This window comes from Mycobacterium sp. 23, from assembly GCF_048287075.1.
Taxonomy (GTDB): Bacteria; Actinomycetota; Actinomycetes; order Mycobacteriales; family Mycobacteriaceae; genus Mycobacterium; species Mycobacterium gordonae_B.
This window is the reverse complement of the sequence record NZ_JBLVUX010000005.1, coordinates 5,245,153-6,167,898: the sequence shown is the minus strand read 5'-3', so window position 1 is coordinate 6,167,898 and position 922,746 is coordinate 5,245,153. Positions and strand designations below refer to the sequence as shown.

The following is a 922,746-nucleotide window of genomic DNA, read 5'->3' as shown; positions in this document are numbered from 1 at the left end:
GCGATGTCCATCATCGAGGTGCGTTCCGGCACCAGTCGCACGGTGAGCGAATCCTGTTCGGCCACAACATGCCAGGGCTGCGCATTGCCGCCGGAGGGCGCGCACGTCGCGGCCTCGGCCACTGCCTCGCTCACCGGCCGTCGCGCGTCCGGCGCGGTGGCCGTCGCAACCTCCGGCGTAACCGCCTTCGTGCCGTTGGTCAGCGCGGGCTCATCGAGGCGATCCAGCGCGGCACTGACATCGACCCGGACCCGGCCGGAACCAAGTGGCTCACCGAGGCCGATTCGGCGCACGGCGTTCGCCACCGTCGCCGCGCCTACCCAGATGTCGCCGGCCAGCTGGGGCCAGCCCGCCAACGTCTGGCCGACCTCCACCAGCGAAGCCGCGCCACGCGCTGAAAGCTGTTGACTGTCAAGAATATTGAGTATGTACGGCACCTTCTCCCGGGTCGTCAGACCGCCCAGCCGGCCCGCGTCGATATCGCCCAGCAGACCATGCAGAATCGGTCGCCCGGGATCGGTGTCGTAGCGCTCGACGTCTATCAGGCCGCGGTCGGTGGTCGCCATCAGCACCGGGACGCCGCGGGCCTTCGCCGTTTGCCGCAGCAGCACTTTCATATCCAGGGAATCACATTCCTCGACAACGACATCGAGGCCGTCAAGGAACGCCTCGATCGACTGCGGCGAAAGCCCCGACGCGACCACCTCGACTTTGAGGTACGGGTCCAACTCCGCGATCCGCCGGGCGGCGACGGTCGCCTTGTTGAGGCCTAAGTCGAGGACGGTTGCGGGCACCCGGTTGAGGTTCGACAATTCCAGCTCATCGAAATCTGCCAGTCGTAGCGTGCCACAGGCGCCTTCGGTGGCGAGTGTGTAGGCAATCGCGTGGCCGGCGCTGACGCCGACGACACCGACCCGCAGCCCGTTCAGAACATCTTGCTCCTGCGCGGTGATGAGGTGTCGGTTGCGGTCCAGGCGCACCGCACGGAAGGCCCGGGGACCGAGTATGGCGGCCACCACGCGGCGCCACGGGTAGTACACCCAGCGCCTCGCTTCACTCAGCAGATCCGGGTCCGGCGCCGGCAGCGAGCGTCGTGCCGTAGCCAGCTGTTCTTCGAACCGGTCGATCCACCGGATGTTCGGATCCGCCCGGAGCCGGTCAAGTGCACGGCGATCCTCGGGGTCGCCGTCGCACAGGACAAGCGCTTGGCAGTCCTCGCCGTCGGGCGCGTTTGTCACCGGGCGGCGCCCGCGCCGGCCATGCCGAGTCCGTTCAACGCCTCCGCGTCCCTCATAAGCTCGCCTGTCTCCGTATACATTCTCGAGAGTTGTTTGGGTTCAGCGTGGTTAGCGATGGTGCTGCGGTCCCACCACATCATCTTGGTTCGGTAGCGCTCGTCCGGGTAGGCCACCGCGGGGATCGTCGCCGCCACCACTCCCCCCGACGCGCGCCACCGGTCCAACACGTGGGCGGCCGCCGTCGCCATCACGAACTGAACCCCCAGCAGTGCCATGCTCGGCAGCGCCGTACGTGCTAAGGCCGCCGCGATGGCACCACGGTGACGAGAGGCGCTGTCCGCCCACGCGGTCTTCACTTCAACGACACCGAACGGCACCCGATCGTCGATCATCTTCCGAACCGCGACCGCTCCGGGGCTACCCTCCCATTCGATCACAGCATGAGAATCATCGGCCGACCACAGCGGGCCTACGACGCGAGCGCCCCCGACGACCGCACCCCGGCCGTCCACCGCCGCATAAAACAATCGAGTATCCATGCCATCCCGGACCGCGTCGATATTCAAAGTACGCTCTACGCCGTGTTCGGTGTAGCTGCGAACCGCGCCATCCAGATATTCGGTCCATAAAGTAGGGTCGAGCGCTGGATTTGATACGACGAGTTTGCAATTACCGTCTGGCACCGGCAAAGTCAGATTCCTCACAAACGGGAACTTCGTCGGCGCGAAGGAATCGCATGCGGCGGTAGTCATTATTCTCCAATCTGTCGAGCTGCGGGTGCGGTTTGAATTTCCGGTGCTGTGAGATGGTTTACCCGGAATTCAACCGTGTCCTGCAGGTGGGGTCGTCTGACCTGTCAGTGGATCCCCTGTTCGGACCCTTCTTCTAACCCGAGAGATTTAAAAATAACCGGGCGTTTAACTCGGCGCGGACTTTCCGGCCGTGCGAACCGCATCTCACGGCATAGTCACAGCCGGGGCACCGCGGAATTTCTCCAAAGGGGCGCCGAGCCGTCGGGGTTAGTCCCTTATAGCGCTTTTTCATGACCTCGCCTGCGGGTGATCAGGCCACAGCGCGATTGTCGTGACCAAGGGTCCGGTTCGCTTCGGATTGTATGCCGCCCGAACGGTGACCGGCGGTTCGTTATCGACCGCGATCAAGCCCGCTGATTGCCCGCCGCTGATCGTGTTGCGGTACAGCCGATTACCCGCACCGTAGTTCGCGCGCTACCGCGTCGAAGGCGCGCAGCGTGTCCACCATGTGGGGTTCGTGCGAGTGCGCCTGGGTGGACAGCTTGGCGGCGACCATCTCCGCCGACCGGTCCACGTAGATCATCTGACCGCACATGCCCAGGCACAGCACGACATTGCTGTCGGGGTAGGGAAACCACATCTGGTTGCGGTACATCCCGCCCGGCATCTCGTTGTTGTCGGGGTTCGCGGCGAACGCCTGCCGCGAGTCTGGACCGCCCTGCAGCGTATCGGCGACCCACGCAGTCGGCACCACCTGATGACCGGTCAATGAGACGCCGTCGCGCAGGAACAGCGACCCGAACCGGATCATGTCGGCCAGACAGGCGCTGATGCCGCCGTCGAACAGTCCGGTGCCTGCCGCGTCGATGCCGATGGTGGCATCGCGCTGGGCGCCGATGCGACTCCACAACAGTTCCGACATCAGCTCAGGCATCCGCCGGGCGCCGGCGACCTCGCAGATCCAGCCGAGCACATCGGTCTCGCACGAGCGGTATTCGAAGGGACCGCCGTGCGGTGATTTTCGCCGCAAGGTCAGCAGGAAGTCGTGCAACGTGGCGGGCGCGTCCGGACCGCTACGGGGTGCCCACCCCATCGCCTGGTCGAGGCGGTGAATCTCCGCGGCCGGATCGTCGTAGTTCTCCGAGAACGCGATGCCGGACCTCATGTCCAGCAGGTGACGCACCGTGGCTCCGTCATAGCCCGAATCCGCCAGGGCCGGAACGAATTTCGTGACGGGCGCGGCAAGCTCGATGGCACCGTCGTCGTGCAGCGCGCCGACGACGGCGGCCACCAGGGATTTGCTGACCGAGAACAGCAGGTGCCGGGTCTGCGCCTGCATGCCGTCGAGATATTCCTCGGCCACCATAGCCCCGCGGTGGGCGACGGCCCACCCGTCGGTGGCGGTGGCAAGCATCACCGCGCCGACGGTGGTGGCCACCCCACCGTTGCCGGCCACCCGGACGTCCGCCAACGGCACCTCGGCTACCGGCAACCGCGCGACCGGCCCGCTCCCCCGCGAGATGACCGCGATCGGCACGAAGTCTTCGACGTGCTGGAACGACCACTTCGCGTAGGGCGCCGCCAGCCAGTTGTCCAGGGAGATGCCGGCCGGGGCGCTCACGCTCGTGCGACGAGCCGAGAGACGATCGGGGCGGCGGGCGTCAGGGGCGTCGAGGTGAACTTGGCCTTCATGCCTTTGACCCAGCGCTGGCAGCGGTCGCTCAGCCGGTAGTCGTCGGTCTGCAGGTGTCCACGGGTGACCAGCACGCCGAGTTGGGCGCCCTCGGAACGTAAGTCGCCGGGCGCCGCGACGCGCATGTAAAACGCCTCGGAGCCGTCGAGCAGGGTGGCCCAGTCGTTTGCGGTCCGCGCGAAGGAGACACGGCCGTCGTCGTCGATGCGCCATACCCCGGTGCGCGGCGTCGCGGTGAAGATCTCGATTTCCGGCGAGGTCTCCGTGATGATCACCTGACCCCAGACTTCGTCTTCGCCATAGCCCCGCTCCCAGCGCGAGTTGATTTCGTCGATGTCGAGCTCGTACTCCACGTCCATGTACTCGAGGAGATGGAAGAGGAACAGCGGCATGTCGGCGTACGCCTCGGTGGTCAGGTTCGTCATCGGGCTGGCGCCGCTCAGGCGCGGATTCACCTCGCCGAGGTAGAGCTCATCGGAGTCGAGGTCGTGCAGCAGGTCCACTTCGAAGTAGCCGAGGTAACCCTGGCCGCGCATGACGTCGCCCAGCTTTGTCACCATTTCCCGGGCGGCGCGGGTCTGGGCCGGCGGCAATACCTCGTGCCAAATGTCATTGCCACACCAGCTGCCCCGGCTCGGCGTCAGCTCCGAATAACCGACCAGACTCGTCATCGCGGGGCCGACCACGGTGCCGTGGCGGGTCACGGCACCCTCGAGGCACACCTCGACGTTGCGGATGCGCTTCATGACTTTGAGCTCCTGCCCGACCAGGTCACCGGCGTGCTGGTCCCAATCGCGCTGACCGTGCACGAAGAACGTCCCACTGCCGGCGTTGCCGTATGCGATCGAGATGACGAGGTCATCGCCCAGACCGGCGTCCTGCGCGAGCGTGAGCAGTTCGTCGTAGGAGCCGGCCCGTCCGATCGTGTTGGGCACGCTCGGTATACCCGCGTCATTGGCCAGCCGCGTCATCACGATCTTGGAGCCCAGGCGCTCGCGCAGCTCGATCGGCGGATGCATGACCTGCAGGCCCGCCGACCGCGCCAGTGCCTGGATTTCCTCATTCATCATCACGAAGCAGCACTTACCACCGGGGCCTTTGCCCGCGATGAAGTCCAACGTCTCAGGATCGGACAGCAGGTGGCTGCACACCTCGTCCATGGAGTCGAAGTCACGTCGGTCTCGCCGCCGGGGCACGAACACGCGCGAATGTGTGCCCTCGAAAGCGTCGTAGTACGTCAGATAGAAGAAGTTCCGTATCCAGCGGTCGACGCCCAGCAGATTGAACGGGGTCGGCGAGATGAAGTACAGCGGTGTGGTGTTGGTGTGAAAGAACGCCCGCACGTCCGAGAGGCCGTTGAGCGGGCGACGGGGCTCGGGGCTGGCGGACGCCATCACGCCTCCCGCGCCGGGGCTGCGGTGGTGCAATCACTGACATTCATGGCACAAGTGTGGACCCGCCGACGGCCTCGCGGACATGTGGGTGCCGATCGCGCCACGACGGAGATGAAATAGTGAGGGCGTGAGCGCACAACCGGACGGCGGTGACGCGGACTCAGAGTCGAGCTCTCGAAACGGCGAGCCGCTGGTGAGGTTGACCGGTGTCGGCAAGACCTACGGTGCCGGGCCCACCCGGGTCATCGCATTGGACGCGGTGGACCTGGACATCCGGGCCGGCGAATTCGTGGTGCTTCTCGGCCCGTCCGGATCGGGAAAGACGACGCTGCTCAACATCATTGGCGGAATCGATCAGCCATCCGAGGGCGTGATCGAGGTCGGCGGGCGCAATGTCGGCGCGCTCAGCCGCAACAGCCGTACGCGGTATCGGCGCCGGCAGGTCGGTTTCGTCTTCCAATTCTTCAATCTTGTGCCCACATTGACGGCGCGCGAGAACGTCGAACTTCTTGCCGAGCTGACGGGACCCGATGCAGGGTCCCGCAGTGCGGCCGCGTTGACGCGGGTGGGTGTCGGGGACGTCGCGGATCGCTATCCCGCGCAACTTTCCGGGGGCCAGCAGCAGCGGGTTGCGATTGCCCGGGCGATCGTCAAGCAGCCGCCACTGCTGTTGTGCGACGAGCCGACCGGAAGCCTGGATCTGACCACCGGTCGTCAAGTCCTGGCGGCCCTGAGTGACCTCGCCCGCCGCGGTGGGCAGACCGTGATCGTGGTGACCCACAATACCGAGATATCTCGGATGGCAGATCGAGTGCTGTGGCTGAATGCGGGCGCGATCAGCAAGAGTGAGTGGATCGAAAACCCGGCGGATGCATCGGAATTGGACTGGTGAGCCGCACGCTGCGCCGCAAGGTGCGTCGCGACGTGTGGCGGGCGCGGTGGCGGTTCGGGGCTATCGCCGTGATCATGGCCATCGGCGTCGCGGTCTTCGTCGCCGCAACCGACAGTTACCGAAATCTGAAAGGCTCCTTCGAACGGTCCTACTCCAGCCAGCGGTTGCCGGACGCCATCGTGTCCGGGCCCGGTGCGGCCGGATTGCGTACCGCCGTCGGCGCGATGGCGGGTAGTCCGCTCGTCGAGATCCGGCACCAGGCCGACGTCGGCATCCGGGTCAACGGCCACGCGCTGTACGGACGCGCGATCGGTGTGCCCGACTCCGGGCAGCCGAGCGTGTCGTTGCTCGACATCCGGACCGGTGCCCTGCCCCGGACCGGCCAGCTGGCCATCGAGCAGCACCTCGCCGAGCATTATCACGTCGCGGCCCGTGACACGATCGATCTGCTGGGAAAGCAAGGCTGGCAGCCGTTTACGATCGCGGGATCGGTTCTGTCGACGGAATACCTGTGGCCCGCGCGCTCCCCCCAGGAGGTTCTGACCACTCCCGAAGACTTCGGTGTGGTGTTCCTGCCCGACGACGAGCTGCTGCGGGTGCTGCCGCAGCCCGTTGAACAGCTGGCCGTGTATGCGCGCGACCGCTCCGCGGCAGACGCCCTGACCACGGCCGTCGGTGCGCTGGCGACAGACAAAGGGCTGCAGTTCCTTCCGCGCGAGCAGCAGCCGTCATTCCACACGCTGCGGGACGATGTCATGCAGTTCGGCAGCCTCGCCGGGATTCTGCCCTGGCTGTTTCTTGCCGCCGTCGTGCTGGGCACCTATGTGCTGCTTTCGCGGATCGTCGCCGCTCAACGCGCCGTCATCGGAACCCTGATAGCCAACGGGCTTTCGCCGGGCGCTGTACGCAGGCACTACCTAGGGTACGGACTCGCCTGTGCCGCAGTGGGAATCCTCCCCGGACTGTTCGGCGGCTACCTATTGGGACAGTGGATTACGACGAAGTACACCGCGGCCATCGCGCTGCCGATGCACCTCACCTCGATTCATCCGCTCACCTACCTCCTCGCGACGCTTGCGGTGGTCGCCGTCGCGATGTCGGCAGCGGCGGCCCCGGCCAATGCCGCCGCGAGACTGCAGCCCGCGGAAGCGATGCGGGTGGCCCCACCCGCGGGCCGGCGCCGAATCATTGGATACCGGTTGCCGCTTGGCCGCATCCCGGCAAGATGGCGGATGGTGCTGAGGTCGCAACTGCGCAACCGGCGCCGGACGGTGTTCACGGTGCTCGGCGTGGCTGTGTCCGTCATCTTGGTGATGGTCTTCGCCGGCATGCGGGACACCCTGCCCGGCATGGTCGATCGCCAGTTCGGGCAGATCGCCAAGCAGGACGGTGAGGTGGTGGTGTCCGGTTCGGCCGGCGCCGTCACGGAGAAGTTGCTCGGCGACCGCGACGTCGCCGCGGCGGAGCCGTACGGTGCTTATGGCGTCTCCGTCACCGCCGGCGCGCAGCGATACCAGACCCTGTTGATCGGGCTGCAGCCACAGAGCCGGATGCACTCCTTCCCAATGGAATCGGGATCGAACCGGTTATCGGACGACGGCGTCCTGCTCGGAGTGGGACTCCGCGATCTGCTGGCCGTGTCGCTGGGCGACCGAATCGACGTGGTGGTGCCGCAGTCCGGAGTGCGACTCACCGAGCGAGTGGCCGGATTCGTCGACGAACCCTTCTCACCGGTCGTCTACATTTCGCTGAATCACCTGAGAGCACAAGCGGGTTCGTTACCCGTCAACGGCGTGCTGATCACCTTGCGTCCCGGGTCCGACGCGCGGGTGGCCGGGGACCGGATAGCCGCCTTGCCCGGGGTGGTCGCCTACCGTTCGGCGACGGCGCTCGCCTCGACCATGCGGCAGGCTTTCAGCCTCTATGACACGCTGGTCAGCATCATGCTGGTGTTCGCTGCGGTGATGGCCGCCGCGATGTTGTATAACGCGATGTCTGCCAACGTATCCGAGCGGCTCGGTGAACTCGGCGCGGTGCACGCTGAAGGCATGGGCGCCGGAATGCTGTCCCGCTTGATCGCCGCGGAAAATCTCGGCATCGCGCTGGTCGGGCTGCCACTGGGCCTGTTGGGCGGCGTACTGCTCGCGGATCGGCTGCTGTCCACCTACCACAGCCTGGGTTACCATCTCCGTCTTGAGATGCAGGCGACGACACCGGCGGTGGTGGCGTTGGCCATTCTCTGCGCTGCCGCGCTGGCCCAGTTGCCCACCGCGGGCAGGATTCACCGCCTCGATCTGGCGCGGATCGTGCGGGAACGCGCGTTATGACGGACCCGGGGCGAGCAAGTCCGCCGCCGAGACATGTTTGGTCACCTTGGCTTCGATCAAGTCCACCGGACCCATCGCGGAGGTGAACTCCGACCACAGTCGGGTCGCCCGGATGAACCTCTGGGTGATCATGGTGGCCGAATTGGCGATCGACGCGATGAAGTCAGCCGCTGCCAGCCGAACGGCCGCCGGCCACAGCTCGTTTCGCACGGTCGACGTGGTCGGCTCGAATTCGATACCGACCAACTCGGAGATGGGCCAGTCCTCCACCGCTGCTTCGGCGCGAGGGCGAGGGTGCCACCGGGTCGGCCCGTGGGTGTGGCTGAGGACGAGTTCGCCGGCGTCTGACCCGACGGTGATGGCATGCAGCAGTCGCGCGTGATTGTCGGGGTCAGTGGGACACAACTCGTTCTGGACCAGTAGGTCGATGGTCACGTCACCGAGCACCAACCGGCCCGCGCTGAAGGGACCCGGCCCGCGTTCCCCGGACAACCGGATGCGCGCCGGCGCCAGGGGTCCGACGACTTGGCTCAGAATGACGAACAACGGGTAGACGACATGGATCGACGACCGCGCATGCACGTACCGGATCCGCTCAATCTCGTCGAGCGCCGTTGCGGCGTCGATGAATTGCCGAACCGGCGCGACCCGGCTGTAAAAGTCGTTGACGGCGTAACGGGCGGAATTCGCTTTCGCGATTCGCAACAGGGACAGAATTTCGTCGGCATGGACGGGCTGCTCCTGCATCACATGGATGCCTCGCGTCAGCAACCGCTCGGCGATCTGGGCGCCGTCCCCGCCGACGACCCCGGATCGCACCACCACGAACGCGACGTCGACGTGTGGCAGGTCGTCCAGGTCCGGGTAGAGCGCGATGCCCAGGCGATCCGCCAGCGCCGCCGATGCCGCCGACCCGGTGGAGACCAGTCCGACCAACTCGACCGGTGAGTCAGCGGCCGCCAGCGCGTCGGCGTAGACCGCGCCGAAGGTCGCTCCCACGACGATTGCGCGCGGACGGCTGGACCGAGTCACAGCGACCCTTCCTCGATCATCTGCGGAACCGGGAACATCGGCGCAACCGCGTGATCGCCGTAGGTCACTGCGGCGTCGGGCACCATCTCGGTCACGAAATCCACCACCCGCCGCGGCTCGTCGACCCGCCAAAAGGGCAGGACACCCGCCGGCAATTCCGCCACCACCCGGGCCGCATAGGCCGCCGCCGCCCCCGTGACGCGATAGCTGTCCGGACAGGTGAAGGCGACCGTCCTGGCGCCGGCCACCCCGACGATCGCGAAGTAGGGTCGGCGTCCGAACATATCGAGCTTGGACGCCGCCAGCACCGCGCTCAGGTCGGCGTCGCGCGTTGCGTCGCCGTCGAGGGCGAGCGCCTGCATCGCCCGGGTGGTGTGCACACCGTCGAACACATTCATCCACGAGACATTCTCGAGACCGAGATACGCTGCTGCCGAGACGGTTTCGGCGTCCAGGTGTGGATGCACCGTGACCGAGTCGGCAAAATATCGGCCCGGTGGCATTCTAGGGTCGGCACGATCGACACGCTGAATCCTCCCGCCGCGCACCTCGGCACCGGGGTGGCTGCTCCGGTCCTGCAGGCTGGCGAGGTATTCCAGCACCGAGGCTGGCGTCAAACGCTGCAGTCCGCCACACCATGCGGTGATGCCGTCGCTCCCGGTAATCAGGTCGCGGGCCAGCTCACGCAGCAGTAGGCCGGAGAGGCCGGGCTGGACACCCGCCTGCAGAACGACCGGAACGGCGGGTTTCGCGGCCGCGAGGTGGTCCAGCAGCGCCCGGTCACCACCCGGGTCGACATAGGGCAGCCCGGCCGCGATGGCGGTCGCGGCTGCTGATGCGCTGAGCCGATGTGAGGGGCCGGCGCAGTTGATTACGACGTCGCAGTCCGGTAGGACGCGGAGATTGGTCAGGTCGAGGCGCGCGATGCTGATGTCGCCCCGGGTGCCGCTGGCCACCTCCCGCAGCCGCGCCTCGTCGCGACCCGCAAGCACCACCGAGGCGTTTCCGGCTTGCGTCAGGACGTCGAGGCAGCTTCTTCCCACGGCCCCGGTGGCGCCGAACAGCAGCACCTTCACGAGTCTGGGGTCCAGCAGTCTGCCAGCAGTCTGGCGACGGACTGCGCGTTTTCGCCTGTCAGACAGTCGAAATGGTTGCCGTCGATGGTGCTGACCGTCAAGTCGCCCAGGCAATAGTCCGACCAGAAGGCGGTCATGTCTTCCTGCAATGTCGGCAGGAAGTGGATGTCACCGCGCTGCCGGAGGAAGTGGATGTCACCCAGGAACGGTTCGGCCGCCCCGTGTACCACGGCCCGCAGGCTGTGCACGAACACTGACCGCAATTCGCGCAGCGAGTCCACATCCCAGGACCGTCCCAGCACTCCAGATTCCGCCAGCAGGCGCAACCGGGCCTCCCCGGTTCCGCACTTCGGCGCAGGCACTCGGCGAGCACCGGCTCGGCGACGCTGCGCAGCGCACCGGCCGGTATGACGTCGACGTATCGGGAGCGGGCGCGCGTGAACGCGCCGCGCACCGCGTCCTCGTCCACGTGCATCCCGAGCACTTCGGGTGGCACTCCGAGGATCTGGGCGAAGCAGTAGTCGAGGATGTCGTCGTCTTCGACATCCATGGGTACCCGGTACGAGCTGACGACGGTGACCGTCTCGACGGCAACGCCGGCCTCTTCAAGACGCTTGGCGATCTCGGCGGCCAGCAGGCCGCCCATGCAGTAGCCGAGCAGATGAACCTTCGCGGGTGCAAGGGCGACAACCGGTTCGCAGTAACGGGCCGCCAGAGTGCTGAACAACTCAGCGGGGGGAATCTGGGAATAGCCGTCACCGGGCACCCTGCGCAGTCCGTACAGGTCGGGCACCCGGTCTCCCGCCCGCAGGTGGGGAACCAATCCGTCATACGGGCCCAGTCCCCCGCTCCCGTCGTGCACCAGGACCGCGATCTCCCCGCCCTGGGAAAAGCCCTGGCCCGCACCGAGATAGACCAGCGGCGACACTACAGGCCCGGATGCACCCGGTGCGCGGACGGCCGCGGGGCGGCGCACCGCATCGGCGGCGGCGACCAGGGTGGGATTGCTCACCATCGCGCGGAGTAGCTCATCCCAGGCCAGCCCGGAGGCTTCGGCAATCTCCCGACGGATCCGCCCGATCGCCTGCGCCATCAGCAGCGAGTCACCGCCCAGTGCGAAAAAGTCTGAGGTGGGCGACAACTGGTCCACGTCGATTCCCAGCACCGACGCCCAGATGGTGGCGATGCGGGATTGCATTCCGTCCAGAACAGCCGGGCGTCCGCCCGCCGCACCGCCGGTGACCCGGGCCGCGGCCCGAAGGGTTTCGAGTTCGGCGATCACCGCGCGCCGGTCGATCTTGCCGTTGGCGGTCAACGGGAATGCCGGCAGACAGACCAGCTGCTGGGGAAGCATGTGACCCGGCAGCGCCCGCCGGGCACCCTCGATCAGTTCTGCGGGCCGCAGCGCTTGCGCGGGAGATGCTGAGTCACACCAGAACACATGCTGGCCGAGCAGACCCAGCGGATGCCCGGGCGGCGGGAAACTGTGCACCTCGCCCAATGGTGACTGCCGCAGTGCGTCGTGCCACTGCGCGTAGGAGAAAAACGCTGAGTTCGTCTCGGCGCGCACATCGGTGAAGCCGTGCAAGCCTTCCTTGAATTCCATCGAGATCATCAGCGGATGGTTGACGGCCGTGGCGTCGACGAAGACGAGGGACCCTCCGGGCGCCAGCAGGCGGTCCAGCATCACGAGTGCGTGGTCGATGTTGACCGCGTTGTGCAGCACATTGGCGCACACGATGACGTCGAACGATCCCGCGGCGAGGCCCTGCTCCGCGGGAGGCCGATTGATGTCGAACAGGCGGTAGTCGATGAAATCGTGCTCTGCGAACAGGTTTCGAGCACGGGCGAGGAAGAAGTGGGAAACATCGGTGAAGGTGTAGTGCACAGGATAGGGCGCCAGCGCGGTGATCAATCCCACGCTGGTGCCGCCGACACCGGCGCCGACCTCGAGGACACGTAGCGCCCGCTGCGCCGTCGCCTGGCCGGCGCGTGCGGTGATGCCGGAGGTCAGCACGTGATTGGTGTACCGGCTGACCAGGTTGTCTCGGTAGGCGGCCGTCGCGGTGTCGACGGTTCCCTCTGGAAAGAGCAGCTGTAGCGGGTCGACGATGCCGGCCAGCAGTCCGGGCAGGTGCTCGATGCATTCCCCGACATACGCCAGCAGGTCGTCGCCGTAATCGACCACCGCGCCCAGTTCACGTACTCGCTGCCAGTCGGCGACGCAATCCGAAAGATGCTGGCGGTCAATCAGTTCAAGCCGACCTCCGGCCTCCAGCCGGACCCGGCCATCGTCGGCGAGCGCATCGAGCCACCGGTGGAACAGCCGGTGCAGGCGGTCCGGGAGCGACAGCCGGCGAGCCAGCTCGTCGACGGCGACCAGTTCACCCGCGGCCACAGCCGTGCCCAGCGCTGCGGACATGCTCATCAGCGCGGTTGCGCGGGCTGCGGACGCGAAGAGCAGCACCTTGTCGACATCGAGATCGGCGATCTGGTGGCGGTGCGCCTTGTCGAGACCGCGCCGGACCGTCGCCGCGTTGAGGTGGCGTTCGGCATGCTCCTGGTCGTCGGCGGGGTCCGGGACCACCGCCGCGGCAATGATGCGTTCGTGGGGCGCCGCACCGATGGCGGCACTCATCGCGCCACGCACGCCGGGCAGGGCGCTCAGTGCCGATTCCACTTCCGCCAACTCGATTCGGTGCCCACGGATCTTGACCTGATTGTCCCGACGGCCGAGCAACTCGATCACGCCGTCGTCGGTGACCCTGCCGTAATCGCCGGTCCGGTAGAGTCGCTCACCGCTGACGGGGTGGGTGATGAACGCCGCCGCGGTGTGGGCCGGGTCGCCGAGATATCCGTGCGCGAGACTCGCTCCGCCGATGTGGATCTCGCCGATCTGCCACGGTGCGGCCGGTTCGCCGCGGTGGGTCAGAACGTGGACAGTCTGGTTGCGCATCGCCGTGCCGTACGGGACGCTGCGGGTGTAGCGGCGCGGCTCGATCGGGTGGCAGATCGACCAGATCGCCGCCTCGGTCGCACCACCGAGGCTCAGCATCGACGCCTGCGGGGCCATTGATGAGATCTGTCTGGGTTGGGACACCGGGATCCAGTCGCCGGACAACATGATTTGTCGCAGCGTGGGCAGCTGGCGCCCCGCACCATCGTCCAGCAGCAGTTGCATCTGCGCCGGCACCGAATTCCAAACGGTGACAGAGTGTTTCGAGATGGAGTCGGCCCACGCCCGGGCGTCGCTACGCCCGCCGCCTGCGGCGAACACTATCGCGCCGCCCGCCGCTAAGAGCCCGAACATGTTGTATACCGAGAGGTCGAAGGTGTGCTGGGAGACGGCGAGCACCGCGTCGCTCGCCGTGATGCCCAGTCGGTCGTTGATGTCGGCCACCGTGTTCATCGCGGCGCGGTGAGTGACCATGACTCCCTTCGGCGTTCCGGTGGACCCCGATGTGAAGATCACGTACGCGATGTCGTCGGGTGCTGCGGCGGTCGGGCCGACGGCCGTGCCGCCTGGGTGCCAGGTCGTCGGTTCGGCGAGGAGGTTGTCGATCGGTCCGCCGGGTTCACAGACCACGGCCGGTGCACATTGCCGGGTGACCTGCACCGTCCGCTGATCCGGCCACTCGACGTCGAGTGGCACGTAGGCCGCACCGGCCAGCAGGGTACCCAGAATCGCGGCGACTTGACTTCGGCCCTCCGGCAGGCGAATTGCGACATAGTCACCCGCACCGACACCGGCGGCTGCCAACTCGGCCGCCACCGACCGGGCCGCGGCCAGCAACTGACCGTAGGTGGTCGACTCATCGCCCTGCCGGATGGCCACCGCGTCCGGCGTATGCGCGGCATGATGTACGAAACCCGAATGCAGGAGCGTGGTTTCGCTGGCCTGCAGAACCGGGGCGGGCGCCGGGGCCGCCACCGGGAGCACGGGGTGGCCCCAGGCCGGCGGGTCGGTGCACAGCCTCCGCAGCACGTCGCGGAAGTCGGCGAAAGCCCGGTCGAGGACCTCGTCGCTGATCGCCCCGTCCCGGGTGTCCCAATTGATCTCGCATTGACCGCCCGTCTCGAACACCTGGCAGTCCAGCAGCACCTGGGGAGTCTGGCTCAGACCACGCCCCGGTATCGGTTGCAGGAACGACGCGTTGGCGCCCAGGTCCTGCACGATGCCGGCACCGAGCGTCGAGGTGAGCACCACGGGTGAATGCGCGCCGCGATTCTCCTCGCTCTGGGCCAGCATGCGCGCAACCTCGACGCCGCCGACGGCGGAATGGTCCATGTCCTCGAAGAGACGCCCGCCGATGGTCCGCAACAGCTCGGTGAACGGGCGCCCGTCCCGCACGTCCACCTCCAGCAGGCTGGTCCCGGTGAAGTCCCCGACCAGCCGGCCGACGTCCGGGGTGAAGGGATGGCGGCCCATGGTGGTCAGCGTGAGCAGGAAGTGGTCGCGATCACCGTAGCGGCCCAGCACGCTGCCGAATGCCGCGGTGATCGCGACGCTGGCGGTGGCGTCATGCCGGGTCGCGAGGCGGCTGAACGCGGCGAACTGGTCGGCAGGTAGCCGCATCGACCGCCGGGTGAACGTCGGTGCGACCACCAGCACCGACCCGGCGGGCAACAGCGGCAGTGAAACCGGCGGCGGAAGCTGGCCCAGGCGGGCCTTCCAGTAGGCGAGATCCCGCTGCCTACGCGAGGCGCCGGCCACCGTCCCGCGCTGATGCGCGACGTTCAGCAGATAGTCGCGAAAGCTGAAATCGGCTGAGGGCAGCGGATGTTCCGGCGCGAGCAACAACCGGCCGAAGTCGGTCATCACGATCGAGATGCTGACGAAATCCGCGATCAGCAGATCGACGGAGACATGCACCACCGTGTCGCGGGGTCCGATCGTCACGACGATGTCGTACATCGGCCCTTGACCCAGCGGGTAGGTCCGGTGGGCCAGTTCGTCCGCGATGCGTTCGCGCTCGGCGAGAATTCGCTGGTGGTCGGCACTCTCCCGGACCGTCAGGCCGTCATCGACCTCGCGGCGGATGATCTGGTAGCCGTCGGGATGGACGACACAGCGCAACATGTCATGGGCCTCAACGACTTTGCGCCACGCGCTCCGATAGGCGCGGGCGTCCGGCCTGGCGACCGTGTGATCGACGGCGAACTCCGCGTACCCGTGGCAGCCGACACCACCCCACTGAAAGGCCGACGTGCGCCCGACCGAATAAGCGGCCTGCACGTCGGTGAGGGGGAAAGGCTCGAACCTGTCCTGCGGCGCCCGCAGCACCTCGGTCTCGCGGTTGAGTTCCGCGATGAGGTCCGACTTGGCCGCGGACAGTTGCGCTTTCAGCTCGGCGTCCAGTACCCCCTGCGGAGCCCGGAAGCGCAGGTTCGCACCGTCGACCCAGAGTTGCACGCCCATGCCGCGCACCTGCTGGATCAACCCGGCGGCGCTCACAGCACGCCTTCTTCGAAGTCCGAATCGCCGGTGACCGTCCTGAGTTGGGTCACGAAATCGCCGATCACCGGATATTCGAACAACAGCCGCAGCGTCGCGGCGGCCGACACGTCCCGACTGAGCTGTTCGACCACTCTGGTCGCCGTCACCGAGTCCCCGCCCAGCCGAAAGAAGTTGTCGCCCGGTTCAACACGCGGCAGCCCGAGCGCTGCCGCGCATATCCGCAGAACCTTGTCGCTGAATTCGTCGCCCCGCACCTCCGGGTGTGCGACTTTCACGGCGGCCGCGAGCATGCCGTCGACCATCGTGTCGAGGTTGTGCCGTGCGGCTTCCCGCGGAATCGCCTGGGTGACGAAATCCCACGAGAGCGACAGTCCCCCGGCGCTCTCCCACATCTGAAAGTCCAGCACCGTCTGCGGCGTCTGGGACAGGCCGAATACCGGCCGGCCCAATCCGGAGGGCGTTCCGGGAGATGTGCCGATCAGGCCGAGCCCGCTGGTGAACACCACCGGGAACACCGCTTTCGCCGGTTGGCCGTGATGGCGCAGCAGCTCACGTTGCAGCCATACCGCGTCGGCGGCGCGGTGCGGCAGGTCGGTGGCGAGTTGCCGCTGCAATCGGCGCGCCTGTTCCCATATCGACGCGGTCGAATCGACTCGGCATTCCAGCAGCAGCAGCGAGGTGAAGTCGCCGATGACATGTTCGATTCCCGGCACATCGGGATCGCGGTCGAACAATGTGACGTTGACGCAGAAGTGGTCGGTGCCCGACCACCGGCCGAGCACCCGTGCATAATGCGCCAGCAGGAACGAGGCGGCGGTCACTCGTTCGGCGCGGCACGCCTCGGTCATCCGTCGCCAGTCGGTCGCCCCGACGGTGGCTTCCACCCGCTCGAAGACCGGTCTTTCGATGTCGAGCAGCACCTGCGTCGCAACCAGCTGCGGCGCCGGCGGCAGCGAGGGCAGCCGGGCGCGCCAGTAGTCACGGCTGTCGGCCAGCCTCGGCAGGACGACTTCGTCTGCGTCGGGCCACAATTCCGGGTGACCCGCCACATAGCGTGCGAATGTTGCAGAGAGCAAGGGCAACTCATCGGTTCTGCCACCGCGGTAGAGGTATTCCAGCTGCGCCAAAGCGATCATCATGCTGGTGCCGTCCAGCATGATGTTGTCCATGCTGATCCCCACGACGGCGCGTCCGCCGTGGGACATTTGTACGCCGAAGTCGATCCCGGGCCGCGTCGTCAGATCGATCACCTGATCGAGCAGCGTTGTCCGCACATCCTCGTAGCAGCGGACCACCGGTTCGATCGGGGCCGGATGCACCACCGCGCTCCAGCGCGACGACTCGGGCATCACGGTGGTACGCAGGCCGGGATGGCGGTCGATGAGTTGCCGCGCGGCCGTGTCGAACCTGGCCGCGTCGAAATCGGGCACCTCGAATTCGAAATAGCAATGTGCGGCAACGCCACTGAGCATGAAACCGCCGAATCGGCCGGCCAGGTAGGCCTGCTGAACGACGGTGAGCGGATAGGACGATTCGTCGCCGGGCGCGACGCCTGACCGCCGCCGCGCAGGATGCGCTGCGGCGGGCATGCCCGCGTGCTCGGCGAGCTCGGCCAGCACCGGATGGTTGAACAGGTCGACGAGGGCCAGCCGAGTGAAGCCGGCGCTCTGCAGGTCGGCGTACACCCTGGTGGCCACCAGGCTGTCACCGCCGAGCAGGAAGAAATCGTCATCGGGGGCGGGTAGGGCGGATCCGGCAATGTTCAAGTGCCGCTGCCAGATTCCGGCGATCGTCGCCAGCACCGACTCGTCCACGGCCGGGACGGGCGCTGGGACCGCCGCCGGCGGTGCCAGCTGGGACACCTCCGCCGCCCAGGGCCGCCGATCGTGCCGTCGGGGGTGGGCGATGATCGTCAGGCCGGGCCCGTTCTGCGTCATCTGGGCGGGCCGCCAACGCCGTTGCGCCAGAAACCGCCACCACTCGTCCGCTGCGGGCAACGACCCCGCCGAGAGTAGGTCGGGATTCAGCACGGCTGCGCTGGCCAAAGTGGCCGTGGTGACCTCGCAGACTTCGGCCACCCAGAGCCACCCATCCTCGGCCACGGTGACCGCGTCAAGCGCCGCGCCCGCATCCGTGAGCTGATGCAGGGAGCCGCAGCAGACCACGACATCGACCTCGGAATCGGCCAGTTGGCCGTGCGAATTGAGTTGCCGGACAACGGACTGCATGTTCCGGCCGGCGGCGATGGCAGCCAGAACCGGGTTCGGCTCGAAGCACAGGTACTCGTCTGCGACCGCACCGATCAGACCGGTGAGCCGCTGGGTGATCAAGCCGGTCCGCGAGCCGACCTCCATGATCCGCAGCCGCCGGCCGACTCGGCGCGAGTGCGCGAAGATTCGCTCGGTGAGCTCGTCGAGCGCTCCCCGCAACCGCTGATCGGCGAGCAGTAGCGCCTCGGGAGCCAGTTGTGGGTCACCGATCAACGTCTGCGGGGAAGCCGCGCCGGTCACGATGTCGGCCAGCCTGCGCGCCGCCCGGTCGGTGTCCCGGTGCACCGCGATGCCGCTCCGCACTTGTTCCCAACGCCGCACCAAGGCTGCGTACTCCGGGCGGACCTGTTGCGGGCCGCACAGCCCTCTTGCCGAGGCGATCACGGCGGCCGGCCAATCGGACTCCCCGGTCGCCGGAATGGGCTCGGGGACGCGCCCGTCGCGCACGACACTTTCGAAGTAGGAGAATGCCTGTGCCAGCGCCTCATTGGAGATGATCCCGGCGGCCACGTCCCAGCTGATCCGGGCGCCGCCGCGGTCGTCTTCCACCTGACAGTCCAGCCACACCCCCGGTGTCTGAGTCAGGGTGCAAAGGCTCGACAACTCGGCGGCGTGCTGCGGGACCAGTCCCAGCGTGCTGGTGAAGACGACCGGATACCCCGCCGAACCGGCCGCCCGCAGCGCGGCAAGGTGGCCGGTCGCATCACCGGTATCGCCGACCCCGCGCCACAACTGCTCCTGGGCGTCAGAAACTGCCTCCCGGGAGCCGGGTTCGGCGATGCTGTAGTCGAGGTCGCACAGCATCAGCCGGGTGAAGTTGCCCAGCACCTCACGGTCAGCCGGCGCATAGTCGGGACGGTGCGAGATCGGCACCACGATTGCGAACCGCGGTCCGGCCCCCGTTGCATACAGCGCCGCGCCGAAAGCCTCGAATATCAGCGCGGTGGGGGTGACACCCAACCGGGAAGCCCGCTCGCGCAGGCAGCCGAACTCGCGTGGGTCAAGCGTGCAGGTGGACCTTGCGAAGCGGACCCGGGCGTCGTGGTCACTGGCGTCGTCAACGCATAACGGCAGCGCCGGTGGCGGGCTGTGCTCGTGCGCGTAGCCGTTGTGGGGTGTCTCGGCCGCAAACCGCGCGAAAACGGCAGCGCCGCAATCGACCTGGAACGGCCGCGGCGCGCGCTGGTAGTCAGCGACGATCGTCGCGATGACCGTGGTCAGACTGCGCGCATCGAGGCTCAGGTAGTTGATCAGCAGCCCGATGTGGCGCGATGAGCCGGTGAGCGCAAAACACTGGACGGCCGGAACCGCGCGCGGATCGAAAGTCGCGCCGGCCATTCGTTGCATCAGCACGTCCGGGTCGAGGCCGGCGACCATCGTGACGGCAACCGGCCCGGTGTGGGCGTGCACCCGTTGTCCGGTGTCGGTATCCAGCGCGCAACGCAGCATGTCGAACTCATCGACGCATCGACTGACAACGGCGGCGAACCGGGCCGGGTCGATCTCCTCGCCCAGCTCGGTCGCCGCCAGCACCACCGCGAAGTATGTTGGCGCGCGGACGGTTCCGTTCAGTCCCGCGCTGCCGAGCACGTACGCCTGCTGCAGACGCGTCAGCGGGAACTCCGCCACGGGGGTCACTCGGAAGTCGCCGCCCGCAGCGTGCGGAGGCGGGCCGGTGACGCATACCGAGCTGAACTCGCGCAGCGTCTGGCGTTTGAGCAGTTGACCGACGTCCGCGCCGTGCACACCCTTGCGCCTCAGCTCCAGGGCCACCTGTGTTGCCCGCAGGCTGTCCCCGCCGTGACGGAAGAAGTTGTCATCGCGGCTGGTGATCGGTGAACCCAGTACCGCCGACCACACCTCCGCGACAAGCTGTTCCACCGGGGTGAGCCCACCGCTCGGCTGCCGGGCCGGTGCGGTATGTGCGCCGGCTTCGATTTCCTCGGCGGCTCTGCGGCGATCGACCTTGCCGTTGCCGTTGAGCGGCAACGTGGAGCCGAAAAGGAAAAGGTTCGGAATCATGTACTGCGGCAGCCGGGACTCGAGGTGCATGCGCAACTCGGCGGAATTCGGTTCCGCGGCAGCATATTCCGCGACTACGACGGCACCCAGTGCCCTGTTGCCGTGGATGGGGACCACCACGGCGCTACCGACTCCCGGGTGTCCCCGCAGCACGTGCTCGATCTCGCCGCATTCCACCCGGTGGCCGTTGATCTTGACCTGGGCATCGATCCGGCCGAGGAATTCCAGGGTGCCATCGGGCCAATAGCATCCGAGGTCGCCCGTGCGATACCACCGCCGCCCTTCCTCGTCCGCCACGAATTTCTCGGCGGTGAGCGCCGGTGCGTGCTGGTAGCCGAGCGCGACGCCCGCTCCACCGATCCACAATTCACCCGCCACGTGGTCGGGGCGATCCTCGCCGGTGGCGTCGACGACCCGGAACACCTGGTTGGACAAGGGATATCCGTACGGGACCGACTCCCAGTCGGGGTCTGGGTCGGCGGCGACCACGAACTCGTTGGACCAAATCGCGGCCTCGGTGGCGCCGCCCATCGCGATCAGCCGCGCCTGCGGGGCGACGCGGTGCAGGCGCCGCGGCATGTCGAGCGGAATCCAGTCACCGGAGAGGAACACCGAGCGTAGGGTCGGCAGCGCGGCGGGTTGGCCTCCCACCGCGATCAACAGCATGTCCAGCAGCGCCGGCACCGAATTCCAGATGGTCACCGAGAATTCGGCGGTCAGCTTCTTCCAGCGGAACGCGTCGCGACGATGCGACTCGGAAATCGTCACGACGCTGGCGCCGACACTCAGTGGCCCGAAGATGTCGTACACACTGAGATCGAAATCCAGCGCCGACAGTGCCAACAGGACGTCGGCGCCGCCGATTTCGTTCCGGCGGTTCACGTCGACGATCGTGTTCAGCGCCGCCGCGTGGGAAGTGAGAACACCCTTGGGTTCGCCGGTTGAGCCGGACGTGTAGATCACATAGGCGATGTCGTGCGGGTCCACCGGGATCGGCTCGGCCGGCGCGCTCCGAAACATGGACCCGATGTCGTGCACGACCGGGCTCGCAGTGGTCGCGCCGTTCTCCCGGCCTTCCGACCGGATCAGACCCGCCATTGCGGACAGCGCGCAGATGCGGGCGAACCGCTCGCCGGGCTGATCCACACCGACCGGCAGGTAGGCGCAGCCGGACATCAGGACTCCGAGCACGGCGACCACCTGCGCGGGTCCCTTGGGAAGCTGAATTCCGATGACCGAGCCCGGCGTGTGCCGAGCGGCCAGCGCGCCGGCGACGCGGCGTGCCAGTTCGTCGAGTGCGCCATAGGTCAGGTGCGGGTGAGCGGCAGCGATCGGATCATCACCGTTCGGGTCCGAGACGAATTCGTCAGCAGCCCAACATAAAGCGATCGCAGCGGGGTTGCGTTGCGCGTGCTCCCGGAACGCCTGGTAAAGCAGTCCCGACGGCCTGGGCACGGTCGTGGCGTTACGGCGTTGCCGGGCCAGGGCTGAATGCTTCGACAGCCCGATCGGGACCGCAGCGGCCCAGTCGTGGCTGCCGAGGCGCTCCAGCAGCCCGACGTACGCCGCGAACATGTCGGTGACGACACCACCGGGAAAGCAGCCCGCGCGGTAATCCCAGGACACGATCAGCCCGTCACCGAGCGCGCCGACCTGGTTGTCGATGATCACCTGCGGTGTCATCGACGTCACTTCGCCGACGGCGCCCAGGGTTTCGGCGTCGGCTTGCCGCAGGACGGTGGTGTCCGCCGCGTAGGTGAACACCACCGGGACGATCCCACTGTGCCCGGTACCCGCCCGCAGTTGGTCCGCCAACAGGTCGGTGGATTCGGGTGCGGCGAGCGCGGCGCGCAGGCCTTGCTGTGCGTTGCGCACCTGCTCGGCGATAGGGGTTCGAGCATGCCCGCCGGTCCGGTACAGGTGGGTCTGGGTGAAATCACCGATCACGTCCGCGACACCGGGCGGACGGCCGAAAGTCGTCACGTTGATCAGGAAGTCGTGTGTGGTGCTCCAACGTTGCAGTACCAAGGTGTACGCGGCGAGGAAGGCCGCGGCCCGGGTGACGCCATGAGCGCGGCAGGCAGCATCCAGGCCGGCGATCGAGTCGCGGCTCAGCATGTGTTGCTCACGCCGGAACACGAGGTCCCGCTCTTCGACCCGGGGCAGTTGCGGGCCCTCGGGCAACAACTCGGCATCGTCGCGGGTCGGCGATGACGTCCGTGCCGCTACCTCGAAAGCGGCAGAAGAGCCGGGCAATTCATCACCGCGGTAGAGCGCGGCCAGGTCGCGCAGGAAAATGCCGATGCTGGTCAGATCGGCGATGATGAGGTCGATGGCGAAGTGCAGGACGCAGCGATCATCCAGACGCGTGAGCTCGACCCGCCAGGTGTCGCCGCTTTCGATGTCGAACCGGTGGGTGCGCAGCCGGGTGCGCACCTCGGCGAGATGCCGGTGGGGGTCGGTGGTACCGGTCAAATCGTGTGTCCGCAACGGGGCGTGGATGTTCTGCGGCGCGACGTGGAATCGGTCGGCGTCGGGAAACGTGCTGCGCAACATCGGGTGCCGGCGCGCCAGTGCGTCCAGCGCCGCGTCCAGCCGAACCGGGTCGATGGCCGCGCCGCCCAGTTCGAAGTATGTCTGACAGCCCACCCCGCCGAGTGGTTGTTCGGCGCCGCGGCCGACCCAGTATGCGCGTTGCAATGCCGTCATCGAGCCCTCGACGCCGACCTGCCGCGGGCTTATCGGTGCGGCGGCGTCATGGAGCCGTTGCCAATTGTCCAGAGTCGGCTCGGCATAGAGGTCGGCGAAGTCCAATCGTCGTGACCGCGCTGCCGACCATTCCACGATCTGTGCGACCATCACCGAGGTCAGGCCCAGGGTGACCAGATCGGTACCACCGGTCAGATCACCCGCCGCCATGCCGAGTAGGTCCGCGACGCGGACCGCCAACGCCGTTGCCGCGACCGGGTGTCCCGGATTCGCCGAAATCTGTTGTACGACATCTAATTCGCCCGCGGCGAGCAACTCGAGTGTTTTGCGCCGGCGAATTTTCCCGGACGTCGTCCGGGGTAGCGTCCGCTGCCGCACCCAGACGATGCGCTCCGGTGCGGTCTGGTGCGCGGCCAGAATCCGGCGGTGCAGAATACGACTCAGATCGTCGAGATCGTCTGCCGGAGAGCTCGTTTCGACGACGAGCCACCACGCTCCCGCGGACGCTTCCGGCTGAACCGCGCAGGCGCCCCCGTTCTCGACACCACAACCGGCCTCTTCGACGGTCAGCTCGATGTCGTTCGGGAAGTAGTTGCCGCCGCCCACGATGATCAGGTCGCGGTACCGACCGCAGATGTACAGCTCGCCATCCCGACGGAATCCCGCGTCGCCCGTGCGCAGAAAAGGCCCGGCACCGTCGGAGGTGTTGGCGCCGAACGTTTCCGCCGTCTGGTCCGGCCGCCGCCAGTATCCCGCCGGCAGGCCCTCGCCGGCGACCCAGATCTCACCGACCGTGCCGTCGGGCAGCGTCATGCGCTGCTGCGGATCGACGATGCGAACGTCCCAACCCAGTGTGCTGTCGCCGCAACTGATCAGGGTGCGGGCGCGCCGATCCGCCGGATCGTCGCTGCACCCGACTGCACGACCACGGTTGAGTTGCTCGGCGTCGAAGCTCGCCCGCACCCATGGCCGGGGACTCGTGGTGCCCGATACCGCCAGCCCGGCTTCGGCGAGCCCGTACTGCGGAGCCAGGACGTCGGCCCGCAGGCCCGCCGGCTGAAACTTCGCCGCGAAGTCGCGCAGCGTGGCGGGCCGGACCGGCTCCGCGCCGTTGACGGCCAGGCGCAGGCAGGTGAGGTCCAGAGATGTTGCGCTCGCGTCGTCGAAGGCATCGACACAGAGCCGGTAGGCGAAATCCGGTCCGGCGATCCAGTTTCCGCGGACCTCATGGACGGTCTGCAGCCAGATGCGCGGGTTGCGCACGAAATCGAAGGGCGGGATGACGGTCGCGGTCCCACCGGTCGCCAGGGCGAGCAGCACCCCCCAGAAGATGCCCAGATCGTGATACAGCGGCAGCCAGCTGACGGTTCGGATGTCATCGGGGTGATTCCACAGCGTCAGTCCGATCGTGCGTTGACAGAGCATCGACTTGTGGGTGTTGACGATCCCCTTCGGCTCCCCGGTGGAGCCCGAGGTGTACTGCAGGAAGGCGACTTCACCGGCGGCGACGGCGCGCCGCGCCATCCGCACGCTCGAGTCCGGCGTCCGCAGCGCGATTCCGTCCAGGAGCGCCTCACCGTCGAGCGTCTCGGCAAGGGCGGCGCTCGTGTAGACGGCCGCCGGTTCACAGTCCCGCAGAATGTGCTGCGCCCGTCGCAGGAAGCGCTCGGGCGCGTCGGCGGCTGGCAGAAACAGCGGGACGGGGATCAGCCCGGCATCCATCGCGGCGATGAAACCGGCGACGTAGTCGGCGTCTCCGGCCTGAGCCATCACGACACGGGATCCCGCCGGCAGATCCCCGAACACGTTGTCCCGTATCCGGCGGACCTGCTCCCACAGCCGCCGGTAGGTCCATACTTCCGACCCCGCCAGGTCGACCATGCGCAACGCGACGGCTTCGGGACGCCGGTGCACCCAGTCGGCGATCACATCGGGGACGCGCCGATCCGTCAGCGGGCCGCCGTTATCCCGCTCGCTCTGTCCATCAGGGGACCGGAGTTCGGGTGTCCCGGTCGACACGAACACCATCCCTTGACTCCTCCGAACCAGGCGACAGGGCACACCACGCGGTGTCGACCCGTCCTGCAAGCAAGTTACTACTTGCAAACGATGTGCAACACGTTCTCGGGCGTCAAGACGCTCGGTGAACTTCTCCGAAAGGACCCGAAGCGCCCGCCGCTGTCGAAACCCGGTGCAATTGGCCCCATCCTCGCCGCGGATACCGAGGCAAACACCACGCGTTCGATCAAACTTCCCGCTTGACAACACGCCCGGCCCGCAGCAGATTACTACATGCGAATCATATGCAAGAAGTCCCGATGTGGTTCCGCCGGCCAACGCTCGTCACCTCTGGGAGCTCAGGAGACCAACGAATGTCGTATGTGATCGCAGCGTCGCAACTGGTGCACCATGCGGCCCACGAGCTGGCCGGCATCGGCACGTCGCTGGCCGACGCGGCCGCGACCGTTGCCGGGCCCACGACCGGCATCGCCGCGGCGGCACAAGACGAGATATCGGTCGCGATCGCCGCCTTGTTCCGTGACCTCGGCCGCGAATTCCAGACCGTCAGCGCTCAGACACAGTCATTCCATGCGGAATTCGTCAACTCGATCAACGCCGGCGCCGCGGCATACGCCGGCGCCGAGGCCGGCAACGCCCGTGCGGTGCTCACCGCCGCCGCGAGTCCAGGTGGCATCGAACCGCTATCCAGATGGACCGCGACCCTGGACGCCACCGCCAGCAATGCCCAGACCGTAGTCGGAGCCGCGCCGGCGAGCCTGAACACGTTGGCCGGCGGCATCTCCACCGGGCTTCGCCAACTTGCGACCGACCCGACGGCATTCTTCGGAAACCTCCGGACCGCGGCGCAATCCGTGTTCCTGGTCGGCGCACCCCAAGATGTCGCCTCCGCCGTCGTCCAGCACACCCTGGGCGGGGTCACCCAGGCGACCAACGGAAGCGTTACGCCTCCGGAGATCGTTCCCATCAACGACGTGCATGTCCAGCTGTACGAAGGGCTGGTCGGCCTGGCGGATTTCCAGACCGGGTCGTCCGGTTTCGAGCAGGCCCTGGTGGCCGGCCTCACCAATTTCGCCGCATCGCCGGCCAGCGGTGTGCTGCTCGGTGCGGTCGGGCCGTTCGTCAGCCCCGCTGTGGCGCTGTGGAATACCGCGGGGTCCGTCTTCGCCGACCTCACCGGTGGCTCGCCGGTCGCAGCGTTGGGTCATCTGATCAATGCACCGGCCAACGTCGTCGACGCCTTCTTCAACGGCGCCACTCTGAACCTGGACGCACTCGCTCCGACGTTCGACCCGTTCGTCACGTCGGGATCGGCAGGGGGGAACGACTCGACGGTCTCAGCTTCGCCTTCGGCGGGCTGTTCAGCCCGGGCGAGGTGGTGACGGGCGCCAGCGGCCCGATGTACTACGGCACCGGCGGGTCCATGCTCAACGCTCTGGGATTGCAGTTCAGCTTCTTCCCGCCGGACGACTTCGCCGGCGGGAGCCTGAATATCCCCGCCATTCCGGTGGGTCCGATCGGCGCCACCGCGGGTCTGATCAGCATTCTCGGACATGCTCTGGGCGGCACCCTCTGATACCCGCCCTGATAACTGGCATGGTGAGTTCATGAGGAGGGCCGCTCCGGACCTAGGTGAGGTCCAGGAAACACTGCTGATTCCGCTCTACGCCCGAGCCTGTGACGCCGCATCCCGCCGCCCGGTGCTCGGCGACCGCCGGGCGCGCGAACTCGTCGAGTCCATCGACTACGACTTCAGCGGATTCGGCGGTTCGTCGTTATCCGGGTCGGTGTACCGATCGTCGATTTTCGACGGCTGGGCGGCCCGGTTCATCGGCCAGCACCCGGGCGGCACGGTCGTGGAGATCGGCACCGGACTGAACACCAGATTCGACCGGCTGGACAATGGCCGCATCCACTGGTTCGACCTCGACCTCCCCGACACCATCGCCTTGCGCCGCAGGTTCTTCAGCGACAGCGAGCGGTGCACGATGCTGGCGGGCTCCGTGCTGGACACCGACTGGTTCGACGTGGTGGCCGCCTCCCCCGGGCCGTACCTGTTCCTCAGCGAAGCCGTGCTGATCTATCTCAGTGGCGACGACGTGCGTCGCGTTCTCACCCAACTCGCGCAACGCTTTCCAGGCTCCTTGCTGGCGTTCGACACCGCTGGACAGCGGATGGTGACCGGGCAGGACCGCAACCGGTCGCTGGCGAAGGTGAAGGCTCGGCTGCGATGGGTCTGCGACGATCCACATGACGTCGAGCCCTGCGGCCTGAAGCTGCTCGACACTCGCACGCTGGCCAACCCGCTGCCCGAGATTGCCGAATCCTGGCCCCGGGCAAGGCGGGTGGGCATGTCGGTGTTGGCGCGCCTGATGCCGTCGATGGTCAACACCTACAAATTCAACGTGTTCAGATCCGTTACCTGAGGCTCGGCCCGCAGTGCCCAGCCGCGGGCCTGAAGACGCTCCCGCCAGAATCGGGCATAGGTGCCGCCCTCGGACAGTAGTTGGTCATGACGGCCGCGGGCGGTGATGCAACCGTGGTCCAGCACCAAGATCTGGTCGGCTGCCATCACGGTCGAAAGCCGATGCGCGACAACGACAACGGTGCGGTCGTGGGCCAGCTCACGAATGGCGTCGGCGATTGCCGCCTCGTTGACGGCATCCAGCGCGGCGGTCGCTTCGTCCAGGAGCACGATGGGGGCGTCCTTGAGCAGCGCCCGGGCGATGGCGACCCGCTGCCGTTCGCCGCCCGACAGTGCCGAGCCTCCCTCGCCGACCCGGGTCTCCCAGCCCTGGGGCAGCCGGTCGATCACCTCGTCCAACCGGGCAATGGCCGCGACGCAGTTGAGTGCGGTGTCCGTGGCTCCCGGAGCGGCCATCCGCAGGTTGTCGGCAATGGTCCCGTCGAAGAGGTAGACGTCTTCGAAGACGTGGGCGGTCAGGTGCGCAACCTTGCTGGTGCCGAGTTGACGCACGTCGCGGCCGCCGATCAGGATGCTGCCGTCGTCGACGTCGAAGAACCGGCCGATCAGGCGCAGCAACGTGGTCTTTCCCGCCCCGGATGGGCCCACGATGGCGGTGAGACCGCCCGCCGGAATGACGGCGTCGACGCCGTCAATGACGGTTTCCCCGTCGCGGTAACCGAACCGCACACCGCGCAACTCGACGCCGAAGTCCAGGGGTGCCGGACCTTCGGTCTCGGGTTCCGGGAGGGCCGGCACCGCAAGCAGCTCACGCACCCGGACGATCGCATCCGCGGTCACCTGCACGTGCCCGGCGAGATCGCCCAGCTGAGAGATGGGATCGATCATGCGCAGGGTGATGATGAGCAGGCCGATCATGGTGGGTAGCGCCAGCTCGCCGCGCAGCGTCAACATGACGGCGAAGGCGATGACGGTCGTCACGACCAGCTGCATGGTGCCGAAGCAGGCGATCAGCCCCCATGCACCGCGGATGGTGAGCCTTGACTGCGAACGTTGTTGCCGGGTGAGAGCTTCCTCTAGTGTGCCCAGCTCCCGCCGGCCCAGAACGCCGTAGGCCCGCAAGGTGGGTTGCATGCGCGCGTACTCGACGATTCGTGACGCGGTGGCACCGATATCGTCCTCGTAGTCGCCGTCGTTGCGGTGCACGATGCCCATGAACATGCGCACTGACAGGGCGCACAACGCGGCGCCCACGGTGAGCGACAGACCGATACGCCAGTCGCTGAGATAGCTGCCGATGATCAGGGTCAGCGGCGCGCTCACCCCGACGATGACGTGCCGGAGCAGATGGGACGGGAAGTCCGCGACGTCGATCGCGTCTTTGGCCACCAATCGTCCGACGGGCCCGGTGCGGTCGGGCCCGAACCAGCCGATCGGCAACCTGGCCAGATGGTCTCCGATCCGGGCGTGAAATCCGGTCAGTGCGTCCGTGCCGACCAGATAGCCCAGTGACGTGCTCCACGCCAGCAACACGTGATGGATCGCCACCGTGACCCCGATCGCGGCGACCGCGCACCAGAGCTGCCCGTGATTCGTGGGACGACCGACGACGGCGCCGATGAGCGGGACGACGAACAGGAAACCGATGCCTTGCAGAATCCCTTGCGCGCCTTGCAGTATCAGCATCGTGCGCAGTCGGCGGCGCCCGCGGCCGTCGAGCAGTTCGAGCAGGTAGCGGATCACGGTGATCATCGCCCTGCCTCCAGTTGCTCGACGACGCCGCGTTCGGCGGCTCTTTCCTGCTGCCACAGCCGGGCGTAACATCCCCCGGCCGCCAGTAGGTCGGCATGTCTTCCCGATCCGACGATCCGCCCGCGGTCGAGTACGACGATGGTGTCGGCGCCCCGGATGGTGCTGAGCCGGTGCGCGATCACCAGGACCGTCCGGTCCCGCGCGACCTCACTGAGTGCCTCCTGGATGCGTGCCTCGTTCTCCGGATCGGCGCTGGCCGTTGCCTCATCGAGCACCAGAATCGGGCGGTCGGCGAGAATCGCACGGGCGATGCAGACACGTTGCCGTTCGCCGCCGGAGAGCGCCGCATCCTCACCCACCACGGATTCCAATCCGCGTGGCAACTCCTCGATCTTCGACAGGATCTGGGCCCTGGCGGCGGCCGCGCGCACCTGCGAGTCGTCGGCCTCGGGACGACCTAGCCGGATGTTGTCGCGGATGCTCATGCCGGACAACAGGTGTGACTCCTGAAAGACGAATGCCACCTGCCGGTAGAGCTCGGCGGCAGCAATCCGCCGCAGGTCCACTCCGTACAGTTCGACCGAGCCCGAGCAGGGGTCATCGAACCGGGGCAGCAGCTTGGCCAGAGTCGACTTTCCCGAGCCGGAGGGACCCACCAGCGCGGTGAGCGTGCCGCGTTCCAGACGAAGGTCGATTCCGTTGAGGGCCAACGTGTCACCATAGGTGACGCACACATCGTGCATCCGCACCACCGGCCCGGGCGTCGTCGGATCCGGTGCCACCGGTTCGCCCAGCGCCGGGAGTTCCGGGGTGGCGAGCAATTCGCGGATTCCGCGGGCGACTTTCAGCGCGGTGACCAACGGGTGTACGGACATCAGCACCGTCATCCACCCCGCGGTGATGACGGTGCCGAAAACCAGGAAGGCTATGAAGTCTCCCGGCCTGAGATCGCCGTCAGCGGTCAGAATTGCGCCGGCCGTCGCGACTACGAGCAGGATGCTCGGTGGCGAGAGCATGATCTCCGCCGTCACCCCCGCCACGCTGGTGGATTTGGCCCAGTCGAGAAAGAAGTGCGCGAAGGCCCGGGAAACCTCCCGGAATCGGCGGCTCGCCGTGCCCGGCGTGCCGAACGCCTTCACCACCCCGATGCCGTTGACGAGTTCCACTGCCGCGCTGTTGAGGCGAACCAGCCAACCCATGAACTCCGGATACTTGGTACCGGCACTGGCCATCGCCCGTTGGTACGCGGCGAATCCGGCGACGACCGGCAACAGCGTCGCCGATGCCATCCGCCAGTCCAGTGCGAACAGGTACACGAACGCCACCACGGGCGGCACCGATGCGGCGCTGAGTTCCACGATCGAGTGCGCGACGAGGCGATGCAGCGCCGCCACATCGTCTTCCACCGCCTTCTTCACGATGCCGGAGTTGCGATCGCTGAACCAGGCAAGTGGGACCTTGGCGAGTTTTACCAGGAGTTCACGGCGGATCCGAAACGACACTTGGATGTCGGCCAGATGGGTCAACACACCGGCAGTCAAGACACCCAACTGTTTTGCCGCAAGCGCCGCTGCCGCCACGATGATGATCGGCCACACGTCGGCATCGCCCGCGAGCAGTCGTCTGCTCACTTCCACGACGGCGAGCAGCGGCGCCATCCCGGCCAGCGAACTGAGCGCCGACAACAGGCCGCACGCGACGAGTGTCGCTCGCGCCGGCCTGAGAATTTCCGGCGGTGCAGCGGTGTTCGGTTCAGTGTCTTCTCGCACGCCTCTCCTCAGTCGCGACCAACCTGCTACGGCCCGACCCGTAATGGTGCGCTACGGCAGCGACTTCGGCATCCGGGTCCGCAGCGGCAACCTTTGCTAGCGCGGTCAGTCGCACCTGGGTTACGCTAGCGCCTGAAGTCCTACATGCAAACACTTCGCAAGATTGCTAGGGTCGCCCGGCGGCAGGAATTCCGCCCTCCGGCATCGTTAGCGCGAGCAGAAAGCTGAGTGGCGCTATGACGATTCGGCTCTTCCCTCGGAGGTATCCGATTGTGTCTAACTGGCATTGACCGCGCCGGTATGGATGGCGTTCCCACCCGAGGTTCATTCGGCTTTGCTGAATAGCGGCCCTGGGCCGGGCCCGCTGCTGGCAGCGGCCGGTGCATGGAATCACTTGAGCACCGAGTACATCGCGGTCGCCGAAGAGTTGTCGGCGCTCGTGGCCGCCGCGCAGGCGCAGTCATGGCAGGGTGCTGCCGCCTCCTCGTATGCGGCGGCCAACGCACCGTATGCGGCGTGGCTGACCCGGGCGGCCGCCAACGCCGCCGCGACGGCAGCTCAGCACGAAACCGCGGCCGTCAGCTACGCCACCGCACAGGCGGCGATGCCGACCCTCGGCGAGCTGGCCGCCAACCACGCCACCCACACGGTGCTGCTGGCAACGAATTTCTTCGGCATCAACACCATCCCGATCGCGCTCAACGAGGCCGACTACGTCCGCATGTGGGTTCAAGCCGCCACCACAATGACTGTCTACCAGGATGTTTCGACCGCAGCCGTGACCGCAGCCCCGCCCACCGAGGCGGCCCCGCCCATCGTTCGGGCCGGCCCGGCGGCAGCCTCGGCCGACCCGCTGTCCTCGCTGACCGAGTTTCTGACACAGGTCGAGCAGATCTTCAACCGCGTCGGGGGCGGGGGCAACCAGTCCCTGCTGGACTACCTGCTCAGCGTCCCGCCCGGGACGGATCCGCTGTCTCTGATTCTCAACGACATCTCGGTCGCCTCGTCACCAACCACCGGCTACCCGGCCCTGTTGCAGGCACTTGTCGGTGCGGCCGGTAACAACCCGGCACTGATCGCCGCGGCCTACGCCTTCGGCGGAGTGGCCATCGTGTACGACGTGACGATTCAGGTCATCCAGTTTCTGGTGACCTTCCCGCTGTTGGCGGCGGGCCTGGCCCCCCTGCTGGCCGGCCCGGCGCTCGCGGGCCTGGCGGCCGCCGGCAGCGTCGGAATCGCGGAGGTGGCGGCCCACGTGCACGCGGGCGCCGAGCCGGTCCCGATTGGGCCGACCGCCCCCGGCGTGAGCCCGGCTCCGACGACGGCGCCCGCCGGGACAGCGCCGGCGCCGGCCGCGGTGGCCCCGGCTCTCGCACCGGCCGCACCGTTGCCCGGTCCCGCACCCGCACCCGCGGCACCCGCCGTGCCGGGTGCACCACCTTCGGGCGGCACCCCCGCCGGTCCCTTCCCGTATCTGATGGGCGGGTCGGTCGGCATGAATTCTCCGGCAGTCACCAAGGCCAGCATCAAGCGAAAGTCTACGGCCGCCGAGATCGCCGAAACTCCTGCAGCTTTGGCCGCCCCGGCGCAGGAGAAGGCGCGAGCGCGCCGGCAGCGGCGCGCCAAAATCGAAGAGCGCGGACGAGGCTATGAATACATGGACCTGGACGATCAGGCCGGACACGGTCCCGGCGCCGCGTCCAGCACGCCTACCAGGGCCTCGGACCGCGGAGCGGAACGACTGGGCTTCACCGGCACGGCCCGCCGGCCGGCCGCTGTCGCTGCCGACGCCGCGGGGTTGACCATGCTGGCCGGCGACGAATTCGGCAGTGGCCCAAGCACACCGCTGATGCCGAGCACCTGGGCGCCCGACGAGTCCGATGCAGCGGGGTCACGATGAGCGGGACGGCATTGCCGGGTGGCGGGTCGCTGCTCGACGTAACTCCCGAGGCACTCGCGGCGGCAACGTCGGATCTGGAGCTGATCCGTGTTGCGCTGGACTCGGCGAACGCGGCGGCAGCGCGGCACACCACCCGACTGATATCGGCTGCGGCTGACGAGGTTTCGGCGGCGATCACCACGTTCTTCACCGCTTACGGCCAGGAGTTCCAGGCACTCAGCGAGCGGGCCAACGCGTTTCATCAGCACTTCGTTCGGACGCTGGGCGCGGCGTCGAATTCATACCTGAGCGCGGAGGCGATCAACGCATCGACGCTCGCCGGCCCACTGAGTACCGGCGTCACCACCTTGATCATGGGCGGCACCGGTAACCCCACCCCGAATGCCGCCTACCTCAACAACATCTACAACGCCTACATCGCCCCGCTGATCGCGCCGCAGTCGGCCATCCCGACCGGATTGACCACCCCCGAGCAGGGCTTCCCGCTGACCGGCCTGAACAGTCTGACCTACGACACGTCGGTCGCCCGGGGACTCGAGATCTTGAAGCAGGCGATCGCCGCACAACCATTGGGCACGCACACCGTCGCGTTCGGCTTCTCCCAAAGCGCCAGCATCATCACCGAATATCTGAAAGGCATTGCCAACGGCTCGATCACCGGGCCGCCCCCGGCCGACCTGAGCTTCGTACTGGCCGGCAACCCCAACAACCCCAACGGCGGGCTGTTCCAGCGCTTCGTCGGGATGTACCTTCCTGGCGTCAACGAGACATTCAGCGGTGCGACACCGGACTTGGCATACAACACCTCGATTTACACCATCCAATACGACGGTTTCGCCCACTTCCCGCGGTACCCGCTCAACCTGCTGGCCGACGCCAACGCTCTGGCCGGCATGTACTACGGCCACCTGAGTCCGGCTCCCGCGTACGAAACCCTCACGCCCGCACAGATTGCGTCGGCGATAGTCGCGCCGGTGTCTCCCGGGGCAACCGGCAACACCACCTACTACATGATTCCGAGCCAGGACCTGCCACTGCTGCGGCCGCTGAATCTGCCACAACCGGTGCTCAACCTGATACAGCCGCCCCTGCGGGTGTTGATCGACCTGGGGTACGGCGATATCGGCGGCGTCAACACCGAATACGCGAACCTGCCCACTCCGGCCAGCCTGTTCCCGGTGATCAATCCGGTCAACGTCGGCAGCTATCTGGTCAAGGGAACCGTGCAAGGCATTCAGGCCAACCTGGTGTGGGCGGGTGTGCTGCCGCAGACATACCTGCCCGACACCTATCCCTACGTCGCGTCGTTGCACCCGGGACTCACCGTCAACCTCGGCCAGCCCAGCGTCACCGCGGTATCCGCGGTGACGACCGGGCTGGGCACGCTGCTGCGCGCGCTGAACATTCCGCCCCTGACGGGCTGACCCGCGGCGCGCCGTCCCCGTCAGCGAACCCCCGCCGGCTCTTTCGCGACGTCTGTGGCTTCCGCCGATCCGCGACCACGCCGCCGAGCGCGCAACGCGTCAACCGACCACGGGCCGGGCCCGACGATGAGCAGGAACGTCACCGTCAGCAACTGGGCGTACTCGGAGCGCACTTCATGCAGCACTGCCCAGAACCCGGTCTGTGGAGGCACCGGAGGCAAGGGCAGCGGCGACACCCCGAGGAAGATGGCGATCTTGGTGGACAGCATCGCGACGATCATCTCCACGATGAAGGGGATGCTGATGAAGCGGGTGAACAAGCCCAGCAACAACAGCACTCCGCCGGTGATCTCAAGCAGCCCAACGAAGTTCGCGCTCAACTCCGGGAACGGGATACCGATCTTGGCGAAGCGCCCGACGCCCTGGTTCGGGAGCACGAACTTCAAAATGCCCTCCCACAGAAACACTCCCCCGGCCATCAGCCGGATCAGCAGTGTCGCCGCGGGCGCGTCGGTGGGCGGATGAGCAAGCCAGTGCCACAGTTTCGCCGGTGGGGCTGGTTGGTTGTACAGCGTCGTCACGGTGATCCTCCACGTCGATGGGCCCGCCCGTCGCGAGCCCGTCAACATCTAGGGCCGTGGGTTACAACCCCTTACGCCGGAACCGCCTCGGGGCTGCGCACGTCGGCCGACCTGGTCAGCCTCAGGGCCGAGTCGACGACGCCGTCATTGCGCAACGTCTTGACGTCGGTGTAGTAGCTCATCGACGTGAGCCACGGCTGACCGGCACCCTGCCGCGGGAACTGGTGCACCGCGCGCTGGACGTAGCCGGCTCCGAAGTCCAGCAACGGCCGGGTCTCCATGCCCGGGTCGTCGAGCACGGGGCGGGCGGTGTCGAAACCGCTGGCGTCCATGTACGCCAGCAGCCGGCACAGGTGTTCGCACAGCAGACCGACCTTGAGCGTCCACGAGGAGTTGGTGTAGCCGATCGCGTACGCGAAGTTGGGTACGTCGGACAACATCATGCCCTTGTAAGCCACATGGTCGGGCAGGTTGACCGGCGCCCCGTCGACCGTCAGAGACATGCCGCCGAACGCCTGCAGGTTCAAACCCGTTGCGGTGACGATGATGTCGGCGTCGAGCTCCCGGCCGGACTCGAGCAGGATGCCGTTCTCCGTGAACGTCGCGATGCGGTCGGTCACCACCGACGCGCTTCCGTTCTTGATCGCTTTGAACAGGTCGGAGTCGGGCACCGCGCACAGCCGCTGGTCCCACGGGTTGTAGGTGGGGCTGAAGTGTTCGTCGACGGGGTAATTCTCCGGAAGCTGCCTGGCATTGAGGTAGCGGATGGCTTTTCTCGCCAGGACCGGGAACCGCTGGCAGAACTCGAAGACCGCACGCTGCTGAAGGATGTTCTTGCGGCGGGCCAGGGCATAACCGCGCTTGCCGCCGAACAACTTCTGCGCCGTGTTGGCGATGACGTCCTTCGACGGCACCGGCATGATGTAGGTCGGTGAGCGCTGCAGCATGGTCACGTGCCCGGCACGTTCGGCCATGGCCGGCAACAACGTCACGGCGGTAGCGCCGCTGCCGATGATGACCACCTTCTTACCGGTGTAGTCAAGGTCCTCGGGCCACTGCTGAGGGTGCACGATCTGGCCGGTGAAGCGCTCGCGGCCCTCGAAGTGCGGCGTGTAGCCCTCGTCGTAGCGGTAGTACCCGCCGGCGCAGAACAACCAGTTGGCGCTGATCTGTGTCCGGGCCCCGGTGTCCGTCTGCTCGACGTCCACCACCCAACGCGCGTCGGCGCTCGACCAGGACGCACCGTGCACCTTGTGGTGGAACCGGATCTTGCGGTCGATGCCGTTCTCGGCGGCCGTCTCGCGCAGGTAGGCGAGGATCTTGTCCGCGGTTGCGATGGCGTCCTCGTCGCGCCACGGCTTGAACTCGTAACCGAAGGTGTGCAGGTCGGAGTCCGAACGAATTCCCGGGTAGCGGAACAGGTCCCAGGTGCCGCCGGTGGCGGCGCGTGCCTCCAGGATCGCGTAGCTGCGAGCCGGGTGTTCGCGCTGCAGGTAGTAGGCGGCCCCGATGCCGGAGATGCCGGCTCCGACGATGAGGACGTCGACGTGCTCGATGGCGGTGTCTACGGCTGTGTAGGACATGAGCTTGGCTCCTGACGCAGGTGAACTGTTGCATTAATGGTGGCGATCGCGAGGCCTCGAACCAAGAGAAGATCTGCCCAAATCACCTGAACCCGTGGTGCACATTGCACCACTAAATTACGGTGGCTAAATGTCCTGGAAACGTCCGTCGGAGCCGGTCAGGGAGCTGATTCGGCAATGTGCGCAGATCACCGTCAACCCGCGAGCTGAATGGCTGGAAGAACTCGACGCCGAGGTGCTCGCGGCCAGCCCCGCCATTGCCGCCGATCCGGAACTCGCCGCAGCGGTCAGCCGCAGCAATCGGGCGAACCTCTACTTCTGGGGGGCGGCCAATGTCCGCGATCCCGGAGCGCCGGTACCTCCCAACACCGGGCCCGAACCGATGAATATCGCGCGCGAGGTGGCGCGTCGTGGGCTCACCGCGTTCACCCTCGACGCTTATCGCGTCGGTGAAGCCGTGGCATGGCGCCGATTGATGGAGATCGCCTTCGAGCTGACGTCAGACCCGGCCGAACTGCACGAGTTGCTGGACGTGTGCTCCCGGTCGATCAGCGCGTTCATCGACGGCACCCTGGCGGGCATCGCCACCCGGATCGACCGGGAACTCGACGACCTGACCCGTGGGACCCACGCGGAGCGGCGTGAAACCGTGGCGCTGATCCTCGATGGCGCCCCCATCACCCGCAAGAGAGCCGAGGCGCGTCTGGGCTACGCCCTGACCGGCCCCCATACCGCGGCGGTCATCTGGAGCGACGACCCGGCGGGCGACATGGCCCGCCTCGACGCGGCCGCCGAGGCGCTGGGACAAGCCGCCAAGGTGCGGCCACTGACGATCCTCGCCAGCACCGCGACTCGTTGGGTGTGGGTGCCGGGCAAGTCCATAAACACTGTGGCGCTGGGCAATTCGATCGCTGCCATGTCCGATATCCGGGTCGCGATCGGGCCGTGCGCCGAGGGCATCGATGGATTTCGGCGCAGCCATTTCGACGCGATCACCACTCAGCAGATGATGGCGCGTCTGCAATCACCGCAGCGCGTGGCGTTCTTCGCCGACGTGGAACTGGTGGCGCTGATCACCGGCGACACCGACCGCGCCACCGAGTTCGTCCACCATGCGCTCGGCGAGCTGGAAGCGGCGGGTAGCGAACTACAGGAATATGTGCGGGTTTTCGTCGACGAGCAGTGCAACGCGTCCCGCGCTGCAGCGCGGCTGTTCACCCACCGCAACACCCTGCTCCGCCGCTTGGCCCGCGCGGACGAACTGCTACCCCGGCCCCTGGCCGAAAACAGCGTCAACATCGCCGTGGCGCTGGACGTGCTGCGCTGGCGTGGCAAGTAGTCGGGCGTCTGGCCGGCGAATTCAGCGAATTTCGCGAATCCCCTGCGGGCGCGGCATCGAGCCGCTAGTGTTCGTTTCAAGGTCGGGGGACCAAAACGTCAGGGGTCGGGGGACCCTAAAATTCAACACCGTTCAGCGGTGCAGCATGCGCATCAGGGGTGTGCTTGATCGGGCAGTCGTCCGGCACTGGTAACGCCGTTGGGACAAGGAGTCGAACCGCGCCTAGTGCCCGGTTCGGCCGCGCAGTGGGATGATAACGACGTGGCTGACGGCGAAATCCCTTCAGACGGCGCCGGCGCGCCCGAGCAATCGGCGCCCGTCGAGCAACCCATCCTCGCGCCGCCGGTGAGCGGGACCGAGAAGACAACGTGGAAAACCCTGTTCGCCGCGCTGCCCGGGCACCTCGCCGCTGGGTTGAGCCACCTCGGCCAGTGGCTGAATCACCTGGGGCGGTGGCTGGCCCGGCTGGGCAGGCGCCTCGCGCGGCTGGCCGAGGTCAAACCGACTCCGCCGCAGAAGCTCGCCCTGCTCGGCGGGCTGGCTGCGATCAGCATCTTCGGCGCCCTCGCGTTCCCCGCCAATCCCATCGGGCAGGCGTGCGTCATCGCATTTGTCCCCGGACTCTGCATCGCCATCGGCATCTTCGGAACTCGCTGGCACACCCGCCAGGGAGTCGACCAGCACATGCTGAAGGTCACGCAGACCGCCATCCAGGAAACCCAGCAGTTGCGAAGATCGGTCCACTACGTCGACGACCGGCTTTCGGCCGCGCAGAATCACCTCGAAAGCGGTAACGGCGACGGCGCGCTGATCGAGGTGGTGCGCGCCAAGGTCGCGACGGAATTGTCCTTGGGTGCCGCGAAACCGGTTTCCCCCCAATGGGGTTCGGCACTGCCGGTCGAGGCGCTCGACGGAAGCCGACTGATCAGCGGCAGCGTCGCTCGCGTCGAAGATCAATACACGTTGATCATCAACCGTGGCTTGGTGCACGGCGTGCAGCCCGACATGGTCTTCGCGGTGCTGTCAGCCGCGGGTGACCCGATTCGCGATCCTGAGACGGGTGAGGTGATCGGAGAGCTGCCGGCCGAGAAGCTGCGCGTCAAAGTGGTTGACGTGCAACCGAAGTACTCCCGTGCGGTGACGTTCCGGACATTCGCACCCACCGACGTCGGGTATCCGGCGCTGGCCGGATCCGCCCGCGGCGCCTCCGGTCCGGCGGATGCCGGGGCCTTCGACTTCATCGACGAGTCGATCAGCCGGATGCTCGAAGCGGAACTGGCGGAGCCGGTTTCCGCGCGCGAGACGATAGCCAACGCGAAGTCACTCGCGCGCAAAGACGTGCCGGTGCGGCCCCACGCCATTGTCGATATCGGCGACCGGGTTCAGCAGGTAAGTCAGGTCGCAAGAACCGGGTAGAGCACGTGGCTGCCGCGGAGCCCTTTGAGTTCGACCTCCCTGGGGGTGCCCAGCACGATGTCGGAATCCGCTGAGACCGCCTCCCGCACCGTCTCGCTCACCAGGATTTCTCCACCGTCGGCCTGGCCGGCCACCCGGGCCGCCATAGCCACGTTGCGGCCGAACAGGTCGTCGCCCCGCCGCACCGACTCGCCCATGTGGAGGCCGATCCGCACCCGGATGTCATCCCACCGCTCGGGGTCCGACCGCAGCGCGCGCTGCGCCACACCGTCCTGATCGCGAGTGGGGCGACTCCCGGCCGTCGTCGACGGCGCGGCCTGTTCTGCCCTATTCGCCGCAGTGCATTCCTGGCACCGCGCAGCTTGTTCCGGGACACGACGAGTACGACGAACATCGCGATCAAGCAGGCGAACTCGACCAGGGCGACGAGCGCCCAGAGGATCGTGGCGCTCACTGCGGGTAAGGCTCCCCCGCCCGCCGCAGCATCGCCTCCGCATGCCGCAGCACCGGGGAGTCCACCATCTGCCCTTCGAACGCGAAAACCCCGCGCTCGGTCTTGGCCGCCTGTAACACCCGGCGCGCCCAGTCCACCGTTTCGTCGCTGGGACGATAAGCCTTGCGCACCACGTCAACCTGACTGGGATGGATACACACGGTTACGTCGAAGCCCACCGCCACGGCATCGACAGCCTCCGTCTGCAGGCCCTCGATGTCGCGGATGTCCAGGTGCACCGCGTCGAGCGCCAGCCGGTCAAACGCGTTGGCCGCCAACAGGGTTGTCGAGCGAACGTGACGCGCGACGTCGCGGTAGGTACCGTCCGCGCGCCGGCTGGAGCTACCGCCCAGCGTGGCGATCAGATCCTCGGCACCCCACATCATCCCGACAGTGCGCTCGGCTGCGGCGATCTCGGCAGCGAACAACGCTCCCCGCGCCGTCTCGACCAGGGCGATGACATCGCGCGGCGCCAGGGCCGCCACCTGGGCGGCGGACTCGGTCTTGGGCAACATCACCGTCGTGTAGGCGGTATCCGCCAATGCTTCCAGGTCACGCGCCTGGTCCTCGGTGCCGGCCGCGTTGATCCGCACCACAGTGCGCTCCGGGTCCAGCGGCGTGTCCCGCAGCGCCTGGCGCGCGGCCGGCTTCTCCGCGGCCGCCACACCGTCTTCCAGGTCAAGGATCACCACATCGGCCGCCGCGGAAGCCTTGGTGAACCGCTCAGGACGGTCGGCCGGGCAGAACAGCCATCCCGGCCCCGCGTCACGCAGGCTCATGACGGGCGCCTCTGCACCAGCGTGGTGCGAACCGCTTTCGCCACGACGTCACCGTGCTGGTTGCGTCCGGTGTGCTCCAGCGTGACGATGCCTTCGCCGGGGCGGCTCTTCGACTCCCGCTTGTTGGTGCACACGGTCTCGGCATAGAGGGTGTCACCGTGAAACACCGGCTTGGGAAAGGACACCTCGGAGAAGCCGAGGTTGGCGACGATGGTGCCCAATGTCAACTGCGCGACGGACAGCCCCACCAGCGTGGAGAGCGTGAACATCGAGTTCACCAGCCGCTCACCCCGAAAGCCCGGTTGTTCGGCCGCCCAGGCCGCATCCAGGTGTAGCGACTGGGTGTTCATGGTCAGCGTGGTGAACAGCACGTTGTCGGCCTCGGTGACGGTACGGCCCGGCCGGTGCAGGTACGTCGTGCCGACCTCGAACTCCTCAAACCACAAGCCGCGCTGGACGATCCGCTTCGACTCGCCGACTGTGGAATCTGCGACGCGACTCGCCGATACAGCGTCGCCAGATTCACTCTCGGCGGGTGTCCCCGCCGTCATGACAGCCCCAGCGACCGGGCGATCAGCATCAACTGCACCTCGGTGGTGCCCTCGCCGATTTCCAGGATCTTGCTGTCCCGGTAGTGACGGGCAACGGGGTACTCGTTCATGAACCCATAGCCGCCGTGAATCTGGGTGGCGTCCCGGGCATTGTCCATCGCCGCCTCCGAGGAGACCATCTTGGCGATCGCGGCTTCCTTCTTGAACGGCTTGCCGGCCAACATCTTTGCCGCGGCGTCGTAGTACGCGGTGCGAGCCACGTGGGCTCGGGCTTCCATGCGGGCGATCTTGAAACTGATCGCCTGGTAAGAGCTGATCGGCTGGCCGAACGACTGCCGCTCGTTGGCGTACTTGACGCTTTCGTCGACGCAGCCCTGCGCCACCCCAGTGGCCAGCGCGGCGATCGCGATGCGGCCCTCGTCGAGGATCGACAGGAAGTTGGCATAACCCTTGCCGCGGGTGCCCAGCAGGTTCTCCTGCGGGACACGCGCATCGTCGAAGGTCAGCGGATGAGTGTCCGAGGCGTTCCAGCCCACCTTGTTGTAGGTCGGCTCGACGATGAATCCCGGTGTGCCGTTGGGCACGATGATGGTCGAGATCTCCTTCTTGCCGTCGGCGATACTGCCCGTGACGGCGGTGACGGTCACCAGTGAGGTGATGTCGGTGCCGGAGTTGGTGATGAACTGCTTGCTGCCGTTGACGATCCATTCACCGCCCTCCAGGCGGGCCGTGGTGCGGGTGCTGCCGGCGTCCGAGCCCGCGCCGGGTTCGGTGAGCCCGAATCCGGCCAGTGCGCGCCCCGCCAGCAGGTCGGGCAGCCACTGCTGCTTCTGCTCCTCGGTGCCGAACCGGTAGATCGGCATCGCGCCCAGACCGACGCCGGCTTCCAGGGTGATGGCCACCGACTGGTCGATCTTGCCGAGCTCCTCCAGCGCCAGACTCAGGGCGAAGTAGTCACCGCCCATGCCGCCGTACTCCTCGGGGAAGGGCAGGCCGAACAGCCCCATCTCCCCCATCTTGGCGACGACCTCGTAGGGAAAGCTGTGCTCCTCATCGTGTTTGGCCGAGACCGGCGCCACCACGGTGCGCGCGAAGTCGGCCACTGTGTCGCGGAGGTCCTCGTATTCCTTCGGAATGGTCCCTGCGGGAATCGTTGTCGTCATGATTCGCTAATCCTTGCTTTCTGTTGCTTCTTTGGTGGCCGGGACCAGGCGGGCCAGCACCTGGTCGACTGTCACCTGGTCACCGACGGACACCAATACCTCCACCTGCCCGGAGACGGGTGCCGCCAGGGAGTGCTCCATCTTCATCGCCTCGACGACTACCACCACGTCGCCCTCCGAAACCTCGGTGCCCGAATCCACCTGCACCGCAATGACGCTGCCCGGCATCGGGCTGACGACCTCGGCCGGACGCTCGCCCGCGGCGCGGTGAATCTTGTGTTCCTCGGCCTCGCGGATGTGCCAGGTACCGCGCTCGTCGGCGATCCACAGATGCCGATCCGCCTCGGCCCACCGGTACTCCCGGCGCACACCGCCGAGCACCACGCTCAGTCGGCCCGACTCGAGTCGCGCACTCGCGGAGACGGTTTCACCATCCCCGACCTGAACCTCGGCCGCATCCGGCAGGCCCCACACCGAGACGGTCTCGGTGCGCTGCGGGGTGCGCATCGCGGTGCGCACCGGTGCGCTGTCCGCACCGATCCGCCATCCGCTCGGAGCGGCCCACAGGTTGCCGCGACCCCGCCGTTCCAGGGCCCACTGGACATACAGACCGCCCGCGGCGAACACATCGTCGGGTGCCGGCAGCGGCTCAAAATCACCGAGCCGCTCGTCCAGCAGCGCGGTGTCGAGGTCCCCGGCCTGCACCCGTTCGTCGGCGAGCAGAAAGCGGAGAAACTCGATGTTGGTCTGTACACCCAGCACCGCGGTCTTCGACAGCGCCTGATCGAGCCTCGCCAGCGCCTGCGCCCGGTCCGTCCCGTGCGCGATCACCTTGCTCAGCATCGGGTCGTAGTCGCTGCCGACCACCGTGTCACTCAACAACGACGAGTCCACGCGAACGCCGGGACCGGACGGCTCGACGACCCGCAGTACCCGGCCGCCGGTGGGCAGAAATCCGCGCGCCGGATCCTCGGCGTACACCCGGGCTTCGATTGCGTGTCCACGCAATTCGATGTCGTCCTGCGCGAACGCCAGCTTCTCGCCGGCGGCCACCCGCAGCTGCCACTCGACGAGGTCCAGACCGGTCACCTCCTCGGTGACCGGGTGTTCCACCTGCAGCCGGGTGTTCATCTCCATGAAGAAGAACTCGTCGGGACGGTCGGCGGAGACGATGAACTCCACGGTGCCGGCGCCGACGTAGTCGACGCTGCGTGCGGTGTCGCACGCCGCGGCGCCGATCCGCGCCCGGGTCGCTGGATCCAGCAGGGGTGACGGCGCCTCTTCGATCACCTTCTGGTGGCGTCGTTGCAGGCTGCATTCGCGCTCGCCGAGGTGCACCACGTTGCCGTGGGTGTCGGCGAGCACCTGAACCTCGATATGCCTGGGCCGCAACACAAACCGCTCCAGGAACAGGGTGTCGTCACCGAACGCGGAGGCGGCTTCGCGTCGTGCGCTCACCAACGCCTCACGCAATCGGGCGGGGTCCTGCACCATCCGCATGCCTTTGCCGCCACCACCGGCGGACGGCTTGACCAGCACCGGGTAGCCCACGTCGTCGGCTGCGGCGATCAGCTCGTCATCGGTCAGGCCCGGCCGCGCGATCCCGGGCACCACCGGCACGTCGAACGCCGCGACCGCGTTCTTGGCGGCGATCTTGTCGCCCATCACCTCGATCGCGCGCGCCGGCGGCCCCAGGAACACCACTGCGGCCCGGTCGCAGGCAGCGGCGAAATCCGCGTTCTCCGAGAGGAATCCGTACCCGGGGTGGATCGCCTGCGCCCCGGTCTGCACCGCAGCGTCGACCACCTTCGCGATGTCGAGATAGCTTTCCCGCGCCGGCGCCGGCCCCAGCCGTACCGCGCAGTCGGCTTCGAGCACGTGACGGGCATCGGCGTCGGCGTCGCTGTAGACGGCCACCGAACGGATGCCCAGCCGGCGCAGCGTGCGGATCACCCGTACCGCGATCTCGCCGCGGTTGGCCACTAAGACAGTGTCAAACATGTCACATCCGGAAGACGCCGTAGGAGACCGATTCCAGCGGGGCGTGGGCGCACACCGAAAGTGCGAGTCCCACAACCGTTCTGGTATCGGCGGGGTCGATGATGCCGTCGTCCCACAGACGGGCGGTCGAATAGTAGGGGTTGCCCTGGTCCTCGTACTGCGCGCGGATCGGCGCCTTGAACGCCTCTTCCTCCTCTGGCGACCAGGGCTTGCCGGAGGCCGAAAGCTGTTCACCGCGCACGGTTGCCAGCACCGAGGCGGCCTGTTCGCCACCCATCACCGAGATGCGCGCATTCGGCCACATCCACAGGAACCGCGGCGAGTACGCCCGCCCGCACATTGAGTAGTTGCCTGCGCCGTAGGATCCGCCGATCACCACCGTCAGCTTGGGGACCCGCGCACACGCCACAGCGGTGACCATCTTGGCGCCGTGTTTGGCGATTCCGCCCGCCTCGTAATCGCGGCCGACCATGAACCCGGCGATGTTCTGCAGGAACAGCAGCGGGATCCGGCGTTTGTCGCACAGTTCGATGAAATGCGCTCCCTTGACCGCGGATTCGCTGAACAGCACGCCGTTGTTGGCGATGATGCCCACCGGGTGGCCGTGGATGTGCGCGAAGGCGGTCACCAGCGTTTTACCGTAGTTGGCCTTGAACTCGCTGAACTGGCCGCCGTCGACCAGGCGCACGATCACCTCATGGACGTCATAAGGCACCCGCGGGTCCGGGGGCACCACGTCGTAGAGCTCGGTCTGGTCGAACTTTGCGCTCACCGTCGGCGCGATGTCCCACTGCGCGGGTTCGCGAGGGCCGAACGTGGCCGCGATCGAACGCACGATCCGCAGCGCGTCCTCGTCGTCCTCGGCCAGGTGGTCGGTGACACCGGACACCCGGGAATGCAGATCCCCGCCGCCGAGTTCCTCGGCCGTGACGATCTCGCCGGTGGCCGCCTTCACCAACGGCGGGCCGCCGAGGAAGATGGTGCCCTGCTCGCGGACGATGACGGCTTCGTCGCTCATCGCCGGCACGTAGGCGCCGCCCGCGGTGCACGAGCCGAGCACCGCCGCGACTTGCGGAATTCCCCTGGCGCTCATGGTCGCCTGGTTGTAGAAGATCCGGCCGAAGTGTTCGCGGTCGGGGAACACCTCGTCCTGGCGGGGCAGGAAAGCGCCGCCGGAGTCGACGAGGTAGATGCAGGGCAACAGATTCTGCAGCGCGACCTCCTGGGCGCGCAGGTGCTTCTTGACCGTCATGGGGTAATAGGTGCCGCCCTTGACAGTGGCGTCGTTGGCCACGATCACACACTCGCGGCCCGACACCCGCCCGATGCCGGTGATGATCCCCGCGCCGGGGGACTCGTCGCCGTACATGCCGTTGGCGGCCAGCGCGGCCAGCTCCAGGAAGGGGCTGCCCGGGTCGAGCAGACGGTCCACTCGTTCCCGGGGCAGTAGTTTGCCGCGGCTGACGTGCCGCTCGCGGGCGCGCGCGTTTCCGCCGAGGGCGGCCGCGGCGAGTTTCTCGTTGAGGTCGGCGACCAGCCGGCGGTGCTCGTCGGCGAAGGACGGGGCGATCGTCGTCACCGCGTCACCAGGTCCGAAAGAATAAGCGGCGGCTGGGTTTTGGCGAGCACCTCGTCGACCGAGACATCCGGGGCGGTTTCGATGAGGTGCAGGCCGTCGTCGCATACGTCGATGACCGCCAGTTCGGTGACGATCCGGTTGACGCAGCCCACGCCGGTCAGCGGCAGGGTGCAGCGCTCCAGGATCTTGGGGCTGCCGTCCTTGGCGGCGTGCTCCATCATCACGATCACCTTGCGGGCGCCGTGCACCAGGTCCATCGCGCCGCCCATACCCTTGACCATCTTGCCGGGGATCATCCAGTTGGCGAGGTCGCCGGTGACCGAAACCTGCATGGCGCCAAGGACAGCCACGTCGAGGTGGCCACCGCGGATGACCCCGAATGAGGTCGAGGAGCCGAAAAACGACGCGCCGGGCAGCACGGTCACCGTCTCTTTGCCGGCGTTGATCAGGTCGGCGTCGACGTCCTCGCGCCGCGGGTAGGGCCCGACGCCCAGGATCCCGTTCTCCGAGTGCAGCACGACGTGGACGCCGTCGGGGATGTGGTTGGGGATCAGCGTAGGCATTCCGATCCCGAGGTTGACGTACTGGCCGTCGGTGAACTCCGCGGCGATCCGGGCCGCCATCTCATCTCTGCTCCAGGTCACTTGGCGCCACTCCCTTCCCTCGCGAACGTGAAGCAGGCTTCACGTTCGGCGTCGAGCGTGCAACCAGCTTCACGCTCGGCGCATCCGACCGCCATCACCGCACCGTCTCCTTCTCAATCCGCTTCTCCGGGTTGGGCACGTGCACCACGCGCTGCACGAACACGCCGGGCGTATGCACCGTGGCCGGGTCGATCTCACCGGGCTCCACCAGGTGCTCGACCTCGGCGATCGTGATGCGCCCGGCCGGTGCGCATTCGGGGTTGAAGTTGCCGGCGGCGTAGCGATACACCAGGTTGCCGTGCCGGTCGCCCTTCCAGGCGTGCACCAGCGCGAAATCCGTGCGGATCCCCCGCTCAAGAACGTAGGTCACGCCGTCGAACTCACGGGTCTCCTTGGGCGGCGACACGATAGCGACCTCGCCCGAGGCGTCGTAGCGCCACGGCAGCCCACCGTCGGCGATCTGGGTTCCCACTCCGGCCGGGGTGTAGAAACCAGGAATGCCCATGCCGCCGGCCCGCAGCCGCTCGGCCAGGGTGCCCTGTGGGGTCAGCTCCACCTCCAGTTCGCCGGATAGGAACTGCCGCGCGAACTCTTTGTTCTCGCCCACATAGGACGAGATGGTGCGACGGATTCGCTTGTGCAGCAACAACACTCCTAGGCCGATGCCGTCGACGCCGCAGTTGTTGGACACCGTCTCCAAGTCGGTGACCCCGAGGTCGGCCAACGCCGAGATCAGCGCCTCCGGGATGCCGCACAGCCCGAATCCCCCGACGGCGAGCGACGAGCCGTCGGTTATGTCAGCGACCGCCTCCGCGGCGGTAGCCACCACCTTGTCCATTTGTCGCAGTGCCTCCGATTTCAGTTAATAATCATTAACTAAGTCTGTGAGAATACCATTCCCGACCGGGTGCGTCCAGGGCGGGTGGGCCGCTCAGCAGCGGCTACGGACTGCCGCGGAGCCACTCGATCGCCGCCTCGCGCATCTCGACTTTGCGGACCTTGCCGGTGACCGTCATCGGGAACTCCTCGACGATCCGCAGATACCTCGGAATCTTGAACCGGGCGATGCGGCCGGCGCAGAACTCCCGCAGCTCGTCGATGGTCAACTCCGCGGCCCCGTCGCGTAGCTTGACGACGGCCATGACCTCCTCGCCGTAGCGTTCGTCCGGCACTCCGATCACGTGTGCATCGACGATGGCGGGATGGGTGTGAAGGAACTCCTCGATCTCGCGCGGCGAGATGTTCTCGCCACCGCGCATGACAATGTCCTTGATGCGTCCGGTGATCTGCACGTACCCGCAGGCGTCCATCGCGGCCAGGTCCCCGCTGTGCATCCATCCGTCTGCGTCGATCACCTCGGCCGTCTTCGCCGGGTCATTCCAGTAACCCGACATCACCGAGTAGCCGCGGGTACAGAACTCACCGGACACGCCGCGCGGCACCGTCTGGCCGGTGCCCGGGTCCACCACCTTGATCTCCAGGTGCGGACCCACGCGGCCAACGGTAGAGACACGCCGTTCCAGCGCATCGTCGGTGCGGGTCTGTGTTGACACCGGGCTTGTCTCGGTCATTCCGTAGCAGATCGAGACCCCGGGCATGTGCATGCGCCCGATCACCTGACGCATCACCTCGACCGGGCACGGGGCGCCCGCCATGATTCCGGTGCGAAGGCTGTTCACCTCGTAGTCGGCGAAGTCCGGGAGGCCGAGTTCGGCGATGAACATCGTCGGCACTCCGTACAGGCTGGTGCAGCGTTCGGCGTGCACCGCCCGCAAGGTCGGGGCGGGATCGAAACTGGGCGCCGGGATGACCATGCAGGCGCCGTGGCTGGTGGCCGCCAGGTTGCCCATCACCATGCCGAAGCAGTGGTAGAAGGGCACCGGGATGCAGATCCGGTCGTGTTCGGTGTATTCGAGCAGCTCCCCCACCAAGTAGCCGTTGTTCAGGATGCTGCGGTGGCTCAGCGTGACGCCCTTCGGGTAACCCGTTGTGCCAGAGGTGTATTGGATGTTGATCGGATCGGCGGGCGACAGCGTCGCTGCCACCCGCGCCAGCGCGGCCGGGTCGGCATCCGGGCCGGCCAACGCATCCCAGCCGGCGGTGCCCATAATCACCACCTCGTGCAAGTCGGTACAGTCGGGCCTGACCTCCTTCAGCATCGAGAGGTAGTCGGCGTCCCTGAAACCGGGGGCGGCGACCACCATCGAAATCCCGGACTGCTGTAAGGCGTAGGCCAATTCGCGTGCCCGATAGGCCGGGTTGATGGTCACCAGGATCGCCCCGATCTCGGCGGTGGCGTACTGGACGAGAACCCACTCCCACCGGTTGGGCGCCCAGATGCCTACCCGATCCCCCACACCGATTCCGGCCCGTAACAGCCCAGTCGCCAACCGGCGCACGTCGGCGACGAATTCGGTGTAGTTCCACCGCCGGCCCGCCGCGACATCGACCAGTGCGTCGCGCGACCCGAACGTCGTTGCGGTGTCGGCAAGATTCGCGCCGATGGTCGTCTCGAGCAGTGCGGGCACAGCCGGACCGCGTTCGTAGGAAAGCGGTTTGCGTTCTGCGGCGTCGGTGGTTGCCACGGTTCCTCCGGCCGGTGATTGGGTGCTACGTTAGTGACGATTAACCGACATGTCCAGGAGGCCGTCATGCCTGCGTCCGCCCCGGACGACGAACCCGGACCGCCCGAGCCGCCAAATCGCCGCAGCCAGTTGAAGTCCGACCGGCGCCAGCAACTGTTGTCGGCCGCTGAGCGGCTGTTCGCCGAGCGCGGATTCCTCGCGGTGCGGCTGGAAGACATCGGCGCCGCCGCCGGCGTGAGCGGGCCGGCCATCTACCGCCACTTCCCCAACAAGGAATCACTGTTGGTCGAGTTGCTGGTCGGCATCAGCGCCGGGTTGCTCGCGGGCGCGCGGGCAGTGCAGGCCCGTGGCGCCGGCGCGGCCACGACCCTGGACGGCCTGATCGATTTCCACCTCGACTTCGCACTCGGCGAACCTGACCTGATCCGGATTCAAGACCGTGATCTTGCCCACCTGCCCGCGGCCGCCGAACGGCAGGTACGCAGGGCCCAGCGGGAGTACGTGGAGATCTGGGTGGGAGTGCTGCGCGAACTCCACCCCACCCTCGCCGAAGCCGACGCCCGGCTGATGGCACACGCCGCATTCGGGCTGTTGAACTCCACGCCGCACAGCATGAAGTCGGCCGAGACCAAGCCTGCCCGCACGCTCCGGTCGCGCGCGGTCATGCGGGCGATGACGCTCGCAGCGCTGACCGCCGGCGGTCAGTAGCCACCCGCGGGGTTGAGCCGGTCTTGAAACCCGTACGGCGCGATGCCCGGTACCCTTCGAAGTGGATATGAACGATCCACGTCGCACCCAGCAATTCGGTCCCCCTCAACCGGGGTCTAGTTCGGCGTGGGCGCAGCATCCCGGGGATTCGGACCCCGTCGATTACCCGGCATACGCCGATGAGATGCCCTACGCCAGCTACGGCGGAGGTGGCGGTTCGCCATGGTCGCCCGGCGCCTATCAACCCAACGCCACCCAGCAGTTGCCGCCGCAGTACTGGCAGCAGGATGGGCCGCCGAAGGCTGAACAACCCCCCGAGGGCCCGCCGCGTTCACCACGGTGGTTGTGGTTCGTGGCCGGCGCGGCGGTGTTGCTCGTCATCGGTCTGGTCGTGGCGCTCGTCATCGCCAACGGTGCGCTGAAGCAGCAGACCGCGATCGAACCCCTGCCGCCGGTACCCAGCACCACGGTCGCTCCCCCGACCACCCGCACGACGTCGCCGCCCTCCACCACCCGCAGACCGCCGCGCACCACCACGACCGCGCCGCCGGGTACGACCACGCCGCCCGGGGCGCCCAACACACCGGGTGCCATGCAGACGGTCGTCTACACCGTCTCCGGTGAGGGCCGCGCGATCAGCGTGATGTACATGGACGCCGGCGACATGATCCAGACCGAGTTCAACGTCGCCCTGCCGTGGACCAAACAAGTCAGCCTGTCCACCTCGGCGAAGGCCCCGGCGAGCGTCACGGTCGTCAACATCGGCCACGAGATCACCTGCTCGGTCACGGTGGCCGGGGTGCAGGTCAGACAGCGCACCGGACAGGGCCTGACCATCTGCGACGCCCCGCGCTAGTTCGGGACACGCACCTTCAGCATCGCCAGCAGCCCGACCAGCAGCACCAGGCAGATGCCGCCCAAACCGGCCCGGGCCACGCCGAAGATGTCGACGAAGACGGAGAACAACCACGGCCCCAGGAAGGCCACCGCGCGGCCCGTCATGGTGTACAGCCCGAAGGCCACACCCTCCTTGCCGTCCTGCGCCATGCGCAGCAGCAGCGCTCGCGCCGACGACTGGGAGGGGCCGATGAAGAGACACAGCAGCAGCCCGCACACCCAGAAAGCCAGCGCACCGGACAGGGCCAGCAAGCTGAGCCCCGAGGCGAGGATCGCCGTCAGCGACACCACGATGACCAGCTTGGAGCCGACCCGGTGGTCGATCAACCCGCCCAGCACCGCACCAATCGCGGCCACCACGCTCCCGGCGACCCCGAAGATCAGCACGTCGGCCTTCGACAAGGTGTAGACGTTGACGCCCAGCACCGCGCCGAACGCGAATATCGCCGCCAGGCCGTCCCGGAAGATCGCGCTGGCTATCAGGAAGTAGACGAGATTGCGGTCGCGCCGCCACTCCGCGGAGATGTCGACCCAGAGCTTGCGGTAGCCACCGAGCAGGCTCGTCTGCGGAAGGACCGTCGCCGTTACCGGATCGGTCGACCGGCGGGCGACGAGCAGCAAAGGCAGTCCCAGGATCGCCAGCCATGCCGCGGCCAACAGCATCGCCGCCCGCACGTTGAACCCGTCGTGGGTGGACAGGTGCAGCAGGCCGCGCTGCTCGCCGTCACCGGTCATGAAGCCCAGATAGACCAGGATCAGCAACAGAACGCTGCCGACGTAGCCCGCTGCCCAGCCGAAGCCGGAGATGCGCCCGGCCGTCGCCGGCGTCGAGAACTCCCGCAACATCGCGTTATAAGGAACGCTGGCCAGGTCGCCGCACGCCGCCGTCGCGGCCAGCAGCGCCAGGCCCGCGAACAGGTACCCGGGCTGATCGCGAATCTGTGACATTCCGCACGTCGTCACCACCGCGAGACCGGTCAGCACGCCCAGCGCGACATGCCGTCGGTGCGGCGACGCCACCCAGACGCCGACGACAGGCGCCAGCAACGCCACGACGATCCCCGCGACGGCTCCGGCACGCCCCAGCCAGCTCTCCGGCGTGGCGCCGCCGGGGGTGCCCTTCCCGACGCTGCTGGTCAGGTAGACGGAGAACACGAAGGTCGCCGTGATCGCGTTCAGGCCGGTGGAACCGCAGTCCCACAGCGCCCAGGCCGCGATCCGGGAGCGTTTCGCGGCGGGCCACCGCTCGTCGCGCCGAGCCTGCGAATCTTCAGGCTCGGCGCTCTGGCGATCGGCCGCGCCCGCCCCCGGGTCACTCATGCACAGAACTTTATTGCTTAGCGCCGCGCACCCGCTCCGCCCGCCCGCTGCCGCGCACTGTCTACGATCGTCGTCATGCCGATTCCCGCTCCCAGCCCCGACGCACGTGCCGTTGTCACCGGAGCTTCGCAGAACATCGGCGAGGCGCTGGCCACCGAGCTGGCCGCCCGGGGTTACAGCCTGATCATCACCGCGCGACGCGAGGACCTGCTCAACAAGCTTGCCGCCCGGCTCACTGACAGGTACCGCGTCACCGTCGAGGTGCGGCCGGCCGACCTCGCCGACCCCGCCGAGCGCGCCAGGCTCTGCGATGAACTGGCCACCCGGCCGATCTCGATCCTGTGCGCCAATGCCGGCACCGCGACATTCGGTCCGGTCGCCGATCTCGACCCGGCCGGCGAGAAGGCCCAGGTGCAGCTCAATGCCGTTGCGGTGCATGACCTTACGCTGGCGGTGCTGCCGGGCATGATCAAGCGCGGCGCCGGCGGGATCCTGATTTCGGGCTCAGCGGCCGGCAATTCGCCGATTCCGTACAACGCCACCTACGCCGCCACCAAGGCCTTCGCCAACACCTTCAGCGAATCGCTGCGCGGCGAAGTCCGCAAGCACGGCGTGCACGTCACGCTGCTCGCCCCGGGTCCGGTGCGCACGGATCTGCCCGAAGGTGACGAACGGTCGCTGGTGGAGAAGCTGGTGCCCGACTTCCTGTGGATCTCGACCGAACACACCGCGCAGGTGTCGCTGGATGCGTTGGAGCGCAACAAGATGCGCATCGTCCCCGGGCTGACGTCGAAGGCGATGTCGGTGGCAAGCGGGTACGCGCCCCGGGCCATCGTGGCGCCGATCGTGGGCGCGTTCTACAAGAAGCTCGGCGGCGGATAGCTTTCAGCGCCGGCGGCGACCGGAGCCGAAGATGCTGCGCACCGCTTCGCGTATCGCCGTGTTGATCCCGCTCTTCACCGTGGGGTTCTTCAGCACTTCCTCCCACATGGCCGGCCCCTTCGGCTCGGCGGGCGCGGGCATGGGTGGCAGCTCGTAGTCCGTCGGCAGCCCCGGATAATCGGGAATCGACGGAGCTTGACCGCCCGTCGTGATCAACGGGGGCTCGGGCTGTTCGATCGTCTGGCCGTACTTGGCGTGCAACGGACTTGCCTCGGCCGCCTTGGTGACCTCATCGGTGCCGATGGCCCCCATCAGCGACCGGGGCACCCGCATGCGCGTCCAGGCCACCGGCGTCGGTGCGCCCTTTTCGGACAGGACGGTGACCACGGCCTCGCCGATGCCCAGTGACGTCAACGCCGATTCCAGATCGTAGACATCGGTTTTCGGGTAGGTGCGGACGGTCTTGCTCAGCGCCTTCTGATCGTCGGGGGTGAATGCCCGCAGCGCATGCTGGATGCGGGCACCGAGCTGGGACAGCACGTCGTTGGGTAGGTCGGTGGGCAGCTGGGTGCAGAAGAACACACCGACGCCCTTGGACCGGATCAGCTTGACGGTCTGCTCGACCTGCTCGAGGAACGCCTTGGACGCGTCGGCGAACAACAGGTGCGCCTCATCGAAGAAGAACACCAGTTTGGGCTTGTCGATGTCGCCGACTTCGGGCAGTTGCGCGAAAAGGTCTGCCAGCAACCACATCAGGAACGTCGAGAAGATCACCGGCCGTAACGACTGGCCACTGAACTCCAGCAGGCTGATCGTGCCGCGGCCCTGGTTGTCGGTGCGCAGCAGGTCGTTCGGGTCCAGCTTCGGCTCACCGAAGAAGGTGTCGCCGCCCTCGCCCGCGAGGTTCACCAGCGCCCGCAGAATGACGCCCGCCGTCGTCGCCGACACCCCGCCCAGGGATTTCAGGTCGGCCTTGCCCTCGTCTCCGGCCAGGTGGCTGATCACCGTCCGCAGATTGCCCAGGGTGACCAGCGGGCGGTTGTTCTCCTTGGCCCAGTGGAAGATGAGTCCGAGTGTGGACTCCTGAGTAGCGTTGAGGCCGAGCACTTTCGATAAGAGAACCGGCCCGAAGCTGTCCACCGTCGCGCGCACCGGCACGCCGATGCCCTCGGTGCCCAGCGACAGGAACTCCACCGGGTAACCCGTCGGCTCCCAGTTGTCCCCGGTGTCCCTGGCGCGCGCGGCGGTCTTGTCATTGGCCTCTCCGGGCCGGGACAGACCGGACAGGTCACCCTTCACGTCGGCCATGAACACCGGCACGCCGGCGGCACTGAGCTGCTCGGCGATCAGCTGCAACGTCTTGGTCTTGCCGGTTCCGGTGGCCCCGGCCACCAGGCCGTGCCGGTTGATGGTCGCCAGCGGAATCCGGATCTGCGCCGTCGGGTCGGACTGGCCGTCGACGACGACGGTGCCCAGCTCGAGCGCCTGGCCCTGGACGGCATAGCCCGCCGCAATCCGCTGCGCGGGTCCTGGCTCTGATTCAGTGCTCATCGACGCCCCTCGCTATGTGGGAAAGCATCACCCTACTTCCCCGTGCCTGGCAGGGGCAGGGCTTCCCTGAGCTGCGCGTGGGCTTAGTGTGTGCCCTGTGCGTGACGAACTGGTGTGGATCGACTGCGAGATGACCGGGCTCGATCTCGGGTCGGACAAGCTGATCGAAATCGCCGCCCTGGTCACCGATGCGGACCTCAACGTGCTGGGCGACGGAATCGACGTGGTGATCCACGCCGACGACGCCGCGCTGTCATCGATGATCGACGTCGTCAAGGACATGCACTCCCGGTCCGGGCTGACCAACGAGGTCAGGGCGTCCGCCGTCGACCTGGCGACCGCCGAGGCCATGGTCCTCGACTACATTCACAAGCACGTCAAAGCGCCCAAGACGGCGCCGCTGGCCGGCAATTCGATCGCCACCGACCGGTCCTTCATCGCCCGCGACATGCCGGCCCTGGACGCCTTCCTGCACTACCGGATGATCGACGTCAGCTCGATCAAGGAACTGTGCCGGCGTTGGTATCCCCGCATCTACTTCGGGCAGCCGCCCAAGGGGCTCGCGCACCGCGCGCTCGCCGATATTCACGAGTCGATCCGCGAATTGCAGTACTACCGGCGAACCGCGTTCGTACCCCAGCCCGGGCCCGCTACCAGCGAAATCGCCGCCGTCGTGGCCGATCTTCAGGGCGAAACGGACACCGAAGAGGAAATCGATTCGGCCGACGAGCGCTCAAGCGGTTAGTATCGACGTCGCCGCGCATGCGGCCATGGTGGGTGTAGTTCAGTTGGTAGAGCGTCAGGTTGTGATCCTGAATGTCGCGGGTTCGAGTCCCGTCACTCACCCCACTCACAATCCCCGGCCACGCGCCGGGGTTTGTGCGTTTCAGCGGCGTTGACTCGGCGTCCAGGGCGGGATTCCGCGCGATTTTCCGCCTTCAGGGCAAAGTCAACGTCCGAACCCGGCCAGGGTGATCCGCAGCGCCTCGTCCATCAGCACATGGAACGGCTCGGATGGGACGGTGGCCTCGGTCAGATAGCGGTTGATCACGAATTTGACGGTGGCCAGGCTCGTATAGACCAGCAGCGAAGGGCGCATGTCGGTCGCCGGGTCGACGCCCATCCGCGACGCGACGAGTTCGACGAACTTGCGCTGATCGGATTCGCGCACCAGTGTCGACTTGCTCAACAGGTGGGGGGCGGTCACGATCGCGCGTTGCCAGGTGTCGAGATGGCTGGACTCACCGGCATCCCTGGCGTGGGAGACGAACAACTGGATCAGCACCTCGACCGCTGATTCGTCGGACGGCCTGGTGCTGAACGAGTCGAGCATCTCGCTGATGGCCTCGCGGACGGGATCTACCAGCAGACCTTCCTTGGTCGGCGCGTGCCGGAAGTAGGTGCTGATCGAGATTCCGGCGGCCGCCGCGATGTCCTCCGTGGTCACGGCATCGAATCCGCGCTCCGCGAAGAGCTCGTGCGCGGTGTGCTGGATCTGCGAAAGCAGCTCGGCCCGGCGTCGGTCGCGCAGCGATTCGATGTTTGCTGAGGACATGCCATCACCTTCGTGAGCCTGACATTCCACCACGACCGTGCAGTCCCGGAACCTGGAAGTGCAGCTCGCAGATGAGTGACTCTACACTATTGATAGTGCCTATCAACTAGGCTAGCGTGATACCGCAAACCGGATTGAGCTGCAGAGTTGTGGGATCACGGGCACCTGCAGGGCAGGGATTACTCGATGGCACCCCACCCCTTCCGCTCGGCGCTCAGTGAGCAACGGGTGGGGAGTGCGTCTATGACGACGGTTCCAGGTACGCGATGACTCGCGCTCTGGGTTTGCTGCGATACCTTCCGGTCGCGCCACGATGACGACCGAATCCGAACCCGCAGTGCGCGATGACGGCGTCGCCGCCATTCAGGATTGGGGTGTCGGCTACGTCGACCGTCACCCGCTCGCATCGCTACGGACCGTCGGCCAACAGTTCGTGCTCGGCATCCGCACCACCCAGTACTTCTTCATCGACCTGTTCACCGGCCGATTCCAGTGGCAGGAGTTCGTCCGCCAGGGCGCCTTCATGGCCGGTACCGCCGTGTTGCCGACCATCCTGGTATCGCTGCCAATCAGCGTCACCCTGTCGATCCAGTTCGCGTTGCTGGCCGGACAGGTGGGCGCCACCTCGCTGGCCGGGGCGGCCAGTGGGCTGGCGGTGATCCGGCAGGGCGCCTCACTGGTGGCCGCGGTACTGATGGCGGCGGCGGTAGGCTCGGCCATCACCGCCGACCTGGGTTCCCGGACGATGCGCGAAGAGACCGACGCGATGGAAGTGATGGGCGTGTCGGTGATCCGCCGCCTGGTAGTGCCGCGTTTCGCCGCCGCGATCATGATCGGTGTCGCGCTGACGGGCGTGGTGTGCTTCGTCGGGTTCTTCGCCAGCTACCTGTTCAACGTGTACTTCCAGAACGGCGCCCCGGGCAGCTTCGTCTCCACCTTCGCCTCGTTCGCCACCACCGGCGACATGATTCTGGCGCTGCTCAAAGCGATCATCTTCGGGGCCATCGTCGCCATCGTCTCGGCACAGAAGGGGCTGTCCACCAAGGGCGGGCCGACCGGTGTGGCCAACTCGGTGAATGCCGCTGTGGTGGAGTCCATTCTGCTGCTGATGATCGTCAACGTCGCGATCAGCCAGCTCTACATCATGCTGTCACCCCGGACGGGGCTGTGAGTTGACGGCGTCGCCCTACCTACCACTGGCGCCCGTCACCGGGCGTCTGATCCGGTTGTACCGCAGGGGAACCAAGCCGATCAGCCGGCTGGGCCACATGCTGGTGTTCTTCGTGCGGGCGCTGGTTGCCATTCCACTCACGCTGCGGCAGTACAACGGCGAGTTCCTGCGCCTGCTGTCCAACATCACCTGGGGCAACGGCTCGATTGTGGTGGGTGGTGGAACCGCCGGTGTGGCCGTGGTTCTCGGCATGACGGTCGGGGCGCTGGTCGGTATCGAGGGATACAACTTTCTCGACCTGCTCGGCCTGGGACCGGCGACCGGCTTCGTGTCGTCGTTGGTGAACACCAGAGAGTTGGCCCCGCTGATGGCCGCCATGGCCTTCGCGATGCAGGGCGGTTGCCGATTCACCGCCCAGCTCGGGTCGATGCGCATCGCCGAGGAGATCGACGCGATGGAATCGATTGCGATTCGGCCGATTCCGTACCTGGTGACCACACGGCTCATCGCGTCGGTGATGGCGATGATCCCGCTCTACGCCGCATGCCTGGCCATCGGCTATCTGAGTACCCAGGTGGTGGTGCAGATCAGCAGCGGCGGTTCCACCGGGTCCTACCTGCACTACTTCTCGATGATGCTGGCCGGCAAAGACATTCTTTATTCGTTGGTCAAAGCCGTCATCTTCGTCTGGATCGCCTCGACGATTCAGTGCTACTACGGCTTTTACGCCAGCGGCGGCCCCGAGGGTGTGGGTGTGGCCGCCGGGCACGGCATGCGGGCCAGCATCACCGTGATGATCATGGTCAACATGCTGCTCACCATGGCGCTGTGGGGAGTCGACGCCGGCGCAAGGTTCGGTGGCTGAGTTTGACTGCATCGAAAGGCAATTCCTTCGACACCGACGGGCGCGGCCCCTCGGATCGTCAGCTACTGGGTTGCGGAGTGGCCGTTGCACTGGTGGCGACATTGCTGACCGTGGGCCTGCTGTACAAGTCGACGGGCCGGCTCAACGACTATGTGCGGGTGGTCGCCGACCTGGTCAACGTGGGCGACGGCCTGCCGCAGAAGTCCGACGTCAAATACCACGGCGTGCTGGTCGGCATGGTCAACAGCGTGGTGCCGGCGGCGCACGGTCAACCGAACTTCGTGCACATCGACCTCAAACCCGAATACGCCCAGTCGATTCCGGCTGCGGTGACCGCCCGCGTAGTGCCCAGCAATGTGTTCGCGGTGTCGTCGGTGCAATTGGTGGGGAACGGACCGGGCGTGATCATCCGCCCCGGAGCCCACATCCAGGAAGACAAGAACCTGCCGACCGTGCTGTTCCAGACAACCGTCAGCAAGCTGCGCGACCTGCTCGCCGCGGCCGGCCGGGGCCGCGAAGACCGATCGGTCGGCATCCTGGCGGCGCTGGCGGCCGCTACCGACCACCGCCGGGCATCCCTGCTCAACAGCGGAACCCAGCTAAATCGGCTTATCGACCAACTCAATTCGATCGTGAGCACCGACGCCGGCCCTTCGACGGTGTCGGCGCTGCTGGACGCGACGCGGGGGCTGCAGTCCACCGCGCCCGACCTGGTCGACGCGCTGCACGAAGCGGTCGAACCGATGCGGACCTTCGCCGAGACGCGCGGGCAGCTGACGTCGTTGCTCTCCGGTGCCCAGAACACCATTGGCACCACCTATCAATCGTTCGACAACCACATGGATCAACTCATCCGGATATCCTCCGAGATGACGCCGGTGCTGGGCGTGCTGGCGATGCGGTCGAACAACTTCGTCCCCGCCGTCACCAAACTGGACAACCTGGCCCGCAAGTTCATGGAAGAAGTCTGGATACCCGAACTCGGCGTGGGGAACATGCGAACCAGGGTCTCGTTCACCCAGACGTTCGCCTATTCCCGTGCCGACTGCCCGCACTACGGCGAGCTGAAAGGCCCCAGCTGCTACACCGCACCGCTGGTCCCCAACAAGCCCGACCTGCCCGATGTGCTGCTGCCGCAGAACTACCAGCCACCCAAGGATCTGGCCCCTCCGCCGGGCACGGTCGTCGGTCCCGACGGGAACCTGGTGGCCGTCGGCCCACCACTGGTCAATCCGCCACCCAACCTCACCGACCCCAATCCGCCACTCCCGCCGTTCATCTCGCCGTCGCCACCGATACGGACCGGCGCCAACCCGGACGACCCGGACCCGTCTCCCCCGGCGCACGGTCCGCTACCGCCACCGCCGCTGCTGGGCCCCCCCGCCGCGGGGTCGTTGCCTTCGTCCTATGGAGGCACCGTCGGCCCGGTCGGCAGTGACTACGAGCGCACGATGCTGGGCGTGATCACCGGGCGCCCGGCCACCGCCGCCACCGAGATCCTGCTCGGCCCCGTCGCGCGCGGCACCACGGTGTCGCTGACCGGGGGCGCCAAGTGAAGTTCCGTGGACCCCTGATCGGCCTGACACTGTTCATGGTCATCGCACTCACCCTGACCTGGCTGGTGTACGTGAGCCTGCGGCGTGATGTTGCCGGGACCACGGCGTCCTACTCGGCGATATTCACCGATGTGTACGGCCTTCGCGAGGGAGACGACGTCCGGATGGCCGGGGTGCGCGTCGGCCGGGTCGAAAAGGTGGAACTCGACGGCAAACTCGCGAGAGTCTCGTTCGTGGTGCAGACCGACCAGCACCTGTTCGGCAACACCGTCGCCTCGGTGACCTACCAGAACATCGTCGGGCAGCGCTATCTCGGACTGTCTCTCGGTAAGGAGGGAAGTCAGGCCCAGCTGCCGCCGGGAGCCACCATTCCCCTGGACCGCACCGATCCGTCCTTCGACGTCACGGCGCTGCTCAACGGCTACGAGCCGCTGTTCAGCCTGCTGAACCCGCGCGACGCCGACAACCTCACCAAGGGCGTCATCGAGTCGCTGCAGGGCGACACCTCATCCCTTGCCACGCTGATCAGCCAGACATCCACGCTCACCGAGACTTTTGCGGGTAAGGATCAGGCGCTCGGTGACGTGATCACCAACCTCAACAAGGTCGTCACCAACCTCGCCGCGCAGAACGCCAACCTTGACGGGGTGATCACACAGGCCCGTGACGTGGTCGCGGCCCTCGACCAGCGCCGGCCGGAGCTGGTGTCCTCCATGGGTTCCCTGTCGCGCATGGTGAGCAACCTGTCCGTCGCGGCCGAACAGGACTACCCGGCACTACGGGAATTCATCGATCGCCGGCCTGGCGTCTCCCGCCACCTGATGGATGTGGAGCCTCAGGTGGCGTTCTTCGGCGACAACATCCCGCTGCTGCTCAAAGGTCTGGTCCGAGTTGGCAACCAGGGCGCCTACGGCAACGCCTATCTGTGCGACCTGAACATGTTCGGGTTCTTCCCCGGCCTCAACGACGTGGTGCCGATCATCGTCAACGCCGCAACGCCGGGGAACAAAGCGTGGCACACCCCCCGCTGCCGGAATACGAACGGGGCACCCGGTGGCTGAGTCATTGCCGAAACGGAAGAAGCGTCCGCTGGAGAGCTACAACCCGTTGTGGCTTGGTCTTTCGGCCGTCGTCGTGGTCGCGACGGTGATCGGGGCGATGCTCGTCGTGCATGCGGTGGGCGCCGGGTATAAGCACTACACCGCGGAATTTCTACAGGCGGCTTCGCTACGGCCCGGCAACCCGATCACCGTGGCGGGCATTCCGGTTGGTGAGGTCACCAGCATGAGGCTCGACGGCGACCACGTCGAGGCGGGCCTGAAGATTCGCGACAACGTGGCGCTGGGCCGCGATTCCAAGGCCTCGATCAAAGTCACTACGATTCTCGGGTCGCGCTACCTCGCGCTGCAGCCAGACGGTCCGGGCTCACTGCCGCACGGCACCTTCGACTTGACCCACACCGAGGTCCCCTATGACCTGCAGGCCGCATTGCAGGACGCCACAACGACTTTCGAGCAGGTCGACTCCGACCGGTTCGCCCAGTCGCTGGCAGTGCTGGGCAAGCAACTCGAGGGTCTGCCCGCCGTGGTACCCCAGGCGATGACGAACATCGACACGCTGTCCTCGATCATCGCCCAGCGCCGTGACCAGCTCGGCCAGCTCCTGCGCAGCACCGAACAGGTCACCAACACCTTGCGTCGCCAGCAGTCCAGCATCGGCAATGTGGTGAACCAGGCGCAGGACCTGCTGGGGCAGTTCGTGGCCCGGCGCGCCGTGTTCCACGCGATGATGCGGTCCCTGACCAGCCTGGTCGACACCATGCACCAGATCGTGGTCAACGATCGGTCGGGGGTCGACGGACTACTCAGGGACATGCGGGAATTCACCGACATGATGGCCAAGCACGACGATCTGCTGCGCGACCTGCTGCAGACCACCCCCATCTTCATGCGGGAGGCGGCGAACCTGACCGGCGACGCGAATGCGGTGAGCTTCAACGCCCCCAGTGCACTACTCGTCGATTCCTGGATGTGCGCCATCAGTGGCCGCGCTCAGCAGTTCGGGATGATTCCGTACTACAAGGACTGCAAATGAGGGGCCGCGTCATCACCGTCGTCGCCATCCTGGCCGTGGTGGTCGCCGCGGTCGGCGGCTTCTGGTGGTACCTGGCCGGCAAGAAGGAACCGATCACGGTCACCGCTCAATTCGACAGCGCGTCAGGTCTATACGAGGGCAACGTGGTGGCGGTGCTGGGTATGCCGGTCGGCAAGGTCACCAGGATCACGCCGAAGGGCGGCTACGTCGAAGTGCAGTTCACCGTCGACCGTGACGTCAAAGTCCCGGCGAACGCGCAAGCCGTGACCGTGTCCACGTCGATCCTCACCGACCGGCAGATCGAACTGACGCCGCCCTACCGCGGAGGTCCGGCGCTGGAGAACCACGACACCATCGGACTGACCCGCACCCGGACTCCGGTCGAATTCAGCCGCGTGCTGGCCGTTCTGGACAAGGTGACCAAGTCGCTCGAGGGAGACGGACACGGCGGCGGCCCGCTGGCCGATGTGCTCAACGGCGGTAGCGAGGTCCTCAACGGCAACGGCGGGAAAATCAAAGGCGCGCTTGACGAATTGTCCAGGGCGCTGCGGCTGAGCAGCGACGGTGGCGCGCAGACCCGCGAACAGATCACCACGATCGTCAAGAACATCAGCTCCCTGTTCGAGGCGGCCGCCAACAACGACGGCAAGCTTCGGGACTTCGCGGCCACCATCCACCAGGTCAGCCAGATCCTGGCCGACGAGGACCTCGGCACGGGCAGCACCGGCCGCAAGCTCGATCAACTGGTCCAACGCACCGGCGACCTGCTCGACGCCAACCGCGACACCATCAGGCAGACCGCTCTCAATGGCAACAAGCTGGCCACGACACTGGTCGACCGGCGGCGCGAACTCGCCGAAACACTGGATATCGCACCGATGTTGGCCGATAACGCCTACAACATGGTCGACCGGGAGAACGGCGCGGTACGCGCCCACTTCCTCACCGACCGGATGCTCTTCGACAGCCAGCTGACCAAGGAAATCTGTAACCTGATGGGTCTGCGCCAGCTCGGCTGCAGCACCGGGACGGTCCAGGACTTCGGACCCGACTTCGGCTTGACCTATGTGCTTGACGGCCTCGCCGCGATGGGCCAGAAATGACCAGCACCAGGACACGGACCGCCGCCGCGATCGCCGCGGCGGTGCTCACCTCGGGATGCGCCACCAACGGCCTTGCCAGCCTTCCCCTTCCGGCTCCCGGCCTGGGCTCGGGCGGCTACGAACTGACCGCGGTGTTCGCCAACGCACTGAACCTGCCGATGAATGCCAAGGTCAAGCTTGCCGGCGCGGACGTCGGGCAGGTCGAGTCGATGGTGGCCCGCAACTACACAGCGGTCACGACGCTGCGCATCCGCGACGGCGTGCTGCTGCCCAAAGGCAGCACCGCGGAATTGCGGACCGCCACCCCGCTGGGAGACGTGTTCGTGTCGGTGCGCCCACCCGCCGAGATCGCGCCGAACGCACCGATGTTGACCAACGGCGACACCATCGGGCTGGACTCGACCGCGGCGGCGGCAACCGTCGAGTCGGTCCTGAGCTCGGCCGCGATCCTGGTGAACGGCGGCGCGGTGCGCAATTTCACCAACATCATCAACGGTTTCGGCAAGGCCACCGGCGACCAGGGCCACGCGTTCGGCGACCTGGTCCGCAAGTCCAACCGGCTGCTCGGCACCATGGACGCGCGGTCCGGGCAGATCTCCAACGCCCTGACCGAATTGTCACGCCTGAGCCAGGAACTCGACGCCAAGAACCAGACCCTCAGCGACGTGATGGCGGCCGCCGACCCGGCCACGAGTGCCTTGGCGGCCAACACCACCGAGTTGTCCAACCTGGTGGTGCAGGTCGGTGACACCAGCCGGCTGCTGGCCAGGTTCCCCTCCCTGAACGGCACCGACACCAGCGGCCGCAGCGTGGTCCGTGACCTGAACACCATCGCCGGAGCCGCCAACGACGTGGCGGTGAGCCCCGACACCAGCTGGCTGCCGTTGAACCGGATGATTCCGGCTCTGGTGAAATCCACTGCCGGGAATGCGATTTCGGTGCACGTCGTGGTCGATCAGCTGATCCTGGGCTCGATCCCCGACATCGGCTTCCCGGGCGACCGGGGCCTGCACGGGCCGACCCGGTTCACCTGGAACGAATTCATCGGCTCCCTCAAATACACCCTGTGGCGGCTACAGGAACGCGTCGTCGGGCGCGGACCGAACTCGCCACAGGTGCCGGTGCTGCCCGACCCGAATGTCCCGGGCGGACTCATCGTCGCTCCCGGGTCACCCGGCCCTCTCACGCCAGGACCACCGCCGTGATCGACTCCGCGGCAAGCACAATCGTCCGCTGGGTGCGGGCCGCCCACCGCCGCCAGGTCTGGCTGTCGGTCGCCGGCCTGGTGCTCACCCTGGTCGTCGCCTCCACCTACCTGCTGATCGGCGCGCTGCGCGTGACGCCGTTCGCCTCGTCATACCGAGTCACCGTGCAGTTGCCGGAATCCGGCGGCCTGCTGCCCAATCAGGACGTCGCCCTGCGCGGGGTCCGGATCGGCAGCGTGGACTCACTGCAGATCACCGACCACGGCGTCAACGCCGTCGCCAGCATCACCTCGCAGGTGCGGATCCCGGCGAACGCCGCGGTGCACGTATCGGCGCTGTCGCCGGCCGGGGAGCAGTACATCAACTTCGAAGCCGAATCCGACGCCGGCCCCTATCTGCATGACGGCAGCGTCATCGGGCTCGACCGCACCAGCGTCCCGGTCAGCCTGGCACAGCTGCTGGGCGACGCCGACGGGCTGCTGGCCCAGGTCGATCCCCGCAAGCTCGAGCTGATCAAGAAGGAACTGAGCCTCAGCAAGGAGGGGCCCGGCAAGCTGGCCGCCATCGTCGACGGTGGCACCATGCTGTTGTCGACACTGGATTCGGTGCTGCCCGAGACGACCAGCATTCTGCGCACCAGCCGGGTCGTGCTGACCCTGGCGGCGGACAAGAACGCGGGGCTGGCCGCCACCACCGTCGACCTCAACCGCACCCTGTCCGGCATCGCCAGAATGCAGGACGGCTATCGGCGCCTGACCGCGCAGACGCCGCAGGCGCTCAGCGCCATCGACAGCCTGTTCGCCGACAACTCCGAGACCATGGTGGCGCTGCTGGGCAGCCTGGCCACCGCTTCCCAATTGCTCTATCTGCGGGTGCCGGCACTGAACGCCCTCTTCCCGGACTACCGCGGCTCGGTGCTCGATGCGGTGGCCAGCTCCTTCCACGACCACGGGGTGTGGGCGACGGCCGAGCTGTACCCCCGCTACGCGTGCGACTACGGCACGCCGTCGCATCCGCCGTCGGCCGCCGATTACTACGAGCCGTTCATGTACACCTATTGCCGCGACGACGACCCTGGAGTCGGGATCCGGGGCGCCAAGAACGCGCCGCGACCGGGTGGCGACGACACCGCGGGCCCACCACCCGGGGCGGACCTGGGACGCAGGACCGATCCGACACCGCGGGGCCGCTTCACGATTCCCACGCCCTACGGCGGTCCGCCGTTGCCGATCGAACCGCCACATTGAGCCCATCCAGCACGAGGAGATGACAGTGACCGCCGCTACCGAGACCGACACCGACGCCGAGGACGCCGAGGTTGCTGATGAAGCAACCGAGGAGGACGCCGCCGTCCAGGAAGACGAAGAAGACGCGGCTGACGAGGAAGACGACGGGCCACTGCTGAGTCGCAAGGAGAAGCCCAAGCGTTTCAACCGACCCTGGCGCCACTACCTTCGTCGCAGCATCATGCCGGTGTTATTGGCTGCCTCCCTGGGCGTTTCGGGTTATCTGGGCTGGCTGCAATGGCAGGCTCACCAGGTGAAAGTGGCCGGCCAGGAGGCGCAGCAGGCGGCGGTCAAGTATGCCGGGGTGCTGACGAGCATCGACTCCAACAACGTCGACGAGAACTTCCGTCAGGTGCTGGACGGCGCCACCGGCGAGTTCAAGGACATGTACACGCAGTCGAGTGTGCAACTGCGCCAGCTGCTGATCGACAACAAGGCCACCGCGCACGGGGTGGTGGTGGATTCGGCGATCGCCTCGGAATCCGCGAACAAGGTCGTGGTGCTGGTGTTCATCGACCAGACCGTCGCCAACATGGCCGTGCCGGATCCGCGCATCGACCGTAGCCGGATCAAGATGACCATGGAGAAGGTCGACGGTCGCTGGCGCGCCAGCAAAGTACAGCTGCTGTAAGCGATTCGGAGCCAACGGTGATCGGAAGAATCCTCTCGGTGTCGCTACTGACCGCCGCGACAACCGTTTTCGGCGCGGCGCCCGCGCACGCGTCGGCCGAGTCCTTCTGCGGCGAACTCGGCGGCGGCTGGGACGGGCAGTACTGCCATGCCGCAGCGACCTCCGAACGCAACGCCGTGCGCGACATCAAGGTTGCCGTGCCCGTCGACCTGGTGGACAACCCCACCACCGGACCGGTGATCCGGGACTATCTGCGGACCCTGGTCGGCAACTGGCGAAATGCCAACGCGCACATGGTCGCCGACAGTTACGGAGAGGAGAACTACCAGGTCTTCCAGCACGGTAACCTGCTCAGCGCCGTCTTCCACGAGGACTACCACGCCGACGGCCCGCGGCCGAACAACGCCTACCGCACCTTCACCTTCGACATGGCCGGCGGGCGCCGGGTGCAACTGGCGGACCTGACCAACGGCAATCCACTGACCGCCATACCGCCGCTGGCTCAGCCCTACATCGAGACCGCGCTCAATCAGGCTGCGCCACCGCATGACCCGGGAACATACCCGTTTCTCGCCGACCGCTGGACCCCGGACAAGGTCTATTCCGGCGCGTACCGGGCGTGGGCGCTCACTCCGGACGAGCTGATCCTCTACATGCCCGACTATCCGGTGGGCCATGACGAACCGATCGACTTCACCCCGGGCGCCCAGCAGTGGTACATGGACGGGGGCACCGTCGAGGCACACATCCCGCTGTCGGCGCTGGGGTCGGTGCTAAGGGTGTAGATTCCGCTGACTGTGATATCGCATGCGCTATCACATTTCAGACGGAGTCATGCCTTCCCCCACGGTGCCGGTGTGACGCCTGATACCGGCGATCGGGCCCGCTAGCGATCTCCGGTGTTGGCGTTACCCGCGCGCCACTGATCCCACGGGATGTTCCAGTCACCCAGGCCGTCGGTGCCGGGCAGGATGCTGCCCACCGTGTTGACGATCTCGACGACGTCGCCGCGCTTGCTGTGGTCGTAGAACCACACCGCGTTGCTGGGGCTCACATTCAGGCAGCCATGGCTGGTGTTGGAGTGTCCCTGCGCGCCCACCGACCACGGTGCCGAGTGCACGAAGATGCCGCTGTAGGAGATCTGCGTGGCCCAGTCGACGTCGGTGCGATAACCGTTCGGCGAGTTGACCGGCACGCCGTAGGTCGACGAGTCCATGATGATGTGCTTGAACCGGGCGCCGACGATGTACACCCCGTTGTTGGTCGGAGTGCTGTCCTTGCCCATCGAGGTCGGCATGGTCTTGACGACCTCGCCGTTGATCCGCACCGTGATGATCTTGGTGCTGTCGTCGACACTCGCGATCATCTCGTCACCGATGGTGAAGTGCATCTTGACGTTGTCCTCGCCGAACATCCCCTCGCCCAGGTCCACGCCGTAGGTGTTGACCGCCACGTCGACGTTGGTGCCGGGCTTCCAGTAATGCTCTGGGCGCCAACGCACTTCGCGGCGGTTCAGCCAGTAGAACGCGCCCTCGACGGGCGGGTTGGTGGTGATCTTGATCGCCTTCTCGGCCGCGGCGCGGTCGGCGATGTTCTCGTCGAAACGGATCGCGACCGGTTGCCCGACGCCGACCACCTCACCGTCGCTGGGCACCACGTAAGGCATCGTCAGGTGCGCGGGCGAACTGGTCTGAAACGTCATCTGGCGCGTTACCGCGCCGCCCAGCCCGGTCGCCTTCGCGTTCAGCGTGTAGCGCCGGTTGTAGCCGAGCTGCTCGGTGGTCTGCCAGTGCAGACCGTCGGGGGTGAGCTGTCCGGCGATCGCGCGGCCGTTGTCGTTGACCAAGGCGACCGACGCCAGCACGCCGTCGGCCACGGTCACCGTCACCGGCGCGTCCACGGTGACTCCGACCGCGCCGTCGGTGACCGACGAGGTGAGCTTGGGGACCAGCAGGTCGGCAAACGGTGTGCCCTTGTTTTCGATGACTTTGGCAGCGACGGGCGCACTGGGCCCACTGCTGCAGGCAACACCGAACACAGCAACCAAGACCATGGCGGCAGCCAGCCACGATCGACGTCTGCGCAAAGGCGCCATCAAGTGACCTTCACATTCTGTTCGCAAATTACGGTCACCGCTGACCCTGGATTGTTTCCAGTATTGTAGTGCCTCACCACCACTCGGCGTGGACATGCGGACCGATTGGTGCTCCGAAGTTATGCATCCTCATCCGGCCCCTGACCCGGGGATTTCACTCTGCGACGCGATGCCTGTTATTGTCGATAGCCGGTCTCAGGCCGAGCACGCGCCGTTAGCTCAGTTGGTAGAGCAGCTGACTCTTAATCAGCGGGTCCGGGGTTCGAAACCCTGACGGCGCACCACATGCCAACCTCTCCATCCGAGAACACGCGACCGCAGGACGCGTCGGCCCAGGCCGACGACCTGGAGGCGGCGTTCCAGCGGGCACTTCACTCCGGCGACCTCGAACAGGCCGCGCCGGCGGCCTTCAATCTCGGGCGGCAGCGGGCCGCCGAGGGCGACGCCGAGGGTGCCCTGGCGGCTTATCAGTGGGCGGTCGACTCCCACCACCCGCACTGGGCGTCGGCAGCCGCGTTCGCGCTCGGGTTCATGCTGGCCGGGCACGGTGACACCGCGGGCGCAAGGGCCGCCTACCAGCAGGCGATCGAGTCCGGTCACGACGAGCATGCTCCGATGGCGGCACTGAACCTCGGCAACCTGCTGGCCGAACACGGTGACCCGGATGAGGCCGAGGCGGCCTACCGTGTGGCCATCGAATCCGAGCACGAGCAGTCGATTCTGATCGCCCTCCTGCAACTGGGGGGATTGCGGGCCGGCCGCGGCAATGCGGCCGGCGCCGAGGTGGCCTACCGCATCGCCGTTGCATCGGGGAAACCCGAGGTGATTCCGACTGCCGCAATCAACCTGGCGCTGACCAGAGAAGCGCTGGGCGATGCCGAGGGAGCCGTGGAGGCCTATCAGATCGTCATCGCCACCGACCATCCGGAACTGACGCCCATCGCGGAATTCAACCTGGCCACCCTGCTGGAAAAGCAGGGTGATCTGGCCGGCGCGGCGACCGCATGTCAGGCCGCCATCGATTCCGGAGACCCCGAGTTGGTGGCCAAGGCCCTGGTCAATCTCGGGCAGCTGCGGGAGAGATCCGGTGATGTCGAGCAAGCCAGTGCGTCGTATCGGTCAGCGATCGACACCGGCGACACCGAGGCGGCGCCGAAGGCCGCGATCAACATGGCGAAGCTGCAGGAGAAGGACGGCGACTTCGCCGGGGCCACGGCCTTCTATCAGTCGGCGATCGATTCCGGGCATCCCGAGCATGCGCCGGACGCCGCGAATTCACTCGGGATGCTGCGAGCCGGACTGGGCGACGTCGAGGGCGCCACGGCCGCCTACCAGTTCGCGCTCGACTCAGGCCACTCCGACCATGCGCCGGCAGCCGCACTCCGATTCGGGATCCTGTGGGCCGGGCAGGGCGAGGTCACACGCGCGGCGGCCGCGTTCCAAGCGGCAGTCGACTCCGGAAATGCCGAGTCCGGGCCCGCCGCCGAATTCGGGCTGGGCACCTTGTGGGCCGAGCACGGCGACGTGCCGGCCGCACAGGCGGCCTTCCGACGCGCCATCGAGTCCGGCCATCCGGTGTGGGCGCCGAAGGCCCTGGAGCGCTCGCAGAGCGCCGCCCCGCCAACCCGCCGCAGACAGATCTTCCGGTCACGTCGGGGACGTTGACACCTCAGACGCCGCCGCGTCCGCACCCGGGGTCATGACCCAGCGGATACTTCCGACGAGCAGTCGTCCGGCCATGCGGGTCACCGTCGTCTCCAGCACCGGGACGTACGGCAGCAGCAGGGGCTGGCGCGCCCACGTGGGCAGCATCGCCACCGCCGTGGCCGCCAATACGCCATAGGCGGGCCTGGCCGGCAGCGGCAACGGCGGCGTCAACAACAGGAACCGGGCGGCTTCCCGGGCGGCCGGCGTTCCGCGCAATTCAGGGCGGAAGCCCTGAATGCGGTCTTGTAGTTCCTGCTCGGAACGCGGCGGATCCGGAACTCCCAGCGCCGTCGCGACGACGGCCATATCGGCGACGTAGCCGTCCCGGCCGGCCTGGTCGAGCGGCGCCGCGCCGTACATCTGATGGGCGAGCAGGAAACTGTCCACCTCGGCGATGTGAACCCACTCCAGCAGATGGGGGTCAGATGCGTCGTAGGGCCGCCCGTCCGGCGCGACGCCGTGCACGTAGCGGTGGATGCGACGGACGTGGTCGACAGCGGCCTGCGCATCGGCGGCGCAGCCGAAGGTGGTGGTGGCCAGGAACGTGCTGGTGCGCTGCAACCGCCCCCAGGGATCGCCCCGATAGTCCGAGTGTTCGGCGACACCGGCCATGGCAAGGGGATGCAACGATTGCAACAGCAGTGCCCGCAGTCCGCCGACGAACATCGACGCATCGGCGTTCACCTGCCTGACGGGACGGTCCGGCGCGAACCAGCGATCACCCGGTGTGCGGTGAATGCGCTCTCGATTCGCCGGCCCGTCGGGTCCGGCCACCATGCCGAACAATCTGCTGCCCAGGTCGCGCCGCACCGCGCTCACGGCCTGCAAGCCAGGCATCGAGATGGTCACGTTTCCACGGTACGAGGCGGCGGGCCGGCGCTTCTCAAGACCATGTCGACGGCGGCTTCGATGATGTCGTCGTCCGGGAGGGTGCCGTACATCAGCGAAGGGCACGCGACGACACCCGTCAGCATGGAGACGGCCGCGTCCAATTCCGCGCCCGCGAAGACCTCGCCCAGCATCGCGTACATCTGACGCTGACCGTCGCTGTTGACCTTGTCCCTGAGCTCTCTGACCTGTTCCTGAGATGCCCACTGCGCCATGCTGGCAAGCACGCGGTCGAGCCGCAGTTCGATGATGCCCGAACGGAAGACCTTGAGCTCCTCTACAAGGTCCACGCGCAGATCGCCGGTTCGTTCGTGGTGCGGCATCTCGCCGAGCGACTCGATGGCCAACGTGATCAGGTCGACGCGGGCGGGCCAGTGCGTGTAGACCGTGGTTTTGGAATACCCGGCCATTTCGGCGACCCGGGCGTGCGTAATCGCTTCGGAGCCTTCACCATTGAGGATCTTGAGGGTGGCCCGGGCTACGTCGGCACGGGTCCGCGCGACCCGTGCGTCTTCGCCGTCGGACGGCCGGTCAGCCGGTACCGGAGTCATGCCTGCCGCGCCCCTGTTCTTGCCACGCTTCTTGCAGTGGCCCCTCTCCGCCCGCTGGCTCGTTCGGGCCAGAAGTCTACTGAACAACCGGTCCCTCGTGCGTGACGCGAGGGCATCTCTGCATGTCGCAGGCTATGCGGTCTTGAACTGTATATCCACTATCCGCAGATCCAATCATTACTGTACGTTTAGATCAGTAGTGGACGGGGGAACCAACACAGCATTGCCCACTCGACTGAAGGAAACTCATGCCAGCTGTCCTCTTCGGATCCATCAGCACCCTGGCCGACACCTCGGAACTGCAGCGCCGCGCCTTCAACGAGGCATTCGCCGACTCCGGGCTCGACTGGGAGTGGTCACGGGACGACTACATCGCGATGCTGGGTTCCAACGGCGGCGCCCAGCGGATCCAGGATTACGCACAGTCCCGCGGACAGGACGTCGATGCGGCGGCCGTGCACACACTCAAATCGCAGATTTTCCAGCGTCTGCTCGGCGACTCGACGGTGACACCGCGCGCGGGAGTCGCCGCCACGATCGCTGAGGCGAAGAAGAACCAGCACAAGGTCGGCTTCGTGACCACCACCTCGCAGGCCAACATCGACGCGCTGTTGTCCGCGCTCGAGCCTGAGATCAGCGCCGAGACTTTCGATCTCATCGTCGACCGGGATTCAGTGTCAGCGGCGAAACCCAGCGCGGAGTCCTACGAGTTCGCGCTGGAGAAGCTCGGCGAAAGGGCCGAGAACGTCGTCGCGATCGAGGACAACGTGGGCGGCGTCGCGGCGGCCGTGCAAGCCGGTATCGCGTGCATCGCGTTTCCCAACGAGAACACCAGCAGAGCGGGCCAGGCCGAATTCACCGCTGCGATCCAGATCGTCGAATCACTGGAACCGGCAACGGTTCTCGGTCTCGCCACATCCTGACCCGCTCCCCAACGAGCCACCCCGCCCCGAGGAGGAGCACCGTGAGCAATCTTCAAGCCCGAGTGACGGCCGGCGACAGAGCCTTTCACGTCGAAGGATATGAACGAATCGAATACGACCTGCTCTACGTCGACGGCGTTTTCGCTCCGGACAACACCGAGCTCGCAGACAGCTACCGCCTGTACGGGCGCGCGCTGGCCGTGGTGGACGAGACCGTGCACGACATCTACGGCGAATCGATGCGGGCCTATTTCGACCACCACGGAATCGAACTCACCGTGATCCCGGTCCAGATCCGTGAGACGGCGAAATCGCTGGAGACCTACGAGCAGATCGTCAGCCGCTTCGACGCCTTCGGTCTGGTGCGCACCGAACCCGTGCTGGTCGTCGGCGGCGGACTGACCACCGACGTCGCCGGATTCGCTTGCGCCAGTTACCGGCGCAACACCCCCTACATCCGCATTCCGACCACGCTGATAGGTCTGATCGATGCCAGTGTGTCGATCAAGGTGGCCGTGAACCACGGCAAGCACAAAAACCGGTTGGGCGCCTACCACGCATCCGAGAAGGTTTTGCTGGACTTCTCATTCCTGAAAACGTTGCCCGACGATCAGGTGCGCAACGGCATGGCCGAGTTGATCAAGATCGCCGTGGTGGGCAACGCCGAGATCTTCGATCTGCTGGAACAACATGGCGCCGAGCTGCTGCGGACACGTTTCGGCCATCTCGACGGCACCCCGGAATTGCGATCTGTGGGCGACCGCCTGACCTATCAGGCGATCGCCACGATGCTCGACCTGGAGGCGCCGAACCTGCACGAGATCGACCTGGACCGGGTCATCGCGTTCGGCCACACGTGGAGTCCCACTTTGGAACTCACGCCGCCGACCCCGTTCTTTCACGGCCACGCCATCAACATCGACATGGCGTTGTCGACCACCCTCGCCGAGCAGCGCGGTCACCTGTCGGTCAGCGATCGCGATCGCATCCTGAGCGTGATGAGCGCGCTGGGTCTGGCTCTGGACAGTGAACACCTGACCGCGGAGCTGCTCGAGCGGGCGACGGCAGCCATCCTCAAGACACGCGATGGCCTGCTCCGCGCGGCGATACCGGACCCGATCGGCCGCTGCTGCTTCCTCAACGACGTCACCACCGGCGAGCTGGCCGATACGCTGTTGTTGCACAAGAAGATCTGCCTCGAGTTTCCCCGCGCCGGAGACGGTGTGGACGTGTTCGCGGTGCCGGCATCGGGGCCTGCGCGGCGGTGACGGCGACGCTGAACGCAGGCGCGCCCATGAGCGGTGTTCGGGTACACCGGATCTGGGACGCCGGGGCGGGCCGCACGGTGGCCGCACTCGCCGCTCTGTGCGCCACCCTTCCCGTGGACCTGGCAGTGGTGCTGGTTGCACTGCTGGTCGGTCGGCAACCTCCCCGCGGCCGCCTTCCGGCCGAGGCACGCCGAACCGTACTGCTCAATGGCGGGAAGATGACGAAGGCGCTGCAACTGGCGCGGTCGTTTCACCTGGCCGGGCATCGGGTGATACTCGTCGAATCCGCAAAATATCGCTGGACCGGGCACCGGTTTTCCCGTGCGGTGGACGCCTTCTACTGCGTGCCGGAACCGGGCACACCGGGCTATGCCCCGGCGCTGCTCAACATCGTCCGGTACGAGAACGTCGACGTCTACGTGCCGGTGTCCAGCCCGGCCGGGAGCGTCCCCGATGCCGTCGCCAGGGAACTGCTCGACGGCGCCTGTGACGTCGTCCATTCCGATGCCAAGACGGTGCAGCTGCTCGACGATAAGGACGAATTCGCCTCGACTGCGGCATCTTTGAGCCTGCAGGTGCCCGATTCGCACCGCATCACCGACGCCCGGCAAGTCGCGGATTTTCCGTTCCCACCCGGACGCAGCTACATCCTGAAACGCATCGCCTACAACCCGGTAGGACGGATGAACCTCACCCGGCTCTCCGCTGCGACGCCGGATCGCAATGCCGCCTACGCGCGATCCCTGTCGATCTCCGAGGACGACCCCTGGATACTGCAGGAATTCATCGAGGGACGCGAATATTGCACGCACGGCACCGCCCGAAGCGGGCGGCTCCAGGTCTACGGGTGCTGCGAGTCTTCGGCGGCCCAGGTCAACTACCGCAGCGTGGACAAGCCCGAAATCCGGCGGTGGGTCGAGACTTTCGTCAAGAACCTCAACCTGAGCGGGCAGGTGTCCTTCGATTTCATCGAGGCGCACGACGGTCAGGTGTACGCCATCGAATGCAATCCGCGGACCCACTCGGCGATCACCATGTTCCACGACCACCCCGACCTTGCCGCGGCCTACCTGAACGACGGGCATCCCCTCATCACGCCGAAGCACAACTCCCGTCCGACCTACTGGATCTATCACGAGCTGTGGCGTCTGCTGCGGCATCCGGGACGGCTTGGCAGGCTGGCGACCATCCTGCGGGGCACGGACGCGATCTTCACCGGGTGGGATCCGGTTCCTTATCTGATGGTGCACCATCTGCAGATTCCGGCTCTGTTGTGGGCCAATCTCCGTGTCGGAAAGGGTTGGAGCCGCATCGATTTCAATATCGGAAAGCTCGTCGAGAACGGTGGGGACTGAATGACCGCACCGCCCCGCGTCTCGGTCCTGCACCTCGTGGGGTCCGCGGTCGACGACTTCCATGCCGAGTTGTCCCGGCTCTATGCGCGCGCCTGCCTTGACGCGCTCGCTGCCGCCGACCGCTACGACGTTCTGCTGGCGTACGTGTCCCCCGACGGGTCATGGCGGTTTCCCGATGACCTCAGTGCCCGCGCGCTGAGTTCGGCCACGCCCTTGCCGGTCTCACAGGCGATCACGCGGCTTCGCGCGCTGCGGGTGGATGTCGTGGTACCGCAGATGTTCTGCCTGCCCGGCATGACCTCTTACCGCCGGTTGCTGAGCGCGCTGCGGCTGCCATACATCGGCAACGCGCCAGATGTGATGGAGATCGCGGCGGACAAGGCGACGACCCGGGCGATCGTCGCCGCAGCGGAAGTCGCGGTGCCCGCCGGTGAGATGGTGCGGGCCGGTGAACGCACCACCCTGCCGTTACCGGTGGTCGTCAAACCTGTCATGGCCGACAACTCGGTCGGTGTCTCACTCGTCGGCACGCAGGCCGAACTCGGTGGCGCGCTGGACCGGGCGCTGGCGCATGGCGAGTCGGCACTGGTGGAGTCCTACGTCGAGCTCGGCCGGGAAGTCCGGTGCGGCATCGTCGTCCGCGATGGCGAACTGGTGTGCCTACCGCTGGAAGAGTACGCGGTGCATGCCACGACCAAACCCATCCGGGACCACGCCGACAAATTGCGCCGCACCGACGACGGTGACCTCTACCTCGTCGCCAAGGACACCCGCCATGCTTGGATCGTCCCCACCGACGACCCGATCACCGAAGTGGTCTGGGAGGCGGCGCGACGCTGTCATCGGGCGCTGGGCTGCCGGCACTACAGCCTGTTCGACTTCCGCATCGACCCGGCCGGCAAGCCGTGGTTCCTCGAGGCCGGCCTTTACTGCTCCTTCGCTCCCACCAGCGTCATCGCCGTCATGGCGGCGGCGGCCGGCATGGACGTCACGGAGTTATTCGCCGATCAACTCCGCGAGATCGGCCTCGAAGGGGCGCCGTGCCTGACTACACGGCGCTGAAACCGCTGGGGGCCTTGATAACTGGTCTGTCAGTCACCGCTCTGACCGATCGCGACGTGTGTGAGTTGCGCGCGGTGCTTGCCCGCCGCGGTGTCGTCGTCCTGCCGGGCCAGGCCATCGACGACACTCAGTTCGTGGATTTCCTGCGACGTTTCGGTGAGATCGTGTTCACCGTCGGCGAATCGCCCGTGCCGGGATTCCCGGACCTCAACGTGGTCAGCAATGTGGGTCGCGACCGACCGCCCCGCTCGATCTTTCACACCGACACCAGCTACGTGCGAAATCCACCCGCCTACACCGCCTTACGCGCGGTCCGGGTTCCAAGCCGCGGCGGGCACACGCTGTTCACCGACCAGTACGCGGCCTACGAATCACTGCCCGGCCAAGTCCGCGACCGGCTCCACGGACGCACCATCACCCACATCATGACGGGACTGGACCTGGACGCCGACCAGGAGACGACGGCACAGCACCCCGTCTTTCTCGATCACCCCGAGTCCGGCCGGACGGCGCTGTACCTGTCAGCACCGCAGCGCTGCGCAGCGGTCAGCGGCATGTCGCCGGAGCTCGCGGCTGCGACCGTCGCCTTCCTGTTCCGCCACTCCACGCGGGCGGACAATGTCTACCGCCACGAATGGTCGGACGGTGATCTCGTGATGTGGGACAACCGCTGCGTGCTGCACTGCGCCGACCACAGCGGGGTGATCGGCGACCGCGTCATGCACCGGGGTATGGTCGCCGATCACCGGTCAGGTTCCAGTTCCGCCGAAAGGGTGAGCTGATATGGACGAAGTGGAAGTTCTGGTCATCGGCGCGGGGCTGGCCGGCCTGCGCTGTGCTGACGTGCTGGTGGCCGCCGGTCGCGACGTGCGGGTCTGGGAGGCCAAGAGCGCGGTCGGCGGCCGGATCCGTACCGACAACATCGACGGGTTCCGGTGCGACCGCGGCTTTCAGGTGCTCAATCCGGCGTACCCGGAGCTGCGAGAGGCGGTCGATCTGGCAAAACTGCGCCTGCAACCGTTCGGCGCCGGCGTCATGGTCCGCTCCGAAAAGGGTTCGCAGGTGTGGGTGCATCCGCTGCGCGCCCCCGGTCGGGTGCCCGCGATGTTGTCCTCGGGAGCGATCAGCCCGCGCGATGTGGTGGCCCTGGCGCGCTGGGCGGGGCCGGCCTTGCGGCCGAAACATCTCAAGGAACACAGCAATCGGGACATAACCCTCAGGGAGGCGCTGGATCGGGCCGGCCTGCGCGGCGAGGTGCGCAGGGTGGTGGACCGCTTCTTCGCGGGCGTCCTGCTCGAGACGACCGGGGCCACGTCCAACGCGTTCGCTTTACTGCTGGCACGGATGTTCGCCCTCGGCGTCCCCGCGCTGCCGGCCAACGGCATGCAGGCCCTGCCCGAGCAGTTGGCCGCTCGGATCGGTGATCGGATAGCGTTCGAGCACCGGGCATTTCGTATCGATCCCGACCTGAATGGATACCTCGTCCATGCGGAGGGTGTGCACGTCCAGGCGAAGCATGTGGTGGTTGCGACGGACGCGGTCGCGGCGGCGTGGCTGACCACCGAAACGGCACCGCAGATGCACGGGGTCGTGACCGACTGGTGGGAATCCGACCAGGCGGTGCCCGGGCCACCGATGCTCCGGGTGGACGGCCGCCGCAATCCCCCGGGGCCGGTGGTGAACACCGCGGTGATCAGTGCGGCCGCCCCGACGTACGCGCCGCCGGGACGGCACCTCGTCGCGGCGTCGGCGGTGGTTGAGCGGGACGGCGCCGTGCCGTCGGAAAGCGTCGTGCGTGAGCACGCCGCAGACATCATGCAAACCGACCCTCGCGGTTGGAAGCCGTTGACCAGACACGTGATTCCCAAGGCACTGCCCGCACAACACCCACCGTTGTGCGTGCGCCGACCGATCCGCACGTCGGCAGGGATATGGCTGTGCGGCGACCACCGCGACACCGCCTCGATTCAAGGCGCCCTGGTGAGCGGGCGCCGCACGGCCGAGGCTATTCTCGCGGCGCAATGATTCGCCGGGCCGCCTCCACGACGGCCGCGCGCCGTGCCGCCAGCATCTCGGGATCGGACGTCTGAGCGTCCGGGTGCGGTGACTGCGCCCAGGACAGTCCGACGCCGAACAACATCACCAGCAGTTCCATGGGCTGCCAGGTCGGGTCGACGTAGCCGGCGGCCTGAGCTTCCTCGATGGCGCGAATGTCGCGGGCCGGCACCGAATCCCACTCGTGCGCGGGCGGCGGATCGAGGGTCAGCCCCTCCAGGTTGGCCCAGGTGATCATGCGCAGATGCTCGGGCCGCCGACAGGCCAGGTCGAAGATGTCGCCGACGAAGTCGGGTACCGCCTCGGGCCGCAGGCTGACGGCGGCGAAGAACTCCGCACTGTCGGCGGCGACGACGCTGCGGAACAGGGTCTCCTTGTCCCTGAAATGCGCGTAGAGACGCTCCTTGCTGGCACTCGCCGCTCGGGCGATGCGGTCGATACGCGCACCGGCCAGCCCGAATTGAGCGAATTCCGATCGCGCGGCACCCAGGATCGTGTCGCGAAGTTCATCCGTGGTGCGCACCTCCACAAACTACCATACGAACTAGTTCGTTCGGTATAGTGAGCGGCGAACCAGAGGAGAGTCCATGACCGAAGCACGTGAAACCGTGATGAACCACCCCCGCCGGGTGCAGATCCTGAGTGAGGCACTGCAGAAGATCCAGGGCGGGATCCAACCCGTGGTCGACCTGTACCGGCCCTTTGTCAGCGGGCTGGACAAGCTGCCTACCGATGGCCGATTCCTTTTGGTGGGCAACCATACTCAACAGGCATTCGCAGAAATCCTGCTCGTTCCGCACTACGTGCGACGGGTGACGGGCACCCGGGTGCGGCCCTTGGCCGACCGCAAGTTCGGTGAGGCTAAAGGGTTGGGACGTGACCTCATCGCCGCCTATGGCGGCGTCGTCGGCGCCCCCGAGACCGCCCGCGAGCTGATGCGCCACAACGAGACGATCCTGGTGTTCCCGGGAGGGGGCCGCGAGATCGCGAAATTCAAGGGTGAGGAATACCGGCTGAACTGGCACGGCCGGTCCGGCTTCGCGCGCCTTGCCGCCGAACACGACTACCCCATCGTGCCGGTCGGACTGGTCGGCGGCGACGACGTCTACAAGAGCCTGGTCACGCGGGACAGCAGGCTGGGCCGTCTCAGCCAAGCCGTCAGCAAGAGGCTCAGCGGCGATGCCGACATGGCGATGCCCTTGATCAGAGGAATCGGCCCCACCCTCATCCCCCGCCCACAACGGATGTATCTGCGGTTCAGCGACCCGATCGACACCAGCAGACCAGCCCGGGTGCCGGCCGAGACCTGGGTGAGCACGGTCCGCGACAACACTCAGCGCGAACTCGAAGCCATACTCCGGGACCTGCTGGCGTTGCGGGCCGACGACCCGTTCCGGGAACTCAACCCGCTGGCGTGGTCGCGCGCGGTCGCGTGACCTACGCCGGGCGCGAGCCCGACAACGCCCGCCGCGCAGCGAGATCCAGCAGGTAGCCGATCACGCCGATCACCACGATCACCGCAACCACCTGTCCGTAGGCCAACTGGTCCCGGGCGTTGAGAATCTGGTAGCCGAGACCCGAACGCACACCCAGCATTTCGGCTGGGACCAACACCACCCAGGCGATACCCAACGCCACCCGCAGACCCGTCTGGAGGTGGCCGCGGATCGCGGGCAGCACGACGACGGTGAGTTGCTCGAGGCGGGTGGCGCCGAACGATTTGGCGACCTGCAGGTAGCCCGGGTCAATGGCGTGCACACCGGCTGCGGTGTTGATCAGGATTGGCCACACCGATGCCGCGGCGATCAGGAAGATCACCGGCTCGTTGCCGATCCCGAAGAGCGCCACCGAGATCGGCGCCCACGACAGCGGTGAGATCATCCGCAGGAATTGGACGACGGGACGGGTGGCGCGATCGGCGGTGTCGTTCAGCCCGATCAACAGCCCGGCGGGGATGCCGATCACGGCGCCGACTAGCAACCCGACCAGCAGCCGCCACAGGCTCACCCCGCTGTCGGGTAGCAGCACGCCGCGGTTGAACAGATCAGCCAGGGACTTGACCACTTTCACCGGCGTCGTTTCGCGGAGCAGGGACTGCGGCGGGGCCAGCGCGGCGGTCGCCAGCCACCACGCCCCGACTGCGGACGCGATGGCCAGGGCGGGCGGCCACCACTGCCGTGCTGGCCCCGCCGGCGCCGGCGCTTCGGCTGTCGAGGTGTTCAGAGTCATTGCGGCTGCACCTGTTCGGTTCGGGTCAGATCTGCGGGGATTCCGAAGGTTGCGGGTCCGCCGTGCGCTACCAGCGCGCTCCGCACGAATGTGTCGTCGACCAGTTCGGAATGCACCGACACCGGATCGATCCGGTCCAGGAAGGCGCGGTCGCCGTCGACGACGGTGTCATGCATGGCCTCGACGAGGCGGCGGGTGAAGCTCGGGAAGGGAAACGGCTGATACCCCAACCGCTGTGGCTGCCAGTCGGGGTGCGCGAAGCGGTAGTCCTGGGAGCGGTAGGTCAGCGCGGTCTTGATGGCCGGCTGAGGTTGCGGCAGGTAGGCACCGTTCGACAGCGCCACGGCTGCCGCGGGCCGATCCGCGTTGATGTGCTGCTGGGCCGCCACAATCGAATTGACGAGTGACGCAGCGGCGTCCGGCCGGTGCTCGATCAGGTCCTGGTGGGCCAGCACCACGCAGCAGGCGTGGTCACGCCACACGTCACCCAGGAAGGTGTGGATGCGCCCGATCTTGCGGACCTGCGCCATGGCGTTGAACGGGTCGGCCACGACGTAGCCGCTGATCGACCGGTTCGCCAACGCCGGCACCATGTCCGAGGGACTCATGACGATCAGCTCGACCGTGCGCGCGCTTCGAGAGGCGCTGCGGCGCACCACCGGTGTCAGGTCGTGGGCGCGCAGCAGTTGCTGAAGGATGATGTTGTGGATCGACCACCAGAACGGGATCCCCACCTGCGTGCCGGCGAGTTGCCCGAGATCGCTGATGCCGGGCGCGACCGTCAGGGCTGACCCGTTGGTGTGGTTCCAGCTCAGTACCCGCACCGGGCTGCGCAGCAGGAAGCGCAGTTGGATAGCGGTGGGCATCAGCATGTGGACCGCGTCCACCTGACGCGTGACGAACGCTTCGGCGAGCGAGGCCCAGCTGCGGAACAGCACCGGTTTGGCCGAACTCACCACACCCGGTTGATAGAGGCCGGCAGCGTGCGCGATCAACAGGGGCGCCGCGTCGGTGATGGGCAGATACCCGATTCGCAATTGCCCGCTGGTGTTGGTGCGGTCGATGCTCGCGGCGTGGGCGAGGTCGGCGATTCCGGCCAGCCCGCCGGCCGCGACCGCGCCGATCAGCAGACGGCGCCGGGTGAACAGTGCGGTCACTGTTCGACCGGGCGGTACTGGTCCAGGATCTCTTGTCGCAGTTGATCGTCGCCGGTGCGGACCGCGGCGGTGACGGCCGGTTGCCACTCGCGGCGAATCCTGCCGTCAGGTCCCAGCAGCACGACGCGGCCGGCCAGCAGCAGGGCTTCGTCGACATCGTGGGTGACCAGCACCACGGTCACTCCCAGCTCGGCAGCCAGGACGGCCAGCCAGGATTGCAGGTCCGCCCGGATCGCGGGGTCCAGGGCGCTGAACGGCTCGTCGAGCAGCAACAATCGCGGCCGGGTGGCCACCGCGCGGATGATCGCCACCCGCTGCGCCTGGCCGCCGGACAGCTGATCGGGGTAGCGGTCGGCCACCCGTTGCAGGTCGAAACGTTGCAGAAGTTCCTGGGCGTATCCCGGCTGAAATGTCGCTTTGTTGGCGGCGAATCGCCCGGCGATCGTCACGTTCTCGCCGGCGGTCAACCACGGCAACAGCAGGGGTTGCTGGAAAACCACGCCGGTGTGGGGTCGCGCCACACCGTTGGCGCTGGACCACTCGACGGTGCCCGCGGTGAGCGTCTCCAGCCCGGCGATGACCCGCAGCAGGGTGGACTTGCCGCTGCCGCTACGCCCGAGAATCGCCAGGAAGTCGCCGTCGTCGATGGTCAGGTTGATGCCGTTGAGGGCATGACTGTCGGCATCAAAGCGCTTGTGGCCACCGACTATTCGTACAGTGGCAGTTCCCACGTTCGCGTTCCTCTCGGCAGACCTGTGTGGCCCACCTTTCCCGGTCTCGCCGCCGGTTGTCCAAGCGGTTTGGCGCACCGGTGAGGGCGGCGCGGTGGACAGCCGCGCAGCGGTACCGTCTAACGCGTGCTGGTCCAGCGGACCTGAATAGTGCTGTCGCTCAACAGTACTCACCATCCAAGACGGTGACACCACGCGGTCGCTCCCCGGCGGCGCCGGGCGGCCCGGCGAGATGGGATCGCGCTGATCGCAACCGGCCCGCGGAACCGGCAGATTCTGTCCCGGTGAGTCGACGCAGGTCTGTTGCAGCACCCGCGTCGCAGGTAGTTTTTTCTCGGGCCCGACCCTCGCTCGCGAGCGTCCCCAAATTGCCGGCCACGGCGGCGTGTCGTTGGCAACGTGCGGGCGCTCGTGCGCACACAGTTCGAAGGAGCAGCAATGGGGTTCATCCAGCCGAACCTGCCCGTCGTCGAGACAGCCGAATGGAGCAAACTTCCGCGGGCCCGCCGCGTGATCCCGATGATGCAGCACATCGCCGCCAACGGCTTCGGCACTCCGCTGATCATGCACGTGATGTACGGCGTGAAGATCGGGCTCTACATCCTGGGGGCCTGGGTATTCGCCTGGACCACAACGGGCATCGGCGGCTTCACCGACGTCGCCTCGTGGTGGACCGAGCCGATCGTCTTCCAGAAGGCCGTGCTCTACACGATGCTGTTCGAAGTCGTCGGCCTGGGCTGCTGCTTCGGGCCGTTGGCCGGGCGGTATTTCCCGCCTATCGGATCCGCCTTGTACTGGCTGCGCCCCGGGACTATCCGGCTGCCGCCATGGCCCGGACGGGTACCGCTGACCAGGGGCACCAACAGGACCCCTTTCGAGGCTCTGCTCTACGCAGCCCTGCTGGTATTGCTCGTCACCGCGCTGGTCTCCGACGGCACCGGGCCGATTCCGGCGCTCGGCACGACGATCGGAGTGCTGCCCTGGTGGCAACCGGTGGCGATCCTCGCGGTCCTGGCCGTGGTCAGCCTGCGCGACAAGATCATCTTCCTGGCCGCCCGCGGCGAGGTTTATGCGCCACTGACGGTGGCTTTCCTGTTCTCCGGGACCGACATCGTCGTCGGGGTCAAGGTGGTCTTCATGGTCATCTGGCTCGGGGCGGCCACGTCAAAGCTGAACAGGCACTTTCCCTTTGTGATCTCCACCATGCTGGCGAACAACCCGTTCATCCCGTCGGGATTCCTCAAGCGGTCACTGTTCAAGCGATACCCGGATGACTTGCGGCCCAGTGCATTGTCGGGTTTCATTGCGCACTTCTCCACCGCGATCGAGGGTTTGGTGCCGCTGGTACTGCTCTTTTCACACGGTGGATGGCCCACGGCCATCGCCGCATTCGTCATGATCGTGTTCCACCTGAACATTCTGCTGGCCTTCCCGATGGGGGTTCCGCTGGAGTGGAACGTCTTCATGATGTTCGGAGTGCTGTGGCTGTTCGTCGCGCACGCGGGTATCGGCCTGTCCGACGTGCATCAGCCGGTGTTGGTGGCGCTGTTGTTCGCGGTGGTCGCCGGCACCGTCGTCGTCGGAAACCTGTTCCCCCGCAGAGTTTCCTTCCTGCCGGGCATGCGGTACTACGCCGGAAACTGGGACACCACGGTGTGGTGCGTCAAGCCGTCGGCCGACGAAAAAATCCGTATCGGCTCGCGAGCGCTCGGCCCGATGCAGCATCTGCAGCTCGAGCGGTTGTACAAGAGCAAAGAGGCCACGCTGGTTCCCATTCACCTCGCGTACGCATTCCGCGGGATGAACACGCACGGGCGCGCCCTGTTCACCCTCGCGCACCGGGCGCTGTCCGGATACGACGAGGACGACTACAACCTGTGTGAGGGCGAGGTGTTGTGCGCCATGGTGCTGGGCTGGAACTTCGGCGACGGGCATCTGCACAACGAGTGCCTGATAGAGGCGCTGCAGGAGCGGTGCGGATTCGAACCGGGCGAGGTGCGCGTGGTGATTCTGGACTCACAGCCCATTCAGACGCAACGGCAGGAGTACCGGCTCGTCGACGCCGCGACGGGCGAGTTCGAGCGCGGCTATGTGAAGGTCGCCGATATGGCCGACGCCCAGCCCTGGGACGACGACATCCCGATCCACGTCACCAGCCAGACGCCGGGCAGGAAAGGCCTGCCCGCATGACGACCGCGCTGATCACCGGCGCCTCGACCGGCCTGGGTCGGGAGCTGGCCCGCCTCTTCGCGCGCGACGGTATCGATGTGGTGGTGGTGTCCAGCGAACGCAGCGCGGCGCAATTGGGCGAGTTGGCCGGGGATTTGCGGGCACGCCACGGCGTCCGCGCCGACCCGATCACGATGGACCTGGCGGCGCCGGGTGCCGGAGCCGACCTGGTCGCGCGCGTCGACGACCTCGGCGTCGACGTCGAGTACCTGGTCAACAACGCCGGGGTGGGAATCCTCGGTCTGAAGATCCAGGAGTCCGATCCGGTTGCCGTCTCGAAGATGGTCCAGCTGAACGTGGTGACGCTGACCGACCTGACGACGCTGTATGCCGCCCGCATGGTCAAAGCCGGCCATGGCGCGATTCTGAACGTCAGCTCGGTCGCCGCCTACATCATCCCGCACGGTCTGGAGGCGGGTTACGCCGCCAGCAAGGCCTACGTCAGAAGCTTCTCGGAGGCGGTCGCCGACGATCTGCGCGGCACGGGCGTGACGTGCACGCATCTGGCGCCCGGCCCGACCCGCACCGAGTTCGGGCACACCGCCGGCGTCGGGGAGTGGTCGAGGCTGGACCGTTTCATCGCGGACTGTGCCCCGGTGGCCGAGGCGGGCTATGCGGCGATGCGGGCAGGCCAGGTCACGGTGATGCCCGGGTTCGGGACCAAAGTGATGCGGGTGGCCTCGACGCTGTCGCCGTCGCGGCGGCTGAAGGCCGCGGTGTCCGGCTACTTCGTGACGCGCAACTGAGGTGCCGCGAGCGTGAAGCTGGTCGCGCGTTCGGCGTCGAGCGTGAAGCTGGCTTCACAATCGCGCAAGGAGGGTCAGCGCTTCCGGATCCGGTAGATCACCACCACGACGGCGGCCGCGCCGATCCCGGTCAGCGACACCGTCACGATGGGCTTGTTCAGGAACTCGATGACCTTGGCCTTGACGTCGTCGGCGAGGCGGCGAGGGTTGGCCCGCTCAGCAAGCGAGTCGACGGTTGCTGCCAGCTGCTCGCGGGCCTGGTCGATCTCCTGCTTGATGGTGTCGGGATCGCGGTCCGCCACGTGTCTGTCCTCCAAGTCAGGCTGATGCACTGAGGAACTACCCTAGTGCCGACGCTTCGGCGACAAGAAAGGGATGCACCTTGACCGAGACCACGCGGCTGGCGCCAGGCGATAAGGCGCCCGCCTTCAACCTGCCCGACGCCGACGGCAACACCGTGAAGCTCTCCGACTACAAGGGACGCCGGGTCGTCGTGTACTTCTACCCGGCCGCCTCCACACCCGGTTGCACCAAACAGGCCTGCGACTTCCGCGACAGCCTGGCCGAACTCAACGAGGCCGGCATCGACGTGGTCGGGATCTCCCCCGACAAGCCGGAGAAGCTGGCGAAGTTCCGCGACGCCGAGGGGCTGACGTTCCCGCTGCTGTCCGACCCGGAGCGCAAGGTGCTGACGGCATACGGCGCCTTCGGCGAGAAGCAGATGTACGGCAAGACGGTGACCGGGGTCATCCGCTCGACGTTCGTGGTGGACGAGAAGGGCAAGATCGCGGTCGCGCAGTACAACGTCAAGGCGACCGGGCACGTGGCCAAGTTGCGGCGGGATCTGTCGGTCTGACCCGGCGGGGCACCCGCCAGTGGAATGAAATCGGACTGCAGTCCGTTTAGCCCGGCATGACGACTGACGAGCGCGTGATCGAGCTTCTCCAACGAAATCTGACCGACGTGTTCGGCGAAGGCGACGCAGCCCGCCGGCGCGCCGCCGTCGACGAGTTGTACACCGGAGATTGCGTGCTCTACGTTCCCGGCGATGTCCTCGTCGGACGTGACGCAGTGGACCGCTTCGCCGGGGACCTCCGCGCCAGTCACCCGGACTTCGTCTATACCCACCGCGGAGAGCCGCAGGCCCTGCACAACGGAGGAATTTTTGCCTGGGGGTCCGGACCGCAGGGCGAGGCTCCCGCATACACCGGCCTCGACGTCGTGGTTGTGCGGGACGACAAGATCGCGACCCTCTACGTCTACCTCAACCCGAAACTCACGTAGCAAGATTCGCCAGCAACAGCGCCTCCGTTATCGCAGCGCGTTCCAGCACGCCGAGATCCAGGCTTTCGTTGATGCTGTGTGCTTGTGTCGCCGGGTCTTCCACGCCGGTGACCAGGATCTTGGCGTGCGGAAACGCCTTGGCGAACTCGGCGATGAACGGGATTGACCCGCCCAGGCCCATGTCGATCGCGTCCACGCCCCAGGCCTGTCGGAATGCCGCGCGTGCGGCGTCGTACACCGGCCCACTCGCGTCGATCTCATACGGCTGACCTGCGTCGCCGCGGACGACGCTGACCTGAGCACCCCAGGGGGCGTGCTGCTTTAGGTGAGCTTCCACTGCGTCCAGGTGCTGCACCGCATCACCACCGGGAGCCACCCGAATGCTGACCTTCGCCCGCGCCCGCGGGATCAGGGTGTTCGACGCCGCGGCCACCGGCGTCGTGTCGATCCCGATCACCGTGATCGCCGGCTTGGCCCACAGCCGCTGCGGCACCGAGCCGCAGCCGATCTCGGTCACCCCGTCCAGCAAACCCGACTCCCGCCGGACCCGGTCCGGCGGATATTCGACATCGGCCGCCTTACTCTCGTGCAACCCTTGCACCGCGACGTTGCCGTCGTCGTCGTGCAGGCTGGCCAGCAGCCGTACCAGCACGCTCAGCGCATCGGGGACCACGCCGCCCCACAGTCCGGAGTGCAGGCCGTGATCCAGCGTGGCCACCTCGACGACGCAATCGGCCATCCCTCGCAGCGACACCGTCAACGCCGGAATCTCGGTGCTCCAATTGTCGGAATCGGCGATCACGATCACGTCTGCGGCCAGCTCGTCGCGATGAGCCGCCAGAAACTGGCCCAACGTCGGCGAGCCCGATTCTTCCTCGCCCTCGACGAACACGGTCACGCCGACCGGCGGCCGGCCACCGTGCGCCCGGAAGGCAGCCAAATGTGTTGCAATGCCGGCTTTGTCGTCGGCGGTGCCCCTGCCGTACAGGCGCCCCTCACGCTCGGTCGGCGCGAAGGGCGGCGAGTGCCACTGGCGGCGGTCGCCCTCGGGTTGCACGTCGTGGTGGGCGTACAGCAGGACGGTGGGCGCTCCCGCCGGCGCCGGGTAATGCGCGATGACGGCGGGAGCACCGCCCTCGCTGACGATCCGGACGTCGTCAAAACCTGCCTGCGACAACAGGTCCGACACCAGTTGCGCGCTACGATGCACCTCATCGCGACGATCCGGGTCGGCCCACACCGATTCGATCCGCACCAGATCCTCGAGATCGCGCCGTACCGAAGGCAACACCTCGCGTACCCGCTCAACCAGATCAGTCATGGGTTCGAGGCTAGCCAAGCCCAGCACGGCCCGCCGCAACGCCTAAAGCGCCGGCGGTAGGGCCCCGATGGCCTGCGCGAATTGTTCGGGCAGGTAGGTCAGCAGGCCCGGGATGATGCCGCCGAACTCGGCGCCACCGAGCGGGAACGGCACGCCCGGCGTTATGTCTGTGACGAGTTCGCCGCCCTGCAGCGGGGTCAGAATTCCGCCCAGCGGCAAATACGTCGTCGAATTGAGAACCCCGCTACCGCCCGGGAAACTAACCCCCGCATTCAGCGGCAGCATGGTCTGCCCGTTGAGGAAACCGTTGGCGACGGTTGCGGGGGCACCGAGGATTGCCGCCGCCGCTCCCGCGACATCGCCGGTCTGCATCGCCGAGGTCAACGAGGCCAGGCTGGATTGCACCGCATCGCCGGTGGTGAGCACCGGACCGATCGCATCGAGCGCCAGAACGACGGGCAACCCGACATGCAGAGGGATTGGCAGGCTGCTCACGCCGAGATTTATCCACTGCGACGTGTCGGTGGCCGTGTCGATGAGGTTGGTGAAGTTCTGAGAGATCAGCGCCGGAATCGACCCGGTCGGCAGCAGGCTGGTGAAGTTCTGTGCCATCTGTCCGGGAATGGAAAAGATCGGGGTCAGATCGCCGAAGGCACCCGTCGCCGCGACGTTGACGAAGCCGGTGTCGAAGTCGAGTTCGCTGCTGAAGCCGGTCAGGAACAAGTTCACGAAGCCGGTCGAGACGTCGTCCACCGCGCCCTGAAAATCACCTGCCTGCAGGGCCTGGCCAGCAGCTTGAAAACTGGCCGGCAACCCCTGTATGCCGGTCATGAAGTCTTTGCCGGCAGCCTGGAGCGAGGTCGCAATCGTGTTGAAATAGCCGATTTGGTTATTGACCACCCACTGCGCCAGAGCACCGGGCTGAAAATTCGTTATGGCCTGTACGCCGTTTTGAATGGAGAGCGGAAAATTGGCTAGCGCGACGGGAAGATTTTGCACTGCATCGGCCACCGCGGCCGCTGCCGTCTGCAGGTAACCGCCCTGATTTGCGATTAACTGGCGTAGGAACGGCAGCGGATTGGCCGAGATCGCGGTACCCAGACTCTGCAGGTTGGCGGCGGTGTTCGCGAACAGCGTCTGATAGGGCGCCGCGACAGCGCTGGCGAATGCCACCAGTCCCTCCACGGGCGACGTCGCCGCACCGGCCGCGGAGCCGGCGAGCAGCGCCGCGGCGGTCGCTTCGGTACTGGCGTACTGCGCGGCGCCGGAGCTCAGCAGACTCATAAACTCGTTGTGGAACAGCGCTGCCCGCGTAGTCAGTGCCTGAAAGTCCCTGCCATGAACACCGAACAATTGAGCGATCGCCGCCGAAACCTCGTCAGCCCCGGCAGGCAACACCGACGTTGTCGAGGCCGCCGCGGACGCGGTCGCCTCCCCCAGGGCTGCTTGGATGCCGGACAAGTCGTCGGCCGCCGCCTCAACCAACTCCGGTACGGCGATCAGAAATGACATCTACGTCTCCTTTGATTAGCTGAGGCAAGTGACCAGCGGTCGCTGCACGAAGATGAATTTAATATGAGATCGCGGGGTGTCAGTAACTCTCAGCCAATTGACAGCAAGCTGTACTTAAGCAACAAGAATATTTTTCGGGCAGGAAATTTCGCCCCTCAGGGAAACCACCGAGGGTCACGATATGCACGAACTGAGCTCACTGTTCCGCGAGCGAGCGGAGTTAGCTGGGAACCACTCCCGCCGATCTGATCAACTGGTCAGCGCGCCGCCCCCGGCGTGACTCGCAGACCGACTCCTCGAGCGAAACCCCACTTAACCTACCGCTGAGTAACATTGGCAGGCTAACCGCTGTTCCATGCGTGCGCAATAGGCGTCGGCGGAAGCAACCACATGTCCAACAGCCCACCGAAGCAGATCGGTCAGGCCTCCGGCGCTGGCTATGCTGAGCCCGTAATGGCGATCACCGGCCCTGACCCGACGACACCGCTGTGGCGGGCGGCACAGCTGTTCCGGCTGCTGAGCTGCCTATACGCGTTGGGTTTTCATGTCGCCGTCAGCTCTGATCTGCGCCATCCCGCGCTGGGCTGGGCCTTGTTCGCGGTGCTCATCGGCTGGAGCGCGGCCTGCGCCTTCGCCTACCTGCAAGGTTTCGGACGGCGACCGGCCTGGGTGATCGCCGAACTCGTCGTGGTGGTGGTCCTCATGCTGTCCACCGAGGTGATCGCCTCCGGGCAGTGGGCGCACAACAATCAGACCTGGCCGACGACCCTGTGGGCCAGCAACGCCACGATCTCGGCGGCTCTGCAGTTCGGTCCCACCGGCGGCATGTTGACCGGCGTGGCGGTCACCGCCGCCAGCGAATTCGTCAAGGGCTATATCAACGTCAACCTGGGGCGGAACGCCACCATCATCGTCGAGTTGGCGGCCGGCCTCGCGGTGGGGCTGGCGGCTAGCACGGCCCGGCGCGCGCATGACGAACTGCGGCGCGCCGCCCGCTTGTCGGCAGCGGTGGAGGAACGCGAGCGATTGTCGCGGCAGGTGCACGACGGTGTCATCCAGGTGCTGGCGCTGGTTGCCAAACGGGGTCACGAAATCGGTGGCGACGCAGCCGAACTCGCCACCCTCGCCAGGGAACAGGAACGGGCGCTGCGTAGTTGGGTGACCTCCACCGAGATGGAATCCGACACCGACGAGACCGTGGATGTTCGCGCCCTGCTCCGCCGCCGGGAAGGCGAGCGCGTCTCGATGAGCCTGCCGGGCACCGCTGTTCTGATGGACGGCGGTGTCGCCACCGAATTGGACGCCGCGGTGGGCAATGCCCTGGACAACGTGCGCGCCCACGCCGGTCCGCAGGCGCGCGCCTTCGTGCTCCTGGAGGACCTGGGCGATTCGGTCACGGTGAGCATCCGCGACGACGGCGTCGGCATCGCCCCCGGCCGCCTGCAGGAAGCGGTCGGCCAAGGACACGTCGGAATTTCGAAGTCGATTGTGGGACGGTTGATGTCGTTGGGTGGCAGCGCTGAGCTGCACACCAGCCCGGGAGAGGGAACGGAATGGGAATTGAGCGTGCCCCGTCATGACTGAGACGGCCGAACCGACGGTGATGGTCGTCGACGACCACCCGATCTGGCGCGACGCGGTGGCGCGCGATCTGGCCGACGACGGCTTCAATGTGGTCGCTACCGCCGACGGCGTCGCGTCCGCTCGGCGGCGGGCAGCGGTGGTGAAGCCGGATGTGGTGGTGATGGACATGCGCCTGGCCGACGGTGACGGCGTTGAGGCGACGATGCAGGTGCTCGAGGTTTCGCCGTCCACCAAGGTGCTGGTGCTCTCGGCCTCCGATGAACGCGACGACGTGCTGGAAGCGGTCAAGGCCGGGGCGGCCGGTTATCTGGTCAAGAGCGCGTCCAAGGCCGAGCTGGCCGATGCGGTGCGGGCCACCGCGGCCGGGCGCGCAGTCTTCACGCCGAGTCTGGCCGGGCTGGTGCTCGGCGAGTACCGGCGTATCGCGACGAGCCCAAACACCGGCCCGGCCACGCCGAGTCTCACCGAACGCGAGACCGAGGTATTGCGGTTTGTCGCAAAAGGGTTGTCCGCCAAGCAAATTGCCGAGCGTCTCTCGTTGAGCCACCGGACCGTGGAAAACCATGTGCAGGCAACCTTCCGCAAGCTGCAGGTCGCCAACCGGGTCGAACTGACGCGCTACGCGATCGAGCACGGGCTCGACCAATAGCGCCATTCAGGTAGTCCTACTCATCCGGTCGCGCCGCGGTCCCGGCAGGGTGGGTCACCATGACCGAATCGCATCAGGCTGTGATCAGCCGGCTTTCGCACGAGTTCGACGCCCTGGCCCGGCAAATGTCCCGGGTCTCGGGTGAACTCATGGAGTTGGACAGATTGCTTGTCGCCACCGAGGCCCGTCCCACACCGCGGCCGGCGCCCGTCTTCGTACCGCCACCGCCCGTCGCCCCGCAGCCGCCCGTCGCCCCGACACCTCAGCCGCAGACACCTCAGCAGCAGGCCGCATCGTATTGGCAGAACTACTGGCAGTACTGGCAGCCGGCGGCCGTCGCGCCGGCGGCGCCCCGACCTCATCCCCGATCCACACCGAGGCCTGACGCGACCCCTCCCCCACAGGGCCCGGAAACAGTGTCCGAACAGGGCGAGTCGAGCTGGATCGGCAAGCTGCTCGCCGTCGCCGGCGTCGCCGTGACGCTGATCGGTGTCGTGCTGTTGCTGGTGCTGGCCGCGCAGGCCGGTCTGCTTCGCCCGGAGATCCGGGTAGCCGGTGGAATGGCATTGGCGGGCGTACTGGTCGGCGCGGCGATCCGGTTGTGCGGCCGGCCCGGCGGCCGTATTGGCGCAATTGCGTTGGCGGCCACGGGTATTGCCACCGCCTACCTGGACGTCATTGCCGTCGTGACCATCTACAGGTGGGTTGCCGCGCCGGTCGGGCTGGTCCTGGCCGCCATCGTGGGCGGCGCCGGGCTGGCGCTGGCCCGCCGCTGGGACTCCGAACACCTCGCCCTGCTGGTGTTGGTGCCGCTGATCGTGCTGGCTCCGGAGATCACCCACGGGGTGGACCTGTTGCTGATCAGCTTCATGCTCGCCCTGTCCGCCGCTGCGCTGCCGGTGCAGTTGGGCAAGGACTGGGCGTGGATGCACGCTGCCCGGATCGCGGCGGTCACACTGCCGCTACTGGTCGCGTTGCCGGCAGCCGGCCCGCACGACAACGCGTGGCTGCTGGGCGGTGCCTGCGCCGTGGCCGCGATCCTGGCGATCGCCGGCGGTCTCGTGCTGCTGCCGGCCACCAGGAATCCCGGCACACTGGCGCTGCTGACCTCCGTCGGCACCGCCCCGGTACTGGCCAGTGCAGTATCGATGAATCGTGTGCTGACCGCCACTCTGGCCGCTGCTCTGGCGATGGGTATGTTGGCGGCCGCGCTGCTCGGCCGGCGCCCCCGCATCGTCACCCAGATCTGGCTGGTGTGGTCGGCAATCTCGGCGCTGGTGGCCCTCAGCGTCGCCTGCGCCGGCTACGTCGAAGGCCCGATGCTGTTGGCGCTGGCCATCGTCACCGCCATCGTGGGCCGTCGGGACACCGTAGCCCGCTGGATTGCGTTGGGATTCGGCATCATCGGCTGCGGACTGTTCTACAGCTACGCGCCGCTGCAGATGATGCTGCGGGCCACCGCAATTCCGACCTCAGTGGCGGTGTCGACGTTGGCCGCCAGCCTGCTCGTCATCGCCTTCGCCGTGGTGATGACCCGGGCGTGGCTCGAGTCCGAGGCCGCCGGGTTGCTGGTGGCCTCGGCCGCAGCGCTGGTCGTCTACGCCGTCACGGCTTTCACGGTGACCGCCGGCGTCGTCATCGGTGGCACCGGCGGCGGATTCCTGGCCGGTCACATGGCTGCCACCATCTGCTGGATCGCCATGGCGGCAGGCCTTTTCGTCCACGCGCTGCGCAGCGAGCGGGAGCGTCGCACCGAGTCGATCACCGCCGGCCTGGCACTGACCGCGGCGGCCACAGGGAAGCTGTTCCTGTTCGACCTCGCCACCCTGGACGGCATCTTCCGGGTCGCCGCGTTCATCATCGTGGGTCTGGTCCTGCTGAGCATGGGCGCCGGCTACGCCCGCAGCCTGGCGCGGTAGACCCCCCGCGAGCAGACGCAAAATCGCGTTGGAGCGCAAGCTCCAACGCGATTTTGTGTCTGCTCGGCCTACCGGTCGGCCTACCGGTTGGCGTCACGCAAGGCGGCAGAAGCACGCTCGTGGGCCCGCCGACCCGCCTCGCGCAACGCCGAGTCCTCGGTCACCGGATCCGCCAGCAACAGGCCGCCGCTGCCGGGTGAGCCGCCGGAGCCCAGCTTGTTCATTCGCTTCGGCAGCGGTGCGCCTTGATAGCTCAACGGAATTGGCCCGCCGAGCGGCTGGTGCAACTCGATGTAGGCGCCGTGCGGCAGCCGCCTGATGATGCCGGTCTCCACGCCGTGTTCCAGCACCGCGCGATCGCTGCGCTGCAGGCCCACGGCCCACCGGTAGGCGATGAAATACACCAGCGGCGGCAGGATCACCATGCCGATACGCCCGATCCATGTCGTCGCATTCAACGAGATGCGGAACGTGAAGGCGATGATGTCGTTCATCGCCGCCAGGGTGAGGACGAGGTAGAAGCTGACCGCCATCGCGCCGATTGCGGTGCGCACCGGCACATCCCGCGGGCGCTGCAACAGATTGTGGTGCGCGTAGTCACCGGTGAAACGCTTCTCCAAAAACGGGTAGCCGATCAGCAGCACAAAGACCAGCCCCATGAGCAGGGCCACCCAGACCGTCGCCGGCACCGTGTGGTGCCCGATGTACAGCTCCCAGGCCGGCAACAGTCGCTGCAAGCCGTCCGGCCACATCATGTAGAAGTCCGGCTGCGAACCCGCCGCCACCTGAGATGGCTTGTAGGGTCCCAGGTTCCAGATCGGGTTGATCTGCAGCAGCCCGCCCATCAGGCCCAGCACACCGACGATGGACGCGAAGAAGGCACCGGACTTGACCGCGAACGTCGGCATCACCCGCACGCTGACCACGTTGTGCTCGGTACGGCCCGGACCCGGGAACTGGGTGTGCTTCTGAAACCACACCAGCGCCACGTGCACCCCGATGAGAGCCAGCAGCAGCCCTGGGATCAGCAGTACGTGCAGCGCGTACAGCCGCGGAATCAGGACCGTGCCGGGAAAGTCACCGCCGAACAGTCCCCAGTGCAGCCAGGTGCCAATCACCGGCAATCCCAGCGTGATTGACGACAGCGCCGCGCGCAGACCGATGCCCGAGAGCAGGTCGTCGGGCAGCGAGTAGCCGAAGTAGCCCTCGAACATCGTCAGGATCAGCAGCAGCGACCCGATCACCCAGTTCGCCTCACGCGGGCGCCGGAACGCGCCGGTGAAGAACACCCGCGCCAGGTGCACCATGATCGATGCGGCGAACATCAGCGCCGCCCAGTGGTGCACCTGGCGGACGAACAACCCTCCGCGGACTTCGAAGGAGATGTTCAGCGCCGACTCGTAGGCCCGCGACATCTCCACGCCACGCAGCGGCTGATAGACGCCGTGGTAGGTCACCTCCGCCATCGACGGGTCAAAGAACAACGTCAGGTACACGCCGGTGATCAGCAGCACGATGAAGCTGTACAGCGCGATCTCACCCAACAGGAACGACCAGTGCGTCGGGAACACCTTGTTGAGCTGGCGGCGCAGCGTCGCCGACGGATGGAAGCGGGAGTCAATGGCATGGGCCGTCACGGCGATCATCCCCTCACCACCGGACCCGCGCCGTTGCGAGCCGGCTGTCGCGCGTATTACTACGTTCGGTAGTACCACAAAGAGTAGTACTTCAAGCTCCACGTGTAAATGAATTCATTCATCTGATTATTGCGGCGTGGCGAAAAGAGTTGCGCGGCAGAAAAACCCAACCCGCCCGCGCGAGCAGACACAAATTCGCGTTGGAGCGCAAGCTCCACGGCGATTTTGTGTCTGCTCGCCCTAAGAGGTCTCCAGAATCGCGACCGCGGCCGCCGTGTCCGCCTCGTGCGTCAACGAGACATGGATCGTCACGTCGGCCAGATGCTTGGCGATCTCACCGCTCAACCGGACCCGCGGGCGGCCCCACATGTCGGTGACCACCTCGATGTCGCGGTGGATGTCCTCCGGCAACACCGGCCGCTGGGCGAACCGGGACCCCGACCAAGCCTTGATCACGGCCTCCTTGGCCGCCCAACGGGCCGCCAGGTGACGCGCCGCCGACGAACTCTTGTCCGAGGCGTCGCGGCGCTCACCCGGAGTGAAGGTCTCCGCGAACACCGTTCCCGGCTGGTCCACCTGTTCGGCGAAATCAGGTATGGAGACAAGGTCAATCCCGATTCCGACGATTCCCATGGGTGGCCAGGTTAACGGATCCGACGGGTCACCCGGCAGGGGCCTGGTAGGCCCCATAGATCTGGTCGTCACCCAACCGCGCGGCCGGGTTCAGCAGCATCGTCGCCTCCTGCCGCTTCTCCGGCGCGTCGTGGTCGAACCTGCGGTCCGGCGGCCGCTGGTACATCGGCTCGCCGCCGGCGATCGCCGAGGCCAGCCGGCGCTGACCGGCCAGCATCCGTGCGTCGGCACGACGCTGGTAGTCCGCGCGCTGCCCGGGCTCCAGCGAGGCGATGAACGCCTGCGGGTGTACCAGCGCAACCAGACCCGACACGTGGCCGAACCCGAGACTGGTCAGCATTCCCGCCTTCAGCGGGAACTTCTCGCCGAGCCGCAGTGTGTCCCGAACCCAGACGAAGTGCGACGAACCGGCCAGCTCGTCGTCGACGCAGTCCAGGTTGCGGTTGGGCGGGATCACTCCGTCCCGCAGCATCTGGCACAGTCCCATCGTCTGGAAGACGGCGGCACCGCCCTTGGCGTGACCGGTCAGGCTCTTCTGCGACACCACGAACAGCGGTGCACCGGCCGAACGCCCCAGGGAGTCCGCGAGCCGCTCGTGCAGTTCCGTCTCGTTGGGGTCGTTGGCCAGCGTCGACGTGTCGTGCTTGGAGACCACCGCGATGTCGTCGGCGGTCACACCCAGCTTGCCCAGCGCGTGCGCCAGCGCCGAGTCCCTGCCACCGCGGCCAGCGCCCAGGGCGCCGAGGCCCGGTGCCGGGATCGAGGTGTGCACTCCGTCGCCGAAGGACTGCGCGAAGGCCACGACGGCCAGCACCGGCAGTCCCATGCGCAGGGCGAGGTCGCCGCGTGCCAGCAGGATGGTGCCGCCGCCCTGGGCTTCGACGAAGCCGAGCCGGCGCCGGTCGTTCGGCCGGGAGAACTTCGAGTCCTCGATGCCGCGGCCGCGCATCATCGATGTGTCGGCGGTGGCGGCCATGTCGCCGAAGCCGATGATGGCCTCCAGCGTCAGGTCGTCCAGGCCACCGGCCACCACCAACTCGGCCTTGCCGAGCCGGATCTTGTCCATGCCCTCCTCGACCGACACCGCCGCCGTGGCACAGGCGGCAACCGGGTGGATCATCGACCCGTAGCTGCCAACGTAGGACTGAATCACATGCGCGGCAACAACATTCGGCAGCACTTCCTGCAGGATGTCATTCGGCTTGTTCCGGCCGAGCAGGTTCCCGTGGTACATGGTCTGCATCGACGTCATGCCGCCCATACCGGTGCCCTGAGTGCTGGCCACCAGGCTCGGATGCACGTAGCGCATCACCTCGGCCGGGCTGAACCCGGCGGACAGGAAGGCGTCCACGGTGGTCACGATGTTCCACAGCGCCACCCGGTCGATCGAGGTGGCCATGTCCGGGCTGATCCCCCACACCGTCGGGTCGAACCCGGTCGGGATCTGCGCGCCGACCACTCGCGACAGCTTGGTCTTGCGCGGCACCCGCACTTCGGTGCCGGCCTTTCGGGTGACCTGCCAGTCACCGGAGTCGGGTACCGGGCGCACCACGGTGTGCTCGGGGTCGAACTCGGCGAAGGATCGAGCCTCGGCTTCCGAGGACACCACGAAGGTGAAGTCCTTGTCGAGGAACACCGAAACCAGCAGCGGCGAGGCGTGATCGGGGTCGATTGCGCCGTCGTCGACGAATTCGCGGATGCCGCAACGTTCCACGACGGTGTCGTGATACCGCTCGACCAGTTCGGACTCGTCGACCAGATCGCCGGACTGAGTGTCGTACCAACCCGGTTGGGGGTCGTCTTCCCAACGGATCAGGCCGGTGGTCCAGGCCAGTTCGAGGACGCCGGCGGCCGACAGCTCATTCTCGACCTCCATCTCGAAGCGGGTGCGCGACGAACCGTACGGCCCAAGTTCGGCGCCGCCGACGATCACCACCAGGTCGGCGGGGTCGACATCGAGGTCCGCCCACTCCGGGGGCGGTGCCGGGGTGTAGCCGCGCGGCGGTGACGGCAGCGCTGAGATGGTGCCCTCGGCCGCGTCATCCTCCCCGCCCGCGGCCTCCGAGGTCATCTCCTCGCGCGCCTTGGCCGCCAGTTCGGCCATGTCCAGTTTCGCTTCGGCCAGGCCGCCGGTGAGGTCCGCCTTGATCGGCGAACTCGCCGCGGCGACTTTGGATTCCACGTCGCACAGGCCCAGCAGCAACCCCGCCATCTCATCGGTCGAGTAGGTGGTGACGCCGGCCTCTTCGACGGCGGTGACGATGGCGTCATTGTGGCCCATCAGTCCGGTGCCGCGGGTCCAGCCGATCAGCGCGTGCGCAAGGCTGACCCGTTCCGCCCAGGACGTCTCGGCGTGCCAGCGGCTCACCACGGCGTCCAGTGCCGACTTGGCCTCGCCGTAGGCGCCGTCCCCACCGAACATTCCACGGTTGGGCGAGCCCGGCAGCACCACGTGCAACCGCGAGGCGATGTCACGCTCGGCGCCGATCTTCGACAGCCCGCTGATGAGCCGTTGCACGGCCCACAGCAACACCTTCATCTCCATCTCGGCGCGCGCACCGACCTCGGACAGGTCCCCGACGACACGCGGTGCCGCGAACGGGAACAGCAGTGTCGGGGTCTGCGCGTCCTTAATGTGAATCGACTGCGGCCCAAGGCTTTCGCTCTGCTCGTTGCCGATCCACTCGACGAGCGCATCGATGTCGGAGTAGGACGCCATGTTGGCCGGCACCACCCACAGCGCCGCACCGTAGCGGGCGTGGTCGCGGTAGAGGGTGCGGTAGAACGCCAGTCGCTCATCGTTGAGCTTGGAGGTCGTCGCGATCACGGTGGCGCCGCCGTCGAGCAGCCGCGCCGCCACCGCAGCGGCGATTGAGCCCTTGGAAGCACCTGTCACAACAGCGATTTCGTTGTTGTGCGGTCCAGGGTCCGGGTTCTCGGCTCCGGCGGCGATGCGGCCGTACAGCGAGGCGTGGATCTGTTTGCCCGCAGCCAGCGACCTGCCCTGCCACCAGGTGGCCTGGGTGGCGACGACGTGCCCGGCGCCCTCGAAGCGTTCGGACAGCCGCAACCAGTCGGCGTCGATGTCGCCCTCGTCGGTGAGCCACAGCTTGACCAGGTCTTCACGGGCGCTGGCCCAGCGGTCGTCGAACACCACGGCCTTCTTACCGTCGAACGTCGGCGCCACCAGACGTGGCCAGTCCGCGCCCAATTCGGCCGTTACCAGGTCGATGAGCTCGGCATCGGTGGCGGTCGGCGACGCGGACACCGGGTCGTCAAGACCCAGCTGACCCAGCACCAGACGGGCCGCCGAAGCCAGCACGCCGTCGCGGCCGGTGATCTGATCGGTGAACTCGCTCAGCGCAGCCGCGTCGACGGTCGCGCCGCCGCCTCCACCAGCGGACGGGAGCGACACGGCGATACCGAGCCGTGCGCCGACCGCGCCCACCGCGGCGTCGATCACTTTGTCGACGGACGCGGCGTCGGCCAGGGCGCCCTCATGCAGGTGGCCCATGGCACCGCCGCGGACGCTGGTGCCTTCCCGGGTGCCCAGCGCCACCTCGACGGTGACGTGCTTGGCCCACCCCTCACCCAGCTCCCAGGTCTTCGTCACGCGTTCGGCGATGGCCGCCGGCCGCTTGCCCGAGGGCCCGAGCACCGTACGCAGCTGGTCGTTGATGGCGTCGGAAAGCACTGGCCCGAAAGGCTTGTAGGTGCGGGCCAGCTTGGTGACCTGCGCCCGCAGGCCGGCCAGGTCGGCCTCCGCGGCGCCGTCGATGGCACCCAGGTTCAGCTCGGAGCCGAGGTCTACCAGCAGCTGGTTACGCCGCGACGACGCGCCGTCGGTGATCGACTCGATGGAGTCCAGCGGCTCGATCTGGTCCAGGCGCATCTTGGCCGAGATGGCGATCAGGGCCAAAGTGGCGTCGGCAGCGTCGAATCCGATGTCGTCGGGACGGGGGCCACCTGACGGCGCGGCTGGCGCCGGCGCCGGGGCGGCCGGCGCGGCCTCAGACGGTGCGGCCTCAGACGCGGCCGAGCCGGAATCCTCAACCGGTTCCTCTTCCGGCTCCGGGTCGGTGTCGGTGGCGAACAGCACCGCGGCGTCGCGCTCGGCGTTGAGCACTTCGATTGTGCTGTGGGCATATTCGGGCAGCTTGAGGGTGTTGGTTGCCAGACCCGCGACGGTCGGCGCGGTCTTCACACCGATCTCGACGAACCGCTCCACGCCCAGGCCGCCGGCGGCCTCTTCGATGAAAAGCAGGTCCTGCGTCTCGATCCAGCGCACCGGGCTGGCGAACTGCCAGGCCAGCAGCTCGATCAGGACCTTGCGGGCCAGGTCGCGCGGGCGCTCGTTACGCCAGGTGTCGTAGTCGGCGAGGATCTCGTCGAGCGGCTCGGCGGGCACCAGATCCCGGATCTCCTGAATGAAGTCGCGGTCCAGGGTGAACGGCCGCGGCACCAGGTTGGGGATGTAGCGCCCGATGATGACGTCGGGGTCCTTGTCCCGCGGCATCAGGCGCTCCAGCGAGCGCCGGAACTCGGCCACCCCGACCCGCAGCACCCGCGAGTGGAACGGCACGTCGATACCCGGCACCAAGATGAATGAGCGCTTGCCGCCGGTGATTTCGCGGCGCCGCTCGACCTCGGCCTCCAGCGCCTCCAGACCGCGCACGGTGCCGGCAATGGCGTACTGCGAGCCACGCAGGTTGAAGTTGACGATTTCCAGAAATTCCCCGGTGCGCTCGGCGATTCCGGCGACGAAGTCGGTGACCTCGTCATCGGGCAGGTCGATCTGGGAGGGCCGGATGGCCGCCAAGCGGTAGTTGGAACGGCCCAGCTCGTCGCGCGGCACGATGTCGTGCATCTTCGAGCCGCGGTGGAAGACGGCCTCCAGCAACGCATCCAGTTCGAACACGCCGCTGACGCAGGCCAAGGCGGTGTACTCACCGACCGAGTGGCCACAGGTGATCGCGGTCTCCACGAACGCGCCCTGCTCGCGCATCTCGGCGACCTGGGCGGCCGCCACCGTCGCCATCGCGACCTGGGTGAACTGCGTCAGGAACAGCACACCGTCCGGGTGGTGGTAGTGCACACCGCTGGCGATGATGCTGGTCGGGTTGTCCCGGACCACGTGCAGCACGGAGAAGCCCAGGGTGTCGCGGGTGAACCGGTCGGCCTCGTCCCACACTTTGCGGGCCGCCTTGGAACGGGCCCGGACGTCCATGCCCATGCCCTTGTGCTGAATGCCCTGACCGGGGAAGGCATAGACCGTCTTCGGCGACGCCAGGCGCGCGGTCGCCGACATCACCAGATCCGATCCGATACGTGCGGCAACCTCCAGAACCTCTGCGCCCTGGTCGATTCCGACGCGGTCGACCCGGAAGTCCACCTCGTCACCGGGGCGCACCATGCCGAGGAAACGGGCGGTCCAGCCGATCAGGCGGGCGGGCGGCCGGGCCTGTCCGTCGGTGGCGGTCACCGCGTGCTGCGCTGCCGCGGACAGCCACATGCCGTGCACGATCGGCGATTCCAACCCGGCCAGCAGCGCCGCTGCCTTGTCGGTGTGGATGGGGTTGTGGTCCCCGGACACCTCGGCGAACGGGCGCATGTCGACGGGGGCGCCGAGAGTGACGTCGCGGCGGCGCCGGCGTGGGGTGTCGGTGGCGTTCTCGGAGACCGCACCACCGGCCCGGGCGGGGTCGGTGAGCTCGGCCGCGCCGGTGCGGCCCAGGATCGCGAACCGTTCTTCGAGGGTCGCTACGGCGCCGCCGTCGCCCGTGGTCACCGTGACGGTGACCGGTACGACGCGGCCCATGTCGGTGTCGGTCGCGTCGGAAGCGGTGGCGGCGATGGTCAACTGGGCTGTTTCTTTGGGCAAGTGACCGGCCAGCTGCACGGCGTGGTCCAAGTGCACCAGGCTGAGCAGGCCTTCCACCACCGGGACGCCGGCGTCCGTGACCGCCGCGCCGATGGCCGCGAAAACGGCCGGCCAGCAATGTCCGACGAGCGCGTCGGGCACGGTGGTCAGGCTCGGCGCCAGTAGCTCGCTGAAGGTGGCGGTGACACCGGTGTGGTCGGCGACCCGCTCGGGGTCCCAGTCCACCGTCAGCGTGGCGGTGCCGTCGACCACCTCGGGCAGCGAGTCCGGCCCGTCCACGCCGGCCGCGATGGCCAGCACGGAACGCATTGCGGCGGTGGCGTCTTCGGTGGAGACGACGGGGATGCCGCCGTCGATGGTGTTGGCGGGCAGGGTGAACTGGATGTCGATCCAGGTGCCCGAGACCGGCACGCTCAGGGTGACGCTGTCGCCGGCTGCCGTCACCTGCAGGCGTGATCCGGTGGATGTGTGTGTCGCGGTGCGGTTTTCGTGCACCTGCCAGTCGGCCGGCTCGGCGATTCGGTGCACCGGGTTGATGGTGGTGCGGCCCGCCCACAGCACGTCGGGCGCGTCGAGCACGACGGCCAGCGGTCCGCGGATGTCAGCGCGACCGAGCCTGCGCGCGGTCACGTCTTGCGGCTCTACCCCGCTGCCCAATACTTCGTCGATGGCGGCCTGTTCGAAGCGGTCCAGCAGCTCGCCGACCGGTTCGTCCAGCCGGGTGATGCCGGCGACGGCCGCCGGGCCGGGGATGATGCACACCTGGTCGGCGTCGTAGCGCGCGTCGTGGGCCTGCCACAGCGAGTCGCTGCGCCACCAGCGGCGGACGTCCTTGTCGATGACCGGCACGAAGTTGACCGGCTTGCCCAGGGTCTTGCACAGCGAGATGAAGAAGGGCACGTCGGCCGGGTGCAGCTGCACCGTCTCGGCGTCGGGATAGTGCGCCACCAGCGTGGCGATGGCGCGTTCGGGGTCTTCCAGCAGCGCCGGGTCGGCGAACTGGGTTTCGATGGGGCCGAAATCCTGTGCGTGCAAACGCGCTTCGGCGCGCTTGAGCATCTCCGCGAAGCGGTCGCGCCAGGTGTCGGCCAGCCACGGGCTGCCGGGTGCCGCGGTGTCTGCGGTCGAATCGCCTTCTCCGATAGCCAGTTCGACGTAACGCCGCAGCCACTGCAGATAGGTCATGTCGGCGACGTCGCCGAAGTAAGGCTTGGCGGTCCTGGCCATCGCGGCGATGATCTCTTCGCGACGCTCCGCGACCGCATCCGCGTCGCCGGCCACCTCGTCGAGCAGCTGGCCGCAGCGCGATGCGCTGTTGTCGATCTCGTGAATGTCGGCGCCCAGCTGACTGCGGCTGGAAGCCATGCCGCCCTGGGCTTTTCCGGCACTGATCCACTGGTCGGTGCCACCGGTCTCCACCAGCATCTGCTTGACCGAGGGCGATGTGGTGGACTCCAAGGTCGCCATCGCGGCGGTGCCGACCAGGATGCCGTCAATCGGCATCAACGGGAAGCCGTAGTCCTGCGCCCAGCGCCCGGACAAGTAGTCGGCGGCGCGTTCCGGCGTGCCGATGCCACCGCCGACACAGACGGTGATGTTGGCGCGCGAGCGCAGCTCCGAGTAGGTCGCCAGCAGCAGGTCGTCGAGGTCCTCCCAGGAGTGGTGGCCACCGGCGCGGCCGCCTTCGACGTGCATGATCACCGGCCGGGTGGGCACCTCGGTGGCGATGCGGATCACGGAGCGGATCTGCTCGATGGTTCCGGGTTTGAAAACGACGTGGCTGATGCCGATGTCGTTGAGCTCCTCGATCAGCTCGACGGCTTCCTCGAGGTCGGGGATGCCGGCGCTGACCACGACGCCGTCGATCGCGGCGCCGGACTGGCGGGCCTTCTGCACCAGTCGCTTGCCGCCCAACTGCAACTTCCACAGGTACGGGTCCAGGAACAGCGCATTGAACTGGTAGGTGCGGCCGGGCTCCAGCAGACCGGACAGCTCCGCGACGCGGGCCGCGAAGATCTCCTCGGTGACCTGACCGCCGCCGGCCAGCTCAGCCCAGTGGCCGGCGTTGGCCGCCGCGGCGACGATCTTGGCGTCGACGGTGGTCGGGGTCATGCCGGCCAGCAGGATCGGCGACCGGCCGGTCAGCCGGGTGAACTTGGTCGACAGCTTGACCCGGCCGTCGGGCAGGCGCACGACGGTCGGCGCGTAACTCGACCACGCGCGGGCCACCTCCGGAGTGGCACCGACCGTGAACAGGTTGCGCTGACCGCCGCGGGTGGCCGCCGGCACGATGCCGATCCCCAGACCGCGGATCACCGGCGCCGTCAGCCGCGTCAGGATGTCTCCGGGCCCCAGGTCGAGAATCCAGCGCGCGCCGGCGTCATTCACCTTGGTGATCTCGTCGACCCAGTCGACCTTGCTGACCAGGATGGCGTTAGCCAGGTGGCAGGCCAGCTCGACATCGAGTCCGACCGTTTCGGCCCAGCGGCCGACGATGTCGATGCCGTCGGATAACCGGGGCGTGTGGAAGCCCACCTCGACCTTGACCGGATCGAAGACCGGCGCGAAGACGTCGCCCCCGCGCACCTTGTTCTTGCGGTCGGCTTCTTCTTTCTCCGAGATCTGCTGGCAGTAGAGCTCGAAGCGCGACAGTTGTTCGGGGGTTCCGGTGATGACGACGGACCGGCGGCCGTTGCGGATCGAGAGCACCGGCGGAAGTACCGTGCGCACGTCCTGGGCGAACTCGTCGAGTAGCTGGCTGATCCGTTGCGGGTCTGCGTTGGTGACGGACACCATCGGCGGGCGATCGCCGAGCACCGAGATACCGCGGCGGCGCGCCACCAGAGTTCCGGCCGCGCCGATCAACTGGCCCATGGCCAGTAACTCGACGTCGCGGGCACCGCCTGCCTTGAGTGCCTCGACCGCCAGCACGCCCGCCGAGTGACCGGCCAGCGCAACCGGCGGAGTTTCGGCGAGGTCCATCCCCTGACGGGCAAGTGCCCGGATGGCAGCGATCTGGGTCAGCAGCACGCCCGGGATGGAGACCGCCGCCGAGGTCAGGTGCTTTTCCGAGGGAACCGTGTCTTCGGCCGCCAGCGCACGGACCCACTGCAGCGGCTCGAAGCCGATCGGACGCACCACGACCAGCTCTTTGGCCACCGGTTCCAGCAACAGCTGCACCTCGCCGACCAACTCGGACAGTTCCGGTTCGATGCCGGCACCGGAGACCAGCTCCTCGAGCGTCTCCAACCAGGCGCTGCCCTGGCCACCGAATGCGACCGCGTAGGGCTCGCCGGCCGCCAGCCGATCAACCAGAGCATGGGCGTTGTGCGGTCCACTGCCGTCGCGGTCTGCTGACACCCTGTCGTGCTCGTGGATCGTCACCTTTTAATCTCCTGTATGCGTCTGTGTCGCGCGTCTGCGTGAGCCACGTGTCGGGTCGTTCGGGCCGGCCCCTGCCAGAAGGCCCCGTCACAATCCGGGCGATTCCACACCGAATCGCAGCCGATAGTCGTCTGACCGGTGCTTCGTCGGCGCCCGATCCCTCCGTGACGAGGCGCCATCTACCTGCATCGGACCCCATAAGAGTGTCATAAGGGTCTGTACGTTTTCTTGACGTCGGAAGGTTACTGACGAGTTCTACGCACGGGTAACCGTGTCACGGGTAACACCGGCTCAAACAACTGGCACGAGCGTCTCGAACAAACGTCCTGCATGTAGGTGGTTACGGTCGAGTAGCTATAACGGCGCTGTTCAAAGCAGCATTGTTACCAAATCGTTATCCGAAAAAATTCTGTTGTGTCGGCCGCCCTTGGTGTGACATGCCGCGGCCGCGCGGATTCATCGATGTAGCCGACGGCGCGGACTGAGCGAACGAGTGTTTGCTGGAATGTTTGTCAGAGTCTTAGGAACTCCGCGCGTCAGGCCCACTGCCCGAATTGGGGCTTGAGGATTTCGTTGACGTCCACCCCGATGCCACCCACCGTGCGTTTGTCGATCTCCACCTGGTGCAGATGGGCCGCGGGGTGGGTGTAGCCGCTCGGCGAGCCCCAGTTGTGCTGCCAGAAATAGGCGCCGAGTCCATCGTTCACCGCCCAGTCGATGGTCTTGGAGTTGGCGTATACGCCCGTGCGCTCGTGCCCGATCACCGACTCCCACGATCGCAGATACGGCACGATCTGGTTCTTGTACTGCTCCAGCGACGGGTTGTCGTCGATCGACGCGTAGATCGGGGCACCGGCGGGCCCTCCGGCCGCGCCATGCAGTTCCGCGCCACGCTTGGCGTGCTGCAACCCGGCCGCGGCACCGCCGAGCCAGTCCGAGGTGCTGCCCTTACCGAACTGATAGCACGACACAATTTTCAGGCCGCTTCCGTGCAGGTCGCGGGCCTCAGCGAGTTGCATCGGCTTGCCCAGCATCCAGTTGCCGCCGGGCCGGCGGTCCGAGACGTACCGGATCGCCCCGACCGCGCCCGCCGCCCTGATCTGGCTGGCCGGGATGACGCCAGCCGCGTAGTCCAGCAAGGTCCCGAGGGACGCCGACGCCGGGGCGGCACTCAGCGACGCCGCCACGCCGAGGCCCAGCAGCCCCGGCATCGCGGCCGCGAGTTTGAGCACGTCACGTCGGGAGACTGACACATGCGACAGGGTACGCAACAACCCCAGCAGACTCAGGGACCTCAACAGTCACAGATGGGTCACTTTTGGCCCCGCTGCGGGGCCGCAAGTCAAGGAAGCACGATGACACTCACGGCCTGCAGACCGCGCTCGGCGGTTTGGACCGCCATCTCGTCGATGAAATGGGCCGCAGCCCCGTTGATCGTCGCGGCCCAGGCCCGAAAGCCCTGCACGATCACCGGATCGTGCGCCAGTAGCGGGTGCACGCACCGCAGCGCTTCGGCCACGTCGGACGGCAGCGGGTCCGCCACCTGCTCCTCGATCCACTTGAGCGCGAGTTGGGTTGCCGCCGTACGGTCTTCATCCAGAGCGACCACTTCGGTGGCAAGCCTGCGCAGCCGGTCGAACAGCACCTCGCGACCCGGGGTCACCGCGAGCTGTGCCAATAAGGTGCTGGCCGGTGCGGGCAGCACCATCTGCCCGAACAGCGGCGGAACCGGCAACTCCCATTCTTCGAACAGTTCGGCGTACATGGCCGCGACCGGGGCGGTCAGCGGGGTGCTCAGGCGTCCGATGACACCGATGCTGTCGCGGTGCGTTGTCGCCAGCCTGCGCAAGATCTTCTCGTCGACATCGGCGCGCGGATGCTCTGTTGCCGCGTCGATTGCCGAGATGAGTTGGTCGAGCCGTTCGCGCTGGCGCACCAGCAACGCCCGGTGCTCGTCGAGAAGATCTGCCAGCGTGGTCTGTCCGCCGTGAACCAACCGCTGAATGTCATCGATGCTGACGCCGAGACTTCTCATCAGATCGATCCGCAACAGATCGAGGACCTGCTCCACGCCGAAGACCCGATATCCGTTGCTGAGATGCTCGGCGCGCAACAACCCGATTTTCTCGTAGTGGCGGATGCGGCCTGAGGCGATCCCGGTCAAAGCCGCGACATCGCCGATCAGCAACTGCCCAGCCACTCCTTGACCTTACAACCGTCGGAAGGTCTGTAATGGAACGATGCAACACGACCAGCTCATCGACCTCACCCGCCGCGCGCTGAAATTAGCGCGGGACAAAACGACCGACCTCGCGCCCGCTCAGCACCTGGTCGACGCGCGCGAGTACACCTCGGCCGAACGGCACGAGCGGGACCGCGCCCTGGTGATGGCCAGCCCGCAACTGGTCGGCTATGTCTCTGAGTTGCCCGAGCCGGGTTCGTACTGCACCAAGACGGTGATGGGCCGGTCGATCCTGCTGACCAGAATCGCCGACGGTTCGGTCAAGGCGTTCGACAATGTCTGCCTGCACCGGCAGGCGCAGGTCGTATCGGGATGCGGCGTGGCCAAGCGGTTCACCTGCCCGTACCACGCCTGGACATACGACAACACGGGCCGCCTGTTCGCCGTTCCCGGCCGCGAAGGCTTTCCGGATGTGACGCCGAAATCCGATGGCCTGACCGAGCTGCCGGCCACCGAGTTCGCCGGATTCCTCTGGGTGGCAATGGAACCCGGCACCAATCTGAACGTGGCTGCGCATCTGGGGCCGTTGGCCGAAGAGCTCGACTCATGGGGCATCGGTCGCTGGTCACCGCTGGGCGAGAAGGTGCTCGACTCCCCCATCAACTGGAAGCTCGCCATTGACACCTTCGCCGAGAACTACCACTTCGCGACCGTCCACCAGCAGACCTTCGCGACGATCGCGCGCAGCAACTGCACCGTGTTCGACGCCTACGGGCCGCACCACCGATTGATCTTCCCGCTCAACACGATCCTGGACCTCGACGACACCGCCGAGGATCAGTGGGTTCCGCTGAACAATCTGGTCGTCATCTACGCGTTGTTCCCGAACATCGTCATCTCGGTGACCATCGCCAACGGCGAGTTGTTCCGCGTGTACCCCGGCGACCGGCCGGGCCGATCCACCACGGTTCACCAGAATTCGACACCTCTGGACATGTCCGACGAATCCATGGCCGCGGGCGCGCAAGCCGTCTTCGAGTACGCCCACGCCACCGTGCGCGACGAGGACTACCGGTTGGTCGAGGGGCTGCAGGCCAACCTCGAATCGGGCGCCCGGGCGCGACTTGTGTTCGGGCGCAACGAGCCTGGGTTGCAGCACCGTCACATCGCGTGGCAGCGGGCGCTGGCAACGGGCGAATGACTGCCCCACCCCACCGCTGACTGCCCTTATGAGTCATGTGAATGGTTTGTGAATACTTAACTATTGCTCGTGGATATGTGCTGCAATCTGACGCACGCCCCGCGCAGGGTAGTCGGGCTCCTGCCGAGTTGTGCTCACCTGGAGGTGTCAGATGGCGTTTGTGATTGCTATCCCAGAGCAGGTGGCTTTGGCCGCAACGGATTTGGAGAATGTGGGTGCGACGCTGACTGCGGCCAGCGCTGCTGCGGCGGGCCCGACGACCGGGTTACTGGCGGCCGCCCAGGATGAGGTCTCGGCCGCCATCGCGGCCGTGTTCTCCGGACACGCCCAGAGTTATCAGGCGCTCAGTGTGCAAGCACAAGCGTTCCATGCGGAGTTCGCCCGGGCGTTGAGCGCCGGAGCGGGCGCTTACGCGGCCGCCGAAGCCGCCAATGCTTCCCCCTTGCAGCAATTGTTGGCAGCCATCAATGCTCCCGTGCAGACGCTGACCGGCCGACCGCTGATCGGCGACGGCGCCAACGGCGCACCCGGCACCGGGCAAGATGGCTCGCCCGGCGGGTGGTTGCTCGGAAATGGTGGAGCCGGCGGATCCGGCGCGGCGGGAACCGGCCAGAAGGGTGGCGCCGGCGGCGCCGCCGGGTTCGTCGGCAACGGCGGGGCGGGCGGCGCTGGTGGAAGCTCCGCGATCGGGATGGGCGGGACCGGTGGGGCTGGCGGTGCCGGAGGGTGGCTGTCGGGCAACGCCGGAGCCGGTGGCGCCGGCGGGTACTCCTCGGACCCGAGTAATGCGGGCGGACCAGGCGGAGCCGGTGGCGCCGGGGGGTTGTTCGGTGGAGGCGGAACCGGCGGGGCCGGTGGTAGCAACCCCGCGGGCTCCGGTGGCAACGGTGGGGCAGGTGGGACCAGCGGGCCGCTCGCCGGGCTGGTCGGCGCAAGCGGCGGCCAGGGCGGAGCCGGTGGATACGGCGCCAGCGCCGGAGGCCACGGCGGTGCTGGTGGCGACGCCGGCTTGCTGGGCGGTTCCGGCGGAACTGGAGGCGACGGCGGATACAGCGGTAGCGGAAGCGCAGGTGCCGGTGGCGCCGGCGGAGCGGCCGGATTAATCGGTGACGGCGGTGCCGGCGGGGACGGCGGCGGCAGCCCGCTGCTCCTGGGGGGTTCTGGTGGGTCCGGCGGTCAGGGCGGCCTGCTGTTCGGCTCCGGCGGGGCTGGTGGGACCGGCGGCGCCGGTGTCTCAACAGCATCTGGCGGCGCGGGTGGAGCGGGCGGCGACGCTGGGCTCTTCGGCTTCGGCGGCACGGGTGGCGCCGGCGGGTCCGGCATCTTGAACTCGGGCGGTATCGGAGGAAGCGGTGGACGGGGCGGCCTGATCTTCGGCAATGGTGGTGCTGGCGGTTCCGGTGGCTGCGCATCGGCGGTTGCCAGCGGAGGCGGCGGCGGCAGTGGCGGCAGCGCGATGCTGATAGGCAATGGCGGCAACGCCGGGACGGGCGGCACCGGACTCACCACTGGCAACAGCGGCCTCGGCGGCGTCGGCGGGCCGATTCTGGGCCTGGATGGTTTCAATGCCTCGCCCAGTAGTTCACCCCTGCACAGCCTGCAACAGCTGGTGCTCAACACCGTCAATGCGCCGGTCCAGGCTCTGACCGGCCGCCCCTTGGTAGGCAACGGCGCGCCAGGCGCTGCCGGAACCGGAGCCAACGGTGGTTTGGGCGGGTGGCTGCTCGGCGATGGAGGCGCGGGCGGCGCCGGGGCGGCGGGTTCCGGCCAACCAGGCGGGACCGGTGGCGCCGCCGGGTTGTTCGGCGCCGGCGGTGCCGGAGGCAACGGTGCGAACATCGCTGCGGGTGACGGCAACGGTGCCGGCGGAGCCGGCGGCGCCGGTGGCTGGCTGTTCGGCAATGGCGGCGGGGGCGGGGCCGGTGGCGTTAACTCAGCAATCGCTGGTGCAGGCGCCGGCGGTCGCGGCGGGTCTGCCTGGCTATTCGGCGCCGGCGGTGCCGGCGGTACCGGCGGGACGAACGCTGGTATCGGCTCGCCAGGCGCCGGCGGGGCTGGCGGGACCGGCGGGATATTCGGTGGTTTGCTCGGCGTCGGCGGCGGTGGCGGAGGTGACGGCGGGGCGAGCGTTAGTGGCGGCCCGGGCGGCGACGGCGGAGCCGGTGGCAGCGCTGGGTTGTTTGGTGGTCCAGGCGGGGCCGGTGGTACCGGAGGCACTTCAGCTGGTGGCAACGGCGGAACTGGTGGGACGGGTGGATCCGGTGGCCAGTTGTTCGGAAGCGGCGGAGCCGGCGGGCAGGGTGGTCTCACCTTGGGCCTACTCGGCAGCGCTGGAGGTGGCCAGGGCGGCATCGGTGGCAATGCCGGGCTGCTGTTCGGCGGCGGCGGCCAGGGCGGCTCCGGCGGCGCAAGCCTTGCCGCAACGCCTGGCGGGAACGGCGGCGGCGGGGGCAGTGCGAGCTGGTTCGGCGGCGGCGGGGCAGGCGGCGCGGGTGGTGTCGGAGGATCGGTGGCCGGAAACGGCGGGGGCGGCGGAACCGGTGGGCAGCTAGTGGGCGTCGGTGGTGCTGGCGGCGCCGGCGGAGACGGCAGCGACACCGGAGACGGCGGCACCGGCGGCATTGGCGGTGGCGCCGTGCTGATCGGCAACGGCGGCGGCGGCGGCAACGGGGGCAACCCCGGCGCCGGTGGTGGCACCGCGGGCAGCGGCGCCGCAGGCGGCGGTGCCGGGCTGATCTTGGGTCAGCACGGAAACGCCGGTCTGCCTTAGCCGCTGGACAGGACGCTGGCCAGGTCGTTGAAAAGTGTTGCAAAAGCGGTGCTTTGACCGGTACGCAACTGTGTCACCAGCGCCAGCGCTTCGTCTCGCCGGCCGGCGCTCAATAGCGACCTGAACTGATTCACCGCAGCCTGGACGTCGGGATCATCGGCGCCGGCGGCGGCCAGCACTTCCACCAGCTCCCAGTCCCGGTACATGGCCAACGAACGCTCGTTGAACGCGAAGCCCGTGACGGCCTCGCCCCCGAGCATCCCGTGGTAGCGGTACGGGCCTTCCATGTACTCGATCGGCAGGCCGTGCGCCGGGGCCGCCACCAACGGCTCCCCGATGATATCCAAATCCAAAGCGGCACAGGTGATCCGATGACGGTCGGGCATGTACCTCGGCTTGCTCGGCGGCCGGATGAGGGTCCGGATCGCGTCCGGCCAGCGAACGTAGCTGCTGATCGTGACGTCGAAATCCTCGGCACACTGCGGTGGCCGATCGTCGGGATAGCTCGTCGTGATACCGGTAAACGGTTGCAGCGCATTGCCTTCGGTGCGCAGGAACTGCCGCCAGATACTCATGTCCACGCCGTTGTCGAAATTGATCGTGCGCCACTCGTGCGACCTGGTGCGCGGCGGCTCACCGGTTCCGCCGCCGGCGTACTTCGGGAACCATTGCCGGTCCACGTGCCCGGCGCTGCCGCTGACCTGTTCCGTGGTCGTACCCCAACGGAGGGTCCCGGTCATGGCCATGCCGGTCTGAAAGTACGAGTAGGTATCGTCCTGGCCGAAGCAGGCGATCTTGCCGTTGTACGTTGAGGCGCCCAGCGGTGTCGGGGCCCGGGTCGGCGTCACCGTGAGGTCCAGGTGCATCGACTGGCCGGCCTGGTCGGTGCCCGTCAGGCTGATCTGGTAGGTGTAAGGCCGCAATGCACCGTCAGCGTCGCGCACCGTAGCCCACCGGGCAAAGCCGGCACCGGTGTCGTAGGACACGTCGAGATGCCCTACCGCACTGGACAGTTTGGGTTTCGCGCCGGGCTCGGTGCTGGCCGGAGGCATGTCGTAGTCCGTGTAAGTGCCGTACTCACCGCTGTCGAGATCGAACAACGCAAGCGTGTAGAAATCGGCGACGATGCTGCCCCCGGGCCGGTTCCGGTTGAAGATGGTCAGGAACGCGAAGGAGCGATCGGCCGAGGCCAGCTCTCCTGCGATGAACCAGGTGTCGGACTCCTGATCGGGGTGCTGGCCTTCGGCCGCGGGAAAATCGAGTTGGCTGTCCCCGGGCACCAATTCGAACGGGTAGCTACGCCAATCGCCGGTCACGTCACGCCTCGCGTCGAAGGAAACCCCGCTTTTTTGGCTATGTTAGCATCAATAGCGAAATTACCGTCGCCTGCCCTGAGGTGGTTACCCCGATGACGGCGAGTCTGCGTTCCTATGACCAACTCTTCGTCGGCGGCCGGTGGCGCGCGCCGTCCAGCCCCGAGCGTCTGCAGGTCATCTCCCCGCACTCCGAGGAACCGATCGCAGAAGTGCCCGCCGGGACCGCCGGTGATGTCGACGCGGCCGTCCGGGCCGCCCGCCGTGCGTTCGACGAGGGCCCATGGCCGCGGCTGCAACCGCGGCAGCGGATGCGCAAGATTGAAGAACTGGCCGCGGTTTACGGCCGGCACATCGAAGAGATGGCTGACCTGATCACTGCGCAGATGGGATCGCCGCGCAGTTTCAGCCGGCTCGGTCAGGCGGCCGGCGCCGCCTCCATGATTCATCTGACACTCGCGGCAGCGCGCGACTTTCCCTGGGTGGAGCGCCGCCAAGGCGTGCTGGGCGAGGCCCACCTGCGCCGCGCGCCGGTCGGCGTGGTCGGGGCGATCGTGCCGTGGAACGTGCCGCAATGCCTGATCATGCCCAAGTTGATTCCGGCGCTGATCGCCGGCTGCAGCGTGATCATCAAGCCCGCGCCCGAAACCCCCTTGGACGCATTGTGGTTGGCCGAGATGATCGAACAGCTCGAGCTGCCCGAAGGAGTCGTGTCGGTCGTGACCGGCGGCCCGGATGTCGGCGAGGCCCTGGTCCGGCATCCCGGCGTGGACAAGATCGCGTTTACCGGATCCAGCGCCACCGGACGTCGCATAGCGGCGCTGTGCGGCGAGCAGTTGAAGCGGGTGAGCCTGGAGCTCGGCGGCAAATCGGCGGCCATCGTGCTCGACGACGCCGACATCGGCAAGACGGTGGCCGGGCTGAAGACCGCCGGCCTGATGAACAACGGGCAGGCGTGTGTCGCGCAGACGCGCATCCTGGTCAGCCAACGCCGCCATGACGAACTGGTCGAGGCACTCGCCGACATGATGGCGAGCCTGAATGTCGGCGATCCCACCGACGACAAGACCGACATCGGGCCGCTCGTCGCCCAACGCCAGCAGCAGCGGGTGCAGGACTACATCCGGTCCGGGCAGCAGGAAGGTGCGCGGCTGGTGGTCGGCGGCGCGGATGCTCCGGAGCCCCGCGGCTGGTACGTGCGCCCGACGCTGTTCACCGATGCCACCAACGACATGCGGATCGCGCGCGAGGAGATTTTCGGCCCGGTCCTGACGGTGCTGACCTATACCGACGAGGACCACGCGGTCGCGATCGCCAATGACAGCGATTACGGTCTGGCCGGGTCGGTGTGGACCGCGGACACCGCACACGGCCTCGACATCGCGGCGCGGGTACGCACGGGCACCTACGGCATCAACATGTACATGCTCGACATCAGCACCCCGTTCGGCGGCTTCAAGCACTCCGGGATCGGACGTGAGTTCGGGCCGGAGGGCCTGGAGGAATACGTGGAGCTGCAGTCGGTCGCCTGCAACGGAAAGTTGCCGCCGCTCAACGCGGTTGGGGAAACTGCACCGTGATCTCGACCGGGCAGCACAGCACATTGTGCTGGTTGCGCACCTCGATCCGCAGGTCGACGAGGTAGCGCGGGGGATCCATCGTGGTGTCGCAGCGTTTGGCCACCGCCCGCCCCCGACCCACCATGGAGTCGCCGGCATAGATGGAGCCGGCCAGTCGCATCGAGCGTCGCACTATGCGGCTGGTCGGACCGGCCCAGTCGGTGGCGATGCGGTCGGCGAATCCGGCCAGGTGCATGGTGTTGACGAAAATCGTTGGATTGCCCTGGCTTTGCGCATAGGCGGGGTCGAAGTGGCCGGGAAAGTAGTCCCAGGTGGCGCCGGCGTTCTCGATTACCCGCTGATAGCTGATCTCGTCGACAACGTCGGGCAGGTCGGCGGGGATGCTGATCGCGTTCCAATCCAGTTCGCTCACGGGGTCGCCCCGGGCGTGAATCGGAACAGCGTGTTACGGGATGTGGCAACGACGGCGCCGTCCTGCCGGCGGTAGGTCTCCAGGGTCTCCACGAAGTGCCCGACACCGAGCCGGGTCCGCTTCTCCGGCGATACCGACACCAACTCCTCCACCGCGGTCAACAGATCACCTTCCAGGATCGGGTGCACAAACTCAACGTCGTTGGCGGCGTTGATAAATGTGGTACCAGGCAAGGGCACGCGCAGGGCCAGTGAGGCGCTCGGCGGGCGCCCTCCCGGTTGCCAGGGCGGCGGTATCAGCCAGCCCATCAACAGCGCCGGCGGGGCCAGCAGGCCGCCCCACTGCTCGCGAGCGAACTCGGCATCCCAGTAGGAGCGGTTGCCGTCGCGGACCATTGCGGCGAACAACTGAATGCGCGCGCCGCTGATCGGCGTTGCCGCCGTGCGGGGTTCACCCTTCGCGCCGACCATGCTCAACGCGTCGTCGTAGGTGCCGAAGACCAGCTGGTAGCTCAGCTCCACGTCGGCACTCACATGACGAGGTGGCGGCTTGGCACCGAATCCCAGACGAGCTCGCGGGACGTGAAATACCAGCCGCCCCGCTCGTAGATCAGCTGGTCCCGGTACGTTCCGGTGGCCTGCAGCGTGGTGTCGTTGTGCACGGCGAAAAGTATTGCCACACAATACTGTGTCGCGTTGACGCCGTCGATGTGGATCTCATGGTCAACCGAGACCAGCCGCTGTCCGTCCCCGCCGTCGAAAGCCGACCACAGGTCGGTGAATGACTCGCCCCCGCGAATGTAGCGGGCGCCGGAATGGCGGAACGTGGTGATCCACGCCTCGCGATTCCCCTGCGAGTACGCCCGGTTGTGCCGCGCGGTCAGGTCCAGGATGCCCGCACGTCCCGTCGCGGCCTGCAGCATCTGCTGTTCTTGATACGTCATTGTCATCGCTATTTCTCCACCCTGTCTGTCACCGACTCAGTACGTATCCGTGGCGTTCACGATCCCATGCGCCCGCCGACAACCCGCGGGCGCGCAACAGGTCTTTGCGTATCCGCCCGATGACGTTTCGCGGAAGTTCAGCAACGGTATCGACGTATCGGGGCACGCAGAAGTAAGGCATCCGGGCGGCGCAGTAATCGAGCAGCTCCGCGCAATCCAGTGCGGCGCCGGCACGTAACGTCACGACCAACAGGATGTCGTCTTCACCGAGGTCGCTCGGCACGGCGACCGCGGCGGCTTCTGCCACGGCCGGGTGACTCGTCACCACCGCCTCCACTTCCACCGACGAGACGTTCTCGCCACGTCGGCGCAGCGAGTCCTTGACCCGGTCCACGTACGTGAGGTTTCCGTCGGTGTCGAGCGAGCCCAGGTCACCGGTGCGGAACCAGTCCGGGTGTGGATCCACCTGCAGATCCGGGCCATCACTTCCGCGCACATACCCCTGACTCATCACGCCGCCGTACCGGGCCCGGCAGCTGATCTCGCCGACGGATCCGGCCGGCAACTCCGCGCCGGCAGCATCGATGATGCGCACCTCGAAGTTCGGATTGATCTGGCCCGACGTGCCGGGCACCCCGTCATAGGCGACGCCGTTGACCGCCAGCGGAAAGGCCTCCGTCATCCCATACATGGTGACAACGACACAGCCGTAACGCTTTTCGATCGTCCGGTAAGACTTCGCGTCGATCGGGGCCGCCGAGATGAACCGCAGCGGAAGCTGCGCGTCACGCGGATCCGGCGGCAGGTTCTGCAGCATCGACACCATCGCACCGGCACCCACGAAGCCGACCGCACCGTGTGCCCGCACGTCGTCCCATACGGCGTCGGGGTGAAAAGCGCCGGCCAGCACGGTCATTCCGCCCACCAGCAGCGGCGCCAGCACGCTGGGCGCCGCGCTGAGGTGGAACAGAGGCATCGCGGTCCACAGCACCTCCCCCGCCGCGAACTCCCAGGCCGCGACCGCGGTAGCCGCCACGGTGAAGAGGTACTGCCACGATGTGGCAACCGCTTTCGACGGGCCGGTGGTGCCCGAGGTGAAGAACAGCGTCAACGTTTCAGGGGTCCCGACGACGGCCGCCACCGAAACGTCTTGACCCAGCGCCGCGGCGACCGAATCATCCTGGATCACAATGGTTCTGATATCGGCCATCTCATCGACACGACCGCGGCGCTCTAGATCGGTGATCACCAGCTTGGCCTGTGACAACTGCAGAGCATGCAGCAGGAAGTCGCCCTTGTTGGCCGCGTTCACCGCGGCACTCACCGCGCCGATCCGGGCCGCCCCCAGCCAGAAGTAGATCCACTCTGGGCAGGTCGCCGTGAACAACGCGACGCAATCGCCGGAGCCGATACCCTGATCCAGCAACAGCTTCGCCGCCGCGCTGGACCGTTGCCGCAATTGCTCGAAGGTGATGTCGGTCCCGGCCACTGACAGCATGACCCGGTCGGGATACTGCTCGGCGCGGCGATCGAGGACTGCCGCCACGGTGAAGCTGTCGACACCGAAGTCGTCGGGCCGCGGGGGTCCCATCAGGCTTCCATCAGGCCTTGGCAGCCGCCGGGTCCGGCTCGCCGTCGGCGGTGTAGCCGAAGTCGTTGGGCGACGGTTGTTTACCCGGGTAGAAGCGGTGTGCCCAGCGCCGGAGTGCCGCATAATCGTGCGCCTCTTCCGGCGCCAGGTTCGGCTTCTCCAGGTACTTCATATTCTCCCAGGTGAAGAAGTCCTGCTTGATCACTTCCTGCTGCAGCGCCAGGAATTTGGCCGCACGACCGGTCGGCGCGTCGCCGCTGTCACCGGATTCACGGATAGAGGCCTGGGTGTAGAAATAGTCGGTGTAATCCTCGTCGACCGGGGTCTGCCCGGTGACCTGACAGGTGGCAACGAGGTCACTGGGAAAGCGGACGACGCCGAGTCCCAGCGAGTAGTTGTCGTAGATGATCTTGGCGTCCACCGGGCCGTTCGGCGTCAACCACGTCTTGGCCCGGCCGCCGCCGAAGTGGGCGTTGACGGTGGCGTGCAGGTGATAGCCGGACACCTCGAACGAGGCGGTGTTGGCGGGATTTGCCGCTTTGTGCACGTATTGCACGTGATACGGGTCGGCCGCGTTCTCGATGATCATCTGCGCATGCACCTTGACCCGGTTGACCATCCGGGTGTGTGGATGCAGCGGGTAGTACTCGTCGGTCTCCAGCTCAGGCAGCACCGGCGGCTGCCAGTACGGCGCGCGGCCGTGCCGTTCGTGCCAGACCAGGATGAAGCCGTACCACTCGGTGGCCGGATAGGTACGGATGCGGACGTTGTTCTTGCAACCGATCTTGCTGTACGGGATCAGCGCGTTGGTGCCGTCACCGCGCCACTGCCAGCCGTGCCACGGGCAAACGATGTGCTCACCCTCCACCGTGCCGCCGACGCCCATGTTCGCGCCGAGGTGCTGGCAGTAGGCGTCCAGCACATGCACCTTTCCGGACTTGGTGCGGAACAGCACCAACTCCTCGCCGAAGTAGTGCACCCTCTTGACCTCGCCGGCAGCGAGGTCAGAAGCGAAGCCGACGATGAACCAGCCGGTCGGGAAACGGTAAGTGGACAGCGCGATCCCGGAGGGTCCGAACTCCTGTTCCGAAGGGTCCTCGGTTTCGGCCGATGCCAGGCCTGAAGATATGTCCGTCACGAGTTCTCCGTTTCCCACGCGGCGGTGCAGCGATGAGGCCGCCACACTTCACCGCGGTTCGGCGCGTATGTCTATTTTTACTATTTTAGACATTGAACGTCAACGCGGCTGCCCCAGCCCCGATTCGACATGGGTTGCGTAACTCACTCAAAGGCTGAATGTCGGTCGCGCCTTGACGCAGCGCGCTCAGTTCGATGTCACTCGACGATGCGCAGCGCCGCCCTCGGACACTGTTCGACTGCGGCGCGCACGTCGATTTCGCGTTCCGCGGGCACCGGACCATCGGCAATCTGCACGACGTCCTCATCCCCCAGTTCAAAGATGTCCGGGGCGATGGACTCGCAAAAACCGTTGGCCTCGCACATATCCGGGTCGACGATCACCCGCATCGGATGCCCCTTCCTCCTCAGAGCCCTACTGGGCGGGTCCCGATCACCTTGCCGGCGGCAAGATGCTCGAGTTCGGCCTCAGTCAGCCCACATTGATCGCGCAGTATGTCCTCATTGTGCTCGCCGAGTGTCGGCGGCGGGCGTAACAGCCACTGCCGCTGACCGGCCAGCAGGGCGAACGGCGGGGTGGGATACAGGCCCGGGCCGGTTCGCGGGTGCACCAGCGACTCGAAAAAGCCCCGAGCGCGCAACTGAGGATTCTCGGTGACGAGCGACGGCGAACCGACCGGTGCGGCCGGCACACCGGCCGCCGCCAGCAACTCCACCGTCGCATCGAGCGGTTGTGTGGCGAACCATTCCTGCAGCGCGAGGTCGATCTCGTCGGCCCGTTCCCGGCGACCGGCCTCGCCGGTCAATTCCTGGTCGCGTAACGCGCCGATCACGTTCACCAGGGACGCCCATTGACGGTCGTCACACATGCTGACCGCTATCCAGTCGTCGTCGCCCGCGCACCGGTAGATGTTCTGTAGCGCGCCGCCCTGTCCGCGATTTCCCCTCCGGCTCAACGTCTTACCGAACACCTCGGCTTCGATCGGTTGTATCGCCGTGGTATTCAGCACCGTCTCCAGCATCGGCAACTCGACCTGCTGGCCGGTGCCGGTGCGCTCGGTGAAGTGCAGCGCGGCCAGTACCGCGAACGCGGCGTGCACGCCTGCCAGCGGATCGCAGGCGCCGCGCGGAGTCACCGGAGGAGTTTCGGGCAGTCCGGTCACCCAGGTGAGCCCGCCGATCTGCTCCATGGTGGGAGCGAATCCCACCCGCTCGCGCCACGGCCCGGCCAGTCCGAAGGCCGGCATCCGGGTGACCACGAGTTCGGGATTGATCTTCAGCAGCACGTCGGCGGTGAGACCGAAGTGGTCCATCACACGCGGCGAGAAGTTTTCGATCACCACATCGGCGCCGGCAACCAGGGTACGGAACAGGCCCCGGCCTTCTTCGCTGCCCAAATCCAATGTGACGGAACGCTTGTTGGTGTTCATCGCATGGAAGACCCAGCCGTACTCCCACCAGTCGTCCACGTCGGTGCGCATGCCGCCCGAATAGCGGATGCCGTCGGGACGCTGGATGGACTCCACCTTCAGCACGTCGGCGCCGAACGCGGCAAGCAGGTGGGTGGCGGCGGGCCCGGCCCAGAAGGCTGTCAGGTCGACGATGCGGACACCCCGCAGCGGCAGCTCGGCATCCGCGGTCGAAGACGCGTGTTCGCTTGGCCGCCACGGTGATTCGTCATCATTGGCACCGAGCCCGGGGGTTTCGCGCACCGGCGCGGGCCCACACTCCGCCATCAGCCACGGCGCACGAGGCTGGTGGAATCCCGCAGGGTTGCGCACGAATACCCCACGTTCGATCATGTACTCCATGTCACGGATGGTGGCGCCGTTGCCCAGGGCCGCGATCGGCAGCCGGAAGAGCTGGCCCAGCTCGACGATTTCGGCGACCGTCCGCTCGGCGAACCAGGGACCGATCGATTCGTAGATGAAGTCGCGGTATTCCCAGCGGCCGATCTGAAACCGCAGCTGCGGAATCTCCTCGAACTGCGGGCATTCGACCATCGCGGCGAAGTCCAGCCACTGCTGTCCGGTGACCATCGTGATGCCGACGTAACCGTCCTTCGCCGGTACGATCGACGGCACCTCCAGGGTGCGCCGGATCGGCGGGACACGCAGCAGCTGGGAATGCAGCCATTCGCTGCTCTGCATCGCGGTGATCGCCTCGAGCATGGACAGGTCCAGGTGCTCGCCGGGACCGCCTCGCTGGACCCGACGGCGCACGGCCAGCGCTCCGAACGCTGCGTACACACCACCCATGTACTCGCCAAGGTCGCCGCCGATCGAGATCGGCGGACCCGCCGGGTCACCGCGGAAACCGGTACAGCCCGACCAGGCCTGCAGCGTGAACTCGGTGGCGGCGCGGTCGGCGAATGGGCCGGACCAGCCGAAGTCTGAGATGGTGACGACGACGGTGCGGGGCGACTCGGCCAGCAGTCGCTGTGGGTCGATGCCCAACTCGGTGGCGCGCGAAGGTGCGACGGCCACGATCACCACGTCGGCCCCGGCAAGTTCGGCTTGCAATCGCTGTGATTCCGGCGACACGCTCAGGCTGCTCTTGCCGGCATTGAGGTAGCAGAACAGCGGCGCGTCGTGCCCGGGCGGTACGGGCGAGCACGTCGCCGAATAGGTGCGCAGCGGATCCCCTTGTGGCGGCTCCACTTTGCGGACCTGGGCGCCGGTATCCACCAACAGCTTCCCGCAGTAGCTGCCGGCCAGGCGGTCACTGATCTCGACGACCCGAAGTTCGTCCAGGGGCGTCGGCCGGTTATCGGCCTGGTGACTCACGCGGCTATTTATACCATTACTGCTAAAATAGCTAAGCCAACCGAGTTCGCGGGTCAGTTACCGTGCGCTCTCTCCTGCTGCAGGTTGCGAGGAACCGGATGACCGCCTTGGGTATTGGACCCGACGCCCGTCGCCGGCTGTCGGCGCCCAGGATCGCTGAAATCGTAGCCGACGAGTTGCGCCGCCAGATCATCGACGGTGAACTGGCCGACGGCGATCTGCTGCCGCGCCAGGAAGTGCTGGTCGAGCAGTTCAAAGTCAGTCTGGTGTCGTTGCGCGAGGCCCTGAGAATCCTGGAGACCGAAGGGCTGGTCTCGGTGCGGCGGGGCAACCGCGGCGGTGCCGTCGTACACGCACCGGCCAAGACGAGCGCCGCCTACATGCTGGGCCTGGTCCTGCAGAGTGAGTCCGTCGCCGTCAGTGACCTCGGCGCGGCGTTGCAGGAGCTGGAGCCCGCCTGCGCCGCGCTGGCCGCCCAGCGCCCCGACCGCGCCGACACGCTGGTGCCTGAGCTCAAGCGGGTCAACGACGCCATGGCCGAGAACCTGGAAGACGGGCGGTTGTTCACCGAGATCGGCCGCGAATTCCACAATCTCATCGTCCGCGGTTGCGGCAATCACACCATCATCGCCGTCGTCGGCAGCCTTGAAACCCTGTGGAGCAGCCACGAACAACAGTGGGCGGACGAGAGTTCCGCCCGTGGCACCTATCCCTCGCTGGCCAAGCGCCGCGCGGCCCTCAACACTCACATCAAGCTCACCGAGACGATCGCCGAGGGTGACGTCGACCGGGCCCGGCGCATCGCCGGCCGCCACCTCGCCGACACCCAGACCTACGTGCTCTCCGGCCGGCCGGAACAACGGATCTACGCACTGTCGCCGCAGGCGTTGTCGCGTCCGCGGGACGTCCGGCGCCCTTGACGACCCCGCGAACCGCGTTGGTCACCGGCGGCAGCGGTGGCATCGGAAAAGCGTGTGCTGCCAAGCTCAGTCAGCTCGGTTACGACGTCGTGGTGGTGGCGCGCCGGGCGGAACCCCTGCGCGCGGCAGCCGAGGAGATCGGTGCCCGCGCGATCGTGGCCGACGCGTCCGACCCCGACGGATTCGCCGCTGCGATACGCCCGCTCGAGCATATCGACCTCGTCGTCCACGCCTCCGGCGCACTGGGTGGAACCTATGCGCGCAAGCAGACATTCGAGCAGTGGCGCACCATCATCTCGGCCAACCTGGATTCCTGCTTCGTGGTGACCTCCGCGGTGCTGCCGCGGATGCGGCCGGGATCACGCCTGATCTTCATCTCGTCGTCGGCATCCCACGAACCCATGATGGCGCGCACCGCATACTCGGCGTCCAAGGCCGGCATGAACGCGTTCGCCCGTGCCCTGGCTATGGAGGTCGACCGCGACGGCATCGCCGTGCATCTGGTGACTCCCGGTCCAGTCGAAACCGAAATGCTGCAGGATGTTCCGTTCGAGATGTACGCGATCCAGGTCTCCGACATCGCCAACGCCGTGGCATGGCTGGACACCGTCGAGCCGTCGGTCGAGCTGCCGGAGATCCGGCTCAGCGCGGTGCAGCGCGGACCCTACGCCCGCCCGCCGGTGGTGCCTACCGAAGTGCGTCGGCGTCGTTCGGAAAACTCCTGATCACCGATTCACCGAAGTCTTCGAGAGTCTGCGGTGCCGCGAAGTCGGCGAACCAGACATAGAAGCGTTCGACCCGCTGCGCGGCCAGGCCCGCGAAATGGGCGATCAACTCGTCGGCATCGCCGCAGACCAGGCCCGGTCCAAGATGGCCGAACCGCCGGACGCTGACCTCCCGCACGGCGTCGGGATCGGTTCCCGCCCGCGCGAAGCCGACCATCTGCTGAACCGAGATCCGGGCCGGTCCGGTGGAATCGGCCAGCCGCGGCAGCCGATCCAGGTGGTTCGCCTGCAGGTTCCACCAATCCGCATACTTGGCAACGAGTTTCATCATTCGCGGGCCGCTGCCGCCGAGGACCAGCGGTATCGGGTGCGCCGGCGCCGGATGCTGGGCCCCGGCCCAGTACCGGGTCAAAGCCTCGAGATGGCGTCCGAGTTGTTCGACCCGGGCCACCGGATCCTGCTGGCCGACATCGAATTTCGTGAACTCCGCGGGCCACGAGCCCGATCCGAGGCCGAGGTCGAAGCGTCCGTCGCAGGCCGCGGACAGCGTCACTGCCTGCTTCGCCAGCACCGCCGGATGCCGGAACGCGTCGCAGAGCACCAGGTGACCGATGCGCAACCGCTGGGTCCGGGCGGCAACCCAGCTGGCAATGGCCATTGCCTCCCAGATGTTTTCATCGGGCTGCCCCGGAGCCTCGAGATGATCGATGAAGGCGATTCCGTCGAATCCGGCCGCTTCGGCACACTGGGCGCGATCCACGATGTCGTCGACCGATAATCGCACCTGCGGCAGGAACAGATACCACTCGACCATCCGACCCGACCCTTTCCCGGTGGCTGCGATTGCGTGCCGCTCGCTAGTTTACTATTTTTATTATGTTAGGGGTCTTATGGATGTTGGTCTGACTGCGGAGCAGCTGGCGCTGCGTGACACCGTGCGCGGCATCCTGCGCGCCGAGTGTCCACCCGATGCCGCCCGTCAGGCCTGTGCGGACCCGGACCGGTGGAGCGGTCTGTGGAAGACGTTCGTCGACCTGGGCTGGACCGAGTTGGCCGACTACGACGGAGGCGAGTTCGGACCGGTCGAGTTGACGGTGGTGCTGGAAGAATGCGGCGCCGCCCTAGCCCCGGTTCCGTTGCTCAGCAGCGTGGGCCTGGCCGCCGGAGTGCTGCGCGCGGCCGGCCCGGAGGCCGATGAGCTGCTCGCCGAGATCACCGCGGGAGCCGTCGCGACCCTGGCGGTGCACTCCCCCGGCGCCCGGCTGCCGGGTACGGCTACAACGCTGCGCGACGGCCGGTTGCGCGGGCGGGCGGTCGTCGTCCCCCACGCGGCCCGCGCGGAGCTGATCGTCACCCTGGCCGACGCCGGCGAGCGCGGCTCGGTGGCCGCGGTCGTACGTGCCGGCGACGGCGTCACCGTGGTGGCCGCCGAATCGACCGACCCCGCCCAGCCCATCGCCGAGGTCGAGATCGACACCGTCCCCCTGGCCGTGGCGCCGGTGGAATCCGTCGCATCCGCGCTCTCGGCACCGCTGGTGGCGATCGCCGCGGACCTTCTCGGAGCGGCGAGCGCAGCCCTGCAGCGTTCCGTCGAGCACGCCAAGACTCGTCGTCAGTTCGGCAGCCCCATCGGCGCCTTCCAGGGCGTCAAACACGCGCTGGCGGACAACTACGTCAGCGTTGAACGCGCCCGCAGTCTCACCTACGCTGCCGCGGGCCGACTCGAGCAACCCGGCTCATGGACCGCGGCCGCCTTGGCCAAAGCCGCCGCCGCCGATGCCGCAAGCGCCTGCGCGCGCACGATGGTCCAGGTGCACGGCGCGTTGGGACAGACCTGGGAGCACGACGCGCACCTCTATGTCCGGCACGCCTGGCAGGGGGCAACCCTGCTGGGCGACAGCCGCGCGCTGTACCACGAAGTGGGCCGCCGGTACGCGGAAGGTGCTAAATGACTTCCATCACAGCGGAATTCGGAGCCTGGCTGAGCGACTTCCTGCCGGGCGACTACTACGACCGCTATCGCGAGTACCGCTGGGACATCCCGTTGCGCCGCGACTACCAGCGGGCCGCCTTCGAAGCCGGTTGGCTGCAACCTACCTGGCCCCGTGAACACGGCGGCCGGTCTCTGGGCCTGCGGGACGCGATGGAGATCCGCATCGAAGCCGCGCTGCGGTCGGCACCCAAGCTGCCCAACGTCGCGGGACCGGGTGTCGCTGCGCCAGGGATCCGGCAATTCGGCACCCCCGACCAGGTCGACCGCCTGCTGGTGCCGTTGCTGCGCGGCGACGAGTGGTGGGCGCTGGGCATGTCCGAACCCGAAGCCGGGTCCGATTTCGCCGGGTTGCGCACCCGCGCCGAGCGCGACGACGATGTGTTCCGCGTCAACGGCCACAAGATCTGGACCACTCAGGCTCACGAGTCGCGCTGGTGCACCCTCTATGCCCGCACGGACCCGGAGGCACCCAAACACCGCGGCATCTCCTGCCTCATTCTCGATCTGCAGTCGCCCGGCGTGCGGATCGAGCCGATCCGAATGGCCTCGATCTCCGATGAGACGTTCTGTGAGGTCTTCCTCGACGACGTCGAGGTGCCGGTAGACAACCTGCTGGGTCCCCTGAACGGCGGCTGGACCGTCGCGATGTCGTCGCTTCACCATGAACGCCAGATGATCTGGATCATGAACTGGGTTGAGATCCAGCGCGGACTGGACTCGATCCGGGGTGCGGCAACCGAGGACATCTACTCCGAACTCGGCGCGCTGGTCGCTGACGCCGAAGCTCTGCGGGCCACCGGATACCGTGCCCTGGCGAACGAGCTCGCCAGCCGTCCCAGCCCGGAAGCCGACACCATGAAGTTGCTCGGATCGATTACCTTGCAACGGGTTTGGGAACTGTCCGCGGCCGCGGCAGGACCGGCCTCGGCGGCGGACCCCGATCTGCTGTTCGAGCGGCAGGACGCGCTGGCCGCAACCATCTACGGCGGGACCTCCGAGGTTCAGCGCAACATCATCGCCGAGCGACTGCTCGGGCTGCCGAAGGGATGACGAGGATGGATGACCAGGATGGACTATGACCTCGGAGACGACGCGGGTGAACTGCGAACCCGGTTGCGGCAGTTGATCGCCGAACACATCCCCGCTGACTTCCTGGGCGCGTGCACCGATGATCCCGACGACCTGGCCACCACCGAATCCTTTTGCAAGCTGCTGGCCTCCGAGGGGTTGCTGGCGCTGGCATGGCCGAAAGAACATGGCGGCGGCGGTGGTTCGATCTGGCAGCAGACCGTGCTGCGCGAGGAGATGTGGGCCAATTACGAGCCCCGGGGACCGCAGTACATGGGCATCAACTGGGTCGGCCCTGCGATCATGCGCTACGGAACCGACGAGCAGAAGGCCAAACACCTCGCCGGCATCGCATCCGGAGAAGTGATCTGGTGCCAGGGCTTCTCCGAGCCGGAGGCCGGGACCGACCTCGCATCGCTGCGCACCCGCGCCGTCCCGGACGGTGACGGCTGGCGGATCACCGGCCAGAAGGTGTGGACGTCGTACGCCCGGATGGCGTCCTGGTGCGTGCTGGCCGCCTGCACCCACCCGGACGCGCCAAAGTCGAAGCGTCTGAGCCTGTTTCTGATTCCGATGGACCGGCCCGGCTTCACGGTCCGCGGCATCCCGTCCATGCTCGGACCGCATCACCTCAACGAGGTGTTTCTCGACGACCTGCCGGCGTATTCCGGTGACGTGCTCGGTGAGCCGGGCGACGGCTGGCGGGTGATGCGGGAGGCGTTGGCCTTCGAGCGCGTCGGCATCGCCCGCTACGCGCGCTGCGAATCGCTGCTGCACCGGATGCAGGACGAACTCGGCCCGGACTGGGACCGGTTGCCCGAATCGATTCGGGTGCGATGGGTCCGGGCGCTGGTCGATCTGCGCGTGGCCCGGTTGATGGCCTACCGCGCCGTGTCACTGCAGGACGACCCGGCCGCAGGGGCGGCCGCCAGCGCCGCGCGCATCGCCACCACCACCTGCGATCAGTTGGTCGCCGAGCTGCTCTTCGACGTGCTGGGCCCCACCGCGCTGGACAGCGGCAGCTCGGCCGCACTGTACGGCGCGGTCGACGACCATTGGCGCTATGCGCAGGCCGCCACCGTCGCCTCGGGCACCATCGAAGTGCAGCGGATGATGGTGGCGCGTGACGTGTTGGGAGAGCACCGGTGAATACCGAACTGCCACAGGACATCACCGACTTCGCCGTCATTGCCGTCAAGCGGCTGGGCCGGCTGGGCGGTCCGCCGGCGGCGCTGAGCGCCGAGACCGACGACGGCATCCGGCTCGCGGCACGCGACGCGCTGACCGAGGTCGGTGCATTCGATCTTGACGTCCGGTCGGGATCCGAAGACCTGCTGGCCGCCGCGGTACTGTGCCAGGCCGCCGGATGGACGGCCCTGCCCTATCCGGTCGTTGAGGAACTGCTGACGGTCGACGGTGCCAGGCTGAGCCTGGTGAACCCGCAGGCGCCGCGCGTCGATCATGGCGACCTGCCCGGCCCCTGGCTCGGCGCCGATCTCGAGGGCAATCGTTACCAGCTCCGGCCCGCGTCGCGGACAGCAGCCAAGCTGGGACCGTTTCTGGCGCCGGCCACACTGTCGGCACCGGACGGCACGGTACCGGCCGCCGACGTTAACCTTCATCTCGTGCTGGGATCATGGCGGATTCTGGGTGCGGTGCAGCAGGCGCTGGACATCGCGACGCAGCACGTGCAGGCGCGGGTGCAGTTCGGCAAGCCGCTCGCCGATTTTCAGGCCGTCCGGTTCACCGTCGCTGACGCCGCGGTCGCGGTGCGCGGGTTGCACGAGCTGGCCAAGTACACCCTGTGCCGGCCGGAATCGATTCCGGCGCGGACTCTTTCGGCAGACGCGCTGGTGCTGCGACTGAAGGCGGCCGAGACGGCACGACAGGTGTTGCGGACCGCGCATCAACTGCTCGGCGCGCTGGGCTTCTGCGACGAATCCGACATCAGCGTGCTCGACCGGCACACCCAGCCGCTGATCCGATTGCCGTTGAGTCCCGAGGCGCTGGCATTGCGGCTGATTCCAAACGTGGCCGACGGTTCCTTCGAGACTCTGTTCAGCGGGCGCATCCCGGCATGAATCAGCCAGTCACCGAAGAGGTTCCCCCCAATCCGTTCGAGGACGGCGTCCCCTTCGCGACCAAGCTGACCGAACTCGCCGAACGACAACGTGACGACACCGCGGTCACGGTCGTTTCGCTGGACGGCAGTGTGCATGCACTGACCTTCGGAGAACTCGACGCCCGGGCCAATCAGTGGGGCCGGGCACTGGCGGCCCGCGGTGCGGAGACGGGTTCGCTGGTCGCCATCGCCATCCCGAACTCGATGCACCTGGTGCTGGCCACACTCGGCTGCTGGAAGGTTGGCGCCGTTCCGATTCCGATGCACTGGGACCTGCCCGAGTGGGAACGCGAGCGGGTGCGGGCGGTGATCAACCCGACCGTGGTGGTCGACGAGATTACCCGCTGGGAGTTGGACGCATTCGCGGCCGCCGCACCCGCAAGCCCGCTGCCGACCGCGGTCTCCCCGACCGCCAACGGCATCTGTTCGAGCGGGTCTACCGGCGTGCCGAAGGTCATTCTCAACCTGGCGCCGTCGCTGTGGATCCCACAGCAGGGTGAGCCGTTCATGGAGAACTGGGCACCGGTGCCCAAGCCACAGCGGATCATGGTGCCGGCGCCGATGTATCACACCAACGGCTTCGCCCCACTGCTGATGCTGCTGGGCGGCGATCACCTGGTGATCCTCGAAAAGTTCCACGCACCAACGTTTGTCGACACCATCGAGCGCTTCCGAATCACCAACTTCACGGCGACGCCGACGATGCTGTCCCGTGTCGCCGCGCTGCCGGACATCGGGCGGCGCGATCTGTCCAGCATCGTGTTCATCCTGCAGGGCGCGGCAGTGATGCCACCGTCGTTGCTGCACACCTGGTTCGAGTTGCTCAGCCCGGAACAGATCGTGATGGCCTACGGCATGACCGAGAACCTCGGGCTCACCGCACTGCGCGGCGACGAGTGGCTGAGCCATCCGGGCAGCGTGGGTCGTGGCTTCCGGGACACCGAGATCCGGATTCTGGACGCCGACAAGCGGCCCCTCGGGCCTGGCGAACACGGGGACATTTATCTGCGGGCTCCGATGAGCGCCGGCTACCGCTACCTGGGCGGGGCGCCGCCGCTGCCGTCCACCGAGGACGGGTTCCGCTCGGCCGGCGACATCGGCCACCTGGACGAGGACGGTTACCTGCACATCACCGACCGGCGCGCCGATATGATCATCAGCGGCGGCGCGAATGTCTTTCCGGCAGAGGTGGAGTCGGCCCTGTCGGGGCACCCGGGCGTCGCCGATGTCGTGGTCATCGGCCTGGCCGACGCGCGATGGGGACGACGGGTGCACGCCGTCATACATGCCGCGGGTCCCCTGACCGAGCAACAGGTGATCGAGTACGCCAAGAGCCGGCTCGCGCCCTATAAGGTCCCCAAGACGGTGGAATTCGTCGACAGCATTCCGCGCACCGCGGCCACCAAGGTAAACCGGTCCGCAATGGTCGCGGCACGGGGCGGGTAGACAAGCCGAGCGTGAAATCGCCTACGCCCCAACGGCGCGTCGCGTCGCACACTTCACAGTCGCGCCGACGGTCTAGCCCCAGGACGTCCGATCGGTGCGTTTGGTGCGGGCGAAGCCGTCCGCGATCGATGCGGCCAATTCCAGAAACGCCTGCCGGGTTCGGCCGCCCATCAGATCCAGGACGATCTCCGACCCCTGGGCCAGATGGTCGTCGAAGGGGATCACATGGACCGCGCGAATTCGGGTGAGGAATTGTGCGGCCAGCTTGTCCAGGTCCACCGACGACTTCCCGGGTCGTGCCGCGCTGATGACGACCGTCGCGTTGGGAACCAGATGTCCGCGGCCATGGTGTTCCAGCCAGTCCAGCGTGGCGAACGCGCTGCGCGCGGAGTCGATGGCCGGCGAGGCGACCAGCACGATCGCGTCGGCCTCGTCCAGCACGGCAGACATCGCCGAATGCACCAAACCGGTGCCGCAGTCGGTGAGGATCAGGTTGTAGAACCGCTGCAGCAGGCGGATCACCACCCGGTAGTCGGCCTCGGAAAACGCCTCGGATGTCGCCGGATCACGTTCGGAGGCAAGGATTTCCAGCCGACTGGTGCTCTGCGAGGTGTGCCGGCGGATGTCGGAGTAGCGAAAGATGTTGTCGTCCAGCAACAAATCCCGCACCGTGGAGCGGCTCTGATCGGGACCGCGCTGCGCCAGCGTTCCGAAGTCGGGGTTGGCGTCGACCGCGATAACCCGGTCACCCCGGATCGCGGCGAAGGTGGACCCCAGCCCGACCGTCGTCGTGGTCTTCCCGACGCCGCCCTTCATCGACAACACGGCGATGCTGTAGTCGCCGCGTACCGGCTGGCTCACCCTCGCCACCAGCTTCTGCCGAGTGTTCTCCTGTTCGGACTCTTTGGGATTGAGGCCGGTGACGCGGTGCACCACCTTGCGCCATCCGCTCTGCGGCAGCGGCCGGACGCGACGGACCAGCCCCAGGTCGGTGTGCGAGGGCATCCGCGGGTCCTGGTAGTGCTCCGGGGGAGCACTCGGCGCGGCCTGGGTGAAAGGCGTTGCCACCGGCGGCGGGGCGGGTGGGTTCAGCCTCGGATCGGGCGGCGGCTGCGAGACGGCGGCTGGCGGCGTGGGCGCTGGTGCAGGCGCCGGCGGCGGCGGCGGTTCGGGAACGCGCCGGCCCGGAATCGGCGCCGGGCGTACCGGCGGCTGCTCCGGGACCTCGATGACGGCCGTGGCTCCCGCCTTTGGCGGCTCTGGTGGCGGCGGCGGCTCGCTGAACACCGGTGGCCTGCTGAACACTGGAGCCGGACGGGGCGGCGGCGCTTCCTTTGGCGGCTCGGGCACCGGACGCCGCGGCAAGGGCGGTAAGTCCATCACCCGGGTGCCCTCGGTGGTGGGGGCCGCGTGCACGGGTCCCGGCTGAAGCACCGACTCGGGCTCGACCACCGGTTCAGGCTCGGGCTCGACCGACGGCTCAGGCTCAGGCTCGGGCTTGGGCGGCGGCGGCACGTCCATCACCTTGGTCCCCGCCGTCGACGGGCCGGTCGCGACCGGCACGTCCTCGACGACGGTGGGCGCCTCGGACTCCGCAGCCTCCTGGGCCAGCTTGGCCCGGATCTCGCGCACCGGAATAGGATTCGTGTCCGCGTCGCTGCTGCGCTTGAACTTCGGGGCGTCGGATTCGCTCACTATCGGGTTCTCGACATCAGCTGGCCGGTGGACATTCCGAGCACGTTCTCCAGCGCGGCGCGCATGTCGCCGAGCTCGATGCGCATCAGTTCGGTTTCGTCGAGATCCTCCACGTCGACGTCGGCGCGCTCGCTCAACCGATACTCCCGCTCCTCTTCGGCCGATTCGATGACGTTGCGGACAAAGCGCCCGTTGCCCATCAGGTCGATCTCGCGGCGCAGGGCTCCGGTGTCGTCCGCCGACTGGTTGCGGTAGAGCACCTCGCAGGCTGAGACGAGTTCGCCGTACGCCGCTTCGGTCAACTCGGAATCCCTGGTCTTGGCGATCAGGCGGCCGATGTCGCCGAGTTCGGTCGGGTTGTAGGAGGCGAACCGGATCCGTTTGGTGAATCGCGACGCCATGCCTTCGTTGGATGCCAGGAACCGGTCGATCTCCGCGTCGTATCCGGCGATGATCACCACCAGCCGGTCCCGGTCGTTCTCCATCCGGGCCAACAGAGTGTCGACGGCTTCCCGGCCGAAGGCGTCACCACCGGACAACCCGGTCTGGATCAGGCTGTACGCCTCATCGATGAACAGCACCCCATCCATCGCCGAGTCGATCAGGGCCGACGTCTTGATCGCCGTGCTACCAAGGTGTTCGCCGACGAAATCACTGCGCTTGGCCTCGATGACCGCGGGCGTCTTCAGCAGGCCCAGTCCGCAGTACACCTGTGCGACGACGCGCGCGATGGTGGTCTTGCCGGTGCCGGGCGGGCCGGTGAACGCCAGGTGCAGACTGCGCGCGGCCGCACTGAGTCCCTTGCCTTCCCGCACCTTGGCCAGCTTGGCGGCCGAGCGCAGCTTGGCCACCTGCAACTTGACGTCGGTCAGGCCGATCTGGCGGTCCAGCTCGATCTGGGCGGCACGCAGGTACTCGTTGCCGCGTTCGGTCAGGCTCTCGGCGCTGACGTCCCTGGCACTGCGCGCGGTCGAGGGATCCCACTTGTCGGTGCGGGAGTCGATGTCGTCTCTGGTGCTGACGATGAGGCGGTACTTCGGGTCATGCAGCGCGGCCGCATTGGCCTCGAAGCCGGGCTCCTCGCTGTAGATGCGCTCGAAGATGGTCCGCGCTTCGGATTCCTTGCCCATCTCGCGCAAGGTCAGCCCTTTGCAGAATTCTGCCGCCCGGCTCGCCGCCGGAATCGGTCCCTCGACGGCCTGGTCGAGCCGGCGAATGGCCTCGCCGAACAAGCCCATCTGAGCACACGCCGAACCCACCATCAGATGCGCCCCGGCGGCAATGTACTCGTCGCTGAATGAGGACGAATTAGCCAGTGCGGTAAGAACATCCGGCCAGCGCTGAGTTGTGAAGTGCAGGACCGCCCGGATGTAGGCGCAGATCTCGTTGTTGCCCGCGTCGCCGTCAGGCATCGAGCGCCGCAAGGTTTCGAGTTCGTCGAGCACGCGCTCGGCCTCGTCGTAGTCCTTGCCCGCGATCATGCTGGCCGCGTACGCGAGCCACACCTCGGTGAACGTGCTCAGCGTGTAATCCAGATAGAGGCCGGTTTGAAACCGGCCGCTGAGCGCGTGCCGGGGCAGTCCGAGCCGTCGCTGCTCGCGGTTGAGGTTGTCCTTGCTGGTGCGCCACAGGTGGTAGAGCACCTCACTGCTGACGTCGCCGGCGGCGGCACGCCCCAACCAGGCGTCGCTCATCTCCGGGTCGTGTTCGGTGGCGCGCTTGAAAGCCAGTGCCGCATAGGCGACGTCGCGGTCGGTTTCCAAGCCGTCGATGGGGATTCCCAGTGACAGCACGCCGGCGTCGAAGACCCGCTGCGCGTCCCTGGTGCCAGGCATCTACTCGGTGTCCTTACTTCTAGCGGCTGCCGCGCGGTGGTCTTGCCGCACCTGCAAATCCGCTGCCCCTCGAGGTGTCCCGCGTAATCATGCACGTAAACGTCCGGCGCCACGACATAGCGGTAGAAAGTTATTGTACCGATTTGACGACTTTCAATTCGTCGACAAATCATGCCAGCCAAAACGAGGCCACATGCCACAACAGCAACAGCCGCAACAGCGGCCGCCGGTGCGGTCCCGCACCGGGACCATCGCAGTCGTCACGACGGAGCGCGGACTGCCTACCGCACTCAAGCTCGACCGCTCCGAACTCGCCCGGCCCCCTCAGGAACTCGCCAATGAAATCCTCGCGCTCTGCAAGCTGTCGGCCCTGCGCGCCCAGGTCGCCTTCCGCCGGGAATTGTCGGGCAACGGTTACACCGCCTCGACGCTCCGCGAAATCGGCCTGCCCACCGAGGAAGACCTCGCCCGAGCCGAAGCAGACCTGTTCGGCGATGACGACGATGGCGAGCTCCCCGCCACCTGGATGAGGTCGGTATGACCAGCCTGGCGCAGTCCGTGATCGCGCGGGCCATCAAACAACGCGACCTGATGCAGGCGATGACCGAGCAATCCAAGACCATCACAGCGCGGGTGACCAGCCGCGACCGGGCGGTGAGCGCCGAAGTGGACGGGCTCGGCAGTCTCACCGGACTGTGGCTGGGCCCCCCGGCGAGCCGCCTGGACCCCGACGCGTTGGCCGCCCTGATCGTGGAGACCGCTCAGGCCGCGGCCAAGGTGGCCGCCGAGCGGTACAACTTCCTGCTCAAGGAGTTCATGACCCGCATGGACGAGCTACAAAAGGCCCCGCTGACCCGCTCGGATGGCACCGTTATCGAACCGAGATAGCCGACTTCCTACATCTTATTGAACATATGTCGAGCACTGCTCCCGCGTTATTGCACACACGTGAACTGCGGTCATTCCGAAAGTCTGCTTAAATTTCGTGCAATTTATTGGTGGTGACGGCGCTTAAGGTTGAGAGACCAGCGCAGCGGCAGCTCAACGGGAATCTGGGGGACGAAGCCGACTATGACATTTGAATTGCAGCCCGAGTTCATGGAGGCGCTCACCGACGCGCAGGAAGCCGCGGGCACCGCCATCACCACCGCCTTCAGCGCGGTCACACCGGCACAACTGAGCTCGTTTTCGATGGCGCTCGGCCCGATCGCCGCGGCGAACATGATCCCGGCGATGTTCGAATCCACGGCGAACAATGTCGCCAGCGGGATGATGACCGCCGCCAAGCACGGGGCGCTGGGCGCGGCAACCCACATCGTCGGCGCGACCCACGCCGCGATCGACGCCACCGACGTCTAGGTCGCCGGTCGTGGCCACCACCGACCCGGCGCCGCAACCCGGGCCGATTCCCGATTTCGATCACGCCCCGGTCGTCAACCAGATGGAGAACGACCTGCAGGCGTGGCTGAACCGGCCCGTTCAGGACATCCTGAACCAGTTCAACCTGGGGCAGCTGCCCGCCGGCGGCCCGGGCATACCCGGCGAAGACATCCCGGCCGAACTCGCCGGTGCCGCCGGTCCCGGTGGGATGGGCAGCAACTTCACCAGTGGGCTGCTCAAGCCGGTCACCGACATGCTGGGCACCCTGGGACCGGGCTTGTTCCAGGGCCTCAATCCGACGCAGATGTTCGGCGGGATCACGCAGGCCTTTCAGCAAGCTGCGGGCGGTGTGCAGCAGGCCATGAGCCAGATGATGGGCGGCATGGGCGGTCAGGGCTGGTCCGGCGCCGGGGCCGGTGCCGCCGCCGCCAAGACCGGCGAGACCCTGGCGAATGGCGCCGCCGTGGCCGCCCAGGGCACCGCACTTGGCGGCGAGTACAGCGCCGCGGCCGCCAATGTCGCCCAGGGCCAGGCGCGCTTGCTGGAGATCCTGCAGCAGTGCCAGCACGAACTTGAAGGTCTGGCCGCGGGGCTGCCGTGGACCGCGGCGAACATGGTCGAGTCAGCATCCCGGGCCAGCGCGCTGGCCACCGAGTGCATCACCGAGCTGGAGAGCACGTTGACCAGCCAGGCCGCCACCACCACCGCCACGGGTGCTCCGGTGGCCATCGCGCAGGGGCCCCAGATGGCCATGGGAATGCTCGGCCCGATGATGTCGGTGGGCATGAGCATGATCGGCCCGGCGATGCAGATGGGCATGATGCCACTGACGATGGGCGTCCAGGCCGGCACCCAGGCCCTGCAGGCGGGCATGCAGGCCGGCACCGGGTTGATATCGAGTTTGGGGCAGGCCGGGCAGGGAGCCGCGTCGCCTGCCTCCGCTCTGGGCCACACCGGCCGGATGGTCAGCGCGACCCACCCCAGCGGCGGCGGGCACGGTGGCGGCGGCGGTGGGGTTGGTGCGACCACACCGGCCCGCAGCCCCGCCTCCTCGCCGCTGGTGCAGAACGAGAACAGCGGTGCCGCCGCGGCACGATCCATCGGCGCCGCGCGAGCCTCGGTCGGCGGCGGTGCCGCCGGAATGGGCATGGGCGGCGCGGGAATGATGGGCGGCGCGGCCGGCGCTCATGGCGGCAAGGCCGGTGCGGGCGGCAACCACACCGCCGCGTCCTTCCTGCACACGACGGATCAGGGCGGCGAGATCGTGGGCGACCTCGGCCACGCCAGTCCGGCCGTAATCGGTGACACCACAATCGATCCCGACGACAGCCCCGACATCAAACTTCGAATCTAGGAGCATTGACATGACCGATTACAACCGCCTCTCGATCCGGCCCGACGAGGTCACCGAGGTGACCCGGCAACTCGACGAACTCGCCAACCGGATGCAGCACGTGCTGGACACCGAGCGGCCCAACCTGACCACCATCGCCTCCGGTCAGGACGAGGTGTCCCAGCGCGTCGCCCACACCCTCAACGAGGTGCACGGGTCGTTCACCAAGGCATCCGACCAGGGCGCCACCGAGATTCGCGAGGTCTCGGCGACCATGCGCACCCACGCGGGACGCATCTCCGAGACCGACCTCGCGGACTGAATCTGACTGACCAACCGCACCGGCACATCTGCAAGACACCGAAAGGGGGGTAACGGCAATGGGATTCACGAATGTGGTCTGGGAATCGCGCAGCACCGAGCAGCTGGCGCGCGACCTGACCGAGGGTCCGGGACCCTCCTCGGTCGGTGAGGCCGGCGCCGCGTGGATCCGGGTGGCCAACGAGTTCGCCAAGATCTCAGCAGATTACGACCGGCTGGTCGAAAGCGTCCGGGGGTCGTGGGAGAGCAACGCCTCCGAAGCTGCCGTCCGCAAATTGGAGGCGTTCGGCAAGTGGCTCCAGGCGGCCAGCCTGAGCGCCGCCGCCAACGGCCGCCGGGCCGAGGAGGCCGCCGTCGCGAACACCGTGGCCATCCTGTCGATGCCCAGCGTGTCCGAGGCCATCGAAGCCAAAGCGGCCCAGGACATGATGGCGTCGTTGTCGGCCTACAACGGCGCCATCGTGCAGGGCAGCTTCGCCGAGTTCGAGGAGGCCGCCTCCGCCCAGCAGGCCGACGCCGCCGCGGTGATGCACCGTTACGAGGACGCCGTCTCCGAACTCGCCGAACCCTGGGAACAGCCGGTTCCGCCGCAGGTCACCAATTCCGCTGCGCTCAAGGGCGAGAAGGACGGCAAGTCCGGCGGCGGATCGCGCGGTGGCGGTGGCGGTGGCGCGGCGCGCCAGCTGTCACCCATGCTGGCTACCCCGGTCGCGGCCAGCGCCGAGGCCAAGGAACTGAAGAAGACCAGCTTCAAATCTGACGGTTCCAGTGGCTCCGGGATGGGCCGCGGCGGAGGTTATGCGCCGATGGCTGGGAACCGGCGCGACGGCAGCGGCCAGTCCTACGAGTCGTTCCGCGAGGCGGGCACGCTGGAAGGGGCGGGCGAAGCCGGAGCCGGCCTGTCCGACGGCGGCCAGTCCTGGTTGCCGGCCGCGCAGCAGAGTGACGCACCCTTCGAGGTTTCGCACGTCAGTTGGGGTCCCAACACCGCGATCTTCGACGACCTCGCCGCGCCCGATCCGCAGCAGCCGGAAGGCTTTGCCGACGAACCCGAGCGGACTCTGCAGCAGGTGTCCGATCGGTGGGTCTCCCCGCCGGTGATCGGCGCTGAGCAGGAGGTGGCCCTGTGACCGCCGCCGTGACGTCCGGGTTCACGCTGACCGACGACGAACTGCAGGTCGTTGGTGAGCGGGCCGGTGTTCAGGGGTTTCCCACCGTGCTGGACGTGCGGCCGCGGTATGAACGCGTGGACACCCTTGAGGCGGCTTTCGACGCGGCCAACCGCAGCCTCATCGCACGCGGACTGATCGCCGACGGTGCGATCGATCCCGATCTGGCGCCGCTGTTGCGGGCGCTGCGCCGGCCGGAGCGCGAGCTCGCGATGCGGCTGGTCACCCCGGACGGCATCGCCCGGGTGTGTGTAATTCGTTGCGGCGCTTCGGGTGTGGTTGCGCGACGGGTGGGCAACAACATCAGCCTGCAGGCCGCAGACGACGCCGCGAGTCTCTCCTGGGCCACGCACGCGCTGATCGGTGCGCTGCCGCGGGCGGAAGCCGCTCAGATAACACCGGTCGGAGCACCGACGGAAATCGTCACCTGCAACCTCACCGGCACTCACGACGCACGGGCGCTGGCCGACCGGGTGCGCGCGCTGGGCGCCGAGCCCCGCGCGGCAATGGTTCTGGGAGCGGCACTTTCGTCACGGATGGCGTTCGCCGAGATCGTGTACTTCGCACTGTGCCCCGAACAGGACCGGTTCACCCGTCGTCCCGCGGCGGTGGGGGTGTTCTACACCCGGAAGGGCCGCATCGTGGCCGCACCGAGCGCCTCACCGAGCGGCCAACTATGGACCACGTTGAAGCCGGGTTCCGATCACGCGATCGGCCAGGCGATCCGCCAGCTTGTCGAGATATCGACGGACCAATGGGAGGCGTCATTGGTGTAGCACGGTATTCCGACGAGACCAGACCAATCGTGTCCGTTGACGAGGGCACACGATAAAAGGAGAAATCATGGCAGTTCCGGGACAATTTGAAGTCACCGAAGACGCACCACCACAAGTCAAGTCGATCCACGAGCACCTCGTCGAGACCGACCGACTGCTGCGCAAGATGGAAGATGAAGTCAATCTCATGGTCGGCCCGAACTGGGCCGGCAACCAGGCCCAACAGTTTCATGGCCGCATGACCGAGCACCTCGAGCACCTGACTCAGATTCAGATGCGCACGAAAAACCTCGCGGAAAGCTCGATGCAGTACATCCAGGCCCACCAGAACCTCGACGGCTAGGAATTCAGGAGAAAATCATGACGCACAGCATCAAGTACAACTTCGCCGCGAACTATGAATCGCTGGACCTGATCGGCAGCATCACCTCCGACGCCGAGCAGATGCGCAGCGAAGTCGACCAACTGTTCAACGCGCTCACCTCGGGTGCCTACACCGGCCACGCGCCCGAACAGATCCACGCCCTGCGCACCCAGTTCTCCAACGAGATGGACGAGATCATCAACGATCTGCACACCACTCGGGCGCGTGCCGTCGACCAGAACCAGCAGGTTCAGGACCTCGACAACAGCCAGGCCGCCAACATCAGCTGCTGATCGTTCCGGCGATCTGACCGTGGCCCGGGCTCACTGGATTCGGTGAGTCCGGGCTTGTCGGTTCTGTGCGTGCGGGAACCCGACGGCGACTTGCGCCGAAGTTAGATGGCCTCTGGCACCAGACCGATGAGATCATTCTCGCCGCACTCGGCGACGACAGCGCCGGCCACGACCTGCAGACTTCGAATGGTCGCCTGAAGCGGACAAATCTTTTCGATCGTTACAGATTCGATAGTCAGCGAATCCGGGTCAATGACCAGCACCGGCTGTAATTCGTATGGAACGGAGAGAACCAGCCGGTGGTTGAGCCATGCCGTCGGCAACTGAGACAGCCGTCTCGAATGCTCAACGACGTGCACCGGCACGGTTGTGGATTTTTCTTTGTAGTAGTCGCGCAGCGTCCAACCGTCCCGGCCGTCGTACAAGAGGAGACGGCCACCTGCGGGTTTGGACATGGCGTAGACACCGGGGATTTGATCGATAATTCGCCCATTCGGATCGATGACGAAAATTGTGTCGGCGGCATTCGGCCCTTGAGCTCGGCCCGCGTAGTTCCATGCCACGTAGACGTCAACGCCCGCTGCGAAGTCGTCGAACTTCTGCGCAGGAATGTTGACGGTGTTTCCGTTGTGTGCGTCGATAACCGCGGGAGTCCCGTCGCAGAAGAAGACCAGCTGCCCGGGAGTTGCCCCGGCACCGGTCGGGTCGCTACACGAAGAAGCCTTGCGCCATCGGACTTCGCCGTTTGCAGGTTCCAGGGAGTAGACCAGCGTGCGGTTATCGGGGGCAGGCTTGTTGTCATTGACGGTCATGCCTAGGGCATCGACTGATGCGCTCGACGCAATCATGCGACCGCCGTACTGACGACGCCATACCACCGCACCGGAACTGCCGTCGAGCGCGACAACCGCGCCGTCGAAGAACAACGCCACAATCCCGGTGGCGTCGTGGAGATCACGCCGGACTACTTCCACGGCCGAAAGTCGGTATTCACCGAAATCCTTTGCGCGCCAGCGCAGGGCCCCGGTCGGGCCGTCGTACGCAGTGACCTCGTCACCCGCGCGGACGATGAAGCCGTTACCCGCGGCAAGAACTTTGGGTGGCGGATGCTCGCCCAGAGGCGGAAGCCGATATCGCGCCGTGCCTATACGATCGGGCAACGAGGCGACCGGAGCGGCGGCCGCCGTGAGTCCGGGCTGCCAGAGGCGCGCACGATAATCCTGCACCACATGATGGATCAACGCCGAAACAGCGATGAGCACGACCACGAACGTACACAACGCTGTTCGCGCCTCGGCATGCCGTCGGAACGCTGAAAGAATCAGGCTTAAAACCGCGGCTGTTGCGGCCGCTATCATCGTAGCCGCCGCCATAACGCAGGCTCCTGTTGAGACAGGCACCAACGGCAGAACTGCACGGGATGCAAAACATGTCCTGATACCCCAGAGACCCCACGCGGCCGCACCCAAGGCGGCCAATCCAAGAAACTTGGCCAGTGCGGACCTGCCCGAGCGACGCGTCGCAGCAGAGAGCAAAAGCAGTACGAATACCCATATCGCGACGAATCCGGCAACACCGGCCAGGTCAGCCGGCCGCGACGGGCTCTCGCTCGACACGCCGAACACCGGGGCCACGACCGCGACGGTGACCGCCGCCCATACGGCGCCCACGCCAAAGCTTGTCAGCAACCTGCGTAGGCGCCAGGACCGCTTCGCTCGGGTAGTTTCTTCCGCAGACGTCACCATGAACCGACACGCCCTACCTGGGGCGTGCGGGGAAGCACCGATCCCGCCTCAAGGCTGCTCCCGGGGCGCCCGCAACCGCCCGAAGTTTTCCGCCACCGAGCCTGCCAATTCGAGATAGGCCTGCCTCGTCGCAGGGTTCAACCGACCGAAATCGACGTCGGCACCTTCTGCGAGGTGTGGGTCGAAGGGAATGAGATGAATAGAGCGGCAACGGGATTGGAAATGTTCGTAGACCTTGTCCAGTTTGAGCGCCGCCGAGCCCGGACGCGAGGCACTCAGCACGACATGGGCTTCCCGAACCAGACCCGAGTGCCCGTGTTGCATCAGCCAATCCAAGGTGGCCGAGGCGCTGCGCGCCGCGTCGATAGCCGGTGAACTGACCAGGACGATGGTGTGGGCCAGGTCTAACACGGCCGACATCGCCGAATGCATGATGCCAGTGCCGCAGTCGGTCAGGATGATGTTGTAGTAGTGCCGCAAGATATCGACCGTGCGCCGGTAGTCGTCCCCGCCGAAGACCTCGGAAACCGCTGGATCCTGTTCGCTTGCAAGCACTTCCAGCCGACTGGTCGCCATCAAGGTGTGATTGCGCACGTCGGCGTAGCGGTTGATATTCGGATCCGACAACAGGTCACGGACCGTTGATTTCGTCGACAGGTCACCGACCCGCTCCCCCAGCGTGCCACGATCGGGATTCGCGTCGACCGCGATCACCCGGTCGTGCCGCACCGTGGCCAGTGCTGAGCCCAATCCGAAAGTGGTGGTGGTCTTTCCAACGCCGCCCTTGATCGAGAGCACGGCGATGCGGAAGTCACCGACGATCGGCTGGCGGATCTCGGCGAGCAGATGATCCTGCTGACGTTCCTTCCGCGACGCTCCGGGATTGACATGGCCGCCCGTGGCTTTGTGCACCGCACGGCGCCAGCCCGATGGCGGCGCAAAGCGATCCGGGTGGGTGATCTCCGCCTCGTCGATCGATGGCGGCATCCGGAAGGGCTGGTAACCCGGCGGGCCTCCGACGGGTGGCTGGGGGCGGCCCGGCGGTGGTGTGGGATGCGGGGCGCCCGGCGGTGCCGGCTGCGCGGCCCGCGGCGGTGCTGTGGACGCCGCCGGCCTTGGTGAGGGCGGGACACGCCGGCCGGGCGGCGGACCCGGCCACCAAGGCGGCGGCGGGAACGGTCCAGGTGGTGGCGGTGGCGGCCAGGGCGGCCGGCCGCCCGCGCGGGGTCGTCTTCTGGTCTGAGCCGGCGGCGTGGACGGTTGCGGGCCGGGTATTAACGGCCCCTGTTGGGTTGGCGGCTCGGGCACCGGCGGCGGCTCGTGTTGCGCGACAGGAGCGTCCATCACCACCTCTTCGATCTCCGCCGCCATGGCGGAGCTCGGCGTCTGCCATGGCGGCTGTGCCGGCCGGCGGGGCCCTTTGGTTCGTTCCTCGGCAGCGGGCGCGGCTTGCTCGACGTCCTGCGTCGGCGGTTCAGCCTCGAGAGATTCGGTGGGAGCCTCGAAAGATTCTGTGGGCGCGACAGATTCGGCGGGCGCGACAGAATCGGCGGGCGCGACAGACTCGGTGGGGGCGGCCTCGAACCGGGCATCGTCGGGCTCCGGCTCAGCCGCAGGCTGCTGGACTTCACTCACCAGATCTGTCGGCAGCCATTGTGTCGGCACTGCCTCGTCGGCGTGCTCCTCACTTGCCAGCCGCTCGAATTCGTCCGTTGATTCAGCGGGCAATCGATGCGAAACTTCTGCGTCCCGTGCGTTGTCGGCGATGAGGTCAACCTCCGGTTCCTGCGGGGCGGCCGCGGCCTGCGCCCTCTTGGCGGCCATCTGCTCAAGCAAGGCCGCGGCTCTCAACTCGATGTCGTCGAGTTCACCGGATTCAAACTCCTGCGGCGACGTTTCCGTATCATCGCCGACGGTTTCGACAGGCTCGGGTTCCGGCAGCGGCGCTGGCTTCCACTGCGGTTCGGCAGCGACCGGCACTGGCTCAGGCTCCACCGGCGCGAACTCCGACTCCCCCGGCACAGGCTCCGGATCCGGCTCCACCTCGAAAATCCAATCCTGCTCCGTCGAAACCTCAACCACCGGATCGGGTTCCGGCAGCGCCTCAGCCAGCTCTGGCTCCCACTGCGCTTCCGCCTCAACCGACGCGGGCTCAGGCTCCACCGGCACAGGCTCCGCCACCGCCTCAGGAAGCTCCGGCTCCTCCCAACGCTGGGTGTCCGGCTCGGATTCCACCGAAAAATCCTCAGTTGCAACAGGTTCGAGCGGGTACTCGACATCTGAATAGGGCTCTGGCAACCCGCCGCTCACCTCAGGCTCGAGAGCCGAGTCCGCTGAAGCAAGTTCACTCGGTGTCTCGTTCACCGGCTCGGGGTCCAGCTCAGCCGAAATCTCCTCAGCCGCATCAAATTCGGATTCATGCGCCGACTCGGAAGGTGCGTCAGGCCTCACCAACGATTCGGCGAGCAACGAATCGTATTGCCATTCCAACCGCGTCAGCGCCTCGGACACCCACTCGACCGATTCCGGAGTTTTCTCGGGCTCCGGTGCGACCGGCTCGTCCGCAGGAGACGACGGCTCCGGATCCACGACAGGCGCGGCGTCGACGATGTCATCCGCCGGTCGGTCGGGTGGTGGCGGCTCAGGCTGCGCCCGAAGCTCAGCGACCGGCGGCTCAGGCTCAGGCTCAGGCGGAAGCTCAGCGACCAGCGGCGCCGGCTCGGGCTCCAGTTGCTGCAAGCGCCTGATGCGGTCGTACGGCACCGCTACCCGCCTGGGCCGGGACTCCGCCGTCTCGTCCGTCGCGGCCGCCTGGGTCTCGGTCTCGACGTCGGGCGTGTGTCGCGACACCGGGACGCGGTCCCGCTTGGGTGGCGACGGCACGTCCTCGGCGACAGTGCGCGACGGCCCGGTCTGCTCGGCTTTCTCGTCCGGTTTGGCCGGTCGGTCGCGACGTTCGTCGGCCTCGTCGTGCCGTTTCCCCCGGCCGATCTGGACACGGCGGCGCTTCTTCTCTCCGGGCAACCAGGGAGGGCGCGCCAATGACCCGCGGTCGTCGTCAGGCGTTTGATTCGACTTCTGCGTTTGCTTCGACTCGGGCGTTTGCTTCGACTCGGGCGTTTGCTTCGGCAATGTCGTCCCCCCTTTCCGCCACTAGCACGAGTTATTCGCCGTATTCAATTCTACGTAGCGCAAATCGCATAATTTCCGGTTCGATTAGCGCCGCAACTTCGGCTGCCCCGATTCTCGCCGTCTTCTGGCCACCGAGAAAGCCCACGCCACCGCGGCCAGCGCTACCGCACCCGCCGTCACCGAGAGCACGATGATGCGCGCCCGCTGGCTACCCGGGTCGACGTGCGGTCTGCCGGCGATAGGCTTCGCGGCCTCGGGGTTGGGCGCCTCGTTCGGCGCCGGAAGGCGATAGGTCAACGCGGCGATCGGGTCGACGACGCCGTACCCGGTGGCCTCGTTGGGGCCGGCACCCGGGGTGTGGGCGGTGCGCTTGACCAGATCGATCACCTGACCGGCGTTCAGTTCGGGAAAGCGGGATCGGATCAGAGCCACCACACCGGACACGAACGGCGCCGCGAAGCTGGTGCCGTTGATCGGCGCCAATCCTTGCTGGCTCATCACGGCATTGATCAGTCCGGGACCGCCGGAGTCCAGCGAGATGATCCGTTCGCCCGGCGCCGCCACGCCTACCCAGGGACCGTGCAGGCTGAAATCGGCGGGCTCCCCAGACGTTGTCAGCGCCCCGACGGTCAGCACGTAGTCGCTGAACCAGGCCGGGCTGGCGATGGTGCGCACCGAATCCCATCCGCTCTTCAGCGGCATGTTCGGGTCGGGCATCGCATTCTGGGCCTTGCACAGTCCCTGGTTGTTGAAGTTGCCCGCTGCGGCCACCACCACCACGTTGCGCTCGTAGGCGTAGCGCACAGCGCGCCCGAGTTGCGCGTCGTCCAAGCCACCACCGACCGGGCTGCAGGCCACCTCGGAAAGGTTGATGACGGTGGCGCCCAGATTGACCGCCCGCGTGATGGCGTACGCGAGCGTGACGGTGTTGCCGTAGCCCGGCGAGTTGGCGTTGGGGTCGTTGGCCTGGCCGGAGCCGCCCTCTTTGACGCCGTAGACGGTGCTGTTCTGACGGATCGAGAGAATAGTCGCCTCGGGCGCGACCCCCGCGAAGCCGTCGGCCGGGCTGGGCGCACCGGCGATGAGCCCTGCCACCAAGGTTCCGTGGGCGTCGCAGTCCTGCAGGCCGTCGGAATTGGACACGTAGTCGCCGCCGCCCTCCAACAGCGGCAACCGCGGGTGGCGGTTCACCCCGGTGTCGATCACCGCGACCTTCTGGCCGGCGCCGCGGGAGAATCGCCAGGCGGCGGTGTAGTTCAGCATGGCCTCGGCGCTGGTCTGCAGGGTGAAGTCGGTTTGCGGCAGCACCCCGGTCGGGACTCCGCAGATCGCTTTGAGGTCGGTCGGCTCGGGGGGACCCACCGGGCCGTTGGGCGGCGGTCCGGGTTCGACGACCGGCGGCTGAATAGCCGATGCCGGCGCGGGATCGGCCAGCACCGCCAGCAACACCGCGCCCAGGACCGCAACGAACCGGTTCATCAGATTCCCAGGCGCTGGTAGACGCCCACCACCCAGAGCGCCAACGGGATCAACGATCCGGCCGCCAGGTACTCCGCATAGGAAAGGAGCGTGTCCATTCGATGCGGCGCGCCGTTGCCCGGCGTCGTCAGGCCGGCGCACGCGGCACCCACCGCGACGGCGAGCAGCACGCCGAGCGCCGCGAGCGGCATGGGCGCTGATCCGTTCTGTGCCGTCACGCAGGTGCTCACCAGAATCACCACGGCCGGTGTAGCCACCGCCGCGCGTTCGAACCAGCTGTGCAACGTCCGGCTGCGCAACGCCAGCACGGCGGCGACCGCCAACGCGAACACGAACGCCGGCCAGTCGACGACGGTGCGCAGCAGCAACGTCACGCAAACCGCCGCGGTCGCGGCCAATCCGGTCAGCAGCCCCGCTCGCGTGATCGAAGCGGACTTCGCCCTGTTCCACACGGCTTCCGCGGTCGGCATCGCCGTGCCCGAATCACCGTTGTCGGTCGCGGCCGACGGTTCGAACGGGTTCTCGAAATCCCATTCCTCGCGCTTGGTTTCGACGGTGACGGTCGGGGTCTCGAATCGCCCCAGCCGCGACGTCAACCGCCGCACCAACAGACATCCGAGCGTCGCCACCACCGCTCCGGTCACGGTGACGATGTCGGCACGAGCGTGCAGGGCGCGAGCCACCAGCACGACACCGACCAACCCGAACGTCAATGCTGCGGCCAGATACGCCCAGCGCCCCGTCCCGATCACCCGGTCGTACACCGCGCACAGCACCGACACCGACCCGCAGGCAGCGGCCAGCCCTGAGTAGCCGTACTGGCCCAGCACCGCGAAGGCGATCCCGGCCGTTATCGGGATCGCCGCCCACCCCAGCGCCGCGGCCACATCGGGCAATCCGTACGAGCGGTGCGCCATCGTGGCCCCGCCGACCAGCGCCAACAGCACCGCGCCGGCCACCCCGACGATCAGGTACCGGTTCACCGTGCCGGACGGAGCGATCAGACAATAGACCATCGCAAGCGAAGCGAGATGCACCCCGGCGAACGCCATCCAGCGCGCCGACACCGAATCCCAAGCGGCATAGGCGGATTTATTCAGGCGGCCGACCGCGTCCACCACATCGTCGTAGAGGGTGGGCGGCGTCAGCGCCTGTCGCGGCGTAAGCCGCAGCAGCTCCCCGTTGACCACCCCGGCATCACGCAGCGTCTGCTCGGGTCGCAGCTCGGCACCGCTGTGGAAACGGCTGAGCACCCAGAACGTCCGGCGCTCATCCTTCGAGTCCTCTTCTGCGTCGCGGGAACTGATCAGGCGCGCCACTTCGGGGACGAAACCGGACACCGGAACATCAAGTGGCAGTGCGATATCCAGCTGCGTCCGGCCTCCGAAAACCGACACCCGGATGTGATCGGGTGCGGCCGAGACCACCCGGACCCGTCTCAGTTCGCTGACGCCGGTCACAGGTCGGCGATTCTGGACAGCTGGATCACTCCACTCTTGGCGGTGCGAGAGATCAGCATTCCGCGACCGGGCGGCATTTCGCTGGCTTTGTAGCCGAACAGCGCTCCTTCGTCCTTGGTTCCGCTCATCACCAGAGCGTTACAGGACAGATCCTTGAGCCGGCCGACGAAAGGGTCCATCATCGCGCGTCCGGCTCCGCCGATCCGCCGGGCGACCACGATGCGCAGGCCGATGTCACGCGCCTGCGGCAGGAATTCGACCAGCGGGCTCAACGGGCTGCTGATGGATCCCGTTGCCACGAGGTCGTAGTCGTCGATCATCACGAAGATGTCCGGACCCGACCACCACGATCGCTCCTTGAGTTGCTGCTGGGTGATGTCGCTGGGCGGGATCCGCTCCCGCAATGTCTCGGCGAGGGCGCCCATCAGTTCCGTGCAGGACTGGGACGCGGTGGCGTAGCCGCCCAGATAGTCGTTCGCGACAACGCCGAGCATCGAGCGGCGGTAGTCGACGAGCACGATCTTGCACTGCTCCGGGCTCGCGTTCTCCATCACGCCGGTGGCGATGTTGCGCAGCAGACCGGTCTTGCCGCATTCCGCTTCCCCGAACACGACCAGATGTGGTTGCGCGTCGAAATCGAGTACAACGGGCATCAATTCGGCCTCGTTGATGCCGATGGCGAAGCGGGCCTTGCCGAGCATTCGGGCCGATCCCGCCACCCGGACCACCGCCGCACGGTCCACCTTGTGCGGCAGCATCCGCACGCGTGGCGCCTGCCGTTTGCCGTAGTGCGTCCGCATTGCCTTGACCGCGGCCGACACTCCGTCGGGCAGATCCTCGACCCCCGAACTGGAGTCCAGGCGTGGCAGCGCGACGAGGATGTGCAGCCGTTCGTGACTCATCCCCCGGCCCGGCCGGCCGACCGGGATCAGCTCGTTGAACCTGCGGCCCACGTCGCTGTCGAGCGCATCACCCAGCTTCAGCTCGATGCGGGTGCCGAGCATGTCCTTGACGGCAGCACGCATCTCCATCCAGCGCGTCGCCGAGATCACCAGGTGGATGCCGTACGAAAGACCCTGGACAGCAAGCGAGTTGAGGGTCGGCTCCAGCATCTCGAAGTCGCTGCGGATCGATGCCCAGCCGTCGATCACCAGGAACAGGTCACCGAACTTGTCCTTGCTCAACGGATCCCGTGCCGCCACCTCGGGTGGCAGCGTCGCCAGGTGCGCTTTGCGCTGGCGGAAGTCGCGCATCGACTCGATGCCCAGATCGCGGAACCGCACCTCGCGGGCACGCAACACCCCGGCCACTTCGGCCACGGTTCGCCGGATCCCGTCGGCGTCCATCCGGCCGGCGACCCCGCCCACGTGCGGCAGGTTGACCAGGCTGGTCAGCGTGCCGCCACCGAAATCCAGGCAGAAGAACTGCACCTGCTCGGGCGTGTGGGTGGCCGCGGCCGACATGATCAAGGTGCGCAACGCCGTCGACTTACCCGACTGCGGCCCACCGACCACCGCCACGTTGCCCTGGGCGCCGGACAGGTCGACCATCAACACGTCGCGACGCTGATCGTAGGGCCGGTCCACCACCCCCATCGGTAGCCACAGCCGTCCGTCGAGGTTCTCGGGGGCGGACCAGTTCGCATCGGGCAGTAGCTGATTCACCGCGGGGCTTTCGTCCAGCGGCGGCAGCCACACCTCGTGGGCCGGGCGGCCGTGCCCCCGCAGCCGCGACACCACGACGTCGAGCAGAGTCGTCCGCACCGGGGACGACGAGATGCTGGGGGCATCAGTCTCGACCACCGGAACCGTCTGCACCGGGTCCTTCTTGACCGGCGTCGCGGTGAACAGCTTGGGCGCCAGCGCGCCCAATTGCCTGCCGCGGCCGGACTGCGCCCGGCGTGGCCGGACGTATTCACCGGAGACGTAGCAGGTGTTGAACCGAACCGGTTCGGAGGCATCGCATTTCAGGAACGCCGACCCGGGGACGCTGGGCAGGTGGTAGGCGTCCGGCACGCCGAGGACGCTGCGCGACTCCCCGGCCGAGAAGGTCTTGAGCCCGATCCGGTAGGACAGGTGGGAATCCAGCCCGCGCAGCTTGCCTTCCTCGAGGCGCTGCGATGCCAGCAGCAGGTGCACGTGCAGGGACCGGCCCAGTCGGCCGATCATCACGAAAAGCTCGGCGAAATCCGGCTTCTGCGAGAGCAGTTCGGAGAACTCGTCGACGATCACGAACAGCGCCGGCAGCGGATCGAGCTCGGCGCCGTTGGCCCGGGCGCGCTCGTATTCGTTGACGTTGGGAAAGTTGCCGGCCGACCGCAGCAACTCCTGACGGCGGTTCAGCTCACCGGCCAGTGCGTCGCGCATACGGTCGACCAGGATCAGCTCGTCCTCGAGGTTGGTGATGATCGCCGCGATGTGCGGCACCCCTTCCAACCCGAGAAACGTTGCGCCACCTTTGAAGTCGACCAGCACCATGTTGAGCACCTCGGGCGAGTGCGAGGTGACCATCGACAACACCAGCGTGCGCAGGAACTCCGACTTGCCCGAACCGGTGGCGCCGATGCACAGCCCGTGCGGACCCATGCCGGATTCCGCGGACTCCTTGATATCCAGTTCCAACGGCTGGCCGTTGGGTGTGTATCCGATCGGCACGCGTAAACGTTCGCGTGGGGAGCGTTTTCGCCAGACCTGCTCGGGAACGATCTCGGCGGCATCGGGAATCTTGAGCAGGGCCATCAGGCCCGGGTCGGTGGCGCGTGCATCGGCCTCCAGGTTGACGATGTGCGCGGCACTGGCCAGCCGGTAACGACCGATCCGGCGAGCCGTCGCCTCGGCTTCGGCGACGGTGATCGTGTCCGGGGTGGCGAATCGTTCGACACCGACCGCGGTGCGCGCGCCGACGTCATCCCCTTCGACCGTGAGTTGCAACCCGCGCCGGTTGGCCGGGGCGTCGGCGCCGTTGAGGTCCAGCAGTGTGACGCTGTCCAGGCCGGCGTCAGTCACCAACCGCTCTGACCCGGTGATGTATCCGTCGTCGATCACCACCACGAGGTGCTTGAGACCCTTGGTCGGCTCCGCGTTGCGGCTGAACCGGCCCCGCTCCCCCAAATCCGTTGCGAGCGAACGCTCCAACAGCTCCAGCCCCGGGAACAGCAATCGCATCGAACCGATTCCGTCGCGGGCGGTGGCGTGCTGGGCGTGCGGCAACCACTTGACCCAGCTCCAGTTCTCGCCGTCGGGGTTGGCCGTCACCACCGCGACCTGCACGTGGTCCGGGCCGTGAAATGCGCACAGCTCCAAGATCATCGACCGCACCAATTGCCGTGCCAGCTTGCGGTCGCCCTCGAAGGTGATCGCCGGGAACGCGCGCAGCGAGACCGCCGTCGGCAACGCGTGCACCACCGAATGCGTCTTCACGAACCTGCGCAGCGCGACCGTCGACACCGGCTCCAGATCCTCGGGCGGCCCGGTCTCCGGCGCGAGGAGCCGGGTGGCCAGGCGGTGGGTGCCGAGACCGACGCGAACATGGCAGAAGTCGTTGTCGGTGGGGCGCCGCTCCCACATCCGGCGGGTGCCCACCACGTCGGCCAGCGCCCGCGGATCGGGGTGGCTCCACTCCAGCGCCGTGCGCTGGCCCGCTCCGGTCATATCGGCGTCGTCGCGCAGGTTGGCCAGGTAGCTGAAGTAGTCCTTGCGTTCTTCGTTCAGTTCAGCCGCGGCCTTACCGGAGCGGCCACCACCGCCGATGAACATGCCGGCCATGGACATGACCATCATCATCGGGAAGATCAGGAACATCGGGTTCTTCATCAGATCCCGGCCCCCGACGGTCACCATCAGCGCGATCATCCCGACGACGGCGACGATCATCACAAAGGGCAGCAGCCGCATCAGGAGGTTGCCGGGTATTACCCGCGGCACCTCAGGCGGCGGCTGCAGGTTGACTTCACCGCCGGGCATCCGTGGCGGTGAAACCCGCAGGCGGCGCACGAAACCCTGCGTACTCAACGCCTCATCCCTTGAAATCCCCCCAAATCACGCGTAATTCCAAAATTGGCTCAGATTTGCCCCTCGGCGCCTAGGTAATGTCACCAGCAAATGACACAACCCGCAGGAGGCCGACAGCGATGACTCTACCGCCGTCGCTGTCTGAATTAGACGCAGAATCCGAGGCCGAGCCCACGCTCAGCCGGGTGACCCTGGTGGTGGGCGATCTGCGGCTTGACGTCGGGTTACCGCCCAACAACAGCATTGCCGGGTTCATCGACGAAGTGATCGACATCGCCAACGAGCAGCTCGCGGCGCACCCCGGCGGTGACGACCTCATCTTCGACACGACCGAGGGAAAGTGGACCCTCGCCCGTCTCGGTGAAGACGCGATCGACCCGGGCCGCTCGCTGAGCGAAGCCAACATCTACGACGGCGAGTTGCTGGTGATCCGGGAGATGGATCAGCCCGCCCGCCCGCTGCTCTTCGACGACATCCAGGAAGCCCCAGCAGACGAGGCCACCCGCAAACACCACGCGGCACTCGGCTGGCTCTCGCGCGACGCACGCCTGATCACCTGCTTCGGCGTCGGCCTGGCCGCCACTGTCACCGTTGCTTTCCTGCTGCCGCGCCGAACCGCGGAGTTCTACGTGCCGGCGACCGCGCTCGGCATCGGCGTCCTCGCGGTGATCATCGCCTGCCTCATCGCCTATCGTTCTGCCGGCGCCCGGCGCTCGGAGTGGCTGGCCGCCGTCGCCACTCCCCTGTTGTTCGGCGGTGCCCTGTACGTGGTCCCCGACGGCTTCGGCGCGAAGTCGCTGCCGATGGCCTTCGGCTTGACCGGGCTCGGGTCGCTGCTGGTGTTGCTGATCACCGGCCGGGGTCGCGCGTTGCACACCGCGGTGATCTCGCTGGCGGTCATCGGTGGAACGGCGGGCGTGGCCGACCTGTTGTGGAATCCCGCGCCGCGGGCCATCGGAGCGGTACTGGCGACGGTGTCGGTGATCGTCGTCTACCTCTCGCCCCGCGTGACCATCCTGCTGGCCAAGCTGCCGGTTCCGCGGGTACCGACTGCCGGCGAGCCGCTGGATGACATCGAGACCCAGGGCGGCACCACCGTCGAAGGTGTCAATGCCGTAGGCAAACAGGTGATCCCGACCGAGGAAGGCATGACGGTACGGGTTCGGCGAGCCAGCCAGTACCTGACCGGCATTCTGGCCGCCGCCGCGATCACAGCGACCGCCGGCTGCTACCTCGCGCTTGACTTCAGCAGCGGATTTTATTGGCAGGGAACAGTTTTCGTCGCCGCAGTGGCCACCGTGCTGTGCCTGCGCGGACGCAGCCACCACGATCTGGTGCAGTCGGCGACGCTGGTCGCCGCCGGCATGACGATCGCGCTGCTGTCCATCGTCAAAATGACGGCCGACCTCGACGGCCGGCAGTTCTATGCCACGCTGGCCCTGGGGATGCTGATGGTGCTGATCATCGCCTGCGGTGTCGTCGCGCCGCGGCTGGAGTTCTCACCGGTGATGCGCCGCCAGGTCGAGATCCTGGAATACCTCGCGATCGTCCTGGTGTTCCCACTGTGTTTCTGGATCGTGCGGCTCTACGCGGTATTCCGCGAGCTGCGCTTGTAGAGCGTTCACGACTTCGGCGGTTCGACCTTCGAGCCGCGTGGGTCGGCGCCCATCCCGTCATGCGCGACCAGCGCGGCCTCCTGAGACAAGTCGGGGCCGGCCGGCAACAGGGACACGACAGGCCACGGCGCCAGCTGCGGGACGTCGGCGTCGACCCGGGGATCGTGCACGCCGGTGACGCCGAGCGCGGCAGCCGTGGGCAAGTCCTTGATGTGGTAGCGCACCCCGGCGTCGGAGACGTAGAACAGTTGCCCCAGGGCCCGGCTGTCCGCTTCGGCCCCGGTGGCCTGGATGTACTCGCCGGTGCCGGGCTTGACGTACACCGAGTCGACGCCCGGCCCGTTGCCATCCCCGGTGGCCAGACCGACGGGCTGGGCACCGTCGGGAATGGGCAGCCGATGCCCGACCAGCAAACCGACCGTAGCTTGGGCGGCGGAGTTCGCCCTTTCCCATGCCATGCACACCACCCGGTCCGGTTCGGCGTTGACGATCTGCGGCGACACGCTCGGGTAGTGGTCGACAGGCAGCGTGTGCACGATGGGAACCTGGCTCACCAGCGACGGTGGCACTTCGCGCGCTCCCTGCGAGGCGGCCTCGGTGGGGTTGCTGTACCGGATGATGTCGGCGGCGGCCGAGGAAACCGGTTGCAGTCCGTTGGGCAGCACCACGTAGAGCTGCTCACCGCGCGAGTCGACGGTCTTGACGATCGAGCCCACCGGATGTCCGGCGGGCAAACCGGGAATGGGGCTGCCGGCACCGGCGATGGTCACCGGCCGGATGGGCGGTGCCAAGGGAAAAGCGTTGAGCAGTGCACCCGAGATCGGTCTGGTCGCCGCGTTCTGCAGGTGCAACGCGTTGAGCACCACCGCGTCGTTGGGGTCGATCAACGCGCGCACGCCGTCGAAGATCAGATAGACGGCGTCGCCGGATCTCACCAACAGCATCTGCGCGGGCGCGGCGCGGCGGATGTCCTCGCTCAGCGTCAGATCGCCCGCGATCACCGTGGTCTGCACGCTGGCCACGCCGGTGCTCCTGGCAACGTCCGGGGTCTGCACCGAGTCACACGCCGTCCACCCCGACGTCCGCATGTCCGCCCCACCGTGAATGCTGTTGGGCGCGCCGATGATTCCCACCATGGGACCGCGCGGCAGCTGGTTGAGCCATTTGTCGCTGACCGATTTGGGGGCGTCCGGCTTCCCGGTGATCAGCCGCGCGGACGCGAGGTTGAGCACCGGATGCAGGCGGTCACCGATGCGGACGTACAGTCCGCCGTTGGACGTACTGAGCAGAATCTGCGCATCACCGATGTTGGGCGACGGCTTGAAGAAGGCGAGCACCCCGGCCGCCCCGGTGATCAGGACGGCAATCACCAGGCCCACCAGCAGCGAGCGAATCTGGCCGCGCATCGGGTCGTGGATCATCCGGGAGTCAGCGCGAATCAGCGCGTGCTCCAACCGGCGGATCAAGAACCGATACCCATTGACCTGCGCACGCGTAGTCACTTGCGCGGGCATATCCACCCCCATCAGCGTCGGGCAAGCACCGAGCCTCGGTAGCGTATAACAACGTCAGCGGCCAAATCCGCGCGAATTTTCACCCACCGCTGTGGATAGGATCGCTCTGTGCCGCGTCGTCCCGCCCACCCAGCGGCGACGCCCGGAAAGGGCGCGCCCTCGGAACAGAACGAATTGCGGTCGACGACCGACATCGGCGCCGCGCGTCTGCTGCCCCTCCCCGACCTGCTGGTTCTGCAACTGATCGTGGCCGCCGGGACGGTGGCGGCGCAGCTTCTCGGTTTCCCGGGCTGGCACGGCAGCATCGCCGGACTGGCGCTCGCTCTGGCCCTGGTGGTCCGGCTGCGTGGCACGACGCTGCCGCGGTTGGTCGCGTCACGGACCGGGTTCTGGTGGCAGCGACGTAGACGAATCCGGAAAACCACACCGGCCGAACCCTTCGACGTGCCGATGGCTGACGGTTCCCTGATCGGCTTTCGTTGGGACGGAAGCACTTTGATGTCGCTGCTGCAGATCGAAGAGAACCCGCAGGCGATGACGATCATGGAGCCGGGCATGACGGTGTCCGGGGAGACCGTCCCGGTGCAGGCTCTGGCGGACTGCCTGCGGCAGTTCGACATCACGCTGGATTCGATCGACGTGATCAGTCAGGGCGCCCGGTCGCAGGGCCACAGTCAGGTCGCCGCGGTGTACGACGCGGTCCTGGGCCCGCTTCCCGCGATCGCCCAGCGCAACGTATGGATCGCCATCCGTCTCGACCCGTCACGGTGTGCAGCCGCGGTGCGCCGGCGCGGCGGCGGCCGCAACGGGATCATCCGCACCGCCGGCACCGCGACCCGCCGGGTGGCCGACAGGTTGACCGAGGGCGGCCTGCGTACCCGGGTGTTGACCGCCGGCGAGATCGGGCAGGCCACCAACCAACTGACCGACGGCGTGGATCTGACCACCGTCGAGGAGACCTGGCGCACCTGCCGGGAAGGCCGCTTCCGGTTGCGCAGCTTCGCGATCAGGCCACGCATGCTCACGACGGCCGGGCTCGGCCTGCTGTGGACCATCCCCAGTTACTCGACCACCATGACGCTCTCGTTGCGCCACGACGATCTTCGTGGGCCGATCCAGATCCGGGGAATGGCCCGATTCGACACCCACGGCCGCGCCCGCATCCAGCTTCGTGGACTGACCCATTTGCGTGGGCAGCAGTACTCCGCCCTGGCCGCCAGCCTGCCGGTGCCCCCGCCACCCCGGGCGGTTCAAAAGTGGTCGTACGCAAGCGATCCAGTCGATTTTCAGGAACTGCGAATACCCGCCTCCGGTTGTGGGCAGGTGATCGGTGCCGACGATCACGGCCGCGCGGTTGCTCTGTCGCTGTTCGGCCCGCAGATCCGGCGCGTCGAGATCGCCGGCACCTTGCATCTGGCCCAGCAGGTGGTGTTGCGTTCGCTGGCGCTGGGGGCGCACGTGCTGGTGCACAGCCGGCGTCCGACGAAGTGGCGCACCATGGTCGACGAGGTGGACGACCACGATCTGCTGTGGGTGTCGGACTTCAACCGCGGGTCCATGCAGGCCGGCGCCGATCGCAACTACTCGGTCGAGATGTTCGACGGAGTGGCCGAGCAGTCCGTTCGGGTGGGTGTGACCGCGATCGTGGTGGTCCCGCCCAATTCGCCGGTGACGGCCAACGCGGACGTCGCGCTGGAATCGCTGAGCATAGACACCGATACCGTCAAGGTGAGCACGCGCACCGGCTCGTCGGTCGTGACTATGGTCGCCACCGACGAAGAGATGCGATACCTCAAAGCGTCGTTCGCCGCCGAAGACTGACTCAGAGGAGCGATCATGGCCTACCCCGGCAGCCAGAGCTATCACCCGGCCGACCATGCCGGCGGCTATTCGCAGTGGACCCCGGAACCCGAGACCGGCACCAAGGTTTCACACCGCCACTTGACCTGGGCCGTCCTGCTCCTGGGCGGGTGTTCCTATCTGGTGAGTTTCGGGCCGATGCTCAACGGCTTCGGGATCGACTGGGATGTGCGCTTCGCCGTCCTGGCCGGGCTGCTCGCCGGTTTCGGACTTCTACCCCGGCAGACGTCACCTTCTGGTCAGTCCGGCAAGATCGTCACCGCGCTGGCGACGATCGGATTCCTCGATGCCCTGTCCCGCGTGCTGGTCCTTCCCGAGGGCGTTCAGCCCGGCTGGGCCATGTGGGTTGTGCTGGTGCTCAACGGTTTACAGGCCGGTGCGGCCATCGGCGCACTGCTGACTCAGCCGAGCGCGTCCGATGAGCAGCAAGCCTGGTACGCGGCATACGCCGAGCAGTACGCACAGGCCGCGGCCGAGTATTACGGCGAGTACGCAGACCAGGAACAACCCGAGGCCGGATACGAGAGCGGGACCGCACACGCCCAACAGGCGCAACAGGTCTCCGCCCCGGAACCCAGGCGGGCCGTGGCACCGCAACAGGCGAGTTACGACGAATTCGTCGGCCACGCGCAGCCCGGGCAGGCGTCCACCCAACATGCGGCACCGCCGGCGGCCGGCCTGCCGAACGTGGCGCATTCGGCGGCGACCGCCGAACAGCAGCACGTTGCGAGCGAGTCGCAGTACCGCGCGTCTAACTGACCGAGAGCTGCCCGATCAGCGTGGTGATCGCGGCTGCCACGTCGTCAGGGATGGGCCGTTCGGCCTCGGCGTCAGCCAGTGCGTCAGCGTGCAGACCCGCGGCGGCCGCGGCCTCGTCGAGGCTGAGGGCGGCGCGGTGGCGAGCTTCGTAAAGCCGTTGCCCCAGAGTCGCATTCGGAGATTGCGCGGCCTTGGCCATCACATCGTTGTAGGTGCGGCGCACCGTGCTCAACGCCAACACCACCGAGGGGGTGCCTTTGGCGTTGCGGGCCGCGCTGGCCGCGACGTTCTCGAGCTTGCGCAAGTCAGCCAGGATCTTGGTGACCTTCGGGGTGAACGCGGGTTCCGACGGTTCGGGAAGCTCTTGGGTGGCGGCGCTGATGGAGTGCATCGCCAGTTCGACCGCTTCGGCCATCAGCGGCGCTCGAACCGTGTCGGTGAGCGACTCGGTCGCCTCGTCGGTGACGCCCGGCATCTCGGCCGGCGCGGTCGCCGGCCCCGAGATCGGTATCACCGCAGATCCGCTCCGGATGCGGGCGATGGTGCCTGGCGACCACTGCAACGCCTTCTCGAGCTTGGCCAGCGTGCCGCGCCGCGGCCAGCTACGTCCCTTCTCGAAGGCGATCAATGTGCCGGCGTTGATGATCTTGTCCTTGGCCAGCCCGCGCTGGGTGATCTCGAGTTCGCTGCGGCGCGCGGCCACCGCCTGCCCCGCGCGCGCGACACCCGGGTCGAGGTCGGCATCCCACCACTCGTCCTCGTCGGACTCGGGAAGGTCGATTACGCCGGTGACATCGTCCGCCTCGGGTGTCAGCGTGACAGGGAAACCCTCCGGGTTGGCCAGGTGCAGGGTCGTCGCGCCGGAGACCAGCACCGAACTACGTCGCACGCCGTCCAGATACATGCCATTGGTGCTGGTGTCGATGGCCTGCCAGCCTTCGCGGTGCGGTTCCAGACGAACATGCCAGCGCGATATCCGGTCGTCGGCGAGACGAACGGTGGCGGAATTGTCCCGGCCGATGATGGCGATACCCGCCCGCGGGTCCAGGGTGTGGACCTCGTCGCCGAGTCGCACCACCAGAGCAGGTGGCCATTTGTACACCGCCTGGTCAGACGTCACTGCGCTTCTCCCCCGGCTCGAACCCAGAAGTCTCAGGCACGTCGCAAAAGCCTTCCGTCGGCACTACGTTTGTAGATGCTACATCTTTCCCGCTACGGCTCCGCAGCCGACATCGCACCCTGGACATATTTTTACCGCCTTATCTGCGGTTTTTCCGCGCAAGTCGGCGTTGCCCGGTAATAATCCGAACGAGACAAGTGCCACGATTCAGTTGTAGTACACATGTCTAACACCGCTAAATCGGACTTAAAGTTGTAGCTGCTACGGTTTAGATGTTGCATAGATGCTAGATTTGTGGTTATGTCGTCGCATCGACGGCGCGTGCGCGCCCGAACTGGGAGGAAAGCGATGACTGCTGCGGCAATTCCGTTGTCCACACCGCTGAACGAGTACGTTCCGGCGTGCACCAGCGAGCCCGAGCGATGGACTACCACCGAGCCCGACGAGGATGCCAAGGCGCTCTGTCTTGCGTGCCCGCGCCGCTGGCTGTGCGCCAGCGAGGCCTACCAGGTCACCGGCGTCGAGGGTCTGTGGGCGGGAGTGGTGATCCCCGAGTCCGGGCGGGCACGTGATTTTGCACTGCGCCGACTGCGCGCTCTGGCCGAACGCGGCGGCTACCACGTTCGGCCGCGCCGTCGCGGGCGGCCCCGCGGATCGCGCAACTGAACCCGGGCGGGGAAAACTCGCGCATGTTTGTCCGCCGGCGGCACCGTAAACTATCGGCACAGCTCAGATCGTTTTGGGGGAAGCAGTGAGCGGTCTCGGTGACCTGTTCGGCGGCGTGAATTCCGAAGGGCTCGATGTCGAGCAGTTGCTTTCGCATCTGCAGGAGTTCACCGGTTCGGCGGCCCAATCCGCGCAGCGGATGGCGATCGAGACCGCGGACGCGTGGTCGAAGGACGACCTGGCGCACGTCTGGGTGAATGCCCAGGGCGTCGTCGTGCAGGTCGAGTTCGACGAGCGCCTGTTCCCCGACGCAACCGGCGCCGAGGCGGGTGTCGCAGTCGTGCAGGCCGCGCAGGCGGCCGCTGCCAAGATGCGGGCGAAGACCGACGAGTTTCAGACCGGGTTGTGGCAACAGGTGGCTCAGTTCGGGGTGCAGCCGATCAACGAGATCGACGAGTTCAAGGCGCTGCAACCGCGGGTGCCGCTGTCGGCGCCCGGTTCACGGGAAAGGCATGCGGCCGCCGAACCCAACCCCGGCGCGGGGACCGGTCACGCGGACATCGACTCGCAGGATTGGCGGCCGAGCATCCGCGATAAGGACTGATCGCGACAGCAACTCACGGTCGGGCGATGAAGGAGAGGCACCATGGCAGAACGGTTCGAGTATGACGACGGGACGGCCCGCGCGGGCATCTCCCAGTTCGATGAACTCGGAGCCTCCCTCGGCTCGTTGATCGACAGCTTGAACAGCGAGCTGTCCGGTGATTCGCCGTGGTCGCATGACAAGATCGGCTCGAGTTTCGCCGGCGAATTCGACCCGGATCGTTCGAAGGTGATCGGCAATGCGGGCGATCTACGCAAGGCGATACAGAGCGTGGCGCCGACACTCACCGACGCTGCCGACAACATCGTCGCTCAGGACGGCGGCACGGCCGGCTAAGCGCCGCCCGGGACCGACCGGAACCATTGCCGTGAAACGTTTTTGGGCCCGCCTCAACATCCTGGGCGCCTGATCCGTGGGCATCGAGATACCCGGTTGGCTGCGATGGGTAGGCGATCTCATCGGCGAGCCGTTCCCCGAAGGAGACGAGACTGCGTGCCGCCGCCAGGCCGACCGATGGCGGCACTACGCAGATCAGTTGGAGTCGCACAGAGATGGACTGTCCGCCGCCACGCGGACGACTTTGTCCGGATTCGCGTCCGGCGAGCTTCACGACACCCTGGACGGGTTGCTCAAACCGTACGGCTCGTCGATCGACCAGATCGCCGGGCAGTTACGCCAGTTGGCGGACGCGGTCGACAATGTGGCGACCGAAATCGAGTTCGCCAAAGAGATGTTCATCGCGAATCTTGCCGCGCTGGCGGCGACTCTGGTCGCGCTGGCCGCGTCTGCATGGATCAACTGGGGCGCTCCCGTCGAGGCTGCGGCAGCCATCGCCGGCATCGAACTTGTTATCAGCCAAGGCATTCGGGCAGCAGCCGCGAAAGTAGCCTCCGAAGCCCTCGCCCGGGTGATCGCCCAGCTCGTCACGCGCGCACTCGGTAGTGCGGCGGTCAACGCCGGCATCTCCGCAGGACTCAACGCGGGCATCCAGGGCCAGCAGATGGTGCAAGGCAACCGGCATGACTTCGACTGGGATTCTTGGCGGAATGACGTCGCGTCCGGCGCCATCTCGGGCGCTGTCATGGGACCGATCCTCAAGGGCGCGCACGATTTCGACGCAGGCTCCGCGTTAGGTAACCGCGCCAAGAACTTCGGCGCGTCGTTCGTCGGCAATGCCGGTGGCGCGGCGGCGGCGCAACAGGCCTTGACCGGACACGTCAATCTCGCCGACGCGATGGGCGCCGGCGCGGTGTTCGGTGCGGTGGACGGGGTGCGCAGTCCGGGCGTGCACGGCGGCGGCCCGGACACACCCGTGCTGACGGGCGACCGGCCGGGCAGTCCTCTGGTCGAACCCTTGCCAGCGACGCAGCATCAGCAGACGCCGATCGAGTCGTCCCCGAGCGTCGCCGGTCGGCCCGCCGACGTGAGCGCCGCTCGGCCTGCCGATGTGGACGTACCGTTCAACCTCGGTTCGCAGCCGCACGACGCAGTACCTATGAATCCCAGTGGGTTTGCCGGCGCCGAGACCGCAACCCCGCACCCTTCCGCACCCACGTCCCACACCGGCGTCACCGACGCCCCGATGACGGGATCGCCGTCCGCCGCGTCACCGGCTGCCGGCCACGGCGCATCAGCTTCGACGGGACCGCCCGCGGCGCCCGCCGGCCATGCCGGCCCGTCGACCACCGGCCCACAGGCTCCGGCCGCGCGCGCGGGAGTGTCCGACGCGGTAGCTGCCCCCGCCGCCCGCACGTCCGACGCCGTCGCGCCGACAGGTGCGGACCCGCATCCGGTGCGGGGCGCAGCGGCTCCCGCTCCTGAGGTCGCCGCACAGCCGAGTCACGAAATCCCTAGGGAAGCAACGCCATCGCGTGATGTCCCGGCTCCGCGTGACGCACCGCCGCCACGTGATCCTCCGCCACCACACGACACCCGAACGGCTCCCGATGCGCAGCCGGCTCGCGACCCGCAGCCGCGACGCGACCCTGCGTCGGCCCGGGACGACCAACCACCGCGCGACGGCCAGGCGCCACGGGATGCCCAGTCAGCAGGAGACGCAAAGCTTTCCCGCGACAGCACCGCTGACACCGCGGACAGGTCGCGTCCTGCGGCCCCGGAGAGTCGATCTGCGCGCGAGACCCACGCCGACACCGTGCGGCGCGCGGATTCTGCGCCCCGCCATGGGAAGGGCGGCGCTGAACACGGGGAGAACAATCCCGATCCACTTCTCCAACGCACCACAGCAGACACGCCACCCATCGTCGCGGCCGCGGTGTCACCCGAGACCGTCCGGTTTCGTCCGACACCGTCCGACACCGTGCGCCCACCGGGTCCACAGGGTGGAGATCGGCACCCGGCAGCCGACGACCCGCCGCCCCGGCGTCCGGAGGGCGACACTTCGCGCGGCGGTGACGACCTCCCGTCGCCGGGACCCGATCCCGCCGAACCGACGGGTGTCGGCAACCCGGCCAATCATCGCAATTACGGACCCAATGAGCTTGCTCCGCTCGAAGATCACGCGCATCAGACCGCGCTGGAGCAGGCTCTGCGAAACCCGAACGGCGAGTACCAGATAGGGGCCGACCCACGTACCAACGCCTATGGTGCCCTCGTCAATGACGGAGGCCCGGCTATCGACGGACGAGCCAACAATTGCCTGGATTGCGCGCTTGCAGCGTTGGCGTCGTTCCACGGTGACCCGACGGTCTCGGTCCCCCGTTTCCTCGACCAGCAGCCCGATGGCACGATCGACCTGACGAGCGGAGAGGCGAGCGGGCTGGACCGGGCCCAGGCCTGGCTGGGCGACGGCCTGCACCTGTCTGATCAGAACCTGTCGATACGACAGCAGTATGCCGCGCTGCACCGGGAGATTGCGCTGCTCGGACCGGGGTCTTCGGCGCTGGTGGTCAGCGAGTGGCACGCGCGCGACGCGGCCGGCAACCCGATGTACCACTCCGACGGAACGCCCCTGCTGGACGGCTCGCACGCCACCGTCATCGTCTATCCGCGCGATGCCGCCGGCCCGGTGTGGTGGGATCCCCAGAACAGCCTCACCAGCGATCACCCGCCCGCCATGCTCGTCAACGAATCCGCATATCTGTGGTCCACCCCGATCGCCGCCGATCACTTCGGACCCGCACCCATCCAAGGAGGCCGACATGGTGCAGCTGGCGACCCAGGAACAGGCGCTGGCCTATCTGGCACGAATCTTCCCGGATCGTATGTTTCGGGTGACGCCGTTCGAGATGGGTTGGGTCGTGACCCCGATCCTGCCGGAGGGCAGCACCGCGAGCCAGCCAATCGGGCAGGCGAAGCTGATAATCGACTCGGAGACCGGGATCGTCACCACGCACTCGAGCCTGCCGACAAACGTGGTGGCCGAAACCTACACGACAGCAAAGCGGTCGGGCCGACCGGCCGGGAATCAGATCTACCCGCACCAATGGCGGATCACCCTGCGGCGCACCCGGGAGGATCCCGAGACCATCGACTACCAGATGACGGCCGTCTCACTGGCACAGCCGCCGGAACCCACGCTGGAGCACAGCCTGACCATCAACAAGCAGACCTACACTCACGAACCGACGGACGCCCTCTCGAGGGTGGCGATGTCTCGCGCCCTCTGGATGAGTCAGCAGAACCGGGGAGCGTGGCCCGAGGAAGCGACGGCGATGCGTTAGAAGGCGCCACTCCGGCGTCAGACCCCGACGCCGGTGACCGCGGCCGCGGGGTCGCCTCCGACCCGGATGCCGCACGCGCGCAGGGCGTGGCGAATGAGGCATTGTGGAAACGCATTCCGCCGGTCCGCCCCGAAGAGGTTCGACATCACCTGGCGGACACCACTTTCGGCGAGCAACGGGCCAGGGACAACGCCGCCTGGTGGCGCCAGCTCGGCGGCGAGGAACAGCGCGCGCTGATCGACTCCTACTCCCGCGAAATCGGTAATGCCGAAGGCATTCCCGCCTGGGCGCGCACCGAGGCGAACGAGCATCAGCTGTCCCGATTGCACGACGAGTTGCAGGCTCGCAGAGACGCGGGCGAACACCTGAACCGTCGCGAAGTAAGAGAACTCAGGCGGTACAACGAGATTCGAGAGGCGCTCGACGACGCCAGAGCAGACGCCGCTCATCTCGGCGCCGAGGTGCATGTCCTGGCGTTGGATCCGCACGCCTTCGGCGGTGACGGCCGGATCGTAGTCAGCGTGGGTCACGACCCATTTCACGCGGAAACGGTGTCCTGGCACGTGCCGGGAATGATGAACAGCATCGACACTCTCGGCGGAAACCTGCAAGGCGCGCTCAACCACCTGAAATCTGTGCAGTTGGAGGACCCCTCCTCGACCGCCGCGTCCATCGCGTGGATCGGTTACGACGCTCCCAGCGGCAAGGGGTTCTGGCGTGTCGCATTCCACGGGTTGGCCCGCGATGGCGGTGCCATCCTGCACAGCGATATCCTGGCTTTCAACGCGAGCACCGCGACCGGCGCGGACGGCGAAAGCTTCACCGGCAACCACGTTTTCGGCCACTCATACGGGTCGACCACTACCAGTTACGCCGGACAAGCGGGGCAGTTCGCCGGACACGTACGCAGCGTCACCCTCGCCGGCTCCCCCGGCGCGGGTCCACAGCGCCACGCCAGCGACTTCGGTATCGGTGAGCGCGTCTTCGTCGCCTCATCGTCGCGGGACTTCGTGACGGCGCTCGGTGGTCGCACACCCGGATCGCTCGGACGTCTTTTCGGCCGCGGATTGGGCATCGATCCAGCCATGGCGGCATTCGGCGCACACCGCATCACCGCTGAGTTTCCGCAGCACATGGATCGGTGGGACACCAAGGGCACCCATACGTCTTACTACGACCAGGACGCAATGCTTGGTGTGCGCACTGAGTCTTTGGCCAACTTCGGCCGCATCGCCACGGAGCATTTCGACGAGGTACACGTCGAGGCACGTCGCACTGAACGGGCGTGGTGGAAATGGGGCTGGCGCACGGATGAACCCGCCCAGGGCAGACCGTTGCAGCTGGAGCCGACCAACGGGGAGGCTTATTCCACGGACCGCCGAGTATGGGATCCGCATTGGCATTCCGGCCATCCTGAATCAAGCGATGTGCACGGCGGCAAAGGATCCGACCCATACCCGCACGATGCAACGCATAGCTACGCGGGAAGCCTGCCCCAAGAAGGCCGATGCGCCCACGACGTAACCGACTTCCTGGCCGCGCACTACAACCGGCAGGTCTCGCTGGAGGCCCGGCCGGGCCCTTCGGGGTTGCCGGCGCGAGATCTGTTCCAGGCCTGGGGATCGGCCTCACACTTTGCCAATTACGCGGAAGTCGGGGATGCGCTGCTGCGGCACGGTGACGGGTCCGCAGCGATCTTGGCATCGCGATGGAGTAGCGATCCCGCACAGGGCGGACACGCGTACGTTGCCGTCAATGAAGCCGGTACAGTGCATCTTTACCGCAGGATCGGCGATCGTTTCGAACGATCAGGATGGCCACCGTCGTGGGGCGAGCAGGCGGTCGATGCGACCGCAGTGGGCTACCTGGACCGGCATGGTAACCCCATCGAACTCCTCGATGGACGGCCCGGCCAACTAAATGCCGCTCAGACGGTGGGCAACGTAGCGGGCGGCGGCGACGCCGCAGCGCCGCCCGGGCTCGTCGCGCACCACCTACCGCCAGAGTCCCCGCTCTTCGCCGGCTACCAGCCGACGGATCCCGGACCGGAATTCACCAACCCGGACGGCAGTCTCATCTACCCAGACGACAGCCTGCCGTCCAAGCCGTACGCCATACCCGGCACGGTTATCGCGGACGCACGACTCGCCACTGGGGCGGTCCTCGACCGATTCGGCTGGCCTGGCGGCGGATACCTCTCGCCGGCCGGCGTGCTGTTCGCCGAACGGGCACTTCCTCCCGACAGCGCGACCAAACCATATTTTCAATACCAGGTCGATGACCCGGCAGCGCTGCCACCTGGCTACCACATAGAAAGATCCCTCGCAGCGCCGTGGTTTCATCAACCGGGCGGCGGCACGCAGTATCGGATTGTTGCACCTCCCGGTCAGCGACCATCAGTACAGGCTCTTATCGATTCAGGCTTCCTCAAACCGTTAGGTGAGCGATGAGCGACTTCAGCAGATTGACCTCGGCATGGCTCGAATGGACTGGCGCAGCAGGTATTTCGGACGCCTCCGTATCGTTCGACTGTGCGGACTGCCAGATACTTTTCAGGTCCACCGAGGAGGCGCTGCACCTACGATACGACCACAATTGGTGGGTCCTCGACGAAGTCGACGAACGTGGTAGGCGATACCACGCTACGGCCAGGTTCTCCACACTCGAACTCGCCGAAAAATATCTGATCTGGCGATGGGCATCGATAGCTCGAACGGTTCGCGGGGCCCCTCAGTTGGGCGCCGAGTTATACAAGCGTGGATACAGTGCCGATGTGAGCTTGGCGCCCACCGAGGACGAATATAAAACGGAGGTGATGTCAGCAGCGGGCAACGTCATCCTCGGCGAACCAGATTCGACGATCTTCAGCCACCTGATCCTTGAATCCGTTGACGAGGTCGAACGGCTGGTTCGCCGGGATGTCACCTAGCACACATGCCCGCCACGACGAATCAGCTGCCGCACTTGTACTTCGGCTATGCAAAGGAGGTCGCATTGAACTCAGCGGAGCGTCCAGATTGTGAGGTTGGCGGACCAATCTGCGGCAAGGACCAACGCGCATCGCTACCGATTCGGTGCGGTGAAACACGTTGAGCCGCAACGCAGAGGAAGCGGTCGCAGCAGCGACCGAGTACATCCGCAGAACTGGAATGGATTACCCTACAGCAGGTTTGGTGGCCAAGCGGTTCGAGTCGGGGTGGTCGGTATACGCGCCAGTGAACGTTGACACCGACGACCCGACGGCTTTCTTGCGCATGCCGGTGGGGCGGGCGGTGTTCTTGGTGGGGGACAGCGGGCGAATCGAGGTGACCTCTTCGTCGACACCGCCACAGCTTGCACGCCAAAGATTCACCGAGCGAGAACACGCTTTGGCTCGCCACGCGACGCGTCAGGATCCGGCAAGGTTCATGTCCGAGTTCGCCGACGCATTCGACCAGGCCTCCATACGGAATACCTTGGTGACCCAAGGATTCTCACTGGTCGACGACGTACCCCGGCAACAGATTGAGACGGCCGACAAGGACCGACGCATCGACGAGCAGGCGTCGGCCTTGCTTGAGCCGATCGCCCAGGAGCTCGCGCTGCTCGGACCGTCTGGGTGGCGGGAGCTTCGTGCGGTGTTTGCGTTGACCGTTCGCGCCGGAACTGCTGACTGCGTCTTCGACAGCGGCGCCGAATGGCAGCCGGTCACTGTGCCCCGATCGGTGCTGGAACTGGTCCGTGCACAGCGGGAGGTCAGCGCTCAGATGTCTGCCGGGCCTTGGTGGCGCATGCTGCTTTCGGTTACCAGTCAGGGTCGGCTGCGGGCCGATTACGACTACGGCGAGCAGCCATTCCCCGATGGCCAGTTGCAACCGGCGGAGAACTACCGGGACGACATTGCCGCCTACCCCCGCGCCCAACTGCCCGTGTGGCTCGCGGGCTATGTGGCCGGCCCGACCGCACAGGGGCGCTCGCCGGCGCAGGCATCCTTGGCGGTCGCGGCAGAACAGGCGGCCGGTCGCCGGGCTACGGAATCCGACGATATCGAACCTCTGCCTGACACGTGGGCCCGCTGGGCCGTCCTTTCCGCGGTGTACGCAGGGGCGCGCTCCGATTGGGGGCCGCGGATTTCCGCCGGCCTGGCCTGGTACGAATCCGATGGGCGCAGCGGGTCGAGCCTGTTTGTGTTACCCGGCAACCGCGCAGTACTGTCCGGCGGCCGCTGGAACTCTCCCCTGCTGACCGCGGCCTATCAACGTGGTGACCCACTGCCCGATCTCTACTGCGGCGCCCCGGCATGGGTGAACGATTCGGTGCTGAACACCCGCAATCAGAATGGCCTCCTAAGCTTTTGCTACTGGTGGGATCAAGGGCGCTGGTGGCGTGGGGCTACTGACACCTTCGACGAACTCGATGACCCGCTGCCGGTGATCTGGACGCCAGAAGAATGCGTCCATGCAATGGCGCAAATAGTGGGCCCGGGTCTCGAAAGCGCCTGCCATCGGCTGCTCTCAGCAGCCACCGCGCATGCTGCCACGCGCCAGCTCCTCGCCGCGATCTTTGATCAATTCGCTGATTCGGACCTCGACGGCGCGTTCAACCAACTCAGCCTCGCCGGCCTGACACGATGAATACGACTCTCGACACGGCTTTGACCATTGGCGGATTCGCGATGACGGCCGCGGTCGTGATCTTCCTTGTCCCGTGGGGAATGTATGGATCTCTCACTGCCATGGGAGCTGAGCCACCGGACCAGCCGGCTCGGGGGCGCTTCAACACTGCGGTAGGAGTCGGATCGCTGATCATTCCGCCCGTGCTTCTCATTGCGGCAAACGCGACGGCGCTCCTGCTTGCGTTGACAGCCACCGGCTTGACGTTCTACTACCCACTGATCGGCCTGAGCGGCGGGATCGCCGCGTGGTACGGCGCCATCCTCGGTCTATCCACCTGGTACAAAAGCCTCCGGCGTGCGCGCCTGGCGGGTCACCGAAAGGAGTACGCTTCGCCGCCGACCGCCGATCAAGCGATATCGGCGGTCCGCGATCACCTGGCGAAGAGCCAGATCGATTACCCCACAACGGAGCTCGTCGCCGATCGATTCAGCCTCGGCTGGTCGGTGTACGCCCCGGGCCGCTTCAGCTCGGGTGACCCCGAGGCGTTTCAGGAGGACCCGCGACAGGCGGTTTTCCTGGTGGGCGACAGTGGACGCATTCAGCAGATCCCGTCCCCGACACTCCTGCAAATCGCGCAGAAACGATTCACTGCGGAAGAAAGCCTCATGAGGCCTTTTCGAGGGCGATGGGTACGGCGCCGGCGATGATCGCAACAACCATGCACAGCCGCGGCAGAAGGTATTGCCGCTGCTTTTCATGTTCCCGGTGCTTTATCCTGACTTGCAGAAGGTGGGAGAGGACGGTGGCCGCGCCGGTAATCGCGCCTCAGAGGTCCCTGAGGTTACGTTCGAAGGCCGGCATCGGGGGTAGCTACATGCAGCCGGACGGCCGCGTTCAATTGGGAGGAAATTGCGTTGTCTCTGGAAAATCCGCCGCCAGTTGATGCATTGGCAGGCCCGACGCGTCAGATACAGCAGTGGACGAATAACTTACCGTCGGACGTTCTCGAATTGGATCCCAAGGCGGTGCGGTCATGGCACGACTCTCTGACCGTCCTGGCCCATACCGTCAGCGAGCAAGTCACAGCAGCACAGGCGTTACGCATAGACGTGGGTGGCGTGGGACGTTTTCTTTCCGCGACCGAAACTGCGAAAAATATCAACGAGTCGGGCGAAGCTATCCGCCGCCGGCTCAATGAATTCGCGGAACTCGTGACGGCATTGCAGAATTTTTCGGAAGCAGCCTACAACGCGCTTATTCGGCAAGATGGATAGCGCGGTCAACGCCGCCGGATTCGCCTGAGCGACAGACCACCTATGTCGGAAAATACGTTGCAATGGGATATCCCGGACGACCCCTATCATAACGATCCGCTAATTCCTTGCTATTCAGATACCCCCAGCCTCGGGAACTCAGAAATCGGCAAGACGCTGTTCGGTTCTCTCAACGACATGGCGAGCACCCCGATGGCCGGGCAAATCACCAAAACCGTTCCACTCGAACATATTCTGAAATTCTTTGACGGGTACAACGCTTTGGCGCCCGCCGCCGACGACGTGGCCCCAGGGCACCACGACGCCTGGAACAGGATTGCGGAAGCCCTGCGGACAGCTGAACAGCAACTTCGGGACGCAATTGCTCTGGCGAGAGGCACCCTGTCCGGTGCTACGGTCTCGGCGATCCTGCAAAAAGCGTCAGATTCCACCAATTATCTGACTTCGCTGGCTGATGCCACCAGGCGCATGGACCCTCTGGTCGACACGTTTTCACGTGATGTCAAAGAAACCAGAGACTGGTTCGAGGCGATGAATACCAAACTCAACACCGACCTAGCGAACATGATGGGCGAAAACAGTCTCGGCGACTACAGCATCGACCAGAAGCGCCTAGACGACTTGATGGCCATCTACGACAATATGGCACGGACGACGATTCAAGATTTCTACAATCCGCCGATCGAATGGGTCAGCCAGCGCCACCCCGACATGTCGGCAGGTCCGCCTCGGGTGCCGGGCGCGCCGGGCGGAGGACCCGGCTCGCCGAGCTTCGGCGACAGCCCCCCGGGCAGACTCCGGCCGGGTGGGCTGGGCCTGCCCGACATGCCGTCGCTGCAACCGGCGGGGCGGACCGACCCGTCAGCCGCCCAACCGAACGCTCCAACCATGCCGACCAACGCAATGCAGGGTCTCGGTGACGCCGCGAAAGGAGCCGGAGACGCGGCCAACGACGCGACGCAAAAGGCTCAAAACGCTGCTGGGCAGGCCGGCAACGCCGCTAACCAGGCGCTGGGCCAGATCCCGCAAGGCGGCAAGGACGGCCATGCCGCGTTGCCTGAAGGCGTACTAGGCCTCGGGCCCAGCGGACTAAAGGGGGCGAGCGCAGCACCGGGGTCCGGAGGTGGACGGGGCGGCGGCACCGGCGGCACCGCTTCACGTACGCCCACCGTCGGCAAACCATCTGCTCAGTTGGCATCGGCGGGCAACACCGCGTCATCCGCACCGGTGTCCCGCGCCGGAGCGGGCGCGGGGGCTGGTGCAAGCGGTGCCGGGGCTCCCGTCGCCGGACACCGCGGCGGGGCGGGTGCGGACAAGCAGCACAAGGTCAGCAAAGCACTGCGTCACGCCCGTCATGGACAGGATGTGATCGGCGAAGCAGAAGCGGTGCTACCCGTCGTGGGAGACGAATCGGACGGACCGAGCAAACCGCCCAGATCTACCGCAGAACCCCAGTGAAGCGAGTGGCGCTCAACCAGGTAGGCCGCCTGGACCTGATCGACCTCCAAGCCATCAGCGACAGTTACGGCCGCGAGTTCATGCCGCATCCATTTGTGCACTTGCGATCATCACCCTTCGCCAGTTATCAGGAATACGAGGTGCACAAGATTGCGGTGCGGGATCGACTCTGTCGGGGCGACCTGTCCGATTTCAATCGATGGTTCTCGACCTACCTCGACGCAGATATCCGGGTGGAATGCGTGGTGAGCTCGGTGGTCGCGCCCCGAGGACGCCTGCTCGCCCATCGTCGCGGTCAACACGGTTTCATTGCCGCACAACGACCCGACGACCACGTCGTCGAGGTCTACGCCGTCTCGCCTTATGAGATCGGCCCAGCGATTACCGAGGCGCTCACCCTGACCACGCCGGGACGGCACGCCAGAATCGCGATCCCCGACTTTGTCCGGCGGACCGTGCAACCGTCCTCCTTCGACGTGAACGAAATCGTCCCGCTGGTGCATCGTGATCGCCACACTGACACGGTCTCGGTGCCACGATCGCAGGTGACAAGGTGCGTCAGGGTGCAGAGCCACTGGGGACCTGCCCGTGAATGGGGATTCAGCCACTCGAAGAAAGCAGTGGTGTGCGTGGCGGTCGAAGGCGACGGCGACTATCTCTACACGCAGAGCTTCGAGTTTTTGACGCCGATGACGGCCCACAGCTTGACCAGCCGCATTAACGACCTGATCGCCGAGGATGTGGCGCAGGTCCGCCGGTCACAGAGCGAATAGCCGTTGCCGGTCGTCAGTTCGGTGCCCGCAGCGAACTGATCGTCTGCTGTTCGTGATCGATCCGCACTAGCCCGGTCCCGACTTTCCTGATGTCGATCCTCTTCGCTGCAGGAAGTTGCCACAGCGTCCGGCAGCTTGAGGTGTCGATGGCCGCATAGCCCTCTAACGTTCTGCGAGAGATGACGATCGTCCCGTCGGACCCGACGTATTCGGCGCCCAATTGCATCCTGCAGGTGGGTCCTGGCTGGCGGGTCAGCAGATCCCACCACTGCCAGCTCTCGTCACCGCCGGCCCCCTCGGGCGCTCTCACGAATAACTTCGTTCCGATCGTCTGAAATTGACCACCGAAATCTTGCGCGGGGATCTCGATGAGCAGTTTGCCGTCATCGGTATAGATCTGGAATTTGGCTCCCACCCGCAGGGTCAGCATGCCCGCATTCTGTTGCGGAAAGCTTCTAGCAGGTTCTTGACGGCCGACCAACCGCCCGTCGGAGTCGTATATCAAGGTGCCCGTCACCGTGCCCGCGTCGAATTGGTAGGCGAACCCACCGTTGTAGACAACGGCCTCTTCCAGCTTGGTGCCCGACGGGGCATTGGGTGTCAGGTCTCTACCGTCAACCACCGAGATCACTTGGTACCGTTGGTCGGCCGTCGGGCTGCGCGGCGGAAACCTCGGCGCTTGCACAATGAGCGGCTGCGCCGGCAGATCCGCAGCGGCGGGGGTTCCCAGCGCCTGCAACACGCCGCTACCCGCAACGGACCACGTCCGCTGGCCCTGCGGACCGATACCGAACACTCCCTGGTCGTGGAGTGCGAGCACCACATAGGAGCCCGCGACCCTCAAAGCCGGGGCATTTTGGGCCAGTGTCGGGTTCAGAGTGTTGGGTCCGGTAAACGTCAGCGCGCCGCGCTGCAGGTCGACCACCCACAGGCCGGGTGGCGGCCTGCCGCCGGGGTCGAGCCCATCGTCGGTGGTAGTGCAGATCGCCGCGGTGGGTCCGTTGCGGTAACAGTGCCCGGCACCCGAGTCGTAGCCCGGCAGGGAGATCGGGGGAAAGACTGGCCTACCCGTGTTCATGTCGATGCCATACAGCCAGCCCACCGGATTGGCGCATTTTTTCTCGCAACCCTGGTCGGTGATGAAGAAGGCGGTGTTGCCGCTGCCGGCGAAAAACTCACCCACTCCAACCGCGGCCGGCAAGCCGATATCGGGTGCTTTGAGCTGCCAGCCCGGCACCAGTTCACGGTTGAGCGGAAACGACAACAACAGATCTTTTGGGCTACCTACGGGCGGGGCGGCAGATGGAGGTGCGGCTCCGCGGTCACCTTGACGAAACGGGCCCCACACCGCGACCGCAACAGCACCCGCAACCACAACGATCACCAACCCGATGGCCGCACCCAACCACCACCTCTTCCGCGAACGCGACCCGCTGGGCTGCCCGCCGGGATCCACCCAACGAAATTGCTGTGGCGTCCCGCCGGACGGGGGCGCACCCGGCACCATCACATCACCACCCGTCCCCATGCCGCGTCACGGCAACCACCGTAGTCGCGGCGACAACCGGCCGATCAACGATTGCACCGTTACTACTTCGCGGGTTCCCGTAACGACGAGACCTTGTCCCGGTCATGGTCCACTTCGATCAGGCCCGTGCCGACCTTATGGATCCAGGTCTTTCCGGTTATCTCCCACTGGCTTTGGCAGTTCGTGGTGTCGATGGCGACGTAGTGGGACCCGTCGCCGCTATGACTGTTGGTGACCACCACGGTGCCATCGGAGGCGGCATAGTCGGGCCCCAGGGCCATGGTGCAGGTGGCACCGGACGCTGAGGTGCGCAGGTCCCATTGCTGCCAGGCAGATTCCGTGCCGTCACCACTGCCCGCGGTCTTGATGTACACCTTCGGACCGATGGTCTCGAAATCGGCGGCCAGACCGCGCGACGGGATCGTCGCGACGAGTTTGCCTGCCGCATCGTAGATCTGGAAGTTGCCTCCGACCACGAGGGTCAGCATCGCGGCGTTCTGCCGTGGGTAACTGCGCTCGGGTTGCTGCCGGCCCACTTCACGTCCGGTGGTGTCGTACATTCGGGTACCCGTCGCCGAGCCCGCATCGACCTGGTAGGCAAACCCGCCGTTGTACACGACAGCCGCCTCCAGTCGCGTGCCCGAAGGCGGCGTGGGCGTCAGGACTTTGCCGTCAACAACCGAAAAGACCTGATCTCCCCGGTCATCGCCGGCAGACTTCGCCGGTTGCACGGCGAGAGTCAGTGGCGGGATGTCGGGGTTCCACGCTCCCGGAACGCTGATCTGCCCGCTGCCGGGCAGGAACCAGGTCAGCTCAGCGTGTGCGCCGATACCGTGCAGGCCCTCGCCGGGGCGGGCGGCCACCAAATAGGAAGGGCCGTATTTGTAACCCACGGCCTCGAGTTGGATGCCACCGCCAATGATGCTGGGATTGAGGGTGTTTGGTCCGTGGTAGGTCAGGGCACCGTGATCGAGATCGATCACCCATGCTCCCGGTGGCGGGAGATGCGCTTCCTGGCCTTCGGTGCGGCTCGTGCAGACGGCCACCGCAGGACCATTGCTGTGGCAATCCGAGTTGGTGCCGAAAAAGCCCGGCAGCGCCAGCGGCGGGAAAAGGGTGGCACCAGTGGTCGTTTCGAGACCGTACAGCCAGCCCGTCGGATTGTGGCAGGACTTGTCACAGCCCTCCAGCGTGATGAAGTAGGCCTTGGTGCCGTTACGGGAGAACAGGTCTCCGACCTTGACGCCGGCAGGCAGTCCGATATCAGTGCCGCTCACCTGCCAACCCGGCACCGGTCGGCGATTCAGCGGAAACGACACGAGCAGGTCTTGCGGTGTCCCGATAGGTGGGCGTCCAGCGGATACGTCGGCGCCGTGGCCGGGTGCGTGACCGCGCAGCACCACAACGACGCCGACTGCCACCGCGATCACGACGACCACCGCCGCGCCGACCCACCAGAATCGGCGCGAGCGCCGCCGCGGCGGCGGCGGCTCGATCCAGCGAAACCCCTGCGGGGGCATCGACGAATCCGGCATCAACACCACCCCCCGTTCGACACCGTCACGGCGATCACGCTAGTCATGGCACTGGCGCGGAAGCGATCCGGCAGACCAGCAATTCACCCTGACGCACGCCCAGAACGAACTGCAGGCTGACGTCATTGTCGAAGTGCGTGCTCATGGTCCACAGCGACTCGTGGCGGGCGAGCGCCCCCGTGGAGACCACGCGCATCGGCTTGCCGACCGGTTCGTTCTTGCGGACGCCGTCGACCTCGGAGGTCACGGTGCCCTCGCTGTCCGGGCACGTCAGCGCTTCGAGGTTGGCCAGGTGTCGTGCGTTGCGTTCCCGCACCCAGGCCCGCACCGTGCTATCGGCAGCCTCGTAAGCCTGCGCTTCGGTCATCGAGTCGCCGACCGCCCTCGGCCGCAACGTCGGCCCGTCGCCGGGGTCTCGACCGACGACCGCGAACATTAAAAGCGCGAACGACGACACAGCCGCGAAAACCCAGAGCATCATCGTGATTCGCGCCCGGCGCCGGACCCCGCCCGGCTCAGCGCTGGCCATCGCAGACCTTGAGCGTGCCGCCTTCGTCGGCGAAAGTCACCGTCTCGAAGACGAACCCGCCACGGGCCTGCGCCTCCTCGACTTCGCGCTTCATCCGGTCGTCGATCGGCCGGATCCGCACCGCCACTTTCACCCACACGGTTTCACCGTCGTCGCGGAACTGAGTCAACGCATCGGGAAAGATCAGGCCCTGGTCCTGGCCGTAATACGCGATGGTGTTGATCCAGTCGCTAAGCGACTGCGCCGGATGAGCGCAGGACAGTTCCCGCATTCGTGCGGCGTCACCGCGGTCTTCCGCGGCATACCACTGCTCGAGCACCGCGAACGCCGCCTTGGCACGCGCCGGGGGTGGCACGGCGAGCACCCCCAGGCGAGGTGGCTCCGACCGCCGCCATCCGACTGCGAACACCACTGCGGCGGCGGCCAGACACGACACCGTGATCGCAGCCAGCAGGCGCTGCGGCCACCGGAGCGAAACACCGCGCGCACCATCATCTTTGCGCATCGACAGCGTCCCGTCGGACCGGCAGTCGACCGACAGGCGCCGCCACGACGACCCATTGGACACTGCCTGACGGTGGTATTCACTCAGCGCTTCGACCGCTTGGAGAGGCACCGAAAGCGGCGCCGCCCGTCCGTCCGCCGTCGCCGTCACCGCCGACGACGCGGCGTCAAATGCGATATTCACGCGCGTCCAGCCCGGCGGCGCTTCGCCAAGCACCATGACAACCGCCTGCTCTACCAGGCCACGATCATCTGCCGCTCCCCCACCAGCGGCGCCGACGCTCACCGCCCGACCCTATCGAACGGGATGGCGGTAATCTCATTCTCACAGCGTGTGCCACGCCCTAGGAGGAGGAGACCGCCCATGGCCGGCCCCACCGACGAACCCGAAGTCACCCGCGCCGACCGCTTCATCAAGACCGCGGTCGAGATCCTCGGCGAGACGGGACGCACGGACTTCACCGTGCAGGAGGTTGTCGCCCGGTCCAAAACCTCGCTGCGGGCCTTCTACCAACACTTCGGCAGCAAGGACGAACTGTTGCTGGCGCTCTTCGAGCGGACGATGGCGCAGGCGGCACAGACCTGGCGCGCCGAGACCGCCGGCCTGGACAGCACCGCGGCGCTCAAACTGATCATCGACCGGGTAGGCGCCCAGCCGGAGTCCAGCACCCAGGACAGCCTGAACCGCGCGCTGAGCCTCTACAACCAGAACCTGGCCGAAACCCGGCCGCGTGAATACGCCCGGGTCCTTTCGCCTCTGCATCGACTGATGCGCGACATCATCGGGCAGGGCATCACCGAGGGAGTCTTCAACCCGGGCCTGGACGTCGGCGCGGCCGCCGCGATCGTCATGCAGACCATGGTCGGCGCGCTCCGATTGCATTGGCTGGGAACCGAATTGAACGGGACGCCGATCGATTCCGGCCAACTTTACGACTTCTGCAGCCGCGCCCTCGGTATCCGCGAGGCCGACGACGACACCCCCGATCCCTCGCTGGCCGAACTGTTCGCACGGATCGGCCTGCGCCCGGCCAGTTTTCACGACGACGGCTTCGCAATGACCATGCCGGTCAGCCCTCAGGTCGTCAACACCTCGGGCGCGCTACAGGGCGGGCTGATCGCCACCCTGGCCGACGTGGCGGGCGGACAACTCGGCCTGCAGTACCTGCTGCCGGGCACCGCGATGACGACCTCCGACCTCGTGATCCGGTACCTGCGGCCGATCAGGCAGGGCTCCGCGCTGGCCGTCCCGAAAGTCCTGCGGGCCGGGCGCCGGTCGCTGGTCATGCAGATCGACATCTACGGCGACAGCGAAAGCGAGCTGGCAGCCACCGCGACGGTGAATTTCGCCATCATCGGCAGCCCGGACGGCGACGCCGCCGACCGCTGATACACGCACCCCGCGCCAAGTGGTAACGTCATTACCGCACAGTGAGATCAAGACTTCTACAGGAGATCGCCATGCCGTCCCGCGAACTTCCCTTCCCCGTCTTCGACGCCGACAACCACATGTACGAGCCGCAGGAGGCACTGACCAAGTTCCTGCCGGAAAACCGCAAGCGGGTCATCGACTACGTACAGGTTCGCGGCCGCACCAAGATCGTGGTGCGCGGCCACATCAGCGAGTACATCCCCAATCCGACGTTCGAGGTGGTGGCACGCCCCGGCGCCCAGGAGGACTACTTCCGCAACGGCGCACAGGGCAAGAGCTACCGCGAGATCCTGGGCGAGCCGATGAAGGCCATTCCCGCCTTCCGCGAGCCGGGAGCGCGTCTCGAGGTGATGGACGAGCTCGGCATCGACTACGCCCTGATGTTCCCCACCCTGGCCAGCCTGGTCGAGGAGCGGATGAAGGACGACCCGGAGATGACCCACGACGTCATCCACGCGCTCAACCAGTGGATGTACGAGCAGTGGTCGTTCAACTACCAGGACCGCATCTTCGCCACCCCGGTGATCACCCTGCCGATCGTCGAGCGGGCGCTCGAAGAGCTCGAATGGTGCCTGGAGCGGGGTGCCCGCACCGTGCTGGTCCGCCCGGCGCCGGTCCCCGGCTACAAGGGCAGCCGCTCGTTCGGGCTCGAGGAGTTCGACCCGTTCTGGCAGGCCTGCGTCAAAGCCGAGCTGCCGGTGTCGATGCACGCCTCGGACAGCGGTTACTCGGAGTTCGCCAACGTGTGGGAACCCGGCGATGAGTTCCTGCCGTTCAAGCCAACCCCGTTCCGCAGCTTCGCGATGGGGCATCGGCCGATCCTGGACGCGATGGGTGCACTGGTGTGCCACGGCGCGCTGTCCCGCAACCCGGAACTGCGGATCCTCTCGATCGAGAACGGCGCCGACTGGGTGCCGGACCTCTTCAAAGGCCTCAAGGGCGTCTACAAGAAGATGCCGCAGGCGTTCAGCGAGGACCCCGTCGAAGCGTTCAAGCGCTGCGTCTACATCACCCCGTTCTGGGAGGACAGGTTCACCGAGATCGTAAAGATGGTCGGAACCGACCGGGTGTTGTTCGGCTCGGACTGGCCGCACCCCGAAGGCTTGAAGGACCCCATCTCCTTCGTCGACGAACTCACCGACTTCGACGAGGCCGACATCGCGAAAATCATGGGCGGCAACCTGATGAAGCTGATGAAGGTCTCCGCGCCGGCCGCCAAACCGGTCTCCGCCTGACCACGAAATCGATCGGTGGGAGCCGGACGTATCGGGCTCCTACCGATCTTTCCATTCGGCTTAATCCGGCAACAGTTTCTGCTATACACAAGGCATCACTTTGTCTTCCGGGCACGCGCAGTGGACATTCCATCGGGGGGATTTTTCCGCGCGGCCCTCATTGGGGGTGCACGATGAACCTGGGTCCATCCGACTCTTTCTCCATCCCGGTGCCTTTGAGCGACCGGTTGTCCCTGGAGCTGGGTGAACCGAACGGCACGCTGCGGGCCACCACGGTGCGCAGCGGCTCGGCGGTGGTCATCCGCGCCGGCGGCGAAGTCGACGCGTCAAACGAGCACACCTGGCGGGGCCTGCTTGTCGAGGCTTCGGCGGTCGCGGCCCGGCCCGGCCCGCTGATCGTGGACGTCACCGGACTCGACTTCATGGGCTGCTGCGCCTTCGCCGTGCTGGCCGACGAAGCGGAGCGGTGCCGACGCCGCGGGATCACCCTGCGACTGGTCAGCAGTGACCCCGGCATCGCCCGCATCGTGGATGCGTGCGGGTTCGGTCACATGTTGCCGGTTCACCCCACGACGGAATCGGCGCTCGCCGCGGCGTAGCTTGAGCGGCCCGCGCGCCGCTCAATAATTTTGGTGCGTGGTGCATGTCCCGCACATTGCTAGTCTTGTTGGTGTTGCTTGGCGCTGTCGTCAGCGCACCCGACTAGTTTGCTACATCGGTCCGCGGGAGGTACGGCCATATGTCGGCCGAAAAGGACTGGGATGACACGGTGGGCGCGGCTGAAGACGTGCGTCGCATCTTCGAGAACATCCCGGCCATGGTGGTCGGCCTGCATGGGCCGGATCACCGCTTCATCGCGGTCAATGCGGCCTTCCGCGCCTTCAATCCATCGCTGAACACCGTGGGCAAGACGGCCAAAGAGATCTATCCCGAACTCGAAGGCCAACAGATCTACGAGATGTTCGACCGGGTCTATCAGACCGGCGAGTCGCAGTCGGGTTCGGAATGGCGTCTGCAGGTGGACCTGCAGGGTTCCGGGCTCGAAGAGCGTTACTTCGACTTCCTGGTCACGCCCCGGCGCGCCGCGGACGGATCCATCGAAGGTGTGCAGCTGGTCTTCGACGACGTCACCGCCCGCGTACAGGCACGGTTGGCCGCGGAAGCCCGGGTGGAAGAGCTGTCCAAGCGGTACCGCAACGTCCGCGACTCGGCGATCCTGATGCAGCAGACGCTGCTGGCCCCCTCGGTCCCGGTGGTGCCGGGAGCCGACATCGCGGCCGAATACCTCGTCGCTGCCGAAGACACCGCGGCCGGTGGGGACTGGTTCGATGCCCTGGCGCTCGGCGACCGCCTGGTGGTGGTCGTCGGCGACGTGGTCGGGCACGGCGTCGAAGCGGCCGCGGTGATGTCACAGTTGCGCACCGCTTTGCGCATGCAGCTCACCGCCCGACGCCCGATCGCCGAGGCGCTCGAGGCGCTCGACGACTTCCACGAGCACGTGCCCGGATCCAAGTCGGCCACGGTCTGCGTCGGCTCACTGAACCTGGCGACGGGCGAGTTTCAGTACTGCACCGCCGGGCACCCGCCCCCGCTGATCGTCGCGGCCGATGCCAGCGCCCGGTACGTGCAACCGTCGGGTGGCGGACCATTGGGCAGTGGCACGGGTTTTCCGGTCCGCACCGAGACCCTCGACATCGGCGACTCCGTGCTGCTGTACAGCGACGGCCTGATCGAACGCCCGGGACGTCCGCTGGTTGCCAGCACCGCGGAGTTCGCCGACCTGGCGGGCAGCATCGCCGCCGGCACCCGCGGCTTCGTGCTCGACTCGCCCGCCCGGCCGATCGACCGGCTGTGCTCGGAAACGCTCGAATTGCTCTTGCGTTCAACGGGTTACACCGATGACGTCACCCTCCTTGCGGTGCAGCGGCGGACACCGGCACCACCGTTGCACATCATGGCGGATGCCAACATTCATGCCGCCCGGGGCATCCGCGCCAAGTTGCGGGAATGGTTGTCCGAGAACGGCGCCGACTCCGCCGACATCTCCGACGTGGTGCATGCGATCTCCGAATTCGTCGAGAACGCGGTCGAACATGGTTACGGCACTGAGGTTTCCGGAGGGCTCATCGTTGAAGCGTCATTGGGTGGCGACGGCAGGTTGCGGGCATCGGTGATCGACCGCGGCGAGTGGAAGGACCACCGTGAGGGCGAAAAGGGCCGCGGACGCGGCCTGGCGATGGCCGAGGCACTGGTGACCGAATCTCACGTCAGGCACAGCCTCGACGGCACCACCGCCACGATCGTTCACCGGCTCAGCCGCCCGGTCAACTTCGTCAGCGACCCGGTGCCCAACCGGGTCGGGCACCCCCGCGAACTCGACAGCGAGTTCGTGTCGCTGGTCACCGACGGCGGCCGGATCGTGGTACGCGGCGAGGTCGACTCGAACACCGCGTCCACCCTGGATCGGCAAATTGCGGTTGAAAGTCGCTCGGGCATAGCGTCTTTGACGATAGACCTGAGCGCGGTCACCCACCTCGGCTCAGCCGGCGTCAGCGCGCTGGCCGCGGCGCGCGAACGCGCCCGTAAGCAGGGCGGCGACTGCGTACTGGTGGCACCGCCGGGCAGCCCCGCCCACCACGTTCTGTCGCTGGTTCAGATCCCCGTCAGCACCGGAGACTCCGAAGACATCCTCGTCGAGGACTGACGGGCGCCTACCGCGTCTTGCCGTGCCGCACCTGATTGAACGGCACGCCGCGATCGGCGGCATATTCCCGCGGAAAATTCAGCACCCGCTCGCCGATGACGTTGCGGGCCATCTCGGTGGTGCCGCCGCCGATGGCGACCGACTGGCGAGACAGGTAACGAAGCCCGGATTGCAACCCTTCTCCGACCTCGCCCACCACGCCGGCCGCACCCGCGAGCGCCAGGGCGGTGTCCATTTCCAGCAACACCGTCTCGGCGTGGAAAAGCCTGATCAGCGTCCCGCCGGCCGGCGGGAGCGCGCCGTCTCTGACACTGCGGTAGACGTGACTGATCAGTTGCTCGGCGACGGCGCGATGCACCAGCGCCCGGCCGGCCATCTCCTGCGCACGCTCGCTGTCGGCCTGCCCCATGCGCGCCAGCAGATCGGCATAGTCCACCGGCGTGGTGTGTCCGCCCTCGCTGCCCGAGCCGCTGGCGAACTCCGAGCCCTGCCCGACGGCGCGCCGTTCGTGATAGAGCTGCCGTGACGCCACCGCCCAGCCGCCGTTCACCTCACCGACCACCGCGTCGTCGCCGACGTCGACTCCGTCGGAACTCCTCGCAGAACTCGGCGCCGCCGCTGACCTGGGTGATGCGCCGCAGCGTGATGCCGGGGTGATTGATCGGCACCAGGAACATGGTCAGCCCGTCGTGCTTGGGTACGTCCCAGTTGGTGCGGGCCAGGCACAGCCCGTAATCGGCCGCGAACGCGCTGGTGCTCCAGGTCTTGGCGCCGTTGATGACCCAGCGATCTCCCTGACGTTCGGCACGCGTGATGACACCGGCCAGATCCGAGCCGCCACTGGGTTCGGAGAGCAGCTGCACCAGGACCTCCTCGCCGCGCAGTGCGGCGCCGATGTGCTGCTTCTTCTGCTCCTCACTGCCGGTGTCGAGCAGGGTGGCACAGCAGATGGTGAAGGTCGGCACGTTGAGGATCAGCGGCATCTCGTAGTTGAGGGATTCGACGTCGAACGCCCGCTGGTATTCGTAGTCCAGCCCGAGGCCGCCATACTCACGCGGAAAACAGATGCCCGCGAATCCGCCTGCGTAGAGCCGCTTTTGCAGCTCGCGGGCCCGTTGCCACGACTGCTCGGCATCGCGCGGCACGGCCGGCGGCGAATCGGGATCGATGCGCGGCATGTGCTCGGCCAGCCAGCCTCTGGCGCGGGCGGCGAATTCGGCGACGGTCTCCGTCGGACTCATTTCACACCAGCCCGATACACCCGGACGTTGTGCTCTTCGGGCGTGCCGAACATCGAGCGATACAACGTGATTCGCCTGAGATAGAGGTGCAGGTCGTGCTCCCACGTGACGCCGATACCGCCATGCATCTGCACGCACCGCTGCACGATCTCACCGCCCACTTCACCGATATAGGACTTGGCGACGCTGGCCGAAACGCCGGCGTCGGGCGCGCGCGCCGCCACGTCGGCGACCGCCGCGACCGTCGTCGCGCGGCACGCCTCCAGCCACAATTTCATGTCGGCGAACCCGTGCTTGAGCGCCTGGTACGACGCCAGGGGGCGGCCGAAGCTGTGCCGGTCCAGCGCCCACTGCACGGTGAAGTCGAAGACGGTCTGCAGGATGCCGACCGACTCGGCGCACTGCAGCACCTGCGCGATCTGACTCTGCCGGTCTATCAGGGCGGGGGTCTCGGAGACGTCGCCGACCACCCCGGATGCCACCGCGCCGTCGAATTCCACCCGCGCATACTGCTTGACCAGGTCGACCGACTGCACCGGGGTGATCCGCACCCCCGGCGCATCCGTCGGGACCAGGAACTGACGCACACCCTCGGCGCTCCGTGCCACCACCAACAGCACCGCGCTCTGCGCGCCGGCCTCGACCCGGTCCTTCGTTCCGTCAAGGCGGTACCCGGAGTCGACGGCGGTCGCGGTGACCGCCGGCTCCTGAGGGGCCCATCCCCGCCGCGGCTCCGACACGGCCCACGACGCCACCGTCTCCCCGGAGATCAGCGAATCGATCAGTGCCGCGTGCGTGTCCCGGTCGGCGCAGTCCACCAGCGCGGCAAGCACCGTGCTGACGGGATACAGCGGCCCAGGCGCCACCGTTTTGCCCAACAGCTCGGCGACGACGGCCAGATCCGCGACGCCGTCACCCGATACGCTGCCGCCGCCCAGTTCCTCGGGAACCAGCAGGCCGGTCCAGCCGAGTTCGGCGGCTCGCCGCCACCACGCCGGGTCCCACGATGAGCCCGCGGCGTGCAGTTCCCGGACATGACGCAGCGACGCTTCTTTGGACAGAAAGGCTTGGCTGGTGGTGGTAAAGAGTATCTTTTCGGGAGAGTCGACAGCGGTCATGATGCCGACCGGACTTTCCTCGGCATTCCTTCGCGGTCGCGAGGGAAGCTGGGGGAAATGATTGGGTGATTGATCATCCGCCTGATCGGTCCTCGTCGGAGTTCGCTGGCGACTCCGATGTTACCAATGGGCGATACCGTAAGAGATACCGGAGTTCAGTCGATAATGACGAGCGGTGGCCGTAATGGCTGACACAGACGACGACGCGGTGCCGTCGAAGGCCGACGTGCTGGCCCTGGCCGCGGAGGCTGAGGCGGAGGCCGCAGAGGCAGAGGCGCTGGCTGCCGCGGCACGCGCCAAGGCCCGCGCCGCCCGGCTCCGCCGTGAAGCGCTCGCCGCGGCCGACGATGAGGACGAAGACGACGAGGACTACGCGTACGAGGACTACGACGACGAGTACGACGAGTCCGACGAGTACGAAGACTCCGACGAATACGAAGAGTCCGGCGAGTACGAAGAGGCGGAGAACTACAGCGAGGCCGAACCCGAGGTAGCGGCCAAGCCGTCGCGTCGGGAACGCATGCGCAGTGCCGTGCGATTCCCGCGTGTGTCAACGATCGCCAAAGTGGTCGCGGTACTGCTCATCCTGGGCTTCAGCGGCCTCAGCACGTACTTCATGTGGCAGCACCACGAAGCCACCGAACGCGAGCAGAAGGCAGCGGCTTTCATCGCCGGCGCCAAGAAGGGCGTCGTCAACATGACTTCGCTGGACTTCAAGAAAGCCAAGGAAGACGTCCAGCGGGTGATCGACAGCTCCACCGGCGAGTTCCGTGATGATTTCCAGCAACGCGCCGCCGACTTCACCAAGGTGGTCGAACAGTCCAAGGTGGTCACCGAGGGGACGGTGAACGCGGCCGCGATCGAATCCATGGACGGCCGCACCGCCCAGGTTCTGGTGTCGGCGACCTCCCGCGTGACCAATTCCGCCGGCGCCAAGGACGAGCCACGCGCCTGGCGCCTGCGGGTGACCGTTACCGAAGAGGACGGACAGTACAAAATGTCGAAAGTTGAGTTCGTGCCGTGAGCGACGACGAACGCGACCGGGACGCGAACAAAGACGCCGAAACCGCGGTGATCGACACCGTCGGCGAAGAGCACGACGCCGAGCTCGACAACTACGCCGACGACCATCCCGACAACTACGCCGACGACGCCTACCCGGCCGACGAGGCCTATGGGGACGTCGACGACGAAGCCGAAGCAGACGTCGACGGCGAAACCGAGGCTCCGGCCGTCGAGGAAGCCCCGCCCGCCGAGCCCAAGCAGAACTGGCGACGCGACATCTGGAGCCGGAAGATCACCGTCAAGCCCGTCCCGGTGATCCTGATCGTGCTGGTCCTGCTCTCCGGTGGGGTGACGGCCTGGCTGTACGCCCACTATCACAAGCCGGACCAGCGGACCAGTCCCGGCGTGGCGCGCGCGGCGGTCAGCGCAGCCTCCGACGGCACGGTCGCGTTGCTGTCCTACTCTCCCGACAGCCTCGACAAGGACTTCGCCGCCGCCCGCTCGCACCTGACCGGTGACTTCCTGTCCTACTACGACCAGTTCACCCAGCAGATCGTCGCGCCCGCGGCCAAGCAGAAGTCGCTGAAGACCTCGGCCCACGTCATGCGCGCCGCGGTGCAGGAACTGCACCCCGACTCAGCGGTCGTGCTGGTGTTCGTGGACCAGAGCACCACCAGCAAGGACAACCCCGAGCCGTCGATGGCGGCCAGCAGCGCGCTGGTGAACCTCGCCCTTGTCGACGGCAAGTGGCTGATCACCAAGTTCACGCCGGTTTAGGCCGACCGATGTCGCCGAGTGTGAGCTCAGGGTGGGAAACCGCGCCGGATTCCGCCCGGTAATCACGCTCGGCCTTCAGGTCAGACAGCGAACGCGCGCCGCAGTGTCTGGGCGTGCAGTGCCCGATTCTCCTGCGAGACAACCCAATCGGGTACCACAGAGTCGAAGCCGTGGAACGTCGCGGCGATGACGTGCAGGCTGGCGGGCACGTAGGCGTGCAGCAGCCGGTTCGCGTAGTCGATGGCCTCGTCGCGGCACGGGTCGACGTCTGAGCAGCTGACGAACGCGGGCGGTAGTCCCTCCAGGTTCGCGCGGTGCGCGGGCACCAACTGCCCGGTGGCGGTGGCGTGCTCGAGGTAGTGTCCCCACGCCCGGCTGACCGCCGGACCGTTGAGCCCCGGTGTGCGCTGAAACTCGCGCCGCGAGGGAGTCGCGTCGGAGTCGAGCATGGGCTGATGCAGGATCTGCACCGCGATCCGTGGGCCCTCCGCGTCGAACACGCGCTGGGCCACTCCGGCGACCAGCGCACCACCTGCATCGCGGCCCATCACGGCCAGGCGAGCGGCGTCGATGTCCAGTTCGGATGCGTGCTTGGTGGCGTACCACAGCGCCGCTTCGACGTCGTCGAGCGCGGCCGGGCACGGGTTCTCGGGAGCGAGCCGGTAATCGACCGACACCAGTAGGCAGCCGGCGTCGCGGGCCAACTCGACGCAGTGCGCATGGTCGGTGTCCAGGTTGCCGGTGACGAAGGCGCCGCCGTGGGCGTAGATCACCAGCGGCACGCCTGTTTTGGTGGCACCGCGATACAACCGTAGGTTGAGTTCGCCGCCGTCCGGACCGGGAATCGCAAGCGACTCAACGGTGACTCCGGTGGTGTCGACCGCGGCGGCCCGTTCGGCGGCCTCCCGGTCGGCACGCTCCCGCTCGGCCGGCAGCGTGTCGGCACTGAACTCGACCATGGCGAGCGCCGAGGCGGCGTCTCTGAGCTCAGGATCGATACGGCCCAGGCCCTGCGGCCGAGTGAGATTCGTTTGTGTCATGCCCTCTGATCTTCCGGCTCGACCTGAAAACGGACTTGTACGGCTAATCGAGAACCGTACCGCCGTCGACGCGCTCGCCGGGCAGGGCCTTGACTGTGGCGGGCAGACCATAGAGAGCGGTCGCGTTACCGCGCATGATCCGCTCCCGCTGCTCGCGCGGGAAGCGGTTGATGGCATACATCGGGGAGTCGTAGCTCCAGTGCGGGTAGTCCGTCGAGAACATCAGGTTGTCGCCCAGGTCCATCATTTCGAGATACTCGCGGAACTGCACGGTGTCGGCGTCCTCAAGCGGCTGGGTGGTGAACCGCACGTGCTCGCGCACGTATTCCGACGGCCGCCGCCGCACGTGCGGCAGGTCGCCGCGGCGAGCCTCCCAGATCCGGTCCATGCGGATCATCACCGGCATGGCCCAGGTGAAGCCGCCCTCGATGAACACCACCCGCAGATCGGGATGACGATCGAATGCGCCGTCGAAGACCAGGCTCATCAGATGTGAGACGTACAGCAGCGGCCAGGAGGCGAAGAAGTCGTGCCAGTGTGCGGGGTTGCCGACCGGGTACAGCGGGATCAGCTCGAACGGCGTCTGACCCATCAGGTGGGTGGCCACCGGCAGGCCGTTGCGCGCCGCCGCCTCATACAGCGGGTCGAAATGCGGGTTGCCGAAGGGTATTCCACGGGTCTGCGGCGTCATCAGCACCTGATGCATGTGGGGATGGCCCGCCCACCGCTCGACTTCCCGTGCCGCCTGCTCGGGCGTCTGCGCGCTGACACTGATCGATCCGCGCCAGCGGCCGTGCCAGTTCTGCTTGCCCAGCCACACGTCGGCGAGCCAGTCGTTGTAGGTCGACTTCAGCACGTGCTCGGCCTGGGGCAACTGCGCATCGCACATCGGCTCCAGCGAGGCGATGCTCACACCGGCGTCGACCAGCAACTGCTTGGCGGCGTAGTCGGGGTCGCTGCCGGCGAATCCGCCACCCGGCGGAGCGGCGTCCAGTCGCATCGACATCGTCTTGTACGAGTCCGGGGTGTCGTAGAAATGCGGCACCGGCGTCACTGCGTTGCCGGTCGGCCAGATCTTGTCCACCCACTCGGCCGGGGCGTAGGACTTGAGCACGTCGGCGGAGACGGGCAGCGGGTGCACGTCGGTGTCGACGACGGTGACCGCGACGTCCTGCGTGATGTCCGACTCGGACCGTTCGACAATTGTCATAACGTGCTTCCTTCACTCACCGGCAACCCGTACAGCTCAGAGGCGTTGCGCCACAAAACTTTTTCCCGTTGTTCGCTGGTCAGCCCGTCGGTCACGTCGTGGGCGGAAGACGTCGACCAATGGGGATAACTCGACCCGTACATGACCAGGTCCGCCTTGCCGGAGAAGTCCATCCATCGGGCCGCCTGCCCGGCCTCGGTCGGCCCGTCGAGCGCCGAGGAGCAGAACCGCACATGTCCCGGCAGGTATTCGCTCGGGTAGCGGTCCACCCACGGGGTCTGGTCTCGCATCGACAGCCAGAAGGTGTCCAGCCGCCACATCAGCGGCGTCAAAATGTCGTAGCCGCCGTCGGCGAACACGAACTTCAGCCCCGGATGCCGTCCGAACACCCCCTCGACGATCAACGTGGCCAGGTGCACGAAGTAGTTCAGCGGCATGAAGGACGCGTAGCCCGGGTAGGTGTGCGCGTGTCCGGCGAACGTGGGCGCATGGTCGACGCCGTTGCCGCCATTGATGTGCACCGCCACCGGCAGTCCGTGGGCGGCGGCGGCCTCCCAGATGGGTTCGAACATCGGCTTGCCGAACGGCTCGCGGGACTGCATCGGTACGCCGACCTGCACCAGCTTGGGATTGCCGGCCAGGCGCTCGATCTCGGCGACCGCGCCTCTGGGATCTTCCGGGTTGACCCGGATGGTCCCCCGGAACCGGTCGGTGTTGTCCGGCTCGAGCCAGCGGTCCAGCAGCCAGTCGTTGACCGCGGCGCAGATACGGCTGTTCAGCAGGTAGTCGGCGATATTGCCCCGGGTCAGCGGGTTCAGGATGGCGTAGTTCGCCCCGCCTTCGTCGAACAGGTGGCGGCTCATGGTCTCCGGATCCGACCCTGGATACCCGTCGCCGTACAGATCGGCGCGGTAGTCGCCGCCGGGCGCCTGGTACCACTGCTGTTCGACGTCGGGGATCGACCGCAGCTTGTGGGCGGGCGGGAGATAGCGCCGGATCTCGGCGTTGTAGCGGAAATGCGGCTGGACGTTGGCGTCGATTACCGGCCCGGTCATGCGGTCACGAACACTTCCCCATCGGTGACGTCAACCTGGTAGGTACGGACGCGCCGGGACGGGTCAGCCACGTTGCGCCCGGTGGTGATGTCGAATTCCCAATTGTGCCAGGGACATCGGACGATCTGGCCGTCACGGACCCGGCGCACCCCGTCGGGCTGATCGGGCGCGGGCTCGTTGGTGCCGCCCAGCAGGCCCAGGCACAGCGGCGCACCCTCGTGCGAGCAGTAGTTCACGATCGCGTACAGCGAACCGCGGACGTTGTACACGCCCACCCCGAATTTCCCGATGTCGACCAGCTTCATCGCGCCCGGCGGTAACTCGTCGACGGCACAGACGAATCGACGCTGCGGCATTCCCGGTTTCACCGCCTTCCGGCCCGTCGTTCAGCTTCGTTGCTATTTATATTATGATAGCGACATTCCACTGTCCGGCCCGCGTGCACGGGCAAACTCGGTTGCTCAGGGAGGAGCGCTGATGACGGTCAGCACCGACCAAGAGGGTGCGCCCGTCGCGCTCGATTTCACCGGCGAGAACAGTCCGTACCCGTTCTTCGAGTACATGCGCCGCACCGACCCGGTCTGGCACGGCGGGCTGATGGACACCGAGCAGGTACCGGAGGAACTGCGGCCCAGCGACGAATGGGTCTTCTTCGGCTACGACGACGTGTTCCACGGCTTCCGCGACGACGCGACGTTCACCTCCGCCAAGTACGACGAGACCATCGGGTTGGTGATGGGCCACACCATCCTGGCGATGGGCGGCAAAGAGCATCATGACCACCGCAGCCTGGTGGCCAAGGCCTTCCGGGCCACCGCGCTGCAACGCTGGGAACCGTCGGTCATCGGACCGGTGTGCGACCAGCTCATCGACGAGATCAAGAAGGACGGACACGCCGATCTCGTCAAGGCATTGACCTTCGAGTTCCCCACCCGGATCATCTCCGAACTGCTCGGGCTGCCGCGCGAAGACCTGGACATGTTCCGTCGGCTGTCGATGGATCTCATCTCGATTTCGACCGACATCATGGCCGGCCTGACCGCGGCCGGCGAGTTGCACGGTTACTTCCTCAACCAGGTCGAGCAGCGTCGCCGCAAGCTCACCAACGACATCATCGGCGACCTGGTGGCCGCCGAGATCGACGGCGAGAAGCTGACCGACGAAGCCATCATCGCGTTCTTGCGGCTGCTGTTGCCAGCAGGGCTGGAAACCACCTATCGCTCATCCGGGAACCTGCTGCACGCGCTGCTGACCAACCCCGAGCAGTTGGAGATGGTCTATCAGGACCGGTCGCTGATCCCGGTGGCGATGGAGGAAGGCCTGCGCTACGAAACCCCGCTGACCATGGTCATGCGCACCACCACCCGCGAAATCGAACTGGGCGGCAAGACGATTCCGGCCGGCGCACAGATCGACATGTGCATGGGGTCGGCCAACCGCGACGAAACCCGTTGGAGCGAGCCGAATTCCTTCGACATCCGCCGCCCGCGGCAGGCCCACATCGCCTTCGCCGGCGGCATTCACATGTGCCTGGGCATGCACCTGGCCCGGCTGGAGACGCGGGTGATGCTCAACAGCCTGTTCGACAGAGTCCAAGATCTGCGGTTCGTCCCCGACGACGGCACCGGCGTCGAGTCCAAGATCGTCGGACTCGTCTTCCGCTCCCCCAACAAACTTCCCGTCACCTTCAGCCCCGCATCATGAAAAGCCGCGCGGCGATCCTGCACGGTATCGGCGGACCCTGGTCGGTCGAGGATTTCGAACTGGATGCGCCGCGGGCCGGCGAGGCCCTGGTCGAAATGGCCGCGGCGGGCTTGTGCCACTCCGACGATCACATCCTCAAGGGCGACATGTCGGCGCCCAACGAGGTGATGAAGGCCATGGGACTGCCGACCATGTTCCCGATGATCGGCGGCCATGAGGGTTCGGGCGTCGTGCGCGACGTAGGCCCCGGCGTCACCGATTTCGCGGTGGGTGACCACGTGGTGATGTCGTTCGTCGCCGTGTGCGGCCAGTGCCGTTGGTGCGCCAGCGGTATGGAGTACATCTGCGATCAGGGCATGGGCACCATGATCCCGGGCATGCCGACCGACGGCACCTTCCGTCATCACACCGCCGACGGTAAGCCGCTGGGCCACCTGGCCAAGGTCGGCGCATTCGCCAAACACACTGTGGTGTCCGTGAATTCGTTGATCAAGATCGAGCGCGACCTGCCCCTGGTGCCCAGTGCCCTGCTGTCCTGTGCGATCCCGACGGGGTATGGCTCAGCCGCCAACCGCGCCGGGGTGCGCGGTGGCGACACCGTCGTCGTCATCGGGGCCGGGGGCATCGGCACCGGCGCGATCCAGGGCGCCCGCATCAACGGCGCCGCACAGATCATCGCCGTCGATCCGGTGGAGTTCAAACAGAAGTCGGCCCTGCAGTTCGGCGCCACCCATTCCGTCGCGTCGGTGGCCGAGGCCACCGACCTGGTGCGCGGCCTCACCTATGGGGTGATGGCGGACTCGGTGGTGGTGTCGCCGTCCCTGATCACTGCCGACGACGTACGTGATGCGGTGGCGCTGACCCGCAAGGGCGGGACGTGTGTGCTCACCGGCATGACCTCGCAACTGACGCATTCGGTCAACATCAACCTGCAGGACTTCATCCTGATGAACAAGACGTTGGCGGGCACCATCTTCGGCTCGTGCAACGGAAAGGCCGACATCTCCCGGCTGGCCCGGCTCTACCAGACCGGTCAGCTGCAGCTCGACGAGATGATCACCAGGCGCTACCGTCTCGACGACATCAACCAGGCCTACGCCGACCTGCTGAACGGTGAAATCGTCAGGGGCGTGATCGATTACGGGCTCTCGTAGCCCCGTTGCCGCCGACTGTGAAAATCGCGACGCGACACGCCGCTGAGGCGTCGTGACGTTCGCACTCGCGGGCTAGGCTTCGTTCGCCTGCTGCTTCGCCTTGTGCAGTTCCTGTAGCTTCTTGAGCCGCATCAGCTTCTCCACCTGACCGTAGGCATCGATCGGGCTGTGCAGCGACAGCCCGCCGTCGGCGTGCAGCACTTGACCTGTGACCCAGGACATTTCGAGGACACCGACGATCGCCTGCGCCACGTCGCTGGGCTCCCCCAGCCGGCGCAAGGCGGTCCGCTTGGACATGCCCTCCACCCAGGCGGGCCACTTCTCGGCGTCGGGCAACATCGGGGTCCGGGTGACGCCGGGCCCGACGGCGTTGACACGGATGCCGTGCACACCCCACTCCACCGCCGCGACCTTCACCAGCATGTCCAGGCCGGCCTTCGAAACGCAGTAGGCCCCCATGTCCCGGTCCGCGACGGTGCCGCTGATGCTGGAGACGACCACGATCGAGCCCTGGACTTCGGCGTCGACCATCGCCTGGGCAGCCGCCCGAATGGTGTGAAAGGTGCCGGTGAGATTGACCGCCAGCACCCGCTGCCACTCGGCCGGATCGATGGCCAGCAGCAGACCCGACGAGCCGATACCGGCCGAGGCCACCACCCGGGTAGGCACCCCGTGCTCCCGGACGGTTTGCTCCATCGCCGCTTGTACCGCGTCGAGATCGCTGATGTCGCAATCGATGTCGCCTCCGGCGACGTCCCACACCACGACGTCGTGGCCGGCGTCGCGCAACATGGCGGCGGCTTCTTTCCCAATGCCGGACCCGCCGCCGGTCACCAGGGCTACCGAAGCGCTCATGCCGCGGGTCCGATCAACTCGACCAGCACTCCGTCCGGCGCGGTGATCACCGCCATGGGAACGGTCTTGCCCGCCGGGGCAGGCATGGTGATCTGGCGGACGCCGTCGGTGAATCCCAGGTCGGCCAGCGTGGACAGGGTGGCGTCCACCTCACGCTGCAACGACAGCAGAAAGAAGCCGTGCCGGGGCCCGGAGTACTCACTCGGCGCCTCGCCCGCACCGGACAACTCCACCAACTCGACGATGCCGCCGTCGGGCGCCTGCGGGTCCCCCAGGAAGATCGACCTCAGCTGATCCGTCTTAGCCCCGAACAGCTCCGGCCAGTCACCGGTGAAGGTGTGATCGAACAACTCGGTCAGCCCCAGCCCGTCCCGCCAGAAGCGCAGCGAGCGCCCCACGTCGGCGGTACAGATCGCGGCGTGATGAACACCCAGCACGAATTCCCCTTCCGGTAGCGCAACCAGTATTACCGCCCCCGCGTCGACAGCCGGACAGCGACCCTAAGTCCGGGACAGCGTGGCCAGCGTGCGATCCCACAGTTCGCCGGCCAGGACGGGGTCGTACGCCGCGCGGTTGGCCTTGGCGACCTTGTGCTTGGAGTAGTACTCGCCCGGCTGCCAGTCGACGCCGGGAGTACTTGAGGCCAGCCAGACCAGCTGTTCGGCCCCCTGGTCCACGGTGGCGGTGAATCGGGCCGTCACCGGAACATAGTTCTTCATGAACAGCAGGAACCGCGAGCCTGAGGCGTCGCCGAAGTTGGAGTTGACATAGCCGGGATGGAAGGTGGCCGCCGACACGCCGCTGTCATGGTAGCGGCGGTGTAATTCCTTGGTGAACAACACGATTGCCAGTTTGGTAAGCGCGTAGGCGATGCCGGGGCGGCGCTCGGCGGTGCGCTCCAGGTCGGAGATCGCGACTTTGGGTAGCAGCCGTTGCGACGAGCTGGTGGTGTTGACGACGGTCGCGCGGGAGTCGACGAGCATGTCCATCAACTGCGTGGTGAGCAGGAACGGTGCCAGGTAGTTGACCTGATACGTCTTCTCCAGGCCGTCGGCGGTCATCTCGAGCTCCCGGCACATGCCACCCGCGTTGTTGGCCAGCACGTCGATTCGTGAGTACTCGCAGCGGATCTTGTCCGCCAGCGCCCGCACCTGCGACAGGTCGGCGAAGTCGGCCACGTAGTAGTCCGCGCCGAGTTCCTGTGCCACTGCGGTGGTCTTGCTCTGCGAGCGGCCCACTACGACAACGTGTGCGCCGCCGCGGGTGAGCTGCCGCGCGGCCGCGGCGCCGATGCCGTCACTGGCGCCGGTGATGACGATCGTCTTGCGCGTCATATCGAAGGCATCCTAGGACAGCGAGTACCGGACCGGCAGGTGCTTGAGACCCCCGACGAACGTCGCCGCGACCAGTTGCGGGTCGCCGGCCAGCTCGATGGACTTCAGCCGCGGCAGCAACTCGGTGAAGAAGCTGCCGACCTCCATCCGGGCCAGTGCGGCGCCCATGCAGAAGTGCACGCCATATCCGAACGCCACATGTTTGTTGGGCTCGCGTCCGACATCGAAGCGGAACGGATCGTCGAACACGTCCTCGTCCCGATTGGCCGACACGTACGACAAAAGCACCGATTCGCCGGCCGTGATCGGGACTCCGCGCACGATGGTGTCAGCGGCGGCGGTGCGCATGAAATGCCGGACCGGGGTGACCCAGCGGATCATTTCCTCGGTGGCACGCGGCATCAGGCCCGGGTCGTCTTGCAGTCGCCGCAGCTGGTCCGGATTTTCCAGCAGCGCGTGCAGCCCACCGGAGATGGTGGCGCTGGTGGTGTCGTGACCGGCGGTGGCCACGATCAGGTAGTAGGACACCGTCTCGATATCCGACAGCGGTTCGCCGTAGATGCGGGCATTGGCGATGGCGGACGACAGATCCTCCGTCGGGTTTGCGCGGCGCGCGGCTGTGACGCCGTTGAAGTAGCTGAACATGTCCAACAGGGCCGGCAACTGGTCTTCGGCCGTGGTGCCGCGCTTGTACTCGCTGTCATCGCTGCCGAACAGTTCCTGGGTCAGCTTGAGCATGCGAGCGAAGTCCGCCTCGGGTATGCCGAGCAGCGACATGATCACATAGAGCGGGAAATTCACCGCGACCTCTTGTACGAAGTCGCATTCCGGGCCGGCCGCCATCATCTTGTCCACGTAGATCCTGGCCAGTTCGTCCACGCGGATCTTCAGCGCGCGCATGGCTTTCGGGCGGAACCAGTCCGAACCGATGGCTCGCACCACCCGGTGTTGCGGATCATCGAGATGGATCAGGGTGCGCACGCCGGAGGCGGCCTGCAGCTCGTCGCCCTCGATGGTCGCCAGCACCGGCCGGGGCCAGTTGGTGAACAGCGCGTTGTTGCGCTCGATGTCCATGACGTCGGCGTACTTGGTGATCGCCCAGAACGGCCGGTAACCCGGCACGTCAACGCGGCACACCGGCGCTTCGGCCCGCAGCCGGGTGAGGGCCGCGTGCAGCCGTTGTTCATCGGTGTAGGCCTGTGGGTCGGCCAGCAGTCTGGCAGCCTCTTCCATCGTCGGCGCACTCACTGGCGAAAATCCTTCAACGCCAGACGAATACAGTCCTGCGAGGCGGCGTAGAAAATGGGCAGCACCCGGTCGGCCACACCTTCGCAGCGGGCGCGCAGCGCGGCACCGACTTCGTCGGCCGCGCCCACGACCGCGAACGTGCCGAGGATCTCGTCATCGATCAGCGACCCCATGGCGTCCCACTCGCCTTCCTTGGAGAGGCGGTGCAGTTCGTCATGCAGGTCACCCCAGCCGTGCACGTCGAGCACCTTGCGGTAGGCGGGCGTCGAACCGTAGAACGCGATCTGTTTGCGGGTGGCCGCCATGGCGGTTTTCAGCTCGTCCTCGTTGGTGCCGGTGGCGACCATCACCTCGGCCGACACCTCGAAGTCGCGGCGGTCACGACCGGAACGCGCGATGCCCCGCTGCAGGATGGGCAGGGTGACGTCGGTCAGGTAGCGCTTGGACACCATGGGGTGCCCGAGATGCCCGTCGGCGACCTCTCCGCACATCTCGGTCATCGCCTCTCCGACGGCGGCGAGATAGATCTTCGGCAACGCATACGGGTGCGGCTCGGGCGTGAACATCGGGGTCATGATCTTGTGCGTGTAGAACTCGCCCTCGAAGCGGAGCTTCGTGCCGTCTTTCCAAGCCGACCAGATCGCCTGCAGGGCGGTCACGAACTCGCGCATCCGCCGGGCCGGGTGACTCCACGGCATGCTGAACCGCTTCTCGATGTGGGCCTGAATCTGGGTGCCCAGCCCCAGGATGAACCGGCCCTGCGAGTAGGCCTGCAGGTCCCATGCAAGGTTGGCGACGGTCATCGGGTTGCGGGCGAAGGCCACCGCGATATTGGTGCCCAGCTCGATGCGTGCGGTGTGTTCGGCGGCCAGCAACAGCGGCAGGAACGGGTCGTGGCTGGTCTCGGCGGTCCAGCCGCCGTCGTAACCCTGTTCTTCCAGGGCGCCGGCCGCCTCGACCACCCGGTCCAGTCTGTTGGGTATGCCACCGTCGATCTTGAGGCCCCCGAGCACCATGAGGCAAAAGCTACAGTAAGCGATTCGGTAGGGTCAACGTCAGCGCGGCGCTACAGTGAGCAATCGACCGCTCGGCAACGAGGGAGACCGCAGACATGGCCAACTCTCAGGACTGGCAGGAGACGCTCGACGATCTCGACCGCCGCCGCCAACACTCGCGCGGCATGGGCGGCTCCGAGCGCCTCGACAAGCACCGCGGCAAGGGCAAATTGGACGCGAGGGCGCGCATCGAGCGACTCGTAGATCCGGGTTCGTTCCGGGAAATCGGCACCCTGGTCGGCGGTGACGTCGCCGCCGACGCGATCGTCACGGGTTCGGGTCTGATGCATGGAAAGCCGGTGCTGGTGGGGGCCGAGGACTTCACGACGCTGGCCGGAAGCATCGGCCCGGGAGGCAATTCGAAGCGTTACCGGATCGCCGAACTGGCGGTGCGCGACCGGGTTCCGCTGGTGATGCTGCTCGACGGCGCGGGTTTCCGGCCCACCGGTGGGCACTACGGGCGCACGCCCACCGACCTGCTGGCCCAGACGCAGTGTTCGGGGCGGGTGCCGACGGTCGCCGCGGTGCTGGGCCCGTCGGCCGGACACGGCGCGCTGGTTGCCCCGGTCTGCGACTTCCGGATCATGAGCCGGCACGGCACCATCTTCACTGCCGGGCCACCAGTGGTGAAAGAATCCACCGGAGAGGACATTTCGAAAGAAGACCTGGGCGGGCCGGACGTTGCGCTGCCCAGTGGGGTCATTCACAACGTCGCCGAGGACGACGAAACCGTGCTCGACGAGATCCGCCGCTACCTGTCGTACTTTCCGTCCAGCGCCTGGTCCTACCCGGCCGGTCTGCCCGCCGACGAAACGACGGGGCCACGGCCGACCCCGGAGTTACTCAACATCGTCTCCCGCGACAATCGCCGCGTCTACGACATGCGTGCGGTGCTCGACGTGGTCTTCGATCGCCCCGACTGGTTCGAGGTCCAGCCGTCGTTCGGCAAGGCGATCATCTGCGCACTGGCGCACCTGGGCGGGCATCCCGTCGCAGTCGTCGCCAACCAGCCGCAGGTGCTGGCCGGTTCGATCGACGCCAATGCCGCGGACAAGGCCGCGCATTTCATCCTGGTCGCCGACTCCTTCCATCTGCCCATCGTCTTTCTGGCCGACAACCCCGGCATGCTGCCCGGCAGCCGCTCCGAGCGCACCGGCGTATTGCGAAGCGGCGGGCGGATGTTCGCGGCGCAGACGGCCGCGACGACGATCAAGTTGCATCTCACGTTGCGCAAGGCCTACGGCTTCGGCTCCATGGTCATGTCGCTGCTCGGCTTCGACCACCAGTCCGCCACCTTCGCCTATCCGGGCGCCACGATGGGAGCGATGAGTGCCGCTGCCCTCAGCCGCGCCTCCCATGCCGGTGAGGACCTGACCGCCAAGCTGCGCGACGCCGAGTTGCAGGCCTCCTTCCGGTCTGCCGAGGGTTTCGGTTTCGACGAACTCATCGACCCGCGGGAGACGCGGGACGCGCTGCTGGCCTCACTGCAGCGCGCGTTGTACGCGCGGCAGGTGGCCGCCGAGCCGGTTACGCGGACGGTCATCCTGCCGTAACTCTGTTGCTGGGGTCAGGTGCGCCGACGGGTGCTCATAGCCTGTACATCTCGCGAGCCACAAGCGAGCGCTCGAGGTACTGGTAGCGCTCTGGTTTGCTCTTGCGCACCGGGCGCGCGGCGTCTTCCGGCGTTACGAAGGCGCGGCGTATGAACGCGGCGACAACCCGGTACGTGTCGGCCAACCAAGGGCCTGACGACAAGGGCGTGGGCTTCCTGCGCTGCAACGGCACTGCCGCCGACGCGCCGAAGCCAACCTCCTGAATATGTGACGTCATGACTTCATTCCTTCGCTCAATGACCCACTGCCGCGACGTCGCCTTACGCGATCGCGCGCTGTTCCAGTTCGAGGATGTCCGGCACGTCGTGGTGGTGGGTCGATCCTTCCTCTCCCAATAATACCCATACCCGTATAGGTATTCCGCTTGTGACCAGGCTCACTTCGACGAGGCCGAGGACTGGCGGCTCGGGCCAGCCATAAGGCAACCGCAGCACGGTGGGGCGGCCCCTGGCAATGAGGCCAGGGGCTTCACCGGTATGCAACTTGAAGGGCCCGCCATGCCATAAGGGGCCGTGCCACCGGCGCCTCGATCGCGCCGATTATTTGGCCGCGGGGGTCAGGTGCGGTAGGCCGCGACCACCGGTTCGAGCTCGTCGGGCGTGGCGCCGTGCAGAATCACCGCGTCGGCGCCGTAGTCGAACTCGCGCCGGATCCGCTGGGCGCACTGCTGGGCCGAACCCGTGGCCGCGGGCTTTAGCCATTCGTCGGGGATCAGGGTCGCGATGTGCTCGATCTGCTCCGGCGTGGCCTTGTGATCGATTCCGCCGGCGATGGACGTGACCACCGTGTCCTCTCGGAATCGTTGCAGCACAGCGGGATCCCAGTTGTTGGTCTGCACCATCAGGTCGCCGTAGCCCTGCAGGTAGGTGGCCAGCCGGGCGACGGTCTTCTTCAGCCGCAACGGTTCGGGCAGGTGGTCGCCCACCGTCGCGAAGCACGACCACACCCGCACGCTGTCCGGGTCGCGGCCGGCCTTCTCGGCCGCGGACTTCACCGTTGTCACACAGCGCTGCAGTGTCTCGGGCGTGAAGTAGGTGTGCAGGATGACGTCGTCGAACGCGCGCCCGCCCAGCGCCAGGGTCTTGGGGCCGAAGGCCACCAGCGCCAGGCGGATGGCCTCGTCGAAGTCCCGGTCCAGAAACAGGATCGGGTACTTGCCCATCGGCCCGTCGTGGTTGAAGATCACCTCGCCGTGCCACAACCGGCGCATCACGTGCGCCCAGTCCTCCATCTGCGCCGTAGTCACCGCGGGTATGCCGAAAGCCCCGTAGATCGCGGCGATGCCTCGACCGATGCCCAGCGTGAAACGTCCACCGGAGAGGCGGTGCATGGTGGTCGCCCACGATCCGGTGATCAGAGGATGACGGGTGTTGTGATTGGTTGCGGCAGTGGCGATCTGCATGCGGCTGGTCACTGCGCAGGCCGCCCCGACCAGAGACGAGGCCTCCTTGACGTTCCAGCGCTCGGAGATGAACGCGGTGCCGAAGCCCAGTTCTTCGCCGCGGCGCGCCTCGTCCATCAGGCTCGCCGGCCCCTGACCGCCGGCTCCGGCCAGCAGGTAGTAGCCCAACTCGTCGAGCACCCGTTCATTCACTTCCAAACCCCTTGCTGGTAGCCGCAATTCCAGACCTCGGCGATCCGGCCACCGACGACGCGGAACACCTCGATGCTGGCCACGTTGGTTTCGGCGCCGTCGGCCATGATGGTCGAGTCGTAGACGATGGCGACGTGCTCACCGTCATCGCCCGCAATGACGATATTGAGGTCGAAGCGCAGTGAATCACATACCTGCCACATGTCGGCGACACGTTGCACCGCCTCATCATGGGTCAACGTATGGGACGCATCGACGCCGTGCCGAATGACGTTGTCGGCGAACAATTCTTCGGCGAGCCGCAGGTCACGCTCGTTCCAGACGACCAGGTTGTAGAGCTCCACCACCTCGCGCGCGGTGCGCACCGCGCCCATCAATCGGCCGTCCGCAGCGCCATATCGTCTCTGACCTCACGCAGGAAGCGTTCGGAAACGGCCTGCACCCGGCGGGAGAACACATGGCTGACATGGCCGCCCCCGTACCAGTGCAATTGACCGCCCCACTTCTCCTGCAACACCAGCGCGGGTTCGAGCATCGCCATCCGGTCGTGGCGCGCGGCCACGATCAGCCGGCGCTGCGGCGGGGGCGCCGGGTCGGCCATCAGCGGATCGATCACCGTGGTGAGTCGGGAGACCACCTCCGACCGCAGCAACCGCCGGTACTCGCCGTGCGACGAGCCCGAGCGTCCGAGGTGTCGCGCGATCATCGAATTGAGCCCCAGGATCGGGGTGTACAGCGCCACCGCGTCAACCTCCCGTTCGAGGTGCGACACCAGCGCGGCGACCGGGCTGCCCATCGAAACTCCGGCCACCACAATCGCGCCGGCCTGCCGCCGGACCCAGCGCACCACCGCGCGGATCTCCGAGACCGACCGCATCATGCCGGCGACGTTGCCCAGGGGATCCATGTCCGGATAGCTCGGCCAATAGCCCCGGCGGCTTCCGTGGCCCGGCTGGATAGGCATCGCGACGTTATAGCCCAGCCCTCGGTAAATACGGTCGATGCGCGACATCAACATGTCTTCGGCCCCGCCCTGGCCGGCGCCGTGTATCCAGATGAGCCAGGGCCGCGGACCATCCGGACCGGGTGAGCGGTGCCGACACAGGTGCACCGCGGCCCGGGACGGGCCGCCGAAGCCCGCGTCGACCAGCGTCTGCGGCAGGGCGGGGTCGTGCTCGAAGGACATCCGCTCGTAGGGAAGTCCGGCAATACGGTGGCGCCGGATGGACCGTACCCGCAACGGGGCCGGATCGGCATGCGCACCGTCGATGCCCAGCGCCGACAACTCCTCCGCCGCCGCAGCACAGGCGTCCAGCGATCGGATGTTGCGCGGCGTGCTGCCCCCGAGCACCGAAAACCCGGTCAGCACAAGTTCGTCCAGAAAGACTTCACCGAACTGGCGCACTCCCCGCGTGGTCGCAGGGCCCGACCGCGTCGACTCGTTGAAGCCCGCCACCGTCCGTGGCAGCACCATGCCGAGTTCCCGGGTGATCCCCAGCCCACGCATCGCCCACGACATGACCGATCACCTACCTCAGCTTTGAAACCGGTGTAGCCGGCGAGTGGTGCCGAGCTGCTGAAATCTATACTGTAACGAGTTTAGTATCAGACGGCGGAAGGTGTGCGGCATGAGGGTTCCGCTCACCTGCAAACTCACCGGCTGGTATGCGCTGCTACCGAAGTCGGCCCGACGGTGCTACGACCTGTCGGCTACGGCGTCCGCATGAAGCTCCCGCATGCCGGGCGGCCCCGACGCCGTGATCACCACCACCGACCAGTTGCTCGAGGCCTGGGCTGAAGGGACACCATGACACACACAGCCAGCGAGATCCGGGGCGGTTTCCCCGACGTGCGGCCACTGGACGCGCCACCCGGGCTGGAGCGCTACATCACCGCCCTGCGCCGGTTGCAGGACCTGACCGTCTCCACCAAACCGGACGCCGCGGCGTGGGACGCAGCCAGCGAGCAGCTCGAAAGTGCTTGCGCCGTGCTGGAGTCCCATCGGGCACCCGAGGTCGATGTGCCGGCCGGGCGGGTCCTGGAGATCCCCGGGCTGGGCCATCCCCTGATGCCACCGTGGACCCTCACCGAAATGAGGTCCGACGGAGTCAGCATGCACGGACACTTCACTGCCTCCCACGTCGGCGGCAACCACGCGGTGCACGGCGGCATGATCCCGTTGTTCTACGACTGGCTGTTCGGCATGGTGGTCACCGGCGCGGACATCCGTCCCACCCGCACGGCCTACCTGCACGTCGACTACCGCAAGATCACGCCGATCGACGCGCCGCTGACCGCTCACGGCCGCATCGACCGAATCGAGGGTCGCAAAGTGTTCATCACCGCGAGCATGACAAGCTCCGATGGTGCGGTACTCACTGAAGCCAGCGGGCTGATGGTCCGCCTGCTCCCCCACCAACCGTAATGGCGCGAGCAGACACAAAGTCGCACCCGCCGGGGCCCACGCGTGCGATTTTGCGACTGCTCGGCAGGAAGGACTCACGTGCCTGAATTCACTGTGCCGGAGGTCGCGGCGGCGGTGGCCGCCGCGGTACCCGACCGCGAACTGGTGATCCAGGGTGACAAGCGCTTCACCTACGCGCAGATCATCGAGCGATCGAACCGGCTGGCCGCCTACCTGCACTCGCGGGGGCTGGGCTGCCACACCGAGCGTGCCGATCTGCCCGGCCACGAGGCCGGCCAGGATTTGCTGGGCCTGTACGCCTACAACGGCAACGAGTTCGTCGAGGCGCTGTTCGGCAGCTTCGCGGCGCGCGTCGCTCCGTTCAACGTCAACTACCGCTACGTCAAGAACGAGCTGCAGTACCTGTTGTCGGACTCCGGGGCGACGGCGCTGGTGTACCACGCGGCATTCGCGCCACGGGTGGCCGAGGTGCTGCCCGAACTGCCGAACCTCCGGGTGCTCATTCAGATCGCCGATGACTCGGGCAACGAATTGCTCTACGGGGCAGTTGATTACGAGAGCATAGTGTCCAAGCCCGCCGACCCGCCGCGGGTGCAGCACTCACCCGATGATCTCTACGTGCTCTACACCGGCGGCACCACGGGGATGCCCAAGGGCGTGCTGTGGCGCCAGCACGACATCTTCATGACCTCCTTCGGCGGCCGCGACCTGATGACCGGGCAGTTCGTGACGTCCGTCGACGAGGTGGTGGCGCGGGTGAGCGCCGGTCCCGGCACCAAGGTCATGGTGTTGCCGCCGCTGATCCACGGTGCCGCGCAGTGGACCGTGATGATGGCGGTGAACACCGGACAGACCATCGTCTTCCCCACGGTGGTCGACCATCTGGACGCCGACGACGTGGTCCGCACCATCGAGCGCGAGGGCGTGGCGGTGGTGTCGGTGGTCGGCGACGCCATCGCCCGCCCACTGGTCGCCGCGATCGAGAAGGGTATCGCCGACGTATCGTCACTGTTCGTCGTCGCCAACGGCGGCGCCCTGCTGACGCCCTACGTCAAGCAACGCCTGATCGACGCCCTGCCCAACGCCATGATCGTCGACGGAGTCGGGTCTTCGGAAACCGGCGCTCAGATGCACCACCTGTCGACCTCCGGTGCGGTGTCGACCGGCACGTTCAATGCCGGGCCGGACACATTTGTTGCGGCCGAGGACTTTTCGACGATCCTGGCGCCGGGGCACGACGGCATCGGCTGGCTGGCGCAGCGCGGCTATGTTCCGTTGGGATACAAGGGCGATGCCGTCAAGACGGCCGCGACATTCCCGGTGATCGACGGCGTGCGGTACGCGATTCCAGGTGACCGCGCCCGCCATCACGAGGGCGGGCACATCGAGTTGCTGGGACGCGATTCGGTGACCATCAACTCCGGTGGCGAGAAGATCTTCGCCGAGGAGGTCGAGACGGCGATCGCGTCGCATCCCGCGGTGGCCGACGTGGTGGTGGCCGGCCGGCCCAGCGAGCGCTGGGGCCAGGAGCTGGTCGCCGTGGTCGCACTTGCCGAAGGCGCCGGCGTCGAGGCCGAGGAACTGGTGGCTCATGCCGGGCAGTCCCTGGCCCGCTACAAGCTGCCCAAGGCCGTGGTGTTCCGCAGCGTGATCGAGCGCAGCCCGTCGGGCAAGGCCGACTATCGGTGGGCGCGCGAGCAGGCCCTCAACCCGTGAACCTGCGACAGGCGCTGCCCGGTGGTTGGCTGCTGGAGTCCTTCGTCTCCCGGCGTGACACCGGCCCGGTCCGCCACCCGTTCGGCGAACAACCCTCCGGTCTGATCCTCTACACCACCGACGGCCACATGTCGGCGCAGCTGACACCCGGTCCGGGCCACGAATTCGTCTCCTACGGAGGACGATTCGAGGTCGACGAGACGGCGGAAACGGTCACCCACCACGTGCTGATCGCCACGATGCCGGAGTTGTTGCTGGAACCCCAGATTCGGCACGCACAGGTCGAGGGCGACCGGTTGACGCTGTCGGCTCGCGTCACCTCGGCCGACGGCGGCACCACGCACAGCACGCTGGTCTGGCGCCGAGACCGCTAGCGAGACACCCGCACCGGAACGTGGCTCCAGCCGGCCACATTCTGCATGTTCACCCGTTTACAGCCGGCCCAGTCGACCTCGTAGCGCGGCATGAAGTCGAGCATCCGGTCCAGCGCGATGGCGCTTTCCAGCCGCGCCAGCGCCGCACCCAGGCAGCTGTGGATGCCGTAGCCGAGGCCGAGGTTCTGCGCTTGCGTGCGGTCGCGATCGATCTCGAAAGTATCGGGATCGTTCCACGCCAACGGATCTCGGTTGGCCGAGGCCCCTACCAGGAATACCGGTTTGCCCGCCGGGATGGTCGCGCCGTGCAGCGTGACCTCGCGCGTCGAGCGCCGGACGTTGTACTGCGCGGGCGCCTCATACCGGAGTAGTTCCTGGACCGCGAGCGGGATCTTGGAGCGGTCGGCGAGTAGCTTGCGCCACTGGTTCGGATACCTGGCGAACACCACCGCGGCGTTACCGATCAGCTTGGTCACCGTCTCCGCGCCCGCACCGCCCAACAATGTTGCGAATTCCGTGATTTCGACATCGCTCAGCGGACCGGTCTCGCCGTTGTCGCGTTCGATCTCCGCCTCGATCAGCCTGCTCAACAGATCGTCGCCGAGATTTTTGCGTCGCTGTCTGGTGAGCCGGTAGTAGTAGATAGCCATGTCGACGGCCGACTTCTGTCCGGTCTCGCCCATCTCGACTTCGCCGGGACCGCGGTGCAGAAGGTCGTCGATCCACAACCGGATCTGCTGCCGGTCCTGTTCCGGCACACCTTGCAGCGTGGTCATCACGTCGACGGGAAACAGCGCCGTGAAATCCTGGACGAAGTCGAAACCGCTCGGGTCCACCGCGGCCAGGTAAGTGTCGACGACGTGGGTCACCAACGGCCGCAACGCCTGGATGGCCCGCGGGGTGAAGCCCTTGTTGAGCAGTCCGCGCATGCGGCGATGGGCGGGCGGGTCCATGGCGATGATCGAACCGTGCTCGGTCACGTGGCCTTTGCGCACCTGGGCGAGATCCACGCCGTACGCCGACGAGTAGGTCGCGTAGTCCTTGAACGCTGCGGCCACGTCTTCGTGGCGGGTCAACGCGTAGAAGTCGTACCTCCGGCTGTAGTAGACAGGGGCTTCGTCGCGCATCCGGCGGTACGTCTCGTAGGGACTGTTGAAGAAGTCCTCGGAGAACGGATCGAAAACCACCATGGCAGTGGTCATTAACTACTTCATCTCCCGCTCGGCCCATTTACGGTAACTATTACAGTAATACGAACAGGTGACTGCGAAAAGCCGAGCAGACACAAACTCGCACCGGAGCCCGCGCTCCAGCGCGATTTTGCGGCTGCTCGCGCAGAGTCCGGCGGTTTACCTGCCGGAAGGGCGGGAAGTTTATCCCGGTGAGCGACGCAAGCGAAGCGGTGCGCGACTCAATCCGGTCGGCGGTGCAGACCATGGCATCGGTCACCGAACCGGTGCGTGACCTGGCCAGTCGCGGCGGCAACAGCTTGCTGGCCGCGTTGCTGGCCGCCTTGGGTTTCTCCGCGGGCGACGACCACGCCGGCAACGACGCGGATCCGGCCAGCGCACACGAGACCTCATCCATCGGGGCGATCACCAACGACCTGCTGGCCGGCGAGGGTCGTTACACCAGATCGCAGGTGGCCGAGCAGGTCGGGATGCCGCTGGAGGAAGTCCGCCGATTGTGGCGGTCTGTCGGTTTCGCCGAGGTCAGCGACGAACAGCGGGTCTTCACCAGCGCCGACGTGACCGTGCTGGAGGACCTCGCTGAGCTGGTCTCCGCCGGGATCGTCGACTTCGACGGGACGGTCATTCTGGCCCGCCCGTTCGGCCAGTTGTTGTCCCGGCTCGCCGCCGTGCAAACGGGCCTGCTCTCCGACGTGCTGGGTCGACGGATCGCCGACGGTGAAGTGGCCGACGACCCGCACGCGTCCGAGCGCATGGCGGCACAGGCAGTACGGATCACCCACGAACTGCTGCCCGTCCTGGAGCGGGTGACCCTTTATGTCTGGCGCCGCCATCTCGCCGTAGAAGCCGGGCGGGCGTTACTGCCCGCCACCGACCCCATCACCAAGAAAGATCAGCTTGCGGCGGTCGGATTCATCGATATCGACGGTTTCACCCGGATGTCGCGCGGCCTGAACACCGACGAACTGGCCGCGGTGCTCGAGCAGTTCGAGATGGTGGTCCAGGACACCGCGCTGGCCCACGGCGGCAGGGTGATCAAGAACCTCGGTGACGAAGTCATGTTCGTCGCCGACGATGCAGCCTCAGCGGCGCAGATCGCGCTGGTCGCGGTAGATCAGATCGCCGCGGATGACAGGGCCCTGTCGGTGCACGCGGGCCTGGCGTGGGGTCCGGTGCTGAATCGCAGCGGCGACCTGTTCGGGGACGCGGTGAACATCGCCTCCCGGATCACCGGACTCGCCGACCGCGGAACCGTGCGGGTGGAGCAGGCGATGGCCGACGCGCTCGACGGGTATCCGCAATTCCAAGTTACTCAACGGGTATGCACCGATGTTCGCGGTTACCTGCAATTGCCTAGTTATCTCCTACGGGCTGCGTTGCGCCCTCGCTGATCTGTCGATTCTGCAGCAGATAGGCACTGCCCAGCGCCAGGCATATCGCCGCGGGGATCAGCAGCGCATATCCCCCGAATCGGGCGCCGGCCAGTATTCCCGCCACGCCGCCGCCCAGGAACAGCAGCAGCGTCACCGCGAGGATCGCGGCCTTCTCCCTGTCGATGCCGTGTTTGCGGCTACGGCCGATCATCAGACCGAGATCAGTGATAGTACCGGTGAAATGCGTTGTGCGGACCGCCATTCCACGGAAGCTGGAGGTCAGGCCGTTTTGCAGACCGAGCGCGGCCGCGGCCAACAGCGCCTGTATCCCGGTGCCCACCGCGGTTTCTTCCACCCCGGCGGCCGCCAGCAACAGCAGTGTCGCCTGCATCGTCAGCACGCCCGCGTGACGCGCGCCCAACGGGACTCGACTCGACGTCACCAGCGCGCCGGCGACGGCCGAGCCGAGCAGGAAGCCCAGCAAGATGGCGATCAGCACGTGGCTCTCGTACCGCCACGGGTTGGCGGTGTCCATGCCGAGCTGGGTGGTCACACCGGTGAGGTTGCCCACCGGCACCGCCAGGATCATGATCGCCACCGCATTCACCAACCCGGCGTTGAACGCCAATGCCGCGCAGAAACCGAGCAGCCGCCCGTGCGGAGTCGGCGGGCTGCTTTTCTGCACGGCATCGGTGGACATAAGTGTTCCTCCCCTGTGAACCGTTACGAACGCTGGCGTGGGTCAGCGCCGCCGGTGGCCTGACGTCCATGCTGGGGCGGCGGCCTTGGAGGATCCTTGGGCGATTCTTGGCGCGTCACGGCCGGTGTGGACGGGCGCCGCGGCGGGAACCGGATGGTATGGCCCGATCTGACGCCGGTGACAGACCGCAGAGGGAGCGCAAGCACGCGCCCGACCCCGACGACCCGAGCAAACCGGATTCCCCAGACGACCTGACCAGGGCGTCCTGGTTGTTCGTGCTGCGCAAGACAGCGTATGAGTTCAACAAAGATCAGTGTCTCGATCTGGCCGCCGGACTCACGTACTACGCGGTGCTGTCACTCTTTCCCGCGCTCCTGGTGCTGGTGTCGCTGCTCGGCGTCTTCGGCGAGGGCCGCCGCACCACCGACGCCCTGCTTGAGGTGGTGGCCGGGGTGGCTCCGGCCTCGGCGGTCGACATGCTGCGCCAACCGATTCAGCAGGTGGTCGACAACCCGTCGGCCGGCCTGGCGCTGATTTTCAGCGCGCTCGCCGCTCTGTGGTCGGCGTCCGGGTATGTCGGCGCATTCGGGCGCGCGATGAACCGGGTCTACGAGATCGGCGAAGGCCGCCCGGTGTGGAAGCTGCGGCCGCTGCAGTTGGTGCTGACGCTGGGTGGTCTGGTGCTGGCCGCCGCGGTGGCTTTCATGCTGGTGGTCAGCGGTCCGGTCACCGAAGCCGTCGGACGGGCCGCCCACGTCGGGAGTGCCGCCCAGACAGCGTGGGCGATCGCCAAGTGGCCGGCCATACTGGCGATCGTCACGCTCGTGGTGGCGATCCTGTACTACGCCACACCCAACGTCCAACAGCCGAGGTTCCGCTGGATCAGCATCGGTGCCGCGGTGGCCATCTTGGTCTGGGCCGCCGCCTCGGTCGGATTCGGTTTCTACGTCAGCCACTTCGGCAGTTACAACAAGACCTATGGCGCACTCAGCGGCGTCATCGTGTTCCTGTTGTGGCTGTGGATCACCAATCTCGCGCTGTTGTTCGGCGCCGAACTCGATGCCGAACTCGAGCGGGGACGGCAACTGCAGGCCGGCATCGAGGCCGAACACGAATTGCAGCTGCCTCCCAAGGACACTCGCGTACTCGTGAAGAACGAGGCCGCCGAGCGCAAGGACGTCCGGCGGGGCCGGTGGCTACGGCGCACCCGCGGCCGACGCGAATAACATCGCGAACAACCGAGATTCAGAACGCGTATTGCACCCCGGTTTGCAGTGGCACCCGGCACTTTTTGCCAGTGTGGAATTCAACGGTGGCGTGGGCACCTCGATGCGTTCGGCATCGGGAAATCGGTGCAGGACCTCGCGGGCACGCGCGAAGCGCTCAATGCCAGGTTCGTGATAGATCCGCCGGATATCCAGAAGACGATCGGCCAGCGCAGCAGAAGTCATTGCACGGTGCAACGCCGGTGCCACCGCCGCTGCTCCCGTCGTCTACCGTCGAAGCTATGGCCGAAATCTCGGGAAAAGATCGAATCGACGACGTCGCGCCGGGCGACGTCATCGCCGTCGACCGCGGATCGGGTGAAAAGCCCTACAAGGTGGTGTTCAAGGACGCTACCGACTCCGGGTACGTCGTCACGCTCGAAGGCGACAACGGTGAAACGTTCCAGATCGACCTCGCGGCCGGCACCGCCGTCACCAGGTCACTGGAATCGAAGTGGGAGTCCGCCCAAAGCCCGACCTCACACGCCTGACCTCCCGCGAGCAGACGCAAACTCGCATAAAAGTCAGCATTTTCATGCGAGTTAGCGTCTGCTCGCCACAGGAGACGCGGGAGGTGCGTAGCTCGGCTTGCCGAGGCCGAGTACGTGCTGGGCGATCATGTTGCGGAACACCTCCAGCGTGCCGCCGTAGATCCCGGCCAGCGGAGCGAAGCGGTACAGGTATTCCGACGCCCCGTGATCGGCGGCACCGTCGGTCTCGATGGGCAGCACGGAGGCCGGCCCGGCGATGTCCATCAGGTCTGGGCCGATGTCGCGCATGGTCTGCGCCTGCGCCACCCGGCCGAAGATGCTCGGAGTCGACAGCGCCGCCTCCAAGCGAGCGGCGCTGCGGCCCAGCCGATATGCGACCGCTCCGTCGTCGATCGGGCATGTACCGCTGGCGTCGGGTTGCGCGACGCGGGCGGCCACGGCGTCCAGTGCCGCGGACATGAATCCGGTCTGATGCTGCATGATCGCGACGTCCTGCAAACCGTCCGGCGCCGCCGCGACGGCCCCGTGCTCGGCGTCCAGTGGCCCGCGTAGCACCGTCCAGCCGCCGTTGACCTCGCCGAGTAGATATTTGTCGTCGACCCGGACGTCGCTGTAGTAGACGATGTTGGTCCGGTCGCCGTCGACGGTGCGGATGCCCTGGATCTCGATGCCGGGCAGGTCGAGGGGAACCAGGAACATGGTCAGGCTCTTGTGCTTCCGCGCATCCGGGTCGGTGTTGGTGATGAGAAAGACGTACTGACAGTTGTGCGCACCGGTGGTGAACATCTTCGAGCCGTTTATCACCCACTGGTCGCCATCCCGCACCGCGCGCGTCTTACACGTCGCGATGTCCGAGCCGCCCTCGGGTTCGGTGTAGCCCAGGCACATTCGCACCTCACCGGTGAAGACCTTCGGCATCACCTCCGCAACGAGTTCGGGTTTGCCGAAGGCGGCGACGGCCCGCGCCACCATGGCCGTGGTCCCCCACGTCACCCAGGGGGTATGGACACGGCGCTTCTCCAATTCCCAGATTCGGCGACGGACCCGGGTGAAACCGCCGTCGGACAACGGCTTCCACTCCTTTTCCAGGTACCCGGCCGCGCCGATCGCCAGATGTACGCCCTCGTCGAAATTGTCACCGGTTTCGCGGTCACGCCGTCGGACCTCGTCGGTCACGTGTTCGGCCAGGAACGCGCGGATCTCGGAATGAAAGGCCTGGTCATCGTCGTTGAGTTCGACAAGGCTGAAATCCATTGCCGCTACGCGCTTTCCCGCTCGGCGACGATTCGTCCCACCTGCCGGGCCGTGCGGCCCGGATCGCCGCCGGCCAGTGCCCAGCCCCGGGCCCGGACCAGATACGCCGTCGCGGCCGCCTCCACCGAGACTCCCAGTCCACCCTGGATGTGTACTGCCATGGTCGCCGCCTTCGGCGCCTCCTCGGCCATGAACACGAACGCACACCCGGGCAGTTCGGGCCGCTCCCCGGGCTCGTTGTCGAGAAACCACGCGGCGCGCCGGGCGAGGTTGCGGCCGCCCTGAACGGCGATCGCCATGTTGGCCAGCGGGTGCGAAATCGCTTGCAGCGTAGAGATCGGCACTCCGAGGGTATAGCGCGACTTCGCGAACTCGGCCGCGATCGTCATCGTCTGCTCGACCAGACCGGCCAGAGCCGCGGCGGTCAGCACCTGCCACTCGTCGATGGCCCGGCGGTACGCATCGACGGCCTGCGGGCCCGATCCCAGGACGGTGCGCGAATCGGCTGTTCCCGGATCAACCCAGGCCATCGGCAGCTGGCCGAGATTGGGGACGCGCTCGGGCCGGGTGGCGAAACCGAGCAGAATCACCTGGTCGCCGTCGCGCAGGATCAGACCGTCGGCGACCGCCGCGGACGGAATGAGGCGTCGGCCCGCAACGGGTTCCGGGGCGATGTCCAGGCCCAGAATCCGGTTGCCGTCGACCGCATCTGACGTCACGGCACCGAGCCGCTCGGCGAGCCGCGTCGCACAGACATGATCGATCCACGGCACCGGTGCCAGCGACCGCCCCAGTTCCTCGGCGACCAACGCCAGGTCCACCAGCGTCGCCCCGTCACCGCCGGCGTGCTCACCCACCGCCATCGAGGTGGCGCCCATGGCGCACAACCGCTCCCAGAGGCTCTTGTCGAACCCGGTCTCCTGGGCTGCCCATACCGTTTCGATCGGGCAATGGGTGTCCAGCAATTGGCGGTAGGCGGCCTGGAGAGCCTTGTGATCCTCGGTCAGGCTGTAGTCGATTCGGCGTAGTTCGTAGCGATCCATGCGTTAGCGCTCCTGATCTGTGTCGGCGCCGAAGAAGAACTCACTGGCGTTGTTGTACAGGTAGTTGTCCAGGACATCGGCAGGCAGGTCCAGGGCCCGGGCCTCCGGCACCACCCGGTGCTGGCGCAGCACCGGCCAATCGGAGGCGAAGATGACCTTGTCCGGTCCGCGGGTGCGCATGAAGTGAATCAAGCTGTCCGGCAACCGCTTCGGTGACCATGCCGAGGTCATCAGCCGCAGGTTGCGGTATTTGATCAGCATCCGGATCGCGATATCCCACCACGGGTCGGCACCGTGGATCATGCACAACTTCAGCTCCGGAAAGCGCACGCACACCCGGTCGAGGTGGATCGGGTTCTGCACCTCGCCGGGGATCGGCGGTCCGGGCAGGCCGGTGTTGACGCACAGCGGCAGCTCGATCTCTGCGCACTTGGCGTACAGCGGGTAATACACGGCATCGCTCGGCGGATATTGGCCGTCGGCCCAGAAACTGGGCCCGACCACCGCATAGGCCACCGGCAGGTCGGCCGCCACCGAGGTCAACTCCCGCAACGACTTCACCGGACGTAGCAGGTTCATCCCGCCCATGGCCAGCGCGAACCGGTCGGGCCGTTCGTCGACGAATTTGCGCGCGGTGACCGACGGTTTGGCCAGGTTGTCCATCAGGATCGCCTTGCGCACCCCGTGTTCGTCCATCTCGTCGAGCAGCGCGGCGAGATCGACGGGGTCGAACATCGACTGCGGCCCCTTGAAGTAGTCGTCGCGCACCTTGTTCATAAATTCCGGCTGGGTTTCCGTCTCACCGAAATGCACGTTGACGAGGCAGTCGATGACCGGCCGGGCAGAAGGTGACGTCATCGCTGCACTGTCCTTGCGCTGCTGGCGGTTTCGGCGTGGCATGCGGCCCACCGGTAGTCGGCCTTGCCGTTGCCGAGCCGACGTACCCGGTCTACCACGATAATGGCCTTGGGCACCTTGAACCCTGCCAGGTTCGCCGCGCAGTGCGCGCGTATTGCGTCGGTGTCGGCCTCGCCTCCGTCGCGCGGCTCGACCAACGCGACCACTTCCTGCCCCCACCGCTCGCTGGCGCGACCCACCACCAGCGCATCGGCGACCGCGAAGTGCGCTCGCAGCACCTCTTCGACCTCTTCGACGAACACCTTTTCGCCGCCGGTGTTGACGACCAGCGAATCCCGGCCGAACAGGCGCAGCGTGCCGTCAGCCTCCAAAGAGGCACGGTCGCCGGAGATCACCACCCGCTGCCCCGCCACAACCGGAAACGTCCTGGCCGTTGCGGCCTCATCGGCGAAGTAGCCCAAGGGAATACGACCGGTGCGGGCCACCCAGCCGATCTGCGGTTCGCCCGGCTCGAGGAACCGGCTGTAGTCCTCGGCCAGCACCAGACCGCCGGTCCGGATGGTGAAGGTGTCGGCTTGGGTACCGCGTCGGCTGTGCCCGAAACCCATGTTCCCGGTTTCCGAGGACCCGTAGCCGTTGATCACCGTGATATGCGGCAGGTGCTTCAGCAGTGCCTGCTGATGACGGACGTTGGTGGCCGCTCCGCCGGTGCCGATTGCGAACAGGGCGGACAGGTCATAACTGCGCCTCGCGAGTTGGTCGGCCAGGGGCCCCGCGTAAGCGTCGCCCACCATCGTCATCAGGCCGACCTTCTCGCGTTCGGCGATCTCGAGCACCGCCGCGGGCTCGAACTTGCGTTGCGTGTCGTACAGGACGGCCGTCTGCCCGGACAGGATCGCCGAGAAAGCGGTCCACAGACCGGCGGCGTGCATCAGCGGGGACACCGCGAACCAGGGTGCGCCGGCGCGCTGCGCCCGCTGGTGGATCTCGTCCACTCCCGCGTGGTCGTCACCGTTCATCGACGCGACGTACATGTCGGCCTGCCGCCACAAGACGCCTTTGGGCCGGCCGGTGGTGCCGCCGGTGCAGATCATCAGCAGATCGTCCGGCGACGGCGTGCCGAGACGGCCGGAATCGCCCTGCGCCAGCGCCTCTTCGAGCCTGACGGCGCCGTCGAGTTCTGGAACCTCGCTGCCGTCGTCGATCGAGACGAGCAGTTCGACGCCCGCTCCTGCGACCTTGCCGCCGAAGGATCGGTGGTAGATGACTCCGCGCGGCTTGACGTAGGCCAGCAGGTCGGCGACTTCGCGCGGCGTGTAGTAGTGGTTGACGTTGACGGGAACCACCCGCGCTTTCAGGCAGGCAATGACCATGTCGGGGTAGAGGTCGTTGTGCATGACGAGCGCCACCCGGTCCTGGCCACACTCCCAGTTGCCCAGCGCGTCACGCTCGGCGTGCGCGCCGAAACCCTTGCCGGCCAGATAGTCAGCGAGTCGGCTGGTCCGGTCCGCCGATTCGGCGAACGTGCTTCGGCGGGTGCCGCAGACGGTCATCACCCGATCGGGCACGGCCTCGGCGACCGCGTCCAGTACCGCTCCTATGGTCCATTCGCTCATCGGGCTTGCTACACCGAGGCACGCCGCGATTGTGAATCCGGCGACGCCGCAGCGGCGTGTTGCGTCGCGGATTTCACAGTCGCGCCCAGACTGTTCGCGCCCAGTAGGTCAAGAGCGTTGTCGCGCATGACTTTCCGGGTGTCTTCGGCGCTGAACTCCGGGAATTGCGGAATGTCGGCGGTGAAGGACATGGGATCGGCCAGGCCCTCGCCGTGCGGCCAGTCCGAACCGAACAGAATCTTCTCCACGCCGATCGTCTCGGCCAGCAACTTCACGTCGTCCTCGTAATAGGGCGCGATCCAGACGTTGTTTCTGAGCTGCTCCACCGGGTCTGCTTTGAAATGATGGGGCGCGGTGTTGGCCGCCTTTCTCAGCCGCTTGATCAACCGGTAGACGAAGTAGGAACCGTTCTCGATGCTGGCGACTTTCAGCGTCGGATGCCGGGTGAAGACCTGGTGCACGATCATCGACGCCATGGTGTCGTGGATCGCCCGGTCGTCCAGCAGTACTTGATCGAGTGGATCCTTCTTGCCGAATCCCTCAAAGGTGGCCTTGCCGCCCCACAGGGCGTTGATCGCCAGATACCCGCTGTCGCTGAGGTGGAACCCGACCGGGACACCGGCGTCGGCCAGGCGGGCCCAGACCGGGTCGTGCAACGGATCGCCCAGCGAGCGTGGCTTGACCCGGCCCGGCACGGGCGCCGGACGCACCAGTACCATCCTGGCACCCCGGCCCAGCACGAACTCGACCTCCTCGACCGCCTGCTGCGGGTCGGCCAGCGAGATGATCGGCGCTGAGATGATCCGGTGATCGGGCCGATCGAACCCCCAGTCCTCATCGAGCCACTGATTGAAGGCGTGCACCGAGGCCATGGTGGCGTCGATGTCGTCTTTGAGGGCTTCCTCGACACCACAGGCGAAGGTCGGCAACATGAACACCGTTTCGAGATTCTGGGTGTCCATCACCCGAACCCGGGCATCGCGATTCTGGTATTCGGGATGGTTTTCCAGCCGGTCGACCTTCATCAGCGACGCCGGGTCGACGCCGTCGGGAATCTCACCGCGAAACAACAGATCAAGACAACCCGGCTCGATGATCGGGTCGAAGGTCGGGTTCGGGATGAACTGATTGATCCGCTCCCCGATCACCGCCCAGGTGCGCTTGCCGTCGCGCAGCATCTGCACCCCACGCCGCTTGAATTCCTTCGGCAGGTAACGGGTGAACGAGTCGATCGGTTCGTAGTAATGATTGTCGACGTCGATCGCGCGGTAGCCCAGGGTTGCCATCGTGGACGTCCTCCCAATCCCTGTCCGAACTGCTGCGCGGGTCGCCGAACGACGAGCGCACAGTAGCTACTGTATACCTATCGGTACTGCTTTCTGCAATGTTCCCCGAGCCCCTCGCGGAAGGGTGAATGCCTGCTCAAACCGCTTTCCAGTAGCGACTTTCGGTAGCCCGACCCGGCCCGAACGGCGCACCGGCACCCTGACCGCTTTCTACTGTGGTAATTACAGTAGGGGACCCGGTGGCGGACCCTCCACGAAAGCAGGCTGGCAGATGATCAAAGTGATGCAGGGCATTCGCGTCCTCGAGGTTGCGCAGTTCACCTTCGTTCCGGCCGCGGGCGCGATCCTGGCCGACTGGGGAGCCGACGTCATCAAGGTCGAGCACCCCTCACGGGGCGACACCCAGCGGGGGTTTCTGAACATGGGTGGGATTCAGATCAACCCGGACCGCCATCCCCTGATGGAGCATCCCAACCGCGGCAAACGCAGCGTCGGCGTCGACGTGTCCACGCCCGGCGGCCAGGAGGTGATCTACGAACTGGCCAAGGTTTCCGACGTCTTCCTCACCAATTACCTACCCGCACAACGGCAGAAGAACAAGTTCGACGTCGAACACATCCGTGCGGCCAATCCCGACATCGTCTACGCCCGCGGTTCGGCGTACGGCGACAAGGGCCCGGAACGTCAGACCGGCGGATATGACGGGACGGCGTTCTGGACGCGTAGCGGCGTCGGCTACGCCCTGACCCCCGCCGAACTGGGCGGCGCACTGGGACAGGGCATTCCCGCATTCGGCGACTCCATCGGCGGCATGTTCATCGCCGGAGGTATCTCGGCCGCACTGCTGCACCGGGAACGTACCGGTGAAGCCGTCGAACTCGACGTGTCGCTGCTGAGCACCGCATGGTGGGCGGCGGGCGCGAGCGTCACCCAGGGCATGGAGACCGGCGAGGTGATGCGCACACCCATGCCCGGTTCGTTGGCGCCTTCGGTGAACCCGTTCATGGGCAACTACCTGACCTCAGACGGCAACACCATCAATCTCTGCATCATCAGCCCTACCGGGTTGATCCGGGATACGTTTGAGCACCTCGGGATCCCGGATGCCGCCGACGACCCCCGCTTCTCGGAGGTACTACCGCTGATCCAGAACGCCGACGCAGCCGCCAAGCTCATCGCGGATGCGTTCGCCGGCAAGCCATTCGCCTATTGGCGACAGCATCTGAAGACCATGAAGGGTCAGTGGGCACCGTTCCAGAGCTTGCTGGACCTGGCCGACGACGAGCAGGCGATCGCCAACGACATGATCTCCGAGGTCGAAGTGGCCAGCGGCGGAGCGCCCTTCAAGGTGGTACGCGGTCCGGTCCAGTTCAATCACGAACCGTTGGAGACCACCCGTGCGCCTCAGGCCTCCGAGCACACCGAGATCGTCCTGATGGAGATCGGCATGGACTGGGACCGGATCGCCGCACTGAAAGACGCCGGCGCCATCGCCTGACGGACGGTCAGGCGCTGGCGGCCGCCTTGCGCTGGGCGATCTGGGCGCGCACCGCGTTCATGTCCAGGCCTTTGACCTTGCCGATCAGGTCTTCCAAGACCGCGGGCGGCATCGCCCCGGCCTGGCTGTACACCAGGATCCCGTCGCGGAACGCCATGATCGTGGGCACCGAGCGGATTCCCACCGTCGCGGCGAGTTCCCGCTCCGCATCGGTGTCGACCTTGGCGTGCACGACGTCGGCGTGCTGTTGCGCGGACCGCTCGAAAACCGGCGCGAAGCCTCGACACGGACCACACCACGGCGCCCAGAAGTCCACCAGCACAATCGAGTTGGTCACGATCGTTGCTTCGAAATCGTCTGCGGTGAGGGTTTTGACGGTCATTGCTGTTCCTTATCTCTCCTAGTGACCTGCGCCGGGCGGGTGCAGGCCTATACATTTTGAACAGTTATACCCCCCGTGGTATTTCCTCTTGCGCCGCGTGGCTTGCGGAAGACGCAGCGATCGCGCTTATTGGGGCCATTCGGCCCTAGGAAAGCCAGTCCGCCCCAGCCATTCTGATCCCGAGGGCATGATTCGCGGCTAACGCCCATAGATACCCCCATAGGTATATACTGGGCAAGGGCCCCCGGCCCTCGGTGGACCTCTGACAGAGGGAGCAATGATGGCACGAGTTCTCATCCTCGGCGCCGGCATCGCCGGCCATACGGCCGCGCTGCATCTGCGCCGGTGGCTCGACCGCACGCACGAAGTAGTCGTCGTTTCCCCGAACGCCGACTGGAACTGGATCCCATCCAACATCTGGGTCGGCGTCGGCCGCATGGATGCGTCCAAGGTGCTCATTCCACTAAGGCCGATCTACCGCCGCAAAGGCATCGAGTTCCATCAGGGACTCGCGACGGCGATCCACCCCGAAGGCAAAGGCGAACAGTCGATGCCGTCGGTGGACTTCGTCTACACGGAGCCGGCCCGGGAGGGCGAGACCGCGAACCTCACTTACGACTACCTGGTCAACGCCACGGGCCCGCAACTGAACTTCGCAGCCACGCCCGGCCTAGGCCCGACAGGACATTCTTACTCCGTCTGCACAGCAGAGCATGCCACCCAAGCGGCCAAGGCGCTCGATGAGGTCATCGCCAAACTGAAGGCGGGTCACCGGCAGCGACTCGTGATCGGCGTCGGGCACGGCACGTGCACCTGCGAAGGTGCGGCATTCGAATATGCCTTCAACGTCGAGCACACACTACGCACTGCCGGAGTCCGAGATTTGGCCGATATCGTTTATCTGACAAACGAACACGAACTGGGTGACTTCGGCGTCGGGGGCATGAGCTTCGTCGAGAAAGGCTTCGTGCAGTCCAGCCGCATGTGGACCGAATCGCTGTTCCGTGAGCGAGGCGTCAAAGCCATCACCGAGGCCGCTGTGCACGAGGTGATGGACGGCAAGTTGCGGTATGAACAACTCGACGGTGAAGAGCACGACCTCGACTTCGACTTCGCAATGCTCCTGCCGCCATTCAAGGGCGCAAGTTTGGCCGCGTATGACAGAGACGGCAAAGACATCACATCCACTCTTTTCGCCCCGTCAGGATTCCTCAAGGTGGACGCCGACTATTCCGGCAAGCCGTACGACGAATGGACCGCCGACGACTGGCCGCATACCTATGAGTCCATCGCGTACCCGAACATTTTCGCGCCCGGGATCGCGTTTGCGCCTCCGCACCCGATCTCCAAACCGCGCAAGAGCCCAAACGGGACCGTCATCACCCCCAGTCCGCCGCGTACCGGTATGCCATCGGGAGTGATGGCCAAGACGGTCGCTGAAACCATCAGAGACCGTATTGCCAAGGGGGCCAGCGCTCCTGCCCACCGCGCCTCGATGGCGAGCATGGGCGCAGCGTGTGTCGCGTCGGCAGGTACCGGACTCCGCGAGGGATCTGCGGCCGCGATGACGATGTTCCCGGTAGTCCCCGATCCGGTGAAGTATCCCCAAACAGGCCGCGACATTGCCGGCACCTCAGGCGAACTCGGCTTGGCAGGACACTGGATCAAGGCGCTACTGCATTACCTCTTCATCTACAAAGCAAAGGCAAGGCCGTTCTGGTGGCTGATCCCCGAGTGAAAGGTCCTCTCATGACCGACATGGACTCGCACGTCAACATGGAAACAGCCGAGCGCATCGCGGACGCCCCCCTGCCGACCAACGCGACATTGCGAAGGCGTCAGAACCTTTTCGTCCAGCTGTGGCGCTTCGCCCGTATCAATCTCCGGATGATGAGGATAATTCGCGCCCACTGATTGCCGGCGGCTCACTAGACGCTGGCACCGACAGGCTCCTGACGCTTGACCGCCGGAGCATCGCCCTCTTCACCCAGCAGCAGCGAGCGCACCAATCGGCGGGGGCCGAAGGGCCGCAGCATCGAGCTGGCCGGGCGGGGCCGCACCTTGAGCGGCCACCAGAACCACCTGCCGAGCAGCGCGGCGATCGAGGGAGTCATCAGCGATCGCACGATCAGGGTGTCGAACAGCAGGCCGAGCCCAATCGTGCTGCCGGCCTGGCCGATTGAGCTCAGATCACTGGCCGCCATCGACATCATGGTGAACGCGAAAACCAGACCCGCCGCAGTGACGACGCCACCGGTCTCACCCATCGAGCGGATGATCCCGGTCCGCAATCCCGCGCCGATCTCCTCCTGGAATCTCGAGACGAGCAACAGGTTGTAGTCGGACCCGACGGCCAACAGGATGATCAGGCCGAACACCGGCGCGATCCAGTTCAGGTCCAGGCCGAGGATGTGCTGCCACACCAGGACCGACAGCCCGAACGCCGCTCCTAGCGACAACAAGACCGTGCCGACGATGACCAGCGATGCCACCAGCGCTCGGGTGATGACCACCATCACCACGAAAATCAGTGTCAGCGCCGCGATTCCGACGATCAACAGGTCGAACTGGGAGCCGGTCTGGATGTCGTTGTAGACCGCGGCCGTGCCGGTGAGATAGAACTTGGCGTTGGCCAGCGGTGTGCCTTTGACGGCTTCGTGTGCGGCATTGAGTTCCGGCTTGACCGCCGCAATGCCTTTGGGCGTCGCCGGGTCGGAGTCGTGGGTGATGATGAACCGGGCCGCCTTGCCGTCCGGCGACAAGAACAGCTTCAGGCCCCGTTGAAAGTCGGGGTTGTCGAACGCCTCCGGCGGCAGATAGAAGTAGTCGTCGGCTTTGGAGGAGTCGAATGCCTGACCCATCGCGCTTGCGGTATCGGTCATCCGCGACATCTGCGTGACCAGACCGGAGAAGCTGCTGTGCAGCGTCAGCAGGGTCCCCTGCATCGACTGCGCGACCGCGATGATCGGCGGGAACTCTGCCAGCATCTTGGGCAACAGCGCGTCGATATTGTTCATGTCGCCGATCAGCGTGGTCATGTCGGAACTGAACTTGTCCACCCCGTCGATCGCCTCGAACACCGACTTCGCCGCCCAGCACGCGGGAATGTTGAAACAGTGCTGCTCCCAATACAAGTAGCTGCGGAACGGCCGCGCGAAGTCGTCGAAGTCCGCCAGATGATCCCGCATCTCGTCGAGCGTGGCCTTCATAGCACCCATATCGCCCACCATGTGGTGAGTCGTCCCGCTCATCTGCTTCATCAAGCCCTGCATGCGTTGCATTGAGCCGATCATGACGCCGAGATCGTCACTCATGGTGAGCATGTCGGCCATCCGGTCCTTCATGAACTGCAGGTTCTGTTGAATCGGCAATGCTTGCATGCTGACCTGGAACGGGATCGAACTGTGCTCGATCGGCCCGCCCAGTGGTCTGGTGATGCTCTGGACGCGGGCGATTCCGGGCGTCCGGAAGATGTCCTTGGCGATCCGGTCCAGGATGATCATGTCGCTGGAGTTCCGCATGTCATGGTCGCCCTCGATCATGAGGATGTCGGGATTGAGCCGGGCAGCGCTGAAATGCTTTTCCGCGGCGTTGTATCCGACGTTGGACGGCAGATTCGACGGGATGTAGTAGCGGTCGTTGTAGCTGATCGACATCGTCGGCACGATGAGCAGCCCGACCAGTGCGATGAGCAGTGACGCCACGAAAATCGGTCCCGGCCAGCGGACGGTCGCGGTGCCCATCCGGCGCCATCCCCGCGTCTTGATCATCCGCTTGGGATCGAGCAGTCCGAATCGGGTCGCCACCGCGACGATCGCCGGCGCCGCGGTCAGCGCGCCCGCGATCACGATGAGCAGGCCCAGCGCCGACGGGATGCCGAGGGCCTTGAAGTACGACAGTCGCGCGAAGTGCAGGCAGAAGGACGCACCGGCGATCGTCAGGCCCGACCCCAGGATGACGTGATAGGTACCGCGAAACATGCTGTAGTAGGCCGTTTCCCGGTCCTCGCCGTTCTGACGCGCCTCCTGATAGCGTCCGATCAGGAAGATCGCGTAGTCCGTGCCGGCCGCGATGGCCAGCGACGACAGCATGGCGACGACGAACGTCGAAAAGCCCAACAGGTCGTAGCGTCCGAGGAGCGCGATCACTCCTCTGGCCGTGCCCATTTCGAAGCCGACCATCACCAGAACCAGCAGCACCGTGACGACGGAGCGGTAGACCACGAACAGCATGATCATGATGACCACACCAGTCACGCCCATCATCTTGAACATGCTTTTGTCGGCCGCTTCGTTCATGTCTGTCGTCAGCGCCGCCGGGCCGGTCACGTAGGTCTTGAGGCCGGGCGGCGGTTTGGACTCGTCGACGATCTTGCGGACCGCGTCGACGGACTCGTTTCCCAGCGTGCTGCCCTGATTGCCGGCCACGTTGAGCTGGACGTAGGCCGCCTTGCCGTCCCCGCTCTGAGAACCCGCGGCGGTGATCCGGTCGCCCCACAGATTCTGAACGTGCTGAACGTGTTTGGTGTCCGCAGCCAGCTTTGTGATGAGTCCGTCGTAGTACGCGTGTGCCTGGTCGCCTAAGTCTTTGTTGCTCTCCAGGACGACCATCACGATGCTGTCCGAGTCGGACTCGTGGAAGGTAGCGCCGATACGCTTGGCCGCGATCATTGCGGGTGCGTCCTGCGGCGACATCGTCACCGCATGGGTGCGGGCGACCGATTCGATCGGCGGCACCAGGAGATTGACGGCGAGCGTCAAGAGCAGCCAGACCAGGATGATCGGAATGGCGAACGCCCGGACAAAGCGCATGAAGCGCGGACGGCTGTCGGCGTTGGTATTCATGCGGCTTTCACCAGACAGAAGGTCTGGGCGTGATGCCCGGTGGATGACTGTTCGTCCCTGACATCGCCGTTGACGGTGATACGGCAGCCGATGCGGTCGCTGTCGCCCTGCGCCACGACGTTGGCGATGACGGCCGGGTTCGTCGTCGAAATCGTGTACGTCCACGGCAGACTGCTGAACTTCGCTTCCTCGGCCACCGCATCCTTGTTCAGGTAGCTCAGGCTTCCGCTCGTGTCACTGGGCCCGAAAACCTCGTAGGTCACGGTCTTCGGGTTGAAGGGCACGATCGTCTCGGCGGCGCTCCCGGTCGTCGAGAACAGCTTGTCTGAGCCGAAGACGCCACGCAGTCGCTGAACGGCGATGCCGCCCAATGCGACGGCGACAACGACGACAAGCGGTATCCAGGCTCGCTTGAGAAGGGTGAGCATGACGGTTCCCCTCGTCTATCGGCATTGCTTCAGTGAGTCTCGCGCCGGTTCCGAAGCGCCGGAAGGGTCGTTTGACCTTCGTTGCGACGGACTTCGGTCGTGCATCCGATAGAAATATACCCTACCGGGTATTGCATTGCCCACGAAGTATCGACGGTTGCGGAGTGTGAAAGATGCCGCGCAGTCGAAGACCGTGTGGACGGCTACGAGATAAAGGCTGGTCAGATGTCGGAGAGCGACGGGAAGTGCGGTGGCCGCTTCTGCAGGAAGCTGACGATGCCTTCCACGACATCGGGCCGCGGAAGGGCCTCCCACATCAGCGCTTCGGCGTCCGCGGTGGCGGTGACGACATCTCGGGTGGTGTCTCCGTAGGCCTGGCGCTTGATCACCGCCATTGCCGCCGGAGAACAGAATGCGGCGATGTCGTCGGCATATTCGAGGACCCGCGCCATGAGCTTCTCGGGCGGTACGACTTCCTTGACCAGACCCAGTTGGGCCGCCTCGTCGGCCAGGAATGTGCGGCCGCTCAGCAGCAGGTCCAGCGCCACACCCCAACCGACCAGACGCGGCAGGATCCAGGAGATGCCGAACTCGGCGATGAGACCGCGGCGGGCGAACACCGCGCCGAATTTGGCTCCGGCCGCGGCGAATCGGACGTCGCACATCAGTGCCTGAGTCAATCCGATTCCGACGCACGGCCCGTTGATCGCCGCGATGACCGGCTTGCGCAATTCGGTCACGAAGTGCGGCGGCCGTTCCCCCACCAGATCCGCGACGCTCTTGCCGCCGGCATTTTCCAGCGACTCGCCTACGCGGGCCGCCGATCCGGGCGCACCCAGGTGGGCGCCGGCACAGAACGCGCGACCCCGGCCGGTCACCACGATCACCTTGATCGAGGGGTCGTGCTCGGCGCGATCTACCGCCGCGTAAAAGGGCTCCGCCATGTCGGGACCCCAGGCGTTGAGCCGATCCGGACGATTGAGCGTGACGATCGCGACACCGGTCGGAGTGGCCTCATACAGCACCGCGTTTTCGGCGTCTGCTGCGCTCATCAGTGACTCCTCGCGGAATGCCGGCGGATTGTTCACCCATACCGTATACCTTTCGATACCTCTCGGTATCTGGTTCCGCGAGCAGCGGCAAGCGTGCGAAGACGTCGCGCGCAGCGCGTTCGGCTAACTAACGGGACACTCGGCGCCCGGAGACCAGCTTGACGATCGCCAGCAGGATGACCGCGCCCAACAGGCAAGTGAGAAACGAGAAGAGCAGTCCACCACCCGCCACGTTCACACCGAAGCCACGCAGCAGAAAACCGCCCAACAACCCTCCGGTGACGCCGACCACGATGTTGAGGAAGAGACCCATCTGCCCGTCGGTCTTCATAATTTTGCTGCCTATCCAGCCGGCCAGGCCGCCGATGACGATCCAGCCGATGACGCCGAGAGTGAGCATTTTTCAGTCCTTTCGAAAGCGACGACTGCCGTCACATTTGATCCGGACGGGTATGCCCGCCTTTCCAGGGCGGTAATCCAGGGGCTGATCCGGGTTTGGCAGACGGCTGGCGGGGTTACCGGATAGCAGAAACTCGCCTCAGGAGGACTCATGACCACGACGAAAGCAGTCGCCCACCGCGTAGGACAGGCGCGCGGGCTGGCGTTGCGCGCCCAGCTCGCGTGGATGCTCAGCCAGCTGTTGTTCTGGCTGTCGTTGATCGGTGGGGTGGCTGCGGTCGCGCTGTGGGCCCGCCGCCGGCTCACCGCCGGCGCGCAGACGGCGGCCGCGTCCACGACTCCGTCGGCACCGCCGTCCGTGACGAGCGACACATCGCCAGATCGTTTGCGCTGACCCTCCCACCGGGAAAAGACCGGCAGCGACAACAAACGAAAAGGAGAGCGCAATGGCGAACGAGAACAGCGGTCCGGCCGAGGCCATCAAGGGTGTCGTCGAGGACGTCAAGGGCAAGGCCAAAGAGGTCGTCGGCACGGTGACCGGCCGCAACGACCTGGTCGACGAGGGCAAGGCTCAGCAGGACAAGGCCGAGGCCCAGCGCGACGCCGCCAAGTACGAGGCTCAGGCCGAGGCTGCCCGTGGCGAGGCCAAGGTGCAGGAAGCGCGTCAAGAGGCACACCAGTAGGTAGCCGACGAGTGTGCGGAGGCCCGGTCAGCCGACCGGGCCTTCCTCATGCAATAGACCTGTGGCGCAATACCTTTGGATCTAGTCGAGCAGTCCCAGCCGACTGTATGCGGCCTCGATCTGAGGCTTGGCCTCGGCGGGTAACTCCGCCTGCGGCGGCCGCGAATGCGGGTACGACCCAATCGGCAGCCCCAGCAGAGACGCCGCGTATTTGAATGCCCCGGCCCAGTGGGTGAAGTAGTCGGGACGCCCGGGATAACAGGTCCACCACGAGCCGACGTCCAAGTCGAACTGGTCCAGCCCCGACTCCCGGCCATAGTCCATCGCCTCGAGAAGTTTGTCGGCCATCACCAGATCCCAGTACTCGGAGAACAACCGGCGCCGCGGCGTTTCGAGGAGATAACCGGCGGTACCCAGCTGCGCCGGACAGACGATGCCGGCGCGCAGCCATCCGGCCCGATACACCGTGCGGTCGCACTCCCAGAGCACCAGACCGGGCGCAAGTTCATGCAGGCGCCGACTGCTCTCGGGACGGAAGGCGCCCTCCTTCGTCGCGCACACCGCCGGCACTTCGTGATAGATCCTCGCACTTTCGTCCGCAGTCAGCACATACCCCGACGACGGGGAATTGAACATCCCCAACGCGATATCCGTTCGCGCGGCGATGTAGGAGAAGAAACGCAGCACGCCTTCGCCGCCGTGCGCCTCCATCATCGGCGTCTGAATGTAGGCGATGTCCGCCCCGGCCTGCTGAGCGTGCAGCGTCAGATCCAGACAATCCTTGGCGCTCATGGCGGCGGTACAGGCCTGCACGACGACGTCGGGGTTCGTCCGTCGCCCCTCCTCGATCGCCACCTCCAGCAAGCGCTTTCGCTCCTCGAGGGTCAGCGCCCAGAACTCCGCGAGCCCGGAGGTACACCACAGCATCGGGTGGCCGAGGTCGCCGACGCAGTAGCGCACCAGCGTCCGGTAGGCGTCCCAGTCGATATCGTCTCCGTCGGTGCCACAGAACGGCGTGTACAGGGAATCACCGATCCCCCGCAAGGCACCCCGCGCCCAGGCCCGCGCCTCACTTGCGGTCGCCATCGGCGGCCTTCCCCGTCACAGCCGCGAGCGACGGCATTCGCCAGGACGGGCTCCATGGCCTAGCCTGTGGCTCATTCGATGGGTGCAGCACGTTCTGAGTCCGCCCGCTCGGCGATCTTTATCAAAAAGCCTACGATAGGTATTACAGTAGCAGACGGAAAGCCCGTGAGCGGGGCAGATATCACTGGAGGTACCCCGGAGTGGCAAAGCAGGCGACCGCGGAGAAGCGGCAGCGGCGCGAACGCGGGTCCATCAATCCCGACGACATCATCAGCGGCGCTTTCGAACTGGCAGAACAGGTTTCGATTGACAACCTGAGCATGCCACTGCTCGGCAAACACCTGGGGGTCGGAGTCACCAGTATCTACTGGTACTTCCGCAAGAAGGACGACCTGCTCAACGCGATGACCGACCGCGCGCTGAGCAAGTACGTGTTCGCCACCCCGTACGTCGAGGCCAAAGACTGGCGCGACACACTGCGCAACCACGCGCGGCTGATGCGGAAGACGTTCATGGGCAACCCCATTCTCTGCGACCTCATCCTGATCCGGGCGGCGCTGAGCCCCAAGGCGGCTCGCGTCGGAGCCCAGGAGATGGAGAAGGCGATCGCGAACCTGGTCGAGGCGGGACTGTCGCCCGAGGATGCGTTCGACACCTACTCCGCAATCTCGCTGCACGTCCGCGGATCCGTGGTGCTGCATCGCCTGCACGAGAAGAACCAATCCTCGCAGGACGGCACGCGCTCCATCGAAGAAGCGGTGGCCGTGGACCCGCAGACCACGCCACTGATCGCTCAGGTCACGGGAAAGGGTCACCGCATCGCCGCCCCCGATGAGACGAACTTCGAATACGGCCTCGAGTGCATCCTCGACCACGCGGGTCAATTGATCGAGGCGGGCGCATCGAAGGCGCCGAAGTCCGCACCGCGCAAGGCCGCCGGGCGCAAGACCGCTCGTTAGGGCCCGAATTGGTTGCTAGCCTTCGGGTTCCGGAACGTGGAAGTGTTGGTCGCGCAACCGGAACGCCTCCTTGGTGCCGTACTGCGCGCGGGTCTTGACGAAATTGAACTCGTCGGGTGCGAACTGCAGGTTGGTCCCGAACGCGTGGAACAGGTAGCTGGCGACTTCCTCGCCCTGATAGGCCTGGCTCTGTTCCACCAGCCGGAAAGCCTCCTTGGCGATGACGACCCCGTCGGCCGGCATCTTGGCCGCCTTCTGCGCCCAGTACCGCGCACGTGCCGTCACTGACCCGGAATCACATGTCTCGGTAAAGATCCCGAGATGTGCGACATCACCGGCCTCGATGACATCACCGGTCAGTAGCAGGCGCCGGGCCAGTACCGGGCCCAACCGGTGGAAGAACATGTGCAGACTACCCAGAGCGGGACCGAGAAAGCGTGTCGCCGGCATGCCGATCTTGGTGTCATGGGCGATCACCGAGATATCGGTCATCAACGCCATCTCGAATCCACCGCCCAGGGCGTACCCGGCGATCTCTCCCACCGTGACCTTCGGGAAGCCCATCAGGTTGTGATAGAAGCCGAATGACTTGCGGTCCACGGTGAGCCGACGACGCTGACTGGGCTTCTTCCGAGCCGTACCATCGTCACCGGCCGCTTCGCCGTACCAGCCGTACGCGTTGTTCATGTCCGCCCCGGTGCTGAATGTGCCACCGGCACCACGCAACAGCACCACGGTGAGGTCGTCGTCTTCGGCGACCTGATCCAGACACCGTGCCATCGCGTCGCGCATGGCCGGGTCGTAGGTGTTGCGCCGCTCCGGATTGTTCAGGGTGATGGTGGCGATACGCTGCTCACGGTCGACATCAAAGAGGACCCGGTCATCGGTGGTGCCCGTGGCGGTCATGAGTCGGACTCCTTTCGGCGTCTGCCGAATTGGGTGGTGGAGAGCTGATCGGGTCGCGCGGTCACGGTGTTCACCTCACCGACGCACACCACCTCGCCGTCGTGCAGTAGCCGGGCCGTCGACGTGATCGCCCGGTCGACCCGTGACCGGGTGATGTCGAACCGCAGCTCGGTCAGCACAGGTGTCGGGCGGCGGAACGTGACGGTCAGCGACCGCGTCTTGCCGGAGAGCCCGGCGACGCAGTTGTGATGCTGCATCACGCAATCGAAGAAAACACCGATGAAGCCGCCATGCACTAAACCGGGTGGTCCCTCGTAGGCCAAGGGGAAGGCAACGGTACCGGTGGCGTACCCGGGGTCGAGTCGTTCTAGGCGATACTCGGGAAAGCACGGGTTGTAGGCGCCGATGTCGGTCGCGTGATCGAGGTAGATCCGGCGCTCATCATCGGCCCGGACACCGATGCGCGGGGCCGCGTCAGCCGGCGCCGCGGCGGTCAGTTCACGTTCCCAGTCGGCGAACTGGCCGAGCATGGTCTCTACGGTGGGGTGCGGGTGTTCCAGTGACAGCAGCAGCGAGGTGAGGCGGCGGATGGCACCGGCCGCAGCGACGGTCTGGGCAAGCGGCGCTTCGCCAAACCTGGCGCTACCGGGAGCCGCCTCGCCTGTGCCGTCGGTCATGCTTCCTCAACGTTCCGGGTTGCCCGGTTTCGGGCGTTCCCACGGTGCTGTTTTCGCCGGTAGGGTTTCCTTGCTAACTTATACACCGTAGCAATCGTATCGCCTACTGTATGGGTAACCGTATCGATCGGGCGCTGGGCGGAAAGGCCGGTTTCGAGGGTGAGCCAGGACGCCGGCGCGGCAGCTGCCGAAGGTTCGGTGACGGCGTCCCGCAGCGGCGGGATGCTGCGAATCGTCCTGGACCGACCGGCACGGCGAAATTCGTTGACGCCGTGGATGATCGAGCGACTGATCGAGTTGCTCACCGAGGCCGCCACCGATGATTCGCTGCGGGTGGTGCACCTCGGTGGCGCCGGCAATGACTTCTGCGCGGGCGCCGACTGGGTGGCCACCAACGACTCCAGCGACGAGCGGCCACGCGCCGGCGCCCTGGTGCGGCGAGTGCCGCACGCCGCGCACCGCGTCATCGAGCTGATCCACATGATCCAGTTACCGGTGGTCTGCAGCGTGCGTGGCTGGGCCGTCGGCATGGGCTGCAATCTCGCGCTGGCTGCCGACTTCACCGTCGCCGCGGTCGATGCCATGTTCTGGGAGCCATTTGTGGAGCGTGGGTTCAGCCCGGATTCCGGTGCTACCTGGCTGCTGCCCCGCTTGATCGGCCTCGCCCGCGCCCGGCGAATGCTGTTGTTGGGCGAGAAAGTCGGCGCGGCGGATGCGGCCGACTGGGGTTTGATTCATGATGCCGTAGCTCCATCCGAACTCGACGACACCGTGGACGCATTGCTGACACGCCTGGCCGGCGGCCCGACCGTTGCCATCGGGCTGGCCAAGCAGGCCATGAACCACGCCGCGCACGCGACCCTGGGTCAAGCGATGACTCAAGAGCTGTTCAATCTGGAAATGTCATGCCGGACCAAGGATTTCAAAGAAGGTCTGGACGCATTTCGGCAACGACGCGCACCGGAATTCCGGGGCCGTTGAGTGGCCTCCGGAGAGCTGAGAGGGGAAGCGGACATGCCTGCGTTCGACAACATCCTTTACGAACTCGACGGGCATACGGCCACCATCACGCTGAATCGCCCAGCGGCGCTGAACGCCCTGAGCCCGCTCATGATCACCGAACTGCGGGCCGCCTACCACGAAGCCGAGAATGACGACCGGGTCTGGCTGACCATCGTCACCGGCACCGGCCGCGCGTTCTGCACGGGAGCCGACGTCAAGGCGATCCCCGAGGACGGCAAGGTGATCTACGAGCGGCCGTACCTGTCGACCTACGACCAGTGGGAGGCGCCGCAGGAAGGGACCCCACCGTTTCGAAGCACCGCCAAACCGGTGGTGACCGCGGTCAACGGCCTGTGCTGCGGGGCGGGCATGGACTGGGTGACCACGTCCGACATCGTCATCGCCTCCGAGCAGGCCACGTTCTTCGATCCGCATGTCAGCATCGGGCTGGTGGCGGGACGGGAGATGGTTCGCGCATCGCGGGTGCTGCCGCGCTCGATCGCGCTGCGAATGGCGTTGATGGGTAAGCACGAACGAATGGATGCGCAACGGGCCTATCAGCTCGGGCTGGTCAGCGAGGTCGTCGAGCACGATCGCCTGTTGGACCGGGCCCGTGAGATCGCCGACATCGTCAACTCGAACGCTCCGCTCGCGGTCCGGGGCACCAGACTGGCCATCCTCAAAGGCCTCAACGTCCCACTGCACGAGGCCGAGATACTGGCCGAGACGTTCCGCGAGCGGGTACTGCGCACCGACGACGCGCAAGAAGGCCCCAGGGCCTTCGTCGAGAAGCGCAAACCGGATTGGCAGTGCCGCTGATGAGCTTTCGAACAATCGAACTCGAGGTCGACGCCGCCGACCATGTCGCGACCATCACGCTGAACAGGCCCACGCGGCTCAATGCGTTCAACCGGACCATGTGCATGGAGATGGCCGACGCATGGCGGACGGTGAAGCTCGACGACTCTGTGCATGCGGTGGTGTTGCGCGCTGCAGGCCCGAGGGCTTTCAGCGCCGGACTGGATGTCAGGGAGTCCTATGGCCAACCCGACAACATCTGGAACCACGAGGACCCCGGCGAATATCTGAGCCCCAAGTGGCGGAAGATGTGGAAGCCGGTGGTGTGCGCGGTTCAAGGGATGTGCACCGCGGGAGCGTTCTATTTCGTCAACGAATCCGATGTGGTCATCTGCTCCACGGATGCAACCTTTTTCGATTCGCATGTGTCCGCCGGACTGGTGTGCGCGCTGGAGCCGATCGGGCTGATGCGCCGCATCGGCCTTGGTGAGACGCTGCGGATGGCGCTGATGGGCAACGACGAACGCGTCAGCGCCGACACTGCCCTGCGTATCGGACTGGTGTCGGAAGTCATTGAGCCCGAATGTTTATGGCCGCGGGCACACGAAATCGCGGCGGCGATCGCGACCAAGCCGCCGGCTGCCACCCAGGGCACTGTGAAAGCGATCTGGGAATCGCTCGACAAGCCTTACCGCGTGGCGATGGAGCAGGGCCTGATCTATACCCGTCTGGGCAACCCGATCGGCACCGCGCAACTGGCCGCGGAGGACGCTGAGCAGCGGAAGCCCCAGATCCGCTAGTGCCCGTTCACCCGCTCAGCCAGCGCATCGCCGATGCGCTGGCTTTGCAACCGGACGCACCCGCCGTCGAGTTCGACGGCCGGTGGTTCTCCTGGGGGCAGATCGGGACGGCGGCCTGCCGGATCGGTTCGTCGTTGCCGGGCGCCGACGTCGGAATCTTGTTGCGCAACCGGCCCGCACAGGTGGCCGCGCTGCTCGGTGTGCTGATGAGCGGCGCGACCGTGGTGACCATCAACCCGGCTCGCGGGGACGAGCGCACCCGGGCCGACCTCGCAGGGTTGCGGTTGTCGGTGGTGCTGGGCGAACCCGACGACCTGACCGCAGTACTCACCGAAAACCCGGGTAACGCAACGATTTCGCTCGCCGGCATCTTCGAAGGGCCCGACCGGTCGATGACGGTGGTGGGGCCGTGTTCGGGGGTCGCGGTGCGGATGCTGACCAGCGGCACCACCGGACCACCCAAACGCGTCGACATAAGTTACGACACATTGGCCCACAGCGTGATGGGCCCGGACTACCGCACGGTACCCCCGCCTGCCGAGGTACGGCGCGGTGTCGCGGTCGTAAACTCGCCGCTGGTTCACATCGGTGGCGTGTACCGGGCATTGCAATGCGTGGTCCAAGCGCGGCCATTCGTTCTGTTGGATCGCTTCGAGCTCAGCAGCTGGGCCGCAGCGGTACGCAAGCACCGGCCACGCACGGTGTCGCTGGTTCCGGCAGCGTTGCGGACCGTGTTGCACTCCGGCCTGACCCGCGACGACCTGGCCGGTGTCCGCACCGTCACCTGCGGCACGGCACCGTTGTCGGCCGACGACGCCGATGCCTTCACCGCGAAGTACGGCATCCCCGTGCTCACCTCCTATGCCGCAACCGAATTCGGTGGGGGTGTCGCCGGCTGGACGCTGGCCGACCACCAGCGGTACTGGGCGGCCAAACGCGGCAGCGTGGGCCGCGCCAATCCCGGCACGCAGCTACGCGTCGTCGACGAGACCGGCTCTGTGGTCGGCCCCGATCAAGTCGGCCGGCTCGAGGTCAAGCCCGCGCAGCACACCTCGGCGCAGTGGATGAAGACTACGGACCTGGCCCGCATCGACGCGGAGGGCTTCGTCTGGATCGTGGGCCGGGCGGACCAGGCCATCATCCGCGGTGGCTTCAAGGTGATGCCCGACGACGTGCGCAGCGCGCTGGAGAGCCACCCCGCGGTGGCCGGGGCGGCCGTCATCGCACGCGCCGACGCGCGGCTCGGCGAGACGCCGGTGGCCGTGGTGGAACTGCGGAAACCCGCCGCCACCGAGGACCTGGTGTCCCATCTGCGGAAGCGCCTGGCGCGATATGAGATTCCCACCGACATCGTCGTCGTCGAACGCATCCCCCGCACGCCCTCCGGCAAACCCGACCTCGGCGCGATCCGCGAGTTCTTCCAGCCTGACCATGCCCACTGAACCGGCCACGATCGCGAAGCTGCTTCGACAACAGTCTGATTCGCGCCCTGGCCATCCGATGCTGGTCTGCGACGCCGACCGCATCAGCTATTCCGAGGCCGAACAACGCTCGGCGCGCCTGGCCCGAGGGCTGATCGCACTGGGAGCGGGCAAGGGCACCCACGTGGGTCTGCTCTATCCCAACGGTCCCGATTTCGTGGTCGCAATGTTGGCGGCCGCCCGTGTCGGCGCGGTCGTGGTGCCGTTCTCCACCTTCGCAACGGCGCGCGAACTGCGCGAACAGCTGGTGCACGCCGATGTGGCGATGCTGTTGAGCGCCAGCTCTTTCCGATCCCATGACTACGCGCTGCGCCTCGCCGAGGCTTTCGGTGGGGAGAACCTCGACGGTGAGCTCTTCATCACCGACGCGCCGGTGCTGCGCCACATCGCCGACGTCGAGCGGGTGTCACAGCTCAGTGCGAACGTCCCCCTGGAACTGTTGCGCGCGATGGAGGACGACGTCGATGGCTGTGACGTGTTGACCATCGTGTACACGTCCGGTTCGACCAGTGCCCCCAAGGGGGTGGTGCACACCCAGGCCGCGCTGATCGGCCATCAGCGCAATCTCAATGCGATCCGCGGGTTGACCCCGGATGACAGACTGTTCTGCAATTCGCCGTTCTTCTGGATCGGCGGCTTCGCGTTCGCACTCCTGGCGACGCTGGTCGCCGGATCGACTCTGGTGTGCTCCAACTCGGCTGACGCGGGTGCCGTGCTCGATCTGATCGAAGCCGAAAAGCCGACCCTGACCAACGGTTTCGTGGCCGGTGTGGCGCACCTGACCGATCATCCGACCTACCCCGAGCGCGATCTGTCGTCACTGCGTCGAGGAAATCTGTATCCGATCATGGCCCCGGAGGTCCGCCCATCCGATCCGGAGCTGCGACACAACATGCTCGGCATGACCGAAGCTGGAAGTGTCCTGCTGATCAGCGCGGACGAATCCGATCAACCCGAGCAGCGGCGCGGCTCGTACGGCACACCGGCGCCGGAGTTCCAGACGTTGATCGTCGACCCGGATACCGGCGGGCAAGTGCGCCCCGGCGAGGTCGGCGAACTCTGGATCCGGGGACCGCACGTCATGCAGGGCTATTACAAACGCAGCCGCGAGGAGTGCTTCGACGCAGACGGCTGGTTCCACACCGGCGATCTGCTCCGCGCGGACGATGACGGATTCTTTTATTTCGCCGGCCGACTGGGCGGCATGATCAAGACCGCCGGCGCCAACGTCTCTGCCGCCGAGGTGGAGAGGGCGATGGCCGGCATCGGCGTCACCGCGCACGTGGTCGGGATACCCGACGCGACGCGCGGGCAGCTGGTGGCCGCCGTGGTCGTCCTGCCCGACGGGTCGCACGGCTTCGACGAGGCGGCACTGCGGTTGCGCCTTCGGACGGAACTCTCCGCCTACAAGATCCCACGTCGCTTCGTTGCCCTGCCGCGCGGCCGGATACCGCTGCTGTCCAGCGGAAAGGTCGACGCGCTGCGACTCAGGACGCTGTTCGATGACTGACACCATCGATCGTCTGGTGCGACTGCAGGCCGCCGCGCATGACGCCAAGGCCGCGGTGATCGATCCCACCGGCCGCCTCAGCTACCACGAAATAGACGCCACCACAGCTGAACTGGCCGGCGCACTGATCCGGTTCGGCGTGCGTAAAGGCACCCGGGTCGGGTTGATCATGCCCAACTGCTCCCGCTGGGTGCAGATCGCCGTCGCGGCGACCCGCATCGGTGCGGTGCTGGTGCCGCTGAGCACACTGCTGCGGCCCGCCGAACTGATCGCCCAACTGCGGACGGCGGCCGTGCAGGTCCTGGTGAGCGTCGAGGAGTTCCGCGGTCACCGGTACCTCGACGCCGTCCATTCCGTCTCGCGTACCGAACTTCCAGCGTTACAACGCGTCTGGACGGCCGAGGGGCTACAGCACCTCACCGCCGACGAACCGGCCCGCCGGATCGTCGACGCCATGGCCGCAACGGTGACCCCGGCCGATCCGCTCGTCATCATCTTCACGTCGGGCAGCAGCGGCGCGCCCAAGGGCGTCATCCATTCGCATGGCAGCGCTTTGGGCGCGGTGCGCTCAGGCTTGGCGGCACGCTGCATCACCTCGGACAGTCGACTGTATCTACCCATGCCGTTTTTCTGGGTAGGCGGCTTCGGCAGCGGAATCCTCTCCGCGCTGCTGGCCGGAGCCACCCTGGTAACCGAGGAACGGCCGGCGCCCGCCACCACCCTGCGGTTGCTGGAACGTGAGCGGGTCACGCTGTTCCGCGGCTGGCCCGATCAGGCCGAGGCCCTGGCACGTCACCCGGATCGGGCTGATGTCGACCTTTCCGCACTGCGTCCCGGCAGCCTGGAGGCGCTGCTGCCCCTCGAGCAGCGTGCCCAACCCGGCTCGCGGGCAACGTTGTTCGGCATGACGGAGGCATTCGGACCGTACTGCGGCTATCCGGCCGACACCGACCTGCCGGTCACGGCGCGGGGCAGCTGCGGAAAACCGTTCGCCGGCATGGAAGTCCGCATCGTCGATCTTAAGTCGGGTCGACCGGTTCCGGCCGGAACCGTCGGCATGATCCAGCTGCGGGGACCCCACACGCTGCGCGGCATCTGCCGGCGCAGCCGGGAAGAAGTGTTCACCACCGACGGCTTCTACCCCACCGGCGACCTGGGCCGCCTCGACGCACAAGGCTTTCTCTACTTCCACGGCCGATCCGACGACATGTTCAAGGTCAACGGCGCCACCGTCTATCCCGGTGAAGTCGAACGGGCACTCCGCGGCGTCGTCGGCGTCCACAACGCCTTCGTCACCGACGTCGACGGCCAGGTTGGTGCCGCGGTGCTGGGTAGCGGACTGGACGCCGGCCAGCTGCGCAGCGCGGTACGAGAAGTGCTGAGCGCGTTCAAGATTCCCACGGTGTGGCTCTTGCTGAACTCCGATGACGACGTGCCCCGTGGCGGTACCGGAAAGGTCGACACCCGTCGGCTGCGGGAGCTGCTGAGTGCTCAGGGCACCCGCGTCCAGGGCTGACAGTTCTGCGACTCGAACGCCTTGACCGAGGTGTTGATGTTGGCGAACATCGGGCCGACCGAGATGTTCGTCTGCAGCACATGCTCCTTGTTGGCGTCGGGCGTGCTGTAGGTGAACCACGCGCACATCGAGTCCTGGGTCGGCACGTTGTTGATCCACACCCCGAACGTCGAGGCCGACCCGGCAGTGCGGTAGAGACCGGGCGCTATGTCAGGCCCGACCACGAACACGCCGTTGCCCGGTATCGGGTCCAATGGCTCGGCTCCGGCCGGCGGCGCCGCCGTGATCGCTGACACGCAGGCCATGAGCACCGCGGTGGTAGGCAATACGCGCATTTGATTCCCCTGTCCTGCGACCCGTACGGGCAGCGTATGTCTCCGGTCACGCCACGACAAGGCCGTCAGTGCTCGCCTCGAACCACCACCCCACGCTCGATGAGGTGGTCGATCAATGGAATCGCGCTGGCGGCCAGATGTTCCGACATGGCAACACGGGCCTGCTCCGCATCATGCCTGGCCAGCGCATCCAGCACCCGCCGATGGTCCTTGACGGCCTGATCGGGCCAGTGCTCGATCATCGGGAACACCGACTCGGGGGCGTAGCGGGTGATCTGCGACATCAGTTGCGCGAGTTTGGCGGAATCCGCGGCGATGTTGATGGCCCGGTGAAACTCGTGGTTCAGTCGCACCGTGCGCTCGTCGTCGTCGGCGGCATACGCGGCCTCGAGCTGGAGCTGGATCTGCTGGAGTTCGCGCAACTGGGCGTCGGTGATGTTCAGCGCGGCACGCGCGGCGAGTTGTCCGCCGACGTGGGCCTGAACGTTGGCGACATCGGCGAGGTCGCGCTGCGTCAGCGGCAGCACCACAAAGCCGCGTCGGGGTTGTTGGGCGACAAGACCTTCGGCTCGCAGCGCGAACAGTGCCTCCCGCACGGGCGTCACGCTGATGCCCAGTTCCATGGCCAGCTGGTCCAGTCGCACGTACTGCCCCGCGGCGTAGGTGCCCTCGAAGATCCGCTTCCGCACGAAGGCCGCGACGTCCTCGGAAAGTTGCGGACGCGCACCGAAGTCGGGAACGGTCATGGCTTCACACCCGGTACTCGTCGAGCAGCCGCTTGCTGATGATGGACTTCTGGATCTCGCTGGTGCCCTCGCCGATCAGGAGGAACGGGGCATCGCGCATCAACCGTTCGATCTCGTACTCCTTGGAGTAGCCGTAGCCGCCGTGAATCCGGAAACTCTGCTGGGTCACCTCGGAACAGAACTCGCTGGCAAGGTATTTCGCCATTCCCGCGGCCACGTCGTTGCGTTCCCCGGAGTCCTTCAAGCGCGCGGCGTTGACCATCATCAGATGGGCGGCTTCGACTTTGGTGGCCATCTCGGCCAACTGGAATGCGATGGCCTGGTGATCGGCGATCGGCTTGCCGAAGGTCTGCCGCTGCTGGGCGTAACGCACCGCCAGTTCGAAGGCGCGGAGCGCGATCCCGCAGGCACGGGCCGACACGTTGACCCTGCCGACTTCGATGCCGTCCATCATCTGGAAGAAGCCCTGGCCGGGCCGGCCCCCCAGGATGTCATCGGCACTCGCGCCATAGCCGTCGAAGATGAGTTCGGTGGTGTCGATACCCTTGTATCCCAGCTTGTCGATCTTGCCGGGGATGATCAGGCCGGGCACCACTTCGCCGAATCCCGTTGGCTTCTCGACGAGAAAGGCCGTCAGGTTGCGGTGCGGTTTGTCCGCACCTTCGTCGGTGCGCACCAGCACCGCCACTAGCGTCGAGCTACCGCCGTTGGTGAGCCACATCTTCTGGCCGTCGATGGTGTAGGTCCCGTCGGAGTTGCGGGTGGCGCGGGTGCGGATGGCGGCCACATCCGAACCCAGTTCGGGTTCTGACATCGAGAAGGCGCCGCGCGTCTCGCCGGTGGCCATGCGCGGCAGGAATCGTTGCTTCTGTTCGTCGGTGCCGTGCTTACGCAGCATGTACGCGACGATGAAATGGGTGTTCAGCACGCCCGAGACGCTCATCCAGCCGCGGGCAAGCTCTTCGACACACAACGCGTAGGTCAGCAGCGACTCCCCCAGCCCGCCGTACTCCTCCGGGATCATCAGCCCGAACAGGCCCATGTCGCGCAATCCGTCGACGATGGCCTGGGGATAGGAATCGCTGTGCTCGAGTTCCTGGGCGTTGGGTATGACCTCCTTGTCGACGAATTGACGTACGGTGGCCACGATCTCGGTCTGGACGTCGGTGAGTCCGAGTGTCTGGGCGAGTTTGGTCATGTGCTGGATTCCTCTCAGCCTGCGATGGTTTTCGCGCCGGCCAGCCGCGTGATGTCGTCGGCCGTCAGACCCAGGTACTGGGCCAGCACGTCGGCGGTGTCTGCCCCGAGCGCCGGCGCGGCCGCGCTGGCGAGGTGCACACCATCGAAGGCGGCCGGCATTGCCGGGGCCAGATAGTCGCCTACTCCCGGCTGGTGCAGGCGGGAAAACAGTGGGTTGTGAGTCACTTTCGGGTCCCCGGCCACCTCGGCGAAGGTGCGGTACCTCTCGTGCAGCACGGTGGTAGCGGCCAGCTCCGCGCCGATCTGCTCCGCATCGTGGTCGGCGAACCAGACGGCGAACAGACCCGACAGCACATCGCGATACCGGTAGCGGTCCCCTTCCGAACCGAAGTCCACCTGCAGCGCCTCGGCCAGCGCCGAGACGGCCGCACCGGTGCCTGTCACCTGCACCAGGTCGCGAAAGTGCCGTCGCGTCAACAAGACAACCATGAACCTGGCTCCATCGCGACTCACGAAGTCCTGACCGTACTGGCCGAAGATGGAGTTACCCACTCGCGGCCGCTGGGTCCCGAGCACCTGCGGTTCGGTCAGCAGGCCCAGGTTTCCCGCAGTGGCCAGCGCGACGTCTTCGAGCGCGATGCTGACGCGGGCTCCGTGACCCGACTGGTCCCGGCGGCGCACCGCCGACACGACGGCCAGCGCGGCATACAGGCCGCAGCTGACGTCCCAGGCCGGCAACACGTGGTTGATCGGGCCGGCGTGCTCGGCCGGACCGGTGACGAGCGGGAACCCGACGGCGGCGTTGACGGTGTAGTCCACTCCGGTGGACCCGTCGCCGCGCCCCAGCAGCTGAACATGGATGACGTCGGGCCGTCTTGCCGCCAGGGCCTCGTACCCCAGCCAGGTCATACCGGCGGCGTTGGTGACGATGATCCCGTCGGATTCGGTGACCAGTCGCTGGACCAGTTCCCGTCCTTCATCGGAGCGCAGATCGACGGTGACCGAACGCTTTCCCTTGTTGAGCCCGGTCCAGTAGATGGAGGTGCCGTCCTCAGACAATGGCCAGCGCTGCGCGTCCGCCGCGCCGCCGATCGGATCAATGCGAATCACGTTTGCGCCCAGCTGATTCAGCGTCATGCCGCACAATGGTGCGGCGACGAAGCTGGACACCTCGATGACGGTGATGCCGTGCAGCGGAAGCGAGTGGCCGCTCATGTCACCCGCTCGAACACGGCCGCCAGTCCCTGGCCGCCGCCGATACACATGGTCTCCAGGCCGTAGCGCGCCCGGCGGCGGTGCAGTTCGCGCGCCAGGGTGGCCAGCATCCGTCCACCGGTGGCTCCCACCGGATGACCCAGCGAGATTCCCGAGCCGTGCACGTTGGTGCGGTCGTGGTCGGCGGCACCGAACTTCCACTCCCGCATCACCGCAAGGGCCTGGGCGGCAAAGGCTTCGTTGAGCTCGATGAGGTCGATGTCGCTGAGTTGGAGCCCGGCTTTGGCCAGCGAAACATCGGTGGCGGGCACCGGCCCGATGCCCATGATGTTGGGCGCCACCCCGGCCTGACCCCACGACACCAGACGCACCAGCGGCGTCAGGCCCAAGTCGGCCGCTTTGTCGGGGGTGGTCACCACACACATGGACGCGGCGTCGTTCTGCCCGCTGGCGTTGCCCGCGGTCACGGTGGACTCCGGGTCTTCCTTGGCGAGAACGGGTTTGAGCTTGCCGAGCGATTCCACCGTGGTGTCGGCGCGCGGGTGTTCGTCGGTGGCGATCACGTCTTCACCCTGGCGGGTGCGGACCGTAACCGGCACGATCTCTTCGGCGAGGATGCCGTTCTTCTGTGCCGCGATGGCGCGCTGGTGTGAGCGCACGGCCAGCTCGTCTTGTTCGCGCCGCGAGATCCCGTACTGCCGTCGCAGATTTTCGGCGGTCTCCAGCATGCCGCCCGGCACCGGGTAGTAGCGGCCGCCGGCCGTGGTGCGCCCGCGGGCCAGACCGTCGTGCACCTGGACGCCGGAACGTGCCCCGCCCCAACGCATATCGGTGGAGTAGAACGGGACGTTGCTCATGCTTTCGCAGCCGCCGGCGATCACCAGGTCGTTGTCGCCGGAGGTGACCTGTAGGCACGCCTGGATCACCGCCTGCAGGCCGGACCCACACCGCCGGTCGACCTGCATTCCCGGAACGGTCACGGGCAGGCCGGCATCCAGGGCCACCACCCGCCCGATCGCGGGTGCCTCGCTGCTCGGATAGCAGTGGCCGAGAATGACGTCCTGGACGGCGTCGGGGGCTAGGCCGGTGCGCTGCAGCAGGCCTTTGAGCGCGGCGACACCGAGGTCGACGGCGCTCAGCGACTTGAACATCCCTCCGTAGCGGCCGATGGGTGTCCGGACGGGTTCGCAGATCACGGCTTCCCGACGCGCAGTCCCCTGCCGAGCAGACGCAAAAGCGCCCAAATTCGCCTCCGTTTGGAGGCTTTTGCGTCTGCTCGCGCCACCAGCGGCGCCGCTCGTCACAGGTGCCGGCCCCCGGTGATCTCCATGACCGTGCCGGTCATGTACGAGGACAGGTCCGAGGCCAGAAACAGAGCGACACTTGCCACTTCGCTGGGCTCACCCGCGCGGCCCATCGGGACCTCAGCGACTTTCGAGTCCCAGATGCGCTGCGGCATGGCCTCCGTCATCGCCGAGCGGATCAACCCGGGGGCGATCGCGTTCACTCGGACACCCAGGTAGGCAAGCTCTTTGGCGGCGGCTTTCGTCATCCCGACGATCCCGGCCTTCGCAGCCGAATAATTGGTCTGGCCAACCATTCCGACCTTGCCCGACACCGAAGACATGTTGATGATGGCACCGCGCTTGTTCTCCCGCATGATCGCGGCGGCCAGCCGGGTTCCGTTCCACGTCCCCTTGAGGTGCACGTTGATGACCTGGTCGAACTGCTCCTCGGTCATCTTGCGCATGGTCGCGTCACGGGTGATCCCGGCGTTGTTGACCATGATGTCCAGGCCGCCGAATCGCGAGAGGGCGGTGTCCAGCAGCGATTGCACCTCATCGGCTTTCGTCACATCGCACCGCACTGCAGCGGCCACATCATCGCCACCGAGCTTGTCGGCCGCCGCCTGAGTTGCCTCCAGGTTGACATCGCCGAGCACCACCCGGGCGCCCTCTGCGACGAATCTTTCGGCGATCGCGAGTCCCAGCCCTTGCGCTGCCCCCGTGATCACCGCGGTCTGACCGTCCAACAACGACACCCGTGCACCCCTTCGTCGTGGCCCGCAGCCGGGCACTCCTGAGCCAATATCGTATTTCATATATGATATTGCCTTGCCAGTGCCAATCTTGCCAGAAGGAGCTGCCTCACATGACTTCAGCGGTCCCCGAAGTCTCTGACGAGGATTTTCAGGAAATCCTGGCGCAGACCCGCCACTTCATCCGCACCGCCGTCGTCCCGCGTGAGCAGGAGATCCTCGACGAGGATCGGGTGCCCGACGATCTGCGTGACCAGGCTAAAAAAATGGGCCTCTTCGGCTACGCGATCCCGCAGGAGTTCGGCGGGCTCGGTCTCAACCTGGTGCAGGACGTCGAGATGGCGATGGAACTGGGGTACACCTCGTTGGCGCTGCGGTCGATGTTCGGCACCAACAACGGCATCGCAGGCCAGGTCCTGGTCGGCTTCGGCACCGACGAACAGAAGGGTCGGTGGTTGGAGTCGATCGCGTCCGGTGACACCGTCGCCTCCTTCGCCCTGACCGAACCCGGCGCCGGCTCCAACCCGGCCGGCCTGAAGACGAAAGCCGTTCGTGACCAACAGGACTGGGTCATCGACGGGCAGAAGCGGTTCATCACGAATGCCCCCGTCGCCGACCTGTTCATCGTCTTCGCCCGCACCCGGCCCGCCGACGACAAAGGTTCCGGCATTGCCGTGTTCCTGGTCCCGGCCCATGCGCCCGGCGTGGAGGTCGGGGTCAAGGACGCCAAGATGGGCCAGGAAGGTGCGTGGACGTCCGACGTCAGCTTCAACGAAGTACGCGTCGACGACACCGCGCTCATCGGCGGCAATGAAGACATCGGCTACCGCGCGGCCATGACCTCCCTGGCGCGCGGACGGGTTCACATCGCCGCAATCGCGGTGGGCGCGGCGCAACGCGCACTCGACGAATCTGTGGCCTACGCCGCGACCGCAACCCAGGGCGGCACACCGATCGGCAACTTTCAGCTGGTGCAGGCAATGCTGGCCGAGCAGCAGACCGGCGTGCTGGCCGGCCGTGCACTGGTCCGCGACACAGCGCGGCAGTGGGTCGACAATTCCGACCGGCGCATCGCGCCGTCGGCGGCCAAGTTGTTCTGCACCGAGATGGCCGGGAAGGTAGCCGATCTCGCGGTACAGGTACACGGGGGCAGTGGCTACATGCGCGGGGTTCCCGTCGAACGCATCTATCGCGATGTGCGACTGCTGCGACTTTACGAGGGCACCAGCGAGATTCAGCAACTGATCATCGGGTCCAACCTCATCAAGGCGGCACAGCGATAAAGAGCTACTCCTGCCCGGAGTATCGCTCCCACGTCGACTGCCGGTTGATGCCCAACGCTGCACCGATTTTCGCCCACGCCAGGCCGCGTCGGCGTAGCTCCCGCACCCTGGAACGCAGGTCGGTTTCGGCGTGGCGGGCTCTCGGCCGGCCCTTACCGACTCATCGCCGAGGGGGGGGTGTTCGACACCTTCGACCCGAAGGGGGTCGGTGACATGATTCAGGGGTTCGCCGCCAGCATGGACACGCACGTCGTTCGCGTCGTGAACGCGCCGGACGCGCGCGCTCGGCGTAACGCCATCGACGAAGCGGTCAAGCGCCTGAAGCTGTATGGCGTTGCGACGGACCGGATCCTGGGTCTGCCCGACGGGTCGACAGTGGTGCTCACGCGCAAGCAGGTGGAGAAGATGGTGGTACTTCTCCCGAGCGGGTGATCAACCGATCAGGTCCAGGGTCCCCAGATCCCGGATCGCCCGACACCCGCGGGTGAGCATGGTCAGCACCATGTCGTCGCCGCGGTCGGTTGAGGACGCGAACGCGAACCCCAGCGCCGAGATCAGTGGCGCCTGAACAACTCCCAAGCGATAGTCACGCCAGCAGGTGTCACGGTCATACCCGGTGACGCCATGGCTCAGCAGCCCTTGGTGATAATCGTCGACCAGGCCCTGCTCGATGTCCGCGCGAAGTCGCGAATCGAGGCTGGTGGCCGTGAAATACGCCAGATCCCGGGCCGGGAGCCCGATACCGAGCGTCTGCCAGTCGACGACGCTCACCCGGGTGCGATCGGGATCGAACAACAGGTTGTCCAGGCGGTAATCACCGTGCAGCAAGGCATACCGGTCATGCTCGGACAGTAACCACGGCGTCACCACACGCATTGTGGCACGGAATGTTTCACGATCCTGCTCAGTCATCCGGTCGCCCAGTTTCTCGAGCGTGATGTCCGCGCTCAGCTGAGCCACGTCACCGAGCCCCTTGGCCGAGTCCTGGTCGGGGCGCCCGAATGCGATGCCGGGCAGGTCCAGCCACTCCGGATCACACCAGGTCGGTCCGTGCAGACCGGCCAACGCGGTCACCGCCAACCGCGCCTCCTGCTCACCGCAACCCGCGATCTGATCACCCTGTACCGCTGGTGCCTGGTCAGCCAGCAGCAGTGCGTATTCCATTGCATCATCGGTGATCTCGCAGTAATAGCACTTCGGTACCGGCACCCGCACCCGGTCGGCCACGGAGTTGTAGAACGAGCATTCGCTGCGGTAACCGAAGACCACCCGATCTCGCACGGCGTCATCCTGTGCCGGCAACTTGATCACGAACGTTTCGGGGAGACCGCCGGGGTCCGAACCGTAGGTGGCCGCCACCCGGTAGGTGGCCCCGGTTTGCCCGGTCCCGATCGCCACCACTTCTGCGCCGGCAACCTCCACCGGCGTGCCGCGGCGACTGAGCACCGTCGACAACCACTGCGGGGTCACGTCGGCGGGGTACCGCGGGATCGACAACAGGGCACTCACCACACGCCTCCAGCCTGGTTACGAGCTACGTAGGTGACTGTAAGGCATACGGCATCGGCTTCCGTACCTCGCAGCCTAGAAGCCTTTAGGCGCTTCCTGGACGGCCCGCACCGCCGACTCGTCACCGTCGAAGTCAACCCGGGCTGCCCGGCCCACCGCGAACAGCAGCAGTTCTTCGGGCTCACCGGTGACCGTGACGGCCGGTCCGCTACCCGCAGTCAGCAGCGTCTTACCTTCGGCGGTGCGCAGCGCAACCCTTCCCGGCACTTTGGCCAGGGTGAGCCGGCCCATCAGCGGCACGGTCCGGGCCAGCCTGCTCTTCAGAGCAGGCTCGAGGGCGCGAGGCTCCCAGCTCGCGGCGGCGCGACGGACATCCTCGTGGTGGATGAACATCTCCGCCACATTGATCAGCGGGTCGAGCACTTTGAACGGCGAGTAGGCAGGCGGACCGGATGCGACCTTGCCCACCAGCTCGTCCCACCCGGTGTGCTCAGCGACCTCATTCTGGACCTTCTCGGTGTGTTTGGCGAAGAAGGGAATGAGTATGCCCGGGGCTGCGTCTGGGCGGTACTCTCTGACCACCAGATGAGCTGCCAGGTCGCGGGTTTTCCACCCTTCGCAGAGCGTCGGCGCCTCGGGCCCCGCGGCACGAATGGTCTCCACCAGCGCGGCCCGTTCGCGTTGTGCAATCGACACGTGATCTCCCGTCAGGTCCAAGGGCATTACGCAGACCCCGATCGTATCCATTCACCCCAGATCCGCAGGTTTCGAAAGTTTGTGCGATGGCTATCCGGGGTGCGGAGGTGACAGCAATGACCAACAACGAAGCACTACAGGCCCCGCAGGAGAATCCGGAGAAGGACCCCGCGGACTGGGTGACCGGCGATGAACCGATGACAGGCCCCCAACGCAGTTATGTGCAGACTCTGGCCCAGGAGGCCGGCGCTGACGTGCCCGACGACCTGACCAAGGCTCAGGCGTCCGCGCTGATCGACGAGCTGCAGCAGAAAACCGGCCGGGGCACCGGTTAGGCTGCAGTCGAACGCAATTCGCGCAGAGCGGTGCGCAAACCGCGGCGCCGGCCTGTCTCGGGATCGATGAAGCTCTCCTTCAGGCCGGCGCGCACGCGAAACTTCAACTCCGAGCGTGTCTCCGGGGCGTCGTCGGATGTCGCCTTGAGCATGCTGTCCGGCAGCGCCAGCTTCAGAATCGTCCAGAACGACTGAAAGTACTGGCGGCCAAGGGATCCCGTCGTATAGGGCAGGTCGTACTTCTCGCACAGCTCACGGACTCGAACCGAGATCTCGGCATAACGGTTGCTGGGCAGGTCCGGGAACAAGTGGTGCTCGATCTGGTAGCACAGGTTGCCGCTGATGAACGCCATCACCGGTCCGGCGTTGAAGTTGGCCGATCCCAGCATCTGGCGCAGATACCACTCCCCCGGCGTCTCGTTCTCGAACTCCTCGACCGTGAACTTCTCTGCGCCGTCGGGGAAGTGACCACAGAAGATCACCATGTAGGACCAGTAGTTGCGGATCAGGTTAGCCACGAAATTGGCCTTCATGGTCTGCTTCCAATTGCGGCCCGTCAACGCCGGGAACACCACGTAATCCTTGCCGGCCTGCTTGGCAACCTTCGTGCCGATCACGCGCAGATCCTTGCGCGCCTCCGCCCAGGTCTTCTCCTTCTTCCGGAGCTTCTTCGACTCGATGTGGTGCAACGCGACGCCCCACTCGAACAGCGTGCCCAGCAGAATGTTGTAGATCGGGTTGCCCAGATAGTAGGGCTCCCAGGGTTCGTCGCGAGTCACCCGCATGATGCCGTAGCCGACGTCGGCGTCGAGATCGACGACGTTGGTGTACTTGTGGTGGACGAAGTTGTGCGAGTGCTTCCACTGCACGCTCGGGCAGGTGGTGTCCCACTCCCACTCGGTGGAATGGATCTCCGGGTCGTTCATCCAGTCCCACTGCCCGTGAGTGATGTTGTGGCCGAGTTCCATGTTCTCGATGATCTTGGCCATGCCGAGCATCCCGGTTCCGGCCAGCCAGGCGAACCTGTTTTTACTGGCGAACAACGCAATTCGGCCACCGGCGGCGAGCGCACGCTGCAGCTGAATGGAGCGACGGATATAGCGGGCGTCGCGTTCGCCGCGGGACTCCTCGACTTCGGCACGGATCGCGTCCAACTCTTGCGCGAGTTGTTCTACGTCCTCGGCGGTCAGGTGGGCGTATTCCTTGATGTCGGTGATGGCCATCTGTTACTCCTTCAGATTTTGAGCGTGCAGTCGCCGGACGCGGTGGAAATGCAGGTCTGAATGCGGTCGCCTTCGCGGTGCTCGGTTCCCGACCGGAAGTCGCGGACATGCCCGGCTTCCAGTGGCAGCACGCAGGTTTGGCAGATACCCATCCGGCACCCGAAGGGCATCTGGATGCCGACCTTCTCCCCCGCGTCCAGCAGCGAGGTGGCACCATCGATTTCGATCGTTTTGTCGGAGACCGAGAAGGTGACCGTTCCGCCTTCGCCGCCTTTGTCGGTGGCGGCGATCGTGAAGCGCTCCATGTGCAGTTGGTCGCTGAGATCGGCTTTCTCCCACAGCTTTTCAGCGTCATCCAGTAGAGCCGATGGGCCGCAGACCCAGGCCGGTCGCTCTTTCCAGTCCGCGGCGATGTCGGCCAGCTTCCCGAACTCGAGGTGACCATCAGTTCCGGTGAGCTGCAGATGAAGTCGGTAACCCGGCTGGGAATTCTCCAGTTCACGCAGCTCTTCGCGGAAGATCACGTCGGCTTCGCTGGGCGCTGAGTGGATATGGACGATATCGGCCTGCTGCCCGCGTGACTGAAAGGTCCGCAGCATGGCCATCACCGGCGTGATACCGCTGCCGGCGGTGATGAAGAGAATCTTTTCCGGCGGCGGTTCGGGCAACGCGAAATCCCCCTTGGGAGCCGCGAGCCGCACGATGGTGCCCGGTTTGACGCCCTCCACCAGGTGGGTGGACAGGAATCCCTCGGGAGTGGCCTTGACGGTGATGGTGATGTGCTTGTTGTCCCGCCGGGGAACCGAGGTCAACGAGTAAGAACGCCAGTGCCAGCGGCCGTCGATCCGCAGACCGATGCCGACGTACTGACCGGCTTTGTAGTCCCCGGAGAATCCCCACCCCGGTTTGATCGTGACAGTGGCCGAGTCTTCAGTTTCCGGTTGTACACCCACAATCAGCCCACGAAGCTCGCGCGCGGACCAGAGGGGGTTGAGAAACTTCAGGTAGTCATCGGGCAACAGCGGCGTGGTCGCTCGGGCGGCCAGCCCGCGCGCGACGTTCGCCCAGGGCGTCGATGCTGTTTGAACACCTTCGGCCGGCGCTTTACTCCACTGCAAGACACTGCGAAGTGTCGAACCCATAGTTCTCCCCGGTGGCGTCAGAGGCTTCCGTGAGACGGTTGAAGCACGGTAACTATCAAACTTCCCGATCCGGGCGTTCGATAAACACTTGTTCGCTGAAATGAGCGAAGTGCTCAGGGGCTGAGTGCGGGCGGAGGGACTCGAACCCACACGCTCTTTCGAGCAATGGCACCTAAAGCCATCGCGTCTGCCATTTCGCCACGCCCGCTGCGTTGCTCGATCGTACCGCTCGGCTTGAGCCGAGCCGTTGCGGACGCCGAGCGTGAAACCTGGGCGGAGAATCGGCGAATTCGCCGCCCTCAGCTCACGTTGGACGACGCCGTATCCCCACGCGGTACCGTCGTAGGGTGTCCACCCCGGTCCGTACGAGGCGCCGCCGACCCGCGTTGATTGTCCTGGTCGTCTTTGCGGCATGCGGCTGCCTGGCACTGGGCTGGTGGCAGTGGACTCGGTTCCAATCGGTGTCGGGCGGCTACCAGAATCTCGGCTACGCGCTGCAGTGGCCGATGTTCGCCGCGTTCTGCGTCTATGCGTACCGTAAGTTCGTTCGCTACGAAGACGCGCCGCCCGCTCCGCGGGACACCGCCACCGAGATTCCGCCCGGCCTGCTTCCCGAACGCCCGAAACCCGAACCGCAACAGCCCGCTGATCCCGCACTGCGCGAGTACAACGCCTACCTGGCCGAACTCGCCAAAGACGATGCTGCACAGCAGAAAAGGACGACCGCATGAGCACCCCCGAGACGCCCGAGCGCAGCGCTTCGGCGTTCCCCGCCGAAAAGATCCGCACGGCGTTGCTGGCTTATCGGGTGATGGCGTGGACGACTGGAATCTGGCTGATTGTGCTGTGCGGCGAGGTCGTCTCGCACCTGGTCTACCACCACGAGATCCGGTGGATCGAAGTCGTGCACGGCTGGGTCTACTTCGTTTACGTGCTGGCCGCGTTCAACCTCGCGATCAAGGTCCGGTGGCCGATCGGCAAGACCATCGGCGTGCTGCTCGCCGGCACCATTCCATTGCTCGGCATCATCGTCGAACACCGGCAGACCAAAGAGGTCAAGGCCAACTTCCCGGTCTGACTTACAGCGCCCGCAGCGCCGGCAACAACAAGGCCAGTGCGCGGCCGCGATGGGACACCGCGTCTTTCTCCGCTGGGCTGAGTTGCGCGGCCGTCCGGCCGTCGGCGTCGGCGGGCAGAAACACCGGGTCGTAGCCGAATCCGCCGTCTCCGCGCGGCTCGTGGGCGATCGTCCCGGGCCACTCGCCGCGCACGACCACCTCATGCCCATCGGAGACCAGCGCGCAGGCCGAGACGAACGCCGCGCCGCGCCGCTCGTCCGGCACGTCGCGCATCTGCGCCAACAACAGTGCGGTGTTGGCGGCGTCGTCGCCGTGGCTACCCGACCAGCGCGCGGACAGCACGCCGGGCATGCCGTTCAACGCGGCGACCTGCAGCCCGGAGTCGTCGGCGACGCTCGGCAATCCGGTGGCGGAGAACGCATCACGCGCCTTGGCGAGTGCGTTGTCCTCAAATGTCGCACCCGTCTCGGGCGCCTCGTCGAACGGCGGCACGTCATCCAGCGACAGCAGAGTGACCCCGGACAGTCCCGCGGCGTCGAGCACCCGTTGCAACTCAGCCAGCTTCTTGCGGTTGCGGCTGGCCACCAAGAGCACGCTCAGCTTCCGAACGCCTTCGGCGACTTCGGCCCCTCGGGCAGCACGCCGGGGTACGGCAGCGCCAACGCCTCACGCTGGGCGGCGAACAATTTGTCACACGCGCCCAACGCCATGTCGAGCAGCTTGTCCAAGGTCGAGCGCGGGAAAGTCGCGCCCTCGCCGGTGCCCTGCACCTCTACCAGCGTGCCGGTGTCGGTGGCGACGACGTTCATGTCGACCTCGGCGCGGGAGTCCTCCTCATAGGGCAGATCGACGCGGACCCGCCCGTCGACGACGCCGACGCTCACCGCCGCGATCGCACACGACAGCGGCCGGGGGTCAGAGAGCTTGCCGGCCGCCGACAGGTATGTGACGGCGTCGGCCAGCGCGACGTAGGCGCCGGTGATGGCCGCCGTCCGGGTACCGCCGTCGGCCTGCAACACGTCGCAGTCGACGGCGATGGTGTTCTCGCCGAGGGCGGCCAGGTCGATGCACGCCCGCAGCGACCGGCCGACCAACCGGCTGATCTCCTGTGTGCGCCCGCCGACGCGGCCCTTGACCGATTCCCGGTCCGATCGGGTGTGAGTGGCTGACGGCAACATCGCGTACTCCGCGGTGAGCCAGCCCAGGCCGGATCCCTTGCGCCAGCGCGGCACCCCTTCGGTGACACTGGCGGTGCACATGACCTTCGTGCCGCCGAACTCGATCAGCACCGAGCCCGCCGGGTGGTCGGTGAAACCGCGGGTGATGGTTACCGGGCGAAGCTCGTCGTCGAGGCGGCCGTCTTCTCTTTTGGACACGAGGTCCACCCTATCGCCGGGCGTCTTGGGCGCACGGACGGCATTGAGTGTGCGGGCACTGCTTTCGGCGTGCGGTCACCGCGGCGACGCGCCGCAAATCGCACGGTCACCGCGCAATGAGTAGCAACCTCAGCCGGCCCGCCGGACTTCGATGGTCTCGCCGGGCACGACCGCGTGCACAGGCCCGTCGAACTCAGCCTTGGCCTCGCTGATGACGTCCTCGCGGGAGGTCCAGGGCGGAATGTGAGTCAACAGCAACTCCCGCACGCCTGCCGCCGCGGCGGCCCGCCCGGCTTCGGTGCCGGACAGATGCAGGGCGGGCGGATGCTTTGGCGAGTGCGTCCACGAGGCCTCACACAGGAAGACGTCAGCGCCCCGGGCCAGTTCCACGAGTTGGTCGCACTCACCGGTGTCCCCGCTGTAGACAAGCGAGGCCCCACTCGGATCGGTGAAACGCAGTCCGAACGACTCCGTGGGATGCGCGACGACCCGGGGCAGCACGCTCAGGGCGCCGATGTTCACCGCCTCGCCGTCGACCCAGTGGCGCACATCGAAGATGTCCGAGCAATCGTCGATTTCGCCGCCGTAGGGAGAGGAGGCCGCGCCCAGCCGCGACCAGGTGTCGCTCGGCCCGTACAGCAACGCCTTGCCGTTCGGCTTGGCCGTGGGGTGGTACCGCCGCCAGACGAACAGACCCGGCACATCCAGGCAGTGGTCCGCGTGCAGATGCGACAGCAACACATGAACCGACCCGGGATCGGCATGTCTCTGCAGCGCGCCCAGCACACCGCCGCCGAAGTCGATAACAAGCGGTGGAGTGTCCGGTGCCCGAAGTAGATAACCCGACGCGGGCGAATCCGGACCCACGACGCTGCCGGAGCATCCGAGCACGGTTAGTCGCACGGACACCACTGTGCCATGCCCGTTACCACGATGGGGAAAACATCGCCGCATTGGGCCGTCAGATTCATCGGCTTTTTCACGAGACGGGAGTCTGCCGAGCGGGTTCGACGCCGACCACCGCGGGGCCGAGGAATCGGGACGCGAGTTTGGTGAACGCCTCGGGGTCGCCGGTGGCCTCGAACACCCGGGTGGCCGGCGGGCCCTCATGAGGGCGCAGCAGGTCGAGTTCGGTGAGGACGCGGACCACCTGCTTGGCGGTCTCCTCGGCGCTGGAGACCAGGGTGACGTCCTCCCCCATCACGAGCTGGATCAGTCCGGACAGCAACGGGTAGTGGGTGCAGCCCAGCACCAGTGTGTCGACCTCGGCGCGCTGCAGCGGCTCCAGATAACCCTCGGCCAGGCCGAGCACCTGCCGTCCGCTGGTAACGCCTCGCTCGACAAAGTCGACGAAACGGGGGCAGGCCACGGCGGTGATCTCGGTGTCGCGGGCGGCGGCGAAGGCGTCCTGGTAGGCGTGGGAGGTGATGGTTGCCCGCGTGCCGATCACCCCGATGCGGCCGTTGCGGGTGGCGGCGACCGCGCGTCGGACCGCCGGCAGGATCACCTCGACGACCGGCACGTCGTACCGTTCGCGCGCATCCCGCAGGCAGGCCGCCGAGGCGGAGTTGCACGCGATCACCAGGGCCTTGACGCCGCGGCTGACCAGGTCGTCGCCGATGGCCAGCGCATGCGCGCGAATCTCGGGTATGGCCAGCGGCCCGTAGGGGCCGTTGCCGGTGTCGCCGACGTAGATGATGTCCTCGTCGGGCAGTTGGTCGATGATCGCCCGCGCGACCGTGAGCCCACCGACACCGGAATCGAAGACTCCGATGGGAGCCAGCGGCGAACTCATGACTTCGGGTGCGGCGAGCGGAGAGACCTCTTCCGCTCGCGGGCCTTGCGTTCGGGGGCCGACAACATATACGCGGCCACCACGCCGGCGATCGCACCGCACAAGTGGCCCTGCCAGGACACACCCCCGCACACACCGAGGACGGGCAGCGCACCGAGTAGCACGCCGCCGTACACGAACAGCACCACCAGGCCGATGATGATGTCCCAGACATGGCGGACGAATATGCCGAACACCAACAAGAAGGCGAGCCAGCCGAAGATCAGTCCGGAGGCGCCGATGTGGTCGGTCGGACCGCAACTGCTACCCACGTTGCCGATCAGCCAGGTCCCGAACCCACCCAAAATCCAGATGATCGCGGTGGCCCACACAAACCGGGACAGTCCGGCCAGCGTCATCAGGAAACCCAGCACCAGCATCGGGACGGTGTTGGCGATCAGATGTTGCCAATTGGCGTGCAACACCGGGGCGAAGACGATGCCCCACAGGCCGTCGGTGGTCAGTGGCCGGATGCCGTTGCGGTCCAGCCGGCCTCCGCTGAGCTGATCGATCAGCTCGACGACGTACAGCAGCGCGACGAAGGTGATGATCGTCGTCGCGCCGATCACCCAGCCCGGCTTCTTGTCCGGTTGGGTTGCCGGGGCGCGCTTGTTCATCCGCTCCTCCTCATCGCCTACCCCAAACGTCCAGGTTACCGGTACAGCACGCCACTACCCGCCCGCGACCGCCGGCAGGATGGTGACCGAGTCACCGTCGGCGACCGCGGTGTCCAAGCCGCCGGAGAACCGGACATCCTCGTCGTTGACGTAGATGTTCACGAACCGGTGCAGCCGGCCGTTATCGATGAGCCGATCGGAGATTCCCGAGTAGTTGGCTTCCAGATCGTTGATGACCGCGCCCAGCGTGTCTCCGCTCGCAGAGACGCGCTTCTCGCCACCGGTGTGGGGTCGCAGGATGGTCGGGATGGACACGGTGACGGTCATGCTGGCCTTTCTGTGGCGTGCGGTCAGTACTGCTCGACGATGTCAACAGGTTCCTCGCTCACGACACCGTTGACAATGCGGTAGCTGCGCACCTCGCTCCGGTGCGGATCGCGGGTGGACACCAACACATAGTGCGCGTCCGGTTCGGCCGCTAGGTCGATATCCATGCGACTCGGATAGGCCTCGGTGCCCGGGTGGGAGTGGTAGATGACGACGGGCACCTCGTGCGCACGCTCCAGAGCCCGCCACACCCTGAGTTGCTCGCCGGAGTCGAATCGATAGAAGCTCGGCGAGCGTTCGGCGTTGGCCATGGGGATGTGCCGCTCCGGCCGATCCGAGCCGTCCGGGCCGGCCAGCAGACCGCAGGCTTCGTCGGGGTGATCACGGCGGGCGTGAGCGATGATCGCTTCGACCAGGTCGGCTCGGATCACCAACACCGGAACACCTTCAGCTCCCGAACGCGCCGGGCAACACATCCCGGTATGCCGGTATCGCAGCCACCGACTCGGCGGCGATCACCCCGTCGAGCACGGCCCGGGCCAGGCAGTCGGCCGCGGCTGCGCCCACCACGGTGAGCAGACCGGTCTCGGGCGACAGCGCGGCGGGGGTGTTGGCCGAAGGCGGCACCTCGACGGCGCCGGTCGCCAGTGCGAACACGGTGTCGCCGTCCAGCGGAGTGTGGGCAGGCCGCAGCGTCCGGGCCAGACCGTCGTGTGCGGCGATCGCGACCCGACGGCACCCCGCAGGGCTGAGGGCCGCATCCGTCGCCACCACAGCGATGGTGGTGTTCAGCTCGCTCAGCGGGGACGGCAACTGCGCCAGCGCCTCAATCTGCTCGAATGGTGGTGCCGCAAGGCCGAACTCACCGGTCAACCCGGCCATCCAGGGCAACCCGGTGGTCGGGTCGAGGGCGTCACCGGCGGCGTTGACCACGACCAGCGCGCCGACGGTCACTCCGGACGGCAGAGTGACCGACGCCGTCCCCACGCCGCCTTTGAGCACTCCGGCCCGTGCGCCGACGCCGGCGCCGACCGTCCCGGTTTCGACCGCAGCCGCGTCGCCGGACGCGTCGGCCGCCACGCACGCCGCGTAGCCGAACTCGGCCGTGGGCCGGCAATTCCAGGCCCCGACCGGCAGATCGAAGATCACCGCGCCCGGCACGATCGGCACCACGCCGTCGCCCATGGCCACGCCGCGCTGCTGTTCCTCCAGCCAGCGCATGACGCCGTCAGCAGCGGCGAGCCCGAACGCGCTGCCGCCGGCGAGCAACACCGCATCCACGTAGCGCACGCTGTTGACAGGGTCGAGCAGATCGGTCTCCCGGGTGCCCGGTGCGCCCCCGCGGCAATCAACCGCACCCACCGTGCCAGGCGGCGGCAGCACCACGGTGACCCCGCAGGCCCACCCGGAGCCCAGAGACGCATCGGCGTCCAGACGGTGGTGGTGGCCGACGCGGATGCCGCCGACGTCGGTGATGGAGCTCATCCGGCCGGTTTGCCCATCAGCACCAGCACGAGGTACTCCTGCAACACCGTCAGCCATTGATAGACGTCGAAGTGCGCGGCCAACGGATGGTCGGCGGGCAACCGCTCCGGGCCCTGCGGGCCGATCTCGAGCATGACACCCAGGGTCAACCGAAGATCGTTGACGGCCGAGATCCAGGCGTTGGCGCTGTCCTCCGTCAGCTCGAACCTGCCGCCATTGGCCGGCAGGGTGTCCAGCAACTGTTGGGCCGCAACGCGTTTGGCGTCGATGATCTCCGGCTCGTGCAGGCTGCGCAGCGCCGAGTTCAGCGCTTCGGACGCATCGAGAGTCAACGGATCGCCTTCGTCGTTGCGATAGAAGTCGGGCAACAGGCGTCCGAGTGTCGCATCGGCCGGGCGCTCGGAGTGCCCGGTCTTGATCCCGGTGATCTCCTCGAGTTCGTCCGACGGCGACGAGGCCTGCCGCTCGTCGAGCAGGCCGACCATCGCGCTCACCAGGTTCTGCAGCAGAGCCGCCTCATGCGGGGCCAGCGACGACCGGAAACGGGGTCCGTTACGGGTTTCGACGCGCTTCCATTTGCGCACTATCAGAACTCAGCGGTCCTGCTGCATGGTCGCCCACAACCCGGCGGCATGCAGCTTGGACACGTCGACCTCCATCGACTCCCGACTGCCCGACGACACCACGGCCTTTCCTTCGTTGTGCACCTGCAGCATCAGTTTGGTGGCATGCGGCTCGCTGTAACCGAACAACTTCTGGAACACGTAGGTCACGTAGGTCATCAGATTGACCGGGTCGTCCCAGACGATGGTCACCCACGGACTCGTCGTAGCTTCGACCGGAGCGGATTCCCGTTGCCCGGTGCTGCCCGGCTTGGCCGGCGCGATCGCTACAACCATGGCGCTAAGGATACCGAGCCAGGCTTACTTTGCAGCCAGCCGATACCTTTGCGATGTGAACGACTCGGTACTTGCTGGGCTGCTGACCGACAAATACGAGTTGACCATGCTGGCGGCGGCCCTGCGCGACGGCACCGCGCACCGGCGCACCAGCTGGGAGGTGTTCGCCCGGCGGCTTCCGGCGGGCCGGCGCTACGGGGTGGTCGCCGGAACCGGCCGGCTGCTGGAAACCTTGCCGCAGTTCAGGTTCGACGACGCCGCCTGTGCCTTGCTGGCTGAATTTCTCGACGCTGACACGGTGGAGTATCTGCGGGAATTCCGCTTCCGCGGCGACATCGACGGCTACGCCGAGGGCGAGCTGTACTTTCCACACTCGCCGGTGCTGTCGGTGCACGGCAGCTTCGCCGAGTGCGTGCTGCTCGAAACCCTGATCCTGTCGATCTTCAACCACGACACGGCGATCGCGTCGGCGGCGGCACGCATGGTGAGCGCGGCCGGCGGTCGCCCGGTGATCGAGATGGGCTCCCGGCGCACCCACGAGCGGGCCGCGGTGGCGGCCGCACGAGCCGCCTACATCGCCGGATTCGCCGGCACATCCAACCTCGAGGCGCAGCGGCGCTACGGTGTGCCGTCGGTGGGCACCGCCGCGCATGCGTTCACCATGCTGCACACCACCGCTGAGGGTCCCGATGAGCTGGCGGCGTTCCGCGCGCAGGTCGAAGCGCTGGGGCCGGACACCACGCTGCTGGTCGATACTTACGACGTGACCACGGGAGTGGCCAACGCCGTGGCGGCCGCCGGTCCGGGCCTGGGTGCCGTCCGGATCGACTCCGGCGACCTCGCGGTGCTGGCTCATCAGGTGCGTGCCCAACTCGACGAGCTGGGTGCCCCCAACACACGGATCGTGCTATCCAGCGATCTCGACGAGTTCTCGATCGCCGGGTTGCTCGCAGCGCCGGTGGACAGCTACGGCGTGGGTACCTCCTTGGTCACCGGCTCGGGTGCCCCGACGGCAAGCATGGTCTACAAGCTGGTGGAGGTGGACGGAATCGCGGTGCAGAAGCGCAGCAGCCAGAAGGGGTCGCACGGCGGCCGCAAAGCGGCGCTGCGACTGTCCCGGCCCACCGGCATCGTCACCGAAGAGGTCGTGCATCCTTTCGGGCGCCCACCCTCGGCGCGGGATCCGCACCGGGTGCTGACGACGCAGCTCGTCCGCGGCGGTGAGGTCCTGGTGGACAACGACCTCACAGCGGCGCGGGAGTTGGTGGCGTCGGGGCTGCGCAGCCTGCCCTGGGAGGGACTGGCGTTGTCGCCCGGCGATCCGGCGATCCCGACACAGACCATTCCGGCCGAGCCGTGACCGAGTCTGTGCCGGAGTTGCTGGCGATCGCGGTGGCCGCGCTCGGCGGCAGCGAACGCCGCGGACAAGTGGACATGGCCACCGAGGTGGCACGGGCCTTCGAGACAGGTGAGCACCTGGTCGTGCAGGCCGGCACCGGCACCGGCAAATCGTTGGCGTACCTGGTTCCCTCGATCGTCCGGGCGGTCAGCGACGACGAGCCGGTCGTGGTGTCCACCGCAACGATCGCTTTGCAGCGCCAACTCGTCGACCGCGACCTGCCCCGGCTAGCCGATTCGCTGGCGGGTGCGTTACCGCGCCGGCCGACCTTCGCGTTGCTGAAGGGACGCCGAAACTATCTGTGCCTGAACAAGATCCACAACGGTAGCAAGGGCGACGATACCGATGACCGGCCGCAGGAGGAATTGTTCAACCCGATGGCGGTCACGGCGCTGGGCCGCGACGTCCAACGGCTCACCGAGTGGTCGGCCGAAACCGAGACCGGTGACCGGGACGACCTGAAGCCCGGTGTGCAGGACCGGTCCTGGTCTCAGGTCAGCGTCTCGGCGCGCGAATGCATCGGGGTCGCGCGCTGCTCGTTCGGCGCGGAGTGTTTCTCCGAGCGAGCCCGGGCGCGGGCCGGAACCGCTGATGTCGTCGTCACCAACCACGCGCTGCTGGCGATCGACGCCGTGTCCGACTCCGCGGTGTTGCCGGAGCACTCCTTGCTGGTGGTCGATGAAGCCCATGAACTGACCGACCGGGTGACCTCTGTTGCCACCGCCGAGCTGACGTCGGCCACGCTGGGGGTGGCCGCGCGGCGGTTGGGCCGGCTGGTGAGCCCGGAACTGGTCGATCGCCTGGAAGCGGCGTCGGCCACCTTCTCCTCCGCGATCCACGACGCCCAGCCCGGGCGCATCGACCACCTCGACGACGAGTTGGCGACGTACCTGGCCGCGTTGCGCGATGCCGCCAATGCGGCCCGTTCGGCGATCGAGAGCACCAGCGACGCGCGGGCGGCGGCGGCGCGCGCGGAAGCTGCCTCGGCGTTGATCGAGATCTCCGATACCGCGGCGCGGATCCTCGATTCGTTCGGACCGGCCATTCCCGACCGCACCGACATCGTCTGGCTGGATCACGAAGAGAACCGGGGTACGCCGCGCGCGGTGCTCCGCGTGGCACCGCTGTCGGTGGCCGAACTACTGGCCGGCAAGGTGTTCTCGCGCGCCACGACGGTGCTGACGTCGGCGACCCTGACGGTCGGCGGGGCCTTCGACGCGATGGCGCAGGCGTGGGGTCTGACGGGTGCGGACACGGCGTGGCGGGGTGTTGACGTCGGCTCGCCGTTCAGTCACGCCAAATCCGGCATCCTCTACGTCGCCGCGCACCTGCCGCCGCCGGGTCGCGACGGCACCGGCTCGGCCGAGCAGCTGACCGAGATCACGGAGTTGATCACCGCCGCGGGCGGGCGCACGCTGGGTCTTTTCTCGTCGATGCGCGCGGCCCGGGCAGCGGCCGAGGCGATGCGCGAGCGGTTGTCCACCCCGGTGCTGTGTCAGGGCGACGACAGCACCTCCGCGCTTGTCGAGCAGTTCGCCGACGACCCCGAGACCTCGCTGTTCGGAACGCTGTCGCTGTGGCAGGGCGTCGACGTCCCCGGGCCGTCGCTGTCGCTGGTATTGATCGACCGCATCCCCTTCCCCCGACCCGATGACCCGCTGCTGAGCGCGCGTCAGCGCGCGGTGGGCGCCCGCGGCGGCAACGGCTTCATGGCTGTGTCGGCCAGTCATGCGGCGCTGTTGCTCGCGCAGGGTTCGGGCCGGCTGCTGCGTCGGGTCACCGACCGCGGCGTGGTGGCGGTGCTGGACTCGCGGATGGTGACGGCCCGGTACGGGGAGTACCTGCGGGCGTCGTTGCCGCCGTTCTGGCAGACCACCAACACCGAGCAGGTCCGCGCCGCCCTGCGCCGCCTGCGCGACTCCCCTGCGCGAGCAGACGCAAACTCGCACGGATCTCCTTGAGATCGTGCGAGTTTGCGTCTGCTCGCGCTCGTACTAGGCCAGCGTGACCAGGCCGAGTTCATTGCTGTCCGCCAGCATCGGATGCCGCGGCAACACCCGCACCGTGTAACCCAGCGCGCCCGCCAGCGGCAGCGGCGTCGTCGTGGAGAAGACCTGATTGCCCCCCTCGGCGCTGCCGGTGTACGTCATCTCGACGGTGAGCGGGTCCAGCAGCTCGTCACCGCCGTCGACCCGGCCCAGCACCGCCTCGACCGTCACCTCGTCGGGTGCCAGCCCGGCCAACTGCACGGTCGCGGTCAGGGTCAGCTTCGATCCGAGCAGCGGAGAATCGGGCAGCCCGGTGCTGTCGACATCGGTGATGACGATGTGCGGCCATGCCTCCTCGGCCCGCCGCCGGTAGGCGGTCAGTTCGCGAGCCGGCTCGAACGTGCCGCCCGCGATGGTGTTGCGCCGCGACTGCGCCGCCGGGGTGTAGTACCGCTCGACGTAATCGGTGACCATCCGGGAGGCCAGCACCTTCGGACCGAGGGTCTGCAGGGTGTGGCGGACCATCTCGATCCAGCGCGGCGGCACACCATGCTCGTCGCGCTCGTAGAACTTCGGCGCCACCGCCTGCTCCAGCAGGTTGTAGAGAGCCGTCGCCTCCAGGTCGTCGCGCCGGTCCTCATCGGCGACACCGTCCGCGGACGGTATCTCCCAACCGTTTTCGCCGTCGTACCACTCGTCCCACCAGCCGTCGCGGATGGACAGGTTCAGCCCGCCGTTGAGTGCGCTCTTCATGCCGGACGTGCCGCACGCCTCCAGCGGGCGCAACGGGTTGTTCAGCCACACGTCGCAGCCCCAGTACAGCAACCGCGCCATCGACATGTCGTAGTTGGGCAGGAAGGCGATGCGATGCCGCACCTCCGGGCGGTCGGCGAACCGCACCACCTGCTGGATCAGCGCCTTGCCGCCGTCGTCGGCGGGGTGCGACTTGCCGGCGACGATCAGCTGAATCGGCCGTTCCTCGTCAAGTAACAGCCGTTCCAGCCGGCCGGGATCACGCAGCATCAGGGTCAGCCGCTTGTACGTCGGGACTCGCCGGGCGAACCCGACCGTGAGTACATTCGGGTCGAAAGCCTTTGTGATCCAACCTAATTCAGCCTCAGATGCGCCCCGCTCCAACCACGACTGCCGCAGCCGGGCCCGGACGTCCTCGACCAGCAGCTCGCGCAGCTGGGACCGGATCCACCACAGATGCCCGGCGTCGACCTGCTGCAGCCGCAACCACACGGCGGGCTCGCTGAACGAGTCCGAGCCGGCCAGCTCGCGCCCCAGCTGCAGCCACTGCGGCGCGGCCCAGGTACGCGCATGCACGCCGTTGGTGATCGACCCGATCGGCACCTCACCGGGGTCGAAACCCGGCCAGAGTTCGTTGAACATCGACCGGCTGACCTCGCCGTGCAGCAGCGACACCCCGTTGGCGCGCTGCGCCAACCGCAGGCCCATATGGGCCATGTTGAACTTGGTCGGGTCGTCCTCGGCGCCCAGGGCGAGGATGCGCTGAGTCGGCACGCCCGCCAGCAGCGTGGTCACGCTCTCGCCTTCGTCGTCGAAGTACCGCTGCACCATCTCCACCGGGAACCGGTCGATGCCGGCGGGTACCGGGGTGTGAGTGGTGAAGACCGTGCTGGATCGCACCACCGTCAGCGCGGTGTCGAAGTCCAATCCTGAGTCGGTGACCAGCTCCCGGATACGCTCGGCGCCCAGGAACCCCGCATGGCCCTCGTTCATGTGGAACACCTCGGGGGCCGGGCGCCCTTCGATGGCGGTGAAGGCGCGTATCGCCCGGACTCCGCCGATGCCGGCCAGGATCTCCTGCTTGATGCGGTGTTCCTGGTCGCCGCCATAGAGGCGGTCGGTGACACTGCGCAGGTCGTGCTCGTTCTCCGGGACGTCGGAATCCAGCAGCAGCAGCGGCACCCGACCGACCTGCGCGACCCAGATCCGCGCCCGCAACCGCGCGGAGTCCGGCAGCGCCAGCTCCACCAGCACCGGATCGCCGGTGGCGTCGGTGAGCAGGCGCAACGGCAACCCCTGCGGATCCAGCGACGGATAGGTCTCCTGCTGCCAGCCGTCGGCGGTCAGGGACTGCCGGAAGTACCCCGAGCGGTAGTACAGACCGACGGCGATCAGCGGCAATCCCAGGTCCGACGCCGCCTTCAGATGGTCACCGGCGAGGATTCCGAGGCCACCGGAGTAGTTGGGCAGCACTTCGGCAACGCCGAACTCCATCGAGAAGTATGCGATTCCGGTGGGCATCTGGACGCCGGCGGCCTCCTGCTGCTGGTACCACAGCGGGCGGCTCAGGTAGTCGTTCAGGTCGGCCGCGAGCTCATCGAGCCGGCGCAGGAACTCTTCGTCGGCCGCGAGCTCGTCGAGCCGGGCCGGTTTCACCGCGCCGAGGACCGCAACAGGGTCCTTGCCGCACTTGGACCACAGGTCGGGGTCGATGGTCGCGAACAGGTCCTGCGTGGGTTTCTCCCACGACCAACGCAGGTTCGTGGAGAGCTGATCCAGTGCGGCCAGGCGTTCCGGAAGGTGGGCGCGGACGGTAAAGCGACGGAGGGCTTTCACGCATCTCAACCTTAGTGCGGTTTTGGCTGCGTGCAGCGTTACACAGCGACCACTTATCGAGTGCGCTTCGGCACTCGCCGGTGTAGCCGGACACTAGGGTGGGTATGGGGCGCAAAGAGGCGACAGACATCGAGCTGACGAACGACACCTCAACGACGACCGGTGCGGCCGGCTGGGGTGATGAACCCGAAACGCCCCGGCGACGATGTGGCGCAACGACGGGCCGCGCGGAGCCGGGCAATCGAATGGAGTGATTGGTGCCCGGTCGTATCGAGATCGACGACGTCCAACCCGTGGTCTCGTGTGGTACGTACCCCGCCAAGGCGGTCGTGGGTGAGGTGATCCCGGTCAGCGCCGCGGTGTGGCGCGAGGGTCACGAGGCCGTGGCCGCGACGCTGGTGGTGCGGTACCTCGGTTCGCGCTACCCGCAGGTGGCCGATGGCCGCGGGATGAAGGCGGTGCAGGTCGCCGAGCAGCAGGCTGGGGGCGCCGAGGTTGCCGAGAAGGTGAAGCCGCGGCACTTCCCGATGACGATGGGCCTCGAGCCGTTCGTATTCCACGGACAATTCGCCCCAGACAGGGTGGGATTGTGGACTTTCCGGGTAGACGGGTGGGGTGACCCGATTCATTCCTGGCGTCATGGGCTGGTCGCCAAACTCGATGCGGGCCAGGGCGAAAAGGAACTTTCCAACGATCTGCTGGTGGGTGCCGCGCTTTTCGAGCGCGCCGCCACCGGAGTGCCGCGCCAGCAGCGCAACCCGCTACTCGAAGCCGCCGCCGCGTTGCGTAGGCCCGGTGATCCGTTGACCCGCACAGCGTTGGCGTTGGCACCCGAGATCGAGGACCTGTTGGATCAGTTCCCGTTGCGGGAGTTGGTCACCCGCGGCCAGCAGCACGGCGTCTGGGTGGATCGGCCGCTGGCCCGCTTCGGTTCCTGGTACGAGATGTTCCCGCGTTCGACCGGCGGCTGGGACGCCGATGGTCACCCGGTGCACGGCACGTTTGCCACCGCCGCGGCGACGCTTCCGCGGATCGCCGAGATGGGCTTCGACGTGGTGTACCTGCCGCCGATTCACCCGATCGGCAAGGTGCATCGCAAGGGCCGCAACAACAATCCGACCGCCGCTCCCGGTGACGTGGGATCGCCCTGGGCGATCGGCAGTGACGAGGGGGGCCACGACGCCGTCCACCCCGCGCTGGGCACGATCGACGATTTCGACGATTTCGTCGCCACCACAAGAGATTTGGGGATGGAGGTAGCGCTGGACCTGGCGCTGCAGTGCGCCCCGGACCATCCGTGGGCACGTGACCACCGCAACTGGTTCACCGAACTGCCCGACGGCACCATCGCTTACGCGGAGAACCCGCCGAAGAAGTACCAGGACATCTACCCACTGAACTTCGACAACGATCCCACGGGGCTCTCCAACGAGGTGCTGCGCGTCGTGCGGCATTGGATTGAACACGGGGTCAAAGTGTTTCGGGTCGACAATCCGCACACTAAGCCGCCGGACTTCTGGGCCTGGCTGATCGGTCAAGTGAAAGCCGTCGACCCCGACGTGCTGTTCCTGTCCGAGGCGTTCACCCCGCCGGCGCGCCAGTACGGGCTGGCCAAGCTCGGCTTCACGCAGTCTTACAGCTACTTCACCTGGCGCACGGCGAAGTGGGAGCTCACGGAATTCGGAAACGACATCGCCAAACTCGCTGACTTCCGCACCCCCAACTTGTTCGTCAACACCCCGGACATCCTGCACGAGGTGCTGCAGCATCACGGTCCGGGCATGTTCGCCATCCGCGCGGTGCTGGCGGCGACGATGAGCCCGGCGTGGGGGGTCTATTCCGGTTACGAGCTGTTCGAACACCGGGCGGTGCGGGAAGGCAGCGAGGAATACCTGGACTCGGAGAAATACGAATTGCGTCCCCGCGACTTCGCGGGCGCGCTGGCCGAAGGCCGGTCACTGGAGCCGTTCATCACCCGGCTCAACGAGATCCGGCGGCTGCACCCGGCTCTGCAGCAGCTGCGCACCATCCACTTCCACACCGTGGACAACGACGCGCTACTGGCTTACAGCAAGTTCGACGCGGAAACCGGCGACTGCGTCCTGGTGGTGGTGACGCTGAACGCTTTCGGTCCCGAAGAAGCGACCTTGCATCTGGACATGGCGGCACTGGGCATGGAGCCCTACGAGCGCTTCTGGGTGCGCGACGAGATCACCGGCGAGGAATACCAATGGGGGCAATCCAATTACATCCGCATCGACCCGGGCCGCGCTGTCGCCCACGTCATCAACATGCCGCTCATACCCGAGGAATCCCGAATCACGTTGCTACGCAGGAGGTGAGGGCAAGTGAATCACACCGATGAACTCGCCGAAACACATCTGGCGCCCGACCCCGCCGAACTGGCCAGCCTCATCGCGGGCACTCATCACAACCCGCATGGCGTTCTGGGCGCCCACGAATACGCCGACCACACCGTCATCCGGGCCTTCCGTCCGCACGCCACCAGTGTCGTGGCACTCGTCGGCGAGGACAGGCTGCCCCTGGAGCACCTCGATTCCGGCGTGTTCGCCGTCTCTCTGCCGTTCGTCGACCTCGTCGACTACCGCCTGGAGGTGACGTACGACGGGTCCGAACCCCACACCGTCGCGGATGCGTACCGGTTCCTGCCCACCCTCGGGGAGGTGGACCTGCATCTGTTCGCCGAGGGACGCCACGAGCGGCTCTGGGAGGTGCTGGGCGCCCATCCCCGGACGTTCACCACACCCGACGGCGTGGTCACCGGGGTGTCTTTCGCGGTGTGGGCTCCGAATGCCAAGGGCGTCAGCCTGATTGGTGAGTTCAACGGCTGGACCGGAACCGACGCCCCGATGCGGGTGCTGGGGTCCTCCGGCGTATGGGAATTGTTCTGGCCCGAATTCCCGATCGATGGTCTGTACAAATTCCGGGTGCACGGGGCCGACGGTGCCGTCACCGATCGTGCCGACCCGTTCGCGTTCGGCACCGAGGTGCCGCCGCAGACCGCATCGCGGGTGACGGTGAGCGAGTACACCTGGAACGACCAGGAGTGGCTGGAGCAGCGCGCGCAGCGCAACCCCGTCTTCGAACCGATGAGTACCTACGAGGTCCACCTCGGCTCGTGGCGCCCCGGGCTCAGCTACCGGGAGCTCGCCGCGCAGCTCACGGAATACGTTGTCCAGCAGGGCTTTACACACGTCGAGCTGTTGCCGGTCGCCGAGCATCCCTTCGGCGGGTCCTGGGGTTACCAGGTGACGTCGTACTACGCGCCCTCGTCCCGCTTCGGCACCCCCGATGAGTTCCGGACGCTCGTCGACGCGCTGCACCAGGCCGGAATCGGCGTGATCGTCGACTGGGTGCCGGCACACTTCCCGAAAGACTCCTGGGCGCTGGGCCGTTTCGACGGAACCCCGCTCTACGAGCACTCCGACCCCCGGCGTGGCGAGCAATTGGACTGGGGCACCTACGTATTCGACTTCGGACGGCCCGAGGTGCGAAACTTCCTGGTAGCAAACGCCTTATACTGGCTGCAGGAATTCCACATGGACGGTCTGCGGGTCGATGCGGTCGCATCGATGTTGTACCTGGACTACTCGCGCCCCGAGGGTGGCTGGACCCCCAACATCTACGGCGGCCGGGAGAACCTGGAGGCGGTGCAGTTCCTGCAGGAGATGAACGCCACCGCCCACAAGGCCGCACCAGGCATCGTCACCATCGCCGAGGAGTCGACCTCGTGGCCGGGTGTCACCCGTCCAACAAGCCTTGGCGGACTTGGCTTTTCGATGAAGTGGAACATGGGCTGGATGCACGACACGCTCGACTACTTCAGCCGTGATCCGATTTACCGCACCTACCACCACCACGAGATGACATTCTCGATGCTGTACGCATTCAGCGAGAACTACGTGCTGCCGCTCAGCCACGACGAGGTGGTGCATGGCAAGGGCACGCTGTGGGGGCGGATGCCCGGTGACAACCATGCCAAGGCGGCCGGGCTGCGCAGTCTGCTGGCCTACCAGTGGGCCCACCCCGGCAAACAGTTGCTGTTCATGGGCCAGGAGTTCGGCCAGCGCGCCGAGTGGTCGGAGGAACGCGGTCTGGACTGGTGGCAGCTCGACGAGCAGGGATTCTCCAACGGTGTGCTGCGACTGGTGCGCGACATCAACGGGATCTATTCCAGCCACCCCGCGCTGTGGAGCAGGGACACCACACCCGAGGGTTATTCGTGGATCGATGCCAACGACTCGGCCAACAATGTGCTGAGCTTTCTGCGCTACGGCAGCGACGGCTCGGTGCTGGCGTGTGTGTTCAACTTCGCAGGAGCTGAACACAGCAACTACCGGCTGGGCCTGCCGCAGGCCGGACGCTGGCGAGAGGTGCTCAACACCGACGCGACCGTCTACAACGGCTCGGGAGTCGGCAACCTCGGCGGCGTGGATGCTACCGACGACCCGTGGCACGGTCGCCCGGCGTCAGCGGTGCTGGTGTTGCCGCCGTCGTCGGCCATCTGGCTGGAACCCGCCTAATCCCGTTCTTGACCGTCGCGAGCATCAAATTGACGCTCGCGACGGTCTTGTGCGCGGAAACGTATCCGCGGCACCCTTGGGTGACCCATACTGTCCCGACCAATTGCCTAGTCGGGAGGTAGTGAGGATGTCGTACCTGATCGCAGCGCCTGAGGCGCTGTCAACGGTAGCCGCGAATCTGGCCGGTCTCGAGTCAGCGATCAGAACGGCGAACAGCGCGGCGGCGTCGTCCACCACTCTCGTAGCGAGCGCCGCGGCCGACGACATCTCAGTAGCGATCGCCGCCCTGTTCTCCTCTCACGCCCAGGGCTATCAGGCCCTCGGCGCGCAAGCGGTGGCGATTCATGAGCAGTTTGTGCAGACCTTGAGCGTGGGCGCAAACGCATATGTGGCGGCGGAGGCCGCCAGCGCCTCACCGTTGGAAGGTCTGATCAACTTGATCAATACGCCCACGCAACTGCTGTTGGGACGCCCCTTGATCGGCAACGGTGCCAATGGCGCGCCGGGCACGGGCCAGCCCGGTGGCGCGGGCGGGCTGTTGTACGGCAACGGCGGCGCCGGCGGATCGGGTGCTGCCGGTCAGGCCGGCGGCGCGGGTGGGGCGGCAGGATTGTTCGGCACCGGTGGCGCCGGTGGGACCGGCGGCAATGCCGCCACCGGCACGGGCGGGGCCGGCGGGGCCGGCGGAGCCGGCGGGCTGCTGTGGGGTGCGGGCGGCACCGGAGGGGCCGGAGGTATCGGACTCACCGGCGTCGGTGGCGTGGGAGGTGCCGGTGGGGCCTCGTTGCTGTTCGGTGCCGGCGGCATGGGCGGTGCCGGCGGCGGAGGTGACACCGGTGGCGGGGCCGGCGGGGCCGGCGGGCGCAGCGGATTCCTCGAACTCTTCGGCACCGGTGGCGCCGGCGGCGTCGGCGGATTGGGCGGCGACACCGGTGCTGGTGGGACCGGCGGGGCCGGCGGGGCGGGCGGACTATTCAACAACGGTGGTGCCGGTGGCGCCGGCGGAGCCGCCACGGAGGACGTAGCCGGCGGCGCGGGCGGGGCCGGCGGGGCCGGCGGTCTGCTGACCGGTTCCGGCGGCGCCGGCGGCAGTGGCGCAGTTGGCAGCAGCGGTTCGAACGGCACTCCCGGTGGGGCCGGTGGCGCCGGCGGCGCCGGTGGCTTGTTCGGCTCGGGTGGTGCCGGCGGCGCCGGGGGCAGCGGTGGATTCAGCACCGGCACCGCAGGGGTGGGCGGCGTCTCCGGTACCGGCGGCGCCGGCGGTCAGGGCGGTGCCGGCGGTCTGTTCGGATCGGGCGGTTCGGGCGGGGCGGCCGGCGCCGGCGGGCAAAGTAGCGGGGACGGCTCTACCGCCGGTGCGGGCGGGGTGGGCGGCACCGGCGGGGCCGGTGGGTTGTTCGGGCCGGGGGGATCCGGGGGTACAGGCGGATATGGCGGACAAGCCGGCGGTGCCGGCTCGACCGACGGCCTGGGCGGCGCCGGCGGCGCCGGTGGCGCCGGCCAGTTATTCAGTACCGGCGGTTCCGGCGGCGCGGGCGGCTACACCCAGAAAACCGTCGCCGGTGCCGGCGGTGCCGGCGGTGCCGGCGGGTTGTTCGGCTCGGGTGGCTCCGGCGGCACCGGCGGAGCCGCCATTGACACCGGCGCGGTTGGCGGGGTCGGCGGGGCCGGCGGCAACGCCGGCCTCCTCGGCGGTTCGGGAGGGGCAGGCGGTTTCGGCGGGTTTGGTATTACCGCGGGAGGAAACGGCGGAGCGGGCGGCAACGCCGGTCTCCTCTACGGAAGCGGAGGCAGCGGTGGTACTGGCGGGCTCGGCTTTGCCAGCGCCGGAACCGGAGGTCGCGGCGGCAACGCCGGACTGTTCGGCGACGCAGGCAACGGCGGCACCGGCGGCGTGAGCATAACCACGACAGGTGGCGCAGGCGGGGCCGGCGGCGACGCCCAAGGAATCGGCAACGGCGGGAACGGCGGAAACGGAGGGCTCGGGGTGACCAAGGGAGCAGGCGGTGCCGGCGGCGCCGGAGGATTCCTCGGGCTGCCTGGCGTCAGCGGCTTATAGCGGCAGTGCCGCCCGCCCGGCCACTGCGCCGAGCAGACGCAAAATCGCCCTGGAACGCATGTTCCGGGGCGATTTTGCGTCTGCTCGCGGGGAACCCGTCAGTACAGCGCGTTGGCGAGGTTGCGACGGCCGGCGACCACCTCAGGGTCGGCCGGGTCGAAGAGTTCGAACAGCTCGATGAGCCGGGTGCGCACCGTGCTGCGGTCATCACCCGATGTCCGTCGCACCAACGCGATCAGACGGTCGAACGCGCCGGTCACATCCTGGTTCATGATCTGGACGTCGGCGGCGGCGAAGGCCGCGTCGATGTCGTCGGGCGCCGCATCGGCCGCCGCAACAGAGTCCGGCGGATGCGCGGTCGCGCGCGTGAGGAACTCGATCTGGCGGATGGCCGCCTTGGCTTCCACACTGCCCGGGTCGGCCGCCAAAACCGCCTCGTAGGACTGCTTTGCCGCGTCGAAGTCACCGGCCTCGAGTTCCTGACGCGCCTGAGCGACCACCGGGTCGACTTCCTCCGGCTGCCCAGAACCCGGTGCCCCTCGGAGCTTGCCGGCGGTGGCGTCGATGAGCGAGTCGATCCAGCGCCGCAACTGATCCGGGGGCTGCGGACCCTGAAAACTTGAGACCGGTTGCGCGGCAGCCAAAGCCACCACGGTTGGAACCGCCTGCACGCCGAAGATCCGGGCTATGCCGGGCGCGGCGTCGACGTTGGCCGCGGCCAGCGCCCAGGTGCCGTTGTCGTCTGCGGCCAGGCCGGCCAGCGTCTCGAGCAAGTCGACGCATACCTCGCTGCGAGGCGACCACAGCAACACGACGACCGGAATCTCGTCGGACCGGTTGATCACCTCGTCCTCGAAATTGGCCTCGGTGACCTGAATGATCCCGGGCCCACCGGAGCCGCCCGGGCCACCGGGGCCACCGGGACCACCCGGGCCACCGGGGCCACCCGGGGGCGCGCTGGCCTTCTGCTGAGCGCGTTGCTTGAGACCGGACAGGTCGACCGCGCCGGCCAAGGCTGGCCCGATTGAAGGTCGGGGACGAGTCACGACGTCAAGTCTGTCACGCCGTCACGCCCTACTCTCGGCGGCCTCCCGGGCGGACAAACAGTGCGCGGAATTCGGGTTCGCATCCCGGAACCGGACGATATGACCAATCTCACAGTAACCACGACAGTATCCGCCACCGCACCCCGCCAGCAAACTTGCCGGGGCGGCTACCCAGCGCGCAGGATCAGTGCGTCGCCCTGCCCGCCGGCCCCGCACAGCGCGGCGACGCCGTAGCCCGATCCGCGGCGCGCCAGTTCCAGCGCCACGTGCAGCGTGATACGTGCTCCCGACATTCCGATGGGGTGCCCGACAGCGATCGCGCCGCCGTTGACGTTGACGATGTCCGGATTGACACCGAGCTCCCTGGTGGAGGCCAGGGCCACCGCCGCAAATGCTTCGTTGATCTCGACGACATCGAGTTGGTCCATCGAGATGCCCTCGCGGTCGATCGCCTTCTTGATCGCATTGGCGGGCTGGGACTGCAGCGTGGAATCCGGACCGGCCACCACGCCGTGCGCACCGATCTCGACCAGCCAGGTCAACCCCAACTCTTGCGCCTTCTCCTTGTTCATCACCACCACCGCGGCGGCGCCGTCGGAGATCTGCGACGCCGAACCCGCCGTGATGGTGCCGTCCTTGCGGAAAGCGGGTCTCAGGCCGGCCAGCGAGTCGGCGGTGGTGTTCGCCCGAATGCCTTCGTCCTCGCTGAACTGGAGCGGATCGCCCTTGCGCTGGGGAATGTCGACCGGGACCACCTCGTCGGCGAACACGCCGTCTTTCCATGCGGCAGCGGCCTTTTGGTGGGATTGCGCGGCATACTCGTCCTGCTCCTGACGGGTGAACTTGTCCACGTCATTGCGCTGCTCGGTCAAGGCGCCCATCGGCTGATCGGTGAACACGTCGTGCAGGCCGTCGTAGGCCATGTGGTCGAGGACCGTGACGTCGCCGTACTTGTAGCCGGCCCGGCTGTCCATCAGCAGGTGCGGCGCCTTCGTCATCGACTCCTGGCCGCCGGCGACCACCACGTCGAACTCGCCCGCACGAATGAGCTGGTCGGCCAGGGCGATGGCATCGATCCCGGACAAACACATCTTGTTGATGGTCAGCGCGGGCACATCCCAGCCGATGCCCGCCCCGACGGCGGACTGGCGGGCCGGCATCTGCCCGGCGCCCGCGGTCAGCACCTGGCCCATGATCACGTACTCGACCAGCGATGCGGGCACGTTTGCCTTCTCCAGCGCGGCCTTGATCGCAATGGCACCGAGGTCGCTGGCGCTGAAGTCCTTGAGCGAACCCATCAACTTGCCGATGGGCGTCCGAGCCCCAGCAACGATCACCGACGTCGTCATGAAACCTCCTAAACGGCACGGGAACGGCTGAACGGGCCAACCCGGAGAAGCGGATTCTTTCCTATGAGGTTACCGTTATGTAATGACGACCGATCAAGTTGACGCCCGTCCCACCCTGGCTACGTCACTGGTGACAGGACTCGATCACGTCGGCATTGCAGTCGCCGATCTTGATGCTGCGATCGAGTGGTACAACGACCACCTGGGCATGATCCTGGTGCACGAAGAAATCAACGATGACCAGGGCATTCGCGAAGCGATGCTGGCGGTCCCGGGCACCAGCGCGCAGATCCAGCTGATGGCGCCGCTCGACGAGACGTCGGTGATCGCGAAGTTCATCGACAAGCGCGGCCCCGGTATCCAGCAGCTGGCCTGCCGGATCAGGGACTTGGATGCCATGTGTGAGCAGCTGCGCTCGCAGGGCGTGCGACTCGTCTACGAGAAGCCACGCCGCGGCACGGCGAACTCACGCATCAACTTCATCCACCCCAAGGACGCCGGCGGCGTGCTGATCGAGCTGGTCGAGCCGGCCCACCACTAAGACCATTTTCTGGTCGGCCCGCGGTTAGCGCGGTTGGCCCAGCACGGCGTGTGCCAGTGTCGGCGGTCGTCCACCGCTTCTGCGGCACCGATCCGCCACACCACCACATGCGCAGTGCCGGAACGGATTTCGTGGTCACAGCCGGGGCAGCGATAGGTCTTGACGGCGCGCGCCGCCGTAATCGGGCGCACCTCGTACTCGTAGCCGTCCGCTCCGGTTTCGACCCGATTCGGTAGCCGCAACGGCTGCCGGAAGGGCGGTCTGCGGCGCCGGGCCATCTCAGAACAGCCGGTACTCGTCGCTGTCCATACCCCGCATCTTGTCGTAATCCAGTGTCAGACAACGAATTCCACGATCGGTGGCCAGCGTCCGGGCTTGGGGCTTGATCTGCTGCGCGGCGAAGACACCCTTGACGGGCGCCAAGACGGTGTCGCGGTTGAGCAGCTCCAGATAGCGGGTCAACTGCTCGACGCCGTCGATCTCCCCGCGCCGCTTGATCTCCACCGCAACCGAGCCGCCCTTCTCGTCACGGCACAACAGGTCGACCGGTCCGATCGCGGTCATGTACTCCCGGCGGACCAACGTGTAGCCCTCACCGAGCAGGCCCACGTGCTCGGCGAGCAGAGCCTGCAGGTGCGCCTCGACGCCGTCCTTGACCAGACCCGGATCCACACCAAGGTCGTGGCTGGAGTCGTGCTCGACGCCCTCGACCGTGATGCGCAACTGTTCACCGGTCTTGTTCTCGACCACCCACACCGGGCCCGGCTCCTCGGTCAGCCAGCACGGCGGGCTCATCCAATTCAGTGGCTTGTAAGCGCGGTCGTCGGCGTGCACGCTGACCGATCCGTCGGCCTTGAACAACAGCAGTCGGCGGGCGGACGGCAGATGCGCGGTGAGACGGCCTACGTAATCAACGGTGCACTGGGCGATGACGAGACGCACCCGACCACCTTAAGACGTGCGTGCGCCATCAGCCGCCAGCGTGCCCCCGCCATCAGCCGCGAGCCTGGCCACCCCGAGGAAATGAGCCTCATCCCGAAAACGAAGAACTAGGCTGTCGCCACCATGTCGACCACGCGCACTTTCGAGAAGGACCCGTCGCCCTGGGGCCGGTTCGTCGAGCGGGTAGCCCCACGGGGTGAGCGGCGGTCGGCCAAGGAGGCGTATGGCACCTGGTTGCTGGGCCAGGTCACCGAATCTCAGTCCCGCCGGCGCCGGCGCATCAAGCTGATCGCCTGCCTCTACAGCTTGCTGGCGAATCTGACCGGCGTCGGATTTGTCGTGCTGATCCTGCGCCTCGCGTTTCCGGCACCCAACATATATATCGACGGATCCCGTTGGCTGGCTTTCGGATTGGCGCCGATGTGCGCAATGCTCGGCGCTACCGTGTGGATCACCGCACGGATTCTCACCGAATCCAGCCGGTGGGCGGTCGAGGAACATGAGCCCACCACGGCCGACGGGCGAAAGACGCTGGTGGCCCCGTTCCGGGTAGCCGTCGTCCATTTCATTCTCTGGAATATCGCGGCGGCGTCGCTGGGTGCGCTCTACGGAACCATCGATCGCGTGTTCTTCTCGATCGTCTATCTGACGGTCGCGATCTGCGGCGCGCTCGTCGCGACCAACAGCTACCTGGCAACGGAGTTCGCGTTACGGCCGTTGGCGGCGCAGGCACTGGAGGCCGGCCGCACGCTGAGACGGTTCAACCCGGGCATGATGACCCGGACGATGAACGTCTGGCTGGTCGGCTCGGGTGTGCCGCTGGCCGGCAACGCTCTGATATCGGTGATGGCGCTGGTGGTCGGGGATCTGACCGAGACCCAGCTGGAAATCGCGGTCCTGATCATCTCGCTGGCCACGCTGGTCTTCGGATACATCGTCATGTGGATCATGTCCTGGCTGACCGTGACTCCCGTCCGAGTGGTGCGCGCGGCGCTCAAACGCGTCGAGGAGGGCGACCTGGACGGAGAGCTGGTCGTGTTCGACGCAACCGAGATCGGGGAACTGCAGCGAGGTTTTAACGCCATGGTCGACGGGCTGCGCGAGCGCGAGCGGATCCGCGACCTGTTCGGCAGACATGTCGGCCGCGAAGTCGCCGCCGCCGCGGAACGTGAGCGACCCAAGCTCGGCGGCGAGGAACGCCATGTCGCTGTGGTCTTCATCGACATCGTCGGGTCCACGAAGTTGGTCCGCAGCCGGCCACCGGCGGAAGTCGTCGATGTGCTCAACAAATTCTTCACTATCGTCGTCGAGGAGGTGGACTGCCGCCACGGACTGGTCAACAAGTTCGAGGGTGACGCGTCGCTGGCGATCTTCGGTGCCCCGAATCATCTGGATTGCCCCGAAGACGCCGCCCTGGCCACCGCACGGGCGATCGCCCATCGGATGGCCGCCGAGATGTCCGAGTGCTACGCCGGCATCGGCGTGGCGGCCGGAACCGTCGTGGCCGGCAACGTGGGCGCCAAGGAAAGATTTGAATACACCGTGATCGGGGAGCCCGTCAACGAGGCGGCTCGACTGTGCGAGCTGGCGAAATCCCACGATGACAGGTTGCTGGCGAGCTTCGAAATGCTGCACAGCGCAAGCGAAGACGAGTGCGCTTTGTGGGCCACCGTCGGAACGGTGACGCTTCGTGGCCACGACCAGCCAACGCAACTGGCGCATCTCCTTCACCCGACCCGGCCGACACCCGTGTCTCGCGAATTGAGCTGACGCCATCGCGCTGACCATCAGCGCCGCTTCCCCTGACACCAGCATTTGCCGGCACGAGCCCCTTCGGCTGACTCACCCCCGCCGCGTCGCTCGCAGTCGGATGTCCGGGGCGACCCTCGCTCACGTACCGAGATGTCCGGTCGGCCACCCGGATGAACAGGCCCGCGGGGCATACCCGACGTCATACGAAAAGCCTCACAAGAATTAGGCTGACGCCACCATGTCTGCCAATACGGCCCCCAAGAAGAGCGTCGCGCAGCGTCTGGGCCGTGTCCTGGAGAAGGTGACCCGACAGAGCGGTCGGCTGCCGGACACGCCCGCGTACGGCTCCTGGTTGCTCGGGCGGGTCTCCGAAGACCAGCACCGCCGGCGGGTCCGCATCCAGGTCATCATGACCGTCCTCATCGTGGCCGCGAACCTGATCGGTATCGCCGTCGCCGTTTTGCTGGTGACGGTTGCGGTACCGGTGCCCAGCGTGTTCGACGACGCCCCGCTGTGGGTGTCTGTCATTGCGGTCCCCGCCTACATCGTTGCCGCGCTGGTCGTCGGCGCCTACACGATCACCCGCGGCACCGTCGAAGCGCTGCGCTGGGCAATCGAGGAACGCAAGCCGACCGACAGGGACGAGCGCAACACATTCATGGCGCCGTGGCGTGTCGCGGTCGGCCACCTCATCCTGTGGGGAATCGGGACGGTATTGACGACCGTCCTCTACGGCATGGCGAACACCATGTTCATCCCCCGGTTCCTGGTCGCGGTGAGCTTCTGCGGCCTGTTGGTCTCCACCGGCAGTTACCTGCTCACCGAGTTCGCTCTGCGACCCGTGGCCGCCCAGGCGCTGGAAGCCGGCCCGCCGCCGCGGCGACTGGCGCCCGGAATCATGGGCCGGACCATGATGGTGTGGCTGCTCGGTTCGGGGGTCCCGGTCGTGGGCATCGGCCTGATGGCCTTCTTCGAGATGACGCTGAAGAACCTGACTCAGACCCAGTTCGCGGTCGGGGTGTTGATCATCTCGGCGGCCACGCTGATCTTCGGCTTCATCCTGTTGTGGATTTTCGCGTGGTTGACGGCGACGCCGGTGCGGGTTGTGCGCGCAGCGCTCAAGCGGGTGGAGCAGGGCGACCTGCGCGGTGACCTGGTCGTGTTCGACGGCACCGAACTGGGGGAATTGCAAAGGGGTTTCAACGCCATGGTCGACGGCCTGCGCGAGCGCGAGCGCGTCCGAGACCTGTTCGGCCGGCATGTGGGGCGCGACGTGGCACTCGCGGCCGAACGCGAGCGACCCAAGCTCGGCGGCGAGGAACGCCACGTCGCCGTGGTCTTCATCGACATCGTCGGTTCGACGAAGCTGGTGACCAGCCGGCCCCCGGTGGAGGTCGTTGATCTGCTCAACCAGTTCTTCACGATCGTCGTCGAAGAGGTCGACCGTCACCACGGACTGGTCAACAAATTCGAAGGAGACGCGTCGCTGGCCATCTTCGGTGCTCCCAACCACCTGGACTCGCCCGAAGACGAGGCCTTGGCCTGCGCGCGTGCCATCGCCGACCGACTGGCCGACGAGATGACCGAACTTCAGGCCGGCATCGGGGTCGCAGCCGGCACTGTCGTCGCCGGAAATGTGGGCGCGAAAGAGAGGTTCGAGTACACGGTGATCGGCGAGCCGGTCAACGAGGCGGCCCGATTGTGCGAACTGGCCAAGTCGCGACCCGGAAAACTACTGACCACCGAGCAGACCCTGGAAGGCGCAGGCGAAGACGAGCGCGCCCGGTGGACGGTGGGCAAGAGTGTCAAACTCCGCGGGCACGATCAGCGCACGAAGCTGGCCTCTCCGGTGGAGCCGGCCACGCCACGCACGTAGTCCGGGCCGCCCAGGCGGGGTCGACATTGATGTCGGTTTTCCGCCAGTCTTGTCGCCGCGGGGGTGTAACTGTGGAAAGCGTGCACGAGGATTTCGAACGCTGTTACCGAGCGGTCCAGGCCAAGGACGCCCGGTTCGACGGCTGGTTCGTGATCGCGGTCCTGACCACGCGGATCTATTGTCGGCCCAGTTGTCCGGTGCGGCCGCCGTTCGCCCGCAACGTGCGATTCCTCCCGACGGCCGCGGCAGCCCAGCGTGCGGGCTTCCGGGCCTGCAAGCGGTGCCGCCCTGACGCCTCCCCGGGTTCGCCGGAGTGGAACGTGCGAGGTGACGTCGTCGCGCGGGCCATGCGCCTGATCGCCGACGGCACGGTGGACCGCGAAGGGGTGACCGGGCTGGCCGGCCACCTCGGCTACACCACCCGCCAGTTGGAGAGGCTGCTGCAGGCGGAGGTCGGCGCGGGTCCGCTGGCCCTGGCCCGGGCGCAGCGGATGCAGGCCGCCAGGGTCTTGATCGAGACCACCGACCTGCCGTTCGGCGACGTGGCATTCGCCGCCGGGTTTTCCAGCATCCGGCAGTTCAACGACACTGTTCGGCTGGTGTGCGACAGCACCCCGTCGCTGCTGCGCAAGCGAGCTGCCGTGCGATTCGGTTCTGCCACGTCCGCCGGGGTGTTGTCGCTGCGGTTGCCGGTTCGCACTCCGTTCGCCTACGAGGGAGTTTTCGGCCATCTGGCCGCCACCGCCGTACCGGGCTGCGAGGAGGTCCGTGACGGCGCCTACCGGCGCACACTGCGCCTGGCCTGGGGCAACGGCCTGGTGTCTCTGACCCCGGCGCCGGACCACGTGCGGTGTGTGCTGGTGCTGGACGACTTCCGGGACCTCGCCGCCGCAACCGCCCGGTGCCGGCGTCTGCTGGATCTGGACGCAGATCCTGAAGCGGTGGTCGAAGCGCTCAGTGCCGACCCGGAACTAGAACCCGTCGTCACCAAGGCACCCGGTCAGCGCATCCCGCGGACGGTCGACGAAGCCGAACTCGCCGTGCGGGCGGTGCTCGGGCAGCAGGTCTCGACCAAGGCCGCACGCACCCACGCCGGCCGGCTGGTCGCGGCGTACGGGCAGCCGGTGCAAGACGGCGCCGGCACGCTGACCCATACCTTCCCGTCCGTCGACGAACTCGCCGAGATCGATCCGGTCCACCTCGCGGTGCCCAAGTCGCGACAGCGAACGCTGAGCGGGCTCATCGGGGCTCTCGCGGACGGCACAATCACCCTGGACGCCGGATGCGACTGGGCGCGGGCGCGGCGGCAACTGCTGGAATTGCCGGGAATCGGTCCGTGGACCGCGGAAGTGATCGCGATGCGCGGGCTGGGCGATCCGGACGCATTTCCGGCCACCGACCTCGGACTGAAGCTCGCCGCCGAGCAGCTGGGGTTGCCGACGCATGAGCGAACGCTGGTGGAACACAGCGCTCGCTGGCGTCCCTGGCGGTCCTACGTCACCCAGCATCTCTGGGCCACGCTCGATCATTCGGTGAACCAATGGCCACCCAAGGAGGTCGCATGATCAATTACCGCACTATCGACAGCCCGATCGGGCCGCTGACGCTGGCCGGACGCGACGGCACGCTGACAAATCTGCGGATGGTCGACCAGACTTATGAACCGAGTCGCGCAGACTGGGCACCGGATGAGGGCGGCTTCCCCGAGGTGGTCCGCCAACTCGACGCCTATTTCGCGGGAGAGCTGTGCGATTTCGACGTGCAACTGGATATGCGCGGCACGGAATTCCAGAAGCGGGTGTGGGAAGCGCTGCTGACCATTCCGTACGGTGAGACCAGGTCCTACGGACAGATCGCCGAGCAGATCGGCGCTCCCGGCGCTGCGCGGGCCGTCGGTTTGGCCAATGGGCACAATCCCATCGCCATTATCGTGCCCTGCCATCGCGTTATCGGGGCGGCCGGCAAGTTGACCGGATACGGCGGCGGGCTCGATCGCAAACAAACGCTGCTCTCGTTGGAGAAGCGGCAGGCGCCGGCAGATCTGACATTGTTCGACTAAGCCGGCGCGAGCAGACGCAAAATCGTCCTTTCGAACGCGAATTCGCGCGATTTTGCGTCTGCTCGCCGAGAACCGTGAGTCCCCGGAATGCAAAAACACCCCCAAATTAATGGGGGTGTTTTTGTGTATGTTCGGCGGTGTCCTACTTTTCCACCCGAAGAGGGCAGTATCATCGGCGCTGACAGGCTTAGCTTCCGGGTTCGGGATGGGACCGGGCGTTTCCCTGTCGCTGTGGCCGCCGTAACTCTATTTAAATTTGTGTTTGGTGGCGGGGTGCGGTGTTACTCGACCTTGCGGTCGAGGAACGAATAGTGGTTGCGATTGGTTGTGTTGGTAAGTTTTCGGCCGGTTAGTGCCAGTTCCCTGCACCCATTACTGAGCTTCCAGGTCTGGCCTATCAATCCAGTGTTCTGCTGGGGGCCTTATCCCTCCTAGAGGGTGAGAAACCTGATCTTGGAGAAGGTTTCCCGCTTAGATGCTTTCAGCGGTTATCCTGTCCGAACGTAGCTATCCAGCAGTGCCCCTGGTGGGACAACTGGTGCACTAGAGGTTCGTCCGTCCCGGTCCTCTCGTACTAGGGACAGGTTTCCTCAAGTTTCTGACGCGCGCGGCGGATAGAGACCGAACTGTCTCACGACGTTCTAAACCCAGCTCGCGTGCCGCTTTAATGGGCGAACAGCCCAACCCTTGGGACCTGCTCCAGCCCCAGGATGCGACGAGCCGACATCGAGGTGCCAAACCATCCCGTCGATATGGACTCTTGGGGAAGATCAGCCTGTTATCCCCGGGGTACCTTTTATCCGTTGAGCGACACCCCTTCCACTCAGAGGTGCCGGATCACTAATCCCGACTTTCGTCCCTGCTTGACTTGTAAGTCTCGCAGTCAAGCTCCCTTGTGCATTTACACTCAACACCTGATTGCCGTCCAGGTTGAGGGAACCTTTGGGCGCCTCCGTTACATTTTAGGAGGCAACCGCCCCAGTTAAACTACCCACCAGGCACTGTCCGTGAACCGGATATACGGTTCGACGTTAGGTGTCCAATACGATCAGAGTGGTATTTCAACAACGACTCCACCTCAACTAGCGTCGAAGCTTCACAGTCTCCCACCTATCCTACACAAACCGTACCGAACAACAATACCAAGCTATAGTGAAGGTCCCGGGGTCTTTTCGTCCTGCCGCGCGTAACGAGCATCTTTACTCGTAGTGCAATTTCGCCGAGTCTATGGTTGAGACAGTTGAGAAGTCGTTACGCCATTCGTGCAGGTCGGAACTTACCCGACAAGGAATTTCGCTACCTTAGGATGGTTATAGTTACCACCGCCGTTTACTGGGGCTTAAATTCTCCGCTTCACCCTTACGAGTTAACGGGTCCTCTTAACCTTCCAGCACCGGGCAGGCGTCAGTCCGTATACATCGTCTTGCGACTTCGCACGGACCTGTGTTTTTAGTAAACAGTCGCTTCTCACTGGTTTCTGCGACCGGCTTCCGCTTCCACCGAAAAGGTGTTCACGATATGCCGGCCCCCCTTCTCCCGAAGTTACGGGGGTATTTTGCCGAGTTCCTTAACCATAGTTATCTCGTACGCCTTGGTATTCTCTACCTGACCACCTGTGTTGGTTTGGGGTACGGGCCGTGTGTGAACTCGCTAGAGGCTTTTCTTGGCAGCAGAGGATCACCGAATTCGCCTCAATCGGCTATGCGTCACCTCTCAGGATTAATGAGCGACGGATTTGCCTATCGCTCTCCCTACGGGCTTGCCCCAGTATTACCACTGACTGGTACGGCTACCTTCCTGCGTCACCCCGTCGCTTGACTACTACCAACTGGGGTCCCACGCAGCCGGTCACCGTCGCACCCCGAAGGGATTGATCAGCGACCATTTGGGTGGTTAGCACAATTGATTCATCACGGGCGCGCACACACGGGTACGGGAATATCAACCCGTTGTCCATCGACTACGCCTGTCGGCCTCGCCTTAGGTCCCGACTCACCCTGGGCGGACTGGCCTGGCCCAGGAACCCTTGGTCTTTCGGCGGGCAAGGTTCTCACTTGCCTATTCGCTACTCATGCCTGCATTCTCACTCCCCCATCCTCCACCTACGGTTACCCGACGGCTTCGCTGAATGAGGGACGCTCCCCTACCCACACCTACTTACGTAGATGTGCCGCGGCTTCGGCGGTGTGCTTGAGCCCCGCTACATTATCGGCGCACAATCACTTGACCAGTGAGCTATTACGCACTCTTTCAAGGGTGGCTGCTTCTAAGCCAACCTCCTGGTTGTCTCTGCGACTGCACATCCTTTTCCACTTAGCACACGCTTTGGGGCCTTAGCCGGCGATCTGGGCTGTTTCCCTTTCGACGTACGGAGCTTATCCCCCGCCGTCTCACTGCCACGCTTGACACCACGGCATTCGGAGTTTGGCTGACGTCAGTAACCTAGTAGGGCCCATCGGCCATCCAGTAGCTCTACCTCCGTGGTGAACCACGCAACGCTGCACCTAAATGCATTTCGGGGAGAACCAGCTATCACGGAGTTTGATTGGCCTTTCACCCCTACCCACAGCTCATCCCCTCAGTCTTCAACCTAAGTGGGTTCGGGCCTCCACGCGGTCTTACCCGCGCTTCACCCTGGCCATGGGTAGATCACTCCGCTTCGGGTCCAGAACATGCCACTACACCCTTACGGGATACGCCCTATTCAGACTCGCTTTCGCTGCGGCTACCCCACACGGGTTAACCTCGCGACATGTCCCTGACTCGCAGGCTCATTCTTCAAAAGGCACGCCATCACCCCACGAGGAGGCTCTGACGGATTGTAGGCGCACGGTTTCAGGTACTCTTTCACTCCCCTCCCGGGGTACTTTTCACCATTCCCTCACGGTACTAATCCGCTATCGGTCATCGAGAAGTATTTAGGCTTACCGGGTGGTCCCGGCAGATTCACAGCAAATTCCACGGGCTCGCTGCTACTCGGGAGATTGATCAAGGCAGGTGTCGAGTTTTCGCGTACCGGGCTCTCACCGTCTGCGGCAGACCGTCCCAGGCCACTTCCGCTAACTACGACACTTTTTTACTGCCTCCCAGCCAGGTAGAGCTGAGAAGATCATTCCCACAACCCCGCACACACAACCCCTACCCGGTATCACATGCATGCGGTTTAGCCTTTTCCGCGTTCGCTCGCCACTACTAGCGGAATCACAATTGTTTTCTCTTCCTACGGGTACTGAGATGTTTCACTTCCCCGCGTTACCTCCCGCACCCTATATATTCAGATACGGGTAACACGACATCACTCGTGCTGGGTTTCCCCATTCGGAAATCCTCGGATCAACGCTCGGTTGACAGCTCCCCGAGGCATATCGCAGCCTCCCACGTCCTTCATCGGCTCTCGATGCCAAGGCATCCACCATGCGCCCTTAGACACTTACAAACACTACAAAAACCAAAGAATAAAATTGCACAAAAAGAACACGTTGCCGCGGACGACAACGCATACATTTTGATGCTCGCAACCACTATCCAATTCTCAAACACCACACCCCACCACCAAGATGGGGGGACAGCACCCGAGGGTGTTGCCTCAGGACCCAATAGTGTGTCTGGCTTTGCTTGTTGTCGTGCACCCGGTCTTCGTCCACTACAGACGATGACCCCTCACGGCTCGCACCCCACCAATTGGAGTGCTCTTCGTGGTGCTCCTTAGAAAGGAGGTGATCCAGCCGCACCTTCCGGTACGGCTACCTTGTTACGACTTCGTCCCAATCGCCGATCCCACCTTCGACAGCTCCCTCCCAAAGGGTTAGGCCACTGGCTTCGGGTGTTACCGACTTTCATGACGTGACGGGCGGTGTGTACAAGGCCCGGGAACGTATTCACCGCAGCGTTGCTGATCTGCGATTACTAGCGACTCCGACTTCACGGGGTCGAGTTGCAGACCCCGATCCGAACTGAGACCGGCTTTAAAAGGATTCGCTTAACCTCGCGGCATCGCAGCCCTTTGTACCGGCCATTGTAGCATGTGTGAAGCCCTGGACATAAGGGGCATGATGACTTGACGTCATCCCCACCTTCCTCCGAGTTGACCCCGGCAGTCTCTCACGAGTCCCCGGCATTACCCGCTGGCAACATGAGACAAGGGTTGCGCTCGTTGCGGGACTTAACCCAACATCTCACGACACGAGCTGACGACAGCCATGCACCACCTGCACACAGGCCACAAGGGAACCGACATCTCTGCCGGCGTCCTGTGCATGTCAAACCCAGGTAAGGTTCTTCGCGTTGCATCGAATTAATCCACATGCTCCGCCGCTTGTGCGGGCCCCCGTCAATTTCTTTGAGTTTTAGCCTTGCGGCCGTACTCCCCAGGCGGGGTACTTAATGCGTTAGCTACGGCACGGATCCCAAGGAAGGAAACCCACACCTAGTACCCACCGTTTACGGCGTGGACTACCAGGGTATCTAATCCTGTTCGCTCCCCACGCTTTCGCTCCTCAGCGTCAGTTACTGCCCAGAGACCCGCCTTCGCCACCGGTGTTCCTCCTGATATCTGCGCATTCCACCGCTACACCAGGAATTCCAGTCTCCCCTGCAGTACTCAAGTCTGCCCGTATCGCCCGCACGCTCACAGTTAAGCCGTGAGATTTCACGAACAACGCGACAAACCACCTACGAGCTCTTTACGCCCAGTAATTCCGGACAACGCTCGCACCCTACGTATTACCGCGGCTGCTGGCACGTAGTTGGCCGGTGCTTCTTCTCCACCTACCGTCAGCCCGAGAAAACCCGGACCTTCGTCGATGGTGAAAGAGGTTTACAACCCGAAGGCCGTCATCCCCCACGCGGCGTCGCTGCATCAGGCTTTCGCCCATTGTGCAATATTCCCCACTGCTGCCTCCCGTAGGAGTCTGGGCCGTATCTCAGTCCCAGTGTGGCCGGACACCCTCTCAGGCCGGCTACCCGTCGTCGCCTTGGTGGGCCATCACCCCACCAACAAGCTGATAGGCCGCGGGCCCATCCCACACCGCAAAAGCTTTCCACCACAGGACATGTGTTCTGTGGTCCTATTCGGTATTAGACCCAGTTTCCCAGGCTTATCCCGATGTGCAGGGCAGATTACCCACGTGTTACTCACCCGTTCGCCACTCGTGTACCCCGAAGGGCCTTACCGTTCGACTTGCATGTGTTAAGCACGCCGCCAGCGTTCGTCCTGAGCCAGAATCAAACTCTCCAAACAAAAACCCCTCGCTAACGAGGTGAATTCACTATCAGAGATAATCTGATCTAACAAAAAGACACCAAAACTGGCATCAATGATTGCGACTACACCCACACACGGGGAGTGCTAGGTGCAGTCAAAAAAACAACAACAAAACAATTCACCAAACACACTATTGAGTTCTCAAACAACACTTCTTGCACTGTTTTGCCCTGTTTTGGGGCAACCCTGCCAGCTTAATACTTTTCCGGCCGGTGTGTCAACTCGATCGTGAACTTCTTGGAAGAGGCTCTCTTTCGGGCAACCCTGCCAGCCTAGTACTGATCTGGCTTGGCTGTCAACCCCTGGTTTTGATCTTCTTTTGGGAGATGATCACGCCTCGGGGCGTTGACTCGGGTTACTGTACCCGCTCGATCTCCGCTCCCAAAATCGCCAGGTTCTCAACGAACAACGGATAGCCCCGATCGATGTGAAAAACGTCGTGGACCTCGGTGTCTCCGTCCGCGACGAGACCCGCGAGGACAAGGCCGGCTCCGGCCCGGATGTCCGAACACCACACCGGCGCGCTCGACAACTGGGGCAACCCGCGCACCACAGCGTGGTGTCCGTCGGTGCGGGCGTCCGCACCCAGCCGGATCATCTCCTCGACGAACCGGAAACGTGCTTCGAACACGTTCTCGGTGATCATCGAGGTGCCGTCGGCGATCGAGGCCAGCGCAATCGCCATGGGCTGCAAGTCAGTTGGGAATCCTGGGAACGGCAATGTCGCGACATTGACCGCTTTCGGACGCTCGTACTGCACCACCCGGAAGCTGTCGTCGGTCTGGGTGACGGTCGAACCCGCGTCATGAAGCTTGTGCAGCACCAACTGCAGATGCGAGGGATCTATTCCCGTCACGGTGATATCGCCGCGGGTCATCGCCGCGGCGATACCCCAGGTCGCCGCGACGATGCGGTCCCCGATCACGCGATGCTCGGTCGGGTGCAGCCGCGGGACGCCGGTGATCGTCATGGTCGGCGAGCCGGCGCCCTCGATCTGGGCGCCCATCTGGTTCAACATCGTGCAGAGGTCGACCACGTCGGGTTCGCGCGCCGCGTTGTGAATGATCGTGACGCCTTCGGCGACCACCGCGGCCATCAGAATGTTCTCGGTGGCCCCCACCGAGGGAAATTCCAGTTGAATCTCGGCTCCGCGCAACGTCTCCGCCTCGGCAACCACGCAACCGTGCTCGATATTGCACTGCGCGCCCAGCTGCCGCAGCCCCGCCTGATGCATGTCCAGGGGCCGGGATCCGATCGCATCGCCGCCGGGCAGCGCCACCCTGGCCTTCTTGCACCGGCCGACCAGCGGCCCGAGCACACAGACCGAAGCCCGAAACTGCCGCACGGCCGCGAAGTCGGCGTCGTACTTGGGTTCGTCCGGGGAGGTGATGCGGGCGACGTCGCCGTCGAGTTCGACGGTGGCGCCCAGGCCGCGCAGCACCTCGGCCATCAGCGGGACGTCGAGAATGTCGGGACAGTTCGTGATGGTGCTGGTGCCTTCGGCCAGCAGCGTCGCGGCCATGAGCTTCAGCACGCTGTTCTTGGCGCCCCCAACAGCGACTTCGCCTGACAACCGGTTGCCACCAGTCACCACGAATCGCTCTGCCACCCGGGTCAGTCTAGTGAAGCGGTATCGCCTTGTCAGTCAGCCGACCCGGCCCCAGGTACCGTTTTGCCCATGGCAGTCCATCTGACCCGCATATATACCCGCACGGGCGACGACGGCACGACGGGATTGAGCGATTTCTCACGGGTGGCCAAAACCGACCCGCGACTGGTCGCCTACGCGGATTGCGACGAGGCCAACTCGGCGATCGGGGTCGCGGTCGCACTGGGCGCTCCTGAGGAGCAGGTCGCGGGGGTGTTGCGGCAGATCCAGAACGACCTGTTCGACGCCGGCGCCGACCTGTCGACGCCGTTGGTGGAGAACCCGGAACATCCCCCGCTGCGTATCACCCAGGCGTACATCGACCGGCTCGAGGGCTGGTGCGACACCTACAACGAAGGCTTGCCGGCGCTGAATTCCTTTATCCTGCCGGGTGGTTCGCCGTTGTCGGCGTTGTTGCACGTGGCCCGTACCGTGGTGCGGCGGGCTGAGCGGGCGGCGTGGGCAGCCGTCGAGGCACACCCCGACGACATGAGTGTGTTGCCGGCGAAATACCTCAACCGGCTTTCGGACCTGCTGTTCATCCTGTCGCGGGTGGCCAACCCCGGCGGCGACGTGCTGTGGCGCCCGGGCGGCGGCGCCAAGGGTAGCGAGCAGACGTAAAGGCCCCCTGTTACCCGCTTGAATAGGGGCTTTTGTGTCTGCTTGCCCTCAGACGCTGCGACGACGGGCGCGCGGCGAGGGCCGTGACTCCAGCCACGACTGGAAGGCCGTCAAAGCCCCTCTGTCCAAGGCGATTTCGTATCCCAGCCGACGATCCTGGGTGTTGTCGCGCAGTTCCAGCACGACGATCTCGTCGGTCATGATGTCGAACTCGTCGCCGCGCGGCGCACGCCGGGCCACCACCTCGACCCCGCGCCGGCTCAGCCGCCGGTCCGGCCATAGCCGCAGGCTGGACAGCCGGTAGAACGCCGCTTCACCGCCTCGGTAACGGATCACGCCGTGACGCCAGCCGTGACCACCCACAGCGGGGATATCGCGCATGATGGCCGCGGTCCCGCCCCGCCGAAGCTTCCACAGCCGGAAACTCAGCGCGAGCACCGCCGCTGCCAGCAGGACGACGAGCACGACCATGCCGACCATGGGCGCGCTCATCGTGGGGGTCAGTCGAGCGCGCCGACGGCGCGCAACCTTGCGCGCCCCCGGGCGGCGACTTGGGGATCGTCCGATTCGGAATCCTGCCTGGCAGCGCTCTCGTCGATGTCTTTCTCGAACTCGGCAGACTCGGCGAGCACACTCACACCCTCTTCGGTCACCGTGAGGAAGCCGCCGTCGACCGCGATCCGCAAGTCGTCTTCGCCCTCCCGTTCGACCCGCACCATGGCGTCGTCGACCAGCTGTGCGACCAACGGGATGTGATGCGGCAGAATGCCGATCTCCCCGGAAGTGGTGCGGGTGAAGAGGAACGTCGCCTCGCCCGACCAGATCTCACGGTCGACGGCGACGATCTGAACGTTCAATTCAGCCATGCCACACCACCTCTCGCGTCAGCCGGAAATCCCGCGTCATAGCTTGACGTCGAAGGTCTCGGCCTTCTTGGCCAAGTCGTCGAGTCCACCGATGAGGAAGAAGGCCTGCTCGGGCACGTGGTCGAAGTCGCCCTTCGACAGCCTGTCGAACGCCTCGATGGTCTCCTTGACCGGGACGGTCGAACCCGGCTGACCGGTGAACTGTTCGGCCGCCATCATGTTCTGCGACAGGAACCGCTCGATCCGGCGGGCCCGGTTGACCAGCTGCTTGTCCTCCTCGGACAGCTCGTCGATACCGAGAATCGCGATGATGTCCTGAAGGTCCTTGTAGCGCTGCAGGATTCGAATAACTTCCTGGGCCACCCGGTAGTGCTCGTCGCCGACGACGCTGGGGTCCAGAATGGTCGAGCTGGACGCCAGCGGGTCCACCGCGGGGAAGATGCCCTTGGAGAACACCGACCGGGAAAGCTCGGTGGTGGCGTCCAGGTGGGCGAACGTGGTGGCCGGCGCGGGGTCGGTGTAGTCGTCGGCGGGCACGTAGACGGCCTGCATCGAGGTGATGGACCGGCCACGCGTCGAGGTGATGCGCTCCTGCAGCTCACCCATCTCGTCGGCCAGCGTCGGCTGGTAACCCACCGCGGAAGGCATACGACCGAGCAGTGTCGACACCTCCGAACCGGCCTGGGTGAACCGGAAGATGTTGTCGATGAACAGCAGCACGTCCTGGCCGGCCTCGTCGCGGAACCACTCGGCCATGGTCAGCGCGGACAGGGCCACCCGCATACGGGTGCCGGGCGGCTCGTCCATCTGGCCGAACACCAGGGCGGTGTCCTTGAGCACGTCGGCTTCCTTGAGCTCGACCCACAGGTCGTTGCCCTCACGGGTGCGCTCCCCCACCCCTGCGAAAACCGAAGTACCACCGAAGTTGCGGGCGATGCGGTTGATCATCTCCTGGATGAGCACCGTCTTGCCCACGCCGGCACCGCCGAACAGCGCGATCTTGCCACCACGCACGTAGGGGGTCAGCAGGTCGACGACCTTCAGGCCGGTCTCGAGCATCTCGGTGCGAGGCTCGAGGTCCTCGAAGTTCGGCGGCTTGCGGTGAATCGACCAGTGGTCGAAGTCCTCGCCGTAACCGGGGTCGTCCAGGCAGTAGCCAAGTGCGTTGAAGACGTGGCCCTTGACCTTCTCGCCGACCGGCACCGAGATCGAGTTGCCGGTGTCGATGACCTCTGTACCGCGCACCAGACCGTCGGTGGGCTGCAGCGAAATGGTGCGCACCAGGTTGTCACCGAGGTGCTGTGCCACCTCCAGAGTCAGTGTCTTCTTCAGCGACTCGAACGGGATGTCGGCGTGCAGCGCGTTGAACAGTTCCGGAATGGAGCCCCGCGGAAACTCGACGTCGACGACGGGGCCGGTGATCCGCACCACGCGGCCGTTGGTGTCGGAGCCCGACTTCTTGTCGGTCTTCTCGTCTACAGCAGTCATATTCTTTCGCTTCCTCGTGGGGCTTACTTGGAGGCGTCGGCGAGCGCGTTTGCGCCACCGACGATTTCGCTGATCTCTTGGGTGATCTGGGCCTGCCGCTCGCGGTTGGCTTGCAGCGTCAGGTCCTTGATGAGGTCGTCGGCGTTATCGGTCGCCGATTTCATCGCGCGCTGGCGCGACGCGAGTTCCGAGGCCGCCGATTCGAGCAGGGCAGCGTAGACGCGGGTGGTCAGGTACCGCGGCAGCAGCGCCTCGAACAGCGTCGTCGCGTCCGGCTCGAACGAGTACAACGTGTGCGGTCCGGTGTCTTCCTCGACGTACTCGACCACCAACGGGGCGATGCGGTGCGCGACGGCCTGCTGCGACATCATCGATTTGAACTCGGAGAAGACGATGTGCAGTTCGTCGACGCCGCGTTCCTCGTCATCCTCGTCGTCGCCGGTGCCGGCCATGAACGCGTCGACCAGAGTCTCGGCGATCTCGGAGGCGTTTTCGACCTGAGGTTGCTCGGAGAAGCCGGTCCACGACTCCCTGATGTCCCAGTTCCGGAAGGTGAAGTAGTTCTGGGCTTTTCGCCCCACGGTGTACAGCACCGGGTCCTTGCCCTCTTCCCGAAGCAACGAGAAGAGCTCCTCGGACCGCCGGAAGATGCTCGAGTTGTACGCACCACACAGACCACGGTCGGAGGACACCACCAGCACGCCGGCCCGCTTGGGTTCCGCGCGCTCGACGAGCAGCGGATGGTCCAGAGCGGCCTCGGCGGACAAGGTGGTGAGCATCGACGTGATCTGAAAGGCGTACGGCCGGGCGGATTCCAATCGCGCCTGCGCCTTACCGATACGCGAGGTCGCAATCAGTTCCTGAGCCTTGGTGATCTTCTTGATCGACCCCGCCGACTTGATCCGTCCGCGTAGCTCGCGAAGTGTGGCAGCCATCGGTGGTTACTTCTTGTCCTTCTTGGTGTCCTTCTTGGGCTTCTCTTTCTTGACCTTCACCGATTCCTTGCCGAGGTCCTCTTCATCCATGGCCTCGACGTGCTCGTCGGGTACCACGGACTCACCGGAGGTGGCGGCGAAGCCCTTCTTGAACTTGTTGATGATGTCGGTGAGTTTTTCCTCTTCTTCCTCACCCAGCTTCCCGCTGCTGCGGATGCCTTCGAGGAACTTCTCTTCCGAGGCCCGCATGTGGTCCAGCAGCTCGGCTTCGAACCGCTTGACGTCCTCCACCGGCACCGAGTCCAGGTGACCGCCGGTGCCCAGGAAGATCGAAACCACCTGCTCCTCAACGGGTAACGGCGCGAATTGCGGTTGCTTGAGCAACTCGACCAGGCGCTCACCGCGCGCCAGCTGCTTCTTCGACGTCTCGTCGAGGTCGGAAGCGAAGGCGGCGAACGATTCCAGCTCGCGGTACTGCGACAGGTCCAGCCGCAGCGAGCCCGCCACCTCTTTCATCGCCTTGATCTGGGCGGCGCCACCGACGCGGGACACCGACACACCGACGTTGATGGCCGGCCGGACGCCCTGGTTGAACAGGTCGCTCTCCAGGAAGCACTGGCCGTCGGTGATCGAGATGACGTTGGTGGGGATGTAGGCCGAGATGTCGTTGGCCTTGGTCTCGATGATCGGCAGGCCGGTCAGCGAGCCGCCGCCGAGTTCGTCGGACAGCTTGGCGCAACGCTCGAGGAGCCGCGAGTGCAGATAGAACACGTCGCCCGGGTAGGCCTCGCGGCCCGGCGGACGACGCAGCAGCAGCGAGATCGCGCGGTAGGCCTCGGCCTGCTTGGTCAGGTCGTCGAAGACGATCAGGACGTGCTTGCCCTCGTACATCCAGTGCTGAGCGATGGCCGAACCGGTATACGGCGCAAGCCATTTGAAGCCGGCCGAGTCGGAAGCCGGCGCCGCGACGATGGTGGTGTAGTCCATCGCGCCACCCTCGTCCAGTGCGCGCCGGACGGAGGCGATTGTGGTGCCCTTCTGCCCGATTGCGACGTAGACGCAGCGGACCTGCTTCTTCTCGTCGCCGGTCTCCCAGTTCTGGCGCTGGTTGAGGATCGTGTCGACGCAGACGGCGGTCTTGCCGGTCTTGCGGTCGCCGATGATCAGCTGCCGCTGGCCGCGACCGATCGGGGTCATCGCGTCGATGGCCTTGATGCCGGTCTGCAGCGGCTCTTTCACACTCTGGCGCTCGACGACCGACGGCGCCTGCAGCTCCAGCGCGCGCCGGGTGTCGGTCTCGATGTCGCCGCCGCCGTCGATGGGCTGTCCCAGCGGGTCGACCACCCGGCCGAGGAAGGCGTCGCCGACGGGGACCGAGAGCACGTCGCCGGTGCGCTTGACCTGCTGGCCCTGTTCGATCTTCTCGAAGTCACCCAGGATCACGGCGCCGACGCTGTGCTCGTCGAGGTTCAATGCGACTCCGAGGACCCCGCCCGTGAACTCGAGCAGTTCCTGGGTCATCACGGACGGCAGACCCTCGACGTGCGCAATGCCGTCTCCGGCATCCACCACGGTGCCGACTTCCTCCCGCGAGGTGTCGGCGGTGAAGGACTCTACGTATTCCTCGATGGCGCTCTGGATGGCATCAGCGGAGATTGTCAACTCGGCCATGGCTTTTCGTCTTCCTACTTCGTTGTGTGACTTAGGTCGGTTTCCGTCGGGCTTTGGGTTAGTCGGGTAACTGGGCCTCAGCAGCCGCCAACCGGGACTTGAGCGTGCCGTCGATCACTTCGTCGCCCACCACGATCTGCAGGCCGCCGAGCAGGTCAGGATCGGTTTGCAGCTGGACCGCCACCGGGTGACCGTAGATGCGACTCAACACTTCACTGACGCGGCTGCGTTGGGCATCGCTGAGTTCGGCCGCGGCACTGACCTGCGCCACGACCTCGCCGCGGCGGGCGACCGCGACCTGAGCAAGCAGCAAGACGGCCTCTTCGGCCGGACTGCCCCGCAGCAACTCGATCGTCTGGGACAGCAGCGCGACCGCGACCGGGTTCACCTTGCTGCCCGAACCCTCAAGTACCTTGCGCAGCAAGCCAACTCGCCGATCGACGTCGCTGGTGTAGTCGCCCAGCAGGATGCCGAGGCGCGGTTGGGCGTCGAGGATGCGCGAGAACCGGAACAACTGGTCTTCGACTTCGTCGACGCTGCCGTCCTTCTCAGCGACCGCGAGTAAAGCCTGCCGCGACACGTGCTCGATCGCGTCGACCAGGTCCCCGTTCGCCGACCAGCGCTCCGAGACGGCGGTGCGCAGCACGTCGAGGGTGGGGTCACCGACCTTGCCTTCGAGCAGTCGCTCGATCAACTTGACCCGGGGCGCCGCGTCCTCGGCCGGCACGGTGAGGTACCGGGTGACCACGATCTCCTGGTTCAACATCTTGGCCACCGACACCAACTCGTCGGAGAGCGTCGTCAAACCCTTGTTGTCGAGGTCGTCGGCGAGGGAGTTGAACCGGTCGACCAGGTTGCCCACCGCGCTTCGGCTCGCCGAACGCATCTTGGCCAGCACCGGGTATTCCACCTCGACCGGTTCGGGCGCCATCTCGCTGAGTTGGTCAAGGAACCGATCGACGGTCGATGCCTGCTGCTCGGCGTCGGCCACATAGCTGCGCACCAAATCGCTTGCCTGGCGCACTGATTCGTGGCCCAGCTCCAGCCGGAGCTGACGGGTCAGTTGCGCCCGCAGCAGCTCGGTCTGACGCGCTCCCTGCGCCTTGATGCGTTCGGCCTCGCTCTCGGCCTGCGCCCGCATCTGTTCCTCGATGCGCTCGGAGTCGGACTTCGCCTCTTCGACGAGTTCCGCGGCCTCCTCCTTGGCGCGTTCCACGGCCTTGCTGTGCGCCGTGGTCGACTCGGTGAGGCGCTTGGCGGCCTTCTCCGAGTCCTGCAACTGCTGGCGCACAGTCTCCTGGCGGGCGGTCATCAGCTTGCGGACCGGCGGCACGACATACCGCCAGACCAGCAGCACGATCGCCGCAAAACCGATCAGCTGTCCGATAAATGTCGACATATGGTGGCTACCTCGTCGCTTTCGAAGTCGCTTCTGAGGTTGCGGCTGCGGGGCTGACTTCGACGCCGAGCACGCGGGAGGCCAGCGTGGCCGAGATCGCACCGACGTTGGAGCGCAGATCCAATTCCACGGCGTCGCGCTCCCGCTTCAATTGCTCGTTGGCCTGGGCCAACATCTCTGCCACCTGCTGCTCGGCGCGAGCTCGCGCGTCGTCGATGACCTTGCGACCCTCTGTCCGCGCGTTGTCGCGGAAGGCGCCGGCTTCAACCCGGGCTTCCTTCAAGGCCTTCTCGTAGTCGGCATCGGCGGCCGCGAACTGCTCGGCCGCCTTCTTGCTGTCGGCCTGGGTCTTGGCGACCATGTTGTCGCGTTCCTTGAGCACCCTCAGAATCGGCGGCACGACGAACGTGCCGATGACCCCGAGCACCACCAGGAAGATGGCCAGCACGAAGAAGAAGGTGCCGTTCGGGATGAGGAAGTTGCTTTGGCCGCCTTCCTCTGCTGCAAACTTCACAGCCGAAGCAAGAGAGGTCGGGTCACCCATCACAGCGAATTACTTGACGGGCGTGGCGAAGACGAATAGCGCCATGAACGCCAGGTTGATGAAGTAGGCCGCCTCGACCAGGCCGACCGTGATGAAGAACGGGGTGAAGAGACGTCCCTGTGCCTCGGGCTGGCGTGCGACGCCGGAGATCAGCGCGTTACCCGCGACACCGTCACCGATACCGGCGCCGATGGCGCCACCGGCCATGATCAATCCACCGCCGATGAGGGCGCCGGCTGCGATAGTGGGGTCCATTTTTATCCTCCTTGATAACTCTGGTAGCGGTTTACCAGGATTTTTTTAGTGGTGGTCCTCTTCTAGTTCCATCGCTTGGCTGAAGTACAGGATCGTCAGCAGGGCGAAGATGAAGGCCTGGATGGCGCCGACGAACAGGTCGAACGACTTCCAGATCGCGTTCGGCAGCCACAGGATGTACGGCGGGAACAGCGCGATCAGCGCGACCAGGATGCCGCCGGCGAAGATGTTGCCGAAGAGTCGGAGCGACAGCGAAATCGGCTTGGCGAGCTCTTCGACGACGTTGATCGGCGCGAGGATCGCCACGTGGCCCTTGAGCACCTTGATCGGGTGGCCGATGATGCCGCGACGCCAGATCCCGGCCGCGTGGTAGCAGACGAACACGAACAGGGCCAGGGCCAGCACGTAGTTGATGTCGGCAGCCGCCGACGAGAGGAGCTCGGTGGTCTTGCCTTCTTTGTCGGTGTACTGCAGCGGCAGCACCGACAACCAGTTCGAGATCAGGATGAACACGAAGATGGTCACCGCGAGCGGCAGCACGAACGGCGCGATCCGCATGCCGATGGCCGCCTCGACCTGGCTGCGCATCTGGATGGTGATCGCTTCGAAGAACAGCTGCACACCGCCGGGCACGGCGGTCGAGGTCACCTTGGACTTCAGGTAGAACGCCAACCCGATCACGATCACCGCGGCGATCGCCGTCGACATGATGGTGTCGGTGTTGACTGTCAGACCAAGCCATTTGGCGGTGTGGTGCTCGCCGACCTCGATCTGAGCGGCCAGGATCGACTCAGTCATCGCCGGCGCTCCTCTCTTCCGTGCCTTCTGATCCCGTCACTACCGCACCTTCTTGGCCCTCGAGCTGTCCGTCCGGGTCGCCGGTCCGCAGCTTCTTCCACACCGGCAGCGCAGTCGATGCCACCAGTAGCACCTGGAAGAGTGCCAGGCCGAACACCACGCCCAGACCTTCGGGCCGGAATATGAAAGCGATGATCAACGCGAGGATCGTGATGAGCGCGACGCGTGAGGCCGAGTTGATGGCCATCGAACGCTTCAGCGGATGATCTCGCGCGGTGATCGACTCGACCGAGCGACGCACCATCAGCGCGTTGAGCAAACCCAGCATCAACCCGATTCCGAAGAACCCCCCGACGACGGGGTGACCGGCGTAGCCGGCGATCAAGGTCGCTACCGCCGTCACCCCCAGGCTGATGAGGAACAGCCGAACGGGACGGAACGCAACAGCGGGAAACACCAACGGCGCGTCCTGCGCTGGTGTCGTCACTGCAGCACCTCAATCCCAGGTTGGTGGGGCGAAAACCACGCGACCGACTGATCCGTGGCCCGCCGAGCGTATCGCAAGGGTCACGCTGGATTTACCCAAGGGGTAGCTCCCTGTGTCGGTCTTGTGCCGGCGGCACCGGAAACCCATCCGACGGGCCGGGGAGCCGGCAACCCGCGAGGTTTATTTCGGGGTTCTACCAGCACCGTACCATAGGGCAGCCTGACCTACTACTGATCGTCGTAGTACTCGTCGCGGCGGCGCAACAGCGGAATCACGGTCGCGACGCCTGCGACGGCTATTGCTCCCAGCATCACCGCGGCGGTGTGGCGGGGGTCGAAAAAAATAGTGCTCGCCGCGCCAAAGGCGACGATGCCGACCCATAGGTAGATGAGCAGCACCACCCGGCGATGGGAATGGCCGATCTGCAGCAGCCGGTGGTGCAGATGCATTTTGTCGGGGGTGAAGGCACTGCGGCCCGCCCGGGTGCGCCGCACGATCGCCAGCAGCAGGTCGAGCATCGGCACAAACATGACGGCGACCACCAGCAGGAACGGCGACAGCAGAGCAAACACATCGCGGGCGCCGTAGGCGTTCTGCGAGATCGGTCCGGCGGCGGTCGTCGAGGCCGCCGCGAGCATCAGGCCGATGAGCATCGAGCCGGAGTCACCCATGAAGATCCGCGCCCGGTGGAAGTTGTGCGGCAGAAACCCCAGACAGGCACCCGCGAGAACCACCGAGATGACCGCGGGCGGGTAGTAGAGCACGTCGCCGCCATGGTCGCGCAGCAGACCCACCGAGAACATGCAGATGGCCAGGGCCGTGATGAGGCCAAGCCCGGCCGCCAGCCCGTCCAGCCCGTCGACGAAGTTCATCGCATTGACGATCGAGACCGTCAAAGCCAGCGTCAGCAGGATCGAGGAGGCCTGGTCCAGCACGATGGTGCCCACGCCCCCCACTGGGATGTACAGCACGCTCCACGCGACACCCATGGTGACCAGCACACTTGCGGCGGTGATCTGGCCGGCGAACTTGGTCAGCGCGTCCAGGCCCCAGCGGTCGTCGATCAGTCCGATACCCATGATCACCGCGCCGGCGACCAGCACCGCGGGCATGCCCGTGGAGTAGACGAATCCTCGGGTGAGCGCCGGCAGCTGGGAGGCCAGGAAGACGGCCGAGCCGACGCCGAGGAACATCGCCAACCCGCCCATGCGGGGCGTCGGCGTCACGTGCACATCCCGTTCCCGGGGGTAGGCGACGGCACCCAGCCGGGTGGCCAGCACGCGAACCGGCCCGGTCGCGAAATAGGTGATGATGGCCGCGGTCAGCCCGACCAGAGCAAGCTCGCGCAGCGGGACTCCGGCGCTGCGGTCGGACAGTGCGAGCAAACCACCGGCAAGGCTGGCCACATCGCTGGACACCTCGAGACCGTACTTCACCAACCTGAGACCGGTGCGCCCGCGGTCATCGCCGAACGTGAACCCACGGTGAGATTCGGGCCGGATTTTCGCCGTCAGATCACGGTCGGCGACCGAAGCGCTAGTCGATCAGGCTGGCCGCGTCCACGCCGAGCACCTCGGCGACGCGGGCGGTGCTGACCGGCCCCTCACGCAGGATGCGTGGGGCCTTTCCACTCAGGTCGACGATCGTCGAGGCGGCCTGCTGCGCGGCCGGCCCGCCGTCGAGGTAGACGTCCACGCGGGGGCCGAGTTGGCGCTGGGCCTCCGCGGCGTCGACTGCCGGGGGCTGGCCGGAGACGTTGGCGCTGGACACCGCCATCGGCCCGACCTCGCGCAGCAACTCGATGGCGACCGGGTGCAACGGCATCCGCAGCATCACGGTGCCGTGCGCGTCCCCGAGGTCCCATTGCAGCGACGGCGCCTGCTTCACCACCAGGCTCAGCGCGCCGGGCCAGAACGCCCGGATCAGCTCGCGCGCACCGTCCGGCATCCCGTACACCAGGCCTTCGATGGTGTGCCAGGAGCCGACCAGCACCCCCACCGGCATGTCGCGGCCGCGGCCCTTGGCCGCCAGCAGCGCGTCGACCGCGGTGCTGGCGAAAGCGTCGGCCGCGAGGCCGTAGACGGTGTCAGTCGGCATGACGACCAAGCGGCCGGACTTGAGCGCATCCACCGCGGCGGTGATGCCACGCGCCCGCCGATCCGGGTCGGCGCAGTCGAAAACCTCACTCATCGGCGCTTCCCCTCCGGGCCGTCACGAACCTGGGCCGTCCGGCCAGATCATTGCGGGCCACCACGTCACTGAAAAGCCCCGTCCTGTTGATGCATGCGACGGTCATCGACGATGTGGTGTCGTCATGCTCGACAGCGAACCGACCACCCGGGCGCAGCCAACTCGCGGCGCGCGCGACCACGGCGGGTATCACCGCCATCCCGTCCGGTCCGCCGAACACTGCGTGCGACGGATCATGTTGTGTCACTTCGGGTTCCAGCACGGAATCGGCCGGCACGTACGGCGGGTTCGAGACGACGAGGTCGACCCGGCCGTCGAGGTCCGGCAGCAGGCCGGGCGTGTCGATGTCAGCGTGAACCAGTTCCACCCCGGTGCCCTCGACGTTGCGACGGGCATACTCCAGGGCCGCCTCGGAGTCGTCGATGCCGACAACCCGGGCGCCCGGCCAGTGCCGCGACAGGGCGACTGCCAGCGCACCGGAGCCCGTGCACGCGTCGACTATGACTGGCCGCGCCGGAAGTGTTTGTGCGACAGCCCATTCGAACATCGCCTCGGTCTCGGGCCGGGGGATGAACACCCCCGGGCCGACGTGCAGCAGCACCGGCCCGAAACCGACCGTCCCGGTGAGGTGTTGCAGCGGCACCCGCTGGGCGCGTGCCGCTACGGCGTGCTGGAAGCGTTCGAAGAACTCGTCGGGAGGATCCACAAACCGGAGCCGGCCGCGGTCGGTACCGGCCACATGGGCGGCCAGCTGCTCGGCATCCCAGCGGGCGGAGTCGATGCCCGCTTCGGCCAGTTGCGCCGCAGCGGAGTCGATCGCCTGCCGCAGGGATTGCCGAACTGTCCCGGTCATGTCGCCTGTTGCAGCCGCGCCTGTTTGTCGGCTTCGCTCAGCGCGTCGAACAGCGCGTCCAGGTCGCCGTCGAGAACCTGGTCGAGGTTGTGTGACTTGAAGCCGATGCGGTGATCGGTGATGCGGTTCTCGGGGAAGTTGTAGGTCCGGATGCGTTCGCTACGGTCGACCGTACGGATCTGGCTGGCGCGGTCGGCCGAGGCGTCGGCGAGTGCCTGCTCCTCGGCCAACACCTGCAGGCGGGCGGCGAGCACCTGAAGCGCCCGGGTCTTGTTCTGCAACTGTGAGCGTTCGTTCTGGCAGGTGACGACGATGCCGGTGGGCAGGTGCGTGATCCGCACCGCGGAGTCGGTGGTGTTCACGCCCTGGCCGCCTTTGCCCGATGACCGGTAGACGTCGATCCGCAGGTCGGACTCGTCGATCTGAACCTCGCCGACTTCCTCGGGTTCGGGGTAGACCAGCACGCCGGCGGCCGATGTGTGGACCCGGCCCTGTGACTCGGTCACCGGAACACGCTGCACGCGGTGCACGCCGCCCTCGAACTTCATCCGCGACCACACGCCGTGGGCGCTGTCGCCCTTACTGCCGATGGCCAGCGTCGCGTCTTTGTAGCCGCCCAGATCCGACGTGGTCTCGCCCAGCACCGTGACCGTCCAGCCGTGGCGTTCGGCGTACCGGATGTACATCCTGGCCAGGTCGGCGGCGAACAGGGCCGACTCCTCGCCCCCTTCACCGGATTTCACCTCGAGCACGATGTCGTCGGCGTCGTGCGGGTCGCGGGGTGCCAACATGTCGGTGAGCTGGGTGTCCAGCTCGGCGACCCGGGCCTCCAGTTCGGTGACCTCCTCGGCGAAGGATGCGTCGTCGACGGCCAGTTCGCGGGCGGTCTCCAGATCGTCGCGGGCCGACACCAGCTTGCGGTGGGTCGCGACGATCGGCGCCAACCGCGCGAATCGGCGTCCGGCTTTGCGCGCCTCGTCGGGCTTGCTGTGCAGTTCGGGATCGGCGAGCGCCTTCTCGAGAGCTGCGTGCTCGGCGAGCAGGACGTCAATCGTCTGCACCGGCTGCGTCATGTCACCTCCCTGGTAGCCGCTTCGAACCCCGAACGCGAACCGACGCCCGGCCTGTGCTGGTATCGCACAGTTCGGGCGTCGGAAAGGCAGCTATTTGTCGGCCGCAGCTTTGTCCGCGTTGCGCTTGCCGTAGCGCTTCTCGAAGCGCGCGACCCGGCCACCGCTGTCGAGAATCTTCTGCTTGCCGGTGTAGAAGGGATGGCATTGCGAGCAGACCTCGGCCACGATGCGGCCACCCGGCTTGGTGCTGCGGGTGGTGAAGGAATTCCCGCAACCGCAGACCACGGTGGTCTCCTCGTAGGCGGGATGGATGTCAGTTTTCATGCTGTCCTCTTCGTCATATGCCACTCGGGGCCCCTGGTCGGCCCGGACCGCGAACCTGAAGTGGTTCCGAGTGATCGACCGTCGATTATGCCAGGTCAACCTACGTCAGCCTAAACGCCGGGGTGGGGATGCCTATTCCCGCTGTGGAGCCTCGCTTCGGCGCCGCCCGGTCCGCTGTCAACCGTTGCCAACGACGGCGGGATTGGCGTAAGAGAACCTGATGCAACTGCGGATACCCAGCATCGCTCTGCTGTTCGCCATCGGGGGCATCGCCGGCCTGATCGGCGATCACGGTCACGTCGTCACCGGCACTCTGGTGTACCTGCCGGCGTCGCATCAGGTCCCGTTCGTATGGACCAGCCCGATCTGGTTTCCCGCTCTCGTCGGGACTGCCACGGTCCTGTTGGCCGAGCTGCGGTTGCACCTCGGCGCGGCGCGCACGGATGTGACGGCGCGCCAGGGGCTCGGCGGGGTCGCGGCCGTGGTGGGCACCTACGCCGTCACGGCGCTGGCGCACACGGCGCCGGTGTTCGTCAGCACGGTGCTGGTCTGCGCGATCGCGACCATCACCTGGTCGGTGCTCGGCGATCGGCTCGCCGTGGTGGGCGGGGTCGCGGTCGCCATCGTAGGGCCCGCGGCCGAGGTCGGCATCGAAGCCCTCGACGTATTTCGCTACACCCAGGGCAGCGACGGCCTGTTCGGCGTCGCGCCATGGCTGGTTCCGCTGTACTTCGCCTTCGGGGTGGTGGCGGCGCTGCTCGGCGAGATCGCCGCGAAACGGAACTAGTCGTTGTCCATGTTGCCCGGTGTCGTCTTGGACACCTGGACGAGGAACTCGTAGTTCGTCTTCGTCTTACGCAGCTGCGACATCAGCAGGTCGATGGCCTGGTGCGAGTCCAGACCCGACAGCACCCGGCGCAGTTTGTGCACGATGCCGAACTCGTCCGGGGACAGCAGCAACTCGTCCTTCCGGGTACCCGACGGGTTGACGTCGACCGCAGGGAAGACCCGACGTTCGGAGATCTTGCGGTCCAGCTTGAGCTCGGCGTTACCGGTGCCCTTGAACTCCTCGAAGATGACCGTGTCACCGGTGGAGCCGGTCTCGACCATCGCCGTGGCGATGATGGTCAGCGAGCCGCCTTCCTCGATGTTGCGGGCCGCACCCAGGAAACGCTTGGGCGGGTACAGCGCGGTCGAGTCGACACCACCGGACAGGATCCGGCCGGAGGCAGGCGACGCGTTGTTGTACGCGCGGCCCAGCCGGGTGATCGAGTCAAGCAGCACCACGACGTCCTTGCCCTGCTCCACCAGGCGCTTGGCGCGCTCGATGGCCAGCTCGGCGACCGACGTGTGGTCTGACGGCGGCCGGTCGAAGGTGGACGCGATGACCTCACCCTTGACCGAACGGGTCATGTCGGTGACCTCCTCGGGCCGCTCGTCGACGAGCACGACCATGAGGTGGCATTCGGGGTTGTTCTTGGTGATCGCGTTGGCGATGTCCTGCAGGATCGTGGTCTTACCCGCCTTGGGCGGCGACACGATCAGGGCGCGCTGGCCCTTGCCGATCGGCATGATCAGGTCGATGACCCTGGTGGTCAGCCGGTCCGGCGTGGTTTCCAGACGCAGGCGCTGGTTGGGGTACAACGGCGTCAACTTCTGGAAATCGGGACGCTTCCTGGCGTCCTCGACGGGTCCGCCGTTGACGCTGTCCAGGCGTACCAGTGGGTTGAACTTCTGCCGCTGGTTGGGCTGTTCGCCGTCTTTGGGCACCCGCACTGCGCCGGTCACCGCGTCGCCGCGCCGTAAGCCGTTCTTGCGCACCATGTTCATGGACACGTAGACGTCATGCGGACCGGCCAGGTAACCGGAGGTGCGCACGAAGGCGTAGTTGTCCAGCACGTCGAGAATCCCGGCCACCGGCTGTACGACGTCGTCCTCGCGCAGTTCGGATTCCCCGGCCTCGCCGGTGCGCTCGCCACGGCGCCTGCGGTCGCGGAACCGGCGTCCCCGCCGGCCCTGCCGTCCGTCGCCGTCGTCGTCGGCGCCACCGCCGCCGCCGCGCTGCTGGCCATTGCCCTGCTGGTCGCCGGACTGGTCGTTGCCCGAGTCCGCGGACCGGTCGTCGGTCTCTGCTTTCCGCTGGCCACGCTCACCCTGGCCGCGCTCGCGGTCACCCTGACCACGCTCACCCTTGGGCTCACCCTTGTCGCGCTCGCCGCGGTCGCGGGCCGGTTCTTTGTCGGTGTCGTCGGTGTTCTCGCCTTTATTGCCACCACCGGTGTTGCCGCCTCCGGCGGACCCCGCCTGCCGGGACGCGCCACGGCGTTCGCGACGCGGCGTCTCCGCGGCGTCGGGCGCCTCTGCGGGCGCAGCATCCGGGGTGGTCACCTGGGCGGTGGGGGGTTCCTGCGCGGCGTCGTTCTGGGCCGGCGCATCGGCTTTGGCCGATTCCTGCTGCGGCTCGGCGTCACCGGCCGACTTGCCGTTCGCCTGTCCCCTGGTCTGCTGGATCGCGGCGATCAGCTCGCTCTTGCGCATGCCTGACGTCCCTTTGACGCCGGCTCGGTTAGCCAGTGCGCGCAGCTCGGGCAGCACCATGGTGGACAGCGAGCTGGACGGCGCATTGGATTTGACGTCCGAAACATCGGAGGCGTCGGGGGTCACGGAGTTCGACACCTTGTCGGCGTCGGTGCTTTCGCCAGCCGTGATGAGGTCCGTATCAGTCACGGATTTCCTTTCTTGCCCCGCTGATCACGTCAAACGGGGATTCCTGCATCAGGTCAAGCATTCAGGCAAATTGCTGAGTGCGCCCAATAATCGACTCTGAAACGGTGATCGAACAGCGAACCGAGTTCACGAGAAGAATTGGTGGTTGTCTCAGCGTCAAGGCAGTTTGTGCAGAGCAGATGCTGCAATTGCTGGACGGGTCCGAGGATAGCCCGCTTCCTGGCGGGAAGCAAGCAAACCCGCCCGCCACGCTGTGGATCAACCTGGGACGGTTACGCCGGGCTTCCAGCGAACTCCGCCGCCGACCGTCATCTTCTTGATCATGAATCCATTCGCGGTTCCGTGCTCCACCGCTTCAGCAGGCAACTCCGGCTCGGTGCTCAGCGCGATCAGCGAAGGACCAGCCCCGGAAAGCGTTGCCGCAACACTATGACGCCGCAGCAGCCGCAAATATTCCGCGGAGGACGGCATCGCCGGTGCACGTTGGGGTTGATGGAGCACGTCTTCGGTGGCAGCCATCAACAGGTCGGGCCGCTGGGTCAGCGCGACCACCAGCAACGCCACCCGGCTGATGTTGAACCGGGCGTCCTCGTGGCTGACCTGCGCGGGCAGCAGCACCCGGGTCTCGGCCGTGGACGAGCGTTCCTCGGGAATGGCAGCGAACAAGTGGATGTCGGGGTGCAGATGCAGCGGAACCGCGGAGTAGTCCGGACGGCCGCTGCGGTGGTCAGCCCAGGAGACCACTGCCCCACCGAGCACGGCGGCCGACGCGTTGTCCGGATGACCTTCGAATTCAGATGCCAGCTGGATCAGCTGAGCTTCGCTGAGCGGAGCCGAATCCGTCTGCGCGACAAGACCATTGACCACGGCCAGGCCGCTCACCACGGCCGCCGCGGAGGACCCGAGGCCGCGGGAGTGCGGGATGTCGTTGCGGCAGCGCACCACCAGGCCGGCGGCGCAGACCCCGGCGGCCTGCAGGCCGCGCTGGATGGCCCGCACCACGAGGTGCTCGGGCCCCAGCGGTACCTGGCCGGCACCCTCGCCTTCGACGGTCACGACCAAGCCGGAATCCATTGTCTCGACCACGATCTCGTCGCACAGGCTCAAAGCCAGCCCGAGGCTGTCGAAACCCGGGCCCAGGTTGGCACTGGACGCCGACACAGTGGCGCTGGCCGTCAGCCCCGCAGGCAGAACCGCACCCGCCGAACCAGATTCCACTAGCCCAACCCCAGCTGCTCAACGACGAGGACGGGGTCGACCGGCAGCGGAGACACGTGCGGCATGTCCCGCAGGGCGGTGTCGGGGTCCTTGAGACCGTTGCCGGTGACGGTGCAGACCACAGTCGAGCCGCGTTCCACCCAGCCGTCCTCGACGGACTTCAGCAGGCCGGCGATGCTCGCGGCAGACGCCGGCTCGACGAAGACACCCTCGGTGCTGGCCACCAGGTGGTAGGCCGCCAGGATCTCCTCGTCGGTGGCTGCCAGGAAGCGTCCATTGGACTGCTGCTGCGCCTCGACCGCCGACGTCCACGACGCCGGTGCGCCGATGCGAATCGCGGTGGCGATGGTCTCCGGGTTTGCGACCGGTTCACCGTGCACCAGCGGGGCCGCGCCGGCCGCCTGGGTGCCCAGCATCCGGGGCAGCTTGTCGATGACGCCGTCGCGGTGGTATTCGGTGTAGCCGCGCCAGTACGCGGTGATGTTGCCCGCATTGCCGACGGGAAGCGCGTGGATATCCGGCGCCGTCCCGAGCGCGTCGACGATCTCGAACGCGGCCGTCTTCTGCCCCTCGATGCGCACCGGGTTCACCGAGTTGACCAGTGAGATCGTCGGGAAGTCGTTGGTCATCTTGCGGGCCAGTTCCAGGCAGTCGTCGAAGTTCCCGTCGATCTGAATGATCTTGGCGCCGTGCATGACGGCCTGCGCCAGCTTGCCCATCGCGATCTTGCCCGTGGGAATCAGCACCGCGCAGGTGATGCCGGCGCGAGCGGCGTATGCCGCGGCAGATGCCGAAGTGTTGCCGGTCGACGCGCACAACACCGCTTTCTGGCCGCGGGCCAGAGCGTCGGTGACGGCCATCGTCATACCCCGGTCCTTGAATGACCCGGTGGGGTTGAGGCCCTCGACCTTGAGATGGACTGTGCAGCCGGTCTTCTCGGACAACCGGGGCGCCGGGATCAGCGGGGTGCCGCCTTCGAACAGGGTGACCGGGGTCCAGTCGTCGCCCACCGGCAACCGGTCCCGGTAGGCCGCGATCAGGCCCGGCCACGGTTGGTGGACCGCCGTATGTGGGGCGCTCATTCGTCAGTTCCTTCCAGCCGCAGCACGCTTTGCACGCTCTGCACCACGTCCAGGTCCGCCAGCGCGTCAACGGTTTCCGACAGCGCGGCGTCGGTCGCCCGGTGGGTGACCACCACGATGCGGGCCCCCACCCGCTGACCGCCCTCGTCGACCACGCCTTCCTGACGCACCTCGGCGATACTCACCTCGCGCTTGCCGAATTCGGCTGCCACGGCCGACAACACGCCCGGTTTGTCGGCGACGTTCATGCTGACGTAGTAGCGCGTTTCGATGAATCCCATGGGCGCCACCGGAAGCCGGGCGTAGCGGGACTCGCGCGGACCCCGGCTGCCGAGCACCCGGTTGCGCGCCGCCATCACCAGGTCACCGGTGACGGCCGAGGCGGTGGGCGCCCCGCCGGCGCCCTGGCCATAGAACATCAACCGCCCGGCCGCCTCGGCCTCGACGACCACCGCGTTGAAAGCGCCGTTGACCGATGCGAGCGGATGCGTCAGGGGCACCAGCGCGGGATACACGCGAGCCGAAACCCGCTGCTGCCCTTCGTCAGTAGTGATGCGCTCGCAGATGGACAGTAATTTGATGGTGCAGCCCAGGGATTTGGCGGACTCGAAGTCGTCCGGGGTGATCTTGGTGATGCCCTCGCGGTAGACGTCGTCGGCGGTGACCCGGGTGTGGAAGGCGATGGACGCCAGGATCGCCGCCTTGGCCGCGGCGTCGTATCCCTCGACGTCGGCGGTGGGGTCGGCTTCGGCATAGCCGAGGGCGCTCGCGTCGGCCAGCGCCTGTTGGTAATCGGCTCCGGTGCTGCCCATTTCTGAGAGGATGTAGTTGGTGGTGCCGTTGACGATGCCGGCCACCCGCAGGACGGTGTCGCCGGCCAGCGATTGGGTCAGCGGGCGGATGACGGGGATCGCCCCGGCGACCGCGGCCTCGAAATACAGGTCGACGGCTTCTTTTTCGGCGGCGGCGGCCAGTTCGCCGCTGGCGATCGACATCAACGCTTTGTTAGCCGTCACCACCGACTTGCCGTGGGCCAGTGCGGCCAGGATCGCCTTGCGGGCCGGTTCGACCGGGCCCATCACCTCCACCACGATGTCGACGTCGTCGCGGCAGACGAGTTCGTCGATGTCGTCGGTGAGCAGTTCGAGCGGCACGCCGCGGTCGCCGCCGAGGCGGCGTACCCCGACGCCGCGCAGCACCAGCGGGGCTCCGATTCGGCCCGCCAGGTCGTCGGCGCTCTCGTTGATGATGCGCACGACTTCGCTGCCGACCACACCCAACCCGAGCACCGCTACGCCGATGGCTTGCTTGTCGTTATCGGGCACGGTCACCTCACTTCCAAACTCAGCAGATCGTCGACCGTCTCGCGGCGCAGGATCAAGCGGGACTCCCCCGCTCGCACCGCGACCACCGCGGGACGGCAGATCATGTTGTAACGACTCGACAGGGAATAGCAGTAGGCGCCGGTCGCGGCGGTGGCGACCAGGTCACCGGGCCCCACGTCGTCGGGGACCCATGCGTCGCGCACCAGGATGTCGCCGGTTTCGCAATGCTTTCCGACCAGACGAGCCGCGGTGGCGGGCGCATCGCTGAGCCTCGACACCAACCGCACGTCGTACTGGGCGTCGTACAGAGCAGTACGGATGTTGTCGCTCATGCCGCCGTCGACGCTCACGTAACGCCGACTCGCGTTGGAGCTCACGTCGACGTCTTTGACGGTGCCGACCTCGTAAAGCGTGATGGTGCCCGGGCCGGCGATGGCACGCCCGGGTTCGACGACCAGCCTGGGCGTGGGGAGCCCGACGGCTGCCGACTCGTTGCTCACGATCGCGCTCAGCTTGTCCGCCAGCTCGGCGATCGGCGGTGGATCGTCCGGCGCCAGATACGAGATGCCCAGGCCGCCGCCCAGATCCACCGTCGACACCTGCGCGGTCTTGTCGACGCCGAATTCGGCGACGATGTCGCGCAACAACCCGATGACCCGGTGCGCGGCGATTTCGAAGCCGGCGACATCGAAGATCTGCGAACCGATGTGGCTGTGCAGTCCGACCAACCGCAGGTGGTCGGCGGCGAACACCTTGCGCACCGCCGCCATGGCCGCTCCGCTGGCCACCGACAGTCCGAACTTCTGGTCTTCGTGCGCGGTGGAGATGAACTCGTGGGTGTGCGCCTCCACGCCGACAGTGAGACGGACGAGCACATCCTGGACGATCCCGGCCTCACCGGCGATCGCATCGAGCCGTTCGATCTCGATCATCGAGTCCAGGACGACGTGGCCGACACCGGCTTTCACCGCCGCGGTCAGTTCGGCCACGGATTTGTTGTTGCCGTGCAACGTGATTCGTTGCGGTGGGAAGTCCGCGTTGAGCGCGACGGCCAGCTCACCACCCGAGCAGACGTCGAGCGAGAGGCCTTCCTGCTCGATCCACCGGGCGATTTCGGTGCACAGGAACGCTTTCGCGGCATAGTGCACATTGGCCCCACCGCCGAACGCCGCGGCCGTCTCGTGGCAGCGGGAGCGGAAATCGTCTTCGTCGATGACGAACAGCGGGGTGCCGTATTCGCCGGCGAGGTCGGTCAGTTTGACGCCGGCGATTTCGACGATCCCGTCGTCGTCACGAATGGTGTTGCGCGGCCACACGTTCGGCGCCAGCCGCAAAAGCTCCTCGGGTGACTGCGGACGTGGCGGGCTGCTGACGGGCCGGGTTTCCTCGGCGTGCCGGGGTCCGGCGGGGTGGACGTTCACATTCTCTCCGGGGCACTCACTCCGAGGATGGCCAATCCGTTGGCGACGACCTGGCGGGTGGCCTGGCACAGCGCCAGCCGCGCGGTGTTCAGGTCGGTGGGTTCTTCGTCGCCCTGCGGCAGGATCCGGCAGGCGTCGTAGAAGCGGTGATAGTCGCCCGCCAGGTCTTCCAGGTAGCGGCAGATGCGGTGCGGTTCCCGCAGGGCCGCTGCGGTCTTGAGCACCCGCGGGAACTCGCCGATGGTGCGCAGCAGCGTGCCCTCTTTATCGTGGCTGAGCAGCTCGAGATGTGCGGTGTCGGCGATGAGGCCGAGTTCGGCGGCGTTTCGGGCCAGAGCCGACAGCCGGGCGTGCGCGTATTGCACGTAGTAGACCGGGTTTTCGTTGGACGCCGAGGACCACAACGCCAGATCGATGTCGATCGGGGTGTCCACCGAGGACCGGATCAGGCTGTACCGCGCGGCATCGACGCCGATGGCCTCGACCAGGTCGTCGAGGGTGATGACGGTGCCGGCCCGCTTGCTCATCTTGACCGGCTGGCCGTCGCGCACCAGGTTGACCATCTGGCCTATCAGGACCTCGACGGTGGCCGGGTCCTCACCGAAGGCGGCCGCGGCGGCCTTGAGGCGGGCGATGTAACCGTGATGGTCGGCGCCGAGCATGTAGATGCACAGGTCGAATCCGCGTTGGCGCTTGTCCAGGTAGTAGGCCAGATCGCCGGCGATGTAGGCGGGGATGCCGTCGCTCTTGATCACTACCCGGTCTTTGTCGTCACCGAAAGCGCTGGTGCGCAACCAGGTTGCGCCGTCCTTCTCGTAGATGCTGCCGGTATCACGCAGTTTGCTGATGGCCTCGTCCACCCGGCCGCTGGTGTGCATCGAGTCTTCGTGGGTGTAGACGTCGAAGTCGGTGCCGAACTCGTGCAGCGACTCCTTGATGTGGGCGAACATCAGGTCGACGCCGATCTGGCGGAACGTCTCGTGCATCTCGGCGTCGGGAAGGCTCAAGGCTTCTGGCGCCTTCTGCAGGACCTGCGCGGCGATGTCGTTGATGTATGCGCCCGCGTAGCCGTCCTCTGGGGCCGGTTCGTTTTTGGCCGCGGCGACCAGGGAGTTGGCGAACCGGTCGATCTGCGCGCCGTGGTCGTTGAAGTAGTACTCACGGACCACCTCGGCACCCTGGGTGGTGAGCAGCCGGCCCAGCGCATCACCGACGGCGGCCCAGCGGGTGCCGCCGATGTGGATCGGCCCGGTGGGGTTGGCCGAGACGAACTCCAGGTTGACCTTCTGGGCTTTCAGCGTCTCGGAGTGGCCGAAGCTCTGGCCGGCGTCGATGACTTCCGTCACGATCTTGGCCTGCGCCGAGGCCTCCAGGCGCAGGTTGATGAAGCCGGGACCGGCCACCTCGGCAGAGGCGACGCCGTCGGCCTTCGTCAGCGCCTCGGCCAGCCATCCGGCCAGCTCACGGGGGTTGGCGCCGACCTTCTTGGCCAGCTGCAGGGCCAGGTTGGAGGCGTAATCTCCGTGTTCGGGGTTGCGCGGACGCTCCACGGTGACCGTCTCGGGCAGCGCGGACACGTCGAGGTCGTGCTCGGCAAGCACCGCGGTGGCGGTGGTTTTGAGCAGCTCAGCGAGGTCGGCGGGGGTCACGAGCGTCCATCCTATTGGCTGGGGTGCCCGCGCCCCGAATCCATTACCGGTGCCCGGTCGGTCACCGGGATGCGCTACTCTGGCGGAGCCCAATGGCGCAGCGTTCCGCTAGTGCGCCCCCGTAGCTCAGGGGATAGAGCGTCTGCCTCCGGAGCAGAAGGCCGCAGGTTCGAATCCTGCCGGGGGCACGGCTTTGACGCAGCATTTCCGTCACCGAACCCAACGCGCCGCAGGTGACGATCCAGGGTGCCGGCGATGGGATCACCACCGCCCAGGCCCGCGAGCTGGCGGCGGCGATCGTGGCCGCCGCAGACCTGATCGACGGGTGGGTGGCCCGATGACCGCGACCAGACCCCTTCCGGAGTATTACCCGGGCGGGGATTCGCGGCTGGCGTCGTTTCTGGCGCCGCGGCCGCGGTGGAACCCGTGGCAGCAACTCGCCGACGAGCACCCCGAGTACACGGTCTCCGACGTGCATCAGCTGTTCACCGAAGAGGCGAATCCTGGGGCTTTGCTTCAACGGGGCGAAACGAATCGCGCTGTGCAGATCGCTGACCCCGCACGAGCGGCGGTGCACGCTGGCGCACGAGCTGGTGCACATCGAGCGCGGACCAGTTCCCTCGAACCCTGAGATGGCGCAGATCGAGGAGGACATCGTCGACGAGATCGCCAGCCGGCGCCTGGTCGGATTCGAGGACCTGGTGGCCACGATTCGGGAATGCCCGAACGGTGCGATGTCGGCGTGGGCGTACCGGCTGTGGGTGGATCAACCGATGCTCGAGGTTCGGCTGCGCAACGTGCGCCAGCAGGAACTCGATGCTGTCGACGCGATCAGGATCGAAGCGAAACACCTCACCGGATCAGTCGCTCTGATCCACGAGATACGAGCAACCCAGTGAGAGAATGTCTCTGACCGGGCTCGTGGGGAGGCCTTCGACGTGAAGGTCTCCCCACGGGGTAGCGGGAAGGGGAATTGATGACGATACATCTCACGTTGCCACCCGATGCGGGACCAAGAGTGACAGAGTTGGCCGATCGCATTCAAAGAATGGCGATGGATCCTGAGAAGAGTTACAGCGACCAGGACGGACGCGATACCGCGATCGCCGGTCTGACTTTGATTGTCGCCGAGCTTGAGCGCGACGTCGCCAAACTGAAGGCCGATGCAGAGGCAGCCAGCTCGAAGGCATCATTCGACGAGCTTCAGCGGCGTAGTTACGACACGGGTCGCTGACTGGACGCGTCCCATGAGTTCAACGAGCTACAACGAATACACAGGCAAGGACTGCGAATTCGGCCACCCGGAGTACTACCAGGTTGTCGAGTTCGGTACCTGGGGTGGCCAGAGCCATGAGAAACGGCGCGGCCCGTCGTGCTGGCATGCGGACTGCGAGGCCCACAAGCGCTGGCAATCGCAGTAGCAACCAAACCCAAAGGTAGCAAGGCAAACGTGGCGATGGCTGAAGCGCTGAGCGGGGCCGGCGAGTTCTGGAAGGCCGACGATCCTGACCATCGGGTTCCTGGGAGTTTCGTGGCCGAGCTCGGGGAAAAGCCGGAGGCAGAACTTGGCGCCAATCTGGTTGACGATCCTCGCGTTTCGGTCTCCCGCGATATGTCGAGTAATGTGACGGTGATCTCCTACTCGGCCGAGGCCAAACGCTCTGTTGCGTCGTTCCTGGCGATCACGGTGCATGGCCAGCTAGATGCCGGCGTGCCGATAACCTTGCTCAACGCCCAGAACCATGGCGCCGCAGGCGCCAAGCCGCATTATTACGGCACGTCCGCGGTCGTCGGTGCCAATGTGTTCAAGGATCGGCTCTACAGCTCGGTGCGATTCCGGATGGATCGCCCACACTGGCTGGCGCACCTGGCCGACGGCGACTCCGGCACCGTAGAAGACGACGGATCCACATTGAGTGTCGAGGCATCCGAAGACGGAAACTGGCTGTTGTATGAATCTTCGAAGCCGGCGACCTTGCGACAACTCGAGATACGAGTGGTTTCGGGCTGTTTGGCGCTACTGCACCTGGCTGTCTACCCGGATCCCGATGAGGGTCGAGTCACGCGTGACACACAGGTGCGCATCGACCCCGATAGTCCGTGGTTGGACGTGTACGGTCCAGCGTTCTGCGCGGAACCGGCAGGGCCAGTGCATGATCCGCTGCTGCCTCGCGAGGAGCTCAGTATCGAGCGGTTCAGCAGGTGGATCGCTTTACACAGCAGTCTCGACGGTCTTTCCTGGGTAGTCGCACGGCCCTCTACTGGCGCAGTGCAAACGCGAGTTCTCCTGCTAGCCCCCCTGGTTGAAGGATTCCATCGCCGGCTGCCCGACTACGAGCAAGCGAAGTTTCCCGGCGTCGCGAAGAGCGTCCTGAACCGCATATCAAAGGCCGTTGGTGGCGCGGCTGTGGCGCAAGCCGCGTCAGAAGGACTCGACCAGAAGCGAATCAGGCAGGCGACGGCGTTCTTCCGGGAGGTCAGTTTCCAGGAGCGCGCCGACGCGATCGTCGCTGAGGTGGTCGGCGTGATACCCGAGGTAGCCGAGTCGGTATCGGAGCTTCCTCGGAGAATCAAAAAGGCGCGCAACGATCTCGCTCACCATCTGACGAAGGACTCCGACAAGCCGATCGAGACTAGGGCTCTGGAGTGGCTGGTCATCGCTAATACTGCAGCATGGGTGCTCCGCATCCTCTTGTTGCTGCGTGTGGGTATCGAACCGGAGGTACTCCGCAAGCATGTCCTGCGCTTTAGCCGCTTTGACTTCTTTCGCGCCAACACCGAACAGCATGTTCGTGAACTGGGCTGGGAGCCGCCCTCGTCCAGCCCAGCAGACGGGCAGTCATGACCAACGACCGAAATCCCGAACCAGAATTCGAGGGGCTCAATCTTGACGACCCTGTGCGCCGCGCACAGTTCACCGGCCATCTGGAGCTGATGAACGCTGCGTGGGCATTCCTGCACAGTGCGGTGCGCGATGGTGACCTCCGCAGCGTGTGGGGCCTGGTCCACGAGTCGCTTCGGGCACAGTTGGCGCAGCAGTGGGTGATCGACAACCGAGCAAGCATCAGCGCCGGCGGATTCGATGAGTCGGAGGTGGCGGCTGGGCTGGCCGCTGATCCCCCATCTCATCCGTTGTGGGTTCACTTCGAGCGTGTGCATGTTCGTGGCCTGCGCCGAGTCCTGCCCGACAGCAGCTGCTGGGGAATCGGCGCAGAAACCAGGATGGTCGGGCCTGACCTGGAAGCCCTGTACGTCCACGACATGCGGCACTTGCCAGCTGACGGCTTGTGGCAGCCCGGAGCAGCCAGTTTGGTGTATCCGCTGGTCTTTCAGCGGACCGGCGACCAGTGGCAGCTGGCGGTAATTGGGCCCAGCGAATTGACCGACGAATAGCCCGCTACCGGGATGCGGCTGGACGCATTTCAGCCGGCTAATTCGTGGCCATCGATCGCGTTTGTCACCTCAGTTGCTGTCTCTTTGACGGTGCGAGGTCGTCGAAATGCTTTGTTGCGTAATAATCTTGCTATGGCGTCGACGAATCTCTTTGAGCGAGAATCGTCATGCTGGGAAGTAGGATATGTCGCTAATGCGACGGCTAATTCACGGAAATATCCAAAGGCATTTCCTGCGCGATAACGCTCTTCGTCGGACTTCTCAACGTCCTGGAGGTACTGGGTGACGTTGTCGTCTGCATGTATTTGAACGGCAGCATACCCCAAGGTTGTGGGGGCAATATCCCCTAGACTAATCACGCCCTCTCGCCAGTTGTGTCCCAGGATGTTCAGGAAGTCGAGTACTCGGACGAGGTTCAACTCATCATCCGTGCCCATTTGATCCGAAGTGAACGAGAAACTCTTGGAATCCACAGCCATGAACAGGGCGGTAATACGTTTATCGTCGTAGAAGTCATTCGTGTAATTGCGTAGCAGGTCGGCTTTCTTGATCTTTTTATCGCGCCTAATGTTTAAGACGAAAAGAGATAGAGTGACTGCGATGGCAAAGATTCCTACTATGGCCTGCGGATTCATCCGCGCGCCCCCTTCTATCCGCTTGACGTCGGACACCCGAGAGGTCTTCAGGAGCAGCGAGCACATCACCTTTAGGTGCGCAAGATCACACCACCACGCCGAAGCTAGACCAGTCAACCGCGGATGGGCTTGGAACCCAACCTTCGACCAGCGAGACGAGTTTGCCTGATGATGGCGGTTTGACGGCGAACCATCAGCGGCCGCTTCTACGGTAGGTGGCCAGCTGCGCCTGGTGTTCCGGGTAAGTCCCCTGGCGTGGTGGAGTTTCGGGACCCGGGGTGGACGGGCCCGGACATATTGCTGGGTGTGTCGCTGAGGGTGTCGGGGCGGGCCATCGCGTAGTGGTCGGTGAGTTACCTACCAAAGTGACTCACAGAAAGACACACGACGCGATGACCCAAGACCATTCTGCCTTGCTTGCCCAACTCGATGCGCTGAAGTCCGCCGATGTGGGGGCGGTGTTCGCCGAGCTGATCCGGGCCGGGCTGCAGCAGCTCATCGAGGCTGAGGCCAGCGCCACCATCGGTGCCGGCCGCTACGAGCGCACTGGCGGGCGTACGGTGCATCGCAATGGACACCGCCCCAAGACGGTGTCGACGACTTCCGGCGATGTCGAGGTGCAGACCCCGAAGTTGCGGGCCGGGTCGTTCTTCCCGTCGCTGTTGGAGCGTCGCCGGCGCATCGATAAGGCGCTGCATGCGGTGATCATGGAGGCCTACGTGCACGGGGTGTCGACCCGCAGCGTCGATGACCTGGTGGCCGCCATGGGTGTGGAGACCGGGGTGTCCAAATCAGAGGTGTCGCGCATTTGTGCGGGCCTGGACAAAGAGATCGAGGCTTTCCGAGCCCGCAGCCTGTCCCACACCGAGTTTCCGTATATGTTCTGCGACGCGACGTTCTGCAAGGTGCGGGTCGGAGCGCACGTGGTCTCTCAGGCGCTGGTGGTGCCCACCGGTGTATCCATCGAGGGCACCCGCGAAGTGCTGGGCACCGCGGTGGGTGACAGCGAGTCCTATGAGTTCTGGCGGGAGTTTTTGGCGTCGCTGAAAGCGCGCGGACTCTCCGGGGTGCATCTGGTCATCTCCGATGCCCACGCTGGTTTGAAAGCTGCGGTGGCACAACAGTTCACGAACTCTTCGTGGCAGCGGTGCCGGGTGCATTTCATGCGCAATCTACACACCGCCGTGTCGGCCAAGCACGCCCCTGCGGTGACTGCGGCGGTCAAGACCATCTTCGCCCACACCGACCCGGCCGAGGTCGCCGACCAGTGGGACCGGGTCGCTGACACACTGGCAGCCAGCTTCCCGAAGGTGGCGGCGATGATGGGCGACGCCAAGACCGACGTGTTGGCGTTCACCGCGTTCCCGCGGGCTCATTGGCAAAAAATTTGGTCGAACAATCCCATATCCGTTAACCGGCTCTCAGCGGACACGAGCCGGGTAGCGGCGTGAGATCCGGACCGATTCCTCGGAGCGGGTGGATGCTGCTCAGAACAGGGCCCCTGACTGGGAAGGGCGGGAGACGGCGATGGCGGTGCGGGTCAGCGAGGGCGATGGCGGGTATCGGATCGATGGTGACTGGGACGGGGTTGATCCTGCGAATGCGTTCCTGGCTCGCCTGAGCGGGCGGGGCTTCAGCCCGGCCACGGTGCGTGCCTATGCATTCGATGTGGTGAACCTGGCGCGGTTTCTTGCCGAGCGCGATGTGACACTGGCGGCTGTTGAATCGCCGCTGGTGTTTGACTGGATCGATTGGCAGGGCGTGCGCCGCATAGGCGGTCGCGGGAGCGCGGACCGGACGCGTTCGGCGGCGGCGTCGACGGTGAACCGTCGGGTATCGGCGGTTCGGGCGTTGTTGAGTACCTGGTGATGACAGGGCGGCGTGGTGACAACCCGGTGCCCTCGCCGCGGCGCGGTGCGGGGCTGCGTCGCGCGCAACGCGGGCTGCTGGGTCATCTGGGTCCCGGGCGGGCCCGTGCTGGCGGCCGGTTGGTGCGACAGCCATTGCTGCTACCAGAATCGTTGCCAGCCAACGATATCGACTCATTCATCGCCTCGTTGGGTACTCATCGGGATCGAGCGATGGTGTTGGCGATGCTGCTGGGCGGACTGCGGTCGGCGGAGGTGCGCGGGCTGCTGTTGGCCGATGTGGACATGGGTCGGCGACGGCTGCGGGTGGTCGGTAAAGGCGGCAAGGAACGCCACGTTCCGGTGGATGCGGCTTTTTTCACCGAGGTTGCCGCCTATCTGCGGTTGGAGCGCCCGCCCAGGCTGGCGACGCCGCAGTGCTTCGTGGTGTTGCGCGGCCCGACGACTGGGGCGCCGGTCAGCGAGGCTGGGCTGCGCAGCCTGTTTCGCCGCCACCGTGAGCTTTCCGGTTCGATCCGGGTGCGCCCGCATCGGCTGCGTCATACCTATGGCACTGAATTAGCCTCCGCGGGAATGGATCTGCTTGCATTGCGGGCGTTGATGGGACACGCCTCACCGGAGACCACGGCCCGTTACGTTCACCTGTCATTGGAGCAGCTCGCCGCCGAATACGGTGCCGCCCGCGCCACGTTGGCCGGGGCAGCGCGATGACCGCCGTTACGGTCCAGGACTCCGTTGGCGTCGGCACCGTGGTGAGTGACTACCTCGACTACGTCGCTGGCTTGGGCCTGAGCGGTCGGGCGGTCCGGGACCGGATCCGCATCGCACGGCAATTTCAGGCTCGTCACCCGGATCTGGCGGCGTGGATGGCGCTGCCCGCTGTTGAGCGGGCCGGTGAGCTTCGCTCGAGCCGGGCGTGGCCGCTGCTGTGCTATGCGATTGGTGTTGGCCGGTTGCGGCTGGATGTTGAGCTGGCCGCCATTAAGCAGCTGACCGGGCTTGGTGTCGCCGTGGAGGCCCGTGATCCGGCCGGATTTTCCGCGATACGTGAAGCGGGAAATCGGTTGGGCTGGAAAAGTTCTTGGATCGAAACTGTGCTCGGCGAGTGCTTGGCGGTGCTGCTGGCCTGCCATGGTGGGCTTGTCGCCGACCTCACCGAGCAGGCGATCGATGAATTCGACAGTGAGTTGTCGGCGAGTTCCATCCCGCGGTCCTCGCGGCGCGCCTACCGGGCGCGGTTGGCCAGCTTGCGCCAGCTGCTCTACGAGGTCGGGGTCCTCGACGCCGCTCCGCGACGACGACCGTGGGCACGCAGCCTCGAACAACGATTCACCGACGTGGCGATGGCTGCCCCGATCCGCGACACCCTGCTGCGCTATATCCGGGTCCGAACCGCGGTGTTGCGGCCCAAATCGGTGGAATCGCTGATCAATGACCTACTGCCGTTTGTCGAATACCTCAGCGCCCACCAGCCGCAGCTGACCAGCCTGCGCTAACTCGACCGCGCCTGCATCGAGGGCTACCTGGCCTGGAATCGCACCCGCGGCTGGCGTGGACAACGCGCGGCCGCCGGCGCCGGGCGCACCGTCTCGGCTGCGGTCGCCCAGTCGGCGGTGCTTAGCCTGCGCAACCTGCTCGATGACATCACCGCCTGGGACTGGGAACAAGCGCCGCCACGAAGGCTGGTCTTCGCCGCCGACGTCCCCAAGCTTGACCAGCCGCTGCCGCGGGCGCTGGCCCCCGACATCGATACGGCAGTGATGAATGCTGTTGGGTGTCTGAAAGATTCGTTCGCCCGCATCGGGTTGACCGTGCTGCGCGGCGCGGGACTGCGGGTGGGTGAGCTGCTCGACCTGGAATTGAGCAGCATCATCGACTACGGGGCGGCTGGCACCTGGCTAAAGGTACCGCTAGGCAAGCTGGCCACCGAACGCATGGTGCCGCTATCGGCGGCCACTACCGCTGCGCTCGACGAGTGGGTCACACACCGTGGCGTGCACCGGCCACTGACCCATCCCCGCACCGGCGTGCTCACCGACTTCCTGTTCACCCACCATGGCCGCCGCCTGGGCTACGCACGGCTGCGCAACGGGCTGCAAGCCGCAACCCAATCCGCTGGGCTGCGCGGACCCGACGGCGGCATCCTCGTCGTCAGGCCTCATCAGCTGCGTCATACCCTGGGCCACCGAACTCGCCAACGCGGGGATGAGTATGCAGGCTTTGATGGCGCTGCTCGGACATGTCACACCGCAGATGACGATCCGCTACGCCACCCTTGCCTCGCCAACCCTGCGCGCCGCCTACGACGATGCCATGGGCAAGATGCGTCGCCAGTTCACTCTCACCCCGGTCGGTCGACCTATCCTGCCTGACAAGGTCAGCTGGCTACACAGTGAGATGCTCAAAACCCGCGTCGGGCATGGCTACTGCGCCCGCCACCCTGCCGCCGGCGCCTGCCCATATGCCAACATCTGCGAAACCTGCGACAACTACATCACCGCACCTGAATTCCGCGGTGCCCTCACCAACCAACTCGCCGACGTCCAAGCACTCAAAGTCGACGCAGAGAACCGCGGCTGGGCCGACGAAGCAGCCCGTCATGACCGCCGTCACCCATGCGCTCACCGACCATCTCCACCGCCTCGACCGCTCGACCCACCCCAGAGCCACGAAGTTGACGTAACCGCGAGGGCCGGTTAATAGAGCGTCTAAATAAAGAGATCAAGCGTCGAGCCGATGTCGTCGAGATTTTCCCCAACCCGGCTGCGCTTCTGCGGCTGGCCACGGCGGTAGTGATCGAGTCCCACGATGAGTGGCAAGTCACCCGCCGCTACCTCTCCGATGTCTCCATGGACGAACTACGGGCCGTCATCGCGAAGAAACACGCTGCGGCAGCGCTTGCCAAACAACACCAAATCACCTAGCGTTCAACACGACTCGTTGATCACAACGCGTGAACCACGCCCGATCCGAAGTCCACCACACCCTGGGACGCTATCCGGCCCGGGTACGAGGCCGCTCATCCTCATGGCTGCGTGGCTCCGTGGGCTCGGGTCTAACCTGGAAGCCCTTTGACGTTGGCGTGATAGTCGCACAAGGTACGGAGCCCTTTGCCCTCTACGTTGTTCCAGTCGATCTCTGATGCCGCGTCACGGTCGCACGACAGCGTGAACAAGAGGTCAGTCTTGGACTTGCCGCCGAGAGTAGTCGCCGGGCCACTTACTTCAATGGTGCCGCTTTGAAACTGAGCGTCCGTGAACATTGCCTTCCACATCTGCCTTGTCGGCAAGATCAACTGCCTATCCGCGGTGTCTTCGCTGCTTCCCCACAGCGTCCCGGCGGATTCCTTCAGCGTGTACTTGATGCTGCAGCTCGTCTCCCCAGTGCAGTCGACAACCGGCGAGCCGTCCATCGGCGTCGCGCCGGAATAGTTTGCGATTGCATCGCGGACGACCTGCGCGACGGCGTCATTGCTCACCGTGAACGGCGCCGCCACGGAATACGGTTTCGGGGATGGCCGAGGGGCGTCGAATGCCCCGCAGCTGGCGAGCACGGCGTAGCTGATGATTGCGCCGATCGCCAAGACCATTAAGCCTTTGGGGATTGAAGCACTTTGATTCTGTTCCATCGGTCCCGTGCATCCGCGGCTTCGTATGGGGCGGTCTTGAGTCAATTCAACCGCACTCGGCTTAGCCTGGATGATGAAACTTTCCTGCGAGTCTCCTGTGCGCTTAGATTGGCCGCTTGGCCCAGCCGATGTGAAGTCGTCGTCATCGACTTCACCAGTTCCAGGTTCCCGTGCCGACGCCGCGACGACCCCTTGGCCAGGGTGTTCAAAATCGCCACCAACTGACGTGCGGCCCCGGCTGAGCCGCCACATGCTTGGGCTCGTCGAGGATGGCCACCAGCGCCACGGCCACCGCGGCCAGGCCGGGCCGCTCCACCGTGACCCCCGCATTGTCGAGCTCCACGCGCATCGCCGTGGCCACCGGGCCGTCTCCAGCCGAATCAGCGCCCGCACCAACCACCACAGTCTGCGCCGGGTACGGCGGGTCTGCCGCGTCCTCAACCGGGAGACCGTGCTGGCGCCTGCATCGGGCGCGCTGATAGTCGCGTTCAGCGGCTTTGCACACGCCGCAGCGACAACCGCGCGTATACCGTGTGCGTCCGTGCTCGAGTGTCATTCGTTTGCTCCCGAAATCCATTGTGCGGAAACGGCGGAAAGGTGTTCAAGCGCGTGAAATCCACTATTCGCTTCACATGTGAGAGCCGAATTTCCACGCGCGATAAATCGCCAAGGCCACAGGCTCGTCCGCGAGCGGGTTTGCTGGCATTTACATACCCCTATTCAGATCGTATTTATCCTCGTCAGGATATTTGCTGCAAGCAATCCGGAATGCCGACGGTCGGCAATCCACAAGACTCCGAATGCGGTTGTGTTACCATATCGTTCGATTTTCAATCGTGTTGATGGACAAGGGCTTTCTTTGTTTGCTCGGGGTGGATCGGCGCGCTCGGCGCTGGTCGTGGCTCTGGCTCTTTGGAAACCGTCATGGCCACGCCATCGCTGCCACGCTCCCGGCCGAAAGGCACAAAGGCCGGATGGCAGCGTTTGCCGCCGAGCGCGCCGAGGCTCACGGACTGCTCACCCGGGAAACAGCGTCGCGACGTTGGCAGTGCTCGAAGCGACAATGCCGTACAGGGCTTCTGACACTGCGCCGGTTGTTGGCACGGTGACAGTGGCGCCGGCGGCTACCTGTAGACCACCAGTCGCCGCGGTGCCGGCGGTGAACCGTGGGTCCGCCGAGATACGGCGTCCCTGAGCCAAGGTTCTGGACCAAGATGCCGCCGTTACCGGGCACGGAGCTGGGTGTGGCGATCAGTGTGGCGGTGGTGCCGACACTGACGACACCGTGTGTGTAAGCCATCAGTTCTTCTCCTTACTACTGGCGGTGACCCGCTCGACCCGTCCCGGCCGCTCCCACTGCACAGCCACAGACTCCGGCACGGTGACTTCGGCGCCGTCGCTATAGGCCTCGCCTTCGTGGACGACTCGAAACGGTTTTCTGACTTTGACTTTGACGGTTTTCTCGGTCATGTTCTGTCCTTCGAGGATCATGTGGCGGGCAGGTTGGTGACCAAGCAGATCGCCGACTGCCTCGGGACCGACAGGCTGATGCGTTCCTCCGCGCGCCAGCTGTACTGGTTGGTGCGCCACAGGTCAGTGCCCGCCTCGGTTGTCCCGCCGTACGGGTTGTACATCAGCTCCAGGCCCGTCCGAATCCAGCCGACGGCTGCACCGCCCTACAAAATGAGACCACACGAACATCCGAAAATCCCTGGCCGCCAGCTCATAACCCAGAGTTCGCAAGTTCGGATCAGTCGGCTGTGCGGGGGCCTATTAGGCGGTTGGTCCGCGCCGCCCGGCGCGCACAGCAAATGCGTCGAGCGCGCTCAGAACCTCGGGCGCTCGCCAGGCTCGATTGCGGGCGCGGTCGGTGAACTCGACGATGATCCCAGCCTCGGCGAGGGGATCCACGTACCTGCGTGCATTCCCGGTCGAGATGCCGAGTTCACGCAGGAGTACTTGCGCGTTGAACACCGGCTGTCTGATCAATAAGTCCGCAACCCGGTGAACTGCCGAGTCGCGGCGCGCAGTGATCTTTGAGTTCCAGCTTTTGCGTATTGACCGCAGATCGCCGACTAATTGTCGACCGTTCGCAACCGCCAATACCGAAGCGGCGCAGAGCCTTTCGACTATCGGCGCCGGGCCGCCCGCCCGGTAGGACCCAAGTGCACCAAAATATGCGCCGGTGTTGGTCAGTAGTCCTGCCGAAACAGGGACGGTGATTTGACGGGTTAGCCGCTTGTTGCGGAGCATCGCCTGAATCAGCGCCCGTCCGGTACGCCCGTTCCCATCCGGAAAGGGGTGAATGGTCTCGAACTGCGCGTGCGCGATCGCGATCTGCGGCAGTGTCGGTACGTCGTTTCGCCGAGCGAATGTCAGCAGGTCTTGGATCGCGTCCGGGATCCGCTCGTGATGAGGAGCCACAAAGTCGGCCCCGCGGGGGCCGAAGGTGCCACCGCCTATCCACACCTGCTCGGTGCGCCACTTTCCGACCGTGTCTGGATGGCTGGCGCGCATCAGCGCGTCGTGCATGGCGAGAATCGCCTTTTCGTTGATGTGATCCACCAATGCGATCGCGGCTTTCATCGCTTCGGTATTGCTGACGATCAGTGTTGCGTTGCGGCGACTGGTGTCGCCCAGCGCCTCGGCTTCGGCAATGGCTCGCGCTGAGGCGGTGAGGTTTTCGATGTTGGAGCTCGCAGCCGACTCCGTTCTGAGCAGTATCGAGGCGAAGGGTGCGACCTCGTCGCCGAGTTCGGCGTCGAACCGGGCAATCTCTTGGCTGGCTTCGTCCGCGTCGGCGAGCACGCTGGCCGGCAGCGCGACTTCCAAATCGGCGATCTTGGCGGGTACGGCGGCTTGGTATTTGCCGGCCTGCCGCTGCGCCGCCCGCAGCTCGGCCAGTTGGTAACTTGCCTCGGCTGGCGTCGCCCAAGTGAGAGTCTCGTATTGGACAGCAGTGCCGCCACCAAGTGATGCCACGTCGTCACGATAGCATCACTTAAACATGTAAGTGATGCTATCGGTGTATCTCGGCATCACGCGCGGTTTTTCGGAACGCGTCCATTCCATTTGTTAGGAGCTAGGCCGCCCTCAAATTCAAATCCTGCCGGGGGCTCAGACCAAATACCTGTTCAAAGCATGTTTTGAATTTTCATCAGCGATCCGTGCGATCTGTCACCGATCTCTTGCCAGCATTCACCAGCCCTCGCCGGCACAAAATCAGCTCGGATCCAGCAGCCGAAATAGATACGCTGGCACCCGTGGCGACGCGCGAGGCAGTCCAGCGATGGAAAAGCGTGCTGTTGGACATGGAGAGTGTCGTCGGGCTGCCGAGCGGCCAACATGTGCGCGCGCAGCTGAGCACACCCCAAGCCAGGGCCAATTTTCACATGGTCAACGACACGCCAATCTACGGCATGGTCACGGGCATGCTCACCACCCTTTTTAACGATCTTTGGTCTGTGGATCCGCCTAGAGACCCTGGCCTGGCGGCGGTGTTGGAGCCGGTCCGCAAGGCGGCGCTCGCCTTCACGCCATGGAAGGAGTTGCTGCCGCAGTGGGACACGTTTGTAACGACTGCGCACGCGGCGCGTCAGGCGCTTGATGTGACTCCAATGGGCGAAGCAAGCGCCGACGAAATAATCGCCGAAATGTTGCTGTCGCTCAAGACGACACTCCTGATTGCGGGCTTGGGCCGACTCGGCTCAATGACGGTGTTAGCCCAGGAATTGGCAAGGCGCTATGCGAGTTTCGCCACGCTAATCACGGTACCGCTCAGATATTATGACTTGTCCACCAACGCGATGGTTGACCATCCATCCAGAACAACACTCAGCCTGGCAGCGATCAAGGCCATCATGGCCCCTGAGCCTGACGTAGGTAGCGGCGATACGCCGGGGGCGACCAACCCGCCCGCCGTGATGAAACAGTTTGCAGCACAAGCGATTGTGGATTTTTACACTGACTGGGAAGAGTATTTTCGGCCTCTGTTCGCTCAAGTCCATCAATGCAGCAAGTACGACTTCCGGATTGACTACTTCGGTGATCTCGGAAAGATGCGACACGATTACGTGCATAATCGCGGCGTTTGCAGCAACTCCGCGCACTGCGAAAGGCTGCAGTGGTTCGCGAAGGGAGACTTGATGGTTCCTTCGTCAGAGAATTACCTTCAACTCTTGATGGACTTCCCCGACGACGCCCTAGGGAGCCCGCCACAACCGGTTCAGACCGGCCGCGACCAGGTAAGGGGATCGGCCGATATCCCGATATTGCGCGAGTTCGACAGGCTTGCCCGCGCCCGGGACGGGAACCTTGGCCCAGCGTTGGACGAGGCGCTGTCGGCGTGGATAGCCTGCAACGGGCACATAAATGACGCGTCAGACGTCGGCGGCGAGTAGGTCGAGAACGAATTGAAACAACGGTGCCTGGCGCTCGTTTAACTCCTGTTTGGTTGGCCGCCCCTTCTCGGGGGTGCGGCCATGGACGATGGCGTTGCGTTGGTCGTAGACCGCCCGGGAGAAAACCGCTGGCGTTTCCCCGCCGTAATGGTTGGAAAGCAGATCCGATGCAACACGCGAACCCGACTCGTTGATTCCCTCGCTTTTTGCACCACCCAGCGCCCTGAGCAGCAGATCGCGGTTCGGATCGGCAGCCGAGAACCGTTGTTTTACAACAGCTTTGAATTCATCCAAGATCTGTTGAACTGGTTCGCCTCGTGACTGACGTTTGCCAGTAATGATTGCTTCTAGCGCCGTTACGAGGAGCACATGCACAGTTTCTGAATTCGATTCGAAATGTGCCGCATGGATGAGTGCGTACGCCAGTTCATGCGAATCACTCTGCGGGATATACGCCTTCGCCATCTCGGCACCCAGTACCGCTAAGAAGTTGTCCATATTCTTCACGACAAGACCGCTGCAATTTGCGTACGCAAACTCTGCGTTAGAGTCAAATTCGAGAACTTGAAGACCCGGCCTATCTTCGTAAAACATCTGACCTATCAGACCGTGTCCTCGCCTGGGTTCAACGTCGTCAGCGGGCCCGAATTCGGCGCCGATCCCAGAGCGGGCCATCGCGACTATCAAGTGCTGTCGCCACTTTCGTCCCGCTTCCTCAGCCTCGGCAAAGGTTCTGTACCCCCCGCCGCTCAGAACGAGTACGGTCGCATCCTCAATCTTCTGCTCTTGGTTTGGAGTGTGCAGTATGACGTTCTCATTGGCCCCCGAACCCGAGAGCTTCACTGTCGGCGCACCACAGGAAAACCTCGTCCCCTGAGTGAGAGTAAACCGATTGCGAAATGAGTACGGCACAAACGGGCATGGTGCCACAGGCACAGATTGCGAAAAGCCCTGGGGAACCGTAGCGCCGAAAATCACCTGTCCTGGCCGAGAGGGGCTCGGGGGCGGGCGGGGCCTTCCCCCGGGGCCCGGGAGCCGAGCACGCCGGACAGCTCGTCAATGCACGCGTGGGCCTCGCTATCGCCCGCGAATCCGCCCGGCTTCACGTCCAGATCGGCCCACACCGATGTAAGGCGCGTGACCTGCGCCGCCGCGCCGCGTACCGTGGAGCCCACCGGCAGCCGAGTCGGGTTGACCCCGAACCACACATCGCCGCGAACCGCATGGTAGGCAACCTCGGTGGCGGCGTCGGCTAACCACGCGAGCACCGAACAACTGGCCGACGTGCTGGTGGCAGGTCGCGATGCGATCGGCGTCGGTGAAACCGAGCGCGTCGTGCAGGTCAGCGAACGTTGCCACCGTGGAATCAGCGCTAATGCCATCGTCAGGCGATGTTGTGGGGAAATCCCGGCTCGCCCCGGGCTTTTCTGTTGTCATGCCAGTGATCCGTGCCGCTGCTCCCCGATCGCTCGTCACTGGCCAGCGTCCGCGTCGGCGCCGGGCGGCGCTGACGCTCCTGGGTAGAACTATTCGTTCAAGTAGGCGCAGTCCGACGAATTGAGTCCTCTGCTCCACAACTCTTCGCACGCTGCTCGCAGTTCGCTGTAGTACCCCTCGTTGTCGCGATCGCCGATTCCGCAGCGGTTGTTCAGCAGGCATGGCGGCGGTATCGGCATCGCGGTCATCGACGTTGCATCCGCACCGCTGAGCCCCTGCGCCGCGCCGAAGCCAAGAACGGTTGCCGTCATCGCAAATCCCAGCAAGGAGCGCATCAACCGAGTGGGACGCGCCTGGCCTTGCTGTGCATTTGCCGACTTGGACATCTGCTCGAACATCTGGTCACTCCTCATATCGCCAGCGTCATCTGGCCATCTGTCGGTCCTCTTCCGTCCGCGGCGGCCGCTGGCCACAGGCCGTTCACGCGTTGAATGCCGCCACATGAGTGGCATAGCCCCAAATCAATGCCGATAACCTCTGTTGAGCCGTTCGATCGCTGCCGTAGACGGCCTGTTCGATCAGGGTCCGCATCAGAGTGGCGGCGCCGGGCTCCAGCATCCACGAACCAGGACGGACCATGCAGGCCGACCGACCAGTCGCCGGCCCATCGACGACCTCCTGCCGGCGGGGGCCGGGCCGCCGGGCCGCGCGTCGCGGGGCCGCCAGGAAGGCTGCTTCGGTTTCAGACGGCCGAAGCGGCCCTATCGTGCGGATGCAGGTCGCCGTCGATATAACGCTGCAAGTTCGGCGTTACGGCCGCGACGACGTCGGCGTCGCTCATGGAGGCAATCGGCTCGATCTGCCAGATGTATCGGGTGAGAGCGAGGCCGATCAACTGGCTGGCGATCAGCCCGCTTCGGGTGAGGCGGTCGGCTTCGTCGGTATCGAGCTGAGACACACCGATCAACGAGTGCTCGACAATGCCGCGCAACTTCAGACGGGTGGCCTCTTCATGCGCAGCAGTCAGCAGGATGGCCCGGAGCGATGGGCCGATCTCGTCGTCCGCCCAACTGTCCAGGAGCGCTTGCACGAGCCGGCGACCCAGGTCGGCCTGCGGGGTTTTCCAGGTCTCGGCGACCACGGCGAGCCACCGTTGCGGCGGATTGGTCGCGGCGTCCAGTAGTCCTTCCTTCGAGCCGAAGTAATGGTAGATCAGTGCAGGATCGACTTCGGCGGATCGCGCAATCGAGCGGAGAGTTGTTCCGGCGGAGCCATTTTCGGCGAAGGACGTGCGGGCCGCGGCCAGTATTCGGTCGGCGAGCACGCCCTTCTCGTCGCGCGGGCCCGGTTTCACCGTGCGCTTGGCCATCGTGGTCTGCCCCCTGTCACGGCACGCAACGGCCGCCCGATGACGATCAAAGTTACCACTTGCGTTGAAACTTCTGCGGCAGTACGGTCGAAGAAGTTTCAACGTGTGTGGAAATTAAAGGTCGCGACTCGGGAGCCACCATGGCCGTTCACGGCAGTGACCATCGGCCGGAAAAAGTATCCGGCCCCGGTGCCGGCCAACGGCAACTCAACGGACCACAGACAACCGGTCGCGAATACACCAACCTCAGTGAGCCGCAATACAACACGATGCGTGACAGCAACGTTGCGGTCACGGTTCGAGACGGCACCGTGTTGCTGGCCGACGTGCACCGGCCCAACGCCCCGGGCCGGTTCCCCGCGTTGATCGCGGCCTCGCCCTACCCCCGACAGATCCAAGATCTCGCCGCACCTATGGGGTACCCAACGCCCGACGGTTCAAAGCTGGGCATTGCATTCAGCTGACCCTCACCAGCGACGACCAGGATCCGGCAACGCCCGCCATAATGAGTTTCCGGCACGCGAGCGTTGGCACCAGCAGCCTCAACACCATTTACTCCTCGTCGAGGCTGCACCTACCGCTACTCGCCGCACAGTCGCAGGAATTGGCGTCGTGAGCGCCGCAGCGATTACCGGCCCGATGAAACGGGTTGCCGTGCTCGACAGCGCGATGAGCTACGTGGACGTCGGGGAGGGGGATCCCATCGTCTTCCTGCACGGCAACCCGACCTCGTCCTACCTGTGGCGCAACGTGATTCCGCACCTCGTCGACGCGGGTCGGTGCCTGGCCCCGGACCTGATCGGCATGGGAGCCTCCGGCACCTCGCCGACCTTCTCCTACCGATTCGCCGACCACGTCCGCTACCTCGACACATGGTTCGAGACCGTGGGTATCGCCAAGGATGTGGTCTTGGTGGTTCACGATTGGGGCTCGGCGCTCGGGTTCTATCGCGCGCTGCGCTGGCCCGAGCAGATCGCCGGCATCGCCTACATGGATGCGCTGGTGCAGCCCAGGGCCTGGGCGGGCTTTACCGACTACGAGCCGCTGATGCGTGCGCTGCGCACTGACCGGGGTGAGCAGATGGCCTTGGAGGACAACATCTTTGTGGAGAAGGTCGTACCCGGAGGTGTGCAACGCCGGCTCACCGAGGAGGAGATGGCCGCGTATCGCAAGCCATACCCCACCCCGCAGAGCCGCATCCCCACGCTGTTGTGGGCGCGCGAGATCCCGGTCGAGGGTGAGCCGGCAGACGTCCAGGCGATGGTTCAGGAGTACGCAGACTTTCTGTCTCACAGCGATATCCCGAAACTGCTGATCGTCGCGGATCCCGGCGCAATCCTGCACGAAGGGGGCACCGATCTGGAATTCGCGCGCTCGTGGCCCAATCAGCGAGAAGTAAAGGTCGCCGGACGTCACTTTCTGCAGGAGGACTCACCAGACGCCATCGGCGCCGCAGTGCGCGCCTTCGTCCTCGACGTGCGCGCACGCCGATCGGGTCAGGACCCAGATCATTTCGCTACGAAATGACAATCAGCCAAAAGCCGCCGAGAGGGGGCTATGGTGCCCAACCGGATCGAAGCGCGCGAAGTCATCGAGAAGTTCGGCGACCCAGTCGGATTGACGCTCTACGTCGTCATGTCTGTGGCACAGGGATTGGACGATGTCCAAGCACATATCGAGGATCACCTCGGCTACCTGCGCGAGTTGGAAGATCGAGGCGTCCTCGTTGCCGCCGGCCCGGTATGGACCGATGACGGCGATTTCTTCGAAGGTGACGGCATGCTGATCTATCGCACCGGCTCAGTACTCGAGGCCCGGGCGATCGCGGACGCCGATCCCATGCACGCCAGCGGCGCCAGGACCTATCGGATCACGCCGTGGTTCGTCCATGACGGCACCATCGGGAAGCGGGTTTCCTAGTGCTGCGACGACATTTGAGCCATTCGGCCCCAGCGACCCGCCCGCTCCTGCCCTCGCCGCGCAAGTGGTCCGATATCGGCGCTGAGGGCGCACAGCACAGTGATTCAGCACTAGCCAGAGAGGCAATTCCATGAGCTTCAGTGATGACGAGATCGCATTCATGAAGAGCCAGCCGCTGGCGAGGATCGCGACCGTCGGCGATGATGGTCAACCCGACGTGGTCCCAGTCGGGTTCGAGTTCGACGGAACGTATATCAACGTCGGCGGTTATCAACCCTCGAAGACCCGGCGGCACCAGAATGTGTTGGCCGGCCACGACAAGATCGCATTGGTCATTGATGATTTGGCGTCCACGGACCCGTGGAGTCCTCGATTTCTCCGTGTGTACGGCACCGCTGAAGTGGTAACTGGCGGCCAAACATATTTGCGGGTGACTCCGAAGATCTCGTGGAGCTTGAACCTCAGCGGCGAACCGGTGAAAAGTGACAAATCGCTACTGCCGCCCAAGCGCACCGTGCATCAGCAACGCTGACAATTCTGCGTGCCTCGTTTCAGCTTCGGTACCCAAGGACGGCGCTGCCGTACCAGTGACACAGCACTAGCGCTACCTCCACGTCGAGGCGGCCGTCGCCGATCGGACGCCCCCGGCGCTCGATAGCCCGGTGCACCCGATATTTCACCCCGTTGGAATGCAGATGCAGCTCCTCGGCGGACGCTTTGAAGCTCGAGCCGGTCTGCAGAAACACCCGCAGCGTTTCGCGCAGTCGCTCGTCACTTTCCGTGTCGCAGGCAAGCGGCCCGAGCACGTCGGCCACCCACACCCGCGCCGAGTCCAGGTTGCCGCCGAGCAGCGCCGCCGTCGACATCCCCGGATCGCCGGACGCGGCGACCCGGCACGCGCACGAACCCGACGCGACCACCACCGCGTGCACGTCCTGCGCCTGCTGATGCGACCGCCGGAAACCGTCGATGCCCGGCAGCGGGTCACCGACAGCGACCGCCGGGGCGTCCTTGCGCCCGTCGACGAACGCCCGCACGCGCTCCACCGCGCTAGACGCGATGTCGGCCGGCACGGCGAACCACGCCCATCCAGTCACGCGGTCCACCGAGATAAACAACCAGCAATCTCCCGCACCCACTGCCTCGGCGAGTTGGCTGACGAAGCGCTCAACGGATGCAGGGTCGCCGTCGTCCTCATGGCGCCACGCCACGATGGCGAGATGGGTTCGCCGAAGCGGGTAGCGGATCGCGGTGGTCACGTCGTCGATGTCGACATCGGCACCGTCCAGCAGCTCCCGAACCTGTAACGCGCGCAGGCTGTTTCGGTTCTCCATCCAGCGGTCGCGCTCGCTCTGATAGGTGTTGATCACCTGCTGGGTGATCCAGTCGATGTAACCGAACGTGATGTCGGCAATCCGGCCGAACACCGCAAGACCTAGTGACGGATCGAGGTCCGACGCCGCTATCTCGTCTCGCACCGCATCGAGCAGCGCCTTATGCCCCAGGCGGTACGCGCGCACCAAGACGTTAACCGTGACTCCGCGCTGGGCCAGGCGCCGCGCGTGCTCGAGCGCCGCAGTCGGCAGCTCAACCTTCTCGATCGGGATCTGGTGGCGAATCGCGGAGAACACCGTCGCCACGTTTCCGTCGACGCTGTCGCGCAGCAGTTGCAGCAGTGCGGTGTCATCGCGCATCTCGGCAATCTCCACCGTCACTAGCTGGTAGAGCGCGCCGATCAGCTCCGGCATCCGCCGACTGACCCGATCCACGACCGCCGTCGCTGATCGTCCAACGACCGTCGCCTCGTCACGGCCGGCTTGCGCCATGAACCCAGACGATAGTCCGCAACTGTCTCCGGAAGACAGTTACTCGCCGGTTTTCGGTCGCTCAGCGACGTCGCAGGCAACGAGCCTGCTCGGCGATTCTTATTTCGACCGCACCGCGAGTCACCGCCCCTCCACCCCCAACCGAAAGCGAGCACCCATGTCCGCCTACCTGATCATTGTCACCTCCGTCGTCGCGATGTTCTTCCCGCTGTGGATCCCGATCGCCATCACGATCGCCCCGTTCGTCTCCGACAAACTGCGCCGCTTCCGCCGGGCGACCGCCTGACCGAAGCCTGTCCGTCCGGGCCACTACCCCTGAAAGGTCATCCCATGCCGGTCGAATTCACCACACTGCAGCGCGCCACGCTGACCGCGATCGTCGACACCTGCGTCGCGGCCGTGCCACGCGAGGACGACCCGGACGGTTTCTACGCCACCAAGGGCAGCGATGTCGGCGCCGACGCCGCAGTCGAGCACTATCTCCTCACCCATCGGCCCGAGAAGCAGCTCGTCGGCATGCTGCAGCTGATCGACGGCGCCGGCCTGTTCGAGTTCAAGGACCAACCCCAGCCCGCGCGCGAGGAGCTCCTGGCCAACATCGCGGGTCTGGCACCCGAAGCCGCCGCGGCGATCGCGGCGCTGCGGCAGCTGTCGGTCTTGTTCGCCTACAGCCTTCCCGGCGCCGACGGCCGCAACCCGTTGTGGGCCGGCATGGGGTATCCCGGCCCGGTCCAGGAGCCGCCGTCGACCATCGCCAAGACGCTGGAGGTCATCACCCCGTCGGGTGAGACCACGCTGGACGCGGACGTGGTGGTGATCGGCTCGGGCAGCGGCGGTGGTGTGGCCGCCGCGGTGCTTGCCGAGGCCGGCAAGCGGGTGATCATCCTCGAGGCGGGCGGCTACCACAGCGAGTCGGACTTCGTGCAGTCCGAGCCGCTCGCCTACCAGAAGCTGTTCCTGCGGGGCGGGTTCTTCCCGTCCGCCGACGGCATGGTCAGCATCGCCGCGGGTAGCACCGTCGGCGGCGGCAGCACCATCAATTGGTCGAACTCGCTGCTGACTCCCGACACTGTTCGCGCCCACTGGGCCAACGACTTCGGGCTCACCGACGTCGGCACCCCGGCGTTCGACGAGCATTTGCAGGCGGTGTTCGAGCGCATCGGATGCAACGACAAGGTCGCCACCCAGAACGGCCCGCACGAGCGGCTGGCCGACGGCGCCGCGCAGCTCGGATACTCCTACCGCGTCGCCACGCTCAACATCGACCCACACACCTACGACCCGAACCTGATCGGCTACAGCGGGATGGGCGACCAGACCGGCGCCAAGCAGGGCACGATGCGCACCTATCTGCAGGACGCCTCGGATGCCGGCGCCAGGCTGCTGCCCAACACCTGGGTCAACCGGATTCTCGTCGAGGACGGCGCGGCCGTCGGCGTCGAGGCGACATACACCGACCCGCAGACGAACCGAGGTTCGCGCGTCGTCATCCACGCGCCGTCCGTGGTGGCCGCCGCCGGCACCTTGGAAACACCCGGGCTGCTGCTGCGGTCCGGCATCGGTGGTCCCGCCGTCGGCGCCGAACTACGGCTGCACCCGGCCAGCCTCGTCAGCGGCATCTACGACGAACCCCAAGACCCGTGGTACGGACCCGCGATGGCCGGGATCATGAACGAGTTCGCCGAAGTCAACGAAGGCTACGGATATCTCATCGAATGCGTGCAGCATCTTCCCGGGTTGTTCACCACCGTTGTGCCGTGGCTCGACGCCGGATCACACAAGGAGCTTGCGCGCCAATACCGATACCGCGCCGACTGGGTATTCCTCGTCAAGGACCGCGGCGCCGGCAGCGTCACGCTCGACGATAACGGTCAGTCCGTGTTCTGGTATCCGTTCACCGATGAACTCGACCGTCGCCACTTTCGTGAGGCCGCGGTGACAGCGATCCGCATGCACGAGGCCGCCGGCGCTCAGCAGATCTTCTTGGCAGGCCAGCCGTTCGCGCCATGGACCCGGGGCGAGGACCTCGACGTGTACATCGAGCGGGTCAACCAGTTGCCGATCGGGCCGGGCGGCACGCCGGTATTCAGCGCGCACCAGATGTGCAGCGCGAAGCTGGGCGACGACCCATTGACGTCGGTGGCCAAGCCGAACGGCGAGCTGCACGACGTGCGGGGGGTGTGGATCGCCGACGCCAGCGGCATGCCGAGCTGCTCAGGGGTCAATCCAATGGTGTCGACGATGGCCCTTGCCCGCCGCACGGCGACCAACATGCTCGATCGGGCACCAATGTCCTGATACCTCGGCTGGCGCATGACATCTCGGCTTCAGGGAACCGCAAAGGTGTTTCGGTCGATGAAGTGACAGTTACTTGCGCTGACCCTTCGTGTTGGGCCCGCCATTCGCCTGCAAGCAACCGTGCGCTTAGGTCGACGAATGAGCTCGATGACGTCGGGCGCGAACGCGCTCGTACCGCTCGCGTCCGAGATGTCGAGCACAACCGTCGCGATCTGGGTGCCGCACATCGACGCCCGGAGCAAGGCGGAGGACCGCCTTGCTGGCCACCCATCGGCGCGCCGAGGCCGGCCGCGCGCTGTATGCCTTCCGGATGCGTCTGGGCCTCGATGGGTTTGCCGAGTTGTTGGCCTACGCCGCTCCGACAGTGCGCGATCTGGTGAACCCGCTCTTCGCCAGTGGGATGATCAGTTCCGCGAGAACGGCTACTCAGTGACCCAGTTGGATTCGTGCAAGGGGCAATTGGCGACGACGGCTTGCACTGCCCCGGGTGATGACCACACCGTGTACCACGAGGGCGAACTCAAGTATTCCGAGCTACGGGAGGTGGAGGCAGGGTGGCTGGAGAGGTTGGCAGGTAATCCGATCTTGACCTCGACGCGCTCCTCGACCTGTGCGACCTTACGCCGGCGGCCGCGCACCAGGATCCGCGCCGCGGATACGGGATCGAGTATTGAAATCGGGCTGACAGGCGGGAAAGGCACCACCCTTGACTATCGGGTGCCCAAGCCGTTGATGAGCCTGCTCCCAACCTATCGATATCCGGCCCCACCGGCCGTCGCCGCCCGATGACCGAGCACTTGGAGCCGGTGGTCATCGGTGCGCTGTTGCCGTCCGACGCCGGCAGATGCGCCGAGTTGGACGCGGTCTTATTCGCCGGCGAGAATCCGTGGGCGGCGGCCATATTCGCACGCGAAATGGCCAACCCAGACGGTCATTTCGTGAGCGCGCGCAGGGCCGGGATGCTGATCGGCTACGGCGGCATCGTGCGTTTGGGTTCCACGGGTTTCACCGGAGTGTCGTTCTACGAGGTGCGCAATATCGGCGTGGACCCGGCGCACCAAGGCCACGGCATCGGCCGCCGGCTGTTGGACGAGCTGCTGAATTTCGCCGCGGGCGGCACCGTGTATCTGGAAGTTCGCTACGACAACGAAGCGGCTATCGCGCTGTACCAGGACGTGGGGTTCGACCAGGTTGGCGTCCGTCCCGGGTACTACAACGGCGTCGACGCGTTAACGATGCGGCGCGAGCCACGGGCTTGCACCCAAACCTAAGCCTGGTGTCGCCGGTAGCGGCGTACGGGCACGTGGCCCCTGATCTTGACTTCGACATCGGCGCCGGCCCCGCCGACCTCTTTCACCGTGTATGTGTACAGATCGCCCAACGGACTGCCGAGTATGGGTTCTCCGAGCGCCTCGACATACCACTGCACCCCCGGCTGGTCGCAGGGCGGCCTGGCTGCCCTGTTCTCGTCGAAGTGCCATTTCACCTCTGGATTGCCCGCAGGGAATTCGATGTTGTCGTCGCGCTTGATCTCCGCAGCGGGAATGGTGTCAAAATCCTGGCCCGTCGTCACCGCTATGAGGCTAGTCGTGGTCGGCACCCCCTCACACCGTCGGCAACCGCATGACGTACCCCGCCTCCAGTGCCACCCACAACGCGCCGTCCGGCCCGATGCCCAGCCCGTGCGGCTCGCTGCCGGCCGGCAGGTCGATCGAGGACACCTCACCGTCGGCGCTGACCCGGGCGATCTGGTCGGAGCCCCACAGGCTCACCCACACGCCACCGGTCGGATCGGCCACCACCGCATGGGGTTTGCCGGGCAGGTCGAGTTCCTGGATAGCGTCGTCGACCGGGATGCGGCCGAGCTTGTCGGCCAGGATTTCGGTGAACCACACCGCGTCGTCGTGCGTCGCGGCGATGCCGACGGGCCCGGCGCGCGGGGTGGGCACGTCCCGGATCGTCAGGTCACCCGACGGCTCGAGCCGGCCGACTCCGTTGGCTTGGTTCAGCGTGAACCACAGCGCCCCGTCAGGTCCCGCGGTGATCATCGACGGCGTCCCGCCCGGGAATGCCACCTCCGTGACCACCCCGTCGACGCCGATCCGGCCCACCGCGCCGGACGTCATCGCGGTGAACCACAGCGCCCCGTCCGGTCCCGCGGTGAGACCGAAAGGCGCACTGCCTCCCGGCAATTCGAACTCCGAGAGGTCACCCTCGGTGGTGATCCGCCCGATCCGGTCGTCGCCGTTGCGGGTGAACCACAGTGCGCCGTCGGGTCCCGCGACGATGATCGACGGTTTGCTCTGCGCCGCAACCGGATACACCTTGAGTCCACCGTCGGCGGCCACTCGGGCGATCTCGCCGCTGTGCACCAACGTCACCCACATCGCGCCGTCGGGTCCCGCGGTCAGCGCGTACGGGCCGCCAGAGACGGGTACATCGAGTATGCGACTCATACCAGCGTTTTCGTTGTCACGGGTCCTGATTTCATCAGCTTTCGGCCTCAAGCAGTTGCGACGGAGGTGCGGGTGGCACATAGTCCGCACCATGGCCCCAGGGCAAGCAACCCGGGATGCCGAATTTTCGAGAATTCTCGAGACCACAAAAACCGTCGACCGTTTGCGGCCTGGGCGCGAGCACCGTTCGACCATGCCACAAATCGCGCAACTGTTGCATGGTCGACTCGTCCTTCGGGCTGCGGTCGACCAGGCGGTAGGCCAGGATCCTCGTCATGAGTGCGTCGCTCGCGGCGAGCACATCCTCACGCCTGCGGAGCTCAATGGTGACTGACAACGGCCAGCGCACTGGTTCCGGCCAGTTCGTGTTTTCCTGTTCCTCGGCGAAAAGGCGCAGCGAAGTGCCGTACCACTCCCAGTGCTTGATCCAGGGAAATCTCAACTGTCCAGCGAGGGCGGTATTCTCGACGGTCTTCGAGGCCTTCCGGGCGGCGATGGCGTCGCCGACGGTCGTGCTGCCCCGCACCCGTACGCGGCGTTTGCTGTAATTCGCGCAGATATACGCGATCCGCGCCTCGGTGAGATAGAAGGCTATCTCGGCCCGGTCCAGCGAAAGCACGGTTCTCCAACTCAACGAGTCGCGAGGCGGCATCCAAACATCATTGAAAACCAGCGCTTTGGCGCCAATCGGCCCGAGCACGTGTCCATCGCTGGGTTCGAGTTTCAATGACAGGTCATCGTTCAAACCGACCCGGCCGAACGTCTCTTGCTCCCCTATCTCATGAATGTCAAGAAATGGGCATCCAACCAACGTGTGCTCCCTGCCGCGATGCCACAGCTGCCCAGGCAACCTAAACCGTTTCCGGACTGGGTGTTTCGCCGAACCGCGCCAATACCAGCGTTGCCGCGACGGCGATTCCTAAGCCCGCGGCCACCATCCAGCCGAGACCATCCCGGGTTTGGTCGCCGAGCCAGACCACGCCGATGATGGCCGGCAAGACCGTTTCACCGACCACCATTCCGGCCACCGCCGTGGTCACCGAGCCGCGATGCAGCGCGGAGGTGAGCAACAGAAAGCCCGCCGCTCCGCCGACGGCGCTGGCGTACAGCGCCGGGTTGGCGTAGAAGGCGGCCCTGGTGGGATCGAGCGAATCGATCAGGTTCACGCCGACCTCGACGAGGCCGAACCCGGTGCCGGCACTGAGCCCGAGGGCGAGCGCGCGCGGACGGTCGGGCAACCGGCCTGCGGCGGCCCCGGCGATGAATACCACCGCGGCGACGCCCAACAGTGCCCACGCCAGCCCCGCCGGGCCGTGCCCGTCGCCTTCCGGTCCGGCCGCGATGCCGAGCAGCGCCAGGCCCACGCACACCACGCCGACAGCCGTCCATTCGGCTCGGGACAGCCGCACCGACAACATCCATGCGGCGACTATCGCGGTGACCGCGATCGACGCGGCCAACGCGGCGGCAACCACGTAGATAGGCACCAATCGCAGTGCCACGACCTGAAACGCGAAGCCGAGGCCGTCGAGACCGATGCCGACGAGGTAGCGCCACTGCCGCAGGGCGCGCATCAACAGCACCGCGTCGACCCCCGAGCCGCTGCCCGCTTCCACCGACCGGGCCGCCGCCGCCTGCAATACCGACGCCGTTCCGTAACACACCGAGCAGGCCAGGGCGAACAACAGTCCGATCAGCACCTACCGACCATACGAGACGGGCAGCTATTGCGTTGGTCAGCTTCAGCGCCCACGATCAGTTCTCGGGCACTGCGAACTGGGAACGACATCATGGCCATCTCTCGAATACTCCTGGCGGCTGCAATCGCGGTCGCTTCCGGCCCGGCAGTCACGCTGGCCAGGCCCGCGGTCGCGTCGGCATCGGCTTTGGCCGACGGCATGTACCGGTTCGATTTCGACGGAAGCAAGCAGACGATCGACGGCGTGCCGAAGCCGACCGGTGCGCACTCCACCGTGATCGCGATGCGCTCCGCGTGCCCGCCCTCCGGGTGCGTCGCGACGGCCTGGGACACCTCGATCGGCCCGACCTGGTTGCAGCCGCCCGAGGAGGGCGCGTTGGTTTTCCGCGAGAACCGCGACCAGTGGGTGGCGACCAGATGGAAGATGTTCACCTGCAACAACTCCATGAAGCAGGGCACCGAGACGCTGTCGTTCCAGGTCAAACCGGACGGAACCTTCGTGGGAGTGAGCACGCAGTTGGAGGCGCCGTGCGCCCCTATAGTGATCCCGTTCGTCGCGACGCGGGTGGGAGACCTTTCGCCGGACGTCCAGGTCGCTGACCCGAACTCCGTATAGCTTTGCAGCACAACGGGATTCGTTATGATCGGTCAAACAGCCAGCATCTGGGCGCGGCCGAACCGGACGGGTTGGCGGCCGCGGGGTGACGGCCGCGGACGAGCCGAGAATGCGCCTGCCCGCCTATCTGGCGCAGATGGGCAAGCTGGGTTTCGGCGGCGACAAAGACACGATGATCGCCCTCGGACACGCTATCTGCGCTGACCGCAGCCAGGGTTACACCCCGACCCGTGGCCGATTCCAAGCAGACGCTGCTGTGCACCTATTTGTCGGCGGTGTTGCTCGGAGGCCTGGTCCTCAACGCCGCGTTCGGGTGGGCCTGGGCCGACCCGGTCGCAGGCCTGGTGATAGCCGGCATCGCCGTGAAAGAGGGAATCGACGCCTGTCGAGGCGACGCCTGCTGCGCGGCACCGTCGACGTCCACTGCGGCGGCACATGGTTGCGACTGCTGCGACGACTAGGTTTCGCGCAGCCTGATCCCAATCGAGCGTCGCCCCCATAGCAGTTTTCTATGAACTCACTTGTAAAAATATTCTGAGCTGGCCTTTCGCCGATATTCTTCAGCCATATTGTCCATAGGCAACGAAGCCGGGGCAGGAAGGCGAAGCGATGTGGCCGAACTTGCCGTTGGCAACAGTTGCGATACTCTCCGCCGGCCTCGCCACCGTGACGCCGCCAGCAAGCGCCGAAGTCCCTGCCACTGACGGCGTCTACGCCTACATGGAAGGTCCCATCGCCGCGGGAACATGGACCATCAAAACGACGTGCACCCCACAGTGCGTCGCACATGTGACAACCGCGCCCGGTCACGGTTTCACCGCCCCGCTGGTCGACGGCCGCCACATGGTGACGCGGACCGTGCCGGAGGGCGTCACATGTCCTTCGTATTTTCTCGGCGACAACGGATCTTCGTGGGGTGGCGGTACGCATCCCGTCACCGTCCGGCAGTGGTGGGACCCAGTCACGCTCGTCGGCGGCGTGGACTTCCTGGCGAGCTCCGCACCCTGCGGAATCCCTAACCCGCATGACACCTTCACGCTGGTCAAGGTCGGTTAGCGGCAACCGATTGAAGGGCCGGACAGCCGCACCGTCACCGGCGTGGGTCACCTTCATCAGCTGCCCACCGTCGAGCCGGTAAACCTGCAGCGAAAGTGCGAGAAGAGCCCTGCAAATCTGCAGGCTCGGCGAAGATAAGCCGCCCCCGCGCAAGAACGTCTCAAGAATTCTCCAAGAACCCCCCGGCAAGCTTCTCCGCAATACCCCGCCTCGGCGGTGGAGACGCATACGAAGGGGACGAGACCATGACGAACCGTTCACGCCGCCACTTACGGCCAGTACGGGATGTCGCCGCGCCGGCACTGCAGTTCCGCACCATCCACGGCCACCGCCGCGCCTTCCGCATCGCCGGGTCCGGCCCGGTCGTGGTGCTGCTGCACGGCGTCGGCGACAGCTCGACGACGTGGGAACCGGTGCACGCCAAGCTCGCTCAACGATTCACCGTCATCGCCCCGGACATGCTGGGCCACGGCGAGTCAGACAAGCCCCGCGCCGACTACTCGCTGGCCGCCTTCGCCAACGGCTTGCGCGACCTGCTGACCGCCCTGGAGATCGATCGGGTCACCCTGGTCGGGCACTCCCTGGGCGGCGGCCTGGCTGCCCAATTCGCCTACCAGTACCCCCAATTCGTCGAGCGCGTGGTGCTGGTCAGCGCCGGCGGCGTCACCAAGGAGGTGAGCGCGGCCCTGCGTTTCGCGGCGATGCCGATGGGCGCTGAGATGCTCTCGGCGCTGCGGCTGCCCGGCGCGGTCCCTGCCCTGGGCCTCGTCAGCCGCGCCGTCGGGCACGTCGTCGGCTCCACCCGGCTCACTCGCGACGTCGCCAGCCTGCCGCGCCTGGTCGGCGGGTTGAGCAAGCCCGGTGCGGTGGAAGCATTCGCCCGCACCCTGCGCGCGGTCGTCGACACCCGCGGCCAGTACGTCACCATGCTCGACCGCACCTACCTGATGCACGACCTACCGGTCCAGATCATCTGGGGCGAGGACGACCTGATCATCCCGGCGAACCACGCCCGGCTGGCGCACCAACAGATCCCCGGCTCGCGCCTGGAAATCTTCGAAGAGTCCGGGCACATGCCGCACGGCGACCACCCGGACCGCTTCGTGGAGGTCGTCAAGCGCTTCATCGACTCGACCGCGCCGTACGAACACCAGCCGGAGCTGATGCTCAAGGCGCTGCAAACCGGCGTCCGCCAGTACCCCGCCGTCGACATCGAATCGGACCTGGCGTAACACCCTGCGGCACGCCGCGGCTCGAAGAGCCTCCCTCAGCCTGCCGGCACGGCATTATGGCCTCATGGCAGTGCGGCCGCGCTCCGTCCCGGTGACGGACATCAGCCGGGAGTTGCTGTCCGCGCTGCGATGGGTCGCCGTGGCCGGCTGCGTGGCCGGCGCCGTGCTGTATTCGAACTGGATCCTCGAGAACTACCTGACCCGCTCGTTGCTGCCGGACCCCGACATGTACATCAGCGAGCTGTCCGCGGCGGACCAACCGTACGGCGAGTGGTTCCGGGCCTGCGACCGGGCCTGCGCCGTCGTGCTGGTCGTGGCGGCCGTCGCCGCGCTGATCGGTGTCCGGGGCAGCCGGTGGAGCAAGGCCGGCTGGGGCGCGCTCGGTGTTTTCGCGGTGGCGACGGGATTGGACAGCACGGTGTGGACGCTGGTGTGCGCGCCGAGTTCCAACGCCGCGTGCGCGGCCCGCGAGGCTGCCGGTACCGTGCCGCTGAGCCATCAGCTGCACTGGCTGAGCAGCGGGCTGGCGCTGGCCGCCGCGATCGCGTCGCTGTTGGCGTTCGCCATCGCCGATTTCCGGGAAGACGCCCCGACGCCCATCCGCCGAGCCGGACTGGTCACGCTGGTGGCGCTGGTGGGAACCGCGATCTGGACCGGTGTGGCAATTCTGATCGACCACACCGACGTCATCGGCATGGTCGGCGTCGCACAACGGGCGGAGCTGGTGGCGTTCGCCGGCTGGCTGATCTACTCCGCCGTACGCGCCGCCCGGGCCCGAAGCGTCACCGGCCCGTGAGCCCGGACGCCGATGTCGAGGTCGGCGGCCACCGGGTGCGCGTTCTCGTCGACGGCGAGACCGGCCCGGTGGTGGTGTTGTCCAGCGGTCTTGGCGGTCGCGCGCTGCACTGGGCTGACACGGTGGCAGACCTGGCCCGAGATCACATCGTGGTGCGGTTCGACCGGCCCGGCACACCGGTGACGGGTACTCCGCGCAGCCGCACGGTCCGGGGTGAAGCCGGGCGGATCGCGACCGTCCTGGATGCCGCGCAATGTGCCGACAAGGCTGTGGTGGTGGGGCATTCGGTCGGCGGCTTTTACGCCGAGGCGTTCGCGCGACTGTATCCGGACCGCACCGGCGCCGTGCTGCTGCTAGATTCCAGCATCGCGGCCGAGCGCCGGCGGCTCGCGTTGCCCTTGCGGTCCAAGGTCATCGGCGCCGACGCGGCGGCCCGGCTGCTGCACACAATGCGCCTGCACGAACCGTTGGCCCGCGCCGGTCTCCGGCTCGCCCAACGACGCCGCCCCGGCGGCCTGGACGCCCGGATGCGGGACCAAATATACAGCGCTGCAAAGGATCCCGACTTGATCCGGGCTCTGCTGACCGAGTATGTGGGCTACCACGAGCTCGCGGCCGAGTTGTACGTCCTGCGGACCGGTAACCCGCTGCCACCGGTGCCGCGCGTGGTGGCCACCGCCCACACCGGCCGGCGCACCCGCCGCTGGCGCGCCCAACAGATCGAGCTGGCAGGAACCCTCGGCGCCGAACACGTCACCATCACCCCCGCCGGGCACCTGGTGATGATCGAGCGGCCACGCCGCACCGCTGACCTCATCCGCTCCGTCGCAAGCCGGGCGTAAGCAGGGCTCCAAGAATTCTCCAAGAAGTCTCCTGGAATCTTGTCCGCGCAATCCGCTTCGGCGGAGCAGGGCTTTGCCGTAACCGCCAGCTGAACAACCGCGTCGCCGCGTAAGATTCGCCGAGATATTGAACGCCGAGGAGGGGACCAAGACCATGGGCATGCGCGACATGATCCGGGGCGAGTTCGTCGACATCATCGAATGGCTCGACGACACGAACACCACCCTGGCATGGCGGTTCCCGCGGTACGACAACGAGATCAAGAACGGTGCCCAGCTGATCGTCCGCGAGGGCCAGCGGGCGATGTTCGTCTACCGCGGCCAGCTGGCCGACCAGTTCACTCCCGGCCACTACACCTTGACCAGTGAGAACATGCCGATCCTGGGCACCCTGCAGGGCTGGAAGTACGGGTTCAACAGCCCGTTCCGCTCCGAGGTGTACTTTGTCAACACCCGCCCCTATCCCGACTTACGTTGGGGCACACCGCAACCGGTGACTGTGCGGGACCCGGACTTCAAGATGGTGCAGGTCCGGGCCAACGGCACGACGGTGGTGCGGGTGACCGACCCGACCGTCTTCCTGCGCCAGGTGCTGGGCACCCAGAGCGTGGTCGACATGGATCAGATCACAGAGTTGATCCGCCGCAACATCGCCCTGGCGTTCAACGACATGGTGATGGGCACCGGCCTGGGCGCGATCGACCTGCAGGGTCGCCAGGTGGAGTTGTCGGACAAGCTGCGGGAGTTTGTCGCCCAGCGCGTGCAGGCCTTCGGCCTGGGGATCGACGCGGTCACCATGACGATCTCGCTGCCGGAGGAGATTCAGCAGGCGATGACCCGCGGGGTCGCGCGCGGCGTGGAAGAGAGCGGCTTCCTGAACAACGTCGGCGACCTCAACCGCTTCGAGCAGGCCCGGCGGGCCGACGCGATGCTGGCCGCGGCCCAGAACGAAGGTGGGGGTGCCGCCGGCTCGGCAATCCAGGCCGGGCTCGGCGTCGCGCTCGGCGCTCAGATGGCGAACGCCGCCCAACCGCAATACCAGCCGCAGCAATTCGCGGCTACCCAACAACCGATGCAAGGCGCTCCCCCGCCGCTGCCGACCCAGCAGCTGTTCCACTTCGATCAGGGCGGTCAGCCCGCCGGCCCCTACCCCGTCAGCGCGCTGCGGCCGTTCGTCGCCAGCGGTCAGCTGACCCGCGACACCGTGGTGTGGACCGAGGGGATGGCGAACTGGGCCCCGGCGTCGAGCGTGCCGGCGCTGCAGTCGTTGTTCAGCACGCCGCCTCCCCTGCCCGGCACGCCGCCACCGCTTCCGCAGCAATGAGTTACGACCCGGGCGACCCGGCGCGCGGCCCACGACCGCCGCAGCCGCCGCCGTTGCCGCGTGCTCCGAGTGGCCCGCCGCCGCTGCCACCGCGGCAAGCGGGTCCACCGCCGCTGCCACGCCCCCCAAGCGGCCCGCCGCCACTGCCGCCCAGGCAGGCGGGCCCGCCGCCGCTGCCCCCGCGACAGGCCCCGCCGCCCCAGGCGAGCCCGCCGCCCATGCGTCCGTTCGCCGGACCGCCGGCAGGCCCCGCGATGTTCCACCAGACCGAGCGCACCCTCACCTACCCGTGCGCCTCCTGCGGCGGACAGCTCAACTTCGACATCGCCAGCCAGAAGATGCGTTGCCCCAGTTGCGGCAACTACTCCGACGTCGTCGCACCCAACGCCGCGGTCAGATCACGCGAATTGCGCGGCGCGATGCAACAACTGCGCGAGGCACAGCGCTCGCAGGAGGGTCCGAATGTCTCCGGCATGCGCGAGGTCAAGTGCCAAAATTGTGGTGGCACAACCGAATTCGCCGGTAGCCTGACCTCCACCAAGTGTCCCTACTGCGCGACACCGATCCAGCGCGACGATGTGCACAACGCGCCCGCGCGACTGCCGGTGGACGGCGTGGTGCCATTTCGCATCGACGAGAAGCAGGCGCGTCAGCTCATCGAAAAGTGGGTCACCAAGCGCTGGTTCGCACCGACCGACTTCAAGAAGTACCGTGAGATCGGCGCCTTCTCCAGCCTCTACACGGCCTATTTCACCTACGACGCCAACACCGACACCTGGTACGAAGGCGAACGCGGCGAGGACTACCAGGTCCGGGTCGGCACCGACAGCGACGGCGACCCCATCTACGAGACGCGCACATCCTGGTACCGGGTCTCCGGGCAGGTCAACAACGTCTTCGCGGACCTGCCGGTACTGGCCAACGACAGCGAGAACCTCAACCGCAAACGGATCAAACAGCTCGAGCCGTGGCCGGTGGAGCAGGCCCGGGCCTACTCACCGGAGTTCGTGGCCGGCCACCTGTGCCGCACCTACGACAAGGACGCCGAACAGGCTCTGCCCGAGGCGAAGCAGGAGATGGAGCAGACCGTCGAACGCACGGTGCGATCCGACATCGGCGGCGACCGGCAGCGGATCCACCAGTTGCGCACCAACTGGAACTACCTGGGCTTCAAGCACATCCTGCTACCGATCTGGCTACTGACCGTCATGTACAGCAACCGCCCGTTCCAGGTCGCCATCAACGGCCTCACCGGAGAGGTGGCCGGCGACCGGCCGTGGAGCAAGGTCAAGCTGGCGATCGCCATCACCTGTGCGGTCCTCGTCGTGATCCTAATTATTGCGATCTGGGCGTATTTCCATTCGCACGGCCATCATTCGAGCCGAACGCCCAGTCGCGTGCACAGGAGGTAGTCGATGGACGTCGTCATAGCGGTGATCCTGATCTTGGCGCTCATCGTGGCTGCGGCGCTGGCGGTGGTGGCGGTCGTCAACCACCGACAGCAACGGGCCCTCACCGACGCCAACCAGCTGATCCCGGGCCGGCCCACCCGCGCCCCCCGGTCGTGGGCCGTATCGCACGACCCCGAAGCCCGGCTGCACCGCAGGCTGCGGGACGCGATGACGGCGCTGTACGCGGTCAACGCCGTCGACACCGGGACGACGATCGTGCTGCGCGCCGACCTGGAACAGACAGCGCTAGACCTCGACGACCACCTGGTCGCCGTCGCGCAACTCGCGCCCGGCCACCGCGACGAGTTGCTCGCCACCATCACGACCACGGTCGAGTCCATCGAAGCCGCGGTGGCCCGCTACGCCACCGCCGCCACGATGCCGGACGCCAGCACGCTCGAGGCCGACCTCGCGACCGTGCAGCGCCACCTCGACGTCACCCGGGAAGTGCAGCGGAGGCTCACCGCCTGACGGGCTGCAGCACCGGGGTAACCAGCTCCCCGGTGCGCAGGTAGCTGTCCAGGTTGCGGATCGCCAGCAGCGCCATCGCCTTTCGCGTGCGCGCGGTGGCACTGCCGATGTGTGGGAAGAGCACCACGTTGTCCATGTCGCACAGTTCGGCCGGCACGTGGGGCTCGTCGGCGAAGACGTCCAAACCCGCTCCCCCAAGGCCGCCGCCCCGCAACAACTCGACGAGTGCGTCCTGATCCACGACGCTGCCGCGGGCGATGTTGACCAGATAGCCGTCCGGACCCAGCGCCTGCAGGACGGCCCGGTCGACCAGATGGCGCGTCCCCCCGTCGCCCGTGGTCGCCACCACCAGTACGTCAACCGACTCGGCAAGCTGCACCGCCGACTCCGCGTACCGATACGGCGAGCCCTCGACACGGTGGCGGTTGTGGTAGGCGATGGCACAGTCGAATCCGCGCAGCCGGGTTGCGATCGCCGAACCGATGCGCCCCAGGCCGAGGATCCCGACCTGCAGGCCGCTCACATCGCGCGCGTATCCGAACGGTCCGTCGGTCGCCCAGCGACCGGCCCGCACGTAGCGGTCCGCGGCGCCGAACCGGCGCAGTGTCATCAGGATCAGCCCCAGAGCGGTGTCGGCGACGGTGTCCGACAGCACATCGGGAGTGTTGCTGACGCCGATGCCGCGACGCCCGGCCGCGTCCAGGTCGATCGCGTCCACCCCGGCCCCGTTGTTGACGATCACTTCCAGGTTGGGCAGTGCGGCGATGGTCCCGGCGTCCGCGCCGGGGCCGCCCGAAGTGAGCACCACCCGGATCTCGGCGCCGTGCTCGGCGAGAAACTCGGCTCTGGCCGAACCGGTTGGGAGTGTGCGGAATTCGTAGCGTTCGGCCAGTTCGCTCCGGAAAGTCGGCTCGAAGGGTCCGATCCCCAGTAACTCATTCGATCTCTGCACCGTCACCGTTCCATCTTCACCCACACCGTCCGCGGATTACCCTTGGCGGCACAACGATTCTCGGCACAGTGATTCCAAGGAGGTGGCAGTGGGCACGCACGAAGTACGGATGATCGTCTTGTCGACGGACGATCTCGATGAGTCGATCCGCTTCTACTCCGAGACCCTGGGAATGGCGGTGAAGTTCCGCGACGGAGACCACTTCGCGGCCCTCGACGGCGGCTCGATCACGCTGGCACTCGCGACCCCGGTGGACCACCCCATTCCCGGCCAGGTCGTCGTCGGCATTAAGACATCGGACGTCGATGCCGCGGCAAAGGCCATCGAAGCCAGCGGCGGCGGCATCGTGCGAGCCCCTTATGACGATGCGCACGAACGCCGCGCCGTGGTCTACGACACCAAGGGCAACGGTCTGGTCTTCTACAGCCCACTGGCCCGGTGAGTTTCACCGGCGGCGACGGTCTGCATCGGGGTGAGCAGAACAAATCTCTCGATGTCGATCTCCGCCGACGGCTACGTGGCGGGCCCCGATCAATCCGCTGAGCATCCGCTGGGCCTAGGCGGTGAACAGCTGCACGGCTGGCACCTCGGACCGGCCAGGGACCATCCGGCCAACCGCCAGGTGATGTCGGACATGCTCGACGGCATGGGCGCAACGATCATGGGCCGCAACATGTTCGGCCCGATCCGCGGGGAGTGGGGCGACTCCGGTTGGGCAGGTTGGTGGGGTGACGTCCCGCCGTACCATTGCCCGGTCTTCGTCCTGACGCACTTTGCGCACGAACCGATCGAGCTGCAGGGCGGAACGACGTTTCACTTCGTCACCGACGGCATCGAATCCGCCCACACGCAAGCCCGGAACGCGGCCGGCGACCGGCCCATCTCGATCGCGGGAGGGGCCTCCTGTGCCCGGCAGGCGATCCGGGCCGGCCTGGTCGACGAGATCGACCTCCAGGTGAACCCGGTGATACTCGGCTCGGGCGAGCGCCTTTTCGACGGCCTGCCGGCCGGTGAACCCCGCCTCGAACTGGTCCGGGTACTCGAAGCGCCGGGCGTCGTCCACCTGCGGTATTGCGTTATCCGATAAGCCGCAAGGACCTCGCAAGAATCCACCAAGGATCCTTCAAGTCGCATCCGTGATCGTGAGCCTTACCAGCCACGAGAAGAAGGCGACGACCATGAGGATGTTCTGTTTCCACCACGCCGGCGGCGGCAGCCTGACATTCAAAGCCTGGCAGCGGGCTCTCGCGCCGGCGGTCGAGGTGATTCCCGTCGAGATCGCCAACCGCGAGCGGTTCAGCACGATGCGCGATCTCGTCGACGAGGTCAACGAGCAACTGCGCCCCTACCTCGACGAGCCGCACATGTTCTTCGGCCACAGCTTCGGCGCGCTGCTCGCCTACCGGCTGGCGTCCGTGCGGGCGGCGGCGGGCGCCACGCTGCCCCGCGCGGTGTTCCTGTCCGCCTACGCCCCGCCGCACCTGCCGCCACCACTGCACCTGGTCGACGGACTCGACGACGAGCAGTTGGTCACGTTGTTCTCCGACCTGGGCGGCTGGCCTACCGGTTTGACCCGTTGGCCCACGCTGCACGAACGGGCCGTCAGCACCACCCGGCACGACCTGCGGCTCTGCGCCACCGACCGCGAGGAGAACAACGCGGAGCTGCCCTGCCCGATCCACGTCTTCGGCGGCAGCGAAGACCCGCTGGTCAGCGAATCCGACCTGCGCGAATGGCGATCCCGTACCTCCGCGGACTTCTCCGTGCAGATTCTGCGCGGCGGCCACTTCTACCTGCGCGACCGCGAGCCGCTGTTCAAGACGCTCAAACCCCTGGTGTCGACGGTTCTGGCCGCGTGAGAGGCCCGCTCAGCTTGACGCGTGTGACCGGACTCGCCAAGGTACAAGGCGATGATTCGGAAATGGTTCTGGGCGGTGGCAGCCGGGCTGATGCTCGCCACAGTGGCTCCCGTGGCGCCGTCCGCCGCCGCACCCGGGGATGACGACACCGCCGGCGGTTGGGTGCCCGACGGCCAGGAGCTCAGTACCTTCGACCTGGCCGACCCCGCGGTCAACCGCCTCACCCCGGCGCTGCTGCACGCGATTCAGCGAGCCGCGCACGGCGCCAAGGCCGACGGCATCACCCTCGGCCTCACCTCAGGGTGGCGCTCACCGGAATTCCAGCAGCAGTTGTTCAACGACGCGGTCGCCCGCTACGGCAGCGCCGCGATCGCCAGCGAATACGTGGCCTCCCCCGAGACGTCCAAACACGTCATCGGCCACGCCGTCGACGTCGGTCCCACCGCCGCCGACACCTGGCTCATCCGCAACGGTGCGGCCTACGGGCTGTGCCAGATCTATGCCAACGAGATCTGGCACTTCGAGCTGGCCTCCGACTATGGCGGTAGCTGTCCGCCGTTGCGGCCCAACGCGGCCGGCTGACAGCCGCATGCTCGAAGTCATCGACAAGGGCGAAACTACGGACCGGCACCCCGTGCCGTTGCTTTTCGTCCATGGCGCCTGGCATGCGGCGTGGTGCTGGGACGAGCACTTCCTCGACTTCTTCGCGAGCCACGGATACCGCGTCCTCGCCCCGAGCCTGCGCGGCCACGGCGCGAGTCCCGGCACCTTGCGCTGGGCGCGGATCCGGGACTACGTCGCCGATGTCGCCTCGGTTGCACAGTCGCTGCCGACGCCCCCGGTGGCGATCGGGCATTCGATGGGTGGCTTCGTGGTGCAGCACTTCCTGACCCGGCACACCGCCGCCGGGGCCATCCTGCTGGCGTCTATCCGGCCCGGCGGCGTGTTGCGGGTGACCGGGCGCATCGCCCGTCGCCACCCCGTACGGTTCGCCAAGGTGAACGCCCAGCTGCGGCTCGGACCGCTGGTGTCCACGCCCGCGATGGCCCGGGAACTGTTCTTCTCCCCGGGGATGCCGGAGGCGGACGTGATCTCCTATCAGCGGCGAATTGAGGACGAGTCCTACCCGGCCTTTCTGGACATGCTCGCCCTCGACCTGGTGGACACCGAACGCGTACGTCGCGTGCCCCTGCTGGTCCTGGGCGCCGAGCACGACGCAATCGTCACACCGCGCGAGACCCGTTCCATCGCAGCCGTTTACGGTACTGAGGCGGAGGTCTTCCCGGACCTGGCCCATGACGTGATGCTGGAACCCGGATGGCGCGCGGTGGCCGAGAGAATGCGGGACTGGCTGGCGGCGCACGGACTCTGATCTCCGGGCACCAAGAATCCTTTGAGAAGTTCACAAGCCGCGCGCATGAGGCTTTGGTTAACGCAAACCAGCGTCCACCACCCTCAGTAACACGGAGATAGAAATGTTCACTCGTCGTTTCACCGCTTCCCTGGCCGGCACCACCCTGACCGCCGCCACGCTCGGTCTGGCCGCCCTCGGCCTGGCCGGCACCGCGGGCGCGAGCACGGTCGACGACGCCTTCATCGCGCAGATCAAGGCTGACGGCATCACCCCGCCCAGCAGCGCGCGGGCCATCAGCGAGGCCCACGCCGTCTGCAGCGCACTCGACGCCGGACAGTCCAGCAAGCAGGTCATCAGCGGAGTGGCCACGCGGACCGGCCTGAGCAGCAGCGGTGCCCACACCTTCGCCGTCGACGCCGCCAGCGCCTACTGCCCGCAGTACGTCACCAGCGCCTGAATCCTCGACCCGATTCGCCGCCTCACAGATTGTGGGGCGGCGTTTCGTTGCGCGCGGTTACGCGCGGAACGCCGCCACCGGCATCTCGACGCTGCCCTGGCACGGACCGCTGGCGATGTCGGTGTGCCAGGAGCCGCGCAGCGAACCGTCGGACTGCGGGGTATAGAACGCCCACGACTTGGCGGGCGCCCACACTTTCGAAACTCCCTCTCCCATATAGCAATCCCACTGGAAGTCGAAGCGCTCAACCCACCGGGCGCCGTCCCAGGTGTAGTGCGAAGGCACCGAGATCGTCGGGTTGTTGGGTTTGGGGCCGTTGTTGGCGGTGGCGACGCAGGTGGCGGCCGAACACACCGTCGAGAAGACGTAGTCGGCGCTGAAAGTTTGTTCGGTTTGCTGGGCGGCAACGCTGGTGCCCGTCTTGTCGACCGCGTACCGCACCAGCGAGTATTTCCCGGTCCACGACGGTGCCGCCGCGTACGCCACCGGCATGCCGAAGGCCGGGACGAGCGCGGCGAGGATCACGAACTTCCATCCCAGGCGCATCGTGTCCATGCTGTCGGTTCGATGACGCTATCCGGTATCGGCGCGGATACGATCCCGCTCAGACCAGTTCGAACTTCGTCGCACCGAACGGTTCGGCTGTTCCGAAGGCGAACACCGTGGACGGTCGCACCCGGTAGAGATGCCAGGGCGCCGGTCCTGCCGAGGGTGCGCTGAACGGCGCGGTGAGCGCGTCACCGGCCACCTCGGCCGGCCAACCATCGTCGGCGTATACCGCTGCCACACAGGTCAATTCACCCCTTTCGGTGACCCGCTCGGCCACGCCTTCGAGGACGAGGTCAAACGGCTCGGTGGCGACGCTGAGGGTGCATCGGGCGTCACGAGCCAGATTGCGGGACTTACGGGTAGCCGGGCCGGAGGTGAAGTACCAGGTGCTGTCCACCGCTTGCACGCCCACCGGCGTCACGTGCGGACTCCCGTCGGGGTTGATCGTGGTGAGCCAGGTGGTGTGCCGGTGCGGGCCACCGGTGCCCGGCGCCTGCGGCAGCGGGCCGTGCAACACCGCTGTGACACGGTCCCACCCGATCGGCGGTGTCCCGTAGCCGTCGAGGTTGCGCTGTGTGATCCTCATACCGGGGTAGACCGTCGTCGGGCCGGAAGTTCATCGCCCCAGCAACAGAAACAGTCCGTAGGCGGCGATCGACTGCGCGTCGGCGATCACACCGTTGCGCATCATCTGCTCGACGTCCTCGCGCGGGAACCAGGCGCTGCGCATGTCCTGCTCCTCGTGCTCGCGGTCGGCATCCCCCTCCGATATTCCGGTGGCCAGAAAGACCCAGCCGCGCTGACTGCTCATGCCGGGCGCGACGTCGAGCTGGCCGAGGGCCTCGAACGAGGTTGCCCGCAGCCCGGTTTCCTCACGCAACTCCCGTTCGGCGAGCGCGGCCGGTTCCAGGTCGGCCAGATCGGGGGCGGTGCCCTGGGGGAACTCCCAGCGGCGCGCGCCCACGGGATAGCGGAACTGCTCCACCAGCCGGAATCGCGCTCCGTCATATGGCATTACGAGCGCGTAGGTCGGCTTGTCCACTACCGCATAGATCCCGGGGCTGCCGTCGGGCCGGCGGATGTCGTCTTCGCGTAGCACCATCCACGGGTTTCGGTAGGCCTCGCGCGTCGCGACGGTTTCGATAAAAGGCACAACCCAAGTATCACGACAGAATTGCGGGCGGTTCGGCTCAGGACCAAGATATGTTTCGGATCGACGCATTGGCGCGTCGTGCTGGCGTTAACCGGCGCCGTGACCGATAGTCAGTTCAAGCCGGCCGACGCCCATGTCATCGGGAGTGGGTGTTCATGCGGGACAACTCATGGCGGAGCGGGCGGGACATGGTGCGCCACATCATCGTCAGCGGTGACGACGCGTTGGCCGCGACAATCATCGAGGAACTCAACAAAGTCGGCGCCAACGTCGCGATGCTGACCGGCGACAACCTGGCAGGGGTCGACCTCAGCAACGCCGACGCGGTGGTCTGCGTCGGCGACGACGACGCGAAGAACCTCGAAATCGCCTTGCTTGCAAGGAAAGCCAACCCGCGCGTGCGGGTGGTCGCCCGCCTGGCCAACGACGTGCTGCGCGAGGCCATGGCCGCCGACAACGGGCCGGGCGCGATCCTGGATGTCGCCGACCTTGCCGCGCCTTCGGTGGTCGAATCGGTTCTGGCCTATACCGCGCACCCGTTCGATGCGGCCGGCATCCACTTCGTGGTCTCGGGTTCCGAAGCGCCGCGGGACGCGACCTTGCGCGAGATCTACGGCGATCTTGCGCCGGTGGCGGTGATCGGCGCCAAGGACTCCCCGGCTCCCGGTGAGGTGGTGGCGTGCCCCGGCCGGGACCTGCAGGTCCATGCCGGTGACTGGACGGTGATGATCGGCACCGCCGAGGAGGTGACAGCCCGCGGTCTCCAGGTTCCCCGGCCGGTGCCGACGCGCTCCGGCCGGCCCCGGATGCACCGTGGCATGGACGCCGTGCGCACCGTGCGTGACGAAGTGAACCCGATGTTTTACCGGGCGTTGGGGGCGGCGCTGGCCCTGCTGGTGGTGTCGACGGTGGTGCTGCGCTTCTGCTACCGGATGCCGGGCATGAATTGGATCGACGCCCTGTACTTCACCACCGAGACCATCGCGACCGTGGGTTACGGCGACTTCAGCTTCGCCAACCAGCCGATCTGGTTGCGGCTGTTCAGCATCATGCTGATGTTCGCCGGCGTCACCACCACCGCATTGCTGGTGGCCTTCGTCGCCGACCTGTTGTTGTCGCGTCGTTTCGTTCGCTCGGCCGGGCGCTCGCGGGTACGCCACATGCGCAACCACATCATCGTCGTCGGGCTCGGTTCTTTCGGCAGCCGCGTGGTCAGCGACCTGGTCGCCGCCGGATGCGACGTCGCCGTGATCGAGCTCGACGACAACAACCGGTACCTTGCCTCGGCGGCCGAACTCGATGTCCCGGTGATCTTCGGCGATGCGACCCTGCGCCAGACGCTGGAATATGCCGGTGTCGAGAAGGCGCGCGCGGTGGCCGTGCTGACCCAGGACGACATGGTCAACATCGAGGTCGGCATCGTCTTGCGGGAGATGTTGCAGGCCCGCCCGCATCGCAGGCCGCACCGCAAGCACGTTCCGCTGGTGTTGCGGGTGTACGACCGGTCGCTGGGTTCCGCGGTAGCACAGCGGTTCGGGTTCAACCACGTTCGCTCCACGGTCGACCTGGCGGCGCCCTGGTTCATCGGCGCCGCAATGGGACTGCAGGTGCTCGGGACGTTCTCCGTCGGGCAACGCTCGTTCATGGTGGGCGGCATGTGCGTCGCCTCCGGCAGCGAGCTGGACGGCAAGCCCATGCACGAGTTGTCCACGCAGACACGGGTCATTGCGATTACCGGTCCCGACGGGCAGGTCAAGCTGCATCCGCGCCGCGATGCCCGCCTGGAAGGCGGCGACACCGTGTACCTGGTGGGCCCGTATCGCGAACTGCTGGCCACCTTGCGCAAAGGACTGCCGACGGATCAGTCCGCCGTGCACGAAGCGGCCGCGGGCTGATCAGAGGGCGGCGACGACGTCCGCAGCGCGGCGCAGCTGCTCGATGTCCGAGCTGGTGGGAATGAGCTGCACCTCGTGAGTACCGATGTCGGCGAACCTCTTGAGCACCGCGACAAGGTCCTCTTCGGTGCCCGCCCAACCGGTCATCGGGGCCATGGCGTCGACGTACTCGGCCGGGATCCAGTTCATGTAGCGCCGCAGATGCCGGTGCACCTGGCCCCGGGCGTCGTCGGCGTCGCCGAACGCGAACCAGAACGAGGTGGCCAGGTGGGGCTCCGGTTTGCCGGCCTCGTTCCAGGCCGTGCGTGCGACGTCGAAGAGTTCGTTCTGCTTGGCGACATCGAGGTCCAGGGTGGTTCCGGCCATTCCGTCGGCCCAGGCCGCCGCGCTGCGCACCGTCTTCGGTCCGATCGTGCCGACGTGCAGCGGCGGGCCACCTTCTTGCACCGGCGGGGGGCCTACCGGCCGCACCGACTCGGTGGTCTTCTCCCCGGCCCACACGCGTTTCATGACGGCGACCCGTTCGGCCATGCCACGGATCGTCTGCGTCTTGGGATCGGCGCCGACGGCGTTGTAATCCTCGTGCCGGCCGCCGACCCCGATGCCGACCGTTAGGCGGCCACCGCTGAGCATGTCGCCGGTGGCCAGGCCCTTGGCCAGCATCACCGGGTCATGCAATTGCGGGACGATCACCGTCGTCACCAGCCGCACCCGTTGCGTCCACGCCGAGATAGCACCTAACAGCGTCAGGCTGTCCGGGTTGTCGAAGGCGATGCGCTCGCCCCAACACAGCGAGGAGAACGGGCCCTCGTCGATCGCTTGCGCCCACTGCCGCAGCAGCCCCGCGTCCAGGTCGGGCTCCATCACGGGCATGGTCATACCTATCTGCACGTAACTGATTCTGGCAGCATGGGGTGGATGGGTTTAACGAGCACGTCAATTGCACACGTCCGGCTCACTGTCACCGACATCGAACGGTCGCGGCAGTTCTACGAGAGCGTGTTCGACTGGCCGGTGCTCATCGAGGCACCGGAGAACGCCGACGAAGCGACCCGGCGGCGGTTGGGGTTTTTGTTCGGCGGCGTGATCTACGACATGGGCGGCGGGCTGCTGGGGTTGCGACCGGTGGCCGACGACCGCTTCGACGAGAACCGGTGCGGGTTGGACCACATCGCGTTCCGGGTCGGCAGCAAGGCTGAATTAGATTCTGCGGCAGAGCATCTCGACGAGCTGGGGATCGCCCACGAGCCGATCAAGGACATCGGGCCGTCGTACATTCTGGAGTTCCGCGACCCGGACAACATCGCGCTGGAGCTGACGGCGCCGAAATAGGGTTTGGCCGCGCGCGCGGCCGCGAGCGGCCCCAAATGCACGGCCGCCGCGGCGTGTCGGGGGCAACACGCGCGCGCTCGCGCGGGTTGGGGGCGGGGCTCAGGTGCGCGCGGCCGCGAGCGGCCCCAAATGCACGGCCGCCGCGGCGTGTCGGGGGCAACACGCGGGCGCTCGCGCGGGCCCGGGGGGCGGAAGGGGCCATGGGGCAAGGTCGCCAAAGAGAGGAGACTGGCGAGAACTATGAGCATCAGCTTCAACCACACCATCGTCGCGTCGCGCGACAAGCGGGAATCCGCAGAGTTCCTGGCCGAATTGTTCGGCCTGCCCAGCCCCACACCGTTCGGCCCGTTCCTGGTCGTCGCCCTCGACCACGGCGCCTCCCTGGACTACGCCGACGTCGCCGAGGGCGAGCAGATCCGGCCGCAGCATTACGCGTTCCTGGTCTCCGAGGCCGAATTCGACGCCATTTACGGCAAGATCACGGCCCGCGGCCTGGCCCACTGGGCGGACCCGCGTGCCCAACGGCCCGGGGAGATCAACACCCGTGACGGGGGCCGCGGCGTCTACTTCCGCGACCCGGCCGGGCACGCGATGGAGATCCTGACCAGGCCCTACGGCTCCGGTTAGCCGCGCGCGGCGCCGTGTCGATGGCTTTCCTGGTCGCGGTAGTCGTCGGCCATCTGCGCAACGTGCTCGGGCAGGGTGCCGTTGGCGACGTCGGCCACGGTCGTTTCTTCCAGCACCGACCGCATGCTCGCCCGCAGAGCCCGCCACACGTCGGTGAGCGCAACCGTCGGCCCGGAATAGGGCAGGTCGCCCAGCCCGATGTCGCGGACGCTCGCCAGCGGGCCGTCAATACAGCGCAGCACATCGGCGATGCTGATCTCGGTTCCCGGCCGCGCCAGCTCGTACCCGCCCTCACGTCCCCGGTGACTGCGCACCAGGCGGTCGGTCCGCAAATTGGTCAGGATGTCGACGAGGAACTGCGGCGGAATGCCCTGGGCCTGGGCCAGCTCGTCGGTTTTGACCAAGGTGCCACTGGGGACAGTGGCGAGCTGGACCATCGCCCGCACGGCGTACTCCGCCTTGGCCGACATCCGCATGACCAGGATTGTGCCAGCCCTGCGCGCCGGCCCTCTTAGGCGCGCACTTCCAGCATGTCGATCACACTCTGCGCCTGCTCTTCGACACTACGGTCGGCGGTGAGCCGCAGATCCGGGTTCTTGGGCCGCTGGTACGGGCTGTCGATCCCGGTGAAGTGGGTGATCTCCCCCGCCCGCGCCTTGGCGTACAACCCTTTGGGGTCGCGCCGTTCACACTCCTTGAGCGGGGTGTCGCAGAACACCTCGAAGAACTCAAAGCCCGCGTCGGCGTGGACCTTACGGGCCATCTCACGGTGCTCGGCCAACGGGCTGATCGCCGGCACCAGCACGATCTGGCCCGAATCCGCGAGCAGCGTGGCCACGTGCGCCAGCCGGCGCAGGTTCTCCGCCCGGTCAGCCATGCTGAAGCCGAGGTCGGCGTTCAGGCCGTGTCGCAGGTTGTCGCCGTCGAGAACGTAAGCGGGAATGCCCTTTTCGAGCAACTTCTGCTCGACCAGCATGGCCACCGATGACTTGCCGGCGCCGGACAATCCGGTGAGCCACACCGTCCTGCCCTGAATCGCGCGGTCACTGGCGGTCACCAGTGACTTGTGCCGCACGGTGTTCGGGCTGGCCTTCTGAGCCGCCACGTCACGCAACACCATGCCGGCCGCCACCGTGCCGTTGGTATCGGGGTCGATCAGGATGAACGACCCGGTGCTGGCGTTGCGGGAATACTCGTCGAGCAGCAGCGGCACCTGGGTGCGTAACGAGATGCGGCCGAGTTCGTTGAGCTTCAAAGCCGTTGCCGTCTTGTCGCGGTGCAGGGTGTTGACGTCGAGCCGGTAATCCAGCCCGGTGATCCGCGCGCGGGTGGTTCGGGTGGTGTGCTTGATGACATAGTCGCGGCCGGGCTCCAGCGCCGACCCGTCGGCCATCCAGCACACGGTGGCGTCGAACTGCTGGGCGACCCGGGGCTGATTGTTGGTGCGGGCAATCATGTCGCCGCGGGATATGTCGATGTCATCGGTCAGACTCACCGACACCGCCATCGGCGGAAAAGCCTCTGTCACGGGACCATTCGGACCCTCGATGGCGGCGACGCGGGTGGCCTTGCCGATCGGCAGCACCACCACCTCGTCACCGGGACGCATCACGCCACTGGCCACGGTGCCGGCATAGCTGCGGTGGTCCTGATGCTCATGGGTGTGCGGGCGGATGACGTACTGCACGGGGAACCGCACGTCGACCAGGTTGCGGTCACCGGCGATGAAGACCTCTTCGAGGTGCGACAGCAGCGCCGGGCCCTCGTACCAGGGTGTCTGCTCGGACTTGGTCACCACGTTGTCGCCGTGCAGTGCGGAGATCGGGATGGTGGCGACGTCCTGCACATCCAGACGCGCCGCGAAGGCGTGGAAGTCGTCCCGGATCGCCTCGAATTGCTCTTTGTCCCAACCGATCAGGTCCATCTTGTTGACGGCCAGCACAATGTGCTGGATGCCCAGCAGCGACGCGAGGAAGGCGTGCCGGCGCGACTGCTCCAGCAGGCCGTGCCGCGCGTCGACGAGCACGATCACCAGCTGCGCGGTGGAGGCGCCGGTCACCATGTTGCGGGTGTACTGAATGTGCCCGGGAGTGTCGGCGATGATGAATTTCCGCTTGGGAGTAGCGAAATAGCGGTAGGCGACGTCGATGGTGATGCCCTGCTCACGCTCGGCGCGCAGGCCGTCGGTCACCAGAGCGAGGTCGGTGTAGTCGTGACCGCGGTCCTTGGACGTCTTCTCGACGGCCGCCCACTGATCCTCCATCACGGCCTTGGAGTCGTAGAGCAACCGCCCGATCAGCGTGGACTTGCCGTCGTCGACCGAACCCGCGGTCGCCAAGCGCAGAAGTGTCGCCATCAGAAGTACCCCTGCCGCTTACGGTCTTCCATGCCGGCCTCCGAAATCCGGTCGTCTGCCCTGGTGGCTCCGCGTTCTGTCAATCGTGACACCGCAGTCTCGGCAATGACCTCCGACACGGTGGCCGCCTCGGATTCCACACAGCCGGTGCAGGTGACGTCGCCAACGGTGCGGAACCGCACCGAGGTCTCGAACACCTTCTCGTCGGCGCGCGGCTGCAGGTGCCGGTGCATCGCCAGCAGCATGCCGTCGCGCTGAAAAACCTTGCGGCGGTGCGCAAAATAGATCGACGGCAATTTGACCTTCTCGGCGCCGATGTAGGACCAGATGTCGAACTCGGTCCAGTTGGACAGCGGGAAGACCCGGATGTGCTCACCCTTGTGGTGACGCCCGTTGTAGAGGTTCCACAACTCGGGACGCTGCGCCTTCGGGTCCCATTGGCCGAACTCGTCGCGGAAGCTGAACACCCGCTCCTTGGCCCGCGCCTTCTCCTCGTCACGCCGGGCACCGCCGAAGGCCGCATCGAACTTGTTCTCCGCGATGGCGCGCAGCAGCGTCACGGTCTGCAGTGGGTTGCGCGAGGGAATGGTCTCCACCACCCGGCCCGCATCGATGTCGTCCTGCACCGAGGCCACCACCAGCCGCACCCCGGCTTCCTCGACCAGCTCGTCGCGGGTCTGCAGGACCTCGTCGAAGTTGTGACCGGTGTCCACGTGCATAACCGGGAACGGCAGTCGTCCGGGCCGAAAAGCCTTGAGCGCCAAGTGCAACATGACGATCGAGTCCTTGCCGCCGGAGAACAGCAGTACCGGCCGCTCGAACTCGGCGGCGACTTCTCGGATGATGTGGATTGCCTCGGCCTCGAGCGAGCGCAGATGGCTCAACTCGTACTGACCGACGGCGGGGCCGGCTTTGACGTCGGTAGTCATCAGCATCGTTTCCCGGTTAAGTTGGTTGGATTGACCAGATTTACGGTTATTTCATGTATATAACCAGCGCCGTACGCCGGTGTCAATGCCGCATTTCCTGGGAGGGAGGGACGCCTCCCCCTCGCGAGCAGACGCGAACTCGCACGATATGGGCCCATATCGTGCGAGTTCGCGTCTGCTCGCCCCCGGGGCGCGGGGCCGCTGCGGGGATGGCGCGGACGCGCTGCGGTCAAGCGGCCGGGGCACCCGGATTCGCGCCGGCGCGGGTGATAGATTCCGGCTTCTACGCCGGCGCCGAGGACGATCGCGCGGCCCTCGGCGCTCCTGTCCAACACAGTTCCGGTCGGAGTCCTACACGTCCATGGCGGGCAACATCGATAACGGCGAATGCACGCTGCTCGGATGGCGGGAGTGGGTGTCACTGCCCGACCTGGGGATCGAACACATCAAGTGCAAGGTGGACACCGGCGCCCGAACCTCCGCGTTGCACGCGTTCTTCGTCGAACCGCTGGTGGAGAACGGGCGGCGACGCGTGCGGTTCGGGATGCGCCCACTGCAGCACGACGTGAGCATCGAACAGATCTGCCTCGCCGACGTCCTCGACGAGCGGGTGGTCGCGGATTCCGGCGGGCACCGCGAGCAACGCTTCGTCATCGAGACCACGGTCGAGGTCTCCGGTGAGCGTTTCCGGGCCGAGATGACGCTCACCGATCGGGAGACGATGCGCTTCCGGATGCTCCTCGGGCGAACCGCGCTGAGCGGACGCTTCCACGTCGACCCGGCCCGCTCCTACCTGTCCGGACGACCGCGCCGGGGTGCCCTCCGGATGCCGGGAGCCCCGCGATGAGGATCGCCGTGCTCTCCCGAAACCCGAAGCTCTACTCCACCCGCCGCCTGGTCGAGGCCGCCGAGCATCGCGGGCACGACGTCGTGGTGCTCGATCACCTCAAGTGCTACATGGACATCGCCTCGCACGATCCGGCGGTGCACTATCGCGGTGAGGAGCTGGAGTCCTTCGACGCGGTCATTCCCCGCATCGGCGCGTCGGTGACGTTCTACGGCTCGGCCGTGGTGCGTCAGTTCGAGATGATGGGCACGTACTGCCTGAACGAGTCGGTCGCGATCACCCGGTCACGCGACAAACTGCGCTCGCTGCAGATCCTGGCGCGCGCCGGAATCGGGCTGCCGGTCACCGCCTTCGCCCACTCCACCGACGCGACCTCCGAGCTGATCGAGATCGTCGGCGGCGCACCGCTTGTGGTGAAGCTGCTCGAGGGAACCCAGGGCAAGGGCACCGTGCTGTGCGAAACACGCTCGGCGGCCGAGGCCATCATTGAGGCCTTCCGGGGGCTGCAGGCGAACTTCCTGGTACAGGAGTACATCAAGGAGGCGCACGGCGCGGACCTCCGCTGCTTCGTGATCGGCAACAAGGTGGTCGCGGCGATGAAGCGCCAGGCGAAGCCCGGCGAGTTCCGCTCCAACCTGCACCGCGGCGGTGCCGCCTCGCTGATCCGGCTCACGCCGGAGGAACGCTCGACCGCGGTGCGTGCCGCACAACGCCTAGGCCTGAACGTGTCCGGTGTGGACATCTTGCGGTCGAATCACGGTCCAGTGGTGCTGGAGGTCAATTCCTCGCCCGGCCTGGAAGGCATTGAAGAGGCAACCAAGCGCGACGTCGCCAAGCTCATCATCGAGTTCATCGAGAAGCACGCCCGGCACGGCAAGACCAAAACCCGGGGCAAAGGTTGAGTGCCGACGTGGTGATCGGTGGCACCTCGATCGCGCCGGGTACCCGCACCACCATCGAGCTGCCGATTCCGCAGCTTTACACGCACACGCCGCTGACGATGCCGGTGCAGGTGGTGCGGGGCCGGCGCGATGGCCCGCGGCTGTTCGTGTGCGCCGCGGTGCACGGCGACGAACTGAACGGGGTGGAGATCATCCGGCGGCTGTTGCGCCGGCCTGCGCTGGCGAAGTTGCGGGGGACGCTGATCGCGATCCCGATCGTGAACGTCTACGGAGTGCTCCACCACTCGCGGTACCTTCCGGACCGGCGCGACCTCAACCGCTCGTTCCCCGGCTCCGGGCGCGGGTCGTTGACCGCGAAACTCGCCGACCGCTTCATGACCGAGATCGTCGCAAAGTGCACCCACGGCATCGACCTGCACACCGCGGCCATCCATCGCGACAATCTGCCGCAGATCCGCGGCAATCTCGACGACCCCGAGACACTCGCTCTGGCGCGCAGCTTCGGGGTGCCGGTGCTGATCAACGCCGCGGTCCGCGACGGCTCGCTGCGCGAGGCGGCCGCGGCGTTGGGCATCCCGACGCTGCTCTACGAGGCCGGCGAGGCGCTGCGCTTCGCCGAGTTGTCGATAGGACCCGGGGTGCAGGGCATCATCAACGTGATGCGAAAGCTCGGCATGCTCCCGTCGTCACACCGGCGCCGCGCCCGCGCCGAGCCGTTCGTGGCGCGCTCGAGCTCGTGGGTGCGCGCGCCGGAGAGCGGGATGTTCCGCGCCGCGAAGCCGCTCGGCGCCCGGGTGGAGCGCGGAGAACAGATCGGCACGATCGCCGATCCCTTCGGCGACGCCGAAATCGCTGTCACCGCAGAACATTCGGGTCTGGTGATCGGACGAAGCCAGCTGCCGATCGTGCACCAGGGTGATGCGCTGTTCCACGTCGCGCGCTTCGAAGACGTCGTCGAAGTCGCCCAGCATGTGGAGGACTTCCAGGCCGCGCACGAAGACGGGTGATCTTTGCCGTGCGGGGCCGCGCCGGTTTCCCCGCGAGCAGACGCGAAATCGCCTCATTTCGGCACGAAACGGGCGATTTCGCGTCTGCTCGCGCTAGAGGGTGACCTCTTCGAGCTTGCCGGTCGCGACGTCGAAGATGAACCCTCGCAACGACTCATGCTTGGTGACGAACGGACTGTTCTCGATCCGGCGCAATGACTGGCGGACGTCCTCGGCGATGTCGGGGAACGCCTCGGCCGCCCACGGCGGCTTCACGCCGGTCTCCTCCTGGATGCTGCGCTTGAACTCGTCGTCGTTGAAAGTCAGCATGCCGCAGTCGGTGTGGTGGATGAGGATGATCTCCTTGGTCCCCAACAGTCGCTGGGAGATCGCCAAGGACCGGATGGCGTCATCGGTGGCCACGCCGCCGGCGTTGCGGATGACGTGCGACTCCCCCTCGTTTATCCCGAGCGCGCGGTAGACGTCGAGGCGGGCGTCCATGCACGCCAACACCGCGACGTGCTTGCTCGGCGGCAGCGGCAGCGGCCCGTGAAAGGAGCTCGCGTAGTTGGCGTTGTTGGCCAGGTAGTCGTCGGTAACCGTCACGCAAGTCTCCCTCGGGTGTCGCGGTGCGGAAATTCGCCAACCAGATCGATGGCGCGAGGAAGCTTAGCAATCGCCGCCCACCGTTTCACTGCTCAAAATCAGCGCGCGCGTAATCGGCACTCCCAGTTACGTCCGCTCCACAAACTCCGAACGCGCTTGCGCTCTGTTCTTGGCGTCCTAGCGGTGGCAGCAGACTCGGTTGACATCGAGCAGGCCGGTCAGACCTGTCAGCCCGAGCGGGCCTGCGCCGGCACCAGCCATAGCACTCCTCAGCCGCACCGCTATCACCACCTCTTCTGCCCCTCCGCCACCGCCTGAGTATGCGCGCGCTTCAAGTGAGTCAAATTTGTACGCACTGGTACCCAAGAAGCGCAAATTAAACAATACCAACATAACCTTTGTAAAAGATTTGCATTTTTTATTCTCCTATCGACACAGCATCGATAGTCTGGCCCAGCTCGCCTACCTGCGCATACGACAAAAATGAAAATGGAGGCTCGATACATGTCCTACGTAATCGCCACGCCTGAATTGCTGACGTCGGCCGCGAGGGATCTGGCGAATATCGGAAATGTAATCAGCCAGGCGAGCGCTTCTGCGGAGGGCCCGACAATTTCAGTAATTACCGCCGCAGCAGATGAGGTGTCGCTGCAGATAGCGGCACTCTTCAACGCACACGGTCAGTCTTTCCAGGCGGCCAACGCCCAGGCGACGGCTTTTCACACGCAGTTCGTGGCGGCCTTGGATTCCAGTGCCAACTTATATGCCAGCGCCGAAGCCACATCACAGAGTCTGCTCAGCGTGGTTAACGCACCTACCCAGGCGTTGCTGGGCCGTCCGCTGATCGGCAACGGCGCCAATGGCGCCGCGGGCACCGGCGCGAACGGAGGCGACGGAGGAATCTTGATCGGCAACGGTGGCGCCGGCGGGTCGGGTGCTAGTGGCGCCATTGGCGGGGCCGGCGGCCGCGGCGGTGCCGCGGGGTTGCTATTCGGCACGCCCGGCAACGGCGGTGCGGGCGGCCACGGACTAGCCGGGGTTGGCGGTGCCGGCGGTCAAGGCGGGGCCGCTGGGCTATTCAGCGCCGGTGGGGTTGGCGGCACCGGCGGCGTGGGGACCACCGGCGGGGCCGGCGGCGCCGGCGGCGCCGGCCTGTTCGGCGACGGCGGAGCCGGCGGCGACGGAGGGTACAACTTCACCCCTGGGGGCATCGGCGGAAAGGGCGGTGCCGGCGGGACGAGCATGTTCGTCGGCAATGGTGGAGCCGGCGGTCTCGGCGGTGGCGGGCAGGCGACCGGTGGCGCGGGTGGACAGGGCGGCAATGCCGGCGCGTTCTACGGCAACGGCGGTGTGGGCGGCGCCGGCGCCGCCGCCGCCAACGCGCCCGGCACTACCGGCGGGGCCGGCGGTGCCGGCGGCAACGCCGGCTTTTTCCACGGCGACGGTGGCGCCGGCGGCGCCGGCGGGGTCGCGGGAGCCGCAGGCGGCGCCGGCGGCTCCGGTGGCAACGCCGCCACACTCTCCGGCACGGGCGGGACCGGCGGTGCCGGTGGCACCAGCTTCGGCGTCGGCGGGGCAGGCGGACTCGGCGGCAATGCCGGCGCACTGTTCGGCACCGGCGGAGCCGGCGGAGCAGGAGCATTCGGCCAAGTCAACGGCGGAGCGGGCGGCGCCGGCGGTAACGGCGGTACGATCCTGGGCGACGGAGGGATTGGCGGCTCCGGCGGGTTCGGCGGCAAGGGCGCCGGCGGCAATGGCGGCAGCGGCGGCAACGCCGCCACGCTCTTTGGCACCGGCGGGAACGCCGGGCACGGCGGCGCGGGCGACACGGTTGGTGGGGCGGGCGGCCGCGGCGGCAACAGCGGCGGCCTTGCCGGCTCCGGCGGAGCCGGCGGAAACGGCAATTCCGGCGTGGTCAGCGGCGCCGGGGGCGCCGGCGGTAACGCCGTTGGCCTGTTCGGTGACGGCGGCACTGGCGGCAACGGCGGACTGGCCGGTAGTGGCGCAGGTGGCACCGGCGGGGCCGGCGGCAAGGCCGCATTGATCGGCAACGGCGGCAACGCCGGCGCGGGTGGCGAAGGTGGCCCGTTCGCCGGAGGTAACGGCGGTAGAGGCGGCGACGCACAACTGATCGGGTTGGGCGGAAACGGTGGCAACGCCGGGCTGGGCGCCCCAGCGGGCGCGGCCGGCGCCAATGGCACCGCCGGGATCGCCACCTCGAACCAGGCTCTGCTCGATGTCATCAACGCACCAACCCAGGCACTGCTGGGACGCCCGCTGATCGGTAACGGCGCCAACGGCGCACCGGGAACCGGCGCCGCCGGCGGGGACGGCGGAATCTTGATGGGCAACGGCGGAGCCGGCGGCTCCGGCGCGATCGGCGCTGACGGCGGGGCTGGGGGCAGAGGTGGATCCGCCGGACTGTTCTCCGGCACGGCTGGGTTCGGCGGCGACGGCGGTACCGGGGTCGGTCTAGGTGGCACCGGCGGCCAGGGCGGGGCTGGCGGGCTGTTCAGCGCCGGCGGCTCCGGCGGGAGCGGCGGAATCGGTGGCCTCATCGGCGGAGCCGGCGGCAACGGCGGTGTCGGGCTCTTTGCTCACGGCGGCCACGGCGGCACCGGAGGAATAGGCCTTGGCACCGGCGGCCATGGCGGGAACGGCGGGGCCAGCCTTATTTCCGGCAACGGCGGAATCGGCGGGGCCGGCGCCTTCGGCGGCGCCGACGCCGGCGGCGCCGGCGGCGCCGGCGGCAACGCCGGTGTGTTGTCCGGTAACGGCGGCGCCGGCGGGGCAGGGGGCGGCGCACCCGCCGGTACCGCAGGAGGCGCCGGCGGAACCGGCGGTAACGCCGGCTCGTTCTTCGGTACCGGTGGCGCTGGCGGCAGCGGTGGCGCAGGCAACACCGTCGGCGGGGCAGGCGGTCTCGGCGGCAATGGCGCCACCTTGTCCGGCACCGGCGGCGCTGGTGGAGCAGGCGGGCTCGGACTTGACACTGGCGGGGTTGGCGGGGCCGGTGGATCCGCCAACTCATACTTTGGCAACGGCGGGGCCGGCGGGGCCGGCGGGATCGGCGTCGGTGCAGGCGGCGGCGCCGCCGGCGGCAACGGAGGCAATGCGGGGACGTTCTACGGCACCGGCGGGGCCGGCGGGACCGGCGGTGGCGGCACCACCGCCGCCGGTGCGACCGGCGGACGCGGCGGCGACGGCGCCCTACTCACCGGCAACGGCGGAATCGGCGGAAGCGGCGGTTTCGGCACTTTCGCCGGCGGCGGCGGTGCAGGCGGCAGCAGCGGCATCTACGGGAACGGCGGTGCCGGCGGGAACGGCGGTGTCGGAGCTGTCGGCGGAATCGGCGGTGCGGGTGGCACAGCCACCGGCCTCCTCGGCGACGGCGGGACCGGCGGCGCTGGCGGCGCAGGTGGGGCCCTCGGCGGCTTCGGCGGCTTCGGCGGCAGGTCCGGACTGTTCGGTGATGGTGGGAACGGCGGCGCAGGCGGCGACGGCATCGGCGCGGTGCCCGGCGGCCTCGGCGGCTTTGGCGGAAACGCAATTGTGCTAGGCACCGGCGGCAATGGAGGAAACGGCGGGACCGGTACGCCGCCGGGTCCGTCCGGCATCAACGGAGTCGACGGGGTGCTGCAACGGTAGGGCACAACCGGACTGACGCCGTGTCGCTCACTGACAATCGTGGGGGCCGAAGGAGGGCTACGGCCCCCTCCGGCCCCCACGTGTCAGCCACCAAGTGCAATCGGCAGCCGTAGATCGTGATGATCGCGCAATGACCGGCCGTTCTGGCGGCTAAGTGACCTCGGTCTCCTCCGCGGCCGCAGCCCGCCCGTCACCCGAACCTGCGTTCGCGCAGGCCTACCATTTCGTCCACCGTTTGTCGGGGCTGGCGGGTTTCGGCCGGTGGTCAACGGCAGCACGGCCATCCGCCGCCGCGCTACCGCCCTGCGGAAAGCCGCAGGAAGGTCGGGGCATCGCCGAAATCTCTGCAAACGCGCTGCGAAGGGCAGGTCTTGCCGTACCGATGCGTTCGTGGACGCGGGCGGCGACAAGCTCTCCGCCGCCGCGATCGTTACCCTGTCCCAATGCGGCAGGGTGGTAGGGCGTGACGCGTTTTCTGCTGCGCCGGCTGGCGAAGTACTTCGTGCTGCTGGCGCTCGCGTCATTTCTGACCTTCTGCCTCACCTCGGTGGCTTTCTCGCCGCTGGAGAGCCTGATGCAGCGCAGTCCGCGCCCCCCGAAGTCGGTGATCGACGCCAAGGCGCACGACCTCGGCCTGGACCGGCCCATTCCGATCCGGTACGTGAACTGGGTTTCGCACGCCGTGCAGGGCGATTTCGGCAAGACGGTCACCGGCCAGCCGGTCGGAGTCGAGTTGGGCCGCCGTATCGGAGTGACTCTGCGGTTGCTGGTGGTCGGATCCGTGCTGGGCACGCTGCTGGGCGTGACGCTGGGGGCATGGGGCGCGATCCGCCAGTACCGGCTCAGCGACCGCGTCGTTACCATTTCCGCGTTGCTCATCCTGAGCACGCCGACCTTCGTCATCGCGAACCTCTTGATCATGGCCGCGCTGCGGACGAATTGGGCGCTGGGCTTTCAGCTCTTCGACTACACCGGCGAGACGTCACCGGGCGTCATCGAGGGCAGCTGGGCCGCGGTCGGTGACCGGTTGAAGCATTTGATCCTGCCCACCCTCACCCTGACGCTGGGCGCCGCGGCCGGCTACAGCCGCTACCAGCGCAACGCGATGCTCGATGTCCTCGGTCAGGACTTCATCCGCACCGCCCGCGCCAAAGGCCTGACCCGCCGGCGCGCACTGGTCAAACACGGCCTGCGCACCGCGCTCATCCCGATGGCGACGCTGTTCGCCTACAGCGTGGCCGGGCTCGTCGGCGGCGCGGTGTTCGTCGAGAAGATCTTCGGCTGGCACGGCATGGGTGAATGGACGATCCGCGGCATCGCCACCCAGGACACCAACATCATCGCGGCGATTACGCTGTTCTCCGCCGCCGTCACGCTGCTGGCCGGGCTGCTGTCCGACATCCTCTATGCGGCACTGGACCCGCGGGTGCGCGTGTCATGACCGCGGCCGAGCTCACGGACACAACCGAATTCACCTCACGCCGCACCCTGGTGCTGCGCCGGTTCCTGCGCAACCGCTCGGCGGTGGTGGCCCTGGCGCTGCTGGTGCTGTTGTTCGTCGGATGTTATGCGCTGCCCCCGCTGTTGCCCTACTCCTACCGCGACCTCGATTTCGGTGCGCTGCTGCAGCCGCCCAATGGCCGGCACTGGCTGGGCACCAACGCAATTGGCCAGGACATGCTGGCTCAGACGCTGCGCGGCATGCAGAAGTCGATGTTGATCGGCCTCTGTGTCGCGGTGATGTCCACCGGAATCGCCGCCACCGTCGGATCGATCGCCGGGTACTTCAAGGACTGGCGCGACGGACTGCTCATGTTCGTGGTCGACCTGATGCTGGTTGTACCGAGCTTCATTCTGATCGCCATCGTTTCCCCGCGAACCAGGAATTCGGCCAACATCATGTCGCTGGTGCTGCTGCTGGCCGCCTTCAGCTGGATGATCAGCTCCCGCATGGTGCGAGGCCTGACAATGAGCCTGCGCGAGCACGACTTCATCCGCGCCGCACGCTACATGGGCGTGTCCAGCCGGCGGATCATCGTCGGCCATGTGCTGCCCAACGTGGCGTCCATCCTCATCATCGACGCCACGCTTAACGTAGGGTTCGCCATCTTGGCCGAAACCGGTTTGAGCTTCCTCGGTTTCGGCGTCCAGCCCCCCGACGTGTCGCTGGGCACCCTGATCGCCGACGGCACCCAGGCCGCCACCACCTTCCCCTGGGTCTTTCTGGTCCCGGCCGGAGTTTTGGTGCTGATCGTGTTGTGCGCCAACCTGACCGGAGACGGCCTGCGCGACGCGCTGGATCCCGGAGCCCGGACGTTGCGGCGGGGTGCCGAATGAGTTCCCTGCTGGAGGTGGCCGACCTGGCCGTCACCTTCCCCACTGACGGCATCCCGGTCACCGCGGTCCGCGGTATCAGCTACCACGTCAACCCGGGTGAAGTGGTAGCGATGGTGGGCGAATCGGGATCGGGCAAGTCCGCGGCCGCGATGGCGGTGATGGGCCTGCTGCCGGAGTACGCGACGGTGAGCGGGTCGGTGCGATTGCAGGGCACCGAACTACTGGGGCTCGGCGACGACGGCATGTCGCGGTTTCGGGGCAAGTCGATCGGCATGGTGTTCCAGGACCCGATGTCCGCGCTGACCCCGGTCTATACGGTCGGCGATCAGATCGCCGAGGCGTTGCGCGTGCACCAGGGGGCGGTCGGCAAGAAGGCGGCCCGCGAGCGCGCGGTGGAACTGCTTGAATTGGTGGGGATCTCACAGCCTTCCCAGCGGGCGCGCGCTTTTCCGCACGAGCTGTCCGGCGGTGAACGGCAACGCGTGGTGATCGCAATGGCGATCGCCAATGACCCGGACCTGCTGATCTGCGACGAACCGACCACCGCGCTGGACGTGACGGTGCAGGCCCAGATCCTCGAGGTGCTCAAGAAGGCCCGCGACGTCACCGGCGCCGGGGTTCTGATCATCACCCACGACCTCGGTGTGGTCGCCGAGTTCGCCGACCGGGCCCTGGTGATGTACGCCGGCCGGGTGGTCGAGGCGGCCGGGGTGAGCGATCTTTACCGTGACCGCCAAATGCCCTACACCATCGGACTATTGGGCTCGGTGCCCCGACTGGATGCGCCGCAGGGCACCCGGCTGGTGCCGATACCGGGCGCTCCCCCGTCGCTGGCGGGGCTGGAGCCGGGCTGCCCGTTCGCACCGCGCTGCCCGCTGGCCATAGACGAATGCCGCTCCGCCGAACCGGAATTGATCGAGGTGGGACCGCAGCATCGGGCGGCCTGCATCCGCACCGAGAAGGCCGCCGGGCGCAGCGCCGCCGAAATTTACCAGGTCGACACCGCACAGGTGGCCGCCGCGCCCGAGGACTCGACCGTCGTGGTGCGGGTCCGGGATCTGGTCAAGACCTTTCCCCTGACCAAGGGAGTGGTGCTGCGCCGCACCGTCGGGGAGGTCCGGGCGGTCGACGGCGTCAGCTTCGAACTGCACCAAGGCCGTACGGTCGGCATCGTCGGGGAGTCCGGTTCGGGCAAGTCGACCACGTTGAACCAGATCCTGGAACTGACGGCGCCGCAGTCGGGCTCGATCGAGGTACTCGGCACCGATGTCACCACGCTTCGCACCGGCAGCCGCCGATCGCTGCGCCGGAATATCCAGGCGGTCTTCCAGGATCCGGTCGCGTCGCTGGATCCCCGGCTGCCCGTCTCCGAGTTGTTGGCGGAACCGTTGCGGGCCAATGGGTTCAGTAAGAACGACACCAACGCCCGGGTAGCGGAGCTGCTGGGCATCGTCGGTCTGCGCCGCGCCGACGCCAACCGCTACCCAGCCGAGTTCTCCGGTGGACAGAAACAGCGCATCGGCATAGCGCGGGCCCTGGCCCTGCAACCCAAGATCCTCGCGCTCGACGAACCCGTGTCGGCTCTGGACGTCTCCATCCAGGCCGGCATCATCAACCTGCTGCTCGACCTGCAGGATCAGTTCAGCCTGTCGTATCTGTTTGTCTCTCACGATCTTTCAGTGGTGAAGCATCTGGCTCATCAGGTGGTGGTGATGTTCCGCGGCGCCGTGGTGGAACAGGGCGACAGCGAGCAGGTGTTCGGCAATCCGCAACACGAATACACGCGCCGGCTGCTCAGCGCGGTGCCGCAACCGGAGCCGGGCCATGGGTAGCCGGGCGGGCCGTGTCGCAGCGGCGCTGCTGGTCGCCGTCTTGGTGTTGTCCGGATGCTCGACCGGCGGTCAACTGACACCCGCCGGCCGCGGGGCCGTCGGCTCCGCGAGCGATCTCAACCCACAGAACCCGCAGACCCTGCAAGAGGGTGGCGACCTACGGCTGGCCCTGATCGACTTCCCGCCCAACTTCAACATCCTGCACATCGACGGAAACTCCTCGGAGATCGCCGGGATGATGAAGGCCACCCTGCCCAGTGCCTTCACCATCGGGGCCGACGGCTCGGCGACCGTCAACACCAACTACTTCACCAGCGTCGAGCTCACCGGCACCAACCCGCAGGTCATCACCTACACCATCAACCCGAAGGCGGTCTGGTCCGACGGCAGCCCGATCACCTGGCGCGACATCGCCAGTCAGATCCACGCCACCACGGGCGCCGACAGCGCGTTTGAGATCGCCACCACCAACGGTGCCGACCGCGTTGCCTCGGTGACCCGGGGGGTCGACGACCGTCAGGCGATCATGACCTTCGCCAAGCCCTACGCGGAGTGGCGCGGGATGTTCGCCGGCAACGGCATGCTGCTGCCCGAGAGTCTGACCGCCACGCCGGAGGCGTTCAACAAGGGCTGGCTGGATGCGCCGGGTCTGACCGCCGGGCCGTTCATCATGAGCACGCTGGATCGCGCTAAACAGCGAATCATGTTGACCCGCAACCCCAGATGGTGGGGCACCACGCCGCGTCTGGACTCCATCACCTACCTGGTCCTCGACGACCCGGCGCGGTTGCCGGCCCTGCAGAACAACACCATCGACGCCACCGGGGTGGCTTCGCTCGACCAGCTCATCATCGCCGAACGCACCAAGGGCATCTCGATCCGGCAAGCGCCGGCGCCGGTGTGGACGCATTTCACGATGAACGGCGCCAACGGGTCGATCCTGTCCGATCGGTCACTGCGGTTGGCGGTCAGCGAAGGCATCGACCGGCGCACCATCGCCACCGTTGCGCTGCACGGTCTCACCGGCGACCCGGCGCCGCTGAACAACCACATCTTCGTGGCCGGGCAGGAGGGCTACCAGGACAACAGCATCCCGTATGACCCGGAGCGGGCCCGACGCGAACTCGACGCCATGGGTTGGAAACTCAACTCCGAGAACGGTTTCCGCGAGAAAGACGGCCGGCAGCTGGTGGTGCGGATGCTGTTCTACGACGCGCAGAGCACCAAAGCGGTCACCCAGATCGCTCAGCACAGCCTCGCCGAGATCGGCGTCAAGCTGGATCTGCAATCACGGTCCGGCAGCGGCTTTTTCCGGGACTACGTCAACGTCGGGGCGTTCGACATCGCGTTGTTCGGCTGGGTGGGCGACGCGTTCCCGCTGTCCGGCCTCACCCAGATCTATGCGTCCAACGGAGACAGCAACTTCGGCAAGATCGGCAGTCCGGAGATCGACGACGCGATCGAGCGAACGCTGGGCGAGCTCGACCCCGGCAAGGCCCGGGCCCTGGCCAACGACGTCGACCGGCTCATCTGGGCCGAGGGGTTCAGCCTGCCCCTGATCCAGTCTCCGGGTCCCGTGGCGGTGCGCAGCAAGCTGGCGAATTTCGGCGCGCGAGGGTTGGCCGACCTGGACTACACCGCGATCGGGTTCATGCGCTGACCCGGTGCAGCAGGGGCGGCACGGCCGCCTCCACGGTGGCCGCCACGTCGATCGCCTTCCACAGCACCCGCATCGGCAGCCGCGCCGGCAGGGCGTCCAGCTCCTGGGCGCGTCCGGCCAGCCCGTCGAATTTGCCGCGACACACCGCGCGGGCGATCTCCAGGGCGGCGGGCTCCCGGAAGTCCAGTGCGCTGTGCGCCATGGTGGGCAAGCGCAGCAAGTGCGCATTCGGCAGCAGCGACATCGCACGTTCGGCCACTGCCAACGGCGTGACGAGGTCACGCCCGCCGGCGATGACCACGGTCGGCCAGCTGAACTTCGGCAATTCTGCGATCAGGTCGTACGGTTCGGCTTCGAAATCGGCTGTCTGGACCAGGGTTTCGCGTACCGCCAGGGCGGGGTCGAGCGGCAGCCCGTCCGGCTCGGCGGCATAGTCGAGTTCGCGGAACGCGATGCGGCTCACCAGGTCGGATTCGTAGCGGTACGGCACCTTCTGACTGACACCCATCGTGGTGAAGCGCACCAGTGCCCGCCACAGCATCCGGCGCCCGGTGAGCAACAGGTCGAGCTGGTGGTTGAGCATCGCCGCCCCGCCGTAGCCGTACACCGTCGCCGCGACCTGTCCCGCCGACGGGGTCATCACCCCGGCGTCGACCAGGCGCCGGACCTTGGGTGCCAGCTGCTCGGTGTCGGGGCTGTCGCCGGTCAGCAGCACGCCGCGGATCGCGTCGCGCACCGCCACGATGTCGTGCGCGGACAGCACCGGTGAGTCCAGGATCATCGCGTGCACCCGTTGCGGGTGGCGGACGCCCACCCCGGCGGCGATGTAACTGCCGTAGGAGGAGCCGTAGATGACCGCCGAGTCCACGTGCGCGTCGTCCAGGACGGCGGCCACGTCGTCGACGACCTGCTCGACGGTCAGCGCCTCGGGGGGCAGATCGGCGCCCGAGTCGTCGTGGCGGGACATGCCCAGCCCGCGGTGCTCGATCATGATGACGTCGAGGCCCGCCGCGACGGCGCGGCGGCGGAACCCTTGATACAGGCGCAGGGACGCCACACCCGGGCCACCCGGGATGACCACCAGCGGGTGCGCCGACTTGTGGCCGGTGCGGACGTAGAAAAGGTCGAATTCTTCGTCGCTTCCCGGCGACACCGGCCGCCGTACCGGCCGCACCCCCGGCAGCTTCGCCAGCTTGTCGTGCACCCGGCGCCGTTTGGCGTTCATGGTCATCGGAGGCAGCCCGTCATGCGTGCCATTCTGCACAGATCGACGGTGCCCGGCACGTCGGTTGGCTGTGGGTTAGCTGCGGATCAGATCCGCGGCCCGCTCCCCGATCAGCACCGACGGCGCGTGGGTGTGCCCGCGAATAGTGCTGGGCATCACCGAGGCGTCGGCGACCCGCAGGTGCTCGACGCCGCGCACCTTGAGGTGCGGGTCCACCACGCTGTCCTCGTCGCTGCCCATCCGACAGGTGCCCATCGGGTGATACAGGGTGTGCGAGCACATATTGAGCGCCTTTTCGAGGGTGACGTCATCGAGTCCGGCGCAGTTGCGTGGCCGCACAACCGGGCCGAGGACGTCGCGCAGCGACGGCGCCTGGGCGAGTTCCGCGCAGATCCGCAGACCCACCATCATGGCCTCGCGATCTCGGGGATCGGACAGGTAGCGCGGGTCGATGACGGGTTTGTCGTATGGGTCGGAGGAGCGCAGCGTGATCTGTCCGCGGCTCTCAGGTGCGACCAGGATCGGCCCGAAGACGACGCCGTGCCCGGCCGCCGGTTGCAGCGCCTCGTCGTAGAAGGGTGCCGGCGCGAAGATCAGTTCCAGGTCGGGCAGCTCGAGGTCGGGGTCGCTGCGCACGAATCCGTACGCCTCTCCGACGTTGGAGGTGAGCATGCCGCGCCGGCGCAGCAGGTAGCTGATCAACTGCTTCGGCTTCTCGGCGGCGAACAGGCTGCCGTCGTCGACGTCGAAACCTACCGGCGTCACCAGGTGGTCGATCAGGTTCTGGCCCACTTCGGGTGCGTGAACCACGCTCTCGATGCCGTGTTCGGCCAGGTGGTCGCGGTCGCCGATGCCGGAGAGCATGAGTAGCTGCGGGCTGTTGACTGCGCCGCCACAGAGCACCACTTCGCGACGGGCGTGCACGACGTGACTGTGGCCGGCGCGTTGGTATTCCACGCCGACCGCCCTGTTGCCCTCGAAGAGAATTCGGGTGGCCGTGGCGTCGGTGAGCAGGGTGAGGTTCTTTCGGCTCATGGCCGGCTTGAGGTAGGCGTCGGCGGTGCTGAACCGGGCGCCGCGACGCTGCGTGACCACGGTTTCGCAAAAGCCTTCGGGCGCTGTCGAATTCGGACGGGCGACCGGGTATCCACATTCACGCGTGGCGGCCAGCCAGGCGGCGGTCAACGGTCGCGGACTGCGTTGCCGGGAAATGTGCAACGGCCCGGTGACCCCGCTGTCGTCACCGCTGACGAAGTGCCAGGCGGCGGTGACGTCCTCGATGCGCCGGTAGTATTCCAGCGCGGCTGAGCCGGACCAGTGCTCGTCGGCCCGCTTGGCCCATTCGTCGTAGTCCGCGCCGAAACCGCGAACCCACATCATCGCGTTCATCGAAGAGCAGCCGCCGAGGACTTTTCCTCGGGGCCAGTAGATTTGGCGGTTGTCGAGTTCGGGCTGGGGCTCGGTGAGGTAATCCCAGTCGACCTCGGTGCGGAAGAGTTTGGAGAAGGCTGCGGGGATTCCGATGAACCGGTTGGTGTCGCCTGGGCCGGCCTCGAGCGCCACCACCTCGGTTCCCGGATCGGCGGTGAGCCGATTGATCACGACGGCACCGGCGGAGCCGGTTCCGATCACTACATAGTCGCGCTGAATGTCCATCGTCCATCCCTGTTTTGGACCACCATTCGGCGAGTGTATGCCCGCCGCAACGCGAGCACTATGCGTTCAGATCGATGCGATGCGCACCCGTGACACCGTCGTATCTGGTGGGACTGCACGTCAGCACGATCACCTGTCCATGCGCGCCCACGCTGTCGAACACCTCGCCCATTTTGGCGAGCCGGTACGGGTCGGTGAATCCCAGCGCGTCGTCGACGACAACGGGAACGGTGTCCTCCTTGGCGACCAGCGCCGCGCCCGCCAGTCTCGCCAGAATGCCGAGCTGCTCTTTGGCCCCGCCGGACAGCGACTCGTAGGGCACGGTCACGCCACCCAGGGTGCGGTTCAGGATTCGCAGGTCACTGTCGACGTCGATCTCGAAGCTCGGCCCGAACACTGGACGGCCGAGCCGCTGCAGCTCGGCCCGGAAGGGCTCGACGTACCGCTTGCGGGTGTCGTCGCGGTGCCGGCACATCACCGACCGCAGCAACTGCGCGGCCCTGGCCCGATCGCCCACCCGGGTGTGCTGGCTGGTCGCGTGCTCGAGCTCTGTCTCGGCGGCGTCGAGCCGCCCTTTCCGGCCCTCGCTGCGCAATACCGCGAGCTCGATGCAGATCTCGTTCAACGTGGCGTCGGCGGCGTCGCGGCGCCGACCCAGCGCCTCGGCGACTTCCTGAGCCTCGGTGAGTTCGGCGGTGATCATTTCGGGCTGCGCGGCGGCAAGGGTTTGCTCCAGCTCGGCCACGCGCAGCTCGGCGGTGTGCGCCAGCTGCCGCTCCGCCTCGGCCTTGGCCGCCAGAGCCTCGTCACTCAACGATGCCCGCTCCCCTGCCAACCGGGTCACCGCCGCGTCGAGTTCGGCACGTTGAGTAACGGCCTCGTTGCCCAATACCGCTGCCCGGGTGGTGGTCTCGGCTAGACGCCGGGCGGCGGCTGCCGCGAGCTGGCGCCGGTTCTCACACTCGGCCTGCGCTGCCGCACGATCCGCCTCGGCGGCCTCGCGTTCGGTGCGAGCGCTGGCAGTATCGGTGGCGAAAAGATCAGGCTCCGCGGGTTGATCGGCCTGCAACTGCGCCAGCCTGGACCGCAACTGGTCCGCGTTCTCGTCGCCACATAATCCGGTCAGCGTTGCGGTGAGCCGGTCACGGCTGCTGCGCAGTTCACGACGCCGCTCGTGAACCGAGCGCGCCGCCGCCAGGTCGGCCACCGCGCCCGCCTCCAGCGCGGCGTTCAGTTCCTGTTGTGCAGCAACATATCTGGCTTGAACATCGAGTGCCGTGGCGCCCGGGGTGACCCGCGTCGTCAGCACACCGGCGACTTCGACCTCGGTGGGACCGGTGGCGGTGATCGACCAGCTATGCCCGGCCGCCAGCGATACTCGCTGCTCCCCGACAGCAAGCTCGATGTCGGCGCCAGCGGTGAATTCCACTACTGCCGAGACCATCTCGAGCTGGTCGCCGGCCCGATCGGCGGATGCGGCGGCTTTTTCGATGCGGTGCAGCATCTCATCGGTCAGCACGATCCCAGCGAGTTCCTGACAGATCGGACCGAGGTCGCGTTCGATTCCGTCGATCTTTGTCAGCCGGGCACGCAACCGGTCGGCTTCCTCACGCTCAGCGATCCGGTCTAGGGCGCGGCGTGCCGCTTCGGTGCGCTCTTGCGCGGCGGCCAGAATCGCGACCGCCTCCCGCGCGGCAGCATCGCAGGCTGCGGCTTCCCGCGTCGCGGCTGCCTGCAGTCCGACGGCCTCTTCGGCTTGCGCGACCAGTGCGGCGATTGCGGCTGCGCGAGAATCGATTTCAGCGATCAATGCCAGACGTCCGGTGTGCGCGGCGGTCGACGCGGTGCTGGTTGCGGCCGCAGCCGTAGCGATCAGCCCGGCTTCGCGCACCTCGTCGGTGAGCGCCTTGACCCGGTCCGCGGCGGCCTGAGCCGCGGCCAGCCGCGGCCCGGCGGTTTCGGCGTGCTGCGCCAGCTCTGCCGACAGACACGTCAGCTCGGCGTGACGACGCACCCGATCGTCGACCTCTGCCATCGCTTTCGAGCACTCGGCCACCGCGGCCTCGGCGTCCGCCAGGCGGGAGCGCGCCGCTGCCCACTCCCCGGTGGGGCGGCCGGTTCCGGTGAAATAGCGCGCGTATTCGGCGTCGATCCGCTCGATGAGCAGCGGCTCGGTACCCGACAGCGCGGCGTCGCCGACGGATTGCGAGGCGGCGACGTCGAGCGCACGCGACAACGCATCACAGCCCGACAGATCCACCGCAACGGTCGACGCGGCCTGCAACACCCGCTGCGCGCGCCACAGTTCGGTGTCGACGGTCTCGGCGAGCATGGCGCGGACCCGCTCGTGGGCCTCGTCGCCGGTGAGTTGTTCACGGCGCGGCGCCAGCACCGTCAACTCTGTCTCGCACTTCTTGTGGAACCGTTTGCGATACACGAAACGGTAAGCACCACTGCTGATTTCGGCGGTGATCTCGGATCCGACGTCGGCGTTGGCCGGCTTGACCTGCTTGACATCCTTTTTCGCCGAGCGATCCTTGGACTCGAGCAGCAGATCCAGTGCCTCGATCATCGACGACTTACCGACCTCGTTGGCACCGTAGACCACCACTACACCGTGGTCGGGGAACTCGATCTCCCGGTGCGCGATGCCGCGGTAGTTCGTCAGGACCAGGCGGTGCAGCTTCATGCCGCACCCCGGTCCGCCAGACGCAGCAAGAGAGCCAATGCCGCTTGGGCGTCCACGGCGTCGTCAGCCCCTGCTCGGGCCGTCGCGACCAGCTCCTCGACCGCCGAGGCCGCGAATCCGCCGATGCCGAGGTCGTCGAACTCACCGTCGGCGGGAATGACGGCCAGATCGGTGTGCCGCTCCCACAGGCCCAGCCAGGCGAACAACCGGGCGTACCTGTCCAGACACGCGTCGAGCGCCGCGCGGTCGGTGACCGTCAGCGACCCGGTCAGAGCCAGGCGAACGACGGTGCGGTCCTTATCGGGCATCAGGTCCAGGTTCATGTCCAGGTCGGCGATGCACCGACTGGTATCGACCTGATTGTGCAACGTCACGAAGCGCCACCGACCGATGTGGCGGGCCTCGACGGTGACCGGGCGTTGTGGATCGGTCTCGTCGATGTCGACGATCAGCACATGGCCGGGGTCGGCCTCCACGTCGTCGTAATTGGTGACCTCCGGCGACCCGGAATACCAGACCCGGCCACTGTCGCCCACCTGCGTCAGGGAATGCTTGTCACCCAGCGCGACATAGTGAATCACGTTGTCCGACAATGCCTTCTCGACGTTGTCGAGCCGGATGAGTGAGGGCTTGTCGCGGTCGGGGTCGAGCACGTCGACGCCGCCGTGGGCGACGAGGACCCGGGTGCTGCCGTCGGCCGGCAGCCCGTCGAGAACTTCGGCGACCAGGTCGGTGGTGGGCGCCTTGGACCGCCATGGCGCCGCGACGATCTGCACGCCGGGCCGTATCTCGTGGACGCCGGCGCGGTCCAGCACGACCACGTTCTCCGGGCATTCCGAGGTGAACAGAGCGCCGGTGTAGACCGACGACGCGTCCAGCGGGTCGTGGTTGCCCGGCAGCAGGTAGACAGGAATACCGATGGCGCGCATGGCTTCCAGGGACTGCCCGATCACCTGCGGGGCCAGCTGGTTGTGTTCGAAGACATCGCCGGACACGACGACGAACTCCGCGCCGACTTCGGCGGCCAGGGCCCCGAGGGCGGCCACCGCGTCGCGGCGGGCTGCCGAATAACGGGGCTGGGCGTCGCCGGCGAGGAAGTGCCGGGTCATGCCCAGTTGCCAGTCAGCTGTGTGCAGGAACTTCATGTCTGCAACCCCCTTTCCGGAAGCGTGATCGGCGTTGCACCGGGAGTGTATGGCGAGGGGCCGACAAGCCCTGGGACGTCGGCCGGAGGGTCTGGCGGTGGAGAGGGGGCGCAACCTCTTGCGTCACTCTGGTTTCATTCGGGAGGTCGCCGGATCCGCCGAGCGCCCGCATGTTGCCCACGACACGCCGGCCGAGCCGGCAATTTGCGGACCCTCGCCACACGCCGCCCCCGACACCCAGAACCCGCCGAGCGCCCGCATGTTGCCCACGACACGCCGGCCGAGCCGGCAATTTGCGGACCCTCGCCACACGCCGCACCCCCCAGAACCCGCCGAGCGCCCGCATGTTGCCGACGACGCGCGGGAAAACCCGGCAATTTGCGGACCCTCGCCACACGCCGCAACCTCAGCGGTGGATAACGTGAGCCCGTGGCAGAACCACGCACCCTGATCCTGATGCGACACGGGAAGTCGGCATACCCCGACGGTGTGGCCGACCATGAGCGCCCGTTGGCCCCCCGGGGTCAACGCGAGGCCAGACTGGCCGGCGACTGGCTGCGCGCCAATCTGCCGGCCATCGACGCGGTGCTGTGCTCGACGGCCACCCGCACCCGAGAAACCCTGGCCTGCACGGGTATCGAAGCGCCTGTGCGCTATCTGGGGCGACTCTACGGCGCCACCCCGGGCACCGTGATCGACGAGATCAACAGGGTCGATGACGACGTAGCCACCCTGCTGATAGTCGGACACGAGCCGACGACGTCCTCGGTGGCGCTCATCCTCGCGGATGCCGGCACCAGCAACATCGCTGCGGCGGAGAGCATTTCGGAGAAATACCCGACTTCTGCGCTCGCTGTGCTACGCGTCCCCGGCCGGTGGACCGCGGTCGAACCCGGCGTCGCCGCGCTCACCGACTTCCACGTGCCGCGCCAGCCAGGCTGACCCGTCAGGCGTTGGTCGCCAGCGTCAACTCCATCAACTTCAGGGCCTGCCCGCACGCATCGATGCCGGGCGCCTGCGGATTGATCCACCAGCCGACCACACCCGCCGCGTCGCTGGCCACACCGCACGCGCCGTTGGGATCGTTGGGCCGCATCACAATCGAGTCGATGCCCTGGATCGAACGGGTCTCGATCTGGTACTTCAGCCCCTCGGCGACCTTGCGCTCGTTGCTCAGGCTCCCCTGCTCGAACCAGAACCGGGTGATGTCGATGAGCCCGGCCGGATTGGCCGCCTGCCAACGGCAGATGGCACCGACGAACGTGCTCTGGATGTCCAGCGGATCGGCGCCGACGGTCTTGGCCAGAATGTCGGTGGTCAGGACCTCGCACTCTTTGAGCAGGTTCGGATATTGCCGCTCGGAGTTGTCGTTGCGCGGCACACCGCCTCCGCCGGCCTTGATGGCCTTGCCGTCCACCGACTTGGAACACCCGGTCAGCACCATCAGCACCGCGATCAGCACTGTCAGGAAGGCACGCATCCGCCGGCTCATTTCGAATTCGCTATCGACTGGCGGGCCAATTCTTTCGCGATGTCGCAGGCAGGCGGGAAGGGCTTCTGGCTGAAGCTCACCGACCATTCGATGAAGTCGTCGGAGAACTGGATCCCGACCTCGCACAGCGAATCTCCCAGTGCGGGCTCGTTGCCGACGGCGATGAAGCCGCCGTGACCGTTGATGTTGATGTCCTCGACGCTGGCCCGGGACAGTTCCTCGGTCTTGCGCTCCCGCCCGATCGGGCTGCCGCGGTACCAGGAGAAGGAGAAGTGCGGTCCCGAAATCCCGCCGCCGGCCAGCCACTGGCAGCCCACGGAGTTCTTGGCGGTGTTCACCAGACCGGAGATCTTGGTCAGCTGCGTCACCGTTTCATCGGTAACGCCGCCGCACTGCGGGAAGAAGGGGCCATGCTTTCCCTCCGCGTTCCCCGAGCTCGACGGAACCGGTCCACCTGGCTTGTTGTCGCCGGAATTGGAGCAACCCGTGACCCCGCAGAGCACAGCCACGAAAGCACCAACAGCCACGACTCGCGCCGCCCACTTACGCCGCACTGGGACCTACCCCGTTACCCACCGATTTCTCGGGCCGCTGCCGCTCCACACGATGCACTGTAGCCGCAGCCCCGCGCGTCAACCACCGACACGCCACCTGATCAGGCATTTCGGCACAACACGCAGGCCCGGGCCAGGTCCGTTGATGCGCAGCACCGGCACGCACCGGGTGTGACACAGTTACCCCATGCTCCTGGCACTGCTGCGCCAGTACATCCTGCCGTATCGCGCATTCGTGACGGTGTTGATGCTGCTGCAGTCCATCAGCACCCTGGCGTCGCTGTACCTTCCCACCGTCAACGCCGCGATCATCGACGACGGCGTCTCCAGAGGCGATACCGCCACCATCGTCCGGCTGGGGCTGGTGATGCTGGTGGTCACCGGCGTGCAGGGGGCGTGCGCGGTGGGCGCTACGTACTTCGGCTCCCGTACCGGAACCGGCTTCGGCCGAGACCTGCGAGCGGCGATGTTCGACCACGTGCTGCGCTTCTCCGAACACGAGACGGCACGCTTCGGCGCGCCAACGCTGTTGACCCGCAGCACCAACGACGTCCGCCAGATCGTCTTCCTGGTGCAGACGAGCGCCACCGTGCTGGTGACCGCGCCGATCATGTGTATCGGTGGCGTCGTCATGGCCATCCACCAGGAGGCGGCGCTGACCTGGCTGCTGCTGGTCAGCGTTCCCGTCATGGCGGTCGCCAACTACTGGATCATTTCGCACATGCTGCCCCTGTTCCGCAGCATGCAACGGCTGATCGACGGCATCAACAGGGTGCTGCGCGACCAACTCTCCGGCGTGCGGGTGGTGCGGGCGTTCACCCGCGAAGGTTTCGAACGCGACAGGTTCGCCGGTGCCAACATGGCGCTGTCGAATGCCGCCCTGGGCGCCGGCAACTGGCAGGCGTTGATGCTGCCGGTGACCACCCTGACCATCAATCTGTCCAGCGTCGCGCTGATCTGGTTCGGCGGTCTGCGCATCGACGCGGGCCAGATGCAAGTCGGATCGCTGATCGCGTTCCTGGCCTACTTCGCCCAGATTCTGATGGCCGTTCTGATGGCGACGATGACACTGGTCGTCCTGCCGCGGGCATCGGTGTGCGCCGAACGCATCACCGAAGTGCTGTCCACCTCGCCGGCGATCGAAAGCCCGCAGCAGCCGCAGTTTCCACCGCATCCCATCCGTGGGCTGGTGCAGCTGGACAGCGTGACCTTCACCTATCCCGGCGCGGATTACCCTGTACTGCACGACATCTCGTTGACCGCTCGGCCCGGCACCAGCACCGCGATCGTCGGCAGCACGGGATCGGGCAAATCGACGCTGGTGTCGCTGATCTGCCGCCTCTACGACGCCACGGCCGGGCGTGTCACCATCGACGGCATCGACGTCCGCGACTACGACACCGAGCGGCTGTGGTCGGCGATCGGACTGGTACCGCAGCGGGGCTACTTGTTCACCGGCACCGTCGCCGACAACCTGCGGTACGGGGCGGTGCCCGGACAGCCCGTCACCGACGAGCAGATGTGGGAAGCATTACGGATCGCCGCCGCAGCCGAATTCGTCCGACCGCACGGGCTGCAGATGCGCGTCGCCCAGGGCGGCGTCAACTTCTCCGGCGGCCAGCGCCAGCGGTTGGCGATCGCGCGGGCGGTGATCCGCCGCCCGGCCATCTATCTGTTCGACGACGCGTTCTCGGCACTCGATGTCCACACCGACGCCCAGGTGCGTAGGTCCCTGCGCGAGGAGGCCGACGCGACAACAATCATCATTGTCACACAACGGATCTCGACCGCTGCCCAGGCCGACGAGGTTATCGTCGTCGACAAGGGCAGAGTCGTCGGCGCCGGCAGCCACGAAACATTGCTGGCCGAGTGCCAGACGTATGCGGAGTTCGCGGCCTCGCAGTCGGTGGGCGCCGGGGTCGGGGGCACGCAATGAGCGCGCCGATGAGCGCCCGCCCCCGCGGCGCGGCCCCGGCGCCACCGAATATGCGCTCGCGGGACTTCTGGGGATCGGCGCGTCGGCTGCTGGGACGACTGACGCCGCATCGCCGGTTGAGCGTCGGCGTCATGTCGCTGGGAATCGTCGGCACCTGCATCGGCGTGGCCGTGCCCCGAATACTCGGGCACGCGACCGATCTGCTGTTCAACGGCGTGGTCGGCCGGCGGCTGCCCTCGGGAATCACGAAGGCCCAGGCCGTCGCCGCGGCCCGCGCCCGAGGCGACAACGCCTTCGCGGACCTGTTGTCCGGCATGAACGTGGTACCGGGCCAGGGAGTGGACTTCGCCGCGGTGGCGCGCACCCTGACGCTGGCGCTGATTCTGTATTTGATTGCCGCGGCGATGCTTTGGGGTCAGGCGAGGCTGCTCAACATCACCGTGCAGCGGACCATCACCAGGTTGCGCGCCGACGTGGAGGACAAGCTGCACCGGCTGCCGTTGTCCTACTTCGATCGGCAACAACGCGGGGAACTGCTCAGCCGGGTCACCAACGACATCGACAACATGCAGACCTCCCTGTCGATGACGATCAGCCAGCTGGTGACGTCGGTTCTCACCGTGCTCGGGGTGCTCGTCATGATGGTGTGGATCTCGCCGCTGCTGGCGTTGATCACCGTGCTGACCGTGCCGTTGTCCCTGTTGGCCACCCGCGCGATCACCCGCCGTTCCAAGCAGTTGTTCATGGCGCACTGGACCAGCACCGGACGCCTCAACGCCCACATCGAAGAGACCTACAGCGGCTTCACCGTGGTCAAGACATTCGGCCACCAGGCCGCCGCCCGCGCGCAGTTTCACCAGCTCAACGACGACGTCTACCGGGCCAGCTTCGGCGCCCAGTTCTTTTCCGGATTGGTCGGCCCGGCAACGGGTTTCATCGGCAACCTCGGATACGTGGCGGTCGCCGTGGTCGGCGGCCTGCAGATCGCCGCGGGACAGATCACCCTCGGCAGCATCCAGGCATTCATTCAGTACGTGCGGCAGTTCAACACCCCGGTGGGGCAGGTGGCCGGGATGTACAACACCCTGCAGTCCGGGGTGGCCAGCGCCGAGCGGGTGTTCGATCTGCTCGACGAGCCGGAGGAACCGCCGGATCATGCGCCCGCGCCGGTTTCGCCGGGACCTGGACGGGTCGAGTTCGACCACGTCAGTTTCGGCTACCGGCCCGGCCATCCGGTGATCCATGACCTGTCGCTGGTGGCCGAACCGGGCAGCACGGTGGCGATCGTCGGGCCGACCGGAGCGGGCAAGACGACGTTGGTGAACCTGCTGATGCGTTTCTACGACGTCGATTCGGGCCGGATCCTGATCGACGACGTCGATATCGCGAGCCTGAACCGCCACGCGCTGCGGTCGCGCATCGGCATGGTGCTGCAGGACACCTGGCTGTTCGACGGGACGATCGAGGAGAACATCGCCTACGGCCGTCCCGATGCCGGTCCGGCCGAGATCGTGGCAGCGGCGCAGGCGGCCTATGTCGACCGTTTCGTCCACACCCTGCCCGCCGGCTACCAGACCCCGATCAGCGGGGGCGGCGGCAACATCAGCGTCGGCGAGAAGCAGCTCATCACCATCGCCCGGGCCTTCCTGGCCCGCCCGCAGCTGCTGATCTTGGACGAAGCCACCAGCTCGGTCGACACCCGAACCGAACTGCTGATCGCCCGGGCCACTCGTGAACTCCGTCGTGATCGGACGAGTTTCATTATCGCCCATCGGCTTTCGACGATTCGTGACGCCGACCGCATCGTGGTCGTGCAGGCGGGCCGGATCGTCGAGCAAGGCAGTCACACCGAACTGCTGGCCCGTCGCGGTGCCTATTACGACATGACCCGGGCCTGAGCGGGCCGCACACAGCGTTCTCAAATGATCAGCGGGTTCGGCACGGTACCGCCGGGGCGTCACTAAGCTCGGTGGTCGGCTGTCGGGCCAAACAGTAGGAGATGTCGATGAAGCTTCCGCCTCGTGTCAACCGGCAACTGTTCGCCGCGGTGGCGGTCGCGTTGGCCGTCGTCCTCACCATCGGCGGGTGCGGAAGCAAGGCTGCCAACGGCAACAAGAGCCCGGGAAGCACGGCCAATGCCACCAGTGGCGAGGCCGCGACCCTGCTCAAGCAGGCCGCCGACGTGATGCGCAAAACCACCGGTATGCATCTCGCCGTCGCCGTCGACGGTGAGGTGCCCAATATCCGCGTGACCAAGCTCGACGGCGACGTCTCCAACACGCCGCAGACGGTCGCCACGGGCGTCGCCACGGTGCTGGTAGGCAGTAACAGCGAAGAGGCCCAGTTCGTGTTCGTCGACGGTCATCTCTACTCGGATCTGGGCCAGCCGGGGACCTACACCGACTTCGGCAACGGCGCTTCCATCTACAACGTCTCGGTGCTGCTGGATCCCGACAAGGGCCTGGCCAATCTGCTGGCCAATCTCAAGAACGGCGCGGTGGCCGGCAGTCAACAGGTGAACGGCGTCGCGACCACCAAGATCACCGGCAATTCGTCGGCCAACGATGTCGCGACGCTGGCCGGCACGCGGGTCACCGAAGAGAGCGTCTCGACGGTGCCGACCACCGTCTGGACGGCGTCGGACGGCTCCTCGCACCTGGTCCAGATCCAGATCTCGCCCACCGCAAGCACTTCGGTGACGTTGACCATGTCCGACTGGGGCAAACAGGTCACCGCGACCAAACCCGTCTAGCGCCGGCTCTCGGAAAGGACTCACCACATGACGACGCCCACCCGTCGACGGCGGATAGTCATCGCCGCCGCCAGCGTGGCCATCGCCGCGACCTTTGCCGTTGCGCCGGCCCCCACCGCCGCGGCGGCTGACTCCTACGGCGCGATCGCGTACTCCGCCAACGGGTCGTGGGGACGATCGCATGCCTATCCCACCAAAGCGGCCGCCGAGGCGACCGCGGTGAAGTCCTGCGCCTACCCGGACTGCAAGGTGTTGACCACCTTCACCGCGTGCGGGGCGGTCGCGGCCAAGGACCATCAATACCAGGGCGGCACCGGACCAGACCTGCCGGCCGCGATGAAAGACGCGTTGGGCAAGCTGCCCGGCGGTTACATCGACACCTGGGCCTGCAACTGAGGCGTCAGGTCACTCCAAGAATTCGTAGAGATAACAAAAAGGCCACCATCCGAACCTTTTCTCAACACGCCATCCGCACCGAGCGGAGTGAGCACCGTACGAGAAAAGGACACGAGCATGAAGAGCCTGAAGGTCTCCTCGATCGCGAAGACCGCCCTGCTGGCCACCGCCGCCGGCGTCATGGCGCTGGGGTTGGCCGGCCCGGCCGAGGCTGGCACGGGCACCATGTACGGCGACCCGACCGCCGTCGCCAAGTACTGGGTTCACCAGAACTACGACGACTGCGCCATCATGTCCAGCGCCGATGTGGTCGGCCAGATCACCGGCAAGCTGCCCTCGGAGCGGGCCATCATCAAGGTCGCCCAGTCCACCCCGAGCGCAACGCACCCGGGCTCGATCTACGTCAAGCCCGCCGACAAGAACGACCCCAACTCCGGCATGGGCACCGACCCGGACGACCTGCCGACCCTGTTGGCGCACTACGGAATCCACGCGACCAACACCGACGCGGACACGGCCGGCAAGACCGGTGTCGCCACCGGCATGGAGGCCCTCGAGCAGTACCTCGGCAGCGGTCACGCCGTCATCGTCGGGCTCAACGCCGAGATGATCTGGAACCAGCCGATCGAGAACAAAGGCAAGGACGGCCAGCCCCGCGCCGACCACGCCGTGGTGGTGACCGGAGTCGACACCGGCAAGGGCGTCGTGCACCTCAACGACAGTGGCAACAAGAACGGCAAAGACGAGCAGATTCCGATGGCCGTCTTCGTCAAGGCCTGGGCCACCAGCCACAACTTCATGAGCGTCACCCAGGAGACGCGTAAGTGACCAAGCAGGATTGATCAAGGCGGGCAGCCACCCACTCGGGCCGGCTGCCCGCCTTTGGTTTGTCGCCATGCATGTCAAGACATTTCAGCCTGGCTGACCACTTCCAAGGATTCGTGGAGATAACCGATAGGTCCACGACGGAACCTTCTTGCAACACCGCCACCGCGGGACGAGAGAAGGACCCTCATGAGCAACAAGATCGCTGCCATCGCCAGGACGGCCCTGCTGGCGCTCCTGACCGGTACAGCCGCCGGATCCCTGGTGCTGGGGCTGGCCGCCCCCGCCGAAGCGTCGGCGGGCGGCGTTACGTACGGCGATCCCACGGCCACCGCCAAGTGGTGGCGCCTGCAGACGTATGACGACTGCGCCATCATGGCCGGCGCGGACATCGTCGGCCAGATGACCGGTAGCGAACCGTCGGAGCGCGCCATCATCGAGGTGGCCCGGACGACGCCCAGCACCAGGCACCCCGGTTCGATCTACATCAAGCCCAACGACCCGACGCACCCGAATTCCGGCAACGGCACGAGCCGTCTGGACATCCCGACGCTGCTTGCACACTACGGCGTCGGCTCGAAGACGACCGATGACGACGAGGCCACCAGGAACGGGATCGCCACGGGCATGGACGCCCTCAAGCATTACCTGGGCAGCCGTCACGCCGTCATGGTGAGCCTCAACGCCGAAATGATCTGGGGTGAACCGATTGAGAGCAAGGACGACGAAGGCAACCCGGTGTCCGATCATGCGGTGGTGGTGACCGGGGTGGATACCCGCAACGGCATCGTGCACCTCAACGACAGCGGCAACGAGAACGGCCGAGACGAGCAGATCCCGCTGGAATTGTTCGCCAAGGCATGGGCGACCAGCCATCATTTCCTGCTGTACACCGTGGCCACCGTCAAATGACGGTCGCCTTGGATTCGAGTTCGCAACCACCACAGGACAATTCGACCCAGAGCGGCACGAGCGCCGGCGTCTCGCGGGACGGGGCGCCCGGCTCCGGGTTGGCGTGAACCCGCCGCCTCGACACCGGGATGCATCAGAATGACACGCCAGATGGGACCCGCAGTAACAACACTGAGAGCGATCAAGACACAATAATGAGGAAGGTCGCCGTACCGGCACCTCACTACTCGGGGACACTGGCGGCCGCGGAGGACCCGGAATGGCTGGGAGCGCGATGATGGACACACATCTCGAGTTCGGTGTGCTCGGCCCGCTGGAGATGACGATCGACCGGACCCTGGTGCCCTTGGGCACCCCCAAGCAGCGGGCTGTGCTGGCGATGCTGGTCATCAACCGCAACCGGCCCGTCGGCGTCGACGCGCTGATCACCGCCCTGTGGGACGAGTGGCCGCCGTCCGGGGCGCGCGCCAGCATCCACTCCTACGTGTCCAACCTGCGCAAGCTGGTCGGCGCCGCCGGGGTCGACCCTCGCCTGGTGCTCGCCGCGGCGCCACCCGGATACCGGCTCACCATCCCCGAAAACACCTGCGACCTCGGACGGTTCATCGCCGAGAAGACGGCGGGCGTTCATGCCGCGGCATCGGGCAGCTTCGAACAGGCCAGCCGGCATCTGTCGGCGGCGCTCAAGGAATGGCGCGGGCCGGTGCTCGACGACCTGCGCGATTTCCCGTTCGTCGACTCCTTCGCCACCGCCCTGGTGGAGGACAAGATCATCGCGCACACGGCGAAGGCGGAGGCCGAGATCGCGTGCGGGCGCGCATCGGCGGTGATCACCGAACTCGAGGCGCTGACCGTGGAGCACCCCTACCGGGAGCCGCTATGGGCGCAGCTGATCACGGCTTACTACCTCACCGACCGCCAGTCCGACGCCCTCAACGCCTACCGCCGGGTGAAAGCGACCCTTGCGGACGACCTCGGCATCGATCCCGGCCCGACGCTGCGGGCGCTCAACGAGAAGATCCTGCGCCAAGAGACGCTGGACGTGAAGCAGAACGCCAAGGTGACCGCCGTGGGAACCGTCACCGTGCTGGACAAGCGCACCATGGCCGCGACCCAGAAGGTGGCCGCCTACCTGCGTGATGTCTCCACCGGGCGCGACTACCCGCTGCGCTCGGCGGCGACCCGGATCGGCCGGCTCAGCGACAACGACATCGTCCTGGACAGCGCGAACGTCAGCCGCCACCACGCCGTCATCGTCGACACCGGGACCAACTACATCATCAATGACCTGCGGTCATCCAACGGTGTGCATGTACGCCACCAGCGGATCCGCACCGCGGCCACCATCCACGATGGCGACCACATCCGGATCTGCGACCACGAGTTCACCTTCCAGATCGCCGCGCACACCCAGGCCTGACGCAGGGACCGGCGGCACCCGAATATGCCACTGGCGCAATCGTTTTGACGATGCCGTCGGCGGCGCCCAGCCACCGCGCAGACGGGCGGCAGCAGCTACCGCCGCAGCAATGGGCGGCTGTTCGCCACAAGACTTTTCGCGTTCACCGGCACCTCGTTGCCTGTCGGACCCGGACGGTACCGTCACTGTCACGACAACATGTGCGGTTTTTCGGGCCAGGGTCTTGGCAGTCTTATTGGCAAGCGCCCATCGTCCCGATTACCGTCATGGTTGCTAAGCCGGTGGTTGCGCTCCATGCAATACCTGAAGGCTGTTGATAGTGTCGGCGGGATTCGGCTTGGTTGAGGAGGATCGGCAATGAGCGAGCCATCAGACTCGCGGGTGGGCTCGATGTTCGGGCCCTACCACCTCAAGCGGTTGCTGGGCCGCGGCGGGATGGGCGAGGTCTACGAGGCCGAGCACACCGTCAAGGAGTGGACGGTCGCCGTCAAGCTGATGACTGCGGAGTTCAGCAAGGACCCGGTGTTCCGCGAGCGTATGAAGCGCGAGGCCCGCATCGCCGGCCGGCTGCAGGAACCCCACGTGGTGCCCATCCACGACTACGGCGAGATCGACGGCCAGATGTACCTCGAGATGCGCATGATCGAGGGCACCGATCTGGACAGCGTGCTCAAACGCTTCGGCCCGCTGACCCCACCGCGCGCGGTCGCCATCATCACCCAGATCGCCTCGGCCCTGGATGCCGCGCACGCCGCCGGGGTCATGCACCGCGACGTCAAACCCCCCAACATCCTGGTCACCCGCGACGACTTCGCCTACCTGGTCGACTTCGGCATCGCCAGCGCCACCACCGACGAAAAGCTCACCCAGCTGGGCACCGCGGTGGGCACCTGGAAATACATGGCGCCGGAACGGTTTTCCAACGACGAGGTCACCTACCGCGCCGACATCTATGCGCTGGCCTGCGTGCTCTACGAATGCCTGACCGGCAGCCCGCCGTACCGCGCCGACAGCGCGACCACGCTGGTGACCGCGCACCTGATGGACCCGGTGCCGCAGGTCAGCGCCGCGCGGGCCGGCATCCCCAAAGGGTTCGACGCCGTCATCGCCCGCGGCATGGCCAAGAAGCCCGAGGACCGCTACGCCAGCGCCGGCGACTTCGCGCGGGCCGCGCACGACGCGCTGAGCGACCCGGACCAGGATCACGCCGAGGACATCCTGCGCCGTAGCCGGGAATCGACCCTGCCCGGCACGGCGGTGACTCCGTCGGTGCCCACAGGTGGGCAGCAGCCGCCGCCACAGTACTCAGCACCGCCGGCCTACGGCGACATGGTCAACTCGGGGCCGTTGCAGGGGCAGTCCCCCCGAGTGGGCCCTCGTGGTCTCCGGCAAGCGGTCCCATTCCGGCGAGCGGTCCGATGCCGGGCAGTGGGCCGATGCCGGGCAGTGGGCCGATTCCCGCACAGGGACCGCCCACCCAGGCGCCGCAGTACTTCGGGCAGAGCGGCGGCTGGGGCGGAGGCCCGTCCGGGCCACAGCAGCCGGGAGGCCCACCGACCTGGAATCAAGGTGGTCCGCCTTCGGGCGGCAAACGCAGTCCGTGGCCCATCATCGCCGGAGCCGCCGCTCTGGTGGTGGTGCTCATCCTTGCCGGCGTCGGCATCTGGCTGGCCACGCGCAAGGGGGACGACACCCCGACGGCGGACACGACCACCTCGGCCACCACCAGTTCCGGCAAGCCGACAACCACCAAGAGTTCGCCGGCCACCACCACTCCGGGCGGTGACCCGCAGAGCAAGCTGATGTCCATGCTGCCGTCCGGTTACGCCACCGGCACGTGCACACCGACCACACCGAAGCCGAACAGCGTGTGGACCGGCACCATCGCGATGGTCGACTGCGGGCAGAACACCAACCAGGGTGGCCCCAGCCGGGCGATCTACGGGCTGTTCCCCAACCTCGATGCGCTCAAGCAGGCGTTCAACGACGACATCGCCGCGGTGCAGCTTGCGAACTGCCCCGGGGAGGGGCCGTCGCCGGACGGCTGGCATTACGACCGCGACCCGACGGTCACCGCCGGAATGATCGCGTGCGGCACCTACAAGAATCACCCCAACGTGATCTGGAGCAATGAGGGCAAGCTGATGCTCAGCGACGTCTTCGGCGATCCCGCCACGATCGACGACCTGCACAACTGGTGGGCCAAGTACGGCTGACCGACGGCCGGCCAGCGCATAAGAATTCAATGCTCAAGCGGCACAACGACACTGGATGGTCGCAATGAGCGAGGAGCCGGGCTCGAGGGCCGGGTCGACGTTCGGGCCCTATCACCTCAAGCGGCTGCTGGGCCGTGGCGGGATGGGCGAGGTCTACGAGGCCGAGCATTCGGTCAAGGGCTGGACCGTCGCGGTCAAGCTGATGTCCGAAACCGTGAGCAGCGACCCGGTGTTCCGCGAGCGGATGAAGCGCGAGGCCCGCATCGCCGGCCGGCTGAAAGAGCCGCATGTGGTGCCCATCCACGACTATGGCGAGATCGACGGCCAGATGTTCCTCGAGATGCGCCTCATCGAGGGCGTCGACCTCGACGGCCTGCTCACCCGTTACGGCCCATTGCCGCCTCCGCGCGCCGTCGCCGTCATCACCCAGATCGCCTCCGCGCTGGACGCCGCGCACGCCGCCGGGGTCATGCACCGCGACGTCAAACCGCCCAACATCCTGGTCACCCGTGACGACTTCGCCTATCTGGTGGACTTCGGCATCGCCAGCGCGACCACCGACGAGAAGATCACCCAACTGGGCACCGCGGTAGGTACGTGGAAATACATGGCGCCCGAACGGTTTTCCAGCGACGGGATCACCCACCTGGCCGATGTCTATGCGCTGGCCTGCGTGCTGTTCGAGTGTTTGACCGGTAGCGCGCCGTACCCGTCGGAGAACGCCGGCGTACTGATCAGCGCCCACATGATCAACCCCATCCCACGTCCCAGCGCAGCGGGACGCGACGTGCCGAGATCGCTGGACTCCGTCATCGCCCGCGGCATGGCCAAGAAACCGGCGGACCGCTACGGCAGCGCCGGTGATCTGGCGCGCGACGCGCACAAGGCGCTCAGCCACCCCGACCAGGACCACGCCACCGACATCGTGCGGCGCAGCCGGGAGTCCCCCATACCTGAGCATCTGCGCAATCCACCTGCGGCACAACGGTTTTCTCATCCCAGTCCGCCCGCACCGGCGCGACCGCCGGCCGCTTCGTCCCGCCCGCCCGCTGCACCCCGGCCGCCCGGGCCGGCCCGCCCGCCCGCACCGCCACGTCCACCGACGCCGCCCCGTCCGCCGGCGCCGCAACATCCGTCGGCCGCTTCGCCCGGCGCGCCCCGCCAACCGGGCCCACCGGGTCCAGCCCCGGCGTTCACCGGGCCATGGCCTGCCACCAGCCCGGCCGAGCAGTCGCGCGGTCGCAACCCGTGGGCGATCGTGGCGGGTGTTGCCGCTGTCATCCTCGTCCTCATGCTGAGCGGCATCGGCATCTGGGCACTCAACAAAGACGACGACACACCGCAGGCCAACAGGCAGCGGACCACCACGACGCGGCCCACGACGTCGACCACCACCCGCACCACGACGGCGCCGTCGTCGAGTGCACTGCCGGAGGCGCAGGCCCGGTTGATGAGCCTGCTCCCCGCGGGGTATCCAGCCGGCAGCTGCACGACGGATACGAAAACGATGCCGGGCGCCCTGGTTTCGGTGTCGTGCGGGCAGAACACCGATGCCAACGGTCCCAGACTGTCGGCCTACGGACTGTTTCCCGACGTGGCATCACTGAAGAAGGCCTTCACCAGCTTCACCACCACCTTCACCATCCAGCAGTGTCCGGGCGGCAAGGCGTCTCCCGGCAACTGGTGGCACACCCAGGACCCGAAAACCGTTCTGGGCCAGATGGCCTGCGGCATTTACAAGGGCAGCGACCCACAAGTGATGTGGAGCAACGAGCAGACGCTGGTCTACGCACTCGTCGGCGGGAAACAGCAGGTACCCAGCCTCGATCAGCTCTACAAATGGTGGGCCAAGCACTCTTAGACCGGTCGTCGTAGCATCACGGTCCGCGGGAGTAACGGAGGCAGGCGATGGGTGAGATCGTGGGGCTGGTGGTGCGCGGGGGTGGGCGCAGTTGGCTGGTGGTTCCGGGGCGGGTGTGGACGGTGGGGCGTTCGGGTGAGAGCGATATTCAGTTGGACAATCCGCGGATCTCGCGGGTGCATGCGGTGCTGGAGCCCACCGAGTCAGGCTGGGTGTTGTCCAATCGCAGCAGCAACGGCATGTATGTGCAGGGCGCTCGGGTGGAAGAGGTGGTCATCGGCGATGAGCCGGTGACGGTGGTTCTCGGATCGGTCACCTCAGGCCAAGAGATCGAACTGGCTCCCGATGCGGGACAGCCGGTATCGATCGGAGAGGCGACGACCATGGTGGGTCAGTTCCCGCCGTTGCCGTCGTCATCGCCGCCGCCGCCCGAGCCGCTGGCGAAGACCACCGAGATCCCGCTACCGCCGCTGTCCAGCGCTTCAGGGCAGACGGCGCCGTGGCAGACGGCGTCGGGGGTGACGGGTTCGCTGCGGACGCCGACCGCGGTGCATGCGATCGATCAGGCGACGGTCAGTATCGGGCGGGCTCCGCAGAACACCGTGGTATTGCACGACCTGCTGGTCTCACGCCGCCACGCCCTGCTGCGGCGCAGCGGCGCGGACTGGGAACTGATCGACAACCACTCCGCCAACGGCACCTACGTCAACGGCACCCGCATCACCCGCGCCCTGATCAAACCCACCGACATCGTGGGCATCGGCCACCAACTGCTGCACCTGTCCGGCGAGCGCCTCGTCGAATACGTCGACACCGGCGACATCTCCTACCAAGCCGCCCACCTGCACGTCGAAACCCCTGGCGGCAAAGTCCTACTCGACGACGTCAGCTTCGTACTGCCCCAACGCAGCCTGCTGGCCGTCGTCGGCCCCTCCGGCGCCGGCAAATCCACCCTGCTGGGCGCCCTGACCGGCTTTCGCCCCGCCACCACCGGCACCGTGCGCTACGACGACCGCGACCTCTACGACAACTACCCCGAACTACGCCACCGCATCGGCTTCGTCCCCCAAGACGACATCCTGCACACCCCCCTGACCGTGCGCCGCGCCCTGAACTACGCCGCCCGCCTGCGCTTCCCCCACGACGTCACCGCCACCGAACGCCAACACCGCATCGACGAAGTCCTCACCGAACTCGGCCTGGCCACCCACGCCGACCAACGCATCGACTCCCTCTCGGGCGGACAACGCAAACGCACCAGCGTCGCCCTGGAACTGCTGACCAAACCCTCCCTGCTGTTTTTGGACGAACCCACCTCCGGCCTAGACCCCGGCTACGAGAAATCGGTCATGCAAACCCTGCGCACCCTGGCCGACGACGGCCGCTCGGTAGTCGTGGTCACCCACAACATCGCCCACCTCAACATGTGCGACCGCCTGCTGGTCCTGGCCCCCGGCGGCCGCCTGGCCTACTTCGGCCCACCCCAACAAGCCCTGGCCTACTTCGGCTGCACCGACTTCGCCGACCTGTTCATCCTGCTCGAAAACGACACCACCACCGACTGGACCACCCGCTACACCAACTCCCCCCTGCACGCCGCCTTCACCCCCACCGACACCACCCCCACCCCCACGGGAGCCACCACCGGAGCCACCGGGGCCACCGCCAAACCCAAACCCAAAGCCCAACAAAGCCCCCTGGCCCAATTCGCCATCCTGTCCCGGCGCTACCTCGCCGTCATCGCCGCCGACCGCCAATACACCCTGTTCCTCCTCGCCCTGCCCCTACTCCTGAGCCTGTTCACCTACGCCGTCCCCGGCGACGCCGGCCTCTCCCTGGCCGACGCGATAACCCAGCAGTCCAGACAACCCACCCAGTTGCTGGTGCTGCTCATCATCGGCGGCGCCCTGATGGGGTGCGCCGGTTCTATCCGCGAGATCGTCAAGGAACAGGCCATCTACCGCCGCGAACACGGCATCGGACTGTCCGGCGGCGCCTACGTCGCGTCCAAAGTCGTTGTGCTGGGTGCGATTTCCGGCCTGCAAGGGTTGCTCTTCGGATTTCTCGGGGTCGCTTTCCTGCCACCGCCCGACGACTCGCTGCTGCTGCGGTCCGGCAGCACCGAGATGCTCCGGCACGTCGGTTCGGCCGAGATCGCGGCCGCCGTCGTCGCCGTGACCGTGGTGTCGATGGTCCTGGGTCTGCTCATCTCCGCCCTGATCAGCAACGCCGACCGCGGCATGCCCCTGCTCGTCGTCGTCGTCATGGCCCAACTCGTGCTCTGCGGCGGCATGTTCGCCGTCAACGACCGCATCCCCCTGGAACAACTCGCCTGGCTCTCCCCCTCCCGCTGGGCCTACGCCATGGCCGGCTCCTCGCTCGGGGTGAACTACATCCGCCTCACCGACCCCGACCCGATGTGGACGCACGACCGCGCGCACTGGCTGACCGCGCTAGGGATGTGCGCGGCGCTGGGAGCGGTGATGGTGACACTGCTCGCGGCGCGACTGCACGGCCTCAATCGGCACCGCAGGGCCCGAAAGTAACCCAGACCGTTTGCTTGTCAGTCCGAAAAGGAGGTCTGGCCAAGCGAATAGCACCAGGTTTACGCTATTCGCTGGCTTTGGTGCGTCCTCCAGATGTGTTTGCCCCGTGGCAACGTGCCGGTTGCCTCAACGAAGGAGATGTCTATGAAACTGAAGCTCTGGTCCGGTGCCGGGGCCGCGGCAGCGGTCATGGTGACCGCACTCGTGCTCACCGGCTGCGGAAGCCCGAAGAACAACACCTCCGGCAGCGGCTCGAACGCGCCCAACGTGGATGCCGCGAGCACCGTCAAGCAGGCCGCCGACGCGATGCGCAAGGTCACTGGGTTGCATGTCAGCCTGACTGTGCAGGGAACGGTGCCCAATCTCGAAGTGACCAAGCTCGACGGCGACGTGTCCAACACCCCCCAGACCGTGGCCAACGGCACCGCGACGCTGACCGTCGGCAAGAGTCCCGTGGACTCGAAATTCGTCTTCGTCGACGGCCACCTCTACTCAGACGTTGCGGAGCCGGGCAAATTCACCGACTACGGCAATGGCGCGTCGATCTATGAGGTCTCCACGCTGCTCGACCCCGACAAGGGCCTGGCACACCTGCTGGCCAATCTGCAGAACCCCAAGGTGGCCGGCGGCGAACAGGTCAACGGCATCGCCACCACGAAGATCACCGGCACTTCGTCGACCGACGACGTCGCCACCCTGGCCGGATCGCGCCTGAGTCCCCAGAACGCCCCGCCCACGCCGACCACCGTCTGGATCTCCTCGGACGGCTCCTACCACCTGGTCAAGATCGAGATCACTCCGGTTGAGAACGGGACGGTGTCGATGACCATGTCGGAGTGGGGCAAGCAGGTCACCGCCACCAAGCCGGTTTAGCACCTTCGTGGAACCCCATCTTCTTCAGTCGCCGAAAGGAATCACCATGGGATTGACCGCTTTTCGGGCGCGCTTTGCAAGGGGCGCGGCGGTCGCACTGACCAGCGTCGCAGCGGTGACGGCGACGTTGGTCGCGCTGGCTCCCGCCGGGCACGCCGACGGCCAGTACGGCGCCATCGCCTACTCGGCGTCGGGGCAACTGTTCGGCCGCACCAAGGACGCCCCGTCGCGCGCCGCCGCGGAGAGTGCCGCGATAGGTGCGTGCGGCAAGTCCGACTGCAAGGTTCTGGTGTCGTTCTCGGAATGCGGTGCGGTCGCCGAGAACAACGCCGGAGACCACGCCGGAGGGTACGGCTCGACGCTGCTGGCCGCCGAGCAGGACGCCATGCGGCGGCTGGGCACCGCAGGATGGATTGGCACCTGGCTCTGCAACTAAAGTCGATGCGCTCGCCCGCCCGTGCGCTCACCGGGGCGGCGTGGTTACAGAGTTGGGATGAATGACGTGGCGGGGTTGCAGGTGCGTGGGGGTGGCCGTAGCTGGGTGGTGGCTCCGGGGCGGGTGTGGACGGTGGGGCGTTCGGGTGAGAGCGATATTCAGTTGGACAATCCGCGGATCTCGCGGGTGCATGCGGTGCTGGAGCCCACCGAGTCAGGCTGGGTGTTGTCCAATCGCAGCAGCAACGGCATGTATGTGCAGGGCGCTCGGGTGGAAGAGGTGGTCATCGGCGATGAGCCGGTGACGGTGGTTCTCGGGTCGGCGTCATCGGGGCAGGTGGTGGAGTTCGAGCCCGGCGGCGCGGGGGAGCCGGAGCCAACATCGATCGGCGAGGCGACCACCACGGTGGCCCCGATTCCCGACCCGGCCGAGCCGGCCACTACCGAGACCACCGAGATTCCGGTCCCCCCGCTTCCGACCGCATTCACCGCCGAGCTGGGACTGGGCGATCCCGCCACCTCGGGGCAGACGGGTTCGGGGGTGACGGGTTCGCTGCGGACGCCGACCGCGGTGCATGCGATCGATCAGGCGACGGTCAGTATCGGGCGGGCTCCGCAGAACACCGTGGTATTGCACGACCTGCTGGTCTCACGCCGCCACGCCCTGCTGCGGCGCAGCGGCGCGGACTGGGAACTGATCGACAACCACTCCGCCAACGGCACCTACGTCAACGGCACCCGCATCACCCGCGCCCTGATCAAACCCACCGACATCGTGGGCATCGGCCACCAACTGCTGCACCTGTCCGGCGAGCGCCTCGTCGAATACGTCGACACCGGCGACATCTCCTACCAAGCCGCCCACCTGCACGTCGAAACCCCTGGCGGCAAAGTCCTACTCGACGACGTCAGCTTCGTACTGCCCCAACGCAGCCTGCTGGCCGTCGTCGGCCCCTCCGGCGCCGGCAAATCCACCCTGCTGGGCGCCCTGACCGGCTTTCGCCCCGCCACCACCGGCACCGTGCGCTACGACGACCGCGACCTCTACGACAACTACCCCGAACTACGCCACCGCATCGGCTTCGTCCCCCAAGACGACATCCTGCACACCCCCCTGACCGTGCGCCGCGCCCTGAACTACGCCGCCCGCCTGCGCTTCCCCCACGACGTCACCGCCACCGAACGCCAACACCGCATCGACGAAGTCCTCACCGAACTCGGCCTGGCCACCCACGCCGACCAACGCATCGACTCCCTCTCGGGCGGACAACGCAAACGCACCAGCGTCGCCCTGGAACTGCTGACCAAACCCTCCCTGCTGTTTTTGGACGAACCCACCTCCGGCCTAGACCCCGGCTACGAGAAATCGGTCATGCAAACCCTGCGCACCCTGGCCGACGACGGCCGCTCGGTAGTCGTGGTCACCCACAACATCGCCCACCTCAACATGTGCGACCGCCTGCTGGTCCTGGCCCCCGGCGGCCGCCTGGCCTACTTCGGCCCACCCCAACAAGCCCTGGCCTACTTCGGCTGCACCGACTTCGCCGACCTGTTCATCCTGCTCGAAAACGACACCACCACCGACTGGACCACCCGCTACACCAACTCCCCCCTGCACGCCGCCATCACCCCCACCGACACCACCCCCACCCCCACGGGAGCCACCACCGGAGCCACCGGGGCCACCGCCAAACCCAAACCCAAAGCCCAACAAAGCCCCCTGGCCCAATTCGCCATCCTGTCCCGGCGCTACCTCGCCGTCATCGCCGCCGACCGCCAATACACCCTGTTCCTCCTCGCCCTACCCCTACTCCTGAGCCTGTTCACCTACGCCGTCCCCGGCGACGCCGGCCTCTCCCTGACCAAAGCCATCGAGAAGGTGTCGACCCAACCGGGTCAGCTGCTGGTGCTGTTGATCATCGGCGGCGCGTTGATGGGCTGCGCTTCCTCGATTCGCGAGATCGTCAAGGAACAGGCCATCTACCGCCGCGAACACGGCATCGGACTGTCCGGCGGCGCCTACCTCGCCTCCAAACTCGCCGTGCTCGGGGCGATCGCCACCGTCCAGGGACTGATCCTGGGCCTGCTCGGCGTCGCCTTCCTGCCGCCGCCGGATCAGTCGGTGGTCATACCCTGGCCGCGGGTCGAAGTGGCAGTAGCGGTCGTCGCCGTGACCGTGGTGTCGATGGTCCTGGGGCTGCTCATCTCCGCGCTGATCAGCAACGCCGACCGCGGCATGCCCCTGCTCGTCGTCGTCGTCATGGCCCAACTCGTGCTCTGCGGCGGCATGTTCCCGGTCAAGGACCGCATCCCCCTGGAACAACTCTCCTGGCTCTCCCCCTCCCGCTGGGCCTACGCCATGGCCGCCTCGACCGTCGACCTCAACGATCTGCGGCGGACCGCCGGCGGAGATCAGGACCCGATGTGGGATTACGACGTCAGTAGCTGGCTGGTCGCCGCGGCCGCGTGCCTCGTGCAGGCGGCCGTGTTGGTGCTGTTCGCCGTCGTACGGCTGAGGCGCATGGGACCGCAACGAAGGGCCAGAAGATAACGCCGTCGAGCCGCACCGAATACGCTGGTGATCGCCCCATCGCGCATTGTGCGGTTCGCGCTCGTACCCGGAGGTGGTTGATAGTGTCGGCGACGTTGGTTGATTGGGAGGATCAGCGATGAGCGACACGGAGGGTTCGCGGGTGGGGACGATGTTCGGGCCCTACGAACTCAAGCGGTTGCTGGGCCGCGGCGGGATGGGCGAGGTCTACGAGGCCGAGCACACCGTCAAGGAGTGGACGGTCGCCGTCAAGGTCATGACTGCGGAGTTCAGCAAGGACCCGGTGTTCCGCGAGCGTATGAAGCGCGAGGCCCGCATCGCCGGCCGGCTGCAGGAACCCCACGTGGTGCCCATCCACGACTACGGCGAGATCGACGGCCAGATGTACCTCGAGATGCGCATGATCGAGGGCACCGATCTGGACAGCGTGCTCAAACGCTTCGGCCCGCTGACCCCACCGCGCGCGGTCGCCATCATCACCCAGATCGCCTCGGCCCTGGATGCCGCGCACGCCGCCGGGGTCATGCACCGCGACGTCAAACCCCCCAACATCCTGGTCACCCGCGACGACTTCGCCTACCTGGTCGACTTCGGCATCGCCAGCGCCACCACCGACGAAAAGCTCACCCAGCTGGGCACCGCGGTGGGCACCTGGAAATACATGGCGCCGGAACGGTTTTCCAACGACGAGGTCACCTACCGCGCCGACATCTACTCGCTGGCCTGCGTGCTCTACGAATGCCTCACCGGTGGTCCGCCCTACCGCGCCGACAGCGCCGGTTCCCTGGTGACGGCTCATCTGATGAACCCGGTGCCGCAGGCCAGTACCGCCCGCGCCGGCATCCCGAAAAGCTTCGACGCCGTCATCGCCCGCGGCATGGCCAAGAAGCCCGAGGACCGCTACGCCAGCGCCGGCGATCTGGCCCTCGCCGCCCACGAAGCGCTCAGCTCGCCCGACCAGGACCATGCGGAGAACATCCTGCGCCGCAGCCAGGAGGCCACCCTGCCCGGTCCGCCGACCGCGTCATCGCCACCGACGATGCCGGCCACCGCGGTGGCACCGCCCCAGCGCCCGGGGCCGCCGAGCACCCCACCGCCGCGGCCTTCTGGTCCGCAGTACGGCTCGGGACCGTCGGGACCGTCAGGGCCGTCGGGGCCGGCGCAGCAACGGCCGTCCAATCCGGCCGGGCATCCGGCCTGGAACCCGGTCAGCGGCCCGATCCCGGCCTCCGGCGCGCCCTCCCAGAACAATCCGCAGTACCCCCAGAGCGGCGGGTGGGGCGGCGGACCACCCAGCCCGCAGATGTCCTCCGGACCGATGCCATCGGCCTGGAACCAGGGACACCGGCCACCGGGCCCGGCCAAACGCAACCCGTGGCCGATCGTCGCCGCCGTCGTCATCGTGCTGGTTCTCGTCGTCGGCGGCGTGATCATCTGGAAGGTGACCCGTCCAGAGCCCGCGGCCAAGGTGAAACCCGTCGCCGAGGACCGGCTGAGCTCGCTGCTGCTGACTTCCTCGGAGGTCAACGCCGTGATGGGTTCGTCGACCATGCAGCCCGGCAAGCCCATCACGACGGTGGACTCCTCACCGGTCACCCTCTCGAATCCGGACTGCCAGGGTGCGATGTACGGCAGCCAGGGTCCGGTGTACGCCGGCAGCGGATACACCGGAATCAGTGGGCTGGTGTCGTCGGAGCCCGGCGACAACTACGACCACTGGCTCAACCAGGCGGCCATCGCCTTCCCGACCGCCGACAAGGCGAAGTCGTTCCTGCAGTCCTCGGTCACCAAGTGGAAGGGCTGTGCCGGCAAGACCGTCACCGTCACCAATAAAGGCAAGACCTATCGCTGGACGTTCTCCGAAGTGCAGGGCAGTTCGCCCAGGATCACGGTGGTGGACGCTCAGGAAGGCGCCAATGGCTGGGAATGCCAGCGGGCGATGGAAGTGGCCAACAACGTGATCGTCGACGTGAACGCCTGCGGATACCAGATCACCGATCAGGGCGGTCAGGCCGCCGACAAGATCGTCGCCAAGGTCAACAAGGAGAAGTAGCTTTCCCGCTAGGCCTGGCCGGGCAGGTCGGGGCCCTGGGCGCGGAGGTCGTCGACGGCTGACATCGCTTCGCGCAGCTTGGCCAGCCACTCCTCGGTGTGCTCACCGACCAGCTTGACCGACCAAGCCAGTGCGTCGGCGCGCGATCGCGCGACGCCCGCGTCCACCAGGGTGTCGAGCACCTGGCGTTCCGGTTGCTTCAGGCGCGTCATGACCGGTACGGCGATGTGGGTGAACAGGATTCGTTCGCCGTTCACCTCGACGCCCCAGGAGACCTTACGCCCGTAGCGTTCCTGCGCTTCTTCGGCGATGGCCATGCGCTCCGGACGGGTTTCTTCGCGGAATCGCGAGACCCTCCCCTCGGCGCGGGCGGAGCTCTCGTCGGTGCTCTCCGGCAACTTGCCGACGACGGTGATCTCCTCGCGGTCGACGATGACGGTCGGGTCTCCGTCGAACCATGCTTCGGGAAGGCGGCCTGCGAACCACTCGGGCGCGCCGCTGGCATCGGGTTGCTCGGCTTGCTGCCAGCCCCCGGGACGCCCGTGCCGACGTCCGTGGTGATGATGAAGTTTCATGATTACATGATTACACCGTTACATGTGTAAGCAAGAGTTGTTCGCCGGCGGCGAACACAGCCACTGGGGTGAGCACTTGCTCCGGACCGCTGGAAACCGTTGCCATCGGCCATTCACAGTTGTATTTTTAGGAGCGAAGCAGGCCCGGAAGTGACCGAATCTCAAGCGCCGGAAGAAGGGTGAAAAACGGCCGCGTAAGACCCGCAGTAGTCGGAGTCAACAACGCCCCCGCGAGTCACGCCGGGCCTGCCCATGTGCCGGGCCTCTCCGGCGAACAGACATGAACTCGAACGAAAATGCCTCGCGCCGTGCGAGTTTGCGCCTGCTCGCGAGGAGGGGGCGTGCGCGGGGGCTAGCTTCGCCGGACGCGGAAGAGTTTGGCCTCATTCTTGATGTTCTTCAGCCGACGGGCGCCGGCGAATGACCACTGGAACCCGGCGTCATCGCCGACGGCCTCGCAGACCGCGTCGGTCGCCAGCACGGTTCCCGGCCGCGCCACCCCGGTGACCCGGCTGGCCGCATTCACCGGACTGCCGAACCAGTCCCCGGCCCGGCTCACCGCCATGCCCTTGGCGACGCCGGCTCGCAGGCGAGGGAAGTCACTGTCGTTGTCCACCACGTCGACCAGCTTCAGCACGGTGTCCAGCAGTGGCGCCGGCTCGGGGCACACGAACATCACCGCGTCGCCGATTGTCTTGATGAACCGTACCGGCGGAGCGGTCAGGTCCCGGGCCAGATCCGCGAGTCGCCCGGCCAGCTGGCTCAATTCCTCGGCGGACACGACTTCACCGAGCTTGGTGAACCCGACCAGATCGGCGAAGGCAACCGCGACCGGGCGCGCTCCCGGCAACGGCTTGCCCGCGGCCCGCTCCCCGGCATTGACGGCTTCGGACTCCATCATGTGCCGCAGATGCATGAACAACATCTGGTGAATCATCGGTCCGAGCAACGGCGCGATCTGGTTGATCAGCGCCTTCGATCCCTGCGCGATCTGCACTTCGGTGGCACCCGGCTTGATGATCGCCGCCAGGGCGGTGTACCGCATGACCTCGGCCGCATGGGAAAGGCCGTCGGCGAGGACGCGGACGACGGCGACCACCTGATCGGGGTTGAGCCCCAGGTCGACAAAGCGCTGCGCGAACGCGGCCGCCTCGCCGTCGGCGCGCATGTGCACGACCGCGTCCGGGTCGTCCACGCGGGCCAGTCCGACGGCCCGTTGCACCCGCTGCAGCAGCTCCAGGTCGATGCCGTAGGTCTCGCTGATCTCGCGCGCGGACACATAGGTGCCGTCGTCGCCGATGACGTGACGGGAGGCCAGCAACAGCGGCGGGTTGGTGGTTCGAATCTCCTCCGCGGTGATGCCCTGTTCGAGTAGCCAGCGCACCAGCTCGGCCCGCTCGGCGCGCGCCTGGCCCTCGAGCCCGTTGAGCAGGTACTCGATATTCGGGTCGTCGGCTTGGTCTAGGTGGTCGGCCACCCAGTCCACGTTAGAGCCAGGGACAGGTCATCATGTGAGGTGATGACCGAACCACTGCTCGACGGGCTCGCACCGGTGATCGACGGCCGTGCCGAGGTACTGGTGCTGGGTTCCTTTCCCAGCGTCCGCTCGCTGGCCGAGGGCCGGTACTATGCCAACCCGCGCAACGCCTTCTGGCCGATTATCGCGGAGTTGTTCGGGTTCGATTGCGCCGCAGGATATTCCGAGCGACTGGCGGCGCTGCAGTCGAATCGGGTGGCGCTGTGGGACGTGTTGCGCAGCTGCCGCCGGACCGGCAGCGCGGACGCCGCGATCGACCCGAAAACCTTGGTGGTCAATGACTTTGACTGGCTGTTCGCCACCTATCCGGGGATTGCCCGGGTGTACTTGAACGGCGCGGCAGCAGCCGGGCTGTTCGAGCGGAAGGTGGGCTGCCCGGCGGCCGTGACGTGCCGCCGGCTGCCCTCGACCAGTCCGGCCCACGCCATACCGCGGGCAGCGAAACTCAAAGCGTGGGCGACGCTGATCGACGGCGATTCATGACACCGGCGGTCGCCGGTGCGCCCACGGCCGGGCCGCTTCGATCTGCGCGGACAAGGACAGCAGCGTCGCCTCGTCATACGGCCGGCCGACCAGTTGCACGGACATCGGCAACCCGTCATCGTCGTAATCCCACGGCACCACGGCCGCGGGCTGCCCGGTCAGATTCCAGATCTGCTGATACGGAACCCGTTGCGCCACAAGCAGAATCGTGGATACACCGCCACGTCGTTGGTAGGCGCCGATGCGGGACGGGCCGGCCGCGGTGCCCGGTGTGATGACGACGTCCACGTCGTCGAAGATGGCCTGAATCCGGGTGTCCAAACCCGTTTCGGCCGTTCGCAACCGGGCCATCGTCCGATCGGAGAAGAACGAGCCGAGGCGGGCGATGGCGCGGGTGCGCCGCTCCAGCCGCTCGGGGTGAGCCTGCGCGTCGGCGTCGTCGCTGATGCCCCGCAGGAACCGGGGCAGGTAATTCGCATACAGCGACACCGGGTACGCCGGGTCGCGCTCGATCACGTCGTGACCGAGGTCGCGCAGCAACGCTCCGGCCTGCTCGACCGCGTTCAGTTGCGCCTTGCCGACCCGCACCGGCATCGGCGTCGGCACCTTGGTGCTCAACGCGATTCGCAGCGGCCCGGGTTGGCGCGTTGCGGCAGCGGCGAATTCGCCCTCGGGACCGGGCACCGTATTGGTCGCGTCGAGGAGCAACGCCGCGTCGAGAACCGACCGCGCGATCGGGCCGTTGACACTCAGCCCCTGCCACGCGTCGTCGTGCGGTTCCAACGAGATCCGGTCGCGCTGTGGTTTCAGCCCGAACAGTCCGCACCAGGTCGCCGGGATGCGGATCGAGCCGCCGCCGTCGGAGCCCAGGGCCAGCGGCACCAGACCCGCCGCGACCGCCGCGGCGCTACCGCCGCTGCTGCCCCCGGGTGTGCGACGCGGATTCCAGGGGTTGCGGGTGGCACCGAAGGTCAGCGACTCGGTGAAGGGCATGATCATCAGCTCCGGCACCGATGTCTTGCCGATGATCACCGCGCCCGCCGCGCGCAGCCGGCGCACGACTTCGGCGTCATCGGTGACGGCCGGGCCGTGCGCGCCACTGCCGCACGTGGTCACCTCGCCTGCGACGTCGACGTCGTCCTTGATCGCTATCGGCACGCCCAGCAGCGGCCGCCGTTCGCCGGCGTCCAGTCGTTGCTGAGCGATCTCGGCTTCCTCGCGCGCGCCGTCGTAGCGCACCACCCGGAACGCGCGCAGCTCGCTGTCCAGCTGCTCGATGCGTTCCAGATAGAGCTCGAGGAGCAGCGGCGCGTCGATGTCGCCGTCGGCCAGCATTCGCGCCTGTTCAGCAGCGCCGGCGAAGGCGAGATCGCGAGGGTCCACTGCCGCAGCGTATCTCGCGCGCGTCTGCCGGTACCACGCGCGCCGAACGTGAACTGGCGGCGAAGAATCGGCCCGATTCCCGCCGTGGCTGCACGTTCGGCGATACAGCGGGCGCCAAGTAGCGTGGCGACATGTCCTGCGTATTCTGTGCGATCGTCGCCGGCGAAGCCCCGGCCATCCGGATCTACGAAGACGACAACTTCCTGGCGATCCTCGACATCCGGCCCTTCACCCGCGGCCATACCCTGGTGATCCCCAAGAAGCACAGTGTCGACCTCGACGACACCCCGCCGGAGACGCTGGCCGGGATGATCACGCTCGGCCAGCGCATCGCCCAGGCGGCCAAGGCCACCGAACTGGCCGACGCGACCAATATCGGCATCAATGACGGCCGCGCCGCTTTTCAAACCGTTTTCCACATTCACCTGCACGTACTGCCCCGGCGCAACGGCGACAAACTCTCGGTGGCCAAGGGCATGCTGGTGCGCCGGGATCCCGACCGGGAGGCCACCGCGCGCATCCTGCGCGAGGCGCTGGCACGCATCGAGGCGAGTAATTAGCGGCGAAACGGGGTCGGACCTGCGCCAGTAGTGCCGCCACAGCGCGCGCAGCGGTTTATCCTGTGGGAGCGTGCGGTGAAGCTCCTCAATACTTCGCCTGCCTGATTGCATGTGCGAGCGGGAGCGGCTGATGAAGCGCTGGACGGGGATGCAATGCCCGTTCACCGGGCTGACCCTGGGAGTCACCAGTGCCGTCGTCGGCGGCTACAGCCTTGCTGCGGCGCTGGTCATCGCGTCATCCGTCTGGGACTGGCAGGGCGCGTACGCGACCCGTCCGGCCGTGCAGGGCGTGACAGTGCTGTGTCTGGTTTTCGCGGCCGCCTGCGCCTGCCGGGCTGCGCGGCACGCGATCGGGCGCCGCCGGTATGGCTGGCTGGCGCTGGCGGTGGCGCTGACCGGCTGGGCAGTCGGCGAAATCATCTGGTCGGTCTACGACGTACGGCCCGCGGTCGAACACGCCAGCCATCCGGCCGCCGGAGAGATCGTGCTGCTGCTCTACCCGCTCGGTGCCTTCGCAGCGATGGTACTGCTCTCCAATCCGCCCGCCGGCCACAACTTGTGGCGGTTGGTGCTGGACGGCGTCATCGTGTCCATGTCCCTGTGGGTGGCGTCCTGGGTATTCGTTCTGGACAAGGTGCTGAAGACCGACAGCAGCTCGCGGCTGGTGACGGTGGTGCATGTCGGCTCCGACGTGGTGCTCATGACGACCGCGATCCTGCTCTTGTCGAGAACTCGTCCGGGTCGGCGGCGCAGCGTGAACCTGTTTGCCGGCGGAGTCGCAACCATCATGCTCGCCGACATGCTCGTTCTGTTCCAGACGGGGATCGGCAGTTACCACACCGGCGACGTGGTCGACGTGAGCCGGGTGGCCGGACTGGGCCTGATGGCACTGGCGGGCCTGGTCAGCGTGAAAGAGCCCGACGTCGTCAATACGGGCTCGGAGATCAGTTCCTATACCAGGCTGTGGCTGCCATATCTGCCGCTGTTGCTGGCCGCCGCCCTCGGGTTGGGGCACGCGCTGCGCCTGATGCGGCACGGTCCCCTGCTGGTCGGATTCGGCATCCTGGTCGCGGCGGTGCTGGCCCGCCAGTTCGTGGTGCTGGTCGAAAACCAGGGACTGCTGACCGAGGTGGCCGAGGAGGCCTTCCGGGACAGCCTGACCGGGCTGGCCAACCGCGCCAACTTCCTGCACAAGCTGGAGCAGGCCGTCGCCCGGCGCCGCGAGAGCTCCGCGCCGATCGCCGTCATGTGCCTGGACCTCGACAACTTCAAGTCGGTCAACGACGCACTCGGCCATCCGGCCGGCGACGAACTTCTGGTTCGGGTCGCCGGCCGGCTCACCACCACCCTGGGCGAACAGGGCACCGTCGCGCGGCTCGGTGGTGACGAATTCGCGGTACTCATCGAAGGCCCGGTGGAGGAGTCGCACGCGGCCGCCCAACGCGTACTCGAATCTTTCAATGCGGCAATCGTCGTCGACGGTGTTCCGTTGGCGGTTCGGCCCAGCATCGGTTTCACGGTGGCCGCTGCGGAATCCGATTACACCGTCGACGAACTGCTGCGCCATTCCGATCTGGCCATGTACGCCGCCAAACGCGAAGGCGGGCAATGCATCCGCAGCTTCGTGCCGGATCTGCCGCTGCCCTACGCGTTGCCCGAACTCAACGACGAGTCGATGCTGGCCCTGAAAAGCAGCCTGGAGAACGGCTTCGGCGGTGGTCGCCTGCACCGAAGCCCCACCCCCGCCAACGCGGCAGCGCTGGCGCGCGCGATCAAACCGCTTGCCGCCGGCCCGAAACCGGCGTCGGACGACGTTCACGACGTACCCAACGCGGTGCGGTGGCCACCCACCGCGGTACGAATCGGACTGGGAGCGTTGGCAATCGGTGTACTTGTCTTCGCGTCGACCTGCCTGCCCGACCCGCACGCCGACCACTCCCCGTTCTTCGCCAACGTCTTCTATCCGATCCTGAACTTCTGCGCGGCCGCGCTGATCGCTTATCGCGCCTACCGGTTGCCGGCCGACCGCGTGGCCTGGCTGCTGATCGCTGCCGGCACGGCGGTTTCCGCGCTGGGTGACGTCATCTATGCGAAATGGGTCCCGGACGGCCAGTCGCCGTCCGTCGCCGACCCCGCCTACCTGGCCTTCTATCCGCTGGTCTACGCCGGCCTGCTCATGCTGATGCAGTCGCGGCTGAAGCGGGTGCCCCTGCCGATCCGGCTGGACTGCGTGGTGTGCGGTTTGGTGATGGCTTCGGTGGCCGCCGCCCTGACCGCAGGGCCCATCCACACGGCCGCGATGAAAGCACCGGCCACTGTGCTGGTGGGTCTGATCTACCCGTGGCTCGACCTGGTGCTGGTGGCGCTGGCCGCCGGTATGCTTCCGATCCTCGGCTGGCGCCCTGAATTCCGCTGGGGCCTGTTGGTGATCGGGTTCGTCATGATCGCGGCCGCCGACACCGCATACCTGTTCGAGACTTCGGCTGGGTCCTACCGGGTCGGCACCATGCTCGACGCGTTCTGGCCCGCGTCCTATCTCCTGATCGCGGTAGCGAGTTGGACGGCGTGGTCGTCGGCGCCCCCGCTGCCCAGACGCTCGCTGGGGTCCTACGCCGCACCGGTGGCATGCACCATCGTCGCGCTCGCGGTCACCGCGATGAGCCACGAGTCACGGGCCGCGTCGATCCTGGCCGCACTCAGCCTGATCGCCGTCGCGGCGCGCTTTTCGGTGACTTTCCGCGAAGTGAGCATCATGGCCGAAAGCCACAAGCAGGCCATGACCGATCAACTGACCACCCTGCCCAATCGGCGCTCGCTGGCGACGATGCTGACCGCCGTACCGCTGACCCCGCCGCCGGGCATCGGACCCGCGTCGAACACCCGGAGGCCGGCTCGTCGAGCACTGCTGCTGCTGCAACTTCAAGAGTTCGACGAGATCAGCCAGACGGTCGGCCACCGCTTCAGCGACGACCTGCTGTGCCGGATCTCCGATCGTCTGACCCAGAACGTGCGTCGTGAGGACATGCTCGCCCGAGCGGGTGACGACGAATTCGCGATCCTGCTTGCCGAAGGCGCCGATCTGATCGCCGCACGCGCACAGGCGGGCCGGCTGCTGGAAGCGCTGAACGAGCCGTTCACGCTGGATCCGGTGACCGTGCAGGTCGATGCCCGAATCGCCATCGCCCTGTTCCCCGACCACTGTGAGCATCCGCAGGAACTGCTCAACCGTGCCGAGATGGCCCTTCCGCACGCCAGGTCCGCCAAGAGCAGGATCGCGGTGTACGACGCCGCGTATGAGCTTTACCGCGACAACGACCCCAGCCTGGTCGAGGAATTGCGCGCCGCGCTGACCGAAGGCAGCGAGCAGCTGACCTGCCACTACCAGCCCAAGATCAATGCGGGCGACGGCAGCGTGCACAGTGTGGAGGCGCTGCTGCGCTGGCATCACCCCCACCGCGGGCTGCTGCTGCCGGAGGAGTTCCTGCCGGCCGCCGAGCGGGCCGGCCTGATGCGCAAGGTGGCCAACCGCACCGTCCACCTCGCCCTCGAACAGACCCGGAGCTGGCGCGATCAGGGTGTGGCACTGACCGTGGCGGTCAACCTGTCGACCACCAACCTGCTGGACCTCGACCTCGTCGGCACCATCGAGCAGCAGCTGAAGACCCACGGTCTGCCCGCCGACGAGCTCATCATCGAGATCACCGAGAGCACGCTCGTCGACTCGGCGCGCTCCCGCAAAACGGTCGCCGCACTGCAGCGCCTCGGCGTACGGATCTCACTGGACGACTACGGCACCGGCTGGTCGTCGCTGGCCCGGCTGCAGGACGTCTCTGTCGATGAGTTGAAGCTCGACCGGGTGTTCGTGGCACGCCTGGCGCAGGACCCGCGCTCGGTGGCGATCGTGCGCTCGACGGTGGCGCTGGCCGAAAGCCTCGGCGCGGACCTGGTCGCCGAGGGCGTCGAGGACGAGGTGACGCTGCGGGCGTTGCGGCAGTACGGCTGCACCATCACTCAGGGGTTTGTGCACAGTCCCCCGTTGCCGGCCGGGGACCTGCTGCAGTGGATCGCCGAGCACGCCCCCGAACAAGCCCCCGAACAGGCGGTCGCCACCGACTAGAACAGCTCCTTGGCCAGCAGCTCCAGGGTGGCTACCCGGGCTGGTCCCGTCCTGGGATCAGTGCCGCGGCGGGCTGACGCCACTGGGTGCACCATCACCTCGTCGACGTCGAAATGCTCGGCCAGCGCCCGCACCTGCTCGGCTGCCTCCGACGGCGAGCCGACGACCGCGCGGGACATCCCGCTGTCCACGATGTGCTGCTGTTGCGGCGTGAGGGTGGCCTGGTGTGCCTCTTCGACGAGCTGCACCGGACCCAAGGGCTGCCCGGTACGCAGCCGGGCCATCATCTGCAGGTTCGGCAAGATCAATTCCCTTGCCTCATCCAGGGTTTCGGCCACCGAAGCGTTCACCGTCAGGAAGGTGACCGGCCGGGGTGTGAGATCGCTGGGCCGGAAATGGCTGCGGTAGTACTGCAACGCCTCTTCGGTGCCCTGGCCCGAGAAGTGGTGGGCGAACACGTAGGGCAGGCCTTTGGCGGCGGCCAGGCGCGCGGAATACATCGACGAGCCGAGCAACCAGAGTCGCGGTTCGCCGGCGGCCGCCGGTGTGGCCTTGAGCGTGTAATCCCCCGAACGCAGCGGCACCCGCACGCCGCGGGCGCTCATCAGCGCGACCACGTCGTCGAGGTACTCGGGGAAGTTCTCGATGTCGCGGTCGTCGCGGCCGCCGCGCAGTGCGTAGGACGTGACGGGGTCGGAGCCGGGGGCACGGCCGATGCCGAGGTCGATACGGCCCGGCGCGGCCGCCTCCAGCAGGGCGAACTGCTCGGCTACCGCCAGCGGCGCGTGGTTGGGCAGCATCACCCCGCCGGAGCCCAGGCGCAACTGGTCGGTCTGCGCGGCGAGGTAGGCGATCAGGACGGGTGGGCTGGTGGCGCCCACCGAGGGCATGTTGTGGTGTTCGGCGACCCAGTAGCGGGTGAAACCCAGCCGGTCGGCGGTCTGCGCCAGCGACACCGTGGCCGCGAGCGCGTCGCCGGTGGACTGGTCACTGCGTACCGGGACCAGGTCAAGGACGGAAAGACGCACGGTCGGCACAACGCGCCCTGCGGGGAAGATGTTCCCCGGCTCAGTAGTTCAGCAGCGTGAAGGAGTTGACGATCATGTCGAATTGCTCCTGGGAGATGGGCGCACCGCCGGGAATGCTGTCGCTGGCCAGGAACTGGGTGCGCTGCGTGTACGGCTGAAACCGCTTGAAGTAGTTGGCGAATCCGAGCCCGTGGTCGAGGCGGGCCAGTTTGAGTTCCCCCGCCAGGACCGTCGCACCCAGCAGCGCGAGGCTGGTGCCCTGGCCGGACAGCGGCGAGGCGCAGTACGCGGCGTCGCCGACCAGCGCAACCCGCCCGATTGACCAGTGGTCCATCACGATCTGCGACATCTCGTCGAAGTAGAAATCCGGTGCCTCACGCATGAGTTCCAGCAGCTGCGGTCGGACCCAGCCGTCGTCGGCCATCCGCCGTTCCAATTCGGCGAACTGAGCTTCGGTGTCGCGGTAGTCGATTCGCAGTTCGGGGTCCATGAACCCCAGCATCGCCCGCGCCTCGGAGTTGCGGCGCGCACTGTAGATTCCGGCCATGCTGGAGTCGCCGTAATGCCATTTCTGCCAGTAGTCCAGGTCCAGGAAGTTCGGCACGGTGAAGATCGCCGCAAATGTGCCGAGCCGCTTGATAAATCGTTCTTCGGGACCGAACACCAGCCGGCGCACGTTGGAGTGCAGGCCGTCGGCGCCGATCACCAGATCGAAGCTGCGGGCATCGGAATTCTCGAAGGTGACGTTGACCGCGGGACCGAGGTTCTCCAGCGTGTCGATGGTGTCGTCGAACCGGAACTCGGTCTTCAATTTCGTTTCGTCGTACAGCAATCCGACCAGGTCGTCGCGCAGCAGCTCGATGTCCGGGTTGTTGATCGGCCCACCCGTCGGCGTCGCCTCGGTGTCCTCCGACAGCAGGTTGCCGTCCCGGTCGACCACCGAGGATCCCCGGATGTTCGTCTTGCAGTTCTCGGCCGCGTTCCGCAGACCCATCCGGTCGAGCACCTCGAGCGCCGGGCCGCGCACGTCGATCGCCTGACCACCCGGCCGCAAACCCGGATAGCGCTCCACCACCGTGACCGCATAGCCATTGCGCTGCAGCCAGTACGCGGCGGTGAGACCCGCCACACTGGCACCGGACACCAGGACCGATTCCACCATTACTTGATTCCTGCCAGCTTCTTCGCGTCTTGGAAAACCTGATCGAGCATTGCCGGAGTCAACCTACCTGTGAACATGTTCTGCTGGCTCGGGTGGTAGCAGCCCAGCAGCCGCGCGCCCGACGGCAGCTCGGCGACGGCGCCGTGGCCGAATTTCGGCTTGCCTGCCCCGCCGGTGAGCCGCAACGCGATCTGCCAGGCGAACCCGCCCAGCGCCACCACCACCCGGACGTACGGGGCCACCAGCCGCCACTCGGCGTCCAGCCAGGGCGCGCAGGTGTCCCGCTCCGCCGGCGTCGGGGCGTTGGCCGGTGGCGCACAGCGAACCGGCGCCGCGATCCGAATGTCCTTGGTGCGCAACCCGTCCGCGGCATCCACGCTGGTGGGTTGGTTCACCATTCCGGCCCGGTACAGGGCCGCGTAGAGCTGGTCGCCGGAACGGTCGCCGGTGAACATCCGGCCGGTCCGGTTGGCCCCGTGCGCGGCCGGGGCCAACCCGACGATCAACAGCCGCGGCCGCTCCGACCCCCAGCCCGGCACCGGACGTCCCCAGTACGGCTGGTCGGCGAAGGCGCGCCGTTTGGCCAACGCGACGTCCTCGCGCCAGGTGACCAGCCTGGGGCAGGCCCGGCACACGCTGATGTCGGCGTCGAGCTCGGCGATCGTTTTCGCGGTGTTCGCCAGCGCCGCGACGCCGGCGACGTCGGCGGCCACGGGTGTCCTCGGCGTCGCCCGGTCACCCGGCCATCCGGACCCCGGCGGCACCGGCGACGCGTAACTCTGCCCGGTATTGGGATGCATGAGCACACGACCATCCTGCCCGGCCGGGAAAATCGGTGGTTTCGGTTGTGGCTTTGGCGCTAGATTCAGCCGCGATATCCCATGACCGAAAAAAGCCGCGGCCCGGCATTTCTGCTCCTGTTCGCCACCCTGTTGGCGTGTGCGGGCGATGGCATCTCGATCGTCGCCTTCCCCTGGCTGGTGCTGCAGCGGCAGGGCAGCGCGGGTCAGGCGTCGATCGTGGCCGGCGCGACGACGCTGCCCCTGCTGTTCTCCACCCTGTTGGCGGGGACGGCGGTTGACTACTTCGGTCGCCGGCGGGTGTCGATGGTCGCCGACGCGCTGTCGGGTTGCGCGGTGGCCGCCGTCCCGGTGATCGCCTGGGCGTACGGCACCGAGGCGGTCAACGTGGCCGTCTTGGCAGCTTTGGGCGCGTGTGCGGCCGCCTTCGACCCGGCCGGGATCACCGCCCGCCAGTCGATGCTGCCGGAGGCGGCCGCCCGGGCGGGCTGGTCGCTGGACCGGGTCAACAGCGTCTATGAGGCGATCCTGAACCTTGCTTTCATGGTCGGTCCGGGTATCGGTGGCCTGATGATCGCCACGGTGGGTGGCGTCAACACGATGTGGATCACCGCCGGGGCATTCGGGTTGTCCATCGTGGCGATCGCCCTGCTGCGGCTGGACGGCGCCGGCAAGCCAGTGCACGAATCGCGGCCCGACGGCCTGTGGTCGGGGATCTCCGAGGGCATGCGCTTCGTCTGGAGCCTGCGGGTACTGCGCACACTGGCGTTGATCGACCTCACCGTCACGGCGCTGTACCTGCCGATGGAGAGCGTGCTGTTTCCCAAGTACTTCAGCGACCGCCACCAACCGGGTCAGCTGGGCACGGTGCTGATGGCGCTGTCGCTGGGAGGCCTGGTCGGTGCGCTGGGCTATGTGGCACTGGTCAAGCGGTTTTCGCGGCGCGCCATCATGCTGACCGCGGTGCTCACCCTCGGTGTGGCGGCGGCCGTGATCGCACTGTTGCCGCCGTTACCCGTCATTCTGCTGCTGGTCGGATTGGTGGGTCTGGTCTACGGGCCGATTCAGCCGATCTACGCCTACATGATCCAGACGCGGGCGCCGGCACATCTGCGGGGCCGGGCGGTCGGGGTGATGACGTCGCTGGCCTATGCGGCAGGCCCCTTGGGGTTGTTGCTGGCCGGGCCGCTGACCGATGCCGCCGGCTTGCACGTGGCGTTTCTCGCGCTGGCGCTGCCGATCCTGGTCACCGGGGTGTTCTGTATCCGGCTGCCGTCGCTGCGGGAGCTGGACCGGGTGCCCTCGCCCGTCTAGGGACCCAGGATCCGGCGCTTCTGCTGCTCGAATTCCTCGTCGGTGAGCACACCGCGCTGCCCAGGACCGCGAGGGGAACCTGGCTGCGATATCCAGACGCGAATTTCGCGGTGAGGTTCCCCTCGCGGTCTTTGAGTGTCGTTCAAGTCGCTCGGCTGCCGCGCTCAGCGCGTTTGCGCGGCCGTAGGATCGTTCCGGTGAGTACCGGTTTGCTGGAGGCGCTGATCGCCGAACTGCCCGAGGGAATGGTGGTCACCGATCCCGCCGTCACCGAGGGTTACCGGCAGGACCGAGCGCTGGACCCGTCGGCGGGCAAGCCGCTGGCCGTGGTCCGGCCGCGGCACACCGACGAGGTGCAGACGGTGGTGCGGTGGGCGGCGGCGCACAAGGTGCCGGTAGTGACCCGCGGCGCGGGCAGCGGCCTGTCCGGCGGGGCGACGGCGGTGGACAACGGAATCGTGCTGTCGACCGAGAAGATGCGCGACATCACCATCGACCCGGTGACCCGCACCGCGGTGTGTCAGCCGGGTCTGTTCAACGCCGAGGTGAAGAAGGCGGCCGCCTCGTACGGGCTGTGGTACCCGCCGGATCCGTCGTCGTACGAGATCTGCAGCATCGGCGGCAACATCGCCACCAACGCCGGCGGCCTGTGCTGCGTGAAGTACGGCGTCACCACCGACTACGTGCTGGGCATGCAGGTGGTGCTGGCCGACGGCACGGCCGTCCGGCTAGGCGGACCCCGGTTGAAAGACGTTGCGGGACTTTCTCTTACCAAGCTGTTCGTCGGCAGCGAGGGAACGCTGGGCATCGTCACGGAAGTGACGCTGCGGCTGCTGCCGGCGCAGAACGCGTCAAGCATCGTGGTGGCCAGCTTCGCCTCCGTCGAGTCGGCGGTGGACGCGGTGCTCGGGGTCAGCGCGCGGCTGCGGCCGTCGATGCTGGAGTTCATGGACCAGGTGGCCATCAACGCGGTCGAGGACACCTTGCGGATGGACCTGGACCGGTCGGCGGCCGCGATGCTGGTGGCCGGTTCGGACGAACGCGGGCGCGCCGGCACCGAGGACGCCGAGCTGATGGCCGCGGTCTTCGCCGAACATGGCGCGACGGAAGTGTTTTCCACCGATGACCCGGATGAGGGCGAGGCATTCGTCGCCGCCCGCCGGTTCTGCATACCGGCGGTGGAGGCCAAGGGATCGCTGTTGCTCGAAGACGTCGGGGTGCCGCTGCCGGCGCTGGGCGCCCTGGTGACCGGCATCGCCCGGATCGCCGACGAGCGGGACCTGATGATCTCGGTGATCGCCCACGCCGGTGACGGGAACACACACCCGTTGCTGGTGTTCGACCCGGCAGATGCGGCGATGGCCGAGCGGGCCCAGCTGGCCTACGGCGAGATCATGGATTTGGCGGTCGATCTGGGCGGGACCATCACCGGTGAACACGGGGTCGGCCGGCTGAAGCGGCCGTGGCTGGCCGACTACCTCGGACCAGACGTCATGGACCTGAACCGGCGCATCAAGGCGGCGCTGGACCCCGACGGAATCCTCAACCCGGGCTCGGGAATCTAAGGGCCTTTTTCGCCCCCGTCGAGCGTGAACCTGGCTTCACGCTCGACGCCCAACGTGAAACCAGCTTCACGCTCGCGCGGCGGCTGGGCGTTGACATGTTGGCCGAGGTGTCGTACCAATAGGACATGACTGCGGTTATGTCTCACGAGGCCCCGGTGAAGTTCGAGTTGGCCACCGCCGAGAGCTGGGCGAACCCCTGGCCGATGTACCGGGCGCTGCGCGACCGCGACCCGGTGCATCACGTCGTGCCGGCGGGACGCCCCGACCACGACTACTACGTGCTGTCCCGGCACGCCGACGTCTGGGCGGCGGCCCGCGACCATGAGACGTTCTCCTCAGCCGAGGGCCTGACGATCAACTACGGCGACCTGGACATGATCGGGCTGCGCGACAACCCGCCCATGGTGATGCAGGATCCGCCGGTGCACACCCAGTTCCGCAAGCTGGTGTCCCGCGGCTTCACGCCACGCCAGGTGGAGGCCGTCGAACCCAAGGTGCGCGAGTTCGTCGTCGAGCGCATCGAGAACATCCGGGCGCGCGGCGAGGGCGACATCGTCGCCGAGCTGTTCAAACCGCTGCCGTCGATGGTCGTTGCGCACTATCTCGGTGTCCCGCAACAGGATTGGGCGCAATTCGACGGCTGGACCCAGGCGATCGTCGCGGCCAACACCGCCGAGGGCGGAATCGTCGGCGCGCTGGAAACCGTCGGCGACGCGGTCGGGAACATGATGGCCTACTTCACCGCGCTGATCGAGCGACGCCGCACCGAACCGGAGGACGACACGATTTCGCACCTGGTGGCGGCCGGACTCGGCGCCGACGGTGACATCTCCGGCATCCTGTCGATCCTGGGCTTCACCTTCACCATGGTGACCGGAGGCAACGACACCGTCACCGGAATGCTCGGTGGCTCAATGCCTTTGCTGCACGAGCGGCCCGACCAGCGCCAGCTGCTGGTCGACGACCCGGACCTGATCCCCGACGCCGTCGAGGAACTGCTGCGGCTGACCTCGCCGGTGCAGGGCCTGGCCCGCACCGTCACGAGCGACGTGACGATCAGGAACACCACCATCCCGGCCGGCCGGCGGGTGCTGCTGCTGTACGGTTCGGCCAACCGCGACGAGCGCCAATACGGCGACAACGCCGGGGAACTCGACGTCACCCGCCGACCGCGCAACATCCTGACCTTCAGCCACGGCGCACACCACTGCCTGGGGTCGGCGGCGGCCCGGATGCAATCGCGGGTCGCCCTGGGTGAACTGTTGAGCCGCTGCCCGGGGTTCGAGGTCGACGCGGCCAACGTCGTGTGGTCCGGCGGCCACTACGTCCGGCGGCCGCTGTCGGTTCCGATCCGGGTCCGCACCTGATGGCCGGTGACTGGCTGGGTGAGCGGCGCACCGAGGTCGCGGCGGACCGGATCCTCGACGCCGCCGAACAATTGTTCACCGAGCACGACCCGGCGTCGGTCGGCATGAACGAAATCGCCAGGGCCGCAGGCTGTTCCCGGGCGACGCTGTACCGGTATTTCGACAGCCGGGAGTCGTTGCGCACCGCCTACGTGCACCGCGAGACGCATCGATTGGGACGCGAGCTGCTGCCGTTGATCGAGCGGATCGAGGATCCGCGGGAGAAGCTGGTCGCCAGCATCACCGCCACCTTGCGGATGGTTCGCGAAAACCCGGCGTTGGCAGCATGGTTCGGGTCCAGCCGGTTGCCGATCGGCGGTGAAATGGCCGGACAGTCGCAGGTGATCACCACGCTGGCTTCCGGGTTCATCAGCTCATTGGGGCCCGACGACCCGTCGACCATCGAGCGCCGCGCCCGATGGGCGGTGCGGGTGATCATCTCGCTGCTGATGTTCCCCGGCCGCGACGAGGACGACGAGCGGGCGATGATCGAGGAGTTCGTGGCCCCGGTGGTGGCGCCGGTATCCACCCTGAGCTGACCGGGTGATCAGATCAGGCCACCCAATAAGCCTGCGACTTGATGGATTTCCTCGGAATCCCGAAGTCCTCCCGCAGCACCTTGACGACCGAGCGCGTGGTCCGGCTGTCGCAGGCCACCCAGCCGAAATGACAGCCCCCGTCGCACGCCGCCGACCGCACCGCCTCGAGCAGCGCCCCGCCATTGCGGTCCACCCAGGTGACATCGGCCTTGCGCGCCACCGGCAGGTGCTTGTCGTCGTCGCAGCCGGCCTCCAGGAACACCTGGGCGGGAGCATCGCCGATCGCCGCGAGCAGCGAATTGATCGCGGGCAGTGAAGCGCAGTCGCCGACGATGATGTACCCGGCCGGGCGCGGATCGGGGACGGCGAACTTACTGCCCATCACCGTCGCTTCGATAATGTCGCCGGGCTGGGCCGCCCGCGCCCAATGGGATGCGATTCCGTCGTGCAGCGCGAACTCGATGTCGAAGGTGTCGGCGTCCGGGTCGGGATTGACCAGCGTGTAGCCGCGCTGGTGCGACTTGTCACCGTCGGCGAACCACAACCGAATCCACATCGTCGGATGCACCTCGTGCGCGGCGAGCAACCCGCCCCCCTCGAAGCTCAACCGGTGGTAGTGGTCGCTGATTTCTTCCCGACCGGTCACGGTGAGCCGATAATCCCCCGCTCGCAGGAGCTTCAGCACCGCCCCGGCGAAGCCTCGAGACGTCTTGTGTTCGCTCAACTGTCCTGACCCTTCGTCACCATGGCATCCAACTTAGGTTAGGGTAACCATTCCAGTTGGATCGAACCCGGGTGCGACGATCCGGGGTCTAGGCAGAGCCGGCACCTCCGGAACCACCGGAGCCGCCGGAGCCGCCGGAGCCTCCCGTAGAGTTGCCGACCCCGGTCGGGGCGTCGCCGGTCTTGCCGGCAACCCCGTCACCGCCACCGGTGCCGGTTTTGCCGCTGGAACCCGTTCCGCCGATTCCGCCGGTACCACCGGAGCCACCGTTGCCGCCGAATCCGCCCAGGTTGCCACCGGTTCCATTGCCGCCGGTACCGCCGGTGCCGCCGGTACCACCCTGGCCGCCGGTACCGCCGGTTCCGGCCGTGTTCGTTCCGCCCGCACCGCCGGTACCGCCCTTACCGCCGTGACCGGCGTTCGCGGCGGCTCCGCCGCTGGCCGCGCCGGCTGCCCCGGCCCCGCCGGCGCCGCCCTGGCCTCCGGTGCCGCCCACGCCGGCGGTGTGGCCGGCGGTGACCGTGGCACCACCCACTCCGCCGCCGCCGCCCTGGCCCCCGGCTCCGCCGACGCCCGCGGCCCCTCCGGAACCGCCGGTGCCCACCGCGCCGCCCGCACCCCCGACGCCACCGTTGCCGCCGGACCCGCCGGCGCCCGCGTTGTTGCTGCCGTCATCGGCGAACCCGGCACCGCCGCCACCGCCCTGGCCGCCGATCCCGCCGATTCCGCCCTTGCCGTTGGTGGCACCGACGACCGCGGTACCGCCGGTGCCGCCGGCTCCGCCCTGCCCGCCGACGCCGCCGGTCGACCCCGCCCCGCCGGTCGCCCCGACGGCGCCGATTCCACCGGACCCTCCGGCGCCACCGGCACCGCCTGCGCCGGCGGTGTTGCCGGTTGTAGTGGTCGCCCCACCCTGGCCGCCGACGCCACCCTTGCCACCGGCTCCTGCAGCGCCGGCGCTACCTCCCGAACCGCCCGTTCCCGCCGCACCACCGTCGCCGCCGACGCCGCCGGCGCCGCCGGTGCCACCGGAGCCCGCATTGTTGCCGCCGCCTTCATTGGCTCCGACGCCACCGGCGCCACCTTGGCCACCGACGCCCCCGATACCGCCCTGGCCGTTGGTAGCCCCGGATACCGCGGAACCGCCGGAACCGCCGGTACCGCCCTGCCCCCCGCCACCTCCGGCCGAGCCCGGAGCGCCGGTGGCACCCACGGCCCCGGCGCCGCCCGCACCGCCCTGCCCGCCGGCTCCGGCGGTGTTGCCGTTGGTATTCGTGGCCCCGCCCGCGCCGCCGATCCCGCCCTTGCCGCCGGCCCCGGCCGCCCCGGCACTGCCACCTGACCCGCCACTGCCCAGTGCGCCACCGGCGCCCCCGACTCCGCCGGTCCCTCCGGTGCCGCCGGCGCCTGCGTTGTTGCTGCCGTCATCGGCGAACCCGGCACCTCCGGCACCGCCTTGGCCGCCGCCGCCCCCGATACCACCGTTGCCCCGGACGGCACCGGTCACCGCGCCGCCGCCGGTGCCACCGGCACCGCCCTGTCCACCGACACCACCGACAGATCCTGTCCCGTTGGGCCCGCTCGCGGCGCCGGCACCGCCGGCACCCCCCTGGCCGCCATCGCCGCCGGCACCCGAGGTATTACCCGCGGTAGCCGTGGCGCCACCCACGCCGCCGTTGCCACCCAGACCACCGGCTCCAGCCGCGCCCGCGGTGCCGCCGATACCGCCACTGCCCGCAGCGCCGCCCACGCCGCCGACACCACCGCCCCCGCCGGTTCCGCCGGCGCCCGCGTTGTTGCTCCCGCCGTCGGTGAATCCAGCGCCGCCGGTACCGCCCTGGCCGCCGGTACCTCCGATGCCCCCGTTACCACTGAGAGCAAGCCCCATGGCTTTCCCACCGGCGCCACCGGCGCCACCCTGCCCACCGACACCACCGGCAGAGCCCGCCGCGCTCGGCGCGCTCACTGCACCGACACCACCGGCACCACCCTGTCCACCGGCACCGCCCGCACCGGCAACGTCCCCGGCCTGGGTCGCGGCCCCGCCCAAGCCGCCAACGCCGCCGGTTCCGCCGGCGCCCGCCGCGCCCGCACTGCCGCCCGAACCGCCGCTGCCCGCCGCACCACCGGCGCCGCCGACACCGCCGGTCCCGCCGATTCCGCCGCTGCCCGCGTTGTTGCCACCGTCGTCGGTGAAGCCGGCGCCACCGACTCCGCCCTCGCCACCGGCACCGCCGGCGCCTCCGACGCCGTTCGTGGCCCCGGCCACCGCACCGCCGCCCGCACCGCCGGTGCCACCCTGCCCGCCGACACCACCGGCAGACCCGACGCCGCCGGCCGTACCCGTCGCTCCCGTAGCGCCCTGACCGCCGGCTCCGCCGGCGCCGCCGGCACCAGCGGTGTGCCCGGTGGTGGTTGTCGCTCCGCCCACGCCGCCGTCGCCGCCCTTGCCTCCTGCGCCCGCGGTGCCAGCACCGCCCCCGGCGCCGCCGCTGCCCGCTGCACCGCCCGCGCCGCCGGCACCACCGGTCCCGCCGGTTGCGCCCGCGCCCGCATTGTTGCTGCCGTCATCGGCGAATCCCGCACCGCCGACACCGCCCTGACCACCGGCACCGCCGGCGCCGCCGACGCCGTTCGTGGCGCCTCCCCCCGCACCACCACCGGTGCCGCCTGCCCCGCCCTGCCCACCGACTCCGCCGGCGGCCGCCGCGCCTCCGACGACGCCGACGGCGCCGGTCCCACCGGCGCCGCCCTGGCCGCCGACACCGCCCGCGCCGCCCGACTTGCCCGCGATGGTCGTCGCGCCACCCACTCCGCCATCACCAGCGGCACCGCCGGCGCCGCCGACACCCGCGGTGCTAGCGGTGCCACCGCTGCCCATCGCGCCGCCGGCACCACCCACACCCCCGTTACCACCGGCGCCGCCGGCGGTCGGGGCGTTGACCCCGTCATCACCAAATCCGGCGCCGCCCTTGCCGCCGGCACCGCCGGTCCCGCCCACGCCCCCGGCGCCGGCCGTGCCACCGGCACCCGAGTTTCCGCCGGCCCCGCCGTGACCACCGGCCGCGCCGGCGCCGCCGGTGCCGCCGTTCAAGGTTGCGGTCGTGCTGTTCTGCCCCTGCAGTCCGGCGCCGCCGGTACCGCCGGCACCACCCTTACCGCCCGTGCCGTAGCCGCCGTCCACACCCGCCGCACCACCGGTACCGGCCTTGCCGCCGGCACCCGCGGCACCACCGGTACCACCGGCGCCGCCGGCGGTCGCGGCGTTGGTGCCGTCATCGGCAAACCCGGTACCGCCCTGGCCGCCGGCCCCACCGGTGCCGCCCACGCCGCCGGCACCGGCCGTGCCACCGGTACCCGAACCACCGCCGGCGCCCCCGTGACCACCCGCGCCGCCATTGCCGCCGGTGCTGCCGTTGACACCCGCGGTCGTACTGGTCTGCCCCTGCAGACCGGCGCCTCCGGTACCACCGGCACCACCCTTACCGCCCGTGCCGTAGCCGCCGTCCACCCCCGCCGCGCCACCGGTACCGGCCTTCCCGCCGGCACCCGCGGCACCACCGGTACCGCCATCACCACCGGCAGTCGCGGCGTTGGTCCCGTCGTCAGCAAACCCGGTACCGCCCTGGCCACCCGCGCCCCCGGTACCGCCGACGCCCCCGGCGCCAGCCGTGCCACCAGCACCCGAACCACCGCCGGCACCGCCCTGACCACCGGCCCCGCCATTGCCGCCGGTACCACCGCTGAGGCCCGCGGTGGTACTGGTCTGCCCCTGCAGACCGGCGCCTCCGGTACCACCGGCACCACCCTTACCGCCCGTGCCGTAGCCGCCGTCCACCCCCGCCGCGCCACCGGTACCGGCCTTCCCGCCGGCACCCGCGGCACCACCGGTACCGCCATCGCCACCGGCAGTCGCGGCGTTGGTCCCGTCATCGGCAAACCCGGTACCGCCCTGGCCACCCGCGCCACCGGTACCGCCCACGCCGCCGGCGCCGGCCGTGCCACCGGTACCCGAACCACCGCCGGCACCGCCTTGACCGCCGGCCCCGCCATTGCCGCCGGTGCTGCCGTTGACACCCGCGGTGGTACTCGTCTGCCCCTGCAGACCGGCGCCGCCAGTGCCTCCGGCGCCACCCTTACCGCCCGTGCCGTAGCCGCCGTCCACCCCCGCCGCGCCACCGGTACCGGCCTTCCCGCCGGCACCCGCGGCACCACCAGTGCCGCCATCGCCACCGGTAGTCGCGGCGTTGGTCCCGTCGTCAGCAAACCCGGTACCGCCCTGGCCACCCGCGCCACCGGTACCTCCCACGCCCCCGGCGCCGGCCGTGCCACCGGCAGCGGAATTACCGCCCGCACCGCCCTGACCACCGGCCGCTCCGTTGCCGCCGGTACCACCATCGACGCCCGCCGTGGTACTGGTCTGGCCCTGCAGGCCGGCCCCGCCGGTACCACCGGCACCACCCCTACCGCCTGTGCCGTAACCGCCGGCGAGACCACCGCCGCCGCTGCCCGCCCCGCCGCCGGCACCCGCGGCACCACCGGTGCCGCCGTTGCCGCCGACGGTGGCGGCGTCCAAACCGTCATCAGCAAACCCGGTGCCGCCCTGGCCACCGGCACCCCCGGTACCGCCGACACCGCCACCGCCACTGGCACCGCCGGTGATGGCGGCGCCCCCGACACCGCCCTGGCCACCCGCGCCACCGTCTCCACCCAGGCCGCCGGCCAGGCCCGCCGTGGTACTCGTCAGCCCCTGCGCGCCGGCACCGCCAGTGCCGCCCTGGCCACCCTGGCCGCTCGCGCCACTCGCCCCGGCGGCGCCGAACAACCCGCCGGCTCCGCCGGCACCCGCTATTCCTCCGGTTCCACCGGTGCCTCCGGTTCCGCCGGTACCCGCGTTGCCCACACCGACACCGCCGGTGCCGCCCTGGCCGCCTTGGCCTCCGGCGCCGCCGGCGCCTCCGGTTCCCCCGATCAGCGACTGAACCGCGCCCCCGATCCCACCGGCTCCGCCAGTGCCACCGTGACCTCCGACTCCGCCGCCCGGACCCGTTGCGCCGATGCCACCCGCCCCGCCGGCTCCGCCGTCACCCGCGGAGCCACCGAAGAGTGCGGCAACAGCTCCACCCGAACCGCCGGACCCGCCGTCGAAACCGCCGGCCGCGCCGGCCCCGCCGGCTCCGCCCGCTCCACCACTGCCGTAGATCACCCCGCTGTTGCCGCCGGCACCGCCCGCACCACCGATGCCGGTGACGCCGGCGCCACCCGCGCCGCCAGCTCCACCGTTGCCGAAGAATCCTGCGGACCCACCGACGCCCCCGGCAGCGCCGGCACCGCCAACGCCGCCGGTACCCCCAGCGCCGTAGAAGAACGAACCCGCACCGCCCCGGCCCCCGACTGCGCCGGCGCCCCCGATGCCGCCGGTCCCACCGGTGCCGAACAAGAAGGCGGCCGAGCCCCCGTCACCGCCTGCCGCCCCGGTCCCACCTGCGCCGCCGGCGCCGCCGCTGCCGAAGAAGATTCCGGCCGCGCCACCGGTACCGCCGGCCTGGCCGGGGGCTCCGGAACCGCCGTTCCCCCCGTTGCCGAACAAGATTCCACCGGCACCGCCGGCTTGCCCGGTACCGGCCGCCCCGTTGGTGCCGTCGCCGATCAGCGGGCGGTTCAACAGGAACCTGGTCGGGGCGTTGATCAATAGCAGAATGTCGTCGACCAGTATTTGCAGTGGGTTGACACTGGCCGCCTCGGCCGCCCAGTAGGCGTTGCCCGCACCGGTCAGAGCCTGCACGAATTCGCTGTGGAATGCCGACACCTGGGCGCTGACCAGCTCATAGTCCTGGGCGAAACCGCCGAACAGCCGCGCTATCGACTCGGACACCTCGTCGGCCGCCGCGGGCAACACCTGGGTGGTTGCCGCGGCTGCCGCCGCGTTGGCCTGGCTGATCGTCGCGCCGAGCCCGGCCAGGTCCGCGGACGCCGCCGCAAAGGCCTCGGGCACAGCGATCAAGTAGAAGGACATCCGGGCTCCCCTGGCGTTCGACGGCACCAACAGCTCACGATCGTTGCAGAACTCTACGCGTGTCTGATACGGGGCTTAGCCGGAACACGAAAGACAGTGAAAATACCGAGATTTCGCTGCGGCAGACCTATCGAACCCGGGTGAAACGGTGCAGCAGCCAGGCCAGCGGGATGGTCACCACCATGGTGGCGATGAACAGGTTCAGCATCGGGCCGGTGTACACATGTGCCCGCACGATGTAGACCATCGCGAATTCCATTGTGATCAGGTGGATCAGGAAGATCTCGTAGGAGATCTCGCCGAGCCAGACCATCGGCCGGCTGGCCAGCGCCCGCGAATACCAGCCCTGATCGCCAAGGGCCAGTGGCGCCACCGCAAGCGTGGCGATGACGGCGTAGAAACCGGTCTTCCACAGCGCTTCCGGCAACGAGGCCGGCGAGGTGGTGGGCGCGCCGGCGATCGGAGTGGAGACGATGAAGTAGCAGATCACCGCGAGCGGGATGGCCACGAATGCGTAGCAGCGCACCCCCATCTGCTGCAGCACCGTCAGCATCATGCCGCCCAGGAACCAGGCCAGGTACGTGGGTAGCCACAGCCGCGCGCCGTCGGGGAAGAACCGGTCGATGTGCACCAGCACCAGCCAGCCCGGGCTGATCAGAGTCAACGCCGCCAGCGCCGCGAGAACCAGCTTGGGTTGCCACCGTCGCCGGCAGAGCAGCACCAGCAGCAGGTAGGCCAGCAGCGGCAGCGTCACATAGAAGGCCGCCTCGACCGCCAGGCTCCACATCTGGGTCAGGCCCTGATGCAGGTACTTGCCGAGGTAGCCGTCGGTGTAAATCTGTGTGAGCGTGAGGTTTCGGGTCAGGCCCAACCAGCTGTGCCCGGGATTCGGTCCCGCCTCGCGGTAGTGGTAGAGCACATAGGCGATTAGGACGGTGACGACGTAGGCCGGCATGATGCGCCGCACCCGGTTACGCGCATAACGACGCACCGACGGCCACGGACTGCCGGTGGCGGCCGATTTCACCCAGGGCCGGAACAGCAGGAATCCGGACAGGACGAAGAACATCGGTACGCCGATTTCCATCCGCGCACCGACCAGACCCCAGTAGCCGTGGGTGTATTTACCGGTGGTGTAGGCGGCGTGGGTGCCCACCACCAGCAACGCCGCGACGGCACGGACACCGGTCAGCGACGCCACCCGGTCGACGCCAGCAGTCTGCTCGAGACCGCCCTGGGCGTCCTCGGCTTCCGACACCGTCATGCGTCGCGCTTCCGGGCCGGCTTGCCCTGGCCGGGGGGTTTCCTGGGTGTGCGAGTGTTGTCCGAGCGCCGGTCCGGGCGGAGATTGATCAGCACCCCTGAGATACGGGTCTGCTCAAGCTTTTTCAGCACCGCCCGGGGTAGCTTGGCCGGGAGTTCCACCATGGAGAAGTCCGGACCGATCGCGATATGACCGAAATCGCTGCGGTGCAGACCCCCCTCGTTGGCGATCGCGCCGACGATCGCACCCGGGCCGATGCGGTGCCGCTTACCCACGTCAATTCGGTATGTGGTGAAAGGCTTTGTCTGTCTTGGCCTTTCCGGGCGCTCGCGGTTCTCGTCGCGTTCCTTGCGTTCTTTGCGCCGCTCCGGCGGCGGATCCGGTGCCAGCAGGAAAGCCTCACCGTCGCGAGATTGCAACGCCAGCGCTGCGGCGATGTCGGCCATCGGCACGTCGTGCTCGCGTTCGTAGTCCTCCACCAGCCGGCGGAACAGCTCGATGCCCTGGCTGCCGAGTGCGTCGGTGATCGAGTCGGCGAACTTAGCGACCCGCTGCGCGTTGACGTCCTCCACGGTCGGCAGTTCGGCCTCGACAAGCGTTTGCCGCGTGGCCTTTTCAATCGCCTTGAGCAGGTGGCGCTCCCGGGGCGAGACGAACAACAGCGCGCTGCCGGACCGCCCGGCGCGGCCGGTGCGCCCGATGCGGTGTACGTAGGACTCGGTGTCGTGGGGAATGTCGTAGTTGAGCACGTGCGAGATGCGCTCCACATCCAGCCCGCGGGCGGCGACGTCGGTGGCCACCAGGATGTCAATGCTTCCGTCTTTGAGTGCGGCGATCGTTCTCTCCCGCTGCCCTTGCGGGATGTCCCCGTTGATGGCCGCCGCGGAAAAGCCTCGGGCGCGCAGCCTTTCGGCCACCTCCTCGGTGGCCTGCTTGGTGCGCACGAAGACGATCATCGCCTCGAACGGCTCGACCTCGAGCACCCGCGTCAGGGCATCCATCTTGCGCGGGCCCGCCACCTGGATGTAGCGCTGCGAAATGTTCTCAGCGGTCGCGGTTTTCGCTTTGGAGGTGACTTCCAGCGGATCGTGCAGATATTTGGCGGTGATCTTGCGGATGGCCGGTGGCATGGTGGCCGAGAACAGCGCCACCTGTTTGTATTCCGGCGTCTCGGACAGGATGCGGTCGACCTCTTCGGCGAAGCCCATGGTCAGCATCTCGTCGGCCTCGTCGAGCACCAGGTAGTCCACTCGCGACAAGTCCAGCGTGCCGCGTTCCAGATGGTCGATGACGCGGCCCGGAGTGCCGACCACGACCTGGGCACCGCGCCTGAGGCCGGCCAGCTGTACTCCGTAGGAGGCTCCGCCGTAGATCGGCAAGACATTGAGCTGGCGCAGCTGAGCGCCGTAGCGGCTGAACGCCTCGGCCACCTGCAGGGCCAGTTCGCGGGTCGGGGCCAGCACCAGCGCCTGGGTAGCTTTGCTGCTGGTGTCGATTTTGGACAGGATCGGCAGCGCGAAAGCCGCCGTCTTGCCGGTGCCGGTCTGGGCCAGGCCCACCACGTCCGAACCGGCCATCAGCGCCGGAATCGTCGCCTCCTGGATCCCGGTCGGGGATTCGTAGCCCACGGCAGCGATCGCACGCACGACATCGGGATGAATCTGCAGGTCGGCGAACGTCGTGACGGGTGCTTCAGTGGGATTGTCCGGGATTGCCATCAGGAGATGAAGTCTAGAGTGTGCCGCCCGGGCGGCCATGCCTGCCGCACCCCTGAGCGCGATGACGGTACGGTGCCCGGTGTGCGGACCCACCTTGCAGCGGCACTGACGGCTGCCACGATGGCAGTGGCGACACTGGCCGGATGCGGGTCGGGGGACTCCACGGTCGCCAAGACGCCGCAGGCCACCAAACCGACGTCGGCGGCGATGACGGCGGGGCCCGCGAACCCGCCACCGGGCACGGCGGCCCCGCCCGCGACCAGCGAGCCGCCACCGGACCCGTGCGCGGTCAATCTCGGTTCACCCACCATCGCCAAAGTCGTCTCGGAGTTGCCCCGCGACCCGCGCAGTCAGCAACCCTGGAACCCAGAACCGCTGGGCGGCAACTACAACGAGTGCGCGCAGCTGTCCGCGGTGATCATCAAGGCCAACACCAACGTGGACAATCCGACCACCCGTGCGGTGCTGTTCCACCTGGGCAAGTTCATCCCGCAGGGCGTGCCGGACACCTACGGCTTCAACGGGGTTGACGCGGCGCAGAGCACCGGGGACACCGTTGCGCTGACCTACACCAGCGGGGTCGGTCTGCCCGCCACGGTGAAGTTCCGCTGGAACGGCAGCGGGGTGGAGATCATCGGTAATGGGCCTGGCCGCTAAGCGCTAGGGAATGTTAGGAGCGTCGCTGCCAGGCGTTCCAATCGAACCGTCGGCACCGCCGGGACCACCGGGACCACCCGCCTGGGCGACGTAAGCGCCGCCGGCGGTGTTCGTCGGGGTGGACTCGCCGCCGAGTCCGCCGATGCCACCGGTGCCCGGCTGCAGGGCGTCCACGTAGGTGCCAGCGTCGCCGCCTGCACCGCCGTCGCCACCGTGGGCGGTGGTGTTGGTGGAAGTGCCGCCGCTGTCGGCATAGACCTTGCCCCAACCGCCGTGACCACCGTCGCCGCCCCTGGCCAGCCCATTGTTGTGGCCGCCGTCGCCGCCGGCGCCGCCGATTGCCGTGCCGTTGATGACCTGTCCGGTGGGGTCAGCGGCGTCGACGTTGACCGAAGTCCACCCGTCACCGCCGTCACCACCGTTGCCGCCGTAGCCGATGCCGCCGTTCCCGGCGGTCGCGGTACCGCTGACGATCGTGTTGTCCACGCCGGTGACCTGGGCGCCGCCGCCGCGGCCGCCGGTCGCACCGGTGGCGGTGGCCGCGCCGCCGTCGCCGCCGAAGGCGGTGCCGTCAGCAGTTCCGTTGCCGGTGGACAGCACCACCGCATAGTTGCCCTGGCCGCCGTGGCCGCCGCCGGTGGCGTTGCCACCGTCGCCGCCATAGGCGGATCCGGTTGCGTGGCCACCGGTTTGGCCGATGTAGCCGGCCTGGATCTCGCCGGAGCTTCCGTTGCCGCCGACGCTGCCGACACCGGTGCCGCTGCCTCCGGCACCGCCCTTGCCGAGTCCGTCGGCGACACCGTTCACGTAGGCGTTGGTGTCACCTATGCCGCCGTTACCGCCGACGCCGCCGTTGAGGCCGTCGCCGCCCGCGCCACCAAGGCCAATGCCGCTTGCATGACCGTTCGCGCCGTAGGCGTAGATGGCACCCTCCCCGCCGGTACCGCCGGTGCCGCCTTCGGTGGCATTGCCGCCGTCTCCGCCGTGACCCGTGCCGGCGGCGTTACTGCCGGCAGCGATAGCCTGCACATCGCCGTAGCCACCTGCACCACCTGCGCCACCGGTGTCTCCGTTGCCGCCGTCACCACCGATCGCGTGACCACCAGCCACCACACCGCCGTTATCGGCGACGACGTCGGCGGCGCCGCCACCGCCGCCGGTGCCGCCGTTGGTGCCGAGTCCGGCGTTGCCGCCCTGGGCGGTACTGCCGGCGACGGTGCTGCCCACGCCGTCGGCGGTGATGCTGGCGTTGCCGCCCATCGCGGTAGTGCTGTTGTGCCCACCGGTCGCGCCGCTTGCCGAGATGGTGCCCCCGTTGGTGGCACTCACCGTGGCGGCCGTTCCGATCTGACCGGCCACCGCGTCACCGGCGACCGCAGTGCTGTCGATCACCGTGCCATTGACCGCCAGCACCTGACCCGTGCCACCGGAAACACCCGCCGTGGAATCACCACCGATCGCGGTGCTGCCGGTGATCACACCACCACTACCGGGATCACCGAACGTCCCGGAGAACACATAACCCTGACCACCCAACGCGCCCACACCACTGCTCGAGTCGCCGCCGACGCCACCGGTCGCGGTGCTGTCAGTGGCGATACTGCCCGTCGCATTGGCCACGATCCGGCCCTGACCACCCGACCCACCGGTGCCACCGGAGGTACCCGCACCACCATTGCCGCCCGTGGCCGTGCCGCTGGCCTGACTGTTCTGACCGAACGCCTGAATATTGCCGATGGTGCCGTTACCGCCGTGGCTACCCACACCGGTGCCAGTGCCACCATCACCGCTTTGACCTGTACCGCCGGCGTACGCCCCGGCGTTGAAGGCACCAACCTGACCACTGCTGCCGTTACCACCGACACCACCGAGCAGACCATCACCACCGTCCCCACCTAAACCGCTGCCATCGGCCACCGCACCCAGACCCCCGGCCACCACACTGCCGATACCACCATTGCCACCGGTACCCCCACCGGTCGCATCACCACCGCCACCACCGGTGCCAAACCCGCTGGCCGCCCCACCATCACCACCGATACCCGGCCGCACGAAGCCACCCTGAATATTGCCCTGGCCCCCGTTACCACCGACACTGCCCACGCCATCAGCGTTGCCACCCTGACCACCCAGGCCCTCACCCGACGCGCTACCGCCAGCACCACCCTGCAAACCGGCACTGACCTCCGAAGCACCACCATGGCCACCCACACCACCATTGACACCCCCACCACCAGCACCACCGGTCGCCGACGCATCCAGAACCGACCCACCCAGGTTGGCCACCATATTGGCGTCACCACCCACACCACCCACACCACCGCTGACCCCGCCGGCTCCGCCAGCGCCGCCGTACGCACCGCTGTTGGCGGACACAGTGCTGCCCGCTCCGTCAGCAGACACCGTGCCCGCACCGCCGGTACCGCCGACGCCACCGGCCGCGGTGCTTGTGCCGGCCCCACCGACCCCGCCCTGGCCGCCATGGGCGGTGCCGAGGACGCTGCCGCCGTTGGTTTGCTGGATCAGGGCGCCGCCGCCCCCACCACCGCCACCACCGCCGTAGCCAGCCTGCGTGGCAGTGCCTGCAGCTCCCGTCCCACCGGTGCCGCCGGCACCTGCGGTCGCGCCGACGCCGACGGCGAAGCCGCCGCCGCCCTCGCCGCCCTTGCCGCCGGCGCCGAACACGCCGCCGTCGGTTCCGACACCGCCCGTGCCGCCGGTGCCCCCGCCGCCGCCGGCCTGCGCGAATGCGCCGACGACGCCGTTGCCGGCGCCGCCCTTGCCGCCGACGCCACCCGTGCCGCCGGCGCCGCCGCCCGTGCCGTTGATGCCGTGGCCACCCGTGCCGCCGGTGCCGCCGTTACCGCCGGCGGTGCCCGGGCCCGCTAGGGCGGCCGGCTGACCGGCACCCCCTGCCCCACCTGTGCCGCCGGTGCCGCCCACTCCCGCAACACCAGCAGCGCCGTCCGTGCCGAAGAGACCCGCGGAGCCACCCACGCCACCGACGCCCGCGTCACCGCCGGCCCCGGCATGGCCGCCGGTACCGCCGGCCATGCCGACTCCAGCGCCCCCGGTACCACCGGCGCCGCCCATACCGCCGCTGCCGCCCGCGCCACCGGCTCCGGCAGTAGACAGCATTCCCCAGCTGCTGCCCCCCGCACCGCCGGTACCGCCAACTCCTGCGTTGCCGCCGGCTTCGCCGGTTGCGCCGGCGATCAGCGCGTCGGCGCCGGTGTAACCCGTTCCGCCGGTTCCGCCGACGCCGCCCTGTCCGCCGGCCCAGCCGAACAGCGCCCGGCTGGTACCGCCCACGCCACCTGTCCCGCCGCCGCCGCCGGCGAATGTGGGCCCGCCGACGCCACCGACGCCGCCGGCACCGCCTGCCCCGCCGAAGCCGCCTAACCAGCCGCCGGCGCCACCATGACCACCAACACCACCGGTCGCACCAGCGGCACCCATCCCGCCAGCCCCGCCGGCACCGCCATTGCCGAACAGGCCGGCATCACCGCCGGCGCCACCGGCGCCGCCGCCGGTCGTCCCGGACCCGCCGCTACCGCCGTTGCCCCAGAGGATCCCGCCCGCTCCACCCGCCTGGCCGGTCCCAGCCGCGCCGTTGGCGCCGTCACCGATCAGGGGGCGTCCCAGGAAAGTGTTGGTGGGCGCGTTGATCAGCCCCAGGATGTTCTGCTCCAGTGTCTGCAGCGGCGAAGCGGCCGCAGCGTCGGCCGCCCCGTACATCAACCCGCCCGAGCTCAGCGCGCGCACGAACTGGTCGTGGTAGGCCGCGACCTGGGAGCTCAACAACTGGTATTCCTGACCATGGCCGCCGAACAAAGTCGCAATGGCCGAAGAGATCTCGTCCTCGGCAGCGACCATCAGCTGCGTCGTGGCGCCGGCAGCGGCCGCATTCGCTGCGCGGATCGATGATCCGAGACCGGCCAGATTCGTAGACGCCGCAGCCAGTTCAGCCGGAACAGCGAACACAAAAGACGACATATGAGGCCCCCTCACCCGACTTCAGAGAAATCTCTGAATCCCCACTAGGTTCGGGAACATTACGCGCGAAATCATGAGTTTCCCAGGAATTTCTACAAACTTTACTGAATCAATTTTGGAGCGCTAAATCCGGTCGCTCACGGCCTTTTCCGATCGAACCCGTCGGCCAATAATTCACGCTACGGAAAATTAGACAGACGAATATTTAAAGCCACTTAACTTAACTATTAATCTTGCTTAATTAATCAACCGGGCCAGCGCGAAATTTGCGTCATCGTCAACGACGGACGAGCACACCGTCCGCGTTCCGCGCTGTGGACAAAGGAGACGCCCGCCGAGGCGGGTGGTGGGGTGCCCAAGTTGTCATGCAGGTCACGCAGCTTTGTCACGCGACTGCCAATGGGCGGCACCGCACCGCCATATTTTCCAACTCGCCGGAAGACTTCGTTCAGCGGATAAATTTGCGCATTTAATGATCAACAATTTGAATTAACAATTAGGGAAATTACCGCGCCCAAGAGGGACGCGGTGGATCATCGACCCCCGCCCACCGGCCCGGCGGTCGCTGTCATGTCACACCCCTCGCCTACCGTTACAGGTGTGTTCGTCACCGACGGCAACATCCTCTACAGCGCTTCGGATCTCGCGTCCGCCGCGCGGTGCGAGTACGCCCTGCTACGGGATTTCGACGCCAAATTACGGCGTGGTCCAGCGGTGTCCGTCGAAGACGAATTGCTGCAGCGCACAGCCACTCTCGGTGACGACCACGAGCGGCGCAGGCTGGACCGGCTGCGCGGTCAGTTCGGAGACGAGATCGCTGTCATCGGCCGTCCCGCCTATACCCACGCGGGCCTGACGGCCGCAGCCGACGCCACGCGGCGCGCCATCGCCGCCGGCGCCCCGGTGGTCTACCAGGCAGCCATGTTCGACGGCCGGTTCGTCGGTTTCGCCGATTTCCTGATCCGCGACGGCGGCCGGTACCGGGTCACGGACACCAAGCTGGCGCGCTCACCGAAGGTCACCGCGCTGCTGCAACTGGCGGCATACGCCGACGCGCTGACGGCGGCGGGCGTGCCCATCACCCCGGACGCCGAACTGGAACTCGGCGACGGCACGGTCGTGCGCTACCGGCTCAGCGACCTGATGCCGGTCTACCGGACCCAGCGCGCGCAGCTGCAGAAGCTGCTGGACGAGCATTACGCCTCAGCCCGTGCCGTGCGCTGGGAGGACACCGGGGTGCAGGCGTGCTTCCGATGCCCGCTATGTATCGAACAGTTGCGCGCCCGCGACGACCTGCTGCTGGTCGCCGGTATGCGAGTCAGCCAGCGCGAGAAGCTGATTGGCGCCGGTGTCGGCACCATCGGCGACCTGGCCGGCCGCAGCCGGCCGGTGCCCGGCCTGGGCACCCAAATATTGGGCCGGCTGACCGCGCAGGCGAAACTGCAGTTACGCCAACGCGATAGCGGCACCGCGCAGTACGAGGTGGCCGATCCGCAGCCGCTGGCGCTGCTGCCCGAACCGAACCCGGGCGACTTGTTCTTCGATTTCGAAGGCGACCCATTGTGGACCGCCGACGGTCGCCAATGGGGGCTGGAATATCTGTTCGGCGTCCTGGAAACGGGCCCGGCGGGGAAATTCCGTCCGCTGTGGGCGCATAACCGCATCGACGAGCGGGCGGCGCTCAAGCAATTTCTGACCCTGGTGGCCAAGCGCCGCAAGCGCTACCCGAACATGCACATCTACCACTACGCGGCCTACGAGAAGACGGCGTTGCTGCGGCTCGCGGGTCGCTACGGCGTCGGCGAGGGCGAGGTCGACGACCTGTTGCGCAACGGGGTATTAGTGGACCTTTATCCGCTGGTGCGCAAAAGCATTCGCGTGGGTGCCGAAAGTCTGAGCCTCAAGGCGCTGGAGCCGCTGTACATGGGCACCCAGTTGCGTTCGGGCGACGTCACCACCGCCACCGACTCCATCACCTCCTATGCGCGGTACTGCGAACTGTTGGCCGCGGGCCGCGCGGACGAAGCGGCGACGGTGCTCAAGGAAATCGAGGAGTACAACCACTACGACTGCCTGTCCACCCGCAAGCTGCGGGACTGGTTGCTGATTCTGGCCTGGGAATCCGGCGTCACGCCGATCGGTGTTCAGCCCGTCCCCGAGCGCGACACCATCAAGGACCACGATCAGCTCGCGACGACACTGGCGACGTTCACCGGCGACGCCGCCGCCGGTGACCGCACTCCCGAACAGGGAGCCGTCGCCCTGGTGGCCGCTGCCCGCGGATATCACCAACGCGAGGACAAGCCGTTCTGGTGGTCGCACTTCGACCGGCTGAACTATCCCCTCGACGAATGGTCGGATAACACAGACGTTTTCGTCGTCGACTCCGCAACCGTCGTCACCGACTGGCACACGCCGCCGCGCGCCCGCAAGCCGCAGCGCCGGGTGCAACTCAACGGGGAACTGGCCCGCGGCGACCTCAACACGGAAGTGTTCGCGCTCTACGAACCGCCCGCTCCGACCGGCATGGCCGAGGATCCCGACCGCCGCGGTGCCGGCCGGGCCGAAGTCGTCGGGATCGACGACCCGAGCCTGCCTGCCGTGGTGACCATCCTCGAACGAACCGGCAAGGACGGCAACATCTTTCACCAGTTGCCGTTCGCGCTGACGCCGGGCCCGCCGGTGAAGACGACCGCGCTGCGCGAGTCCATCGCGACGACGGCACAAGCCGTGGCAACCGGTTTGCCGGACCTGCCTCGCACCGCGTTGATCGACCTCCTGCTGCGGCGCCCACCACGCACCCACGGCGCTACGCCGTTGCCGCGCACCGACGACACCGTCGCCGACATCACCGTCGCCACGCTGAGCCTCGATTCGTCCTACCTCGCGGTCCACGGACCACCCGGGACCGGCAAGACGCACACGGCCGCCCGGGTGATCAGGACACTGGTCACCGAATATTGTTGGCGCATCGGCGTGGTCGCGCAATCGCATGCGGCGGTGGAGAACGTCTTGGAATGCGTGATCGCAGCCGGCCTGGATCCGGCTCTCGTTGCCAAGAAAGGCAACACCGGCGCACGGTGGCAGGAGATCGACGCGCACCAATACCCGGCGTTCATCGCCGACCATGCGGGCTGCGTAATCGGCGGTACTGCTTGGGATTTCGCGAATGCCCAGCGAGTACCCCCGAGCTGCCTGGACCTGCTGGTGATCGATGAGGCGGGGCAATTCTGTCTGGCCAACACCATCGCGGTAGCACCGTCGGCCACCAACCTGTTGCTGCTCGGGGATCCCCAGCAACTGCCGCAGGTCAGCCAGGGGACCCACCCGGAACAGGTCGACATCTCGGCGCTGGAATGGCTGGTCGACGGACAGCAGACGCTGCCTGACGAGCGCGGGTACTTCCTGGACCTGTCCTACCGGATGCATCCGGAGGTGTGTGCGGCCGTCTCGGCGCTGTCTTATGAGGGTCGGCTGCGGTCACACGCCGAGGTCACCACTGCCCGTCGCCTGGCCGGCCGCGATCCGGGCGTGCACGTGCTTCCCGTTCGCCATCAAGGCAATTCGATCGACAGCGCCGAAGAGGCCGTCGCCATCGTCGACGAGATCTGGCGCATGCTCGGCCAGGCGTGGACCGACGAGCGCGGCACCCGGCCGCTGGCCGCCCCGGATGTGCTGGTGCTGGCGCCGTACAACGCCCAGGTGGCCATGATCCGTCAGCGGCTCTCCGATGCCGGCCTGCCCGGGGTCCGGGTCGGCACCGTCGACAAGTTCCAGGGTGGGCAGGCCCCGGTCGTCTTCATCTCCATGACTGCGTCATCGATTGACGAAGTCCCACGCGGTATCTCGTTCCTGCTCAACCGCAACCGACTCAACGTCGCCATCAGCAGAGCTCAGTACGCAGCCGTTATCGTCCGATCGGAGTCGCTCACGCAGTACCTGCCGGCTAACCCGGCCGGCCTGGTGGATCTGGGCGCCTTCCTGGCCCTCACCGAGGGGCCGTCAGAGTCGACCGGAGACCGGGTCGTCGGGATCTGACTGGCGCGAGAGCTCCGCGACCCGGCGCACGGCGACCCTGGGAGCACCGTTGCGCCGGGTCAGAGAAACCACTGGCTGGGTGTTGACGTCGTAGGCAGAGTCCGGTTCCCGGCGCAGGATGTATTCGACGTAACCGTCGTCATCGTTTTCCGGGTCGTCTTCCGGTTCATCGTCCGCCAGCGCGTAGCCGGCCAAGTCGTCGACGTCACGTCGGCTCAGGGCCGAACCCACCGCGCCGACCAGGAACAGGGACGCAACGATCCCGAACAGCGCGATGAACGCCGGCAGCAGCATCGACTGCGACATCGCCGCCGAGAAGGGCTCCCTCATAAACGCGGGCAGCTGCAGGGCCGCGTCGTTCCCGGTGGGCGCCGCGGCACCGCCCGGCACCTCGGCGCCGATACGCCACGTCATGAACGCGGCCATGCCCGCGCTCCCCAGCACCGCCCCGAGTTGACGGGTGGCGTTGTAGACGCCCGAGCCGGCGCCGGACTGCTCGGTGGGCAGGTTGCGGGTCGCGGTGGCTGCCAGCGGCGACCAGACGAAGGCCATCCCCACTCCCAGCCCCAGGAACGGCAGGACCAGCCGCCAGACGGGAGTGCCGGGCTCCAACTCCATCGCCAGCCACGTCATCGAGATCGCCAGCGCCGAGAAGCCGAAACCCAGCAGCGGCACCGGATGGACCTTGTCGATGATCAGCCCGACGAGCGGGGCGAGCAGGCCGCTACTGACGGCCACCGGCGCGATCAGCAGGGCCGAACGCGTCGGCGACAGCCCGCACACCGATTGGGCGTAAAAGGTCAGCGGCAGCATCATCGCCGTCGACGCGAACGAAATGATCGCCACTCCGATGTTGCACAGGCTGAAGTCGCGGTCAGCGAACATGTTCAGCGGAACCAGCGGCGCGCGCCGGTTGATCGACTGCCAATAGACGAACGCAGACATGAACCCGGCACCCGCGACCAACACGGCCCAGATCCACGGCTTCCAGTGCGCCGTTTCACCTTCCTGCAGACCGAACACCAGCAGGAACATCCCCACGCCGGACAGCGCGACGCCGATCGGGTCGAATCCCTGGGTGCGAACCGGCAGAGCGGGAATCAGCCAGATCGCCAGCGCTAGCCCGATGACGCCGACCGGCACATTGACGAAGAAGATCCATTGCCAGCCCAGGCCGTCTACCAGCGTTCCCCCGGCGAGCGGGCCGACCAGGCTGGCGACGCCGGCGGTGGCGCCCCACATGCTCATCGCGGAGCCGCGATGGTTGGCCGGGAAGATCCGGGTGAGCATCGACAGCGTCTGCGGGGTGAGCAGTCCGGCGCCCACGCCCTGGACGACGCGGGCCGCGATCAACATGGCGGCACTGCCGGAAAGCCCGCACCACACCGACGCGAAGGTAAAGACCACCAGGCCGATCACGTAAAGGTTCTTGGGGCCGAACCTGTCGCCGAGCCGGCCGGCGACCAGCAGCACCACCGCGTAACCGAGCAGGTAGGCGCTGGTCACCCACACCACTGTGGCGTACCCGATGTTCAGCGCGGTCATGATCGTCGGATTGGCCACCGCCACGATCGTCGAGTCCAGCATGATCATGAAGAACCCGAGCATCATCGCCCACAGCGCGGCCCAAGGGTTCCCGGAGACGCTGTCCCCGGCCACCCGGCTCGTCGCCGTGCTCATCTATCGCACCTCGTTTCGGCTCCCGTGTGGGGTCACGTGAAGTCCAGCCCGCATTATTCCTGCTCCGTTCCCCGCGGCGCTCTTCGGCCGGGACGGAACACAGACCCGACCGCGGGATTGTGTGAAGCCTTCTGCCCGGCACTCATCTTGCTGGACGCGCGTTAGCCTGAAGAGACGCCGTCCCGAAGAGAGGCACTATGAGCGCTCGACGAAGCAAGTCGGTACCCGACCAGCAGCCCGCCGGCAAACCTAAGGCATCCAGCCGGGCATTGGCACAGATCATCGAACGTAGCTCGCGCATCCAGGGCCCGGCCGCCGAGGCCTATGTGGCGCGTCTGCGCCGGGCGCACCCGGGCGCCGGCCCGGCCGAGATCGTCACCAAGCTGGAGAAACGCTTCGTCGCCGCGGTGACGGCGAGCGGCGCGGCGGTGGGCGCTGCCGCGACGTTGCCCGGCATCGGAACGATCGCCGCGCTGTCGGCGGCCGCCGGCGAAACCGCGGTGTTCCTGGAAGCCACGGCCCTGCTGGTGCTCGCGCTCGCGTCGGTGTACGGCATCCCCCTCGACCACCGGGAGCGGCGTCGCGCCCTGGTGCTGGCGGTGCTGGTCGGAGACAACAGCAAGGCCGACCTGGCGCAGGTGATCGGCGGCGGCCGGACCAGCGGCGGGTGGGTGTCCGAGAGCATGGCCTCGCTGCCGTTGCCCGCGGTGTCGAAGCTGAACAACAGCCTGCTCAAGCGCTTCGTCAAGAGGTTCGCCCTCAAGCGCGGCGCCCTGATGTTCGGCAAGCTGCTACCTGTCGGCATCGGTGCGATCATCGGCGCCATCGGTAACCGGATGGTGGGTAAGAAGCTGGTCCGCAACTCCCGCTCGGCCTTCGGCCCGGCGCCGGAGCGGTGGCCGGTGACCCTGCACGTGCTGCCGCCGGTCCGGGATGCCAGCTGACGCGGATGCCGGCTAAAGCGCTTGGTCTCTCTCGCGGATCGCGGGCGAAGCGCTAGCCTTTATGGGTCAGAAACGGTCGGTACCCTTCACCGACCACCGAGGGGTGTGAGGCGCCCCGCCACCCGGGGCGCCAGGAGTCGCAGGCGTTCGCCAAAACGCTTGCAGGACACAAGAATTGAGGCGAACAGCGGCCGTGGCCAACATAAGTTCTCCATTCGGGCAAAACGAGTGGCTGGTCGAAGAGATGTACCGCAAGTTCCGCGACGACCCCTCCTCGGTCGACGAGAGCTGGCACGAGTTCCTGGTCGACTACAACCCGGAGTCCTCGGGCGAGACGAGCCAGGACGGGCCCGCAGCCACCAAGGCCAAGCCCGCCGAGGCCAAGCCCGCCGAGGCCAAGCCCGCCGCATCCAAGGCCGCGGAGACCCAACCGGCCGCGCCGGCCAAACCCGCGCCGGAGCCCGTCAAACCGGCCAAATCCACCGCCGCCGGCGCTGCCGGCAACGGCGCACCGGCGCCCGCACCGGCGACGCCGAAAGCCGCTCCTCCCCCGCCCGCCGAAGGCGACGAGGTGCAGGTGTTGCGTGGCGCCGCGGCGGCCGTGGTCAAGAACATGTCGGCGTCGCTGGACGTGCCGACGGCGACCAGCGTGCGCGCTATCCCGGCCAAGCTGCTGATCGACAACCGGATCGTCATCAACAACCAGTTGAAGCGGACCCGCGGCGGCAAGATCTCGTTCACCCACCTGCTGGGCTACGCGTTGGTGCAGGCGGTCAAGCAGTTCCCCAACATGAACCGCCACTACACCGAGGTCGACGGCAAGCCGAATGCCGTCACGCCGGCGCACACCAACCTGGGCCTGGCGATCGACCTCCAGGGCGCGGGCGGCAAGCGCTCGCTGGTGGTGGCCGGCATCAAGCGCTGTGAGGAACTGCGCTTCGCGGAGTTCGTCTCGGCCTACGAAGACATCGTGCGCCGGGCGCGCGACGGCAAGCTGACAGCCGAAGACTTCGGCGGCGTGACGATTTCGCTGACCAACCCCGGCACCATCGGCACCGTGCACTCGGTGCCGCGGCTGATGGCCGGCCAGGGCGCCATCATCGGCGTCGGCGCCATGGAATACCCCGCCGAGTTCCAGGGCGCCAGTGAGGAACGCATCGCCGAACTGGGGATCGGCAAGCTGATCACCCTGACCTCAACCTATGACCACCGCATCATCCAGGGCGCCGAATCCGGCGACTTCCTGCGGACCATCCACCAGATGCTGCTCTCGGACGACTTCTGGGACGAGATCTTCCACGAGCTGAGCATCCCGTACCTGCCGGTGCGCTGGAGCACCGACAACCCGGACTCGATCGTCGACAAGAACGCCCGAGTGATGAACCTGATCGCGGCGTACCGCAACCGCGGGCACCTGATGGCCGACACCGACCCGCTGCGGCTGGACAAGACCCGTTTCCGCAGCCACCCCGACCTAGAGGTGCTGACCCACGGCCTGACCCTGTGGGACCTGGACCGGGTGTTCAAGGTCAGCGGGTTCGCCGGCGCGGAGTACAAGAAACTGCGCGACGTGCTGGGCCTGCTGCGCGACGCGTACTGCCGCCACATCGGCGTGGAGTACACCCACATCCTCGACCCCGAGCAATTGCGCTGGCTGGAAGAGCGGGTCGAGACCAAGCACGTCAAACCGACTGTGGCACAACAGAAGTACATCTTGAGCCGGCTGAACGCCGCCGAGGCGTTCGAAACGTTCCTGCAGACCAAGTACGTCGGGCAGAAGCGGTTCTCGCTGGAGGGCGCCGAGAGCGTCATCCCGATGATGGACGCCGCGATCGACCAGTGTGCCGAACACGGGCTGGACGAGGTGGTCATCGGCATGCCGCACCGCGGCCGGCTCAACGTGCTGGCCAACATCGTCGGCAAGCCGTACTCGCAGATCTTCAGCGAGTTCGAGGGCAACCTGAACCCGTCGCAGGCACACGGCTCCGGCGACGTGAAGTACCACCTCGGCGCAACCGGCGTCTACCTACAGATGTTCGGCGACAACGACATTCAGGTGTCGCTGACCGCCAACCCGTCGCACCTGGAAGCCGTCGACCCGGTGCTCGAGGGCCTGGTGCGGGCCAAGCAGGACCTGCTCAACCACGGCGACACCGACAGCGAAGGCGAGAAGGCCTTCTCGGTGGTGCCGATGATGCTGCACGGCGACGCGGCGTTCGCCGGCCAGGGAGTGGTGGCCGAGACGCTGAACCTGGCGCACCTGCCCGGCTACCGGGTGGGCGGCACGATCCACATCATCGTCAACAACCAGATCGGTTTCACCACGGCGCCGGAGTACTCCCGGTCCAGCGAGTACTGCACCGACGTCGCCAAGATGATCGGCGCGCCGATCTTCCACGTCAACGGCGACGACCCGGAGGCGTGCGTGTGGGTGGCCCAGCTGGCCGTCGACTTCCGGCAGCGGTTCCACAAAGACGTCATCATCGACATGCTCTGCTACCGCCGGCGCGGTCACAACGAGGGCGACGACCCGTCGATGACCAACCCGTACATGTACGACGTCGTCGACAACAAGCGCGGCGTGCGCAAGAGCTACACCGAAGCCCTGATCGGTCGTGGCGACATCTCGCTCAAAGAGGCCGAGGACGCGCTGCGTGACTACCAGGGGCAGCTGGAGCGGGTCTTCAACGAGGTCAAGGAGCTGGAGAAGCACGGCGCCCAGCCGAGCGAGTCGGTGGAGTCGCTGCAGATGATCCCGGCCGGCCTGGACACCTCGGTGGACAAGGCGCTACTGGCCCGCATCGGTGACGCGTTCAAGGCGGTGCCGGAGGGATTCACCACGCACGCCCGCGTTCAGCCGGTGCTGGACAAGCGCCGCGAGATGGCTTACGAGGGCAAGATCGACTGGGCCTTTGGCGAACTGCTCGCGCTGGGTTCGCTGGTGGCGGAGGGCAAGCTAGTGCGGTTCTCGGGGCAGGACACCCGCCGCGGCACGTTCTCCCAGCGTCACTCGGTGATCATCGACCGCAGCACCGGCGCCGAGTTCACTCCGCTGCAGCTGCTGGCGGTGGACAAGTCGGGCGCCCCAACCGGCGGCAAGTTCCTGGTCTACGACTCACCGCTGTCGGAGTACGCCGCGGTGGGCTTCGAGTACGGCTACACCGTGGGCAACCCGGACGCCGTGGTGCTGTGGGAGGCGCAATTCGGCGACTTCGTCAATGGCGCCCAGTCGATCATCGACGAGTTCATCAGCTCCGGTGAGGCCAAGTGGGGCCAGCTGTCGACGGTGGTGCTGCTGCTGCCGCACGGACACGAGGGGCAGGGCCCCGACCACACGTCCGGGCGCATCGAGCGGTTCCTGCAGCTGTGGGCCGAGGGTTCGATGACGATCGCGATGCCGTCGACCCCGGCCAACTACTTCCACCTGCTGCGCCGGCACGCCCTGGACGGCGTCAAGCGGCCGCTGATCGTGTTCACACCGAAGTCGATGCTGCGCAACAAGGCCGCGGTCAGCGACATCAAGGAGTTCACCGAGATGAAGTTCCGCTCGGTGATCGAGGAACCCACCTACGACGAGGGCGACGGCGACCGCAGCAAGGTCACCAGAATCCTGCTGACCAGCGGCAAGCTCTACTACGAGCTGGCCGCCCGCAAGGCCAAGGACAAGCGCGACGACGTGGCGATCGTGCGCGTCGAGCAGCTCGCCCCGCTGCCAAGGCGCCGGCTCGACGAAACGCTGGGCCGCTACGAGAACGCCAAGGAGTACTTCTGGGTGCAGGAGGAGCCGGCCAACCAGGGCGCCTGGCCGTCGCTGGGGCTCACCCTGCCGGAGGTGCTGCCGGAGCGGCTCAGCGGGATCAAGCGGATCTCGCGGCGGGCCATGTCGGCACCGTCGTCGGGGTCGTCGAAGGTGCACGCGGTGGAGCAGCAGGAGATCATCGACACCGCGTTCGGGTAGCGGTCCGTCCGACCGTGAGCGTGCGTGTCGGTACAGCGACACGCCGCGCCGGGCGGCATTACGCGCGCGCTCGCCGGCGCAGGCCCCGCCTGACGACGAAATGTCCCTGGCACGAGCGCGCGCATGTTGCCAACGACACGCAGCATTCCGCGTCAATTCGAGGACGCTCGCGGCTCGGCGCTAACCCTCGCGGCCAGGCCCAGGACCCGACCTGGGCTGTCTAACCCGAGCCGCCGGGACCGCCGGTAGCCCCGTTACTGTCGCTGGCGCCGGCAGTTGACCCTGCACCGCCAAGGCCGCCGGCGCCGCCGGCACCGCCGTTGCCGAACAGCCCGGCACTACCACCACTAGCCCCGGCCACGCCGTTGACCGTTTGAGTGACGGTGGTGCTGTTGCAGCCGCACGGACACGGGGCCAGGACCAAGGACTTCGGTTCGGCCAGTCGGGGTCGAATGACCCTGTCTGGATTCCGGCGGGGCAGCGAACATCAACGTCATGATTTGCGCACTGCTCGTCGCAGTAGCCAACGCAGCGGCCGGCGTTGGCGCCATTGCACACGCCGCCCTGACGTGGACGAACGACTGCGGCCCGCTGTCCGCCCCGCCCGAGCCTGACGTCAACGGCTTGTGGCGCTGTGGGTCCAGTTCGGTGGTACCCGGCTGATGACTACACCACCACCGCCGACACCTGCCGTGTATCCGAATTCGGGGGAAACTTCGGAGCAGTGGTACTGGGACGGCACCCAGTGGACCGAATACCCAATCACCCAGCTAGCCGGTCCACCCGCGCGCGAACCGGCCCCGCAAGCACAACAGGCCCGTGACCCGCTGCGCCGGACCGGGAAACGCTCGCCCCTCGCGCGAATCCTGGGCATTGCGGCGGCACTGACGGTGATCGGGACCGTTGTGTTTGCCGCCGTGCATCGTCAGTTCCCCCCGTATCTGGTCCCGCCGGCCTACCTGGTCACCGCGACCGTGCACCTCGACAGGAACGTGAAGGATGTAGCGGTGGATCCGGTCACCCACACGGTCTACGCCACCAACTGGCACGAAGACACGGTGACGGTGATCGACGGGTCGACACACAGGGTCACGGCCACCGTGCCCGCCGGCAAAGATCCGCGCTCGGTTGCAGTGGACCCGAACACCCACACCGTCTACGTCGCCAATGAATTCGAGAACTCGGTATCGGTGATCGACGGGTCGACACGTGCGGTCATCGCCACCGTGCACATCGGCGGAATCCCGGTCGCGCTCGCGGTAGATCCGGACAGCCAATCCGTCTACGTCGCGATCTTCGACGACGACAGTATTCGGGTGATCGACGGGAAGACGCACGAGGTCAGCGCGACCGTGCCCGTCGGTAAGGGCCCGTACGGGGTCGCGGTGGATCCGATCACCCACACCGTCTACGCCGCCAACCGGGACGAGGACACGGTGTCGGTGATCGACGCGTCCACCCGCACGGTCACCGCCACCGTGCACGTCGGCAAGGCCCCGGACGCGCTGGCGATGGATCCGGGCATCCACACCGTCTATGTCAGCCACGAGGGCGGCGACTCGGTGTCGCTGATCGACGAGACCACGCACACCGTCACCGCGACCGTGCACGTCGGCAGGGGCGGGGACGCGGTGGCGGTGGATCCGGGCACCCACACCGTCTACGTCGCCAACTACCGCGACGGCACGGTATCGGTGATCGACGGGTCGAAGCGGAGGGTCGCCGCGACCGTGCGAGTCGGCAGCATGCCGTATGGGTTGGCGGTGGATCCGAGTACCCACACCGTCTACGTCGCCAACTACGGCGACGGAACGGTGTCGGTGATCGAACCCAGATAGTGGTGTACCCCCGTTGAGTGGCAGTGTGCGCACCCTCGTGCGGGGGATCCGGTGAAGCAGGCCCGCCGCCCCCCGCCGATATCAGGGACCGCTGGTACCGGCTAATCTCGACGCTGAGCCAACGACAGGGAGGGTGCTCATGGAGGGATTCGCCGGAAAGGTCGCCGTGGTGACCGGCGCGGGTTCGGGTATCGGCCAAGCGCTGGCGATCGAGTTGGGCCGCTCAGGCGCAAGCCTGGCGATCTGCGACATCGACACCGAAGGCCTGGCCGACACCGAGGAGCAACTCAAGGCGATCGGCGTGCAGGTCAAGGCCGACCGGCTCAACGTCACCGAGCGTGAGCGCTTCCTGCTCTACGCCGACGAGGTCAAAGAGCACTTCGGCAAGGTCAACCAGATCTACAACAACGCCGGGATCGGCCACACCGGCAACGTCGAGGTCGAGCAGTTCAAGGACATCGAGCGAGTGATGGACGTCGACTTCTGGGGCGTCGTCAACGGCACGAAAGCCTTTCTGCCGCACCTGATCGCCTCCGGCGACGGACACGTCATCAACATCTCCAGCGTGTTCGGCCTGTTCTCGGTGCCCGGCTATTCCGCGTACAACGCAGCGAAATTCGCCGTCCGCGGCTACACCGAGGCGCTGCGCCAGGAGATGCGCCAGAGCGGCCACCGCGTCGGGGTCACCACCGTGCACCCCGGTGGCATCAAAACCGCGATCGCCCGCAACGCCACCGTGGCCGAAGGCCTCGACCGCGACGAGCTGGCCCAGTTGTTCGACAAGCGACTGGCCAACACCAGCCCGAAGAAAGCGGCCAAGATCATCCTGAACGCGGTGCGCAAGAACAAGGCTCGCGTTCTGGTCGGGCCGGACGCCGTCGCGCTGGACATGATGGTGCGGGTAACCGGTTCGAATTACCAGCGAATAGTCGAACTGGTGACGGGCCGGATCATCCCCAGCTAACGCCCCAGCGGGTGCTCGCCCAGCCACCCGTCGGCCACCACCTGCGGGTCGGAGCCCGCGGCCACCCGGCGGCGCATATCGGCCAGCGCGGCGGTGTCGAGCACCCCGGCAATTTCGTTGATGGCCAACAACTGTCGGGTGGACAGCGCGTTGCGCCGGTACAGCGGCACCACGTTCTCGGCCTGAATCAACGAGTTCTTGCTGCCGTCGGCCAACGCGATCAGGTCCGGCGGAATGCCGGGATCGGCGCTACCGGCCCACGCGGCAGTCACCTCGCCGGCCCGCAAAGCCGCGAACATCGTTGCGTCGTCGGCAAATTCGCGCGGCGGAGGCAGCCGGCACGAACCCACCGACGACGGGACCGGATGCCCGGTCACCACACCAACCACCAACCCCGCACAGTGCCCCGGTAACTGACTCAGATCGTTGCCGCCCCATGCCGCGGCGGTCGCCGGCGTGACGATCACCGTCGGCTTGTCCTCGGCTGCAGTGGCGTAATCCCCGGCGGCCACGCCTTCGGGCAGCGCGGCGTTCATGGCCTGATAGACCTGCTTGTCGGACAACTCCGAGGCACCCGGCTGCAACTGACGCAGCACGCGACCCGTATAGCCAGGGACGACGGTGAACGCCCCGGCATCCAACTTGACCATCGGGTCCGCGGCCGTCTCGGCGTGCGACGGAAAACCGTACGAGCGCAGCGCTGAAACATACAGCGCGGCAAGCAATTTCGAGTCAGCATCCGAAGTCGAGCCGACCACCAGATCCGGGTGGCGCTCCCCATGACCGGAGCAACCGGCAACGATCAGCACCAGGCCGAGCAGCAGCGCGGCCAGCCTGCCGGTGCTCACACCCAGTCGGAGTCTTCTGCGGCCAGCGCCACGGCGGCGGCCACTGCTTCCCCGACGCGGCGGTCCAGCGGGCTCGGCACGATCCGGTCGATGGCCAGGTCTTCGCTGGCCACCGAATAGATCGCCTCGGCCGCGGCCACCATCATCTTCTGGGTGATCCGGCGCGCACCGACGTCCAGGGCGCCACGGAAGATCCCGGGGAACGCCAGCACGTTGTTGATCTGATTCGGGAAGTCACTGCGTCCGGTGGCGACGATCGCTGCGTACTTGGCGGCGATATCGGGATGGATTTCGGGGTCCGGATTGGACAGCGCGAACACGATCCCCTCGGGCGCCATGGTGGCGATCAACTCTTCGGGGACCAGCCCGCCGGAAACCCCGAGGAAGACGTCGGCCCCGTCGAGCGCCTCGACCGATCCGCCGGTACGACCGCTCGGGTTGGTGCGGCAGGCCAGCTCGTGCTTGACGCTGTTCATGTCGTCACGTCCGCTGTGCACGATGCCCCGCGAGTCCAGCACCGTGATGTCCGAAACGCCCATGGCCAACAGCAGATTCGTGCACGCGACTCCGGCCGCGCCGGCGCCGGAGACCACCACCCGCAGCGCGGTCATGTCCCGGCCCAGCACCTTGGCGGCACCCATCAGCGCCGCCAGGGAAACCACCGCAGTGCCGTGCTGGTCGTCGTGCATCACCGGGCAGTCCAGCGCCTCGATCACGCGCCGTTCGATCTCGAAGCAGCGCGGCGCCGAGATGTCCTCGAGGTTGACGGCGCCGAACGTCGGACGCAGCCGCACCAGGGTCTCGACGATCTCGTCGGGATCTTTGGTGTCCAGCACGATCGGGATGGCGTTCAGGCCGCCGTACTCCTTGAACAGCGCGCACTTGCCTTCCATCACCGGCAGCGACGCGGCCGGGCCGATGTCACCGAGGCCGAGCACCGCGGTGCCGTCGCTCACCACCGCCACGAGCCGGCTGGCCCAGGTGTAGCGGCCGGCCAGGGTGCGGTCGGTGGCGATCGCGCGACTGACCTGCGCCACACCCGGTGTGTAGGCCAGCGATAACGCGCGCTGGGTGTTGAGCGGGGAGGTCAGGCTTACCGAAAGCTTGCCGCCTTCGTGTGCCGCAAAGATTTCGTCGTCCGTGATGACAACCTGGGAACTCTCGAGGGTTTCCGACACGGCACTCAGACTACTCAGCCCGGCTATCAATCCAGAATCGCTATCCGAGGTGATGCCGGAATCCCTTTTCAGCGCGTTGCGTCAACCGGCCAGACGGATGAGGACAGGCGCACTGAGGAGGAAGGTCCAACGAAGTACTGCCAGCCGCCAACTGTTTGCATCAACTCCGTGACCACCCAGTGCCAGCGCGTGTAGATTGCCAGCACGAGCTAATGCTGTCGCCCCCCGAAGAGCCCGCAGCGCGGACTCGATACCGATTGACCGGGGGTTTGATGGCTGATTCACGCGGGAGCGTCAGGATGGCGGCGTTGCACAGCGAACCGTTGCTGGCACGAACTCCTTCGCGCGCTCTCTTGCCGCACCAGCCGACACCGCCCGGCTTTTTCGCGGCGCCAACCGCATCGCGACTCCCAGCGAAATTTCGCTGACGTCAACAGACGCTGACCTCGACAGAGAGGACACCCTCGTGACAACGGATGTAGATCAGGGGGCAGCCGGGTTTGCGATCGTCGGCTACGCGGCGCGTTTTCCCGGCGCAGCCGATGCCGAGGGCTTCTGGGAGGTATTGAGGCAGGGACGCGATGCCATCTCGGAGATCCCCGGTGAACGATGGAATATGGACGACTTCTACGACCCCGATCCGGATACACCCGGGAAGATGGTGACTCGCCGCGCCGGGCTCATCGAGGACGTCGGATCTTTCGACGCGCCGTTCTTCGGAGTTTCGACGCGCGAGGCCGTGTTCATGGATCCGCAGCACCGGCTGTTGTTGGAGACAACGTGGCAAGCGGTCGAGCATTCCAACACCGCCCCGTCGACGCTGGCGGGCACCAAGACCGGCGTGTTCATCGGTATCTCTACGACCGACTACCTCACGCTGCTGACTAACGCGATGACCGTGGAGGACATCGACGCCTACCTGGCGATCGGCAATGCATCGGCCGCCGCGGCTGGGCGCATCAGTTATCGACTGGGGCTGGTGGGGCCGGCCGTCTCAGTCGACACCGCGTGCAGTTCGTCGCTGGTCGCGGTGCACCAGGCGTGCCAGGCGTTGCGTCTCCGAGAGTGTGATCTCGCGCTGACCGGCGGCGTGGGCCTGTTGATGAGCCCGACGACGATGATCAATTTCTCCCGGGCGCACATGCTGGCGCCCGACGGACGGTGCAAGACCTTCGACGCGGGCGCCGACGGCTATGTCCGCGGTGAAGGCTGCGGCGTCATCGTGGTGAAGCGGCTCGATGACGCGATCCGCGACGGCGACCACATCCGGGCGGTGATCCGGGGTAGCGCGGTCAACCAGGACGGCGCATCGGGTGGTTTGACGGTGCCCAACGGCATCGCCCAGCAGCGGGTAATCGCGGATGCACTGCAAAACGCCGGTGTGGCGGCCTGCGATATCGACTACCTGGAAGCTCATGGCACCGGGACATCGCTGGGTGACCCGATCGAATTGCAAGCTGCCGGTGCGGCATTCGCGACCGGACGCGACCCCGCCCGGCCGCTGTTGGTCGGCTCGGTGAAGACGAACATCGGGCATCTGGAGGCCAGCGCCGGGATCGCCGGCATGATCAAGGTCATCCTGTCGCTGGAGCACCAGCAACTTCCGAAGCACCTGAACTTCCAAAATCCGTCACCGCATATTCCCTGGGACCGCATTCCGGTGCGGGTCGTGGCGGAAACCATCCCTTGGGAACGCAACGGCCGCGCCCGGATTGCGGGGGTCAGTTCGTTCGGCTTCACCGGGACCAACGCCCACGTGGTCGTCCAGGAAGCACCGCACACGACACCGCCGGATACCCTGACACCGCCCGAGGGACGCTTGAGCGTTCTGCCCCTCTCCGCGCGCACGCCAACCGCCCTGGTGGCGCTGGCACACCGATACCGCCGGTGGTTGGAGGCACACCCAGACGCCGCCCTGGCCGACGTGTGCCTGACCGCGGGCGCGGGCCGATCGCACTTCGGCCAGCGCGCCGCGCTGGTGGTGGATTCCACCGCGTCCGCCAGGGAGCTACTCGAGGCGCTCGCCGACGATCGTCCGGCATCGGGATTGGTTCGCGGAGCGTGCTCCGACCCGCCAAAGACAGCCTGGTTGTTCCCGGGCCAAGGCAGCCAATACGTCGGCATGGCGCGGACCTTGTTCGACATCGAACCGGTGTTCGCCGAGACGTTGACCCGGTGCGCTGACGCTGCCGCCGGTATCCTCGAAAAACCGTTGCTGGACGTGATTTTCGGCCGGATACCGAAGATACCTTGCGACACACCTCCTACGCCCAACCGGCCCTGTTCGCGGTGGAGATGGGCCTGGCGCGGCTCTGGCAGTCATGGGGCCTCGAACCCGATGTGGTGGTGGGCCACAGCGTGGGTCAGTACACGGCGGCCTGTGTCGCCGGGGTATTCAGCCTCGAGAACGGGGCACAGCTGATGGCCGAGCGTGGCCGACTGTTCGGCAGCCTGCCGCCCGGCGGCAAAATGGTCGCGGTGTTCGCCGGCGCGGACCGGGTCGAGAGCTTGATCGACCACCACCCACGCCTGTCCGTCGCCGCGTACAACGGTGCCAACACGGTACTTTCCGGCCCCGCAGAAGATCTGGAGCGCGCGATAGCCGGACTTATCGACGAGGAAGTCCGGTGCGACTGGCTCGACACCAGCCACGCCTTTCATTCCGCTCTGCTCGATCCCGTACTGGACGAGTTCGAACAATACCTGGGTTGCTTCGAATTCGCCTCGCCGCAAAAGACATTGGTGTGTAACCGCACCGGCGGCGCAATAGCCCGGGACGTGACTTTGGACGGATCGTACTGGCGCCGCCACGCGCGGCAGCCGGTCGAATTCGCCAAGAGCGTGCGAACGCTTGCCGACCTCGGATGTCGGCTGTTGCTGGAGGTGGGTCCCCAACCGGTGCTCTCCGCCGCAGCCCTGCGGGCGTGGCCCGACCCGGCGAACGCACCTCGCGCAATCGCATCGATGCGTCGAAACGCGAACGACCACAACCAGATCACCGAAGCGCTCGCAGACACGTACATCGCCGGCCACCGTCCCGACTTCGCCGCGTACCAGCACGGCAGGGGTCACAGGGTCGACCTGCCCACTTACCCGTTCGAGCGTCAGACGTATTGGTTCGAAGGACGCAAAGCGCGCACGACCGATGCCGTACGCACGGAAACGGTACGACTACTCGAGGAGGAGCGCGTAGAGGAGCTTGCCGCGCTGGTCGCCGATCCGCGAAATGCCGGCGACGTCGAGGACACCAGCAAGACGGTGGGCATGCTGCAACGACTTGCGGCCCAACACAACCGGGAGCGGAGCATGCAGTCCCTCGCGGACTGCCGCTACGAGATCTGCTGGGAGAAGCTGGCTGCCCCGGCCGCCGCCGCCGGTCGGGATTCCGGCGGCGGGGTCACCTGGCTACTGCTTGCCGACGATCCCGACAACGTCGGCCCACTTCTCGATGTCCTCACCGCGCATGGCCACCGTTACCGGATCCTCAGCCTGCCGGAATCCGACACCGACGAAGAGCGCCTGCGCGCGGAACTACGCGATGCTGCGGCCGAGCAATCCACGTTGCGCATCCTGCACCTGGCAGGTCTCGACCCGGGTGGTGCGGCGTCGACGCGATCGCTGGATCGCCTACAGCACCGGGTCCTCAGCGGCACCCAACGGTTCATCCGCAGCGCCATCGCATCCCAACTGGACCTGAAAATATGGCTGATAACCCGCGGCGCACAACATATTACGGGATCCGACACCGTATCACCCACCCAGTCGTGCCTCTGGGGTCTGGGCCGCACCGTGGCGACCGAAGTAGCGAAGATTTGGGGTGGGCTGGCGGATCTGCCTGCCGGCGGCGGCGGCAACGAGTGGCCCGGATTGATCGCCCACATCCTGCACGGTGCCACCACCGAAGACCAGATCGCCCTGCGGGATAACGCCGTATATGTCGCTCGCGTTTCCCGCCGCACCGAAGAGTTGACGACCCCCGAACTGGGCCTCCGCTCTGACGCAACGTATCTCGTAACCGGCGGACTCGGCGCGATCGGACTCGACATCGCCGAGTACCTTGCTGCACACGGTGCCGGGCAGCTGGTGCTGACCGGTCGACGGGGCCCAAGTGATGCCGCGCAGCGCCGCATCGACGCGATACTCGATCAATTCGGTTGCCAGATACGGATTCTGGCGGCGGACGTCTCAGTTCGGGATGACGTCACCGCACTGTTCACCACAGTGCGCACCGAACTACCCCCGCTGGCGGGTATCGTGCACGCGGCCGGCGAGTTCAATATGGGTCCGGTCGATACCCTCGACGACGCGATGCTGGACCAGGTTTTCACGGGAAAGGTTTGGGGCAGCTGGCATTTGAGCCAGGCCGCGGCCGACCTGCAGTTGGACTTCTTCCTCAGCACATCATCGATCAGCGCACTCTGGCCCAGCCGGGGCTGGATCTATTATGCCTGCGCCAACGCATTCCTCGACGGGTTGGCCTGGTGGCAGCGTCAGCACGGAATTCCCGGCACGGCCGTCGCCCTCGGCCTCTGGCCGGCGGGTATGGCCGACAACAGGACCCGAGACACCTGGGCGGCGCTCGGAGTGGCACCGCTTTCACCGGCCCCGACGCTGGAAGGCATGGCGAAACTCATCGCCTCACCCGCACCGTACGGGATCCTGGCCAAGATCGATTGGCCCCGGTTCCTGCCCTATCAACTGATGCTGCGCAAGCGGAACTTCCACGCGCGCATTGCGCCTGAGGTGCCGGAGAACCCGGTGGGACGGATCTCGGTGGCGACGACGCCGTTGATCGACCAGCTCAAAGCGGCTCCGGTCCAGCAGCGTCGGGCACTGATCCTGGACTACATGCGCGACGCCGTCGCCGAGGTGACGAAAATCGATCCCACTCAAATCCGGGATGACGTCGGGTTTTTCGATCTCGGCATCGACTCACTGATGGCCGTCAACCTGCACCGCAGATTCGAGCAGGGGCTGGGCCGGGAGCTGCCGGTCACCCTCGCCATGGATTATCCGCGGCTGAACGACGCCGCGGAGTACCTGCTTCGAGACGTCCTCGGTCTAGGTGCGCCGGCATCCGCCGAGTCGACAGCCGAGCCGGTTCCGTTGGCGACGGTGCGCACCGACGAGCCGATCGCGATCGTCGGAATCGCCTGCCGCTTTCCAGGTGCGCCTGACCCCGACGCGTTCTGGGAGGTGCTGTCGAACGGCGTGGACGCGATCCGGGAGATCCCGGACGACCGCTTCGACATCGACGAGTACTACGACCCGGATCCAGACACACCGGGCAAGATCTACACCCGCTATGGCGGATTCCTGGACGCGGTCGACGGATTCGATCCGGAATTCTTCGGCATCTCCCCGCGTGAAACCGTCTGGATAGATCCGCAACAGCGGTTGATGCTCGAGATTGCCTGGGAGGGCCTGGAAAGCGCCGGATATTCACCTGCGGCGTTACGCGGCAGCCGAAGTGGCGTCTTTGTCGGCGTGTGCAGCAACGAATATTCGCATGTTTTGGCGGCCAGCACTTTTGAGAGCATCGAAGCTCAATTCGGCACCGGCAACTCGATCAGCGTTATCGCAGGCCGGGTTGCGTTCGCGCTCGGCCTGGAGGGCCCGGCGATGGCGGTGGATACCGCGTGCAGCTCCTCGCTGGTCGCCATCCATCAGGCCTGCCACGCATTGCACGCCGGCGACTGCGACATGGCGCTGGCCGGTGGGGTGAACGTGCTGCTGAGTCCGGCATCACTCATCGCCACCTCGCGCGCCAAAATGCTCTCCCCCGATGGACGTTGCAAGACCTTCGACGCCGCGGCGGACGGCTATGTGCGCAGTGAGGGATGCGGGGTCCTGGTTCTCAAGAGGCTGAGCGACGCGGAACGAGACGGCGACCGCATTCGCGCGGTCATCCAGGGGAGCGCCGTCAATCAGGACGGCGCCTCCAGCGGCCTGACGGTGCCCAACGGCGGCGCACAACAACGCCTTATCGCCACCACACTGGCCCGTGCCGGTATCGCCGGTCGCGATGTCGACTACCTGGAAGCGCACGGCACGGGCACGTCGCTGGGAGATCCGATCGAGGTGCAGGCCGCGGCGGCCGTTTACGGTGCCGGCCGTCCGGCCGGTGACCCGTTGCTGATCGGATCGGTGAAGACGAACGTCGGACATCTGGAGTCCGCGGCGGGAGTCGCCGGTGTGATCAAGGTTGTGTTGGCGTTGCAGCACGGAGTGTTGCCGCAGAACCTCCACTTCAGGACACCATCGCCGCACATTCCCTGGAACTCGTTGCCGGTCCGGGTGCTTGACAAGGCAGTGCCGTGGCAGGGCTCCACCGATAATGTTGGCCGGCCACGCCGTGCCGGGATAAGTTCTTTCGGGTTCTCCGGCACCAATGCGCACGTGCTGATCGAGGAGGCGCCGCAGGCTTCACCTCAAGTCGATGTCACGGCGGCAGAACCGACGACCAGTGCCGGACGGCCTGCCGTGTTGGCGCTTTCGGCGCGTTCAGCTCCCGCGTTGATGAGATTGGCGCAGCGCTATTCGACCTGGTTGAGCGAGCATCCGGATGCCGACTTGGCCGACGTGTGTTTCACCGCCGGGGCGGGGCGTTCGCATTTCGAGCATCGGGCAGCGTTGGTGGTGGATTCGGTCCAGCAGGCTCATGAGCTCTTGACCGGACTGGCCGAGAATCGGCTGGGACCGGGTGCGGTGCGTGGCGAGTGCGGGGACCCACCGAAGACGGCGTGGTTTTTCACCGGGCAGGGCAGCCAGTATCCGGGGATGGCGCGCGAATTATTCGACAGCGAACCGGTGTTCGCCGACACCGTGACCCGATGCGCACAGGCGGTCGAGGAGATCACGGCACGTCCGCTGCTGGAGGTGGTGTTCGGCACCGACAGCGATGCCGCAGATGTACTGCGCCACACGTCATTTGCACAGCCGGCTCTGTTCGCCATCGAAATGGGTCTGGCACGACTTTGGCAGTCCTGGGGTATCGAGCCCGACGTGGTGCTGGGCCACAGCGTCGGCCAGTACGCGGCGGCGTGCGTGGCGGGGGTATTCAGCATCGAGGACGGAGCACGGTTGATCGCCCAGCGCGGCCGCGTGTTCGGGACTCTGCCCGATGGCGGGCGGATGGTGGCAATGTTCGCTGACGCCAAGCAGGTGGAGGGCATCGCCGCCAAGTTCCCGCGGGTATCGGTGGCTGCCTACAACGGCTCCAACACCGTGCTGTCGGGTCCGGGCGAGGATCTGGAGCAGATAGTCGCCGGCAATGACGGAATCCGGGGTAACTGGCTCGAGACCAGTCACGCCTTCCATTCCGAACTGATGGAGCCGGCACTCGACGAATTCGAATTATGTGCGGCCCGAGTAAAATCCGGAGTGCCGGCCCTCCCGCTGATCTGCAATCGCACTGGCTCGGTGATCACTTCCGACAACCCGCTGGATGCCCAGTATTGGCGAAAGCATTCGCGTCAGCCGGTGCGGTTCGCCGAAAGTGTGCGCACGGTCGCGGAGCTGGGCTGCTCGGTACTGATGGAGCTTGGTCCGCAGCCGATTCTGACCGGCGCCGCCATGCAGATCTGGCCGGAATCGTTGGTGACTCCGCGCGCCATCGTTTCCCTGCGGAAGGGCACTGATGCCCGGCGCCAGATCACCGAGGCGCTGGCGGCCGCCTATGCGGCGGGATGCCGGCCGGACTTCGCTGCTGTCCATCATCGGCCACGCAACCGGGTCGAGTTGCCCACCTACCCGTTCCAGCGCCGCCGCTTCTGGCCGAAGACTTCGGGTCTTCGCGCAGACGGCGCTGCCAGTTCCGGCATTTTGGGCAGCGGAAAGGATCTCGCGTCCGGCGACGTCGTCTACACCAGTTTGATGTCCGTGAGATCACAGCCGTGGCTGTCGGATCACGTCATCTACGGCACCGTTGTCGTTCCGGGTGCGACGTACGCGGCGATGGCCCTGGCTGCGGCCGGAGCGCCGGCACAGGTACGGGAGGTCTTCTTCTACGAACCGATCATCCTGGGCGAGAAGACAACCCGCGAGGTACAGCTAACTCTGCATCCGGTCGATGAGGGCGGTTGGACATTTCGGGTGGATAGCCGCCTCTACGGAGAGCGCGACGCCGAGTGGTCGCTGAATGCAGATGGCAAGGTGACGGCAGGACTAAGCGATGAGCCGGAGCCGGAGTCGCAATGGGAGGAGTCCATCGACGCCTTGTGCGAGCGGTTGGCCCGTACTCGCCCCCAGCAGTTATTCGAGGCTCTTGCCGACATGGAACTGGCATTGGGACCCACCTGGTCCACTTCGCTGAAGTCGCTGTGGGTGGGCGAGGGTGAATCGGTGGGCGATATAACCGTGGGTCCGGAGCTGGCCGAGCAACTCGCCAGCGAGCCGGTCCATCCCGTGCTGCTGGACCTGTGCACCGGCGTCGCGTCCCCCGCGTCCCCGATGGTTCGCGCCGCCGCTGAACTTGGGCAGTCCGCAGCGGCTCTGTTCCTGCCGCTGCAGTACGGGCGAGTGGAACTGCGAGAGCGGATGCCACGACGCTTCTATTGCCGCGCGAGGTGGCAGCCCGGCGATCACGACGGCGAGACCCAGGCCTTCGATCTCGATTTCGTCGACCGGGATGGCCGGCGGCTGGGCGGAATTCGTGATTTCAAGGTGAAGCGAGCACCCCGGGAGGCGTTGTTGCGCGGGCTCGGTGGGGACTCCACCCGCAACCTTTACACCGTCGGCTGGCGCGAGGTCGCCGGTGCCGGTGCAGGTGGGGCAAGTGGGGCTTCCCTCACCTGGTTGATTGCGGGTTTCGACAAGCTGGCGGCCGACGTGCCGGGCTGCCTCCGGTCCAGCCGCACAACGGATCTGCAGACTTGGACGCAGATGCTGGCGCAGGCTCAGGAGCGCGGTGTGCCGGTCACCGGCATCGTGTGGGGCGCCACCGCGCCTCCCGGCGCAGAGGAGCCGAGTGCTGAATTCAACGCACGCCTCGAGACCGAGATCGACGAATTGCTCAGGGTGGTGCACACCCTGCTGGCCCATGAGGCGACGAGACTTCCCGGAGGTCTGTGGATCGTCACCCAACGGGCGGTGGCGACCGAATCCGGCGAGCCGGTCGACCCGGTGCAGGCGGCGCTGTGGGGACTCGGGCGCAGCATTGTCGCCGAGCAACCACAACTGCGTTGCCGACTGGTCGACCACGACGGTTCTGACGACGCCGTGCGGGCGCTGGCCAGCCTCCTCGCTACTCAACCTGATGAATCCGAAGTCGCGCTGCGACAAGGAAAGTTGCTGGTGCCGCGGCTGCTGCCCTGGGCGCGGGGCGGCCACCTGACGGTTCCCCGTGCGACTGACTATGCCCTGGAACCGACCGAACGCGGCGCCATCAACAACCTGCGCCTGGCCGAGACGGAAGTACCCGCACCCTTTGCGGGCCATGTCCAGGTTCGGGTAGAGGCCGCCGGTCTGAACTTCCGCGATGTGCTCAATGTGCTCGGCCTCTACCCGGGCTACGCCGGGCCGGTCGGCGGCGATATCTGCGGCATCGTCACCGCCGTGGGCCCTGGGGTCACCGAGTTCGAGGTTGGACAACGGGTTTTCGGAGCAACGGCGGGATCGATGGCCAGCCGGGCAAACGTGCCCGTTCGGTTCCTTGCGGCGGCACCGGACGGTATCGACGCGACGGCAGCGGCGAGCACACCGACCGCGATGCTCACCGCGTTCCTCGCGTTCGACTGGGCGAAGCTGGGACCGGGTGACCGGGTGCTCATTCACGCCGCCAGTGGTGGCGTCGGCCTGGCCGCGATCCAGGTGGCGCGCCAGCGCGGCGCATCCGTCTTCGCGACCGCGAGCGAGTACAAGCGTGCGACGCTGCACCAGATCGGCGTGCAGCATATCTACGACTCGCGCAGTACGGATTTCGCGGATCAGATCCTCGCGGACACCGACGGCGCAGGTGTCACCGTCGTGCTCAACAGCCTGACCGGCGAGGGATTCATCGAAGCGACGCTGCGGGCGACCGCCCAGGGCGCCCGGTTCGTCGAAATTGCCAAACGGGACATCTGGACCCATGAGCAGATGGCCGCTGCGCGCCCGGACATCGACTACGAGATCGTTGCGCTGGACCTGCTGATGATGCAGGACCCGGCGCGCATCCACGGTTTGATGTCCGTCCTGGCTCAGGGGCTGGCCAGCGGGGAACTCGTACCGCCTGCTCTCGAGATCTACCCGCTTGCCGACGCCAAGACCGCGTTTCGCCGCATGCAGCAGGCAAGACATATCGGAAAAATCGTGTTACAGATGCCGAAACCGCTTCACGGTCGCGGCGATCGGAGCTATCTGATCACCGGCGGACTCGGAGCACTAGGCATGCACACCGCGGCCCATCTCGCCCAACTCGGGGCCGGCGACATCGTCTTGACCAGCCGCCGCGCGCCCGACGCCGACATGCAACGGGATATTGACACCATCACGGAGCGCTACCGGTGCCGTATCCACACCTTTGCGGCCGACGTCGGCGACGAGGACCAGCTCGCCGCGCTGCTCGAGCGGATCCGGGCCGATTTGCCGCCGCTTGCCGGCGTGGCTCACCTGGCGGGTGTGCTCGACGACGCCCTGCTGCCCCAACAGAGCTTGGCGCGATTCCGGAGTAGCATGCGACCAAAAGCGCTGGGCGCCTGGCATTTACATCGACTAACCAGCGAGGACGACCTCGACTTCTTCGTCATGTACTCGTCGGGCGCCAGCGTACTGGGAGCAGCGGGGCAGGCCAACTACGCGACCGCCAACGCGCTGCTGGACGGGCTCGTTGCCTATCGCAAGGCGCAAGGCCTGCCCGCGACCAGCATCAACTTCGGCCCGTGGGCGCACGGCGGTATGGCAAGTTCGGATGCCGCGCGCACCAATCTTGGTGCACGAGGACTGATTCCGCTGGCGCCCGACGCCGCTTTGAACGCGGTCAGTGAGATCGTCGCGCACGGAATCGCGCAGGTGGTCGTGGTGAAGGCCAATTGGCAACGCGTCGCGAAGCTGCTGAGCGCCCACCGCCCACCCGTTCTCGAATATGTGTTGCCCAGCGATGTCTCGGCGACGCCCGTCGACAGTGCACTGCTGCGGCAACTCAAGGAGGTGCCGACGCCGCAACTGGCCGGCTTCCTCACCGAGCATCTGCAGGCCGAACTTCAACACTTCCTGGGACTCGCGCAGCCACCGGCCGCATCCAGCCGTTTCCTCGAACTCGGCATGGATTCGCTGATGGCAGTGGAACTTCGGAACCGGTTGCTGGGCCAGTTCGGTGGTGCTTTCACGATCACCGCCACGGCGGTGTTCGATTACCCGACAATCACGGCGTTCGCCGAGCACCTGGCCGAGCAGATTGCGACGACGTAGATGGATGACTCCGACGGATCCGTGTCCGAACCGATTTCGGCACATCTTGCTGACGACCTTATGTCGACGACCCCGGGTGGGTGGCACAAGTTTTACGATCAACTCAGCCGTCGCTTCGCGGCCGTGGGATTGGCCAAGGTCTCGCATTTTCTGAACTATGGTTACGCCGCAACGGATTCTGGCAATGACTCCACCGCTGTCATCCGCGACGGTACATTCAACGCCAATTCGGTCCGCCTGGTGTTCGAGCTCATCGGATCGCTCGACCTGAACGACCGCGCCATCATCGACATCGGATGCGGCCGCGGTGGTACTGCCGCACTTGTCGCGGAGACGTTCAACGCGCAAGTGACGGGTATCGACAGGTCCTCGGAGGCGATCGCCTTCTGCCGTTCGACACACCTCAATCCCTCGCTGCGCTTCGAGGTGGGCGACGCCTTGAACCTTCCGCTGGACAACGAGTCCTGCGATGTCGTCATGAATGTGGAGTCATCGCATTCCTACAGCAATCTCGGTAAGTTCCTTGGTGAAGTGCGCCGGATCAGCCGACCCGGAGCCTGGTTCCTGCACACCGATCTGTTGGGTTCTTACGAGTGGGACCAGATCAGGACGCGCTTGAAGGCGCTGGATTTCTCGATCGAGAACGAGCGCGACATCACCGCCAATGTCATCGCTTCGCGTAACCAGGCCGTCGGTGACTGGGATCGGATCTACGGCGACACCGGGCCTCGGGTAGCCAACTTCCTTGCCCTGCCCGGCTCTGTGGTCTACGAGCAGCTGAGGGCAGGCATCTTGGAGTACAAGATAATGAGATCTCGCCTGCAGACGCCGGGTGCGGAGTAGGACGAAAGCGGCACAAACGAGCCGGCGAATGAATCGCGGCCACCCACTAGAGCAACCCGAGCAGTCGCAAGTCTGTGACGTATCTGACGATGGTCGACGCAGAGACGTGCGGGATCTCCGGATTATCCTTGTCCGGGCCGATTTTCGCTCCCCGGACCGCGCCGCGGAATCGCTCGTTCGCAACGGCGGATCCGCGGGTCGGCTCGGGTGGCGCTGGATCTGCCAAGCGGTACAACGACAAAGCCGGCAGCACCGAATGCCGCCGCTGGCGGTCCGGGAGGGCCCGTAAGCCGGCCTCGCATCGCCGCACCCATTCTCCGAAATCGTCGATGCGCTCGATGGGGTAACCGGCCTCGACCAGCCAGTCGACGTACTCGTCGAGTCCGATGCCGTCATCGTGGGTGTTCATCACATGGAACGTCGAAAACCCGTCAGCAAGTTGGAGACCCAGCGTGGCGATCGCCTCGGCGACGAAGGTGACCGGCAGCCCGTCGAAGTGTGCGCGTTGCCGGTTGCCGTCGGCGTCGAGCTGATAGAACGAACCCGGAGCGGTGCCGGTGGCCAGGATGCTCAGTAGTCCCCTGGTGAAGGTGTCCGACACGTTGATTTGTCCCGCAAAGCTGCTGTCCGCCAGGATCATTCCGCAGCGGAACACCGCCACCGGCAGCCCGCACAGGTCGTTGACCTCACGCAGCAAGACCTCGCCGGCCCACTTGCTATTGCCGTAGCCAACGGTATAGCCGTGATGGTTGGCCCGGGTGGGGCTGATAACCCGGATGTCGGCATCCTCGGTGAAGGCCGACGCCTCGATCTGGTCTCCGACGTTCGCGGTGGAGGTGTATGCGTAGGTTTTCAGCTTGGTAGTGAGCGCGAGGCGGATCAGTTCGGCGGTGCCTACCACGTTGGGCCCGAATAGTTCGCTATAGGGCAGGATGCCGTTGACCAGGGCTGCCGAATCGACGATCAGGTCGACGGTATCGGCCAGCCGCCGCCAAACCTGTTGATCCAGACCAAGATGCGGCTCGGACTTGTCACCGGCGATGACCTCCAGACGATGGGCGGCCAGTTCGTGGAAGTGCCGCAACAGTTTCGGGTCGCCGCTGTCGAATGTCCTGTCCAGCCGGCGCCGGGCGTCCTCGTCGGAGATGCCGCGCACCAGGCATATCAGCCGGCCGCCGATCGGCTCCAGGCATTCCATCAGTTTCAGGACCAGAAAACGTCCGAGGAAACCGGTCGCCCCGGTCAGCAACACCGTCCGCACCCCGGCGCTCGGGCGCGGCAACGCCGGTGCATCGGCGAGCGTCGCGGCGTCGATGAACTTGTCGAGGGTGAGTTCGCCGGCGTGGACAACGGCCGCTTCACGTCCATGAACCGAGGCGAAGCTGGGCGAGCTGGCATGTCGGCTCAGCTGCCGACTCAGGCCGGTCACTGATTGCGCTTCGAATACCGTACGCACCGCAAGGTCGGTGTCCAGGCTGGTGTTGATCGCGGCGATCAGCCGCATGGCCGACAGCGAATCCCCGCCGAGATCGAAAAACGAGTCATCGGCCCCTACCCGATCGAGTCCGAGCACCTCGGCGTAGATGCCCGCCAGGATCTCCTCGACGGGGGTGGCGGGGGCGCGATAACGATCGGCAGCGGTGTACTGCGGCAAAGGCAGCGCCCGGGTGTCCAGCTTGCCGTTGACCGTCAACGGCAACTCGTCGATCACCAGCACCGCGGCCGGCACCAGGTAGCCCGGAAGTCGTTCAGCCACTGCGGCTCGCACCGCAGCGGGGTCTACCGAACCGGTCACGTAGCCCACCAGACGCTTGTCGCCGGGCCTGTCTTCGCGGGCGATCACCACCGCCTGCCGCACGCCTTCGCACTGGCCCAACGCCGCGCGCACCTCGCCCAGTTCGATGCGATACCCACGCACCTTCACCTGCTCGTCGGCGCGCCCCACATAGTCCAGCTGCCCATCGGTCCGCCAGCGCACCAAGTCCCCGGTGCGGTACATGCGGCCCCCCGACCCACCGAACGGACATGCCACGAACCGCGCTGCGGTCAACCCTGACCGACCCCAATATCCAACTCCCACAACGCTACCCGCAATGTATAACTCACCCACCACACCCACCGGGACCGTCCGCAACCGCCCGTCAAGCACGAACAACGCCGCCCCCGGCACTGGCGAACCGATCGGCGCCACGCCGGCCCCCGCCTGTAATGGCTCACTTATCGACGCATAGATCGTCGTCTCGGTCGGGCCGTAGGCGTTGATCATCACGTGCCCCGGCGCCCACCGATCCACCACCTCGGGCGGGCAGGGCTCGCCACCCACCACCAGCGCAACCGAATCCATTCCCTCGACGGGCAACATCCCCACCGCAGAGGGGGTTTGAGTCAGCACGTTGACACCCTCAGAGACCAGCAACGCATGAAAATCTTCGGCTGAGGCGGCGGTGGGCTCGGGCACGATCACCAGTCGCCCGCCGCGCAGCAAGGCACCCCAGATCTCCCACACCGAGAAGTCGAACGCCAGGGAATGGCATTGCGGCCACACCTGTTCCGGCGCCGCGGGCAGTCCCCCGTCGAAGGACATGACCTGCTGGGTCACGTTGCGGTGCGTGATCGCGACGCCCTTGGGGACGCCGGTGGTGCCCGATGTGTAGATGAGATAGGCGATGTCGTCACTGGCCGGGGCGTGGTTCGAGCCTCCCGCGAGGCAGGGGCCGGAAATCGAGTCGTTGACGTCGATCACCGTCAATTCGTGCCCGTCGAATCGGGCACGCAGACCGGCGGTGGTGATGGCGGCCGTCGGTGTGGCATCGGCAAGCATGAATTCCAGGCGCACGGCGGGCAGGCCGGGATCCAAAGGAAGATAGGCCGCCCCGGCCTTCAGGACCGCCAGTATGGCAACAACGGCTTCGGCCGACCGCTCGAGAAGCAGTGCGACCCGCGCACCCACGCCGACACCGTGGCCGCAGATCAACTGCGCCAGCCGATTCGCGGCCTCATCAATTTCGCGATACGTCCACGACCTTCGTCCGTGGGTCAGGGCCACCGCGGCCGGGCTGCGCGCGACCTGGGTCGCCCACACTTCCGGGATCGACGCCCCGGGGCTCGCGGCCCGGGTCAGCACCGCGCGGTTGCCCCACTCGTCCAGCCGGGCAACGGAAACCTCGTCGACCAGCACCACCGACGACACCCGGCGGGCTGGATCGGACGTCATCGCCTCCAACACCCGTTCAAACCAGTCGATCAGCATTTCGATGCGGTCCGCGTCGAAGACATCGGTGCGAAATTCCACGCCGCCCCGGATTCCCGCCGGTTCACCACTTTCGGTCCAGAATTCACCGAGGGAAAACGTCAGGTCCATGCGGGCGCTGCGGGTATTCACCGGCCGCGGCGTGACGTGCAGGTCGCCGAGCGTCAGCCCGGCGGCGGGGTCTAGCTCTTGGCCGGGCACGTTCTGCCAAGCCAACACCACCTGAACCAACGGGTGCCGGGTCAGGCTACGGGGCGGGTTGAGCCGCTCGACCAAGACCTCGAAGGGCACATCCTGATGCTCGTAGGCTTCCAGGCTGCGCTGTCGCACCTGGGCCAGCACTGCGGCGAAAGTGGGGTCGCCGGCCATGTCGACCCGGAGCGCCAAGGTGTTGACAAAGAACCCGACCAAGTCGTCCAGCGCCGGGTCGCGCCGCCCGGCGATCGGAAAGCCAACCACCACATCGCTTCTGGCGCCGATTGTGGACAGCAACACGGCCAGCGCGGCCTGGATCACCATGAAGCTGGTCGCGTTGTGTGCGCTGGCCGTACCGGCGATCTGCTGCTGCAGTTGCGACGGCCAGTCCACCGCTACCTGGGCGCCGCGATAATCGGCGAAAGGTGGATAGGGCCGAACGGTCGGAAGCGCCACGGGCCCGGGCAGCCCGGCCAGGGCCTCCTCCCAGAACCGCAGCTCCGTAGCGATCCGGCTGCCGCGATCGCCGAGGTCGCCCAGCTGCGCACGCTGCCACAAGGCGTAGTCGGCGTACTGCACCGGCAGCGGCAACCAGTCGGGGGCCCGCCCCGAGCACCGGCTGGCGTACGCGACGGCGATATCGCGGGCCAGCGGGGTGATCGACCAACCGTCGGCGGCGATGTGGTGCAGCACGAGCACCAGCGCATGCTCGTTGTCGGAGAGACGGAAAAGTGTTGCCCGTAACGGGATCTCGTCAGACAGCCGGAACGGGTGACGTGCCGCGGTGTCAATGGCCGCATCCAATCGACTCGCCGGCCATCCGGTGGTGTCGATCATCTGCCAGCCGAAATCTGCTTGCGACGAGGGTATTACCAGTTGGTAGGGCATCCCCTCGGGCGCCGGGAACACCGTGCGCAGGCTCTCATGCCGCTCCACCACGTCGGACAACGCCGCACCCAGTGCCTCCGCATTGAGCCGACCGCGCAGCAGCAATGCTACGGCCATATTGTAAACCGGCGCAGGACCTTGGATTTGGTCGATAAACCACAAACGACTCTGCGCGAACGACAACGGAACTACGGCGGGCCGTTGTTGCACAGCCAACGCCGTGCCGCCCGTGCGACCAGCTTGCGACCGCACCAGCTCGGACACTCCCGCCACCGTAGGAGCCTCGAAGAACGCTCGGATTCCAACCTCGATACCCAGCTCGGCCCGGATCCGCGCCAGCAACCGCATCGCCGACAGCGAATGGCCGCCCATGTCGAAGAACCCGTCATCAATGCCGACTGCCGCCGCCCCGAGTACCTCGCCGAACAGTCCGGCCAACACGTCTTCGCGCCCGTCACGCGGCGCCCGGTACGCCACGCTGCTGACAAACTCCGGAGCCGGCAGAGCCCGCCGATCGAGTTTGCCGTTGACCGTCAGCGGCAGCGCATCCAGCACCATGATCGCCGCGGGGACCATGTACTGCGGCAGCCGTCCGGCGGCATACTCGCGCAACTCGACCGCGAATCCTGTCGGTCCCGGATCCTCTACCTGCGCATCGAGCACCACATAGCCCACCAGCTGTTTGTCGCCGATTCCGTCCGCCGCTCCGGCAGAGCCGGTGCGCGCGAGGACCGCCGCCTGCGCCACGCGTGGATGGGTCCTCAGTGCCGCTTCGATCTCACCGAGTTCGATGCGGTATCCGCGGATCTTGACCTGCTCATCCGCGCGCCCGAGATACTCCAGCTGTCCGTCCGGACGCCACCGCACCAGATCCCCGGTGCGATACATGCGTCTCCCCGCGCCGCCGAACGGGCAGGCGACAAACCGCGCCGCGGTCAACCCGGCCCGACGCACATATCCCACGCCCACCGCGGACCCGGCCACATAGAGCTCCCCTACCACTCCGGCCGGCACTGGCCGCAGCCACCCGTCGAGCACAAAGAAAGCTGCGCCCGTCACCGGGGAACCGATGGGCGGAACCCCCGACCCTGGGCTCAACGGAGCGCTGATGGCCACATCCACCGTGGTCTCGGTCGGGCCGTACACGTTGATCATCACCCGGCCGGGTGCCCACCGATCCACCAGTTCGGATGTGCATGGCTCGGCCCCCACCAGCAGGGACACCGCCGGCAATCCTTCAGACGACAAAACGCTTACCGCGGAGGCGGTTTGACTCAGCACGGTAATCTGTTCGGCGACCAGCAACGCGTGAAATTCTTCCGGTGCGGCCGCCACCGACTCGGGCACGATGACCAGTCGTCCACCGCCGAGCAATGCGCCGAAGATCTCCTGTACCGAGGCGTCGAACGCCAGCGAATGCCATTGCGACCACACGCCCGCCGCCGGCAGGCGCGCATGCAGCGCATGCACCAGGTGAATCACGTTGCGATGCGTAGTTACAACGCCTTTCGGCGCCCCAGTGGTGCCCGAGGTGTAGATGACGTATGCGATATCGTCGGCACTCGCGGCCGATAGTTGTTCGCCGACTTGAGCTTCGGGGACCACAGCGCCGAGCTCGTTGATATCGATGACCGGCAGCCCGAGCCCATCCAGCCGTTGGCGCAACCGGGTGGTGGCGATAACGGCGACCGGCGCGGCGTCATCAATGATGAATCCGATCCGAGGGGCCGGCAGCGACGGGTCGATCGGCAGATACGCCGCGCCCGCCTTGAGTACCGCCAAGATTGCCATGACAGCCGAAGCGGATCGCGGAACGAGCAGTCCCACAATTGTTCCCGGGCCGACACCACGATGGGCCAGGAGATGCGCCAGTCGGTTGGCTGCCTCGTCGAGTTCCCGATACGTCATCGACAGGCCCTCGAAGGTCACCGCCGCCGCCTCCGGCGTGCGGGTCACCTGCTCGGCGAACAACTCAGAAATCGTGACCGCCGGCCCCGAAAATTCTGAGTGCTCGGTCAACGTCGCCCGGTTACCCCACCCGTCCAGGCGGGCATGGTCACCCCCATCGAGCAGCTCGAGCGACGAGAGCCGCCGGCCCGGGTCGGCAGTCATCCCCAGCAGCACCTGCTCCAACCGTCGCGCCAAATCGGAGACCTCGAAACTCGAAAACGGTTGCGCTGCGCCGGCCGTACCGAACGAGACCTGGTCGCCGGCCCCCCCGAAGATGAAGCCGAAGCTGCTCGGCAGTCCGATATTCGCCTGCAGTATCGATGCTTCGAGACCTATAAGATCGAGGGCAGTCTTGCCGGGCACGAAATTGACGCTCACCCGGTCGGCCGGTAGCACCGATCCACCACGGGATTGCCGCTCCAGGGCATGCACCGGAAATCGCTGATGCTGCACCGCTTCCCGTATTCGCTGGTCGACGTGAGCACAGAAGTCGGCAACCGTGGCTACCGGGAGAACGCTCAAGACTAAGGGGACTACTCCCGCCAGCATTCCGGGAATACGCTTCGAGTCCGGGCGCACCCGCCTGCTCACCGGGAAGTCGAGAACCACCTCTGGCCCGTCGGCGCACCAACCATGCACCAGTAGCGCGCATGCAGCAGCCATGACCGACGATTGAGACATGGTCCACGCCTGGGCCAACTGTTGAGTGCGGCGGAGGGCTTGCGCGTCCAATCGGACCGGTACCGAGGATGAACGCTGGTCAGCCACCCGTGGGGCCCTTGGCATCCGGTATCGCGGTCCGCGTTCCGCCGGCAAGTTCCTGCTCCAGTAGGTCTGATCTTCCAGAAAGTCCTCGGACGCTTCATATTCCGACTCGCACCGGACCAGATCCTGCAATGAGCCGAAGAAGGCCGGGGGAATGGGTTTCTGCGAAACGATCGCGGAGTAGACAGTCGCCAAGCGATTGAACACCAGCGCGATACCTGTGCCATCGATCGCGATGTGGTGCCCGCATGCGAACAGGTAGTGTTCATCGTCCCATGTCTGAAACAGCGCGAATGTGAAGAGTGGGCCGGTCAGCGGCATGGGGGTGCTCTGTATCGCTGCTGCGAGTGCGCGGGCTTCCTGCACGGGATGGCGCGAGCTACTCAGGTCATGGAACACGACGGCGGCATCGGGGTATTCGATCGCCTTTTGAAAGACCTGGCCGTCGGTCTCGAAGATGGTGACCCTCGGCGGTTCGGCCTCCTGAAGCACTCGGCGCATCGCCTGCTCAACAGCCACGCGGTCGATCGCGCCGTCGATCCTGGCAAACAGCCCGAGTTGCCATTCCACATCCAGGTGGCCCGTTTGATGAGCCAGCCAGATGTCGAACTGCCCAGGCGTCAGCGGAACCGCCCGGTCATCGCGTTCCATCCGACTAGCCCCGCTTCGCTGCGAACAGTCACCCACAGTGAGTAGTCCAAACCGTACTGGACGCCAACAGCGGGGCGCAGGCTTCGACGTGACGTCACTGTTCTTTTTCACGCTTGCCATACGACGATATGGCCGGTAAAGCTAACGGCCACGTGGTTTACTCGGCGGCATCCGGTTAGGGCGGAAGGTTGAGTGCGATGGGTGGACCCCGTGTGTGCGCGGTCGCCGCAACCCGGACTGAAATGGTCCCTCGGTGCATTCCGCTCAAGACTTGAGCGGCGAGCACGTGGGCACCGGAGACGCCGCGGCACCTGTCGTCGCGCGCACAATCCATCGCTTGTCTGTGCCAATCATCTTGGCTTGGTTGGCGATCAGCGCCGTTGCGACTGTCTGCGTCCCCCCGCTGGAGCTGGTCGAGAAGGAGCATTCGGTATCGCTGGTTCCCAGGGACTCGCCATCGTTCAAAGCCTTGGAGCGCATGGATGCGGACTTCAAGGAATCCGATTCTTTCAGCTTCGTGATGATCGTCTTGGAAGGGCAGCAACCCTTGGGCAAAGACGCACACAGCTACTACGACGGACTGGTCCGCCGCTTGGCAGACGACCACGAGCATGTGCAGCATATCCAGGACTTCTGGGCCGACCCACTCATGGCGGGTGCTGTGCAGAGCGCCGACGGCAAGGCTGCCTATGTTCAACTGCTCCTCGCCGGCAATCCCGGCGAGACTCGGGGTAACCAGTCAACTGAGGCGGTCCGGCGACTGGTGGCCCGGTCCGCGCCGCCGCCGGGGATCACGGTTTACGTCACCGGCAGCGCCGCGCTAGCCGCGGATGCGCAGAACAGCGGTGACCAGTCGGTCATCATCATGACGGCGATAAGCCTCGCGGTCATATTCGTGATGTTGCTGCTCGTCTACCGTTCGGCCACGACAGTGATCCTGCTGCTTTCAATGGTCGGATTAGAATTACAAGTGGCTCGCGGCGTCGTCGCATTCCTTGGAGACCAGCGAATTGTCGGTCTTACGACGTTCGTCGTCAATCTGGTAATGGCCATAGGAATCGCAGCCGGCACGGATTACGGCATATTCTTTATCGGGCGCTATCAGGAGGCACGTCAGGCCGGTGAAAATCGGGAAACGGCTTACTACACCGCGTATCGAGGAGTCGCCAAAGTCGTCCTGGCCTCCGGTTCGACGATCGCCGGCGCAGTATTTTGTCTGAGCTTCACCAGACTGCCGTATTTCCAGCCCCTGGGTGTCCCCTGCTCGGTTGGGATATTTGTTGCTGTCCTGACCGCGGTGACGCTGGTACCGGCCGCTATTGCCGTAGGCAGCCGCTTTCACCTTTTCGACCCCAAACGCGCGATCTCGGCTCGCCGGTGGCGACGGGTAGGCACCGTGATCGTCCGGTGGCCCGCGCCCGTTCTCTTGGTCACCATCGCAGTGACGCTGGTAGGACTGGTGACACTGCTGGGATACAAGCCCAGCTACAACGACCAGAAATTCATTTCCAAGGATTCCCCCGGCAATCGAGGTTACGAGGCCGTGGCGCGACACTTTTCGCCGTCCCGCGTGATGATGCCCGAAGTATTGCTGGTCGAGGCAGACCATGATCTGCGCAATCCGGCGGATTTTCTCGTATTGAACCGACTCGCCAAGGCCATTCTCGCCGTTCCAGGGATATCCCGGGTGCAATCCGCAACTCGCCCCGAGGGAGCCCCCATCGAGCACGCTTCGCTCCCATATCAGCTCAGCATGCAAGGCGTCGTTGCTCAACAATTCGCGAAATTCCAGCAAGCCCGAATCGACGACATGCTCGATCAGGCCGAAGAGATGACGGAAACGATCAACGCCATGCAGCGTATGTACGGCCTGATGCAACAGTTCGTCGCAGCCAATCATCGCATGATCACCGACGCGACCGAGGTGGCGGGCATCGTCGACGGATTACGAGATCGAATTGCGGATTTTGAAGACTTCTGGCGGCCGATACGCAGCTACTCCTATTGGGAAAAGCACTGCTACGATATCCCGCTCTGCTGGTCACTTCGCTCAATATATGACTCGATCGACGGCGTGGATGAAATCGCCGGCAGATTTCATCAGCTTGTGGCAGATCTCCAACGTGTTGATGTGATCATGCCGGAGTTGCTCACCCAGTTCCCTCCGATGATCGCGACGATGCAAGACTTCCGGGTCCAATTGCTGACCATGCATAGCACCGTGGCCGGGATTGTTGATCAGTTGAACGAGCAGGGTAACGACGCGGCTGCCATGGGTAAGGCCTTCGACGCGGCGAAGAATGACGATTCCTTCTATCTGCCGCCCGAGGTTTTCGAAAATCCGGATTTCAAAAGGATCATGAAAGTGTTCCTGTCGCCCGACGGGAAAGCGGCCCGCATGCTTATCACGCAGCGCGGCGATCCCGCCTCCCGCGAGGGGATTTCACGGGTCGAACCGATCAGGACAGCGGCCGAGGAGGCGCTCAAAGGAACCCCGCTGGAAGCCGCCGACATCTATCTCACCGGCGCCGCCGCCACGGTGAAGGACGTGGTGGAGGGCTCTATATACGACCTCATTATCGCGGGCGTTGCCGCACTCTGTCTCATTTTCATCGTCATGCTGATCAATACGCGAAGTATGGTCGCGGCGTTGGTCATTGTCGGCACCGTGGTTTTTTCGCTCAGTGCGTCTTTCGGGATGTCCGTTCTCGTCTGGCAGTACATCGTCGGCATACAAATTCACTGGGCGGTGCTTGCGATGTCCGTCATCGTCCTGTTGGCGGTCGGTTCGGATTACAACCTGTTACTGGTGTCCCGCATCAAAGAGGAGATACCCGCCGGCATCAACACCGGCATCATCCGAGCGATGGGCGGTACCGGCAAGGTCGTGACCAACGCAGGGCTGGTGTTCGCATTCACCATGTCGTCCATGGTGTTCAGTGAACTACGCACCATCGGTCAGGTGGGCACCACAATCGGCTTGGGCCTGTTGTTCGACACGTTGGTGGTGCGCGCATTCATGACGCCCTCTGCCGCCGCCCTCCTGGGGCGATGGTTCTGGTGGCCACTACGAGTGCGCTCGCGTCCCGCCCGCCCGTTTGGTGGGCCAGTGGCCAGTGGCGCGAGCAGACGCAAAATCCCCGTGGAGCAATAGCTCCACGGGGATTTTGCGTCTGCTCGCGGTAGCCCGCGCCAGCTCAGATCAGCTTGAGCTCGGTGACGGCGTTGCGCTCGTCGACGAGCTCCGCGGTGGACTTATCGATCTTGCCGCGGGAGAACTCGTCGATCTCCAGACCCTGCACGATCGACCAGTCGCCGTCCTTGGTGGTCACCGGGAACGACGACACGATCCCTTCCGGCACGCCGTAGGAACCGTCGGAATAGACGGCCATCGACACCCAGTCACCGTCCGGGCTGCCGAGCAGCCAGGAACGGGCCGCGTCGACGGTGGCCGACGCTGCCGACGCCGCCGAAGAGGCGCCCCGGGCGTCGATGATGGCCGCGCCGCGCTTGGCGACGGTCGGGATGAAGTCGTTCTCGATCCAGTCCTGGTCGTTCACCACCTCCGCGGCGTTCTTGCCGCCCACCTCGGCGTGGAAGATGTCCGGGTACTGGGTGGCCGAGTGGTTGCCCCAGATCGTCATCTTCTTGATGTCGGTGACCTTGGCGCCGGTCTTGCGGGCCAGCTGCGAGATGGCCCGGTTGTGGTCCAGGCGGGTCAGCGCGGAGAACCGCTCCTTCGGGATGTCGGGGGCGTTGCTCAGCGCGATCAGCGCGTTGGTGTTGGCCGGGTTGCCGGTCACACCGATGCGGACGTCGTCGGCTGCCACCGAATTCAGCGCCTTGCCCTGAGCGGTGAAGATCGCGCCGTTGGCCTCCAGCAGGTCGCCGCGCTCCATGCCCGGGCCACGCGGGCGCGCACCGACCAGCAGGGCCAGGTTCACGCCGTCGAAGATCTTGTTGGCGTCGGCGCCGATCTCGACACCGGCCAGCAGCGGAAACGCGCAGTCGTCCAGTTCCATCACCACGCCCTCGAGCGCCTTGAGGGCCGGCTCGATCTCCAGCAGACGCAGTTCGATCGGACGGTCCGGGCCGAGCAGCGAGCCGCTGGCCAAGCGGAACAACAGGCTGTAGCCGATCTGGCCGGCGGCACCGGTGACGGCAACCTTGAGAGGACTTGCGCTCACGTCGGTTCTGCTCCTTCGGTTAAGACGGGTTCGCGTCGAAACTAGCGCACGGCCGCCTCTGTGGAATCGCCGGTCCATGGACGGCTGATGCGCGGCTGGAAATCAGCTGCTGACAGCACCCTTTGTTCGGTCCAGGCGCGTACGATGACCACCGCCTGCAGACCGGCCTGCAGACCGGCACAGCGATCGGAGGTGGAAATGTTCCCGGGGTTTGACGCTTTACCTGAGGCTCTACGGCCCGTCGCACGCACCCGCCAGCAGCACGTCCACCCGGTTGCCAATCCGCCGGCACAGACCCTGGTCGATTGCGGCGTCTATGTCGACGGGCACCGGTTGCCCGGCAAGTTCACTCCCGCCGAGGCGCTGGCCAAGGTCCGCGAGATCGAGCAGGACGGCCAGGAGGCATTCGCCTGGATCGGTCTGCACGAGCCCGACCAAGCGCAGATGCAGGAGGTGGCCGACGCCTACGGCCTGCACCCACTGGCCGTCGAGGACGCCGTGGTCGCCCACCAGCGCCCGAAGCTGGAGCGCTATGACGATTCGCTGTTCCTGGTGCTGAAGACCGTCAACTACGTGCCGCACGAGTCGGTGGCGCGGGCCCGCGAGATCGTCGAAACCGGGGAGATCATGATTTTCGTCGGCGCCGACTTCGTGGTTACCGTCCGCCACGGCGAACACGGCGGGCTGCACGAGGTTCGCAAGCGGATGGACTGCGCGCCCGAGCACCTGCGGCTCGGCCCGTATGCGGTGATGCATGCGATCGCCGACTACGTGGTGGACCATTACCTTGGCGTCACCAGCCTGATGGAGGACGATGTGGACGCCATCGAGGTGGTCGCCTTCGCTCCGGGCAAGAAGATCGACGTCGAACCGATCTACCTGCTCAAGCGCGAAGTCGTGGAGTTGCGCCGTTGTGTGGCGCCGCTGTCGGGTGCCTTCCAGCGCATGCAGGTCGAGAACAAGGACCTGATCAACAAGGAAGTGCGCCGCTATCTACGTGACGTCGCCGACCACCAGACTCAGGCCGCCGAGCAGATCGCCAGCTACGACGACATGCTCAACTCACTGGTGCAGGCCGCGCTGGCCCGGGTGGGCATGCAGCAGAACATGGACATGCGCAAGATCTCGGCCTGGGCCGGTATCGTCGCGGTGCCCACCATGGTGGCGGGGATCTACGGGATGAACTTCCACTTCATGCCGGAGTTGGACTCCAGGTGGGGATACCCGTCGGTGATCGCCGCGATGGTGGTGGTCTGTGTGTTCCTCTACTTCAGTTTCCGCCGCCGCGACTGGCTCTAGGCCCGCCCCGCACACCGCGAGTGCGAAGTCCCCGACGCTCCACCGGCGTGTCGCGTCGCCGAATTCACACTCGGTGCTGAGCCACCTCTAACTCGGTTGCGCCGCCGGCCGATTCGGGTCCAGCACGTCCACACCGTCGTTGAGCCACGCCTCCCGCATCGACTCGGCGCCCTTGAGCCGTACCCAGGCCGCCTCGTTAGCGGTGATCGGAGTCGCGGACAGGAACCGCACCGGCTCGCGCGGCGCGTCCAAAGGTAGCTCGGCAATGTCGCTGCGGCCCAACAACACCGCCGTGAAAGGCGTCCCCGACCACAACGGCGCGCCGAGGTCGATCAGCGCGTCGGGCACCAGCACCAGGCCGTCGACAGCCGGCGTGGCCGCCAGCACCGCCATGGTGCGCACCAGCCCTTTGACAGGATCGGGATCACGCAGCGCCAGAGCCACTTCGGCCCGTGGGCCGCGTAGGTGATCGGTGACCATCTCGGTCGGGTCGGTCATGGGGTAACGCGAGCAGCCCAGCGAGACATAGTGCACCACCGGCTGATGCCGGAACCGCAGCACCTCGATCGGTTCGGCACCCAGGAATGTCACGCTTGCCGAGTCGGGCTCGGCGCCGAAGTGGCTGCGAAGATGTGCGCGGACGGCGTCGAGAATCACTGTGCGACCGGCACAGTCAGGTTGGCGCCGGACTCGGCGTCGAAGACCGCGACCTTGGTGGGGTCGAACGCCAACTCGATCGGCTGTCCGGTAGCGGCTTTGGACTCAGTGGGAACCCTTGCCACAAAGCGATTTTCGTGAACCTCTGATTCGGCCGCCACTTCGTCCAGCCGGGCCGAGTGCGCCTGCGGACCCGCGGTGGTGAAGTACACGTACTTGTCGGAGCCCAGCGATTCAACAAGATCGACGGTCACCTCGAAGATCAGCGAACTGATCCGCTGATAGCCGTCGATCAGCGCCGCGTCCTGGATGTGCTCGGGCCGCAACCCCACGATGACGTTCTCCGGTTTGGGGTGCCCGGCGATCACCTCCTGCACCTCCGGCGTCAGGGTCACCTCACCGAACGACAGCGCCAACCCGAACGACGTCAGCGTGGCCGGGAAGAAGTTCATCGCCGGCGAGCCGATGAAGCCGGCCACGAACAGATTCGCGGGCCGCTCGTAAAGCTCAGTGGGCGTGCCGATCTGCTGCGCGACGCCGCCGTGCATCACCACCACCCGGTCCCCCAGCGTCATGGCCTCGGTCTGGTCGTGGGTGACGTAGACGGTGGTGGTGCCCAGCCGCTTCTGCAGGCGTGCGATCTCGCCGCGCATCTGCACCCGCAGCTTGGCGTCCAGGTTGGACAGCGGCTCGTCCATCAGAAAAGCCTTGGGCTGACGCACGATTGCCCTGCCCATCGCGACCCGCTGGCGCTGGCCACCCGACAACTGCGAAGGACGCCGATCCAGCAGTTCGGTCAGGTCCAGGATTCTCGCGGTCTCCTCGACCTTCTGGGCGATGTCGGCCTTCTTCATCTTCGCCAGTGTCAGCGGAAACGCGATGTTCTGCCGCACCGTCATGTGCGGATACAGCGCGTACGACTGGAACACCATGGCGATATCGCGATCCTTGGGCGCCTTCTCGTTGACCCGCTCGCCGCCGATCCGCAGCTCTCCCGACGAGATGTTCTCAAGTCCGGCGATCATGTTCAGCGTGGTGGTCTTCCCACAGCCGGACGGGCCGACCAGGATCAGGAACTCGCCGTCCGCGATGGTGATGCTCAGATCCTGCACCGCGACATGGCCGTCGGGGTAGCTCTTCTTGACGTGTTCCAGCACAATCTCGGCCATCGCGCTATCCCTTCACAGCACCGGAGGTCAACCCGGCGACGATGCGTCGTTGGAAAATCAGAACAAAGACAATGATCGGTATCGTGATCACGATCGCGCCGGCGGCGATCGACCCGGTCGGCTCCTCGAATTGCGAACTGCCGGTGAAGTTTGCGATCGCCACCGGCGCGGTGATCGCCGCCTCCGTGGCGGTCAGCGACAACGCCAGCAGCAGATCGTTCCAGGCGAAGATGAACACCAGGATCGCCGCCGTCACCAGACCCGGAGCCGCGAGCGGGACGATCACCTTGACGAACGCCTGAGCGGGCGTGGCGCCGTCCATCTTCGCCGCCTTCTCCAGATCCCATGGGATCTCCCGGAAGAAGGCCGACAGCGTATAGATCGCCAGCGGCAGCGCGAACGTGATGTAGGGCAGGATCAGACCCGGCCAGGTGTCGAACAACCCGACGGTGCGTTCGATGTCGAACAGCGGCGTCACCAAGGAGATTGCTGGGAACATGGTGATCAAAAGCGTCATCCCGATCAGCAGCCGCTTGCCCGGGAAACCCAGCCGGGCAACCGCATAGGCCGCCATCGCGCCCAGCACCACCGCGATCACGGTGGTGGTCAGCCCGATCCCGATCGAATTGATCAGCGCCGAACTGAAGAAGTCACCGCGGAAGATGCCACGGTAGTTGTCCAGGGTGACCGACGACGGAATCAGATTGCCGTCCTTGACCATTGACGTCGGTTTGAGCGACAGGCTGAGTATCCACAGCACCGGCAGCAGCGCGTAACCCACCACCAGCATGTCGATCGCGACCCAGAACGTCGCGCGCCTCACCGAATCACCGGGCATCGGCGTCGCTCCCGGGCGCTGCGGCACCGAACAGTTTGATGAAAATGAGTGCGATGATGCCCACACAGAGGAAGATCAGCACGCTGATCGCCGAGCCCAGCCCGACGTTGAAGCCCTTGAACAGGTTGTCGTAGCCCAGGATTGACACCGAACCGGTGTTGTTGGCGCCTGCGGTCAGCACGTAGATGTTGTCGAAGATCCGGAACGCGTCCAGGGTCCGGAACAGCAACGCCACCACCACCGCCGGCTTGATGATCGGCAGCGTGATCCTGGTCAGCCGCCGCCAGGCATCCGCGCCGTCGACCTGCGCCGCCTTCAGCAGATCCTCGGGCACCAGCGCCAATCCGGCCAGCAGCAGCAGCGCCATGAACGGAGTCGTCTTCCACACCTCGGCGATCACCACCACCCCGAGCGACGGAATCTGTTGCGTCAGTGGGGCACTCCCGTCGGGCAACAGGTTGGCCAGGTAGCCGGTGCCCGGTGTCCAGGCGTAATACCAGCTGTAGGAGGCGACCACCGTGACGATCCCGTACGGGATCAGCACCGCGGTACGCACCAGCCCCTTCCCGATCAGCGTGCGGTGCATCACCAGCGCCAGGGACAGGCCCAGCACGAATTCGACCGTCACCGAGACGACGGTGATGCCCAGCGTCACGCCCAGCGCAGCCCACCAGTACCGGTCGGTCAGGATCGTCTGGTAGTTGCCCAGTCCGACGAACGCGGTGTCACGGGGGGTCGCCAGGTTGTTGCGCTGGAGGCTCAACCACACCGCGTAGCCGATCGGGTAAGCCGTCACCGCCAGCATCAACGTCACCGCGGGCGCGACGAGCAGATAGGCGAGCCGGCGTTCGGTCATGGCAGTAACCCTTTGCCATCGATCGCCTTCTGCACCTGCACCGCAAGTTCATCGGCCGTGCGTTCCGGGTCGATCGCCGTGATCGGGCTCAGCACCGAGGCCAGCCGGATCGACACCGCCTGATACGCCGGTGTCGCGGGCCGCACCGCGGCGTCGGTGAGTTGCTGGCGGATTATGCCGTACATCGGGTACTTGGCCTGGAACTGCGGGTCGGAGTAGAGCGAGGTTCGGACCGGGGGCAACCCGCCTTCGATCGCGATGTATTTCTGGTTCTGCAGATTGCGGATGCAGCGGACGGCTTCGAACGCTTCGGCTCGGTGTCTGGTGGTGCTGGCCACCGCCAGATTGAGCCCACCGATCGTCACCTTGGCCGATTGCCCGGGCAACACTGCGGGGTAGCGCGCGAACCCGAACACCTTCTGGCTGGCCGCGTAGGCGATGGCGAACTGCTCGTCACTCGGCGCGAAGGTGCCGACGCCGTTGATGCTGCCGCTCAGCGCCGGCTCGCGGTTCAGCGGCAGAAACGCCACGCCGCCTTTCGCCGCGTTCTCGAGCATCGAGGCGAACACGTAGGGCCAGTTGACCTCCAGCGCCGCCTTGCCCTGTTCGACCGCCAATCGTGCGGCGCCCTCGTCACTGCGGGTGATCGACGGGTCGGCGCCGGGCGCGGTGGCCACCGATTTGAGGATCCGCAGCGCCGCCACCGTGGCGCCGCGATGTTCGGGGGTATCGATCAGGGTCACGTGCTTGCCGTCCTCGGAGAGCACCTGCCCACCCGCGCTGACCAGCAGCGTGTTGAACCACACCACCAGCCCTTCGGCCTCGTTGGCCTGCACGGCGATCCAGCTGGGCACACCCGCGTCGTGCAGGCGGTCCGCCTCGGCCACCATGGCGCCCCAGTCGCGTGGCGGTTGACGGACTAAATCCGCTCTGTACCAAAGCAATTGGGTATTCGTAGTGACGGGCGCGCCGTACCGCCTGCCATTCCAGGTCGCGGTCTTCAGCGGACCCGGCAGGGTATCGGCGGCGGCGTCGGACTCGGTCAGTCCCGACGGATCGTCCGACAGCGGCAGCGCCCACCCCGCCTCGGCGAACTCGGCAGTCCACACCACGTCGAGCGCCATCACGTCCAGGGTGTCGTCGTGCCCGGTCAACCGCCGGGAAAGCTGCAGCCGTTGCTGGTCGGGCGATCTCGCCAGGCTGACGTGCTCAACGCGGTACCGGCCACCGGCCTGTTCCGAGCATCGTTGCGCGACCGCGGTGAAAGTCGCCCCGTCGGTGGCCGGGGTGTAGAAACTGATCACCACGCCGTGATCGCCGGAGCCGCAAGCCGAGAGAACCGACGCGGTGGTCAACGCCGCCAGCGCGGCGGCCCCCCACCGCCGCAAGCGACGGTTCACCAAGTCAGATCGCCAGACGCGCCAGCAGATCTCGCGCCTTCTCGGCGTTCTGCGGGTCGCAGAGCACGTCGTAGCGCCCGGCAACCAGTTGCATGGTGGAGCTGAAATCCCGGGTGCCACGCGCCATGGCGTAGGGCACGGCCGAGGTGATCAGCCCGAAGAAGACACCTGCGACCAGGCCGGTGATCAGCGCGCCCCAGGGGTTCGGGCTGAAGAAACCGAGCACCAGGCCGATGAACAGGCCGAGCCACGCGCCGCTGAGCACGCCGCCACCGAGAACCTTGCCCCAGGTCAGCCGGCCCGTGACGCGTTCCACCTGCATCAGGTCGACGCCGACGATGGTCACCTGCTGGACGGGAAACTCCTGATCGGACAGGTAGTCGACGGCGCGTTGCGCCTCGGCGTAGGTGGGATAGGAGCCGACCGGCCAGCCTTTGGGCGGCGTCGGCAATCCGGGCACATTACGTCGACCGGCAGCCCCACCGGCGGGTGGTTGTCCTGGTTGGAATGGGCTAGTCATCGGTACCTCATTCTCTTCCTGCCCGCCTTTACGCAGACCATCGTTCCATCTCGGCAACCGGGACGCACCATCCGCACCCCTGCCGGCCGCGCATTTCGCCTGGCCGGAGCCTGATCCAGGTGGGCCGTTGTCACCGCAGGACCCCGCGTGGGCCCATGCGCTACGTTCATCACATGACAGCTCCCGGCGACTCCTCCGGCGAGGACAAGGACCGCGCGCCGCACCCCTCCGCAGACCAGACACAAGCCGCTGAGCAGCCGATATCCGATGCCCCGTGGGCTTCGCCGGCGGGTTCCCCGGTCGTGGACTACCCGCCACCGGCAGGCTACCCACCGCCGAACCCGGCGGCCGACTACCCGGGCTACCCACCGCCGAACCCGGCGGCCGACTACCCGGGCTACCCACAGCCGAACCCGGCGGCGGGGTACCCGCCACCGAGTCCGCCCTTCGGCTACACACCGCCCGGATATCAGCCTTACGGCGCGGCGCCTCAGGGCTTCGGCGACCCGGCGTCATATCCCCCGCCCCCACCGCCACCCGGCCCCTACGGCTCGCATCCGGGCGGCTATTACCCCGGTCCGGACTACGGGGGTGGTTATGCGGGCGGTTACGGGGCGATGCAGACCGGCACCAATACCATGGCGATCATCTCGCTGGTCTCCGGCATCGTCGGCATCTTCTGCTGCGTCGGCTCGGTCGTGGGCATCGCGTGCGGCATGGTGGGAATCAACCAGATCAAGCAGACCCGCGAAGACGGCTTCGGGCTCGCGGTGGCAGGCATCGTGATCAGCGCGGCAACCCTGCTGGTCTACTTCGTCGCCGTGATGTTCAGCCTCGGCTCGCACTAGAGCGCCCCGACCTGCCGCCCGCGCACCACCTGCCTACGCTCTCTCCTATGGCGTCGGTCAACAGGGTGTACGTGGCACGGCTGCCGCGGATGATGGTGCTCGGCCCACTAGGCGAATCGTTCGGACGCGTGCGCGACGTCGTGATCAGCATCAGCATCGTCCGTCAGCAACCGCGCGTACTCGGGTTGGTAGTCGATCTCGCGACCCGGCGCAGCATCTTCATACCGATCCTGCGGGTCGCCGCGATCGAACCCGACGCGGTGACCCTGCGTACCGGCAACGTGTCGCTGCGCCACTTCGAGCAGCGGCCCGGCGAGGTGCTGGCGATGGGCCAAGTGCTCGACACCCCCGTCCGGGTCAGCGACCCCGACCTGCCCGACCTGGCCGGGGTCGACGTCGTAGTCACCGACCTGGGCATCGAGCAGACCCGGACCCGCGACTGGGTGGTGACCAGGGTGGCGGTGCGCACGCAACGCAGGCTGGGACGACGCGGTCCGGTGCACGTCGTGGACTGGCAGAACGTGCAGGGACTGACCCCGTCGGCCCTCGCCATGCCGGGGCAGGGTGTGGCACAACTGCTCGACCAGTTCGAGGGGCGACGGGCCGTCGACGTCGCCGACGCCATCCGCGGGCTCCCCACCAAGCGCCGTTACGAGGTGTTCAGGGCACTTGACGACAACCGGTTGGCCGACATCCTGCAGGAGCTGCCCGAACTCGATCAGGCCGAGGTACTCACGCATCTGGGCACCGAGCGCGCGGCGGACGTGCTCGAGGAGATGGATCCCGACGACGCCGCCGACGTGCTGGGTGTGCTCAACCCGACCGACGCCGAGATGTTGCTCACCCGAATGGATCCCGACGACTCCGACCCGGTGCGACGCCTGCTGACCCACTCCCCCGACACGGCCGGCGGATTGATGACCTCCGATCCGGTCGTGCTCACCCCGGACACCTCGGTCGCCGAGGCGCTGGCCCGACTCCGCGATCCCGACCTGACCCCGGCATTGGCATCGATGGTTTTCGTGGCGCGCCCGCCGACCGCCACCCCGACCGGCCACTACCTGGGCTGCGTGCACCTGCAGCGACTACTGCGCGTCCCCCCCTCCGAGCTGGTCAGCGGCATCGTCGACACCGACCTGCTGACGCTGTCCCCGGAGACCCAATTGGGTGCGGTCACCCGCTATTTCGCCGCCTACAACCTGGTGTGCGGTCCGGTCGTCGACGACCAGAACCACCTGTTGGGTGCGGTGACGGTGGATGACCTGCTCGACCACCTGCTGCCCCATGACTGGCGCGTGGACGTCCAGCAGCTCGATCCCGCCGGCAGGCCGCCACGGACCGGAGATGCCTTGTGACCAAGCCTCAGACGCCGCGGCGGCTGTACACCCCGCGGACATCGCGCCGCTACACGCCGCGCGTGGATGCCGAAACGGTAGGTCAGTTCACCGAATCCATCGCGAGGTTCTTCGGAACCGGGCGCTACCTGTTGCTGCAGACGATCGTGGTGATCGTGTGGATCGCGATCAACATGATCGCGATTCGCTGGCAGTGGGACCCGTACCCGTTCATCCTGCTCAACCTCGCGTTCTCGACGCAGGCCGCCTACGCCGCGCCGCTGATCCTGCTCGCCCAGAACCGCCAGGAGAACCGCGACCGCGTCGCGCTGGAAGAGGATCGCCGTCGCGCGGCACAAACGAAGGCCGACACCGAGTACCTGGCCCGCGAACTGGCCGCGCTGCGACTGTCGATCGGCGAGGTCGCGACCCGCGACTACCTGCGCCACGAACTGGAAAGCCTGCGAACGCTCTTGCTGGACTTGCAGTCCTCCGTTCCGGAGGCCGGGACGCGGGCGTCAGACGGCACCGAGCGGCGTAGTAAGAAAACCGGCTGAGAATCAAGTCCGCCATTGCGCTACTCCCGTGACGAGAGTTATGTATGGTGATCTAGTTCACGAAGCTAACAAGTGGTCAGTTTCCCGGCGGCTCACAGAATTTGAGGACGGTCCGAGGTGCACATAGGGGGACGCTGGGCTGACAACCCGGCCGTCGCGAAGGTGCGACAGACGGCAGTACGCGTCACACGCACCCCCGTCTTCGGCGTCGCCATGATCTCCCCCCTGATCTTCGCCAGTGCGGTCGGTGCTGCGGCGCCCTCACTGCAGGGCAAGAACCAGCCGCACCGTGCCGCCATCACACCGGTGGCAGCCGTCGGTCCCGCTCCGCACACCGACCTGTCCGGCCCCACGGTCATCTCCATCCAGCGGGTGCCGACCAGCTTCCACGTCGCGGCGGCCGCCAGTTCCGCGCCGCCACCCCCGACCGTGGTCAACACCCCTGGGGCGCTGGGGATTCCGATCATGGCGCTGTCGGCCTACCGCAACGCCGAGCAGAAGATGTCGGCCGCGCAACCGGCCTGCGGAGTCAGCTGGAACCTGCTCGCCGGCATCGGACGCATCGAGTCGGGCCACGCGGGCGGCGGTGCTGTCGATGCCCGCGGCACCGCGACCAACCCGATCTACGGTCCGGCCCTGGACGGCACGCTGCCCGGCAACGAGGTCATCATGCAGCGGGACCAAGGCAACCGGGTGACCTACGCCCGCGCCATGGGCCCGATGCAGTTCCTCCCCGGCACCTGGGCACGTTATGCCGTCGACGGTGACGGCGACGGGATACCCGACCCGCAGAACCTGTTCGACGCCACCCTGGCCGCGGCGCGGTACCTGTGCAGCGGCGGGCTCAACCTGCGGGATCCGCAGCAGGTGATGGCCGCGATCCTGCGCTACAACAACTCGATGTCGTACGCCCAGAACGTGCTTGGCTGGGCCGCCGCCTACGCCACCGGCGTGGTTCCGGTAGACCTGCCGCCAATCACCGGCCCGCCGCCCCCGATCGGCGATGCGCACCTCGAGCACACGGAGGGGCTGGGCCCCAACCTGCCGCTCAATGTGACCGGGCTCGGCGTTGGCGACCCGATGGGCCAGCACATGCCGCTGATCGACTTCGGGCAACCGCAGATCGTCTCGCAGTTCCCGAATTCCCTTTACCCGAACCCGCAGGCGCCGATGTGGCCGTGGATGCCGCCCGCCCAGGTGCCGCAGCCGGCTCCGGTGGCGACTCCGGGCTGCACTCTGATCTGCATCAGTTCGCAGACGCCTGACTCGCTGCCCCCGGGTGCGGGTCCCATCCCCAACGGCGGGATCGTCATCGCTCCGGCGGCACCCCCGGCTCCCCCGGCTCCCCCGTTCGCTCCGGCGTTCCCTGACCCGTTCGCGCCGCCTCCGGCAGCACCTCCGGCGCCGCCCGCTCCGGCTGCACCACCGGCTCCGGCAGCGCCGGCAACGCGGGCACCCAACGGCGCCCCGGCGCCCAAGCCCGCCGGACCGGCGCAGCCGGTCCCGCCGGCCCCCGGCGAACCGGTGCTCGCCCCGGTCAGCTGACCGTCGGGAGGGCTTGCGCCCAAGCCGCCTACACTCGGCGTTGATGTCCGCAACCCAGAATGACGCAACCGATCTGACCACCGCTATCCGCTCCGCGCTGGGCAAGGTGATCGATCCGGAACTACGACGCCCCATCACCGAGCTCGGGATGGTCAAAAGCATCGACCTGGGCGCCGACGGCAGCGTGCACGTTGAGATCTATCTGACCACCGCAGCCTGCCCGAAGAAGGCCGAAATCAGTGAGCGGGTGACCCAGGCGGTCACCGACGTCCCGGGCACCGGGACCGTACGGGTGAGCCTGGACGTCATGAACGACGAGCAGCGCACCGAGCTGCGCAAGCAGTTGCGCGGGGATGCCGCCGAACCGGTCATCCCGTTCGCCCAGCCCAGTTCACTGACCCGCGTCTATGCGGTCGCGTCCGGTAAAGGCGGGGTCGGCAAGTCCACGGTCACGGTCAACCTGGCCGCGGCGATGGCCGCCCGCGGGCTGTCCGTCGGCCTGCTGGACGCCGATATTCACGGGCATTCCATCCCCCGGATGATGGGCACCACCGATCGGCCCACCCAGGTGGAATCCATGATCCTGCCGCCCATCGCCCATGAGGTGAAGGTCATCTCGATCGCCCAGTTCACCAAGGACAACACTCCGGTGGTGTGGCGCGGGCCGATGCTGCACCGCGCGCTGCAGCAGTTCCTGTCGGACGTCTACTGGGGTGACCTGGACGTGCTGCTGCTCGATCTGCCGCCCGGCACCGGCGACGTCGCCATCTCGCTGGCGCAGTTGCTGCCCAACGCCGAGATCCTGGTGGTGACCACGCCGCAGCTCGCAGCTGCCGAGGTGGCCGAGCGGGCGGGCAGCATCGCCATCCAGACACGCCAGCGGATCGCGGGGGTGGTGGAGAACATGTCGGGCCTGACGCTGCCCGACGGCTCCACGATGCAGGTGTTCGGCGAGGGCGGCGGCCAGCAGGTCGCGGAGCGGCTGTCGCGGGCGGTGGGCGCCGATGTACCGCTGCTGGGCCAGATTCCGCTGGACCCCGCGCTGGTGGCGGCCGGCGATACGGGTGTGCCGATGGTGCTCAGCACCCCGGACTCCGCGGTGGGAAAGGAATTGGGGCGCATCGCCGACGGGCTGTCGTCGCGTCGTCGGGGCTTGGCGGGCATGTCGCTAGGCCTGGACCCCACCCGGCGGTAAGTGGCGCGAGCAGACGCGGCTCAGGTGGCGTCGGTGTCGAACGGAGTGCGCTCGGGGGCCACGGGTGGCGCCGGCGGCGCCGGCGGCTGAGCCGGGGGTTGCGGCGCGGGCGCGTCGAAGTTACCGGTGAAGATCGAATCGTCGCCGTCGAGCAGGTGTTTGGTCAGCGCCGCGCGCGGGGTCATACCGCGCAACTTCTGCAACTCACTGAGCTGGCCGCGGATGTCGTCGAATTCGGGCCCGATGTCCTCGCGGAGCTGGTTGGAGACGCCGCTCAGGTAGTCGCGCGCCTGCCGCAGGGCGCCCGCCGTCCAGCGGATCGCGCCCGGCAGCCGCTCCGGGCCGAGCACCACCAGCCCGACCACGACGAGGACGAGCATCTCCCCCCAGCCGATGTTGGCGAACATCAGGTCAGATGGTGATGACCCGCCGCGCCCGGCTGCGCCGCGCTTGCGATCATCACGAGCTCGTGTCGGGGTCGGGTTTGACCGTCAGCGTGACGTGACGGCCGTCGCGGACCACCTCGATCTGCGCGTCCTGACCGATGGTCAGCTGCCGCACGGCGACGACGGCTTCGTCGGAGTCGGCGACCTTGCGCCCGCCGATCTTGACGATCACGTCGTTCTCCAGGATGCCGCCCTTCTGCGCGGGTCCCCCGGCCTTCACATTGGCCACCTGCGCGCCCGAGGCGATCGCGTTGCTCACCGACCGGGTGCTGATGCCCAGCGTCGGGTGCACGATCTTGCCATCCTTGATCAGCGTCTCCGCGACCAGCTTCATCTCGTTGACCGGGATGGCGAAACCCAGCCCGCTGGCGCTGTCGGACAACGATTTGCCCGCGCTGTTGATGCCGATCACCTGGGAGTCCATGTCGATCAGTGGCCCACCGGAGTTGCCGTGGTTGATCGAGGCGTCGGTCTGGATGGCGTCCAAAACGGTGTCGGTGTCAGAGCCCTCTCCCGACAACGGAACCGGGCGGTGCAGCGCGCTGATGATGCCATGCGTGACGGTGCTGCGCAGACCCAACGGGGCACCGGCCGCGATCACCTCGTCACCGACCCGCACCTTGTCGGAGTTGCCGAGCCGCGCCACGGACAGGTTGTCGACGTTGTCGACCTTCAGCACGGCCAGGTCGGTCTTGGGATCGCGGCCGACAAGGCTGGCCGGCACTTCCTTGCCGTCGTTGAACACCACCGTGGTCTTGAACTGGCTCGGATTGTTCGCGGCTTCCGAGATGACGTGGTTGTTGGTGACGATGTAGCCGCGCCCGTCGATGACGACGCCGGAACCCTGCATCCCCTCCTGGTCGCTCTTGGACTCGATGGTCACCACGGAGTCGGCGACGGCGGCTGCGACCTTGGTGAACCGGCCGGCCGGTTCCTCGGCATTGCCCGACGTCGACAGCGTCACCTTTGACGTGGTGAACGCCTCGACCACCTCGGCGGTCTTACGGCCGATCACCCCACCGATCGCGCCGATCACCAGCGCGATGAGCAGCAGCACGGCCAGCGCGAGGTAGGACACTCTGCCGCCGAACAGCACGTCACGGACGCCGAGCTTGCCGCTGTGGCGCAGTTCGCCGTGCGTCACCACCGGAGGCAGCGCGGGAGTCCCCAGTGCCGCCGCCGCAGCCGGGTCGCGCCATGGATCCTCCGGCTCGTCCGGCTCACCGTTTTTCTCGCCGGCCAGCGCGGCGGCATCGATCGGATGGCGCTGCAGTGTCTCGGTGCCGCCGAACGGGCGGCCGAAGGCCTCCTCGAGTACCGGATCGGCCGGCTTGTCGTGCGGCCGGAACTCGGACTGGTCCTTGTACTTCTGCGGACGAACCCGGTCGGCGACAAAGGAACCCTGCTGCCCCGCCGGACGGCCGAATGTCTGACGCGATCCAGGGTCTACCGGCGGCCGGTAGATGGGGCGCGGTGCCAGCCGTTCGGTGTCCTGGCCGCTGTTGTTGCCTTCGTCGGAGCTCACGGTTCCTCTTCTAGATCCGTTCGGGGCCCGGCACCGGGCCGGCCGTCTGCGCAGCAAAGGACCGCACGGCCCTGGAAGTCATGTTGATGTCCCACCCTAGTATCCACGGATCCCCGGCGGTCGGCACGAACCCGCGCCTAGGCCCGCGTCGGCACGCAAACGTCAAGCTAGCGGCGCTTCCGGTGATCGTCGCGCTCGGCGAAGTCGTCCTGGAGCGGGAGGCCGTCGTCGTGCGGGTAGTGCGGAATCTCGGACAGCAACCCGAGTAGCGAACTCGGGATGCGGATGGGGTGCGAGTCGCGCAGCGCCGCCCGAGCGCGGCTGTGATCGTCCACTTCGGCCGCGCACTGCGGGCACAGCGATAGATGGTGGGCGGCGCGCAGGTGAGCGTTCATCCTCAGCTCGCCGTCGACGAACGCGGCGATGGCCTCGATCGAGAGGTGCTCGGTGGAGCGGAAGCGACGCGGGGCGCCCACCGGGGCGTCGCTCTGGGAGGCGAATTGAGCGGGTAGCCACGAGAACGCACGCCGGAACACGTCTCCCCGGTCGGCCATCACCAACTCCCTCCGCGCCCTGTTAAGCCATTTGTATCTCGAATGTAGCGCGGTGTGCTGCTTGATAACCATGATCGAACCTTCAATCCCCGGAATTTGGGATCAGTTGGCAACCGTGCGGTGGCCGAAATGATGGTTCGGCCAAGGCAGGTTGTTCAGCTGGCCGTCCGCATCGAACGGTCGTCGTTGAGCCCCATTTCGGGATGGGCGGCCAGGTAGTCGCGCAGCGCCTGGCGCCCGCGGTGGATCCGGCTGCGAACGGTGCCGAGCTTTACGCCCAGGGTGGCGCCGATCTCCTCGTACGACAGACCTTCGATATCGCACAGGACCACCGCGGCACGAAATTCCGGCGGCAGCGAGTCCAGGGCGGCCTGCAGGTCCGGGCCAAGGCGCGAGTCGTGGTAGATCTGCTCCGGGTTCGGCTCGTCGGCCGGCACCCGGTCATAGTCCTCCGGCAGCGCCTCCATGCGGATGCGGGCCCGGCGGCGGACCATGTCGAGGAACAGGTTCGTGGTGATGCGGTGCAGCCAGCCTTCGAAAGTGCCGGGCTGGTAGTTCTGGACGGACCGGAAAACCCTGATGAAGGTTTCCTGTGTCAGGTCCTCAGCGTCGTGCTGGTTGCCGGAGAGGCGGTAGGCCAGCCGGTACACCCGGTCGGCGTGCTGACGCACCAGTTCATCCCAGGACGGCATGGTGGCCTTGTCGCCGGTCGCGTCGAAAATCGCGGTGCCGAGCAACGTGTCAGATGGTTCCACCCAGTCGTCATCGGCAACCTGTTGCGGGTGCGACATGGTGGTCGGGCTCAAAGTGGTGATTTTCAGTTCCTCCGGTTTTCCCCTGCCATCCAGGGTCGGCATTTCTCCACTCGCCGAAACACGAAGTTCCCATTCCGTATTCCCGCCGGCCTCGCCCCACAGTGCACCGCGTTCCATACGGCTTACCGTCGCCTACCCGAGTGTGGGCGAGGTATGAGCAGTCTGAGCTTTAGCTGAGAAACCATACTGTTACCTACGACTTCCAGCGGTTATGGAGTTTGCTATGACCTCGCTCCGCCATCAGATCCCGGGCGTGTCGCCTCCGGTGTTCACGGGCGCGCCTGAGCGACGGCACCAGCGGTTCGGCATACTCTGCGGACATGGAGGGCACGTCCAACACCAGCGACGAGACCGGCCACGCGACCCGCAGCAGGGCGGATTCGCTTGTGGCGCACGCCGAAGGGTCGATATCGGAGGACGCGATCCTGGCCGGCGCCCGGGAACGCGCCGTGGACAGTGGCGCCGGCGCGGTCACTCCCGCGGTCGGAGCGCTGCTGAGTCTGCTGGCGAAGCTGAGTGGCGGCAAGGCGGTGGCCGAGGTCGGCACCGGGGCGGGCGTGAGCGGACTGTGGTTGCTGTCGGGCATGAGCGACGACGGCGTCCTGACCACCATCGATATCGAACCGGAATATGTGCGGCTGGCCCGGCAGGCCTTCGCCGAGGCGCAGGTAGGGCCGTCCCGCACCCGGCTGATCAGCGGACGCGCCCAGGAAGTGCTCACCCGGTTGGCCGACGACTCCTACGACCTGGTGTTCATCGACGCCGATCCGATCGATCAGCCGGAGTACGTGGTCGAAGGTGTCCGGCTGTTGCGGTCCGGCGGGGTCATCGTCGTGCACCGGGCGGCCCTGGGCGGCCGTGCCGGTGATCCCGAAGCGCGTGACGCCGAGGTGGCCGCGGTGCGCGAAGCCGCCCGGTTGATCGCGGAGGACGAACGCCTGACGCCGGCGTTGATACCGCTGGGCGACGGGTTGCTGGCCGCTGTGCGCGACTAGCGTCACGCCCCGATCAGGGTCTCGGCGATAGCGAACGGGAAGTGCACGGTAGCGGTGGTTACCTCGCGGACGCCGTCGCGAACGGCGTTGACGATCGTCGCCGGATTGCCGGTCAGCAGCGCGGTCCCGATGTCGTAGCCGGCGTACTGCGGCGCCGTGACGAAGTTGCGCACGTCGACGAACAACTGTGTCGGCAAGCTCGCGGGCCCGACGGGCACCCCGTCGTAGCTCAGCATGGTCCAGCCGGTTGCGGGACTGCCCTGCACCACGACGACACCGGTGTTCGGCAACGTGTGGGTGAGCAGGAACAGCGGGTTCGGGTTGTCGACCATCATCATCGTGCCGGTCTCGATGGTCAGTGCGCTGGAATAGGCGACGACAGCGTGGCCGGGAGCCGACGCCCCGACGTTGTACATGGTTTGCACCGCGCTGTTGAACCCGGCGGCGAAGTTCAGCCCGGTCGGGTTCGTCGAAAGCGGGGCCAGCATCGGGAAGGCGGGCAGGCCGAGCGTCCAGACCAGGGGGCCGCCCAGATACAGCAATCCCGCCGGGATCTGCGGCAAGTCCTCGAACAAGCCGGCGTTGATCTCGTTGAGCCCGGGCAGCACGACGGCGGCCGGTTGTCCCGCGTAAGCCACCAGCGCCGCGGCCGTTTCCTGCGTCCTGATCATCTGCGAGTCGAAGATCCCACCGAAGATGCCCTGGCCGTTCAGCACGTTGGCGATGTTGGCCGCCTGCAGGACGCCCGTCGCGTCCAGCGGAGGGCCGGGTACCGCCGTGTCGAGGATGCCGGCCACGTTGCTCGCCGTCTGACCGTGGCGGACGAACTCGATGGTGACCAGTTGGTCGTTGAGGACGGGGACGGTGGAACCGCCCAGGCCGATGAACAGGCCGGGATATCCGCGCGCCCCGAAGGACCCGGTCGGGTTACCGGCCCCGCCGGCGCCGCCGTACCCACCGTCACCGAACAACAGCGCCTGGCCGCCGGCGCCGCCGGCACCGCCGGGATCGGTGATGAGCAACCCCGCACCGCCCAGGCCGCCCCGTCCGCCATTCCCCATCAGCAGGCCGCCGACGCCACCCGTGCCGCCCGCACCACCGGCCCAACCGGTACCGCCGATCCCACCGGTGCCGATCAGCCCGGCGTTTCCGCCGATCCCACCGGTCAGGGGCAGCGGACCGCCGGTCGGGGAATAGCCGGGGCCGCCGTCGCCGAGCAGGAACCCGCCGGCCCCGCCGTTGGGTGAGGCAGCGGTCCCGGCAGCCCCGTTGCCGATCAGGTCGCGCCCGAACAATGCCCGGGTGGGCGCGTTGAGGATCGGATCGATCGCCTCGCCCAGCGGGCTGAAGATCCATGCCTGCCCGGCCGAGTGAACGGGCTTGTAGACGAGGGCCTGGAACGCGCCGGATGTGAATTCGTTCAGCGCTTCCACGGGCGCGGCGGCGAACCCTCCGCCGAGCAGAGTGGCCTCCAGTTGCGTCAGGATCGCCGCCTCGGCACCGCCGTAGGAGGCCGCTGCCGCGCCCAAATTCTTCACGAATTCCTGGTGATACGCCGCCGCCTGGACCGCTGCCGCGCGGTACTCGGTGGCGTGCGTGCCGAACAGCGCCGCGACGGCGACAGACACCTCGTCAGCAGCCGCCGCGGCCAGCTGGGTCGTGGGGATCGCTGCGGCCACATTGCCGGCGCCGACGGCCGCTCCGATCTGCGCGGCCTGCGCCGACGCAGTTTCGATCATGTCCAGTCCCGCGACCACAAACGACATTTCGCTACTCCTCGATGCGTAATTAAGCCCGACCGACATCTTGGCACCAGCCACCGAAAAAAGATGCGGAATCGACGAGTTTTTCTGCGCTGTCAGGAGTCGCGTAGTACCGCGATCCCGTTGTCCAGTGCCGCCTCCAGATACGAGAGGTCGCCGGTGGCGAGCATGATGCCGACCCCACCCTGGATTCCGGCCAGCAGCGCGGCCGCGGCACGGTCGGCGTCCGTGCGCGCCGAGACCTTTCCGCTGTCCTGCATCGCGCGGATTCCGGTGGCGATCGCGCCGTGCCATTGCGAGATCAGCTCGGCCGTCACCGCCTGCGCACCCGGGGTGGTGCGGCCGATCTCCGACATCAGCACCGCGATCGGGCAGTTCTGACCTTGACGCCGGTATCGGTCCACCACGACGTCTCGCCACCGTTGCCAGGCCGCCCAGGACGTCAAGGCTCCCAGATGTGGTTGCTGGTCGGAGATCACCAGCGCCGACTCGTGGGCGGCCACCGCCAGCAGCAGCTGATCCTTGCCGTCGGGAAAGTAATGGAACAGCTGGCTTTTCGACGTGTGGCTGCGGGCCATGATGTCGTCCAGGGTGGTCATCGCGATGCCGTGGGCGCGGATCTCGCGGGCCGCGCCCTCGATGATGCGCTGCCGCGTAGCCCGTCCCTTGGCGGTCAGTTTCTGGACTTGCGAGTCCATTTTTAATACCGGAGTCTGTGGACCCATGAGCGCAAACACTACGCAATTGTCCGAACGCACCGCATTGATCACCGGCGCCACCGCCGGCCTGGGCGCCGCCATCGCCCGGGCACTGGCGGCCCATGGCGCCCACGTGATCGTCAACGGGCGCAACGCTTCCCGCGGATCAGCCGTCGTCGACGGGATCACCACATCGGGCGGCCGCGCGACCTTCGTCGACGGCGATCTGGGCGCCGGGGCGGAAGCGATCGCCGGAATCGCCGAGCGCGCCATGATCGCCGCGGACGGCCACCTCGACATCCTGGTGAACAACGCCGCCACGCTGCTGATGCCCACCCCCACCGCGGATATCGGCGAGCGGGAGCTGACCGATGCGTTCGCCGTCAACGTATTTGCGCCGTTCCTGCTGACCGGGCTGATCGCACCGCAGATGGCCCGCAGCGGTCGCGGCGCGATCGTCAACGTCGGTTCCATCAGCGGCCTGCGCGGGTCGGCCGGTTCCGCTATCTACTCCGGCACCAAGGCGGTGCTGCACTCCTTTACCGAGTCGTGGGCCGACGAGTACGGACCGTCCGGGGTGCGGGTGAACGCCGTGGCGCCCGGTCCGATCGGCACCGAGCGCGCGCTCGAGTTCGCCGACAGCGTCGGGCCGATGCTGGCCCGCATTCCGTCGCGCCGGATGAGCACGCCGGAGGAGGTCGCCGCCGCGGTCGTGTTCCTGAGCAGCGACGACGCCGCCAATATCCACGGCACCATCCTCAGCGTGGACGGGGGTTGGGCCGCGGTGTGAAGCCAGGGGGTGTCACTCAGGCGCGGTTGAAGAAACCGGACTGCCCGACGCCCGCGTTGAACCCGCCTGAGTCGGCGCCGGGACCGGTATTGCCCACGCCGGAGCTGTGCTGACCGGTGTTGAAGAATCCGGTGTTGTAGTAGCCGGCGTTGCCGACGCCGATGTCGTGGTTGCCCGCGTTGAAGAAGCCCACCTTGAACCCTCCGGCGCCGTAATTGAAGAAGCCGGTGTCGGTACCGGCATCGCTGGCATTGAAGAAGCCCGCGTTGTCCAGGCCCCCACCGGAGTTGCCCCAACCCGAGCCGTAGCCACCGGCGGAGGTGTTGTTCAGTCCGGAGTTGAAGTTGCCGGAGTTGAAGAAGCCGGAGTTGCCCGTCCCTGCGTTCCCGAAGCCCGAGTTGCCGGTGTTGATCACGGTGCCGCCGAAGCCGGTGTTGACGTCGCCGGAATTGAACAGCCCGGTGTTGGTGTCGCCGGAATTGAACAGGCCGGTATTGGTGAAGCCGGTGTTGAAGAACCCGGTGTTGCCGCCCAGTCCTAGGAAACCTGTACCGAAAACGGGATCCGTGCCACTGCCGCCTGCGTTGAAGCCGCCGGTGTTGCCGATGCCGGTGTTCGAGTAACCGACATTGCCGAAGCCGGCGTTGAACGAACCCACGTTGTGGTTGCCCGCGTTGAAGAAGCCCACGTTGTGACCGAAAAGCGAAGTGCCGCCGGAGTTGAACGCGCCCAGGTTGCCATTGCCGGAGTTCGCCAGACCCATATTCGTGCTGCCGGCATTGAACGAGCCGGTATTGAAGCTGCCGGCATTGAACACGCCGGTGTTGGTGCTACCGGAATTTCCGAGACCGAAACTGCCGGCACCCGAATTGACCAGTCCCACGTTGTGAGACCCGGAATTGGCGAAGCCGAAGTTGGCGGCGCCGGAGTTGAAGAATCCGGAGTTGCCCACGCCCGAATTGAACAGGCCGGTGTTGCCACTGCCGGAGTTGAAGCCGCCGAAGCCGATCTGATTGTCTCCGGTCAGTCCGATGCCGATATTGCCGTGGCCGGTGTTGGCGAGTCCCAGGTTGCCGTCGCCGGTATTGCCGAAACCGAAGTTGAAGCTGCCGTTGTTGCCCAGTCCGAAATTCCAGCCGGCGTTATTGGCGTTGAGGCCTCCGATGCCGATCTGGTTGTTACCGGTGAGCCCGATACCGATGTTGTTGTTGCCGACGTTCCCGAGACCGAAATTATTGAGGCCGAAGTTGCCGATGCCGAAGTTGTAGCTGCCGAGATTGTTCAGTCCGACATTGAAGGCGGAGGCAGCTCCGTTGACGGCGCCGGCCAGGTTCCCGTTTCCGAAACCGATGTTGCCGGTGCCCACGTTGCCCAGCCCGACATTGAACTGGCCGATGTTGCCCAGCCCGATGTTGTAGGTAGCCGCACCGGGATAGGGGGCGCCGGCCACGCCCAGCGTGGCGTTTCCATTGCCGGCGCCGATGTTGAACGAGCCGTAGTTGCCGAGGCCAAAGTTGCCGCTGCCGCCGGTGCCCGGGCCGCTGTTGCCCGCGCCGAAGTTGAAGCTTCCGATATTGCCGCCGCCGACGTTGAAGTCGCCGATATTGCCGATTCCCAGATTGAGCCCTTGGTTGAGGGCCTGCGCGAATTGCTGAAGCGGCGCCAGTTGCGCGGCGGCCGCGGACACGCCGGCGTGATAGCCCGACATCGCGGTCACGTCTTGGGCCCACATCTGTTCGTAGAGCGCTTCCGCGGCCGCGATGGCTGGGGCGTTGAAGCCGAAGATGTTCGACCGCACCAACGAAATGAACTGACTCCGGTTCGTCGCCACCAATTGCGGATGCACCGTTGCCGCGCGCACCGACTCGAACACCGTGGCCACCACGCTGGCCTGACCGGCCGCTGTCTGGGCGTGGGCCGCCGCCGTGCTCAACCACGACGAGTACGGCGCGGCGGCAGCGGCCATCGCCGTGGATGCGGCGCCCTGCCACGACGTCTGCAGCACCCCCGACGTCACAGAGTTGAACGACTCAGCCGCCGACGCCAACTCGGCGGCCAGCCCGTCCCAGGCCCGCGCCGCCGCCAACATCGGCCCGGATCCCGCGCCGGAGAAGATCTGCGCCGAGGTGATCTCCGGCGGCAAAATCGAGAAATTCATCAGCCCCCCTGAATTTTCGGGCCGCCCAATCTGCGGTGTGGCCCTGTCACCAGGGCAGCCCGCGACAAACCGTACCGAAACGTGGAGCGGGGCGGGCCCTTTCGGACGATCTCGGCCGGGCGTGCGACCCTCTTGACGCGGACTGAACGAGCGTTTAGTGTACTGAACATGCGTTCAGCCGACCTGACTGCGGTGGCCCGGATCCGCGATGCGGCCATCGAGCAGTTCGGCGAGCACGGCTTCGGCGTCGGACTGCGCAGCATCGCCGAGGCTGCCGGGGTAAGCGCCGCGCTGGTCATCCACCACTTCGGATCCAAGGACGGCCTGCGCAAGGCCTGCGACGAATTCGTGGCCGAGGAGATCCGCTCCGGCAAGTCCGAGACGATCCAGTCCCGAGATCCGGCCACCTGGCTGGGCCAGATGGCCGAAATCGAGTCGTACGCGCCGCTGATGGCCTACCTGGTGCGCAGCATGCAGTCCGGCGGTGAGCTGGCGAAAATGTTGTGGCAGAACATGATTGACAATGTCGAGGCATACATGGAGGAGGGGGTGCAAGCCGGCACCGTCAAGCCCAGCCGCGACCCCCACGCCCGAGCCCGGTATCTGGCCATCACCGGGGGCGGCGGCTTCCTGCTCTACCTGCAAATGCACGAGACACCGAACGATTTGCGCGCAGTCCTGCGCGACTACGCCAGTGACATGGTGTTGCCCGCCCTCGAGGTCTATTCCGAGGGCCTGCTGACCGACCGCACCATGTACGACGCGTTTCTCGCCGAAGAGAACCAAGGAGGGTCACATGACAAGTAATCACCAGGCGCCCATCGATATTCGGGGTCTCACCAAGAATTTCGGCAATGTCCGGGCGCTCGACGGCCTCGATCTCACCGTGCACGAGGGGGAAGTGCACGGCTTCCTCGGCCCCAATGGCGCCGGCAAGTCGACGACCATCCGCATCCTGCTCGGCGTGGTCAAGGCCGACGGCGGCAGCGTGCGACTGCTGGGCGGCGACCCGTGGGCCAGCGCCGTCCAGCTGCACCGCCAGATCGCTTACGTGCCAGGTGACGTCACCCTGTGGCCGTCGCTGACCGGCGGCGAGACCATCGACCTGCTGGCCCGCATGCGGGGAGGCATCGACCAGGGGTTGCGGGCGGAGTTGATCGAACGCTTCGAGTTCGATCCGACCAAGAAGGTACGCACCTACTCCAAAGGAAACCGCCAGAAGGTTTCCCTGATCTCCGCGTTCTCGTCGCGGGCCAGTCTGCTCCTGCTCGACGAGCCGACCAGCGGACTGGACCCGTTGATGGAGAACGTGTTTCAACAATGCGTCGCCGAAGCTTCCGACCGTGGTGTGACGGTACTGCTGTCCAGTCACATCCTGGCCGAGACGGAAGCGCTGTGTAAGCGGGTGACCATCATCCAGGCGGGCAGAACCGTCGAGAGCGGTTCACTGGAATCCATGCGCCATCTCAGCCGAACCTCGATCAAGGCCGAATTGGCGCGCGATCCCGGCGATCTCACCCGGATCAAGGGCGTCGCCGATGTCAGCGTCGAAGGCAACACGGTGCGCGCTCAGGTCGACAGTGACAGTCTCGGGGAGTTGATCCGGGCGCTCGGCGACGCGGGAGTGCGCAGCCTGGTCAGCCAGCCCCCCTCGCTGGAGGAGCTGTTCATGCGCCACTACAGCACCAACGGCGCTCGCGATGCGAAAGAGGTGGCGACGCGATGAGCACCGCGCTTCTGGATCGGCCCGCCCATGCGCCGCAACGCAGTTCGAATTTCACGGGGACACGGGGGCTGCTGCGGCTCTACCTGCGCCGCGACCGGGTCACCTTGCCGCTCTGGGTGCTCCTGCTGTCGGCGCCGCTGGCAAGCGTGTACATCGGCAGCATCGAGAAAATCTACTCCAGCGACGCCGAGCGGGCCGGTTTCGCGGCCACCATCATGGCCAGCCCGGCGCAGCGGGCGCTTTACGGCCAGGTCTACAACAGCAGCCTCGGCGCCGTCGGCATCTGGAAAGCCGGGATGTTTCACATGCTGATCGCGGTTGCGGTCATTCTCACCGTCATTCGTCACACCCGGGCCGACGAGGAAACCGGGCGCGCCGAACTGATCGATTCCACCGCCGTCGGTCGCTACGCCAGCCTCACTGCCGCGCTGCTGCTGTCGTTCGGGGCCTCGGTGGCTACCGGGCTGATCGGCGCTGCGGGCCTACTCACCACCGACGTTCCGCCGGGTGGGTCGCTGGCCTTCTGCGCTGCGCTGGCCGGCTCCGGGCTGGTGTTCACGGCGGTGGCGGCGGTGGCCGCGCAGCTGTCACCCAGTGCCCGGGTCGCGCGCGGGTTCGCTTTCGCGGTACTGGGTACCGCGTTCACCCTGCGCGCGGTCGGCGACGCCGGCTCTGGTGCCCTGTCGTGGTTGTCCCCGCTGGGGTGGTCGCTGCAGGTGCGCCCGTATGCCGGGGACCACTGGTGGGTGTTGTTGCTGCACCTGGCGACGACGGTGGCGCTGACGGCCGTTGCGTACCGGCTGCTGGCCGGCCGCGACGTCGGCGCCGGGCTGTTCGCCGAACGCAGCGGACGTGATACCGCGTCGGCGGCGCTCGGCGGTGCGCTCGGCCTGGCCTGGCGCCTCGACCGTGGCGCGCTGGTGGTCTGGACGGTGGGACTGGTGCTGTACGGACTTCTGATCGGCAGCGTCACGTACGGCATCGGGGACGAGCTGGGCGGCGCGGCCGGGCGGGACATCCTTGCGAGATTGGGTGGAACCAGTGCCCTGGAACAGGGATTCATCACCGTGGGGTTCGGCATGCTCGGCATGATCGCGGCCGCGTTCGCGGTCTCGTTGTCACTGCGGGTACATCAGGAGGAGACCAGCCAGCGCGCGGAAACCCTGCTGGCCGGGTCGGTTTCCCGGTCCCGCCTGCTGGGGAGCCATCTGTTGATGGCGCTGGGCGGGTCGACGTGTGCCATCCTGCTGTCCGGGTTGGCCGGCGGACTGGCCTACGGCATGGCCGCCGGCGACGTCATGGGTAAGTTGCCCTCCGTCGTGGGCACCGCGGCCGTGCAGCTGCCCGCGGTGTGGCTGCTGTCGGCCGTGACGGTTGTATTGTTCGGCGTCACACCGCGATTCACCCCTGTCGCGTGGGGTGTGCTGGTGGGGTTCGTGGCGCTGTACCTGCTCGGTTCGCTGTCGGGATCACCGCAGTGGCTGCTCGACCTCGAGCCGTTCGGACACACTCCGCGAGTCGGCGACGATTTCACCGCGGTTCCGCTGCTGTGGTTGCTGGCCCTGGATTTCGCGTTGATTGCGTTGGGCGTCATGGCTTTCCGCCGCCGGGACTTACGGTCGTGAAAACAGCGCTGAAGATCGTCGCGTCCCTGCTGTACGGGGTCGTGCTGTATAGCGTGCTGGTGTTCGTGCCGGCCGGGACCCTGCACTATTGGCAGGGGTGGGCGTTCGTCGCGATCGCGATGGGCCTGACGACTGTCTCCACCGTCTGGTTATCCGTCACCAACCCCGCGGCGCTACGGCGACGGATGCGGGCCGGCCCCCGCGCGGAGGGCAGAACCGTCCAGAAGGTGCTCGTCACCCTCTTGTTCGCGACGTCTATGGGTGTGATGGCCTTCAGTGCGTTCGACCACCGGATGGGATGGTCCCCGGTCCCGTTGTGGGTGAACGTGATTGGGGACGTGATGATCGCGGTCGGGCTGAGCTCGGCCCTGCTCGTCGTCGTTCAAAACAGTTATGCCGCGGCGACGATCGCGGTCGAACAGGGGCAGACGTTGACCTCCGACGGCCTGTACGGGCTGGTTCGGCACCCGATGTACAGCGGGTCGCTGATCATGATGTTCGGTATCCCGCTGGCGCTCGGTTCCTACTGGGGCCTGTTGATCGTTCTGGCGGGTGTGGTCGTGCTGGTGTTGCGGATCCTCGACGAGGAAAAGTTGCTCGCCACCGAGCTCGCGGGGTACCGCGAATACAGCCGGCAGGTGCGTTACCGCCTAGTCCCGTACGTCTGGTAGCCCCTTCCGCCGAGCAGACGCTAAATCGCCTTGGAACGCATGTTCCAAGGCGATTTAGCGTCTGCTCGCGCAGGGGGGTGAGCCCCGTCTAAGGTAACGGCGTGGCTCGCGACCCGGCACCCGCTCTCGACCGGCCCTGGCGGCGGCCCGGCGCAGCGAGGTACGCGCTGGAACGGGTTCGCAGCATCGTCCGGCCGCCGGTCACCGTGACCGACCCCTCGCCGGACGTCGTTGCCGACCGCGACGTCGAAGTACCCACCCGCGACGGAACCGTGTTGCGGATCAACGTCTTTCACAAGGGTGAGCGCGCACCACGGCCGGTGGTCCTGAGCATCCACCCGTACGGCAAAGATGATCTGCCCCGACGCCGGCGCAGCCGCTGGACGTTCTCCCCGCAGTTCCGCGCGCTGCGCCAGCCCGGACCGCTGACCTTTTCGGCCCTGACCGGTTGGGAGGCGCCCGATCCGGCGTGGTGGGCCGAGCAGGGGTTCGCCGTCGTCAACGCCGACGCACGCGGCTGCGGGCACTCGGACGGCACCGGCAAGCTGTTGTCCCAGCAGGAGGCCGAGGACACCTACGACCTGGTGCAGTGGATTGCCGACCAACCGTGGAGCGACGGGCGGGTCGTCATGCTGGGCGTTTCGTACCTGGCCATCAGCCAGTACGCCGTCGCCGCCCTGCGACCGCCGGCCCTGCGCGCGATCTGCCCGTGGGAGGGCCTGACCGACGCCTACCGCGACCTGACGTTCCCCGGCGGCATCCGGGAGTTCGGCTTCACCAGATTGTGGTCGTACGGCATGAGTAGGACGCGCCAGACGTACAGCCTGAAGGGACTGCAGGAAGAACATCCGCTGCGCGACGACGCGTGGCGAGCGATGACACCCGATCTGCCGGCGATCACGGCGCCCATGCTGGTGTGTGGCAGTTTCTCGGACAACAACCTGCACACCCGCGGTTCGATGCGGGCATTCACCCAGGTCGGGTCGAGCTTCACGCGGTTGTACACCCACCGCGGCGGGAAATGGTGCGAGTTCTACTCCCAGGACGCACGGGAGGAGCAGCTGCGATTTTTCCGGACCGCGCTGGACGGCGCACCAGCGTCCCGCAGCGTGCGCCTGGAAGTGCGCGAGGACCGCGACACCGTCGTCTCGGTCCGGGAGGAGAACGAGTGGCCGCTCGCCCGAACCCGCTGGCGCCGGCTGTATCTGGCGGGAACCGCGGTGCTGGCGACCGAGCCGCCGGTCGCAGCGGGCAGCATCACCTTCCAAACCCATTCTCGTGCAGCGGCTTTCAACTGGACGGTGCCGCAGGACATCGAGTTGAGCGGCCCGATGATGGCGCGGCTGTGGGTCCAGCTGGACGGCTTCGACGATGCGCACATCTTCGTCGGGGTCGAAAAGTGGCGTGACGGACGCTATGTCGGGTTCGAAGGGTCCTACGGTTACGGCCGAGACCGCGTCACCACCGGCTGGCAGCGGGTGTCGCTGCGGGCGCTGGACACCCAGCTTTCGAAGCCGTGGGAGCCGGTCCCGTCGTGTGACCGCCCGCAGCCGGTACGCCCGGGCGAGGTGATCGCACTGGACGTGGCGTTGGGTCCGTCGGCGACGCTGTTCCGCGCGGGTGAACAGTTGCGCCTGGTGGTGGCTGGGCGCTGGCTGTCGCCCCGGAACCCGCTCACCGGCCAGTTTCCAGCGGCCTACCCGGACCCGCCGCGTGGGCTGGTGACGCTGCGTTGGGGCCCGCGCTACGACGCACATCTGCTGATCCCCGAGATCCCCTAGGTTTCCACGGCGAGCAGTCGCAAAGTCGCACGATCTCGCGTCGAACTATGCGACTTTGCGTCTGCTCGCGGGGAACTCGCGGGGAACTTGCGGGGAAGAGCGGGACCTCCGCTAGATCCAGACGCCCTTGCCGACCGCCACCACACCGCCCGCGCTGATCGCGAAACGCTCCCGGTCCTTCTCCAGATCGACGCCGACCATCTCGCCCGGCCCGACGACCACGTTCTTGTCCAGGATCGCGTGGCGGACGACCGCGCCACGGCCCACGCGCGCCCCCGGCATGATCACGCTGCCCTCCACGATCGCGCCGTCGTCGACCACGACGTTGGACGACAGCACGGAGTTGCGCACCGACGCCGCCGAGATGATGCTGCCGGCACCCACCACGGACTCCTGTGCCGAGCCGCCGTTGACGAACTTGGCCGGCGCCAGGTTCTCCGACTCGCCTCGGATCGGCCAGCGTTTGTTGTACAGGTTGAACACCGGGTGCACGGACACCAGATCCATGTGCGCGTCGTAGAACGCGTCCAACGTCCCCACGTCACGCCAGTAGGCCCGGTCGCGGTCGGTCGCACCCGGCACCTCGTTGTCGCTGAAGTCGTAGACGGCGGCCATCCCGTCTTCCACCAGGCGAGGGATGATGTCGCCGCCCATGTCGTGGTCGGAGTGGTCATCGTCGGCGTCCGCGCGAATCGCGTCGATCAGCACTTTGGTGGTGAAGATGTAGTTGCCCATCGACACGAACGTGCTGGAGGGGTCGTCGGGAGTGCCCGGGGGGTCCAGCGGCTTTTCCACGAAGCTGCGGATCCGGCCCGACTCGTCCGCGTCGATGCAACCGAAGGCGGTCGCTTCGGTCCTCGGCACCCGGATGCCCGCCACGGTCGCACCGGCGCCGCTGTCGATGTGGAACCGGACCATCTGCTCGGGGTCCATCCGGTACACGTGATCGGCGCCGAACACCACGATGTAGTCCGGGTCCTCGTCGTGGATCAGGTTGAGCGACTGGTAGATGGCGTCGGCCGAGCCGGTGTACCAGCGCGGGCCGAGGCGTTGTTGGGCGGGAACCGGCGTGATGTACTCGCCGGCCAGACCCGACAAACGCCAGTTCTGGGAGATGTGGCGGTCCAGTGAGTGCGACTTGTACTGCGTGAGCACACAAATCCGCAGGTAGCGAGCGTTGACCAGGTTGGAGAGCACGAAGTCGATCAGCCGGTAGGCCCCGCCGAAGGGAACCGCGGGCTTGGCGCGGTCGGCGGTCAGGGGATAAAGCCGTTTGCCCTCGCCACCGGCCAGCACGATGCCGAGCACGTGTGGCGCTTCCCTCATGGCACAAACCTATCGGCAGCCACGAAGCGCTGCCACCGGTAGGGTCCCGATTGTCAATTCGCTAGACGGACGAATATTTAAGGAAGTTAGTGCAGTTCGGGCCATCTCGGTCCGGCTCCACGCCAGCCCGCCCTGCGGGCTGCCTCGTCACCGAACTACCGTTCGGGTATGCGTGTGGCGATGATGACTCGGGAATATCCTCCGGAGGTCTACGGCGGAGCCGGCGTACACGTCACCGAACTGGTATCCCAATTGCGCCGGCTGTGCGCGGTCGACGTGCACTGCATGGGAGTCGACCGCCCGGGAGCCGTCGCCCACCAACCCGACCCCCGCCTGCGCGCCGCCAACGCCGCACTGTCCACCCTGTCGGCAGACCTGGTGATGGCCAACGCCGTCAACGCGGCGAGCGTCGTGCATTCGCACACCTGGTACACCGGCATGGCCGGACACCTGGCCAAGCTGCTTTACGACGTGCCCCACGTGCTGACCGCACATTCGCTGGAACCCATGCGCCCATGGAAGGCCGAGCAACTCGGCGGGGGCTATCACGTGTCCTCCTGGGTCGAACAGACCGCGGCGCTGGCCGCCGACGCGGTCATCGCCGTCAGCTCCGGCATGCGCGACGACATCCTGCGGGTCTACCCCACCCTGGACCCGAACGCGGTGCACGTGATCCGCAATGGAATCGACACCGAGTTCTGGCACCCGGCCGGCGCCGTCCATACCGGTTCAGTCCTGGCAGAACACGGCGTCGACCCGAACCGTCCCATCGTCGCGTTCGTCGGGCGCATCACCCGCCAGAAGGGCGTCCCACACCTGGTCGCGGCCGCTCACCAGTTCAGCCCGGACGTGCAGCTGGTGCTGTGCGCCGGGGCGCCCGACACCCCCGAGATAGCGGAGGAGGTGCGCTCGGCGGTCGCCAGACTCGAGCGCAGCCGCACCGGCGTGTTCTGGATTCGCGATATGCTCCACAAGACAAAGTTGCGCGAAATACTCACCGCTGCAAATGTTTTCGTGTGCCCTTCGGTGTACGAACCGTTGGGCATCGTCAACCTGGAAGCAATGGCGTGCGGGACGGCGGTGGTGGCCTCCGACGTCGGCGGCATCCCCGAGGTGGTCGCCGACGGCGTCACCGGGTCATTGGTGCATTACGACACCGACTACCCGGACGCCTTCGAGGCGAGGTTGGCCGAGGCCGTGAACGCGCTGGTCGCCGACCCCGCAAAGGCGCAACAGTACGGCCACGCGGGACGACAACGCTGTATCGAGGAATTCTCGTGGGCACACATCGCCGAGCAGACGCTGGACATCTACCGGAAGGTGTGTGCCTGAGGCAGACGGATGAACCGGTCTGCGGGTTAGCTGGTGACGCCCTTCAGTTCGTCGCCCAGCGCAGCGGCCTCGTCCGGTGTCAGTTCGACCACCAGACGACCGCCGCCTTCAAGTGGTACCCGCATCACGATGCCGCGCCCCTCTTTGGTTGCTTCAAGTGGACCGTCACCGGTCCGGGGCTTCATCGCCGCCATCGAGTGCTCCCTCCAGATTCGAGCTGGCCCGCACCCGCGGACCTGGTCGGCGCCGAGCATGCCCCGCCAGTGGATTTCCAGCCATACCCGACATTGAACTGCCAAATCACCCCTCCATTGTTCCCTATCCGGGAGACCAGGTGCACAAAGACCCGCTTCTGAGGCCAACCTGACGCCTAAGAAGCCCGCCCGGCACCGCTCGGCGGGACCCAGCAATCGCTGATGTGATCGTCGACCATGCCGGTGGCCTGCATCAGCGCATAGGCGGTGGTCGGTCCCACGAAGCGGAAACCTCGGCGCTTCAGCTCACGGGCCATGGCCTTGGATTCCGGGCTGGTGGAGGGTATTTCGGACAAGTCAGCAAACCTGGGACGCGTGGGCGGCGCAAACGACCACAGCAGCTCAGACAAATCCTGCGGCGACCCCAGGTCCAGAACGGCGCGGGCATTCGCGACCGTCGATTCGATCTTGGCGCGGTTGCGCACGATGCCGTCGTCGGCCAGCAGGCGCTGCACGTCCGCCTCGGTGAAGCGGGCGACCTGCTCGACGTCGAAGCCGTGGAACGCCCGGCGGAAGTTCTCCCGCTTGCGCAGGATGATCAGCCACGACAACCCGCTCTGGAAGGCTTCCAGACTCATCCGCTCGAATAATGCCGTGCCATCTGTGAGTGGTCGGCCCCACTCGTCGTCGTGGTAGTCGCGGTAAAGGTCGGCATCCGGTCCGGGGCGGACGACGGCCCAACCGCAGCGGACCAGACCGTCGTCACTCATCGCGGGCTCACGTGGGGCCGGACCGGTCGACCGCGACGGCGTCGACGTCGGATACCTCGGCCTCGTTGACGTCATCGGCCGGGGGCGCCTCGATCCCGGACGATTGGAGGGCGGCAACCTGGCCACGCAGCGTCTCGATCTCGCGACCCAGGCGGTCCAGCACCCAGTCGACCTCGCTGGTCTTGTACCCGCGCAGCACCTGCGTGAATTTGACGGCCTCGACATCGGCCGCCGTGACGCCGTAGGCGGGCAATACCGTCGCCGTCGTCGCGCGCGGCAGGGGCGGCAACTGCTCTCCGCGGCCGAACAACAGGCTTGCCACGCCGAACAAAACGACCGCCACCAGGGTCAGAACCACCAGGTACAGCAATACCAGCGCCACGAGAGTCGATCTTGCCCTACCGCGCCGACAGGCTGGCGATCAGCAAGGTCTGAGCACACTCATCGGGGGGCGATCGGCCAACGACACCGGCAAGGTGTGCTGGGTGTAGCCGTCACCGACCGGAAAGAACTGGGTCAACCCGACACCCGAGTCGGGAATGCCGCAGCGCGTCAGCAACGTCGCGATCACCTGCCGGCTCATGACGCCCAACTCCTCCAACGGCCGGTTGCGATGGGCTCGCACACCCAAGTTGACCTGGGCGATCGCGTCCAGTCCCAGCCGATCGAAGGTGTCGACCAACAAGCCGATCTCCACGCCGTAACCCGGCGCGAACGGCAACGACATGAGCAATTCCCGGCTGGCTGCGTACTCCCCGCCCAGCGGCTGCAGCACCCAGCCCAACTCTGGGCGCAGCGCTGCCAGCAGCGGCCGCGCCACCAGCTCGGTGACCCGGCCACCGCCGGTGGAGCCCGCGTCGCCGCTCGCGTCGCCGACCTTCAGCGGCCGCCGGTAGAAGCCCTTGACCAGGTGAATGCCGTCGCCGGTGAGCAGCGGGCCGACCAGGTTCGGCACGAACATCGGGTCCGGGTCGATCAGGTCGGAGTCGATGAACACCACGATGTCCCCGCTGGTGGCCGCCAGCGACCGCCACAACGCCTCGCCCTTGCCCGGTCGCGCCGGAAGCTCGGGTAGCGCCTGCTCACGACTCACGACTCGGGCACCGGCGGCGATGGCACGGATCTCGGTGTCATCGGTAGATCCCGAGTCCAGCACGATCAGTTCGTCGACCAGCCCGTCAACCAGCGGCGAGATGCTGTCGATCACCGATTCGACGGTTTCTTCCTCGTTGAGGGCAGGCAGCACCACCGAGATCGTCCGGCCCGCCTTGGCGGCGACGAGTTCGTCGACAGTCCAGCGTGGCCGGTTCCAGCTCCGGTCGGCGAGGTCGCCGACCAGGTCTGCCGCGACCAGATCGGATGCTGTCATCCCAGCCCCCTCACGGTGCGCGCCGGCGGACGGATGCCCTGAATCGAGGCGACCATCTCCAGCACCCTCCTGGTCGCCGCGACCTGGTGGACGCGGAACATGCGGGCCCCGGCGGCCGCGGCCAGCGCGGTGGCTGCCAGCGTCCCCTCGAGCCGTTCGGTCACGTCCACGCCTAAAGTCTCCCCGACGAAGTCCTTATTACTCAAAGCCATGAGCACCGGCCACCCGGTCTTAACAAGATCGGCCACGTGCCGCAACAGCAGCAGCCCGTGGAAGGTGTTCTTGCCGAAATCGTGGGCCGGGTCGATCAGTACCCGGTCGCGGGCTACCCCGGCCGCGACGGCCCGCTCGGCGGCGGTTGTGACCTGGCGAATCACATCGTCCACCACGCCGCGGGTAGTCGTACCGTAGCTCACCCGGAAGGGCCGGGTGCGCGGTAACGCTCCTCCGGTGTGCGCGCACACCAGGCCGGCGTCGTACTCGGCGGCCACCTCTTGCAGCTGCGGGTCAACCCCGCCCCAGGTGTCGTTGATGATGTCCGCTCCGGCCGCGCACGCCAGCCTGGCCACCTCCGAGCGCCAGGTGTCGACGCTGATCAGCTGGTCGGGGTAGGCGCCGCGCAACCACTCGACGAACGGCACCAGCCGGGCGATCTCGGTGGCGGTGTCGACGGTCTCGCCCGGGCCCGCTTTGACTCCGCCGATGTCGATGACGTCGGCTCCTTCGGCGATCGCGCGGTGTACCGCCTCGCGGGCCGCGTCGTCGGCAAACGTCGCACCCTTGTCGTAGAACGAGTCGGGGGTGCGGTTGATGATCGCCATGATCAGGGCGCGATCACCCGCGACTGGGCGACCGCACAGGGAATGTTGGCCGGCTGACGCCGCCGACGTTGAGCGCACGCCTCCATAGTGCCTGCTGACCTGGCGTCGATGGCGCCCAGTGTGAGGGTTGCGCAACGGCGGACCGGTCAGCGCACAGCGGCTGCCTGGCACTCAGTCACATCCGTCACTTGTGCACCGGCAAAGCTCGGCACAGCGCCGCCTGAAAGTTGATATCGCATGCGATATCAACTTTCGCGGGAGAGTGAGGCGACTCCTGCAGGGGCTCGTGTGACTGTTGTGACTCAAAGACTGCCGGCGCAATTGGCCCGCGCGTTCCTCCGGGCCTTCTAGCCCTGCGGTCGCTTGCCCGAGGCGACTTCCTCCGGATATTCGTCGTAGAACTTCACATATCCCTCTTTGCGGCCGGCCAACACGTACAGCGGATCCTGCACATCCGACCCGTAAGCCTGCTTACGCAACTCCACCTTGCGGCTCTTGAACGTCGTGGTGTGCTCCAGCGACTCCACCAGCCGCACGAACAGCGGCAGTGCGTAGGCGGGCAGCTTGTCGTACACCGCGCGGGCCAGTGACTGGCCGTCGAACTCGGCGCCCTCGCGCAGCTTGATCGCCGCCATGCCGGCGCGCCCGCCGGTGTTGGGCACCTCGACCCCGAACACCGTGCACTCTTCGACATTGGGATCGGTTGCCACCGCGGCCTCGACCTGGGTGGTGGCCACGTTCTCGCCCTTCCAGCGGAACGTGTCGCCCAACCGGTCCACGAAGGCCGCGTGGAACAAGCCCTGCGGGCTCATCACGTCACCAGTGTTGAACCAGCAGTCGCCCTCCTTGAAAGCGTTGCGCACCAACTTCTTCTCGGTAGCGGACTTGTCGGTGTAGCCGTCGAACGGCTGCAACCGGTTGACCGGGCTCAGCAGCAGGCCGGGCTCTCCGGCGGGCACCCGACGCACCCGCCCGTTGTCGTCGCGCACCGGTTCGCCGGTGTCCGGGTCATACTCGACATAAGCCAGCGGCATTGGTGAAATCCCGGTGCTGCGAGCAACATTGAACACATTGATGAACGCCGTGGTGCCTTCGCTGGCAGCGTAGAACTCGCAAACCCGGGAAATGCCAAAGCGTTCGGTGAAGTCGTCCCAGATGTCCGGCCGCAGGCCGTTGCCGGCGATGACACGGATCTTGTGCTTGCGGTCGGTCGGCTTGGCCGGCTGGTTGAGCAGGTAGCGACAGACCTCGCCGATGTAGATGAACGCGGTGGCGCGGTGTTCTATCACCTCGTCCCAGAACCGCGACGCGGAGAAGGACTTCCCCAGCGCGAGCGTCGCCCCAGAGTTGATCACCGACGACACCGCCACCGTCAACGCGTTGTTGTGATACAGCGGCAGGCAGCTGTACAGGGTGTCGGAGCTCTTCAACCGCAGCCCGAGTCCGCCGAAAGCTCCGAGCGCCTTGAGCCAGCGGTAGTGCGTCATGACGCTGGCCTTCGGATAACCGGTGGTGCCGGAAGTGAAGATGTAGAACGCGGTGTCCTTGGCGCGCACCGCCGTCGACGACACCGGGTTGGTGGCCGGGGCGGTGGTGGCAAAGCGCGCCAGGTCTTCGACGGTCAGCACGTCGCCGACCGCGCCGCCGGATTCGCTGACGGCACTGACCAAGTCGGACTCGGCGATCAGCACCTTGGCATCCAGCAGACCCAGGCTGTGCGCCAGGACGTCGCCGCGCTGGTGATAGTTGAGCATGCCGGCGACCGCGCCGCACTTGACGACGGCCAGCATCGTCAGCACCGCGTTCGGCGAGTTGCGCAACATGACGCCGACGACGTCGCCCGGTCCGACTCCGCGCGCGGCGAGCACGGCGGCGTACCGGTTCGCGGTGGCGTTCGCTTCGCGGTACGTCAGTTGCTCATCCCCGAACCGGAGGAAGACCCGGTCGGCGTAGCGAGCGGCCCGGTCCTGAAACACCGACGCGATCGAGGTCTTGGAGCTGGGTCGGGCCAGCAAGCCGCCGACTCCCCGCGCGATCGACGGCGCGTCGGCGATGAGGCCGGGCACCTTCACGGCGATATCGGTGAGCTTGACCCGTGCGCGTGCGCCTTGATCGGACACGTCATCCCTCGCTATCCCTGGCTTCGTTAAAACCCGCTCCGCCCGTCAGTCGGGCGCGCACGCGTTGAGCGCATCGCCGACTTTATCGACCACGATCAGCCGGTCGACGGCGGCCTGGGAGATGTAGCCGCTGTCGATCAGTCCGTAAACCCAGGCACGCACACCGTCGTAGTGACCCCAGGGATCCAGCAGCACGATCGGCTTGTCGTGCACGCCCAGATACCCCTCGGTCCACGCGCTCAGCAATTCGTCCAGGGTGCCGACCCCGCCCGGCAACGCGATGAACGCGTCGGCCCGCTCTTCCATGACTTGTTTGCGCTCACGCAGCGTGTCGGTGACGATCAGCTCGTCCGAATCATGGTCGGCCAGTTCGCGTTCGAGCAACATGGTGGGTATCACCCCGACGGTCCAGCCGCCGTGGGCGCGCGCCGCCGAGGCCACCGCCCCCATCGCCGACACATGGCCGCCGCCCCACACCAGAGTCCAGCCCCGCTCGGCAATGGCCGCACCCAGTGACGCCGCGAGATCCAGCAACTCCGGGTGCATCGGCGACGCCGCGCAGTACACCGCGACCGTCCACTGGCCGCTGGTTGCGGAAGACATATCCGAAACGTAGACCAACCCTGCGGAAGCCGCGTACCGAACGCGGGCCATAGACTCGCAACGGTGCCGATTCGTTGGAACGTCCCCCAGCACACGGCCGCTCTACAGCGGCTCACCGCCGCGTTGACCGACAAGGGTGGTGCGGTGGTACTCGGACCCGACGGCGTCGGCAAATCCACCTTGGCGCGGCTGGCCGCGGAAGAGTTCTGCGGCCGACACCCGGCCACGACTACCCGCTGGGTCATTGGCACCCCGGCCGAGCGGGTGGTTCCGTTCGGCGCCTTCGGCCATCTGATCGACATCGCCGACATCGGCAAGCCCGCCGCGTTGTTGCGCGCCGCCCGCACCTCACTGACCCGCGCCGCCGAGCAAGGTGATCTGCTCCTCATCGTCGACGAGGCGCACGACCTGGACATCCTGTCGGCCACCCTGGTGTATCAGTTGGCGCTCACCCGGGCGGCCCGGATGATCGTCACCGCCCGCGCTGATGCGGCCCCGCCGGCGATCGCGGCGTTGTGGACCGACGGCCTACTGGACCGCATCGACCTGGAGCCTCCCGCGGGGACCACGACCGCGGCCGAGGTCGACGAGTTCCTCGCGGAATTGCCGGAACCGGCGCGGGCAGTGGTCGAGTTCTTGTCGATCCTGGAGCCGCTGACGCTCGACGACCTGAACGTCCTCGCCGGTCACGGCGCGGTCGGTCAAGCCGAGGAGTTGGGGGCCGCCGAGACCCGGATACGCAACCACGACGACCAGCGCCCGATGGTCTACACCGCGCACCCGCTTTTCGCGGTGCGCGCGCGGGCGGCGCTGGGAGCCGACGGCGTACGACGACGGCGCACGGAGTTGGTGAAGCTCCTGGCGCAGCATCCGGCCGAGCACCTCAGCGACCGGCTGCGGTTGGCGTCCCTGGCACTGGACTGCGACGCACCCCAACCGGTGGAAGAGGTGGCCGAAGCCGCGCAACAGGCGCTGCGACTGGGCGATCTGCTGCTGGCCGAACGGTTGGCGCGGGCCGCCGTCGATCAGTCCGGCGGACTGCAGTCCCGTCTGGTGCTGGGGCAGGCACTGGGCTGGCAGGGACGCGGCCGCGAAGCGGGAGCGGTGCTGGCGGCGGTGGAACCGGCGCAACTGTCGGAATCGGAGTTGATGGCGTGGGCGGTGCCGCGGGCTGCCAATCAATTCTTCATGCTCGGCGAACCGGAGAAAGCCACCGCTTTCCTGCAGACCACCCGCGGTCGGCTGACCGACCCGGCGGCGCGCACGGTGCTGGACGGACTGAGTGCCACGTTCGCGATGAATGCCGGAAACCTGCATCGTGCAACGACTTTGGCTAACCAGGTGCTGTCCGGATCTGCGGCGAGCGACCTGGCGGTGTCCTGGGCGGCCAGCGCAGCAGCCCTGTCCTCGGCCCGGATGGGCCGGTTCGACGACGTCGAGCGGCTCGCCGGACAGGCTGCGGCCGCCGAACATCCCGGACTGCTGCGGTTCACGGTGGGACTTGGCCAGATCACCTCGCTGTTGATGGCGGGCGAAGTAGACGAAGCGCAGACTTTGGCACAGCAGTTCACCGATTTCGCCGAATTGCAACAGCCGGGCCGCGCGATCGGCGAGGTGCTGCTGGCTTACGTGTTGCTGGTGAAGGGTGAATTCAATTCGGCCGCAGAACTTTTGGATCCTGCCGCCGCCGAGCTGGAACGCACCGGCTATTCCTGGGGTCCGTTGTCGCTGATGTTGCTGACGACGGCGATCGCCCGCCAAGGCGATATTCCCGGCTCTGCCAAAGCATTGCGCCGCGCGGAATCCCGGCATGGGACCAAGTCGGCCCTGTTCGCCCCCGAACTCGGGATGGCGCGCGCCTGGACCCGGGCGGCCGCGCGTGATCAGACCGGCGCGGTCACGGCGGCTCGCGAAGCCGCCCGCGCGGCCGAGCGGGCCGGACAGTCGGCGGTGGCGCTGCTCGCCTGGCATGACGCCATCCGCCTGGGCGACCGGCGAGCTGCCGACCCGGCCACTCGCCTGGTCGCTGAAATCAATTGCCCGGTGGGGCATCTCGTATCCAGACACGCCAGCGCACTGGTCGCCGGTGATGCGGACGCGTTGAAGGCCGTGGCCGATGACCTGGCGGCGATCGGGATGGGCGCCGCGGCCGCGGATGCGGCGGCGCAGGCCAGGCAGTTCAGCGCCTAACTGGTCAGATATCCCCGCAGCATGTCCACCGCCGCGGTGATCGCGGCGACCGGCACCCGCTCGTCGCGCTTGTGCGCCAGGTTCGGGTCGCCCGGCCCGTAGTTGAGCGCCGGCATGCCCCGCGCCGCAAACCGGGAGACGTCCGTCCAGCCGTACTTCGCCCGCACCTGTCCCCCGGCGGCCTCGACCAGAGCCTTGGCGGCCGGCGCCGACAGACCTGGTAACGCGCCCGCCGCGGAGTCGGTCAGTTCGATCGACACGTCCAGCCCGTCGAGCACCTCATGGACATGCCGCAATGCGTCCTCAGGTGAGCGGTCCGGGGCGAAGCGGAAATTGACGGTGACGGATGCGGCATCGGGAATCACATTGCCCGCGATGCCGCCGTCGATGCGCACGGCCGACAGGCCCTCCCGGTACCCGCAACCGTCGATGTCGACGCTGCGCGCCGGATAGCCGGCAAGGCGATCCAGCACGGCACCCAATTTGTGAATCGCGTTGTCACCCAACCAAGATCGCGCCGAGTGCGCGCGGGTTCCAGCAGCACTGACGACGACGCGCAACGTGCCCTGGCAACCGGCCTCGATGAACCCGCCGGTGGGCTCGCCAAGGATCGCCACGTCGGCCGTCAGCCAGTCCGGCAGCTCGCGCTCCAGTCGGCCCAAACCGTTGGCCGCGGACTCGATTTCCTCGCAGTCGTAGAAGACCAGGGTCAGGTCGTGCGCCGGCTCGGCGACCGTTGCGGCGAGGTGCAGGAAGACGGCGTCGCCGGACTTCATGTCGGAGGTGCCGCAGCCGTGCAGTTCGCCGTCCTCGAGCCGGCTGGGCAGGTTGTCGGCCACCGGGACGGTGTCCAGATGCCCGGCCAGCAGCACGCGGGACGGCTTCCCTCGCGACGTGCGGGCCAGCACCGCGTTGCCGTTGCGGATGATCTCGAACCCGGATGTCTGCTCGCGCAGGGCGGCCTCGACCTCGTCGGCGATGCGCGCCTCGTCCCGCGACTCGCTGGGAATGTCGACCAGCGCCGCGGTCAGCTCGACAGGGTCTCCGCGCAAATCCAGCACAGCTCCAGCCTAGGGCCAACCCCGCGAGGAGACGCGAAGTCGCACTCGCGGGGGCTGTTGGATGCGATTCCGCGTCTGCTCGCCAGCCAAAGTAGCCTTGACGACCGTGACTGGAGCTGCAGGTATTGGCCTGGCGACCCTCGCCTCCGACGGATCTGTCCTGGACGCATGGTTCCCCGAACCCGAACTGACCGAATCGGAGACCACCGCGACCACGCGGCTGGCGTTGTCGGATCTGCCGGCGGTGCTGGGTGCGCTCGTCGGGCGCGACGACGACCGGCAGACCGAGACGATCGCGATCCGCACGGCGATCGGCTCGCTGGACGATGCGGCCGCCGACGCCTACGACGCCTACCTGCGCCTGCACCTGTTGTCGCATCGCCTGGTGGCGCCGCACGGGCTGAACGCCGGCGGCTTGTTCGGGGTATTGACCAATGTGGTGTGGACCAACCGCGGCCCCTGCGCGGTCGAAGGCTTCGAAGCGGTTCGGGCGCGGTTGCGCCGACTCGGACCGGTGACGGTCTACGGCGTCGACAAATTCCCCCGCATGGTCGACTACGTGCTGCCTTCGGGCGTGCGCATCGCCGACGCCGACCGGGTCCGGCTCGGCGCCCACCTGGCCCCGGGGACCACGGTCATGCACGAGGGCTTCGTCAACTTCAATGCCGGAACCCTGGGCGCGTCCATGGTGGAGGGCCGCATCTCGGCGGGCGTCGTGGTGGGTGACGGTTCCGACATCGGCGGCGGCGCGTCCATCATGGGCACGTTGTCCGGCGGAGGTGCTGAAGTCATCTCGATCGGCGAGCGCTGCCTACTGGGAGCCAACGCCGGACTGGGCATCTCACTGGGCGACGACTGCGTGGTGGAGGCGGGCCTGTACATCACCGCCGGCACCAAAGTCAGCACGCCGGAAGGCAAATCGGTCAAGGCGCGGGAGCTGTCGGGCGGCAACAACCTGCTCTTCCGCCGCAATTCGCTGACCGGTGCGGTGGAGGTGGTGTCGCGCGACGGTCAGGGCATCGAGCTCAACGCGGAACTGCACGCCAACTGAGCCGGCTCACCGAGGGTGATCCCGTTGGTTTCGGGCAGCAGATACGTCGCGACCAGGCTCACCAGCGCCAGGGTCGCCATCATCAGACCGATCGCCCAGCTGCCGTAATCCGCTGACAGCGGACCGGCGATCAGCGGGGGTACCGCACCGCCGAGGACGCCGGCGAGGTTGATCGCCAGCGCGGTGCCGGTATAGCGGTACCGGGTCGGGAACAGCTCCGGTACGAACGAGGCGACGGGGCCGAACACCGCGCCGTCCACCACGAACAACCCGGCGATCGCGACCGCGAACAGGGTGACGTTTCCCGAGTCGATGAGCGGCATCACCAGCAAAGCCCACGGAATGCCCACCGACCAGCACACCAGCAGGACCCGGCGCCGCCCGAACCGATCGCACAGCGTCGACGTGAGCAATGCCGAGGCGATGCAGGTCAATCCGCCCAGCGCGCCGACCAGCAGGATCACGTTGCGCGAATAGCCCAGATGCGTGTGGGCATAGGCGGTCAGGTAAGTGCTGGCCAGGTAGACCAGGCCGAAACAGCCCAGGACGGAGCCGGCGGCCAGCACCACCTCACGCCGCTGCAGATGCAAAACTTCCGCGAAAGGCGTTGGGGCCGTGAGGTTATGGGACTCCTGCCGGGCAAATACCGGCGTTTCCCTGAGGTTCAGGCGTACGTAGAGGGCGATCGCGATCAGGACCCCGCTGAACAGGAACGGGATGCGCCACCCCCATGTCATGAATGCCGAACTGCCCTCGCCGATGGTGAAATTCACACCGAGGAAGGTCAGGCTGGTCAGCATCAGCGCGATCCCGCCGCCGACGACGGTGAACATGCCGTAGCGGCCGCGCCGGCCCTCCGGAGCCGTCTCCGCGCTCAGCAGGGCCGATCCCGCCCACTCGCCGCCGACCGCGAATCCCTGCAGCAGCCGCAAGGTGATCAGGATGAGCGGAGCCGCCACGCCGACCGTCGCGCTCCCGGGCACCAGGCCGACCGTCACGGTCGACAGCGCCATGATCAACAGGGTGGCGACCAGGGTTCTCTTGCGTCCCAGCCGATCTCCGAAATGCCCGAAGACGGCGGCGCCGAGCGGACGGGACAGGAAGGCGGTGGCGAACGTTCCCATCGACGCCACGGTGGCCATCATCGGGCTCAGATGCGGATAGAAAACGGTGGGAAACACCAGCGCCGCGGCGGTGCCGTAGATGAAGAAGTCGTAATACTCGACCGTCGAGCCGACCATGCAGGCGAGGGCCACCCGTCGCATGGGCGAGGCGCAGGGGTCAGCAGCGGAAGGACGCATAGCGGTCGAGGCTAAGGCGTCAAACCCGTCAGACGCCGTGAAAATGCTGCGAACATGCTGGATTTTGCGGCGCGTGCTATTCCCAGAGCCTGGGTGACTTGTACACGTTGCTGGGATCGTAGTTAATTCCGGCCGTCGCCACGTCGCCGACCGCGTGCAGCAGCCGCTGCAAATCGGCCAGACCGGATTCGCCGACGCGCCCGGCGATTGCGCGGTCGAGTTCGGCCGCGGCGCGCCGGCGGGCGGTGACGTACTCGATCGCCTTGGGCGTCAGCACCACCACCTTCTCGCGCTGGTCGGTCGCCGACACCTCGGTCTCCACGTAGCCGTCGCGGCGCAGTTCGCCGACCAGTTTGCTGGCCGCCTGGCGCGAGACGTCGAATTGTCGTCCGATCTCCGAGATCGTCATCGGCCCGGGCTGCGCATAAAGGGCGAACACGTAGTTCATCGCGAAGCGCCGCTCCGGGAACCCGGCCGCTTCCATATCGGTGTCGAGCCGAGTGACGTAACTCCACCAGGCCATCCGCATGTTCTGACCGAGTTCGGTCTGCGGGGAGCGCGGCGTCTGCTCGTCAACCATTATTGACAAGCTACCGGACCGGGGCCTACTCTGGTGATTGTCAACTACGATTGACAATCATTCGAGGAGGGAGCACGAAATGTCGAAGATTCGCACCTTATCGGCGGGGGTGCTGTGTGCCGCCGGACTGTCCCTGGCGGCCGCCCTGGGAGGTCCCGCGGTGGCCGCGGCCGCCCCCGGCCAGCCCAACATCGGACCGATGCATTCACCGGTCGCGCCGATGCGCCCCACTCCGCCGCCGACGCACCCGATCTACCACTACACCGACGATCTGACCCACCCGGTCTGGTCGGTCACCCACCCGTTCTGGGCACTGGTTCCGTAGCCGCAGCCAGGGTCCCGCCCGTCAACCTTCGGCGAGCAACTGCTTTTTCAGCACCTTGCCGAGCGCGTTGCGGGGCAGCGAGGAGACAAAGCGCACCTCACGCGGCCGCTTGTGCACCGAAAGCTGTTGCGCGACAAAGTTGATCAGCTCGTCCGCATCGGCGGAGCCGACCACGTACGCGACGATCCGCTGCCCCAGGTCGTCATCCGGCGGCCCGACCACCGCGACTTCGTCCACACCGGGATGCCCGAGCAGCACGGTCTCGATCTCCCCCGCGCCGATCCGGTACCCGCCGGACTTGATCAGGTCGACGGACTCGCGGCCGACGATGCGGTGCATGCCGCCGCTGTCCACAACCGCCACGTCGCCGGTGCGGTACCAGCCGTCGGGGTCGAACGCCTCGGCGGTGGCCTCGGGCCGGTTCAGGTAGCCGTTGAACAGCGTCGGGCCCCGGACGAGGAGCTTGCCGACGGTTTCCGCGTCGTGGGGAACCGGCTCACCGTGGTCGTCGATCAGCCGCGTCTGCACGCCGGCCAAGGGCAGACCCACCCAGCCCGGACGCCGTTCCCCGTCGGCGCGCGTGGACACCGTGATCAGCGACTCCGATGCGCCGTAGCGTTCGATGGGCCGGTGCCCGGTCAACTGCTCGAGTCGCTCGAACACCGGGACCGGCAGCGCCGCGCTGCCGGATACCAGCAGACGGGCCGGCCGCAGCGCTTCGGCGGCCGCGCTGTCGGCCACGACCCGCGACCACACCGTCGGAACGCCGAAGTACAACGTCCCGCGGGCGGCAGCGTAGCCGCCCGGCGTCGGTTTTCCGGTGTGCACGAAGCGGTTTCCCACCCGCAGGGACCCGAGCATGCCGAGCACCAGACCGTGGATGTGATAGAGCGGCAACCCGTGCACCAACACGTCGTCCGGTGTCCACTCCCACGCGTCGGCCAGCGCGTCGAGGTCTGCGGCGATCGCTCGCCGGCTGACCTGCACGCCCTTGGGCAATCCGGTGGTGCCCGAGGTGTACACCACCATCGCCACCGACTCCGGTGACGGCTCGGCGTACCGGTGCCAGGATCGCGCGTGCAGCCGAACCGGGATGTGCGGCAGGCCTTCTGGATCCTCCGGGGTCGGCCCGAGCCACGCCTGGGCGCCGGAGTCGGCGAGCATGTGGCGGCGCTCGGCCACGCCGACGTCGGCCGGCACCGGAACGACGGGCACACCGGCGATCAGGCAACCGGTGATCGCCAGCACCGTCGATGCGGTCGGTGCGGCCAACACGGCCACCCTATTGGCGCCGGCCACCCGTTCGGCGACCGACGTCGCGGCGCCGACCAGATCGCTGCGACTGAGGGTGTACCCGTCGATGCTGACCGCGTCGGGGATGTCGGTGGCGGTGACGGCCGAGGGATTCAGCGAGCTCAGCAACACGTCTGGGAGGCTACCCGTGCGGCTTGGGGAACAACGGACGCAGTGCCGCCGGCGGCCGGAACGGGGTCCAACTCCCGGCCGGTTGCGCCAGCCGGTCCGCGATCGCCCAGACGGTGGCCGGGTGATGGCCGTAACCGATGTGGCTGCTGAGCACCTCGATGTTCTCCGCACAGTCGGACGCGGCATCGACACACGTCTGCCACGCGACCATGCCGTCATAGCGCGAGTAGATGGACGTCGCCGGCACCTGCAGGGGCTCGTTCTCCATCGACAGCGGCAACTCGTGCCGTTCCGCGTGCAGGCGCGCGAACAGGTTGAAGTGGCGCGCGGCCCGGGATTGGCCTTCGTGCTGCATGCGGTACGGGCTGCCGAGTGTGATCACCTGGCGCACCGCCGACGGACTGCGGCGGGCCAGCCGGCGCGCGAAGATGCCGCCCAGGCTCCAGCCGATCAGGCTGACCGGAGCGTCATACCGGTCGTGCAGCTCGTCGAGAAGCGCGGACATACCGGCGACCACCTTGGTCGTCGGCCCGACGTTGACGCCGAGCCCCCACCCGTGCGCCTGATAACCGAGCCGGGTCAGCAGGCGGCGCAGGGTCCAGGTGGTGCCGTCGCCGGCGAGCAAGCCGGGCAACACCAGCACCGGATGCCCGTCACCGGACGGGAGCGCACGCCGCAGCGGCAGCGCGGCGACCAACTGGCCGTACTCGATCACGGCGCGCGGGATGTCGGTGAGCCAGAGGCCCATTCCCGGGGCCACGGCGGTGGTGTGACCGGACCACACGGGACGGTCCACGCCCGGGTCGGCGGCGTCGGCCAGCATGATCAAGCCTCCTCGTCCCAGACCTTCATCAGGGTGGCCAGAATCTCCTCGCCGCGGCCGAGACCGGCGAGATGACTCTCGCCGGGGAGATGAAACAGTTCGGCGTTGGGCAACCGCGACACGACGTGCTCGCCATGGGAGAACGGGATGATGTGGTCGTGGTCGCCGTGCCACCAGCGGACCGGGACCGTGACTTCCTCGAGCCGGAATCCCCAGTCACGGGCGAAGACGATCACGTCGTTGAACGGCGCCGCGAGCTGCCTGCGGCTGCCGTTGAGCAGGTCGTCGAGGAACATCGCCTTGAACTCGGGCCGGGTGAGCAGATGCCGGTCGGCCTCGGGTGAGAGCAGCGCGTAGACGTCGAGCGCCGGGGACGCGATCGGGCGCGCGGCGCGGATCATCAGGCTCGCCCCCAGCCGCAGCGGATTACCGCCGAGCCTCAGCAACGGCGCGACCCGCAGCCCGAGGTTCATCAGGCCGCCGCTGATCGCGTCGGGCCCCTGAGTCGGCGCCACACCGCCGAGCACACCCGCCGCCACCACCCGATCGGCCAGCCCGGCGGCGCAGGCGAGGGCGTAGGGGCCCCCGCCGGACAACCCGACGACGGCCATCTTCTCGATGCCCAGGGTGTCGGCGATGGCGCGCAGGTCGTCGGCGAACGCGGAGACGGCCTCGTACTGATAGGGGGTCGACGAGCCGATACCCGGCCGGTCGACGCCGATCAGACGGACGTTGTGGTGGTCGGCATAGACGCGGGCCTCGGTCGGGATCTGCCGGCGCGCGCCCGGTGTGCCGTGCAGCCAGAAGACCGCGCGCCCCTGCGGCGCGCCGAATTCGGCGAAGCCGATCTGCCGGTCTTCGCCGACGGCGATGCTTCCTTCGATCTTGGGGCGGGCGATCGCGACAACCATGCCGTGCAGCTTGTCATGCGGACGGGTCGCGATGCACCCCTTTCACCCCGTTTCGGAACGTGATATCCGATACACTTTTGCATCAGATTACGGATCAGCCCAGTTCAGAGCCTCGTCAGTCGTTGGCCAGGTAGACGACGCGATACCACCGCCGGGGCGGCTGCACGCTGGAATCCGACTCCTCCAGGGGCGTGGCGCCCGCCAGTCGGATGTCGGTCAGCTGCGGGTTCTGCATGCGGATGTAGTCCTCGAGCTGCGCGTCCCGCGCGTCTTCGCCGAGGGCACTGTCCGCAATGGCCTTACCCTCGCATCTCTTCCACGTCACTCCGTCACGTTAGATCGTCAGCCTCGCCCTCCCGCCGAGCGTGAAGCTGGCCTCACGCTCGGCGCTTGGATTCAGGCGGTGGCTGCAACGAATGTGGACGGGTCTGAGAGTAGTCGGTCGAGTTCTTCGGCGGGTGTGCGCCAGCCGAAGCGTTTGCGGGGTCGTGCGTTGAGTTCCGCGGCGACCTCGTCGAGCCAGCCGGGGCCGTAGAACGACAGGTCGGTGCCTTTGGGGAAGTACTGGCGTAGCAGGCCGTTGGTGTTTTCGTTGGTGCCGCGTTGCCAAGGGGTGTGTGGGTCGCAGAAGTAGATCGGCAGGCCGGTGGCCTCGGTGATCTGGGTGTGCAGGGCCATCTCGCTGCCTTGGTCCCAGGTCAGCGAGCGACGCAGGACCTCCGGGATTTCGGGAATCTTGGCGGTCATCGCCTCGGCCAGGGTGGCCGCCGTGTGGTCACCGGGCAGCCTGAGCAGCACCACGAATCCCGTGGTGCGCTCGACCAGGGTGCCGATCGCTGAGCCCGAGGCGGTGCTGCCCAGGATCAAATCCCCTTCCCAATGTCCAGGGATCGCGCGGTCATCGGCTTCGGCGGGACGCTCGCTGATGTTGATCATCCCCTTGAGCTTGCCTACGCCAGTTTCGCTGCGGCCCTGTGGCTTTCGCCGAGTCCTGCCGGTACGCAACGCGGTCTTGACCAGCCGGGCCAGCTCCCCGCGCGGCTGGACATACATCGCCTGATAGATCGTCTCGTGTGACACCCACATCTCCGGATCGTCGGGGTAATCTTCGCGTAGCCGGCCCGCGATCTGCTCGGGGCTATGGTTCTTCTCCAACCGTGCCACCACCTCGGCCAACAGTGCAGGCCTGGACTCAAGGTGACGCAGTTTGGGGCGCTTGCGGTTGGCCTCAGCCACGTCCTGGCCGACCCTGGCCCGATACCCCGAACCGGTCATCCCCTTGACCACCTCGCGCTCGATGGTGTCACGATGGCGGCCCAGCCGCTGCGCCGCGTCCCGCGGGGCGCAGCCAGATTCGAGCAACTCCTCAAGTCGGCACCGTTCGATGAACGTCAACGGCGCGCGCGGTCGACGCGCCGCATCGATCTCAGCTTCGGCGCAGGGTCGGGTTCTGGGCACATAACCAGCCTGTTTGACCCAGATACGGGCCCGGGTGAGCGACACGCCGGCGTGCACCGCGGCCTGCTCGGGGGAATCGCCCGAATACATCGCTGCCCAAAACGCTTCCCGGACAGCAGCCGCGTACCGAATCCCATGATGTCGGGCCACCGGCGGATACCCCGCGGCCCGAGCCCATTTGTTGCCCGTAGTGTGCGACACCCCAGCCACCGTTGCCGCCGCCGTTCGCGACAAACCCGACCTGACACCCTCCAAGAACACGGCCCGCGCCGCATCCAACTCCGCCTGTTTGCTACTCAAACCTGCCAACGACACCAGACAACACCCCTAAACCGATCAGGTGTTGCAGCGACCACTTGAGTCTGAGGCGCCGATGGTGAAGCCAGCTTCACGGTCGGCGTTGGAACGTCAGCCACCGAGCACCCGCTCGCCGATGACCCGTCTGACGACATGGAGCCCCGTGAGGGGTCCGCTCATGCCGGAACCCCGATCGCCATTTGCTCCATGTACTGGTAAACCCCACCGATGCCGCCGCCCTCGCGACCCAGACCGCTGAGCTTGAAACCACCAAAAGGGGCGGCGCCGGGCCCGCACCCGTTGACCGCGACCTGCCCGGTCCGGATGCGGCGGGCGACGCCCACCGCGCGATCCACGTCGCCACCCCACACCGAGCCGGACAGGCCGTAACTGGAGTTGTTGGCGATCGCGACCGCGTCATCCTCGTCGCGGTACCGAAGCACGCTCAGCACCGGCCCGAAGACTTCTTCCTGGGCGATCACGAAGTCAGGCTCGACGCCGGTCAGGATCGTCGGCTCGAAGTAGAAGCCGGTGTCCAGGCCGGCCGGGCGGCCGCCGCCGGTGGCCAGGCTGGCACCCTCGCCTAACGCCCCGGCGACGTGCGCTTCGACCCGGCCGCGCTGCGCGTCGCTGATCAACGGACCCATCTGCACGTCGAGGTCGGTCGGGTCGCCGACATTCACCGCACGCGCCAACGCGACCAGTCGTTCCACGACGTCGTCGTGCAGCGAATCGGGCACCAACAGCCTGCTCTGCAGAATGCACGCCTGGCCGGAATGCATTGAGCAGCAGTCGAACAGCATCTGCTGCAACATGTCGTCGGTGACCTCGGCGTCGTCGAGGATGATGCACGCGGATTTGCCACCGAGCTCCAGTAGCAGCCGCTTCAACGAGTCGCCCGCGGCGGACATGACCTGGCGGCCGACAACGGTACTGCCGGTGAAGCTGACCATGTCGACCCGCGGATCGGTGGTGAGCAGTTGGGCCGCCTCGATGCCCGACGGGGTGACGACATTGATCACGCCGGGCGGAAAGTCGGTGTGCTCGTCGATGATTCGCGCGAGGGCCAACCCGGCCAGCGGTGTCAGCGGGGACGGCTTGAGGACGACGGTGTTGCCCGCGGTCAGCGCGTGGTTGAGCTTCATGATGTTGAGCAGGTGCGGGAAGTTCCACGGCGTCAGGACCGATACGACGCCCAGCGGGACGTGACGCAGCACCGTCTTTCCGGCACCGATCCCGGAGACCGTCTCGTCGGCCAGTTGCGTGGCAAGTTGCGCGGAGTGCATGGACATGAACGCGGCACCGTCGATCTGCATCATCCGCTCGTTGGCGGTGCAGCCCCACTCCACCTGGGACAGCGCGAAGAAGTCGTCGGCGTACTTCAGCAGTGCGTCGCCGAGCTGGCTGAGGCAGTTTCCGCGCTGCTCCGCGCTCATGGTGGCCCACGGCCCGTCGTCGAATGCCCGGCGCGCGGCATCGACCGCGGCACTGACCTGCCCGACGCTCGCGTCCGGCGCGGTGGCGATGACCTGCTCGGTGGACGGCGAGATGTCGTCGTAGCGGCCGTTTTCCGGCTCCACCCAACGGCCGTCGATGTAGAGCTGATAGGTGTCGATCAGTCCGGTGGGCGGTAGTTCGGCCATCTGCTTCCTCACCCTAAAAGTCGGTCATCTATCAACCTGGTGTACACCCGCCGAGACTCGGGGTCAATCATCGCCCCGCGTTGAATTGCACTCCATTTCAATGCGTTGACCGTGTGTTGACATCGGTGCAAGCCTCAGAGTAGACACGATCCACAGGACACTTCATGTCGATGTGTCGGATCGCAGGGAGGCGCGCCGTGCTCACCGATGCTCCGCTGCACTCCCCCGATTTCTATGCCGGTGACCCCTACCCGGCGTACCGGGAGCTGCGCGCGACCTCCCCGGTGCACTGGAACGACGTGACCGAATTCTGGGCCCTGTTGAAGTACGAGGACATCCGCTACGTCTCGAGCAACCCGGCGCTCTTCACCTCGACCAAAGGCATCTCGATACCGGATCCGAACGTGCCCAACCCGGTTCAGGAGGGCAACCTCATCTTCACCGATCCCCCGCGGCACCGGCAGATGCGCAAGCTGATCAACTCGGGCTTCACGCGGCGGCGTGTGGCGGTGCTCGAACCCAAGATCCGCGAAATCGTGCGCGGCATCCTCGATCAGGTAGAACCCGGGTCCGTGCACGAATTCGCCGAGGAGATCGCGGCGCCGTTGCCCACCCGGATGATCGCCGAGCTGATCGGCGCTCCGACACAGGACTGGGAGCAGTTCCGCGCCTGGTCGGACGCCGCCACCGGCACGGCCGATCCCGAGATCGAACTCGACGCATTCGTGGCCATCGGCCAGCTGTTCGAATACTTCCAGAAGCTTATCGCCGCGCGCCGCGTCGAACCGCGCAATGACCTGCTGTCGGTACTGGCCGAAGCCGAACTCGACGAACACCGGCTCACCGACGAGGACCTGCTTAATTTTTCGTTCCTGCTACTCGTCGCCGGAAACGAGACCACCCGCAACCTGATCGCCCTGGGCACCCTCGCATTGATCGAGCATCCCGACCAATGCCGGTTGCTGATCGAGGACCCGACGCTGATCCCCGGTGCCGTCGAGGAGATGCTGCGGTGGACCAGCCCGGTGGTCAGCATGTCGCGGGTGGCGACGACCGATACCGAGATCCGTGGCCGGCTGATCCGCGAGGGTGAGGTGGTCACCATGCTGTACGGGTCGGCCAACCGGGACGAGGATGTGTTCGGCGCCGACTCCGAAGAGTTCAGGGTGACGCGCCACCCCAACCCGCATATCGCGTTCGGGTGTGGCGAACACTCCTGCATCGGAGCGCAATTGGCACGGCTGGAAGCCACCGTGTTCTTCGAGGAGTTGTTGCGTCGCTATCCCCGGCTCGAACTGGTCGGCGACGTCGACCGCATGAAAGCCACTATGGTGCCCGGGGTCAAGCGGATGCCCGTTCGGTTGGGGGCCTGAGCCGGTGCACCTGGAATACACCCCCGAGCAGGAGCAACTGCGCGCCGAGATGCGCGCCACCCTGGAGCAGGTGATGACGCCCGAGCGCCTGGCGGCCATTGGCGACAACATCGAGGGCGGTCCCGCGGTGCGCGACACCGTGCGCGCGCTGGCACAGGCCGATCTGCTCGGCGTCGGGTGGCCCGAAGAGTATGGCGGACGCGGCTTCTCGGCGATCGAGCAATTCATCTTCTCCGAGGAGGCCCGCCGGGTGGGCGCACCGATCCCGTTGGTGACGCTCAATACGGTGGGCCCGACGCTGATGCAGCAAGGCACCGAGGAGCAGAAGCGACGGTTTCTGCCGGCCATCCTGGACGGCAGCGTCGAGTTCGCCATCGGTTACTCCGAACCCGGGGCGGGCAGTGATCTGGCGTCGGTGCGCACCACCGCGGTCCGTGACGGTGACGAGTACGTGATCAACGGCCAGAAGATGTTCACCAGCGGCGCCGCCTATGCCGACTACATCTGGCTGGCGGTCCGCACCGACCCGAACGCCAAGAAGCACAAAGGTATTTCGATACTCATCGTGCCCACCTCCTCGCCCGGTTTCTCCTGGCAACCCCTGCACACCATGCCCGGCATCTCCACCTTCTACACGTTCTACGACAACGTCCGGGTACCGGTGAGCGCGCTGGTCGGCGAAGAGAACCAGGGGTGGCAGCTGATCACCACCCAGCTGAACTTCGAACGCGCCGCGCTGGGCAACCTCGGCGCGCTCGAGCCGCTGTTCGAAAAGACCCTGCAGTGGGCCACCGACACCGAACTCGACGGCGCCAGGGTGATCGACCAGCCCTGGGTGCAACAGGCTTTGGCCCGGGTCGAAGCACAGGTCGCCGCCTACAAACTGGTCAACCTCCGGGTGAACGCGGCCATGACCAAGGGCATCCTGAACATGGGTGAAGCGTCGGCGGCGAAGGTGTTCGGCACCGAACTCACCCAGCAAGTAGCCCGGCAGCTGCTGGAAGTCTTGGACGGCAACGGGATACGGCGCGGGCCGCAGGCGCCGCTGCGAGGCGCGCTGGAATCTGCCTATCGGCAGGCGGTCATCAACACCTTCGGGGGCGGCGCCAACGAGATTCAGCGTGACATCATCGCCATGGCCGGCCTGGGCATGCCACGGGCACCGCGTGCTCTTCGAGCAACCGAGAAATCAGGAGGATCTCAGTGACAGACGCTGAGCTGCAGGCCAAGGTGCGGGCCCTGGTCGGCCAGCCCACTGGCGGAACCGGAAAGCCCCAGCTGGCGCCCGATCCGGTCAATCAGCCGATGATCCGGCACTGGGCCTATGCGCTCGCCGATTTCAATCCCGTCTACATCGACCCGGATTTCGCGGCGACGTCGAGGTTCGGTGGCATCGTGTCGCCGCCGGTCATGCTGCAGACCTGGATCATGCCCTCCCCGAAGCTGGAGGGTATCGGAGACCGCGGCGGCGCCCCGGTCGAAATCAAGTCCAATCCAACGGCTTTCCTGGACGAGGCCGGATACACCAGCACGGTGGCCACCAACTCGGAGTTTGAGATCGAACGCTATCCGAGGCTGGGCGATGTGATCAGCTCGACGGCCGTGTACGAATCGGTCTCCGACGAGAAGACAACGGCGCTGGGCACCGGTTTCTTTCTGACCTGGTTGACCACCTATACCGACCAGCACGGTGAAGTGCTTGGCCGGCAACGGTTCCGGGTCCTGCGATTCAAGCCGGCCAACTGATGGCCACTCGACTGCCGCCGACTATCAGCCCCGACACCGAGTTCTTCTGGAACGGGTTGCGAGACAACAAGCTCCTGATTCAGCGCTGTAGCGGCTGCGGCGCGCTGCGCCACCCGCCCCGGCCGATGTGTCCGCACTGCCGCTCGCTGGGGTGGGAGCCCATCGAGTCATCGGGCCGAGGCACCGTCTACAGCTACGTGATGCCGCACGAGCCTCGGTTCCCGTTCTTCGACTACCCCTACGTGGTGGCGCTGGTGCAACTCGAGGAAGGCATCCGGTTAGTCTCCAACCTGACCGGCATCGACCCGGCCGACGTCACCGTCGGAATGCCGGTCGAGGTCTACTTCCAGAGCTTCGACAACGATCTGGTGTTGCACCAGTTCCGGCCGAGTAGCTAGCCATGGACTTCACCTTCACCGAAGATCAGGAGACGGCCGCCAAGCTGGCCCGCGAGTTGTTCGAGCGTCGCGTCAGCCCGGACCGGCTGACCGAACTCGAAGCCGGGGTCCGTTATGACGAGGCGCTGTGGAAGGAACTGGGCGCCATCGACCTGCTCGGCACCGCGCTACCGGAATCGGTGGGCGGAAACGGAGGCGGCTTCCTGGAACTCGGGGTGCTGCTGGCCGAGGTCGGATGGGCCGTGGCCCCGGTGCCGGCCTACGCCACTCTGGCGCTGGGTGCCGATCCCATTGCCCGCTACGGTAATCCGGACCAACGGCGCCGCTACCTGCCCGACGTGGTGGCCGGCGACCGCATCCTCACCGCGGGTTTGGCAGAACCGGGTCGCTCCGATCCGAGGTTCCCGGTGACCACCGCTCGGCGCGATGGAACGAATTGGCGCCTCGACGGGGCGAAGGAATTGGTGCCCGCCGCGCAACTGGCTGACACCCTGCTGATTCCGGCCACCACCGAGGACGGCGATGCGGCGATTTTCCTCGTGGCCACCGACGCTCACGGCGTCGAGGTGCGGCCGATGCCGACCACCAGCCGCGAGCCGCATGCCGACGTATTTCTGGACGGGGCAGCGGTTGCCGGGCAGGACCGGCTCGCCGGCGACGTCGAGTCGCTCTACACCCGTGCCCTGATCGCGCTGTGCGCCATTCAGCTCGGCGTCGTCGACCGGGCGCTGCATATCGCCGCCCGCTATACCAGCGAGCGTGAGCAGTTCGGCCGGCCGATAGGCAGCTTTCAGGCCGTGCAGCAGCGGATGGCCGACGCCTTCATCGATGTCGAGGCGATCCGGTGGACCACCTGGCATGCGGCGTGGCTGCTGGCCAACGGGCGTCCCGCCGACCGCGCGGCCCGCATCGCCAAATTCTGGGCGGCCGAAGCAGGCGCCCGGGTGGCCGCCACAGCCCAGCACGTGCACGGCGGCATCGGGATCGACACCACGTATCCCTTGCACCGCTATTTCCTGTGGGCCAAGCACAACGAACTCACCCTCGGCCCGGCGTCCCAGCAGCTTGCCCACCTTGGCGCGACGTATGGCGCGACGTACGGCGCGACGGATTCGGAAGGACCCGCATGACCACCACCGACAGCCGCACCACCACTCTCAGGTGGCAGGACATCTCCGAGGGCGACGAGGTCACCCCGATGGAAATCCCCATCACCACAACCATGATCGTCGCCGGTGCGATCGCTTCCCGAGACTTCATGCCCGTGCATCACGACCGCGACTACGCCAACAAGCAGGGTTCGCCCAACCTGTTCATGAACATCCTGACCAGCAACGGTTACTGCGTGCGATTCCTCACCGATTGGGCCGGGCCCGACGCGATGGTCAAGAAGTTGTCGATTCGCCTTGGCGTGCCATGTTTTCCGGACGACCCGCTGCGCTTCACGGGCACGGTGACCGGCAAGACGGAAGGCACTGACGGAGAGAACTTCGTCGAAGTGACGTTCCAGGCGGCCAACAGCCTCGGCAACCACGTCTCGGGAACCGCGGTGCTCAGCCTGCTGGGCGGAGCCGCCTGATGAGCGGAACCCTGCCCGGCGCGGCCGCCATCGTGGGCATCGGCCAGACGGAGTTCTCCAAGGAATCCGGGCGCAGCGAACTGCAATTGGCGTGCGAAGCCGTCAGCGCCGCGCTCGACGACGCCGGTCTGGCTCCCAGCGACGTCGACGGCATGGTCACCTTCACCATGGACTCCAGCGACGAGATCGACATCGCCCGCAACGTCGGCATCGGCGACCTGAGCTTCTTCAGCCGGGTTCACCACGGCGGCGGCGCGGCGGCGGGCACCGTCGTGCACGCGGCGATGGCGGTCGCGACCGGCGTTGCCGACGTGGTGGTGTGCTGGCGCGCCTTCAACGAGCGCTCCGGCTTCCGTTTCGGCGGCAGCGGACGCACCGACCTGGGGACCCCGCTGTTCATGGCGCATTACGCGCCGTTCGGACTGCTGACGCCGGCGGCCTGGGTGGCGATGCACGCGCAGCGCTACATGTCGACCTACGGAGTGACCAACGAGGACTTCGGCCGCATCGCCGTCGTCGACCGTGCGCACGCCGCCCGCAATCCCGACGCGTGGTTCTACGAACGCCCGATCACGCTGGAGGACCACCAGAATTCGCGCTGGATCATCGAACCGGTGCTGCGACTACTGGATTGCTGCCAGGAGAGCGACGGCGGCGTCGCGCTGGTGATCACCAGCGCCGAACGCGCGAGGGACCTGCGCCAGCCCCCGGCCGTCATCACCGCGGCGGCACAGGGCGCGGCCGCCGACGGCGAGATGATGACGAGTTACTACCGCGACGACATCACCGGGCTGCCCGAGATGGGCGTCGTCGCTGAGCGCCTCTGGCGCGATTCGGGTCTCAAACCCGCCGACATCCAGACCGCGTTCATCTACGACCATTTCACCCCGTTCGTGTTCACCCAGCTCGAAGAACTCGGCTTCTGCGGGCGCGGCGAGGCGAAGGATTTCGCCACCATCGAAAGGCTTTCGCTGGGCGGTGAATTCCCGATAAACACCAACGGCGGACTGCTCGGCGAGGCATATATCCACGGCATGAACGGCATCACCGAAGGCGTTCGACAGATCCGCGGCACGTCCTACAACCAGGTGCAGCATGTCGAACACGTTCTGGTCACCTCGGGCACCGGCGTGCCCACCAGCGGCCTGATCCTGGCCGGCGCCGGCTAGGTGCGGTCATGACTCAGGCGCCCACCGGGACCGATACGCGCGAACTCATCCTCGATGCCGCGTATGCGTGTTTCCGTCAACACGGGCTGCTGAAGACGACGATCGTCGACATTGCGCGGGAGGCCAACGTCTCGCGAAGCACGATCTACGAGTACTTCCGGGACAAGGGGGCGATCCTGGAGGCCTGCGCCGAGCACGCCTCCGAGCAGTTCTACCGCGAAATGTCCCGCGCCATGGCCCGCGGCGGTGCGCTGGAGGAAAAGCTTGCCAACGCAGCGGTTTTCGTCACCCAGGCGCGGCGCGCCATCGCCTCTGAGGAGTACTTCGACGAAGACGCGATCAGCCTGCTGCTCACCAAGGACGCCGCGGTGCTGCTGCGCGAATGCATCGACTTCTTCGCGCCCTATCTCTCAGCTGCCAAGCTCACCGGCGAGGTACGCAAAGACCTCGATGTGCAGGCGGCCGGAGAATGGTTCGCGCGCATATTGTTCTCCCTGTTCAGCACCGCATCACCCGTGCGGGACATGGACGACCCTGCCGTGGTCGCCGAGTTCGTCAGCGCATTCGCGGTGCGCGGCTTCGCCAGCGAGCGTCCTCGGCCGGTCCGCGGCGCGTCCCGACCACGCTGAAGGCTGCGCGACCATATCGACTGTGCGGCTACGGCGTCGAGTGTGCAGTGACTGTGCCCCGATCGCGATTCCAGCGCAGTGGCCGCACACTCGACGCAGTAGCCGCACACTCAATGCGCCGATAGCGCCCGCAGGAAGAACGCAAGGTTCGCCGGCCGCTCGGCCAGTCGCCGCATGAAATAGCCGTACCACTGCGTGCCGAAGGGCACATACACCCGCACCCGGTTGCCATCGCCCGCTAACCGCAGCTGCTCGTCGTCCCGGATCCCATATAGCATCTGGTATTCGTAAGCATCGCAGCCGAATTCGCTTGCCAAGGCAGGCACCGCATCGATGATCGCCGGGTCGTGTGAAGCCACCATCGGATACCCGCGGCCGGCCATCAGGACTCGCAGGCAGCGCAGATAGGAATCGGTGACGTCGGCGGCGGCCCGATACGCCACCGCAGCCGGTTCGTCATAGGCGCCCTTGCACAACCGAACCCGTGCTCCCACCGACGCCAACTCGGCGCAGTCACCGTGTGTACGACGTAGGTAGGCCTGCAACACCGTTCCCAGCCAGGGGAAATCGACCCGAAGGTCGCCCGAGATCGACAGCGTCGAATCGGTGGTGGTGTGGTCTTCGGCGTCCACCGTGACCCAGGCGCCGACCGCCTCGGCCCGCTCGCAAATGGTGCGGGCATTGTCCAGCGCGATCTTGTCGCCGTCGCGTTCCAGAGATTGCCCCAGCGCCGACAATTTGAGTGACACCTCCAGCGGACGCACCCCGTGGAACACGCGGTCGTCACGGCGTCCCAGCGCGTCGAGCAGGTCGAGGTACGCCTGAACGGTGGCCGCCGCGCCGTCGGCGTCGGCGACGTTCTCGCCCAGATAGTCGATGCTGATTGAACGCCCGGAATCACGCAGCACAGCAACTACTTCCAGGACACCGCTCAACGTCTTCCCTGGCACGAACCGGCGCACCACCCGTTGCGTCAAGGCGGAGCGTTCCACGACATGCCGCAACCCGTCGGCCCGGCTGGCCGCCAGCATCGCCGGGCGCATCGTGTGCGCGAATACCCCGGACATCACTGCGCCGCCATGTGCGGGTAGGTGTGCTCGGTCGCCGGGACGAACGTTTCCTTCAGGGTGCGCGCCGACGTCCAGCGCAACAGGTTCAGCGGCGAACCCGCCTTGTCGTTGGTGCCGGAGCCACGTGAACCACCGAAGGGCTGGCGCCCCACCACGGCACCGGTCGGCTTGTCGTTGACGTAGAAATTGCCTGCGGCGAAACGCAACCGGCGCTGGGCGGTCAGCACGGCCTGGCGGTCGTCGGCGATCACCGCTCCGGTCAGCGCGTACCGCGACCCGGTGTCGATCACATCGAGTATCCGGTCGTACTGGTCGTCGGGGTACACGTGCACCGCCAGCAGCGGCCCGAAGTACTCGGTGGCGAACGCCTCATCGGTCGGGTCGTCGGACAACAACACGGTAGGTCGCACGAAATAGCCTTCGCTGTCGTCGTATTCGCCACCCACGGCGATAGTGACTCCGGCGGCGCCCTTGGCCCGCTCGATGGCGTCGACGTTCTTGGTGAAGGCACGCCGGTCGATCAGGGCGCCGCCGAAGTTGGACAGGTCGGTGACGTCGCCGTAACTGAGCCCGGCGACCGTTCCCAGAAAGTCGTCACCCATCCGTTGCCACACCGAATGTGCGATGAACGCCCGCGACGCCGCCGAGCACTTCTGGCCCTGATAGTCGAAGGCGCCGCGAATCAGGGCCGTCGTCAACACATCCGGGCGTCCCGACGGATGGGCCAGCACGAAGTCCTTTCCACCCGTCTCTCCCACCAGACGCGGATAACTCTGGTAACCAGCGATATTCGCACCGACCTGCTGCCACAGCTGCTGGAACGTCGCCGTCGATCCGGTGAAGTGAATTCCGGCCAGCCGCGAATCATGCAGCGCCACATCCGATACCGCCAACCCGTCTCCGGTGAGCAGATTGATCACACCGGGCGGCAGCCCCGCCTCCTCCAGCAGTTGCATGGTCAGGTAGGCCGACAGCGTCTGCGTGATCGACGGCTTCCAGATCACCGTGTTGCCCATCAGCGCCGGAGCAGTCGGCAGATTGGCGGCGATAGAGGTGAAGTTGAACGGCGTGATCGCATAGACGAAGCCGTCCAGCGGCCGATAGTCGCTGCGGTTCCACTCCCCCGGCCCGCTGATAGGCTGCTGCGCCAAAATCTGCTGAGCGAACGCGACATTGAACCGCCAGAAGTCGATCTGCTCGCACGGTGCGTCGATTTCGGCCTGATACACCGACTTCGACTGACCCAGCATGGTGGCGGCCGCGATCCTTTCCCGCCACGGTCCGGCCAGCAGGTCGGCCGCCCGCAGGAACACCGCGGCGCGTTCGTCGAACGGCGTCTCCGCCCACTCTGCTTTGGCGGCACAGGCCGCCTCGATGGCGGCAACAGCGTCCGCGTGTTCGGCGTTGGTCAGCGTCCCCAACGTGGCGGCGTGTCGATGCGGCTGGACCACATCGATCCGCTCACCGGCGCCCATCCGGTGCTCGCCCGCGATCACGTGCGGCAGGTCGATCGGGTGGTCGGCCAGGGCTGTCAGTGCGGCGCGCAGGCGGGTGCGTTCCGCAGACTTCGGTGCGTAGTTGTGAACCGGCTCGTTGGCCGGCAGGGGTACCTGGGTGATCGCGTCCATTCCGTCAGAATCCCCGGGCGGGCGCACCGATCGGTTGGCTGATCGGACAAGATATGACGATTCAGCTAGTAGAATCCGACAAATGGCGGGGATTGCGCTCGGTCAGCTACTTCTCGCGCTGGACGCCACCATGGTCAGCCTGGTGCAGGCGCCGCGCGGCCTGGATCTGCCCGTGGCATCAGCCGCGATGATCGACACCGATGACGTCCGGCTGGGCCTGGCACGGGCCGCCGGTTCGGCCGACGTGTTCTTCTTCGTCGGGGTGACCGACGACGACGCGGTGCGTTGGATCGGCAACCAGGTCAGCGTGCCGGTGGCGGTCTTCGTCAAGCACCCCTCCGATGAGCTGGTGGCCAAGGCCGCCAGAGTCGGTGCCGCCGTGGTGGCGGTCGAACCCCAGGCCCGGTGGGAGCGGATCTATCAGCTGGTCAACCACGTCTTGGAGCACCACGGGGACCGTGCCGACCCGCACGAGGACTCCGGGACCGACCTGTTCGGCCTCGCACAGTCCCTGGCCGACCGCATCCACGGGATGGTCAGCATCGAGGATGCCCAGTCCCATGTGCTGGCCTACTCGGCCTCCAGCGACGAGGCCGACGAGTTGCGGCGGCTTTCGATCCTGGGCCGCGCCGGGCCACCGGAGCACCTGCAATGGATCGGCCAGTGGGGCATCTTCGACGAGCTGCGATCCGGTGGCGACGTGGTGCGCGTCAAAGCACGGCCCGAGCTGGGATTGCGCCCGCGGCTGGCCATCGGCATCCATCGATCGCGCCCGCCCACCTTCGCGGGGACCATTTGGGTGCAGCAGGGTTCGCAGCCACTGGCCGAGGACGCCGAGGAGATGTTGCGGGGCGCCGCGGTGCTGGCCGCCAGGATTATGGCCCGGCTGGCGGCCCGGCCGGCCCCGCATGTCCGACAGGTGCAACAACTCCTCGGACTGGGTCAGGGCGACCCGGGCGACGTATCCGAGTACGCGCGCGACCTCGGGTTGCCGGTCGACGGAATCGGCGCGGTGATCGGTTGGGACACCATCAGCGGCAGCGACCGTCAGGCCCGGCTTGCCGACGTTGTAGCTCTGAGCGCCAGTGCTTTTCGGCGGGACGCGCAAGTCGCGTCGAACGGTTCCCGCATCTACGCCTTGCTTCCGCGGATCTCGAAGACCCGGTCGGTCGCCTCCTGGGTGCGCGGCACGATCGGCGCGCTTCGCACCGAGTTGAACGTCGAATTGCGGGCGGCTATCGCGGCGCCGGTCCATGGTCTGGCCGCCGTCGCCGCTGCTCGTGCCGAGGTGGACCGGGTGCTGGACAGCGCCGAGCGTCACCCGGTCTCATTCGGCCGGGTGACCTCGCTGGCCGAGGCGCGCACTACGGTGCTGCTCGACGAGATCGTCACCCTGATCGGGGCCGACGAGCGGCTGGTCGACCCGCGGGTACGTCAGCTCAACGCACAGGATCCGGTGCTGGCGGAGACGCTGCACACCTACCTGGACTGCTTCGGCGACATCGCCGCCGCAGCGAGTTGGCTGCAGGTACATCCCAACACGGTCCGCTACCGGGTGCGGCGAATCGAACAGCTGTTGTCTACCTCCCTGGCCGATCCTGATGTGCGCCTGGTCTTTTCGTTAAGCCTGCGAGCCATCGAGCGGCCGGACCAGCCCGCGGGCGGGAGAGTATTCCGAGATCGGCACGCGGAGTAGAGTTTGAGGCGCTGCACCAGTGCACGCTGGCTGCGAACCGTGTGGAGGTCCCCGTGACGGAACAACCGCCCAACTATCCGCCACCGGGATATCCACCACCGGCGCCGGGCGGTTATGGCGCCTACGGCTATCCCCCGCCGCCCTATGTGGCGCCGCGGACGAACGCACTGGCAATCGCGTCGTTCGTCGCCGCGATCGCTGGATTCTTCACCTGCGGCCTGGGAAATATCCTCGGCCTGATATTCGGCGTAGTTGGGCTCGGCCAGATCAGGCGGACCGGTGAAGGCGGTCGCGGTCTTGCGATTGCCGGCCTCGTGGTCAGTACCCTGACATTGGCTTTCCTGGTCGCCGCGTTCATCTTCGGGTCGACCCACCGGCACGACGGCGATGAGGACAATTACAGTTCCCTGCGCCCATTGGTCAGCACCGAAGCGTGGCCCACAGCGGCGCAATAGTTAACATCACGCTGAAGGTAACCGCAAGTGTTGCACCACATTTCCGTGCGGTTAGGCTTCGTGGGTGGCCGATCATCCGTCGTCGTATCTGGTGCTGGCATCCCAGCGCAGCGGCAGCACCCTGCTGGTGGAATCGCTGCGTGCGACCGGTGTGGCCGGCGAGCCTCAGGAGTTCTTCCAATATCTGCCTACCACCAGCCAGTCCCCGCAACCGCGTGAGTGGTTCGCCGGCGTCGAGGACGAGTCGATCCTGAAGCTGTTGGATCCGCTGGACGAGGGTAAGCCCGACCTCGCGCCGGCCGAGATCTGGCGTGACTACATCCGCACCGTCGGCCGCACACCAAACGGGGTGTGGGGCGGCAAGCTGATGTGGAATCAGACACCGCTGCTGCTGGACCGGGTCGCGGGTCTCAAAGAGCGGTCCGGCGAAGGATTGCTGGCCGCGATCCGGGACGTGGTGGGCGAGGACCCGCTGCTGATCCACATCCACCGGCCCGACGTGGTGTCGCAGGCCGTGTCGTTCTGGCGGGCGGTGCAGACCCGGGTGTGGCGAGGTAGGCCGGACCCGGTGCGCGACGCACGAGCCACCTACCACGCCGGCGCCATCGCGCACGTGGTGAGAATGCTGCAGGCGCAGGAGGAGGGCTGGAAGGCCTGGTTCGCCGAAGAGAACGTCAAACCTATCGAGATTTCCTATCCGGTGCTGTGGCGCAATCTGACCGAAGTGGTCGGCGACATCCTCGAGCAACTGGGCCTGGACCGGCGACTGGCACCCGAGCCGGTGCTGCAACGCCAGGCCGACCAGCGCTCCGACGAGTGGGTGGACCGCTACCGTGTGGACGCCGAAAGAGAGGGACTGCCAACGTGACCCGAGCCGACGACGACGCAGAACGAAGTGATGAGGTGGGGGCACCTCCCGCGCGCGGGGGAGAGCGGCTCCGATGACCCGAGCGATAGACACCACTCACGTCGACGAATTGCGCCTGCTCGAGGCCGAGGCGGTGCACATCATCCGCGAAGTCGTCGCCGAGCTGGAGCGACCGGTCCTGCTCTTCTCGGCCGGCAAGGACTCGATCGTCCTACTTCGATTGGCGGAAAAGGCTTTTCGGCCGCTACCGCTGCCCTTCCCGGTGATGCACGTGGACACCGGGCACAACTTCCCCGAGGTGATCGAGTTCCGCGACCGCCGGGTGACCGGAGAAGGGCACAAGCTGATCGTCGCGTCGGTGCAGGAGTCCATCGATAAGGGCCGGGTGCCCGACCCCGGGCCGACCGCCTCGCGCAACCGCGCCCAGACCCGCACGCTGCTCGACGCGCTCGAAGAGGGCGGTTTCGACGCGGCTTTCGGCGGCGCCCGCCGCGATGAAGAACGCGCCCGGGCCAAGGAACGGATCCTGAGCTTCCGCGACGAGTTCGGCCAGTGGGATCCGCGGGCCCAGCGCCCCGAGCCCTGGACCCTCTACAACGGCCGGATCAAGAAGGGCGAGCAGGTCCGGGTGTTTCCTCTGAGCAACTGGACCGAGATCGACGTCTGGCGTTACATCGAGCTGGAAAACCTTGAAATACCGTCGATCTACTACGCGCACGAACGCGAGGTCTTCCAACGCGATGGCATTCTGCTGGCCGTGTCGGAGTATGCCAGCCCGGCCGACGGCGAAACGGCCGCCGTGGAGTGGGTGCGCTACCGCACCGTCGGCGACCTGACCATCACCGGGGCAGTGCGTTCGGAGGCCACCGACATCACCCGGGTCATCAGCGAGATCTCGGCGGCCACGGTGTCCGAGCGCGGCGAGACCCGCGCCGACGACCGCACGTCGGCCGCCGCGATGGAAGACCGCAAGCGAGAGGGATACTTCTGATGACAGTCGAGGATCGGCTCGCACCGACCAAAAGCAAGACGCGTCAACTGCTGCGCATCGCCACCGCGGGTTCGGTGGACGACGGCAAGAGCACTTTGATCGGGCGGCTGCTGCACGACACCGACAGCCTGCCACTGGACCACTTGGAGGCGGTCACCGACGAGGAAGGCATCGCCGACCTCGCGGCACTGTCCGACGGTCTGCGGGCCGAGCGCGAGCAGGGCATCACGATCGACGTCGCCTATCGCTTCTTCTCCACCGAGAACCGCAGCTACATCCTGGCCGACACCCCCGGCCACGAGCGCTATACCCGCAACATGTTCACCGGTGCCTCCAATGCGCACGTGGCCGTCCTGCTGGTCGATGCGCGAGCCGGCGTGCTGCGCCAGACCCGCAGGCATGCGCGGATCGCAAAGCTGTTGGGCATCAAGCACTTCGTCGCCACGGTCAATAAGATCGACCTGATCGACTTCGACCGGGAGGGTTTCGCCAAAGTCGAGGAAGAGTTGGGTCACGTCGCGGCGCGGCTCGGCGAAGTCGACCTGACGGTGATCCCGCTGGCCGCCAAGCTCGGCGACAACGTCGTACATCGCTCCGATCGCACGCCGTGGTACACCGGGCCCACCCTGCTGGAGTATCTGGAGAACGTCGAACTGGTGGCCCCGCAAGCCGAGGCGTCGTGGCTGCGGCTGCCCGTACAGTGGGTCTCGCGGCCCACCGCGGAGGTGCGCCGCCGCTACACCGGCCGGCTCGCCGGGGGGACGCTGAGCGTCGGCGACCCGGTGATCTCGCTGCCGGCCGGCACCCGCTCCACCGTGACCGCCCTGGACACCCTCGACGAGGACCGAACGACAGCCGTTGCGCCGCTTTCGGTTTCGATCGAGCTCGCCGACGACATCGATGTGGGCCGGGGCGACGTCTTCATCAGCGGCGCCGAAGACGCGGTGCCCCCGGTGCTGGCCCGTGAGCTTGACGCGATCGTGTGCTGGTTCGTCGATTCCCCGCTGCGGGCCGGGGACCGCCTGGCCCTCAAGCAGACCACCAAGAGCGTGCGGGCGACCGTGCAGGAGTTGCACTCGCGACTCGACCCGGAGACACTCGACGAGCTTGACGGTCCAGTTGAGTTGGTACTCAACGACATCGGCACAGTCACCCTGCGCACCAGCTCGGTCGTCATCGCCGACCCGTACGACGAGAACCGGGACAGTGGCGCCTTCATCCTGATCGACGAGACCACCAACGACACCGTCGGTGCCGGCACCATCGTCGAGGCCCGCGAGGTCAAGCCGGGCACCCACCAGCGCACCGACATCCGTTGGCACCCCTCGGCCCTGGACCGCAAGCACCGCTGGACCGCCACCGGCCAGCCGGGTGCGACGATCTGGTTCACCGGACTTCCCGCGTCCGGCAAGTCGACCGTCGCGGTGGCCGTCGAGCGCGCACTGGTCGAATCGGGCCGGGTGGCCTACCTGCTCGACGGCGACAACCTGCGCCACGGCCTGTCCGACGACCTCGGCTTCTCCCCCGGCGACCGGACCGAGAACATCAGGCGGGTAGGACATTTGACGCGACTGTTGGCTGACGCCGGTGTGGTGGCGCTGGCATCGCTGGTGTCGCCGCTGAAGTCCGACCGCGAGACCGCCCGTGCTCTCAGCGAAGCGGCCAAACTGCCGTTCCTGGAAGTGCATGTCGCCACCTCGCTGCCCGAGTGCGAAAAACGGGACCCCAAAGGCCTGTACGCGCGGGCCCGCAGCGGCGAACTCAAGGGCCTGACCGGAGTCGATGCGCCCTACGAGCCGCCGGAGAATCCCGACCTGGTGCTGGACACCACGAACGCCGATATCGACGAACTCGCTGCTCAGGTCATCAGCTTGCTCAACGAGGTGAGTCCCCGGCCGCCGCGGTAGCACTTCCGCTTAAAACGCTGCATGAGCGGTAACGTCGATGGTGACCCACCGGCCATTAGCACATGCGACGGGAGACACCATGAGGCACCGCATCGTCGGAGTACTTACTGTCATGCTGATGGCCGGGGGACTTGTCGCCCTGGCACCGCCGGCTAGCGCCGGCTGCCTGTACGGCGGACCCTTCATCAGCAAGTGCGACGGCCCCGTCCAGCCCGACGGCACCTGGCAACGGTGCGTCGCGGTCGCCCGTCTGGTTCCCAACGGAGCCAGTTCGTATCTGGTGCCGGACAAGCGCTGCGATCAGATGGGTCCCGGCCAGAATTCCGGCGACTTCGCCTTCACCGACCCGCCGATCCACATCGACGACTGACAGGCAGCGCCGCTAGCCGACGCGCCGTCCGTCACGGGACACCCCGACCCGGTCGCGGGCGTAGACCTCGGCCAAAAACTGCTCGACGGCCACCGCGGTGTGCGCGGCGCGGGCCGAGCCGAAAATGTCGAAAGCGTGCTGCGCCCGGGGCAACTCGGCATACACCACCGGGTTGCGGCTGACCTCCCGCAGGCGCTTGGTGAAACTGCGCGCCTGCTCGACCGGGATCAGCGAGTCGTTGGTGCCGTGCAGCACGAAGAACGGCGGCGCATCCTCGGAGATGTGGGTGATCGGCGAGGCGAGACGGAAGGGCTCAGCAATCTCGTTGCGGCTCAGCTTGAATACCCGCTTACCCATCATGGCCGGCATCATCGGATGCACCGCGTCGTCCCGGGTGAAGTCGTAGAACCCGTAGAACGGGATCGCCGCCTGCACCCGCGTGTCCGCCTCTTCGAAGCCGATCTGAAACCGCGGCTCGTTCGGCGTCAGTGCCGCGAGGGAAGACAGGTGGCCCCCGGCCGACCCGCCGGTGATCGCAATCCAGTTTGGGTCGCCGCCGTACTCCGCGATGTTCTGCTTCGTCCAGGCGATCGCCCGCTTCACATCGACGATCTGGTCGGGCCAGGTCGAGCGCGGGCTGAGCCGGTAGTTGACCGACACACAGATCCAGCCGAGCTCCGCCAGATGGCTCATCAGCGGGTGCGCCTGGCCGCGCTTGTTGCCCACCATCCAGGCCCCGCCATGGACCTGCAACAGCACCGGGGCCGGTTCGCCGTGGTCGAGGTCAGGACGACGCCAGATGTCAAGGTGGTTACGCGAACCGAATTCTCCGTAGCTGATATCGACGTCGTGGGCATAGTGGCGCCAAATGCGCAGCATGCGGGCCGGACCGGGCTTCTTGGCAGTGGCGCCGTCGGGTGTCGGCCGCTTCCACAGGTCGCCGGCCTCGGTGCGCCGGTCGGGGCCCAGCCCTTCGTTCAGCGCCGAGGTCAGCACCTCGTCCGCCGACCGCGCGCTGCGGTGCAGGCCGAGCAGCCCCAGCCCGGATATCGTCGCCAGCAACCAGCTGACCAGGCGTGTGCGGGGCGGCACCCGGGGAGTTACCGCGGCAAGCGCGGCAAACTGCGCGGCGAGCGCCGGCACGGGAAGCTCGGTCGCGAACAGGCCGTAGCCGAACGCATGTCCTGCCAGGTAGCCGCGCTTGCTGACCGGGCGGTAGCCGTTTACGGCGAACAGCACGCCAGCCAGAGACACGATTACCGCCGCTATCCGCTTCATCGACTTCCCCTCCCGTCGACCTCGGCCGCCACGGGCCCGATGCTTCCTTAACTAACCTAACTGCCCGCCGTGAACCCCTCTCAACCAGTTTCCCCCGCCTCGCCGGCGCCGCCGGCGTCGTGTGTCTCCTGCGGCTGCTGCAGCACCTCATAGGCGGGGTCGACCATCGAGATCGGCCGGTTCCCGGTCTGCCGGGCCTTGCCGGTGATCCGCAGGACCTGCCCGGGCTGAATGTCGGCGCCCCCGTGACTGGAACGGAACGTGACAGTGAGATCTCCGGTGTCATCTCCGAGGACGATCCGCCGCACCGTGCGCCGGTGTTCGTTGATGTCCTCGACCTCGCGCACCCGCCCCTCGATGGTGGCCCGTTGCCCGGGTATCAGTCCGGCCACCGTGATCACCGATTCGGGCCGCTCGGGGTGCTCATAAGCCTCGACGTTGCGGTCCTCGCCCTGGGATACCCAGGCTTCGATCTTGTCGAGCCGTCGCGCGATCCGCTGCTCGAAGCGGTCGGGGTAGGCCTCTTTGATCCGGGATTCGACGTCGTAGGGGACGATGGTGGCCGCGGCATCGGGGATGAGACTCACCGCGCGGGCGATCTTGTCCGCGGTGCGGTCGTGCAGCAGCCGTCCCAGCAGCGGCGCGTAGGTCCGGCGCGGCAGCAGCACCGTCACGTTGGTGTCCGGATGCTCCTTGCTCGTTTTGGCGACCAGAAGCTGGGCGGCCCTGTTGATCCGCCGATCCGGGCAGTCCACGATGCGCAGCCGCGTGTCGAGACCGAACTCATCCCAGCGCTTTCGAAGGTGTGCGGCGTGGGCCGCGTCGACCATGAAGTGCACCGCGATCAACTCGTCGGCCCGTAATCCCTTGCCATAGCGCAGTCCTTCGATCACCGCGAGGTCGACCGAGTTGACGAAGATGTACACCCGGTGCCGGGCATACTTCACCATCTCCGGACGATCGGCGCGGAACATCTCGAGAATGGCTGCCTCAGCCCGGTATTCGCGGTTGAGCCGGATCAGCATGAACACCAGCAGCGGAAAGACCACGACCACCAGCCAGGCGCCTTCGGTGAATTTGGCCACCGCGAAGATGCCCACCACGATCGTCGAAAGGATGCCCGCCGAGAGGTTGATTGCCAGCCGGTGCCGCCAACCCGGTTCCCGGTGTGTCAGGTGATGTTTGGTCATCCCATAACCGGCCATGGAGAAACCGGTGAACACGCCTATCGCATAGAACGGCACCAGCGCGCTGACCGAACCGCCGGTGGTCACCAACAGCACCACCGACAGCGCGGTGAGCGCGATGATGCCGTTGGAGAACACCAGGCGGTGCCCACGCTTCATCAATTGCCTTGGCAGAAAACGATCTTCGGCCACGAAACTGGCCAGTGCGGGGAAGCCGTTGAAGCTGGTGTTGGCGCCCGTGTACAGAATTGCCGCGGTGGACGCCTGCACCAGGAAGAAGAAGACATTCCCGATGACGCCGTTGCCGAAGACCGCACGACCGATCTGGGACAGCACCGAGGGATATTCGGTCAGGTAGGGCGTGGCGTGGGTGGCGTACGCGAGATACGCGACGCCGGCCAACAGAAACCCGAGAATGCATGCCATCGCGGTCAGCACCCGGCGCGCGTTGCGGCCCTGCGGTTTCTGGAACAGATCAACGGTGTTGGAAATGGCCTCCACGCCGGTAAGCGACGAACCGCCGTTTGCGAAGGCACGCAACAACACCAGAATCGTCGCGCCCATCACCAGGCCGTTGCCCTGATGCACCGGCACCGTTCCGGGCAGTTGCCCGGGGTCGTATACCGGCAAACCCCAGAACAGGTGGCGGACAACGCCGACCACGATGGTGCTGGCGACCATGACGATGAAGAAATAGGTTGCCACCGCGAAAGGCGTTCCGGCTTCCCGCATTCCGCGCAGGTTTAGATAGCAGATCAGGATCACCACGCCGACCGTGATCTCGAGGCTGTACGGTCCCAGCGCGGGAAGCGCCGAGACCACGGCCACCGTTCCGGCAGCCGACTGCACTGCCACGGTCACCACATAGTCGATCAACAGGGCCGCCGCGGCGATCTGCGCGACCCGGGGCCCGAAGTTGTCGCGCGCCACGATATAGGAGCCGCCCGCCCGGGTGTACGCCATCACCACCTGCCGGTAGGACGCCGCAACCAACAGGAGGATCAGCAGGATGACACCGGTCACGGGCAGCAACAGCGCGAACGCCGCCAACCCGGCGTTGGGCAGTAACTCGATCAGGATCTGTTCCGGGCCGTAGGCCGTCGACGAGATGGCGTCCGGTGACAGGGCACCGAGGGCCACTCCGTTGGATAACCGCTCGCCGGCCAGCTGCTCGGTGATCAGTGGCTTGCCCAGAAACACCCGTTTGAGGACATCGCCGAGGGTCAGCGGGATCCGCAACCTGCTCACCGACTTGCCCGCCGGACTCGCCAACCTGCACCCCCTCATCACTGGCGAGCAGACACAAAATCGCACAAATACCGCACAATTGACGCGATTTCGCGTCTGCTCGCGGTAAGAAGGCTAGCTGAGGCGGGCCGCGGCGGCGTCGATTCGCTCGTCGGTGGCGGTCAGCGCGACGCGGACGTGCCGGGCGCCGCCGGGGCCGTAGAAATCACCGGGCGCCACCAGGATGCCGCGTTCGGCGAGCCACCCGACGGTGTCCCGGCAGCCCTGGCCACGGCTTGCCCACAAGTACAGACCCGCCTCCGAATGGTCCACCGAGAAGCCGGCCGACAGCAGCGCCGGCAGCAGCACTGCGCGGCGTTGCGCATACCGTTCCCGCTGCACCTTCTCGTGCTCGTCGTCGTCGAGTGCGGCTACCATGGCGGCCTGCACCGGGGTCGGCACGATCATCCCGGCGTGCTTGCGCACGGCCAGCAGTTCGGCGACCAGATCGCGGTCCCCGACGACGAAGCCCGCCCGATAACCCGCCAGCGAGGAGCTCTTCGACAGCGAATGGATGGCCAGCAACCCGGTGTGGTCGCCGTCGCACACCGAGGGGTGCAGTACTGAGAGCGGCTCGGCCTCCCAGGCCAACCCCAGATAGCACTCGTCGGAGGCCACCAGCACGCCCCGCTCGCGCGCCCAACCCACCACCTTGCGCAGGTGATCGAGGCCCAGGACACGCCCCGTGGGATTGCTCGGCGAATTGAGGTAGATCAGCGCCGGGGACTGGGGGCCGAGCTGGGTCAGCGAATCCGCCCGCACGATCTGTGTCCCGGCGAGTCGTGCACCCACGTCGTAGGTGGGATAAGCCAGTTCCGGCACGACGACGACGTCGGCGCCGCGCAGCCCCAGCAGGGTCGGCAACCAGGCGATCAATTCCTTGGTGCCGATCACCGGAAGAACAGCCGCCTCGGAGAGGCCGGTGACGCCGAATCGGCGGGCCAGTGCCGCGACGGCGGACTCGCGCAACAGCGTGGTCCCCGCGGTGGCGGGGTATCCCGGCGCCGAACTGGCCGCCGCCAGGGCTTCCCGGATCAGCGGCGCGACCGGGTCCACCGGGGTGCCCACCGACAGGTCGACGATGCCGTCCGGATGGGACGCGGCCGTGGCTTTGGCCGCGGCCAGAGTGTCCCACGGAAACTCCGGCAGCGCCGCCGACACCCGGCGTTGCTGTGGCGCGCTCAGTCGTCCTCGCCCTGCGGCGGCAGGTCCTTGACCACTTGCGGGTCGTTCTCGGTCAGGCCGACCTTCGCCGCGCCACCCGGCGACCCCAACTCGACGAAGAAGTCGGCGTTGATCTGGGTGTACTGGCTCCACTGGTCGGGCACGTCGTCTTCGTAGTAGATCGCTTCGACGGGGCAGACCGGTTCACATGCTCCACAGTCGACGCACTCGTCGGGGTGGATGTACAGCATCCGGGCACCCTCGTAGATACAGTCCACCGGGCACTCTTCGATGCAAGCCTTGTCCTTGATGTCGACGCAAGGCTGGGAAATCGTGTACGTCACGGACGTCTCCTCAACGTGTCCTCCATGAACGGGCTGCAGGTCGCGTCACCCCAGGGGCTTCTAAGGTGAGCGTTCGGTTACTGATACTAAACGTCGCAGATACAACTCGGGCAATTGGCACGCCCGAGGGTCAGCCCACCGCTATGAACTTAGTTGCATAGTAACGGCCGCCGCACCTAACGTTTCGCGGGTGGCACTGCCTCACGCGATCCTGGTCTCGCTGTGCGAACAGGCCGGTTCCGGCTACGAGTTGGCTCGCCGCTTCGATCGCTCGATCGGTTATTTCTGGCACGCAACGCACCAGCAGATCTATCGGACACTGCGCGCCATGGAGAACGAGGACTGGGTCCGGGCCACCACGGTGGCTCAGCACGGCCGCCCCGACAAAAGGGTCTACACCGTCTCCGCCTACGGCCGCCAAGAATTGGCGCGCTGGATCGCCGAGCCACTGCAACCGTCCCGGCCCGGCCGCGGTACCGCGTTGAGCGACAACGGCACCCGCGACATCGCGGTGAAGCTGCGAGGAGCGGTCTACGGCGACATCGACGCCGTGCGGGCCCAGGTCGACGCCTTGCGCGCGGAGCGTGCCGCGTCACTGGACACCTACCGCTCACTGCAGCGGCGCGGCTTTCCCGACCCGTCTGTGTTGCGCGATGCCGCGTTGCACCAGTACCTCGTCCTGCGCGGCGGCATCCGCGCCGAGGAAAGCCTCGTCGAGTGGCTCGACGAGGTGGCCCGAGCACTGCGGGAGAAGTCATGACGTCGTACCCGAACCTGCTGTCTCCGTTGGACCTTGGCTGCATGACCCTGCGCAACCGGGTCGTCATGGGTTCCATGCACACCGGGCTGGAAGACCGCGCCGGCCACACCGACCGGCTCGCGGAGTACTTCGCCGAACGGGCCCGCGGCGGCGTCGGACTCATCATCACCGGCGGCTACGCACCCAACCGCACCGGATGGCTGCTGCCATTCGCCGCACAGCTGGTCTCCCCGGCCGAAGCCCGGCGCCATCGGCGGATAACCCGTGCGGTACACGACGAGGGCGCCAAGATACTGCTGCAGATCCTGCACGCCGGGCGCTACGCCTACCACCCGTTTTCGGTCAGTGCATCGTCAATCAAGGCGCCCATCAACCCTTTTCGTCCTCGGGCTCTCAGTGGGCGCGGTGTCGAGTCGGCCATCTCCGATTTCGTCCGCTGCGCACAGTTGGCCGCGGACGCGGGCTACGATGGCGTCGAGATCATGGGCAGCGAAGGCTATCTGATCAATCAGTTCCTGGCGCCGCGCACCAACAAACGCACCGACCCGTGGGGTGGCACACCGGCCAATCGGCGCCGGTTCCCAGTCGAAATCGTGCGCCGCACCCGCGCCGCGGTCGGGCCCGACTTCGTCATCTGCTACCGGATGTCGATGGCCGACTACGTCGAAGACGGTCAAACCTGGGACGAAATCGTTTCGCTGGCAACGGAAGTGGAGACTGCCGGAGCAACCATCATCAACTCCGGCTTCGGTTGGCATGAAGCGAGGATTCCGACGATCGTCACCTCGGTGCCCAACAGTGGCTTCGTCGACATCAGCGGCGCCCTGGCCGGCCACGTAGGCATTCCGGTCATGGCATCCAACCGGATCAACATGCCGCAGGCCGCCGAGCGGATCCTCGCGGAGACGCCGGTACAGCTGATCTCGATGGCCCGCCCGTTGTTGAGCGACCCGGACTGGGTGCTCAAGGCGCAGACCGAGCGGACGAACGAGATCAACACCTGCATCGCCTGCAACCAGGCCTGCCTGGACCACGCTTTCGCGAAGAAGACGGTGTCGTGTCTGCTCAATCCCCGGGCCGGGCACGAGACCACCTTGACGCTGTCGCCGACGCGGCGGGCGCACTCGGTGGCCGTCGTTGGCGCGGGTCCGGCCGGGCTTGCCGCGGCCGTCGGCGCCGCCCAGCGCGGACACCACGTCACGCTTTTCGACGGCAACGATTTCATCGGCGGCCAGTTCGACCTCGCCCGCCGGATCCCCGGCAAGGAGGAGTTCAGCGAGACCATCCGCTACTACTCGGCGATGCTCGCCAAACACGGCGTCGACGTCCGGCTCGGCACCCGGGTCGCCGCCACCGACCTCACCGGATACGACGATGTCGTACTGGCCACCGGCGTCGCGCCGCGCCTCCCCGCATCCCGGGCGTCGAGCACCCCAAGGTGCTGACCTACGCCGAGGCGATCACCGGGGTCGGGACGGTCGGCAGATCCGTCGCGGTGATCGGGGCAGGCGGCATCGGGTTCGACGTCAGCGAATTGTTGGTCACCGATCAGTCGCCGACTCTGGACGTCAAAGAGTGGCGGGCCGAATGGGGCGTACTCGACCCCACCGCAGCACACTCGGCGCGCGGGTGCCTGACCACGGCGGTGCCGGCACCGCCGGCGCGAGAGGTGTACCTCTTGCAGCGCAGCACGGGCCCTCAGGGCACCCGGCTGGGCAAGACCAGCGGGTGGGTGCACCGGGCATCGCTGCGAGCCAAGGGAGTCCGCCAACTCTCCGGTGTCAGTTACGAACGCATCAACGACGACGGGCTGCACATCCGCATCGGTAGGGGCCGGCCCCGGCTACTGCCGGTGGACTGTGTGGTGCTGTGCGCCGGACAGGAGTCGGTGCGCGACCTGGAAAAGGATTTGCGCCGCATCGGGGTGACAGCGCACGTCATCGGCGGCGCCGCGCTGGCCGCCGAACTGGACGCCAAGCGCGCCATCAGGCAGGGCACCGAATTGGCGTCCCGTTTGTGAGCGGTGCCGGGGCCCTCGATTTCGCTCACCGCGAAACCGCGGTTTACACGCTTCTGACCAGGGAATAGTTACATCCGCACACTGCCGTGCGATATCAATTTGCGTAGGAGCAAGTCCAGGGGGCCTGGTAGCCTTGACCGGAGACGGCAACCGCTGGGCAGATGTCGTCGCCGTTGAAGCTAACGGTGCAATAGTTGGGGAAGGTGTCCACAATATGAGGCTGTCGTTTATCGGAATGGGTGTCGCCGCCGGCGCCGCCGCCGTGTCGTTGGGTTTGGGAGCCGGTGTCGCCTCGGCAGATCCGTTCGACGGAGTCGTCAACACCACCTGCACATACCCGCAGGTGATCGCCGCGCTGAACGCAACCAACCCGGGTGCGGCCGCGCAGTTCAACTCGTCGCCGATCGCGCAGAGCTACCTGCAGCGGTTCCTTGCTTCGCCGCCGCCCGCCCGGGCGCAGATGGCAGCCCAGCTGCAGGCTATGCCTGGGGCTGCGCAGTACATCGGCGTTGTGGGTGAAGTCGCCGGCGTCTGCAACAACTACTGAGTTCGACCCGCGAGCGTAACGCCGCGGCGCTGCCCTCCGGGGTAGCGCCGGTGTTGCGCTCGCGGTCTTTTGTGCCTGCTCAGTAGCCACTTAGCTGTCGGCCTACCCGATGACGCGGGAACTAGGCAACCAACGCCGCGTATGTCGTGGTGCGCTGGCGCGCCGGCCGCCCGATTCCCTCCGCGATGGCGGCCAGCTCGGCCGCCGACTTCGCCGAGCCGTGTTCAGAACCGGCCATCCGCGAGATCGTTTCCTCCATCAACGTGCCGCCCAGGTCGTTGGCACCGCCGTTGAGCATCACCTGGGTGCGTTGCACGCCGAGCTTCACCCAGCTGGTCTGAATGTGCGCGATGCGCCCGTGCAGCATGATCCTGGCCAATGCGTGCACCGCGCGATTGTCGCGATGGGTCGGCCCGGGCCGTGCGGCACCGGCCAGATAGAGCGGCGAATTCTGGTGCACGAACGGCAACGGTACGAACTCGGTGAACCCGCCCGTGCGGTCCTGGATGCCACGCAACACGTTCAGATGCCCCACCCAGTGCTTCGGCGTGTCGACGTGGCCGTACATCATGGTCGACGACGATCGCAGGCCCACCTCGTGTGCGGTGGTCACGATCTCCACCCACAGCGACGTCGGCAGCTTGCCCTTGGTGAGCACCCACCGCACCTCGTCGTCCAGGATCTCCGCCGCGGTGCCCGGGATGGTGTCCAGGCCGGCCTCGCGCAGCCCGGTCAACCACTCGCGAATGCTCAACCCGCTCTTGGTGACGCCGTTGGCGATCTCCATCGGGGAGAACGCGTGCACGTGCATCGACGGCACCCGCGCCTTGACCGCGCGCACCAGATCGGCGTAGCCGGTGACCGGCAACTCGGGGTCGATGCCGCCCTGCATGCAGATCTCGGTGGCTCCGGCCACGTGCGCCTCCCAGGCGCGGTCGGCGACTTCCTGCGCCGACAAGGAGTAGGCGTCGGCGTCCCCCTTGCGTTGGGCGAAGGCACAGAACCGGCAGCCGGTGTAGCAGATGTTGGTGAAGTTGATGTTGCGGTTCACGACATAGGTGACGTCGTCGCCTACCACTTCGCGGCGCAGCGAATCAGCAAGTGCAGCAACGGCTTCCAGTGCAGGCCCAGTGGCGGTGGCCAGGGCGAGGTATTCGTCGTCGGTGCAGCCGCCGGGGTCGCGTTCCGCCGAGCGCAGCGCGGCCAGCACATCGGTGTCAATGCGTTCCGGCGCGCGCGAGGCCAGCTCGTGGACGCGGGAACGAATGGATTCCCAATCGCCGAAGGCGCTGTCGAGATCGCTGCGAGTGTCGGTGTTGCGGCCTTCGGTGTCGATCGCGGCGCCGAGGTCCACCCGGCCCGAAGAAGCCACCTCGTCGGGCTCCTGCCATGGTGCGCCGATCGGATTGACGTCGCGGGCGAAGCCGGTGTCCGGATCGGCAAGTGCCACAACATGTCCGCGCACCCGTGGATCGATCCATGCAGCGCCCGCCTGCACGTATCTGGGCTGCGCGGTCAGCCGCTGCACCAAGTCGTAGCCGGCCTCCGCGGTGACGGCGGCCAGGTCGTCCAGTGCCGGCCAGGGACGTTCGGGGTTGACGTGATCGGGCGTCAGCGGCGAAACCCCACCCCAGTCGTCCACCCCGGCCGCGACCAGCGCCAGGCATTCGTCGCGCGACACCAGGTTCGGTGGTGCCTGAATTCGCATGCCTGGCCCCAGCACCAGCCGGGCCACCGCCACCGTCGCGAGATAATCCTCGATGCCGGCATCCGGGACGTCCGCCATGGCGGTGTGCTCCTTGGCCCGGAAGTTCTGCACTATCACTTCCTGGATATGGCCGAACTCCTTGTGCGACTTGCGAATCGCGTGCAAAGTATCGGCTCGCTCCGCGAGCGTCTCACCGATACCCACCAACAGCCCGGTGGTGAACGGAATGGACAGCCGACCGGCATCGGTCAACGCGCGCAGCCGAACCGCCGGGTCCTTGTCGGGACTGCCGTAATGCGCCAGACCCTTGGTCTCGAACAGCCTGCGCGACGTCGTTTCCAGCATCATGCCCATCGACGGCGCCACCGGCTTGAGCCGCGACATCTCCGACCAGGTCATGACACCCGGGTTCAGATGCGGCAGCAGACCGGTTTCTTCGAGCACCCGGATCGCCATGGCCCGCACGTAGGACAGGGTCGAGTCGTAGCCGCGCTCGTCGAGCCATTCGCGCGCTTGCGGCCAGCGGTCCTCGGGCCGGTCGCCGAGCGTGAATAACGCTTCCTTGCAACCGAGCTCGGCACCGCGGCGCGCAACGTCGAGGATCTCGTCGGGCTCCATGTACATGCCGATGCCCTGGGCCCGCAGCTTGCCCGGAACGGTGACGAACGTGCAGTAGTGGCAGGTGTCCCGGCACAGGTGAGTGATCGGGAGGAAGACCTTGCGCGAGTAGCTGATCGGCAGCCTGCCGGACCCACCGCGACGCCCGGCAGATTCCAGGCCCGCGTCCCGGACGCGCGCCGCGCTGGCACACAGGTCGGCCAGATCCTCGCCGCGCGCCGTCATCGCGATGGCGGCTTCGTCGATGTTGAGGACGACACCGTCCCGGGCCCGGCGCAGCACCCGGCGCAACGCCGAGCTACTGACTCTGGGTGGCACGACGGGACTGGGCAAGACCGTCGGCTCCGGTGGTCCCGGTGTTACTGGCACGTTGGTGTAACTTCCCCACTCACTGATTTCATCCGCCCGTCCCACCCTGTGAGAACGTTCCATGCCGTGAGAGTCCGGGCAGTCCCCGGTCCCACTTCGCAACAGTAGCGGCAGGCGACCGCCGGCACGCGACTGACCAGCATGCCGCACCAGCGGGTCCATTTGGCCAACTGGGGCAATTAGCGGCGACGATCGGGATAAAATCGGTGCCTGTCCCGCCCGGCGATAGCATCGCCGGGCCTTGCCGACCTGGTATCGAGTAGGGGGTGAGTGCGATGTCCTTTCTGCACGCGGATCCGGAGGCGCTGAAGGCCGCCGCCTCCAACATCGCGGGCATCGGCTCGGAGATCAGCTCGGCAAACGCCGCGGCGTCGCTGCCCACCACCGGCGTGGTGGCAGCCGCGGCGGATCAGGTATCCGCGCAGGTCGCGGCGCTGTTCTCGTCTCATGCTCAGGGATACCAGCAGCTGAGCTCCCAGGTCTCGGCGTTCCACGAGAAGTTCGTCCAGGCTCTCGGCTCGAGTGCCGCGTCCTACGCCGGAGCCGAGAGCAGCGCGGCGCGGGCCCTGGCCGACGCGGTCAACGCGCCGGCGCAGCAATTGCTGGGCCACCCACTGGTCGGGCCTGCGGCGCCGAATCTGGCTGCGGCGGCCGCCCGGGCCGTAACCCAGGTGCAGGGTGCCTTGCAGGGTGCCGGTGCCAACCTCCTGGGCGCTCTGGGCCTGACCCCGACCGGCGGGATCGGCGGTGCGAGCGCCACCAGCGCCCTCCTGGGTCCGTTGGCGGCGCAGGCGGCCCCGGCCGCCGTGATACCCGTGTCGTGGGCCACCGCCATCGAGAATTTCTACAACTTCGCCGAACCGTATGTGGCATACGGCTTCAACCTGGCGTCCTATCTTGTGGGTTGGTTGCCTTACGTGGGAATACTGGCCCCGCAGATCAACTTCTTCTATTACCTGTTCGAACCGATGGTCCAAGCCGCGCTCTTCAACTCGCTCGACTGGTTGAGCGGCACTATCAGCTTCAGCCAGGGCCTGGCCAATTTCTGGTCGGCCACATCAGCGTCGATCAACCAGTTCCTCTACACCGAGTGGTACTGGATCCGGAGTTTCTTCCCACCGCTGCCGCCCTGGCCGCCGCTGCCATAACCAAGATCAGCGCCGTGCTCGCCCCCGCAGCAACACCCATACCGGGGGCGCGACGCCCAGCACGATCAACACCAGAGCCGCGTACGCCATCACGCCCTGGCCACCCAGGATGATGTCGCCGCCCGGACCGCCCAGGCTCGCCACTGCCACAGTGAGCAACCAGGTCCACAACGGCAGAGCGGCCATTCTGGGCGAGGTGGTCCACCGGCTTGCGGCCCACACCAGGGCGGCGTTGACCAACCCGCTGATCAACGCGCTGATCGGAAACGGCACCGAGCCGATATAGGAGGGCAGGAGCAGCGCCCCGGCCAGAGCGGAGAGCACCCCGTCGACGGCCAGCAGCGCCAAGACAACGAAACGAATAGCCGGATCTGTCGCGCCGGTCTCCTCGATCGAGACGGCGCGTGGCTTGATGTCGGTCAGGTTGGGACGCTGTCGATCTGCGAGACGATGGAACCGAGTACCCACTGCAGGCTGTCGAGTCGGTCCTGCCAGTGCTGCAGGTTAGGGTCCAGATCGGGGTCCATGCGCGTTCCTTCCTCTTCCTCTTCGAGGCGGCCTGTCTCAGAGCCTAGTTGCCAGAACCGGTGATGCCCAGACCGGCAAGCAAATCCGTCTCCCAGCCACGCTCGTCGCGCTCCCCCGCCACACCCTCGACGAGAATGTAGTGCTCTTGCGAGAGGATAGGCAGGGCAAGGTTATTCGACAGGGCACAGGCTCGCCCGGTCGCGCCGACGGTGAGTTGGGTGGCGTGTGCGGCCAGCGCGGCGACCTTGGCGGCATGCGCGTCCGCACCGGCCTCGACAACGGCGTTGATGTCGTCGTCGAGGAAGGTGAACGGAATGTCCTCCGGCGGCAGTGTCCACTCCGGTCGCAGGTCCTCGGGCACCAGCGCCCGCAAACCGGCAGCCATGGCGTCCCTGGCCAGCACCGTCCAGTAGAACTTGGGCACCGGCCACGGGTTGCCCGGGTAGTCGTCCGGGCGGCCGGCCGCGGCCACTGCCGCGGTGGTGACGGCGTGGGTGCGGATGTGGTCCGGATGGCCGTAGCCACCGTTGGGGTCGTAGGTCACCACCACGTGCGGGCGCAACTCGCGGATCAGCGCAACCAGGGCGCCGACGGCTTCCCGCTCGTCGGCGTCGACGAAACGGCGCCGGCCCCGCGGTTCGGTGCCGGCCATGCCGGAGTCGCGCCAGCGTCCCGCGCCACCCAGATAAACAGGCCCACTGACGCCCAGCGCATGCAACGCCCGGCTGAGCTCGCTAATGCGGTAACCGCCAAGCTGATCCGCGTGGTCGACGGCGAGTTGGGCCCATCGGTCACCGACGACCTCGCCCTCCTCGCCCAGCGTGCAGGTCACGACGTGCACCTGCGCCCCACGTGCGGTGTAGTGCGCGATGGTGGCGCCGTTGGCCAGGCTTTCGTCGTCGGGATGTGCATGCACAAACAACAGCCGCGGCGTCTCAGGCATGGACGAACCCTACCGCCGACCGGCCGACGACCGAAAAACCGCCTTTAGTGAACGATAGGAACGCTAACGGCTACTATCGACCAATGCCGCAGGGGACCAGGACCACACCGAGTGCCAGCCGCAGCCGTCGGCGCGGCGAAGTTCTTGAACGGGCACTCTATTCGGCGACTTTGGCAGAGCTTGCCGCGGTCGGCTACGGGGGCCTGACCATGGAGGGAATCGCGGCGCGCGCCCACACCGGCAAGGCCGCGTTGTACCGGCGCTGGGCGAGTAAGCACGACCTGGTGCAGGCTGCCATGACACATAACGTGCCGCCGTTGCCCGAGCCGCGCGCCGGCCGGTCGGCCCGGGAGAACCTGCTCGCGGTCTTCACGGCTCATCGCGATGTGCTGGCAGGCAAGACGGACTTTCCGGGCCTGGAGATCATCAGTCAGCTGATCCACGAGCCCGAACTGCGGGCGATCTTCGTCGACGCGGTGGTGGTGCCGCGGGTGAAGATCGTCGAGTCGATACTGAAGACCGCGGTGCACGACGGTGATATCGATCCTGCGACCATCACGCCGCTGACGGCCCGCATCGGGTCGGCCCTGATCAACCAGCATTTCATGCTCACCGGGACACCGCCGACCCGCCGCGAACTGACCCTGATCGTGGATACCGTGATACCACCGAAATCAACTGCAGCGCATACTAATTGAGCTGTGCCGTAGCTCTTGGGCGCCCTCAGGTACCCGTGATCAATCCGGCGAGATCCAGCCCGGCCTCCATGCTCTGGTCGAAAGCACCCAGCAGGCCGCCGATCTGGCCGCCGTTGAACGGCTGAGCCGCAGTGCCCAACAACAGGTCCTGGGTGAAGTTCGACGGCACCTGCGGCCCGAAGAACAGGTTCACGGCTTGTTCGCCGGTGCCCACCAACAGATTCCCGACATTGAAGCCACGGTTCAGCGCACCGTTCAAAGCGCTGTCAGTGTGGAAAAACTGCTGCTCCCAGGCGACCTCGTTGGCGACCAGGTTGTGGTTGAAGGCCATTTCACTATTGACCAGGTTGGCGCTGAAGTTGATCTGGGCCGTTTGTACCTGTTGCAGGAAGCTGGCCGGTGAGCTCAACAGCGACTGCGCGGGGGCCGGAAGCGCACTCAGCAGAGCCTGCCCGGGCGGACTGCCCACGAACAAGCCGGCGAAGTTCGCACCGGCGGCCAAGCTTTGATCGAAGGCGCCCAGCGGACCACCGATGGCGCCGCTGTTGAAGACCTGTGCCGCGCTGCCGGTCAAGAGACTCGAAGTGAAGTTGGGCGGAACTTGGACGCCCACAAGGGCATTGAAGGCCTGTTCGCCGGTGCCCACCAACAGGTTACCGGCGTTGAAGCCGCGGTTGATCACACCGTTGAGAGCGGTGTCGGTGCCGAAAAAGGTTCGCTCCAAGGCGAGTTCGTTGCTCACCAGCGTGTTGTTGAATGTGAGCTCGTTGGCCACCAGATTGGAACCGAAAGCAATCTGCGCCTGCTCCAGCTGCTCCATCGGGGATGCCGCTGCCGCAACCGCCTGCAGCGGTGACACATTGGCGGCTTCCGCGCTCGCGAACGCGGCCGCTGTGCTTCGCATGGTCTGCACAAACTGCTCATGGAACTGCGCGGCTTGGGCGTTGAGAGCCTGAAAAGCCTGGCCGTGCGCGCCGAATAGCGCTGAGATGGCGGCGGATATCTCATCGGCGCCGGCCGGCAACACCGCCGTCGTAGCGGCCGCCGCCGACGAACCGGCAGCGCCGATGGACGAGCCGATGCCGGCCAAATCGGTTGCCGCCGATGCCAGATACTCCGGCAGAACGTTCAAATAAGACAACGCAGAACCTCCCCGTTCCTGATACGACGCTGGCTACGAAGGCCCTCCCCGGCCGATCGTGTCGCAACTCAGGATGGATCGATGGTAGCTGCGCCGCGGGAGCCGCTCAGGCGCTTTCTATGAACTGAGTTAGATAAACTCACAGCTGTTCGCAACGGGGACAATGCTTCGTCGCGCGAAATCGGCGGCGAATCCGATCGGCCCGTCACCGGGTAGGTGACGGGCCGATCAGGGGATGAATCAGGCGCTGCGCCTACAGGTCCCCGCCGATGTCGCCACCGACGTCGACACCGACCGATCCGCCGATCGTGCCGGTGCCGGTGAGAACGCCCGTCAGCGTGGCGTTGATGTTGGCGAGCAGGCTCGGCAGTCCGCCGGTGAGCGTCACCTGGATCGGGGAGAACAGGCTGCTCAGGACCGCCGCGTCGAACAGCCACTTCTGCTCGAACGCGCCCAGTAGGCCCCCGGCGGTGACGCCGCCGAAGACATCTCCCGGCGCGGTGACCAGCAGGCTGCCCGTCAGGTCTACCGCCGGGGCGCCGAGCAGAGCGTTGATGGCCCCCTGCGGGGTACCGACCAGCAACAGGTTCAGGCCGTTGAAGGCGTTGTTCACCGCGCCGTTGAGGGCGCCGCCGGTCCCGAAGACCATCGTCTGGAACAACTGCTCGTTGGCGACGAGGTTGGCGTTGAAGGCCAACTGGCTGTCCACCAACGCCCCCAAGCTGTCGGGGGTGAGGTTCAGCTGGGTCAATAAAGATGTCTCCAGCCCCGGTACGCCGCCGAGCGCCGTGTTCAGCGAAAGCAGTTGGTGGGCAACACCGGTCAGGCCACCGCCGATGGGGAAGCCGGGCGACTCCAGCGCGCCGTTGACGATCAGACTGCTGGTCAGGTTGGTAGCCGGGGCACCGACGATAGCGTTGACGAATTGCTCGCCGGTACCGACCAGCAGGTTGGCTGCGTTGACGGCATAGCCGACGGGGCCGGCCAAGGCCGGTGCACCCAACAGCGCGACCTGGTTGGCCACAAGCGCCTCGTTGAAAGCGATCTCGTTGTCGACCAACCCACCCAAAATGCCGCTCTGCAGTTGCTCGAAGCCGGCCAGTCCGGTCGTCGGAAGGGCAGCCACCCCATTGATCAGCGCATTGAGCCCAGCCGTATCGCCATTGACGGCGCCGCTCAGCGCCGCACTGATCTGACCGCCGAGCGCTGGCAGAGTGAGGTTCAGGTTGGCCAGTCCGGCACTCAGGTTGCCGGCAAGCGTCGCGCCGGCTTGCGTCAGTGCCGCGAAGTTCGGCAACACAAAGTTGAAGTTGGGCAACGTGAAGTTGTTGGGCAACGTGAAGTTCAGGTTCGGCAGCGCGAAGTCGAAGTTCGGCAGCGCGAAGTTCGGCAGCGCGAAGTTGAAGTTCGGCAACGCGAAGTTCGGCAGCGCGAAGTTCGGCAACGCGAAGTTCCCCGACAAGGCCCCGTTCAGCGCGGTGCTGATCTGAGCCCCCAGGGCCGGGAATCCACCGGTCAGATTGGCAACCAGCGCAGGCAGATTCGCGGTGAACCCGCCCGTCAGCGCCGGCAGCGTCACGTCGAAGCTCGGCAGCCCGGAAAGCGCGGCGTTGATGTTCGCCGCCAACGAACCGCCGGTCTGCGCGAGCCCGGCCAGGCCTGAGCTCAGGCTGGTCGCCAACACCCCACCGGTCTGGGCGAGACTCGTGAGTCCGGCATTCACGTTGGCCGCGAACGTATTACCGAGTGCGGTGAAGTCCGGCAAGCCACCGCTGACATTGCCCGACAGGGCAGCATTCAGCTGAGCGCCCAGGCCCGAGAGCCCACCGCTGAAGGCGCCGGAGAGCAGGCCCGGCCCCACGTTGGCGTCAAGAGCGCTGTTGATGACCAAGCTTGTGTTGAAGTCGGCCGGAACCTGTGCTCCGAGAAGCAGATTGACGGCCTGCTGGCCTCCGCCAACGAACGAGTTCGCGACGTTCAAGCCGACGTCGACGGCGTTGGACACTGCGTTCCCGCCACCGAACAGGGCCTGTCGCAGCGCCACCTCGGTGCCCACCAGCGACTGATTGAACGACACCTGTGCATTGACGACGTTGGCGGTGAAGCCGGCCCACGCCTGGCCGAGCCCCTCGAACGACACCGTCGGGGCCGCGAGTCCGTTGACCAAGGCCTGCACCGTATTCGCCTCTGCCGCAGCATAAGCGCCGGCACCTGCGGTCACGGCCTGCACGAAACGTTCATAGGACGCCGCGACCTGTGCGCTGATCTGTTGATACCCGGCCGCATTCTCCGAGAAGAGTGCGGCGATTTGCACCGACACTTCATCGGCAGCCGCGGCTAGCACGCCCGTAGTCGACGCAGCCGCTGCCGCATTGGCAGCGCCGAGCGCCGACCCGATACCGGACAGATCTGCGCCGAACGCCGAAATTATTTGTGGCTCGACAAAGACAAATGACATGGACCGACCCCTCACCGCAATGATTGCTGGCTTACCCCGGCCCGATCAGGTGCCCTCTACCCCCGACCGAAGCGTATCGCGGGGGTTGACCGGAGCGTGCGCTTTCTAAACGTAGATTTTTGTAACAATTTGTCGCAGGCCCAATTGGCCGTTGCCCACTAAGCGGCCCGCCATGCGCCCAGTTTCAAGATCATGCCGAAATGATCTGTATGGCACGGAATTCGGGCTATTGCCCGGTCTTGACCCACTGACCGGCGTCGCCAACGATGCCGACCGGCACCGCACCGGTCAGGCTGACGTTCTGCACGCTGGGGCCGGCACCGACGATCGTGGTGTCCTGCAGGATGGGCAGCACGGTCGACATGTTCCACAGCCGCGGCTCCACCGCGGTGATTACGTCATTGATGTTCTTGGACCCGTTGAGGGCGGCGTCGATGTTCGACTCGATGCTGCGGTCGCAGATGCCGGTGAGGTTCGACGGCGCCTTCACCAGCGCGCCCGGTTCGGGCTGGCGACTCGGCGTCGTCGGCGCCGAGGTGGTGTCCGGCGCCGCCTGGGTCGTCGCGACGGGAGACGTCGACGACGTACTGGTAGTAGTCGGAGGGGCGTTCGGCGCGGGCACTTCCGTCGCCTCCAGCGCCGGACACCCGAACCGGGAAGCCAAGGAAGTGGCGAGGTTTCCGCCGGCCTGATGCCAACCCACTAACGCGTCCACTTGATGGTTGATCAGCGCGTCGCGATACAGCGTCACGGGATCCAGGGCCAGCACGCTCGCGGCGATACCGACATTGCGCAGCTGGTCCGCGGCAGTGTTGGCGACGGCCACCGACGTGGGATCGTTGACAGCCACCCCGATCACCAAAGACAACTGCTTGCCGTCCTTGCTGATTCGGCCCCGGATGACTTCCGGCGGCCCGGTGCTCACCGGCGCCGTCGCGGAAGTCGGGGCCGGCGAAACCGAAGTGCTGCTTTCGATCTGGAAGCCGGCCGCCTCCAGCAGGCCCATCGCCGCCGTGGTGCTCATGGCCGGCGGCGCGGTCGGCACATAGCCGGGGTCACTGGGCGAACGGATCTGCGCCTGAGCCAGGGTGACGGTGTTGTCGCTGCCGGCACCCACCGCGGCCAGCAGGTCGACGTCGACCAGACCCAGAATAGCCTTGCGGACCTGGGCGTCGGCCAGCTTGGGTTCGTTCGCCCGCAGCGTCAGCTGCATCACCCGCGGCGTCACGATCCGGGCGGTCCGCACATCGGGAATGGCCGACAGCTGGGCGAAAGCGGCGGACCCGCCGTGCACCTGGGCCACCTGGGTGTCGCCGTTGCGCACCGAGTCGGCCAGAGCGGCCGGGGCGCCGGCGCGCCGGAACTGAATGAGCGCCGGTTTGGCGGGCGGTCCCCAATAGCGATCGTTGCGGGCGATCAGGATCTCGTCGCGCTGGGGATCGATGTTCTCCACCCGGAATTGCCCGCCGGTGACCGGCAGGGCGCGCGCCAACCCGGAGGAGAATCCGCCCGGCACGTCCTTGACGATGTGCGCGGGCAACAGGTTGTTGAACAACTCCCGCCACGCCGGGTACGGCTGGGCGAAGGTGACGACGGCTTGCTTGCCCCCTTCGAGGGACTGGACGTTCGTGATGAGGTCATACCCGGCCGGATCCACAACGCCGGGCTGGCTCACCATCTGCCGCCACAGGTACCAGAAGTCGTCGGCGGCGATCGGGGCGTTGTCGGTCCACTGCGCCTCTGGCCGGATCTTGTAGGTGACGGTGAACGGGTTCTCGCTCGTCACATCCGCCGACACCAGCAGGGTGGGGTCCATCTCCCAGCGCGACCCTGTCGACGAGTTGGGGTCAGGCACCGGGCGGAACGCGCTGGGCAGCACCAGGGCGCTGATCGCCGCGTTCACCGGAGACAGGTCCGAGAGCAGGTGTGGGTTGAAGCCGGCCCCGATCGAGTCGATTCCCATGATGATCTGGGAAGGATGCTGCGGCGGGGGCGGCGTGTTGTGCGGGGTATCGGTGCTCTGCGGCGCCGGCGGCGGACTCACCGTGCACCCCGACAACACCAGCCCGATGGCCGCTACCAGCACGCCGATCGCCACCAGGACGTGACGGGCTTGGTGCAGCACGCCAATCAGGGTATCGAGGCGCACGCGGCCTACCCGCGAGCCTTGGCGCGCGAGCGGCTGCGGGCACGTGAGGTGGCGTCCAACTCGACCTTGCGTACCCGGACGATCTCCGGAGTCACCTCGACGCATTCATCCTGGGCGCAGAACTCCATCGCCTGCTCCAGGTCGAGTTCGAGCGGCTTGGCCAGCGTCTCGATGACGTCGGCGGTCGACGAGCGCATATTGGTGAGCTTCTTCTCCCGGGTGACGTTGATATCGAGGTCTTCGGCCCGCGGGTTGATCCCGACGACCATGCCCTCGTACGTGTCCTGACCGGGTTCGACGAAGAACTGGCCCCGGTCGGCGAGCGCGATCAGCGCGAACGGGGTGATGACTCCGGTGCGGTCGGACACCAGTGAGCCGGTGTGGCGGGCGCGGATCTCGCCGGCCCACGGCCGGTAGCCGTCGAACACCGCGTTGGCGATGCCGGTGCCGCGGGTCAGCGTGAGGAAGTCGGTGCGGAAGCCGATCAGGCCACGGCTGGGCACGATGAAGTCCATCCGGACCCAACCGGCCGCGTGGTTGGTCATCTCCTCCATGCGGCCCTTACGGGCGGCCATCAGCTGCGTGATCGCGCCGACGAATTCTTCGGGGCAGTCGATCGTCATCGCTTCGAACGGCTCGTGCAGCTTGCCGTCGATCGTCCGGGTGACCACTTGCGGCTTGCCGACCGTGAGCTCGAATCCTTCCCGCCGCATCGTCTCGACCAGCACGGCCAGCGCCAGCTCGCCGCGACCTTGCACCTCCCAGGCGTCGGGCCGGCCGATATCGACGACCCGGATCGAGACGTTACCGATCAGCTCGGTGTCCAGCCGGTTGCGGACCATGCGTGCCGTCAGCTTGTGCCCGGACACCTTGCCGGCCAGCGGCGAGGTGTTGGTGCCGATGGTCACCGAGATGGCCGGTTCGTCGACGTGGATTCGCGGCAGGGCGTGGGCATGGTCGGGGTCGGCCAGGGTGTCGCCGATCATGATCTCGGGCAGCCCCGCGACCGCCACGATGTCACCCGCCACGGCCTCGTCGGTGGGGCTGCGCTCGACGCCCTCGGTCGCCAGCAGTTCGGTGATCTTGGCGTTAGTGATGACGGGCACCCCGTCCACCTCACGCATCCACGCCACCTGCTGGCCTTTGCGCAGCTTGCCGTTATAAATGCGGATCAGTGCCAGCCGGCCCAGGAACGCTGATGCGTCCAGGTTGGTGACCAGGGCCTGCAAGGGCGCCTTCGGGTCGCCCGAGGGCGCCGGTATGTGCTCCATCAGCACCTCGAACAGCGGGTCGAGGTTGTCGCCGGCCGGCGCCTCACCGTCGGCGGGTTGCTCGGTGCTGGCGATGCCGGCGCGCCCGGAGGCGTACAGCGTCGGCAGGCCCAGTGCGTGCTCGGCCGCCGCGGCCGCTTCGGGGTCGAGGTCGGAGGCGACGTCGAGCAGCAGATCGTGGCTGGCGTCGACGACCTCGCTGATCCGGGCATCGGGCCGGTCGGTCTTGTTGACCACGAGGATCACCGGCAGATGTGCCTGCAGCGCCTTGCGCAGCACGAACCGGGTCTGCGGCAGTGGACCCTCCGACGCGTCGACGAGCAGCAACACCCCGTCCACCATGGACAGACCGCGTTCCACCTCACCGCCGAAGTCGGCGTGCCCGGGCGTGTCGATGACATTTATTACTGTCAGCGTTCCGTCCGCGTTGTGACGGTGCACGGCCGTGTTCTTGGCCAGGATGGTGATGCCTTTTTCCTTCTCCAGGTCACCGCTGTCCATGATGCGTTCCTGGGTGTCGTCACCACGGTGGGTCAGCGCACCGGACTGTCGCAGCATCGCGTCGACCAGGGTTGTTTTGCCGTGGTCGACGTGGGCGACGATGGCGACATTGCGGAATGGCACGTCGGTGATTGTGGCAGCGGGACCCGCTAATAGCGAACTGAGCACCAGCATCCCCCGTACGGACGAGATGGCCGTCGGTCGTCACCGTCTGCTCGGATTGACCGGCGAAGGCGGTATGGGCCAGGTGTACAAGGCCCACCACACGGTGACCGGGCGCGATGTAGCCGTGCAGGTGCTACCGCCTCATCTGGGTGCCCTGGACGGCTACCGGGACCGTTTCCGTCGCGAGGCGACGGTCGCGGCGCGGCTCACCGAGCCACACATCGTTCCCATCTACGACACCGGAGAGACCGACGGACACCTCTATCTGGTGATGCCGATCATCGAAGGCGTTGATCGCCGAACCGTTCTGCGCCGGCAGAGACGATTGTCTCCGCAGCGAGCAGCCCGGGTGATCCAGCAGCTCGCCGCGGGCGCTTAACGCGGCCCATAGCAACGGGCTGATCCACCGCGACGTCAAGCTCTCCAACGCCTTGGTGACCGGCGACGACCACGTTTACCTCATCAATTTCGGTGTCGCGCACGATGCCGCGGCAACCAGTATCACTAGCATCCCGCCTCGCTTTCGCCAAAGACATTGTGGCCGTTGGTTTTACGATTATGAGATTGGCAATGTTCGATGAGGTGCTCAAAGACGTCGTCGGTAATTTCTATCTCAGCGGCGCGACTCTTCTCTATGGCGCCTTCCCCGGCCTGGTGACGGCGATTGCGGTCGGAGCGACGTGGCTGCTCGCCCGTCGAGAGGGTCGATCACCCTAGCCCGCAGAGAGCTTGGGTGAGGGCTCCCACCCACCCGCGATCTGCCGGCACCCAGTCGACGTCGGGCAGTTCATCGACGCTCACCCAGCGCAGCGCCCCATGATCATTCGGCTGCGGTTCACCCCGAACCAAATACACGTGGTAGGCCCGCAGCACCGTCGTGTCGGTGAGGTGAACGTCATCGCCGAGGCGCCCGCCGACGGTGACGTCGATTCCCAACTCTTCGGCGAGTTCGCGTGCCAGCGCGGCGCTCTCGGACTCCCCCGCGGCCACCTTGCCGCCGGGCAGTTCCCAGCGGCCGGCCAATTCCGGAGGTCGCAGACGTTGCGCCACCAACACCGACGCCCCCCGGAAGACGGCCCCGGCGACAACGATCTGGGTCGGCATGGCCACTGACGGTATACCGTCGGCGTTATGGCCGTTCTCACCGATGAGCAAGTAGACGCCGCACTACCAGAAAGCTGGGAGCGCGCCGACGGCGCGTTGCGGCGCTCCATCAAGTTTCCGGCGTTCTTGGCCGGCATCGACGCCGTGCGCCGGGTGGGCGAACACGCGGAAGCCCAGGATCATCACCCGGATATTGATATCCGTTGGCGGACAGTGACTTTCGTCTTGGTGACGCACTCTGAGGGCGGCATCACCCAGAAGGACATCGATATGGCGCGTGACATCAACGGGATTGTGGCAGCGGCTTCGTCGCAGTAGCCGGGCCTGATGCCGGCGCGACCCGCCATGCCGACCGCGTCGTTGCCACCCAACCCAACGTCGCCAGCGCCGCGACCACGTACACCGACCCTGCCCAGGCCAGGTACCACGGGCGGCTGATCACCCAGATGGTCGGCTGCTCGAAGCTCAGCAGCCACGGCACGCCGATCGCCGTGAGCAACAGCCAGCCCCAACCGAGGATCTTCGCCCCCAGAAGCTCCCGCAGCGGGCCGTGGATCAACCAGATCATCAACGGCACCAACCACACCCAGTGGTGCGTCCAGGAAATGGGCGAGAGCAGCAGCCCGAACAGTTCGACCACCAGCAGCCGGCCCAGGGCGTCGGAGCCGTCCAGGGCGCGCCACGCCAGGACGGCGACGACCGCCGTGACGACGAGAGCGGCCAGAACCAGCGGCCCGTATCCGGCGTCGTAGCCGACGATGCGCGAAATCGCGCCCCGCCAGGACTGATTGAACGAGGTGGCGATCGGCCCCACCCGGTGCGCGTCGCCCAGCAGGTCGGTGAAGTAGTAGCGGGCCTGATCGCCGACCACCAACAGCGACACCCCGATCGTGAAGATAAAGACCGCCAGCGAGAACAACGCCGCCGACCACCGGCGCGCGCCCAGCAGGTAGATGCCGGCGACCGCGGGGGTCAGCTTGACGGCGGCCGCCACTCCCACCAACGCCCCGGACAACCACCATCGCGTGGTGTGCACCGCATACAGCACTGCGAGCACCAGGAACACGTTGATCTGCCCGTAGTCGAAATTGCTGCGCAACGGTTCGATCCAGATGCTGACCGCGGTCCACAGCATCGCCGCCGTCCGGTCCGCGGCGGTGCCGATCAATCGTTGGCTCACCCGCACGACGCCGTACAACGTCGCCACGATTGCGACGTGCCAGAGGAACGCCAGCACGCCGAACGGCACGAAATGCAGCGGGTAGAGCATCACCGCAGCAAACGGCGGATAGGTGAACGGCAGCGGGAAGTCCGGCGTCTGGTCGGCGTAGACGTAGCTGTACAGGGTGCCGGGATGATCCAGGGCGGCGGCACCGCCGACGTAGACATGCAGGTCGACGAAGTTCGCTCCGTTCGGCGCGAGATAGGTCCACCCGAATCTCGCGGCGATGCTGAGGATCAGCAGCGGCAGCGCCAGCGTCTGCAGCAAGCTGCGACGGCGCCGGGAAGTTGCTGCCGCGTCGGCGGCCGAAGTCGTATTTACCGGCCCAACTTTACCGACCCGCCCGCGCGCCGAGCCTTTTATAACGGCGCGAACACGATTCCCAGGTCGGCGGTCACCGCCGCCACTCGTATCGGTAACGATCCCATAAATGCCACACGTGTCACTTGAGTCACTTCTGTACCAGGCTAGCTTCGGGTCTGGGACCAGCCATCGATCCAATCAGGGAGAGTCATGCCAACCATCTGGACTTACGTCCGAGCCGCCGCCGTTCTGGTCGGCTCGTCTGCCGCACTACTGACCGGCGGCATCGCCCACGCCGACCCCGCCCCCGCTCCGGCGGAAACCAACATTCCTCAGCAGCTGATCGCGTCGGCGGCCAACGCCCCGCAGATTCTGCAGAACCTGGCAACCGCTCTGGGCGCCACGCCTCCGGCACCCCAGGGTGTGCTGCGCGCACCGGACCCGGCGCCGGCCGCTCCCGGTGGGCTGAACCTGCCGTCGGTGGTGCCCGGGGCGACGGCTCCGGCTCCCGCCACCGCGCCCGCGGCTACTCCGTCCATTCCCGGGGTGAACGCTCCGCTCCCCGGCCTCACCGCGCCCGCCGCTCCGGCCGCACCGGCGCCCGCCTCGGTTCCGTCGATTCCCGGAGTGAACGCACCGCTGCCCAGCCTGGCGGCCCCGGCCGCTCCGGCCGCACCCGCACCGGCGGCGGTCCCGTCGATCCCCGGAGTGAACGCACCGCTGCCTGGCCTCACCGCCCCGGCCGCACCGGCCGCCCCGGCTCCGGCGTCACTTCCGATACCGGGGGTCACCACGCCGATTCCGGGTGTCACGGCTCCTGCGGCACCCGCGGTGCCCGCGACTCCTGCCTCGTCGTTGCCGGGTCTGGCCACGGCGATCCCGGGACTCGCCCAGGCCGCGTTGCCGGCTATCACCTCAGGAATTCCGGGGCTGTCCGGCGCCGGTGCGCCGGGAGCCAGCGGGCCGCAGACGCTGCTCGCGGCCCTGCCCTGAGACCAGTAGTCACCGACGACTGACCTAACACCAACAACCCGGGAGAAAACACCGTGGCAAGCACTTGGAGTCTGTCCAAAGGTTTGGCCGCAGTCGTCGTCACTTCGGCTGCCGCGCTCATGCTCAGTCCGAGCGCGGCAGCCGACCCGGCGACACCGCCGCCCAACCCCGCTCAACAGCTACCGGGGCTGCCGGCGTTGACCGAGTTGAGTCCGATAATCCAGCAGGCGGCCGGCAATCCGGCGCAGGCGACGCAGCTTCTGATGGCCGCGGCGCAGGCATTCACCCACAATCCGTCGGCACCCAGCGAGGCCAAGAACGTCGCCTCGTCGGTCAATCAATTCGTGGCCGACCCCGGCGGAAGCCCGCATTTGAGCAGCCAGGTGCCCCCCGGCGGCACCCCGCCCGAGGGCGCCCAGGTGCCGCATGTCCCGCCTCCCGGCGTCGAGCCCGGCACGCTTCCGCATCTGCCGACGGGCGTCGACCCGCATCACGCGGCGGGTCCGGCCCCCGAGGGCGACGTCCCTTCCGTGGTCACCCCCCGGCCGGTCGACCCGCCTCCTCCCGGGCCGGAACCGGCACCGCGGGCTCTGCCCGCGCCGGCACCGGCCGCCGCACCCGCGGCGCTACCCGCTCCGGCGCCCGCACCGGCTCCGGCGCCTGCCGCCGCACCCGCGCCGGCACCTGCTCCGGCGCCGGCACCCGCTCCGGCCGCGGCCCCGGCGGCCGCAACGCCGGCTTTCGGGCCCGATGCCCCACCGACCCAGGACTTCATGTACCCCTCGATCGGCACGAACTGCCTCGGTGACGGTACGAACGCCCTGGCAACGGCGTTGTCGGTCGCCGGACCGGCCCCCATCCCGACGCCGGGTCCCGGGCCGGGACAGACCGCTTACGTGTTCACCGCGGTCGGGACGCCCGGGCCGGCCGATGTGCAGCGTCTGCCCTTGAACGTCACGTGGGTCAACCTCACCACCGGCAAATCGGGCAGTGCCACGCTCAAGCCGCGCACCGACATCAACGGCGAGGGCCCGACGACGCTGACCGCGATCGTGGACACCGGTTCGGGCAGCATCATGTCGACGATCTTCGGGCAGGTCACCACGAAAGATCGTCAGTGCCAGTTCATGCCCACCATCGGCTCGACGGTGGTGCCGTAACTTGCCGCACCGGCCCGCGAGCGTGCGCGGATGTACATCGACCACGGCGTGTCGTTGTACGGATGCGCACGCTCGCGGCGCGTCGCGTCAGTAGGCCATGAACAGGATGGCGTCCCGGTCGTAGTCCAGACCGGGGTGGACGCTGGCCAGGTGGGCCTGAGTCAGCTCGACCAACTCATCCTCGTCCTTGCCGACGATGGCTTCCCCGCACGGACAAGTGATGTGTGTCTTCACGTCGCTGCCTTTCCTTTGGATGCTGCCTTCATCTGCTTCTTATATGAGCGCACCTGACCCAGCGACTCGGCATCGACGATATCGGCGATCGACATGTGCGTCCCCGCCTTGCCGTAGTCCCCCGCGGCGGCCCGCCAACCGCTCGGTGTCACGCCGTATTGCTTGCCGAGCAGCGCGAGAAAGATCTTGGCCTTCTGATCGCCGAATCCGGGCAGCGCCTTGAGTCGTTTCAGCAATTCTTTGCCGTCGGGGTTTCCAGCCGTCCACAGGGCCGCGGTGTCCCCGTCATACCGTTCGACGATGGTCTGCGCGAGCGTTTGGATCCGCTTGGCCATCGATCCCGGGAAACGGTGTACCGCAGGCTTTTCCGAGCAGAGTGCGGCGAACTTCTCCGGGTCGTAGTCGGCTATCTCGGTGACGTCCAGACTTCCCATCCGATCGGCGATCTTCTTGGGGCCCGCGAACGCCACTTCCATGGGTATCTGCTGATCGAGCAACATTCCGACCAGCAGCGCGAAGGGATCGGACTCCAGCAACGCGTCGGCGGCCGGGTCTTGAACGAGCTGCAGTTTCGGCACGGTGTCAGTTTAGGACTGCGTGGCGGTGAGGTAGCCAACCGACCGACCGCCGAACCTGTTTCCGCTGCGTCGTCGCCCGTCGCCATCCGTTCCGGGGTCACCACCGCCATCGCACGCCCGGGAGGCACCGCCGCGCGAGCGTACATCCGGAACCTCAACTGGCGGTCGACCTTCCAGCTCCAGACGCTTCGCGGGTCAATGGCCGGTCCGCGTGTGGCAGCTGTTTGACGACAACCCCGGGAGCCCAGCTCAAGCGCGTGAAAATCGTTGAGCCGCAGAAGATTCACGGTCCAGCTGAAGAACCTTGGACCGCTCAATCGATCGCAGCGATGTTCGGTGCAGCCGGTGACGGCGGGAAAACTCGCTGAAGTGGCGGTGCCGAGCGCCGAGAGTGGGAGGATGAATCGGCAGTCATCCCCCGGTGAGGTGGTGGTCATGGGGCGCCAGCAGTTGCAGCCCGGTCAGGTCTTTGCCGGCTACCGCATCGAGCGACTTCTCGGTGTCGGCGGGATGGGCGCGGTCTACCTGGCTCATCATCCGAACTTGCCGAAACTGGTCGCCCTGAAGCTGCTCAGCCGTGCCATGACCGACGATGACGACGTCCGTGCCCGCTTCCTGCGTGAGGCCGACCACGTCGCCCGCCTCGAACATCCCAATATCGTTGCCGTCTACGACCGCGGTGACCAGGACGGGCAATTGTGGATCGCGATGCAGTACATCGACGGTTCCGATGCTGCGGCCGCGGTATCCGAGGGGCCGCTGCCCGCCGAGCGCGCCGTACGGATCATCACCGAGACCGCCAAGGCGCTCGACTTCGCCCACGCCGCCGACGTTCTGCACCGCGACGTCAAACCCGCCAACATACTGCTCACCCGATCCACCGGAGGTGAGCCCGAACGAATCCTGCTCGCCGACTTCGGCATCGCCAAAACCCTCGACGACCGCAACGGGATCACCGCAACCGGCACGCTCGTCGCCAGCCTGCAATACGCCGCCCCCGAACAACTCGACTCCTCGATCAGCCTTGATGCGCGCGCCGACCAGTACTCCCTGGGCTGCACCCTCTACCACCTGCTGACCGGATCAGTGCCCTACCCCGGCCGCACCGCCGAACAGTGGATACACGGACACCTGAATCTGCCCGTCCCACTACCCAGCCACACCCCGGCCGCCCAGCAGGGTGGCATACCCGCGGGCATGGACGCGGTCATCCAACGCGCCCTGGCCAAAGACCGCGACCACCGCTACCCCAGCTGCGCAGCACTGGCCGCCGCCGCACAACGTGAGCTGGACATGGCGGACATGACCACCCCGGCTTCGGCGGGCGCCACCCGCGCGCGCCCGCCCGGGGATGTGCCCACCCAACTGCGCCCGCAGGTGACCCGGTCGAAGCGCAAGTGGCTGATCGCCGCCGCGGTGATTCTGCTCGTCGCGGCCGCGGGTGCCGGTGGGGCGCTAGTCCGTCACGTCTTGTCGCCCAAGGCGACCGGCGCGGAGTTAGTGCTCACCGCGGCCACCGACCCCGGGGCGAACCCGTTCATGCCCCCCGCAGCCCCGTCGCCGCCGACCAACACCCAACCCCCGCCCACCCTGCCACCACATGGCGGCGGCGCCCCAGTGGCCACCCAGTCGCTGCCCGGCGACCGCGACGGTCTGTATGGCGGCACCCTCAACAACGCCGAGTGCGACCGCGACAAGATGATCACCTTCCTGAACAGCCACCCCGCCCAGGCCGGCGCGTTCGTCGAAGCACTCAACACCGACCCGACGCTGTTCTGGAGCGGCGGACACCCCCTCACGGCCGCCGACATCCCTACCTATCTGCGCGAACTCACTCCCGTCCTGCTGCGGTTGGACACCCGGGTCACCAACCACGGATTCGACGGGACACGTCCCACTACCCTGCAATCGGTCTTCCAAGCGGGCACCGGTGTTTTTGTCGACGCCCACGGGGTTCCTCGCGCCCGCTGCTACTGCGGCAATCCCCTGACGGCACCGATCACTCTGTCAGGGGACCCGGAGCCGGTCGGCGCGGCCTGGCCCGGCTACAAGCCCACCGCCCTCGCCGCCGTCCAACCCACCGCCGCGACCATCACCAACTTCGTCCTCGTCGACGTCGTCACCGGTCAAGGGTTCAACCGGCCCGCCGGAACCACCGGCACCATCGACACCGTGCGCACCCAACCCGTCCCACCACCCCAACCCGCACCCACCGCGCCCACCACCGGACAAGGACCCCAGCCGTCGATCGACGGCACCTATCTATGGCACTCCACCAGCGACAACTGTGCTGGTCATCATCCCCCTGACCAGACCGTCACGATTACCCACCAAGGCAACACGCTGACCATGTCTTCTGGTAGGGGTGCGGTCTTCACCGGCACCCTGAACGCCGACGGATCGTTCACGGTCAGCAGTTCCGGCGGAACTATGACGGGTGTCTTCACCACCGAAGGCGGCCGCACCGTGATCCGCAACGGCACCTGGAATCCCTGCAACGGTACCTTCGAGGCCACAAAGCAGTGAATGCCAACCCAGGATCGCTTTACCACTGGCACTCTCACGCACGCCCCAGCGCCAGATGACTCGGCCGGGCCGTCGACCGACTACCGCGGTCACGCCAAAACGATTGCGGCGCTTGAAGCTACCTTGAATTCTCGGGCGCGCCGCTAGCCGCTCTTGCGGCGGAATTCCCGGCGGTTGCCGACGGCACCGTGCGCCCGCGACTGCTTGCCACCACTGTCCTTGTGGTCGGAACCACCGGCAGACTTGGCCATCTTGCGTTCAAGGGCTTCGCGGAACTTGCGCTTGTTGTCGTCTTCCGGCGGTTCGGACGATTCCGGGGCGTTCGTGTCGGCCATACCGGCAGCCTATCCCGGTCAGCGCCGGCCCGGCGGCATCCCGTAGACATGCGATATCGGCATTGTCAGCAGTACCCGCCGGTCGGTGACCATGGCTTCGCGGTATTCGTCCCAGTCCGGATGTTCACCAGCGATGTTGCGGTACAAGGCAATCAGACCCTCCACGGTCTCGTCGTCGGGCGCCATCGCCGGCGGAGTCAGCTCCGCGATGCCCTCCGCGACCGCGTATGACCAGCCGTCGTCGGCGTCGACCAACAGCGATGCGCGGGGGTCCCGGCGCAGGTTCCGGGTCTTGGCGCGCGGCTCGGTGATCGACACCTGCAAGACCAGACCCCGGGCGTCGAAGTAGTACTGGACGTTCGACAACTGCGGTCGCCCGTCGCGCTTGATGGTGGCCAGCACTCCGATCGAGTTGCAACTGATCACGGCCAACAGCTTGTCGTCGAAGACGTGGCGTCCCATGCCGAAAGCCTACGTCGCATTGCGGCCTTCTCCGACGGGCTGATGAAATCGATCCATGACCAAGTACGCGGCATTCCTGCGCGGTGTCAACGTCGGGGGAGTCAATCTCAAGATGGCCGATGTGGCCGACGCCCTGACCGATGCCGGCTTCCAGAACGTACGCACCATCCTGGCCAGCGGCAACGTGCGGCTGGAATCGTCGGCCAAAGTCTCGACCGTGCGCAAGAAGGCCGAGGCCGCGCTGCGGGACCGCTTCGGCTACGACGCATGGGTGCTGGCTTACGACCTGGACACGGTGCGGGCCATCGACGAGGCCTACCCCTTCGAGCGCGAGGTCGAGGACCAACAGTCCTACGTCACCTTCGTGAGCGACGGCGACATCCTCGACGAATTGGCACAGCTGAGTCCCGGCCCCGAGGAGAAGATCGAGCGCGGCGAGGGCGTCATCTATTGGCAGGTGCCCAAGGGCAGCACCCTGGACAGCACCATCGGCAAAACGACGGGCAAGAAGCGCTACAAGTCCTCGACCACCTCGCGCAACCTGCGCACGCTGGCAAAGGTGCTCGCATGAGCGACCCCCAGACCCCGGCGCACAAGGTGGCGCTCAACGGCGTCTCGGAAACCGCTCTGCTGACGCTGAACGCCCGCGCTACCGAGGCGCGCCGCGGCGAGGACCGACTCATCGACGACCCGATGGCCGTGACGCTGGTCGATTCGATCGACTTCGACTTCGCCAAGTTCGGCCCCACCCGCCAAGACATCGCGATCCGGGCGCAGGCCTTCGACGGCGCCGCAAAGGCTTACCTGAGCACGCATCCGGCGGCCACCGTGGTGGCATTGGCCGAAGGCCTGCAAACCAGCTTCTGGCGCCTGGAGGCCGCGCTGCCGGAGAGTCGATTCCGTTGGCTGACAGTCGATTTGCCTCCCGTCATCGATATCCGCAAGCGCCTGCTGCCGTCCTCGCCGCGGATATCGGTGCTCGCCCAGTCGGCGCTGGACTACAGCTGGATGGACTCCGTGGATACCTCGGACGGCGTATTCATCACCGCCGAGGGACTGCTGATGTATCTGCAACCCGAGCAGTCGCTGGGACTGATCGCCGAGTGCGCGAAGCGATTCCCGGGTGGTCAGATGCTGTTCGACCTGCCGCCGCGCTGGTTCAGCCTGTTCAGCCGGCTGGGCATTCGCACCTCGCTGCGCTACAAAGTGCCGGCCATGCCGTTCAGCCTGTCACCGGGCGAGGCCGCCGATCTCGCCGCCACAGTGCCGGGCGTCACCGCGGTTCACGATGTGCGGCTGCCGAAGGGACGCGGGCTTATCTTCAACACCGCCCTGTCGGCGGTATACCGCGTTCCGCTGCTCGACCCGCTGCGCCCGAACCTGACGCTCTTGGAGTTCTAGTCGTCCGGAACGTTGGTGAGGTACCGCATCGCGTCGGACTTGGTCAGCCCCAGCGCGCGGGCGACTTCGACGTATTCCTTGGCGGCGGCCGCCATCGCGGCATCGGTCGGATCGAAGCGGGAGATGAAAGTGCCGAAACGACCGCGTGTTTCGACGATCGCCGCGGATTCCAGTTCGCGGTAGGCGCGGGCTACGGTGTTCGCGGCCACGCCCAGTTGGCCCGCCAAGTCGCGCACCGTCGGCAGTCGGGTTCCCGGCGGTAACGAACCGGCCCGGACCCCGTCGATCACTCCGGTTCTGAGCTGGTCGAATATCGGCTTACCCGCCTTCACATCGACCTTCAACAAATCGCGCAACTCCACATAACCAGTATTGCCCACCCGCGGCTATCTTTGTGGGATGCGAGTGACGGTGCTGAGCGGCGCAGGTATCTCGGCGGAGAGCGGCGTCCCGACGTTCCGTGACGACAAGAACGGATTGTGGGCCCAATTCGACCCGTACGAGCTGTCCAGCGTCCAGGGCTGGGAACGCAATCCCGAGCGCGTATGGGGCTGGTATCTGTGGCGCCATTACCTGGTGGCCGATGTTCAGCCCAATGCCGGGCACCAGGCGATCGCCGACTGGCAGCGGCATCCGGACGTCACGTCCGTCACCGTCATCACCCAGAATGTCGACGACCTGCACGAGCGGGCGGGTAGCTCCCCGGTTCATCATCTACATGGAAGCCTGTTCGAGTTCCGTTGTGCGCGTTGCGGTTTACCTTACGCAGAGGCGTTGCCGGTGATGACGGAGGCCGCTATCGAAGTGGAGCCGCCAGTGTGCCACTGCGGCGGTCTGATCCGGCCCGACATCGTTTGGTTCGGTGAGGCGCTGCCGCAGGGTCCGTGGCAGAGTGCGCTCGATGCGACGGAGAACGCCGACGTGGTGGTGGTCGTCGGGACGTCGTCGATCGTGTACCCGGCGGCCGGGCTTCCGGAACTCGCACTGGCCCGCGGCACCGCGGTGATCGAGGTCAACCCTGAGGCCACGCCATTGTCGCAACACGCGACACTGTGCGTGCGCGAGTCGGCGAGCCAGGCGTTGCCAGGGCTGCTCGAGCGGTTGCCGGCGCTGTTCAAGTAGGGCTGGTGCGCCGGCGGCGCCGAGCCTGCGCGGGCCGCGCCGAGCCTGCGCGGGCGGCGCCGTTTGTGGCCTAATCCGCTACCTCGTCGCAGTCTCGGCGCCCAGGGGGCAGTGTCGTCGAAGAAGTCCCGCGCTGCACACAGTTGCAAGTTCTTCCACAACAGCGATCGACTGGCTGCGAATTCGGCGGCGGCCGGTCTGGACAGTCCACGATCCTGGCTGCATGACGGGCGACGCACCTTTCATCGGCAGCGAGGCGATCGCAAACGGGTCCCTGAGACGGCACCAGCTGCGCTCGCGCTTCCGGCGAGAATTTCCCAACGTCTATGTCCAGCGCGAGGGCATCCTCACGTTGCACCAACGCTCCGTTGCAGCGTGGCTGTGGTCGGGTCGTCAGGGTGTGATCGCGGGAATGACCGCCTCGGCATGGCATGGATCGAAGTGGGTGGACGAGCGGCTGCCGATCGAGTTGATCTGGCGCAACGCGAGGCCCCCGCGTGGGGTCCGGACTTACGATATGCAACTGCTGACCGGAGAAAGCACCGTAGTCGAGGGCTTACCGGTCACCACGCCGCAACGCACTGCCTTTGACGTCGGCAGCCGTAGGCCGCTCGGCTCGGCGGTCGCCAACTTGGACGCCCTGATGCGAGCCACCAGTATCACCGCTGATGAGGTGCACGCCGTAGCCGAGCAGCATCGGGGCGCACGGGGACTCAGGCAGTTGGAAACGGCGCTGGCGCTGGTCGATACGGGCTCACAATCACCGAAGGAGACGTCGCTGCGGCTGCTGCTGACGCGCGCAGGTCTGCCACGCCCGACCACCCAGATCCCGGTGACAGTGGAGCGGGGCAAGGTGTACTACCTCGATATGGGCTGGGAGGACCTGATGGTCGCGGTCGAATACGACGGTGAACACCACCGCACGGACCGTTGGCAATACAGCAGGGACAACCACCGGCGCGAGATGCTGGAACGGCTGGGATGGATTGTGATACGAGTGACCGTCACCGATCGTCCGGAGAACATCATCGCCAGGGTGCGTGACGCACTGGACACCCGAAAGTCGGATCTGCGCTGACGGCAGCGAAACTGCGGGGAGGTGGCGGGAAACGGCAGGCCAAGCGCCCGCACCGCAGGCTCGGCGCCCTCAGCACAGGCTCGGCGCCGAGACTAGGGTCGGTGCGCCCGCCCCAGCGCCAACTCGGACACCGGCAGCGGCGCCCACGCGGGCAGCGTCCACTCCCGCCGCGCCCGGTGCACCTCGAATCCGGCTTCGACGATCGCGCGCTCGGTGTGACGATGCGTGTGGCAGTTGCCGAACATTCGTGGCCAGATGGTCGCATCGGCGACCCGTTGGAACCTTCCCCGGGCGCCCGCGCTGGCGATGTGCTCCAGATACCGCAGCTCCCCGCCCGGCCGAAGTAGCGAATGCAGCCGGCGCAGCACGCTGACCTGGTCGTGCACCGAGCACAGCACCAGCGAACAGACCACGGCGTCAAACGGCTCGACGTCGCCGATCTCCTCGGCGGTTTCGTGGGTCACCACCACGGGAATCGGCGCCTCGGCCGCGGCTGCCCTGGCGATGTCCACTAATCGCGGTTCGGGCTCCACGGCGAGAACGTGCGTGACGGCATCGGGGTAATACGCGAAGTTGGTGCCGCTGCCGGCACCGATTTCGAGCACCCGGCCCGAGAGGCCGGCCAGATTCTCCCGACGCAGCGCGCGGACCGCCTCGGCTTCGTGGGCGGCAAAAACGGGCCACACCCGGGCGAAGAAGGGATTGTCGACGCTCGGCGTCATGCTTGCGCCTCCTGTGCGGGGCGCTGCTCGAGCACCCAATCCATCACCCGCCGGGACGTAGCGTCGGCGCCGACGAGCCCGGCCACCATATGACCGCACACTACCGCGCTCAAAACCCGCTCGGCGAACGCCTCGACCTCACCGAACGGCAGATGCGGCTTGGCGATCAGGATGGCGGCCACGCCGTGGGCGGCGGTCCACAGCTCCAGCGCGATCATGGTCGGGTCATCGGTGCGGTAGACACCTTCGTCCATCAGCGACTGGACCGAGGCGCGCATGTGCCTGAACGCCGAACTGTCCAGTGCCATATCGACATTGCTGCCGGGACGCCATTCGCCCATGGTCGCCAGCCGGTAGAGCTCCGGGGTCTGCAGCGCGAATCGCACGTATGCCATCCCCTGAGCCCGAAGCGCCTCGGCGGTGCCGGTGTGCCCCACCGCGGCTCGCTCCATCGCCTCGTCGAGTCCTGTCAGGTACCGCGCGCAGACCGCGTCCAGCAACGCATTCTTGTCCTGGAAATGCAGGTAGATCGACGGTGACGTGACACCGACGCGCTGCGCGACCGACCGGATCGACACGGCCCGCGCCTGCCCGGTCTCCAGAAGCAATTCTGTTGCCGCGTCGAGGATTTCATGACGAAGCCGGTCACCGGACCCGCGCGGCGCACGCTGGCGGCGCAGCCCGTGTACCGAGACGTCAACCACGGCGCGTCACCGATGCGTGGACGTCGCGCCCGTTGCGCTGAGTCGGCATCTTGGCGGTGTCGGCCTCACTCGGCAACCGGTGGTCGGCACGCCCCTGGGGCGCTTCGAGCTTGCCGCCCTCGCTGATGCCGAACCGCTCATGCACCCAGACCAGCGGCTTGGGCGCCCACCAGTTCCACCTGCCCATCACGTGCATGAAGGCCGGGACCAGCACCATCCGCACCAGGGTGGCGTCGGCGATCACCGCCAGCGTCAGGCCCAGACCGAACATCCTCATGAAGGACACGTGTGCGGCGATCAGCGCCGCGAATGACATCGACATGACCAGCGCCGCCGCGGTGATCACCCGGCCGGTGCGGGCAACCCCCAGCGCCACGCTTTCGTCATTGGCGGCGTGTGCTTGCGCCGGGCTCGGCTTGGCGGGCCGGGCCGCACCGGATGCCAGCCAGTACTCCCGGATACGCGAGACCAGGAAGACCTCGTAGTCCATCGACAACCCGAACGCGATACAGAACAGCAGCACCGGCATGTTGGCGACCAGGGTCCCGCTCGGGGTGGTACCCAGCGCGCCGAGGTGGCCGTCCTGGAAGATCCACACCAGCGCGCCGAACGCGGCGCTCAACGAAAGCATGTTGAGCATCAGGGCCTTCAGCGGCAGCACGACGCTGCCGGTCAGCAAGAACAGCAGAACGAACGTCACCGCGGCCATCAGCCCCAGGACCAGGGGCAGCCGGTCGGTCACCGCGTCGACACTGTCCCGGTTGACCTGTGCGACGCCGGCCATCTCGACACTGCGCCCGCCCGGCCCCGCCACCTCATGCAGGCGTTTGAGCTGGTTGTCCGAGGCCTGCGAGAACAGCGGGGCCGTGCTGCTCACGGTCAGCAGCGCGCTGCCGTCCGTCATTCCGGTGGCCCCGACCGGCGGGCCGGACAGCTTGCCACCAATGAACGTCCCGTTCGGGGCGGAGACGGCCGATACGTCGGGCACCAGGGAGAGCCCGGCGGCGTACTGGCCGAGGTCGTCCGGTGTCAGTCCCCGCGCGTCGGGAACGACGATCGGCACGGCGGTGGCCGAGTCACGCGTGAAGTTGTCGCGCAGCTGGTTGCCTACCTGATGCGCCGACGCCGAGGTAGGCAGCACCCGGTCGTCCGGGAACCCCCACTTCACCGAGAAGAACGGCAACCCGAGCAGCACCAGAAGTGCCACGACGGCCGAGCCGATCGGCAACCAGTAGCGCATCACGAACTTGCTCGATCGGTACCAGAACAGCTGCTCGACCGGCTTGTGCACGGGTTCGGGGCGCCGAAAGACCCGGCGCAGCAGGCGTCGTACATCGAACGCGTCGATGCGCGAACCCATCAGCAAGATGGCGGCCGGGGTGACCACGATGGACGCGGTCGCGACGAATGCCACGGTCGCAACGCCGGCGTAGGCGAAGGACTTGAGGAAGTACATAGGGAAGGCCACCGTCGCGGCCATGGACAACGCCACGGTGACCGCTGAGAACAAGACCGTGCGCCCGGAGGTGGCCATGGTGCGGATCAGGGCCTGCTCGCGGTCGCAGCCTTCGGCCAGTTCGTCGCGATAACGGCTGATGATCAGCAAGGTGTAGTCGATGGCCAGCGCCAGCCCCAGTGCGGTGCTCAGGTTCAAAGCGAAGATCGACACCTCAGTGGTGAAGGTGACCAGCCGCAGCACCGACATCGACCCGACCACCGCCAGCGCGCCCAGCGCCATCGGCAACGCCGCCGTCAGCAAACCGCCGAACACCCACACCAGAACCAGGAAGCTGAACGGGATGGCGATCATCTCCATGACCAGCAGGTCTGCCTGGTTCTGCTTGTTGATCTGCGCGTATTCCATCGCGGAGCCGCCCGCTTGGACGGTGACGCCGTCGTGGTCGTGCACGAATTGGTCGGCCAGCGTCTGAGCGTTCTTCTGCGCGTCGTTTTCGCCGCCCTTGAGGTTGACGACGATCAGGCCGGACTTGCCGTCCTTGCTGATCAGGTCGGCGGCGGCCTCCGGAGGAGCGGTCCAGGGAGAGCTGGCGTTGTACACCAGCGGCGACTTCTTGAGCTGCTCGACGAGGTCGGTGCCCGCGGTGCGGGCCTGGTCGCTGCGGGCGCCTCCCGGCGCGGTGACCAGAATCAGCATCTGCTGGCCGCTCTGACCGAACTTGTCGGTCAACTGCGCGATGGCGCGCGCCGACTCGGAGTGGGGGTCCTGGAAACCGCCCGGGGACAGGCTGTTGGCCACCGGGATGCCGAAGACGGCGGCGGCGATGAAGACGAGTAAGGCGATACCGATGATCCGTCGCGGTGCGGCGATGGCCAGTCGAGCGATCCCCTGCAGCATGTCGTGTCCCTCCGGCCGCCGGCGCGCGCCGTACCGGGCAACCGCACACCTATCGGCGCTAACTTAGCAACGCTAACTTACAAGTGTCAAACAAGACCCCTGCAGTGATACGAGCGCAGGTAGGAGATGGTTCAACCGGGCGCGTAACGGGTATCCCAGCGCGTTTCGCCGGCACCCTACCCACCGGTAAGAATTGCCACCATTTTCCGAATCGTGACTCAAAGATTCCTTAATGCCGACTCTTACAGTCAATGTCATGTGGATCGACGACTCGAGTGCCGACGTCATCAAGGCTGACTTCGAAGCTCTCTACCACGGCGACATGCTCGTCGAAGGTGAGTGCTCCGAGCAGTTCGAAGACTGGCAACCCCTGCCGACAGCAAGCTGAGGTAAACACCATGGGCGTTATTGCGCGATTACTGATGGCCGAACCCACCGTCTCCCGATGGTTCCGTCGATAGCCACCTAGTGGTTCCGATGTAAGCCCCCCGCGACTGCGGGGGGCTTCTTTGGTTTCTGGGGTTCCAAGCTTGGCATGTCGCGCCCTATGCGCGATCACTCCGTTCGCGGGCCGCAAAAGACATTCGCCCGGACCGGGAAATACGTAATCCCATAACGTCTGGCCTGTACTACACCGGAATCATGTGAATGACGCATGAAAAGGCGGTTGTTACGGGTTTGTGGTTGCTACTCTCTGCGGCTTGGGGGCTAGCTGACGGAGGTGCCGCATGTCGTCGTTCGTGCTTGTCTACCCGGAGTGGGTGAGTGCGGCGGCCGAAGATCTGGCAGCGATCGGTTCGGCGGTCGGCTCGGTGAACCACCAGGCGGCACACAGCACGACGGCGTTGGCGGCAGCCGCCGGTGACGAGGTGTCAGCGGCCGTGGCCGCCTTGTTCTCCGGGTACGGGCGCGACTATGCGGCGGTCAGTGCGCAGGCCGGCCTGTTTCATCAGCGATTAGTTCAGGCTTTGAATACGGGCGCGGTCTGGTACGCCGGCGCCGAGGCCGCTAACGCGTCGCCGCTGCAGGCGGTCGAGCAGGTCCTCTGGGATGTCGTCAATGGCCCCACCCAGGCGGCGCTGGGACGCCCACTGATCGGCAACGGTGCGAACGCGACCACGCCGGGCGGGCGCGGCGGCGATGGCGGGTTGCTGTTCGGCAACGGCGGCGCCGGCGGTGCCGGCGGCCCCGGTCAGGCCGGAGGTGCGGGCGGCAATGCCGGCTTGTGGGGCAGCGGTGGTGTCGGCGGCGCCGGAGGTAGCGGGGCCGCCGGTGGTGGTGGCGGCGGCGGCGGATGGCTGACCGGCGCCGGCGGCGGCGGAGGTACCGGCGGAGTCGGTGGCGGCACGGGCGGCGCGGGCGGCAATGCCGGAATCTTCGGCGCGGGTGGAATCGGCGGCGCCGGCGGGGTGGGTGCGCTGGGGACGGCGGGTAACGCAGCGGGCACGTCGGGGGCTGACGGGCTGTCCGGAGCTAATGGCGGTAATGGCGGCACCGGTTCGGCTGGATCGGCGGGCGGCATCGGCGGCAACGGCGGTGCCGGTGGCCGCGGCGGCTGGCTGATGGGCGATGGGGGCGCCGGAGGCGCTGGTGGCGCCGGAGGTATGGGCGGCCAGGGTGCCGCCGGCGGAGCCGGTGGCCTGGGCGGCAACGGCCTGGTCAATGGTCAGGCCGGCGGCGGTGGCGGATCCGGTGGCGACGGCGGCAGCGGTGGCACCGGGGGTACCGGCGGGGTCGGAGGGGCGGGCGGCCAGGCCGGCGTCATTGGTCAGGTCGGCAGCGCGGGCAACGGCGGGGCCGGCGGTGCGGGTGGCCTGGGCGGGTCGGCCGGCGACGGCGGAGCCGGTGGTGCCGGCGCCACGGGACCGGTTGCGGGCCACGGTGGCACCGGCGGCCACGGCGGCAACGCCGGATCTGGCGGCTTGGGCGGAAGCGGCGGGGCGGCGGGCGGTGCCGGTGGCCAGGCGGGTTCGCACGGCGCAACAGGTGGTAGTGGCCCGGGGACCGGAAACGGCGGCGACGGCGGCCGGGGCGGTAGCTCGACCGCCCCAGGTGGCGACGGCGGTGCGGGCGGGACGGGCGGCAACGCCGGACGCGTCGGCAACGGTGGCCATGGTGGCGCCGGAGGACATGCGGCGGCCGGAGGCGCAGGGTCGTCGAGCCAGCAGTCCGGGGCCTCCGGAGGCATCGGCGGCAATGGCGGGGCGGGGGGCGCCGGCGGCGCCGGCGGCAACGGCGGCACCGATGCCGGCAATGGCGGTGCGGGCGGAACTGGTGGCAGCGGCGGGCGCGGCGGGCTTGGCGGCAACGGTTCCAGCGGGCAGCACGCGGTGACGCCGGGGAGCAACGGCCAGGCCGGTGGCGACGGCGGGTTGGGCGGAAACGGAGGCGTCGGAGGCAACGGCGGCGCCGGCGGCGCCGCTCTGGCTGCCTCCGGCCAGAACGGTGCGCGGGGTGCCGGCGGGGCCGGCGGGGCCGGGGGTGCCGGCGGAGCACCGGGTGACGGCGGCAGCGGCGCCGCCGGGGACCTCGGCATCGCTGCCGGTAACGGCGGCGCAGGGGGCAGCGGCGGAAACGCAGGTGCCGGTGGCGCCGGCGGCCTTGGCGGGTCCGGGTCGACGGTGGGCGCCGACGGCCTGGCCGGCATCAGCAACGCCAACGGGGGCAACGGCGGAAACGGGGGTGCCGGCGCGAACGGGACGGCGGGGTCGGCCGCGCAAGTGGCCGGCCAAACGGGCGGAACCGGTGGGAATGCCGGAGCCGGTGGCGCCGGCGGGAGCGGGGGTCACGGCGGCACCGACGGTGGCAACGGCGGCACTGGCGGCACTGGCGGCAGCGGCGGCCGGGGTGGCGCCGGCGGTAACGGCGCCAGCGGAGGCAACGCGGAGACGGCGGGTGCAAATGGCCAAGCAGGTGGCGACGGCGGCGCGGGTGGCAACGGCGGCGCCGGCGGAGCCGGTGGAGCCGGGGGCACTGCACTGGCTCCCGATGGCCACAACGGCGGGCGCGGTGCCGGCGGTGACGGCGGCGCCGGCGGCACCGGCGGACGGCCCGGCGACGGCGGAAACGGCGCGAACGGCGACCTCAATGTCAACAACGGCGCGGGCGGAAACGGCGGAAACGGCGGTAACGCCGGCCTCGGCGGGACCGGCGGTGGCGCGGGGACAGGTTCCACACCCGGCGCCGACGGGCTCAACGGTGTCAGCAACGCCAATGGCGGCAACGGCGGCAACGGCGGAGCCGGGGCCAACGGCACCGCCGGCGCCACCCCCGCACAGGCGGGCAAGTCCGGGGGTGCGGGCGTCAACGGTGGCGCCGGCGGCAACGGCGGGGCCGGCGGCCACGGCGGAACTGACGGCGGCGACGGTGGCAACGGTGGTCGCGGCGGCGTCGGCGGCCGCGGCGGCGCCGGCGGCAACGGCACTACCGGCGACAACGCGGCGCTGCCCGGCGGCAATGGAGCGGCCGGAGGCGACGGCGGTGCCGGCGGTGACGGCGGTGCGGGCGGCAGCGGCGGTGCGGCCGGCGCCGCCCTGGCGCCGGCCGGCCACAGCGGCGTGCGCGGGGCCGGCGGCAACGGCGGCGCCGGAGGCGCCGGCGGGGCACCTGGTGACGGTGGTAACGGCGCCAACGGAGTCGCGAGCGTCAACAACGGCAACGGTGGTAACGGTGGTGCAGGCGGAGACGCCGGAGCAGGTGGCGCCGCTGGCGCGGGCGGCGCCGGTTCGGTCAACGGCGCCGCCGGGGCGGCGGGTCTGAGCACCGCCGGCGGCGGTAGCGGTGGACGCGGCGGCAACGGCGCGGACGGCGCGTCAGGAACCAATCCCTCGGGTGCGGGCATCTCCGGCGGCAACGGAGTGGCCGGCGGAGCCGGTGGCACGGGTGGCGCCGGTGGTCAAGGCGGCTTCGACGGCGGCAATGGCGGCGCAGGGGGCCACGGCGGATCGGGCGGCCGCGGCGGGGCCGGTGGCAACGGGGTCAGCGGAGCTAACGCGACGGCGCTTGGCAGCGACGGCCAATCCGGCGGCGACGGCGGCAACGGCGGAGCAGGTGGCGCCGGCGGCAACGGCGGAGCAGGCGGCGCAGCGCGCGCCTCATCCGGACACGACGGCGTCCGCGGAGCCGGCGGATCCGGCGGTGCCGGCGGATCCGGCGGCACCCCCGGCGACGGTGGCAACGGCGCCGATGGCGCACTGCCCACGGCTGCCGGCGGTGACGGTGGCGCAGGAGGCAAAGGCGGAAACGGGGGCAACGCGGGCCTGGGTGGCGTAGGCGGCGCCGGTGGTGCCGGTTCGACCGGCGGCGCAACCGGCCTGGACGGGATCAGCACTGCCAATGGCGGCAATGCCGGTAACGGCGGCAACGGCGCCGCAGGTGCCAACGGCTTAATGGCCACGAACAACGGGCAGTCCGGCGGCGCCGCCGGAAGCGGAGGCGCCGGTGGCGCGGGCGGCGTCGGAGGCCGCGGCGGCACTGATGCCGGCAATGGCGGTGCCGGCGGATCGGGCGGTAGAGGCGGTGCGGGCGGCGACGCCGGCTTCGGCGCCAACGGAGCAGCCGGTGCCGTGCCGGGCGCCGCCGGTCAGTCCGGGGGCGACGGCGGCCAGGGTGGCAACGGCGGCGCGGGCGGCAACGGTGGCCTGGGTGGCACAGCGTTGGCCGCGTCAGGAAAAGACGGCACACGTGGGATCGGCGGTAACGGCGGTAACGGCGGTAACGGCGGCCAAGCAGGCGACGGGGGAAACGGCGCGGCCGGCGCGTCGGGCGGCACCACGGGTCAAGCCGGGGGTAACGGCGGTGACGGCGGCAATGCAGGCGCATCCGGCACCGGCGGGAAAGGTGGTATGGGTTCGACCAACGGGACAGCCGGTACCAACGGGCAGTCGCCCTATCAGGGCGGCAACGGTGGTCGAGGTGGCGACGGCGGCCAGGGAGTGGGCTCTGGCTCCTTCACCGGGGGCGCCGGCGGGAACGGGGGCAACGGAGGCAAAGGAGGTAGCGCCGAATTCGGTGCTGCCGGCGGCAGCGGCGGCGGGGGTGGCCGTGGCGGTGTCAATGACAACGGTTACGGCGGGGCCGGCGGTAACGGTGGCAACGGCGGGGCCGGCGGCACCGGCACCGGCGGAACCGACGGCAATGGCGGAAGCGGTGGGGCCGGTGGAATGGGCGCCGACGGCCGCCTGGGAGCCCCCGCGACCGGGGGGGCCGGCGGTAACGGCGGCAATGGCGGCAGTAGCGGAACGACGGGACTCAATACGGCCGGGCAGGCCGGCGCCGGCGGCAACGGCGGAAACGGCGGCGCGAGCGGCAACGGCGGCAACGGCGGCAACGGCGGCACCGGCTTCGGCCATGCAAGCGGCGGAGACGCCGGTCAGGGCGGAAAAGGCGGCGACGGCACCGGCAGTGACGGTCAGGCCGGCGGCGGCAACGGAGGCCGAGGTGGAACAGGCGGTAGCGGTTACGCCGGCGCCGGCAACGGAGGCTCCGGAGGGGCCGGTGGTGCCGGCGGGCTGGGTACTAACGACATCACTGGCGGGTCCGGCGGCAGCGGCGGCGCCGGCGGCGACGGCGGCAACTCTCAGATTGGTGCGGGCGGAGCTGGTGGTGCTGGTGGTGCCGGCGGGGCCGGAGGCTTCACCAGCGGCAGCGACGACGGCCAAGGCGGCACCGGCGGTGTAGGGGGTGCCGGCGGCAACGGCGGCCAAGGATCGACCTCGGGCGGCGCCGGCGGCGCCGGCGGTAAGGGCGGCGACGGCGGCTGGTACAGCAGCGAACTCGGCGGAATCGGCGGCTACGGCGGCACCGGCGGCACCGGCGGCACCGGGGGCATCGGCGTCAACGGCGGCGGCGGCACCGGTGGAGACGGGGGCTCCGGCGGCAACGGCGGCAACCACCTCAAGAGCAACACCGGTAGCGGCGGGCATGGCGGCAACGGGGGCAACGGCGGCAAGGGAACTTTTGGTAGCGGCGGCGCCGGAGGCACCGGCTCCGGCGGCAGTTATTTCGATGGCACTGGCGGAACCGGCGGCAAAGGCGGTGCCGGCGGCGCGGGGTAGCGCCTCCGGAGCGTCATCCAACCTCTACTGTCTAACAGCCTCCACAGGGCTCCCATCGCGTCTGGAAGGTGTTTGATGTCGTCACTTCACGTAATCCCGGAGTTGCTCGCGACGGCGACGGCGGATCTGACGCGGCTCGCGTCCGAAATCAATTCCAGCAACTCGGCGACCGGGAGCCGGACGACCGCCTTGGCAGCTGCCGCGGGCGATGAGGTGTCAGTCGCGATCGCGGCGCTGTTCTCGGACCACGGTCAGCAATACCGGTTGATCAGCGCCCGGGCCGCGGAATTCCACCGCGACCTCATCACGCAACTCAGCGGCAGCACCAACAGATATTTGACTGCCGAAGCGGCCAACGTGTCGCCCCTGCAACTCGTCGAGCAAGGCCTGCTAGGAATCGTCAACGGACCCTCTGACGCCGTTCTGGGACGGCCGTTGATCGGCAACGGGGCCAACGCGACCACCCCGGGTGGCCGCGGCGGCGATGGCGGTTTGCTGTTCGGAGACGGCGGCGCAGGCGCAGCGGGAGCGGCCGGCCAGGCCGGAGGTGCCGGTGGCAGCGCCGGCCTGTGGGGTCGCGGGGGCGCCGGTGGGACCGGCGGCGCCGGCGCCAACGGCGGCGCAGGCGGGTCCGGTGGCTGGCTGGCGGGCGCCGGTGGCGCGGGTGGTGCGGGCGGCGTCGGCGTGGGCGGTGGCATCGGCGGAAGCGGTGGCGGCGGCGGAAATGCCGGGATATTCGGCGCCGGCGGCGTGGGCGGGGCGGGCGGCAGCGGTGCTGCCGGCACCCCTGGCGCTACCGCAGGTTTGGCTGGATCCGATGGCCTCACCGGGATCAACGGCGGCAATGGCGGTAACGGCTCGAACGCCGGTAACGGCGGCGCGGGCGGACTCGGCGGCGCAGGGGGGCGCGGCGGCTGGTTGATCGGCACCGGTGGCGCCGGGGGCACCGGAGGCGCCGGCGGGGCCGGCGGGGCCGGCGCGGTCGGCGGTGACGGTGGTCTGGGCGGTAACGGTTTTGCAGGCTCCGGCCAGTCGGGAGCCGCGGGCGGCAGTGGCGGTGATGGCGGCGCCGGCGGTACCGGCGGCGCCGGCGGTACTGGCGGTGTCGGCGGTGCCGGTGGATTTCTGGGCACGGCGGGTGCTGCCGGCAACGGGGGTGCGGGCGGCAACGGCGGCTTTGGTGGAGCAGCAGGCAACGGTGGCGCCGGCGGCACCGGCGCGACAGGTCTGACCGCCGGAAACGGTGGCGCCGGCGGCCAGGGCGGCAACGCCGGAGCCGGCGGCGCGGGAGGCGCCGGCGGGGCGTCCGGAGGCGCCGGCGGCCAGGCCGGGGCCCACGGGACGACGGCGGGCAACGACGGGCCCGGTACCGGCGGAAACGGCGGTAACGGTGGCGACGGGGCGAACGCCACGGTCGCCGGGGCAAGCGGTGGCGCCGGCGGAACCGGCGGTGATGCCGGGCTCGCCGGCAACGGCGGGCGAGGCGGTCGCGGCGGCGACGGGGCGCAGGGCACGCTGGGCGCGTCGAGCCTGGCGCCGGGCGGCACGGGTGCCGGCGGCGGGACCGGTGGTAGCGGCGGAAGTGGCGGCGCCGGCGGCCAGGGCGGCGCACATGCGGGCAACGGCGGTGCGGGCGGCGCCGGCGGTGTCGGCGGCAACGGCGGGGCCGGCGGTGCGGGCACCCACGGCTCGGCGGGCAGCACGGCGGGAGCTGCCGGCCAGTCGGGCGGCGACGGCGGCGCCGGCGGCGACGGCGGCACGGGCGGTAGCGGTGGCGCCGGGGGTACCGCGCTGTCGGCCTCAGGTCACAACGGTGTGCGCGGAGCCGGCGGAGACGGTGGGTCTGGTGGCGCGGGCGGCGCACCCGGCGACGGCGGCAACGGGGCCGCCGGCGCGACGGGAGTCAACAGCGGCGCCGGCGGGAACGGCGGAGCCGGCGGCAATGCCGGATCAGGCGGCAAGGGAGGTAACGGCGGAGTCGGTTCGACCAACGGCGCAACCGGAGGCGCCGGTCTGAGCACCGCCGACGGCGGCAACGGCGGCAACGGTGGCAACGGCGCCGCGGGAGCTGCTGGAACCTCGCCGAACACCCCGGGGAGTTCAGGGGGTACCGGCGGCGCAGGCGGAGTTGGCGGCAATGGTGGTGCCGGCGGTCGAGGCGGCACCGATGCGGGCAACGGCGGGCTCGGCGGGCGCGGCGGCAACGGCGGGCAGGGCGGTGTGGGCGGCACCGGCGCGAACGGTGCCAACGCCACCGCGTCAGGCGCCGACGGCGGAGCCGCGGGTGACGGCGGAACGGGCGGCAGCGGCGGGGCCGGCGGCAGCGGCGGCCTCGGCGGAAGCGCGCTGGCCGCGGCAGGCCACGACGGCGTCCGCGGTGCGGGCGGTGCCGGCGGTGCGGGCGGCGCCGGCGGTACTCCGGGCGACGGCGGCAACGGCGCCGACGGAGCTCAGGGCGTCAACAACGGCAACGGAGGCGCGGGCGGCCGCGGCGGCAACACCGGCTCGGGCGGCAGCGGTGGCGCCGGCGGGAGTGGTTCCTTGCCTGGCTTGTCCGGGCTGTCCGGGCTGAGCACCGCCAACGGCGGCGTCGGCGGCAACGGCGGCAACGGGGCTAACGGCGCCGCCGGAAGCGCCTCCGCGACGCCGGGCACCTCCGGCGGAAATGGCGGCTCGGGGGGCGCCGGGGGCGCAGGGGGCGCAGGGGGTACCGGCGGTACCGACGCGGGCAACGGCGGAGACGGGGGCCTCGGCGGTCGGGGCGGACGCGGCGGCGACGGAGGCACGGGCAGCCACGGCGCCAACGGCGCCACGGCGGGCTCTGCCGGTCAGGCCGGCGGCGATGGCGGCACCGGCGGAAACGGCGGTGTGGGTGGCAACGGCGGCGCGGGCGGCGCCGCCCTGGCAACTTCGGGCCACAGCGGCACACGGGGCGCCGGCGGCGCCGGCGGCGCCGGCGGAGGGGGCGGCACACCCGGCGACGGCGGTAACGGCGCTAACGGCACCGCCGGCGTCAACGGCGGCGACGGCGGTACCGGGGGTAGCGGCGGCAACGCCGGTGCCGGCGGCACCGGCGGCGCCGGGGGCACGGGTTCGGTCACCGGCGCGGCAGGTGCGGCGGGCCTGAGTACCGCCGACGGCGGCGCCGGCGGGGCCGGCGGCCACGGCGCGCAGGGCGCCGCGGGGTCGTCGCCAACGATCGCCGGCCAATCCGGCGGCACTGGGGCGAACGGCGGCTCGGGTGGCGCGGGTGGTTCCGGCGGACGCGGCGGGACCGACGCCGGGGATGGCGGAGCCGGTGGTCGCGGTGGTGAGGGTGGCCGGGGTGGTACCGGCGGCACGGGCGCCCCCGGCAGCAGCGCCACCGCGGTCGGGGCCGACGGCCAGGACGGCGGTAACGGCGGCGCCGGCGGCAACGGCGGCAGCGGGGGCACCGGCGGAACCGGGGGCGTGGCGGTGGCCGCAACCGGCCACAACGGTGTGCGCGGAGCTGGTGGTGCCGGCGGGGCCGGCGGTAACGGCGGGGCTCCGGGCGATGGCGGCAACGGCGCGAACGGAGCCGTCGGCCTCGCCAACGGCAGCGGCGGTAACGGCGGAAGTGGCGGCAACGCGGGAGCAGCCGGGTCAGGCGGGTTCGGCGGTGCCGGGTCCACTCCCGGCGCCGACGGATTGTCCGGGCTCAGCATCGCCAACGGCGGCGCCGGCGGCAACGGGGGTAACGGTGCCGACGGCGCCGCTGGTATCTCGCCGTCGGCTGCCGGTGTCAGCGGCGGCGCCGGCGACAACGGCGGCGCCGGCGGATCCGGCGGCAGCGGCGGCCACGGCGGCACCGACGCCGGCAACGGCGGGGCCGGCGGCAACGGCGGCACCGGCGGCCGCGGAGGTACCGGCGGCAACGGCACCCACGGCGCCAATGCCACCGCAGCCGGTGCCAACGGCCAGAGCGGTGGTGACGGCGGATCCGGCGGCAGCGGTGGTTCCGGCGGTAACGGCGGCGCGGGCGGTGCCGCACTGGCGTCTTCGGGTCAGACCGGGGTGCGCGGCACCGGCGGCAACGGCGGCGCAGGCGGCAACGGCGGGTCGCCGGGCGACGGCGGCAACGGTGCCACCGGCGGCGTCGAGGTCAACGGCGGCGCAGGCGGCAACGGCGGCAACGGCGGCAACGCCGGGGCAGCGGGAAGCGGCGGTGCGGGTGGCAAAGGCCTGACCAACGGCACGACGGGGGCGGCCGGACAGAGCACCGCCGACGGCGGCAACGGCGGCAACGGAGGCGACGGCGCGGCCGGGGCCACTGGCCTTTCGCCCTCGGTTTCCGGCGCCAACGGCGGTTCCGGTGGCACCGGCGGCGCCGGCGGTTCCGGGGGCAGCGGGGGCCACGGCGGCACCGACGCCGGCGACGGCGGCAACGGCGGAGCAGGTGGCAACGGTGGCAACGGTGGCATCGGCGGCACAGGAGCCGACGGCGCGACGGGAGGTAGCCCGGGAGCTAACGGACAGACTGGCGGTGACGGTGGCGCCGGCGGCGGCGGTGGCGCCGGCGGGAATGGCGGCAACGCCGGAAAGGCATTGTCGGCCAACGGGAACGACGGTGTTCGCGGCGCCGGCGGAGCCGGCGGTAACGGTGCCAGCGGCGGCGCCCCGGGCAAGGGGGGCGACGGCGCCACCGGCGCGACGGCCGTGAATGACCTACCCGGAGGATCGGTCGGCAACGGTGTCAACGGCGGAACCGGCGGCAACGGCGGCAACGGCGGCAACGCTGGTGTCGCCGGAGTCGGCGGAGCGGGCGGCAAAGGCCTCACCAACGGCGCGGCCGGTACGTCAGGGGCCACCCTCTACGTTGGCGGCGCAGGCGGCGCCGGCGGCACCGGCGGCGAAGGGGGCGGCTCTGGCGGCACCGGTGGCGCGGGCGGCAACGGCGGCACCGGTGGTGTCGGCGGTAGCGGGGTGACCGGCGCCGATGGTGGAGTGGGCGGCAAGGGCGGTACCGGCGGCGCCAACAACACCGGAGGCGCCGGCGGCGCCGGCGGCATCGGCGGTACCGGCGGCTCCGGCGGCCTGGGAACCAGCGGGACCAACGGCACTGGCGGCAAGGGCGGTAACGGCGGCACAGGCGGTTCGGGTGCATCCGGTCAGGGCGGTGTCGGCGGCGCCGGAGGCATCGGTGGCAGCAGCCAGGGCAACGGCGGCAACGGCGGCGACGGCGGCACCGGCGGCAATTCGGCCGCAGGTGGCCGAGGCGGCGACGGGGGCAGCGCGGCCGGATCGCTCGGCGGTAACGGCGGCAACGGCGGCAATGCCGGTGTCAGCGATGTCTTCGTCAACGGTGCCGCCGGCGGCGATGGCGGTATGGGTGGTGTCAGCACCGGCGGCAACGGCGGCAACGGCGGTAACGGCGGCAACGGCGCGGCCGGCGATGGCGCCGGGACCAGTGGCGGAGCCGGAGGCAACGGCGGAGCCGGTGGCACGGCCCCGAACCACACCGGCGGCACCGGCGGCACCGGAGGCATCGGCGGAGATGGCGGGGACGGTGGGAACGACCAGCACGGCGGAACCGGTGGCAACGGCGGCAACGGCGGTGGCGGAGGCAACGGGGCGAACGCCGGCGACGGGGGCACCGGGGGCGCCGCCGGCAACGGCGGCGACGCCGGCGGCGGCGGTGGTTTCGCCGCGCCCGCGGGCGGCAACGGCGGCCGAGGGGGCAACGGCGGCTACGCCGGCAACGGCGGCACCGACACGACCGGGATGGGCGGCAACGGAGGCGACGGCGGCAATGGTGGCGTCGGCGGCACCGGCACCGGAGTGTTTGCCGGTCAGGGCGGCTTCGGAGGCGACGGCGGGACCGGCGGCGATGGCAGCGCCGGAGGCAATGGCGGTAACGCAGGCGACGGCGGCAACGGTGGTGCCGGCAGCACCGAAGGTACGACTGGCGGCACTGGCGGTGCCGGCGGCAACGGAGGTACCGGCGGTCGGGGCGACGTCGTCGGCACTCAAGGCGCCGGCGGTACCGGTGGCAACGGCGGCCGGGGCGGCAACGGCGGCGCCAGCGGTCCCGTCACGGGTAGCCCCGGATCCGGCGGCGGAACCGGTCACCCCGGCGGAAACACAGGGGCCGGTGGTGCCGGCGGCGGCGGCGGCTCGGGAGGCCAGGGCGCACAGTGATGCGCCCGCGCAGGTGTCGCGCTAGGTGCGGTCGCCGCGACTCAGCGCGGCGCCATCCGGATGGCGCCGTCCAGACGGATCACCTCACCGTTGAGCATCGGGTTCTCGATGATGTGCACGGCCAGCGCGCCATACTCGTCCGGGTCGCCCAGCCGCGCCGGATGCGGCACCTGCTTGCCCAGCGACTTCTGCGCCTCCTCGGGAAGCGAGCCCAGCAGCGGGGTCTTGAACAGCCCCGGCGCGATCGTCACCACCCGAATGAGTTCGCGCGAGAGGTCGCGGGCAATCGGCAGCGTCATACCCACCACTCCGCCCTTGGAGGCGGAGTAGGCGGCCTGGCCGATCTGGCCGTCGAACGCCGCGACCGACGCGGTGTTGATGATCACGCCCCGCTCTTCACCCACCGGCTCCGTCTTGGCGATCCGCTCGGCCGCCAGGCGCAGCACGTTGAAGGTGCCGATCAAGTTGACCTCGACCACCTTCTTGAAGCCCTTGAGCGGGAACGGTCCGTCCTTGGACAGGGTCTTGATGGCGTTTCCAATCCCGGCGCAGTTGACGTTGATGCGCACCGGGCCCAGGGACTCGGCCAGGTCCAGAGCCTTGGCAACCCCGTCCTCGTCGGTGACGTCGGTCTGCGCGAAATGCGCCCGGTCACCCAACTCGGCGACCGCTTCCTCACCCCGCAGATCCAGCACCACGACCTGCGCCCCGGCGTCGAGCAGCCGCTTCGTAGTGGCCAGGCCCAAGCCCGAGGCTCCCCCGGTGACGACTGCGACGGCGTCCCTGATCTCCACGCCAATTACCCCTTCCGTTCGCCCAACCTACTGGTTGGTTGGGACTATACCCAGTCCGTCAGCACCGCTTCGATGTCCCCCACCGCTTGCGCCGGGTGCGGCGTATCGGCCGGGGTGCGGGAGAAGCGCGGGGCCGGCATCGGCTGCAGATGGCCGTTGACCTCGTACAACGTGTTGCGCTCGGCGATGTGTGGTTCGGTGTTGGCCTCGCCGAACGCCAGCACCGGTGTCACGCACGCGTCCGAGTCGGCGAACACCTTGGCCCAGTGGTCGCGGTCGCGGCTGCCGAACGCTTCGACCAGCCGCGCGCGCAACTCGGGCCAGCGTGCGACGTCGTTCTGCGGCGGCAGGCTGGCCGCGTCCAGTCCCAGGCCCTGAATCATCGCGGCGTAGAACTGCGGTTCGATGGCGCCGACGGCGACGTAGCGGCCGTCGGCGCATTCGTAGGTGTCGTAGTAGGGCGCGCCGCCGTCGAGCATGTTGGTGCCGCGCGCATCCGTCCACAGGCCCGAGGCCCGCATCTGCCACATCATCTGCACCAGCACGCTCGAGCCGTCGACCATCGCCGCGTCGACAACCTGCCCCTTGCCCGACGTCTGCCGCTCCCACAGGGCAGACAGGATGCCGAGCAGCAGGAACATCGAGCCGCCACCGAAGTCGCCGACCAGGTTCAGCGGCGGCACCGGCCGCTCCCCCGCCCGGCCGATGGAGTGCAGGATGCCGTTGAGCGAGATGTAGTTGATGTCGTGGCCGGCCTGCTGGCTGCGGGGACCGGTCTGGCCCCAGCCCGTCATCCGCCCGTAGATCAGGCGCTCGTTGACCTTTGCGCAGTCCTCGGGACCCAGACCGAGCCGCTCGGTGACCCCCGGGCGGTAACCCTCGATCAGCACGTCCGCCTTGGCAATCAGCTTGAGGACCAGGTCCCGGCCCTCGGCCGACTTCAGGTCGGCGGTGACGATGCGCCGGTTGCGGCTCATCGCGTCCTTGACCGGACCACTGGGACCGGGGCGGTCCACCCGGACCACATCGGCACCGAGGTCGCCCAGGATCATGGCCGCGTGCGGGCCGGGCCCGATCCCCGCCAGTTCGACAACACGTAAACCACTCAGGGGACCCGCCATGGGTGCACCGACCTTTCGTCCGCTCTGACGCCCTAACAACCGGTTGATTGCATCTTCGCAGACCCCCTTCCCCTAATGTGAATCGCATGTCCAAATCCGGAATCGCCGCTCTCGCCCCCGTCGCGGGCCTCGACGTCGAGCTGACCGACGGCGTGCTGTCGTTGACGATCAACCGACCCGACAGCCTCAACTCGCTGATCATCCCGGTCATCACGGGTCTCGCCGACGCGGTGGAGGCCGCCGCCACCGATCCCGCGGTGCGGGTGGTCCGCCTCAGCGGCGCCGGTCGCGGATTCAGTTCCGGAGCCGGCATCAGCGCCGACGACATGACCAGCGGCGGCGGGGTCCCGCCGGACGAGATCATCCTGGAGATCAACCGTCTGGTCCGGGCGATCACCGCGCTACCGCGGCCCGTGGTCGCCGTCGTGCAGGGACCGGCGGCCGGCGTCGGCGTATCCATCGCCCTGTCCTGTGACGTCGTATTGGCCTCGGAGAAGGCGTTTTTCATGCTTGCATTCACCAAGATCGGGTTGATGCCCGACGGCGGCGCGTCGGCTCTGGTGGCCGCCGCGGTCGGCCGGATCAGGGCCCTGCGGATGGCGTTGCTGCCCGAGCGGCTAACCGCGGCCGAGGCGCTGTCCTGGGGTCTGGTGAGCGCGGTCTATCCGGCCGACGACTTCGATGCCGAAGTGGACAAGGTGGTCTCGAGGTTGCTGACCGGCCCCTCCGTGGCGTTCGCCAAAACCAAGGCCGCGATCAACGCCGCCACTCTCACCGAACTCAGTCCCACCCTCGAGCGGGAGTTCGAGGGACAACGCGGCCTGCTGCAGGCGCCAGACTTCAAAGAGGGGACCCGAGCATTCCAGGAACGCCGCGCACCCAATTTCACCGACTCCTGAGTTTCAGGATTACCAATCCGTTCTCGCGTCTACTCCGAATAATTGATCAACGTGAGCGAACGGGGTGCTGTGGCGGCTGAATCGATGCATTGCTTGGTGACCGGAGCAACCGGTTACATCGGCGCCCGACTGGTGCCGCGCCTTCTCGACGAGGGCCATCGCGTCCGAGCGCTGGCACGCAATCCCGGCAAGTTGGACGGGGTGCCGTGGCGGCCGGACGTCGAGGTGGCGCGCGGTGACCTCGGCGATGTCGATTCCCTCATCGAGGCGTTCGACGGGATCGACGTCGTCTACTACCTGGTGCACTCGATGGGCGGCGGCGCAAAGGATTTCGCCGCCGAGGAAGAACGAGCGGTGCGCAACGTCGTGACGGCCGCGCGCCAGGCCGGGGTGCGCCGCATCGTCTACCTGAGCGGCCTGCATCCTGAGGACAAAGAACTCTCCCCGCACCTGCGCTCGCGCAAGGCGGTGGGCGACCACCTGATCGAGTCCGGGATCGAGACCGTGGTGCTGCAGGCCGGCGTGGTCGTCGGGTCCGGCAGCGCGTCGTTCGAGATGATCCGGCACCTCACCGACCGGCTGCCGGTGATGACCACCCCGAAGTGGGTGCACAACAAGATCCAGCCGATCGCGGTGCGCGACGTGCTGTACTACCTCGTCGCCGCCGCGACGGTGCCGGTGCCGTCGTCGCGCACCTGGGACATCGGCGGACCGGACGTGCTCGAGTACGGCGACATGATGCGGATCTACGCCGAGGTGGCGCGTCTGCACAAGCGCTACCTGATCGTGCTGCCGTTCCTGACGCCGACGATCGCGAGTCTGTGGGTGGGCACCGTGACGCCGATCCCGCCGGGGCTGGCGCGGCCGCTGATCGAGTCGCTGGAGTGTGACGCCGTGATGCACAACTCCGACATCGATTCGATCATCGAGCGACCTCCGGGCGGGCTGATGGGCTATCGGCGCGCGGTCGCCGTGGCCCTGAACCGGGCGTTCGCCGGCTTGCCGGATCCGACCTGGGACTCGCTGGAGTCCGAGCCGGCCGAGCTGTTGCCCAGCGACCCGGACTGGGCCGGCGAGATCATCTTCGACGACGTGCAGACCGCCGCGACCTCGGCCGGGCCCGACGCGCTGTGGAAAGCGGCGGAGAGCGCCGCCAACCGGGGCCGGTGGTACTCGTTCCCGCTGGCGCCGCGCCGGCGCCACTCGGCGACCCGGTGGAGCGTTGCGGAGAGCGAGCCGGGCACTGAACTGCGGCTGCGGGCCGAGGTTCGTGCCCCGGGACAGGCGTGGTTGGAGGTGACGTCGACACCCCGCCCGGACGGTGCCACCGAGTACCGGCAGCGGGCGATCTTCTACCCGCGCGGCATCCCGGGGCGCTTGTACTGGCTCCTGTTCCGGCCGCTGCACACCGCCGAGCTTCGTAAACTGGCGCGCGACGTCGTGGCCGACCTGTAGCTACAGGACGCCGAACATCGGTGGCAGTGCCAGCACCATGATCAGTCCCCAGACGAAATGGGTCAGCATCGGGGCGAGGATGCCGCCGGTGGCGCGCCGCGACAACGCGTTGACGGTGCCCAGGATCACTCCGGCGAAGCCGAGCATCGGGTTCCCGCTGGCCATGGTCGCGGCGACGTACAACACCGTGGAGATGGCAACCGGGTGGTGGCGACCCAGCGCGGTGTAGAGGGCGCCGCGGAAGAACACCTCTTCGGTGACCCCGTTGACCACCGTGATCAGCACGATAAGCAGGAACGGTCCCTGGTGCGCGTACTGCAGCACGCGGGTGATCCATGCGTCGATCGGCTGGATCTCGCGGACGATCAGGCCGCCGACCAGGAAGATGCCGCCGAGGATGAGGCCGATCGTGGTGCCGGTGATGACCGGGCGCTGGTTGCGGCCGCGCCAGCAGATCCCACCCAAGTGGAGCGGACCCGATGCGAACGCGCCGAGCAGCCACACCGCCGCCAGCGACAGCGTCAGCCAGTAGAAGCTGGCCTCGCCGGGCCGGGTCCGCAGCGAGACACCCAGGATCGCGGCACCGAGCACCAGCGTGATCGCGACGACGATGCGGCGGCGCAGCACGACGCCCGGCGGTTCATGATGCGGCACGGCGACATTGACCATCGCGCGGCGAATCTCTTGGAAGGCGCTGGGGCGGTTGGGTGTGGCGGTTTGGGTCATGCCGTGCGGATCCTCGGGGTGAGCGTTAGCAGGATGTCCAGGCTGGTACGCAACGCACCGGCAAGGGGGCCGGGGACGATGTTAACCAGTCGCAGGGTGGGCCGCACGATCGGCGGCGTGACGGTCCGGGCGAGACGGCGGATGCGCAAGGCGTCGCCGCCCGCCCAGATCGGATCGGTGTCGGCGAGGTGATGGGGGTCGGCGAGTTCGCTGACCGGCCGGGGCGGGTGCTCGGTGTGACCGCTCAGAGCCAGCGAGATCGACTCGTCGATGCCGAGCAAACCGCCGAGCGGGTCCGGCACCTTGCCCTGCAGTCCGCTGCCAGACGCACGCATCGGATGGTCCAGCGACTCCACCAGGTCCCCCGCCAGGCTGCTGGGCACCGGCAGCGCTATCGCGGCGAACAGCGACGCCATCGAGGTGTCGATGCCGGGCACGCGACACGCGGCGTGCCAGCGACCGGAGATACGGGCGTATCTCTTGAGCAGGTCCCGGTACGACGTGCTCTCCGGGCCGCTGATGTCGTAGGCGCCGGCCGGAACCACGTCCGGGTCGGCCGCGGCCACCAGGTAGTGCAGGACATCGCGGATGGAGATCGGGTCGAGGGGGTTATGCATCCAGCTCGGCATCGGCATGACCGGGAACCGGTCGCCGACGTAACGCAGGATCTCGAACGACGTCGACCCGGCTCCGATGATCAGAGCCGCCCCCAGCCACACCAGCTCCGGACCGTTCTCGACCATCAGAGACTCGGCCACCTCGGCCCGGCTGGCCAGGTGTTCGGACAGCTCTCCGTCGTCGGGCACGAATCCACCCAGGTAGACGATCCGGCGGACGCCGGCATCGCGGGCCGCCGCGGCGACGTTGGCGGCGGCGGCGTTGTCGGCCTCGCGGAAGTTGGCCTGGCCGATACCGTGTACCAGGTAATACACCACCTCGACCTGCCCGGCCGCCTCGAAGGCCGCGCGTACCGACGCGGAATCCGCCGCGTCCAGCTTGACCGTTTTAACGTCGTCCGACCATCCAAAGCGCTTGAGGCTATTAGGGTTTCGGCTGGCGGTCACCACCTCATGGTCGTCCGCCAACAGCGCCGTGACCAGGCGTGAACCCACATAGCCAGTGGCGCCTGTCACCAGAATCCGCATGTTTCCAACCTAACTGTCGCGTTCGGGGACCCTCAAAGGGCCAAAAGCCCAACGTTGCAGGGCAAGTGTCCCCAGTCAGGTACCCCAACCGGGGCGTCGGCAAATCGGTGCAGGTCAACCCCTTGGTGAACCGCCCCCGCGGCGACACCGTGACTCGCTACATGAACATCACTTCAGGGGGAAATTCGGCACCAGGTGCGCAGACACCAGTTGCCGAGAAGACGCCGTCCGTGGCGGGGGTTGCCGTGCAGTTTCCACAGCACCTCAACAGCCAGGAGGACACCATCGCCGCACTCACCGACTTCGCCGGCCCGGAATTCCGGCGTTTCGCGCTGAGCAGCGGAGTCGAGTCACGCCACACCGCGCTGCCGCTGTCGCGCTACGCAGACCTGAGCGGCTTCAGCGAGGCCAATGACGCTTTTATCGGGGTGGCGCTGGAGCTGGCCGAACAGGCGCTGCTCCGGGCGCTGGACCGGGCCGGGGTGCGTCCGTCGGAGGTCGACATCGTCTTCTCGACGACCGTCACCGGACTGGCGGTGCCGACGCTGGAAGCGCGACTGGCCAAACGGGTGGGGCTGCGCCAGGACGTCAAACGTGTTCCGCTGTTCGGCCTCGGGTGTGTGGCCGGCGCGGCCGGAGTGGCGCGGATGCACGACTATCTACGCGCTTTTCCGGACCAGGTCGGCGCGCTGTTGGCGGTCGAGTTATGTTCTCTGACCATTCAGCGCGAAGATAACTCCGTGGCCAATCTTGTGGCATCCAGTCTGTTCGGTGACGGCGCGGCCGCCGTCGTGGCGACAGGCGCCCGCCGTGCTACCGGTCGGGCCACTCGCGGCCCGAGCGTGCTGGCCACCCGCAGCCGCATCTACCCCGACACCGAAGAGGTGATGGGCTGGCAGATCGGCAGTGCCGGATTCCAGATCGTGCTGTCCGCCGATGTGGCGACGGTGGCCGAGAAATACCTCGGCGAAGACGTGCGCACGTTCCTCGCCGACCACGGGTTGACTCCCGGGGACGTGTCCACCTGGATCTGCCACCCCGGTGGGCCCCGGGTGATCGAAGCCGTGGAGAAAGGGTTGGGACTGCCCGGAGATGCGCTGGATCACACTCGAAAGTCCTTGCGCAGCAACGGTAATCTCTCGTCGGTGTCGGTGCTGGACGTGCTCGCCGCCAATATGGCCGATCCGCCGCCCGCCGGTTCGGTCGGGCTGATGATCGCAATGGGGCCGGCGTTCTGCTCGGAATTGGTGTTGCTCCGATGGTAGGACCGTATTACCTGCTGATCCTGGCGGTGGTGCTCGAACGCCTCGCCGAGCTGGTGGTGTCGCGGCGTAACGCGAAATGGTCATTTGCCCAAGGCGGCAAAGAGTTCGGCCAGCCCCACTACGTCGTCATGGTCGTTCTGCACACCGCCCTCTTGGTGGGCTGCCTGGTCGAACCCTGGGCGCTACACCGTCCGTTCATCCCGTGGCTGGGCTGGTCGATGGTGGCTGTACTGGCGCTGTGTCAGGGTCTGCGCTGGTGGTGCATCACGTCGCTGGGCAAGCGATGGAACACCCGGGTGATCGTGCTGCCGCACGAACCTCTGGTGAAGAAGGGACCCTACCGGTTCCTGCACCACCCGAATTATGTTGCGGTGGTGGTCGAAGGCGTCGCGTTGCCGATGGTGCACACCGCTTGGCTGACCGCGGTCATCTTCACGGTGGCCAACGCCGCGTTGCTGACGGTCCGGTTGCGGGTCGAGAACTCGGTGCTGGGCTACGCATGACGGATTACGACGCCGATCTGCTGGTGGTCGGGGGCGGACCCGGCGGGCTGGCCACCGCGTTGCACGCGCGCGGGCAAGGGCTTTCGGTGATCGTGGCCGAGCCGCGGGAAGGCCCTATCGACAAGGCGTGCGGGGAAGGTCTGATGCCCGGCGGGCTGGCCGAACTGACCTCCCTCGGTGTCGATCCGGCTGGGATGCCGTTCCGCGGAATCGCTTATGCCAGTGAACATCGCCGGGCCGAGGCGCTGTTCCGCACCGGTCCGGGCCGAGGGGTCCGACGTACCACCCTGCACGCGGCGCTGGAGGCGCGCGCGAAAGAGGTTGACACCGAATGGATTCGGACCAAGGTCACTGCGGTCGAGCAGGACGCGCACGGCGTGTCGGCTGCGGGCGTGAGGACCAGGTGGCTGGTGGGCGCCGATGGACTGCATTCGACGGTGCGGCGGGCCGTCGGGATCGCCGCGACGCGCGGGACACCGCGCCGGCACGGACTGCGCTGGCACTACCGGGTTCCGGCGTGGTCGGAGTTCGTCGAAGTGCACTGGTCGCGGTGGGGCGAGGCTTACGTAACGCCGGTGGAACCCGATCTGGTGGGTGTGGCGATCCTGTCCCGCCAGCGCCCCGAACTCGGCTGGTTCCCTTGGCTGGCAGAGCATTTGGACGGCGCCGACCGGACGCCGGCGCGCGGTTGCGGCCCGCTGCGGCAGGTGGTCACGCGCCGGGTCGCCGGCCGGGTGCTGCTGGTCGGCGACGCCGCCGGCTACGAGGACGCGCTGACCGGGGAAGGCATCAGCCTCGCCGTCAAACAGGCTGCCGCCGCGATCGGGGCCCTCGTCGATGGCACGCCGCAGGCCTACGAACGCGCCTGGCACAAGGTGACCCGCGACTACCGGCTGCTCACCCGCGGTCTGGTGCTGGCCAGCACTCCCCGCCCGGTGCGCCGCGCCCTGGTGCCGGCGTGCGCCGCGTTGCCGCCCTTGTTCCAGTGGGGCGTCAACGTCCTGGCGTCGTGACTGGCCACCTCTCCCCGCGAGCAGACGCAAAATCGCCTCATTTCGGCACGAAATGGGCGATTTTGCGTCTGCTCGCGGGGGGTAGCTAGCGCGCTTTCCAGACGGGATCGCGCTTCTCGGCGAACGCCAACGGGCCTTCGCGGGCGTCCTCTGACCTGATCAGCGAACGCATTTCGCGCATGGTGCGGTCCCAGCCGACTTCCTCGGCAGTGATCACACCCTCGTCGACGCCGTAGGCGATGCGCTTGCTGGCCTGCACCGACAACGGCGCATTACCCGTCACCCGCGCGGCCAGCGTCAGGGCGGCATCGAGCACCGAACCCTCCTTGACCACCTGGTTGATCAGGCCCCACTCGTAGGCGTCGGACGCCGTGAGCGGCTCACCGGTCAGCAGCAACTCCATCGCGACCTTGTGCGGCAGCTGGTCCATGATCCGGAACACACCGCCGGCCGCGGCGATCAACCCGCGCTTGACCTCCGGCAGCCCGAACTGGGCGCGCTCGTCGGCTACCACCAGGTCACTGGCCAGCGCCAACTCGGTGCCGCCGCCCAGCGCGGTCCCGTTGACCGCCGCGACGGTGGGCTTGTCGATGAAGTGGTGCACATAGCCGGCGAAGCCCCACTCCGGACGGTCCGGGTGGTAGATGTTCTCCCGCCGCGAGATCGCCTTGAGGTCCGCGCCGGCGCAGAACGACTTGTCGCCTGCGCCGGTGATCACCACCGCCCGCACGTCGGGATCGAGCTGGGCATCCGCCAGCGCGTTCCCGACTCCGATGCTGACCGCGCCGTTGACCGCGTTGCGTGCTTCGGGCCGGTTGATGGTGATGATCATGACGTTGCCGCGGCGCTCGACCAGAGCGCCGGGCGCTTCCGTCATAGCAGCTCCAGGATGGTGGCGTTGGCCTGTCCGCCGCCCTCGCACATGGTCTGCAGGCCGTACTGAATTCCCTTGTCCCGCATGTGGTACAGCAGGGTGGTCATGATGCGGGCACCGGAGCCGCCGAGCGGGTGGCCGAGCGCGATCGCCCCGCCGTTGGGGTTCAGCTTGCTCTCGTCGGCGCCGATGTCTTTCAGCCAGGCCAGCGGAACGGGCGCGAACGCCTCGTTGACCTCGTAGGCGCCGATGTCGCCGATCGACAGGCCGGAGCGCTTGAGCACCTTCTGGGTCGCCGGGATGGGCGCGGTCAGCATGATCACCGGGTCCGCCCCGGCCAGCGTTGCCGTGTGCACCTTGGCGATGGGCTTCATGCCCAGTTCCTTGGCCTTCTCGGCGGACATGAACAGCAGTGCGGCCGATCCGTCGGAGATCTGCGAGGAGTTGCCGGCGTGGATCACGCCGTCCTCCTTGAACGCCGGCTTGAGCGACGCCATCTTCTCCATCGGGGTGCCGCGGCGGATGCCCTCGTCCTTGAGAACCACATTTCCTTCGGCGTCTTTGATGCCGACGATCTGGTCATCGAAAGCACCGGCATCCTGTGCGGCAGCGGCCTTTTCGTGCGAGTCCAGGGAGAACTGGTCCAGGTCCAGACGGGAGAAGCCCCACTGCTCGGCGATCATCTCCGCGCCGATGCCCTGGTTGGGTATCTTGCCCTCGTAGCGGGTCAGGAAACTTTCGGGGTAGGGCCGGCCGCCGTTGGCCAGGGACGCGCCCATCGGAGTGCGTGACATCGACTCGACGCCGCCGGCGACCACCACGTCGTAGTGACCGGCAATCACGCCGGCCGCGGCGAAGTGCACCGACTGCTGGCTGGAACCGCACTGGCGGTCCACCGTCACGCCGGGCACGGTCTCGGGCCAGCCTGCGGCCAGCAACGCGGTCCGGCCGATGTCGAGAGCCTGCTCGCCGGCCTGCATGACGCAGCCCCAGATGACGTCGTCGACGAGTTCGGGGTCGACGCCCGCTTTGGTGACCAGACCGTTGAGGACCTGCGCAGACAGGTCGGCCGGGTGCACCCCGGACAGTCCTCCGTTGCGTTTGCCGACGGCCGAACGCACTGCCTCGACGATGACTGCTTCAGCCATGAGTATGTCTCCTTTGACAAAACGTATTTAGTTCGATTGTCAACCATCCGGTTGGGAGGGCGCGGGCCGGGGTGCCGTTTAGCTATAGAACCTATGCATCCGGCCCGGTGGCAGCGCCGGCGGCCCGACCTTCCCGAACTCTTCGCGCAACCGCTCGAGACCGACGCGCGTCAGTCGCGATTGAAGACGATGAACAGGCCGGTGATCAGATCGTCTCGAGCGACGATGTAGTTGGTGAGGACCAGTTCGTCGGGTAGGCCCGTCTTGTCGAAGTCACCGTCGTAGCGGGCTCGAAGTACGGTCAGCCCAGAGCGGTCATCGGTGTCCAGCACCTCCATGGTCACGCGGTCGCCGACGATCTCCGCGGCCACCCAGCCGCGGATGGCTTCCGGGTCGGCGAATTCGCGCTGGTTGTCGTTGACGACCGCGTCGGGGGCGAACGTCCGCATGACGGCGTCGATGCTGAAAGCGTTGACGGCTTCGACATAACGTTGGGCGACGGAGTGCGTGTGCGTAGTCATGCACCAACCGTGGACGCCGACGCCACAGGAGAGTCAAGGCGGTTTGGCGGCCTTGACTCTCCCGCGACGGGAGACTTCACAATGAGCCGATGACCACCGGTATATCGATTGGCGACTTCTCCCGGATGACGCAGTTGCCGGTCAAGACGCTGCGCCACTACCACGACGTCGGGTTGCTCGAACCCCATCGTGTCGATCCGGCCACCGGCTACCGGTACTACAGCACCGATCAGGCGCCGACCGCCCAGGTCATAAGACGGCTACGCGACCTCGGGATGCCGTTGGCCGACGTTCGCGCCGTCCTCGTTTCCGCACCGGCCGACCGGAACGCACTCATCAGCGCTCACCTGGTACGCCTGGAAGACCAGCTCGCCGCAACGCGGAGCGCCGTGGAATCGCTGCGGGCCATTCTCGATGCCCCGGCTCGCGATTCGCGGATCGAACACCGCACCGTCGCCGACACCCCCGCCGCCGCGATCACCGCGACCGTCGATCGCGACGATCTGCTGCCCTGGTGGCAAGGTGCGGTGGGCGAACTGCGGGCGACGGTGCAGGCCGACCGTCGGCTCACGCCGACCGGGGTGCCCGGGGCCTTGTTCGACTTCGACATCTTCGCCGGCGACCGGGGCGGGACGACCGTGTTCATCCCGGTCGCCGGGGAGGTGCGAGCGGTCGGGCGGGTGACGCCGATGACCATTCCGGCAGCCGAATTGGTGGTCATCTCACATCACGGTCCGCACGACGACGTCGACGTCCACTACAGCGCGCTGGGCGAGTACGCGACCCGCCACGAGATCAGCATCGAGGGCCCGCTGCGCGAGTACTACGACCGGTTCTCCTGGGACACAGACGATTCCACGCACTGGGCGACCTTGCTGTGCTGGCCGGTCTTTCGGGCCGACGCATGACCACGCTGCAGGGCCGGCGCGCGGTCGTCACCGGGGGCACCAAGGGGACCGGCGCCGCGGTCACCGCCTGGCTGCGTTCGCGGGGCGTGCGCGTCACCGCGGTGGCCCGCCAACCCGGCCCCGAAACAGAGGATTTCATCGCCGCGGACCTGTCCGCGGCGGCCGGAGTGGAGCAGGTGGCGGCTCAGATCCGTGAACGCGGCGGACTCGACATCCTGGTGCATGTGGCAGGCGGATCCGGTGCACCCTCGGGCGGCTTCGCCGCACTCGACGACCGGCACTGGGCCGACGAGCTCAACCTCAACCTGCTGGCCGCGGTCCGCCTGGACCGTGCGTTGCTGCCCATGATGATCGAAGCGGGCGCGGGTTCCGTCGTGCACATCGGCTCGATTCAGAGCAGGATGCCACTTTTCGACGGCACCCTGGGGTACGCCGCGGCCAAGGCCGCGCTGCGCGCGTACAGCAAGGGTCTGGCGAACGAGCTGGCGCCCATAGGCATTCGCGTCAACACGGTGTCGCCGGGGTTCATCCGGACCACCGCCGCCGAGGATCTCATCACCCGGATCGCCGCTGCCGGCGACGGCGACCGCGACGCCGCCCTGCAATCGATGATGAACGCGCTCGGCGGCATTCCTCTCGGTCGGCCCGCCCGCCCCGACGAAGTAGCCGCGGTCGTGGGCTTTCTCGTCTCCGATGCCGCGGCCGCGGTGGTCGGTGCCGACATCGTGGTCGACGGCGGCACCGTACCGACCGTGTGAACTCAGCGGGATGCCTGCCACTGCGCGATCCGCCGCCGGCGATACTTGCGCTCGGGCTCGCTGACCGCCTCGGTGAGCGACGCCTGCGTCGCCGCCACCGCTTCGCCGAATCGGCCTTGGCGAGAGAGCAATTCGCCGCGTACGGCATGCCAGCGCTGGTCCGGTTCCAGGGGCGTCAGCGCCTGCAGTCCCGCTGCTGGCCCATCTCGTTCGGCGAGCGCGACCGCTCGGGCCAGGGCGACGGGAGCACTGGGCCGGACCGACATGAGCAGGTCGTAGAGCCGGACGATCTCGGCCCAGTCGGTGCTCTGATACGAGGTCGCCCTGGCGTGCTCGGCGGCGATGGCGGCCTGCAGCTGGTAAGGGTCGGCGACGGCCCCGGTGCGCCGCAACGAATCATTCAGCAGTCCGAGCGCTTCAGCGATCGCGGCCCCGTTCCACAACGAACGGTTCTGTTCGGACAGCGGTATCGGCTCCCCCGCCTCGTCGACCCGCGCCGCCCGCCGGGATTCGGTCAGCAACTGCAGCGCCAACACCGCCATCGGTGAGGGCTCGTCCGGCATCAGGTTATGAACCAGGCGCGCCAGTCGCAGCGCCTCGCGGGTGCCGTCGACGTCGGTCAACCGGTCCCCGCCGGCCGCGGTGTGCGCGATCGTGTAGGACGCGTGCAGCACCGCGCACACCGCCGCCAGGCGAGCGGGCAGTTCTTCATCGGCAGGCACGCGGTACGGGATCGCCGCGGTGGCGATCTTTTTCCGTGTCCGGGTGAGGCGCTTGGCAACCGCGGCTTCACTCGTCAACAGCACCGCCGCGATCTGCGCCGGCGAGAGTCCGCACAAGGTGCGCAGCGCCAGGGTCACCTGGGCGTCCAACGCCAGCGCCGGATGGCAGCAGGTGAAGATCAGCCGCAGCCGGTCGTCGGCCACCACACTCTCGGGCGGCAGGTCCGGCACGGTGAGTTCCACGCTGGCACGCTCCTTCTGCGCCCGGGCGCCTTCGCGGCGCAGCAGATCGATCGCAACCCGCCGCGCGGTCACCGTGAGCCAGGCGCGTGGCTCGTCAGGCACCCCGGTGCGGGGCCACTCCCGCAAAGCCCGCAGCGCGGCTTCCTGCACCGCGTCTTCGGCGATAACCAGCGAGCCGACCGTCCGGATGAGGGTCGCCAGAATGCGCGTGCCCTCCATCCGGACGGTTTCGGCGAGCGCGGCGTCGGTATCCGTCACCGACGGGATGACTAACCGCCGAACTCGATCACGGGCCGCACTTCGACGGCGCCGTCCCAGGCCGCTGGGATCTCGGCCGCGATGCGCAGTGCCTCGTCCAGGTCGGCCGCCTCGATCAGGTAGAACCCGGTCAGGGCTTCCTTGGTCTCGGCGTACGGGCCGTCGCTGGTGACCACGTCACCGCCGCGGGCGCCGCTGACCCGCACGGTGGTCGCGGTGCCGGTGGGATAGAGCGCGGCGCCGCCGCGGATCGCGGCACCGTGGTCCTGGCCGAATTTCATGTATTCGGCCATGTCACCGGCCTGTTCAGGCGCCGACCAGTCGACGTCCCGGGTGTAGGTGAGTGCGGCGTATTGCGGCATGGTGTCCTCCTGTACCGATCATGATCCGGGCATTTCCCGATCTCACCAAGAGGACGAACGAAGCAGGGCCGAATAGGACAAACCTGCCCGGAAATTATCCGACCGGGTAGCCCACCGACTTGATCTCGGTGTACTGGTCGAATCCGGCGATGCCGTTCTGCCGTCCGACGCCGCTCTGCTTGTAGCCACCGAACGGTACGTCCGCGCCGTACGGCGCACCGCCGTTGACGCCGATAAAGCCTGCCTTGATCCGCCGCGCCACCGCCAGCGAGTGCTCCAGCGAACCCGACATCACGTTGCCGGCCAGGCCGTAAACGCTGTCGTTGGCAATCCGGATCGCGTCCTCCTCGTCGTCGAAGGGGATGACCGAGAGCACCGGGCCGAAGATCTCCTCCTGCGCGATCGTCATGGAGTTGTCGACGTCGACGAAAAGCGTTGGGCGGACGAAGAATCCCTTGTCGAATCCGGTTTCCGCGTCCGGCCCGCCGACCAGCGCGGTGGCCCCTTCTTCGACGCCCTTGCGGATGTACCCCATGACCCGGTCGCGCTGGCGCTCGGAAATCACCGGGCCGCACAGGGTTCCGGGATCCTGGGGGTCACCGCAGGTGACGTTCTCGTAGATGCTCTTGAGGATCGCCACACCTTCGTCGTAGCGCGACCGCGGCAGCAGCATCCGGGTCGGATTGGCGCAGCCCTGGCCGGCGTGCATGCACGGGGCGATGCCGATTGCGCAGGCCAGCCCGAAATCGGCGTCCTCGAGAACGATGGTGGCCGACTTGCCGCCCAGTTCGAGGAACAGCCGCTTCATGGTGGCGGCGCCCTTCTCCATGATCCGTTTGCCCACCACCGTCGAGCCGGTGAACGAGATCAGGTCGACCTTGGGTGAGAGCGTAAGCTCCTCTCCCACAAAGTGATCGGACGCTGTGACCACGTTGACCACGCCGGCGGGGATATCGGTTTTCTCGGCGATCAGCCGGCCTAACCGGGTGGCGTTGAAGGGAGTGTTGGGCGCCGGTTTGAGTACGACCGTGTTGCCGGTGCCCAGGGCCTGTCCGAGCTTGTTCAGGGTGACCTCGAACGGGAAGTTCCACGGCACGATCGCCCCGACCACGCCCACAGGTTCGCGCCACTGCCTGATGGACGTGTTGGCGCCGGTCAGGCTGATCACCCGGTCGCCGAGATCGGTTTCCCACGGGTAGTCGTCGATCAGCCGGGCCGGGTACCTCAGCCCGTCCTGGAGCGGGGCGTCCAGCTGCGGCCCGAACGTGATCGCGCGCGGCGACCCGACCTCGAGGATGAGCTCCTCGCGCAGCTCCTCCTTCTCCTCCTCGATCGCGTCGTGCAACTGCAGCAGACAGCGCTTGCGCAACTCGCGGTTGGTCGACCAGTCGGTCTCGTCGAAGGCGCGCCGGGCGGCGTCGATGGCCCGGTGCATGTCCTCCTTCGAAGCGTCGGCGACCTCACCGAGGGACTCCTCGGTCGCCGGGTTGATGTTGGTGAACGTGCCGGCCTGGCCGTCGACGAGCTTGCCGTCGATCATCATCTTCGGCTCGAACCGGACCTTTACAGTGTCAGCCATATTTGTTCAGCTCTCTTTTGATAAGGCGCTGGTGAGAGCGCCGGGACGTAAACGGCCACCCGTTAGACAGTAACTCTACGGTGAGCCTTACCGGAAAGCACCCAATGACCTATCGGGGATCGAAGAGGACGGGTACCGACGTAGGCGACCGGAACACCTGCCCACGGATGTGCGGGTCGTGAGCATCGGGATCCAGCCGCAGGTTGGGCAGCCGGTCCAGCAGCAGGTTGATCGCCGTTCGCATCTCCAGGCGCGCCAGGTGCATGCCCAGGCAGACGTGGACGCCGTGCCCCCAACCCAGATGGGCCCTGGCCTGCCGGTGGATGTCGAACCGGTCGGGATCGGGATAGCGATCCTCCTGACGATTCGCCGAACCCAGCATCGGCATCACCGTGGCGCCGGCCGGGATCGCCACCCCGCCGAGTTCGGTGTCGCGGGTGGCCACCCGGGTGATGGTGAGCAGCGGCGGTTCCCAGCGCACGCCCTCTTCGATCGCCTGCGGCAGCAGCGACCGGTCCGCCCGGATCGCGTCGAGTTGCCCGGGATCGGACAGCAGCGCCAGCAGCAGGCTGCCCAGCGACCGGTACGTCGTCTCCACTCCGGCAGGCAGCAAGAGCCGCAGGAACGAGAAGATCTCCTCGTCGGCGAGCTTCTGTCCGTCGATCTCGGCCGCCGCCAGGGCGCTGATGAGGTCATCCTTCGGCTCGGCGCGCCGGGCTTCCAGGATGGGCGCGAAGTACTCGCACAGCGCCGCCGCGGCCGCCAGCCCGCGTTCGGGGTTCATCAGCCAACTCAGCAGCGAGATCGACCAGCGCTGGAACTGGGGGTAGTCCTGTTCCGGCAGGCCCAGCAGGCCCGCGATGATCTGGCTCGGATAGTCGAAGGTGAACTCCTTGACCAGGTCTGCCCTGCCATGGGGGGCGAAGTTGTCGATCAGGCTGTTCGCCACCCGGGCCACCAGTTCGTCCTGCCAGCGTGCCAATGATTTCTGCGAGAAGGCTTTTGACACCAGCGAGCGCAGCCGGCCGTGCACCGGTTCGTCCATCCCGAGCATGACGCCCTCGCCCAGCACCGGGCCGAACGCGGCGATGACGGCCGCCGAGGAGAACGTCTCGTTGTCCCGCAGCATCTGCTGGACGTCCTCGTGGCGATACACGATGAACATCGGCAGCGACTCCTCGTGCGGCAGCGCGCCAGAGGTTTCCAGCCGTTGCACCGGTTCCTCGCGGCGCAACCGCGCCAACTCGGTGTACGGGTCGCGCACGTCGCCGGAAATCGCGTCGTCGAAGGCGCCGAAGTCTTCCAGATCGTCGAATAGCTGCTCCATTGTCAGTCCCCTTCAGTCCCCTTGTTATTGGCCGCATTTCGCGTTGCGACAACTGCCGCGAGGCGATTCAGCACCGGCTGCGGAAGAACACGCGCAGTGAGAACCATCGCTCGTTGTCCAGCCGTCAACGGGTACGCCCCGCCCCGCATCGACCCCCGCTTCGGTATGCCCAACACCAGCCGGGAGAGGTGGTGCATGCCCGCGGCGGGCAGCACCCTGTTGAGCGCCAACAGCATTGAGGCATCCGGACCCACCCCGCGGCGACGGAACGGCTTCGTGTCGTTGAGGGCCTTGAGAAGTCCGTCGGCGAACCGCTCGGGTGGCCTGGCAAGCCGCATCGCCAACCTGCCCCGGGTGTCCATCGTGTTGTGCAGCCGGGCGTAGGGGCCGGCGAAGTCGCGGTCGTCGGTGGTGCCGGCGTCGGTGATGATCTCGGTGTCGTAGGTGCCGGTCACCAACACCGTGACACCGAGACCGAACGGCGCGATCTCGCACGCCATCGACTCGCCCCAGCGCTCCAGGGCCCCCTTGGCCGCCGAGTACGGCGCGGTGGCCGGCTGGCCGCGTACCCCGGCCGCGCTGGACACCAGGACGATGCGGCCTTCGCCCGCGGCCCGCATAGCAGGCAGCAGCGCCTGGGTGAGCGTGACGGGACCCAGCACACTGGTGGCGAACATCTTCTGCCACAATGCCGTATCCGTCTCCTCGACGACTCCGGCGGCAGAGATCCCGGCGTTGTGCACCAACCCGTAAGGGGTGCCCACCGCTGCGTCGATGGCCTTCGCCGCCGCGGAGATCGAGGCGGCGTCGGTGAGGTCGAGCTGCACGGGGATCAGCCGTGGGTCATCGTCGGCCGCTCCGGTCGCCTTCTGCAGCAACGGAAATGCCCGCTCCGGGCTGCGCATGGCCGCCACCACCCGCCATCCGTCGCGATAGAGCCGATCCGCCGAGGCGAAACCCAGTCCGCGGGAAGCGCCGGTGATGACGACGCTGCGCGGCTCACCCATGCTGACCGGGTGTTGCGCAGGCACCCACGCCGGGCGGCGGCGGATCGACGTGCGGCCGCCCGTCGGGCTCCCCGCTTGCCCAGGTCGACCAGATGCCGACGGAGTACGGACCCTGGGCACCGGCCTTCTCGTAAAAGCCCTGCGGATCATAGACTTTGGCCTCGGGGAAGGGCCACGGGCAGGCGACCGACGTCGCCGCGTGGCTTACCTTGATAGCCCAGAACCAGGCCCCGTAGGCGAAATACGACACGTTGATGATCGCGAACATCACCAGGAAGGTGCCGAGCACCGGGCGACGCGGAAATAGTCTGGCCTTGGCGGCGAGCTTCTCCGCTACCGATCTCCCGGTGTCGTCGCGGTAGCACAGGATCGCCGCGGGCACCATCACGAACGTCACCGAGAAGGACTCCCAGATCAGCGGGAACTGGAATGTCGTGCCGGTGAACACCGAGCCCCAGGGAATCACCTGGGAATAGATGTACATCCCCCAGTGGATCAGCGTGTTCTCCAGGAACGCGTCCATGACGAAGCCGATCACACACGTGATCAGCCCCAGGCTGACCAACGGATGTTTCGACACGAAATGTTCTGGGCTCCTTCGGGCCTGCAGTTTGCGCAGGATCCATACCGCCGGGAAGTAGGGGCCGAAGTAGAACATCACGTAGCCGAACACGACGAACGGCTCCACCGTCGGCGACAGGGACACCAGCGGCCAGGACTCCGGCCAGTGGATCAGATCGGGGTTGTAAACCGCGAAGGGCGCCCAGTTCATGATCGGGTCCTGCCAGACGATCAGCGTCGTGCACAGGAACATCAGCATCGCGGGACTACCCGGATTCCGCCGCCAGCCTCTGACGAATACCGCCAGCAGCACGATCAGCGCCACCGCGGTGGCACCGTCCAGGAACGTGATGTAGTCCAGCCCGAACATGAACTCGACGGGACGGGGACGGCCCTGCACATTGGGGTTGGCGACGCGCGGGTCCAGGGCGGTCCGGCAGTTGACGACGAAGAACAGCGCGAACGCCGCCAGCGCGAACGCCGCAATCCACCTGCCCCAGTTCCGTTTTCCGCGTCGGTCCGCCGGGGCCGGCTGGTCTGTTCGTACCGGTGCGGTCATGTCGTCAGCCGTCCTCTCCGAAGCGGTCAACCAAGTGGGAGTTGACGCCGTCGGCGTCGAGGGTGCGCGCCACCAGATAGCCCGCGCCCATCCAGGCCCGGCGGGTCCACTTGCCGAACGACACCCGGGTGCCGGGAGCGCCGGACGCGGCCGGCAGCATCTTGACCCGTTCCAACGCCTCTTTCACGCCGCGGGGGCTCAATGGATGCGCGTCGCTGAAGGCGCGCACCAACGTCGCCGCGACGTCACGATTCACCACCGTCACGCAGAATTCGGGCCGACTGCCGTCGTACTTCGCCGCGTAGGCGTCCAGGAATTCCTGCCCGATCTTGTTCGCCTCGTCGTACTGGTCGACTCCGGTCCAGCCCATGAACGCGTTCCACATGATCGGGTTGACCCACGCGTTCTGCCACGCAGTGGTGGTGAACCGGGGCGGGTCCCAACCGAGCGATTCGAGCGCCGGGTTGATGAACACGATCCCGAACCCGAATCCCAGGTGCACGATCGCCTCGGACTTCGCCTGGTGCAGCGTCTGAACCGCAGCGTTGATGTCTTGGGCGGTCTGGGCGATCGAAACTTCGGCCACGATGCGAATACCTTTGCGCCGACAGGCGCTTCGCAGATTCTTCAGATAGCTCTCACCGATCAGGCTCTGCTCGACCAGCACGCCGATCTCGGAAAGCTCTCGTTTGGCGACCAGGTCGGCCAGGAAGATAGGCTCATCGGTCATCGAACCTTGCGGGAAGGCGAAGGTCCATTCTCCCAGCCAGTCGTCGGTGCCGGTCACGCTGATAGCCGGAACCCTGAACCGTTCCTCGATCGCTTCGCGCAACGGCACGCAGTTGTCGGTGATGTTCGGGCCGAAGACCACCAGACAGCCTTCATCGACCAGTTCGCCGTACGCGTCGATCACCGCCTTCACCGAACCTTTGGGCAGGCCCTCCACTTCGCGATAGATCATCTGCACCGGGCGGTCCATCTCACCCTGGGCAAGTGCTTCTTCGAAAATGAGGGCGAACGTCTGAGTGAACGAGGCGAACAGGTCCTCCGGAAATCCCTGCGGGAGCTTGAAGTCCATCAGGTAGCCGACCTTGATCGGCTCCGCGGTGCTCTCGTAGGACATATGACCTCCCTGGCTCGCTACTCCCCGCAGGACGAGATGAGACCTAATATTTGTTCAGACGGTAGCCGCGGTGATAGACAGCGTCAATCATCGGCCGGATCCGCCCTGGCCCAGATAGACCTCGATCATCTCGCCAAGAGCCCTACCTACCGCCACGTCATCGGTCAGTGGACCAGCGATCGCGGCGCGGGCCGCCTCCGCCATGCCCAGCCCCTCCGCGATGAGGCGGCCCGCGGCGATCAGCACCCGGGTCGACGCGACCTCGCGCAGTCCTCCGGTCTCCAGGCGGCGGACAGCCTGGCCGAACCGAACCAGTTCCGCGGCGGTCGCGGCGTCCACACCCGCCTCGTGAGCGACGATGTCCTGCTCGATATCGGCTGTCGGGAAACCGAATTCGAGAGCGACCATGCGCTGACGGGTGGAGTCCTTGAGGTCCTTCAACACGCTCTGATAGCCGGGGTTGTAGGACACCACGAGTCCGAATCCAGGTGCCGCGTCCAGCGTGACGCCGAGGCGCTCGATGGGCAGCTGACGCCGGTGATCGGCGAGCGGATGCAGTACCACGGTGGTGTCCTGGCGGGCTTCCACCACTTCGTCGAGATAGCAGATCGCGCCCTCGCGTACGGCTCTGGTGAGCGGACCATCTACCCACACGGTCTCGTCGCCCTGCAGGAGATAGCGACCGACCAGGTCGGCGGTGGTGAGATCGTCGTGGCACGCCACGGTGATCAGGTCCCGGCCGAGGTCGTACGCCATCGCCTCGACGAAACGGGTTTTGCCGCAACCCGTAGGCCCCTTCAGAAGGACGGTGAGGTGCTGTCGGTAGGCGGCCTTGAAGACGGCCTCTTCATTGCCGACCGCCCGGTAGTAGGGCCGCATCTGCTCCGCCTGTTGTCGAGAGGCGTTCTGACCGGCGCGCGCGGCGAGTGCGAAATCGTGGGCCATGACCTCCCTGCTGCCTTCCTTTCTGTGATTGCCCGGAGACTATCCGGAACAGATGTTTGTTTTCAAGGGTGACGAAGCGGCCGTTGGCTTTCGGCGCACCTCCGCCGAGCGCAGGGCGGACCGGAACAGTGGGCCGACGACACCGCCGAGCTGGTCGGGGCGGGCGATCAACGCGTGTGCGGTGCTGCCGAACACCCGGCGCAGGGATGGCACATCGGTTCCGGCTCCGATCGTCAGGCACACACAGCCGGTGCCCCGGCGGCGGGCCTCGGTCAGCGCGCGGCGGGCATCCGCGGCACCGTAAGGCCGCTCGTATCCGTGGTCGTAGGCCAGGCCGTCCGACAGCACCACCAACAACCGCCGCGCGGTACCGCCTTGAGACTCCAAGACCGTCGAACCGTGGCGGATGGCGGCGCCCAGCCGCGAGTACGCACCCGGTTCCAGACTGTTCAGCCGCCTGATGACCCGAGCGTCGAGGTGATCGTCGAAACGCTTGACGGGGATCATGCTGACCGCTCCCCTGCCCTGCGAGTAGTACGCGTAGAGGGCCAGCCGGTCGCCCAGATCATGCAGCGCCACAGCGAGATTGGCGACGGCAGCGCGCTGTTGCTCGTGCACCGTGCGTCCCGCAGTTCCCGGCTCGGCCGCCGACCCCGACACGTCGAGCAGCAGCAGCACCGACAGGTCCCGCCGTCTGCGCAGGCTGTCGAGATACACCGCCTCGTCGGTTACCGCCCCGGCCAGGACGTCGACGCGCGCTTCGACGGCGGCGTCGATGTCGATGTCGTCGCCCTGGGACTGGCGGTGACGACGGTGCAGCCCCATGCCCAGCCGCGACAACGGGCGTCGCACGCCGATCGCCGCGTCGATCTCCTGGGTTGCCGTCGGGTCGATCGTGGGCTCGACCTCCCGCACGGTGCACCATGCGGAGCGGTAGCGCTTGCGGGTGACGTCCCATTCCGGGTACCGAACGCCGTCCGATTGAGCGGCCCGGTCGTCGGTTTCCTCGCTCGAGGTTGCGGCCAGCGATGTTAGGGCGCGCAAACCCCTTCTGCCGGACTCTGTTCGGTGCGTCGGGCTGTCCGACCCGGGCGGGCCGGCGCCGCTGCCGGTCTTGCGCGCCGACGAAAGCATCTTCTTCAGCCACTTGCCGATGAAGCCGCCTCCACCCACTGGGCTGGTGAACAGATCCGGATCGTCGGAGTCGTCCGTCTCACCGTCATCGAGCTCGTCCAGTTGGCGCGCCCTGTCACTTCGCGGAACATGTTGTGGCGCAGCCGGATCCTGTTGTGCGGCCACCCAAGCGTGGATGGCCAGTACCTTCGACGGGCGGATCACGCCGAATGCCGCCTGCTCATCGATCGCCTCCCGTCCGCCGGCCATTCTCAGCGACCGTTGCGGCGAGTCGCTGCGGCCCGCGATCTCGCGACTTCCCAGCGCCATCAAGGGGCGCGGAAGCAGATCGGCATTGGCGACCACGGCGCGGTGACCCTCGATCGCCAGATAGCGCCTGGCCAATCGACCATGCCGGACCAGGGACCGCATCACGTCCGGATCCAGGCTGCCCGCGGCGATCAGCGAGGCCTGCACCGCCACCGCCTCCAACCGGGCCCGGGCTGCGATGGAGCCGTCCACATAAATCGTCTGACCGTCCGTCCAGGCAGATTGGCCGGGTGGCAGCTGCGCCACCGCAACGGTTTTGCCCGCCAGTGCGGAAGCCACCAGGTCCGGCGACTGCGGCCGGTCGGCCCGAACGTCGTCCACACCCACCTCCGAACGACCCGCCTACCCCGGATTGACCAAATATCTGTTCCAACGTAAAGTCCGGTTCAGGCGCAGTCAATCAAGCTCAGACCAATACGGGGTTCGAACGCAGACGTGGACTTCTCATACCCGGCCGAGGTGGAGCGGTTCCGTGCTGAACTGCGGGCCTGGCTGTCGGCGAATCTGACCGGGGAACTGATTGCCGCCCGGCGACCCTCCGGCCGCGACGACAGCGCCTTCGACAAGCTGCGCGCGTGGAACGCGACCATGGCCGACGCGGGCTGGGCAGCCGTGTCCTGGCCGGTCGAGTACGGCGGCCGTGGCGCCGGGGTGCTCGAACAGCTCGTCTACACCGAGGAAACCACACGCGCCCGGGCGCCGTTGCCACTCAACGTGATCGGGATGAACAACATCGCGCCGGCGATCATGCAGTACGGCACCGAAACGCAGAAGAAGACCCTGCTGCCCCGAATGATGCGCGCCGACGACATCTGGTGCCAGGGCATGTCCGAACCCGAGGCCGGATCGGACCTGGCCGCCCTGCGCACCAGAGCGGTGCGCGACGGCGACGACTTCGTCGTCTCCGGGCAGAAGATCTGGACCTCGCTGGGCCACAAGGCGAAATGGTGTCAGCTGTATGTCCGCACCGACCCGGACGCACCCAAACACAAGGGCATCTCCTGTCTGATCGTGGACATGACCCTGCCCGGCATCGAGGCGCGCCCGCTCGTGACGCTCAACGGCGACCGCGATTTCGCCGAGGTCTTCTTCCATGAGGTGCGGGTACCGGCCGACGCGCTACTCGGCCCGCTCAACGCCGGCTGGCAGGTCGCCACGACGACGCTCAGCCACGAACGCGCCGGGGCGGCAAGGCTGTACGCGGAGCTGGAACTGCGCCTGGACGAACTCGTGGCCGACCTGGCGCTTGCCGGGGACGCCCTGAGCGATCCGGTGGTGCTGCGGCGTCTGGGCGAGGTCGCGGTCCGCATCAAGTATCTCGAAGTGCTCTGCCAGCGGTCGATTTCGGCCGCGCTGCACGGTGGCCCGGAGATCACGGCGTTCGGGTCGGCCAGCCTGGCCAAGACGGTGTGGGGCGAGATCGGCCAGGAACTCGCCGCATTGGCGTTCGACGTGCTCGGTACTGAAGGCGCGCACGGCCGCTGGAGTGATTACCGCTTGACCTCGCGGTCGCTGACCATCGCGGGCGGCACCACCCAGATCACCAAGAACATCACCGCGCAGCGGGTACTGGGGTTGCCGCGCAAATGAACCTCGAACTGGACGGAGAACAGGTCGCGCTGCGGGACACGGTGCGGCAGTATCTCGCTGAGCGGGCGTCTGTTACGGGCCACGTGCGTCCGCTGCTCGACGATCCGACGGGAACCACGCCGGCGGTGTGGCAGGGCCTGGCCGAGCTGGGCGCGACCGGTGTGCTGGTGCCGGCGGAGTTCGGCGGCACGGGCATGACGATGGTCGAAGCGGGCATCGTCGCCGAGGAGCTCGGTGCCGCCCTGCATCCGGGGCCGTGGTTGTCGACTGCCGTGGCGGCCACGCGGGTGCTGGCCGCGGTCGGTGGCCGGGCGGCCGGCGACCTGTTGACCGGAATCGCCGACGGCACCACCGTCGTGACGGTGCTGGGGCTGGGCGAGCAGACGCAAAATCCCCGCGTTTCGGCACGAAACGGGGGCTTTTGCGTCTGCTCGGCACCGCTGGCCGCGCCCGACGCGGCGGCGGCCGATGTGCTGTTGGTCCTCGACAGCTCGGCGCTCTTCGCCGTGGAGTCCGCCGCGGCCGGCGTCTCAGTGACGGCCGAGCGCGGTATCGACCAGACCCGCAAGCAGTTTCGGGTCGAGCTCGACGATGCGAGCGCGCAGCGACTGGGCACGCTGTCGGCCGACGACGTCGAAGCCGTCACCGACGACGTGCTCATCGCCGCGGCCGCCGACGCGCTGGGCGCTGCCCGCGCGGTCATGCAGATGGCCATCGAATACGCCAAGGCGCGAACCCAATTCGGGGCGCCTATCGGATCCTTCCAGGCGATCCAGCACCTGTGCGTCGACATGTTCGAGACGGTCGAGTTGGCACGCAGCGGCGTGATCCACGCGCTGTGGGCGGCCGAGAACTCGCCTGCCGAACGGCATCTCGCCGCCATTCGGGCCAAGGCCTTCGCCGGGCGGCTGGCTTCGGTCGGCGATACCGCCATTCAGGTGTTCGGAGGTATCGGCTACACCTGGGAGCACGACGCCCACCTCTATCTCAAGCGCTTGCTGAGCTGGAGCGCGTTCGGCGGAGGGTCGGACCGCTATCTCATCGAAGTCGGTGCCCGCCTCGCCGCCAAAGGGCCGGGGTGATCGCGCCCAGCCGTCGTCTACGATGGGTTCGTCCTCCACCGATGGCCTCTCAGCAGCACGTTTGCTCCGGCAAGTCTGATAGCCTCTACCAAAGATTTGGTTCAGCAGGAGGACGAGTTGCGCAGGTTGCCGGCACCGCGGTCCTTCGCTCCCCGCCGGCCATGACCGACAGCGCAGTCGAAGCCGGAACGCGCCGGGCCGAGATCCTCGAGACCGCCGCGTCGCTGATCGCCTCGTCGGGCCTGCGGACCTCGCTGCAGGAGATCGCAGACGCGGCGGGCATCCTCCCGGGCAGCCTGTACCACCATTTCGAATCCAAAGAAGCGATCCTGGTGGAACTCATCCGCCGCTACCAGGCCGACCTGGCGCGCATCGGACAGGACGCCCAGGCGAAGCTGGACGAGCCGGACTCGCGGCCTCCTGCGGAGAAGATCATCGAGCTGGGATCGGCGATCGCCAAATGCGCGGTGCGGCATCGGGCCGCCCTACAGATGTCGTTCTACGAAGGCCCGAGCGCCGATCCGGAACTGATGAAGTTGACGCAGCAGCGGCCCACCGCGATTCAGGAGGCGATGCTGCAAACGCTGCGCGCGGCCCGGTGGAGCGGCTACATCAAGGCCGACATCGATCTCCCGACGCTGGCCGACCGGATCTGCCAGACCATGCTGCAGGTCGGGCTCGACGTCATTCGGCACAATTCCTCCGCCGACCAGGTGGCCGCCCTGATGTGCCGAATCACGTTGCAGGGATTGGCCTCTCAGCCACCCAGTGACGGGACGCTGGACCGGTCGAAGGCGTTCGCCGCGGCCGGCGACGTCATTGCGTCCTGGGCCGACGACAGCGAAGCCGATCCCAGCGACAAGGCGGCCCATCTGCGGGCGGTGGCGCGGGCAGAGTTCGGCCGCAAAGGCTATGAAGTCACCACGATCAGGGATATCGCGTCGGCAGCAGGCCTGGGAACGGGCACCGTGTATCGCGTCATCGGATCCAAAGACGAACTCCTGGCGTCGATCATGCGCTCGTTCGGCCAGAAGGTCGAAGCCGGCTGGATGGACGTGCTCCGCTCCGAGGCGACCCCGATCGAGAAGCTGGACGCGCTGAGTTGGGTCAACGTCAATGCGCTGGACCAGTTCTCGGATGAATTCCGGATCCAGCTCGCCTGGATGCGCCAGTCGCCGCCGAACACCGCCAACCCGGGCTGGTTGTACACCACTCGGCTGCGGCAGATGAAATCGCTTCTGTCCGAAGGTATCCGGTCCTCAGAAATTCGGATCGAGGCGCCTAGCATCACCATGCTGGCGCGCAGCGTCATCGGGATGCAGTGGATACCGGAGAACATCCTGCGCGCGGTAGGCACCCGGTCGTCGCTCATCCTGGCTCGTGACACCGTCCTGCGCGGTGTTGCCATTCGCGCCGGACAGTAGCCGGAGTAGCGTCGAAACATGGCGCACATCATTGTCATCGGCGGCCACGGCAAGGTCGCGCTGCATCTGGCCCGGATCTTGACCGGACGTGGTGACCAGGTGAGCTCGGTGTTCCGCAACCCCGACCACACCGACGAGGTAGCGGCCACCGGCGCCAACCCGGTCACCGCCGACATCGAGCACCTCGACACCGGCGCCCTGGCCGACCTGCTGGCCGGGCACGACGCGGTCGTCTTCACCGCCGGAGCCGGCGGCGGCGACCCTTCACGCACCTATGCCGTGGACCGCGACGCGGCGATCCGCGTGATCGACGCCGCGGGCCGGGCCGGTGTCAAGCGGTTCGTGATGGTGTCGTATTTCGGCGCGGGCCCCGGACATGGTGTGTCGCCGGAGAATTCGTTCTTCCCCTACGCCGAGGCCAAGGCCGCGGCGGACGCCCACCTGCGTGCCAGCGAACTCGACTGGACCGTGCTCGGCCCGGGTCGGCTCACCCTCGACCGGGGCACCGGACACATCGCGGTCGGCAAAGCCAAAGGAGAGGTGTCGCGGGAAGACGTGGCGGCAGTCGTCGCGGCCGCTCTCGCCGACGACGCGACCATCCGCCGCACCATCGACTTCAACAACGGCGACGTGCCGATCGCGGACGCTCTGGCGCCCGTGCGGTAACCGCACTCGGCCCGCGGAGTAACCTGATCCTCGCAACTGGTCTGCCGACGCCCTCCAAGCGCCGGCATCGAGCGAGGTCCTAACGCCTCGCGAGAGGGAACCCGGTGAGAATCCGGGACTGTCCCGCAGCGGTATGCAGGAACGACCGCCGTCATTGAATGAATCAAGCACTGGTCCGCATCGGACTGGGAAGCGACGGCCAGTAGGTGCACCTTCTCGGTGCGCGCCTGTGAGTCCGAAGACCTGCCAGGTGTGCCGGGCGCGCCGCGCCCGGCGGCACATCGCCTCGTGGAATGGGCGTTTGGCCAGCCAGCCGTGGTGGTACGCGGGCTCTGAGAGCACCAGCGCATCGCCCCGACTGTCGGCTGCGCGTCCGCGGGCGGTGACCATACCGTCGAATGAAGGACCGCTCGTGACCGCTCAAGCCCGTTTTCCGAAGTTCACCGCCACCATCACCGGTTCCCCCCGCATCGGCCCGCGCCGCGAACTCAAGCGCGCGACCGAGGGTTACTGGGCCGGCCGCACCAGTCGCTCCGACCTGGAGTCCACCGCGGCCAAGCTGCGCCGCGACACCTGGTCGCAACTGGCCGCCACCGGCCTCGACTCGGTGCCGGTCAACACTTTCTCCTACTACGACCAGATGCTGGACACCGCGGTGTTGCTCGGCGCGCTGCCCGGGCGGGTTGGCGGCATCGCCGACGAACTGGACCGCTACTTCGCCGCCGCGCGCGGTACCGACGAAGTCGCCCCGCTGGAAATGACGAAGTGGTTCGACACCAACTACCACTACCTCGTTCCGGAGATCGGTCCCTCGACCCAGTTTTCGCTGCACCCGGACAAGGTGCTCTCCGAGCTGAAAGAGGCTCAGGGGCAAGGTATCCCGGCGCGCCCCGTGGTCATCGGACCCGTCACCTTCCTGCTGCTGAGCAAGGCGGTGGACGGCGCGGGCGCACCGATCGAGCGACTACAGGAGCTGATGCCGATCTATTCCGAACTGCTGTCACTGCTCGCGGACAGTGGGGCCCACTGGGTGCAGCTCGACGAGCCGGCGTTGGTCACCGACATCTCCCCCGACGCGCCCGCGCTGGCCGAGGCGGTCTACAACGCGCTGGGCGCGGTGGCGAACCGCCCTGGCATCCACGTCGCCACCTACTTCGGCGACCCGGGTGCGGCGTTGGCGGGGCTGGCCCGCACCCCGGTCGAAGCGATCGGGGTCGACCTGGTCTACGGCCCCGACACAGCGGTGGCTGCGGTTCCCGAGCTGGCCGGCAAGACACTGGTGGCCGGGATCGTCGACGGTCGCAACATCTGGCGCACCGATCTGCAGGCGGCGCTGGGCAAACTGGCCGCCCTGATGGGACCCGCCGGGGCGGTGGCTGTTTCGACGTCGTGCTCAACGCTGCACGTGCCGTACTCGCTGGAGCCCGAGGCCGATCTGGACGACAACCTGCGCAGTTGGCTGGCGTTCGGGGCGGAGAAGGTGCGCGAGGTGGTCGTGCTCGCCCGCGCGCTGCGGGACGGTCGTGACGCCGTCGCCGAGGAGATCGCGGCCTCCAACGCCGCGCTGGCGTCGCGCAAACAGGACCCGCGCCTGCACAACGACCAGGTCCGCGCCCGAATCCGGTCGATCGTGGCCTCCGGCGTCCACCGCGGCGATCCCGCAGAGCGTCGCGCCAGCCAGGAGGAGCGCCTCGGGCTGCCAGTGTTACCGACCACGACGATCGGTTCCTACCCGCAGACCTCGGCCATCCGCGTCGCGCGGGCCGCATTGCGCTCCGGGGAGATCGACCAGGCCGAATACGAGCGGCGGATGAAGAAGGAGATCGCCGGCGTCATCAAGCTGCAGGAGCAGCTGGGCATCGACGTGTTGGTGCACGGTGAGCCTGAGCGCAACGACATGGTGCAGTACTTCGCCGAGCAGCTGGAGGGCTTCTTCGCCACTCACAACGGCTGGGTCCAGTCCTACGGAAGCCGCTGTGTACGTCCGCCGATCCTGTTCGGCGATGTGGCTCGCACCCATCCGATGACGGTCGACTGGATCACCTACGCGCAGTCGCTCACCGACAAACCGGTCAAGGGCATGCTGACCGGGCCGGTCACGATCCTGGCGTGGTCGTTCGTGCGCGACGACCAGCCGTTGGCCGACACCGCCAACCAGGTGGCGCTGGCGATCCGGGACGAGACGGTGGACTTGCAGTCCGCAGGGATCGCCGTGATCCAGGTCGACGAGCCGGCGCTGCGGGAGCTGCTGCCGCTGCGGCGTGCCGACCAGGACGAGTATTTGTCCTGGGCCGTCGGGGCTTTCCGGCTGGCCACCTCCGGTGTGGCCGACTCGACCCAGATCCACACCCACCTGTGCTACTCGGAGTTCGGCGAGGTGATCGGCGCGATCGCCGATCTGGACGCCGACGTCACGTCCATCGAGGCGGCCCGCTCGCACATGGAGGTGCTCGACGACCTCAACGCGATCGGCTTCTCCAACAGCGTGGGCCCGGGCGTCTACGACATCCACTCCCCGCGGGTGCCCAGTACCGAGGAGATGGCCGCGTCTCTCAGATCCGCGCTGAAAGCCGTTCCCGCTGAGAGGCTTTGGGTGAACCCGGACTGCGGCCTGAAGACGCGCGACGTCGAGGAGGTGACCGCTTCGCTGCGCAACATGGTGGCCGCGGCGCGCGAGGTACGCGCCGGGGCCTAGCCCCGCGAGCAGACGCAAAATCGCGTTCCGCGGCCGCGAAACATGCGATTTTGCGTCTGCTCGCCCCTAATCCTCCACCACGACGGGGACGTCGTCGGCCCAGGGCTGCCGGGTCACCATGTCGGCCACCCGGACATATCCGTGCTCGAATTCGCCTGTGGCGGCATCCACCAACCGGTACCGCTGAATCTGCCGATGGATGGGTTGCGCATCCAGCAGGACCACCCGCACCTCGCCCGGCTCGAATCGGCAACGCCGTTGCATCGCGGCGATCAGCTGCTCGTTGTGCATGTGGCCGTCACCGAAGTTCCAGCCGATCGCGGTGCTGCAGATGCGTTCTCCGTCGGTGATGACGTAGTCGTCCTCGTTCTGTCCGGCCATCGCGCGATGGGCCAAGGTGAACAGTGCCCGGCCGTGCGTGTTCATGGCGCGGAACGCGTATCCCAGGTACATCGGGATCTCGGCCCGGTCCTTGCCGTAGAACCGCTCCAGCTGGGCCTGCGGCATGCTGGCGATCGCCACGATGCCCCGGGCGATCTTCTCGCTCGCCGACGGCTTGATGCACCACAGCGTCGTGTCCCAGTTGCCCGCGTAATAGCGCATGCCCGGCAGGAACGAGATCTTGCGCGGGAACATGTTGCCCAAAATCACGGTGCCCACCAGCAGGGTGAACAGAATCGCCACCGGCGCAAGGTTTTTGACGTCCCTGATGCCCAGCTGAGCATGCCCGACGAACAACGAGAACACCCCGAAGATCATGAACACGTTCCACTCCAGCGGAACCCCCATCGGGATCGCCGTCAGGATGCCCAGGTGGAAGCACACCATGACGATCGCGGCCACCGTGGTGGGCCATCCGCCGTGCGAGAAGAAAAGCGCCAACGGCACGAACATCTCGATGAACGTGCTGATGTGAGCGAACATCCGCGATAACAGTCCGGGCCGCAGGTCATCGGGGAATTTCTCGAAGAACATACGTTTGATGAAGCGCGGCCGGAACAGCGGATTGTTGGACATCATCGTCGAGATCACGAACGGGAAGTGTTTGTTGAGTTTGGACGTCGCCGCGCCCATCCAGATCACCAGGAACACCAGTTTGGCCGCGACGATCATGTCTGGGGCGTTCCAGCCGCCGAACAGGAACGTCACGGTGAGCGACCCGTAGACCTCACCGCGAGCGGCCAGGAAGATCACCTTGTCCCGCAACCCCGCGGCGCCGAGCACCAACAGGATCGTCACGATCTGCCACATCGGCAGTACTCCGACGCGTGTGCCCAGCGCCGGTATCGGCCCCGTTCCGTCGGTGAACAGCGCGGTCACCAGCAGCACCAGCAGCAGGGCATAGAGCGCGACGTCGACCGGCTTGCGTTTGGTGCCGAAAGTCAGCGGGACGCGATCCGGCCAGGGTGGCAGCCGGATGGTGCCGAACCGCAGCCAGTAGAGGATCGAACCCATCGGCGGGAAGAACCGGTTGTTAAGCGGCCCGAACCCACAACCCAGCCCGACCACCTCGAACAACATCGTGTACAACACGACCTTCTCGAACACGATCGGCTCGGCGTACCAGGCCCGGACGTTGGTGAATCCGTCAATTCCTTTGGTGCTCAGCACAATCAGCCAGGCAACCAGAATGTAAAGCAGGATCTTGACGACGTAGAACAGGTGCATCACCACTGGCGTGCCGAAGCCCACCTCGGCCCAATGGCGGGCCATCGGGCGGATCTTCTCGCTGCGGGTGCCCTTGCTCCATTCGGCGATGTCAACCTCGGGCAGCTGGGGCTTGAGAAATCCCATAATTTGACAGATTAGAACGTGTTCTAGGCGGATGCCCAGCCCGGCCCACCGAATCCTTGGTCAGCCGCTGTGGCGGGCGATACCGTGAGGTACAGGTGGCGAAGGGAGTGGGAGCATGCATAGACCCCGGTACCTAAGATGGGCGGTCGCGGGGGCAGCGGTACCAATCGCATTCGTCCTCGGCAGCGGGCCGGCACAGGCGCAGGCGCCGTCCCCGGGTGACTCGTGCACCGTGCTGCACACGACCACCCAGGACGCCGAAGGCAAGACGATGTGGTGCAACCCGACGATGACGGGCAGCCACAGCCTGGTGTGGCAGTACGGCGGACCGGGCTAGGGCTGACTCCGGCCTGTGCGCCTTCATAACGTTCGTGCCCGACGCAGCAACGAACATTTTCCCCGCGGTGAGCACCTCGCGTGGAAGATCGCCGAGGTAGCCGCGGACCCGGTGGCGGTGCCCGCCGAAACCGAATCCATGGTGATCAACCGGATCATCGACAACGCGGCGGTATCGGCGGCTGCGGTGATCCGGCGTCCCCCGACCACTGCACGCATCCAGGCTATCGCTCACCCACGCCCGACCGGCGCGAAAGTGTTCGGCGTCGAGGGCGACTACTCACCGGAATGGGCAGCCTGGGCCAATGGCGTGGCTGTGCGCGAACTGGACTTTCACGACACGTTCCTGGCAGCCGATTATGCCCACCCCGGAGACAACATCCCACCCCTGGTGGCCGTCGCTCAACATCTTCGGGTGAGCGGCGCGGATCTGATCCGCGGCGTGGCCACCGCGTACGAGATACAGATCGCCCTGGTGAAGGGAATCTGCCTGCACGAGCACAAGATTGACCACGTTGCGCACCTGGGTCCGGCGGCGGCCGCGGGCCTGGGAACCATGCTGCGGCTCGACCGGGACACCATCTACTCGGCGATCGGTCAGGCCTTGCACCTGACGACCGCCACCAGGCAATCACGCAAGGGACTGATCTCGAGCTGGAAGGCCTTCGCCCCCGCATGGGCCGGCAAGGTCGCCATCGAGGCCGTCGACCGTGCCATGCGGGGCGAACCGGCACCCGCCCCGATCTGGGAGGGCGAGGACGGAGTCATCGCATGGCTACTGGCCGGCCCGGAGCACACCTATCAGGTGCCGCTTCCCGAAGCGGGCGAGGCCAAGCGCGCCATCCTGGAGAGCTACACCAAGGAACACTCCGCTGAGTACCAAAGCCAGGCGTTGATCGATCTGGCCCGCCGGATGCGCACCAAGATCGGCGATCTGGATCAGGTCGCGTCCGTGGTGCTGCATACCAGTCACCACACCCACAACGTGATCGGGACCGGGTCCAATGACCCGCAGAAGTTCGACCCGGATGCCTCACGCGAAACGCTGGACCACTCGCTGATGTACATTTTCGCCGTCGCGTTGCAGGACGGAACCTGGCACCACGAACGGTCGTACGCGCCGGAGCGGTCGCACCGCACCGACACCGTCGCATTGTGGCGCAAGATCTCCACCGTCGAAGATCCCGAATGGACCAGGCGCTACCACTCCCCCGACCCGGCGCAGAAGGCATTCGGCGCCCGTGCCGAGATCAGGTTGCGGAGTGGCGCGTTGATCGTCGACGAGATCGCTGTCGCCGATGCACATCCGTTGGGAGAAAGGCCCTTTGAACGAGAGCAGTACCTGGCGAAGTTCACCGCGCTGGCCGACGGCGTGATCGATGAAGCCGAACAGCGCCGGTTTCTGTCGGTAGTGGACAATCTCCCGCGCATGACCTCCGGGACGCTCGGCGCGCTCAACCCGCTCGTGAATCCGTCCGTGCTGGATAACGCGCCCGCAGTTCCCCCCGGCATCTTCGGATAGGCGATCGTCGGCAATAGATCTCCGAAAGCTGTTCCAGGACAACGCAAACCAACCCGAATCAACGTCGACTCTTCCGAAACCCGTTACCGCGGTGCCATGATCGGTGTAGCTTGCTGCCTGGGGCGCACAGGGGTCTACGAGGAGCGGGGTCATGACGGATGTCGACTATTGCGTGGTCGGAGCCGGATTCGCGGGACTGACGGCCGCACTGCGCCTGAAGCAGGCCGGTCACTCAGTGGCGCTGCTGGAGGCTCGCGACCGCGTCGGTGGGCGCACGTTCACCGTGACCCGCGACGACGGGGTGTGGATCGACCGCGGCGGGGCATGGATCGGACCGGGCCAGGACCGGATCTATGCGCTGATGCAGGAATTCGGCGTGCCGGAGTACAAGCAGCACAACGACGGTGACGCCATGATGATCGTCGACGGCAAGAAGCGCCGCTACGGCGGCAAGCTGCCGTGGACGATGAGCCCGTGGGCGGTCGCCAACCTGGGCATCGGCCTGATGAGCATCGAGCAGATGTGCAAGACGATTCCACGCGAAGCCCCCTGGGAGGCCGAAGAAGCCGTGGAGTGGGACCGAATGAGTATCGGCGACTGGCTCGAGCGCAACGTGATGTCCAAACCGGCGCGCGAAATGCTGGACATGGTGCTGGGCGGCACCTACACGTCGACGTCGGCGGAAGTGTCGCTGTTGTGGATGTTGCTGCAGATGTCCTCGGCCGGCGGACCCACGTTCGTCATCTCAGGCAAAGGCGGCTCCCAGGACGCCCGCCCGGTCGGTGGGATGGGCGCCATCTACCGCCCGATGGTCGCCGCGTTGGGCGACGCACTGCACTTGTCGCGGCCGGTTCGCACCATCATCCAGGACACCGACGGCGTCACGGTCCAGTCAGACGGGTTCTCGGTGCGCGCCTACCGGGCCATCGTGGCGATCCCGATGGCGATCGCCGATTCCATCGTCTACGAACCCGCACTGCCGGCGGACCGGGCGTTTCTCAACCAGCGCATGCCGAGCGGCGCCGTCATCAAGACCTCGCTGATCTACGACAAACCGTTCTGGCGCGCCGACGGATTGTCCGGTCAATCGGCAGCACCCGGGACGGCCGCCACACTGACCATCGACGCGTGCACCGACACCGGCAGCCCGGGGATCATGTGCGCCATCACCGAGGGGCCCGCCGCCCGCCGGTTGACCGACCTCAGCGAGTCCGACCGCCGGGCAGCCATCATCGGCGAACTCATCGACAGGTTCGGTGAATTGGCACGCACGCCAACGGAATACCACGAACAGAACTGGTCGCTCGAGCGTTACTCCGGCGGAGGGATGATCAGCCACACACCGACCGGTGTTCTCACCGAGTACGGCCGTGCCCTGCGCGCACCCTGCGGCAGGGTGCACTGGGCGGGCACCGAGAGTTCAGCCGTCATGTGCGGCTGGATCGACGGCGCGATCCGCTCCGGTGAGCGCGCCGCCGCCGAAGTGGTTGCAGCGCAGACCTAGCCGACCCCGGTACGCGGAATCACGCTGGGCCGGTTCTGCGTCACGTGCGGACTCGCGCCGCCGCGGCCCATCATCCCGCCCGGCATTCCGGCGCCCGCACCCCCGGCCCCGGCCCCCATCGGCATCGGCATCATCGGCATCCCGCCACCGGTGGGCTTAGAGGCCTGCATGGAGGCCTGCATCGAGGCCTCCGTGGGCAACCCGTGCATCGCCGAGCTCGCCATGCCTTTCGGTGCTGACCCCACCCACGTCGGCGGCACCGACATCGCCCCCACCATGCGCGCCTGGCCCAGGCTGCCGGACATGCCCGCCCCTAGGCCTGCGCCTCCGCCCAGTCCCTTCATCGCCGGAGCGGTGTCCCCGACGAATTTGGTCGCGTCGGCTACACCCGTTGTGGCACCGGCCAATCCCGCGGTGCCGGCGGTCGCCGATTGTCCCGCCTGCATCAGTGGACCGATCATCATGCTGGCCGGCATGGCACCCAGCTGGGCCACCGACGCGATCGACTGGATCGGCAACGCCGAAGCCGCCGACTGCACACCGGCCACCAGCCCCGGCGCCGCTCCGGTGACACTTTGCAGAACCGGGCTGATCGCGGCCGACGCCGTGGTCGCCAGACCGGTGAACTGGGCACCGATATTGGCGGCCAGGCCGGCCAGGTCAACCGGCGGTACAGCGAACGGTGTCAGACTCGCGGCCACCGCCGTCGCACCACCGTGGTAACCGACCATCGCGGCCACATCCTGCGCCCACATCTCCGCGTAATCGAACTCATTGGCCGCGATCGCCGGCGTGTTGAAGCCCAGGAAATTCGTGGCGATCAGCGTCATCAACGACACCCGGTTCGCCGTCACCACCGCCGGGTGCACCGTCGCGGTCAACGCCCCTTCGAACGCCAACGCCGCCGTGCGCGCCAGCCCCGCCGCCGCGTCCGCCTGACCGGCGGCCAGCGTCATCCAGTCCTGGTACGGCAGCGCCGCAGCGGCCATGGATGCCGCCGCGGGGCCCGACCACGGCCCGCCCGTCAGACCGGAGATCACCGAGCTGAAGGACTGGGCCGAGGACGCCAGATCCGCCGCCAATCCGTCCCAGGCTGCCGCCGCCGCATGCAGCGGACCTGGTCCGGCCCCGCTGAAAATCCTCGAAGAGTTGATCTCCGGAGGCAACCACGCAAAGTCTAAAATCATCGCAACCCCAACCCCAGCGAGCCATATCTCATTACTGTCCCCATTTGTCGCCTCGCAAGGCCATGGATTCAGCTGATTTTCAGCAACATCGCAGCCCGTTTCAAGGCAGTACCGGCCCGCCACCGATCGCCTCCGCGAGCTGTTCGGGCAGGAAGGTCAGCAGACCCGGCAGGATGCCGCCGAAGGCTGTACCGAAAAGCGGGATGGTCCCCGTCGTGCCGAAGATCTCGAGTGTGAGCGACGCCGTCCGCGCGGGGGCCAGGATGCCGCCGAGTGGCACGTTGGTCGTCGTCGTCAGATCTCCCAGCGTCACCGAAAGCGGAAGCGTCGCTTGGCCGTTGAGGAATCCGTCCAGCACGGCTGCGGGGGTGTCGAGCAGCGCCGCGCCGGCGCTCAGCACGTTGCCGGTCTGCAGCGCACCGAGCACGGCGTTCGCGCTGTCGCCGAACGCGTTGGCGGTGGTGACGACCGGGCCTATCGCTTCCAGGCCGAGGACCAATGGCAGGCCCACATGCAGGTCGCCGGTGACCAGGTCCAAGGTCTGCGAGGTGTCGGTCAGGGTGGTGATCACGTTGGTGAGGTGTTGCGAGATGTGAGCGGGAACCGAACCGGCGGGGAGCATATCGGTGAGATTCTGCGCCATCTGCCCGGGCAGGCTCAGGATCGGCAAAAGGTCGCCCAGCGTGCCGGTCGGTGTGATGTTGATAAGCAGGGTCGTCGGGTCCTGGCTGGCGGATAGACCCGTCAGGAACAGGTTTCCGAATCCGGTCGCGACGCCGCGGACCGCGCCCGTGACATCGCCCGCCGCGAGCTGCTGCGCGGCGGCCTGCAACGCGGCGGGAAGCGCGCTCACACCGGCGCCGAAATCTTGAGCGGCGTCGGCGAGTGCGGTAAATATCGTTTGCGCATAACCGATTTGCTGACCAAAGGCGGTCTGCGCGAATCCGAGTTGATTGCTGACGAACTGGCGGAGGAACGGCGCCGGATTCGCCGCGACGCCATTCTCCAGCACTTGCAGGTTGGTGGCAGTATTCGCGAAAAGTGTTTGATAAGACGATGACTCGGCGCTCGCGTAAGCGACGCCCGCGCCGTTCAGCGACCCGGCGAAATGCTCGCCGAACGCGTGCGCTCGGGCATGAGCGGCTTGGAAGTCCGCGCCGAAACTGCCGAACGCCGTCGCGACCGCATCCGATATCTCGTCCTGAGCCGCGGCAGCGATCGCGGTGGTCGGGCCGGCCGCGGCAGCGACAGCCTCGGTCAGCGAGGCACGAAGGCCCGCCAGATCGTCGGCCGCACCCTGCAGCAGTTCGGGCACCGCGATCACATACGACATATGAACCCCCCTCGAATGATTGAGTTAATTGAAGAGACCCGACTTCGCGTCGCTCTTGTTGAAGAACCCCGAGTCGTCGTTGCCGGAGTTGCCGATGCCGGAATTGAAGACGTTCGAATTTCCGATGCCGATGTTGTCGAAGCCGGTATTTGCGATGCCCGCCAGGAAGCTTCCGTGATTGTTGATGCCGACGTTGTTGCCGTTGCCGGAGTTTCCGAAGCCGGATTCGAACGCCAGGCCGGTGTTCATGGACCCTGACGTATCGCCGCCGGTGTTGAAGAACCCCGAGGAGTCCAGGCCGCTGGTGCCGAAGCCGGAGCTTTTGACCCCGACCGGCGTGATGACACTGCCGAAACCGGTGTTGAGGTTGCCCGAGTCGAAGCCTCCGGTATTGCTGCGGCCGGCATTGGCCCATCCGGTGTTGATGTCACCGGAATTGAAATCACCGGTGTTCAGCGAGCCGGCGTTCATGCTTCCGGTGTTCTGGAAGCCGGCATTTCCGTAGCCCAGATTCTGCGAGCCGCCGTTCCCCAAGCCCATGTTGTTCGCACCCGCATTGCCGAGCCCGAAGTTGTTGAATCCGGCATTCAGCGCTCCGGTATTCCCCTGGCCCGCGTTACTGAGCCCGGTGTTGAAGCTGCCCGAGTTCTCCTGGCCGAAGCTGTGGTTGCCGGAGTTGAAGATGCCGACGTTGCCGGTGCCCGAGTTGAAGAAGCCGATGTTGCCGGTGCCCGAATTGCCGAAACCGATATTGCCGACGCCCGAGTTCAGCGCACCGATGCCCACCTGGTTGTCCCCGGTGAGGCCGAAGCCGATGTTGTTGTTGCCGGTGTTGCCGAAGCCGAAGTTGTGGTTGCCGGTGTTGGCCAGCCCGACGTTGTCACTGCCGCGATTGCCCAGGCCCATGTTGGCATCGCCGCGGTTGCCGTTGCCGACGTTGGAGCTGCCGAGGTTGCCGTTACCGAAGTTGTCGTTGCCGAGGTTGCCGCTACCGATGTTGCCCTGGCCCGAGTTTCCTGCTCCGGTGTTGTTGAAGCCCGAGTTGCCGCTGCCCACGTTCTGATTGCCCCGGTTGCCGTTGCCGACGTTGCCGCTGCCGGAGTTGCCGCTGCCGAGGTTGGCGTCGCCGAAGTTGCCGTTGCCCACGTTGCCGTTGCCGTGGTTGCCGGCGCCGACGTTCTGGCCGCCGAGGTTGCCGAGTACCGCCTGTATCTGCGCCAGACCGGGCAGGCCCGGCAGCGTCTGCTGCAGCGGCGCAAGCTGCGCGACTGCCGCCGAAGCCCCGCCGTGATAGCCGGCCATCGCAGCCACATCCTGAGCCCACATGTCCTCGTAGGTGGCCTCAGCGGCGGCGATCGCCGGTGCATTCTGGCCGAACAGATTCGAAACCACAAGAGAGACAAAGTGATTGCGAGTGGCCGCGATCATTGCGGGATGGACCGTGGCGGCCAGCGCCGCCTCGAACGCCGAGGCCGCGGCCCGCGCCTGACCTGCGGTGCCCTGAGCTTGGGCCGCCGCTTCCGACAGCCACCCCACATACGGCGCGGCCGAACCGGCCATGGCGGCGGCCGCCGGACCCAGCCATACCTCCCCCGTCAGCCCCGACGCCACCGCTGCGAAGGAGCGCGCCGCCACGTCGAGTTCACCGGCCAGTGCGTCCCATGCCGTCGCTGCCGCCAACGTCGGTCCCGGCCCCGCACCCAGATACATCCGCGCCGAATTGATCTCCGGCGGCAACACCGCGAAATTCATGCCAGTCGTCCCTCCTTGCGGAAGTCAACGATGCGCGGCGGCGGCCAGATGAACGTCGGCCACAAGACGTAAATCCGGCGCCGGAGGGGGTCGTAGGTCGCGTTGGTTGAGGGTCGTACCCGCAGCGCGGCCCACGAGCGTCCGCAAAATGCCGGCCGCGGCGGTGTGTCCCCGGCAACACGCGCGCGCTCGGCGCAGACACCCCCACCCCGCCCCGCGAGCGTCCGCAAAATGCCGGGCGCCACGGCGTGTCCCCGGCAACACGCAGGCGCTCGCGGACCCAAGCACCCCGTGGCCGGATAGCGAACTTTTTGGACTCATGTTGAACCGTTGCCGGCCTGCGTGCGTGACACTGGGAGTCACAGGCACGGCATGAGGTCAGTGTGAATCGGGTTTGACATGTGCGTGAGCGAATTCCTGCCGACGAGAACAGTGACCCTGTTGCTCGCCGAGGACGAGCGCTCGGCGCCGTCATGGGAGTACGTGCCCGAGACGAGGGCGAGCGACCGGGAAGGCGTCCGCGACGCCGTGTCAAACATCATTGCCACGCACGGCGGGGCCGGTCCGGTCAGACCGGACGCCGAAGACGACAGCGCCGACTCTTTCCTGGCCGTTTTCGCCCGGGCCGCCGACGCACTCGCGTGCGCGATCGATTTGCAGCAGGCCCCGTTGGCCCCGATCCAGTTAAGAGTCGCGGTGCACACCGGCGAGGTACATTTCGAAGGCCCGGGCACCTACACGGGACCCGCCGTCGACCGGGCGGCGCGGCTGCGCGATCTGGCACACGGCGGCCAGGTGGTGGTCTCGGGCACCACCCACGACCTTGTTGCCGACCACCTCCCCGAACACGTCTGGCTGGCCGACCTCGGCACCCATCAGTTGCGCGACCTGCCCCGCCCCGAACGCGTGGCGCAGCTGTGCCACCCCGACCTGCGGATCGAGTTCCCACCGTTGCAGGGGTCCAAAAACGCTGCAGCACAGAATTTCCCGGCGCAGTTGACCCGCTTTGTCGGCCGCACTGCCCAGATCAACGACGTACGCAAGTTCCTTGCCGACAACCGGCTGGTCACCCTGGCGGGTACCGGTGGCGTGGGAAAGACCCGCCTGGCGGCGCAGATCGCCGCACAAGCGGCGCCCGAGTGCGGCGGCGGCGTGTGGTTCGTCGATCTGGCGCCGGTGAGCCGGCCCGAGGTGGTGCCGGTGGCGGTGTTGCGGGCCCTGGGATTGCCCGACCAGCCGGGCCGTTCGGCGATCGACACGCTGGTGCGGTTCCTCGGCGACCGGGACGCGCTGGTGGTTCTCGACAATTGCGAGCACCTGACCGATGCCTGCGCCGCGCTGGTCCGCGGGCTGTTGGGCCAGTGCCTGCACCTGACCATCTTGGCCACTAGCCGGGCACCCGTGGGAGTTCCCGGAGAGCTGACCTGGAGGGTGCCGTCGCTGTCGCTCTCCGACGAAGCGATCGACCTGTTCATCGACCGCGCCCGCCTGGCCCGGCCGGACTTCAGCGTCACCCCCTCCGACGTGGCAGCGGTGCAGGATATCTGTGGGCGGCTCGACGGCCTGCCGTTGGGAATCGAGCTTGCGGCGGCGGCCGTGCGGGTGATGTCGCTCAGCGAGATTCTCGACGGGTTGCGCAACCGCTTCCGGCTTCTGACCGAAGGCGGGTCAGCACGGCGCCGCCGCACTTTGGGCGCATCGGTCGACTGGTCGCACGCCCTGCTGACCGAACCCGAGCGAATGTTGTTCCGCCGCTTGGCCGTATTCAGCGGAGGCTTCGACCACGAAGCCGCGCGCACGGTGTGCGCCGACGAAAGTCTGGCGCCGCATCAGGTTTTCGATCAACTCGCCCTGTTGGTGGATAAATCACTGGTGCTGGCCGAAAGCTCTACGGACCGGACACGCTTCCGGATGCTGGAGACGGTGCGGCACTACGCGATGGAAAGGCTGCGCGAATCCGGTGAGGCCGATGCGTTGCGCGCACGCCACCGCGACCACTACGGGCGGATGGCCGCCGCGTTGGACAGCCCCACCGACGGTGCACACCAGCGCCTGATCGAACAGGTGGAGACCGAGATCGACAATCTCCGGGCAGCGTTCGCACATTGCTGCGACCACCGCGAACTCGAGCCCGCGCTGGAACTCACGTCGGCGCTGCAGCCGCTCTGGCTGACGCGCGGGCGCATCCAGGAGGGGCTGGCGTGGTTCGACGCGGTGCTCACCGATCGCAGCGCGCCGTCCGGAATCTCACCGGTGGTGCGCGGACGGGCGCTGGCCGACAGAGCCGCCCTGGACGCGTCGCGCAGCGTTCATGACAACCTCGAGCAGGCGCAGCAGGCGGTGGCCATCGCCCGCGAGATCAAGGATCCGGCGCTGCTGGCCCGCGCGCTGACCTCGTGCGGCGCCGTCAGTTCCTACAGCGCCGACTCGGCCCGCCCGTACCTGTCCGAGGCGATCGGCATCGCCCGCGATCTCGGCGACCGGTGGCGCTTGACGCAGATCCTCACGTGGCAGGCCTACGGCGCGTTCTACGCCGGTGATCCGATCGTCGGCTACGGGGCTTCCGAAGAGGGGCGAGACCTCGCCGAGGAGATCGGCGATCAGTTTCACGCCCGCTCGTGCCGGTGGACGCTGGGTCTGGCGCAGATGATGAAAGGCGCTCTCGCCGAAGCAACCACACAATTCCGCGCAGTCACCGCCGATGCCGATGCGGCGCACGACGTGCTGTTCCGGTGGGGCAGCCGGCTCGCGCTCTGCAACGCCCTGGCGTTCCGCGGTGACACAAGAGCAGCCACCGCCGCAGCCACGGCATCCCTGGCAGCCGCGGCGGACCTCTGGCCGCACAATCAGGGATTCAGCTATGCGGTGCTGGCAACCGCTGCCGTGGCCGCCGGCGATGTCGCGGGCGCGGCCGCGGCCAGTGAGGCGGCCCGGGAACTGCTCAGCGTGCAGGGCGAACTGGCCGGCGCCAATACCAACCCGATGGCCGAAGTGGCCCTGGCGCGCGGCGATCTCATCACCGCGGGCCGCTGGGCCGACCAGGAGGTCGCGGCGTCGTCGGGTTGGCATCTGGCGCGGGCACTGACGACGCGCGCCCGCATCGCGATCGCCAAGCACGAGCCGGATCAGGCCGAACGGGATGCCCACAAAGCACTCGCCTGCGCCGCCGAACACGGCGCGCACCTGGCCGTGCCGGACATCCTCGAATGCCTGGGCCGGCTGGCCGCGGACGGCCTGGGCCACCGGGATGCGGCGCGACTGTTAGCCGCGGCCAACCAGATTCGCCGCGACCTGGGTTGCGTCCGGTTCAAGGTCTACGACGCCGACTACCACAACATCGTCGCGCAGTTACGGGAAGCTCTGGGCGACAGCGTATTTGACGAAGCGTGGCGGGAAGGCGAAGGCCTGTCCCTCGACGAGGCCGTCGCCTACGTGCGGCGCGGACGCGGTGAACGCAAGCGCCCGGCCAGCGGCTGGGCGGCACTGACTCCCACCGAGCGCGATGTCGTCCGCCTCGTCGCGGAGGGGCTGGCCAACAACGAAATCGCGGCCCGGCTGTTCGTTTCCCGGCGGACGGTGCAAACCCACCTCACGCACGTATACGCCAAGCTCGGTATCAGTTCCCGGGTGCAACTCGCCCATGAAGGTGTCTCCCACAGCTGAGGCCGATATACGACCCCTCAGCCGACCGATCTACGTCCTCTGACCGACGTTCCGCACCGCAGCATCCCGCACTGTCGAGTCAATCCTCGACGTTCAGGAGTGCAGCAATGTCGTTTGTATCGGTAGCCCCCGAAATGGTGGCGGCAGCGGCCGCGGATGTGCAGAACATCGGAACCACGTTGAGTACCGCCAGCGCGGCGGCAGCGGCCCCGACGATCGGCATAGTGGCGGCCGGGGCCGACGAGGTGTCGGCGGCCATCGCAACCCTGTTCTCCGGCCACGCGCAGGTCTATCAGGCGCTCAACGCCGAGGCGGAGCTGTTCCACGAGCGATTCGTCCAACTGCTGAACGCCGGCGGCGCCATGTATGCGAGCACGGAGGCTGCCAACCTCAACCCGCTGCAGAGCCTCCTCGATGGCATCAACGCCCCGGTCCAGGCCGCCACTGGTCGTCCGCTGATCGGAAACGGCACCAGCGGCACCGCGGGGACGGGCCAGAACGGTACGGCCGGTGGCTGGTTGATCGGTAACGGCGGCGCCGGCGGGTCCGGTACCAACGGCGGCGCCGCCGGCGGAGCGGGAGGTGCCGGCGGGGCCGGCGGGCTGATCGGCAACGGCGGCGCGGGCGGCGCCGGCGGGACTTCGCTGGCCGGTCGGGGTGGGGCCGGGGGCCACGGTGGGGCCGCGGGACTGTTCGGCTCCGGCGGGGTCGGCGGCGCCGGCGGGAACTCGGAGGCAGCGGCCGGGGCCGGTGGCGCGGGCGGCAACGCCGGCATGTTGTTCGGCGCGGCCGGGACCGGGGGCGCCGGCGGAAACGCCGACAGCATCACCCAGGCCGGCGGGGCCGGCGGCGCAGGTGGGGCCGGCGGCCTGTTCTCCAACGGAGGTGCCGGCGGTAACGGCGGCACCACCATCGGAGGGACCGCCGGAGCCGGCGGGGCCGGCGGGGCGGGCGGGACGTTCGGGGGTGGCGGCGCCGGCGGCGCGGGCGGAGTCAGCGGCGGCGGGACCGGCGGGCTCGGCGGGGCCGGCGGGACCGGCGGGGTGTTCGGTGCGGGCGGTCACGGCGGCAGCGGCGGGCAGGGTTCGATCAGCGGTGGGGGCGGCGGGGCCGGGGGCAACGCCGGCATGCTCAGCCTCGGATCCGGCGGCGCCGGCGGCAGCGGGGGTGAAAGCATCACTCCCGCAACGGGAAACGGTGGCGCGGGCGGTGCCGGTGGCAACGCCGGACTGCTCTTCGGCGAAGGCGGGGCCGGCGGCAACGGGGGGTTCGGGCCGACCAACGGCGGCAGGGGCGGGGTCGGCGGTAGTGCGGGCCTGCTCGCCGGCTCGGGCGGCACCGGCGGGACGGGCGGCGACGGTGGCACCGCTGCGGGCGGGGCCGGCGGCGCCGGCGGCCGGTCCGGTCTGATCGGCAACGGGGGTAACGGTGGCAGCGGCGGCGCCGGTCAGGCTGCGGCCGGCAGCACCGGCGGCGCGGGGGGTGCCGGCGGCAACGGCATGCTGATCGGCGACGGCGGCAACGGCGGCAACGGCGGCCTCGGCGCGACGAAGGGCGGGGCGGGCGCCGGCGGCATCAGCGGCCAGTTGCTGGGCCTGGACGGCTTCAACGCGCCGGCCGGCACCAACCCGCTGCACACCCTGCAGCAGCAGGCGATCACTGCCGTCAACGCACCCGTCCAGGCGCTGACCGGGCGCCCGCTGATCGGGAATGGCGCCAACGGCGCCGCCGGGACCGGCGCTGCCGGTGGTGACGGCGGGCTGTTGTTCGGCAACGGCGGGACCGGCGGCTCCGGTGCCGTCGGCGCGGCCGGCGGGCACGGCGGGGCCGGTGGCGCACTGTTCGGCACCGGCGGAGCCGGCGGTGCCGGCGGTGCGACGGCAACCGGCACCGGGGGTGCGGGCGGCGCGGGCGGCAATGGCGGTCTGCTCGGTTCCGGCGGCAACGGCGGAGCCGGCGGCAAGGCGCCGGGCACTGGCACCGGGGGAACCGGTGGAGCAGGGGGCAATGCCGGGCTGATAGCCGGTGCCGCCGGGGACGGGGGCGACGGCGGTGTCGCCTTCACTCCGGGGGCGAATCCGACCGGCAAGGGCGGGGCCGGCGGCGCCGGCGGCGCCGGTGCGCTGCTCGCCGGCGGCGGCACCGGCGGGAACGGCGGATTCGGGCTCACCGGCGGAACCGGCGGGGCGGGCGGCACCGGAGGCATGTTCACCAACGGCGGGGACGGTGGCGGCGGTGGCGCTAGCAGCATCAACGGCACCAGCGGGGCCGGTGGCGCGGGCGGCGACGGCGGGTTGTTCGGCGGCGGCGGAAGCGGCGGGTCCGGCGGCTTCGGCCAGACCACCGCCGGCGCCGGTGGCCGCGGCGGCAACGCCGGCATGCTGAGCCTCGGCGCCACGGGCGGGATCGGCGGCGCGGGCGGGAGCAACAACGGCGTCGGCACCGCCGGGGCGGGCGGCGCCGGCGGCAATGGCGGCATGTTCTTCGGCGACGGCGGGGCCGGCGGCGCCGGCGGTGGCGGCGGGTTCGTAGCCGGGACCGGCGGCAGTGGCGGCAATGGCGGCATGCTCATCGCCTCCGGCGGTGCGGGCGGCGCCGGCGGAGCCGGGCGGCTGGGCGACTCCGGTGCCGCTGGTGGGGCCGGTGGCAGCGCCGGGGTGATCGGCAACGGCGGCGACGGCGGCGCCGGCGGGGGCAGTCTCGGCGGCAAGGGCGGTGCCGGCGGCAACGGCGGCAACGCAGTCTCGATCGGCGACGGCGGCAACGGCGGCAACGGCGGGCCAGGTACGCCGCCCGGCACGCCAGGCACCGGCGGCAAAGGCGGGTTGCTGCTCGGTCAGGACGGCAATATCCAGTCGGCCTGACCCCGCCGAATTACGCGGACTGTTTGGCCGGCGGCCGGTAGAAGATCAGCAACTGCCCGACGGCCCCGGCCAGGCCCAGTCCCACGGAGATGGCCAGACCCTGCCACCCGTCGAACCAGTTCTTGCCGAAGATCAGGTGATCCAGGCTGAGCTTCCCGGCGCCCAGGGTGGCGACGACCACGGCGGTCACCGCAAGCACCAGGTTGTATTCCCAACCCTCCTTGACGATGAAGAAGCCGTTGGACCGGTGCACGGTCCAGGCCGCCACCAGCATGAGCGAGACGAACCCGGCCGCCGGGATCGGAGTCAGCAACCCGGCCGCCAGCCCGAGCCCGGCCGCCGTCTCGGTGCTGGCGGCCACGGTCGCGTGGAACTTGCCCGGCTTCATCCCGATGCTTTCGAACCATCGCGCGGTACCGGGTATCCGCCCGCCGCCGAAGAATTTGTTCAAGCCGTGCGCGGCCAGGGTAAGACCCAGCACCAGGCGCAGGATCAGCAACGCGACGTCATAGGGAGTCATACCGTCAAAGCTAACGGGTAAGCAACAGCGGCGAGCAGCCGAGCCTGGTGATCGGTGTGGGACCATTGCGGGCGTTCCGGCAACGACGAGGAGGTGCATCTTGGCTGGTGTCGCACACGGCCGGCACTCCTCCGCGAGCACGCTGAAAGACGCGGTGGTGGTGCTGGACGGCCGGTCGCGTCACCCGCGGGAAATCCTCGGCAACAAGGGCCACGGCATCGACACCATGCGCCGGCACAATCTGCCGGTGCCTCCCGCCTTCTGCATCACCACCGAGGTGGGCCTGCGGTATCTGACCGAACCCGGACCCACCATCGACGCGATCTGGGCGGACGTCCTGGACCGGATGAGCTGGCTGGAAGAGCAGACCGCGCGCACCTTCGGACGAGGACCGCGCCCGCTGCTGGTCAGCGTGCGGTCGGGAGCCACACAATCGATGCCGGGCATGATGGACACGATCCTGGACCTGGGCATCAACGACGACGTCGAACGGGCCCTGGCGGACCAGGGCTCCATCGAGTTCGCCCGCGACACCCGCCGCCGGTTCACCACCATGTACCGGCGCATCGTTGCCGCCGGTTCAGACCCGTCCGATGACCCGTACACGCAGCTGCGGACGGGCATCGAGGCGGTGTTCGCATCCTGGAACTCCCCGCGCGCGCTGGCCTACCGCGATCACTACAACCTCGACGAACGGCAAGGCACCGCGGTGGTGGTGCAGGCGATGGTGTTCGGCAACCAGGCGGCCAAGTCGGGCGCCGGCGTGCTGTCGTCGCGCAACCCGATCACCGGAGCCAACGAACCCTTCGGCGAATGGCTGCCCGGCGGACAGGGTGACGACGTGGTGTCCGGCCTGGTCGACGTCGAACCGATCACCGCGCTGCGCGACGAGCAGCCCGCGGTGTTCGATGAGCTGATGGACGCCGCGCGCAGCCTCGAGCGGCTCAATTCCGACGTTCAGGAGATCGAGTTCACCGTCGAAGACGGCAAACTGTGGCTGCTGCAGACCCGCGGCGCCGAGCGTTCGGCGCAGGCGGCGGCGCGACTGGCGCTGCAACTGCGCCATGAAGGGCTGATCGACGACGTCGAGACGCTGCGGCGGGTCACACCCACCGACGTCGAGGCGGTGCTGCAGCCATCGTTGCAACCCGAAACCCGTTTCAGCGCACACCTTCTGGCCAAGGGCCTGCCGGCCTGCCCGGGTGTGGTGACGGGCACCGCCTACACCGACGTCGACGAGGCTCTCGATGCCGCCGACCGGGGTGAGCCGGTCATCCTGGTCCGCGACCACACCCGGCCCGAGGACGTGCTCGGCATGCTGGCCGCGCAGGGCATCGTCACCGAGGTGGGTGGCCCCGCCAGCCACGCGGCCGTCGTCAGCCGCGAGCTCGGGCGGGTCGCCGTGGTGGGCTGCGGCCAGGGCGTGGCCGCCGCACTGGCTGGCCGACAGATCACCGTCGACGGCTACGAAGGCGAAGTGCGGCAAGGGATTCTGAGTCTGGCGGCATGGTCGGAAGACGACACGCCGGAATTGCGCGAGCTGGCCGAGATCGCGCTGCGGGTGAGCCCGCTGCGGGCGCACGCGAGCGGCGACCATCCGCGACTGGACACGTCCTCCGACGAGGCGTTGCGAGCTGCCCTGGCGGCCGGACACACCGACGTCGTGTCCGCGACGCCACTGATCACCATGCTCAACGCTATACGCTTGCAGTCCGGCTCATGATGGATCTGCAAGTGCTGCAAGCTGTCCGGCTGAAGGGCCGGGTCAGCACCGCCGACCTCGCCCGGACATTGGATGCCGACGCCACCGACACCGAGGAGGCGGTGCGCCGGCTCGCCGCGGCGGGCCTGCTCATCGAGGGACCCACCGTGCGGATCAGCCCCGACGGACGCGCCCGCCTCGCCGAGTTGCTGACCGCCGAACGAGACGGCGTGGACGCCGCGACGATAGACGCCGCTTACCGCGAATTCCGATCAGTCAACGCTGATTTCAAGGCGCTGGTCACCGACTGGCAACTCCGCGACGGCCAGCCCAATGATCACGGGGACGCCGGGTACGACGCCGCGGTGCTGGCCCGCCTCGACGACGTGCACCAGCGGGTCACGCCGATCATCGCGGCGGTCACCACGCAGCTGCCGCGCCTGCGTGGCTACCCGGCGAAACTGGCCGCGGCGCTGGACAAAGTGAAGACCGGCGACATTGCCTGGCTGACAAGGCCACTCATCGACTCGTACCACACCGTGTGGTTCGAGCTACATGAGGAGCTGATCCTGGCCGCCGGCCTGACCCGCGAACAGGCGGCCAGATCCGGTGACGCGCAGTGACTTACAGGGCAGCATCCAGTAGCCGCAGATAGTCCTGCACGTCCGGGACCGCCGACTCCGCCGCGTGCACACTGATTGCGATCGTGTCGCCGATGCCGTGCACGCCGTGGGTGAGGCCCATTACCGGCGAGAGGCCTGGATAGCCGGCCGTCAGCACCACCGGAACGCCACCGAAGCTGAGATCGGCGGCGCCGCGGTGCACGCTGGACACCACCGTGTTTCCCGACACCTGCTCTGGCCGCACGTCCGCATCGAATTGACTTACCCCCCAACGCAACAGCACGGCGGGTACGGTCGCGAAGGCTTCGTCGGAGGCGCGGGTTGCTGGATGCCCGAAGCGGCGACGGCCGTTGGCCAGGTCTGCGGCGATGCGTTGCACCCTGGCGTCGTGGCCGAGTTCCGGGTACAGGCCCACCAAGATATTGCCGAAGTGGTTGAAGCCCAAAGGCGCACCGGGCTTGGCCATGGGCACCTCGGCCGCCAGTGACGCCGCGGACGGGCCCAGCAGATCCGACAACGCGGTGGATATCGCCGACAGCGCCGCGACCGTGACCGTCGGACCCTTCAGTTGCCCGCGGCGGCGCGTCAGTGTGCGCATCACCCGCGGACCCGCCGGTTCGGAGTTGGTGGGCAGCAACGGCCGCGACCCCAGCACCGGAGCCAACGATCCACCCTCGGTGTCACGGACGAACCGGCGGTGGGCGCGCGCGGCAACCATGCCCCGCCAGGGCAGGAATCCCGCCCGCGGCCGCACGGCCGGCACTGGTTCCTGCCGGCCGAACAGCCACGCCGCCATGGCCGACGCACGGGCGCCGTCGGCCAGCGCGTGCGCGACCTGCAGCACCGCCACGGTACCTGCCCCCGGACCCCCGGGATGCCGTGCACCGACGCGAAAACGTGTATTTGCCAGGGCTTCTCGCGAATATCCAGCTGCTCGGCCGCCAGCTTGACGACGGCGTCCAGGCAACCCGCCCAGCTCCCGTCGGACAGCTCGTGCCGGGCGACCCGGCGCGGTTCGATCGGTGCCTGCACCCAGCGCGGATAGCGCACCCGGCTGTCCTCCCGGACAACCAACCGCAACTCGGGACATCCCCGGGCCCGGCGCAACACCTGCGCCACCGCCCCCTCAGGATCGGAGGGTTCGCCGCCGAACGCGTACAGCAGGAACTCGTCGTTGGGGATCTTGGCCGACATCCAGTAGAACTGCGCGTCGACGGCGGCCATCCGCTGCCCGGGCGTCAACTAACCGGGATCTCGGGTGCCGGGTGAGCCGATGAACGCCAGCACCAGTTCGGCGACCTTGTCGGGCTGTTCGAGCTGCAGGAAGTGACCGGCGTGGGAGACGATGGACACGTCGCTGCCGGGCGGCAGGATGGGTTCCACCCAGTGCGCGAAAGCCGGTGTCATGCAGCCGTCGTCACGACCGTGCAGGTACAGGGTCGGCAGCTTCGGCGGCTCGGTCCAGTACCGGTGCAGCTCCGCGTACTGCGCCGGCGGACGGGTGTTGCGGATGGTGGCGCGGTAATACCCCAGCGCCGCGCGCCAGCTTTCCGGCGTCCCGATCGCGGCGTCGACGTGGCGCAGGTCCTCCTCGGCGTGGTAGCCCGGCGACCATCGCCGCCACAACAGCGGCAGCACCCATGATGCGGACCGTTCGGGCAGGAACGGCAGCTGGAAGTAGCTGATGTACCAGCTGCGCAGCAACTGACGTGAGAGCTCGGCGGCCAGCCGCCCGCGGTCGGGTAGCCGGCCCAGCGGACGAAACGCGCCAGACGGCGGCACCGACATGATCACCGCCTTGGCGAACGGGCTGTCCGGCATCGCGGCCAGCCCGGTGGCGGCGATCGCACCCCAGTCGTGACCGATCACCACGTCCCGCTCGGAACCACCAGCTGCCGTCCGGACCCGGAGTGCGTCGTGCATCAGGGCGCCGACGTGGTAGCTGCCGTCCACCGGAATCGAGGACGGTGCGTATCCGCGCATGAACGGCGCCACCACCCGCCAGCCGGCCTCGGCCAGTCGCGGCGCGAACTTGCGCCAACCGTAGGCCGTGTCAGGAAAGCCGTGCAGACACAACGCAATCGGGCCGTCGGCGGGGCCCCAGGTGAGTGCCTTGAGGTCACCGTTGGAGCCCTTCACGTCGATCCACCGTGGTTCAGACAACTCGACTCCTGTTCGCCGTGTACAGCCCGCACCGTCCAACGTAACCGGCCATCAGGGGGACAAGAAGCCCGTCGATCGGGGGACACGAATTTCCTCCCGGTTGTAGCCGCTCGGTCGACAGACGGCAGCACGTCCCCACGGGAGCCTTGATGCAAGGGCGCAGAGGGAGGAGCAGCAACGATGTCGTTCGCCGCCTTACCACCGGAGATCAACTCCGCACGCATGTACACCGGGCCGGGTCCCGGCTCGATGATCGCCGCCGCGGCGGCCTGGGAGCAGTTGGCTGCCGATCTGGAATCCATTGCGGGTTCGTTCGAAGCCGTGATCACCGAATTGATCGGCGGCCCGTGGCTGGGTGCCGGCGCGACGGCCATGGCCGCGGGCGCCCTGCCTTACCTCGGGTGGCTCACCGCCACAGCCAACCAGGCCGAGCAGGCCTCCGGCCAGGCCAGGGCAGCTGTCGCAGCCTATGAAGCCGCCTATGCGATGACCGTCCCACCGGCGCTGATCGCCGCCAACCGCGCCCAACTGGCGGCGCTGACCGCCACCAACTTCATCGGCCAGAACACCCCGGCCATCGCTGCCACCGAAGCCCAGTACGGCGAGATGTGGGCGCAGGACTCGACGGCGATGTACACCTACGCCGCCGCCTCGACCGCCGCCAGCACCCTGACCCCCTTCACCGGACCGCCGACGCAGGCGGCCGCCCAAACCGGTATCGCCTCGGTGGCTTCCGAGATCGCGAGCGCACTGTCCCAGCTGACCGGCGCGATACCCGGTGCGCTCGCCGGCCTCGGCTGGAGCGGGCTCCCCGATTGGGTGAGCGACCTGCAGACCGTGATGAGCATCTTCGGCACCCCCTTCTTCGCCACCACCGCACTGGCGGGCCTGGGAATGTCGATGATGTCGAACCTCAAAGGCCTGCTCCCCGCGGCGGCCGCCGTCGGCAGTCAGATCGCGTCGTCCCTGGCTCCGGTAGTCACCGGCACGGTGAGCCCGGCATCGCTCGCCGGCACGGTGTCGGCCGGCCTGGGCAAGGCGGCCGGCGTCGGGGCACTGTCCGTGCCGCGCGCCTGGGCGTCAGCGGCACCGGCTCTCACCCGGGCCACCGCACTGCCAGCAGGCACAACCGGCGTCACGGTCCGGCCCCTGGGCGGTGTCCGTCCGGAAGGCCTGCTGGGCGGGCTGCCACTGACCCAGATGTCCGCGCGGGCCATGACGACGTCGGAAACCCGACTCGAACTACCCACCCTGCGAATCCTCCCGGAGGCGGTCGGCTGATGACAGACATGACTTCAACGGCACGGGCCCGGCGCTGGGCCAAGACCGATGCGACCCAGCGCCGCATCCTGGACGCGGCGACCCAGGTGTTCGCCACCAAGGGCTTCACCGCGGCGACGATCGCCGAAGTGGTCGCCGGTTCGGGCGCCAGCATCGGCAGCATCTACCACCACTTCGGCGGCAAGAGCGAGCTGTTTCTGGCGATCTTCGAGCAGATGGCCGACGCCGTCGAAAGACGCATCCAGGCGGCCGTGGGCGGACTCGGCACCTCCGCGCCCGACCGGCGGCACGTCTTCCAACTCCACGTGCGGGCGTACCTGGCAGGGATGTGGGAGAACCGCTACGCGGCCCGGGTGCTGTCGTCGGGGGACACGCCTCCCGGCTTCGAGGTCACCCGCCGCAAGCGCCTGGCTTCGGTCCTGCACAACTGGATGGAGGTGCTGGAACTGGACACCTCCCCCCGCAACCAGTTGATGGTCCGCGTCCTGATCGCGACGGTCGCCGAGTCGACGCTGATGGTCATCGGCTGCGACGATCCGGACGAGGTGCCGCCGATCATCGAGGCGACGGTCGAATGGATCGACCAGATCACCGGGTGAACTCACACCGCGGCGGCGGCCTCCAGGTCGGCGACGATGATCTTGCGCATCCCGAGCATGGCCTTGGTCGCGGCGGTGGCCCGGGCGGGGTCGGGATCGGCCACCAACTCATACAGCCGGTCGGGCACGATCTGCCAGCTCAGCCCGAATCGGTCCTTCAGCCAACCGCATTGCGATTCCTCGCCGCCATCGCGGGTCAGCTGGTCCCAGTAATAGTCGACCTCGTCCTGGTCTTTGCAGTGCACCGTGAAGGAAACGGCCTCGCTGAAGGTGAACGCGGGACCGCCGTTGATGCCGATGAAGGTGGTGCCGTCCAGCACGAAAGAGCCGCTGAGCACCGTCCCGGGCTCGCCCGGTCCCGCCTCGGTGGTCCGGTTCAATTGCTCGATCTTCGAATTCGGGAACACCGAGGTGTAGAACTCGGCCGCCTCTTCCAGGTTGTTGTCGAACCACAGTGAGGGCGTGATCGCCGGCATGTGCGTCTCCTAGCTGTCGGGGTCTTTGACCGGTAGACCGCACTGGCGCCGCAAACTCATCGGACTTGCCCAGAAAGATTACGGATGTAATTATCTGCTGGTGGGGTTGCTGGACGGCAAAGTCGCCGTCGTCACCGGAACCAGTCGCGGCGTCGGCGTGGGTATCGCACATGAGTTGCTGCGCGCGGGTGCCACCGTCATCGGGTGCTCCCGGTCCCCGCTGGACGGGCTGCCCGGAGCCGACACAGAGCCGGCGTGGTCCCGCCGCTGTGCCCAATTGGTTTGTGACCAAGGCAATTACGCCGCGATCGACAGCTTCGTACAGCAGGTTGTCGCCGACTACGGCCGCATCGACATCCTGGTCAACAACGCGGGCGGCACGGTACCCGCACCGCACGTCGAAGACATTCCCGAACTGGTGCAACGACTTCAGGGCGCGCCGCGCAGCGCCGACGACTTCGAGCGCACGGCGCTGTTCCACGCCTTCGCGGTGCAGATGAACCTGATCAGCCCACTGTGGTTCGCCATCCGCGTCTACCGGCAGATGAAGACCCAGGACGGCACCGGTTGCATCGTCAACATCTCCAGCGGCGCCGGCCACCCCGCGGGGGCGCCCACGTTGGTGTCTTACGGGGCGGCCAAGTCCGGGCTCAACCACCTGACCCGATCGCTGGCCCAGGAATGGGGACCCAAAGTCCGGGTCAACTGTGTGGCGCTGGGCCCCACCATCACCGAGAACTTCCGCGCCTTCGTGCTGCCAAAGGACGACCCGACCGGCGCCGAATACTTCCGCAAGGTCCCGATGAAGCGGGGCGGCGAGCCCGCCGAAGTGGGCCGCACCGTCGTGTTCTTAGCCTCGGGCACAGTCGATTTCATCAACGGCACCACCATCGAGATCGACGGGGGCATGTTGCCGGGCGTGCTGTACGACGCGGGACTGAAGACCATCACCGACCTGATGTGAGGAGCGCCCATGGCGTATGACCGTGCCGAGTTCGACGCGTTCTGGGATGACTGGCTCGACGCGAACCGCCGCGCCCAGGAGGCCGGCGACTGGAGCGCGATGGCGGAATTCTATGAGCCCCACGCCAGCTACGGATGGTCCTATGCACCGACCGACCATTTCATGGCCAACGGCCGCGACGAGATCCGCGATCTGGCGCTGGGCACCGAGATGCTGGGCTTCCAGGGTTGGATATACCCTTACCAGACAGTGCTTTTCGACGACCGGTCCGGACAGGCGTTCGGATTGTGGCGCCAGCTGTCCACGTTCAGTTCTCCCCGCGGGGGGCCGTACGAGATTCAGGGGCTGGGCGGCAGCTGGTTTCAGTACAGCGGCCACCGCAGCTGGTCGTGGCAACGCGACATCTTCGATGTGCAGATGGCCACTGCCGCAATGTTCGACATCCTGCGCGACGGCAACAACTCTCCGCAGCTGGACGCCCGGATGGACGCGATCCGCGCCGGCAGGCAACCGGGTCACTACCGCTCCTGGGCCGAGATGAGCGCACCGCTGTGGCCGGTGCCCCCGGTGCTCTCATGACGCGCGTCATCCAGTACTCGACCGGAAACGTCGGCCGGCACGCGCTGCGCATGCTCATCGAGCGCCCTGAGTTCGAACTGGTGGGTGTGCACGCATCCAGGCCCGACAAGGTCGGACGCGACGCCGCGCAACTGTGCGGGCTCGAGAGGCCGACGGGCATCACGGCCACCGACGATGCCGAGGCTCTGCTGGCGCTGAACGCCGACTGCGTCGTCTACACCTCGCAGGCCGAGACCCGGCCCAAAGAGGCCATCGCGGAGATCAGCCGGTTTCTGCGGGCCGGCATCAATGTCGTCGGCTCGTCATTCGTGTGGATGGTGGCTCCTGAGCAGGCCGGTGACTGGCTGCGCGAACCCCTGCGGCAGGCCTGCGCGGACGGCGACGCGACGCTCTACATCAACGGAGTCGACCCCGGCTACTCCGGTGACACCCTGGCCTACACGGCGTTGAGCCTGACCGAGCGCGCGACCACCATCACGGTGCAGGAGATCTGCGACTACGCCAGTTACGACGACGCCGAATTCACCGGTGCCAGTTTCGGTTTCGGCACCAGCCCGGACCACACGCCGGTGATGTTTCTGCCCGGTGTGCTGACGTCGATGTGGGGCGTGCAGGTGCGCAGCCTGGCGCGGGACCTGGGAGTCGAACTCGACGAGGTGCGTGAGCGCTGCGAGAAGTGGGTGACGCCCGAACCGATCGACTGCACGATGATGCACGTCGAACCGGGGCAGGTCGCCGCCGTACGGTTCGGCGTCGAGGGCCTGCGCGACGGCGAGGTCGTCATCACCATGGAGCACGTCAACCGGCTCGGCCCGGGCACCGCACCGGACTGGGCCTATCCGCCCGACGGCCGCGCCGGCGTGCACCGGGTGGTGGTGACCGGCAGTCCAGGTGTGGAGATCAACACCCATCTCGGTGGCGAGATCGACCATAACGAGGGCGGCGTGATCGCCACCGCGGCGCGCGTCGTCAACCTGATCGACGCCGTATGTCGGGCTCCGAGCGGCATTTTGGCCGCTCACGATCTTCGGCCACTCGATCACCTCCACGGCGTGATGCGTTGACCGCCCCGCGCAGACCCCCCGGCGGCGGACAGGCCCGCGCCGAACGCAGCCGCCAGGCCGTCATCGACGAAGCCGTCCGGTACATCCTCAAAGAGGGCTTCGCCCCACCGAGCGTGCGGCAGATCACCGAACGCGCCGGATTGACCTGGGGCGTCGTGCAATACCACTTCGGTGATCTCAACGGCATCCTGATGGCGGTGCTCGACAAGGGTTTCGCCGATCTACTGGAGACCCTCGATCAGCTGCCAGCGCAGGCAGCGCAGATCCCCTCGCAGGACCGGCCGGCCTTCGTGGTCGACGCGGTGTGGCGCGCCTTCTCCAGCCCGACCTCGATGGCAGCGCTGGAGATACTGATCGCCACCCGCAGTGCCCGAACCGCGAAGGCCAACGCCCACCTGGCCGCGATGACCGCCCGGATGACCGAGATCGGTGAGCATCTGGGCGCCGGTGTCGCGCCGGCCCAGGCCATACGGCTGGGCAATCTCATCTGGGCCACCATCCGCGGCCTGGTAGCGGTGCAGCTGACGTGGCCGAAGCCGTTGGACAGCACTCGGGACCGCGAGATGCTCGCCGAAGTCATCACCGCGTACCTGGTCTCAACCGAAGGAGATTCATGCCTATGACGAGCGACGCGGCGACCGTGGAGTTCGCCGGAAGAGACGGCATCACGCTGGTCGCCGATGAGTGGAACCGCGGCGGTTCGGGCGAGCGGCCCACCATCCTGATGCTGCACGGCGGAGGTCAGAATCGGTTCTCCTGGAAGAACACCGGGCAGATTCTGGCCGACGACGGGTACCACGTCATCGCGCTGGACACCCGCGGGCACGGGGACAGCGACCGAGCACCGGACGCCGACTACGACGTGGAGACGCTGACCGCCGACGTTATGCAGGTGCTCGACACGATCGGCCGCCCGGTGGTGATCATCGGCGCCAGCATGGGCGGGCTGACCGGCATCCTGGTCGCCGACCGGGCCGGGCCGCAGCAGGTGACCAAGCTGGTGCTTGTCGACGTGGTGCCCCGGTTCGAGAAGAACGGCAGCGCCCGTATCCGCGAGTTCATGATGACCAACATCGACGGCTTCGACTCACTGGAGCACGCCGCCGACGCGGTGGCCGCCTACCTGCCTTACCGCACCAAGCCGCGCAGCCCCGAGGGGCTCAAGAAGAACCTGCGGCTACGGGACGGACGCTGGTACTGGCACTGGGATCCGGCGTTCATGACCAAACCCGGGGACGACCCGGAACTGCGCACCGAAGCCTTCGAGGAAGCCGCGGCCAACCTCTCGATCCCGGTGTTGCTGATCCGCGGCAAGCTGTCCGACGTCGTCAGTCTCGAAGGCGTCGAACACTTTCTGACCCAGGTGCCGCGCGCGGAGTTCGTCGAACTCTCCAACGCGGGGCACACCGCCGCGGGTGACGACAACGACGCCTTCAGTGACGCGGTGGTGGCGTTCGTCGAGCGGCCCTAGCCCGCCCCCTTCACCGCCGAGTGTGAACCTCACGACGCGACTCGCCGCTCAGACTCAAGTGGTCGCTGCAACACCTGATCGGTTTAGGGGTGTTGTCTGGTGTCGTTGGCAGGTTTGAGTAGCAAACAGGCGGAGTTGGATGCGGCGCGGGCCGTGTTCTTGGAGGGTGTCAGGTCGGGTTTGTCGCGAACGGCGGCGGCAACGGTGGCTGGGGTGTCGCACACTACGGGCAACAAATGGGCTCGGGCCGCGGGGTATCCGCCGGTGGCCCGACATCATGGGATTCGGTACGCGGCTGCTGTCCGGGAAGCGTTTTGGGCAGCGATGTATTCGGGCGATTCCCCCGAGCAGGCCGCGGTGCACGCCGGCGTGTCGCTCACCCGGGCCCGTATCTGGGTCAAACAGGCTGGTTATGTGCCCAGAACCCGACCCTGCGCCGAAGCTGAGATCGATGCGGCGCGTCGACCGCGCGCGCCGTTGACGTTCATCGAACGGTGCCGACTTGAGGAGTTGCTCGAATCTGGCTGCGCCCCGCGGGACGCGGCGCAGCGGCTGGGCCGCCATCGTGACACCATCGAGCGCGAGGTGGTCAAGGGGATGACCGGTTCGGGGTATCGGGCCAGGGTCGGCCAGGACGTGGCTGAGGCCAACCGCAAGCGCCCCAAACTGCGTCACCTTGAGTCCAGGCCTGCACTGTTGGCCGAGGTGGTGGCACGGTTGGAGAAGAACCATAGCCCCGAGCAGATCGCGGGCCGGCTACGCGAAGATTACCCCGACGATCCGGAGATGTGGGTGTCACACGAGACGATCTATCAGGCGATGTATGTCCAGCCGCGCGGGGAGCTGGCCCGGCTGGTCAAGACCGCGTTGCGTACCGGCAGGACTCGGCGAAAGCCACAGGGCCGCAGCGAAACTGGCGTAGGCAAGCTCAAGGGGATGATCAACATTAGCGAGCGTCCCGCCGAAGCCGATGACCGCGCGATCCCTGGACATTGGGAAGGGGATTTGATCCTGGGCAGCACCGCCTCGGGCTCAGCGATCGGCACCCTGGTCGAGCGCACCACGGGATTCGTGGTGCTGCTCAGGCTGCCCGGTGACCACACGGCGGCCACCCTGGCCGAGGCGATGACCGCCAAGATTCCCGAAATCCCGGAGGTCCTGCGTCGCTCGCTGACCTGGGACCAAGGCAGCGAGATGGCCCTGCACACCCAGATCACCGAGGCCACCGGCCTGCCGATCTACTTCTGCGACCCACACACCCCTTGGCAACGCGGCACCAACGAAAACACCAACGGCCTGCTACGCCAGTACTTCCCCAAAGGCACCGACCTGTCGTTCTACGGCCCCGGCTGGCTCGACGAGGTCGCCGCGGAACTCAACGCACGACCCCGCAAACGCTTCGGCTGGCGCACACCCGCCGAAGAACTCGACCGACTACTCTCAGACCCGTCCACATTCGTTGCAGCCACCGCCTGAATCCAAGCCGTTGCGGCGTCGTAGATTTCACGCTCGGTGGGGAGAACGCGCCGTTAGTTGGCCGGCTTCTCCGCGTGACCGCCGAACTGCTTTCGCATGGCCGACAGCGCCTTGTTGGCGAAGTCGTCGAGGTCCCGCGACGCGAAGCGCGACTGCAGGGCAGTGGTGAGCACCGGCGAAGGCACGCCCTCGTCGATCGCGGCGATGGCCGTCCACCGGCCTTCGCCCGAATCGGACACGCGGCCGGAGAACTCGGACAGGTCAGCCGAATCGTGCAGTGCGATCGCGGTGAGGTCGAGCAGCCACGAGCCGATCACACTGCCGCGACGCCACACCTCGGCGATATCGGGGATGTCGAAATCGTATTGGTAGCACTCGGGATTGGACAACGGCGCGGTCTCGGCGTCACCCTGCTGGATGCGGGTCCCGATGTCGGCATTGCGCAGGATGTTCAGGCCCTCGGCAAGCGACGCCATCATCCCGTACTCGATGCCGTTGTGCACCATCTTGACGAAGTGCCCCGCGCCGGCCTCGCCGCAGTACAGATAGCCTTTCTCCGCTTGGGCGACCTCACCTTCGCGACCCGGAGTCCGCGGGGCCGCGTCCACCCCGGGTGCGACGGTGGCGAAGATCGGCTCGGCGTGCTCGAACGCGTCCGGATCGCCGCCGATCATCAGGCAGTAGCCGCGTTCCCGGCCCCACACGCCGCCGCTGGTACCGCAGTCGAGTAACCGAATACCGTTCTTCGCCAACGACTTCGCGTGCTTCATGTCATCGCGGTAGTAGGAGTTCCCGCCGTCGATGACGATGTCGCCGGACTCGAGTGTGTCGGCCAGCTCGTCGATCACCCCGGTGGTGATGGTTCCCGCGGGCACCATCACCCAGACCACCCGCGGCGCGGTGAGCTTGTCGCGCAACTCCGCGAGCGAGGACACCCCGGTGATGCCGCCCTCCCCCGCCATGGCCTCGACAGCCTCAGCGCTGTGGTCGTACACCACACATTCGTGTCCACCGGTGACCACGCGGCGCACGATGTTCGCGCCCATCCGGCCGAGACCGATCATGCCCAGTTGCATCGGCTGCTTCTCCTTCAAGTCCATCAGGTGGTTCCGGTTGCTTGAGGTGGTGCTTCCCCGCGAGGGCCGAACTCAACCCTAAACACCGCAAGGCGGCCTGTCAGGATGGTGGGCATGGGTGATGCGCTGCATGTGGTGATCTACGTGCTGGCCGGCATCGCGGTAATCGAGGCCGGGGGGCTGATCGCGCTGTGGCGCCTGCTGGAACGCAGCCGCCGCGAGGTCGAGGAGTTGCAGCAGCGGGCCGATGTCCGCAATCGGCTGTGGTCCGGTGGCCGCGAGGCCGTCAAGACGGTGTGGAATACCGCGAACCTGATGCGCAAAGAAGGTTTCGGTGCCGCGGTACGCAGTTCGATCGAAGACCTGGCCGACTGGGCCGAGGTGGAGCGACCCGACCTGGCCCGGGTCACGCCGGACGGCCGGGTGGTGATCCTGTTCTCCGACATCGAAGAGTCCACCGCGCTGAACGAGAAGATCGGCGACCGCGCATGGGTCAAGCTGATCGGCGCGCACGACAAGCTGATGCATCAACTCGTGCAGCGGCAATCCGGCCATGTGGTCAAGAGCCAGGGCGACGGATTCATGGTCGCCTTCGCGCGGGCGGAGCAGGCGGTGCGCTGCAGCATGGACCTGCAGCAGGCGCTGCACAAGGAGGCAAAACGCAAGCGGCATCCGGAAATTCGCGTGCGGATCGGCATCCACATGGGTCGTTCGGTGCGCCGCGGTGACGACCTGTTCGGCCGCAACGTCGCCATGGCCGCCCGCGTCGCCGGACAGGCCGTCGGCGGACAGATCCTGGTCAGCGAACCCGTCCGCGACGCGGTGCACGACTGCGACGACATCCGTTTCGACGACGGACGCGAAGTTGAGCTGAAAGGGTTCTCCGGCAGCTACCGGTTGTTCGCCGTCGAGGCCGAGCCCGAACCCGAACGCGACCGGTAGCCTTCGGTATCCGAGTCGGCCAGCCGCTGATGCAACCGGGCCCGGATCTCATCGGGCGTGTAAGCACGGCGCTTCCGTTGATCACGCACGACCAGCGCACCACCGGCGACGACGCCCGCCACTCCGGCCAGGCCGATCCACTTCCAAACGTTGCGCATCGGCACAGGCTATCGCCCTTTAGAGTGCTTGGCGTGAACTCCAGCATGCTCACCTTGGATCAGGCGCTCGACGAGACCCGGACCGGCGACCTGTGGCTGTTTCGGGGCGGTTCACGACCCGACCGCGCGATCCAGACGCTGACGAACGCTCCGGTGAACCACGTGGGAATGACGGTGGCCATCGACGACCTGCCACCATTGATCTGGCATGCCGAGTTGGGCGACAAGCTCGTCGACATGTGGACGGGCACCAATCACCGCGGGGTTCAGCTCAACGACGCCCGGGAGGTGTTCCTGCAGTGGACCGGGCGGTACCAACAGCGCTGCTGGCTCCGACAGTTGGCCCCGCACGCCAATCACAAGCAGGAGAACGAACTGCTGCGGGTGATCGCCCGGATGGACGGCACGGCGTTCCCTACCACCGCGAAGCTGACCGGCCGCTGGCTGCGCGGCCGGCTGCCCACCATCAACGACTGGTTCCGCGGAATTCCGTTGGTAGAGAGGAAGGTTCGAGAACACACCGAACGCCGTCGGACGGAACAGCGCAAGATGGGGCTATCCACGGCATATTGTGCGGAGACGGTCGCCATCACCTACGAGGAGATGGGGCTGTTGCTCACCGACAAGGACACCAACTGGTTCGACCCCGGCAAGTTCTGGAGTGGTGACACCCTGCCCTTGGCGCCGGGCTATGAGCTGGGCAAGGAGATCGCGGTAATCGGTTAGTGGCGGTCATTGACAGCGAGATTGCGATAGCGGTCGTGGTCTCCGGGCCAATCGCAGCCACAGCCGCAATCTCGAAACGCCCCCGCGCCGCCGTTACAGCGGTACGAACCGACGGCGTCGCGGCCCAGGCATCGACCGTGTGGCTCACCGTGAATCGAACGTCAACTCACCGCGCATACTTTCCGCCGAAAAGTGGTATTCCTAGCCTTGTAATCGATTGCTCGCAATTGCGATATTAATGACGCAAACCACACCCGTAGCGCATTGTGATCTGATCCACAATTACGCATCGCGGGCGTGGCTGCGATTGTCAGTTAGTTTGTGATCTGAGTCGCACTAATGGTCAGGAATCTGCCATTCCGGGGTCGGGCGCCGGGCCCGGCTCGGGTGCCTGTTCCGGTGCCGGCGGGAGCACCTCAGGTGCCGGCGGAAGCATTTCCGGACCCGGGTCGGGAGCGATGGCGTCTACCAGCTCAACGGGTGCGTCCGGAGCCGACAGACCTTCAGGAAGGTCGACATCCTCCACCGGCAGGAACATGTGATGGGTGAATTGTGCCTGGTAGGCGCCGCCGCCGCCGATACGGACGCCGCCACCCTCACCACTGGACACCGGGGTGCCATCGGGCAGGGTCACGGCGGTGTGACCGCCGTTCCAGCCGATCACCACCGCGTTGGGTGCGGTGCCGTGTTGAAAGCCGCGGGCCGCCAGAGCGGACTCCTCGTTGCCGGTGTTGAACCGGCTACCGAAAACCGGTCGATCGGCCGCAGCATTTGCGACCCACGACGCGAGCCCTGAACAGTCGGTCCCAGCAGGAGAATCGCCACCCGGAATGTACGGGGTGCCGGAGACCTGATTAACGAGCGCCAACAGCGTTGCTAGAGCAATCATGGCCAGAAACCTACCGACCATATGCATAGGAAATCAAAATTTGTGGTGCTAATCACGCGAATTCGAATATGTCTGTTGACCTGCGTATACCGCACCGATGTCACGCAATAATCTATAAATTGAAACAGAAGTGGTTACTGTGAATGCAGATATTATCTGGCAAATACCGCAGCGCCTCGCAGAGCGTCTTTGAAGTGCTACAATGCAACAGACGAGTTTGATGTAGCAATGTTCTTATTGCACATCCAGCACATAGAAAGGGCCGATAATCGCTGCTTCACCGGTTACATTCTGGTATCGGACGTGGCCCAGACCACAAATCGTGCGGGCGCCGCAGCTACCGACGGAGGGTGCGCCGATCGAGCAGGTCAGCGACGGCAACGGGCGCTGGTCGGAGATCCACTGCGATCGCTCCGAACGAATACCAGCGGAACTGTCACTGCCCCTTCAGTCGCGGTGATAGACGATGTTGAGGACGTTCCCGTCAGGGGCCCGCGCGAAGAACCGGCGCACCCCCCACGGCTCCGTCGTCAACGGATGGACTATCTCGTAGCCGCGTTGCCGAGCCTCCTCGTAGGCGCCCTCGACGTCATCAGTGTGAACCGATATGACTGAATCATCGCCGGCCGTCGCATCCCCGGTCACCAGTTGCACGTTCACCCCCGTGCCGGGGTCGGTGTAGCGGGCGACCCAACCCATGTTGAACTCCTCATCGCTGAGCCCGAGGTAGTCGGAGTAGAAGCTCTTCGTCGCCTCGATGTCCGCCACCCGCAGATTGGGCGTGATGCGCTTGGACCGCATACGTGCCCTCCTTCCGACAGCTCAATCACCAAAGTCGTTGCCGTCAGCGAAGAAGCGTGGCCTGCGGGCTCTCGCCGTATTCGCGGCGGTAGAACGCCGCGAAGCGCCCGAGATGAGCGAATCCCCACCGGGCAGCGACCGCGCTTACCGTGCAGACATCGCTGCTGGCTTCAAGCAGGTCCAAATGCGCGTGGTGAAGTCGGACTCGCCGCAGATACTCCGTCGGCGTGCAGTCACGGTGCCTGCGAAACATGTACTGCAACGCCCGAGGCGTGATGCAGGCAGCGCGCGCGATGTCGGCCAACGAGATGTCATGTTGGGCGTTGTCGTCGATGAACGTGATCGCGCGCCGCAGCAACACCGGCGTCGAGTCATGACGATCTTCGATCGTCGGCTCAAGCACCGCCGTATGAGGAAACGTTGCCAGCATGCTCGCGGCGAGAAAGCGCCGCACTTCGCCGACAACCAAGTAACTCTGGGCCACTTGCGAATTCGCGACGATGTCGTTACAGACATGGTCCACGGCATGGGTGAGGAACTGGTTGGCCTCAGCTGTCAGTGCGGCATTGGCCGTAAGTCGCACGGGTGCACCGTCATTGAGCCCGACGCTCGCGGCGATCTCGTCGAACGCGCTCCTTGCGACGGAAACCAGCACATATCGGCAGTGCGAGACCGTGCCGAACATTGGCAGTGCCTCCAGAGCGCCGGCGGCCGTCACCTCTCCGGGGCCGAAGAATTTCGACTCGAGGCCCGGCTGGTCCACGGACATGGCGCCCGCGTACACCCGCCCCAGCAGGATGGTGTCCAACGGCTCCATCTGGTAGCTCACGTCGAGGCCGAAGCTGACTTCGTCGACGGGCGTGGAACCCAGATGCGACCGCGCTATCCGCGCATGCACACTGTCCCCGTGAGCCAGGCGACCCAGCCTCACTTGCGAATAGCTGGCACTTACCGCCGCTTCGACTTCGCTGAGGTCGCTGGTGTCGAGTAATACCGTGCTCATCAGCGAAAACCCGTCGGATCGCACCGCCCACCGGCCAATTCCGTCATCAGCACCGACATTAGCCAGCACTCGACGGTCTGTTGCATTCGACCATAGTATCGAGGGCCGTCAATTGCTACAGGACGTCGTCCCCGCGCCACCGCACTTCACCCATCGCACGCCTGACTTCGGCGTCCTCCCGCCTTGCCGCGGCCCGCTCACGTTCCGCCCGCTCCTTGACGCGTTGCTGTCGCCGTTGCTCTCGCTCTGCGGTAGCGCCCTCCCGTTCGTCCGCACGCAACTCCCGCTCATCGGCGGTCTGCTCGCGCTCGTCCGCGATTCGGTCGCGCTCGTCGGCTACGCGTTCTCGCTCGTCGGCGACGCGCTCGCGTCTGGACAGATCCCTCTCGCGGCGTGCGAACTCCGCGTCGCGATGGCTTTTCTCAGTAGCGCGCCGACCAGGCTCGCCCGAAGCCTCGGCGCGGTCCCCGTAGACCACCGCCCAACTCTAGCGCCGCCTACAGCCAAGAAGCAGGCACCGAGCAGCGCCCTCCGTTAAAATGCCGAATAACCGCGTCACGCCCGCCGGGGATCGCCGGACGCCGAATTCGTCGAGGGAGGGCACGCCATGGTCGTGGCCAGAGCCGTAGCGCTGCTAGTCCTTTCCGTGGGGTTGGCTGCGCCGGCCTACGCGGACGCGACCGACGACGCGTTCATCACCAACCTCAGCACCTCCGGCATGAATTTCGGAGCTCCCGACAAAGCGATCCAGGTCGCGAAAACCGTTGTCTGCGGATCGCTCAAGGACAACCCCAGCACCAGCAATGCCGAACTGACCACCAAGGTCACCAACGCGACGAACTGGCCGGCGCTCAACGCCGCCTACTTCACCGGTGCCGCGATCCAGGCCTACTGCCCGCAGTACGGTTCCCTCACCCCGCCCAGCGTCCCGAGCAAAGTTCCGACCGCTCCGAGCACGCCCGCGCCGACTCCGTCCACCTCTGCCGTTCAGAGCGCCTGAGCGCACTCAATCTCGTTGCCCTGCATACTGATGACGACTCCAGAGCGTTAGCGCCGGCACGTCACAACGCCGGCTGATGACTGAGTGGTCACATTCCCGGCGCCGCAGCGCCATAGTGACGATCATTCCGGTCGCCGTGCCGTCGACGATGGCGGCGGTATTCACCGCGCTGGCTCGCCGGATGCCGGAGCGGACAGCATACAACGTCGGCTTCGCCGTCTACTGGATCGCCTGGTGCCTGGCAGTCCCCGTGTGCTTGCTCGGGGCGCGGCACGCGGTCCGGCTTCTCACAGCAGGTCGGCGACTCCCCCGCGACCATCTGGTACTGCTCGCGCTGCCAGCTACGGGAGGCGTTGTGACACAGCTGATCCCGTACCGCAGGGACATCGACACGGCAACCGCGCTCGTCATGCTGGGTAGCGCGATGATCAATGCGACGGGTGAGGAGTTGCTCTGGCGTGGAGTGTTCATGCGCGAACTCGAAGACCGACCCAGAATGGCTCAGACGTTGTCACTGCTCGGGTTTTCGATCTGGCATTACGTGCCGCAACTCATTCTGCCGTCACCGCTCGGACGAGGGCGGTTCGTTGCCGGTTCGGCCGTGGTCGGTTCGGCGATGACCGCTGCCTCGTGGAAGGCCGGCGGGTTGCGGCAGGTGCTGATCGCCCATGCCATCGTTGATGCGTGCGGTGTGACCGCCGCCCGTTTTCGGCTGGGCCGCGTGCCGAATAGCTAACCGTCCGAGCGCATTACGTCGTTCAATCCGTCGCCGGCACAGCGCCTTCGCCAGCACGGTATCGCAAGTATGCGGCGCCGTCTCCGAATATCCGGTGCTCAACCAGATTCAGGTCGAGGTGGACGCCGTCGGGCAGTGCCCTCAGGCCGCCGCCGACCATCTTCGGAATCACGAAGAAGTGAAACTCCTCGACCATCCCTGCGGCGATCGCCGGGCCCGCGACGGTCGGTCCGAAGATCTCGACCACCCCGGGCGCGCCGTCGACGATCTGCTTCAACTCGTCCAAGCTCAGACGGGGCATCAGGCGGTCCCGCTCCGAGCCGAGTTCGTCGCGACGCAGCGTAGAAGACACCACGACCTTCTCGATGTTGCGCCAGCGCCTGGCGAACTCTCGGTCGGCAGCCGGATGGTCGTCTTCGTCCGGAAAGGTCTCCCAGTACTGCATCAGCGCATAGGTCTTGCGGCCCAGCACCTCTGTGGAGACCGTGGCCATCCGTTCGATGTGAGCGGCGAAGACCGGGTCACCCGGTGCGGACCACTGGAAATCGCCCGCCGCGTCGGCGACGTAGCCGTCGATAGACACCGACGCGGTGTAGGTCAGCGTGCCCATCGCGAACTCCGGCTCATAAGTTCCCCTCCGTCGACATGGTTTCCATTCATATAGACCCGCGCGCTCAGCGGAAGTCATCGCACCGGCGACACGCTGTCGCCCTGTTCGGGGCTTCTGCTCCGCGAGCCGGACGAAGTTGCCGCTGCCCCTGTCTTCAGCTTCGATCTAAAGCTGTTGTCAATCAGCCTAATTGCTGCTTGGTGGTGGCTTGGGTTCGAAGGGGTCGTACCACCACCAGTCGGCGCGTTCGCCGGTAGGCCCGGGCCACGGCGGCACGTCGGGCGGGGGCTGGGTGGGTGGGCGCGCGAGCGACGCCGCGCCGAGGGTTTGCCCGGCTTCGTCGGTGACGGTGAGGTCGGTGGCGTCGCCGCTGATGGTGATCAGCCCGCGGTGGTGCATGCGGTGGTGATACGGGCACACCAAGACCAGATTGATCAGCTCGGTGAGGCCACCGTCTTCCCAGTGCCGGACGTGGTGGGCATGCAGGCCCCGAGTCGCCCCACAGCCAGGCACTGCGCAGGTGGGGTGACGGTGTTCCAGAGCGCGCCGCAGCCGCCGGTTGATCTGGCGGGTCGTGCGGCCCGCGCCGATGGGCTGCCCGTCACGTTCGAACCACACTTCGCAGGTCGCATCGCAGGTCAGGTACTGGCGCTCAGCCTCGCTGAGCCACGGGCCCAGATGCAGTGCGGCGGCAGGCTTGTCCACGTCGAGGTGCACGACGACCGTGGTGTGCGCGCTGTGCGGGCGGGCGGTCGCCTCGACATCCCAGCCGGCCTCGACCAGCCGCAGAAACGCCTCGACCGTGTCGGGCATCGGCGGTGCCGTCTCAGAGGCACTGTCGCCGCGATCGCGTTTCCATTGGGCGATCAGCGCCTCCCGATGCGCTGCCAGTGCCGCCTCGAACGTCGCCGCCTCACTGTGAGGCAGGGTGATCCGCCACGTCGTGGACTCCTCGTTCGAGGTTTTGCTGATCGCAGACGACGGGGCCGGGCGCGGATCGGGCTTCGGACGCGGCTCCAACCTCACCGCGGTACGCAACTGATTGACCGTCGCGCAGCGGGCGAACTCCGCATAGTGTTCATCAGAACCCTCACCCGCCCGCCCGGCAATCACCCCGAGCTGATCCAGCGACAACCGCCCCTCGGCCATCCCCGCCGCACAGCGCGGAAACTCCGCCAACCGGCCCGCCACCGCGGTGATCGTATGCGCGGTGGTCGAAGACAAACCCAGCTTCCAGGCCACCAACGCCGTCACCGACCGCGCCCCCGTGATCCCACACAACCCGTCGCGATCGATCTCGGCGACGATCTCCACAATGCGCCCGTCAACGGCATTCCGCTGACCGGCTAACTCCGCCAACTCCTCGAACAACTCCGCCAGGCGGTCCTTCGGCATCGTGGCCGTGGATGCTGCGTTCGAAGACATAACCCCATCATCGCAACGGGGTACGACAAGTTTTGGTCAGCTCGCCCGCGCCTCGGGGCTAAACACCATCAAAGGTCAACCGCGGGAACCGGATTGGCGGTCAACGCTCCCAGGTCGTTCGGAATCACCGACAAGTGCACCGGACCGCCGCGATCGAACTTCTCCATCACCAAATCATCAGGGAGGAGACGCGATTCGTAGCCGATTTCCAAGAATCGCGAGGAAAGCTACTGGGCGCCGGCCTTCCCACCTGACGTTGCTGGAACCGGAACTCGACCGCGCCGGCGTTCAATGTCAGATCCCAAAGTCATGTCCCAAACTTGGCGCGCGCCGCATCAGTGACCGGGGTGAAGAGGTTAACGAGGTTTCCGTCGGGGTCCCTGAACAACAGTGCACGGTTTCCCCACGGCATCGTCGTCGGCTCGGTCACCACCTCGGAGATCTGCTCGCGAAGTCGCTCGTACTCGGCGTCGACGTCGTCGACGATGAACTCGATGATTGCGGTCCGGTTGGCCGCCGGCTCAGCAGATCCCTGCCCAAACAAGGGAACGGTCTTGTCGCTACCGATGGCCAGCGCTCCGACCGATGTCGGAATCTCGGCGAAAAGCTCGTTGCCCCAGATGGCGGAGACTTGGGTGACCATCTCATAGAAGCCGACCATTCGTTTCACGTCGGCTGTGATGATGCGGATCGAAACCAGTCTCATCGGGACCTCTCCTCGGGAGTGCCGCCGGATCACGGCGGAAGGGCTCAGCGAGCCGAATGCTAGGGGCACACCCCGACAAGTCGGGCCACGTCAATTCTTCTTCTGCTGACCAGACGTTGCTTGAAACCGGAACTCGACCACGTCACCGTCGGCGTTACTTCTCGTGAGCGATCTGCCCGCGAACGGCTTCCTTGTCGATCACAGACCACACTTCGGTTATCCGCCCGTTTTCGAACCTGTAGAAGGCATGCTCCGCGAACGACACTTGCCCACCCGTCGGTTCGAAACCCAAGAAAACGTGGTGTGGAGTGCACTGAAAGAACAGCCGGCAGGACACGACCTGGTTGTCGGCGATCAGGATCTCCGGGACGAACTGCAGGTCCGGCGCCGCTCGGGTGTCACTCTCCAGCATCGCCCGATAGCCGCTGAGTCCCAGCCGTACTCCGTTGTGCATGACGTCATCCGAGACGAAGTGTCGAAGATCGTCCCACCGTCGCGTATTCAAGCACCGCAAGTAGTCACGGTATGTCGTGAGCGGGTCACCCTCGGCCATCACATCACTTCTTGCCGCTTCCTGATGTTCCTCCGTGGCGGAACTCGACCACGTCCCCGTCGGCCATCACGTAATCCTTGCCTTCCATCCGGACCTTGCCCGCCGCTTTGGCCGCCGCCATGGAACCGGCCGCGACCAGGTCGTCGAACGACACGATCTCGGCCTTGATGAAGCCCTTCTCGAAGTCGGTGTGGATGACACCCGCCGCTTTGGGCGCGGTGTCCCCCTGGTGAATCGTCCAGGCCCGCGCCTCTTTCGGACCCGCGGTCAGGTAGGTCTGAAGTTTCAGCGTGTGAAAACCGGCACGCGCCAACGCATCCAGGCCCCGCTCGGTCTGGCCGATCGACTCGAGAAGTTCCGCCGCGGACTCGTCATCGAGCTCGATCAGCTCGGATTCGATTGCGGCATCGAGGAACACCGCATCGGCCGGGGCGACGAGCTCGCGCAACTCGGCGATCCGCGCGGCGTCGGTCAGCACCGACTCGTCGGCGTTGAAGACGTACAGGAACGGTTTGGTGGTCAGCAGGTTCAGCTCGCGCAGCAAAGACGTGTCCACCCGTGCAGCAAACAGCGTCTTGCCGCTGTCGAGAATCTGCTGCGCGGCCACGGCGGCCTCGTGCACCGGTTTGCGCTCCTTGTTGGTGCGAGCTTCCTTCTCCAGCCTGGGCAGGGCGCGCTCCAATGTCTGCAGATCCGCGAGGATCAGTTCGGTCTCCACGATCTCGATATCGGAGCGGGGATCGACCTTTCCGGAGACATGCGTCACATCGTCGTCGGCGAACACCCGCACCACCTGACAGATCGCGTCGCATTCGCGGATGTGGGCCAGGAACTTATTGCCCAGTCCGGCACCCTCGGAAGCCCCTTGGACCAGCCCGGCGATGTCGGTGAAGGTCACCGGCGCCGGCACGACGCGGGCTGATCCGAACAGCTCCGCCAGCTTGTCCAGGCGCGGATCCGGCAGCGAGACCACACCCTCGTTGGGTTCGATCGTCGCGAACGGATAGTTGGCCGCCAACACGTTGTTGCGGGTCAGCGCGTTGAACAGGGTCGACTTGCCGACGTTGGGCAGACCCACGATTCCCAGGCTTAGGCTCACGGGAAATCAAGTTTAGGGGGCACGCCAGCGATCACTGTCCAGCGATATACGGGCCTTTGGCCGCGCAGCCGGTACGGTCATTATGTGTCAGCGCAGCGGGAGAGAGCGGCGGTGGAGCCCAGTCACCGCTCCATCGTCCCTACCATCCCAGGTGTGCCGTGGTGGGCGGCGGTGCTCATCGCCGTCGGAGCTACGGCCCTGGGCTATGCGTTCGACGCCGGCCACAAGGAGCTGACCCACACCTTCGCGAGTCTGTACATCGCGGGATGCGTGGCAGCCGTCCTCGCGGTACGGCAAGCGGCAGTGTTCACCGCGGTCATCCAGCCGCCGCTGATCCTGTTCTGCACCGTGCCCGGGGCCTACTGGCTGTTCCACGGCGGCAAGGTCGACAAATTCAAGGACCTGCTGATCAACTGCGGCTACCCGCTCATCGAGCGGTTCCCGCTGATGCTGGGTACCGCGGGGATCATCCTGCTGATCGGCCTGATCCGGTGGTACTTCGGCAAGAACAGTAAAACCGGCGCGGCAGACGGGGATGCGGCGTCCGACGACCCACCCGCGGACCGCCCGCCCTTGCTCAGTGGCTTCGTGGCGAAACTGAGCTCCCTGCTGGCCGGCGACTCCTACGACGACGCCGATGCCGACGCGGCCAATGCCGCGCCGCCGGCCCATTCGAAAGGCCGGGCCGCCCGCAGCGGCCGCACGAACCGGAGCACCAGCAGGACGGCGCAGCGCCCGGCGCGGTCCCGTTCGCGGCACGCGCGCCCGGACGACTCCTACGACCCGGCCGCGGAGCGTCCCCGCCGCTCGAGCCGCAGAAGTGCGGTGCCGTCCGCCGACACCCCCGACTACGACCGGACAGACCTACCGCCGCGGCGACGTCGGCGTCCGGAGGGCGACTCGGACCTGGGCGCGCACCCACCCCGGGAGTTGCGCCGCGAACCGCACCCACGGCGTAGCTCGTATGACCGGCCACGCTCCTCTGAAAGGCCGACTGAGCGGCCTTATGAGCGTCCTGAGCCGCGCACCAGCCGTTTCAATCCCTACGACTCCTACGACCGCCCCGCGTCCTCCGAGCGTTCCGAACGCGGTGAACGTCGCAGCCGCCACGAGCGCCGCGGCAGCGGCTATGAGCCCTACCCGCCTTACGAGCCGCCGTACGAGCCCCGCAGCAGGCGGACCAACGGGTCGAACGGCGCCAACCCGACCCACCACCCGATCTCGCAGGTGCGATACCGCGGGGAGGCACCGCGCAGCGAGCCGCGCGACGACCGCCGCGAGGAACCGCGTTCGGATCGTCGTAGCCGGCCCCGCGCACCGCGCAGGCCGCAGACCGAGCCCTGGGAGTAGGTCCCCTAGCCTCGCGACCGGGCCGGCCGGATTTCCCGCGGCAGTGCGAACACCAGCGTCTCGTTGGCCGTCGTCACCGGTTGGACCATGTCGTAGCCGTACTCAGCCAACCGGTCCAGCACACCGCTGACCAGCACTTCGGGAACCGACGCCCCAGACGTCACACCGACCGTGGTGACGCCGTCCAGCCAGGCCGGGTCGATATCGTCGGCCCAGTCCACCAGATGCGCCGCGCGTGACCCCGCGTTCAGCGCCACCTCGACCAACCGCACCGAATTCGATGAGTTGCGGGATCCCACAACGATCACCAGCTCACACTCGGGGGCCATCGCCTTGACCGCGACCTGGCGGTTCTGGGTGGCGTAGCAGATGTCGTCGCTGGGCGGATCCTGCAGCTTCGGGAAGCGCTGGCGCAGCCGCTCGACGATCTCCATGGTCTCGTCGACCGACAGCGTGGTCTGGGACAGCCAGATGACCTTGTCCTCGTCCCGGATGGTGACCCGCTCGACGGCCTCGACCCCGTCGACGAGCTGCACGTGGTCAGGGGCTTCACCCGCGGTGCCGACGACCTCCTCATGACCCTCGTGCCCGATCAGCAGGATGTCGTAATCGGCGCGGGCGAAGCGCTTGGCCTCGTTGTGCACCTTGGTGACCAGCGGGCAGGTGGCGTCGATGGTCTGCAGGTTGCGTTCGGCGGCGGCCTCATACACCGTCGGGGCGACCCCGTGCGCGGAGAAAACCACGATGGCACCCTCGGGTACCTGGTCGGTTTCCTCGACGAAGACGGCACCGGCGCGGGCCAGCGTGTCCACCACGTGCCGGTTGTGCACGATCTCGTGCCGCACGTAGACGGGAGCGCCGTGCTTTTCCAGCGCACGCTCAACCGTCTCGACGGCCCGGTCCACACCTGCGCAGTAGCCGCGCGGCTCCGCCAGCAGCACCCGCTTGCGGTCCGGCACGCCCTCGGCAGCCACCGAACTCACCGCACCGGGAATCCCCATGTCAATAGTCGGCGCCATGCCCTTCAGGGTACGTTCCACCGACACGGATCCGCTATTTCGTCGCCGCCAGCTTGGAGTTCGCCGCTGCGTGAGGCAGGCTGGGACGCATGGCTACTGCACCGTACGGGGTTCGGCTGCTGGTCGGCGCGGCGACAGTCGCCGTCGAGGAGACGATGCGCCTCCCACGAACCATCCTGATGTACCCGATGACGCTGGCCAGTCAGGCGGCGCACCTGGTGATGCGCTTTCAGCAAAACCTCGCCGAGCTGGCCATCAAGGGTGACACCACGCTGGAGAACATCTTCCCGCCCAAGGACGAGCAGCCCGAGTGGGCGACGTTCGACGAAGATCTCGAGGTTCTCGACGGCGGCGCAGGCGGGTTCGCCAGCATTCCGGTGGACGGCGTAGACGGCGAACGCCGCGCCGAGGGCCGGTTCGCGTTGTACTCGGTTTCCGACACCGCCGAGAACGCCGTCCCGGCAGCGGATGCCCCGACCCAGCCGGTCTCGACCCGCCAATCCAAGTCGGCTGCCGCGGCCAATGTGCCGGCGCCGAAGGTAGCTGACGAACTCGACTACCCCCAGCTCACGCTGGCCCAGCTCCGGGCCCGGCTGCAGTCGCTGGATGTCGCCGAGCTGGAGGCCCTGCTGGCCTACGAGCAGGCCACCAAGGCCCGCGCCCCGTTCCAGACGCTGCTCGCCAACAGGATCACCCGCGCGACCGCCAAGTGACTCCGGCCGCACAGACCAATTCGGCCGAGAATCCCTTCCCGGTTCGCGCCGTTGCCATCCGGGTGGCGAGCTGGATCGACAAGCTGGGCACCGTCTGGGTTGAGGGCCAGCTGGCCCAGATCAACATGCGGCCGAACTCTGCCACGGTATTCATGGTGCTGCGCGACCCCGCCGCAGACATGTCGCTCACCGTCACCTGCTCACGCGATCTGGTGTTGAGCGCGCCGGTGCGACTGACCGAAGGCACCCAAGTGGTCGTCTGCGGCAAACCCTCCTTTTACACCGGTCGTGGCACATTCTCGTTGCGGCTCAGCGAGATTCGTGCGGTAGGCGTGGGCGAGCTGCTGGCCCGCATCGAGCGGTTGCGCCGCCTGCTGGACGCCGAGGGCTTGTTCGACCCACGACTCAAACGGCCGATCCCGTTCCTGCCCAACATGATCGGCTTGATCACCAGCCGGGCCAGCCACGCCGAGCGCGATGTCACGACCGTGGCCGAAGCACGTTGGCCCGCAGTGCGATTCGCGATCCGCCACGCCGCCGTCCAGGGGGTCAACGCCGTCGCGCAGGTCGTCGAGGCGCTGCGCGACCTCGACGGGCACCCGGAGGTCGACGTGATCGTGATCGCCCGCGGCGGCGGCAGCGTTGAGGATCTGCTGCCGTTCTCCGATGAGACACTGTGCCGGGCGATCTCGGCCTGCCGGACGCCGGTGATCAGCGCCGTAGGCCACGAACCCGACAATCCGCTCTGCGATCTGGTCGCCGACCTACGCGCCGCCACCCCGACCGACGCGGCCAAGAAGGTGGTTCCGGACACCTCAGCCGAACAACGCATGATTGCCGACCTGCGCCGACGCAATGCTCAGGCCCTGCGGAACTGGGTGTCCCGCGAGGAGCGCTCGCTGGCTCAGCTGCGCAGCCGTCCGGTGCTCGCCGACCCGCTGCGTATGGTGATCAGCCGCAGCGACGAGGTGCACCGCGCCCGGGCCGCGCTGCGACGCGACATCAACCGGATGCTCACCGTGGAGACCGAGCGCGTCGGGCACCTGGCCGCGCGGCTGTCCACACTGGGCCCTGCCGCCACTCTGGCCCGCGGCTACGCCGTGGTGCAGGTACTGGAAGACGGGCTACCACAGGATGGGCAGATCCTGCGCTCCGTCGACGACGCGCCGAGCGGCAGCAGGCTGCGGGTGCGGGTCGCCGACGGCGCCATCACCGCAGTGAGCGAAGGGCGTACCGATGGTTCCTGACGAACAACATGAGGCGTCGTCGATTACGCCTATTAGTCAGCTTGGCTATGAAAATTGCCGAGATGAGCTAATCGAAGTCGTGCGGCTTCTCGAGCAGGGCGGCCTGGATCTCGACGCGTCGCTGAAATTGTGGGAAAGGGGCGAGCAGCTAGCCAAACGGTGCGAGGAGCACTTAGCTGGTGCCCGTCAACGCGTCACCGATGCCCTGGCGTCCGGCGAAGCCGCGGAAAGCTGACGCCAGCAAAACTCATCGACAAACTTGGTTCCAAACTGGAACACGTTTCAGTTATTCTCTCCGGCATGGGTGATCCATCACTGACAACCGAACTCGGCAGCGTCCTGGTCACCGGGGGCTCCGGCTTCGTCGGCGCCAACCTGGTGAAGACCTTGCTCGAGCGTGGCCACCGGGTCCGCTCCTTCGACCGCGCCCCGTCGCCGCTGCCGCAGCACCCGAAACTGGAAGTGCTGCAGGGCGACATCACCGACAAAGCGGTCTGCGAGGCGGCCGTCGACGGCATCGACACGATCATCCACACCGCGGCCATCATCGACCTGATGGGCGGCGCGTCGGTGACCGAGGAGTACCGCCAGCGCAGCTTCTCGGTCAATCTCGGCGGCACCCAGAATCTGGTGGAGGCCGGCCAGAAGGCCGGCGTCAAGCGGTTCGTCTACACCGCGTCCAACAGCGTGGTCATGGAAGGCCAGAACATCGCCAACGGCGACGAGACGATGCCCTACACCAAGCGGTTCAACGATCTCTACACCGAGACGAAGGTCGCCGCCGAGAAATACGTCCTGTCCCAGAACGGTGTCGACGGGATGCTCACCTGCTCTATCCGTCCCAGCGGTATCTGGGGCACCGGCGACCAGACCATGTTCCGCAAGCTGTTCGAAAGCGTGATCAAGGGCCACACCAAGGTGCTGGTGGGTCCGAAGTCGGTGAAGTTGGACAATTCCTACGTGCACAACCTGATTCACGGCTTCATCCTGGCCGGCGAGCACCTGGTGCCCGGGGGCAGCGCGCCCGGTCAGGCGTACTTCATCAACGACGGTGAGCCGATCAACATGTTCGAGTTCGCCCGGCCGGTGGTGGAGGCATGCGGCGAGAAGTGGCCCACACTACGGATTCCCGCTCCTCCGGTGCGTCTGGCGATGACGGCGTGGCAGCGGCTGCACTTCCAATTCGGCGCTCCCGCACCGCTTCTCGAACCGTTGGCGATCGAGCGCGTGGCTATCAACAACTATTTCTCGATCGACAAAGCCCGCAGCGACCTGGGCTATGAGCCGCTGTTCACCACCGAGCAGGCCCTCAAGGAGTGCCTGCCGTACTACGTGGACCTGTTCCACAAGATGAAGGCCGAAGCGCAGGCCGCCAAGAAGAAGTAACGCGCTAGCGGAAACTCACCATCTCGGCGCCCCATGCGTCGCGAATCCGTGCGTCGACGTCGTGCACGATCGTGTCGACTTTGTCGATGACCAGGCACGCGCGGCCGGTCTGGTCGTAACGCGGCCAGGCCGGTTCACCGTCCGGCCCGGTCGGCTCACCACCGGTGGCGAAGTTGACCCACCGGGTCTGCATCCGCCTCGACACCGCCGTCGCGGTCCGGGCCCCGCCGAGCTTGAGCGTCACATCCTGCGGCCCGCCGAGATTGCCCCAGACGTAAGGCAATTCGGTGGCGTGTGCGGCGCGGACGAGAAGCAGCTTGAACAGTGGTGTCGCGTAGTCGAACCGGTACAGGTACACCGGCGCGACCGCGCTGTGACCCTGCGCCAGCCACATCGTCGGCAACCGGAAGCCGATGTCGGTGGCCATGCTGACCACGCGTGACTTGTGCCGGCCGCTGTAGGCCGATCCGATCTCGTCCACGGTCGGCAATTGCAGGTCCGGCTGCTCGGCCGCGATCTGGTCGAACATCGAGGTGATGGCGCGCGGGGTGATCGGCATCAGCGGCGAGCGCATCAACTTGAACAGCGCCGCCTCGTTCTTGTTGGTCCCAATGACCAACGGGACGGGCAACAGCCGGCCTTCCTGGGCGAGTTTGACGGGATAGTCCTGCAGCAGGTCACCGTCGACGATCGGGACGAATGCCAGCGTGCCGGGATTGCGGACGGGCACTTCGTTGAACACTTCCTGCGTGGCCGCGACGAGCGCCTCGGTCGACACCTGGGTCAGGGTCCGTACCTCGGACGCACCGATGCCGAGCTTGTCCAACAGGCTCAGTGCGACCCGGCGACCCCGCTCCCGGTCGTACACCGAGGTGGCCGGCGAACTCTGCGCGATCGCGCGGACGAACAGGCCCTCGGCCGCCGGGCTGGCGAGCAGGGTGGTGACCAGCCCCGCGCCCGCGGACTCGCCGAACACCGTGACGTTGGCCGCGTCACCACCGAATGCCGCGATGTTGTCGCGCACCCAGGCCAGCCCCGCCAGCACATCGCGCAGCCCGATATTCGAGTCGAACGGTCGCTGCCAGGTGCTGAAGGACGACAGGTCGAGGAAGCCCAGCGCGCCGATCCGGTAGTTGAGAGTGACCACGATGACGTCGCCGGTTTCGGCCAGCGCGCGACCGTCGTAGAGCGGCTGACTGCCGGAACCCAACACATAGGCGCCGCCGTGCAGCCACACCATGACGGGTTTCCCCGCGCCGGGCTGCGCGTCGGCCGGCGCCCAGATGTTCAGCCGCAGACAGTCCTCACCCAGCGGCGCGCCGAGTTCGAGCGGCATCCTGGGGACCACCGGTTGCGGGCAGGCCGGGCCGAATTCGGTGGCGTCGGCGACTTCGGTCCACCGCTGCGGCGGTTCGGGCGCCCGGAAACGCAGGTCACCGAGCGGCGGTGCCGCGTACCGGATGCCTTTCCAGAATTTGATGCGACCATCGTCGCCACCCCGGACCGGGCCGTATCCGGTTTCGACTACTTCGGTCGCCATCGATTCGAACTCCTCATTCCGTGCCCCGCCTCACAAGATCACGGCACAAGCGTCCAAACCACTTTAATCGCGTTCCACGGGTGCTCCGCGAATGCTGGAGACGATCAACTCCAGGTACGGGTGATACAGGTCTTCCCCGTCGAGATGACTGCCGAGCGTGATGCCGTCATTGACCGCCAGAATCACGCGCGCCAGTGTCTCGGCGGGCATGGTGAGCGTTGCGCCCAGTCGTGCGACGTTGTTGCTGATGAAGTCACCCAGCGATCGCACCGTCTCACGTCGCTGCTGGGCCAGGCGGTCCCGTGCCTGCGGATTGCGCAGTAGGAAGAGCGTGAATTCGTACCCCAGCGCGGCGCGATCGGTGCCCTGACTCATTTCCCGCCACCGATCGGCGAGTTCGTCGAGGTTGATGTCGCTACGGCGGTGAAAAGATCCGATGACTTCGGTGAAGCCATCCAGGAATCGCTGCCGCTGGCGCTCGATCACGGCCAAAAAGAGTTCTTCCTTGGCACCGAAGTGGGAGTAGATCGCTCCCCGGGTGTAGCCCGCGGCTTCGGCGATGTCTTCCAGCGCTGACCCGAGCAACCCTTTGCGCGCGAAGACGTCCTCCGCGGCGTCCAGCAACAGGTTTCGGGTGTGCTCCAGACGTCGCTCCCGAGTCCACCGCTGCGGCACGAGTCCAAATCCTTCCATACGATTCGGATACATCGTCGTTAATGAAATACAGACTTGCATAATATATACATAGGCGTATCGTGGTGCCTGAGATCACGGCGTCAGATAACAAGGAGCCCACGACGTTGACACAGGCACTTCGTCCGGGACACTGGGTCGACCCCGAGTCGGGGCTGGGCCTGGGGCTGTCCGACCTCGGCAGCGATACGTTCAACATGTCGATATCCACCGACCGATACACCTCCACCGAATTCGCCGCGGCCGAGCGGGAGCGCATCTGGATGCGGGTGTGGCAGATAGCGGGCCGGGTCGACGAGCTACCGAACGTCGGCGACTGGAAGCAATACCGGATCCTCGACCAGTCGTTCATCATCGTGCACGGCAAGGATGGCAAGCTCCGTGGATTCGTCAACGCGTGCCGGCATCGCGGCAACATGCTGTGCCCGGGCCAAACCGGAAATGCCAAGCGCGGGTTGCTGTGTCAGTACCATCTGTGGTCCTACGACCTGGACGGGCGCCTGCGGGGCATGCTGCGCGAAAGTCTGGCCGGCCCGGTCGACAAGAACGAGAACTCGCTGTTGCAAGTGCCGGTCGACATCTTTGGGGGGTTCATCTTCATCAACCCCGACCCGGATGCGCGCCCGCTGAGTGAGTTTCTGGGACCCGAAGTGATCGAGCTGCTCGCCCCATACCACCTCGACCAGATGGTCGCCGTGATGGATGTCCGGGAACCGTTGGACTGCAACTGGAAGGTCGTCATGGACGCCTTCGAGGAGGGCTACCACATCAACGGCATACACCCGCAGCTGTTGAGCGTGCTGACCATCGATCCGGCCACCACGCGCTACCGTTTCTTCGAAAACCACTGTGTCGCAGTGGCTCCGTTCGAAGTGCGCGGCGCCAGCCCGGACAAGCAGGTCGATGGCATCATGGACCTTCCCGAGACGTTCCCATCCACCGCCGCGGTCATCCCCCGTTTCCAGGAACTCGTCGCCGACTTCCGCCGGGCAGACGGGTCCGTTGACTTCCCGACGGGTGTCACTGCACGAAAGTTGTTGCAGCAGGCCACCCGTGACACGCTCACCGCAATGGGTCTGGACGTGAGCGGCCTGACCGATGCTCAGATGAGCGACAACCAGGGCTGGGTGCTGTTCCCGAACTATTTCATGACGGTCCGGGCCGGTGAATGTCACGTGATCATGGCCGCGCCGCACCCCGACGGCGACCCGAACCGTTGCCTGTGGCATGTCAGCAGTTACATGTTTCTGCCGCCCGAGCACCGCGGCGCCTTCCGGGTCGAGTTGACCGATGTCACCGAACCGGGCAGTTACAAGTATTTCGAAGCGCTGCAACAGGATTACGAGCAGATGCCGCGGCAACAACTGGGTCTGCGCAATAGCCGGCTACGTCACATGTCGCTGGTGAACGAAGAAATTGTCATCGGCCATTTCCACTCGGTCATCGACCGTCACCTGGCCGGCGCTCGGGGGGACCGCGATGAACCTACAAGAGCGGATTGCCCATCACGGCCGCATGGCCGAGGCCTATCGCGACGCATACTTGCGCCAAGGCGTGCAGGAAGGCGAGGCCTTCGCCGAGGCATGGACTTTCGCCGAGGACAGCGTTTACGTCTCGCCGTATTTCACCGGCGATCAGGTGTTCAGATTCAGCGAGTTTCCCGAAGACACCGCACGGGCCTCGACGCTGGAGGCCAAGGTCTATTCGCTGAGCTTTCCGGACTGGAAGCCCAGCGACTTCAAGTACTGGCCGGCCGTCAACGGGCTCGTCATGAAGACCCGCTGGCAGGGGCACACCACTGAAGGCGTCCAAATGGGCTTCTATTCCTACAGTTTCATCGAAACCAACGACGCAGGTGAACTGACGCGCTGGGAGACGCACGTCAACGACGAGTACAACGCGTTCCTGGATATCGCCATCGGCATGCATGGACCGTTCCAGGGCACCAGCGAGTACCTGGAGTTACTGGAGCTTCGGCTGGCCAAGGCCGGGTTATCAGGGTGAGCCACGGGCGGCAGGTCAGCGATGTCATCGACGGCTACAGGGGCCACGCCCGCACAGTGCTGCAGTACTGCCTGACCATCGATCGCCTGGTACGGGAGGCCAAGAGCCCCGGCTTCGGCGTCGAGAGCTGGGGACCACTGGCCGAACTCGTTGCCGTCGGCGAATTCGAACGGGTCGGCGCGTTCAAGGAAGTGATGGCCTGGCCGGCCTACGTCGACTTCCTGACCGGGTGGGCTACGTCGTCGACGTGGAGATGTCGCTTCAAGCACCTCACCGAGACCGCGGACCGGATCTTCCTGGAGCTCGAGGAGCACAGTGCGATAGGCGATTTCACCAGCGTGGTCAACTCTCTATCGGTCTATGAGTTCGACGGTGCCGGCAAGATCGCCCACATCGATCTGTATCTGCAGATGGAGTTTCCCAAGCAGCAGCGCTGATCTCGGTCGGCCCCCGCTAATGTTGCCTGCAACACCGATGCGGAGGGCGGTCTCGGTCCGGGCATGAACACCGAATTCACGCTTACCCAGAAACGCGCTCTGGCGATCTTCACTCTCCTCGCCCTGGCGTTCGGGGCGTACTTCCTGCGCAACTATTTCGTTCTGATCGTGGTGGCCGCGGTCGGCGCCTACCTCTTCGCGCCGCTGTTCAACTGGTTCAACAAGCGCCTGGGCACCGGCCTGTCGGCCACCGCCACCCTGTTGTCGGCGCTGGTCATCGTGATCGTGCCGGTAGGGCTGCTGGTGGCGTTGGCGATCGTGCAGATCGCCCGAATGATCGACTCGGTTTCGGGGTGGGTCCGCTCGACCGATCTGAGCAGCCTCGGCGACAAGACCCTGAAACTGGTCAACGAATTCCTGTCCCGGGTGCCGTTCGTGCATGTCAACGTCACCGCGGAGATGCTGCGCAAGGCGATGGTGTCGGCCGCCCAGAGCGTCGGCCACTGGCTGCTGGGCATCCTGCAGAACACGGCAGGCAGCCTGGCCGGCATGATCACGTCGGCGATCATCTTCCTGTACGTGTTCATCGCTCTCCTGGTGCACCGCGACAAACTGCGGACGCTGATCGGGCAGCTGAACCCGCTCGGCGAAGAAGTGACCGATCTGTATCTGCAGAAGATGGGCTCGATGGTGCGCGGCACCGTCAACGGCCAGTTCGTCATCGCCTTCTGCCAGGGCGTGGCCGGCGCCGCGTCGATCTACATCGCGGGCTTTCACCACGGCTTCTTCATCTTCGCGATCGTGCTGACCGCGTTGTCGATCATTCCCTTGGGCGGCGGCATCATCACCATCCCGTTCGGTATCGGCATGATGTTGTTCGGCAACATCGGTGGTGGCCTGTTCGTGGTGCTCTTTCACCTGGTGGTGGTCACCAACATCGACAACTTTTTGCGACCCATCCTGGTGCCGCGCGATGCCCGGCTGAACTCAGCCCTGATGCTGCTTTCGGTGTTTGCCGGCATTTCGATGTTCGGGCCCTGGGGCATCATTATCGGCCCAGTGCTGATGATCATCATCGTCACCACCATCGACGTCTACCTGGCGGTCTACAAGGGTGTCGAGCTCAAGCCCATCCCCGACAAGGACGCCGACAAGCCCGCTCGACGCGGGTGGTTACGGCGCGTTAAGTCAGCCGCTCCCTGAGGAATTCGACCACGCGCTTGCGCGCCTCATAAGCCGGCTGGCCGTCGACCTCGCGGACTTCGTCGGTGAGCACCGAATGCGCCATCCGGCCGAAGCCGTGCTCGTTGCCCGGGCCGGAGTCGATCTCGATCACCTCGAACGCGTCGCCGAGCCGCTGCTTGAGCGTTTTGAATCGTTCGCCGGGCGCCATCCGGTCGGCGCTGAAACGCAGTCCGATGGCACACAGATCCCCGGCGGCGCAGCGATCGGCCACCACGCTGAGCTCGGCCTCACTCATCCCGGGATCGCGGCGCTGCTTGCCGGTGAGCGGGAACGGCACCGAGGGCTGGCTGAGCACGGGAGCCAACACGCTGTCATCCACGGCGGCGGCCAGCGCGAAGCCGCCGGTGAAGCACTGCCCGATCACCCCGACCCCCTTGCCGGGTGTCTTCTCGTTGAGGTCGCGGGCCAGGGCGCGCAGAAACAGCGATACCGGCCGCTGCTTGTTGGTGGCCATCGCCGCGAACTCCTTGGCCACGCAGCCGCGGCTGATCTCGGCCACGATGTAGCCGGGCGTTTTGGCCTTGCCGGGCTGCCCGAACAGCGACGGGATGGCGACCGTGAACCCGTTGTCCACCAGATGGTTGCCCAGTCCCAGCACCCCCGGATGGATTCCCGGCATCTCCGGGATCAGCACGACGCCGGGGCCAGAACCCTTGCGGTAGACGTCGTAGGTGTAGCCGGCGCCGGTGAACGGCGCAGCCGACCAGCCGGTGAGATCTGCTTCGGGTGCGGTCACGTGGCGTCCCTTCTATCGGCCTAACGGCTGGGCAGCGGCTGCGCGGACTGCGTAGCCACCGCCAGCGTCCGGAACTGGTCGGGCGTGCCGGCCCCGGTGACGGCCACCTGGGTGGGGCCGGCCGGGCTGGCGAGTCTGGTGGTCCACACGGGCTCGACCGCGCCGTTCTGATCGGCACCCTGGTAGATAACCCACCGCGTGCCGTCGACGTCAACGGTCCCGCTCGGGTACATACCGGAATGGATGGAGCCCACCAGTTTGTCCTCGTCGGCGTTGCTCTGCGTGAGGCTCAAGTACATCCCGGTCGGGCTGATGTAGCCGACGGTCGAGGTGGCCGCGTGCAGGCGCTGGCCCGCGGATGCGTCCGTGCGTCCGGCATCGATCCCGCCGCGCCCGCCGGAATTCGCCTGCCAGCCCGCCGGCAGTTGCGGCAACCGGATGGGGAATCCGAGAGTCGCGGCGTCCGCGCGCAGGGCCGCCGCCGCGTCATAGGAAGGAATCTTGCCCCGGTTGGTCCCACCTGGTGCGATGGAACACATTCCGACCATGCCGGCCAGCAGGATGCACCCGATCACCAGAGGCAGCAGCGACCAGAACATGTCGCGTCCGTCCTGCAGCAACCGCGGCTTGGCCGGCTTGGGGGCGGGCTGCGGCTCCGAGGTCACCGTGCAAGTATCCCAGCTCCAGTCGAGCGTTCCGCTTCTGGGACAATCGGCAACCATGAATGAAGGGCGCCAACCATGACTGCACAGGGATCAGGCTCGTCGCCGACCGTTGCGACACCGTCGCACGCCCGACCGCGCGGCGAGGCCCCCGACCGCAACCTTGCTCTCGAGTTGGTGCGCGTCACCGAGGCCGGCGCCATGGCCGCGGGTCGCTGGGTAGGCCGCGGCGACAAGGAGGGTGGCGACGGCGCGGCCGTCGACGCCATAAGAGAACTGGTCAACTCGGTGTCGATGCGCGGTGTCGTGGTCATCGGCGAAGGCGAGAAAGACGAAGCGCCGATGCTCTACAACGGCGAGGAAGTCGGCAACGGCGACGGCCCGGACTGCGACTTCGCGGTCGACCCCATCGACGGCACCACCCTGATGAGCAAAGGCATGCCCAACGCGATCTCGGTGCTGGCAGTGGCCGACCGCGGCGCGATGTTCGACCCGTCGGCGGTGTTCTACATGAACAAGATCGCCGTCGGCCCCGACGCCGCCCACGTGCTGGACATCACCGCACCCATCGCCGAGAACGTCCGGGCGGTCGCGCGGGTCAAGGAACTGTCGGTGCGGGACATGACCGTGTGCATCCTGGACCGGCCCCGGCACGCGCAGTTGATCGCCGACGTCCGCGCCACCGGCGCGAGGATCCGCCTGATCACCGACGGCGACGTCGCCGGCGCCATCTCGGCCTGCCGGCCGGGCTCGGGCACTGACATGCTGGCCGGTATCGGCGGGACCCCGGAGGGCATCATCACCGCGGCGGCGATCCGCTGCATGGGCGGTGCCATCCAGGCCCAGCTGGCACCCAAGGACGACGCCGAGCGCCAGAAGGCCATCGACGCCGGCCACGACGTCGGGCGGGTGCTGACCACCACCGACCTGGTGTCCGGCGAGAACGTCTTCTTCTGCGCCACCGGTGTCACCGACGGCGACCTGCTCAAGGGCGTCCGGTACTACCCGGGCGGCTGCACCACGCAGTCGATCGTGATGCGTTCCAAGTCCGGCACCGTGCGCATGATCGAGGCCTACCACCGGCTGTCCAAGCTCAACGAGTACTCGGCGATCGACTTCACCGGCGACAGCAACGCCGCCTATCCCCTGCCCTGACAACTGACACAAGCAAGGATCTGATCTATGGCCGAGAGCGCCGAATACCGCATCGAGCACGACACCATGGGCGAGGTCCGGGTGCCGGTGAATGCGTTGTGGCGCGCGCAAACCCAGCGCGCGGTGGAGAACTTCCCGATTTCGGGCCGCGGTCTCGAGCGCACCCAGATCCGGGCGCTGGGTCTGCTGAAGGGCGCTTGCGCGCAGGTGAACAAAGACCTCGGGCTGTTGTCCCCGGAGAAGGCCGAGGCGATCATCGCCGCGGCCGCCGAGATCGCCGACGGCAAGCACGACGACCAGTTCCCGATCGACGTCTTCCAGACCGGCTCGGGGACCAGCTCCAACATGAATACCAACGAGGTGATCGCGTCGATCGCGGCCGCCAACGGGGTGAAGGTGCACCCCAACGACGACGTCAACATGTCGCAGTCGTCCAACGACACGTTCCCTACGGCCACCCACATCGCGGCCACCGAGGCCGCGGTGCGTCATCTGATCCCCGCGCTCGAGGTGCTGCAGAGCGCGCTGTCGGCCAAGGCACTCGAGTGGCAGACGGTCGTCAAGTCCGGCCGCACCCACTTGATGGATGCGGTCCCGGTGACCCTGGGCCAGGAGTTCAGCGGGTATGCCCGCCAGATCGAAGCCGGCATCGAGCGCGTGCGCTGCACCCTGCCCCGGCTGGGTGAGCTGGCGATCGGCGGCACCGCGGTCGGCACCGGTCTCAACGCCCCGGAAGGATTCGGCGTCCGGGTGGTGGCGGTTCTGGTGGAGTCGACGGGCTTGTCCGAGTTGCGCACGGCGACAAACTCTTTCGAGGCACAGGCGGCCCGTGACGGGCTGGTCGAGGCGTCCGGCGCGTTGCGCACCATCGCGGTGTCACTGACCAAGATCGCCAACGACATCCGGTGGATGGGCTCGGGCCCGCTGACCGGCCTGGCCGAAATCCAGCTGCCGGACCTGCAGCCGGGCAGCTCCATCATGCCGGGCAAGGTGAATCCGGTTCTGCCCGAGGCGGTTACCCAGGTGGCCGCGCAGGTGATCGGCAATGACGCGGCGGTCGCGGTCGGCGGCTTGTCGGGTGCTTTCGAGCTCAACGTCTACATCCCGATGATGGCCCGCAACATTCTCGAGTCGTACAAGCTGCTGACCAACGTGTCGAGGCTGTTCGCGGACCGGTGCATCACCGGACTGGTCGCCAACGTCGAACACCTGCGGGAGCTGGCCGAGTCCTCGCCGTCGATCGTGACACCGCTGAACTCGGCCATCGGGTACGAGGAGGCCGCCGCGGTGGCCAAGCAAGCGCTCAAGGAGCGCAAGACGATCCGGCAGACCGTCATCGATCGCGGCCTGATCGGCGACAAGCTGTCCGAAGAGGAACTCGACCGGCGCCTCGACGTACTGGCGATGGCGAAGGTCGAGCCTGTCGACTGACTTCGATAGTGGCGGCCCGCAGCGCCCGGCTCCGCCGCGCTCGCGACCACCACGAGACAGATTGGGCTGATTACGGCCGCCCGCAGGTACCCTGCGGTGGACGCGGTTGTGTGGCTATCTCAGCGTAGAGGCGGCCGGTGAGAGTAAGGGTGATTCAGTAATGACGGTTCCCCCCGGCGGTCCCTACGGTCAGGATCCCTACGGTCAGGATCCCTACGGCGCGAACCCGTATGGGCAGCAACCGTATTGGGGCGGCCAACCCCAGGGCCAGCCGCCCGCACAGCCGCCGGGCCCACCGCCTGGCTCCTATCCCTACCCCCCTCCGGGCGGCCAGTATCCGCCCGGCACCGACCCGTACGGCGTCCCCGGCGGTTACCCGCCCCAGCAATTCGGGCCGCCTCCCGGACAGCCGGGCTGGCAGCCGGGGGGCTACCCGCCCGGTCCGCCGCCGTCCGGCGGAAATTCGAAGCTGCCGTGGCTGATCGTCGCCGGCATCGCGGTGCTGGGCGTCATCGTGCTGGTGGTGATCCTGGTGGTCTCCTTGCAAGGCGGTGGAAACGAGTCTCCGACGGCCGGCCCGTCGGGTACGACAAGCGCCGCGACTTCGGCACCCGATACGTCGATGCAGACCGCGACGGACTGCACCCCGAACGTCTCCGGTGGCAACAAGCCCACCGGAGACACGGTTTCGGCCGGTAAGTTGTCGTTCCCCGTGAGTGCGGCGCCGGGCTGGCAGCCGTACGTGGACGACCAGAACCCCAACATGATCGACGCGGTCGGCCTGGGGGCGGAGGTGCCCAACGCGAGTCAGTGGATGATGCAGGTCGAGGTCGCCGTCACCAACTTCGTGACCAGCATGGACGTCAGCGCGCAGGCGTCGAAGTTGATGGACTGCGTCGCCAACGGTCCCGGCTACGTCCAGTCGAACCCCACGCTGGGCCCGAAGAAGACGTCGTCGATGACGGTTGACGGGGTCAAGGCGGCCCGGGTGGATGCCGACGTCACCATCGCCGACACCACCCGCGGCGTGAAGGGCGACACGGTGACGATCATCGCGGTCGACACCAAGCCGGTCACCATCTTCCTGGGCGCGACGGCCATCGGCGACAAGGCCTCGGCGGCCATTGTCGACAAAGTCATTGCCTCGCTGAAGGTTTCAAAGAAGTAGCCGGGGTCCAGACGTGGGTCGGCTCGGACCGGCCGCGCAGCACGGTGGAATAGCACTCGTCCCAGCGCTTGCGCTCGGCCCGCTCCGCGCGGCCAATTGCCGCACCTGAGCCGAGGATTCGGCGTTCGGAGGTCTTCGCGAGGTCGGCCAGTCGCGCGGCCTCGTTGACTGCGTCGCCGATCACGGTGTATTCATACCGGTTTTCGGCACCGATATTGCCGGCGAAGACCCGTCCGGCCGAAACGCCGATGCCGAAGTCCACCATCGGGAGCAGACGCAGTTTGTCGCCGAGGGCCCGCGCGGTGCCTAAGGCCGCCGCCGCGGGTTCGTTGGCGCGCAGCGGTGCACCGAAGATGACGAGTGCGGCGTCGCCCTCGAATTTATTGATCAGTCCCTGAAATTCGTCGACGGTGCCCACGACGATACGGAAGAAATCGTTGAGCACCTCGGCAACCTGTTGCGGTGGAAGGCTTTCGGTGAGCTTGGTGGAACCGACCAGGTCGATGTAGAGGACGGCCGCTTCCACCACATCGCCGGAAAGGGTGGCTCCCTCCTGTAGGGCGCGCCGCGCGACGTCGGCTCCGACGTGGCGGCCGAACAGGTCGCGGAGGCGGTCCCGTTCTTCCAGCCCGGTGACCATCCGATTGAATCCGCTTTGCAGGCGCCCGATCTGGGACCGTTCGTACACACCCACGTAGGTGTCGATGTGGCCGTGTTCGACCTCGGCCATCGCCTCGGCGACCTCGGCGACCGGATCGGAGATCGACCGCGACGTCAGGATCATGATCGGCATGCCCAGCAGGATGGCCGCCAGCGAGACCACCAGAATCGGCACGTCCAGCGAGTTCGACTGCTCCACCAGCCAACCGGTGGAGCGCATCACCACGAACGTCGCGATCACCCCGATCGGCAATGCGCTGCACAGAAACCAGAGCAGGATGAGTCGCGCGAAGACGCCCGGCACCATCAGTCGCGGCTCACAGCCGCGCGTGGCCGCGCTCATGATCGGCCGCAGGGTGCGCTGTGCGAGGAGCAGTCCCGTACCGGCGGCCGCGGCGCCGCCGATCAGCACGCCGAGCGAGATCGGCACCATGACCGCGGCTCCGCCGTCGGTGTTCGGCAGGATGACGATGACGCCACACGCAGCCCACGTCGCCGCCAGCAAGGCCGACTGCCGACCCGCGATTTTCATCGCCGCGTCGCGTTGCTCGGGTGTCGGTTCGTCGCCGGCGGTGAACCAGCGCAAGGTGGGCGCCAGCATCATGGGCCCGATGACCGCAACCGAGATGACTCCGAGCACGATCAGCAGCGCCACCAGGCCGGTGTTCTTTTCGGCGAAGTCGGCGCTGGCCACGGCGGGACTGTGGCCTCTCATCGGGACCAGGATCGCGGCCGAGTCGACCACGGCGATGATGTACGCCAGCGCCAGGTCAGTGCCGTATTGAACGGACAGCCGCAGAGCAGACTTCGGCGACGCTGCCTCAGGCACCGTTGTTCGGCCCGCCCGAGTTCTGACCGGGGATGTCGGTGATCGGGAAATTGGGCATCGGCTTCGGCGAGGGGGTGTTGGGCAGCGCCGGGATGTCGCCGGGTGGAATGTCGTGCAGTTCGTTGACGGGCGGACCGTTATCCCGGCTCCCGTAGCTGCTGCCGGGCGCCCGCGGTCCCAGCAGCTCGCTGACCGTCACCAGCCGGTAGCCGTTGGCCTTGAGCACCGGGATGAACTGATACACCAGGTCGACGGTGCTCGAGTACGTGTCATGGAACAGCACCACCGAGCCCGGTTTGATCTGTGCCATCAGCACCTGCCGGGTCGCCGCGGTGTTGGAGTCGTTGGCCCAGTCGAACGGGATGACGTCCCAGAGGATTTCCGCGAGGCCGAAGTTGCCGGCGGCCTGTCGCACGGCCGGGTTGGAGAGCCCGCCGGCGGGGCGGTACAGCGCGGGCTTGCGGCCGGTAGCGGCGACGATCGCGTCGTTGGCCCGGGAGAACTGCGCGGCGATGTCCTCGGGAGGAATAGTCGTCATGTTGGGGTGTTCCCAGGTGTGGCTGCCGAGCTCCATGCCGGCGTCGACCACCCGCTTGGCGCCGGCGGGGTTGGCCGCCACCTTGTTGCCGATCTCGAAGAACGTCGCCTTGGCGTCGTTGTCTTTCAGGATCTGCAGCAGCCGGTCGGTGTACGGGCTCGGGCCGTCGTCGAAGGTCAGGGCCACACACTTGACCGCCGCGCAACTCGGGTTGTCGGCCCGGGTGACGTGGCCGGTGAGACCGCCGATCACCAGCACCCCGGCCGCGACCACGACGCCGAAGACCATGCGCCAGTAGCGCCAGGCCTGATTGTCGGGTCGTTTCGGCACCAGGAAAGTTTACCGAACGTCTGGCGCCCACCCTCGCCGTCGAGTGTGCGGTGACGGCATCGATTCGGCGTCTACGGCGTGATCTGCGCGAATTTCCCGCCTTCAACGCAGCCTCAACGCGGAGTCAACGCCCGGGAGTCAGTGCGGCCCGGCGATCTCCTCGAGCATCTCGGTGACCAGCGCGGCGATCGGCGACCGCTCGCTGCGCAGCAGCGTGATGTGGGCGAACAGCGGGTGCCCCTTGAGCTTCTCGATCACCGCGGCGACCCCGTCGTGACGGCCCACCCGCAGGTTGTCGCGCTGCGCGATGTCGTGCGTCAGCACCACCCGCGAACCGGTGCCCAACCGGGACAGCACCGTCAGCAGAACGTTGCGCTCCAGGGACTGGGCTTCGTCGACGATGACGAACGAGTCGTGCAGCGACCGGCCGCGGATGTGGGTCAGCGGCAGCACCTCGAGCATGCCTCGCGACAGCACCTCATCGAGCACGGCGGGGCTGGCGAGGCCTTCGAGGGTGTCGAAGACGGCCTGGGCCCACGGGCCCATTTTGTCGCTCTCGCTTCCGGGCAGGTACCCCAGCTCCTGACCGCCCACCGCGTACAGGGGGCGGAACACGACGACCTTGCGCTGGGTGCGGCGTTCCAGCACGGCTTCCAGTCCTGCGCACAGCGCCAGGGCGGACTTTCCGGTGCCGGCCTTGCCGCCGAGCGACACGATGCCCACCGACTCGTCAAGCAGCAGGTCCAGAGCCACCCGCTGCTCGGCGGAGCGACCCCGCAGCCCGAACACCTCGCGGTCGCCGCGGACCAGCTGTACGCGCTTGGCCGGAGTGACCCGGCCCAGCGCGTGCGAGCTTCCACCCAGCAGCCGAATCCCGGTGTGGCACGGCAGGTCCCGGGCCTCTGCCAGGTCGATCTCACCGTCGGCGAACAGCGCGTCGATGTCCTCGACGGCGGTCTCGACCTCGCGCATGCCGGTCCATCCGGACACCACGACATCCTGCGCGTGGTACTCGTCGGCCGGCAGGCCGATCGCGGCGGCCTTGACCCGAAGCGGAATGTCCTTGCTCACCAACGTCACTCGCTTGCCTTCGGCGGCAAGGTTGGCGGCACAACTCAGGATCCGGGAGTCGTTGCTGTCGGTCCGGAAACCTGAGGGCAATACCGACGGGTCGGTGTGGTTGAGTTCGACGTGCAGTGAACCACCCTCTGCACCAACCGGAATGGGCTGGTCCAGCCGGCCGTGCTCCAGCCGGAGGTCGTCGAACAGTCGCAGCGCTTGGCGGGCAAACCAACCCAGTTCGTGGTGGTGGCGCTTGGCTTCCAGTTCGCTGATTACCACCAGCGGAACTACCACCTCATGCTCGGCGAACCGGCTGCATGCCCACGGGTCGGACAGCAATACGGAGGTGTCGAGCACGTACGTCCGGGTTTCGGTCACGGGGCGCTCCTCGAGCGAATGACGCCCGGGCGGACCCACGCGAGCGTGTCGGCGGGGGCCGCGGCACCAGGACCGGGGCCGGTCCTGCCGTTGGTGTGACGGAAGGTGCCGCCCTGGCAGCAGAGCACATTGCTGGCCATCAACGGCGACGCTACTCCGGTGGTCGGACCCCTGCAGCGCAGGCGCGCCGAGACACTATCGAGACACGCAAACGCAACAAATCTCGGTGCGGCGCTAGTCGGTGACGAACGGCTTCAGTGCGGGCTCGTCGGCCAGGCCCCACGCGGTGATGCGCTCGGAGATGACCTGCTGCAACTGGCCACGGTCGAAGATGCCGGCTTCTGCCACTGCCTTCAGCTTGTCCTGGTAGGCGTCGATGTCGGCGCCCGGCACCTCGAGGTCGGCAGCGCGGCGGGCGATGGCCTCGATCACCTCGTCGCGCGAGTAGTCCAGCAGGTGGGCGACCAGGTTGGCGAAGAACTCCTCGTGCCGTGCTTCGTCCCTCGCGATCCGGTCGACGAGTCCGGCCAGGATCGGTTCCTCGATCTGCGCGGCGAGGTTGCGGCAGAACGTGCCGTACGTGCGCTCCGAGAGGGTCATGTAGACCAGCGTGTCGATCTGGGAGTACTTCCCCTCGGTGCGGTAGCCCTTCATCACGTACTGGACTCGCGCGTCCTCGTTCGCGGCCGGGTCAACCTCGCGGGTCACCACCAGGTACTCCCGCAGCGCGATCGCATGCAGGTGCTCCTCGGCGGTCCACCGGCCGATCCATCGGCCCCAGTAGTCCTCGAGGATGAAGTGCTCGACGAACTCGCGGTGGTGGGCCGCCAGGTTGTCCTTGAGCAGCAGCATGATTTCGCAGGCGTCGGTGATCGAGCGGGGCAGCGTGGCCTGGGAGGGGTCCCAGTCGCGCCCGCCGAGGAACGCGAAGTTCTCGCCGCGGTCGAACGGGACGTAGTCGTGGGCGAACCAGATCTCTTCGGTGGCCAGATGGTGGGCCAGCAGGGACTCCACCACGGGCTCGAGTTCGAGGGTCAGCGCGTTAGCGACAGGTTTCTGTGCCATGCGGTAACTGTAACCCGCATTAACAGGTTCTTTCAAATTTCTCGGGGCGTGTCGCGCCTTACGTGCGCGAACAGACGCAAAGTCCCCCTTTTGATGCCAAAAAAGGGGGACTTTGCGTCTTCTCGCGGGAATTCGGCCGGACTCAGCGGCCGACGAGCCCCCAGTCCTCGATGCCTTCGTACAGCGGAAACTCCCTGGCCAGCCGCGTCACCCGCGCGCCGAGTTCAGCGACGTCCGCCGAGGTGCCGGCCGCCAGCGCGGTCGCGATGATGTCGGCCACCTCGGAGAATTCAGCGTCCCCGAAGCCACGGGTCGTCAGCGCGGGCGTCCCGATCCGCAGACCCGATGTCACCATCGGCGGCCGCGGGTCGTTCGGGACGGCGTTGCGGTTGACCGTGATTCCGACCTCGTGCAGCAGATCCTCGGCGGCCTGGCCGTCCAGCGGCGAGTTGCGCAGGTCGACGAGCACCAGGTGCACGTCGGTGCCGCCGCTGACGACGGAAACCCCTGCCTTGGCGACGTCGTCGGCCAGCAACCGGTCGGCGATGATGCGCGCCCCCGACAGGGTGCGCTGCTGCCGCTCGGCGAACTCGGGGGTCGCGGCGATCTTCAGCGCGACGGCCTTGCCGGCGATGACGTGCATCAGCGGTCCGCCCTGCTGACCCGGGAATACCGCGGAGTTGATGGCCTTGGCGTACTCCTGCTTGCCCAGGATCATGCCGGAGCGGCCTCCGCCGAGCGTCTTGTGGATGGTGGTCGACACCACGTCGGCGTGCGGCACCGGCGACGGGTGCAGCCCGGCGGCGACCAGGCCCGCGAAGTGCGCCATGTCGACCCACAACTTGGCGCCCACCTCGTCGGCGATCGACCGGAAGGCGGCGAAGTCGAGGATCCGGGGATAGGCCGACCAGCCGGCGATCAGCACCTTCGGCCGGAATTCCAGCGCCTGCGCCCGTACCGCGTCCATGTCGACCAGATGCGTCGTCGGATCTACGCCGTAGAACGCGTTCTCGTACAACTTGCCGGAGAAGTTCAGCCGCATGCCGTGGGTCAGGTGGCCACCGTTGGCCAGGTCGAGACCCAGCAGCCGCTCCCCCGGTGACATCAGCGCGTGCAGCACCGCGGCGTTGGCCTGCGCGCCCGAATGCGGCTGCACGTTGGCGAAGTCGGCACCGAAGAGCGCCTTGGCACGGTCGCGGGCGATGTTCTCGACCACGTCGACGTGCTCACAACCGCCGTAGTAGCGCCGCCCGGGCAGCCCCTCGGCGTACTTGTTGGTCAGCACGCTGCCCTGGGCCTGCAGGATCGAGCGCGGCACGAAGTTCTCCGACGCGATCATCTCGAGGGTGTCGCGTTGCCGCCCGAGCTCCTTACCCAGCAGCTCGGCGATATCGGGGTCGACCTCGGCGAGGGGGGCAGACATAACGGACGAAGCGACGCGGGCGCCAGGAGTAGCAGTCACGGGCATCAGTCTATCGAGACCCTTGTCTCGCAGCTGAGTCGCGTTTTGACCGGCCCCACCGTCAGTGCCGCCGTCGTTGCTGGAAGACTGGCACCATGCCGCGGCCGAGCGAGCCGAGCCCCTATGTCGAGTTCGACCGACGGCAATGGCGCGCGCTCCGCATGGCCACACCGCTGGCTCTCACCGAAGAGGAACTGGTCGGACTGCGCGGCCTCGGCGAGCAGATCGACCTGCTCGAGGTCGAAGAGGTCTACCTGCCGCTGGCCCGGCTCATTCACCTCCAGGTAGCCGCCCGTCAGCGCCTGTTCGCCGCCACCGCGGAATTCCTCGGCGAGCCACAGCAAAACCCGGACCGGCCGGTGCCATTCATCATCGGCGTCGCGGGCAGCGTCGCCGTCGGCAAATCGACCACGGCGCGCGTGCTGCAGGCGCTGCTGGCCCGCTGGGATCACCATCCCCGGGTGGACCTGGTGACCACCGACGGGTTCCTCTACCCCAACGCGGAGCTGGAACGGCGAAACCTGATGCACCGCAAGGGTTTTCCGGAGAGCTACAACCGCCGGGCGCTGATGCGGTTCGTCACCTCGGTGAAGTCCGGATCCGACTACGCCTGCGCGCCGGTGTATTCACACCTGCGCTACGACATCATCCCCGGCGCCAAGCACGTGGTCCGGCATCCGGACATCCTGATCCTGGAGGGACTGAACGTCCTGCAAACCGGTCCGACGCTGATGGTGTCGGACCTGTTCGACTTCTCCCTGTACGTCGACGCCCGGATAGAGGACATCGAGCAGTGGTATGTGTCGCGATTTCTGGCGATGCGCAGCACCTCGTTCGCCAACCCGGAGTCGCACTTCCACCACTACTCGGCCCTGTCCGACCCGCAGGCCGTCGTCGCCGCGAAGGAAATCTGGCGGTCCATCAACCGGCCCAACCTGGTCGAGAACATCCTGCCGACGCGGCCCCGGGCCACCCTGGTGCTACGCAAGGACGCCGATCACTCCATCAACCGGCTGAGGCTGCGCAAGCTGTAGCGTCGGGTCAGCCGTGGGCGCCCGGCTGACCGAACAGAATGCCCGCAAGACCGCCGCCGGCCCCGACGCCTGCTTTACCCGGGTTGGTGAAGGCTCCGGTCGGTCCACCTGCCCCGCCGGCACCACCGTTGCCGATCAACCTCGCGTTGCCGCCGGCGCCGCCGTCACCGCCGTCACCGGCCGTGCCGCCGACGAAGTTGCCGCCGGTGCCGCCGCCGCCACCGGCGCCGCCATTGCCGTAGAACAGTCCGGCGACCCCGCCGATGCCGCCGTTGCCGCCACCACCGGCACTGACACCGGTGCCGAAGTTGGCGTTGCCACCGGTTCCACCAGCCCCGCCGGTTCCACCGTTGCCGAACAGCAGCCCAGCGTTCGCGCCGTTCCCGCCGTGGCCACCGACGCCACCGGTGTTCGATGTCTCGCCCGCGCCGGCATTGCCGCCGCTACCGCCGTTACCCCACAGCCGGGAGACGCCGCCGTTGCCGCCATTACCACCGGCCAGCGCCTGGTTCGCGTTGATCGCGCCGATCATGCTCCCGCCGGACCCACCGTTGCCACCGTCGCCGAAGATCGCGGCACCTCCATTACCGCCGCGACCAGCGGCCAGGTTGTCGCCGTCACCGCCCGCCCCACCGGCCCCGGCACTGCCGAAGAGCCCGGCGTTGCCGCCGTCGCCACCGTCGGTGCCACCGCTGAACTGTGCCGCGACGCCGTTACCGCCGGCTCCGCCGTTGCCGTAGAGCAGTCCGCCGTTGCCGCCGTGGCCACCCGCGCCCCCGTTGGTGCCGATCCTGCCGGCGCCGCCCAGTCCACCGGCACCGCCGTCCCCGATTAGTCCGCCGTTGCCGCCCGCACCACCGATGCCACCGAGTCCGCCAGCGCCGGCCGCTCCGCCGGTACCGCCCGCCCCGCCGGGCCCGTACAGCCAGCCGCCGTTACCGCCGGCGCCGCCCGCCCCGGCACCGGATGCCGCGCCGGTGCCGCCGCCTCCGCCGGTGCCGCCGAAGCCGCCGCTCCCCCACAATCCGGCGCTACCGCCGGCGCCGCCCAACCCGCCGGTCCCGGTATTGGAGAAGCCCGCTGATCCGTTCCCGCCGGCGCCGCCGTTGCCGAACAGCCAGCCGCCACTGCCGCCGGCGCCGCCGTTTCGACCGACGCCGGCCGAGGTATTGACACCGCCGTTACCACCGGCTCCGCCGTTTCCGATCAGTCCGGCATTCCCCCCGGCTCCGCCGGCCTGGTTGGATCCGCCGGTTCCGCCGGCGCCGCCGTTTCCGTAGAGAATCCCGCCGTCACCACCGCGCATCCCGGGTCCACCGTTGGCGCCGTCTCCGATCAACGGCCGATTGAACAGCGCCATCGTGGGCGCGTTGATCACGCCGAGCACGTCCTGCGGCAGACTCTGAGCCGCGTTAAGCGCCTCGGCGGCGGCGTACGCCCCGCCGGTTCCTGTCATGGTCTGGACGAACTGCTGGTGAAAAGCCGCAGCCTGAGCGTTGAGCGCCTGGTAGGTCTGCGCATGCCCGGAGAACAGTGCCGCTATCGCGGCCGATATCTCATCAGCGCCCGCTGCGGCGACCGCGGTGGTCGGGGCGGCGGCCGCCGCCGCGGCCTCGCTCAGCGTGGAGCCGATTCCCGCAATGTCCGACGCTGCCTGGGCCAGGAATTCCGGGGCGGTAACCAAGAATGACATCGCTTGTCCTATCGCTATTCGTCGGCCGGCGCGCGAAAATCATTCGAATTATGGACGCTTCGCGGTGAGGTCGTTGTGGAATTGAACGCTTCTACCAATGAACACGGAGAACTCTTTTGATCGCATAGGCAAAATGCACAAGCCTTGGCCGCGACTTGTGCATTTTGCACAGTGAAATTACGGGGTTGGCAGGAGTGGTGCCTGAACACGCTGAGCCGAACACGCCGCCAGGCCCGGCTTCGCCGATCCTTCGTACTTCGGTAGTCCGGTAAGTCCGCAACGTGGCTGATGTGGTGATCGCCGGTGGTGCGCCGAATCGCCCGATGCTCGCCCGCGAACTCGGTCTCGCCGGAATCCAGCCGGTGCTACTGGACCAGAGTCCCGGCCCCAACACACGGCGACGTGCCGCGAGCATCGTCGGCCAGGGAGCGCGGATATTCGACCACCGCGGCCTATACGCCACACTCGCCGAAAACAGAGCCCCCGCAGCCGGCCGCCGGCTCATTTTTTGCGGGCTTTGGATTCAATTTCGCCGAAGTGCGCAGTCATCAGCTGGATACGCTGCGCGTCGAACAGCCCGGGCTCATTGAAGTACTTGTCACCGCGGCCCAGAAATATGACGTCGTGGTAGACAGAGCGCGCAGCAGCCGCTACCGGCCGTTGGCTCCGTCGGTTCCGCTGGTGCCACTAGATCCGGGGCCCAGCGACTGCCCAGCATTGCCGGGCGTGCTGCCCGAGCCGGCCAGACCCGCACTGCCGCCGTTGCCGGCAGTCCCGTGGACGCCCCCGGCGCCACCGAGGCCGCCGATACCCGCTGAGCCGAACAGCCCGCCGGCTCCGGCGTTGCCGCCGGCGCCGCCGTTGCCTCCGTTGCCGGCGTCGCCGCCCCGACCACCGTCGCCGGCGTCACCACCCGCGCCTGCGATGCCGTTCGTGGTAGATCCGGTTCCCAGGGCTCCGCCGTTGCCGCCGTTGCCGCCGTGGCCACCGACGTCACCGTTCCCACCGAACCCGCCGATGCCGCCACCGCCGCCGTTGCCACCATTGCCGAACAACCACCCACCACGGCCCCCGCTACCCCCGGCGCCACCGCCGGAGCCGCTGGTGCCCGAGGCGCCGGTGCCACCGGTACCTCCGTCCCCTCCATTGCCACCGTTGCCACCCTGGGTGGTGAGCTGGCCGACGCCGTCGTTTGCATGGCTGCCGCCCGCACCGCCGGTGCCACCGTTACCACCCGCCGCGCCGATGCCGCCGGTGCCTCCGTCACCGCCGTTGCCGCCGGTACCGCCTTTGCCGCCGATCCCGCCGGTTTGGTTGCCGGCACCCCCGTTGCCGCCGGCGCCACCCGCCGCGCCCGCCCCGCCGGTGCCGCCCGTGCCGCCGCTGCCCCCGCCTCCGCCATTGGTCCCGATGGCACCGGCGCCGCCCGCACCGCCCGCACCACCGGTCGCGCCCAAGCCGCCGTCACCGCCGTCCCCGCCCAGGCCGCCGGTGCCGCCTGGTGCGCCACCCGCGCCGACGCCGCCGGCGCCACCGATACCACCCGTGCCGCCACCTTGCCCCGGCACGGTGCCATCGATGCCGTTGCCGCCGGTTCCTCCGGTGCTCAATGGGTTCAGGACGACGTTCGAGGGCTGACCTGGGCTACCGGGGCTTCCGGTGCCGGCCGGGGCACCAAAGATGGGACCGGGGTTGACACCGTTGTGACCGTTCACTCCGGCACCGCCGGCCCCGCCTGCGCCGCCGGTGCCCCACAACCCGGCTGCACCACCGAATCCGCCGGCTCCGCCGTTGCCGCTCTGGGTGGCGCCGAGACCGCCGCCTCCGCCGATGCCGCCGCTGCCGCCATTGCCGTAAAGCCAGCCTCCGGCACCTCCGGCGCCGCCCGCGCCGCCGATACCGCCGACCGTGCCGGTGTTGCCCGATCCACCGGCCCCGCCGGCGCCGCCGTTACCGATCAATCCCGCGGCGCCGCCCGCCCCGCCCGCCTGTCCGGTGCCCGCCGCCCCCGCGGCACCGTTACCACCGTTCCCCCACAGCAGGCCGCCGGCCCCTCCCGCACCGCCCGGGGTGGTTGCGTTGGCGCCGTCACCGATCAGAGGGCGACCCAAGAGCAGTTGGGTAGGGGCGTTGACGACACCCAGCACGCCCTGCTCGATGGCCTGTAGGGGCGACGCGTTCAACGCTTCCGCGGCCGCGTATGACGCGCCGGCACCCGTGATTGACTGTACGAACTGCTGGTGGAACAGAGCTGCCTGGGCATTGACCGCCTGGTAGGTCTGGGCGTGCGCCGAGAACAGCTCGGCTATCGCCGCCGAAATCTCGTCGGCGCCGGCCGCTGCCAGGGCAGTCGTGGGGCCGGCGGCGGCACTGCTGGCCTCGCTCAGCATCGAACCGACATTCGCCAACTGCCCGGCGGCGTGCGCCACCACATCCGGTGCGGCAACCAAGAATGTCATCACTGTCCTCCATCGGGTCACGACGACGGGGCCGGCACAGGCCAGACGAGGACGGCCAATGAACCACTGCCCCATCGACTTTGAGTCTTGCCAGCCTGACCCCTTCGATACCGTGCTGACATCGGGCAGAGTGCACAGACCCTGTCGGCGGCGGCGTGCACAGTGCACAGGTGCCGCGACAGGCCGAGCGGGGCCGCGCACCGCAACGCTCAGGCGATGGCAACCCCGCTCGGCGGGAAGGGGAGTCAGGCCGCCAGGCGGCGCACTCCCAGGTACTGCAGGCCGGCGAAGGCCAGCGTGTAGACGCCGCTGGCCAGGGTCGCGGCCACCCCGATCGACGTCATCGGCACCAGCTCCGCGGCGACGATCGCCGCGACCGTGTACACCAGATTCGCCGCGACGACGCCGATCCCGGCGCGACGCAGGTTCGGCAGCGCGGCCAGGCTGAACACCGCCAGTCCGTAGAGGACGAAGAAGGCGCCCATGCTGTATTCCTGACCGGACGTCAGCCCGGTCAGCCGCGAAACCGGATCGGCCGCCACGGCGACGGCCAGACCCATCAGTCCGGTCAAGGTGGCGTCGGCCCGCATCGCGAATCGGAGCAGCGAGTCGTTGGAGTCGGATAACGGGCGGTGCTCCACCCCGGAAATTGCGGTCATGTTCGGGTCTCCTCTGGCTTGTGGGCGTCGGTTCGGGTCGAACACACTCGACCGTGCCGGTTATGCACTGCCAGATCGACGCACGGCACTGCCAATTACTGCCATGCACCCAATGACCAGGACGTTTTCTGGTCCACCGGCTGCCGCTCAGACGGCCCGGGCCTCCACGATGCCGAAGGGCGACGCCGTCTGCACCACTCGTGTCATCCGAAAGCCGGCGCGCTGCAACAACCGGCCGTACTCGGACTCGGTTCGCTCACGGCCATCGACCATCACCAACATTTCCAGGTCGATCCACTTGGCCGGGACGTCGCGCTCGTTGTCGGCGATAACCTGCTCCAGAAGCAGAACATGGCTGCCCGGCGCGGCCGCCTGGCGCACCTTGGTGAGGATGCGGACCGCGTCGTCGTCGGGCCAGTCGTGGATTATGTTCTTCAGCACATACGCGTCGCCGCCGCCGGGCAGGTCGTCATCGAAGAAGGAGCCCTCGACGATGCGTACCCGGTCTTCGACATGATGTTCGCGGAGTTCGGCCGGCGCCCCGGCGACCACCTGGGGTTGGTCGAACAGGATTCCGTGCGCGTGGGGCACCGTGTTCAGGATCGCGGCCAGCAGCCGGCCGTGGCCGCCGCCGACGTCGACGATGGTCGAGAAGACGCTGAAGTCGTAGGCCGCGACCAGCGGCGCGATCGAGAGGTCGGACGTGCCGGTCATGGCCTGGTTGAAGATCTGGGCGAGCTCCGGTTCGCCGGCCAGGTACTCGAAGAACGGCTTGCCCCGCAGGCCGGGGACAACGGATCGGCCGCTGCGGACGGCGTCGGCCAGTGCACTCCAGTGCTCACGCTGCTGCGGAGCGCCCACGAACCGGGCCATGCCGGCCAATGACACTTCGGCGTCGCTGCGCAACGCCTCTGCCAGCGGGTTCAATTCGTAGCGACCGTCGCGGCGCCTGCGGAAGACGCCGCGTCCGATCAGAGCCCGAAGCAACCGGCTGAGTGCGTCGGCGTCGGCGCCGACGGCCGCCGCCAGCTCGTCGGCGGTCAATGGCCCGCCGGCAAGAGCGTCGGCAATGCCGAGTTCGGCCGCGGCTGCAACCGCCTGAGCTGCCCAGGCGTCCAGAATGATCTCCAACATCGCCGCCGGCGCCGGCACCATCCGCTGGTGCAGTCGGGCCAGGCGGTCGCGGACCACTTCGAGCGCCCGAACGACGCGGGCGGGCGGCAGTTTGTCAGGCACAGGCATTCTCCGTCTGCTGGTGGGTGAGAGGCGCGCGACGGATCAGTCGCTGGGAACAGTGACCCGGCCTCGTAGGTCGGCGGCGATCAACCGCGCCGCCGCGTTCTGCCAATTGTGCAGTGAGCGTTGGGGTACCTCGGTAACCAGCCACTGCCAAGCCTGCCGTGCCGTCGGGTCCAACCCCGCGGCGGTGGCGTTCTGAGCGTAGGCGCGCACGCCGACCACGTAGGGGAAGTACAGCGAGTTGTAGTAGCGCCATTCCTCGGTCGTGCCGAAGTCGCCGTCTCGCGGCTTGAGCCGGCTGATGCCGTCGGCGAGCACCGCCTTGAGTTCGTTGGCGCGCTCCACGGGATGATCCGGTGCGCCGCGGGCGGCAAGGCGCTCGTCGATCACCGGCAGCGCCGTCAGCGGGCTGGCAACCAGCTTGGTCAGGTCCCCGTAATGGCCCAGCGCCCGTCGGGTGAGCCGGACGAACGTGTCGTCGTCCACGTCGACCAGGGGGTCCTCCGACCGCAGCGGCAGCGCCGCGCCCGCGCCGCGCAGCGCCGCCCGGTCAGCCCGCAACTCGGGCGACCGGAAGAAGGCCAACCGGTCCAGGATCCCGGCCAGGGGGTCCGCGAGTACCTGCACCGTGATCGCGACCGCCAGGCTGGTGAACAGCAGCACGGTCATCGCGGTCTGCGCGGTCGGGTCGGCGCGGGTCAGTGCCAGTCCGGTCAGTGCCTGACCACCGAACAGCAGCGACACGGCCGAGCAGCCGACAAAGGAACGCAGCATGCCGGCCCGTAACGCCTGTCCCTCGTCGAAGGCGTCCCACAGAGCCACCGCCACCCCGAGGAGCAGCACATCGAAGCCTGTCGACGCCAGCGCGAGCCAACTCGGCACCAGTCCCAGCGGGATGATCAGGATGGCGTTCGCCAGCGCGAAAAACAGCGTCGCGACGACGACAGCTCCGGTGACCGGCGCCGGCCGGACCGGCCGCAGCACGTTGCGGGCCATCGCCCCCAGCGTGGAGACCGAGATGACCGCGGACATCAGCCAATGGCCCAGCCTCAGCGGGCCATTGACGTTCCCGGCCGCCGTGGCCGCCAGGACCGCCGCCGCAGCGACGCCGCCGACCAGTAGCACCTCACCGGTTCGTCCCCGGGCGCCGTCGGTTGGCCTGGCCAGTTCGAGCAGCACCGCGAACCACGCCACCCCGGGCACGGCCACCAGGTAGACCTCGAGCTGACTGAGCAGCGCGGCGTGCGTCGCGCTGGTGTTGCGCACCGCGTCCAGGGCCACCACCGACGCGAAGCCGCAAAGCCCGATCGAAGCCAGCACGAGCACCGGCTTGCGCGGGTCGCGGGCCAGCAGATACAGCCCCAGCCACCCGCTCAGCGTGAACACCACCGCCGACAGCGCAGCCATGAATCCAGTCTGTCACGCGGCTCTTCGCCACTCTCCTACGCCGCTACGTGGTGGTGGTGACGAGACTGGCCTGCAGCGGTGAGAGGGCCGCCAGCGCCTGCTGCAGCACACTCATCTGGCCGTTCCAGAAGCCGGAGACCTGGCTGCCGATGTTGCCGACGCCGGACATGAACGCCGCACCGTTGACTGTGCTGGTGTTGGCGAAGCCCGAGATGGCGTCGCCCAGGTTCTGGAAGCCCGACAGCAGCGAACCGGAGTTGTACCAGCCCGAGGTCAGCGCCCCGTTGGCGTTGGCGAAGCCCGAACTCAGATCGCTGGAGTTGAAGAAACCGGAAGTGCCGCTGGAATTCCCGTTGAAGTAACCCGACGACACCGAGGAGTTCCCGACACCGAGCATCGCCGGCAAGGAGAGGTCGAACTGGCCGAGGAGGTTCATGTTGAAGGGGATGAGGAGGTTCGCCCCGACCATGAGGTCATTGAAAACGATCGGGTTGACGACGATGGGGGATATCGCCGGGGACTGCAGGGTTCCACTGACATTGATGGTGAAAAGAACGGTTACGTTCACGTTGAGCGGGATGCCGAACGTTGGGATCGGCTGGATGGTGATCGGGTGGATGAAGCCGGTGACCGGGATCGCCACGTTGGCACCTGCCACCAGGTCGATCGGAATCGCCGGGAGTTTGATCGGGATGGTCGTACCCTGCTGGCCGTCGGCCAGCTGGAAGGAGCCGACGTTCCTGCTGCCGGTGTTGAAGGAACCGGTGTTGAGGTCACCCGAGTTGGCGAAGCCGGTGTTGATGCTGCCGCCGTTGAAGCTTCCGGTGTTCCGATCGCCGGGGTTGGCGTCACCGGTGTTGAAGCTGCCGGCGTTGAAGCTTCCCGTGTTGTTGCTGCCGGTGTTGCCGAAGCCGGTGTTGTAGCTGCCGGTGTTGCCGATACCGGTGTTGCCGATGCTGGTGTTACCGATGCCGGTGTTGTAGTCACCGGCGTTGCCGATACCGGTGTTGCCGGTGCCGGAGTTGAAGAAGCCGACGTTGTTGTTTCCGGAGTTGAACAGACCGATGTTGCCGCTACCGGCGTTCAAGCCGCCGAAGCCGACGTTGCCGCTGCCGAGCAACCCGATACCGGAGTTGTTGTCCCCCCAGTTAGCCAGGCCGCTGTTGCCGTTACCCCAGTTACCGAAACCGATGTTGCCGTTGCCGGTGTTACCGAAGCCGATGTTGCCGCTGCCGGAGTTGCCGAAACCGATGTTGCCATCGCCCAGGTTGCCGAACCCGAAGTTGTTGCTACCCAGGTCACCGAACCCGAAGTTGTAGTCCCCGAGATTGCCGCCACCGAAGTTGGAGCCGCCCACATTGCCCAGGCCGAAGTTCAACTCCCCGACGTTGCCCCCACCCACGTTCAGGCCACCCTGGTTGCCCAACCCGATGCTCACGGTGGTGAAGTCGGTCACCGCGTTGTGGAAGAACCCGGAGACCTCGCTGCCGACGTTGCCGAAGCCAGAGATGACCGCGGCCTGCGACGCCTGCAACGAGCTCGCGTTGAACCAGCCCGAGATGCTGTTGCCCAGGTTGCGCATGCCCGACGTCAGGTCGCCCACGTTGCCCACACCCGAGGCACCCAGTCCCATGTTCTGCCACCCCGAACTGCCCGCACCGGTGTTGAAGAACCCCGAGGAACCGCCCGAGCCGCTGTTGAAGAACCCCGACGACGGGGTCGCCGTCGTGTTGCCGACGCCCGGGCCCACCGGGAGCGAGAACGCTATGTCGATCGGGCCGACAGTGCCGGTGATGCCGCCGAACAGCGTGTATCCCGGGCCGCCGATGACCAAGCTGAGCTGTGGCCCGCTGACCGTGATAACCGGAACGTTGATGGGACCGAAGGTGCCGTTGATGCCGCCGCCGCTGATAGTGGTAGGGAACTGGGGGACGGTGAACGGCTGCGTGGTGATGTCGAATGTGCCACCGGACACCGTCAGATTCAACGGGACCCGCATGCCGAAGTCCACGGGAATCTGGTCGATGCGCACCGAGTAGGAAAACCCGGTCAGGCCCTGGGCGTCGCCGCGCACGAACATCCCGACGTTCATGTTGCCCGAGTTGCCGATCCCGGTATTGATGTCCCCGGAGTTACCGATACCGGTGTTGAGGTCGCCGGTATTGAACCAGCCGGTATTGGTGTCACCACCATTGAAGTCACCGCTGTTGAAACTGCCCTCGTTGAAGCTTCCGGTGTTGTAACTGCCCCGGTTACCGATACCGGTATTGAAATTGCCCGGATTGAACAGACCGGTGTTGGCGGTGCCGGAGTTACCGATACCGGTGTTGTAACTGCCGGTATTGAACAACCCGGAGTTACCCACCCCTTCATTCAAAATGCCGCGCAGATCAACACCGGAGTTGCCGATCCCGACGTTGCCGTTACCGGTGTTGAAGAACCCGACGTTGTTATCCCCGGTATTACCGAACCCGATATTGCCGGTACCGGTATTGCCGAAGACATCGGCGGCCAGCGCTTCGGCCGTGCCGTGGTTAATGCTCAGCAGACTGTTCAGCTTGGCCGACAAACCCGTCCCGCTCAGCACGCTACTAATCGCCGGGCTGCTCAACAGGCCACCCAGATGCCCCGAGCTCAGCAGGCTGCTCACCGACGGACTACTCAGCAGCGTGCTGACCGCCGGACTGCTCAACACGGCGCTCACCGCCGGGCTGCTCAACAACGTGCTCACCGCCGGGGCGCTCAACAGATCACTCACCGCCGGAGTGCTGAACTGGCTGACGAACGCCTCCGAACTCACCCAGGCGTTAAACGCCGGCGAACTCGACAAGCTGGTCAGCACACTCTGCAGGCCACCGTGGGAGTTGACGTAACTGGTGATCTGATTCAACGAGAAGTTGCCCCACGGCGTCGACAACGTCGACGCGGCCGCACCCGCCCCGCCCGTACCCACACCCCACTGCGCCAACAAGCTACCCAGGCTGCTGCCGTTGCTCAGGTGCACACCACTGAGCAGCCCACTGACCGTCGGGTTGCTCAACAACCCACTCAACGCCGGACTACTCAACACACTGCCCACCGACGGACTGCTCAACACAGCGCTCACCAACGGGCTGCTCAACACCGCACCCACCGCCGGGCTGCTCAACACCGCACTCACCGCAGGGCTGCTCAGCAGAGTGGTCACCCCAGAGCTGCTCAACTGGCTGGCCAACGCACCCGAATCCACCCACGCGGTAAACGCCGACGAGTTCGACAAGTTGGTCAACACGGCCTGCAAACCACCGTGAGAGTTCACGTAATTGGTGATCTGGTTCAACGAGAAATTGCCCCACGGAGTCGACAACGCCGCCGCCGCACCCGGCCCACCCGTACCCACACCCAACTGGGTCAGCGCAACACTCACGTCGCCAGTGCTCAGGTTCAGGCTGGACAACAGACTGCTCACCGACTTGCTACTCAGCAGGCTGCTCAAGCTCCTACCGCTCAACAAGCTGCTCACCGGCGGGCTGCTCGGCAAGCCGCTCACCACCGGACTGCTCAACAAGCCGCTCAGGCCGCCAGTGCCGATCACGCTGCTCAAGACGCCGCTACTCAAAACGCTACCCAGGCCACCGGTCGGCAGACCCGTCACCAGCGACTGCACGTTCGAGCCGCCGAAGTGACCCCACGAGCCGAAGCTGTGACGACCCCAGTGCCCGGCGGCCGCCGTAGCCCCGGTGCCGAAACCACTCAGGTTGTGCAGGTTCAGGTTGACGAAGTTCCCGGTAGCCAGACGCAAACCACCCAGCACACCGCCCAGGTTCAAACCACCCAGCAGGCTGCCCAGCTTCAGCCCACCCAGATTCCCCGAACTCAGACCCGCCAGGACGGCCTTGACGTTGCCACCACCGGCGCTGGCCAAACCGGACAGCTGCGAGACCGCCGCACTGAGCACACCGCCCGCACCGGCCAACTGACCCAACGGCAACTTGGTGAACGGTGTCAGCGCCGCCGCCGCCGCCGAAGCCCCGCCGTGATAGCTCAACATCGCGGCGATGTCCTGAGCCCAGAACTCCTCGTAGACAGCCTCCGCCGCCGCGATCGCCGGCGCGTTCTGTCCGAAGATGTTCGACAACACCAGCGACACGAACGAATTGCGGTTGCCCGAGATGACCGCCGGATGCACGATCATCGACCGCGCCGCCTCATAGACCGAGACCACGGTCCGAGCCTGCGAGGCCGCCTGCTCGGCCGCCGCACCCGCCGCACTCAACCACGCCGCATACGGCGTCGCCGCCGACCTCATCGCCACCGACGCCGGACCCTGCCAGTACCCATCAACGAGTCCCGACGTCACCGACTCGAAAAACGATGACGCCGAACCCAACTCGGCAGCCAACCCAGACCAGCCCGCCGCCACACTCAGCAACGGCGCCGACCCGGCGCCGGCAAGAATCCGCGCTGAATTGATCTCGGGTGGCAAAGTCAGAAAGCTCACCGGCTCAGACCTCTTCCTTACATTGCAGGAAAGTTTTTCTGGGGTAGTAGGTGCTGCAGAACAACGCTCGGCTGTCCGGGGCGGGGAGGCACGTCATCAGCCGGCCACCCAGTCCGCCAGCGTCGCCTGCAGCGCACTGATCTGGTCGTTCCAGAAGCCGGAGACTTGGCTGCCGATGTTGCCGACGCCGGACATGAACGCCGCGCCGTTGACTGTGCTGGTGTTGGCGAAGCCCGAGATGGCCTCGCCCAGGTTCTGGAAGCCCGACAGCAGCGAACCGGAGTTGTACCAGCCCGAGGTCAGCGCCCCGTTGGCGTTGGCGAAGCCCGAACTCAGATCGCTGGAGTTGAAGAAACCTGAAGTGCCGCTGGAATTCCCGTTGAAGAACCCGGACGACACCGAGGAATTCCCGACACCGGGCTGCCACGGCAGCGAGAGGTTGAGGCGGCCAAGGATCGTCATGTCGATGGGTACCTGTACGTTCGCCCCGACCACGAGGTCTTTCAGGACGATCGGGTTGATGACGATGGGGGGCAACGCCGGGCCTTGTTGGACTCCGGTGAAATTGATGGTGATCAGGAATTGAACCCCCATGTTGATGGGGATGCCGAACTGAGGGACGTAGACGGTGATCGGGTCGATCTGGCCGGTGATCGGGATCACCGAGTTGGTACCCGCCACCAGGTCGATCGGAATCGCCGGGAAATCGATCGCGATGGTCGTACCCTGCTGGCCGTCGGCCAGCTGGAAGGACCCGACGTTCCTGCTGCCGGTGTTGAACAAACCGGTGTTGAGGTCGCCCGAGTTGGCGAAGCCGGTGTTGATGCTGCCGCCGTTGAAGCTTCCGGTGTTCCGATCGCCGGGGTTGGCGTCACCGGTGTTGAAGCTGCCGGCGTTGAAACTTCCCGTGTTGTTGCTGCCGGTGTTGCCGAAGCCGGTGTTGTAGCTGCCGGTGTTGCCGATACCGGTGTTGCCGATGCTGGTGTTACCGATGCCGGTGTTGTAGTCACCGGCGTTGCCGATACCGGTGTTACCGGTGCCGGAGTTGAAGAAGCCGACGTTGTTGTTTCCGGAGTTGAACAGACCGACGTTGCCGCTACCGGCGTTCAAGCCGCCGAAGCCGACGTTGCCGCTGCCGAGCAACCCGATACCGGAGTTGTTGTCACCCCAGTTAGCCACGCCGCTGTTGCCGTTACCCCAGTTACCGAAACCGATGTTGCCGTTGCCGGTGTTACCGAAGCCGACGTTGCCGCTGCCGGAGTTGCCGAAGCCGATGTTGCCATCGCCCAGGTTGCCGAACCCGAAGTTGTTGCTACCCAGGTCACCGAACCCGAAGTTGTAGTCCCCGAGATTGCCGCCACCGAAGTTGAAGCCGCCCACATTGCCCAGGCCGAAGTTCAACTCCCCGATGTTGCCCCCACCCACGTTCAAGCCACCCTGGTTGCCCAACCCGATGCTCACGGTGGTGAAGTCGGTCACCGCGTTGTGGAAGAACCCGGAAACCTCGCTGCCGACATTGCCGAAGCCAGAGATGACCGCGGCCTGCGACGCCTGCAACGAGCTCGCGTTGAACCAGCCCGAGATGCTGTTGCCCAGGTTGCGCATGCCCGACGTCAGGTCGCCCACATTGCCCACACCCGAGGCACCCAGTCCCATGTTCTGCCACCCGGAACTGCCCGCGCCGGTGTTGAAGAAGCCCGAGGAACCGCCCGAGCCGCTGTTGAAGAACCCCGACGACGGGGTCGCCGTCGTGTTGCCGAAGCCCAGGCCCACCGGGAGCGAGATCGGAATATCGATCGGGCCGACGGTGCCGACGATGCCGCCGAACAACGTGTATCCCGGACCGCCGATGACGAGATTCAGCCGTGGTCCGCTGACCGTGATGGACGGAACGTTGATGGGACCGATCCTGGACGAGTCCGTTACGGAGCTCAGCGTGCCCACATTGATCGCCCCGATGGTGTACGGCTGCGTGGTGATGTCGAATGTGCCACCGGACAGCGTCATGTTGATCGGCACTCGCAAACCGAAGTCCACGGGAATCTGGTCGATGCGCACCGAGTAGGAAAACCCGGTCAGGCCCTGGGCGTCGCCGCGCACGAACATCCCGACGTTCATGTTGCCCGAGTTGCCGATCCCGGTATTGATGTCCCCGGAGTTACCGATACCGGTGTTGAGGTCGCCGGTATTGAACCAGCCGGTATTGGTGTCACCACCATTGAAGTCACCGCTGTTGAAACTGCCCTCGTTGAAGCTTCCGGTGTTGTAACTGCCCCGGTTACCGATACCGGTATTGAAATTGCCCGGATTGAACAGACCGGTGTTGGCGGTGCCGGAGTTACCGATACCGGTGTTGTAACTGCCGGTATTGAACAACCCGGAGTTACCCACCCCTTCATTCAAAATGCCGCGCAGATCAACACCGGAGTTGCCGATCCCGACGTTGCCGTTACCGGTGTTGAAGAACCCGACGTTGTTATCCCCGGTATTACCGAACCCGATATTGCCGGTACCGGTATTGCCGAAGACATCGGCGGCCAGCGCTTCGGCCGTGCCGTGGTTAATGCTCAGCAGACTGTTCAGCTTGGCCGACAAACCCGTCCCGCTCAGCACGCTACTAATCGCCGGGCTGCTCAACAGGCCACCCAGATGCCCCGAGCTCAGCAGGCTGCTCACCGACGGACTACTCAGCAGCGTGCTGACCGCCGGACTGCTCAACACGGCGCTCACCGCCGGGCTGCTCAACAACGTGCTCACCGCCGGGGCGCTCAACAGATCACTCACCGCCGGAGTGCTGAACTGGCTGACGAACGCCTCCGAACTCACCCAGGCGTTAAACGCCGGCGAACTCGACAAGCTGGTCAGCACACTCTGCAGGCCACCGTGGGAGTTGACGTAACTGGTGATCTGATTCAACGAGAAGTTGCCCCACGGCGTCGACAACGTCGACGCGGCCGCACCCGCCCCGCCCGTACCCACACCCCACTGCGCCAACAAGCTACCCAGGCTGCTGCCGTTGCTCAGGTGCACACCACTGAGCAGCCCACTGACCGTCGGGTTGCTCAACAACCCACTCAACGCCGGACTGCTCAACACACTGCCCACCGACGGACTGCTCAACACAGCGCTCACCAACGGGCTGCTCAACACCGCACCCACCGCCGGGCTACTCAACAGATTGGTCACAGCAGGGCTGCTCAGCAGAGTGGTCACCCCAGAGCTGCTCAACTGGCCGGCCAACGCACCCGAATCCACCCACGCGGTAAACGCCGACGAATTCGACAAGTTGGTCAACACGGCCTGCAAACCACCGTGAGAGTTCACGTAATTGGTGATCTGGTTCAACGAGAAATTGCCCCACGGAGTCGACAACGCCGCCGCCGCACCCGGCCCACCCGTACCCACACCCAACTGAGTCAGCAGATTGCTCAAGCTGCTCCCGTTGGTCAAATGCACACCGCTCAGCAGGCTGCTCACCGTGGGGCTGCTCAACAAACTGCTCACCGTCGGACTGCTCAACAAGCTGCCGACGACGGGACTGCTCAACAGATTGGTGAGACTGCCGCCGCTCAGCGCAGCGCTCAACGCTCCGCTACTCAGCACGCTGCTCAGGCCGCCACCGGACAGACCCGACACCAGCGACTGAACGTTCGAGCCGCCGAAATGACCCCAGGAGCCGGGCGAGAAGTGACGACCGTAGCCCCCCCAGCGCCCGGCTGCCGCCGCGCCGGTGCCGGCATCACCCAAACCCAGGCTGTGCAGGTTCAGGTTGGCCAGGTTCCCGGTACCCACACGCAGACTGCTCAGCAACCCGCTGAGGTTGAAGCCACCCAGCAGGCCGCCCAGCCTCACATTCACTGCACCCAGCGCGGCCTTGGCGCCGCCCTTGTTGAAAGTGCTGCCCAGGGCGGCAAGCTCCTTCGCCGCGGCGTTGACAAAGCCCCCCGCACCGGCCAACTGACCCAACGGCAACTTGGTGAACGGTGTCAGCGCCGCCGCCGCCGCCGAAGCCCCACCGTGATAGCTCAACATCGCCGCGATGTCCTGAGCCCAGAACTCCTCGTACACAGCCTCCGCCGCCGCGATCGCCGGCGCATTCTGACCAAAGATGTTCGACAACACCAACGACACGAACGAATTCCGGTTGCCCGAGATGACCGCCGGATGCACGATCATCGACCGCGCCGCCTCATAGACCGACACCACGGTCCGAGCCTGCGAGGCCGCCTGCTCGGCCGCCGCACCCGCCGCACTCAACCACGCCGCATACGGCGTCGCCGCCGACCTCATCGCCACCGACGCCGGACCCTGCCAGTACCCATCAACGAGTCCCGACGTCACCGACTCGAAAAACGATGACGCCGAACCCAACTCGGCAGCCAACCCAGACCAGCCCGCCGCCACACTCAGCAACGGCGCCGACCCGGCGCCGGCAAGAATCCGCGCTGAATTGATCTCGGGTGGCAAAGTCAGGAAACTCACCGGCTCAGACCTCTTCCTTACATTGCAGGAAAGCTTCTCGGGGGTGGTAGGTGCTGCAGAACAACGCTCGGCTGTCCGGGGCGGGGAGGCACGTCATCAGCCGGCCACCCAGTCCGCCAGCGCCGCCTGCAGCGCACTGAACTGGCCGTTCCAGAAGCCGGAGACCTGGCTGCCGATGTTGCCGACGCCAGAGATCATGGCCGCGGTGTTCGCGGCCAGGGTGCTTGTGTTGGCGAATCCGGAGATGGCGGTCCCGAGGTTCTGCCAGCCGGACAGCAACGAACCGGCGTTGTACCAGCCCGAGGTCAGCGCCCCGTTGGCGTTGGCGAAGCCCGAACTCAGATCGCTGGAGTTGAAGAAACCTGAAGTGCCGCCGGAACTGCCGTTGAAGAAACCCGACGCCAACGACCCCACGGAGTTCCCGATACCGAGCAGCCCCGGCACCCTGAGGTTGAGTTGGCCGAGGAGCGTCAACTGGATGGGCAGCGCAAAGTCCGCGCCATACACGACGTCCATCAGGACGATCGGGTTGATGACGATTGGGTCCACAATTGCGGACGGGACGACTCCATTGATGTTGACGAGACCGAGCGCACTCATGTTGACCGGGACGTTGACAATGATCGGGTAGATGGTGATCGGGTCGAACTGGCCGGTGATCGGGATCGCCACGTTGGTACTCGCCACCAGGTCGATCGGAATCGCCGGGAAATTGATCGGGATGGTGAAACCGTCGAGCACTCGGCTGTCGGCCAGGATGAATGAACCGGTGTTCATGCTGCCGGTGTTGAAGGAACCGGTGTTGAGGTCGCCCGAGTTGGCGAAGCCGGTGTTGATGCTGCCGCCGTTGAAGGCTCCGGTGTTGAGGTCGCCCGCGTTGGCGGACCCGGTGTTGAAGCTGCCGGCGTTGAAACTTCCCGAGTTGTAGCTGCCGGTGTTACCGAAGCCGGCGTTGTAGCTGCCGGTGTTGCCGATACCGGTGTTGCCGATGCTGGTGTTACCGATGCCGGTGTTGTAGTCACCGGCGTTGCCGATACCGGTGTTACCGGTACCGGAGTTGAAGAAGCCACGGTTACCGGTGCCGGAGTTGAACAGGCCGATGTTGTCGGTACCGGCGTTCAAGCCGCCGAAGCCGACGTTGCCGCTGCCGAGCAACCCGATACCGGAGTTGTTGTCCCCCCAGTTAGCCACGCCGCTGTTGCCGTTACCCCAGTTACCGAAACCGATGTTGCCGTTGCCGGTGTTACCGAAGCCGATGTTGCCGCTGCCCGAGTTGCCGAAACCGATGTTGCCGTCGCCCAGGTTGCCGAACCCGAAGTTGTTGCTACCCAGGTCACCGAACCCGAAGTTGTAGTCCCCGAAGTTGCCGCCACCGAAGTTGAAGTCACCGACGTTGCCGAAGCCGAAGTTCAGCTGGCCGATGTTGCCGCCGCCCACGTTCAGGCCACCCTGGTTGCCCAACCCGATGCTCACGGTGGTGAAGTCGGTCACCGCGTTGTGGAAGAACCCGGAGACCTCGCTGCCGACATTGCCGAAGCCAGAGATGACCGCGGCCTGCGCCGCGTCCAACGAGCTCGCGTTGAACCAGCCCGAGATGCTGTTGCCCAGGTTGCGCATGCCCGACGTCAGGTCGCCCACATTGCCCACACCCGAGGCACCCAGTCCCATGTTCTGCCACCCCGAACTGCCCGCACCGGTGTTGAAGAACCCCGAGGAACCGCCCGAGCCGCTGTTGAAGAACCCCGACGACGGGGTCGCCGTCGTGTTGCCGAAGCCCATGCCCACCGGGATCGAGAACAACGGAATATCGATCGGGCCGATGGTGCCGACGATGCCCCCGTATGTGGTGTATCCCGGGGCGCCGAGTGTGAAGTGCAGCCGTGGTCCGCTGATCGTGATGCTCGGAACGTCGATGGGACCGATGGTGCCGGAGGTGTTGCTGAGAGTGCCCAGGTTGAGCACCCCGATGTTCCACGGCTGAGTGGTGATGTCGAATGTGCCGCCGGCGATCGTCGTGTTCACCGGGAAGCGCATCCCGAAGTCCACGGGAATCTGGTTGATGTGGACCGAGTAGGAAACACTGGTCGCGCCCTGGGCGTCGCCGCGGACGAACATCCCGACGTTCATGTTGCCGGAGTTGCCGATGCCGGTGTTGATGTCCCCGGAGTTACCGATACCGGTGTTGAGGTCGCCGGTATTGAACCAGCCGGTGTTGGTGTCACCACCGTTGAAGTCACCGCTGTTGAAACTGCCCTCGTTGAAGCTTCCGGTGTTGTAGCTGCCGCGGTTACCGATACCGGTATTGAAATTGCCCGGATTGAACAGACCGGTGTTGGCGGTGCCGGAGTTGCCGATACCGGTGTTGTAACTGCCGGTATTGAACAACCCGGAGTTGCCCACGCCGGCATTCAAGATGCCGCGCAGGTCAACACCGGAGTTGCCGATCCCGATGTTGCCGTTACCGGTGTTGCCGAATCCGATGTTGTTATCCCCGGTGTTACCGAACCCGATATTGCCGGTACCGGTATTGCCGAAGGCGTCGGTGGTGGCTGCGGCAACAGCCGCCAACGGACCGCCACCGGTATAGCCGGCGCTCAGGCTCTGCAGCAGGCTGCTCAGCTGCACACCGCCGCCCGCGCTCAGCACGGTGCCCACCAGGCCGGTCAAGCCGCCGCTGTTCACCACCGCCGTCGAATTCAGCACGCTGGTCACCAGGCTGCCCGCGCCCGGGTTCGCCAATACGGCGTTGACAGCGCTGGTCAGCGCAGGGCTGTTCGCAACGGTGTGCACCGCCTGAGTGACCGCCTGGCTACCGAGCACGTTGGTCAGCGCCGCCGTGAAGTTGGGATTGCTGAGCAGGCCCGTCACCAACTTGGTCAAACCGGGGCTGCTGAGCGCCGTGGTCACCAAACCAGTCACATTCGGAGAGCCGACGACCTGAGTGAGCAGGTTCTCCCAGCCGCCGACGCTGAGCTGACGACCCCAACCAGCGAAGGACCCGAAGCCACGAGCGGAGGACGCAGCCGACGCGAGCGCGCCGCTACCCGTGCCGCCCCAGCCGAGGGCCTGCAGCTTCAGATTCGCCAGGCCCCCGGTGCCTGTCTGCACACCGCGCAGAATGCTGCCGAGGTCAGCTCCACCGAATCTGAAGCTGCCCAGCAAACTGCTCAGATTCCCAGATCCACCGCGTGCCGCAGCGGCGACGGCGGTCGCGAGGCCCGACGCCTGCGTGGCCACCGCCTTGGCCACGCCACCGGCGCCGCCCAAGGCCAGAGGCAGCTTCGTGAACGGGGTCAGCGCCGCAGCCGCCGCCGACGCGCCGCCGTGATAGCCCAACATCGCGACGATGTCCTGCGCCCAGAACTCCTCATAAGCCGCCTCCGCGGCCGCGATCGCCGGTGCATTCTGTCCGAAGATGTTCGACAACACCAGCGATACGAACGAATTCCGGTTGCCCGCAATCAATGCCGGATGCACGATCGTGGACCGCGCCGTCTCGTAGGCCGACACCACCACCCGGGCCTGCGACGCCGCCTGCTCGGCCACCGCTCCCGCGGCACTAAGCCACGCCGCATAGGGGGAGGCCGCCGCCCCCATCGCCGCCGCAGCCGGGCCCTGCCACGCGTCGTTGACCAGCCCGGAGGTCACCGCCTCGAAGAACGACGACGCCGAGCCGAGCTCGGCAGCCAAACCGTCCCACGCCGACGCCACCGACGCCATCGGCGCCGATCCCGCGCCGAGCAACATGTTCAGCGAGTTGATCTCAGGTGGCAAGGTCAGGAAACTCACCGGCTCAATCCTCTTCCTAACATTTCAGACGATCGCTGTTCGACGTGTGTGCAGTAGTACCTAGCGGGCCGGGTTGAGGTGTTACGTGCCGTTAGGACCGTTGATGCCCGCAGTACCTGCGGCGCCGCCCGTACCCGGAGTGCCCGCCGCACCGCCGCCGCCGCCCGTACCGGGGATGCCGTTGGTGCCGTTGCCGCCATCGAGCCCGCCGCCCAGGCCGGTTCCGCCGGTACCGCCAATGGCGTGGTTGCCGCCGGCGCCGCCGTTCGCGCCGTTGCCGGCAGTTCCACCGATGCCGGTGCCCGTCGGGGTGCCGCCACCGCCGCCGGCGCCGCCCTGCCCGCCGTTGCCGGAGTTCCCGGCGTTTCCACCGTTCCCGCCGCCGTTGCCGTCACCGCCGTCGCCGCCGACACCGCCGACACCGCCCGAGCCGGCTGTGCCGGCATTGCCACCTTGACCACCATTCTGGTTGGTACCAAGGCCATTGCCGCCCTTGCCGCCGGCGCCTGAGGTGCCGCCGGCGCCGGCTTGCCCGCCATTACCACCGGCCGCACCTGCGGTCGTGTCGGTACCGGCACCACCAGCACCGCCGGCGCCACCGGCACCGCCGTTACCGCTCGCACCACCATTGCCGCCCAGGCCGCCAGGTTGGCTACCGCTGGAACCTTGACCGCCAGTGCCACCGGCACCGCCGGCACCGCCCTGACCGCCGGCGCCACCGTCGCCACCGCCGCTCGCCGCCCCGTTGGTGCCGCCGCCGATCGCGGTGCCGCCGGACGCGCCAGCGCCACCGGCACCACCCACACCGGCGTTGCCGCCGGCGCCACCGGCGCGTGCGTCGCGGTTGGCGGCCGTGTTGCTGTTTTGGCCATTGCCCCCCGTGGCGCCGTTACCGCCGTTGCCAGCCTGGCCACCGTCACCGGCGCTACCCGCTGCGCCACCGTTCTGGCCATTGCCACCCGCACCCGCGTTACCGCCGGCGCCGCCGTCACCGCCGGTACCACCGCCGCCACCGTTGCCACCGGTCGTACCGGTGGCGGCTCCACCAGTACCCCCGACGGATCCGATGCCACCCTTGCCACCGTTGCCACCAACGCCACCGTCGGTGGTCGCGGTGCCGGCACCACCGGTACCACCGGCGCCGCCGGCGCCACCATCGCCACCAGCACCGCCGGTGCCGCCGTTGGTGCGGTTGCCCGTGCCGGTACCGCCGTTGCCGGCCGTCCCGGCGTTGCCGCCGTCGCCGCCGTTACCGGCGTTACCGGCGGTGCCGTTGTTGCCGAGCGTGGCCGTACCCGCGGCGCCGCCGTTGCCGCCGGCTCCACCCTTGCCTCCGTCGCCCGCTGCACCGCCGGTGCCGGCGGTGCCATTGGCGGTGCTGGAGTTGCCGCCAACCGCACCGTTACCACCCTGGCCGCCCTTGCCGCCGCTTCCGGCGTTGCCGCCATTACCCGCGTCACCGAGGACGGATCCGCCGGCACCGCCGGCGCCACCATTTCCGCCCGCGCCGCCGGTCCCGCCAACGGCGCTGGCTCCACCCGTGGCGCCGGTCCCGCCGTTGCCACCGGTGCCGCCGTTACCGCCGTCACCGTGCGAACCGCCGGCACCACCCTTGCCGCCGCTGCCGCCGGCCGCACCGGTGGTGTTCGCCGCGTTGTCGAAGCCGTTGCCACCGGCACCGCCGTGGCCGCTGTTGGTGGCGTCAGCGCCGTTAGCGCCGTTAGAGCCTGCGGTCGAGCCGGTGCCCGCCACACCACCGGTCCCGACGAGGCCTGCGTCACCGCCCTGACCGCCATTGCTGCCGTTGATGACGCCCGCCGTGCCGTTGGCACCCTTGCCGCCGTCACCGCCGTGGCCCGCTCCACCACCGGCCCCACCGTCTCCGGCAGCACCCACGGTGCCTGCGGTGGCTGCACCACCGTTACCGCCGGCACCACCCTGGCCGCCGGCACCACCCTTGCCACCAGCACCGCCAGCCGTATTCGGGTTCGTCGAGTCGGTGGCATTGCCGCCCGTTCCGCCCTTTGCACCAGCACCACCCATACCGCCGGCCCCGCCGTTACCGGACACCGTGCCGCCGGCACCGCCGTTACCACCGGCACCACCGAAACCGCCGGCAACTGCGTTGCCGCCATTGCCGCCCGAGCCGACCCCGGCCGCACCGTCCTTGCCCGGCAGACCGGCGCCACCGGTGCCGCCGGCCCCGCCGTTGCCGCTCTTCCCGGCGTCGCCACCGTCGCCGCCGGCACCGCCGCCGGCCTGGCCGATACCGCCGGTGCCACCCGCGCCACCGTCACCGGATGTCGCACCGCCAGCACCGCCGTGACCACCGGCACCGCCGATACCCAACGGCGATTGGCCGAGGCCACCCGTACCACCGATGCCGCCGGTACCCGTCGCCCCGCCAGCACCACCGGTGCCACCGGTGCCACCGTTGCCGGCCTGTGCTCCGCTGACTCCGCCGTCACCGCCGGCGCCACCAGCACCGCTGCCATCGCCGGCACCACCGACACCGCCGGTACCGCCGTTACCCAGCACACCGCCGGCACCACCGGTGCCACCGACGCCACCGGTTGCGTTGGAGCCCGCTTCAGCAGCGAAGCCCGCACCGCCGTCACCGCCGTCGCCGCCGAAGGTGGCCGCAGCCCCCGTGCCGCCCTTGGCACCGGCGGCGGAGCCGGAGCCGCCGTTACCGCCAATCCCTCCGGTACCCGGGTTACCGCCCAGACCACCTGCACTGCCGTCGATGTGGGTAGCGGTGCCGGCGGCGCCGTCGCCGCCGTTCCCGCCGATACCGGCGGCACCGCCGTTACCACCGGCGCCACCCACGCCGACCGTTCCCTTCCCAAGTGTCACGCCGCCGCCGTTGCCGCCGAGACCACCCTGGCCACCGACACCACCTTGACCGGCTGCGCCACCAGCAAGAGTCGGATCAATCGAGTCGATACCGGCCGCGCCGGTTCCGCCTTTCCCACCGATACCGCCGGCGCCACCGGCACCCCCGTTGCCGGATATGGAGCCACCTTGCCCACCGGCACCACCCTTACCGCCGATGCCGCCGGTGCCACCGGTTTCGAACTCGGCGGCACCCGTGACGCCCTGGGCGCCGTTGCCACCCTTGCCGCCGGCACCACCGTTACCGACGGCGCCAGCCTGGCCGCCGACGCCACCGTCACCGCCGGCAAGGCCGCTGAGGGTGGGGTCGCTGTAACCATTGCCACCGGCACCACCGTTGCCGCCGCTGGTGGCCGCGGCACCGCCCGCACCGTTGCCGCCGAAGCTCGATCCGACGCCGCCTTGTCCGCCGGCCCCGCCCGTGCCCGGGTTACCACCGATGCCACCCGCGCTGCCGTTGAAGAGGGCGGCGGTGCCATCGGCGCCTCTGCCGCCGTCGCCGCCGAGGCCGGCCGCCCCACCGGCACCACCGTTACCACCCGCACCCACGTTTCCAAGGGGATTCGGCGCGTTGCCGCCGTTGCCCGCGTTGCCGCCGACACCGCCAGTGCCGCCCTTACCACCCGTGCCGCCGATCGCGGTCGGATCCGCTGCATTGGCCCCAGTCGCTCCGGTACCGCCTTGCCCGCCGATCCCGCCGTTGCCACCGGTACCACCGAAGCCGGCGGTTGTTCCGGCTACACCACCATCACCGCCGCGACCACCGTTTCCGCCGGTCCCGCCGGCTCCGTCGTTCTGGGTCGGGTCGGTGCCGGTGGCGCCGATGGCGCCGCTACCGCCGACACCGCCATCGCCGCCGTTACCGACAAGACCGCCGGCGCCGCCGCGCCCGCCGTTACCGCCATTGGCGCCCGGGGTTACCGCGTTCCAGCCCGCGCCACCGGTGCCGCCGTTGCCACCGGTCAGCGGGACCGCACCCGCTGCACCGGAAGCAGCGACGCTGGTTCCGGTGCCGTTCACCCCACCAGCCCCGCCGGCCCCGCCTATACCGGGATTTCCACCCTGGCCGCCGGTACCGCCATTGCGCACAGTCTGGCTGCCGGCGCCGCCGACGCCACCGTCACCGCCGATCCCTGCCGCACCGCCTTGGCCGCCCGCGCCTCCGACGCCGGTTACCCCACCGGTCCCGCTGCCCAGCGCGGTACCCCCAGCACCCCCGGCACCACCGTGGCCGCCGGCCCCGCCATTGCCGCCGAGGCCGCCGGTCCCGCCGGTGGCTCCGGCGACGGTTGCGTCCGCCCCGGTCGCTCCAGCGCCGCCGGCACCACCGAGACCACCCACACCGCCGGCGCCGCCGTTACCGCCGTTGCCCGACACCGCACCGCCGTGACCACCGGCGCCGCCGACGCCACCGATACCGCCGACCGCGCCCGTTCCGCCACCGGCACCCGGGGTAGCACCGTTCGCCCCTGCGGCGCCGGCCACACCGGCACCACCCGCACCACCGTTGCCGCCGTTGCCCGTTACGCCGCCGTCGCCGCCGGCACCACCAGTACCACCGACCACGCCGATACCACCGGTACCGCCGTTGCCACCTGCTCCGCTGCCGTCACCGTTGCCGCCGGCGCCGCCGACGCCCCCGTGACCAGCCGTACCTGCATTGCCGCCGGCACCGCCGTTGCCGCCGGTCGCGTTAGACCCACCGGCGGCAGTAAGGCCCAACCCACCGGCACCGCCGTTGCCGCCGCTGGTGGCCGCGGCGCCCGCGGCGCCGTTCGCCGCGCCGAGCGAACCGGCTCCGCCCACACCACCGATGCCGGGGTTACCGCCCTGGCCGCCAGCGCCACCGTGAATGTTGCCGATGTCGCCGTCGCCGCCGACACCGCCCGCGCCCCCGAGTCCGGCGGCACCACCTGCACCACCCACCCCGCCGGCGCCGAACATGCCCGTGCTGCCGGCAGCGCCGCCGGCACCACCATTACCGCCGGCACCGCCGACGCCTCCCGTCGCGCCACCCCCGACGGCGTCGAAGCCGGAGCCACCGGCACCACCGGCACCTCCCGCGCCACCAGCGCCCGCCGTGCTGAACACCGTCCCGCCGTTGCCGCCCAGCCCGCCGACACCGCCGTTACCGCCGGCGGCACCGGACAACGGGTCGCCGGCGCCACCGGCACCGCCCACGCCGCCCGCGCCACCCGCGCCGAAGAAGCCGGCATTTCCACCGATACCGCCCGCGCCCCCGGTCAAACCTGCGGCGGCGCCGACGCCGCCCGTTCCGCCGATACCGCCGTTGCCGAACAAGATGCCGCCGGAGCCGCCGTTTCCGCCGGCGGCGCCGGCTCCGCCCGTACCACCGATGCCGCCGGTGCCGAACAGGCCGGCGGCGCCGCCGTTACCACCGACCTGGCCCGCCGCACCGGACCCGCCCGCGCCACCGTTGCCCCACAGCAGTCCGCCCGCGCCGCCATTCGCGCCGGTCCCCGCGGCCCCGTCGGTGCCGTTTCCGATCAGAGGGCGCCCAAGCAGCGCGTTGGTCGGCGCGTTGATCAGGTCCATCACGCCCTGCAACGGCGATGCGTTCATCGCCTCGGCGGTCGAATAGGCGTTACTCGCAGAACTGAGGGTTTGCACAAACTGTTGGTGGAATGCCTCCGCCTGAGAGCTCAGCGCTTGATAGCTCTGCGCATGCGAGCCGAAGAGCGCGGCGATGGCTGCCGACACCTCGTCCTGGGCAGCAGGCAGCAAAGCAGCGACAGGTCTCGCCCAGACCCCGTTGGCCTCGTTGATCGACGCACCCAGACTCTGCAAATTCGTTGCCGCAGCAGCGAAGAGGTCAGGGGCAGCCACCAAATACGACATTGCTGAAACTCCTGTGGTTCATGGCCGACGGTTGGACACGCGATTGGGAATGTACATCCACGCGAGACCGAAACACCAGATCTGACAACACGTCTTTTCAGATTTCTCTGGGCGTGTCTGCGGGCCCACTGCTGGGCGCCGTTAGCCGAAGCCTGAATATCCACAATTCCACTATTGAATTCATGTTAGTAAGGCGCTAGTGAAACTGTTGACCCCGGCAATAAATCCATTTCATCAGCGTAATACCTTGGGGCACAACCTATTTAGGACGTTATTAGACATGGCCTACCGATGAGTAACCCCCGAACAATTGGGTCGACATACTAACTAATGTGAGTGTTGTCTATGACCTAGCTAGCCGATCCTGAGCTACACCGCGAATCAGACAAAGTTTGCTACAGGGTCGCGGGCAGTGCCTCCACACGACAGGAATGACACAGTGAGTGTGACAAAACTGGGCCAAAACGACACGCCGAAGGGCGGTGTGACGCCGCTCACCTGGCGCTCGACTACTTGCCGTAGCGACGGTTGCGCATGCTGTAGTCGCGCAGCGCGCGCAGAAAATCGACCCGACGGAACGCCGGCCAGTGCGCCTCGGTGAACCACATCTCCGAGTAGGCGCTCTGCCACAGCAAAAAACCCGACAGCCGCTGCTCGCCTGAGGTTCGGATCACCAGGTCGGGGTCGGGCTGCCCCGAGGTGTACAGATTCTCGGAAATTCCTTCGACGGTTACGGCGTCGATGAGTTCCTCGGCGGTGGCACCGTCGGCCAGTCGCTTGCCCAACAACGCGCGCACCGCGTCGACGATCTCCTGACGGCCGCCGTAGCCCACCGCGACATTGACGTGGAACGACGCGTTCTGCGGTGTGGAGTCCACCGCGTCGCGTAACCGGCGCGCCTGCGCCTCACCCAACAACTGAAGATCGCCGACGGTCCGGACGCTCCAGTGGTTGGCGGGGGCGCAGATTTCTTCGACGACGTCGGTGATGATCTCGATCAGCGCGGCGAGCTCTTCGGGGTCGCGTTGCAAGTTCTCTGTGGAGAGTAGGTAGACGGTGGTCATCTCGATGCCGGCTTCCTGGCACCACCGCAGCATCTCGGCGATCTTGATCGCGCCCATCCGGTAGCCGACACTGACGTCGTCGTATCCCAGGCTGCGCGCCCACCGCCGGTTCCCGTCGCACAACACCGCGATGTGGCGTGGCAACTCGGATCGCGACGCGGCCAAACCCTGCCGCAGTCGCAGCTCGTAGAGCCGGTACAACGGCTCCTTGATCCGCGGCGGGATGATCTCCACGGAATCCCACACTACTGTGACCGACACCAAACTTCGGCCGCCATTTCCGGCAATATCACGCCACGTCTGACGGGGTTCTCTCAGGCAGTCCCGTTAGGCTTGGCCAAAGACATTCACGACCGACAAGGCGAGGGCAGAAGCACAGATGAGCAGCCAGACCAGCACGCTCACCAGTACAGAACCGGATCGGGAAGGTCCATCGCCGGCCAACGCCGCCCACCAGATCGCCGAGGGCGTCGCCAAGGTTCTCAAGAAGCCGCGGTTCCGCGGCTGGATCCACGTCTATTCCGCGGGTGCTGCCGTTTTCGCCGGCGCATCGCTGGTCGCGGTGTCCTGGGCTCTGGACTCGACCAAGGCCGGCCTGGCGACGATGCTGTACACCTTCGCCACCATCATCATGTTCACCGTCAGCGCCACCTACCACCGCGTCAACTGGAAGTCGGACACCGCCCGCATCTGGATGAAGCGGGCCGATCACTCGATGATCTTCATCTTCATCGCCGGCAGCTACACGCCGTTCGCCTTGCTGGCCCTGCCCGGACACGACGGACACGTCGTGCTGGCGATCGTGTGGGGCGGCGCGTTGGCCGGGGTCACGCTCAAGATGCTGTGGCCGACGGCGCCGCGCTGGGTGGGCGTGCCGCTGTACATCCTGCTGGGCTGGGTAGCGGTCTGGTACACCGGCTCGATCCTGCACAACGCCGGGGTCGCCGCGATGGTGCTGCTGTTCGTCGGCGGCGCTCTCTACAGCATCGGCGGGATTCTCTATGCGCTGAAGTGGCCTGACCCGTGGCCGTCGACGTTCGGCTATCACGAGTTCTTCCACGCCTGCACCGCGGTCGCGGCGATCTGCCACTACATCGCGATGTGGTTCGTCGTCTTCTGAGGTTTCAGAGTTGAGTCACGTCGGCCGGTGACCAGTACGCCTTCATCGCGGTGACTTTCCCGTCGGCGTCGAAGACCATCGTCTCGATCGGTTCGATCCGCATCTTGTGGTCGCCGGCGGTGATCGTCAGCCGGAAGTGGAAGGCCGCCTCGTTGCCCGAGACGCGCAGCGTCACCAGTTCGCACTCACGCTCGACGCCCGTGACCGACGAATAGAAGCCCTGGATGGCGCCGGTGCCGATGTGCACCTCGCCGCCGACGGGATCCTCGAGCGTGGCGTCATCGGCGTAGAAGGCCGCCAGGTCATCGGCGCTGCCGCTGGTCACCGTGGCGATGTAGCGGTTGACCGTGTCGGTGATCGCTTGCGTCCTGTCAGCGGTGTTCGGCATGTGACGCACGCTACTACCCGGGGATTCCCAGGGCGGCGGCGAGTTGGTCCGCGCCGGTCACCGGCAAGTCGCAAAGCCGGCCGCGGCACACATAGGCGGCGTCGGCCCCGGCCACCCGGTCGCGTCCGGCCAGCAGTGGCGACGAGTCCGGCGCGCCTCCGATGACGAGCGTCCCGCCGGGCGCCAGTTGGCGGGCAGCGGTGAGCAACGGCGATGCCGGTCCGGCGCACGCGACCGCGATCTGCAGCGGCCCGCGCACGGCGGCCTCGGCAACCGCCAGCCAGTGCCCGGCCGAACGTGGGGCGCGCGCCAGCAGCACCGAATGCGCGTCAAGGGTTTCGCCGACGATATGTAGATACCGCTCGGCCAGGTCCCCCGAAGCCAGGTGTGCGGCAGCGAGCAGCGCCTCGGCGATGGACGAGGCGCCCGACGGCGTCGCCCCGTCCAATGGATCGGCGGGTCGCAGCACGAGTTGCTCGGCGTCGTCGGCGGTGTCGAACCAGCGGCCCGGACGCTGCGGATCGCTGAAATGCTCCACCGCGGTGTCCAGCAGCGCGGTGGCCGCAGCCAACCAGCTGTCGTCGGGACTCAATTGGTATAGCGCCAGCAATCCGGTGGCGAGCATCGCGTAGTCCTCGAGGATGGCCGCGCTGTCCCCCACCACCCCGGCGAGACTGGCACGCCGCAGTCGCCCGTCAACGAGATGCACGTTTAGCAGCGCCGTCGCGCAACGCACTGCCGCGTGCGCCAAACTCGGGTCATCCAGAGCGACACTGGCTTCGGCCAGGGCGGTGATCGCCAGCCCGTTCCAGGAAGTGACCACTTTGTCGTCGCGTCCCGGCTGCGAGCGGGTGAGCCGGGCGCCCAGTAATGCGGCGCGCACCCGTCCCAGACGTTGCGGGTCTTCGGGATCGACGGGCAATTGCAGCACCGATGCCCCGTGCTCGAAGGTGCCCACTCGGGATACCCCGAAAACCTTCGCCGCCCAGCGCCCGTCGTCGGACCCGAGCACCTCGATCAGCTGCGGCGGCGTCCACACGTAGGTCGATCCCTCGCGCCCGTCGGCGTCGGCGTCCAGCGACGAGGTGAACATGTCACCGTCGGCCAGGTCGTCGAGCAGAAAGCGCGCGGTCTGCGCGGCGACCCGGCGGGCCAGCGGATCCCCGGTCCGCCGGGCCCAGTGGGCGTAGAACCGCAGTAGCAGCGCATTGTCGTACAGCATCTTCTCGAAATGCGGCACCACCCAGGCGTGGTCGACGCTGTACCGGGCGAAGCCGCCGGCGAGTTGGTCGTAGATGCCGCCGCGGGCCATGGCTGCACCCGCCCGCGACACCGCCTCCGAGACTTCGGATGACTCGGTGCGTTCGTAGCTGCGGAGCAGGCCCTCGAGCAGCGCCGACGGCGGAAACTTCGGGGCAGTGCCGAATCCGCCGTGCACGACGTCCTGATCCCGCAGCACGGCGGCGACGGCGTCGTCACACAAGCCGGGCACGATCGCCGGCCCACCGCCCGGCAGCCCTGACGCCATCGAGCGCAATTCGCCGGCGATGTGGTCGGAGGCCTCCTCCACCTCGGCGCGCCGTTGCGTCCATGTCTCGTTGATCGCCGAAAGCAGTTGCAGAAAAGCATCTTTGGGGTAGTAGGTGCCGCAGAAGAAGGGCCGTCCGTCCGGGGTGAGGAAGCACGTCATCGGCCAGCCACCCTGCCCGGTGAGCGCGACGGTGGCGTTCATGTAGACCGAGTCGATGTCCGGACGCTCTTCGCGGTCCACCTTGATGCAGACGAACCCGGCGTTCATGGCCGCGGCCACCTCGTCGTCCTCGAACGATTCGTGGGCCATCACGTGGCACCAGTGGCAGGCGGCGTAACCGATGGACAGCAGCACCGGCACGTCACGCGCAGCGGACTCGGCGAGTGCTTGCGGACCCCACTGCTGCCAGTGCACCGGGTTGTCGGCGTGCTGGCGCAGGTACGGGCTGGTGGCCTGGCCGAGTGTGTTCGTCCCGGGCAGGTCAGCCGGGCTCATGGGCCGAGCCCGGCGGCCGGTTGCTGTCAGCGTCGGTGGCCGGAGGCTCGACCGTGTCAGTGCCTTCATCGGCGGCTTGATCCGGCTCGGGGTGCTGGCGATCGAAGGACTCCGGGACCTTCTTGAGCTGCCTGTTCATCGAACGGACCAGGAACACGGTGGCGACGATGAGCAGCACGACCACCACCAGCCCCAGGGGACTGGCCTTGCCGAAATCCGGTCCGTTGTTCTTCGGGCCGGCAGCGATCACGGTGAGCAGAAAGTGGTTCACGGCTCGAAGATCCCCTCGAACAGATCGGTCTCCGGTATGCGGGCCGGCACCCGCGAGCGGGCCAGCTCGAACTCTTCAGTCGGCCACAGCCGCTCCTGCCACTCGATCGGCGCGGCGAAGAACTCGGCGTTCGGATCGATCTGGGTGGCGTGGGCGATCAGGGCATCGTCGCGTTGACCGAAATACGCCGAGCACTCCACGCGGGTGGTCACCCGCTTCTCGAAGTGATCGTTCTCCGGAAGCCAGTGCGTCAGCCACTTCTCGAACGGACCCTCCTGGCCGTTCTTGGCGAATTCGTCCTGCAGCAGCTGCATCCGCGCCCGCAGGAAACCGTGCACGTAATACAGCTTGGACACCGACCACGGCTCCCCGGCGTCGGGGAACCGTCGATAATCGCCCGCCGCTTCGTAGGCGCTGACGGATACCTCGTGGCAGCGGATGTGGTCCGGGTGCGGGTAGCCGCCGTTCTCGTCGTAGGTGATCATCACGTGCGGCTGAAACTCCCTGACCACCCGCACCAGCGCTTCGGTGGACTCTTCCAACGGCACCAGGGCGAAGCAGCCCTCGGGCAGGGGCGGCGGCGGGTCGCCCTTGGGCAGGCCGGAGTCGATGAAGCCCAGCCAGTGGTGTTCGACGCCGAGGATCTCGGCGGCCTTGGCCATCTCGTCCCGGCGAATTTCGTGGATATGTCCGTGCACATCGGGAAGGTCCATCGCCGGGTTCAGGATCTCACCGCGCTCGCCGCCGGTCAGCGTCACCACCATGACGCGGTGGCCCTCATCGGCATAGCGCGCCAGCGTCGCGGCCCCCTTGCTGGATTCGTCGTCGGGGTGGGCGTGCACCGCCATCAATCGCAGTTTGCTCACGAGCTCCCTTGCATCTGTTCTTCCGAGTCCGTCCATTGGCCGCCCACCGACCGTGTGAGTGCCCCCTATACTTCCAGTTCTCCTGTACCCCACAACTCCCGAGGGCATGACTGAGCACTTGACCGAGGATTCCTTCGCCCGGCCCGAGGCACGCTACGGACGTGATCGGCTGTCGCGCAAAACGCGGCGCCGCGTCGTTATCGGCCTGACCGTACTGGTCCTGGCGGCGGGAGTCGGCATCGCGATCGTTGCTTACCGGCAAATCGGGTCCGGCCCGGTCAAAGGCACCCTCGCCGGCTACGAGGTGATCGATGACCAGACGGCGTCGGTGACCATCAGCGTGTACCGCAGCGACCCGTCGCGGCCGGTCGACTGCATTGTGCGGATCAGGTCGAAAGACGGCAGCGAGACGGGCCGCCGCGAAGTGCTGGTGCCCCCGGCCGGCCAGAACACCGTGCAGGTGACCACAACGCTCAAATCGAGCAAGCCGCCGGCGATGGCGGACGTGTACGGCTGCGGCGCGGACGTGCCCGGCTATCTGCGGGCTCAGTGAGCGGGTAGCAAAACGCCGAACTGCGGATATGTCGGTCATCTACCGTTTGCGCGGTGGTAACATGGATGAATGCACGGTCCTGCTTGGGACCGTGTATTGCTGCATTAGAGGCCGTGAGCAGAGCGGAGTTGCAGCACCCGGGGTGGGGACCCGCACACGCCCAACATCGGGACCACAGCTTGCGCGGAACAACAAGTACAAGGAGCGCCACGAGATGACGGACACTCAGGTGACCTGGTTGACCCAGGAGTCACATGACCGACTCAAGGCCGAGCTCGACCAGTTGATCGCGAATCGCCCGATCATCGCCGCCGAGATCAACGACCGCCGCGAAGAGGGCGACCTACGCGAGAACGGCGGATACCACGCCGCCCGCGAGGAGCAGGGCCAGCAGGAGGCCCGTATCCGCCAGCTGCAGGATCTGCTCAACAACGCCAAGGTCGGTGAGGCGCCCAAGCAGTCAGGCGTCGCGCTGCCGGGTTCGGTGGTGAAGGTCTACTACAACGGCGACAAGGACGACAGCGAGACCTTTTTGATCGCGACCCGCCAGGAAGGCGTCAACGACGGCAAGCTCGAGGTCTATTCGCCGAACTCACCGTTGGGCGGTGCTCTGATCGACGCCAAGGTGGGCGAGACCCGCAGCTACAAGGTGCCCAGCGGCAACACCGTCGAGGTGACGCTGGTCAGCGCGGAGCCCTACCACTCCTGATTTCCCTGCGCGAGCAGACGCGAAATCGCACGCGCGGGGTCCGCGCCGTGCGATTTCGCGTCTGCTCGCGGTAACTAGGTGAGCGCCTGTTCCAGGTCGGCCAACAGATCCGCAACATCCTCGATTCCCACCGAAAGCCGGACGAGATCGTCGGGAACCTCCAGCTGGGATCCGGCCGTGGATGCGTGCGTCATGGCACTGGGGTGCTCGATAAGCGACTCCACCCCTCCCAGCGATTCGGCCAGGATGAACACGCGGGTCTGAGCGCACAGTTTCTCGGCGGCCGCAGGCCCGCCGCGCATCCGCACCGAGACCATGCCACCGAAACCGCGCATCTGCCGGGCGGCAACCTCATGCCCGGGGTGACCGGGCAGACCGGGATACAGCACGCCGCTCACCGCGGGGTGGCCCGCCAGGAAATCCGCAACCGCCGCGGCGTTTTCGCTGTGCCGCTGCATCCGCAGCACCAGCGTCTTCAGGCCGCGCAGGGTGAGGTAGGCGTCGAACGGCCCGGGCACGGCGCCGGCCCCGTTCTGCAGGAACGCGAACGCCCGGTCCAGTTCTTCGTCGTTGGTCACCAGGGCTCCCCCGACGACGTCGGAGTGGCCGCCGATGTACTTGGTGGTCGAATGCAACACCACGTCCGCACCGAGCGTCAGCGGCTGCTGCAGCGCCGGGGAAGCAAAGGTGTTGTCCACCAACACTTTCGCCGAGCTGCTGGCGCCGATCTGAGCGATTCCGCTGATATCGGCGATCGACAGCAGCGGGTTGGTGGGCGTCTCAACCCAGATCAATCGCGTCTGCGGGTTCATCGCGGCGCGCACGGCGTCGAGGTCCGACAGCGCCACCGGGGTGTACGCGATGCCCCATTGCGTGAACACCTTGTCGATCAGCCGGAACGTGCCGCCGTAGGCGTCGTCGGGGATGACGACGTGGTCGCCGGGGCGCAGGAGCGCCCGCAGCGCACAGTCGGTGGCAGCCATGCCGGAACTGAACGCCCGCCCGTAAGTGCCGTCCTCCACCGCGGCCAGCGAGGCCTCCAGCGCCGAGCGGGTCGGGTTGCCGGTGCGCGCGTATTCGAACCCGCCACGTAGACCGCCGACGCCGTCCTGGGCGAAGGTGCTGCTGGCATAGATAGGGGCGTTGACGGCGCCGGTCGCCGGGTCAGGGCGGTAGCCCGCGTGGATGGCTTTGGTGGCAAGTCCGTTGAATGCGTGGTCGTCGCTCATCGACCCCCAGCCTAATCGCGCACCGGCGCGCGGTTGACGCTGCGGTGAGGGCGAGGAAGTGCGAGCAGCACCGCCCTCAGCGCAGCTTCAACGCCGTCAGAGCGGCAGACACACCGTCGTCATGATCTTGTCCGCCAGGGTCTGACGCTTGCTGTCCCACAACGGGAACAAAAACCCGACGTAGCAGATGATCGCGTCGACGAAGTGCGCGAGCTGCCGCACCAGCGACATCCCGAAACCGAGCGGCTCTCCGGTGACCTCACTGACCACCTTGAACTTCAGGATCGACTTGCCGATGCTCGAGCCGGTCGTGCCCTGCCGGTATCCGTAGTTCCAGACCACGTACGCCAGGATCAGCAGCGACGCCAGGCCCTGCGCCAAGACGCCGATGATCGACCCCTGCGTGTAGCAGTACTGCGCGACGTCGTACTGGTTGACGCTGGTGACGCACGACTCCTCTTGCGTGAGCATGTCGATAACCTGCGCGATACCCAGGACGACGATGACCGGAGCGTAGTCGATGAGGAACGCCAGCACGCGCGTGATCCAAGGCGTGTAGGCATCTGTCGCCAGCCCCTTGACCGCGGGTCCGGGCGGCGGGGGCGCATATCCGCCGGCGGCCGGGGGTGGCGGCGGGTAACCGCCGGCCGGCGGTGGCGGCGGTGGCGGAGGAGGTGCGGAGCCCCCGACGGACTGGGAGAAGTCACCACTGCTGCCCGGAGGGGGCGGCGCGGACGGCGGAAGGTGCCCACCCGAGGGCGCGGCGCCCGAGGAGCCAGGGGGCGGCGGCGGTGGCGGGTAGGACCCGCCGGGCTGATCGGTCATGGGCAACCCTTCCAAGAGCGGACTTTGCTGAACTCAGCCGGATACAGTACCGCAGCACCGAGAGCTACGTCACAGCCCCACTAGCGCCGTCGAGTTCCTTCGGAGAGGAAGCCCAGCAGGTCGTAGCGGGTGATGACGCCGACCGGTTTGCCCTCCTCGACGACCATCAGGGCGTCCTGATCGCGTAACGCCTTGCCGGCGACGCTGACCATTTCCCCGGCGCCGATCAGCCGCAGCGGCGGGCTCATGTGCTGCTTGACCGCGTCGGCCAGCTTGGCCCGACCCTCGAACACCGCCGACAGCAGTTCGCGTTCGGAGACACTGCCGGCGACCTCCCCGGCCATCACCGGCGGCTCCGCCCCCACCACCGGCATCTGCGACACCCCGTACTCCCGCAGGATCCCGATGGCGTCGCGCACGGTCTCCGAGGGATGGGTGTGCACCAGGTCGGGCAGCGCGCCGGACTTGCGGCGCAACACGTCGCCAACCGTCGATTCGGCGGCCGAGCCGTCGAGCCGGCTGCGCAGGAATCCGTACGACGACATCCAGGCGTCGTTGAAGATCTTGGCCATGTAGCCGCGGCCGCCGTCGGGCAGCAGCACCACAATCACCGCGTCGGGCCCGGCGTGCTCGGCCACCTTCAGGGCGGCGACGACGGCCATCCCGCACGATCCGCCGACGAGCATGGCCTCCTCGCGGGCCAGCCGTCTGGTCATCTCGAAGGAGTCGGAGTCCGAGACGGCGATGATCTCGTCGGGCACCGACGGGTCGTAGGCCGCCGGCCAGAAATCCTCACCGACACCCTCGACCAGATAGGGCCGCCCGGTGCCACCGGAGTACACCGACCCCTCCGGGTCGGCGCCGATGACGCGCACCCGCCCGTCCGATACCTCCTTGAGGTAGCGTCCGGCGCCGGTGATCGTGCCGCCGGTGCCGATGCCGGCGACGAAGTGAGTGACCTTGCCGTCGGTGTCCGCCCAGATCTCGGGGCCGGTGGTCGCGTAGTGACTGGCCGGCCCTTCGGGGTTGGAGTACTGGTCCGGTTTCCACGCGCCCTCTATTTCCCGGACCAACCGGTCGGAGACGCTGTAGTAGCTGTCCGGGTCCTCAGGCGGTACCGCCGTCGGGCAGACGACGACCTCGGCGCCGTACGCCCGCAACACGTTTCGCTTGTCCTCGCCGACCTTGTCCGGGCAGACGAACACGCACTTGTAGCCACGCCGCTGGGCCACCAGGGCAAGTCCGACGCCGGTGTTGCCCGACGTAGGCTCGACGATCGTGCCGCCTGGCCGCAGCTCCCCGCTGGCCTCGGCGGCGTCGATCATCCGCTCGGCGATCCGGTCCTTGGAGCTGCCACCGGGGTTGAGGTACTCCACCTTCGCGGCCACGATCCCCGCGCCTTCGGGGACGACGGAGTTCAGCCGAACCAGGGGCGTGCCGCCGATGAGGTCACTGACGTGCTGCGCGATCCGCATGCGCCTATCGTCGCAGGCGGTCCCGCAGGCCGCACAATCGCTCCGCGGGTGTTAGCCGGTCGCCTCGCGGATGTACTCGCCGATCTGGCGCAGCGAGCGCACGGCTTCGGGCAGCAGCGGCCCGGCGACCTGGAAGTCGTGAACCTGGCCCGGCCACACCCGCACCTCGGCCGGCACCCCGGCGGCCGCAAGTCTGCTCGCCGCCAACTGCGCGTCGTGCAACAGCACCTCGGATCCGGACACATGGATCAGGGTCCGCGGTAGGCCCGGCTCGATGTGGTCCAGCGGCTCGTAGATCTCTTCCGGCTGACCGTTCACGGTGTTCTTCGCGGCACAGCTAGCAACCAAAGCGCCGAGCGCATCGAAGGCCCTCGCGGGGAACATCGCATCCGTTTTGATGTTGGGATGAGACTGCTTGGCTTCCTTTGCCAGCTGCAGCAGTGGCGAGATCGCGACGAGCGCTGCGGGCTCTTCACCTTCGCGCAGTAGGCGCTGCGCGAGAGACAGCGCGAGGTACCCTCCGGCGGAGTCGCCGCCCAGCACAATCTGATCCGGTTCGTAGCCCAGCAACCGGAGCCATCGGTAGCCGTCGTGGCAATCGTCGAGCGCCATCCCGATCGAATGCTTGGGCATCAACCGGTAGTTGACGACGAGAACGGGTGCGTCAGCGAACTTCGACAGCGATTCGACCAGCCGGCCGTGAGAGTTTGCTCCGCAGGTTAGGAAAGCACCGCCGTGCAAGTAAAGCACGACTCGCCGGGTGCCGTCGGCCGGCAGCACGCCCGCCGCACGAACCAGCTGGGCCGACGCATTAGGTAAGGTCACCTCGGCTCTGACGGTACTGGTGGCCGGTAACAGCACGCGTGCGGCATGGTCGATCAGTCCCCATGGCCAGGGCAGGTGCGGAACGTAGCTGCCGGCTGCCAAAACCGGCCGGATCGTCACGCGAGAGGCCAGCGTAGCGAACCGGGCAGCGACACTCGGCCCAGACTCGACAACCTCGACGGGGGCCCCGTCGCTGATGGCGAATCTGCGTGCTTCGAGTCTACGAGCCTTCAGCGCGTCGCGCGGGCGAATGGCGACTCTAGGTGCGCCAGAGACCTTACTGGGTGCGGTCATGCTCAACACTTCCTACGCCGTTGTAGTCCGATACAGCATGCGACGAAGAAGCTGAGCAATCGTTCAGCCAACCTCGCAGACTTAGCTTGACAGTCCTCTACCCACTCAACTTCCTAGTAATCGCTTTCGATACCACATCTGTGTCACACCGTAACCGGTTTGTTTGTCAGCTACCCCCGAAATGAGCACAACCGTCCTAAACTGATGCCCGTGGGCGTGCATGTGCCGCGGCGTTCGACGATCGCTCTGGCCACAGCGGGTGCACTCGCCTCGACAGGCTCGGCCTATCTGGGCGCACGCAACCTGCTGGTTGGTCAGGCGACGCATGTGCGCACCGTGATCCCGAAGAACTGGGATCCGCCGCCGCGTGCCGACGGCGTCTATGCCCCCAGCGGTGGCCCGGTGCAGCGGTGGCGGTACGGAACTCCGTTCGATCTGCACCTGATGATTTTCGGCGACTCGACCGCGACCGGATATGGGTGCGCCACCGCGGAAGAAGTGCCCGGCGTGGTCATCGCGCGGCGACTGGCCGAGCAGTCCGGTCTACGAATCAGGCTGAGCACGAAAGCCATCGTCGGCGCCACGTCCAAGGGAGTTCTCGGTCAGGTCGACGCGATGTTCGTGGCGGGGCCGCCGCCGGACGTCGCGGTGATCATCATCGGCGCCAACGACATCACCGCTCTCAATGGTGTCGGACCGTCCGCCCAGCGGCTCGGGACCTCGGTGCGCAAATTGCGCAACCGGGGCGCCGTCGTGGTGGTCGGTACCTGCCCGGACTTCGGGCTCATCACCGCCATCCCGCAGCCGCTGCGCTCGCTGGCGCGCACCCGAGGTTTGCAGCTCGCCCGTGCCCAGGCCGCGGCCGTCCGGGCGGCCGGCGGAGTGCCGGTTCCGCTGGCGCATCTGCTGGCCCCCAAGTTCCGGGAGATGCCCGAGCTGATGTTCTCCTCCGACCGCTACCACCCGTCGGCGGCCGGCTATGCCGAAGCGGCCGAGCAGTTGCTGCTTGCGCTGTGTGAAGCACTGAGCGAGAGGATTCCCGCGCTGGCGCGGCCCATTGCGCTGCCGGTCATGGCTGCCCGCCGAACCATCGTGTCCCGGTGGTGGCCGCGCCCGTCGACAGTGCGTGCGACCGCCGCGGTTGCCTCCGGGTAGGGCGCGTTAGGCTCGGCTTCGCAACCCCAATCGAGGAGCCGTCATGCCGGAAGCCGTCATCGTTTCAACCGCCCGCTCGCCGATCGGCCGCGCCATGAAAGGGTCGCTGATCAGCATCCGGCCCGACGACCTGGCTGCGCAGATGGTGCGCGCCGCGCTCGACAAGGTGCCCGCGCTCAACCCGCACCAGATCGACGACCTGATCATGGGGTGCGGCCAGCCCGGCGGTGAGTCCGGCTTCAACATCGCGCGCGTGGTCGCGGTGGCGCTCGGCTACGACTTCCTGCCTGGCACCACCGTCAACCGGTACTGCTCGTCGTCGCTGCAGACGACTCGGATGGCGTTCCACGCGATCAAGGCCGGTGAGGGCGACGTCTTCGTCTCGGCCGGTGTCGAGACTGTGTCCCGTTTCGGGAAGGGCAATGCCGACGGTTGGCCCGACACCAAGAACCCGTTATATGACGCTGCTCAGGAGCGGACGACCGCCGCGGCCGCGGGAGCCGACGAATGGCACGACCCGCGCGCCGACGGCAACGTTCCCGACATTTACATCGCGATGGGCCAGACCGCCGAGAACGTCGCGCTGCTGACCGGCATTTCTCGCGAGGACCAGGACCACTGGGGCGTACGCAGTCAGAACCGGGCCGAGGAGGCCATCAAGAGCGGGTTCTTCGAGCGCGAGATCTCGCCGGTCACGCTGCCGGATGGTTCGACGGTCAGCACCGATGACGGGCCGCGGGCGGGCACCACGTACGAGAAGATCAGCGAGCTGAAGCCGGTGTTCCGGCCCAACGGCACGGTGACGGCGGGCAACGCCTGCCCGCTGAACGACGGTGCCGCGGCGGTGGTGATCACCAGTGATGTCAAGGCCAAGGAACTGGGCCTGAAGCCGTTGGCGCGCATCGTGTCGACCGGCGTCAGCGGGTTGTCCCCCGAGATCATGGGGCTGGGCCCGATCGAGGCGTCCAAGCAGGCTTTGCAGCGGGCCGGTATGTCGGTGGGCGACATCGACCTGTTCGAAATCAACGAGGCCTTCGCAGTGCAGGTGCTGGGGTCGGCGCGCGAGTTGGGTATCGATGAGGACAAGCTGAACGTCTCGGGCGGCGCCATCGCTTTGGGCCACCCGTTCGGTATGACCGGCGCCCGGATCACCGCGACGCTGCTCAACAACCTGACCACGCACGACAAGACATTCGGCCTGGAGACGATGTGCGTCGGCGGCGGGCAGGGCATGGCGATGGTGATCGAGCGGCTGAGCTAGGCGGCCTTGGCGTCTGCATCTTCGGCGTTGACTCTGCGTTGAGGGCGGCGGCCACTCGACTTTTGTCGCCCTGGACGCAGAACCAACAGCGGTGCCCGCGGCTTTGGCGTTGACTCTGCGTCGAGGGCGTCGGCCACTCGACGTTTGTCGCCCTAGCAGCAGAACCAGCAGCGGTGCCCGCGGCTTTGGCGTTGACTCTGCGTCGAGGGCGTCGGCCACTCGACTTTCGCCGCCCTGGGCGCAGAACCAACAGCGGTGCCCGCGGCTTTGGCGTTGACTCTGCGTCGAGGGCCTCGGCCACTCGACTTTCGCCGCCCTGGGCGCAGAACCAACAGCGGTGCCCGCGGCTTTGGCGTTGACTCTGCGTCGAGGGCCTCGGCCACTCGACTTTCGCCGCCCTGGGCGCAGAACCAACAGCGGTGTCAGTGCCTGCGGCCACGATGTCGACATGAACAGCCCGCGGCAACCATTCATCGGCAGTGAGGCGCTGGCTGCCGGCGTCTTGAGCCGCCATGAATTGCGCACCTACTACCGCGCGATCATGCCGAATGTCTACCTGGACAAGCGGATTGAGCCGTCCTTGCAACAGCGAACAACAGCGGCGTGGCTGTGGTCGCGGCAGCAGGCGGTGATCGCGGGTGCCGCGGCGTCGGCATTGCACGGCTCGAGGTGGATCGACCAGGCGGCACCGATCGAACTGATCTGGCGCAATGCGAGGGCGCCGCAGCGCGTCATTACCCGTGCCGATCTGCTGTTGGACGGCGAAACCCAAGTCCTGAAAGGCCTTTCGGTGACGACACCCGAGCGCACGGCATTCGACATCGGTCGCCGCGGGGCGTTGGGTCGCGCCGTCGCCGATCTCGATGCGCTCGCTGCCGCGACGGACTTCAAGGTCAGCGATGTCGTTGAGCTGTCCGCCAACCATCGGCACGCGCGGGGCTTGCGCAAATTGGAAGCCGCGTTGGAACTCGTCGACGCAGGCGCGCAATCGCCGAAAGAGACTTGGCTGCGCTTGCTGTTGATCGAGGCGGGTTTTCCGACGCCCCGGACTCAGATTCCAGTGCTGGGCCGCGACGGCTTCCCCCGCTACTTCCTCGACATGGGCTGGGAGGACATCTTGTTGGCCGTCGAGTACGACGGCGATCAGCATTGGACCAACCCCGCCCAGCACGCCTCGGACGTTGACCGCTTGGAGTACCTGAACCGTATGGGTTGGACCGTGGTTCGGGTGGTCAGCCGCCACCGGCCAACCGATGTCATTCGACGGGTTCGGTGCGCCTGGGACACCCTGACGCGCCGTTGACTCTGCGCGTACGGCGACAAAGTGCGAGTGGCCGCCGCCTTCCACGCAGAACCAACGGCAAAGCAGACGCCACCACACCCGAGAACCGCCGTTGACTCTGCGCCGAGGGCGACAAAGTGCAAGTGGCCGCCGCCCTCCACGCTGACTCAACGCCCGAAGTGGTGCCGCAGGCGCGCAGGCGCGCAGGACGCGCACACCCCCGCCGCAAGGGCGCACAACCCCCACAAAGGAAAAGCCGGCACACCGAAATGGTGTGCCGGCTTTGCCCGTCGAGGGGCTAGGGCGTGTCTCCCAATTTGGTGGCCCCCACTCGGGCATGGATGACTGCGCAGGCCAGTAGGACGCCGCCGAGGTAGGTCAGGGCGTACTTGTCGTACCGGGTCGCGATGGCGCGCCACTGCTTGAGTCGGTTGAAGCCTCGCTCGACGGTGTTGCGTAGCCCGTAGAGGGCGGGGTCGAATGCGGGTGGGCGACCGCCTGTTGATCCTTTGGCTTTGCGTCGAGCGGCCTGGTCGCTGCGTTCAGGGATTGTGTGTTTGATTCGTCGGCAACGCAATTCGTTGCGCGTGCTCGGATGCGAATACGCCTTGTCGGCGAGCAATCGGAAGTCGCGACCGGACACGTCCTGCTCCTTGCAGGCCGCGGCGTGGCCGTCAAGCAGCGGTACCAGCTGGGGGTTGTCGCCGGCCTGTCCGGCGGTCAACCGGACCGCGATCGGGGCTTCCCGCTGATCGGTCAGGGCGTGAATCTTGGTGGTGAGCCCGCCGCGGGAGCGGCCGATCGCGTGATCGTCGGGCTCATCGGCCGATTTCTTGTAATTCGACAGAGCCCCCTGTGGCGAGCGTGTCCGAGCGTGCCCCCGCGCAATGTTGATGTGCCCGCACGCTCGTCGAATCCACCGACAGCAGCTTCTCGATGTCCTCGACCATCGCAGCGTCGAACCCGAATGCCGCTGCAACCTGGGCGAACATCGCGTCGTAAGTACCATCCAAAGACCATCGATGATGCCGCTTCCACACCGTCTGCCACGGTCCGAAATCGGCTGGCAGGTCCCGCCATGGGCTACCCGTGCGGAACCGCCACGCGATTCCTTCCAGGATCAAACGATGGTCACCGAACCTGTTGCCCCGCTTGCCCTCATCCGATGGCATCAACGATTCGACAGCCGCCCAAAACTCGTCAGAAATAACACCCTTCCGCGTCACCGGACAATCGTCGCTGGTAAACGCCTTCCAATTCGGGAGACACGCCCTAGTCGTTCTGCAGATAACTCAGCAGACGCAGGATCTCCAGGTACAGCCACACCAAAGTCACGGTCAGGCCGAGGGCGATGCCCCAGGCAGCCTTCTCCGGCGCACCGGCGCGGATCATCTGGTCGGCGGCGTCGAAGTCGATGAGGAAGCTGAAGGCTGCGATACCGATGCACACCAGCGAGAAGATAATCCCGATGGGACCGGCGCTGCGCAGACCCAGGCCCTCGCCGCCACCGACGTGGAACATCGCCAGCACGAAGTTGCCGAGCATCAGCACCAGCACCCCGAACATCGCCGCGACGAGCATGCGCGTGAACTTGGGCGTGACGCGGATCGCGCCGGTCTTGTAGACGACCAGCATGCCGAAGAACACCCCGAGCGTGCCCAGTACCGCCTCACCGATGAGCACCCCGGCATTGGCCGAACCCACTGAGAAGTTCGCGAGCAGGAACGAGATAGCGCCCAGGAACAAGCCCTCGAGCGCGGCGTAGCTGAGCACGATCGCCGGGTTGTCCTGCTTGCGCCCGAACGTCGCGATCAACACCAGCGCCAAACCGCCGAACGCACCGACCATGGTCAGCGGCATCGCCAGCTTCAGATTGGTCGCGACCAGGAAGTAGGAAACGATGGCGGTGGTCGACAGCATCGCCAGCGTCAGGCCGGTCTTGGTGACGACGTCATCGATGGTCAGCGGACGCGAAGCGCGCGCCTCACGACCTTGCTGATAGGGAGCGTAGGGGTCGGCCGGGTAGCCCGACTGCACGCCGGGGCCGAATTGCGCGTATCCGCCCGCCTGCTTCGGCAACGAACGAAATACCGGGTTACTTGTCTCCCGCACCGTCGGATCCTCTCTCAAATGGCTGTGGCTTCGAGCGTGCGAACAATCGCTCAACGAGTGGTCGTCCGCCCGAGTTCCCGGCGGAGCTGCTGTTTTATCGTCAGTCCTGGACCCGTATAGCTCGACCGGGTCAACCTAAACCTTAGCCCCGCGGTCAATGCCGGGCGAGTCACGATCTAGATTGCTCGTCAAACTCATGGCCCGGGTGGTCGAGCGGCGGCGAGGGGAGACGAGCGCATGGCTGAGGTCGCTGAGGGGGCCGTAACGGGGGAAACCGACGAAATCCTGACCCGCGTCGTCGACGGCGTCGGATACGTCACCCTGAACCGGCCCAAGGCCATCAATTCGCTGAACCAGACGATGGTGGACCTGCTCAGCACCGTGCTCATCAGATGGGGACGCGACGACGCGGTGCGCGCGGTGGTGCTCACCGGCGCCGGTGAGCGCGGACTGTGCGCCGGCGGCGACGTCGTGGCCATCTATCACAGCGCGCGAAAGGACGGAGTCGACGCGCGCCGGTTCTGGCGCGACGAATATCTGATGAACGGTCTGATCGGCCGGTTCGCCAAGCCCTATGTGGCCGTGATGGACGGCATCGTCATGGGCGGCGGCGTCGGGGTGAGCGCGCACGCCAACACCCGGGTGGTGACCGACACCTCGAAGGTCGCGATGCCCGAGGTGGGCATCGGGTTCATCCCGGACGTCGGCGGGATGTACCTGTTGTCCCGCGCCCCCGGCAAGCTCGGCCTGCATGCCGCGCTGACCGGAGCACCGTTCAACGGACCCGACGCCATCGCACTGGGATTCGCCGACCACTACGTGCCACACAGCGACCTGGACGCGTTCACCGCGGCGGTCGCGACCAACGGCGTCGAAGGCGCACTTGCCAGACACGCCGTCGAACCTCCACCGAGTGAGCTTGCCGCACAACGAGAGTGGATCGACGAGTGCTACGCAGCGGACAGCGTGATCGATATCGTCACCGCGTTGAGAGACCATGACGCCGAGCCGGCCAACGAGGCCGCCGATCTCATCAGCACCCGCTCCCCCATCGCCTTGTCGGTGACCTTCGAAGCGGTACGTCGCGCCGCTCAACTCGAAACACTCGAAGACGTTCTCGTGCAGGACTATCGAGTGTCGTCGGCCTCACTGCGGTCCCACGACCTGGTGGAGGGCATTCGCGCGCAACTGGTCGACAAGGACCGCAACCCGAAGTGGTCGCCCGCATCGCTGGACGAGGTCACCGTGGCCGACGTCGCGGCATACTTCGCGCCCGTCGACGACGACCTACAGTTCTAGAAAGGCAGCACATGGCGTACGAAACCATCCTGGTCGAACGTGAAGAGCGGGTAGGCATCATCACACTGAACCGGCCGAAGGCGCTCAACGCGCTCAACAGCCAGGTGATGAACGAAGTGACCAGCGCGGCAACAGAATTGGACAATGACCCGGCCATCGGGGCGATCATCATCACCGGCTCGGCCAAGGCGTTCGCCGCCGGCGCCGACATCAAGGAGATGGCGGGGCTGACATTCGCGGACGCCTTCGGAAGTGATTTCTTCGCACCCTGGGGCAAGCTGGCCGCCGTGCGGACCCCGACGATCGCGGCGGTCGCCGGGTACGCGCTTGGCGGTGGGTGCGAGCTGGCGATGATGTGCGATCTCCTGATCGCCGCCGACACAGCGAAATTCGGCCAGCCGGAGATCAAGCTCGGCGTCATTCCCGGGATGGGCGGGTCGCAGCGGCTGACCCGGGCCATCGGCAAGGCCAAGGCGATGGACCTCATCCTGACCGGTCGCACCATCGACGCCGCGGAAGCCGAACGCAGCGGCCTGGTCTCGCGAATAGTGCCCGCCGACGACCTGCTCAGCGAGGCCAAGGCCGTCGCCACGACCATCTCGCAGATGTCGCTGCCGTCCGCTCAGATGGCCAAGGAGGCCGTCAACCGCGCGTTCGAATCGACGCTGACCGAAGGACTTCTCTACGAGCGCCGGCTCTTTCACTCCACCTTCGCCACCGACGACCAGTCCGAGGGCATGACGGCCTTCATCGAAAAGCGCCCGCCCGACTTCAACCACCGATGAGCGAATCCCCGGTCGCCGCAACCACCGAGCAGGACCCGGCGGAGCACACCGACGCCGCGGCAGCGGCCCCCTGGTGGCATCGCTACCGCGGCCGCTGGTGGGTCCGCCACTACACCTATACCGGGACCCTGTTCGGCTTGATCTTCATCTGGTTGTCGCTCACACCGTCGTTGCTGCCGCGCGGTCCCCTGTTCCAGGGCGTGGTCAGCGGTTGCTCGGGCGCGATCGGTTACGGCCTGGGCGTATTCGCCGTCTGGCTGGTCCGCTACATGCGGTCGCAGAACACCAGTCCCCCTGCGCCGCCGTGGGTTTGGCCGCCACTGATCGGGGTCGGCGCAATCGGCGTCGTCGTCATGGCCGTCCGGTTCCATGTCTGGCAGGACCACGTGCGCGACATGATGGGCGTCGAGCACCTGAAATGGTACGACTATCCGCTCACCGCGGTACTCGGAGTGATCGTGCTGTTCTCGCTGGTCGAGATCGGCCAGCTCATCCGCCGGCTGGTCATTGTCCTTGTTGGACAAGTAGATCGGATCGCACCGTTCCGGGTGTCCGCGACCATCGTGGTGATCGGGCTGATCGTGTTGACGATCACCTTGCTCAACGGCGTCGTCCTCAAGTTCGCAATGCGTTCGATGAACGGCAGTTTCGCCGCGGTCAACAACGAAATGGACCCCGGCTTCAGCCCGCCCAAGTCCAAGCTGCGCTCGGGCGGTCCGGAGTCACTGGTGTCCTGGGAGTCCCTGGGGCACCAGGGCCGGATCTTCGTCGAGGGTGGGCCCGCGGTCAGCAAACTGAGCGCATTCAACGGCGCCCCGGCCATTGAACCGATCCGGGCGTACGCCGGGTTGAAATCCGCCGAAGACATCGACGCGACCGCCGACCTCGCGGCCCGGGAGCTGTTGCGCACCGGCGGATTACAACGCGCGGTGGTCGCGGTGGGCACCACCACCGGCACCGGCTGGATCAATGAGGCCGAAGCCTCGGCGCTGGAGTACATGTACAACGGCAACACCGCGATCGTGAGCATGCAGTACTCCTTCCTGCCCAGCTGGCTGTCGTTTCTGGTGGACAAGGAGAACGCCCGGCACGCCGGGCAGGCGCTGTTCGAGGCCGTCGACAAGCTGATCCGGCAGATGCCGGAGTTCAAGCGGCCCAAGCTCGTCGTCTTCGGCGAGAGCCTGGGGTCGTTCGGCGGTGAGGCGCCGTTCATGAGCATCAACAACGTGCTGGCCCGTACCGACGGCGCCCTGTTCAGCGGGCCGACGTTCAACAACACCATCTGGACGCAGTTGACCGCGAACCGCGACAACGGTTCACCGGAGTGGTTGCCGATCTACGACGACGGCCGCAACGTGCGGTTCGTCGCCCGGCCGGAGAACCTGGACCGCCCCAAAGCGCCCTGGAATCATCCGCGGGTGGTCTATCTGCAGCACGCATCCGACCCGATCGCCTGGTGGACGCCCGACCTGATGTTCAGCAAACCGGACTGGCTGCGCGAGAAGCGGGGCTACGACGTGGTGCCCGAGATGCGCTGGTTCCCGTTGGTGACGTTCCTGCAGGTGTCGGCCGACATGGCGGTCGCCGTCGATGTCCCCGACGGCCACGGCCACCGCTACGTCGCCAACTGCGCCGACGGCTGGGCCGCGGTGCTGTCGCCGCCGGGGTGGACGTCGGACAAGACCGCGAAGTTGCGGCCCCTGTTGCACGCCGACTCGACGGCGGGAACCTCCGGCTAGCGTCGCAGGACTGTCTCGCGGGCCTGACCTGGACCGACCTTCGCCAGCACGCCCGCGGCGACCAGCGCGTGATATCCACCCACGACGTCCGTTGCGCGATGCAGACCGAGGTCCAGCAACGCGGCGGCGGCCAGGCTCGAGGTGTAACCCTCCGAACACAAGATGACCCACTCCACGTCGTCGCCGACGGCCTGCGGCAGGCGCGCGTCACTGGTCGGGTCACATCGCCATTCCAGAACGTTGCGCTCGATCACCAACGCGCCGGGCACCTCGCCTTCGCGGGCGCGCTGAGCGGCCGGCCTGATGTCGACCAACACCGCTCCCCGGCGCAGGGCCTCGGGCACCTGATCGGCCGGCAGCCGCTGGTAGCGCTCGCGGGCGTCCTGAAGAATCCGGTCGATCCTGCTCATCACGGCCCTTCGGGTTGATCGGTCAATACGGTGCGCTGGCGGCGCAGCGTGTTGCGCTCGGTGACGTTGTAGTAGGACATGGCGGTCAGCGGCGGGGAGTAGGCGTGCACACTCAGCGTCGGCGCCACCGGTGCCGGGGTAGTGATCGCTGCGGGGCGAGGCGCCCACACCACGTCGTGCACCCACCCCAGCGGGAAGCCGGCCTGGTCACCGGCGTCGAGCCGACGCCGGCGCAATCGGCTTCCGTCCCAACGATATTCGTTGAGCGAACCGGACAGCACGGTCAGCGCCCCCAGCGAGCCGCCGTGGTCGTGCAGTTCGGTGGCGTGCCCGGGGACCCAGCTGATCAGCCAGATGTCGAGCTCGTCGTCGCCGTGGATCCGGGTGAACCAGCGTTCGGTCTCTGGCACACCGCCGTCGGGCAGCAGGTGGTCGCACCGTCCGCGAAGGACGTCATCGGCGGCCTGATCGGTGGCGTGCAGCAGATCGGGTACCCGCAGCCGGGTGGGGCCTGCACTTGGGTTGTTGACGCCGGGGTACGGACGAGCAAGGGCGATAGCCATGGAAGAACTCCCGAGTGTGAAACGGATTGGGCAAGCGGCGGCGCGTCAGGGCCGACAACACTCGCAACAAAATCCGAACCACTCCATCACGCCGACAGTCTTGCATAGATTGGGACTCGTGCGCGGACACCGACGATGGGCAGTGCTGCTCGGCGCGCTGGCGTGCCTGCCGGCAGTCGCGGCCTGCTCGCACAGCGACACCGGGGGCAGGACCACATCGTCGCCGGCCCGATCGTCGACCACGACCGGTTCGCTCCCCCCGGGCGCGATCGGCATCTCGCCCGGCGGCGTGACCACCCGGGTCGATGCCCCCGCGGAGTCGACCGAGGAAGAATATTTCCAGGCCTGCCATGCCGCGAAGGTGTGGATGGACGCTCAGGGCGGCACCGGCGAAGCGCAGATCGAGCCCTATCTGGCGATGGTGCAGACGTCCGCGCCCGGCGCTGCGGGCAGCTGGAACAAGCGCTGGGCGGAACTCGGCCCGGAGCGACAGGCCGCGGTGATCGTGGCGGCGCAAGCCGCCGGCAGAGGTGAATGCGGTTGACCAATCGCGGCGCCTTCTGAATTGAAATCACGCCTACGCGAAACTGTCAGCCGGTTCCAGCAGGCAACCGCTCGCCAAGCACAATGTGGGCATGTCCGGACCAATACCCCTTCGCCCGCACGGGACCTCTGCAAGTCGCGTCGCGCTGGCCCTGGGCAGCGGCGGCGCCCGTGGATACGCCCACATCGGCGTGATCCAGGAGCTGCAGGAGCGGGGTTATGAGATCGTCGGCATCGCCGGCTCGTCGATGGGCGCCCTGGTGGGCGGTGTGCAGGCCGCCGGACGCCTGAACGAGCTTGCCGACTGGGCCACGTCGCTCACGCAACGCACGATTCTTCGCCTGCTGGACCCCTCACTCACCGCTGCGGGAGTGTTGCGGGCGGAAAAGATCCTGGACGCGGTCCGCGACATCCTCGGCCCGGTCACCATCGAAGAACTGTCGGTCCCGTACACCGCCGTGGCCACCGATCTGCTGACCGGCAAGTCCGTGTGGTTCCAGCGTGGTCCCCTGGACGAGGCGATCCGCGCCTCTATTGCCATTCCGGGTGTGATCGCCCCGCACGAGGTGGGCGGACGGCTACTGGCCGACGGAGGAATCCTGGACCCGTTGCCGATGGCGCCGGTCGCGGCCGTCAATGCCGACCTGACCATCGCGGTCAGCCTCAACGGCAGCGAACCGGGCGCCACCCGGGACGCCGAACCGGGCGTGACCGCCGAGTGGCTGAACCGCATGCTGCGCAGCACAACCGCACTGCTTGACACCAACGCCGCCAAGTCGCTGCTCGATAGGCCGACGGCGCGGGCGGTCCTGAGCCGGTTCGGGGCGACGCCGCCGGAAACGGAGTCCGACGACTGGTCGGACTCTTCCGAGGGTCCGGACGACGACGCACCCGAAGTGCCCAAGCTCGGCAGCTTCGAGGTGATGAACCGGACGATCGACATCGCCCAGTCCGCACTTGCCCGCCACACGCTGGCGGCCTACCCGCCGGACCTGCTCATCGAGGTGCCGCGCACCACCTGCCGCAGCCTGGAATTCCATCGCGCGGTCGAGGTGATCGCTGTCGGCAGGGCACTGGCCGCGCGCGCATTGGACGCTTTTGAGAATGCCGATGACGGCGACACGCAAGCACCCGCAATCGAGGGTTGATAATTCGTTTATGGTCTGTCCGGTGAATACGCAGGGTGAAATTGCGTAGATCTTCGCAATAACTCCGATCGACTAGGCGCGTTTGCGCCCCGGCCCCGTGTGGGCGGCCGCTTTGCGCTGCAACTCGGCGACCAGGTCCGACGGGTGGAGTTGCTGAGCCAGCCTGTTGAGCGCCAACCGCACCACGGCACTACGCGTTGCGTCCACCCGAGGCTTCGCGAAACGCGCTGCGGTACGGATCGTTTCGAGAAAAGCATCAGTCGGTTCGTCGAGATAGATCGAGACCTTGGTCAGCTCCGTCGGCGCCGGCGACGGCGGCGCGCCCGCCTGCGGCGGGGCGCCAGGTCGCACCGGCGACGGCGGAATCGGCGCGGGACGCCCACCGTAGTGCCCCACCGGAACAGCATTGCGCTGCACCGAGCCATTTCGTGCGGTTACACCAAAAGTCATGGAATTTGCCTTCCGAATTGTGGAGGAAGTGATTAACACAGCGGTCCGGCAGTTAAAGATTTATGACGCTGCGACCAGCTAGGTATAACACGCTGACGATTGGCGCTACAACCAACAAAAAGCCCGAAAAACGCTGATTACATACCGATTCAACAATTCTTCAACTTCCGGTTCGCCGGAACTGGACGGCACGGCGTGATCAGACGCCCAGGAAGCGCGCGACGGCGTCGGCTTCGCGGCGCCCCTGCACACGTCCGGCCTGGGCCGAACCGATCCGGCAGCGCGGATCCAGCGGATTGGCACCGAACGCCGTGAGCGAGCCCTCGTCGGCGAAAACGCTGAAAGTCTTGCCGGCGAATGCCGCGATCTCGGCGGCGGGCCCGGGCCCGGGGCCGAAGGGCGACGGCGCGTCGGCGCCCGCCGGCACCAGCACCACGGCCACGTCACAGTCGTCGGCCACCCCGACGTTGACCGTGCTGTTAACCCCACCATCCATATACCGATGGCCTGCGATCGTCACCGGCGGCCATGCCCCGGGCACCGCGCAACTGGCGGCCACCGCATCGACCAACCCGACCCCACTGTCGCGGTCGAAAACCACCAATTCGCCTGTCGCCGTGTCGATTGCGACGAGCCGCACGGCACGTTCCGGCCACTCGTGCGAGGGCAGGCGGGCAGCGATCACCTCGCGGCGGACGGATTCCGGGACGGTGTCGACGGTGAGTGCCACCCCGCCGATCCGCTTCAGTCGCCCTGTGGTTCTGTCCCCGCCGGGAGCGCGCGGTTCGCGTAGCGCGTCCAGAAACAGCTCGGTGATCGCCTCGATGTCGACGCCGGGGTCCATCTCGGCCGAGGTCTCGGCGACCTGCCGATCGAACAGTGTCTGCAATGAACAGCCGCTGCTGATCTGCGCCGCGACCGTCGAACCCGCGGATGTGCCGACCAGCACGTCGGATTCCAGCAACCGTTGCGCGGCCAGCGGTGACTCGTCGGCGATGCCGCGCAGAATCCCTGTCTCCCATGCGATTCCGGCTACCCCACCGCCGGCCAGCACCAGCGCTCGCCGGGACGTCATGGCCGGTGCCGGGTTCCGGGAAGCGCGTGCTGCGCACGGAAGACCGGCTGACTCAGATCATCCCGGCGCACCAGATGCCGGGGCGGGTCGGGCAACACCACACTGCGGCTGATGTTCAGCGCCGCATCGACATAGACCAACTCGCCAGGTTCGAGCAGACACCACCGGGGGTCGTCGTCCATCGGTTCGGTCGCGAACACCACCGACGATCTTTCGGTGAGTGTCTGGCTCTGCGCGTGAATCCTGCTGGTGCTCATGTCGAAATCGGGTATCCCGTCGACCCGCCTGTCCAGCATGAACAACTGGTGGGTGTCCGGGTACCGCAGTGCCCACATCTGAGTTCCCATGCACAGCAGGATGTTGACGGCGTAGACCGGCACATTGTCGGCAAGCCAGCTGACAGCGTCCAGGATCCCGGCCGACACGTCGCCGTCGTGCGCGCGAACGGCCGCCGTGATCAGTGCGAAGACTCGCTCGGAATCGGTCTGGCCCTGCACCAGTTCGAACGTGCCGAGTTCACGAAGCCGGTCTTCGACCGGGCCGAGACCCTCGATCATCCCGTTGTGCGCGAAGATCCGGCCGTCCTGCAGGAACGGGTGGGTGTTGCGCACATCGAGCGATCCCGTTGTCGCATAACGGACATGGGCGATGAAAGTGGTGCCGTCGAGTTGATGCGCCTCGGTGGCGAACGTCGCGTCCCGCCAGGCCGCGATCGGCTCCTTGTACAGCCGCGGAATGCCGCGCTCGTCGAACACTCCCAGCCCTGTGCCGTCGGGGTTCTTCAGGCTTTGTTGGGCAAGGCTGTCCGGTGCTTCCAGCAACCAGAATGTCGCGGTCACGACTTCGGTGCCGGCATGCAGGCCGAAGAGTCGACACATGCTCAGTCGGTCACCAGTTGCGCGGACAGCTTCTCGAGCACCACGCGCGCGTAGCCCTTCCACATCTTGCCGAATACCGGCAGCAGCGGCGCCGCGGCCGACGACTTCGGATGCAGCGTCCACTGCCAGGTCACCCGGGTACCGGTGCCGGCCGGCGCAAACGACCACACGCCGTCCACCGTGCGCACCAGCGTGGCCAGCGGTCCGCTGATGTCGGAGAGCGTGTATCCGAACGAGCGCGGCGGGTCGACGCTGGTCAGCTGCTCGCGCACCCGGCCGCCACCCACCATCAGGATGGTCCGGGTCTGGCCGGCCGCGTCCCAGTCGCCGACCTGGTCGCGCACCTCTTTGATGGGCGGGATGATGCCGTACCACTGCGCGCAGATGACCGACAGCGATATGGGCAGCGTCTGCGCGAAAGCGTCCTCCACCGAGATCGGTATCGCGCGTGACTGCTGGACCACAACCGACTTTGCCATCAGACCCCTTTGCTTTCGCGTGACAGCCGTGGCGCGGCCCGGCCGGTGATGAGCGGCAGATCGAAGAAGCTCTGGATTCCCGCCGGAGCGGCGCAGGTTGCCGGGACCGCGTTGACGCAGTGCGCGGCGGTCGCGACAATGCCCGGGTTGCTAACCAGCCCGGCCTGCACGCTTTCCGGCTGCCACCCCTTGATCGTGACGAAGGTGTCCGGGTTGCCCCGCACCTCGATCTCGTAACGCTCCCCCGCTGGCCCGAAAGACCAAGGCGGATCGAGGTTTTCCTCACCCATCAACCAGTTCACGGTGATCTGGACGACCGGGGTGTCGCCGACCAGCGCCTCCCAGTGGAAGCGGCGGCCCGCCACCTGCCCGGGCTCGATCACCCCGATCGGTGAGTCGATAGGCGCTGTCGCGACGGCCACTTCCTGGGAAGGACGGATCTCGGGGTTGGCGGCGAAGCCCAGTTTGTCGACGCACAACCGCACCGATTGGAAGAAGCCGCCATTGAGCAGCTTCTGCATCGGCCCGGTCAGCGCGCTGTCCGGGGTGCCGCCGAATCCCATCACGTAGCGCAGCACGTCCGGTGCGCCGTAGGTGCGAAGGTCGGAAAACTCCTCGGCGCGAACGAAAGTCACACCGGTGGACATCACCGACAGCAGTAACGGGAACAATTCGGTGGCTGCCCCCGGCCCGATTCCGGCGCCGTGCAACGTGGTGTTGCCGGCCTGGGCGGCGACTTCCAGTGGGGCGGCTTCTTTTTCGGTCGGGTAGAACCAGCCGAGCGGGCTGACGACGTTCTTGCCGGAGCGCAGCAGCGCCGCCACTTCGTCGACGCTGGGCAGCAACGGCGCGTAGATCACGGCGTCGGCATCGAGTCGCAGGATGTCGTCGATGTCGTTGGTCGCGGCGACACCCAGCGCGGGGCCGCCGATGATCTCGCCGACGTCCTTGCCGTTCTTGGCTTCCGAATGCACCCAGCAGCCGGCGAGTTCGAGTTCGGGATGTTCGAGTACGCCCTTGATCGCGGCCACCCCGACCGACCCGGTCGCCCACTGCACCACCCGCAGACTCATGGCGGTCCCCTCTCTCTCGCGAGCAGACACAAAATCGCGTGTTCAGGGCCGCGAAAGTGCGAGTTTGCGTCTGCTCGCGCCTAGTCGGTCAGTCGTGTGTTTCGAAGACCTCGTAGTCCCCGTCGGTGTAGCGCGACCGAATGGTCTTCTTGTCGTACTTACCCACGCTGGTCCGCGGAACCTCATCGGTGAATGCCCACCGCTCGGGCAACCACCATCGAACCACCTTGTCGCTCAAAAATTTTCGTAGCTCGGACGGTTGAACGTCCGCCCCCTCCCGGGCGACGACAACCGCCAGCGGCCGTTCGTCCCAGCGTTCGTCGGGCACCCCGACAACGGCGGCCTCGACCACGTCGGGATGGCCGATCAGGCAGTTCTCCAACTCCACCGAGGAGATCCATTCCCCACCGGACTTGATCACGTCCTTGGCGCGGTCGGTCAGCGTGATGAAACCCTGTTCGTCGATGCGGCCCACGTCGCCGGTGCGCAGCCAGCCGGAATCGAACTTGGACTCGTCGTACCCCTTGTAGTAGGCGCCGGTGATCCACGGACCCCGGACCTCTACCTCACCCACAGCCTTCCCGTCATTGGGCAGTACCTTGCCATCGTCGTCGACGATCCTGGTCTCCACGCCACACACCGGCTGGCCCTGCGTCACGCGGAACGCCCAGTGCTGGTCGTCCGGGGTGCCCGGCGGCGGCCACGCCATGGTGGCCAGCGGCGAAGTCTCCGTCATCCCCCACAGCTGCCGGATCTGGACGCCGTGTTTGTCCTCGAAGGTCCGCATCAGCGATTCCGGAACCGCCGAGCCGCCGCAGGCGACCATCTTCAGTGACGACATGTCATGCCCCGGTTCCTTTTCCAGGTGATGCATGACGTCGTTCCAAATGGTGGGCACCGCGCCGGCCCGCGTGGGACGCAGCGTCTCCACCATGTCGATCAGCGACCGGGCGTCCAGATGACGGTCGGGCAGCACCAGGTCGGCGCCGGCCATCAGGGCCGCGTACGGCAAACCCCAGGCGTTGGCGTGGAACATCGGCACGATCGGCAGCACCCGATCGCTGGAACCCACCCCGATACCGTTGACGGTACAGGCTGCCATGGAGTGCAGGAAGCTTGAACGATGGCTGTAGACAACGCCTTTGGGATTCCCGGTGGTGCCGCTGGTGTAGCACATGGCCGCCGCCGAGGTCTCCTCGACCGTCGGCCAGTCGAATTCGGTCGACTCACCTTCGATCAGCTCGTGGTAGCGCACCACCGTCTTGCCGGATTCCTGCAGCGCCGCGATGTCACCTTCGCCGACCGCGACCACCGTGTGTACGGTTTCGAGTTCGGGCAGCACCGGTGCGAGCAGCTTGACCAGGGACATGTCGACCAGTACCACCTGGTCCTCGGCTTCGTTGGCCACATGGGCGATCTGGTGCGGAAACAACCGGATGTTGAGGGTGTGCAGCACGGCACCCATGGAGGGGACCGCCAGGTAGGTCGCCAGATGCTCGGCGTTGTTCCACATGAAGGTGGCGACGCGTTGATCGCCGGTCACACCGAGGCTGCGCAATGCGTTCGCCAGTTGGGCAGCCTGTTGACCCAGTTCCCGATACGTGATGCGCCGGTAGCCGTCACCGGTCGCGGTGATTGCCTCGCGCAAACCGTGGACGCCGCAGCCGTGCCGCATGATCGCGGTGATCGTCAGCGGAAATTCCTGCATCGTGCTGTACATCGATGTACCGCCTCACGCGTCTCGGCGCAGCACCGCCTGTCGTTTCCCGTGGGCGAATGCTATCTCCGCGCCGCGTGATATCGAACGCCGGGCCAATCAGACCCGCGTCAGACCAGAGCCGCGTCGTACTGCAGCAAGTCGGGCACGAAGAGGTCCACCGACCGCTTGCTTTCCAGTGCGGCCTGCTCAAATGCCTCGGTGTTCGCCGCGACCGGTACCACGGTGACGTCACCGGAGTAATCGGCGATGTAGAGGATTCTGCCGTCGGGACTCTCGGCCACACAGGAGGGCTGGCCGGCCAGATCGACGGTGTCGATGACGTCCTGGGTGAGTGTGCACAGCATGGTGACGCTGTCGTCGCTCACCAGATACGCGCGGTCGCCGTCACCGCTGAGCGTGAGGCGGGTGATCAGACCGGTGATCTCGGCAATCTTGCGAGTCCCGCTGATCTTGTTGGTGCGCGTGTCGACTATGTCGATCACCGCGGCCTCGGGACCGCTGCTGGCGACGTAGACCAGAGCGCCCTTGGGACCGATGGCGACGTCGCGGACCGGCAAGCCGATCTCGATGGTGGCGATCACCGACGGACTCGCGGGCTGCCGCGCCGACTTGGCGCTCGACTTGGTGCCCTTGGTGCTCTTGCGGCGCCAACGGGCACGTCCTGCGGGCTCCTCGTAATTCAGGCCGGTGTCGATGACGACCACCTGGCCCCCGGCGGGCCCGTTGACGCCGACGTACAACCGGCTCCCGTCGGGGCTGACCTGCAGGGATTCGGTGGTGGTGCCGGCAGCCGTGGCGATGTCGACGACCTGGATCCGCCCGGTGGCGACGTCCAGGGCCGCGACGTCAGCACCACGCGCACCGTTACGGCTGATGTAGACGTGCGCGCCGTCCGCGCTCACCGCCAGGTCGCTGACACTGAGCGCAACCCGGTGCGACGCGACGACGCTGTTGGTGGCGAGGTCGATGACCTGGATCGCGTCATAGGCCGGGGAAACGGTGCTCACGTAGGCACGGTCGGCGCCATCGAGAGCGATCGCGAACGGTTCGGCGAGGCCGTCGACGGTTTCCACGACACGGCAGGAGTCGACGTCGATCACCGAGACGTTGTCGCTGCCGTAGTTGGTCACCAGCAGGCGCTTGCCGTCCGGGCTGACAGCCACGTCACTGATGGGGCCTTTGCGCACCGGGATCTGGACGGCAACCGGGCTGTTCGCCCCGAACTCGACGACCTCCCGGCCACTCACCTTGCTCTCGAAGCTCACGCTGGCACCGCCTTTGCTCTGTTCGTCGAACTCTCCGGACGGATGAGCGAAACGCGCGACTGTGTGCGACCCGTCATCCGATAAAGCGCATATCAGCACCGAAAAGGGCTGCTTCGTCATGGATAACGACGATTCTACCGGCCGAATTTCAGGTAAAAAGAATTCAATTTCGCGGTTGTTACCTACATCACGCGGACGGCTCAGTCTACGCTCAGGATGACGGCGGGCAGTAATTAGACATAGCATGCCCGGCAAACGGTTTGGCCGCTCTGATCTCTTCATACTGGCCGACAGCGAAGAATTTCGAGCGGTCCGCAACACTTCGCAAATAAGAAATTCTTATAATTAATCCCCGAACGAGGCGAATATCACATCAACCAAGTTCGCGTGTCGCCCAGAATTACGCCGGATGCTGGGCGTCGGGGGCGCTGTCGCTTCCAACGCTGTCGGCACCCGTCAGTGCCAGGCTGAGCACGCGCAGAATGTCTTGGTCGGCCGGGGAGTAATAGACGAAGGTCCCTTCGCGGCGGGTTTTCACCAACCCGGCAAGCCGCAACTTCGCCAGATGCTGACTAACGATGGTGGGCGCAACCTGCGCCAGCTCTGCGAGGCAGGCCACCGACGTCTCACCCTGCAGCAACGCCCACAGCACCTTGACCCGGGTGGGATCACTGAGCATGCGAAATGTCTCTGCGGCACGGGTCACCTGCTCCCCAGAAGGCATGGAGAAGCCGGCAATCGACGTGTGCACGAAACCAATTGTACCGCTGACCAGTGCAATTGCGCATCCATCTGTAATCGCAGTTGCATACCTTCACATATACGCAGCTATAGTATCGACGTGCCCACAACCGAAGTACGCGATGCCGCCAGTGCGCCGGAGCGGGCCCGGACGGGTCCGGTGGCGCTCTCCGAAGTCCGGTGGGCGCTGGTCGCGACCGGACTCTTCGCCTCGGGCCTGATCGCCCAGCTCGCCGGCGCACCCGGCTGGGTGTTCTGGACGTTGTACCTGGCCTGTTACGCGGCCGGCGGTTGGCAACCGGGACTGGCCGGCCTGCAGGCGCTGCGTAACCGGGTCCTGGATGTCGATCTGCTCATGGTCCTCGCGGCACTCGGAGCCGCCGCCATCGGTCAGGTCTTCGACGGCGCACTGCTGATCGTCATCTTCGCCACCTCCGGCGCACTGGAAGCCGTAGCGACCCGGCGCACCGAAGACTCGGTGCGGGGACTGCTCGGCCTGACTCCCGAAACCATAACTCGGATAACCGATTTCGACGTCGAGGAACAGGTGGGCACCGCCCAGTTGGAGGTCGACGATGTGCTGCTGATCCGCCCCGGCGAGCGCATCGGCGGTGACGGCGTGGTGCTCGAGGGCACCAGCGCGGTCGACCAGGCCGGCATCACGGGGGAGCCCCTACCGGCTGACAAGGCGCCCGGTGACGAGGTTTTCGCCGGGACCGTCAACGGCACCGGCACGCTGCGGATCCGGGTGGTGCGCCCAAGCGCCGACACCGTCGTCAGCCGCATCGCCGCGATGGTCGCCGAAGCCAGCGCGACCAAAGCGCGTACCCAGCTGTTCATCGAGAAAGTCGAGCAGCGCTACTCGGTGCTCATGGTCGTCGCGACACTCGCGTTGCTGGTGGTTCCCCTGCTCGCCGGCGGCGATCTGCGATCGTCGTTGCTGCGCGCGATGACGTTCATGATCGTGGCCTCACCCTGCGCGCTGGTGCTGTCCACTATGCCCCCGCTATTGGCGTCGATCGCCAACGCCGGTCGCCACGGTGTGCTGGTCAAGTCGGCCGTGGTGCTGGAGAAACTCGCCGGCGTCAGCCACATCGCGTTCGACAAGACCGGCACCCTGACCAGGGGAACGCCGCGACTTGCCGCGGTCCACCCGGAGGCCGGATACACCGAGACCGAACTGCTGACGCTGGCCGCGTCGGCGGAGAATCCTTCCGAACATCCGCTGGGTCGCGCCATCGTCGCCGCTGCCCGTGAAGCGGGCGTAGCCGTGCGGCCGGCGGGAGAGTTCGCCTCCGCGCCGGGACGGGGTGTCCGCGCCCGCGTCGGCGACCGCACGGTCGAGGTGGGCAGCCCGATGGCGCTCGGCGCATACCGAGTGGCCGAGCAGTTCGAGCAGGCCGGATACACCGCGGTCATCGTGCTGGTCGACGGCGCCCCCGCCGGCGCACTCGGGCTGACCGATCACGCTCGTGACGAGGCCGTCGGGGCAGTGGCGAGCATTCAATTCCTCACCGGCACAACACCTTTACTGGTGACCGGAGACAACCCGCGGGCCGCTGGCCGGCTGGCCGGCGAGGTGGGGATCACCGATGTCCGCGCCGGCCTGCTGCCCGACGACAAGGTCGGCGTCGTGCGCGGCCTGGAGGCAGAGGGAGCCAGGGTCTTGTTCGTCGGGGACGGGGTCAACGACGCACCGGCGATGGCCGCCGCCCACGTGGGGGTCGCTATGGGCCGTTGCGGATCCGACCTTGCCCTGGAAACGTCCGACGCGGTGATCACCCGCGACGACCTGGCGGCGTTGCCGGCCGTCGTCGCCCTGGCCCGCCGGGCCCGGCGCGTGGTCGCCGCCAACCTGGTGATCGCCGCGACATTCATCGCCGTGCTGGTCACCTGGGACCTGGTGGGACACCTTCCGCTGCCCCTGGGCGTCGCGGGGCACGAAGGGTCGACGGTACTCGTCGGCCTCAACGGCCTGCGACTGCTGCGCGATCGCGCCTGGCCCGGGCGCGATCAGACCCGGCTATAGATCGGACAGGATCTGGCTGCGCAGGGCGGTGTACTCCTCAACGGTCACCGTTCCACCGTCTCGCAACCTTTCCAGCTCCCGAAGTCTCTCGCCTACCGACGCTTTGTACTCTCCGGAGGTCGCGCGACGCACCACAGCCTGAAGCTGTTGGCCCGCAGCCGGGTTGGAACGGACGTCGACCATCTGACTCAAGGGAATGCCGTGATCCCGCAGGATGCCGAAGATCTCCATCAGCGGCCCGGCTTGTCCCGACAGGTCGTAAGTCCGGTCGTCACCCGGAAGTGAGAAATGGGCCGGCACCAGCCCGTTGACGAGACTGCTACGCTCCCAGTCGATTTGATGCTCTCCGGTGCTCGGGTCGACCAGGACGACAAGCTTGCGGGAGGTGATGTTGGACAAACGCAGCACGCTGGCGGTGACGCGGAGCTCGGAGTCGAAGGCCGTGAATTCTTGCGCCGCAACGTATATGGACACTTTGACTACGGGCTCGTCGCCGACGCTGACACCGGTCTCGGCGATGCCGGTGATGTCGGCCAGAGCCAGCACCCCGGTCCGCTGGAGCGCCTCCTGCCCCGCATCGAGCTTCACGCCGCGGGCGGTCAGCGCCAACGCGAGAAGCACGCTCGCGACCGTGATCAACAGTCCTGCCCACCACATCCAGGCCGGCACGCCCGGCTCACCGACCGACAGATAGACGCCCAGGAAGATCGGCCCGGCCACCCCGCCGCACAACAGAACCCAGAGCTGGGCCTTGAGGTATTGCCAGAACATTTCGCCCCCAGGCCTCAGCTGAATTGCGTGCGTGGCCGGGACAGCGCAACACCGTCGACGATGATTTCGAGCTTCTCGTTGTAGAAGGCCACCAGCCCGGCGATCGGAGCGACGGCCGGCAGCGGGTAGTGGTAGGTCCACGCCAGATCCGGATGTAGTCCCTCGCCCACCCGCACGGACCAGTAACCCGATGTCACGCCCTTGTACGGGCACAGCGACTGGGTTGAGGTGGGTTCGAGGTGCTCGAAGGCGACATCGGCCGGATCGATGTAATACCTTGTCGGCAACCCTGTTTCGAAGAGCAGCACCGGCGACCGGGTGTCGGCGAGCACGACGCCGTCCAGCTCCACCCGGACGTGCCGGTGGGAACGCAGCGCATCGACGCGTGCGTACGGATTGCGCGGGTGACCGTAGATCTGCTCGTCCTCCTCCAACCAACGCAAAGGATCCCACTCGAACCGCACGAACCCCGCGACGGGGCTTTCGCTGTCGGCATCGAACACCCGCGCGGCCGAGGGGTGCGTCTGTCCTGCGCCCACCACCGAGTACAGCCGCGACGGGCCGAGTTGCACCCGCTGCGGATGGTTCTCGTCGCTGAGGAATTCGGTGCGCACGTCAGCCAGCGGGATGTAATACGCCGGGTAGTACGGGAATTCCCACACGTAGCGCGCCGCGGTCGTGTCGAATATCAGTTCGGGGCCGAGGTAGCCGCGTACGCGGCGCGGCGCGGGCTCGATCCGCCCTCGCGCGGCGGCCATTTGCGGGAAGTCGTGTTCGGCACTCATGACTGGTTCCTGGACGCCAGGCCCGCCGGCGCATGCGCGATGGCCGCGCGGATCGCGTCGGCCAGGGCCAGTGCGCTCTCCTCGGTGAGTTCCAGCGCCACCCTCGCCGAGGGGCCCAGCTCCGGATTGATGACATCGATGTTGACGGTGTGCCCGTACTGCGCGTGCACGGGGTGATCGACGTACACCGTTGCGCGGCTGGCTCCGAACCATCCCGTCGCACCCTTGCCGCTGCCGTCGATCTCGACGTGTTCGGTGAGATAAGTGCACACAGCTCTAGCCTTTCAGATGAGTGGCGAAGAAAGCGTCGATGCGGCGCCAGCCGTCCACCGCGGCTTCCGGGCGGTAGGCCGGGCGGTCGACGGAGAAAAAGCTGTGTCCCGCGCCAGGGTAGGAATGGAACTCGTGCGGCTTGCCCAGCCGCGTCAGCTCGGCGTCCAGCCTCGCCACACCATCCGGCGCCGGGAACCGGTCCTCGGCACCGAACAGGCCCAGCATCGGGCAGCTCAGCTCCCCGGCCAGGCCGAGGATCGGCTGCATGGTCTTAGGCATTCCTTCCGGCGCGTCCTCGACGATGAACGCTCCGTAACAGTTCACCGCGGCGTCGAACTTCAACGAGCAGGCCGCGAGGAAAGCGTGCCGTCCGCCAGAGCAGTGCCCGATCACGCCGAATTTGCCGTTGGCGCCCGGCAGCGATCGCAGGTGCTCGACCGCCCCGGCGACATCGCCCACCAACCTCTCATCGGGCACCCCGCCGGCCGCCCGGGCGGCCGCCGCGGCATCGTCGGGCGCGGCCCCCGGGGCCTCGCGGGAATACAGGTTCGGCGCCACCGTGCTATACCCGGCGACCGCCAGGCGTCGCACGAATTCCTTTGTCTCACGGTCATATCCGGGCATATGATGAATCCATACCACCGAACCGCGCGAGCCTGCGGCGAGTGGCATGGCCCGGTACGCCTCGATCTCGTCACCGGAGTGACCGGCGATACTGATGGTTTCGGCCTGAATTGCGTCTGGGCTGTGAGCGTTCACGGCTTCAGCTTGCCACTGTCGCGGGAAGGGACGCACTCAGCCGACTTTGACGGCCACCGTCACCTTCTCGGTTTTGGCGGGCAACTGGTCGGTGTCGACCGCCAGGATCTCGCCGCTGTCCTGAGTTCCGTTGGGCAGCGTCTTGGCCTTCAGCCGAAACGGCGGAGTGTCCGAGGCCAGCCCGCTCAACCCGTAGTCGCTGTCGTTGGCCAGCAGCAGCGTCTTTCCACCATCGCGGGTGGCTAAACCCTCGATCTTGTCGTGCCCGAAGAAGTCGCCCTTGGGCGACAGCGAGCGAAGCATCGCGGAGACATCCAGCTGCAAAGTCTTTGTGGCTGCCGTGATTCCGGCGCCCTTGAGCCTCGCCAGCGCTTCGGCATCGGTACTGACGCCGACCAGGTTCTCGATCGGCATCTTGTTGATCAGCAGGCCGCCGGCGGCGGCGTCATAAATCGCGCCGGGCACGGTCGAGTTCGGCCCCACGTCCGTGGCCGCGGAGATGTCGGCCACGTAGATCTTCGCGTTGCCGTCCGGCGGGTTCTTGCTGTTGCGCTCGTCCACCAGGAAGGTCGTGGCGCTGAGCGCGGTGATCTCGGAGATCCCGACCTTCGACTGCTGCGGGTTGGCCAGCGGGTATATGTACTCGTGCATGATGTTGCGGTTCACCAGGTTGATGGTGACGATGCGGGTGATCGGGACCGCCTTTGCCGGGCCCGGCAGTCCCGGGGTCTGCAGCGCCGACTGCATGACGGCCACCAGCGTGTTGCCGTCCGGGGTGATCGTCAGGCCCTCCAGACCCCGGTTCGGGGCACGCAGCGAAAGCTCCCGCGGCAGGGTTTCGTCATAGGGCGAAAGACGTTCCAGCTCTTTGCCATTGGAATCGAAATGGACGATGTAGGGGCCGTACTCGTCGGACACCCAGAAATTCCCGTCGAGCGTCGCGACCAGTCCCTCAGGGTCTATGCCGTAGTCCGCGGGCGGCAGTGGCGAGCCGTTGAGGTCGACCATCGTTTCACCGGGAACGGCGTGCGGGTCCAGCAACCCTTCCAGCGGATGACCATCCGGCCCCTGCAGCATGATGGTCCGCTGCACCGTGGCCACCCCGTCGGCGAGTTTGAGTTTCGCGATGTGCGGGTGATATTCGGGGACCGGAAAAACGACCTCGTTCGGTGTGCGTCCTTCGACGTTGGGGCCGCGGTCGGTGAGCCCGTAGATCTCGTCACTGCTGCCGGGCACCGGGGCGATGCCGGATCCGTGGGCGCTGGCCTGGATGTCGATGCCGCCCATGGTGGCCAGGGGCAGTTGATTCTCCGAATAGAGCTTGACGGCCCGACTGACAGTGACGGGCAGTTCGTCGTTGCCCTTGAAGCCGGCGTCGGGGGTGTAGACGACCGTCCCGTTGATTCCGTAGCTGATCTTGCCGTGCGCGGGCTTACCGAACGCGACCGGAGTGATGCCACCGGTGGCGGCCAGCATCCGGTCCGGGGTGATGTTGAGTGGTTTGCCGGCCGACGCGCTGAACTCCGCCCTGCCCGAGGCCGTCGGCAGGGAAGGCTTGGCGCTCGACGCGCAGCCCGCGACGGTGACCAGCACCGTGGCGAACACGGCGAGCGTTCTCATCGTGTATTCCATCCGCGTGTGTGCCATTTGCATTGTTTAGCAAGCCAAGTTGACGTACCGGTGTACACCCGCCGAGCGCCGTTAATGCTTCTTGTCCCTGACCTTGTACGTCGACGGCCACGATTTTCGCGACTCGTCGCCGGTCAGCGGGGTTCCCATGCCGCCGACCTTCACGTTGTAGGCCTCCTTGCCCGGTCCGACTTCCCGGTTGGCATGCTCCTGAGCCAGGTAGTACAGCTCGTCGATGGTGGCCTCGTCGTAGGCCACGAACGAGGTCTCGCGCGCGATGTCGTCGATGCCGGCCAGCATCCGGTCCGGCAGGAAACGCGACGCCAGGGCCGCGGCACCGAGCAGCGAGAACGGGACGACCCAGTAGCAGACGAAAGACAGCGGGGTCTTGGTGTCCAGGATCGTCGCGTTACCCTGCACGATCGGCGGAATCGCCGACGAGATGGTCATCCCGGCGAAGGCGCCCACCCAGATCCAGGTCAGCACCGTGGTGATCCGTCTGAACAATTCCGTGTTGACGATGTCGGGGGGTTGCTCGGCCGCGGCGAACTCACGCACGAACGGCTTGCCGATCAGCACACCGACCAGCGCCACCAGGAAAATCCCCAGGTTGCTCAGCGGCTGAATCCAGCGCGCCATGAACTCATCAGACAGCGCGAAGGTCAGCACGGCCAGCAGCACAAACGTTGCGACAGCCCCGATTTCGAGTGTGTGCCCGGGTTTGTCGGTGGTGCGGCCGACGGCGAACACCGCGATGGCCATCAGCAGCGCGATCGATACGGCCGTGGCGAACGGAACGTTACCGACCAGCACCCAGTACACAATCCACGGCGCAAAGCCAAAAGCATGCCCACAAGGGGTCAGTCTATGGCTGGGCTGCCGCAGTCCTGCGCACCGGATCAATTGCGCTGCCTGCTCCTGGTCGGCGACGGCCACGGATTTCCTGTTTCACCCAGGCAGCTGACGATCATCGGCGACGGGCCATTGTGCGCCACCTGCTTACCGTTGGCCAGCACCCGACACTCAACGGTGGCTCCCGGTTCAAGAGTCGTCACCGTTACCCCCGCCATCACGACGGTTCTCCCGACGACAACGTCTGTGGACCAGGGCAGCGAAACATCGTGGTTTTCGTCGCCGTCGGTGGGCCCCTTGTACGAGACGCGCGCCGTTCGGGCCGATCCCTCGACCTGATACGTCATCGTGACCGCTCGGCGCTTGTCCTCGCTCGACGACTTCATCAGCACTACCAGGACGACGACCCCCAGCATCACGACGACAAGTAGGGCAACGCCGCCGAGCACCCATGGCCACAGCGGCTTTCGCGGGACCGGCGCCGAGTATCCGTACGGCGGGGGCGGGTATCCCGGAGGCGGGTAGTTGTACATGAGGACGTCCCGAGTCGCGTGGGTGCAGCTACCCGTCCATCACAGCAGGTTTCTCCCGCGATGACCTGCTGTTGCGCAGATTCAGTACTGCCGGTAGCGGCGGGCCACGTGCTCCTGCCTGATCTCGATCTGCGCGGCGCGTTGCTCGGCGCTCACCGTTGCGGTGCCCGACGGCAGCCGGTCCCGCAGGCCGGTCAGCGCGACCTTGTACACCGCGGTCGTCGGCATCCGCTCCGGTGGCCTGGGGTAGGTCCAGCGCACCGTGAGGAATCCGGTGCGGTGGCCCACGGTGTCCAGCCAGTTCGGGACCCCCGGATCGCGGTGCGCGACCACGTAGCGCCGCACGCCGTCGGGGTCCACCGCAGTCTGGAAGCCGTTGAGGCTGCTCACGTGGTTGGCGTAGTCCAGTGACTCGCCCCAGACATTGGACAGGTGAAAGCCCAGATAGGCAGGTTCGACGGGAACGCGGACCTCGATCAGCAGGGCTTCGTCCTCGTCGAGCTCGAAGACACCCCCGAGTAGACGTTGGTGCTCTGGCCGCCGCCGGACGCGAGATTGGCCGCTGCCGGTTCGTTGAGGGCGTTGTGCGGCATGAAGGTGAGGCCGTCGCCGTTTTTGTCGCCGTTGGACTCCAGCACGATGTCGTAGAACTCGTTCCAGAACCGCATCTGGTGCTCGACGAGTTCGCCGACCCGCCGCACCGCATCGGCCGTGCCCGCGGGGTCGACGGGCGACGGTTGTCTACCGCGCCGGCCGATCTGCACGATGCGCAGCTCGGGTGACACCTCGTTGGCCCAATCACCGAACAGTGACCGCACGATCAGATACCGGGCGGTGTCCTTACCGTTCTTGGCCGTTGCGATGAAATTGCCGGTGTGATCGGCGGGGCGCTCAGGCGCGCAGAGGATTTCGAAGCGCCCGTCCGGATCCACCGCCAGGTCGGTGCTGTCCAGCAGGCCGGTCACCACCCGTCCGCCGGGCGCGAGTTCCATCAAGCTGCCGGTGTCCCCCGCGTAGCTGCTGTGTGCTTCGAAGACGACGTACTGCGGCGCCACTGCGCCGTTCGCCCGGCTGCCGCCGCCCCAGTGCCGGTGGTCGGCGACGCGGCCGGTTATCCGGTAGCTCGCGGCGCCGTCGATCCGCGCCGACAGGTACAACGCGTCGGCGTTGTCGATGGTGGCCTTGTCCTGCGGCTGGATGGCGCGCCGGAAATACGGGAAGTCCGGGTCTTCGAGGCAGGCGCGCTCAATCGCGCTGAACAGGAACCCGAGAAGGTATCGATGACCTTCGGCCAACCCCTGCTCGGTCGGTGGCGGCGCGTGCAACGCCGGCGAATCGACGTAGTCGCGGCCGCGGTTGAGCGCGTCGATCAGGTCCGTCCAGGCCGCGCGCAGCGTGTGCCCGGTCTGCTCAGTTGACATGTGCCCTGCCTTCTTCCTCAGCGTCCCAACCGAATTCGTCGAAGAACGGGGCCAGGCGCTTCCTGATGCCGGTCGCGTCCAGACCGAATTCGCCCAGACTGTAACGGTGTGCCGTCTCGTGGCCGCACCGGCGCCCGGCGGCCTCGAATTCGGCGGCGGCCTCGGGCCCCAGATGCAGGCCCAGTTCGTCGTAGACGCGCCGCATCGTCGCGGTGGGAGCCGCTACCAGTTCGCGGTAGTCCACTACCGCCGAGCGCACCTCGGGATGTCTGGCCAGCACGTCCAGCGGATGGGTGTAAGAGTGGATGGACTGGTCGGCGAGCACCCGTAGTGATTGCTCGATGAGCCGTTCATCGCGGCCACGCAGGCGCCACTCGGTCTGCATCATCTTCAACAGGCTGGGAATGGTCTCGTACGGATTGCGCATCGGGACAATGAATCTCGCGTCGGGAAACGCCTCGATCAGGGCCTCCACCCGACCGCAGAAGGTGGGATTCTTGCTCAGGTGCGTACCGCCACCGTTCAGCGCGAGTTGGCGGCGCACACATTCGCGGTAGAACGCCATGAGGCGGCGACGCTTGCGCGCGGGCCATCGATCCAGGTGGTAGAAGTCCAGCTCGCCCATGTAGGGGAACATCACGATCCAGAAACCGGAGTTCAGCGACCAGGTCAGGAAGAAGTCGTCTTCCTCCGGGACGAAGAAACCCGTTTTGTGCATATCGTCGGTCTCGGAGAACAGCTTTTCCTCCGCGGCGTCAAGCCGGCGGCGCAGCGGTTTACCGAGCCTGGCATCGATGCGCAGGATCAGGCGCAGCAACCGTTTCTGCAGCAGCGACGGGAAGAACAGTTCGTACATCAACGCGTAGCTGAATTGCGGGTCGGCGGCCATCAACCGGTGCAGGTAGGTGGTGCCGCTGCGCGCGTGGCCGACGCTGAACGTGGGAGCCCGAACCTCCACGCGCCTTAGCGACGGGCACACGACCGGGTCGAGCGCGAAGCAGAGCGCGTGCAATGCCGCGATCGTCGGCATGGCGACCATGAAGGCCAGATACCGCTTGCGGGGGGTAGCGGGATCGTCACGCAGCAGCCGCAGCATGGTGGCGAATTTGGACCAGTCGAAGTAGAAGCGCGATCCATACATGAAATTCCCTCACCCGCATCACCTTTAGCGGGGAGCGTATGCCCAGGTATTTGACATTGTCAAACAGTTTCGCAGCGGAGTTCATCGCGGAGCGGTCAGTCGATCGGCGTCACCGTGGTATCGGCGAGAAAGCGGGCCAGCAGCCGGTCGAACTCGCGCAGGTCGGCGGCCGACCACTGCGCGAGAGCTCGCTGCAGGTGCTCGCGGCGCACCGCCTGCAGGGCGCGCGCGGCCCGCGCACCGGCGGCGGTGGCCTCCACCATCGTCTTGCGCGCATCTGCCAGGTCCGACTGCCTGGCGACCATCCCGTCGTCCTGCAAGCTCTGCACCCTGCGGGCGGCCATACCGAGATCCATGTGGGCGAGGCGGGCGAGTTGACCCATCGGCAGCGGACCCTCGTCGGCCACCACCCGTAGCAGGACATACGACGGCTGCGACAGCTCTACCGCCGCCGCGGCCGCCTGGCGCTTGAACATCGCCCGGCTACCGCTCAGGCGCAAGATCCTCGACATCGTCGCACTGATCGAATCCAGCGTGTCGCGTTTGGTGGCCACCCGGCCACTTTACTTGACATAGTCAAGCATGAACGTCCCGAAGGCCGGTGCGCCGACGGGCTTTTGGAAAAGCGGCCCGCTACCGCGAGTAGATGCAGTGCGCTGAGCCGCCGACCGGCTGCTCGGCCACCACGTGGCCGCCGATCGTGATGCGGCAGCCGGGACTGGTCGTACCCGACCCGACGACCACCACCTGGAAGAGGGTGACGTCCGGGCCGGCCTGGATGGTCCGGCTCCATGGCAAGGGTGCGTTGTAGACGCGGTCGATTGCCGGATCGGTGTCGATCGTCGTCGCGGTGCCGGTCCCCAGCGCCTCGAAGATCACGGTGCTCGAATCGGCGTACGCCGGCGGAGCGACCAGTCCGGAGAGTGCGGTGACTGCCAGTGCCGAGAAAGCGGCTCGGGTGACACGCTTCATTTGCTCAGACCCCTCAGATTCGCATGGGTAATAGTCCGCCACATGTCACCGACCGCACGCGTTACGAGCTGGCGTTTCCCTTTTCGATGGGTTCATCGTTACCCGAGGTGACGCAAATTCAAACCTCTGGCGGCAAGCCAGTATGCGAAGGGACTACGCGACCGACACGATGCGGGCGACGACCTTGCCACCGCGACTGACCTCGATGGTCTGTCCTGCCGCGACCCGATCGATGTAGCGTCCAGCCCGGCTTCGCAGTTCGTCGAGTTCGATGGGTCGGCCCGCATCCGCCGGCACCCCTGCCGGTCCGGCCAATTCGCCGGCCGCCACTATCCGCGCCAGTATCCGACCGCCGCGGACCACGTAAAGCGTCTCTCCCGCGGCTACCCGGTCGAAGCACCGTCCGGCACGCGTCCGCAGTTCGTCGAGTCCGACCCAACCCGGTTCCGCGGCGTCGACCGACCGCGCCGGAATCGGCGCCACCCGCCAGTCACCCACCGGTTCGATCCGCGCCACCAACTTGCCGCGCCGGACGACGTCGAGCGCCTCGCCCCCGGCGACCCGTTCGAGGTACGTGCAGGCGTCACTCCGGAGTTGGCCCAGGCCAATCACTTCCGCCATCTCGCTCCGATCTTCGCGCGCGACCGACACGGCCGTAGGTCTCCCACCCATTATATGACTGTACGTGCGGTCAGTGTCAACGCGGCGACAACATGCCCTGCCAGCCGTCGTCCCCGGTCCTGGTCGAGTTCTCGACGGCGTACCTGACCCCGTCAGGCCCGACCAGTTCACCCCGCTGTGGGCTGTAGACGGCCACCGGCGGTTCGTTCCCGGTGTAGACGCAGGGGTTGGGCTGCTGACCGTTGCACACCACGGTTCCCGAATTCGGCCGCGACAGCGGGTCACTGACCGGCGGAGGGGTTCCGGGCACCCGATCGGCGGGCGCCGGATTCATACCGTTGTTGATCGACGGTGCGGGGACCACCTGTCCGGGCTTGACCGGCTGGTCGCAGCGGGCCGCGGCCGCCGGGCAGGTCAGGATCTGGTTCGGGTCGCCGTACCAGGGGTTGGTGCCCATCGGCTCATAGGGTTTCGAGTCGCGGCACTCGCGCGGCGTCGCGGCGCGTTTACCCGGCACATCGACACAGGGCAGGTTGCGCGCCCCGCGCACGGCGTTGGCGGGGGTGTCCTGCGGGATTTTGCAATACGTTCCGGACGGCATCGGCGCCAGGCTGGTGTCCGCCGGTGACCGCCACTGCGGTGCGGGCAGGAAACCCGTCAGACACGGCGGCGGCTGATTGATGGTCAAATGCGTACCGAGAGAGGCGAATCCGGGAAACGCCGACGTCACCGTCTGCCCCTCGGACGCGCCCTGCGGGTAGGCGACCAGCAGCTGCTCCACCCCCTTGTGGTAGCGCTTGAGCATTTCCAGCACGATCTCGAGATTCGCCAGTGTCTGCGGCAGTGATTCGCGTACGTCGTTGAACACCGCGTTGACCAGATCGGTGGTCGGTGTTGCCTGGTTCAGGATGCTTCGCACGTGCGGGTCGTTTTCCGCCGCCTGCGCGGCCAGCGTGTCCAGGTTGTGGGACCAGCGCCCGATCGCGTCACCCGACTCGACCTGGCTGTCGATCACGGGGCCGGAGTTCTGGATGATGTCGTCGATCTCGGTGAGATTGGCTTTGAAATCGCCGGCGATGGCCTGGGTCGCATCGACGAGTCGCTGTAGCGCGGGGCCCAATCCACCTACGGCTTGGGCTGTTTCGTCGAGAATGGCCGGGATCTTGCCGGCGGGAAGGGCGGCCAGCCCGCGGTTGGCCGCATCGAGCGCCGGCCCGATCTCAGAGGGCACGGTGCCTTTGGTGATGGTCTGTCCCGGTGAGAAATATCTGCCCGGATTACCCGACGACACCAGGTCCAGATACTGCTCACCGACCGCCGACATGGAACGTACGTTCGCCGATGCGTCGATCGGAATCTTGAAGCGGTCGGCGACGCTCATCCTCACCAACGCGCCGTTCTCGGTGGGCTCGACGGAGGTGACCGTGCCGATGGTCTCCCCGCGATAGGTCACATTGGCCGTCTTGTACAGACCACCGGAGGTGGGCAGGGTGGCGTTCAGCGTGTACTGGCCGATGCCTGCCGCGGTGGGGATCCGTAAGTAGTACCAGCCCAACGCAACTGCGGTAACCAGACTCAAAAGGGTGAACAAGAATATCTGGCGCCAGATGAAACGGGTCAGCATTGCCGGTCCGCCCTTTCGACCAGCGGGCCACCCGGAGCGTCATTGGGGTTCGGGGTGTACCGGACGTCGGGGATCATCGTTTCCGGGTCACGGCCCCAGGATTGCTCGAGTGCGCGCAGCGCTCCGGAGAAACCCGTCCCGGTGAGGACCGCGTTGTCGACGGCGCTCATGGTGAGGTCGAGTGTGAGCGACAGATTGTAGTAATCGCCGCGGAACGCCTTGGGCACGGAGTCGACATCGAACGGCCGGACCAGCATCAGCTTGAGCGCCTTGATCAGATATGGTGCGGCACGGCCGAACTCCCGCAACGGACACTGCAGTGCCACCAGGTCCTGGTGCAGATCGCCCCGCGACGGAGACAGGTACTGGTCGGCAACCTCGCCGAGACGCCCCACCGAGTCCACCGCATTGATCAGCAGGTTCTGCTTGTCCGCGAAATGCCGAAGCAGCGGCGGAAATTCAGTGAACACGCGGTCCAGCACGTCCGAACGATGACCGACGTAGGTCAACAGGCGGTCGCTGGAGTCGATCGCCCTGGTGATGTCGTCGCGTTGCTCATTGAGTCGGGCGGTGAACGTGTCGAGTTTGCCCAGGAAGGCCCTGATCTCGTTGGCCCGGCCATGCAAGATGTCGTAGACCTCGTTCTGCAACACCTCCACGTTCGGCACTCCACCCCCGCGCAAGATCATCGCGAGACTTGCCAGCGTCTGCTCGGTCGTCGGATAGGTCGACGAATTCTTCAGTGGGATAGTGTCGCCCGGGCGCAGCGGCTCGGGAGATGGATCCGGTGGCGCGGCCAGCTCGATGTGCTGTGAGCCCAGCAGGCTGGTCTGCCCGATCTTGGCGGTGGCGTTCCGGGGTAGTTTGACGCCCTTGTCCAGGCGGAGCGTCAGGGTGGCGACCCAGTTCTTCAATTGGATCGAGCGAACCGTGCCGACGAACACGTCGGCGACCCGGATCCGGCTGTTGGTGTTGAGCGCCAGGGTGTCGGCCATCTGCACGTAGACGGTGTAGGAGCCCGACCCCGATCCCGGACCCCCGGGCATCGGAATATTGGCCACCCCACGCCAATCCGCGCACGACACCAGCGCCAGCGTCGACAGGAACAGGACCAGTCCCTGGCGGATGCGGGTTTTCACGAGCCCGCCCCGCCCGCTACGGCCGCCTCCGCGGGCAGCGGCGGACCGGGAAGCGTGACCGGTCCGGGTACCACCCCCGGCCCCGGCGGCGGCGGCGGGATCGGCACCTGCGCCTGCAGGCCGACCGGCGGCAGCACCGGGTACTCGTCGTAGGCGTTCGGCGGACCCGGCGGGGTCTGCAGCCCGGACTGCGGGGGCGCGATGTCGGTGCCGCCCATCAGTTCTGCCAGCGACTCCGGGGTCAGCAGTCCCGCCGTGATAGGCCCCACCTGAGCGCCCTGCATGCCCGGCGCGACCACCCAGCCGTGCTGGGTGTTGCGGTGCGACAGCGGGGTGTCGGGCACCCAGATTCCGGGCACCGTGGTGTCTTTGTACCCGTTCGGCGGCTGCAGACGCGGCTCGGAGTAGGCGACCTCCTTGGGCAGCGTCTCGGCCGTGCTGAACAGGTTCAGCCCGACCGGGAGATAGTTGAACTTGATCGCATCGAGCACCGGTGCCAGGTACTGCGCGCACAGTTCCGCCGAGTCCTGATAGCCCAGCCGGCTCCCGGCCTGAATCATGCTGCACATGAACTGCATCGGGTTGGCGAAGTTCGGGATAGCCGGGATCGACATGACCGCGCCGTGTGACGGGTGGTAGATCTGGCTGAGGTTGGTTTCCAACGTCGGCAGTACGTGCAACGCGGTTTCCAAGCCGTTCAGCGGCTCGGGTTGAACCAGCGTGGTGGTTAGGGTGGCCAGGTTTCCGACGTCCTGGGCGAGCACCTCACGGTTCTCGGTCAGGAACGGTCGCAGCGTGGCGAGCAGGCCGTCGAACTGCTGAATGGCGTCGGCAAGCGCGCGGTCAGAACTGGTTAATTTGTCGGTGAATTGGGCCAGGTTGGTGTTCAGCGCGACGAACTGCTTGTCGTCCTTGTGCAGGGCGTTGACGAACCGCGCCAGGCTGCGCACCACCGCGAAGAAGTCACCACGACCTTCGTTGAGGGCGGTGAGCGCCCGAGACAGGCTGTCCAGTGTCGTGTTGAACTGCTTGCCCTTACCGGCCAATCCATCGGCGAATGACTCGATCAGGTCACCGAACGGCCCCTTGGGCTGCTCGGGTGTCGGACCCAGCTTGTCGATGATGTTGGCGACGCTGGCGCGCAGTTCATCCCACTCGGTCGGCACCTGTGTGCGCTCGATGGGAATCACCGCGTGATCGGCCATCACCGGGCCGCCTTTGTAGGGCGGCTCGAGCTGAATGCTGCGGGATGCCACCAGTGTCGGGTTCACGATGACCGCGGACGCGTTGGCGGGCACCTTGTACTTGTTGGCGTAGTGAAACGTCACCTTCATCTTGTCGCCGGCCGGCTCGATGGAGTCGATGGAACCGACACGGACGCCCATGATCTGGACCTTGTCACCGGAGTACAACGCGATCGCCGCGGGCAGGTAGGCGACCACGGTGTTGTTGCTCATCTTCTGGTAGAACTGCCACCCGACGAACGCGGCGACCAGGCCTACGATCACGGCCAGCGTGGCGATGACGTTCCGCGGCCGCGGCTTGCGAAAAGTGAAACCGTTGCTCAACTCTGGCCTCCCGTCGTGCCTTCGGTGCGCGCCCCGGGCGGCGCGTTGGGCGGTAGCGGCACCGGAGTGCCGGGCACGTCCGGCGGGGCCTCACCAGGCCGCCCGGCGATCGGGATTCCCGGTGTCGGGGGCAGCCCGTTCGGGTTCGGCGGCGAGGCCTGCACGTCGAGCGGGGCCGGGAAACTGCCGCCGAACGGGCCGACGTCAACGCCGGCGCAGGGCAATGGATTCCACGGGCGCGGCAGCGCGTCCGGTGCCGGCGTGTACGAGCACGCCGATCCCGGCGGGACGGCCGGACCCGGATGCTCCGGGGTACCTTCGAGCACCTGAGGCGCGGGTGGTGGTGCGCCATTGGGGAACCGGGTGCCGTTGGGATCGGGGAAGCGGAAGGCGGGCAGTCCGGTACTGCGCCAGAACTCTTCCGGGTCCAGACCGCGCTCCTTGAACGCGGCATCGACGAACGGCTGCAGCATCCAGTACGGAAGCAGGTTGGACAGGACGATCTTGAAATACGGTCCCGACGCGACGGACTCGCCCAGCGATGCCGCGAATGAGCTTACGAAAGTGAGGGTTTGAGCCAGGTCGTCTTTACGCTGGACCAGTACGTCGGTGAGGGTGTGCAACTGCTCCAGCGCCGCGTTCAAGTTCGGGTTGTCGTTGATGAACCCCTTGATCTGAGCCGCGACACCCGAAATGTTCCGCAGCAGAGCGTCGATGGCCCGGCCGCGTTCGTTGAACGCGACGAGCAGCGCCTTGGCGTTGACCAGCAGCCGGTTGATCTGCTCGCTGCGGTCCCCGAGAACGCTGGCCACCTTGTTGGCTTGCGCGAGCAGATGTTTGATCTCGTCATCGCGCTTGCCGATGGTGTCGGAGAACCTGGCCACGCCGTCGAGCGCGGCACTGATGTGCGGGTAGGTCTGATCGATGGTCTCAGACAGCACATTCAGCGATTGCTTGACGGTGTCGATGTTCCATCCCGTTGCAGCCCTGACGATGTCGAAGTTCGCGTCGTAAAGCTGGTAGGGCGTGGTGCTCTGGCCCAGCGGGAGCACGCCCCCGGGCCGCAGGACTTTCGTCCCCCGCGGCTCGATCTCGAGCACCTTCTTGCCCAGGATGGTGTCGGTCTTGATTGCCAACCGGCTTTCGGTGCCGATGGTGTTGCCGCCGATGGAGAATTTGATGAGGACGTGGTCGCCCTCGACGTCGATGCTCTCCACTTTGCCGACATTGACACCGGTGATGCGCACCTTGTCGTTCTTGTTCAACTGACCCGATTCGGTGAATTGCCCGTAGTAGGCCGGGGCGGCGAACATCATTGGGACGCTGGTGAAACTCTGGCCGACAAGGACGACGAGCACCAGCACCGTGATGCCCATCAGCCCTACCCGGTTGCGGTTGAATTCGGTGAGCGTCCTCATTGGGGCGTGCACCTGCCGGTGGGCTGCTTCCAGATCCGGACCGTGCGAACCGGGCCGCCGCCCTGCAAGCCGTTCCACCGGATCGAGAGGTCGCAGACGTAGAAGTTCACCCAGTCGCCGTAGAGACCGATGCTGCGTCCGATCAGGTTGAGCGCGGTGGGGGTCTTGTGGATGAGGTCGCTGAGCTGGTCGCGCTGATCGATGAGCGGCTGTTGGAAGGCCTGCAGGTAGTTGATCTCCTTGTGCAAAAACGCGCGATTGTCCGCCAGCAACTCGGACACCGTTCCGGCGGCGTTGCTGATGTTGGCCAGGCCCGCCGCCAGCGGGTCGGCGTGGTTGCTCAGACCGGTGATCAACCTTTCAAAGTTGTCCACCGTTTCGTCGAACTCCTGGCGGTGCCGGACGGTGGTGTCCAGGACGATGTTGAGGTTCTTGACGACCTCACCAATCGCCTGGTCGCGTTCGGCGATGTGCGAGGTCAACTGTGCCGTCTGGTCAAGGATGTCGTTGATGGTTCCGCCTTGACCCTGAAAGACGGTGACGATGGCGGAGGCGATGGTGTTGACCTTGTCCGGTTCCAGAGCCTTGAAAAGCGGCTTGAATCCACCGATCAGAGCGTCGAGGTCCAGGGCCGGTGAAGTCCGGGACAGCGGGATCAATCCGCCCGCCGGCAGTATCTGGTCTGCGCCGTCACCCATGCCTCGTTTGAGCTCGACGAAACGATTCCCGAGCAGGTCGAGGTAGCGGATCTGCGCGGTGGTCGACTGGTACAGCTGGATCGAGCGGTCGACGGCGAAGTCGACCCGCACCCGGTTGCCACCGTCGATCAGGTTTACAGATTTGACCTTGCCGATCTCCACTCCGGAGGCGCGCACGAACTGGCCGTCCTTCAGGCCGCTGCCGTTGGCGAACTCCGCGGAGTAAGTGTTGGTACTGGTGAAACGCATCTGCGCGAACACCACGACGATCGACACGACGATCAGGAAGAGCACCAGCGAGACGATGCCGAGTTTGATTGCGCTACCGGTGATTTTCATGGGTTGATCGTGTTGTCCCCGACTTGGCGGCCCCATACGTACTCGAGTGCGTATGGCGAACCGGTGTCCACGTGGTTGTACGGTGCGAGGCTGGCGCCGGTGTCAACCACCAGGCTCGGGGCCGGCCAGAAGTCATGGTTGATCGGCTGCCAGCAGCCCGGCGCGCCGCCCGGCCCACCACGGGCGTTCACCCGCGGAAGATTCTCCGGATAGGTATAGGGATTCGGCGCTCCACCGACCAACCCGGCCACACCCAGCAGTCCCTGCGAGAGCACTGCGCCGGTCAGCCCCGGCAAGGTCAGGATGCCGCCCAAACCGGACGTCAATTCAGTCATCGTCTTCAGTGCGTAACCGTTACCACCGCCCGTCGTCTCATACGCCGCAGGCTCGGCGTCGTGGTAATTCCTTATCGTGCAGAATATTTCGGGACTGTACGTGTCGAACAGCTGGGCGGTGGGGAGCAGGTCCGAGATGCCGCGCTGCAGATAGGGCCCACCGCGCTCGAAGATCTCCGCACCGGTGTTTCCCATGCCGGCCGCAGCTAGCAGCGCGGAATCCAATTCGGCTTCCTGCCCGTGTAACGTGCGCGCGGTGACCACCGCGTGATTCAGCGCGTCGAACAGATCCGGCGCCGCGTTGTTGTAGGTGTCGGCCAGGGCGGCGAGCTGTTGAATGTCGTGACGCACCTGCGGCATTCGTGGGTTGACGTCGTCAAGGATGGCGTTGGCGTTGATGATCGACTGCCCGACCTTGTCCCCCAACCCGGTCAGAGCCTGCGCGGCCGCGGACAGCGTCAGGTTCAGCTTGACCGGGTCGACCTTCTCTGCGATCGCGGTGAGCGTCTCGAACAGCGTATTGAACTCGGTCGTCACCGACCGCGCATCGATCTCCTGCTTTGATGAAATCCGCTGCGGTGTCGGATTCTTCGGCGACGTGAGGGAGACGAACTTATTACCGAAGACGGTGGTGGCCTTGATATTGGCCTCTACGTTGGCCGGGATCAGCCTGATGTAGTCCGGATTGACTTCCATAGAGAACTTGGCGACCGGCACGCCGTCGCGCTGGATCTCCGAAATGTTGGTGACACGACCGATTTCCACCCCGTTGTAGGTGACCTTCGATCCCGGGTCCATCACCAGGCCGGCCCGAGGGGCCACCATCGTCAAGGGGGTCTTCGGCGTCAGCTTGCCCCGGAACTGAAACCAGACGAAGCCCAGCACCACCGAGAAGACCACCAGGAACGCCACCGCCGCCGTCTTGTAGGGCGGGATGCGTGGCGGATTCTCCTTCACCGGCATGGTCATATCGGCTACACCGTGAGGTTGAAGTTCGGGTTTTTGCCGTAGACCGCCATCGCGGTCAGCACCACCACGACGACGATGGTGATCAGCGACAGCCGCATCGACCGGCCCACGGCCTCACCGACGCCGACCGGCCCGCCGTGGGCGGTGTAGCCGTAGTAGGAGTGAGTCGTCATCACGACCACCGCGACCAGGATCACCTCGGCGAACGACCAACCCACGTCGTTGAGGCGCAGGAAGGTGTGGAAGTAGTGGTTGTAGGTGCCAGCGGACTGCCCGTACAAGAAAACGGTGGTGACCTGCGTGGACACGAAGGCCATGGTGATGCCCAACGCGTACAGCGGCACGATCACGATCAGACCCGCCACCACCCGGGTGGACGCCAGGTAAGCGACCGACCTGACACTCATCACTTCCAGCGCGTCGATCTCTTCGCTGATGCGCATGGCACCCAGTTCGGCGGTGGCGCCGGCGCCAACGGTGGCTGCCAGCGCCTGACCGGCGGCCACCGGCGCCACGAACCGGACATTGACCATGGCGGCCAGGAAGCCCGTGAAGGCCTCGACACCGATATTCCCCAGCGACGCGTAGCCCTGGATGGCGACCAACGAACCCGCGGAGAGTGTGATGAAACCGACGATGGCGGCCGTCCCGCCGGCCACGGCCATCGCGCCGGTACCCATACCCATCTGGGCGACCATCCGCACCAGTTCCTTGGGGTAGCGGCGCAGGGCGAACGGGATCTGGGCGACCGCGGTCACCGCGAACCAGACCATCTGGCCGAGCTCCAGCAGCACCTTGGCCGGCACTTCCCCGTAGCGACCGAGGTTTGCTCGGGGCCTCCTGAGATATGTTGCGGCAGTGGCCATATCAGCGTCCCGTTCCGAATCTGACGCCGATCGTGGTCAGCGCCGCGTTGACCGCGAACAGCGCGATGAAACACAACACGACCGTCTCGTTGACGGCCGTGCCCAGGCCCTTGGACCCGCCGCGGACGATCAGCCCGCGGTAGCAGCCGACCAACCCCGCGATCAGCCCGAAGGTCGCGGCCTTGATGTTCGCGATCACCACTTCGGGCAGGCCGGTGAGGGCGGTCAGGGTGGACAGATAAGCACCGCTGGAGACGTTCTGCAGGTACACGCTGAACAGGTAGCCGCCGCCCAGTCCGACGGCGATCACCAAGCCGTTGAGCAGCACGGCGACGATCGTCGATGCGACGACGCGGGGGAGAACCAGGCGGTGGATGGGGTCGATGCCGAGCACCTCGAGCGCGTCGATCTCCTCACGGATGGTGCGCGCCCCGAGGTCGGCGCAGATGGCCGTGCCCCCGGCGCCCGCCACCACCAGCACCGTCACGATCGGCCCCAGTTGAGTGACCGCGCCGATCCCGGCGCCGGCCCCGGAGACGTCGGCCGCACCGAACTCAGCCAGCAGGACGTTGAGTGTGAAGATGAGCAGCACGGTTTCGGGGATCGACACCGCGATGGTGGGTAGCAGCGACACCCGCATCAGGAACCAGCCGATCCAAATGAACTCGCGCCACTCGAACGGCCGTTTCAGGGCTTTGGCGGTCAGCACGCACATCCGGAAGAACCCGCCGGCCACTTCGGTGCCCGGCCGGATCTTGCTGCCCACCCGGCCGGCGATCGTGTGTGAGGCGGTCATCGGCATGGACTCCAGGCGGCGACCGGCGGGGCGGCTTGGTGAAACCATTTTCGGTTGCGGGACAGCATTTCTCGACTCCCGGTAGGGCGGTGCGTAGCAGCGGTTCCACCGTTCGGGCGCAGTACATGGTCGGGTTGACCGGCAGTCCCGGTCCCCACCCTTCGGCTCCATGCCGCCCGCGATTGCGCCACGGCGCAACTATGGCATTAGACCGTACGTGCAGTCAACAGATTGCAAAATCTCGATGATGTGCCGGCTGCTGCTTGCTTCGGCGCGGATCTCCCACCGCTGGCGCCTACCGGCTTTGAGCTGGGAATTTACGCTACTTCGATGTTCACCGGGTGCACTGACGTCGTGGCGGTGCAGCCTCCGGTACGGCGGGTCAGACTATACGTACAGTCAGCATCCATTTGCACGGCTGGCCGCGACCAATTCTCGACGCGCCCAGTAGGATTCGGCTTGTTCCCGGTCAGTGCGAGCCCGCGGTGACCGCGCTGAGACACTCGCGCACCACCGAGACGACGTCCGACGATGGACTGGCCCATTTGTTCAGCCCCAGCCGGTCCAGCAGCAGTCCGCCGAGGAATACGTCCACGAATGCGGCGCCCACTCGTTCGGGCGTCCGGGAGTCGTTGGGGTCAAACCACACCCACATCCACTCGAGCGATCCCCAGAGCTGTAGTGCCGCGAGATCGACGTCGACACTTCGGAATACGCCGCACTCCACCCCGTTGCGAATCTCATCGATGGTGAGTGCCTGCAATTGGTGGCGCAACTTGCGCACCTGCTGCATTGCCGGATCGTCCGCCAACTGCACCACTTCCCGCTGGCTCGCCACCGTCGCGTCGCGGGCCATCACCTGCAGCAGTGCGGACGTGAAAATGATGGCGGCGATGCGCTCGTGCGGGGCAGCCACCCGATCCCACACCATCTGCAACACGTCGAGCTGGCTTGCCAGATGGGCTTCGGTCAGCTCCCGGAGCATCTGCGCCTTGGTGCCGAAGTGGTGAACGATGGTGCCCTTGGACATTCCCAACTCATCGGCAATATCACCGATATTTGTTCTCTCATAACCACGTTCGGCGACGTAGCGGACAAACGCGTCGAGAATCTCGCTACGTCTGCCAGGTGATCTGGGCATTTGACACCTTCGGCGTAGACTAACCGTACGAACGGTCTATCATAACCATCGCCGCCTGAACATCCCCCCAACGACATCCGCCTCATCGCCGGCGCACGGTGCGATCCGGCGTGTACTCACACGCCGCCCGCGACGAGTTCCGAGTCGGAACTCGGTGATCTACAAAGCCTGCAACGGCCTGCTGCGGCTGCTCGTGTCCGGTGCGGTGACAACGAACATGTTCGCACCGGGAGCCGCCTTGATCTCCCCGGCGGTGTACATCGTCATGAGTTCTCGGCCATCGCTGTCGGCGACGCACACATAGGTGTCGGTCTCAGGGTCGTAGTCGAAGCTGTCCCAAGCCAACAGGAACGCCAAGCAGTTGCCGTCGCGATCTGCGACCACGAGCTTGTGCGCGCCAGACTTCTTGAGTAGCTCCGCATCCTGCGTGCGCCGCTGAGAGACCCCGTTATTGTGCATCGGTACGCTATTCAACATCTCTGTGCTCCCTTAGCGAGGTTGTCTCCGTCACGCCGGGGCACTGCGACAAATCCCGACCTGGCGGTGTGTCGGACATTACCCCGCAATACCGGCCGCTACCAGGGCATTAAGGCCCCTGTCAAGGGGTCGTTGGTTGCTACATCGCCGGTGGAACGAATGTTCCGCCAGTCATGCCTGATGCAGATCACAGTTCGCGGCAGCCGTCTACAAGATGCTGCATTTGCTCTGACGTAGAAGTGGGTAACCAGGCCACTAGCGCGACGGCGCAGGTTGTATCAACCAACACACGGAAGGGGTCTCGATATGGCTCGTCAAGAAGGTGGCCGCTGGGATGTCGGCGTCGAGAACAACGCGGTCCACGTTGAGCGGATCTCCGACGACGACGAGCAATTGTTTGAAGATTCGTTGACGTCCGACGAGGCCCGCGCCTTGGCTGGGCTATTGACGAAATACGCCGACAAACTCGATGCCGCGAAGGACTCGGCCGATTCTGGCGACGACGAGGACGACGAGGACGACGAAGACGACGAAGACGACGAAGACGACGAAGACGACGAAGACGACGAAGACGACGAAGACGACGAAGACGACGAAGACGACGAAGAGGACGAAGAGGACGAAGATTCCGCGAAGTCGACGTCGTCGGATTGAGCCGAGGACGTCGACATCACGGTGTCGGTCGCGCTCTACCTGCGTTCGCTTAGTTGCAGACGGAGTTGACGACCTTTCCGCCCCCGAGCCTGTTCAACGCATCCTGCTCGGCCGCTTGTCGTGAAAGTCCCGTTCCACCTTGGTAATTCGCTCCGTCAGAGGCTACCGCACCACACAGGTTAAAACTGATAATCACCCTGCAGTCTTGTTCACCGCACTGTGCCAATGCGACTTGTTCTGCTTGAGATTTGACCTGATAGCCCCGCGATGTGCCCCAGGCACCGGTAGTCGGAGAGTATGCGATGGCGCCGTAACGCATCACGTGCGGCACGGGCATTTCGTTTGCCATGCCCATCTCGGAAATTGCGGCGTTGTCGAGGTTGGCGCTCACCTGAGGAACCAGCGGAAGCACCAAGATCATCAGACCCGCTGTCGCGCCGAGGGTGGTGGCCGCAAACCCGATTTGCTGCCGGCGTTTCTTGTTCATTTTCCGACTCCTTTCCGAAGTCTGAACCGGCCGGATTCGGCTCCGGGCCGAGTTTGAGGTGACACCGCTGGCACCAAATCGGCTACGCGGCGACAGGTTTGACTAGGAGTGTGGCGCCGGCGTTGTCGATGGGTGCGGCTCCATGGAGGTTCCCGGGCCCATCATGCCGGGCCGCATACCGCCGCCGGATCCCATCATCGGACAGCTGCTCTCCCCCATGCCGCCGCCGGATGACCGGTGCCCGCCGTTGGGGCCGTCGGTGGCCCGCCCCAAGAAGAATCCCCAGAAGAAGATCACGGACACGATGAAGACGGTGCCGGCGGCAATTGCGACCACGGACCAGATTTGGTCGACCCTGCTCGGGCGGCCAGAAGGATCCGCGTGGGAAGGCTGTGCCGGTGCGACCGGCGTTTCGCTGGGCTCAGGTGTTTGCGTCATACTTAGGAATACTGCCACCCTATACCTATGGGGGGTAGGGACCAAAGTCACACATTCAGCGTGCTCACCGCTCACACGCCCGCCGGGCCACCCGGGCGCAGACTCTTCGTCGCGCTTTATTGCCACGGTACCAAGTTATTTCATGCAAATCATCCGCAGGTATTCGCCGCATCGCGGGACCACTGGCGGACCCGTGCCGTTCGCCACGCCAGAGGTGCGGGTGGTTTCTACGTCGGTACGCCAGGGCACCGCTGGCACTGCGGGAAGCGACCGAACACGCGAGGCTCTGCGAGATGCTCTCTTCTGCAGAATGTTTGGACGCACGTGGGCTGGGTGGGCACGCCACACGGCGTTCCGGAGACGCAGAGCAGCAGTATGATTTATACCTATACCAGGTATATATCGTGGTACCAACGAAAGGACATCAGCGTGAGCAGGGGAAAGTCACTGACCGGCGCCGCGGCCGCGGTTGCGGCGCTCTTGGCATTGACCTCATGTAGCAGCCCGGGCAACCAGGCTGGCACCACCTCGGCCCCTGGGTCGTCCAGCGCGGCGAGCTCGCAAGCGCACAATGCCCGGGACGTCACGTTCGCCCAGAGCATGATTTCTCACCACCGGCAAGCCATCGAAATGAGTGACATCATGCTCGGCAAACAAGGCATCGATCCTCGGGTGATCGACCTAGCTGTCCGGATCAAGGCCGCCCAAGGGCCAGAGATCCAACAGATGCAGAGTTGGCTGACGCGGTGGGGGCAGCCGACGAGTCCGTCGATGCCGGAGATGTCGCCTCACGGCGACATGCCCGGGATGGGCGGGATGATGTCCGAACCGGACATCCAAGCGCTCAGGGATGCTCAGGGCGTTGCCGCCAGCAGGCTTTTCCTCACTCAGATGGTGCAGCACCACCAGGGCGCAATCGCCATGGCCCAAGACGAAATCAAGTCGGGTCACTTCTCCCCTGCCATCGCGCTGGCGCACTCGATCGCCACCGACCAGCAGCAGGAGATCAACACCATGCAGGCCACGGTGAGTTCGCTGTAGCGGGTCACCGGGTAGAGGTTGACTCGTCACTGCGTCACTGGCTCGTCTTCAGTACTCACCGCCACCCTCTGCGGCCGAAGATGCCTGCCCGAGTCCAGGCGTTGCAGCGCCAGAGCGGCGAGGATGCCGACGATGGTCAGTCCCGCCCAGACCAGCTCCTCCATGCCCGCTCGCCGCGCCGCGCCCATGAGTGCGCCGGTAGCCAGGTTTCCGAGCATTATTCCGACGCCGATGACGGTGTTGTAAAAGCCGTAATGCGTGGCCAGCAGGCGACCTCCGGCCAGTCTCATGACGGTGTCCATCTCGAAGGGGAAGACGGCGGCCGAACCGATGGCAAGCATGACCGCCGACCACAGCAGGGTGGCGACGGCCGCTATCGTCCCCAAGCGCGTGGAATTGGGTATCAGTGTCAGCGGCACGAATGCCGCTGCCAGAACGGTCAAGCCGACCGTCAGGCTGCGCCCGGGTCCCCACTGCTCGGCGAACCAACTCGTGATGCGCATCTGCCCGGCGACGGCGACAAGAGCTGAAAGAACGAAAATCGCTGCCACCAATGAGGATTGATGACCGGGTGAGAGGATAGCCGCCTGCATCGGCAAAGCGAGATAAACCTGGAAAGACAACACGTAAGAGCCGATCATCGCCGCCGCGAAGAGCAGGAACGACCGATTGCTGACGACCGATCGCCAGTCATCGAGAATGGTCACTTGCGCGGGTGCGGGATCGGCGCGGTGGGGAGGCAGCGCGAAGAGTTGCGCTGCGGTGAGTACCGCGAAAACCGCCGCGGCGGCGGCAGCCGTGAGCCGAAAATCAATGGTGAGCAACATAATTCCGACCAGCGGGCCGATCAGGATGCCCGCCTGGTAGAAGACGTTGAACACCGCGAACGCCTCGACTCTGCGTTCACCGGCCTCAGCGGCCAGATAGGCACGCACCGCCGGATTGAACAGTGCGCCGGCGAAACCGGTGGCCGCTGACGCCATGAGTACCGCGGGTAGCGAGTGGGCCACGACCAGCAACGCGAATCCGCCGGTGCGCAGCAGACAACCGACCACGATCAGCGGTTTGTAGCCGAGGCGATCGGCAAGGGTTCCCCCGACGATGAACATCCCCTGCTGGGAAAAGTTCCGCACTCCCAAGACCAACCCGACCGCCCACGCTGCCATCCCGAGAGGGCCGGCAAGATAGTCGGCCAGATACGGCATTAGCATGTAGAAGCCGACGTTGATCCCGAATTGGTTGATCATCAGCATCCGGCTGGGCCAGTCGAAGCTGCGGAACTGTGCGATGAACTTCACTACCGCATCACCGGATCGATCACCGCGGCGCACCGCGTCCACGACTGCACCACCCGGTCGGACGGTTTGGCGATGACCGCCGGTTCGGTCGGCGGCGCCACGTCAAGCAGATCGTGCTGGCGGCAGTAGTCGTCGTTGTAGATGGTGTCGAAGTAGCGCAAGGGCCCGTCGGGGAAGATCGCGGCGACGCACGTTCCAGCCGGGTGAGTGCGGGCGGCCCATCCAGCGACCAGCGCTACCGCGCCGACACTCCACCCGCCACTGGAGTAGTAGGTGCTCGCGAGTGTGCGAGCGGCCCAGACCGCCTCTGCCGGAGCCACCCAATGCACTTCCGCGAAAGCGGGGTAGTCGACATTGCGCGGATAAATGCTCGAACCCAGCCCACGCATCAACCGCTTTGCTGCCGCCGGTTGCCCGAAGATCGTCGAGCCGACGGTGTCGACCCCGATCAATTTGAGGTCCGGGTTGAAACGGCGCAATACCCGGGCTACTCCCGCCGAATGACCGCCGGTTCCCACCGAGCAAACCAGGACGTCGACCTTGCCCAACTGGTCGACGAGTTCGTAGGCCAGCGGCCGGTACGCCTCGACATTGTCGGGGTTGTTGTACTGATCGGGGTTCCAGGCCCGCGGATCGGCGGCCATCAGTTCGGCCACCCGGTCCTTGCGGGCCTGTTGCCATCCCCCGGATGGATGTGGCTCGGTGACCAAATCGACTTCCACCCCGTATGCCGCAAGCATGCGCTGCACGATCGGCTCCATGCCGGGGTCGGTGACCAAGGTGACCGGGTGGCCGTACACCTGCCCAGCTAGCGCCAGCCCCAAACCCAAGGTTCCGCTTGTTGATTCGACAATCCGAGCGCCCGGCCGCAAGTCTCCCCGCGCTCGTGCGCATTCGACCATGTGCAGCGCGGGGCGGTCCTTGATCCCGCCGGGGTTGTTGCCCTCCAGCTTGGCCCAGAAGCCGCGGTCGTCGGTGCCGAACGGGGCCCCGACCCGCAGGACCTGGGTATTGCCCACCAAGGCTCGCGTCTGGCGATTAGTGGCGGCGGTGGGAGCGCATCTCTCGGAGTTCACATGGGACGCTGTTCGCCGCCCCGCAATCGAGCGCCAGGAGTGGTACCGCTCGGCGGAATCACTCGACAGCTCGAAACGCTCGCAGCTTTCCAAGGCCAGAAGATTGTTCATTGATCGTCACTTTCGCCTGTGGCCACCTCGGGTGGCCTTGATGTCGGTCGGCTGTCATCGGGTCGCGGTGCTCAATGCACGACGACCGGACGCTGAACGATCAGCGACGAGCTACGCAGAAACGTGTCGAAATATCTTGCCCGACGAGCACAGAGGCGAGCGCGCACGGCGGCCCGCGACCCGCCGGGGTGACCAGACTGGCCAGCATCGTGGTGATCGCGACAACCGCGGCCGCGGCGCCGAGCTGAATCAGGGTGGTCGACGAACGCGGCAGAACCGCGGTCGCGACTTCGTTGTGAGAGTGCGCGAATGCCCCGTTGAGCAGGTGCGCATGGTTGGTATTCACCGAGGCTTCGCCACCCAGCGAGGACAGCAGAGCATGCGGCGGGTGCGGTGCGTGTGTCTCGGAACGCAGCATGGCGGAGTGCCCGAAGAGGAGAACCATCAGCATCACGACGACCGCGGCGGCCGATGAACGCCAACGCGGCTGCTTACCGAAGGCCCAGAATTTTCGGCTCGAAATTGGCACGGGCGCCATCACCTCGCCGACCGCCCATAGTACCCCATACCCCCAGAGGGTACTCTAGGAATCGGGCTGCTACAACCAAGGCGCGGTTGCGGTTTGGTCGCGTGACGCGGCTCCATTCCGCTATCCGATGGCCGGCCAGCGCGGGACCATCGCTGGCCGTTCCAGAAATCGGGGGTCAGGCACAATGCCGGCTACACCCCGTCCGGTTGAACCCGCCAACGGCAACCCGCCCAACATGCTTCCCGGCCCGGCGGTGGCAGCCACAGTAGCGCTCGGGCTGGTGGTCGCCAACGCAGCCGCTGCCCGGGCCGGAATGGCGGTAGTCCAGGTCTGTGGTACCGACAGCGCCCCGACCAGGCCCGCTCGGCCCACACCTGCCGACACTGCCGCGCCGCCGTCCGCCAGCCCGGTCAGGCCCGGTCCGAGTTCCCCGGAAGTCATCCCGCCGGCGATTGCCGGCGCCAGTGCTGCGGTGGCCGCCGGAATCAGACCTTTCAGTTTTTCCGCGGAGGACAGGCCGGCACTGGCAATCCAGGCGGTTGAGCTTGTCACCGACAGCAGCGGAGTAACCGAACTCAGCGCAGACCCTGACAGCAGCGGCGAGGCGAGTTGCTGCAACGCCGTCGGCAGCGCCGAGGTCAGCTGACCGAGCACCGCCTGCACGTCCGTCACGGCGGAATTTCCGGCCGTTTGTGCCATAACGGCGCTCTGCCGGGCTAACCCCGACAGGTTGACGGTCTGCTGCGGTGAGGTGAACGGTTTCAGCGTTGATGCGGCCGCGGAAGATCCGGCATAGCTGTACATCGCCGCGGCATCCTGGGCCCACATCTCGGCGTACTGGGCCTCGGTGGCCGCCATCGCCGGAGCGTTCTGCCCGAAGATGTTGGCAGCGACAAGTGCCATCAATAGGGCGCGGTTCGCCGCAACGACCGGTGGGGGCACCGTCGCCGCAAGCGCCGCCGCGTAGCACCCCGCGGCTGCCCGGGCCTGATCGGCGGCCTGCTCGGCTTGGGTGGCCGTCGTGGTCATCCATGCCACGTACGGCGCAACCGCTGCGGCCATCGACGCCGATGCCGGGCCGTACCATGACAAGGCGCCCAGTTGGGAGACGACGGCCGCGTATGAGGCTGCCGCCGAACTCAACTCAGCCGCCATTTCTTGCCAAGCGGTCGCGGCGGCCAGCATCGGCGCCGAGCCGGGGCCGCTATACATTCGAGCGGAGTTGATCTCCGGTGGAAGGATTCCGAAGTCCATAACAGTTCCCTTCACGGGCGACCGTTGCTGCCGGGGGCCCTGCGGTGCGGGGGAAACGGGTTCCGGGCACCGATGCCACCATGCGCATCAGGCGGTCATCGCTTCGTGGGGCCGCGACGCGGAGCGCGCGGACATTGACGTGGGCCAGATTCACCGGCCGTCGCGGCATCCCGCCGCGGCCGGAGATTGACCGGTCAGCGTCGAGCGAGGCAGAACAGGGTCAGCAAATCTCGACCGGATCCGACAGCAGCCGGCGAACCCGGCGGGCCGCGTCCGGCAGGTCCCAACAGTTTCGCCGGCCGATCCTTGACGAGCAGTCCCACCAGAACGACGCCGAGCAACATCCAAGAGGCGTGAGGCGACTTGGGAAGTGCGGCGGTCGCCAGGAGTTTGGACGACTTACAACTCGACTTGCCGTCGACGAACAGCGCGTGATGTGTGGTGTCTGCGGCCTGCGGGCTCGCTGACAACAGCAGCGGCGCAGCAAAATGAGACGACTGGGATGGGGAGCGCAACGGAACGCAGTGTCCGATCACCGCCAGCAGCGCCACCGCGGCCGCCACTACGGCGAAAAACAGTAACTGCGCAGGCTTGTAGGCCCCGACACGTCGGACATCCGACCACGTTCGGACAGGACCCATACCCCAGCAGGGTACAGCATGCCGCAGGTGTTCCCAACGAGTAACGGCCATCCGCCTCGGCGACTTTCGGCTTGATGCAGGTGACCTTGGTCCCTACCCCTCAGGGGTATAAAGGCGGGATGGTGTCAACACGTCGGTCGATCGGCCGGGAAACACGGGCGAACGGGGTGAGCACGGTGGCTTCGGGATATGGGCAGGTGGCCAGTGGCCACTGGGTCGCGGTCGCGATCGGTGCCGCTGAACTGTTGATCCTTTGTACGGTAGCCGTTACCGGTATGCGGTTTGAGCCGCGGCGGCGTCATGCGATCGCCGCGCTGGTCTCGGCCGTTCCGCAACCCGGTGATGCGCTGGGTGAAGCCGCGGGTCCATCGCGCCGGTGCTGGGGCCTGATCGCCGAGGCTGTGATCGCCCGCGAACGGATGTCCGGGCACATCGATGCCGCCACCTATCAGGCTCGGATGAGCGCCCTAGTAACGAGGAGTTCGTGATGTCGAACATCGATGTTGCCGTACTGGCCGGCGCAGCGCTGGCAATCGCGGGGCTGGCGTGGTACTTCTTTGCGCCGCGCCGCGCTCACGCCAGCGCGGTCAGCGACGGATTGCAGCGGGCGCGGATCACCATCCGCGGCGGCTACAGCCCGAGCATCGTCCAAGTGCGACAAGGCATTCCGGTGGAGATCAAATTCGACCGCCAGGAAACCGGGGATTGCAGCTCGGTGGTGGTGTTTCCCGACCTGCAACTGTCGGCCGCCCTGCCTGCGCATCAGACAACCACCGTCACCTTCACTCCACAACACGCGGGATCGTTCGGCTTCTCCTGCAGCATGAACATGATCCACGGCACGCTGGTGGTGACCCCCGGTGACCCCGGCGCGCCACCCCCCGATGCCGACGATCGCGAGACGGCAACGGCGCACGCGAGTTCCGGCGTCGCTGACGCTGCGGCCGCCGATACCGAAGCCGCTCAATCGCGGGAGCGCCGGGCCGAGATCGCCGACCTGACGCGGCGCGTCGCGATCGGCGCGGTACTCACCGCACCCGTGCTGTACGCCGTGATGACCCATCCGCTGGGTGCCCGCTGGGTGCCGGAGGTGTTGCTCAACCATTGGGTGCAGTTGGCGTTGATCACCCCGGTGATGTTCTACGTCGGCTGGCCGATCCACCGGACCGGCTGGCTGGCGCTGATTCACCGCAGCGCCGACATGAACAGCCTGATCACGCTCGGTACGGGCGCGGCGTATGGCTACAGCCTTCTCGTCACCGTCGCCTCGACGGCCCTGCCGCCCGAGGTTCGCGATGTGTATTTCGAAGCCGTGGGAGTGATCCTCACCCTCATCATGCTGGGCCGGCTGCTGGAAGCCCGCGCCAAAGCCGGTACGGGCGAGGCTATTCGGGCCCTGCTAGGCCTGCAGGCTCGCACCGCGCGCGTCGTGCGCGGTGACGCTGAGATCGAGATCCCGCTCGAACAGGTGGTGGTCGGCGACGAGATCCTCATCCGCCCGGGTGAGAAGATCCCGGTCGACGCCACCGTGACGTCGGGACAGTCCGCCGTCGACGAGTCCATGGTGACCGGTGAATCGATGCCCGTCACCAAACACGCCGGTGACACTGTGATCGGCGCGACCGTCAACACCACCGGCTCGTTGCGGGTACGCGCCGCCAAGGTGGGTGCCGACACGATGCTTGCCCAGATCATCCGCATGGTGCAGCAGGCGCAGGCGTCCAGGGCTCCGATCCAGCGGCTTGCCGACGCGATCTCGGCTTACTTCGTGCCCGTCGTGATGGCAATAGCCGTTGGCACTTTCGCGGTCTGGTTCGTCGCCGGTCCACCGCCTGCCTTGACGCAGGCGCTGGTGGCGGCGGTGGCCGTGCTGATCATCGCCTGCCCGTGCGCCCTGGGGCTGGCGACTCCGCTGTCGATCATGGTGGGCACCGGCAAGGGCGCCCGTGCCGGCATCCTGATCCGATCGGCGCAGGCGCTGGAGACCGCGCACAAACTTGACACCGTCGTCTTGGACAAGACCGGGACCATCACCGCGGGCAAGCCGGCGCTCACCGATGTCCAAGCGTTGCCGACCGTGGGAGAGAACGAACTGCTCGCGCTGGTCGCTGCCGCCGAAGCCGACAGCGAACACCCGATCGCCGGCGCGGTCGTCGCGGGAGCCCGAGATCGCAGCCTGGCAATCCCCACGCCGACAGAGTTCATCTCGATCACCGGCAAGGGAGTCCGGGCGACCATCGACGGCCGCGTCGTTCTGGTCGGGACCCCGACGTTGCTGGCTGAAAACGAGGTACCGACAACAGAACTCGAGCAGATCAGCACAAGCCTCGCCGCGGCCGGCAAGACTCCGATACTGGCCGCGGTCGACGGTCAGCCCACTGGCGTGATCGCGGTCGCCGATGTCGTCAAGGTCGATTCGGCGGCGGCCATCACCGCCTTGCGCAAGCTCGGCCTGCAGGTGGTGATGATCACCGGCGACAACGCCCGGACCGCGGGCGCCATCGCACGAGAGGTGGGAGTCGAGCGGGTACTGGCCGAAGTCTTGCCCGAACACAAGGCCGACGAGATCCGCCGGCTGCAGTCCGAGGGTCGCAGAGTGGGCATGGTGGGCGACGGCATCAACGACGCGCCGGCCCTGGCCCAGGCTGACGTCGGTCTCGCGATCGGAACCGGCACCGACGTTGCCATCGAAGCCGCGGACATCACCTTGATCTCCGGTTCTCTGGCCGGAGTTGTCGCCGCGATTCGTCTGTCCCGCGCCACCATGCGCAACATCCGGCAGAACTTGTTCTTCGCCCTGATCTACAACGCCATCGGCATACCCCTGGCAGCGGGCCTGCTGTATCCCCTGATGGGGATGCGCCTGTCGCCGATGATAGCCGCGGCGGCGATGGCGCTGTCATCGCTGTCCGTTGTCGGTAATGCCAACCGACTGCGCGGCTATCGGAATGAGCCGCTGCCTGCCGCGGAAGCGTCGACGATCGATCCGCAGGTGGAAACCCATGCCGCTCAACAGCAGTTGATCGCTCACCACTGCTGACGGGGTACACCCTAAAGCGGATCGAGTACCCGGGCGGGGTAGTTAGGATAGTCGGATCCGGCATCGGTGCCGCGTGCCAACCGACGCAGCCAACCGGCCCGACGAACCTTGGAGACTTCATGCCAACTACGCACGGTTACGCAGCGCATAAGGACGGCCACGCCAAGCGTTTGCGCCGAATCGAGGGCCAGGTCCGCGGCATCGCGAAGATGATCGACGACGACAAGTACTGCATCGATATCCTCACTCAGATCAGCGCCGTGAGCAGCGCCCTGCGGGCCGTGGCGTTGAATCTGCTCGACGAGCATCTCGACCACTGTGTGAGCAACGCGATCGCGCAGGGTGGTGACGAGGCGGACGCGAAGCTTGCCGAAGCCTCCGCCGCCATCGCGCGGCTAGTCCGATCCTGAGCCTGCGTTGACTTATATACCCCACGGGGGTATAGCTTGAGATTTGGCGACACCCAATCGTGCCAATGTGAGACCACCGGCTGCACGTGCGGCGACTCCGCTTGCATTCACGCCGCAACGAGGACCAAGGCGCTCTTCGCGCCTTCGGTTCTTCGTGTTTCTTGCGCAGCATCCTGGCGACCGAGCGACGCGTCGTCTCGCGCGGCGGCGACCTCTGCTTCATCCGGATACGCTTTGATCCCGCCATCTTCACCTACGGGGTAGGTATGGCGAACCCTGCCTCCGCCCAAGGAAGCCGCCGGAAGGGGTTGCGATTCCTGCGGAGCCGGCCCTCCGAAGAGTAAGCGGGCCTTCGTCATCGGGACTGCGCCGAGGCCGGCAGCCATTCGCACAACCGGACCCTCAGCTTAGAATCAGCGCTGCCCAGCGGCTAGCCCGGCGGCGCTGCGCCAGCCGCGTCCTGCAGCACCTGCTGCAACTTGGTCAGCGGATCGCCCTCGGTCGGGTCGAGCCGGCGTGGCGGAATCTCCCGTCCGTCGGGTGCCACCGCCACCGGGATCGGCACCGCCACCGGGGGCGGCGGCGGTGGCGGCGGGGGCTGAGCGGCGGCTGGCGGCGGCGAGTTCAGAGCATTCCGCTTGTCCATCAACCGCTTTGCGGCATCACGACGCAGGGCCTGCCGCTGCGTGTCCGGATCGTTGTTGTCAGCGAAGCAGACCGGCGGCGCGTCACCCACGACGGTCAACGCGCTCGCATAACGTTCGTCGGCGCGTGACCGGTCGCCGGCCGCCGCGGCGCGGTCGCCCTGGGTTTCGCGTACCAGCTCGAGGTTGACCCGCACCGGGCAGGAGTCCGCGGTGCCGGTGCGGGCGAGCGCGGCGACGAAGTCCGCGTCCGCCTCGTCGAGCCGTCCGTCGAGGACAGCGGCGGCGCCCGCGGCGAACGGCGCCTTCGCCGGTTCGATCACGTTGGCCACGCCGAGCACCGCCGCGTCGTCCCGCGCGGCACCCCCGTCGCCGCGCCCGAACGCCGACACCGCCGAATCTCCGGCCACCACAACCGATATCAGCTTCGCCACGATCAACACCACGAGCAGCACCAGCGGAGCCGAGTAGATCAGCAGCCGCCGTCGCAGTCGCAGCCGTTCCGGTCGCCGCGTCATGCCGCGTCCCGCCGGGTGAGGCGGGTGCGCCGGAACTCGCGCACCGAAAGGTAGATCTCACTCAGCAGCAGCACCGCGGCGAGAAGCGCGGGGAGCCAGTACAGCTCGAGCAGGTCGTCAGCCTCCGCGCGGGTGCCGGCGGCGCTCGGCCGGTCGGGCAGGTCCGGCTGGAGCGGCTGACCGGGTTCCCGGTGCTGATACGGCACGATGAGTTGCCCCGCCACCTTACGCAGTTCGGCCTCGTCGATCCCGTCGGCGCGGCCGTAGCCCAGCACCGCTCCGCCGTCGACCGATCCGCTGTTGAAGTCGTCCTGCGGAGCGCGCGTTCCGGGGGCTCCGGAACCGAAGTACAGCACGATATTTCGGGTCCCCGGATACTGCTGGGTCGCCTGAATGAGTTGATATCGCAGCACGTTGCTCGCTGCCGCGGCATCGACGTCGAGTCCAGCACTCGGGCCGCCGCGGTAGGAATCCAAAGCGGCGATGGTGGGCCGCAGACTCCAGACGTCCTCGGAGAGCGGCCAATCCAGGGTGGCCCGTGCCGCGAAGTCGATGAGCGCGTATCGCGCCGCCGGGTATCTCTTGATGAAAGCGGCAATGTCGTCGCGCATGCCAGGCATCACGTCCGAGTCCACCGACCGGTCGACGAGCAGAAACACATTGAGGTTCTCACCGGCCGAAGCCGTTGTTCCCTCGCGGGTACTGTCGTCGCGCAGTGCGGGCCGGGCGGCGGCCGCGATGATCAGCAACACCGCCAGCGTCACCCCGCCCCAGCGCAGCACGGTGCGGGCACGTCGGCGTCCTGCTCCCAGCAACACCTGCCGCAGCGCAACCACGCGGGCCAAGACGAGCGCGCCGGCGACGACGGCGAGAATCGGCCAGGGCAGCACGGGCTGGAACGTCATCGGCGTAACCCCATCAGCGCCACCGAAAGCACGGTCGCCGAGACCAGCGCGATCGCCAGGGGCACCACCGGCGAATCCGCGGAGTCCGCCTTTGCGACGGTGCCGTGGCGTGCCGCACGGTTGTGCGCCCGAATGTCATCCAGGGCCCCCGATACCGATCCCGGCACCAGATATCGCCCGCCGGTCTGTTCGGTGAGGGCGAGCAACGACCCGCTTTTCGGTGACGGCGCCGTGTCGACCACATTGAGTTGGACCCCGGCGCGCTCGGCCAACTCCCGCACCGCGCCGCCCGTGAACAACGCGGCTCGCGGCTCCCCCGCCATGCGCAAATCCGACGGCCCCAGATAAATCACCGATCGTCGGTGCGTGCCGGGCTGCTCGAAATGAGGGAAACCCGAAACACACAGCGCCAGAACATCTTCCACACTCGTCGCGTAATCGGTGTACGGCACCGTCGGCGCGAACGACGCCGACTGCAACCGGGGCGCGCGAGCGTATTCGCCGAATCGCGACACGGCGTACTGGTGGTCGCGCGTAAGCGGTACCAGCCGGCGGTTCACCGACGTCAGACCGATGCGTTGGGTCTGCGGCGCTGCGCCGGCCTGTTGCGCGAAGTAGTCCAGCATCTCCACCGTCGCGCGATCCGGCAGCGGCTGTCCGACACACAGCATCACGTCCTCGGAGGACGCGGCGTCGAACTCCTCACCGGCCGCGGCCGGACGGGAGGCCGCCCACGTGGCGGCGCCGAACATGACCGTCAGCACCATCAGGGTCACGACCGTCGACAGTGAACGCAGCCGCGCCACTCTGGCGTATTCGGGCAATCGCGTCAGTCGTGCGATGTTGGCCAGCGGGCGTAGCCGCCGGCGCGCGGCGGTCATGGGTAGCACCGCCGCCAACAAGACTGCGACGACGAAGCAGCCTGATCCGACGGCCGCTACCGGCCACCACTTCAGGTCCACGAGCGGATCAACTCCTGCGCCATGGGGCTCACCTCGCCGACCTCGACTCTCGTCTCGGCGTTGAACTGCGCATCATCGAGCAGGGCGAGCAGGGGCGCGGCCGCGTCGAGCTGGTCCTCGGCCAGGGCGCCGATATGCAGATACTGGGCTTTCGCACCGGTCGCCTGGTGCAGAAAGCTGCGGACCGTGCGAGCGATCGCCGCGCTGGCCTGCGGTCGCGACATCCGCCCGGCGCGGTGTTCGCCGGCCAGGCGCTGCACGCGGCGGGCGAAGCGGTCGCGGATCACCCGGGCGTGTATCCGTCGCACCACGGGGATTCGGCGCAGCCGGTGCGATGGCAGCGTCCATACGAAAATGCCCGCGTACCAACCGATGACGGCAAGGGTCAGCAGTACGGCCCATACCAGCCACGCCGATGAGTAGGGCTGCGGACCGAACACATGGCGCAGCAGATCATCCGGCACGACCGGCCGCCTCGGTCAGGCCGACGAGCTCGCGGCGGATGTCATCGCTGCCGGCGATGGTGGCGTACGGGATCGCGCGACGGGTCAGGAACTTGGCGAGTCGGTCGCGGCGGACCTGTTCGGCGCGGCGGTAGGCGGCGACGACCCGCGGACCCAGGTCGGCTCCGTTCAGCACGAATCGCCCGGTGGCGACGTCGTACCCGTCGGTGTTGTCCGGCCCCACCGCGGGCATGTCGGACACCATCGCCCACAGCATGTCGTGGCGCCCGCTCAATCTGGCGAGAACGCCGTGGAGTTCCTCGTCGACGTCGGGTTCGTCGGAGACCACGACGATCAGCATGGAGTGGCGGTAATGCGTTGCAACATAATCGAGTTGGGCGGCAATGTCGCTGCTGCCGGGATGGGTCATGGTGTGCTGGTACCAGCGGTGCAGCAGGCCTTCGACGTGCGTCTCGCCGCGACGCTGCGGGACGTTCACACAGCCGCGACTGTCGCCGAACACCATGCCGATCTGATCGGAGCGCCGCAGGCCGATCAATCCGATGGCGCCCATGATGTGGGCGGCTACGTCGCGCTTGTACTCCCCGCTGGGGGCCAGGGCCGCCATGTTGCGGCCGGCATCGGCGACGAGCAGGATCTTGTGGTGCTTCTCGGAGACGAACCGTTTGATGAGCACGCTGCCTGACCGGGCGGAGGCTTTCCAGTCGATGTCGCGGACGTCGTCGCCGGGAACATACGGGCGCAGGTCGTCGAATTCCATGCTGCGCGTGTGTGATAGTGCGTAGCGACCGCCTTCGAGCAGCCCGCGGGTGTCGGTGCCGAAGTGCGCCTTGGCCCGGTTGAGGTGCTTGCCCAAGACGAACTCAGGGCACCCGGACGGCGCGCAGGGCGGCGTCGATCACGGTCTCGGGAGTGACGTTGGCACTGGCCGCCTCGAACCCGAGGATGAGCCGGTGCCGCAGCACCCGGTGCGCGAGCTCGGCGATGTCCTCTGGGACTACGTGTGCCCGCCCGGACAGCACCGCCAGCGCCCGTGCCGCCTTGCAGAAGGCGATCGTGGCGCGCGGGCTGGCACCGTACTCGACCAGGCGCGCGGTTTGCTTGGGCAGCGCCCGGCCGGGGTGGCGGGTCACGTCCACCAGTTGGCTGGCGTAGAGCATCAGCGCCCGGTCCATGTAGACGTGGCGCACCACGTCCTGCAGGCGTAGTACGTCATCGAGGCTGACGACGGGCGCGGCCGGTCGTCGGGTGTCGTAGACGCCGGCGTCGATCCGCGCCATCACTTCCACCTCTTCCTCGGGAGAGGGGTAACGCACGATCTCCTTGAGCAGGAACCGATCGGTCTGCGCCTCCGACAGCGGGTAGGTGCCTTCCTGGTCGACGGGGTTCTGCGTGGCGATGACCAGGAAAGGGTCGGTGAGCGTGTGCACCTGACCCGCGATCGTGGTCTGCCGCTCCTCCATCGCCTCGAGCATCGCGCTCTGAGTCTTGGCGCTGGACCGGTTGATCTCGTCGAGCAGCACGATGTTGGCGTGCACGGGGCCCAGTTGGGTGACGAACGAATTGGTCGACGAGTCGTAGATCTGGGTGCCGATGATGTCGCTGGGCAGCAGGTCAGGGGTGCATTGGATGCGTTGGAAGCGGCCGCGAATCGATTCGGCGAGCACCTTGGCGGCGGTGGTCTTGGCTAGCCCGGGGACGCTTTCCAGCAAGACGTGGCCGCCCGATAACAGTCCGATCAGCAGCGATTCCCGCAACTCCTGTTGCCCGACGATCTTGGCGGCGAACGCCTCGGAGATGGCGTCGACGATCCGCCGGATTCCGTCGAGGTCGCGCTGATCCGGTTGTGTCCGTGCTGTAGTCATATGGCCGCCGGGGTACCCGGGGGCCGGGTTTCCACACGTCGCCCGTGCTGGCTATGCATATCCCGGAGCGTAGCCCGGGTTCAGGAGTTGCCGCCAAGACCGCCGCGGCTACTCGTCGGCGTCGGCCGCGGCGTCGTCCCGCAGCGCCGCCTGCCGGTCAGCCTCAGCGGCCTCACGGTGGTGGGCCGCCGCGCGGACATGCTCCTCGACGTCACCGATGCCATCCGCGGCCGCCCGCTCGTGAACGGAGGCCGCTTCTTCGTGCACCAAAGCCGCTTCCAGGTGCCGCCTCGCAGCCGCACGATGAGCCTCGACCGAACGTTGCAGCGATTCCCTGGCATGGGCACGAGCCGCCGCGAGGGATTCCGTGGACGAATGCCCCTCACGCGTCAGGTCACGGAGCTGAGCCGCCAGTTCCTCTAGGCGCCGTTCGGCAATTCGGCCGCGCTCCGCAGCACTATCGGCCATGAGGTGAGTGTCTCACCGTGCACAAGACTGCGTTGCCCGCTGCTGTGCCGGGTATGCGTCACCGCGTGCGAATTTCCCCTCCCCGTGACGTAGTCGCCGCCGCCCTGGTCGGCATCCTCCTGTTGGCCGCGTGCTCGACCCCGTCGCCGCAGTCGTCCCCTGCGCCGCCCGCGGCAGTACCGGGCAGGCTAGTGTCCGCTCCCGTCAGCGTCGGCGCCGACCTGGCGCAGGCACCGCTCGACCAACCACGACGGGCGCTCATCCCCGACGGCTGGACGATATCGGTGTGGGCGCGAATCCCGAAGGCGCGCTTGGCAACCTGGACGCCCGATGGCGCCCTGCTGGTGTCGGTGCCGAGCCGCGGTCAGATCGTCAAGGTGACACCCGGCGCGGCGCCGGGCCCGCTGCTCGAAGGGCTCGACCAACCGCACGGCATGACGTTCGCGGGGTCGACGCTGTACGTCGCCGAAAGCAACCGGATCGACGCGTACGACTACACCGGCGGAAGGGCGATCAACGGCCGGACCGTCGCCGCCGGCCTACCCGACGCGCGCAGTCCCGACCTGCACGGCGCGTACGCGCATGCGCTGAAGAGCGTGGCCGTCGGCCCCGACGGCGCGGTCTATTTCTCGATCGGTTCGACGGCCAACATCTCGCCGCAGGACCGCACGGCGAGCCCGCCCAGGGCGACGATCATGCGGATCCCGCCCGGCGGCGGCCCAGCCGAGCCGTTCTCGACGGGCGTGCGCAACGGAACAGGCCTGGCCGTCGCGCCGGACGGCTCGTTGTGGACCGCGGTCAACAATCGCGACAACACGCCCGACCCGGACGGCCAGGTCGACGTCGGCTATGTCAACGACCATCCGCCGGAGTCGCTGGCGCGTTTGACTCCCGGACGCGAATTGGGTTGGCCCTATTGCAATCCCGACGGAGGACCGGCCAACCTGCCGTTCGTCCGCGACATGTCGACCAACAAGGACGGATCCTTAATGGACTGCCGGGCCCTGCCGCCGGTTGAGCAGAGCATGGGCGCCCATTCGGCGCCGTTAGGTCTGGCATTTACGACGGGTGTGTTGCCGGGGCCGTACGCCGACGGCGCGCTGGTCGGCATCCACGGTTCGTGGAACCGCAAGCCGCCGCGGGCCCCGGAGGTGTCCTTCTTTCCCTGGCGGGATGGCGCGTTAGGCGACCAGCAGACTCTGGTCGGGGGCTTCCAGGCCGAGGACGGGTCCCGATGGGGCCGCCCGGTTGCGGCGGTCGTCGGGCCGGACGGCGCGGTGTACGTCAGCGACGACGACGCGGGGGCGATTTACCGGTTGGCCCCGCCCGGGCGATAGCGGAGCTTGTCCGCGGCTCCCACAGACGACTCGACTGCTACCTTTCTCCTCGAACTTGCCGCCAAGGAGGACCGATGGCTACCGCACTGACCGGCATTCAGCAGAAGCTGCTGCGCATCGGCGAGTCAGCGCGCGCTGTGAAGCGACTCGCCGAATCAGGCATCCTCGACGTGCGAGACCTGAAGTCGACGGTTCAAGCTGCGAAGCTTTCCGGCGTCTACGGTCCGCAGGCGACCATGACGATCCTGGCCGGCCGCAAGTATGCGACGTTGCCGGCGATCGTCGACGAGCGCGGGGCGTTGACGTACGAGCAGGTCGACCACCAGTCCTGGGCGCTGGCTCATGGTTTGAAGTCTCGTGGCGTCGCGGCGGGCTCCGTCGTGGGGTTACTGTGTCGCGACCACCGCGGCCTGGTCATCGCGATGGCCGCGTGCGGCAAACTCGGAGCCCGCCTCGTGCTGATGAACACCGGATTCGCCAAGCCGCAGTTCGCCGAAGTGTGCCAGCGCGAGGGTGTGAGTGTGGTGCTGCACGACAGCGAGTTCCTCGGGCTGCTCGACGCCCTGCCTCCCGAGCTGCCGAGGGTGCTGGTCTGGGTCGACCAGGGCGCCGAGGTGCCGACGGGTGCGCAGACCCTCGATGACATCGTCGCGGCGAACCGCACCGATCCCCTGCCGCCACCGGCTAAATCGGGTGGGTCCGTGATTCTCACCAGCGGCACCACCGGCCTACCCAAGGGCGCGCCCCGCGACTCGGTCAATCCCCTCGCGACGGCACAGATCATCGACCGAATTCCTTTCCCGCGCAAGGGAACCATGGTCATCGTTTCGCCGATTTTTCACAGCACCGGATGGGCCACGTACACCGTGGGCGCCGCGCTGGGCAACAAGGTGGTCACCGCCAGGCGGTTCAAGCCGGAGCTCACGCTCAAGCTCATCGCCGAGCACCGGGCCGACATGCTGGTCGCGGTCCCGACGATGCTGCACAGGATGGTCGAACTCCCGCCCGACGTCATCGCGCAGCACGACACCTCGTCTTTGAAGGTGATCCTGGTTGCCGGCTCGGCGCTGAGCCCCGAGCTGTCGTCGCGGGCGCAGGACACCTTCGGTGACGTCCTCTACAACATGTACGGCTCGACGGAATGCGCCATCGCGACCGTCGCCACCCCAGCCGAGCTTCGCGCCGCGCCAGGCACCGCCGGCCGCGCTCCGGTGACCTGCGAGGTGGTGCTGTATGACGAACACGACCAACGCGTGACAGGCCCGAATCGTCGCGGGCGGATTTTCGTCCGCAATGGCGCCCCGTTTTCCGGCTACACCGATGGGCGCAACAAACAGATCATCGACGGCTATATGTCCAGCGGCGACATGGGCCATTTCACCGAGCAGGGCCTGCTTTTCGTCGACGGCCGCGACGACGACATGATCGTCTCGGGCGGGGAGAATGTCTTCCCGCAGGAGGTGGAGAATCTGCTCGAGGAGCGGTCAGACATCGCCGAAGTGGCGGTGGTGGGTGTCGATGACGTCGAGTTCGGAAAGCGGTTGCGCGCCTTCATCGTTTCCGAGCCGGGCGCCGCGCGGGATCCGGCGGAGATAAAGCAGTACGTGAAGAACAACCTCGCGCGCCACAAGGTGCCCCGCGACGTGGTATTCGTCGAGGAGCTACCCAGGAACGCGACCGGCAAGCTGCTACGCCGCGTCTTGGTGGAGATGGACGTCGAGCTGCCTCATTGAGCGAGTGGGGCCTGCTCGGACTGATCGACACCCGTGCTTGTGTCGCGCGGCCCGCGTGACCTCGTACCGCGGGTAGCAGCGCGAGAGCAACCTGAGGTCGATTGTCCGTCGAAGTATGCGCTGAGAAACTCGTTCTTGAAGTCACCTCGCGGGTGAACGGCGAGGATGTAGTCGAGCCGGTCCGCGTCGAGCCGGTCAAGCCCGAGACCGATGACGTCGGTGAGCACGCCGAGATTGGTGGCGGCGATCTCCGGACCATGTGTTCGGGATGCCTGGGGTGGTGTGGAGGGCGATGGCGGTCCACACGGTGTCGGCTGCGGCGCTGGAGAATCCGAGTTCGAGCAAGAATGCGCGGCCCCGATTCGCGCCATCAACCTCAAAGCGCTGCTCTACGTCCGAGAAAGGACTGTTCAGGCCGGTATCGTGAAACATCGCGGCGAGGTAGAGCAACTCGGGATCCGGGTTCAGGGCCCCGGTTCTGGGCGTGGAGCTGCGCGAAAAAGAAGACGCGGCGAGAGTGCGGGCTGGTGTCGTCACAGACGCGCCGGGTGGCCTCGGCGACCGCCGCGGTCTCAGGGATCTCCGCCCCAGCAATGACTTCGGACATCGGCTCCGCCTCTTCCGTCCACGGTTTGTCTGACGTCCATGCTGATTCAGCCAGGACCTCGCGTGCCGCCTTGTTACGGCCACAAAACCCTCAATTTGGGACTGACGGAGTTGGAGTCGGTCCGTGCGACCGCGATGCCGACGGACAATGACCCGAACGATCGGCACGAAGAAGCGGCCTTTACCTCGATGACGTGCCGCCCGGCGCGGCGGCAACCAGCACAAACACTGTGCCCCCAGTCGGACTCGAACCGACACTTGGCGGATTTTAAGTCCGGCGACAGGCATCCCCGGGTGCCCGCCGGTGTTCGCCCCGCAAAAAGGGACCAATCCCCTAATTTGCTGCTGAACAGCGGAGATAGCCCGCCAATGCCCACCCTTGTCCGTGTGCGCCCGCCAGCGGCAGGAGGGTGTTGTTGCACGTGAGTTGTGACAGCGTCGTGACACCGAGGGGTTAAGCGTGGGAGCGCGCTATGCTGATGCGGCAATCTTCATGGCATGGCGCGGGGACCGAACCCTTTTGTAATCGACCCGAAGAGGATCTGCCATGAAATCTCAATCTCAGCTCCGGAGCCGCGCACGCGCCGAAGGCTTGCGGCTCATCAACTACTCACCACGCAGTCGCTGGCACGCGCAATACGGACCTTATGCACTTGCTGACAGCACCAACTGCCTCGTGGCGTACGGGATGAGCCCTAAAGACGTCGAACGCGAGCTGCGCAGCGACTAATCCCCACCCAAGCGACAGCGGCCCACCTTCCCGGTGGGCCGCTTCTCTTATTCGTCGGCATCAAGATCAGCCAAATCTTTTTCGACTCTGTGGAGTTCCGCAGTCAGGTCTTGAAGGACATCGGCCGTACAGCGTGGGTCGTTTTCATCTATCGCCTGGATGAGCCGATCCCGAATCGCCAACAACAACTCACGTCGACCACGATCAACAGCCTTTACGACGGAGCGGATCGGGACCACATTTTCGGGACATTCTTCCGGCATGTGTCTGATAATTCCCCGCCGGTCTGCCGCAGATCAAGGACGTTGGCCCCCCAAAGCAGCTTCCAAATTTAGATCGCGCCTGGATCCCAAGGGCAGTTGGACAGCACCTGCTGCGGCAGCTCGCTACTGGGATGTCGCGCCACCCAATTGTCACGCGCCTCATGCCAGGCATAGAAAGCAGCCTCCCACGCCTGCGCCGTCCCGAACTCCCGGCCGTCGAACACCAGCAGATCGACCGTCGGTGCCGAATCGTCCACCCGCCGACGCATTACGCGATCCCTGTCGGGAAGCCGTAGACCCCGCGAACACCAACCCGGCGTTGTGGACGACGCGTCCCGGCCCGCTCGTCCTCCTCACCCGCCGGCAGCCGCAACGCGCTCACGATTCGCGCCAAAGTAATCCGCAACTGCTGCGCCGCCGTCAACGCCGGATGCGCCTTGCTGCCGTGCGGACCCTCAACCACCAGACCCTCCCGTTCAAGAATGGCGTGCAGCCCGTCGAGCTGGTCGACCGTGCGGCACGCCTCGATCAGCAGCGCCGTTTCGTGCTCTTCAAGCTCGTACTTCCCCAGCACGTCGCGCCATAGCCGGGCACCACTGCGCCCGGTACCCCTCGGCGGCGCCGGAACCTGAGACTTCGCCACCATCAACCCCTATCGGCCGAAATCGCTTGAAACACAGGCATTTTGATGGACCTCGCCCGACGATGAATTGCATTGCGGGCACACACATTGGAACCGTTTCGGGTCGCGGGGAAAGAGACGACCTGACCCGAGGTCAGGAAATGAGCCGGCATCAAAGAATTGCATTGTGCTGCAACGTTTTTCATACGTCGAAGAATCTCAGTGCGGGCGCTCTCTCGCGGGCTGCGCCGCGTCGTTTGCGTTTGCCGCGGTTGCATTCGCTGTGTTCGGGGCCGCGGTAGTGGTCGCGGTGTTCGTCGTCGTGCCCGAGATCCCAATGCTCCCAGGGTTGGATGGGTTCGTTGCAGCGCCAGCAGACGACTTGACCGGCTTCGACGATGGGCTTGAGTTTCTGGCGGGCTTTCTGATGGCGCCACCCGTAGCCACGCTGAGTCGTTGTGAGCTTGTGTCCGCGCACTTTTTCCCCCTGACGTGCTACGAGCCGCCAAGGTCGACGGCGACCGCCGATCCGGCGATCTGCTCGGCGACCCCGGTGGAGTGCAGCCACTGACCGAACTTGTGTTCACCGGAGCTTGGATCGATCAGTGATGCCGATTGCAACTGGCTCTGGAAACAGCGGAAGCTGCCGGGCGCGAACACGGTCAACTGGCCGTCGGTGGCCGCCACCGTCGGGTACAGCCGTGCCCCGTTGAACCGCACGGGCACCGATCCCAGGTCGGCGGCGTCGGTGGGTGTGGTTCCGCCGAGCAAGGCGACCGTGGCCGGGGTGCCCACGACGACCAAGGTGGCCTCGTCGCTGTAGGTTCCGGCCGCCACCGTCAGGATCGCTTGGCGCACCGCGAGTTCGAGATCGTCGCCGCCATCGCCGGGTGTTCCGGCGGCTGTTTCGACGGCGGCCACGGCAACCCCATCGAGATCCTTTGCGATGCCCCAGGCGTGCATCCGGTTGATTCCCGCCAGGTCGTCAACGACGTTGGCCAAGGACGACACTGCGGTCCACCGGCCGTACCGCAGCGCGGTCAGGCTCAGCGGGGCGATGTCGTCGTATTCACCGTGGTTGGTGGACTCGTCGACGCCAGCCGCCGCGGTTGGTCCGGTGTAGGCGGGAACCTGGGCGGTGCGCCCGGTCAGTGGGCTCACAGGTATACCGGCGAAGCGGATCAGGTGTCGCGGCTCGTTCGGCATACCTGCATGCCAGGCGCCGGCTGACCCCAGATCGGCGGCCGCGGTGACCCGCGCGCGCATCTCGACAGCTCCGAAGGGGCGGCCGTCTCGCAATGCAGCCGCATGCTGCCCAAGGTGTTCGTGGGACACCAATAAAGTTGGGACCGCTGGGGAAGCCAGGGCCGATCGGTGCTCGTCTATTGCGCGGCCGATCAGGGCACAGCGTTCCTGGGTTTCGCGCTGGGCGCGGCGTTCGTCGGCTTCGGCGGCCTCGGTCTGCTCGCGCAACTCCACGGCCCGCTTGAGCGTTTTGGCCTGGCGTAGTGACGATTCGATGATGCCCTGCTCGCGGGTCGAAATGTCTCGCTGCTGTGCGTAGCAGCGCTGCTCGATGTCCTGCACGCGCGTAACGATGACACCGAGCTGTTCGTCGAGCTCCTTAGTGGTATGGCGTGCGGCGAGTTCTTCGGGTGTGTCCATTGGTGAATGTCCTTATCTGGATAGGGATTAGCAGCGCCCCCCGCATGGGGGGATTGCTACAGGGTTTCGATGACGAGGTGCGCAATGGCGCGACCGGGCAATGGCCCGGTGAATCGCGCAGCGGTGGAACAGTGGCCCCACGGTCCCCGCTTGCCTGACAATGGCCGGGCGGCGGGTGAGCTGCCGCGTGAAAGCGATCTTACCGCGCGGCACCGACATTCCCGGCGAACCTTAATCAAGGTCATCGGGGAACGCGTCGTTAACAGCCTCGATGAGCTGCCGATGCTCGTCCAGCTCGCCTATGGCACGCAGCAGACCGATCGCCAACCCGGCGGCTTGCTGGGGCGTGTAGGCGGCGATGATTCGCGGTTCGGCGGCCGGGCCGCCCTGCGCATAGATCGGGATGAAGTCGTCGCTGTGGGCGCAAAAGATCCACGACCCGTCCTTGGCCCAGTTCCAGGCTTCGGGTGGCGGGCAGTTTGGGTGATTGGTCATCGGGATGATTCCTCTCTGTTAGGTGTTTCGGGGTCGATCCGGAATCCGCCTCTAGTTCGTTGCCGTCTGCGGGGTGCCGTGTGGTGGTCCACCGTGGACGTGTGGTCCACCCCATGTTTAAGCAGCTCAGAGGGGGTGGACGGGTGGTCCACGGGTGGACCTGTATAGGCGATGCCTTTAGGGGTGCGCACTTGGTAGATGCGCTCTTCGGCGGCCAGCTCGGTCGTGGCAGCGTCGAAGTAGTCCCGAACGTCTGACTTGAGGCTGCGCCTTAGCTGGTGGTGCGGTGTCGGATATCCGCTTTGCCTGCGCGACAGTGTTCGGAGGATGCCGTCCTTGCAGCGCTGAAGTTTCCGGTCGGAGATGATCTCTTCCCGGTCGGCCGCGGCCAACGCACGAGCGGTGTTGGCGGTGCGTGACTGTTCGATCAGCGTGCGCCGGCACCGTTCGCGGGTCCAGTTGGAAACATCCATGATGTAGCCCGCCAAGCGCCAGTCGGCGTCTCCAATGACGGTGCGGCCGTCGATCGCCATCAAGCCAGCGGCGACCTTCAACCGCGTCAGCATCAGATGCCCGTCGAGGGGATCGACCTTCGGATCTTCGCGGAGCACAGCCCGCCGATGAGCGCGGATCGCGTTCGCGGCCGCATCAGGCACCGCCAAGTCAATCGCGCTTCCGACAGCGCGCAGCCACGACGGCCGCGCGATCTTCCACTTGCCGGGATCAGCTGGCGGAGCGTCGGGGGCGTCGGGATCGCTGACAGGTAACCACACGAACCGCTGCGGTAGGCCGCCGTCGCTTGCACCGAGAAGGGCATGCGATCGCAGCGGCTGCACGCCTATGGTCAGGCACGCCCGGTAAGAGCCAGCGGCCACGACGTTTCGGGTTTCTTTGCCAGCATTGGCGAAGCCGAGTTGTTCTCCGCTGTACAACTTGCGTAACTCGGCGCTGAGGGTGGAGCCCTGGCGGCTGGCTATCGCGGCGACGGTGTCGATCTCGGCTGCGGAGAAGATCGCGGAGGTCACGGGATTCGGGTCGTCCGGTTTGGTTCCGATCGGACGGAACGTGCGGCTAACGCCTTCACCGGAACCCAGGGCCACGATGTCCACGTGCGGCAGCGAGAAGCCCTCCAAAGCCGTCGCTTCGGCTGCTCCCTTGCCGCCCCCGCTGGGTCCGACCAAGGCGACGAACAGGTTCAATGACATGCGCGAGCCCACGATCCCGGGTAGAGCGACTTCAGGCGGAATCGTGGCGATCGCTCTTGCCATCGCGGCTCCGAGCACAGCCCAAGGTCCCACCCCGCGAGCACGCGCCAGGGTAAGCACGTGTTGCAGGATCGGCCTGGCGGACCAGAAGTCGTCGATCTCGGGGTTCATCGGTCACCGCCCTGATAGTCGGCGGCAATGCGAGCCACGTCACCGCGATGCTCGGCGGCGATATAGGGCCAGATTCGCCGAAGTGCGTCCGTACCGCCGCAGGCGAACCCGCACCGAAAACCGCTCGCCCGCAGCCCGCTCGACGGCCGGTGATAGCGCCGATCGCCGGGGTAGTCGGGATCGCCGCCCTCGGTGCGCAGTGCGTGCTCACGGCGATCGCGCAGGCCAACCAACACGTCAACCCTTTGTTGACGTTCGTTGGTAGGATCGCCGGTGAGAGTGCTGGTGATGTCTGAACTCTCGGGCGTGGCGTCGGGTGTGGCTCCGGCGCCGCCGCCGTCTACAGGGGATGGTGGTCCCGCACTCCCGCTGTGACTTCGGTGGCGGTTCACGCCGTGACCGCCTTCGCTGCCGCACTGAGACGGCCCAGGTATGCCGTAATCGATTCCTCGGTAACGAAGCTGCGCCGGCCAATGTTGATCCGCGTCAGTTCTCCGCTGCCGATAAGTTCGTAGACCGTGGTGCGGCTGATTCCGCCAAGATCGTTCTGCACTGCGGGAATTGGAATGAGTCGGGGTTTGCACTGCTCTGTCGTCATGGGCTCTCCTTGAACCGCCTTGTCCGCAAGTGACAGCCCATGTTCGGGTTGTCATACGCTTGACAGTAAGAACGCCATAGAGCAATATCTAGAAAGCCACAAGAACTTTTGGTGGCATACCAGAAGACGAGAGGGTGTCCGTGCCATTCGATCTGGGAAGGGGCTCGGTCCAGATAATCGTCGATCTGTCGATCGGTAAGGCGACATATCGCCCGGATAACGACGAATACGTTGGTGCGCAGGCGATTCCGCGCAAGATCTTATTCCAATCAGGCGGCGGCCCTCAGCCCTGGCTGACGATGGGCATTGAACTAGTCGATGGCGTGCCCGAATGCACCTATCTTGAGCTCGACGCCGACGAGGCAAGTCCGGTGCGCGACAAGCACTTAAAGTTGATCCGCATCGAGCAGTGGGTTAACGCGATAGTCGCGGCATGCGCGCGCCAGGTTGAACACACGCCGGCGCCAGGCCGAGTTCGCCGAACCCTTGCCCACGGCCCTGCCACACCACAACAGATGAAATCGGTTGAGCGGTTGCAGCGGCGGCGGCGCGACCCCAATGACCGCGCACTACTCGAGCGCGTAGCCGAGCTGTACAAAGCGAACCCCGATGCGCCGAATGTCGCAATCAGTCAAGCGTTGGGTATGTCCACCCGAACGGCGGGCCGATGGGCCGCGCGGTGCAGTGAAGTGGGATTACTCTCGCCAGTCGCAAAGAAGGGCCAGAAACGGCTATGAGCAAGCGACAGCAGCTACCGCCGCAGATCCGAAAGACGGAGATCAAAGATCGCCGCACCGCCAAGGAAGTCACCCGATACCAACTCACTGTCGATGTCGCTCCCGATCCGGAGACCGGCAAGCGCCGCCAGATCCGCCGCCGATTCACGACGGAGAAGGCCGCACGCGACGAACTCGCCAAAGTACAAGGCGGCGTCACGGCAGGCACTTACGTCCACTCCAGCCGCCTGACAGTGGACCAAGCCTGCGAGGCGTGGCTGCAATCGAAGCACTCGCTGAAGCAATCCACCTTGGCCGGACACCGGTCGAAGCTGCAGGCGCTACGCGACACACTCGGCCACATCGAAGTCCAGAAGCTATCCAAGACCGATCTCGACACCCTTGTGGGTCAGTTGCGGCGCGGTGAAGTCGACGGCCATAAGAAGTGGACACCGCGAAGCGTCAACTATCTGCTGTACCTGACAACTGCCATGCTTGACGACCAGGTGAAGCAGGGCAACGTGGTGCGCAATGTCGCCCGTCTCGTGGACCGGATAGCCGGTGACCCCCAGAAGTTCCGCACGCTAACCGAAAAAGAGATGTTCGCCGTCCTCGATCACGACTGCCGTGACCGGCACGTGTGGACTTTGGCCCTCTACGGGCTACGGCGGGGCGAGATCGCCGGGCTTCGGTGGTGCAACGTGAACCTCACCGAGAAGCCGGTTGGTGAAGGTGAGGAAGCACTTCCGCCCAAGCATCTGCGCGTCAGCGAGAACCGGATCAATATCGGCAAGACGATCGTTACCGGTACCCCGAAGTCCAAAGCCAGCCGCCGGATACTGCCCCTGCCCGATGAGGTGGTGGACGTGCTGAAGACGGCGCGTAAACGCCAACTGGAGGAACGGCTGGCCTTCGGCGAAGGGTACGGACCCGGTGAACACGTCGCCTGCGACGAGACCGGCCATCCTTACCATCCCAATCTGATCTATTGGCGGTGGGGCAAGATGCTCGACGGATTGAAGATCGACCGGGTACGGCTGCATGATGCCCGTCACACCTGCGGGACATTGATGCACCTACGTGGTGTGCCCATCGCGGTGATCGCGGCGTGGTTAGGGCACGCAAGCGCAGCATTCACGCTGACGGTTTACGCGCATAGCCAAGACGATGCGCTGAAGGCCGCCGGGAGCAGTTTTAGTCGAGTTGTGACATCCGGTGACACCGAGACCGGATCATCGGGCTAGGAGAGCACCATGCACCGCGTTCACCTGCGGTTTCTGGTGCCCCCAGTCGGACTCGAACCGACACTTGGCGGATTTTAAGTCCGCTGCCTCTGCCAATTGGGCTATGGGGGCCCGGCGGCGAATCTAGCCTGCGCAGGCCAGATCTGTGACGTCGCATACCCCCGAAACGCTAGCGTGCGCGCGGGCCGCTTCCTATGTAGGATCGCGCGCCGCGCGCCCTCAGAGGCCCTAGGACCCCGTCGGTCAGATGACGCGGCCGTATCGCCCGCCAAGAGCTTGTTAAAACTGCGAGCGCCCTCGTTAAGAAGCCGTAAACGTCCGTCACCCTGCGCTTTTCGACCATAACTGTGGAGCTCGGGCTAGTTAGCGTTACGCCAACGCACAGGGGCCGGTACGCAAACACACAGGGACGACCAGGGGATTCAGCGGTCGTCATGTCTTCACATCAAAGGAGCAATAGATGTCATTTCTGACAGCAGTGCCCGCAGAATTGGCCGCCGCGGCGGCCCAGCTGGGAGCAATCGGCAGTGCACTCGCGGCGCAGAACGCAGGTGCTGCAGCCCCGACCACCGCGATCGCTCCCGCGGCCGCTGACCAGGTCTCGATCATGCAATCGGGGATCTTCACCGCTTACGGCGCGCTGTATCAGCAGATCGCCGCAGAAGCCCAGGCCTTGCAAGAGCAGTTTGTGCAGACCCTGGGCCTCAGCAGCGGCACCTACGAGTCTTCCGAGGCGGCGAACGCGGCCGCGGCCACCCTGACTGACGGTGCGTCCGCCGCCGCGGCAGCACCGGCAGCCTCTTCCCCGGTCGACGACTTCATTACCCAGGTCGCCACGCTGCTGGGTGGTCCGGTTACCAGCTTCGGCGGTCAGCCGCTTAACCCGTCGAGCAACATGGCCAACATCGCGAGCTACGAAATCGGCAACTTCGCCTCGGCCTCGTCGAACATGTTGGGTCTGACCAGCGGTGGCCTGTTCCCGGAGGGTTTCGGTGTCCCCGAGGATATCGCCGCGGACGCGGCAATCGAGGGTGCCGCGATCGAGGGCGGCCTGACCGGCGCCGGTGGCGCGGTCGGCCCGGTGGCGGCCAGCGTGGGCAACTCGACGCTGATCGGCGCGATGTCGGCCCCGCCGAGCTGGGCTGCCGGAACCACACTGGTGTCCAGCACCGCTCCCAGCGCGCTTTCCGGCGCCGGCTTCACTGCGGCCCCGGCCGCCGCAGCCGGTGGCATCTATCCCGGCGTTCCGGGCCTGGCCTCGGCCGCGCGTAACAGTGCAGGCTTCGGCGCACCGCGCTACGGCGTGAAACCCATCGTTATGCCCAAGCTGACGGCCGTCTAAGCCGACGCACCCACCAGCTACCACCAACAAGCCGACAGAAACGGGATAGAAGATGTCTTACGCAGGTTTTCCCCCTGAGATCAACTCCGGACTCATGTACAGCGGCGCGGGAGCCGGACCGCTCATGGCGGCGGCCGCGGCCTACAACAACTTGGCCGCGGAGGTGAGCACCGCGGCGGCCCAGTACGAGTCGATCATTACGACACTGACTACCGAACAGTGGACCGGCGCCGGATCGACATCAGCGGCCGCAGCTGCTCAGCAGAATGTGCAATGGTTGACCACCACGGCAACGGCCTTGGAGCAGGCCGGTATCCAGGCCGCCGCCTCCGCGGCCGCCTACGAGGCGGCATTCACCGCGACGGTGCCCCCGCCGGTGATTGCGGCCAACCGGGCTCTACTGGCCGCGCTCGTCGCCACCAACTTCCTGGGCATCAACACCCCCGCGATCATGGCGACCGAGGCGCAGTACATGGAGATGTGGGTTCAGGACGTCGTCGCGATGACGACCTACCAGGCCAGCGCAGCGGCAGCAGCGGTTCTCGAGCCGATAACTCCGGCGACACCGAGCGCCAACCCCGGCGGTGCCGGCGCCCAAGCCGCGGCTGTGGCGGCTGCCCAGGCGGTCGGACCCGCCGCGTCGCTGGGCGACATCGTCACTGGCCTGCAGTCCGAGCTGAGCAACCTCGCGCTGGGCACCTCGTCCATCGGCACCGGCCTGTGGAACGCCCTGCCGGTTCCTGTCCAGGACTTCCTCACTGCGCTGGACGGCTTCCTCGGTACGCCGTTCATCTTCAACGGCATCCAGCAGGTCGGTGTCACGGCGTCGTGGTTCATGTTCGCCGCCATCCCGAACGGCATCTTCGCCGCTCACACCATCGACGCCAACATCGCGGCCGCAGCCGCGGAGGCGGCGGCCCCGGCGGCAGCCGCGGCCGAGGGCGCGGCCGCAGGGCTGGCCAGCGAGGTGGGAGCCGCGGGCGCGGCAGCCACCCTCGGCGAGGCCTCTCTGGTCGGAAGCCTGTCGGTGCCGGCCAGCTGGGCGGGCGCCACCCCGGCGGTCGAGGCAGCAGCCGGAACGGCGTTGGCGGGCAGCGGCTGGACCGTCCCCGAGGAAGGCGCGGCTCCGGGAATGATGGCCGGCATGCCCGGCATGGCCGCAGCCGCCAAGGGCGCCGGCGCCTACGCCGGTCCGCGGTACGGCTTCAAGCCGATCGTCATGCCCAAGCAGGTCGTTGTGTGACGCCAAATAAAAAGGGGGACAAGTCACTCGTTTAGGCCATCAAATAGCCGCCTAGCCGTAGTGTCTACCGCTGGACGGCTAGGACACGCATCATCAACATCGAGATAGGAGACGAAATATGACAACGCGTTTCATGACTGACCCGCACGCCATGCGCGACATGGCGGGTCGTTTCGAGACCCACGCCCAGACCGTTGAGGACGAGGCCCGTCGCATGTGGGCGTCCTCGCAGAACATCTCCGGCGCCGGCTGGAGCGGTCTGGCCTCGGCCACCTCGCTGGACACCATGGGCCAGATGAACACGGCGTTCCGCAACATCGTCAACATGCTGCACGGCGTTCGCGACGGACTGATCCGCGACGCGAACAACTACGAGCAGCAAGAGCAAGCCTCCCAGCAGATCCTCAGCAGCTAAGCAAGGGACCTAAGAAAGGAACTTGGAAAATGACGATCAATTACCAGTTCGGCGACGTCGACGCCCACGGCGCGCTCATCCGCGCCCAGGCCGCCAACCTCGAGGCCGAGCACCAGGCCATCGTTCGCGATGTGCTGGCTGCCGGTGACTTCTGGGGCGGCGCCGGTTCGGTGGCTTGCCAGGAGTTCATCGCCCAGTTGGGCCGCAACTTCCAGGTGATCTACGAGCAGGCCAACGCCCACGGCCAGAAGGTCCAGAGCGCCGGTAACAACATGGCGCAGACGGACAGCGCAGTCGGGTCCAGCTGGGCCTGATCTACGTCTTGACCGACGGCGTGGCCGCACACCACCAGGTGTGCGGCCACGTCGTTTAAGTGCCACCTGCGCGACCCGCCCGTTGTTTGCCGACGGGCACTGTTTTGATGGTCGATGACCGCTCGCACCGCCGCCGCGGGCCTCCCCGCAGCGCATCACGCCATAAGCACACAAAGGTCGTCAGACGTCCGGGCACGGACCCCGGCGGTCACCGCGCCCCTTACACAGGGCGTAACGTGCACCGGCCAAGCCTGGTTTGCTCCGGCCTTTAACGGGCGCCGCCTCCCGGTGCGTGCCACCTCGTGCCCCAGAGCGGCTAATCCACTTGTGCTACAGCATTTTTGATGGCCACGGCCAACGCCTGCGAGCGGGGGCCGGAGGCCGCCTCATCCCGCTTGGCAGACGAATGGGTACCGTTGCCCGGTACCATTACATTTGAGATATCTATGAAGACCGTGACAACCATATGTGTGGTTGAAAGAATGGTCCAATATGACCGCAATGCAGGGATATGCGCGCAGCCAACGTCCACGCCAGGCGATCCTGGGCCAGCTGCCCCGGATCAACCGGGCTGACGGTTCACCGATCCGAGTGTTGCTGGTAGACGACGAACCCGCCCTGACCAATCTGGTCAAGATGGCGCTGCACTACGAGGGCTGGGACGTCGAGATCGCCCACAACGGGCGCGAGGCCATCGCCAAATTCGACCGAATCAATCCCGACGTGCTGGTCCTGGACATCATGCTGCCCGACGTGGACGGCTTGCAGATCCTGCAGCGGGTCCGGGAATCAGAGTCCTACACTCCCACCCTGTTCCTCACCGCACGGGACTCGGTGATGGACCGGGTCACCGGTCTCACCGCGGGCGCAGACGACTACATGACGAAGCCGTTCAGCCTCGAGGAACTGGTCGCCCGGCTACGCGGCCTGCTGCGGCGCTCCAGCCATCTGGCGCCGCCCGCCGACGAGTCCCTCAAGGTGGGCGACCTGAAACTGGACGCGGCCAGCCGTGAGGTCACCCGCGGCGGCACCCCGATGTCGCTGTCGTCGACGGAGTTCGAACTGCTCCGGTTCCTGATGCGCAACCCGCGCCGCGCGCTCAGCCGCACCGAGATCCTGGACCGCGTGTGGAACTACGACTTCGCCGGCCGCACCAGCATCGTCGACCTGTACATTTCCTACCTGAGGAAGAAGATCGACGCCGACCGAGAGCCGATGATCCACACCGTCCGTGGCATTGGATACATGCTCCGACCACCGGAATGAGCTTGGTATGACGGGGGACCGCCAGATCCCGCGATGGCTCCCCCGTTCCTTGCGCCGACAGCTTTTGCTGGGCGTTCTCACGGTGGTGACACTGGTCCTGGTGGCCGTCGGGGTCGTCTCGGTGCTGACCCTGCGTGGCTATGTCACCGCGATGAACGACGCCGAAGTCGCCGAATCCATGCATGCGTTCACGCACGCCTACGGCAGATACCGCAACGGCGAACACACCTCGGTCCATAACGGCATTCCGCCCGTCTCCCAGGCTCTGCTGGAGTTCACCGGGCAAACGCCCGGAAACCTCATCGCGGTGGTCCGCGACGGCAAAGTCGTTGCCTCAGCGGTGTTTTCCGAGGATGAACCGCGACCCGCACCATCGGACGTCGTCCGCGCCATCGAAGCACAGTCGTGGACCGACGGCCCGTCGCGTATCGAGAACCTGGGCAGCCTGGGCCCGCACCAGGTAGACAGCCGCACCGCCGGATCCGACCGTCTGGTGGTCGGCGTTTCGCTGAGTCTCGCCGATCAGATCATCGCCCGCAAACAACTCACCACCACGCTGCTGGTGGCCACCGCGCTGGTCATCACGGCCGCGCTCACCGCCTGGGTGGTGGGTTACGCCCTGCGCCCGCTGAGCCGGGTCGCGGCGACCGCCGCGGAGGTCGCCGCCATGCCACTGGCCGACGAAGACCACAAGATCAGCGTGCGGGTCCGGCGCGAAGACACCGACCCCGACAACGAGGTCGGAATCGTCGGTCACACCCTCAACAAACTTCTCGACAACGTCGACAGCGCGCTGGCACACCGTGTCGAATCCGATTTGCGCATGCGGCAATTCATCACCGACGCCAGTCACGAACTGCGCACACCGTTGGCGGCAATTCAGGGTTATGCCGAGTTGACTCGCCAGGACAGCTCGGCGCTGCCGCCGACCACCGAATACGCCCTGGCGCGCATCGAGTCCGAGGCGCGGCGAATGGCGTCGCTGGTCGACGAGTTGCTGCTGCTCTCCCGCCTCGGCGAAGGTCAGGATCTGCAGTCCGAAGACCTGGACTTCACCAACCTGGTGATGAACGCGGTCAACGACGCGGCAGTCGCGGCGCCCACGCATCAGTGGGTCAAAAAGCTGCCGGATCAACCGGTGTGGGTCACCGGAGACCACGCCCGACTCCATCAGGCCGTCAGCAACCTGCTCACCAACGCCTGGGTACACACTCCCCCGGACGTCACGGTGACCACGGGCATCACCTGTCACAATTCCCCAATCCCCGACGGTCCGAGCGCGCCCTACGTGGAATTGACGGTGACTGACGACGGACCCGACATCGACCCCGACGTCCTACCGAGGTTGTTCGAGCGCTTCGTGCGGGCCGACAAGGCCCGCTCCAACGGCGCCGGCCACGGGCTTGGTCTGGCGATCGTCAACTCGATCGTCAAGGCGCACGGAGGGACGGTCTGCGCCGAATCCGCGAACGGAGAAACGGTCTTTCGCGTCCGAATCCCGATGATCAAACGTCCGGCGTCGTCCTAGCCGAGGCCTGCGGCCGACGGGCGTGACCACTCCCCCAGCCGGTCGTAGGCCTCCCACCAGATCGCTTCATGCTGCACTGCGCAGATATCGCCGCACGCCAGCCGATGGTCGGCGTCAGTCAGTATGTCGACCAGTGCCCGCCAATACGTGTAACGGCATAGCTCCTGCACATCAACACTTTTGGGCATCACCACGACGGTCATCGACCTGACCGGCACGCGGGCGGGGCCACCCCGAACCAACAGCACCGCACCGGTGCCGACGTAGACGGCCGCCGCGGTCGCCAGCACGGTGCCCGCTGACGCCAGCACATCGCCGAGCAGCATTTCCGCCAACACGATCAGCGCCGCGCCACCGATAGGCCAGCCCCGCCACAGCCTCGCCGCAAACCGGTCATTGATACCTGTGCCCGGTGGGTAGATCGTCAGTCGATAACGACGGACGCCGTACTGACCGACCACCGCGTCGAACGAGCCCCACCGGAGGCCGCCGCCGTGCAGGCGAGCACGGACCGGCCATCTCGGCGTTGTCTCGTTAATCGGTTGCAGTGGAACCGGTTCGATGACTCGGTGCCGCGTGTTGGTCATCCTTTCGATGTACTCCGGGACGACGACAATCGCTCGGTTCCGAACGGATTCCATACGGCGCAACCGCGAATCTTTACACGATCTTCCACCGGCCACCATGGCGGCCGTCACAGGTATCCCGGGGCGTAAAGAAAGCGTAAAGGCACACCCCGATGCCGTTAGGAAAGTGTCAACCAAAGGCCCTAGCTGCGAGGGCGCGGTTAGCGTCAGGCTGACCTTGCCTTTCGAGCACTGCGCCAGGGGGCTGACTCGACGAGGCCGTTTCGTATGCGATAACAGGCGCCGAACGGAGACATGATGGGCGTGTTGACATTTGCCGTGCTCACGGTGGCGGTATTCGCCGTGCTGGGCATGGTGCAGAAGTTGGTCGAGCGACTGTGAGTTACCAGAACATCGTCGGCCTGGTGCTGGCCGTCCTTCTCGCGCTGTTCATGGTTGGCGCACTGCTGTTTCCAGAGAGGTTCTAGTGGGCACCACGACCGCCGGGATCATCTTCCTCGTCGTTCTCGTCGTGGCGCTGGCGTTGGTCCACGTGCCTCTCGGCGACTACATGTACCGGGTCTACGCCTCGGACAACGACTTACGGGTCGAGTCATGGATCTACCGCCTCATCGGCGTCGATGCACGCTCGGAACAGGCGTGGGGCGCTTACGCACGAAGCGTGCTGGCATTCTCCTCGATCAGCATCCTGTTCCTGTTCGCCTTGCAGCTGGTGCAGGGCGGGTTGCCGCTGCACCTGCACGACCCCGCCACGAAGATGACGCCGGCGCTGGCCTGGAACACCGCGGTCAGCTTCGTCACCAACACCAACTGGCAGGCCTACTCCGGCGAGTCCACGCAAGGCCACCTGGTCCAGATGGCGGGCCTGACGGTCCAGAACTTCGTCTCGGCAGCCGTTGGCATGGCGGTGGCAATCGCGCTGGTGCGCGGGTTCGCCCGGACCCGCACCGGCGAACTGGGCAACTTCTGGGTCGATCTGGTGCGCGGCACCTTGCGCATCCTGCTGCCCATCGCCGTCGTCGCCGCCATCCTCCTCATCGCGGGTGGGGCCATCCAGAACTTCCACCTGCACGACCAAGTGGTGACCACCCTGGGCGGCGCCCAGCAGAGGATCACCGGCGGCCCGGTGGCCAGTCAGGAAGCCATCAAAGAGCTGGGCACCAACGGCGGTGGCTTCTATAACGCCAACTCCTCCCACCCGTTCGAGAACCCCGCCGCATGGACGAACTGGCTGGAGATCTTCCTGCTGCTGGTGGTCAGCTTCTCGCTGCCCCGCACCTTCGGACGGATGGTCGGCAGCAAGAAGCAGGGTTACGCGATTGCGGCGGTCATGACGACGCTGGCCGGCATCAGCGTGTCGCTGATGATGTGGTTCCAGCTGCAGCACCACGGCACCGTCCCGACCGCGCTCGGCGCGGCCACCGAGGGCGTCGAGCAGCGGTTCGGCGTCGCGGACTCGGCCGTCTTCGCCGATGCCACCACGCTCACCTCCACCGGCGCCGTCGACTCGTTCCACGACTCCTACACCAGCCTGGGCGGCATGATGACGATGTTCAACATGCAGCTCGGCGAGGTCGCGCCCGGTGGCACCGGTTCGGGCCTGTACGGCATGTTGATCCTCGCGTTGATCACTGTCTTCGTGGCCGGGCTGATGGTCGGCCGGACCCCGGAATACCTGGGCAAGAAAATCAATCCGCGCGAAATCAAGCTGGCCGCAAGCTATTTCCTGGTAACGCCGCTGATCGTGCTGACCGGCACCGCGATAGCCATGGCGCTGCCGGGCGAACGGGCCGGCATGCTCAACGGTGGGCCGCACGGACTCTCGGAGATCCTGTACGCATTCACCTCCGCCGCCAACAACAACGGGTCGGCCTTCGCCGGGCTCAGCGTCAACACCGACTGGTACAACACCGCACTCGGGCTGGCCATGCTGTTCGGCCGGTTCCTGCCCATCGTGGTGGTGCTCGCTCTGGCCGGGTCGCTGGCCAGACAAGGCACCACACCGGAATCGGCGGGAACCCTGCCCACCCACCGGCCACAGTTCGTCGGCATGGTCGCCGGCGTCACCTTGATCCTCGTCGCCCTTACGTTTCTGCCCATGCTCGCGCTCGGGCCCCTCGCTGAAGGAATTCATTGATGACCGCGGACACCAAGCGGATGGCGGGCGGCGTGCTCAATCCGGCGATGCTGTGGAAGTCGGCTCCGCAGGCGCTGAGCAAACTCGATCCGCGCACGCTGTGGCGCAACCCGGTGATGTTGATCGTCGAAGTCGGCGCCGTCTGGGCCACCGTGCTGGCGGTCACTGAACCGACCTGGTTCGCCTGGCTGATCGTGGTGTGGTTGTGGCTGACGGTCGTCTTCGCGAACCTCGCCGAGGCGGTCGCCGAAGGCCGTGGCAAGGCCCAGGCCGAGACATTGCGCAAGGCCAAGACCCAGACCATGGCGCGGCGCCTCACCGGCTGGACGCCCGGCTCACCCCTGGTCGAAGAAGAAGTCGCCGCCCCTCTGCTGCAACAGGGCGACATCGTCGCTGTCGAGGCGGGGCAGGTGATCCCGGGCGACGGTGACGTGGTGGAAGGCATTGCCTCCGTGGATGAGTCGGCGATCACGGGCGAGTCAGCTCCGGTGATCCGGGAGTCCGGCGGCGACCGCTCGGCGGTCACCGGCGGCACCACCGTGCTGAGCGACCGCATCATCGTCAAGATCACTCAGAAGCCCGGTGAAAGCTTCATCGACCGGATGATCGCGCTCGTCGAGGGCGCCAAACGGCAGAAAACACCGAACGAGATCGCGCTCAACATCCTGCTGGCCGCGTTGACGATCATCTTCATCTTCGCCGTCGCGACCCTGCAGCCCTTGGCGATCTACTCGAAGCTGGACAATCCGGGCGTGCCAGACACCGAGGCGCTCAACGGAAGTGGAGTCACCGGCATCGTCATGGTGTCGCTGCTGGTGTGCCTGATCCCCACCACCATCGGGGCACTGCTGTCGGCCATCGGCATCGCCGGCATGGACCGACTGGTGCAGCGCAACGTGCTGGCGATGTCCGGACGGGCGGTGGAGGCGGCCGGCGACGTGAACACCCTGCTGCTGGACAAGACCGGCACCATCACACTGGGCAACCGCCAGGCCGCCGCCTTCATCCCGGTCGACGGAGTCTCGCCGGAGGAACTGGCCGACGCCGCGCAATTGTCCAGCCTCGCCGACGAAACACCGGAAGGCCGTTCGGTCGTCGTATTCGCCAAGGAGCACTTCGGGTTACGGGCACGCACCCCGGGTGAACTCGCCCACGCACACTGGGTGACGTTCTCGGCCGCCACGCGGATGTCCGGTGTCGACGTCGACGATCACCAGTTGCGTAAGGGCGCGGCGAGTTCGGTCGCGGAATGGGTACGCACTCAGGGCGGTAAGGTGCCCAGGCAACTCGGGGAGATCGTCGACGGTGTGTCGGCAGGCGGCGGCACCCCCCTGGTCGTCGGCGAATGCCGTGGTGGCGAAGCGGCCGTCCTCGGCGTCATCCACCTCAAGGACGTCGTCAAACAGGGTATGCGCGAGCGGTTCGACGAGATGCGCCGGATGGGCATCCGCACCGTGATGATCACCGGCGATAACCCGTTGACCGCCAGCGCGATTGCCGACGAGGCCGGGGTTGACGATTTCCTCGCCGAAGCCACCCCCGAGGACAAGCTCGCGCTGATCAAGCGGGAACAGGCAGGCGGCAAGCTGGTCGCGATGACCGGTGACGGCACCAACGACGCGCCGGCGCTGGCCCAGGCCGATGTGGGTGTGGCGATGAATACCGGGACGTCGGCCGCCAAAGAGGCCGGGAACATGGTCGATCTCGACTCCGATCCCACCAAGCTGATCGAGATCGTCGAAATCGGCAAGCAACTGCTGATCACCCGCGGCGCGCTGACCACCTTCTCCATCGCCAACGACATCGCCAAGTACTTCGCGATCATTCCAGCCATGTTCGTCACCCTGTTCCCGGGCCTGGACATGTTGAACGTGATGCGCTTGCACAGCCCGGAATCGGCGATCCTGTCGGCGGTGATCTTCAACGCGATCATCATCGTGGCGCTGATCCCGCTGTCACTGCGGGGTGTGCGGTACAGGCCGAGCAGCGCGTCAAAATTGTTGAGCCGCAACCTCTATGTCTACGGACTCGGAGGGATCGTGGCCCCGTTCATCGGGATCAAGCTGATCGACCTGATCATCCAATTCGTCCCCGGGATGTCCTGACATGAAGTTCTCCAGCTTTCTTCGCGTCCATTGGGCCGCAGCGCGCGCGCTGCTGGTGCTGACCGTGATTACGGGACTGGCCTATCCATTGTTCATCTGGCTGGTCGCCCAGTTGCCGGGACTGCACGCCAAGGCCGAAGGATCTATCGTCACCGCCGGCGGTAAGCCGGTGGGCAGCCGGCTGATCGGTCAGCTGTTCACCGACTCTGCCGGAAACCCGCTGCCGCAGTACTTCCAGAGCCGCCCGTCGGCGGCAGGCAACGGATATGACCCGCTGTCCAGCGGTGCGAGCAACCTCGGACCAGAGAGCATGAGCCTGCTGAATCAGGTGTGCTCGCGCAGCGCGGCGGTGGGCAAGTTTGAACAGGTGGATGGCTCGCGGCCGTTCTGCACGGGGGATGGTGTCGGGGCGGTGCTGGCGGTGATCGGCCCCCGTGATGCCCGCGGTGGCGTCGTCCATCCCACCCGGGTGGTCAGCGTGAATGAACCGTGCGAGTCGACGTCGATGCCCTTCCTGACCAGCTATGAGGGGGTGCGAGTGGAGTGCGCCAAGAAAGGTGAGGACTACTCACTAGGCCAGATCGTGCCGATTCGCGGCGCCGCGCCCGCGGACCCCGTGGTGCCGGCCGACGCGGTGAGCGGCAGTGGCAGTGGATTGGACCCGGATATCTCGGTGGCCTACGCGGACCTTCAGGTGGCGCGGGTGGCCAGGGCCCGCCATGTGAGCCCGCAGCAGATAAGAGATGTGCTCGCTCAGTACCGCACGGGTCGGGTGCTCGGCTTCGCCGGAGAACCTTGTGTCAACGTCCTGCAGCTCAACCTGCAACTCGACCGCCGATACCCGGTCAACGGTTAGGGTCGCGGAGGATGATGGTTGACGTGACCGACGTCAACCTCGACGAGCACCGGGCCAAGCGTGGTGAGCTGCGCATCTATCTCGGCGCGGCACCGGGAGTCGGCAAAACCTACGCGATGCTCGGCGAGGCGCACCGGCGTCTGGAGCGCGGCACCGACCTGGTAGCGGCAGTCATCGAAACTCACGGACGGGCGAAAACCGCTGAGCTGCTTCAAGGCATAGAGACGATCCCGCCGCGGTTCATCGAATACCGGGGCGGCAGTTTCCCCGAACTCGACGTGCCCGGCGTGCTGGCGCGTCATCCGCACGTCGTCCTGGTCGACGAGCTTGCCCACACCAACACACCGGGCAGCAAGAACGCGAAGCGCTGGCAGGACGTCGAAGAGCTGCTCGACGCCGGCATCACGGTCATCTCCACGGTCAACATCCAGCATCTGGAGAGCTTGAACGACGTCGTCGCGCAGATCACCGGCATCGAGCAGAAAGAAACGATCCCCGATTCGATCGTCCGGCAGGCATCGCAGGTAGAGCTGATCGACATCACTCCGGAAGCGTTGCGGCGCCGTCTATCTCATGGAAACGTCTATGCGTCGGAACGCATCGATGCCGCGCTGTCCAACTACTTCCGTCCCGGGAACCTCACCGCGCTGCGGGAATTGGCGTTGCTGTGGCTGGCCGACCAGGTCGACACCGCGCTTGCCAAGTACCGCGCGGAGAACAAGATCACCGCGACTTGGGAGGCCCGCGAGCGAGTCGTGGTAGCCGTGACGGGTGGTCCGGAGTCAGAGACGTTGGTGCGCAGAGCGTCTCGAATCGCATCGAAGTCCACCGCCGAGCTGATGGTGGTTCATGTGGTGCGCGGTGACGGGCTCGCGGGCCTGTCCGAGACCCGGATGGCCAAGATCCGCGAGCTGGCGAACAGCTTGGACGCCTCCCTGCACACCGTCGTCGGTGAAGACGTACCCGGCGCCCTGCTGGATTTCGCGCGCGAGATGAATGCGACGCAGCTGGTGGTCGGCACGTCGCGGCGCCCCCGCTGGGCGCGCATCTTCGATGAGGGTATCGGCCCGGCCATCGTCGAGCATTCCGGCAAGATCGACGTGCACATGGTGACCCACGAGGAATCCAGGCGCGGGGTGCGCACCGCGTCGATTTCGCCGCGGGAGCGCCGGGTGGCGTCCTGGCTGGCGGCGGTCGTCGTGCCGTCACTGATCTGCGGCGGGACGCTGACCTGGCTGGACCGGTACCTCGACACCAGTGGCGCGAGCGCGTTGTTCTTCGTCGGAGTGCTTGTGGTCGCCTTATTCGGCGGCGTCGGCCCCGCAGTGCTATCGGGTGTGCTGTCCAGCCTGCTGCTGAACTACTTTTTGACCGCTCCGCGGCATACCTTCACGATCGCGGAGCCTTCTGCCGCCGTCACCGAGGTGGTCCTGCTGTTGATCGCGGTGGCGGTCGCGGTACTGGTCGACGGTGCGGCCAAGCGCTCGCGCGAAGCGCGTCGCGCGTCCCAGGAAGCCGAACTGCTGACGTTGTTCGCCGGGTCGGTATTGCGCGGCGCGGACCTGGACACCCTGCTGGAGCGGGTACGCGAAACCTATTCGCAGCGCGCGGTCAGTATGTTGCGCGAAGACACCGTCGACGGGCGCCCGCGCAGCCGTGTGGTCGCGTCGGTGGGCAAGGACGCCTGCGCCACAGTCGATTCCGCCGATACCGCGATCGAGGTCGGAGACGACGAGTTCTGGATGCTGCTGGGGGGCCGCAGGCTCGCCGCGCGGGATCGCCGCGTGCTCCACGCCGTGGCGACGCAGGCGGCAGGTCTGATCAAGCAACGTGAACTCGCAGACGAAGCCAGCCGCACCGAGGCGATCGTGCGGGCCGACGAGCTGCGTCGTTCCTTGTTGTCGGCGGTCAGCCACGATCTGCGTACGCCGTTGGCGGCGGCCAAGGTTGCGGTCTCGAGCCTGCGCGCCGGAGATGTCGCATTCTCCGCCGAGGACACCGCCGAACTGCTGGCCACCATCGAGGAGTCCATCGACTCGTTGACGGCACTGGTGGGCAATCTGCTCGATTCGTCGCGGTTGGCAGCAGGTGTGGTCCACCCGAATTTGCAGCGGGTGTACCTAGAGGAAGTGGTACAGCGCGCGCTGGTCAGTATCGGACGCGGTGCGACCGGCTTCTTCCGTTCTGCGATCGACCGCGTCAAAGTCGACGTCGGCGACGCGGTGGCGATGGCCGATGCCGGTCTGCTGGAACGGGTGCTGGCCAACCTGATTGACAACTCGCTGCGCTACGCGCCTGACTGCGTGGTGCGGGTGAACGCGGGCCGGGTCGGCGACCGGGTGCTGATCAATGTCATCGACGAGGGCCCCGGCGTCCCGCACGGTGCCGAGGAGCAGATATTCGAGCCGTTTCAGCGCCTCGGCGATCACGACAACACCACCGGTGTGGGACTGGGCATGTCGGTGGCACGCGGGTTCGTCGAGGCCATGGGCGGAACGATCTCGGCCGGTGATACTCCCGGCGGCGGACTTACCGTCATGGTGGAGTTGGGTGCGCCATGACGCGGGTATTGGTGATCGACGACGAGCCACACATTCTGCGGGCGTTGAAGATCAATCTGACCGTGCGGGGGTACGAGGTGACCACCGCCTCGACCGGTGCAGGGGCATTGCGCGCCGCTGCCGAGCATCCGCCTGACGTGGTGATCCTGGATCTCGGGTTGCCGGACATCTCGGGTATCGACGTGCTGGGGGGTTTGCGCGGCTGGCTGTCGGCGCCGGTGATCGTGTTGTCGGCGCGCAGTGACTCCGCGGACAAAGTGGAGGCGCTGGACGCCGGCGCCGACGACTACGTGACGAAACCCTTTGGTATGGACGAGTTTCTGGCCCGGTTGCGCGCGGCGGTGCGGCGCAACACCGCGGCCTCCGAGATCGACCAGCCGGTTATCGAGACGGCGGCATTCACCATCGATCTGGCGGCCAAGAAGGTTGTGAAGAACGGCGCGGAGGTGCACTTGACGCCGACCGAGTGGGGGATGCTGGAGGTGCTTGCCCGAAATCGCGGCAAACTGGTCGGTCGCGAGGAGCTTTTGAAGGAGGTCTGGGGTCCGGGGTATGCGACCGAAACCCATTATCTGCGGGTGTATCTGGCGCAGCTTCGGCGCAAGCTCGAGGATGATCCGTCGCATCCCCGGCATCTGCTGACCGAATCCGGCATGGGCTACCGCTTCGAGGCGTGAAGTATCGGCATCTGCGGCACCACGACGACTCCGCGCTAGTCGATCGCCGGGTCTGCTGACGCCTGTAAGTCGTTGGTGTCTACGAACACCAATGTCCCGTCGTCGAGGGCGACGGCCCAGCGCCGACTCGCGTTGACGATCTGTTGGTCACCGATGGAGACGGAGTAGCCGGCAGTTTCTGCGAAATCCTCCACGATGACCCCGCTACATTCCCTGTTACCACCGGGATAGACGCGAACGCGTTCGCCCACGCAATATTGACCGCCGTTCATACGTATAAACCTACTGTGCGAAGCCCGACGGTGTATGCATACCGCAGCGGCGTTTCGGCCCGGCGCTAAAACGGAAATGAGACAGATTTTTCTTTGCTGAGACTTTAACGAGTCAGGCGTTTCCCAGGTGCTCGTTGGCCGCCACTCCGGTGTCGTCGGAATCATCGACGGCGAAGCGCCGCTCTACCATCGGGGTTATCAATCCGGCCAGGTCCGCCGCGACGTCCTGGCCGGTCTCGGGCGGCATCGAGATGTAGCTCAGGCACAGGCGGACGATCGCCCTGGACACGACACTGGCATCGTCGTCGCGGGCGACCGGCCAGGTCTGGTCGAACACGGTCAACAGGCGGGTTGACGCGCGGCTGATGATGGGCGCGCTGTCGATCGTGACAAGTTGCAGCAGATCGGGCTTGGCGACACCGGTCAGCAGCGAGATGATCAGCGGGTCGGCCGCCGACGCGCTGAAGAACGCGTGGAAGGCCTGCAGGAGCGATTCGTAGGTACTCCCGTTGTTGGCGTCGAGACTGGCCTTGACGGAGTCGATGAGTTGGTCAGCGAGCCGCAGGGCGTAACCCTGCGCCAAGCCCTGCCGGGAGCCGAACTCGTTGTAGATCGTCTGCCGGCTGATACCGGCGGCGCGAGCCACATCCGACAAAGTGATGGCGGACCAATCGCGAGTCAACAGCAAGAGCCGCACCGCATCCAGAATCGAGTCGTGCAGCACCGGAGCGCTACCGCGCTGCAGCGCCGTAGCAGAGAGCCTCAACACAATGTCCCCTCGATTCGTGTCTATGTTGAACAAGTGACCTGACGTGAACGCCGAAAACAGGTGTGACGCGATTTGAGTAGTGAATTTAGTTTGAGCAATGTCGGCAACCTACGGTACAAGAAGGCACCGAAATCGGGGCATACCGCGGATAGCACTAACAGTTTTTTCGTCTAGACCGGTTTGCTTTTGGTGCAAAAAAGACATATGTATCTCAAGTTCGACAAACCGATTTCAATAAATTGCGCGCCGCCGATCCACCCAAGTTTCCGCGCCGGCTCGCCAGCCCATTCGCGAGCACCCGCGAAGTCGTCGCAGCATCCGGCGTTACGCGATCGACAAGACGATCCCGTCCAGGATGTCGTGCTCACTGACCACCAACTCCGTAATACCGGCACGCGAACCCAGTTCCCGTGCCAACTCCTGCACCACGATCGCACCGCCACCGATCACGTCGACCCGGCCCTCGTGCATGGGACCCAGCGCAGCACGCTGCGCCCGGGTCATACGAATCAGCCGGTCGCACACCTGCAGCAGCTCACCAAACGGCACGCGCGAAAGGTGAATTGCCGCAGCGTCATAGCGAGTCAGACCCTGCGCCAGCGCCGAAAGCGTCGTCATCGTCCCCGCCAGCCCTACCCAGGTCCGCGCACCCGCCACCGGCACCGCGCGCAAGGCGACGTCGAGCCGCTCACGCACCACTTCGCGGGCCGCCGCGACTTGATCGGCAGCCGGCGGGTCGGAGTGCAGACACCGTTCGGTCAGACGCACGCAACCGATGTCGGCCGAGTAACTCGCCACGATCTCATCGGCCGCCGTGCCGACCACGATTTCCGTCGAACCCCCGCCCAGGTCGACAACGACGAAAGGCGCACCGGCACTGTCCAACTCGCCGACCGCACCCCGGAATGACAGGCTGGCCTCCTCGGCGCCGGTGATCACCTCGGCAACCGCACCCGGAATCACCGTCCCCAGCACCTCGGCGGTCATCGCAAAGAAGACATCACGATTGGCGGCATCGCGCGTCGCCGAGGTGGCCACCATTCGCACCCGCTCGACACCGTGCAGACGAAGCAACCCGGCGTAATCGACCAGCGCCGCCCGGGTCCGGGAGATCGCCTCGGGCGCGAACTCCCCCGTCGCGTCGACACCCTGACCCAACCGGACGATGCGCATCTCGCGATGGACATCGCGCAGCCGCTCCCCCTCGACATCGGCGATCAACAACCGAATCGAGTTGGTTCCGCAGTCGATCCCAGCGAGTCGTGTCAAAGCCATTGTCTCCCAACCAAAGAAGCTGCAGCACCGGACTCGGCGGCCAGCAGCGCCAACGCCTCGTCACCGAAGGGGTTGACCCCAGGCCCCTTGGCCAGCGAGTGCGCAATCAGCACGTGCAGGCATTTGACCCGGTCCGGCATGCCACCGCCAGAGAACGCGGTGCCCAAGGGCTCGATCGCATCCCGCTCGGCCAGATAGGACTCGTGCGCGCGACGGTACGCGGTGGCCAGATCTGGATCACGACCCAGCCTTTCGGTCATGTCGCGCATGAGCCCCGTCGTTTCCAATCGGCTCGCCGCCGCGGTGAGCACCGGATGCGTCAGGTAGTACAGCGTCGGAAACGGCGTCCCGTCAGGAAGTTTCGGCGCGGTCTTCACCACTCCCGGTTCGCCGTCCAAGCACCGGTAGGCGACTTCGAGCACACCTCGAGGCTCGCGACCCAGCTGACGCGCCACCGCCTCCAGGTCCGCGGGATCAACCACCGGGCGGCGTCGGGTTGGGCGCCACCGGCGGCGCCTGCTCGGGCGCCGGGCCGGCCGCGGGCGGCAGATGCGGCGCGTCGGCGATGGTGTGCCACAACGAGGTGTACCAGGGCTCGTTCTTCACCGCGCCACCCGTCTCGGCACCCGGCTGCGGCGCCGCCGCGGCCCCGGGTGGCAGCTGGACCTGGAACGGAATGTCCCCGGGCTTGACGAAGCCGAGGCGCTCGCGTGCCTGCGCCGCGACATAGGCCGGATCGGCCAGTTGGCCCTTGCGTTGTTCCAGGTCCGCGATCTGGCGGCGTAGCGCGGCCTCGGTCGCCGACAGTTGCGCCATCTCGGTGCGTTGCGAGAAGTACGTGCGCACCGGGCCGGCGATCGTCAGCGTCAGCACACACACCACCGCGGCCAGGATGGCGGCGCGCCGAGCGGTGAAACCCAGCCGCTGATCCGACCGCTGCTCAACGGATTCGGTGAAGGACCGCTTGATGGGATCCACCACATGCTCATGCAACGAGCCGGTGGACCGGCTCTCGTCAGGAGCCGTCTGCGCCGGCTTGGAAACCGGCCTGGAAACAGGACTGGCGTAGGACTTCGACGTACCGCCGGTCCGACGCGCCCGAGCCGAATCACCCGGCTTCCCCGGCCGTGATGCCGGGGATCGCCGTTTCGGATCGGGCTTGGGAGACAAGCTACTTGGGGTCCGCTCCGTACCGGGGGAAAGCCAGGTCGCCGGCATAGCGGGCCGCATCCCCCAGCGCCTCTTCGATCCGCAGCAGCTGGTTGTATTTCGCGACCCGTTCACTGCGGGCCGGCGCACCCGTCTTGATCTGGCCGCTGCCCACCGCCACCGCCAGATCGGCGATGGTGGTGTCCTCCGTCTCGCCGCTGCGGTGGCTCATCATCGTGCGGTATCCGCTGTGGTGCGCCAGGGCGACCGCGTCCAGCGTCTCGGTCAACGTCCCGATCTGATTCACCTTGACCAGCAACGCATTTGCCGCACCGCGTTCGATGCCTTCTTCGAGGCGCTCGGGATTGGTGACGAACAGGTCGTCGCCGACGATCTGCACCCGGTCACCGATACCGGCCGTCAGCGCGGTCCAACCGTCCCAATCATCCTCCGAAAGCGGGTCTTCGATGGACACCAGCGGGTAGGAGTTGAGCAGCCCGGCGTAGAACTCAGTCATCTCATCGGCCGTCCGGGTCGAGCCCTCGAAGCTGTATCCGGTGCCCTCGGTGTAAAACTCGGTTGCCGCCACATCGAGGGCCAGCGCGACATCCACACCGAGTTTGAAGCCGGCCGACTCGATGGCGCGGCTGATCAGATCGAGGGCCGCGGTGGTGCCGGCGACGTCCGGGGCGAAACCGCCCTCGTCGCCCAGCCCAGTGGACAGCCCCTCCTTCTTCAGCACCGACTTGAGCGCGTGGTACACCTCGGCGCCCCAGCGCAGCGACTCGCTGAAGCTGGGGGCGCCGATGGGCGCCACCATGAACTCCTGGACGTCGACGCCGGTGTCGGCGTGCGCGCCACCGTTGACGATGTTCATCATCGGCACCGGCAGGATGTGGGCGTTCGGTCCGCCCAGGTACCGAAACAGGGGCAGAGCGGCGCTATCCGCCGCCGCCTTGGCGACGGCCAGCGAGATGCCGAGGATTGCATTGGCCCCCAGCCGGGACTTGTCGGGGGTGCCGTCGAGGTCGACCAGCGCCTGGTCGACCAACCGCTGGTCGTCGGCGTTCAGACCGATGACCGCGGGCCCGATCTCGTCCAGCACCGCCTGAACGGCCTTCTTCACCCCCTTGCCGCCGTACCGGTCACCGCCGTCGCGCAATTCGACTGCCTCGTGCTCACCGGTCGACGCGCCCGACGGCACCGCCGCACGGGCGAATGTTCCGTCGATCAGCGCGACCTCGACCTCGACGGTCGGGTTGCCGCGGGAATCGAGGATCTCGCGGGCTCCGACCTGCTCGATAATCGGCACTGGGTTCTCCTTTGCGCTCTTGGCTCTGTTCAGGCCCCCGGCGGTACATCTTTCTACAGCGGATGACCCGCCGCATAGGCGGTTGCCCAGTCCCGTACCGCCCGCGCGTAAACGCCGGAGTTGTTGTAGGCCCGCAACGCGTTGATCCAGCCGCGCGAAGTCGAGAGATCCTTTCCGCGCCAACACAAATAACCAGCGGCCGACAGTGCGGCGTCATCGATGTTGTCCGGGCTGGCGGTGCCGTCGTTGTTGGCGTCGACCCCGTACAGCTTCCAGGTCTCGGAGATGAACTGCATCGGCCCCATCGCACGCTCTAAGCCGTTGTCCCCGTCGAGCAGGCTGCCGTCGTTGTCGACGATGCGCAGGTTGCCGCCGCTACCGTCGAGCAGGACACCCCGGATCGGCGGCCTGACGTCACCGTTAGGAGCTATCGTCGCCCCCCGGTAGGTGCCGTTATGGCTCTCCACCTGCCCGATGCCCGCCAGCGTCGTCCAGGCGATGTGGCACTTCGGGTTCTCCACCTCGGCGACGCGCGCGGCGTAGGCGTAGGCCTCCAGCGCAACGACCGGCATCTCGAGCGCCGGAGCCCGCGCCTCGGCCCATTCCCGCAGCTGGTCGGCGGGGCGCCCGACGGCGTGGGTGTCCACCGGCGGCACCGGATCGCCGGCCGGGGGCGGTACGCCCTCCGGGATGAACAGGCTGAGTTGCCAGGTGCAACTTGACGCCAACAGCATCGCGGTCGCCCCTATCACGGCGACCGCACGCAACCAGCGTCTCGGCGACACAAACTCTCCCTGTCGATCTCCCTATCGGGGCCACTCACCCATTTCGGCCTAGCTCATCGTCCCATGAGTCGCGGGAGTCCCCCGCTCGCCGAACCGTCCAGCACACAAAAATCGCACCGGCTATCGACCCACGAACTGGCTGTTTGTGCGGCCTCTCTGAGTTGTCGCAAACCTGTGAGTCAGCGCCGTCCCTTGCGCTTTTTGGGCCGGGACTCCTTGGGTGTTTCGGGCAGGTCCCCCGGCACCTCGGAGGCGACCGCCAGGTCGTGCTCAGGCTCCGGCTCCTCGAGAGCCGGGCCGTCGGACGGCCAATGCGCCCGCCACTCCTCCTCGGTGACGAAGCCCAACGGCGTCATGTCGAGTTCTTCGGCGATACTGTCGCCGCGGCGGGTGGCGGCAATCGACTTCTCGACGCCGCGAACCATTTCGACGAAATCCAACACGGCTGCGCGCAGCGTGTTCTCCGCGTCGACATCGGCCGAGAGCGTGACCGTGGTGAGCTGGGCGGGTATGAATTCGGCGGGCAGGCCTGCCTGGCACACCCGCTGAATGACCTTCTGCGCCAGCGCCAATGCGGGCTGACCGGTGTGGACGTCGTCGAGCACCGAGTTGCGCGACTTCTGTGAGCGCTCGGCGGCCTTGGCCTCTTCCCATTTGGCCAGCTGATCCTGCAGCGAAATCTCTTCGCCGGCAAGCACTCCCGGCACCCGGTTGCCGAGTTTGCGCATCAGCGTGTCGGCGACGTCGTCGATGCTGAAGGGCAGCAACGCGGCATCCTCGGCGATGCGCGAGTGGAAAAGCACCTGCAGCAACAGGTCACCGAGTTCTTCACGCAGTTGGTCGACGTTGCCGCTGTGCACCGCGTCCAACAGCTCGTAGGTCTCTTCCAACAGGTACCGGCGCAGCGAGTCGTGAGTTTGTTCGCTTTCCCAGGGCCCGGCGGTGCGCAGTTTGTCCATCATGGCGACGGCGTCGATCAGTCGTTCGCCGCGCTGGCGTTCCGGGGCCGCGATGAGCCGGGCACCGGCGGCCAGGCGGGCGGTGACGGCGGGATGGTTGGGGTCCGACGACAACAGCACCGGCGCGTCCTCGCCGGTGTAGGCCGGGTGCGCGTCCGGCAGCGACCAGGGCACCGCGATCGGCATCTCTTCGGTGTACTGCACGGGGCCGGAAAGCAGCTCGATGGCTTCCACCGGCACCAGCGCCGGGCGCCGGGGGTCGACCAGGACGACAATCATCAGGCCCGTTCCTTCCCCGCGTTCGTCATACCAACATCTTGCTGCGGTTTCCCGGCCAGCGCAGTCACCAAATCGGCAACCATCTGCACCAGCTCGACATCGCGGATGTGCCCAGCGCCGATGCCGCCGGCACGCGGGATGGGAACCTGCACCGTCGACGTCGTCGCACGGTAGCGCCCGCCCGGGTACATGCGGGCCAGGCGAACCTGCGCGGAGTCCGGCAGCGTCAACGGGGACAGCCGAACCGTTGTCGAAACGGCACTGACCTCGGTGATGCCCGAGGCCTTGCACAGCAGCCGCAGCCGCGCCACGGCCACCAGTCGTTCGGCGGGCTCGGGCAATGGACCGTAGCGGTCCACGAGCTCTTCGATGACGGCAGCGATATCGCTGTCGGAGGTGGCGGCGGCCAGCCGGCGGTACCCCTCCAGCCGGAGCCGGTCGCTGGAGATGTAGTCCGGCGGTAGGTGCGCATCGACCGGCAGGTCGATGCGCACATCCTTGGTTTCCTCCGGCGTGGTCACCGTCTGCCCGTCGGCCGCGGCGCGGTAGGCCTCCACTGCCTCGCCGACCAGCCGGACGTACAGGTCGAAACCGACCCCGGCGACGTGCCCGGACTGCTCGACGCCGAGCACGTTGCCCGCGCCGCGGATCTCCAGGTCCTTGAGGGCGACTGCCATGCCGGCGCCCAATTCGTTGTTCTGGGCGATCGTCGCCAACCGGTCGTAGGCCGTCTCGGTCAGCGGCGCGTTCGGCGGGTAGAGGAAGTAGGCGTAGCCGCGCTCGCGACTGCGGCCCACTCGCCCGCGCAACTGATGCAGCTGGGAGAGGCCGAAGGTGTCAGCGCGCTCGACGATCAGCGTGTTGGCGTTGGAGATGTCCAGTCCGGTTTCCACGATGGTGGTGCACACCAGGATGTCGTATTCGCGGTTCCAGAACCCCTGCACGGTGCGTTCCAGCAGGTCTTCGGGCATCTGCCCGTGGGCGACGACCACGCGAGCCTCAGGAACCAGCTCGCGGACGTGGGCGGCGGCCCGGTCGATGGAGCTGACCCGATTGTGCACGTAGAAGGCCTGCCCGTCGCGCAGCAACTCGCGTCGCAAGGCGGCGGCGATCTGCTTGTCGTCGTGCGGGCCGACGTAGGTCAGCACCGGGTAGCGCTCTTCGGGCGGGGTCAGAATCGTCGACATCTCGCGGATGCCGGCCAGGCTCATCTCAAGCGTGCGCGGGATCGGCGTGGCGCTCATCGTCAGCACGTCGACGTGGCTGCGCAGCGCCTTGATGTGTTCCTTGTGCTCGACGCCGAAGCGCTGCTCCTCGTCGACGATCACCAGACCGAGGTCCTTCCAGCGCACCCCGGTCTGCAGCAGCCGGTGGGTACCGATCACCACGTCGACCGAGCCGTCGGCCATGCCGTCGATCACCTTGCGGGACTCAGCGGGGTCGGTGAAACGGGACAGCCCCTTGACCGTCACCGGGAAGCCGGCCATCCGGTCGGTGAAGGTCTGCAGATGCTGATCGGCCAGCAGCGTGGTCGGCACCAGAACGGCGACCTGCTTGCCGTCCTGAACCGCCTTGAACGCCGCCCGCACCGCGATCTCAGTCTTGCCGTAGCCGACGTCGCCGCAGATCACCCGGTCCATCGGGATCGCCTTCTCCATGTCGGACTTGACCTCGGTGATCGCGGTCAGCTGGTCCATGGTCTCGGTGAAGCCGAACGCGTCCTCCATCTCGGCCTGCCAGGGCGTGTCCGGCGCGAACGAGTGTCCCGGGCTGGCCTGCCGCTTGGCGTACAGCGCCACCAGCTCGCCGGCGATCTCACGCACCGCGCGCCGGGCTTTGGTCTTGGTGTTGGTCCAGTCGCTGCCGCCGAGTTTGCTCAGCGCCGGCGCCTGCCCGCCCACGTAGCGCGACAACTGGTCGAGTGAGTCCATCGGGACGTACAGCTTGTCGGAACCCCCACCCCTTTTGGAGGACGCGTACTCCAGCACCAGGTACTCCCGGCGGGCCCCACCTACCGTGCGTTCCACCATCTCCACGAACCGCCCGATGCCGTGCTGATCGTGAACCACCAGGTCACCGGCCTGCAGCGCCAGCGGATCGACGGTGTTGCGCCGCTTGGCAGCGAGCCGTTTGCCCTCACTGGCGGTGGCCCGGCTGCCCGTCAGGTCGGCCTCGGTGATGACGACCAGGTTGGCGCCCGCGATGACGACCCCGTCGTGCAGCGGACCGCGCAGGACGCCGACGACTCCGGACTTGGGCGTCTGGCCCGGATCCAGCATGCCGGCGGGGATGTCGGACTCAGCCAGCCTCTCGACCATGCGGTGCGCGGTCCCGGTGCCGGGGGCCACCATCGCCGCGTAGCCACCGGTGGCGACGTGCGCGCGCAGCATGGCGAAAATTCCGTCGATGTCGTGCTGGTGCCCGCGTGCCGACGGGGCGGACCTGATGTCGAGTTCGAGCGCCGACTCATCGGACAGCTGGCTCAGCGTCCACCACGGATGGCCGGCGGCGCGGGCCGCCTCCCGCGCCTCGTCGAGTTCGGCGAAGCCCGAGCCGCCCAGCTGTTCGACGTCGACCGGCGCATCGGTGCCCAGGGCCGCGACCGACCAGGACGCTTCCAGGAACTCCCGGCCCGTCTTGATCAGGTCGGCGGCGCGGGTCCGCACCTTTTCCGGATCGCAGATGAGCACCGGGGTTCCCTCGGCCAGCTGATCGGTGAGCAGCGTGTGGGTACCGTCGTTCGAGGGTTGCAACACCGATTGCAGCGCCTCCATGCCGTCGACCGGGATGCCTTCGGCCAGCTTGGCCAGCATGTCGATGATGCTGCCGGTGACCGTGTTCTCCGATGCCGGATGTTTACCGGCCAGCTCGGCGGCGCGGGCCCGGACGTCGTCGGTGAGCAGCAGCTCGCGGCAGGCGACGGCTACCAGCGTGTCGACGGCGATCTCCGGGATCGAGCGCTGGTCGGCGACCGAGAACATCCGCATCTCGGTGATCTCGTCACCCCAGAATTCGATGCGCACGGGGTGCTCGGCGGTCGGGGCGAAGATGTCCAGAATGCCGCCGCGCACGGCGAACTCACCGCGCCGTCCGACCATGTCGACGCGCGTATAGGCCAGATCGACCAGGCGTTGGACGAGGTCCTCGAACGGAATCTCATCGCCGACCGTGAGGGTCAGCGGCTCCTGGCGGCCGAGCTGCGGCGCCATCGGCTGCAGCAGGGAACGGACCGCGGTCACCACGACGCGCAGCGGTGGGCCCAGCCGGGCATCGTCGGGATGGGCCAACCGGCGCAGCACCATCATCCGGGTGCCCACGGTGTCGATGCCGGGCGAAAGCCGCTCATGCGGCAGCGTCTCCCAGGACGGAAAAACCGCAACCGCGTCGCCGAGCACGCCGCGCAGTTCGGCGCTCAAGTCGTCGGCTTCCCGACCAGTGGCGGTGACCACCAGCAGCGGCCCCTGCCGGGCCAGCGCAGCAGCGACGTAGAGGCGCGCGCTCGCGGGCCCGACCAGCGGCAATTGTTCAGGTCGATCGGAGGCGCGCTCGATCAGCTGTTGAAATGTCGGCGCGGTGAGCGCCAATTCGACGAGCCCCGCGATCGGGGTATCTGGGCTCGCAGTCCCCGGTGCGGTCATGGTGTGCACCATTCTAGGGCGCTGCAATTCGTCAATATTGAGCCCGGTTCCGTCAAAAAAGCGTTAGGGAAGCACCGCTCGTGCCGGCATCGGCGCAGTTTAAAGGCATGACACTGCTGCACATGCTGCCCTTGGCCGGCCGGGCAGCCCCGCGACTTCTGGGCCGTGCAATCGAGCCTGCGACCGCCATTTGTGACGAAGCTGACTTCCGGGATCGGGCCCGCGGCGGCCGTCGAGCCTTCCGCGATGTCGAGATGGTCTACCCGGGAAAGTCGCTTTCGGCCGCGGCGGTGGCCCGCTGGGTGCGCGACAAAAGGCTCGGCGTCGACGTCTGCTCGTCCGGAGAACTGGCGGTCGCCCTATCCAGTGGAATCGACCCAGCCCACGTCATCGTGCACGTGAACGCGATGTCCCTTGACGAGCTGGGCGGCGCGGCGGCCGCCGGCGTGGGCCGCATCGTTGTCGACGACCCGCTGGAAGTCGGCTACCTGGCCAATCTGGTGCGACACCAACGCGTGCTCATCCAGGTCATTCCGGATGTCGACATCCACGGGCAACGCGGTGCTGGGATCAGTGACCAGGAGTTCGGGTTCACTCTGGGTGGCAATCACGCCGCCGACGGGGTCCGGTGGGTGCTCGCGCACCGCACTCTCGACCTGGTCGGGATGCACTGCCATATCGCCGACCCGGCCTTGTGCGGAGAAGCGATTCGGCGGATGGTCGCCGCGATGGCCGACGTACGCGCCCATCACGGCGTCATCCTCACCGAACTGAGCCTCGGCGGTGTGCGTTGCGGCGATCCCCGCGAGCTGGCCGGGATCATCGAGGATGCGCTCGACGACGGCTGCGCGGCCGAGCATTTCCCCCGGCCCGCCGTCGTCGTCGAGACGCCGGCAGGTGATTACCAGGGCATCGTGGCCCAGGAGTAGAAAGCTCCGGTGCCTACGTCGTGGACGCCGTAGGAGTCCCAGTAATAGTCGTGGCAGACGCTGCCGTCCCACGGCACCGGGCGTCCCGCCGGGTTGGGGTCACCGGGGCACCAGGTGGTGCAGGCCTGCAGACGCGGGCAGTTTCCTTGCTCGGCGTGCGCGGGCGGCGAGAGCATCAAGCCCACGGAAACCAGCAGGGTGATCGCGAGACCGATCAGAGCGTTGGACAGCGCGGGTAGCAGGGAACGCATGATGAGCCTTTCGTTCGGGTTCTGGTGCATAAGTGCACACGGCTCGGGCTGCTACCGATCACAACAGTTGACGCTTGCGAAGTTCTTGCCCCGCGCTGCTACTCGTCCTGCAACTGCGGGTCGGCCTCCAGGTGGGTAAGGCCATTCCACATCAGGTTGACCAGGTGCGCGGCCACAACTTCCTTTTTGGGCTCCCGGGTGTCCAGCCACCATTGGGCCGTCATCGACACCGAACCCACCAGTGCCTGGGCGTACAGCGGCGCCAGGTCGGGATCCAGTCCGCGGCGGGCGAAGTCCCCGGCGAGGATGGAGCTGACCTGGCTGACGGCGTCGTTGAGCAGGCTGGAGTAGGTGCCCGAGCTGATCGCCGCGGGCGAGTCGCGAAGCATGATGCGGAACCCGTCGGTGCGTTCCTCGACGTAGGTGAGCAATGCCAGCGCGACCCGCTCGACGCGCACCCGGGACCGGTTGTTGGTCAGCGACGAGGTGATGCCGTCCAGCAATGCCGACATCTCCCGGTCCACGACGACGGCGTAGAGGCCTTCCTTGCCGCCGAAATGCTCGTAGACGACGGGCTTCGAGACGTTGGCGCGCTGGGCGATCTCCTCGATCGATGTGCCTTCGTAGCCACGTTCGGCGAACAGGGAGCGGGCGATGCCGATGAGTTGGCGCCGGCGCTCGCTACCGGTCATCCGGGCGCGCGGCGCCCGCACTTCTTTGTCCGGGCCCTTATCCGGTTGCGCCACGTGCTCAGGGTATCGGGGTGCTGACCGATCGAGTGTGCGCTCAGCGCGTTGCGTGTGCGCCTACGGTGCTGATTCGGCGCTAGGGCCGCAGTGGTCTCACAGTCAAAGCGGTGAACGCACACTCAGCGCGGCAGACTAAAGTCTCAGAAGCGATCCGTCGTGGTGTAATCGGCAGCACCTCTGATTTTGGTTCAGATAGTTCAGGTTCGAGTCCTGGCGACGGAGCTCTGCTTATATGCCGCTTTTTTGCCGCGAGCGTGCACTCAATGCCACTCTTAACGGCGTGTCGGCGTGCAAGTGTGCACGCTCGCCAGGCGAAACTTGAGGAGAGTTGATGAGTTTTCGTGGTGACACCGCGGTTCTGGTCCTCGCGGCCGGGCCCGGCACCCGGATGCGGTCAGACACCCCCAAAGTGCTGCACGCCCTCGGCGGCCGCAGCATGCTCTCCCATTCCCTGCACGCGATGACCAAACTTGCCCCTCAGCATCTCGTCGTTGTGCTGGGCCACGACCACGAGCGCATCTCGCCGCTGGTCGCCGAGCTGGCCGACAGCCTCGGCCGCACCATCGACGTCGCCCTGCAGGACAAGCCGCAGGGAACCGGCCATGCGGTGTTGTGCGGCCTGTCCGCGCTGCCTGAGGACTACGCCGGGATCGTCGTCGTCGCCGCGGGTGACACCCCGTTGCTGGACGCCGACACCCTGGCCGACCTCATCGCCACCCACAGATCCGCCGGGGCGGCGGTCACCGTGCTCACCACCACACTCGATGATCCACACGGCTACGGCCGCATCCTGCGCACCCAGGACAACGAGGTGATGGCCATCGTCGAGCAGACCGACGCGACGCCCTCCCAGCGCGGGATCCGCGAGGTCAACACCGGCGTCTACGCCTTCGACATCGCGGCGCTGAAGTCCGCGCTGAGCCGGCTCAGCTCCAACAACGCCCAGCAGGAGCTCTATCTCACCGACGTCATCGCGATCCTGCGCCGCGACGGCCACACCGTCAGCGCCCAGCACATCGACGACAGTGCCGTGGTCGCGGGCGTCAACAATCGGGTCCAGCTTGCCGAGCTGGGCGCGGAGCTCAACCGCCGGATCGTGGCGGCTCACCAGCTGGCCGGCGTCACCGTGATCGATCCGGCGACGACCTGGATCGACGTCGACGTGACCATCGGCCGCGACACGGTGATCCACCCGGGCACGCAGCTACTGGGCCGCACTCAGATCGGCGGCCACTGCACCGTCGGGCCCGACACCACGCTGAACGACGTGAGCGTCGGCGACAACGCCACCGTCTGCCGCACGCACGGCGCGTCGGCGACCATCGGCGGCGGCGCCACGGTCGGCCCCTTCACCTTCCTGCGGCCCGGAACCGTGCTGGGCGCCGAAGGCAAGCTGGGCGCTTTCGTCGAGACCAAGAACGCCACGATCGGCGCCGGAACCAAGGTGCCGCACCTGACCTACGTCGGCGACGCCGACATCGGCGAACACAGCAACATCGGGGCGTCCAGCGTGTTCGTCAACTACGACGGCACCAACAAGAGCCGCACCACCATCGGCTCGCACGTGCGCACCGGCTCGGACACCATGTTCGTCGCCCCGGTGACCGTCGGCGACGGCGCCTACACCGGAGCCGGGACCGTCGTACGCGAGGACGTCCCGCCGGGCGCCCTGGCGGTCTCGGCCGGTCCGCAGCGCAACATCGAGAATTGGGTACAGCGCAAGCGGCCCGGCACAGCGGCGGCCGAAGCGGCTGACCGGGCCACCCGCGACTCCGCAGCCAGTGAGACACCGTGATTTCGTCTTCCGGTAACCCGGCTACGATGGGGCGTTCCTTTTCTTTCGATCCCGACACGGCGAGGGCAGCCCGGTGAGCCACGACTGGACCGATAACCGCAAAAATCTGATGCTCTTCAGCGGCCGGGCCCACCCGGAGCTGGCCGAGCAGGTAGCCAAAGAACTCGACGTCCACGTCACCGCGCAGACGGCCCGGGATTTCGCCAACGGCGAGATCTTCGTGCGGTTCCAGGAGTCGGTCCGCGGCTGCGACGCATTCGTGCTGCAGTCCTGCCCGATGCCGGTGAACCAGTGGCTCATGGAGCAGCTGATCATGATCGACGCGCTCAAGCGGGGCAGCGCCAAGCGGATCACCGCGGTCATGCCCTTCTACCCCTACGCCCGCCAGGACAAGAAGCACCGCGGCCGTGAACCGATCTCGGCGCGCCTGGTGGCCGACCTGCTCAAGACCGCCGGCGCCGACCGGATCGTGACCGTCGACCTGCACACCGATCAGATCCAGGGCTTCTTCGACGGGCCCGTGGACCACATGCGCGGCCAGAACCTGCTGACCGGATACATCCGGGACAACTACCCCGACGGCAACATGGTCGTGGTCTCCCCCGACTCCGGCCGGGTGCGCATCGCCGAGAAGTGGGCCGACGCGCTGGGCGGCGTGCCGCTGGCCTTCATCCACAAGACCCGCGACCCGCGGGTGCCCAACCAGGTGGTGTCCAACCGCGTGGTCGGCGAGGTGGCCGGGCGCACCTGTGTGCTGATCGACGACATGATCGACACCGGTGGAACGATCGCCGGCGCCGTGAAGCTGTTGCACAACGACGGCGCCAAGGACGTGATTATCGCGGCCACCCATGGCGTGCTGTCGGACCCGGCCGCCGAACGACTGGCCTCCTGCGGCGCCCGCGAAGTGATCGTGACGAACACCCTGCCCATCGGTGAGGAGAAGCGTTTCCCACAGCTCACCGTGCTGTCCATCGCGCCGCTGCTGGCCAGCACCATCCGCGCGGTCTTCGAAAACGGCTCGGTCACAGGACTGTTCGACGGGGACGCCTAGATGGGTGGGGCCGTCATCTATCACAACCCCAGATGCAGCACATCCCGCAAGACGCTGGAGTTGTTGCGAGACAACGGCATTGAGCCGGACGTCGTTCAGTACCTGAAGACGCCGCCGTCCAGGGACGAGTTGGTGCGCATGATCCGCGACGCGGGTATCGAGGTGCGGGCCGCGGTGCGCAAACGCGAATCGCTCTACACCGAACTGAACCTCGCCGATGCCAGCGATGACGAACTGCTCGACGCCATGGCGGCCCACCCGATATTGATCGAACGGCCATTCGTGGTGACTGCGAAAGGCACCCGGTTGGCTCGGCCGATCGACGGGGTGCGCGAGATTCTGTGACTGTGAAGGCGATACGCGCGTGCGTGGCTTTTGTCGCGATGGCCACGTTGACGCTCACGGCTGCGTGCGGACCTAAAGCTGCTGATTACCAGTCGATCTGGACGACACCGTCGCCGGCGCCCAGTACCTCACCGAAACCCACCGAGCCTCCGGTTCCGCTGTCGAAGTATTTGGAAGGCGAAGGCGTCCTGGGCGATCCGGTGCTGCCCAGCGACCTGACCGACATGGTCGTGTCGATCCCGACGCCACCGGGCTGGAAACCGCGCGCCGTCGACTCGAAGACCAGCCCGAAAGCGGTGATGATCTCCAAAGGCGACAGCTATCCGGCAGCGATGCTGGTGGTGTTCAAGCTGCGTGGCGAATTCAATCCCACCGAGGCGATCAAGCACGCCAACACCGACCTGCCGGACAGTTTCCACCAACTCGACGCCTCGACCGCCGACTACAACGGCTTCCCGTCGTCGATGGTCCAGGGCACGTACGAGCTGAAGGGCGCGCGGATGCGCAGCTGGAACCGGGTGGTGATGCCGACCGGCCCAGCGCCGGACAACCAGCGTTACCTGGTGCAATTGATCATCACCAGCCTGGCCGAACAGGCCGTCTCGGAGAGCAACGATGTCGAGACGATCATCCGGGGGTTCGTGGTCGCCCGGAAATAGCCGCGAGCAGACGCAAAGTCGCCCACTTCAAGCTGAAAATGTGCGACCTTGCGTCTGCTCGCCAGATCAGGCGTGCCGCAACACTTCCTGCACCAGCTGCACGCGGGAAGTCAGGCCGAGTTTGGCGTAGGCGTGCCGGAGGTGGCTCTGCACCGTACGGGGTGACACGAACAACCGCGCGCCGATGTCCTTGTTGCCCAGACCTTCTGCGACCAACCGCGCCACGTCGAGCTCCATCGGGGTGAGCGCGCCCCAGCCGCTGGCGGGACGCTTCCGTTCGCCGCGTCCCCGCTGGGCGTACCCGATCGCTTCCTCGATGGACAGCGCCGCGCCGTCGGCCCATGCATCCTCGAATGCGTTGTCCCCCAATGCCTCACGAACGGCGGCAACGGCGGCCTGGTAGCCGGCTTGATACATCGGATAGCGGGCGTGCCCCTTGCGCTGTCGAATACCGTGCACCGCGCCCAGCAGGCGAGCCGCATACGCGGCGTTGCCTTCGTCGGCCGCAAGACGTGCCAGGCATTCCAGGGTGTCGGCCACCTTCATGTATCCCTGCGTCTGGGCCGCTATCGTCAGCGCGTCGTGGACGTCGCGCTCGGCCTGTTCGGGCTCGCCCTGGGCAGCTGCGATAAAAGCGCGCACGGTCAGCGCGGTCATCTTGAAAATGCCCGGCACCATGGCGATGCACTCGTCGGCCCAGTGTCGTGCGGCGACGAGATCACCGCATGCGAGAAGCGCCTCCGCCAGCGGGGCGACGCTGCGGGTGAACGCTTCGCGGTCTGGAACGCTGTGCCGCAAGGCTTCCTGGGCTGCCTGCCTGGCCGCCTCGGCGTCACCGCCGGCCAGGGCGGCGTGCGCAATCGCCCCGTTCACCGTGTCCTCGGTCATCCCACCCACACTGTCCGAGGCGGCCACCGCGGCCAGCGCGGCGGAATGTGCGGCAGCGACCTGCCCGTTGAACGCCAGGGTTCCGCTGAGGCAGACCTGCCCGAAGATCGTGGCCGACGGGTCGGCCGCAGCTTCGGCCTCCGCGACCACTGAGCGAAGAACTTCGATGGCCTCGTCGAGGTCTCCGTGGAACCACAACCCGCATCCCAGCCAGGCCCGGTTGTTTCGCGAGAAGAAGCCGTCGCCCAGTGCATCGGCGAGATCACGTCCCGCTTCGGCCGCCGCGATGGCCGCCAGCGGTTCTCCGGCGACGACCGCCGCGGTCGCCTGATAGCTGAAGATCGGCATGAGGCTCCACTCTTCGCCTACGGCGCGAGCCAATTCGATCGCTTCGGTGAAGTGGGCCTGTGCGACCTCGGCGTTGTAGAAAGTCGCAGTGCCGCACGCACCGAGCGCCCGGGCCAGCAGCGCCGGGTCGTCGAGTTTGCGGGCAACCTCGAGCGCCTCCTGTGCCAGGTCAGTGTGGCCGTGTGCGCCCGCCCAGCCCGCGATCGCGCACTGGTCGGCAACAGCGCGCACCCAGACACCAGGCGCAATTTCCTCCGGCCGACCGTCGGTCAGGACCGCGTCGAACGCCGCCAGCGCTTCCCGGAAGATTCCGGTGCGAAGCCAGAATTCCTGCAATGATGACGCCAGACGTAATGCCGATTCGCGGTCGCCACTGTCCAGGCTCCACGCGAATGCCGCTCGCAGATTGTCGCTTTCGGCCCGCGCCCAAGCCAAGAGCCGCTCCACGCCGGCGAGGCCCTGCGACGCCAATTCCGTTGCCGTTGAGGTGTAGTAGTCACGGTGCCGGGTGCGTGTCTCCTCGGCCTCACCCGACTCACCCAGTTTTTCCTGCGCGTACTGACGCACCGTCTCCAGCAACGAATACCGCATCCCGCCATCAGTGTTTGTCTCGGCGCTTGTTTCGAGGGCTACCACCAGTGACTTGTCCACCAACAGGCTGAGCTGGTCCAGAAGTTGATAGCTCTCCATTTCAGTGCAGGCACCGATCGCCTGGGCGGCCTCGAGATCGAACCCCCCGGTGAACACGGCAAGCCGCCGGAACAGGACCCGTTCCGGATCGGTCAGGAGCGCATGGGACCAATCCACCGATGCCCGCAATGTCTGCTGCCGTCGTACCGCGGTGCGCGCACCGCCGGTCAGCAGCCGGAACCTGTCATGGAGCGAGCTGCCGATCTGTTGCAAAGACAGTGCCCGGATGCGTGCGGCGGCAAGCTCGATCGCCAGCGGCATACCGTCGAGGCGCTCGCAGATCTCTCTGATTAGCGCCGTATTTCCGTCATTGACAACGAAATCCGGACGAGCTTGACGAGCACGGTCGGCAAACAATTCGACGGCTTCACCGGCAAGCGAAAGGGACGGCACGCGCCAGGTCAGCTCCCCGGGCACACCGAGCGGCTCCCGGCTGGTGGAAAGAATCGTCAGCTGCGGGCAGCAACCCAGCAACTCGACCACCATGTCTCCGCAGGCGTCGAGAAGGTGCTCGCAGTTGTCCAGCACCAACAACATGGATTTCTCGCCGAGGAACCGAACCAGTAACTCCATAGTGGAGCGCCCGGGTTGATCGGGCAGCCCCAGAGTGCGTGCAACCGTCAACGGCGCAACGGCGGCATTCGTGATCGGCGCCAGGTCCACATACCGGATGCCGGCCGGGAATTCGGGATTCAGCAGCGAGGAGACCTCGACAGCCAGCCGCGTCTTGCCGACCCCGCCGGCCCCGGTCAGGGTCACCAGCCGGTTGCTGATGACCAGCTGCCGCACGTCCGACATCTGCGCCTGACGCCCGACGAAACTGGTCAGCTGCGCCGGAAGGTTGTGCGTCGCGATCTCCGTGCGTACCCGCAGCGGCGGAAAGTCGTTGCGCAGATCCGGATGACACAGCTGCATCACCCGCTCCGGACGCGGCACACCCCGCAACGGATAGCTACCCAGATCGGTAAGCCACACCCCGTCGGGCAACCGATCCACCACCAACGATTCGGTCACCCCCGACAACACCGTCTGCCCACCATGGGCCAGATCACGAATCCGGGCCGTTCGGTTGATCGTCGGGCCCGCGTAGTTCCCCTCATCACGCAACTGAATCTCACCGGTATGCAACCCGATCCGAATCCGGATCGGCGCCAGCGGCGCCCGCTGCAACGCCACCGCACACGCCACCGCATCCGAGGCCCGCGCGAACGCGGCCACAAAACTGTCACCCTCACCCTGCTCCACCGGACGCACCCCGCCATAGGCGGCCACCGCCTCGTCCACCGTCCGGTTCAACAACCCCAGCGCAGCCGTCATCTGCTCAGGTTGGCTCTCCCACAACGCCGTCGAACCCTCGACGTCAGCCAACAGCAACGTCACTGTCCCCGTCGGCAACAACTCGCTCACACCCAACTCACCCCAGGTCAGCGCCGGCATCTCCGCATGTTGGCTCATGCTAGCCAGCATCACGCCCGGCGCCGCCCACTACATCCGCCAGAAGGCGCAATTCCGGGGCGGAACGATTCAGGGGGTGGGCCGCAGAGCGATCACCGGAATCGGCCGCGATGTTTTCTTCTGGTACTCGACATAACGGTTGGCGTTGTTCTTGTTGACGATCTTCCACAGCCGCGCGTAGTCGAGACTGTCGGGCAACACGGGGTGGGCGGTGACTGCAAAACGCCGTGAGCCGACGTTGATCTCGACATCGGGATTCGCCTTCAAATTGTGATACCAGCCGGGAGCTTTGGGATAGCCGGCTTTCGATGCCACGACCAGGTAATCGTCGCCATCCTTGGCGTAGGTCAGCGTGTTGATGCGCGCCTTACCCGTCTTGGCACCAACCGTGTGCAGGAGCAGGTTGGGTGGCATACCCGGCACCCGGTGCCCGATCCGGCCATTCGTCGCCTGATAGATCTTGTCGTGCAGACTGAGGAACTTGAACAGGACCTTCTCGGCCTTGGATGTCATCTGCCCAGTCTTGCCGAGCCACGTCGTGCTGCGCCAGATGCCGGGCCCACACCCCGTCAGGCCCGTCTGCCGCTTTCCTGGACGAGCTGGACGCGGGAGGTCAACCCGAGCTTGGCGTAGACGTGCGTGAGATGACTCTGAACGGTGCGCGGTGAAATGAACAACCGCGCGCCGATGTCTTTGTTGCCCAACCCTTCTGCGACCAGACGTACCACGTCGAGTTCCATGGGGGTCAAGGAAGCCCAGCCCGTCGCGGGACGTTTGCGCTCGCCCCGGCCGCGCTGGGCATAGGCGATGGCCTCCTCGACGGACAGAGCTGCACCTTCGGCCCATGCCACATCGAAATCCTGCTGTCCCAACGCTTCCCGGACTTTCACCACCGTGGCGTCGTAATCCGCGTGATACATCGGTAGCCGCGGTCTTTCGGTGCGCTGACGAAGATCCTGCGCCGCACCGAGAATCCGCGCCGCACCGGCGCAGTTGCCAACCTCGGCCGCCAGGCCAGCGAGGATTTCCAGAGCGTCGGCCACCCACACATATGCTCGGGTGCGGGCGGCGACAACCAGTGCCTCGTGGGCGTCTCGCTCGGCCTGGTCCGGCTCGCCCTGCGCGAGGGCGACCCGGGCCCGTCCCGCCAGGGCCGGCACCTGGTGGCAGCCCGGGGCGACGGCGACGGTGTCGTCCGCCCAGCGCCTTGCGGCCACGAGGTCACCACAACCCAAGGCTGCGTCGGTCATCGGAACGATGCTCCGGGTGAACAACTCTTTCAGCGGATAGGTATGCCGCATCGCCGCCTCGCAGGCATCTCTGGCCGCCACCGCGTCGCCACCGGCCAGGGCGGCGCCGGCCAGCGGTGCGTAGGCCGTGTCCTGGTGGAAGCCGCCCAGGGCACTCGCGACCTCGATAGCTGCCGCGGCCGCGGTGTGGGCCGACGCGACATCACCTCGCAGCGCGAGCGCCTGGCCGAGGGTGGTCAAACCGAACGTCTCCATCGCGCGATCTACTTCGGTCCGCGCGTCCTCCACCAGCGACCGCGCCACCTCGACGGCCTGACTCAATCTGCCCTGCATCCCCAGCGCAATGCTGACGAACGCCTGACAATAGCGGGACATGAACCCGTCGCCGAGCGTGTCGGCGATGGCGCGGCCTTCCTGACCGGCTGCCTCAGCTGCGATCGGATCGCCGGCGACAGTGCAGGCGAAGGACTGATACGCGCGAAGGTGACACTGCACAGACAGCTCACCCGAAGCGCGGGCCAGCTCGATCGCCTCGTTGAAGTACGTTTCGGCGCTGTAGAAATTGAGCATGCCGCAGCCCATCAGGATGCGTGCCACGAGCGCGGGGTCGTCGAGTTGACGCGCGACGGCCAGTGCCTGCTCCGCTCGCTGCAGGCTGGCCGGAACGGACGCCCAGACCGCCAGAACCGCCGCGTCGGCGACTGCGCGGACCAGGATCGCCGGCTTGATGTCGCTCGATTCGTAGAGATCGTCGGCGAGGACGGCGTCGACGGCGGCCAGCCCCTCGCGAAACCGCCCGCGCGTCAACCAGAACTGCTGCAACGACGCCGCGAGCTCCAGCGCCGTCCCGACCTGTGCCGTCTCGCGACTCCACGCGTGGGCCGCTCGCAGATTGTCTATCTCGACGTCGGCCCACTGCACCAGTGGACCTTGCGGTCCTGACGCAAGGGCGGCCGCGGTGGCGGTGTAAAAGTCGCGGTGCCGGGCGCGCACCGTCGCGGCTTCGCCTGACTCGCCGAGCTTTTCGAGTCCGTACTGACGCACCGTTTCCAGCACGCGGTACCGCATCGCGTTGTGAACTTCTTCAGCGACGACGAGCGACTTGTCGACCAGCAGCCCGAAAACATCAATCAGCTGGAAACGCTCGGCCTCGGTGTCCGCTCCCACCGCGTGCGCGGCGTCTAGGTCGAACCCGCCCATGAAAACCGCGAGGCGGCGGAAGAGGATGCGCTCAGGTTCGGTGAGCATCGCGTGCGACCAGTCCACCGACGCCCGCAGCGTCTGCTGGCGGCGCACCGCGGTACGCGCTCCCCCGGTGAGCAACCGGAACCGGTCGTGCAGGCTGTCGAAGATCTGTTGCAGCGACAGCGCCCTGATCCGCGCCGCGGCCAACTCGATTGCCAGGGGCATGCCGTCGAGACGCTCACAGATCTCTGCGATGAGCGCGGTATTGTTCTGGGCTACAACAAAATCCGGCCGGACCCGGCGGGCGCGGTCAAGGAACAGATCGACCGCCTCGTCGGCGAGCGACAATGACGGTACCCGCCAGCTCAGCTCGCCGGGCACACCCAGTTGCTCTCGACTGGTCGCCAGGATCGTCAACTGCGGACATGTGGGCAGTAACTCAACCACGAGCTGCCCGCACGCATCGAGCAGATGCTCGCAGTTGTCGAGCAGCAGCAGTACTTCCTTCGGGCTGAAGAACTGCAGCAGCAGTTCCCTCGTCGAGCGGCCCGATTGATCGGGTAATCCCAGGGTGCGCGCAACGGTCACCGGCACTACGGCGGAATTGGTAAGGGGCGCAAGGTCGATGTACCAGACACCATCGGCGAAATCAGCGGCCAGTTGCCCCGCCAGTTCCACCGCCAGTCTCGTCTTGCCCGCGCCCCCGGCGCCCGTCAGTGTCACCAACCGGTTGTCGGTGATGAGCTGACGCAAGTCCGCCAGCTGCGCGTGGCGCCCGACGAAGCGGGTCAACTGCGCCGGAAGATTATGCGACGCAACGACAGTCCGCACCCGCAGCGGCGGGAACTCGCTTTGCAGATCCGGATGACACAACTGCACCACCCGCTCAGGACGCGGCACACCCCGCAACGCATAACGGCCCAGCTCGTTCAGCCATACCCCGTCGGGCAACCGATCCATCACCAACGATTCGGTCACCCCCGACAACACCGTCTGCCCACCATGGGCCAGATCACGAATCCGGGCCGTGCGGTTGATCGTCGGGCCCGCATAGTTACCCTCGTCGCGCAGTTGAATCTCGCCGGTATGCAACCCGATCCGAATCCGGATCGGGGCCAGCGGCGCCCGCTGCAACGCCACCGCACACGCCACCGCATCCGACGCCCGCGCGAACGCGGCCACGAAACTGTCGCCCTCACCCTGCTCCACCGGCCGCACGCCGTCATACGCGGCAACCAATTCATCCACAGTCCGGTTCAACGACGCCAGGCCGGCGGCCATCGACTCGGGCTCGGTCTCCCACAGCGCAGTCGACCCCTCCACATCCGCGAGCAGCAGCGTCACCGTCCCGGTCGGCAGGAACTCGCTCACACTCAAATCACCCCAGGTCAGCGGCGGCATCTCCGCGTGTTGGCTCATGGTAGCCAGCATCACGCCCGCAACCCAGGCATTACATCCGCCAGACCGCGCAAATTGCAGCGCGCCTCCTGCGGAATTGCGCTATCGGCCGGTCAGAACTACGCGCTGCGGCGGATGGAATTTATGGGCGGTCGCCGAATAGTCGACGCCATGACGATCACCAGCGCACTCGAATGCCCCACCATCGCCTACGCCCACCTGACCGACCCGGAGGAAGCACACCGGGCGATCGCCGAAGCCCGCGCCCAAGCACCGATCGCCCTGGGCCCCTACGGTCCCGAGGTGTTGAGTCACGAGCTGACGCGAACCGTGTTGCGAGACAACCGATTCGTTACGGCCGAAGGCTTGGGACTGGGCGCGTTCGGCGTCACCTCCGGGCCGCTGTGGGACCGCGCCGTCAGCAACATCCTGGGCATGGACGGGGTCGAACACCATCGACTGCGCCGCCTCGTGTCGAAGGCGTTCTCGCCGCGGGCCGCCGACCGCTTTCGCAACCTGACCGTCGACGTCATCACCGACCTGGTCGAGCGCGTCGCGGGCCTCGGGCACTGCGATGTCGTCACCGATATCGCCAAGGGTTACCCGACGGCCATCATCTGCGCCCTGCTGGGCGCACCCGTCGAGGACTGGCACCTGTTCTCCGCCTGGACCGAGGACATCAAGAAACTGTTCGAGCCCACCGTCGCCGACGATGCCCCGGTCATCCTCGCGGCGTGGAACGAGTTGGACGCCTACCTCGAGGACCTGATCGCCCGGCGCCGCGCATCGCTGAGCGACGACCTGATCTCCGACCTCATCCGGGCCGAAGACGACGGAGACAGACTCACCCACGACGAGCTGCTCATGCTGTGCGCCACGTTGCTCGGGGCCGGCACCGATACCACCCGTAACCAACTCGCCGCGGCGGTTCAGGCCCTGGCAGCGCACCCGGCCCAGTGGGACATGGTGGCCCGTCACCCCGAGCTGGCGCTCGATGCCGTCCATGAGCTGATGCGTTACCGGCCAATCATTTTCGGCGTCATCCGGCAGGCCGCCGAGGACGTCGAACTCGCCGGGGTCCCGATAGCAGCCGGCACGATCGTGTTCGCGAACATCGCCTCGGCCAACCGCGATCCCGCGATCTACGAGGACCCGGACCGCGTGGACATCACCCGGGTAGGCCCGGTGCCGATCCTGAACTTCGGTGGCGGGGTGCACTACTGCCTGGGTGCTCATCTCGCCCGCCTAGAGCTGACGGAAGCGCTTCGGGTGATCACGTCGCGGATGCCCAATCCCCGCCTGAGCGGTCCCGTGCAATGGAAGGCGATGGCCGGCATCACCGGACCCCTCAGCGTGCCGCTTGAGTTCGACCCCGCAGACTGAGAGACATGACCAACTGGACCGCCGCGGATCTCCCCTCGTTCGCCGGACGCACCGTCATCATCACCGGCGCCAACAGCGGACTCGGCGAAGTGACCGCCCGTGAGCTGGCCGGCCGGGGTGCCAAGATCATCATGGCCGTCCGCAACACGGCCAAGGGCGAGAAAGCGGCAGCCAGCATTCGTGGCCTGGTCGAGGTACGGGCCCTCGACCTGCAGGATCTGTCGTCGGTAAGGCTGTTCGCCGACGGCGTCGAGGGCGCCGACATCCTGATCAACAACGCCGGCATCATGGCCGCCCCGTATTCACTGACCAAGGACGGCTTCGAGAGCCAGATCGGCACCAACCACCTCGGCCACTTCGCGCTGACCAACCTGCTGCTGCCGAGGCTCAGCGACCGCGTCGTGACGGTGTCCTCGATGGCACACTGGCCCGGCCGGATCGACTTGGCCGACCTGAACTACCAGCACCGCCGCTATGCGCCGTGGCTGGCCTACGCGCAGTCCAAGCTGGCCAACCTGTTGTTTACCAGCGAACTGCAACGCCGGCTCGACCAGGCCGGTTCGCCGCTGCGCTCGCCGGCCGCGCACCCGGGCTACTCGCACACGAACCTGCAGGGCGCCTCGGGGCGCAAGCTCAGCGACGCGGTCATGTCGACGGCCACTCGCATCGTGGCCACCGACGCCGACTTCGGTGCACGGCAGACGTTGTACGCCGCCTCCCAGGATGTGCCCGGCAACTCGTTCATCGGCCCGCGATTCGGTTACGTCGGCCGGACCCAGCCCGTCGGGCGCAGCCGGGCCGCCCGCGACACCAAGACCGCCGCCGCGCTGTGGGAGCTGTCCGAGCAGCTCACCGGCACTACATTTCCCCTCTGAACCCGGCCGAGCCTGGGGGCCCTCCCGCTCGCGAGCAGACGCAAAATCGCCCTGGAGCGCGCGCTCCAAGGGGATTTTGCGTCTGCTCGCGAGGGTGCGATAACCTGACCCGGCGTCACGGCGAGGGTGGTTGGTCATCAGACCAGCACCGTTATCGACGGAGACCGGCATTCTGTCGCGATCCCTGGCCGTGCCTTAGACACAGGAGCGACACATGGCTAAAGCGACAGTCAACCAACTCGCCGTCACGGTACGGAGCGAGACCGGCAAGGGCGCATCCCGCCGGGCTCGCCGCGAGGGCAAGATTCCCGCCGTCCTCTACGGCCACGGCAGCGACCCTCAGCATCTTGAGCTGCCCGGACACGACTTTGCGGCCGTGCTGCGACACTCGGGCACCAACGCGGTGCTGACCCTGGACATCGCCGGCAAGGAGCAGCTCGCGCTGACCAAGGCCATCGAGATCCACCCGATCAGGCGCACCATCCAGCACGCCGACCTCATCATCGTGCGTCGCGGCGAGAAGGTGACCGTCGAGGTCAACGTCGTCGTCGAGGGCGACGCAGGTCCCGACACCCTGGTCACCCAGGACGCCAACACCATCGAGATCGAGGCCGAGGCGCTGTCGATCCCCGAGCAGCTCACCGTGTCCATCGAGGGCGCCGAGGCCGGCACCCAGTTCACCGCCGGCCAGATCGAGCTGCCCCGCGGCGTGAACCTGATCTCCGACCCGGAACTGCTCGTGGTCAACGTGGTGCAGGCGCCGACGGCCGAGGACCTTGCCGAAGAGGGCGCGGGCGAGGAAGGCGAGGCTGCCGAAGGCGAGGGCGAGGCAGGCGAGGAAGCCGCCGAGGCAGCCGAAGCCGAGTCCGAGTAGCGCGACGTGGCCGAACCCCTCCTGGTGGTCGGCCTGGGCAATCCCGGCGAAAACTATGCACGGACCCGGCACAACGTCGGGTTCATGGTTGCCGACGTCCTCGCCGCCCGGCTCGGAGCGAAATTCAAGGCGCACAAGCGTTCTGGCGCCGAGATAAGCACCGGCCGGTTGGCGGGACGTGCGGTGGTGCTGGCCAAGCCACGCTGCTACATGAACGAGTCGGGCCGCCAAGTGGGCCCGCTGGCCAAGTTCTATTCGGTGCAACCGGCCGACATCGTGGTGCTGCACGACGAACTCGACCTCGACTTCGGCCGCATCCGGCTCAAGCTGGGCGGCGGCGAAGGTGGACACAACGGGTTGCGTTCGGTGGCTGCCGCGTTGGGCACCAAGGACTTTCACCGAGTCCGGATAGGGATCGGCCGCCCCCCGGGCGCAAAGACCCGGCCGCCTTCGTCCTGGAACCCTTCAACGCCGCCGAGCGCGCCGAGGTACCCACGATCTGCGAGCAGGCGGCCGATGCCACGGAGATGCTGATCGAACTCGGTCTCGAGCCCGCGCAGAACCGTGTGCATGCGTGGTAGGCCGGCCCACCGCAATCCCGTAACGTCGGCTCGGATGCGTAGGACACGACGCACGCTGGGGACCGCATACCCGTTGTTGGCGACCGCCGTACTGCTGGCCGCAACGGGTTGTGAACCTGCGCCGACCCCGCCGCCGTCGCACCTGTCGGACCTTTGCTCGACACTGCCGGTCGCTGACGTTCAGAGCACCTACCACCGGGTGACGCCCACACTGCTGGCGACACAGCGCCTGGACGCTTCGAAACTGCACCCGGCAGGTATGGCGTCGTGCCATTACAGCCCCAGGGACGACCTGGGCGGGGTGGTGCTGGGCGTGCCGATCGGCGGCCCGGTTGCCGAAGTCGCGAATCTCATCGGTGGGCGCCGCGCCCGAAACAGCCAGGACGTCACCGTTGATTCCGACAAAGCATTTTTCGTGCGCGGGGAGACCGAGTCGGCGATTGCCGTGGATCACGGCTCGACGCAGTTCGTGCTCACCTGGACACCACTGCTGGGCGCACCGAATGAGATGGCAACTCAGCAAGAACTGGTCATCCTGGCCAGGACCGTCGCCAAGAAGTTGCCGACGGATTTCGTTCCGCCCCAACAGAATATCGCTACTGAATGCGCCGGCGTCCGAGTCGCCGAACACATCGTGGGCGGAAAAGTGGCGATGGCGCGCGGCAGTGCCAACAGCGACACGCTGAATTGCCACTACCTGGGTCCCACCGGCATCCTCAGTGCGAGTGCCGTCAGGGAGGCCGACCATTTCGTCGATGACCAGATCCGCATCCTGCGCAGCGGGTCGCGAAACCTCGTCGACCCACCCGTCGCCGACGACACGGCCTTGATGGCCCTCAGCGCCACCAGCATGTACATCGAGGGCTACCTGACCGACTGCTGCACGCTGCAATTCGAACACCGGGCGGTCAACGACACCCTCGACTACAGCGCCGAATTCGACTCGGCGCAGCGCGAATTCGTGTCCAGCTTCATTTCGGCGGCGCGCGACTGGTCACGCCGGCGCTGACCAACCCCGAGCGCCGTGGCGCGCGGTCACAAGTGAATCACCGACACCGTACTGCTGTTGGAGTTGGTGATGTAGGCGTTCCCGCCAGTGGGGTCGATGGCAATGCCGAAGGGCTGGAGGCCCACCCCGACGGTGGACAGGACAGAGCCCGAGTTCGGATCGACCACCGACACCGTGTTACCTCCGGCAGTCGGCACGCTCTGGGTCCCCGAGTTGGTGACGTAGATGTGGCCGGTAGCGGGATCAATGGCCACCGCGAACGGATTCGGATTACCGCCGCTCGTCGGCGCCAAGCTGACAGAGCTGAGGCCGTCGGTCGAGTTGTAGATCCCTGTGTAGTTGCCCAATGAGCTGGCGAAGTAGACGTCGCCATTGCTCCCTACCGCGACACCTGCGGGAGCTTTCAGATTACCGATCAAAGGCGTCACATTGTTCGTGTTTGTATCTATAGCGACTAATGAATTGTTGGTGACGTTTGTGACGTAGACATTATTGCCGCTGGCCGCCACATATGCGGGTTTGTTGAATGAGGGGCTGCTGATATTGCTCACGGTGTAGGTATTGTTGCCTTGCGGAGTTATCACCGATACCAGGTTGGAGCCGGAGTTGGCAACATAGATCCGGCCGTCGGCGGCCACGGTCAAACCGACCGGAACATTGAAGACATTGGAGCCGGTACCGGTGATGGTGGCCGTCACCTGGTTGGTAGCGGGGTCGATCACCGACACGTAGTTCCCGTTGGAATTGGTGACGTAGACATTGCCGGTGGTGGGGCTGACCGCGACTCCTTGTGGGCTGTTGCCGGTGAAGCCGGCGGGAGGAGTGATCGGGATAGTGGTGAGGACCTGGTTGGTGGCGGGGTTGATCACCGATACCGAGCCATCGAAGAAGTTTGCGACGTAGAGATTGCCGTTGACAGCGTCCAACGCGATCCCGCTCGGATTGCCACCGACACTGATGGTGCTGATGCCGGCGTGTCCGCCGGCGCCGCCGACGCCACCGGCACTTCCCACGTTGGCGCCGCCGGCGCTGCCGGTGCCGCCGAGCACACCGGTGCCGCCCGCACCCGTGCCGGCGGTGCCGCCGTGACCGCCGCTGCCGCCGGCACCGGTTGTACCTCCGAAGCCTGCGCCGCCGCCCGCGCCGCCATGACCACCCAGGCCGCCGTCGGCGCCGTTGCCACCGACCATGCCGCTCGCCGTCGTGCCGACAGCGCCGCTGGCACCGCCGTCACCACCGAGGCCACCTTGGCCGCCCACACCGCCGATCCCGCCACGCCCGAACAATCCCGTGCTGGCACCGCCGGTCCCACCGGCTCCCCCTGTGCCGCCGGTGAATCCGTCCGTGCCCACGATGCCGGTCGTAGCCGCCGCGCCGACGGCTCCGGCCCCGCCCTGGCCTCCTGCCCCGCCGGCTCCACCGGACCACAGGAACGACAAGAGAGCCCTGTCGACGCCGCCGGCACCTCCGGCGCCGCCGGTCCCGCCGATGCCGGTCGGGTTGGCAAAGCCGACTCCACCGGTCCCGCCAGCCCCGCCGTTGCCTCCGAGGAAACCACCAGCGCCGCCGACCCCACCGACCCCACCGACCGCGGTCGCCGTGCCGACACCCCCGGCCCCGCCGGCACCACCGTTGCCGAACAACCCGGCCGCGCCGCCGGCTCCACCCGCCTGTCCGGCCGCCCCGGACCCACCGTTGCCTCCGTTGCCCCAAAGGATGCCGCCGGCCCCACCAGCCTGGCCGGTACCCGCCGCACCATTGATGCCATTGCCGATCAACGGGCGCCCGAACAATGCGTTCGTGGGCGCATTGATGATGTTCAGGATTTGTTCTTCCAAAGTCTGCAGGGGCGATGCGCTGGCCGCCTCAACCGCCGCGTATGCACCCCCCGCGCTCGTCAATGCGCGCACGAATTCGGCCTGATATGCCGCCGCCCGGGCATTGAGGGCCGTGAATTGTTGACCGTATCCGCCGAAGAATGTCGAAATCGCCGCCGATACCTCGTCGGCGGCAGCGGGCAGCAGTTCCGTCGTCGCGGGCGCGGCCGCGCCGGCGGCCGATTTGAGAGCAGACCCAATACTGGCGATGTCAGCCGACGCGGCATTCAACACCTCGGGTGCGACCAGCAGATACGACGACATTCGCGGCTCCCATCTTCAATTGACGCTCGGCAGAACGGAGTTCTAATAGCGATAAATTCATAGCAGACGCCACCGGCGGAGGACCAGTGTTCGTTTTGCGGATTTCGGCGTGTCGTTCAGAGGATGTTCTCTGCGTGTCGATCAGGGAGCAGCTCATTGCCCCGGACGAATGCCGGTAGGCCCGATGCCGTGGGGCCGCGCCACTGCGCCGGCATGAGCACGACTGTCGCTGCACTTCGCTGTTGGTGCCTGCCGCGACGGCATTTGCCCGCCCCGACTGAGGAGAGGTCCGCTCAACAACCGCCGCTCGCTATCGGATCAGTTGGCCGTCGCCAACCCTGCAACCAAACTTGTTGTGCTGTAACCGGATACCGTTTTCAAGTTGCGCTGACGCCGCAGCCACCGACCACACTGTCTGCGGGAAAACAAGAAAGCCGGCGGCACTACGTCCTGAGATCCTTCGTCGATCGGCGTGCGCGATCTCGACCAGTCGCCGGTCACCGATACGTCGGCGGTCAACGACCCGATGGCGGGCGGTCACCAATTCGACTCGGCATCAGGAGAATTCACCTTCACCGCTGCGCAAGGCTTTACCGGCTTGGGTGAGTTCAAGGCTAAACGACGAGTCTAGTTGTCAGAGAGTTGATTTCGGCTGTGCTGCCGTCGACGACCCGGTCCCGCTGCGGTGATTCGATCATCGGCTGTCCAAGAGCGGAGATTGCGGGTCTCCCCGGCGTGCGATCGCGGTCACCAGCGCCGCGGTGCCGTTTGCTGGCGCACGCGGCGGAGCGCCCGAGTCGGCACCCGCCAAAGACCGGTATTCCTATCACTGTTTGCCGGCCGCGGCGTCGACGGTCGCGCGGATGGCTCCGGACAGCCGCGTTCCCGCATCCGCAAGGGCCGGATCGACGGCGCTGAACTCCGGCGCCGGATCGAAGTAACTGATCTGCGCCGGGCCCCCGCGGTCGTTCGCCCACACGGTCACCCGCACCGGAACCACCGCGCCGATGGCCTGGGTGGCACCGAACAACGTCTTGCCGATCTGCGGGTCGCCGATGAAGAAACTGTGCGCGCGTTGCGACGGCACACCCACCGCCTTCAATCTGGTCTCTTCGTTCAAGTCACCGAGGATGACCATGCCGTGTTTGTCGGCGGCGTCGTGCAGGGCACCTATCGTCGCCTCGTACTCGCCGTTGGCGGTCACCGTGATGAACCGCGTGTCGACCGCGGTTCCCGCCATCGGGCCACCGGCAGCGGCTTCGGCGATCGTTCGGATCTGCTGGGATATCTGCTGCCCGCCGTTACCGAGTGCGGGATCGACCGCGGCGAACTCCGGCGCCGGATCGAAATAGCCGATGTGGGCCGGACCGTCGGCGTCCGCCCACACGTGCATGCGCACCGGAACCACCGCACCGATGGCTTTGGTTACATCGAAAAACGTCTTGCCGAGCTCAGGGTTACCGACGAAGAACGTGTGCGCGCCGGGCAGGCGCAACCCGTTGGCCGCCAACTCAGCGTCCTGGTTCACCTCGCCGACGATCGTCATGCCGTGGTCACCGGCCGCCTTGGTCAGCGCACCGACCGTGGCCTCGAAACCTTGGTTGGCGGTGTAGTTGACGAACTTCGTCGACACGCCGCGCGACCCGTCCGCGGGGCCGGCGCTGGTCGGCGCCCCGGCGGGTCCCATGCTGCGCCCGTCATGACAACCGGCCACCGTCAGAGCGACGACGGAGACAACCAGGACGATTTGCGCCAATACTGCTCGGAATATGGGGTACATAGGTGCTGCTCCCTCGACTGCGACGGGCAACGACGTCCCATGAGACTCCACCATCGGCGCAACGATCTCAATAGCCGAAGGCCGTCCAGCGAAAGTGGGGTGGCCATCCCGCGCGAGCAGACGCAAAAGCACCCTATTTCGGCATGAAATGGGTGCTTTTGCGTCTGCTCGCGGGCCCGGAGGCGCCCGCTACGTGACCAGGGTGACCGAGTTCGACCGACGCAGCTTGCCCGACGGCGTCTTCGGAATGGTTCCCGGACCCAGCACGACGACATTACGGGGCCGCACGTCGACCTCCTTGACCACCTCATGCGCCACCTGGTGCTCGATGCGGCGCACCTCGGCCGGGTCTTCGAAAGCGTTCGACTCGACCGCGACGGCGAAAGATTCGCGGGAGTGTCCGGCGTCCAGGCGCACGGCCACCGCGCAGCCGGGACGGACACCCTCGACGCGACCGGCGGCCCGCTCGATGTCGGTCGGGTAGATATTGCGGCCGGCCATGATGATGACGTCTTTGACGCGGCCACACACCACCACGTGGCCCTCGTCGGTGAGGTAGCCGAGGTCACCGGTGTCGTACCAGCCGTGCTCGTCCTGCGCGGGAATGAAGCCGCCCATGGTGATGTAGCCCGGTGTGAGCGACTCGCCGCGTAGCTCGATGACACCGACGCCGCGGGCCGGCATCACACTGCCGTTCTCGTCGATCACGCGAGCCTCGAGGTCTTTCAGCAGCGGCCCCAAAGTGGCCAGACGGCGGGTGTTGCCCTTGGTCGCGGGCACGGCCCGGCGCAGTGCGGCCATCAGATCGGCGTCGACCTCGTCGACCACCAGACCCGAGTTGCACTTGGAGAAGGACACCGCCAGCGTGGTCTCGGCCATGCCGTAGGCCGGCAGGATCGCCGACGAGCGCAGGCCGAACGGCTTGCCGGCGTCCAGCAGGTCCTCGACGTCAGCAGGCTCGACTGGCTCGGCGCCGGACAACGCGAAGCGCAGCGTCGACAGGTCGAAGTCGCCCGGCTTGGCGTTGCGGCGCAACCGCTTGGCCAGCAGGGCGTAGGCGAAGTTGGGCGCCGCGGTCATGGTGCCCTTGTACTTGTCGATGAGCTTGGCCCACAGCAGCGTGTCGCGCAGGAAGTCCATCGGCGTGACCTTGACCAGCTCGGCGCCGAAGAACATCGGGATGGTGAGGAAGCCGACCATGCCCATGTCGTGGAAGCAGGGCAGCCAGCTGACCATCACGTCTTTGTCGACGTCGTACTCGGCGCCGATGAACATCGCCTCGGCGTTGGAGTAGATGTTGCGGTGGGTGATCTGCACCGCCTTCGGCGAGCCGGTGGATCCCGACGTCAGCTGCATGAGCGCCAGGTCGTCCTCGCCGACCTCGATCGGGTCGATGGGCTCCGACGCCAGCAGGTCGGCGACGGTGAGGACCTTGATGCCCTTCTCCTCCAGCACCGGGATGGCCACCGTGAAGGGCTCCGAGACGATGACGGCCTTGGCCTCGATCATGCCGATCACAGTCATGGTGTCTTCGGCCCACACGGCCAGGTCGGTGCGCGGGGTGGGCTGGTGCAGCATGGTCAGGCTGGCGCCGCGCATCCACAGGCCTTGGGCCGTGGGGGCGATCTCCACCGGGAATCCGGCGAGAACGCCGACGGCGTCGCCGAGGCCGACACCCGCGGCGGCCAGGCCGCCCGCGATGCACCGGGCGCGCTCGTGCACCTCGCCCCAGGTGTGACGGACAGGTTCGTGGGGTTCACCGGTGACCATGCCCGTCGTCGCCGTGCGGGCATTGCGGAACATCTTCTCGGTAAACCTGCTCACGCAAACCTCCTCGGTACTAGCGCTGTGCCCAAGGTCCGAGCTTTCATGTTGCACTCGCCAGATCACGCTTGTAAGCAGGCGCGCGCACACGTTGGACAGCGTTTAGGTCTCGATTTGGTAGAGAGCGGCGGCCCTGCGTTGGGCTGCCGGTACTCGCTACCGCGGCTTATCTTAAGCAACTCTTAAGTAACTGCCAAACGGTAACGCGATATGAGTGCCATGTCACAGCCGCGTTAACGACCGAGCACCTCAGTCGCCCGGAGTCGCCGGCGCCGGCACCACGCGGGCCCCCGGCACCGGCCCGCTGGCAACCCGGACGGTACGGCACACGCCCGCCCCGGACAGCTGGGTGCCGACGTCGACGGCGGAGTCCGCCGAGTCACACAGGAAGGCGCACGTGGGGCCCGAGCCGGACACGATGCCGGCCAGCGCGCCCGCCTCGACGCCCGCGCGCAGTGCGCGCCGCAGCGCCGGATCCAGGCTGACCGCGGCGGCCTGCATCTCGTTGCCTAGCAGCGGTGCCAGCTGCTTGGGATCTCCGGCAGCCAGAGCGGCCAACACCGGGCCGGGTTCGTCCAGGCGGGGTGGATCCCCGACCTCACGCAGCCGATCCAGTTCCGCGTAAACCGCGGGCGTCAGCAGCCCGCTGTCGGCGAAGGCCAACACCCAGTGAAAGGTGTTGCGCGACAACACCGTCGCCAGCTCCTCACCGCGCCCGGTGCCCAGCGCGGTGCCGCCGTGCAGCGCGAACGGCACGTCGCTGCCCAGCTGCGCGGCCAGCATCCGCAAGTCTCGGCGGGGCAGATTGAGTTCCCACAGCGCGTTCATCGCCACCAGCACTGCGGCCGCGTCGGCGCTGCCGCCCGCCATGCCGCCGGCCAGCGGAATCGACTTGTCGATCAGGATCGACACGTCAGGGGCACGGCCCACGTGGTCGGCCATCAGCTCGGCCGCCCGCCAGGCCAGGTTGCGATCGTCTGTGGGCAGCGTGTCGGCGCCCTCTCCGACGTGCTCGAGGGATAGCACATCGGCGTTGCGGACCGTCACCTCGTCGAACAGCGAGACGGCGTGGAACACCGTCGTCAGCTCGTGGTAGCCGTCGTCGCGGCGGTCGCCCACGGCGAGGTAGAGGTTGACCTTCCCCGGCACCCGAACGGTGGTCGACCCGGTGGGCACCCACAGCTCGGCGGTGTTGCCGTCAGATGCTGACACCGCAGCAGACTATCGCTGCCATCGGCGAATCACACGCAGCGGCACCGCCACCACTGTCGTCCGCGCCTCAGCGGGTGGACGCCGGAGCGGGATCCGCTGCGGCGCCGTCGCCGAGGTCGCCGGACCGCTGCAACAGCCGGACGAAGTCCTCGATGGACAGCGTCTCGCCGCGGCGGGCGGGGTCGATGCTGGCCGCCAGCAGCCGGCTGGCCGACTCGTTGCCCGATCCGGCCCACTCCACGAACGCGTTGCGCGACGTCTTGCGCCGTTGCGCGAAGGCGATGTCGACAAGCTCGAAAACCCGCCTGCGAAAAGCCTCGTCGGTGGGCCACGGCGAGGTCTCGTAGCGATCGATGCGCACCAGGCCGGAATAAACGCGCGGAATCGGCCAGAACACCGTCGGCGACACGGTGCCGCAGCGTCGTACCCGGCCGTAGAAGTTCACCTTGACGCTGGGCACGCCGTATTCCTTGCCACCCGGCTCGGCGGCCAGGCGCTCGGCGACCTCGGCCTGCACCATCACCGTCACGGTGCGGATAGATGGAAATTCGGCGAGCAGGTGCAGGAGCGCGGGAACGGCGACGTTGTACGGCAGGTTGGCCACCACCGCCGTCGGTTCCAGGGACAGGTCCTCGCGGCGCAGCGTCAGCACGTCGCGATGGAGCACGGTCAACCGCTGGGCTTCGCTGTTGGAATGCTCGGCGACGGTCTGCGGCAGCCTTGCGGCCAGCACCGGATCAATCTCGACGGCTGCCACCGCCGCGCCGCGGTCAAGTAGCGCGAGCGTCAGCGAACCCAACCCCGGGCCTACTTCCAGAACGACGTCGGACTTGCCGATGCCGGATGCCGTGACGATTCGGCGAACCGTATTGGCGTCGTGCACGAAGTTCTGCCCGAAGGATTTCCGCGGCCGGAAATCAAGCTCCTTGGCCAACCGCCGGATCTCGGTGCGCCCGAGCAGCCGGATCGTCAGCGGGCACCCACTCGTCCACTGCACACGGGCCAGGCGCCCCAGCCCTGACGCTGCCGGGTCACGTCGGCGATCGCGATCTGCTCTTCGCGGGTGGCCAGATCGGCGCGGGGGGCGTAGCGCAGCCCGCCGTTGGCTTCCCAGGTGCCCTGGTCGAACTGGACGCCGCCGAAGAATCCGTTTCCGGTGTTGATCGCCCAGTTTCCGCCGGCCTCGCAGCCCGCGAGCGAGTCCCAGATGGTTCCGTCGCTGACGGGCGGTACCTCGGTGCCCGGTTTGGCACCGACCCGCACGACCGCTTCGCGGGCCGGGGTCACGACCACGTTGGCGATCGGCAGGCGACCGGTCTCGACGCCGTTGATCTCGGCTACCGAGAACGTGACGTCCTGGGTGCCCGGGCTGCCCGGGTCTTCGACGACCTCGCGGCTCATGTTCATCTCAGGGTCTTCGATGCGGCGCGCCGGCGGGGGCAGTGGCATCCGCTCGGTGACCCGTTCGATGCGGTTACGGGTGACCTGGATCAGCATGCCGTCCGTGATCGGCGTCGCCGGTGCGGGGTTCACCTGGTCGCTGTCCTGCAGCGGTGCGCCGGCCGCGCTCAGCAGCCCGGCGACGTTCGGCGCCGGCAGGTGCACGGTGCGGACCGCGCCGCCGTCGTCGATCTGGACGGTCTTGGCGCTGACGACGGGCAGGGCCATGCCCGACAGCGGGACGCGGCTGGCGCGGGAAGCGGCGGCGGGAGCGGTGTCGGTCATCGCCAGCTGCGCGAGTGCCTCATCCACCGTCGACGCCGTGGTCCATACCTGCCGGGAATTCTGGCCGTCCAGGGTGATCTCCAAAGGACGACTCCGGCGCAGCACGATCGTGGCCGCGTCGCCTACGGAGACGTCGCCGGCCGGGAACAAGTCGTCGCGACCTTCGACGGAGAACCCGTTCTCCCGAACGATGTCGATAACCCTCGACCTCATGGTCTGCACCTTCATCGAGGTGCCATCCACGGTCAGCGTGACGGTCTTCGATGCGGACACGGCGTATCCGCCGGCGAATGCCAGTACCAGCAGCAGGGCGCCGACCAGCAGGCGCAATGTGGGCGATTCGGCTTGATGAAGTTTAGTAAGCAGTTTCAATGTCAATCCCAGTCAATCTCTACGTATCCCAAGTCTGTTCCGACCTACCACGACCCTTACGCAGCAACAACGCAGCAAAAGTTCGAGACGAGCTACCGACCATATTCAGCTGAAATAACAAATGGGCCCATAGGCCCACCCGTTCGATCACAAGACGGTAACGAACCGACCAGTGCAGAGCAACTCCTGCGAGTGGATTCTTTTGGGATACAGGCGTTAGAGCTCCGCCGGCCGATTCAGCCGGTATGCCCGGCGAGCGTTGCTCGTGGTGATTTCCGCCAATTCCTCGGGACGGCGATTCACCAGTTCAGCAAGGGCACGAACGGTGTATGGCAGGCAGTACGATTCGTTAGCTGCGCCCCGATATGGATGCGGGGTGAGAAATGGAGCGTCGGTTTCCACCAATAGCTGGTCCAACGGTATCAGCGGAACGGCTTCGCGCAGGTCGCGGGCGTTACGGAAGCTCACCGTCCCAGACAGGCTCAGCAACCATCCCGCCGCCGCGCAGGTGCGAGCCATCTCACTGCCGGAAGAGAAGCAGTGAAAAATCACAATCTCGGGCGCGCCCTCGGCGCGCAGCACATCGAGCACCTCCCGGTCGGCCTCGCGGTTGTGGATCATCAACGGCTTGCCGGTCCGCTTGGCCAGGTCGATGTGCCAGGCGAATGCTTCGCGTTGCACCTCCGGGCGGGCACAGCCGTCGAGCCGTCCCGGCCAATACATGTCCATCCCCGTCTCGCCGACGGCTACCACGCGGGGATGGGCCGCCAACCTTTCGATCTCCGCGCGCGCGTCCTCGGTCAGCGCCTCGGTGCGCGTCGGATGCAGGGCGACCGCGCCGTAGACCCGTGGGTCCCATTCGACAGCCCGCGTCACCCAGCGCGCCGATTCCAGGTCATCGGCGATGGTGACCACCGCTTCGACCCCAACGGCCGCCGCCCGGTCCACGAGGGCGCGCACTCCCGCCTCGTCGGAGACGCCGCATGCGTCCAGGTGGGTGTGGGCGTCGATCAACGGTGAAAGCGGCTCCGGCGGTGGCGGTGCTTCTCGTCTGGCGCTCACGCGCCCACGATATGTGCAGACGCGAGGCAGCCCGCGACCCGATTAGGGTGGAGCCGCAATGAACCAACACCAGCCGAAGCCGTATTACGTCACCACCGCGATCGCCTATCCCAATGGGGCGCCGCATATGGGTCACGCCTACGAATACATCGCCACCGACGCCATCGCGCGCTTCAAGCGACTCGATGGCTTCGACGTGCGTTTCCTCACCGGAACCGACGAGCACGGCCTCAAAGTCGCCCAGGCCGCCGCGGCCGCCGGGGTGCCGACCGCGCAGCTGGCGCGCAGCAACTCCGACGTCTTCGAGCGCATGCAGGAGAAGCTCAACATCTCCTTCGACCGGTTCATCCGTACCACTGACCCGGATCATCACGTGTCCTCAAAGGAAATCTGGCGGCGGATGGAAGCGGCCGGCGATATCTATCTGGACAATTACGCCGGCTGGTATTCGGTGCGCGACGAGCGGTTCTTCGTCGAGTCGGAGACCCAGCTACTCGAAGACGGCAACCGGATCGCGGTGGAGACCGGCACTCCGGTGACGTGGACCGAGGAGCAGACATATTTCTTCCGGCTGTCGTCATATGCCGACAAGCTGCTTGCGCACTACCGGGACAACCCCGGGTTCATCGCCCCCGAGACCCGGCGCAACGAGGTCGTCAGCTTCGTCTCGGGCGGGCTGGACGACTTGTCGATCTCGCGCACCTCGTTCGACTGGGGCGTGCAGGTTCCCGACCATCCGGACCACATCATGTACGTCTGGGTCGATGCGCTGACCAATTACCTGACCGGTGCCGGCTTTCCCGACACCGACTCGGAGCTGTTCACCCGCTACTGGCCCGCGGACTTGCACATGATCGGCAAGGACATCATCAGATTTCACGCCGTGTACTGGCCGGCATTTCTGATGTCAGCCGGAATCGACTTGCCGCGTAGGGTTTTCGCGCACGGCTTCCTGCACAACCGGGGCGAGAAGATGAGCAAGTCGGTGGGCAACATCGTCGATCCGGTGGCGCTGGTCGACACCTTCGGCGTGGACCAGGTCCGCTATTTCCTGTTGCGAGAGATACCTTTTGGACAGGACGGCAGTTACAGCGACGAATCGATCGTCACCCGGATCAACACCGACTTGGCCAACGAGCTGGGGAATCTGGCCCAGCGGTCGCTGTCCATGGTGGCCAAGAACCTGGGCGCGACGGTGCCCGAACCGGGTGAGTTCATCGCCGCGGACACCGAGTTGCTGGCGACGGCCGATGGCCTGCTCGATCGGGTCCGCGTCCATTTCGATTCGCAGGCAATGCATTTGGCGCTTGAGGCAATCTGGCTGATGCTCGGCGACGCGAACCGGTACTTCTCCGCGCAACAGCCGTGGGTGCTGCGCAAGAGCGAGGCGCAGTCAGACCAGGAGCGGTTCCGGACCACCCTGTACGTCACCTGCGAGGTGGTCCGCATCGCGGCGCTGCTGGTCAGCCCGGTCATGCCGGATTCGGCAAATAAGTTGCTGGACCTGCTCGGCCAGACCGATGAGCAACGGACGTTCGCCGCTGCCGGCGCGCGCCTGACTCCCGGGACTGCGCTACCCGCGCCGTCCGGTGTGTTCCCGCGGTATCAGGCGCCCGAAGCCGAGTGAGCGGAACGCAGTGACGGGAACGAGGCGAGCATCCGAACCCGAAGCCGAGTGAGCGGAACGCAGTGACGGGAACGAGGCGAGCATCCGACCCCGAAGCCGAGTGAGCGGAACGCAGTGACGGGAACGAGGCGAGCATCCGAACCCGAAGCCGAGTGAGCGAGCCAATTCTGAAGAATCGTCAAGTCACGGTCGCGAAGCCGGATGGCCACATTACGAACCCGAGTTCGCGTTTTGGTGCCAAGCGGTGTGAGGCCCACTTCTGCGATAGGCCATAATCGCCAAGTGGAGCGAAGACGGAATCGGCAGCCCAGCCAATCCCCGATGACCACCCTGAAGCAGTTGCCTGCGCTGGTGGTGCTCGAGCGGATCCCGGTCCCCGTCCTGGCGATCGCGGATGACGGCAGCATCCTATTCACCAACACCGCATTTGCCCAGATGGTGGGGTGCGATCCGGAAGAGGTGCTGGCACTGCGCTTTCACGAGATCTTCCACCAGGCGCCGCAGTCGGAGTCCTCGCTGCTTTCCTTCGTGCACGCTCTGGCGAACATGGTGGTCGAGCTGGCGCACAAGGACGGCTCGGTCGTCCGGGCGCTGATGAGCCGGTCGGCCGTGATGCGCGCCGACGACAAATTTGCTCTGGCCGCGTTCCAGGACCTGACCGAACAGTTGTGGGAAGAAGAGCGCTAGCCACCCCTCGGGCCTACGGGCGCCCCGGCGGGCCGTCACATATGAATTCACATAGACTCTAGGTATCCGGATGCGGCTTTCTTGATACTTGTAGTATGGTTTTGCGTGTGATCAGGACTCGCAGCGACTTGGAGTCGTACCTCGACGCAGACTTGCATGCGCAAGGACTTGAGCGCTGGCGGCATCGCTACCGGGTCATGCATCGAGCCCCATACTTCCAGCGCATGCTGCGCAAGACCGAGTATTGGACGAACACGGCACGGACGCCCTTCGGCCGACTCGTCGCGGCATACCTCCGCCTACGGCTGAAGTTCCTGGGCGAGAAGCTGGGATTCGGCATCCCGCTCAACGCCTTCGGCCCTGGCCTGTCCGTCGCCCACGTCGGCTGGGTGCATGTACACCACCGCGCGAAAATCGGCGCCAACTGCCGGATTCACCAGGGCGTGACGATCGGCGAGGGCCGTCCCGGCGAGTACCCCAGCATCGGTGACGACGTGTTCATCTATCCGGGCGCCATGGTGCTCGGAGCCGACGTCGGCAGCCGCGTCGGCATCTACGCGGGCGCGGTGGTGACCAAGCCGGTACCCGACGATGTCGACGTCGCCGGCGTTCCGGCCCGCATCGTCAAGGACCGCCGGACCCGCGCCGTCAGCGCCTAGCGCTAGCTGCTCTCTGGCACACCGGCGACGGCGCCCGCCGGCGCACCGGGCCGGGTGTGCCGCAGGGCCTCCCGGGCGAGGAACTGCCGGAAGTACGGCAGCGACGCTTCCGCGGCGACACCGGGAAGCAGCGAAATCCAAATCTGGCTCAACCGCCCGTTGAGTTCGTCGAGCATGCCGTCGCTCTGGCGGGTCCGCGCCATGGCGATGGAGAGCAACCGGGTCCCGAACATCGCGCCGACGATCGTCTCGGCGAGCGATTGCGGGTCGACGTCCTCCCGCAGGTCCCCTTCGTCGATCGCCTCGCGGGCCTGGACCGCCATTTCCGCCACCCAGCCGGCGCAGCAGCGCGCCGCAGCGTCGTTGAACCCGCTGAGTGCCGCGATCAGTTGCTCGGCCGCGCGTGCGGTCTTGTCCGTACTGAGCACGTTGGCGATCGCGAAGGTGCCGTGAATCATGTTCTCCAGCGCCGGCGAAGCCGACCCACAGACGTTGCGAAACGCCCCGACGAGCACTTCGGCGCCCTCGTCGATGATGTCGGACGCGAGCGCTTCTTTTGAATCGAAGTGGTGGTAAAGGGCGCCCTTGGTCATCCCGGTGCGCTCGATGATGGTGCCCCAACCGGCGGCGGCGTACCCGACCTCACTGAAGACGTCGATCGCCGCGTCCAGAATCTTCCGCCGGGTTACCTCGGATCGAACCTGGCGCGCCATTGGCCATGCCTCCCCAGTGATGTCAATCCGGTTCAGCTCCGGACCTCGGCGTCTTGTTCCTGCTGGTCAGCCGGATAAGCGTAGCAGCAGCAGGTGCGGCGTTTCCGATCGCGCGTGCCAGATCGTCGCCGGTGTCGAAATCATGGAGCAATCACCTGGGCCGGGGCGGCCTTGACCGCCAGCGCCGTGCGCCGCCGCAGGAATTGCGCGAAGTAGTCGGCCCGGTCCGGTTGCAGGACAGCGGCAAGGATCAGCACCCAGTTCCGTTCCAGGTCGAGCAGGAAACTTCGCGGGTCGTCCAGGTCGCTGGTCTGACGCAGTCCCAGGTACATCGACACGATCAACCGCCCGATGTCACGCGGCTCCCAGCGCTGGGCCACGTCCCCCTCGCTGATGGCGCGCTCGGCGACGCTGGCAAGGGCATCGACCCAGCCGCCCAGCAGACTGGCCTGCAGCCCTTCGGTGCGTCCCACCGACTCGATCAGGTGCAAAGCGGCTCTGGCCACGTCCTTCGAGATGTCCTGCACGGCGATCAGGTAGCAGAAGTCGATCAGGGTTTCCAGGCCGGACAGCTGGCGGGACAGCAGATCCTCGACGGCCACCCTGCCCATGGAGGTGTGCTGCTCGATGATGGCCACCGCAAGGGCGTGCTTGGAGCGGAAGTGGAAGTACATCGCGCCCTTGGTCAGTTCGGCCTCGGCGAGAATGTCGTCCAGTCCGACATCGTGGTACGCGCGGCGGGCGAACTGGTGTGCGGCCGCTCGCAGAATCTGTTGCCGGGTGCTGTCTGCTCGTCCGTCGGCCGATTCAGTCGACATCTACCCGCGGCACGCTTTCGGGCGTGCCGAATAGCGGGCAGCAGCGTTGAGCGGAGCGATCACCTTCACCATCGCGATGCCTTCCTCGACCAGGTGGCCAGACCATCGGATGGTGAGCCGTCCACCGGCGTGTGTCTCAGGCGGCACATTGGACGCCACCTGTGAGGTTATCAAGTTCGCGGCGACCTGCAGAGTTACACGCCGACATGACTGCATCCGTGCGCTGGCAATACCTTAGGTCTGCTCTCACGCTGCAATAGGTTCTAAAAGTATGTAGAATGGGTATATACGTGATCTGTTGGTCTGTGGAGGGCGGACAAACGGGTCCGAACCACCAGTTCGGCCTGGTCGCGATGACTGCCGCCCTCCCGGCCCACTGCACCGACACCCGTTTGCGTTAGGAGAGCCGCATGTCGTTCGTCACCACGCAGCCAGAATCCCTGACCGCGTCGGCCAGCACGCTGCAGGGCGTCGGCTGTGCCGTCAACGCCCTTAGCGCGGCCGCGGCCGGTCCGACCACCGCGATAGTCCCGGCGGCCGGCGATGAGGTGTCGGCGCTGACGGCAGCGCAATTCGCCGCGCACGGCCACCTGTACCAGGCGGTGAGCGCCCAAGCTGCCGCTATTCACGAGATGTTTGTCCAGGTCCTGGGGGTCAGCGCCGGTTCGTACTCCGCCACGGAAGCGGCCAACGCCGCGGCGGCCCGCTGACGGACAGGGGCATCGACAATGGATTTCGGCGCACTGCCACCGGAGATCAACTCCGCGCGGATGTACACCGGCGCGGGGGCGGAGCCGCTGCTGACGGCCTCCGTCGCCTGGGATGAGCTGGCCGCCGAGCTGGCGAGCGCGGCCTCCTCCTATGCGTCGGTGATCGCAGGCCTCACCAGTGGTCCCTGGCTCGGTCCCGCCGCGATCTCCGCAGCCTCGGCCGCCGCCCCCTACGCGGTATGGATGGGAGCTACGGCCGCCCAGGCCGAGCAATCCGCCGTCCAGGCCAGGGCCGCGGTGGGCGCCTACGAGGCGGCATACGCGATGACGGTCCCGCCCGCTGTTGTAGCGGCCAATCGGGCGCTGTTGGCATTGCTGGTGGCGACAAACTTCTTCGGCCAGAACTCTCCGGCGATCGCCGCGACCGAGGCGCACTACAGCGAGATGTGGGCGCAGGACGCCGCGGCCATGTACGGCTACGCGGCGGGTTCGGCAGCGGCTTCGGCGCTGACTCCGTTTGAGGCGCCGCCACAGGTCACCGACCCGGCGGGCGCCGCGGCGCAGGCCACTGCAGTGTCGGAAGCCACCGGCGAGGCCGCGGCGACCCAGGCCACCCTGGCGTCGCTGGTCAGCGCACTTCCAAGCACATTGCAGAGCATGGCAACGCCGGCGTCGCTCGGTACGGCCGCGGCCGGCGTGCCGATCAGCACCACCTCAACTGGCGACATCGCCAACCTGCTGAATATCGCGGTGATGCCGCTCTTCGCGATCAGCAGCGTGCTGGGCATCGCCCAGACACTGCAGGGTATGACTGCCGCCGCCGCCCAGGTGGGCGAGGTGGCCGCCGAAACCGCGGAGGCCGCCGCCGGCGCGGCCGCCGCCGGCGCGGAAGCGGCTGGGGGGGCTGCACTGGGGGCCATGGGACAGGCGGCCAGCCTGGGTTCGCTATCGGTGCCACCGGCCTGGACCAGCGTCATCCCGACGGCCCACCTGGCCGGCGTCAGTTCGGCTCTGCCGGGGGGCGCGCCGGGTGCTACGGGCACGGTGCCGCCGAGCCTGTTGGGCGGGCTGCCGCGTGCGGCCGCGGCTCCAGGTGGCGCACCGGGGCCGAGGTACGGACTGGTCCCCACCGTGATGGCACAACCGCCATCTGCGGGCTATGGCGGCGTGATCTGACGCCGGTACGGCGTGATCGCGCGGTTTGAACAGCTGACCACCAACTGACCCTCATATCAAGTTACAAGTTCAATAAATTGGGATGAGCAATACTAATAACCTGTTTCTACCGCCTTTATCGTTCGAAAAGTATGTAATAATGGTTCTGTCAGGTAGTTGGGTATGACAGCCCGGCGACAGCCGTAGGAGAGCAGCAGTGAGCGGTTTGCAGAGGGGGGCACGGAAATGAAGGTCGTACTGTTCTGTGGCGGTTACGGCATGCGGATGCGCAGCGCCGCCGGTGATCTCATACCGAAGCCCCTTCAGATGGTCGGGCCCCGACCCCTGTTGTGGCACGTGATGCGCTACTACGCGCACTACGGCCACACGGAGTTCATCCTGTGCCTCGGTTACGGCCAGTCATTGGTGAAGGACTTCTTCGTCAACTACCGGGAAACGGAGTCCAACGACTTTGTCATGCGGGGCGGCAAAGTGGAACTGCTCGACACCGACATGTCGAACTGGACGATCACCTTCGTCGACACCGGCCTGGAGTCGCCGATCGGCGAGCGGCTGCGCCGGGTTCGCAAGCACCTCGGTGATGACGAGTACTTCCTCGCCAACTACGCCGACGTCCTGACCGACGCGCCGCTGGACACCATGATCGAACGGTTCCACGCGGCCGGTGCCGCCGCGTCGATGCTGGTCGTACCCCCGCAGTCGTCGTTCCACTGCGTCGACGTCAGTGCCCACGGGGACATCAAAGAGATCGCTCCGATCGCCAAGTTCCCCATCTGGGTCAACGGCGGTTACTTCGTGCTCCGTCAGGACGTCATCGACCTCATCCCCGAGAACGGCGACCTGGTCGGCGACGCGTGCATGGAGCTGGCCGGCACCGGGCGGCTGCTGGGCTACCAGCACGATGGCTTCTGGAAGCCGGCCGACACCTTCAAGGAGCGTGCCGAACTCGACGCGGACTACAACCGTGGCGTTCGCCCGTGGGCGGTCTGGGAGACGCCGACGGCATTGGTGGAAGCGTCGGCATGATCCCGCTGGCTTTTTCCGGATCGGCCATCGGCTCGGTCGCGGCGATCGGTGCGCACTGCGACGACATCCTCATCGGTGCCGGCGCCACCCTGATGCAGCTCGAGCGCAACAACCCCGGCCTTGTCATCCACGCACTCGTCCTGACCGGTGCCGGGACCGAGCGCGAAATCGAGGAGAAAAGCGCCTTCGCGGCGTTCTTTCCCCAGGCCGACGTGCGCCTGACGGTGACCGACCTGCCCGACGGTCACCTCCCCGAACACTGGGGCACCGTCAAACGACACCTCGCTGCGTTCCGCCGCGGCTGCGAGCCCGACCTGGTGCTGGGTCCTCAGCGCGACGACTACCACCAGGATCACCGCTTACTGGCCAAACTGATCCCGACCGAGTTCCGGGCCCACCTGGTGCTGGGCTACGAGATCCTCAAATGGGAGTCAGACCTGCCGAATCCCATGCTCTACGTGCCGGTTCCGGCTGACGTCGCGGCGGCCAAGACACGGCTTCTCGCCGAGCACTACCCGTCGCAGGCAGGACGGGACTGGTTCGACGACGAGACGTTTCTCGGTTTGATGCGGGTACGCGGGGTGCAGAGTCGCGCCCGCTACGCCGAAGGCTTCGTGACGGAGAAGGCCGTGCTGAGTCCGGCCGCCGGGTAGCCCGATCATGGCCGAGAACACTCTCCCCCAGGCACCGGTGCGCATGGTCGTCAGCGGAAGCATCGTCGAGCGCTGCGAAACACATGAGGTGCTCTCGATCGTCGACTCGCGCCTGCGATCGCCGTCCGGTCGCGGTCTGGCCGTGGGATCGGTGAACCTGGACCATCTGCATCACTTCCGTGTCGCGAGCGCCGCTCCCAACGGGCTGGTGGAATGGCTGTTGCTGGCCGACGGCATGCCGATCGCCTGGCGGGGCAAATTGCTGACCGCGCGGCCGTGGCCCCGCGTCACCGGGGCTGACCTGCTGCCGTCGCTGCTGGCGCTGGCCGAAGCGAACGGTCACCGGGTCGGCTTCTTCGGCGGCAGTCCGCAGACTCACCGGTCGCTGGCCGAGCACCTGCGGACCAACTATCCGGCCCTGGTGGTCTCCGGTATGTGGGCGCCAGACCTTGACGACATCGAATCACGCTCGCCCACATTGTGTTCGGCGATCCGTGCGGCACGCACCGACCTCCTGGTCGTCAGTCTGGGCAAGCCGCGCCAGGAGCGGTGGGTCGACGAATACGGACATGCGACCGGGGCCCGGGTGTTTCTGCCCTCCGGCGGTGCCGTCGATTTCCTGGCCGGCATGACCAGCCGGGCACCGCACTGGATGCAGCGCGCCGGCCTGGAATGGCTGTACCGGTTGACCCGCGAACCGCGCCGGCTCGCGCGTCGCTATCTGCTGCAGGGGCCGATCGCACTGCTGCGTGCGCTACGGGCGCAGCTCATCTGCTACCCCGGCGTGCACTACGTAGCCGCACCCGCGCCCGACCACATCGAAACCTGCGGTGCCGCAACCGAAACGGTGTCCGCATGACAGAGAGATCGGCCAGCATGACGGCCACCCTGCATGCGAAAACCGGGCGCTCACGCCTGGTCGCGGTGCCGCCGCAGCGCGTCAGCACCGTTCCGCGCTGGCAGCAACAGTATTCGGCGCGGCTGCGTATCACCGACTCGGTCATCGTCTGCGCGGCGATCGTGCTCGCGCAGTTCGTCCGCTTCGGCGACTCGCCGAACATGTCGGGCTACCCGGGCCCGGTGATGACGCTGTTCTCCTGCCTGTTCGCGCTGCTGTGGCTGACCTCGATCTCGGTGTTCCACACCCGGTCACCCCGGATCATCGGCGCCGGCATCGACGAATACCGGCGGCTGGCGAGCGCGTCGTTCTCGGTGTTCGGCATCATCGCGATGGTCACGTTGCTGGCCAAGATCGATCTGGCCCGCGGCTACCTGGCGGTCGCCCTCCCGGTCGGCACCCTGGGCCTACTGGCCAGCCGCAACATGTGGCGGAAGTACGTGTGGCGCATGCGCGCCCGCGGCCAGTACCAGACCATGGTGCTGGCGATCGGTGACCGCTCCGGAGTCACGCACCTCGCCCACGAGTTGATCCGCAACCCGAAGGAGGGTTACGTCGTTGTGGGCGTGTGCATCCCGGGGTACGGGCCGCAACGCGACGAGATGCTCCGCGTACAGGGCCGCGAGATTCCGATCCTGGGCGACGAATCCAGCGCGGTGTCCGCGATCGGGATGTGCGGCGCCGATACCGTCGCGGTGACCCGCACCGAACATTTCGGGGTCCACGGCATCCGCGATCTGATGTGGCGGCTGGAGACGATGGACGTCGATTTGGTTGTGTCACCCGGCGTGATGGACGTGGCCGGTGCCCGGCTGACCATGCGGCCGATCGCCGGATATCCCCTGCTGCACGTCGACAAGCCGCAGTACGAGGGGACTCAGCGCCTGCAGAAACGCGCTTTCGACTTCTGTTTCGCGCTGGCGGCGCTGATGGTGACGTCGCCGCTGCTGGTCGTGGCCGCCGTCTCAATCAAGTTGAGCAGCAAGGGACCTGTCTTCTATCGCGCGGAACGCATCGGCTTGGACGGCAGGCCTTTCACGATGCTGAAGTTCCGCACCATGGTCGACGGCGCGGACAAACAACTGGACCGACTCCTGCCCCTGAATCAGGGCGCCGGCGGGGTGCTCTTCAAGATCCACCAGGACCCCCGCGTGACATCAGTCGGAAAGGTGCTGCGCCGCTACAGCATTGACGAGCTGCCGCAATTCATCAACGTGCTCAAGCAGGACATGAGCGTTGTCGGTCCGCGGCCGCCGCTGCGCCGCGAGGTGGAGAACTACGACGGTGAGGTCAAGCGCCGGCTGCTGGTCAAGCCCGGTGTCACCGGCCTGTGGCAGGTGAGCGGCCGATCCGACCTGTCCTGGGAGGACTCGGTCCGGCTCGACCTTTCCTACGTCGACAACTGGTCGATGGCAGGTGATCTGGTGATCATCGCCCGCACACTGCGGGCTGTGCTGGCCAGCGACGGGGCGTACTAGACATGAGGAGCGACACTGTGATCGAGCCGCCGGCGCACGAGTCGGCGGCGGCACCTGAGGTGCCGCCGTCGCGGATTGCGCACGCGTTCTCGGTCCAGCTCGTCTGCCGGGTGCTGGGCATGCTGGCCTCGGTGGTATCGGTGTCGATGACCGCGCGCTACCTGGGTCCCGGCCGCTACGGGCAGCTGATGGTGGCGGTCGCATTCATCGGGATGTGGACCGCGGCAACAGATCTCGGTATCAATACGGTGATCGTGCGGCGGGTCACCGCGGGCCGCGGTGCACTGGAGCGGCTGGTTCGCGTCAATAGTGGCCTGTCCCTGATGTATTGCGTCCCGCTGGCGGTGATGGCGGCAGTCACCGGGTGGCTGATATATCGCGACGCCGACGTGCGGGTGATGCTGGTGGTGTTGTCCGGGCAGCTGCTGCTGCTCACGGTACGGACCCGGTTCGAGCCCGTCTTCTTGTCCACCGTGCGGTTCGCCGCGGTTGCCATCTCCGACGTCGCGGGCCGGATCGGCACGCTGGCGATGGTCAGCTGGCTGGTGGCGACACACGCCAACATCATCTGGTTCGCGGTGGCACAACTCATACCGCCGTTGGTGCAGTTGGCGATTCAGGGCACTGCAGCGGCGCGGCAGGTGTCGCTGCGGCCGGTGTTCTCCACGCGCGAGTCCATCGACCTGCTACGCGAAAGCCTGCCGCTGATGGGCGTCGCGCTGGTCGGCATCCTGTACTGGCGCGCCGACGGGGTGATCCTGTCACTGCTCAACAGCCATGCCGAGGTCGGCGTCTACGGGCTGGCGTACACCATCGCCTTCAACACCGAGGCGCTGTCCATCTTCTTCCAGAAGTCCACCCTGTCAACGGCCACCGGACTGTATTCGCGCGACGTCGGCGCTTACGTCGCGTTCCTGCGCCGGAGCGTCGAATTGATGAGCTTCCTGGCCTTCCCGGTCGCCGTCGTCGGCACCTTGCTGGCCGGCCCGCTGATCAAACTGTTCGGCGACGCCGAGTTCGTGACGCGCGGCGCACCCACCCTGGCGTTGCTGCTCATCGCCGCCTCGTTGCGCTTCGTCACCGGAACTCTCGGGCAGGGCCTGTTCGCCTGCCACGAACAGCGGTTCTTCTTCCGGTTGTCCGTGGGCGCCCTGGCCGCCAACGTGGCGCTGAACCTGTTGCTGGACGGTCGATTCGGCGCGGTCGGCGCGGGCATCTCGCTGGTGTGCACGGAACTGATCGGGTTGACGTTCGCCAGCTGGCGGCTGGGCAGTCACTGCGGATACCGCACACCCATGACTTTCCTGATCCGGCTGCTGATTCCGACGTCGGCCAGCGCCATTGTGGCGCTGCTGCTTTCGGACCAGAACGTGGTGTTCACACTGGCTGCGGCCGCGGCCATCTACCTGGCCGTCAACGTCGTGGCCGGTCCCGTCAACTGGTCCACACTGACCTCGCTCTTCCGGAAAAAGGTGACCGCATGAGAACCGAACGGCCCCTGTCGGTGCTGATCGTGACCTACAAGAGTCACGAACTGTTGGAGCAGTGCCTGGCCAGCGTCGCCGAACACGCGCCGCAACTGCCGGTCTACGTCTATGAGAACAGCGGTGATCAGTACCCGGGCCGCGAGGAACTGGCCGCGCGCCATCCCGACGTGCACTGGGTGCTCGGTCCGGTGAATCTCGGCTTCGGGGCGGCCTTCAACGCACTGGCGAAGCACACTCCCGGCGACACCGATTTCCTGCTGCTGAACGCCGATACGCGGCTGACCGGGCCGCTGACCCGGACCCTTGAGTTGTTCCGCCAGCCCGGCGTCGCCGCCGTGTCGCCGCTGATCCAAGACCCCGGGGCGCCGGGCCCGCGGCTGTGGGACATCGCCACGAAGCACCGAACCCTGACCCGGTCGGTGGTGGCGGCCGCAGGCTATTCCGACCGGCTGCGCGGCACCCGGTTCTCCCACCTCTATCGGGAGCAGCCCACCGAGTCGGAGAGTATCGACGGCTACATGGCCGGCATCTGCCTGGCGATCAACCGCGACGCCTGGAACGAGATCGGCGGCTTCGACGAGGAATTCTTCCTGTACGGCGAAGAGACCGACTGGCAGGAGCGGGCCACCGCGGCAGGCTGGCGCATCCTGCTGGCCGACGAGCTGAACGCCGAGCACGGCAACCCGGCGGCCGGCACCGTCGCCCGCGAATCGGTCTTCACGCACGGTGCCGAGGTTTCCACCGTGGAGCGCTTCCGGAACCGGGACTTGCTGCGTTCCAACATCGCGCTGCTACTGGAACGCCAGGACAGTGTTCACCACGGGGACGCGTTCCTGGCTGCCACCTCGCTGCTGGACCGGGTCCAACGGTCCAAACGGGGTGCCCGCAAACGCGCCATCGATGCCCGTCGCACCGATAAGCCCTCCATCGTCATCACCACCAATCGCCTCGTCTACGGTGGCGCGGAGCGACAGAAGGCGCTATTGGCAACGGAATTGGATCGCCGCGGCTACCCCGTGACAGTCGTCTGCATGCAACGGTTCGGTCCGCTGCTCAAGGAGATCCCGCACAGCATCCGGGTAGTACGGCAGCCCTGGTGGGCGCCGATGGTCGATCTCCCGGACGGCCCGTCGGTGTTGATCAGTGGAGACACCAACACCGAGACCGGGTTCGCGACGCTCTGGAAGGCTGCCTCGCGTGACCGGCGCTGGCTGGTGGCCCCGCACGTGCCGCCGGAGTCCGACCGCCCGGTCTATTCCCGGCCGCTGACCGCCGCGATGAATCGCGCCGACGGCTTCATCGTTCTCGCCCAACGTCATTGGGACATGCTCACCCCGCACCACAAGGTCAGGGGACGGTACTTCGTGGCGCCCAACGGTGTAGCCGTCTCCGCCGAGCCCACCGAACGGGTCCGCGCCACCGGTGAACCGCCGCACCTGGTGATGCTGTCGCGCATCGTCGAGCACAAGAACCCGCACCTGCTGATCGACGCACTGAGCGGCCTGACCGAGCTGCCCTGGCGGCTTTCGATTTTCGGCGACGGACCGGACCGGGAGACCCTCGAAGCCCGCACGCCGGAGTCGTTGCGCGGGCGCATCCAATGGCGCGGATGGTCACCCGGGCCCGGCCCGGCGCTGGCCGATGCCGACCTCCTCTGCGTGCCGAGCCGTTCCGAAGCATTCCCTATGGTGATTCTCGAGGCCATGGCACGCGGGGTGCCGGTAGCCGCGTCGGGCATCTGCGCGGTCCCGGAGATGCTGGACTTCGGCAAGGCCGGCTTCGTCGTCGAGCCCGTGTCGGTATCCGCGTGGCGCAATCAACTGGCCGAAATTCTCACCGACCTCGATGCGCTGCCGGAGGTCGGATGGCGCGGCTTCGAGCGGCTACAAACGCATTACACCGTTGAGGCGATGACCGACGCCTACCTCGATGCGATCGGCGCGGTGATGTGAGCCTCACCGTGCTGCCCGTGAAACCTGAACAGACCCGACGAAACGAGAACTACATGAAGTGCCGCCTGTGCGACTCGCAGCGCATGCTCAGCGTGCTGGACCTGGGTGCGACGCCGCCGTGTGAAAAGATCCTTTCCCCGGAGGAATTGGACCTGCCCGAACCCACCTACCCGCTGCACCTGCGCCTGTGCGAAGACTGTCTGCTGCTGCAGATACCCGCGCTGATCACGCCCGAGGAAACCTTCACCGAATACGCCTACTACTCCTCGTATTCCGACAGCTGGGTCCAGCATGCCGAGACCTTTGTCGATCAGGCCGTCAAGCGCCTCGGGCTGGGACCCGATTCGTTCATGGTCGAAGTCGCCAGCAACGACGGTTACCTGTTGCAGCACGCTGTCGCCCGGGGCATCCCATGCCTGGGCATTGAGCCCTCGCTCAACGTCGGGGCGGCCGCCACCAAAAGGGGCGTGCCCACCGTGTCCGAGTTCCTCAATCCGGCGCTGGCCCGCCGGGTCCGCGCCCAACACGGTTCGGCAAACCTGGTGGTGGCCAACAACGTGTACGCGCATATCCCCGACCTGCGTGGCTTCACCCAGTCGCTGCGCGGGCTGCTGGCCGACGACGGGTGGCTGAGCATCGAGGTGCACCATGCGCTGAACCTGGTGTGCCTGGGCCAGTTCGACACGATCTATCACGAGCACTTCCAGTACTACACGGTGTTTTCGGCGCAGAACGCGCTCGCCAGCGCCGGACTGGCCGTGGTCGACGTCGAACTGCTGCCCACCCATGGCGGGTCCATCCGCGTGTGGGCCCGGCCGATCGAAGTTGCCGGACCACCCACCGAGCGCGTCAACAAGATCCTGCGCATCGAAGAGGCCGCGGGACTGCACCGCCCCGAGGGCTACCTGCAATTGCGGCACCGCACCGAGGAGATCCGCCACGACCTGCTGCGGTTCCTGCTGCAGTGCCGCGCCGAGGGCAAGCGGGTGGTCGGTTACGGTGCTCCGGGCAAGGGCAACACCTTGCTGAACTACTGCGGAATCCGTACCGACCTGCTGGAGTACACCGTCGACCGAAATCCGTACAAGCACGGTCACTTCACCCCCGGGACCCGGATTCCGATTCACGATCCGCAGATGATCGCCAAGGACCGCCCGGATGTTGTGCTCGTGCTGCCCTGGAACCTGGAGACCGAACTCACCGAGCAACTCAGCTATGTCACCGAGTGGGGCGGACAGATCGTCTACCCGCTCCCGAATCTGCACCTGGCGACGAACACGCATTCGCGCAGTGCCGCGGCCGGGTGAGCCGCTGCCGGGGCTGCGGCGACACTGACCTGACCCGGGTTCTCGATCTGGGCAAAGCGCCAGCGGCCGAACAGTTTCCACTGAGCTCCGAACCCCTCACCCCGGCGGAGACGATGCACGCACTGGCGATGGACCTGTGCGGCTGCTGCGGCCTTGCCCAACTAGCCGGAGACGACGCCTTCCAAGCCGCCGAAGAGCAGCAGAGTGTCGAGCCGAAGGCGATGCTGGACCAGGCGGCGGACGCGGTGCAACGGGTCGCAGCAGGTGACTGGCTGCGCGGCAGTACGGTTCGTGAGTTCGGCAGTCCGCACGGCGGAACCTGGCTGCCGATGTTCACCGACCGCGGCTATCGCGAGGCCGAGATCGCCGACGTGGTACTCGACACGTTCGGGCTCATGCATGATCCGGATCAGCGTGCCGCGTTCGAACTCCGGGCCAAGGCCACCGCGCTGGACGGAGTTCTGCTGGTGCAGATCCCGTCGCTGATGGCGATGGTCAGCCAGGGACAATGGAACCTGTTGCGGCATAGCCACTTCGGTTACCACTCGCTGACCGCGCTGACGAATCTGCTCGGATCGGTGGGGATGAGCATCGCCACCGTGTGGGAGTTTGACCTGCTCGGGGAACATATCTGGCCGCGGCGGTGCACGGCCAGGTCGCACGGGACGAGCGCGCGGACGAGATCTTGAAGCGTGAGCGGCAGTTCGGAGTGACGAAACCCTACGTACTTCGGAGAATGCAGAAGGCGGTCGACGTTCACGTCGCGCAGCTACGCCAGTGGCTGGAAGCACAGGCCGATCAACAGATTTCGGTGTATGCGTACTGCGCCGGGTCGCGGGTGCCGGGGCTGTTCAGCGTCGCGGGCATAGACCAGCGGCTCATCAAGGGAATCGCCGACGCCTCGCCCGACAAGCATGGACGCCGGGTGCCGGGAACGGACATCGAGATCATCTCCCCCGAGCAGCTCATCGCCGCGGATCCCGATCGGGTATTGCTGACGTTGCCGTACCTCTACGACGAAGTGCGGCGCACGTACCCGCAGTTGGACGGACGCTGGTGGGTGGACCACGGTACTTCGGTCGCTGAGGGTCAAGCGTGAAGCGGCCTCGGATTCTGTGGCTTTCGCCGTGGCTGCGGCCGCTGGCGCGCGTGCAGGTGGAGGCGCTGCGCCGACACGGTGCCGATGTGCTGCTGGTGACTTCCGACCAGCACCCGGAGTCCGGTGCGGCCCGCGAGTACGAACTCGTCCTGGATCCGCGATTCCGCACCGCGGCAACGTGGCGTCCCAGTTTCGCGGCGTGGCAACGGATTCGCCAGTACCGTCCGGACGTGGTAGTGACGGAACTGGTCCGCGATCCCCGTTGGATCGCGCTGGCGGGGCAGGTCCCGCGAATTCAGCTGGTGCACGACGACCGTCCGCACGACCCTGCCGAGCAGCGGCCGTCCTATGAACTCGCGGTGTTCGATCGTTGGGGCGCGCGCTCGGCGGCCACCGTCACCTACAGCAATTACGTTGCGGCACGCGTCACCACCCGACGCGACGTGGCGGGCATGCCGGTGCACGTGCTGCCGCTCACCAGCGACCTGGACCCGGCCCTCGTCACTGAGCCGGTGGCCCCGCAGCATCGCCGTGATTTCGTCATGATCGGCCGGCTGAATCCCTACAAGAACCTGGATGTGGTGCTGCGGGCCTGGCAGCAGCATATCGGCGGAAACAGCTGGCGTGGCGACAAACTGGTGTTGATCGGCGACGGGTCGATTGACCCGGCACGATTGCCTGCTTACACCGAATGGCGACCCGGTCGCTACCGCTACGCCGACATGCTCGGCACGCTGGCCGCGGCCAAGGGTTCGGTGGCCCATTACCGGCGCGCGTCGCAGAGTGGAGTGCAGGTCCTGTCGATGCAGCTGGGCGTGATGCCCATGGTCTCCGATCAGGGTGGCTTGCCCGAATACCAACCGCCGGAATGTCATCCGGTCGGGGTCGACGACGTTGCCGGTCTGGCAGCCACTTTCGACGAGCTCGCCGATCCGGCCGCGGCGGCCCGCCTCGGCGCCGTTGCGGCGCGGCACTATGAGCAGCGGTTCGCCGTCGACCACGCGGCGCAGCGGCTACTGGACGTGATCAGCGGCGGCTATCCGTCTTCCGCGTCGTCGCCGGTTTCCAGATGCCTTTTCGGGTGATGCATGCAGTTGGTGCGGGGCCGTCCGAACTCTAGGTGTTTGAGTGCGATCCATTCGGTGTGGCCGCCGGTGTTTCGGCGGGTGGTGCAGTGTTGCGCGGCGGCGGTGGCCGCCAAGAGCGGCGTCAGCGGTTCTCCGGTCAGCGCACAGCGGGGTCCGAGTTCGGCGGCATCGGCGACGCGGCGGTCGGCCTCGGTTTTGATGATCCGCAGCCGATCGGCCAGCGCCTGACCCAGGGAGCCGCTGACATTCGCGGCAGTGGCCTGAGTGGCAAGTTGATTGATCAACACGTGTCCGGCCACCGGCAGACGCCGGCACTGCACCTCGAGCTCGCCCAGCGTCGTCAGCAACTCCGGGCAACTCAACGTCGCCGCGGTGAGCTCCAACGGCCTGCGACACCGACCCGCCAAGCGCGCCCAGCGCCTCGGCCCAGTCCTCACGCGTGCTGGAACTCACGCCCCAATTCTATTGCAGGGCAACGATAACTGAGTTCGGCGCCGGCTGCACCGCGCCAAGCGGCTCACTCGCAGAAACCCGCCACCGACTCCGGTGACCGAACCGCCACGAAGTCGTGCACGTAACCCTGCGGCATGGCGAAGGGGTGAAACTCTTCCGAATTCGCCCCCGGGTTCAAATAGGCGATCTGATCACGCTGAACATCGAACTCGGCGATCGGCCGCAACGCCGACTCGGTGACATAGAACAAGTGATAACCGAGTCCCTCGATCTCACCGAACACGTCACTGATCGGCACCGAAAGATGGCGCTGCTCGATCTCGATCAAAATCGCTGGGCGGCAACGCCGGAACATCTCGCTGCCGCCGCGCAGCACCGACATCTCATGGCCTTCCACGTCGATCTTCACGAAGTCGACGTCGATGCCAGGTCCCACCACGTCGTCGAGTCGTACCAGCGGAACCTCAATCCGCCGGACGTCCACCTTCTGCCCGTCGAACCCGTGGGCCAGGCTGCCCTGCGCGGTCACCTGCCGCCGGCGGTGCTCCGGCACCAGCAGTTGCGCGGTGCCGGGCTCGTCGGAAACCGCCGCCTGGCTGAAGTGCACGTGCGCAAACCTGTCAGTGAGCTTGCGCAGCATCGGGGCGTTGGCGGGATGCGGCTCAAAGCTGTAGAGCCGTCCGGACTTTCCGACTCGGCGGGCCAGATGGTAGGTGAACAGGCCCCAGCTCGCACCCACATCGACGACGGTCGCACCGCTGGGAGCGAAGTGATCCGCCACCAACATTGCCAGATCCTGCGTCCGCCGCCGGCGCCAAAGCGCCTCGGTCGCCATCGTCATCGCGGGCCGGCCCAGCAACCGGCCCACGTTGCGTACCGTCACATACCTGGCCGCCCAGTTGGCCGCTTCGCTCCGGCGCAGAACATCTTTCACCGACATTCCGGTACTACCTTCCTCTGTGACAAGGGCGGTCCACAGCTGTGTCAACCGCTGATACCAGCGGTCCAGCCCGAAGTCGCGGGCTCGGCCTCGGGCGGCTGCGCCCATACTGGCTCGCAGGTCGGAGTCTTTGAGCAGTTCGTGCAGCGCATCGGTGATCTGCTCGGGACGGCCCGGCGCTACCACCAACCCGGTCACCCGGTCGGTGATCGCCTCGTCGATGCTCCCCACCAGCGTCGTCACCGGCGCAAGACCGTACGCCATGGCTTCCAGCAACGCCATCGGCAGGCCCTCGTCGTGGCTGGGCAGCACGAAAATGTGTGCATCTCTGAGTAAATCGTCGCGGGCGGCCGGATCCAGCCAGCCCACAACATCAATGGTATCGCCCAGACCGGCCGCGGCGACCGCCGCACGTACCTCGTCCACCTCTCCATCGCCCGCCAGCGTCATCCGCAGCCGGGCCCGCATGTCGTCATCCAGCGCCCCGACGGCTTCGATCAGGTCGTAGGTACCCTTGCGCACTCCCAACCGGCCCAACGAAACCGCATGCACCCGATCGATATTCGCGTGCTCAACCGCAACCGGCGGAATGGGAACCGCATTGTTCAGCACCGCGATTCGCTCGACGGGCACCCGCAGTCTGCCGGCGTACTCCTCAACATGACGGCGGCCGAGCACCAGCCACTGATCGGCCACCAGCACCCGCCGAACCAGTCGCTGCACGGCCGGGCGCAGTCCGTCGAACCAGCCGGCGAAGTCGTAGCTGTGCGCGTGCACCACGGTCGGGACGTTCGCCCGGCGCGCTGCGGCCAGTGGCAGCGCCTTGCGCACCACACTGCCCCCGTGCGCCAGGTGCACGTGCAGCACGTCGACCCGCCGCAGTGCCACCAGCCACGCGGCCCGCATCATCCCCGTCGCACCGACCCAGAGCCGAAACCACAGCGGCCCTTCGATATACGTCGGCACGGTGATGACGCAGGCGTCGGGGTGGGCGGCCATCAAGGTGATCACGGTGGCCATGCCGCCACGGCTGGCCGCCTGCGCGGGCGCCGGACCCACCACCAGTACCCGCGTCACCGGGGCTCCCCGGCAAGCACCGGTTCGGCCGGGGCAGGTTCCAAGATGTCGACGCTCTCCTCAGCGCGCCGTCCCCGCATCGCGAATGCCATCGCCCCGCCCAGCGTGATGCCGAGCGTCATCGCGTTGGTCGGTTCCTCCGGCAGCGGGTCGATGATGCACATCACCATCAGACCGGTGCTGACGGCCGCACTGATCTTGGCCGGCACAGACGCGCTGCGCAGCGCGCGCACCAGTGGCGTCAGCGCGAATACCGCGAAACCGGCCATCCCCACGGCGCCTGACTTGGCCAGCCACCACAGGTAGAAGTTGTGCGCGTAGGTGGTGCCCAGCGACTGGGTGAACTCGTTGGGATCGTCACCGCCGAAGGGCAACTGGTAGGCGTAGCCGAGCCCGTGCCCGAACAGCGGTGCCTGAGCGATCGCTTCGTTCAGATGGCGGTCTTCCTCGAATCTGGCCAGCGTGGACGGATCCTGCGTGAGCGCCGCACCGGATGACCTGCCGAGCACCCGGTGACTGAACCCGGTGATCTGATTGGCCAACCACACCCCGGCCGACGAATCGCCCAGCAGGAAGAGCGCACCCGGGATCGTCACCGCCAGAATGCCCGCAGCGGTCACCGCCAACCGGGCCGCCCGCCGCACCGATGACCAGCCCATGCTTGCGAAGAACGCGACGACGGCCGCCACCCCGATCGAGATCAGGGTGTTGCGGGTGAACGCCAGCACCGCCACCACCAGGGCTGGCGGACCCAGCAGCAGGTAGGTGGCCGGCTTCACCCGGCCGAGGATCTGCGCGGCGACCAACGCGGTCAGCACGGCGATGGCCGGAATCAGGGCTGACGTGATGATCCGGTTCGCATCGTCTCCGGTGTCCATCTGCAGGCTCTCGGTCCGGCCGGCCAGCCGAATGCCGCCGGAGGAACCCAGGACGGCCATCCCGGCCGAGAACCACAGCGTGAACGCTACGGCGTGCATCGACAACATCAGGTAGTCGCCGTACACCACCACGAGCGCGAGCACGAAACCGGCGAGCATCTCCAACAGAAACGTCGTTTCCCGCACCACGATCGCGGTGCTGTGTCCCATCGAGAAGCCAACCGCGGCAGAGTAAATCACGAAGAGCCCGAACATCCCCGGCAGCAGATAATCGGACATGCGCAGCCGCACCACCGGCAGCACGAAGCAGATCGCCAGCACCAGCACCACATGGGAGGCGTAAATCGACACGGGACCGATCACTTTGCCCACGTGCAGTCCCTGCGGCAGCGCGGCACACCCCAGAAACAGCGCCAGCCCGATCATGAGTTCCGGCTTGGCCCAGTAGACGATCAGGAAGAACGTCAGACCGACCAACAGGATGCCCTGGGTGGTGTTGCGGACGGACAGCGCGCCGTAAACGAAGCACCCGAACAGGAAGAGCGCCAGCATGATTGCGGCCATCGCCAGGCGATGACGACTCCGCAGATAGCGGATCACGCCGGTCCACTGATCTTGGCGCGATACGTCTTCGTGGCAGCCCTGGTGTGCCGGGCTATCCGGGCGTCGGTCAGCACGGTCCCCACCACGTTGGCCCCGGCGGCACGGAGCGCGGTCAACGCATCCGCGAGTTCGTCCTCGGTGGTGCGTCCGGCCCGAATCACCAGCACCGTGGCGTCGACGGCGCCACCGAGCAGACCGGAGTCGGCACTGGCCAGCATCGGCGGTCCGTCGACGACGGTGCGCTCGAAAGTCTTTGCCACGTCCTGAAGTACCTTGTCCAGCACCTCGGGAAGGAAGGCGCTGGTCGGCAGGGTCTCTTTGCGGATCGACCGGGCCGCAAGGACGAACAGCTTGGGGATCGAGGTCGGTTTGGTGGCTTCGGTGGCGATCTCCGGATTGGACAGGGCGTTCGACAGGCCCTCTCCCGATTCGACTTTCAGCAGTCCGGCGATCACCGGACGGCGGGTGTCCCCCTCGATCAGCAGGACGTCCTCACCCAGTTCGGCGAAGGCCCGGGACAGGTTGATCGCGGTCGTCGTCGTGCCTTCACCACCGAACGGAGCCGTCAACAGCACCCGGTTGGCTCCCGGCCCCATCGCCCGCAACAGCCGGGCACGCAAGCCGCGCACGGCGTCGTCGAACGAGATGTCGGTGCCGAATCGCGGTGCGTTGCCGCGGTGCCCGGGCAGCTCGGCCAGCGTCGGCAGGCCCGACAAACTTTCCGCCTTCGCGCGGTCGCGCACCGTGCGGTCGGCGGCCTCCCGGGTCAGCGCCACGCCGGTGCCCAGCAGCAGGCCCGCCACCAGACCCATCGCCATATTGCGCACCGGCACCGGCTTGACCGGCTTGTCGGGTGCCCCGGGTTGCTCGACGACGGTCGCCCTGGCCACCGGCAGCTGGGTGGCGGGAGCGGGTGTCTGGGCCGGGTCCGTCGGTGTCGCCGTCGCCACCGGTGTCTCGCTGGGTTGGGTGGTCGGTTGCTCGCCGTCCGCGACCGGAGCTGCCGACACGGGCGTGGTGGGCGGCGTGGTGGTGGCAGGTGCGCCGGTCGGCTTCGGGGTGCCCCCGAGTGAGCCGACCATCAGGGTGAACTCGTCGGCCACCGCCTTCGCCAGGGTCGCTGCGCGCTGTGGATCGGTGTCGGTGACCGTGATGGTGAACAACGTGGTCTTCGGCGTGAACGCCACCTTGGTCTGGCTGGCCAGCTGGTCGGCGCTGACCGGCAGGTGAAACTGGGTGACGGCCTTCTCGGCCACGGCGTGGCCGCCGGCTATCGCGGCATACGACGACAGCCGCTCCTGGGCCGCCTGAGTTCCCTGGTAGACCTGCATGAGGTCGGTTTCACCGGAGAACGAGATCAGCACCGTCGCCGACGATTCGTAGCTCTTGGTCTGGAACGCCGTGATCGCTGCCGCGCCGGCCAGGCACGCGAGGACGGCACCCAGGAAGAGCTTCCAGTGCAGCAGGAGGGTCCGGACGAACGTTCGGAAATCCATCTAATGCCTCTCTGGCGCTACCGCGCGATCACCTCACCGAGCGAGGAGCACACTTGTCCCCCGTTAGTAATTTACCTACTTTTGGTACGGTAAACAAACTGTGACCAGTCTATCGGTATGGCCGGTCCGCCCGCATCACGTCTTCGGGCTGCCCGCCAGCACGTCACGGGGCACGTCCAGCGTGGCGATCGGATAGAACCCGGAGTCGTCACGGCCGTCCCGGGCCAACTGCATCGGCGGGTAGTTCACCGCGTGCGAGCCGTTCGGCTTGTGCTGTTGCCACTCGACCGCGGCGCGCAGCGTGTAGTGCCCCGGCGCCAGACCCTTCAAGTCGATGTGGACGCTCTCGGTGGCCGACGCGGGCGGCGGTTGGTCGATGCTGCGGTCGCCGGACGAATCCGGGACCAGGCCCTTCAGGTCGATGGTGGCAGGCAGCGTTCGAACCGTCTGCCCGGCGAAGTCGACCAGCCGGTAGCCCGGCACCCACTTCTCGGTGGCCGCCGCGGCGCCGTAGTTGGTCCAGGAGACCGAGATGGACGCCACCTTGTCCTGCACTGATTGCGACCCGGACCGTGCCTCGACCGAGTAGCGGTAGCCGGCGACGGCATTGGCCTGTGCCCACAGCACGTACAGCTTGGGGTCCATCGGTGACGTCGCGTCCTGGTCGGGGAAGTTGACGCTCGACGTCATCGAGACGTGGTACCGGATGACGTCGTGCAGTCCCTTGTCGTAGTAGGCCTGCGGCGTGGTCCCGTCGGGCAGCTGACACCACTCGGTGATCACCGGCGCCTTGCCCAAGCGATCCTTCAGGGCGCCGATTAGCGGGTCGGAGGTCTGGACGTAGTGCCCGGACTCGGCCCAGACGGGCAGCGGCGCGTAGACGCCGAGACAATCCGAACGGATGCCGACCGGAGCGGCGAGCTTCCTGGTGACGTCGTCGGCCAGCAGTTCGCGCATGATCTCGGGATTGTTCGGAGTGGCCACCAACTGTGTGTGCGGAAAGGCGTTGACGTTGGCGGCGACCAGCTGCTGGATCGACGCCTTGGTGATGTTCTGGTCGCGGAACTGGCTGTAATAACCCAGCGCCGCCTCACTCTGGTCGGGGCTCGGGCCCGGTGCGTTCAGCGAGTCACGCAGATAGGCGACGTGATTCTCGCTGAAGTCTCCGTAGCCGGAGAACTCGAAGACACTGAGCCGCTCGTCGTTGTCATAGCGGCGGCCCAGCGCGGCCAGCAGTTGCCCGAAGTCACCAAGATAGGTCGGGTCGTTGAAGTTCGGCACCACTTGCACCGGGCCGTTCCCGGTAGCGGGATAGCTGGTGCTGGTGCCGGCCCTGGCCCGCTCCCAATCCGGGATCTCGATGTTCGTGTTGTCCGGATAGCTCGCGTTACAGCACGAGTTGTACGACTGCACCCGCAGCGTCAGTCGCATCCGGCGCTCGGCGAGCTTGTTCAGCGCGTCGTCGATGACGCTGAAGTCGAACCTGCGGTCATCGGGTGCGTCCGGGGGGAGCGTGGCCGGATCGGTCGGCTGCAACTGCCGCCAGGTGACCCGCAGGCTGGCGTCGTAGGACGCCGGCCAGGCCGGGTAACGCTGCTGGGCTGGCTCACCCTGCGGGAAGAGCGGTTCGAGCAGGTCTTCGTACTGACCGCGCAGCGGATTGGAGATCTCCTGCGCGGCAGGCGGGATCGCCGGACTCGCCATGGCGGCCAACGGGCCGGGGTCGGTGTGCGGACGGCTGCAGGCGTTGATCAGCAGCGCCGTGCCGGCGACAAGGACAGTTACGCAGGCGACAGCGACAAGTGTGATTTTCCTAATTGTTCGAACCAATCTCTGCGTGAGCTAGATCGCGCCGAGCGTCAGCGCCTCACGGTCGGCGAGGAACGGCATCGGCATCCAGCGAGCGGCCAGCAACGCCTCCATGGCGTTGCCCGGAACGGGGCGGGACAACAAGAATCCCTGCGCCCGGTGACACCCATGTTGCATCAAAGTCAGTGCGGCGGCCGGGGTCTCGACCCCCTCGGCCACCAGTTGCAGGCCGAAGGCCTCGGCCAGGCCGATGATGGCGCGCACGATCGCCAGGTCACCGGCGTTGGTGCCCAGGTCGCGAACGAACCCGGTGTCGATCTTGAGCATGTCGACCGGAAGTGACTTCAGGTGCGACAGCACCGCATAACCGGTGCCGAAGTCGTCGATGGCGATCTGCACCCCGACCTCTTTGAGCTCCGAAAGCGTCTTGCGGGTGGCTTCGATGTCGTGCACCACCGCGCGCTCGGTGATCTCGAGGCAGACCGAGCCGCCATCGATCCCGAACTCCTCGATGGTGTCGGCGACGCTGCGGACGAAACCGCGGGTGATCAGTTGGACGGGCGAGACATTGATGCGCAGCACCGCGCTCTGCCCCACGCCGTTGGACCGCCAGCGGCTGAACTCCGCGCACGCGCTGCGCATCACCCAACGGCCCAGCTCGCCGGCGAGGTTCGTCGACTCGGCGACACCGATGAACGAGTCCGGCAGCAGCAGGCCCCAGATCGGATGCCGCCACCGGACCAGCGCCTCGGCGGCCACGATCGCCCCGGTCCACAAATCCACCTCGGGCAGGTAGTGCAGCAGCAGCGCTTCGCTGTCGATGTCGCCCTGCAAGTGCAGCTCGATGTCGTTGCGGAACGCGCTCTTGAGCGACATGTCGTCGGTGGACAGTGCCACCTGATTTCCACCGGCCCGCTTGGCCGTCAGCACCGCCTCGTCGGCGCGGCGCAACAGGTCGGTGCTGTTGTCCCGGCCCGGCATGCCGACCGCCAGCCCGATGCTGACCGTGCGGGTGATCTGTTGACCGCCGATCGCCAGGCGTTCGCGCAGCATTGTGCCCAGTCGACGCGCGAACGACTCGGCCGCCGCGCTCGACATCGTCTGATCCGGGATGACGACGAACTCGTCACCACCCAGGCGGGCGATCATGCTCTGACTGCCGGCGCACACCCGCAGGCGCTGGGCGAAGACACGGATGAACCAGTCGCCCGCGGTGTGGCCGAGGTAGTCGTTGATGGACTTGAGCCGATCGAGGTCCATGTAGAGCACCGCGACGGGGCCGGGATTGCCGGCCGCCAACCGGTCGGACAGGTGCGCGACCAGCGCCCGGCGGTTGTACAGACCCGTGAGGTCGTCGTGTTCGGCCAGGTACCGCAGCTTTTCTTCGGCGGCGATCCGGGCCTGCAACTGCGCGAACAGCGCCGCGACCGCTTCGAGGGTGTTGATCTCTTCCTGTTTCCATTTGCGCGCGCCGAATTTGACGAAGCCCAGCACGCCGGTGGTCATCTCACCGGACACCAGCGGAGCGGCCGCTACGGACGGCGACGCCGTCTGCTTGGCGCCGCCCACCCAGCGCAACGACCGGTTGCTCTGATCCGGCCGGATCACCACGGGCTTGCGGCCGTGCTCGCACTGGGCGAGCACCGGGTCGGCGCTGGTGAAGTGCACGACGGCCTGGGGGTCGGGATCCGGTACGTCAGCGCGCGGCGGCCATTCGGCCACCAGGACCGAGGCGCGGATGTCGTGGTCGTGGTGCCGTAGGAAGCTGGCATCGACGTCGAACTGCTCCACCAGTTGCGCGAGAACCCGTTCGCTGACCTGCGTCGCGGTGGACGCGGTCGCCTCCATGAGCTGGGTGGCCACGGAGGTGACGACGAGGTCCAAGCTGCGCGGCAACGGGGCCTCCGATGTTGTGCACGTGTTCAACGACTGCGTCAATTATGGGTGACCCACCCGGTCGGCGGACCGTATTCGCGATCGCCGTTTTCGATGCCCGACGATGCGCATCAAAGCGGCCGAATACCCGGACGGCGCAGGTCACGGATGGATTCCTGGTTACCAGAGACTAGCACGCAAGCCCTTCGCACCCCCGTCTGAAAACCAGCTGACCTGCATGGTCGCTTCGGGTCACACCGCGTTTTTCGGCTAGGGTCGGCTGATGTCTGTCGCACGGTCAGCCAAACGGTTGCTCGCGCCGGCGGCCAAGACCGTCGCGCCACATATGTTCTGGAAGCGCAAGTTCAAGATCCTGCAGCGTCTTGGGGAGTCACGTCCCGATGTGGCGCTGGTGGCCTCGCTGTGTGACCCCGAGCGGGTGTCGCTGGATATCGGCGCCGATGTCGGCGAATTCGCGATCGGGATGCTGTCCTCGTCGCGGTCTGTGATCGCGTTCGAGCCCCGTCCCGCACAGGCCCGCGACCTGGCCTTGATGTTCACTGCCGTCGGGGCGCCCGTGCGCATCGAAGCGGTCGCGCTCTCCGACCAGCCGGGCATGACGGCGATGCGGGTGGTGGAATCCGACCCGGGCCGCAGCACGATCGATCACGAGAACGTCCTCGACACCGCGGTCGGCGGTCCGGTCGCGACCATCGAGGTCCCGTTGAAGCGCCTCGACGATCTGCGGCTGGACAACGTCGGCCTGGTCAAGATCGACGTCGAGGGTCATGAGCTGGCCGTTCTTCGCGGCGCCGTGAACACGCTGCGGCGCAACCGGCCGACCGTTGTGGTGGAGGCCGAGGAACGCCATCACGCCAACGCAGTCGCCGACATCACCGCCCTGCTGAGCGGGCTGGGATTCCGTGGCTACTTCTGGCTCGACGACCAGCGCCGGCCGATCGAGGAGTTCGACGCCGCCGCTCACCAGAACCCGGACAACATCGGCGGCGCCGAGGACGACTGGGCGCCGCGCGGCGTGTACGTCAACAACTTCGTCTTCGAACCGGCGGAAGCCTGACGGCCCGACCACACGTGAGACAGCTCACATTTACCGCTCCTCTGTCACGGACGGCCGGCCGACGGTGTCTGAAGGGTGTAACCGACACCGAGAAGGAGACAACGATGTCTGAACAGACGAACTCAAGCCACCGGAAAGCGCACGTCGTCGTGCTAGGCGGCGGGTACGCCGGGACGATGGCGGCCAACCATCTTCGGCTGCGTACCGATGTCGACATCACTCTGGTCAACCCCCGCCCGCACTTCGTCGAGCGGATCCGCCTGCACCAACTGGCCGCCGGCACCGCCACCGCCACCGCCGACTACGGCACGCTGCTGGGCAACGGTGTCCGGCTGGTCGTCGACACCGCCGACCACATTGACGCCGCCGCCCGGCGGGTGCTGCTGGCCTCGGGCGCCACGCTGGACTACGACTACCTGATCTATGCGACCGGCAGCACCGGCGCCGCTCCGGTCGCGGTGCCCGGCGCATCCGAGTACGCGCACGTGCTGTCCGAGCTGGAAGGCGCGCAGAAGCTGCGCTACGCGCTTGCGGATCTGCGCACCGACGCTCCCGTCGTGGTGGTCGGCGCCGGCTTGACCGGCATTGAGGCCGCGGGCGAGTTCGGTGAGCAGGGCCGCGAGGTGACCCTGGTCTGCGGCGGCGTCCTGGGCCCGTCACTGAGCGGCCCCGGCCGGCGTTCGGTGGCCAGGCAGTTGCGCAAACTCGGCGTGAACGTGCTCGAATCCGCCACGGTCACCGAGGTGCGCTGGGATTCAGTGGTGCTCGGTGACGGCACCGTGCTGCCCAGCGCCGTGACGGTGTGGACCGCGGGATTCGGCGTCCCGGACCTGGCCGCGCGCAGCGGGCTGCGCACCGACTCGCTGGGTCGGCTGCTCACCGACGAGACGCTGACCAGCATCAGCGACGAGCGCATCGTCGCCGCCGGTGACGCCGCGGCGCCCTCCAACCAGCCGTTGCGGATGAGCTGCCAGGCGGCCATTCCGCTGGCCGCCCAAGCCGCCAACACGGTGCTGTCCCGCATCGCCGGCACAGCTCCTGCCCTGCTCAACCAGGCGTTCACCGGGCAGTGCATCAGCGTGGGCCGCAGCTTCGGCACCATCCAGCTGGCCCGCACCGACGACACCCCGGTCAACCTGTACATCGGCGGACGCACGGCGGCGGCGATCAAGGAACTGGTCTGCAAGGGCACGGTGTGGGGCCTGCGCAAGGAAGCCGCCAAGCCCGGCTGGTACCGCTGGCTCAAAGGCGGCAACCGGCCCGCGCAGTCGCCCGCTGAGCAGCAGGCCGCGCTGCGGTGAGCAACGGATCGGACAGTGGCGGGCACGCGGAACGCTTCACCCTGCTGCGCCCGCTGCTGTTCACCATCGCCTACGAAATCCTGGGCTCGGCGACCGAGGCCGACGACGTGTTGCAGGACAGCTACCTGCGCTGGGCCGACGTCGACCTGTCGACCGTGCGGGACACCAAGTCCTACCTGGCCCGGCTGGTCACCCGGCAGGCACTCAACGCGCTGCGGGCCCAGGCGCGCCGCCGCGAGGAGTACGTCGGTCCCTGGCTGCCCGAACCGCTGCTCCTCGAGGACCAGGATGCCTCCGCAGATGTGGTGCTGGCCGAGTCGGTGTCCATGGCCATGTTGATCCTGCTCGAGACGCTGACCCCGGACGAGCGGGCGGTGTTCGTGCTGCGCGAGGTCTTCGGATTCGACTACGCCGAGATCGCCGACGCGGTTGGCAAACCCGCGGCGACGGTCCGCCAGGTCGCCCACCGGGCACGCGAACACGTGCACGCGCGGCGCAAGCGGTTCGGCTCGGTCGACATCCGGCGCAATGCGGAGATCACCGCTCAGTTCCTGGCTACCGCCGCCAACGGCGACGTCACTGCGCTGGTCGGCATGCTGGCCCCGGATGCTGTGTGGATGGCCGACGGGGGTGGCAAGGTCAGCGCGGCGCGCAAGCCGGTGGTAGGCGCCGAGAAGGTTGCGAAGGCCATCGTCGGCCTGCTCCGCAAGACCCACGCGCAGTTGCGTGTCGAGACGGTGACCTGCAACAGCGCCCCAGCCGTGGTGCTCTACCTCGCCGGGCGCATGGAGGGGGTGATCACGGTCGAGATCGTGGACGGCAAGATCACCAACTTCTACGCGATGCGCAATCCGGACAAGTTGGTCGCGCTGGGCAACGCCCGGCAGATCAGCCGCGGCTGACCTTCGGCTCGTGCGGGAATCCCCCGTTCTGACAAGCTAGGGCGGTGCGAATCGACCGGCTCGGCGATCTGGGTGGCGCGCCGCAGGTGCTGCGCGCCGTCGGCCGCGCCACCAGCCGGCTCGGCATCCCCCCGCCGGCCGCGCTGACCGGTGAGTGGTTCGGCGCGCTGGCCGTCGTCGCGCCCAGCGTGCCGGTACAAGAGGTCGCGGTGAGCGACGTGTTCTGCGCTCCCGGTGCGGCCGTCGCCGACGCGGGCGCGGTCGGCGGCGGCTGGATCGGCTACCTGTCCTACCCCGATGCCGGAGCAGACGGCCTGCCACACCGGATTCCCGAGGCCGCCGGCGGCTGGACCGACTGCGTCCTGCGGCGCGACCGGGACGGACAGTGGTGGTACGAGAGCCTGTCCGGCGCCCATATGCCGGCCTGGTTGGCCGATGCCTTGACCCTGACCCCCAGAACGGCACCAATGTGCCAGATCGAATGGGAGACCGGAGACCGCTCAGCACACCGTGATGGTGTGCTGGCCTGCCTGGAGGCGATCGCAGCCGGGGAGGTCTACCAGGCTTGTGTCTGCACCCGGTTCACCGGGACCGTCAACGGGTCATCGCTGGATTTCTTCATCGAGGGCGTGGCCCGAACCTCCCCGGCCCGAGCGGCGTACGTCGCGGGGCCCTGGGGCGCGGTGGCGTCGCTGTCTCCGGAACTCTTCCTGCGCCGCCGCGACGATGTGGTGACATCCAGCCCGATCAAGGGAACACTGCCGCTGGATGCGTGGCCGTCGGCGTTGCGGGCGTCGCCCAAAGAGGTCGCCGAGAACATCATGATCGTCGATCTGGTGCGCAATGACCTTGGGCGAGTTGCAATTACCGGTACCGTGCGGGTACCGGAACTGCTGGTGGTCCGGCGCGCCCCGGGGGTGTGGCACCTGGTGTCGACCGTCTCGGCGCAGGTGCCGGCCGAGCTGCCGATGTCGCAGCTGCTGGATGCCACCTTTCCCCCCGCTTCGGTCACCGGGACACCCAAACTGCGTGCGCGTCAGCTCATTTCGCAGTGGGAACGGAACCGCCGGGGAATATATTGCGGCACAGTCGGAATGGCCTCTCCGGTGGCCGGATGTGAGCTGAACGTGGCGATCCGCACCGTCGAGTTCGACGCAACCGGCAATGCCGTACTCGGGGTGGGCGGCGGCATCACGGCCGACTCCGACCCGGATGCCGAATGGGCCGAATGCCTGCACAAGGCGGCCCCGGTGGTCGGGCTGCCCACGGCCGTGTCGGCGAGTCGCGTGAGTTAGCTCAGCAAATTCTTGAAGGCGAATTTTGAGGTTGTGAATTTCCCCGATCGGCCACATGAGCCGCCGGGTACGCATAAGCTTCTGCCAGCGACGCGTGTTCGTCGCGCGTCAGACGCGAGGGGTTCGGCAGGGTCGGGCAGGGTCGGAAAGGAATTGTCATGAGAGTTGCCATCGCTGGCGCTGCGGCTGCCGCCGTGTTGGGTGGCGCGCTCGCGGTTGCGCCCTTGACGATCTCCAACCAGAGCCGGACGTCGCCTGGTGGAACCTGCAGCGCAGGCCAGCAGTGCGACAAGCTGGCGTCGGTCCTGATGCCGGAAACCGGCAAGCCGGCGGCGATGGCACCGAAGGGAGCCCCGTCGGCCCTCGAACCGCCGGAGCCGGCATCGCCGGCCGTGGCGCCGCGCCCGCCCGCCGAGCCGGCGGCCTACACGCCTCCTAATCCCTCGCCCACCAACCCGGGGTTGTTGCCCGGTGCGAACAACACGCTTCCCCCGGCGTCACCTCCCTCGGGCGCTCTGCCTCCGGGCTTCGACCCGAACGCCGCGGCGCTTCCCGGCATCGGCGAAGTTCCCGGTGTCGGTATCCCCGGGCTGCCCGACCTCTATGGCTACGCCGGTGGCGTGGCCGGCCTGGCCGGCGTGCCGTACGGGGTGAACGCGGCGTCAGCCGTCGTCAACGGCGTCCTCGGGGTGGGCAACACCGTCGCCAGCGTGGTGTCGACGAGCGCGTTGGCCGTCACATACGTGGTGTTGGCGTACAACGCCTTACAGTCCTCGGGCATTCTGCCCGCGGCTCAGGGCACACTGAACTCGCTCGGCTCGATGCTGCTGCCGTCGGCGGCCGCGGCGCTTCCGGCCGCGGCTCTGCCCGCGCTGAGCCTGCCGGGCCTGCCCGCCCTCAACATCCCCGGCCTGCCGGGTATCTCTCCGGCCGGTCTGATCGGCCTGGCCGCGGCCGGCGGTCTGCCCGGCATCAGCCTGCCGGGCCTGCCGGACATCTCGCCGGCGAACCTGATGGCGCTGGCCTCGGCCGGCCTGCCCGGCCTGCCGGGTGTGTCGCCGACGGACCTGCTGGCGCTGGCCGCCGCCGGAGGCATCCCGGGTCTGCCGAGCCTGCCGGGCGTGAACCCGGCTGCGCTGGTGGCCGCGCTGCCGGCGATCGCCGCCGGAATCCCGGGTCTGCCGCCGTTGCCCGGCATCGACCCGGCGATGCTGGCGGCCGCACTGCCCGCGTTGACCGGCGGCGGTATCCCGGGCGTTGACCCCGCCATGCTGGCAGCCGCGCTGCCTGCGCTGATGGGCGGCGCACCGGCCCTGCCAGGTGTCGACCCGGCCACCATCATCGCCGCCCTGCCGGCCATGGCCGCAGCGGCGGGGATCCCGACCGCGCTGCCACAGGGCCTGCCGCCGCTGCCCCAGGGGCTGCCGCCACTGCCGGCCCCGCCGCCGTTGCCGGCCCTGCCGGCGATCCCACACCCGCCGTTGTGCCCGATTCCGGGCGGCCCGTGCTTCTGAGCGTCGCCGCGCTTCGGCCTTTCTAGACCGATTCCTCGGCGTCGCGCCGGGATTTGAGCACCGCGTCGTAGAGCTGGCGCGATCGCACATCCGGGTATCCGGCAGCCACGTGACTGCAGGCGTCCTTGATGCGAATACCACCGGCGACCAGGTTCTCCACCTCCGCGACCAGGTCGGTTACCAGGGTCGACAGGTCAGCGCGGGGCGTCGCGCCGGCCAGCACGATGGTGACCTCGCCCAGCACCCCGTCGGCCGCCCACGCCGCCAATTCGTCGAGCGACCCGCGCACCACTTCCTCGTGCACTTTGGTCAGTTCCCGGCAGATAGCCGCCTGACGGGCGCCGCCGAGCTGCTCGACCGCGTCGCGCAGGCAGGCGGCCAGCCGACGCGGGGACTCGAAGAACACACAGGTGCGCCGTTCGTCGGCCAGCCCGGCCAGCCAGGTGCGGCGTGCCGATCCCTTGCGGGGTGCGAAGCCCTCGAAGCAGAATTTGTCGGCCGGCAGACCGGAGACCACCAGCGCGGTCGTCACCGCTGACGGGCCGGGCAGGCACTGCACCGGTAGCCCGGCTTCGATGCAGGCCGCGACCAGGCGGTAGCCGGGATCGCTGATGATCGGCATTCCGGCGTCGCTGACCACCAACACGGTGGCTCCGGAACTGATCGCGTCGACGAGCGTCCCAACCCGGGTGGTTTCGACCCGGTCGAACAGGCTGAGCACCCGGCCGCCGATCGTGACGTCGAGGGCCTTGGCGAGGTTGCGCACTCGGCGGGTGTCCTCCGCGGCCACCACATCGGCTTCCGCCAAGGCTCGCGTCAGCCGGGGCGACGCATCCGCGGGCTGCCCCAACGGTGTCGCGGCGAGTAACAGGCGCCCACTGGTCATGACGGACAGCCTACGATCGACGTGATGACCGCCCCGCCCCGAGAAACCTCCGTCAGCGAGGCCGGCCTTGACGAGGAGGCCGGGCCGGGGCGTGTCGCACCTGTCCTCAGCCCCGCCCCGCTGGTGGCTGTCGCCGATTTCGGTCCGGTAGACCGGCTGCGCGGGTGGCTCGTGACGGCTGTCATCGCCGTGTTGGCGACGGCGACCCGGTTCCTCAACCTGGGTTCGCCGACAGATTCCGGCACGCCGATCTTCGACGAGAAGCACTACGCCCCACAGGCCTGGCAGACCCTCAACAACCACTGGATCGAAGACAATCCGGGGTTCGGCCTGGTCGTCCATCCGCCGGTCGGCAAACAGCTGATCGCCATCGGCGAGGCCCTGTTCGGCTACACCGGCCTGGGGTGGCGGTTCACCGGCGCGCTGCTGGGTGTGGGTCTGGTGGTGCTGGTGACCCGGACCGTCCGGCGCATCAGCCGGTCGACGCTGGTCGGCGGCATCGCCGGAGTGCTGGTCATCTGCGACGGAGTGAGCTTCGTGACGGCGCGGACCGCGCTGCTGGACGGATTCCTCACGTTCTTCGTGGTCGCGGCCTTCGGAGCGCTGATCGTCGACCGCGACCAGGTTCGCGCGCGGATGCACACGGCCTTTTTGGAAGGTCGCTGCGCCGAGACGGTGTGGGGCCCGCGGCTGGGGGTGCGCTGGTGGCGCTTCGGCGCCGGGGTACTGCTCGGCCTGGCGTTCGGGACCAAGTGGTCCGGGCTGTACTTCATCGCCTTCTTCGGTGTCATGTCGCTGGCCTTCGACATCGCCGCCCGGCGCCAGTACCAGGTGCCGCGCCCCTGGCTGGGCACGCTGCGCCGCGATCTCATCCCTTCGCTGTATGCGTTGGTGCTGATCCCGTTCGGGGTCTATCTGGCCAGCTATGCGGGCTGGTTCGCCTCCGAGACGGCGATCGACCGCCACCAGGTGGGCCAGACCATCGGACCGAACAGCGTGCTGCCGCTGCCGGACGCCATCCGTTCCCTGTGGTACTACACCGCAAAGGCGTTCCATTTCCACGCGACACTGACCAACTCCGCGGGCAATCACCACCCCTGGGAATCCAAGCCCTGGAGCTGGCCGATGTCGCTGCGGCCGGTGCTGTACGCCATCGACCAGAACAACGTGCCCGGCTGCGGGGAACAGTCCTGCGTCAAGGCGGTGATGCTGGTGGGCACCCCGGCCCTGTGGTGGCTGGCGGTGCCGGTGCTGCTCTACACCACGTGGCGCATGCTGGTGCGCCGTGATTGGCGGTACGCGGTGGTGTGGGTGGGCTATTGCGCCGGGTGGTTGCCGTGGTTCGCGGAGATCGACCGGCAGATGTACTTCTTCTACGCCGCGACCATGGGCCCGTTCCTGGTGATGGCGATCGCGCTGATTCTCGGCGACATCCTGCATCAGCCGCGGCAGAACAAGGAGCGGCGCACGCTGGGGTTGATCTTCGTCTGTTGCTACGTGTCGCTGGTGGTGACGAATTTCGCCTGGCTGTTCCCGGTGCTGACCGGACTGCCGATCTCACAGCAGACCTGGGATATGGAGATCTGGCTGCCCAGCTGGCGTTGAGATGGATGCGGGCCGCGAGATTGCCGTGGTGGCTGTGGTCCAGCGACCAACCGCGACCGTGACCGCAATCTCGACAACTCACGTCGGAAATCCGCGGGCGCCTAGGCCGGCGCAGGCGCCTGGGCCGCGAGATTGCCGTGGTGGTTGTGGTTCAGCCGCCAACCGCGACCGTGACGGCAATCTCGACAACGTCAGGTCGCCAATCCGCGGGCCGCCAATGCGTCCCGAACACGCTGCAGTATTCGGCTGGGCCGGTCCTCCTTGACCACCCTGATGACCCGCCAGCCGAGATCTTCGACCATCTCCCATCGCCTGATGTCTTTGACATACTGCCCCCGGTCGGTGTGATGCTGCTCGCCGTCGTATTCGACAGCGACCATCGGCTCCTCCCACCCCATATCCAAGTAGGCCAACACGGCGCCGGCAGCGCTTCGCACCGGAATTTGGGTGATCGGCGTGGGCAGACCACCGTCGATGAGTAAGAGCCTTAGCCAGCTTTCCCGCGGGGATTGCGCCCCACCGTCCATCAGGCACAACGCTTTTCGGCACAAGCGGGTCCCTCTGGCCCCGCGGTACCGAACGAGCAGCGGCTGCACGTCGTGTTCGACCAGCCCGCTCGCGGCGGACAGCGCGTCCAGGTGACTGATGGCCATACCGCGCGGTAGGTGCCGGCCGAGATCGAAGGCCGTTCGCACCGGGGTGGTTACGGGTATGCCGGCCAGCTCTGTGACTTCGTCGGCGAGAATCCGTTCCCGGCGAACGATCACACCGGGCGGTGGATGGTTGAACGGGCCGAGAAGCTCGACCGGAGCGAAGTCGTCAACCCACCTTGTTCCGTGCATGGCGGCCGCGGCCCGACCGGCAACGATGCCTTTGCGGCCCGACCAAAGCCACGCCGCACAGATGTTGTCCCGCAGCGTCCTAGATGCATCTTTCGGCAGATAGATGTCCGGGTGGATTCTCCGGTATCGCCAACGCAATTGGCCGCGGGTGAGTGCGCTACTCGTCAGTGCTTCGCTCCCGCGAAATACCGATGCCACGTGCGGGATCCTGCGTGAATGGTCCGAGCCCTCCAAGCCACGAGCCGAATCGGTTGGGGACAACTCCTCCACATTGCGGTGACGGCCGTGACACGAACCGCACCCGCGACCCTCACGGCAATCTCGGCGCGCCAACGCACCCACATTGCGGCCAGGGCTGTGAAACGAGCCGCACCCGCGACCCACGCGGCAATCTCGGCGGGCGCGCGCAAACCTTAGAGCGGGTCCCGCGCGGCCGGGCAGGACATGCACCGGGGCCCGCCGCGACCGGTGCCCAATTCCGAGCCGGCGATGGTGAGCACCTCGATACCCGCGTCCTGTAGCCGGGTATTGGTCGCGACGTTGCGTTCGTACGCGACAACCACCCCGGGCGCCAGAGCCAGGGTGTTGTTGCCGTCGTCCCACTGCTCGCGTTCGGCGACGACGGGGTCGCGGCCGGTGTCGATCACGCGCAGTTTCTCGATGCCGATCGCGGTGGCGGCCGCCTCCGCGAACGGTTCGGCGTCCTCGATCACCACCCCGGCCTCGGTGCGGCGCAGGGTGAACGCCGACAGTGTGTCCACGACATTGGCGTACATCACCATGGTGTCGGTGTCGACCATGGTGCAGACGGTGTCCAGATGCATCTGCGCGCGCTTCTGGGCGATCGGCACGGCGAGCACGGTGTGCGCGAGGTCGTCGTCGAACAAGCTGCGCGCCAACGCTTCTGCACCGGCGGGCGTGGTTCGCTCCCCCACTCCCACGGCGATCACGCCCGGAGCGAGCAACAACACATCCCCACCCTCGACCGGAGCGGTGCGCGACTCGTAGGCCCGCCGCACGCCAGTGAACCGCGGGTGATGGGCGTAGATGATGTCGGTCAGCGACGCCTCGCGCCGGCGCGCCCGCAGAGCCAGCGACGGGATCACCACCCGCGGCCCGATCCAGATCGACGAGTCGCGGGTGAAAACCAGGTTCGGCAGCGGCTCGATGACGAAGTCCCCGCCGTGATGCATGCGCAGCACCAGCGACACCCCGGTTCGGGTGCTGGACGGTAACTCCTCGAAGGTCATGCCTGCGGTGAGCACGTCGGCCAGCGCGGCCGGCTCCAGCGCCCGCAGGAACTCCGTAAGTTGTTGCGCCAGAATCGGTCCCAGTCGCCTGGCATCGACAGCCGCTGCCACGCCCTGCATCCGGGCGGCGCCGCTGTGCTGCAGCGCCTCGGTCAGCAGCTGCGACAGCAGCAACACTTCGACGCCGCGGCCTCGCAGCAGATCGGCGAATTGGTCGTGCTCGTCCTGCGCCCGTGCCACCCAGGGCAGCCCGTCGAACAGCAACTGGTCGTTGTTACTCGGGTTGAGCCGGCGCAGTTCGGCACCCGGGCGGTGCAGGATGGCAACCCGCAACGCACCTACCTCGGAATTGACGCCCAGCTCGACACCCACAGCTCAAACCGTAGCCGCGTAGCCCGCGTCGGGCGCGTCACACGCCGAACGATCGAACTGGTGTGCGATAGACTCGAATCCGTGGCGATCGCGGCACAGGGCTCGCTGTTCGAGCACAACGAACGCAGACAACTCGGCGACGGCGCGTTCATCGACGTCCGGGCGAATTGGCTGCGGGACGGCCCGATAGACGGCCTGGACCTGCTCGAAACGCTGCTGCACTCGGTGCCGTGGCGGGCCGAACGCCGGCAGATGTACGACCGGGTGGTCGACGTGCCGCGGCTGGTGAGTTTCCACGATCTGACGGTGGAAGCCCCGCCGCACCCCGCGCTGGCGCGGCTGCGCCGGCGGCTCAACGACATCTACGGGGGTGAGCTGGGCGAACCTTTCACCACCGTCGGACTCTGCTGCTATCGGGACGGTTCGGACAGCGTGGCCTGGCACGGCGACACGATCGGTCGCAGCAGCTCGCAGGACACCATGGTCGCGATCGTCAGCCTGGGGGCCACCCGTACCTTCGCGATGCGGCGCCGCGGGGGCGGCCCCTCGTTGCGGCTCCCCCTCGCCCACGGCGATCTGCTGGTCATGGGCGGATCGTGTCAGCGCACCTGGGAGCATTCGGTGCCCAAGACGACCGGGGCGGCGGGTCCGCGGATCAGCATCCAGTTCCGGCCCAGAGACGTACGCTAGCCGCGCACCGCGCTGACGGCCTTGACCAGCAGATCGCGGGCCCGCTGAGTGTCGACCTTGGCCACCGGCTGCCCGGGAACCACCAACGGGTTGGCGATCACGATCACCTGGTAGTCACCGAACTGAGCGGAATAGTCGTAGAGCTCCCCGGTGCGCGGCGAGCCCTCGACCACCGCCTGCAGCACCCGGTGCACGGCCTGGGTGTGAGCGCCGTCGATCTGCGGGGCGTCGACCACCTCGATGGCGCCGCGCAACTGAGCACCGGAAAACCCGACTTTGGCGCAGTCCTTGCCGGGGTCGTTGAGCGGCAGTGCCTTCGAGGTCTCCACGGCGATGGCCACGAACCTGTTGCCGTTGCCCTCCGCGGAGATGGCCGCCATGTTGCCCTCCACACCCGCCGGCATGTCGGGGCCGACCGCGGCCTTGGCACAGCCGGCCGGGTCGAAGGTCAGCCCGTCGGGCAGCTTCCGGGAACTGAAGAACTGCGGGTCGATCGCCCTGGGCGTGATGTCGGTGACCTTGAACTCCGGCCCGAAGCTCGACTTGAGGTCCAAGATCTTGGCGATGTCCCCCTTGGCGGGCCGGGAGGGGTCAGCGCCCGGGGAACAGCCGACGAGCAGGCACACCGAACCGAGTGCGAGCACCAGCTTGAACATCGTGGCCAATCTACCCAACCCGGATGCTCAGCCGCGCAACGTCGAGACCGTTTTGACCAGGAGATCGGCCGCGAACTGCGGCGGCAGGGGCGGCAGCATCGATCCGGGATCCGTGGTCAGCGTGGTGAAGGCGTAGTAATCGCCCAGGTAAGCGACGAATGTGTACGCCCGGGAATCGATTTCGCTACCCGACTCGACGGCCGCCCGGATGTCGGCGACCATGCCCAGCGTCTGGGCGCCGTCCACCTGAGGTGCGTCGACAAGGCCGACGCTCACCACGGTGCGCCCGGCGGTCAGGTCCCAGTGTGTGCAGCCTGCCAGGATGTCGCGCGACAGTGCGGCCGGCGCGGCCACCACGACCGCGTCGACGATTCCGCCGGGCCCCGATCCGGAGATGCCCTGTGCCGGCTGCTCACGACCGGCCGCGGGGTCGGCCAGGGCCCCGCATTCGCGCGGGTTGGCAGCCGTCTGGTCGCCGAGGCCCCACATCGCGCGGGGCGACGCGGCACGGGCGATATTGGAGACCTCGTATCCGGGCGGCAGCTCACGACCCACCCGGCGGATGTTGGCGGGGGTAATTCCGGCCGCGTGCCCGGTCGGCGATGGCGAGGCGACCGACGGTGTCGGCGCGGGTGATGCAGCGCAGGCCGCCAGCAGCAGGGCCAGCAGCGGGCCAAACCGGTGCGGCCGCATGCCCGTTCATATCACGCCGGGACGGCCTGGCCGCTGATCAACTCACCACCTCGATCACCTGCCGGGCGACCCGCTTGATCTGTTCCTCCATGGCCTGCCCGAAGCCGACGCGGCGGGGCACGTCAATGACGGTGGTGATCACGCCGATGTCCTCGCGCTGCCACACGGCACCCTGCCGGTCCATGATGGTGCGCATCGGCAGGTTGTCGGAAAGCATTCGCGCAGAGAATCTTTCGACACCATCCACCCGGGCGGCCACGGCCAGCGCACCGATCAGGAAGGTCCCGATGCCACGTCCCTGGTAGGCATCGGCAACGGTGAACGCGATCTCGGCGACCGTTGGATCGTTCTCGTCGCGCACGAACCGGGCGTCGGCCACCGGGTCGCTGCCGTCAACCATGACCCAGACGAAATGGTCGACGTAGTCGACCTCGGCCAGGTAGTGCATCATCGCCAGGCTGGGCACCCGCGCGGACATGAAGCGACGGTAGATCGTCTCGCTGGAGAAATGGATGTGCCCGTGCACGGTGCGCTCGCTGTCACCGGGCAGCACCGGACGCAGCATCAGCTGGCTACCGTCGCGCATTTGCACCGGGATGGGTGTGATGAAGGCCGCCAGACGCTGGCGGACGGTCCGGACCAGCCGCTCCATGATCCCTGGGATGTGCACCATCTGGGTCAGGGCCTCTTTGCCACCGATCCAGCCGGTCAGCGGTTCGAGCGTGGTGACCGTCGCGGTGCGCGGGATGTCGCGGAGCAGCGCGATCTCGCCGACGATCATGCCGGGCACCAGTTGCTCGACGATCACGGTGTCGTCGTCGCCGACGTGCATCACCTCGGCGCTGCCCGAGTTGATCAGCAGGAAGGAGACCGCCTGCTCACCCTGCCGCATCAGCACCTGCCCGGCAGGGGCCCGCAGCGGCGCAAGACAGGATGCCAGCGGTGACAGATCCTCGGCCGGACAGCCCTTGAAGATGTCCATTGCCGCGAGTTCTTCGGCCCCCACGCCGCTCAATTCGGCCATCCCGTCCATGCATACCCAGTTTTGGGCCCAGCTTTGGGTCCGATCCGCCTCAGGTTATGGCGTCGGCCGCCGCCCCTGCAAGGAGACGGACGGCACCCGCACTAGCCTGGCAGCAGGTCGCCAGCAAGACGCACGACTCCCGAAATGGACCACAAATGATCGACAACCAGGACCGGGTCGAACTGACCCGCAGTCTGCTCGACAAGCCGGCCACGCTGCGCCACGGCTATCTCGATGTGTTGGGCGAATCAACCGCCGCGCCGGTTCCGACGTTCGCCCAGCGCGCCATGAACAGCCCGTTCGTCGCCGCCGTCTACGAAGGGCTGTGGCGGCCGACGTCGTTCTACCTGGCCAGCGGTGTCACCACGCAGGCCGAGGAGCGCCGCGCGGCGACAGCCCTGCGACTGCGAAGCGCCAAAAGGCTGCTCGACGTGGCCTGCGGGCCAGGCAATTTCACCGCCCCGCTGGCCGCTCAACTGTCCACCGGAAGCCTCGCGGTGGGCTTCGACATCTCCGAGCCGATGCTGACCCGGGCGGTGCAGGACAACAGCGGGCCACGGACCTGCTACGTCCGCGGTGATGCACGCGAGCTGCCGTTCGGCGACGAAACCTTTGACGCCGTTTGCTGTTTCGGGGCTTTGTACCTGATAACCGAGCCGTTCCGGGTGGCACGCGAGATGATCCGGGTGCTGCGGCCCGGTGGCCGGATCGCCATCCTCACCAGTTACGCAGGCCAACCCCCGCCGATCAACCTCGCCCTGCACACCACGGCCCGCCTGATCGGGCTCACCATGTTCGACAAGGACGCATTCGTGAATCTGTTCGCCGAGGCCGGATTGACCGACGTCGAGCAGCAGACGCAGCGGGCCCTGCAGTTCGTGACGGCGACGAAGCCGGCCTGAACAGCCTGGCGCTAGGACGCGGCGGCCTCGCAGACGCCGAACAACCGGACGACGGGGGTGCCCGCCTCGTATTCCACGACCGCGCCGGTCTCCGACGTCAGGGTGATCAGCACGGGTTGTCCGCTGCGCTGTGACAACTGGATGCATTCGACCTGGAAGAGGCGGAATCTGGCGCCATCTCGACCAGCATCACGGATGGCCAGCGAGTAACCGGGTTGGACGGATTCGACGGGGACCTTCTGCAGGTAGTACTTAGTGCTCATCCGACGAGATTAGGGCCGGGCCACGACACGTTCCCGCGCCGAAACACCGTCTTAGCGATTGCTCAGCGGAATTTTGGAACTTCATCAGGCTCCGCGCCGCGCGGTCAGCCCGATGGGTTCGACAGGACCGTGATGACGTCGCGCAGCGGGTCGGAAGAAGTAGCCATCTCACCCAGGAAGGGGTGCGAAAGCTCGAGGACGAGAAACAGGTTCGCCGCCACCAGCACACCCACGGTCGCGACCATCACGCTGTGGATTCTCGGATGCTCGACGCCGTAGATGATCGCGCAGGTGAGCACCAGGCCGCTGGTCAACAGGATCACGGTCCACAAGGCGAATGACGGCCCGGTGTTGGTCTGGGCCTGCATCACCCGCTCGGTGCGCGACTTGCTCATTTTGTCCAGGGTGCTGAAAGACGTTGCCAAAAACGCCTTTTGGGTGTCGGTGTGCGGCTGGACCTGCTGGTATGCCAGGTAGACGCGTTGCAGCGCCTTATCGGCCTGGGGGTACTCGTAGCCGCGTACGGCCTGCGGCCACTCGGCCAGCGCGGCTCGCTCGTAGTCCAGCAGCGCTTGTCGAATCCGGTCGGCGTCGGGCTGGTCGAACGCCGTGAGATCCCTGGCCAGCTGAATCCCGGCGGTGCCTTCGTCGCGCGCCTGGCCGTCCTCGGTGTTGATCTGACTCCACATGCCGGAGACGACGAACCCGATGAAGAACGCGTAGACGAAGCCGACGACCCCGTAGGCAAATCGGGTGGCATCGTTGTGGTCGCCGGCGGCCAGCTGAGGGAACTTGCGGCGGACGAGTTTGCGAGCCAGCACCGCGCCGCCGGCGATGCCCACGACCAGCAATACCAGCAACAGCCACGATGGAACATTGGCGACGATCCAGCCACTCATTGCCCACCCTCCTTCCCCCAACGCACCGACTCTAACCAGTAGCGTTTACCCGTGGCCGAATTCTGGGGTGTGCGGTGAGCGTCGCCGGGTTCGTTCTCGGCGTGGTCGCCACGGTGCTTGCGGTGATATCGCTGGGCTGGCAACTGGTCGGCTACCGCCGGCAACGCCCCCGTCCGAAACTCAAGCCGGTGATCGGGCGGCTGACGACCGACGGGCTGGTGACCAACGACGCCAGCTGCGACGTACGCGAGGCATTGGCCGCCGTCTCGGACCAGCTCGAGGACATGCCGCTCATCATCGGCGTCAAGGTGGTAAATGCGGGCCGGACTCCGCTCCACGTCGCGGGCTGGGCCATCCGCACCGATCCCGACGGCACGTCGCTGGTGCCGGTCGAGAAGCCGGTGGCCGGCGACGACGTTCCGTGTGAGATACCGCCCCAGGGCAGCGCCGTCTTCCTCACCGAGTTCCGGCACGCACAGCGGTTCGCCGCCGCTGCCGACAACGTCGCCGGTACTGACGACCCACCTCCGCGCATCGTGCTGACCGTATCTTCGGGCACCCGCACCTACCGGACCAAACCCATTGCGCCCGAGCTGTTTTCACTCGAATCCGAATAGCGTCGAGTCGATCGGCTCTTCGGTCGCGGGCAAACCCACCAGGGTGAGGATGTTATGCGCGGCGCCACCGGGAAGCGCGATCAGCGTGCATGCGGCGCTTTGCCGACCGGCAAGTTCGCAGGCGTCGGCGAGCACGCTGACGGCGGCCGAACCGAGGTGGGTGACCGCGCTGAGATCGACCTGAATCGACCTGGTGCCGGCCTGACTGCGCACCGAGAGAACCTCTTTCAATTCGGGCGCGGCGAGTGTGTCGACATCACCTATGACGACGATGTAGCCGTCCTCGGACGTGCCGACCTCAAAGGTGGTCGGCGCGGCGGCCCGTCGGACAGGTGCGCCCAGGTCCGTGAAGACCGACTGCCGGGTCAGCTGTTGGGTGGCCGTCGCGGTGGTGCCGTCCGCGCCGTGGCTGACGACCGTGTCGGGCACCGCGGCTTGAGCGATCGACAGGCCGCGGCCGCGGTGAGCGTCGCTGGCTGCCGTCTTCCAGGTGCCGGAGTCGGCCACCACCACCCGAGCCCGGCCGTTGTGATCGAGTTCCGCGTCGATGGAAAAATCGCCGGGAGATGTTGTGGCGTAGGCATGTTCGGCCACATTGGCGATCAGTTCACTGACGGCGTGCACGAGGGACTGGGTGTTGCCGGCGTCGGCCCCCAACCCCGCCAGCCACAGCCGCAGCCTGGCCCGGACGGTGCGCTCAGCGAACTCATCTGCGCGGCCTTCGATGTGCAACGCCGTCGGCGGAGTGCGCCGCTGGGCGGCGAGCAGGGTGATGTCATCGTTATATCCGGTAGTCCGCACCAGCAACTCCACCGCTTGCGAACACACCCTCTCCGCCGGCGCCTCGGCAGCGTCGAGCGGGAAGGTCTTGCCGCCGAAGACCCGGGCCGTCACCTCGGCGACTTCGGCGGCACTGGCGGCGAGGTCGCGACCGGGCCGTTCGATGATGCCGTCGCTGTAGAGCATGACCAGATCACCCACGGCCAAGGTGGCCTTGCGGGTGCTGAAGCCACGACCGCTGCCCAGCGGGCCCGCCCCGGTGGTTTGCAGATACTGCGCCGTGCCGTGGCCGGTGATGACGAGCGGCGGCGGGTGGCCGGCGGTGCAGTATTCGAGCTCACCTGTCGCCGTGTCGAAGCGGGCGGCGCACAACGTGGTCGACTTCGCCCCCGGGATCTCCGCGACGAACCGGTCCACCGCCGATAACGCGTCGAGAATGCTTGCACCACTGTGAAATTGCATTCTGACCGCGGTACGTAACTGAGCCATCACCGCGGCCGCTCGCACTCCGTGCCCCACCACGTCACCGACGACCAGCACAAGCCGCCCGGCGGGGTCGGTGAGGGCGTCGAACCAGTCGCCGCCGGCCGCCGTGTCCTGCGTCGCCACCAGATAGGTGGCGGCGATTTCAGCTCCCGGCAGCACCGGCACACTCGGCGACAGCAGCGCGCGCTGCATGACTGCGGCGGCGGCCCGCGCCGACTCGTACCTGCCCGCTATATCGCGGGCACGTTCTTCCGCCACCAACCGGGCTTGTACCGACTCGGTGGTGTCGGCGCCCACGATCACGACACCGGTGATCTGCCCCCCTGGACCGCGCTGCGGGACCGCGGAGATGTCGACGAACCGTTCCCGAACCCCGGTCCCGTCCAGATCGACCTGGACCCGCACCTCGGCGACGTGTAGCGGCTCCCCGGTCTGATAGACGCGGTCATACATGTCGAGAATGCCCTGCTCGCGCAGTTCTGGCCCGAATTCATCGGCGGCCACTCCCAGCAGCGCGTTCGGATAGAAAGCCCGGTGCGCCGCGTTACAGGCCACGAGCCGCAGCTGAGGTCCTTCCAGCGCGCAGGCGATCACCGGCAGGCCGTCAAACGTTGAGCGCACCGTCTCGTCGTCGCCGCAGAGGCGGCCGACTGCGTTACCGGTACTCATCGCAACCTTGTACCCCTTGTGCTGTCTTCTCAACTAGGGGATGTGGTCTAGCCGCGCAGTGTCACATGCGGACTCTGGCCGTAGTGCTGTCGATAATAGACGGCGAAGCGGCCCAGATGCCCGAAACCCCAGCGACGCGCCACCCCACCCACCGTCGCGGTTGCCTGGTCACCGGTGACGAGGTCGAGGTGGGCCTGATGAAGGCGGACGCGACGGACGTATTCCATCGGGGTGCAATCACGATGTTTGCGGAACATGTACTGCAGCGCGCGCGGCGTGACGTAGACGGCGCCCGCGATATCAGCCAGGGAGATATCCGTGTCGGCGTTGTCTTCGATGAATGCGATGGCGCGCCGCAGCAGAACGGGCGTGCTGTCGCGCCGGTCCGTGGCGATCGGTTCCATCAACGCGTTGTTCGGGAATGTGGCCAGCATGCTCGCCGCGATGTAGCGCTGCGCAGTGCCCACGACGAGCGGGTTGCGGCATGCCTCGGCGTCTGCCGCCACCATTTCGCGCACGTGGTCCAGCGCGGCGACCAGCTGCGTGCCCGCGGCCGCGGAGATCGGGACTGAGCCGTTGAGCCGCACCTGGTCCAGCGGCTCCGGCGAGTCCGCCGCGACATGGCTGAGCAGAGTCCGGTCCACCGAGTAGATGTCGGCACTGGCGTGGCGGCACATCCCGATCAGCGACTCTCCCGCGATGGCGCCGAACGCACCAACCTCACCCGCGCCGAATCCTTCGAAAGCGCCACGCTCAACACGCGCGTCGATGCTGCCCGAACGGACTCGGACAAGCAGGATTCGCTCCGGGGGGACCATGGCGTAGCTGAAGGTGTAGTCGAAATCCGCGATATCGACACTGGTGGAGCCGACCATGGAACGCTCCAGGCGGCTCCGGGTCGGTACACCGTGCTCACCGGCAGCCATCCGGACACGCCCGAAGCTGGCGCTGACGACCTCCTCGGCCTCGCCGAGGTCGGTGGTGTCAAGCAGGACAGTGAACATTGCGCGGGCTTTCGACAGGAGACCACTACCGCGGCATCGCGTTGAACCGACGAGGCCCATTATCCAGCAAACGATGAGTTTATCCAGAACCTACTGCCGAAACCCGAGTTTCACTGACGATCGTCATTGACGGTCGTCAGTAAACGGCTGTACGGTACCGGCGTGGGGTTACTGTGACCGCTCCGGCGTCCACCCGTGAGGCTCGGCGGCTCGAGACGCGGGCGCGATTGTTCGACGCCGCCCTGGCCGAGATCTCCGATCGGGGACTGGCCGCCGCCGACGTCAGCGCCATCGCCACCGCCGCGGGCGTGGTGCGGGGAACGTTCTATTTTCACTTCCCAACCAAAGAACATGTTCTTGCCGAGCTGGAGCGCAACGAAGAGGCCCGGATCGCCGGCGATCTCGGCACTGCCGACGGTGACCTGGCGTCGGTGCTGTCACGGCTGGTCGACCGCGTACTTGAAGCCGAAAGCCGGTTAGGGACAGTAGTTTTCCGGGACATGCTCGGTCTGCACTTCGCCTCGACACATCCGGCCGAAGACCAGTTGGCCGCGCATCCACTTCTGGAATTTCTGGTCGGCGTGATCAGCCGGGCGCAGGAAGCCCAGCACGTTACCGCGGACGCAGACCCCGGCGAACTCGGAATGTTCTTCCTCACCGGGCTTTTCGCGCTGCTGGCCACCGGAACACACGACGCGGCCCAGTTACACCGTTATGTGACAACGATTGTCAATGGAATGGAGACACGATGAATCGCACCAGCATCGAAGGTTACCGGGACTTCCTGGCCAGGCGCGACGGCGAAGCCGACCTGCTCAACCGACGCTTGGCGAAGCGCGAGCAGTTCTTCGAGGCACTGGAAGCCAGCCCGGTCCGGTCGGCACACCCTGCCGACCGCGCGACCTTCCTGCGCAATCTGCGTCGCCGCCGACCAGAACCCGGACTGGACAGGAAAATGCTGTTCCTGCTGGCGACCGCCAAACTGAACCAGGCGGAACGCTTCGGCGTCGGACTCGGCGAGACCTACGGACGCAACAGCGATGAAAACCTGCCACCGGAGAACGTCTACCTAGAACTGGAGGAGCACTACCACACCCGGCTGCTGGCCTACGCGCTCGACGTCTTCGATCTGACATTCCAAGTCGTCCCACCGCCTTTCGTGCTCAGGCAGTTCGTCAAGGCAGGCGTCTTCGTGCCCGAGCGGTTGAGTTTCATGTTCGTCGGAGCCGCCGAGATGGCGGGGTGCGTCATGTTCGACGAGTTGCGCCGCACCAGCGCTTCGCTGTTTGCCGAGGAACCGGAGGTGGCCGAACGCATCGAACTGCTCTACACAGAGATCCTCACCGACGAGATCGGGCACGTCGGGTATTGCGCGTCGCGGTGTACTCCCGGGGAGCGGGCGGTGATGCGGCGGATGTATCCGCTGATCGGCCGGCTTTTTGCCCGACAGACCGCCGAGATCAGCCTGCTCGTCGACGTCAAGGCGCTGCACGCGCGACTGGACCGGCCGTTCGATGTCGAGGAGTTGACCGCGGGGCTGCAGAACGAGACGTATCTGGTCGCGCATCCGTAAATTGACTAGTCGCCGTGTCTTTCGTGGATCGACAACGACGCCATCCGCGGATAGAGGATCGCCGGTCCCAGCCATCGAGTGACGAAGCGGCGCAACGCGATTCCGTCGCGCTGTACCTGCCCGGGATCGGTCAGCAGGGACTGCACACTGCGCAAAGTCATTTCGGCGAGCTCAGCTAGCGCTGCGGTGTCGAAGCCGTGCAAGGCCCAATCGACATCGAGACGGTGGAAAGCCGACAAACAGAATGAGATCGCCGTGTCGGACGTCAGCGAGACGACGGCTGCACCCTCCTGCCTCTCCGTCAGCAGACTCTCTAGTTGCGGATCGCCGACGAGATTCTCGATTCCGAACGAGATGCATTCGACGACAGCGATGACCGGGTCGTGCTGCCCGCTGGCGCGTTGAACAGCCTGGTCAATAAATCCGTCGACCGCACGCATCGCGCTGGCGATGAGCAGCGCGTCGGCGTTGGGGAAGTAGCGGTACACCGTCTGGCGGGTGACGCCGAGCCGACGGGCTACGTCGGCGAGGCGTATCGCTGATCCGTGTTCGGCGACCACCTCGTCCACCGCATCCAAAATGCGGGCGATTGCCTCCTCGTCGGAGGCGGGCGTAGATCCCGCCCAGCCGCGGCTACGCATCGGCTGTCGCAAGCATTTCGGCTTCGAACTCGATCTTCAGTGTCGTCGGGCCGCTCATTCCCAGCAGGGATTTCCACGGGGCCGGGCCGACACGATGGGGCGCAGGGAGACGTCGGGTCAGGATTGCGAGTGCTTCTGCCAATTCCCGGCGTGCAAGATTGGCCCCCAGACAATAGTGCGCGCCGCCGCCGAAGGTCAGAATCGCGGGGGCATCCGCGCGCGTGATGTCGAAGCGGTCAGCCTCGTCATAGATCGCTGGATCACGATTGGCCGCGAAGGTGTTCACGAGTACGAAGGTCCCGGCCGGGAACGTGTACCCGCCGAATTCGACATCGTCAGTGGCGGCGCGTGGCGCGATACACACCGCCGGTGAGTGGCGCATGCTCTCCTCGACCGCTTGCATGGCAAGCTCGGGGTCATTGCCCAGCTTCGCCCATTGATCCGGATGCTCGCAAAGCACCTGCACCGACGCGGCCAGTTGGTTTCGCGTCGTATCGGTTCCCGCCATCAAGAAGCCGGCCACCAGCATGCGCAGTTCGTCGATAGTCAGCCGATCGCCGTCGCTTTCGGCGCGGATGAGCTCGGAAAGCAGGTCATCGGTCAGATTGTTCCGGCGGACGGCGACCATGTCGTCGACATAGGCGTCCAACTCGCCCCACGCCCGCATGATCGCGGACTCGTCGAAGGTGGCATCGGCCTGAAAATTGAAGGCTTTGAAGATTTCGTCGGTCCACTCCGAGAACAACCGCCAATCCTCGCGGGGCGCGCCGATCAGCGCGCAGATGATCGGGGTGGGGTACGGCCGCGCGATGTCCATCACGACGTCACAGCGTCCGGAATCGACCACCCGATCGATCAGCCCGTTCACCACTTCGTGGATCGTGTCGCGAAGACGCGATGTCGCGCGGGGTGTGAACGCCTTCGAAACCAGCTTGCGCAAGCGGGTATGTGGCGGGCCGTCGAGGCCCAGCAGACTGCTCACCAGCTTGTCGTACAACGGACCTGACGTGATGCCCTGCGCTGCCAGCGTGATTCCGGGTGGCATGCGAAACCTGTTGTCCCGCAGCATGTCTCGGGACATTTCGTAGGAGAGTATCTCCGGGCCGAGGGGTCCGATGGCGATGGGAGCACGGGATTGCGCCAGGCGGACGTCCTCGAGGATGTCGCCGGGGGTGGCGGTGAAGCTGTAGCTGAGTGCGGGAAGGCCGGCGTCGAAAACGCTGGGAGCGGTGCTGTTCGCGTTCATCGTTCTCTCGACTTCCGTTCAGACCCAGATGGAGGATGTTTTGGACATCATGACGCTGTATGTATGACCATAACTCCAGATCGCCGAAACTGAAGGAAACGATCCAGCAATTATGCCAGGATCAGCGTGATGATCATACGTTCTGCATCTGAACGTCCGAGCATGCCGTACGCGAAAGCCCAGCAGATCGTGACCCGCATCCCCCACGGTGAAGTCCGCTCCTATGACATCGCGCACTTCGAGCCGTACCTGGACCCGCACTTCGACGGGATTGTCACCGACCAGATTGAATTCCTAAATCGCCACGTCCCGCTGGCGTGACCGCCACACCAGCCGGCATTCGGCGCCCGCAGACCCCGCGCAGTGCACCACACGCGCACCCCCGATCCGTCGGCCATGGTGACCGACGCCTACCAGTGAGGAATGCCCACCCATGAACACGACCCGACGTGGTGCCCTGATCACCGGTGCCTCCGCTGGCATCGGGGCGGCCTTCGCCCGCCACCTCGCCAACGAGGGGTACGACCTGCTCCTCGTCGCCCGCCGCGCCGAGCGCCTCGAAGAACTCGCCACTCAACTGCACCAACAGCACGGCGTGCGCGCCGAAGTACTCCCCGCCGACCTCACCGACCCCGCTACCCCGGCTGCGATCATCACCCGCGCAACCGAATTGGGCCTGCCTATCGACGTGCTCGTCAACAACGCCGGACTTTCGGCCAGCACCAAATTCTCCGATACACCATGGGACTCGGTCGCCGGAGAACTTCAGCTGATGGTCACCGCAGTCACCGAATTGATCCACCGAGCCATCCCCGGCATGAAACAACGACGCTGGGGACGCATCATCAACCTCTCCTCACTGGCCGCGATGTCCCCGCCGGCAGAAGGGTTGCTGTACACCGGCATCAAGTCCTACGTACTGAACATGTCCCAATCCCTCGACATGGAATTGAAACCCCACGGCATCCATGTCACCGCGCTCTGCCCTGGCTTCACCTACAGCGAGTTCCACGACGTGATGGGCACCCGCGAGGCCGCCGACCGCCTGCCGGGCTTCATGTGGCAACAGCCTGCTCCCGTTGTCCGCGAGGGATGGGCGGCCGTGACCGACGGCAAGCCCGTCTGCATACCGGGCACCGTCAACAAGCTGACCGCCGCCGCCATACGACCACTGCCACAGCGCATTCAGTACTTCCTGGGCCGCACCTTGAATCCCTTCAAGTAGCCAACTCCCGGTCGCCGGACTCGCCGCAGCGACATTTACGCGCACCTTTTCGATGAGGACCTCGACGCCGTAGTGCGCCGTCACGATGCAGCCGTTCGAGCGACTGCGGACGGCCTCGAGAGCCCAGTCCGGCCAATAGGCCCTGACCTGCACAAACTCTGTGGAGCTAAGGGGATTCGAACCCCTGACCTACTCGATGCGAACGAGTCGCGCTACCAACTGCGCCATAGCCCCTGATCGCTAAGCAGGCTACCAGCCGCGACCGCGAAGGAACGAACCGCGACTACTGCCCGACGGCGCGCGGCAGGTCACGGGGCCAGCCGTAGTTGCGCATCGGCACCGCATAGTCCAGGTGCTCGAAGATCGGGTCCTCGTCGTCGATCTCCAACACCACCGCGCCGGGACGCCGCAACCGGGACGGAACCAGGTCGTATTCGCGGTCCTGGGTGTTCTCCACGCCGAGCCGGCTGCGCGCCATCCGCTGCATCCGGCGCCGCCGCACCCGCTCCTCGATCTTGGTCTGTCGCCGCAGGTAGAACAGGTACATCAGGGTGACCGTGGTCGCCACCGCGCACAGCCACCAAGCCATCGGAGTCACCTCGAAGGCCGCGATCGCCGAGCCGACCAGGACAACCGCCATCGCCACCAGCACCCGCTTGCGGAACGCGTACTTGCGGGCGCTGACCGCCGCGGCGGTCTTGTTGTCGAACCGGCGCCGACGGTTGACGCCCACCGCATAGGCCGGCGGTGCGTCGTCCATCTCGTCATCGTCTTCCTCGGGCTCCAGCCCGGAGGAGTCCTCGACGTATTCGTACTCGTCGTCGGCAAGGTCGCCGTGTGAGTCGTCATGCTCGTCGACGGGCTCAGGTTCGACCGCAAGCAGCGCCGGCCCCTGAGACTGTGCCTCGGTGGCGCCCACCGGCAGCGCAGGCGCGTCCTCGTCGATCACGTCGACATCGAGATAGTCGGGCTCGGCAACCTCAGGCTCATCGATCTCATCAGCACGCGCCATCGCCGTGACGACCGACCGCGGGCGCATCAGCTCATCGGTGTCGGCGTCGTCGGCCGCGTGGTCCTTGTCCGCGTCGGCGAAGGCGCCGTCGATCGGCTCGGTGTCCCAGTCCTCCTCCGGCTTCCAGTCGGGGTCACTGCGATGACCCGCCGCCGGACCGGTCCGCTTGAGCAGGCGGGCGCCGGCTCCGCCGTTGAGCACTCTGGTCGCCAAGGCCACGTCGCTGGTGCGCCGGACGGCGTCGCGCTTGCTGATCAACATCGGCACCAGCACGAACAACCACAGCACCACGAGCGAAATCCACAATAACGATTGCGGGATGCTTGGCATGATGACCTGCTCTCTTCGGTTGCGATCCCCGCGAGGCCTGATCGTTGGCCTGCGTGGCCGGGTCGCTGCGACCAGGGCAATTACACACCTGTAATTTGCCTACTTCAAGCATCACACGCCACATATGTCACGCTAGCCACAATTTTATTTCGGTTGGGCGGGCTTTCCGGCGTGTGGGGGCCGCGAGATGGCCGTCAGGGTCGCGATCCGGCTCGATCCGCAGCCATAGCGGCGATCTCGGCGCCAGAAATCAGACCCAGCTGGCGCGACCGGCCCGGACCAGCGTCGAAGCCACCGACCCGTATACCTCCTCGACCGTGATCGCCACCAAAAGGTGGTCACGCCACCCGCGGTCGACCTCGAGGTAGCGCCGCAGCAGGCCTTCTTCGCGAAAACCGTTCTTAGCCAGGACCGCCCGGCTGGCCGCGTTCTCCGGACGGACGGTGGCCTCCACCCGGTGCAGCATCACCGGGCCGAAGCAGTGGTCGAGCCCCAGCGCGACCGCGCCGGTGGCCACCCCGCCGCCGGTGTGCTCGCTGGACACCCAGTAGCCGATCCACGCCGACCGCAACGCCCCATGAGTGACATTGCCGATGGTCAGCTGCCCGCAGAACTGTCCGTCCAGTTCGATCACATAGGGCAGCATCCGCCCCTTGCGCGCCTCGGCGCGCAGCCCGGAACACACCGCCGGCCACGCGGCCACCGAGTGACGCACCGACCAGTCGCCATCGGTGCTGGGCTCCCACGGCTCCAACTTCACCCGGTCCGCCAGCCGGATCCGGCTCCACTGCGCGCCGTCGCGCATCCGCACCGGCCGCAGCCGGATCACCCCGGCCGCCACCCGCAGTGGCCCCACGCTCATCGGCCAGCCGGGATGGCGGGAATTGGATCGCAACAGGTTCACGAGCCGGGCCGCGGTCAGCCGTGCTGAGCCAGAAAGGCGACGTCGACGATTTCGCCGGTACGGATCTGCTCGGCTCCGCTGGGCACCACGACCAGACAATTCGCCTCGGCCAGGGTTGCCAACAGGTGCGAGGACGCCCCCGGCGCCCCGCCCAGCGCCTGCACCAGATATTCGCCGCTCTCCTGGTCACGCATCAGTTGGCCGCGCAGGAAGCCCTTGCGCCCACCCACCGATGTGATCGGCGACAGGGTGCGGGCCTGCACGATGCGACGCATCGGATGCCGCTTGCCCAGGGACAGCCGGATCAGCGGCCGCACCATCACCTCGAAGACCACCAACGCGCTGACGGGGTTGGCCGGCAACAGAAAGGTCGGCACGCCGTCGCGGCCAAGCTGCCCGAAGCCCTGCACCGAACCGGGGTGCATCGCGACCCGCACCACTTCCATGTCGCCGAGCTCGGACAGCACCGAACGAACCGCCTCAGCCGCCGCGCCGCCCACCCCGCCGGCGATCACCAGCACCTCGGCCCGGTTCAGCTGGCCCTCGACGATCTCCCCGAGCTCCTTCGGGTTGTTGCTGACGATCCCCACCCGGTTGACCTCCGCCCCGGCATCGCGGGCTGCGGCCGCCAGTGCGTAGGAGTTGACGTCGTAGACCTGTCCGTTGCCGGGGCTGCGGGAGATGTCGACCAGCTCGCCGCCGACCGCCATCACCGACACCCGCGGCCGCGGATGCACCAGCACCCGTTCGCGGCCGACCGCCGCCAGCAGTCCCACCTGCGCCGCGCCGATGATCGTCCCGGAACGCACCGCCACATCGCCGGGCTGCACGTCGTCACCTGCGCGCCGCACGTAAGCGCCCGATGGCGCCCCGCGCAGCACCCGGACCCGGTTCATCCCGCCGTCGGTCCAGCGCAGCGGCAGCACGGCGTCGGCCAGGGTCGGCAGCGGCGCCCCGGTCTGCACCCTCGCGGCTTGGCGCGGCTGCAGCCGGCTCGGCGTGCGCGCCCCGGCCTCGATGGTCCCCATCACCGGCAGGGTCACCACCTCGCGAGTCTCCGCAATACCGTCCTCGCCAACGGCTTCCAGTGGGCCGGAGTCACCGACCCCGAGTACGTCGACGCTGCGCACCGCGTAGCCGTCGATGGCGGCCTGGTCGAATCCGGGAAGCGGGCGTTCAGTCACCACCTCTTCGGCGCACAGCAGCCCCTGGGCTTCGGCGATCGCAACCTTGATCGGCCTGGGGGCCACCGCTGCTGCCGATATCCGTGCCTGTTGCTCCTCCACAGAACGCACAGTGCGCCTTCCTGCCGTCCAGCCAGGCGAACTGAGCCGCCGCTACTGTTCGGTCAGGCCCAATCGCGCCACCAACCACCGCCGCAGTTCCGGGCCGTAGTCGTCACGATCCAATGCAAAGTCAACCGCAGCCTTGAGGTAGCCGCCGGGATTTCCCAAGTCGTGTCGGGATCCGCGATGCACCACGACGTGGACCGGATGGCCCTCGGAGATCAGCAACGCGATCGCGTCCGTCAGCTGCACTTCCCCGCCGGCGCCCCGGTCGATCCGGCGCAGCGCGTCGAAAATCGCGCGATCCAGCACATAGCGTCCGGCCGCCGCGAACAGCGACGGAGCGTCTTCCGATTTGGGCTTTTCGACCATGCCCTTGACCCGCAGCACGTCCTGGTTGCTGCCGCCGGGCACCGGTTCGACGTCGAAGACGCCGTAGGCGCTGATCTCCTCGGGCGTCACCTCGATGGCGCACAACACCGTGCCGCCGTGCTCGGCCCGGACCTGTGCCATCGTCTCCAGCACACCGGTGGGCAACACCAGGTCGTCGGGCAGCAGGACCATGACCGCGTCCTCGTCGGCCGCCAGGGTGGGCTCCACACAGCTGATCGCGTGGCCCAGCCCGAGCGGTTCGGCCTGCACCACGGACTCGACCTTGATCAGCGCCGGAGCGCGGCGGACCTTGGCCAGCATGGCCTTCTTACCGCGGGCCTCCAGGGTGCCCTCAAGCACCAGGTCCTCAACGAAGTGCGCGACGACGCCGTCCTTGCCTTCGGAGGTGATAATCACCAGGCGCTCGGCACCGGCGTCGGCAGCTTCGGCGGCGACCAGCTCGATACCCGGGGTGTCGACGACGGGTAGCAGCTCCTTCGGCACGGTCTTGGTCGCGGGGAGAAAACGCGTCCCCAAGCCGGCGGCGGGAACAATCGCCGTGAACGGAATCGGGATCTCTGGGCGTGACATCGGTTCTCACCATAGCCTTATCGGCCGCACACAAACCTGCTGGCGGGGAGAACGTGCGCGCTGCGGATGTTCTGACATCGTTGAAGCCATGGCAACCGCGGGCAAGGCGGCGTTGCGGGACCGATTGGTCGCCGCGCGCCGCGAGGTTGACGACGACGTTCGCGCCGCCGAGGCACAGCTGCTGACCGAGCACTTGGAGCAGGTGGAGATAGCTGCCGGGACGGTGTGCGCGTACGTCCCGGTGGGTTCGGAGCCCGGGTCGACGGCCATGCTCGATGTGTTGCTGCGCCGCGCCGGCCGGGTCCTGTTGCCGGTGGCGCGCGTTGGCGCCGACGACACGCCGCTGCCCCTGCGATGGGGCGAGTACCGCCACGGTCAGCTGGTGGCGGCGCGCTGGGGATTGCTGGAACCACCGCGACCCTGGTTGCCGGCGTCGATGCTGGGCGAGGCCACTTTGGTGCTGCTGCCTGCGCTCGCGGTCGACCGCCGTGGTGTGCGGCTGGGCCGCGGGCGCGGCTTCTATGACCGCTCCCTGTCGGTCCGGGACCCCCAGGCGCGTCTGGTCGCGATCGTGCGGGACACCGAACTGGTGGACGAGTTGCCGTCGGAGCCGCATGACGTGCCGATGACGCACGCACTCACCCCGGGACGCGGGCTGATTGCGCTGCCGACCCGGGAATGATCGCCATCACGTGGCGGTTCTAGCACTTGAAACGGTAGAGTGCTAATCCAGACTTAACATCATCCGGAGGTTTTTGTGCCGACGTACAGCTACGTGTGCACCGAATGCGGAGACCGCTTCGACAAGGTGCAAGCCTTCACCGAGGACGCGCTGACCACCTGCGAGAAGTGCTCTGGGCGGCTGCGCAAGCTGTTCAACTCGGTTGGAGTCGTGTTCAAAGGCAGCGGCTTCTACCGCACCGACAGCCGCGAGGCCGGAAAGCAAGACAAGAGTTCCAGCAACGGCTCGTCCTCGAATTCAGGCTCGGGCGAATCGAGTTCGGGTTCTACCTCCAGCGAGACCAAGTCATCGGGCTCGAGCGAGAAGACCAGTAGCAGCACCGCTTCCACCGCGGCCGCGACCAGCTAGTTATCCACAGGCGCCAGACGCGCCGTCAACGACCGCCGCTCTCCCACGCCTACCGTGACGGCGTGCGGGAACCATCGCTGAATCCGACCCTGATCAGTCGTTTCGCAGCAGCGTGCCGTCCGGACTGGACCAGGACCGTCCTGGCCCGGCGGGTCGCCGCGGGCGGGCTGGTGGTGCTGGCCGGCATCGCGGCGCTGCGCTCCGACCCTGAGGCTGACCGCGTCGACGTGGTGGTGGCCGCCCGCGACCTCGGTTCCGGCACCGCCCTGACAGACGCCGATGTCCGAGTTGAGAAGCGCTCGGCGACAACGGTTCCCGAGGGATCGATGACAGACTCCGGTCGGGTGCTCGGTGCGACGCTGGCGGGTCCGGCACGCCGCGGCGAGGTGCTCACCGACGTCCGGTTACTGGGCAGCCGACTGGCCGAGTCGACCGCGGGCCCCGGGGCCCGGATCGTGCCCCTGCATCTGGCCGACGGCGCGCTGATCGACCTGGTCCGGGTCGGCGACGTCGTCGACGTGCTGGCCGCCCCGGCCGGTGAAGTTCAGCAACCCGGCCCGGCGCTCAGCAAGGTGATCGCCACCGATGCCGTGGTGGTGCTCGTGTCGGCCAAGGAGAAGCTACGGTCCGGGGAGTCGGACCGCGTAGTCTTGGTTGCGCTGCCGGCTCGCGTGGCGAACACGGTGGCTGGCTCGGCGCTAGGTCAGACGGTCACCCTCACCTTGCACTGAGTACCCGGCCACCGCTGAGCACGTGATCGGCAGCAAAGCCTGTCCGATCAAGAAGGGACATCCCATGCTCAAAGGGTTCAAGGAGTTTCTCTCGCGGGGCAACATCGTCGATCTCTCGATAGCGGTGGTCATCGGGGCGGCGTTCACGACCTTGGTCAAAAGTTTCACCGATGGCGTCGTCAACCCGTTGGTGAGCTCGATCGGCATGGACAAGAATGAGGAGCACGGCATCTTGAAACAACAGATCCCGGGCACCAATCAGTTCATCAACCTCAACGACGTGCTGGCGGCCGCCATCAATTTCATCCTGGTCGCCGCGGTGCTGTATTTCCTGATCGTGCTGCCCTACAGCAAGCTGCGCAAGAAGGGCGAGGTCGAGCAGGCCGACGACGCGCAGGTGGTCCTGCTCGAAGAGATCCGCGACCTGCTCGCGCAGACCAACGGCAGTTCCTCGGGCAGGCACGGCGGCTCGCCGGCATCCGTGCCGCTGTCAGCCCCGCCGGAACACGGGCCCCGCGCCGAGAGCTGAGCCCGCCTCAGATCTCCAGGCTCGACAGCTGGCCGATGATGTGCGCGGCCAGCGGGTTGAGCGTCGCCATCCCGTCGCGCACGGCGTAGCGGGAGCCGGCCAGGTTCACTACCAGCGTGCTGCCGGAGACCCCGGCCAGCCCACGTGACAGGCCGGCGTCGGTGATGCCCGCGGACAGCCCCGACGCGCGGATGGCTTCGGCGATGCCGAGGATTTCCCGGTCCAGGATGTCGCGGGTGGCTTCCGGAGTGACGTCGCGCGGCGTCACCCCGGTGCCGCCGACCGACACCACCAGGTCCACCCCGCCGATCACGGCGGTGTTCAACGCGTTTCGGATCTCGACCTCGTCAGCCTCGACCGCCACCACACCGTCGACCACGAACCCGGCTTCGGTGAGCAACTCGGTGACCAACGGACCGCTGTGGTCCTCGTCGCCGTGCGCAGTCCGGTCGTCGACGACTACGACGAGTGCCCGCCCGACTACCAACTCCGCGCCCTGTTCCACGGGTACAACCGTATATCCGAGGTCGGACAGCTGCCCTTCGACCTTCATCAACTGTCCGCCTTCCCGAGCGTGACCTGCACCGTGCGGTTGCCGCCGGCAGGATCCTGGTATGTCAGCGCCACCTTGTCGCCGGGCGCCTTGGAACGCACCGCGGCGACGAGCGCGTCGGCACTGTTGATCGGACGGTCGTCGACCTTGGTCACGACGACGCCCTTGGGGACGCCCGCGTTGGCGGCCGCGCCGTTGCCCACGACCTCCATCACCTTGGCACCTGGGACACCCTTGTCGGTAGTCACCTGCACCCCGAGGGAAGCGTGTGTTGCCTTGCCGGTGCTGATCAGTTCGTCGGCGATGCGCTTGGCCTGGTCGACGGGGATCGCGAAGCCCAGACCGATGGAGCCGCTCTGCGCGTCGCCGGAATCGGCGCCCAATGTGGCGATGGCCGAGTTGATGCCGACCAGTTGGGAGTTCATGTTGACCAGTGCGCCACCGGAGTTACCGGGGTTGATGGCGGCGTCGGTCTGAACGGCGTCCAGCACGGTGTTCTGGTTGCCGGCCTCGCCGGTCGTCGAGACGGGACGGTTGAGCGCGCTGACGATGCCGGTGGTCACGGTGCCGGCCAGGCCCAGCGGAGAACCGATGGCCACCACCGGTTGGCCGACCTTCAGGCCGGCCGAGGACCCCATCGCGATCGGCGTGAGGCCGGAGGCGCCCTGCACCTTGACCACCGCGATGTCGCTGGTCGGGTCGGCCCCGATGACGGTGAACGTCGAGGTGCGGCCGTCGTAGAACGTCACCGTCGTTTTCGGCGGCGGACTTCCGGCCGGCGGCTTGGCGGCCGCGGCGACGACGTGGTTGTTGGTCAGGATCAGCCCGTCGGCCGACAGAACGACACCGGAGCCTTCTTCGGACTGCCGGCCCAGGTCGGTCTCCAGCATGACGACGCTGGGCACCACCTTCGAAGCGACCTGCTCCACCGAACCCGGCGGCATGTTGGCCGCCGGGACACTCGGTGCGCCACCCGAGGCCGCGGTGGTGCCGTGGCCGGTGCTGGATTGGTGACCCAGTTCCACCACCGTCGCGGCCGCGCCACCGATGCCGGCGGAGACCACCGCGATGGCCAGAGCGCCGAAGATCAACCCGGCCGAGCGCCGCCGCCGCGGCGGCGGTGACATGGGCGCCATCATCGGCGGCATCGGCCCGGGACCGGGCGGAATCGGACCGCCGCCGGTACCGCCCGGAATCGGCCGGGCGCCGGTACCGCCGGGGATCGGGCCCGCCCCGGTGCTGCCCGGAATGGGACCGGACCCGGTGTTGCCGGGTATGGGGCCCGCCCCGGTGCCACTGAGCGGGTCGTAGGAGGAGCGGTACTGCTGCTGGGGCTGGTAGCGCCAGTCGAACTGCTGGTTGTAGCTCTGCTGCCCCTGGGCATAGGCGGGCGGTGCCGGCTGACTGGGCGTGGCACCGTATCCCGGCTGCTGCGGCGGTGGCGAATACCTCGGGTGATTCGTCATGTCGCTAAAACGTTCTTCCTCTACCTTGGGGGCTTACTTCAAGCCGACTCGACCACGCGTTGCTTGCATGGCGCTGGTTTTCAACCCTAACTGTCAACTACCTTGCTTGCGCGGACTAAGAATCGACTGAGATGACATTCGTGGATCCCCGTGAGTTTGCGCTGTCACCCGTACCTCTAACGGAGTTTCCCCGCGTGTCGGTTCCCGCGTCGCGCTCCGCGACGACGACAGCCGACGGGTGCGCCGTTCCCGGCATCGGGCGCCCGGGTAGCAGCACGTAGATCGACGTTCCTGGCGGTTGGCCGCCCGGTTCGGTGTCCTCCACACGCAACGACCCCCCGTGGTTGAGCACGACCTGCTTGACGATCGCCAGGCCCAGACCCGAACCGGGCATGGCCCGCGCCGACGTCGAGCGGTAGAAGCGTTCGAACACCAGGCGCCGTTCCTGCGGCGGAATGCCCGGACCCCGATCCGACACCACCAACTCGGCGTGGGACGGATCGAGTTGGCGCAGCGTGACACCAACATGCCCGCCGGTCGGACTCCACTTGGCCGCGTTGTCCATCAGGTTCAGCGCCGCGCGCGACAACCCCGCGGAGTCGCCGTACACCTGCCAGCCGATCACGTCGACGTCGAAGTGAATGTCGTTGCGGCGCCGCCGGACTCGCTCCAGACTCCGGTCGATGACGTCGGCCATGTCCACCGGTTCGTGCACGGCGTGGCCGGCGTCCCCCGGGTGAGGTCGACAAGGTCGCCGACCAACGTCGACAATTCCTCGATCTGCGCGATCACGTCCGCCTGCAGGTCGACCATCTCCTGCTCCGGTAGCCGGGGCGCGCCGGGCGCCATCGAGGCCATCAGCAGTTCGACGTTGGTGCGCAAGGACGTCAGCGGGGTGCGCAGTTCGTGGCCGGCATCGGTGACCAGCCGCGCCTGGCGTTCCCGGGATTCGGCCAGCGCCCGCAGCATCAGGTTGAAGGCCTCAGTGAGCCGCGCCAGTTCGTCGCTGCCGAACACCGGAATGGGGCGCAGGTCGTCGGTTCGGGCAACCCGCTCGGCCGCTTCAGTGAGGCGACCGACCGGGCGTAGCCCCGCCCGGGTCACCATCCCGCCGGCGACCGCGGCGATCGCGACACCCACCCCGCCGACCATCAGCAGCACGAAGCGCAATTTGCCCATGACGTGTTCGGTGGGCTTGAGGCTCTTGGAGATGAGCAGGGAACTGCCGTTGTTCAGGTGTATCGCCAGCACTCGCTGGTCGGCGGCGGTGCGCCGGGACATGAACAGCTCACCGCGGATGACGGCCTTCTCCGGCGAGCCCACCGGGAGGGTCTGCCCCGGTTGGTTGGCGGTATAGATCGACTTTCCGGGGTTCACCAGCATCGCGTTGACATCCGAGTACGCCGTGCCCTCGATGGCCTTACCCGGATCGGCCGCCAGCGAACCGCTGGCGATCAACAATTGCGCCCGGCTCTGCAGCTGGTTGTCGATGTCGCTGTAGAGGGCGGCGGAGATCACCGCGTAGACGGCCAGGGACATCAGGACCACAACCATCGCCACCATCGACATCGCCAGCAGCATGACCCGCCATCGCAGCGACAACGAGCTGGTCGCCCGCAGCGGTGCGCGGCCGGCCCGGTCAGCGCGGCGGAACCAGGTCATCAGGGCGGCGTTTCGCGTAGCACGTAACCCACCCCGCGCACGGTGTGGATCAGCCGCGGCTCGCCGTCGGCCTCGGTCTTGCGACGCAGATATCCCACGTACACCTCGAGCGCATTACCCGAGGTGGGGAAGTCGAATCCCCACACCTCCTCGAGAATGCGACTGCGGGTCAGCACGCGCCGCGGGTTCGCGATCAACATCTCCAGGAGGGCGAACTCGGTGCGGGTGAGACTGATCCGCCGTTGCCCCCGGATGACTTCGCGCGTGACAGGGTCCAGGCTCAGATCCGAGAAGGTCATCGCCACCGACTCGGCGGCGTCTTCTGGCTTGGTGCGGCGCAGCAGCGCCCGCATCCGTGCCAGCAGTTCCTCGAGAGCGAACGGCTTGGGCAGGTAGTCGTCGGCCCCGGCGTCCAGCCCCGCGACGCGCTCGGAGACCGAATCGCGAGCGGTGAGCACCAGAATGGGCAGGTCGTCGCCGGTGCTGCGCAGCTGCCGGCACACCTCGAGGCCGTCCAGCCGCGGCATCATCACATCCAGCACCACCGCATCAGGGCGGTCGCTGGCGATCAGTTCGAGCGCCTCAACCCCGTCGTGGGCCAACTCCACCGAGTAGCCGTTGAAGGAGAGCGACCTGCGCAGCGACTCGCGCACGGCACGATCGTCGTCGACGACAAGTATTCGCACGGAGCCTAGTTTCGTACGGAGGCCTGAGAGCGGCCTGAGAGGCGCGCCGAGGAGCCGCTAGTCACGCAGTGAGGCGTACGCCGACTACGACTGACTGGGACGTCAGCGCTTGTCGAGGTCGACCAGCCCGAGGCGGGCGGCCTTGAGCAGCCGGCGGGGCACCTTGTGCTTCTGACCGGCGACGTTCACGTTGACCAGCCCTGTCGCGGTGGCCTTCCACTGCGAACGCCGGCTGCGGGTATTCGAGCGCGACATTCTGCGCTTAGGTACGGCCATGGTCGGGCCTAACTCCTCGTGTGGGGCTTTCGGTCGGGCGTGTCGCGCTCCATGGCTTTGCGGGCCGGACGGCGACAGTTGACCTCAAGGGTAGTGGGTACACCGGCCGGTCACCAAAATGGCCCTTACACAGGCACGCGCTGAGCCGGTTGACGCGCTGCCACCGACACCCGCTAACCTACCGGTTGGTTGGTTGATTGCGGCCGCCGAATCATCCCAATGGAGGGAGGACGCGCCCATTGTCTTCCGAGTTGTCTTCCGGGTTGTCTTCCGGGGCCCCTTCTGGCGCCGTGCGTATCGCGAACTGCTCCGGTTTCTACGGCGACCGGCTGTCGGCGATGCGCGAGATGCTCACCGGCGGTGAAGTCGACTACGTCACCGGTGACTACCTCGCCGAATTGACCATGCTGATCCTGGGCCGCGACCGGATGAAGAACCCCGAACGCGGTTACGCCAAGACCTTCCTCACCCAGCTTGAAGAGTGTCTGGGTCTGGCCCACGAGCGCGGCGTGCGCATCGTCACCAATGCCGGCGGCCTCAACCCCGCCGGGCTGGCGGATGCGGTGCGGGCACTGGCCCAGCGCCTGGGTGTCCCGGCGCGGGTTGCCCACGTGGAAGGCGACGACCTGCAACAGCGCGCGGCCGAGCTCGGACTGGGCACGCCGCTGACCGCGAATGCTTACCTGGGCAGTTGGGGCATCGCGGACTGCCTGAATGCCGGAGCCGACGTCGTGATCACCGGCCGGGTCACCGACGCCTCGGTGATCGTCGGGTCCGCGGCCGCGCACTTCGGCTGGGGCCGCACCGATTACGACCGACTCGCCGGCGCAGTCGTGGCCGGCCACGTCATCGAGTGCGGCACCCAGGCCACCGGCGGCAACTTCTCGTTTTTCACCGAGGTCAAGGATCTGACATATCCCGGCTTCCCCCTTGCCGAGGTCTATGACGACGGCTCCTCGGTAATCACCAAGCATCCCGGCACCGGCGGCCTGGTCAGCGTGGATACCGTCACCGCACAGTTGCTCTACGAGATCACCGGCGCCCGCTATGCCAATCCGGATGTGACTGCCCGGATGGACAGCATCACGCTGGCGTCCGACGGCCCCGACCGGGTGCGAATCAGCGGCGTCACCGGCGAACCGCCACCGCCGACGCTCAAGGTGTCACTGAACAGCATCGGCGGCTTCCGCAACGCCATGACGTTCGTATTGACCGGGCTGGACATCGAGGCGAAGGCGGAGTTGGTGCGACGCCAGCTCGAGGCAACGCTGACGGTCAAGCCCGCCGAGCTGGAGTGGACGCTGGCCCGTACCGACCACCCCGACGCCGACACCGAGCAAGGCGCCAGCGCCCTGCTGAGCTGCGTGGTGCGCGATCCGGATCCGGCTAACGTCGGACGCAAATTCTCCGCCGCGGCAGTCGAATTGGCGCTCGCCAGCTATCCGGGCTTCACCTCTACCGCCCCGCCGGGTGACGGACAGGTGTACGGCGTCTACACCCCGGGCTACGTCGACGCCCGGCTGGTGCCGCACGTCGCGGTGCACGCCGACGGCACCCGCATCGAAATCCCCTGCGCCACCGAAACTTTGGCACTGGAGGCGGCGGGCGACCCGGAGTTGCCCGAACCGCTGGCCGCCCAGCCCACCCGACGGGTACCGCTGGGCCTGATCGCCGGCGCCCGCAGCGGCGACAAAGGCGGCTCGGCCAACGTCGGGGTGTGGGTCCGCACCGACGACCAGTGGCGCTGGCTGGCGCACACACTGACCGTCGATCTGCTGAAAAAGCTGCTGCCCGAAGCGGCCGACCTGCCCGTCACCCGGCACCTGCTGCCGAATATCCGGGCGGTGAACTTCGTGATCGAAGACATTCTCGGCCAGGGCGTGGCCTACCAGGCCCGCTTCGATCCGCAGGCAAAGGGGCTGGGCGAATGGTTGCGCAGCCGTCACGTCGACATTCCGGAGAAGTTGTTATGAACGTCTGGACCACGCCTGAGCGCGAGCAATTGCGTAAGACCGTGCGCTCGTTCGCCGAGCGGGAGGTGCTGCCCAATATCGACGAGTGGGAGCGCACCGGCGATCTGCCGCGCGAGCTGCATCTGCGCGCCGGCGAGGCGGGCCTGCTCGGGGCGAACTTCCCGGAATCGGTGGGCGGCGGTGGCGGGGATGGCGTCGACGCGGTGCTCATCTGTGAGGAGATGCACCAATCCGGTGCTCCCGGCGGCGTTTTCGCGTCGTTGTTCACCTGCGGCATCGCGGTGCCGCACATGATCGCCTCAGGTGACCAGCGGCTGATCGACACCTATGTGCGGCCGACGCTGGCCGGCGAGAAGATCGGCTCGCTGGCCATCACCGAACCCGGCGGCGGATCCGATGTCGGGCACCTGCGGACCTCAGCCGTGAAAGACGGCGACCATTACGTGATCAACGGCGCGAAGACTTACATCACATCCGCGGTGCGCGCCGACTTCGTCGTGACCGCGGTGCGTACCGGCGGCCCCGGCGCAGCAGGCGTTTCGCTGATCGTGGTCGACAAGGGCACGCCGGGATTCGAGGTGTCACGCAAGCTGGACAAAATGGGCTGGCGCTCCTCGGACACCGCTGAGCTGTCCTACACCGACGTGCGGGTGCCGGTGGAGAACCTGGTCGGCGTGGAGAACACCGGCTTCGCCCAGATCGCGCAGGCCTTCGTGTCCGAGCGGATCGCCCTTGCCGCCCAGGCCTATTCGAGTGCGCAACGCTGCCTGGACATCACCGCACAGTGGTGCCGCGACCGGGAGACGTTCGGCCGCCCGCTGATCTCCCGGCAGTCGGTGCAGAACACCCTGGCCGAGATGGCACGGCGGATCGACGTCGCGCGGGTGTACTCGCGCCGGGTGGTGGAGCGCCAGCTAGAAGGCGAGACCAATCTGATCACCGAGGTCTGCTTCGCCAAGAACACCGCCGTCGAGGCCGGGGAATGGGTGGCCAACCAGGCCGTCCAATTGTTTGGTGGCATGGGCTATATGGCCGAATCCGAGATCGAACGCCAGTACCGCGATATGCGCATACTGGGAATCGGCGGCGGAACCACCGAGATCCTGACCGCGCTGGCCGCCAAGCTCCTGGGATATCAGTCATGAGCTTGTTGAAATCCACCCTCGACCCGAATGGGCCCACCTTCACCGAGGCGGCTGCCGCGTCGACCACCAAGCTCGACGAGATCGCCGCCGAGTTCGCCAACGCCGTCGAAGGCGGCGGGCCCAAATACGTTGACCGCCATCACGCACGCGGCAAGCTGACCGCCCGCGAGCGCATCGAGTTGCTGGTCGACCCCGACTCCCCGTTCTTGGAACTCAGCCCACTCGCGGCCTGGGGCAGCCCCTTCAAGGTCGGCGCCAGCACCGTCACCGGAATCGGCGTCGTCGAGGGTGTCGAGTGCATGATCGTCGCCAACGACCCCACGGTCAAAGGCGGCACCAGCAACCCCTGGACGCTGAAGAAGATCCTGCGCGCCAACCAGATCGCGTTCGAGAACCGGCTTCCGGTGATCTCTCTGGTGGAATCCGGGGGTGCCGATCTCCCGACCCAGAAGGAGATCTTCATCCCGGGCGGACGGATGTTCCGTGACCTGACCCGGCTCTCGGCCGCCGGAATCCCCACCATCGCACTGGTATTCGGCAACTCCACCGCGGGCGGCGCCTACGTGCCGGGCATGTCCGATCACGTGGTGATGATCAAGGAGCGCTCCAAGGTGTTCTTGGCCGGCCCGCCGCTGGTGAAGATGGCCACCGGCGAGGAATCCGACGACGAGTCACTCGGTGGGGCCGAAATGCACGCCCGCATCTCGGGTCTGGCCGATTACTTCGCGCACGACGAGCTGGATGCGATCCGGATCGGGCGCCGCATCGTGGCCCGACTGAACTGGGTCAAGCAGGGACCGGCGCCCAAGCCGGTCACCGAGCCGCTGTTCGACACCGAGGAACTGATCGGCATCGTGCCCGCCGATCTGCGCATCCCGTTCGATCCGCGCGAGGTGATCGCCCGCATCGTCGACGGCTCCGACTTCGACGAGTTCAAGCCGCTGTACGGTTCGTCACTGGTGACCGGTTGGGCCCAATTGCACGGTTATCCCATCGGCATTTTGGCCAACGCGCGCGGCGTGCTGTTCAGCGAGGAGTCGCAGAAGGCCACCCAGTTCATCCAGCTGGCCAATCGTTCGAACACGCCATTGTTGTTCTTGCACAACACCACCGGCTACATGGTGGGCAAGGACTACGAAGAGGGCGGCATGATCAAGCACGGCTCGATGATGATCAACGCGGTGTCCAACTCGACCGTGCCGCACATCTCGTTGCTGATCGGCGCCTCATACGGCGCGGGCCACTACGGGATGTGTGGCCGCGCCTACGATCCGCGGTTCCTCTTCGCCTGGCCCAGCGCCAAATCCGCCGTCATGGGCGGGGCGCAGCTGTCGGGGGTGCTGTCCATCGTGGCCCGTGCGGCCGCCGAGGCCCGTGGCCAGCAGGTCGATGAGGCGGCGGACGCGGCGATGCGGGCCGCCGTCGAAGGCCAGATCGAGGCCGAGTCGCTGCCGCTGGTGTTGTCCGGGATGCTCTACGACGACGGGGTGATCGACCCGCGCGATACCCGCACCGTGCTGGGAATGTGTCTGTCCGCCATAGCCAATGGCCCGATCAAGGGGACGTCGAACTTCGGCGTCTTCCGGATGTGAGCTTCATGGGGATCACGAGAGTACTGGTTGCCAACCGCGGCGAGATCGCCCGGCGGGTGTTCGCCACCTGCCGGCGGCTCGGTCTGGGGACCGTCGCCGTCTACACCGATCCGGACGCGGCCTCCCCGCACGTCGCCGAGGCCGACGCCCGCGTTCGGCTCCCGAAGACCAACGACTACCTCAATGCCGAGGCGATCATTGCGGCCGCCCGTGCCGCCGGTGCCGACGCCGTGCACCCGGGTTATGGATTCCTGTCCGAGAACGCCGAATTCGCTGCCGCCGTGCAGGATGCCGGTCTGACCTGGGTCGGGCCGCCGGTCGATTCGGTGCGCGCGATGGGTTCCAAGATCGAGTCCAAGAAGCTGATGTCGGCGGCGGGTGTACCGGTGCTCGAAGAGCTCGACCCGGACACCGTCACGCAGGCCCAGCTGCCGGTGCTGGTCAAGGCATCCGCCGGCGGTGGCGGCCGCGGCATGCGGGTGGTGCGCGAATTGTCTTCCCTGGCAGGCGAAGTCGAGGCCGCGCAACGAGAGGCGCAGTCCGCGTTCGGTGACCCGACCGTCTTCTGCGAGCGTTATCTGCCGACCGGGCACCACATCGAAGTGCAGGTGATGGCCGACACGCACGGCACCGTCTGGGCCGTCGGCGAACGGGAATGCTCCATCCAGCGTCGCCACCAGAAAGTGATCGAAGAGGCGCCGTCGCCGTTGGTCGAGCGCACGCCGGGGATGCGCGAGAAGCTGTTCGAGGCCGCCCGGCTGGCCGCCGGCGCGATCGGCTACACCGGTGCCGGCACGGTCGAATTCCTCGCCGATGATGACGGTGAGTTCTTCTTTCTCGAGATGAACACACGGCTGCAGGTCGAGCACCCCGTCACCGAGGAGACCACCGGCCTGGACCTGGTCGAGCTGCAGCTCGAGGTCGCCGACGGAGGCCGGCTCGGTGCCGAACCTCCGGCTGCGCAAGGGCATTCAATCGAAGCGCGCCTCTATGCCGAGGACCCCGCCCAGGGCTGGCAGCCGCAGGCCGGTACCGTGCATCGCATCCACGTGCCTTCGGTACGCGCAGAGTTCAGCACGCTCGGGCACCGGACCGGAATCCGCTTGGATTCGGGCATCGTCGACGGCTCGGCCGTGTCGATTTTCTACGACCCGATGCTGGCGAAGGTCATCTCGTACGCCCCGACGCGCCGGCAGTCGGCGCTGGTGCTCGCCGACGCGCTGGCCCGCGCCCAGGTGCACGGGCTACGCACCAACCGTGAGCTGCTGGTGCGCGTGCTGCGGCACCCGGCGTTCCTCGACGGGGCAACCGACACCGCGTTCTTCGACACTCACGGGCTGGCCGAGTTGTCGGCGCCCCTTGCCGACAGCGCAACGGTGCGACTCTCGGCGATCGCGGCCGCGCTGGCCGACGCCGCGCACAACCGCGCCATCGCCGGCGCGTTGGGCTCACTCCCCTCCTGCTGGCGCAACCTGTCCTCGGGCTACCAGGTCAAGACCTACCGGGACGACACGGACACTGAGCAGCGGGTTGAATACCGTTTCACCCGAACCGCTTTGGCGTTGCCGCACGATCCGGCGGTGCAGCTGGTGTCCGCGTCACCGCATGAGGTCGTGCTGGCCGAACACGGGGTGGCCTGCGCCTACTCGGTGACGCAATTCGGCGACGACGTGTACGTCGACTCCGCGCGCGGACCGGTGCACCTGGTGGCCGTGCCACGGTTCCCCGAACCGGGTTCGGCCGTCGAGCAGGGCTCGCTGGTTGCGCCCATGCCCGGCAATGTCATTCGTATCGGCGCTGAAGTCGGCGCCACCGTCACCGCCGGCCAGCCGCTGATCTGGCTGGAAGCCATGAAGATGGAGCACACGATCACCGCGCCGAACGACGGCGTGCTCGCCGAGATCAATGTGCAAACCGGCCAGCAAGTCGAGGTGGGCGCCGTACTGGCGCGCGTGGAAGCACCCGGATCAGAAGGAGATTCGTAATGTCCGAAACCAGCTTCATCGAAAGCGAAGACCGCCAGGCGCTGCGCAAGGCGGTACGCGAGTGGGCGTCCGGCTACGGCGCCGAGTACTACCTGAAGAAAGCCCGAGCCCAGGAGCACACCACTGAATTATGGTCCGAGGCAGGCAAACTCGGGTTCCTCGGGGTGAACCTGCCCGAGGAGTACGGCGGCGGCGGAGCCGGCATGTACGAGCTCGCGCTGGTCATGGAGGAGATGGCGGCCGCCGGCAGCGCGCTGCTGCTCATGGTGGTGTCGCCGGCGATCAACGGCACCATCATCAGCAAGTTCGGCACCGAGGAGCAGAAGAAGCGCTGGGTCCCCGCGATCGCCGATGGCACGCTCACCATGGCGTTCGCCATCACCGAACCCGATGCCGGATCGAACTCGCACAAGATCACCACGACCGCCCGCCGGGACGGCAGCGACTGGATCCTCAAGGGCCAGAAGGTCTACATCTCCGGCGTCGACCAGGCCCAGGCGGTGCTCGTGGTGGGTCGCACCGAGGAGGCCAAGACCGGCAAGCTGCGGCCGGCGCTGTTCGTCGTACCCACCGACTCGCCCGGCTTCACCTACACACCGATCGAGATGGAGCTGATCAGCCCCGAACGCCAGTTCCAGGTGTTCATCGACGACGTGCGGCTGCCGTCGGACGCGCTCGTCGGAGCCGAAGACGCCGCGATCGCACAGCTTTTCGCGGGCCTGAACCCCGAACGCATCATGGGTGCGGCCAGCGCCGTCGGGATGGGCCGGTTCGCGCTCGACAAGGCCGTTGACTACGTCAAGACCCGCAACGTCTGGGGCGCCCCGATCGGGTCGCACCAGGGTCTGGCGCACCCGTTGGCGCAGTGCCACATCGAGGTCGAGCTGGCCAAGCTGATGATGCAGAAGGCGGCGACGCTCTACGACGCCGGCGACGACGGCGGCGCGGCGCAGGCCGCGAACATGGCCAAGTACGCGGCCGGCGAGGCGTCCACCCGGGCCGTCGACCAGGCCGTGCAGTCGATGGGCGGAAACGGGCTCACCAAAGAGTACGGCGTGGCCGCAATGTTGACGGCGTCGAGGCTGGCGCGGATCGCCCCGATCAGCCGCGAGATGGTGCTCAACTTCGTCGCGCAGACGTCGCTGGGCCTGCCCCGCTCGTACTGATGGACGCACTCGTCGAGTACGCCCGGGAAGGCGTGGCCGCCAAGCTCACGCTGAACTCACCGCACAACCGCAACGCGCTGTCGACCACGCTGGTCACCCAACTGCACGAGGGGCTGCGCGCCGCCGCCGCGGACCCCGGGGTGCGCGTGGTGGTGCTCGGACACACCGGTGGCACCTTCTGCGCGGGTGCGGACCTCAGCGAAGCCGGTGGTGGCGGTGACCCCTTCCAGTCCGCGGTGGCACGAGCCAAGGAGATGACCGCGGTCTTGCGCGCGATCGTCTCATCACCGCGGCCGGTGATCGGCGCCATCGACGGCCATGTGCGGGCCGGCGGATTCGGTCTGGTCGGTGCGTGCGACATGGTGGTCGCCGGGCCGCGCAGCACCTTTGCCCTGACCGAGGCCCGCATCGGCGTCGCGCCGGCGATCATCTCGCTGACCCTGCTGCCGAAGCTGTCCGCGAGAGCCGCCGCGCGCTACTACCTCACGGGGGAAACCTTCGGCGCCAGCGAAGCCGCCGAGATCGGTTTGGTCACCCTGGCCGCCGACGACGTGGACGCCGCGGTGGCCGGTCTGGTCGCCGACGTCGGACGGGGATCGCCGCAGGGCCTGGCGGCATCCAAGGCGCTCACCACCGCCGCCGTCCTGGAAGGCTTCGATCGTGACGCCGAGCGGCTCACCGAGGAATCGGCACGGCTGTTCGTCTCCGAAGAGGCGCGCGAAGGCATGCTCGCTTTTCTGCGGAAGCGGGCTCCGAACTGGGTCGCCGACACCGGCTCGGGCTCCTGACGGGGCCGCTCGCGCGTTGGGAAGGTTGCAGTTCAGCGAACACCTTTTGCAGCAAACCGGGAAAGTCGTAAGCTCGCGGGTGAGATGACCAACCCAGCCCAGCGTGATGTGAAGGCCACGCGAGACGAACTGTCGCGCGCAGAGGACACCGACCGCATCCAGATTGCGCAGTTGCTGGCCTACGCGGCCGAACAGGGTCGCCTCCAGCTCAACGAATACGAAGATCGGCTAACCAAGGCGTACGCCGCCACCACCTATCAGGAGCTGGACCAACTCCGGGCCGACCTGCCCGGCACGGCGGTCAGCCCGCGGCGCGGCGGCAACTGCAATCCGGCACCGTCCACGCTGCTGTTGGCCATCATGAGTGGGTTCGAGCGCCGCGGCCGCTGGAACGTGCCGAAGAAGTTGACCACCTTCACGTTCTGGGGCAGCGGGGTGATCGACCTTCGCTACGCGGACTTCACCTCCACCGAGGTCGAGATTCACGCGTACTCGATCATGAGCGCGCAGACATTCCTGTTGCCGCCCGAAGTCAACGTCGAAATCGACGGACACGGCGTGATGGGCAACTTCGACCACGAAGTGGTCGGCGAGGGCACCCGGGGAGCTCCCAAGGTGCGGATCAAGGGCTTCTCGCTGTGGGGCGGCGTCGGCATCAAGCGCAAGGCGCGCAAGGCCCGCAAGTAATCCACAGCTGGCCGCTGGGATGAGTGGCCGGCCCCGTTTTCCGATGCCAGGCTTCGTCGTACGTTCGCGTCGGCGGAAGGCGGGTTGCGGTGGCGGCAGAGTTGCGAGCGTGTCCGGACATGCTTTTGCACGTCAGCACCGAACTGGACAACCATGCCCGGGTCCTGCACGGGGTGCAGCGGTCCTGTGACCGAGACGTCGACGACGCGCAACCAGGGTGGGTGGGCTCGTCGGGCGCGGCGTTGTCGGAGCTGCTGAACCGGTGGGCCACCGCCGGCTCGGGACACCTGGCCCGCCTCGGTGAGCATGCTGACGGCATCCGGTCGGCTGCCGTCGGTCTAGGCGAGATGGAGCAGAGCAACGCCGCCTCACTGCGATGACGGTCACCCTGGCCGATATCGATCGCTGGGATCCCGCCGCGATCACCACGGTCTTCGACGCAGCCATCCGGCGCGCGCACGGCACCCGTACCGCGGCGGCGGCAATCACCGAACTGATGCGCCTGCTGAGTTTCGGGGGTGATGCCGCGGAGGCAGCGCACGCGGCGACCGGACATACCGCGCTCGTCCTGGACGACCACGCCGACGCGTGTGCTGCCGTGGCACGGGCCGCCGAACAATCGGCGGAGGAAGTCGCCGCCATCAAGCGGCGCCTGACGGCGCTGCGGGACGGCGCACGGGCAAGCCACGTCGAAATCAACGAGGCGCTGGGTACCGCGTTGCCGCCGTCGGATCTGGCCGGCTTTCCTGCCGCGGAGCAACAGGCCATCGTTGGCGCGGCCGTGCGGCTGACCGAAAGCCTGCAAAGCCTGCTGGCCGATGCCGAACGGGCAGACGAAGATCTGGCCGCGGCCATCCGTGGCGCCGACGGCGGCCTCAATCGTGAACTCGTCGACGCGCAACTCGGTCACCAGCCGCCCAGGATGCCGCAACTGCCGCCACCAGGCACCGATCCCGATGCCGTCGCCCGGTGGTGGCAAGCGCTGACGCCGGGCCAGCAGGACCGGGTGAAGCAGTGGTTTCCGGGCGCGCTACGTAACCTCGACGGGATTCCCGGCAGCGTCCGCAGTGAACTCAATACCCCTGTGCTGCAACGGGAACTCATCCGGTTGCAGCAGGGGTGGGTCGACTCCTACGGGTGGCACACCGACCCCGGCCAGCTGGCCGACCTGACCGCACTGCGCGATACCCTGGCCGCGAATCCCGACTCCCGGCTGCTGCTGCTGGACACCGCAACCACCCCGGGCAAGGTGCTGGCGGCCGTTGCGGTCGGCGACGTCGACAACGCCGAGCGGGTCGGCGTCACCGTGGGCGGCCTGACTACCCGGGTGAGCGACAGCACCGCGAATATGGTGCGGCAGGCCGCATTTCAGCGCGACGAGGCGCGACTGCTGCGCCGCAACGCCGGCGTCGCCGATGCCGATGCAGTGGCCTCGATCGCCTGGCTCGGTTACGACGCACCGGACAGTCTGCGGGACGTGACGCACGACTGGCTCGCGCGCGACGGTGCCCGGGCGCTGAACAGCTTCTACCGTGGCCTGGCTGTGGCCGGCAACATCGCGGACCCCGGGATCGTCGCCTTCGGCCACTCCTACGGATCGTTGACCACTAGCCTCGCGTTGCAGCAGGGCGCCCCGGTCAGCGACGTGGTGCTCTACGGTTCACCCGGGGCCGAGCTCACCGACGCCTCCCAGCTCGGCGTCCCGCCCGGGCACTCCTATTACATGATCGGTGCCGATGATGTTGTCTCCGAACTGCTTCCGGGATTCGCAGCGTTCGGCGCCCCGCCGCAGGACGTGCCCGGCATGGCGGAGTTGTCCGCCGATGAGGGGTACGCGTGGAGTGGCAGGTACGGTGACGGGCAACCGCACGAGCGGGCCTACGGACATTCGGAGTATGCCCGCATGGGAAGCGACGGGAACCTGCGGATGAGTGCCTACAACCTTGCGGTGGTGCTGGCAGGCCTGCCCGCCGACCTCATCACCCCGGAGCCCGAGGATCCTGACCCGTGCGATCCGTGACCCGGCTCACGGTGGCGCTGCTCGCCGGCACACTGGCGGTGACCGGCTGTGTCAAGCGCACCACTATCGACCCGAACGCCAATCCTGGGCGTTCCGAACTCGATCGGCTGCAGACCATCGTCAACGCGCGACCCGACTTGGAGGTTGTCGAACGACAGCTCAGCGACCTTGACGCCGCGATCCGCGAGGCCGTCGCGAAACACTCTCCACAGAGCCGTTTTTCGGTCATGGCTGCGAGTCACCTGCGCAACGGTTGCCAAGACCCGTTCACTCGCAGCATCGGCCGTCAGGTCAACAGCGACATGTTCTTCGCCGACCCGCCGCCGTCGGCCGCGCAGTGGCTGCAGATCGCCGGCCAGCTTGCTGCGGTGTTCAGGGCCGCGGGCTTCATGCCCAACAATTCGGCACCGGGAAGTCCGCCATTGCCGGTGGGTTCGGCCAACGACTCGCAGAGCCGTGAGGACGGTGCGACGGTCAAACTGGTCAACGGCGTGGACGGCAGCCCGTTGGATTATTCCTATGACACCGGCTGCCATCTGCCCGCCGGATGGCGGACGGCGCCCCCGCCGCTGGATGCGCGGCCGTCGAACGACCCTAACGTGCACTACCCGTATCTCTACGGTCCACCGGGCGGACGCACCGTCGACGCGTACTAGCCGGGGCGCGAGTCCTGGCGCGAGTCCTGGCGCGAGTCGTGGCGCGAGTCCTGGCGCGAGCAGACGCAAAGTCGCACGAAATTGCTTGCAATCGTGCGACTTTGCGTCTGCTCGCGTTGGTCAGCTGCGCCGGCGGCGCGAACTCAGATAGTCCCCCACCACGGCGGCACCGAGCCCGTCGAGATCGGGCACCACCACCCGCCCCCCGACCCGGCGGGCGATCTTATCCAGGAACCGGGCCAGGCCGGGGTCGCTACCCAGCCGGAAGATAGTGATCTGCGCGCCCAGTCGGGCCATGTCGTCAAAACCCTTGACGGTAAAGGAAATGGTCCGCGGGTTCGGCGGGTAATCGAAAAACACCGATGTGCCGTCGCCGTAATCCTCCAGGTGGGCAGTCGGCTCCCCATCGGTCACCACGAGCACCACGGGCTGTGCGTTGGGGTGCCTGCGCAGGTGCCGCCCCGCCAGCGCGAGCGCATGGTGCAGGTTGGTGCCCTGCTCGTAAACGCCTTCCAGGCCGGTCAGCTCAGCTGCTGTCACCGTGCGTGCGTAGCGGCCAAAGGCGATGATCTGCAAGGCATCTGACCGGAACCGGGTGCTCACCAGGTGGTTGAGCGCCAGCGCGGTCCGCTTCATCGGCAGCCACCGGTTCTCCATCACCATCGAGAACGAGGTGTCTACCAGCAGCGCCACCGCGGCCTGGGTACGCATCTCGGTCTCGGAGACTTCGACGTCGTCGACGGTGATGCGCAGGGGGCCGTCGAGCGTGCGCGTCCCCGACTGCCGCAGCACGGCATTGGTGAGGGTGCGGGAGATGTTCCACGGCTCGGTGTCACCGAACTGCCATGGCCTGGTGGAGCCGGTCAGCTCCCCGGCGGCGCCGGCCCGCCGGTGGTCACGTTCGCCGTGCCGGCCGGAGAGTTGTTGTGCCACATCCCGCAACGCCGTCTCGCCTAGGCGGCGCATGGCTTTGGGCGACAGTCGCCACTGCCCGTCGGAACCGCGGTCCAGGAAACCCTGATTGAGTAGCGCCCGTTCGAGTTCGGCGAGCGTCCGCGCATCCACCGCGGCGTCATCACCCAGCTGCCGCGCCAGCGCGTCGAGGTCGACGTCGTCCATAGTCGCGCCCGGGTATGCCTGCGAGAGTTGCTCGGCCAGCTGCTCCAGCTCGCCGATGTCCGCCAACGCCTGGGTGCCCTCACCCATGCCGAACGGATTGTCGCCGGAGAACTGCTGATCGCCCGTCCAGTCCTCACCCGGCCGCGCGGCCTGCAGGTGCGCGTCGAGGCGGTTCAGAGCGTTCATCAATGACGGCGAGCCGAATGCCTGCTGCGCCAACGCATCCAGTTCGTCGCGCTGCTCCTGGCTCAGGCTGTTGCGGAACCGCTGGGCGGCCGCGGCCCGTTTCGCCAGCGAGTCCAGCAACTCGTCGACGTTCTGCGGGTTCTCCGGAAAGAACTCGCCGTGTTTGTCCATGAAATCTTGGAAGTCCTGCTCGGTGTCTTCCCCGCGAGAGTGCTTGTCCAGCAGGTCATTCAGATCGTCCAGCATCTCGTTGACACGCTGGCGGTCCTCGTCGGTGGCGCCTTCCAGTGCCTGCTTCATCCCGGCGAAGCGCTGGTCGAGCATCTCGCGGCCGAGCAGATCCTTGATCTGGTCATACTTCTGGCGGGCCTCGGGGCTGCGCCACTGATATTCGGAAAGCTCCTGCACCGCCTTGGCCGGCGACGGCGGCAACGACTCCAGCTGCAACTCGGAGAACCGCGCGTCGTCGTCCAGCGCACGGGCCAGTTCCTTGCGTTCGGCCAGCACCGCCTCGTCCAGCAGCTTCTTGATCTCCTGCAGGGTGCCGTCCAAGTTGTTGCGGCGCAACAGGTCCCGCCGTTTGCGGTTCGCCTCGGCGGCCAGCCGGTCGGCGCCGCGCATGTTCTCCGAGCCGCGGCGCAGCAACTCCGACAGCGCCCGGCGCGGGGAGGTGCCCGCCATGACGTCCTGCCCGATCTGTTCGAGCGCCTCACGCAGATCCACCGGCGGGGCCAGCGGGTCGGGCCCGCCGGTGTACGCCGAGTACCGCTGTGAGTGCCCGTTACTAGCCATAGACGGTCTGCCCCTCCCCGGATACTTTGTCGACCCGCTTGGCCAGGTACAGCGCTTCCAGCGCCAGCTCCAGTGCCGCGGCCCGCTCCCCCTCGGATTCGGCGCCCAGTTTGGCCGCGATCTTGTCCACCACCGGCAGCCCAGGCACGGCGCCCAGCACATCCTTGGCCGACACCCGCTCCCCCGTCGTGACCGCGGACCCCCTCTCGACCGCCGAAACCAGCGTGCCGACGTCGATGCCACCGAGCACCCGGGAGGCAGTGTCGGCGGTCGCGCGGCGCAGCAGGTGCTCGAGCACGGCCTGCTCGCGGCCTTCCTCACCGGACTCGAATTCCAGCTTGCCGCGCAGCACGTCGATGATCGTGCCCAGGTCGACCACCCGGGCCACCGGGTCCGTTTCGCCGAGAATCGCGCCGCGGTGCCGGGCCGCGGCCGCGACCGTCTCGGCGGCCGCGATGGCGAACCGTGCCGACACCCCGGAGCGCTGGTCGACGGAGCTGGACTCACGCAGGTAGCGGGCGAACCGCGCGATCACCTGCAGCAGGTAATCGGGCACCTGCGCGCTCAGGTGTGCCTCCTGGGCGATGACGCCGATCTCGGCCGTCAGTTCCAGCGGGTAGTGGGTGCGGATCTCGGCGCCGAACCGGTCCTTGAGCGGGGTGATTATGCGACCGCGGTTGGTGTAGTCCTCCGGGTTGGCGCTCGCGACCACCAGCACGTCCAGGGGCAGCCGCAGCGTGTAGCCGCGGACCTGGATGTCGCGCTCCTCCATCACATTCAGCATTGAGACCTGAATGCGCTCGGCGAGGTCGGGAAGTTCGTTGACGGCTACGATGCCGCGGTGGGCGCGTGGAATCAGCCCGTACGCGATGGTTTCCGGGTCGCCGAGGCTGCGGCCTTCGGCGACCTTGATCGGGTCGATGTCACCGACCAGGTCGGCCACGCTGGTGTCGGGAGTGGCCAGCTTCTCGGTGTAGCGCTCGCTGCGGTGCTTCCACGCCACCGGCAGGTCGTCCTGCAGCTGGGCGGCGCGGCGGATCCACTCCGGAGTGATCGGCGTATAGGGATGCTCGCCCAACTCCGATCCGTCGATCACCGGGGTCCACTCGTCGAGCAGACCGGTCAGCGCCCGCAGTAACCGGGTCTTGCCCTGGCCGCGTTCACCCAGCAGCACGAAGTCGTGGCCGGCGATCAGCGCCCGTTCCAGTTGCGGAATCACGGTGTCGTCGAAACCGAGGATGCCGGGCCATACTTCGTCGCCGTCCGCCAGTGCGGTCAGCAGATTCTCGCGTATCTCCTGCTTTACCCCGCGCTCACGGTGACCGGAGGCACGCAGCTCGCCAAGGGTTCGGGGCAGATTGCTCGGTGAAGTCACCTCTCCAAGCTACGCGCTGCCGACCCGCGTCACTCGCTGAGCGGTCAGTGCGCGAAGTGCCGGGCGCCGGTGAGGTACAGCGTGACACCAGCTTTGGCGGCAGCCGCGGTGACTTCGTCGTCGCGCACCGAACCACCCGGATGCACGACGGCTTTGACACCCGCCGCGGTGAGCGTCTCCAGTCCGTCCGGGAACGGGAAGAACGCATCGGAGGCCCCGACGGCACCCCTGACCCGGTCGCCGCCGCGTGCATTGCCTCTCTCGACAGCGAGCCGGGCGGCATCGACCCGGTTGACCTGGCCCATGCCGACGCCGATGGTGGCGCCGCCCGCGACGATGACGATCGCGTTGGACTTGACCGCCCGGCAGGCCCGCCAGGCGAACACCAGGTCGGTGAGGGTGGCCGGGTCGGCGGGTTCACCAGTGGCCAGCGTCCAGTTGTTCGGGTCATCGCCGGGAGCGTCGAGCTGGTCGCGCTGCTGGATCAGCAGTCCGCCGCTGATCGGGCGCAGCTCGTGGCCGCCTTCGAGTGGCTCCGAGGCCAGCAGGACCCGGATGTTCTTCTTGCGCGTCAACACCTCGAGCGCGCCCGCCTCGTACGCGGGCGCCACGATGACCTCGGTGAAGATGGTGCTGACGTACTCCGCCATTTCGACGCTGACCTCGGTGTTGGCCGCGATCACACCGCCGAAGGCGCTGAGCGGGTCGCAATCGTGGGCCTTGCGGTGCGCGTCGGCCACCGAGACGTCGGAGATCGCGATGCCGCACGGGTTGGCGTGCTTGATGATCGCCACGCAGGTCTGCTCGTGGTCGAAGGCCGCCCGCCAGGCCGCGTCCGCATCGGTGAAGTTGTTGTAGGACATCTCTTTTCCGTGCAGCTGTTCAGCCTGCGCCAGACCCGGCCAGGCGCCCGGGTCGAGATAGAGTGCGGCCTGCTGGTGCGGGTTCTCGCCGTAGCGCAGGGTGGCCTGGCGGCGCCAGTTTCTGGCGAAGAAGTGCGGGAATTCCTGCGGTGGCTCTTCGGGTGCCAGGGTTTCCTGCATCCAGCTCGCCACGGCGATGTCGTATTCGGCGGTGTGCTGAAAAGCCAACGACGCCAGCTTCTTTCGCTCGGCGAGGGTGAATCCGCCGTGCCGTACCGCGGCCAGCACGCCGTCGTACCCGCGGGGATCGGTGACCACGGCGACGCTGGGGTGGTTCTTGGCCGCGGCGCGCACCATCGACGGTCCGCCGATGTCGATCTGCTCCACGCACTCGTCGGGCCCGGCACCGGACTCGACAGTCTGGGTGAACGGGTAGAGGTTCACGACGACGAGTTCGAAGGCTGCGACGCCGAGCTTCTCCAGCGACGCCCGGTGTTCCGGCTTGCGCAGGTCGGCCAGCAGACCGGCGTGGACCTTGGGGTGCAGGGTCTTGACGCGCCCGTCGAGCACCTCGGGGAAACCGGTCAGTTCCTCGACGCGGGTCACCGGAATCGCTTTGTCCGCAATGGTCTTCGCGGTCGATCCGGTCGAGACGATCTCGACGCCGGCGGCGGCGAGGCCCTGGGCCAGTTCGACCAGGCCGGTCTTGTCGTACACGCTGATCAATGCGCGACGGATCGGCTTCTTGTCGATGTTCATCCCAGGGTCGCCTTTCGCTCTGTAACCGTCACGCCGCGGGTCGCGATCGCGGCCACCACATCCACCAGGAGTTGGCGCTCCACGACCTTGATGCGTTCATGCAGGGTCTCTTCGTCGTCGCCGTCGCGCACCTCGACGGGCTGCTGGGCCAGTATCGGACCAGTGTCCACGCCGGCATCCACCAGGTGCACCGTACAGCCGGTTACTTTCACGCCGTAAGCCAGCGCGTCGCGGACGCCGTGCGCTCCGGGAAATGCCGGTAGCAGCGCCGGGTGAGTGTTCAGGATGCGGCCGTTGAAACGCGAAAGGAATTGCGGACCAAGAATTCTCATGAAGCCTGCGGAAACCACCAGGTCCGGGTTGTGGGCGGCGGTGGTCTCGGTGATGGCTGCGTCCCAGTCGTCGCGGGTCGGGTGCTCACCGACTCGGACGGCGAAGGAGGGGATTTCCGCGTCGGCGGCGATCTGGGTGGCGCGGCAGTCGCGATCCACTCCGACGGCGACGACCCGCGCCGGGTAGTCGCCTTGGGCCGCGTCCAGGAGAGAATTCAGCAGCGATCCGGTGCCCGACGCCAGCACCACCAGCCGCGCCGGTGCACTCGGCGGTACACGGAGCGGTTCCTGCACACGGAGAGCCTAGTCGGGCGACGATGCAGGTCGCGGCGCGGCCGGAGGAGGAGCCCGACAAATTGGGCCTAGTCGGGCGACGATGCAGGTCGCGGCGCGGCCGGAGGAGGAGCCCGACAAACAAAGCCTAGTCGGGCGACGATGCAGGTCGCGGCGCGGCCGGAGGAGGAGCCCGACAAACAAAGCCTAGTCGGGCGACGATGCAGGTCGCGGCGCGGCCAGAGGTGGATACCCCGCGGTCGGGTGGTCACTGCGGTGCCGCCACGGCCGCCGGCTTCAACGTGATAGCGCCTGCGATATCACTTTCTGCAAGCACATGCCGAGCTGCTCAAGGTACTGATGTGACGCATGTGACCCACGGCAGCGACCTAATTCTCATTCTCGTCACGCGTTTCGCGCGGCGGCTCGTCGGGGATCGCATCACGCGTTTCGCGCGGCGGCTCGTCGGGGATCGCGGATTCGGCGAAGTCATCGTCATCGTCGAACACCCCTGCCAACGGCTCGTCGTCTTCGACGGCGGGCTCCGTCGCGACGGGCGGTCTGGCCCGCGGCCGTCGCGGCCGTCGGCGTATACCTCCGGCCATCACCACGGTGACGACACCGACCACGACGAACCAGAACAGCACGCCCAGAAACATGGCGCTGTGGTCGACGCCGACGTCGCCGAAGTTACCCAGCCTGCCGCCCCCGCCGTAACCGAGCAGCGTCATCGTCAGGGCCGCCACCACGGCCGCGACCAACAACTTGGCGACCGCCGGGATCAGCGGCAGCGCACGTCGGGCACACTGCTGACCGACCGCCACACCAGAAGCGGCGCCGACGATCAGCAGCGCGACCCATACCGGCCCGAGCGGCGGCGTCGGCGCCGCGGCCAGGATCGGCAGGGCCGGCACGTCGCCGCCGAACACGGTGAACGAGCTGAACGTCGCGAACCCGATGTGCGCGCTGGACCCGACGGCGACGGCCGAGGCGCCCACGATTACGTTCGGCGCGTACAACACAGACAACGCGGTCAGGTTGAACTGTCCCCAGATCGAGTCGGTGATCCCGTACAGGTCCTGCATGGTCGACCAATGCACGACCAACGACCCCGCCGTCACCATGCCCGACAGTCCGAGGAGAGCCAGAACACCGGCGGAAGCGGCACGTAGCGAATCGCCCAGCCAGTTGGGTAGCGGAGAAGCGTTCAGCGTGCGTCGTCCCACCCTGGACCAGACCCCGATCGCGGCCCCGATGGCGTGCACCACCAGCACGCTGGTGAACGCCCGCAACGCACTAGGCGTCTGCAACTCGGTGAGCACCGACGACGCGTCGTGGATGACCGCCAGCGCGATGGCCGCGATCAACAACGGACCGCCCAGCGCCGACGCGATCACCCACCGGATCACCAGCCAGGACGAGTACGGCGACGTCGCTCGCGCCGTGGTGCGCGCCGTGCCCCACACCATCAACAGGACCGGCAACAGTGGCATGACGCCGAGTTCCCGGCCACCGATCGAGACGGGCACCTGATGCACGCCCAGCCACATGCTCGCGATGGCGCCCAATGCACCAGTCATGTCGCTGTTGGCGATCAGCAACTCCAGCAGCGTGACCGCCGCGATGACGACCAGCGCCACTACCGCGGGTGCGAAAGCCACCCGGACCAGGTCACGAGCCTGCCGGGCGCCCGTTTCCCCGTTTCTTGCCGACACCCTTGTCACTCTTGAGGGTCACTCTTCGCGCACGAGACTCACCAAGCGCGAGAGCGCGCGATCAGACCGGCGCCGAACCAGGCGACTGTTGCTGGCCCTGGCCGTAGGACGACTGCTGACCACCACCGGAGGCGTTGCCGTAGTTGACGGGGGCGGAACCGCCCTGCGATCCGGTTCCTGCGCTGACCGGCGGCGGCGGACTGAAGCTCGGGAAGCCGGTGGGCGGGGTGTGGGCCGGACCCTGCTGTTGCTGGGGCACCTGCTGCGTGGGCTGCGCCGAGAATCCCCCGGACTGGGGGTTCGGGTTCGACGAGTAGCCCCCGCCGTACTGTGAGCCGTACCCGGACGACTGACCCGGGTTCTGGGCGGGCTGCTGTGCACCCGGCTGACCGTAGTACCCGCCCTGCTGGCCCCCGTACTGGCCGTACTGTCCGTACTGTCCGTACCCACCGCCGAACGGGTCGTACTTGGGACGCGGCGTCGGCGCGGTGATCACACCCGACTCCAGCAGTAGCGCACCGACGGCGGCAACCGCCTGGAACACAATGCACACCAGCACGATCCACAGCGCCCAGCCGGTGGAGAACGAACTCGGCTTGTTGAACGTCGCAGCGATGATCAGCAGCACGCCCAGCACCGAGAGCACCGCCGAGATGGGCACGTAGCTCTTGGCCTTGGGCAGCAGCCCGAGCCCGGCCAGCATCCCAGCCACCAGGGCAACGGCCACCGACAGGCCGGTGTCACCGGACACCTCAGCGCCGGACCCACTGATCTCCGAGTTATAGGTGAACATCGGGCCGAAGCTGAAGAAGTACGCCAACAAGCCCAGGGCCGCCACCGCGATAGCCAGGTACAGCCCAAGCTTGCTTTCGCCGGGCTCAGTTGGGGCTGCGGCCGGTGCGGCGGCGCCGTAGGAGCCGGACGCCTGCTGCCCCGACGGATATCCGGGACTACCGGGCGGGTAGGTCATAAGTCCTCCTGTTGCTTCCGGTGCCGTCACGGCCCCTCTGCTGCGGTGCGACGCGGTGCCGCGTGCGACGCATTCGATCAACCACGCTAGCGCACCTGTGAGAACTAATGCCCGCCCGCCGCAGGGGGCGCCTGCGGCCAAAAGTAGAACACGTTCTAAATTGGGGCATGGACTTCGGCCTCGTTCTGTTCACCAGCGATCGCGGCATCTCCCCGGCGGCCGCCGCGAAACTCGCCGACACACATGGTTTTCACACGTTCTACGTGCCTGAACACACACACATTCCGATAAAGCGTGAGGCGGCACATCCCACCACCGGTGACGAGACCCTGCCCGACGACCGCTACATGCGGACGCTCGATCCCTGGGTGAGCCTGGGTGCGGCGTGCGCAGTGACCTCCCGGGTCCGGCTGTCGACGGCCGTGGCCCTGCCGGTCGAGCACGACCCGATCACGCTGGCGAAAAGCATCGCCACGCTGGACCACCTGTCCGGCGGGCGCGTCAGTCTCGGTGTCGGGTTCGGCTGGAACACCGATGAACTGGCCGATCACAACGTGCCGCCCGGCCGTCGTCGCACCATGCTCCGGGAGTACCTCGAGGCGATGCGGGCGCTGTGGACCCAGGAAGAAGCCGAATACGACGGCGAGTTCGTGAAGTTCGGTCCCAGCTGGGCCTGGCCCAAGCCGGTGCAGGCGCACATTCCCGTGCTGGTGGGCGCCGCGGGCAACGAGAAGAACTTCAAGTGGATCGCACGCAGCGCCGACGGCTGGATCACCACGCCGCGCGACTTCGACATCGACGCGCCGGTGAAGCTGTTGCAGGACACCTGGGCCGCGGCGGGCCGTGACGGCGCTCCGCAGATCGTGGCGCTGGACTTCAGGCCCGATCCGGACAAGTTGGCGCGCTGGGCAGAGCTGGGCGTGACCGAAGTGCTGTTCGGCATGCCGGACAGCGACGAGGACAAGGTGGCCGCGTACGTGGAGCGGCTGGCCGGCAAGCTGGCGTCGTTCACGTAGCCGGGGTTGGGTACGGCTGCGCGTGCGTTTGCACTTAACGTGACGCCGAAACTGACACCAGGGCGACGGTCCCAGGCGTGTCGTGTACCGGGTTGCAGTGTCGAGGTTGCCGCTCGAGGTCAGGCCAGCGTGCAGCGATTGCCGTAGTCGAACGAACGCACCCGCACCGGTTGGCCGAGCGGGTCCCCGTCGATCAGTCGGGACACCAGTTCGTCGTCCTCGGTAGTGGCCAGAAAACGGCTGTCGTCGGCCGC

773 protein-coding genes, 8 tRNA genes, 3 rRNA genes, 25 pseudogenes and 1 riboswitch (2 of these 810 cut by a window edge) are annotated in these 922,746 nt (G+C 66.9%); of the genes and pseudogenes, 382 read left to right on the top strand and 427 right to left on the bottom strand.

From position 1 onward, the window contains the following. The 4 genes from ACNQS7_RS29515 to ACNQS7_RS29500 all read right to left on the bottom strand — a co-directional run. Positions 1-1,238, bottom strand: the 5' portion of a protein-coding gene (locus ACNQS7_RS29515) for an Rv1355c family protein (RefSeq protein WP_418015334.1). It extends 895 nt beyond the left edge of the window; 1,238 of the gene's 2,133 nt are visible here — the first part of the coding sequence; its start codon is at positions 1,236-1,238; its stop codon lies beyond the left edge, outside the window. Continuing rightward, entirely contained in the window at positions 1,235-1,990 is a 756-nt protein-coding gene (locus ACNQS7_RS29510) for a hypothetical protein (protein WP_418015333.1), read from the bottom strand. The genes ACNQS7_RS29515 and ACNQS7_RS29510 overlap by 4 nt, the downstream gene beginning before the upstream one ends. A gap of 451 nt (positions 1,991-2,441) precedes the next feature. Continuing rightward, positions 2,442-3,611 carry a serine hydrolase domain-containing protein gene (locus ACNQS7_RS29505; protein WP_418015332.1) on the bottom strand — a complete coding sequence of 390 codons (1,170 nt, stop codon included), beginning with the start codon at positions 3,609-3,611 and terminating at the stop codon, positions 2,442-2,444. Further along, on the bottom strand, positions 3,608-5,077 hold the full coding sequence (locus ACNQS7_RS29500) for a biotin carboxylase (RefSeq protein ID WP_418015331.1): 1,470 nt from the start codon (positions 5,075-5,077) through the stop codon (positions 3,608-3,610). Before ACNQS7_RS29500 ends, ACNQS7_RS29505 begins: the two co-directional genes overlap by 4 nt. 127 nt (positions 5,078-5,204) lie before the next feature. On the opposite strand from ACNQS7_RS29500, the gene ACNQS7_RS29495 reads away from it, so the two are divergent. Together ACNQS7_RS29495 and ACNQS7_RS29490 are read left to right on the top strand one after the other, a co-directional pair. Next, entirely contained in the window at positions 5,205-5,969 is a 765-nt protein-coding gene (locus ACNQS7_RS29495) for an ABC transporter ATP-binding protein (RefSeq protein ID WP_418015330.1), read from the top strand. Further along, a complete protein-coding gene (locus ACNQS7_RS29490; RefSeq protein ID WP_418015329.1) occupies positions 5,966-8,296 on the top strand; it encodes an FtsX-like permease family protein in 2,331 nt (776 codons plus the stop codon). The genes ACNQS7_RS29495 and ACNQS7_RS29490 overlap by 4 nt, the downstream gene beginning before the upstream one ends. On the opposite strand, the gene ACNQS7_RS29485 is transcribed toward ACNQS7_RS29490, so the two are convergent. The 4 genes from ACNQS7_RS29485 to ACNQS7_RS29470 all read right to left on the bottom strand — a co-directional run bounded on the left by ACNQS7_RS29485 (position 8,291) and on the right by ACNQS7_RS29470 (position 24,891). Next, complete coding sequence (locus ACNQS7_RS29485; RefSeq protein WP_418015328.1) at positions 8,291-9,328, bottom strand: Gfo/Idh/MocA family oxidoreductase; 1,038 nt, start codon at positions 9,326-9,328, stop codon at positions 8,291-8,293. The two genes, ACNQS7_RS29490 and ACNQS7_RS29485, sit on opposite strands and share 6 nt — an antisense overlap. Beyond that, on the bottom strand, positions 9,325-10,404 hold the full coding sequence (locus tag ACNQS7_RS29480) for a saccharopine dehydrogenase NADP-binding domain-containing protein (RefSeq protein WP_418015327.1): 1,080 nt from the start codon (positions 10,402-10,404) through the stop codon (positions 9,325-9,327). The genes ACNQS7_RS29485 and ACNQS7_RS29480 overlap by 4 nt, the downstream gene beginning before the upstream one ends. Positions 10,405-10,537: 133 nt before the next feature. After that, positions 10,538-15,859, bottom strand: coding sequence for an amino acid adenylation domain-containing protein (locus ACNQS7_RS29475; protein ID WP_418015326.1), 5,322 nt, complete (start codon positions 15,857-15,859; stop codon positions 10,538-10,540). After that, positions 15,856-24,891 (bottom strand): amino acid adenylation domain-containing protein, encoded by a 9,036-nt coding sequence (locus ACNQS7_RS29470; protein ID WP_418015325.1) that lies wholly within the window; start codon positions 24,889-24,891, stop codon positions 15,856-15,858. Before ACNQS7_RS29470 ends, ACNQS7_RS29475 begins: the two co-directional genes overlap by 4 nt. A 344-nt stretch (positions 24,892-25,235) precedes the next feature. Here ACNQS7_RS29470 and ACNQS7_RS29465 point away from each other — a divergent pair, with 344 nt between their 5' ends. Genes ACNQS7_RS29465 through ACNQS7_RS29455 form a run of 3 tightly spaced genes read left to right on the top strand, consistent with a single transcriptional unit; the run spans position 25,236 to position 27,308 of the window. Next, positions 25,236-26,264 carry a PE domain-containing protein gene (locus ACNQS7_RS29465; protein WP_418015324.1) on the top strand — a complete coding sequence of 343 codons (1,029 nt, stop codon included), beginning with the start codon at positions 25,236-25,238 and terminating at the stop codon, positions 26,262-26,264. Then, positions 26,261-26,458, top strand: coding sequence for a hypothetical protein (locus ACNQS7_RS29460; RefSeq protein WP_418015323.1), 198 nt, complete (start codon positions 26,261-26,263; stop codon positions 26,456-26,458). Before ACNQS7_RS29465 ends, ACNQS7_RS29460 begins: the two co-directional genes overlap by 4 nt. A 31-nt stretch (positions 26,459-26,489) precedes the next feature. After that, positions 26,490-27,308, top strand: a complete 819-nt coding sequence (locus ACNQS7_RS29455) for a class I SAM-dependent methyltransferase (protein WP_418015322.1) — start codon at positions 26,490-26,492, stop codon at positions 27,306-27,308. On the opposite strand, the gene ACNQS7_RS29450 is transcribed toward ACNQS7_RS29455, so the two are convergent. Beyond that, positions 27,275-29,059 carry an ABC transporter ATP-binding protein gene (locus ACNQS7_RS29450; protein ID WP_418015321.1) on the bottom strand — a complete coding sequence of 595 codons (1,785 nt, stop codon included), beginning with the start codon at positions 29,057-29,059 and terminating at the stop codon, positions 27,275-27,277. The two genes, ACNQS7_RS29455 and ACNQS7_RS29450, sit on opposite strands and share 34 nt — an antisense overlap. Next, positions 29,056-30,828, bottom strand: a complete 1,773-nt coding sequence (locus ACNQS7_RS29445; RefSeq protein WP_418015320.1) for an ABC transporter ATP-binding protein — start codon at positions 30,826-30,828, stop codon at positions 29,056-29,058. Before ACNQS7_RS29445 ends, ACNQS7_RS29450 begins: the two co-directional genes overlap by 4 nt. Positions 30,829-31,114: 286 nt before the next feature. Here ACNQS7_RS29445 and ACNQS7_RS29440 point away from each other — a divergent pair, with 286 nt between their 5' ends. Then, entirely contained in the window at positions 31,115-32,728 is a 1,614-nt protein-coding gene (locus ACNQS7_RS29440; RefSeq protein WP_418015319.1) for a PPE domain-containing protein, read from the top strand. Beyond that, positions 32,725-34,152 (top strand): PE-PPE domain-containing protein, encoded by a 1,428-nt coding sequence (locus ACNQS7_RS29435; protein WP_418015318.1) that lies wholly within the window; start codon positions 32,725-32,727, stop codon positions 34,150-34,152. Before ACNQS7_RS29440 ends, ACNQS7_RS29435 begins: the two co-directional genes overlap by 4 nt. A gap of 20 nt (positions 34,153-34,172) precedes the next feature. Here the strand turns inward: ACNQS7_RS29435 and ACNQS7_RS29430 are convergent, their stop codons facing one another. Together ACNQS7_RS29430 and ACNQS7_RS29425 are read right to left on the bottom strand one after the other, a co-directional pair. Beyond that, a complete protein-coding gene (locus tag ACNQS7_RS29430; RefSeq protein ID WP_418015317.1) occupies positions 34,173-34,733 on the bottom strand; it encodes a DoxX family protein in 561 nt (186 codons plus the stop codon). A gap of 71 nt (positions 34,734-34,804) precedes the next feature. Continuing rightward, positions 34,805-36,316 (bottom strand): flavin-containing monooxygenase, encoded by a 1,512-nt coding sequence (locus tag ACNQS7_RS29425; protein ID WP_418015316.1) that lies wholly within the window; start codon positions 36,314-36,316, stop codon positions 34,805-34,807. A gap of 130 nt (positions 36,317-36,446) precedes the next feature. On the opposite strand from ACNQS7_RS29425, the gene ACNQS7_RS29420 reads away from it, so the two are divergent. Together ACNQS7_RS29420 and ACNQS7_RS29415 are read left to right on the top strand one after the other, a co-directional pair. After that, positions 36,447-37,655: a PucR family transcriptional regulator gene (locus ACNQS7_RS29420; protein WP_418015315.1), complete on the top strand. Its 1,209-nt coding sequence runs from the start codon at positions 36,447-36,449 to the stop codon at positions 37,653-37,655. A gap of 261 nt (positions 37,656-37,916) precedes the next feature. Beyond that, on the top strand, positions 37,917-39,071 hold the full coding sequence (locus tag ACNQS7_RS29415; protein WP_418015314.1) for a hypothetical protein: 1,155 nt from the start codon (positions 37,917-37,919) through the stop codon (positions 39,069-39,071). Here the strand turns inward: ACNQS7_RS29415 and ACNQS7_RS29410 are convergent. The 9 genes and pseudogenes from ACNQS7_RS29410 to ACNQS7_RS29370 form a co-directional block, all read right to left on the bottom strand. Beyond that, positions 39,050-39,331, bottom strand: a pseudogene (locus ACNQS7_RS29410) (adenylate/guanylate cyclase domain-containing protein); the annotation flags it as partial. The gene ACNQS7_RS29415 and the pseudogene ACNQS7_RS29410 sit on opposite strands and share 22 nt — an antisense overlap. A gap of 190 nt (positions 39,332-39,521) precedes the next feature. Next, positions 39,522-40,343 (bottom strand): HpcH/HpaI aldolase/citrate lyase family protein, encoded by an 822-nt coding sequence (locus ACNQS7_RS29405; RefSeq protein WP_418015313.1) that lies wholly within the window; start codon positions 40,341-40,343, stop codon positions 39,522-39,524. Beyond that, entirely contained in the window at positions 40,340-40,894 is a 555-nt protein-coding gene (locus tag ACNQS7_RS29400) for a MaoC family dehydratase (RefSeq protein WP_418015312.1), read from the bottom strand. The genes ACNQS7_RS29405 and ACNQS7_RS29400 overlap by 4 nt, the downstream gene beginning before the upstream one ends. Next, positions 40,891-42,057, bottom strand: a complete 1,167-nt coding sequence (locus ACNQS7_RS29395) for an acyl-CoA dehydrogenase family protein (RefSeq protein ID WP_418015311.1) — start codon at positions 42,055-42,057, stop codon at positions 40,891-40,893. Before ACNQS7_RS29395 ends, ACNQS7_RS29400 begins: the two co-directional genes overlap by 4 nt. 6 nt (positions 42,058-42,063) lie before the next feature. After that, positions 42,064-44,058 (bottom strand): acetyl-CoA carboxylase biotin carboxylase subunit, encoded by a 1,995-nt coding sequence (locus tag ACNQS7_RS29390; RefSeq protein ID WP_418015310.1) that lies wholly within the window; start codon positions 44,056-44,058, stop codon positions 42,064-42,066. A gap of 1 nt (position 44,059) precedes the next feature. Beyond that, complete coding sequence (locus ACNQS7_RS29385) at positions 44,060-45,637, bottom strand: carboxyl transferase domain-containing protein (protein WP_418015309.1); 1,578 nt, start codon at positions 45,635-45,637, stop codon at positions 44,060-44,062. Then, positions 45,634-46,281 carry a CoA transferase subunit B gene (locus ACNQS7_RS29380; RefSeq protein WP_418015308.1) on the bottom strand — a complete coding sequence of 216 codons (648 nt, stop codon included), beginning with the start codon at positions 46,279-46,281 and terminating at the stop codon, positions 45,634-45,636. Before ACNQS7_RS29380 ends, ACNQS7_RS29385 begins: the two co-directional genes overlap by 4 nt. Before the next feature lie 94 nt (positions 46,282-46,375). After that, positions 46,376-47,119, bottom strand: coding sequence for a CoA transferase subunit A (locus ACNQS7_RS29375; RefSeq protein WP_055577836.1), 744 nt, complete (start codon positions 47,117-47,119; stop codon positions 46,376-46,378). A gap of 103 nt (positions 47,120-47,222) precedes the next feature. Continuing rightward, on the bottom strand, positions 47,223-48,866 hold the full coding sequence (locus tag ACNQS7_RS29370) for an AMP-binding protein (RefSeq protein ID WP_418015307.1): 1,644 nt from the start codon (positions 48,864-48,866) through the stop codon (positions 47,223-47,225). Between the two features lie 66 nt (positions 48,867-48,932). Between ACNQS7_RS29370 and ACNQS7_RS29365 the strand changes: the two genes are divergently transcribed. Together ACNQS7_RS29365 and ACNQS7_RS29360 are read left to right on the top strand one after the other, a co-directional pair. After that, complete coding sequence (locus tag ACNQS7_RS29365; RefSeq protein WP_418015306.1) at positions 48,933-49,574, top strand: TetR/AcrR family transcriptional regulator; 642 nt, start codon at positions 48,933-48,935, stop codon at positions 49,572-49,574. Positions 49,575-49,641: 67 nt separating this feature from the next. After that, positions 49,642-50,430, top strand: a complete 789-nt coding sequence (locus ACNQS7_RS29360) for an MmpS family transport accessory protein (protein ID WP_418015305.1) — start codon at positions 49,642-49,644, stop codon at positions 50,428-50,430. Here the strand turns inward: ACNQS7_RS29360 and ACNQS7_RS29355 are convergent. Continuing rightward, entirely contained in the window at positions 50,427-51,791 is a 1,365-nt protein-coding gene (locus ACNQS7_RS29355) for an MFS transporter (RefSeq protein WP_418015304.1), read from the bottom strand. The genes ACNQS7_RS29360 and ACNQS7_RS29355 overlap by 4 nt on opposite strands. Before the next feature lie 75 nt (positions 51,792-51,866). On the opposite strand from ACNQS7_RS29355, the gene cmrA reads away from it, so the two are divergent. Then, positions 51,867-52,673, top strand: a complete 807-nt coding sequence (cmrA, locus tag ACNQS7_RS29350; protein WP_418015303.1) for a mycolate reductase — start codon at positions 51,867-51,869, stop codon at positions 52,671-52,673. Between the two features lie 3 nt (positions 52,674-52,676). Here cmrA and ACNQS7_RS29345 read toward each other — a convergent pair whose 3' ends face one another. Then, a complete protein-coding gene (locus ACNQS7_RS29345; RefSeq protein WP_418015302.1) occupies positions 52,677-54,224 on the bottom strand; it encodes a helicase HerA-like domain-containing protein in 1,548 nt (515 codons plus the stop codon). Positions 54,225-54,321: 97 nt separating this feature from the next. On the opposite strand from ACNQS7_RS29345, the gene orn reads away from it, so the two are divergent. After that, the gene (orn, locus tag ACNQS7_RS29340; RefSeq protein ID WP_055577830.1) at positions 54,322-54,969 is read left to right on the top strand and encodes an oligoribonuclease; all 648 of its coding nucleotides are present in this window, start codon (positions 54,322-54,324) and stop codon (positions 54,967-54,969) included. A gap of 28 nt (positions 54,970-54,997) precedes the next feature. Then, positions 54,998-55,073: transfer RNA gene (locus ACNQS7_RS29335), tRNA-His, on the top strand. A gap of 100 nt (positions 55,074-55,173) precedes the next feature. Here ACNQS7_RS29335 and ACNQS7_RS29330 read toward each other — a convergent pair. Next, positions 55,174-55,779, bottom strand: coding sequence for a TetR/AcrR family transcriptional regulator (locus ACNQS7_RS29330; RefSeq protein ID WP_418015301.1), 606 nt, complete (start codon positions 55,777-55,779; stop codon positions 55,174-55,176). Positions 55,780-56,092: 313 nt separating this feature from the next. Between ACNQS7_RS29330 and ACNQS7_RS29325 the strand changes: the two genes are divergently transcribed. From ACNQS7_RS29325 to ACNQS7_RS29280, 10 genes are read left to right on the top strand one after another with little or no spacing between them, the layout of a single operon-like run. Continuing rightward, complete coding sequence (locus tag ACNQS7_RS29325; protein WP_418015300.1) at positions 56,093-56,950, top strand: MlaE family ABC transporter permease; 858 nt, start codon at positions 56,093-56,095, stop codon at positions 56,948-56,950. 1 nt (position 56,951) lies between these two features. After that, positions 56,952-57,815: an MlaE family ABC transporter permease gene (locus tag ACNQS7_RS29320; RefSeq protein ID WP_418015299.1), complete on the top strand. Its 864-nt coding sequence runs from the start codon at positions 56,952-56,954 to the stop codon at positions 57,813-57,815. A 2-nt stretch (positions 57,816-57,817) separates the two neighbouring features. After that, a complete protein-coding gene (locus ACNQS7_RS29315) occupies positions 57,818-59,371 on the top strand; it encodes an MlaD family protein (RefSeq protein ID WP_418015298.1) in 1,554 nt (517 codons plus the stop codon). Continuing rightward, positions 59,368-60,432 carry an MCE family protein gene (locus ACNQS7_RS29310; protein WP_418015297.1) on the top strand — a complete coding sequence of 355 codons (1,065 nt, stop codon included), beginning with the start codon at positions 59,368-59,370 and terminating at the stop codon, positions 60,430-60,432. The genes ACNQS7_RS29315 and ACNQS7_RS29310 overlap by 4 nt, the downstream gene beginning before the upstream one ends. Further along, positions 60,425-61,465 carry an MlaD family protein gene (locus tag ACNQS7_RS29305; protein ID WP_418015296.1) on the top strand — a complete coding sequence of 347 codons (1,041 nt, stop codon included), beginning with the start codon at positions 60,425-60,427 and terminating at the stop codon, positions 61,463-61,465. Before ACNQS7_RS29310 ends, ACNQS7_RS29305 begins: the two co-directional genes overlap by 8 nt. Next, positions 61,462-62,568 (top strand): MCE family protein, encoded by a 1,107-nt coding sequence (locus ACNQS7_RS29300; RefSeq protein WP_418015295.1) that lies wholly within the window; start codon positions 61,462-61,464, stop codon positions 62,566-62,568. Before ACNQS7_RS29305 ends, ACNQS7_RS29300 begins: the two co-directional genes overlap by 4 nt. Continuing rightward, complete coding sequence (locus ACNQS7_RS29295) at positions 62,565-63,773, top strand: MlaD family protein (protein ID WP_418015294.1); 1,209 nt, start codon at positions 62,565-62,567, stop codon at positions 63,771-63,773. Before ACNQS7_RS29300 ends, ACNQS7_RS29295 begins: the two co-directional genes overlap by 4 nt. Further along, positions 63,770-65,020 carry an MlaD family protein gene (locus ACNQS7_RS29290; RefSeq protein WP_418015293.1) on the top strand — a complete coding sequence of 417 codons (1,251 nt, stop codon included), beginning with the start codon at positions 63,770-63,772 and terminating at the stop codon, positions 65,018-65,020. Before ACNQS7_RS29295 ends, ACNQS7_RS29290 begins: the two co-directional genes overlap by 4 nt. A 19-nt stretch (positions 65,021-65,039) precedes the next feature. Then, positions 65,040-65,690: a DUF3329 domain-containing protein gene (locus tag ACNQS7_RS29285; RefSeq protein WP_418015292.1), complete on the top strand. Its 651-nt coding sequence runs from the start codon at positions 65,040-65,042 to the stop codon at positions 65,688-65,690. Between the two features lie 17 nt (positions 65,691-65,707). Further along, the gene (locus ACNQS7_RS29280) at positions 65,708-66,475 is read left to right on the top strand and encodes a mannan-binding family protein (protein WP_418015291.1); all 768 of its coding nucleotides are present in this window, start codon (positions 65,708-65,710) and stop codon (positions 66,473-66,475) included. A gap of 101 nt (positions 66,476-66,576) precedes the next feature. Here ACNQS7_RS29280 and ACNQS7_RS29275 read toward each other — a convergent pair whose 3' ends face one another. After that, positions 66,577-67,785, bottom strand: coding sequence for a L,D-transpeptidase (locus tag ACNQS7_RS29275; RefSeq protein ID WP_418015290.1), 1,209 nt, complete (start codon positions 67,783-67,785; stop codon positions 66,577-66,579). Positions 67,786-67,993: 208 nt separating this feature from the next. Between ACNQS7_RS29275 and ACNQS7_RS29270 the strand changes: the two genes are divergently transcribed. Both ACNQS7_RS29270 and ACNQS7_RS29265 read left to right on the top strand, forming a co-directional pair. Next, positions 67,994-68,069: transfer RNA gene (locus tag ACNQS7_RS29270), tRNA-Lys, on the top strand. A gap of 1 nt (position 68,070) precedes the next feature. After that, positions 68,071-69,450: a tetratricopeptide repeat protein gene (locus ACNQS7_RS29265; protein ID WP_418015289.1), complete on the top strand. Its 1,380-nt coding sequence runs from the start codon at positions 68,071-68,073 to the stop codon at positions 69,448-69,450. Here ACNQS7_RS29265 and ACNQS7_RS29260 read toward each other — a convergent pair. Then, positions 69,433-70,329 (bottom strand): oxygenase MpaB family protein, encoded by an 897-nt coding sequence (locus ACNQS7_RS29260; RefSeq protein ID WP_418016199.1) that lies wholly within the window; start codon positions 70,327-70,329, stop codon positions 69,433-69,435. The two genes, ACNQS7_RS29265 and ACNQS7_RS29260, sit on opposite strands and share 18 nt — an antisense overlap. Before the next feature lie 8 nt (positions 70,330-70,337). Then, positions 70,338-70,931, bottom strand: coding sequence for a hypothetical protein (locus ACNQS7_RS29255; protein ID WP_418015288.1), 594 nt, complete (start codon positions 70,929-70,931; stop codon positions 70,338-70,340). Positions 70,932-71,179: 248 nt separating this feature from the next. On the opposite strand from ACNQS7_RS29255, the gene ACNQS7_RS29250 reads away from it, so the two are divergent. Genes ACNQS7_RS29250 through ACNQS7_RS29225 form a run of 6 tightly spaced genes read left to right on the top strand, consistent with a single transcriptional unit; the run spans position 71,180 to position 77,564 of the window. Beyond that, on the top strand, positions 71,180-71,854 hold the full coding sequence (locus ACNQS7_RS29250; RefSeq protein WP_310768665.1) for an HAD-IA family hydrolase: 675 nt from the start codon (positions 71,180-71,182) through the stop codon (positions 71,852-71,854). Positions 71,855-71,895: 41 nt separating this feature from the next. Continuing rightward, positions 71,896-73,122, top strand: a complete 1,227-nt coding sequence (locus ACNQS7_RS29245) for a sedoheptulose 7-phosphate cyclase (RefSeq protein WP_418015287.1) — start codon at positions 71,896-71,898, stop codon at positions 73,120-73,122. A 26-nt stretch (positions 73,123-73,148) separates the two neighbouring features. Further along, positions 73,149-74,477, top strand: coding sequence for an ATP-grasp domain-containing protein (locus tag ACNQS7_RS29240; protein ID WP_418015286.1), 1,329 nt, complete (start codon positions 73,149-73,151; stop codon positions 74,475-74,477). Next, the gene (locus ACNQS7_RS29235; protein WP_418015285.1) at positions 74,478-75,539 is read left to right on the top strand and encodes a D-alanine--D-alanine ligase family protein; all 1,062 of its coding nucleotides are present in this window, start codon (positions 74,478-74,480) and stop codon (positions 75,537-75,539) included. Further along, positions 75,518-76,321, top strand: a complete 804-nt coding sequence (locus ACNQS7_RS29230) for a TauD/TfdA dioxygenase family protein (RefSeq protein ID WP_418015284.1) — start codon at positions 75,518-75,520, stop codon at positions 76,319-76,321. Before ACNQS7_RS29235 ends, ACNQS7_RS29230 begins: the two co-directional genes overlap by 22 nt. Position 76,322: 1 nt before the next feature. Then, positions 76,323-77,564: a flavin monoamine oxidase family protein gene (locus ACNQS7_RS29225; RefSeq protein ID WP_418015283.1), complete on the top strand. Its 1,242-nt coding sequence runs from the start codon at positions 76,323-76,325 to the stop codon at positions 77,562-77,564. Here ACNQS7_RS29225 and ACNQS7_RS29220 read toward each other — a convergent pair. Continuing rightward, a complete protein-coding gene (locus ACNQS7_RS29220; RefSeq protein ID WP_310768681.1) occupies positions 77,545-78,117 on the bottom strand; it encodes a TetR family transcriptional regulator in 573 nt (190 codons plus the stop codon). The two genes, ACNQS7_RS29225 and ACNQS7_RS29220, sit on opposite strands and share 20 nt — an antisense overlap. A gap of 64 nt (positions 78,118-78,181) precedes the next feature. Between ACNQS7_RS29220 and ACNQS7_RS29215 the strand changes: the two genes are divergently transcribed. After that, positions 78,182-79,030 carry a lysophospholipid acyltransferase family protein gene (locus tag ACNQS7_RS29215; protein ID WP_418015282.1) on the top strand — a complete coding sequence of 283 codons (849 nt, stop codon included), beginning with the start codon at positions 78,182-78,184 and terminating at the stop codon, positions 79,028-79,030. A 1-nt stretch (position 79,031) separates the two neighbouring features. Here ACNQS7_RS29215 and ACNQS7_RS29210 read toward each other — a convergent pair whose 3' ends face one another. From ACNQS7_RS29210 to ACNQS7_RS29200, 3 genes are read right to left on the bottom strand one after another with little or no spacing between them, the layout of a single operon-like run. After that, the gene (locus ACNQS7_RS29210; protein WP_418015281.1) at positions 79,032-79,823 is read right to left on the bottom strand and encodes an ABC transporter permease; all 792 of its coding nucleotides are present in this window, start codon (positions 79,821-79,823) and stop codon (positions 79,032-79,034) included. Next, complete coding sequence (locus ACNQS7_RS29205) at positions 79,820-80,980, bottom strand: ABC transporter substrate-binding protein (RefSeq protein WP_418015280.1); 1,161 nt, start codon at positions 80,978-80,980, stop codon at positions 79,820-79,822. The genes ACNQS7_RS29210 and ACNQS7_RS29205 overlap by 4 nt, the downstream gene beginning before the upstream one ends. Continuing rightward, on the bottom strand, positions 80,977-81,711 hold the full coding sequence (locus tag ACNQS7_RS29200) for an ABC transporter ATP-binding protein (protein WP_418015279.1): 735 nt from the start codon (positions 81,709-81,711) through the stop codon (positions 80,977-80,979). The genes ACNQS7_RS29205 and ACNQS7_RS29200 overlap by 4 nt, the downstream gene beginning before the upstream one ends. A 438-nt stretch (positions 81,712-82,149) precedes the next feature. Here ACNQS7_RS29200 and ACNQS7_RS29195 point away from each other — a divergent pair, with 438 nt between their 5' ends. Together ACNQS7_RS29195 and ACNQS7_RS29190 are read left to right on the top strand one after the other, a co-directional pair. Further along, the gene (locus ACNQS7_RS29195) at positions 82,150-83,901 is read left to right on the top strand and encodes a DUF3556 domain-containing protein (RefSeq protein WP_418015278.1); all 1,752 of its coding nucleotides are present in this window, start codon (positions 82,150-82,152) and stop codon (positions 83,899-83,901) included. After that, positions 83,898-84,686 carry an SDR family NAD(P)-dependent oxidoreductase gene (locus ACNQS7_RS29190; RefSeq protein ID WP_418015277.1) on the top strand — a complete coding sequence of 263 codons (789 nt, stop codon included), beginning with the start codon at positions 83,898-83,900 and terminating at the stop codon, positions 84,684-84,686. The genes ACNQS7_RS29195 and ACNQS7_RS29190 overlap by 4 nt, the downstream gene beginning before the upstream one ends. A 74-nt stretch (positions 84,687-84,760) precedes the next feature. On the opposite strand, the gene ACNQS7_RS29185 is transcribed toward ACNQS7_RS29190, so the two are convergent. Beyond that, on the bottom strand, positions 84,761-84,988 hold the full coding sequence (locus tag ACNQS7_RS29185) for a DUF3618 domain-containing protein (protein ID WP_055577808.1): 228 nt from the start codon (positions 84,986-84,988) through the stop codon (positions 84,761-84,763). A gap of 80 nt (positions 84,989-85,068) precedes the next feature. Here ACNQS7_RS29185 and bcp point away from each other — a divergent pair, with 80 nt between their 5' ends. Both bcp and ACNQS7_RS29175 read left to right on the top strand, forming a co-directional pair. Beyond that, the gene (bcp, locus tag ACNQS7_RS29180) at positions 85,069-85,542 is read left to right on the top strand and encodes a thioredoxin-dependent thiol peroxidase (protein WP_055577807.1); all 474 of its coding nucleotides are present in this window, start codon (positions 85,069-85,071) and stop codon (positions 85,540-85,542) included. A gap of 56 nt (positions 85,543-85,598) precedes the next feature. Beyond that, complete coding sequence (locus ACNQS7_RS29175) at positions 85,599-85,970, top strand: nuclear transport factor 2 family protein (protein ID WP_418015276.1); 372 nt, start codon at positions 85,599-85,601, stop codon at positions 85,968-85,970. Here ACNQS7_RS29175 and ACNQS7_RS29170 read toward each other — a convergent pair. Further along, positions 85,963-87,291 (bottom strand): dipeptidase, encoded by a 1,329-nt coding sequence (locus ACNQS7_RS29170; protein WP_418015275.1) that lies wholly within the window; start codon positions 87,289-87,291, stop codon positions 85,963-85,965. The two genes, ACNQS7_RS29175 and ACNQS7_RS29170, sit on opposite strands and share 8 nt — an antisense overlap. Before the next feature lie 42 nt (positions 87,292-87,333). Then, the gene (locus tag ACNQS7_RS29165) at positions 87,334-88,803 is read right to left on the bottom strand and encodes a PE family protein (protein ID WP_418015274.1); all 1,470 of its coding nucleotides are present in this window, start codon (positions 88,801-88,803) and stop codon (positions 87,334-87,336) included. 453 nt (positions 88,804-89,256) lie between these two features. On the opposite strand from ACNQS7_RS29165, the gene macS reads away from it, so the two are divergent. From macS to ACNQS7_RS29150, 3 genes are read left to right on the top strand one after another with little or no spacing between them, the layout of a single operon-like run. Continuing rightward, entirely contained in the window at positions 89,257-90,387 is a 1,131-nt protein-coding gene (gene macS / locus ACNQS7_RS29160; RefSeq protein ID WP_418016198.1) for a MacS family sensor histidine kinase, read from the top strand. Next, positions 90,380-91,036 (top strand): response regulator, encoded by a 657-nt coding sequence (locus tag ACNQS7_RS29155; RefSeq protein WP_418015273.1) that lies wholly within the window; start codon positions 90,380-90,382, stop codon positions 91,034-91,036. Before macS ends, ACNQS7_RS29155 begins: the two co-directional genes overlap by 8 nt. Before the next feature lie 59 nt (positions 91,037-91,095). Next, complete coding sequence (locus tag ACNQS7_RS29150; protein ID WP_418015272.1) at positions 91,096-92,955, top strand: DUF2339 domain-containing protein; 1,860 nt, start codon at positions 91,096-91,098, stop codon at positions 92,953-92,955. Between the two features lie 80 nt (positions 92,956-93,035). Here ACNQS7_RS29150 and ACNQS7_RS29145 read toward each other — a convergent pair whose 3' ends face one another. From ACNQS7_RS29145 to ACNQS7_RS29125, 5 genes are all read right to left on the bottom strand, one after another. Next, positions 93,036-94,601, bottom strand: coding sequence for a cytochrome b (locus tag ACNQS7_RS29145; protein WP_418015271.1), 1,566 nt, complete (start codon positions 94,599-94,601; stop codon positions 93,036-93,038). A 231-nt stretch (positions 94,602-94,832) separates the two neighbouring features. Beyond that, the gene (locus tag ACNQS7_RS29140) at positions 94,833-95,225 is read right to left on the bottom strand and encodes a holo-ACP synthase (protein ID WP_055577800.1); all 393 of its coding nucleotides are present in this window, start codon (positions 95,223-95,225) and stop codon (positions 94,833-94,835) included. A gap of 28 nt (positions 95,226-95,253) precedes the next feature. Further along, positions 95,254-104,490: a fatty acid synthase subunit beta domain-containing protein gene (locus ACNQS7_RS29135; RefSeq protein WP_418015270.1), complete on the bottom strand. Its 9,237-nt coding sequence runs from the start codon at positions 104,488-104,490 to the stop codon at positions 95,254-95,256. Between the two features lie 536 nt (positions 104,491-105,026). After that, entirely contained in the window at positions 105,027-105,743 is a 717-nt protein-coding gene (locus ACNQS7_RS29130) for a DUF1906 domain-containing protein (protein WP_310768739.1), read from the bottom strand. A gap of 89 nt (positions 105,744-105,832) precedes the next feature. Further along, positions 105,833-106,690, bottom strand: coding sequence for a MerR family transcriptional regulator (locus tag ACNQS7_RS29125; RefSeq protein WP_418015269.1), 858 nt, complete (start codon positions 106,688-106,690; stop codon positions 105,833-105,835). 40 nt (positions 106,691-106,730) lie between these two features. Here ACNQS7_RS29125 and ACNQS7_RS29120 point away from each other — a divergent pair, with 40 nt between their 5' ends. Further along, on the top strand, positions 106,731-107,873 hold the full coding sequence (locus ACNQS7_RS29120; RefSeq protein ID WP_418015268.1) for an aromatic ring-hydroxylating oxygenase subunit alpha: 1,143 nt from the start codon (positions 106,731-106,733) through the stop codon (positions 107,871-107,873). A gap of 151 nt (positions 107,874-108,024) precedes the next feature. Next, entirely contained in the window at positions 108,025-110,643 is a 2,619-nt protein-coding gene (locus ACNQS7_RS29115; protein ID WP_418015267.1) for a PE family protein, read from the top strand. Here ACNQS7_RS29115 and ACNQS7_RS29110 read toward each other — a convergent pair. Beyond that, entirely contained in the window at positions 110,640-111,959 is a 1,320-nt protein-coding gene (locus tag ACNQS7_RS29110) for a lipocalin-like domain-containing protein (protein WP_418015266.1), read from the bottom strand. The genes ACNQS7_RS29115 and ACNQS7_RS29110 overlap by 4 nt on opposite strands. Positions 111,960-112,051: 92 nt before the next feature. On the opposite strand from ACNQS7_RS29110, the gene ACNQS7_RS29105 reads away from it, so the two are divergent. Beyond that, a complete protein-coding gene (locus tag ACNQS7_RS29105; RefSeq protein WP_418015265.1) occupies positions 112,052-113,536 on the top strand; it encodes an aldehyde dehydrogenase in 1,485 nt (494 codons plus the stop codon). Here ACNQS7_RS29105 and ACNQS7_RS29100 read toward each other — a convergent pair. From ACNQS7_RS29100 to ACNQS7_RS29070, 7 genes are all read right to left on the bottom strand, one after another. Then, positions 113,508-113,948 (bottom strand): MaoC/PaaZ C-terminal domain-containing protein, encoded by a 441-nt coding sequence (locus tag ACNQS7_RS29100; RefSeq protein WP_418015264.1) that lies wholly within the window; start codon positions 113,946-113,948, stop codon positions 113,508-113,510. The genes ACNQS7_RS29105 and ACNQS7_RS29100 overlap by 29 nt on opposite strands. After that, positions 113,945-114,418 (bottom strand): FAS1-like dehydratase domain-containing protein, encoded by a 474-nt coding sequence (locus ACNQS7_RS29095; RefSeq protein ID WP_418016197.1) that lies wholly within the window; start codon positions 114,416-114,418, stop codon positions 113,945-113,947. Before ACNQS7_RS29095 ends, ACNQS7_RS29100 begins: the two co-directional genes overlap by 4 nt. A 59-nt stretch (positions 114,419-114,477) precedes the next feature. Then, on the bottom strand, positions 114,478-114,897 hold the full coding sequence (locus ACNQS7_RS29090) for a nuclear transport factor 2 family protein (protein ID WP_418015263.1): 420 nt from the start codon (positions 114,895-114,897) through the stop codon (positions 114,478-114,480). A 22-nt stretch (positions 114,898-114,919) separates the two neighbouring features. Next, complete coding sequence (locus tag ACNQS7_RS29085; protein ID WP_418015262.1) at positions 114,920-116,482, bottom strand: AMP-binding protein; 1,563 nt, start codon at positions 116,480-116,482, stop codon at positions 114,920-114,922. A 10-nt stretch (positions 116,483-116,492) separates the two neighbouring features. Beyond that, complete coding sequence (locus tag ACNQS7_RS29080; protein ID WP_418015261.1) at positions 116,493-117,620, bottom strand: Rieske 2Fe-2S domain-containing protein; 1,128 nt, start codon at positions 117,618-117,620, stop codon at positions 116,493-116,495. 197 nt (positions 117,621-117,817) lie between these two features. Then, positions 117,818-118,009 (bottom strand): ferredoxin, encoded by a 192-nt coding sequence (locus ACNQS7_RS29075; RefSeq protein WP_055577789.1) that lies wholly within the window; start codon positions 118,007-118,009, stop codon positions 117,818-117,820. A 17-nt stretch (positions 118,010-118,026) separates the two neighbouring features. Next, positions 118,027-120,417: a CoA transferase gene (locus ACNQS7_RS29070; RefSeq protein ID WP_418016196.1), complete on the bottom strand. Its 2,391-nt coding sequence runs from the start codon at positions 120,415-120,417 to the stop codon at positions 118,027-118,029. Positions 120,418-120,503: 86 nt separating this feature from the next. Here ACNQS7_RS29070 and ACNQS7_RS29065 point away from each other — a divergent pair, with 86 nt between their 5' ends. Both ACNQS7_RS29065 and ACNQS7_RS29060 read left to right on the top strand, forming a co-directional pair. Next, positions 120,504-121,325, top strand: coding sequence for a FadR/GntR family transcriptional regulator (locus tag ACNQS7_RS29065; RefSeq protein WP_055577788.1), 822 nt, complete (start codon positions 120,504-120,506; stop codon positions 121,323-121,325). After that, positions 121,322-122,050, top strand: a complete 729-nt coding sequence (locus ACNQS7_RS29060; RefSeq protein WP_418015260.1) for an SDR family oxidoreductase — start codon at positions 121,322-121,324, stop codon at positions 122,048-122,050. The genes ACNQS7_RS29065 and ACNQS7_RS29060 overlap by 4 nt, the downstream gene beginning before the upstream one ends. On the opposite strand, the gene ACNQS7_RS29055 is transcribed toward ACNQS7_RS29060, so the two are convergent. Then, complete coding sequence (locus tag ACNQS7_RS29055; protein ID WP_418015259.1) at positions 122,013-122,864, bottom strand: LLM class flavin-dependent oxidoreductase; 852 nt, start codon at positions 122,862-122,864, stop codon at positions 122,013-122,015. The two genes, ACNQS7_RS29060 and ACNQS7_RS29055, sit on opposite strands and share 38 nt — an antisense overlap. 76 nt (positions 122,865-122,940) lie before the next feature. On the opposite strand from ACNQS7_RS29055, the gene ACNQS7_RS29050 reads away from it, so the two are divergent. Genes ACNQS7_RS29050 through ACNQS7_RS29030 form a run of 5 tightly spaced genes read left to right on the top strand, consistent with a single transcriptional unit; the run spans position 122,941 to position 128,679 of the window. Beyond that, a complete protein-coding gene (locus ACNQS7_RS29050; protein WP_418015258.1) occupies positions 122,941-124,002 on the top strand; it encodes an acyl-CoA dehydrogenase family protein in 1,062 nt (353 codons plus the stop codon). Then, positions 123,999-125,093 (top strand): acyl-CoA dehydrogenase family protein, encoded by a 1,095-nt coding sequence (locus tag ACNQS7_RS29045; RefSeq protein ID WP_418015257.1) that lies wholly within the window; start codon positions 123,999-124,001, stop codon positions 125,091-125,093. The genes ACNQS7_RS29050 and ACNQS7_RS29045 overlap by 4 nt, the downstream gene beginning before the upstream one ends. Before the next feature lie 9 nt (positions 125,094-125,102). Continuing rightward, positions 125,103-126,260, top strand: a complete 1,158-nt coding sequence (locus ACNQS7_RS29040) for an acyl-CoA dehydrogenase family protein (RefSeq protein WP_418015256.1) — start codon at positions 125,103-125,105, stop codon at positions 126,258-126,260. Then, positions 126,257-127,192: an acyl-CoA dehydrogenase family protein gene (locus ACNQS7_RS29035; protein ID WP_418015255.1), complete on the top strand. Its 936-nt coding sequence runs from the start codon at positions 126,257-126,259 to the stop codon at positions 127,190-127,192. The genes ACNQS7_RS29040 and ACNQS7_RS29035 overlap by 4 nt, the downstream gene beginning before the upstream one ends. Next, the gene (locus ACNQS7_RS29030) at positions 127,189-128,679 is read left to right on the top strand and encodes a class I adenylate-forming enzyme family protein (protein WP_418015254.1); all 1,491 of its coding nucleotides are present in this window, start codon (positions 127,189-127,191) and stop codon (positions 128,677-128,679) included. Before ACNQS7_RS29035 ends, ACNQS7_RS29030 begins: the two co-directional genes overlap by 4 nt. A 72-nt stretch (positions 128,680-128,751) precedes the next feature. On the opposite strand, the gene ACNQS7_RS29025 is transcribed toward ACNQS7_RS29030, so the two are convergent. Both ACNQS7_RS29025 and eccA read right to left on the bottom strand, forming a co-directional pair. After that, entirely contained in the window at positions 128,752-130,200 is a 1,449-nt protein-coding gene (locus tag ACNQS7_RS29025) for an AAA family ATPase (protein ID WP_418016195.1), read from the bottom strand. A gap of 173 nt (positions 130,201-130,373) precedes the next feature. Then, complete coding sequence (eccA, locus tag ACNQS7_RS29020) at positions 130,374-132,209, bottom strand: type VII secretion AAA-ATPase EccA (protein ID WP_418015253.1); 1,836 nt, start codon at positions 132,207-132,209, stop codon at positions 130,374-130,376. Positions 132,210-132,402: 193 nt separating this feature from the next. On the opposite strand from eccA, the gene ACNQS7_RS29015 reads away from it, so the two are divergent. From ACNQS7_RS29015 to ACNQS7_RS28975, 9 genes are all read left to right on the top strand, one after another. Then, positions 132,403-132,750 (top strand): hypothetical protein, encoded by a 348-nt coding sequence (locus tag ACNQS7_RS29015; RefSeq protein ID WP_418015252.1) that lies wholly within the window; start codon positions 132,403-132,405, stop codon positions 132,748-132,750. Beyond that, positions 132,747-133,097 carry a YbaB/EbfC family nucleoid-associated protein gene (locus ACNQS7_RS29010; RefSeq protein ID WP_055577779.1) on the top strand — a complete coding sequence of 117 codons (351 nt, stop codon included), beginning with the start codon at positions 132,747-132,749 and terminating at the stop codon, positions 133,095-133,097. Before ACNQS7_RS29015 ends, ACNQS7_RS29010 begins: the two co-directional genes overlap by 4 nt. A 183-nt stretch (positions 133,098-133,280) precedes the next feature. Next, complete coding sequence (locus ACNQS7_RS29005; RefSeq protein WP_055577778.1) at positions 133,281-133,568, top strand: hypothetical protein; 288 nt, start codon at positions 133,281-133,283, stop codon at positions 133,566-133,568. Positions 133,569-133,578: 10 nt separating this feature from the next. Beyond that, complete coding sequence (locus tag ACNQS7_RS29000; RefSeq protein WP_418015251.1) at positions 133,579-134,943, top strand: hypothetical protein; 1,365 nt, start codon at positions 133,579-133,581, stop codon at positions 134,941-134,943. Between the two features lie 10 nt (positions 134,944-134,953). After that, positions 134,954-135,244 (top strand): PE family protein, encoded by a 291-nt coding sequence (locus ACNQS7_RS28995; protein ID WP_418015250.1) that lies wholly within the window; start codon positions 134,954-134,956, stop codon positions 135,242-135,244. Between the two features lie 58 nt (positions 135,245-135,302). Next, the gene (locus tag ACNQS7_RS28990) at positions 135,303-136,373 is read left to right on the top strand and encodes a PPE domain-containing protein (protein WP_418015249.1); all 1,071 of its coding nucleotides are present in this window, start codon (positions 135,303-135,305) and stop codon (positions 136,371-136,373) included. Continuing rightward, on the top strand, positions 136,370-137,188 hold the full coding sequence (locus ACNQS7_RS28985; protein WP_418015248.1) for an ESX secretion-associated protein EspG: 819 nt from the start codon (positions 136,370-136,372) through the stop codon (positions 137,186-137,188). Before ACNQS7_RS28990 ends, ACNQS7_RS28985 begins: the two co-directional genes overlap by 4 nt. Positions 137,189-137,255: 67 nt before the next feature. Then, on the top strand, positions 137,256-137,531 hold the full coding sequence (locus ACNQS7_RS28980; protein WP_418015247.1) for a hypothetical protein: 276 nt from the start codon (positions 137,256-137,258) through the stop codon (positions 137,529-137,531). 17 nt (positions 137,532-137,548) lie between these two features. Further along, a complete protein-coding gene (locus ACNQS7_RS28975) occupies positions 137,549-137,845 on the top strand; it encodes a hypothetical protein (protein ID WP_418015246.1) in 297 nt (98 codons plus the stop codon). Between the two features lie 101 nt (positions 137,846-137,946). On the opposite strand, the gene ACNQS7_RS28970 is transcribed toward ACNQS7_RS28975, so the two are convergent. The 5 genes from ACNQS7_RS28970 to eccCa form a co-directional block, all read right to left on the bottom strand. Continuing rightward, entirely contained in the window at positions 137,947-139,515 is a 1,569-nt protein-coding gene (locus tag ACNQS7_RS28970; RefSeq protein ID WP_418015245.1) for a PQQ-binding-like beta-propeller repeat protein, read from the bottom strand. A 123-nt stretch (positions 139,516-139,638) separates the two neighbouring features. Beyond that, complete coding sequence (locus tag ACNQS7_RS28965; protein ID WP_418015244.1) at positions 139,639-142,614, bottom strand: AAA family ATPase; 2,976 nt, start codon at positions 142,612-142,614, stop codon at positions 139,639-139,641. Positions 142,615-142,806: 192 nt separating this feature from the next. Continuing rightward, positions 142,807-144,201: a type VII secretion-associated serine protease mycosin gene (gene mycP, locus ACNQS7_RS28960; protein WP_418015243.1), complete on the bottom strand. Its 1,395-nt coding sequence runs from the start codon at positions 144,199-144,201 to the stop codon at positions 142,807-142,809. After that, positions 144,201-145,661: a type VII secretion integral membrane protein EccD gene (gene eccD / locus ACNQS7_RS28955; RefSeq protein WP_418015242.1), complete on the bottom strand. Its 1,461-nt coding sequence runs from the start codon at positions 145,659-145,661 to the stop codon at positions 144,201-144,203. The genes mycP and eccD (ACNQS7_RS28955) overlap by 1 nt, the downstream gene beginning before the upstream one ends. Beyond that, on the bottom strand, positions 145,658-149,671 hold the full coding sequence (eccCa, locus tag ACNQS7_RS28950) for a type VII secretion protein EccCa (protein ID WP_418015241.1): 4,014 nt from the start codon (positions 149,669-149,671) through the stop codon (positions 145,658-145,660). The genes eccD (ACNQS7_RS28955) and eccCa overlap by 4 nt, the downstream gene beginning before the upstream one ends. A 119-nt stretch (positions 149,672-149,790) precedes the next feature. On the opposite strand from eccCa, the gene eccD (ACNQS7_RS28945) reads away from it, so the two are divergent. Further along, positions 149,791-151,287 (top strand): type VII secretion integral membrane protein EccD, encoded by a 1,497-nt coding sequence (gene eccD, locus ACNQS7_RS28945; RefSeq protein WP_418015240.1) that lies wholly within the window; start codon positions 149,791-149,793, stop codon positions 151,285-151,287. 5 nt (positions 151,288-151,292) lie between these two features. On the opposite strand, the gene eccB is transcribed toward eccD (ACNQS7_RS28945), so the two are convergent. Next, entirely contained in the window at positions 151,293-152,789 is a 1,497-nt protein-coding gene (gene eccB / locus ACNQS7_RS28940) for a type VII secretion protein EccB (protein ID WP_418015239.1), read from the bottom strand. A 120-nt stretch (positions 152,790-152,909) separates the two neighbouring features. On the opposite strand from eccB, the gene eccE reads away from it, so the two are divergent. Together eccE and ACNQS7_RS28930 are read left to right on the top strand one after the other, a co-directional pair. Next, entirely contained in the window at positions 152,910-154,622 is a 1,713-nt protein-coding gene (eccE, locus tag ACNQS7_RS28935) for a type VII secretion protein EccE (RefSeq protein WP_418015238.1), read from the top strand. Between the two features lie 15 nt (positions 154,623-154,637). Continuing rightward, on the top strand, positions 154,638-155,420 hold the full coding sequence (locus tag ACNQS7_RS28930; protein WP_418015237.1) for a DUF5336 domain-containing protein: 783 nt from the start codon (positions 154,638-154,640) through the stop codon (positions 155,418-155,420). On the opposite strand, the gene ACNQS7_RS28925 is transcribed toward ACNQS7_RS28930, so the two are convergent. Beyond that, complete coding sequence (locus ACNQS7_RS28925; protein ID WP_418015236.1) at positions 155,413-156,540, bottom strand: FHA domain-containing protein; 1,128 nt, start codon at positions 156,538-156,540, stop codon at positions 155,413-155,415. The genes ACNQS7_RS28930 and ACNQS7_RS28925 overlap by 8 nt on opposite strands. Positions 156,541-156,888: 348 nt before the next feature. On the opposite strand from ACNQS7_RS28925, the gene ACNQS7_RS28920 reads away from it, so the two are divergent. From ACNQS7_RS28920 to ACNQS7_RS28870, 11 genes and pseudogenes are all read left to right on the top strand, one after another. Continuing rightward, a complete protein-coding gene (locus ACNQS7_RS28920) occupies positions 156,889-157,206 on the top strand; it encodes a WhiB family transcriptional regulator (RefSeq protein WP_055577762.1) in 318 nt (105 codons plus the stop codon). A gap of 85 nt (positions 157,207-157,291) precedes the next feature. Next, positions 157,292-157,810, top strand: a complete 519-nt coding sequence (locus tag ACNQS7_RS28915) for a YbaB/EbfC family nucleoid-associated protein (protein WP_418015235.1) — start codon at positions 157,292-157,294, stop codon at positions 157,808-157,810. A 42-nt stretch (positions 157,811-157,852) separates the two neighbouring features. After that, positions 157,853-158,146, top strand: a complete 294-nt coding sequence (locus tag ACNQS7_RS28910) for a hypothetical protein (RefSeq protein WP_418015234.1) — start codon at positions 157,853-157,855, stop codon at positions 158,144-158,146. Between the two features lie 394 nt (positions 158,147-158,540). Beyond that, positions 158,541-162,497, top strand: a pseudogene (locus ACNQS7_RS28905) (toxin glutamine deamidase domain-containing protein); the annotation flags it as partial. 927 nt (positions 162,498-163,424) lie between these two features. Beyond that, a pseudogene (locus tag ACNQS7_RS28900) lies at positions 163,425-163,940 on the top strand (TNT domain-containing protein); the annotation flags it as partial. Continuing rightward, complete coding sequence (locus ACNQS7_RS28895; protein ID WP_418015233.1) at positions 163,937-164,419, top strand: hypothetical protein; 483 nt, start codon at positions 163,937-163,939, stop codon at positions 164,417-164,419. The pseudogene ACNQS7_RS28900 and the gene ACNQS7_RS28895, both read left to right, overlap by 4 nt. 244 nt (positions 164,420-164,663) lie before the next feature. Then, positions 164,664-166,103: a hypothetical protein gene (locus tag ACNQS7_RS28890; RefSeq protein ID WP_418015232.1), complete on the top strand. Its 1,440-nt coding sequence runs from the start codon at positions 164,664-164,666 to the stop codon at positions 166,101-166,103. A gap of 41 nt (positions 166,104-166,144) precedes the next feature. Next, positions 166,145-166,792, top strand: coding sequence for a hypothetical protein (locus ACNQS7_RS28885; protein WP_418015231.1), 648 nt, complete (start codon positions 166,145-166,147; stop codon positions 166,790-166,792). A 207-nt stretch (positions 166,793-166,999) separates the two neighbouring features. Next, entirely contained in the window at positions 167,000-167,359 is a 360-nt protein-coding gene (locus tag ACNQS7_RS28880; RefSeq protein ID WP_418015230.1) for a hypothetical protein, read from the top strand. 42 nt (positions 167,360-167,401) lie between these two features. Beyond that, positions 167,402-168,817 (top strand): hypothetical protein, encoded by a 1,416-nt coding sequence (locus ACNQS7_RS28875; RefSeq protein WP_418015229.1) that lies wholly within the window; start codon positions 167,402-167,404, stop codon positions 168,815-168,817. A gap of 5 nt (positions 168,818-168,822) precedes the next feature. After that, positions 168,823-169,590, top strand: coding sequence for an ESX secretion-associated protein EspG (locus ACNQS7_RS28870; RefSeq protein ID WP_418015228.1), 768 nt, complete (start codon positions 168,823-168,825; stop codon positions 169,588-169,590). Positions 169,591-169,603: 13 nt separating this feature from the next. Here ACNQS7_RS28870 and ACNQS7_RS28865 read toward each other — a convergent pair whose 3' ends face one another. The 4 genes from ACNQS7_RS28865 to ACNQS7_RS28850 all read right to left on the bottom strand — a co-directional run bounded on the left by ACNQS7_RS28865 (position 169,604) and on the right by ACNQS7_RS28850 (position 173,972). Beyond that, a complete protein-coding gene (locus ACNQS7_RS28865) occupies positions 169,604-170,854 on the bottom strand; it encodes a hypothetical protein (protein WP_418015227.1) in 1,251 nt (416 codons plus the stop codon). Positions 170,855-171,180: 326 nt separating this feature from the next. Then, the gene (locus ACNQS7_RS28860) at positions 171,181-172,653 is read right to left on the bottom strand and encodes a hypothetical protein (RefSeq protein ID WP_418015226.1); all 1,473 of its coding nucleotides are present in this window, start codon (positions 172,651-172,653) and stop codon (positions 171,181-171,183) included. Between the two features lie 43 nt (positions 172,654-172,696). Next, positions 172,697-173,182: a hypothetical protein gene (locus ACNQS7_RS28855; protein ID WP_418015225.1), complete on the bottom strand. Its 486-nt coding sequence runs from the start codon at positions 173,180-173,182 to the stop codon at positions 172,697-172,699. Beyond that, positions 173,169-173,972, bottom strand: a complete 804-nt coding sequence (locus ACNQS7_RS28850; RefSeq protein WP_418015224.1) for a hypothetical protein — start codon at positions 173,970-173,972, stop codon at positions 173,169-173,171. The genes ACNQS7_RS28855 and ACNQS7_RS28850 overlap by 14 nt, the downstream gene beginning before the upstream one ends. Before the next feature lie 78 nt (positions 173,973-174,050). Here ACNQS7_RS28850 and ACNQS7_RS28845 point away from each other — a divergent pair, with 78 nt between their 5' ends. The 4 genes from ACNQS7_RS28845 (at position 174,051) to ACNQS7_RS28830 (ending at position 179,057) form a co-directional block, all read left to right on the top strand. Continuing rightward, complete coding sequence (locus ACNQS7_RS28845; protein ID WP_418015223.1) at positions 174,051-175,076, top strand: hotdog fold thioesterase; 1,026 nt, start codon at positions 174,051-174,053, stop codon at positions 175,074-175,076. Positions 175,077-175,147: 71 nt separating this feature from the next. After that, positions 175,148-176,353, top strand: a complete 1,206-nt coding sequence (locus ACNQS7_RS28840) for an amidohydrolase family protein (protein ID WP_055577748.1) — start codon at positions 175,148-175,150, stop codon at positions 176,351-176,353. A gap of 173 nt (positions 176,354-176,526) precedes the next feature. Beyond that, a complete protein-coding gene (locus ACNQS7_RS28835; protein ID WP_418015222.1) occupies positions 176,527-176,952 on the top strand; it encodes an anti-sigma factor antagonist in 426 nt (141 codons plus the stop codon). A gap of 140 nt (positions 176,953-177,092) precedes the next feature. After that, entirely contained in the window at positions 177,093-179,057 is a 1,965-nt protein-coding gene (locus tag ACNQS7_RS28830) for a SpoIIE family protein phosphatase (RefSeq protein ID WP_418015221.1), read from the top strand. Between the two features lie 7 nt (positions 179,058-179,064). Here ACNQS7_RS28830 and ACNQS7_RS28825 read toward each other — a convergent pair. Then, positions 179,065-180,298: pseudogene (locus ACNQS7_RS28825) on the bottom strand (acyl-CoA dehydrogenase family protein). Further along, positions 180,295-181,416 carry an acyl-CoA dehydrogenase family protein gene (locus tag ACNQS7_RS28820; RefSeq protein ID WP_418015220.1) on the bottom strand — a complete coding sequence of 374 codons (1,122 nt, stop codon included), beginning with the start codon at positions 181,414-181,416 and terminating at the stop codon, positions 180,295-180,297. Before ACNQS7_RS28820 ends, ACNQS7_RS28825 begins: the two are co-directional and overlap by 4 nt. Before the next feature lie 184 nt (positions 181,417-181,600). Between ACNQS7_RS28820 and ACNQS7_RS28815 the strand changes: the two genes are divergently transcribed. Next, entirely contained in the window at positions 181,601-182,440 is an 840-nt protein-coding gene (locus tag ACNQS7_RS28815; RefSeq protein WP_418015219.1) for a hypothetical protein, read from the top strand. A gap of 50 nt (positions 182,441-182,490) precedes the next feature. Next, complete coding sequence (locus tag ACNQS7_RS28810; RefSeq protein WP_418016194.1) at positions 182,491-183,198, top strand: hypothetical protein; 708 nt, start codon at positions 182,491-182,493, stop codon at positions 183,196-183,198. An 80-nt stretch (positions 183,199-183,278) separates the two neighbouring features. Here the strand turns inward: ACNQS7_RS28810 and ACNQS7_RS28805 are convergent, their stop codons facing one another. The 4 genes from ACNQS7_RS28805 to ACNQS7_RS28790 are packed head-to-tail and all read right to left on the bottom strand — an operon-like array spanning position 183,279 to position 186,859. Next, positions 183,279-184,238 (bottom strand): alpha/beta hydrolase, encoded by a 960-nt coding sequence (locus tag ACNQS7_RS28805; RefSeq protein ID WP_418015218.1) that lies wholly within the window; start codon positions 184,236-184,238, stop codon positions 183,279-183,281. A gap of 43 nt (positions 184,239-184,281) precedes the next feature. Next, a complete protein-coding gene (locus tag ACNQS7_RS28800) occupies positions 184,282-185,448 on the bottom strand; it encodes an amidohydrolase family protein (RefSeq protein ID WP_418015217.1) in 1,167 nt (388 codons plus the stop codon). Then, positions 185,445-186,503, bottom strand: coding sequence for an amidohydrolase family protein (locus tag ACNQS7_RS28795; protein WP_418015216.1), 1,059 nt, complete (start codon positions 186,501-186,503; stop codon positions 185,445-185,447). The genes ACNQS7_RS28800 and ACNQS7_RS28795 overlap by 4 nt, the downstream gene beginning before the upstream one ends. After that, positions 186,500-186,859, bottom strand: a complete 360-nt coding sequence (locus ACNQS7_RS28790; protein ID WP_055577739.1) for a Rieske (2Fe-2S) protein — start codon at positions 186,857-186,859, stop codon at positions 186,500-186,502. Before ACNQS7_RS28790 ends, ACNQS7_RS28795 begins: the two co-directional genes overlap by 4 nt. Before the next feature lie 121 nt (positions 186,860-186,980). On the opposite strand from ACNQS7_RS28790, the gene ACNQS7_RS28785 reads away from it, so the two are divergent. Next, a complete protein-coding gene (locus ACNQS7_RS28785) occupies positions 186,981-188,207 on the top strand; it encodes a cytochrome P450 (protein WP_418015215.1) in 1,227 nt (408 codons plus the stop codon). Continuing rightward, a complete protein-coding gene (locus ACNQS7_RS28780; protein WP_418015214.1) occupies positions 188,204-189,361 on the top strand; it encodes a Zn-dependent alcohol dehydrogenase in 1,158 nt (385 codons plus the stop codon). Before ACNQS7_RS28785 ends, ACNQS7_RS28780 begins: the two co-directional genes overlap by 4 nt. Before the next feature lie 72 nt (positions 189,362-189,433). Here ACNQS7_RS28780 and ACNQS7_RS28775 read toward each other — a convergent pair whose 3' ends face one another. From ACNQS7_RS28775 to ACNQS7_RS28755, 5 genes are all read right to left on the bottom strand, one after another. Further along, complete coding sequence (locus tag ACNQS7_RS28775) at positions 189,434-190,216, bottom strand: SDR family NAD(P)-dependent oxidoreductase (RefSeq protein WP_418015213.1); 783 nt, start codon at positions 190,214-190,216, stop codon at positions 189,434-189,436. Next, positions 190,213-190,653: a VOC family protein gene (locus ACNQS7_RS28770; RefSeq protein WP_418015212.1), complete on the bottom strand. Its 441-nt coding sequence runs from the start codon at positions 190,651-190,653 to the stop codon at positions 190,213-190,215. Before ACNQS7_RS28770 ends, ACNQS7_RS28775 begins: the two co-directional genes overlap by 4 nt. Positions 190,654-190,716: 63 nt before the next feature. After that, on the bottom strand, positions 190,717-191,550 hold the full coding sequence (locus ACNQS7_RS28765; protein WP_418015211.1) for an SDR family NAD(P)-dependent oxidoreductase: 834 nt from the start codon (positions 191,548-191,550) through the stop codon (positions 190,717-190,719). Positions 191,551-191,562: 12 nt separating this feature from the next. Then, on the bottom strand, positions 191,563-192,783 hold the full coding sequence (locus tag ACNQS7_RS28760) for a cytochrome P450 (RefSeq protein WP_418016193.1): 1,221 nt from the start codon (positions 192,781-192,783) through the stop codon (positions 191,563-191,565). A gap of 11 nt (positions 192,784-192,794) precedes the next feature. Beyond that, positions 192,795-193,814 carry an LLM class F420-dependent oxidoreductase gene (locus tag ACNQS7_RS28755; protein ID WP_418015210.1) on the bottom strand — a complete coding sequence of 340 codons (1,020 nt, stop codon included), beginning with the start codon at positions 193,812-193,814 and terminating at the stop codon, positions 192,795-192,797. A 95-nt stretch (positions 193,815-193,909) separates the two neighbouring features. Here ACNQS7_RS28755 and ACNQS7_RS28750 point away from each other — a divergent pair, with 95 nt between their 5' ends. Next, complete coding sequence (locus tag ACNQS7_RS28750; RefSeq protein WP_418015209.1) at positions 193,910-195,406, top strand: acyl-CoA carboxylase subunit beta; 1,497 nt, start codon at positions 193,910-193,912, stop codon at positions 195,404-195,406. 34 nt (positions 195,407-195,440) lie between these two features. On the opposite strand, the gene ACNQS7_RS28745 is transcribed toward ACNQS7_RS28750, so the two are convergent. The 4 genes from ACNQS7_RS28745 to ACNQS7_RS28730 all read right to left on the bottom strand — a co-directional run bounded on the left by ACNQS7_RS28745 (position 195,441) and on the right by ACNQS7_RS28730 (position 198,579). Next, positions 195,441-195,683 carry a hypothetical protein gene (locus ACNQS7_RS28745; protein WP_418015208.1) on the bottom strand — a complete coding sequence of 81 codons (243 nt, stop codon included), beginning with the start codon at positions 195,681-195,683 and terminating at the stop codon, positions 195,441-195,443. 339 nt (positions 195,684-196,022) lie between these two features. Then, on the bottom strand, positions 196,023-197,060 hold the full coding sequence (locus tag ACNQS7_RS28740; protein WP_418015207.1) for a TIGR03857 family LLM class F420-dependent oxidoreductase: 1,038 nt from the start codon (positions 197,058-197,060) through the stop codon (positions 196,023-196,025). After that, the gene (locus ACNQS7_RS28735) at positions 197,057-197,434 is read right to left on the bottom strand and encodes a nuclear transport factor 2 family protein (protein ID WP_418015206.1); all 378 of its coding nucleotides are present in this window, start codon (positions 197,432-197,434) and stop codon (positions 197,057-197,059) included. Before ACNQS7_RS28735 ends, ACNQS7_RS28740 begins: the two co-directional genes overlap by 4 nt. Next, a complete protein-coding gene (locus tag ACNQS7_RS28730) occupies positions 197,434-198,579 on the bottom strand; it encodes an alpha/beta hydrolase (protein ID WP_418015205.1) in 1,146 nt (381 codons plus the stop codon). Before ACNQS7_RS28730 ends, ACNQS7_RS28735 begins: the two co-directional genes overlap by 1 nt. Before the next feature lie 288 nt (positions 198,580-198,867). Between ACNQS7_RS28730 and ACNQS7_RS28725 the strand changes: the two genes are divergently transcribed. The 3 genes from ACNQS7_RS28725 (at position 198,868) to ACNQS7_RS28715 (ending at position 201,575) form a co-directional block, all read left to right on the top strand. Beyond that, positions 198,868-199,485: a PaaI family thioesterase gene (locus ACNQS7_RS28725; RefSeq protein WP_418015204.1), complete on the top strand. Its 618-nt coding sequence runs from the start codon at positions 198,868-198,870 to the stop codon at positions 199,483-199,485. A 78-nt stretch (positions 199,486-199,563) separates the two neighbouring features. Continuing rightward, positions 199,564-201,201, top strand: coding sequence for an acyl-CoA synthetase (locus tag ACNQS7_RS28720; protein ID WP_418015203.1), 1,638 nt, complete (start codon positions 199,564-199,566; stop codon positions 201,199-201,201). Next, positions 201,198-201,575: a lipocalin-like domain-containing protein gene (locus ACNQS7_RS28715; RefSeq protein ID WP_418015202.1), complete on the top strand. Its 378-nt coding sequence runs from the start codon at positions 201,198-201,200 to the stop codon at positions 201,573-201,575. The genes ACNQS7_RS28720 and ACNQS7_RS28715 overlap by 4 nt, the downstream gene beginning before the upstream one ends. Here the strand turns inward: ACNQS7_RS28715 and ACNQS7_RS28710 are convergent. Then, positions 201,572-202,777 (bottom strand): cytochrome P450, encoded by a 1,206-nt coding sequence (locus ACNQS7_RS28710; protein ID WP_418015201.1) that lies wholly within the window; start codon positions 202,775-202,777, stop codon positions 201,572-201,574. The two genes, ACNQS7_RS28715 and ACNQS7_RS28710, sit on opposite strands and share 4 nt — an antisense overlap. A gap of 179 nt (positions 202,778-202,956) precedes the next feature. On the opposite strand from ACNQS7_RS28710, the gene ACNQS7_RS28705 reads away from it, so the two are divergent. Continuing rightward, positions 202,957-204,156, top strand: a complete 1,200-nt coding sequence (locus tag ACNQS7_RS28705; RefSeq protein ID WP_418015200.1) for an adenylate/guanylate cyclase domain-containing protein — start codon at positions 202,957-202,959, stop codon at positions 204,154-204,156. On the opposite strand, the gene ACNQS7_RS28700 is transcribed toward ACNQS7_RS28705, so the two are convergent. Beyond that, a complete protein-coding gene (locus tag ACNQS7_RS28700; RefSeq protein WP_418015199.1) occupies positions 204,119-204,838 on the bottom strand; it encodes a YoaK family protein in 720 nt (239 codons plus the stop codon). The genes ACNQS7_RS28705 and ACNQS7_RS28700 overlap by 38 nt on opposite strands. Before the next feature lie 158 nt (positions 204,839-204,996). On the opposite strand from ACNQS7_RS28700, the gene ACNQS7_RS28695 reads away from it, so the two are divergent. Together ACNQS7_RS28695 and ACNQS7_RS28690 are read left to right on the top strand one after the other, a co-directional pair. Beyond that, positions 204,997-206,064, top strand: coding sequence for a YihY/virulence factor BrkB family protein (locus tag ACNQS7_RS28695; RefSeq protein ID WP_418015198.1), 1,068 nt, complete (start codon positions 204,997-204,999; stop codon positions 206,062-206,064). 281 nt (positions 206,065-206,345) lie between these two features. Further along, the gene (locus tag ACNQS7_RS28690; protein ID WP_418015197.1) at positions 206,346-206,594 is read left to right on the top strand and encodes a hypothetical protein; all 249 of its coding nucleotides are present in this window, start codon (positions 206,346-206,348) and stop codon (positions 206,592-206,594) included. Positions 206,595-206,645: 51 nt separating this feature from the next. On the opposite strand, the gene ACNQS7_RS28685 is transcribed toward ACNQS7_RS28690, so the two are convergent. The 5 genes from ACNQS7_RS28685 to ACNQS7_RS28665 are packed head-to-tail and all read right to left on the bottom strand — an operon-like array spanning position 206,646 to position 212,651. Beyond that, positions 206,646-207,848, bottom strand: a complete 1,203-nt coding sequence (locus ACNQS7_RS28685; protein ID WP_418015196.1) for an acyl-CoA dehydrogenase family protein — start codon at positions 207,846-207,848, stop codon at positions 206,646-206,648. Between the two features lie 5 nt (positions 207,849-207,853). After that, on the bottom strand, positions 207,854-208,891 hold the full coding sequence (locus ACNQS7_RS28680; protein ID WP_418015195.1) for an acyl-CoA dehydrogenase family protein: 1,038 nt from the start codon (positions 208,889-208,891) through the stop codon (positions 207,854-207,856). Positions 208,892-208,894: 3 nt separating this feature from the next. Then, on the bottom strand, positions 208,895-209,749 hold the full coding sequence (locus tag ACNQS7_RS28675) for an amidohydrolase family protein (RefSeq protein WP_418015194.1): 855 nt from the start codon (positions 209,747-209,749) through the stop codon (positions 208,895-208,897). Next, complete coding sequence (locus tag ACNQS7_RS28670; protein WP_418015193.1) at positions 209,746-211,365, bottom strand: acyl-CoA synthetase; 1,620 nt, start codon at positions 211,363-211,365, stop codon at positions 209,746-209,748. The genes ACNQS7_RS28675 and ACNQS7_RS28670 overlap by 4 nt, the downstream gene beginning before the upstream one ends. An 8-nt stretch (positions 211,366-211,373) precedes the next feature. Then, positions 211,374-212,651, bottom strand: coding sequence for an amidohydrolase family protein (locus tag ACNQS7_RS28665; protein WP_418015192.1), 1,278 nt, complete (start codon positions 212,649-212,651; stop codon positions 211,374-211,376). Positions 212,652-212,934: 283 nt separating this feature from the next. Here ACNQS7_RS28665 and ACNQS7_RS28660 point away from each other — a divergent pair, with 283 nt between their 5' ends. Next, on the top strand, positions 212,935-214,149 hold the full coding sequence (locus ACNQS7_RS28660; RefSeq protein ID WP_418016192.1) for a CaiB/BaiF CoA transferase family protein: 1,215 nt from the start codon (positions 212,935-212,937) through the stop codon (positions 214,147-214,149). 7 nt (positions 214,150-214,156) lie between these two features. Here the strand turns inward: ACNQS7_RS28660 and trxA are convergent, their stop codons facing one another. Then, entirely contained in the window at positions 214,157-214,531 is a 375-nt protein-coding gene (trxA, locus tag ACNQS7_RS28655) for a thioredoxin (protein ID WP_418015191.1), read from the bottom strand. 280 nt (positions 214,532-214,811) lie between these two features. On the opposite strand from trxA, the gene ACNQS7_RS28650 reads away from it, so the two are divergent. After that, on the top strand, positions 214,812-216,269 hold the full coding sequence (locus ACNQS7_RS28650; RefSeq protein ID WP_418015190.1) for an NAD(P)/FAD-dependent oxidoreductase: 1,458 nt from the start codon (positions 214,812-214,814) through the stop codon (positions 216,267-216,269). 11 nt (positions 216,270-216,280) lie between these two features. Continuing rightward, positions 216,281-216,445, top strand: a complete 165-nt coding sequence (locus tag ACNQS7_RS28645; RefSeq protein ID WP_418015189.1) for a hypothetical protein — start codon at positions 216,281-216,283, stop codon at positions 216,443-216,445. Positions 216,446-216,459: 14 nt separating this feature from the next. Here the strand turns inward: ACNQS7_RS28645 and ACNQS7_RS28640 are convergent, their stop codons facing one another. The 4 genes from ACNQS7_RS28640 to ACNQS7_RS28625 form a co-directional block, all read right to left on the bottom strand. Then, on the bottom strand, positions 216,460-219,375 hold the full coding sequence (locus ACNQS7_RS28640) for an RND family transporter (protein WP_418015188.1): 2,916 nt from the start codon (positions 219,373-219,375) through the stop codon (positions 216,460-216,462). Continuing rightward, complete coding sequence (locus ACNQS7_RS28635) at positions 219,372-219,803, bottom strand: MmpS family transport accessory protein (protein WP_418015187.1); 432 nt, start codon at positions 219,801-219,803, stop codon at positions 219,372-219,374. The genes ACNQS7_RS28640 and ACNQS7_RS28635 overlap by 4 nt, the downstream gene beginning before the upstream one ends. A 221-nt stretch (positions 219,804-220,024) precedes the next feature. Next, a complete protein-coding gene (locus ACNQS7_RS28630; protein ID WP_418015186.1) occupies positions 220,025-220,855 on the bottom strand; it encodes an enoyl-CoA hydratase in 831 nt (276 codons plus the stop codon). A gap of 127 nt (positions 220,856-220,982) precedes the next feature. Further along, a complete protein-coding gene (locus ACNQS7_RS28625) occupies positions 220,983-221,255 on the bottom strand; it encodes a GlsB/YeaQ/YmgE family stress response membrane protein (RefSeq protein ID WP_418015185.1) in 273 nt (90 codons plus the stop codon). Positions 221,256-221,405: 150 nt separating this feature from the next. On the opposite strand from ACNQS7_RS28625, the gene ACNQS7_RS28620 reads away from it, so the two are divergent. Beyond that, a complete protein-coding gene (locus ACNQS7_RS28620) occupies positions 221,406-221,648 on the top strand; it encodes a hypothetical protein (RefSeq protein WP_418015184.1) in 243 nt (80 codons plus the stop codon). 52 nt (positions 221,649-221,700) lie between these two features. Next, positions 221,701-221,937 carry a CsbD family protein gene (locus tag ACNQS7_RS28615; RefSeq protein WP_055579650.1) on the top strand — a complete coding sequence of 79 codons (237 nt, stop codon included), beginning with the start codon at positions 221,701-221,703 and terminating at the stop codon, positions 221,935-221,937. A gap of 81 nt (positions 221,938-222,018) precedes the next feature. Here ACNQS7_RS28615 and ACNQS7_RS28610 read toward each other — a convergent pair whose 3' ends face one another. Then, positions 222,019-223,023 carry a dihydrodipicolinate synthase family protein gene (locus tag ACNQS7_RS28610; protein WP_418015183.1) on the bottom strand — a complete coding sequence of 335 codons (1,005 nt, stop codon included), beginning with the start codon at positions 223,021-223,023 and terminating at the stop codon, positions 222,019-222,021. Between the two features lie 200 nt (positions 223,024-223,223). Between ACNQS7_RS28610 and ACNQS7_RS28605 the strand changes: the two genes are divergently transcribed. Further along, complete coding sequence (locus ACNQS7_RS28605; protein WP_418015182.1) at positions 223,224-223,982, top strand: TetR/AcrR family transcriptional regulator; 759 nt, start codon at positions 223,224-223,226, stop codon at positions 223,980-223,982. Positions 223,983-223,997: 15 nt separating this feature from the next. Here ACNQS7_RS28605 and ACNQS7_RS28600 read toward each other — a convergent pair whose 3' ends face one another. Further along, entirely contained in the window at positions 223,998-224,888 is an 891-nt protein-coding gene (locus ACNQS7_RS28600) for an enoyl-CoA hydratase/isomerase family protein (RefSeq protein ID WP_418015181.1), read from the bottom strand. After that, positions 224,885-225,565, bottom strand: a complete 681-nt coding sequence (locus ACNQS7_RS28595) for a PaaI family thioesterase (protein WP_418015180.1) — start codon at positions 225,563-225,565, stop codon at positions 224,885-224,887. Before ACNQS7_RS28595 ends, ACNQS7_RS28600 begins: the two co-directional genes overlap by 4 nt. A gap of 159 nt (positions 225,566-225,724) precedes the next feature. Here ACNQS7_RS28595 and ACNQS7_RS28590 point away from each other — a divergent pair, with 159 nt between their 5' ends. Genes ACNQS7_RS28590 through ACNQS7_RS28565 form a run of 6 tightly spaced genes read left to right on the top strand, consistent with a single transcriptional unit; the run spans position 225,725 to position 232,672 of the window. After that, entirely contained in the window at positions 225,725-226,546 is an 822-nt protein-coding gene (locus ACNQS7_RS28590) for an enoyl-CoA hydratase/isomerase family protein (protein WP_418015179.1), read from the top strand. A 33-nt stretch (positions 226,547-226,579) separates the two neighbouring features. Continuing rightward, entirely contained in the window at positions 226,580-227,386 is an 807-nt protein-coding gene (locus ACNQS7_RS28585) for an enoyl-CoA hydratase/isomerase family protein (protein ID WP_418015178.1), read from the top strand. Next, positions 227,386-228,165 carry an enoyl-CoA hydratase/isomerase family protein gene (locus ACNQS7_RS28580; protein WP_418015177.1) on the top strand — a complete coding sequence of 260 codons (780 nt, stop codon included), beginning with the start codon at positions 227,386-227,388 and terminating at the stop codon, positions 228,163-228,165. The genes ACNQS7_RS28585 and ACNQS7_RS28580 overlap by 1 nt, the downstream gene beginning before the upstream one ends. Continuing rightward, a complete protein-coding gene (locus tag ACNQS7_RS28575) occupies positions 228,165-229,607 on the top strand; it encodes a class I adenylate-forming enzyme family protein (protein WP_418015176.1) in 1,443 nt (480 codons plus the stop codon). Before ACNQS7_RS28580 ends, ACNQS7_RS28575 begins: the two co-directional genes overlap by 1 nt. Further along, a complete protein-coding gene (locus ACNQS7_RS28570; RefSeq protein WP_418015175.1) occupies positions 229,597-231,156 on the top strand; it encodes a class I adenylate-forming enzyme family protein in 1,560 nt (519 codons plus the stop codon). The genes ACNQS7_RS28575 and ACNQS7_RS28570 overlap by 11 nt, the downstream gene beginning before the upstream one ends. Further along, on the top strand, positions 231,149-232,672 hold the full coding sequence (locus ACNQS7_RS28565) for a class I adenylate-forming enzyme family protein (protein ID WP_418015174.1): 1,524 nt from the start codon (positions 231,149-231,151) through the stop codon (positions 232,670-232,672). The genes ACNQS7_RS28570 and ACNQS7_RS28565 overlap by 8 nt, the downstream gene beginning before the upstream one ends. On the opposite strand, the gene ACNQS7_RS28560 is transcribed toward ACNQS7_RS28565, so the two are convergent. The 6 genes from ACNQS7_RS28560 to fabG form a co-directional block, all read right to left on the bottom strand. After that, positions 232,648-233,007 carry a hypothetical protein gene (locus ACNQS7_RS28560; protein ID WP_055579641.1) on the bottom strand — a complete coding sequence of 120 codons (360 nt, stop codon included), beginning with the start codon at positions 233,005-233,007 and terminating at the stop codon, positions 232,648-232,650. The two genes, ACNQS7_RS28565 and ACNQS7_RS28560, sit on opposite strands and share 25 nt — an antisense overlap. Before the next feature lie 65 nt (positions 233,008-233,072). Beyond that, on the bottom strand, positions 233,073-233,753 hold the full coding sequence (locus tag ACNQS7_RS28555; protein ID WP_418015173.1) for a GntR family transcriptional regulator: 681 nt from the start codon (positions 233,751-233,753) through the stop codon (positions 233,073-233,075). Between the two features lie 4 nt (positions 233,754-233,757). Continuing rightward, the gene (locus ACNQS7_RS28550) at positions 233,758-234,951 is read right to left on the bottom strand and encodes an acyl-CoA dehydrogenase family protein (RefSeq protein WP_418015172.1); all 1,194 of its coding nucleotides are present in this window, start codon (positions 234,949-234,951) and stop codon (positions 233,758-233,760) included. A gap of 14 nt (positions 234,952-234,965) precedes the next feature. Next, on the bottom strand, positions 234,966-236,168 hold the full coding sequence (locus tag ACNQS7_RS28545; RefSeq protein ID WP_418015171.1) for a CoA transferase: 1,203 nt from the start codon (positions 236,166-236,168) through the stop codon (positions 234,966-234,968). Further along, on the bottom strand, positions 236,165-237,412 hold the full coding sequence (locus tag ACNQS7_RS28540; RefSeq protein WP_418015170.1) for an acetyl-CoA C-acetyltransferase: 1,248 nt from the start codon (positions 237,410-237,412) through the stop codon (positions 236,165-236,167). The genes ACNQS7_RS28545 and ACNQS7_RS28540 overlap by 4 nt, the downstream gene beginning before the upstream one ends. 56 nt (positions 237,413-237,468) lie before the next feature. Then, positions 237,469-238,269, bottom strand: a complete 801-nt coding sequence (gene fabG / locus ACNQS7_RS28535) for a 3-oxoacyl-ACP reductase FabG (RefSeq protein ID WP_418015169.1) — start codon at positions 238,267-238,269, stop codon at positions 237,469-237,471. A 50-nt stretch (positions 238,270-238,319) separates the two neighbouring features. Between fabG and ACNQS7_RS28530 the strand changes: the two genes are divergently transcribed. Continuing rightward, positions 238,320-239,489, top strand: coding sequence for an acyl-CoA dehydrogenase family protein (locus tag ACNQS7_RS28530; protein ID WP_418015168.1), 1,170 nt, complete (start codon positions 238,320-238,322; stop codon positions 239,487-239,489). Between the two features lie 177 nt (positions 239,490-239,666). Next, complete coding sequence (locus tag ACNQS7_RS28525) at positions 239,667-239,921, top strand: hypothetical protein (RefSeq protein ID WP_418015167.1); 255 nt, start codon at positions 239,667-239,669, stop codon at positions 239,919-239,921. Here ACNQS7_RS28525 and ACNQS7_RS28520 read toward each other — a convergent pair whose 3' ends face one another. Together ACNQS7_RS28520 and ACNQS7_RS28515 are read right to left on the bottom strand one after the other, a co-directional pair. After that, positions 239,922-240,989 carry a phosphotransferase family protein gene (locus ACNQS7_RS28520; RefSeq protein WP_418016191.1) on the bottom strand — a complete coding sequence of 356 codons (1,068 nt, stop codon included), beginning with the start codon at positions 240,987-240,989 and terminating at the stop codon, positions 239,922-239,924. Between the two features lie 84 nt (positions 240,990-241,073). After that, positions 241,074-241,694, bottom strand: coding sequence for a TIGR03085 family metal-binding protein (locus tag ACNQS7_RS28515; protein ID WP_418015166.1), 621 nt, complete (start codon positions 241,692-241,694; stop codon positions 241,074-241,076). A gap of 116 nt (positions 241,695-241,810) precedes the next feature. Here ACNQS7_RS28515 and ACNQS7_RS28510 point away from each other — a divergent pair, with 116 nt between their 5' ends. Further along, positions 241,811-242,029: a DUF3072 domain-containing protein gene (locus tag ACNQS7_RS28510; RefSeq protein ID WP_055579659.1), complete on the top strand. Its 219-nt coding sequence runs from the start codon at positions 241,811-241,813 to the stop codon at positions 242,027-242,029. On the opposite strand, the gene ACNQS7_RS28505 is transcribed toward ACNQS7_RS28510, so the two are convergent. From ACNQS7_RS28505 to ACNQS7_RS28495, 3 genes are all read right to left on the bottom strand, one after another. Beyond that, a complete protein-coding gene (locus tag ACNQS7_RS28505; RefSeq protein WP_418015165.1) occupies positions 242,026-243,252 on the bottom strand; it encodes a fatty acid desaturase family protein in 1,227 nt (408 codons plus the stop codon). The two genes, ACNQS7_RS28510 and ACNQS7_RS28505, sit on opposite strands and share 4 nt — an antisense overlap. An 11-nt stretch (positions 243,253-243,263) precedes the next feature. Then, complete coding sequence (locus ACNQS7_RS28500) at positions 243,264-244,394, bottom strand: ferredoxin reductase (protein ID WP_418016190.1); 1,131 nt, start codon at positions 244,392-244,394, stop codon at positions 243,264-243,266. A 125-nt stretch (positions 244,395-244,519) separates the two neighbouring features. After that, positions 244,520-244,602, bottom strand: a tRNA-Leu gene (locus tag ACNQS7_RS28495). A gap of 139 nt (positions 244,603-244,741) precedes the next feature. On the opposite strand from ACNQS7_RS28495, the gene ACNQS7_RS28490 reads away from it, so the two are divergent. Continuing rightward, positions 244,742-245,125: a hypothetical protein gene (locus ACNQS7_RS28490; protein WP_418015164.1), complete on the top strand. Its 384-nt coding sequence runs from the start codon at positions 244,742-244,744 to the stop codon at positions 245,123-245,125. Continuing rightward, entirely contained in the window at positions 245,122-245,472 is a 351-nt protein-coding gene (locus ACNQS7_RS28485) for a DUF3817 domain-containing protein (protein WP_055579628.1), read from the top strand. The genes ACNQS7_RS28490 and ACNQS7_RS28485 overlap by 4 nt, the downstream gene beginning before the upstream one ends. Before the next feature lies 1 nt (position 245,473). On the opposite strand, the gene rdgB is transcribed toward ACNQS7_RS28485, so the two are convergent. The 10 genes from rdgB to clpS all read right to left on the bottom strand — a co-directional run bounded on the left by rdgB (position 245,474) and on the right by clpS (position 252,011). Then, positions 245,474-246,073: an RdgB/HAM1 family non-canonical purine NTP pyrophosphatase gene (rdgB, locus tag ACNQS7_RS28480; RefSeq protein ID WP_418016189.1), complete on the bottom strand. Its 600-nt coding sequence runs from the start codon at positions 246,071-246,073 to the stop codon at positions 245,474-245,476. Beyond that, positions 246,070-246,849, bottom strand: a complete 780-nt coding sequence (rph, locus tag ACNQS7_RS28475; RefSeq protein WP_055579658.1) for a ribonuclease PH — start codon at positions 246,847-246,849, stop codon at positions 246,070-246,072. Before rph ends, rdgB begins: the two co-directional genes overlap by 4 nt. Before the next feature lie 129 nt (positions 246,850-246,978). Beyond that, positions 246,979-247,758, bottom strand: coding sequence for a cyclic nucleotide-degrading phosphodiesterase (locus ACNQS7_RS28470; RefSeq protein WP_055579657.1), 780 nt, complete (start codon positions 247,756-247,758; stop codon positions 246,979-246,981). Positions 247,759-247,828: 70 nt separating this feature from the next. Beyond that, positions 247,829-248,644 carry a glutamate racemase gene (murI, locus tag ACNQS7_RS28465; RefSeq protein ID WP_055579626.1) on the bottom strand — a complete coding sequence of 272 codons (816 nt, stop codon included), beginning with the start codon at positions 248,642-248,644 and terminating at the stop codon, positions 247,829-247,831. Beyond that, positions 248,641-249,300, bottom strand: a complete 660-nt coding sequence (locus ACNQS7_RS28460) for a rhomboid family intramembrane serine protease (protein ID WP_418015163.1) — start codon at positions 249,298-249,300, stop codon at positions 248,641-248,643. Before ACNQS7_RS28460 ends, murI begins: the two co-directional genes overlap by 4 nt. 54 nt (positions 249,301-249,354) lie before the next feature. Continuing rightward, positions 249,355-249,627, bottom strand: coding sequence for a MoaD/ThiS family protein (locus ACNQS7_RS28455; RefSeq protein WP_055579624.1), 273 nt, complete (start codon positions 249,625-249,627; stop codon positions 249,355-249,357). A 23-nt stretch (positions 249,628-249,650) separates the two neighbouring features. Beyond that, positions 249,651-250,103 carry a Mov34/MPN/PAD-1 family protein gene (locus tag ACNQS7_RS28450; protein WP_418015162.1) on the bottom strand — a complete coding sequence of 151 codons (453 nt, stop codon included), beginning with the start codon at positions 250,101-250,103 and terminating at the stop codon, positions 249,651-249,653. Next, positions 250,075-251,112 carry a P1 family peptidase gene (locus ACNQS7_RS28445; RefSeq protein WP_418015161.1) on the bottom strand — a complete coding sequence of 346 codons (1,038 nt, stop codon included), beginning with the start codon at positions 251,110-251,112 and terminating at the stop codon, positions 250,075-250,077. Before ACNQS7_RS28445 ends, ACNQS7_RS28450 begins: the two co-directional genes overlap by 29 nt. Then, a complete protein-coding gene (locus ACNQS7_RS28440; protein WP_055579621.1) occupies positions 251,109-251,696 on the bottom strand; it encodes a DUF2017 domain-containing protein in 588 nt (195 codons plus the stop codon). The genes ACNQS7_RS28445 and ACNQS7_RS28440 overlap by 4 nt, the downstream gene beginning before the upstream one ends. Before the next feature lie 9 nt (positions 251,697-251,705). After that, positions 251,706-252,011, bottom strand: coding sequence for an ATP-dependent Clp protease adapter ClpS (gene clpS / locus ACNQS7_RS28435; protein WP_055579620.1), 306 nt, complete (start codon positions 252,009-252,011; stop codon positions 251,706-251,708). Between the two features lie 55 nt (positions 252,012-252,066). Here clpS and ACNQS7_RS28430 point away from each other — a divergent pair, with 55 nt between their 5' ends. Both ACNQS7_RS28430 and ACNQS7_RS28425 read left to right on the top strand, forming a co-directional pair. Further along, positions 252,067-253,371 carry a nicotinate phosphoribosyltransferase gene (locus ACNQS7_RS28430; protein ID WP_418015160.1) on the top strand — a complete coding sequence of 435 codons (1,305 nt, stop codon included), beginning with the start codon at positions 252,067-252,069 and terminating at the stop codon, positions 253,369-253,371. 8 nt (positions 253,372-253,379) lie between these two features. Continuing rightward, a complete protein-coding gene (locus ACNQS7_RS28425; RefSeq protein WP_418016188.1) occupies positions 253,380-255,371 on the top strand; it encodes an ATP-dependent DNA helicase in 1,992 nt (663 codons plus the stop codon). A 33-nt stretch (positions 255,372-255,404) separates the two neighbouring features. Here ACNQS7_RS28425 and ACNQS7_RS28420 read toward each other — a convergent pair whose 3' ends face one another. Beyond that, complete coding sequence (locus ACNQS7_RS28420; RefSeq protein ID WP_418015159.1) at positions 255,405-257,987, bottom strand: glycosyltransferase family 1 protein; 2,583 nt, start codon at positions 257,985-257,987, stop codon at positions 255,405-255,407. 257 nt (positions 257,988-258,244) lie between these two features. Between ACNQS7_RS28420 and ACNQS7_RS28415 the strand changes: the two genes are divergently transcribed. The 3 genes from ACNQS7_RS28415 (at position 258,245) to ACNQS7_RS28405 (ending at position 264,590) form a co-directional block, all read left to right on the top strand. Continuing rightward, the gene (locus ACNQS7_RS28415; protein WP_418015158.1) at positions 258,245-260,329 is read left to right on the top strand and encodes an alpha-1,4-glucan--maltose-1-phosphate maltosyltransferase; all 2,085 of its coding nucleotides are present in this window, start codon (positions 258,245-258,247) and stop codon (positions 260,327-260,329) included. 6 nt (positions 260,330-260,335) lie between these two features. Then, a complete protein-coding gene (gene glgB, locus ACNQS7_RS28410; RefSeq protein ID WP_418015157.1) occupies positions 260,336-262,531 on the top strand; it encodes a 1,4-alpha-glucan branching protein GlgB in 2,196 nt (731 codons plus the stop codon). 127 nt (positions 262,532-262,658) lie between these two features. Continuing rightward, positions 262,659-264,590 carry a PE family protein gene (locus ACNQS7_RS28405; RefSeq protein WP_418015156.1) on the top strand — a complete coding sequence of 644 codons (1,932 nt, stop codon included), beginning with the start codon at positions 262,659-262,661 and terminating at the stop codon, positions 264,588-264,590. A 98-nt stretch (positions 264,591-264,688) separates the two neighbouring features. Here ACNQS7_RS28405 and ACNQS7_RS28400 read toward each other — a convergent pair whose 3' ends face one another. Both ACNQS7_RS28400 and ACNQS7_RS28395 read right to left on the bottom strand, forming a co-directional pair. Further along, positions 264,689-265,636 (bottom strand): tetratricopeptide repeat protein, encoded by a 948-nt coding sequence (locus ACNQS7_RS28400; protein ID WP_418015155.1) that lies wholly within the window; start codon positions 265,634-265,636, stop codon positions 264,689-264,691. Between the two features lie 167 nt (positions 265,637-265,803). Next, positions 265,804-266,985 carry an acetyl-CoA C-acetyltransferase gene (locus tag ACNQS7_RS28395; RefSeq protein ID WP_418015154.1) on the bottom strand — a complete coding sequence of 394 codons (1,182 nt, stop codon included), beginning with the start codon at positions 266,983-266,985 and terminating at the stop codon, positions 265,804-265,806. Positions 266,986-267,067: 82 nt separating this feature from the next. Between ACNQS7_RS28395 and mce the strand changes: the two genes are divergently transcribed. After that, positions 267,068-267,526, top strand: coding sequence for a methylmalonyl-CoA epimerase (mce, locus tag ACNQS7_RS28390; RefSeq protein WP_055580730.1), 459 nt, complete (start codon positions 267,068-267,070; stop codon positions 267,524-267,526). Here the strand turns inward: mce and ACNQS7_RS28385 are convergent. After that, complete coding sequence (locus ACNQS7_RS28385; RefSeq protein WP_418015153.1) at positions 267,523-267,804, bottom strand: hypothetical protein; 282 nt, start codon at positions 267,802-267,804, stop codon at positions 267,523-267,525. The genes mce and ACNQS7_RS28385 overlap by 4 nt on opposite strands. 1 nt (position 267,805) lies before the next feature. Further along, positions 267,806-268,468 (bottom strand): endonuclease NucS, encoded by a 663-nt coding sequence (gene nucS, locus ACNQS7_RS28380; protein ID WP_055580731.1) that lies wholly within the window; start codon positions 268,466-268,468, stop codon positions 267,806-267,808. 123 nt (positions 268,469-268,591) lie between these two features. On the opposite strand from nucS, the gene ACNQS7_RS28375 reads away from it, so the two are divergent. From ACNQS7_RS28375 to ACNQS7_RS28360, 4 genes are all read left to right on the top strand, one after another. Further along, the gene (locus tag ACNQS7_RS28375) at positions 268,592-270,238 is read left to right on the top strand and encodes an adenylate/guanylate cyclase domain-containing protein (RefSeq protein WP_418015152.1); all 1,647 of its coding nucleotides are present in this window, start codon (positions 268,592-268,594) and stop codon (positions 270,236-270,238) included. A 220-nt stretch (positions 270,239-270,458) separates the two neighbouring features. Beyond that, positions 270,459-272,096, top strand: a complete 1,638-nt coding sequence (locus tag ACNQS7_RS28370; RefSeq protein WP_418015151.1) for an adenylate/guanylate cyclase domain-containing protein — start codon at positions 270,459-270,461, stop codon at positions 272,094-272,096. 80 nt (positions 272,097-272,176) lie between these two features. After that, the gene (locus ACNQS7_RS28365; RefSeq protein WP_418015150.1) at positions 272,177-273,661 is read left to right on the top strand and encodes an AlkA N-terminal domain-containing protein; all 1,485 of its coding nucleotides are present in this window, start codon (positions 272,177-272,179) and stop codon (positions 273,659-273,661) included. Continuing rightward, complete coding sequence (locus tag ACNQS7_RS28360; protein WP_418015149.1) at positions 273,658-274,155, top strand: methylated-DNA--[protein]-cysteine S-methyltransferase; 498 nt, start codon at positions 273,658-273,660, stop codon at positions 274,153-274,155. The genes ACNQS7_RS28365 and ACNQS7_RS28360 overlap by 4 nt, the downstream gene beginning before the upstream one ends. A 129-nt stretch (positions 274,156-274,284) precedes the next feature. On the opposite strand, the gene rrf is transcribed toward ACNQS7_RS28360, so the two are convergent. The 4 genes from rrf to murA form a co-directional block, all read right to left on the bottom strand. After that, positions 274,285-274,398 (bottom strand): 5S ribosomal RNA (rrf, locus tag ACNQS7_RS28355). Between the two features lie 86 nt (positions 274,399-274,484). Then, a 23S ribosomal RNA gene (locus ACNQS7_RS28350) occupies positions 274,485-277,591 on the bottom strand. Between the two features lie 273 nt (positions 277,592-277,864). Beyond that, positions 277,865-279,394, bottom strand: a 16S ribosomal RNA gene (locus tag ACNQS7_RS28345). The 16S, 23S and 5S rRNA genes sit together here, the layout of an rRNA operon. A 379-nt stretch (positions 279,395-279,773) precedes the next feature. Beyond that, on the bottom strand, positions 279,774-281,027 hold the full coding sequence (murA, locus tag ACNQS7_RS28340) for a UDP-N-acetylglucosamine 1-carboxyvinyltransferase (RefSeq protein WP_055580735.1): 1,254 nt from the start codon (positions 281,025-281,027) through the stop codon (positions 279,774-279,776). Between the two features lie 69 nt (positions 281,028-281,096). Here murA and ACNQS7_RS28335 point away from each other — a divergent pair, with 69 nt between their 5' ends. Next, positions 281,097-281,687 (top strand): cob(I)yrinic acid a,c-diamide adenosyltransferase, encoded by a 591-nt coding sequence (locus tag ACNQS7_RS28335; protein WP_418015148.1) that lies wholly within the window; start codon positions 281,097-281,099, stop codon positions 281,685-281,687. A 48-nt stretch (positions 281,688-281,735) separates the two neighbouring features. Here the strand turns inward: ACNQS7_RS28335 and ACNQS7_RS28330 are convergent, their stop codons facing one another. From ACNQS7_RS28330 to rpmE, 15 genes are all read right to left on the bottom strand, one after another. Continuing rightward, positions 281,736-282,179 (bottom strand): DUF2550 domain-containing protein, encoded by a 444-nt coding sequence (locus tag ACNQS7_RS28330; RefSeq protein ID WP_055580737.1) that lies wholly within the window; start codon positions 282,177-282,179, stop codon positions 281,736-281,738. Between the two features lie 8 nt (positions 282,180-282,187). Beyond that, on the bottom strand, positions 282,188-282,553 hold the full coding sequence (locus ACNQS7_RS28325) for a F0F1 ATP synthase subunit epsilon (RefSeq protein ID WP_055580738.1): 366 nt from the start codon (positions 282,551-282,553) through the stop codon (positions 282,188-282,190). 36 nt (positions 282,554-282,589) lie between these two features. Then, positions 282,590-284,041: a F0F1 ATP synthase subunit beta gene (gene atpD, locus ACNQS7_RS28320; protein WP_055580739.1), complete on the bottom strand. Its 1,452-nt coding sequence runs from the start codon at positions 284,039-284,041 to the stop codon at positions 282,590-282,592. 23 nt (positions 284,042-284,064) lie between these two features. Then, positions 284,065-284,976: a F0F1 ATP synthase subunit gamma gene (locus ACNQS7_RS28315; protein ID WP_055580740.1), complete on the bottom strand. Its 912-nt coding sequence runs from the start codon at positions 284,974-284,976 to the stop codon at positions 284,065-284,067. Positions 284,977-284,982: 6 nt separating this feature from the next. Continuing rightward, on the bottom strand, positions 284,983-286,647 hold the full coding sequence (gene atpA / locus ACNQS7_RS28310) for a F0F1 ATP synthase subunit alpha (protein WP_055580741.1): 1,665 nt from the start codon (positions 286,645-286,647) through the stop codon (positions 284,983-284,985). A gap of 58 nt (positions 286,648-286,705) precedes the next feature. Then, positions 286,706-288,046 carry a F0F1 ATP synthase subunit B/delta gene (locus tag ACNQS7_RS28305; protein ID WP_418015147.1) on the bottom strand — a complete coding sequence of 447 codons (1,341 nt, stop codon included), beginning with the start codon at positions 288,044-288,046 and terminating at the stop codon, positions 286,706-286,708. Positions 288,047-288,053: 7 nt separating this feature from the next. Next, positions 288,054-288,590, bottom strand: coding sequence for a F0F1 ATP synthase subunit B (locus ACNQS7_RS28300; protein WP_055580743.1), 537 nt, complete (start codon positions 288,588-288,590; stop codon positions 288,054-288,056). Positions 288,591-288,599: 9 nt separating this feature from the next. After that, positions 288,600-288,845 (bottom strand): F0F1 ATP synthase subunit C, encoded by a 246-nt coding sequence (locus tag ACNQS7_RS28295; protein WP_003406686.1) that lies wholly within the window; start codon positions 288,843-288,845, stop codon positions 288,600-288,602. Between the two features lie 45 nt (positions 288,846-288,890). Further along, positions 288,891-289,643, bottom strand: coding sequence for a F0F1 ATP synthase subunit A (gene atpB / locus ACNQS7_RS28290; protein ID WP_055580744.1), 753 nt, complete (start codon positions 289,641-289,643; stop codon positions 288,891-288,893). After that, positions 289,636-290,130, bottom strand: a complete 495-nt coding sequence (locus tag ACNQS7_RS28285; RefSeq protein WP_418015146.1) for an ATP synthase subunit I — start codon at positions 290,128-290,130, stop codon at positions 289,636-289,638. The genes atpB and ACNQS7_RS28285 overlap by 8 nt, the downstream gene beginning before the upstream one ends. Positions 290,131-290,357: 227 nt before the next feature. Further along, positions 290,358-291,566, bottom strand: a complete 1,209-nt coding sequence (gene rfe, locus ACNQS7_RS28280) for a UDP-N-acetylglucosamine--decaprenyl-phosphate N-acetylglucosaminephosphotransferase (RefSeq protein ID WP_120793610.1) — start codon at positions 291,564-291,566, stop codon at positions 290,358-290,360. 100 nt (positions 291,567-291,666) lie between these two features. Then, complete coding sequence (locus ACNQS7_RS28275) at positions 291,667-292,320, bottom strand: L-threonylcarbamoyladenylate synthase (RefSeq protein WP_418015145.1); 654 nt, start codon at positions 292,318-292,320, stop codon at positions 291,667-291,669. Continuing rightward, a complete protein-coding gene (gene prmC / locus ACNQS7_RS28270) occupies positions 292,313-293,173 on the bottom strand; it encodes a peptide chain release factor N(5)-glutamine methyltransferase (protein ID WP_418015144.1) in 861 nt (286 codons plus the stop codon). The genes ACNQS7_RS28275 and prmC overlap by 8 nt, the downstream gene beginning before the upstream one ends. Further along, positions 293,170-294,246, bottom strand: a complete 1,077-nt coding sequence (prfA, locus tag ACNQS7_RS28265) for a peptide chain release factor 1 (protein ID WP_418015143.1) — start codon at positions 294,244-294,246, stop codon at positions 293,170-293,172. The genes prmC and prfA overlap by 4 nt, the downstream gene beginning before the upstream one ends. Positions 294,247-294,336: 90 nt before the next feature. Beyond that, positions 294,337-294,570, bottom strand: coding sequence for a 50S ribosomal protein L31 (gene rpmE, locus ACNQS7_RS28260; protein WP_055580753.1), 234 nt, complete (start codon positions 294,568-294,570; stop codon positions 294,337-294,339). Positions 294,571-294,790: 220 nt separating this feature from the next. On the opposite strand from rpmE, the gene ACNQS7_RS28255 reads away from it, so the two are divergent. Next, on the top strand, positions 294,791-295,357 hold the full coding sequence (locus ACNQS7_RS28255) for a diacylglycerol-binding protein (protein ID WP_418015142.1): 567 nt from the start codon (positions 294,791-294,793) through the stop codon (positions 295,355-295,357). On the opposite strand, the gene rho is transcribed toward ACNQS7_RS28255, so the two are convergent. The 6 genes from rho to argS form a co-directional block, all read right to left on the bottom strand. After that, positions 295,354-297,297 (bottom strand): transcription termination factor Rho, encoded by a 1,944-nt coding sequence (gene rho / locus ACNQS7_RS28250; RefSeq protein WP_418015141.1) that lies wholly within the window; start codon positions 297,295-297,297, stop codon positions 295,354-295,356. The two genes, ACNQS7_RS28255 and rho, sit on opposite strands and share 4 nt — an antisense overlap. 258 nt (positions 297,298-297,555) lie before the next feature. Then, on the bottom strand, positions 297,556-298,515 hold the full coding sequence (gene thrB, locus ACNQS7_RS28245) for a homoserine kinase (protein WP_418015140.1): 960 nt from the start codon (positions 298,513-298,515) through the stop codon (positions 297,556-297,558). Next, a complete protein-coding gene (thrC, locus tag ACNQS7_RS28240; protein WP_310771985.1) occupies positions 298,515-299,597 on the bottom strand; it encodes a threonine synthase in 1,083 nt (360 codons plus the stop codon). Before thrC ends, thrB begins: the two co-directional genes overlap by 1 nt. Beyond that, positions 299,594-300,922, bottom strand: a complete 1,329-nt coding sequence (locus ACNQS7_RS28235) for a homoserine dehydrogenase (protein WP_310787059.1) — start codon at positions 300,920-300,922, stop codon at positions 299,594-299,596. The genes thrC and ACNQS7_RS28235 overlap by 4 nt, the downstream gene beginning before the upstream one ends. Before the next feature lie 2 nt (positions 300,923-300,924). Continuing rightward, positions 300,925-302,256 (bottom strand): diaminopimelate decarboxylase, encoded by a 1,332-nt coding sequence (gene lysA / locus ACNQS7_RS28230; RefSeq protein ID WP_418016187.1) that lies wholly within the window; start codon positions 302,254-302,256, stop codon positions 300,925-300,927. Between the two features lie 83 nt (positions 302,257-302,339). Continuing rightward, on the bottom strand, positions 302,340-303,992 hold the full coding sequence (argS, locus tag ACNQS7_RS28225) for an arginine--tRNA ligase (protein WP_418015139.1): 1,653 nt from the start codon (positions 303,990-303,992) through the stop codon (positions 302,340-302,342). Positions 303,993-304,107: 115 nt separating this feature from the next. Between argS and ACNQS7_RS28220 the strand changes: the two genes are divergently transcribed. From ACNQS7_RS28220 to ACNQS7_RS28190, 7 genes are all read left to right on the top strand, one after another. Next, a tRNA-Arg gene (locus tag ACNQS7_RS28220) sits at positions 304,108-304,180 on the top strand. A gap of 149 nt (positions 304,181-304,329) precedes the next feature. Continuing rightward, positions 304,330-304,623 (top strand): hypothetical protein, encoded by a 294-nt coding sequence (locus tag ACNQS7_RS28215; protein ID WP_418015138.1) that lies wholly within the window; start codon positions 304,330-304,332, stop codon positions 304,621-304,623. Further along, positions 304,526-304,891, top strand: coding sequence for a hypothetical protein (locus ACNQS7_RS28210; RefSeq protein ID WP_418016186.1), 366 nt, complete (start codon positions 304,526-304,528; stop codon positions 304,889-304,891). Before ACNQS7_RS28215 ends, ACNQS7_RS28210 begins: the two co-directional genes overlap by 98 nt. Positions 304,892-304,968: 77 nt before the next feature. Next, a complete protein-coding gene (locus ACNQS7_RS28205; protein WP_418015137.1) occupies positions 304,969-305,226 on the top strand; it encodes a hypothetical protein in 258 nt (85 codons plus the stop codon). A gap of 13 nt (positions 305,227-305,239) precedes the next feature. Next, positions 305,240-305,413 (top strand): hypothetical protein, encoded by a 174-nt coding sequence (locus ACNQS7_RS28200; RefSeq protein ID WP_418015136.1) that lies wholly within the window; start codon positions 305,240-305,242, stop codon positions 305,411-305,413. Between the two features lie 35 nt (positions 305,414-305,448). After that, on the top strand, positions 305,449-306,837 hold the full coding sequence (locus tag ACNQS7_RS28195; protein ID WP_418016185.1) for a HEPN domain-containing protein: 1,389 nt from the start codon (positions 305,449-305,451) through the stop codon (positions 306,835-306,837). After that, positions 306,834-307,385, top strand: a complete 552-nt coding sequence (locus tag ACNQS7_RS28190) for a hypothetical protein (protein ID WP_418015135.1) — start codon at positions 306,834-306,836, stop codon at positions 307,383-307,385. Before ACNQS7_RS28195 ends, ACNQS7_RS28190 begins: the two co-directional genes overlap by 4 nt. A 29-nt stretch (positions 307,386-307,414) precedes the next feature. Here the strand turns inward: ACNQS7_RS28190 and ACNQS7_RS28185 are convergent, their stop codons facing one another. Next, a complete protein-coding gene (locus ACNQS7_RS28185) occupies positions 307,415-308,056 on the bottom strand; it encodes a hypothetical protein (RefSeq protein ID WP_418015134.1) in 642 nt (213 codons plus the stop codon). 356 nt (positions 308,057-308,412) lie between these two features. On the opposite strand from ACNQS7_RS28185, the pseudogene ACNQS7_RS28180 reads away from it, so the two are divergent. The 6 genes and pseudogenes from ACNQS7_RS28180 to ACNQS7_RS28155 all read left to right on the top strand — a co-directional run. Next, positions 308,413-309,465: pseudogene (locus tag ACNQS7_RS28180) on the top strand (IS256 family transposase); the annotation flags it as partial. Positions 309,466-309,547: 82 nt separating this feature from the next. Continuing rightward, positions 309,548-309,889: a site-specific integrase gene (locus ACNQS7_RS28175; protein ID WP_418015133.1), complete on the top strand. Its 342-nt coding sequence runs from the start codon at positions 309,548-309,550 to the stop codon at positions 309,887-309,889. Beyond that, positions 309,889-310,599, top strand: a complete 711-nt coding sequence (locus tag ACNQS7_RS28170; RefSeq protein WP_418015132.1) for a tyrosine-type recombinase/integrase — start codon at positions 309,889-309,891, stop codon at positions 310,597-310,599. Before ACNQS7_RS28175 ends, ACNQS7_RS28170 begins: the two co-directional genes overlap by 1 nt. Beyond that, entirely contained in the window at positions 310,596-311,384 is a 789-nt protein-coding gene (locus tag ACNQS7_RS28165) for a hypothetical protein (protein WP_418015131.1), read from the top strand. The genes ACNQS7_RS28170 and ACNQS7_RS28165 overlap by 4 nt, the downstream gene beginning before the upstream one ends. Positions 311,385-311,501: 117 nt before the next feature. After that, positions 311,502-312,260 (top strand): tyrosine-type recombinase/integrase, encoded by a 759-nt coding sequence (locus ACNQS7_RS28160; protein WP_418015130.1) that lies wholly within the window; start codon positions 311,502-311,504, stop codon positions 312,258-312,260. Between the two features lie 327 nt (positions 312,261-312,587). Next, positions 312,588-312,812, top strand: a pseudogene (locus ACNQS7_RS28155) (transposase); the annotation flags it as partial. A gap of 131 nt (positions 312,813-312,943) precedes the next feature. On the opposite strand, the gene ACNQS7_RS28150 reads toward ACNQS7_RS28155, so the two are convergent. From ACNQS7_RS28150 to ACNQS7_RS28125, 6 genes are all read right to left on the bottom strand, one after another. Continuing rightward, positions 312,944-313,471, bottom strand: coding sequence for a hypothetical protein (locus tag ACNQS7_RS28150; RefSeq protein ID WP_418015129.1), 528 nt, complete (start codon positions 313,469-313,471; stop codon positions 312,944-312,946). A gap of 250 nt (positions 313,472-313,721) precedes the next feature. Further along, complete coding sequence (locus tag ACNQS7_RS28145; RefSeq protein WP_418015128.1) at positions 313,722-313,859, bottom strand: hypothetical protein; 138 nt, start codon at positions 313,857-313,859, stop codon at positions 313,722-313,724. Between the two features lie 487 nt (positions 313,860-314,346). Further along, positions 314,347-314,526 carry a hypothetical protein gene (locus tag ACNQS7_RS28140; RefSeq protein WP_418015127.1) on the bottom strand — a complete coding sequence of 60 codons (180 nt, stop codon included), beginning with the start codon at positions 314,524-314,526 and terminating at the stop codon, positions 314,347-314,349. A gap of 289 nt (positions 314,527-314,815) precedes the next feature. Then, positions 314,816-314,986 (bottom strand): hypothetical protein, encoded by a 171-nt coding sequence (locus ACNQS7_RS28135; RefSeq protein ID WP_418015126.1) that lies wholly within the window; start codon positions 314,984-314,986, stop codon positions 314,816-314,818. A 17-nt stretch (positions 314,987-315,003) separates the two neighbouring features. After that, a complete protein-coding gene (locus tag ACNQS7_RS28130; RefSeq protein WP_418015125.1) occupies positions 315,004-315,150 on the bottom strand; it encodes a hypothetical protein in 147 nt (48 codons plus the stop codon). Positions 315,151-315,289: 139 nt separating this feature from the next. Further along, positions 315,290-316,498, bottom strand: a complete 1,209-nt coding sequence (locus ACNQS7_RS28125; protein ID WP_418015124.1) for a Fic family protein — start codon at positions 316,496-316,498, stop codon at positions 315,290-315,292. A gap of 281 nt (positions 316,499-316,779) precedes the next feature. Between ACNQS7_RS28125 and ACNQS7_RS28120 the strand changes: the two genes are divergently transcribed. Then, positions 316,780-317,916: a hypothetical protein gene (locus ACNQS7_RS28120; RefSeq protein ID WP_418015123.1), complete on the top strand. Its 1,137-nt coding sequence runs from the start codon at positions 316,780-316,782 to the stop codon at positions 317,914-317,916. Here the strand turns inward: ACNQS7_RS28120 and ACNQS7_RS28115 are convergent. The 4 genes from ACNQS7_RS28115 to ACNQS7_RS28100 form a co-directional block, all read right to left on the bottom strand. Continuing rightward, positions 317,896-318,510: a hypothetical protein gene (locus ACNQS7_RS28115; protein WP_418015122.1), complete on the bottom strand. Its 615-nt coding sequence runs from the start codon at positions 318,508-318,510 to the stop codon at positions 317,896-317,898. The two genes, ACNQS7_RS28120 and ACNQS7_RS28115, sit on opposite strands and share 21 nt — an antisense overlap. Before the next feature lie 380 nt (positions 318,511-318,890). Further along, positions 318,891-319,298, bottom strand: coding sequence for a hypothetical protein (locus ACNQS7_RS28110; RefSeq protein ID WP_418015121.1), 408 nt, complete (start codon positions 319,296-319,298; stop codon positions 318,891-318,893). Positions 319,299-319,442: 144 nt separating this feature from the next. Then, positions 319,443-319,751 (bottom strand): hypothetical protein, encoded by a 309-nt coding sequence (locus ACNQS7_RS28105; RefSeq protein WP_418015120.1) that lies wholly within the window; start codon positions 319,749-319,751, stop codon positions 319,443-319,445. 344 nt (positions 319,752-320,095) lie between these two features. Continuing rightward, positions 320,096-320,722, bottom strand: coding sequence for a TetR family transcriptional regulator (locus tag ACNQS7_RS28100; protein ID WP_418015119.1), 627 nt, complete (start codon positions 320,720-320,722; stop codon positions 320,096-320,098). Between the two features lie 140 nt (positions 320,723-320,862). On the opposite strand from ACNQS7_RS28100, the pseudogene ACNQS7_RS28095 reads away from it, so the two are divergent. The 4 genes and pseudogenes from ACNQS7_RS28095 to ACNQS7_RS28080 all read left to right on the top strand — a co-directional run. Then, positions 320,863-321,144: pseudogene (locus ACNQS7_RS28095) on the top strand (peptidase S15); the annotation flags it as partial. 190 nt (positions 321,145-321,334) lie between these two features. Next, entirely contained in the window at positions 321,335-322,249 is a 915-nt protein-coding gene (locus ACNQS7_RS28090) for a haloalkane dehalogenase (protein ID WP_418015118.1), read from the top strand. A gap of 33 nt (positions 322,250-322,282) precedes the next feature. Further along, the gene (locus ACNQS7_RS28085) at positions 322,283-322,642 is read left to right on the top strand and encodes a YciI family protein (RefSeq protein WP_418015117.1); all 360 of its coding nucleotides are present in this window, start codon (positions 322,283-322,285) and stop codon (positions 322,640-322,642) included. 130 nt (positions 322,643-322,772) lie between these two features. Continuing rightward, positions 322,773-323,174: a PPOX class F420-dependent oxidoreductase gene (locus ACNQS7_RS28080; protein ID WP_418015116.1), complete on the top strand. Its 402-nt coding sequence runs from the start codon at positions 322,773-322,775 to the stop codon at positions 323,172-323,174. Between the two features lie 19 nt (positions 323,175-323,193). On the opposite strand, the gene ACNQS7_RS28075 is transcribed toward ACNQS7_RS28080, so the two are convergent. Next, a complete protein-coding gene (locus ACNQS7_RS28075; RefSeq protein ID WP_418015115.1) occupies positions 323,194-324,468 on the bottom strand; it encodes a PucR family transcriptional regulator in 1,275 nt (424 codons plus the stop codon). Between the two features lie 157 nt (positions 324,469-324,625). On the opposite strand from ACNQS7_RS28075, the gene ACNQS7_RS28070 reads away from it, so the two are divergent. The 4 genes from ACNQS7_RS28070 to rimI all read left to right on the top strand — a co-directional run bounded on the left by ACNQS7_RS28070 (position 324,626) and on the right by rimI (position 328,037). After that, positions 324,626-324,754: a hypothetical protein gene (locus tag ACNQS7_RS28070; protein ID WP_418015114.1), complete on the top strand. Its 129-nt coding sequence runs from the start codon at positions 324,626-324,628 to the stop codon at positions 324,752-324,754. Positions 324,755-324,798: 44 nt separating this feature from the next. Beyond that, positions 324,799-326,766, top strand: coding sequence for a GMC family oxidoreductase N-terminal domain-containing protein (locus ACNQS7_RS28065; protein ID WP_418015113.1), 1,968 nt, complete (start codon positions 324,799-324,801; stop codon positions 326,764-326,766). A gap of 256 nt (positions 326,767-327,022) precedes the next feature. Then, entirely contained in the window at positions 327,023-327,199 is a 177-nt protein-coding gene (locus ACNQS7_RS28060; protein WP_418015112.1) for a hypothetical protein, read from the top strand. A 352-nt stretch (positions 327,200-327,551) separates the two neighbouring features. Continuing rightward, a complete protein-coding gene (rimI, locus tag ACNQS7_RS28055; protein WP_418015111.1) occupies positions 327,552-328,037 on the top strand; it encodes a ribosomal protein S18-alanine N-acetyltransferase in 486 nt (161 codons plus the stop codon). Here rimI and ACNQS7_RS28050 read toward each other — a convergent pair. Genes ACNQS7_RS28050 through ACNQS7_RS28035 form a run of 4 tightly spaced genes read right to left on the bottom strand, consistent with a single transcriptional unit; the run spans position 328,034 to position 330,922 of the window. Next, the gene (locus ACNQS7_RS28050) at positions 328,034-328,339 is read right to left on the bottom strand and encodes a hypothetical protein (protein WP_418015110.1); all 306 of its coding nucleotides are present in this window, start codon (positions 328,337-328,339) and stop codon (positions 328,034-328,036) included. The genes rimI and ACNQS7_RS28050 overlap by 4 nt on opposite strands. A gap of 31 nt (positions 328,340-328,370) precedes the next feature. Beyond that, positions 328,371-329,222, bottom strand: coding sequence for a virginiamycin B lyase (locus tag ACNQS7_RS28045; protein ID WP_418015109.1), 852 nt, complete (start codon positions 329,220-329,222; stop codon positions 328,371-328,373). A 34-nt stretch (positions 329,223-329,256) separates the two neighbouring features. Next, the gene (locus ACNQS7_RS28040) at positions 329,257-330,033 is read right to left on the bottom strand and encodes a hypothetical protein (protein ID WP_418015108.1); all 777 of its coding nucleotides are present in this window, start codon (positions 330,031-330,033) and stop codon (positions 329,257-329,259) included. 40 nt (positions 330,034-330,073) lie between these two features. Then, positions 330,074-330,922: a DMT family transporter gene (locus ACNQS7_RS28035; protein ID WP_418015107.1), complete on the bottom strand. Its 849-nt coding sequence runs from the start codon at positions 330,920-330,922 to the stop codon at positions 330,074-330,076. A 90-nt stretch (positions 330,923-331,012) separates the two neighbouring features. On the opposite strand from ACNQS7_RS28035, the gene ACNQS7_RS28030 reads away from it, so the two are divergent. From ACNQS7_RS28030 to ACNQS7_RS27985, 10 genes and pseudogenes are all read left to right on the top strand, one after another. Further along, positions 331,013-331,537: a hypothetical protein gene (locus ACNQS7_RS28030; protein WP_418015106.1), complete on the top strand. Its 525-nt coding sequence runs from the start codon at positions 331,013-331,015 to the stop codon at positions 331,535-331,537. Positions 331,538-331,646: 109 nt separating this feature from the next. Continuing rightward, positions 331,647-331,751 (top strand): annotated as a pseudogene (locus tag ACNQS7_RS28025) (DUF732 domain-containing protein); the annotation flags it as partial. Between the two features lie 16 nt (positions 331,752-331,767). After that, positions 331,768-331,998: pseudogene (locus ACNQS7_RS28020) on the top strand (hypothetical protein); the annotation flags it as partial. 205 nt (positions 331,999-332,203) lie between these two features. Continuing rightward, positions 332,204-332,593, top strand: coding sequence for a hypothetical protein (locus tag ACNQS7_RS28015; RefSeq protein WP_418015105.1), 390 nt, complete (start codon positions 332,204-332,206; stop codon positions 332,591-332,593). 245 nt (positions 332,594-332,838) lie between these two features. Continuing rightward, positions 332,839-333,825, top strand: a complete 987-nt coding sequence (locus tag ACNQS7_RS28010) for an alpha/beta fold hydrolase (protein WP_418015104.1) — start codon at positions 332,839-332,841, stop codon at positions 333,823-333,825. A 64-nt stretch (positions 333,826-333,889) separates the two neighbouring features. After that, positions 333,890-334,621, top strand: coding sequence for a DUF998 domain-containing protein (locus ACNQS7_RS28005; RefSeq protein ID WP_418015103.1), 732 nt, complete (start codon positions 333,890-333,892; stop codon positions 334,619-334,621). Then, a complete protein-coding gene (locus tag ACNQS7_RS28000; protein WP_418015102.1) occupies positions 334,618-335,463 on the top strand; it encodes an alpha/beta fold hydrolase in 846 nt (281 codons plus the stop codon). Before ACNQS7_RS28005 ends, ACNQS7_RS28000 begins: the two co-directional genes overlap by 4 nt. 127 nt (positions 335,464-335,590) lie before the next feature. Then, positions 335,591-336,787, top strand: a complete 1,197-nt coding sequence (locus ACNQS7_RS27995; protein WP_418015101.1) for an SPFH domain-containing protein — start codon at positions 335,591-335,593, stop codon at positions 336,785-336,787. Positions 336,788-337,005: 218 nt separating this feature from the next. Further along, entirely contained in the window at positions 337,006-338,199 is a 1,194-nt protein-coding gene (locus ACNQS7_RS27990) for a hypothetical protein (protein WP_418015100.1), read from the top strand. 3 nt (positions 338,200-338,202) lie between these two features. After that, complete coding sequence (locus ACNQS7_RS27985; RefSeq protein WP_418015099.1) at positions 338,203-338,709, top strand: hypothetical protein; 507 nt, start codon at positions 338,203-338,205, stop codon at positions 338,707-338,709. On the opposite strand, the gene ACNQS7_RS27980 is transcribed toward ACNQS7_RS27985, so the two are convergent. Next, complete coding sequence (locus tag ACNQS7_RS27980; protein ID WP_418015098.1) at positions 338,699-339,667, bottom strand: 2-hydroxyacid dehydrogenase; 969 nt, start codon at positions 339,665-339,667, stop codon at positions 338,699-338,701. The two genes, ACNQS7_RS27985 and ACNQS7_RS27980, sit on opposite strands and share 11 nt — an antisense overlap. 82 nt (positions 339,668-339,749) lie before the next feature. On the opposite strand from ACNQS7_RS27980, the gene ACNQS7_RS27975 reads away from it, so the two are divergent. The 6 genes from ACNQS7_RS27975 to ACNQS7_RS27950 all read left to right on the top strand — a co-directional run bounded on the left by ACNQS7_RS27975 (position 339,750) and on the right by ACNQS7_RS27950 (position 343,331). After that, positions 339,750-340,103 carry a VOC family protein gene (locus ACNQS7_RS27975; RefSeq protein ID WP_418015097.1) on the top strand — a complete coding sequence of 118 codons (354 nt, stop codon included), beginning with the start codon at positions 339,750-339,752 and terminating at the stop codon, positions 340,101-340,103. A 30-nt stretch (positions 340,104-340,133) separates the two neighbouring features. Beyond that, positions 340,134-340,748 (top strand): dihydrofolate reductase family protein, encoded by a 615-nt coding sequence (locus ACNQS7_RS27970; protein ID WP_418015096.1) that lies wholly within the window; start codon positions 340,134-340,136, stop codon positions 340,746-340,748. A 55-nt stretch (positions 340,749-340,803) separates the two neighbouring features. Further along, complete coding sequence (locus ACNQS7_RS27965) at positions 340,804-341,520, top strand: thioesterase II family protein (RefSeq protein ID WP_418015095.1); 717 nt, start codon at positions 340,804-340,806, stop codon at positions 341,518-341,520. A gap of 51 nt (positions 341,521-341,571) precedes the next feature. Continuing rightward, positions 341,572-342,102 (top strand): M15 family metallopeptidase, encoded by a 531-nt coding sequence (locus tag ACNQS7_RS27960; RefSeq protein WP_418015094.1) that lies wholly within the window; start codon positions 341,572-341,574, stop codon positions 342,100-342,102. A gap of 7 nt (positions 342,103-342,109) precedes the next feature. Continuing rightward, positions 342,110-342,892, top strand: coding sequence for an alpha/beta hydrolase (locus tag ACNQS7_RS27955; RefSeq protein WP_418015093.1), 783 nt, complete (start codon positions 342,110-342,112; stop codon positions 342,890-342,892). Positions 342,893-342,995: 103 nt separating this feature from the next. After that, positions 342,996-343,331 carry a DUF732 domain-containing protein gene (locus tag ACNQS7_RS27950; RefSeq protein WP_418015092.1) on the top strand — a complete coding sequence of 112 codons (336 nt, stop codon included), beginning with the start codon at positions 342,996-342,998 and terminating at the stop codon, positions 343,329-343,331. Between the two features lie 57 nt (positions 343,332-343,388). On the opposite strand, the gene ACNQS7_RS27945 is transcribed toward ACNQS7_RS27950, so the two are convergent. From ACNQS7_RS27945 to ACNQS7_RS27935, 3 genes are all read right to left on the bottom strand, one after another. Beyond that, positions 343,389-343,823 (bottom strand): hypothetical protein, encoded by a 435-nt coding sequence (locus ACNQS7_RS27945; RefSeq protein ID WP_418016184.1) that lies wholly within the window; start codon positions 343,821-343,823, stop codon positions 343,389-343,391. Between the two features lie 112 nt (positions 343,824-343,935). Further along, positions 343,936-344,466 carry a pyridoxamine 5'-phosphate oxidase family protein gene (locus tag ACNQS7_RS27940; protein WP_418015091.1) on the bottom strand — a complete coding sequence of 177 codons (531 nt, stop codon included), beginning with the start codon at positions 344,464-344,466 and terminating at the stop codon, positions 343,936-343,938. Between the two features lie 30 nt (positions 344,467-344,496). Then, a complete protein-coding gene (locus tag ACNQS7_RS27935) occupies positions 344,497-344,982 on the bottom strand; it encodes an NUDIX domain-containing protein (RefSeq protein WP_418016183.1) in 486 nt (161 codons plus the stop codon). A 206-nt stretch (positions 344,983-345,188) separates the two neighbouring features. Here ACNQS7_RS27935 and ACNQS7_RS27930 point away from each other — a divergent pair, with 206 nt between their 5' ends. Then, a complete protein-coding gene (locus ACNQS7_RS27930; protein WP_418015090.1) occupies positions 345,189-346,928 on the top strand; it encodes an NAD-binding protein in 1,740 nt (579 codons plus the stop codon). On the opposite strand, the gene ACNQS7_RS27925 is transcribed toward ACNQS7_RS27930, so the two are convergent. Continuing rightward, a complete protein-coding gene (locus ACNQS7_RS27925; RefSeq protein ID WP_418015089.1) occupies positions 346,929-347,807 on the bottom strand; it encodes an LLM class flavin-dependent oxidoreductase in 879 nt (292 codons plus the stop codon). Between the two features lie 39 nt (positions 347,808-347,846). On the opposite strand from ACNQS7_RS27925, the gene ACNQS7_RS27920 reads away from it, so the two are divergent. Both ACNQS7_RS27920 and ACNQS7_RS27915 read left to right on the top strand, forming a co-directional pair. Further along, entirely contained in the window at positions 347,847-348,260 is a 414-nt protein-coding gene (locus ACNQS7_RS27920; protein WP_418015088.1) for a VOC family protein, read from the top strand. Between the two features lie 240 nt (positions 348,261-348,500). Beyond that, the gene (locus tag ACNQS7_RS27915; RefSeq protein ID WP_418015087.1) at positions 348,501-348,887 is read left to right on the top strand and encodes a VOC family protein; all 387 of its coding nucleotides are present in this window, start codon (positions 348,501-348,503) and stop codon (positions 348,885-348,887) included. Here the strand turns inward: ACNQS7_RS27915 and ACNQS7_RS27910 are convergent. The 3 genes and pseudogenes from ACNQS7_RS27910 to cysD (ACNQS7_RS27900) form a co-directional block, all read right to left on the bottom strand. After that, entirely contained in the window at positions 348,884-349,363 is a 480-nt protein-coding gene (locus tag ACNQS7_RS27910) for an Rrf2 family transcriptional regulator (protein ID WP_055579051.1), read from the bottom strand. The genes ACNQS7_RS27915 and ACNQS7_RS27910 overlap by 4 nt on opposite strands. A gap of 35 nt (positions 349,364-349,398) precedes the next feature. Beyond that, the gene (gene cysC, locus ACNQS7_RS27905) at positions 349,399-351,243 is read right to left on the bottom strand and encodes an adenylyl-sulfate kinase (RefSeq protein WP_418015086.1); all 1,845 of its coding nucleotides are present in this window, start codon (positions 351,241-351,243) and stop codon (positions 349,399-349,401) included. Then, positions 351,243-352,222: pseudogene (gene cysD, locus ACNQS7_RS27900) on the bottom strand (sulfate adenylyltransferase subunit CysD). Before cysD (ACNQS7_RS27900) ends, cysC (ACNQS7_RS27905) begins: the two are co-directional and overlap by 1 nt. Before the next feature lie 311 nt (positions 352,223-352,533). On the opposite strand from cysD (ACNQS7_RS27900), the gene ACNQS7_RS27895 reads away from it, so the two are divergent. Genes ACNQS7_RS27895 through ACNQS7_RS27885 form a run of 3 tightly spaced genes read left to right on the top strand, consistent with a single transcriptional unit; the run spans position 352,534 to position 354,928 of the window. Then, entirely contained in the window at positions 352,534-353,019 is a 486-nt protein-coding gene (locus ACNQS7_RS27895) for an ATP-dependent zinc protease (RefSeq protein ID WP_418015085.1), read from the top strand. Beyond that, positions 353,016-353,921 carry a 30S ribosomal protein S6--L-glutamate ligase gene (gene rimK, locus ACNQS7_RS27890; protein WP_055579048.1) on the top strand — a complete coding sequence of 302 codons (906 nt, stop codon included), beginning with the start codon at positions 353,016-353,018 and terminating at the stop codon, positions 353,919-353,921. Before ACNQS7_RS27895 ends, rimK begins: the two co-directional genes overlap by 4 nt. After that, positions 353,918-354,928, top strand: a complete 1,011-nt coding sequence (locus ACNQS7_RS27885) for a succinylglutamate desuccinylase/aspartoacylase family protein (protein WP_418015084.1) — start codon at positions 353,918-353,920, stop codon at positions 354,926-354,928. The genes rimK and ACNQS7_RS27885 overlap by 4 nt, the downstream gene beginning before the upstream one ends. A gap of 93 nt (positions 354,929-355,021) precedes the next feature. On the opposite strand, the gene ACNQS7_RS27880 is transcribed toward ACNQS7_RS27885, so the two are convergent. Continuing rightward, a complete protein-coding gene (locus ACNQS7_RS27880; RefSeq protein ID WP_055579046.1) occupies positions 355,022-355,513 on the bottom strand; it encodes a beta-class carbonic anhydrase in 492 nt (163 codons plus the stop codon). 504 nt (positions 355,514-356,017) lie between these two features. On the opposite strand from ACNQS7_RS27880, the gene ACNQS7_RS27875 reads away from it, so the two are divergent. The 5 genes from ACNQS7_RS27875 (at position 356,018) to ACNQS7_RS27855 (ending at position 364,990) form a co-directional block, all read left to right on the top strand. Further along, a complete protein-coding gene (locus tag ACNQS7_RS27875; protein WP_418015083.1) occupies positions 356,018-359,161 on the top strand; it encodes a PE family protein in 3,144 nt (1,047 codons plus the stop codon). Between the two features lie 463 nt (positions 359,162-359,624). Next, positions 359,625-360,602, top strand: a complete 978-nt coding sequence (locus ACNQS7_RS27870) for an ABC transporter permease (RefSeq protein WP_418015082.1) — start codon at positions 359,625-359,627, stop codon at positions 360,600-360,602. Then, positions 360,599-361,498 carry an ABC transporter permease gene (locus ACNQS7_RS27865; RefSeq protein WP_418015081.1) on the top strand — a complete coding sequence of 300 codons (900 nt, stop codon included), beginning with the start codon at positions 360,599-360,601 and terminating at the stop codon, positions 361,496-361,498. The genes ACNQS7_RS27870 and ACNQS7_RS27865 overlap by 4 nt, the downstream gene beginning before the upstream one ends. Further along, positions 361,495-363,330 (top strand): dipeptide ABC transporter ATP-binding protein, encoded by a 1,836-nt coding sequence (locus ACNQS7_RS27860; RefSeq protein ID WP_418015080.1) that lies wholly within the window; start codon positions 361,495-361,497, stop codon positions 363,328-363,330. Before ACNQS7_RS27865 ends, ACNQS7_RS27860 begins: the two co-directional genes overlap by 4 nt. Further along, positions 363,323-364,990 carry an ABC transporter family substrate-binding protein gene (locus ACNQS7_RS27855; RefSeq protein WP_418015079.1) on the top strand — a complete coding sequence of 556 codons (1,668 nt, stop codon included), beginning with the start codon at positions 363,323-363,325 and terminating at the stop codon, positions 364,988-364,990. Before ACNQS7_RS27860 ends, ACNQS7_RS27855 begins: the two co-directional genes overlap by 8 nt. Here ACNQS7_RS27855 and ACNQS7_RS27850 read toward each other — a convergent pair. The 4 genes from ACNQS7_RS27850 to ACNQS7_RS27835 all read right to left on the bottom strand — a co-directional run bounded on the left by ACNQS7_RS27850 (position 364,980) and on the right by ACNQS7_RS27835 (position 371,705). Continuing rightward, complete coding sequence (locus ACNQS7_RS27850; protein WP_418016182.1) at positions 364,980-366,221, bottom strand: alpha/beta hydrolase; 1,242 nt, start codon at positions 366,219-366,221, stop codon at positions 364,980-364,982. The genes ACNQS7_RS27855 and ACNQS7_RS27850 overlap by 11 nt on opposite strands. Positions 366,222-366,290: 69 nt before the next feature. Beyond that, positions 366,291-367,871, bottom strand: a complete 1,581-nt coding sequence (locus tag ACNQS7_RS27845) for a GMC family oxidoreductase (RefSeq protein ID WP_418015078.1) — start codon at positions 367,869-367,871, stop codon at positions 366,291-366,293. Positions 367,872-367,929: 58 nt separating this feature from the next. Then, entirely contained in the window at positions 367,930-370,560 is a 2,631-nt protein-coding gene (locus ACNQS7_RS27840; RefSeq protein ID WP_418015077.1) for an AAA family ATPase, read from the bottom strand. Next, complete coding sequence (locus tag ACNQS7_RS27835) at positions 370,557-371,705, bottom strand: metallophosphoesterase family protein (protein ID WP_418015076.1); 1,149 nt, start codon at positions 371,703-371,705, stop codon at positions 370,557-370,559. Before ACNQS7_RS27835 ends, ACNQS7_RS27840 begins: the two co-directional genes overlap by 4 nt. Positions 371,706-372,161: 456 nt before the next feature. On the opposite strand from ACNQS7_RS27835, the gene ACNQS7_RS27830 reads away from it, so the two are divergent. Beyond that, positions 372,162-372,647, top strand: a complete 486-nt coding sequence (locus ACNQS7_RS27830) for a SixA phosphatase family protein (RefSeq protein ID WP_418016181.1) — start codon at positions 372,162-372,164, stop codon at positions 372,645-372,647. Positions 372,648-372,651: 4 nt separating this feature from the next. On the opposite strand, the gene ACNQS7_RS27825 is transcribed toward ACNQS7_RS27830, so the two are convergent. Together ACNQS7_RS27825 and ACNQS7_RS27820 are read right to left on the bottom strand one after the other, a co-directional pair. After that, on the bottom strand, positions 372,652-373,185 hold the full coding sequence (locus ACNQS7_RS27825) for a DUF3558 domain-containing protein (protein ID WP_055579039.1): 534 nt from the start codon (positions 373,183-373,185) through the stop codon (positions 372,652-372,654). An 8-nt stretch (positions 373,186-373,193) separates the two neighbouring features. Then, on the bottom strand, positions 373,194-373,724 hold the full coding sequence (locus ACNQS7_RS27820; RefSeq protein WP_055579078.1) for a DUF3558 domain-containing protein: 531 nt from the start codon (positions 373,722-373,724) through the stop codon (positions 373,194-373,196). Positions 373,725-373,938: 214 nt separating this feature from the next. Between ACNQS7_RS27820 and ACNQS7_RS27815 the strand changes: the two genes are divergently transcribed. From ACNQS7_RS27815 to ACNQS7_RS27745, 15 genes and pseudogenes are all read left to right on the top strand, one after another. Beyond that, positions 373,939-375,687 (top strand): ABC transporter ATP-binding protein, encoded by a 1,749-nt coding sequence (locus ACNQS7_RS27815; RefSeq protein WP_418015075.1) that lies wholly within the window; start codon positions 373,939-373,941, stop codon positions 375,685-375,687. Further along, entirely contained in the window at positions 375,684-377,585 is a 1,902-nt protein-coding gene (locus tag ACNQS7_RS27810; protein WP_418015074.1) for an ABC transporter ATP-binding protein, read from the top strand. The genes ACNQS7_RS27815 and ACNQS7_RS27810 overlap by 4 nt, the downstream gene beginning before the upstream one ends. Before the next feature lie 107 nt (positions 377,586-377,692). Beyond that, positions 377,693-378,439: an LppX_LprAFG lipoprotein gene (locus ACNQS7_RS27805; protein WP_418015073.1), complete on the top strand. Its 747-nt coding sequence runs from the start codon at positions 377,693-377,695 to the stop codon at positions 378,437-378,439. A gap of 27 nt (positions 378,440-378,466) precedes the next feature. Continuing rightward, positions 378,467-378,835: a DUF4189 domain-containing protein gene (locus ACNQS7_RS27800; protein WP_418015072.1), complete on the top strand. Its 369-nt coding sequence runs from the start codon at positions 378,467-378,469 to the stop codon at positions 378,833-378,835. 117 nt (positions 378,836-378,952) lie between these two features. Beyond that, positions 378,953-379,663 carry a C39 family peptidase gene (locus ACNQS7_RS27795; RefSeq protein ID WP_418015071.1) on the top strand — a complete coding sequence of 237 codons (711 nt, stop codon included), beginning with the start codon at positions 378,953-378,955 and terminating at the stop codon, positions 379,661-379,663. A gap of 186 nt (positions 379,664-379,849) precedes the next feature. After that, positions 379,850-380,572, top strand: coding sequence for a hypothetical protein (locus ACNQS7_RS27790; RefSeq protein ID WP_418015070.1), 723 nt, complete (start codon positions 379,850-379,852; stop codon positions 380,570-380,572). Positions 380,573-380,831: 259 nt separating this feature from the next. Then, complete coding sequence (gene embR / locus ACNQS7_RS27785; RefSeq protein ID WP_418015069.1) at positions 380,832-381,992, top strand: ATPase/transcriptional regulator EmbR; 1,161 nt, start codon at positions 380,832-380,834, stop codon at positions 381,990-381,992. Positions 381,993-382,349: 357 nt separating this feature from the next. Continuing rightward, positions 382,350-383,764 (top strand): annotated as a pseudogene (locus ACNQS7_RS27780) (protein kinase domain-containing protein); the annotation flags it as partial. 30 nt (positions 383,765-383,794) lie between these two features. Further along, positions 383,795-384,208, top strand: coding sequence for a hypothetical protein (locus tag ACNQS7_RS27775; protein WP_418016266.1), 414 nt, complete (start codon positions 383,795-383,797; stop codon positions 384,206-384,208). Between the two features lie 64 nt (positions 384,209-384,272). Beyond that, the gene (locus ACNQS7_RS27770; RefSeq protein ID WP_418016180.1) at positions 384,273-386,069 is read left to right on the top strand and encodes a serine/threonine-protein kinase; all 1,797 of its coding nucleotides are present in this window, start codon (positions 384,273-384,275) and stop codon (positions 386,067-386,069) included. Positions 386,070-386,116: 47 nt separating this feature from the next. Next, positions 386,117-388,615 carry an FHA domain-containing protein gene (locus ACNQS7_RS27765; protein ID WP_418015068.1) on the top strand — a complete coding sequence of 833 codons (2,499 nt, stop codon included), beginning with the start codon at positions 386,117-386,119 and terminating at the stop codon, positions 388,613-388,615. Between the two features lie 144 nt (positions 388,616-388,759). Beyond that, positions 388,760-389,488 carry an LppX_LprAFG lipoprotein gene (locus ACNQS7_RS27760; protein ID WP_418015067.1) on the top strand — a complete coding sequence of 243 codons (729 nt, stop codon included), beginning with the start codon at positions 388,760-388,762 and terminating at the stop codon, positions 389,486-389,488. A gap of 46 nt (positions 389,489-389,534) precedes the next feature. Continuing rightward, positions 389,535-389,924 (top strand): DUF4189 domain-containing protein, encoded by a 390-nt coding sequence (locus ACNQS7_RS27755; RefSeq protein WP_418015066.1) that lies wholly within the window; start codon positions 389,535-389,537, stop codon positions 389,922-389,924. A 57-nt stretch (positions 389,925-389,981) separates the two neighbouring features. Next, the gene (locus tag ACNQS7_RS27750; RefSeq protein WP_418015065.1) at positions 389,982-392,474 is read left to right on the top strand and encodes an FHA domain-containing protein; all 2,493 of its coding nucleotides are present in this window, start codon (positions 389,982-389,984) and stop codon (positions 392,472-392,474) included. Between the two features lie 118 nt (positions 392,475-392,592). After that, positions 392,593-394,527: a serine/threonine-protein kinase PknH/PknJ gene (locus tag ACNQS7_RS27745; RefSeq protein WP_418015064.1), complete on the top strand. Its 1,935-nt coding sequence runs from the start codon at positions 392,593-392,595 to the stop codon at positions 394,525-394,527. A gap of 8 nt (positions 394,528-394,535) precedes the next feature. Here ACNQS7_RS27745 and ACNQS7_RS27740 read toward each other — a convergent pair whose 3' ends face one another. Together ACNQS7_RS27740 and ACNQS7_RS27735 are read right to left on the bottom strand one after the other, a co-directional pair. After that, on the bottom strand, positions 394,536-395,102 hold the full coding sequence (locus tag ACNQS7_RS27740) for a hypothetical protein (protein ID WP_418015063.1): 567 nt from the start codon (positions 395,100-395,102) through the stop codon (positions 394,536-394,538). Positions 395,103-395,454: 352 nt separating this feature from the next. Continuing rightward, a complete protein-coding gene (locus ACNQS7_RS27735; RefSeq protein ID WP_418015062.1) occupies positions 395,455-396,579 on the bottom strand; it encodes an adenylate cyclase regulatory domain-containing protein in 1,125 nt (374 codons plus the stop codon). A gap of 42 nt (positions 396,580-396,621) precedes the next feature. Here ACNQS7_RS27735 and ACNQS7_RS27730 point away from each other — a divergent pair, with 42 nt between their 5' ends. After that, on the top strand, positions 396,622-397,122 hold the full coding sequence (locus ACNQS7_RS27730; protein WP_418015061.1) for a DNA-deoxyinosine glycosylase: 501 nt from the start codon (positions 396,622-396,624) through the stop codon (positions 397,120-397,122). Here ACNQS7_RS27730 and ACNQS7_RS27725 read toward each other — a convergent pair. Next, on the bottom strand, positions 397,117-398,505 hold the full coding sequence (locus ACNQS7_RS27725) for an amidase (RefSeq protein ID WP_418015060.1): 1,389 nt from the start codon (positions 398,503-398,505) through the stop codon (positions 397,117-397,119). The two genes, ACNQS7_RS27730 and ACNQS7_RS27725, sit on opposite strands and share 6 nt — an antisense overlap. A gap of 131 nt (positions 398,506-398,636) precedes the next feature. On the opposite strand from ACNQS7_RS27725, the gene ACNQS7_RS27720 reads away from it, so the two are divergent. Next, positions 398,637-399,065 carry an HIT family protein gene (locus ACNQS7_RS27720; RefSeq protein WP_055576301.1) on the top strand — a complete coding sequence of 143 codons (429 nt, stop codon included), beginning with the start codon at positions 398,637-398,639 and terminating at the stop codon, positions 399,063-399,065. A gap of 148 nt (positions 399,066-399,213) precedes the next feature. Further along, positions 399,214-403,182 (top strand): diguanylate cyclase domain-containing protein, encoded by a 3,969-nt coding sequence (locus ACNQS7_RS27715; protein WP_418016179.1) that lies wholly within the window; start codon positions 399,214-399,216, stop codon positions 403,180-403,182. On the opposite strand, the gene ACNQS7_RS27710 is transcribed toward ACNQS7_RS27715, so the two are convergent. The 3 genes from ACNQS7_RS27710 to ACNQS7_RS27700 are packed head-to-tail and all read right to left on the bottom strand — an operon-like array spanning position 403,179 to position 406,172. Further along, positions 403,179-404,210, bottom strand: coding sequence for an LLM class flavin-dependent oxidoreductase (locus ACNQS7_RS27710; RefSeq protein ID WP_418015059.1), 1,032 nt, complete (start codon positions 404,208-404,210; stop codon positions 403,179-403,181). The two genes, ACNQS7_RS27715 and ACNQS7_RS27710, sit on opposite strands and share 4 nt — an antisense overlap. Positions 404,211-404,250: 40 nt before the next feature. After that, positions 404,251-405,369 (bottom strand): FAD-binding protein, encoded by a 1,119-nt coding sequence (locus ACNQS7_RS27705; RefSeq protein ID WP_418016178.1) that lies wholly within the window; start codon positions 405,367-405,369, stop codon positions 404,251-404,253. 2 nt (positions 405,370-405,371) lie between these two features. Beyond that, positions 405,372-406,172, bottom strand: coding sequence for a uracil-DNA glycosylase (locus tag ACNQS7_RS27700; RefSeq protein ID WP_418016177.1), 801 nt, complete (start codon positions 406,170-406,172; stop codon positions 405,372-405,374). An 81-nt stretch (positions 406,173-406,253) separates the two neighbouring features. On the opposite strand from ACNQS7_RS27700, the gene ACNQS7_RS27695 reads away from it, so the two are divergent. After that, the gene (locus ACNQS7_RS27695; protein ID WP_418015058.1) at positions 406,254-407,486 is read left to right on the top strand and encodes an MFS transporter; all 1,233 of its coding nucleotides are present in this window, start codon (positions 406,254-406,256) and stop codon (positions 407,484-407,486) included. Here ACNQS7_RS27695 and ACNQS7_RS27690 read toward each other — a convergent pair. After that, complete coding sequence (locus tag ACNQS7_RS27690) at positions 407,483-407,536, bottom strand: hypothetical protein (protein ID WP_418016176.1); 54 nt, start codon at positions 407,534-407,536, stop codon at positions 407,483-407,485. The genes ACNQS7_RS27695 and ACNQS7_RS27690 overlap by 4 nt on opposite strands. Positions 407,537-407,731: 195 nt before the next feature. On the opposite strand from ACNQS7_RS27690, the gene ACNQS7_RS27685 reads away from it, so the two are divergent. From ACNQS7_RS27685 to ACNQS7_RS27675, 3 genes are all read left to right on the top strand, one after another. After that, the gene (locus ACNQS7_RS27685; protein WP_418016175.1) at positions 407,732-409,051 is read left to right on the top strand and encodes an FAD-binding oxidoreductase; all 1,320 of its coding nucleotides are present in this window, start codon (positions 407,732-407,734) and stop codon (positions 409,049-409,051) included. Between the two features lie 125 nt (positions 409,052-409,176). Further along, positions 409,177-410,418: a cytochrome P450 gene (locus ACNQS7_RS27680; protein ID WP_418015057.1), complete on the top strand. Its 1,242-nt coding sequence runs from the start codon at positions 409,177-409,179 to the stop codon at positions 410,416-410,418. Then, entirely contained in the window at positions 410,418-410,996 is a 579-nt protein-coding gene (locus ACNQS7_RS27675) for a TetR/AcrR family transcriptional regulator (protein WP_418015056.1), read from the top strand. Before ACNQS7_RS27680 ends, ACNQS7_RS27675 begins: the two co-directional genes overlap by 1 nt. A 13-nt stretch (positions 410,997-411,009) precedes the next feature. On the opposite strand, the gene ACNQS7_RS27670 is transcribed toward ACNQS7_RS27675, so the two are convergent. The 4 genes from ACNQS7_RS27670 to ACNQS7_RS27655 all read right to left on the bottom strand — a co-directional run bounded on the left by ACNQS7_RS27670 (position 411,010) and on the right by ACNQS7_RS27655 (position 420,718). After that, complete coding sequence (locus ACNQS7_RS27670; RefSeq protein ID WP_418015055.1) at positions 411,010-411,720, bottom strand: siderophore-interacting protein; 711 nt, start codon at positions 411,718-411,720, stop codon at positions 411,010-411,012. 88 nt (positions 411,721-411,808) lie between these two features. Further along, positions 411,809-417,736 (bottom strand): PE family protein, encoded by a 5,928-nt coding sequence (locus ACNQS7_RS27665; protein ID WP_418015054.1) that lies wholly within the window; start codon positions 417,734-417,736, stop codon positions 411,809-411,811. 127 nt (positions 417,737-417,863) lie between these two features. Continuing rightward, positions 417,864-419,000: an acyltransferase family protein gene (locus ACNQS7_RS27660; protein WP_418015053.1), complete on the bottom strand. Its 1,137-nt coding sequence runs from the start codon at positions 418,998-419,000 to the stop codon at positions 417,864-417,866. Continuing rightward, entirely contained in the window at positions 418,997-420,718 is a 1,722-nt protein-coding gene (locus tag ACNQS7_RS27655; RefSeq protein ID WP_418015052.1) for a DEAD/DEAH box helicase, read from the bottom strand. The genes ACNQS7_RS27660 and ACNQS7_RS27655 overlap by 4 nt, the downstream gene beginning before the upstream one ends. A gap of 120 nt (positions 420,719-420,838) precedes the next feature. Between ACNQS7_RS27655 and ACNQS7_RS27650 the strand changes: the two genes are divergently transcribed. Continuing rightward, entirely contained in the window at positions 420,839-421,375 is a 537-nt protein-coding gene (locus tag ACNQS7_RS27650; protein ID WP_418016174.1) for an LppP/LprE family lipoprotein, read from the top strand. Between the two features lie 3 nt (positions 421,376-421,378). Here the strand turns inward: ACNQS7_RS27650 and ACNQS7_RS27645 are convergent, their stop codons facing one another. Then, positions 421,379-425,371 carry a PE domain-containing protein gene (locus ACNQS7_RS27645; protein WP_418015051.1) on the bottom strand — a complete coding sequence of 1,331 codons (3,993 nt, stop codon included), beginning with the start codon at positions 425,369-425,371 and terminating at the stop codon, positions 421,379-421,381. Positions 425,372-425,971: 600 nt separating this feature from the next. Between ACNQS7_RS27645 and ACNQS7_RS27640 the strand changes: the two genes are divergently transcribed. Then, positions 425,972-429,409 (top strand): TM0106 family RecB-like putative nuclease, encoded by a 3,438-nt coding sequence (locus tag ACNQS7_RS27640; protein WP_418015050.1) that lies wholly within the window; start codon positions 425,972-425,974, stop codon positions 429,407-429,409. On the opposite strand, the gene ACNQS7_RS27635 is transcribed toward ACNQS7_RS27640, so the two are convergent. Next, positions 429,374-431,089 carry an MFS transporter gene (locus ACNQS7_RS27635; protein ID WP_418015049.1) on the bottom strand — a complete coding sequence of 572 codons (1,716 nt, stop codon included), beginning with the start codon at positions 431,087-431,089 and terminating at the stop codon, positions 429,374-429,376. The genes ACNQS7_RS27640 and ACNQS7_RS27635 overlap by 36 nt on opposite strands. A gap of 197 nt (positions 431,090-431,286) precedes the next feature. Here ACNQS7_RS27635 and ACNQS7_RS27630 point away from each other — a divergent pair, with 197 nt between their 5' ends. Further along, positions 431,287-432,033, top strand: coding sequence for a hypothetical protein (locus tag ACNQS7_RS27630; protein WP_418015048.1), 747 nt, complete (start codon positions 431,287-431,289; stop codon positions 432,031-432,033). 193 nt (positions 432,034-432,226) lie between these two features. Next, the gene (locus ACNQS7_RS27625; protein WP_418015047.1) at positions 432,227-435,991 is read left to right on the top strand and encodes a multifunctional oxoglutarate decarboxylase/oxoglutarate dehydrogenase thiamine pyrophosphate-binding subunit/dihydrolipoyllysine-residue succinyltransferase subunit; all 3,765 of its coding nucleotides are present in this window, start codon (positions 432,227-432,229) and stop codon (positions 435,989-435,991) included. Positions 435,992-436,211: 220 nt separating this feature from the next. Here ACNQS7_RS27625 and ACNQS7_RS27620 read toward each other — a convergent pair whose 3' ends face one another. Continuing rightward, the gene (locus ACNQS7_RS27620) at positions 436,212-436,352 is read right to left on the bottom strand and encodes a hypothetical protein (protein ID WP_418015046.1); all 141 of its coding nucleotides are present in this window, start codon (positions 436,350-436,352) and stop codon (positions 436,212-436,214) included. A gap of 301 nt (positions 436,353-436,653) precedes the next feature. Between ACNQS7_RS27620 and ACNQS7_RS27615 the strand changes: the two genes are divergently transcribed. Next, a complete protein-coding gene (locus ACNQS7_RS27615) occupies positions 436,654-437,829 on the top strand; it encodes a YncE family protein (protein WP_418015045.1) in 1,176 nt (391 codons plus the stop codon). A gap of 139 nt (positions 437,830-437,968) precedes the next feature. After that, positions 437,969-438,793, top strand: a complete 825-nt coding sequence (locus ACNQS7_RS27610) for an SDR family NAD(P)-dependent oxidoreductase (protein ID WP_418015044.1) — start codon at positions 437,969-437,971, stop codon at positions 438,791-438,793. Here the strand turns inward: ACNQS7_RS27610 and ACNQS7_RS27605 are convergent. Together ACNQS7_RS27605 and ACNQS7_RS27600 are read right to left on the bottom strand one after the other, a co-directional pair. Then, positions 438,790-439,641, bottom strand: coding sequence for a glycine betaine ABC transporter substrate-binding protein (locus ACNQS7_RS27605; RefSeq protein ID WP_418015043.1), 852 nt, complete (start codon positions 439,639-439,641; stop codon positions 438,790-438,792). The genes ACNQS7_RS27610 and ACNQS7_RS27605 overlap by 4 nt on opposite strands. Beyond that, complete coding sequence (locus tag ACNQS7_RS27600) at positions 439,638-440,819, bottom strand: NAD(P)-dependent malic enzyme (protein ID WP_418015042.1); 1,182 nt, start codon at positions 440,817-440,819, stop codon at positions 439,638-439,640. Before ACNQS7_RS27600 ends, ACNQS7_RS27605 begins: the two co-directional genes overlap by 4 nt. 466 nt (positions 440,820-441,285) lie before the next feature. Between ACNQS7_RS27600 and ACNQS7_RS27595 the strand changes: the two are divergent. After that, positions 441,286-452,207, top strand: a pseudogene (locus tag ACNQS7_RS27595) (SDR family NAD(P)-dependent oxidoreductase). Continuing rightward, positions 452,208-453,050 carry a class I SAM-dependent methyltransferase gene (locus tag ACNQS7_RS27590; RefSeq protein WP_418015041.1) on the top strand — a complete coding sequence of 281 codons (843 nt, stop codon included), beginning with the start codon at positions 452,208-452,210 and terminating at the stop codon, positions 453,048-453,050. A gap of 46 nt (positions 453,051-453,096) precedes the next feature. On the opposite strand, the gene ACNQS7_RS27585 is transcribed toward ACNQS7_RS27590, so the two are convergent. Continuing rightward, complete coding sequence (locus ACNQS7_RS27585; RefSeq protein WP_418015040.1) at positions 453,097-460,749, bottom strand: amino acid adenylation domain-containing protein; 7,653 nt, start codon at positions 460,747-460,749, stop codon at positions 453,097-453,099. Between the two features lie 271 nt (positions 460,750-461,020). On the opposite strand from ACNQS7_RS27585, the gene ACNQS7_RS27580 reads away from it, so the two are divergent. Then, a complete protein-coding gene (locus ACNQS7_RS27580) occupies positions 461,021-463,903 on the top strand; it encodes an RND family transporter (RefSeq protein ID WP_418015039.1) in 2,883 nt (960 codons plus the stop codon). Positions 463,904-463,946: 43 nt separating this feature from the next. On the opposite strand, the gene ACNQS7_RS27575 is transcribed toward ACNQS7_RS27580, so the two are convergent. After that, a complete protein-coding gene (locus ACNQS7_RS27575) occupies positions 463,947-464,936 on the bottom strand; it encodes a malate dehydrogenase (RefSeq protein ID WP_055579671.1) in 990 nt (329 codons plus the stop codon). A 198-nt stretch (positions 464,937-465,134) separates the two neighbouring features. Here ACNQS7_RS27575 and corA point away from each other — a divergent pair, with 198 nt between their 5' ends. Beyond that, on the top strand, positions 465,135-466,235 hold the full coding sequence (corA, locus tag ACNQS7_RS27570) for a magnesium/cobalt transporter CorA (RefSeq protein ID WP_418015038.1): 1,101 nt from the start codon (positions 465,135-465,137) through the stop codon (positions 466,233-466,235). An 87-nt stretch (positions 466,236-466,322) separates the two neighbouring features. Here the strand turns inward: corA and ACNQS7_RS27565 are convergent, their stop codons facing one another. The 6 genes from ACNQS7_RS27565 to ACNQS7_RS27540 are packed head-to-tail and all read right to left on the bottom strand — an operon-like array spanning position 466,323 to position 471,675. Next, positions 466,323-466,892, bottom strand: coding sequence for a suppressor of fused domain protein (locus ACNQS7_RS27565; protein ID WP_418015037.1), 570 nt, complete (start codon positions 466,890-466,892; stop codon positions 466,323-466,325). Then, complete coding sequence (locus ACNQS7_RS27560) at positions 466,889-468,061, bottom strand: ABC transporter ATP-binding protein (protein WP_418015036.1); 1,173 nt, start codon at positions 468,059-468,061, stop codon at positions 466,889-466,891. The genes ACNQS7_RS27565 and ACNQS7_RS27560 overlap by 4 nt, the downstream gene beginning before the upstream one ends. 4 nt (positions 468,062-468,065) lie before the next feature. After that, a complete protein-coding gene (locus ACNQS7_RS27555) occupies positions 468,066-468,899 on the bottom strand; it encodes a carbohydrate ABC transporter permease (RefSeq protein ID WP_418015035.1) in 834 nt (277 codons plus the stop codon). Then, positions 468,889-469,755, bottom strand: a complete 867-nt coding sequence (locus ACNQS7_RS27550) for a carbohydrate ABC transporter permease (RefSeq protein ID WP_418015034.1) — start codon at positions 469,753-469,755, stop codon at positions 468,889-468,891. Before ACNQS7_RS27550 ends, ACNQS7_RS27555 begins: the two co-directional genes overlap by 11 nt. Next, complete coding sequence (locus tag ACNQS7_RS27545; protein ID WP_418015033.1) at positions 469,752-471,158, bottom strand: extracellular solute-binding protein; 1,407 nt, start codon at positions 471,156-471,158, stop codon at positions 469,752-469,754. Before ACNQS7_RS27545 ends, ACNQS7_RS27550 begins: the two co-directional genes overlap by 4 nt. A gap of 1 nt (position 471,159) precedes the next feature. Next, positions 471,160-471,675 (bottom strand): general stress protein, encoded by a 516-nt coding sequence (locus ACNQS7_RS27540; protein ID WP_055579665.1) that lies wholly within the window; start codon positions 471,673-471,675, stop codon positions 471,160-471,162. Positions 471,676-471,848: 173 nt separating this feature from the next. On the opposite strand from ACNQS7_RS27540, the gene ACNQS7_RS27535 reads away from it, so the two are divergent. The 5 genes from ACNQS7_RS27535 to ACNQS7_RS27515 all read left to right on the top strand — a co-directional run bounded on the left by ACNQS7_RS27535 (position 471,849) and on the right by ACNQS7_RS27515 (position 477,154). Then, positions 471,849-472,523 (top strand): DUF4190 domain-containing protein, encoded by a 675-nt coding sequence (locus ACNQS7_RS27535; protein ID WP_418015032.1) that lies wholly within the window; start codon positions 471,849-471,851, stop codon positions 472,521-472,523. 47 nt (positions 472,524-472,570) lie between these two features. Next, entirely contained in the window at positions 472,571-473,878 is a 1,308-nt protein-coding gene (locus ACNQS7_RS27530) for a magnesium transporter MgtE N-terminal domain-containing protein (RefSeq protein ID WP_418015031.1), read from the top strand. After that, on the top strand, positions 473,875-474,414 hold the full coding sequence (locus ACNQS7_RS27525) for a DUF1003 domain-containing protein (protein WP_418015030.1): 540 nt from the start codon (positions 473,875-473,877) through the stop codon (positions 474,412-474,414). The genes ACNQS7_RS27530 and ACNQS7_RS27525 overlap by 4 nt, the downstream gene beginning before the upstream one ends. A gap of 117 nt (positions 474,415-474,531) precedes the next feature. Beyond that, positions 474,532-475,959, top strand: a complete 1,428-nt coding sequence (locus ACNQS7_RS27520; RefSeq protein ID WP_418015029.1) for a lytic transglycosylase domain-containing protein — start codon at positions 474,532-474,534, stop codon at positions 475,957-475,959. Positions 475,960-476,002: 43 nt separating this feature from the next. Further along, positions 476,003-477,154, top strand: coding sequence for an Mrp/NBP35 family ATP-binding protein (locus tag ACNQS7_RS27515; protein ID WP_418015028.1), 1,152 nt, complete (start codon positions 476,003-476,005; stop codon positions 477,152-477,154). 20 nt (positions 477,155-477,174) lie between these two features. On the opposite strand, the gene tatB is transcribed toward ACNQS7_RS27515, so the two are convergent. The 4 genes from tatB to sigE form a co-directional block, all read right to left on the bottom strand. After that, positions 477,175-477,561, bottom strand: coding sequence for a Sec-independent protein translocase protein TatB (gene tatB, locus ACNQS7_RS27510; RefSeq protein ID WP_055578002.1), 387 nt, complete (start codon positions 477,559-477,561; stop codon positions 477,175-477,177). A gap of 52 nt (positions 477,562-477,613) precedes the next feature. Then, on the bottom strand, positions 477,614-479,125 hold the full coding sequence (locus tag ACNQS7_RS27505; protein WP_418015027.1) for a S1C family serine protease: 1,512 nt from the start codon (positions 479,123-479,125) through the stop codon (positions 477,614-477,616). 167 nt (positions 479,126-479,292) lie between these two features. Next, complete coding sequence (gene rseA / locus ACNQS7_RS27500) at positions 479,293-479,679, bottom strand: anti-sigma E factor RseA (RefSeq protein WP_310772245.1); 387 nt, start codon at positions 479,677-479,679, stop codon at positions 479,293-479,295. Between the two features lie 155 nt (positions 479,680-479,834). After that, positions 479,835-480,536: an RNA polymerase sigma factor SigE gene (gene sigE, locus ACNQS7_RS27495; protein ID WP_396890781.1), complete on the bottom strand. Its 702-nt coding sequence runs from the start codon at positions 480,534-480,536 to the stop codon at positions 479,835-479,837. 278 nt (positions 480,537-480,814) lie between these two features. Here sigE and ACNQS7_RS27490 point away from each other — a divergent pair, with 278 nt between their 5' ends. After that, complete coding sequence (locus ACNQS7_RS27490) at positions 480,815-481,489, top strand: O-methyltransferase (protein WP_418015026.1); 675 nt, start codon at positions 480,815-480,817, stop codon at positions 481,487-481,489. A 2-nt stretch (positions 481,490-481,491) separates the two neighbouring features. On the opposite strand, the gene ACNQS7_RS27485 is transcribed toward ACNQS7_RS27490, so the two are convergent. Beyond that, the gene (locus ACNQS7_RS27485; RefSeq protein WP_418015025.1) at positions 481,492-483,255 is read right to left on the bottom strand and encodes a PE domain-containing protein; all 1,764 of its coding nucleotides are present in this window, start codon (positions 483,253-483,255) and stop codon (positions 481,492-481,494) included. 92 nt (positions 483,256-483,347) lie between these two features. After that, positions 483,348-483,950: a TetR/AcrR family transcriptional regulator gene (locus ACNQS7_RS27480; RefSeq protein WP_418015024.1), complete on the bottom strand. Its 603-nt coding sequence runs from the start codon at positions 483,948-483,950 to the stop codon at positions 483,348-483,350. Between the two features lie 25 nt (positions 483,951-483,975). Between ACNQS7_RS27480 and ACNQS7_RS27475 the strand changes: the two genes are divergently transcribed. Continuing rightward, positions 483,976-484,740 carry an SDR family NAD(P)-dependent oxidoreductase gene (locus tag ACNQS7_RS27475; RefSeq protein WP_418015023.1) on the top strand — a complete coding sequence of 255 codons (765 nt, stop codon included), beginning with the start codon at positions 483,976-483,978 and terminating at the stop codon, positions 484,738-484,740. A gap of 16 nt (positions 484,741-484,756) precedes the next feature. Here the strand turns inward: ACNQS7_RS27475 and ACNQS7_RS27470 are convergent, their stop codons facing one another. Further along, complete coding sequence (locus ACNQS7_RS27470) at positions 484,757-486,898, bottom strand: PPE family protein (protein WP_418015022.1); 2,142 nt, start codon at positions 486,896-486,898, stop codon at positions 484,757-484,759. Positions 486,899-487,066: 168 nt separating this feature from the next. Here ACNQS7_RS27470 and ACNQS7_RS27465 point away from each other — a divergent pair, with 168 nt between their 5' ends. From ACNQS7_RS27465 to ACNQS7_RS27445, 5 genes are all read left to right on the top strand, one after another. Beyond that, positions 487,067-487,705, top strand: coding sequence for a TetR family transcriptional regulator (locus ACNQS7_RS27465; RefSeq protein ID WP_418015021.1), 639 nt, complete (start codon positions 487,067-487,069; stop codon positions 487,703-487,705). Continuing rightward, complete coding sequence (locus tag ACNQS7_RS27460; protein WP_418015020.1) at positions 487,695-488,624, top strand: ATP-binding cassette domain-containing protein; 930 nt, start codon at positions 487,695-487,697, stop codon at positions 488,622-488,624. The genes ACNQS7_RS27465 and ACNQS7_RS27460 overlap by 11 nt, the downstream gene beginning before the upstream one ends. Beyond that, complete coding sequence (locus tag ACNQS7_RS27455; protein ID WP_418015019.1) at positions 488,621-490,249, top strand: ABC transporter permease; 1,629 nt, start codon at positions 488,621-488,623, stop codon at positions 490,247-490,249. Before ACNQS7_RS27460 ends, ACNQS7_RS27455 begins: the two co-directional genes overlap by 4 nt. Further along, on the top strand, positions 490,246-490,920 hold the full coding sequence (locus tag ACNQS7_RS27450) for a methyltransferase family protein (RefSeq protein ID WP_418015018.1): 675 nt from the start codon (positions 490,246-490,248) through the stop codon (positions 490,918-490,920). Before ACNQS7_RS27455 ends, ACNQS7_RS27450 begins: the two co-directional genes overlap by 4 nt. A 101-nt stretch (positions 490,921-491,021) precedes the next feature. After that, positions 491,022-492,701, top strand: coding sequence for a CocE/NonD family hydrolase (locus ACNQS7_RS27445; RefSeq protein WP_418015017.1), 1,680 nt, complete (start codon positions 491,022-491,024; stop codon positions 492,699-492,701). Positions 492,702-492,812: 111 nt separating this feature from the next. Here the strand turns inward: ACNQS7_RS27445 and glgC are convergent, their stop codons facing one another. Then, a complete protein-coding gene (gene glgC, locus ACNQS7_RS27440) occupies positions 492,813-494,027 on the bottom strand; it encodes a glucose-1-phosphate adenylyltransferase (RefSeq protein WP_055577991.1) in 1,215 nt (404 codons plus the stop codon). A gap of 168 nt (positions 494,028-494,195) precedes the next feature. Here glgC and glgA point away from each other — a divergent pair, with 168 nt between their 5' ends. Then, positions 494,196-495,359, top strand: coding sequence for a glycogen synthase (gene glgA / locus ACNQS7_RS27435; RefSeq protein WP_418015016.1), 1,164 nt, complete (start codon positions 494,196-494,198; stop codon positions 495,357-495,359). Between the two features lie 26 nt (positions 495,360-495,385). Here the strand turns inward: glgA and ACNQS7_RS27430 are convergent, their stop codons facing one another. The 7 genes from ACNQS7_RS27430 to ACNQS7_RS27400 all read right to left on the bottom strand — a co-directional run bounded on the left by ACNQS7_RS27430 (position 495,386) and on the right by ACNQS7_RS27400 (position 501,236). Beyond that, a complete protein-coding gene (locus ACNQS7_RS27430) occupies positions 495,386-495,553 on the bottom strand; it encodes a DUF3117 domain-containing protein (RefSeq protein ID WP_003406247.1) in 168 nt (55 codons plus the stop codon). A gap of 176 nt (positions 495,554-495,729) precedes the next feature. Further along, entirely contained in the window at positions 495,730-496,323 is a 594-nt protein-coding gene (locus ACNQS7_RS27425) for a DNA-3-methyladenine glycosylase I (RefSeq protein ID WP_418015015.1), read from the bottom strand. Positions 496,324-496,330: 7 nt separating this feature from the next. After that, positions 496,331-496,705, bottom strand: a complete 375-nt coding sequence (locus ACNQS7_RS27420) for a DivIVA domain-containing protein (protein WP_055577987.1) — start codon at positions 496,703-496,705, stop codon at positions 496,331-496,333. 39 nt (positions 496,706-496,744) lie between these two features. Continuing rightward, a complete protein-coding gene (locus tag ACNQS7_RS27415) occupies positions 496,745-497,692 on the bottom strand; it encodes a glucosyl-3-phosphoglycerate synthase (protein ID WP_418015014.1) in 948 nt (315 codons plus the stop codon). Continuing rightward, positions 497,689-498,513: a dihydropteroate synthase gene (gene folP, locus ACNQS7_RS27410; protein ID WP_418016173.1), complete on the bottom strand. Its 825-nt coding sequence runs from the start codon at positions 498,511-498,513 to the stop codon at positions 497,689-497,691. Before folP ends, ACNQS7_RS27415 begins: the two co-directional genes overlap by 4 nt. A 347-nt stretch (positions 498,514-498,860) precedes the next feature. Next, positions 498,861-500,633: a long-chain-acyl-CoA synthetase FadD6 gene (gene fadD6 / locus ACNQS7_RS27405; RefSeq protein ID WP_418015013.1), complete on the bottom strand. Its 1,773-nt coding sequence runs from the start codon at positions 500,631-500,633 to the stop codon at positions 498,861-498,863. A 45-nt stretch (positions 500,634-500,678) separates the two neighbouring features. Next, positions 500,679-501,236 carry a TIGR00730 family Rossman fold protein gene (locus tag ACNQS7_RS27400; RefSeq protein WP_418015012.1) on the bottom strand — a complete coding sequence of 186 codons (558 nt, stop codon included), beginning with the start codon at positions 501,234-501,236 and terminating at the stop codon, positions 500,679-500,681. 63 nt (positions 501,237-501,299) lie between these two features. On the opposite strand from ACNQS7_RS27400, the gene ACNQS7_RS27395 reads away from it, so the two are divergent. Further along, positions 501,300-503,426, top strand: coding sequence for an AAA family ATPase (locus ACNQS7_RS27395; protein WP_418015011.1), 2,127 nt, complete (start codon positions 501,300-501,302; stop codon positions 503,424-503,426). Here the strand turns inward: ACNQS7_RS27395 and dapE are convergent. Continuing rightward, entirely contained in the window at positions 503,423-504,487 is a 1,065-nt protein-coding gene (gene dapE, locus ACNQS7_RS27390) for a succinyl-diaminopimelate desuccinylase (protein WP_418015010.1), read from the bottom strand. The genes ACNQS7_RS27395 and dapE overlap by 4 nt on opposite strands. Positions 504,488-504,584: 97 nt before the next feature. Between dapE and dapD the strand changes: the two genes are divergently transcribed. Then, on the top strand, positions 504,585-505,538 hold the full coding sequence (gene dapD, locus ACNQS7_RS27385) for a 2,3,4,5-tetrahydropyridine-2,6-dicarboxylate N-succinyltransferase (protein ID WP_418015009.1): 954 nt from the start codon (positions 504,585-504,587) through the stop codon (positions 505,536-505,538). Here dapD and ACNQS7_RS27380 read toward each other — a convergent pair. Further along, positions 505,499-506,803: an MFS transporter gene (locus ACNQS7_RS27380; RefSeq protein ID WP_418016172.1), complete on the bottom strand. Its 1,305-nt coding sequence runs from the start codon at positions 506,801-506,803 to the stop codon at positions 505,499-505,501. The genes dapD and ACNQS7_RS27380 overlap by 40 nt on opposite strands. Positions 506,804-506,915: 112 nt before the next feature. After that, positions 506,916-507,419 (bottom strand): MarR family winged helix-turn-helix transcriptional regulator, encoded by a 504-nt coding sequence (locus tag ACNQS7_RS27375; protein WP_418015008.1) that lies wholly within the window; start codon positions 507,417-507,419, stop codon positions 506,916-506,918. Positions 507,420-507,498: 79 nt separating this feature from the next. Between ACNQS7_RS27375 and ACNQS7_RS27370 the strand changes: the two genes are divergently transcribed. Continuing rightward, entirely contained in the window at positions 507,499-507,744 is a 246-nt protein-coding gene (locus ACNQS7_RS27370; protein ID WP_310772936.1) for a hypothetical protein, read from the top strand. Positions 507,745-507,765: 21 nt separating this feature from the next. Here ACNQS7_RS27370 and ACNQS7_RS27365 read toward each other — a convergent pair whose 3' ends face one another. The 6 genes from ACNQS7_RS27365 to ACNQS7_RS27340 form a co-directional block, all read right to left on the bottom strand. Beyond that, the gene (locus ACNQS7_RS27365) at positions 507,766-509,169 is read right to left on the bottom strand and encodes an acyl-CoA synthetase (RefSeq protein ID WP_418015007.1); all 1,404 of its coding nucleotides are present in this window, start codon (positions 509,167-509,169) and stop codon (positions 507,766-507,768) included. Between the two features lie 10 nt (positions 509,170-509,179). Continuing rightward, positions 509,180-509,992: an esterase/lipase family protein gene (locus ACNQS7_RS27360; protein ID WP_418015006.1), complete on the bottom strand. Its 813-nt coding sequence runs from the start codon at positions 509,990-509,992 to the stop codon at positions 509,180-509,182. A 2-nt stretch (positions 509,993-509,994) separates the two neighbouring features. Next, the gene (locus tag ACNQS7_RS27355) at positions 509,995-510,903 is read right to left on the bottom strand and encodes an alpha/beta fold hydrolase (protein WP_418015005.1); all 909 of its coding nucleotides are present in this window, start codon (positions 510,901-510,903) and stop codon (positions 509,995-509,997) included. A 115-nt stretch (positions 510,904-511,018) separates the two neighbouring features. Further along, positions 511,019-511,228 carry a hypothetical protein gene (locus ACNQS7_RS27350; protein WP_055577977.1) on the bottom strand — a complete coding sequence of 70 codons (210 nt, stop codon included), beginning with the start codon at positions 511,226-511,228 and terminating at the stop codon, positions 511,019-511,021. A gap of 71 nt (positions 511,229-511,299) precedes the next feature. Beyond that, complete coding sequence (locus ACNQS7_RS27345) at positions 511,300-512,451, bottom strand: IS30 family transposase (protein ID WP_418014653.1); 1,152 nt, start codon at positions 512,449-512,451, stop codon at positions 511,300-511,302. A 383-nt stretch (positions 512,452-512,834) separates the two neighbouring features. Then, positions 512,835-514,301: an aldehyde dehydrogenase family protein gene (locus tag ACNQS7_RS27340; protein WP_418015004.1), complete on the bottom strand. Its 1,467-nt coding sequence runs from the start codon at positions 514,299-514,301 to the stop codon at positions 512,835-512,837. 170 nt (positions 514,302-514,471) lie between these two features. Here ACNQS7_RS27340 and ACNQS7_RS27335 point away from each other — a divergent pair, with 170 nt between their 5' ends. Genes ACNQS7_RS27335 through ACNQS7_RS27300 form a run of 8 tightly spaced genes read left to right on the top strand, consistent with a single transcriptional unit; the run spans position 514,472 to position 521,195 of the window. Next, positions 514,472-515,674 carry a cytochrome P450 gene (locus ACNQS7_RS27335; RefSeq protein ID WP_418015003.1) on the top strand — a complete coding sequence of 401 codons (1,203 nt, stop codon included), beginning with the start codon at positions 514,472-514,474 and terminating at the stop codon, positions 515,672-515,674. Between the two features lie 4 nt (positions 515,675-515,678). Further along, positions 515,679-516,881 (top strand): acyl-CoA dehydrogenase family protein, encoded by a 1,203-nt coding sequence (locus ACNQS7_RS27330; protein WP_418015002.1) that lies wholly within the window; start codon positions 515,679-515,681, stop codon positions 516,879-516,881. After that, on the top strand, positions 516,878-517,420 hold the full coding sequence (locus ACNQS7_RS27325) for an FAS1-like dehydratase domain-containing protein (protein WP_310772959.1): 543 nt from the start codon (positions 516,878-516,880) through the stop codon (positions 517,418-517,420). Before ACNQS7_RS27330 ends, ACNQS7_RS27325 begins: the two co-directional genes overlap by 4 nt. Continuing rightward, positions 517,420-517,818: a Zn-ribbon domain-containing OB-fold protein gene (locus ACNQS7_RS27320; protein WP_418015001.1), complete on the top strand. Its 399-nt coding sequence runs from the start codon at positions 517,420-517,422 to the stop codon at positions 517,816-517,818. Before ACNQS7_RS27325 ends, ACNQS7_RS27320 begins: the two co-directional genes overlap by 1 nt. Positions 517,819-517,820: 2 nt before the next feature. Further along, positions 517,821-518,948, top strand: coding sequence for an acyl-CoA dehydrogenase family protein (locus tag ACNQS7_RS27315; protein ID WP_418015000.1), 1,128 nt, complete (start codon positions 517,821-517,823; stop codon positions 518,946-518,948). Then, the gene (locus ACNQS7_RS27310; RefSeq protein ID WP_418014999.1) at positions 518,945-519,397 is read left to right on the top strand and encodes a MaoC family dehydratase; all 453 of its coding nucleotides are present in this window, start codon (positions 518,945-518,947) and stop codon (positions 519,395-519,397) included. The genes ACNQS7_RS27315 and ACNQS7_RS27310 overlap by 4 nt, the downstream gene beginning before the upstream one ends. Next, complete coding sequence (locus ACNQS7_RS27305) at positions 519,397-520,566, top strand: lipid-transfer protein (protein WP_418014998.1); 1,170 nt, start codon at positions 519,397-519,399, stop codon at positions 520,564-520,566. The genes ACNQS7_RS27310 and ACNQS7_RS27305 overlap by 1 nt, the downstream gene beginning before the upstream one ends. A gap of 8 nt (positions 520,567-520,574) precedes the next feature. Beyond that, positions 520,575-521,195 carry a TetR/AcrR family transcriptional regulator gene (locus ACNQS7_RS27300; protein WP_418014997.1) on the top strand — a complete coding sequence of 207 codons (621 nt, stop codon included), beginning with the start codon at positions 520,575-520,577 and terminating at the stop codon, positions 521,193-521,195. Positions 521,196-521,305: 110 nt separating this feature from the next. Here the strand turns inward: ACNQS7_RS27300 and ACNQS7_RS27295 are convergent, their stop codons facing one another. Both ACNQS7_RS27295 and pruA read right to left on the bottom strand, forming a co-directional pair. Beyond that, entirely contained in the window at positions 521,306-522,262 is a 957-nt protein-coding gene (locus ACNQS7_RS27295; RefSeq protein ID WP_418014996.1) for a proline dehydrogenase family protein, read from the bottom strand. Continuing rightward, entirely contained in the window at positions 522,262-523,893 is a 1,632-nt protein-coding gene (gene pruA / locus ACNQS7_RS27290; RefSeq protein ID WP_418014995.1) for an L-glutamate gamma-semialdehyde dehydrogenase, read from the bottom strand. The genes ACNQS7_RS27295 and pruA overlap by 1 nt, the downstream gene beginning before the upstream one ends. An 82-nt stretch (positions 523,894-523,975) precedes the next feature. Here pruA and ACNQS7_RS27285 point away from each other — a divergent pair, with 82 nt between their 5' ends. The 6 genes from ACNQS7_RS27285 (at position 523,976) to ACNQS7_RS27260 (ending at position 530,180) form a co-directional block, all read left to right on the top strand. Continuing rightward, entirely contained in the window at positions 523,976-525,589 is a 1,614-nt protein-coding gene (locus ACNQS7_RS27285) for a PucR family transcriptional regulator (RefSeq protein WP_418014994.1), read from the top strand. A gap of 53 nt (positions 525,590-525,642) precedes the next feature. Further along, complete coding sequence (locus tag ACNQS7_RS27280) at positions 525,643-526,044, top strand: DUF4190 domain-containing protein (protein ID WP_418014993.1); 402 nt, start codon at positions 525,643-525,645, stop codon at positions 526,042-526,044. Between the two features lie 64 nt (positions 526,045-526,108). Then, positions 526,109-526,912, top strand: coding sequence for a trehalose 2-sulfotransferase (gene stf0, locus ACNQS7_RS27275; protein WP_418014992.1), 804 nt, complete (start codon positions 526,109-526,111; stop codon positions 526,910-526,912). A 73-nt stretch (positions 526,913-526,985) separates the two neighbouring features. After that, entirely contained in the window at positions 526,986-527,903 is a 918-nt protein-coding gene (gene cysD / locus ACNQS7_RS27270; RefSeq protein WP_418014991.1) for a sulfate adenylyltransferase subunit CysD, read from the top strand. Then, on the top strand, positions 527,903-529,810 hold the full coding sequence (gene cysC / locus ACNQS7_RS27265) for an adenylyl-sulfate kinase (RefSeq protein ID WP_418014990.1): 1,908 nt from the start codon (positions 527,903-527,905) through the stop codon (positions 529,808-529,810). The genes cysD (ACNQS7_RS27270) and cysC (ACNQS7_RS27265) overlap by 1 nt, the downstream gene beginning before the upstream one ends. 79 nt (positions 529,811-529,889) lie before the next feature. Beyond that, positions 529,890-530,180, top strand: coding sequence for a hypothetical protein (locus tag ACNQS7_RS27260; protein ID WP_418014989.1), 291 nt, complete (start codon positions 529,890-529,892; stop codon positions 530,178-530,180). 12 nt (positions 530,181-530,192) lie between these two features. Here the strand turns inward: ACNQS7_RS27260 and ACNQS7_RS27255 are convergent, their stop codons facing one another. From ACNQS7_RS27255 to fdxA, 4 genes are all read right to left on the bottom strand, one after another. Next, on the bottom strand, positions 530,193-531,458 hold the full coding sequence (locus tag ACNQS7_RS27255) for an alpha/beta hydrolase fold domain-containing protein (protein ID WP_418014988.1): 1,266 nt from the start codon (positions 531,456-531,458) through the stop codon (positions 530,193-530,195). A gap of 80 nt (positions 531,459-531,538) precedes the next feature. Then, positions 531,539-533,932 carry an amino acid permease gene (locus tag ACNQS7_RS27250; RefSeq protein WP_418014987.1) on the bottom strand — a complete coding sequence of 798 codons (2,394 nt, stop codon included), beginning with the start codon at positions 533,930-533,932 and terminating at the stop codon, positions 531,539-531,541. Positions 533,933-534,007: 75 nt separating this feature from the next. Then, entirely contained in the window at positions 534,008-535,093 is a 1,086-nt protein-coding gene (gene dapC / locus ACNQS7_RS27245; RefSeq protein WP_418014986.1) for a succinyldiaminopimelate transaminase, read from the bottom strand. 20 nt (positions 535,094-535,113) lie between these two features. After that, the gene (gene fdxA / locus ACNQS7_RS27240; protein WP_055577957.1) at positions 535,114-535,440 is read right to left on the bottom strand and encodes a ferredoxin; all 327 of its coding nucleotides are present in this window, start codon (positions 535,438-535,440) and stop codon (positions 535,114-535,116) included. A 190-nt stretch (positions 535,441-535,630) separates the two neighbouring features. Between fdxA and ACNQS7_RS27235 the strand changes: the two genes are divergently transcribed. The 3 genes and pseudogenes from ACNQS7_RS27235 to ACNQS7_RS27225 all read left to right on the top strand — a co-directional run bounded on the left by ACNQS7_RS27235 (position 535,631) and on the right by ACNQS7_RS27225 (position 538,767). Continuing rightward, complete coding sequence (locus ACNQS7_RS27235) at positions 535,631-536,200, top strand: PadR family transcriptional regulator (protein ID WP_418014985.1); 570 nt, start codon at positions 535,631-535,633, stop codon at positions 536,198-536,200. Further along, positions 536,197-538,220: pseudogene (locus ACNQS7_RS27230) on the top strand (FAD-dependent oxidoreductase). The gene ACNQS7_RS27235 and the pseudogene ACNQS7_RS27230 overlap by 4 nt, the downstream one beginning before the upstream one ends. 214 nt (positions 538,221-538,434) lie before the next feature. Next, positions 538,435-538,767: a hemophore-related protein gene (locus ACNQS7_RS27225; protein WP_055577954.1), complete on the top strand. Its 333-nt coding sequence runs from the start codon at positions 538,435-538,437 to the stop codon at positions 538,765-538,767. Between the two features lie 121 nt (positions 538,768-538,888). Here ACNQS7_RS27225 and ACNQS7_RS27220 read toward each other — a convergent pair whose 3' ends face one another. After that, positions 538,889-541,462 carry a bifunctional FO biosynthesis protein CofGH gene (locus ACNQS7_RS27220; protein ID WP_418014984.1) on the bottom strand — a complete coding sequence of 858 codons (2,574 nt, stop codon included), beginning with the start codon at positions 541,460-541,462 and terminating at the stop codon, positions 538,889-538,891. A 275-nt stretch (positions 541,463-541,737) separates the two neighbouring features. On the opposite strand from ACNQS7_RS27220, the gene ACNQS7_RS27215 reads away from it, so the two are divergent. Further along, on the top strand, positions 541,738-542,610 hold the full coding sequence (locus ACNQS7_RS27215; protein ID WP_418014983.1) for a PE family protein: 873 nt from the start codon (positions 541,738-541,740) through the stop codon (positions 542,608-542,610). Between the two features lie 6 nt (positions 542,611-542,616). On the opposite strand, the gene ACNQS7_RS27210 is transcribed toward ACNQS7_RS27215, so the two are convergent. Both ACNQS7_RS27210 and mshB read right to left on the bottom strand, forming a co-directional pair. Next, positions 542,617-543,078, bottom strand: coding sequence for a hypothetical protein (locus ACNQS7_RS27210; protein WP_418014982.1), 462 nt, complete (start codon positions 543,076-543,078; stop codon positions 542,617-542,619). Between the two features lie 103 nt (positions 543,079-543,181). Further along, on the bottom strand, positions 543,182-544,081 hold the full coding sequence (gene mshB / locus ACNQS7_RS27205) for an N-acetyl-1-D-myo-inositol-2-amino-2-deoxy-alpha-D-glucopyranoside deacetylase (protein ID WP_055577951.1): 900 nt from the start codon (positions 544,079-544,081) through the stop codon (positions 543,182-543,184). A gap of 83 nt (positions 544,082-544,164) precedes the next feature. Between mshB and ACNQS7_RS27200 the strand changes: the two genes are divergently transcribed. After that, positions 544,165-544,779, top strand: a complete 615-nt coding sequence (locus ACNQS7_RS27200; RefSeq protein WP_055577950.1) for a TetR/AcrR family transcriptional regulator — start codon at positions 544,165-544,167, stop codon at positions 544,777-544,779. Positions 544,780-544,804: 25 nt separating this feature from the next. Here ACNQS7_RS27200 and ACNQS7_RS27195 read toward each other — a convergent pair whose 3' ends face one another. The 4 genes from ACNQS7_RS27195 to typA all read right to left on the bottom strand — a co-directional run bounded on the left by ACNQS7_RS27195 (position 544,805) and on the right by typA (position 552,422). Next, on the bottom strand, positions 544,805-545,920 hold the full coding sequence (locus tag ACNQS7_RS27195; protein ID WP_418014981.1) for a PE family protein: 1,116 nt from the start codon (positions 545,918-545,920) through the stop codon (positions 544,805-544,807). 253 nt (positions 545,921-546,173) lie between these two features. After that, positions 546,174-548,378, bottom strand: coding sequence for a PE domain-containing protein (locus ACNQS7_RS27190; protein WP_418014980.1), 2,205 nt, complete (start codon positions 548,376-548,378; stop codon positions 546,174-546,176). A 226-nt stretch (positions 548,379-548,604) separates the two neighbouring features. Continuing rightward, positions 548,605-550,509, bottom strand: a complete 1,905-nt coding sequence (locus ACNQS7_RS27185; RefSeq protein WP_418016171.1) for an ABC transporter family substrate-binding protein — start codon at positions 550,507-550,509, stop codon at positions 548,605-548,607. A gap of 23 nt (positions 550,510-550,532) precedes the next feature. Then, positions 550,533-552,422, bottom strand: coding sequence for a translational GTPase TypA (gene typA, locus ACNQS7_RS27180; RefSeq protein ID WP_418014979.1), 1,890 nt, complete (start codon positions 552,420-552,422; stop codon positions 550,533-550,535). Between typA and ACNQS7_RS27175 the strand changes: the two genes are divergently transcribed. From ACNQS7_RS27175 to ACNQS7_RS27165, 3 genes are read left to right on the top strand one after another with little or no spacing between them, the layout of a single operon-like run. After that, positions 552,400-552,843 (top strand): protein kinase domain-containing protein, encoded by a 444-nt coding sequence (locus tag ACNQS7_RS27175; protein ID WP_418014978.1) that lies wholly within the window; start codon positions 552,400-552,402, stop codon positions 552,841-552,843. The two genes, typA and ACNQS7_RS27175, sit on opposite strands and share 23 nt — an antisense overlap. Before the next feature lie 55 nt (positions 552,844-552,898). Further along, positions 552,899-553,045, top strand: coding sequence for a hypothetical protein (locus ACNQS7_RS27170; protein WP_418014977.1), 147 nt, complete (start codon positions 552,899-552,901; stop codon positions 553,043-553,045). Next, on the top strand, positions 553,029-553,181 hold the full coding sequence (locus tag ACNQS7_RS27165; RefSeq protein ID WP_418014976.1) for a hypothetical protein: 153 nt from the start codon (positions 553,029-553,031) through the stop codon (positions 553,179-553,181). The genes ACNQS7_RS27170 and ACNQS7_RS27165 overlap by 17 nt, the downstream gene beginning before the upstream one ends. Here ACNQS7_RS27165 and ACNQS7_RS27160 read toward each other — a convergent pair. Next, entirely contained in the window at positions 553,173-553,568 is a 396-nt protein-coding gene (locus tag ACNQS7_RS27160) for a (deoxy)nucleoside triphosphate pyrophosphohydrolase (protein WP_418014975.1), read from the bottom strand. The genes ACNQS7_RS27165 and ACNQS7_RS27160 overlap by 9 nt on opposite strands. Before the next feature lie 27 nt (positions 553,569-553,595). Between ACNQS7_RS27160 and ACNQS7_RS27155 the strand changes: the two genes are divergently transcribed. After that, on the top strand, positions 553,596-553,886 hold the full coding sequence (locus ACNQS7_RS27155) for a 4a-hydroxytetrahydrobiopterin dehydratase (RefSeq protein ID WP_418014974.1): 291 nt from the start codon (positions 553,596-553,598) through the stop codon (positions 553,884-553,886). Here the strand turns inward: ACNQS7_RS27155 and ACNQS7_RS27150 are convergent. Beyond that, the gene (locus ACNQS7_RS27150; protein ID WP_418016170.1) at positions 553,852-555,153 is read right to left on the bottom strand and encodes a mannosyltransferase; all 1,302 of its coding nucleotides are present in this window, start codon (positions 555,151-555,153) and stop codon (positions 553,852-553,854) included. The two genes, ACNQS7_RS27155 and ACNQS7_RS27150, sit on opposite strands and share 35 nt — an antisense overlap. Before the next feature lie 150 nt (positions 555,154-555,303). Between ACNQS7_RS27150 and ACNQS7_RS27145 the strand changes: the two genes are divergently transcribed. Next, positions 555,304-556,086 (top strand): hypothetical protein, encoded by a 783-nt coding sequence (locus ACNQS7_RS27145; RefSeq protein WP_418014973.1) that lies wholly within the window; start codon positions 555,304-555,306, stop codon positions 556,084-556,086. A gap of 53 nt (positions 556,087-556,139) precedes the next feature. Then, entirely contained in the window at positions 556,140-557,246 is a 1,107-nt protein-coding gene (locus tag ACNQS7_RS27140) for a hypothetical protein (RefSeq protein WP_418014972.1), read from the top strand. Positions 557,247-557,333: 87 nt separating this feature from the next. Here ACNQS7_RS27140 and ACNQS7_RS27135 read toward each other — a convergent pair whose 3' ends face one another. Both ACNQS7_RS27135 and ACNQS7_RS27130 read right to left on the bottom strand, forming a co-directional pair. Beyond that, complete coding sequence (locus ACNQS7_RS27135) at positions 557,334-557,480, bottom strand: hypothetical protein (protein ID WP_063892814.1); 147 nt, start codon at positions 557,478-557,480, stop codon at positions 557,334-557,336. Next, entirely contained in the window at positions 557,477-558,058 is a 582-nt protein-coding gene (locus tag ACNQS7_RS27130; RefSeq protein WP_418014971.1) for an HhH-GPD-type base excision DNA repair protein, read from the bottom strand. The genes ACNQS7_RS27135 and ACNQS7_RS27130 overlap by 4 nt, the downstream gene beginning before the upstream one ends. Positions 558,059-558,457: 399 nt before the next feature. Between ACNQS7_RS27130 and ACNQS7_RS27125 the strand changes: the two genes are divergently transcribed. After that, positions 558,458-560,584 (top strand): DUF6777 domain-containing protein, encoded by a 2,127-nt coding sequence (locus ACNQS7_RS27125; protein ID WP_418014970.1) that lies wholly within the window; start codon positions 558,458-558,460, stop codon positions 560,582-560,584. A 143-nt stretch (positions 560,585-560,727) separates the two neighbouring features. On the opposite strand, the gene ACNQS7_RS27120 is transcribed toward ACNQS7_RS27125, so the two are convergent. Beyond that, entirely contained in the window at positions 560,728-560,919 is a 192-nt protein-coding gene (locus tag ACNQS7_RS27120; RefSeq protein ID WP_418014969.1) for a DUF5302 domain-containing protein, read from the bottom strand. Positions 560,920-560,937: 18 nt separating this feature from the next. Beyond that, positions 560,938-561,381: a PPOX class F420-dependent oxidoreductase gene (locus ACNQS7_RS27115; RefSeq protein ID WP_418014968.1), complete on the bottom strand. Its 444-nt coding sequence runs from the start codon at positions 561,379-561,381 to the stop codon at positions 560,938-560,940. Positions 561,382-561,436: 55 nt separating this feature from the next. Here ACNQS7_RS27115 and ACNQS7_RS27110 point away from each other — a divergent pair, with 55 nt between their 5' ends. Continuing rightward, the gene (locus ACNQS7_RS27110) at positions 561,437-561,952 is read left to right on the top strand and encodes a DUF1697 domain-containing protein (protein WP_418014967.1); all 516 of its coding nucleotides are present in this window, start codon (positions 561,437-561,439) and stop codon (positions 561,950-561,952) included. After that, positions 561,949-562,782 carry a class I SAM-dependent methyltransferase gene (locus tag ACNQS7_RS27105; protein ID WP_418014966.1) on the top strand — a complete coding sequence of 278 codons (834 nt, stop codon included), beginning with the start codon at positions 561,949-561,951 and terminating at the stop codon, positions 562,780-562,782. Before ACNQS7_RS27110 ends, ACNQS7_RS27105 begins: the two co-directional genes overlap by 4 nt. Here the strand turns inward: ACNQS7_RS27105 and ACNQS7_RS27100 are convergent. Then, positions 562,779-563,144, bottom strand: a complete 366-nt coding sequence (locus ACNQS7_RS27100) for a GntR family transcriptional regulator (RefSeq protein ID WP_065050128.1) — start codon at positions 563,142-563,144, stop codon at positions 562,779-562,781. The genes ACNQS7_RS27105 and ACNQS7_RS27100 overlap by 4 nt on opposite strands. A gap of 37 nt (positions 563,145-563,181) precedes the next feature. On the opposite strand from ACNQS7_RS27100, the gene ACNQS7_RS27095 reads away from it, so the two are divergent. Together ACNQS7_RS27095 and ACNQS7_RS27090 are read left to right on the top strand one after the other, a co-directional pair. After that, complete coding sequence (locus ACNQS7_RS27095) at positions 563,182-563,904, top strand: NAD-dependent deacylase (RefSeq protein WP_055576828.1); 723 nt, start codon at positions 563,182-563,184, stop codon at positions 563,902-563,904. 223 nt (positions 563,905-564,127) lie between these two features. Beyond that, positions 564,128-564,982: an endonuclease domain-containing protein gene (locus ACNQS7_RS27090; protein ID WP_418014965.1), complete on the top strand. Its 855-nt coding sequence runs from the start codon at positions 564,128-564,130 to the stop codon at positions 564,980-564,982. A gap of 92 nt (positions 564,983-565,074) precedes the next feature. Here the strand turns inward: ACNQS7_RS27090 and ACNQS7_RS27085 are convergent, their stop codons facing one another. The 3 genes from ACNQS7_RS27085 to ACNQS7_RS27075 are packed head-to-tail and all read right to left on the bottom strand — an operon-like array spanning position 565,075 to position 568,764. After that, a complete protein-coding gene (locus ACNQS7_RS27085; RefSeq protein WP_418014964.1) occupies positions 565,075-565,704 on the bottom strand; it encodes a class I SAM-dependent methyltransferase in 630 nt (209 codons plus the stop codon). After that, positions 565,701-566,408: a TetR/AcrR family transcriptional regulator gene (locus ACNQS7_RS27080; RefSeq protein WP_418014963.1), complete on the bottom strand. Its 708-nt coding sequence runs from the start codon at positions 566,406-566,408 to the stop codon at positions 565,701-565,703. Before ACNQS7_RS27080 ends, ACNQS7_RS27085 begins: the two co-directional genes overlap by 4 nt. Continuing rightward, positions 566,401-568,764: an MMPL family transporter gene (locus ACNQS7_RS27075; RefSeq protein ID WP_418014962.1), complete on the bottom strand. Its 2,364-nt coding sequence runs from the start codon at positions 568,762-568,764 to the stop codon at positions 566,401-566,403. Before ACNQS7_RS27075 ends, ACNQS7_RS27080 begins: the two co-directional genes overlap by 8 nt. A 256-nt stretch (positions 568,765-569,020) precedes the next feature. Between ACNQS7_RS27075 and ACNQS7_RS27070 the strand changes: the two genes are divergently transcribed. From ACNQS7_RS27070 to ACNQS7_RS27060, 3 genes are all read left to right on the top strand, one after another. Then, a complete protein-coding gene (locus ACNQS7_RS27070) occupies positions 569,021-569,152 on the top strand; it encodes a hypothetical protein (protein ID WP_120793715.1) in 132 nt (43 codons plus the stop codon). 340 nt (positions 569,153-569,492) lie between these two features. After that, positions 569,493-574,820 carry a PE family protein gene (locus ACNQS7_RS27065; RefSeq protein WP_418014961.1) on the top strand — a complete coding sequence of 1,776 codons (5,328 nt, stop codon included), beginning with the start codon at positions 569,493-569,495 and terminating at the stop codon, positions 574,818-574,820. Between the two features lie 75 nt (positions 574,821-574,895). Then, positions 574,896-580,979, top strand: a complete 6,084-nt coding sequence (locus ACNQS7_RS27060; protein WP_418014960.1) for a PE family protein — start codon at positions 574,896-574,898, stop codon at positions 580,977-580,979. Positions 580,980-581,020: 41 nt separating this feature from the next. Here the strand turns inward: ACNQS7_RS27060 and ACNQS7_RS27055 are convergent, their stop codons facing one another. Both ACNQS7_RS27055 and ACNQS7_RS27050 read right to left on the bottom strand, forming a co-directional pair. Continuing rightward, complete coding sequence (locus tag ACNQS7_RS27055) at positions 581,021-581,773, bottom strand: 3-hydroxyacyl-CoA dehydrogenase (protein WP_065050124.1); 753 nt, start codon at positions 581,771-581,773, stop codon at positions 581,021-581,023. Positions 581,774-581,817: 44 nt separating this feature from the next. Continuing rightward, positions 581,818-582,894, bottom strand: coding sequence for a CaiB/BaiF CoA transferase family protein (locus ACNQS7_RS27050; protein ID WP_418014959.1), 1,077 nt, complete (start codon positions 582,892-582,894; stop codon positions 581,818-581,820). An 86-nt stretch (positions 582,895-582,980) separates the two neighbouring features. On the opposite strand from ACNQS7_RS27050, the gene ACNQS7_RS27045 reads away from it, so the two are divergent. Further along, the gene (locus ACNQS7_RS27045) at positions 582,981-583,793 is read left to right on the top strand and encodes an enoyl-CoA hydratase (RefSeq protein ID WP_418014958.1); all 813 of its coding nucleotides are present in this window, start codon (positions 582,981-582,983) and stop codon (positions 583,791-583,793) included. A gap of 84 nt (positions 583,794-583,877) precedes the next feature. Next, the gene (locus ACNQS7_RS27040) at positions 583,878-585,248 is read left to right on the top strand and encodes a DUF2867 domain-containing protein (RefSeq protein WP_418016169.1); all 1,371 of its coding nucleotides are present in this window, start codon (positions 583,878-583,880) and stop codon (positions 585,246-585,248) included. On the opposite strand, the gene ACNQS7_RS27035 is transcribed toward ACNQS7_RS27040, so the two are convergent. Continuing rightward, a complete protein-coding gene (locus ACNQS7_RS27035) occupies positions 585,249-585,974 on the bottom strand; it encodes a CPBP family intramembrane glutamic endopeptidase (RefSeq protein WP_418014957.1) in 726 nt (241 codons plus the stop codon). Further along, positions 585,971-587,119 carry an NAD(P)H-binding protein gene (locus ACNQS7_RS27030; protein WP_418014956.1) on the bottom strand — a complete coding sequence of 383 codons (1,149 nt, stop codon included), beginning with the start codon at positions 587,117-587,119 and terminating at the stop codon, positions 585,971-585,973. Before ACNQS7_RS27030 ends, ACNQS7_RS27035 begins: the two co-directional genes overlap by 4 nt. 161 nt (positions 587,120-587,280) lie before the next feature. On the opposite strand from ACNQS7_RS27030, the gene ACNQS7_RS27025 reads away from it, so the two are divergent. The 3 genes from ACNQS7_RS27025 to ACNQS7_RS27015 are packed head-to-tail and all read left to right on the top strand — an operon-like array spanning position 587,281 to position 589,900. Then, complete coding sequence (locus tag ACNQS7_RS27025; protein ID WP_418016168.1) at positions 587,281-588,384, top strand: type III polyketide synthase; 1,104 nt, start codon at positions 587,281-587,283, stop codon at positions 588,382-588,384. Next, positions 588,378-588,887, top strand: coding sequence for an isoprenylcysteine carboxyl methyltransferase family protein (locus ACNQS7_RS27020; protein ID WP_055579807.1), 510 nt, complete (start codon positions 588,378-588,380; stop codon positions 588,885-588,887). Before ACNQS7_RS27025 ends, ACNQS7_RS27020 begins: the two co-directional genes overlap by 7 nt. Further along, positions 588,884-589,900: an NAD(P)/FAD-dependent oxidoreductase gene (locus ACNQS7_RS27015; RefSeq protein WP_418014955.1), complete on the top strand. Its 1,017-nt coding sequence runs from the start codon at positions 588,884-588,886 to the stop codon at positions 589,898-589,900. The genes ACNQS7_RS27020 and ACNQS7_RS27015 overlap by 4 nt, the downstream gene beginning before the upstream one ends. An 85-nt stretch (positions 589,901-589,985) precedes the next feature. On the opposite strand, the gene ACNQS7_RS27010 is transcribed toward ACNQS7_RS27015, so the two are convergent. The 3 genes from ACNQS7_RS27010 to ACNQS7_RS27000 all read right to left on the bottom strand — a co-directional run bounded on the left by ACNQS7_RS27010 (position 589,986) and on the right by ACNQS7_RS27000 (position 592,443). Beyond that, positions 589,986-590,777, bottom strand: a complete 792-nt coding sequence (locus ACNQS7_RS27010; RefSeq protein WP_418014954.1) for a crotonase/enoyl-CoA hydratase family protein — start codon at positions 590,775-590,777, stop codon at positions 589,986-589,988. Then, complete coding sequence (locus ACNQS7_RS27005; RefSeq protein WP_310773088.1) at positions 590,774-591,922, bottom strand: acetyl-CoA C-acyltransferase; 1,149 nt, start codon at positions 591,920-591,922, stop codon at positions 590,774-590,776. Before ACNQS7_RS27005 ends, ACNQS7_RS27010 begins: the two co-directional genes overlap by 4 nt. Before the next feature lie 170 nt (positions 591,923-592,092). Next, positions 592,093-592,443 (bottom strand): nuclear transport factor 2 family protein, encoded by a 351-nt coding sequence (locus tag ACNQS7_RS27000; protein ID WP_418014953.1) that lies wholly within the window; start codon positions 592,441-592,443, stop codon positions 592,093-592,095. A gap of 89 nt (positions 592,444-592,532) precedes the next feature. On the opposite strand from ACNQS7_RS27000, the gene ACNQS7_RS26995 reads away from it, so the two are divergent. After that, the gene (locus tag ACNQS7_RS26995; protein ID WP_418014952.1) at positions 592,533-593,351 is read left to right on the top strand and encodes a MerR family transcriptional regulator; all 819 of its coding nucleotides are present in this window, start codon (positions 592,533-592,535) and stop codon (positions 593,349-593,351) included. After that, positions 593,348-594,109, top strand: coding sequence for an oxidoreductase (locus ACNQS7_RS26990; RefSeq protein WP_418014951.1), 762 nt, complete (start codon positions 593,348-593,350; stop codon positions 594,107-594,109). Before ACNQS7_RS26995 ends, ACNQS7_RS26990 begins: the two co-directional genes overlap by 4 nt. 2 nt (positions 594,110-594,111) lie before the next feature. On the opposite strand, the gene ACNQS7_RS26985 is transcribed toward ACNQS7_RS26990, so the two are convergent. From ACNQS7_RS26985 to ACNQS7_RS26945, 9 genes are all read right to left on the bottom strand, one after another. Then, positions 594,112-595,332: an RNA polymerase sigma factor gene (locus ACNQS7_RS26985; protein ID WP_418014950.1), complete on the bottom strand. Its 1,221-nt coding sequence runs from the start codon at positions 595,330-595,332 to the stop codon at positions 594,112-594,114. Between the two features lie 11 nt (positions 595,333-595,343). After that, positions 595,344-595,694, bottom strand: coding sequence for a YciI family protein (locus tag ACNQS7_RS26980; protein ID WP_055579814.1), 351 nt, complete (start codon positions 595,692-595,694; stop codon positions 595,344-595,346). A gap of 94 nt (positions 595,695-595,788) precedes the next feature. Then, positions 595,789-597,273 (bottom strand): aldehyde dehydrogenase family protein, encoded by a 1,485-nt coding sequence (locus tag ACNQS7_RS26975; protein WP_418014949.1) that lies wholly within the window; start codon positions 597,271-597,273, stop codon positions 595,789-595,791. Positions 597,274-597,382: 109 nt separating this feature from the next. Next, positions 597,383-598,600, bottom strand: coding sequence for a cytochrome P450 (locus tag ACNQS7_RS26970; RefSeq protein ID WP_418014948.1), 1,218 nt, complete (start codon positions 598,598-598,600; stop codon positions 597,383-597,385). A gap of 2 nt (positions 598,601-598,602) precedes the next feature. Then, the gene (locus ACNQS7_RS26965; protein WP_418014947.1) at positions 598,603-599,607 is read right to left on the bottom strand and encodes an SDR family oxidoreductase; all 1,005 of its coding nucleotides are present in this window, start codon (positions 599,605-599,607) and stop codon (positions 598,603-598,605) included. Continuing rightward, positions 599,600-600,727, bottom strand: coding sequence for a spirocyclase AveC family protein (locus tag ACNQS7_RS26960; protein WP_418014946.1), 1,128 nt, complete (start codon positions 600,725-600,727; stop codon positions 599,600-599,602). Before ACNQS7_RS26960 ends, ACNQS7_RS26965 begins: the two co-directional genes overlap by 8 nt. Before the next feature lie 4 nt (positions 600,728-600,731). Beyond that, positions 600,732-601,850 (bottom strand): ABC transporter substrate-binding protein, encoded by a 1,119-nt coding sequence (locus ACNQS7_RS26955; RefSeq protein WP_418014945.1) that lies wholly within the window; start codon positions 601,848-601,850, stop codon positions 600,732-600,734. A gap of 87 nt (positions 601,851-601,937) precedes the next feature. Then, on the bottom strand, positions 601,938-602,729 hold the full coding sequence (locus ACNQS7_RS26950) for a CbbQ/NirQ/NorQ/GpvN family protein (protein WP_418016167.1): 792 nt from the start codon (positions 602,727-602,729) through the stop codon (positions 601,938-601,940). A 105-nt stretch (positions 602,730-602,834) separates the two neighbouring features. Next, a complete protein-coding gene (locus ACNQS7_RS26945) occupies positions 602,835-604,559 on the bottom strand; it encodes a nitric oxide reductase activation protein NorD (protein WP_418014944.1) in 1,725 nt (574 codons plus the stop codon). A 114-nt stretch (positions 604,560-604,673) separates the two neighbouring features. Between ACNQS7_RS26945 and ACNQS7_RS26940 the strand changes: the two genes are divergently transcribed. From ACNQS7_RS26940 to metE, 5 genes are all read left to right on the top strand, one after another. Further along, positions 604,674-605,828, top strand: a complete 1,155-nt coding sequence (locus ACNQS7_RS26940) for an acyl-CoA dehydrogenase family protein (RefSeq protein ID WP_418014943.1) — start codon at positions 604,674-604,676, stop codon at positions 605,826-605,828. Next, positions 605,825-606,910, top strand: coding sequence for an acyl-CoA dehydrogenase family protein (locus ACNQS7_RS26935; protein WP_418014942.1), 1,086 nt, complete (start codon positions 605,825-605,827; stop codon positions 606,908-606,910). Before ACNQS7_RS26940 ends, ACNQS7_RS26935 begins: the two co-directional genes overlap by 4 nt. Before the next feature lie 161 nt (positions 606,911-607,071). Further along, positions 607,072-608,334: a TetR/AcrR family transcriptional regulator gene (locus tag ACNQS7_RS26930; protein WP_418014941.1), complete on the top strand. Its 1,263-nt coding sequence runs from the start codon at positions 607,072-607,074 to the stop codon at positions 608,332-608,334. Between the two features lie 18 nt (positions 608,335-608,352). After that, the gene (locus tag ACNQS7_RS26925; protein ID WP_418014940.1) at positions 608,353-609,000 is read left to right on the top strand and encodes an SDR family oxidoreductase; all 648 of its coding nucleotides are present in this window, start codon (positions 608,353-608,355) and stop codon (positions 608,998-609,000) included. Positions 609,001-609,052: 52 nt separating this feature from the next. Further along, a riboswitch (cobalamin riboswitch) is annotated at positions 609,053-609,266 on the top strand. Between the two features lie 146 nt (positions 609,267-609,412). Continuing rightward, positions 609,413-611,695, top strand: a complete 2,283-nt coding sequence (metE, locus tag ACNQS7_RS26920; protein ID WP_418014939.1) for a 5-methyltetrahydropteroyltriglutamate--homocysteine S-methyltransferase — start codon at positions 609,413-609,415, stop codon at positions 611,693-611,695. Between the two features lie 66 nt (positions 611,696-611,761). On the opposite strand, the gene ACNQS7_RS26915 is transcribed toward metE, so the two are convergent. Then, positions 611,762-613,489 carry a DUF3556 domain-containing protein gene (locus tag ACNQS7_RS26915; protein WP_418014938.1) on the bottom strand — a complete coding sequence of 576 codons (1,728 nt, stop codon included), beginning with the start codon at positions 613,487-613,489 and terminating at the stop codon, positions 611,762-611,764. A 115-nt stretch (positions 613,490-613,604) separates the two neighbouring features. Between ACNQS7_RS26915 and ACNQS7_RS26910 the strand changes: the two genes are divergently transcribed. The 3 genes from ACNQS7_RS26910 to ACNQS7_RS26900 all read left to right on the top strand — a co-directional run bounded on the left by ACNQS7_RS26910 (position 613,605) and on the right by ACNQS7_RS26900 (position 616,851). Beyond that, entirely contained in the window at positions 613,605-613,826 is a 222-nt protein-coding gene (locus ACNQS7_RS26910; protein ID WP_418014937.1) for a hypothetical protein, read from the top strand. Positions 613,827-613,841: 15 nt separating this feature from the next. Further along, positions 613,842-615,347 carry a 2-methylcitrate dehydratase PrpD gene (gene prpD / locus ACNQS7_RS26905; RefSeq protein WP_418014936.1) on the top strand — a complete coding sequence of 502 codons (1,506 nt, stop codon included), beginning with the start codon at positions 613,842-613,844 and terminating at the stop codon, positions 615,345-615,347. A gap of 151 nt (positions 615,348-615,498) precedes the next feature. Further along, the gene (locus tag ACNQS7_RS26900; RefSeq protein ID WP_418014935.1) at positions 615,499-616,851 is read left to right on the top strand and encodes a flavin monoamine oxidase family protein; all 1,353 of its coding nucleotides are present in this window, start codon (positions 615,499-615,501) and stop codon (positions 616,849-616,851) included. Here the strand turns inward: ACNQS7_RS26900 and ACNQS7_RS26895 are convergent. The 3 genes from ACNQS7_RS26895 to ACNQS7_RS26885 all read right to left on the bottom strand — a co-directional run bounded on the left by ACNQS7_RS26895 (position 616,848) and on the right by ACNQS7_RS26885 (position 621,123). After that, positions 616,848-618,038 carry a PPE family protein gene (locus ACNQS7_RS26895; protein WP_418014934.1) on the bottom strand — a complete coding sequence of 397 codons (1,191 nt, stop codon included), beginning with the start codon at positions 618,036-618,038 and terminating at the stop codon, positions 616,848-616,850. The genes ACNQS7_RS26900 and ACNQS7_RS26895 overlap by 4 nt on opposite strands. A gap of 100 nt (positions 618,039-618,138) precedes the next feature. Further along, positions 618,139-619,371 carry a PE family protein gene (locus ACNQS7_RS26890; protein ID WP_418014933.1) on the bottom strand — a complete coding sequence of 411 codons (1,233 nt, stop codon included), beginning with the start codon at positions 619,369-619,371 and terminating at the stop codon, positions 618,139-618,141. Positions 619,372-619,395: 24 nt separating this feature from the next. Next, entirely contained in the window at positions 619,396-621,123 is a 1,728-nt protein-coding gene (locus ACNQS7_RS26885; protein WP_418014932.1) for a PPE domain-containing protein, read from the bottom strand. 405 nt (positions 621,124-621,528) lie between these two features. Between ACNQS7_RS26885 and ACNQS7_RS26880 the strand changes: the two genes are divergently transcribed. The 3 genes and pseudogenes from ACNQS7_RS26880 to ACNQS7_RS26870 form a co-directional block, all read left to right on the top strand. Further along, positions 621,529-624,786, top strand: coding sequence for a LuxR family transcriptional regulator (locus ACNQS7_RS26880; protein WP_418014931.1), 3,258 nt, complete (start codon positions 621,529-621,531; stop codon positions 624,784-624,786). A 107-nt stretch (positions 624,787-624,893) separates the two neighbouring features. After that, positions 624,894-625,115, top strand: a pseudogene (locus tag ACNQS7_RS26875) (PE family protein); the annotation flags it as partial. 1,332 nt (positions 625,116-626,447) lie between these two features. Then, positions 626,448-626,657 (top strand): annotated as a pseudogene (locus ACNQS7_RS26870) (PGRS repeat-containing protein); the annotation flags it as partial. 1,003 nt (positions 626,658-627,660) lie between these two features. Here the strand turns inward: ACNQS7_RS26870 and ACNQS7_RS26865 are convergent. After that, positions 627,661-628,170 carry a DoxX family protein gene (locus ACNQS7_RS26865; RefSeq protein WP_418014930.1) on the bottom strand — a complete coding sequence of 170 codons (510 nt, stop codon included), beginning with the start codon at positions 628,168-628,170 and terminating at the stop codon, positions 627,661-627,663. A 100-nt stretch (positions 628,171-628,270) separates the two neighbouring features. Between ACNQS7_RS26865 and ACNQS7_RS26860 the strand changes: the two genes are divergently transcribed. Continuing rightward, positions 628,271-629,893, top strand: coding sequence for a pyruvate, phosphate dikinase (locus tag ACNQS7_RS26860; RefSeq protein ID WP_418014929.1), 1,623 nt, complete (start codon positions 628,271-628,273; stop codon positions 629,891-629,893). Beyond that, positions 629,890-630,495 (top strand): MarR family transcriptional regulator, encoded by a 606-nt coding sequence (locus ACNQS7_RS26855; protein ID WP_418014928.1) that lies wholly within the window; start codon positions 629,890-629,892, stop codon positions 630,493-630,495. Before ACNQS7_RS26860 ends, ACNQS7_RS26855 begins: the two co-directional genes overlap by 4 nt. 1 nt (position 630,496) lies before the next feature. On the opposite strand, the pseudogene ACNQS7_RS26850 reads toward ACNQS7_RS26855, so the two are convergent. After that, positions 630,497-631,719, bottom strand: a pseudogene (locus tag ACNQS7_RS26850) (WS/DGAT domain-containing protein). 18 nt (positions 631,720-631,737) lie between these two features. Continuing rightward, a complete protein-coding gene (locus ACNQS7_RS26845; RefSeq protein ID WP_418014927.1) occupies positions 631,738-632,658 on the bottom strand; it encodes an alpha/beta fold hydrolase in 921 nt (306 codons plus the stop codon). 180 nt (positions 632,659-632,838) lie between these two features. Between ACNQS7_RS26845 and ACNQS7_RS26840 the strand changes: the two genes are divergently transcribed. Beyond that, a complete protein-coding gene (locus ACNQS7_RS26840; RefSeq protein WP_418014926.1) occupies positions 632,839-633,939 on the top strand; it encodes a PPE family protein in 1,101 nt (366 codons plus the stop codon). Then, positions 633,939-634,538: a TetR/AcrR family transcriptional regulator gene (locus tag ACNQS7_RS26835; protein ID WP_418014925.1), complete on the top strand. Its 600-nt coding sequence runs from the start codon at positions 633,939-633,941 to the stop codon at positions 634,536-634,538. Before ACNQS7_RS26840 ends, ACNQS7_RS26835 begins: the two co-directional genes overlap by 1 nt. A 2-nt stretch (positions 634,539-634,540) precedes the next feature. Here ACNQS7_RS26835 and ACNQS7_RS26830 read toward each other — a convergent pair whose 3' ends face one another. After that, entirely contained in the window at positions 634,541-635,014 is a 474-nt protein-coding gene (locus tag ACNQS7_RS26830) for a VOC family protein (protein ID WP_418014924.1), read from the bottom strand. Positions 635,015-635,114: 100 nt separating this feature from the next. On the opposite strand from ACNQS7_RS26830, the gene ACNQS7_RS26825 reads away from it, so the two are divergent. From ACNQS7_RS26825 to ACNQS7_RS26800, 6 genes are all read left to right on the top strand, one after another. Next, positions 635,115-635,978, top strand: coding sequence for an SDR family NAD(P)-dependent oxidoreductase (locus ACNQS7_RS26825; RefSeq protein WP_418014923.1), 864 nt, complete (start codon positions 635,115-635,117; stop codon positions 635,976-635,978). Positions 635,979-635,987: 9 nt separating this feature from the next. After that, a complete protein-coding gene (locus tag ACNQS7_RS26820) occupies positions 635,988-636,557 on the top strand; it encodes a nuclear transport factor 2 family protein (protein WP_418014922.1) in 570 nt (189 codons plus the stop codon). Next, positions 636,554-637,621, top strand: coding sequence for a dihydrodipicolinate reductase (locus ACNQS7_RS26815; protein WP_418014921.1), 1,068 nt, complete (start codon positions 636,554-636,556; stop codon positions 637,619-637,621). Before ACNQS7_RS26820 ends, ACNQS7_RS26815 begins: the two co-directional genes overlap by 4 nt. Next, complete coding sequence (locus ACNQS7_RS26810; protein WP_418014920.1) at positions 637,618-638,244, top strand: TetR/AcrR family transcriptional regulator; 627 nt, start codon at positions 637,618-637,620, stop codon at positions 638,242-638,244. Before ACNQS7_RS26815 ends, ACNQS7_RS26810 begins: the two co-directional genes overlap by 4 nt. Beyond that, positions 638,241-639,092, top strand: coding sequence for an alpha/beta fold hydrolase (locus tag ACNQS7_RS26805; protein ID WP_418014919.1), 852 nt, complete (start codon positions 638,241-638,243; stop codon positions 639,090-639,092). Before ACNQS7_RS26810 ends, ACNQS7_RS26805 begins: the two co-directional genes overlap by 4 nt. 324 nt (positions 639,093-639,416) lie before the next feature. Further along, positions 639,417-640,568 carry an IS30 family transposase gene (locus tag ACNQS7_RS26800; protein ID WP_418014653.1) on the top strand — a complete coding sequence of 384 codons (1,152 nt, stop codon included), beginning with the start codon at positions 639,417-639,419 and terminating at the stop codon, positions 640,566-640,568. 53 nt (positions 640,569-640,621) lie between these two features. On the opposite strand, the gene gnd is transcribed toward ACNQS7_RS26800, so the two are convergent. Further along, complete coding sequence (gnd, locus tag ACNQS7_RS26795) at positions 640,622-641,644, bottom strand: phosphogluconate dehydrogenase (NAD(+)-dependent, decarboxylating) (protein WP_418016166.1); 1,023 nt, start codon at positions 641,642-641,644, stop codon at positions 640,622-640,624. A gap of 105 nt (positions 641,645-641,749) precedes the next feature. On the opposite strand from gnd, the gene ACNQS7_RS26790 reads away from it, so the two are divergent. Beyond that, positions 641,750-642,586, top strand: coding sequence for an adenylate/guanylate cyclase domain-containing protein (locus tag ACNQS7_RS26790; protein ID WP_418014918.1), 837 nt, complete (start codon positions 641,750-641,752; stop codon positions 642,584-642,586). Here ACNQS7_RS26790 and ACNQS7_RS26785 read toward each other — a convergent pair. Beyond that, positions 642,535-642,744 (bottom strand): hypothetical protein, encoded by a 210-nt coding sequence (locus tag ACNQS7_RS26785; RefSeq protein ID WP_055576280.1) that lies wholly within the window; start codon positions 642,742-642,744, stop codon positions 642,535-642,537. The genes ACNQS7_RS26790 and ACNQS7_RS26785 overlap by 52 nt on opposite strands. 45 nt (positions 642,745-642,789) lie before the next feature. Here ACNQS7_RS26785 and ACNQS7_RS26780 point away from each other — a divergent pair, with 45 nt between their 5' ends. Continuing rightward, a complete protein-coding gene (locus ACNQS7_RS26780; protein ID WP_418016165.1) occupies positions 642,790-643,470 on the top strand; it encodes a guanylate cyclase in 681 nt (226 codons plus the stop codon). 403 nt (positions 643,471-643,873) lie between these two features. Here the strand turns inward: ACNQS7_RS26780 and ACNQS7_RS26775 are convergent. The 4 genes and pseudogenes from ACNQS7_RS26775 to ACNQS7_RS26760 all read right to left on the bottom strand — a co-directional run. Continuing rightward, a pseudogene (locus ACNQS7_RS26775) lies at positions 643,874-644,415 on the bottom strand (hypothetical protein); the annotation flags it as partial. Positions 644,416-644,806: 391 nt separating this feature from the next. After that, complete coding sequence (locus ACNQS7_RS26770; protein WP_418014917.1) at positions 644,807-645,160, bottom strand: VOC family protein; 354 nt, start codon at positions 645,158-645,160, stop codon at positions 644,807-644,809. A 43-nt stretch (positions 645,161-645,203) separates the two neighbouring features. After that, complete coding sequence (locus ACNQS7_RS26765) at positions 645,204-646,163, bottom strand: helix-turn-helix domain-containing protein (RefSeq protein ID WP_418014916.1); 960 nt, start codon at positions 646,161-646,163, stop codon at positions 645,204-645,206. A gap of 115 nt (positions 646,164-646,278) precedes the next feature. Further along, complete coding sequence (locus ACNQS7_RS26760; protein ID WP_418014915.1) at positions 646,279-646,641, bottom strand: hypothetical protein; 363 nt, start codon at positions 646,639-646,641, stop codon at positions 646,279-646,281. A 129-nt stretch (positions 646,642-646,770) separates the two neighbouring features. On the opposite strand from ACNQS7_RS26760, the gene ACNQS7_RS26755 reads away from it, so the two are divergent. After that, positions 646,771-647,163 (top strand): DUF732 domain-containing protein, encoded by a 393-nt coding sequence (locus tag ACNQS7_RS26755; RefSeq protein WP_418014914.1) that lies wholly within the window; start codon positions 646,771-646,773, stop codon positions 647,161-647,163. Between the two features lie 76 nt (positions 647,164-647,239). After that, entirely contained in the window at positions 647,240-647,899 is a 660-nt protein-coding gene (locus ACNQS7_RS26750; protein ID WP_418014913.1) for a CPBP family intramembrane glutamic endopeptidase, read from the top strand. 22 nt (positions 647,900-647,921) lie between these two features. On the opposite strand, the gene ACNQS7_RS26745 is transcribed toward ACNQS7_RS26750, so the two are convergent. From ACNQS7_RS26745 to ychF, 5 genes are all read right to left on the bottom strand, one after another. Then, the gene (locus ACNQS7_RS26745; protein ID WP_418014912.1) at positions 647,922-648,509 is read right to left on the bottom strand and encodes a dihydrofolate reductase family protein; all 588 of its coding nucleotides are present in this window, start codon (positions 648,507-648,509) and stop codon (positions 647,922-647,924) included. 186 nt (positions 648,510-648,695) lie between these two features. Continuing rightward, complete coding sequence (locus ACNQS7_RS26740; RefSeq protein WP_418014911.1) at positions 648,696-649,934, bottom strand: DUF222 domain-containing protein; 1,239 nt, start codon at positions 649,932-649,934, stop codon at positions 648,696-648,698. 307 nt (positions 649,935-650,241) lie between these two features. Continuing rightward, entirely contained in the window at positions 650,242-650,640 is a 399-nt protein-coding gene (locus ACNQS7_RS26735; RefSeq protein WP_418014910.1) for a VOC family protein, read from the bottom strand. Positions 650,641-650,794: 154 nt separating this feature from the next. Continuing rightward, positions 650,795-651,193 (bottom strand): ester cyclase, encoded by a 399-nt coding sequence (locus ACNQS7_RS26730; protein ID WP_418014909.1) that lies wholly within the window; start codon positions 651,191-651,193, stop codon positions 650,795-650,797. Positions 651,194-651,197: 4 nt separating this feature from the next. Continuing rightward, on the bottom strand, positions 651,198-652,292 hold the full coding sequence (ychF, locus tag ACNQS7_RS26725) for a redox-regulated ATPase YchF (protein WP_055581290.1): 1,095 nt from the start codon (positions 652,290-652,292) through the stop codon (positions 651,198-651,200). Between the two features lie 84 nt (positions 652,293-652,376). Between ychF and ACNQS7_RS26720 the strand changes: the two genes are divergently transcribed. After that, the gene (locus ACNQS7_RS26720; RefSeq protein ID WP_418014908.1) at positions 652,377-653,642 is read left to right on the top strand and encodes a DUF6542 domain-containing protein; all 1,266 of its coding nucleotides are present in this window, start codon (positions 652,377-652,379) and stop codon (positions 653,640-653,642) included. Between the two features lie 5 nt (positions 653,643-653,647). On the opposite strand, the gene ACNQS7_RS26715 is transcribed toward ACNQS7_RS26720, so the two are convergent. Further along, a complete protein-coding gene (locus tag ACNQS7_RS26715; RefSeq protein ID WP_418014907.1) occupies positions 653,648-654,661 on the bottom strand; it encodes a 4-hydroxy-3-methylbut-2-enyl diphosphate reductase in 1,014 nt (337 codons plus the stop codon). An 89-nt stretch (positions 654,662-654,750) separates the two neighbouring features. On the opposite strand from ACNQS7_RS26715, the gene ACNQS7_RS26710 reads away from it, so the two are divergent. Genes ACNQS7_RS26710 through ACNQS7_RS26695 form a run of 4 tightly spaced genes read left to right on the top strand, consistent with a single transcriptional unit; the run spans position 654,751 to position 658,007 of the window. Beyond that, positions 654,751-655,374 carry a lipid droplet-associated protein gene (locus ACNQS7_RS26710; RefSeq protein ID WP_418014906.1) on the top strand — a complete coding sequence of 208 codons (624 nt, stop codon included), beginning with the start codon at positions 654,751-654,753 and terminating at the stop codon, positions 655,372-655,374. Beyond that, positions 655,371-656,621, top strand: a complete 1,251-nt coding sequence (gene xseA, locus ACNQS7_RS26705) for an exodeoxyribonuclease VII large subunit (RefSeq protein ID WP_418014905.1) — start codon at positions 655,371-655,373, stop codon at positions 656,619-656,621. Before ACNQS7_RS26710 ends, xseA begins: the two co-directional genes overlap by 4 nt. After that, the gene (locus ACNQS7_RS26700) at positions 656,611-656,856 is read left to right on the top strand and encodes an exodeoxyribonuclease VII small subunit (protein WP_055581285.1); all 246 of its coding nucleotides are present in this window, start codon (positions 656,611-656,613) and stop codon (positions 656,854-656,856) included. The genes xseA and ACNQS7_RS26700 overlap by 11 nt, the downstream gene beginning before the upstream one ends. A gap of 53 nt (positions 656,857-656,909) precedes the next feature. Beyond that, on the top strand, positions 656,910-658,007 hold the full coding sequence (locus ACNQS7_RS26695; RefSeq protein ID WP_418016164.1) for an NAD-dependent epimerase/dehydratase family protein: 1,098 nt from the start codon (positions 656,910-656,912) through the stop codon (positions 658,005-658,007). A 4-nt stretch (positions 658,008-658,011) separates the two neighbouring features. On the opposite strand, the gene ACNQS7_RS26690 is transcribed toward ACNQS7_RS26695, so the two are convergent. Together ACNQS7_RS26690 and ACNQS7_RS26685 are read right to left on the bottom strand one after the other, a co-directional pair. Then, positions 658,012-659,547: a carboxylesterase/lipase family protein gene (locus ACNQS7_RS26690; RefSeq protein ID WP_418014904.1), complete on the bottom strand. Its 1,536-nt coding sequence runs from the start codon at positions 659,545-659,547 to the stop codon at positions 658,012-658,014. 63 nt (positions 659,548-659,610) lie between these two features. Further along, positions 659,611-660,222, bottom strand: coding sequence for a TetR/AcrR family transcriptional regulator (locus ACNQS7_RS26685; RefSeq protein ID WP_418014903.1), 612 nt, complete (start codon positions 660,220-660,222; stop codon positions 659,611-659,613). A 125-nt stretch (positions 660,223-660,347) separates the two neighbouring features. Between ACNQS7_RS26685 and ACNQS7_RS26680 the strand changes: the two are divergent. From ACNQS7_RS26680 to ACNQS7_RS26665, 4 genes and pseudogenes are all read left to right on the top strand, one after another. Further along, positions 660,348-661,700: pseudogene (locus ACNQS7_RS26680) on the top strand (aromatic ring-hydroxylating oxygenase subunit alpha); the annotation flags it as partial. A 19-nt stretch (positions 661,701-661,719) separates the two neighbouring features. After that, positions 661,720-662,244, top strand: a complete 525-nt coding sequence (locus ACNQS7_RS26675; RefSeq protein WP_418014902.1) for a hypothetical protein — start codon at positions 661,720-661,722, stop codon at positions 662,242-662,244. Further along, positions 662,241-662,681, top strand: coding sequence for a hypothetical protein (locus ACNQS7_RS26670; RefSeq protein ID WP_418014901.1), 441 nt, complete (start codon positions 662,241-662,243; stop codon positions 662,679-662,681). Before ACNQS7_RS26675 ends, ACNQS7_RS26670 begins: the two co-directional genes overlap by 4 nt. Before the next feature lie 63 nt (positions 662,682-662,744). Further along, positions 662,745-663,884, top strand: coding sequence for an AI-2E family transporter (locus tag ACNQS7_RS26665; protein ID WP_418014900.1), 1,140 nt, complete (start codon positions 662,745-662,747; stop codon positions 663,882-663,884). Here ACNQS7_RS26665 and ACNQS7_RS26660 read toward each other — a convergent pair. Both ACNQS7_RS26660 and ACNQS7_RS26655 read right to left on the bottom strand, forming a co-directional pair. Next, entirely contained in the window at positions 663,865-664,662 is a 798-nt protein-coding gene (locus tag ACNQS7_RS26660; protein ID WP_418014899.1) for a dienelactone hydrolase family protein, read from the bottom strand. The genes ACNQS7_RS26665 and ACNQS7_RS26660 overlap by 20 nt on opposite strands. 20 nt (positions 664,663-664,682) lie before the next feature. Then, a complete protein-coding gene (locus ACNQS7_RS26655; RefSeq protein WP_418014898.1) occupies positions 664,683-665,327 on the bottom strand; it encodes a DUF4245 domain-containing protein in 645 nt (214 codons plus the stop codon). 75 nt (positions 665,328-665,402) lie between these two features. Here ACNQS7_RS26655 and glpX point away from each other — a divergent pair, with 75 nt between their 5' ends. The 3 genes from glpX (at position 665,403) to ACNQS7_RS26640 (ending at position 669,078) form a co-directional block, all read left to right on the top strand. Continuing rightward, the gene (gene glpX, locus ACNQS7_RS26650; RefSeq protein WP_065048844.1) at positions 665,403-666,479 is read left to right on the top strand and encodes a class II fructose-bisphosphatase; all 1,077 of its coding nucleotides are present in this window, start codon (positions 665,403-665,405) and stop codon (positions 666,477-666,479) included. Between the two features lie 27 nt (positions 666,480-666,506). Then, positions 666,507-667,910, top strand: a complete 1,404-nt coding sequence (locus ACNQS7_RS26645) for a class II fumarate hydratase (RefSeq protein ID WP_418014897.1) — start codon at positions 666,507-666,509, stop codon at positions 667,908-667,910. 160 nt (positions 667,911-668,070) lie between these two features. Further along, the gene (locus tag ACNQS7_RS26640) at positions 668,071-669,078 is read left to right on the top strand and encodes a hypothetical protein (RefSeq protein ID WP_418014896.1); all 1,008 of its coding nucleotides are present in this window, start codon (positions 668,071-668,073) and stop codon (positions 669,076-669,078) included. On the opposite strand, the gene ACNQS7_RS26635 is transcribed toward ACNQS7_RS26640, so the two are convergent. The 5 genes from ACNQS7_RS26635 to glyA form a co-directional block, all read right to left on the bottom strand. Next, positions 669,047-670,507: an adenylate/guanylate cyclase domain-containing protein gene (locus ACNQS7_RS26635; protein ID WP_418016163.1), complete on the bottom strand. Its 1,461-nt coding sequence runs from the start codon at positions 670,505-670,507 to the stop codon at positions 669,047-669,049. The two genes, ACNQS7_RS26640 and ACNQS7_RS26635, sit on opposite strands and share 32 nt — an antisense overlap. A 52-nt stretch (positions 670,508-670,559) precedes the next feature. Further along, positions 670,560-671,435 carry a polysaccharide deacetylase family protein gene (locus tag ACNQS7_RS26630; protein ID WP_418014895.1) on the bottom strand — a complete coding sequence of 292 codons (876 nt, stop codon included), beginning with the start codon at positions 671,433-671,435 and terminating at the stop codon, positions 670,560-670,562. A 138-nt stretch (positions 671,436-671,573) separates the two neighbouring features. After that, entirely contained in the window at positions 671,574-672,875 is a 1,302-nt protein-coding gene (locus ACNQS7_RS26625; protein ID WP_418014894.1) for a PhoH family protein, read from the bottom strand. Between the two features lie 234 nt (positions 672,876-673,109). Then, positions 673,110-673,940, bottom strand: coding sequence for an acyl-ACP desaturase (locus ACNQS7_RS26620; RefSeq protein WP_418014893.1), 831 nt, complete (start codon positions 673,938-673,940; stop codon positions 673,110-673,112). 142 nt (positions 673,941-674,082) lie between these two features. Then, positions 674,083-675,363 (bottom strand): serine hydroxymethyltransferase, encoded by a 1,281-nt coding sequence (glyA, locus tag ACNQS7_RS26615; RefSeq protein WP_418016162.1) that lies wholly within the window; start codon positions 675,361-675,363, stop codon positions 674,083-674,085. 134 nt (positions 675,364-675,497) lie between these two features. Here glyA and coaA point away from each other — a divergent pair, with 134 nt between their 5' ends. Continuing rightward, on the top strand, positions 675,498-676,436 hold the full coding sequence (gene coaA, locus ACNQS7_RS26610; protein WP_055581273.1) for a type I pantothenate kinase: 939 nt from the start codon (positions 675,498-675,500) through the stop codon (positions 676,434-676,436). 7 nt (positions 676,437-676,443) lie between these two features. Here coaA and ACNQS7_RS26605 read toward each other — a convergent pair whose 3' ends face one another. After that, positions 676,444-678,129 carry a PE family protein gene (locus ACNQS7_RS26605; RefSeq protein WP_418014892.1) on the bottom strand — a complete coding sequence of 562 codons (1,686 nt, stop codon included), beginning with the start codon at positions 678,127-678,129 and terminating at the stop codon, positions 676,444-676,446. 281 nt (positions 678,130-678,410) lie between these two features. On the opposite strand from ACNQS7_RS26605, the gene ACNQS7_RS26600 reads away from it, so the two are divergent. Next, positions 678,411-678,719: an FAD-dependent monooxygenase gene (locus ACNQS7_RS26600; RefSeq protein ID WP_418014891.1), complete on the top strand. Its 309-nt coding sequence runs from the start codon at positions 678,411-678,413 to the stop codon at positions 678,717-678,719. Positions 678,720-678,779: 60 nt separating this feature from the next. Here the strand turns inward: ACNQS7_RS26600 and ACNQS7_RS26595 are convergent, their stop codons facing one another. From ACNQS7_RS26595 to ACNQS7_RS26555, 9 genes are all read right to left on the bottom strand, one after another. Further along, positions 678,780-680,588: a PE family protein gene (locus ACNQS7_RS26595; protein WP_418014890.1), complete on the bottom strand. Its 1,809-nt coding sequence runs from the start codon at positions 680,586-680,588 to the stop codon at positions 678,780-678,782. Positions 680,589-680,833: 245 nt separating this feature from the next. Beyond that, on the bottom strand, positions 680,834-681,247 hold the full coding sequence (locus ACNQS7_RS26590; protein ID WP_418014889.1) for a hypothetical protein: 414 nt from the start codon (positions 681,245-681,247) through the stop codon (positions 680,834-680,836). A 147-nt stretch (positions 681,248-681,394) separates the two neighbouring features. Continuing rightward, entirely contained in the window at positions 681,395-682,489 is a 1,095-nt protein-coding gene (locus ACNQS7_RS26585; RefSeq protein ID WP_418014888.1) for a methyltransferase, read from the bottom strand. A 36-nt stretch (positions 682,490-682,525) separates the two neighbouring features. After that, entirely contained in the window at positions 682,526-683,893 is a 1,368-nt protein-coding gene (locus tag ACNQS7_RS26580; protein ID WP_418014887.1) for a hypothetical protein, read from the bottom strand. Between the two features lie 43 nt (positions 683,894-683,936). After that, positions 683,937-688,373 carry a PPE family protein gene (locus ACNQS7_RS26575; protein WP_418014886.1) on the bottom strand — a complete coding sequence of 1,479 codons (4,437 nt, stop codon included), beginning with the start codon at positions 688,371-688,373 and terminating at the stop codon, positions 683,937-683,939. A gap of 96 nt (positions 688,374-688,469) precedes the next feature. Next, entirely contained in the window at positions 688,470-692,855 is a 4,386-nt protein-coding gene (locus ACNQS7_RS26570) for a PPE family protein (RefSeq protein ID WP_418014885.1), read from the bottom strand. Positions 692,856-692,951: 96 nt separating this feature from the next. Further along, positions 692,952-696,644, bottom strand: coding sequence for a PPE family protein (locus tag ACNQS7_RS26565; RefSeq protein WP_418014884.1), 3,693 nt, complete (start codon positions 696,642-696,644; stop codon positions 692,952-692,954). Between the two features lie 81 nt (positions 696,645-696,725). Beyond that, positions 696,726-702,398, bottom strand: a complete 5,673-nt coding sequence (locus tag ACNQS7_RS26560; RefSeq protein WP_418014883.1) for a PE family protein — start codon at positions 702,396-702,398, stop codon at positions 696,726-696,728. Between the two features lie 509 nt (positions 702,399-702,907). After that, a complete protein-coding gene (locus ACNQS7_RS26555) occupies positions 702,908-703,696 on the bottom strand; it encodes a (2Z,6E)-farnesyl diphosphate synthase (protein WP_418016161.1) in 789 nt (262 codons plus the stop codon). A gap of 145 nt (positions 703,697-703,841) precedes the next feature. Between ACNQS7_RS26555 and trhA the strand changes: the two genes are divergently transcribed. Then, a complete protein-coding gene (gene trhA / locus ACNQS7_RS26550) occupies positions 703,842-704,582 on the top strand; it encodes a PAQR family membrane homeostasis protein TrhA (protein ID WP_418014882.1) in 741 nt (246 codons plus the stop codon). Positions 704,583-704,586: 4 nt separating this feature from the next. Here trhA and ACNQS7_RS26545 read toward each other — a convergent pair whose 3' ends face one another. Genes ACNQS7_RS26545 through mca form a run of 4 tightly spaced genes read right to left on the bottom strand, consistent with a single transcriptional unit; the run spans position 704,587 to position 708,133 of the window. After that, positions 704,587-704,970 carry a nuclear transport factor 2 family protein gene (locus tag ACNQS7_RS26545; RefSeq protein ID WP_418014881.1) on the bottom strand — a complete coding sequence of 128 codons (384 nt, stop codon included), beginning with the start codon at positions 704,968-704,970 and terminating at the stop codon, positions 704,587-704,589. 13 nt (positions 704,971-704,983) lie between these two features. Beyond that, complete coding sequence (locus ACNQS7_RS26540; protein ID WP_418014880.1) at positions 704,984-706,996, bottom strand: thioredoxin domain-containing protein; 2,013 nt, start codon at positions 706,994-706,996, stop codon at positions 704,984-704,986. Beyond that, positions 706,983-707,267 carry a hypothetical protein gene (locus ACNQS7_RS26535; RefSeq protein ID WP_418014879.1) on the bottom strand — a complete coding sequence of 95 codons (285 nt, stop codon included), beginning with the start codon at positions 707,265-707,267 and terminating at the stop codon, positions 706,983-706,985. Before ACNQS7_RS26535 ends, ACNQS7_RS26540 begins: the two co-directional genes overlap by 14 nt. Continuing rightward, positions 707,264-708,133, bottom strand: coding sequence for a mycothiol conjugate amidase Mca (gene mca / locus ACNQS7_RS26530; protein ID WP_310773261.1), 870 nt, complete (start codon positions 708,131-708,133; stop codon positions 707,264-707,266). Before mca ends, ACNQS7_RS26535 begins: the two co-directional genes overlap by 4 nt. Before the next feature lie 118 nt (positions 708,134-708,251). On the opposite strand from mca, the gene ACNQS7_RS26525 reads away from it, so the two are divergent. Then, the gene (locus ACNQS7_RS26525; protein WP_418016160.1) at positions 708,252-708,686 is read left to right on the top strand and encodes a DUF4307 domain-containing protein; all 435 of its coding nucleotides are present in this window, start codon (positions 708,252-708,254) and stop codon (positions 708,684-708,686) included. A 214-nt stretch (positions 708,687-708,900) separates the two neighbouring features. Beyond that, positions 708,901-709,395: a transcription elongation factor GreA gene (gene greA, locus ACNQS7_RS26520; protein ID WP_055578479.1), complete on the top strand. Its 495-nt coding sequence runs from the start codon at positions 708,901-708,903 to the stop codon at positions 709,393-709,395. A gap of 74 nt (positions 709,396-709,469) precedes the next feature. On the opposite strand, the gene ACNQS7_RS26515 is transcribed toward greA, so the two are convergent. The 4 genes from ACNQS7_RS26515 to ACNQS7_RS26500 form a co-directional block, all read right to left on the bottom strand. Then, positions 709,470-710,624 carry a cystathionine gamma-synthase gene (locus ACNQS7_RS26515; protein WP_418014878.1) on the bottom strand — a complete coding sequence of 385 codons (1,155 nt, stop codon included), beginning with the start codon at positions 710,622-710,624 and terminating at the stop codon, positions 709,470-709,472. 96 nt (positions 710,625-710,720) lie between these two features. After that, positions 710,721-711,449, bottom strand: coding sequence for an RDD family protein (locus ACNQS7_RS26510; protein ID WP_418014877.1), 729 nt, complete (start codon positions 711,447-711,449; stop codon positions 710,721-710,723). A gap of 80 nt (positions 711,450-711,529) precedes the next feature. Further along, a complete protein-coding gene (locus tag ACNQS7_RS26505) occupies positions 711,530-712,924 on the bottom strand; it encodes a cystathionine beta-synthase (RefSeq protein WP_418014876.1) in 1,395 nt (464 codons plus the stop codon). 51 nt (positions 712,925-712,975) lie between these two features. Continuing rightward, positions 712,976-714,043, bottom strand: a complete 1,068-nt coding sequence (locus ACNQS7_RS26500; RefSeq protein WP_418014875.1) for an alpha/beta hydrolase — start codon at positions 714,041-714,043, stop codon at positions 712,976-712,978. Between the two features lie 222 nt (positions 714,044-714,265). On the opposite strand from ACNQS7_RS26500, the gene ACNQS7_RS26495 reads away from it, so the two are divergent. From ACNQS7_RS26495 to ACNQS7_RS26485, 3 genes are all read left to right on the top strand, one after another. Continuing rightward, entirely contained in the window at positions 714,266-715,198 is a 933-nt protein-coding gene (locus ACNQS7_RS26495; protein WP_418016159.1) for an SGNH/GDSL hydrolase family protein, read from the top strand. A gap of 43 nt (positions 715,199-715,241) precedes the next feature. After that, the gene (locus tag ACNQS7_RS26490; protein ID WP_418014874.1) at positions 715,242-716,459 is read left to right on the top strand and encodes an acetyl-CoA C-acetyltransferase; all 1,218 of its coding nucleotides are present in this window, start codon (positions 715,242-715,244) and stop codon (positions 716,457-716,459) included. Positions 716,460-716,907: 448 nt separating this feature from the next. After that, a complete protein-coding gene (locus ACNQS7_RS26485) occupies positions 716,908-717,762 on the top strand; it encodes an endonuclease domain-containing protein (protein WP_418014873.1) in 855 nt (284 codons plus the stop codon). A gap of 277 nt (positions 717,763-718,039) precedes the next feature. Here ACNQS7_RS26485 and ACNQS7_RS26480 read toward each other — a convergent pair. Further along, a pseudogene (locus ACNQS7_RS26480) lies at positions 718,040-718,967 on the bottom strand (IS5 family transposase). Between the two features lie 46 nt (positions 718,968-719,013). Continuing rightward, the gene (locus ACNQS7_RS26475; RefSeq protein ID WP_055578486.1) at positions 719,014-719,853 is read right to left on the bottom strand and encodes a Bax inhibitor-1/YccA family membrane protein; all 840 of its coding nucleotides are present in this window, start codon (positions 719,851-719,853) and stop codon (positions 719,014-719,016) included. A 237-nt stretch (positions 719,854-720,090) separates the two neighbouring features. On the opposite strand from ACNQS7_RS26475, the gene ACNQS7_RS26470 reads away from it, so the two are divergent. The 3 genes from ACNQS7_RS26470 to ACNQS7_RS26460 are packed head-to-tail and all read left to right on the top strand — an operon-like array spanning position 720,091 to position 723,676. Continuing rightward, positions 720,091-721,152, top strand: a complete 1,062-nt coding sequence (locus ACNQS7_RS26470) for an enoyl-CoA hydratase/isomerase family protein (protein WP_418014872.1) — start codon at positions 720,091-720,093, stop codon at positions 721,150-721,152. 11 nt (positions 721,153-721,163) lie between these two features. Next, positions 721,164-721,937 (top strand): enoyl-CoA hydratase, encoded by a 774-nt coding sequence (locus tag ACNQS7_RS26465; protein ID WP_418014871.1) that lies wholly within the window; start codon positions 721,164-721,166, stop codon positions 721,935-721,937. Continuing rightward, positions 721,934-723,676 carry an alpha/beta hydrolase gene (locus ACNQS7_RS26460; RefSeq protein WP_418014870.1) on the top strand — a complete coding sequence of 581 codons (1,743 nt, stop codon included), beginning with the start codon at positions 721,934-721,936 and terminating at the stop codon, positions 723,674-723,676. Before ACNQS7_RS26465 ends, ACNQS7_RS26460 begins: the two co-directional genes overlap by 4 nt. Here the strand turns inward: ACNQS7_RS26460 and ACNQS7_RS26455 are convergent. Both ACNQS7_RS26455 and ACNQS7_RS26450 read right to left on the bottom strand, forming a co-directional pair. Further along, complete coding sequence (locus ACNQS7_RS26455) at positions 723,673-724,086, bottom strand: rhodanese-like domain-containing protein (RefSeq protein ID WP_418014869.1); 414 nt, start codon at positions 724,084-724,086, stop codon at positions 723,673-723,675. The genes ACNQS7_RS26460 and ACNQS7_RS26455 overlap by 4 nt on opposite strands. Then, the gene (locus ACNQS7_RS26450) at positions 724,086-724,649 is read right to left on the bottom strand and encodes a cysteine dioxygenase (RefSeq protein WP_418014868.1); all 564 of its coding nucleotides are present in this window, start codon (positions 724,647-724,649) and stop codon (positions 724,086-724,088) included. The genes ACNQS7_RS26455 and ACNQS7_RS26450 overlap by 1 nt, the downstream gene beginning before the upstream one ends. A gap of 109 nt (positions 724,650-724,758) precedes the next feature. On the opposite strand from ACNQS7_RS26450, the gene ACNQS7_RS26445 reads away from it, so the two are divergent. Beyond that, positions 724,759-725,193 carry a lipoprotein LpqV gene (locus ACNQS7_RS26445; RefSeq protein ID WP_418014867.1) on the top strand — a complete coding sequence of 145 codons (435 nt, stop codon included), beginning with the start codon at positions 724,759-724,761 and terminating at the stop codon, positions 725,191-725,193. 91 nt (positions 725,194-725,284) lie between these two features. Continuing rightward, positions 725,285-726,340, top strand: a complete 1,056-nt coding sequence (locus ACNQS7_RS26440) for a patatin family protein (RefSeq protein ID WP_418014866.1) — start codon at positions 725,285-725,287, stop codon at positions 726,338-726,340. Between the two features lie 72 nt (positions 726,341-726,412). Here ACNQS7_RS26440 and ACNQS7_RS26435 read toward each other — a convergent pair whose 3' ends face one another. The 8 genes from ACNQS7_RS26435 to ACNQS7_RS26400 form a co-directional block, all read right to left on the bottom strand. Continuing rightward, entirely contained in the window at positions 726,413-726,790 is a 378-nt protein-coding gene (locus tag ACNQS7_RS26435; RefSeq protein WP_418014865.1) for a hypothetical protein, read from the bottom strand. Between the two features lie 199 nt (positions 726,791-726,989). After that, the gene (locus tag ACNQS7_RS26430) at positions 726,990-727,865 is read right to left on the bottom strand and encodes a patatin-like phospholipase family protein (protein WP_418014864.1); all 876 of its coding nucleotides are present in this window, start codon (positions 727,863-727,865) and stop codon (positions 726,990-726,992) included. After that, positions 727,862-728,743 carry a class II glutamine amidotransferase gene (locus ACNQS7_RS26425; protein ID WP_418014863.1) on the bottom strand — a complete coding sequence of 294 codons (882 nt, stop codon included), beginning with the start codon at positions 728,741-728,743 and terminating at the stop codon, positions 727,862-727,864. The genes ACNQS7_RS26430 and ACNQS7_RS26425 overlap by 4 nt, the downstream gene beginning before the upstream one ends. Positions 728,744-728,745: 2 nt before the next feature. Then, entirely contained in the window at positions 728,746-729,222 is a 477-nt protein-coding gene (locus tag ACNQS7_RS26420) for an SRPBCC family protein (RefSeq protein WP_418014862.1), read from the bottom strand. Continuing rightward, positions 729,222-730,295 carry a dihydrodipicolinate reductase gene (locus tag ACNQS7_RS26415; protein WP_418014861.1) on the bottom strand — a complete coding sequence of 358 codons (1,074 nt, stop codon included), beginning with the start codon at positions 730,293-730,295 and terminating at the stop codon, positions 729,222-729,224. The genes ACNQS7_RS26420 and ACNQS7_RS26415 overlap by 1 nt, the downstream gene beginning before the upstream one ends. Positions 730,296-730,383: 88 nt before the next feature. After that, entirely contained in the window at positions 730,384-732,015 is a 1,632-nt protein-coding gene (locus ACNQS7_RS26410) for a fatty acid--CoA ligase (protein WP_418014860.1), read from the bottom strand. 107 nt (positions 732,016-732,122) lie between these two features. Then, a complete protein-coding gene (locus ACNQS7_RS26405; protein WP_418014859.1) occupies positions 732,123-733,400 on the bottom strand; it encodes a YncE family protein in 1,278 nt (425 codons plus the stop codon). Positions 733,401-733,680: 280 nt separating this feature from the next. Continuing rightward, the gene (locus tag ACNQS7_RS26400; protein ID WP_418014858.1) at positions 733,681-734,031 is read right to left on the bottom strand and encodes an ArsR/SmtB family transcription factor; all 351 of its coding nucleotides are present in this window, start codon (positions 734,029-734,031) and stop codon (positions 733,681-733,683) included. A gap of 84 nt (positions 734,032-734,115) precedes the next feature. Between ACNQS7_RS26400 and ACNQS7_RS26395 the strand changes: the two genes are divergently transcribed. Next, positions 734,116-736,050 (top strand): heavy metal translocating P-type ATPase, encoded by a 1,935-nt coding sequence (locus ACNQS7_RS26395; protein ID WP_418016158.1) that lies wholly within the window; start codon positions 734,116-734,118, stop codon positions 736,048-736,050. Here the strand turns inward: ACNQS7_RS26395 and ACNQS7_RS26390 are convergent. From ACNQS7_RS26390 to ACNQS7_RS26280, 23 genes are all read right to left on the bottom strand, one after another. Then, positions 736,045-736,821 carry an SHOCT domain-containing protein gene (locus tag ACNQS7_RS26390; protein WP_418014857.1) on the bottom strand — a complete coding sequence of 259 codons (777 nt, stop codon included), beginning with the start codon at positions 736,819-736,821 and terminating at the stop codon, positions 736,045-736,047. The two genes, ACNQS7_RS26395 and ACNQS7_RS26390, sit on opposite strands and share 6 nt — an antisense overlap. Before the next feature lie 14 nt (positions 736,822-736,835). After that, positions 736,836-737,606: a DUF427 domain-containing protein gene (locus ACNQS7_RS26385; protein WP_418014856.1), complete on the bottom strand. Its 771-nt coding sequence runs from the start codon at positions 737,604-737,606 to the stop codon at positions 736,836-736,838. After that, positions 737,603-737,878 carry a DUF6295 family protein gene (locus tag ACNQS7_RS26380; protein ID WP_310773319.1) on the bottom strand — a complete coding sequence of 92 codons (276 nt, stop codon included), beginning with the start codon at positions 737,876-737,878 and terminating at the stop codon, positions 737,603-737,605. The genes ACNQS7_RS26385 and ACNQS7_RS26380 overlap by 4 nt, the downstream gene beginning before the upstream one ends. A 4-nt stretch (positions 737,879-737,882) precedes the next feature. Next, positions 737,883-738,638: a dienelactone hydrolase family protein gene (locus tag ACNQS7_RS26375; RefSeq protein ID WP_418014855.1), complete on the bottom strand. Its 756-nt coding sequence runs from the start codon at positions 738,636-738,638 to the stop codon at positions 737,883-737,885. Positions 738,639-738,674: 36 nt separating this feature from the next. After that, a complete protein-coding gene (locus ACNQS7_RS26370; RefSeq protein ID WP_418014854.1) occupies positions 738,675-740,258 on the bottom strand; it encodes an esterase-like activity of phytase family protein in 1,584 nt (527 codons plus the stop codon). A gap of 81 nt (positions 740,259-740,339) precedes the next feature. Next, positions 740,340-741,131 (bottom strand): hypothetical protein, encoded by a 792-nt coding sequence (locus ACNQS7_RS26365; RefSeq protein WP_418016157.1) that lies wholly within the window; start codon positions 741,129-741,131, stop codon positions 740,340-740,342. Between the two features lie 35 nt (positions 741,132-741,166). Then, positions 741,167-741,652: a hypothetical protein gene (locus ACNQS7_RS26360; protein ID WP_418014853.1), complete on the bottom strand. Its 486-nt coding sequence runs from the start codon at positions 741,650-741,652 to the stop codon at positions 741,167-741,169. Between the two features lie 81 nt (positions 741,653-741,733). Further along, entirely contained in the window at positions 741,734-742,042 is a 309-nt protein-coding gene (locus ACNQS7_RS26355; RefSeq protein ID WP_418014852.1) for a hypothetical protein, read from the bottom strand. A gap of 86 nt (positions 742,043-742,128) precedes the next feature. Continuing rightward, the gene (locus tag ACNQS7_RS26350) at positions 742,129-743,073 is read right to left on the bottom strand and encodes a hypothetical protein (protein WP_418014851.1); all 945 of its coding nucleotides are present in this window, start codon (positions 743,071-743,073) and stop codon (positions 742,129-742,131) included. Next, entirely contained in the window at positions 743,063-744,214 is a 1,152-nt protein-coding gene (locus ACNQS7_RS26345; protein ID WP_418014850.1) for a sulfotransferase family protein, read from the bottom strand. Before ACNQS7_RS26345 ends, ACNQS7_RS26350 begins: the two co-directional genes overlap by 11 nt. 95 nt (positions 744,215-744,309) lie before the next feature. Beyond that, complete coding sequence (locus ACNQS7_RS26340; protein WP_418014849.1) at positions 744,310-744,768, bottom strand: MarR family winged helix-turn-helix transcriptional regulator; 459 nt, start codon at positions 744,766-744,768, stop codon at positions 744,310-744,312. A gap of 79 nt (positions 744,769-744,847) precedes the next feature. Beyond that, positions 744,848-745,186, bottom strand: a complete 339-nt coding sequence (locus ACNQS7_RS26335; protein ID WP_055578507.1) for an MmpS family transport accessory protein — start codon at positions 745,184-745,186, stop codon at positions 744,848-744,850. Between the two features lie 153 nt (positions 745,187-745,339). Further along, positions 745,340-745,807: a type II toxin-antitoxin system prevent-host-death family antitoxin gene (locus ACNQS7_RS26330; RefSeq protein ID WP_418014848.1), complete on the bottom strand. Its 468-nt coding sequence runs from the start codon at positions 745,805-745,807 to the stop codon at positions 745,340-745,342. Positions 745,808-745,883: 76 nt separating this feature from the next. Beyond that, positions 745,884-747,431 (bottom strand): MCE family protein, encoded by a 1,548-nt coding sequence (locus ACNQS7_RS26325; protein ID WP_418014847.1) that lies wholly within the window; start codon positions 747,429-747,431, stop codon positions 745,884-745,886. Further along, positions 747,425-748,570, bottom strand: coding sequence for a virulence factor Mce family protein (locus ACNQS7_RS26320; RefSeq protein WP_418014846.1), 1,146 nt, complete (start codon positions 748,568-748,570; stop codon positions 747,425-747,427). Before ACNQS7_RS26320 ends, ACNQS7_RS26325 begins: the two co-directional genes overlap by 7 nt. Next, the gene (locus ACNQS7_RS26315; RefSeq protein ID WP_418014845.1) at positions 748,567-750,138 is read right to left on the bottom strand and encodes a virulence factor Mce family protein; all 1,572 of its coding nucleotides are present in this window, start codon (positions 750,136-750,138) and stop codon (positions 748,567-748,569) included. The genes ACNQS7_RS26320 and ACNQS7_RS26315 overlap by 4 nt, the downstream gene beginning before the upstream one ends. Further along, positions 750,135-751,556 (bottom strand): MCE family protein, encoded by a 1,422-nt coding sequence (locus ACNQS7_RS26310; RefSeq protein WP_418014844.1) that lies wholly within the window; start codon positions 751,554-751,556, stop codon positions 750,135-750,137. Before ACNQS7_RS26310 ends, ACNQS7_RS26315 begins: the two co-directional genes overlap by 4 nt. Next, positions 751,553-752,593, bottom strand: coding sequence for a virulence factor Mce family protein (locus ACNQS7_RS26305; RefSeq protein ID WP_418014843.1), 1,041 nt, complete (start codon positions 752,591-752,593; stop codon positions 751,553-751,555). The genes ACNQS7_RS26310 and ACNQS7_RS26305 overlap by 4 nt, the downstream gene beginning before the upstream one ends. Next, positions 752,590-753,897 carry an MCE family protein gene (locus ACNQS7_RS26300; RefSeq protein ID WP_418014842.1) on the bottom strand — a complete coding sequence of 436 codons (1,308 nt, stop codon included), beginning with the start codon at positions 753,895-753,897 and terminating at the stop codon, positions 752,590-752,592. Before ACNQS7_RS26300 ends, ACNQS7_RS26305 begins: the two co-directional genes overlap by 4 nt. Positions 753,898-753,902: 5 nt before the next feature. Further along, entirely contained in the window at positions 753,903-754,763 is an 861-nt protein-coding gene (locus ACNQS7_RS26295) for an ABC transporter permease (RefSeq protein ID WP_055578514.1), read from the bottom strand. 1 nt (position 754,764) lies between these two features. Next, positions 754,765-755,559 carry an MlaE family ABC transporter permease gene (locus tag ACNQS7_RS26290; protein WP_418014841.1) on the bottom strand — a complete coding sequence of 265 codons (795 nt, stop codon included), beginning with the start codon at positions 755,557-755,559 and terminating at the stop codon, positions 754,765-754,767. Positions 755,560-756,028: 469 nt separating this feature from the next. Beyond that, positions 756,029-756,700 (bottom strand): TetR/AcrR family transcriptional regulator, encoded by a 672-nt coding sequence (locus ACNQS7_RS26285; RefSeq protein WP_418014840.1) that lies wholly within the window; start codon positions 756,698-756,700, stop codon positions 756,029-756,031. A gap of 159 nt (positions 756,701-756,859) precedes the next feature. Next, positions 756,860-757,177, bottom strand: a complete 318-nt coding sequence (locus tag ACNQS7_RS26280) for a hypothetical protein (RefSeq protein ID WP_418014839.1) — start codon at positions 757,175-757,177, stop codon at positions 756,860-756,862. Positions 757,178-757,483: 306 nt separating this feature from the next. Here ACNQS7_RS26280 and ACNQS7_RS26275 point away from each other — a divergent pair, with 306 nt between their 5' ends. After that, entirely contained in the window at positions 757,484-757,831 is a 348-nt protein-coding gene (locus ACNQS7_RS26275) for a hypothetical protein (protein WP_418014838.1), read from the top strand. A gap of 49 nt (positions 757,832-757,880) precedes the next feature. Here ACNQS7_RS26275 and ACNQS7_RS26270 read toward each other — a convergent pair whose 3' ends face one another. The 3 genes from ACNQS7_RS26270 to ACNQS7_RS26260 all read right to left on the bottom strand — a co-directional run bounded on the left by ACNQS7_RS26270 (position 757,881) and on the right by ACNQS7_RS26260 (position 759,358). Next, positions 757,881-758,318 (bottom strand): DUF4189 domain-containing protein, encoded by a 438-nt coding sequence (locus tag ACNQS7_RS26270; protein WP_418014837.1) that lies wholly within the window; start codon positions 758,316-758,318, stop codon positions 757,881-757,883. A gap of 102 nt (positions 758,319-758,420) precedes the next feature. Further along, entirely contained in the window at positions 758,421-758,654 is a 234-nt protein-coding gene (locus ACNQS7_RS26265; RefSeq protein WP_418014836.1) for a hypothetical protein, read from the bottom strand. A gap of 488 nt (positions 758,655-759,142) precedes the next feature. Beyond that, the gene (locus tag ACNQS7_RS26260; RefSeq protein ID WP_418014835.1) at positions 759,143-759,358 is read right to left on the bottom strand and encodes a hypothetical protein; all 216 of its coding nucleotides are present in this window, start codon (positions 759,356-759,358) and stop codon (positions 759,143-759,145) included. Between the two features lie 28 nt (positions 759,359-759,386). Between ACNQS7_RS26260 and ACNQS7_RS26255 the strand changes: the two genes are divergently transcribed. Next, positions 759,387-759,797 carry a DUF305 domain-containing protein gene (locus ACNQS7_RS26255; RefSeq protein ID WP_418014834.1) on the top strand — a complete coding sequence of 137 codons (411 nt, stop codon included), beginning with the start codon at positions 759,387-759,389 and terminating at the stop codon, positions 759,795-759,797. 26 nt (positions 759,798-759,823) lie between these two features. Here ACNQS7_RS26255 and ACNQS7_RS26250 read toward each other — a convergent pair whose 3' ends face one another. From ACNQS7_RS26250 to ACNQS7_RS26230, 5 genes are all read right to left on the bottom strand, one after another. Then, a complete protein-coding gene (locus tag ACNQS7_RS26250; protein WP_418016156.1) occupies positions 759,824-761,050 on the bottom strand; it encodes an MFS transporter in 1,227 nt (408 codons plus the stop codon). Positions 761,051-761,094: 44 nt separating this feature from the next. Then, positions 761,095-762,171 (bottom strand): PLP-dependent cysteine synthase family protein, encoded by a 1,077-nt coding sequence (locus ACNQS7_RS26245; RefSeq protein ID WP_418016155.1) that lies wholly within the window; start codon positions 762,169-762,171, stop codon positions 761,095-761,097. 211 nt (positions 762,172-762,382) lie between these two features. Then, positions 762,383-762,811, bottom strand: a complete 429-nt coding sequence (locus tag ACNQS7_RS26240) for a hypothetical protein (RefSeq protein WP_418014833.1) — start codon at positions 762,809-762,811, stop codon at positions 762,383-762,385. 120 nt (positions 762,812-762,931) lie between these two features. Continuing rightward, a complete protein-coding gene (locus tag ACNQS7_RS26235; protein ID WP_418014832.1) occupies positions 762,932-764,065 on the bottom strand; it encodes a PPE family protein in 1,134 nt (377 codons plus the stop codon). A 194-nt stretch (positions 764,066-764,259) separates the two neighbouring features. Continuing rightward, the gene (locus ACNQS7_RS26230; RefSeq protein WP_418014831.1) at positions 764,260-764,706 is read right to left on the bottom strand and encodes a hypothetical protein; all 447 of its coding nucleotides are present in this window, start codon (positions 764,704-764,706) and stop codon (positions 764,260-764,262) included. Positions 764,707-764,825: 119 nt separating this feature from the next. On the opposite strand from ACNQS7_RS26230, the gene ACNQS7_RS26225 reads away from it, so the two are divergent. The 3 genes from ACNQS7_RS26225 (at position 764,826) to ACNQS7_RS26215 (ending at position 768,156) form a co-directional block, all read left to right on the top strand. Then, positions 764,826-765,194, top strand: a complete 369-nt coding sequence (locus ACNQS7_RS26225; RefSeq protein WP_418014830.1) for a hypothetical protein — start codon at positions 764,826-764,828, stop codon at positions 765,192-765,194. Continuing rightward, complete coding sequence (locus ACNQS7_RS26220; RefSeq protein WP_418014829.1) at positions 765,194-767,746, top strand: heavy metal translocating P-type ATPase; 2,553 nt, start codon at positions 765,194-765,196, stop codon at positions 767,744-767,746. The genes ACNQS7_RS26225 and ACNQS7_RS26220 overlap by 1 nt, the downstream gene beginning before the upstream one ends. Before the next feature lie 119 nt (positions 767,747-767,865). Further along, positions 767,866-768,156, top strand: a complete 291-nt coding sequence (locus ACNQS7_RS26215) for a metal-sensitive transcriptional regulator (RefSeq protein ID WP_418014828.1) — start codon at positions 767,866-767,868, stop codon at positions 768,154-768,156. Positions 768,157-768,586: 430 nt separating this feature from the next. Here the strand turns inward: ACNQS7_RS26215 and ACNQS7_RS26210 are convergent, their stop codons facing one another. The 7 genes from ACNQS7_RS26210 to ACNQS7_RS26180 all read right to left on the bottom strand — a co-directional run bounded on the left by ACNQS7_RS26210 (position 768,587) and on the right by ACNQS7_RS26180 (position 773,982). After that, on the bottom strand, positions 768,587-769,318 hold the full coding sequence (locus ACNQS7_RS26210) for a hypothetical protein (RefSeq protein ID WP_418014827.1): 732 nt from the start codon (positions 769,316-769,318) through the stop codon (positions 768,587-768,589). After that, positions 769,315-770,223: a VWA domain-containing protein gene (locus ACNQS7_RS26205; RefSeq protein WP_418014826.1), complete on the bottom strand. Its 909-nt coding sequence runs from the start codon at positions 770,221-770,223 to the stop codon at positions 769,315-769,317. The genes ACNQS7_RS26210 and ACNQS7_RS26205 overlap by 4 nt, the downstream gene beginning before the upstream one ends. After that, the gene (locus ACNQS7_RS26200) at positions 770,220-771,185 is read right to left on the bottom strand and encodes a hypothetical protein (RefSeq protein WP_418014825.1); all 966 of its coding nucleotides are present in this window, start codon (positions 771,183-771,185) and stop codon (positions 770,220-770,222) included. The genes ACNQS7_RS26205 and ACNQS7_RS26200 overlap by 4 nt, the downstream gene beginning before the upstream one ends. Next, the gene (locus ACNQS7_RS26195; RefSeq protein WP_418014824.1) at positions 771,176-771,649 is read right to left on the bottom strand and encodes a hypothetical protein; all 474 of its coding nucleotides are present in this window, start codon (positions 771,647-771,649) and stop codon (positions 771,176-771,178) included. The genes ACNQS7_RS26200 and ACNQS7_RS26195 overlap by 10 nt, the downstream gene beginning before the upstream one ends. Next, positions 771,639-772,505, bottom strand: a complete 867-nt coding sequence (locus ACNQS7_RS26190; RefSeq protein ID WP_418014823.1) for a DUF58 domain-containing protein — start codon at positions 772,503-772,505, stop codon at positions 771,639-771,641. Before ACNQS7_RS26190 ends, ACNQS7_RS26195 begins: the two co-directional genes overlap by 11 nt. A 7-nt stretch (positions 772,506-772,512) precedes the next feature. Next, positions 772,513-773,514 carry an AAA family ATPase gene (locus ACNQS7_RS26185; RefSeq protein ID WP_418014822.1) on the bottom strand — a complete coding sequence of 334 codons (1,002 nt, stop codon included), beginning with the start codon at positions 773,512-773,514 and terminating at the stop codon, positions 772,513-772,515. Between the two features lie 108 nt (positions 773,515-773,622). Next, entirely contained in the window at positions 773,623-773,982 is a 360-nt protein-coding gene (locus ACNQS7_RS26180; protein WP_418014821.1) for a hypothetical protein, read from the bottom strand. Positions 773,983-774,047: 65 nt separating this feature from the next. On the opposite strand from ACNQS7_RS26180, the gene ACNQS7_RS26175 reads away from it, so the two are divergent. Both ACNQS7_RS26175 and ACNQS7_RS26170 read left to right on the top strand, forming a co-directional pair. Further along, positions 774,048-775,319, top strand: a complete 1,272-nt coding sequence (locus ACNQS7_RS26175) for a PQQ-dependent sugar dehydrogenase (protein ID WP_418014820.1) — start codon at positions 774,048-774,050, stop codon at positions 775,317-775,319. A 74-nt stretch (positions 775,320-775,393) separates the two neighbouring features. Continuing rightward, positions 775,394-777,052 (top strand): acyl-CoA synthetase, encoded by a 1,659-nt coding sequence (locus ACNQS7_RS26170; RefSeq protein WP_418014819.1) that lies wholly within the window; start codon positions 775,394-775,396, stop codon positions 777,050-777,052. A 195-nt stretch (positions 777,053-777,247) separates the two neighbouring features. Here the strand turns inward: ACNQS7_RS26170 and ACNQS7_RS26165 are convergent, their stop codons facing one another. The 10 genes from ACNQS7_RS26165 to ACNQS7_RS26120 all read right to left on the bottom strand — a co-directional run bounded on the left by ACNQS7_RS26165 (position 777,248) and on the right by ACNQS7_RS26120 (position 783,407). Continuing rightward, positions 777,248-777,484 (bottom strand): hypothetical protein, encoded by a 237-nt coding sequence (locus ACNQS7_RS26165; RefSeq protein WP_418016154.1) that lies wholly within the window; start codon positions 777,482-777,484, stop codon positions 777,248-777,250. 405 nt (positions 777,485-777,889) lie between these two features. Then, positions 777,890-777,956: transfer RNA gene (locus tag ACNQS7_RS26160), tRNA-Leu, on the bottom strand. 763 nt (positions 777,957-778,719) lie between these two features. Continuing rightward, positions 778,720-778,920, bottom strand: coding sequence for a hypothetical protein (locus ACNQS7_RS26155; protein WP_418014818.1), 201 nt, complete (start codon positions 778,918-778,920; stop codon positions 778,720-778,722). Further along, a complete protein-coding gene (locus ACNQS7_RS26150; RefSeq protein WP_418014817.1) occupies positions 778,920-779,294 on the bottom strand; it encodes a terminase in 375 nt (124 codons plus the stop codon). The genes ACNQS7_RS26155 and ACNQS7_RS26150 overlap by 1 nt, the downstream gene beginning before the upstream one ends. 181 nt (positions 779,295-779,475) lie before the next feature. Then, a complete protein-coding gene (locus ACNQS7_RS26145; RefSeq protein WP_418014816.1) occupies positions 779,476-779,751 on the bottom strand; it encodes a hypothetical protein in 276 nt (91 codons plus the stop codon). A gap of 17 nt (positions 779,752-779,768) precedes the next feature. Beyond that, the gene (locus ACNQS7_RS26140; RefSeq protein ID WP_418014815.1) at positions 779,769-780,938 is read right to left on the bottom strand and encodes a hypothetical protein; all 1,170 of its coding nucleotides are present in this window, start codon (positions 780,936-780,938) and stop codon (positions 779,769-779,771) included. A gap of 231 nt (positions 780,939-781,169) precedes the next feature. Then, positions 781,170-781,433, bottom strand: coding sequence for a hypothetical protein (locus ACNQS7_RS26135; protein WP_418014814.1), 264 nt, complete (start codon positions 781,431-781,433; stop codon positions 781,170-781,172). Next, complete coding sequence (locus ACNQS7_RS26130) at positions 781,430-782,809, bottom strand: hypothetical protein (RefSeq protein WP_418014813.1); 1,380 nt, start codon at positions 782,807-782,809, stop codon at positions 781,430-781,432. Before ACNQS7_RS26130 ends, ACNQS7_RS26135 begins: the two co-directional genes overlap by 4 nt. Continuing rightward, on the bottom strand, positions 782,806-783,201 hold the full coding sequence (locus tag ACNQS7_RS26125) for a hypothetical protein (protein WP_418014812.1): 396 nt from the start codon (positions 783,199-783,201) through the stop codon (positions 782,806-782,808). Before ACNQS7_RS26125 ends, ACNQS7_RS26130 begins: the two co-directional genes overlap by 4 nt. Beyond that, entirely contained in the window at positions 783,198-783,407 is a 210-nt protein-coding gene (locus ACNQS7_RS26120; RefSeq protein ID WP_418014811.1) for a helix-turn-helix domain-containing protein, read from the bottom strand. Before ACNQS7_RS26120 ends, ACNQS7_RS26125 begins: the two co-directional genes overlap by 4 nt. 140 nt (positions 783,408-783,547) lie before the next feature. On the opposite strand from ACNQS7_RS26120, the gene ACNQS7_RS26115 reads away from it, so the two are divergent. Both ACNQS7_RS26115 and ACNQS7_RS26110 read left to right on the top strand, forming a co-directional pair. Continuing rightward, a complete protein-coding gene (locus tag ACNQS7_RS26115; RefSeq protein WP_418014810.1) occupies positions 783,548-784,144 on the top strand; it encodes a hypothetical protein in 597 nt (198 codons plus the stop codon). Next, positions 784,141-785,367, top strand: a complete 1,227-nt coding sequence (locus ACNQS7_RS26110) for a tyrosine-type recombinase/integrase (RefSeq protein WP_418014809.1) — start codon at positions 784,141-784,143, stop codon at positions 785,365-785,367. Before ACNQS7_RS26115 ends, ACNQS7_RS26110 begins: the two co-directional genes overlap by 4 nt. A gap of 34 nt (positions 785,368-785,401) precedes the next feature. Here ACNQS7_RS26110 and ACNQS7_RS26105 read toward each other — a convergent pair. After that, positions 785,402-785,478: transfer RNA gene (locus ACNQS7_RS26105), tRNA-Leu, on the bottom strand. Positions 785,479-785,827: 349 nt separating this feature from the next. Between ACNQS7_RS26105 and ACNQS7_RS26100 the strand changes: the two genes are divergently transcribed. The 6 genes from ACNQS7_RS26100 to ACNQS7_RS26075 all read left to right on the top strand — a co-directional run bounded on the left by ACNQS7_RS26100 (position 785,828) and on the right by ACNQS7_RS26075 (position 791,475). Beyond that, positions 785,828-786,709 carry a PPE family protein, SVP subgroup gene (locus ACNQS7_RS26100; RefSeq protein WP_418014808.1) on the top strand — a complete coding sequence of 294 codons (882 nt, stop codon included), beginning with the start codon at positions 785,828-785,830 and terminating at the stop codon, positions 786,707-786,709. Positions 786,710-786,761: 52 nt separating this feature from the next. Continuing rightward, positions 786,762-787,952, top strand: coding sequence for a PPE family protein, SVP subgroup (locus tag ACNQS7_RS26095; RefSeq protein WP_418014807.1), 1,191 nt, complete (start codon positions 786,762-786,764; stop codon positions 787,950-787,952). Positions 787,953-788,070: 118 nt separating this feature from the next. Then, complete coding sequence (locus tag ACNQS7_RS26090; protein ID WP_055581207.1) at positions 788,071-788,367, top strand: WXG100 family type VII secretion target; 297 nt, start codon at positions 788,071-788,073, stop codon at positions 788,365-788,367. A gap of 29 nt (positions 788,368-788,396) precedes the next feature. Beyond that, positions 788,397-788,681, top strand: coding sequence for a WXG100 family type VII secretion target (locus ACNQS7_RS26085; protein WP_065142966.1), 285 nt, complete (start codon positions 788,397-788,399; stop codon positions 788,679-788,681). A gap of 492 nt (positions 788,682-789,173) precedes the next feature. Then, positions 789,174-789,947 (top strand): response regulator transcription factor, encoded by a 774-nt coding sequence (locus ACNQS7_RS26080; protein ID WP_055581208.1) that lies wholly within the window; start codon positions 789,174-789,176, stop codon positions 789,945-789,947. A gap of 7 nt (positions 789,948-789,954) precedes the next feature. Continuing rightward, on the top strand, positions 789,955-791,475 hold the full coding sequence (locus tag ACNQS7_RS26075) for a sensor histidine kinase (protein ID WP_418014806.1): 1,521 nt from the start codon (positions 789,955-789,957) through the stop codon (positions 791,473-791,475). Here the strand turns inward: ACNQS7_RS26075 and ACNQS7_RS26070 are convergent. Then, positions 791,472-792,062, bottom strand: coding sequence for a DUF6611 family protein (locus ACNQS7_RS26070; protein ID WP_418014805.1), 591 nt, complete (start codon positions 792,060-792,062; stop codon positions 791,472-791,474). The genes ACNQS7_RS26075 and ACNQS7_RS26070 overlap by 4 nt on opposite strands. Before the next feature lie 377 nt (positions 792,063-792,439). On the opposite strand from ACNQS7_RS26070, the gene ACNQS7_RS26065 reads away from it, so the two are divergent. Genes ACNQS7_RS26065 through ACNQS7_RS26040 form a run of 6 tightly spaced genes read left to right on the top strand, consistent with a single transcriptional unit; the run spans position 792,440 to position 800,398 of the window. Next, positions 792,440-792,529, top strand: coding sequence for a potassium-transporting ATPase subunit F (locus ACNQS7_RS26065; RefSeq protein WP_156452856.1), 90 nt, complete (start codon positions 792,440-792,442; stop codon positions 792,527-792,529). Beyond that, entirely contained in the window at positions 792,529-794,199 is a 1,671-nt protein-coding gene (gene kdpA, locus ACNQS7_RS26060; RefSeq protein ID WP_418014804.1) for a potassium-transporting ATPase subunit KdpA, read from the top strand. Before ACNQS7_RS26065 ends, kdpA begins: the two co-directional genes overlap by 1 nt. After that, a complete protein-coding gene (kdpB, locus tag ACNQS7_RS26055) occupies positions 794,199-796,304 on the top strand; it encodes a potassium-transporting ATPase subunit KdpB (protein ID WP_418014803.1) in 2,106 nt (701 codons plus the stop codon). Before kdpA ends, kdpB begins: the two co-directional genes overlap by 1 nt. Position 796,305: 1 nt before the next feature. Then, positions 796,306-797,160 carry a potassium-transporting ATPase subunit C gene (locus ACNQS7_RS26050; RefSeq protein WP_418014802.1) on the top strand — a complete coding sequence of 285 codons (855 nt, stop codon included), beginning with the start codon at positions 796,306-796,308 and terminating at the stop codon, positions 797,158-797,160. Between the two features lie 11 nt (positions 797,161-797,171). Then, positions 797,172-799,721 (top strand): DUF4118 domain-containing protein, encoded by a 2,550-nt coding sequence (locus ACNQS7_RS26045; RefSeq protein ID WP_418014801.1) that lies wholly within the window; start codon positions 797,172-797,174, stop codon positions 799,719-799,721. Beyond that, positions 799,718-800,398, top strand: a complete 681-nt coding sequence (locus ACNQS7_RS26040) for a response regulator (RefSeq protein ID WP_055581216.1) — start codon at positions 799,718-799,720, stop codon at positions 800,396-800,398. Before ACNQS7_RS26045 ends, ACNQS7_RS26040 begins: the two co-directional genes overlap by 4 nt. Before the next feature lie 35 nt (positions 800,399-800,433). Here the strand turns inward: ACNQS7_RS26040 and ACNQS7_RS26035 are convergent, their stop codons facing one another. From ACNQS7_RS26035 to mfd, 9 genes are all read right to left on the bottom strand, one after another. Then, entirely contained in the window at positions 800,434-800,592 is a 159-nt protein-coding gene (locus ACNQS7_RS26035; protein WP_418014800.1) for a hypothetical protein, read from the bottom strand. Positions 800,593-800,782: 190 nt separating this feature from the next. Beyond that, positions 800,783-801,442, bottom strand: a complete 660-nt coding sequence (locus tag ACNQS7_RS26030; RefSeq protein WP_418016153.1) for a TetR family transcriptional regulator — start codon at positions 801,440-801,442, stop codon at positions 800,783-800,785. A 321-nt stretch (positions 801,443-801,763) separates the two neighbouring features. Further along, positions 801,764-802,714: an exopolyphosphatase gene (locus tag ACNQS7_RS26025; protein WP_418014799.1), complete on the bottom strand. Its 951-nt coding sequence runs from the start codon at positions 802,712-802,714 to the stop codon at positions 801,764-801,766. Further along, positions 802,705-803,196 (bottom strand): DUF501 domain-containing protein, encoded by a 492-nt coding sequence (locus ACNQS7_RS26020; RefSeq protein ID WP_418014798.1) that lies wholly within the window; start codon positions 803,194-803,196, stop codon positions 802,705-802,707. The genes ACNQS7_RS26025 and ACNQS7_RS26020 overlap by 10 nt, the downstream gene beginning before the upstream one ends. Continuing rightward, on the bottom strand, positions 803,189-803,932 hold the full coding sequence (locus ACNQS7_RS26015) for an FtsB family cell division protein (RefSeq protein WP_418014797.1): 744 nt from the start codon (positions 803,930-803,932) through the stop codon (positions 803,189-803,191). The genes ACNQS7_RS26020 and ACNQS7_RS26015 overlap by 8 nt, the downstream gene beginning before the upstream one ends. Continuing rightward, entirely contained in the window at positions 803,886-805,175 is a 1,290-nt protein-coding gene (gene eno / locus ACNQS7_RS26010) for a phosphopyruvate hydratase (protein WP_055581250.1), read from the bottom strand. The genes ACNQS7_RS26015 and eno overlap by 47 nt, the downstream gene beginning before the upstream one ends. 53 nt (positions 805,176-805,228) lie before the next feature. After that, complete coding sequence (locus ACNQS7_RS26005; protein ID WP_418014796.1) at positions 805,229-805,960, bottom strand: lytic transglycosylase domain-containing protein; 732 nt, start codon at positions 805,958-805,960, stop codon at positions 805,229-805,231. A gap of 179 nt (positions 805,961-806,139) precedes the next feature. Then, positions 806,140-807,198: a nucleoside triphosphate pyrophosphohydrolase gene (locus ACNQS7_RS26000; RefSeq protein WP_418014795.1), complete on the bottom strand. Its 1,059-nt coding sequence runs from the start codon at positions 807,196-807,198 to the stop codon at positions 806,140-806,142. After that, positions 807,198-810,836: a transcription-repair coupling factor gene (gene mfd / locus ACNQS7_RS25995; RefSeq protein WP_418014794.1), complete on the bottom strand. Its 3,639-nt coding sequence runs from the start codon at positions 810,834-810,836 to the stop codon at positions 807,198-807,200. The genes ACNQS7_RS26000 and mfd overlap by 1 nt, the downstream gene beginning before the upstream one ends. Before the next feature lie 107 nt (positions 810,837-810,943). Between mfd and ACNQS7_RS25990 the strand changes: the two are divergent. Continuing rightward, positions 810,944-811,723: pseudogene (locus ACNQS7_RS25990) on the top strand (diaminopimelate decarboxylase); the annotation flags it as partial. Between the two features lie 14 nt (positions 811,724-811,737). On the opposite strand, the gene ACNQS7_RS25985 reads toward ACNQS7_RS25990, so the two are convergent. Continuing rightward, positions 811,738-812,016: a hypothetical protein gene (locus ACNQS7_RS25985; RefSeq protein ID WP_156452862.1), complete on the bottom strand. Its 279-nt coding sequence runs from the start codon at positions 812,014-812,016 to the stop codon at positions 811,738-811,740. A 98-nt stretch (positions 812,017-812,114) separates the two neighbouring features. After that, a complete protein-coding gene (locus ACNQS7_RS25980) occupies positions 812,115-812,708 on the bottom strand; it encodes a TetR/AcrR family transcriptional regulator (RefSeq protein WP_055581266.1) in 594 nt (197 codons plus the stop codon). Between the two features lie 207 nt (positions 812,709-812,915). Here ACNQS7_RS25980 and ACNQS7_RS25975 point away from each other — a divergent pair. The 5 genes from ACNQS7_RS25975 to ACNQS7_RS25955 all read left to right on the top strand — a co-directional run bounded on the left by ACNQS7_RS25975 (position 812,916) and on the right by ACNQS7_RS25955 (position 816,618). Then, a tRNA-Gln gene (locus ACNQS7_RS25975) sits at positions 812,916-812,987 on the top strand. A 109-nt stretch (positions 812,988-813,096) separates the two neighbouring features. After that, entirely contained in the window at positions 813,097-814,560 is a 1,464-nt protein-coding gene (gene glmU / locus ACNQS7_RS25970) for a bifunctional UDP-N-acetylglucosamine diphosphorylase/glucosamine-1-phosphate N-acetyltransferase GlmU (RefSeq protein WP_418014793.1), read from the top strand. A gap of 73 nt (positions 814,561-814,633) precedes the next feature. Next, complete coding sequence (locus ACNQS7_RS25965) at positions 814,634-815,614, top strand: ribose-phosphate diphosphokinase (RefSeq protein ID WP_055581256.1); 981 nt, start codon at positions 814,634-814,636, stop codon at positions 815,612-815,614. Then, entirely contained in the window at positions 815,615-815,959 is a 345-nt protein-coding gene (gene arsC, locus ACNQS7_RS25960; RefSeq protein ID WP_418014792.1) for an arsenate reductase (glutaredoxin), read from the top strand. It begins immediately after the preceding gene. 2 nt (positions 815,960-815,961) lie between these two features. Continuing rightward, a complete protein-coding gene (locus tag ACNQS7_RS25955; protein ID WP_418014791.1) occupies positions 815,962-816,618 on the top strand; it encodes an LpqN/LpqT family lipoprotein in 657 nt (218 codons plus the stop codon). Positions 816,619-816,684: 66 nt separating this feature from the next. Here the strand turns inward: ACNQS7_RS25955 and ACNQS7_RS25950 are convergent, their stop codons facing one another. From ACNQS7_RS25950 to ACNQS7_RS25940, 3 genes are read right to left on the bottom strand one after another with little or no spacing between them, the layout of a single operon-like run. Further along, positions 816,685-820,011: a LuxR C-terminal-related transcriptional regulator gene (locus ACNQS7_RS25950; protein WP_418016152.1), complete on the bottom strand. Its 3,327-nt coding sequence runs from the start codon at positions 820,009-820,011 to the stop codon at positions 816,685-816,687. Positions 820,012-820,068: 57 nt separating this feature from the next. Continuing rightward, a complete protein-coding gene (locus ACNQS7_RS25945) occupies positions 820,069-820,512 on the bottom strand; it encodes a nitroreductase family deazaflavin-dependent oxidoreductase (protein WP_418014790.1) in 444 nt (147 codons plus the stop codon). Positions 820,513-820,568: 56 nt separating this feature from the next. Further along, positions 820,569-823,865, bottom strand: coding sequence for a helix-turn-helix transcriptional regulator (locus ACNQS7_RS25940; RefSeq protein WP_418016151.1), 3,297 nt, complete (start codon positions 823,863-823,865; stop codon positions 820,569-820,571). A gap of 138 nt (positions 823,866-824,003) precedes the next feature. Here ACNQS7_RS25940 and ACNQS7_RS25935 point away from each other — a divergent pair, with 138 nt between their 5' ends. From ACNQS7_RS25935 to ACNQS7_RS25915, 5 genes and pseudogenes are all read left to right on the top strand, one after another. Continuing rightward, positions 824,004-825,215: a cytochrome P450 gene (locus ACNQS7_RS25935; protein WP_418014789.1), complete on the top strand. Its 1,212-nt coding sequence runs from the start codon at positions 824,004-824,006 to the stop codon at positions 825,213-825,215. A 5-nt stretch (positions 825,216-825,220) separates the two neighbouring features. Beyond that, the gene (locus ACNQS7_RS25930; protein WP_418014788.1) at positions 825,221-826,090 is read left to right on the top strand and encodes an oxidoreductase; all 870 of its coding nucleotides are present in this window, start codon (positions 825,221-825,223) and stop codon (positions 826,088-826,090) included. A 214-nt stretch (positions 826,091-826,304) separates the two neighbouring features. Beyond that, positions 826,305-826,964 (top strand): 50S ribosomal protein L25/general stress protein Ctc, encoded by a 660-nt coding sequence (locus ACNQS7_RS25925; RefSeq protein ID WP_055581270.1) that lies wholly within the window; start codon positions 826,305-826,307, stop codon positions 826,962-826,964. Between the two features lie 6 nt (positions 826,965-826,970). Beyond that, positions 826,971-827,545 (top strand): annotated as a pseudogene (pth, locus tag ACNQS7_RS25920) (aminoacyl-tRNA hydrolase). A 34-nt stretch (positions 827,546-827,579) separates the two neighbouring features. Beyond that, complete coding sequence (locus tag ACNQS7_RS25915; protein ID WP_418014787.1) at positions 827,580-828,554, top strand: hypothetical protein; 975 nt, start codon at positions 827,580-827,582, stop codon at positions 828,552-828,554. A 26-nt stretch (positions 828,555-828,580) separates the two neighbouring features. Here the strand turns inward: ACNQS7_RS25915 and ACNQS7_RS25910 are convergent, their stop codons facing one another. Continuing rightward, a complete protein-coding gene (locus tag ACNQS7_RS25910; RefSeq protein WP_418014786.1) occupies positions 828,581-830,695 on the bottom strand; it encodes a PE domain-containing protein in 2,115 nt (704 codons plus the stop codon). Between the two features lie 472 nt (positions 830,696-831,167). Here ACNQS7_RS25910 and ACNQS7_RS25905 point away from each other — a divergent pair, with 472 nt between their 5' ends. Continuing rightward, positions 831,168-831,326, top strand: coding sequence for a hypothetical protein (locus ACNQS7_RS25905; protein WP_418014785.1), 159 nt, complete (start codon positions 831,168-831,170; stop codon positions 831,324-831,326). Positions 831,327-831,521: 195 nt separating this feature from the next. Here ACNQS7_RS25905 and ACNQS7_RS25900 read toward each other — a convergent pair whose 3' ends face one another. The 6 genes from ACNQS7_RS25900 to ACNQS7_RS25875 form a co-directional block, all read right to left on the bottom strand. Then, positions 831,522-832,475: a DUF302 domain-containing protein gene (locus tag ACNQS7_RS25900; RefSeq protein WP_418014784.1), complete on the bottom strand. Its 954-nt coding sequence runs from the start codon at positions 832,473-832,475 to the stop codon at positions 831,522-831,524. A gap of 189 nt (positions 832,476-832,664) precedes the next feature. Beyond that, complete coding sequence (locus ACNQS7_RS25895) at positions 832,665-834,299, bottom strand: fatty acyl-AMP ligase (protein ID WP_418014783.1); 1,635 nt, start codon at positions 834,297-834,299, stop codon at positions 832,665-832,667. A gap of 249 nt (positions 834,300-834,548) precedes the next feature. Continuing rightward, positions 834,549-835,511 (bottom strand): 4-(cytidine 5'-diphospho)-2-C-methyl-D-erythritol kinase, encoded by a 963-nt coding sequence (locus tag ACNQS7_RS25890; protein WP_418014782.1) that lies wholly within the window; start codon positions 835,509-835,511, stop codon positions 834,549-834,551. Positions 835,512-835,578: 67 nt separating this feature from the next. Then, positions 835,579-836,517, bottom strand: coding sequence for a 16S rRNA (adenine(1518)-N(6)/adenine(1519)-N(6))-dimethyltransferase RsmA (gene rsmA / locus ACNQS7_RS25885; protein WP_418016150.1), 939 nt, complete (start codon positions 836,515-836,517; stop codon positions 835,579-835,581). Continuing rightward, positions 836,481-837,608: a transglycosylase family protein gene (locus ACNQS7_RS25880; protein ID WP_418014781.1), complete on the bottom strand. Its 1,128-nt coding sequence runs from the start codon at positions 837,606-837,608 to the stop codon at positions 836,481-836,483. The genes rsmA and ACNQS7_RS25880 overlap by 37 nt, the downstream gene beginning before the upstream one ends. 216 nt (positions 837,609-837,824) lie before the next feature. Continuing rightward, the gene (locus ACNQS7_RS25875) at positions 837,825-838,670 is read right to left on the bottom strand and encodes a TatD family hydrolase (protein ID WP_418014780.1); all 846 of its coding nucleotides are present in this window, start codon (positions 838,668-838,670) and stop codon (positions 837,825-837,827) included. A 58-nt stretch (positions 838,671-838,728) separates the two neighbouring features. Between ACNQS7_RS25875 and metG the strand changes: the two genes are divergently transcribed. The 3 genes from metG to ACNQS7_RS25860 all read left to right on the top strand — a co-directional run bounded on the left by metG (position 838,729) and on the right by ACNQS7_RS25860 (position 841,643). Further along, positions 838,729-840,297 carry a methionine--tRNA ligase gene (gene metG / locus ACNQS7_RS25870; RefSeq protein ID WP_418014779.1) on the top strand — a complete coding sequence of 523 codons (1,569 nt, stop codon included), beginning with the start codon at positions 838,729-838,731 and terminating at the stop codon, positions 840,295-840,297. A gap of 321 nt (positions 840,298-840,618) precedes the next feature. Continuing rightward, on the top strand, positions 840,619-840,984 hold the full coding sequence (locus ACNQS7_RS25865; protein WP_055576853.1) for a PAS domain S-box protein: 366 nt from the start codon (positions 840,619-840,621) through the stop codon (positions 840,982-840,984). A 224-nt stretch (positions 840,985-841,208) separates the two neighbouring features. Further along, positions 841,209-841,643, top strand: a complete 435-nt coding sequence (locus ACNQS7_RS25860; RefSeq protein ID WP_418014778.1) for a serine acetyltransferase — start codon at positions 841,209-841,211, stop codon at positions 841,641-841,643. A 2-nt stretch (positions 841,644-841,645) separates the two neighbouring features. Here the strand turns inward: ACNQS7_RS25860 and ACNQS7_RS25855 are convergent, their stop codons facing one another. Together ACNQS7_RS25855 and ACNQS7_RS25850 are read right to left on the bottom strand one after the other, a co-directional pair. Further along, the gene (locus ACNQS7_RS25855) at positions 841,646-842,356 is read right to left on the bottom strand and encodes a TetR family transcriptional regulator (protein ID WP_418014777.1); all 711 of its coding nucleotides are present in this window, start codon (positions 842,354-842,356) and stop codon (positions 841,646-841,648) included. Positions 842,357-842,496: 140 nt separating this feature from the next. Then, complete coding sequence (locus ACNQS7_RS25850) at positions 842,497-843,174, bottom strand: TetR family transcriptional regulator (RefSeq protein ID WP_418014776.1); 678 nt, start codon at positions 843,172-843,174, stop codon at positions 842,497-842,499. Positions 843,175-843,584: 410 nt separating this feature from the next. On the opposite strand from ACNQS7_RS25850, the gene ACNQS7_RS25845 reads away from it, so the two are divergent. The 12 genes from ACNQS7_RS25845 to ACNQS7_RS25790 all read left to right on the top strand — a co-directional run bounded on the left by ACNQS7_RS25845 (position 843,585) and on the right by ACNQS7_RS25790 (position 856,045). Next, on the top strand, positions 843,585-843,884 hold the full coding sequence (locus ACNQS7_RS25845; protein ID WP_418014775.1) for a PE family protein: 300 nt from the start codon (positions 843,585-843,587) through the stop codon (positions 843,882-843,884). A gap of 18 nt (positions 843,885-843,902) precedes the next feature. Continuing rightward, positions 843,903-845,060 carry a PPE family protein gene (locus ACNQS7_RS25840; protein WP_418014774.1) on the top strand — a complete coding sequence of 386 codons (1,158 nt, stop codon included), beginning with the start codon at positions 843,903-843,905 and terminating at the stop codon, positions 845,058-845,060. 225 nt (positions 845,061-845,285) lie between these two features. Beyond that, a complete protein-coding gene (locus ACNQS7_RS25835) occupies positions 845,286-846,086 on the top strand; it encodes a glucose-1-phosphate cytidylyltransferase (protein WP_418014773.1) in 801 nt (266 codons plus the stop codon). Then, complete coding sequence (locus tag ACNQS7_RS25830) at positions 846,083-846,739, top strand: PIG-L deacetylase family protein (RefSeq protein WP_418016149.1); 657 nt, start codon at positions 846,083-846,085, stop codon at positions 846,737-846,739. Before ACNQS7_RS25835 ends, ACNQS7_RS25830 begins: the two co-directional genes overlap by 4 nt. Before the next feature lie 7 nt (positions 846,740-846,746). Continuing rightward, positions 846,747-847,598, top strand: coding sequence for a WecB/TagA/CpsF family glycosyltransferase (locus tag ACNQS7_RS25825; protein ID WP_418014772.1), 852 nt, complete (start codon positions 846,747-846,749; stop codon positions 847,596-847,598). Between the two features lie 17 nt (positions 847,599-847,615). Next, entirely contained in the window at positions 847,616-849,115 is a 1,500-nt protein-coding gene (locus ACNQS7_RS25820) for a sugar transferase (protein ID WP_418016148.1), read from the top strand. A 2-nt stretch (positions 849,116-849,117) separates the two neighbouring features. After that, the gene (locus ACNQS7_RS25815; RefSeq protein ID WP_418014771.1) at positions 849,118-850,599 is read left to right on the top strand and encodes a flippase; all 1,482 of its coding nucleotides are present in this window, start codon (positions 849,118-849,120) and stop codon (positions 850,597-850,599) included. Further along, the gene (locus ACNQS7_RS25810) at positions 850,596-852,554 is read left to right on the top strand and encodes a glycosyltransferase (protein WP_418014770.1); all 1,959 of its coding nucleotides are present in this window, start codon (positions 850,596-850,598) and stop codon (positions 852,552-852,554) included. The genes ACNQS7_RS25815 and ACNQS7_RS25810 overlap by 4 nt, the downstream gene beginning before the upstream one ends. Before the next feature lie 53 nt (positions 852,555-852,607). Continuing rightward, positions 852,608-853,861: a methyltransferase domain-containing protein gene (locus ACNQS7_RS25805; RefSeq protein WP_418016147.1), complete on the top strand. Its 1,254-nt coding sequence runs from the start codon at positions 852,608-852,610 to the stop codon at positions 853,859-853,861. Then, positions 853,858-854,550, top strand: a complete 693-nt coding sequence (locus ACNQS7_RS25800) for a class I SAM-dependent methyltransferase (protein WP_418014769.1) — start codon at positions 853,858-853,860, stop codon at positions 854,548-854,550. The genes ACNQS7_RS25805 and ACNQS7_RS25800 overlap by 4 nt, the downstream gene beginning before the upstream one ends. Next, positions 854,505-854,960 (top strand): hypothetical protein, encoded by a 456-nt coding sequence (locus tag ACNQS7_RS25795; protein ID WP_418014768.1) that lies wholly within the window; start codon positions 854,505-854,507, stop codon positions 854,958-854,960. The genes ACNQS7_RS25800 and ACNQS7_RS25795 overlap by 46 nt, the downstream gene beginning before the upstream one ends. A gap of 11 nt (positions 854,961-854,971) precedes the next feature. Further along, entirely contained in the window at positions 854,972-856,045 is a 1,074-nt protein-coding gene (locus ACNQS7_RS25790) for a glycosyltransferase family 4 protein (protein ID WP_418016146.1), read from the top strand. Here the strand turns inward: ACNQS7_RS25790 and ACNQS7_RS25785 are convergent. The 6 genes from ACNQS7_RS25785 to ACNQS7_RS25760 form a co-directional block, all read right to left on the bottom strand. Beyond that, the gene (locus ACNQS7_RS25785; RefSeq protein WP_418014767.1) at positions 855,997-856,431 is read right to left on the bottom strand and encodes a DUF222 domain-containing protein; all 435 of its coding nucleotides are present in this window, start codon (positions 856,429-856,431) and stop codon (positions 855,997-855,999) included. The two genes, ACNQS7_RS25790 and ACNQS7_RS25785, sit on opposite strands and share 49 nt — an antisense overlap. Before the next feature lie 134 nt (positions 856,432-856,565). Further along, a complete protein-coding gene (locus tag ACNQS7_RS25780; RefSeq protein WP_418014766.1) occupies positions 856,566-858,518 on the bottom strand; it encodes an FkbM family methyltransferase in 1,953 nt (650 codons plus the stop codon). Next, positions 858,515-859,960 (bottom strand): O-antigen ligase family protein, encoded by a 1,446-nt coding sequence (locus tag ACNQS7_RS25775; RefSeq protein ID WP_418014765.1) that lies wholly within the window; start codon positions 859,958-859,960, stop codon positions 858,515-858,517. Before ACNQS7_RS25775 ends, ACNQS7_RS25780 begins: the two co-directional genes overlap by 4 nt. 32 nt (positions 859,961-859,992) lie before the next feature. After that, on the bottom strand, positions 859,993-861,495 hold the full coding sequence (locus tag ACNQS7_RS25770) for an AAA family ATPase (protein ID WP_418014764.1): 1,503 nt from the start codon (positions 861,493-861,495) through the stop codon (positions 859,993-859,995). A gap of 135 nt (positions 861,496-861,630) precedes the next feature. Next, positions 861,631-863,199 (bottom strand): hypothetical protein, encoded by a 1,569-nt coding sequence (locus ACNQS7_RS25765; protein WP_418014763.1) that lies wholly within the window; start codon positions 863,197-863,199, stop codon positions 861,631-861,633. Positions 863,200-863,337: 138 nt separating this feature from the next. Beyond that, on the bottom strand, positions 863,338-865,200 hold the full coding sequence (locus ACNQS7_RS25760; RefSeq protein ID WP_418014762.1) for a putative bifunctional diguanylate cyclase/phosphodiesterase: 1,863 nt from the start codon (positions 865,198-865,200) through the stop codon (positions 863,338-863,340). 262 nt (positions 865,201-865,462) lie between these two features. Between ACNQS7_RS25760 and ACNQS7_RS25755 the strand changes: the two genes are divergently transcribed. The 5 genes from ACNQS7_RS25755 (at position 865,463) to ACNQS7_RS25735 (ending at position 871,269) form a co-directional block, all read left to right on the top strand. Then, positions 865,463-866,257, top strand: a complete 795-nt coding sequence (locus ACNQS7_RS25755) for an FkbM family methyltransferase (RefSeq protein WP_418014761.1) — start codon at positions 865,463-865,465, stop codon at positions 866,255-866,257. A gap of 104 nt (positions 866,258-866,361) precedes the next feature. Continuing rightward, a complete protein-coding gene (locus tag ACNQS7_RS25750; protein ID WP_418014760.1) occupies positions 866,362-867,558 on the top strand; it encodes an NAD(P)/FAD-dependent oxidoreductase in 1,197 nt (398 codons plus the stop codon). Then, positions 867,555-868,460 carry an RNA polymerase sigma-70 factor gene (locus ACNQS7_RS25745; protein ID WP_418014759.1) on the top strand — a complete coding sequence of 302 codons (906 nt, stop codon included), beginning with the start codon at positions 867,555-867,557 and terminating at the stop codon, positions 868,458-868,460. Before ACNQS7_RS25750 ends, ACNQS7_RS25745 begins: the two co-directional genes overlap by 4 nt. A gap of 44 nt (positions 868,461-868,504) precedes the next feature. Then, complete coding sequence (locus tag ACNQS7_RS25740; RefSeq protein WP_418014758.1) at positions 868,505-869,755, top strand: aminodeoxychorismate synthase component I; 1,251 nt, start codon at positions 868,505-868,507, stop codon at positions 869,753-869,755. 158 nt (positions 869,756-869,913) lie between these two features. Next, positions 869,914-871,269, top strand: a complete 1,356-nt coding sequence (locus tag ACNQS7_RS25735; RefSeq protein ID WP_418014757.1) for a hypothetical protein — start codon at positions 869,914-869,916, stop codon at positions 871,267-871,269. Between the two features lie 22 nt (positions 871,270-871,291). On the opposite strand, the gene rsmI is transcribed toward ACNQS7_RS25735, so the two are convergent. After that, positions 871,292-872,155, bottom strand: coding sequence for a 16S rRNA (cytidine(1402)-2'-O)-methyltransferase (gene rsmI / locus ACNQS7_RS25730; protein ID WP_418014756.1), 864 nt, complete (start codon positions 872,153-872,155; stop codon positions 871,292-871,294). Positions 872,156-872,179: 24 nt separating this feature from the next. Between rsmI and ACNQS7_RS25725 the strand changes: the two genes are divergently transcribed. Next, positions 872,180-873,760 (top strand): dolichyl-phosphate-mannose--protein mannosyltransferase, encoded by a 1,581-nt coding sequence (locus ACNQS7_RS25725; protein ID WP_418014755.1) that lies wholly within the window; start codon positions 872,180-872,182, stop codon positions 873,758-873,760. Between the two features lie 191 nt (positions 873,761-873,951). On the opposite strand, the gene ACNQS7_RS25720 is transcribed toward ACNQS7_RS25725, so the two are convergent. Next, positions 873,952-874,800: an endonuclease domain-containing protein gene (locus ACNQS7_RS25720; RefSeq protein ID WP_418014754.1), complete on the bottom strand. Its 849-nt coding sequence runs from the start codon at positions 874,798-874,800 to the stop codon at positions 873,952-873,954. Between the two features lie 215 nt (positions 874,801-875,015). Then, entirely contained in the window at positions 875,016-876,224 is a 1,209-nt protein-coding gene (gene arcA / locus ACNQS7_RS25715) for an arginine deiminase (RefSeq protein ID WP_418014753.1), read from the bottom strand. 81 nt (positions 876,225-876,305) lie between these two features. Between arcA and ACNQS7_RS25710 the strand changes: the two genes are divergently transcribed. Beyond that, on the top strand, positions 876,306-876,914 hold the full coding sequence (locus ACNQS7_RS25710) for an alpha-ketoglutarate-dependent dioxygenase AlkB family protein (protein WP_418014752.1): 609 nt from the start codon (positions 876,306-876,308) through the stop codon (positions 876,912-876,914). On the opposite strand, the gene ACNQS7_RS25705 is transcribed toward ACNQS7_RS25710, so the two are convergent. From ACNQS7_RS25705 to ACNQS7_RS25695, 3 genes are read right to left on the bottom strand one after another with little or no spacing between them, the layout of a single operon-like run. Further along, positions 876,911-877,570, bottom strand: coding sequence for a DUF5642 family protein (locus ACNQS7_RS25705; RefSeq protein ID WP_310773562.1), 660 nt, complete (start codon positions 877,568-877,570; stop codon positions 876,911-876,913). The genes ACNQS7_RS25710 and ACNQS7_RS25705 overlap by 4 nt on opposite strands. Before the next feature lie 27 nt (positions 877,571-877,597). Next, on the bottom strand, positions 877,598-878,263 hold the full coding sequence (locus tag ACNQS7_RS25700; protein WP_418014751.1) for a DUF5642 family protein: 666 nt from the start codon (positions 878,261-878,263) through the stop codon (positions 877,598-877,600). 37 nt (positions 878,264-878,300) lie between these two features. Next, positions 878,301-879,296: a GNAT family N-acetyltransferase gene (locus tag ACNQS7_RS25695; protein ID WP_418014750.1), complete on the bottom strand. Its 996-nt coding sequence runs from the start codon at positions 879,294-879,296 to the stop codon at positions 878,301-878,303. A gap of 146 nt (positions 879,297-879,442) precedes the next feature. Here ACNQS7_RS25695 and ACNQS7_RS25690 point away from each other — a divergent pair, with 146 nt between their 5' ends. Next, positions 879,443-880,189 (top strand): class I SAM-dependent methyltransferase, encoded by a 747-nt coding sequence (locus ACNQS7_RS25690; protein WP_418014749.1) that lies wholly within the window; start codon positions 879,443-879,445, stop codon positions 880,187-880,189. Between the two features lie 11 nt (positions 880,190-880,200). On the opposite strand, the gene ACNQS7_RS25685 is transcribed toward ACNQS7_RS25690, so the two are convergent. Next, positions 880,201-880,452, bottom strand: coding sequence for a hypothetical protein (locus ACNQS7_RS25685; protein WP_418014748.1), 252 nt, complete (start codon positions 880,450-880,452; stop codon positions 880,201-880,203). A 104-nt stretch (positions 880,453-880,556) separates the two neighbouring features. Then, positions 880,557-881,351, bottom strand: a complete 795-nt coding sequence (locus ACNQS7_RS25680; protein ID WP_418014747.1) for a hypothetical protein — start codon at positions 881,349-881,351, stop codon at positions 880,557-880,559. 74 nt (positions 881,352-881,425) lie between these two features. On the opposite strand from ACNQS7_RS25680, the gene ACNQS7_RS25675 reads away from it, so the two are divergent. Then, the gene (locus tag ACNQS7_RS25675) at positions 881,426-881,968 is read left to right on the top strand and encodes a hypothetical protein (RefSeq protein ID WP_418014746.1); all 543 of its coding nucleotides are present in this window, start codon (positions 881,426-881,428) and stop codon (positions 881,966-881,968) included. On the opposite strand, the gene ACNQS7_RS25670 is transcribed toward ACNQS7_RS25675, so the two are convergent. Further along, positions 881,951-883,903 carry a SpoIIE family protein phosphatase gene (locus ACNQS7_RS25670; protein WP_418014745.1) on the bottom strand — a complete coding sequence of 651 codons (1,953 nt, stop codon included), beginning with the start codon at positions 883,901-883,903 and terminating at the stop codon, positions 881,951-881,953. The two genes, ACNQS7_RS25675 and ACNQS7_RS25670, sit on opposite strands and share 18 nt — an antisense overlap. Before the next feature lie 47 nt (positions 883,904-883,950). Continuing rightward, entirely contained in the window at positions 883,951-884,907 is a 957-nt protein-coding gene (locus ACNQS7_RS25665; RefSeq protein WP_418014744.1) for a helix-turn-helix transcriptional regulator, read from the bottom strand. Between the two features lie 173 nt (positions 884,908-885,080). Here ACNQS7_RS25665 and ACNQS7_RS25660 point away from each other — a divergent pair, with 173 nt between their 5' ends. Together ACNQS7_RS25660 and ACNQS7_RS25655 are read left to right on the top strand one after the other, a co-directional pair. Then, on the top strand, positions 885,081-885,659 hold the full coding sequence (locus ACNQS7_RS25660) for a TetR family transcriptional regulator (protein ID WP_418014743.1): 579 nt from the start codon (positions 885,081-885,083) through the stop codon (positions 885,657-885,659). Continuing rightward, entirely contained in the window at positions 885,656-886,480 is an 825-nt protein-coding gene (locus ACNQS7_RS25655; protein WP_418014742.1) for a hypothetical protein, read from the top strand. Before ACNQS7_RS25660 ends, ACNQS7_RS25655 begins: the two co-directional genes overlap by 4 nt. 5 nt (positions 886,481-886,485) lie before the next feature. Here ACNQS7_RS25655 and ACNQS7_RS25650 read toward each other — a convergent pair whose 3' ends face one another. Further along, on the bottom strand, positions 886,486-887,121 hold the full coding sequence (locus ACNQS7_RS25650; RefSeq protein ID WP_418014741.1) for a TetR/AcrR family transcriptional regulator: 636 nt from the start codon (positions 887,119-887,121) through the stop codon (positions 886,486-886,488). Then, positions 887,114-888,367 carry a cytochrome P450 gene (locus ACNQS7_RS25645; protein WP_418014740.1) on the bottom strand — a complete coding sequence of 418 codons (1,254 nt, stop codon included), beginning with the start codon at positions 888,365-888,367 and terminating at the stop codon, positions 887,114-887,116. The genes ACNQS7_RS25650 and ACNQS7_RS25645 overlap by 8 nt, the downstream gene beginning before the upstream one ends. Positions 888,368-888,532: 165 nt before the next feature. Between ACNQS7_RS25645 and ACNQS7_RS25640 the strand changes: the two are divergent. Continuing rightward, positions 888,533-888,688: pseudogene (locus tag ACNQS7_RS25640) on the top strand (alpha/beta hydrolase); the annotation flags it as partial. A 112-nt stretch (positions 888,689-888,800) separates the two neighbouring features. Beyond that, a complete protein-coding gene (locus tag ACNQS7_RS25635) occupies positions 888,801-889,592 on the top strand; it encodes an SDR family NAD(P)-dependent oxidoreductase (protein WP_418014739.1) in 792 nt (263 codons plus the stop codon). Positions 889,593-889,753: 161 nt separating this feature from the next. Here ACNQS7_RS25635 and ACNQS7_RS25630 read toward each other — a convergent pair. From ACNQS7_RS25630 to ACNQS7_RS25610, 5 genes are all read right to left on the bottom strand, one after another. Next, a tRNA-Ala gene (locus ACNQS7_RS25630) sits at positions 889,754-889,826 on the bottom strand. Positions 889,827-889,875: 49 nt separating this feature from the next. Beyond that, on the bottom strand, positions 889,876-890,934 hold the full coding sequence (glpR, locus tag ACNQS7_RS25625) for a gephyrin-like molybdotransferase receptor GlpR (RefSeq protein ID WP_418014738.1): 1,059 nt from the start codon (positions 890,932-890,934) through the stop codon (positions 889,876-889,878). 250 nt (positions 890,935-891,184) lie between these two features. Then, positions 891,185-891,838, bottom strand: a complete 654-nt coding sequence (locus ACNQS7_RS25620; RefSeq protein ID WP_082658425.1) for a GNAT family N-acetyltransferase — start codon at positions 891,836-891,838, stop codon at positions 891,185-891,187. 14 nt (positions 891,839-891,852) lie between these two features. Beyond that, positions 891,853-893,133, bottom strand: a complete 1,281-nt coding sequence (glp, locus tag ACNQS7_RS25615) for a gephyrin-like molybdotransferase Glp (protein WP_418014737.1) — start codon at positions 893,131-893,133, stop codon at positions 891,853-891,855. Between the two features lie 42 nt (positions 893,134-893,175). Further along, positions 893,176-894,087, bottom strand: coding sequence for a UTP--glucose-1-phosphate uridylyltransferase (locus ACNQS7_RS25610; protein WP_418014736.1), 912 nt, complete (start codon positions 894,085-894,087; stop codon positions 893,176-893,178). A gap of 88 nt (positions 894,088-894,175) precedes the next feature. Between ACNQS7_RS25610 and ACNQS7_RS25605 the strand changes: the two genes are divergently transcribed. The 4 genes from ACNQS7_RS25605 (at position 894,176) to mscL (ending at position 896,437) form a co-directional block, all read left to right on the top strand. Continuing rightward, entirely contained in the window at positions 894,176-894,769 is a 594-nt protein-coding gene (locus ACNQS7_RS25605) for a 5-formyltetrahydrofolate cyclo-ligase (RefSeq protein ID WP_418014735.1), read from the top strand. A gap of 75 nt (positions 894,770-894,844) precedes the next feature. Continuing rightward, positions 894,845-895,177: an FmdB family zinc ribbon protein gene (locus tag ACNQS7_RS25600; protein ID WP_418014734.1), complete on the top strand. Its 333-nt coding sequence runs from the start codon at positions 894,845-894,847 to the stop codon at positions 895,175-895,177. A 62-nt stretch (positions 895,178-895,239) separates the two neighbouring features. After that, complete coding sequence (locus ACNQS7_RS25595; RefSeq protein ID WP_418014733.1) at positions 895,240-895,908, top strand: SAF domain-containing protein; 669 nt, start codon at positions 895,240-895,242, stop codon at positions 895,906-895,908. A 64-nt stretch (positions 895,909-895,972) separates the two neighbouring features. Further along, a complete protein-coding gene (gene mscL / locus ACNQS7_RS25590) occupies positions 895,973-896,437 on the top strand; it encodes a large-conductance mechanosensitive channel protein MscL (protein ID WP_418014732.1) in 465 nt (154 codons plus the stop codon). Between the two features lie 7 nt (positions 896,438-896,444). Here mscL and ACNQS7_RS25585 read toward each other — a convergent pair whose 3' ends face one another. The 5 genes and pseudogenes from ACNQS7_RS25585 to rpmF form a co-directional block, all read right to left on the bottom strand. Continuing rightward, entirely contained in the window at positions 896,445-896,990 is a 546-nt protein-coding gene (locus tag ACNQS7_RS25585) for a MogA/MoaB family molybdenum cofactor biosynthesis protein (RefSeq protein WP_055576899.1), read from the bottom strand. After that, positions 896,990-898,217 (bottom strand): annotated as a pseudogene (locus tag ACNQS7_RS25580) (S1C family serine protease); the annotation flags it as partial. The pseudogene ACNQS7_RS25580 and the gene ACNQS7_RS25585, both read right to left, overlap by 1 nt. A 354-nt stretch (positions 898,218-898,571) precedes the next feature. Then, a pseudogene (locus ACNQS7_RS25575) lies at positions 898,572-900,118 on the bottom strand (ATP-binding protein). Then, on the bottom strand, positions 900,118-900,804 hold the full coding sequence (gene mprA / locus ACNQS7_RS25570; protein ID WP_055576902.1) for a two-component system response regulator MprA: 687 nt from the start codon (positions 900,802-900,804) through the stop codon (positions 900,118-900,120). The pseudogene ACNQS7_RS25575 and the gene mprA overlap by 1 nt, the downstream one beginning before the upstream one ends. A 102-nt stretch (positions 900,805-900,906) precedes the next feature. Continuing rightward, positions 900,907-901,080, bottom strand: a complete 174-nt coding sequence (gene rpmF / locus ACNQS7_RS25565; protein ID WP_055576903.1) for a 50S ribosomal protein L32 — start codon at positions 901,078-901,080, stop codon at positions 900,907-900,909. A 290-nt stretch (positions 901,081-901,370) separates the two neighbouring features. Between rpmF and ACNQS7_RS25560 the strand changes: the two genes are divergently transcribed. The 10 genes and pseudogenes from ACNQS7_RS25560 to ACNQS7_RS25515 all read left to right on the top strand — a co-directional run bounded on the left by ACNQS7_RS25560 (position 901,371) and on the right by ACNQS7_RS25515 (position 913,092). Then, positions 901,371-903,053: an acyclic terpene utilization AtuA family protein gene (locus ACNQS7_RS25560; RefSeq protein ID WP_418014731.1), complete on the top strand. Its 1,683-nt coding sequence runs from the start codon at positions 901,371-901,373 to the stop codon at positions 903,051-903,053. Further along, positions 903,050-904,198, top strand: a complete 1,149-nt coding sequence (locus ACNQS7_RS25555; protein ID WP_055576905.1) for an acyl-CoA dehydrogenase family protein — start codon at positions 903,050-903,052, stop codon at positions 904,196-904,198. Before ACNQS7_RS25560 ends, ACNQS7_RS25555 begins: the two co-directional genes overlap by 4 nt. A gap of 2 nt (positions 904,199-904,200) precedes the next feature. Further along, entirely contained in the window at positions 904,201-905,790 is a 1,590-nt protein-coding gene (locus tag ACNQS7_RS25550) for an acyl-CoA carboxylase subunit beta (protein ID WP_310787119.1), read from the top strand. 5 nt (positions 905,791-905,795) lie between these two features. Next, positions 905,796-907,775, top strand: a complete 1,980-nt coding sequence (locus tag ACNQS7_RS25545; protein WP_418014730.1) for an acetyl/propionyl/methylcrotonyl-CoA carboxylase subunit alpha — start codon at positions 905,796-905,798, stop codon at positions 907,773-907,775. After that, positions 907,775-908,941, top strand: coding sequence for an acyl-CoA dehydrogenase family protein (locus ACNQS7_RS25540; RefSeq protein WP_055576907.1), 1,167 nt, complete (start codon positions 907,775-907,777; stop codon positions 908,939-908,941). Before ACNQS7_RS25545 ends, ACNQS7_RS25540 begins: the two co-directional genes overlap by 1 nt. Continuing rightward, positions 908,941-909,730 (top strand): annotated as a pseudogene (locus ACNQS7_RS25535) (enoyl-CoA hydratase family protein); the annotation flags it as partial. The gene ACNQS7_RS25540 and the pseudogene ACNQS7_RS25535, both read left to right, overlap by 1 nt. A gap of 83 nt (positions 909,731-909,813) precedes the next feature. Continuing rightward, positions 909,814-910,416 carry a DUF1707 SHOCT-like domain-containing protein gene (locus ACNQS7_RS25530; protein ID WP_418014729.1) on the top strand — a complete coding sequence of 201 codons (603 nt, stop codon included), beginning with the start codon at positions 909,814-909,816 and terminating at the stop codon, positions 910,414-910,416. 23 nt (positions 910,417-910,439) lie between these two features. After that, positions 910,440-910,796 carry a WXG100 family type VII secretion target gene (locus ACNQS7_RS25525; protein ID WP_418014728.1) on the top strand — a complete coding sequence of 119 codons (357 nt, stop codon included), beginning with the start codon at positions 910,440-910,442 and terminating at the stop codon, positions 910,794-910,796. Then, positions 910,793-912,436, top strand: a complete 1,644-nt coding sequence (locus tag ACNQS7_RS25520; RefSeq protein ID WP_418014727.1) for an alpha/beta hydrolase — start codon at positions 910,793-910,795, stop codon at positions 912,434-912,436. Before ACNQS7_RS25525 ends, ACNQS7_RS25520 begins: the two co-directional genes overlap by 4 nt. Beyond that, positions 912,424-913,092, top strand: a complete 669-nt coding sequence (locus ACNQS7_RS25515; protein WP_418014726.1) for an LppA family lipoprotein — start codon at positions 912,424-912,426, stop codon at positions 913,090-913,092. The genes ACNQS7_RS25520 and ACNQS7_RS25515 overlap by 13 nt, the downstream gene beginning before the upstream one ends. A gap of 120 nt (positions 913,093-913,212) precedes the next feature. On the opposite strand, the gene ACNQS7_RS25510 is transcribed toward ACNQS7_RS25515, so the two are convergent. The 6 genes from ACNQS7_RS25510 to ACNQS7_RS25485 form a co-directional block, all read right to left on the bottom strand. Then, on the bottom strand, positions 913,213-915,189 hold the full coding sequence (locus ACNQS7_RS25510) for a VWA domain-containing protein (protein ID WP_418014725.1): 1,977 nt from the start codon (positions 915,187-915,189) through the stop codon (positions 913,213-913,215). Beyond that, positions 915,182-916,564 carry a sigma 54-interacting transcriptional regulator gene (locus ACNQS7_RS25505; RefSeq protein ID WP_418014724.1) on the bottom strand — a complete coding sequence of 461 codons (1,383 nt, stop codon included), beginning with the start codon at positions 916,562-916,564 and terminating at the stop codon, positions 915,182-915,184. The genes ACNQS7_RS25510 and ACNQS7_RS25505 overlap by 8 nt, the downstream gene beginning before the upstream one ends. A gap of 44 nt (positions 916,565-916,608) precedes the next feature. Further along, on the bottom strand, positions 916,609-918,186 hold the full coding sequence (purH, locus tag ACNQS7_RS25500; RefSeq protein ID WP_418014723.1) for a bifunctional phosphoribosylaminoimidazolecarboxamide formyltransferase/IMP cyclohydrolase: 1,578 nt from the start codon (positions 918,184-918,186) through the stop codon (positions 916,609-916,611). Further along, positions 918,183-918,812 carry a phosphoribosylglycinamide formyltransferase gene (purN, locus tag ACNQS7_RS25495; RefSeq protein WP_418014722.1) on the bottom strand — a complete coding sequence of 210 codons (630 nt, stop codon included), beginning with the start codon at positions 918,810-918,812 and terminating at the stop codon, positions 918,183-918,185. Before purN ends, purH begins: the two co-directional genes overlap by 4 nt. A 368-nt stretch (positions 918,813-919,180) precedes the next feature. After that, the gene (locus ACNQS7_RS25490) at positions 919,181-920,515 is read right to left on the bottom strand and encodes a DUF6350 family protein (protein ID WP_418014721.1); all 1,335 of its coding nucleotides are present in this window, start codon (positions 920,513-920,515) and stop codon (positions 919,181-919,183) included. 52 nt (positions 920,516-920,567) lie between these two features. Then, positions 920,568-921,476 carry a DUF5336 domain-containing protein gene (locus ACNQS7_RS25485; RefSeq protein ID WP_055576917.1) on the bottom strand — a complete coding sequence of 303 codons (909 nt, stop codon included), beginning with the start codon at positions 921,474-921,476 and terminating at the stop codon, positions 920,568-920,570. A 167-nt stretch (positions 921,477-921,643) separates the two neighbouring features. Here ACNQS7_RS25485 and ACNQS7_RS25480 point away from each other — a divergent pair, with 167 nt between their 5' ends. After that, on the top strand, positions 921,644-922,492 hold the full coding sequence (locus ACNQS7_RS25480; protein ID WP_418014720.1) for an LLM class F420-dependent oxidoreductase: 849 nt from the start codon (positions 921,644-921,646) through the stop codon (positions 922,490-922,492). A gap of 119 nt (positions 922,493-922,611) precedes the next feature. Here ACNQS7_RS25480 and ACNQS7_RS25475 read toward each other — a convergent pair whose 3' ends face one another. Continuing rightward, positions 922,612-922,746: the 3' portion of an acetyl-CoA acetyltransferase gene (locus ACNQS7_RS25475; protein ID WP_418014719.1), read on the bottom strand. 1,392 nt of this gene lie beyond the right edge of the window; the window shows 135 of its 1,527 coding nt (coding positions 1,393-1,527); its start codon lies off the right edge, out of view; the stop codon is at positions 922,612-922,614.

Coding starts and splice junctions, on each gene's coding strand:
- ACNQS7_RS26590 (WP_418014889.1), bottom strand. CDS start 681,247: ATGACCGCAATTTCCGGGGTGGAGCACCGCCCGTTATCCGACTCCAAC.
- glgC (WP_055577991.1), bottom strand. CDS start 494,027: ATGAGGGAAGCGCCACACGTGCTCGGCATCGTGCTGGCCGGTGGCGAG.
- ACNQS7_RS27675 (WP_418015056.1), top strand. CDS start 410,418: ATGGCCGGTGACTGGCTGGGTGAGCGGCGCACCGAGGTCGCGGCGGAC.
- ACNQS7_RS29165 (WP_418015274.1), bottom strand. CDS start 88,803: ATGTCATTTCTGATCGCCGTACCGGAGTTGGTTGAGGCGGCGGCCGAC.
- ACNQS7_RS27745 (WP_418015064.1), top strand. CDS start 392,593: ATGAGCGACACGGAGGGTTCGCGGGTGGGGACGATGTTCGGGCCCTAC.
- ACNQS7_RS27800 (WP_418015072.1), top strand. CDS start 378,467: ATGACGACGCCCACCCGTCGACGGCGGATAGTCATCGCCGCCGCCAGC.
- ACNQS7_RS28735 (WP_418015206.1), bottom strand. CDS start 197,434: ATGGGCGCGGTGCGCACCGCGCGCGAGGTGGTGGAGCTCTACAACCTG.
- ACNQS7_RS28600 (WP_418015181.1), bottom strand. CDS start 224,888: ATGACCGCCACGGGCACCACCGATGACCGGGTCCTCTTTGATGTCGAC.
- ACNQS7_RS27540 (WP_055579665.1), bottom strand. CDS start 471,675: ATGACTAGCCCATTCCAACCAGGACAACCACCCGCCGGTGGGGCTGCC.
- ACNQS7_RS27020 (WP_055579807.1), top strand. CDS start 588,378: ATGGTAGGACCGTATTACCTGCTGATCCTGGCGGTGGTGCTCGAACGC.
- ACNQS7_RS26220 (WP_418014829.1), top strand. CDS start 765,194: ATGTCGAACATCGATGTTGCCGTACTGGCCGGCGCAGCGCTGGCAATC.
- ACNQS7_RS28030 (WP_418015106.1), top strand. CDS start 331,013: ATGGCCATCTCTCGAATACTCCTGGCGGCTGCAATCGCGGTCGCTTCC.
- ACNQS7_RS25815 (WP_418014771.1), top strand. CDS start 849,118: ATGAGGAGCGACACTGTGATCGAGCCGCCGGCGCACGAGTCGGCGGCG.
- ACNQS7_RS28315 (WP_055580740.1), bottom strand. CDS start 284,976: ATGGCTGCCACACTTCGCGAGCTACGCGGACGGATCAAGTCGGCGGGG.
- cysC (WP_418015086.1), bottom strand. CDS start 351,243: ATGGCGACACTTCTGCGCTTGGCGACCGCGGGTTCGGTCGACGACGGC.
- ACNQS7_RS27430 (WP_003406247.1), bottom strand. CDS start 495,553: ATGGCGGCGATGAAGCCCCGGACCGGTGACGGTCCACTTGAAGCAACC.
- ACNQS7_RS27345 (WP_418014653.1), bottom strand. CDS start 512,451: ATGTATTCGGGCGATTCCCCCGAGCAGGCCGCGGTGCACGCCGGCGTG.
- ACNQS7_RS26585 (WP_418014888.1), bottom strand. CDS start 682,489: ATGCCTGTGCCTGACAAACTGCCGCCCGCCCGCGTCGTTCGGGCGCTC.
- ACNQS7_RS29145 (WP_418015271.1), bottom strand. CDS start 94,601: ATGATCGCCGTGACGGCCCATGCCATTGACTCCCGCTTCCATCCGTCG.
- ACNQS7_RS29510 (WP_418015333.1), bottom strand. CDS start 1,990: ATGACTACCGCCGCATGCGATTCCTTCGCGCCGACGAAGTTCCCGTTT.
- ACNQS7_RS28105 (WP_418015120.1), bottom strand. CDS start 319,751: ATGTTCGAGCAGATGTCCAAGTCGGCAAATGCACAGCAAGGCCAGGCG.
- ACNQS7_RS27765 (WP_418015068.1), top strand. CDS start 386,117: ATGGGTGAGATCGTGGGGCTGGTGGTGCGCGGGGGTGGGCGCAGTTGG.
- ACNQS7_RS26890 (WP_418014933.1), bottom strand. CDS start 619,371: ATGTCGTATGTGATCGCGGTGCCCGAACTGCTGCAGGGTGCGGCCGAC.
- ACNQS7_RS29400 (WP_418015312.1), bottom strand. CDS start 40,894: ATGACGGCGGGGACACCCGCCGAGAGTGAATCTGGCGACGCTGTATCG.
- ACNQS7_RS27635 (WP_418015049.1), bottom strand. CDS start 431,089: ATGAGCACGGCGACGAGCCGGGTGGCCGGGGACAGCGTCTCCGGGAAC.
- ACNQS7_RS29420 (WP_418015315.1), top strand. CDS start 36,447: ATGTCCTGGAAACGTCCGTCGGAGCCGGTCAGGGAGCTGATTCGGCAA.
- ACNQS7_RS27470 (WP_418015022.1), bottom strand. CDS start 486,898: ATGAATTTCTCGATTTTGCCGCCGGAGATCACCTCGGCGCAGATCTTC.
- ACNQS7_RS29285 (WP_418015292.1), top strand. CDS start 65,040: ATGACAGTGACCGCCGCTACCGAGACCGACACCGACGCCGAGGACGCC.
- ACNQS7_RS27300 (WP_418014997.1), top strand. CDS start 520,575: ATGACTCAGGCGCCCACCGGGACCGATACGCGCGAACTCATCCTCGAT.
- ACNQS7_RS26085 (WP_065142966.1), top strand. CDS start 788,397: ATGACGATCAATTACCAGTTCGGCGACGTCGACGCCCACGGCGCGCTC.
- ACNQS7_RS26960 (WP_418014946.1), bottom strand. CDS start 600,727: ATGACCGCACCGGTACGAACAGACCAGCCGGCCCCGGCGGACCGACGC.
- ACNQS7_RS26185 (WP_418014822.1), bottom strand. CDS start 773,514: ATGACTACAGCACGGACACAACCGGATCAGCGCGACCTCGACGGAATC.
- ACNQS7_RS29325 (WP_418015300.1), top strand. CDS start 56,093: ATGACGACCGAATCCGAACCCGCAGTGCGCGATGACGGCGTCGCCGCC.
- ACNQS7_RS28750 (WP_418015209.1), top strand. CDS start 193,910: ATGGCCAACTCTCAGGACTGGCAGGAGACGCTCGACGATCTCGACCGC.
- ACNQS7_RS27115 (WP_418014968.1), bottom strand. CDS start 561,381: ATGGGACGCCACGTCTTCGACGACAAGCTGTTGGCCGTGATCAGTTGC.
- ACNQS7_RS28845 (WP_418015223.1), top strand. CDS start 174,051: ATGGCCGGCCCCACCGACGAACCCGAAGTCACCCGCGCCGACCGCTTC.
- ACNQS7_RS26300 (WP_418014842.1), bottom strand. CDS start 753,897: ATGACCATGCCGGTGAAGGAGAATCCGCCACGCATCCCGCCCTACAAG.
- rseA (WP_310772245.1), bottom strand. CDS start 479,679: ATGGCCGACCGGGGAGACGTGTTCCGGCGTGCGTTCTCGTGGCTACCC.
- ACNQS7_RS27475 (WP_418015023.1), top strand. CDS start 483,976: ATGAGCGCAAACACTACGCAATTGTCCGAACGCACCGCATTGATCACC.
- ACNQS7_RS28550 (WP_418015172.1), bottom strand. CDS start 234,951: ATGACCAAACTCGCCCAGACACTCGGACTCACCGACGTCCAGACCGAG.
- ACNQS7_RS25765 (WP_418014763.1), bottom strand. CDS start 863,199: ATGGCGAGTCCGGCGATCCCGCCTGCCGCGCAGGAGATCTCCAATCCG.
- ACNQS7_RS28675 (WP_418015194.1), bottom strand. CDS start 209,749: ATGACGTCACCTTCTGCCCGGCCGGTCATCGACTGCCTCGTCAACGTG.
- ACNQS7_RS28700 (WP_418015199.1), bottom strand. CDS start 204,838: ATGTCCACCGATGCCGTGCAGAAAAGCAGCCCGCCGACTCCGCACGGG.
- ACNQS7_RS27360 (WP_418015006.1), bottom strand. CDS start 509,992: ATGCTGGCCGACGCCGCCGACCCGGGCGTGGACCGTCCCGTGTGGTCC.
- greA (WP_055578479.1), top strand. CDS start 708,901: ATGACGGACACTCAGGTGACCTGGTTGACCCAGGAGTCACATGACCGA.
- ACNQS7_RS28650 (WP_418015190.1), top strand. CDS start 214,812: ATGGCACGAGTTCTCATCCTCGGCGCCGGCATCGCCGGCCATACGGCC.
- ACNQS7_RS25925 (WP_055581270.1), top strand. CDS start 826,305: ATGGCTAAAGCGACAGTCAACCAACTCGCCGTCACGGTACGGAGCGAG.
- ACNQS7_RS25735 (WP_418014757.1), top strand. CDS start 869,914: ATGAGAGTTGCCATCGCTGGCGCTGCGGCTGCCGCCGTGTTGGGTGGC.
- ACNQS7_RS26955 (WP_418014945.1), bottom strand. CDS start 601,850: ATGTCCTACGAGAGCACCGCGGAGCCGATCAAGGTCGGCTACCTGATG.
- ACNQS7_RS29045 (WP_418015257.1), top strand. CDS start 123,999: ATGACTTCCATCACAGCGGAATTCGGAGCCTGGCTGAGCGACTTCCTG.
- ACNQS7_RS27005 (WP_310773088.1), bottom strand. CDS start 591,922: ATGGCTGAAGCAGTCATCGTCGAGGCAGTGCGTTCGGCCGTCGGCAAA.
- ACNQS7_RS28075 (WP_418015115.1), bottom strand. CDS start 324,468: ATGGCGCAAGCCGGCCGTGACGAGGCGACGGTCGTTGGACGATCAGCG.
- ACNQS7_RS26840 (WP_418014926.1), top strand. CDS start 632,839: ATGTCGTTCGCCGCCTTACCACCGGAGATCAACTCCGCACGCATGTAC.
- ACNQS7_RS27485 (WP_418015025.1), bottom strand. CDS start 483,255: ATGTCGTTTGTGGTCGCGGGACTGGACATGATCGAAACTGCGTCGGCG.
- ACNQS7_RS25540 (WP_055576907.1), top strand. CDS start 907,775: ATGTCCGAAACCAGCTTCATCGAAAGCGAAGACCGCCAGGCGCTGCGC.
- ACNQS7_RS26995 (WP_418014952.1), top strand. CDS start 592,533: ATGACCACCGGTATATCGATTGGCGACTTCTCCCGGATGACGCAGTTG.
- ACNQS7_RS27085 (WP_418014964.1), bottom strand. CDS start 565,704: ATGACGCCGAGCGTCGACAATCCCTTCTTCGCCCGGGTGTGGCCCGTT.
- ACNQS7_RS27865 (WP_418015081.1), top strand. CDS start 360,599: ATGACCGCGGCCGAGCTCACGGACACAACCGAATTCACCTCACGCCGC.
- ACNQS7_RS27060 (WP_418014960.1), top strand. CDS start 574,896: ATGTCGTCACTTCACGTAATCCCGGAGTTGCTCGCGACGGCGACGGCG.
- ACNQS7_RS25645 (WP_418014740.1), bottom strand. CDS start 888,367: ATGAACGCGAACAGCACCGCTCCCAGCGTTTTCGACGCCGGCCTTCCC.
- ACNQS7_RS27695 (WP_418015058.1), top strand. CDS start 406,254: ATGACCGAAAAAAGCCGCGGCCCGGCATTTCTGCTCCTGTTCGCCACC.
- ACNQS7_RS26780 (WP_418016165.1), top strand. CDS start 642,790: ATGCTCACCTTGGATCAGGCGCTCGACGAGACCCGGACCGGCGACCTG.
- ACNQS7_RS27425 (WP_418015015.1), bottom strand. CDS start 496,323: ATGAGTGACGACGGTCTGGTCCGCTGCGGTTGGGCCGTCGTCCGCCCC.
- ACNQS7_RS26410 (WP_418014860.1), bottom strand. CDS start 732,015: ATGTACAGCACGATGCAGGAATTTCCGCTGACGATCACCGCGATCATG.
- ACNQS7_RS27955 (WP_418015093.1), top strand. CDS start 342,110: ATGCTCGAAGTCATCGACAAGGGCGAAACTACGGACCGGCACCCCGTG.
- ACNQS7_RS27095 (WP_055576828.1), top strand. CDS start 563,182: ATGCGAGTGACGGTGCTGAGCGGCGCAGGTATCTCGGCGGAGAGCGGC.
- ACNQS7_RS28745 (WP_418015208.1), bottom strand. CDS start 195,683: ATGACGTCACATATTCAGGAGGTTGGCTTCGGCGCGTCGGCGGCAGTG.
- ACNQS7_RS28460 (WP_418015163.1), bottom strand. CDS start 249,300: ATGAACAAGCGCGCCCCGGCAACCCAACCGGACAAGAAGCCGGGCTGG.
- eccA (WP_418015253.1), bottom strand. CDS start 132,209: ATGCCTGGCACCAGGGACGCGCAGCGGGTCTTCGACGCCGGCGTGCTG.
- ACNQS7_RS29275 (WP_418015290.1), bottom strand. CDS start 67,785: ATGGCGCCTTTGCGCAGACGTCGATCGTGGCTGGCTGCCGCCATGGTC.
- ACNQS7_RS28635 (WP_418015187.1), bottom strand. CDS start 219,803: ATGCTCACCCTTCTCAAGCGAGCCTGGATACCGCTTGTCGTCGTTGTC.
- ACNQS7_RS25940 (WP_418016151.1), bottom strand. CDS start 823,865: ATGCTGGCTACCATGAGCCAACACGCGGAGATGCCGCCGCTGACCTGG.
- ACNQS7_RS25485 (WP_055576917.1), bottom strand. CDS start 921,476: ATGACCTACCCGCCCGGTAGTCCCGGATATCCGTCGGGGCAGCAGGCG.
- ACNQS7_RS26425 (WP_418014863.1), bottom strand. CDS start 728,743: ATGTGTCGACTCTTCGGCCTGCATGCCGGCACCGAAGTCGTGACCGCG.
- ACNQS7_RS27015 (WP_418014955.1), top strand. CDS start 588,884: ATGACGGATTACGACGCCGATCTGCTGGTGGTCGGGGGCGGACCCGGC.
- ACNQS7_RS28335 (WP_418015148.1), top strand. CDS start 281,097: ATGGCAGTCCATCTGACCCGCATATATACCCGCACGGGCGACGACGGC.
- ACNQS7_RS26040 (WP_055581216.1), top strand. CDS start 799,718: ATGACGCGGGTATTGGTGATCGACGACGAGCCACACATTCTGCGGGCG.
- ACNQS7_RS28215 (WP_418015138.1), top strand. CDS start 304,330: ATGACCGCGACCAGACCCCTTCCGGAGTATTACCCGGGCGGGGATTCG.
- ACNQS7_RS26645 (WP_418014897.1), top strand. CDS start 666,507: ATGGCCGAGAGCGCCGAATACCGCATCGAGCACGACACCATGGGCGAG.
- ACNQS7_RS27720 (WP_055576301.1), top strand. CDS start 398,637: ATGTCCTGCGTATTCTGTGCGATCGTCGCCGGCGAAGCCCCGGCCATC.
- ACNQS7_RS27380 (WP_418016172.1), bottom strand. CDS start 506,803: ATGCGACGGGTGGCCCTCGCCTGCATGGTCGGCTCGACGGTCGAGTAT.
- trhA (WP_418014882.1), top strand. CDS start 703,842: ATGAGCAGCCAGACCAGCACGCTCACCAGTACAGAACCGGATCGGGAA.
- ACNQS7_RS29015 (WP_418015252.1), top strand. CDS start 132,403: ATGCCACAACAGCAACAGCCGCAACAGCGGCCGCCGGTGCGGTCCCGC.
- ACNQS7_RS26045 (WP_418014801.1), top strand. CDS start 797,172: ATGATGGTTGACGTGACCGACGTCAACCTCGACGAGCACCGGGCCAAG.
- ACNQS7_RS27750 (WP_418015065.1), top strand. CDS start 389,982: ATGAATGACGTGGCGGGGTTGCAGGTGCGTGGGGGTGGCCGTAGCTGG.
- mshB (WP_055577951.1), bottom strand. CDS start 544,081: ATGCCTGAGACGCCGCGGCTGTTGTTTGTGCATGCACATCCCGACGAC.
- ACNQS7_RS29405 (WP_418015313.1), bottom strand. CDS start 40,343: ATGAGCCTGCGTGACGCGGGGCCGGGATGGCTGTTCTGCCCGGCCGAC.
- ACNQS7_RS29240 (WP_418015286.1), top strand. CDS start 73,149: ATGAGCGGTGTTCGGGTACACCGGATCTGGGACGCCGGGGCGGGCCGC.
- arsC (WP_418014792.1), top strand. CDS start 815,615: ATGGGTGGGGCCGTCATCTATCACAACCCCAGATGCAGCACATCCCGC.
- glyA (WP_418016162.1), bottom strand. CDS start 675,363: ATGTCTGCCCCCCTCGCCGAGGTCGACCCCGATATCGCCGAGCTGCTG.
- ACNQS7_RS26235 (WP_418014832.1), bottom strand. CDS start 764,065: ATGGACTTCGGAATCCTTCCACCGGAGATCAACTCCGCTCGAATGTAT.
- ACNQS7_RS27550 (WP_418015034.1), bottom strand. CDS start 469,755: ATGACCGAACGCCGGCTCGCCTATCTGCTCGTCGCGCCCGCGGTGACG.
- ACNQS7_RS29095 (WP_418016197.1), bottom strand. CDS start 114,418: ATGGTCGGCGCGAAGGGTGAACCCCGCACGGCGGCAACGCCGATCAGC.
- ACNQS7_RS27400 (WP_418015012.1), bottom strand. CDS start 501,236: ATGTCTTCCGCAACCAGCGGCCAGTGGACGGTCGCGGTGTACTGCGCG.
- ACNQS7_RS27665 (WP_418015054.1), bottom strand. CDS start 417,736: ATGTCCTTCTACTTGATCGCTGTGCCCGAGGCCTTTGCGGCGGCGTCC.
- ACNQS7_RS27935 (WP_418016183.1), bottom strand. CDS start 344,982: ATGGTGCTACGCGAAGACGACATCCGCCGGCCCGACGGCAGCCCCGGG.
- ACNQS7_RS26820 (WP_418014922.1), top strand. CDS start 635,988: ATGGCGTATGACCGTGCCGAGTTCGACGCGTTCTGGGATGACTGGCTC.
- ACNQS7_RS25510 (WP_418014725.1), bottom strand. CDS start 915,189: ATGGCTAGTAACGGGCACTCACAGCGGTACTCGGCGTACACCGGCGGG.
- ACNQS7_RS26700 (WP_055581285.1), top strand. CDS start 656,611: ATGGTTCCTGACGAACAACATGAGGCGTCGTCGATTACGCCTATTAGT.
- ACNQS7_RS28760 (WP_418016193.1), bottom strand. CDS start 192,783: ATGGAAGAGGCTGCCAGACTGCTGGCCGACCCACAGGCCTACACCGAT.
- ACNQS7_RS28680 (WP_418015195.1), bottom strand. CDS start 208,891: ATGGATCGCTACGAACTACGCCGAATCGACTACAGCCTGACCGAGGAT.
- ACNQS7_RS29030 (WP_418015254.1), top strand. CDS start 127,189: ATGAATCAGCCAGTCACCGAAGAGGTTCCCCCCAATCCGTTCGAGGAC.
- ACNQS7_RS25605 (WP_418014735.1), top strand. CDS start 894,176: ATGGCAACCGCGGGCAAGGCGGCGTTGCGGGACCGATTGGTCGCCGCG.
- ACNQS7_RS27590 (WP_418015041.1), top strand. CDS start 452,208: ATGGATGACTCCGACGGATCCGTGTCCGAACCGATTTCGGCACATCTT.
- ACNQS7_RS27465 (WP_418015021.1), top strand. CDS start 487,067: ATGCGTTCAGCCGACCTGACTGCGGTGGCCCGGATCCGCGATGCGGCC.
- ACNQS7_RS25945 (WP_418014790.1), bottom strand. CDS start 820,512: ATGACATCCAAGGCCGAGAAGGTCCTGTTCAAGTTCCTCAGTCTGCAC.
- ACNQS7_RS28805 (WP_418015218.1), bottom strand. CDS start 184,238: ATGACACAAACGAATCTCACTCGGCCGCAGGGCCTGGGCCGTATCGAT.
- ACNQS7_RS28690 (WP_418015197.1), top strand. CDS start 206,346: ATGGCCGAAATCTCGGGAAAAGATCGAATCGACGACGTCGCGCCGGGC.
- ACNQS7_RS28200 (WP_418015136.1), top strand. CDS start 305,240: ATGAGTTCAACGAGCTACAACGAATACACAGGCAAGGACTGCGAATTC.
- ACNQS7_RS28580 (WP_418015177.1), top strand. CDS start 227,386: ATGAGCTTTCGAACAATCGAACTCGAGGTCGACGCCGCCGACCATGTC.
- ACNQS7_RS26215 (WP_418014828.1), top strand. CDS start 767,866: ATGCCAACTACGCACGGTTACGCAGCGCATAAGGACGGCCACGCCAAG.
- ACNQS7_RS26770 (WP_418014917.1), bottom strand. CDS start 645,160: ATGCGGTCCAAGCGCATCACGCCCAATCTGCGGGTGGCGGACATCGAG.
- ACNQS7_RS27875 (WP_418015083.1), top strand. CDS start 356,018: ATGTCCTACGTAATCGCCACGCCTGAATTGCTGACGTCGGCCGCGAGG.
- ACNQS7_RS28660 (WP_418016192.1), top strand. CDS start 212,935: ATGCAGGGCATTCGCGTCCTCGAGGTTGCGCAGTTCACCTTCGTTCCG.
- ACNQS7_RS28730 (WP_418015205.1), bottom strand. CDS start 198,579: ATGTCGTGGGCGATGCGTGGGCTGGGGATCACCCGGGAACTCGGCATG.
- ACNQS7_RS26510 (WP_418014877.1), bottom strand. CDS start 711,449: ATGACCGATCAGCCCGGCGGGTCCTACCCGCCACCGCCGCCGCCCCCT.
- macS (WP_418016198.1), top strand. CDS start 89,257: ATGGCGATCACCGGCCCTGACCCGACGACACCGCTGTGGCGGGCGGCA.
- ACNQS7_RS28775 (WP_418015213.1), bottom strand. CDS start 190,216: ATGAGCGCTTCGGTAGCCCTGGTGACCGGCGGCGGGTCCGGCATTGGG.
- ACNQS7_RS27370 (WP_310772936.1), top strand. CDS start 507,499: ATGTCGAAGATTCGCACCTTATCGGCGGGGGTGCTGTGTGCCGCCGGA.
- ACNQS7_RS27295 (WP_418014996.1), bottom strand. CDS start 522,262: ATGTCCGGGGTATTCGCGCACACGATGCGCCCGGCGATGCTGGCGGCC.
- mycP (WP_418015243.1), bottom strand. CDS start 144,201: ATGAACCGGTTCGTTGCGGTCCTGGGCGCGGTGTTGCTGGCGGTGCTG.
- ACNQS7_RS25900 (WP_418014784.1), bottom strand. CDS start 832,475: ATGTACCCCATATTCCGAGCAGTATTGGCGCAAATCGTCCTGGTTGTC.
- atpD (WP_055580739.1), bottom strand. CDS start 284,041: ATGACTGCTGTAGACGAGAAGACCGACAAGAAGTCGGGCTCCGACACC.
- ACNQS7_RS26260 (WP_418014835.1), bottom strand. CDS start 759,358: ATGCTCTGGGCGAACGTGACGTCCCGGGCATTGTGCGCTTGCGAGCTC.
- ACNQS7_RS27285 (WP_418014994.1), top strand. CDS start 523,976: ATGGCGGGGATTGCGCTCGGTCAGCTACTTCTCGCGCTGGACGCCACC.
- ACNQS7_RS26965 (WP_418014947.1), bottom strand. CDS start 599,607: ATGGGTGAGCCGCGCAGCGTCGTCATCACCGGCGCTTCCCGCGGACTG.
- ACNQS7_RS25695 (WP_418014750.1), bottom strand. CDS start 879,296: ATGGACGGGATGGCCGAATTGAGCGGCGTGGGGGCCGAAGAACTCGCG.
- ACNQS7_RS26080 (WP_055581208.1), top strand. CDS start 789,174: ATGACCGCAATGCAGGGATATGCGCGCAGCCAACGTCCACGCCAGGCG.
- ACNQS7_RS26075 (WP_418014806.1), top strand. CDS start 789,955: ATGACGGGGGACCGCCAGATCCCGCGATGGCTCCCCCGTTCCTTGCGC.
- ACNQS7_RS27190 (WP_418014980.1), bottom strand. CDS start 548,378: ATGTCATTTGTCTTTGTCGAGCCACAAATAATTTCGGCGTTCGGCGCA.
- ACNQS7_RS28445 (WP_418015161.1), bottom strand. CDS start 251,112: ATGAGCTCCATCACCGACGTCGGCGGCATCCGCGTCGGCCACCACCAC.
- ACNQS7_RS26830 (WP_418014924.1), bottom strand. CDS start 635,014: ATGCCGGCGATCACGCCCTCACTGTGGTTCGACAACAACCTGGAAGAG.
- ACNQS7_RS29465 (WP_418015324.1), top strand. CDS start 25,236: ATGTCGTATGTGATCGCAGCGTCGCAACTGGTGCACCATGCGGCCCAC.
- ACNQS7_RS28640 (WP_418015188.1), bottom strand. CDS start 219,375: ATGAATACCAACGCCGACAGCCGTCCGCGCTTCATGCGCTTTGTCCGG.
- ACNQS7_RS28395 (WP_418015154.1), bottom strand. CDS start 266,985: ATGACGACGTCGGTGATCGTTGCTGGGGCTCGGACGCCCATCGGCAAG.
- ACNQS7_RS27925 (WP_418015089.1), bottom strand. CDS start 347,807: ATGACCATGCCCGTGATGGAGCCCGACCTGGACGCGGGGCTGCTGCGG.
- ACNQS7_RS26465 (WP_418014871.1), top strand. CDS start 721,164: ATGGCGTACGAAACCATCCTGGTCGAACGTGAAGAGCGGGTAGGCATC.
- ACNQS7_RS28485 (WP_055579628.1), top strand. CDS start 245,122: ATGAGCACCCCCGAGACGCCCGAGCGCAGCGCTTCGGCGTTCCCCGCC.
- ACNQS7_RS27050 (WP_418014959.1), bottom strand. CDS start 582,894: ATGGCGGGTCCCCTGAGTGGTTTACGTGTTGTCGAACTGGCGGGGATC.
- ACNQS7_RS28065 (WP_418015113.1), top strand. CDS start 324,799: ATGCCGGTCGAATTCACCACACTGCAGCGCGCCACGCTGACCGCGATC.
- ACNQS7_RS27200 (WP_055577950.1), top strand. CDS start 544,165: ATGCCGCAGGGGACCAGGACCACACCGAGTGCCAGCCGCAGCCGTCGG.
- ACNQS7_RS25770 (WP_418014764.1), bottom strand. CDS start 861,495: ATGGATTTCCGAACGTTCGTCCGGACCCTCCTGCTGCACTGGAAGCTC.
- ACNQS7_RS25665 (WP_418014744.1), bottom strand. CDS start 884,907: ATGTTCACTGTCCTGCTTGACACCACCGACCTCGGCGAGGCCGAGGAG.
- ACNQS7_RS29365 (WP_418015306.1), top strand. CDS start 48,933: ATGCCTGCGTCCGCCCCGGACGACGAACCCGGACCGCCCGAGCCGCCA.
- ACNQS7_RS26450 (WP_418014868.1), bottom strand. CDS start 724,649: ATGGCTATCGCCCTTGCTCGTCCGTACCCCGGCGTCAACAACCCAAGT.
- ACNQS7_RS28895 (WP_418015233.1), top strand. CDS start 163,937: ATGAGCGACTTCAGCAGATTGACCTCGGCATGGCTCGAATGGACTGGC.
- ACNQS7_RS28500 (WP_418016190.1), bottom strand. CDS start 244,394: ATGGGTTCGACACTTCGCAGTGTCTTGCAGTGGAGTAAAGCGCCGGCC.
- ACNQS7_RS25845 (WP_418014775.1), top strand. CDS start 843,585: ATGTCGTTCGTCACCACGCAGCCAGAATCCCTGACCGCGTCGGCCAGC.
- ACNQS7_RS28405 (WP_418015156.1), top strand. CDS start 262,659: ATGTCGTACCTGATCGCAGCGCCTGAGGCGCTGTCAACGGTAGCCGCG.
- ACNQS7_RS28370 (WP_418015151.1), top strand. CDS start 270,459: ATGTCTGCCAATACGGCCCCCAAGAAGAGCGTCGCGCAGCGTCTGGGC.
- ACNQS7_RS26735 (WP_418014910.1), bottom strand. CDS start 650,640: ATGAGACTGGTTTCGATCCGCATCATCACAGCCGACGTGAAACGAATG.
- ACNQS7_RS27985 (WP_418015099.1), top strand. CDS start 338,203: ATGGACGTCGTCATAGCGGTGATCCTGATCTTGGCGCTCATCGTGGCT.
- ACNQS7_RS28765 (WP_418015211.1), bottom strand. CDS start 191,550: ATGACGCGCAAGACGATCGTCATCACCGGCGCCAGTGACGGCATCGGC.
- ACNQS7_RS26490 (WP_418014874.1), top strand. CDS start 715,242: ATGCCGGAAGCCGTCATCGTTTCAACCGCCCGCTCGCCGATCGGCCGC.
- ACNQS7_RS28710 (WP_418015201.1), bottom strand. CDS start 202,777: ATGACCACTGCCATGGTGGTTTTCGATCCGTTCTCCGAGGACTTCTTC.
- ACNQS7_RS28045 (WP_418015109.1), bottom strand. CDS start 329,222: ATGAGTCGCATACTCGATGTACCCGTCTCTGGCGGCCCGTACGCGCTG.
- ACNQS7_RS26750 (WP_418014913.1), top strand. CDS start 647,240: ATGACTGAGTGGTCACATTCCCGGCGCCGCAGCGCCATAGTGACGATC.
- ACNQS7_RS27010 (WP_418014954.1), bottom strand. CDS start 590,777: ATGACGGAAGCGCCCGGCGCTCTGGTCGAGCGCCGCGGCAACGTCATG.
- ACNQS7_RS28695 (WP_418015198.1), top strand. CDS start 204,997: ATGGCCCGATCTGACGCCGGTGACAGACCGCAGAGGGAGCGCAAGCAC.
- ACNQS7_RS27560 (WP_418015036.1), bottom strand. CDS start 468,061: ATGGCCGAGATTGTGCTGGAACACGTCAAGAAGAGCTACCCCGACGGC.
- ACNQS7_RS26390 (WP_418014857.1), bottom strand. CDS start 736,821: ATGTTCTGGCAATACCTCAAGGCCCAGCTCTGGGTTCTGTTGTGCGGC.
- ACNQS7_RS29330 (WP_418015301.1), bottom strand. CDS start 55,779: ATGTCCTCAGCAAACATCGAATCGCTGCGCGACCGACGCCGGGCCGAG.
- ACNQS7_RS27090 (WP_418014965.1), top strand. CDS start 564,128: ATGACGGGCGACGCACCTTTCATCGGCAGCGAGGCGATCGCAAACGGG.
- ACNQS7_RS27815 (WP_418015075.1), top strand. CDS start 373,939: ATGCTCCTGGCACTGCTGCGCCAGTACATCCTGCCGTATCGCGCATTC.
- ACNQS7_RS27045 (WP_418014958.1), top strand. CDS start 582,981: ATGTCCAAATCCGGAATCGCCGCTCTCGCCCCCGTCGCGGGCCTCGAC.
- ACNQS7_RS25860 (WP_418014778.1), top strand. CDS start 841,209: ATGCTGCGCAAGACCGAGTATTGGACGAACACGGCACGGACGCCCTTC.
- ACNQS7_RS29355 (WP_418015304.1), bottom strand. CDS start 51,791: ATGAGTGACCCGGGGGCGGGCGCGGCCGATCGCCAGAGCGCCGAGCCT.
- ACNQS7_RS27155 (WP_418014974.1), top strand. CDS start 553,596: ATGGCCGTTCTCACCGATGAGCAAGTAGACGCCGCACTACCAGAAAGC.
- ACNQS7_RS27310 (WP_418014999.1), top strand. CDS start 518,945: ATGACCACCACCGACAGCCGCACCACCACTCTCAGGTGGCAGGACATC.
- ACNQS7_RS27035 (WP_418014957.1), bottom strand. CDS start 585,974: ATGACCCAAACCGCCACACCCAACCGCCCCAGCGCCTTCCAAGAGATT.
- atpA (WP_055580741.1), bottom strand. CDS start 286,647: ATGGCCGAGTTGACAATCTCCGCTGATGCCATCCAGAGCGCCATCGAG.
- ACNQS7_RS29345 (WP_418015302.1), bottom strand. CDS start 54,224: ATGAGCACTGAATCAGAGCCAGGACCCGCGCAGCGGATTGCGGCGGGC.
- fabG (WP_418015169.1), bottom strand. CDS start 238,269: ATGAAATACGATATTGGCTCAGGAGTGCCCGGCTGCGGGCCACGACGA.
- ACNQS7_RS25850 (WP_418014776.1), bottom strand. CDS start 843,174: ATGTCGACTGAATCGGCCGACGGACGAGCAGACAGCACCCGGCAACAG.
- ACNQS7_RS28385 (WP_418015153.1), bottom strand. CDS start 267,804: ATGGCCCGGCGCCGCAGACCGCCCTTCCGGCAGCCGTTGCGGCTACCG.
- ACNQS7_RS28725 (WP_418015204.1), top strand. CDS start 198,868: ATGACACACACAGCCAGCGAGATCCGGGGCGGTTTCCCCGACGTGCGG.
- corA (WP_418015038.1), top strand. CDS start 465,135: ATGTTCCCGGGGTTTGACGCTTTACCTGAGGCTCTACGGCCCGTCGCA.
- ACNQS7_RS26900 (WP_418014935.1), top strand. CDS start 615,499: ATGACGGATGTCGACTATTGCGTGGTCGGAGCCGGATTCGCGGGACTG.
- coaA (WP_055581273.1), top strand. CDS start 675,498: ATGCCGCGGCCGAGCGAGCCGAGCCCCTATGTCGAGTTCGACCGACGG.
- ACNQS7_RS26440 (WP_418014866.1), top strand. CDS start 725,285: ATGTCCGGACCAATACCCCTTCGCCCGCACGGGACCTCTGCAAGTCGC.
- ACNQS7_RS27030 (WP_418014956.1), bottom strand. CDS start 587,119: ATGCGGATTCTGGTGACAGGCGCCACTGGCTATGTGGGTTCACGCCTG.
- ACNQS7_RS26515 (WP_418014878.1), bottom strand. CDS start 710,624: ATGAGCGACGACCACGCATTCAACGGACTTGCCACCAAAGCCATCCAC.
- ACNQS7_RS26305 (WP_418014843.1), bottom strand. CDS start 752,593: ATGAAAATCACCGGTAGCGCAATCAAACTCGGCATCGTCTCGCTGGTG.
- ACNQS7_RS29190 (WP_418015277.1), top strand. CDS start 83,898: ATGACGACCGCGCTGATCACCGGCGCCTCGACCGGCCTGGGTCGGGAG.
- ACNQS7_RS28665 (WP_418015192.1), bottom strand. CDS start 212,651: ATGGCAACCCTGGGCTACCGCGCGATCGACGTCGACAATCATTACTAC.
- ACNQS7_RS28100 (WP_418015119.1), bottom strand. CDS start 320,722: ATGGCCAAGCGCACGGTGAAACCGGGCCCGCGCGACGAGAAGGGCGTG.
- ACNQS7_RS25810 (WP_418014770.1), top strand. CDS start 850,596: ATGAGAACCGAACGGCCCCTGTCGGTGCTGATCGTGACCTACAAGAGT.
- ACNQS7_RS25755 (WP_418014761.1), top strand. CDS start 865,463: ATGTCTGTCGCACGGTCAGCCAAACGGTTGCTCGCGCCGGCGGCCAAG.
- ACNQS7_RS27700 (WP_418016177.1), bottom strand. CDS start 406,172: ATGCATCCCAATACCGGGCAGAGTTACGCGTCGCCGGTGCCGCCGGGG.
- ACNQS7_RS27645 (WP_418015051.1), bottom strand. CDS start 425,371: ATGTCGTCTTTTGTGTTCGCTGTTCCGGCTGAACTGGCTGCGGCGTCT.
- ACNQS7_RS27120 (WP_418014969.1), bottom strand. CDS start 560,919: ATGGCCGACACGAACGCCCCGGAATCGTCCGAACCGCCGGAAGACGAC.
- prmC (WP_418015144.1), bottom strand. CDS start 293,173: ATGACCGGGACAGTTCGGCAATCCCTGCGGCAGGCGATCGACTCCGCT.
- ACNQS7_RS26855 (WP_418014928.1), top strand. CDS start 629,890: ATGATGGATCTGCAAGTGCTGCAAGCTGTCCGGCTGAAGGGCCGGGTC.
- ACNQS7_RS27650 (WP_418016174.1), top strand. CDS start 420,839: ATGGCAGTGGCGACACTGGCCGGATGCGGGTCGGGGGACTCCACGGTC.
- ACNQS7_RS27940 (WP_418015091.1), bottom strand. CDS start 344,466: ATGAGGATCACACAGCGCAACCTCGACGGCTACGGGACACCGCCGATC.
- ACNQS7_RS29075 (WP_055577789.1), bottom strand. CDS start 118,009: ATGCGGGTGATCGTCGACCCGGATATGTGCGAGGCCAACGGTTTTTGC.
- ACNQS7_RS25950 (WP_418016152.1), bottom strand. CDS start 820,011: ATGCTGGCTAGCATGAGCCAACATGCGGAGATGCCGGCGCTGACCTGG.
- ACNQS7_RS28130 (WP_418015125.1), bottom strand. CDS start 315,150: ATGTACAACCCGTACGGCGGGACAACCGAGGCGGGCACTGACCTGTGG.
- ACNQS7_RS27775 (WP_418016266.1), top strand. CDS start 383,795: ATGTCCATGCTGCCGTCCGGTTACGCCACCGGCACGTGCACACCGACC.
- ACNQS7_RS26560 (WP_418014883.1), bottom strand. CDS start 702,398: ATGTCGTATTTGGTGGCTGCCCCTGACCTCTTCGCTGCTGCGGCAACG.
- ACNQS7_RS29120 (WP_418015268.1), top strand. CDS start 106,731: ATGCAACACGACCAGCTCATCGACCTCACCCGCCGCGCGCTGAAATTA.
- ACNQS7_RS27490 (WP_418015026.1), top strand. CDS start 480,815: ATGGAGGGCACGTCCAACACCAGCGACGAGACCGGCCACGCGACCCGC.
- ACNQS7_RS26420 (WP_418014862.1), bottom strand. CDS start 729,222: ATGGCAAAGTCGGTTGTGGTCCAGCAGTCACGCGCGATACCGATCTCG.
- ACNQS7_RS25865 (WP_055576853.1), top strand. CDS start 840,619: ATGACCACCCTGAAGCAGTTGCCTGCGCTGGTGGTGCTCGAGCGGATC.
- ACNQS7_RS28830 (WP_418015221.1), top strand. CDS start 177,093: ATGTCGGCCGAAAAGGACTGGGATGACACGGTGGGCGCGGCTGAAGAC.
- trxA (WP_418015191.1), bottom strand. CDS start 214,531: ATGACCGTCAAAACCCTCACCGCAGACGATTTCGAAGCAACGATCGTG.
- ACNQS7_RS28555 (WP_418015173.1), bottom strand. CDS start 233,753: ATGACCGTTCCCGACTTCGGTGCGCGTCCGCAACTTTCCGAGGACGTC.
- ACNQS7_RS28505 (WP_418015165.1), bottom strand. CDS start 243,252: ATGGCCATCACCGACATCAAGGAATACGCCCACCTGACCGCCGAGGAC.
- ACNQS7_RS27455 (WP_418015019.1), top strand. CDS start 488,621: ATGAGCACCGCGCTTCTGGATCGGCCCGCCCATGCGCCGCAACGCAGT.
- ACNQS7_RS27845 (WP_418015078.1), bottom strand. CDS start 367,871: ATGGACATTCAGCGCGACTATGTAGTGATCGGAACCGGCTCCGCCGGT.
- ACNQS7_RS25935 (WP_418014789.1), top strand. CDS start 824,004: ATGACGATCACCAGCGCACTCGAATGCCCCACCATCGCCTACGCCCAC.
- ACNQS7_RS25915 (WP_418014787.1), top strand. CDS start 827,580: ATGCGTAGGACACGACGCACGCTGGGGACCGCATACCCGTTGTTGGCG.
- ACNQS7_RS25980 (WP_055581266.1), bottom strand. CDS start 812,708: ATGACCGGTAGCGAGCGCCGGCGCCAACTCATCGGCATCGCCCGCTCC.
- ACNQS7_RS29170 (WP_418015275.1), bottom strand. CDS start 87,291: ATGACTGATCTGGTTGAGCGGGTACGCGAGGTGTTGCCTTCGGTACGG.
- ACNQS7_RS29425 (WP_418015316.1), bottom strand. CDS start 36,316: ATGTCCTACACAGCCGTAGACACCGCCATCGAGCACGTCGACGTCCTC.
- ACNQS7_RS26335 (WP_055578507.1), bottom strand. CDS start 745,186: ATGAAGCGTGTCACCCGAGCCGCTTTCTCGGCACTGGCAGTCACCGCA.
- ACNQS7_RS28195 (WP_418016185.1), top strand. CDS start 305,449: ATGGCTGAAGCGCTGAGCGGGGCCGGCGAGTTCTGGAAGGCCGACGAT.
- ACNQS7_RS26990 (WP_418014951.1), top strand. CDS start 593,348: ATGACCACGCTGCAGGGCCGGCGCGCGGTCGTCACCGGGGGCACCAAG.
- ACNQS7_RS27655 (WP_418015052.1), bottom strand. CDS start 420,718: ATGGCAATCCCGGACAATCCCACTGAAGCACCCGTCACGACGTTCGCC.
- ACNQS7_RS27615 (WP_418015045.1), top strand. CDS start 436,654: ATGACTACACCACCACCGCCGACACCTGCCGTGTATCCGAATTCGGGG.
- ACNQS7_RS29140 (WP_055577800.1), bottom strand. CDS start 95,225: ATGGGAATCGTCGGAATCGGGATTGACCTTGTCTCCATACCTGATTTC.
- ACNQS7_RS25805 (WP_418016147.1), top strand. CDS start 852,608: ATGAAGTGCCGCCTGTGCGACTCGCAGCGCATGCTCAGCGTGCTGGAC.
- ACNQS7_RS27830 (WP_418016181.1), top strand. CDS start 372,162: ATGCGACACGGGAAGTCGGCATACCCCGACGGTGTGGCCGACCATGAG.
- ACNQS7_RS26165 (WP_418016154.1), bottom strand. CDS start 777,484: ATGTTTCACGATACCGGCCTGAACAGTCCTTTCTCGGACGTAGAGCAG.
- ACNQS7_RS28295 (WP_003406686.1), bottom strand. CDS start 288,845: ATGGACCCCACTATCGCAGCCGGCGCCCTCATCGGCGGTGGATTGATC.
- ACNQS7_RS27660 (WP_418015053.1), bottom strand. CDS start 419,000: ATGACGGTGTCGGAAGCCGAGGACGCCCAGGGCGGTCTCGAGCAGACT.
- atpB (WP_055580744.1), bottom strand. CDS start 289,643: ATGACTGAGTCGATCCTGGCCGCTCAGATCGAGGTCGGCGAGCACCAC.
- ACNQS7_RS26025 (WP_418014799.1), bottom strand. CDS start 802,714: ATGGCTTTGACACGACTCGCTGGGATCGACTGCGGAACCAACTCGATT.
- ACNQS7_RS26325 (WP_418014847.1), bottom strand. CDS start 747,431: ATGCTGACCCGTTTCATCTGGCGCCAGATATTCTTGTTCACCCTTTTG.
- ACNQS7_RS28005 (WP_418015103.1), top strand. CDS start 333,890: ATGGCAGTGCGGCCGCGCTCCGTCCCGGTGACGGACATCAGCCGGGAG.
- ACNQS7_RS28570 (WP_418015175.1), top strand. CDS start 229,597: ATGCCCACTGAACCGGCCACGATCGCGAAGCTGCTTCGACAACAGTCT.
- ACNQS7_RS26740 (WP_418014911.1), bottom strand. CDS start 649,934: ATGTCTTCGAACGCAGCATCCACGGCCACGATGCCGAAGGACCGCCTG.
- ACNQS7_RS28790 (WP_055577739.1), bottom strand. CDS start 186,859: ATGCCGCAGCGTCGATTCGTCTGTGCCGTCGACGAGTTACCGCCGGGC.
- ACNQS7_RS26935 (WP_418014942.1), top strand. CDS start 605,825: ATGAACCTCGAACTGGACGGAGAACAGGTCGCGCTGCGGGACACGGTG.
- ACNQS7_RS25725 (WP_418014755.1), top strand. CDS start 872,180: ATGACCGCCCCGCCCCGAGAAACCTCCGTCAGCGAGGCCGGCCTTGAC.
- ACNQS7_RS28980 (WP_418015247.1), top strand. CDS start 137,256: ATGGCAGTTCCGGGACAATTTGAAGTCACCGAAGACGCACCACCACAA.
- ACNQS7_RS27125 (WP_418014970.1), top strand. CDS start 558,458: ATGAATCGGCAGTCATCCCCCGGTGAGGTGGTGGTCATGGGGCGCCAG.
- ACNQS7_RS26110 (WP_418014809.1), top strand. CDS start 784,141: ATGAGCAAGCGACAGCAGCTACCGCCGCAGATCCGAAAGACGGAGATC.
- ACNQS7_RS27535 (WP_418015032.1), top strand. CDS start 471,849: ATGACAGCTCCCGGCGACTCCTCCGGCGAGGACAAGGACCGCGCGCCG.
- ACNQS7_RS29395 (WP_418015311.1), bottom strand. CDS start 42,057: ATGACGACAACGATTCCCGCAGGGACCATTCCGAAGGAATACGAGGAC.
- ACNQS7_RS29150 (WP_418015272.1), top strand. CDS start 91,096: ATGACCGAATCGCATCAGGCTGTGATCAGCCGGCTTTCGCACGAGTTC.
- ACNQS7_RS26285 (WP_418014840.1), bottom strand. CDS start 756,700: ATGCCCAGATCACCTGGCAGACGTAGCGAGATTCTCGACGCGTTTGTC.
- ACNQS7_RS26120 (WP_418014811.1), bottom strand. CDS start 783,407: ATGACGACAGAGCAGTGCAAACCCCGACTCATTCCAATTCCCGCAGTG.
- ACNQS7_RS28875 (WP_418015229.1), top strand. CDS start 167,402: ATGTCGGAAAATACGTTGCAATGGGATATCCCGGACGACCCCTATCAT.
- gnd (WP_418016166.1), bottom strand. CDS start 641,644: ATGCAACTGGGCATGATCGGTCTCGGCCGGATGGGCGCGAACATCGTG.
- ACNQS7_RS29040 (WP_418015256.1), top strand. CDS start 125,103: ATGACCAGGATGGACTATGACCTCGGAGACGACGCGGGTGAACTGCGA.
- ACNQS7_RS29250 (WP_310768665.1), top strand. CDS start 71,180: ATGCCAGCTGTCCTCTTCGGATCCATCAGCACCCTGGCCGACACCTCG.
- ACNQS7_RS28330 (WP_055580737.1), bottom strand. CDS start 282,179: ATGAGCGCGCCCATGGTCGGCATGGTCGTGCTCGTCGTCCTGCTGGCA.
- ACNQS7_RS29235 (WP_418015285.1), top strand. CDS start 74,478: ATGACCGCACCGCCCCGCGTCTCGGTCCTGCACCTCGTGGGGTCCGCG.
- ACNQS7_RS29195 (WP_418015278.1), top strand. CDS start 82,150: ATGGGGTTCATCCAGCCGAACCTGCCCGTCGTCGAGACAGCCGAATGG.
- ACNQS7_RS26135 (WP_418014814.1), bottom strand. CDS start 781,433: ATGACCAATCACCCAAACTGCCCGCCACCCGAAGCCTGGAACTGGGCC.
- ACNQS7_RS26180 (WP_418014821.1), bottom strand. CDS start 773,982: ATGGCCGATAGTGCTGCGGAGCGCGGCCGAATTGCCGAACGGCGCCTA.
- ACNQS7_RS27810 (WP_418015074.1), top strand. CDS start 375,684: ATGAGCGCGCCGATGAGCGCCCGCCCCCGCGGCGCGGCCCCGGCGCCA.
- ACNQS7_RS29225 (WP_418015283.1), top strand. CDS start 76,323: ATGGACGAAGTGGAAGTTCTGGTCATCGGCGCGGGGCTGGCCGGCCTG.
- ACNQS7_RS25910 (WP_418014786.1), bottom strand. CDS start 830,695: ATGTCGTCGTATCTGCTGGTCGCACCCGAGGTGTTGAATGCCGCGTCG.
- ACNQS7_RS26915 (WP_418014938.1), bottom strand. CDS start 613,489: ATGGGATTTCTCAAGCCCCAGCTGCCCGAGGTTGACATCGCCGAATGG.
- ACNQS7_RS26715 (WP_418014907.1), bottom strand. CDS start 654,661: ATGGCGCCGACTATTGACATGGGGATTCCCGGTGCGGTGAGTTCGGTG.
- ACNQS7_RS25680 (WP_418014747.1), bottom strand. CDS start 881,351: ATGAGTGGCTGGATCGTCGCCAATGTTCCATCGTGGCTGTTGCTGGTA.
- purH (WP_418014723.1), bottom strand. CDS start 918,186: ATGAACATCGACAAGAAGCCGATCCGTCGCGCATTGATCAGCGTGTAC.
- ACNQS7_RS27795 (WP_418015071.1), top strand. CDS start 378,953: ATGAAGAGCCTGAAGGTCTCCTCGATCGCGAAGACCGCCCTGCTGGCC.
- ACNQS7_RS28205 (WP_418015137.1), top strand. CDS start 304,969: ATGACGATACATCTCACGTTGCCACCCGATGCGGGACCAAGAGTGACA.
- ACNQS7_RS28375 (WP_418015152.1), top strand. CDS start 268,592: ATGTCGACCACGCGCACTTTCGAGAAGGACCCGTCGCCCTGGGGCCGG.
- ACNQS7_RS27040 (WP_418016169.1), top strand. CDS start 583,878: ATGCATTGCTTGGTGACCGGAGCAACCGGTTACATCGGCGCCCGACTG.
- ACNQS7_RS28855 (WP_418015225.1), bottom strand. CDS start 173,182: ATGGCCAGCGCTGAGCCGGGCGGGGTCCGGCGCCGGGCGCGAATCACG.
- ACNQS7_RS26050 (WP_418014802.1), top strand. CDS start 796,306: ATGAAGTTCTCCAGCTTTCTTCGCGTCCATTGGGCCGCAGCGCGCGCG.
- ACNQS7_RS28610 (WP_418015183.1), bottom strand. CDS start 223,023: ATGGCGACCGCAAGTGAGGCGCGGGCCTGGGCGCGGGGTGCCTTGCGG.
- ACNQS7_RS27930 (WP_418015090.1), top strand. CDS start 345,189: ATGCGGGACAACTCATGGCGGAGCGGGCGGGACATGGTGCGCCACATC.
- ACNQS7_RS29360 (WP_418015305.1), top strand. CDS start 49,642: ATGAACGATCCACGTCGCACCCAGCAATTCGGTCCCCCTCAACCGGGG.
- ACNQS7_RS26295 (WP_055578514.1), bottom strand. CDS start 754,763: ATGGCCACTGCCGCAACATATCTCAGGAGGCCCCGAGCAAACCTCGGT.
- ACNQS7_RS29295 (WP_418015294.1), top strand. CDS start 62,565: ATGACCAGCACCAGGACACGGACCGCCGCCGCGATCGCCGCGGCGGTG.
- ACNQS7_RS27730 (WP_418015061.1), top strand. CDS start 396,622: ATGACCGAACCACTGCTCGACGGGCTCGCACCGGTGATCGACGGCCGT.
- ACNQS7_RS28190 (WP_418015135.1), top strand. CDS start 306,834: ATGACCAACGACCGAAATCCCGAACCAGAATTCGAGGGGCTCAATCTT.
- ACNQS7_RS26360 (WP_418014853.1), bottom strand. CDS start 741,652: ATGTACAACTACCCGCCTCCGGGATACCCGCCCCCGCCGTACGGATAC.
- ACNQS7_RS25670 (WP_418014745.1), bottom strand. CDS start 883,903: ATGAGTACCGGTAACGCAGTCGGCCGCCTCTGCGGCGACGACGAGACG.
- ACNQS7_RS25840 (WP_418014774.1), top strand. CDS start 843,903: ATGGATTTCGGCGCACTGCCACCGGAGATCAACTCCGCGCGGATGTAC.
- ACNQS7_RS27585 (WP_418015040.1), bottom strand. CDS start 460,749: ATGGAACGCGATGACCGGGCGGTTCCGCTGACGCCTGGGCAGTTCGAC.
- ACNQS7_RS27515 (WP_418015028.1), top strand. CDS start 476,003: ATGTCCGCAACCCAGAATGACGCAACCGATCTGACCACCGCTATCCGC.
- ACNQS7_RS28885 (WP_418015231.1), top strand. CDS start 166,145: ATGACGGCCGCGGTCGTGATCTTCCTTGTCCCGTGGGGAATGTATGGA.
- ACNQS7_RS27000 (WP_418014953.1), bottom strand. CDS start 592,443: ATGACTACGCACACGCACTCCGTCGCCCAACGTTATGTCGAAGCCGTC.
- ACNQS7_RS27680 (WP_418015057.1), top strand. CDS start 409,177: ATGACTGCGGTTATGTCTCACGAGGCCCCGGTGAAGTTCGAGTTGGCC.
- ACNQS7_RS29210 (WP_418015281.1), bottom strand. CDS start 79,823: ATGACTCTGAACACCTCGACAGCCGAAGCGCCGGCGCCGGCGGGGCCA.
- ACNQS7_RS27715 (WP_418016179.1), top strand. CDS start 399,214: ATGCAATGCCCGTTCACCGGGCTGACCCTGGGAGTCACCAGTGCCGTC.
- ACNQS7_RS29005 (WP_055577778.1), top strand. CDS start 133,281: ATGACATTTGAATTGCAGCCCGAGTTCATGGAGGCGCTCACCGACGCG.
- ACNQS7_RS28010 (WP_418015104.1), top strand. CDS start 332,839: ATGACGAACCGTTCACGCCGCCACTTACGGCCAGTACGGGATGTCGCC.
- ACNQS7_RS28625 (WP_418015185.1), bottom strand. CDS start 221,255: ATGCTCACTCTCGGCGTCATCGGCTGGATCGTCATCGGCGGCCTGGCC.
- ACNQS7_RS26800 (WP_418014653.1), top strand. CDS start 639,417: ATGTATTCGGGCGATTCCCCCGAGCAGGCCGCGGTGCACGCCGGCGTG.
- ACNQS7_RS25690 (WP_418014749.1), top strand. CDS start 879,443: ATGATCGACAACCAGGACCGGGTCGAACTGACCCGCAGTCTGCTCGAC.
- cysD (WP_418014991.1), top strand. CDS start 526,986: ATGACCCGAGCGATAGACACCACTCACGTCGACGAATTGCGCCTGCTC.
- ACNQS7_RS28835 (WP_418015222.1), top strand. CDS start 176,527: ATGAACCTGGGTCCATCCGACTCTTTCTCCATCCCGGTGCCTTTGAGC.
- ACNQS7_RS26930 (WP_418014941.1), top strand. CDS start 607,072: ATGACCGACAGCGCAGTCGAAGCCGGAACGCGCCGGGCCGAGATCCTC.
- ACNQS7_RS26785 (WP_055576280.1), bottom strand. CDS start 642,744: ATGCGCAACGTTTGGAAGTGGATCGGCCTGGCCGGAGTGGCGGGCGTC.
- ACNQS7_RS25610 (WP_418014736.1), bottom strand. CDS start 894,087: ATGTCACGCCCAGAGATCCCGATTCCGTTCACGGCGATTGTTCCCGCC.
- ACNQS7_RS26605 (WP_418014892.1), bottom strand. CDS start 678,129: ATGTCATTCTTGGTTACCGCCCCGGAATTCCTGGCCCAGGCAGCGTCG.
- ACNQS7_RS28175 (WP_418015133.1), top strand. CDS start 309,548: ATGGCGGTGCGGGTCAGCGAGGGCGATGGCGGGTATCGGATCGATGGT.
- ACNQS7_RS27920 (WP_418015088.1), top strand. CDS start 347,847: ATGGGTTTAACGAGCACGTCAATTGCACACGTCCGGCTCACTGTCACC.
- clpS (WP_055579620.1), bottom strand. CDS start 252,011: ATGGTTGTAGCGATCGCGCCGGCCAAGCCGGGCAGCACCGGGCAACGG.
- ACNQS7_RS28800 (WP_418015217.1), bottom strand. CDS start 185,448: ATGACAATTGTCGAACGGTCCGAGTCGGACATCACGCAGGACGTCGCG.
- ACNQS7_RS27945 (WP_418016184.1), bottom strand. CDS start 343,823: ATGCCGGTGGCGTACGCGGCGGCACCGTCGTGGACCGGGAAATACTCG.
- tatB (WP_055578002.1), bottom strand. CDS start 477,561: ATGTTCGCCAACATCGGCTGGGGGGAGATGCTCGTCCTCGTCGTGGTC.
- ACNQS7_RS29175 (WP_418015276.1), top strand. CDS start 85,599: ATGACGACTGACGAGCGCGTGATCGAGCTTCTCCAACGAAATCTGACC.
- ACNQS7_RS26460 (WP_418014870.1), top strand. CDS start 721,934: ATGAGCGAATCCCCGGTCGCCGCAACCACCGAGCAGGACCCGGCGGAG.
- ACNQS7_RS26505 (WP_418014876.1), bottom strand. CDS start 712,924: ATGCGGATCGCGCAGCACGTCAGTGACCTCATCGGCGGCACGCCCCTG.
- ACNQS7_RS26345 (WP_418014850.1), bottom strand. CDS start 744,214: ATGTATGGATCGCGCTTCTACTTCGACTGGTCCAAATTCGCCACCATG.
- ACNQS7_RS25750 (WP_418014760.1), top strand. CDS start 866,362: ATGTCTGAACAGACGAACTCAAGCCACCGGAAAGCGCACGTCGTCGTG.
- ACNQS7_RS28815 (WP_418015219.1), top strand. CDS start 181,601: ATGGCTGACACAGACGACGACGCGGTGCCGTCGAAGGCCGACGTGCTG.
- ACNQS7_RS27840 (WP_418015077.1), bottom strand. CDS start 370,560: ATGAAGCTGCACCGCCTGGTCCTGACGAACTACCGCGGCATCGCGCAC.
- ACNQS7_RS28920 (WP_055577762.1), top strand. CDS start 156,889: ATGACTGCTGCGGCAATTCCGTTGTCCACACCGCTGAACGAGTACGTT.
- ACNQS7_RS26070 (WP_418014805.1), bottom strand. CDS start 792,062: ATGACCAACACGCGGCACCGAGTCATCGAACCGGTTCCACTGCAACCG.
- ACNQS7_RS26000 (WP_418014795.1), bottom strand. CDS start 807,198: ATGATTGTCGTCCTGGTCGACCCCCGGCGCCCGGCGCTGGTGCCGGTG.
- ACNQS7_RS26910 (WP_418014937.1), top strand. CDS start 613,605: ATGCATAGACCCCGGTACCTAAGATGGGCGGTCGCGGGGGCAGCGGTA.
- ACNQS7_RS27250 (WP_418014987.1), bottom strand. CDS start 533,932: ATGAGGGGGTGCAGGTTGGCGAGTCCGGCGGGCAAGTCGGTGAGCAGG.
- ACNQS7_RS27110 (WP_418014967.1), top strand. CDS start 561,437: ATGACCAAGTACGCGGCATTCCTGCGCGGTGTCAACGTCGGGGGAGTC.
- ACNQS7_RS27460 (WP_418015020.1), top strand. CDS start 487,695: ATGACAAGTAATCACCAGGCGCCCATCGATATTCGGGGTCTCACCAAG.
- ACNQS7_RS28135 (WP_418015126.1), bottom strand. CDS start 314,986: ATGACCGAGAAAACCGTCAAAGTCAAAGTCAGAAAACCGTTTCGAGTC.
- ACNQS7_RS28995 (WP_418015250.1), top strand. CDS start 134,954: ATGACCGATTACAACCGCCTCTCGATCCGGCCCGACGAGGTCACCGAG.
- ACNQS7_RS29010 (WP_055577779.1), top strand. CDS start 132,747: ATGACCAGCCTGGCGCAGTCCGTGATCGCGCGGGCCATCAAACAACGC.
- ACNQS7_RS27075 (WP_418014962.1), bottom strand. CDS start 568,764: ATGCTGCAGGGGATCGCTCGACTGGCCATCGCCGCACCGCGACGGATC.
- ACNQS7_RS29390 (WP_418015310.1), bottom strand. CDS start 44,058: ATGTTTGACACTGTCTTAGTGGCCAACCGCGGCGAGATCGCGGTACGG.
- kdpB (WP_418014803.1), top strand. CDS start 794,199: ATGACCGCGGACACCAAGCGGATGGCGGGCGGCGTGCTCAATCCGGCG.
- ACNQS7_RS26765 (WP_418014916.1), bottom strand. CDS start 646,163: ATGAGCACGGTATTACTCGACACCAGCGACCTCAGCGAAGTCGAAGCG.
- ACNQS7_RS26815 (WP_418014921.1), top strand. CDS start 636,554: ATGACGCGCGTCATCCAGTACTCGACCGGAAACGTCGGCCGGCACGCG.
- ACNQS7_RS27305 (WP_418014998.1), top strand. CDS start 519,397: ATGAGCGGAACCCTGCCCGGCGCGGCCGCCATCGTGGGCATCGGCCAG.
- ACNQS7_RS25530 (WP_418014729.1), top strand. CDS start 909,814: ATGACCAACCCAGCCCAGCGTGATGTGAAGGCCACGCGAGACGAACTG.
- ACNQS7_RS27990 (WP_418015100.1), top strand. CDS start 337,006: ATGCGTCCGTTCGCCGGACCGCCGGCAGGCCCCGCGATGTTCCACCAG.
- ACNQS7_RS28975 (WP_418015246.1), top strand. CDS start 137,549: ATGACGCACAGCATCAAGTACAACTTCGCCGCGAACTATGAATCGCTG.
- ACNQS7_RS29090 (WP_418015263.1), bottom strand. CDS start 114,897: ATGACAATGACGTATCAAGAACAGCAGATGCTGCAGGCCGCGACGGGA.
- glpR (WP_418014738.1), bottom strand. CDS start 890,934: ATGCCAAGCATCCCGCAATCGTTATTGTGGATTTCGCTCGTGGTGCTG.
- ACNQS7_RS27255 (WP_418014988.1), bottom strand. CDS start 531,458: ATGAAGCGGATAGCGGCGGTAATCGTGTCTCTGGCTGGCGTGCTGTTC.
- ACNQS7_RS29065 (WP_055577788.1), top strand. CDS start 120,504: ATGACCGCCTTGGGTATTGGACCCGACGCCCGTCGCCGGCTGTCGGCG.
- prfA (WP_418015143.1), bottom strand. CDS start 294,246: ATGACGCAGCCGGTGCAGACGATTGACGTCCTGCTCGCCGAGCACGCA.
- ACNQS7_RS29055 (WP_418015259.1), bottom strand. CDS start 122,864: ATGGTCGAGTGGTATCTGTTCCTGCCGCAGGTGCGATTATCGGTCGAC.
- ACNQS7_RS26665 (WP_418014900.1), top strand. CDS start 662,745: ATGAACACCGAATTCACGCTTACCCAGAAACGCGCTCTGGCGATCTTC.
- ACNQS7_RS26290 (WP_418014841.1), bottom strand. CDS start 755,559: ATGACCGCCTCACACACGATCGCCGGCCGGGTGGGCAGCAAGATCCGG.
- ACNQS7_RS29025 (WP_418016195.1), bottom strand. CDS start 130,200: ATGGACGTGCCGCCGCCGCCCAAGCCCGAGCCTGAGCCTGAGCCGTCG.
- ACNQS7_RS27805 (WP_418015073.1), top strand. CDS start 377,693: ATGAAGCTTCCGCCTCGTGTCAACCGGCAACTGTTCGCCGCGGTGGCG.
- ACNQS7_RS27915 (WP_418015087.1), top strand. CDS start 348,501: ATGAGCATCAGCTTCAACCACACCATCGTCGCGTCGCGCGACAAGCGG.
- ACNQS7_RS25635 (WP_418014739.1), top strand. CDS start 888,801: ATGAACACGACCCGACGTGGTGCCCTGATCACCGGTGCCTCCGCTGGC.
- ACNQS7_RS28785 (WP_418015215.1), top strand. CDS start 186,981: ATGACGGTCAGCACCGACCAAGAGGGTGCGCCCGTCGCGCTCGATTTC.
- ACNQS7_RS27835 (WP_418015076.1), bottom strand. CDS start 371,705: ATGAAGTTCCTGCACACAGCTGACTGGCAACTGGGCATGACCCGGCAC.
- ACNQS7_RS26170 (WP_418014819.1), top strand. CDS start 775,394: ATGGCTACCGCACTGACCGGCATTCAGCAGAAGCTGCTGCGCATCGGC.
- ACNQS7_RS27320 (WP_418015001.1), top strand. CDS start 517,420: ATGGCCACTCGACTGCCGCCGACTATCAGCCCCGACACCGAGTTCTTC.
- ACNQS7_RS26350 (WP_418014851.1), bottom strand. CDS start 743,073: ATGTCAACTGAGCAGACCGGGCACACGCTGCGCGCGGCCTGGACGGAC.
- rpmE (WP_055580753.1), bottom strand. CDS start 294,570: ATGAAAACTGACATCCATCCCGCCTACGAGGAGACCACCGTGGTCTGC.
- ACNQS7_RS26280 (WP_418014839.1), bottom strand. CDS start 757,177: ATGTTGAATAGCGTACCGATGCACAATAACGGGGTCTCTCAGCGGCGC.
- mfd (WP_418014794.1), bottom strand. CDS start 810,836: ATGACCGCACCGGGGACTGCGAGCCCAGATACCCCGATCGCGGGGCTC.
- ACNQS7_RS26100 (WP_418014808.1), top strand. CDS start 785,828: ATGTCATTTCTGACAGCAGTGCCCGCAGAATTGGCCGCCGCGGCGGCC.
- ACNQS7_RS25705 (WP_310773562.1), bottom strand. CDS start 877,570: ATGTTCAAGCTGGTGCTCGCACTCGGTTCGGTGTGCCTGCTCGTCGGC.
- ACNQS7_RS29500 (WP_418015331.1), bottom strand. CDS start 5,077: ATGGCGTCCGCCAGCCCCGAGCCCCGTCGCCCGCTCAACGGCCTCTCG.
- ACNQS7_RS25985 (WP_156452862.1), bottom strand. CDS start 812,016: ATGCGTTCCCTGCTACCCGCGCTGTCCAACGCTCTGATCGGTCTCGCG.
- rimI (WP_418015111.1), top strand. CDS start 327,552: ATGACCGAGCACTTGGAGCCGGTGGTCATCGGTGCGCTGTTGCCGTCC.
- ACNQS7_RS26895 (WP_418014934.1), bottom strand. CDS start 618,038: ATGATTTTAGACTTTGCGTGGTTGCCTCCGGAGATCAACTCTTCGAGG.
- ACNQS7_RS26835 (WP_418014925.1), top strand. CDS start 633,939: ATGACAGACATGACTTCAACGGCACGGGCCCGGCGCTGGGCCAAGACC.
- ACNQS7_RS26595 (WP_418014890.1), bottom strand. CDS start 680,588: ATGACATTCTTGGTTGCCGCACCGGATGTGGTGGCGCACGCCGCCGGG.
- cysC (WP_418014990.1), top strand. CDS start 527,903: ATGACAGTCGAGGATCGGCTCGCACCGACCAAAAGCAAGACGCGTCAA.
- ACNQS7_RS28645 (WP_418015189.1), top strand. CDS start 216,281: ATGACCGACATGGACTCGCACGTCAACATGGAAACAGCCGAGCGCATC.
- rimK (WP_055579048.1), top strand. CDS start 353,016: ATGAGGATCGCCGTGCTCTCCCGAAACCCGAAGCTCTACTCCACCCGC.
- ACNQS7_RS27175 (WP_418014978.1), top strand. CDS start 552,400: ATGGCGACATTGCGGAATGGCACGTCGGTGATTGTGGCAGCGGGACCC.
- ACNQS7_RS26620 (WP_418014893.1), bottom strand. CDS start 673,940: ATGGCACAGAAACCTGTCGCTAACGCGCTGACCCTCGAACTCGAGCCC.
- ACNQS7_RS26095 (WP_418014807.1), top strand. CDS start 786,762: ATGTCTTACGCAGGTTTTCCCCCTGAGATCAACTCCGGACTCATGTAC.
- ACNQS7_RS29260 (WP_418016199.1), bottom strand. CDS start 70,329: ATGCCTGGCTTGCAGGCCGTGAGCGCGGTGCGGCGCGACCTGGGCAGC.
- ACNQS7_RS28560 (WP_055579641.1), bottom strand. CDS start 233,007: ATGCGCGTATTGCCTACCACCGCGGTGCTCATGGCCTGCGTGTCAGCG.
- ACNQS7_RS27480 (WP_418015024.1), bottom strand. CDS start 483,950: ATGGACTCGCAAGTCCAGAAACTGACCGCCAAGGGACGGGCTACGCGG.
- glpX (WP_065048844.1), top strand. CDS start 665,403: ATGACTGCACAGGGATCAGGCTCGTCGCCGACCGTTGCGACACCGTCG.
- ACNQS7_RS28300 (WP_055580743.1), bottom strand. CDS start 288,590: ATGGGTGACCCGACCTCTCTTGCTTCGGCTGTGAAGTTTGCAGCAGAG.
- ACNQS7_RS28595 (WP_418015180.1), bottom strand. CDS start 225,565: ATGACCGACGGCACAGGCGAGGCGGCTCCCGGTAGCGCCAGGTTTGGC.
- ACNQS7_RS28080 (WP_418015116.1), top strand. CDS start 322,773: ATGAGCTTCAGTGATGACGAGATCGCATTCATGAAGAGCCAGCCGCTG.
- ACNQS7_RS26090 (WP_055581207.1), top strand. CDS start 788,071: ATGACAACGCGTTTCATGACTGACCCGCACGCCATGCGCGACATGGCG.
- ACNQS7_RS26545 (WP_418014881.1), bottom strand. CDS start 704,970: ATGCCGAACACCGCTGACAGGACGCAAGCGATCACCGACACGGTCAAC.
- ACNQS7_RS26710 (WP_418014906.1), top strand. CDS start 654,751: ATGGCTACTGCACCGTACGGGGTTCGGCTGCTGGTCGGCGCGGCGACA.
- ACNQS7_RS28990 (WP_418015249.1), top strand. CDS start 135,303: ATGGGATTCACGAATGTGGTCTGGGAATCGCGCAGCACCGAGCAGCTG.
- ACNQS7_RS28305 (WP_418015147.1), bottom strand. CDS start 288,046: ATGTCGACATTTATCGGACAGCTGATCGGTTTTGCGGCGATCGTGCTG.
- ACNQS7_RS29470 (WP_418015325.1), bottom strand. CDS start 24,891: ATGGTGTTCGTGTCGACCGGGACACCCGAACTCCGGTCCCCTGATGGA.
- ACNQS7_RS27610 (WP_418015044.1), top strand. CDS start 437,969: ATGGAGGGATTCGCCGGAAAGGTCGCCGTGGTGACCGGCGCGGGTTCG.
- ACNQS7_RS26865 (WP_418014930.1), bottom strand. CDS start 628,170: ATGACTCCCTATGACGTCGCGTTGCTGATCCTGCGCCTGGTGCTGGGT.
- ACNQS7_RS26405 (WP_418014859.1), bottom strand. CDS start 733,400: ATGACGAAGCAGCCCTTTTCGGTGCTGATATGCGCTTTATCGGATGAC.
- ACNQS7_RS27375 (WP_418015008.1), bottom strand. CDS start 507,419: ATGGTTGACGAGCAGACGCCGCGCTCCCCGCAGACCGAACTCGGTCAG.
- ACNQS7_RS26970 (WP_418014948.1), bottom strand. CDS start 598,600: ATGGAGCAGCTATTCGACGATCTGGAAGACTTCGGCGCCTTCGACGAC.
- ACNQS7_RS29375 (WP_055577836.1), bottom strand. CDS start 47,119: ATGGACAAGGTGGTGGCTACCGCCGCGGAGGCGGTCGCTGACATAACC.
- ACNQS7_RS25545 (WP_418014730.1), top strand. CDS start 905,796: ATGGGGATCACGAGAGTACTGGTTGCCAACCGCGGCGAGATCGCCCGG.
- eccD (WP_418015240.1), top strand. CDS start 149,791: ATGACTCTACCGCCGTCGCTGTCTGAATTAGACGCAGAATCCGAGGCC.
- ACNQS7_RS27960 (WP_418015094.1), top strand. CDS start 341,572: ATGATTCGGAAATGGTTCTGGGCGGTGGCAGCCGGGCTGATGCTCGCC.
- ACNQS7_RS26975 (WP_418014949.1), bottom strand. CDS start 597,273: ATGGCTGACACTGTAAAGGTCCGGTTCGAGCCGAAGATGATGATCGAC.
- ACNQS7_RS26370 (WP_418014854.1), bottom strand. CDS start 740,258: ATGAGAACGCTCGCCGTGTTCGCCACGGTGCTGGTCACCGTCGCGGGC.
- ACNQS7_RS26745 (WP_418014912.1), bottom strand. CDS start 648,509: ATGGGCACGCTGACCTACACCGCGTCGGTGTCTATCGACGGCTACGTC.
- ACNQS7_RS26885 (WP_418014932.1), bottom strand. CDS start 621,123: ATGAATTTCGCGGTGTTGCCGCCGGAGATCAATTCGGCGCGGATGTAT.
- mscL (WP_418014732.1), top strand. CDS start 895,973: ATGCTCAAAGGGTTCAAGGAGTTTCTCTCGCGGGGCAACATCGTCGAT.
- ACNQS7_RS28325 (WP_055580738.1), bottom strand. CDS start 282,553: ATGGCTGAATTGAACGTTCAGATCGTCGCCGTCGACCGTGAGATCTGG.
- ACNQS7_RS28360 (WP_418015149.1), top strand. CDS start 273,658: ATGATCAATTACCGCACTATCGACAGCCCGATCGGGCCGCTGACGCTG.
- ACNQS7_RS29115 (WP_418015267.1), top strand. CDS start 108,025: ATGGCGTTTGTGATTGCTATCCCAGAGCAGGTGGCTTTGGCCGCAACG.
- ACNQS7_RS25585 (WP_055576899.1), bottom strand. CDS start 896,990: ATGAAGGTCGAAGGGCAGCTGTCCGACCTCGGATATACGGTTGTACCC.
- ACNQS7_RS26455 (WP_418014869.1), bottom strand. CDS start 724,086: ATGAGCAGGATCGACCGGATTCTTCAGGACGCCCGCGAGCGCTACCAG.
- thrC (WP_310771985.1), bottom strand. CDS start 299,597: ATGAGCGCCCCACATACGGCGGTCCACCAACCGTGGCCGGGCCTGATC.
- ACNQS7_RS27685 (WP_418016175.1), top strand. CDS start 407,732: ATGGTGGTCACCGATCCCGCCGTCACCGAGGGTTACCGGCAGGACCGA.
- ACNQS7_RS26210 (WP_418014827.1), bottom strand. CDS start 769,318: ATGACGCGGCGACCGGAACGGCTGCGACTGCGACGGCGGCTGCTGATC.
- ACNQS7_RS28565 (WP_418015174.1), top strand. CDS start 231,149: ATGACTGACACCATCGATCGTCTGGTGCGACTGCAGGCCGCCGCGCAT.
- ACNQS7_RS28275 (WP_418015145.1), bottom strand. CDS start 292,320: ATGAGTGAGGTTTTCGACTGCGCCGACCCGGATCGGCGGGCGCGTGGC.
- ACNQS7_RS28615 (WP_055579650.1), top strand. CDS start 221,701: ATGGCGAACGAGAACAGCGGTCCGGCCGAGGCCATCAAGGGTGTCGTC.
- ACNQS7_RS28620 (WP_418015184.1), top strand. CDS start 221,406: ATGACCACGACGAAAGCAGTCGCCCACCGCGTAGGACAGGCGCGCGGG.
- mce (WP_055580730.1), top strand. CDS start 267,068: ATGACGACCGATCAAGTTGACGCCCGTCCCACCCTGGCTACGTCACTG.
- ACNQS7_RS27850 (WP_418016182.1), bottom strand. CDS start 366,221: ATGACCATGAACGCCAAACGGCGCCGGGTGCACGACAAGCTGGCGAAG.
- ACNQS7_RS28530 (WP_418015168.1), top strand. CDS start 238,320: ATGACTTCAGCGGTCCCCGAAGTCTCTGACGAGGATTTTCAGGAAATC.
- ACNQS7_RS27530 (WP_418015031.1), top strand. CDS start 472,571: ATGGCGTCGGTCAACAGGGTGTACGTGGCACGGCTGCCGCGGATGATG.
- ACNQS7_RS28165 (WP_418015131.1), top strand. CDS start 310,596: ATGACCGCCGTTACGGTCCAGGACTCCGTTGGCGTCGGCACCGTGGTG.
- ACNQS7_RS28840 (WP_055577748.1), top strand. CDS start 175,148: ATGCCGTCCCGCGAACTTCCCTTCCCCGTCTTCGACGCCGACAACCAC.
- ACNQS7_RS28930 (WP_418015237.1), top strand. CDS start 154,638: ATGGCCTACCCCGGCAGCCAGAGCTATCACCCGGCCGACCATGCCGGC.
- ACNQS7_RS25775 (WP_418014765.1), bottom strand. CDS start 859,960: ATGGCCGCAATCATGCTGGCGCTCTTCCTGTTCGGGTGCTTCGTTTAC.
- ACNQS7_RS27105 (WP_418014966.1), top strand. CDS start 561,949: ATGAGCGACCCCCAGACCCCGGCGCACAAGGTGGCGCTCAACGGCGTC.
- ACNQS7_RS27855 (WP_418015079.1), top strand. CDS start 363,323: ATGGGTAGCCGGGCGGGCCGTGTCGCAGCGGCGCTGCTGGTCGCCGTC.
- ACNQS7_RS28070 (WP_418015114.1), top strand. CDS start 324,626: ATGTCCGCCTACCTGATCATTGTCACCTCCGTCGTCGCGATGTTCTTC.
- ACNQS7_RS26805 (WP_418014919.1), top strand. CDS start 638,241: ATGACGAGCGACGCGGCGACCGTGGAGTTCGCCGGAAGAGACGGCATC.
- ACNQS7_RS26230 (WP_418014831.1), bottom strand. CDS start 764,706: ATGGGTCCTGTCCGAACGTGGTCGGATGTCCGACGTGTCGGGGCCTAC.
- ACNQS7_RS26205 (WP_418014826.1), bottom strand. CDS start 770,223: ATGACGTTCCAGCCCGTGCTGCCCTGGCCGATTCTCGCCGTCGTCGCC.
- ACNQS7_RS29105 (WP_418015265.1), top strand. CDS start 112,052: ATGACGGCGAGTCTGCGTTCCTATGACCAACTCTTCGTCGGCGGCCGG.
- ACNQS7_RS28115 (WP_418015122.1), bottom strand. CDS start 318,510: ATGTTTTACGAAGATAGGCCGGGTCTTCAAGTTCTCGAATTTGACTCT.
- ACNQS7_RS28585 (WP_418015178.1), top strand. CDS start 226,580: ATGCCTGCGTTCGACAACATCCTTTACGAACTCGACGGGCATACGGCC.
- ACNQS7_RS25685 (WP_418014748.1), bottom strand. CDS start 880,452: ATGAGCACTAAGTACTACCTGCAGAAGGTCCCCGTCGAATCCGTCCAA.
- ACNQS7_RS27555 (WP_418015035.1), bottom strand. CDS start 468,899: ATGCCCGGTGATTCGGTGAGGCGCGCGACGTTCTGGGTCGCGATCGAC.
- metG (WP_418014779.1), top strand. CDS start 838,729: ATGAACCAACACCAGCCGAAGCCGTATTACGTCACCACCGCGATCGCC.
- ACNQS7_RS26500 (WP_418014875.1), bottom strand. CDS start 714,043: ATGACCGCACCCAGTAAGGTCTCTGGCGCACCTAGAGTCGCCATTCGC.
- ACNQS7_RS28780 (WP_418015214.1), top strand. CDS start 188,204: ATGAAAAGCCGCGCGGCGATCCTGCACGGTATCGGCGGACCCTGGTCG.
- pruA (WP_418014995.1), bottom strand. CDS start 523,893: ATGGACGCGATCACCCAGGTACCCCTGCCGGCCAACGAGCCGGTTCAC.
- ACNQS7_RS26790 (WP_418014918.1), top strand. CDS start 641,750: ATGGTGGGCATGGGTGATGCGCTGCATGTGGTGATCTACGTGCTGGCC.
- ACNQS7_RS28450 (WP_418015162.1), bottom strand. CDS start 250,103: ATGTGTTGCCCGGCGCGTTCGGGAGCTGAAGGTGTTCCGGTGTTGGTG.
- ACNQS7_RS29455 (WP_418015322.1), top strand. CDS start 26,490: ATGAGGAGGGCCGCTCCGGACCTAGGTGAGGTCCAGGAAACACTGCTG.
- ACNQS7_RS28910 (WP_418015234.1), top strand. CDS start 157,853: ATGGCAGAACGGTTCGAGTATGACGACGGGACGGCCCGCGCGGGCATC.
- ACNQS7_RS28170 (WP_418015132.1), top strand. CDS start 309,889: ATGACAGGGCGGCGTGGTGACAACCCGGTGCCCTCGCCGCGGCGCGGT.
- ACNQS7_RS26415 (WP_418014861.1), bottom strand. CDS start 730,295: ATGAGTCTGCGGGTGGTGCAGTGGGCGACCGGGTCGGTCGGGGTGGCC.
- ACNQS7_RS25480 (WP_418014720.1), top strand. CDS start 921,644: ATGGACTTCGGCCTCGTTCTGTTCACCAGCGATCGCGGCATCTCCCCG.
- ACNQS7_RS26540 (WP_418014880.1), bottom strand. CDS start 706,996: ATGAGCCCGGCTGACCTGCCCGGGACGAACACACTCGGCCAGGCCACC.
- ACNQS7_RS26140 (WP_418014815.1), bottom strand. CDS start 780,938: ATGGACACACCCGAAGAACTCGCCGCACGCCATACCACTAAGGAGCTC.
- ACNQS7_RS26640 (WP_418014896.1), top strand. CDS start 668,071: ATGACGGTTCCCCCCGGCGGTCCCTACGGTCAGGATCCCTACGGTCAG.
- ACNQS7_RS28455 (WP_055579624.1), bottom strand. CDS start 249,627: ATGACCGTCACCGTGTCCATCCCGACCATCCTGCGACCCCACACCGGT.
- ACNQS7_RS26925 (WP_418014940.1), top strand. CDS start 608,353: ATGGCGCACATCATTGTCATCGGCGGCCACGGCAAGGTCGCGCTGCAT.
- ACNQS7_RS25825 (WP_418014772.1), top strand. CDS start 846,747: ATGGCCGAGAACACTCTCCCCCAGGCACCGGTGCGCATGGTCGTCAGC.
- ACNQS7_RS27225 (WP_055577954.1), top strand. CDS start 538,435: ATGAGGCTGTCGTTTATCGGAATGGGTGTCGCCGCCGGCGCCGCCGCC.
- ACNQS7_RS27790 (WP_418015070.1), top strand. CDS start 379,850: ATGAGCAACAAGATCGCTGCCATCGCCAGGACGGCCCTGCTGGCGCTC.
- ACNQS7_RS29435 (WP_418015318.1), top strand. CDS start 32,725: ATGAGCGGGACGGCATTGCCGGGTGGCGGGTCGCTGCTCGACGTAACT.
- ACNQS7_RS26130 (WP_418014813.1), bottom strand. CDS start 782,809: ATGAACCCCGAGATCGACGACTTCTGGTCCGCCAGGCCGATCCTGCAA.
- ACNQS7_RS27355 (WP_418015005.1), bottom strand. CDS start 510,903: ATGGTTGTCGCGATCGCCCGCCCCAAGATCGAAGGAAGCATCGCCGTC.
- ACNQS7_RS28820 (WP_418015220.1), bottom strand. CDS start 181,416: ATGACCGCTGTCGACTCTCCCGAAAAGATACTCTTTACCACCACCAGC.
- embR (WP_418015069.1), top strand. CDS start 380,832: ATGGCTGGGAGCGCGATGATGGACACACATCTCGAGTTCGGTGTGCTC.
- folP (WP_418016173.1), bottom strand. CDS start 498,513: ATGGCGATCATCAACCGCACCCCCGACTCGTTCTACGACAAGGGTGCG.
- ACNQS7_RS27950 (WP_418015092.1), top strand. CDS start 342,996: ATGTTCACTCGTCGTTTCACCGCTTCCCTGGCCGGCACCACCCTGACC.
- ACNQS7_RS29450 (WP_418015321.1), bottom strand. CDS start 29,059: ATGATCACCGTGATCCGCTACCTGCTCGAACTGCTCGACGGCCGCGGG.
- ACNQS7_RS27770 (WP_418016180.1), top strand. CDS start 384,273: ATGAGCGAGGAGCCGGGCTCGAGGGCCGGGTCGACGTTCGGGCCCTAT.
- ACNQS7_RS26275 (WP_418014838.1), top strand. CDS start 757,484: ATGGCTCGTCAAGAAGGTGGCCGCTGGGATGTCGGCGTCGAGAACAAC.
- ACNQS7_RS26015 (WP_418014797.1), bottom strand. CDS start 803,932: ATGCCGGCGACCTGGCTTTCCCCCGGTACGGAGCGGACCCCAAGTAGC.
- ACNQS7_RS28795 (WP_418015216.1), bottom strand. CDS start 186,503: ATGACCGGGCCGGTAATCGACGCCAACGTCCAGCCGCATTTCCGCTAC.
- ACNQS7_RS26250 (WP_418016156.1), bottom strand. CDS start 761,050: ATGCTGATGATCAACCAATTCGGGATCAACGTCGGCTTCTACATGCTA.
- ACNQS7_RS26755 (WP_418014914.1), top strand. CDS start 646,771: ATGGTCGTGGCCAGAGCCGTAGCGCTGCTAGTCCTTTCCGTGGGGTTG.
- ACNQS7_RS27755 (WP_418015066.1), top strand. CDS start 389,535: ATGGGATTGACCGCTTTTCGGGCGCGCTTTGCAAGGGGCGCGGCGGTC.
- ACNQS7_RS26430 (WP_418014864.1), bottom strand. CDS start 727,865: ATGACGTCCCGGCGAGCGCTGGTGCTGGCCGGCGGTGGGGTAGCCGGA.
- ACNQS7_RS25930 (WP_418014788.1), top strand. CDS start 825,221: ATGACCAACTGGACCGCCGCGGATCTCCCCTCGTTCGCCGGACGCACC.
- ACNQS7_RS27760 (WP_418015067.1), top strand. CDS start 388,760: ATGAAACTGAAGCTCTGGTCCGGTGCCGGGGCCGCGGCAGCGGTCATG.
- ACNQS7_RS26730 (WP_418014909.1), bottom strand. CDS start 651,193: ATGGCCGAGGGTGACCCGCTCACGACATACCGTGACTACTTGCGGTGC.
- ACNQS7_RS29155 (WP_418015273.1), top strand. CDS start 90,380: ATGACTGAGACGGCCGAACCGACGGTGATGGTCGTCGACGACCACCCG.
- sigE (WP_396890781.1), bottom strand. CDS start 480,536: ATGCCGACCCTGGATGGCAGGGGAAAACCGGAGGAACTGAAAATCACC.
- ACNQS7_RS28685 (WP_418015196.1), bottom strand. CDS start 207,848: ATGGATTTCAGCCTTGTCGAACTCAACGACGATGACCAGGCCTTTCAT.
- murI (WP_055579626.1), bottom strand. CDS start 248,644: ATGAGTTCGCCGCTGGCTCCCATCGGAGTCTTCGATTCCGGTGTCGGT.
- ACNQS7_RS27145 (WP_418014973.1), top strand. CDS start 555,304: ATGCCAACCATCTGGACTTACGTCCGAGCCGCCGCCGTTCTGGTCGGC.
- ACNQS7_RS25655 (WP_418014742.1), top strand. CDS start 885,656: ATGAATCGCACCAGCATCGAAGGTTACCGGGACTTCCTGGCCAGGCGC.
- ACNQS7_RS29300 (WP_418015295.1), top strand. CDS start 61,462: ATGAGGGGCCGCGTCATCACCGTCGTCGCCATCCTGGCCGTGGTGGTC.
- ACNQS7_RS27160 (WP_418014975.1), bottom strand. CDS start 553,568: ATGCCGACCCAGATCGTTGTCGCCGGGGCCGTCTTCCGGGGGGCGTCG.
- ACNQS7_RS26690 (WP_418014904.1), bottom strand. CDS start 659,547: ATGGCGACCGAAGTAGTCGAAACCGGATACGGCCCGGTCCGGGGTGGC.
- ACNQS7_RS25650 (WP_418014741.1), bottom strand. CDS start 887,121: ATGCGTAGCCGCGGCTGGGCGGGATCTACGCCCGCCTCCGACGAGGAG.
- ACNQS7_RS26255 (WP_418014834.1), top strand. CDS start 759,387: ATGAGTGACATCATGCTCGGCAAACAAGGCATCGATCCTCGGGTGATC.
- ACNQS7_RS26155 (WP_418014818.1), bottom strand. CDS start 778,920: ATGCGTCGGCGGGTGGACGATTCGGCACCGACGGTCGATCTGCTGGTG.
- ACNQS7_RS25700 (WP_418014751.1), bottom strand. CDS start 878,263: ATGCGGCCGCACCGGTTTGGCCCGCTGCTGGCCCTGCTGCTGGCGGCC.
- ACNQS7_RS27215 (WP_418014983.1), top strand. CDS start 541,738: ATGTCCTTTCTGCACGCGGATCCGGAGGCGCTGAAGGCCGCCGCCTCC.
- ACNQS7_RS25520 (WP_418014727.1), top strand. CDS start 910,793: ATGACGGTCACCCTGGCCGATATCGATCGCTGGGATCCCGCCGCGATC.
- ACNQS7_RS28255 (WP_418015142.1), top strand. CDS start 294,791: ATGCAACTGCGGATACCCAGCATCGCTCTGCTGTTCGCCATCGGGGGC.
- ACNQS7_RS25835 (WP_418014773.1), top strand. CDS start 845,286: ATGAAGGTCGTACTGTTCTGTGGCGGTTACGGCATGCGGATGCGCAGC.
- ACNQS7_RS27630 (WP_418015048.1), top strand. CDS start 431,287: ATGAGCGCTCGACGAAGCAAGTCGGTACCCGACCAGCAGCCCGCCGGC.
- ACNQS7_RS28630 (WP_418015186.1), bottom strand. CDS start 220,855: ATGAGCGCAGCAGACGCCGAAAACGCGGTGCTGTATGAGGCCACTCCG.
- ACNQS7_RS26980 (WP_055579814.1), bottom strand. CDS start 595,694: ATGCCGCAATACGCCGCACTCACCTACACCCGGGACGTCGACTGGTCG.
- ACNQS7_RS29085 (WP_418015262.1), bottom strand. CDS start 116,482: ATGGGACCCCCGCGGCCCGACGACTTCGGTGTCGACAGCTTCACCGTG.
- ACNQS7_RS26950 (WP_418016167.1), bottom strand. CDS start 602,729: ATGCGGCCCTACTACCGGGCGGTCGGCAATGAAGAGGCCGTCTTCAAG.
- ACNQS7_RS27415 (WP_418015014.1), bottom strand. CDS start 497,692: ATGACAGCATCCGATCTGGTCGCGGCAGACCTGGTCGGCGACCTCGCC.
- ACNQS7_RS25855 (WP_418014777.1), bottom strand. CDS start 842,356: ATGGCGCGCCAGGTTCGATCCGAGGTAACCCGGCGGAAGATTCTGGAC.
- ACNQS7_RS27910 (WP_055579051.1), bottom strand. CDS start 349,363: ATGCGGATGTCGGCCAAGGCGGAGTACGCCGTGCGGGCGATGGTCCAG.
- ACNQS7_RS27825 (WP_055579039.1), bottom strand. CDS start 373,185: ATGCGTGCCTTCCTGACAGTGCTGATCGCGGTGCTGATGGTGCTGACC.
- ACNQS7_RS27335 (WP_418015003.1), top strand. CDS start 514,472: ATGTGTCGGATCGCAGGGAGGCGCGCCGTGCTCACCGATGCTCCGCTG.
- ACNQS7_RS26675 (WP_418014902.1), top strand. CDS start 661,720: ATGAACCTACAAGAGCGGATTGCCCATCACGGCCGCATGGCCGAGGCC.
- ACNQS7_RS26330 (WP_418014848.1), bottom strand. CDS start 745,807: ATGGCGGAAGTGATTGGCCTGGGCCAACTCCGGAGTGACGCCTGCACG.
- ACNQS7_RS27065 (WP_418014961.1), top strand. CDS start 569,493: ATGTCGTCGTTCGTGCTTGTCTACCCGGAGTGGGTGAGTGCGGCGGCC.
- ACNQS7_RS28510 (WP_055579659.1), top strand. CDS start 241,811: ATGACCAACAACGAAGCACTACAGGCCCCGCAGGAGAATCCGGAGAAG.
- ACNQS7_RS28755 (WP_418015210.1), bottom strand. CDS start 193,814: ATGGTGCTCGGGGGCCTCAAGATCGACGGTGGCATACCCAACAGACTG.
- rsmI (WP_418014756.1), bottom strand. CDS start 872,155: ATGACCAGTGGGCGCCTGTTACTCGCCGCGACACCGTTGGGGCAGCCC.
- ACNQS7_RS29255 (WP_418015288.1), bottom strand. CDS start 70,931: ATGACTCCGGTACCGGCTGACCGGCCGTCCGACGGCGAAGACGCACGG.
- ACNQS7_RS27860 (WP_418015080.1), top strand. CDS start 361,495: ATGAGTTCCCTGCTGGAGGTGGCCGACCTGGCCGTCACCTTCCCCACT.
- ACNQS7_RS26270 (WP_418014837.1), bottom strand. CDS start 758,318: ATGAACAAGAAACGCCGGCAGCAAATCGGGTTTGCGGCCACCACCCTC.
- ACNQS7_RS28670 (WP_418015193.1), bottom strand. CDS start 211,365: ATGAGCGAATGGACCATAGGAGCGGTACTGGACGCGGTCGCCGAGGCC.
- ACNQS7_RS27260 (WP_418014989.1), top strand. CDS start 529,890: ATGAGGCACCGCATCGTCGGAGTACTTACTGTCATGCTGATGGCCGGG.
- ACNQS7_RS26385 (WP_418014856.1), bottom strand. CDS start 737,606: ATGAGTGCCGAACACGACTTCCCGCAAATGGCCGCCGCGCGAGGGCGG.
- ACNQS7_RS27070 (WP_120793715.1), top strand. CDS start 569,021: ATGTGGATCGACGACTCGAGTGCCGACGTCATCAAGGCTGACTTCGAA.
- ACNQS7_RS29265 (WP_418015289.1), top strand. CDS start 68,071: ATGCCAACCTCTCCATCCGAGAACACGCGACCGCAGGACGCGTCGGCC.
- cmrA (WP_418015303.1), top strand. CDS start 51,867: ATGCCGATTCCCGCTCCCAGCCCCGACGCACGTGCCGTTGTCACCGGA.
- ACNQS7_RS26470 (WP_418014872.1), top strand. CDS start 720,091: ATGGCTGAGGTCGCTGAGGGGGCCGTAACGGGGGAAACCGACGAAATC.
- ACNQS7_RS28545 (WP_418015171.1), bottom strand. CDS start 236,168: ATGAGCGGCCACTCGCTTCCGCTGCACGGCATCACCGTCATCGAGGTG.
- ACNQS7_RS27315 (WP_418015000.1), top strand. CDS start 517,821: ATGGACTTCACCTTCACCGAAGATCAGGAGACGGCCGCCAAGCTGGCC.
- ACNQS7_RS26310 (WP_418014844.1), bottom strand. CDS start 751,556: ATGAGGACGCTCACCGAATTCAACCGCAACCGGGTAGGGCTGATGGGC.
- ACNQS7_RS26580 (WP_418014887.1), bottom strand. CDS start 683,893: ATGGCTGCGCTGTCGGCGGTGGTGTTCACGCTGAGCGGGTGGCTGGGG.
- rpmF (WP_055576903.1), bottom strand. CDS start 901,080: ATGGCCGTACCTAAGCGCAGAATGTCGCGCTCGAATACCCGCAGCCGG.
- ACNQS7_RS25555 (WP_055576905.1), top strand. CDS start 903,050: ATGAACGTCTGGACCACGCCTGAGCGCGAGCAATTGCGTAAGACCGTG.
- ACNQS7_RS27025 (WP_418016168.1), top strand. CDS start 587,281: ATGAACATCACTTCAGGGGGAAATTCGGCACCAGGTGCGCAGACACCA.
- ACNQS7_RS29050 (WP_418015258.1), top strand. CDS start 122,941: ATGGATGTTGGTCTGACTGCGGAGCAGCTGGCGCTGCGTGACACCGTG.
- ACNQS7_RS26225 (WP_418014830.1), top strand. CDS start 764,826: ATGGTGTCAACACGTCGGTCGATCGGCCGGGAAACACGGGCGAACGGG.
- ACNQS7_RS25820 (WP_418016148.1), top strand. CDS start 847,616: ATGACGGCCACCCTGCATGCGAAAACCGGGCGCTCACGCCTGGTCGCG.
- ACNQS7_RS28860 (WP_418015226.1), bottom strand. CDS start 172,653: ATGCCGGATTCGTCGATGCCCCCGCAGGGGTTTCGCTGGATCGAGCCG.
- ACNQS7_RS29215 (WP_418015282.1), top strand. CDS start 78,182: ATGACCGAAGCACGTGAAACCGTGATGAACCACCCCCGCCGGGTGCAG.
- ACNQS7_RS26485 (WP_418014873.1), top strand. CDS start 716,908: ATGAACAGCCCGCGGCAACCATTCATCGGCAGTGAGGCGCTGGCTGCC.
- ACNQS7_RS28110 (WP_418015121.1), bottom strand. CDS start 319,298: ATGGCATTAGCGCTGATTCCACGGTGGCAACGTTCGCTGACCTGCACG.
- glgA (WP_418015016.1), top strand. CDS start 494,196: ATGCGTGTGGCGATGATGACTCGGGAATATCCTCCGGAGGTCTACGGC.
- ACNQS7_RS27340 (WP_418015004.1), bottom strand. CDS start 514,301: ATGGCCGAACTACCGCCCACCGGACTGATCGACACCTATCAGCTCTAC.
- ACNQS7_RS26435 (WP_418014865.1), bottom strand. CDS start 726,790: ATGACTTTTGGTGTAACCGCACGAAATGGCTCGGTGCAGCGCAATGCT.
- ACNQS7_RS27895 (WP_418015085.1), top strand. CDS start 352,534: ATGGCGGGCAACATCGATAACGGCGAATGCACGCTGCTCGGATGGCGG.
- ACNQS7_RS27740 (WP_418015063.1), bottom strand. CDS start 395,102: ATGAAACTTCATCATCACCACGGACGTCGGCACGGGCGTCCCGGGGGC.
- glmU (WP_418014793.1), top strand. CDS start 813,097: ATGAGTTTTCGTGGTGACACCGCGGTTCTGGTCCTCGCGGCCGGGCCC.
- ACNQS7_RS25830 (WP_418016149.1), top strand. CDS start 846,083: ATGATCCCGCTGGCTTTTTCCGGATCGGCCATCGGCTCGGTCGCGGCG.